Source organism: Bacteroides sp. 14(A) (assembly GCF_000526555.1).
In the GTDB taxonomy this organism is placed as follows: Bacteria; Bacteroidota; Bacteroidia; order Bacteroidales; family Bacteroidaceae; genus Bacteroides; species Bacteroides cellulosilyticus.
The window spans coordinates 1,672,470-2,595,215 of record NZ_JAGH01000002.1 but is presented as its reverse complement, the minus strand read 5'-3'; the positions used below and the strand labels follow the sequence as shown (position 1 = coordinate 2,595,215).

The 922,746-nt window shown below is 44.6% G+C and carries 705 protein-coding genes, 6 tRNA genes, 3 rRNA genes, 18 pseudogenes and 2 riboswitches (2 of these 734 running past the window's edge); of the genes and pseudogenes, 316 read left to right on the top strand and 416 right to left on the bottom strand.

Translation table 11 applies throughout. The features are described 5' to 3' along the window. Nucleotides 1–1,842, bottom strand: the beginning of a protein-coding gene (locus K429_RS0117370; RefSeq protein ID WP_026367728.1) for a hybrid sensor histidine kinase/response regulator transcription factor. The gene continues 2,631 nt to the left of window position 1, outside the view; 1,842 of the gene's 4,473 nt are visible here — the first part of the coding sequence; the start codon lies at nt 1,840–1,842; the stop codon falls past the left edge of the window. A gap of 85 nt (nt 1,843–1,927) precedes the next feature. On the opposite strand from K429_RS0117370, the gene K429_RS0117365 reads away from it, so the two are divergent. Next, nucleotides 1,928–6,349 (top strand): two-component regulator propeller domain-containing protein, encoded by a 4,422-nt coding sequence (locus K429_RS0117365; protein WP_026367727.1) that lies wholly within the window; start codon nt 1,928–1,930, stop codon nt 6,347–6,349. A 109-nt stretch (nt 6,350–6,458) separates the two neighbouring features. On the opposite strand, the gene K429_RS0117360 is transcribed toward K429_RS0117365, so the two are convergent. From K429_RS0117360 to K429_RS0117340, 5 genes are all read right to left on the bottom strand, one after another. Next, nucleotides 6,459–7,622: a dienelactone hydrolase family protein gene (locus K429_RS0117360; protein WP_026367726.1), complete on the bottom strand. Its 1,164-nt coding sequence runs from the start codon at nt 7,620–7,622 to the stop codon at nt 6,459–6,461. A 1-nt stretch (nt 7,623) separates the two neighbouring features. After that, a complete protein-coding gene (locus K429_RS0117355; protein WP_007212483.1) occupies nt 7,624–9,753 on the bottom strand; it encodes a RagB/SusD family nutrient uptake outer membrane protein in 2,130 nt (709 codons plus the stop codon). Nucleotides 9,754–9,784: 31 nt separating this feature from the next. After that, nucleotides 9,785–13,126, bottom strand: coding sequence for a TonB-dependent receptor (locus tag K429_RS0117350; RefSeq protein WP_007212482.1), 3,342 nt, complete (start codon nt 13,124–13,126; stop codon nt 9,785–9,787). A 265-nt stretch (nt 13,127–13,391) separates the two neighbouring features. Further along, nucleotides 13,392–14,708 (bottom strand): acetylxylan esterase, encoded by a 1,317-nt coding sequence (locus K429_RS0117345; protein ID WP_026367725.1) that lies wholly within the window; start codon nt 14,706–14,708, stop codon nt 13,392–13,394. A 45-nt stretch (nt 14,709–14,753) separates the two neighbouring features. After that, the gene (locus tag K429_RS0117340; RefSeq protein WP_026367724.1) at nt 14,754–16,520 is read right to left on the bottom strand and encodes a pectinesterase family protein; all 1,767 of its coding nucleotides are present in this window, start codon (nt 16,518–16,520) and stop codon (nt 14,754–14,756) included. A 147-nt stretch (nt 16,521–16,667) separates the two neighbouring features. Here K429_RS0117340 and K429_RS0117335 point away from each other — a divergent pair, with 147 nt between their 5' ends. Continuing rightward, the gene (locus K429_RS0117335) at nt 16,668–17,015 is read left to right on the top strand and encodes a cupin domain-containing protein (RefSeq protein ID WP_007212477.1); all 348 of its coding nucleotides are present in this window, start codon (nt 16,668–16,670) and stop codon (nt 17,013–17,015) included. A 114-nt stretch (nt 17,016–17,129) separates the two neighbouring features. On the opposite strand, the gene K429_RS0117330 is transcribed toward K429_RS0117335, so the two are convergent. Both K429_RS0117330 and K429_RS0117325 read right to left on the bottom strand, forming a co-directional pair. Further along, complete coding sequence (locus tag K429_RS0117330) at nt 17,130–18,098, bottom strand: pectinesterase family protein (protein WP_007212476.1); 969 nt, start codon at nt 18,096–18,098, stop codon at nt 17,130–17,132. A 4-nt stretch (nt 18,099–18,102) separates the two neighbouring features. Next, complete coding sequence (locus K429_RS0117325; protein ID WP_007212475.1) at nt 18,103–19,323, bottom strand: glycoside hydrolase family 105 protein; 1,221 nt, start codon at nt 19,321–19,323, stop codon at nt 18,103–18,105. 301 nt (nt 19,324–19,624) lie between these two features. Here K429_RS0117325 and K429_RS0117320 point away from each other — a divergent pair, with 301 nt between their 5' ends. Further along, nucleotides 19,625–21,142, top strand: coding sequence for an MFS transporter (locus K429_RS0117320; protein WP_007212474.1), 1,518 nt, complete (start codon nt 19,625–19,627; stop codon nt 21,140–21,142). Nucleotides 21,143–21,555: 413 nt separating this feature from the next. Here K429_RS0117320 and K429_RS0117315 read toward each other — a convergent pair whose 3' ends face one another. The 7 genes from K429_RS0117315 to K429_RS0117285 form a co-directional block, all read right to left on the bottom strand. Further along, nucleotides 21,556–24,948 carry an AAA domain-containing protein gene (locus K429_RS0117315; RefSeq protein ID WP_026367723.1) on the bottom strand — a complete coding sequence of 1,131 codons (3,393 nt, stop codon included), beginning with the start codon at nt 24,946–24,948 and terminating at the stop codon, nt 21,556–21,558. Beyond that, a complete protein-coding gene (tatC, locus tag K429_RS0117310; RefSeq protein WP_007212471.1) occupies nt 24,948–25,769 on the bottom strand; it encodes a twin-arginine translocase subunit TatC in 822 nt (273 codons plus the stop codon). Before tatC ends, K429_RS0117315 begins: the two co-directional genes overlap by 1 nt. A gap of 98 nt (nt 25,770–25,867) precedes the next feature. Then, nucleotides 25,868–26,086: a twin-arginine translocase TatA/TatE family subunit gene (locus K429_RS0117305; RefSeq protein ID WP_007212470.1), complete on the bottom strand. Its 219-nt coding sequence runs from the start codon at nt 26,084–26,086 to the stop codon at nt 25,868–25,870. Nucleotides 26,087–26,219: 133 nt separating this feature from the next. Continuing rightward, nucleotides 26,220–28,721, bottom strand: a complete 2,502-nt coding sequence (locus K429_RS0117300) for a bifunctional UDP-N-acetylmuramoyl-tripeptide:D-alanyl-D-alanine ligase/alanine racemase (RefSeq protein WP_026367722.1) — start codon at nt 28,719–28,721, stop codon at nt 26,220–26,222. Next, complete coding sequence (locus K429_RS0117295; RefSeq protein WP_026367721.1) at nt 28,697–29,686, bottom strand: GSCFA domain-containing protein; 990 nt, start codon at nt 29,684–29,686, stop codon at nt 28,697–28,699. Before K429_RS0117295 ends, K429_RS0117300 begins: the two co-directional genes overlap by 25 nt. Nucleotides 29,687–29,690: 4 nt before the next feature. Further along, nucleotides 29,691–30,407 (bottom strand): helix-turn-helix domain-containing protein, encoded by a 717-nt coding sequence (locus K429_RS0117290; protein ID WP_026367720.1) that lies wholly within the window; start codon nt 30,405–30,407, stop codon nt 29,691–29,693. Between the two features lie 332 nt (nt 30,408–30,739). Further along, nucleotides 30,740–31,210, bottom strand: coding sequence for a DUF6078 family protein (locus tag K429_RS0117285; protein WP_026367719.1), 471 nt, complete (start codon nt 31,208–31,210; stop codon nt 30,740–30,742). Nucleotides 31,211–31,409: 199 nt separating this feature from the next. Here K429_RS0117285 and dxs point away from each other — a divergent pair, with 199 nt between their 5' ends. The 15 genes and pseudogenes from dxs to K429_RS0117210 all read left to right on the top strand — a co-directional run bounded on the left by dxs (nt 31,410) and on the right by K429_RS0117210 (nt 47,226). Further along, nucleotides 31,410–33,344: a 1-deoxy-D-xylulose-5-phosphate synthase gene (dxs, locus tag K429_RS0117280; protein WP_026367718.1), complete on the top strand. Its 1,935-nt coding sequence runs from the start codon at nt 31,410–31,412 to the stop codon at nt 33,342–33,344. Continuing rightward, nucleotides 33,313–33,675, top strand: a pseudogene (locus K429_RS0117275) (Bro-N domain-containing protein); the annotation flags it as partial. The gene dxs and the pseudogene K429_RS0117275, both read left to right, overlap by 32 nt. 53 nt (nt 33,676–33,728) lie before the next feature. Next, complete coding sequence (gene trkA / locus K429_RS0117270) at nt 33,729–35,069, top strand: Trk system potassium transporter TrkA (RefSeq protein ID WP_007212463.1); 1,341 nt, start codon at nt 33,729–33,731, stop codon at nt 35,067–35,069. Between the two features lie 39 nt (nt 35,070–35,108). Next, on the top strand, nt 35,109–36,560 hold the full coding sequence (locus tag K429_RS0117265; RefSeq protein ID WP_007212462.1) for a TrkH family potassium uptake protein: 1,452 nt from the start codon (nt 35,109–35,111) through the stop codon (nt 36,558–36,560). A 102-nt stretch (nt 36,561–36,662) separates the two neighbouring features. Further along, complete coding sequence (locus tag K429_RS0117260) at nt 36,663–37,040, top strand: hypothetical protein (RefSeq protein ID WP_026367717.1); 378 nt, start codon at nt 36,663–36,665, stop codon at nt 37,038–37,040. A 115-nt stretch (nt 37,041–37,155) separates the two neighbouring features. Then, entirely contained in the window at nt 37,156–37,509 is a 354-nt protein-coding gene (locus K429_RS0117255; RefSeq protein ID WP_007212460.1) for an NADH-quinone oxidoreductase subunit A, read from the top strand. Continuing rightward, nucleotides 37,497–38,090 (top strand): NADH-quinone oxidoreductase subunit B, encoded by a 594-nt coding sequence (locus K429_RS0117250; RefSeq protein ID WP_007215268.1) that lies wholly within the window; start codon nt 37,497–37,499, stop codon nt 38,088–38,090. Before K429_RS0117255 ends, K429_RS0117250 begins: the two co-directional genes overlap by 13 nt. Nucleotides 38,091–38,120: 30 nt before the next feature. Then, a complete protein-coding gene (locus K429_RS0117245) occupies nt 38,121–39,713 on the top strand; it encodes an NADH-quinone oxidoreductase subunit D (protein ID WP_026367716.1) in 1,593 nt (530 codons plus the stop codon). A 117-nt stretch (nt 39,714–39,830) separates the two neighbouring features. Then, nucleotides 39,831–40,907: an NADH-quinone oxidoreductase subunit NuoH gene (nuoH, locus tag K429_RS0117240; RefSeq protein WP_007212456.1), complete on the top strand. Its 1,077-nt coding sequence runs from the start codon at nt 39,831–39,833 to the stop codon at nt 40,905–40,907. A 3-nt stretch (nt 40,908–40,910) separates the two neighbouring features. Continuing rightward, nucleotides 40,911–41,411 carry a 4Fe-4S binding protein gene (locus K429_RS0117235; protein ID WP_026367715.1) on the top strand — a complete coding sequence of 167 codons (501 nt, stop codon included), beginning with the start codon at nt 40,911–40,913 and terminating at the stop codon, nt 41,409–41,411. A gap of 31 nt (nt 41,412–41,442) precedes the next feature. Next, nucleotides 41,443–41,955 carry an NADH-quinone oxidoreductase subunit J gene (locus K429_RS0117230; RefSeq protein ID WP_007212454.1) on the top strand — a complete coding sequence of 171 codons (513 nt, stop codon included), beginning with the start codon at nt 41,443–41,445 and terminating at the stop codon, nt 41,953–41,955. A 12-nt stretch (nt 41,956–41,967) separates the two neighbouring features. Further along, nucleotides 41,968–42,276 (top strand): NADH-quinone oxidoreductase subunit NuoK, encoded by a 309-nt coding sequence (gene nuoK, locus K429_RS0117225; RefSeq protein ID WP_007212453.1) that lies wholly within the window; start codon nt 41,968–41,970, stop codon nt 42,274–42,276. Nucleotides 42,277–42,317: 41 nt separating this feature from the next. Then, nucleotides 42,318–44,207: an NADH-quinone oxidoreductase subunit L gene (gene nuoL, locus K429_RS0117220; protein ID WP_026367714.1), complete on the top strand. Its 1,890-nt coding sequence runs from the start codon at nt 42,318–42,320 to the stop codon at nt 44,205–44,207. 49 nt (nt 44,208–44,256) lie between these two features. Next, nucleotides 44,257–45,738, top strand: a complete 1,482-nt coding sequence (locus K429_RS0117215) for a NuoM family protein (protein ID WP_026367713.1) — start codon at nt 44,257–44,259, stop codon at nt 45,736–45,738. A gap of 45 nt (nt 45,739–45,783) precedes the next feature. After that, entirely contained in the window at nt 45,784–47,226 is a 1,443-nt protein-coding gene (locus tag K429_RS0117210) for an NADH-quinone oxidoreductase subunit N (RefSeq protein ID WP_007212448.1), read from the top strand. Between the two features lie 87 nt (nt 47,227–47,313). Here K429_RS0117210 and K429_RS0117205 read toward each other — a convergent pair whose 3' ends face one another. After that, the gene (locus tag K429_RS0117205; RefSeq protein ID WP_007212447.1) at nt 47,314–50,100 is read right to left on the bottom strand and encodes an ATP-binding protein; all 2,787 of its coding nucleotides are present in this window, start codon (nt 50,098–50,100) and stop codon (nt 47,314–47,316) included. Between the two features lie 256 nt (nt 50,101–50,356). On the opposite strand from K429_RS0117205, the gene K429_RS0117200 reads away from it, so the two are divergent. From K429_RS0117200 to K429_RS30920, 3 genes and pseudogenes are all read left to right on the top strand, one after another. After that, complete coding sequence (locus K429_RS0117200; RefSeq protein ID WP_081679813.1) at nt 50,357–53,047, top strand: TonB-dependent receptor domain-containing protein; 2,691 nt, start codon at nt 50,357–50,359, stop codon at nt 53,045–53,047. 67 nt (nt 53,048–53,114) lie between these two features. After that, a pseudogene (locus K429_RS31300) lies at nt 53,115–54,338 on the top strand (hypothetical protein); the annotation flags it as partial. Further along, nucleotides 54,339–55,484 (top strand): hypothetical protein, encoded by a 1,146-nt coding sequence (locus K429_RS30920; protein ID WP_349913375.1) that lies wholly within the window; start codon nt 54,339–54,341, stop codon nt 55,482–55,484. A gap of 127 nt (nt 55,485–55,611) precedes the next feature. On the opposite strand, the gene K429_RS0117185 is transcribed toward K429_RS30920, so the two are convergent. The 20 genes and pseudogenes from K429_RS0117185 to K429_RS0117085 all read right to left on the bottom strand — a co-directional run bounded on the left by K429_RS0117185 (nt 55,612) and on the right by K429_RS0117085 (nt 76,232). After that, nucleotides 55,612–56,865: a mechanosensitive ion channel family protein gene (locus tag K429_RS0117185; protein ID WP_007212444.1), complete on the bottom strand. Its 1,254-nt coding sequence runs from the start codon at nt 56,863–56,865 to the stop codon at nt 55,612–55,614. 37 nt (nt 56,866–56,902) lie between these two features. Then, on the bottom strand, nt 56,903–57,904 hold the full coding sequence (locus K429_RS0117180; protein WP_026367711.1) for a DUF4435 domain-containing protein: 1,002 nt from the start codon (nt 57,902–57,904) through the stop codon (nt 56,903–56,905). Nucleotides 57,905–57,932: 28 nt separating this feature from the next. Further along, nucleotides 57,933–58,754 (bottom strand): AAA family ATPase, encoded by an 822-nt coding sequence (locus tag K429_RS0117175; protein ID WP_007212442.1) that lies wholly within the window; start codon nt 58,752–58,754, stop codon nt 57,933–57,935. A gap of 68 nt (nt 58,755–58,822) precedes the next feature. Then, on the bottom strand, nt 58,823–60,907 hold the full coding sequence (locus K429_RS0117170; protein ID WP_026367710.1) for a HAMP domain-containing sensor histidine kinase: 2,085 nt from the start codon (nt 60,905–60,907) through the stop codon (nt 58,823–58,825). A gap of 155 nt (nt 60,908–61,062) precedes the next feature. Beyond that, entirely contained in the window at nt 61,063–61,500 is a 438-nt protein-coding gene (locus K429_RS0117165; protein WP_026367709.1) for a hypothetical protein, read from the bottom strand. A 21-nt stretch (nt 61,501–61,521) separates the two neighbouring features. Further along, the gene (locus K429_RS0117160) at nt 61,522–63,210 is read right to left on the bottom strand and encodes an O-antigen ligase family protein (RefSeq protein WP_026367708.1); all 1,689 of its coding nucleotides are present in this window, start codon (nt 63,208–63,210) and stop codon (nt 61,522–61,524) included. Next, nucleotides 63,207–64,100 carry a signal peptidase I gene (lepB, locus tag K429_RS0117155; RefSeq protein WP_007215257.1) on the bottom strand — a complete coding sequence of 298 codons (894 nt, stop codon included), beginning with the start codon at nt 64,098–64,100 and terminating at the stop codon, nt 63,207–63,209. Before lepB ends, K429_RS0117160 begins: the two co-directional genes overlap by 4 nt. 6 nt (nt 64,101–64,106) lie before the next feature. Beyond that, nucleotides 64,107–65,954: a hypothetical protein gene (locus K429_RS0117150; RefSeq protein ID WP_231501874.1), complete on the bottom strand. Its 1,848-nt coding sequence runs from the start codon at nt 65,952–65,954 to the stop codon at nt 64,107–64,109. 583 nt (nt 65,955–66,537) lie between these two features. After that, on the bottom strand, nt 66,538–67,425 hold the full coding sequence (locus tag K429_RS0117145) for a DUF1573 domain-containing protein (RefSeq protein ID WP_026367706.1): 888 nt from the start codon (nt 67,423–67,425) through the stop codon (nt 66,538–66,540). Nucleotide 67,426: 1 nt separating this feature from the next. After that, nucleotides 67,427–68,476 (bottom strand): BF3164 family lipoprotein, encoded by a 1,050-nt coding sequence (locus K429_RS0117140; protein WP_081750898.1) that lies wholly within the window; start codon nt 68,474–68,476, stop codon nt 67,427–67,429. Nucleotides 68,477–68,642: 166 nt separating this feature from the next. Further along, nucleotides 68,643–68,876, bottom strand: coding sequence for an NVEALA domain-containing protein (locus K429_RS0117135; protein ID WP_026367704.1), 234 nt, complete (start codon nt 68,874–68,876; stop codon nt 68,643–68,645). 182 nt (nt 68,877–69,058) lie between these two features. Continuing rightward, nucleotides 69,059–70,012: a BF3164 family lipoprotein gene (locus tag K429_RS0117130; RefSeq protein ID WP_026367703.1), complete on the bottom strand. Its 954-nt coding sequence runs from the start codon at nt 70,010–70,012 to the stop codon at nt 69,059–69,061. A 147-nt stretch (nt 70,013–70,159) separates the two neighbouring features. Further along, entirely contained in the window at nt 70,160–70,408 is a 249-nt protein-coding gene (locus tag K429_RS0117125; RefSeq protein ID WP_026367702.1) for an NVEALA domain-containing protein, read from the bottom strand. 271 nt (nt 70,409–70,679) lie between these two features. Then, entirely contained in the window at nt 70,680–71,753 is a 1,074-nt protein-coding gene (locus K429_RS0117120) for a BF3164 family lipoprotein (protein WP_026367701.1), read from the bottom strand. Continuing rightward, entirely contained in the window at nt 71,728–71,955 is a 228-nt protein-coding gene (locus K429_RS0117115) for an NVEALA domain-containing protein (protein WP_369796085.1), read from the bottom strand. The genes K429_RS0117120 and K429_RS0117115 overlap by 26 nt, the downstream gene beginning before the upstream one ends. Before the next feature lie 152 nt (nt 71,956–72,107). Beyond that, a complete protein-coding gene (locus tag K429_RS0117110; RefSeq protein ID WP_026367700.1) occupies nt 72,108–72,872 on the bottom strand; it encodes a hypothetical protein in 765 nt (254 codons plus the stop codon). 83 nt (nt 72,873–72,955) lie between these two features. Then, on the bottom strand, nt 72,956–73,963 hold the full coding sequence (locus K429_RS0117105; protein ID WP_026367699.1) for a hypothetical protein: 1,008 nt from the start codon (nt 73,961–73,963) through the stop codon (nt 72,956–72,958). A 145-nt stretch (nt 73,964–74,108) separates the two neighbouring features. Next, nucleotides 74,109–74,339, bottom strand: a complete 231-nt coding sequence (locus K429_RS0117100) for an NVEALA domain-containing protein (protein ID WP_026367698.1) — start codon at nt 74,337–74,339, stop codon at nt 74,109–74,111. A 141-nt stretch (nt 74,340–74,480) separates the two neighbouring features. Further along, nucleotides 74,481–75,014 (bottom strand): annotated as a pseudogene (locus K429_RS28885) (BF3164 family lipoprotein); the annotation flags it as partial. A 156-nt stretch (nt 75,015–75,170) separates the two neighbouring features. Continuing rightward, the gene (locus K429_RS0117085) at nt 75,171–76,232 is read right to left on the bottom strand and encodes a hypothetical protein (RefSeq protein ID WP_026367695.1); all 1,062 of its coding nucleotides are present in this window, start codon (nt 76,230–76,232) and stop codon (nt 75,171–75,173) included. A gap of 1,178 nt (nt 76,233–77,410) precedes the next feature. On the opposite strand from K429_RS0117085, the gene K429_RS0117080 reads away from it, so the two are divergent. Next, complete coding sequence (locus K429_RS0117080) at nt 77,411–78,322, top strand: DMT family transporter (RefSeq protein WP_007212416.1); 912 nt, start codon at nt 77,411–77,413, stop codon at nt 78,320–78,322. Between the two features lie 89 nt (nt 78,323–78,411). On the opposite strand, the gene meaB is transcribed toward K429_RS0117080, so the two are convergent. The 48 genes and pseudogenes from meaB to K429_RS0116830 form a co-directional block, all read right to left on the bottom strand. Beyond that, complete coding sequence (gene meaB, locus K429_RS0117075; protein ID WP_007212415.1) at nt 78,412–79,512, bottom strand: methylmalonyl Co-A mutase-associated GTPase MeaB; 1,101 nt, start codon at nt 79,510–79,512, stop codon at nt 78,412–78,414. Nucleotides 79,513–79,578: 66 nt separating this feature from the next. Further along, nucleotides 79,579–80,649: a DUF1573 domain-containing protein gene (locus K429_RS0117070; protein ID WP_026367694.1), complete on the bottom strand. Its 1,071-nt coding sequence runs from the start codon at nt 80,647–80,649 to the stop codon at nt 79,579–79,581. Nucleotides 80,650–80,720: 71 nt separating this feature from the next. Next, nucleotides 80,721–86,513, bottom strand: a complete 5,793-nt coding sequence (locus tag K429_RS0117065; RefSeq protein ID WP_026367693.1) for an alpha-2-macroglobulin family protein — start codon at nt 86,511–86,513, stop codon at nt 80,721–80,723. 736 nt (nt 86,514–87,249) lie between these two features. Then, nucleotides 87,250–87,744 carry a hypothetical protein gene (locus tag K429_RS0117055; protein WP_026367692.1) on the bottom strand — a complete coding sequence of 165 codons (495 nt, stop codon included), beginning with the start codon at nt 87,742–87,744 and terminating at the stop codon, nt 87,250–87,252. A 77-nt stretch (nt 87,745–87,821) separates the two neighbouring features. Further along, nucleotides 87,822–91,016, bottom strand: coding sequence for a hypothetical protein (locus K429_RS28880; protein WP_007215246.1), 3,195 nt, complete (start codon nt 91,014–91,016; stop codon nt 87,822–87,824). 444 nt (nt 91,017–91,460) lie between these two features. Then, complete coding sequence (locus tag K429_RS0117045; protein ID WP_044096717.1) at nt 91,461–92,408, bottom strand: site-specific integrase; 948 nt, start codon at nt 92,406–92,408, stop codon at nt 91,461–91,463. A 222-nt stretch (nt 92,409–92,630) separates the two neighbouring features. Then, complete coding sequence (locus K429_RS0117040) at nt 92,631–94,088, bottom strand: aminoacyl-histidine dipeptidase (RefSeq protein ID WP_026367690.1); 1,458 nt, start codon at nt 94,086–94,088, stop codon at nt 92,631–92,633. Nucleotides 94,089–94,185: 97 nt separating this feature from the next. Further along, nucleotides 94,186–95,478: an ATP-binding protein gene (locus K429_RS0117035; RefSeq protein ID WP_007215181.1), complete on the bottom strand. Its 1,293-nt coding sequence runs from the start codon at nt 95,476–95,478 to the stop codon at nt 94,186–94,188. A gap of 11 nt (nt 95,479–95,489) precedes the next feature. Beyond that, on the bottom strand, nt 95,490–96,083 hold the full coding sequence (locus K429_RS0117030) for a DUF4157 domain-containing protein (protein WP_026367689.1): 594 nt from the start codon (nt 96,081–96,083) through the stop codon (nt 95,490–95,492). Nucleotides 96,084–96,109: 26 nt separating this feature from the next. Then, nucleotides 96,110–100,309, bottom strand: a complete 4,200-nt coding sequence (locus K429_RS0117025) for a contractile injection system tape measure protein (RefSeq protein WP_026367688.1) — start codon at nt 100,307–100,309, stop codon at nt 96,110–96,112. Then, nucleotides 100,296–102,560 carry a hypothetical protein gene (locus K429_RS0117020; RefSeq protein ID WP_026367687.1) on the bottom strand — a complete coding sequence of 755 codons (2,265 nt, stop codon included), beginning with the start codon at nt 102,558–102,560 and terminating at the stop codon, nt 100,296–100,298. The genes K429_RS0117025 and K429_RS0117020 overlap by 14 nt, the downstream gene beginning before the upstream one ends. 4 nt (nt 102,561–102,564) lie before the next feature. Further along, nucleotides 102,565–103,308, bottom strand: coding sequence for a hypothetical protein (locus K429_RS0117015; RefSeq protein ID WP_026367686.1), 744 nt, complete (start codon nt 103,306–103,308; stop codon nt 102,565–102,567). A gap of 6 nt (nt 103,309–103,314) precedes the next feature. Next, nucleotides 103,315–106,527, bottom strand: coding sequence for a hypothetical protein (locus K429_RS0117010; protein ID WP_026367685.1), 3,213 nt, complete (start codon nt 106,525–106,527; stop codon nt 103,315–103,317). 39 nt (nt 106,528–106,566) lie between these two features. Next, nucleotides 106,567–107,424, bottom strand: coding sequence for a hypothetical protein (locus K429_RS28875; protein ID WP_147345050.1), 858 nt, complete (start codon nt 107,422–107,424; stop codon nt 106,567–106,569). A gap of 28 nt (nt 107,425–107,452) precedes the next feature. After that, nucleotides 107,453–107,872 (bottom strand): GPW/gp25 family protein, encoded by a 420-nt coding sequence (locus tag K429_RS0117000; RefSeq protein WP_026367684.1) that lies wholly within the window; start codon nt 107,870–107,872, stop codon nt 107,453–107,455. Between the two features lie 5 nt (nt 107,873–107,877). After that, on the bottom strand, nt 107,878–108,180 hold the full coding sequence (locus tag K429_RS0116995) for a PAAR domain-containing protein (protein ID WP_026367683.1): 303 nt from the start codon (nt 108,178–108,180) through the stop codon (nt 107,878–107,880). A 50-nt stretch (nt 108,181–108,230) separates the two neighbouring features. Further along, a complete protein-coding gene (gene vgrG, locus K429_RS0116990; protein WP_026367682.1) occupies nt 108,231–110,006 on the bottom strand; it encodes a type VI secretion system tip protein VgrG in 1,776 nt (591 codons plus the stop codon). An 8-nt stretch (nt 110,007–110,014) separates the two neighbouring features. After that, nucleotides 110,015–110,674: a hypothetical protein gene (locus K429_RS0116985; protein WP_026367681.1), complete on the bottom strand. Its 660-nt coding sequence runs from the start codon at nt 110,672–110,674 to the stop codon at nt 110,015–110,017. A 22-nt stretch (nt 110,675–110,696) separates the two neighbouring features. After that, a complete protein-coding gene (locus K429_RS0116980) occupies nt 110,697–110,879 on the bottom strand; it encodes a hypothetical protein (RefSeq protein ID WP_007212394.1) in 183 nt (60 codons plus the stop codon). 5 nt (nt 110,880–110,884) lie between these two features. After that, entirely contained in the window at nt 110,885–111,361 is a 477-nt protein-coding gene (locus K429_RS0116975; protein ID WP_007215170.1) for a phage tail protein, read from the bottom strand. A 12-nt stretch (nt 111,362–111,373) separates the two neighbouring features. Continuing rightward, the gene (locus K429_RS0116970) at nt 111,374–111,838 is read right to left on the bottom strand and encodes a phage tail protein (RefSeq protein WP_007212392.1); all 465 of its coding nucleotides are present in this window, start codon (nt 111,836–111,838) and stop codon (nt 111,374–111,376) included. A gap of 37 nt (nt 111,839–111,875) precedes the next feature. Next, the gene (locus K429_RS0116965) at nt 111,876–113,408 is read right to left on the bottom strand and encodes a phage tail sheath C-terminal domain-containing protein (RefSeq protein WP_026367680.1); all 1,533 of its coding nucleotides are present in this window, start codon (nt 113,406–113,408) and stop codon (nt 111,876–111,878) included. Between the two features lie 32 nt (nt 113,409–113,440). Beyond that, a complete protein-coding gene (locus K429_RS0116960) occupies nt 113,441–115,078 on the bottom strand; it encodes a phage tail sheath C-terminal domain-containing protein (RefSeq protein WP_026367679.1) in 1,638 nt (545 codons plus the stop codon). A gap of 24 nt (nt 115,079–115,102) precedes the next feature. Next, nucleotides 115,103–115,981, bottom strand: coding sequence for a hypothetical protein (locus tag K429_RS0116955; protein ID WP_026367678.1), 879 nt, complete (start codon nt 115,979–115,981; stop codon nt 115,103–115,105). A gap of 16 nt (nt 115,982–115,997) precedes the next feature. Next, the gene (locus K429_RS0116950) at nt 115,998–116,534 is read right to left on the bottom strand and encodes a Pvc16 family protein (protein ID WP_007212388.1); all 537 of its coding nucleotides are present in this window, start codon (nt 116,532–116,534) and stop codon (nt 115,998–116,000) included. Beyond that, the gene (locus K429_RS0116945) at nt 116,534–117,055 is read right to left on the bottom strand and encodes a glycoside hydrolase family 108 protein (protein ID WP_026367677.1); all 522 of its coding nucleotides are present in this window, start codon (nt 117,053–117,055) and stop codon (nt 116,534–116,536) included. Before K429_RS0116945 ends, K429_RS0116950 begins: the two co-directional genes overlap by 1 nt. A gap of 319 nt (nt 117,056–117,374) precedes the next feature. Next, nucleotides 117,375–117,473, bottom strand: coding sequence for a smalltalk protein (locus K429_RS30335; protein WP_149919918.1), 99 nt, complete (start codon nt 117,471–117,473; stop codon nt 117,375–117,377). Nucleotides 117,474–117,534: 61 nt separating this feature from the next. Then, nucleotides 117,535–118,038: an HU family DNA-binding protein gene (locus tag K429_RS0116935; protein WP_026367676.1), complete on the bottom strand. Its 504-nt coding sequence runs from the start codon at nt 118,036–118,038 to the stop codon at nt 117,535–117,537. 281 nt (nt 118,039–118,319) lie between these two features. Continuing rightward, entirely contained in the window at nt 118,320–118,538 is a 219-nt protein-coding gene (locus tag K429_RS0116930; protein ID WP_026367675.1) for a hypothetical protein, read from the bottom strand. A 52-nt stretch (nt 118,539–118,590) separates the two neighbouring features. After that, on the bottom strand, nt 118,591–119,172 hold the full coding sequence (gene rfbC / locus K429_RS0116925) for a dTDP-4-dehydrorhamnose 3,5-epimerase (protein WP_026367674.1): 582 nt from the start codon (nt 119,170–119,172) through the stop codon (nt 118,591–118,593). 114 nt (nt 119,173–119,286) lie between these two features. Continuing rightward, nucleotides 119,287–120,366: a GDP-mannose 4,6-dehydratase gene (gene gmd / locus K429_RS0116920; RefSeq protein WP_026367673.1), complete on the bottom strand. Its 1,080-nt coding sequence runs from the start codon at nt 120,364–120,366 to the stop codon at nt 119,287–119,289. Between the two features lie 30 nt (nt 120,367–120,396). Next, the gene (locus K429_RS0116915; protein WP_026367672.1) at nt 120,397–121,149 is read right to left on the bottom strand and encodes a glycosyltransferase family 2 protein; all 753 of its coding nucleotides are present in this window, start codon (nt 121,147–121,149) and stop codon (nt 120,397–120,399) included. Beyond that, complete coding sequence (locus tag K429_RS0116910) at nt 121,142–122,164, bottom strand: hypothetical protein (RefSeq protein WP_155923423.1); 1,023 nt, start codon at nt 122,162–122,164, stop codon at nt 121,142–121,144. The genes K429_RS0116915 and K429_RS0116910 overlap by 8 nt, the downstream gene beginning before the upstream one ends. Nucleotides 122,165–122,244: 80 nt before the next feature. Continuing rightward, on the bottom strand, nt 122,245–123,030 hold the full coding sequence (locus K429_RS0116905) for a glycosyltransferase family 2 protein (RefSeq protein WP_026367670.1): 786 nt from the start codon (nt 123,028–123,030) through the stop codon (nt 122,245–122,247). Between the two features lie 90 nt (nt 123,031–123,120). Next, nucleotides 123,121–124,164 (bottom strand): hypothetical protein, encoded by a 1,044-nt coding sequence (locus K429_RS0116900; RefSeq protein ID WP_026367669.1) that lies wholly within the window; start codon nt 124,162–124,164, stop codon nt 123,121–123,123. Further along, nucleotides 124,161–125,300 carry an NAD-dependent epimerase/dehydratase family protein gene (locus tag K429_RS0116895; protein WP_026367668.1) on the bottom strand — a complete coding sequence of 380 codons (1,140 nt, stop codon included), beginning with the start codon at nt 125,298–125,300 and terminating at the stop codon, nt 124,161–124,163. The genes K429_RS0116900 and K429_RS0116895 overlap by 4 nt, the downstream gene beginning before the upstream one ends. Then, the gene (locus K429_RS0116890) at nt 125,297–126,130 is read right to left on the bottom strand and encodes an NAD(P)-dependent oxidoreductase (RefSeq protein WP_026367667.1); all 834 of its coding nucleotides are present in this window, start codon (nt 126,128–126,130) and stop codon (nt 125,297–125,299) included. The genes K429_RS0116895 and K429_RS0116890 overlap by 4 nt, the downstream gene beginning before the upstream one ends. A gap of 23 nt (nt 126,131–126,153) precedes the next feature. After that, complete coding sequence (locus tag K429_RS28870; protein ID WP_197031249.1) at nt 126,154–126,759, bottom strand: acyltransferase; 606 nt, start codon at nt 126,757–126,759, stop codon at nt 126,154–126,156. Between the two features lie 297 nt (nt 126,760–127,056). After that, on the bottom strand, nt 127,057–127,245 hold the full coding sequence (locus K429_RS29480) for a hypothetical protein (protein ID WP_026367665.1): 189 nt from the start codon (nt 127,243–127,245) through the stop codon (nt 127,057–127,059). A 157-nt stretch (nt 127,246–127,402) separates the two neighbouring features. Continuing rightward, entirely contained in the window at nt 127,403–127,894 is a 492-nt protein-coding gene (locus K429_RS28860) for a hypothetical protein (protein WP_026367664.1), read from the bottom strand. A gap of 188 nt (nt 127,895–128,082) precedes the next feature. Next, on the bottom strand, nt 128,083–129,594 hold the full coding sequence (locus K429_RS0116865; RefSeq protein ID WP_044096713.1) for a hypothetical protein: 1,512 nt from the start codon (nt 129,592–129,594) through the stop codon (nt 128,083–128,085). Nucleotides 129,595–129,603: 9 nt separating this feature from the next. Next, nucleotides 129,604–130,365 (bottom strand): SDR family NAD(P)-dependent oxidoreductase, encoded by a 762-nt coding sequence (locus K429_RS0116860; protein WP_026367662.1) that lies wholly within the window; start codon nt 130,363–130,365, stop codon nt 129,604–129,606. Between the two features lie 4 nt (nt 130,366–130,369). Beyond that, nucleotides 130,370–131,434, bottom strand: a complete 1,065-nt coding sequence (locus K429_RS0116855) for a 3-oxoacyl-ACP synthase III family protein (RefSeq protein WP_026367661.1) — start codon at nt 131,432–131,434, stop codon at nt 130,370–130,372. Between the two features lies 1 nt (nt 131,435). Then, on the bottom strand, nt 131,436–131,657 hold the full coding sequence (locus K429_RS0116850) for an acyl carrier protein (RefSeq protein ID WP_026367660.1): 222 nt from the start codon (nt 131,655–131,657) through the stop codon (nt 131,436–131,438). A 156-nt stretch (nt 131,658–131,813) separates the two neighbouring features. Next, a pseudogene (gene rfbC / locus K429_RS28855) lies at nt 131,814–132,367 on the bottom strand (dTDP-4-dehydrorhamnose 3,5-epimerase). A gap of 19 nt (nt 132,368–132,386) precedes the next feature. Then, complete coding sequence (locus tag K429_RS0116840; RefSeq protein WP_007212368.1) at nt 132,387–133,022, bottom strand: sugar transferase; 636 nt, start codon at nt 133,020–133,022, stop codon at nt 132,387–132,389. 18 nt (nt 133,023–133,040) lie between these two features. Further along, nucleotides 133,041–133,523 carry a UpxZ family transcription anti-terminator antagonist gene (locus K429_RS0116835; RefSeq protein WP_007215147.1) on the bottom strand — a complete coding sequence of 161 codons (483 nt, stop codon included), beginning with the start codon at nt 133,521–133,523 and terminating at the stop codon, nt 133,041–133,043. 16 nt (nt 133,524–133,539) lie between these two features. Next, a complete protein-coding gene (locus tag K429_RS0116830) occupies nt 133,540–134,073 on the bottom strand; it encodes a UpxY family transcription antiterminator (protein ID WP_026367659.1) in 534 nt (177 codons plus the stop codon). A 704-nt stretch (nt 134,074–134,777) separates the two neighbouring features. Here K429_RS0116830 and K429_RS0116825 point away from each other — a divergent pair. The 3 genes from K429_RS0116825 (at nt 134,778) to K429_RS0116815 (ending at nt 136,442) form a co-directional block, all read left to right on the top strand. Next, nucleotides 134,778–135,008 (top strand): hypothetical protein, encoded by a 231-nt coding sequence (locus K429_RS0116825; RefSeq protein ID WP_007215144.1) that lies wholly within the window; start codon nt 134,778–134,780, stop codon nt 135,006–135,008. A 188-nt stretch (nt 135,009–135,196) separates the two neighbouring features. Next, entirely contained in the window at nt 135,197–135,544 is a 348-nt protein-coding gene (locus K429_RS0116820; RefSeq protein ID WP_007212364.1) for an SH3 beta-barrel fold-containing protein, read from the top strand. Nucleotides 135,545–135,590: 46 nt separating this feature from the next. Further along, entirely contained in the window at nt 135,591–136,442 is an 852-nt protein-coding gene (locus K429_RS0116815; protein WP_026367658.1) for a DUF4373 domain-containing protein, read from the top strand. Nucleotides 136,443–136,555: 113 nt separating this feature from the next. Here the strand turns inward: K429_RS0116815 and K429_RS0116810 are convergent, their stop codons facing one another. Then, nucleotides 136,556–138,124: an ATP-binding protein gene (locus K429_RS0116810; protein ID WP_026367657.1), complete on the bottom strand. Its 1,569-nt coding sequence runs from the start codon at nt 138,122–138,124 to the stop codon at nt 136,556–136,558. Nucleotides 138,125–138,221: 97 nt separating this feature from the next. Then, entirely contained in the window at nt 138,222–139,214 is a 993-nt protein-coding gene (locus K429_RS0116805) for a lysylphosphatidylglycerol synthase transmembrane domain-containing protein (RefSeq protein ID WP_026367656.1), read from the bottom strand. 113 nt (nt 139,215–139,327) lie between these two features. Here K429_RS0116805 and rsmA point away from each other — a divergent pair, with 113 nt between their 5' ends. From rsmA to K429_RS0116790, 3 genes are all read left to right on the top strand, one after another. After that, the gene (gene rsmA / locus K429_RS0116800; RefSeq protein ID WP_007212359.1) at nt 139,328–140,143 is read left to right on the top strand and encodes a 16S rRNA (adenine(1518)-N(6)/adenine(1519)-N(6))-dimethyltransferase RsmA; all 816 of its coding nucleotides are present in this window, start codon (nt 139,328–139,330) and stop codon (nt 140,141–140,143) included. Between the two features lie 138 nt (nt 140,144–140,281). Next, nucleotides 140,282–141,622 carry a magnesium transporter gene (gene mgtE / locus K429_RS0116795; protein WP_026367655.1) on the top strand — a complete coding sequence of 447 codons (1,341 nt, stop codon included), beginning with the start codon at nt 140,282–140,284 and terminating at the stop codon, nt 141,620–141,622. A 116-nt stretch (nt 141,623–141,738) separates the two neighbouring features. After that, a complete protein-coding gene (locus K429_RS0116790; protein ID WP_007215140.1) occupies nt 141,739–143,595 on the top strand; it encodes a DUF349 domain-containing protein in 1,857 nt (618 codons plus the stop codon). Between the two features lie 71 nt (nt 143,596–143,666). Here K429_RS0116790 and K429_RS0116785 read toward each other — a convergent pair whose 3' ends face one another. The 3 genes from K429_RS0116785 to K429_RS0116775 all read right to left on the bottom strand — a co-directional run bounded on the left by K429_RS0116785 (nt 143,667) and on the right by K429_RS0116775 (nt 145,676). After that, nucleotides 143,667–144,845, bottom strand: coding sequence for a phosphoribosylaminoimidazolecarboxamide formyltransferase (locus K429_RS0116785; RefSeq protein WP_026367654.1), 1,179 nt, complete (start codon nt 144,843–144,845; stop codon nt 143,667–143,669). A 56-nt stretch (nt 144,846–144,901) separates the two neighbouring features. Further along, nucleotides 144,902–145,534, bottom strand: coding sequence for a murein L,D-transpeptidase catalytic domain-containing protein (locus tag K429_RS0116780; protein WP_026367653.1), 633 nt, complete (start codon nt 145,532–145,534; stop codon nt 144,902–144,904). Between the two features lie 71 nt (nt 145,535–145,605). Further along, nucleotides 145,606–145,676, bottom strand: a tRNA-Gln gene (locus K429_RS0116775). A gap of 218 nt (nt 145,677–145,894) precedes the next feature. On the opposite strand from K429_RS0116775, the gene rsfS reads away from it, so the two are divergent. From rsfS to K429_RS0116760, 3 genes are read left to right on the top strand one after another with little or no spacing between them, the layout of a single operon-like run. After that, nucleotides 145,895–146,254: a ribosome silencing factor gene (gene rsfS / locus K429_RS0116770; RefSeq protein ID WP_007212354.1), complete on the top strand. Its 360-nt coding sequence runs from the start codon at nt 145,895–145,897 to the stop codon at nt 146,252–146,254. An 8-nt stretch (nt 146,255–146,262) separates the two neighbouring features. Further along, complete coding sequence (ftsH, locus tag K429_RS0116765) at nt 146,263–148,359, top strand: ATP-dependent zinc metalloprotease FtsH (protein WP_007212353.1); 2,097 nt, start codon at nt 146,263–146,265, stop codon at nt 148,357–148,359. Between the two features lie 22 nt (nt 148,360–148,381). Continuing rightward, complete coding sequence (locus K429_RS0116760) at nt 148,382–149,224, top strand: phosphatidate cytidylyltransferase (RefSeq protein ID WP_007212352.1); 843 nt, start codon at nt 148,382–148,384, stop codon at nt 149,222–149,224. A gap of 54 nt (nt 149,225–149,278) precedes the next feature. Here K429_RS0116760 and K429_RS0116755 read toward each other — a convergent pair whose 3' ends face one another. The 7 genes from K429_RS0116755 to K429_RS30330 all read right to left on the bottom strand — a co-directional run bounded on the left by K429_RS0116755 (nt 149,279) and on the right by K429_RS30330 (nt 156,326). Further along, nucleotides 149,279–150,040 (bottom strand): NigD-like protein, encoded by a 762-nt coding sequence (locus tag K429_RS0116755; RefSeq protein ID WP_007212351.1) that lies wholly within the window; start codon nt 150,038–150,040, stop codon nt 149,279–149,281. A gap of 170 nt (nt 150,041–150,210) precedes the next feature. Further along, nucleotides 150,211–151,365: a lipid-A-disaccharide synthase gene (gene lpxB / locus K429_RS0116750; protein ID WP_026367652.1), complete on the bottom strand. Its 1,155-nt coding sequence runs from the start codon at nt 151,363–151,365 to the stop codon at nt 150,211–150,213. Nucleotides 151,366–151,479: 114 nt separating this feature from the next. Next, complete coding sequence (gene surE, locus K429_RS0116745) at nt 151,480–152,244, bottom strand: 5'/3'-nucleotidase SurE (RefSeq protein WP_022209045.1); 765 nt, start codon at nt 152,242–152,244, stop codon at nt 151,480–151,482. A gap of 421 nt (nt 152,245–152,665) precedes the next feature. Beyond that, a complete protein-coding gene (locus K429_RS0116740; RefSeq protein WP_007212347.1) occupies nt 152,666–153,157 on the bottom strand; it encodes a DUF4625 domain-containing protein in 492 nt (163 codons plus the stop codon). Then, nucleotides 153,154–155,313, bottom strand: a complete 2,160-nt coding sequence (locus K429_RS0116735) for a TonB-dependent receptor (protein WP_026367651.1) — start codon at nt 155,311–155,313, stop codon at nt 153,154–153,156. Before K429_RS0116735 ends, K429_RS0116740 begins: the two co-directional genes overlap by 4 nt. Nucleotides 155,314–155,392: 79 nt before the next feature. After that, complete coding sequence (locus K429_RS0116730; protein ID WP_007212345.1) at nt 155,393–155,707, bottom strand: hypothetical protein; 315 nt, start codon at nt 155,705–155,707, stop codon at nt 155,393–155,395. A 475-nt stretch (nt 155,708–156,182) separates the two neighbouring features. Then, nucleotides 156,183–156,326, bottom strand: coding sequence for a hypothetical protein (locus tag K429_RS30330; protein ID WP_155923422.1), 144 nt, complete (start codon nt 156,324–156,326; stop codon nt 156,183–156,185). Between the two features lie 147 nt (nt 156,327–156,473). Here K429_RS30330 and K429_RS0116720 point away from each other — a divergent pair, with 147 nt between their 5' ends. The 30 genes from K429_RS0116720 to K429_RS0116575 all read left to right on the top strand — a co-directional run bounded on the left by K429_RS0116720 (nt 156,474) and on the right by K429_RS0116575 (nt 187,739). Next, complete coding sequence (locus K429_RS0116720; RefSeq protein ID WP_007212343.1) at nt 156,474–156,983, top strand: HU family DNA-binding protein; 510 nt, start codon at nt 156,474–156,476, stop codon at nt 156,981–156,983. 377 nt (nt 156,984–157,360) lie between these two features. After that, entirely contained in the window at nt 157,361–158,125 is a 765-nt protein-coding gene (locus K429_RS0116715; protein ID WP_007215132.1) for a ParA family protein, read from the top strand. A gap of 17 nt (nt 158,126–158,142) precedes the next feature. Beyond that, nucleotides 158,143–159,030, top strand: coding sequence for a ParB/RepB/Spo0J family partition protein (locus K429_RS0116710; RefSeq protein ID WP_007212341.1), 888 nt, complete (start codon nt 158,143–158,145; stop codon nt 159,028–159,030). Next, nucleotides 159,031–159,876 carry a DUF5683 domain-containing protein gene (locus tag K429_RS0116705; RefSeq protein WP_026367650.1) on the top strand — a complete coding sequence of 282 codons (846 nt, stop codon included), beginning with the start codon at nt 159,031–159,033 and terminating at the stop codon, nt 159,874–159,876. A 34-nt stretch (nt 159,877–159,910) separates the two neighbouring features. After that, entirely contained in the window at nt 159,911–161,218 is a 1,308-nt protein-coding gene (locus tag K429_RS0116700; RefSeq protein ID WP_007212339.1) for a lytic transglycosylase domain-containing protein, read from the top strand. A 69-nt stretch (nt 161,219–161,287) separates the two neighbouring features. Then, nucleotides 161,288–163,546, top strand: coding sequence for a bifunctional (p)ppGpp synthetase/guanosine-3',5'-bis(diphosphate) 3'-pyrophosphohydrolase (locus tag K429_RS0116695; protein ID WP_026367649.1), 2,259 nt, complete (start codon nt 161,288–161,290; stop codon nt 163,544–163,546). 5 nt (nt 163,547–163,551) lie between these two features. Next, nucleotides 163,552–164,133, top strand: a complete 582-nt coding sequence (locus tag K429_RS0116690) for a hypothetical protein (RefSeq protein WP_007212337.1) — start codon at nt 163,552–163,554, stop codon at nt 164,131–164,133. A 44-nt stretch (nt 164,134–164,177) separates the two neighbouring features. Continuing rightward, nucleotides 164,178–164,570, top strand: coding sequence for a polymer-forming cytoskeletal protein (locus K429_RS0116685; protein WP_007212336.1), 393 nt, complete (start codon nt 164,178–164,180; stop codon nt 164,568–164,570). A 123-nt stretch (nt 164,571–164,693) separates the two neighbouring features. Continuing rightward, complete coding sequence (hutH, locus tag K429_RS0116680) at nt 164,694–166,223, top strand: histidine ammonia-lyase (RefSeq protein WP_026367648.1); 1,530 nt, start codon at nt 164,694–164,696, stop codon at nt 166,221–166,223. Continuing rightward, on the top strand, nt 166,224–166,952 hold the full coding sequence (gene fabG / locus K429_RS0116675) for a 3-oxoacyl-ACP reductase FabG (RefSeq protein WP_026367647.1): 729 nt from the start codon (nt 166,224–166,226) through the stop codon (nt 166,950–166,952). Continuing rightward, nucleotides 166,949–168,169 carry a beta-ketoacyl synthase gene (locus K429_RS0116670; protein ID WP_026367646.1) on the top strand — a complete coding sequence of 407 codons (1,221 nt, stop codon included), beginning with the start codon at nt 166,949–166,951 and terminating at the stop codon, nt 168,167–168,169. Before fabG (K429_RS0116675) ends, K429_RS0116670 begins: the two co-directional genes overlap by 4 nt. A gap of 7 nt (nt 168,170–168,176) precedes the next feature. Continuing rightward, nucleotides 168,177–168,434, top strand: coding sequence for an acyl carrier protein (locus K429_RS0116665; RefSeq protein WP_007212332.1), 258 nt, complete (start codon nt 168,177–168,179; stop codon nt 168,432–168,434). A gap of 5 nt (nt 168,435–168,439) precedes the next feature. Beyond that, complete coding sequence (locus tag K429_RS0116660; protein WP_007212331.1) at nt 168,440–169,324, top strand: acyltransferase; 885 nt, start codon at nt 168,440–168,442, stop codon at nt 169,322–169,324. A 15-nt stretch (nt 169,325–169,339) separates the two neighbouring features. Then, nucleotides 169,340–170,425, top strand: a complete 1,086-nt coding sequence (locus K429_RS0116655; RefSeq protein ID WP_026367644.1) for a class I SAM-dependent methyltransferase — start codon at nt 169,340–169,342, stop codon at nt 170,423–170,425. Then, nucleotides 170,422–170,856 carry a hydroxymyristoyl-ACP dehydratase gene (locus tag K429_RS0116650; RefSeq protein WP_007212329.1) on the top strand — a complete coding sequence of 145 codons (435 nt, stop codon included), beginning with the start codon at nt 170,422–170,424 and terminating at the stop codon, nt 170,854–170,856. Before K429_RS0116655 ends, K429_RS0116650 begins: the two co-directional genes overlap by 4 nt. Then, nucleotides 170,853–171,296 carry a thioesterase family protein gene (locus K429_RS0116645; protein WP_007215125.1) on the top strand — a complete coding sequence of 148 codons (444 nt, stop codon included), beginning with the start codon at nt 170,853–170,855 and terminating at the stop codon, nt 171,294–171,296. The genes K429_RS0116650 and K429_RS0116645 overlap by 4 nt, the downstream gene beginning before the upstream one ends. Continuing rightward, nucleotides 171,281–173,005 (top strand): beta-ketoacyl synthase N-terminal-like domain-containing protein, encoded by a 1,725-nt coding sequence (locus K429_RS0116640; protein WP_026367643.1) that lies wholly within the window; start codon nt 171,281–171,283, stop codon nt 173,003–173,005. Before K429_RS0116645 ends, K429_RS0116640 begins: the two co-directional genes overlap by 16 nt. Nucleotide 173,006: 1 nt before the next feature. Then, nucleotides 173,007–173,267, top strand: coding sequence for a phosphopantetheine-binding protein (locus K429_RS0116635; protein WP_007212326.1), 261 nt, complete (start codon nt 173,007–173,009; stop codon nt 173,265–173,267). Beyond that, nucleotides 173,264–174,454 carry a beta-ketoacyl-[acyl-carrier-protein] synthase family protein gene (locus K429_RS0116630; protein WP_026367642.1) on the top strand — a complete coding sequence of 397 codons (1,191 nt, stop codon included), beginning with the start codon at nt 173,264–173,266 and terminating at the stop codon, nt 174,452–174,454. Before K429_RS0116635 ends, K429_RS0116630 begins: the two co-directional genes overlap by 4 nt. Next, nucleotides 174,454–175,410: a beta-ketoacyl synthase chain length factor gene (locus tag K429_RS0116625; protein ID WP_026367641.1), complete on the top strand. Its 957-nt coding sequence runs from the start codon at nt 174,454–174,456 to the stop codon at nt 175,408–175,410. The genes K429_RS0116630 and K429_RS0116625 overlap by 1 nt, the downstream gene beginning before the upstream one ends. Beyond that, the gene (locus K429_RS0116620; protein ID WP_026367640.1) at nt 175,407–176,075 is read left to right on the top strand and encodes a polysaccharide deacetylase family protein; all 669 of its coding nucleotides are present in this window, start codon (nt 175,407–175,409) and stop codon (nt 176,073–176,075) included. Before K429_RS0116625 ends, K429_RS0116620 begins: the two co-directional genes overlap by 4 nt. 7 nt (nt 176,076–176,082) lie before the next feature. Then, nucleotides 176,083–176,715: an outer membrane lipoprotein carrier protein LolA gene (locus K429_RS0116615; protein WP_026367639.1), complete on the top strand. Its 633-nt coding sequence runs from the start codon at nt 176,083–176,085 to the stop codon at nt 176,713–176,715. Continuing rightward, nucleotides 176,690–177,241 carry a hypothetical protein gene (locus tag K429_RS0116610; protein WP_026367638.1) on the top strand — a complete coding sequence of 184 codons (552 nt, stop codon included), beginning with the start codon at nt 176,690–176,692 and terminating at the stop codon, nt 177,239–177,241. The genes K429_RS0116615 and K429_RS0116610 overlap by 26 nt, the downstream gene beginning before the upstream one ends. Before the next feature lies 1 nt (nt 177,242). Continuing rightward, on the top strand, nt 177,243–177,620 hold the full coding sequence (locus tag K429_RS0116605; RefSeq protein ID WP_007215119.1) for a hypothetical protein: 378 nt from the start codon (nt 177,243–177,245) through the stop codon (nt 177,618–177,620). Between the two features lie 2 nt (nt 177,621–177,622). Then, the gene (locus K429_RS0116600; protein ID WP_026367637.1) at nt 177,623–178,813 is read left to right on the top strand and encodes a DUF2062 domain-containing protein; all 1,191 of its coding nucleotides are present in this window, start codon (nt 177,623–177,625) and stop codon (nt 178,811–178,813) included. After that, nucleotides 178,810–182,667 carry a trifunctional MMPL family transporter/lysophospholipid acyltransferase/class I SAM-dependent methyltransferase gene (locus K429_RS0116595; RefSeq protein ID WP_026367636.1) on the top strand — a complete coding sequence of 1,286 codons (3,858 nt, stop codon included), beginning with the start codon at nt 178,810–178,812 and terminating at the stop codon, nt 182,665–182,667. Before K429_RS0116600 ends, K429_RS0116595 begins: the two co-directional genes overlap by 4 nt. Further along, entirely contained in the window at nt 182,664–184,154 is a 1,491-nt protein-coding gene (locus K429_RS0116590; RefSeq protein ID WP_007215116.1) for an NAD(P)/FAD-dependent oxidoreductase, read from the top strand. The genes K429_RS0116595 and K429_RS0116590 overlap by 4 nt, the downstream gene beginning before the upstream one ends. Then, complete coding sequence (locus tag K429_RS0116585; RefSeq protein WP_026367635.1) at nt 184,147–185,814, top strand: C45 family peptidase; 1,668 nt, start codon at nt 184,147–184,149, stop codon at nt 185,812–185,814. The genes K429_RS0116590 and K429_RS0116585 overlap by 8 nt, the downstream gene beginning before the upstream one ends. A 1-nt stretch (nt 185,815) precedes the next feature. After that, nucleotides 185,816–187,111 carry a phenylacetate--CoA ligase family protein gene (locus tag K429_RS0116580; RefSeq protein ID WP_026367634.1) on the top strand — a complete coding sequence of 432 codons (1,296 nt, stop codon included), beginning with the start codon at nt 185,816–185,818 and terminating at the stop codon, nt 187,109–187,111. 58 nt (nt 187,112–187,169) lie between these two features. After that, nucleotides 187,170–187,739 (top strand): hypothetical protein, encoded by a 570-nt coding sequence (locus K429_RS0116575; RefSeq protein ID WP_026367633.1) that lies wholly within the window; start codon nt 187,170–187,172, stop codon nt 187,737–187,739. A 247-nt stretch (nt 187,740–187,986) separates the two neighbouring features. Here the strand turns inward: K429_RS0116575 and K429_RS0116570 are convergent, their stop codons facing one another. Together K429_RS0116570 and K429_RS0116565 are read right to left on the bottom strand one after the other, a co-directional pair. After that, complete coding sequence (locus K429_RS0116570) at nt 187,987–188,370, bottom strand: MerR family transcriptional regulator (protein ID WP_007212312.1); 384 nt, start codon at nt 188,368–188,370, stop codon at nt 187,987–187,989. 5 nt (nt 188,371–188,375) lie between these two features. Further along, entirely contained in the window at nt 188,376–189,344 is a 969-nt protein-coding gene (locus K429_RS0116565; protein ID WP_007215113.1) for a M23 family metallopeptidase, read from the bottom strand. A 235-nt stretch (nt 189,345–189,579) separates the two neighbouring features. Here K429_RS0116565 and alaS point away from each other — a divergent pair, with 235 nt between their 5' ends. Beyond that, nucleotides 189,580–192,198 carry an alanine--tRNA ligase gene (alaS, locus tag K429_RS0116560; RefSeq protein WP_007212310.1) on the top strand — a complete coding sequence of 873 codons (2,619 nt, stop codon included), beginning with the start codon at nt 189,580–189,582 and terminating at the stop codon, nt 192,196–192,198. A 416-nt stretch (nt 192,199–192,614) separates the two neighbouring features. On the opposite strand, the gene K429_RS0116555 is transcribed toward alaS, so the two are convergent. Together K429_RS0116555 and K429_RS0116550 are read right to left on the bottom strand one after the other, a co-directional pair. After that, nucleotides 192,615–193,442: a hypothetical protein gene (locus K429_RS0116555; RefSeq protein ID WP_007215112.1), complete on the bottom strand. Its 828-nt coding sequence runs from the start codon at nt 193,440–193,442 to the stop codon at nt 192,615–192,617. Between the two features lie 94 nt (nt 193,443–193,536). After that, the gene (locus K429_RS0116550) at nt 193,537–194,955 is read right to left on the bottom strand and encodes an ATP-dependent RecD-like DNA helicase (protein ID WP_026367632.1); all 1,419 of its coding nucleotides are present in this window, start codon (nt 194,953–194,955) and stop codon (nt 193,537–193,539) included. 95 nt (nt 194,956–195,050) lie between these two features. Here K429_RS0116550 and K429_RS0116545 point away from each other — a divergent pair, with 95 nt between their 5' ends. From K429_RS0116545 to rsmD, 3 genes are read left to right on the top strand one after another with little or no spacing between them, the layout of a single operon-like run. Further along, nucleotides 195,051–195,737, top strand: coding sequence for a hypothetical protein (locus K429_RS0116545; RefSeq protein WP_007215110.1), 687 nt, complete (start codon nt 195,051–195,053; stop codon nt 195,735–195,737). Nucleotides 195,738–195,757: 20 nt separating this feature from the next. Continuing rightward, nucleotides 195,758–196,537: a DUF3822 family protein gene (locus tag K429_RS0116540; protein WP_007215109.1), complete on the top strand. Its 780-nt coding sequence runs from the start codon at nt 195,758–195,760 to the stop codon at nt 196,535–196,537. Then, a complete protein-coding gene (rsmD, locus tag K429_RS0116535) occupies nt 196,528–197,082 on the top strand; it encodes a 16S rRNA (guanine(966)-N(2))-methyltransferase RsmD (RefSeq protein ID WP_026367631.1) in 555 nt (184 codons plus the stop codon). The genes K429_RS0116540 and rsmD overlap by 10 nt, the downstream gene beginning before the upstream one ends. Here rsmD and cls read toward each other — a convergent pair. Then, on the bottom strand, nt 197,077–198,516 hold the full coding sequence (gene cls / locus K429_RS0116530) for a cardiolipin synthase (protein WP_007212304.1): 1,440 nt from the start codon (nt 198,514–198,516) through the stop codon (nt 197,077–197,079). The two genes, rsmD and cls, sit on opposite strands and share 6 nt — an antisense overlap. Nucleotides 198,517–198,627: 111 nt before the next feature. Between cls and K429_RS0116525 the strand changes: the two genes are divergently transcribed. Beyond that, complete coding sequence (locus tag K429_RS0116525; protein ID WP_026367630.1) at nt 198,628–199,398, top strand: outer membrane beta-barrel protein; 771 nt, start codon at nt 198,628–198,630, stop codon at nt 199,396–199,398. Between the two features lie 79 nt (nt 199,399–199,477). Here the strand turns inward: K429_RS0116525 and K429_RS0116520 are convergent, their stop codons facing one another. Continuing rightward, entirely contained in the window at nt 199,478–202,399 is a 2,922-nt protein-coding gene (locus tag K429_RS0116520; protein WP_026367629.1) for a TonB-dependent receptor, read from the bottom strand. A 99-nt stretch (nt 202,400–202,498) separates the two neighbouring features. Further along, nucleotides 202,499–202,912, bottom strand: coding sequence for a hypothetical protein (locus K429_RS0116515; RefSeq protein ID WP_007212300.1), 414 nt, complete (start codon nt 202,910–202,912; stop codon nt 202,499–202,501). Between the two features lie 208 nt (nt 202,913–203,120). On the opposite strand from K429_RS0116515, the gene aroB reads away from it, so the two are divergent. Beyond that, nucleotides 203,121–204,182, top strand: coding sequence for a 3-dehydroquinate synthase (aroB, locus tag K429_RS0116510; protein WP_026367628.1), 1,062 nt, complete (start codon nt 203,121–203,123; stop codon nt 204,180–204,182). A gap of 84 nt (nt 204,183–204,266) precedes the next feature. Here the strand turns inward: aroB and K429_RS0116505 are convergent, their stop codons facing one another. Continuing rightward, nucleotides 204,267–204,770 (bottom strand): HU family DNA-binding protein, encoded by a 504-nt coding sequence (locus K429_RS0116505; protein WP_007212298.1) that lies wholly within the window; start codon nt 204,768–204,770, stop codon nt 204,267–204,269. A 227-nt stretch (nt 204,771–204,997) separates the two neighbouring features. After that, entirely contained in the window at nt 204,998–206,305 is a 1,308-nt protein-coding gene (guaA, locus tag K429_RS0116500; protein ID WP_026367627.1) for a glutamine-hydrolyzing GMP synthase, read from the bottom strand. A 544-nt stretch (nt 206,306–206,849) separates the two neighbouring features. On the opposite strand from guaA, the gene K429_RS0116490 reads away from it, so the two are divergent. The 7 genes from K429_RS0116490 (at nt 206,850) to K429_RS0116460 (ending at nt 214,779) form a co-directional block, all read left to right on the top strand. Further along, nucleotides 206,850–207,317: a hypothetical protein gene (locus K429_RS0116490; RefSeq protein ID WP_007219604.1), complete on the top strand. Its 468-nt coding sequence runs from the start codon at nt 206,850–206,852 to the stop codon at nt 207,315–207,317. Nucleotides 207,318–207,502: 185 nt separating this feature from the next. After that, nucleotides 207,503–207,576, top strand: a tRNA-Pro gene (locus K429_RS0116485). Between the two features lie 227 nt (nt 207,577–207,803). Then, on the top strand, nt 207,804–207,959 hold the full coding sequence (locus tag K429_RS30700; RefSeq protein WP_007219605.1) for a hypothetical protein: 156 nt from the start codon (nt 207,804–207,806) through the stop codon (nt 207,957–207,959). Then, nucleotides 207,956–208,465, top strand: a complete 510-nt coding sequence (locus K429_RS0116475; protein WP_007219606.1) for a DUF6169 family protein — start codon at nt 207,956–207,958, stop codon at nt 208,463–208,465. Before K429_RS30700 ends, K429_RS0116475 begins: the two co-directional genes overlap by 4 nt. A gap of 196 nt (nt 208,466–208,661) precedes the next feature. Next, a complete protein-coding gene (locus tag K429_RS0116470; protein WP_026367625.1) occupies nt 208,662–211,862 on the top strand; it encodes a S41 family peptidase in 3,201 nt (1,066 codons plus the stop codon). A 9-nt stretch (nt 211,863–211,871) separates the two neighbouring features. Then, entirely contained in the window at nt 211,872–213,467 is a 1,596-nt protein-coding gene (locus K429_RS0116465; RefSeq protein ID WP_026367624.1) for an aspartate:alanine exchanger family transporter, read from the top strand. A gap of 64 nt (nt 213,468–213,531) precedes the next feature. After that, entirely contained in the window at nt 213,532–214,779 is a 1,248-nt protein-coding gene (locus tag K429_RS0116460) for a nitroreductase family protein (RefSeq protein WP_026367623.1), read from the top strand. A 3-nt stretch (nt 214,780–214,782) separates the two neighbouring features. Here K429_RS0116460 and K429_RS0116455 read toward each other — a convergent pair whose 3' ends face one another. From K429_RS0116455 to K429_RS0116445, 3 genes are all read right to left on the bottom strand, one after another. Beyond that, nucleotides 214,783–215,394, bottom strand: coding sequence for a radical SAM protein (locus tag K429_RS0116455; RefSeq protein WP_007212289.1), 612 nt, complete (start codon nt 215,392–215,394; stop codon nt 214,783–214,785). 9 nt (nt 215,395–215,403) lie between these two features. After that, a complete protein-coding gene (locus tag K429_RS0116450; RefSeq protein WP_007212288.1) occupies nt 215,404–215,793 on the bottom strand; it encodes a DUF2721 domain-containing protein in 390 nt (129 codons plus the stop codon). Between the two features lie 452 nt (nt 215,794–216,245). Further along, a complete protein-coding gene (locus K429_RS0116445) occupies nt 216,246–216,683 on the bottom strand; it encodes a cupin domain-containing protein (protein WP_026367622.1) in 438 nt (145 codons plus the stop codon). A 232-nt stretch (nt 216,684–216,915) separates the two neighbouring features. Here K429_RS0116445 and K429_RS0116440 point away from each other — a divergent pair, with 232 nt between their 5' ends. Further along, entirely contained in the window at nt 216,916–217,308 is a 393-nt protein-coding gene (locus K429_RS0116440) for a hypothetical protein (RefSeq protein ID WP_026367621.1), read from the top strand. On the opposite strand, the gene K429_RS0116435 is transcribed toward K429_RS0116440, so the two are convergent. From K429_RS0116435 to K429_RS0116420, 4 genes are all read right to left on the bottom strand, one after another. Next, entirely contained in the window at nt 217,275–218,480 is a 1,206-nt protein-coding gene (locus K429_RS0116435; RefSeq protein ID WP_026367620.1) for a multidrug effflux MFS transporter, read from the bottom strand. The two genes, K429_RS0116440 and K429_RS0116435, sit on opposite strands and share 34 nt — an antisense overlap. Nucleotides 218,481–218,609: 129 nt before the next feature. Then, nucleotides 218,610–220,205: a hypothetical protein gene (locus K429_RS0116430; RefSeq protein WP_026367619.1), complete on the bottom strand. Its 1,596-nt coding sequence runs from the start codon at nt 220,203–220,205 to the stop codon at nt 218,610–218,612. A 4-nt stretch (nt 220,206–220,209) separates the two neighbouring features. Then, nucleotides 220,210–221,244 (bottom strand): HlyD family secretion protein, encoded by a 1,035-nt coding sequence (locus K429_RS0116425; RefSeq protein ID WP_026367618.1) that lies wholly within the window; start codon nt 221,242–221,244, stop codon nt 220,210–220,212. A 160-nt stretch (nt 221,245–221,404) separates the two neighbouring features. Beyond that, nucleotides 221,405–222,715: a TolC family protein gene (locus K429_RS0116420; RefSeq protein WP_026367617.1), complete on the bottom strand. Its 1,311-nt coding sequence runs from the start codon at nt 222,713–222,715 to the stop codon at nt 221,405–221,407. Between the two features lie 283 nt (nt 222,716–222,998). Between K429_RS0116420 and K429_RS0116415 the strand changes: the two genes are divergently transcribed. The 9 genes from K429_RS0116415 to K429_RS0116375 all read left to right on the top strand — a co-directional run bounded on the left by K429_RS0116415 (nt 222,999) and on the right by K429_RS0116375 (nt 233,495). Continuing rightward, the gene (locus K429_RS0116415; protein ID WP_026367616.1) at nt 222,999–223,913 is read left to right on the top strand and encodes an AraC family transcriptional regulator; all 915 of its coding nucleotides are present in this window, start codon (nt 222,999–223,001) and stop codon (nt 223,911–223,913) included. Between the two features lie 96 nt (nt 223,914–224,009). Beyond that, nucleotides 224,010–225,143 (top strand): ATP-binding protein, encoded by a 1,134-nt coding sequence (locus tag K429_RS0116410; RefSeq protein WP_007219614.1) that lies wholly within the window; start codon nt 224,010–224,012, stop codon nt 225,141–225,143. Nucleotides 225,144–225,679: 536 nt separating this feature from the next. Next, complete coding sequence (locus tag K429_RS0116405) at nt 225,680–226,933, top strand: 3-phosphoshikimate 1-carboxyvinyltransferase (RefSeq protein WP_007212278.1); 1,254 nt, start codon at nt 225,680–225,682, stop codon at nt 226,931–226,933. Nucleotides 226,934–226,936: 3 nt separating this feature from the next. After that, on the top strand, nt 226,937–227,353 hold the full coding sequence (locus K429_RS0116400; protein ID WP_007212277.1) for a hypothetical protein: 417 nt from the start codon (nt 226,937–226,939) through the stop codon (nt 227,351–227,353). A 1-nt stretch (nt 227,354) separates the two neighbouring features. Further along, nucleotides 227,355–228,182: a metal ABC transporter permease gene (locus K429_RS0116395; RefSeq protein ID WP_026367615.1), complete on the top strand. Its 828-nt coding sequence runs from the start codon at nt 227,355–227,357 to the stop codon at nt 228,180–228,182. 60 nt (nt 228,183–228,242) lie between these two features. After that, entirely contained in the window at nt 228,243–231,218 is a 2,976-nt protein-coding gene (locus K429_RS0116390) for a tetratricopeptide repeat protein (protein ID WP_026367614.1), read from the top strand. 14 nt (nt 231,219–231,232) lie between these two features. Then, nucleotides 231,233–232,822, top strand: a complete 1,590-nt coding sequence (locus K429_RS0116385; protein WP_026367613.1) for a bifunctional response regulator/alkaline phosphatase family protein — start codon at nt 231,233–231,235, stop codon at nt 232,820–232,822. A 25-nt stretch (nt 232,823–232,847) separates the two neighbouring features. Next, a complete protein-coding gene (tsaE, locus tag K429_RS0116380) occupies nt 232,848–233,273 on the top strand; it encodes a tRNA (adenosine(37)-N6)-threonylcarbamoyltransferase complex ATPase subunit type 1 TsaE (protein ID WP_007219619.1) in 426 nt (141 codons plus the stop codon). A gap of 6 nt (nt 233,274–233,279) precedes the next feature. Continuing rightward, nucleotides 233,280–233,495, top strand: a complete 216-nt coding sequence (locus tag K429_RS0116375) for an immunity 17 family protein (RefSeq protein ID WP_007212272.1) — start codon at nt 233,280–233,282, stop codon at nt 233,493–233,495. 5 nt (nt 233,496–233,500) lie between these two features. On the opposite strand, the gene K429_RS0116370 is transcribed toward K429_RS0116375, so the two are convergent. The 6 genes from K429_RS0116370 to dnaE all read right to left on the bottom strand — a co-directional run bounded on the left by K429_RS0116370 (nt 233,501) and on the right by dnaE (nt 244,037). Continuing rightward, on the bottom strand, nt 233,501–234,874 hold the full coding sequence (locus tag K429_RS0116370) for an efflux transporter outer membrane subunit (protein WP_007212271.1): 1,374 nt from the start codon (nt 234,872–234,874) through the stop codon (nt 233,501–233,503). A 3-nt stretch (nt 234,875–234,877) separates the two neighbouring features. Continuing rightward, entirely contained in the window at nt 234,878–238,009 is a 3,132-nt protein-coding gene (locus tag K429_RS0116365; protein ID WP_007212270.1) for an efflux RND transporter permease subunit, read from the bottom strand. Nucleotides 238,010–238,033: 24 nt separating this feature from the next. Beyond that, on the bottom strand, nt 238,034–239,254 hold the full coding sequence (locus K429_RS0116360; protein WP_007219620.1) for an efflux RND transporter periplasmic adaptor subunit: 1,221 nt from the start codon (nt 239,252–239,254) through the stop codon (nt 238,034–238,036). 219 nt (nt 239,255–239,473) lie between these two features. Further along, the gene (locus tag K429_RS0116355; RefSeq protein ID WP_007212268.1) at nt 239,474–239,812 is read right to left on the bottom strand and encodes a hypothetical protein; all 339 of its coding nucleotides are present in this window, start codon (nt 239,810–239,812) and stop codon (nt 239,474–239,476) included. Between the two features lie 47 nt (nt 239,813–239,859). Next, the gene (gene trxA / locus K429_RS0116350) at nt 239,860–240,177 is read right to left on the bottom strand and encodes a thioredoxin (RefSeq protein WP_007212267.1); all 318 of its coding nucleotides are present in this window, start codon (nt 240,175–240,177) and stop codon (nt 239,860–239,862) included. 65 nt (nt 240,178–240,242) lie between these two features. Continuing rightward, complete coding sequence (gene dnaE, locus K429_RS0116345; RefSeq protein WP_007212266.1) at nt 240,243–244,037, bottom strand: DNA polymerase III subunit alpha; 3,795 nt, start codon at nt 244,035–244,037, stop codon at nt 240,243–240,245. Nucleotides 244,038–244,207: 170 nt separating this feature from the next. On the opposite strand from dnaE, the gene K429_RS0116340 reads away from it, so the two are divergent. The 3 genes from K429_RS0116340 (at nt 244,208) to K429_RS0116330 (ending at nt 245,986) form a co-directional block, all read left to right on the top strand. Then, on the top strand, nt 244,208–244,897 hold the full coding sequence (locus tag K429_RS0116340; RefSeq protein ID WP_026367612.1) for a phosphatidylserine decarboxylase family protein: 690 nt from the start codon (nt 244,208–244,210) through the stop codon (nt 244,895–244,897). A gap of 7 nt (nt 244,898–244,904) precedes the next feature. Further along, nucleotides 244,905–245,603 carry a CDP-diacylglycerol--serine O-phosphatidyltransferase gene (pssA, locus tag K429_RS0116335; RefSeq protein ID WP_022210523.1) on the top strand — a complete coding sequence of 233 codons (699 nt, stop codon included), beginning with the start codon at nt 244,905–244,907 and terminating at the stop codon, nt 245,601–245,603. 68 nt (nt 245,604–245,671) lie between these two features. Beyond that, nucleotides 245,672–245,986 carry a DUF4834 family protein gene (locus tag K429_RS0116330; protein ID WP_026367611.1) on the top strand — a complete coding sequence of 105 codons (315 nt, stop codon included), beginning with the start codon at nt 245,672–245,674 and terminating at the stop codon, nt 245,984–245,986. On the opposite strand, the gene K429_RS0116325 is transcribed toward K429_RS0116330, so the two are convergent. The 3 genes from K429_RS0116325 to K429_RS0116315 all read right to left on the bottom strand — a co-directional run bounded on the left by K429_RS0116325 (nt 245,987) and on the right by K429_RS0116315 (nt 246,957). Continuing rightward, nucleotides 245,987–246,166, bottom strand: a complete 180-nt coding sequence (locus tag K429_RS0116325) for a hypothetical protein (RefSeq protein WP_007212262.1) — start codon at nt 246,164–246,166, stop codon at nt 245,987–245,989. Nucleotides 246,167–246,254: 88 nt separating this feature from the next. After that, nucleotides 246,255–246,689 (bottom strand): nucleoside deaminase, encoded by a 435-nt coding sequence (locus tag K429_RS0116320; protein ID WP_007212261.1) that lies wholly within the window; start codon nt 246,687–246,689, stop codon nt 246,255–246,257. Between the two features lie 34 nt (nt 246,690–246,723). Beyond that, complete coding sequence (locus K429_RS0116315) at nt 246,724–246,957, bottom strand: hypothetical protein (protein WP_007212260.1); 234 nt, start codon at nt 246,955–246,957, stop codon at nt 246,724–246,726. 93 nt (nt 246,958–247,050) lie between these two features. Here K429_RS0116315 and K429_RS0116310 point away from each other — a divergent pair, with 93 nt between their 5' ends. The 10 genes from K429_RS0116310 to K429_RS0116265 all read left to right on the top strand — a co-directional run bounded on the left by K429_RS0116310 (nt 247,051) and on the right by K429_RS0116265 (nt 256,896). Then, complete coding sequence (locus K429_RS0116310; RefSeq protein WP_007212259.1) at nt 247,051–247,416, top strand: YraN family protein; 366 nt, start codon at nt 247,051–247,053, stop codon at nt 247,414–247,416. A gap of 105 nt (nt 247,417–247,521) precedes the next feature. Then, nucleotides 247,522–249,270 (top strand): AAA family ATPase, encoded by a 1,749-nt coding sequence (locus K429_RS0116305; RefSeq protein ID WP_026367610.1) that lies wholly within the window; start codon nt 247,522–247,524, stop codon nt 249,268–249,270. A 40-nt stretch (nt 249,271–249,310) separates the two neighbouring features. Further along, entirely contained in the window at nt 249,311–249,667 is a 357-nt protein-coding gene (locus K429_RS0116300) for an MmcQ/YjbR family DNA-binding protein (protein ID WP_007219624.1), read from the top strand. Then, nucleotides 249,664–250,455, top strand: a complete 792-nt coding sequence (locus K429_RS0116295) for a biotin--[acetyl-CoA-carboxylase] ligase (protein WP_044096708.1) — start codon at nt 249,664–249,666, stop codon at nt 250,453–250,455. The genes K429_RS0116300 and K429_RS0116295 overlap by 4 nt, the downstream gene beginning before the upstream one ends. Nucleotides 250,456–250,581: 126 nt before the next feature. Continuing rightward, nucleotides 250,582–251,559: a glycosyl transferase family 90 gene (locus K429_RS0116290; protein ID WP_007219626.1), complete on the top strand. Its 978-nt coding sequence runs from the start codon at nt 250,582–250,584 to the stop codon at nt 251,557–251,559. A 69-nt stretch (nt 251,560–251,628) separates the two neighbouring features. Beyond that, a complete protein-coding gene (locus K429_RS0116285; RefSeq protein WP_007219627.1) occupies nt 251,629–253,374 on the top strand; it encodes a hypothetical protein in 1,746 nt (581 codons plus the stop codon). Nucleotides 253,375–253,510: 136 nt separating this feature from the next. Further along, the gene (locus tag K429_RS0116280) at nt 253,511–253,714 is read left to right on the top strand and encodes a hypothetical protein (protein ID WP_026367608.1); all 204 of its coding nucleotides are present in this window, start codon (nt 253,511–253,513) and stop codon (nt 253,712–253,714) included. A gap of 129 nt (nt 253,715–253,843) precedes the next feature. Continuing rightward, complete coding sequence (locus K429_RS0116275; RefSeq protein WP_026367607.1) at nt 253,844–254,608, top strand: jacalin-like lectin; 765 nt, start codon at nt 253,844–253,846, stop codon at nt 254,606–254,608. 122 nt (nt 254,609–254,730) lie between these two features. Then, on the top strand, nt 254,731–255,846 hold the full coding sequence (gene glf / locus K429_RS0116270) for a UDP-galactopyranose mutase (protein WP_007219630.1): 1,116 nt from the start codon (nt 254,731–254,733) through the stop codon (nt 255,844–255,846). Between the two features lie 12 nt (nt 255,847–255,858). Beyond that, complete coding sequence (locus K429_RS0116265) at nt 255,859–256,896, top strand: galactofuranosyltransferase (RefSeq protein WP_026367606.1); 1,038 nt, start codon at nt 255,859–255,861, stop codon at nt 256,894–256,896. On the opposite strand, the gene K429_RS0116260 is transcribed toward K429_RS0116265, so the two are convergent. After that, nucleotides 256,889–257,569, bottom strand: a complete 681-nt coding sequence (locus K429_RS0116260; RefSeq protein WP_007219632.1) for a lipopolysaccharide assembly protein LapB — start codon at nt 257,567–257,569, stop codon at nt 256,889–256,891. The two genes, K429_RS0116265 and K429_RS0116260, sit on opposite strands and share 8 nt — an antisense overlap. Before the next feature lie 153 nt (nt 257,570–257,722). Between K429_RS0116260 and K429_RS0116255 the strand changes: the two genes are divergently transcribed. The 8 genes from K429_RS0116255 (at nt 257,723) to pelA (ending at nt 268,503) form a co-directional block, all read left to right on the top strand. Next, entirely contained in the window at nt 257,723–259,039 is a 1,317-nt protein-coding gene (locus K429_RS0116255; protein WP_026367605.1) for an MATE family efflux transporter, read from the top strand. Between the two features lie 49 nt (nt 259,040–259,088). Then, nucleotides 259,089–259,799 carry a UMP kinase gene (gene pyrH, locus K429_RS0116250; RefSeq protein WP_007212247.1) on the top strand — a complete coding sequence of 237 codons (711 nt, stop codon included), beginning with the start codon at nt 259,089–259,091 and terminating at the stop codon, nt 259,797–259,799. 322 nt (nt 259,800–260,121) lie between these two features. Continuing rightward, the gene (frr, locus tag K429_RS0116245; RefSeq protein WP_007213330.1) at nt 260,122–260,682 is read left to right on the top strand and encodes a ribosome recycling factor; all 561 of its coding nucleotides are present in this window, start codon (nt 260,122–260,124) and stop codon (nt 260,680–260,682) included. 55 nt (nt 260,683–260,737) lie between these two features. Next, the gene (gene rsgA, locus K429_RS0116240; RefSeq protein WP_007219634.1) at nt 260,738–261,670 is read left to right on the top strand and encodes a ribosome small subunit-dependent GTPase A; all 933 of its coding nucleotides are present in this window, start codon (nt 260,738–260,740) and stop codon (nt 261,668–261,670) included. 212 nt (nt 261,671–261,882) lie between these two features. After that, a complete protein-coding gene (locus K429_RS0116235) occupies nt 261,883–262,965 on the top strand; it encodes an efflux RND transporter periplasmic adaptor subunit (protein WP_007213328.1) in 1,083 nt (360 codons plus the stop codon). A 12-nt stretch (nt 262,966–262,977) separates the two neighbouring features. Next, nucleotides 262,978–266,010 carry an efflux RND transporter permease subunit gene (locus K429_RS0116230; RefSeq protein ID WP_007213327.1) on the top strand — a complete coding sequence of 1,011 codons (3,033 nt, stop codon included), beginning with the start codon at nt 262,978–262,980 and terminating at the stop codon, nt 266,008–266,010. Continuing rightward, nucleotides 266,007–267,332, top strand: coding sequence for a TolC family protein (locus K429_RS0116225; protein WP_007219635.1), 1,326 nt, complete (start codon nt 266,007–266,009; stop codon nt 267,330–267,332). Before K429_RS0116230 ends, K429_RS0116225 begins: the two co-directional genes overlap by 4 nt. A 73-nt stretch (nt 267,333–267,405) precedes the next feature. Then, the gene (gene pelA / locus K429_RS0116220; protein WP_026367604.1) at nt 267,406–268,503 is read left to right on the top strand and encodes a pectate lyase; all 1,098 of its coding nucleotides are present in this window, start codon (nt 267,406–267,408) and stop codon (nt 268,501–268,503) included. A gap of 104 nt (nt 268,504–268,607) precedes the next feature. Here the strand turns inward: pelA and K429_RS0116215 are convergent, their stop codons facing one another. Beyond that, nucleotides 268,608–269,747, bottom strand: coding sequence for a helix-turn-helix domain-containing protein (locus K429_RS0116215; RefSeq protein ID WP_026367603.1), 1,140 nt, complete (start codon nt 269,745–269,747; stop codon nt 268,608–268,610). Nucleotides 269,748–270,012: 265 nt separating this feature from the next. Here K429_RS0116215 and K429_RS0116210 point away from each other — a divergent pair, with 265 nt between their 5' ends. The 4 genes from K429_RS0116210 to K429_RS0116195 are packed head-to-tail and all read left to right on the top strand — an operon-like array spanning nt 270,013 to nt 274,107. Next, nucleotides 270,013–270,747 carry an anti-sigma factor antagonist gene (locus tag K429_RS0116210; protein WP_007213198.1) on the top strand — a complete coding sequence of 245 codons (735 nt, stop codon included), beginning with the start codon at nt 270,013–270,015 and terminating at the stop codon, nt 270,745–270,747. A gap of 5 nt (nt 270,748–270,752) precedes the next feature. Beyond that, on the top strand, nt 270,753–271,697 hold the full coding sequence (locus K429_RS0116205; RefSeq protein WP_026367602.1) for an ABC transporter substrate-binding protein: 945 nt from the start codon (nt 270,753–270,755) through the stop codon (nt 271,695–271,697). 48 nt (nt 271,698–271,745) lie between these two features. Further along, nucleotides 271,746–273,686: a SpoIIE family protein phosphatase gene (locus K429_RS0116200; protein ID WP_022210531.1), complete on the top strand. Its 1,941-nt coding sequence runs from the start codon at nt 271,746–271,748 to the stop codon at nt 273,684–273,686. A 4-nt stretch (nt 273,687–273,690) separates the two neighbouring features. Next, nucleotides 273,691–274,107: an ATP-binding protein gene (locus K429_RS0116195; protein WP_022210532.1), complete on the top strand. Its 417-nt coding sequence runs from the start codon at nt 273,691–273,693 to the stop codon at nt 274,105–274,107. Between the two features lie 11 nt (nt 274,108–274,118). Here K429_RS0116195 and K429_RS0116190 read toward each other — a convergent pair whose 3' ends face one another. The 24 genes and pseudogenes from K429_RS0116190 to K429_RS0116065 form a co-directional block, all read right to left on the bottom strand. Then, nucleotides 274,119–275,279, bottom strand: coding sequence for an acyltransferase (locus K429_RS0116190; protein ID WP_022210533.1), 1,161 nt, complete (start codon nt 275,277–275,279; stop codon nt 274,119–274,121). A 590-nt stretch (nt 275,280–275,869) separates the two neighbouring features. Next, entirely contained in the window at nt 275,870–277,510 is a 1,641-nt protein-coding gene (locus K429_RS0116180; RefSeq protein ID WP_007213191.1) for a fumarate hydratase, read from the bottom strand. Between the two features lie 69 nt (nt 277,511–277,579). Continuing rightward, on the bottom strand, nt 277,580–279,577 hold the full coding sequence (locus K429_RS0116175; protein ID WP_026367601.1) for a DUF4954 family protein: 1,998 nt from the start codon (nt 279,575–279,577) through the stop codon (nt 277,580–277,582). Between the two features lie 17 nt (nt 279,578–279,594). Beyond that, the gene (hflX, locus tag K429_RS0116170; RefSeq protein ID WP_007213076.1) at nt 279,595–280,854 is read right to left on the bottom strand and encodes a GTPase HflX; all 1,260 of its coding nucleotides are present in this window, start codon (nt 280,852–280,854) and stop codon (nt 279,595–279,597) included. Nucleotides 280,855–280,894: 40 nt separating this feature from the next. Continuing rightward, nucleotides 280,895–281,437: a hypothetical protein gene (locus K429_RS0116165; protein ID WP_026367600.1), complete on the bottom strand. Its 543-nt coding sequence runs from the start codon at nt 281,435–281,437 to the stop codon at nt 280,895–280,897. Continuing rightward, on the bottom strand, nt 281,434–283,281 hold the full coding sequence (locus K429_RS0116160) for a thiol protease/hemagglutinin PrtT (RefSeq protein WP_026367599.1): 1,848 nt from the start codon (nt 283,279–283,281) through the stop codon (nt 281,434–281,436). Before K429_RS0116160 ends, K429_RS0116165 begins: the two co-directional genes overlap by 4 nt. Before the next feature lie 242 nt (nt 283,282–283,523). Then, nucleotides 283,524–286,055, bottom strand: a complete 2,532-nt coding sequence (locus K429_RS0116150) for a thiol protease/hemagglutinin PrtT (RefSeq protein WP_026367598.1) — start codon at nt 286,053–286,055, stop codon at nt 283,524–283,526. Between the two features lie 175 nt (nt 286,056–286,230). After that, on the bottom strand, nt 286,231–287,862 hold the full coding sequence (locus K429_RS0116145) for a RagB/SusD family nutrient uptake outer membrane protein (RefSeq protein WP_007212947.1): 1,632 nt from the start codon (nt 287,860–287,862) through the stop codon (nt 286,231–286,233). A gap of 20 nt (nt 287,863–287,882) precedes the next feature. Further along, nucleotides 287,883–290,855, bottom strand: a complete 2,973-nt coding sequence (locus tag K429_RS0116140) for a TonB-dependent receptor (RefSeq protein ID WP_007219733.1) — start codon at nt 290,853–290,855, stop codon at nt 287,883–287,885. Nucleotides 290,856–291,639: 784 nt separating this feature from the next. After that, entirely contained in the window at nt 291,640–293,142 is a 1,503-nt protein-coding gene (locus K429_RS0116135) for a RagB/SusD family nutrient uptake outer membrane protein (protein WP_007219743.1), read from the bottom strand. Between the two features lie 17 nt (nt 293,143–293,159). Next, nucleotides 293,160–296,255, bottom strand: a complete 3,096-nt coding sequence (locus tag K429_RS0116130) for a SusC/RagA family TonB-linked outer membrane protein (protein WP_255347651.1) — start codon at nt 296,253–296,255, stop codon at nt 293,160–293,162. A 666-nt stretch (nt 296,256–296,921) separates the two neighbouring features. Beyond that, complete coding sequence (locus K429_RS0116125; RefSeq protein WP_026367595.1) at nt 296,922–297,881, bottom strand: hypothetical protein; 960 nt, start codon at nt 297,879–297,881, stop codon at nt 296,922–296,924. 23 nt (nt 297,882–297,904) lie between these two features. Then, nucleotides 297,905–299,494, bottom strand: a complete 1,590-nt coding sequence (locus K429_RS0116120; protein ID WP_026367594.1) for a RagB/SusD family nutrient uptake outer membrane protein — start codon at nt 299,492–299,494, stop codon at nt 297,905–297,907. Nucleotides 299,495–299,526: 32 nt separating this feature from the next. Then, nucleotides 299,527–302,508 (bottom strand): annotated as a pseudogene (locus tag K429_RS28850) (SusC/RagA family TonB-linked outer membrane protein); the annotation flags it as partial. Between the two features lie 588 nt (nt 302,509–303,096). Continuing rightward, nucleotides 303,097–304,518: a RagB/SusD family nutrient uptake outer membrane protein gene (locus K429_RS0116110; RefSeq protein ID WP_197031247.1), complete on the bottom strand. Its 1,422-nt coding sequence runs from the start codon at nt 304,516–304,518 to the stop codon at nt 303,097–303,099. A gap of 27 nt (nt 304,519–304,545) precedes the next feature. Beyond that, nucleotides 304,546–307,416 carry a TonB-dependent receptor gene (locus K429_RS0116105; RefSeq protein ID WP_255347649.1) on the bottom strand — a complete coding sequence of 957 codons (2,871 nt, stop codon included), beginning with the start codon at nt 307,414–307,416 and terminating at the stop codon, nt 304,546–304,548. 683 nt (nt 307,417–308,099) lie between these two features. Then, nucleotides 308,100–309,383, bottom strand: a complete 1,284-nt coding sequence (locus tag K429_RS29475) for a DUF4302 domain-containing protein (protein WP_026367591.1) — start codon at nt 309,381–309,383, stop codon at nt 308,100–308,102. A gap of 15 nt (nt 309,384–309,398) precedes the next feature. Then, nucleotides 309,399–310,274, bottom strand: coding sequence for a putative zinc-binding metallopeptidase (locus K429_RS0116095; protein ID WP_026367590.1), 876 nt, complete (start codon nt 310,272–310,274; stop codon nt 309,399–309,401). A gap of 14 nt (nt 310,275–310,288) precedes the next feature. After that, a complete protein-coding gene (locus K429_RS0116090) occupies nt 310,289–311,872 on the bottom strand; it encodes a RagB/SusD family nutrient uptake outer membrane protein (protein WP_022208338.1) in 1,584 nt (527 codons plus the stop codon). Between the two features lie 19 nt (nt 311,873–311,891). Then, a complete protein-coding gene (locus tag K429_RS0116085; RefSeq protein ID WP_255347648.1) occupies nt 311,892–315,011 on the bottom strand; it encodes a SusC/RagA family TonB-linked outer membrane protein in 3,120 nt (1,039 codons plus the stop codon). A gap of 521 nt (nt 315,012–315,532) precedes the next feature. Beyond that, on the bottom strand, nt 315,533–316,327 hold the full coding sequence (locus tag K429_RS0116080; RefSeq protein ID WP_231501872.1) for a hypothetical protein: 795 nt from the start codon (nt 316,325–316,327) through the stop codon (nt 315,533–315,535). Nucleotides 316,328–316,355: 28 nt separating this feature from the next. Next, complete coding sequence (locus K429_RS0116075) at nt 316,356–317,912, bottom strand: RagB/SusD family nutrient uptake outer membrane protein (RefSeq protein ID WP_026367588.1); 1,557 nt, start codon at nt 317,910–317,912, stop codon at nt 316,356–316,358. Nucleotides 317,913–317,934: 22 nt separating this feature from the next. Then, nucleotides 317,935–320,910 carry a TonB-dependent receptor gene (locus K429_RS0116070; protein WP_081750894.1) on the bottom strand — a complete coding sequence of 992 codons (2,976 nt, stop codon included), beginning with the start codon at nt 320,908–320,910 and terminating at the stop codon, nt 317,935–317,937. Between the two features lie 850 nt (nt 320,911–321,760). Further along, nucleotides 321,761–322,954, bottom strand: a complete 1,194-nt coding sequence (locus K429_RS0116065; RefSeq protein ID WP_026367586.1) for a site-specific integrase — start codon at nt 322,952–322,954, stop codon at nt 321,761–321,763. Between the two features lie 452 nt (nt 322,955–323,406). Here K429_RS0116065 and K429_RS0116055 point away from each other — a divergent pair, with 452 nt between their 5' ends. Genes K429_RS0116055 through K429_RS0116045 form a run of 3 tightly spaced genes read left to right on the top strand, consistent with a single transcriptional unit; the run spans nt 323,407 to nt 329,127 of the window. After that, nucleotides 323,407–326,583: a TonB-dependent receptor gene (locus K429_RS0116055; protein ID WP_026367584.1), complete on the top strand. Its 3,177-nt coding sequence runs from the start codon at nt 323,407–323,409 to the stop codon at nt 326,581–326,583. Nucleotides 326,584–326,611: 28 nt separating this feature from the next. Continuing rightward, nucleotides 326,612–328,207 (top strand): RagB/SusD family nutrient uptake outer membrane protein, encoded by a 1,596-nt coding sequence (locus tag K429_RS0116050; protein WP_007212581.1) that lies wholly within the window; start codon nt 326,612–326,614, stop codon nt 328,205–328,207. A 35-nt stretch (nt 328,208–328,242) separates the two neighbouring features. Further along, nucleotides 328,243–329,127, top strand: a complete 885-nt coding sequence (locus tag K429_RS0116045) for a hypothetical protein (protein ID WP_007212580.1) — start codon at nt 328,243–328,245, stop codon at nt 329,125–329,127. 81 nt (nt 329,128–329,208) lie between these two features. Here the strand turns inward: K429_RS0116045 and K429_RS0116040 are convergent. Next, a pseudogene (locus K429_RS0116040) lies at nt 329,209–330,048 on the bottom strand (IS3 family transposase); the annotation flags it as partial. Beyond that, nucleotides 330,033–330,554, bottom strand: a complete 522-nt coding sequence (locus tag K429_RS0116035) for a helix-turn-helix domain-containing protein (RefSeq protein ID WP_025726501.1) — start codon at nt 330,552–330,554, stop codon at nt 330,033–330,035. The gene K429_RS0116035 and the pseudogene K429_RS0116040, both read right to left, overlap by 16 nt. Before the next feature lie 150 nt (nt 330,555–330,704). Between K429_RS0116035 and K429_RS0116030 the strand changes: the two genes are divergently transcribed. From K429_RS0116030 to K429_RS0116020, 3 genes and pseudogenes are all read left to right on the top strand, one after another. Further along, a complete protein-coding gene (locus tag K429_RS0116030; RefSeq protein ID WP_025726057.1) occupies nt 330,705–332,363 on the top strand; it encodes an IS1182 family transposase in 1,659 nt (552 codons plus the stop codon). A 100-nt stretch (nt 332,364–332,463) separates the two neighbouring features. Beyond that, nucleotides 332,464–332,985 (top strand): helix-turn-helix domain-containing protein, encoded by a 522-nt coding sequence (locus K429_RS0116025; RefSeq protein WP_025726501.1) that lies wholly within the window; start codon nt 332,464–332,466, stop codon nt 332,983–332,985. Next, nucleotides 332,970–333,809 (top strand): annotated as a pseudogene (locus tag K429_RS0116020) (IS3 family transposase); the annotation flags it as partial. The gene K429_RS0116025 and the pseudogene K429_RS0116020, both read left to right, overlap by 16 nt. Nucleotides 333,810–333,865: 56 nt before the next feature. Here K429_RS0116020 and K429_RS0116015 read toward each other — a convergent pair. Genes K429_RS0116015 through K429_RS0115995 form a run of 5 tightly spaced genes read right to left on the bottom strand, consistent with a single transcriptional unit; the run spans nt 333,866 to nt 337,540 of the window. Then, entirely contained in the window at nt 333,866–334,510 is a 645-nt protein-coding gene (locus tag K429_RS0116015) for a MarC family protein (RefSeq protein WP_007212579.1), read from the bottom strand. A 51-nt stretch (nt 334,511–334,561) separates the two neighbouring features. After that, nucleotides 334,562–335,254, bottom strand: a complete 693-nt coding sequence (locus K429_RS0116010; protein ID WP_007212578.1) for a YjjG family noncanonical pyrimidine nucleotidase — start codon at nt 335,252–335,254, stop codon at nt 334,562–334,564. A gap of 56 nt (nt 335,255–335,310) precedes the next feature. Continuing rightward, the gene (locus K429_RS0116005) at nt 335,311–336,189 is read right to left on the bottom strand and encodes a hypothetical protein (RefSeq protein ID WP_026367583.1); all 879 of its coding nucleotides are present in this window, start codon (nt 336,187–336,189) and stop codon (nt 335,311–335,313) included. A gap of 33 nt (nt 336,190–336,222) precedes the next feature. Beyond that, complete coding sequence (gene rsmI / locus K429_RS0116000; protein ID WP_026367582.1) at nt 336,223–336,897, bottom strand: 16S rRNA (cytidine(1402)-2'-O)-methyltransferase; 675 nt, start codon at nt 336,895–336,897, stop codon at nt 336,223–336,225. Nucleotides 336,898–336,910: 13 nt separating this feature from the next. After that, complete coding sequence (locus K429_RS0115995) at nt 336,911–337,540, bottom strand: hypothetical protein (protein WP_044096704.1); 630 nt, start codon at nt 337,538–337,540, stop codon at nt 336,911–336,913. Between the two features lie 100 nt (nt 337,541–337,640). Here K429_RS0115995 and K429_RS0115990 point away from each other — a divergent pair, with 100 nt between their 5' ends. The 23 genes from K429_RS0115990 to K429_RS0115875 all read left to right on the top strand — a co-directional run bounded on the left by K429_RS0115990 (nt 337,641) and on the right by K429_RS0115875 (nt 366,479). Next, nucleotides 337,641–338,246, top strand: coding sequence for a thymidine kinase (locus tag K429_RS0115990; protein ID WP_026367580.1), 606 nt, complete (start codon nt 337,641–337,643; stop codon nt 338,244–338,246). A gap of 25 nt (nt 338,247–338,271) precedes the next feature. Then, on the top strand, nt 338,272–339,402 hold the full coding sequence (locus K429_RS0115985; protein WP_026367579.1) for an AI-2E family transporter: 1,131 nt from the start codon (nt 338,272–338,274) through the stop codon (nt 339,400–339,402). Nucleotides 339,403–339,482: 80 nt separating this feature from the next. After that, nucleotides 339,483–339,555 (top strand) — tRNA-Lys (locus K429_RS0115980). A 120-nt stretch (nt 339,556–339,675) separates the two neighbouring features. Next, nucleotides 339,676–339,924, top strand: a complete 249-nt coding sequence (locus K429_RS0115975; RefSeq protein WP_026367578.1) for a hypothetical protein — start codon at nt 339,676–339,678, stop codon at nt 339,922–339,924. Nucleotides 339,925–340,178: 254 nt separating this feature from the next. Then, a complete protein-coding gene (locus K429_RS0115970) occupies nt 340,179–341,975 on the top strand; it encodes a class I SAM-dependent DNA methyltransferase (RefSeq protein WP_026367577.1) in 1,797 nt (598 codons plus the stop codon). Further along, entirely contained in the window at nt 341,976–343,247 is a 1,272-nt protein-coding gene (locus K429_RS0115965; protein ID WP_026367576.1) for a restriction endonuclease subunit S, read from the top strand. Between the two features lie 143 nt (nt 343,248–343,390). Next, a complete protein-coding gene (locus tag K429_RS0115955; protein ID WP_026367575.1) occupies nt 343,391–344,368 on the top strand; it encodes a hypothetical protein in 978 nt (325 codons plus the stop codon). Next, the gene (locus K429_RS0115950) at nt 344,365–347,349 is read left to right on the top strand and encodes a type I restriction endonuclease subunit R (RefSeq protein ID WP_026367574.1); all 2,985 of its coding nucleotides are present in this window, start codon (nt 344,365–344,367) and stop codon (nt 347,347–347,349) included. The genes K429_RS0115955 and K429_RS0115950 overlap by 4 nt, the downstream gene beginning before the upstream one ends. Beyond that, nucleotides 347,346–347,630 carry a hypothetical protein gene (locus K429_RS0115945; RefSeq protein ID WP_026367573.1) on the top strand — a complete coding sequence of 95 codons (285 nt, stop codon included), beginning with the start codon at nt 347,346–347,348 and terminating at the stop codon, nt 347,628–347,630. Before K429_RS0115950 ends, K429_RS0115945 begins: the two co-directional genes overlap by 4 nt. 2 nt (nt 347,631–347,632) lie before the next feature. After that, nucleotides 347,633–348,484, top strand: coding sequence for a GIY-YIG nuclease family protein (locus K429_RS0115940; RefSeq protein ID WP_052340670.1), 852 nt, complete (start codon nt 347,633–347,635; stop codon nt 348,482–348,484). A gap of 112 nt (nt 348,485–348,596) precedes the next feature. Continuing rightward, nucleotides 348,597–349,472 (top strand): hypothetical protein, encoded by an 876-nt coding sequence (locus K429_RS0115935; protein WP_026367571.1) that lies wholly within the window; start codon nt 348,597–348,599, stop codon nt 349,470–349,472. Nucleotides 349,473–350,142: 670 nt separating this feature from the next. After that, nucleotides 350,143–351,207: a site-specific integrase gene (locus K429_RS0115930; protein WP_026367570.1), complete on the top strand. Its 1,065-nt coding sequence runs from the start codon at nt 350,143–350,145 to the stop codon at nt 351,205–351,207. Between the two features lie 440 nt (nt 351,208–351,647). Continuing rightward, nucleotides 351,648–352,061, top strand: coding sequence for a hypothetical protein (locus K429_RS0115925; protein ID WP_026367569.1), 414 nt, complete (start codon nt 351,648–351,650; stop codon nt 352,059–352,061). Nucleotides 352,062–352,085: 24 nt separating this feature from the next. Beyond that, complete coding sequence (locus K429_RS0115920; protein ID WP_026367568.1) at nt 352,086–352,643, top strand: DUF3575 domain-containing protein; 558 nt, start codon at nt 352,086–352,088, stop codon at nt 352,641–352,643. A 5-nt stretch (nt 352,644–352,648) separates the two neighbouring features. Beyond that, nucleotides 352,649–353,593 (top strand): FimB/Mfa2 family fimbrial subunit, encoded by a 945-nt coding sequence (locus tag K429_RS0115915; protein ID WP_230324566.1) that lies wholly within the window; start codon nt 352,649–352,651, stop codon nt 353,591–353,593. A 50-nt stretch (nt 353,594–353,643) separates the two neighbouring features. Further along, a complete protein-coding gene (locus tag K429_RS0115910; RefSeq protein ID WP_026367566.1) occupies nt 353,644–355,230 on the top strand; it encodes a DUF3868 domain-containing protein in 1,587 nt (528 codons plus the stop codon). A 52-nt stretch (nt 355,231–355,282) separates the two neighbouring features. Beyond that, nucleotides 355,283–358,606, top strand: coding sequence for a hypothetical protein (locus tag K429_RS29470; protein ID WP_197031246.1), 3,324 nt, complete (start codon nt 355,283–355,285; stop codon nt 358,604–358,606). 241 nt (nt 358,607–358,847) lie between these two features. Then, nucleotides 358,848–359,171 (top strand): nucleotidyltransferase domain-containing protein, encoded by a 324-nt coding sequence (locus K429_RS0115900; protein ID WP_026367564.1) that lies wholly within the window; start codon nt 358,848–358,850, stop codon nt 359,169–359,171. Between the two features lie 9 nt (nt 359,172–359,180). Beyond that, entirely contained in the window at nt 359,181–359,528 is a 348-nt protein-coding gene (locus K429_RS0115895; RefSeq protein ID WP_026367563.1) for a HEPN domain-containing protein, read from the top strand. 205 nt (nt 359,529–359,733) lie between these two features. Beyond that, nucleotides 359,734–360,522, top strand: a complete 789-nt coding sequence (locus tag K429_RS0115890; RefSeq protein ID WP_007219798.1) for a DUF4469 domain-containing protein — start codon at nt 359,734–359,736, stop codon at nt 360,520–360,522. Nucleotides 360,523–360,686: 164 nt separating this feature from the next. Next, complete coding sequence (locus K429_RS0115885) at nt 360,687–362,882, top strand: hypothetical protein (protein ID WP_026367561.1); 2,196 nt, start codon at nt 360,687–360,689, stop codon at nt 362,880–362,882. 307 nt (nt 362,883–363,189) lie between these two features. After that, nucleotides 363,190–365,091: a fimbrial protein gene (locus K429_RS0115880; RefSeq protein ID WP_026367560.1), complete on the top strand. Its 1,902-nt coding sequence runs from the start codon at nt 363,190–363,192 to the stop codon at nt 365,089–365,091. Nucleotides 365,092–365,432: 341 nt separating this feature from the next. Then, nucleotides 365,433–366,479, top strand: a complete 1,047-nt coding sequence (locus K429_RS0115875; protein WP_231501871.1) for a hypothetical protein — start codon at nt 365,433–365,435, stop codon at nt 366,477–366,479. Between the two features lie 26 nt (nt 366,480–366,505). Here the strand turns inward: K429_RS0115875 and K429_RS0115870 are convergent, their stop codons facing one another. Continuing rightward, nucleotides 366,506–367,858, bottom strand: coding sequence for an MATE family efflux transporter (locus K429_RS0115870; RefSeq protein WP_026367558.1), 1,353 nt, complete (start codon nt 367,856–367,858; stop codon nt 366,506–366,508). Nucleotides 367,859–368,266: 408 nt separating this feature from the next. Between K429_RS0115870 and K429_RS0115865 the strand changes: the two genes are divergently transcribed. After that, complete coding sequence (locus K429_RS0115865) at nt 368,267–368,578, top strand: helix-turn-helix domain-containing protein (RefSeq protein ID WP_007209550.1); 312 nt, start codon at nt 368,267–368,269, stop codon at nt 368,576–368,578. A gap of 70 nt (nt 368,579–368,648) precedes the next feature. Here the strand turns inward: K429_RS0115865 and rsgA (K429_RS28835) are convergent. Together rsgA (K429_RS28835) and K429_RS0115855 are read right to left on the bottom strand one after the other, a co-directional pair. After that, nucleotides 368,649–369,704, bottom strand: a pseudogene (rsgA, locus tag K429_RS28835) (ribosome small subunit-dependent GTPase A). Beyond that, nucleotides 369,704–370,513: a class I SAM-dependent methyltransferase gene (locus tag K429_RS0115855; protein ID WP_026367557.1), complete on the bottom strand. Its 810-nt coding sequence runs from the start codon at nt 370,511–370,513 to the stop codon at nt 369,704–369,706. Before K429_RS0115855 ends, rsgA (K429_RS28835) begins: the two are co-directional and overlap by 1 nt. A 311-nt stretch (nt 370,514–370,824) precedes the next feature. Between K429_RS0115855 and K429_RS0115850 the strand changes: the two genes are divergently transcribed. Beyond that, nucleotides 370,825–371,760, top strand: a complete 936-nt coding sequence (locus tag K429_RS0115850) for a DMT family transporter (protein ID WP_026367556.1) — start codon at nt 370,825–370,827, stop codon at nt 371,758–371,760. A 26-nt stretch (nt 371,761–371,786) separates the two neighbouring features. Here K429_RS0115850 and K429_RS0115845 read toward each other — a convergent pair whose 3' ends face one another. From K429_RS0115845 to K429_RS0115825, 5 genes and pseudogenes are all read right to left on the bottom strand, one after another. Then, a complete protein-coding gene (locus K429_RS0115845) occupies nt 371,787–373,391 on the bottom strand; it encodes a beta-N-acetylhexosaminidase (protein WP_026367555.1) in 1,605 nt (534 codons plus the stop codon). Between the two features lie 89 nt (nt 373,392–373,480). Next, nucleotides 373,481–375,181: a BNR repeat-containing protein gene (locus K429_RS31295; protein WP_044096875.1), complete on the bottom strand. Its 1,701-nt coding sequence runs from the start codon at nt 375,179–375,181 to the stop codon at nt 373,481–373,483. Then, nucleotides 375,167–376,285 (bottom strand): annotated as a pseudogene (locus K429_RS31290) (glycoside hydrolase family 88 protein); the annotation flags it as partial. The gene K429_RS31295 and the pseudogene K429_RS31290, both read right to left, overlap by 15 nt. A 141-nt stretch (nt 376,286–376,426) precedes the next feature. Next, a complete protein-coding gene (locus tag K429_RS0115830; protein ID WP_026367554.1) occupies nt 376,427–378,409 on the bottom strand; it encodes a RagB/SusD family nutrient uptake outer membrane protein in 1,983 nt (660 codons plus the stop codon). A 13-nt stretch (nt 378,410–378,422) separates the two neighbouring features. Then, nucleotides 378,423–381,728 carry a SusC/RagA family TonB-linked outer membrane protein gene (locus K429_RS0115825; RefSeq protein WP_026367553.1) on the bottom strand — a complete coding sequence of 1,102 codons (3,306 nt, stop codon included), beginning with the start codon at nt 381,726–381,728 and terminating at the stop codon, nt 378,423–378,425. 234 nt (nt 381,729–381,962) lie between these two features. Here K429_RS0115825 and K429_RS0115820 point away from each other — a divergent pair, with 234 nt between their 5' ends. Next, nucleotides 381,963–382,481, top strand: a complete 519-nt coding sequence (locus K429_RS0115820; RefSeq protein ID WP_026367552.1) for an AraC family transcriptional regulator — start codon at nt 381,963–381,965, stop codon at nt 382,479–382,481. A 60-nt stretch (nt 382,482–382,541) separates the two neighbouring features. Here the strand turns inward: K429_RS0115820 and K429_RS0115815 are convergent, their stop codons facing one another. Together K429_RS0115815 and K429_RS0115810 are read right to left on the bottom strand one after the other, a co-directional pair. Beyond that, nucleotides 382,542–384,068, bottom strand: a complete 1,527-nt coding sequence (locus tag K429_RS0115815; protein WP_081750911.1) for a right-handed parallel beta-helix repeat-containing protein — start codon at nt 384,066–384,068, stop codon at nt 382,542–382,544. Between the two features lie 140 nt (nt 384,069–384,208). Next, on the bottom strand, nt 384,209–388,234 hold the full coding sequence (locus K429_RS0115810) for a response regulator (protein WP_026367550.1): 4,026 nt from the start codon (nt 388,232–388,234) through the stop codon (nt 384,209–384,211). A 555-nt stretch (nt 388,235–388,789) separates the two neighbouring features. On the opposite strand from K429_RS0115810, the gene K429_RS0115805 reads away from it, so the two are divergent. Beyond that, entirely contained in the window at nt 388,790–389,008 is a 219-nt protein-coding gene (locus tag K429_RS0115805) for a hypothetical protein (RefSeq protein ID WP_026367549.1), read from the top strand. A 67-nt stretch (nt 389,009–389,075) separates the two neighbouring features. Here K429_RS0115805 and K429_RS28820 read toward each other — a convergent pair. Beyond that, a pseudogene (locus K429_RS28820) lies at nt 389,076–391,799 on the bottom strand (ATP-binding protein). Between the two features lie 16 nt (nt 391,800–391,815). After that, nucleotides 391,816–392,655, bottom strand: a complete 840-nt coding sequence (locus tag K429_RS0115795) for a helix-turn-helix domain-containing protein (RefSeq protein WP_007209534.1) — start codon at nt 392,653–392,655, stop codon at nt 391,816–391,818. Between the two features lie 502 nt (nt 392,656–393,157). Here K429_RS0115795 and K429_RS0115790 point away from each other — a divergent pair. The 3 genes from K429_RS0115790 to K429_RS0115780 all read left to right on the top strand — a co-directional run bounded on the left by K429_RS0115790 (nt 393,158) and on the right by K429_RS0115780 (nt 396,057). Beyond that, entirely contained in the window at nt 393,158–394,150 is a 993-nt protein-coding gene (locus K429_RS0115790; RefSeq protein WP_044096699.1) for a hypothetical protein, read from the top strand. Between the two features lie 333 nt (nt 394,151–394,483). Continuing rightward, entirely contained in the window at nt 394,484–395,323 is an 840-nt protein-coding gene (locus K429_RS0115785) for an RteC domain-containing protein (RefSeq protein ID WP_026367547.1), read from the top strand. Between the two features lie 110 nt (nt 395,324–395,433). Then, nucleotides 395,434–396,057, top strand: a complete 624-nt coding sequence (locus K429_RS0115780) for a DUF1062 domain-containing protein (RefSeq protein WP_026367546.1) — start codon at nt 395,434–395,436, stop codon at nt 396,055–396,057. Here K429_RS0115780 and K429_RS0115775 read toward each other — a convergent pair. Both K429_RS0115775 and K429_RS28815 read right to left on the bottom strand, forming a co-directional pair. Then, nucleotides 396,016–396,636: a CatB-related O-acetyltransferase gene (locus K429_RS0115775; protein ID WP_026367545.1), complete on the bottom strand. Its 621-nt coding sequence runs from the start codon at nt 396,634–396,636 to the stop codon at nt 396,016–396,018. The two genes, K429_RS0115780 and K429_RS0115775, sit on opposite strands and share 42 nt — an antisense overlap. Before the next feature lie 238 nt (nt 396,637–396,874). Next, nucleotides 396,875–398,494: a sulfatase gene (locus K429_RS28815; RefSeq protein WP_226810603.1), complete on the bottom strand. Its 1,620-nt coding sequence runs from the start codon at nt 398,492–398,494 to the stop codon at nt 396,875–396,877. A 404-nt stretch (nt 398,495–398,898) separates the two neighbouring features. On the opposite strand from K429_RS28815, the gene K429_RS0115765 reads away from it, so the two are divergent. The 4 genes from K429_RS0115765 to K429_RS31170 are packed head-to-tail and all read left to right on the top strand — an operon-like array spanning nt 398,899 to nt 403,584. After that, a complete protein-coding gene (locus tag K429_RS0115765) occupies nt 398,899–400,728 on the top strand; it encodes a hypothetical protein (protein ID WP_231501869.1) in 1,830 nt (609 codons plus the stop codon). Between the two features lie 24 nt (nt 400,729–400,752). Next, a complete protein-coding gene (locus K429_RS0115760) occupies nt 400,753–402,150 on the top strand; it encodes a sialate O-acetylesterase (protein ID WP_007219777.1) in 1,398 nt (465 codons plus the stop codon). Between the two features lie 30 nt (nt 402,151–402,180). Next, nucleotides 402,181–403,434 (top strand): sialate O-acetylesterase, encoded by a 1,254-nt coding sequence (locus K429_RS28810; RefSeq protein WP_231501868.1) that lies wholly within the window; start codon nt 402,181–402,183, stop codon nt 403,432–403,434. Nucleotides 403,435–403,449: 15 nt separating this feature from the next. Then, nucleotides 403,450–403,584 (top strand): hypothetical protein, encoded by a 135-nt coding sequence (locus K429_RS31170; protein ID WP_255347642.1) that lies wholly within the window; start codon nt 403,450–403,452, stop codon nt 403,582–403,584. Nucleotides 403,585–404,149: 565 nt separating this feature from the next. Here K429_RS31170 and K429_RS0115745 read toward each other — a convergent pair. The 11 genes from K429_RS0115745 to K429_RS0115695 form a co-directional block, all read right to left on the bottom strand. Beyond that, the gene (locus tag K429_RS0115745) at nt 404,150–404,512 is read right to left on the bottom strand and encodes a hypothetical protein (RefSeq protein WP_007219854.1); all 363 of its coding nucleotides are present in this window, start codon (nt 404,510–404,512) and stop codon (nt 404,150–404,152) included. After that, nucleotides 404,509–404,670: a hypothetical protein gene (locus K429_RS0115740; RefSeq protein ID WP_153881259.1), complete on the bottom strand. Its 162-nt coding sequence runs from the start codon at nt 404,668–404,670 to the stop codon at nt 404,509–404,511. Before K429_RS0115740 ends, K429_RS0115745 begins: the two co-directional genes overlap by 4 nt. Nucleotides 404,671–404,809: 139 nt before the next feature. Beyond that, nucleotides 404,810–406,642: a right-handed parallel beta-helix repeat-containing protein gene (locus K429_RS0115735; protein WP_026367543.1), complete on the bottom strand. Its 1,833-nt coding sequence runs from the start codon at nt 406,640–406,642 to the stop codon at nt 404,810–404,812. Between the two features lie 36 nt (nt 406,643–406,678). After that, entirely contained in the window at nt 406,679–408,163 is a 1,485-nt protein-coding gene (locus K429_RS0115730) for a sulfatase (protein WP_026367542.1), read from the bottom strand. A gap of 4 nt (nt 408,164–408,167) precedes the next feature. Beyond that, nucleotides 408,168–409,784 (bottom strand): sulfatase-like hydrolase/transferase, encoded by a 1,617-nt coding sequence (locus K429_RS0115725; protein ID WP_226810605.1) that lies wholly within the window; start codon nt 409,782–409,784, stop codon nt 408,168–408,170. Between the two features lie 21 nt (nt 409,785–409,805). Further along, nucleotides 409,806–411,635 carry a right-handed parallel beta-helix repeat-containing protein gene (locus tag K429_RS0115720; protein WP_026367540.1) on the bottom strand — a complete coding sequence of 610 codons (1,830 nt, stop codon included), beginning with the start codon at nt 411,633–411,635 and terminating at the stop codon, nt 409,806–409,808. A gap of 2 nt (nt 411,636–411,637) precedes the next feature. Beyond that, nucleotides 411,638–413,236 (bottom strand): sulfatase, encoded by a 1,599-nt coding sequence (locus K429_RS0115715; RefSeq protein WP_007219859.1) that lies wholly within the window; start codon nt 413,234–413,236, stop codon nt 411,638–411,640. Between the two features lie 22 nt (nt 413,237–413,258). After that, complete coding sequence (locus tag K429_RS0115710; protein WP_007219860.1) at nt 413,259–414,971, bottom strand: right-handed parallel beta-helix repeat-containing protein; 1,713 nt, start codon at nt 414,969–414,971, stop codon at nt 413,259–413,261. A 40-nt stretch (nt 414,972–415,011) separates the two neighbouring features. After that, nucleotides 415,012–416,580, bottom strand: a complete 1,569-nt coding sequence (locus tag K429_RS0115705; RefSeq protein WP_026367539.1) for a sulfatase-like hydrolase/transferase — start codon at nt 416,578–416,580, stop codon at nt 415,012–415,014. 13 nt (nt 416,581–416,593) lie between these two features. Then, nucleotides 416,594–418,387: a RagB/SusD family nutrient uptake outer membrane protein gene (locus K429_RS0115700; RefSeq protein ID WP_007219862.1), complete on the bottom strand. Its 1,794-nt coding sequence runs from the start codon at nt 418,385–418,387 to the stop codon at nt 416,594–416,596. A 26-nt stretch (nt 418,388–418,413) separates the two neighbouring features. Further along, entirely contained in the window at nt 418,414–421,662 is a 3,249-nt protein-coding gene (locus K429_RS0115695) for a TonB-dependent receptor (protein WP_007219863.1), read from the bottom strand. Between the two features lie 283 nt (nt 421,663–421,945). Between K429_RS0115695 and K429_RS0115690 the strand changes: the two genes are divergently transcribed. Beyond that, the gene (locus K429_RS0115690) at nt 421,946–425,989 is read left to right on the top strand and encodes a two-component regulator propeller domain-containing protein (RefSeq protein ID WP_007219683.1); all 4,044 of its coding nucleotides are present in this window, start codon (nt 421,946–421,948) and stop codon (nt 425,987–425,989) included. Between the two features lie 121 nt (nt 425,990–426,110). On the opposite strand, the gene K429_RS0115685 is transcribed toward K429_RS0115690, so the two are convergent. Genes K429_RS0115685 through K429_RS0115670 form a run of 4 tightly spaced genes read right to left on the bottom strand, consistent with a single transcriptional unit; the run spans nt 426,111 to nt 433,461 of the window. Next, a complete protein-coding gene (locus K429_RS0115685; protein ID WP_026367536.1) occupies nt 426,111–428,471 on the bottom strand; it encodes a glycoside hydrolase family 3 N-terminal domain-containing protein in 2,361 nt (786 codons plus the stop codon). A gap of 9 nt (nt 428,472–428,480) precedes the next feature. Beyond that, on the bottom strand, nt 428,481–430,742 hold the full coding sequence (locus K429_RS0115680) for a GH92 family glycosyl hydrolase (RefSeq protein WP_026367535.1): 2,262 nt from the start codon (nt 430,740–430,742) through the stop codon (nt 428,481–428,483). A gap of 25 nt (nt 430,743–430,767) precedes the next feature. After that, the gene (locus tag K429_RS0115675; RefSeq protein ID WP_026367534.1) at nt 430,768–432,165 is read right to left on the bottom strand and encodes a sialate O-acetylesterase; all 1,398 of its coding nucleotides are present in this window, start codon (nt 432,163–432,165) and stop codon (nt 430,768–430,770) included. A 3-nt stretch (nt 432,166–432,168) separates the two neighbouring features. Next, nucleotides 432,169–433,461: a glycoside hydrolase family 71/99-like protein gene (locus tag K429_RS0115670; RefSeq protein WP_022209335.1), complete on the bottom strand. Its 1,293-nt coding sequence runs from the start codon at nt 433,459–433,461 to the stop codon at nt 432,169–432,171. 315 nt (nt 433,462–433,776) lie between these two features. On the opposite strand from K429_RS0115670, the gene K429_RS0115665 reads away from it, so the two are divergent. Next, nucleotides 433,777–435,252 carry a sialate O-acetylesterase gene (locus tag K429_RS0115665; protein ID WP_026367533.1) on the top strand — a complete coding sequence of 492 codons (1,476 nt, stop codon included), beginning with the start codon at nt 433,777–433,779 and terminating at the stop codon, nt 435,250–435,252. A 212-nt stretch (nt 435,253–435,464) separates the two neighbouring features. On the opposite strand, the gene K429_RS0115660 is transcribed toward K429_RS0115665, so the two are convergent. From K429_RS0115660 to K429_RS0115610, 11 genes are all read right to left on the bottom strand, one after another. Continuing rightward, nucleotides 435,465–438,308 (bottom strand): glycosyl hydrolase family 28-related protein, encoded by a 2,844-nt coding sequence (locus K429_RS0115660; RefSeq protein WP_026367532.1) that lies wholly within the window; start codon nt 438,306–438,308, stop codon nt 435,465–435,467. 154 nt (nt 438,309–438,462) lie between these two features. Beyond that, the gene (locus K429_RS0115655) at nt 438,463–441,861 is read right to left on the bottom strand and encodes a PA14 domain-containing protein (protein ID WP_026367531.1); all 3,399 of its coding nucleotides are present in this window, start codon (nt 441,859–441,861) and stop codon (nt 438,463–438,465) included. Nucleotides 441,862–441,896: 35 nt separating this feature from the next. Further along, nucleotides 441,897–444,491, bottom strand: a complete 2,595-nt coding sequence (xyl3A, locus tag K429_RS0115650; protein WP_026367530.1) for a xylan 1,4-beta-xylosidase — start codon at nt 444,489–444,491, stop codon at nt 441,897–441,899. A 120-nt stretch (nt 444,492–444,611) separates the two neighbouring features. Next, nucleotides 444,612–445,469 (bottom strand): hypothetical protein, encoded by an 858-nt coding sequence (locus K429_RS0115645; RefSeq protein WP_022209339.1) that lies wholly within the window; start codon nt 445,467–445,469, stop codon nt 444,612–444,614. A gap of 12 nt (nt 445,470–445,481) precedes the next feature. After that, complete coding sequence (locus tag K429_RS0115640) at nt 445,482–445,838, bottom strand: hypothetical protein (RefSeq protein WP_129616371.1); 357 nt, start codon at nt 445,836–445,838, stop codon at nt 445,482–445,484. 17 nt (nt 445,839–445,855) lie between these two features. After that, nucleotides 445,856–447,622 (bottom strand): RagB/SusD family nutrient uptake outer membrane protein, encoded by a 1,767-nt coding sequence (locus K429_RS0115635; RefSeq protein ID WP_007219694.1) that lies wholly within the window; start codon nt 447,620–447,622, stop codon nt 445,856–445,858. 13 nt (nt 447,623–447,635) lie between these two features. Continuing rightward, a complete protein-coding gene (locus K429_RS0115630; protein WP_007219695.1) occupies nt 447,636–450,659 on the bottom strand; it encodes a TonB-dependent receptor in 3,024 nt (1,007 codons plus the stop codon). Between the two features lie 3 nt (nt 450,660–450,662). After that, a complete protein-coding gene (locus K429_RS0115625; protein WP_007219696.1) occupies nt 450,663–452,039 on the bottom strand; it encodes a hypothetical protein in 1,377 nt (458 codons plus the stop codon). A gap of 236 nt (nt 452,040–452,275) precedes the next feature. Further along, nucleotides 452,276–455,965 carry a glycoside hydrolase family 2 protein gene (locus K429_RS0115620; protein WP_026367528.1) on the bottom strand — a complete coding sequence of 1,230 codons (3,690 nt, stop codon included), beginning with the start codon at nt 455,963–455,965 and terminating at the stop codon, nt 452,276–452,278. Nucleotides 455,966–456,106: 141 nt separating this feature from the next. Beyond that, nucleotides 456,107–458,677 carry a hypothetical protein gene (locus K429_RS0115615; RefSeq protein ID WP_022209342.1) on the bottom strand — a complete coding sequence of 857 codons (2,571 nt, stop codon included), beginning with the start codon at nt 458,675–458,677 and terminating at the stop codon, nt 456,107–456,109. A 351-nt stretch (nt 458,678–459,028) separates the two neighbouring features. Beyond that, nucleotides 459,029–462,256 carry a glycoside hydrolase family 2 protein gene (locus K429_RS0115610; protein ID WP_026367527.1) on the bottom strand — a complete coding sequence of 1,076 codons (3,228 nt, stop codon included), beginning with the start codon at nt 462,254–462,256 and terminating at the stop codon, nt 459,029–459,031. A gap of 201 nt (nt 462,257–462,457) precedes the next feature. Here K429_RS0115610 and K429_RS0115605 point away from each other — a divergent pair, with 201 nt between their 5' ends. After that, entirely contained in the window at nt 462,458–463,027 is a 570-nt protein-coding gene (locus tag K429_RS0115605) for a Crp/Fnr family transcriptional regulator (RefSeq protein WP_026367526.1), read from the top strand. A gap of 75 nt (nt 463,028–463,102) precedes the next feature. Continuing rightward, a complete protein-coding gene (locus K429_RS0115600) occupies nt 463,103–463,951 on the top strand; it encodes a hypothetical protein (protein ID WP_026367525.1) in 849 nt (282 codons plus the stop codon). A gap of 262 nt (nt 463,952–464,213) precedes the next feature. Here the strand turns inward: K429_RS0115600 and K429_RS0115595 are convergent, their stop codons facing one another. Then, nucleotides 464,214–464,564 carry a DUF1622 domain-containing protein gene (locus K429_RS0115595; protein WP_007209486.1) on the bottom strand — a complete coding sequence of 117 codons (351 nt, stop codon included), beginning with the start codon at nt 464,562–464,564 and terminating at the stop codon, nt 464,214–464,216. Nucleotides 464,565–464,731: 167 nt separating this feature from the next. Here K429_RS0115595 and K429_RS0115590 point away from each other — a divergent pair, with 167 nt between their 5' ends. The 4 genes from K429_RS0115590 to K429_RS0115575 all read left to right on the top strand — a co-directional run bounded on the left by K429_RS0115590 (nt 464,732) and on the right by K429_RS0115575 (nt 471,188). Next, entirely contained in the window at nt 464,732–466,369 is a 1,638-nt protein-coding gene (locus K429_RS0115590) for a rhamnogalacturonan acetylesterase (RefSeq protein ID WP_026367524.1), read from the top strand. A 148-nt stretch (nt 466,370–466,517) separates the two neighbouring features. Continuing rightward, nucleotides 466,518–467,069 carry an RNA polymerase sigma-70 factor gene (locus K429_RS0115585; RefSeq protein WP_026367523.1) on the top strand — a complete coding sequence of 184 codons (552 nt, stop codon included), beginning with the start codon at nt 466,518–466,520 and terminating at the stop codon, nt 467,067–467,069. 318 nt (nt 467,070–467,387) lie between these two features. Further along, nucleotides 467,388–468,359, top strand: a complete 972-nt coding sequence (locus tag K429_RS0115580; RefSeq protein WP_026367522.1) for a FecR family protein — start codon at nt 467,388–467,390, stop codon at nt 468,357–468,359. 201 nt (nt 468,360–468,560) lie between these two features. Continuing rightward, the gene (locus K429_RS0115575) at nt 468,561–471,188 is read left to right on the top strand and encodes a carboxypeptidase regulatory-like domain-containing protein (protein WP_026367521.1); all 2,628 of its coding nucleotides are present in this window, start codon (nt 468,561–468,563) and stop codon (nt 471,186–471,188) included. A 110-nt stretch (nt 471,189–471,298) separates the two neighbouring features. Here the strand turns inward: K429_RS0115575 and K429_RS0115570 are convergent, their stop codons facing one another. Next, nucleotides 471,299–472,591: a neutral/alkaline non-lysosomal ceramidase N-terminal domain-containing protein gene (locus K429_RS0115570; protein ID WP_007209480.1), complete on the bottom strand. Its 1,293-nt coding sequence runs from the start codon at nt 472,589–472,591 to the stop codon at nt 471,299–471,301. A gap of 171 nt (nt 472,592–472,762) precedes the next feature. Here K429_RS0115570 and K429_RS0115565 point away from each other — a divergent pair, with 171 nt between their 5' ends. Then, nucleotides 472,763–473,011: a hypothetical protein gene (locus K429_RS0115565; RefSeq protein ID WP_007209479.1), complete on the top strand. Its 249-nt coding sequence runs from the start codon at nt 472,763–472,765 to the stop codon at nt 473,009–473,011. Between the two features lie 104 nt (nt 473,012–473,115). Here the strand turns inward: K429_RS0115565 and K429_RS0115560 are convergent, their stop codons facing one another. Further along, complete coding sequence (locus K429_RS0115560; protein ID WP_026367520.1) at nt 473,116–473,988, bottom strand: mechanosensitive ion channel family protein; 873 nt, start codon at nt 473,986–473,988, stop codon at nt 473,116–473,118. A gap of 142 nt (nt 473,989–474,130) precedes the next feature. Then, a riboswitch (TPP riboswitch) is annotated at nt 474,131–474,227 on the top strand. A gap of 34 nt (nt 474,228–474,261) precedes the next feature. On the opposite strand from K429_RS0115560, the gene K429_RS0115555 reads away from it, so the two are divergent. Genes K429_RS0115555 through K429_RS0115545 form a run of 3 tightly spaced genes read left to right on the top strand, consistent with a single transcriptional unit; the run spans nt 474,262 to nt 477,844 of the window. After that, on the top strand, nt 474,262–476,556 hold the full coding sequence (locus tag K429_RS0115555; protein WP_007219835.1) for a TonB-dependent receptor: 2,295 nt from the start codon (nt 474,262–474,264) through the stop codon (nt 476,554–476,556). A 3-nt stretch (nt 476,557–476,559) separates the two neighbouring features. After that, nucleotides 476,560–477,165, top strand: coding sequence for a nicotinamide riboside transporter PnuC (pnuC, locus tag K429_RS0115550; RefSeq protein ID WP_026367519.1), 606 nt, complete (start codon nt 476,560–476,562; stop codon nt 477,163–477,165). Between the two features lie 22 nt (nt 477,166–477,187). Beyond that, nucleotides 477,188–477,844 (top strand): thiamine diphosphokinase, encoded by a 657-nt coding sequence (locus tag K429_RS0115545; protein ID WP_026367518.1) that lies wholly within the window; start codon nt 477,188–477,190, stop codon nt 477,842–477,844. Between the two features lies 1 nt (nt 477,845). Here the strand turns inward: K429_RS0115545 and K429_RS0115540 are convergent, their stop codons facing one another. Then, the gene (locus K429_RS0115540; protein ID WP_022209352.1) at nt 477,846–478,754 is read right to left on the bottom strand and encodes a DMT family transporter; all 909 of its coding nucleotides are present in this window, start codon (nt 478,752–478,754) and stop codon (nt 477,846–477,848) included. Between the two features lie 127 nt (nt 478,755–478,881). Here K429_RS0115540 and K429_RS0115535 point away from each other — a divergent pair, with 127 nt between their 5' ends. Beyond that, nucleotides 478,882–479,070, top strand: coding sequence for a hypothetical protein (locus K429_RS0115535; protein ID WP_026367517.1), 189 nt, complete (start codon nt 478,882–478,884; stop codon nt 479,068–479,070). After that, entirely contained in the window at nt 479,055–479,366 is a 312-nt protein-coding gene (locus tag K429_RS0115530) for a type II toxin-antitoxin system RelE/ParE family toxin (RefSeq protein WP_026367516.1), read from the top strand. Before K429_RS0115535 ends, K429_RS0115530 begins: the two co-directional genes overlap by 16 nt. A 20-nt stretch (nt 479,367–479,386) precedes the next feature. Here the strand turns inward: K429_RS0115530 and K429_RS0115525 are convergent, their stop codons facing one another. The 4 genes from K429_RS0115525 to thrA all read right to left on the bottom strand — a co-directional run bounded on the left by K429_RS0115525 (nt 479,387) and on the right by thrA (nt 485,918). Then, entirely contained in the window at nt 479,387–480,058 is a 672-nt protein-coding gene (locus K429_RS0115525) for a hypothetical protein (RefSeq protein WP_227071362.1), read from the bottom strand. An 800-nt stretch (nt 480,059–480,858) separates the two neighbouring features. Then, nucleotides 480,859–482,160: a threonine synthase gene (gene thrC, locus K429_RS0115520; RefSeq protein WP_026367514.1), complete on the bottom strand. Its 1,302-nt coding sequence runs from the start codon at nt 482,158–482,160 to the stop codon at nt 480,859–480,861. A gap of 61 nt (nt 482,161–482,221) precedes the next feature. Next, nucleotides 482,222–483,481 carry a cofactor-independent phosphoglycerate mutase gene (locus K429_RS0115515; protein ID WP_026367513.1) on the bottom strand — a complete coding sequence of 420 codons (1,260 nt, stop codon included), beginning with the start codon at nt 483,479–483,481 and terminating at the stop codon, nt 482,222–482,224. 4 nt (nt 483,482–483,485) lie between these two features. Then, entirely contained in the window at nt 483,486–485,918 is a 2,433-nt protein-coding gene (gene thrA / locus K429_RS0115510; RefSeq protein WP_007209467.1) for a bifunctional aspartate kinase/homoserine dehydrogenase I, read from the bottom strand. A gap of 450 nt (nt 485,919–486,368) precedes the next feature. On the opposite strand from thrA, the gene K429_RS0115505 reads away from it, so the two are divergent. Next, the gene (locus K429_RS0115505) at nt 486,369–487,406 is read left to right on the top strand and encodes an asparaginase (RefSeq protein WP_026367512.1); all 1,038 of its coding nucleotides are present in this window, start codon (nt 486,369–486,371) and stop codon (nt 487,404–487,406) included. Nucleotides 487,407–487,506: 100 nt separating this feature from the next. Here K429_RS0115505 and K429_RS0115500 read toward each other — a convergent pair whose 3' ends face one another. From K429_RS0115500 to K429_RS0115460, 9 genes are all read right to left on the bottom strand, one after another. Next, a complete protein-coding gene (locus K429_RS0115500) occupies nt 487,507–488,949 on the bottom strand; it encodes a hypothetical protein (RefSeq protein ID WP_026367511.1) in 1,443 nt (480 codons plus the stop codon). A 7-nt stretch (nt 488,950–488,956) separates the two neighbouring features. Next, nucleotides 488,957–490,366 (bottom strand): right-handed parallel beta-helix repeat-containing protein, encoded by a 1,410-nt coding sequence (locus tag K429_RS0115495; RefSeq protein WP_026367510.1) that lies wholly within the window; start codon nt 490,364–490,366, stop codon nt 488,957–488,959. Nucleotides 490,367–490,400: 34 nt separating this feature from the next. Beyond that, nucleotides 490,401–491,930, bottom strand: a complete 1,530-nt coding sequence (locus K429_RS0115490) for a right-handed parallel beta-helix repeat-containing protein (RefSeq protein ID WP_231501867.1) — start codon at nt 491,928–491,930, stop codon at nt 490,401–490,403. 85 nt (nt 491,931–492,015) lie between these two features. Next, nucleotides 492,016–494,760: a beta-galactosidase gene (locus K429_RS0115485; protein WP_026367508.1), complete on the bottom strand. Its 2,745-nt coding sequence runs from the start codon at nt 494,758–494,760 to the stop codon at nt 492,016–492,018. A gap of 18 nt (nt 494,761–494,778) precedes the next feature. After that, a complete protein-coding gene (locus tag K429_RS0115480; RefSeq protein WP_026367507.1) occupies nt 494,779–498,219 on the bottom strand; it encodes a glycoside hydrolase family 2 TIM barrel-domain containing protein in 3,441 nt (1,146 codons plus the stop codon). A gap of 31 nt (nt 498,220–498,250) precedes the next feature. After that, nucleotides 498,251–500,653, bottom strand: coding sequence for a glycoside hydrolase family 2 TIM barrel-domain containing protein (locus tag K429_RS0115475; protein ID WP_026367506.1), 2,403 nt, complete (start codon nt 500,651–500,653; stop codon nt 498,251–498,253). A gap of 80 nt (nt 500,654–500,733) precedes the next feature. Beyond that, nucleotides 500,734–502,287: a RagB/SusD family nutrient uptake outer membrane protein gene (locus K429_RS0115470; protein ID WP_026367505.1), complete on the bottom strand. Its 1,554-nt coding sequence runs from the start codon at nt 502,285–502,287 to the stop codon at nt 500,734–500,736. 18 nt (nt 502,288–502,305) lie between these two features. Continuing rightward, entirely contained in the window at nt 502,306–505,365 is a 3,060-nt protein-coding gene (locus K429_RS0115465) for a TonB-dependent receptor (RefSeq protein WP_231501866.1), read from the bottom strand. A 522-nt stretch (nt 505,366–505,887) separates the two neighbouring features. Continuing rightward, nucleotides 505,888–506,124, bottom strand: coding sequence for a hypothetical protein (locus K429_RS0115460; protein WP_026367503.1), 237 nt, complete (start codon nt 506,122–506,124; stop codon nt 505,888–505,890). A 72-nt stretch (nt 506,125–506,196) separates the two neighbouring features. Between K429_RS0115460 and K429_RS0115455 the strand changes: the two genes are divergently transcribed. Genes K429_RS0115455 through K429_RS0115440 form a run of 4 tightly spaced genes read left to right on the top strand, consistent with a single transcriptional unit; the run spans nt 506,197 to nt 507,297 of the window. Next, on the top strand, nt 506,197–506,490 hold the full coding sequence (locus K429_RS0115455; RefSeq protein ID WP_026367502.1) for a hypothetical protein: 294 nt from the start codon (nt 506,197–506,199) through the stop codon (nt 506,488–506,490). An 18-nt stretch (nt 506,491–506,508) separates the two neighbouring features. Then, nucleotides 506,509–506,685: a hypothetical protein gene (locus K429_RS0115450; protein ID WP_026367501.1), complete on the top strand. Its 177-nt coding sequence runs from the start codon at nt 506,509–506,511 to the stop codon at nt 506,683–506,685. Nucleotides 506,686–506,696: 11 nt separating this feature from the next. After that, a complete protein-coding gene (locus K429_RS0115445) occupies nt 506,697–507,026 on the top strand; it encodes a hypothetical protein (protein WP_026367500.1) in 330 nt (109 codons plus the stop codon). 13 nt (nt 507,027–507,039) lie between these two features. Beyond that, nucleotides 507,040–507,297 carry a hypothetical protein gene (locus K429_RS0115440; protein WP_026367499.1) on the top strand — a complete coding sequence of 86 codons (258 nt, stop codon included), beginning with the start codon at nt 507,040–507,042 and terminating at the stop codon, nt 507,295–507,297. A gap of 71 nt (nt 507,298–507,368) precedes the next feature. Here the strand turns inward: K429_RS0115440 and K429_RS29965 are convergent, their stop codons facing one another. Then, nucleotides 507,369–507,623 (bottom strand): hypothetical protein, encoded by a 255-nt coding sequence (locus K429_RS29965; RefSeq protein WP_231501865.1) that lies wholly within the window; start codon nt 507,621–507,623, stop codon nt 507,369–507,371. Nucleotides 507,624–507,700: 77 nt separating this feature from the next. Between K429_RS29965 and K429_RS0115430 the strand changes: the two genes are divergently transcribed. Beyond that, entirely contained in the window at nt 507,701–508,003 is a 303-nt protein-coding gene (locus tag K429_RS0115430; protein WP_026367498.1) for a hypothetical protein, read from the top strand. A 106-nt stretch (nt 508,004–508,109) separates the two neighbouring features. Here K429_RS0115430 and K429_RS29960 read toward each other — a convergent pair whose 3' ends face one another. Continuing rightward, nucleotides 508,110–508,400, bottom strand: coding sequence for a hypothetical protein (locus K429_RS29960; protein ID WP_081750891.1), 291 nt, complete (start codon nt 508,398–508,400; stop codon nt 508,110–508,112). A 309-nt stretch (nt 508,401–508,709) separates the two neighbouring features. Between K429_RS29960 and K429_RS0115420 the strand changes: the two genes are divergently transcribed. The 3 genes from K429_RS0115420 (at nt 508,710) to K429_RS31285 (ending at nt 511,244) form a co-directional block, all read left to right on the top strand. Next, nucleotides 508,710–509,087, top strand: a complete 378-nt coding sequence (locus K429_RS0115420; RefSeq protein WP_026367497.1) for a single-stranded DNA-binding protein — start codon at nt 508,710–508,712, stop codon at nt 509,085–509,087. A 388-nt stretch (nt 509,088–509,475) separates the two neighbouring features. Further along, nucleotides 509,476–509,790 (top strand): hypothetical protein, encoded by a 315-nt coding sequence (locus K429_RS0115410; protein ID WP_026367495.1) that lies wholly within the window; start codon nt 509,476–509,478, stop codon nt 509,788–509,790. A 365-nt stretch (nt 509,791–510,155) separates the two neighbouring features. After that, nucleotides 510,156–511,244 (top strand): hypothetical protein, encoded by a 1,089-nt coding sequence (locus K429_RS31285; protein WP_369796084.1) that lies wholly within the window; start codon nt 510,156–510,158, stop codon nt 511,242–511,244. A 138-nt stretch (nt 511,245–511,382) separates the two neighbouring features. On the opposite strand, the gene K429_RS30690 is transcribed toward K429_RS31285, so the two are convergent. Beyond that, nucleotides 511,383–511,601, bottom strand: a complete 219-nt coding sequence (locus tag K429_RS30690) for a hypothetical protein (protein ID WP_052340660.1) — start codon at nt 511,599–511,601, stop codon at nt 511,383–511,385. A 138-nt stretch (nt 511,602–511,739) separates the two neighbouring features. Here K429_RS30690 and K429_RS0115385 point away from each other — a divergent pair, with 138 nt between their 5' ends. The 6 genes from K429_RS0115385 to K429_RS0115355 all read left to right on the top strand — a co-directional run bounded on the left by K429_RS0115385 (nt 511,740) and on the right by K429_RS0115355 (nt 516,626). Further along, the gene (locus K429_RS0115385) at nt 511,740–512,225 is read left to right on the top strand and encodes a hypothetical protein (RefSeq protein WP_026367494.1); all 486 of its coding nucleotides are present in this window, start codon (nt 511,740–511,742) and stop codon (nt 512,223–512,225) included. Nucleotides 512,226–512,243: 18 nt separating this feature from the next. Beyond that, nucleotides 512,244–512,660, top strand: coding sequence for a PcfK-like family protein (locus tag K429_RS0115380; RefSeq protein ID WP_026367493.1), 417 nt, complete (start codon nt 512,244–512,246; stop codon nt 512,658–512,660). Between the two features lie 2 nt (nt 512,661–512,662). Then, a complete protein-coding gene (locus K429_RS0115375; protein ID WP_026367492.1) occupies nt 512,663–513,928 on the top strand; it encodes a PcfJ domain-containing protein in 1,266 nt (421 codons plus the stop codon). A 444-nt stretch (nt 513,929–514,372) separates the two neighbouring features. Beyond that, on the top strand, nt 514,373–514,798 hold the full coding sequence (locus tag K429_RS0115370) for a hypothetical protein (RefSeq protein WP_026367491.1): 426 nt from the start codon (nt 514,373–514,375) through the stop codon (nt 514,796–514,798). A 433-nt stretch (nt 514,799–515,231) separates the two neighbouring features. Further along, the gene (locus K429_RS0115365; RefSeq protein ID WP_026367490.1) at nt 515,232–515,486 is read left to right on the top strand and encodes an LPD11 domain-containing protein; all 255 of its coding nucleotides are present in this window, start codon (nt 515,232–515,234) and stop codon (nt 515,484–515,486) included. Nucleotides 515,487–515,945: 459 nt separating this feature from the next. Next, nucleotides 515,946–516,626 (top strand): hypothetical protein, encoded by a 681-nt coding sequence (locus K429_RS0115355; protein WP_026367488.1) that lies wholly within the window; start codon nt 515,946–515,948, stop codon nt 516,624–516,626. Between the two features lie 363 nt (nt 516,627–516,989). On the opposite strand, the gene K429_RS0115345 is transcribed toward K429_RS0115355, so the two are convergent. Then, a complete protein-coding gene (locus K429_RS0115345) occupies nt 516,990–517,634 on the bottom strand; it encodes a recombinase family protein (RefSeq protein ID WP_026367487.1) in 645 nt (214 codons plus the stop codon). A 237-nt stretch (nt 517,635–517,871) separates the two neighbouring features. Between K429_RS0115345 and K429_RS0115340 the strand changes: the two genes are divergently transcribed. From K429_RS0115340 to K429_RS0115310, 7 genes are all read left to right on the top strand, one after another. Continuing rightward, a complete protein-coding gene (locus tag K429_RS0115340) occupies nt 517,872–518,921 on the top strand; it encodes a hypothetical protein (RefSeq protein WP_026367486.1) in 1,050 nt (349 codons plus the stop codon). A 12-nt stretch (nt 518,922–518,933) separates the two neighbouring features. Further along, complete coding sequence (locus tag K429_RS0115335) at nt 518,934–519,386, top strand: hypothetical protein (protein WP_026367485.1); 453 nt, start codon at nt 518,934–518,936, stop codon at nt 519,384–519,386. Nucleotides 519,387–519,397: 11 nt separating this feature from the next. Continuing rightward, nucleotides 519,398–519,793, top strand: coding sequence for a hypothetical protein (locus tag K429_RS0115330; RefSeq protein ID WP_026367484.1), 396 nt, complete (start codon nt 519,398–519,400; stop codon nt 519,791–519,793). Continuing rightward, entirely contained in the window at nt 519,790–520,347 is a 558-nt protein-coding gene (locus tag K429_RS0115325) for a hypothetical protein (RefSeq protein WP_026367483.1), read from the top strand. The genes K429_RS0115330 and K429_RS0115325 overlap by 4 nt, the downstream gene beginning before the upstream one ends. A gap of 23 nt (nt 520,348–520,370) precedes the next feature. Continuing rightward, nucleotides 520,371–521,216, top strand: coding sequence for a MarR family transcriptional regulator (locus K429_RS0115320; protein WP_026367482.1), 846 nt, complete (start codon nt 520,371–520,373; stop codon nt 521,214–521,216). Nucleotides 521,217–521,434: 218 nt separating this feature from the next. Beyond that, nucleotides 521,435–522,892 carry a MobV family relaxase gene (mobV, locus tag K429_RS0115315; RefSeq protein WP_026367481.1) on the top strand — a complete coding sequence of 486 codons (1,458 nt, stop codon included), beginning with the start codon at nt 521,435–521,437 and terminating at the stop codon, nt 522,890–522,892. Between the two features lie 53 nt (nt 522,893–522,945). Then, nucleotides 522,946–524,406, top strand: a complete 1,461-nt coding sequence (locus K429_RS0115310; protein ID WP_026367480.1) for an OmpA family protein — start codon at nt 522,946–522,948, stop codon at nt 524,404–524,406. 57 nt (nt 524,407–524,463) lie between these two features. On the opposite strand, the gene K429_RS30315 is transcribed toward K429_RS0115310, so the two are convergent. Next, entirely contained in the window at nt 524,464–524,952 is a 489-nt protein-coding gene (locus tag K429_RS30315) for a hypothetical protein (protein WP_155923421.1), read from the bottom strand. 241 nt (nt 524,953–525,193) lie between these two features. On the opposite strand from K429_RS30315, the pseudogene K429_RS28785 reads away from it, so the two are divergent. The 9 genes and pseudogenes from K429_RS28785 to K429_RS0115255 form a co-directional block, all read left to right on the top strand. After that, a pseudogene (locus tag K429_RS28785) lies at nt 525,194–528,052 on the top strand (SusC/RagA family TonB-linked outer membrane protein); the annotation flags it as partial. 10 nt (nt 528,053–528,062) lie between these two features. Further along, nucleotides 528,063–529,625 (top strand): RagB/SusD family nutrient uptake outer membrane protein, encoded by a 1,563-nt coding sequence (locus tag K429_RS0115290; RefSeq protein WP_026367477.1) that lies wholly within the window; start codon nt 528,063–528,065, stop codon nt 529,623–529,625. A 29-nt stretch (nt 529,626–529,654) separates the two neighbouring features. Continuing rightward, nucleotides 529,655–530,569 carry a DUF4984 domain-containing protein gene (locus K429_RS0115285; RefSeq protein ID WP_026367476.1) on the top strand — a complete coding sequence of 305 codons (915 nt, stop codon included), beginning with the start codon at nt 529,655–529,657 and terminating at the stop codon, nt 530,567–530,569. Nucleotides 530,570–530,617: 48 nt separating this feature from the next. After that, the gene (locus tag K429_RS0115280) at nt 530,618–532,192 is read left to right on the top strand and encodes a hypothetical protein (protein WP_155923420.1); all 1,575 of its coding nucleotides are present in this window, start codon (nt 530,618–530,620) and stop codon (nt 532,190–532,192) included. Between the two features lie 99 nt (nt 532,193–532,291). Further along, on the top strand, nt 532,292–534,955 hold the full coding sequence (locus tag K429_RS0115275) for a DUF4458 domain-containing protein (protein ID WP_026367474.1): 2,664 nt from the start codon (nt 532,292–532,294) through the stop codon (nt 534,953–534,955). A gap of 20 nt (nt 534,956–534,975) precedes the next feature. Next, on the top strand, nt 534,976–536,607 hold the full coding sequence (locus tag K429_RS0115270) for a BACON domain-containing protein (RefSeq protein WP_026367473.1): 1,632 nt from the start codon (nt 534,976–534,978) through the stop codon (nt 536,605–536,607). Between the two features lie 18 nt (nt 536,608–536,625). After that, on the top strand, nt 536,626–538,665 hold the full coding sequence (locus K429_RS0115265; RefSeq protein ID WP_081750886.1) for a S8 family serine peptidase: 2,040 nt from the start codon (nt 536,626–536,628) through the stop codon (nt 538,663–538,665). Between the two features lie 6 nt (nt 538,666–538,671). Beyond that, complete coding sequence (locus K429_RS0115260; RefSeq protein WP_026367471.1) at nt 538,672–539,490, top strand: DUF1573 domain-containing protein; 819 nt, start codon at nt 538,672–538,674, stop codon at nt 539,488–539,490. Between the two features lie 11 nt (nt 539,491–539,501). After that, nucleotides 539,502–539,960, top strand: a complete 459-nt coding sequence (locus tag K429_RS0115255; RefSeq protein WP_026367470.1) for a hypothetical protein — start codon at nt 539,502–539,504, stop codon at nt 539,958–539,960. Nucleotides 539,961–540,059: 99 nt separating this feature from the next. Here the strand turns inward: K429_RS0115255 and K429_RS0115250 are convergent, their stop codons facing one another. Continuing rightward, nucleotides 540,060–541,034, bottom strand: a complete 975-nt coding sequence (locus K429_RS0115250; RefSeq protein ID WP_026367469.1) for an acyltransferase family protein — start codon at nt 541,032–541,034, stop codon at nt 540,060–540,062. Between the two features lie 235 nt (nt 541,035–541,269). Here K429_RS0115250 and K429_RS31280 point away from each other — a divergent pair, with 235 nt between their 5' ends. Together K429_RS31280 and K429_RS0115245 are read left to right on the top strand one after the other, a co-directional pair. Continuing rightward, the gene (locus K429_RS31280; protein ID WP_081750910.1) at nt 541,270–541,347 is read left to right on the top strand and encodes a transposase; all 78 of its coding nucleotides are present in this window, start codon (nt 541,270–541,272) and stop codon (nt 541,345–541,347) included. Between the two features lie 386 nt (nt 541,348–541,733). Next, nucleotides 541,734–541,958: a hypothetical protein gene (locus K429_RS0115245; protein WP_026367468.1), complete on the top strand. Its 225-nt coding sequence runs from the start codon at nt 541,734–541,736 to the stop codon at nt 541,956–541,958. Nucleotides 541,959–542,249: 291 nt separating this feature from the next. Here K429_RS0115245 and K429_RS28780 read toward each other — a convergent pair whose 3' ends face one another. The 5 genes from K429_RS28780 to K429_RS0115220 all read right to left on the bottom strand — a co-directional run bounded on the left by K429_RS28780 (nt 542,250) and on the right by K429_RS0115220 (nt 550,343). Next, a complete protein-coding gene (locus K429_RS28780) occupies nt 542,250–544,322 on the bottom strand; it encodes a TonB-dependent receptor (protein WP_044096857.1) in 2,073 nt (690 codons plus the stop codon). Between the two features lie 21 nt (nt 544,323–544,343). After that, nucleotides 544,344–545,411: a DUF5074 domain-containing protein gene (locus tag K429_RS0115235; RefSeq protein ID WP_044096693.1), complete on the bottom strand. Its 1,068-nt coding sequence runs from the start codon at nt 545,409–545,411 to the stop codon at nt 544,344–544,346. Nucleotides 545,412–545,473: 62 nt separating this feature from the next. Beyond that, nucleotides 545,474–547,564, bottom strand: a complete 2,091-nt coding sequence (locus tag K429_RS0115230; RefSeq protein WP_026367466.1) for a hypothetical protein — start codon at nt 547,562–547,564, stop codon at nt 545,474–545,476. 14 nt (nt 547,565–547,578) lie between these two features. Next, complete coding sequence (locus K429_RS0115225; protein WP_026367465.1) at nt 547,579–549,360, bottom strand: PKD-like domain-containing protein; 1,782 nt, start codon at nt 549,358–549,360, stop codon at nt 547,579–547,581. Between the two features lie 65 nt (nt 549,361–549,425). Next, complete coding sequence (locus K429_RS0115220; protein WP_026367464.1) at nt 549,426–550,343, bottom strand: DUF4465 domain-containing protein; 918 nt, start codon at nt 550,341–550,343, stop codon at nt 549,426–549,428. A gap of 156 nt (nt 550,344–550,499) precedes the next feature. Beyond that, nucleotides 550,500–550,697: riboswitch (cobalamin riboswitch) on the bottom strand. Between the two features lie 501 nt (nt 550,698–551,198). Here K429_RS0115220 and K429_RS0115210 point away from each other — a divergent pair. The 11 genes from K429_RS0115210 (at nt 551,199) to K429_RS0115160 (ending at nt 566,491) form a co-directional block, all read left to right on the top strand. Further along, nucleotides 551,199–551,960 (top strand): hypothetical protein, encoded by a 762-nt coding sequence (locus K429_RS0115210; RefSeq protein WP_026367463.1) that lies wholly within the window; start codon nt 551,199–551,201, stop codon nt 551,958–551,960. Nucleotides 551,961–552,013: 53 nt separating this feature from the next. Then, nucleotides 552,014–552,325, top strand: a complete 312-nt coding sequence (locus K429_RS0115205; RefSeq protein ID WP_026367462.1) for a hypothetical protein — start codon at nt 552,014–552,016, stop codon at nt 552,323–552,325. Between the two features lie 163 nt (nt 552,326–552,488). Then, nucleotides 552,489–554,105: a DUF4925 domain-containing protein gene (locus K429_RS0115200; RefSeq protein ID WP_026367461.1), complete on the top strand. Its 1,617-nt coding sequence runs from the start codon at nt 552,489–552,491 to the stop codon at nt 554,103–554,105. 20 nt (nt 554,106–554,125) lie between these two features. Continuing rightward, complete coding sequence (locus K429_RS0115195) at nt 554,126–554,539, top strand: hypothetical protein (RefSeq protein ID WP_155923419.1); 414 nt, start codon at nt 554,126–554,128, stop codon at nt 554,537–554,539. A gap of 563 nt (nt 554,540–555,102) precedes the next feature. After that, complete coding sequence (locus K429_RS0115190) at nt 555,103–556,392, top strand: DUF3575 domain-containing protein (RefSeq protein ID WP_026367459.1); 1,290 nt, start codon at nt 555,103–555,105, stop codon at nt 556,390–556,392. Then, nucleotides 556,389–557,429 (top strand): DUF5119 domain-containing protein, encoded by a 1,041-nt coding sequence (locus tag K429_RS0115185; protein ID WP_026367458.1) that lies wholly within the window; start codon nt 556,389–556,391, stop codon nt 557,427–557,429. The genes K429_RS0115190 and K429_RS0115185 overlap by 4 nt, the downstream gene beginning before the upstream one ends. A gap of 55 nt (nt 557,430–557,484) precedes the next feature. Next, entirely contained in the window at nt 557,485–558,720 is a 1,236-nt protein-coding gene (locus tag K429_RS0115180; RefSeq protein ID WP_026367457.1) for a fimbrillin family protein, read from the top strand. A gap of 660 nt (nt 558,721–559,380) precedes the next feature. Then, nucleotides 559,381–561,684: a fimbrillin family protein gene (locus tag K429_RS0115175; RefSeq protein WP_155923417.1), complete on the top strand. Its 2,304-nt coding sequence runs from the start codon at nt 559,381–559,383 to the stop codon at nt 561,682–561,684. Between the two features lie 816 nt (nt 561,685–562,500). Beyond that, nucleotides 562,501–563,820, top strand: a complete 1,320-nt coding sequence (locus K429_RS0115170) for a TolC family protein (protein ID WP_026367455.1) — start codon at nt 562,501–562,503, stop codon at nt 563,818–563,820. Nucleotides 563,821–563,834: 14 nt separating this feature from the next. Continuing rightward, complete coding sequence (locus K429_RS0115165; RefSeq protein ID WP_026367454.1) at nt 563,835–564,869, top strand: HlyD family secretion protein; 1,035 nt, start codon at nt 563,835–563,837, stop codon at nt 564,867–564,869. Between the two features lie 2 nt (nt 564,870–564,871). After that, complete coding sequence (locus K429_RS0115160; protein WP_026367453.1) at nt 564,872–566,491, top strand: hypothetical protein; 1,620 nt, start codon at nt 564,872–564,874, stop codon at nt 566,489–566,491. A gap of 188 nt (nt 566,492–566,679) precedes the next feature. On the opposite strand, the gene K429_RS30305 is transcribed toward K429_RS0115160, so the two are convergent. Together K429_RS30305 and K429_RS0115140 are read right to left on the bottom strand one after the other, a co-directional pair. Further along, nucleotides 566,680–566,841 carry a hypothetical protein gene (locus tag K429_RS30305; protein WP_155923416.1) on the bottom strand — a complete coding sequence of 54 codons (162 nt, stop codon included), beginning with the start codon at nt 566,839–566,841 and terminating at the stop codon, nt 566,680–566,682. 912 nt (nt 566,842–567,753) lie between these two features. Next, nucleotides 567,754–568,014, bottom strand: coding sequence for a hypothetical protein (locus tag K429_RS0115140; RefSeq protein WP_026367452.1), 261 nt, complete (start codon nt 568,012–568,014; stop codon nt 567,754–567,756). A gap of 506 nt (nt 568,015–568,520) precedes the next feature. Here K429_RS0115140 and K429_RS0115130 point away from each other — a divergent pair. Next, on the top strand, nt 568,521–569,048 hold the full coding sequence (locus K429_RS0115130) for a sigma-70 family RNA polymerase sigma factor (RefSeq protein ID WP_026367450.1): 528 nt from the start codon (nt 568,521–568,523) through the stop codon (nt 569,046–569,048). A gap of 26 nt (nt 569,049–569,074) precedes the next feature. After that, nucleotides 569,075–569,485: a hypothetical protein gene (locus K429_RS28770; protein ID WP_044096692.1), complete on the top strand. Its 411-nt coding sequence runs from the start codon at nt 569,075–569,077 to the stop codon at nt 569,483–569,485. Nucleotides 569,486–569,692: 207 nt separating this feature from the next. Here K429_RS28770 and K429_RS30910 read toward each other — a convergent pair whose 3' ends face one another. Next, nucleotides 569,693–569,845, bottom strand: coding sequence for a DUF6088 family protein (locus K429_RS30910; protein WP_231501862.1), 153 nt, complete (start codon nt 569,843–569,845; stop codon nt 569,693–569,695). A 200-nt stretch (nt 569,846–570,045) separates the two neighbouring features. On the opposite strand from K429_RS30910, the gene K429_RS30300 reads away from it, so the two are divergent. Beyond that, complete coding sequence (locus K429_RS30300) at nt 570,046–570,246, top strand: PDDEXK nuclease domain-containing protein (protein WP_026367448.1); 201 nt, start codon at nt 570,046–570,048, stop codon at nt 570,244–570,246. Nucleotides 570,247–570,407: 161 nt separating this feature from the next. On the opposite strand, the gene K429_RS0115115 is transcribed toward K429_RS30300, so the two are convergent. The 6 genes from K429_RS0115115 to K429_RS0115090 all read right to left on the bottom strand — a co-directional run bounded on the left by K429_RS0115115 (nt 570,408) and on the right by K429_RS0115090 (nt 582,848). After that, nucleotides 570,408–572,600: a hypothetical protein gene (locus K429_RS0115115; RefSeq protein WP_026367447.1), complete on the bottom strand. Its 2,193-nt coding sequence runs from the start codon at nt 572,598–572,600 to the stop codon at nt 570,408–570,410. A gap of 124 nt (nt 572,601–572,724) precedes the next feature. Next, complete coding sequence (locus tag K429_RS0115110) at nt 572,725–574,926, bottom strand: HEAT repeat domain-containing protein (protein WP_026367446.1); 2,202 nt, start codon at nt 574,924–574,926, stop codon at nt 572,725–572,727. Between the two features lie 6 nt (nt 574,927–574,932). After that, nucleotides 574,933–577,104, bottom strand: a complete 2,172-nt coding sequence (locus tag K429_RS0115105) for a hypothetical protein (RefSeq protein ID WP_044096688.1) — start codon at nt 577,102–577,104, stop codon at nt 574,933–574,935. 23 nt (nt 577,105–577,127) lie between these two features. Beyond that, nucleotides 577,128–578,687, bottom strand: coding sequence for a DUF6850 family outer membrane beta-barrel protein (locus tag K429_RS0115100; protein WP_026367444.1), 1,560 nt, complete (start codon nt 578,685–578,687; stop codon nt 577,128–577,130). Between the two features lie 12 nt (nt 578,688–578,699). Beyond that, nucleotides 578,700–579,980: a DUF4876 domain-containing protein gene (locus K429_RS0115095; RefSeq protein ID WP_026367443.1), complete on the bottom strand. Its 1,281-nt coding sequence runs from the start codon at nt 579,978–579,980 to the stop codon at nt 578,700–578,702. Between the two features lie 12 nt (nt 579,981–579,992). Then, nucleotides 579,993–582,848: a TonB-dependent receptor gene (locus K429_RS0115090; RefSeq protein ID WP_026367442.1), complete on the bottom strand. Its 2,856-nt coding sequence runs from the start codon at nt 582,846–582,848 to the stop codon at nt 579,993–579,995. A gap of 652 nt (nt 582,849–583,500) precedes the next feature. On the opposite strand from K429_RS0115090, the gene K429_RS0115085 reads away from it, so the two are divergent. The 6 genes from K429_RS0115085 (at nt 583,501) to K429_RS0115060 (ending at nt 589,594) form a co-directional block, all read left to right on the top strand. Then, nucleotides 583,501–584,697: a sensor histidine kinase gene (locus K429_RS0115085; protein WP_026367441.1), complete on the top strand. Its 1,197-nt coding sequence runs from the start codon at nt 583,501–583,503 to the stop codon at nt 584,695–584,697. Then, nucleotides 584,669–585,412, top strand: coding sequence for a LytTR family DNA-binding domain-containing protein (locus K429_RS0115080; RefSeq protein ID WP_052340659.1), 744 nt, complete (start codon nt 584,669–584,671; stop codon nt 585,410–585,412). The genes K429_RS0115085 and K429_RS0115080 overlap by 29 nt, the downstream gene beginning before the upstream one ends. 113 nt (nt 585,413–585,525) lie before the next feature. After that, complete coding sequence (locus tag K429_RS0115075) at nt 585,526–586,287, top strand: polyphosphate polymerase domain-containing protein (protein WP_026367439.1); 762 nt, start codon at nt 585,526–585,528, stop codon at nt 586,285–586,287. A gap of 11 nt (nt 586,288–586,298) precedes the next feature. Continuing rightward, a complete protein-coding gene (locus K429_RS0115070) occupies nt 586,299–586,961 on the top strand; it encodes a DUF4956 domain-containing protein (protein ID WP_044096686.1) in 663 nt (220 codons plus the stop codon). Between the two features lie 12 nt (nt 586,962–586,973). Then, nucleotides 586,974–587,702, top strand: coding sequence for a DUF2490 domain-containing protein (locus tag K429_RS0115065; protein WP_026367437.1), 729 nt, complete (start codon nt 586,974–586,976; stop codon nt 587,700–587,702). Nucleotides 587,703–587,713: 11 nt separating this feature from the next. Beyond that, nucleotides 587,714–589,594 (top strand): carbohydrate-binding domain-containing protein, encoded by a 1,881-nt coding sequence (locus tag K429_RS0115060; RefSeq protein ID WP_026367436.1) that lies wholly within the window; start codon nt 587,714–587,716, stop codon nt 589,592–589,594. 329 nt (nt 589,595–589,923) lie between these two features. On the opposite strand, the gene K429_RS0115055 is transcribed toward K429_RS0115060, so the two are convergent. Beyond that, nucleotides 589,924–590,850: an AraC family transcriptional regulator gene (locus K429_RS0115055; protein ID WP_155923415.1), complete on the bottom strand. Its 927-nt coding sequence runs from the start codon at nt 590,848–590,850 to the stop codon at nt 589,924–589,926. 142 nt (nt 590,851–590,992) lie between these two features. Between K429_RS0115055 and K429_RS29920 the strand changes: the two genes are divergently transcribed. The 8 genes and pseudogenes from K429_RS29920 (at nt 590,993) to K429_RS0115005 (ending at nt 596,836) form a co-directional block, all read left to right on the top strand. After that, entirely contained in the window at nt 590,993–591,814 is an 822-nt protein-coding gene (locus tag K429_RS29920; RefSeq protein WP_081750885.1) for an MFS transporter, read from the top strand. Nucleotide 591,815: 1 nt separating this feature from the next. Continuing rightward, nucleotides 591,816–592,154 (top strand): MFS transporter, encoded by a 339-nt coding sequence (locus K429_RS29915; RefSeq protein WP_081750884.1) that lies wholly within the window; start codon nt 591,816–591,818, stop codon nt 592,152–592,154. A gap of 181 nt (nt 592,155–592,335) precedes the next feature. Beyond that, the gene (locus K429_RS30295; RefSeq protein ID WP_155923414.1) at nt 592,336–592,992 is read left to right on the top strand and encodes a YitT family protein; all 657 of its coding nucleotides are present in this window, start codon (nt 592,336–592,338) and stop codon (nt 592,990–592,992) included. A 232-nt stretch (nt 592,993–593,224) separates the two neighbouring features. Next, the gene (locus K429_RS0115035) at nt 593,225–593,482 is read left to right on the top strand and encodes a helix-turn-helix transcriptional regulator (RefSeq protein WP_197031243.1); all 258 of its coding nucleotides are present in this window, start codon (nt 593,225–593,227) and stop codon (nt 593,480–593,482) included. Next, nucleotides 593,479–593,799 carry a HipA N-terminal domain-containing protein gene (locus K429_RS0115030; protein WP_026367430.1) on the top strand — a complete coding sequence of 107 codons (321 nt, stop codon included), beginning with the start codon at nt 593,479–593,481 and terminating at the stop codon, nt 593,797–593,799. Before K429_RS0115035 ends, K429_RS0115030 begins: the two co-directional genes overlap by 4 nt. Then, nucleotides 593,796–594,794, top strand: coding sequence for a type II toxin-antitoxin system HipA family toxin (locus K429_RS0115025; protein WP_026367429.1), 999 nt, complete (start codon nt 593,796–593,798; stop codon nt 594,792–594,794). Before K429_RS0115030 ends, K429_RS0115025 begins: the two co-directional genes overlap by 4 nt. Nucleotides 594,795–595,195: 401 nt before the next feature. Continuing rightward, nucleotides 595,196–596,017: pseudogene (locus K429_RS28765) on the top strand (alpha/beta hydrolase). 219 nt (nt 596,018–596,236) lie between these two features. Beyond that, nucleotides 596,237–596,836: a DUF4923 family protein gene (locus tag K429_RS0115005; protein ID WP_026367428.1), complete on the top strand. Its 600-nt coding sequence runs from the start codon at nt 596,237–596,239 to the stop codon at nt 596,834–596,836. 463 nt (nt 596,837–597,299) lie between these two features. Here the strand turns inward: K429_RS0115005 and K429_RS0115000 are convergent, their stop codons facing one another. The 4 genes from K429_RS0115000 to K429_RS0114985 all read right to left on the bottom strand — a co-directional run bounded on the left by K429_RS0115000 (nt 597,300) and on the right by K429_RS0114985 (nt 603,844). Continuing rightward, nucleotides 597,300–599,762 carry a right-handed parallel beta-helix repeat-containing protein gene (locus K429_RS0115000; RefSeq protein ID WP_081750882.1) on the bottom strand — a complete coding sequence of 821 codons (2,463 nt, stop codon included), beginning with the start codon at nt 599,760–599,762 and terminating at the stop codon, nt 597,300–597,302. Between the two features lie 280 nt (nt 599,763–600,042). Beyond that, a complete protein-coding gene (locus K429_RS0114995; protein WP_026367426.1) occupies nt 600,043–601,119 on the bottom strand; it encodes a DUF6562 domain-containing protein in 1,077 nt (358 codons plus the stop codon). Then, nucleotides 601,116–602,357: a DUF3575 domain-containing protein gene (locus tag K429_RS0114990; protein ID WP_044096680.1), complete on the bottom strand. Its 1,242-nt coding sequence runs from the start codon at nt 602,355–602,357 to the stop codon at nt 601,116–601,118. Before K429_RS0114990 ends, K429_RS0114995 begins: the two co-directional genes overlap by 4 nt. Before the next feature lie 272 nt (nt 602,358–602,629). Beyond that, the gene (locus K429_RS0114985; RefSeq protein WP_026367425.1) at nt 602,630–603,844 is read right to left on the bottom strand and encodes a site-specific integrase; all 1,215 of its coding nucleotides are present in this window, start codon (nt 603,842–603,844) and stop codon (nt 602,630–602,632) included. 409 nt (nt 603,845–604,253) lie between these two features. Here K429_RS0114985 and K429_RS0114980 point away from each other — a divergent pair, with 409 nt between their 5' ends. Beyond that, nucleotides 604,254–605,042 (top strand): S9 family peptidase, encoded by a 789-nt coding sequence (locus tag K429_RS0114980; protein WP_026367424.1) that lies wholly within the window; start codon nt 604,254–604,256, stop codon nt 605,040–605,042. Nucleotides 605,043–605,223: 181 nt separating this feature from the next. On the opposite strand, the gene K429_RS0114975 is transcribed toward K429_RS0114980, so the two are convergent. Further along, nucleotides 605,224–605,823 (bottom strand): hypothetical protein, encoded by a 600-nt coding sequence (locus K429_RS0114975; protein WP_026367423.1) that lies wholly within the window; start codon nt 605,821–605,823, stop codon nt 605,224–605,226. 370 nt (nt 605,824–606,193) lie between these two features. Next, on the bottom strand, nt 606,194–607,273 hold the full coding sequence (locus tag K429_RS0114970) for a linear amide C-N hydrolase (protein ID WP_026367422.1): 1,080 nt from the start codon (nt 607,271–607,273) through the stop codon (nt 606,194–606,196). A 2,555-nt stretch (nt 607,274–609,828) separates the two neighbouring features. On the opposite strand from K429_RS0114970, the gene K429_RS0114965 reads away from it, so the two are divergent. Beyond that, a complete protein-coding gene (locus tag K429_RS0114965) occupies nt 609,829–610,953 on the top strand; it encodes a hypothetical protein (RefSeq protein ID WP_026367421.1) in 1,125 nt (374 codons plus the stop codon). A gap of 452 nt (nt 610,954–611,405) precedes the next feature. Here K429_RS0114965 and K429_RS0114960 read toward each other — a convergent pair whose 3' ends face one another. The 16 genes and pseudogenes from K429_RS0114960 to K429_RS0114885 all read right to left on the bottom strand — a co-directional run bounded on the left by K429_RS0114960 (nt 611,406) and on the right by K429_RS0114885 (nt 627,642). Beyond that, the gene (locus K429_RS0114960; RefSeq protein ID WP_026367420.1) at nt 611,406–613,082 is read right to left on the bottom strand and encodes a zincin-like metallopeptidase domain-containing protein; all 1,677 of its coding nucleotides are present in this window, start codon (nt 613,080–613,082) and stop codon (nt 611,406–611,408) included. 5 nt (nt 613,083–613,087) lie between these two features. Beyond that, nucleotides 613,088–613,699 carry a hypothetical protein gene (locus K429_RS0114955; RefSeq protein ID WP_026367419.1) on the bottom strand — a complete coding sequence of 204 codons (612 nt, stop codon included), beginning with the start codon at nt 613,697–613,699 and terminating at the stop codon, nt 613,088–613,090. Between the two features lie 82 nt (nt 613,700–613,781). After that, on the bottom strand, nt 613,782–613,967 hold the full coding sequence (locus tag K429_RS28760; protein ID WP_044096684.1) for a hypothetical protein: 186 nt from the start codon (nt 613,965–613,967) through the stop codon (nt 613,782–613,784). A gap of 4 nt (nt 613,968–613,971) precedes the next feature. Then, nucleotides 613,972–615,531 (bottom strand): glucosaminidase domain-containing protein, encoded by a 1,560-nt coding sequence (locus K429_RS0114945; protein ID WP_026367418.1) that lies wholly within the window; start codon nt 615,529–615,531, stop codon nt 613,972–613,974. A 238-nt stretch (nt 615,532–615,769) separates the two neighbouring features. Beyond that, nucleotides 615,770–617,776 (bottom strand): annotated as a pseudogene (locus K429_RS0114940) (ArdC-like ssDNA-binding domain-containing protein); the annotation flags it as partial. 27 nt (nt 617,777–617,803) lie between these two features. Next, a complete protein-coding gene (locus K429_RS0114935) occupies nt 617,804–619,609 on the bottom strand; it encodes a hypothetical protein (protein WP_026367416.1) in 1,806 nt (601 codons plus the stop codon). Nucleotides 619,610–619,614: 5 nt separating this feature from the next. Then, the gene (locus K429_RS0114930) at nt 619,615–619,899 is read right to left on the bottom strand and encodes a hypothetical protein (protein WP_026367415.1); all 285 of its coding nucleotides are present in this window, start codon (nt 619,897–619,899) and stop codon (nt 619,615–619,617) included. A gap of 23 nt (nt 619,900–619,922) precedes the next feature. Further along, nucleotides 619,923–620,753, bottom strand: a complete 831-nt coding sequence (locus K429_RS0114925) for a M23 family metallopeptidase (protein ID WP_026367414.1) — start codon at nt 620,751–620,753, stop codon at nt 619,923–619,925. A gap of 32 nt (nt 620,754–620,785) precedes the next feature. Then, nucleotides 620,786–621,439, bottom strand: a complete 654-nt coding sequence (locus tag K429_RS0114920) for a hypothetical protein (protein WP_026367413.1) — start codon at nt 621,437–621,439, stop codon at nt 620,786–620,788. Nucleotides 621,440–621,452: 13 nt separating this feature from the next. Then, entirely contained in the window at nt 621,453–622,136 is a 684-nt protein-coding gene (locus tag K429_RS0114915; RefSeq protein ID WP_026367412.1) for a hypothetical protein, read from the bottom strand. Between the two features lie 14 nt (nt 622,137–622,150). Further along, the gene (locus K429_RS0114910) at nt 622,151–622,846 is read right to left on the bottom strand and encodes a hypothetical protein (RefSeq protein WP_026367411.1); all 696 of its coding nucleotides are present in this window, start codon (nt 622,844–622,846) and stop codon (nt 622,151–622,153) included. Beyond that, the gene (locus K429_RS0114905) at nt 622,827–623,312 is read right to left on the bottom strand and encodes a PH domain-containing protein (protein WP_026367410.1); all 486 of its coding nucleotides are present in this window, start codon (nt 623,310–623,312) and stop codon (nt 622,827–622,829) included. The genes K429_RS0114910 and K429_RS0114905 overlap by 20 nt, the downstream gene beginning before the upstream one ends. A gap of 13 nt (nt 623,313–623,325) precedes the next feature. After that, nucleotides 623,326–625,005 carry a toprim domain-containing protein gene (locus K429_RS0114900; protein WP_026367409.1) on the bottom strand — a complete coding sequence of 560 codons (1,680 nt, stop codon included), beginning with the start codon at nt 625,003–625,005 and terminating at the stop codon, nt 623,326–623,328. 4 nt (nt 625,006–625,009) lie between these two features. Continuing rightward, nucleotides 625,010–626,611: a hypothetical protein gene (locus K429_RS0114895; RefSeq protein WP_026367408.1), complete on the bottom strand. Its 1,602-nt coding sequence runs from the start codon at nt 626,609–626,611 to the stop codon at nt 625,010–625,012. Between the two features lie 26 nt (nt 626,612–626,637). Further along, nucleotides 626,638–626,862 (bottom strand): hypothetical protein, encoded by a 225-nt coding sequence (locus tag K429_RS0114890; protein ID WP_026367407.1) that lies wholly within the window; start codon nt 626,860–626,862, stop codon nt 626,638–626,640. A gap of 21 nt (nt 626,863–626,883) precedes the next feature. After that, complete coding sequence (locus K429_RS0114885; RefSeq protein WP_026367406.1) at nt 626,884–627,642, bottom strand: DUF4099 domain-containing protein; 759 nt, start codon at nt 627,640–627,642, stop codon at nt 626,884–626,886. 219 nt (nt 627,643–627,861) lie between these two features. On the opposite strand from K429_RS0114885, the gene K429_RS0114880 reads away from it, so the two are divergent. Beyond that, nucleotides 627,862–628,530 carry a M23 family metallopeptidase gene (locus K429_RS0114880; RefSeq protein WP_026367405.1) on the top strand — a complete coding sequence of 223 codons (669 nt, stop codon included), beginning with the start codon at nt 627,862–627,864 and terminating at the stop codon, nt 628,528–628,530. 10 nt (nt 628,531–628,540) lie between these two features. Here K429_RS0114880 and K429_RS28755 read toward each other — a convergent pair. The 5 genes and pseudogenes from K429_RS28755 to K429_RS0114855 form a co-directional block, all read right to left on the bottom strand. After that, nucleotides 628,541–629,091: pseudogene (locus K429_RS28755) on the bottom strand (DUF1016 N-terminal domain-containing protein); the annotation flags it as partial. Between the two features lie 4 nt (nt 629,092–629,095). After that, nucleotides 629,096–629,926, bottom strand: a complete 831-nt coding sequence (locus tag K429_RS0114870; RefSeq protein ID WP_026367404.1) for a hypothetical protein — start codon at nt 629,924–629,926, stop codon at nt 629,096–629,098. A 6-nt stretch (nt 629,927–629,932) separates the two neighbouring features. Further along, on the bottom strand, nt 629,933–631,117 hold the full coding sequence (locus K429_RS0114865) for an ATP-binding protein (protein WP_026367403.1): 1,185 nt from the start codon (nt 631,115–631,117) through the stop codon (nt 629,933–629,935). A 241-nt stretch (nt 631,118–631,358) separates the two neighbouring features. Then, on the bottom strand, nt 631,359–633,140 hold the full coding sequence (locus K429_RS0114860; protein ID WP_026367402.1) for an MFS transporter: 1,782 nt from the start codon (nt 633,138–633,140) through the stop codon (nt 631,359–631,361). A 356-nt stretch (nt 633,141–633,496) separates the two neighbouring features. Continuing rightward, nucleotides 633,497–634,843 carry an ATP-binding protein gene (locus tag K429_RS0114855; RefSeq protein WP_231501858.1) on the bottom strand — a complete coding sequence of 449 codons (1,347 nt, stop codon included), beginning with the start codon at nt 634,841–634,843 and terminating at the stop codon, nt 633,497–633,499. Between the two features lie 494 nt (nt 634,844–635,337). Between K429_RS0114855 and K429_RS0114850 the strand changes: the two genes are divergently transcribed. Next, entirely contained in the window at nt 635,338–635,562 is a 225-nt protein-coding gene (locus tag K429_RS0114850; protein ID WP_026367400.1) for a hypothetical protein, read from the top strand. 58 nt (nt 635,563–635,620) lie between these two features. Beyond that, on the top strand, nt 635,621–636,247 hold the full coding sequence (locus K429_RS0114845; RefSeq protein WP_026367399.1) for a hypothetical protein: 627 nt from the start codon (nt 635,621–635,623) through the stop codon (nt 636,245–636,247). Nucleotides 636,248–636,400: 153 nt separating this feature from the next. Here K429_RS0114845 and K429_RS28750 read toward each other — a convergent pair whose 3' ends face one another. After that, nucleotides 636,401–637,207 (bottom strand): YhcG family protein, encoded by an 807-nt coding sequence (locus K429_RS28750; protein ID WP_231501857.1) that lies wholly within the window; start codon nt 637,205–637,207, stop codon nt 636,401–636,403. Nucleotides 637,208–637,444: 237 nt separating this feature from the next. Here K429_RS28750 and K429_RS0114835 point away from each other — a divergent pair, with 237 nt between their 5' ends. From K429_RS0114835 to K429_RS0114740, 18 genes are all read left to right on the top strand, one after another. After that, entirely contained in the window at nt 637,445–641,482 is a 4,038-nt protein-coding gene (locus tag K429_RS0114835) for an N-6 DNA methylase (RefSeq protein ID WP_026367398.1), read from the top strand. A 656-nt stretch (nt 641,483–642,138) separates the two neighbouring features. Further along, on the top strand, nt 642,139–643,806 hold the full coding sequence (gene ltrA / locus K429_RS0114830; RefSeq protein ID WP_026367397.1) for a group II intron reverse transcriptase/maturase: 1,668 nt from the start codon (nt 642,139–642,141) through the stop codon (nt 643,804–643,806). Next, the gene (locus K429_RS0114825) at nt 643,790–644,986 is read left to right on the top strand and encodes a DNA methylase (protein WP_231501856.1); all 1,197 of its coding nucleotides are present in this window, start codon (nt 643,790–643,792) and stop codon (nt 644,984–644,986) included. The genes ltrA (K429_RS0114830) and K429_RS0114825 overlap by 17 nt, the downstream gene beginning before the upstream one ends. A 140-nt stretch (nt 644,987–645,126) precedes the next feature. Beyond that, on the top strand, nt 645,127–645,660 hold the full coding sequence (locus K429_RS0114820; RefSeq protein WP_026367395.1) for a LytTR family DNA-binding domain-containing protein: 534 nt from the start codon (nt 645,127–645,129) through the stop codon (nt 645,658–645,660). 123 nt (nt 645,661–645,783) lie between these two features. Further along, on the top strand, nt 645,784–646,647 hold the full coding sequence (locus K429_RS0114815; protein WP_026367394.1) for a DUF2589 domain-containing protein: 864 nt from the start codon (nt 645,784–645,786) through the stop codon (nt 646,645–646,647). A 21-nt stretch (nt 646,648–646,668) separates the two neighbouring features. Then, nucleotides 646,669–647,451, top strand: a complete 783-nt coding sequence (locus tag K429_RS0114810; RefSeq protein ID WP_026367393.1) for a hypothetical protein — start codon at nt 646,669–646,671, stop codon at nt 647,449–647,451. 3 nt (nt 647,452–647,454) lie between these two features. Continuing rightward, nucleotides 647,455–648,063, top strand: coding sequence for a DUF2589 domain-containing protein (locus K429_RS0114805; protein ID WP_026367392.1), 609 nt, complete (start codon nt 647,455–647,457; stop codon nt 648,061–648,063). Then, a complete protein-coding gene (locus tag K429_RS0114800) occupies nt 648,056–648,277 on the top strand; it encodes a hypothetical protein (protein WP_026367391.1) in 222 nt (73 codons plus the stop codon). The genes K429_RS0114805 and K429_RS0114800 overlap by 8 nt, the downstream gene beginning before the upstream one ends. 8 nt (nt 648,278–648,285) lie before the next feature. Continuing rightward, entirely contained in the window at nt 648,286–648,714 is a 429-nt protein-coding gene (locus K429_RS0114795; RefSeq protein WP_026367390.1) for a hypothetical protein, read from the top strand. Between the two features lie 21 nt (nt 648,715–648,735). Beyond that, the gene (locus tag K429_RS0114790; protein ID WP_026367389.1) at nt 648,736–649,539 is read left to right on the top strand and encodes an N-acetylmuramidase family protein; all 804 of its coding nucleotides are present in this window, start codon (nt 648,736–648,738) and stop codon (nt 649,537–649,539) included. A gap of 572 nt (nt 649,540–650,111) precedes the next feature. After that, the gene (locus K429_RS0114775) at nt 650,112–650,963 is read left to right on the top strand and encodes a fimbrillin family protein (protein ID WP_026367388.1); all 852 of its coding nucleotides are present in this window, start codon (nt 650,112–650,114) and stop codon (nt 650,961–650,963) included. Between the two features lie 12 nt (nt 650,964–650,975). Then, complete coding sequence (locus K429_RS0114770; RefSeq protein ID WP_026367387.1) at nt 650,976–653,294, top strand: fimbrillin family protein; 2,319 nt, start codon at nt 650,976–650,978, stop codon at nt 653,292–653,294. Nucleotides 653,295–653,500: 206 nt separating this feature from the next. Next, nucleotides 653,501–655,825 carry a hybrid sensor histidine kinase/response regulator gene (locus K429_RS0114765; protein WP_052340656.1) on the top strand — a complete coding sequence of 775 codons (2,325 nt, stop codon included), beginning with the start codon at nt 653,501–653,503 and terminating at the stop codon, nt 655,823–655,825. Beyond that, nucleotides 655,818–657,149 (top strand): sigma-54 dependent transcriptional regulator, encoded by a 1,332-nt coding sequence (locus tag K429_RS0114760; protein WP_026367385.1) that lies wholly within the window; start codon nt 655,818–655,820, stop codon nt 657,147–657,149. The genes K429_RS0114765 and K429_RS0114760 overlap by 8 nt, the downstream gene beginning before the upstream one ends. A gap of 305 nt (nt 657,150–657,454) precedes the next feature. Then, the gene (locus tag K429_RS0114755) at nt 657,455–657,862 is read left to right on the top strand and encodes a hypothetical protein (protein ID WP_026367384.1); all 408 of its coding nucleotides are present in this window, start codon (nt 657,455–657,457) and stop codon (nt 657,860–657,862) included. Nucleotides 657,863–658,107: 245 nt separating this feature from the next. After that, nucleotides 658,108–658,716 carry an RteC domain-containing protein gene (locus tag K429_RS0114750; RefSeq protein WP_026367383.1) on the top strand — a complete coding sequence of 203 codons (609 nt, stop codon included), beginning with the start codon at nt 658,108–658,110 and terminating at the stop codon, nt 658,714–658,716. Between the two features lie 140 nt (nt 658,717–658,856). Continuing rightward, on the top strand, nt 658,857–659,600 hold the full coding sequence (locus K429_RS0114745; protein WP_026367382.1) for a DUF6088 family protein: 744 nt from the start codon (nt 658,857–658,859) through the stop codon (nt 659,598–659,600). After that, entirely contained in the window at nt 659,581–660,540 is a 960-nt protein-coding gene (locus tag K429_RS0114740) for a nucleotidyl transferase AbiEii/AbiGii toxin family protein (protein WP_026367381.1), read from the top strand. The genes K429_RS0114745 and K429_RS0114740 overlap by 20 nt, the downstream gene beginning before the upstream one ends. Nucleotides 660,541–660,586: 46 nt before the next feature. On the opposite strand, the pseudogene mobC reads toward K429_RS0114740, so the two are convergent. From mobC to mobA, 3 genes and pseudogenes are all read right to left on the bottom strand, one after another. Continuing rightward, nucleotides 660,587–662,592, bottom strand: a pseudogene (gene mobC / locus K429_RS28745) (conjugal transfer protein MobC). A 32-nt stretch (nt 662,593–662,624) separates the two neighbouring features. Next, complete coding sequence (gene mobB, locus K429_RS0114730) at nt 662,625–663,869, bottom strand: conjugal transfer protein MobB (protein ID WP_026367380.1); 1,245 nt, start codon at nt 663,867–663,869, stop codon at nt 662,625–662,627. After that, a complete protein-coding gene (gene mobA / locus K429_RS0114725; protein ID WP_026367379.1) occupies nt 663,848–664,276 on the bottom strand; it encodes a conjugal transfer protein MobA in 429 nt (142 codons plus the stop codon). Before mobA ends, mobB begins: the two co-directional genes overlap by 22 nt. 684 nt (nt 664,277–664,960) lie before the next feature. On the opposite strand from mobA, the gene K429_RS0114720 reads away from it, so the two are divergent. From K429_RS0114720 to K429_RS0114685, 8 genes and pseudogenes are all read left to right on the top strand, one after another. Next, the gene (locus K429_RS0114720; RefSeq protein WP_026367378.1) at nt 664,961–665,716 is read left to right on the top strand and encodes a ParA family protein; all 756 of its coding nucleotides are present in this window, start codon (nt 664,961–664,963) and stop codon (nt 665,714–665,716) included. 5 nt (nt 665,717–665,721) lie between these two features. Beyond that, nucleotides 665,722–666,165, top strand: a complete 444-nt coding sequence (locus K429_RS0114715) for a DUF3408 domain-containing protein (protein ID WP_026367377.1) — start codon at nt 665,722–665,724, stop codon at nt 666,163–666,165. Nucleotides 666,166–666,176: 11 nt separating this feature from the next. Continuing rightward, nucleotides 666,177–666,374 (top strand): DUF3408 domain-containing protein, encoded by a 198-nt coding sequence (locus tag K429_RS0114710; protein ID WP_026367376.1) that lies wholly within the window; start codon nt 666,177–666,179, stop codon nt 666,372–666,374. A 20-nt stretch (nt 666,375–666,394) separates the two neighbouring features. After that, complete coding sequence (locus tag K429_RS0114705) at nt 666,395–667,081, top strand: conjugal transfer protein TraD (protein ID WP_155923413.1); 687 nt, start codon at nt 666,395–666,397, stop codon at nt 667,079–667,081. A gap of 196 nt (nt 667,082–667,277) precedes the next feature. Next, nucleotides 667,278–667,409: pseudogene (locus K429_RS29900) on the top strand (DUF4134 family protein); the annotation flags it as partial. 672 nt (nt 667,410–668,081) lie between these two features. Further along, nucleotides 668,082–669,812 (top strand): group II intron reverse transcriptase/maturase, encoded by a 1,731-nt coding sequence (gene ltrA / locus K429_RS0114695; protein ID WP_026367374.1) that lies wholly within the window; start codon nt 668,082–668,084, stop codon nt 669,810–669,812. Continuing rightward, nucleotides 669,775–671,188 (top strand): annotated as a pseudogene (ltrA, locus tag K429_RS28740) (group II intron reverse transcriptase/maturase); the annotation flags it as partial. The gene ltrA (K429_RS0114695) and the pseudogene ltrA (K429_RS28740), both read left to right, overlap by 38 nt. Further along, nucleotides 671,172–672,287, top strand: a complete 1,116-nt coding sequence (locus K429_RS0114685; RefSeq protein ID WP_026367373.1) for a hypothetical protein — start codon at nt 671,172–671,174, stop codon at nt 672,285–672,287. The pseudogene ltrA (K429_RS28740) and the gene K429_RS0114685, both read left to right, overlap by 17 nt. 246 nt (nt 672,288–672,533) lie before the next feature. On the opposite strand, the gene K429_RS28735 is transcribed toward K429_RS0114685, so the two are convergent. After that, nucleotides 672,534–673,133 (bottom strand): DUF4890 domain-containing protein, encoded by a 600-nt coding sequence (locus K429_RS28735; protein WP_155923412.1) that lies wholly within the window; start codon nt 673,131–673,133, stop codon nt 672,534–672,536. 260 nt (nt 673,134–673,393) lie between these two features. On the opposite strand from K429_RS28735, the gene K429_RS0114670 reads away from it, so the two are divergent. After that, on the top strand, nt 673,394–674,077 hold the full coding sequence (locus K429_RS0114670) for a YitT family protein (protein WP_026367370.1): 684 nt from the start codon (nt 673,394–673,396) through the stop codon (nt 674,075–674,077). A 435-nt stretch (nt 674,078–674,512) separates the two neighbouring features. Here K429_RS0114670 and K429_RS0114660 read toward each other — a convergent pair whose 3' ends face one another. Together K429_RS0114660 and K429_RS0114655 are read right to left on the bottom strand one after the other, a co-directional pair. Then, entirely contained in the window at nt 674,513–674,824 is a 312-nt protein-coding gene (locus K429_RS0114660; RefSeq protein ID WP_026367369.1) for a hypothetical protein, read from the bottom strand. Between the two features lie 288 nt (nt 674,825–675,112). After that, nucleotides 675,113–676,450 carry an ATP-binding protein gene (locus tag K429_RS0114655; protein ID WP_369796089.1) on the bottom strand — a complete coding sequence of 446 codons (1,338 nt, stop codon included), beginning with the start codon at nt 676,448–676,450 and terminating at the stop codon, nt 675,113–675,115. Between the two features lie 204 nt (nt 676,451–676,654). Between K429_RS0114655 and K429_RS30290 the strand changes: the two genes are divergently transcribed. Then, a complete protein-coding gene (locus tag K429_RS30290; RefSeq protein WP_155923411.1) occupies nt 676,655–677,080 on the top strand; it encodes a hypothetical protein in 426 nt (141 codons plus the stop codon). Here K429_RS30290 and K429_RS0114645 read toward each other — a convergent pair. The 7 genes from K429_RS0114645 to K429_RS0114610 form a co-directional block, all read right to left on the bottom strand. After that, nucleotides 677,044–679,284: a fimbrillin family protein gene (locus K429_RS0114645; protein ID WP_026367366.1), complete on the bottom strand. Its 2,241-nt coding sequence runs from the start codon at nt 679,282–679,284 to the stop codon at nt 677,044–677,046. The two genes, K429_RS30290 and K429_RS0114645, sit on opposite strands and share 37 nt — an antisense overlap. Nucleotides 679,285–679,420: 136 nt before the next feature. Continuing rightward, entirely contained in the window at nt 679,421–680,434 is a 1,014-nt protein-coding gene (locus K429_RS0114640) for a fimbrillin family protein (protein ID WP_081750880.1), read from the bottom strand. 139 nt (nt 680,435–680,573) lie between these two features. Then, on the bottom strand, nt 680,574–681,653 hold the full coding sequence (locus K429_RS0114635) for a DUF5119 domain-containing protein (protein WP_231501855.1): 1,080 nt from the start codon (nt 681,651–681,653) through the stop codon (nt 680,574–680,576). After that, nucleotides 681,650–682,945, bottom strand: a complete 1,296-nt coding sequence (locus K429_RS0114630; RefSeq protein ID WP_026367363.1) for a DUF3575 domain-containing protein — start codon at nt 682,943–682,945, stop codon at nt 681,650–681,652. The genes K429_RS0114635 and K429_RS0114630 overlap by 4 nt, the downstream gene beginning before the upstream one ends. Nucleotides 682,946–683,458: 513 nt before the next feature. After that, on the bottom strand, nt 683,459–685,864 hold the full coding sequence (locus K429_RS0114625) for a DUF6562 domain-containing protein (RefSeq protein WP_155923410.1): 2,406 nt from the start codon (nt 685,862–685,864) through the stop codon (nt 683,459–683,461). 346 nt (nt 685,865–686,210) lie between these two features. Further along, the gene (locus tag K429_RS0114615; protein ID WP_026367360.1) at nt 686,211–687,287 is read right to left on the bottom strand and encodes a DUF6562 domain-containing protein; all 1,077 of its coding nucleotides are present in this window, start codon (nt 687,285–687,287) and stop codon (nt 686,211–686,213) included. Further along, nucleotides 687,284–688,525 carry a DUF3575 domain-containing protein gene (locus tag K429_RS0114610; RefSeq protein ID WP_044096680.1) on the bottom strand — a complete coding sequence of 414 codons (1,242 nt, stop codon included), beginning with the start codon at nt 688,523–688,525 and terminating at the stop codon, nt 687,284–687,286. The genes K429_RS0114615 and K429_RS0114610 overlap by 4 nt, the downstream gene beginning before the upstream one ends. A 287-nt stretch (nt 688,526–688,812) precedes the next feature. On the opposite strand from K429_RS0114610, the gene K429_RS30685 reads away from it, so the two are divergent. The 4 genes from K429_RS30685 to K429_RS0114595 all read left to right on the top strand — a co-directional run bounded on the left by K429_RS30685 (nt 688,813) and on the right by K429_RS0114595 (nt 690,958). Beyond that, nucleotides 688,813–689,073 carry a hypothetical protein gene (locus tag K429_RS30685; protein ID WP_197031242.1) on the top strand — a complete coding sequence of 87 codons (261 nt, stop codon included), beginning with the start codon at nt 688,813–688,815 and terminating at the stop codon, nt 689,071–689,073. 206 nt (nt 689,074–689,279) lie between these two features. Next, the gene (locus tag K429_RS0114605) at nt 689,280–689,696 is read left to right on the top strand and encodes a single-stranded DNA-binding protein (RefSeq protein WP_026367358.1); all 417 of its coding nucleotides are present in this window, start codon (nt 689,280–689,282) and stop codon (nt 689,694–689,696) included. 245 nt (nt 689,697–689,941) lie between these two features. Continuing rightward, complete coding sequence (locus K429_RS0114600) at nt 689,942–690,697, top strand: ParA family protein (RefSeq protein WP_026367357.1); 756 nt, start codon at nt 689,942–689,944, stop codon at nt 690,695–690,697. Between the two features lie 6 nt (nt 690,698–690,703). Next, a complete protein-coding gene (locus tag K429_RS0114595; RefSeq protein ID WP_026367356.1) occupies nt 690,704–690,958 on the top strand; it encodes a hypothetical protein in 255 nt (84 codons plus the stop codon). 37 nt (nt 690,959–690,995) lie between these two features. On the opposite strand, the gene K429_RS0114590 is transcribed toward K429_RS0114595, so the two are convergent. Beyond that, nucleotides 690,996–692,852: an SLC13 family permease gene (locus K429_RS0114590; protein ID WP_026367355.1), complete on the bottom strand. Its 1,857-nt coding sequence runs from the start codon at nt 692,850–692,852 to the stop codon at nt 690,996–690,998. Nucleotides 692,853–693,621: 769 nt separating this feature from the next. On the opposite strand from K429_RS0114590, the gene K429_RS0114585 reads away from it, so the two are divergent. From K429_RS0114585 to K429_RS0114550, 7 genes are all read left to right on the top strand, one after another. Then, nucleotides 693,622–693,873 carry a hypothetical protein gene (locus tag K429_RS0114585; protein WP_026367354.1) on the top strand — a complete coding sequence of 84 codons (252 nt, stop codon included), beginning with the start codon at nt 693,622–693,624 and terminating at the stop codon, nt 693,871–693,873. A gap of 56 nt (nt 693,874–693,929) precedes the next feature. Continuing rightward, the gene (locus tag K429_RS0114580; RefSeq protein WP_026367353.1) at nt 693,930–695,678 is read left to right on the top strand and encodes a ParB/RepB/Spo0J family partition protein; all 1,749 of its coding nucleotides are present in this window, start codon (nt 693,930–693,932) and stop codon (nt 695,676–695,678) included. A gap of 471 nt (nt 695,679–696,149) precedes the next feature. Then, nucleotides 696,150–696,653, top strand: coding sequence for a DUF4313 domain-containing protein (locus tag K429_RS0114575; RefSeq protein WP_026367352.1), 504 nt, complete (start codon nt 696,150–696,152; stop codon nt 696,651–696,653). Between the two features lie 465 nt (nt 696,654–697,118). After that, nucleotides 697,119–697,601: a hypothetical protein gene (locus tag K429_RS0114565; RefSeq protein WP_026367350.1), complete on the top strand. Its 483-nt coding sequence runs from the start codon at nt 697,119–697,121 to the stop codon at nt 697,599–697,601. 442 nt (nt 697,602–698,043) lie between these two features. After that, nucleotides 698,044–698,319: a hypothetical protein gene (locus tag K429_RS0114560; protein ID WP_026367349.1), complete on the top strand. Its 276-nt coding sequence runs from the start codon at nt 698,044–698,046 to the stop codon at nt 698,317–698,319. 7 nt (nt 698,320–698,326) lie between these two features. After that, nucleotides 698,327–698,599 carry a hypothetical protein gene (locus K429_RS0114555; RefSeq protein ID WP_026367348.1) on the top strand — a complete coding sequence of 91 codons (273 nt, stop codon included), beginning with the start codon at nt 698,327–698,329 and terminating at the stop codon, nt 698,597–698,599. Nucleotides 698,600–698,632: 33 nt separating this feature from the next. Then, nucleotides 698,633–699,007 (top strand): hypothetical protein, encoded by a 375-nt coding sequence (locus K429_RS0114550; RefSeq protein ID WP_026367347.1) that lies wholly within the window; start codon nt 698,633–698,635, stop codon nt 699,005–699,007. A 462-nt stretch (nt 699,008–699,469) separates the two neighbouring features. Here the strand turns inward: K429_RS0114550 and K429_RS0114545 are convergent, their stop codons facing one another. The 30 genes from K429_RS0114545 to K429_RS0114390 all read right to left on the bottom strand — a co-directional run bounded on the left by K429_RS0114545 (nt 699,470) and on the right by K429_RS0114390 (nt 727,508). Next, nucleotides 699,470–700,774 (bottom strand): type II toxin-antitoxin system HipA family toxin, encoded by a 1,305-nt coding sequence (locus K429_RS0114545; protein WP_026367346.1) that lies wholly within the window; start codon nt 700,772–700,774, stop codon nt 699,470–699,472. Further along, a complete protein-coding gene (locus K429_RS0114540) occupies nt 700,758–701,084 on the bottom strand; it encodes a helix-turn-helix transcriptional regulator (protein WP_026367345.1) in 327 nt (108 codons plus the stop codon). Before K429_RS0114540 ends, K429_RS0114545 begins: the two co-directional genes overlap by 17 nt. Nucleotides 701,085–701,549: 465 nt before the next feature. Continuing rightward, nucleotides 701,550–702,185, bottom strand: coding sequence for a TetR/AcrR family transcriptional regulator (locus K429_RS0114530; protein WP_026367343.1), 636 nt, complete (start codon nt 702,183–702,185; stop codon nt 701,550–701,552). A gap of 140 nt (nt 702,186–702,325) precedes the next feature. Then, complete coding sequence (locus tag K429_RS0114525; RefSeq protein WP_044096678.1) at nt 702,326–703,651, bottom strand: DUF3440 domain-containing protein; 1,326 nt, start codon at nt 703,649–703,651, stop codon at nt 702,326–702,328. A 144-nt stretch (nt 703,652–703,795) separates the two neighbouring features. Continuing rightward, nucleotides 703,796–705,982 carry a type IV secretory system conjugative DNA transfer family protein gene (locus K429_RS0114520; protein WP_026367341.1) on the bottom strand — a complete coding sequence of 729 codons (2,187 nt, stop codon included), beginning with the start codon at nt 705,980–705,982 and terminating at the stop codon, nt 703,796–703,798. 21 nt (nt 705,983–706,003) lie between these two features. Beyond that, complete coding sequence (locus K429_RS28730; RefSeq protein WP_044096677.1) at nt 706,004–706,729, bottom strand: DNA-directed RNA polymerase subunit alpha C-terminal domain-containing protein; 726 nt, start codon at nt 706,727–706,729, stop codon at nt 706,004–706,006. A gap of 14 nt (nt 706,730–706,743) precedes the next feature. Then, the gene (locus tag K429_RS0114510) at nt 706,744–707,400 is read right to left on the bottom strand and encodes a DUF1566 domain-containing protein (RefSeq protein ID WP_026367340.1); all 657 of its coding nucleotides are present in this window, start codon (nt 707,398–707,400) and stop codon (nt 706,744–706,746) included. A gap of 34 nt (nt 707,401–707,434) precedes the next feature. After that, nucleotides 707,435–707,959 carry a hypothetical protein gene (locus K429_RS0114505; RefSeq protein ID WP_026367339.1) on the bottom strand — a complete coding sequence of 175 codons (525 nt, stop codon included), beginning with the start codon at nt 707,957–707,959 and terminating at the stop codon, nt 707,435–707,437. Then, nucleotides 707,956–708,807 carry a conjugative transposon protein TraN gene (gene traN, locus K429_RS0114500; RefSeq protein WP_044096836.1) on the bottom strand — a complete coding sequence of 284 codons (852 nt, stop codon included), beginning with the start codon at nt 708,805–708,807 and terminating at the stop codon, nt 707,956–707,958. Before traN ends, K429_RS0114505 begins: the two co-directional genes overlap by 4 nt. Before the next feature lie 43 nt (nt 708,808–708,850). Further along, nucleotides 708,851–709,627 (bottom strand): site-specific DNA-methyltransferase, encoded by a 777-nt coding sequence (locus K429_RS0114495; RefSeq protein ID WP_026367337.1) that lies wholly within the window; start codon nt 709,625–709,627, stop codon nt 708,851–708,853. Beyond that, on the bottom strand, nt 709,624–709,977 hold the full coding sequence (locus K429_RS0114490; RefSeq protein WP_026367336.1) for a hypothetical protein: 354 nt from the start codon (nt 709,975–709,977) through the stop codon (nt 709,624–709,626). The genes K429_RS0114495 and K429_RS0114490 overlap by 4 nt, the downstream gene beginning before the upstream one ends. 12 nt (nt 709,978–709,989) lie before the next feature. Further along, nucleotides 709,990–711,129: a conjugative transposon protein TraM gene (traM, locus tag K429_RS0114485; protein ID WP_026367335.1), complete on the bottom strand. Its 1,140-nt coding sequence runs from the start codon at nt 711,127–711,129 to the stop codon at nt 709,990–709,992. A gap of 12 nt (nt 711,130–711,141) precedes the next feature. Next, the gene (locus K429_RS0114480) at nt 711,142–711,516 is read right to left on the bottom strand and encodes a hypothetical protein (RefSeq protein ID WP_026367334.1); all 375 of its coding nucleotides are present in this window, start codon (nt 711,514–711,516) and stop codon (nt 711,142–711,144) included. A 12-nt stretch (nt 711,517–711,528) separates the two neighbouring features. Beyond that, nucleotides 711,529–712,143 (bottom strand): conjugative transposon protein TraK, encoded by a 615-nt coding sequence (gene traK, locus K429_RS0114475; protein WP_026367333.1) that lies wholly within the window; start codon nt 712,141–712,143, stop codon nt 711,529–711,531. Further along, nucleotides 712,125–712,544, bottom strand: a complete 420-nt coding sequence (locus tag K429_RS0114470; protein ID WP_026367332.1) for a hypothetical protein — start codon at nt 712,542–712,544, stop codon at nt 712,125–712,127. Before K429_RS0114470 ends, traK begins: the two co-directional genes overlap by 19 nt. 25 nt (nt 712,545–712,569) lie before the next feature. After that, nucleotides 712,570–713,703 carry a membrane protein gene (locus K429_RS0114465; protein WP_026367331.1) on the bottom strand — a complete coding sequence of 378 codons (1,134 nt, stop codon included), beginning with the start codon at nt 713,701–713,703 and terminating at the stop codon, nt 712,570–712,572. Nucleotides 713,704–713,715: 12 nt separating this feature from the next. After that, entirely contained in the window at nt 713,716–714,483 is a 768-nt protein-coding gene (locus K429_RS0114460) for a DUF5045 domain-containing protein (protein WP_026367330.1), read from the bottom strand. A 19-nt stretch (nt 714,484–714,502) separates the two neighbouring features. Then, nucleotides 714,503–715,228: a hypothetical protein gene (locus tag K429_RS0114455; RefSeq protein ID WP_026367329.1), complete on the bottom strand. Its 726-nt coding sequence runs from the start codon at nt 715,226–715,228 to the stop codon at nt 714,503–714,505. Then, nucleotides 715,225–717,756 (bottom strand): hypothetical protein, encoded by a 2,532-nt coding sequence (locus K429_RS0114450; protein WP_026367328.1) that lies wholly within the window; start codon nt 717,754–717,756, stop codon nt 715,225–715,227. The genes K429_RS0114455 and K429_RS0114450 overlap by 4 nt, the downstream gene beginning before the upstream one ends. A 45-nt stretch (nt 717,757–717,801) precedes the next feature. Beyond that, entirely contained in the window at nt 717,802–718,200 is a 399-nt protein-coding gene (locus K429_RS28725) for a DNA-directed RNA polymerase subunit alpha C-terminal domain-containing protein (RefSeq protein WP_044096674.1), read from the bottom strand. A 14-nt stretch (nt 718,201–718,214) separates the two neighbouring features. Then, nucleotides 718,215–720,929 carry a conjugal transfer protein TraG gene (locus K429_RS0114440; RefSeq protein WP_026367327.1) on the bottom strand — a complete coding sequence of 905 codons (2,715 nt, stop codon included), beginning with the start codon at nt 720,927–720,929 and terminating at the stop codon, nt 718,215–718,217. A 112-nt stretch (nt 720,930–721,041) separates the two neighbouring features. Next, complete coding sequence (locus K429_RS0114435; RefSeq protein WP_026367326.1) at nt 721,042–721,338, bottom strand: DUF4133 domain-containing protein; 297 nt, start codon at nt 721,336–721,338, stop codon at nt 721,042–721,044. A gap of 12 nt (nt 721,339–721,350) precedes the next feature. Further along, nucleotides 721,351–721,725 carry a DUF4134 domain-containing protein gene (locus K429_RS0114430; RefSeq protein ID WP_026367325.1) on the bottom strand — a complete coding sequence of 125 codons (375 nt, stop codon included), beginning with the start codon at nt 721,723–721,725 and terminating at the stop codon, nt 721,351–721,353. Between the two features lie 57 nt (nt 721,726–721,782). Further along, nucleotides 721,783–722,106, bottom strand: coding sequence for a DUF4134 domain-containing protein (locus tag K429_RS0114425; protein WP_026367324.1), 324 nt, complete (start codon nt 722,104–722,106; stop codon nt 721,783–721,785). Nucleotide 722,107: 1 nt separating this feature from the next. Further along, a complete protein-coding gene (locus K429_RS0114420) occupies nt 722,108–722,560 on the bottom strand; it encodes a hypothetical protein (protein WP_026367323.1) in 453 nt (150 codons plus the stop codon). Between the two features lie 249 nt (nt 722,561–722,809). After that, complete coding sequence (locus K429_RS0114410; protein WP_026367322.1) at nt 722,810–723,697, bottom strand: toprim domain-containing protein; 888 nt, start codon at nt 723,695–723,697, stop codon at nt 722,810–722,812. 107 nt (nt 723,698–723,804) lie between these two features. Beyond that, nucleotides 723,805–724,911, bottom strand: a complete 1,107-nt coding sequence (locus K429_RS0114405) for an AAA family ATPase (protein WP_026367321.1) — start codon at nt 724,909–724,911, stop codon at nt 723,805–723,807. Next, nucleotides 724,889–725,263, bottom strand: coding sequence for a helix-turn-helix domain-containing protein (locus tag K429_RS0114400; RefSeq protein ID WP_026367320.1), 375 nt, complete (start codon nt 725,261–725,263; stop codon nt 724,889–724,891). Before K429_RS0114400 ends, K429_RS0114405 begins: the two co-directional genes overlap by 23 nt. A 210-nt stretch (nt 725,264–725,473) precedes the next feature. Then, nucleotides 725,474–726,238 carry a hypothetical protein gene (locus tag K429_RS28720; RefSeq protein ID WP_044096673.1) on the bottom strand — a complete coding sequence of 255 codons (765 nt, stop codon included), beginning with the start codon at nt 726,236–726,238 and terminating at the stop codon, nt 725,474–725,476. Between the two features lie 139 nt (nt 726,239–726,377). Beyond that, nucleotides 726,378–727,508, bottom strand: coding sequence for a site-specific integrase (locus tag K429_RS0114390; RefSeq protein WP_026367319.1), 1,131 nt, complete (start codon nt 727,506–727,508; stop codon nt 726,378–726,380). Between the two features lie 441 nt (nt 727,509–727,949). On the opposite strand from K429_RS0114390, the gene K429_RS0114380 reads away from it, so the two are divergent. Then, nucleotides 727,950–731,882 carry a two-component regulator propeller domain-containing protein gene (locus K429_RS0114380; RefSeq protein ID WP_155923408.1) on the top strand — a complete coding sequence of 1,311 codons (3,933 nt, stop codon included), beginning with the start codon at nt 727,950–727,952 and terminating at the stop codon, nt 731,880–731,882. A 51-nt stretch (nt 731,883–731,933) separates the two neighbouring features. Here the strand turns inward: K429_RS0114380 and K429_RS0114375 are convergent, their stop codons facing one another. From K429_RS0114375 to K429_RS0114360, 4 genes are read right to left on the bottom strand one after another with little or no spacing between them, the layout of a single operon-like run. Next, entirely contained in the window at nt 731,934–733,730 is a 1,797-nt protein-coding gene (locus K429_RS0114375) for a hypothetical protein (RefSeq protein ID WP_026367317.1), read from the bottom strand. Nucleotides 733,731–733,775: 45 nt separating this feature from the next. Then, nucleotides 733,776–735,977, bottom strand: a complete 2,202-nt coding sequence (locus K429_RS0114370) for a glycoside hydrolase family 3 N-terminal domain-containing protein (RefSeq protein ID WP_026367316.1) — start codon at nt 735,975–735,977, stop codon at nt 733,776–733,778. A 16-nt stretch (nt 735,978–735,993) separates the two neighbouring features. Beyond that, nucleotides 735,994–737,433, bottom strand: a complete 1,440-nt coding sequence (locus K429_RS0114365; protein ID WP_026367315.1) for a sialate O-acetylesterase — start codon at nt 737,431–737,433, stop codon at nt 735,994–735,996. A gap of 11 nt (nt 737,434–737,444) precedes the next feature. After that, nucleotides 737,445–738,977 (bottom strand): glycoside hydrolase family 28 protein, encoded by a 1,533-nt coding sequence (locus K429_RS0114360; protein WP_026367314.1) that lies wholly within the window; start codon nt 738,975–738,977, stop codon nt 737,445–737,447. A gap of 435 nt (nt 738,978–739,412) precedes the next feature. Here K429_RS0114360 and radA point away from each other — a divergent pair, with 435 nt between their 5' ends. Genes radA through K429_RS0114345 form a run of 3 tightly spaced genes read left to right on the top strand, consistent with a single transcriptional unit; the run spans nt 739,413 to nt 742,858 of the window. Continuing rightward, nucleotides 739,413–740,780, top strand: a complete 1,368-nt coding sequence (gene radA / locus K429_RS0114355) for a DNA repair protein RadA (protein WP_026367313.1) — start codon at nt 739,413–739,415, stop codon at nt 740,778–740,780. Between the two features lie 48 nt (nt 740,781–740,828). Continuing rightward, nucleotides 740,829–741,200, top strand: a complete 372-nt coding sequence (locus K429_RS0114350; protein ID WP_026367312.1) for a GxxExxY protein — start codon at nt 740,829–740,831, stop codon at nt 741,198–741,200. A gap of 53 nt (nt 741,201–741,253) precedes the next feature. Then, nucleotides 741,254–742,858: an NAD(P)/FAD-dependent oxidoreductase gene (locus tag K429_RS0114345; protein WP_026367311.1), complete on the top strand. Its 1,605-nt coding sequence runs from the start codon at nt 741,254–741,256 to the stop codon at nt 742,856–742,858. A 52-nt stretch (nt 742,859–742,910) separates the two neighbouring features. On the opposite strand, the gene K429_RS0114340 is transcribed toward K429_RS0114345, so the two are convergent. From K429_RS0114340 to lpdA, 5 genes are all read right to left on the bottom strand, one after another. Beyond that, nucleotides 742,911–743,414: a flavodoxin gene (locus K429_RS0114340; protein WP_022208199.1), complete on the bottom strand. Its 504-nt coding sequence runs from the start codon at nt 743,412–743,414 to the stop codon at nt 742,911–742,913. 17 nt (nt 743,415–743,431) lie between these two features. After that, on the bottom strand, nt 743,432–745,468 hold the full coding sequence (locus K429_RS0114335) for a thiamine pyrophosphate-dependent enzyme (RefSeq protein WP_026367310.1): 2,037 nt from the start codon (nt 745,466–745,468) through the stop codon (nt 743,432–743,434). A 19-nt stretch (nt 745,469–745,487) separates the two neighbouring features. Further along, nucleotides 745,488–746,861: a dihydrolipoamide acetyltransferase family protein gene (locus K429_RS0114330; RefSeq protein WP_026367309.1), complete on the bottom strand. Its 1,374-nt coding sequence runs from the start codon at nt 746,859–746,861 to the stop codon at nt 745,488–745,490. A gap of 66 nt (nt 746,862–746,927) precedes the next feature. Then, nucleotides 746,928–747,677, bottom strand: a complete 750-nt coding sequence (locus tag K429_RS0114325; RefSeq protein WP_022208202.1) for a hypothetical protein — start codon at nt 747,675–747,677, stop codon at nt 746,928–746,930. Next, nucleotides 747,677–749,026, bottom strand: coding sequence for a dihydrolipoyl dehydrogenase (gene lpdA, locus K429_RS0114320; RefSeq protein WP_026367308.1), 1,350 nt, complete (start codon nt 749,024–749,026; stop codon nt 747,677–747,679). The genes K429_RS0114325 and lpdA overlap by 1 nt, the downstream gene beginning before the upstream one ends. A gap of 153 nt (nt 749,027–749,179) precedes the next feature. On the opposite strand from lpdA, the gene K429_RS0114315 reads away from it, so the two are divergent. Next, complete coding sequence (locus K429_RS0114315; protein ID WP_026367307.1) at nt 749,180–749,809, top strand: response regulator transcription factor; 630 nt, start codon at nt 749,180–749,182, stop codon at nt 749,807–749,809. A gap of 200 nt (nt 749,810–750,009) precedes the next feature. Continuing rightward, on the top strand, nt 750,010–752,433 hold the full coding sequence (locus K429_RS0114310) for a TonB-dependent receptor (protein ID WP_026367306.1): 2,424 nt from the start codon (nt 750,010–750,012) through the stop codon (nt 752,431–752,433). Between the two features lie 208 nt (nt 752,434–752,641). On the opposite strand, the gene K429_RS0114305 is transcribed toward K429_RS0114310, so the two are convergent. From K429_RS0114305 to metA, 3 genes are all read right to left on the bottom strand, one after another. Beyond that, complete coding sequence (locus K429_RS0114305) at nt 752,642–753,691, bottom strand: hypothetical protein (protein WP_007209650.1); 1,050 nt, start codon at nt 753,689–753,691, stop codon at nt 752,642–752,644. Then, complete coding sequence (locus tag K429_RS0114300; RefSeq protein ID WP_026367305.1) at nt 753,681–755,579, bottom strand: U32 family peptidase; 1,899 nt, start codon at nt 755,577–755,579, stop codon at nt 753,681–753,683. The genes K429_RS0114305 and K429_RS0114300 overlap by 11 nt, the downstream gene beginning before the upstream one ends. 89 nt (nt 755,580–755,668) lie before the next feature. Further along, on the bottom strand, nt 755,669–756,586 hold the full coding sequence (gene metA, locus K429_RS0114295) for a homoserine O-succinyltransferase (RefSeq protein ID WP_026367304.1): 918 nt from the start codon (nt 756,584–756,586) through the stop codon (nt 755,669–755,671). Between the two features lie 397 nt (nt 756,587–756,983). On the opposite strand from metA, the gene K429_RS0114290 reads away from it, so the two are divergent. The 5 genes from K429_RS0114290 (at nt 756,984) to K429_RS0114270 (ending at nt 763,054) form a co-directional block, all read left to right on the top strand. Further along, entirely contained in the window at nt 756,984–758,891 is a 1,908-nt protein-coding gene (locus tag K429_RS0114290; RefSeq protein ID WP_026367303.1) for a fimbrillin family protein, read from the top strand. A 94-nt stretch (nt 758,892–758,985) separates the two neighbouring features. Continuing rightward, nucleotides 758,986–759,939: a methylenetetrahydrofolate reductase [NAD(P)H] gene (gene metF / locus K429_RS0114285; protein ID WP_026367302.1), complete on the top strand. Its 954-nt coding sequence runs from the start codon at nt 758,986–758,988 to the stop codon at nt 759,937–759,939. Nucleotides 759,940–760,027: 88 nt separating this feature from the next. Beyond that, nucleotides 760,028–761,146, top strand: coding sequence for a DNA polymerase III subunit delta' (locus K429_RS0114280; protein ID WP_026367301.1), 1,119 nt, complete (start codon nt 760,028–760,030; stop codon nt 761,144–761,146). A 41-nt stretch (nt 761,147–761,187) separates the two neighbouring features. Next, a complete protein-coding gene (locus K429_RS0114275; protein ID WP_026367300.1) occupies nt 761,188–762,591 on the top strand; it encodes a stage 0 sporulation family protein in 1,404 nt (467 codons plus the stop codon). Beyond that, a complete protein-coding gene (locus tag K429_RS0114270; protein WP_026367299.1) occupies nt 762,569–763,054 on the top strand; it encodes a gliding motility lipoprotein GldH in 486 nt (161 codons plus the stop codon). The genes K429_RS0114275 and K429_RS0114270 overlap by 23 nt, the downstream gene beginning before the upstream one ends. Here K429_RS0114270 and rodA read toward each other — a convergent pair. The 9 genes from rodA to K429_RS0114220 all read right to left on the bottom strand — a co-directional run bounded on the left by rodA (nt 763,043) and on the right by K429_RS0114220 (nt 777,547). Beyond that, nucleotides 763,043–764,509, bottom strand: a complete 1,467-nt coding sequence (rodA, locus tag K429_RS0114265) for a rod shape-determining protein RodA (protein WP_007219710.1) — start codon at nt 764,507–764,509, stop codon at nt 763,043–763,045. The two genes, K429_RS0114270 and rodA, sit on opposite strands and share 12 nt — an antisense overlap. After that, complete coding sequence (gene mrdA, locus K429_RS0114260) at nt 764,490–766,355, bottom strand: penicillin-binding protein 2 (RefSeq protein WP_007209640.1); 1,866 nt, start codon at nt 766,353–766,355, stop codon at nt 764,490–764,492. Before mrdA ends, rodA begins: the two co-directional genes overlap by 20 nt. A gap of 1 nt (nt 766,356) precedes the next feature. Continuing rightward, the gene (gene mreD, locus K429_RS0114255) at nt 766,357–766,857 is read right to left on the bottom strand and encodes a rod shape-determining protein MreD (RefSeq protein ID WP_007219709.1); all 501 of its coding nucleotides are present in this window, start codon (nt 766,855–766,857) and stop codon (nt 766,357–766,359) included. 95 nt (nt 766,858–766,952) lie between these two features. Next, on the bottom strand, nt 766,953–767,795 hold the full coding sequence (gene mreC, locus K429_RS0114250) for a rod shape-determining protein MreC (protein WP_007219708.1): 843 nt from the start codon (nt 767,793–767,795) through the stop codon (nt 766,953–766,955). 9 nt (nt 767,796–767,804) lie between these two features. After that, a complete protein-coding gene (locus K429_RS0114245; RefSeq protein ID WP_007209637.1) occupies nt 767,805–768,827 on the bottom strand; it encodes a rod shape-determining protein in 1,023 nt (340 codons plus the stop codon). Nucleotides 768,828–768,941: 114 nt separating this feature from the next. Continuing rightward, complete coding sequence (gene purH / locus K429_RS0114240; protein ID WP_007209636.1) at nt 768,942–770,465, bottom strand: bifunctional phosphoribosylaminoimidazolecarboxamide formyltransferase/IMP cyclohydrolase; 1,524 nt, start codon at nt 770,463–770,465, stop codon at nt 768,942–768,944. 200 nt (nt 770,466–770,665) lie between these two features. Then, a complete protein-coding gene (locus K429_RS0114235; protein ID WP_007219707.1) occupies nt 770,666–772,702 on the bottom strand; it encodes a M13 family metallopeptidase in 2,037 nt (678 codons plus the stop codon). A gap of 25 nt (nt 772,703–772,727) precedes the next feature. Beyond that, a complete protein-coding gene (abc-f, locus tag K429_RS0114230) occupies nt 772,728–774,689 on the bottom strand; it encodes a ribosomal protection-like ABC-F family protein (protein ID WP_026367298.1) in 1,962 nt (653 codons plus the stop codon). A 1,364-nt stretch (nt 774,690–776,053) separates the two neighbouring features. Further along, nucleotides 776,054–777,547: an ATP-binding protein gene (locus tag K429_RS0114220; protein ID WP_026367297.1), complete on the bottom strand. Its 1,494-nt coding sequence runs from the start codon at nt 777,545–777,547 to the stop codon at nt 776,054–776,056. 223 nt (nt 777,548–777,770) lie between these two features. On the opposite strand from K429_RS0114220, the gene K429_RS0114215 reads away from it, so the two are divergent. Continuing rightward, complete coding sequence (locus tag K429_RS0114215) at nt 777,771–778,616, top strand: AraC family transcriptional regulator (RefSeq protein WP_007209631.1); 846 nt, start codon at nt 777,771–777,773, stop codon at nt 778,614–778,616. 53 nt (nt 778,617–778,669) lie between these two features. On the opposite strand, the gene K429_RS0114210 is transcribed toward K429_RS0114215, so the two are convergent. After that, nucleotides 778,670–778,858 (bottom strand): hypothetical protein, encoded by a 189-nt coding sequence (locus tag K429_RS0114210; protein WP_007219831.1) that lies wholly within the window; start codon nt 778,856–778,858, stop codon nt 778,670–778,672. Between the two features lie 346 nt (nt 778,859–779,204). On the opposite strand from K429_RS0114210, the gene K429_RS0114205 reads away from it, so the two are divergent. Next, nucleotides 779,205–780,683 (top strand): DUF3943 domain-containing protein, encoded by a 1,479-nt coding sequence (locus K429_RS0114205; RefSeq protein ID WP_026367296.1) that lies wholly within the window; start codon nt 779,205–779,207, stop codon nt 780,681–780,683. A gap of 109 nt (nt 780,684–780,792) precedes the next feature. Beyond that, the gene (locus K429_RS0114200; protein ID WP_007219829.1) at nt 780,793–781,062 is read left to right on the top strand and encodes a hypothetical protein; all 270 of its coding nucleotides are present in this window, start codon (nt 780,793–780,795) and stop codon (nt 781,060–781,062) included. A 47-nt stretch (nt 781,063–781,109) separates the two neighbouring features. On the opposite strand, the pseudogene K429_RS0114195 reads toward K429_RS0114200, so the two are convergent. Further along, nucleotides 781,110–782,057, bottom strand: a pseudogene (locus K429_RS0114195) (glycoside hydrolase family 43 protein); the annotation flags it as partial. 173 nt (nt 782,058–782,230) lie between these two features. On the opposite strand from K429_RS0114195, the gene K429_RS0114190 reads away from it, so the two are divergent. The 5 genes from K429_RS0114190 to K429_RS0114170 all read left to right on the top strand — a co-directional run bounded on the left by K429_RS0114190 (nt 782,231) and on the right by K429_RS0114170 (nt 786,974). Then, nucleotides 782,231–783,175, top strand: a complete 945-nt coding sequence (locus K429_RS0114190) for a hypothetical protein (protein ID WP_026367294.1) — start codon at nt 782,231–782,233, stop codon at nt 783,173–783,175. 165 nt (nt 783,176–783,340) lie between these two features. After that, nucleotides 783,341–783,835 carry a S24/S26 family peptidase gene (locus tag K429_RS0114185; RefSeq protein WP_022209262.1) on the top strand — a complete coding sequence of 165 codons (495 nt, stop codon included), beginning with the start codon at nt 783,341–783,343 and terminating at the stop codon, nt 783,833–783,835. An 85-nt stretch (nt 783,836–783,920) separates the two neighbouring features. Next, complete coding sequence (locus K429_RS0114180; RefSeq protein ID WP_007209623.1) at nt 783,921–784,187, top strand: PqqD family protein; 267 nt, start codon at nt 783,921–783,923, stop codon at nt 784,185–784,187. 3 nt (nt 784,188–784,190) lie between these two features. Continuing rightward, entirely contained in the window at nt 784,191–785,306 is a 1,116-nt protein-coding gene (locus K429_RS0114175; RefSeq protein ID WP_026367293.1) for a nucleotidyltransferase family protein, read from the top strand. A gap of 6 nt (nt 785,307–785,312) precedes the next feature. Then, nucleotides 785,313–786,974 (top strand): ABC transporter ATP-binding protein, encoded by a 1,662-nt coding sequence (locus tag K429_RS0114170; protein WP_026367292.1) that lies wholly within the window; start codon nt 785,313–785,315, stop codon nt 786,972–786,974. 246 nt (nt 786,975–787,220) lie between these two features. Here the strand turns inward: K429_RS0114170 and K429_RS0114165 are convergent, their stop codons facing one another. The 3 genes from K429_RS0114165 to K429_RS0114155 form a co-directional block, all read right to left on the bottom strand. Then, entirely contained in the window at nt 787,221–788,132 is a 912-nt protein-coding gene (locus K429_RS0114165) for a hypothetical protein (RefSeq protein ID WP_007219823.1), read from the bottom strand. A 125-nt stretch (nt 788,133–788,257) separates the two neighbouring features. Beyond that, nucleotides 788,258–790,606, bottom strand: a complete 2,349-nt coding sequence (locus K429_RS0114160; RefSeq protein ID WP_026367291.1) for a BamA/TamA family outer membrane protein — start codon at nt 790,604–790,606, stop codon at nt 788,258–788,260. Between the two features lie 39 nt (nt 790,607–790,645). Continuing rightward, entirely contained in the window at nt 790,646–795,280 is a 4,635-nt protein-coding gene (locus tag K429_RS0114155; protein ID WP_026367290.1) for a translocation/assembly module TamB domain-containing protein, read from the bottom strand. A gap of 360 nt (nt 795,281–795,640) precedes the next feature. On the opposite strand from K429_RS0114155, the gene K429_RS0114150 reads away from it, so the two are divergent. After that, nucleotides 795,641–796,903, top strand: coding sequence for a transglutaminase domain-containing protein (locus K429_RS0114150; RefSeq protein ID WP_231501854.1), 1,263 nt, complete (start codon nt 795,641–795,643; stop codon nt 796,901–796,903). Here the strand turns inward: K429_RS0114150 and K429_RS0114145 are convergent. From K429_RS0114145 to K429_RS0114130, 4 genes are all read right to left on the bottom strand, one after another. Next, complete coding sequence (locus K429_RS0114145; protein ID WP_007219819.1) at nt 796,887–799,181, bottom strand: ATP-binding protein; 2,295 nt, start codon at nt 799,179–799,181, stop codon at nt 796,887–796,889. The two genes, K429_RS0114150 and K429_RS0114145, sit on opposite strands and share 17 nt — an antisense overlap. Continuing rightward, nucleotides 799,178–800,518 (bottom strand): MATE family efflux transporter, encoded by a 1,341-nt coding sequence (locus tag K429_RS0114140; protein WP_026367288.1) that lies wholly within the window; start codon nt 800,516–800,518, stop codon nt 799,178–799,180. Before K429_RS0114140 ends, K429_RS0114145 begins: the two co-directional genes overlap by 4 nt. Next, the gene (locus K429_RS0114135) at nt 800,515–801,750 is read right to left on the bottom strand and encodes a pitrilysin family protein (RefSeq protein WP_026367287.1); all 1,236 of its coding nucleotides are present in this window, start codon (nt 801,748–801,750) and stop codon (nt 800,515–800,517) included. Before K429_RS0114135 ends, K429_RS0114140 begins: the two co-directional genes overlap by 4 nt. Before the next feature lie 192 nt (nt 801,751–801,942). Beyond that, complete coding sequence (locus K429_RS0114130; RefSeq protein ID WP_007209611.1) at nt 801,943–802,782, bottom strand: peptidylprolyl isomerase; 840 nt, start codon at nt 802,780–802,782, stop codon at nt 801,943–801,945. Between the two features lie 91 nt (nt 802,783–802,873). On the opposite strand from K429_RS0114130, the gene K429_RS0114125 reads away from it, so the two are divergent. Then, complete coding sequence (locus K429_RS0114125; protein ID WP_026367286.1) at nt 802,874–804,232, top strand: sigma-54 dependent transcriptional regulator; 1,359 nt, start codon at nt 802,874–802,876, stop codon at nt 804,230–804,232. Nucleotides 804,233–804,304: 72 nt separating this feature from the next. Here the strand turns inward: K429_RS0114125 and K429_RS0114120 are convergent, their stop codons facing one another. From K429_RS0114120 to K429_RS0114060, 13 genes are all read right to left on the bottom strand, one after another. Further along, the gene (locus tag K429_RS0114120) at nt 804,305–805,576 is read right to left on the bottom strand and encodes a VapE domain-containing protein (RefSeq protein WP_007219877.1); all 1,272 of its coding nucleotides are present in this window, start codon (nt 805,574–805,576) and stop codon (nt 804,305–804,307) included. A 592-nt stretch (nt 805,577–806,168) separates the two neighbouring features. Then, entirely contained in the window at nt 806,169–807,404 is a 1,236-nt protein-coding gene (locus K429_RS0114115; protein ID WP_026367285.1) for a TIGR04157 family glycosyltransferase, read from the bottom strand. After that, on the bottom strand, nt 807,394–808,092 hold the full coding sequence (locus tag K429_RS0114110; protein ID WP_026367284.1) for a lanthionine synthetase LanC family protein: 699 nt from the start codon (nt 808,090–808,092) through the stop codon (nt 807,394–807,396). The genes K429_RS0114115 and K429_RS0114110 overlap by 11 nt, the downstream gene beginning before the upstream one ends. Continuing rightward, a complete protein-coding gene (locus tag K429_RS0114105) occupies nt 808,089–809,387 on the bottom strand; it encodes an HlyD family secretion protein (RefSeq protein WP_026367283.1) in 1,299 nt (432 codons plus the stop codon). Before K429_RS0114105 ends, K429_RS0114110 begins: the two co-directional genes overlap by 4 nt. Further along, a complete protein-coding gene (locus K429_RS0114100) occupies nt 809,387–811,597 on the bottom strand; it encodes a peptidase domain-containing ABC transporter (RefSeq protein ID WP_026367282.1) in 2,211 nt (736 codons plus the stop codon). The genes K429_RS0114105 and K429_RS0114100 overlap by 1 nt, the downstream gene beginning before the upstream one ends. Before the next feature lie 15 nt (nt 811,598–811,612). Further along, entirely contained in the window at nt 811,613–812,074 is a 462-nt protein-coding gene (locus K429_RS0114095; RefSeq protein WP_231501853.1) for a peroxiredoxin, read from the bottom strand. Between the two features lie 122 nt (nt 812,075–812,196). Beyond that, nucleotides 812,197–813,756: a vitamin K epoxide reductase family protein gene (locus K429_RS0114090; RefSeq protein ID WP_026367280.1), complete on the bottom strand. Its 1,560-nt coding sequence runs from the start codon at nt 813,754–813,756 to the stop codon at nt 812,197–812,199. Nucleotides 813,757–813,758: 2 nt separating this feature from the next. After that, nucleotides 813,759–814,853 (bottom strand): TlpA disulfide reductase family protein, encoded by a 1,095-nt coding sequence (locus tag K429_RS0114085; protein ID WP_026367279.1) that lies wholly within the window; start codon nt 814,851–814,853, stop codon nt 813,759–813,761. Beyond that, on the bottom strand, nt 814,850–815,119 hold the full coding sequence (locus K429_RS0114080) for a hypothetical protein (RefSeq protein ID WP_007219772.1): 270 nt from the start codon (nt 815,117–815,119) through the stop codon (nt 814,850–814,852). Before K429_RS0114080 ends, K429_RS0114085 begins: the two co-directional genes overlap by 4 nt. A 24-nt stretch (nt 815,120–815,143) precedes the next feature. After that, nucleotides 815,144–815,392 carry a TIGR04149 family rSAM-modified RiPP gene (locus K429_RS0114075; RefSeq protein WP_007219771.1) on the bottom strand — a complete coding sequence of 83 codons (249 nt, stop codon included), beginning with the start codon at nt 815,390–815,392 and terminating at the stop codon, nt 815,144–815,146. Nucleotides 815,393–815,504: 112 nt separating this feature from the next. Next, the gene (locus K429_RS0114070; protein ID WP_007219770.1) at nt 815,505–815,900 is read right to left on the bottom strand and encodes a LytTR family DNA-binding domain-containing protein; all 396 of its coding nucleotides are present in this window, start codon (nt 815,898–815,900) and stop codon (nt 815,505–815,507) included. A gap of 10 nt (nt 815,901–815,910) precedes the next feature. Then, complete coding sequence (locus K429_RS0114065; RefSeq protein WP_026367278.1) at nt 815,911–816,711, bottom strand: hypothetical protein; 801 nt, start codon at nt 816,709–816,711, stop codon at nt 815,911–815,913. 2 nt (nt 816,712–816,713) lie between these two features. After that, a complete protein-coding gene (locus tag K429_RS0114060) occupies nt 816,714–818,516 on the bottom strand; it encodes a glycosyltransferase family 2 protein (RefSeq protein WP_026367277.1) in 1,803 nt (600 codons plus the stop codon). Nucleotides 818,517–819,000: 484 nt separating this feature from the next. Here K429_RS0114060 and K429_RS0114055 point away from each other — a divergent pair, with 484 nt between their 5' ends. The 11 genes from K429_RS0114055 (at nt 819,001) to K429_RS0114005 (ending at nt 831,635) form a co-directional block, all read left to right on the top strand. Then, nucleotides 819,001–819,249: a hypothetical protein gene (locus K429_RS0114055; RefSeq protein WP_007219766.1), complete on the top strand. Its 249-nt coding sequence runs from the start codon at nt 819,001–819,003 to the stop codon at nt 819,247–819,249. 222 nt (nt 819,250–819,471) lie between these two features. After that, on the top strand, nt 819,472–821,598 hold the full coding sequence (locus K429_RS0114050) for a M6 family metalloprotease domain-containing protein (RefSeq protein ID WP_026367276.1): 2,127 nt from the start codon (nt 819,472–819,474) through the stop codon (nt 821,596–821,598). 11 nt (nt 821,599–821,609) lie between these two features. Next, nucleotides 821,610–822,038, top strand: coding sequence for a hypothetical protein (locus K429_RS0114045; RefSeq protein ID WP_026367275.1), 429 nt, complete (start codon nt 821,610–821,612; stop codon nt 822,036–822,038). Nucleotides 822,039–822,167: 129 nt separating this feature from the next. Then, nucleotides 822,168–824,942, top strand: coding sequence for a TonB-dependent receptor (locus K429_RS0114040; RefSeq protein ID WP_007219764.1), 2,775 nt, complete (start codon nt 822,168–822,170; stop codon nt 824,940–824,942). Nucleotides 824,943–824,970: 28 nt separating this feature from the next. Beyond that, nucleotides 824,971–826,245, top strand: a complete 1,275-nt coding sequence (locus K429_RS0114035) for a DUF4876 domain-containing protein (RefSeq protein WP_226810617.1) — start codon at nt 824,971–824,973, stop codon at nt 826,243–826,245. Nucleotides 826,246–826,266: 21 nt separating this feature from the next. Further along, a complete protein-coding gene (locus K429_RS0114030) occupies nt 826,267–827,796 on the top strand; it encodes a DUF6850 family outer membrane beta-barrel protein (protein WP_026367273.1) in 1,530 nt (509 codons plus the stop codon). A 31-nt stretch (nt 827,797–827,827) separates the two neighbouring features. Continuing rightward, nucleotides 827,828–828,406 (top strand): hypothetical protein, encoded by a 579-nt coding sequence (locus K429_RS0114025; protein ID WP_026367272.1) that lies wholly within the window; start codon nt 827,828–827,830, stop codon nt 828,404–828,406. After that, nucleotides 828,393–828,965 (top strand): PepSY-associated TM helix domain-containing protein, encoded by a 573-nt coding sequence (locus K429_RS0114020; RefSeq protein WP_026367271.1) that lies wholly within the window; start codon nt 828,393–828,395, stop codon nt 828,963–828,965. Before K429_RS0114025 ends, K429_RS0114020 begins: the two co-directional genes overlap by 14 nt. A gap of 18 nt (nt 828,966–828,983) precedes the next feature. Further along, nucleotides 828,984–829,871 (top strand): ABC transporter ATP-binding protein, encoded by an 888-nt coding sequence (locus tag K429_RS0114015; RefSeq protein ID WP_007209583.1) that lies wholly within the window; start codon nt 828,984–828,986, stop codon nt 829,869–829,871. A gap of 28 nt (nt 829,872–829,899) precedes the next feature. Further along, nucleotides 829,900–830,568, top strand: a complete 669-nt coding sequence (locus K429_RS0114010; RefSeq protein ID WP_007209582.1) for a hypothetical protein — start codon at nt 829,900–829,902, stop codon at nt 830,566–830,568. 32 nt (nt 830,569–830,600) lie between these two features. Next, complete coding sequence (locus K429_RS0114005; RefSeq protein WP_007219759.1) at nt 830,601–831,635, top strand: DUF4857 domain-containing protein; 1,035 nt, start codon at nt 830,601–830,603, stop codon at nt 831,633–831,635. A gap of 83 nt (nt 831,636–831,718) precedes the next feature. Here K429_RS0114005 and K429_RS0114000 read toward each other — a convergent pair whose 3' ends face one another. Genes K429_RS0114000 through K429_RS0113990 form a run of 3 tightly spaced genes read right to left on the bottom strand, consistent with a single transcriptional unit; the run spans nt 831,719 to nt 833,756 of the window. Next, nucleotides 831,719–832,390, bottom strand: a complete 672-nt coding sequence (locus tag K429_RS0114000) for an RluA family pseudouridine synthase (RefSeq protein WP_007209580.1) — start codon at nt 832,388–832,390, stop codon at nt 831,719–831,721. 8 nt (nt 832,391–832,398) lie between these two features. Next, nucleotides 832,399–833,145, bottom strand: a complete 747-nt coding sequence (gene fabG / locus K429_RS0113995) for a 3-oxoacyl-[acyl-carrier-protein] reductase (RefSeq protein WP_007209579.1) — start codon at nt 833,143–833,145, stop codon at nt 832,399–832,401. 23 nt (nt 833,146–833,168) lie between these two features. Then, a complete protein-coding gene (locus K429_RS0113990) occupies nt 833,169–833,756 on the bottom strand; it encodes a TetR/AcrR family transcriptional regulator (protein ID WP_026367270.1) in 588 nt (195 codons plus the stop codon). A gap of 234 nt (nt 833,757–833,990) precedes the next feature. On the opposite strand from K429_RS0113990, the gene K429_RS0113985 reads away from it, so the two are divergent. Next, nucleotides 833,991–834,063, top strand: a tRNA-Met gene (locus K429_RS0113985). Nucleotides 834,064–834,121: 58 nt separating this feature from the next. Here the strand turns inward: K429_RS0113985 and K429_RS0113980 are convergent. The 18 genes from K429_RS0113980 to K429_RS0113885 all read right to left on the bottom strand — a co-directional run bounded on the left by K429_RS0113980 (nt 834,122) and on the right by K429_RS0113885 (nt 852,106). Next, nucleotides 834,122–834,946 carry a hypothetical protein gene (locus tag K429_RS0113980; RefSeq protein ID WP_026367269.1) on the bottom strand — a complete coding sequence of 275 codons (825 nt, stop codon included), beginning with the start codon at nt 834,944–834,946 and terminating at the stop codon, nt 834,122–834,124. Between the two features lie 11 nt (nt 834,947–834,957). Further along, on the bottom strand, nt 834,958–835,326 hold the full coding sequence (locus K429_RS0113975) for a GntR family transcriptional regulator (RefSeq protein WP_007209418.1): 369 nt from the start codon (nt 835,324–835,326) through the stop codon (nt 834,958–834,960). A gap of 2 nt (nt 835,327–835,328) precedes the next feature. After that, a complete protein-coding gene (locus K429_RS0113970) occupies nt 835,329–836,168 on the bottom strand; it encodes a hypothetical protein (protein ID WP_026367268.1) in 840 nt (279 codons plus the stop codon). Next, nucleotides 836,165–837,019: an ATP-binding cassette domain-containing protein gene (locus K429_RS0113965; protein WP_026367267.1), complete on the bottom strand. Its 855-nt coding sequence runs from the start codon at nt 837,017–837,019 to the stop codon at nt 836,165–836,167. Before K429_RS0113965 ends, K429_RS0113970 begins: the two co-directional genes overlap by 4 nt. 229 nt (nt 837,020–837,248) lie before the next feature. Further along, the gene (locus K429_RS0113960; protein ID WP_007209415.1) at nt 837,249–838,694 is read right to left on the bottom strand and encodes a tetratricopeptide repeat protein; all 1,446 of its coding nucleotides are present in this window, start codon (nt 838,692–838,694) and stop codon (nt 837,249–837,251) included. A 5-nt stretch (nt 838,695–838,699) separates the two neighbouring features. Beyond that, complete coding sequence (locus K429_RS0113955; RefSeq protein WP_026367266.1) at nt 838,700–839,650, bottom strand: PstS family phosphate ABC transporter substrate-binding protein; 951 nt, start codon at nt 839,648–839,650, stop codon at nt 838,700–838,702. A 13-nt stretch (nt 839,651–839,663) separates the two neighbouring features. Next, complete coding sequence (locus K429_RS0113950; protein ID WP_007209413.1) at nt 839,664–840,479, bottom strand: energy transducer TonB; 816 nt, start codon at nt 840,477–840,479, stop codon at nt 839,664–839,666. 26 nt (nt 840,480–840,505) lie between these two features. Further along, on the bottom strand, nt 840,506–841,162 hold the full coding sequence (locus K429_RS0113945; protein ID WP_026367265.1) for a biopolymer transporter ExbD: 657 nt from the start codon (nt 841,160–841,162) through the stop codon (nt 840,506–840,508). A gap of 12 nt (nt 841,163–841,174) precedes the next feature. Then, nucleotides 841,175–841,780 (bottom strand): biopolymer transporter ExbD, encoded by a 606-nt coding sequence (locus K429_RS0113940; RefSeq protein WP_007209411.1) that lies wholly within the window; start codon nt 841,778–841,780, stop codon nt 841,175–841,177. A 31-nt stretch (nt 841,781–841,811) separates the two neighbouring features. Next, the gene (locus tag K429_RS0113935) at nt 841,812–842,624 is read right to left on the bottom strand and encodes a MotA/TolQ/ExbB proton channel family protein (protein WP_007667673.1); all 813 of its coding nucleotides are present in this window, start codon (nt 842,622–842,624) and stop codon (nt 841,812–841,814) included. A 205-nt stretch (nt 842,625–842,829) separates the two neighbouring features. Then, entirely contained in the window at nt 842,830–843,279 is a 450-nt protein-coding gene (locus K429_RS0113930; RefSeq protein WP_007219751.1) for a hypothetical protein, read from the bottom strand. A 459-nt stretch (nt 843,280–843,738) separates the two neighbouring features. Then, nucleotides 843,739–843,848, bottom strand: a 5S ribosomal RNA gene (gene rrf / locus K429_RS0113925). Between the two features lie 68 nt (nt 843,849–843,916). Beyond that, nucleotides 843,917–846,799 (bottom strand): 23S ribosomal RNA (locus K429_RS0113920). A 125-nt stretch (nt 846,800–846,924) separates the two neighbouring features. Further along, nucleotides 846,925–846,998, bottom strand: a tRNA-Ala gene (locus tag K429_RS0113915). Between the two features lie 84 nt (nt 846,999–847,082). Beyond that, nucleotides 847,083–847,156 (bottom strand) — tRNA-Ile (locus K429_RS0113910). Between the two features lie 198 nt (nt 847,157–847,354). Continuing rightward, nucleotides 847,355–848,877 (bottom strand): 16S ribosomal RNA (locus K429_RS28715). The 16S, 23S and 5S rRNA genes sit together here with 2 tRNA genes alongside, the layout of an rRNA operon. Nucleotides 848,878–849,875: 998 nt before the next feature. Beyond that, nucleotides 849,876–850,349 carry a hypothetical protein gene (locus K429_RS0113890; RefSeq protein WP_007212142.1) on the bottom strand — a complete coding sequence of 158 codons (474 nt, stop codon included), beginning with the start codon at nt 850,347–850,349 and terminating at the stop codon, nt 849,876–849,878. A 434-nt stretch (nt 850,350–850,783) separates the two neighbouring features. Beyond that, a complete protein-coding gene (locus tag K429_RS0113885) occupies nt 850,784–852,106 on the bottom strand; it encodes a VapE domain-containing protein (protein ID WP_026367262.1) in 1,323 nt (440 codons plus the stop codon). Between the two features lie 332 nt (nt 852,107–852,438). Between K429_RS0113885 and K429_RS0113880 the strand changes: the two genes are divergently transcribed. Further along, on the top strand, nt 852,439–853,086 hold the full coding sequence (locus tag K429_RS0113880) for an HU family DNA-binding protein (protein ID WP_007212139.1): 648 nt from the start codon (nt 852,439–852,441) through the stop codon (nt 853,084–853,086). 99 nt (nt 853,087–853,185) lie between these two features. Here K429_RS0113880 and K429_RS0113875 read toward each other — a convergent pair whose 3' ends face one another. From K429_RS0113875 to K429_RS0113845, 7 genes are all read right to left on the bottom strand, one after another. Beyond that, entirely contained in the window at nt 853,186–855,411 is a 2,226-nt protein-coding gene (locus tag K429_RS0113875; RefSeq protein WP_007219601.1) for an alpha-galactosidase, read from the bottom strand. A gap of 145 nt (nt 855,412–855,556) precedes the next feature. Next, nucleotides 855,557–857,500, bottom strand: coding sequence for a RagB/SusD family nutrient uptake outer membrane protein (locus K429_RS0113870; RefSeq protein ID WP_026367261.1), 1,944 nt, complete (start codon nt 857,498–857,500; stop codon nt 855,557–855,559). A gap of 24 nt (nt 857,501–857,524) precedes the next feature. Continuing rightward, nucleotides 857,525–860,881, bottom strand: a complete 3,357-nt coding sequence (locus K429_RS0113865; RefSeq protein WP_026367260.1) for a TonB-dependent receptor — start codon at nt 860,879–860,881, stop codon at nt 857,525–857,527. A gap of 46 nt (nt 860,882–860,927) precedes the next feature. Beyond that, on the bottom strand, nt 860,928–861,443 hold the full coding sequence (locus tag K429_RS0113860) for a sigma-70 family RNA polymerase sigma factor (protein ID WP_007219598.1): 516 nt from the start codon (nt 861,441–861,443) through the stop codon (nt 860,928–860,930). A gap of 205 nt (nt 861,444–861,648) precedes the next feature. After that, on the bottom strand, nt 861,649–864,441 hold the full coding sequence (locus K429_RS0113855) for a two-component regulator propeller domain-containing protein (RefSeq protein WP_026367259.1): 2,793 nt from the start codon (nt 864,439–864,441) through the stop codon (nt 861,649–861,651). A 54-nt stretch (nt 864,442–864,495) separates the two neighbouring features. Beyond that, nucleotides 864,496–865,185 carry an SGNH/GDSL hydrolase family protein gene (locus K429_RS0113850; protein ID WP_026367258.1) on the bottom strand — a complete coding sequence of 230 codons (690 nt, stop codon included), beginning with the start codon at nt 865,183–865,185 and terminating at the stop codon, nt 864,496–864,498. 58 nt (nt 865,186–865,243) lie between these two features. Next, on the bottom strand, nt 865,244–866,578 hold the full coding sequence (locus K429_RS0113845) for an MATE family efflux transporter (protein WP_026367257.1): 1,335 nt from the start codon (nt 866,576–866,578) through the stop codon (nt 865,244–865,246). 124 nt (nt 866,579–866,702) lie between these two features. Between K429_RS0113845 and K429_RS0113840 the strand changes: the two genes are divergently transcribed. Further along, nucleotides 866,703–867,629 (top strand): DUF5106 domain-containing protein, encoded by a 927-nt coding sequence (locus tag K429_RS0113840; protein ID WP_007219594.1) that lies wholly within the window; start codon nt 866,703–866,705, stop codon nt 867,627–867,629. Nucleotides 867,630–867,737: 108 nt separating this feature from the next. Here the strand turns inward: K429_RS0113840 and K429_RS0113835 are convergent, their stop codons facing one another. The 3 genes from K429_RS0113835 to K429_RS0113825 all read right to left on the bottom strand — a co-directional run bounded on the left by K429_RS0113835 (nt 867,738) and on the right by K429_RS0113825 (nt 873,571). Beyond that, nucleotides 867,738–869,102, bottom strand: a complete 1,365-nt coding sequence (locus tag K429_RS0113835) for an efflux transporter outer membrane subunit (protein WP_026367256.1) — start codon at nt 869,100–869,102, stop codon at nt 867,738–867,740. 113 nt (nt 869,103–869,215) lie between these two features. Next, the gene (locus K429_RS0113830; RefSeq protein WP_007219592.1) at nt 869,216–872,410 is read right to left on the bottom strand and encodes an efflux RND transporter permease subunit; all 3,195 of its coding nucleotides are present in this window, start codon (nt 872,408–872,410) and stop codon (nt 869,216–869,218) included. A gap of 3 nt (nt 872,411–872,413) precedes the next feature. Next, on the bottom strand, nt 872,414–873,571 hold the full coding sequence (locus K429_RS0113825; RefSeq protein ID WP_026367255.1) for an efflux RND transporter periplasmic adaptor subunit: 1,158 nt from the start codon (nt 873,569–873,571) through the stop codon (nt 872,414–872,416). Nucleotides 873,572–873,743: 172 nt separating this feature from the next. On the opposite strand from K429_RS0113825, the gene K429_RS0113815 reads away from it, so the two are divergent. The 12 genes from K429_RS0113815 (at nt 873,744) to K429_RS0113760 (ending at nt 890,788) form a co-directional block, all read left to right on the top strand. Beyond that, nucleotides 873,744–874,580 carry an AraC family transcriptional regulator gene (locus K429_RS0113815; protein ID WP_007212124.1) on the top strand — a complete coding sequence of 279 codons (837 nt, stop codon included), beginning with the start codon at nt 873,744–873,746 and terminating at the stop codon, nt 874,578–874,580. Between the two features lie 127 nt (nt 874,581–874,707). Continuing rightward, nucleotides 874,708–875,904, top strand: coding sequence for a DNA-binding transcriptional regulator (locus K429_RS0113810; protein ID WP_007219590.1), 1,197 nt, complete (start codon nt 874,708–874,710; stop codon nt 875,902–875,904). A gap of 54 nt (nt 875,905–875,958) precedes the next feature. Next, complete coding sequence (locus tag K429_RS0113805) at nt 875,959–879,114, top strand: SusC/RagA family TonB-linked outer membrane protein (protein ID WP_026367253.1); 3,156 nt, start codon at nt 875,959–875,961, stop codon at nt 879,112–879,114. 13 nt (nt 879,115–879,127) lie between these two features. Continuing rightward, a complete protein-coding gene (locus K429_RS0113800; protein ID WP_007219588.1) occupies nt 879,128–880,717 on the top strand; it encodes a SusD/RagB family nutrient-binding outer membrane lipoprotein in 1,590 nt (529 codons plus the stop codon). 30 nt (nt 880,718–880,747) lie between these two features. Beyond that, complete coding sequence (locus K429_RS0113795; RefSeq protein WP_026367252.1) at nt 880,748–881,101, top strand: PKD-like domain-containing protein; 354 nt, start codon at nt 880,748–880,750, stop codon at nt 881,099–881,101. A 16-nt stretch (nt 881,102–881,117) separates the two neighbouring features. Then, entirely contained in the window at nt 881,118–882,155 is a 1,038-nt protein-coding gene (locus K429_RS0113790) for a glycoside hydrolase family 18 protein (protein WP_022210388.1), read from the top strand. 242 nt (nt 882,156–882,397) lie between these two features. Continuing rightward, the gene (locus K429_RS0113785) at nt 882,398–883,519 is read left to right on the top strand and encodes an acyltransferase family protein (RefSeq protein WP_026367251.1); all 1,122 of its coding nucleotides are present in this window, start codon (nt 882,398–882,400) and stop codon (nt 883,517–883,519) included. A gap of 6 nt (nt 883,520–883,525) precedes the next feature. Then, a complete protein-coding gene (locus tag K429_RS0113780) occupies nt 883,526–884,857 on the top strand; it encodes a sugar MFS transporter (protein WP_007212117.1) in 1,332 nt (443 codons plus the stop codon). Continuing rightward, nucleotides 884,833–886,029 carry an N-acetylglucosamine-6-phosphate deacetylase gene (nagA, locus tag K429_RS0113775; RefSeq protein ID WP_026367250.1) on the top strand — a complete coding sequence of 399 codons (1,197 nt, stop codon included), beginning with the start codon at nt 884,833–884,835 and terminating at the stop codon, nt 886,027–886,029. Before K429_RS0113780 ends, nagA begins: the two co-directional genes overlap by 25 nt. Continuing rightward, complete coding sequence (locus tag K429_RS0113770; protein ID WP_007212115.1) at nt 886,026–886,793, top strand: glucosamine-6-phosphate deaminase; 768 nt, start codon at nt 886,026–886,028, stop codon at nt 886,791–886,793. The genes nagA and K429_RS0113770 overlap by 4 nt, the downstream gene beginning before the upstream one ends. A gap of 12 nt (nt 886,794–886,805) precedes the next feature. Then, entirely contained in the window at nt 886,806–888,356 is a 1,551-nt protein-coding gene (locus tag K429_RS0113765; RefSeq protein ID WP_026367249.1) for a family 20 glycosylhydrolase, read from the top strand. Between the two features lie 101 nt (nt 888,357–888,457). Next, nucleotides 888,458–890,788 carry a glycoside hydrolase family 20 protein gene (locus tag K429_RS0113760; RefSeq protein WP_026367248.1) on the top strand — a complete coding sequence of 777 codons (2,331 nt, stop codon included), beginning with the start codon at nt 888,458–888,460 and terminating at the stop codon, nt 890,786–890,788. A 33-nt stretch (nt 890,789–890,821) separates the two neighbouring features. Here the strand turns inward: K429_RS0113760 and K429_RS0113755 are convergent, their stop codons facing one another. From K429_RS0113755 to K429_RS0113690, 14 genes are all read right to left on the bottom strand, one after another. Next, a complete protein-coding gene (locus tag K429_RS0113755) occupies nt 890,822–892,309 on the bottom strand; it encodes an MBOAT family protein (protein WP_022210384.1) in 1,488 nt (495 codons plus the stop codon). Then, entirely contained in the window at nt 892,290–893,360 is a 1,071-nt protein-coding gene (locus K429_RS0113750; protein ID WP_369796083.1) for an SGNH/GDSL hydrolase family protein, read from the bottom strand. The genes K429_RS0113755 and K429_RS0113750 overlap by 20 nt, the downstream gene beginning before the upstream one ends. Next, nucleotides 893,314–894,687: an SGNH/GDSL hydrolase family protein gene (locus tag K429_RS0113745; protein WP_026367246.1), complete on the bottom strand. Its 1,374-nt coding sequence runs from the start codon at nt 894,685–894,687 to the stop codon at nt 893,314–893,316. Before K429_RS0113745 ends, K429_RS0113750 begins: the two co-directional genes overlap by 47 nt. A gap of 155 nt (nt 894,688–894,842) precedes the next feature. Beyond that, complete coding sequence (locus K429_RS0113740; RefSeq protein ID WP_007212108.1) at nt 894,843–895,136, bottom strand: PG0541 family transporter-associated protein; 294 nt, start codon at nt 895,134–895,136, stop codon at nt 894,843–894,845. A gap of 80 nt (nt 895,137–895,216) precedes the next feature. Continuing rightward, the gene (locus tag K429_RS0113735; protein WP_026367245.1) at nt 895,217–898,387 is read right to left on the bottom strand and encodes an efflux RND transporter permease subunit; all 3,171 of its coding nucleotides are present in this window, start codon (nt 898,385–898,387) and stop codon (nt 895,217–895,219) included. Nucleotides 898,388–898,477: 90 nt separating this feature from the next. Beyond that, the gene (locus K429_RS0113730; protein WP_026367244.1) at nt 898,478–899,497 is read right to left on the bottom strand and encodes an efflux RND transporter periplasmic adaptor subunit; all 1,020 of its coding nucleotides are present in this window, start codon (nt 899,495–899,497) and stop codon (nt 898,478–898,480) included. Between the two features lie 19 nt (nt 899,498–899,516). After that, nucleotides 899,517–900,869, bottom strand: coding sequence for a TolC family protein (locus K429_RS0113725; protein WP_007219576.1), 1,353 nt, complete (start codon nt 900,867–900,869; stop codon nt 899,517–899,519). 34 nt (nt 900,870–900,903) lie between these two features. Beyond that, a complete protein-coding gene (locus K429_RS0113720; RefSeq protein WP_007212104.1) occupies nt 900,904–901,563 on the bottom strand; it encodes a TetR/AcrR family transcriptional regulator in 660 nt (219 codons plus the stop codon). A gap of 166 nt (nt 901,564–901,729) precedes the next feature. Then, nucleotides 901,730–903,226, bottom strand: a complete 1,497-nt coding sequence (gene hutH / locus K429_RS0113715) for a histidine ammonia-lyase (RefSeq protein ID WP_026367243.1) — start codon at nt 903,224–903,226, stop codon at nt 901,730–901,732. After that, nucleotides 903,223–903,852 (bottom strand): cyclodeaminase/cyclohydrolase family protein, encoded by a 630-nt coding sequence (locus tag K429_RS0113710; protein ID WP_007212102.1) that lies wholly within the window; start codon nt 903,850–903,852, stop codon nt 903,223–903,225. Before K429_RS0113710 ends, hutH (K429_RS0113715) begins: the two co-directional genes overlap by 4 nt. Nucleotides 903,853–903,873: 21 nt before the next feature. Continuing rightward, the gene (gene hutI, locus K429_RS0113705; RefSeq protein WP_026367242.1) at nt 903,874–905,127 is read right to left on the bottom strand and encodes an imidazolonepropionase; all 1,254 of its coding nucleotides are present in this window, start codon (nt 905,125–905,127) and stop codon (nt 903,874–903,876) included. A gap of 54 nt (nt 905,128–905,181) precedes the next feature. Next, nucleotides 905,182–906,081, bottom strand: a complete 900-nt coding sequence (ftcD, locus tag K429_RS0113700; RefSeq protein ID WP_007212100.1) for a glutamate formimidoyltransferase — start codon at nt 906,079–906,081, stop codon at nt 905,182–905,184. A 10-nt stretch (nt 906,082–906,091) separates the two neighbouring features. After that, a complete protein-coding gene (locus K429_RS0113695; protein ID WP_007219573.1) occupies nt 906,092–908,071 on the bottom strand; it encodes a urocanate hydratase in 1,980 nt (659 codons plus the stop codon). 113 nt (nt 908,072–908,184) lie between these two features. After that, nucleotides 908,185–908,811 carry a DUF6563 family protein gene (locus K429_RS0113690; protein ID WP_007212098.1) on the bottom strand — a complete coding sequence of 209 codons (627 nt, stop codon included), beginning with the start codon at nt 908,809–908,811 and terminating at the stop codon, nt 908,185–908,187. A gap of 471 nt (nt 908,812–909,282) precedes the next feature. Here K429_RS0113690 and K429_RS0113675 point away from each other — a divergent pair, with 471 nt between their 5' ends. After that, nucleotides 909,283–911,094 carry a MutS family DNA mismatch repair protein gene (locus tag K429_RS0113675; protein WP_026367240.1) on the top strand — a complete coding sequence of 604 codons (1,812 nt, stop codon included), beginning with the start codon at nt 909,283–909,285 and terminating at the stop codon, nt 911,092–911,094. Nucleotides 911,095–911,133: 39 nt separating this feature from the next. Here K429_RS0113675 and K429_RS0113670 read toward each other — a convergent pair whose 3' ends face one another. The 24 genes from K429_RS0113670 to rplP form a co-directional block, all read right to left on the bottom strand. Then, nucleotides 911,134–911,673, bottom strand: a complete 540-nt coding sequence (locus K429_RS0113670; RefSeq protein ID WP_007212094.1) for a hypothetical protein — start codon at nt 911,671–911,673, stop codon at nt 911,134–911,136. Between the two features lie 110 nt (nt 911,674–911,783). After that, entirely contained in the window at nt 911,784–912,218 is a 435-nt protein-coding gene (locus tag K429_RS0113665; protein ID WP_007212093.1) for a hypothetical protein, read from the bottom strand. Nucleotides 912,219–912,387: 169 nt separating this feature from the next. Then, nucleotides 912,388–912,897, bottom strand: coding sequence for a 50S ribosomal protein L17 (rplQ, locus tag K429_RS0113660; protein ID WP_007212091.1), 510 nt, complete (start codon nt 912,895–912,897; stop codon nt 912,388–912,390). A 3-nt stretch (nt 912,898–912,900) separates the two neighbouring features. Further along, entirely contained in the window at nt 912,901–913,893 is a 993-nt protein-coding gene (locus K429_RS0113655) for a DNA-directed RNA polymerase subunit alpha (RefSeq protein ID WP_007212090.1), read from the bottom strand. A gap of 13 nt (nt 913,894–913,906) precedes the next feature. Continuing rightward, nucleotides 913,907–914,512: a 30S ribosomal protein S4 gene (gene rpsD / locus K429_RS0113650; RefSeq protein WP_007212089.1), complete on the bottom strand. Its 606-nt coding sequence runs from the start codon at nt 914,510–914,512 to the stop codon at nt 913,907–913,909. Nucleotides 914,513–914,628: 116 nt separating this feature from the next. Next, complete coding sequence (gene rpsK / locus K429_RS0113645) at nt 914,629–915,018, bottom strand: 30S ribosomal protein S11 (protein WP_007212088.1); 390 nt, start codon at nt 915,016–915,018, stop codon at nt 914,629–914,631. 11 nt (nt 915,019–915,029) lie between these two features. Next, a complete protein-coding gene (gene rpsM / locus K429_RS0113640) occupies nt 915,030–915,410 on the bottom strand; it encodes a 30S ribosomal protein S13 (RefSeq protein WP_007212087.1) in 381 nt (126 codons plus the stop codon). A 34-nt stretch (nt 915,411–915,444) separates the two neighbouring features. Continuing rightward, the gene (ykgO, locus tag K429_RS29880) at nt 915,445–915,561 is read right to left on the bottom strand and encodes a type B 50S ribosomal protein L36 (protein ID WP_002558051.1); all 117 of its coding nucleotides are present in this window, start codon (nt 915,559–915,561) and stop codon (nt 915,445–915,447) included. A gap of 9 nt (nt 915,562–915,570) precedes the next feature. Next, entirely contained in the window at nt 915,571–915,789 is a 219-nt protein-coding gene (gene infA / locus K429_RS0113635; RefSeq protein ID WP_002558052.1) for a translation initiation factor IF-1, read from the bottom strand. Nucleotides 915,790–915,798: 9 nt separating this feature from the next. Next, nucleotides 915,799–916,596, bottom strand: coding sequence for a type I methionyl aminopeptidase (map, locus tag K429_RS0113630; RefSeq protein ID WP_007212086.1), 798 nt, complete (start codon nt 916,594–916,596; stop codon nt 915,799–915,801). Nucleotides 916,597–916,608: 12 nt separating this feature from the next. Next, nucleotides 916,609–917,949: a preprotein translocase subunit SecY gene (gene secY, locus K429_RS0113625; protein WP_007212085.1), complete on the bottom strand. Its 1,341-nt coding sequence runs from the start codon at nt 917,947–917,949 to the stop codon at nt 916,609–916,611. Between the two features lie 4 nt (nt 917,950–917,953). Then, nucleotides 917,954–918,400, bottom strand: coding sequence for a 50S ribosomal protein L15 (gene rplO, locus K429_RS0113620; protein WP_007212084.1), 447 nt, complete (start codon nt 918,398–918,400; stop codon nt 917,954–917,956). A gap of 30 nt (nt 918,401–918,430) precedes the next feature. After that, nucleotides 918,431–918,607 carry a 50S ribosomal protein L30 gene (rpmD, locus tag K429_RS0113615; protein ID WP_005929058.1) on the bottom strand — a complete coding sequence of 59 codons (177 nt, stop codon included), beginning with the start codon at nt 918,605–918,607 and terminating at the stop codon, nt 918,431–918,433. Between the two features lie 10 nt (nt 918,608–918,617). Beyond that, nucleotides 918,618–919,133 (bottom strand): 30S ribosomal protein S5, encoded by a 516-nt coding sequence (gene rpsE / locus K429_RS0113610; RefSeq protein WP_007212082.1) that lies wholly within the window; start codon nt 919,131–919,133, stop codon nt 918,618–918,620. Nucleotides 919,134–919,138: 5 nt separating this feature from the next. Then, nucleotides 919,139–919,483, bottom strand: coding sequence for a 50S ribosomal protein L18 (rplR, locus tag K429_RS0113605; protein ID WP_007212081.1), 345 nt, complete (start codon nt 919,481–919,483; stop codon nt 919,139–919,141). A gap of 21 nt (nt 919,484–919,504) precedes the next feature. Next, nucleotides 919,505–920,074 (bottom strand): 50S ribosomal protein L6, encoded by a 570-nt coding sequence (rplF, locus tag K429_RS0113600; protein WP_007212080.1) that lies wholly within the window; start codon nt 920,072–920,074, stop codon nt 919,505–919,507. A gap of 15 nt (nt 920,075–920,089) precedes the next feature. Beyond that, nucleotides 920,090–920,485 carry a 30S ribosomal protein S8 gene (rpsH, locus tag K429_RS0113595; protein ID WP_004291226.1) on the bottom strand — a complete coding sequence of 132 codons (396 nt, stop codon included), beginning with the start codon at nt 920,483–920,485 and terminating at the stop codon, nt 920,090–920,092. Nucleotides 920,486–920,538: 53 nt separating this feature from the next. Then, nucleotides 920,539–920,838, bottom strand: a complete 300-nt coding sequence (gene rpsN, locus K429_RS0113590) for a 30S ribosomal protein S14 (protein WP_007212079.1) — start codon at nt 920,836–920,838, stop codon at nt 920,539–920,541. A gap of 4 nt (nt 920,839–920,842) precedes the next feature. After that, nucleotides 920,843–921,400, bottom strand: a complete 558-nt coding sequence (gene rplE, locus K429_RS0113585) for a 50S ribosomal protein L5 (RefSeq protein ID WP_007212078.1) — start codon at nt 921,398–921,400, stop codon at nt 920,843–920,845. Beyond that, nucleotides 921,400–921,732, bottom strand: a complete 333-nt coding sequence (gene rplX / locus K429_RS0113580; protein WP_007212077.1) for a 50S ribosomal protein L24 — start codon at nt 921,730–921,732, stop codon at nt 921,400–921,402. The genes rplE and rplX overlap by 1 nt, the downstream gene beginning before the upstream one ends. 20 nt (nt 921,733–921,752) lie before the next feature. Next, nucleotides 921,753–922,118, bottom strand: coding sequence for a 50S ribosomal protein L14 (rplN, locus tag K429_RS0113575; RefSeq protein ID WP_007212076.1), 366 nt, complete (start codon nt 922,116–922,118; stop codon nt 921,753–921,755). Between the two features lie 2 nt (nt 922,119–922,120). Next, nucleotides 922,121–922,390, bottom strand: a complete 270-nt coding sequence (gene rpsQ / locus K429_RS0113570) for a 30S ribosomal protein S17 (RefSeq protein WP_007212075.1) — start codon at nt 922,388–922,390, stop codon at nt 922,121–922,123. Next, nucleotides 922,387–922,584 (bottom strand): 50S ribosomal protein L29, encoded by a 198-nt coding sequence (gene rpmC, locus K429_RS0113565; protein WP_007212074.1) that lies wholly within the window; start codon nt 922,582–922,584, stop codon nt 922,387–922,389. Before rpmC ends, rpsQ begins: the two co-directional genes overlap by 4 nt. A gap of 5 nt (nt 922,585–922,589) precedes the next feature. Continuing rightward, on the bottom strand, nt 922,590–922,746 hold the end of the coding sequence (gene rplP / locus K429_RS0113560) for a 50S ribosomal protein L16 (RefSeq protein ID WP_007212073.1). Its footprint extends 278 nt past the window's final position; 157 of the gene's 435 nt are visible here — the last part of the coding sequence; its start codon lies beyond the right edge, outside the window; the stop codon is at nt 922,590–922,592.

The following is a 922,746-nucleotide window of genomic DNA, read 5'->3' as shown; positions in this document are numbered from 1 at the left end:
CCCCTGATCATCACCTGTTATAAAACGGGCCTTGTAACAATAATCAATAGGATATCCTTTCAGGTTATTACGATGGTTCACAAAAATCTCTTTACCACCCTGATTGTGCGCCATATAGTTGATGCCGCCTGCAAATGTAGCAATCCAGATGCGTCCATGCTTATCTTCGTATACACAATAAACATTGTCGTCACTCAAACTATAAATATCACCTTCCTGATGCTGATAACGGGTCAGCTTATAGTGATAGCTATCTTTCTGCTTTTCAGCTTTCACCAGGCCATCCCCTTTGGTTGCAATCCAGAAATTCTGTTTACTGTCCTGCAAAATGAAATAAACATTACCACGCAACGGAGTGCCGCTGTGCGACACAGTACCGTTTTCGGTCAGATAGCCCTTATTTACACGGTTCTTATCATATATCCGTAGTTTACCATCTTTCAAGCCTACCCATAAATTCTGGTCAGCATCTTCGCAAAGGGCACGTACTTCGTTGCTCAATGACTCATAATCGTGTGGTACCGGCGTTACGATACCAAACTGAGATGGACGGAAAGTGACCTTCTCCAATCCCTTAGAGTGAGTGCACATCCATAGATTCCCCTGATTGTCGGAAAAGGCAGTATGTATTTTATTGGAAAAGCGCCAGTCATGCCCTGACAACTCATTATAGAACGGACGCAGACTATTACTTTCACGGTCAAAATATGAAAAACCGCCGCCATACGGATGTACCCAAAGCATGCCGTTGATATCTTCATGCGCATGGAAAGCCGGACGAGAACGGTCCGTACTGGTAGGTTCCACAGCTATTACTTCACGCTTCAAGACCTGTGTACGCGGATTAAAGTGTACCACTGTACCCGGAATATGTTGCTCGAACCATACTTCCGATGCTTTATCTACATAAGTACCATGAATCGGCGCATCAGGAAAACGGGAGGCAGGGAAGTGTTCTGTCTTCTTTGTATCACATTTATAAGTAAAGAATCCGTCTTTTGAAGTGGTCAGTATGATCTCATTGCCATCTATATGATTGATTGACACAATGTGGGATGAAACCGGCAGACTCAGCAACAAGAACTGCCCGCTCTCCTTCTGATAGCGCCATACACGCCCGTTATCCGATCCGAAATAGATTTCGGGACCATGCTCCAAACAGGAATAAAAAGCTTGCCCGCCTTTCTTCTCACGCTCTGCTGTCTCTGCAAAATAAAAGACCGGTGATTTCTCTCCGGGTGCCAACATCCCTAATCCGTTATCAGACAATATCCATTCATTACCTGCCCGGTCCTCATATACCTGAAACACACGTGAGGCAGAAAACTGTCCCGATTGGGTAGAATAATATTGGGAGGTCAGGCTATAATCCTGTGGATCAGTTGCCACCCGGATCACCCCTTCAGTCTCCGTCAGCAACCATACCGAACCACCCGGAAGGACTTTGATATTTGTTATATTGGCTGTGCCCCCCTCTTCATCATCACCCGGCGCACGCTCAAACGTTTCCGTACGGGGATTGAAGCGATAGGCGTGATTGTCATAGGTTTGTAGCCAAAGGAAGCCATACTTGTCTTCCAGCATATGATCTATACGATTATGACTCAACACGATACGATTATCAAGACGTGCCTTATATGTTTTAAATGAATAACCATTGAACTTATTAATGCCATCCCAAGTAGCAAGCCAGATATTTCCCTTGCGGTCTTGCAGGATGCTCATTACTGTATTTTGAGAAAGTCCGTCTTCAGACGAATAATGGGTGAAAAAACAATCCGGCTGCGCTTTTACTGACAACACACCTATCAACCCAAGGATCAGATATAAGATTTTTTTCATAATAACAGGCTTATTCTATGCGGTAAAGATAAGTATTTCATAGAAAATTCATATATCTTTGTTTAGATTTTAACAACCACTGGTCATGAGAAGAATCGTAATATTGCTAATCCTCCAAATAATTGCCACCGACTTCTGCTTCGGACAATTACCACATACCTTTACACAATATACCTCAGAAGACGGACTCTCGCAGAATACCATCATGAGTATCCTGCAAGATGACAAAGGAGTGATGTGGTTCGCCACCTGGGACGGTCTCTACAAATTTGACGGATATACATTTAACAACTATAAAGCCCATCCGGGCGACAGTATCGGATTGAGCAACAACCGTCTGGACAATATTAAAGAAGACAGATACGGATATATCTGGGTACAAAGCTACAATCACCAGGTTTATCGTTTCAATCCGCGGCTTGAACGGTTCCAGGCTATCCCTTACGACAACTACCTGTCTTTGGACATGTATGTACTTCCGTGTGGAGACGTATGGATAATTACCGTACAAAATGAATTGATTCATATTTCCACCCATCCGGAAACACATGAAATGAAAGCCACAGACTTCTTCAAATCCCATCAGATTTCATACTCAGAGCCTATCAAGTCTATCTTTCAGGACAGCCGGGAGAACCAATGGATTCTTACCGAGAACGGATTATACCGCCTGACTCGTAACGGGCATGAAGAGAAACTTTCTTCTTACTTCGTCGCTCCTCCGGAAAAGGACAAACAGCCTTTTTACGATGCACTGGAGAACAATCATACCATCTACTTTACTTCCAAACAGGGATGTGTATACGAATATAATCCGGACACCGGCCAGTTTGTAAGGCAAGAGTTCCCCACCGGCTCGTCTATTAAAACCATCCGACAACTCAAAAAGGACAAGCTATTCATTGGCACAGCCAGCGACGGGTTCTTTGTGTATGAACAAAGTTCCGGAAACCATCGTCACTATAATACCCGGAATTATCCTTCATTAAAGGACAACCAGATTAAAGCAGTCTATATCGATACCAACGGTGAAGCATGGATACGCCTCAACACCAAAGGAGTGACGCACTTCAATCCTGAAAACGAGCAGTTCGATCACTTCATTCTGCAAGACAAGTACGGCAAAGATATCGTCGATTCCCGACCGGAAATGTATATATACGAGGATGTTAACGGCTCTTTATGGGTACATCCTTCGGGAGGAGGACTTGCCTGGTACGACCGTAAGAACAACCGGATACATCCGTTTTACAATCCGGCCCTGCAATCGGGCTGGAGCGCTGACAATAAGGTGACCAATGTCTTTACTGATAAACAAGGTAATTTATGGCTCGGTTCATACGGAAACGGCTTGGAGAAGATCTCTTTCAATACCAATCATTTCCATTTGCTTACCGCTGCCCCGGATGACACGGAATTCCCGGGAAGCAACGTCCGTGCCGTTTATCAGGACCGTAACGGGTATATATGGACGGGCAATAAAGACAAAGTTATACGTGTCTACGACAGCCAATGGCGCTATGTGGGCAACCTCACATCCTCAGGGACTATCTCCCCTTACAGTACGGACAAGTTAGGAATCGGCTATTCCATCATACAAGATCACGAAGGCACCATCTGGATAGGCACCAAAGGCAACGGACTATTCGCCGCCAGGACTCAAGGAAAGCCTTTGACTTATCATCTCGTTCAGTACAGCGCCGACGCAAACGATGTATACAGTCTGAGCGGTAACGAGATATACAGTCTGCATGAAGACCGGCAGCAACGGATATGGATTGCCACATTCGAAGGAGGAATCAACTACCTGGAACGGGGAACAGACAAAGAAGCGGACCGTTTCATCAACTACCGGAACCGGCTAAAGAACTATCCTATCAGCCAATGTTACCGTACACGTTTCATCACCTCCGACACCAAAGGGAATATATGGATAGGCAGCGCCACAGGATTACTGATGTGCAAGGGCAATTTCAAAGAACCGGAAGAGATAGAATTCCAACGTTATTGCCGTATTTCGGGAAACGCCAACAGCCTCAGCAATAACGACGTGCACAACATATATTTCACCCGGAAAGGCGAAATGTACGTGGCCACCTTCGGAGGCGGACTCAATAAGCTACTCTCACTGGAGGGTGCTGAAGCCCGCTTTCAGGCATACACCATGAAAAACGGGCTTCCTTCGGACGTATTGCTATCCATCGAAGAAGACCCACACGGCAATCTGTGGTGCGCTACAGAGAAAGAACTATGCAAGTTTATTCCTTCCACGGATAAAATAATAAACTACCCCTCCAGAGCCTTCCCCCTACGAATTAGTTTCAATGAAGGGGCGGCTCTGCGAACTGCATCCGATTATCTGATGTTCAACACCGTGAAAGGTGTCCTATACTTCTTTCCGGATTCCATCCATACAAGTACATACGTTCCTCCCATCATCTTCACCCGCCTGCAACAGGCCGAGAAGACGGTGACTCCCGAAGAAGGTGGCATACTGACCACCCACATCGATGATACGAACCTCCTGACCCTGCCTCACGATAAGAATGGATTCAGCATCCAGTTTGCCGCCCTGGATATGAAGTATCCCGGCAACATCTCCTATTCCTACAAACTGGAAGGCTTCGAAAACAACTGGAACAATATTGGCAACCAGCGAACCGCCACTTACACCAACCTTCCGAAAGGGCATTACACCCTGAAAGTCCGCTCTACAAACAGTGACGGCATCTGGGTGGAGAATACGCGTACACTGGATATCAACATACTTCCCTCCTTCTGGGAGACACCGTGGGCATATTCCCTGTACGTACTATTTATCTTATTGGTCATTTTTACAGCCACCTATATTCTCTTCACCATCTTCCGGCTGAAGCATAAAGTATCTGTTGAACAGGAGATTTCAGATATAAAGTTACGTTTCTTCACAAATATATCGCACGAACTGCGTACACCGTTGACGCTGATTGCCGGTCCCGTAGAGCAAGTCCTGCAACATGGCAAGCTGAATGATGAGGAACGGGAACAGTTGGTGCTGGTGGAGCGAAACACGAACCGGATGTTGAGGCTTGTCAATCAGATCCTGGACTTCCGCAAGATACAGAACAAGAAGATGAAGATGAGGGTGCAACAGATTGACCTGATCCCTTTCATCCGCCACATTATGGAAAGTTTCAACAGCCTTGCCGATGAACACCAGATTGATTTCAGTATGGATACGAAAGTCTCCAGCCTCAAGATATGGGCGGACTCCGACAAGTTGGAAAAGATATTGTTCAACCTGTTATCGAATGCTTTCAAATATACTCCCCAAGGGAAGCAGATCAAAGTGGTGGTGCAGGAAGAAGAAAAGGATGTGATTCTTGCTGTGGAGGACCAGGGAATAGGGATTGCAGAGAATAAACAAAAGTCCCTGTTCGTCCGCTTCGAGAATTTAGTGGATAAGAACCTCTTCAACCAGGCCAGCACCGGTATCGGCCTTTCACTGGTGAAAGAATTGATCGATATGCACCACGGTTCCATCAGCATCCGGAGCAAACTTGGAGAAGGGAGTTGCTTCAGCATCAGATTACAGAAAGGAAAAGAACACTTCGACGAAACCGTTGAATTCATCCTGTCCGACTACGTGGTAAGTGATACCTCACCGGCATACACCGGAAATCAGTTCTCTTCTCTCACCGGAAACGAAGAGGAGAACCTGAACAGTGAAAAAGAAACTATCCTGATAGTGGAAGATAACCAGGAATTACGCTTCTTCATAAGGACCATCTTTGCCCAGTACTTCAATGTGATAGAAGCTGAAAATGGTAACATCGGACTGGAAAAGAGCAAATTGTATATGCCGGATATCATCATCAGCGACGTTATGATGCCCGAAAAGGATGGTATAGAAATGGTGCGCGAACTGCGGGAAGAGATGACCACAAGCCATATTCCCATCGTTATGCTGACGGCTAAGTCGACCATCGAAAGCAAGATAGAAGGCATGAAGCTGGGAGCGGACGATTACATCACAAAGCCCTTCAGCGCTGCCTACCTGAAGGCACGTATTTTCAATCTGCTTGAACAGCGCAAGAAGTTACAGGCATTGTATTGCGCCAGTCTGTTGCCTGCATCCACCGAACAACCTCTGGCAGGGAAAAAGGAAACCACCACTCCGGCCCTTTCGCCCAACGACCGGAAATTTATGGATAAAGTGATGGAAACCATAGAGAAGCATCTGGATAACGGTGACCTTACAGTGGAAGACATTGCCGGCGAAGTAAACATGAGCCGTTCCGTATTCTTCAAGAAACTGAAGACACTGACCGGTTTATCTCCCGTTGAGTTCCTGAAAGAAATACGTATGAAGCGGGCAGCTCAACTCATAGAGACAGAGGAGTATAACATGGCACAGATTGCCTACATGGTGGGACTGAATGACTCGCATTACTTCAGCAAGTGCTTCAAGCAGCAATATGGAATGACACCGACTGAATACAAGGAAAGCCGAAAGCAAAACACTTAAGCTTTGCTCCCGACCTGCATCATACCGGCCTTACTCGGTTCTGTTCCGCGAACTATGCCTGAACAGACTCCGCAATAGCTATTGAACAGACCACCAAATTCGGAGAGTATTAATTTCCCCTTACGGAGGCCAGATTATAATTCAAAAAGGATAGTACGGCTTCCTGGACTTTCACTCCACAATCATGCGGCATATCCCACAGTTCCGTAACCAGTTTGTCGCCTGCCGAACGGCTTTCCCATACTTTCCGCATTTCTGCAAAGGCGGCATTCACTCCTACCGGAGGAAAGAGCTTGTCATGTTCCCCGTTCAGAAAAAACATCGGTTTAGGACAGGCAATGGACGCGATATGCGGATAATCCAGATAACGGCGGATACCCGGCAACATATTGGCAAAACCTCCCCTTTCTTTTCCATACTCCCATGAGAACTGACAGTCCGTAGTCACCATCCAGCAGACGGCAGCTCCGGCTTTCACCTTGTCAGAGAGTGCCGAAAGCATCCAGGCACGGTAAGCTCCCATCGAAAAGCCCATGCAACCGATACGTTTGGAGTCGACTTCGGGCAACGTAGCCAGAAAGTCGGTGGTGTACATGTCTTCGTAGTTCATGAAAGCACTCCAACTGCGTCCCAGCATTATGAAGTTACCTGCCACAGCCATGTGTTTGTCACCGTCAACTCCTTCTTTCCGTCCGCGTTCTCCCCAGAACAGAGCATCAATAGAAATAACTACATATCCATGTGCAGCCAGATAATCGCCTACATATTGCCCACCGTAGCATTGTTTAGCCCAGGCATCGGCATCAGCCAGGACTTCGGGAGACACTCCGAAGGGACGGATCATTTTCTCCTTACCAATCGTATAATGACCTCCATGGTCATGCAAAAGCACTACCGCCGGGAAGGGACCTTCACCATCGGGCACCAGCATATAGGCGTTCACACGGGAATAACCGGTCAGATTGAAACGTAACTTCCGGGCTTTATACCCATTCCGCTGCTCTTCGGCTACAACCTCAGTCCGGTAGTCGGTAGTGCGAGGCGGAGGGGCAAGCATGGCATCCAGCACGGCATTGCGTGCCTGTTTGCGCCACTTCTTAAAATTCTTAACCGGACTATTTCCCCAAGCCATGGGGTAAGTCAGTTCTGCTTTCAGTTGATCCAGGAAAACAGGCATCTCTCTTTCCAGTTCGTAACCGGATAAATGCTGAGAAAGGGCGGCTACCGAAGTAGCCAACCCTAACATCATGCAAAGAATACATCTTCTTACCATATTACTGCTGCTTAAAACCATAACCATTCGTAATTCCCGAATTCAGCAATACCTGATAGATATTCGGCAATAAATGGATGGGCGGATTCTTTGCCGCATAATCGGCATCCGTATAACCGGCGAAGAGTTTCTTCGCGTAAGAATCCTCATATTTCAACATATCAATAGCCCAGGGAGTCTGTACATATCCATCAGCTTCCAAAGCCAGCGCTTCGGCAGAACCCGGTTCGATATATTTAAACAAACCTTTGATTGCAACGTTGGTCATCGTCACTCCTGCATAAGCAGGAACCAGACTTCCCCAATCATCATGCTGTCCGCGCCATCCCGGGAACAATACCGGATCATCTTGCTTGTCAGCCGGAGTTTGTGATGTCAGTCTATATCCATACTCGGATTTAGCATCGACCATCTTCGTCCAGATATAGGCAGGTATCTGATTGCCATTCTTAAACGTGTAGTAACCATCCTGACGTATGCCCTCAATGATAGCCGACATTACCTTTCTGTTTTCAACGGCAACTTCCGGAAGAATACCGGTGCGGATAATGTCAAAACGACGCACGCCTTCGCCACTGAATTCCAGAGCACGTTCTTTAAGCACTGCATTATACACAGAGCCGCAATCCGATATATATTTTTCAAAGTTCGGGTCGTTGTTGCCGGGGAACGCCCGGTTATGGACGATGGCAAGATACGTCTTGGCGCTGCCTTCATCGCCCAATGCCGCACACACTTCAGCCAACATCAGGTAAGCATCGGAAATACGCATATAAGAGAAATTGATACCGGAATTACCATAAGTTTTCGTATCAGGCGCAGTCATCCGGTTCCAGTCCCACTTATTGGTACCCGGACCGCATCCTTTACCCCATGCACTGCGGTCGAATGACTGCATCAACTCCTGACCACCACCTGTGCTCCCTGTTACAGCAACAGAAGCGTCACGACGCAAGTCGTTATTATCGAACCAACCGTAGTAGAAATGTGCCTGAATACGATCTTGTCCGCAAGCCACGCAAGGTGCCTGACCGTCACCACCCGACGAAGGACGACCAATATAAGCCGGACGGGAAGATCCGCCATTGTATTCATGAGGGAGTTCGTAGATAGATTCATCAGCCAATGTTATATTATCGGCGGCATGCATCTGCTGGAACATATACTGGTAAGGATTATTATACTCCTGTCCATTCTTACCTGTGGAACGGGGATCCGTTGTACGCAATACCACCGAACCGGGATTCATATAGATTGCCTGAAGATATTCTTTGGCTATGGCATACAAATCTTTCCAATCGCTGCGGCGTCCATAAATGGCACCGTTCTTTTCCACACTCCAATCGTCGAAAGTAAGCACCTTTCCGTCACCATCCACATAGAAGTCTGCACCCAGGTCTGTGCGGCGGGTTGCATAACCACCATTATACATGCAAAGACGTCCTATAAGTCCCTGAACATACGTACGATTCATGACATCCGCTCTCGTACTGCCTTCACCCGGACGATACATATGAGGCTCTACCTCCCTGAGTTTCCGGATATGATAGTCATAAATGGCATAACGGGAAGTCAGTCCTTTTGCCTGCTCACCGGCATTCAGTGCATGGGGCACATCGCCATACCAGCGGCACAACTCCCAGTAGCACGTAGCACGCAGAGCCACAGCCTGTCCGTAGATATCCGAAAGATTATTAGGTTCTCCGGTCATGATTGACTGGAAGTTATCAAGCGCCTCAAAACTGGATATCAGGGAATTGGCCACGGATATCGTTTCGTAAAGCTTGGTAAATACTTCGGTTCCTTCTCCCGAGTTAATGTTATAGTTACCCGTACCACCCGGATAATACCATTTTTCACAGATTCCGGCGCTACCTTCATCGTAAATGTCCTGAGAGTCTTCAATATCCGATCCCCAAACCGGATGCCAGAAGAATCCGACATTATGCACACTCCTGTTTGCACGGAGGGTTTCATAACCATAATACAATGCACCACGTGCAGACTCTTCATTTGAGAAGACAAAATCGCGGTCTACTACACTCGGAGACGAAGTGTCGAGGAAGTCCTGGCAGCCGGTCATCGCACATGCGAAAGCTGCTGCGAGAGTTATATTCAATATCTTTTTCATATCTGTTTCTCTGTTATTTTACAATTACTATTTAGAAAGTTATGTTAGCACCGAAAGTGAATGTGCGTGCACGCGGGTAAGTTCCGAAGTCCATGTTGAGCGTCGGGAAAATTCTCAGGTCACTGTAGAATCCGCTTTGTCCCGTAGGATTGGCATTCACTTCAGGATCTATGCCCGAATAACCGGTAATGGTGAAGAGATTGGTTGCAGTAAGATACAGGCGTATCTTATCCACATGTACTTTAGTCAACCAGTTCTTGGGCAATGTATATCCGAGCGTCAGCGTCTGCAAACGAAGGTAGGAACCATTCTCCAACCATTCCGATGAAGTTATACCACTCTGATGGTAGGGTAAATGATACTTGGCATTCGCATTCAAAGCTCTCAACTCATCGGGATTGGTAACGGCATACAAGTCACCGGCAGCATTCACATTGTAAACCTTGAAAGCATCGGCCACCCAGGATGCACGCTGTGCACCGATTCCGTCAAACTCCTGACCGGATGCATTGATCATAGCAGCCACGTTATATACCTTACCGCCTGCTGTCCAGTTGAAATTAGTAGAAAGATCAAAGTTCTTATAGTTGAAATTCAGTTGGAAGCTTCCCGTATGACGAGGCATCACTTCGCCCAGGCAAGTAGCATCATCCAGGTCTACCGTACCACTTTCATCCACATCACGGAATTTGGCAGCTCCGGGGAATGCAGTCTGTCCGGCAGGCAGATCGTAAGGGTGCATGTATGTAGCGGTCAAGGCTTTCGTAATATCGGGTACACCTTCTTTCAGAACGTACTGGCCATTGGTGTAATTGAAATCATCCACGGTATAATATCCTTCGCTGATAAAGCCACGTACCAGGCCGATCGCTTTCCCTTCCACAAACATATAGTCGTTGGTAGGAACCAGAGAGGAAGAACCCCAGTATGAAGAATAGAGATACTGGTCGGCATTAGGCAGTTCATCCAGTTTATTGCGGTTGTAGTTATAGATGGCACCTACGTTGAAACGGAAATCACCTTTGTTTATCACATCTACATTCACCGAAAGCTCAATACCACGATTGGATGTTTTACCGAAGTTCTGGAACTGGTAAGAGTATCCGGTAGTGTTATCCACAGGTACGGCCATCAACAAGTCTTTTGTAGTATTCCAGTATACTTCCAGACTACCGTTAACACGGTTGTTCAGGAATCCAAAGTCAATACCGAAGTTGCGCGAAATAGTAGTTTCCCATTTCAGCTTAGAGTTAGCCAGCAAACCGTCCGGACGATAGAATGAACCGAGTTCACCGTTGATAGGGGTATGATTGCTGCCCGAACCAAGGCTCGACCAGGTTTCACGCCACAGATTGGAACTAATATTGTCACTGCCCGAAGTACCATAGGACAAACGAAGCTTCAGATTGGAAAGCCAATCTTTTGTGCCGTTCATGAAAGGTTCTTCCGAAAGGCGCCATGCGAAAGCACCTGCGGGAAAGTATCCCCAACGATTATCCGGCGCAAACTTAGAAGAGCCATCGGCACGGAACGTACCGGTGAACAGATAACGGTCCATGAAAGTGTAGCTCAAACGTCCGAAGAAGGAAACCGTACGGGCAGGCACGCTATAAGAATTGGTTGCAGAGAAAGAGGTGGTTGCCGTATGGATCAATCCCATCGTGGTGTCATAATCAAATGTAGAAGGATAGCCACGGCCCGTGATTTGCGACGATTCGGAATCCGACTTCAGGACTTCATTACCCAGCAATGCCGAGAATACATTGTTCTTGCCGATATTGAAGTTATAATTCAAAGTGCTCACCGAACGCAATCCATCTCCCATGCCCCGGTTAAGGGTGGCACGCTTATCTCCGTTTGTATATCCGTTCTCATAATAAGTACTCTTCGATGAACTGCGGGTAAGTGATAATTCACTGCGGGCCACAAGCCCCTTGATGATCTCCCATGACAAAGCTGCCGATCCTCTCAATGAACGGGAATAGGATTTATTCGTGATATCATTGATCAATTCTACCGGATTATGCTTGTCGTCAATATTAGCCACACCGAAACTGAAGCCTGAGGCAACTTCCGAATAAGAGACACCACCCAACGGATTGTCAATGGGACGATAGCGATAAGCTCCCGACACATTAGAACCTTTACCGTTCGTTACATTCTCACGTCCATTCAGATTTGACTCCGTATAACGGAAATCAACATCCAGGTCCAGTGTCTTGGCAAGTTTCTGCCGAATCTTGAAAGAAGCATTCAGACGGTTGTAGTCCGAATTGATCTTGATTCCTTCATCGTTAACGTAGCCAAGTGTAAATATCACTTTCGTTTTATCTGTACCGCCCGAAACATTCACACTGTGGTTATGAGACAGTGCGGTACGCAGTACATCATCCGTATAGTCATGAGCTTTCACATTGGCATAGTCGGCATAGTGGTTGCCATACTTACTTCCCAGACCGAAGTATTTCTCAACAGCATCCTGGTTAGCAGTTCCTCTGGATGCGGCATAGCTCCAGTTATGAAGGATATACTCCTGAGCCGAAAGCGTCTCAAGCGTCTTCGATACATTTTTGACCTGTACATAGCCATCATAGCTTACCTTAATCTGACCTTCCTTGGCGCTCTTAGTGGTAACCAGGATTACACCGTTTGCACCGCGTGCACCGTAAATAGCCGTAGATGACGCATCTTTCAACACATCGATAGATTCTATTTCCGAAGCCGGTATATCGCCAATATTGCTTACCGGAAATCCATCGACTACATAGAGCGGATCATTGGACTGGGTTATAGACCCTCCTCCGCGAACACGTACCGAGATTGTAGCTCCCGGACGACCGTCCTGCGACACTACGTTCACACCCGGCAGACGTCCCTGCAAGGCCTGTGCAACATTGGATACAGGATTGGCAGCAACCTCATCTCCTTTTACCGAAGCTATGGCTCCCGTCAGGTCACGACGTTTCACCGTACCGTAACCGATAACAACCACTTCATCTAACATTTCCGTATCTTCAAGCAACTGAATATTGAAAAGACTCTTACCTGCAACCGCTATGTCCTGGTCTACATAACCTATATATGAGATGTGTAATATCCCATTAGCAGCCACAGTCATAGAAAAGTTACCGTCCATATCGGAAACGACACCGTTTGAAGTTCCTTTCTCTAAAATGGTAGCACCAATAATAGATTCACCGGCCGCATCTCTGACCGAACCGGAAATCTTAATTGTCTTCTTGTCATTGGAGGCTTGCTGCACACCGGCTACTGAAGTATGATCCACTGTCAGGGGAGCAGCTTGAGAAAAAGTTCCCAAATTGAGGTAGGACAAAACCCCGAGCATTAACACGACCTTTTTCCTGTAATTCATAAGTAAATGATTTATTGATTAAACAAATTCTGAATTCACTACAAAGCATTTATGTCTGCCTTGCACTTGCAAAATAGCAGATAATCTATCTCTCTCAGGTGAAAAATATGCTTGAATCGGTGGAAAAATCGCTCTATACCACTCAAAACACCGCAGACAAAGGGATAGGGGGATTTTCTCACAGTAAAATCACAAAAAATCCCCCCGGATTCACTCTTTTCATTGAAGAGAGATCCGGGGGGATGAGAAATAAGATAGATTTTATTTATTTCAGATGCTTCAATATCCACTGCAACTGTCCGTATTCCGTATCATTGGAAGTCCAGTGCTCATTAATCGGGGTGATCAATGCTTCCTTCGGACAATCCAGCGTATTATAAACAGCATAGCTGGTGGTCGGCGGACACACATCGTCATTATATCCCCAGGTAATATAAGTAGGAACCTTTATCAGACGGGCAAAGTTCACTACATCATAATATGCCATCGTTTTTAACTTCTCCGGTGTATCCATCCCTTCGGTACGGAAAAAGTGGGGATATCCTCCGGCACGCCCTGCTTTATACCCTGCCATATCACTCAAAGCGGGGTGATTGGCTACACAAGCTGTTACACGAGGATCCAAACCGGTCGTAATCAAAGCTAAAGCTCCTCCCTGGCTACCGCCCTGGACAATTACATTCTTACCATCCCATTCGGGCAAGGAAGTCAGGAGGTCGATGCTACGCACACAACCCAGATACACTCGTTTCATATAATAGTTGTCACGGTTATCAAGTCCATTATTCAGATAGCCATTCTCTCTACCGTTAAAAGCGTTGCTGATTTCCTTGAATGCCTCCTCTGTCAAGGTAGGATTCAATCCGTGTATCTCAATCTCAAAACGAATACAGCCTTGTTCTGCATAATATTTGTGACGTAAAGGCTCCTTGATTGTTTTAATTCCGGCACCCGGAGGGCAAAGAACTACCGGACAAGAACCTTTTGTTGCATTCTTCGGATAGAACAAGTAGCCGTAAATACTCTGTCCGCGACTGTTCAACATCAGCTTAATAAGATAGCAATCCACCTTGTCGGTGCAATATTCCTTTGCCAATTCCTTCGTATAAGTCAACGGATACTTGGCAGCCTCCGCTTTATTGTTTTCCCAGAACTCTTTAAAGTCCTTCGGCATCTGCGTATAAGGCTTAATCTTCTCCGGTGAGAAACCCAGCTTTACATGATGCTTATAACTTTTTCCATCCACAGTGGCTGTCAAGCGGCAGTCGCGAAAGCCGGGTTCTTTCATGGTTCCCACAGGAATAACCGCTTTTCCCTGCTTCAACGTAACCGAACCGGAAGTTTCTGCCGGCATCATATCACCGCCTATTTCATAAGATACAGTTACTCCATCCTGCGGAATACCATATTTATAGAACTGAACTTCAACCGTAGCCTTTTCTCCGGTCTTATAAATCCAGTCAGCATGATTGGGCACGGTAACCCAAAGCACATCACTCCGATACGGGTAATTCTCCGCACATACAAACGAAAGCGGAAGTATCAGAGCGAGCAGTAATACAAACAAATTCTTTTTCATCATTGTGTTCTAATTGTTATAAGTTTATTTATCAAATCCAAATATCAATCAGCGCTTTATGCTTAGCAGTTCATCCCCATTTTTCACCGGATTCCATCCGTCATCTCCGGCAAGTACGGTTTCCATCTCATACCCTTTGAGATTCTTCAATTGATGGGAATAAGGAACACGCGCTTTGGGATTAGCACCCTCACCCGTGCTTTCATATTCTGCATAGAAAGCTGTCTTTTCCGCTTCTTTATTTCCCCAGTTATTCCAGCCGGCAGGAGAGATATGTTTGCCCAGATTGCAACGGATAAACACAGCCTGCGCATACGGACGCCAGGGACGTGAAAGAGCGACATCCCGTACACCGTCATCCGCAGTCAGGCGACAATCATAAAATACGTAACCATACTTCTGTCCCTGATCCGTAGAAGGTGCAGTGACATACCCACCGCTCTTACTATGGATATGGCAACGATTGAAGACAGCCGTAGACCAGCCGAATATAAAGTCGACCGTACCTTCTATATAGCAATCTTCATAGTACTGACGGCAATTTTTCCCATACGTATAAAGTGTATCCTGAGAGCCAAGGAAACGGCAATTCTTGAAATAAGCACGATCGGCACTTACGAAACAGGCCACTGCCTGCCCTACCGGACCGGAAGAGTTCTCAAACGTAATATTCTCAGCATAAAAATCAGGAGCATAAATATAGCAGGAAGACGAACCGGAGGTCCCTTTTTCTTCGCCAAAGCAGTTTTTCTTCTGCGCATAATCATCATACGAAAGCACTGCCCCGTCCTGACCTATCAGAGAAATATTGATCTTACTTTCCGGTATCACAATCTTCTCCTTATACACGCCTTTACGCACCAATATCGTAGTACGGATATTCTTGCGGAAATCAGGAACAGCATTAATAGCCTCCTGCACGGTAAAGAAATCTCCGCTACCATCCTGCGCCACTACAAAATCATAGTGTCGAACATACTTAGCCAGTTCCGGTACTTCCTTGGCAATAGCATCCATGGCCAAACCAGCCACAACACGCCCGCCATAAACATTCAGATGAGTGTTATCTTCACGTCCCTTCGGCATCGCGGCAACCTGATTGGCAGGTACCCACATAAATAATTTTCGGGAGTCTACCGGCCCCATGCCCTCTACAAGGTCATGCGTAATCTTATTCATATCCACAAAAGCCACACCCAATTCTTTCGCTACATTCCGCGGAGAATCCAGATAAGCACCGTGTGTATCAATTAGCTTGTCACCTTCAGTAACAGCAGGTTGCTCCGAAGCCTCCCGCTTTGCATCCGGATTCACTCCTTTCTGTATATCATCCTGACTGATAGCCTGAGCCACTGCATTCCCATTTGCCGTACCAAAATTACGGCGTACAATGGAGTTAAACAAAACAGGAATACCACCTTTGGCACGGGTTTCGTTTACAAAACGTTTCAGGTTCTCATCAAAAGTACTTCCCGGAGCCGTATACCGTTTCGGATCGGACTTCTCATCGTTATGTCCGAACTGAATAAATACATAGTCCCCTTTCTTCACCTGTGAGATTACCTTTTCCCACCGTCCCTCGTCAATAAAACTCTTGGAACTACGTCCATTCACAGCATGATTGTCTACACGGATTTCCTCGGAAAGATAGCCGGGCAACATCTGTCCCCAGCCACGTTCGGGGTTTCCACCTGTCAATGACTTATTGGCCATAGTGGAGTCTCCAATCATGAAAATCGTAATCACAGGCTTGTCAGCCTTGAAAGCCGAGAGCAGGAAAAACAACCCCAGCAATAATGTCAACTTGTGTTTCATAATTCATCAAAATATAAATAGTATTATTATTTTCCGGTGCAATATTACCCAAAAACAAAGGATCTGAAGTGTAAAAAAAGTCGCAATCGGTAGAAAAATTAATATTAATCGTATATTTGCCGGCAAAACAACTAATCTGGCAACAAAATGAAAAAGACAAGAAGTAACACTTTCATTCTTGAAAAAGAAATCGCATGGGAACCGGCAGGCGAAGGAGTAGTACGCCAAATAATGGGCTACGACGGGCAAGTGATGCTGGTTAAAGTAAAATTTGAGCAAGGTGCCATCGGTACACCACACACCCACTACCATACACAAACCACCTATGTGGCAAGCGGTAAATTTGAGTTTACCGTGAACGGTGAAAAACAAATTGTAGAAACCGGAGACGGCGTCTACATTGAACCGGATGCGGAACACGGGTGCGTATGTCTGGAAGCTGGTATTCTGATAGATTGTTTCAGCCCCATGAGAGCGGATTTTCTAAAGCGCTAATACCTTGTCTGCAAGGAGTTAACTTCTTGCTAACAAAAAGTTAACTTCCTGTCGACAAGGAGTTAACTCCTTGTAAGCAGGAAGTTGGCTCTTTGTAGACAGGAAGCTAAGTTATTAATTTTCAGGTTTCCAGTCACTACACATCCGATAGATGTAATTCAGATCATCGTATTGGGCTGCTTCTTTCTTGGTCAGCTGTTTCGCCCATTTTACCCGACCGGCTGCCGCAGCACCTTCTCCTGTACTATTGTACTCAGCATAGCGGGCTGTCTTCTCATTTTCCTCTTTTCCCCAGTTATGCCATCCTTCGGGACGAATATGCTTACCCATTTCACAATTGATAAATACGGTGGCAGCATACGGACGCCAGGGACGCCCCAGATAAACCTTGTCCACACCCGGATTGGCCGTCAGTTTGCAATTTTTAAAAACATAGCCCACCGCAATGTCTTCGGGCGTAGAAGCTGCCGTCACGTATGAATTTGTTTTGCTACGGATTTCGCAGTTCTCAAACAAAGCGGTAGAAGGACCGAAAATAAAGTCGGTAGTTCCTTCAATGTAGCAATCTACGAAATAAAGGCGTGTACCTGCGGCACCTGTATAAATGGTATCCTGATTTCCCAGCAAACGGCAGTTGATAAATACCAGTTTATCCCCTTCCGTGTGAAGGGCAACCGCTTGTCCCAGTCTGGCAGCATTATTTTCTATGGTGAGGTTTTTGAAGGTAATATTGTTTCCCTGCACTTTTACAGTATAGGTACGGAAAGTACCCATCTTATTAATGTTGGCATGGTCATCATACGTGATAATCGTATTTTCCACACTTTCACCGATGAAATCCACATTTTGCACCCAAGAAGGAATTATCGCTTTCTCCTTATATGTTCCATTCTTTATCAGCACTGTAACCTTGTAATCCATAAAAGCACGAATGCCTTCCATAGCTTCCGTCAACGTGCGATAGTCTCCCGAACCATCACGGGCAACCACAAGCGTATCTTTATATTGAGACTGTGCCGATAGCGGCATGATCCCCACCAGGAGAAGAAGTATGCCGCATAAATAATAAGTTAGCCGTTTCATTGTCTTATTTCTGATTAACGATTTCCTTTACTTGTTGCAGACGCTCCCACTCCAGACTTGCCATGATAAACGGACCTACTGCCTTGGGGTCGTTGCTGCGAATTGTTTCATTTATATAATAGGTGTAATCTCCCATACGGTAGTTTTTGCCACCCAGGCCGGCAACTGCACAGGCTCTGGTAATAGTCACCACACCGTCTTTATCTACTTCTATGAAGTTATCAAGAATACCTTGGTATCCTTTGAGAGCCACTTTCAGATATGATTTATCAATATATCCCTTACGAACAGCTTTGAACAAAGCATAGACAAACATAGTAGAACAGGAAGACTCTACATAATTTCCTTTCTCACCACTCTTATCCAGCACCTGATACCATAATCCGGTCTTCGGATCTTGTATGCGCTTCACCTGTGCGGCAATATTATTAAGGATAACGAGCATGGAATCACGTCCTGCCTCATGTTTCGGAATAAAGTCCAGTGCATCTACAAATGCCATTGCATACCATCCCATCGCACGTCCCCAGCTATGCTGTGACTGTCCGGTAACGGGATCTGCCCAACGTTCCTTACGACTGACATCACAGGCATGGCGATAAAGTCCATTCTTCGGATCATACGTATGGCGTGCCACTGTAATAAATTGGTTCACAATATCTTTATAATCCTGTACACGATTATTGCGGAAAGCATATTCAGCATAGAAAGGTGCCCCCATATAAAGACCATCCAACCACATCTGGTTCGGATATACTTTCTTATGCCAGAAACCGCCGTCCTCATTACGCGGATGGGTGTCAAGCTGACTACGCAACAAATCAATAGCCTTCTTATATTTTTCATCTTTCGTCTGTTCGTAGATGCGGAACAGGAATTTACCTGAATTCAAGCGGTCGATATTGTATTCATTCAGTTTATAAGTCTCAATACTTCCGTCCTTGTGTATCATGGTGTCCGCATAAGCTAGTGCATAGTCAAACATCTTCTGATCTCCATACGTATCATACACATCCAGCATGGCTTGTAATTCCAGCCCATGACAATAATCCCATTTCAGTTTCGGCTGGAAATCCAGTTGCCAGGATTCCGGGCAACGAATCATCTCCGATTCTACCATACGTACCGACCACGGTTGCTTATCGCTTACTTTCTGAGCAGACAACTGAGTGGAGCAAATCAGCGCTCCCATCACAAAAGTTTTACAAAGCAGATTGTTCATCATTCTGTTCTTGTTTTTAGGTATATAGATTATATTAAGTAATGTGACAAAGATAGCGGTTCTCACCTAAAGCGTTGTGTACTTTTCGACTGAAAAGGTGCATTATTTATTTTCACCTTCTATAAACTCAGTATTTCGTGTGCGAGAACGAGTGTTTTCGTGCACGATAACGAGTTTTTTTGCCATTTATTTGCATTTCGAACAAAAATTGCAGGAAATTAGACGAAAAAAGTATTGATATACATCAAATAATGTGTATTTTTGGCCCCAGAAATAAGAATTAATAATTTTAAATCAACGTATCATGAGTTTAAATCAAAATGCAGTGGGAAAGATGACCAACTACAGGTGGACCATCTGCGCCATGCTATTTTTTGCGACAACAGTAAACTACCTTGACCGCCAGGTGCTGTCATTGACGTGGGATGAATTTATCAAACCCGAATTCCATTGGGATGAATCACACTACGGAACAATCACTTCTGTTTTCTCTATTGTTTATGCAGTCTGCATGTTGTTCGCCGGTCGCTTTATCGACTGGATGGGTACAAAGAAAGGTTTCCTTTGGGCTATCGGTGTATGGTCGGCAGGTGCTTGTCTCCACGCTCTTTGTGGTATCGTAACCGAGCATTTCGTAGGTCTGCATAGTGCAGCCGAATTAATGGGTGCCACAGGTGATGTGGTAGTAACCATTGCTACTATTAGTATGTACTGCTTCCTGGCAGCCCGTTGTGTACTGGCACTTGGTGAGGCTGGTAACTTCCCTGCCGCTATCAAAGTAACTGCCGAGTATTTCCCTAAGAAAGACCGCGCGTATGCTACTTCAATCTTTAATGCCGGTGCTTCTATCGGTGCTCTGGTTGCTCCGTTGACAATTCCTTTGCTGGCTAAAGCATGGGGTTGGGAAATGGCTTTCATCGTAATTGGTGGTCTTGGATTTATCTGGATGGGCTTCTGGGTATTCATGTACTCTAAACCTTCTGAAAGCAAGCACGTAAATAAGGCTGAGCTTGATTACATTGAGCAAGACAAGCACGAAGAAGGTGCTGCTCCTGTCGTAGAAGAAAAAGACGAGAAGAAGATGAAATTCTGGCAATGCTTCAGCTACAAACAGACTTGGGCATTTGCTTTCGGTAAATTTATGACCGATGGTGTTTGGTGGTTCTTCCTGTTCTGGACTCCTTCTTATCTGAATACGCAATTCGGTATCAAGACTTCCGAAGGATTGGGCATCGCATTGATCTTTACTCTGTATGCCATCACGATGCTTTCTATTTATGGTGGTAAACTGCCTACTATCATTATCAACAGAACCGGTTTAAATCCGTATGCAGCACGTATGCGTGCCATGTTGATATTTGCATTCTTCCCGCTAGTAGTATTGCTGGCACAGCCTCTGGGTACTATCTCTCCGTGGTTACCGGTTATCATGATCGGTATTGGTGGTGCAGCTCACCAGTCTTGGTCTGCCAACATTTTCTCTACCGTAAGTGACATGTTCCCGAGAGCAGCCATTGCAAGTATCACTGGTATCGGTGGTATGGCCGGTGGTTTCGGTTCAATGATTCTTCAGAAAGTAGCAGGTAACTTGTTCGTATATTCATCAGGAAGTACAATGGTAGATGGAAAAGAAGTGGAAATGACTCATGATTTACTGGAACAAGGTGCACAGTTCGTACGCCCTGCCATGGAATTTATGGGCTTCTCCGGTAAACCTGCAGGATACTTCATCATCTTCTGTGTATGCGCAGTAGCTTACCTGATTGGTTGGGTTGTAATGAAGGCTCTGGTTCCGAAGTATAAACCTATTGTATTGGAATAATACTGGAATAGTATATATAGATAATAAAAAAGGTGCTCAGCAGTGAGCACCTTTTTTGATATATATAAAAGACAGAAAAGTACCGGCACAAAAAAAGCCCCTTCTCACGAAGCGACTCTCTTCTGCACTCTCCCGTGAAAAACATGAACCTCAGTATACTTTAGCAAATTTACCTTCAAACGGTCCATGAGAGATACAGGAGCGCAAAACTTTAAGATGAAAAAAAGGGAAGTCTCACGACTTCCACAATTCTTCTAACCTTAAATCTAAATCTCTATGAAAAAAACGTTCGACAAAGATAAGGGTTTATTACATTCAAAAATACTAATAAAAGATATAAAGAAAAGAGGAACGTTTAAGATTTGCTAAATAGGACTCGGATTATCCTCCTGAAAGTCACAGTTCCTTCCATTTTAGAAAATACTATCCAACAAGTCCGCATAGATAGGATTTTGCCGTAGCAGATGGGGTACACCTGTCATAAACAATTGCTTACGGGCACGGGTAAGAGCCACATTCAATTTCCGGTCAATCCATACCCCACCCTCTTCCGTAAGATTGGCAAGGAATTTCAATTGATAAGTACGGTTCACACAGAAGGAATAAATAATCACATCGCGCTCACTCCCCTGGAAGCGCTCTACGGTATCTACCAGGATATCGTTTAAACACGGAATGCCCAAAGCGGCTATTTCACTTTTAATAAGAGCTATCTGACTACGATAGGGAGTGATAATCCCCAAAGTCAGGGCAGGACGAAAACCGGAAGTACCGTCATATTGCCGATAGATAGCAGCTGCCAGTCTGGCTACGAGCTGTGCTTCGAAATGATTAATCTTTGCCGATTGCGAAGCGACCTCCGGCACTGAGGCAAGAAAAACCACACGACGTACCAGTATATCTGCAAATTCATCATTTTCCAACCCCGGAGCAAGTGTCAGTTCCCCTTGCTGGTGTTGCAAACCGACAGGTTCCAGTAGTCCACCATAAAAGGCATGATTAGGAAAACGAGCCACTTCCACATTCATACGTCCCTGGCGACAAAGCATGTCGTAGGAGCGGTTAGTTATGAGTGATAAGTGATGAGTGGTATCGGCAGAATTCCGGTAGAGGCGTTCAAAAAGGGAATCTTTCAAATTATGCAAACCGATGCTATGCAGGCAGTCCTCGCAGACTTCAGATTGGGATTCGGATTGAAGCACGACAGCGGGCAATTGTTTATGATCACCAATGAGGATAAACTTACCAATAGCATTTCCACCCGCCACATTACGCGCACAAAGAAGCCCCAGCAGTTGTGGTTCCAGTATCTGAGTAGCCTCATCCACAATAGCCACATCGAAAGTTTTCAGACGGAACAATTCCGTTTTGGAGGAGAATGTGGAGACAGTGCCCACAAAAACACGGCAACGCTCTATGCAGGCATGCACCTCACGACGTGAAGAGCAGGATTCCAGCACATTCTCTATCAGATATGAACGGAAAGGTATATCGCAGGAAAGTTCACTCCCTATACGGATGAAATCAATCTCAGGCGTAATGACAGAGAGGGTTTTGCAGATTTCATCCACTGCACGATTAGTGTACGAGAGCAATAATATCTGCTTCCCCTCACGATAGAAGGCTTCCACCATACCGCGTAGAGCACGGGAAGTCTTTCCGGTGCCCGGAGGACCTACCAAAAGAAAATAATCTTTAGCAGCCTGGGCTTTCAGGGTGATACGGGAGAAATCATCCGGAGCAACTGCAATGCGAGGATCGAAAGAAACGTCAAACTCCGGCTGTCGCTGGGATAGCAACAGGTCCCGGCGATCCTTGTTGGCAGAAAGAAAGGCAGAAAGTCCCAGATACATACTGCGGAAAGAAGTATCCATATAATCATGCTCGATGGCATAACGACTGTCGGGAGGAAGCACGGAAGTATTTTGTTGCGAAGCACGAAGCCGGATACGGATATCCCGGTCGGTGATTCGCTCTATATTTCCTTTGAATACCATTTTATTGGTTACGTTGTCCGTATCATTATTACGTTGATAGAGAACGATGGAGTCACCTTCACGGAAATTCGGCAATGTCTGCGCCGACCGCTGATTAGCCCGTGCCAACACAAGGTATGCTTTATGCAGATCCGCCGCATGATTCTCTGTGATTGTCAGATCGTATAATATCTCTCCCGCTTCACACTTTTCTTCAAGCGTAGAAAGCCACAAGGCGGCAGCACCTGTACGCCCTTCATAATCAATATCTCCCGATTTTGAAGTGTATAGTTCCTTCGTAATAAAATTATAAAGTGTATAGAAATAGCATTGTTCCAACGGTGTAAGCGCCCGAAGACGCTGCATCACGGCATCAATGGCAGGGTAAAGATAGCGTTTCCACAATGTATTGTTCAGGTGGCGCTCATTCAATGTATCCGGATGAATATCCTTCAGCCGCTCTGCCGTATAGTGCGGACTATTACGTAATTGCATACCGTATTCATTCGCCACAATCCGGTTGCGCACATCCATTACACGGCGCACCATCGCCCACGACGGACGAGCGGGATATAACAACGGATAGCGGGTATAGAGCAAATAAGCTTTTACCTTGCGGTGATCCATTCCCATGGAGTATTCCAATACCGCCTGATACAACAACATCTGTACCTTATTATTCTCCTTCGGCTCCACCTTGCCCCGGATAGAATACTCGTCAGCTTTGCCCGACTTCATTTCTATGAAGGAAGACATATCGCGCTGCATATAGTCCAGGCGACCTTGCAATCCCAGAGCTTCACAGATATAGGTAGGTTCCAGCACGGCATCCGTCTTATCCAGTTCATAACCGGGAGCACGGAAAGTCTCCGTCACCGTTTGTCGGATATGGTCGAAGTGCCGTTTACAATCAGCGAAGAATTCCTTTTCCTTTTCTTTATCCAACAAATCAGCACACGCGGCCAAATCAATGGAATAGGTACGGAACGCTTTCTTCATACAAGTCAGATAGTCCGGTTCCTTCTTGGCATAGATCCACTCATCCAGAAAAAGATTGGCGATGTTTCCAAGCAACAGCGGACGCGTATTGTCAGGAGATTGCAGGCGTGCCAGCAAATAATTGGCAGGATGATGCCCGTAATCTTTAAAGCACTCTGCCAACGAGCTGATATCCAACAGATAGTCCGGTTCCAGTATAATAAAGGAAGGCGTCAGTATACCAGCCTCATCTACAGCTACATCCAGCAGGTTAACCTGCGCATGACGCCACAGCAGTTTGCAAGTCTCGGCAAATTCCTCATTCACCTGAGATACATTGTAGCGTACCCTCAGCGGTTCATCGGCAACGGTATCTACAGGCAATACATATAGAAAAGTGTCGTCAGCATACTGGAAGCAGACACGCATCCGGCGTATCCGTTCTTTTGCAGGCGGAGCAACAATATAAGTGGCATCCGCACGGGGAAGCTGATGATATAGTTCAGCAGGGATATCCTCACCCGTCAACCGTTTCACAAAGAAGGTCAATGTCTTGATGTCACGCAACAGATTCTCGCGTGAAGGTTCGGATTGCCGATTCAGTACGGCATTGGAAGTCAGTCGGAAGGTGTGCAAGCGGTTTTGTTCCACTACGGAGAGCCCCACTTTTGAGGCCACAAAACTGACACGAGCGGAAAGGTCCGTCATTTGCAGGCTACCGTCCGGCATCTGCGTACGGCAAAGGCGTTCCAGAAATTCACGAAGCTGACGATAAACTGTTACCAGCGGAATATTTTCATCCCGGCAGACAGCGAGCAAGAAATGGTAGTATTCCCGTGCTTCTTCTTTCATTATTCCTCCTTCTCTTCATCAGTCTCGTCCGCGTCGGTCTTTTTATCCTTAATCATCAGGATACTCAACTCATAGAGCAGATAAAGCGGAACGGAAACCACAGTCAGGGTGAAGGGGTCGCCAGTCGGCGTAATGATAGCTGAAATAATCACGATAAGCACCAGCGCATGACGGCGGTATTTGCGCAGGAAAGATTTATGTACCAGTCCCAAGAGCGAAAGCAGCCACGTCACTAACGGCAATTCGAAAGCCAGTCCCATGCAGAGCACCAGCATCATGAAGTTATCTATGTAGGAATTCAAAGAAATCTGGTTCTCAATAGCCGCGCTCAATTGATAGGTGGAAAGAAAACGCAGCGTCAGCGGATAGACCATAAAATAGCCCAGAAGTACACCGAGGAAGAACATCACCGTACCAATGCACAGGGCTTTCTTCACGCCACGCCGCTCATTAGCATAGAGCGCAGGACTGATAAACCGCCAGATTTCAAAAAAAATATAAGGCGTAGCCGTCACCACCGACATCCAGAATGCAGTGGACATGTGAATAAAGAACGGGGCAGCCAGATTAATATTGATTAGTTTAACGTGGAAATCCTGTGTGAAGAAATCATCATGGAGATCGAAAACTTTTCCCACATAGCGCAGCACGTCGTAGAAAACGAAGTCATTGTGACAGGGAGCTAACACTACGTTATCAAACAGCCACGGCATCGCAATAAAATAACCGACAGCCAATACAAACCATACACCGAGTACCCGAAACAATACACGACGCAGTTCGTCCAAATGATCCCAAAAGGTTAATTCCTTATCTGCCATAGTAGTAAGTAGCTACGAGTTACAAGTTACAAGCTACGAGTGCCATGCGGCATAATCGCGCAACCACTTGTAGCTTTGTAGCTCGTAGCTTATGTAACTCATTTATTTTTTGAAGCCGGCTCTTCTATATCATCCTTTGCCTTGTTTATTTCTTCTTTTGCTTCATTCACACCATCTTTGAAGCTCTTCACACCTTTACCGAGTCCTTTCATCAGTTCGGGGATTTTCTTACCACCAAACAACAACAGTATTAACAGGGCGATGATAACCCATTCGGAACCGCTGGGCAGAAAGCCTAATAAAAGTAAGTTTGTCATATCCGTAGTCTTTTAAATTTGTTGCAAATATAATAGTTTCACCACAGATTACACAGATTTACACAGATTAAAACGAAAACTTTCTGTGTCAAGCCGAATAACCGGGAAGCATATACAGCTCACGAACGGACGATTAATCCTGATAATAGATTCTTTTCACCCGTGTAGAAATACTTGTCAGCACTTCGTAAGGAATGGTTTCAAGAATATCGGAAAGTACCGTAATAGGCAGATGATCGCCGAAAATCTCTACGGTATCTCCTTCCTTGCAGTCAATGTCCGTAACGTCAATCATGCAAACGTCCATACAGATGTTACCCACATAGGGCGCACGCTGGCCATTCACCAAGCAATAGGCGTGGCCGTTGCCAAGATGACGGTTCAACCCGTCGGCATATCCGATAGGCAATGCGGCAATCCGTGAATTACGTATCAGATGCCCCTTGCGGCTATAGCCTACTGTGTCTTCCTGGGGTACATCACGTATTTGCAGGATGGTAGTTTTCAGTGTGCTCACATTATTGATAATGCTGTTATCAATGGGACTGACACCATACAAACCGATACCCAACCGTACCATGTCGAACTGTGCACCCGGGAAGCGCTCAATACCTGCCGAATTGCAGATGTGCCGGAGTATCTTATGCGGAAATGCTTCCTGCAACTGCATGGATGCCGCTTCAAACATTTCAATCTGTCCACGTGTAAACGCATCGAACTGTGCCGCATCACTACCCACAAAATGCGAGAATACCGAACGGGCAATCACTGCATTCTGTCCTTTCAGCCGTTCAATCAATCGCGGCATATCTTTGGCAGCAAAGCCCAGGCGATGCATACCCGTATCCAGTTTTATATGAATCGGGAAGTTAGTGATTCCCTCCTTCTCCGCCTCTTTAATCAGTGCATCCAGCAGGTGGAAGCTATACACTTCTGGTTCCAGTTTATAGTCGAACATGGTCTTGAACGCGGTCATCTCCGGGTTCATAATGATGATGCTTGCCGTAATACCCGCTTTGCGGAGTTCGGAACCTTCATCAGCCACAGCCACAGCCAGAAAATCGACATGATGTTCCTGCAATGTCTTGGCAATCTCATACGAACCGGCTCCATAGGCTGATGCTTTCACCATACACACCATCTTCGTATCCGGACGCAGCCGACTGCGGTAATAGTTCAGATTAGCTATCATGGCTCCAAGATTCACCTCAAGAATGGTCTCGTGTACCTTTTTCTCCAGTTCTTCCGTCAAAGCATCAAAACCGAACTGACGGGCACCTTTTATCAATATAATCTCATTCTCCAACCGCAGTTCTCCACGGGAAATAGCGCGCAACAGGGCTTCTGTATTAGGATAGAAAGCCTTCTCGATGTCAAAGCGTGCGGCACACGAAGATATCTCACTGCCTACTCCGATGATACGCTCAATGCCGCGGCTACCGGCAAGCTGCGATACTTTCCGGTAAAGCGTCGGCGCATTCTGTCCGGTTTCCAGTATATCCGAAAGGATAAGAGTCCGCTTCAGTCCGTTACTCTGCGAACGACGGTAAAGAAAATCGAGTGCAATGTCCAGTGAAGCGAGATCACTGTTATAGCTATCATTTATCAGCAGGCAACCATTTTTACCTTCCTTCACTTCCAAGCGCATAGCCACCGGTTCCAGTGTCGCCATACGTTCCGTAATCTTCTCGGCAGGAAGCATCAGATAAAGACAGGCAGCCAGGCAGTTAAGCGAGTTCTCAATGGAAGCATCGTCAATAAAAGGCAGTATAAAGGTATTATCCATCTCCAGATAACGATAAGAAATGATGGTACAATCCTCCTTTTTCTCCACCTTACTTATAAACAGGGGACGCTCCATATCTTTCCGGCTCCATGCTATTTCACGGGCACTGAGCATAGACTTCGCCACACAATTACTGATAAACTCATCATCACCATTATAGATCACCACATCGCAGTTCTTGAAGAGCGACAGTTTTTCCATGCACTTCTCTTGCAAAGAGAAGAAGTTCTCCTGATGAGCTCCGCCGATATTGGTCAGTATGCCAATGGTAGGTTTGATAATATTCTGCAAGGCACGCATCTCTCCCATCTCCGAAATTCCAGCTTCGAAAATAGCGAGTTCGGACTGCTCGTTCATCTGCCAAACGGACAGCGGCACGCCGATCTGCGAATTATAGCTGCGTGGTGAACGAACAATCACCCGTTCAGGGCTGAGCAATTGATGAAGCCATTCCTTTACAATCGTCTTTCCGTTACTGCCCGTTATGCCGATAACCGGTATCTGAAACTGTTCACGGTGTTGTTCCGCCAACTTCTGCAAAGCCTTCAACGGATTGGCGACCACAAGGAAATTAACAGCTAACATATCCGAATTACTCATTGCCAGTTGTCCGCTTTCCACCCATTTATAAGCTTCTTTGCTGACTACAAAATTGCGAACACCGCGTGAATACAAGTCAGGAATATAGCGTGCGCCATCATTGCGCTTGGTAGTTAAGGCAAAAAATAAGGTTTCTTCGGGGAAACTCAAGGAACGGCTATCGGTAAGTAACCAATCTATGGTTGCCGGCGTGTCCCCCACACGTCGTGCACTGATGCGTTCGGCTATTGTTTCAATCGTATATGACATATATCTTTCTCTTTTTTGAAATCTAAGTACGGGTATTTTTTGTTAAGTCGGTCGATTTTTAACACAATTTGTCCTAAAAAACGCTTATACTCGTCTGACTCCGGATGGAAGGGCTTATGAGATAGCGCTTTATTGATATTTTCACTTTCCTGCATAATCTCTAACGCGTCCTCAGAGAGACAGGTCTGCACGAACTTCTCCCATACATAGCGTACCGCCAAGGGAGATGGATGCACCATATCATCGGCATAAAAACGATAGTCACGAAGCTCGTCGAGTAAGAGTTCATAAGCCGGAAAATAAAAGACATGTCCGGGAAAAGAAGTCTGTAACTGATCGATGGCAAGCAGAAGTGTAGCTTTACTCAATTGATTAGCGTGCATCCCGTCGCGTACGTGGCGGATAGGGCTGACCGTAAGAATCACTTTCAACTTCGGATTCCGAGCAATCAAACCGGAGAAGAGAGAGGTATAATCCGATACAATCTCCTGCACGCTGAGCCGGCGACGGGTAAAGACAGACTCCGGTTGTTTATGACAATTAGCAACCACATGTCCCGTGGATTTTTGTTCGTACACCCATGCTGTACCAAAAGTCAACATCAGGCAGTTCAAATGGTGGATACGTTCGTGCGCTGTTTGCAGACGGATATTAATACGCTGCAACACTTCTTCTGCAGAGGGAGAAGAAAAATCACCATGATGCATCGGGCTATGCCAGCACTCACGAAAGAAAAACAGGTCTTCTTCTTTATACAGTCTGCCCGTCACCAACTCACGCAAAGCTGTTGAAACAGACAAAGGATTATAAAGAACCCCAAATGGATTGACATCCGGACGAAATCTGGCATCCGCAAGCAGTGCACCGATGTTGGTGGCAAAGCAGGAACCCATCAACAGAAGTTCGTCCGCCTGAGTAAAACGGGGCAGATCGGAAGGTAATTCAACAGGGGTAGAAAAGTTCATACGTTTACATCATCATATTCTTCCGGATAGAGAATTTCACGATAGCCATTGCCTGAATGGAAGCAAAGGGAACATCCATCGGTTCATGGTGCGGATTATAACTCACAAGTTTAATGCAACCCTCCTGCTCCGAACGGTTCACATACTTCACTGCCAGATACTCATCGCCATCAATATCGAATGAGACTAGATACATTTCACCATAAATGACATTGCTGAAGCTGTTCATTTCCTTGAAACCTACAATATCTCCCGATTTCAGGATGGGATACATACTGTCCCCACTAATATAAAGGGCACCGTCGCATACAGGAATACTAGGTATTTGTATTCTTCCCATCACAAACTGGTGCTTATTGGCAAGCAATGTACGCAGATTAGCGGCAGCAGTAATGTCGTACAGCACTACACTGCGGTCTTTCATCGCATCCGGCGTTTTGGGATTGTGTATTATCTCAACATTACCTGTCGCCAGTTCGTTATAACAACTTTGTAAATGACTTACAGGGGTTCCCTTCCCTAACAGCAACCAGTTATAATCCACATCCTTCATCTTGCTCAGCAATAACGGGAAGTCGGTGCTGTTTCGTGCAATCCAGTTACTAAGTGTAGAACGCGACACACCCAGGTAGGCAGCCAGATCAGCATCTGTTTTGAAGTTCAATACACGCTTGGCACGCTTCACGATGTCCGCTACATTAAAAAAGATATCCTTTTCCATATTTATTTATATAAATAAGTTCTAATGTTGCCTTCAACATACACTTATGCATTTTTTTAATGCAAAAGTCAATATATGATGTTTTCCATACGAAAACGAAGTTATACATTACAGCAACAAAACTAATCAATTTGTTTTAAAGGGGCAAATAAAAGTAAGGGAAACAATACCGGCACTATAACAGAATATCTTTCCCACTACGAGTGAAAGTATTTCCCACTACGACTGAAGGCACCTCCCACTACGACTGAAGGTACTTCCCACTACGACTGAACGAGTGTTTCACTACGACTGAATCGAGTGGCACACCCATCATCCTATCAGGCAACAGCTTAGAGGGAATTTACGGCTTTTGGAACATGATATCCGTCCCAGTCATATTCTTCGGTATAACTATCGAATGCAGGAGTTTCCGTAATGCACGCTTGTGCAAAAAGCCCGGCAATTTCCGCCTGTTCTGCCGGTGAGAGTCCACGTTCCTTGTGCAGGATACGGTAATAAGTGGGTTTTGGAAAGAGAGTACGAATCATCCCTTTCAACAGCAACGCTTTCTTATAGGGGATGTTATCAAAGAGGGTACTGATGCCCCAGGCATAACGAAGTTTCACAGTGCTTCGGAAGTAAGGACACTGACCGGCATCCATAGGATAATTGGCAGGATTCACCGTTACAATGCTCTTCACACTTTGCGGCACATGCAACGTAACAAGATGGCGCAGGCAACTTTCACTTCGCGCACAATCGGGGTTAAGACAGTGGAGGTAATTTAAAGGCACCGAATCATAATTAAAGCAGTCTTCCATGATATTCTGTTTTTGAGGGGACAAATGTAGTGAATCTATTCTGACGGAACAATCCAAAGAAGAAGAGTTCTTGAAATATTAAGATAAAAAAGGAGAAGAACTAATGTTAAAGCGGCAAGGATTCATATTTTTCCCCCAAAAAGGGAATACCTTCCGTTTTCTTTTACTAATTTTGCAATTTGTAATCCTCAGAACAGAGATGAAGACAGAACCAACAACATATAACTTGCTAAATTCTATTTCTGATCCCGAAGATCTGCGTAAACTGAGCGTTGATCAGCTTCCGGAAATTTGCAAAGAATTGCGGCAGGACATTATTAAAGAAGTTTCGTGCAACCCGGGACACTTTGCAGCCAGTTTGGGGACGGTAGAACTGACCGTCGCCCTGCATTACGTGTTCAATACTCCTTACGACCGCATCGTGTGGGACGTAGGCCATCAGGCGTATGGCCATAAGATACTGACCGGACGTCGGGAAACATTCTCCACAAACCGGAAATTCAAAGGTATCCGCCCTTTCCCTTCTCCCGATGAAAGCGATTATGACACTTTCACTTGCGGACATGCTTCGAACTCCATTTCAGCGGCTCTCGGCATGGCGGTAGCGGCAGAAGAAAAAGGAGAAAAAGACCGCCATGTGGTTGCCGTAATTGGCGATGGCAGCATGAGTGGTGGACTAGCATTCGAAGGATTGAACAATGCCTCAGCAAGTTCCAACAACCTGCTTATCATTCTGAACGATAACGAGATGGCCATAGACCGCAGTGTAGGCGGCATGAAGCAATATCTCTTCAACCTGACCACCTCAAACCGATACAACCAACTCCGCTTCAAAGTATCCAAGATGCTGTTCAAAGTGGGCATTCTCAACGAAGATCGCCGTAAAGCACTTATCCGCTTTGGAAACAGCCTGAAATCAATAGCTGCCCAACAACAGAATATCTTCGAAGGAATGAATATCCGCTACTTCGGCCCCATCAACGGACACGATGTGAAGAATATCGCACGTATCCTGCGGGACATCAAAGATATGAAGGGACCGAAAATCCTGCACCTGCACACCATTAAGGGGAAAGGCTTCGAACCTGCCGAGAAGGCTCCGGGCATTTGGCATGCACCGGGAAAGTTCGATCCCGAAACGGGTGAACGCTTTACAGCGGATACACACAACCTGCCACCGCTGTATCAGGACGTTTTCGGCGAGACCTTGGTGGAACTTGCCGAAAAGAATCCACGCATCGTCGGCGTCACTCCCGCCATGCCTACAGGGTGTTCCATGAATATGCTGATGCAGGCAATGCCCGACCGTGCTTTTGACGTAGGCATTGCCGAAGGACATGCAGCCACTTTCTCAGGTGGTATGGCCAAAGAAGGGATGCAACCTTTCTGCAACATCTATTCGTCATTCATGCAACGTGCTTACGACAATGTCATTCATGATATCGCCATACTCAAACTCCCCGTTGTGCTCTGCCTGGATCGTGCCGGGCTGGTAGGAGAAGACGGACCTACCCACCACGGCGTGTTCGACCTGGCCTACTTCCGCCCTATCCCCAACCTGACAATTTCCTCGCCCATGAACGAGCACGAGCTGCGCCACCTCATGTACACGGCACAGCTGCCGGACAAAGGTCCGTTCGTTATCCGCTACCCCCGTGGGCGCGGTGTGCTCAAGGATTGGAAATGCTCGTTGGAAGAAATCCCGGTTGGCAAAGGACGCAAGCTGAAGGACGGTAAAGATATGGCAGTCGTTACCCTCGGCCCGATAGGGAACATTGCCGCAAAGGCCATCGAACGGGCGGAAAAAGAAAAAGACATCTCAATAGCACATTACGACCTGCGTTTCCTCAAGCCACTGGACGAGGAGATGCTCCACGAAATAGGACGCTCATTTTCCCGCATCATCACCATTGAAGACGGCATACGGAAAGGCGGCATGGGGACTGCCATCCTGGAATTTATGTCGGACAACGAATATACACCACACGTACACCGCATAGGAGTACCGGACAAGTTTGTGGAACATGGCACGATACAGGAATTGTATCATCTGTGTGGCATGGATGAGGAAGGAATCTTAGAGGCCATAAACATAAATTGTCATGACAAAGAAAGAAGCAATAAAGATATTTGAGGAGAAAAAAGTACGTACGGCTTGGGATGACGAGACGGAGGAATGGTATTTCTCAATAGTAGATGTAGTAAGCATTCTTACCGAAAGTGTTGACGGTAGGAAATATTGGAATAAGCTTAAACAACGATTAAAAGAGGAAGGAAATGAAACGGTGACAAACTGTCACCAGTTAAAAATGCTGTCAGCAGACGGTAAGATGCGTTTCACAGACGTTGCCACTACTGAGCAAATGTTTCGCCTCATTCAATCCATTCCCTCCCCCAAAGCTGAACCCTTCAAGCTCTGGATGGCCCAAACTGCCAAAGAGCGGCTGGATGAAATGCAGGACCCTGCAAAAGAGGTTCTGAGATTAGAACAAAACAAGGATAAGAGTAATAAAGAGCAATGAAAATTATTATTGCCGGTGCCGGCGCAGTAGGCACACACTTGGCAAAATTGTTGTCTCGCGAGAAGCAGGACATCATATTGATGGACGACAATGAAGAGAGGTTGAGCACGCTTAGTTCCAACTTCGATTTAATGACGGTCACGGCATCGCCTACCTCCATTCAGGGATTGAAAGAAGTGGGGGCTAGAGATGCTGACCTGTTTATAGCCGTCACTCCCGATGAGAGCCGTAACATGACCGCATGTATGCTGGCCACCAACCTCGGTGCAAAAAAGACCGTTGCCCGTATTGACAATTACGAGTATCTCCTGCCTAAGAACAAGGAATTTTTCAAGAAACTGGGTGTTGACTCATTGATTTACCCTGAAATGCTTGCCGCTAAAGAAATCGTATCTTCCATACGTATGAGTTGGGTGCGCCAATGGTGGGAATTCTGTGGCGGATCGCTGATACTTATCGGTACCAAGATGCGTGAAAAAGCGGAAATACTGGATATTCCTCTGCACCAGCTTGCCGAAACAGACAAGCCCTATCACGTAGTAGCCATCAAACGCTGCAACGAAACACTGATTCCGCGCGGTGACGATGTAATCAAACTGCATGACATCGTTTACTTCACCACTACCCGCAAGTATGTACCTTATATACGTAAGATAGCCGGAAAGGAAGATTATGCCGACGTACGCAACGTAATGATCATGGGTGGAAGCCGTATTGCCGTGCGAACCGCCCAATATGTACCCGACTATATGCAGGTGAAGATCATAGACAATGACTTGAGCCGTTGCAACCGCCTGACAGAACTTCTTGACGATAAGGTTATGATTATCAACGGGGACGGACGCGATATGGATCTGCTTATCGAAGAAGGTCTGAAGAACACAGAAGCCTTCGTAGCCTTGACGGAAAACTCGGAAACAAACATTCTTTCCTGCCTTGCCGCCAAACGTATGGGCGTCAGCAAGACAGTGGCGGAAGTAGAAAATATAGATTATATAGGTATGGCAGAGAGCCTCGACATCGGTACGGTAATCAATAAGAAGATGATTACCGCCAGCCACATCTATCAGATGATGCTGGATGCTGACGTCAGTAACGTAAAATGCCTGACCTTTGCCAATGCCGACGTTGCAGAGTTCACCGTGAAAGCCGACTCTAAAATTACCAAACACCAGGTTAAGGACCTCGGGCTGCCGAAGGGAACCACTATCGGCGGATTGATCCGACAGGGCGAAGGAGTCGTAGTGACAGGTAATACACAAATTCTGCCGGGCGATCACGTAGTTGTATTCTGCCTAAGCATGATGATTAAGAAGATTGAGAAGTACTTTAATTAAATGAAGAACTAAAAAAAGAACATTCTTCATTCATATGATATGATTAATTTCAAGACAGTTATACGGATTATCGGTATCCTCCTATTGCTGGAGACGGTGATGCTATTGCTTTGCTCGGGCGTTTCATTCTATTACCAGGATGAAGCGTTGGTAGATTTCTGGGTATCAGCAGGCATTACGGCAGGCGCCGGACTACTCCTGGCAGCCATGGGCAAAGGCGGTGACCGCCAACTGACACGCAGGGACGGATATGTACTCGTCAGCTTTGCCTGGGTAGCCTTCTCGCTTTTCGGTATGCTACCGTTCTACATCAGTGGATATATACCCAGCATTACCAACGCCTTCTTTGAAACGATGTCCGGCTTCAGCAGCACAGGCGCTACAATATTGGATGACATCGAAGCACTCCCCCACGGTCTGCTTTTTTGGCGCAGCATGACACAATGGATAGGCGGCTTGGGTATTATCATGTTCACCATCGCCATTCTTCCGATATTCGGTGTCAGCGGTTTACAAGTGTTTGCTGCCGAAGCCAGCGGACCTACACATGACAAAGTGCATCCGCGCATCGGTATCACAGCCAAATGGATCTGGAGCATTTATGCTGGTATCACCTGTATCCTTGTCGCCCTGCTGATGCTGGGGGGAATGGACTGGTTCGACAGTGTCTGCCATGCCTTTGCCACTACAGGCACAGGTGGATTCTCCACCAAGCAAGCCAGTGTAGCTTACTACCAATCACCCTATATTGAATATGTAATATCCATCTTCATGTTCATATCCGGTATCAACTTCACGTTACTGCTGTTCTTTGTCAACCGAAAGTTCAAGAAAGTTATCCACGATGCTGAGTTAAAGTGGTATTTCTGGTCGGTAGTATTATTTACCGGCCTGATCGCAGTGATACTTTATTATTCCAACCCCATAGGCATGGAAGATGCATTCCGCAAGTCACTGTTTCAGGTGATTTCACTGCACACTTCCACCGGATTCGCCACGGACGACTATATGTTGTGGCCCGCCGTGACGTGGGGTTTGCTGACCATCGTCATGCTGATGGGTGCCTGTGCAGGAAGCACAACGGGTGGTCTTAAATGTATCCGTATGGTAATCCTCGGCAAAGTGGCCCGCAATGAATTTAAACATATCCTCCACCCTAACGCAATACTTCCGGTACGTATCAACAAGCAGGTGATTTCCCCCTCCATACAATCTACAGTACTGGCTTTCTGCTTTATATATGCAGTAATCATTATCATTAGCGTATTGATTATGATGGGAATGGGTATTGGTTTTGTAGAATCCGTGGGGTGTGTCGTATCCAGTATCGGCAACATGGGTCCCGGGCTAGGAGAAACCGGTCCCGCCTTCTCATGGAATGCACTACCCGATGTGGCGAAGTGGTTAATGGCTTTCCTTATGTTGCTGGGACGCCTGGAATTATTTACCGTATTATTACTTTTCACTCCGGAATTCTGGAGGAGAAGTTGATATAAGGCAAAAAAGTGCTAAAAAGAAACTTATTTGCCATCTCTATATAACAAAATAGCCAATATTTGTTATACATTTGCAGCCGAATGAAAAAGTAGTTGAATGAAACAGTGCATAAAATACTTTATGATTATCCTACTCGGCGTATTATTGTACGACGGTGCAGCTCAGGCGGCGGGTATATCGTGCACTTTGATAAGTAACGATAGCGAGCGTTGTTTCCTTTCTCAGGCTCCTACCTCACATCAGCAAAACATTCGTAATATATATAATCATTTCTCGTCCATGCCCTTATATATGGACAATGTGGACAGTACACAGGTGCCTGGCAACAAGAGTTTTTTCATTTTACTGAATTACTTCCGGATGTACTGGCTGGCCGATTCGCCGAGTAGCAATCCGTTGTTGCATCCCGCTTTCTACCCTGTGCCCGACCCGCTCTCCTATTATGTATTCGGGCTGAGAAAGATAATTATTTGATAAACTAAGTCAGGCAAGTTCTACAGGCTTGCCAAGGTCCGTCGAAGGCAATTCAGAGGTATTGCTACCTTCGACCAACTATCCTATTATATACATCTAAAAGTTAATTAGATTTATGAACTTTACTTTGTTAGTAGTCGTCTTGCTGACGGCAATTGCTTTCGTGGGTATTGTTATCGCGTTGTCTAAGGCGATATCACCCCGTTCGTACAATCCACAGAAGATGGAAGCGTACGAGTGCGGTATTCCTACCCGTGGTAAATCATGGATGCAGTTCCGGGTGGGTTACTATCTGTTTGCCATCCTGTTTCTGATGTTCGACGTGGAGACGGTATTTCTGTTTCCATGGGCAGTCATTGCCCGCGACCTGGGAATAGCGGGATTGCTTAGTATCTTATTTTTCTTACTTATCCTGGTATTAGGACTTGCCTACGCATGGCGGAAAGGAGCATTGGAATGGAAAGAATAAAAAAGCCTAAAATAAAGTCTATCCCGTATGAAGAATTTACGGATAATGAAACGTTGGAGAAACTCGTTCGCGAACTTAATGCCGGAGGTGCCAATGTCGCCCTCGGCGTATTGGACGATTTCATCAACTGGGGACGCAGCAATTCGCTGTGGCCGCTTACGTTTGCAACAAGCTGTTGCGGTATCGAGTTCATGGCACTGGGTGCCGCGCGCTATGACATGGCGCGTTTCGGATTTGAAGTAGCCCGTGCCAGTCCGCGCCAGGCAGATATGATTATGGTGTGCGGAACTATCACAAATAAGATGGCGCCTGTACTGAAACGCCTATACGACCAGATGCCGGACCCGAAATACGTGGTTGCCGTGGGTGGGTGCGCCGTTAGCGGCGGACCGTTCAAGAAATCCTATCACGTAGTGAATGGAGTAGATAAGATTCTGCCGGTGGATGTGTACATCCCGGGATGCCCCCCTCGTCCGGAAGCGTTCTACTACGGCATGATGCAGTTGCAACGCAAAGTGAAGATAGAGAAATTCTTCGGCGGAGTGAACCGAAAGGAACCGAAACCGGATAGTGACGAGTGATGAGCTACAATAACGAAACATAATCAAAATATGGATAATATACGATTTATAAAACCTACGGACTTGCATGCCGAAATGTTCCGCCTGCGCCAAGAGCGGCAAATGGACTTTCTGGAATGCCTGACCGGTATGGACTGGGGAGAAACAACCGACAAGGATACGCCAGATACACCGCGTGGTTTAGGAGTGGTTTATCATCTGGAATCCACCACTACCGGAGAACGTTTAGTCGTACGTACCGCTACCTTGGACCGCGAGAATGCCGAGTTACCCAGTGTCAGTGACATCTGGAAAGCAGCAGATTTCCTGGAGCGTGAAGTATACGATTTCTACGGCATCATCTTCATTGGACATCCCGACATGCGCCGCCTCTACCTGCGTAACGACTGGGTAGGATACCCTATGCGTAAGGACAATGATCCGGAAAAGGACAATCCGCTACGTATGGACAATGAAGAAACCATTGATACCACTACCGAACTGGCACTTAACCCGGATGGTACAATAAAGAATAAAGAACTGGTACTCTTCGGAGACGAAGAATATGTTGTGAACATCGGTCCGCAACACCCTGCCACGCACGGTGTAATGCGTTTCCGTGTATCACTGGAAGGTGAAACCATCGAGAAGATAGATGCCAACTGCGGCTACATCCACCGGGGCATCGAGAAGATGTGCGAAAGCCTCACCTACCCGCAGACATTGGCACTGACTGACCGTCTGGATTATCTGGGCGCACATCAGAACCGCCACGCCCTTTGTGCATGCATCGAGCAGGCTATGGGCATTGAAGTAAGCGACCGTGTGAAGTATATCCGTACCATCATGGACGAATTGCAGCGCATAGACTCTCACTTGCTGTTCTACTCTTGTCTCGCAATGGACCTTGGTGCTTTGACCGCGTTCTTCTATGGTTTCCGCGACCGCGAGAAGATACTCGACATCTTCGAGGGAACTTGCGGCGGACGCCTTATTATGAACTACAACACTATCGGTGGTGTGCAGGCCGATCTGCATCCCAACTTCCAGAAACGAGTGAAAGAGTTTATCCCCTACCTGCGTGGCATCATCCACGAATATCATGAGGTGTTCACCGGCAATATCATCGCCCAGCAACGTCTGAAAGGCGTAGGAGTACTGAGCCGTGAAGATGCCATCGCTTTCGGAGCTACAGGTGGTACAGGACGTGCCAGCGGCTGGGCTTGCGATGTCCGTAAACGCCATCCCTACGGAGTATACGACAAAGTGGACTTCAAAGAAATCGTTTATACCGAAGGCGACTCCTGGGCACGCTACATGGTTCGTATGGACGAAATCATGGAAAGCATGAATATCCTTGAACAACTCATTGATAACATCCCCGAAGGCCCATATCAGGAAAAGATGAAACCCATCATCCGTGTACCCGAAGGACAGTATTATACTGCCGTAGAAGGTAGCCGTGGTGAGTTCGGCGTCTTCCTGGAAAGCCATGGCGACAAGACTCCGTACCGTCTGCATTTCCGTTCCACGGGATTACCGCTGGTAAGCACTGTAGATACCATTTGCCGCGGAGCAAAGATTGCCGACCTGATTGCAATCGGGGGAACGCTGGATTACGTAGTGCCAGATATTGATAGGTAAAGGAAGGTACAATTTACAATGTACAATGTACAATTTAGCTACGCATGAGTAGTCGGTTGATGCATTGCCATTGTAAAGTGCCTCGTAAATTGTAAATTGTAAATTGTAAATTACAAGATGTTTGACTTTAGTATAGTAACCAACTGGATACACCAGACGCTGACTTCCCTGATGCCGGAAGGTCTGGCGATATTCCTCGAATGTGTAGTGATAGGCGTGTGCATCATTCTGATGTATGCCGTACTCGCCATCATTCTGATTTACATGGAGCGCAAGATATGTGCTTTCTTCCAGTGTCGTCTCGGTCCGAACCGTGTAGGTAAATGGGGTAGCATTCAGGTCATCTGCGACGTGTTGAAGATGCTGACCAAAGAAATCTTCACTCCGAAAGCTGCCGACCGCTTCCTCTACAACCTGGCACCGTTCATGGTGATCATAGCTTCATTTCTGACATTTGCCTGCCTCCCTATTAATAAAGGTATGGAAGTGCTGAATTTCAATGTAGGTGTATTCTTCCTGCTGGCAGCATCCAGTATAGGTGTATTAGGTATTCTGCTGGCCGGTTGGGGATCCAACAACAAATTTTCATTGATCGGAGCCATGCGAAGCGGAGCACAGATTATCTCGTACGAGTTGTCTGTAGGACTGAGTATATTAACTATGGTAGTGCTGATGGGTACGATGCAGTTCTCTGAAATTGTAGAAGGACAGGCTGACGGATGGTTCATCTTCAAAGGACACATTCCGGCAGTGATCGCTTTCGTTATCTACCTGATAGCCGGAAATGCAGAGTGTAACCGTGGGCCGTTCGACTTGCCGGAAGCAGAAAGCGAACTGACGGCAGGATACCACACCGAATATAGCGGTATGCACTTCGGTTTCTTCTATCTGGCCGAATATCTGAACCTGTTTATTGTAGCCAGCGTGGCTGCCACCATCTTCCTGGGCGGCTGGATGCCGCTTCATATTGTAGGACTGGATGGCTTCAACGCCATAATGGATTATATTCCGGGCTTCATCTGGTTCTTCGGCAAGGCATTCTTCGTAGTATTCCTGCTGATGTGGATTAAATGGACATTCCCCCGCTTGCGTATCGACCAGATCCTGGCATTGGAATGGAAGTATCTGGTACCTATCTCAATGGTAAACCTCATTCTGATGGTACTGATTGTTGTATTTAAACTGCACTTTTAGATTATGAAAACATACAGTTATTTTGGCGGACTGATGCACGGCATCGGTTCTTTGCTGACGGGTATGAAAACTACCATGACCGTCTTCTGCCGCCGGAAAGTGACAGAGCAATACCCGGAGAATCGTACGACACTGGAGATGTTCGACCGTTTCCGCGGTACGCTGACCATGCCGCACAATGACCGGAATGAACACCATTGTATAGCGTGCGGGCTGTGCCAGATAGCATGTCCCAACGATACCATCAAGGTAACAAGTGAAATGATAGAGACTGAGGACGGCAAAAAAAAGAAGATATTGGCAAAGTATGAATACGACCTCGGTTCGTGCATGTTCTGCCAACTTTGTGTCACAGCTTGTCCGCACGATGCGATTACGTTTGCTACAGACTTTGAGCATGCGGTGTTCGACCGTACAAAGCTGGTGAAGACGTTGAACCATCCGGGCAGTCACGTAGAAGAGAAAAAGAAACCCGCTGCTCCCCAAAGTGAAGCAACAAAGTAATTTGTAATTAAGTAATTTGTAATTCAAGAATATGGAAATAACCCTTGAAACCGTAGTATTCTACTTTCTGGCAGTGTTCATCAGCGTATGTTCCATTCTCACTGTGACTACACGCCACATGGTACGCTCGGCAACGTATCTGCTGTTCACGCTTTTCGGCACGGCAGGCATCTACTTCCTGCTGGGCTACACATTTCTAGGCTCGGTACAAATCATGGTTTATGCCGGCGGTATTGTCGTACTCTACGTCTTCTCCATCCTGCTGACCAGTGGCGAAGGAGACCGTACTACCAAGTTAAAACGTAGCAAACTGTTGGCTGGTCTAGGTGCAACCGTAGGTGGTGCCATCATCGTAGTATTCATTACGTTGAAACATAAATTCCTCGTTACTACCGATCTTGTACCGCTGGAAATCAACATCAAGACTATCGGACACTCTATGCTGAGTAGTGACAAATTCGGTTATCTGCTTCCCTTCGAGGCAGTCAGTATCCTGTTGCTGGCGTGTATCGTAGGTGGGTTGGTGATTGCACGTAAACGCTAAATACAATTGATTATGATTCACATGGAATATTATCTGATAGTTTCGGCTATCATGTTTTTCGCCGGTATCTACGGGTTCTTCACCCGCCGCAACACACTGGCGATACTTATCAGCATCGAGTTGATACTGAATGCTACGGATATCAACTTCGCAGTGTTCAACCGTTTCCTTTTCCCTGACGGAATGGAAGGGTATTTCTTTGCCCTGTTCTCCATTGCCATCTCGGCCGCCGAAACGGCAGTAGCTATCGCGATTATGATCAACATCTACCGCAATATACGAAGTATCCAGGTTAATAAGCTGGACGAATTGAAATGGTAGAATCAGTACAGTATCAATAATAGAATAAAAAAGAAAAGAATATGGAATATACAATCTTCATTCTCCTGCTTCCCCTCCTCTCCTTCCTTGTATTGGGGATTGGCGGCAAATGGATGACGCACCGGACGGCGGGCATCATCGGTACCACGGTATTGGCTGTGGTAGCCGTATTGAGCTACGCCACTGCCTGGCAGTATTTCTCCGCTCCGCGTCTGGCGGACGGCACTTTCGCCACACTTATGCCTTATAATGTGACGTGGTTGCCCTTCACTTCAACGCTGAGCATTGACTTGGGTATCCTGCTCGACCCCATTTCTGTGATGATGCTTATCGTCATCTCCACCGTATCGTTGATGGTACATGTCTACTCTTTCGGCTACATGAAGGGTGAGCGCGGATTCCAACGCTATTATGCATTCCTCAGCCTCTTTACCATGTCCATGTTGGGTCTGGTGGTGGCTACCAATATCTTCCAGATGTATCTGTTCTGGGAATTGGTGGGTGTTTCGTCTTACTTGCTCATCGGTTTCTACTATACGAAACCGTCTGCTGTTGCTGCAAGCAAGAAAGCGTTCATCGTTACCCGTTTTGCCGACCTGGGTTTCCTGATCGGTATCCTTATTTACGGTTATTATGCCGGAACTTACACCTTCCATCCCAGTGAAATGGCATTGCTGAAAGGTGGTGCGGCAATGATACCTCTGGCCTTGGGACTGATGTTCATCGGTGGTGCCGGAAAGAGTGCCATGTTCCCATTACACATCTGGCTGCCGGATGCAATGGAAGGCCCGACACCCGTCAGCGCATTGATCCATGCAGCGACCATGGTGGTAGCCGGAGTTTACCTTGTGGCCCGAATGTTCCCGCTGTTCATCGGTTATGCACCCGACGTGCTGCATCTGGTAGCTTACGTTGGAGCGTTCACTGCATTCTATGCTGCTTCGGTAGCTTGTGTGCAAAGTGACATCAAACGTGTGCTGGCATTCTCTACTATCTCACAGATCGGCTTTATGATGGTGGCACTGGGAGTTTGTACTTCTGCTGATCCGCATCATGGCGGTCTGGGCTATATGGCCGGTATGTTCCACCTGTTCACGCACGCTATGTTCAAGGCATTACTCTTCCTCGGCGCAGGTAGCATTATCCATGCGGTACACAGCAATGAAATGTCCGCTATGGGTGGACTGCGCAAGTACATGCCTGTGACGCATATTACGTTCCTGATTGCTTGTCTTGCCATTGCAGGTATTCCTCCGTTCTCCGGTTTCTTCTCTAAAGATGAAATACTGACAGCATGCTTCCAGTTCAGTCCTGTAATGGGCTGGATTATGACAGTGATTGCTGCAATGACGGCATTTTATATGTTCCGCCTCTATTACGGCATCTTCTGGGGCAAAGAGAATAAAGAGCTTCATGCTGAACATACTCCCCACGAAAGTCCGTTAACTATGACTTTCCCGCTGATGTTTCTTGCCATTGTTACTATCGGAGCCGGTTTCATCCCCTTCGGTAAGTTCATCTCTTCCAACGGTACGGCTTACGAGATTCATCTCGACTGGGCGGTGGCAGGTACCAGCATTGCTATAGCTGTCATCTCCATCGCAATTGCCACAGCCATGTACGCACGGGCAAAGCAACCCGTTGCCAATGCCCTTGCCCGTCGTTTCCGCGGATTATGGACAGCTGCCTATCATCGCTTCTATATCGATGAAGTGTACCAGTTCGTAACTCATAAGATAATCTTTGGTTGCATCTCCCGCCCCATCGCTTGGTTCGACCGCCATGTAGTAGATGGTTTCTTCGACTTCCTTGCCTGGAGCGCCAATGCCACCAGTGATGAAATACGCGGTCTGCAAAGTGGACAAATTCAACAGTACACTTACGTATTCCTGTTGGGTACGCTGGCATTGATATTGTTATTGCTGCTATAGTAGAGAAATGTTAATCGTAATTTGTAATTCGTAATTTGTAATTATAAAAATGAACATATTAAGTATTTTTGTTCTCATCCCCCTGTTGATGTTACTTGGTCTCTGGCTGAGTCGCAACATCAAGCAGATACGCATGGTGATGGTGACAGGTGCATCGGCATTAGTGTTGGCCGCCGTAGGCCTAACCATTGCTTATCTGCAAGCGCGTGCCGCCGGAGACACAGCCGAAATGCTCTTCCGCGCGGATGTACCCTGGTATCCGGCACTCAACATACACTACTCCGTGGGAGTAGACGGCATTTCAGTAGCCATGCTGCTGCTCTCTGCCATCATAGTCTTCACCGGTACTTTCGCCTCCTGGCGTCTGCAACCGTTGACGAAAGAATATTTCCTTTGGTTCACCCTGCTCTCTCTGGGTGTGTTCGGCTTCTTCATTTCTACGGACCTGTTCACCATGTTCATGTTCTATGAAGTAGCACTGATTCCGATGTACCTGCTTATCGGTGTATGGGGATCAGGACGTAAGGAATACTCTGCCATGAAACTGACACTGATGTTGATGGGTGGTTCCGCATTCCTGCTTATTGGTATTCTGGGTATCTATTTCGGTTCCGGTGCCACCAGTATGAACCTGCTGGAAATAGCCCAATTGCATAATATTCCTATCGAACAGCAACGCATTTGGTTCCCGCTTACCTTCCTCGGTTTCGGTGTACTCGGTGCATTGTTCCCGTTCCACACATGGAGCCCCGACGGCCACGCTTCGGCGCCTACTGCCGTAAGTATGCTCCATGCAGGTGTACTGATGAAACTTGGTGGTTACGGTTGTTTCCGTATCGCCATGTATCTGATGCCTGAAGCTGCTCAGGAACTCGGCTGGATATTCCTGATACTGACAGGTATCTCCGTTGTCTACGGTGCCTTCTCGGCTTGTGTACAGACAGACTTGAAGTATATTAACGCCTACTCTTCCGTATCTCACTGCGGCCTCGTGCTCTTCGCCATCCTGATGATGAACCAAACGGCTTGTACCGGTGCTGTCCTGCAAATGCTCAGCCACGGATTAATGACTGCCCTGTTCTTTGCCCTCATTGGTATGATCTACGGTCGTACCCACACACGCGACGTACGTGAGCTTTCGGGATTGATGAAAATCATGCCGTTCCTTGCTGTCTGTTATGTCATTGCCGGACTTGCCAATCTCGGACTTCCAGGACTCAGCGGTTTCGTTGCCGAGATGACAATCTTCAACGGTGCTTTCCAGCATGCAGATATTTTCCACCGCACGTGGACTATCATTGCCTGTACCAGTATCGTGATTACCGCAGTCTATATCCTCCGACTGGTTGGCAAGATACTGTATGGAACTTGCACCAACAAGCACCATCTGGCGCTGACTGATGCTACCTGGGATGAACGCACTGCCGTTATTATTCTCATTGTCTGCGTTGCAGGCCTCGGTCTTGCTCCGTTGTGGATCAGCAATATGATTGGAGACAGCGTGTTGCCCCTGGTGAGTATATTTCAATAATGGTATGCTAATAACTTATAACTAATAACTTATCATTCAATAGATATGGACTATTCCCAATTCCTTATTCTCAAAGAAGAGCTTTCGCTGATAGCTGTCATCGTGATCCTCTTCGTGGCCGACCTCTTCATGAGCCCCGATGCTCACAAGAAGGACGGTAATCCACGACTCAACACCATGTTGCCCGTCGTGCTGCTCACGATACACACGCTGATTACCATCATACCCGGTCCGGCTGCCGATGCTTTCGGTGGTATGTACCATAACGCCCCGATACAAAGCATCGTGAAGTCCATCCTCAGCGTCGGTACGCTGATTGTTTTCCTGATGGCACATGAGTGGCTGAAACGACCGGACACTGTAATCAAGCAAGGCGAATTTTATATGCTGACGCTCTCTACCCTGCTGGGTATGTACTTCATGATTTCCGCAGGACACTTCCTGATGTTCTTCATCGGACTGGAAACAGCAAGTATCCCGATGGCTGCATTGGTTGCTTTCGACAAGTACCGCCACCACTCCGCCGAAGCCGGTGCCAAGTACATCCTCACCGCACTTTTCTCCAGCGGACTGCTGCTTTATGGCATCTCGCTTATTTACGGAACAGTAGGTACTCTCTATTTCGATGATATCCCGGCTCACCTGGACGGCAGTGCCCTGCAAATAATGGCATTTGTCTTTTTCTTCTCCGGCATGGGATTCAAGCTTTCCCTTGTTCCTTTCCACCTCTGGACGGCAGACGTGTACGAAGGTGCCCCGAGTGTAGTAACTGCTTATTTAAGTGTTATTTCTAAAGGATCGGCAGCTTTTGTATTGATGACTATCCTTATCAAGACATTCGCTCCGATGGTGGATCAATGGCAGGAAATTCTTTATTGGGTTATCATAGCTTCTATCACCCTTGCCAACCTTTTCGCCCTGCGTCAGGAAAACCTGAAACGCCTGATGGCATTTTCCAGTATCTCGCAGGCAGGCTACATCATGTTGGGTGTGATTGCCGGAACGCAACAGGGTATGGCATCATTGGTGTATTATGTACTTATTTACATGTTCGCCAACCTCTCTGTATTTGCAGTGATTACGATTATCGCCCTTCGTGCCCAGCGTTTCACGCTCGAAGAATATAACGGATTATACAGTACCAACCCGAAACTGGCATTCCTCATGACGCTTGCTTTGTTTTCATTGGCAGGTATTCCTCCGTTCGCAGGCTTCTTCTCGAAGTTCTTTATCTTCGCAGCAGCTTTCCAGGGCGGTTTCCATCTGCTGGTGTTCATCGCATTGGTGAATACGATTATTTCACTCTATTACTATCTGAAGATTGTGAAGTCCATGTATATCAACAAGAGTGATGAGCCTATCGCCACTTTCCGTAGCGATAACTACACGCGTGCCAGCCTTGTCATCTGTACGCTCGGTATTATTGTATTGAGCCTTGCGAGCGTGGTTTATCAGTCCATCGACAAGTTCTCGTTCGGACTGAATTAGTTACGAGCTACAAAAGCTACGAGCTACAAGTTACGAGTGGTTGCGCTATTACACCGCAAAGCACTTGTAACTTGTAGCTCGTAACTCTTATACCACCGGCAGAATAAACCAGAACGTCGATCCTTTACCCAATTCACTATCCACACCGATAGTGCCTCCCAGTTGCTCTATAATACTCTTACTGATAGAAAGTCCCAGGCCGGTGCCCTGAACAAACGAGTTCAACTTTATAAAGCGGTCGAATATCTTCTCACAGGCTTCCGGGGCAATACCGATACCTGTATCCGATACATATATTCGTAAATGCTTTGCATCCGGTTGGTCATATCCGATACGGATATAGCCGGTTGTAGTGAACTTAATCGCATTATTTACAAAATTAGCAACCACCTGATGCAAACGATTAGGATCACTCACAATGACGCATGACGGTAAAGTCGGTTCGAATAAAAGCTCAACACCCGGCTTCACACGCAGTTTCATGGAGCGCTGAACATCTCCACACAGAGTATTCACATCCAGATCCCTTATTTTAAAGTCGAAAGTTCCCGCCTCAATCTTCGATAAATCCAGAATATCAGAAATCAGTTGCAGCAAAAGTTCATTATTCTCTTCCACCATCTTTGAGTATTCCCGCTTTTCTCCCTGATCTTCCGTCTCCACCAGCAAACTTGAAAAACCTACAATAGCATTCAACGGTGTACGTATCTCATGACTCATATTCGCCAGGAAAGCACTCTTCAAGCGGTCTGCCTCTTCAGCTTTCTCTTTGGCTTCAATCAGTTTTTGTTCTGTTTCCTTCAATTCAGTGATATCGTAGTTAACACCGATCAATTCAATCAGCCCATTCTCAGGATCATAGCGGTTGAGCACTACATTCATACGTACCCAGTTCCACTGGTCCAATGTTCCGGATTTGAGCACGCGCATTTCACTTTTGAAACTCGTAGCTTCCCCCCGTTTGGCCTTCTCAAAGAAAGCCAATACACGTACCCTGTCTTGCGGGTGCATTTTATTATAAATTCCTACCACTTCAACCAATGGCGTATCTTCATCTTCCCCCATATTCTTATACCATTGCTTGATGGCATATCCATTACGGGTAAGCAGGTTCAGTTTGGCATAACCTACTTTGGCATATTCAGAAATCAACAGGAAGAAGTTTTCAAAATCACGTATCCGGTTAATGGAACTGATACGTTCCGTATTGTCTATATTGATAAGTACAAAACCATTGTTATCGCCCTGCTTATCGTATATCTTACTTATTTTCGTATAAAGTTCTATTCCACCTCTTTTCTCCGATTCATAATAATCGCTCACATTGGAGAATTCATAGTCCTGCGAAAAGTCAAGTTCATCTTCCACTTTCACCCTTTCACGGATATCAGACGGCACATTCGGATTCTCATAGAAGTTCACTCCAATCGTACTTGATTTGTCCTTAACCCCAAATATCTCCATATCTTTATTATTAAGATCTATCAGTATCCCATCCTTATTATAAATCTCCACACCGACAGGAATATTGGAAAAGAGATTTCGCAATAGTTTCTCGCTGTGATCCAAAGCCATATACGTACGACGCATCTCAGTGACATCCATATAGAGACAAACCAATTCATCCGGTTCGGGAGAATAAATAATACAATGACAAGTCCTCTTTGACTCTTCAAAATATTCATCCAGTTCCCTGTACAGACCATGCTTATGTATATCTGCAAGAATCCTAAGCTTGGTTGACAGTTTGTCTGAAGAATAGATTTCTGAAGCAAAACGCCCTTTATATCTCTCTAAAGGCGAACCGCACAAATCGGCACTGAACTGATTAGCATCTGTGATAAGATAGTCATAAGGTTCACCTTCTTCATCGCAAAGAATGGAAAGGCGTACATAGCCCATAGGCATATACTTATAGAGATTACTCAGGAAATTACGTTCACGGTCGGCCTCATCTCTGGCAAGACGCAAGCTGATACAAATATTAATGATATCGGCTAAAGAGGAGAACCATTGATAGTCTTCATTCGTCCATTTATAGTACCTATCTACCAAGTCAATACCGATATATCCCCACACCCGTTCGGTATTCCGGAGCGGAACCACCATGAGTGACTTTATATTCTGCATAGCAAGTATCTCAGACTCCTGACGTGCCACCCGTGGCAAATCCGATAAAGTATTCAATAGGATGGGTTTGCCTGCCAACATTTGTTTAAGCCACCACTCCATGCCATTAGTAGGAATTTGTTGCAGCATGTCTATTTCCGGACTAACTCCTTCAGCCACTACCTCGTAGGTACAAGTTTGTGTGCGATATTCGGCATCGTATTCCACTATATAGACACGTCCGCCATGAAAGAGTTCGAGGACATCCTTCAATACTCCCGAAATCACTTCACTCAGGCTTTTATCTTTCAGAAAGTTACGTAAGGACTGGGACACTGAATGCTGTCGGAACAGCAATTCATTAAACTGTTTCAGAATATCACCGGATTGTGCGTCTGCAGGGGTATTGACCAGTTGAAGGATACCAAATGCTTTTGGATGCCCATCTTCTGTCAGCCACTTTTCGCCCAGACGGGAACAAACCCACACAATGCCTTGTGAAGAGTAAATAGGAAAAGTTTGCTCATATACCTCGATTTCTTCTATCGAAAGGAATTCACGTGTGATACGGCAACGGTAATCTTCACGAATCAGTTGGCCGAACTGGCGAAAAGTCAGAGTGTCTCCCTCCAAGCCTAACAAATTACAAACATATTCGGAACAAAGATATTCCCCCGTAGCGAAGTCTGCTTCCCACCAGCCTATTTGTCCAACAGATGAAAGGAGCTGAAAACGTTTTGCCTCATGTGATTGGTTGCCACTCATACGATTGTGCTTTTAATATTCGTAAATAGTGCAAAGATAATGCTTACTTATTAATTTCCACTCTATTCATATCAACAAAAAAAAGAAAGTTTGGGTTCGTTAATGTAGTAAGTCAGAAGAGTTTATCAGCCGTTTTTTTCAACAATTCAGTTTGTCACTTAATTGTAACCTAATTGAGAATCAATTGTATGACATGTGTATTACGGTTGTAATTCCGTTGCCGCATCTTTGCACCGGAAACAAGAAACGATAAAAGATGAGCATGAAACTGGATTTAGGAAAAGTATTTTTCTTCATTTTATTATTGGTGCTTTCCACCATGACCGCCATGGCTGGAAACATCAAAGGAACCGTCCTCGACAAGCAGACGAAAGAGCCACTGACCGGAGCTACCATACAGATAACCGGGACAGCGCAGGGTGTGGTAGCCGATATTGACGGCAATTATACACTGAATGTAAATGACGGTACATATACCATAACCGTGAGATATATAGGATACAAAGACATCCTGCTCAACAGCATAAAAGTCAAGGCCGAAACTTTGCTGAACTTTGAGATGGAAAGTGATGCACAAGCGTTAGGCGAAGTCTCCGTAGTGGCCAAAAAGAATCTGGAAGGTGAACGAGCCCTGCAGATGGAACGGCAGAAAGCCACCCTTGCAATCGAAAATCTCGGTGCCAAAGAAATGAGTATCAAAGGAATCAGCAATGTGGAAGAAGGTGTAAAAAAGATAACCGGTATCTCCATCGCCAGTGCCGGACAGTTGATTGTGCGCGGTCTGGGCGACCGGTACAGCACCACCACTCTGAACGGACTTCCCATCGCCTCTCCTAATCCGGACAATAAACTGATCCCTCTGGATATCTTCCCTGCATCTACCGTACAGAATATTACCGTGAGCAAAGTATATGACGCCAGTGCATTCGCCGACTACTCGGGGGCACACATCGACATCAGTACCAAAGAGAATGTAGGCAGTGATTTTCTGTCCATCAACTTCAATGCAGGTGGCAAGTTCAATACGCTAGGCAAAGATTTCTACCGGATGGACCGCGACGGCTCTCTGTTCAAGACTCCTTCTCTGGATCAGAAACTGATAGACATGTCATTAACAGACTTTGAAGAGTATGCACGCCACAACCGCCTCTTTAACACCAGTTTTCAGGTTAGTAAAAAGACTGCCCTACCCGAATTCGGCGGAAATATCGGTTTCGGCAAACGTTTCACCCTGGGTGGAAATGAAGTCAGCGTTCTGGGCTCCATAGGAGTAAGCAACGACCTGCAAACCATGGACAATGCCTCCATACGTACCTTAGAAGCTACAGGAAATACCCTGAATGAATTTAACTACGACAGCTACAGCAACGAGTTAAAGATTGCTGCACTGGGTAATCTCGGCTACAGTTTCCGCACTTCCGATCACATCGGATATACCTTCTTCTACGCCCGCAATGCCATCGACACTTATATGAGGCGCGAAGGTGTGGACTACGAAGACCACCATCTGATAGGCAGCAACAACGTGACACACATCTACAGTCTGCAAAACCATCAAGTAAACGGCAAGCACTACTTCGGCAAACAGTGGGACCTCAACTGGAGCGGCTCGTACAGCAAGACCTCCAGCGACGAACCCGACCGCCGCCAAGTAATGTTCATCCGTGAAGATGACCAGATAAAACTCTTCAAACTGAACCGCCAAGAAACCATGCGTTACTTTGGCTCACTGAATGAAGATGAATGGGTGGGCGACCTCACCGCCAGCTACCGCTTTGGCGACAACAACAAGTTGCAGGCCGGTTTCACCTATAAAGACAAGAATCGTGACTATATGGGTACACGCTTCTACTACAACCTGAACAAACTGAACCCTACCATCACCGACATCTACGATACCGACTCCTTCCTCAACATGGAAAATGTAGAAAACGGTTCCATCACCATAGACCGGAAGAAGCAGCCCAAAGACAGCTATACAGCCGGTAACAGCATTTATGCAGGATACATTGCCACTGAATACTACCCCGTAGCCCCGTTATTGGTGAACCTGGGAGTACGCTACGAAATCAGCAAGCAATGGGTAGACTACTATACCGATGGCGGAAAAGCCGAACGCAGTGAACTGAACAAAAACGACCTTTTCCCCTCACTGAACATGAAATACCAGATGAACGAAAAGAACAGTCTGCGCTTTGCCTTCTCACGCACAGTGACGCGTCCTTCGTTTATCGAAATGGCCCCCTTCCTCTATCAGGAATCCTACGGTTCGGCACAGATACGCGGTAACGCTGATTTGCAAAACGGCTACAACTATAACATCGATCTGCGCTACGAACTCTTTGAAAAGAATGGGGATATGCTCTCCATCACCGCCTACTACAAGCACCTGAAAGCACCGATAGAGCGTGTACAGACTCTGTCAGGCGGTTCCGCCGTGCATTCTTTCCGCAATGCGGACAACGGTATGGCAACGGGGGTGGAGATAGAATTCCGCAAAGAGATAGTGAAAGACCTGCGTTTCGGCGTGAACGGCTCGTATATGTACACTAACGTGAAACTGCCCGAAGGCGGTGCCTACACCAACAGCCAGCGTGCCTTGCAGGGAGCATCGCCCTACCTGGCAAATGCAGACCTCACCTATTCACCCGCTTTCAGCAACGATCGCCAACTCAGCGTTGCCCTGCTCTACAATCTGCAAGGTCCCCGCATCCACTCCGTAGGTATCTCCGGTCTGGGAGACATCAAGCAACAGCCGGTACACACGCTGAACTTTACAGGCAGTTACCGCTTCAACCGGCGTTTCGCGGTGAAGTTGCAAGTCAACGACCTGCTGAACCAAGACATCCTCTTCAAGCAAGAAGTGCCTACCACCGGAGATAAAGTAGAAGTGGAACGCTTCAGAAAGGGTACAGGCTTTGAAGTTGGCTTCAGCTATGACCTGTAAGAGAAAAGAAAAATTTTGAGAGAGACAAACAATAGAAACTCATTTTATCAACTAAACGATTATTAGTATGAGAACATCAAATTGGAAATTCATGACTATGGCCCTTGCGGCAAGCATGACCTTATTCACTGCATGTACCGACAACAACGAACCCGGAAACGGGGACGGCGGTGAAGACAACAAGTATGAACTGACGAAAGACATCGAAAGCGATACGGAACTGGAAGCCGGAAAGACTTACACGCTAAGTGGCGGCATACACGTAAAGAATGGTGCCACACTGAAGATTCCCGCAGGCGTCACCATTATTGCCAAACATGACGATGTGGTAGACTATATCCTCATAGAACAAGGAGCCAAGATAGATGCACAAGGCACTGCCAGCAACCCTATCGTGATGACTTCCGAAAAGAAAGAACCGGGCGCATGGGGCGGTATCCACATCTGCGGATACGCACACACCAATGCCGAAGGCGGAACGGGTAGCTCGGAAATAGGCGGCGCACCCTATGGTGGCAATAATGACGCCGACAATTCCGGTACATTGCGGTATGTTCGTGTAGAGTACACCGGATTTGCCTTCGACGAAGAGCACGAAGCCAACGGTATCACCTTCTACGGTGTAGGAAACGGGACAACGGTAGAGTATTGCCAGGCATACATGGGTTCCGATGATGGTTTCGAATGGTTCGGTGGTTCCGTCAATGTGAAGTATCTGGTATCTACCGACTGTAGCGACGACTCTTTCGACTGGACCGAAGGCTGGAACGGCAAAGCACAATTCCTCGTAGCTTACCAAAGCCCCAAAGACGAACTGGGATACGACTGCGACTGCCTGATGGAGTGCGACAACAACGGCAAGAGCTTCGGTGCAACGCCCGTAGCCTGCCCCACACTTGCCAACCTGACACTGATAGGTAACGGAGAGTCTAAGCAAGGTATCCGCCTGCGTGCCGGTACAAAGGCAAAAATCTACAACGCCATTGTAAAAGGCAAAGGGCAATGCCTCACCACCGAAACTACAGAAACAGAAAATGCTTTGATGGATGGTAGCTCCGAGCTGCAATACATCACACTGGCCACGGACATAAGCTGCAAAGAAGGTATCTATTCTTCCAATGAATTCACCAAAGACGGTAACCACAATATCATCAATTATAGCGTCATGTTCACCAACGGCTATGTAGGTACTATCGAAGGCGGGAAAAACCTGAGCGACGACAGTTTCTTCACTCAAGCCGCCTATCAGGGTGCAGTACCCGCAAGTAATGACTGGACACAAGGCTGGACACTGAAAAGCGGTATAGCCGAAGAGACCATTGAAGAGCTGAAAGGTGAAATAACCACCAGCAAGACTCTGACAGAAGGAAAAACCTACTACCTGACCGGAGAATACAAAGTGAAGAATGGCGCCACACTGAAAATAGAACCGGGTGTAACCATCATCGCCAAACACGATGACATCGTAGACTACATCCTCGTAGAACAAGGTTCCAAGATCGATGCGCAGGGTACTGCCGAAAACCCCATCGTAATGACCTCCGAAAAGAAAGAAGCCGGAGCCTGGGGTGGTATCCACATCTGCGGATATGCACACACTAATGTAGCCGGCGGCACAGGCAGCTCGGAAATAGGCGGTGCCATTTACGGGGGTAACAACGATGCCGACAACTCCGGTACACTGCGCTACGTGCGTATCGAATACAGCGGATACGCTTTCGATGAGGAACACGAAGCCAATGGTTTCACCTTCTATGGCGTAGGCAACGGCACCACAGTAGAATATTGCCAGGCTTACCAAGGTTCTGATGACGGTTTCGAGTTCTTCGGCGGATCCGTTAACATAAAATACTGCGTATCTACCAGTTGCAGCGATGACTCCTTCGACTGGACTGAAGGTTGGAACGGAAAAGCCCAGTTCCTTGTAGCCTATCAGGAAGCAGCGGAAACACTGGGGTATGACTGCGACTGTCTGCTGGAATGTGACAACAACGGTACGAACTTCGCTGCTACTCCCATTGCCCACCCCATCCTCGCCAACCTCACACTGATTGGCAACGGTGGCAGCAAACAGGGCGTACGCCTGCGTGCCGGAACACAAGTGGAGCTTTACAATACGCTTATCACCGGCAAAGGGCAACCTCTGACCGTAGAAACCACAGAAACTGAAACAGCCCTGAAAGAGGGTGTATCTAAACTGGAGTACGTAGCTATCAGCAAAACATTGTCTTCCAAAGAAGGCATTTACACCAACGATATGTTCGCAGCAGCAACGGGCAACCTCACTGCACAGAACTTCACTTGGGAGAATCTCTACGAAGGCACTATTGATGGTGGCAAAGACCTCAGTGCCGACAGTTTCTTCACCAAAGCCGAATATAAGGGAGCTGTAAAAACAGGCGACAACTGGACAAGCGGCAACTGGATCAAACAATAAAACGAGAAACACACATAATTCACGAAGCAATAGCTTCTACAAAGGCAACGCCGGACAAGTTCAGAGGAACTGTCCGGCATAAATTCTCATCTAAGAGAGAAAAGATCGAGAATCGGTGCCGATTATCTCAATTAAGCCTTTCGCGGAAATCTTCACCGGATGGTGACTGGAATACGTGAAGATCAAACTCAGAAATAATAGCCAACAGATGGTCGAAGACATCAGACTGCAAGTCTTCATAAGGTATCCAGGATGTGGTTGCAGAGAAAAAATACAGTTCCAACGGTATACCGTGATCGGTAGGCTGAAGCTGGCGCACCATGCAAGTCATATTATGATTCACCCCCGGATGGCTCTTCAGGTAACAATTCAGATAGGCACGGAAGACACCAAGATTCGTCTGGCGACGACCATTTACAAGGATGGAGTTATCGATATGATGTTCTTCATTATACTCCTTAATCACTTGTTCCGTCTGTTCAACATAGTTTGCCAAGAGCTGTATCTTGCGATACTTCGCCAACATTTCAGGCGTACAGAACCGCACACTGTTCATATCGATATTGATAGAACGTTTGATACGGCGTCCGCCACTCTCCTGCATACCACGCCAGTTCTGGAAAGAGTCGCTTACGAGCAAGTAAGGCGGAATAGTAGTGATGGTTTTGTCGAAATTACGAACCTTCACTGTATTCAATGACACTTCTATTACATCACCGTCCGCTCCATACTTAGGCATAGTGATCCAGTCGCCTACTTTCAGCATATTGTTGGCAGAAAGTTGCACACCGGAAACAAAGCCCATGATACTGTCTTTGAATACTAACATCAGCACGGCAGCCGAAGCTCCCAGACCGGTGAGTAATACACCGGGCGAACGGTCAATCAGTATGCTGACAACGATGATACCACCGACAAAATAAAGGATGACCTGTACTGTCTGCAAGAGTCCCTTCAAAGGACGGTCGCGAAACTGTTCCTTCTCGCTATACACGGTATAAACTGCAGTAAGCAAAGCGCTGATAAAGCTAAGAAACATTATAATAATAAAGATGAGACAGAAACGCAGGATAAGCGCCAACGTTGCCGACTCTGCGTCGGAAAATGCCAGAGGAAGCAGGATATAAATAAGAATAGGTGCCACCATACGGCTAAGATGCACCATCACTTTGCGGTCGAAAACAATGTCATCCCAGGTGGCTTTTGTTTGCTTTACCAAACGCGAAACGACTTTCAGCAAGATCTTCCGGCAAACAGTATCCGCCAGATAAGCTACCAGGAGAACTCCCAGGAATGCTATAAATTGATCTAACTGGGCAGCCAATGACTGGCTGAAACCTAAAGCCTGAAGTCCTTCGTTAATTTGTTGTACAATGCTCATGATACTAAGAATTAATTTTGGTGTTAATGGTTAGTAATTAACGCTCCCTGTTCAGGAAGTCTCCTATATCTTCTTTTAACCACTGATACAAGTAAAGGTTCTTGTATCCGCTGTTCTTTTTCAACATCAAGCTGACGTTGGTCTGGCTATTCTCATAGCTGGTCAGTTCGTTATGGAATTGCTCGTTGTGGGCAGCCAGACGCTTAATTTCCTGTTCGCGCTCGCGACGCAGCACAGTACATACGGGGATAAGAAGTTTCATCACAACACCATCCATGAGGTGATGCCCCTGTATGTAGAGATAAGTAGTATCAGGATTCAGTCCCAGCTTCTCCAGTTCCAGACCCAAAGCCTCCACCGACTTGATATTTCGCGGAAAACGTCTGCGCATCTCGGAAAGTTTCTTGGCAACGGCACGCTGCACGGGCTCCAGTGTTCGTTCGGGATGATGTACATTGACTTCCTGCAAGCGGGTGCAGGCATTGAAGTCATACATCGGAAAAGTATATGTATCTCGTTGGCGATAGAACCAGACGTTCCAGAGAAAGAGCGGATAGACAATTTGCGAATAACGCTTCAGGAAAGCAGGAAAGTCTATCAGCATACGGTCGTTCAACGTAGCCTGCACGCAAACTTCATGCAAGCTTTCAGCATAACAATGGAAATTCTCGATGGCATATGCGTACGTCTGGAATATGTAGGGACTACTGTTTATCTTATGTGAAACGCTCGTTTTGCCTTGTAACAGAAAGTCGTAGTCACTGTCCACACAGGCTATCAGGCTCTTGCCCAGTTCAGTAGTGTTCAGCGTATTCATCAGCACCATCTTCTTACCCTTGGCAAGAGAGGTAGCCGAAGGCAGCATCACCTGAAAATAATATTCATCTGTCTCGAACTCAGCCAACAATGTGCGCCAGAAAGCTACATCATCGTAACTTTCCACATACGCCACAATGCGACGCCGCGCCTTCTTAGGATAAAGCTTGTTGGCGGCATTGAAATAGGCGGATGTAAGATTATGTTTTAAAGAAGTAGCCATGGTTATATTATCACTTTATCACCTTTATTTATATCTCAGTCGAAATATCGCTCACTTCCGTCACCGCATCCAGCCAGCCTTCCATGATGACGGCGGGAGAATGAGTGGTAAGTATCAGTTGCACATTGGGATTCAATTCACGTATCATACCGATAAGTTTTTGCTGCCACTCGATGTGAAGAGAAGCTTCGGGTTCATCCATAAAGAGGACACAATGGGCATTGTCGCGCACCAGCACGGTGAGCAGGATAATCAGCATCTGTTTTTCACCGGAAGATAGTTTATAGGGCAACAGGCGTTCACCGTCCTGATAGAAGATGATTTCATTACTGCGGCGATCTATGGTTTTGCGGGTATAGCTGAATAACTGATCCATCAGATCCTGGAACTTCCGCTTGGGAAGGGATAAGGAAGCGGCTTGTGAACGCTGTTCCTCATCACCGGAAAGGAGTTCGATCATCTTGTTGCCAATATTCACCTGGTAATCGAGGTATCGGCGTTGCAAGAGATAAAGTTGCCAGTCCAGTTCGGATTTGACGTTCGGATCGGCCATGCGGGCGGTAAAGTCGCCCATAATCAAGGGGCGGTCGTAACTACGAATTACGTCGTAAGGAATATACGTGGCATCCGGACGGTCGAAGGTAACACGTACGCCCTCTATCTCGCCGTTCTTTATCTCCCCCGAAAGTTCTTCCAGATAGTGGACGGAACGGTTAAGGATCGTGGTTTTCCCCACTCCGTTGATACCGGAAAGGATATTCACGTCGGGACGTAAGTCCCAAGCTATGTCAAAGCGATCCCACAACCTGTGTATCTCTATACGTTTGATGTAATTAGCTTGTTCTTCCATAGTTTTTGCTTTTAATTAAAGCAAATATACGTGATTATCTTTTATTTCCACGCCCGGAAATAGAAAAATCACTTCTCATCCGGTAAATCAATGCAGAAACATGCGCCATCCCGATAAGATGTATCGAGATAAATGGAACCACCCAGACGGGTGACAATGAGGCGACAGGAATAAAGACCTAAGCCTGTGCCAGGCATGAAGTCATCCAGTTTGGTAAAACGGTCGAATATGTATTCGGCTTTGTCGGCAGGGATACCGATCCCCGTATCACTTACCATAATACGAATCTTCCCACCGGTACGCATCAGATTCATACGGATAGTACCGGCAGTTGTAAACTTCGCGGCATTGTTCAGGATATGTTCTACAACGTGTTGCAGATATTTATCATTCGTTTTTACAAGGCACTCATCCAGTCCGGATTCAAACAACCAGGTGATTCCGGATTTTTTCGTTTTTCCCTTACACATATCCAGAAGTCCTGCACAAATCGGCAATATATCTATCCGTTCCATAGGAAATAACTCCAGCGAACTGCTTAAATCCGATACTTGCAGGATATCCTCGAACAATTCGGTCAATTGATTAGAGTTCTTTTCAATGATGACCGGAAAATCTTTCTTGTCCTCCTGATCCAAGTCTTCATTCAGCAACAAAGTACTGAAACCACAGATAGCATTTAGCGGAGTACGTATCTCATGACACATGGATTGGAGGAATTCTGTCTTCATACGGTCACTCGCTTTGGCACGTTCACTTTCCTCAGCCACTTTTTCATTAGACAGAATCAACGCCTGCTTCGTTGCCTTCAGTCGTTTCGTCAACAAGTACTGATAAAGCCCCCAGATAAAGAAAACCAGAAGCAGGACTATGAGCACAACAAAAGCGACGCGATGATAACGTGCCTGAAGCTCTGCCTGTTCTATCTTCAATTTATCCACTTCAAACAACGAACGCATCTCGGCCAACTGCTTATTCGTCTCTTCCACATGATTACCTTCCATCAGACTGGTGTACTCCCAAAAAGCGTCAAATCCTTCTTTGTAATGTTGTTTCCATCGGGTAACCAGGTTAATCTTCTTCGCCAACAACTCTGTCCGACTGTTCGTATCGGCAGAATCCGTTTGTTCCAGCAGTTCATCGATGGTCCGCATGGCAAGGTCATACTGTGCCGTATAAAAATAGTAACGGAAAGCGGACGGCAAAAGCCACTCTTTATTCTCTTCCGGCGTCTTGACCTGATAATATTCCTTCATCCGGGAATAAATTTCATCAGCCCTTTTCCTGCCTATGATATCTCCGAAGTAAAGAAGCTCGCTATAAACACCCATACGCAAGGCTTCACGACTACGGGTGCGGATATAAGCGCGTCTCTTATAGAAAGGCAATTCAAACTGATTGTCATAGAGTTGTTCCGTCTGTTCCAAGGCCTCCACCGCTTTAGCGGCTTCCTCAGCTTTTCCTTCCGCACGGTATATGAATTCGATACGGGTCAGATAATACCAATTGAACTTATAACTGACCTCGAACGGCAGACCGCTGACCAAATGGTGAATGTTCTTCAAATGAACAATGCGGTCTTCTGAATTGGCAACAGACGGTGAAAAGTAACTAATGCATTCCATTGCCGAACAAAGTATCATTTCCCACTGCACTTCCTGCGACTTATCCGAGAGATTTACCTTATGACGCTTATACCGTGAGATTTCTTCATTGGCTTCATCAGGTTTCTCCGCCTCATCCATCTTGCAAACAGAAGGAAAAGCTTTGAGCCATGCCATATAAAAGTCCTTATAAGCCCCTTCCAGACACTCTTCTCCTATCTGCTGATAGTAGTGCAAAGAGTCAGGTTCATCTTTATAACTGCGACAAAGAATATCCAGTGTCTCAAAAATATATATCTGATTTTTCAACTGAATGGCCAGTTGCAGCGATTCGTTAATATAGGTACGTTTGCTTGTCACATCATCGGACAAGTCGTACAAGTCAATATACAGCTCCATCCTCTGCTGTTTGTCTACGGAATTGTCTTGTAGTGTTTGCAACAGGTGTTTTCTGGTCTGATTAACATCAATCTCCTGAGCAACACTAACTTGCAGACAAAAGAATATGAACCAGAGGGTCGTTATAATTTTTATCAAGTAGTTTATCATATTCGGACAATTTGAAGAACTTGTCACTTAAGTTGCAAATATAGAATAAATTGGAGGTTAGAGCAAATTTATTTGTATTTAACTGTCGTGAGAAGTCTTTCTATGATTTCACTACAAGTAGGCGTTGGAGGAATTGATATCTATATTATTGACAATCAGCATTGTTGTATATGCATATCCAAACTATCCGTAGCTGATAAAGCCAGTTTATTTTTTATACGCTGTTTAGCTTTCAATACAGACCGGGGAACTATATTAAAAAGAAGAGCGATTGTCTTATTATCCAAACGGGCCCGTATCAGATAGCATAACCTCAATTCCTGGACACTTAAACCAAATGACATCAATTCTTCTGACAGACACCCCCCATAAAATAAATCTATGACGATAAACAGATCCCTCCATTCGACTTCATCCTTAATTATGCCATAGGAAGGCTTTTGATGGAGACACAACAACTGTCCCATTGCCACTATCAAAGAAGAAGAACATTTTGTTAATGCCGAAACCTTCTGGTAATCCTTCAATTGCTTTGTCAACTGTTTATTACGGTACTGCAAACAAGCATTCCAACTATCCTTAGACGTATCCATATCCATCATGTTATATCATATTCATCTATCAATCTTCGTTTTACACCAATCATCTCCTATCTTTTCCACTTCGCTCCTCATTTCCCTAATAGCGGTGTAATAGACTTTCGGCTCTTTAGTCAATACAATCCGTTGCATCTTCTCAAACTTCTCTTTATTCCGGTAGCCCGGCTCCGCATAGAGTTTTGCCAGCAGATAGTAGGGATAAATCCGCCCCGGCAAACGGTGGACTGACGCCCAATAATAGGTTTCAGCCTTCTCATAGTATTGCATTTCCTGATAATTCTTACCTATTATATTCAGTATCATTGGGTCAGTGCTATATAAGGAAGCTTGTTCCAGAAACGAATTAGACAGATCATAACGTCCTGATTTATATAAGCTGTGTCCATATTCAAATAAGAATTCCCCTCTTTCGTCCAACTGCGGATAGAGCTTATGGTAAGCCTCATTGGCAGCAGTATAATTTCCCTGATGATAAAGCATCCTCGCATACACCCAATCTCGGCAGGCATCTTCCTCCCGTTGCCATTTACCGTTAAGCCCCACTGTCCATATCAGCGCACAAGTGCCGCAAATAAGAAATTTTCCGCCCACATCTCCGGCCCCACAAGCAAACAGCAGGCATATACCGGTTACCATGAAAACCGGGAAATGCATGGGATAAGAAGAAAAAGAGAAAACGAGCAAGGATATGAGTGCTCCGCAAATTTCATAACGCCCCCATTTTGTCCCTAGCCACAGACCTGCCCCAATAGTCGAGAAGAACATGACACCAAGCATAACTCCTGCTGTTAACGCCAACTCCAGATATTCATTGAAAGCATATTCCGGACTTCCGGCCACGCGCTCTTCCCAAACAGCATAGTCTCCACTACCAAAGTATTTTTCCTGCGCTTCGCCATAAGCATAGACAAATCCTTCACGACATCCCCAAGGATGCTCTACGATAGCTTTACAAGTAATTTTCCACATAAACAGACGTCCCATAGCAGAGTCAGGCTTCAAAAAGAAAATACCAGCACCTCCTAATATCAGAACAAAAAGCCCGACCACTCCCCACGTAAGGTAACGTTTCTTATATCTCCGCCACAATACGCTCCACTTACGTCTGTCACGATGCATATACGCCACCCATGCACAGCTTATTGCAGCAGCAATCCAGGCAGAACGGCTCATTGTGGCCGGCAGTACACATAAGATCAGAATACCGGCAAGCCCTGCCGTCACTTTTTCTATTTTATGAAGAACATCTGTGCTTTTCCACTCACAGGCACGTAAATACAAATGCAGGCAGACAGGTAATATCATCGCTAAATATCCCCCATACGGACCGGGATTGAAGAAAGAGCCTGTCAGTGCATACCGTGAATGCCCGGAAACAGAAAACCCATATAATTGCCGCAAGCCCCAAACGGCTTCAATTGCCCCTAACAATACTAGGCTCCAAGCCACATGAACAAAGAAATTCCGGAAACACAAAATATCTGTCCAGGAAGCTTTTCCTAGAAGTTGTAGCAAACAAGAAGCAGTGATACAACCGGTCGAAACCAACACAGCTTTCCCAAACCACACCCACTGGCCGATGGTTTCTCCCGCAGGCAGTTCAGGAGTTGTCGCACATACCATACTCAGCAAGGAGCAAACAGCAACAAACTGTAGCAAAATAACTGTAGCTTCTCTCTTTTTATGCATCCATCCTATCATCATTCTATCTTTTTGAATATCCTATTCCATCGTACTCTATCCGTCCTCTTATCCACTGATTTCCATATCCTGACAGCCTTTCCAACAATATATTCTTCCGGTAATAACCCCCAATAACGGGAATCTCTTGAATTCTCCACCCTGTCGCCCGCCATGAAGTAATAGTTCTTTAAAAAGCGATATTCAGCAATGAGGCTATCACCTAAATATATATTCCCCGCTTCATACCGAAGACTCTTTTTCTGCTCCCACTCCACCATATTCTTGTAAAGTTTAACAGTGCGTCCATCCATCGGAACAATGTCACCTGATTTAGGAATATACAGAGGCCCGAACTTTTTCACCGTCCACCTTATCAGAGAATCTCCGGGATATGCCCTCACACCAATTGCATCATCTGTAAGGCCCTGTTCCCTTATCAGAGTCATGAACCTGTCCTGCGCATCCACGCACCCCAATGTCCCCGCATAGCCATTCACTTTGTAACGTCCGCTTACAATGCAGAACGTGTCTCCCGGCAACGCAACACACCGTTTCACATAATACTGCATCACATCCATTTCAATCTGTCTCCACTTTTTAGGACAAGGATAATTGAAGACAATCACATCATTCCTTCGGACTTTACCTATTCCCGGCAAACGTTTTATCTCCACCTGCTTTCCTGCAACGGCTTCCATCACATTGAACAATCTTGCTCCATATACCAATTTATCCACCAGTATTACATCACCGGCCAATAGCTCCGGCTCCATCGAATCACTTGGTATATGAAATGAAGTCATGCAAAAGATCTGTATCAGCAGCCATAGCACAACAATTCCACACAACCAGAGAAAGAGATTAATCCCTTTATCTACGATTTTCTTCAAGGATATGCCTCTTATTGCCATTCCGAATTATATAAAAAGTTGCTTCCCATCTTTCATATAAAAGCATCGTTCTTCTTTTCCACGAGTATGATTATGAAGCCAAAGCAAAGCGCCATCAGGTACTCCCTCATAATAGAGTTCCGTACCCTCAGCTATCTGCTTCCCTAAAGATATCCAGCCTTTAATTCCACCATGATAGAACAATTCATACCGATCCCCCAAATGGATATAATTATCATCATTGCGTGGAATCAAAATAAAGTGACTTAGAATTTGTGGAATACCCAAATCAAATATAAGTTGTTCTCCCTTTACTGCTGACATATAAAAAGAACTCCAGTCATCATCAGTCAATAAATTTAGAATTTTCTTATGTATATCACTCAAAGGATGATTAGCCCAAATCTTCTCCGGCGCTATCGCTGTTTCTGCATCTATGCCATACATATACCATTCTCCAACCTGTATTTGTTTTTCCTCCGGAGCAGAATAGCGCACATACCTGAATTTCTTCTGTACAGTTGGGAATAGTATATTATAATTTATTTTTGGAGTGTCCACAACCTGGCATAGCAATTCTGCATCCCGAAAATCCTTACGATTAGCCCCTTCTATTTTTACTCCAACAGCAGTTCCTAAAAACATAGGATTTCTCCCTATCGGATATTTTCGCGTCAATACTATACAATGCTTTCTGGTAGTATCAGGAATAAAATATTCTATTGAATCCTCTTTCAGCAAAAAAGGATAGCTAAATGTTTTCATTTTCCCAGCTTTTCGAAATGCAGGAAAATAAATCAGGCCAGGTTCCACGTTGGGAAACTCAATCTTCTTTCCATGAAATTCAGAAATATCTATCGGTTGTAATTCTGTCCCTGTAAATACACACAAATACCCCCAATGTTTATCAATAGCTTCATTACTTTCCAACTTGACGTTACTCTCTGGGAAATACTCATCACTGGCATCTTTCATGAAAGGACGCCTAAAGAAAGCAGGAACTTCCTTGTCAGTATAAAGTCCGGAATACTTTTCCGGCTGTATTCCATAACAAGTTCTATATACCTTTCCTTTTTTCCGTTCCTCCTGCGGTCGGCGCACTATCTCACGCTCTATATAATTGAAAGGTACAACAAGTCCTGTCGTATCTATCAATGCACTCCAGAAATGACGACTATTGTAACTGGGGGACATTTCATAAAAATCCATTGTTATTGGAATGCCCAATGAACGCATTACATAGGTAGCAATATCACAATTATCTCGACAGTAGCCCACTCGGTTTTCCAACAAAAACAACGCTCCTAAATGAGGCAAATTAAAATCCGTATGATTAGTAAAGCCCTCTTCTTTCAGATAATTAGCCATCACACGCGCTGCCTCTACTACATCATTCCCCTGATATAGAGAATCAAGCACAGGAGAATAACGTTCATAATATATTCGTCTCCATTTCTCTAAAGGTTCGTCCCCTATCCTATATGGAAGAACATATTCACAAAAATCCTCAAAACTATATTGCTTGCTCCAAGAGCGTTTTTCCCATGCCTCAAAAGCCAAGTCAATATTTTCAATTAAGATATCCGCTTTAATCACGTCTATATCCTTCACCACTTGCGAAGAGCTATAATCGAAAGATTTCCAATGTGTCACAATCTCATCACTAATACGTCCTTGCTGAATGCTTTCTTTTTTCATTTGCTTCAGGCTGTCTATCTCCTTTCCTACATACGTCCGGTGAGCAGGTATATTTGCAATCAAAAAGCGAGCGGCTTTCAACTTTTCAGGCTGATTCTGATAATAATCTAATACCTTCTTAAGTTCAGAACTATTCTCTCCCGCCTGATGCAAAGTGTATTGTATTCTCTCTTGCATGTGATTTGTGCAAGAAAAGAAAATACAGCAAACAAATATTATCCACGAGCATTTATAGAAATACATTATTATCTAAATTTAATTACAGCATAGTTCATATATCAATCACAAAATTATATCCCAGTTTCTAATGAGATAATTCATTTAGCTCAACAGCTGATTGGGTGAGTCACTTACTCCAACTGATGTTTGTTTAAAATGAAAATCTATTTAATTAAACATATCAAGCACAATTATATGCAGTCGAGAATTAAGATATAAATATCTCATTAGAATACATTTCACACTGCACTATCGTAATAGCAGAAATCAGTTTCCGTTTTGCTTCTAAATTCGTATCTTCGCCTGGCTTCTAAATTTTAGGGGTTACGGAGCATTCGGTATCCTATTGCAGCAACAAGTCGTTTACCGTCTGCTCCTTTTAATAATTCAATGATCACTCTATATACTATATTATATGATATTCCATTACCTGTTCATCCTCATTCACATTCATAGCTATGATATATCAAAATGTCTTTTTCATTAACATGCAAACCATCTTGCTATTTTTATTTCTGATCCGTTATTTGAGACATCTACCCTATTGGGCTGTGCCGATTATTCGCAAAACAATAGGAGAAGACGCTGTATTACAATATACAGTTATGGTTTTATCAAAATGTTCCGGATGCTCTGCTTTATACGTAACGCATAACTCTAAGCTATCATTAGGCCTGACAGGCTTTTTAAAATACTCTGCGGAAGTACAACCGCACGAGGTCACAACATCTTGTATAACTAACGGCTTATCCCCCGTATTCTTCAATACAAAAACAGCCTTTTGTTCTTTCCGCCAATCAAATTTACCCAACGGAACCAATGTTCTGCCTATATCTGCTTTGGTTCTTGTCACCTTACTCTCATCCTTCCGCCCGATCTTCTCGCTTTGAATAATTTTCAGATAGAGTTCTTTTACTTTAGGATTTATAAGATTACCGATAGCAAGCACTTTATTGTCACTATTAAGCAAAAAAGTTTGAAATGCCATATCAGTTGGAAAATGATTCAACTTATTCAAACTATCCTCTTCGTCAAAGCAAACAGGATATATAAATTTATGACGCTCTAACAATGCATACAAATCCGATTTGTTTTTCGGATAAAAATAAAAAAGAACAGGAATATTTTTATCCAAACTGACAGAGTCAACCTCCATGACAAATCCTTTCCAAAATGGTAATCGCAAATTACAACTAAAACAAGTTTCTGAATTCACATATGTGACAATACGATAATCAGATTTCATTGATAAGAAGTCTACACTATCTCTATTATCATAAGTAATAAATGAGCTATTCTCAGGAAATAAAATTTCTTTACCCATCCATTTTTTTACTATACTATCAATAGCCTCTTTTTTATTCCTATCACAAGAATAGAATACCAGTAATAGCATTAAGAAAACTCTTATATATTTTAATCTTATCATCCTACTCTATTTGCAATATATCTTTCAACGAATAGACATAAACAATCGGATTTACCTCACGACTTAAGCCATACAGTATACCTCTTCCGATACCAAAACCATATAATGATTTAGATAACAAGCAGTGGACTATAGGATTACCCTCCCAGTCATAGACCAACAAATGTGAACAATTGTAAGCGTCATTACCTTTTTCTCTCACATTTTTCCCCGAATATAGCAGATATATAAAACGTTCATCAGAATCTATGTCGCTAATAGCATAGATATCGTCCCTGTCAAAAGTTACAGTTCTTCCGGTCTCTGCCGTCTGAAACTTTGGAAAAGAATAATGACGTTCCTGTTTCAGCCTTAAACCGCCATCAGAAAGTATCTCATAAAAATCAATCAACCCAAAACAGACCAGTACTAATGTATTTTGATTACCCGCCATTATAGTCCCTGAGAACAAAGCACCTTTATGTCTCTGATCAAGAGGCTCTATACTTTCATGTGCCGGATAATCCATACATGTCATCACTTTATTTGTTCTTTTATCAAACGAGTATATGCGTCCTTCGCTAAACAACCCGATACCAAATATATGATTCCCCGTTTCATAGAAACGGAGAGGGGTATCTCCTTCTTTTATCGGCAATTCATATACCAATGAATGTTTTGTGGTAGTATCTTCCTGCAACATTTCCAAATCCATTTCATAAATTCGTCCCCGCCTATAATCCGCAAAACGAAAGGAAGCGGGATGGTCTGTATCGACTGTAACATATCGCGGCATTTCATCTACGCCTTGCCCTATGACATTACGGACTGTGACAAGATCAGATCTCAAATTCCAAAATTCCAACTTTTTCTTGCCAGCCATGCTGTGAAAAATCAGGAAGCTATCTTTATAGTGGATATAGTGCGGATTGAGAATTTCCATCTTCTCCAAATCCAAAGAGTCAAGCAGTTGTAAATCTACTGTCCGTGTAAAATCAGAAAATATGGAATCGTCTTTACTACTACATGCAGAAAGAGACAAGACAATTAATATACTTATGAATAATTTCATTTCAAATATTATCTAAAAGGCGCCAAAAGCCAAGAAGCAAATACTACAAATAATATACTTAATTAGCATTAGCTTATTAACAGCCATATTATTCTAAATTCCCATTGAATAAAATGAAAACAATGTATACTTCCCGTCCTTTAGCGACCTTTACTATTTCAATTAGTTATGCATAAAATGTACCTTCTTCCTCCCATTGTTCCCAAGGATAATAATACAGGCAGTAGCTATTTTTCACACAAGCACAAGGTTGACCCACAATTATTTCATCCCAAGCCAATGCCTCAACATTAGCCAAAGCTAAATCAGACATAATATCAGATTTTTGTGAAGCATAAACACTATATTCTGCTACAGCTACAAAAGCTGCAACAAAAGCTATTTTCATAAATTTCTTCATTTTTATATTGCTTAAAATGAAATCCTATTTAATTAAACATATCAAGCACAATTATATGCAGTTAAGAATTAAGATATAGACATCTCATCAGAGCACATTTCACACTGCACTATCGTAACAGCAGAAATCAGTTTCCGTTTTTATAGAATAAAGCACTTAGCATCATGCGTCATTTGACTGTACTACCTTATTGAAAGTTCTGATTTACCTATAGCATACTCTCCATCCTTGCCTATCATCAGCACATACACGGCAGAATCGTCATACGAGACACAAATATTGCGGACGGTAGGATTCACTTTGTACACACAGTCCAATACACCATTGGCAGTAAAACGGATGACGTAGCGAAACTCTATCTTGCGAGTATGCCCTAAATCAGTTCCATCATACAACATATAAAAATAGTTTTCAGAACTACAAGCATCCATACAATTCCTTATATCATCCTTAAGAAGTTCAAAGCCGGAACTCTCCGAAATTCTATCCTCAAATCCTCCTGTTCCCAAACAGAAAGAATCTTTCTTCATCCAACTGCCATCATCCTGTTCCGCATAAAAAGCAATTTCGGAAGCATAAGATGGAGCAAACATCAGACACCTTGCTCGTTCGTTAAAAGCTAAACGCCCCTGAAACAGTCGATACTTGGCAGATATATCCCTTATGTCAAATCTTGAATAGAGGTCAATACATTCACTTTCCTTTCCTTGTGCATCAAAAAATGACAATATGCCTTGTTCAAACATCCCTAAACAAGCATATCCGTCATGCATTTGAGCTACCCTATCCGCTCCTTCCAAACTTACCTCCTGAAAATCAAAAATTGAATCATTAAACAGTCTATCAACCCGATATCTTCGGCAGATTCCACTTTGTCTTTGAAGCACGCTTATAGTATGATTCCTATCAGACACGTCAATAGCAAGAGGAGCAAGCACTTCACCGGGTCCCTGCCCTATGTTTAAAACTCGAACCCAAGAAGAGTCCGACAAATTATACAGAAACAATGCCTTTCCATCAATATTGTCCCCAATTATCAATATGCTGTCCACAATCTCTATCTGAAAAGGTCTACCAAGAATTGTTTCCAACGATATTTCCTGAAAAAGCAATTCGGAAGTTGCCAAATCTTCCATCGCTTTTCTCCCTTTTCCTCGATTGTCCTCAGAACAAGCCGACAACCCGGCCAATAAAACCACAAGAAACAAACATCGCAAATAACACATATACTATATATTTAAAATCAGATTGCTTAATCCCCAATTAAGCAATCCGAAAAATCATTATTTATAAAACATTTTATATCCCTTTCCAGAACCATCTGCAGGATAGAAAGTTCCACAAAAATCGCCATTGCAATCACTACTGTTACAGCAATCTACAGTTCCATTATTTTCTGAATTATTTGCCAATGCTTCCACATTCGCCAACATCAAATCGGACATAGTATCTGTTTTCTGATTTGCGTAAACACCATATCCTGCAATTGCTATAAACGCCACAACAAATGCCATCTTAATTATTTTATTCATACACTTTTTCAATTTTATCAGTATAAGATCATTTATTTTTTATAATTTACCACAAGCACAATACTTGTGTACCAGAGTCAAGATATTAAATCTTGGAGAGCCTTTGCTTTGCCATATCTATCGAAATAGCAAAAACACATTCCAAAATCAAATTCTATTTCCTATCTTTGCCTTCACCCCCTTCCTTTTTTAGAGGTTACGGAGCATTCGGTATTCCATTGCAGTAACAAGTCGTTTACCGTCTGCTCCTTTTGACATAAATTAATTAACGCTACATACCATTTATATGGTATTCTAATATAGGCTCATCCTCATTCACATCCGTAGCATAAATAACTCCACGCTGCTCATCTACCGATATGCCACAAATGTAATGGTCTAATACATATCTCTTTAACGGTTTTCCCGCCAAACTAAACACATAGATAAATTGCCCGCCATCCGGATGATTAATACCATTCCGGGCATCTCGCGCTATATCCTTGAACGAACGCCCATGAAAGACTGCATAAATGGCCCGATCCGTCACCTGCACATCGCTAAATCCCATGATACCCGTAGGAATACCATACCCCCCGGACACCTGAAATTCCGGTTCACCATGCGGCCCCATGCACACAACATGCGTACTATCTTTCAGATTATAAATTTCGAGCACTTCACCCAACTGAGTAGCAACAGCAAGTATCCCGCTTCGGGGATTGTAATCTATAAAACTACGCCACGCCTGCGCCAGAGCCGGACGGGCATTCTGCAAGGCGTCTTCATCGACAGTAGGAATAACGCCAAACTTATGCATCAATTTTCCATCTCTGCATACTTTACAAAAACGATTATCACCCGAATAATCGGGAATAATAAAGGTAGAGTCCTCACACATCACAAAATCAAGTGCCCTGAGAATATCCTTATCCAGATTCACCGCTTCCTGACGAAACAGTGAATCACCGGATAAAGCAAACCCAAACCTTGTTAATTCTGACTTATTAGAGTCTAATGTCCACAAAAAAGCCCCATTCCATCGAAAATTTTCAGCAGAGAGCATGTCCTGCGGTGCATCTCCACGCCTCCCGAAAGAAGACAGATAACGGAAATCAGGGTAGCTGAACGTATGAAAAAAATAGTCTGTTCCATGCAAATCAAGCACCACAGCTTTCCCGTCCCTAACATGTAGACGGGAAGGATAGCGGAATAAAGCTGTATCCAGCCGTATCGTCCTTGCTTTCAATTCTTGTTCCTGTGGGAAATCAGTATATGCTTTTTTACTGGAATCAATTGATTCTGGAGTACAGGAAATGAATAGCAGGATAGATATAACGCTAATAATATAAGCTATACGGAGCATCATACATATACACTTTGTCGTGATTAAGCGGACAATCAACCAAACCTTTACCAAAGCAGTGAACACCATCTGTTTCTGAATCCGCTAACGCTTCTATATTCTCCAACATTAAAGAAGACATCTTGACAGATGACTGTTTACTGTAAACATGTCCTCCTATAACAATAGCTACAACTCCCATAAATACCAGAATCTTTTTCATCTTGTTTTTCATTTGATTATTATGTTTTTCATCAATGATTATTATGCCGGCAAATGTAAATAATAAATAGATTCAAAATGCATTTACGGGAGTAAAAAAGGGGAGTAAAATTTTCATTACTCCCCCTTTATATGCTAATAATAAAGCACTTATCATTTTTCAACAAGCATGTAAAAGCCCTGCTCTTTTTGCTCGTTTTGACCGGATTCTATTATCACATGAGACTTCTCAGTGTCAAGTAACTTCCTGAGCAGGCTTACTGTTACTCTTCTGTTTTGATTAATATTGATATTTTCTAAGCTCCAACCACAAACTTCAACAATCCGGTTATTCGATAAGAAATGACTTTTTGCATGGACAAATGCAGAAAGTAGTTTATACGACTGCATAGGACATTTTACCACACTTCGATCTCCAAAAGTAAGCGTACACGCCTCTTCATCAAACAGGACTCCGCCTATTTGATATTTATTTTCGGAGATGCATATTACGAAATCATCCGGATCGGCCGCTTCATCGTCGTTATTCTTTTTTCGATTATTCCAAAAGAGAAGGACAAATATGCATAAACAAAAGACAACTACAATAGAACAAGAAACAATACCGGTCTTTCCCCAATCGGCACACAACCATGGGGAAGGAAGCGAAAGATAAGCCGTCAACTCAAGAAAATACATATCATCCAGATAGTAGGTTCCCAACTTAAACTTATCGGTCATCAGTGTTGAGTCTCCGACCATAAACCTTTTTCCTTTTCTGTCACCCGGTAATTCCGATTGCAACATAAGAGCACCGGAACAATAGGTGTGGCTATCATCCAAATCTTCTTGCCATAATTCATTCAAAACACTGAAAACCGCTTTGTCCACCAAAAACAGAAAGCCAACCTTTGCACTTAGGTCCTGTGAAGCAATCAACCGCTTTCCTTCTTTTATCGAATCGACCGCTACTACTGTCTCTCCTTCCGCTCATCATCATTTTCTAATATTAGTTCTTTATTTTACTCTATAAGTCCATCCAAATTTAAATAGGCAAATTGTATTTCATTATCTAATACCATTATTAATCTATTCAGCTCCTGATCATAACAAAAGTTACAAATTTTACGACCTATATTCAACGTTTTAATATAATTACCATCAAAATCATAGACTTGAAAACAATTAGGAAATCCCTCGTCACTCCAATTGCGTCCTCCTGCATATGCCGCAACAATCTTATCTTTACAAATCACCACAGCATCATAATAAACCATATCATTACTCGTCTTGTCATCCCAATAAGGACCATAAATATTGTATTTCAAATTACCATCAAGATCATAAATCGTCATTAGGTCATGATGAGCATAGCAATCAACTATCAGATTATGTTCCAATGATACCGCAAACTGGCTTCGCTTTCGTTCTACCTTGGGATGCCCTTCAACCAATAATTTCATTTCTCCGGTCAACATATTCCACCGCACCAAAGATTGTTGAAAATATTTGCTTTCTCCGACCATTATAGAACGTGCAATGCAGAAAGTGTCATTCACATAAACAAATCTATCCGGAAATTGCAATTCTTTCATATCTCCTTTTACTTCAGGTCGATAAAAAGGATTTTTTAAGATACTATCCACACTATAACTCAATACTTTCAATTTTCCATAATCAGGTACAAAAAATCGATGATGCACTTCATCAGGCACAATTACCCCCATATTCGTAATTTCATTAGGTCCTTCCCCCGCATCTCCAACTCCCATCAAATAGGAGAAATTATTCTTATCAAAGATAGAGATTAATTTTTCTTCGGATTGAGAATCACTTATCAATAGATAATCATTTACGATAAAAGGTCGCGCCCACCCTCCTATCAAAGGAGTATCTATAATAATTTCTTTCACAGATTCCTTTACATCAATGATATTAGTAGAATGATTCTGAGATTTTTCCACATCAGAATTTCTAAAGCAACTACTCGCAAAGAAAACAAACAAAACAAAATAGACAATACGTTTCATCAAAACAAAATTATTTATATTATTTTAAACATCAATAGAAAAAATCAGCCTATAAAAAGCTGATTTTTTCTTATTACATTGACTATAGCAAACAACAAAAATGCCTAGTTGGAACATTCTAAACATATTTTAGCAGCTGTAAATATCAACTCCATTTCACTTCTCTTTTATCTGGATATGTTTTGTAACAATAGCATCCCGTATTCCCGCTAGTACATCCATTCGGACAATCAGGATTCACCTCATAACGAGCCAATGCTTCCACATTAGCCAACATCAAATCTGACATAGTATCTACTTTCTGATTAGCATAGACACCATAACCTGCAATTGCCGCAAATGCTGCAACAAAAGCTATTTTCATAAACTTCTTCATTTTTATATTGTTTCAAAGTAAAAATCTATTTAATTAACTATATCAAGTACGCATATATTGTACAGTCGAGTATCAAGATACAGAGTATCTTATTGCACCAACAAGTCGTTTACCGTCTGCTCCTTTTAATTAGTTATTACTCTATATAGTTTTTATACTATATTCTAATATAGGCTCATCCTCATTCACATCCGTAACATAAATAACTCCACGCTGTTCATCTATCGATATGCCACAAATGTAATGGTCTAACACATATTTCTTTAACGGTTTTCCCGCCAAACTGAACACATAGATAAATTGCCCGCCATCCGGATGATTAATACCATTCCGGGCATCTCGCGCTATATCCTTGAACAAACGCCCATGAAAGACTGCATAAATGGCCCGATCCGTCACCTGCACATCGCTAAATCCCATGATACCCGTAGGAATACCATACCCCCCGGACACCTAAAACTCCGGCTCACCATGCGGCCCCATGCACACAACATGCGTACTGTCTTTCAGATTATAAATTTCGAGCACTTCACCCAACTGAGTAGCAACAGCAAGTATCCCGTTTCGAGGATTGTAATCTATAAAACTACGCCACGCCTGCGCCAGAGCCGGACGGACATTCCGCAAGGCGTCTTCATCGACAGTAGGAATAACACCAAACTTATGCATCAATTTTTCATCTTGTTTTTCATTTGATTATTATGTTTTTCATCAATGATTATTATGCCGGCAAATGTAAATAACAAATAGATTCAAATTGCATTTACGGGAGTGGAAAAGGGGGAGTAAAATTTTCATTACCCCCTTTATGTACTAATAATAAAGCACTTATCATTTTTCAATAAGCATATAAAAGCCCTGCTCTTTTTGCTCGTTTTGACCGGATTCTATTTTCACATGAGACTTTTCGGTGTCAAGTAACTTCCTAAGCAGGCTTACTGTTACTCTTCTGTTTTGATTAATATTGATATTTTCTAAACTCCAACCACAAACTTCAACAATCCGGTTATTCGATAAGAAATGACTTTTTGCATGGACAAATGCAGAAAGTAGTTTATAAGGTTGCATAGAACATCTCACCACACTTTGATCTCCCAAAGTAAGCGTACACGCCTCTTCATCAAACAGGACTCCGCCTATTTGATATTTATTTTCGGAGATGCGTATTACGAAATCATCCGGATCGGCCGCTTCATCGTCGTTATCCTTTTTTCGATTATTCCAAAAGAGAAGGACAAATATGCATAAACAAAAGACAACTACAATAGAACAAGAAACAATACCGGTCTTTCCCCAATCGGCACACAACCATGGGGAAGGAAGCGAAAGATAAGCCGTCAACTCAAGAAAATACATATCATCCAGATAGTAGGTTCCCAACTTAAACTTATCGGCCATCAGCGTTGAGTCTCCGGCCATAAACTTTTTTCCTTTTCTGTCACCCGGTAATTCCGATTGCAACATAAGAGCACTGGAACAATAGGTGTGGCTATCATCCAAATCTTCTTGCCATAATTCATTCAAAACACTGAAAACCGCTTTGTCCACCAAAAACAGAAAGCGAATCTTCGCACTTAGGCCATGTGAAGCAATCAACCGCTTTCCTTCTTTTATCGAATCGACCGCTACCACCGTCTCTCCTTCCGCCAGCACTATACGACGCTGCTTGCTTTCCTTTTTCGGCTCGCCTCCTTCAACAGAATAAGGAATTCCAAGTTTATCAAATTCCCGGTTTGCCCAAAGTTCCGTTGCGGATTTCAGTGAAACTTCCGCCTTTTGCTTACATATTCGGCGTTCTTCCATTCCACTCTCATATACCTGAAAAGCAAGCATTCCCACCACAAGGAACAAGATTCCCCCTAATACATATGAAATTTTCCTATAACGCTTCATAATACAAACTAAGTATTTATCCAATAATAAGTACACAAATATTTTTAAAGACAAGTACAACAAGCATCACCTCTACAGACAGAAGATATTGATTAACTCTTTTTTTACAGAATACAAAAATAGCTCATAAAAATTTAAAAAACGTCTTTCAACATGATTTAAAAGAAAATTAAGGCGATTGTTTTATTCATTTTCGGTTATGAATTAATTCACCACAGAGTAACACAGAGTTTCACGGAGTTCTATTCTTTTGATTTCAAATTGATTAAACTCTGTGAAACTCTGTGTTACTCTGTGGTGAAAACTCATTACTACATCGTTATGAACTATAAATGAAGTATCACTCCGTATCCGCTATTTTTGAGAAAAAACTCTTTCCGTTCTTTCAGACCTCACGGAATCCCCTGTCCATCGGCGTTACGGCTGAAACTTCCAGTTTTATAGTAGTTTCAGGTATCTTTCAGCTGAAATGCCGATGAACAGGGAGTTTAGGAAAAGCTGAAAGACTGAAAGAAGAAACAACACTTAATTGTATTGAATAACATCTGAAAACAAGCAGTCTTATGATCCGGAATAAGCAATGTTATGAATGATTACATTGCTTGTTCTCATCCACAACAAGCTATGTAATTTCAGGCAAGTCCGATTCCGTGACAGAATACGTAAGAGGTATGTAAGGAAACCAAGTAATATATGTATATAAACGCCCTTTTTGTATAAGTGATTTTTATCATTGATTATCAAGATGCTACAAAGTATCAATTTCTTGTCGACAAGAAATTAAGAGTTTGTCGACAGGAAGTTAACTTCTTGCTGGCAGACTCTTGACTTCCTGTAAAAAGGAGAAATAGTAAATCTTTCGGTTTCCTTACACTGCATGAACAGCATGATTGATAGGACGAATCGTATTAGAAGGCTAAACGCCCTTCTTCATCCTGTTCCTTTAACATCTATATATCGGTGGCGTTGGATATATAGATGCGACACATCCGACATATAGATGCAACACGTCCGACATATAGATACAACACGTCCGACATATAGATACAACACGTCCGACATATAGATACAACACATCCGACATATACTTCCAACAGACTACAAGTATATAAAAAGAGAAAAGACTTTTTAGTTTCAAAAAATAGTTGTTCTTTTGCAGCCTCAAAAGAAAAAAGAGTATGAATAAGAATGTACAAGGGCACATATTCGCCCTGACTGCCAATATTTTATGGGGACTGATGGCGCCCATCGGCAAATCCGCACTTATGGAGTTTTCAGCCTTATCGGTAACTACGTTCCGCATGGTAGGTGCAGCCGCCTGTTTCTGGCTACTGTCTGCATTCTGTAAGTACGAACACGTGGATCACCGCGATATGCTGAAGATTTTCTTTGCTTCACTTTTTGCACTGGTGTTCAATCAAGGAGTGTATATCTTCGGGCTTTCAATGACTTCACCCATCGATGCCTCCATCGTGACAACCACACTTCCTATCGTAACCATGATTATCGCTGCCATTTATCTGAAGGAACCTATCACGAACCTGAAAGTACTGGGTATTTTTGTAGGGGCCATGGGAGCGCTGACACTTATATTAAGCAGTCAGGCCACAAGCAACGGTAACAGCAGTATTATCGGGGACTTGCTTTGTCTGGTAGCGCAAATCAGCTTTTCTATTTATCTGACTGTGTTCAAGGGCTTATCGCAGAAATATTCTCCCATCACATTGAATAAATGGATGTTTATCTATGCCTCCATGTGCTATATTCCATTCTCTTATCATGATGTGGCAGGTATTCAGTGGACGGAAATTTCTACCGCGGCATACGTACAAGTGGGCTACGTAGTAATAGGTGGTAGCTTCCTTGCCTATATCTTCATTATGACCGCCCAAAGGTTGCTGCGGCCCACAGTGGTGAGTATGTACAACTATATGCAACCCATCGTAGCTTCTATTGCCGCCATTATCATGGGCCTGGGTGTATTCGGTTGGGAAAAAGGTGTAGCTATCGCCCTGGTATTCCTTGGCGTATATATCGTAACGAAGAGTAAATCGAAGGCGGACTTTGAGAAGGAAGGGAAAAAAGCGTGAATTAGTTACGAGTTACAGAGCTACAAGCTACAAGTGCCTTGCGGCATGATAGCGCAGCTACTTGTGGCTTGTAGCTCTGTAGCCCGTAACTAATTCTTCTTCAATTCTCCGAAATAGGTATCTAGCAAGCTCTTTGCTGCAACAAAGGAAGTGAGTTTGCCTTGCAGTACTTGCTGTTCTTTATCACTTAACATGGCTTCTATGGCCGGATTGTGGTAGAAACTATCGCGCAGACGTTCATTGATGCTTTCATACATCCAGTATTTGCTTTGCTCGTTACGTCGATATTCAAAATAACCGTTATCTTTCACAAAAGCAATATAGTCGTAAATCATCTTCCAAATCTCTTTCACACCCAGGTTATAGAAACCGGAATAAGTCATCACCTGTGGCGTCCATCCTGACTCGGGAGCAGGAAACAGATGCAGAGCATTGCGGAATTGCGATGCGGCCAGTTTAGCACGCTCCAGGTTATCACCATCTGCCTTATTGATAACAATACCGTCCGCCATTTCCATAATACCACGCTTGATGCCTTGCAGTTCGTCGCCTGTTCCGGCCAACTGGATAAGCAGGAAGAAGTCGACCATAGAGTGTACAGCCGTCTCACTTTGTCCCACACCTACCGTCTCTACAAAGATCTTATCGAAACCGGCAGCTTCACAAAGAATAATCGTTTCACGCGTCTTACGGGCTACCCCACCCAAAGAACCTGCCGACGGACTGGGGCGGATGAAGGATTTTGGATGAACGGAGAGTTGCTCCATACGCGTCTTATCACCCAAGATACTGCCCTTACTGCGCTCGCTACTGGGGTCGATGGCAAGCACTGCCAGCTTACCTTCGTATTTTTCCAACACATGCAAGCCGAAGACATCAATCGAGGTACTTTTTCCGGCTCCAGGCACGCCACTGATCCCCACACGGATAGAGTTCCCTGAGTAAGGCAGGCATCTCTCAATAACTTCCTGTGCTAATGCCTGGTGTTCGGGCTTCACACTTTCCACTAAAGTAACCGCCTGACTCAGCACAGTGACGTCTCCTTTTACAATACCTTCTACAAACTCCGCTACGGAACGCTGACGCTTTTTAGGTTTCGGGCGGCGATAGGGATTGACAGACGAAGGTTGCTCAATGCCTGCATTGACAACCAATCCTTTATAGGATTCATCGTTTTCAGGATGTTCCATGATAAGATTTATGATTTCTAATTTATGATTTATGATAAGATTTATGATTTATGAAATCATAAATCTTTAACTCGCTTTGATATTCATCTCAACCTTAGGCTGCATCGGATCATTCGTAATCATCAGAATGCGCAGGTGGCGTTTCTTCTTGGCGATATTCCTCTTATCTATCGTCACACGCAAGCGGGTGGTTTCGCCCGGCTGCAACACGCTCTTCTTCAGACTTACTCCTAAAGCAGGATTGAACACCTGCAATTTACTGATTTGCAACGGAGAGCGTCCGGTATTGGTGATCTGTATATCATGTTTCACCTTATTCTTCTTAGCCAGTTGTGCGCTCAGGTCTATATCTGTCTCCGAAAGACGGATTACCGGAGCATTCGCCTTGTCCGTATCGGTCATACCGGAGAAATCAGGCAGGAGAATAGCAGAAAGAGGTATCTCGTTTTCATCACTCACCTTGTCACCTGTGAAGCGTGACAGGTAAACTGATGCCTGTGTCAGTCCCAGGTCTGTCAGTTTCTCTGTGTTGAGAGTTAATGTGATAAGCCCTTTCTCACCTTTCTGAAGCACGTTCGGTTCCACTTTCATATCCAGATAGGAAGGCAGGTGCATCAATACCGGTTCATACGAACGATCCGACAGATTCACTACGCCAATCCGTATGACAGGTTTTTCGCCACGGTGCGTATCAGGGAAATCAATCTCATTTTTGTCAATGCGTATCTGTCCGATAAGATAAGGATAGGTTTTCGTAAAGTCTTTTATCTCGCGCACCACCTCACCTGTAAAGTGCAGATAAGCCAGATTGGGCTGCGCATTGGAATAAACAGCTATGGACTTATCAAAATGCCCCAATGCCTTAGCATCAAAATCGACGACGATCTTCCCCTTTTCACCGGGAGCAATGGGAGTTTGTGTCCACTGGGCTACGGAACAGGCACAGGAAGGGTCTACATCAGTAAGCACCAGAGGTTGATCGCCCGTATTGGTAATGACATACTGCACGCTAACGGGATGTTTCCATTCGATCTGTCCGAAGTTGTGAGTTTCTTTATTGGATGAAAAACGCGGTTGCGCCGTAGCACTGACTGCTACGGCGGCAAGCGCATATATACATATCAAGGTTCGTTTCATTCGTTTTCATTTTAGGATGCACAAAAGTAGGTGTTTTAAATGAGAGTTCCTAAAAGCAAGTTTTAAAATTTCTACTCCACCTCGACCTTCACTGATGCTGAATGAGCTGCATACTCGGGAGCATAGGCACATTGAATTGTTGCCAGCCCGGCTTCATACTGCCCGCTACGGGCAACGCGGTAACTGTATTCCAACACATATACACCCTTGCTCAGACTATCGAAAAAGAAATTAGTGGAAGCATCTTCTATCTCCACATAATAACCTATTCCACCGTTCCAGCGATAACCGGAAAGTGAATTCATCGGTTCGAAGCAGGCACCACGCTGATCTTTCAGTTGAACGAAATCCATGGCACGGTCCAGACGTATCGTCAGACGGGAAACCACTTTATCACCTACCGCCAGTTGCGTGGAAGCGGTGATGGGTTGCAATTCTTTCTTTCCACCTGTCAAAGTACGCTCTACATAGAGTTTCTTTTCTACAGCCAGTTCACCACCTTGCTGTTTTACATCGGAAATAGGTGACAGATATTGTGCATAGACTGCCCCCCAGGCAATGCCTGCATCCCTCTTTTCCACAGTAATGGACTTGGCACGCAATTCAGGACTACCTTCTGCAAAGCTTTCCTTGATATATCCCAATCCGGGAACTGTGGTCTTGGCAGGTGAGAATGTTTCCAGCACTTTACGGCCAAGAACAATGCGTACATCACCACGTGATGCCAACAAGTCACTCCCTTGGCAAAGCAATGCATAAATAGCGTCTGCCGTTGCAACAGGTGAATTCCAACTTGTAGTTTGTTTCTGCTTCAGTAACCAAAGTTTCATTTCTTCCACCAATGCATCATTGCCTCCTGCCATCCTCAGGGCTTCCATTACCTCCACATGAACGGAAATAGGTTGTGTTCCCCAAAGGAAAGGTCTTTCATAGAAAGCAAAGTATGCACCCCGTTCATCGGTTTGCACCAGATGCTCTTTAATAGAAGCGATAAATTCGTTAGCCTCAGCCGTGCGACCTGCCTTTTGCAGAATGATAGCTGATTGCGCCTTGACTCCCATTGCATTCGAACTCAGGTTCTTGCCGACCATAGAGAGGAAATAGCGATAAGCGGCTTCATTGGCAGAAGGCACTCTTTCACCGGAGATAGCTATCAGATAGAGATACGTCATTGCCGGATATGAAAGATTATTGATCTTCGTCCCGTTTTTCTCTGCTTTACGGATATTCTGATATTCCTGCAATGCCTGGCTATGCAAATAGTTGAAAGCTCTTTGCTGCATGGAAAGGGCATCAGCGGAGTTCTGTTGTCCGGTAAGCAACGGCAAGCGGACAAGGAGTTCGGTGATGTATCCCGTCATACTGCGACTACCCGGCATACCTTTGTACCAACTCCAGGCGCCATCGGCATTTTGTAATTCCTGTAGTTTAATAAGGGTGGTCATATTATTGTTCGACAGATTATTGAGATCGAACAAAGTAGCAATACGCGCTTGCTGTTCGGCTTCAGTAGTAGCTTCCAGCAACCACGGGCTTTCTTCGAGAAGGATATTCTTCACCTCTTGGTTCTTCTGTAACTGGCTGAGGAAGTTTTCTTTCTTACCGCCTTGCATGCGCCAACTGTCGAATACAGCTTTAATGCGCGGCTGACTGTTGGCAATGTAAGAAGCAAGGGAATTAGCATAATAAGCGGTTGCCCATGCTGTAGCATTATCTGTACGGGGCTGACTCAATACGGGTAATGCCTGTACGGCATACCAGGCAGGATTACCTGTAAATTCTACTGTCAGTCGGCGGTCGGTGGCCGTGCGGCTGTTGTAATTGAACAGGCTGTCCAAAGAGAACGTACGGGTTTCTTCACCACGTACCGGCATGGCAAGGGTTTCAGTAATGTATTCCTTATTGCTCAATACAGGCAACAAGTGCTGTTCGCCATCACTGAATGTGCCACCGTCAGCAATCATACGTACACCCAACATATCCTGTTTATCCGTCACTGTGAAACGGAAGCTTACAGGAACCGTCTTCCCGGCTTCTACCGTGAAAGCTTGGCGTTGAGTGGAAATCACTTTATCCGTCATCGGATCAAAAAGAATAAATTTCGTAGTTCCCTTCAAAGATTTACCTGTCAGATTGGTAATGGTTGCAGCAATGCTGGTCTTATCCCCTACCCGTACAAAACGCGGCATATTGGGAGACAGCATGAAGTCCTTCGCCGTAACAGCAGAAGCATCCAACTGACCGGTCAACATTCCCTTTGTATGGGAATATCCGCGGAAATTCCAACGCGTCAGACTTTGTGGCATCGTAAAGGAGAAGGAAATCTCACCTTGTTCATTGGTGCGCAGTTGCGGATAGAAGAACGCCGTTTCAGCGAAGTTTGTACGTAGTTCGGGGGTATTGCCCGACTCTACATCATCAGCCGTCTGTCCAATTTCCTGCGACATTTCTTCTTCAAACATTAGACCTGCCGCTTTTCCGGCCAACATATTTGTCAGATCAGCAGAAGCATTGTCCGCCATAGCCATCATTTTTGTCTGCGGAGATGCTATGCCCCTCACCTGTACGCTTCCTGTTACATCCGTTCTCTTCACAGAACGATATCCGATTATCATTGCTTCATTTATGTCTTCTTCCGAATAAAAAGTATCGTAGATAAATGCTGGAATTTTCCACTCCTTCATCGAGAAATGACAAGAATAGAAGGCTCCACCTGTATATCCATAAGACCAATATATCTGAGGATTGAAACGGGGATAGTTCACATTAAAATTCTGACGATTGGGATACAGCTTATCCAAAGAAGCATCGTACATAGTAGCAAGCATCTCAGCATCAGCCGGTGTACCTTGCGGTGTCTTTATCGTCAGACGCCACTCCTCTTCTTGTCCGGGACGCAACTTATCACGGAATACATCCCATTTCATTGTCAGTGCTTTATCCGGCATACGCTTTTGCAAGTTGACCTTTTCAGAATAGAATTCACCACCCTTGACAAAAGCAAACAGGTACTCTATCCCGTCTCCATACTCCTCTTTATAAGGAACATCAAAACGAACAATAGAGTCGGATAATTGAAGCACCGCACTGCTTAAACGCTTTTTACCGCTGAATACATCCAGCATGACATAAGCATCCTTATAAGAAGTCCCCAAACAGAATTGAGCAGGGTGTCCGGCATCAAACTCCGCATTGCGTGCATAGAACCAAACAGGTGAATCTACCGGAGGGCGATTGTCGTCATAGGAGAAGAGTACGATATTTTGCTTGTAATCAACATCCCTACCCTGATCGTCCTTGGCTGCTAATTGTAGTTCGTAAGCACCTGAAGGCAAATTCTTCCATTCCGGCAACAATACTTCCACATTCGAGGTAAACTGTCCGCTGAAACGGACTTCCTGTTTTCCATCTACAGTTTGTACCAGGCGATAATCACCCTTCACGGCAACGGGTTGCATATTCAGGTTCCGCGCCACGAATGTCAGGCAGATACTGTCATCCTTACAAATGCGCTCTTCCGTTTCGACAGACAAAACAAGCGAACGGTTGCCTGCTGACAGCGTGGTCACACTACTTTGTGTTTCACCGGCCTGGTTGGTTACAGAGGCTTCTATCTGATAGGTATAAAAACCGGCATTCTCCCCTTTCACACCTTGCAGGCGGACAGGAATAGAGAACATTCCGTCATCTCCTATCGTCACTGTGCCGGAAGCCAGTGAAGTGGAACTCTGCCCATAAGATCTCCACCACGAAAACAGACTACGGGTTACGGTATAGTTCAGTTCCAACCCTTGCAAAGGCACACCATTAAAGGAACTCACCGTACCTTTCACCTGTACGCTGTCTCCTACTTGATAGGAATCCTTCTGAGGATCAAAAACTATATCGAATGTAGGACGCTTATATTCTTCCACTTGTACAAATGCCCGGCCATCAGTTTCCTCAACTTCAATCGTGTAAGATCCATTCAGGCAGGCAGCAGGCAGTATAAACTCTGTGGTAAACGAACCAAATTCATTGGTACGGACTTTTTTCTCTCCAATATCATTACCATTCACATCCGAGAGCTCCACCGTATAAGTTTCATTTGGAAGAACCTTGGCGGTATCTCCCTCTTGGGCATAAGCTATACCTTTTATATAGATAGTCTGTCCCGGACGATATATGGAACGGTCCGTTAAAATCTTCACTTCATCAAACTCTTCATCTGTGCCATTCCAGACTCCATTAGAGCTATTATAAATACGCTGCAATGGCATTGCCGTATCAGTGCCTTTCGTAGCACTCAACGCACGGAATTGCTTAACCCACCGCATTACCACTTTGCCCGAAGCATCTGTAGTTTTCTGCTCCAGCACCTCATTATTCTTTGTTCCGTAACTGGAATAGAAAGTAATCTGAGCATCTGCAATAGGCTTTCCAGTCTCAGCATCCAAAGCTACAACCTCAAAATCCTTATTCGATAAAGGTAAGGTCAACACCTTGAAGCGAGTAAGATAGAGATAGTTTTCAGAAGTTTTTCCTTTCTTGTCATCAGGTACAATCTGCATAACATAAACACCTGGTTCGCCGGGCATCAGCATGCTGTATGTACTATCTGCCGACTGGTAATTATCCGGGCGCAACAAAGAGAAGTGTTCTACCTTCACTTTACGGGCATATTTCTTATAAAAAGAGCTATTGATCTGTGGCATATCAGTTTCCTCTTTCAATAAAGTAGTATGAAACAGGTTCACTGTAAATCCATCCAGATTACGATGGGTCACTCTCAATTTCAAAGAGTCACCGGGGTAAGTAGCCCTGCTTGCAGTCAGGTTAAGTTGAGGTTGCAATATGCTTTCTTTCAGTTCACGCAATGCGGATATGCGTTTGTAGTCAGGGTAAAGACTAATAGCCTCATCACAGGTTTGCAATGCTTCCGGGTATTTACGCATATTACGGTAATAACGGGCCTTAGCCAGATACGCCTCTGCACATACATCACGTTTACCATAGTCTTTAATGATACGGTCTAATGCACGTAGATATTGGTTCGGTGCTTCGCTCTCATCTTCTTTTACAGCACGGGGACGAAGCAAGACATCTCCTTCACGGTTACGCCAAGCCATATAATCCAGCATAGTCAGTACGGCAGCATCTTCCCGATCAGGCATTTTCCGATAGGTATTTATCATCTGCCCATAAATGCCCATAATGTCTTTCTTCACCAAAGAATCCGTATCAAACCACGAGACTTTCTGTAAAGCATCGATAGCACGTGATGCCAGCAAATGATACATTTCATGATGGTAGTATTCACTTGCATCTCCTAAAATCACAAAAGGAATATAAGTACGTGAAGATGTCTTCAGTAACTCAGTAGAGTCTTTCAAGGCTTCACCGGTATATTTTATTACCTGATTCACAAACAAATTGGCACTCCATTCGCGGATATCCGCTGGTAGAGCCGTCTCTCCCAGATTAAGCGAAGTACGATTCCGCAATTCCCAGCGGTTATTATCTGCATAATTGGCATAGATACTCGCTACCAGTGAATTCAACACTGCACGGCTGACCGGATTTTGCTCATGCAACGCCCATTGTTCCAATCCTTTCAGATTGACATAGAAACTATCGGGCGTCAGTATATTCTGATACGTATTCCGGCACATATAGGCTTTAAGCATCTGCGGGGTATTCTTTTCGCGTTCCCCCTTCCGGAATATCTCATCCGTCAGTTTAATCACAGTTTGCGGCAAACTCTTTTCCTGTGCTTGCTCCACTTGCTTCCACAACTTATCAAACGACTGCGCATGCAGCACAGGCACACAGCCCCAAAACGCTGCCAGCAACACCAAACTACAAATTCTTTGAATTTTTTCCATGGATACTATTCTGTTAGTCTTTGTACTAACAACAAAGAAAGGGAATAAAGTTTAAACAAAAGCTGTTTTTTATATAAAAAAGCTTTCAAAGGGATATAAAAAGAAGCGAGAAATACGTTTTCAAGACGTACTCCTCGCTTCATAAAGTTTAGTTCAAATGCTTTTTTACTTCTTCAGGGTATAACCCATCATCAACATCTCATTCCGACCTACTTCGGCGAGAATGTTTCTCCATGTTTTAAAAATCTTTTTTTTCATAACCTTAAAAATTAAACTAATACCTAAAAATCAAATACACACTCATAAAAAGGGGGTTAATAAATTGTAGAGTAACCCCAAACGTGCTTATCAGCTTCGCTGATGTGCTTAAAAATTTTCTTTAACATTTTCATTTTGTTATCCTCCTTAAAAATCTTGTTATCCTATTGAAATCATGTTTTATAACACAAAAATAATACCTTTGTTCGAAATTTCGAGCGATATATTACATAAAAGTATGTTTTATAACATATTTCTTGATCTACATCAAAAATAAGAAGATTAGACAAGAAGAAAATAAGCAAGAATGGCAGGAAATGAAACGAATGACAAGACAGGAGACAAGATGGCAGAAAAAGAGTGAGGCCGCTTCCCACTGGAAACAGCCTCACACAACAACATTTTACTTTTCACGATGGTGAAAAAAAGAACTAGTCTTCACAGAGTAGTTTTCTCTTTTATAATGGCATCATTAATTTTATGAATTTGAGTCCATCAAACAGAGACGCCATCCGCCTAAATAATTTACAGGCTTAAAGTACCACTTATTGGCAGCTTCCGGCACTGTTCCGTCAGCTTCCCTCATTACTATAGTACATTTCACCTCATTCATCAAGGCTGTTTTAAACTTTATATTGTTTATACGATAACTCAACACTGGAATCTGCTTCAACATACAGACTACGTTGCTCATTTCTTCATTGCTAAGTTGGAGAGGCTCATTCCATGCATCTTCAGGATCAAGCTTGTAAAGCATGGAAACAGCCTGCTCGTATTGTTTGTTTTGCACACAAGTTATAAACTTATCCACTAAATTTTCTACAGCTAGAGTATCTTCCCGAACCAATCCACTAACGAAATCATTAAATTGTTCTTCAGATAAATCCACTACAGCCTGTTTTTTATCCACTGATTGACAGGATAAAAGATTAAAAAGAGTGGCAAGTACAAAAACAAAAATCAGGTGTTTCATCTTTTATTATTGAAAAGTACAAAGAAGTAAGGGCACTACTTACCCTTACTCTTATTTATGATTCGAATGACTCCGAATTAGTTAGCTACTGTTGCAGCGATTTTACAGATTACATATACGCGGATTGTACCCCAATCATACTTAACATCAAACGGAACCTTAATCTGGAAATCACCTACGGTTGTATTATTATTCTCATATACCAGTTCACCGAAGTAATGAGCAACAGCTCCCTTACCATTCTGAATATCATTTTCTGTCGGTTCTATAAAATTGAACTTAATCTTCTTACTTGCAGCACTTAGCAAATCTTTAAAATCACCAGAAGTAGAATTCATATCAGTTCTGATTTGATCTTCCAAACAAGAGATAGACTTGATACCATAATATTCATAGTAGTTTTCTCCCTTAGTAACCGCAGTATTATCAAAGTTATGATCACGCCAATCGGTGAAAGTCAATTTCAACATAGCTTTAGAGCCGCCTGTTTCACCATCCAAGAAATTAGTTTCATGAGGATCAGCTACACTAACAGGACGCAAGAACTTCGCAAAGAATGTATTGTTAGACAAAGCAAATGGAACATAGTCACAATTAGCTGCATTTATCTGAATTTTTGCAGTAAAGGTTTGCTTATCCGCCAATTCATTGTGATCTGCATAGTTCAAGATATCCTTAGCCCATTCATTAGTAGCGTTATCCGCATTATATTCTAATGTAGAAGCATTGATAGTTACAACAGGATATTTAATAAGAGGAGCACCTACCTTATTTGCATACAAAGTCTTTCCATTATTACCTACTGTAATATCATATTTCTGACCGGAATTACCTGTAACCGGAGTCAAAGCAGTTCCTTGCGGATTTACGAAAGTGAATGTTTTAGTCAACTTAGCATCCGTAAATGCAGTATAAACAGCATCAATACCAGTAACTGTCACATCGTTACCCATAAATGTGTTCAAGATATCAGATTTGAATTCATCGTCTGCACCTTCCTGTCCCACGGTTTCAACATTAGCATGAATATCACTATAGCCAGTTCCAGCTTTCGGATCATTTTTGGCATACCAATAAGCTCTGTTCTTATCAGCGTCAGCCAATGTACCGGCCGGTGTTACATTACGTTTTGATGGAGTCCAATTCAACGTCACATATACATATTGATTGATACCTTTAGCAGCATCGATTACTTTAGTATAACGAACGATGGCTTTCATACTTTCCTTATTTTTAAACACTTGGTAAGCTTGGTTATTCTTAACCATCCATTTCAATATCTGAGTTTCGTTACCGCCATCATCTTGAATAGATTGAGATACGATACCATACTTAGTTGTCGCAACTTTAGAAGCAGGCAAAATTCCATCGTATTGAGTAGCATCATTTACACCACCATCCAATGTAAAGTTATCATGGAAATCCTCTTTAGAAATGCCTTGCTTTTCGAGTTGAGCAATAATTTGTTCTTCAAATTGATGCCAAGTAAGTTTCAGTTCTTTTTGAGTTTCTGTACAATTTACAGTATAGATATCAGCAAAGTCAAAATTCGGAGTTAATACAACATCACTTTCTGTAATAGTGTCAACAATCTTAAATTTCATATACCCTACTGCTGCAATCTTATTACTCTTAATATCAGTTAAAGTAATACGTACCAACGGTTCACGACCTTTTTCAGCCTTATTCTGTTCTGCTCCAAATTCTTGCTGCAAACCATCCTTCGGCATTTGTGGTCTAAGAATAGCACCATTCAAAGCAGCATGAGCACTTTCCGAAGTTTTATTATCACCTACATGATAGCCAACCAGTTCATAAGAATATTTGAATCCGTAACTTTCAGATGTCTTATCAAAAGCATACTTATCCAGTTTCTTATGAATATCTTTAGTCAAATCTTCCGGATCAACTATTTCATCAAAATGAGTATTGATAAGCTTAGATAAATCTTCACCCTCATGATTCCAAATAATCTCACGAGTAGCTGTAGCATTTATAGCCTCAGCAGCAGTCTTATACAAATGTACCGTTTCATTTTGCTCGAATGGCTGACTTAGAGCCAATGTCAAATTATGAGCATTCACCGCTTTTATTGCAGCATAATCAGAAGTAATGATTGTGTCTTGCTTACCATTATTATAATGAGCTTCCAAAGCTAGTACTGTAACTTTACTATCCTGTTCTATATCCTTAACAGTACCATTCACTAAATGAGAATTTACAGTCAGCAGACCTTTGTCTCCTTTAAAGTTGTCAACAATAGCTTCTACTACACCATTAGCTCTTGTTTTATATTCTTTATCAGCAGAAATATAAGTCAATTTAGTAATCTTTTTCCAATCTGCAATAGAAGGATTCATATGATATTCAGCAACTAAGCCTGGAGTCATAGAAGTAGCAACTCCGACCTTAGGGGCATCGGTTTTAAAATCTCCGTTTGCATTAATCTTATTAACAGTCAAGACGTTATAATTATAGGAATAAGCTCCCATAGCTTCGATACCTTGATAATAGAAAGCCGGTTTAAAGACTAGGCTGTTCAAACGAGCAGAGAGCACACCTAACAAAGTATTCAACTGATCGCTTACTTCCTTTTGCATCTCCTCATTAGCTTTCTTCAGAAGATTTTCAATTTCTTCTTTAGAACCTAAATTGGCTAACTCTTTCTTCATAGCGTCCAACTGCCCCTGAAGGGAATCAAACTTCTTGCCAGTAGCTTCTTCAAACTTCTTCAAAGCATCAATCTGAACCTGCAATGCCTGATCGGCTTTTGCCCGTGCTTCTACTTCTGCATTCAAATCAACGCCTAAATCTTTCAAGTCCTCTTTCATTGTATTCAGGTCACTCTGAATACCATCTATCTTACCTGAAAGTACAGAAAGTTCCTCATCTGTTGCTACATTTTTCATTAACTCATCAATGTAAGCTTTAGCCTCTTTGATAGCCTCAGCTTTTGCGTCGCTTGCAGCTTTTTCAGCAAGTGCTTTAACAGCTGAAGCTTCAGCAACAGCTTTGTCTGCTTCTGTTTTAGCAGCATCAGCGGCAGCCTTTGCAGCATCTGCAGCAACCTGAGCAGCGTCAGCATCAGCTTGTACACCAGCTAAAGCTTTTTCCAAGCTCGTCTTTTGTGCGCTAAGTTCAGTGTTCAGATCCGTGTACTTTTGCTCAAGACCGTCGATATCATCGTCATAGTCCTTGCAAGACGTAAATACACCCGTAGAAACCATCATCAAGGCTCCAAACAGGGCTACACTCAAATACTTCTTGTTCATAATAAAAAACTTTAAATTTATAAATTTAAAAAAATAAAGAATAATAATAGTCTGATCAATAATCTTCGTCCCATTATATACCGTTACTTTATAGGTAACGGAATTGTTGAATAAAAAGAAAAAACGTACAAGAAAACTCTAGAAAAAGGCTTTTATTAGTCAAATAGTACATCGGGACATGAAAGAAATTACCTATCAAACTAATTTGTAAGAAAAGAGTAGATTGAATAAAGTGAGAAAGAGGAACATTTAATAAAACTAACTAAAGAAGAGTACAATATTTTACTGATATACAGCGATATACTCCAACATATAAGTTATAAAAAAAGAAACAAGAAAAACCGCCGGAGAAAATATCCCAGGAAATTAGCTGATTATTTGCATTTCTACAATAGTCAAATATCAGCGTTTTATAATGAAATTCTATAAAATCCGCCCCACTCTTTAGAAGACAGCAGCATACTCTTTCACAAAGGAGATAACTTCTTGATTAGCTTGATCTATCCTTTGATTTTGAAAAGGCTTCAAATAAGTTTCCGTAACCTTGATAGATGAATGTCCCATCGCTTCTGAAATGATGCCCGGATGTATTTCACAATGATAAGCCATTGTCGCCCACGTATGGCGAATAGTATACGTACTTAGATGAGCATGACTTCCCATCCATTTCTTCAACACAGACAATTTATAGTTGAAAGCCCTCAATGCCGATTGATATTCATGATAGGCCGTTTCTGTGCCTTCAGGACTGGATAGGAAAGAGAATAGGTAAGGAGAATTTTTATCTGTATTAGCTACCATTCGAATCAATCTCATAGCCTCAGGTGTCAACGCCACTGTCAATGATCGACCGGTTTTCCGACGACGGTATTTCAGAATATTATCCTGGATATCCGTTTTACGTAAATACACCAGATCAACAAATGGGATTCCCCGCAGCAAAAACATAAGCGCAAATAGTATCTTTGTTTTTTGTACGTCTAAAGGTAAAGTACCATTAATAGGTACTTTCTCTGTTTCATAAAGTAAATTTCCAATATCAGAAGCATCTAAAGATCTTCTCTGATCAGCACATACACTTGTATGTACGTGCCTGAAAAGCCTTGGTATGTACAAGGCATAACCATTATCTACTGCCCGGTTATAAACCGCCCGGAGCACCTTCATATAAGTAGATACCGTATTCCAACTACATCTTCGCTGGCGCAAATAAATTTCGAAGCGTTTCAAAAGGTTCGGATTCAATTTGCAGAACGGTATATCCTTATCATCATTAAATGCAGAGAAAGAATTCCGTGCGCTCCGGTATACATGTGCAGTGCCCCACTGACCATTGGCACGAAGTTCCAGAATAGTAGAGGATAGCATCTCCAATAATAATTTTTGTTTCATAATTGAATGTTTTTTGAATACAATTACTCTTTTTTTTAAGAATTATAGAAAAAAGAACAGCTTTATTTGCACATTTATGGAAAAACACTTATGTTTGCACCATATTTTGTGCCGTTACCTATAAAGTAACGGCATTTTTTTTAATAAAAATATCAAATAAAAAAAGCGGGGAGAATGTTCAAAAAAACATTCTCCCCGCTTTTAAAATCTATAGATATTTCTCTACTTTTCAGGTGTTTGTTCCAGTGTTGCTACCAGAAAATCGTAAAATTTAGGAACTGTAGGAATTAATGCACGTTCATCCGGTGAATGCGGAGAACGCAGTGTAGGTCCGAAGGAAATCATATCCAATCCCGGACAATTGGCACCAATAATACCACATTCCAAACCTGCATGGATTACTTTTACAGCAGGTTCTACTCCAAACTGTTGTTTATACGACAGCTTCATAGCATGCAAAATCGGAGAATCCACATTAGGCTGCCAGCCGGAATATCCTCCACTTAGTTCTACCTTCATACCTGCCATGGCAAAACAAGCCGTCAAACTGTCTGCCAGGAATTCTTTCATCGTATCGCAAGAACTGCGTGCCAGAATACGTACTTCCGCTTTACCACCACCAATGATAACAATTGCCAGATTAGATGAAGTTTCCACGGTATCGGGCACTGTAGGAATCATGCGCATCACGCCATCCTGACAAGCCATCAGCACATTAATCATATTGTCCTGAATTTCAGCAGGTACAATAGCTGCAGGAAGTTCAACCGGCTCTATCGTCAAAGTAATGCCACTTTCAATTGGAGCATATTCCGCGTTGATTTGCGCCTCATATTCTTTAATATAGTCTTCCAGCCCTTCCGTATCTTCCGGATTGAACACCAATACAGCACACGCTTCGCGAGGAATGGCATTACGCATATTTCCACCTTCGAAACTTGCCAGCTGAGAATCAAATTCAATCAGCACATCATGTGCCACGCGAGCCAAAAGTTTATTGGCATTACCACGTCCCTGATTTATTTCCAGACCGGAATGTCCGCCACGCAAACCTTTCAAGGTAATCTTACGGGCCACAGAATCAGCAGCGGGCGCTTCTTCCTTATATTCCAGTGTAGCCGTCAGGTCAATACCTCCGGCACAACCGATATAAAGTTCGCCTTCATCTTCCGAGTCAAGATTCAGCAAAATTTCCCCCTTCAGTGTCCCCGGTTTCAAACCGAAAGCACCATACATGCCTGTTTCTTCATCCTTCGTAATCAAAGCCTCCAGCGGACCGTGCTTCAAGCTATTATCTTCCAGCACTGCCATGATAGCAGCAACACCCAGACCATTATCAGCTCCCAGCGTTGTACCTTTAGCTTTTACCCAATCACCATCGATATAGGTTTCAATAGGATCTTTTGTAAAATCGTGAACAGTATCATTGTTCTTCTGAGGCACCATATCCATGTGTGCCTGAAGAATGACGCCTTTGCGGTTTTCCATACCCGGAGTAGCTGCCTTACGAATGATAACATTGCCTATTTCATCGACAAATGATTCCAAGCCCAAGCCTTTTCCAAAGTTTACAAGGAACTCTGTTATTTTCTCCATGTGTCCAGACGGACGGGGAATTTGAGTCAGCGAATAAAAATGCTTCCACACATTCTGTGGAGCTAATTGCAAAATTGTACTCATAACGTTTAAAAGTTAGTTTTCGCAAATATACATTTTTATTCTTAAACCATGCAATAAATACTGTACGAATTAAATCTATCAAAAAGCATACTTACATTCAACTTTTTATTTTTTCTTTCTGCAATGCCTCTTTCAACATTACTTTATCCAGCAGTTTCTTCTTTGACTGGATCATGCGCAATGCACACCGCCTCACCACATTCGTAATAGCCCCACCGGACAACTCCGTTTCCGCCGCCATAGTTATCAATTCTTCCGCATCCTTTCCCAACCATTTCCCAGGAAGCATGTTCCGCCATAACTCAGCCCGTTGTTCCTCCGTCGGCATCGGAAAATAAACCACCGACTGGAAACGGCGGGAGAATGCCTCGTCTATGTTCGAGCGTAGGTTTGTCGCCAGAATGACCATGCCAGGAAAATCTTCAATCCGTTGCAACAGGTAAGCCACTTCCTGGTTAGCATGTCGGTCATTGGATGTATTGGTGGATGTACGTTTGCCAAACAAAGCATCCGCTTCATCAAAAAACAGAATCCAGTTCCGGTTCTCGGCAAGGTCGAATACCTTTGCCAAGTTCTTTTCCGTTTCGCCGATATACTTGGATACAATCATGGACAAGTCTATCCGGTACACGTCCATCTCATTCTTCTTGCCCAAAAGAGTCGCAGCCAATGTTTTTCCCGTACCCGGAGGTCCATAAAACAGCGAACGGTATCCAGCTTTCAGAATACGGGACAGTCCCCAATCCTCCATGACAGTCTTACCGGAGGAAATCCATACATTGATTTCTTCCAATTCGGTAGCTACCTGATAGTCCAGTACCATATCTTCCCATTCCAGCTGCGTGGTAATGCGTTTGGCGGGAAAGCCGATGTTATAATCAGGTTTATATTCCTTATCCAGCAAGACACGGCTTAAGAATTCTTCCGATACGCGCAATTGCCCACTGAGAAAGGGTTCACCTTCTCCGGCGCCTTCCAGACGGAGGATATTCTTTGTGTAGAACCAGTGATCCTTCTGGAAAAACCGGATCACCCCTTTCCGTTTTTCCGTATCTTCTCCGGCAAGAATAAAAGAGGCAGTCTCACCAGTTGGCAGAAAACCTCCATGTGACAAGCCTTTCCAACCACCGAATTCCGTATATTGCCGGTCGAAGTTCTTGTTTTGTACAAAAAAGATGTCCAGTATCTGCGGACAGACATGCGGCATCAACGCCAACATGACCACCATCCGTTCGTCAAATGTCAAGTCGGGAACGCCAGTCACCTTTTCCAACCATCCGTTTACAGGTGGTTTTACTTCTTCCAGCGAGGAGTATTCACACTCTTGTTGGAAATAAAGCTGAATAGAAATAGTCAAAACTTGATTGAACCATCCGATAAATTCATTCATAGACTATTCTTTTACAAGCTATTCGCTCTGGCACCCATTACGTCCGCCTCATGTTCTAAATCTATATTGTCGTTGACCGGCATACCACCCACTTCCGTAGTAGGTTCAACACGTCCTGCCAGCTGTTGGGCTACATGCCATGCCTCATGGGGCAGATGTATCTCTTGGCCGGGTGCCACATGGATGTCCGTTCCTTGCGTATAAGCTAGTGCCTGGACAGTGGCAGGCTGTGAAGAATTATAATGTACTTTTACATCATCCATTGAAAACCCCGAAAGACTTTCGACCCCAGCTTTCAGATTATCAGGCAAACCGGTATTATTCGGTTTCTGTTGGCATACAGTATCCGATTTCATTTGCACGCCCTCTGCATCATCTTCCACACGCTGAACAGTAGGTTCAAATTTACCCTGCAAGGTATCTTCTTCCTCGTCAGACTGTAACTGGGCAGTTTTCATCTGAAATCCTTCTTCATCCTCTAAGCCAACACGTTGCAAAAATGTGTTCACCATACGGTTATCAACAAATTGTAATGCACCGCCGCCATCCTGCTTTTGCTGTATGGTACGTGCTACTTTTTCCTGATGTACTTTCTCTGCTTCCATACGATTTCTTTATTTAATATTTAATATCAGAATTCCTGCTTATCGTGCCATTTTACTTGTATGTATTTCTTCAGCCACGGTAAACGTATCTGCCGGAATCCCCAGGGAACGGAATCGAGTAGAATGTCATGCGTCTTGTCGTCCACGGTAAGTAGCCATTTTTCGTCCTGTTCCTCCAAGCGACCTGTACGGGTAACAAAGCTTTGCAGAAATCCTTTCAGCGACGTTCCGTTCATCTTGGACCAATGCGCTTTTACTGCCGACAGTAAGCTATCAGCGATTTGTTTTTCCTCGGCAGTCAGTTCCAGCCGTTTTGGCAACGGGATATGCATCGGCAACCCAACAAGCAGACGATTGAACACCAATTCTGTTTCCCGGTATTCCTTTTCTTCTTGACAAGTGAGGTATTGTAACAAGAACATGGCACGAATTCTTGATTTCGTATCTTTGATATCCTTCCTTGCCTCGTTCAGATAATCGAGCATACTCAGCAATCGGAGAAACCATGCAGACAGCAGACAGAGACCTGCATTATTAACAAAGAATATTTTAGAATCAGACACCGGTTCGCCGGTTAACCAATTCTTGTCCTCTTCCGGCATTAATTTTTCACTTATCATATTCACTATGTCTTTAAGTTCATTTTCTGTTTTTTCTTGCAGGATAGGAAGTGATTTCACAAATGAGCGAATATTCTCTTCCCTGCTATTGTACACCCATTCTTCCGAAGGATTTTCAATGATATAGGTTACCAGAGCAGTCTCTAAATGTTCCTTTTGAGACGGATAATTTGTCGATATGTAATCCATAACTTGCTGCAACAGTTCTGCTTGCGAAAGAGACAGACTTGCAACCAGCCGCAGCCATTCTCCGGTATTCATCCATTCCAACCATTTATCTGTATGCAATGTATTCCGTACCACAGACTGACGAATGTAGGCCAACAGTTCTTTCGGTCGGAAGAAGATATGGTTGTAGAGCATTCTTTTTCGTACACTTTCCGGCAAAGTATCATCTGCAATCCACTCTATCGGTAATCGGGCTACGTTTTTACCGAACAGGCGGGAAATGAAATAATCTTCCATTTGTTCCGGCGTTTGTTTTTTCCAATTTGTTTCCCTTACCCATAACAGCAATATTCTGGTTATATCTGAAGCAAATACCCGATCATTAGCGAATCGGCTGAGCCAGCTTGTCAACTGCTTGAAATCATCAGGATATTCAAATCCTGCAACGGCAGACAAAAACAGACTCAATTGTTTCAGTATGGTTATATCCGATACATCGACAATCCGTTTTATTAAAACCAGATCAGCATCCTTCTCCAGCCATGCCAAAAATTTCTCCGGATACTTTTCCAGAACGGAAACAATATGATGACTGAATATGGTATTGCTTATATTCTTTTGTAACAATACATCAGCAAACTCGTCCTCCCGTACATCTTGCCATGCCTCCATTTCCAAGTCAACAGCCAGATTGACCGATAAATTCGTCCATTCCGCATCGCTTTGGAAATCAGTCTTCCCGGTATAGACAAAATACAAATGAGCCAGGAACTTTTTTACCACCTCTTTTTCCGTTAAGGATCTTCCACCTAATGTATCTCTATCTTGCATAAAGAACAGCAATGCTTCTGAAAGAGCCGTTGAAAAAAGCCTGTCATTTCCGGTAAGGAATGGAATCCCATCAGCTTTGCATTGCAGCCATTCAATCGTTTCCGACAATACCGCTGCTTGACGGAAGTCCGCTTGTGCCACGCTTTGCAGAAGAAGAGGCGCTGACAAATAGGTTGCAACAAATATTACAGCCTTGCTTTCTTCGGGTTGCCTACGTAGCAGCCCCACCCATTCATGTACTTTTTCGACAACCATTCTCTGTAACAACTCACGCTTATCATCTGTAAAGATGGTAGCGTCTTCTAGCCAATCGGTAAAGCCATTTCCAGCGTTCCAGCGGTTTTCCAACAGTATGGGAAGGATGTCGGAGTCTTTTTGGGTTTGCCGTACCCATTCCTCAAACCTTACTTTTGCAGGATTCCCGTTACCTGCCTCGATAGTCATCAGCAGGTCCAGTACTGCTTCCATATCATCATATTCCTCATTCCTGGTTTCTGTCTCCCTAATGCTTCCTTGAAATACCAGTTTAATGACAATCGGTATATTTTCCTTGCCAAACAATGTCATAAGAAGTAAATAAAGAATTTCTCTCGCAGTGCCCTCCATCTTCATTGACGATTGGGAAACTTTTGCCAGCCATAAAATCATCTGTACCTTCAGTCCGAATGTCCTATCCTTCAAATATGCTGAGAGGGCCTGTTCGTTAGTTACCAGCCAATCAAACAGGGATAACAATTCCGCAATATGAGATATACCGTTCATCCGCACAACCGACCGCCTGATAATTTCTTCTAAAACCGGCTGACTTATTAAAGTAAGTGTATACTCCAATACTTCATGCTCGTGTAACAGCCATATGGCATTCTCTTCATTTTCTATGGATTGTTCCAAGAACAATGCCGTCATTCTACGTTTTACAAGTTCCGGTATACTCTTGTCTGCTAATATCTGTCGAAGTTTCAGAATGTCGACACGTATTTTACCATTTCCTGCATCTTGCTTCCAAACATCTTCCGACAAGTACAATTTTTCAGATAATATTTTGATAGAAGGCTCATTACTACCACTTGAAAACTCCTGATAGAACAGATGTAGAAGTTGTTCGATACGTTCCGACTCCGAAAGACCGCAGTGTTCGTTTTCTATCCAAAGCAACACTGCTTTGCAAAAAATAAAGTTAAACTGAGTTTCAGAAATCCCTTTTAGACATTCTGTTTTCGATATATGGTTCAGTAGATAGGTTCTTACCTGGTCAACCACTTCCATCGCCATGAAAGAAACGGAAGAAAGCAGACGGTTGAGAAGATCAGTATCAACCATATTAGCTATAACACTAAGTAGAGCGTTGTCTTTGGCAGCCTCCGATTGTAACCAATCCGTCAGTATTTCCGGCTTTTCCTTTATCAGTAGCCTAAATAAGCTTCGTTTGTCCGCCATATTTTTCTGCGTATCATTTAGATATTCTGCCACCATTTCCATATCTGTAGGATATGCCGTTTGCTTCCACCCGGAATCCAGATTCTCTTTCGGACTTTCTCCCGCCATCGGCAGACGAAGTAGAGAAAGTTGTAAAAAGATACGATACAATTCCCGGTTTAAATATCCGTCATACACAGGTGAACCGTCTGCATAGTGCGGTTGGAGGTCATAGATAGCATTTAATACATCCCTATAATAATCAGGTCCGAAAACTTCAAGCAGGAAGTTGACTGTCAGTTCCATTTTAGAGAGGTAGAAAGAGTAGTTTCGCTTACGGATGAATGTGAGCAACCGATGGTGCAGATGGCGGATAAAATCTCCTTTACCCCCAAAGATAGCAATCCCGTTAAAGGGATAATAATTGATAAGCCATTCATACAAATAATGCCAGTATGGGGGCAGATCGACTTCGGCATGTTCTTCCGTTTCTGTTTCCATTATCCGACGGACAGACAGCGTATCGAGTAGTTCCGCCATATTTTGCAACCTGTTGTCATCATTATCCTCGTGAATGAAACGCACGGGTATACCGGGTTTCATCTCCAGAAGTATTGCAAGGAAACGACGTTTCTCGTACAAGCCAAACGATGACATGGAAAGTAAGTCGGTATAGAGTCGGATAAGAGTATTGTCATCGTTTGTCTGCCATAGCAAACGACACAAAGCGTGATCTTTTCTCATACAGAGAGATACTACACCCTCTGCATGAAGCGCCTGTTGCAAAACGGCCCAATCCAATTCTTCCGTCAGGTTAAAAGCACTATTGTCCCATTCCACCTTCTGATAACCATGTTCCAGATAGAACAGTAGATTTTCCAGGCGTGAAGCATCCGTCTTTTTCCGTTCGCTCTCCGTCGGTATGCTCCATGAAGGCAACACTTTCAGCAGTTCCGCTTTGAGGCGCCGGGGAAACTCACGGTAGAAGTTTTCCTCGGGGATACTCCCCAAATCCAATTCCAACAGTTCTATTTCATGCAACACCTTGTCTTTATCCAAAGGAGAAAGGCATTCATCCACCGTTTTTTCAAAATAGTTACGGCAAAAGCCACCCCAGTCCGCATACAAGTCGTGTACGAACCGTTCGTCCGCAGCAGCGAACTCAAACGATATATGTTCAATTCGTATCATCTAATATCTGTATTTCCACGGCTTTGCCCAGCAACTCGTATATGACTTCCAGCAATTGGGCGCTGTAATCCGCCAAGTCATTGTTGGTCAAAGCCCTCATTAATAATTTGTAACAATGTTCAAAACCTTGCATACTTATCTCATCCATCCAGTATATCCGGCCTGCTAGGTGGGCGGGAATAATAGAGCGCAATAATTCCCTGCACATCTCCCTGAAGCGCGGCGAGTGGAAACGAAGTGTCCACATAGGAAGCACAATCAGTAGCCGGAAAGGTTCCGTTTTTCTCACCAATACCGGTTCCAATACGTAAACCGTTTCACACTCCCGGTTCAATTCCAGTAAATATCTCCGCAGGATGTTCGCCAGCGTATTCAACCTCTTTTTGTTATCGGTACGTCCAAGATTGGTCCATCCGCCTTTCTCCTTATTGTGGACCACCAACAGATACTCACCCTTTTTAGCTTCTACAATCCGGTAGTTACCAAGAGAAATGCCGTGGCGGAATAAGTCGCCGCTTATCCTATTCCGGTTGAATATCGGCAGTTCCGCTCTTAACTGACTATATTCTTTACGCTTTCCTTCCTCATCCGTTGCCAGTTGCTCATAAGTTACGGCCGTCACGTGCTCCGGTTCCAGTATACGTTCATCAATAAGCAGAGCATCCAGTCGGTCCGCCAGGGGACGGTCGGGTTTCTTCTCTATCAGTTGTAGATTATGCCCGGGAAGAACATTGCCCACGGTATGTTCCTCGTTCCCGTTAATGCCCAACAACCTGCAAAACCACTCCTTCACTATGGGAGCGTTATGCTCTCCCTCCGACATCGTAATATCCCGCGCCTTTGCTCTATTTTTTATCAGATAGGCAACATGACGCAAGAATGACATTCGCCGCCCAATCGTCTCACTCTCCATTTCACCATAACAGTTTGACTCTTCCAACCATTCGGGCTGGCTCTCTACTCCGTACAGGTGATCAAGAAAATCCAGATAACGACTTTTCAGTGCATAGATATTCCGAAAGGAAGAATGACGCCCCATGTCTTTCTCTTCAATGGAAAGCACGTTCGGAAGTTCTTTCACTTCCTCCAATCCTTGTTGTATTGTCCGATCATACAGTTTCAAGTATGCCTCAAAGGAAGCATGAGTTTCCTGTCCGAGTGAGAGACGGTAACATGCGGGGAACTCTCCGGCTATGGGGGAATAGGTGAAAATGTTGCGGTACGTTCCTACCATATTTCCCCAACCAATTCCTTTTACGTCGCTTTCATTCGTGCTGATACGCTTCTGAGCATAATAAAAGGTTTTCAGATATCTTGTGAACTTTTCCATATCGACTCCCATAACAGAGCGCCCCTGACGGATACGTACTTTCAGTTCTTTCTCCATACATGGAATTTTCAAGCTGAACCCTTCGGAGAAATCGGTCTGTGGCTTTCCATCCTTCATCAGGTAACAAGTACTGAACGACCGGATGCCTTCCACCTGACAAAGTTTCTTATATAACTCATATTCAGTGTTCTTTTGCATAGGAATTACCACACGCACAATGCCTTCCGCCCCCTCCAACCACTCTTCGGGTGACAAGCCGGAGGTTTCCAGCTCTTCCGGCGCACAGATATACACTCCGCCGGAAAGATAATGCAAGATGGTTCCGTAGAGCCTAGCCAACACAATAGACGCATCTTTGCCCGGCTCTATCTCAAATTCTGCATGAAATTCCAGTTCTGCGGACCTCACGATGATTACCTTGTCGAGGTATTCGCACAGGTTACGGTGGCTGTTGTAATTCTTCGTAACCTGCTTTACCACCGTTTTTCCGTTATCCTCTTCTTCAAAGGGAGGAAGAGCAATCTTGACAGTGTAGCCGCCGGTTGCCGCATTACATTCCACCCATACGTTTTCCAGTTCCGGAATGCGGGCGAAGAACAGTCTTCGATAATCCTCCGGTGTAACAGGGGCAGTGGTATACACCTTTTCGGGTGGAAAGAGTCCGAAACGTTCAGGTTCGAAGATTCCATCTTCCCCGGTCAGGTAATCCATCGTACCGAAACCGAGCTTGTAGTCCATTTCTGTCAACGCATAGTTGGCGATATCCACCAGGGTCACCCCGGGATCATGAGCGTTGAAATCCGTCCATACCTTTCCTGAGAGGCGGTGCACTTCTTCAAGTGTCTGCCTTTGCAGGTATGAGTACAGATTTTCGTTTTCCGCCAACTGCCTGATATAGTGTCCATTATTGCCTTTTCCCATCAGCTTATCCTTTATACATTTCCACCACTCGGCAATGTATCTCACCGGATGGGAGTTGCTTTTTGGTACGTATTTGCAGGTATATATTCTTTTCCCGCATCTGCCAACGGAAGCAGACGCTGCCCGTCCATCCCCACCAGTGCTTCTGGGGTGATTCAATTCGCTGTTGCATAAAGTTAAGCCAAAGCGCGGTAGCACGTGTCAGTTGGCAAAGCCCCGTACCCTGTTCACGAAAAGAGGCATATACAGAGTATACACGGCAACCGAAACCTTCGCGCGACACATCGATTGGCAAATCATGCCACTCTTTGTCGGCAGGGACAGTCAGATAGCCTTCACCGCTGGGTGTGATTCCCCCTCCGCCTGCCGTCTGGTAAGCCGTTGCGGTAATTTCGTCTTCCACCTTCAGACTACCATACAATACTATCGATTTGTCTTGCAACGCTTCCATCACCGCTTCTCCCTTCGCATTCCTTACAGTCAGCTTCTTTTCGGGTGTGACAGCGAGAGTCCATGCGGGTATATCCACTTCTGTGAGAGGTTCTTCCGTGTAAAGCCCGATATCCAAGTGACCGGCTTGTCCAGGGAAAAACGCCCATCCACTGGGGGTTCTCATCACCTGCCCATCCTCCACAATGTTCGACACGGAATCTATCAGTTCAGCAAACTGTTGTTCTGTGGGTATAGCACCTTTCTGAAAATAGCTTTTCAGCACACTTCGGTTCCGCCTGTTATTATTCTTTTCCATAAACCACTATCCTATTATGAAGTTACTCCCGATTTCAGCTTTCTCTATGCCGTCGTAGGGAGAAAGAAGTTCTATTTTTATTACCGGAAGCAATACACTCCAAGGGTGCTTGCCTTCGAAAGTGAAGTCCACGGTATCGACATCTATACGCGACAAACTCTTACCGTTCACTTCCAACGTGACCAGCCGCATCAGATCCTCATGATTCACCATTCGGGCATGAAGTTCCTTGTAGGAGTAACGTTGCCTAAGCATTGGAATTTCTTCTTTCCGATACCACGGTGCGATATAGTTCTGTGCCAAAACAACAAGTTGCCGGACTGCCTTGCCTTTATCCGGCACGCTGTCCCACAGGATTGCTTTGCAGTGAACATTCACACGTTCGTAAACGGGATTAATTACACGCAAAGAAGCAAACGGAGATGCATATTGCCGGACAAGCTGCTGTATTTCCGCCAGTTTCCATGCCGGAGAGAGGAAATAACGGCTGTCTTCCGCACGGCTGAATACCACCAGGCATATTTTCGATGCTCCTTTATTCTGCGGAATGGGAATGCACTGTATCTTATCCACTTCGGGAAAAAATTCCAGTAAAAGATGCTCGTAGTCCTTTATTATGAGGGCACGGTGACGGTTACTGATGCGTGAAGTTTGTCGCACAGCCACCCCAGTTGCTGTTTCGGCAGGCTTGCCTCCGAAGCCACTCAAGGGCTGGGTGACACTTTCAATCCGTTCATCCGGTTCCTTTATACCTTGTATCGTTCCGGCAGGCAACGGAGTACCATCTCCATTTTGGGAAATGAGACGAATACAGTTTGTCCGGATACCTCGTACAGCAAGGCAGGAAGACAAATCGCCTGTCACGGCGGCACGTATCCATGCCCTACCTTGTTTATCCATATGGCTACTGCCTATTTTCTCCGGCAGCTTGATTTCTATAAATCCGCTTTGCGTCAGTCCTAACGTTTCTTCGGCAAGGACGGATTCTATGGTAATGGGATGCCATTCGTTTCCGCTCCAATATTCCCATGCCAAAGTTACCTGCCTACCCGGTTGCGGGTCATAGAATGGGATCTTTTCCTGAGGCAATACCATATCGAAGTACAACCGCAGGTTCTGCTCTCCTAGTGCGTGAAGTAAACCGAAATACAACAGATTTTCAGCCGGGACAGAAGGCAGAAACGGTTGCTTCTCTCCTTTAGTAATGGGAAATGGTTCCTGCCGGGATAGTGCCGTAATACGACTTAATCGAATGAACGAACGTTCCATATCACTTAAAGTCGTCTCTTCCGTAGCGATATAGGAAAGTTCTACATCCGCCATCACAGGGATAACCGGTTCGGAAGGTAAGTCTTTACGTTTCTTTTCCTTACAACCACTGTTGTGTACCATCGTTTCAGAAAACAAGGTGCGATAGGCTTTTGTGCCAAAGCCGATGGAAGGGGACTCCAAGGTGATACGGAAGAAACCGTCTTTGTCACGACTGTATTCGTAAGGAACGGCAATTTCATCGCTGGAAATGGATTGTGACCGCACTGTAAAGCTAAATACTATCTCGGCAGAATTCAGATCTCCGTTTTCATTAAAGCTAAATAGCTTTTGCTCATCACCGCATTTTTTCCACCTGCCACCTTTCTGATATTCGGTGGAAACTTTGAATGCGTCCGCATCTGTTCCGTATTCCTTATACATCTTGTTGAATCCTTCTTCAGTTTCGGGCAATTTCCTCCATATGCCTTTCAAACGGACTTCCTGCAAGTTTTTCAGACTCATTTCTTCGTTACCAAAAAGAAAACAGGCGCCACACTCTGCCTGTATACCGAAAGGATGGAAGGGCTGCGTAGTGTCTACTTCACCCTGATCATTATAGAAGCTGAAGTTGCGAATACCGTTCACTTCCGTCTTTATTTCCACGCTATCGAAAATGAGTTGTTGTGCCCACTTGTAAGGACAGTTCGCATTATCTGTCAAGATACGGATGACAGGATATTCTGTTGTTGTGCCATGTACTTCTTCCATACAGGATGCAGGAGCAACTACATTGTATGGCAAGCTGAAGCTGAAACATAACTGGCCGGATTCGATATAGCACTCGCAAGTTTGCTCCATCCAGCCTTCCGCTCCGCTCAGTTGTAGGACAAAACCTTTTGTATTGTTGGGTATAGAATTATCGGCTGTAAGATGGAAATAGATACTGATATTCCGTTCGCCTTCGTTCAACACAAACATAGGGGACTCCACTTGCCAGCCTATGCGTAATTCTTCACCATGTGCGAACAAGGTTTGAGCATCGGTTGTATCTTGAAGTTGTATAGGTTGTTTATAGAGTTCCAAAGCTCCTCCACAAGAAGGATTGGAAAAACCGTACAGTGCATCCGCTTCCACACACTGCATGGGGCTGATATATTCTTTTTTTTCAGTCCGATAAATAAGTTCTTCTCCTGTGGCATTTTGCCCGGCGAGGAATGGCTCATCCTTAGGCAAGGTAAAACCTCCGATACCTTCTGTGGGTGTGATAATGACATAGACGTTGTCTTGTACCGCATCCTGTGGTGCGGCATGCAGGATGTCCTTACGATAGAGTTCAGGCAAGGTGGCAAGGCGGCGGTTGAAAGCCTCAGCAATGCTGCCATAGTTTTTCAGATAGACAATGAGCAAGGACAGTGCCGGATTCATATCGCCACTGTCCTTTATTTGATTCAGATAGTAATCGACATTCTCCTGAATAGCGGTCACGGTGCGAAGCATCCGATAATAGTTATTGTTTCCATCTAGTTCATCGGCAGACAATGACTGTTCCAGACGATCCTTCAACCAGCGGGCGGTTTCAGCGGCAGGGCTGCTGTTATTTCCTGCTTGCCAAGTGTTATGCAGATAGCTGTCCAACCGAGCTATCCACCGATTGATGTCCTGTCGTAGTTTTTGGGTATAGGCAGCCTGTATTGCTGTACCTTGTACATTGGCAAAGCTGTTACCATAGTTCGACAGCTTCTTGCGGGCAATATCGGCAAGCACGGTCAGCACATGCCTCTCCAAGAAGGATACAAGTATGACTTCCTGTCCGTCCGCATTATGATAGGGAATCTCCCGGCTCGCTCGTATCAAGCGGTGCAAGAGCTTATCCGCTTCGGCAGTCAGAGCCTGGAAGTCGTCCAGCCTTGCCCAATCGGCCTCGTAATCGGTGCGGAACGTACCTCTATGCCTGATATCCATTGCCATATAATTTTTATTTATTTCTTAATAAAACAAAAAGATTAATCATGTAAAATCAGAAAAAGCCCATGCCGTACCCTGAAAATTATTTATATTAATTACACCATTATTAATAGCTGGAACTGCAACCATTACTGGAAAAAGTTGTCCAATCCATGCATTTATTTGGTTAGCACCAATTTGTTGATAATTGATTACAGCTTTTACAATATTTGTTGTTCTTGCAGCCATTCCTATATTCCCAGCCATATTAGAAACAACACCAACTTCATAGTTCCCCAATATAGGATTAGTATATGTAATAAAAAAAGAAGATACAAATATTCCGACATTGGGTGCTCCGAATACTGGAGCATTATTAATCCAAGTAACATTAAGTCCTAAATTTGTAGCTTCATTATTAAATGCATTTATTGATTCTATTCTGGCATGTCTTTCCCAACTTGCAGACGCAAATCTACTGCTTGTATTTTGTCGCCTTATAACACCAATGGGATTTCCGGGTAGTAGCATATTAGCCATATTACTCATTCCTGGCAGAAGCGGATAATGTCGGTTTCTTATGTTCGTTAAACTGTTTTGCGCACCATGTACAGAAGTTGTGTGATAGGCTGTATGACTATTCTCATATGGCACATTATCTCTTTGAGCAAAATAATTCAAAGGATTAAAACTCGCCCTACGGAAATAAAAACGATCTTTATCATCCTCTAGCAAATTACCTTTTAAATAATCCCAAAAACTAAACAATTGAACAATATTTGTAGTTTTCGCCCCATAAAGAAGCTTTTCTGTGCAAAGGTTACCCAACCTTTCATCTCTCATCTTCATTTCCTGCCTCGTCCCACACTTCACCTGCCGTGAAGCCTTATTTCCCGCCTCATTCTTATATTGTTTGCCCATGTACATACTCGTTATCTCTTATATATGGTTATACATTTGTCCCTTCATTCAAATAGAACGGATAAACCATATTACTCCGATTATTCGTCCTAACAATGGTATATATCAATTTTATCAACAGTACTCCTTCCTCCTCCTTTTTTTCAAAAGAAACGTCCTCCAGCGTGATACGCGGTTCAAAAAGCATAACCGCCCTTGTGATGTCATTCCGCATCTGCGTTACTATTTCCGTATCCATCACCTCAAAAGTATACTTACGGAGTGGACAACCATAGTCATAGCGGTTCACCCGTTCGCTGGGCGACGTACTCAACAGAACATACAAGCTTTGCTGGATATCCTCCTCATAAGACACCATCTTTACACCGTTTTCTGTCAGCGTAGGCGGAAAGTTCCAACCTTTTCCCAGAAAGCCATCATTGTCCAATATATTATTCTTTTCGCTCATACTCTTTATCCTCCTATCATCACTGTTGGACATCCGGCAGCTATCGTGCCACCATGTGCGGTGCTGTCACCCATACGAGCTGCAGGTTTGCCACCTATCATCACAGTGGATGAACCTTTTACTATTGTATCCGGTGGTCCCACGCAGACGCACATGTCACCTACGACGGCTGCCGGTATTTTCCCTATCAAAACATTCGGCACACTTGGGCCGACTATCGGTCCGCCCACATGCGGTATCGGCGAGGGAAACGCCGGGGTCTGCATGGGGCAGGTGTGCATATCAGTTATTCTTGCTGCTGGAGGCATAATTTTCAAATTAAAAGTTATAAATTAAAAATCCATTTCCTAATTGTCCATTAGTTTATCATGACCATTGCACCTTTAACAGTAGTTTGGCCCGAAGCTGAAAGTTCCGCCTTGGCGTTGCCTTTAACAGTTGCGCTCACTTTAGCCTCCATTTTCACGTTCAGTCCTTCCAGGCTGACATCCTGCTTGGCGGTGGCGTTGATTTTTGAAGTGGCCTCTATTGTGATGGCGCCTTTCGCTTTCAGTGTGATATCTTTTGCCGACGAGAGGGAAATACCGCTACTGTTCATTACAATTTCGTTCTTATTCTGGTCGGTCAACTTGATATGCTTGTCATCATCGCTGATTTCCACCGTGTTTTTTCCGGGAGTAGAAATCGTTATCACCTTCTTTTCCTCATTGAATTCTATTCGCATCTTCTCACGGGTAACGATGGCTTTCGTATTATTCTTTGCCTCGTATTCATAAGGCGGTTTGTGCTTTTCACCATACACCCCGCCCAATATGACGGGATGCCCGGGGTCTTCATTCATAAAGCCCACCACCACTTCATCATCCGGTTCGGGCAGGAAGAAGTTACCTGACGCATTTGTGGCGTACATAGTGGAGAGCCTTGCCCAAAGCAGCTTGTTCTTTCCATCCATCCATGGCAATTCTATCTGAATACGGTATTCTTTCAGCGGATCGCCGTCCAGTTTCCTTACCACTGCCGCATGAAGTCCCTGCAAACCGGGCAGAAAACCGGAAGCGGAAGGCGATACCACATCCGTTTCATCAGTAATGTTCAGGGATGAAACGCCTGCACCCGCTTCGGTCATCCATTCGTTGTTCTCGATAGTATGCGTCACTGAGCCGACAAACAGATTGCCGTTGAATCGTTTGCCCAAGCCTTTCAGTTCGATGATGCAGCCGGGCACTACCTTGGCGGAACCGTAAAAGCTGCATGATCCTTGATAACGTGCCAATCCAGCTTTCAATGCCATGCCATCCGCCCATTGCTTCAACGCTTTCTCGTCTGTAGGAGCATCAGTTTGCAACAAAAAGCTATCGCCTGTGGCAATGTTCTTTGGCTGCAAGTCCCCTTGCTTATTGAGCGAGGGGGAACTAGCGGACACTTTCACAGCTTTCTGTGTAGCGGGATCCCAAGACATCGCTTCATATTGCGTAAACTGGTCATCAGCGGACAGTTCAAGGTCAAAAGCAGTCAAGTCGACACCATAAGTTACAGTCAGTACAGGCGACGCACTCACATCGGGTTTCTTCACCTTAATCTTACTACCATCAGTAAAGATGAACAGGCCGTTGGCATCGGCACGCGAAAGGGCAAAGTCCCAATCGGAACAATAATACTGTACCAGCGTGGGGTGCTGATAGGGTGTGGAGTCTACTTCCACACTACCGTAAGCCAACAATACTTCCTTAATGATGTCACAGTCCTTCTTCTTCTCAAAAATACGATTCTTACGTCCTTGCGTCGCGGAATAGGCATAATCACGACACTCCACCAACATATAGGAACGAAAATCCCTATCGGTGATGATGCGTAACCCAATAATCACACCATCGAATAGCGTATCTTCCTTGTCAATATCGCCTGCATCCAGACGGATAATATTGCCCGGCTTGAAAAGGTCGGCATCACTCTCGTCAAAAGTCTGCTTGTCCATATTTCCGGCATTAAACTTCAATGTTGCTTTGCCAATGCGGTTCAGTTCCTGATGCACCATAGCGGAAACCAAAGCGTACTCATCTTTCAGTTTGCTCCCGTTACAATAAACGGAACAAGCTAGTACGCGGTCTTTGTGTACAGAAGGCGATTCAGCCATAATTTTAATTATTTTTTTAACATCGGCAACAGGATCTTGGTACCGCTGGGTACGTTCCTGTAACCGTTCAGGTTATTAAATCGAGCAACTTCGCCCACAAGGAGCGGGTCACCATAAACTTCATTACATAGGGCTGCCAGTGTTTGCCCTTCCTTCAGCGTGACCATCCGAGACACATCGGGCGAACGTTTCGGGAATCTTTTATTTTCTTCTTTCTGACTGCAATAGCCCGTCAGTGTCACTTTCAATTCAGCGCGGAGAGGTATACCATCCAAGTCGAACAAAGTATATTCCGTTTCGAGCGTCTTGAGTTGCCCGAAAAAAAGAATGTCACCGTACTGCACCTTGACGAACGATGGACGATGCCCTTCACTATTATAGCAATAGAGGCGTTGTTCCAGATCGTTCACCACATCGTGGACGGGTTTCTTCTCACGATCATCATCCAAGGCATTGGTCATATCGAGCAGGCACTCAAAGTAAAGGGTTTCCGGACGGTAACGTGCATATACGTTCGACCCGTTCAAGCTCCCTAACTGCTTGTCCTCCGCATATTGGATCCCTTTCGTGAACTTCACCTTATCGGGATTGATAGGAAGTTCCAGCGCAGATTTATATTCGCTACTGAAATTCTCGTCCGTATAGGCTGTGATGGTCATCTGTCCCATTTCACTTTTTCTTTATGCATTACTAACGCTCATTTTTCTTTCTCTGCCACTGCCGGGAACCGGGTCGGATGCTATCTTCTGCATCCAACCTGTCCCTTACGCGATTTTCAATCTTTCGGATAAGCTCTTCCGAAACTTCCACCTCCGTGACGATTCGTTTTTCTACAACCGTCCTGATATGCATTTCTTTTATAACAACAGGCATAATTTCTACAGTTTACGTTCTAACCGATTACAATTCAGAGTGACAGTTTCCATTGCAAGTCCACTTCTTGCGGCATCCAATCCACTGAGTGAACATCCTATCGGATAACAGTGCGAACACAGCCAAGCTGCAACCGGAACATTGGCCTGACTTTGTAGTGTAATGACCATATCCAGGGCAATAATCTGATCTTTGGCATTTTTCATGTTCAAACTGTTACAACAGTCATTCACCCAGATTTCAAACGGTGCAGCCAAAGGCACAAGCGGTGATTTCAAAGTTATTTTGCCATATTTGATTGCTTTAGGCAATTCTTGGGCAGTATTCTCCGCTCCCGTCTGTGTCTGTTTTTCATAGTTCCACCCTAAACCGCTGACTTCCGTAAACGAGGCGTAAAACAGTGAGACAAGTCTCTCCATAAAACACACCCGAAAGTAAAACTCATAGGGTGGCAGAAATTTCCATGCAAGGTTCTCAATCATAATCTATAAAAATCATTCACTAATCTGTATTCCTTCGTGTGCCAGAATCAATGTTTCCATAGCTACTGAGTTACCATCGGCCTTGAAGCCTTCCACCGTAATCTTCTTCGGCCAGGCATTTGTCAACGACCAGGTTTTTACGGCTGAATGTGACTCATCCAGCAAACTGATGGTTACGTTTTCGCGTTGGATGATATTCATGTTCACATTACCAATCCATTTCCATAGTTGGGAATCAGAAACGAATATACCTTTTTTCAAAGTGATGTCACTCACTTTCTTCAGCCCGGGCATCTTCAATTTTGTGAAATCATTGCTGTCACCGGCGCGATAGGTGATTTCCTCGAATTCGGTTTCAAGCCCCGACACTTCACTGAAAGATATTTCACCCACACTTCCCAATGTCACTTTGAAATGAAAACTCGGTAACGGCCACATCTTAGTGTCCTGACTCTGTGCTGATCCATTATCTGCCATAATATTTTAATTTTTAATTGTTAATTTTTAATTATTCTCAGCTCTTCTGCGCCTGCTGTTGGAAAGTGATTTCGATAAACTCTGCCGGACGAGTAACAGCTACCAATACCGTAATGCGCATAGTTCCTTCCAGTATATCATCATTTGTCATGGTATCACCCAGACCGACATGCACTTCGTAAGCTTCTTCAGGTGTTGAACCCGCAAGTCCACCACGTTTCCACACACTGCGCAGGAAATTCTCAATCATGCACTTCATGTTGATCCATGTATTGGCATCGTTCGGTTCGAATACATAGGCACGAGCGGCATTCTTAACCGATTGTTCCAGAAAAATCATCGTGCGGCGAACGTTGATATAACGCCAATCTTGCGAATTGCCGTCCAATGTACGGGCACCCCATACCTTGATACCTTCGCCGGGGAAAGTGCGGATGGCATTGATAGCCTTTCCGCTCATTGGCATATTCAATACTTCCTGGTCTTTGTCTGTAACAGGGACAGCGGGCTTGTTCACGTAGCTAACGGATACATTGGCGGGAGCTTTCCACACACCGCGTGTATTATCTATCATCGTATAGACACCGGCCATTACAGCCGAGGGAGGCAACAGGTTCAAATAGTCTTTCACTTTCTTCGCCAGCAATTTGTATTGCGGCCAATTCTGCAACAGGGCATTATGAAGATCTGTCTTAACTTGTTGAATATCGCCCGCTTTCAATACCTTACCGGTAGCATCCTTCTCTGTGCTTATCATAGTAAAGCACTTTTTGATATACTCATCCACCTTTGAATCGCCACTAAAGGTCATTGAAGTGGTATCTACATTATAGGTCCAGACCAGCACCCTTCCATCAATGTCAGTGTCCGATAATACCGAAGTTTCGAGCCAGGGATAATAAGCTGCCGCATATTGCAGGTTTGTAGTACCTATGCCTGCTCCAAACGAGTCTGAAATTTCCTCTGTCTTAGCACCCGCTCCCATTGGCACATCCAGCAAAGCAAAATATTTTTGCTTATCGGCCAATTCCTTTAACAAATCATTATAAACATTCATACAGTTGGCAGAGTTTACCGCTTCCGGCACTACCACCATTGTGATGTCCTGTTCTTTTTTGATATTGGCAAACACAGTGTCCTTATTAGCCGAATACGACTCATAAAAATCAGCGTTATATCCACCCAATGAAACTACATAGCACGTTCCGCCGCCATTGGCGAAAAACAGCACCATGTGATAATACAAGGTATAAATATGTTCTGGCGCTTTGCATTTCAAAGCCATTTTCTTTTCATTATCAGGAAAACAAAACAAATATTTATCCTCGTCATCATCCTTAATCTCTTCAGAAGAAAGCATGAACTGAGGTGTGGGTGCACCTCCGAAATACGTGTTGTACTCCGTCATTGATGAAATCCGCACCGGCTTGTTCAGCAGAGACGAGGTTCCATCCTGAGCTGTCCCGGTAAGGCCGATAAAGACCGGAATAGCGGTTTCAACTTCCACTATGGAATTACCGAAGGCATTCTTCTCTTTGATGTAAACACCGGGGGTCTTATATTCTCCCATGATTCTTATAATTTAAGTTCAACAATCGGTTATCAACTCTTTTGTGCCTGCTGCTGGAATGTAATCTCAATGAATTCGGCAGGATGGGTAACAGCCACGAGAACTGTAATACGCATGATACCGTCCAATATATCTTCAGCAGTCATGGTATCGCCCAAGCCTATATGCACCTCAAAGGCATCTTCAGGAGTCGCGCCTGCCAGTCCGCCACGTTTCCACACACTACGCAGGAAATTCTCAATCATGCACTTCATGTTAATCCATGTACCGGCAGCATTCGGCTCAAATACATAAGCGCGGGCAGCATTCTTTATCGATTCTTCCAGGAATAGCAGGGTGCGGCGTACATTCACATACCTCCAATCCAAGGAATTTCCATCCAGTGTACGTGCTCCCCACACCTTTATACCCTCGCCACGAAACAGGCGTATCACATTGACGGCCTTTCCATGAGCAGGGGCATTCAAATCAGCCTGCTGATCGTCATCGATGTCTTCTACCAGACTGTCCACATAGCTCAACGTTACGTTGGCAGGGGCTTTCCATACACCGCGACTATTATCTACCATAGTGTAAATTCCTGCCATAGCTGCAGACGGGGGAAGCTGGTTCAATTTTTTCAGCACACCTTTTATAGCCTGCTTATAAACGGATGAACCGTTGTACAACGCTTGATGGAAGGCCTGTTTATTTTCAATATTGTCAGTGGAAGGAACCCAAACAACCTCTATTCTTTTACTTATCACCTCTGTTTCCCCCTCTTTAGTGATATCATCCACCGTCATTACACCAATTACTTTTCCTTCCTTATTTTCAATATTCCCTGCCACAACATCAGCAAATTCAAAAGTATGATTATTCACTTTCTTTACTGCATCTTTTTCAAGCTCAAACACGTCTGTCCTTTCACAGAAAACCGTCACTATGCCGGAAAAAGCGGGATCAATATCGGAGAGTTTGTTTCGGTTAGCATAAATATTATCAGTCCATACAAACACATCGCCCGTCAAGTCCCGATCTCCCACTACCGAAGTATTCAACCAAGGGAAATAGGCTGCGCCATAAGACAAAAAATTGGAACCGATATTAGTACAAAAGATAGTTACTTGGTCTTCTATGTTTGTATTTTCATCTGCCTTCGGATAAATATCAAGCAGCGCGAAACGGTTTTTCATTCTGTCACCACAATGAGAAAGCATCTGTTGCTGTATATCCCTAAACTCTTCATTACTATTCAGATTTACAGCTTCAGGTATGACCACCAACGTAATTTCCTGCTCAAGGGTCAGCTTTTCCAATCCAGTGAGCATAGCATTTTTGTTCAAAGCATCCTCATAACTGCCAACTGAAACAATGTAGCAGGTACTACCACCATTAGCAAAAAACAACATCATGTTGTAGTATAATGTATAACAGTTTTTTCCTTCAATACAGAGTGAGCCATCCTTTATATCTACCTCGAACTTCAAGTCAGGCCCCCCACCGAAATACTGTATATACTCCGTCATCGATGAAATTTTCCACGGCACATTCTTCAGGTCATTATTCCCGTTCACGGCCTGCTTGGTATAGCCGATAAAAGCCGGAATAGCGGTTGGCGCTTCCACCACTGAGTTCGGAAAGGCGTTCTTCTCTATGATATAAACGCCGGGAGTTTTCATGCTTCCCATAATTATCAGTTTTAAAATTTATAATTATTGTTCTTTAATATAGCATACTTCTCTTAGGGTATGCGGAGAATCCGACTGGAATTTCCCTATTTGCGGCGGTGAAATGAACCGGCTTTCCAACATCCTGCCAATATAAAGTTGCATCGGCATGTCGTACCGCTCCTTCGCTTTGATCCGTCCTGTAGAAACAAGTCTCCAGACATTGGTTCCCAAGCTTGTTTTCTCATACTTTTCCGGCGCTCCGAAAGCCACTACATTTTCGCGAGTTCGCAGTCTGAGATCCTTTCCCCGCATATCATTCTCATCCTTGAATACACACAGATACTCCCAATAATACGCACAGGAACAAAATCGGATAGTAAATTTCGGACAACAGATTTCCTGCAACTGCCTTATTTCTTGTTTTATGGCTGCGAATTGTACACTGTTTTCTTCCCGTATCTCTTCTTTTCCCAATTGCTCTACTTTCATATAGAGCATTCGCAACCTCTCCGATGCCATTTCTACCGGTTTCAAAACAATCCGGCAAAACTCATTTTTCAACTTCTGCCCGTTCGTATCCTTTCTCCATACAAAGTCGGCATTCACTTCCACCAATCCGTTTTCCGCATTGAATTTGTAAAAACTGTCGGGATCATATCCGTCACTCTCTATCTGTTGCAGAAAACAAGGGTCCTTCACAATCATAGATAATTCCAGTACATCCTTATCTGCAAATCCCGATGCATCATCGGCCATGATCCATTGCCACTCATTTCCACGACTTTGTCTCAACATCACTCCCCGCTGTTTCATCAACTTTTTGGTTTCGGACGTCGGCTCTAATCCCACAAAGCTGTTTTCGGGCGGATTGTAATAATTGTGTTCGATACGTATGGCAGCTATGGCTATATATTGGCTCATTTGTTTTTTCTCCTTTCTATTTTGTTACGCTGACCGATGGTTCACGGGCAATACCACCACTGCTGACGGCTTCCTCCGCATCCACCGCAAGCCTGCGCAGCTTGCACATCACCGACGGATAATATTGTCCGCCCAGCGTGGTCCAGATATTATTAATGTCCTGTACCGAAAGTGTGACGATCTCTACCGTATATTTCTGCCCATCCAGTTCAAAATAGGGATGCGACTGAATAAAAAGTAACGATTCGTACAATACGGAAAGCGACTCGGCGTATCGTTTCTCGTCATATACAGCAGCAAGCATCAAGTCGAGGTTCAGCAATAACGGCGCAAACGTCCGCATATAGTCCGAACTGTTACGACTGATGCCTGCCGAGATGCCTCCTGCCGTTTCACGCTCAATATTGACAAGTGAAACAATCAGTTTGCAAGGCTTTTCGCTCGCACCACTACCAATGATTCCCACCTCTGCCATACCTTCGGGCTGCTGGAACTTGTGGTGCAAGTACTCATCCAGAGAGGCTGCATAATATGTAAGAATTCGCCTTATCATTATTCTTCGAAATAGAGGTTATTGATACGGTTGCACCAACCACGTCTGTATTTCTCGTTCGTCGGGCGGCTCTTGCAGATACGGTCAATGTAATCCAAGCGTTCCTGTCTTATCTTGTCAAAGAGTTCGTGCTGTGAAGGATAGTTATTGACAGCGGCAAGGGTATTTTTTCCCACAATACCGTCGGCTGTAACTCCAAGCAGTTTTTGTGGTATCTTGATACCATAGTTTCCTGAAGCCCATACCCAGTCTACCAAAATATTGGCAACAGATTGGCTTTTTATCTGATCGGCTTTCCACTTATCCCAATACAAGCTCTTCAAGATATCGATCCACTCATTATTCGATAGATGTTTCAAATCGTCTACTGTAGGTTCGGAAAATCCTTTCCGTTTGCGATATACCTTGTAGGTTGCTATAGTAACACCCATGTTGGTTGCTCCTCCCAAGTCGTCGGGATCGTCTACAAAACCACCCTCCCACCTCTGGATAAATGGTGCTAATTTCTTGACATCTGCCATAATGCTTTCTTTTTAAGTTTCCATAATAACATAACAAAAAGGTATTAATTAATAATAGCAATTATCTGCTCTTCAAAAATAGGGGGAAAAAAGGCAATATACATTTCGAATTCAGTATTTTGATTTACAATTTGCGCAACAAACTACCTATCAATATTTTAAATTAAAAGAGAGACCATAATTCAAGCTGTTTTTTTACGTTTTAGTGTTAATTTTGACGAAATAGCAAGTGTATATAGTACCCCGATATAGAAAAAAACGGTGAGATATAGTCCATCAAACCATATTCCCACCGTTCATTTTTATAATCACGATATTTTTATCGCATATTCATCGCATTAGCTCCCAAAGCTCCTAATATAGCCGAAGCCACTGCTATTACAATTTTCAGAATCTTATTCAAAACCGCTTTTTTCATGTTAATTACTTTGTGCTTTAATAATAAATGGACCGCGCAGCCCCAACTCTCAATTCTCCACTTACCCAAGTGGATTCTCATCGAGGCCTCCGTCACCACCGGCATTTCCTCCGTTACCATCATCGGAACCTTCATTTCCATCAGTAACAGTTCCACCCGTCCACTTTTCAAACTCCACACCTTGCCACAATGCACGCGTGGTTCCCAATGCCGCCGGACGTGTATATTCAGGAGTAAACATGAAGTGCAGGGATGTTACCTGATTCGGATTTACATCCTTCTCTTTATCTACCCCTTTGCCACGTGTCCGCGCAATCACCGTAAATGTTCCCAAACCATCCAAACGAACCGTACGGCTATTCAGCAGCTGCATCCGCATCACCGACATCAAGTTCCTGATTACGTTGTGTACATCACCCGGCGTTGCCGAGCACTTCTCAGCTACCATCTCTCCCAACTGTTGTAAACTTACAGCTCTTCCTACTTTCTTCAATGTTAGGTGCCACTGCTTAACCCCATCTTTCGTTTTCAACTGCGATTGTCTCGCATAATACAATAAAGGCATAATCTTCCTCCTTTTACATTTTAGTTCAACTTCGTTTTACGTATTCTTGTGTTGGCCAACGATGCAAAGGTGAGGATATATTCAGGAATAGCCAAAGAAAACTGGATAACCAGGACGGTTATTTCAGAGTTTATCATAAAGCGCTATGAATAAACTACTTATCTACACAACCATTATAACCAAGATACACAATTAAATAAAACAACCGGAACCACTCCTTATTACGGAGTAATCCCGGCTGCTGCCTAAAACAAAATAACCGCTGTTACCTGTCGTTTCTTTTAATATATTCTCTTACGTACGATTAATGGTGCTCCAAGCTCTTCCCTCTCCAGTACTTCCAAGAATCCACTCTGTTCCAATTCAAAAAGAGCGGGATATACCCGTAACTTTTCAGCACCGGAATTTTGAATGATCTCCTCTACGGAAACACCTTTAGGAAAAGAAGTAATATAATCAATGATTCGCTGGGTATCAATAATCTTATAATTTACATCCATTATTATTCCCTAATAAATTATATTCACATTTCTCTATGCTCATGATCATTAATTATTCAGGAACACAATAAAGCATATTTGAATAATCAAATAACCATTCTGTCTCTTTTAACCTAGGGTGTGTTTTGTCTTTTTCACTTAGTAGCATTTTATCTTTAGGAATATGCCAGTCAATGCCTAAATCCGGATCATCCCAAGCAATAGCACCTTCATATTGAGGAGCATAAAGATTATCACATTTATACTGAAAAATAACTTCTTCACTCAAAACGCTAAAGCCATGAGCAAAACCACGAGGAATGAAAAATTGACGGTGATTATCCTCTGTAAGTTCTATGGAAACATGCTGACCGAAAGTTGGAGAACCGGTTCTGATATCTACTGCTACATCCAATACAGCCCCTTTCACAACACGCACTAATTTGCTTTGGGCAAATGGTGGCTTCTGGAAATGCAAACCACGTAGTACACCAAAAGAAGATTTACTTTCATTATCTTGCACAAATGTAGTTTTACAAACTTTCTCTTCAAATTCTTTTTGATTGAAAGATTCAAAAAAATAGCCACGAGAATCACTATATATCTGTGGTTCAATAACCACAATTTCGTCTATATCAGTCTTTATTACGTTCATAAAAAAGATAAATGGTTTAAACGATTAAGTCACCTCTATAATCATAATCAATATTTATTGAAAAAAATATAGGATTCCAAAGTTTAATATCACCGTCCATATACAAGTATTTTATTACTCTCCTGCTTCCTTTTGATGTAATTTTTTCACAAATTTCACATCGTGCCTAATCATTATTTTCACTAATTCGGAGAAGCTTGTTTTCGTAGGATTCCAACCAAGCAAAGTTTTTGCTTTAGTAGGATCTCCTAACAACTGCTCCACTTCGCTAGGACGGAAATACTTTGCATCAACCTCTACCAAAACCTTACCCGTCTTCACATCAATGCCCTTTTCGTTCACACCTGCACCTTCCCAGCGAAGTTCTATCCCCACTTCCTTAAAAGCGAGAGTCGCAAATTCACGAACTGTATGCATTTCTCCCGTAGCTATCACGAAATCTTCTGGCACATCATACTGCAGAATAAGCCACATGCATTCCACATAATCCTTGGCATATCCCCAATCACGACGGGCATCCAAGTTACCCAAATACAATTTATTCTGAAGCCCTTGAGCAATGCGTGCAGCTGCAATCGTTATCTTTCGGGTAACAAAAGTCTCTCCTCTCCGCTCGCTCTCATGGTTGAACAGAATACCGTTGACAGTAAACATATCATAACTCTCTCGATAGTTCTTCGTTATCCAAAAACCATACTGTTTGGCTACTCCATACGGACTGCGGGGATAGAAAGGAGTTGTCTCCTTTTGGGGTACTTCCTGCACCTTGCCGAACAATTCCGAAGTGGAAGCTTGATAAATCTTCGTCCTCTTCTCCAATCCAAGAATACGCACGGCTTCCAACATACGTAAGGTGCCCACTGCATCTGCTTCTGCCGTATACTCAGGTACATCGAAACTCACCTTCACATGACTTTGTGCTGCGAGATTATAAATTTCATCTGGTTGAACCAACTGAATAATTCGGATTAGTGAACTACTGTCCGTCATGTCTCCATAATGAAGATTTATCAAACGCTCCTGTTTCATGTCACGAACCCATTCATCCAGATAAAGATGTTCAATACGCGCAGTATTGAACGATGATGACCGGCGAAGAATGCCGTGAACTTCATATCCTTTTTCAATTAAGAATTCGGCAAGGAATGAGCCGTCTTGTCCAGTAATTCCGGTGATTAGTGCTACCTTTTTCATCTATATATAAAATTCATTTTACGATATTTATCATTTTCGACTTTTCATAAAAGCTTTATAAGCATAACAACAAAAATAATATATAGCTTTTATATAGCCAGTCTTTTCTATATTCACATATATATTCCATTGCCATTTAAGTGTTTTCCATTTATTGGATGATATAGATTGATGCCTAACCCGATAAAGAGCTGTTACGGAATTCACACTTTTGGCAATAAAACCTTGTTTTAATATTGCTAGCCAAAATACATAGTCTTCATGCCCAATATTTTCAAAAAATATTTTACCCACTTTTTGGGTATCAAAAATTGCAGTAACACAACCTATAACATTCCCTTTAAGTAGCTGTTTGTAAGTTGTATAAGCAGGCACTTTTATATATCTATTATGTCGTTCTCCATCCTCATTCATCTTTTCATAATTAGAAAAAACAATTGCGGTATATAAATCATCAAACAAAGGTAACTGTCTGTCAAGTTTATTGGGTAACCAAACGTCGTCACTATCCAAAAAAGCTATATATCGACCACTAGATCTTAAAATACCTATATTTCTAGGTATACAAGGAGAACCCGAAGAACGCTCTGTCTTCAAATAATAAATACGTTCATCTCCTTCAGCATACTCCTTGGCTATTTTTGCTGAATTATCTTTAGAGCAATCATCTATTATTAATAACTCCCAATTATAATAAGACTGGGATATGACAGATTCTATTGCATATTTTACAAAAGGCTCCGCATTATACATTGGCATAATAACTGACACCAAATCATTCATATTCAATAGTGTTATTTATAGGATTATTATGTAAATACATCAAGCAATAGCTTAATAGACTATATTGTAAAATAAGAAAAGAACCACTAGACATTAAACCGCAAAAAAATGGAATACAAAAATAATTTTTATCTCTGTTTTGAATTAAATGATAAAAAGAAAATAAACATATAAAAATAAATACCAACCCACAATACCCAAATCCAGATGTTAAAATAGAAAAAAAATCAAGAGAAACTTTACCTTCAGAAGATTCCTGTAGCCCTAGCCCCCAATAATTAATATCAGAAGAGTAATTACCAAAACTATTAAAACGAGCAAAAATACTTGCTACTTCCCCATTAGTCATAAGAATCAAATCATCCGCATAATAAATAAAAAGAAGGAAACTACTAATTAGTGTTAACAGAGCAAATAATTTTACCACTTTTGATTTTATAAAAAAAAACGCATGAAGTAATAAAAACAGATAAGCAAATTTTGCACCACTAAAGAGTAAAAGGAACAAAGACAAATACTTGTATCTTTTGCATTCTTCAAAAATACCAAAGAAACAAAATGAAATAGATAGATAAAAAGCAAATGGAGAAGATTCATTAAACAATCCAGTATATCTATAGAATGGTTTAACCAGAAAAATAGGTATAGTATATTCTGCTGCTTTTTGAGCAGGCAAATTACTGTGAATCATAGCTAATTCATCGAACCCTAAGTTTAAACAAATAAGCTGAAAAATAACATAAGCAAAATTTACAAGCAAAAACCTTTTAAAAAACAACAAAAAACCATCTCTACAATCTCTGATTACTATATTTGTAACAAAGAGCAACAAGAATGTCAAAAAATAACCAATATACATAGGAACATTCCATGAATGTTCCACTGCAACAAAGCAATATATAAAAAAGAAAGAACACAAGAAAAGAATAGGTAGATCTACTTTCGAGCAAGTACAATGCTTATAAATTAAGAAAAAAATTATTCCTAGTGGTAACCACATAATTCTGTTTTGCACATTGAGTCCTATTAATAAAAACAAAACAGAAAATGCAGGAAGGAATAAAGAAATAAAATATAGCCTAAACAGTGAATTCATTATTTAGCTCCAAAATATAGTATTCTAAAATAAAGATTATCTGATATAAGATAAGATGACATATACTTAAGTAACGCCTTAAAATATTGATAACAAGAATTATACATATAATTTCCATCGTATTTTTTTGCTAAAGATTTGGCTTCTCGAAAAAGAATTAAAGAATTCTGTCTGGAGCTAGATAGTCCCCCTAAATCATATTCACTAACTACAACATCTATTAATTTAAAAAGTGCATTTCTTTCATATCTTAATCTCAATAGAAACTCCCTATCACCCAGCAATCTATAAGAACGACCATACAACATATTTACAAATAATGCTCGCTTAATAAACATCCCCTGATGTGGTGGTGTATACCAAGCCGTAACAAAAGAACTAGCTTTCACCACTCCCATTAGCACATTTCGAAAAGAGCAAATTATATTTCCTAAATAAACATCAACATTTTCATTTAATTCTATTTCTTTTACTACACTCATCAAACTACTTTTATTATAGAAAGAATCACCTGCATTTAAAAAATATAAGAAATCGCCTAATGCTTTAATTCCCCCTTTATTCATTGCATCGTAAATACCTTTATCCGATTCACTTACCCAATAGGATATTTTATCAGCATATTCTTTTATTATATCTACTGTGCCATCAGTACTGCCGCCATCAATGATTATATATTCCACATTTGTGTAAGTTTGATTAATCACTGATACAATTGTTTCTTCTATTACTTTAACCGCATTAAAAGAAACTGTTATTATCGAAATTTTAGGATTATTCCCCATATACAATCATCTAGATATTCAAAAGCTCTTTATAAACTATTCATGAAATATGCATTCCATAAAAAGTGCTGAAAGGGATTCACCCCATTCCTATGCTAATAATTCTTTTACCCAATTATCTATTCTAAGAAATGTTACATCTGTAACATTTTCTTCACATAAAGGAGATTTTACAAAATCTACTGGCACTACAGGATTCATCTTATCTATAATACAAACCTGTCCTGCATTTATAAAAGCATAATCCACTACATACTTATTAGTAGTTATTATCTTTTGTCCATTAGCTAATGCCCAAACAAACCGAGCGGTCAATCCACTTTGCCCTTCACGTTGTGAATCGAGTATGCAGTTTGACATATTACTATATCTATCATATTCATCATGATTTACAATCTCATCACTCGCCACTCCAATCTCATCATTGCCCATCACAAATTCCATTTCATCCAAAAATTCCTCATTTTCAATTGGACTCAAATACTTTTTTAAAAAATATTTCAACTTAGATTTTAATGGTACGCTATTTCTCAACTCTACCAATTTGATATAAAATTTCAGCTTATTATCAATCAATTGTGGCATGATTCTTTTTAATAATGTATATCTCCCATCATGATTTGTCCCTATGCAAAAGAGATCATATTTTTTCTGCACTTCATGAGATAATGTAGAAGGTATATAGTAAATTGGCAATAACTTCCAATGAGTACTTTCTTGGGCATCAAGAAGATCAAATGTATAGCATTTATCAAACCATTGAACAAGCCGATTAAAATTATAATAATTACAAGAATCCCATGTGTATAAAACTTTTCTTATATTAGGATTCTTTGCCTCAAGATATTTAATTAAATATTCACCAATAGAAGAACCGCTTAGAGCTAACAGCAAATCATAACGTTCTGATAAATGAGCATTTATTCTTATTATTCGCTTCCAAAATGAGGTATGTACATTAGAGATAGAAAACAATATTTTTTTCAGAAAAAGGAAATTACCTGATTTATAAAATGGATCTATTTTCAAAATTTCATCTGCAATAGTCACTACCTCATGTCCTTGTTTCTGTAATTCTGCTTCAATATCTTTATATAAATCCAAATGAGGATTAGCTATAAACAGGATTTTCATTTAAATAGCCCTTTCTTTTTCATTTCTTCAATAGAAGCCTCATATTTATCCTCCACTGCTTCCTGTTTATTCGCCCATTTACAAAACTCACCGATTCCATCACTGAAGCTCCATCTCGGTTCAAAACCTAATATTGTACGGGCAGCTGTAATATCTGCATAGTTATGACGAATATCCCCCAACCGAAAATTACCAGATATTGTAATAGGCACATCTATCCCATATTTATCACAGAGAGTATGAGCCACAGTCAGTACATCAGTTGCCACCCCTGTACCAACATTAAACACATGGCCATTCGCTTCTTCTTTTTCAATACCTAATATTGTTGCATCCACCACATCATCAATATATACAAAGTCTCGCGTTTCCTTTCCATCTTCAAAGATATTAATCCCGTTGCCGTTCTTTATACGAGTAGAAAAGATGGAAAGAATACCTGTATATGGATTGGATAAGGATTGTCCAGGACCATATACGTTCTGATACCGATAAGATACGGCACCAATTCCTATGGATGGACAGACAAGGTGAACTAGCTGACCTTGCACCTGTTTCGTGATGCCATAGACAGAAGTGGGATGCACTAGGGAATCTTCCGTCGTTCCCACTAAAATCAAAGGTTTATGACAACCAGGATACTTTACCTCAAAATCACCCATACACATATCTTTCTCAGTACGCTCCATAGGATACACGTATTGTTTCAAATCATCACTATAATATCTACCCTCACCATAGATAGCACGGCTTTCAGCTACCACCACTTTCTTTACAGAATGTTTTGTATTCGTCAGAATATCAAGCAACAATGCCGTTCCACCGATATTGGTCTCTACATATTTTTGTATCTCATACATGGATTGTCCCGTACCCGTTTCAGCTGCAAGATGAACCACACATTCCACGCCATCTAGAGCTTTCAACCAATTTTCCTTAGATTTCACAGAACCAAGAATAAAATTCACTTTACCTCTAATCGAGTTATAGAGAGGAGAAGTCTCTTCGGGATTCTCACCATGAATCTGTCTGGAAAGATTATCCAATACCGTAACCTCATATCCTTTGGCTAGAAGTTTAAGAGCCAAGTTTGAGCCGATAAAACCGGCTCCACCTGTAATAAGTATATGTTTCATAACTGATTCTTCAAAATTGTTTGTATCTTCGTGGCATCTCCATAGATAATGGGAGAATCATAGGGGCGATCTGGGAAAACCCCATACTCCAGTTTTATATCCAGCTGATATTCTTTAATGAAATTTTCTACCTGTTCTGCCAAAGTGACAGGGTTACCCGAACAGCAGTTAATGATACCTGCTACTTCTGTCTGTGAGATAGCAATAGCGATTTGCTGCGCTAGTTCACTCACTGTTATAAAGTCATACTTCGTTTTGCCAGTAGTGAACGGAAAAATTGTCTTACCCTCATCGGCAGCCTGTAGCAGTTTACTAAAGATAGAATGATTCTTGCGATCATCGCCAAGGATATAATATCCACGTAACCATTGCAACAGACACTGATGCGAAGAACAGTATTGAATCATACTTCTGCGTAGCGCATCCTTGGCAATGCCATACAATGAAATGGGATTACATGGCGTATTTTCGTCTATCTTACCTTCCCAATAGCCCACCTCATGCATAGTTCCCATGACAGCCAACTGTCTCAACCCTCCGTCTATCAAGGAAGTCAAGAAACGATAGTGTGCAGACAAATCAAGGATATGATTCTTGGAATTGTGTACAAAACCATCACGCCAAGCTAGATGGATACACACATCGGGGCTTCCTAACTTTTCAAAGATTCCGTCTAATGAAGAGAACAAATCTCTTTCTATTTGTTTCGCACGAGTATCAATACCTTGTAAATGTAAGTCACAAGCTGTTACAGAACATCCATTATCCAACAAAGTGGACACAACATGCTTTCCGATGTAACCATGAGCACCGGTAACTAATATTTTCATATTTATAAAATTACAATTGATTTCTAAATAAAATTCCCTTTTAAATCAGTTCTCCGCCATTCCTTTTTGTCGAAATCATATCGTTTCACAATACGAACTGGATTGCCAACAGCAACACAATAATCAGGAATATCATGGTTAACGACACTATTGGCACCAATAGTGACGTGCCTTCCAAGAGTTACATTAGGCAGAATTACCGCATTATTATAAATTTTACAATCCGCTCCTATCCGCACAAAACCGACTTTTATATTCTGCTTTTCGATAGGCTTTGAAATTTCATCGTATGGGTGATGAATATCTGTGATGGTTACATTAGCAGCAATAGCTGTATTTTGCCCAATAATTATACAATTAGCACAGGTTAAATGAAGATTCTGTTGAATACTAACACCATCTTCTAGAACAATAAGAGGAGTGAAACAAATATCATTATATTTAGACACCCCCTCTAACCTTGCATGAGCCCCTACATATACATTCTTTCCACATCTCAAATAGCGAGGAGTTATCACAATAGGGGACATAATGTAAGTCGTAACATCTACTGCTGCGTATTGATACTTATGCCACAAATAGGGAAGTCTTCTTTTCCCATACGAGAAGATCCTTTTTACCCACTCCATAATATAAATTATTTTCATTGCAAATCCATTCATTTCTATCCAAATCAAAATATTTAATGATCTTTGCAGGTATTCCCACAGCCACTGAATAGTCCAGTATATCCCTCGTCACCACACTGTTTGCACCGATTACTCAGTGCTTCCCTATTTTAGCTCCCAGCACACATACATTTTCTCCGAGCCAAGAGCCTTCACCTATCACCACTTCTCCAAGCTGAATAATAGGTTGATTCTTAATAGGTATAGACATGTCTTCATATCCATGAAGATTATCAGAGATATATACTCTATCGGCTGTCAATACATTTTTTCAAGAATTATCTTCTTTGTGGCATAAATATGATTGAAATGTCCGATGGTGACACCATCTTGAAGTTCGAGCAGACAGGGCACTTCTCCTGTATGAGGCAAGGCCGCCAACCAGGTCTTATATGCCACATATACCCGATTGCCAATCCGAATATTTTCAGATCCATCAATACTCATAGGAGAGATTATAGCAGATTTACAACCAAATGATTGAAATATGTATTGTCACCCAAAACGATATATACGAAACCGCAATCCATAAACTCTTTAAAAAAAAGAAAAAAGATACATTATTAAACACATATAATAATATTATAACTGTAAATAAATAGAGTCATTTTACAAAATGAGCAATCTCTTTTATCCGATTAGAGTAATACTTATTATAGTTTTTTTCTAACACTTGCCTTGACAATCTCTCTTGTATAGGATACAATTCAGCCTCATGTTCCAATATTTCATCAACTGTATATTTAAACCCAACAACCTTAGCTGGATTACCCATTACTATTGAATAGGGAGGTACAGATTTTCTGCAAACAGAACCCGCTCCTACAATTGCCCCTCTTCCAACAACTACATTTGGCAATAATGTTACATTGGATGCAATCCAAACGTCCTCTTCTATTATAACATGACTACCAACATCAGTAGAAGTATCTTTATATACCTCTTTATGCCACTTCCCAATATCAGGATTAGTTGGGTGATTAGCAGTCACGACAGTTAACCCCTGCGCTGCACCTGATTTCTTTTTCATAATAAATTTACCAGACACTGATACAATCAAATTTGAATTTCCAAATATATTCACATCATCTTCCAAAAAAAACATTTTTAGGATTGCAAACTCTTAACGGGGGCTGCAAAATGACACCTTTTCCACAAAATCCATATATCGTTTTATCCAAAGGCCTTATATATAAATCATATAATGAAATAAGTCCTCTAACGAAAAACTTAATCTTTCGCATACAATAAAAATTAGTAAACAATAACAAACAGGAAAATTAATTACCTCCCCACACGCTTCAATATTATTCTGATAACAGTATCTCTGTCTGTTTTTTCAAATCCACAACAAAAGATGAAAGTAGAAGAAATAGAAACAGAAATAATGATAAATAAAATTAGCCCCCAAAAGCCATGTAAATGAAGTCCTATATGATAAGAAATAAAGAACAGAACAATAAATATTATATACGACTTCAGCATTACCTTTAGGAAGTAATCTCTGACAGAGAATTTTAACAGAAAATTCAACAGAAATACCCTTGCTAAAAAAACTATTACTGAAATAATTATCCTAATAATAAAAACAGATAAAGGAGAATACCCTGCATATAAGAAGACAAAACTCCCCAAAATATTCAATAGATAAAGAGAAGATATAATTATTTGATAGCGTTTAATTTTACCGACAGCTTGCACAGTCATCCAAAGAGGACCGGCATAACTTTCCATAAGGAATGATATTATGATACAAATTGAAAAATCACATGCATATTCTGGAACTGTCTTTAACCAAAGAGAAAGAATATAGTCCATTTTAGTCATTAAAGGTATTGCAATTAATATCATTAAATAAAATGATATTAAAGAGGCACGAAAAATCAAGGAACGAAGATATTTATAATCCCCATTTGCATATGACTTTATTATTTGAGGATTAAATGCCATTTGAAAATTTACCAAGAACTGACTAAGCGCATTCATTATTTGTACGGAGATCCCATTAGCTGCATTAATCAATACGCCAAAGAAATTATTCAAAAGAATATTAACTCCCTGATTTGTAAGAGTTGAAGAAGCGCTTGACAACATAGACCATCCGGAAAACTTAGCCAATTCGTTAATTACGGACTTATCAATCGAGAACTTCAATTTACAACCATTCAAGTTTTTAAAACAATAGCAATGATACCAAACTGAAATTACAACAGAGACACCCAAAAGAAGTACTGAATAAGAGATCAACTTATCAAACGCTAAAATCACTAAAAGATATGTTATCAATAGCTTTAAAAAGACTTCCACAATACCTGTATATGCAAAAAAAGACATCTTTTCATAAGCCAATATAGCCGCATTATAAGGTAACCTAATAATACCAATAATAAAAGTAAATATAGAATATTGATAAGTCCAAAACGCAGCTCTAAATCGTCCTTCAGGTATATCAATGTAGTTATACAAAATAGATAATCCTACAGTCTCAGCAATAATGAGAATAAATAAAGAAAGAATCAAATACACCCAAAATGCCTGACTAAATAATAGCCTAAATTTATTGAGGTCTCCAATTCCTAAGGCATAAGCTAAATAACGCTGAACAGCTATTGTGAGAGAAGTGGAAAGGAAAGAAAATAGAAGTACTGTAGATCCTACAATATTATATATACCAAAATCTACTATACCAAGAGTCTCCAATACAATTCTACTTGTGTATAAGGATATTCCCATAACCAGAAACATTCTTAGATACAAAAACAATGTATTTTTAGCTATTTTCTTATTCTTATCCATAGCCTTAAATTACTGTGCTGTATAACCACCATCAATCACTAAATTCTGTCCGGTTATCCAGCGCGACGCGTCTGAAAGGAGAAAGAGGCAAAGTTGTGACACATCAGTCACTTCGCCCAATCCCAGTGGAAAACCGCCAATACGCTTCTTATATTCTTCCTCCGAAAGAGTCGATAGAAAATCCTGCATCATAGGGGTGAGAATCGTACCCGGCGAGATACAATTAATGCAAATACCTTTTCTGGCAAGCTCCAGTGCCATGGAGCGAACAGCACTGACCATAGCCCCTTTTGAAGCTGCATAAGCGGATACTCCTCCACGGCCAATTATGGAAGTGATAGAAGATATTAGGACTATATGCCCATTATCATTAAAGAATTTCTTATTACTGAAACAGTGAACAAATTCAAAAGCACTTAAAGTATTTACACGAAACACTGTTTCGTAATCCCCCGTAGACAAAAACCTAACAGGAAGCGTTTTCTCTATCCCGGCAGCATGGATAAAACCATCTATTCTGCCATGACTGATAACTATGTTTTCCACCAGCTCCATTATCTTATCCGATTGAGCTAAGTCAAGTGAATAATAAAAATGTTCTTCAGGTCGTTCCATTTTTCCTCTTGTTTCCTTCAGTCGCTCTTCATTACGAGCTATAAGAGCCACTCTAGCTCCCATCTTACTACAATCTATCGCACACTGTCGACCAATACCGGATGAAGCACCGGTAATAATTATCATTTTTCCGGATAATGAAAATGGATTATACATACAATTATAAATATAAAAGTTCAGGACAAATTATCTTATTAGTATTAAACCGTACACTGCCAAGAGAAAGACCTACACCAAATCCTGTCGCAATAAAATTTAGATTTTCCGTTTTTAGCTGCCCAGAAAGATTGGTAACCATTAATAATGGAATGGAAGCACCACTTGTATTCCCAAATTTATCAATATTATAAGGCACTTTTGTTGCATCAAACTTCACTCTCTTACGAATCTTTTCACACAAAAATTTATTCGCCTGATGAAGAAGAAGATAATCAATCTGATTTATATCTATTACAAAACGATCAATTAATCCCTTTAATGATTTTGGAACATTGACAGTTGCAAAAGAGAAGACTTCAAGTCCATCCATTTTTTCATGAAGTCTACTCCTACGATATCCTCCCACATCTTCTGCCATTTTTAACGAATCAGCAGTGAAAGGGTTGCGGCAACCTCCATCCGGTACAATCAATGCATCTTTTCCAGAACCATCACTCATGTAATGAAAGTCTATTGTATTCTTAAAATCCGCATTGTACTCCAATGCAATAGCAGCCCCTCCATCACCGAATAACAGAGCGGTACTCTGGTCTTCAGGACTTGCATAGAACGATTGTGTATTACCAACCAAAAGTAACGCCTTCTTTATCATTCCTGTTTGAATAATACTACTTACCATCCCTAATCCATACACAAAACCCGAACACCCCAAGGGCGAATCAAATGCCATGCATTGCTTCGACAAACCTAATCTATCCTGCAAAATGCACGCAGTAGATGGAAGCTTATAATCTGCCGTATGAGAAATGAATACCAATAATTCTATTTCAGAAGAATCCCATTCTAAATCAGCAATCAATCTCTCAGCCGCTTTACAGCAAAGATCAGAAGTACAGATAGTACCATCATGAATGGCACAATGACGCTCCTCTACTCCAATGGTAGATATATATTTCTCAATTTCCTCAGCAGATAAATAAGGATAATCACGATTCCTCTCTATCCTCTGTGGCACACAAGCACTTATGCCCTTAATCTCAACGTTTCTTATCTGAATAAAAGCCATCTTATTTCAAGAGATTAATCAAATCGCCAATCGTATTAGCTTGTTTAAAATCCGGAACTTTCAATTCCTTATCATATTCTTCATCAAACATTGCAATAACCGATAATGCTGCTAATGAATTCCACTCGTCTAAATCCCTAAATCTTGTACCTTCTTTTAAACCTTCCACTGATTCCATTTCAATTGCTTCAGCAAATTTCTCAATAAATTTTTGTAAACTCATATTATAATTCAATTTAATAAATAGATAGTTTGCGTCCATCTTTAACATATAGTATTTGGAAAAACGATTTCCAATGCCTCCTATGATAGATGTCAAAGTAGACTATGATTTTTAATTTTATTAGGTTTAATTCTAATGGTTATCGGCAAAAGATTCTTAATAATTAAATATACATTCTTCATCTCTTACCTTTAAATGTTTCTTATCTTTTTCACTCAATACAATTCTATTCATTGGTATCCTCCAATCAATCCCCAAATCAGGATCATCCCAAGCAATGGCTCCTTCATGTTGAGGAGTATAGAAATTATCACATTTATATTGAAAAATAACCTCTTTGCTCAAAACAGAAAATCCATGAGTAAAACCTCTCGGAATAAAAAACTGTCGATGATTATCCTCAGTCAATTCTACAGCAACATACCGTCCAAAGATTGGAGAGCCTTTTCTTATATCTACAGCAACGTCTAAAACCGCTCCCTTTATAACACGTACTAATTTACTTTGAGTAAAAGGCGGTTTTTGATAATGCAAACCACGAATTACTCCATAACTGGACTTACTTTCATTATCTTGTACAAAAGTCGTATTACATACTTTTTCCTTAAACTCATTCAGATTAAAAGACTCAAAAAATAACCGCAGTTATCTTTAAAAAGACGAGGCTCTATGATCACAACTCCGTCTATAGAAGTTTGAATTATATTCATCTACTTGATTATTTCAATATCAAAATTTCTTTCCAAACACAATATTCATAAACGTCATAAACAGTATCTTGAAATCAAAAAACCATGAGCGACGTTCCAAATAAAACAAATCATACCGCAGCCGACGTAACATCTTCTCCATTGTATCCGTATACCCATTATACAAAGTAGCATACGAAGTAACTCCCGGACGGATCTGAAATAAATAGCGATAACGAGGATCATGCTCCATGATCTGATCTATATAGAACTTCCGTTCCGGACGGGGACCAATAAAAGACATATCACCAAGAAAGACATTCCAAAGTTGGGGAAGTTCATCTAAATGGTGTTCACGAAGAAATTTACCGATTTTTGTTAAGCGTTCATCTTTACCACCGGCATAAAGTGCCGGACCATACTTTTCGGCATCCAACTTCATACTACGGAATTTGTAAATGTAGAAGGGACGACCAAAACGTCCAATACGTTCCTGTTTGAATATGGCTGCACCACCATCTTCATGCTTTACTGCAAGATAACAAATCAAAAATAAAGGCGAAAAAATAATAAGACCTATAAAAGCCAGCAAACAATCGCCAACGCGTTTTACACTGCGTTCGAAATCATTCATTCCATCAGGAATAAAATGATCATTTTGTTCCATAGATTCCATACGGTATAAGTATTTTTGTCATTGTAATATTTCAAAAGGATATTGATTCTCTTCAATATTCTTCAATTCTTCCATAACTTCCGCTTGTTCGGAAGTTAAAGTTCCTTTGTCCCACTTATCCATAATGGAATGAGCTTCTTGAAGCAAACCCTCTTCATAAATTTCGCCATAACAGTAAGTCAGCAAACGAACTTTAAGCAAGGAAGCTGGAAGTTGTTCCAGAATGTTATAAGCGCGGTCTAATACAGATTGCTTCTTCTGCTCTTTATCTCCATAATCGTAGATCGTAGCATTGTAACCCATCAAAAGTGCCAGACACAGATTGGCTTCTTCTTCGATATCGGAACTCTTAGAGGAAAAAAGAGAATTGGACTTAACGAGAACTTCCTTATTCAACCGACAAAAAGTATCGGAATAGATAGGTTCACCGTCCATACCAAGATACATCAGCTCATGAGCGACATGTTGAAGCTCAAAAGCACAAGAAAGTAAAGAATTCATGGAGATTAATATATAATTAGTTGATTAGCTTCAGATAAGACTTGGGGACTCTAATACTTGCAACTAAGACACCCTTGATACAAATAACAACATAGGTTTTATTGGCTTGTGTGGCAATCTCACCTTCAATGCCGCTAAAATCCCCTTTGATGACCTTTACTTTATTCCCTATAGCAAAGGGTTCGCTATCAAAACTGACTCCATCGGGATTCAAGTCCATAATAAATATAAAGTCTTCCATTTGTTTATTAGGGACCACCAACATGGAATGAGTGAAAAGGTCTTTCATATAATAAAGGCGAACACCATAAACATTGGAAAGATCACAGGCAGTTTGCTTAGTAGCGTAGATAAAGATTAAATTTCGAATAACAGGAACCTCAGTACGCTTACGGCGATACTTCAGCTGAGATACCATAGTTCGCGTGGGAAGATAGTAATCAAGATCCAGACCCTCTTCTGCCTTAAACTTATCTAGGGATTTTCGGACAGCAAACTCTTGCTTATCACGAGTACGGGCGGCAAACCAATATTTCTGATTTTCAATCACTTGCAAGAAAACTATTGAGGATTTCAGTATAGTTCCGGGTGCGCTTCGCGGTTTGAACGAGACATATTCTCTTTCAAACCGAAACAAATAGTTTTTTAACTTAATAAGATAGAAACGAAGACATTAAACTCAAAAAAGTATTTTTTAATCGTTCGTTTAATGGGCGTCAAGATTTGAGAAAAATAAGAAATTAAAAAAGGACAAAAATGAAAGGATATTAAATATATTTATCGACAAAAAAGTTAGACTGATAATCAGCGATATAGCAGTAAAAAGAGCCTAGCATAAAAATATTTTTATTAAACATTTTGCACATTCAAAAAATACCCATTATCTTTGTGCCCATTAAACGAACGTTTTTTGGACACCCCTATAAATACAACGTATTACTCTATTATACAACAAATTACCCTCATATTTATTATTAGCAAAAAAACTTTTTCTATCACTCCTATTGCCTGTAAACAAAAGAAACGCTTACCTTTGCCCGTTTTTCAAATCAAACATTTAATATATATTTTATTATTACGTTAAATAAGTGAAATTATGAAACAAAAAGAGATGGCTAAAAGCCTTGAAAAAAAGGCCTGAAACAGGCAGAAAATTCACCTTTAAGAGGCAATGTATCAGAGATTAAGAGAAAACCCGGACGCCCTAAAGGTAGAGTAGTAAAAGGGATACTTCCCAAATATCGAAAAGAAGGGATGATAGAACTGCTCAATTGGAGAGACAAGGGATTTTTCGGTAAAAAAGAAAACATATCCATTCACGAATTGGCAGACAAGGGTGCTGAATGGGGACTTTTTCTCTCCGACAGCAATACTCCACTATCAGCCAAGACAATAGAAATAGAATTGGGAGAAATCTGGAGAGGTGAACATCTACAAAAAGTGATGGAGAAGAAGAGTAAAAACAAGAATAAAGATAAGAAATAAATGGACAATAATTAAATATTGACACCCTATATACAATCTACTATATCTTTGCCCCCGCTTTAGCAAAGATTAAGCCCCGCAAATCGAGAAGATGTCGCTTTATCCCCAAAGTGATGTCTTCTCTTTTTTTATGCCCGACATAAACACCAACTAAAGAACTAAGAATTAATAATTTAAAATTAAACACAATGAGAAAACTAAAGAAACCCGCTTCAATCTATGAAGCACTTAGAAAGAAATGGAAAATACGAATCATGCTCGAAAAAGCCTACACGGAAGACGCAGCACTATGGATGACCGACAGAATTGAAAGCCTCATCAGCCACATGCAGTATGGATATGCACTTGTGGCATATTACAAACAGGACGGAACCTTCAAGTTTGTAAAAGCAACACTACTTCCATACGAAAAATGTTTCCGTCGGAAATACGATATACATCATATAGAAGGGCACATCATCTACTGGGATGTAGAACTACAGGCGTGGAGAAGCTTCCAGCTGGAAAACTTTCTGGAATGGAGACCGATCAATTGACAGTTGACAATTAATGATTAATGATTAACAATTAAAGAATGAAGTTATGGCAATGATATACAATAGCATACCTTATTTTCCTACTCAGGTGAGCTTCTTCGAAGAAGTGGCTATGGAACTGATAGAAGCTAGGTATGGAATGAAAGCGGAAACGGCAGTCATGAAATTAGTGTGCAAGATATACAAGGAAAACGGATACTACATGGCATGGAATGAAGAACAGTGTACACTCTTCACCAACAAAGTGGGAAGGGAAATTGCGAAAGAAGAGATGCAGGGAATTGTGGAGACACTGATGGAAAAGGGGTTCTTCGACAAAGAAACCTATAAGGAACACGGAATACTGACTTCCGTAGAGATCCAGAGAGTATGGCTCGAAGCAACCAAACGTAGGAAAAGGGACTTAGAGTCCCTGCCCTACATGCTGGTGAAGACGGAAGAAAGTGATAAAGGCGGTAAAGACGGCAAAGTCGATAAAGAGGCCGATGGTATGCAAAACCCTCAAAATTGCATGCAGGATGCAGACAATTTCACCGAAAATGCCGACAATTCCGAACAAAACAAAACAGAACAAAACAAAGCAAACGAAAATAGAGAACTTCCCCCTCTAACTCCCCCGCCGGGGGAGGATGTCGGGGTATGGAGGAAATATTCTTTCATTGAGTTTCCGGGATATGCCTACAACAAGAATACCCACAACCTGGAATGTCTCCTGCTCGCACTGGACGGACTGCATATCAACGATCCGAATGATACGAAAGCGATATTGAAGTTGTCCGACTACGGACGGCTGGGAAACGAGGTCTGGAAAATAATACACGCAACCAAGTGGAGTATAGTGAACAGCAAAGGGAAATATCTGATAGGAGCACTGAACAAGGCACGCACACAAGGATAAAAAACGCAAAATCAGAGGCTAAAACAGGCACTGATTATCAGAGGATTACAAGGAGCTAACTTCCTGTCTACAAGAAGTTAACTTCTTGTAGACAAGGTATTGTAGCCCCACAATTATTTAACGGGTTCTATCTTCCAATCAGCCAGCGTATGTCGTTTCGTGTCGAAATTTATACCCACCTTCACTACCGGAAGTCCGCACAGCGCAAAACGTTCGGGATAATTTTTCAGGTCAATCTGCTGCATAGCCGCATCAGCACTCTTATCAAGTTTCAACTCAACAACATAGAGAGTCGTCCAACTGCGCATCACCATATCCACACGACCACGGGGAGTACGTACTTCTACATCAACATAATATCCCAAAAGGTTAAAGATGATAAAAAAGACCTGTTGATAATGCCCTTCATAATCAGTATTATCACAATAAGGAATCGTAGAAAGAAATTTCTGTAATAAACGCAAAGCAGCATCCATGTCGCCACGAGATAAAGCACGTGCCAGGTCTACAACCATAGTAGTGGTAGTCAACGTATCATTTGTGATATATGAAGGAATCAGATTACGCATCAATCCAATACGAACTTCCTTATTAGGAATATCAAGCGTATATATGTCGAAAACACTGTCATAACCTTTTATTGTGATATAGCCGCTTTGATAGAGCAAGGGAGTAATACTGGTCATACGCTCCGTGGGAGCATCAAACTCCGCAGCAACAGCCTCTATTCCGCCTATTTCAGATGGAAGAACGCCAAATTTATTCAGCATCTCTATCAAATAAGTAGGAGTACCGCTGCCAAACCAATAGGAGTTAAATTTGCCATCGTTAAAAGCATTGAACAGACTAAAAGGATTGTAAATATCTGGTGAAGGCCAGGTAAAATGATAACCATCATAGTTCTCTTTCAATTTTGCCAGCACTTCATCACGCGTTATTTGCATTTTTTCCGCCAACAAACCCAGATCATAGCTCATTTGCTCCTTTATTTCTTCTTCCGTAATGCCGCAGATGGCAGCATAAGGTTCGTCCATACTGATGTTCTTGATATTATTCAGTTCACTGAAGATGCTCAGTTGGGAAAACTTCGTGATTCCGGTCAGAAACACATAGCGCAAATAAGGGTCACAGGCTTTCAGCGGACTGTAGAAGTTACGCATCACATTGCGAAGTATGGGCAGATTCTTATCCTCATGCATTACATCAAGAAGCGGAGCATCATATTCGTCAATCAAGACAACAACTTGCTTGCCGGTCTGCTGAAAAGCGCGTTGTATCACCCCCTGCAGGCGTTGGTTAACTTCAACATCACCTTTACCTCGCCCATATATTTCTTCATATTCCAAAAGTTTTCTTTCCAGTTCACTGTCCAGCCGTTCTTTATCCATGTGCTTCGCTGTACTCATGTCAAAGTGAAGAACCGGATGCATATTCCATTCCGCCTCCAGCTTTTCGATAGCAAGTCCTTTGAACAATTCTTTCCTCCCCTCAAAATAACAATGAAGCGTACTGGTCAGCAACGACTTGCCAAAACGACGCGGACGACTCAAAAACATATATTTGGAAGCAGAATGCGTCATGCGATAAACGTATTCAGTCTTGTCAATATACAAATAATTCTTTCCTATGATTTCTGAGAAAGTCTGTATTCCTACCGGATAAAATTTTTGTTGCTGTTCCATACCGAGCCTCCATTTCTTTAATTACAAAGTTACAACAAAAGAATAGAACAACAAATAAACAAGATTATTTATCTTGTTTTCATTCTTTTTTTTCTGCTTATGAATTCTGTTTCGTACGATTTACCAACGACAAATGTAACCAGCCATAAATACCCAATATAATAACCAACAATGTCTGTATACCATGTACTATCAGGGCAAAAGCTCCCGCATCAGTAGCATTGACACCGTATAGCATCATCATTGTAATGACAGCGAAATGCCACGGTCCCGCCCCATTAGGAGTAGGGACAATCACAGCAAAAGTGCCGCCTACAAACATCACCAGACCCGCCAGAAAGCTGAGATGTTCAGTAAAAGCAAAGCAATAGAAAGTGATATAAAAGTGATAAAAGTAACATCCCCATATCAACACCGTGTAAAGGAGGAAAAGCGGTATATTCTTCACACTCTTCAATGACATCACACCTTCCCATACATTCAGCACCACTCCTTTCACTTTCTCGAAGAAAGAAAGCATACGCAGAAGGAAATAGAGTAATACTAATACACCAATGATACTAAAAAGAACGACATAAAACCAGGGAGATGTCACCAGATGCACCAGCGAAGGAACTTTCGTACCTGTCTCTTCAAAAAAACGAAGGAAGACGGGCATCTGCATCAGAAAAGTAATCCCGGTAATCAAAAGAATGGTCAATGTATCTATCAAGCGTTCCGTTACCACTGTTCCAAGCGATTTGGCAAAAGAAACATCGTCATATTTGGCAAGCATACCGCAACGGGAAACTTCGCCTACACGGGGTAAAACAAGATTAGCGGCATAGGAAACAAAAATAGCATCCACACAATCGCTCGTCTTTGGATAAGCTCCGAGCGGCGCAAGCGTCTGTTTCCAACGCCAGCCACGGAAAACATGGCTCATCACACCAAAAAACAACGAAAACAGCATCCATCCCCAGTTCGTTCCATGCAGAAGTACCTCCTTGGCGCGTGCAAAATCAAAATCTCGATACACCCAATAAAGAATAAAACCGCCCAAAGCGACCGGTAAAAGGATCTTCAGTGTCTTTTTTAATAGTTTATTCATGCAGAATTCGTTATTCTTCGTCGAAAAGGATTACCTTTGTGGGCTGCAAATACAGCACTTTCCCAAAAGGACGGTCTCCGTTTGCGGTGCAAAAGTAACGATTTAGTTGATAAATGAAATTAGTAAAGCCTAAAAAGTTTCTCGGCCAGCATTTTCTGAAAGATCTGAAAGTGGCACAGGATATAGCCGATACGGTAGACGCATGTCCCGGCCTCCCCATTCTGGAAGTAGGTCCGGGCATGGGTGTATTGACCCAGTTTCTGGTGAGAAAAGAACGTCCGGTGAAGGTGGTGGAATTGGATTATGAGTCCGTAGCCTATCTGCGTGAAGAATATCCGTCGCTGGAAGACAACATCATTGAAGATGACTTCCTGAAAATGAATCTCCAACGCCTGTTCGACGGGCAACCTTTTGTACTGACAGGAAACTATCCTTATAATATATCCAGCCAGATATTCTTCAAGATGTTGGATAACAAAGAACTGATACCTTGTTGTACCGGTATGATACAGAAAGAAGTGGCCGAACGTATTGCCGCCGGACCGGGCAGTAAAACGTATGGCATCCTGAGCATATTGATACAGGCATGGTATCGTGTAGAATATCTTTTCACCGTACACGAACATGTATTCAATCCGCCACCCAAAGTGAAAAGCGCAGTCATCCGCATGACGCGAAACGAAACGAAAGAGTTGGGTTGTGACGAGAAGCTGTTCAAACAAGTAGTGAAAACGACTTTTAATCAACGCCGCAAAACCCTGAGAAATTCGATAAAGCCGATACTCGGCAAAGATTGTCCGCTGACGGAAGACGTTTTGTTTAACAAACGACCAGAACAACTATCAGTACAGGAATTTATCAGTCTGACCAACCGGGTTGAACAGGCATTGAAAGAGATTAGAGAAACAAGTGATGAAACCAAAAAATGATAATTAAAGATTTTAGGCGCGGATTGTGCGGATGAGCGCGTAGCTTTTAATCCGTGAAATCCGCGTAATCCGCGCCTAAAATTATCACGGCTTAGCCCGCTAAATTATCATTTTAAAAAGAGGAGAAAGATTATGGAGATGGACGAAGAATACATTGACAATGTCAAAAACCTCATAGAACAAAAGGACGCTGAGAACGTCAAAGCACTCCTTATAGACCTGCACCCTGCGGATATTGCCGAACTGTGCAATGACCTGAGTCCTGAGGAAGCACGTTTCGTATACCGCTTACTGGATAACGAAACGGCGGCAGACGTGTTGATGGAAATGGATGAGGATGTCCGTAAAGAATTCCTAGAAATACTCCCGTCGGAAACCATTGCCAAACGCTTTGTGGACTACATGGATACGGATGATGCCGTAGACCTGATGCGTGAGCTGGATGAAGAGAAACAGGAAGAAATTCTTTCTCACATTGAAGACATCGAACAGGCAGGAGACATCGTAGACCTGTTGAAGTACGACGAAGACACCGCCGGTGGTTTGATGGGTACTGAAATGGTGGTCGTAAACGAGAACTGGAGTATGCCGGAGTGCCTGAAAGAGATGCGCCAGCAAGCTGAGCAGTTGGATGAGATCTATTATGTCTATGTCATCGACGACGAAAACCGCCTGCAAGGAGTGTTTCCACTGAAAAAGATGATTACCTCCCCTTCTGTATCCAAGGTTAAACACGTGATGAGGAAAGACCCCATTTCTGTACGCGTAGACACATCTGTGGACGATGTGGTACAGACCATTGAGAAATATGACTTGGTAGCCGTTCCTGTTATCGACAGTATCGGACGGCTTGTGGGGCAAATCACCGTAGACGACGTCATGGATGAAGTTCGTGAGCAATCGGAACGTGATTACCAGTTGGCATCCGGTCTTTCCCAGGATGTGGAAACGGATGATAATGTAATGCGCCAGACCAGTGCCCGCTTGCCATGGCTTATTATCGGTATGCTGGGTGGTATCGGCAATTCCATGATTTTAGGTAATTTCGATGCTACTTTCGCAGCCCATCCCGAGATGGCACTCTACATCCCGCTGATCGGTGGTACAGGCGGAAACGTGGGAACACAATCTTCGGCCATCATCGTACAGGGCCTTGCCAACAACTCGCTGGATGCAAAAGATACTTTCAAGCAAATTACCAAGGAATCCGTAGTGGCCCTTATCAACGCTACTATTATTTCCTTATTAGTATATATATATAATTTTGTCCGGTTCGGCGCAACTGCCACCGTCACCTATTCCGTTTCTATCAGCCTGTTTGCAGTAGTGATGTTCGCATCTATCTTCGGCACACTGGTACCTATGACACTGGAAAAGTTGAAGGTAGACCCAGCCATCGCTACCGGTCCGTTTATTGCGATTACCAATGATATTATAGGCATGATGTTATATATGGGAATTACCGTACTTCTATCCTAAAACAAGAAAAATGAAAAAAAACTAAGGAAAAAAGTATGAAGTAATTGTTTTATTTCATTAATTTGTGACCTAATGTAACCCGAACGGGTAAAACCGTTTTTTAAAATGTATGTACAATGATGGACACTCATGACACTAATCTCCCCGAAAAGGCGGTGGAATTAGAAGAAGAAAAGAAAGCAGCTGAGGTTTCAGAACCGGCTCTGACGGAAACTCCGGCTGAAGAAGCAAAGCAGGAAGAGCAGCCGGTAGAAGCCGCACAAAAGCTAAGCAAGGAAGAAATCCTGGCTAAATTGAAAGAGATTTCCGCAGATGTGGAAAACGCCGGCAAACAGGAGATAGATAGTCTGAAACAGGCTTTCTATAAGCTTCATAATGCCGAACAAGAAGCGACAAAGAAGCTGTTTATCGAAAACGGGGGAGTAGCAGAGAATTTCATTCCGACAACGGATGCTGTTGAAGAGGAATTCAAAAATATCATGTCCGTCATTAAAGAAAAGAGAGGTGCATTGTCAGCTGAACAGGAACAACAAAAAGAGCTGAACCTGCAAATCAAACTTTCCATTATCGAGGAACTGAAAGAACTGGTAGAGTCACCCGACGATGCTAACAAATCCTACTCAGAATTCAAGAAGTTACAGCAACAGTGGAATGAAGTGAAACTTATTCCGCAAGCCAAAGTCAACGAACTGTGGAAGAGTTATCAACTCTATGTGGAGAAGTTCTACGATCTGTTGAAGCTGAATAATGAATTCCGCGAATATGACTTCAAGAAAAACCTGGAAATAAAGACACATCTATGTGAAGCTGCCGAAAAGCTGGCTGATGAAGCAGATGTAGTGTCAGCTTTCCACCAGTTACAAAAGCTACATCAGGAATTCCGTGACACGGGTCCGGTTGCAAAAGAACTGCGTGACGAAGTATGGAATCGATTTAAAGCTGCTTCCACAGCCGTAAATCGCCGTCATCAACAACACTTCGAATCATTGAAGGAAGTAGAGCAGCATAATCTTGACCAAAAAACAGTGATTTGTGAAATCATTGAAGCAATAGACTACAACGAATTGACCAATTTTGCTGCGTGGGACAATAAAACACAGGAGATCATTGCCCTGCAAAACAAGTGGAAGACCATCGGTTTTGCACCGCAAAAGATGAATGTGAAGATATTCGAACGTTTCCGTAAAGCGTGTGATGAATTCTTCCGCAAGAAAGGTGAATTCTTTAAAGCCCTGAAAGAGGGCATGAATGCAAACTTGGATAAGAAACGTGCTCTTTGTGAGAAAGCTGAAGCTCTGAAAGATAGCACCGACTGGAAAGCAACCGCTGACGAACTAACCAAACTGCAAAAAGAATGGAAGACTATCGGTCCGGTAGCAAAGAAATATTCTGATGCAATATGGAAACGGTTTATTTCCGCTTGTGACTACTTCTTCGAACAAAAGAACAAGGCTACTTCCTCCCAACGTTCCGTTGAGATAGACAACCTGAATAAGAAGAAGGAAATCATCGAGAAGTTGGGTGCCATTGATGAGAATATGGATACAGATGAAGCTACTCAGTTGGTACGCGAATTAATGAAGGAATGGAACAACATCGGCCATGTACCTTTCAAGGAAAAAGACCGTTTGTATAAGCAATACCACGGACAAGTGGACAAATTGTTCGACCACTTCAACATCAGCGCTGCCAATAAGAAGTTGAGTAACTTCAAATCCAACATCAGCAGTATTCAGGAAGGCAGCCCGCAGTCACTCTATCGCGAACGCGAGAAACTGGTACGTGCAGCAGATGCCATGAAGAACGAATTGCAGACTTATGAAAATAATCTTGGCTTCCTGACAGCTTCTTCAAAGAAAGGCAATAGCCTGCTGACAGAACTAAACCGCAAAGTAGAAAAACTGAAGGCAGATATTGAATTGGTAAAACAAAAGATTAAGGTTATCGACGATTCCATTCGTAGCGCCGAATAATTTTAAGCCTATATATACAAAGAGGGTGTTTCAACATTTTGAAACACCCTCTTTGTTATTTATATCTTATCTTAATGATGGAACAGACGAATACCTGTAAATGCCATAGCAATACCGTATTTATCGCAGGTTTCAATAACATGATCATCACGTACTGAACCTCCTGCCTGGGCAATGTATTCCACACCAGTCTTGTGAGCACGCTCTATATTATCTCCAAACGGGAAGAAAGCATCTGAACCAAGAGCTACTCCTTTCAGAGTATTCAGCCATTCGCGCTTTTCCTCACGCGTCAGCACTTCCGGTTTTTCTGTAAAGAACTGCTCCCAAATACCGTCAGCCAACACATCATCATGGTCATCGCTAATGTAAATATCAATCGTATTATCACGGTCGGCACGGCGGATTTTCTCTACCCAGGGCAAGTTCAATACTTTTGGATGCTGGCGAAGATACCAGATATCAGCTTTATTTCCAGCTAAACGGGTACAGTGGATACGGCTTTGCTGTCCTGCCCCGATACCAATCGCTTGTCCGTCTTTCACATAACATACAGAATTGGACTGCGTATATTTCAAAGTAATAAGCGCTATCATTAAATCACGCTTTGCAGCATCCGGAAAAGTCTTATTCCGCGTAGGAATATTAGCGAACAGTTCGCTGCCATTCAGCTGAATCTCATTACGTCCCTGTTCAAAAGTTATCCCGAACACATCCTTACGCTCAATCGGTGCAGGTTTATACGAAGGATCAATCTTAATCACATTATAAGTACCCTTACGCTTGTTCTTCAGAATTTCGAGTGCCTCATCCGTATATCCCGGAGCAATAACACCATCGGATACTTCCCGGTTAATGAAACGGGCAGTCGCCTCATCACAGACATCACTCAAAGCTATAAAATCTCCGTAAGATGACATACGGTCCGCACCACGGGCACGCACATATGCACTGGCCAGAGGAGAAAGCGGCAAGTTATCAACAAAATAAATCTGTTTCATTGTCTCATCCAAATCCAGACCAATAGCTGCACCTGCAGGGCTAACATGTTTGAATGAAGTCGCAGCCGGCATTCCGGTAGCCGCTTTCAATTCTTTCACCAACTGCCAACCGTTCAGTGCATCCATAAAATTGATGTATCCCGGGCGTCCGTTCAGGACTTCGATAGGTAACTCCCCCTCCTGCATAAAAATGCGGGCCGGCTTCTGATTAGGGTTACAGCCGTACTTGAGTTCTAACTCTTTTGCCATAGTTTTAATTATTTTGAATAGAATTGCTACATTATTACTTAAAACATAAAGTATGATCAATCATTATAAATCCATAACAATACAGGCTTGGTTTCAGCCTTTAACAACACATCAATTTGCCTCATCGCTTCATTACAAATCACCGGACATCCCTGACTCATGCCTAATGGAAGATGTGAAGGATAAACCTCTGTCGCAGGCAAAGGAGTATAAGAATGTAATACGACAATACGTTTGAAAGCATTATCATTAGTGGGTTCCAGACCATGCAATTTATAATGAACATTGATTCCCCATTTGCTGTAAGCCCGAATACCTACTTTGTATTTTCCCAGAGAAGAGCAAAGACTTCCCGGCGTATTGCTAAAAACAGGTTTGGAAGGTGTACTATCTTTCCCATAACCATGGGCACAAAGACTTGCATACTTAATGGAATCTCCTTTAAAATCCCAAACAAAGAAACGTTTTTTACCAGAATGTATGCTGAAATCTACTAAGAAACAATAATTCGTACTGAATCCCTTACTAACGCAATATGCCTTTGCTTCATGCGCTTTCGATTTCAGACGTTGATGATCGACAGCATTCACCGTAATGCTTTTACCACATTCGGCACATGCTCTACCCTCTAATCCTAAAATAAAGAAAAATAGCAGCAGAAACAGAATGAATCTCTTCATAAGCTTCATTATCGTATTAATAGACTTAGGGACAAAAAAGCAAAAAAGCTACGAACTTATTACATTCGCAGCTTTTTTAGTTGGGCTACCTGGATTCGAACCAGGAATGACAGGACCAGAATCTGTAGTGTTACCATTACACCATAGCCCAATAACAGGTCGTTCCTGTTTTGCGGTTGCAAAGATACAAAGAATTTGATAATCCAAAACAATTTCTCGTGTTTTTTTCTCTAAAATCTGCTAAGATGCCGTATGCCAAAGAAATATATACCTAAAAAAAATCAAAAATTGAAAGACTTTTTCCCTTTTAGGTGTTTGATACAAGAATTCAGCGTATATTTGTCAACTGTTTAATTTTAATAATAAGTAATGAACGAATCAAAGAAACTCATTCAACAAATAACCGAAGGTATACAAGATAAAAAAGGAAAAAATATTGTAATAGCAGATCTTTCTAAAATTGGCGATACTATCTGCAACTATCTCGTCATTTGTCAGGGAAACTCCCCAAGCCAAGTGACCGCCATTGTAGAGTCCGTAAAGGAATTCACCCGCAAAGGCGCTAACAGCAAACCTTTTGCAATAGACGGATTGCGCAATGCCGAATGGGTAGCAATGGATTACTCCGACATATTGGTCCATGTGTTTCTACCCGAAACGAGAGACTTCTACAATCTGGAAAATCTCTGGGCCGACGCCAAATTAACCCAAATACCTGACATTGATTAATAAGCCCTATGGACAACAATAATAATAACGCTAACAAAAAGCCCAATAAGGTAAATATGCCCAAGTTCAACCTGAACTGGCTGTATATGATCATAGCCATGATGCTTCTGGGCTTGTACATCACCAATGAAAACAGTACCGGAATCAAAAGTGTCTCTTATGACGAATTCCAGCAATACGTACGTGACGGCTATATGAGCAAAATCATCGGTTATGATGATAACTCTGTAGAAGCATATATCAAGCCACAATACGTTAAAAACGTATTTCAGGCAGACTCTAGTAAAGTGGGTAAAAATCCCATGATTACAACTGAAGCACCGTCTCGTGAAAGTTTGGGAAACTTCCTGCAAAAGGAAAAAGATGAACTGCACTTTGACGGTTCTATCAACTACGAAAAGAAACGCAATTATTTCGGGGTCGTACTGTGGCAGATTCTGCCTATTGCCTTCCTTATAGGTTTCTGGATATTCATGTCACGCCGTCTGAGCGGTGGTGGCGGTGCAGGCGGTGGCGGCATTTTCAATGTCGGTAAATCGCGTGCCCAACTGTTTGAGAAGGGGACTCCCGTAAAAGTTACATTCAAAGATGTAGCCGGACTTGCCGAGGCCAAACAGGAAGTAGAGGAAATTGTGGAATTCCTGAAAGAACCGCAAAAATATACAGACCTGGGAGGTAAGATACCCAAGGGTGCATTGCTGGTAGGCCCTCCAGGAACCGGTAAGACCCTGCTTGCCAAAGCTGTGGCAGGCGAGGCCAACGTACCGTTCTTCTCACTGGCTGGTTCCGACTTTGTGGAAATGTTTGTCGGTGTAGGTGCATCACGTGTACGTGACTTGTTCCGCCAAGCCAAAGAAAAAGCCCCCTGTATCGTGTTCATTGATGAAATTGACGCCGTAGGTCGTGCCCGCGCCAAAGCTGCCGCAATGGGTGGAAATGATGAACGCGAAAACACATTGAACCAGTTATTGACAGAAATGGACGGTTTCGGTTCCAACAGCGGTGTAATCATCCTGGCTGCTACCAACCGTGTAGACGTTTTGGACAAAGCCTTGCTGCGTGCCGGACGTTTTGACCGCCAGATTCATGTAGACCTTCCCGACCTCAACGAACGTAAGGAAGTATTCGGCGTACACTTACGCCCCATCAAAATAGATAATACAGTAGACGTAGACCTGTTGGCACGCCAAACCCCGGGCTTCTCCGGTGCCGATATCGCCAATGTCTGCAATGAGGCTGCACTGATCGCTGCCCGCCACGGCAAAAAGTTCGTAGGCAAACAAGATTTCCTCGATGCCGTAGACCGTATTGTTGGTGGTCTGGAAAAGAAGACGAAAATCACCACGGAAGCGGAACGTCGTTCCATCGCTATCCACGAGGCAGGACATGCTTCCATCTCCTGGTTGCTGGAATATGCCAATCCGTTGATTAAAGTAACGATTGTTCCACGCGGACGTGCACTGGGCGCTGCCTGGTATTTGCCCGAAGAACGCCAGATTACCACCAAAGAACAAATGCTTGATGAGATGTGCGCCACATTGGGTGGACGTGCCGCTGAGGATTTGTTCCTGGGACGTATTTCGACCGGTGCCATGAATGACCTGGAACGTGTTACGAAACAGGCTTTCGGCATGATTGCCTACCTCGGAATGAGCGAAAAGTTACCCAACCTCTGTTATTACAGTAATGATGAATATTCTTTCAATCGTCCGTACAGCGAAAAAACTGCTGAACTGATTGACGAAGAAGTGAAAAATATGGTGAACGAACAGTACGAACGTGCAAAGAAAATACTTTCCGAACATAGGGATGGGCACGCCAAACTGTCACAGTTGCTGATAGATAAAGAAGTTATCTTTGCAGAAGATGTGGAAGAAATCTTCGGAAAACGTCCTTGGGCTTCCCGTTCTGAAGAAATCAGTGCAAACAAGATTTCGGAAGAACTTAAGAAAGCTGAAGACGCAGCCGCCAAAGAAGCTGTGGAGAGCGAAAAAGAAGTAAAAGCGGAAGAAGAAAACAATGTTGAAGGCGGAACAGAAACCGGCAAAACAAAGGTTTCAGCAGAAGGTACCAAAGTTTCTGTAGAACGACCCGCAAAAGAATAAAGAACTAAAAAACGGAATTACCGTGAAAAGCAATTTCTTAAAACGCGCCATCACAGGTGTGTTATTCGTAGTAGTATTGGTGGGCTGTATCCTATACAGCCCCCTTTCATTCGGTATCCTGTTCACCATTATCGGTGCACTGAGCGTACACGAATTTGCCCATCTGATAAACCAAAACGGTGAAGTACAAATCAATAAAACAATTACCGCTTTGGGAGGCGCTTATCTCTTCTTGGCCGTAATGGGCTTTTGTCAATCTACTATCGGAGCCCAGGTATTTCTGCCTTATCTGGCATTACTGCTTTACCTGATAATTACAGAACTGTATCTGAAAAAGAAGAATCCCATTGGCAACTGGGCCTTTTCCATGTTAAGCCAGCTGTATGTAGCATTACCGTTTGCATTGCTCAACGTATTGGCTTTCCAATATAACCCGGCAGAAAGCAGCGTGACCTACAATCCCATCCTACCACTTTCCATCTTTGTATTTATATGGCTGAGTGACACTGGAGCATATTGTGTAGGCTCGTTAATCGGCAAGCATCGTTTGTTCGAACGTATTTCCCCCAAGAAGTCATGGGAAGGAAGCATCGGTGGTGGTGTGTTCTCTATTGCTTCTTCATTCGTATTCGCTCACTACTTCTCATTCCTGTCTGTTTGGGAATGGGCCGGACTGGCACTGGTTGTTGTCATCTTCGGTACTTGGGGTGACCTAACGGAATCGCTAATGAAGCGCCAGTTAGGCATCAAAGATTCGGGTCACATCCTACCCGGCCACGGTGGAATGCTCGACCGTTTCGATAGTGCTTTACTGGCAATCCCCGCAGCAGTGGTTTACCTCTACGTTTTAATGTTGATGAAATAAAAAAAGGCCGGAGGAATTCACATTCACCCGGCCTCACACACAAAACACTTTACTTTACTTCAATTGCATCTTTGAGAAATCTAAGTTAGAAACTTTTGCGGAATTATCCGATTGTTTTTCAAAGGTAATTTCGACTTCATCGTTTACTTCTGAATTCAGCTTTAACTTGATACCTTTCGTTTCAGAAGTTATATTCAATTCTTTCAGATTGAACGACACTAATCCGGGAGCACGAACTCCACTCAGGTCATCATAATCATTGTATCGAAGCTCCAGATGGATATATCCGTCATCATTACCTTCTTCTGCTAAAGGAACCTCGGCATCTTCTGCACGTTGTACCAGACTGATACGATGTTTCGTACCCGAATTCTTCGGCAGATTCTGCATAAAGATAATGTTCATATATCCCCCACTGATAGTGATATCCCCTTTATAAATAAATACCGGATCATTACCATATTCTTCGTCATTCTCCGATGTCAGCGGTTCCACACTTTTCGTCAGGGCATGCCAGATCTTCTCAATCTTCACGGCATGATCATATCCTTCATAATTATCATAGATGGGATTAAAGATTGTTATAATACGCTGCCCGTCTACAGGCTGATACCAACCCATATTAGTATTAATAGGCCAAAGCGTTCCCCAAGTGTCACTTTCCAGATAGAAAGTATTCCCCTTCACGCGTACGGTGCTCCAATTCGGATAAGAGAAATCACCGATAGAGTATCCGTCATCTAAATCATCGCATGATTGCAACGCAGGTAGTACTGCCAAGCACATCATAAAAAATAGCCAATGTAATCTCTTCATAATCAAAGTCCTTTTGCTTGTTTTCGTAAAAATTGTTAGTTCATAATCTTTCGTGTATTCTGACTATAAAATACGAAAGCCGGGCATTTACTGCACCGGCTTTATCTCTTTTAACTATTTTATAGCCTTTTGAAGCAAAAAGACTTTCATTATGTAACTCCTCTACTCCTTTAGCTCCCACTACAATAATGCAGGTGTAACAGGCGTATCATTTCTTGTGCAGCATGCTTCGGCGCACCGGCATCTCCCAGACGCGATGCCATGTACTCATAGCCTTCGAGCATTCGTTGCCGATACTCCTTATTATATAAGATACGTTCCAGTTCGGCACGGGCCTGCTCTACTGTCATCGTATCAGCCACGAGCTCTTTCACCACTTCACGGTTTGCAATAAGATTCACCAATGAAATATACTTTACCGTCAGTATATGACGGCGCAGGAACGAAATGACTTTTCCTATCGGCGTATGATAGCAGACAGCCTGCGGCACCCGGAACAAGGCCGTTTCCAGCGTAGCAGTTCCCGAAGTTACCAATGCAGCTTCAGCCTGTTGCAGCAAACGATAGGTTTGTCCGAAAAGGATCTTTACTTTCGCACCTCCTATATATTCATGATAATAGTCAGGAGAAATACCGGGTGCACCGGCCAAAACCAATTGGTATTCAGGAAAAGCAGAAGCTGCACGAAGCATATCGGGCAGGTTATCTTTTATTTCCTGCTTCCGGCTACCCGCCAGTAAAGCGATTATCGGCTTAGGATCCAATCCGGTCTCACGAATAAAATCATCGTACGTTTCAGGATGTTCCGCACGGAAAGCGGTCACTTCATCTACCGTAGGATTGCCTACATAATGTATCGGATAATGATGCTTGTCTTCGAAAAACTCCACCTCGAACGGCAGAATGGAAAACAATTCATCCACATCCCGCTTGATATTCTTGATACGGTATTCTTTCCACGCCCATATCTTCGGAGAGATATAATAATAAACCGGGATTTGCGTCTTGGCTCGCAGGAACTTGGCAATATTCAGGTTAAAACCGGGATAATCCACCAGTATCACTACATCCGGCTGCCATGCCACGATATCCTCCTTGCAGCGTTTCATGTTGGCAAAGATTGTGCGCAAATGCAGTAACACCGGGATAAAGCCCATATAAGCCAGCTCCTTATAGTGCTTCACCATCGTTCCACCCACTGCTGCCATCAGGTCGCCTCCGAAGAAACGGAATTCCGCCTGCGGATCTTCAACCTTCAAAGCAGCCATCAGGTGAGATGCGTGTAAATCACCGGAAGCTTCACCGACAATCAAGTAATACTTCATAAAATTAAAAATTTTATGAAGTTGAGAGTTGGGGAAGTTGAGAGTTGAGAATTATTATGCAGCATCATAGCGCAGCTAATTCTCAACTTTCAACTTCCTCAACTCTCAACTTCTTCAAAACCAGCTTTGCAGTTCATCTATAAGTTCGTAAGCCGTAACATCCACCTTGGTCGGAGTAATAGCTACATAGCCGTTATCGAGTGCCCAATGATCATTCTTTTCATTATCGGAATCGGTATTCTGGAACTCACCGGTCAGCCAGTAGTAATGGGTATCACCGCGATGCGCAAAATTCTCCCATTCATTGGTCCACTGTCCTTTGGACTGTTCGCAGACTTTAACTCCCTTGAGTTCCCGTACATTGGGGAAATTTACATTGAGGCAAGTCAACGGAGGCAACCCCTTTTCCAAAACCTGACGGGCTATCTCACGGATATAAGGACCGGAAGGCTCAAAATCAGGATTCGGATCATGACAGCAAAGAGAGAAACCAATGGAAGGCACACCTTTCAGGCAACCTTCAATTACCACTCCCATCGTACCGGAATAATGCACATTCACGGCAGAGTTATCGCCGTGATTGATACCACCGACTATCAGATCGGGTTTGCGGTCGAGCACCGTATGCAAGGCAAGTTTTATGCAGTCTACCGGAGTACCGGAACATTTATAAACTGTCAGCCCTACATCCTTACGAACCAACTGGTAATGAATGGGTTCCGTTACAGTCAGCGCACTTGCACTACCCGAGCGCGGCGCATCCGGCGCCATCACAACTATTTCTCCCAGCGGACGAAGAAACTTAACCAACTCACTAATGCCTTTTGCAATGACACCATCGTCATTGGAAACCAATATTAAAGGTCTCTGATTTTCCATATTCATCTTTATTTTCTATGCAAAAGTAGGCAAAAATAAAGAAAGCACCTAATACAATACTTTGCTTTTGTTGTACCAGAGTTTGCGTTTCATTCGATATATCGAATAAAAATAATACAATAACCCGTTGGCGGAATTAATTCATCCCGTATTAGAAAAGAACAAAAGTGATTAGTGTTTGGTGATAAGTGATTAGTGATTAGCGCCATTCGGTATATTATTTTTTAGACGCGGATGACACGGATAACGCGGATTTAAAAGGCTGCGCTATAAAAGTGGATAAAAAAAAGATCCGCGTTATCCGTGTCATCCGCGTCTAAAAGATTATTTATCATTTAACTCATAACCCTACAGAAAGAAATTAATTCCGCCAACGGGTTACAATATTGTTCGATATATCGAATAAAACCAGCGTAAACCGTTATTCTTCGTGATGTCCGTCATCTCCTCCCGTCGCACTCAACACGATATTGCGTGCGACATGCGCCTCGTTTCCGGCAGCATCCGTACAGTAAACCATCAGGTGGTAATCTCCCGGAGTGGCATTAGCCGGTATCACGATATCATGATGATGGATATGAGCCGTTCTTTGTTCCGAAACATCGTAAGACTTATTAAAGGTGAAATCAACAGTCGTCTCAGCAGTGCGGGTATCATGCGAATGATGGTCGAAGTTATTGTGAATCTCTATCTTGTACGATTTCAACATGACATCATCCGATAAGTCCATCTCAAAATGTACTCCATGTTCACTGCCTATTGCCAGCACTCCGCCTTCGGCAGGCGATTTAAGATCAATCACCGGTTTTGTAGTATCACTAAGCGGATTGTCACTGTCTCCGCAAGCAGTAAGTAATGAAACACTTATCACTAAAAGGGAAATAATCATTGGGAAATAAAATCTTGTTTTCATTTGAATAATTTTTTAAATGGTACTTTAATTAATAATTGAAAGTTTCGCCCCGGTTCGGGTATCTCCACTTTCCGATAAAAACTGAGATGATTGTAATACCGCGTATTGAATAAATTACGGACAGTCAGAGTAATCTCCACTTCCGTTCCGGCAACGGGTAAATCAAGAGAGCCAGCTATATGAAAGAGGTTTGCACCCGGCGTGCGGTCTTCATTACGATCCACACGATTTTGCTTGGCTATGCTCTGCCATTCGGCATAAAGCATATACCGCTTCCTTTGCCAGGTGAGCGTGTTGCGCAGCGTGGCAGGCGGAGAAAAACTCAAAGGAATACGTTCATCACAATTGTAGGTATAGACATACTCACCGGATATACGGTAGTTGAGAGTGGGCAAAACAGTTAGTTCCACACTCGCCTCCGCTCCGGCAAACAAGGCTTCCGTCTGCGTATAACGGTAAATCTGTCCCGTATGGGGTAAGACAGACCATTCCCCCGTAGGCCGCAGAAAGATATAATTACTAAACCAATTGACGAAAGGAGAAACATATACGGACCATCTCCCGTACTTCAACTGATAAGAAGCATCCATCTGCCAACCCTGTTCGGACGAAAGTGTGGCATCTCCCTGTTCATGACGGAATGTGCCGTGATGCACACCATTCGAAGCCAGTTCATTAGCTCCCGGAAGACGAAAACTCCGCCCGACATTTACCTTCAGCTGATGCCGCATCGAGGGCGTCCATACCACACCCAATGATAAAGAATAGTCGCCAAAGCTCCTGTTTACCCGGCGGCTGTTCCACCGGTAGAACTCCACCTGCTCTTCATCATATCCCTGTTCTTGCAAATAAGTAGCCAGGTAAGGATCATCATGGGCAAAGACACGCATGCGACCATAGTCATACCGTACACCTCCACTGACGGATAACGTATTATCCGGACGATACGTCGTAAGCCAGGATATACCGGTAGTAAAACGATCATATTCCGGCAACAAGAAAGAATAACCGGAAATCGTATTTCGCTGGAATTGAGAGTCCCACCCCATCCGGTGTTCCCAGGAAGAAGAACCGATCCACCGTCCTTTTGCCGAAAAACTGAAAGTATTCAGATTAAAGGCCAGTTCTTTGTCAGGATCAGTTTCCGGCAGAGGTTGTGTTCCGTAATGGGTATGAAACGCACTCCATTCCTCGCGGTGATTGTTCTGATAACCGATATCACCCGACAGAATAAACTTCTCCCAAGCATACTGCTGATGAGTGGTCACTTTCAGGTGATTTACTTTACTATAAGGAAGATCGATGTTCCGGCTGTCACCGTCGTCTTCCAGACGTGACAAGTCGGGAACTCCATGTACTCCGGGGAAGAACCCCGTCTTCTGAAAAACATTGGACACAGCAAGATTCGACTTATATCCTTTCTTCTGATATTGGGTAAAGAAATTGACATTACGTTCCCATCCCGCCGTATTTTTCAGCCGACGACCGTAGACCGGCATCTTCTGAGTCAGATAAACAATCGTGTCTGCCGGGATACGGTAATCTCCAAAGCGCTGTTCCGAGTAACGCAACCGCGTATACCATGCATTTCTTTTGATACCCAACATCAGTGAAGCGCCTATGGTTTCGTTCACAGACTTACCCAACAGCGTCACGTCGCCAAACAACATATTCTCTGCCGGCACCTGCACCGGAGCAATGTCAATCACTCCGCCCATGGCGTCACTGCCGTAAAGCAGCGAAGCAGGACCTTTCATTACATTCACGGCATCCACATTGAAAGCATCCAGCTCCAGACCGTGGTCTGCACCCCACTGCTGCCCTTCCTGTTTGATGCCATTCTCCAATACAGCCACCCGATTAAAGCCCATGCCGCGAATCATCGGCTTGGAGAATCCCGAACCGATATCCATAGCCTGCACGCCGGGGATATTTTCCATAGCCTGCATGAAGTTACCCGTGAAATGTTTCCGCAAGAAATCCCTGTCAGCCACTTCGAGCGTAAGTGCAGTCTTTTTGTTCTGAAGCTGTTGATAGGTTTCCGCTATCACGACTTCAGGCAAAGCTACATTACGGACTGAATCGGGTTTCTGCGCATGGACGGAAAGGGTTGTACACAACATCCCCAGCACGCCCGGAATAATTCCTATACGCATTGATTACAATCTTGATTAGAATAAAACAATGAGAGGCAAGCTATAAAAGCCCGTCTCCACATGAATGTAAATTATGTAATCAAGCTATGGGAGGTGCACGTAGATAATGTGAATAAGAGAGTGTATAGACAATCTTATCCTGATGAACAACCTGCTCAAATGTGATGGGTGTTAAGATGCAACGGAAGTCAACAGACTGCGCTTCCGTGAAAAGGGAAAGAGAAAAGTGGCAGATAGCACAATCATCGGACGAATGGCGCGGATGATCTGCATGGGAACAGGAAGCAGCATGCTCGTCTTCGTGATGGTGAAAAGCCTTCACCACGAAGAACGGCAGAAGTGCCATCATCAGCACCCATGCTATAACTACTCTCTTCTTTCTGCTGTTATTCACTTTCTTAATCGACAAGTATTTGAATAGGCTGCGAAGATATGTATCTCATATTAAAAACGCAAACTCTGGTACTTAATATGTGTTACCGCTCCGGCTTTTACCAATATATAGGTATATGCCAATCTCAATTTATACTTCTCTTGGCCACGTTTTGTGCATTTCTGTAGGGTTATGAATTAATTCACCACAGAGTAACACAGAGTTTCACAGAGTTTAATCAATTTGAAATCAAAAGAATAGAACTCCGTGAAACTCTGTGTTACTCTGTGGTGAAAACTTATTTCTATACCGTTACGAATGCACAAAAGATGACCAAGAGAAGTATAGTAGTAGGCGAAAAAACAACTAAGTAACACTTAAAAAATAACTTGGTAATGTTTCTGGAGAAAATCTCCCTAACGGAAGAAGCCTCCCACCACATAAAGAGGCACGTTCACCATCCAGCTTTAAGTGGCAAAAGGAGGAGAAGTTTCGCTTATTTAACGTCCGCACCACGAAGCATCCCCTTATCCATCACAGACACATTCCTTACCTTTCCCCCGCAAAAAGCTTGCATATCTACTGAAGCATGGCTACCTTTGCCGTTCAAGATGGCATCTTGTGCAGTATAAGATACCATCTTAAACAACACAAGATGCCATCTTACGCAGCAAAGCAAAGGGAACTACAGTTCATAGGGAAATGAGTTTCAGGCATTAAGGTACTATGCTACTGACATTGAAAAGCATAGATATCAACAACAACATCAATCAACAGGAACAAGGATATGGGAATGATTTATTTAGTAAGAAAGAAACTCTTCCGCTCCAAGGAAGGAATGAAGCAACTGTACTACGCTGTGCAACGTACCCTGCAACCGCGCGGCGGAGTAACTACCGAAAAGTTGGCGCAACGCATGGCCCGTCGCAAAGGCATGGGTGAGGGCGACGTGCAAAGCGTACTGGTGGACCTACCCAAATACATCGAAGAAGCACTCAGCGAGGGAGAGTCCGTCACTATCAGAGGACTTGGCTCCTTCAACCTCGCCATAACAAGCGAGGGATTCGAACATCCCGACGACGTGATGCCGGGCAAGGTGCGGGTTTCACGCATCTACTTCAAACCAGATCGCATGTTAACAGGAAGGCTACGCCAGAACATGGATTTCTTCCGTTACCCGCTAAGCAAATACTTCCCCCACGAAATGCTACGTCCCGAAACGCTGGAGCGCGAACGGGTACAGACTCCAAATAAGCCGGAAGACGAAACAAAGGATATTGATACGGTAACAGGCTGAAAGCACTGAAAGCCGTCCCCGACCGGAGATTTCAGTCTAAACGCCTTACACACAACGGCCTAAAGCCGCTGAAAGAGATGAAAGTGCAGAACGCATGATTATTCGCACAAACCACATCCCAAATGCGGACAGGCACTTAAAACAAATCTTAATCTTCTGCAAGCGAGACAAAAAAGATATTTCATTTCAAGATAATTACGTATATTTGCAAGCTGAACAAGAGAACGAAAAGTGCCGGAACAGGTCGAAATGAAATAAAACGGCTTTGAGTTATTAACAAAAAAGGCGACTTATCAACAGATTTTGCAATCTTTCTCTTTTTTAGTAGGCGCAATACGGAATTATCACTTATTTCGCTGCCAATAAACACTAAGATTATGGGAAAAATTATTGCTTTGGCAAATCAAAAAGGTGGTGTAGGAAAAACAACGACTACGATTAACCTCGCAGCCTCACTCGCCACCCTGGAAAAGAAAGTGCTCGTTGTGGACGCAGACCCGCAGGCAAACGCCTCTTCCGGTTTGGGTGTCGACATCAAGCAGTCGGAATGCACTATTTACGAATGCATTATCGACCGGGCTGATGTCCGCGAAGCGATTCATGACACCGAGATTGATACACTGAAAGTGATATCCTCACACATAAACTTGGTGGGCGCCGAGATAGAGATGCTCAATCTGAAAAACAGGGAAAAGATATTGAAAGAAGTACTTGCCCCGCTGAAGGAAGAGTTTGATTATATCTTGATAGACTGCTCGCCCTCACTGGGACTGATTACCATCAACGCACTGACCGCAGCCGACTCTGTGATTATCCCCGTACAAGCGGAATACTTTGCATTGGAAGGCATCAGTAAATTGCTGAATACAATCAAAATCATCAAGTCGAAACTGAACCCGGCACTCGAAATCGAAGGTTTCCTGCTGACCATGTACGACTCACGCCTGCGCCAGGCCAACCAGATTTACGATGAAGTGAAACGCCACTTCCAGGAACTGGTGTTCGAAACCGTGGTGCAACGCAACGTCAAACTGAGCGAGGCCCCCAGTTATGGTCTGCCTACCATCTTGTATGACGCAGACTCCACAGGAGCCAAAAACCATATGGCACTTGCCAAAGAACTGATTAGTCGCAACAATTAACTTAAAAACGAAGAACCATGGCACAAAAAAGAAATGCATTAGGACGCGGGCTCGACGCTCTGCTTTCAATGGACGAAGTGCAGACCGAAGGCTCTTCTTCCATCAACGAAATAGAGTTGTCGAAGATTGTCGTCAACCCGAATCAGCCACGTCATGAATTTGACGAAACGGCGCTTCAGGAACTTGCCGACTCAATCTCTGAAATAGGTATCATTCAGCCCATCACCTTGCGTAAACTCTCGGACGATGAATATCAGATCATTGCCGGAGAACGCCGCTTCCGCGCCTCGCAACTTGCCGGACTGACAAGCATCCCCGCCTATATCCGCACCGCCGACGACGAAAACGTCATGGAAATGGCGCTTATCGAGAACATACAGCGCGAAGACCTGAATTCTGTGGAAATCGCTCTTGCCTACCAGCACCTGTTGGAACAATACGGCCTGACACAGGAACGTCTCAGCGAACGTGTAGGTAAAAAGCGAACTACCATCGCGAACTACCTGCGCCTGTTGAAGCTGCCTGCACCTATTCAGATGGCCATACAAAACAAGCAGATTGACATGGGGCATGCCCGTGCACTCGTCACTCTGGCTGATCCGAAGCTGCAAGTGAAGATATTCGAAGAAATCATCGAGCACGGATACTCCGTACGCAAGGTGGAAGAATTAGTAAAATCTCTGAGCGAAGGCGAAACCGTGAAAAGCGGCGGACGCAAAATAGCTCCCAAACGAGCCAAGTTGCCCGAAGAATTTAATATGCTGAAACAACAGCTATCCGGTTTCTTCAGTACCAAAGTGCAGCTGACCTGTTCGGAGAAAGGAAAAGGTAAAATCAGTATCCCGTTCAATAACGAAGAGGATTTAGAACGTATTATCGGCATACTCGATACTCTAAAAAAATAAATGACGAAAGGAACTAAAACATATCAATGGTGTATCGCCCTGCTGCTTTGCCTCGTGCAGACGGCAGGGATTGCTATGTATGGGCAGGACCGTCCGCGTGCCGCTGCCAAACGACAGCAAAAAGAGCTTGCGGACACATTGCGGAAGATACCGCAAATTGTACCGGATAGTCTGGATGCACTAAGCGATCCTATTCTGCAACGGGTTTCAACCGCTGATAGCCTCGCAGTAGCCGACAGTATTGCTGCCGAAAACAAAAAGCGTTTGTTGGAGATGACCTCCGCCCCCACCCCGCAAGTGCCCGATACGCCTGCGGACAGTCTGAATAAGGAACTCAATAAAAAAGTTTTTATTCCCAATCCGACCAAAGCGACATGGCTCGCCCTGGTAATTCCGGGTGGTGGACAAATATACAACCGGAAATACTGGAAACTACCTATTATATATGGTGGCTTTGCCGGATGTGCATATGCACTGACTTGGAATGGGAAAATGTACAAAGACTACATGCAAGCGTACAAGGACGCCTCCAAAGGCAACTGGGATGCCAGCAGTATCACTGATCTGCTCCCCCCGGGATACATCGACAGGGTTTCCCAGACACAAATAGTAGAAACGCTCCGAAAACGAAAGGATACATACCGCCGATATCGCGACCTGAGTATCTTCGCTTTTATCGGTGTTTATCTGATATCAGTCATCGATGCGTATGTAGATGCGGAATTATCTAATTTCGACATAACGCCCGACCTTAGTATGAGAATAGAACCGGCTGTTATCAACAACCCATATAGCAGCGGTACCTCCAATAAATCCGTCGGACTGCAATGCAGTTTCCGTTTTTAAATGAGAATAAAGCCATACCAAAGAATAATCACACATGAAGAATAAATCTGTAAATATGAAGAAGCTTATCGCCACTCCGTTCCTGTTTTGTCTGTCACTCTTCACCTTCCAGGTGCAAGCGCAAGAAAGCGTGGATGTACTCATCCGCGACAACGGAACGGAAAGAAAGGAAAGCATCGAACTTCCTCCAAGTATGACCTATCCGCTGGACAGCCTGCTCAACGACTGGAAAGCAAAGAATTATATTGATTTAGGCAAAGATTGCAGTACTTCCACTGAGAATCCGTTTTTCAGTGACTCCGTCTACATCGACCGTCTCAGCCGTATTCCTGCTGTGATGGAAATGCCATACAATGAAATTGTACGCAAATTCATAGATATGTACACAGGACGCTTACGCAATAACGTATCGTTCATGCTGAGCGCCTGCAATTTCTACATGCCTATCTTTGAGGAAGCGCTCGACACCTACGGACTGCCGCTCGAACTCAGATACTTGCCCATTATCGAATCCGCTCTCAACCCTTCCGCCCGTTCACGCGCAGGCGCTTGCGGACTGTGGCAGTTCATGCTGGCTACCGGAAAAATGTATGGCCTGGAAAGCAACAGTCTCGTTGACGAACGCTGCGATCCAATCAAGGCCACCTGGGCTGCCGCCCGCTATCTGAAGGATCTGTATGCCATTTACCAAGACTGGAATCTGGTGATTGCCGCTTACAACTGCGGCCCGGGCACCATCAACAAGGCCATCCGCCGTGCCGGAGGGAAAACGGATTATTGGGAAATCTATAACTTCCTGCCGAAAGAAACCCGTGGATATGTACCCGCGTTTATCGCCGCCAACTATGTGATGACCTACTACTGCAAGCACAACATCTGCCCCATGGAAACCAACATTCCCGATGCAACAGATACAGTACAGGTAACAAAAAACTTACATTTCGAACAGCTTGCCGATATCTGTAGCGTGAGTATGGAAGAGATCAAAAGTCTTAATCCCCAATATAAAAAGAATATAATTCCCGGTGAAAGCAAGGCGCAAACCCTCCGCCTGCCAATGAATTACATCAGTACATTTATCGACAGCCAGGACACCATCTACGCCCACCGTTCTAATGAATTATTCAAAAACCGCCGTACTGTAGCCATCCCCGAAACCCGCTCTACAGCAAGACGCGCTACAACCGGCAACGGGAAGCTGACTTACCACAAGATACGGAGTGGCGAAACACTGGGTGGTATTGCAGGTCGTTATGGCGTCACCGTCAAGCAACTTCAGAGTTGGAATGGATTGCGCAATACCAACATTTCTGCCGGAAAGCAATTGAAGATATATAAATAAAGGCACAAATACTTGTGTGATGTTGAAAATTGCTTATTTTTGCAGCAACTGAAGAAAGGAGAACAGGATATGGAAGAGAATGTGGGCCAGAAAGATAAAGAAAAAGTCGAAGAAGAAATGATTGAACAGGCTTTCCAGCAACTGTTAAACGACTACTTGGCAACCAAACACCGCAAGCGTATTGAGATCATAACAAAGGCATTCAACTTTGCCAATCAGGCGCATAAGGGCATCAAACGCCGTTCGGGCGAACCTTACATTATGCACCCCCTCGCTGTGGCACAAATTGTATGCAACGAAATAGGTCTTGGTTCTACATCCATTTGTGCCGCCTTGCTGCACGATGTGGTAGAAGATACGGATTATACCGTAGAAGACATAGAAAACATATTCGGCCCGAAAATCGCCCAGATTGTAGACGGGCTGACCAAAATATCCGGTGGTATTTTCGGTGACCGCGCTTCGGCACAGGCAGAGAACTTCAAGAAGTTGCTGCTGACGATGTCCGATGATATACGCGTAATTCTGATCAAGATAGCCGACCGGCTGCACAATATGCGCACGTTAGGTTCGATGCTTCCCAACAAGCAATTCAAAATTGCAGGCGAGACATTGTATATCTATGCTCCCCTCGCCAATCGCCTGGGACTGTACAAGATAAAGACAGAACTGGAGAATCTGAGTTTCAAGTACGAACATCCCGAAGAGTATCAGGAAATCGAAGAAAAGCTGGCAGCCACAGCAACCGAACGTGATAAAGTATTCAATGATTTCACTACTCCGATACGTGCCCAGCTGGACAAAATGGGGCTGAAATTCCGTATTCTCGCGCGTGTTAAATCCATCTATTCCATCTGGAACAAGATGCAGACCAAGCATGTACCGTTCGAAGAAATCTATGACTTACTTGCCGTACGTATTATCTTTGAACCACGAAATGCGGACGAAGAACTGAACGATTGTTTTGATATCTATGTCTCCATCTCTAAAATATACAAACCCCACCCCGACCGTCTGCGCGACTGGGTGAGTCATCCCAAAGCCAATGGTTACCAAGCCTTGCACGTCACCCTTATGGGAAACAACGGGCAATGGATTGAAGTACAAATCCGCAGTGAACGGATGAATGACGTAGCCGAACAAGGTTTCGCCGCCCACTGGAAATATAAAGATGGCGGAGGCAGCGAAGATGAAGGCGAATTGGATAAATGGCTGCGCACCATCAAAGAAATACTTGATGACCCGCAACCGGATGCCATTGACTTCCTCGATACCATCAAGCTGAACTTGTTTGCATCGGAAATATTTGTGTTTACCCCCAAAGGCGAAATTAAGACTATGCCGCAGAACTCTACGGCACTGGATTTTGCATTCTCCCTGCACACTGACATCGGTAGCCACTGTATCGGCGCAAAAGTAAACCATAAGCTTGTCCCTCTGAGCCACAAACTTCAAAGTGGTGACCAGGTGGAAGTTCTGACTTCCAAATCACAACGCGTACAACCGGAATGGGAAGTATTTGCCACTACTGCCCGTGCCCGTGCCAAGATAGCCGCCATCCTGCGCAAAGAGCAAAGGAACAGCCAGAAAGAAGGCGAAACACTTCTGAACGAATTCTTCAAAAAAGAAGAACTGCGATTGGACGACTTGTTGATAGACAAGTTGGTGAAAGCCCATAATATGAAAAACCGGGACGAGTTTCTGATAGCCATCGGCAATAAAAAGATCGTATTGGGCGACCTGGATAAAAATGCCCTGAAAGAGAAACAAGGAACCAACTGGAAGAAGTTTCTCACCTTCTCGTTCGGCGGTAACAAGGACAACAAAGAACCGATTGAAGAAAAACCACTGCAAGAAAAGGAGAAAATCAATACGAAGCAAATCCTGAAACTGACGGAAGAGAATATCCAGAAGAATTATATCATGGCAGAATGTTGCCACCCCATTCCGGGTGACGATGTACTGGGATATATGGACGAAAACGACCGTATCATTATCCACAAACGCCAGTGTCCCGTTGCCGCACGTTTGAAGAGCAGTTACGGAAACCGTATTCTGGCTACAGAGTGGGATACCCATAAGGAACTCTCCTTCCTGGTGAATATATATATAAAAGGTATAGATGCCATGGGATTGCTGAACGAAGTAACGCAGGTTATTTCACGTCAGCTGAATGTAAATATCCGTAAGTTGTCCATCGAAACAACAGACGGTATTTTTGAAGGAAACATCCAATTGTACGTGCATGATGTGGATGATGTAAAAACCATCTGCAATAATCTGAAACAGATACAAAACATAAAACAAGTAACCCGCGTAGAAGGATAAGAAATATGGCAGAGAGGACGGTAAAAAGCAGATACGAGCAGGTAGTCACAGAACTTCCGCGCATTCTGCCGTTGTGCTATCTCGTCATGGTGTGTATCGGAATGTTATTCAACTACTTTAAGTTCAAGCATTTCGGTATCAATATCTTTCAATACGCCTCAGTTTTTGACTTTCTGATCTCTCCTTTTGAAGACCCGACTATCATCTGGTTTATGATATTATCACCGATCATCCCGATTATCGCTTTTATCACAGACCGCATCTGGATAAAACGTTTTCCTGTTTCTTACAAAAAAAGTTCCTTCGGTATGTCAGAGAAGAGCTGGTATAAACCGGTAATGAGGATCACTTACTTAGCACTTGTCATCATTTACATTTTTCTATTTTCTTTCTTTTATGGGATATACACATATCGAGCCGTAAAAATGCAGGATGACATAACAGTGCGCTATAACGATAATGAGGATATATCCGGCAAGCCGATCGGAAAAGTAGGAAATACCTTATTCTTATTAACAGGCTCGGTTGTGCAGATTATTCCAACGGACTCTTACGTCAAAAGTATTACTATCCCACTGAAGGAGTGAGAAACAATATTTCCGAATATATGAAACCATAAAAGCATACTAACATGTTTAACTCAAAAAAAGGAATAGATGACAAGGTAAGCAATAAATTAACCACGCTTTCCAGTCAAAGTTTAATTAAAGGTGATTGTTCCATCGATGGAGATATGCGTATCGACGGAACTGTAGAAGGAAATATCCGGTGTACCGGAAAAATAGTCATCGGTCCGGAAGGAAAAATACACGGCAACCTGTCTTGTACACACGCTTGCCTTCACGGAACTATCATCGGTGATGCATACGTGAAGGAAGAACTCACCCTGAAAGCCAACTGTGTGATGCAGGGCAATATCTATACCACCAAATTGGAAATAGAATCACAGGCTAAATTCAATGGAAGCTGTAATACGAATGATACCAGTCATGAGATAAAATTGTTGGAAGCTGTTACTGAATAACATTATTTACAATATATTCAGGTCCGTCAAAAACCACCTTGCAGAAAAAAGTTTTATTTTGCATAGACATCTATTATTGATATAAAATAGCTATTTTTGCAGTCTATATCAATGAAGTATACTATGATAGTCGGCAAATATATAAATTTGGGAACGCTCCAGAAGCTACTGTTTGATGATGAAAAAGTAATTATTTCCGATGAATGTATTCAAGAAGTAGATAAGAGTTTTCGTTTCTTGAAGGAATTCTCCAGTGATAAAATTATTTACGGAATTAACACAGGGTTCGGTCCTATGGCTCAATATAGGATTGAAGATAAATCATTAACGGAATTACAATACAACATCATCAGGAGCCACTCTACCGGAGCGGGAAAACCATTGCCTCCTCTTTATGTAAAAGCAGCAATGATTGCCAGATTATTCACCTTTCTTCAAGGGAAATCAGGTATACATACAGAGCTGGTCGAACTACTCGTCAAGTTCATTAACCTGGATATTTTTCCGTATATACCGGAGCATGGCAGTGTAGGTGCCAGTGGCGATTTAGTGCAATTGGCGCATATAGCGTTGACGCTGATCGGTGAAGGAGAAGTGTTCTATCAAGGGCAGCTACAACCCACTGCCCAAGTACTTGAGAAGAATCATCTCAAACCTTTCTCCATACATATCCGTGAAGGGCTTTCAGTAACAAACGGCACTTCTGTTATGACAGGCATTGGCATTGTTAACTTGATTTATGCCCGCCAATTGCTCAACTGGTCCGTATGCGCCTCGGTAATGATGAATGAAATTGCCGCATCGTATGATGATTTTGTTTCTCAGCCGCTAAATGATGCCAAACTTCATAAAGGGCAGCAAAAGATAGCTGAAATGATGAGAGTTTGGATGTCCGACAGTAAATGTACTCTCAAGAGAGAGAATGAACTGTACGGACAGAAACATGAAGAAAAGATTTTTGAACATAAAGTACAGCCTTATTACTCGTTAAGATGTACTCCACAAATATTGGGACCGGTTTATGACACCCTCATAAATACAGAAGAAGTATTGATAAACGAAATCAACTCAGCTTGCGACAATCCGATTGTTGATCCGGAAACTCAAAATGTATATCATGGCGGAAACTTTCATGGTGATTACGTCTCTTTTGAGATGGATAAACTGAAAATAGCCATAACGAAACTGACAATGCTAAGTGAACGCCAATTGAACTATCTGTTCCATGATCGCATCAACGGAATACTTCCTCCATTTGTCAATCTGGGAGTATTAGGATTGAATTATGGGTTACAAGCCTCACAATTTACAGCTACTTCCACAACAGCCGAGTGTCAGACGTTATCTAATCCCATGTATATACACAGTATCCCAAACAACAATGATAATCAGGATATTGTAAGCATGGGAACTAATTCTGCATTAATAGCCAAAACAGTCATAGAGAATTCTTTCCAGGTTATGAGCATCCTGTTTATGGGTATCGTACAGGCTGTAGATTACTTAAAGATACAGGAAAAGCTCAGTACGGAATCGCGTTGTGTATACAATGAGATCCGGGCATTTTTCCCTGTATTTACCCAGGATACTCCCAAGTACAAGGAAATAGAGGCTATGAGTGAATACTTGAAAAATAAGAAATTCAATTTATAAATGAAATACGCATTAATAACAGGCGGAAGCCGGGGCATAGGACGTTCTGTCAGCATCAAGTTGGCAGCAATGGGATATACCGTGCTGATAAATTATCAAAGCAACGATAAGGAAGCGGCAAACACACTGCAATTAGTTCGTGAAAAAGGAGGCAACGGAGAACTATTGAAGTTCGATGTTACTGATCCAAAGGCAGTATCCGAAGCTTTAAATAACTGGAGCGAACAACATCCGGATGAATATATCGAGGTGCTGATAAATAATGCAGGCATCCGCAAAGATAATCTGATGCTTTGGATGACCGAAGCAGAATGGAGTGGGGTACTGAACACCAGTCTGAACGGCTTCTTTTATGTCACCCAGGCATTGCTTAAGAACATGCTTGTCAAACGCTTCGGACGTATTGTCAACATCGTCTCATTATCGGGGATCAAGGGCATGCCCGGGCAGACCAATTATTCTGCCGCCAAAGGAGGTGTCATTGCTGCTACCAAGGCATTAGCTCAGGAAGTGGCAAAGAAGCACGTGACCGTCAATGCGGTGGCGCCCGGATTCATCCGCACGGAAATGACCGAAGATATCAACGAGAACGAATGGAAAAAACAGATCCCAGCCGGACGCTTCGGCGAACCGGAAGAAGTAGCTAATCTCGTAAGTTTTTTAGTCTCTCCCAATGCCTCTTATATTACAGGTGAGGTTATTTCAATCAATGGAGGACTGCATACATGAGAAGAGTTGTCATTACAGGAATGGGGATTTACTCATGCATCGGCAAGAATCTGAGCGAAGTAACAGACTCATTATATAACGGTAAATCAGGCATCGGCATCGATCCTCAACGGAAAGAGATGGGATATCTGTCCGCACTGACCGGCTTATTGGAGCGTCCTGATCTCAAAAAGATGCTGGACAGACGAAAACGTCTCTGCCTGCCTGAACAAGGAGAATATGCCTATCTGGCAAGTGTGGAAGCCTTCAAAAATGCAGGTATCGATGAAGCATTCCTGGAAACGAACGAAGTAGGGGTGCTCTATGGAAATGATAGTAGCACTGCACCGATTATTAATGCTGTGGATATTATCCGGGAAAAGAAGAATACCGTTCTGGTAGGTTCCGGTTCTATCTTCCAGTCGATGAATTCAACTGTGTCGATGAATCTGTCAGTCATCTTTAAACTCAGAGGAGTAAACTTCACAATCTCCGGTGCTTGTGCAAGCGGTTCCCACGCCATTGGCATGGGATATCTGCTTATCAAATCGGGATTGCAGGACTGCATTCTTTGTGGTGGCGCACAGGAAGTAAATCCATTCTCAGTCGGTAGTTTCGACGGGTTAAGTGCATTTTCCAATCGGGAAACTGAACCCCAGAAAGCATCCAGACCTTTTGATAAAAGCAGGGACGGGCTTGTACCCAGCGGAGGAGGCGCCAGCCTGGTACTGGAAAGTTATGAATCGGCTGTTAAGCGAGGAGCCCCCATACTGGCAGAAATTATCGGCTACGGTTTTTCATCCAACGGAGATCACATATCTGTTCCTAATATAGACGGGCCAAAACGTTCATTGGAAATGGCCATCCGGAATGCCGGAATCGCATTGGATGAAATTAAATACATCAATGCGCACGCCACTTCTACACCAATAGGTGATTTGAATGAAGCAAAAGCCATAGCAGAGGTATTTGAAGGACATCGCCCATACGTGACGTCCACCAAGTCTATGACCGGTCACGAAATGTGGATGGCAGGTGCCAGTGAAGTAATCTATTCTACTCTAATGATGCAAAATAACTTCATTGCTCCCAATCTGAATTTCGAAGAGCCGGATGAAGCATCTGCCCAACTTAATATCCCTGCCCAACGAGTAAATATGGAATTTGATACATTCCTCTCAAACTCATTCGGATTCGGAGGAACCAATTCTACATTAATTATTAAAAAAGTAAAGTAATATAAGTATGACCCACGAAGAAATCATTGAAAAGATAAGAGAAACCTTATCCGAGGAATTTGAAGTAGATATCGATCTTATCCAGCCTGATGCTCCGCTCATGCAAACCCTTGAGTTAGACAGTCTGGACTTGGTAGATATGGTAGTGTTGATTGAAAAGAACTTCGGTTTTAATGTAACCGGACAAGATTTTGTCGGAATCAAAACGTTCCAGGACTTCTATAATCTCGTCATCACACGTATGGCCGAAAACAAAAACGAATAAACAAGATGTGGAAAGGTAAAACCCGTGGCGGTGTATCCGGATACCTGTTTTTTATTTATCTGATCAGGTATTGTGGTGTAAAAGCCGCTTATGGTTTTCTGTCTCTGATTGTTCTTTATTTTATTCCGTTCGCTCCGAAAGCAACAAAGAGTATCTGGCAATATGCCCGTCGTATTTTAAAACGGAACCGCATACAGTCGGTGGGACTATTGCTGAACAACTATTATCGTTTGGGACAGATACTTATAGACAAAGTAGCCATTGGAAATGGAATGATCGACAAGTATCATTTCAAGTTCAACCACTATCAGGAGTTTCTAAATGTATTGGATGGAGATCAGGGAGTAATCATGATCGGTGCACATGTTGGCAATTGGGAAATCGGAACTCCTTTTTTCAATGACTACAGCAAGAAAATGAATGTGGTGATGTACGATGCCGAACATCAAAAGATTAAAGAAATACTGAAAAAGAACGGGCAGCAGCAACCTTACAAGATTATACCGGTCAACGAAGATAATCTGGCACATATATTTAAAATTACAGAGGCACTGGATCATAAGGAATATGTCTGTTTTCAAGGGGACCGCTATCTGAATGCAGATAAACTGCTGACTTGCAAGTTCATGGGACACGAAGCACATTTTCCAATCGGTCCTTTCCTATTGGCATCGCGGATGAAAGTTCCGGTAGTCTTTTATTTTGCCATGCGGGAGGCTAAACAAACCTATCATTTCCATTTTATACTTGCTGAGCAAGTGTCCGGTTCGAAAGAGAAAAGAGCAGAACAATTATTATTGGAACAATATGTGAATGCTCTGGAAAAAATAATCGGCCAATATCCCGAACAATGGTTTAACTATTATTCTTTCTGGAAGCCGTCTGAATAAACAAAAATCAACAGAATGAAACTATTCCCTTCATTACAAAAGAGATATGCCAAAGAGCGATTCACCGCTGTGCAAGCACAGCGATTGGCCCAGGAAATCGCTTTTGGCCCCGTCGTATTTCAGGTCTCACGCTTGATGCTGAAATTCGGTATTTTCCGCCTGCTATCCGATAATCGGGAAGGTCTGTCACTGGAACAGATCAGCCAGAAAACCGAATTATCCAGATATGCAGCACAAGTTCTACTGGAAGCCTCCCTCACCATAGGTACTGTATTGGTAAAAGACGATCAATATATACTGGCAAAGGCCGGATGGTTCCTGTTGAACGATGAGATGGCACAAGTGAACATGAATTTTAATCAGGACGTCAATTACAAAGGTCTGTTTCACCTGGAAGAAGCTTTGCTAAATGGCCGCCCCGAAGGTTTGAAAGAACTGGGAAACTGGCCTACTATTTACGAAGGATTATCCGACTTACCCGGGCAGGCACAGAAAAGCTGGTTCGGCTTCGACCATTTTTATTCGGACAATTCTTTCGACCAGGCACTCGAAATCGTATTCAGCCACTCTCCCCGGACTCTGCTCGATGTAGGAGGCAATACAGGTAGATGGGCTACCAAATGTGTGCAATACAACGAGAAAGTAGAAGTTACCATTATGGATTTACCCCAACAACTGGAAATGATGAAGCAAAAGACGGAAAAAATGGCCGGCCACGAGCGTATTCATGGACATGGTGTAAATCTTCTCAATGAAAATGTACCTTTCCCGAAAGGTTTTGATGCGATCTGGATGAGTCAGTTTCTGGATTGTTTTTCCGAGAAAGAAGTTATCAGTATACTCTCACGGGCTGCTCAGTCCATGTCTGCAGAAGGGCGACTCTACATTATGGAAACATTCTGGGACCGACAGAAGTTCGAAACTGCTGCCTATTGCCTGACACAGATCAGTATATACTTTACTGCTATGGCAAATGGTAACAGCAAAATGTATCACTCCGACGACATGGCACGGTGCATTCAAGAATCAGGGTTGGAAATAGAGGAAATATATGATAACCTGGGATTGGGACACAGTATTATAAAATGTAAGCTGAAATGAAAAGAACTCCTATCATATCCGGTGAAGGAATCCTGAACCTGATACCACAACGACCGCCAATCGTTATGGTAGATTCATTCTGTGGCATTGAAGATGATTGTTCCTATTCAGGTCTCACAGTCACTGACGATAATATCTTCTGCCAGGAAGGCAAATTGCAGGAAGCAGGTATTATTGAACACATAGCCCAATCGGCGGCGGCACGGATCGGATATATCTATTTACAGAAAAATGAACCGGTACCCTTAGGCTTTATCGGTTCGGTAGATAAATTAACCCTTCACCGTTTGCCGGAGACAGGACAGGAATTATCCACTGAAATTACGGTTATTCAGGAAGTATTCGACATTACTTTGGTATCTGCTTGTGTAAGCACTACGGAAGGAGTGATTGCAGAATGCCGGATGAAAATATTTTTAGATAAGAAATGAGGCAAAAAACGAATCTGCATACACCTGCACTCATTGACCGCACCACAATAAAGGTACGTTTCAGTGAAATAGACTCCATGCAAATCGTATGGCATGGTGAATATGTACGCTATTTTGAAGATGGAAGGGAGTCTTTCGGAAAACATTATGGCTTAGGATATATGGATATCTACAGTGAAGGATATATGGTACCCATCGTTGAATTAAACTGCCAATTTAAGCAATCCTTATCCTTCGGTGAAGAAGTTATCATTGAAACCCGATACATTTCTTGTGAAGCTGCCAAGATTAAATTCGAATATGTACTATACCGGGCTACAGACAATAATATCGTTGCCACCGGAAGTACAACTCAGGTTTTTCTAAATACTAACAGGGAGCTGGAGTTAGCAACTCCGGCTTTTTATCAGGAGTGGAAAAAGAAATGGAACATCCTATAACTGTATATATCACAGCTGATACTCTGATCAGTTCCTTAGGAGCAAATACCCGGGAGAATATAAAAGCAATCCGGGAATATCGAAGCGGAATCACCAGGCATGAAGCAGGAATCATATCTGATACCTCTATATTAGCTGCCACGATTCAACCGGAACAATGGGAAAGAGCAAAGAATTTGGGTACGTACACACGTCTGGAACAACTATTCATACTTGCCATTCAGGATATTCTGTCCCATTCCGAAATGAATCTGGCGGATGAAGATTGTGGCCTCATCCTATCCACTACTAAAGGTAATATTGACCTGTTGGCCAATCATCCCGACACCCCTGATATCAGAGTTCATCTATGGGAAATGGGAAGAAGAATAAGCGAATATTTTCAGGCCGGCAACCGGGTAGAAGTTATTTCTAATGCCTGCATATCAGGAGTATCCGCTCTGATTGTAGCAAAGCGGTGGATCGAATCCGGCAGATACAAAAAAGTCATAGTAGCGGGAGGTGATATCCTCTCCCACTTCATTACCAGCGGATTTCTATCTTTCAGATCCATCAGTTCCGAAAGATGCCGCCCTTATGATGCCCGGAGAGACGGACTCAATTTAGGAGAGGCTTGTGGTGCTATCCTGCTGAGTTCGGAAGGAAACGATACGGATATCATCCTGTCCGGAGGAGCCATTAGCAACGATGCCAATCATATTTCAGGTCCGTCACGTACAGGAGACGGACTTTACTTCGCCATACGGCAGGCCATGGAAGAAGCCGCAGTCCTTGCCGAAGACGTTAGTTTCATGAATACACATGGAACGGCTACTGTCTATAACGATGAAATGGAATCGAAAGCTATTCATTTAGCCGGATTGGAAACCGTTCCGGTTCATAGTTTGAAATCTTATTTCGGTCATACTTTAGGGGCATCGGGAGTGATTGAATCTATTATCTGTATTCACGAACTAAAGGAAAACGTACTATTCGGTACATTAGGCTATGAAAAGCCCGGTGTCAGCATGCCTATTCTGGTGCAAGCTGACCATCAGGAAATACCCATGAAACACTGTATCAAAACAGCATCCGGTTTCGGAGGTTGTAATGCTGCTATCGTATTGACACTTCCCGCGTATCAGAAACAGCCCTCAAGAGTGCAATCATCGGTGACAGTTCATACAACCGCAACTGTTTCCATTGAGAATAGCTGTTTAAGTATGAATGGAGAGACCGTTTTTTCATCATCTGCCCCAAACTTTGCGCAGTTTATCCGCGAAGCATATAAAAATACAGGTGGAAGTAACATGAAATTCTACAAAATGGACGACCTTTGCAAACTGGGATATACTGCTGTTGAATATCTGTTGAAGGAGAAAAACTTTCAACCAGAAGAAATAGGGATATTGCTGGTTAATGCTGCCGCCTCACTGAATACGGATATTCGTCATCAGATGATTATCAATCAGGAAGGTGACCATGCAGCCAGTCCGACGGTATTTGTATACACTCTGCCTAACGTTGTAGCAGGTGAGATATGTATCCGTCATAAGATACAAGGAGAAAATACTTTCTTCATAGAAAAAGAATTCGATGCGGACAAATTGGAAGAATATGCACGAATTGCAATGAAGAAAGGTAATTTAAAAGCTTGCATCACCGGATGGTGCAACCTTTTAATGGAAGAGTATAAAGCTGATTTTAAACTAATAGAAGTACAACATTGATATGGAAGAATTAATAGAAAAACTAAAAAGAGAATTAATAGAAGAACTGAATCTTGAAGAAGTCACACCCGAAGAGATTAATCCTGATGAACCTCTGTTTGGTGACGGTGGTTTAGGACTCGATTCTATTGACGCACTTGAGATTATTCTTATTTTAGAGCGTAACTATGGAATCAAAATAAAGAATCCTGCAGAAGGGAAACAGATTTTCTACTCAATACGTACATTAGCTAACTATATCTCTGAAAATCAGAAACAATGAAGATATATGTAACCGGTTTAGGTGTTGTTTCAGGTATTGGTCTGGGTGTTGCAGAAAATATAGCTTCACTCAGGAAACATCAGCATGGTATGGAGAAAGTAACTCTTTTCCCTACGGAACTGGATGTACCCGTATCAGAGGTAAAATACAGCAATGAAGAACTAAAACGGTTACTCTCTTTAGATATACAAAAAACGTTTTCCCGGACAGCCTTATTAGGCATGTTAGCTGCCCGGGAAGCAGTTGATGACGCCCGGTTAGATTTGAATACTTTGCGTGTAGGTCTCATATCTTCCACTTCTGTAGGTGGTATGGATTTGAGTGAACATTTCTACAACGCCTTTAAAAAGGACAATAGAAAAGGAAGATTACGGGAAGTCATCTCTCATGACTGCGGTGCAAGTACTGAAATGATAGCGGATTATCTGAAAGTAAATGACTTTGTAACCACTATCAGTACAGCCTGTTCATCAGCAGCTAATGCTATCATGTTAGGAGCCCGCATGATCAGGAATGGCCAACTGGACGCTGCCATTGTAGGAGGTACGGACGCCTTGTGCAAGTTTACCCTCAACGGCTTCAACTCACTTATGATTTTGGATAAGGAACACTGCCGTCCTTTTGACGCATCCCGTGCAGGCCTCAACTTAGGAGAAGGAGCCGGATATATTGTGCTTCAATCAGAGAAACTACTCCGGAAAGAGCCTTATTGCTTATTAAGCGGATATTCGAATGTGAATGAAGCTTTTCATCAGACCGGCAGTTCACCCGAAGGAAACGGACCATTCTGGTCTATGACAGAAGCCATAGCAAAGAGTGAAATTCCTCCCGAAGAGATTGATTATATCAATGTACATGGCACAGGAACTCCAAGTAATGATCTTTCAGAAGGACTTGCTATCCGACGGATTTTTGGTGATAAAATTCCTCCGTTCAGTTCTGTCAAAGCGTTTATCGGTCATACATTAGGGGCTTCGGAAGGAATTGAAGCGGTTTATTCTGTTCTCTCCGTATATCATGGTTTCATCTATCCCAATCTGAACTTCAAAGAACCTATAGAAGAAAACATGTTGATGCCCGAAACCTCATTCCGCGAGGGACTACCCATTCGTAATGTACTATCGAATTCTTTTGGATTCGGTGGAAATGATTCTTCGATCCTGTTTTCCACATTAAAAGAGAAATGATGCAACCTGTCTATATCAATCATATTGCTTCTATTCACGCGGATACTGCTTCCGGAGAATCCCCTTATTTGTCCGCCAATGAACCGGATTACAAGAGTATTATCACAAATGCCGCACTACGGAGGCGTATGAGCCGGATCATCAAAATGGGAGTTGCCTGCGGACTGGAATGTATCAGTACCCTACCTTCCGAAAAAGTACATGCGATCATCACTGCAACCGGACTCGGATGCCTGGCAGATACAGAGAAGTTCCTGAATACAATCATTGAGAATGAAGAACAACTACTGAACCCAACACCCTTTATCCAGTCAACCTTCAATACCATCGGAGCTCAAATAGCATTACTCCGCCAGATACATGCTTACAACATGACGTATGTACACCGGGGATTGAGTTTCGAAAGTGCACTATTGGACGGTATGATGAGAATCTGGGAAGGTGATGAAAATGTCCTCGTAGGAGCTATTGATGAGATTACCCCTAACAGTCACGCCATACAACAACGCCTGGGACTGCTAAGAGGCATACAAGCAGGCGAAGGTGCTCAGTTCTTCCTATTGGGACGAGAAACCACCGAATCCACATTAGCAGAACTTGCCGGTATATCGACTTTTATTCATGCGAGCAGTACACAAGAAGTAGCTGAAAAGATTCATCGCTTTTTGCAAAGTAACCGATTAACAGCCGGACAAATCGATTGGTTTGTTACCGGTAAGAATGGAAACCTGAAAGAAGATACCCTGTATACTGATTTAGAAAACAGCCTGTTTCCCACAGCAACATATACCACCTTTAAGAATGAATGTGGTGAATATCCTACAGCATCTTCCTTTGCTTTATGGAAAGTGGCTAAAACTTTTGAAGAGAATCTAAATCCGGGACAGACAGTTCTGATATATAATCACTATCACTCCATTAACCATTCACTTATTTTAATCCGGAAAAAACAATGATAGTGGAAATCCTGATCACATTACTGATTATCTTTCTAGTCTACGCATCTTGCAACATCCGTTCTAACATCTATCTCAAGGTATTTTGCAAGAAACAGACTGAAGATAAAATTGTAGCTATCACCTTTGATGATGGACCGGACTCGGTACAAACCCCCAAAGTATTGCAAGTACTCAAAGAACAACAAATACCGGCTTGTTTCTTCTGCATCGGTCACAAAGTAGAAGAGAATGAGGAGTTGATCCGACAAATTATCAACGAAGGACATCTGATTGGTAATCATTCTTTTACCCATACCAATCATTTTCCCTTGTACAGCCTGTCGCGGATGAAAAAAGACTTGCAAGCTTGCCAGTTTGCATTAGAACGAGTAACTTCGCAGAAAATCAAGTTATTCCGCCCACCGTTTGGAGTCACAAATCCTACTATAGCAAAAGCTGTCCGCATATTGGGATACACTCCTGTTGGCTGGAATATCAGAACACTCGATACACTGCAACCTTCCAAAGAGAAAGTTTTGAAGCGTATTCAGAAAAGGTTACGCCCCGGTTCTATCATCCTTCTACACGATCGGATGCCGGACAGTGACCTGTTATTAAAAGAGATACTTAACTTAATTAAAGAACAGGGATATACAGTTGTCCGTCTGGACAGCATGTTGTAAAAGCATTATGAGAGCCATACTAATAACATTATCAATCATATTGGGCATTTCCTATACCCATGCCCAGACAATGAAGAAGTTAATCCATACCCAGGATTTTGAAAACCGTCTGGCAAAGGAAGCACAAACCATGCAGTCCATTGAAAGTGACTTTACACAAGTGAAGTACCTGGATATTCTGGATGAGAAAGTAACCTCCAAAGGAAAGTTCTATTACCAAAAGAGTGGCAAAATACGTATGGAATACGCCCAACCCGTCAACTACCTAATAGTGATAAACGACTCCCGGCTTAAAATTGTATCGGACGGTAAAAAGAGCGTTATGAGCCTAACCGCCAATAAGATGATGAATCAAATGCAAGATATGCTCACAGCTTGCATGATAGGCGATCTCTCAAAAATGTCTTCCGATTACAAACTGGAATATTTTGAAAATGATTCCTATTATATAGTGAAGATTAAGCCGGTCAATAAAGCCATACAAGCCTACATTTCGGAAATTGAAATATATCTGGATAAGAAAGATATGTCGGTTTACAAATTACGCCTTTCCGAAACAGCCACCAATTATACGGAATATGAATTCTACAACAAGAGATTTAATGCTTTGAAAGATGAAACAAAGTTTTCTATTCGCTAATCTGATCTTTATTCTGTATCTATTCACTTCCTGTGGTTCCTCAAAAACAATAGCAGGAGATGCCACATCTTATGTGACACCTATTATTTGCGCTGAAGAATATTCGCAAAAATACAATATGCAGTTAGACTTCATGAAACATCACTTCAGCGGTTTATTAATTGTACGGAAATTGCCGGATAATGAAATAAGAATATTGGCATCTACTTACTTTGGACTCAGTCTTTTTGATTTTTCACTTCGGGAAAATGAATTTCACGTCAACAGTTGCATAGAGCCCATGAAGAAAAAGAAAATGCTGCTATTACTGGAAACAGACTTCAAGAATCTATTTTTAAGTGGAAAGAATATCCGCATCAAAAAGAAAAGCAGTACCTTTGAAAAAAGAGTCACAGGCAGGGGATTCGGAAAATCAGTATTCTATCTATCGGAGTTCAGCTCTGGACATCCCGAACAGATAAAAATCAAACATCCCTGGTTGCGACTAAGTATACAGTTGGACAAATTAAAAGAAAACCCAAACTAATATGGCTGAACTTCTTCCCAATTTCTATAAAGTCACGCACTCTGAGCATATCAATGAAACAGACTGGGTAGTGCAAGTCATGCTCAACCCACAACATGCTATTTATAATGGACACTTTCCACAACAGCCCGTAGTTCCGGGCGTTTGTATGCTGCAAATGATAAAAGAGTGCATAGAGAAAATACAACAAGCTCCCCTGCAATACAAGCAGATAGCCTCATGCAAGTTTCTTTCAGTTATTAATCCGAATGAAACACCGGAATTAAAGCTCTCATTGACTATCAAAAAAAACGAAACGGATACATTCCAGATTCTTGCTGAAGGAGTATCTTCAAAAGATATCTGCATCAAATTAAAAGCACAACTAATCGGCAAATAAATATGGAAGAACGTAGCGAGGAACTATGGCATGAGAAAGCCAGGCAACTTGGTATTGTAGTTATTATACCTACCTACAATAATGAAAAGACGCTGACTACCGTAATTGAAGATGTACTCTTCTATGTAGAAGATATCATCGTTGTCAATGACGGCTCTACCGATAGCACCCCTACTCTTCTGGAAAACTATCCGAACCTGCATATCATCACCCATCCTACCAATAAAGGAAAAGGAACTGCCTTAAAGAACGGATTAAAACAGGCCAAAGCAGCCGGCTACCGATATGCCATCACTATAGATTCCGATGGACAGCATTTTGCTTCAGACATTCCTATTTTCATGGAAGAAATAGAAAAAGAACCGGATACGTTGCTGGTAGGTGCCCGTAATCTGACTTCGGACAATATGCCGGGCAAGAATACTTTTGCTAATAAGTTCTCCAACTTCTGGTTTAAACTTGAAACCGGAGTAAAGCTTCAGGATACCCAATCGGGTTACCGGCTCTATCCATTACATAAAATCAATGTGCAGAGATTCTACTATACCGCTAAATATGAATTTGAGCTTGAAGCACTGGTCTTTGCAGTATGGGGAGGAACCACGGTCCGCAATATACCCATACATGTCTATTATCCGCCCCAGGAAGAACGTGTCTCCCACTTCCGTCCTTTCCGGGATTTCACTCGCATCAGCATATTGAATACCTTCTTAGTGTTCATCACTTTCCTCTGGATTTATCCGCGTAACTTCTTCCGGAAACTAACCTGGAGTAATTGCCGGAAATTCTTCCGAACTCACATTACACAGTCCGAAGAATCGAATCTGAAGATTACCTATGCCATTATGTTAGGTGTATTTATAGGAATAGTCCCGATTTGGGGATACCAGATGCTTGTTACTTTATTTTTGGCTCATGTGCTTAAACTCAACAAAGTAATAGCCATTGTAGCAGCTAATATCAGTATTCCTCCCATGATTCCTTTCCTATTATATGGCAGTTACCTGACAGGGTGTAAAGTACTGAACAGACCGGTTGAACTTCATCTTACCAATATTTCATTTGAAAATGTGAAATCGGTTTTAGAGCAATATTTAATTGGAAGTGTTATCTTTGCAACCGCTTGTAGTATACTGGCAGGTATTATAACGATCAGCCTGCTCACTATATACAGAAGGCCGAAAACAACATGACTCAGTTCTTTATCAGACTATATAATTATTTTCAAAGACACAAAGTTCTCTTCTATTTGTCACTCTGTGTTTGTGTCCTTTTTATGGGGTACTTCGCCTGGCAAGTCAGGTTTGAAGAGAATGTGACCCGTTTCTTTCCTGATACGAAGAACAACCAGAACATCACCAAGGTATTTGATAATCTAAAAATAAAGGATAAGATTATCATCTTAATCTCTCCTGCCGACTCTATAGTAACTCCGGATCTAATGATAGAGGTCGGAGACCAACTGAAACAAAACTTATTAGAAGAGTCTAACCAAACCTGGATTAAAGATATCTTTTCGGAAGTAGATGAAACAACCATTGAAAAAGCAACAAATTTTGTTTATGAAAATCTTCCGCTGTTCTTGACGGAAAAAGACTATCAGCACTTCGACTCACTCTTAACACAGGAAGGCATAGAAGCCATGATGCGAAAGAACTATACCAACCTTCTTTCTCCCGCAGGTATAGCATTGAGAGGTTATATACAAAGAGACCCGTTAGGACTTGGAAATAACGTATTAAAGCATCTGCAGGATTTTCAGTTGGAAACCAATTATGAAATCAACAACGGACACATCTTTTCGAAGGACGGAAATACATTGCTGATGTTTATGACTCCGGTATTTGGAACAGGAAGTACCGGTGAGAATGAAAATCTGATCCGAATACTTGAAAATGAGTTGCAACAGGTTCAGAAAGAGTATCCTTCCATTCGCGCATCTTACTTTGGAGGTCCCTCGGTCAGCGTCTATAATGCACGACAGATTAAAAAGGATACCATTATTACTTCTTCGATCGCACTGCTGATTATCATTGTTTTCATCTCGCTGGTGTTTAAGCATAAGAAATCAATCCCTCTCATTGTCACTCCCGTTTTATTCGGGGGATTGTTCGCTTTATGCCTGATCTATTTTATTCAGGGATATATTTCTGCGATTGCTGTAGGTGCCGGATCGGCTATTCTGGGTATTGCGCTGAGTTACTCCATACACATGCTGGCACATCAAAATCATGTTTCTACCGTCCAGCAATTGATTAAAGAAATAACTTATCCGCTTACAGTAGGCAGCTTTACTACAATAGGTGCATTCTTCGGACTTACTTTTACCACTTCCGAATTGCTACGCGATTTCGGTTTGTTTGCTTCTCTGGCACTTATCGGTACTACTCTTTTTTGTCTTATTTACCTTCCACATTTTCTGAAAGGACAAGCTGATGTGAAGCAAGGCAGGGTCTTACGCTTTATTGAAAAAATCAATGCTTATCCTTATGAAAAGAACAAATGGTTAGTAGGTGGTATCATTATTATTACCCTCATCGGCTTATTTACTTCACAAAAAGTCAAGTTTAACGAAGACATGATGAGCCTCAACTATGAGCCTCAACACTTGAAACAGGCAGAGGCTAAACTGGAACAGCTTTTCAATGCCCAAGAGAAAACCGTACTTTTTGTCAGTGTAGGTAAAGACATGACAGAAGCACTCGAAAGCTATGCAAATACCAATCAGCACTTATCCGCTTTTAAAGAACAAGGGCTTATTAAAGCGTATGCATCTGCCGAGCAATTCTTAATTTCACCGGAAGAACAGCAAAAGCGTCTGGAACGATGGAACCAGTATTGGGGAGAGTCGGGAAAGATATCAACTATTCGCAAATACATAGAAGACGCCGCCCGTACTTATCACTTCCGGGAAGGTAGTTTCGATGCATTTTACCAATGGTTAGAATACCCATTCCAGCCCTATAATTATCAGGACGATACAAACAGTATCGCCACTACCCTACTGAACGAATGGCAAACAAGCGCTGACTCCATCACGATGCTCGTTACCCAGGTACGCATCACTGATGATAATAAGGAAGAAGTCTATCAACAATTCAAGGATAATACGGATGTTGTAGTCTTCGACCGGAGTTATTTCACTAATCAATGGGTCTCTGCCATCAATAACGACTTTTACCTGATACTTTATATTTCTTCATTCCTTATATTCCTGGCCCTATTGATTTCGTACGGGCGTATAGAATTAACCCTGATCAGTTTCCTGCCTATGCTTATCAGCTGGACCATTATTTTGGGCCTGATGGGGATTCTGGGTATCGAATTCAACATTATCAATATTATCCTCTCTACTTTCATTTTCGGTATCGGAGACGACTTCAGTATCTTCATCATGGATGGACTCCAAAATAAATACCGGACAGGAAAAGCGATCCTGAATTCCCATAAGACAGCTATTTTCTTCTCTGCATTCACAGCCGTTGTGGGAATGGGAACTTTAGTATTTGCCAAACATCCCGCCCTGCAATCCATTTCACTGATTTCCATCCTTGGAATGGCAGCGGTGGTATTAGTAGCCTATACCATACAACCTATTATTTTCCAGTTCTTTATTGCTAAACCGGCTTCTAAGGGATTGCCCCCGTACACCTTGATAGGTTTACTCCGCACGATCATCCTTTTCATGCTCTTCGTTACAGGATGCATCATTCTGAGAATTTTCATTTTCTTATTATACCTCATTCCGGTACGCCGCAGTTATAAGCAGCAGCTTGTTTGCCGGATTATCAACATTACTTGCAAAGGTATATTGGTAGTGGCAACATTTGTACGTAAAGAACACATCAACGTAACCAATGAGACATTCAAAAAGCCGGCTATCATAATAGCTAACCACCAGTCTTTCATTGATATCCTGGAGTTATTATCTTTTTCCCCGAAGATTATCATGATAACCAATCACTGGGTATGGAACTCTCCGGTATTTGGAAAAATTATTCAATATGCAGGTTTCTTCCATGTAGACGAAGGATATGAACTTTGTGTGGAACGGATGCGGGAAAAAGTAAGAGAGGGATACTCCATTGCCATTTTCCCCGAAGGTACCCGGACCTATGACGGCAAGATGAAGCGTTTTCATAAAGGTGCTTTCTATTTATCAGAAACTCTGCAATTGGATATTATTCCTATTCTGCTATACGGCAATGGAGAGATTATAGCCAAGGCACAACCTTTCTATGTCCGCAAAGGCATTATTTACTCTAAAATATTACCTCGCATACTTTATAACGATGATTCATTCGGAACTACCTATCAGGAACGTACCAAGCGCATCTCTTCCTACATGAAAGAAGAATATGCACGTATTTGCCTGAAAAAGAATACACCGGCGAATCCGGCATTTTATGAGGCATTGGTACTGAACTATATCTATAAAAGTCCTGTCATCGAGTGGTACATCCGCATCAAAGTAAAGATGGAACACAATTACCAGTTATTCAATCAACTGATTCCGATGAAAGGACAGATTACAGATATCGGTTGTGGTCTCGGTCCTCTGTGCTATATGCTGTCTATGATATCCAAAGAAAGGCAAATATTAGGAATCGATTATGACGAAGATAAAATAGCTATAGCTCAACACGGCTGGCTTCGTGGCGAAAACCTTCGTTTTGAACATGCTGACGCATCGGTTTATGAGTTCCCGGAAAGTGATGTCTTCATCCTGAATGACGTATTGCATTACATGAATTATGAACATCAACATGACTTGTTAGTGAGATGTGCCAATCTTCTTCGTCCTGAAGGAATGATTATCGTACGTGATGGAAACTCTGCTGAGACTCATAAACATCGGCTAACCCGCCTCACGGAAGTTCTCTCTACCCAAGTTGTCAAGTTCAATCGCACTACGGATGAGCTCTGCTTCACTTCCGAAGCTCAAATTCAGAGCATAGCCCGGGAGTGTGGAATGGAAGTAAAGACTATCCGCAACGATAAATATACATCGAATACCATCTATATACTTAAAAAGCAATTGCCATGAGTAAGTATGACATCATCATCATTGGAAGCGGATTAGGTGGCCTTGAATGTGGAGCCATACTTAGTAAAGAAGGGTATAACGTATGTGTGCTCGAAAAGAACGAACTGTTTGGAGGATGCTTTCAGACGTATCGCCGGAAAGGACATTTGTTGGATACAGGAATTCATTATATAGGTAGTCTGGATGAAGGACAAGTCATGAATCAGTTTTTCCGGTATGTAGGAATCATGGATCACCTCAAAGTCCGGAAACTGGATGAAAATGCTTTTGATAAGATTTTCTATAAGAATCGCGTATATGATTACGCAATGGGATACGAACGCTTTACCGATACCCTTTGCCAATCATTTCCTCACGAAAAAGAAAATCTCCGGCAATATACAACGTTACTGAAAGAGGTAGGCAACCTGATCAGTGTGGATAATCTGAAGAAAGGTATTATTTCTACTGAAGGAATGAAGTTCTTCAATACCTCAGCAGCAGGAATGATAGATAAGATTACCACCAATCCTGATTTGCAATCGGTATTGGCCGGTTCGGCACTTCTGTATGGTGGCTTAAGAGAACATTCCAACTTCTATGAACACGCCATGATTAACAACTCCTACATACAAGGAGCCTATCGGTTCATTGACGGAAGTATGCAAGTGGCCTCTGAGATGATCAATGTGATTCGCACTCATGGCGGAACAGTTTTGAACAACAGTGAAGTCACCCGTATCATTGTAGAGAACAATCAGGTAGCAGGGGTAGAGATAAACCATGCAGAGCGGATAGAAAGCAAATACATCATCTCTAACGTACACCCCAAACAAACATTAACCTTGCTAGACAAAACCCGCTGTATCAAAAATGCCTATATCTCCCGTATTAATTCTTTAGAAAACACATACGGCATTTTCACTCTTTATCTGATTATGAAAGAGAAAAGTTATCCGTATCTGAATCAGAACCTCTATCTGCATGGAGACAATGATGTATGGTATGATAAGAAAGTCAATATGGGATATACCACCAATTGCATGATCTCCACACAAGCATCTTCCCGCAACAGTGATTATGCAGACGTCATATCCATTCTGACTCCCATGTATATAGATGAACTGTCTGCCTGGCAGGATACACTTCCCGAACAACGAGGTGAAGACTATAAAGCCTTCAAAATGGAAAAAGCCAGGCAATTGTTGGAGTTCATCAAAAGTCACGGGATCGATTTTACCGATCACATCGAGACTATGTATACCACTACTCCACTTAGCTACAGAGACTTTACGGGTACTTGCGACGGTTCCGCCTATGGAATTATCAAAGATTACAAATGTCCGCAGATCGGTTTTGTTTCCACCCGGACCAAATTGGGAAACTTATTTCTCACAGGACAGAACCTGAATGTCCACGGTGCTTTAGGAGTTACATTAACCTCCATCATCACTTGTGGCGAATTACTCGGACATGAATATTTAGCTAAACGAATAGGCCATGCATAAGATATTAAAGAAAACAATTAAATATACGGCATGTGGCATAGGGGTGCTTCTCCTTGTCATTATCCTCTTTGTTAGCATCCTCTATTTCTCTGCGGATATGCTGACTCCCGACTACCCCCCCAAGGCCAACGGAGAATTGGTACAGACAGACAGTCTTCGGGAATATGCGGGCAATTATCTGCGGCAAAGCAACAGTGGTCTGTGGGAGTTGAAGGTGAGTGGCGATGCATTCCAGCGCGGTGAGGCCATAGGCAAACTTTCTTCTGATTTGCTATACTATCAGGAGAAAGTCTTTGTTGACCAGATACGCGAAATAGTACCTTCTGACAATTATCTTAAGTTTCTCCGCTTCTTCATCGTACTTTTCAACCGTAATTTAGGAGAGAATGTCCCGGAAGAATTCAGAGATGAAATTTATGGTATTTCGCTCTCCTGTACCCATGAGTACGACTTTATCGGTACTCCCTACGAGCGCCAACTCAATTATCATTCGGCTCACGATCTGGGACATGCCATGCAAGATTACATGTTGGTAGGTTGCAGTTCCTTTGCCACCTGGGGAGAAAACAGTGCCGACTCTTCCCTCATCATCGGACGCAATTTTGATTTTTACATGGGGGATAAGTTTGCACACAACAAGCTGGTATCTTTTTATCAGCCCGAGCAAGGCTATAAATTTGCATCCGTGGGTTGGCCGGGTATGATCGGTGTACTTTCGGGCATGAATGAAACCGGACTCACGGTGACTATCAATGCTGCAAAATCGGATATGCCGACTGCTTCTGCCACTCCTATCTCTATCCTGACCAGAGAGATACTGCAATATGCCTCAACAATTGATGAAGCCTATGCCATCGCCTTGAAGCGGAAAACATTTGTTTCCGAATCCATACTGATCGGTTCTGCGCGGGATGGCAGAGCCGCTATCATTGAAAAGTCACCGGAGAAGACGGCACTTTTTACAAGTAGCGGTAATCAGATTATTTGTACCAACCATTATCAATCAGATACTTTCCGCAACGATGAACGCAACCAGGAAAACATTGCGACTTCCGATAGTCCCTATCGTTTTGCCCGTCTGCAAGAACTGTTGAAAGAGAATAAGCCTATCGACCCGATGAAAGCTGCTTCCATTCTCCGCAACCAAAAAGGATTGGACAATATTGATTTGGGCATGGGTAATGAAATGGCTATTAATCAACTCATAGCCCATCACTCTGTTATTTTCCTACCGGAGAAACAGATCATGTATGTATCCACTTCTCCCTGGCAATGCGGCAAGTATATGGCATACGATCTAAACAAAATATTCAGCGATACCATAGATTTCCATCACGAAATCGCCACTTTGAATCTGACTATTCCCGAAGACAACTTTATCAGGCAAGCAAACTACAAACAGTTCATGGCTTATAAACAGCTAACGAAGCTCATCCGGGAAAAGACACAGCGAAAAGAAACAATAGAAACAAAGGTCCTGAATCTTTATGAAGCATCTAATCCTTCATTCTATTACGTTTACGAAGTATTGGGAGATTATTATGCTGCAATACAACAAACTGGTACAGCCATAATCTATTGGCAGAAAGCACTAACAATGCCCATACCCAAACAAGCTGAAAAAGTACGAATCCAACAAAAAATCAATAAAAAACAATAATATGGAAAAGAATCCAGACATACAGTTTCACTCTCCCGAAGAGATTAAATTGTATCAGGAAGCCAGGCTCTCTGAAACCTTGGCTTACTTGCAGGCACATTCCCGCTTCTATCAGCAAATGTTCAAAGAACATTCCATAGACACTACTCGAATCAAAAAGATAGAAGATCTCCAACAAATTCCCGTTACCACCAAAACAGACCTGCAACTACATAATAGTGAATTCATCTGTGTAGACCCGGATGATATTATCGACTATGTCACCACTTCCGGAACTTTAGGAGATCCGGTTACTTTTGTACTGACCTCCAAAGACCTGGACCGTCTGGCATACAACGAGTATCTGTCTTTCAATACTGCCGGATGCAGCCGACACGATATACTGCAACTGATGACCACCATAGACCGCCGCTTCATGGCAGGGCTGGCCTACTACTTGGGAGCTAGAGAGCTCGGTATGGGAGTAGCCCGTGTAGGCAACGGTATACCGGAACTGCAATGGGATACCATTCACCGTATTCACCCTACCTGCGGCATGGTCGTTCCTTCATTCCTGATTAAATTGATAGAGTTTGCCGAGAAAAATCAGATTGATCATAACACCTGTTCTATGAAGAAGTGTGTATGTATCGGCGAAGCACTGCGTAACCCCGATTTTACATTGAACACCCTTGGACAGCGTATCAGCGAAAAGTGGCCGTCACTCCAACTCTATTCCACTTATGCCTCTACGGAAATGCAATCGTCCTTCACCGAATGTTCTGAATTCCATGGCGGACACCTGCAACCCGAACTTATCATTGTAGAATTTCTGGATGACAAGAACCTTCCGGTGAAGGTAGGAGAACCGGGAGAAGTAACCATTACCACTTTAGGGGTAGAAGGTATGCCTTTACTTCGTTTCAAAACCGGAGACATCTGTTACCAATATACGGAACCTTGTGCATGTGGCAGAAACACCATCCGGTTAAGTTCTGTGCTGGGACGAAAAGGACAAATGATAAAATACAAAGGAACAACCCTGTATCCACCTGCATTATTCGACATATTGGATGATATTCCCCGGGTAAAGAACTACGTTGTTGAGGTGTATACCAACAAGTTAGGTACAGACGAGATATTGATTCGGATTGGCAGTGACGAAAACAGCGAAAGCTTTGCCAAAGAAATTAAAGATTTATTCCGCTCTAAAATACGGGTAGCTCCTACCATCCGGTTTGAACCGGCAGAATATATCTCTCAGATACAAATGCCTCCGATGAGTAGAAAAAGCATCAAATTCTTTGATTTACGATAACTAATTTCTAATTTTGACAAAATAATAAACTGAGTACTGATTCTAAATTATTAATTGTATGAAAAAGCTATTCACCCTTCTGTTCCTTGCAATAAGCATGATTTGTTTCGGACAAAACAAGAACTTCCTTAAAGAAGTTGAAAGTATCAATTTCTATGGAGTGGACTATTCAGCGGCTAAAGTATTTGGCGCAGCAGAAACCCCGGCACAATTTAAAGTAGCATTTGATGGAATTAACCGATTGTTCATTACCGAAGCCAAGAAATATGACGTAAGTAAGAAGCTGAAAGTAAGAGTTAATGAAATCTCACTTGATGCTGTCAATCAGGTCAATGAAGCTATCGATCCACAAGAATTGATGACGACCAATGCAAGCTATATGCTGAGTGAAGATCAGATTAAGCAAATTGTGAACGCACTTCCCACACAAAAGAAACCGGGTATTGGCTTGGTTATCATTGCCAAATTACTGAACAAAGCAGAAGCATACGGTTCCTATCAAGTAGTATTCTTCAATACGGAAACGAAAGAAATAATACAAGACTGGGCAACCGGTGGTAAAGCAAGAGGTTTCGGGCTGCGTAATTATTGGGCAGGCTCCATCCATAAGGTTATAAGGAATCTATAAAGCAAGATTGTATAAAAGAGATGATCCGTTAAATGAAAATAAGCGATATTTATACACAAACCACGCTTCTATGCGAAGAGTTTTTATCGTTAGTTATCAACGGGTTACAAGATATCAACTTTTAGTAGACAAGAAATTAAGAGTTTGTCAACAAGGAATTAACTTCTTGTCGACAAACTCTTAACTTTTTGTAATCGGGGATTTGAGACTTTATCCATTTTCCTTACACGGTATAAAGTAATCCTATTCATCCTTCTATTTCCTGAATATCTTTTTTCAGCTCCTCCACCTGTTCATAAGTAAATCCGTCAAGAGCTCTCTTCATACTGAGCAGTTCTTCACGAATAGCTTTCAGACGATCTACAATTTCAAAGTTACGAAGAGTGTTTTCTTTATTGTCCTTCATTCGCTGGCGGGCACCGGGTAATGTCATTCCCCGTTCCTTCACCAGATGATAGATCAGCTTCACAGTTTCAATATCCTCTTTGCGATATTGCCGCACCCCACGGCTCCCCTTCTTCGGAGAAAGTTGTGGAAATTCTTTCTCCCAGAAACGAAGCAAGGACTCGTTCACATCGAACATCTGAGCTACCTCACTGATGGAATAATATAATTTCAAGTCTTTATCCATAGCTGTTAATCGAGAACTTTACCATGGTTGGCAGCAATCTGTATCATCCGGTCGTAATCCTCAGCACTCAAGTCCATAAAGTAATAGTTGACAGGGTTGACTACCTGACCTTTTACATGAACTTCATAATGCAAGTGAGGGCCTGTACTCTTTCCCGTACTGCCTACCCCGCCAATAACTTCACCACGTACCACCTTCTTGCCGACCTTAGTACGGAAATCACGCAAATGCGCGTATACGGTCTGATAACCAAATCCATGATCTACCACAATCCGATTACCATATCCGGTTTGCCACCCCATCTGTATCACCGTACCATCTCCTGTGGCATAAACATCCGTACCCAAAGGTGCCGAGAAGTCCATACCTGCATGGAATTTTGTAGTTCCGTAAATAGGGTCGATACGCGTTCCGTAACCGGAAGCTGTTTTGCGAAGGTCTTTATTGGAAACAGGCTGGATAGCGGGGATACAACGCAACATTTCGTCATGGCTCTTACACATATCCACCACATCATCGAAGGAACGCGACTGGATATAGAGTTGCTTGCTAAGCATATCCATCTTCTGAGTTGTATTCACTACCAGATCGGAGTTCGCCATATCCATCAGGTGTTCATAACGGTTAGTGCCACCATACCCTGCCTGACGAATAGCCGAAGGTACAGGGTCAGCCGCAAATATAACCCGATACAGGTTATCATCACGCTGTTGCACATCCTGCAACACCCCCATTGCCTCGTCCAGACGACGGGAAAGCACATTATATTGCGCTAAAAGTTGGCTATTTTCCTTCCTCAACTCTTTCTCGGAAGGTGAACCGAAGATAATCAGCAGAATAATGAAACTACCTGCCCCTAAGCCCATGCCGATAAACAAACGGCGCAGGAGACTCACCATCCGTTGCCGGACAGTAGGGTAAATACGGTCATAAGTCTGCGTCTGTGGATTATAAATGTAGTAAACTTTGCGCATCTTTTGGAAATATTTCGCTCATTAATACGGCAAAAGTAATAAAAACAAGCTATCTTTGCACAGTTTTTTCAAGAATTATAAGATTTATGATTTATGATTTATGATTTATAAGAAAACAGTGATGGGGAAACATCTACAGTATTCGGCAAGTTATTCTTTTAAATCATGTGATGCATAAGTCATAAATCCTCATGGCATAAATCATAAATCATAAAATCATAAATCAGACAGACGTATGTTGACTGCAAATGAAATCCGAAACTCGTTCAAGAGTTTCTTCGAGAGCAAAGGCCATCAGATAGTGCCCTCGGCTCCAATGGTAATTAAAGATGACCCGACACTGATGTTTACTAATGCGGGGATGAACCAGTTCAAAGATATTATTTTGGGTAACCACCCGGCAAAATATAAAAGAGTCGCGGACTCGCAGAAATGCCTGCGCGTTAGCGGAAAGCATAATGACCTGGAAGAAGTAGGACACGATACGTACCACCATACCATGTTCGAGATGCTGGGCAACTGGTCGTTCGGTGACTACTTTAAGAAAGAGGCAATCAACTGGGCATGGGAATACCTGGTGGATGTTCTGAAGATAGATCCGAAGAACCTTTACGCCACCGTATTCGAAGGCAGCCCCGAAGAAGGACTGGAACGTGACAATGAAGCCGCTTCCTATTGGGAACAGTTCTTGCCAAAAGATCATATCCTCAACGGAAACAAACACGATAACTTCTGGGAAATGGGCGATACAGGTCCGTGTGGTCCGTGTTCCGAGATACATATCGATTCACGTCCTGAAGAAGAAAAGGCTCAGATCCCCGGTAGTCAACTGGTGAACAAAGACCACCCACAAGTAATCGAGATATGGAATCTTGTGTTCATGCAGTTCAACCGCAAGGCCGACGGTAGCCTTGAAGGACTTCCTGCCAAAGTTATCGATACCGGTATGGGCTTCGAAAGACTGGTGCGCACACTACAAGATAAGACTTCTAATTATGATACAGATGTATTCCAACCCATACTAAAGGCTATAGGTAACATGACCGGCAAGAAGTATGGTGAAGACGAGAAGTCGGACATCGCTATGCGTGTTATCGCCGACCATATCCGTACAATCGCTTTCTCTATTACAGACGGACAATTGCCTTCGAATGCAAAGGCAGGTTATGTAATCCGCCGTATTCTGCGCCGCGCAGTTCGTTACGGTTATACATTCCTGGGGCAGAGACAGGCATTCATGTATAAATTACTCCCGGTTCTGATTGAGAATATGGGTGAGGCTTATCCGGAACTGGAAGCACAGAAAGAACTGATCAGCAAGGTTATTAAAGAAGAAGAAGACTCCTTCCTCCGCACACTGGAAACCGGTATCCGCCTGCTGGATAAGACGATGGCTGACGCCAAAGCTGCCGGAAAGACAGAAATCAGTGGTAAGGATGCCTTTACCTTATATGATACTTTCGGTTTCCCGCTCGACCTGACGGAACTGATTCTCCGTGAAAACGGTATGACTGCCGACATCAAGGAATTCGACGCCGAGATGCAACAGCAGAAGCAACGTGCCCGCAATGCCGCTGCCATAGAAACCGGCGACTGGATTACACTGAAAGAAGGAACTACTGAATTTGTAGGTTACGACTATACGGAATATGAAACAAGTATCCTTCGTTACCGCCAAGTAAAACAGAAAAACCAGACATTGTATCAGATCGTACTGGACTATACCCCGTTCTATGCCGAAAGTGGTGGGCAGGTAGGTGATACAGGTGTATTGGTCAGCGAATTCGAAACGATTGAAGTAATTGATACAAAGAAGGAAAATAACCTTCCGATACATATCACCAAGAAATTGCCCGCACATCCGGAAGCTCCGATGATGGCTTGCGTAGATACCGACAAACGTGCTGCCTGTGCAGCCAATCACTCGGCTACCCACTTGCTGGACTCTGCACTCCGCGAAGTACTGGGCGAGCATGTAGAACAAAAGGGTTCTTTAGTAACCCCCGACTCACTACGTTTCGACTTCTCTCACTTCCAGAAAGTGACGGACGAAGAAATCCGCCAGGTAGAACATCTGGTGAATGCTAAAATCCGTGCCAACATACCTTTGAAGGAATACCGCAATATTCCTATTGAAGATGCCAAAGAACTGGGTGCTATCGCCTTGTTCGGTGAAAAGTACGGCGACCATGTGCGTGTTATTCAGTTCGGTTCATCCGTTGAGTTCTGTGGAGGTACACACGTTGCCGCTACCGGAAACATCGGTATGATAAAGATTGTATCTGAAAGCTCCGTTGCTGCCGGCGTACGCCGTATCGAAGCTTACACCGGTGCACGCGTAGAGGAATTGATGGACACCATCGAAGATACTCTGAAAGATCTGAAAGCGCTCTTCAACAATGCACCCGACTTGGCCGGAACCATCCGCAAGTACATTGAAGAGAATGCCGGATTGAAGAAGCAGATGGAAGACTTCATGAGGGAGAAAGAGGCGCAGATAAAGGAAAGATTGCTGAAAAACATGCAGGAAATCCACGGCATAAAGGTAATTAAGATTTGTGCTCCGATACCTGCAGAAAGTATTAAGAATATTGCATTCCAACTACGTGGCGAGATTACAGAAAACCTGTGCTTCGTTGCCGGAACGATCAATGAAGGAAAACCGATGCTGACAGTAATGTTGAGTGATAACCTTGTAGCCGGTGGATTGAAAGCCGGAAATCTGGTGAAAGAAGCTGCCAAACTGATTCAAGGCGGTGGCGGCGGCCAGCCTCACTTTGCAACAGCAGGTGGAAAGAACATTGACGGACTGAATGCAGCAATAGAAAAGGTACTGGAACTTGCCGGAATTTAATAATTGACTTGTGAAGGCAGGCGGATTATTATTCGCCTGTGCAAGTAAATAACTGGCAAAAGACTTGACTTTGACATTCTGATGTCGTATCTTTGTCAATGTAATCCTGATTTAGTTTCAGGAAGATATATAGTAAAGAGGAGAAGCGAATGTTTCTCCTCTTTTTTGTATCTATAGAAGTGAAATGAGTTAAGATAGTATGTTTTATATGACAACATACTATGTAATGGACTAAAACAAACGATGTAATCACCCCAAACAAACCATCTGTTTGAGTAAAATACATCATCCGTTTCAGGTTAACACATCATCTGTTTGCAGAAAATAGAAACGGGAAAGCCGAAGCCCTCCCGTTCCGTTAAACATACATAAATTCTCTCTTGACAAAAAAGGTTAGATTAGTATATCTTTTTCAATTATTCTCCACTCTGATTACGTGGTTTTAAGCGTTCCACATGATAAACTTTACATCCTGTCGGGACTTCCACCGGACAGACTTCGGTTACATCTTCCCAAAAGTCGATATATTCCATTACAGACAGCCTGGTAAGATTGGGAGCATTGAAAGTATAAAGATGCTCTTCATTATTATACTTAAATAGCAGACCTGAACGTTCCACTTCACCTTCCATAACCGGTACCCTTTCATATTGTCCTACAAAAGGAGCAATAGTAGAATCATCCGGACGGACACGCAGGATTCCTTTTTCCCACAAATCAGATTCATTATCCGGTATCATCTCATAACGTCCTCCCTCCTTTACGGTAAAGAAGTTAGTGAATGCATCCACTATATTCTTCTTTTGTTCTTCTGTAGCTTCTCCAATAACCACAATGCCATCTTTCTCTTTAGACCAAACAAATTTCACACATTCGTCTACCTTCACTCTCAACATTGCCGAAGAACCACTGCCGTCTCTTACCGTTATCGAAGTCTCACCTATTCCTTTAGGAGTAACCAATATACGCTGATAGCCATTTTCATTTTTCACAAAAGCAGCGGTTACCACGGCATCGTTTCCGTTTATTATGACATAGTTGCCATCACCTCCATCCACACCGACAATAATACCTTCCGGTTTATCCAGATAGAGATTCACGGAACCAATCAGATTATCACAAGTCCCAATCTGGTAAATAGGCGCCTCTCCCGTAAAAAATACCATATCACGATAGTCATCCTCGCATGCAGTACCCACAAACAAGAGTGAAATCAACATTAGAATAGAATAGATGTGTTTCATTGTTTTAGTCTTTTTATATCGGATTCGTATAATGAAAATGCAGTAAATAGTTAATTACTGCATGCGAACAGATATTTTTTTTAATCCCAGCTATTTATACGATTTGTTCTTTCGGGTAATTCACCAGATACAAAGTACCTGTAGCACGGGTAAAAGCCGTATATAACCAGCGGAAATAATCCGGTGTCAAATATTCATCCGTCATATACCCTTGGTCAAGAAATACATTCTTCCATTGCCCACCCTGCGCTTTATGGCAAGTAACGGCATAAGCATACTTCACTTGCAAAGCATTATAATGCGGATCAGCCTTCATCTTTTTCATCCGTTCGCGCTTTACAGGAATGTCGGCATAATCTTCGAGCACAGCATAAAACAGCCTGTCATTGTCCGCTTTAGGCAAAGCCGGCGCATCACTATGCAAAGTATCTAACAATAGATTAACTTCCAGTTCAAAATCCCCGTAATCAGGAAAAGTGAGCAGAACTTCCGCAAAACGGAAACCATACAACTCACGTGTACGACGCATCCGGCGAAGAACAGCTATCTCACCATTGGCAATGAAATCCATTTCTTTACTTTTTTCTGTCCAGTAGTAATTATTCTTTGCTACCATCAGCAAGTCGCCCGTGTTCAATTCATCTTCCCGCCAAAGGATTTGCGCGCGTATACCATTATTATAGATATTCGCACGCTTATTGGAACGACATACGACAATGGTTTCATCCATTCCGTCACGGTCGTAACAAGTACTCAACGTATCTATCAGTTCATCGCCCGGAACTACCTTTATATCAGCGAACCCCGATACCTTTATCTTTGGCAGACTCTGGCAGGCATCTTCAGCTATAAGTTGGCGCAACCGGGTAGCATTCCATAATATACCGGAGTCCTGCACCTGACGTACTACCTGCGTCAAATCTACCTCTATCACCTCCAACCCATAACCTTTCAGTGCCTCGGCAAACAAAGCAGGACTCTGTTCTTCACCCACCGGAGGAAGCTGCGCCGTATCCCCCATCAGTATCAACCGACATCCTGTACCGGAATAAACAAACTGTATCAAATCGTCCAGCAAACGCCCTGTACCAAACACTGCACCGGATAACCCCTCGTTCGAAATCATCGAAGCCTCATCCACTATATATAAGGTATGAGTAGTCAAATTATCGTTTACAGAGAAGTTACTCACCTCATTGGAGAAAGACTGCTGACGGTAAATCTTTTTGTGAATAGTAAACGCCGGATGCCCCGCATAAGCCGAAAAGACTTTCGCCGCCCGCCCCGTAGGAGCCAACAGAATTGACTTCTGTTGCAACTTATCCAATGTCCGTACCAGCGCTCCGACCAGCGAAGTTTTTCCTGTACCAGCATATCCGCGTAGCACAAAAACCGCATCATTACGGGGAGATAACAAGAAGGCAGCTAATGATTTTAGTACTATTTCTTGTTCAAAAGTTGGTTCATAAGGAAAATTTTCCTTAATTTGCGTTTCTAAATAGTTATTTATCATTTTTGTAATAGAAAAAAGTTACAGGAACTATCGCCATTAGAATTATTTATTTTATTTTTGCGGTACGAATATAACAACTAAAAAACATATTTATCATGAAAACAGTATTTAATATCGTTTTAGGCTTGTGTGCAGTGGTACTGATCTACATCTGCTATACCAGCATTATGGGTCCTATTAATTTCGAAAAGGCTAGAAAGCACAGAGAGAAGGCAGTTATTGCCCGCTTAATGGACATCCGTAAAGCACAGCAGGAGTATCGTAACTTGAACCACCAACAGTACACGGCAAGTTTCGACACTTTGATCTACTTTGTTAAAAACCAGAAATTGCCTTTTATCTACAAAGAAGGTGAATTGAATGACAAGCAGTTGGAAGACGGTATGACAGAAAAGAAAGCTATTGCTATCATCAACAAAGCTAAGAAAACAGGTAAATACGACGAGGTAAAGAAAGCAGGCTTGGAAAACTTCAAGCGTGACACCATGTGGGTTGCAGTATTGGATACTATTTTCCCAAAAGGTTTCAATCCCGATTCTATGAGATATGTTCCTTACGGTGGCGGCGCACAATTCGAAATGGCTATCAAGAACGATACAGCTAAATCCGGTGCTCCTTTCTGTCTGCTCGAAGTTAAGACTCCGTATGAAACTTACCTGGGTGGTCTGGACAAGCAAGAAATTGCTAACATGAAAGACGTACAGACTAAGTTGGGTAAATACTGCGGTCTGATGATCGGTAGCTTGGAAACTGCTAACAATAATGCAGGTAACTGGGAATAATTCCCTATCCGCAACACTGTATGATAGAAACGATTGACTTTAGTAAATCGGAACAATATACGTTATCCATCCGCCTCAGTGCGGATGGATTTTCTTTTTCTGTATTCAACCCTCTGGGTGAAGGCGAGCTCTCTTTCTTTGACCGAAAAGTAGAAGAATCACTCTCCCTCACAGCCAATCTTAAACAGACTTTCCGTGAAATAGAATGGCTTAAACACCCTTATCGCCGGGTAAATATACTCATGGCGGACAAACGCTTTACCCTCGTGCCACTGGAGTTCTTTGAAGACGAACAGACGGAAACACTTTTTTATCATAACCACCCGAAGCGGGAAAACGAAATTGTGCAATACAACATTCTGCGAAAAAATAATGCCGTAGTATTGTTCAGTATGGACAAGAGTGCCCGTTCTTTCCTGTGCGAACAATATCCCGATGTAAGATTTTATTCGCAGGCAAGTTCGTTCATCGAACATTTCTCCAGCAAAAGCCGCCTGGGCAACAGTCGGAAAATGTACGTGCATCTGCGGAAAGATGCCGCCGACCTGTATTGCTACGACCGCAATCACCTGTTGCTTGCCAATTCCTTTGAATGTAAACAGACAGCGGACCGCATCTATTACCTATTATATATATGGAAGCAACTCGGCTTTGAACAGGAACGTGACGAAATGCACCTCACCGGTGAATTGTCCGACAAAGAAGCTTTGCTCAGCGAACTACGAAAATTTATCCGGCAGGTATTCATCATGAACCCTGCCACTAACCTCGACCTACAAGCAATAACCACATGCGAGTAATCAGCGGAATATATAAAAGAAGAAGATTTGACGTGCCCCGTACTTTCAAGGCACGTCCCACAACGGATTTTGCCAAAGAGAATCTGTTCAATGTACTTGCCAATTATCTGGATTTTGAGGACGGAGTATCCGCACTCGATCTCTTTGCAGGAACCGGCAGCATCAGCATCGAACTGGTATCACGGGGTTGCGACCGCGTAATCAGCGTTGAAAAAGACCGGGACCACCATGCTTTCATCTGCAAGATAATGCAAGAGGTAAAGACTGACAAATGTATCCCTATCCGTGGCGATGTATTCAAATTCATTAAAGGAGGACATGAACAGTTCGATTTCATCTTTGCCGATCCTCCGTACGAATTGCAGGGATTGGAAACCATTCCTAGTCTTATCTTCGAAAACAATCTCTTGAAAGAGGAAGGCTTGCTTGTATTGGAACATGGAAAGAAAGATAACTTCGAAGATCATCCGAACTTTGTAGAGAGACGGGTATATGGCAGTGTGAACTTCTCCTTCTTTGAGAAGTTGAAAGTTGAGAGTTTATAAGAGCGGTGCCATCAGTCGCACCACACTCTCGGCAGCTTTCCGCCACCAGGGACGCTTCACCCAGTTTTTAAGAAAGACCTGCACACACTCGCGTTGATCCTGAAGAAAGATTTCACGCATTTGCAGTGCAGTTTCAGTATCATAAATAAAAGCGTTCACCTCAAAATTATGCTCGAAGCTGCGGAAGTCCACATTGGTAGAGCCAACAGTAGTAAGTTCATCATCCGACACCATCAGTTTGGAGTGCAGAAAACCTATCTTATAAAAATAAACTTTCACACCAGCCTGCAATACATCCGCCAAATAGGAACAAGAACCTAAATTCGTAAGGCGATTATCCGCACGCAAGGGCAGCATCAGTCGAACATCAACTCCTGCCAATGCGGCCGTTTGCATAGCAGCCAGTATCTGTTCTGTAGGCAAGAAGTAAGGGGTCTGTATATAGAAATATTTCTTCGCACCGGAAATTGCCATACTCAATCCTTGCATAATTTCTTTCCAGGGACCGATAGGATCACTCGTCACAATCTGTACTAACGAATTACCCGACGCCTCCATCTTCGGAAAATAACGGGAGGCACTGATCAAAGTACGGTCTACAAAATACCAGTCGAGCAAGAAAGCGGTCTGCAAGCCATGCACGGCTTTGCCTTCCAATAAAAGATGCGTATCGCGCCAAATCCCCCATGAGAACCCACGCATATAGCGTTCTGCCAGATTCATCCCACCCACAAAACCGATTCGTCCGTCAATCACAACAATCTTACGGTGGTTGCGATAGTTCACTTTGCTGGTGAACAGGGGGAAACGTACTTTCAGAAAGCTGCGTACCTCGATACCTGCCGAACGCATTTCATCATAGAAACGGTTGGGCACATGCCAGCATCCTACATCGTCATAGATGACACGTACTTCAACGCCCGCCCGTACTTTCTCTATCAGTACATCCCGCACCATTCGCCCGATGGCATCATCCTCAAAAATATAAAATTCAATATGGATATGTTGCCGGGCTTTAGCCAGTTCCCGCAACAGGGATTGCAACATGGAAGCACCGCTGGTATAAGTCTCTACACGGTTGCCGTCAAAAGGAAACGCCTGGGTTGTATTGCGAAATAAAGAAATGAGCCGACTATAAGCTATAGGCAAGGTAGTGGCATCCTGCGCCAGGTATTCCACCATCGGTTTATTCAACAGACGGTTATAAATCTTCTGCTCTATTATTCGCTCGCGCCTCCGGCTACGCCCGAAAAAGAAGTAAAAGACCAGTCCCACAACAGGCAGAAACATCAATACCAATATCCATGCCAATGTCTTCACCGGATTACGATTGTCGAGAATGATGACAACAATTGTTCCGATGATAGCGCCAAAGTAAATAATATCAAAGGCGACGGTAGCTACTTGGTTTAGTATATAGTTCCAGTCAATCACAAAAGCAAATATAGAGAAAATAAAAGAATTCCTGTTTTTTTATAAGAAAAAAGAGATTGTCTTTAAAGTATTTACATATATTTGCGTAATTACACACTAATACTATGAAATATGAAAAAACATCTTTTAATCGCCCTCGTGCTGGGCTTGTCAACTACTATCTGTCATTCGCAAGTAAAAATCAGTGTACAAGGTGGAACCGGATTGACCGGCATTACCCAAAATGAAAATTACAATGCTAACTTTGGGTACCGTTTCGGAGTCGGCGTAGAATTCCCTATTGACAAAACTTGGTCCATGCAGACCGGACTACAGCTACTAAACAGAAGCTACTCTATTGATGAAGCAGTAACCGCTTTGGGTATTACGGAAACAGGCAAGCAAATCTATATGGGATTAGGAATCGATTCAAAAATCAATGGAATCTATTTACAAGTTCCCATCAAAGTAGCCGCATATCTGCCTTTGAATAATAACTGTGGGTTGCAATTCAGTGGCGGTCCGTATATCGCTTTGGGAATTGGTGGAAAAAGTAAATTGAACTGGGTGCTTGCCACTAAGGAAAGACTTGATGTTGATGACTTTATCACGCCCAGTGAAGGTAATGGCGCTACATTGGTAAATGGTGAAGCAACGCATAAGACATTCGATAAAAACGAAGGTTTGAAATGCCTTGACATCGGTTTAAGTCTTGGAGTAGACTTCAAGTACAAATGTCTTTTTGCCGGTATCGGTGCCGAGTACGGCCTTCTTCCCATTGATAAGGAGTTTCCCAAAGATCTCTTCAAATATTCCTTCCAAGAAGACCAAACACTTGTTTCCCCCCACAACATAGGAATAGAATTTCATGTAGGCTTTTGCTTCAACGCAGGGAAACGCTAAAAAACAGAATCCCCTTCCATCTCTTTTCAGCGAAAGCGAATGGAAGGGGAAACTTATAATAATAACTGGTCAGTTTACTTTAAAAACGGCGTCCGCTAAATCCACCGGGACGTCCACCAGGTCCGCCATGACCGCCAGGACCACCAGGACCACCAAATCCACCTCTACCCATCTTCTCACGGGCAGCCTTGTTACCAAAGATATTCAGGCGATAGATAAAGTGCACCATACAGTAGCTGTTAACACCATTGTACTCCGAAACCGAACGACCATCTGCCGTCAATGAACGGCTAATGTTACTTTGTTGTTTCAGGATATCGTACATTTCAAAACTTATCGTTGCCGCACCTTTCAGGAAAGTCTGCGAGAGTTGTGCATTCCAGATCAGCTCATTACGGTTCATACTTGAATCCGTATAACCACGACGGCTCTGATTGGCGATATTGGTAGTGAAAGTCATGTTCCAGGGAGCCATCAACTGGGTATTGGCACCATAAGAGAAAGTATAAGGTTCCTGGTTATTGTCCGGACGCAGTTTGTTACGCTCGGCAGTGTAAGAGATAGAGCCATTCAACCCGAATTCGAACCAATCATTGCGGTAGGCACCGTTCAAACGTTCACTCAGCGTCAAGCCCGTTGTCGTATTCTTATCATCAACTTTAGTTTCCTGATTGTACAGATACGCCACATTATTCTGATAATTAATATTAGAGAATGAATTGATGGTATACTTCTTATTCTTCAGTGCCGTATTGAATCCAAACATACCGAAAGCACTCCAATTACCATTAATATTTTTCGGCGTCGTGGTTCGTCCACCGGTCTGTTCATTGTATTCGGTACTGTTACTGATGCTGTTCTGCGTAGCCGAGAAGCTGGCATGCGTCATGATACCCCGTTGAAGTTCCGCATTATACGTATTGTAGAACAAACGCATAGAGTGCGTGAAAGAAGGCTTCAAGCCCGGGTTACCGACACGGATATTCAACGGATTGGAGTTATCCACAATCGGCAACAGGTTTTCCATACTCGGCTGACCGGTACGTCCGCGATAGTTAAAGCGCAACTGGCTTACCTTGGAGAAGCGATAACGGAAATCGACATTCGGAGCAAAATTGAACACGGAACGCGTCGTATCGATCATATAATTTCCTTTCTTATAAGAAAGCTTGGAACTCTGTGGTTGGAAAGACATACCTGCACTCAACTGATACTTTTCACGAATGAAACGCAGCGATACGGATGCATCATGATTATAGTATCTATATTCGGCATATTTACCTAAGCTATCCACTGCATGGTTCTCGTAACCGGTAGGCAACGGCTCGCCAATTCCCCACTCCGGATTGATCTGATACAAATCATAAGTCGTCTTGTCACTCTCGCTGTATTTATACTGGAACTGATAGCTGAATTGCAAGAAAGTGGCCCGCGCAATAGGTTCGCTATACGTAATTTGTGCACTATAATTATAGTTATTGGTCGGAGTAGTGATATACTGATTACGAACCAAAGTAGAGTCCGGGTTCGTAGGAATCTGATAATAACGTGTCGTAGATTCCGTATACTGATTATTGTCATTATCACCGTAACCGAAGCGTCCGCGGAATGTAATGTTACGTCCTTTATCATTCAGCTTACGGTTAATTTGTAAAGTCGCATCTGTCGAAATGCTCTTGCTGTCGGAAAGTGTCCCGCTGTTCGTAGCATTTACACGAATATCCTTCAACGGGTCCCCGGCAATTATTTTATCAAAATCAAGATAATCGTTCGGATTGGCAACCAGACTGAATGGGTCTGCATCAAAGGTTCCCGACAATGAGCTCGAAGCATTATCCGTCTTACCATAAGAGAAGTTCGGGCGGAAAATGATATTCGTCATTGAATCCGGCTTCCACTCCATACGGAAATCGGCTCTGAATGTAGAATTCTTGTTCCGGTTGACTGAGTTGGAGTTGGAATATGAATTACCATTCTGCAAGAAGCGCTCGGACGAGTTGATATTAGAGATATCAGCGTCATTATAATTATATTGGGCACTTCCTCCCAGTTCTATCTTCTTATTCTCTGTGGCAAAACTGATACCCAATTCTTTAGGCGCGTTCAAACCATTGTTACGACGCCAGCGGGGTCCACCTCCACCACCTGAAAAGCCCTGGTTGTTCACGTTATTGGTAGAACCAATAACGGTTACCTGTGTCTTATCCACAAAATGATTTACATTTAAACGGGCTGCGTAGCGGTCTTCAGTACCCACGGCTGCATCCGCATTACCAAACCATCCACGGTTCATACCTTTCTTCACCGTCAAGTCAAGTACGGTTTCTTCCTCACCGTCATCAATACCCGTGATACGTGCCAGGTCCGACTGCTTGTCATACGTCTTCAGCTTATCGATCATCTCCACCGGCAAGTTCTTCAAGCCCGTTTTCACGTCTCCACCAAAGAATTCCTTTCCATCTACCATGATCTTTTTCAACTCCTTACCATTGATTTTCACGTTACCGTCATCATCGATTTCGGCACCGGGGAGTTTCTTCACCAGCTCTTCCAGCATGGCCCCTTCCGGTGTGCGGTAAGCACTGGAATTGTACATTAACGTATCTTCCACTACCTGTACCTGCGGAGCTTCTGCGGTAATCACCGCTTCTGCCAACATCACGGCATCCGTCTTCAGAGCCAGCGTACCTACATTCTTATTGGGATTTTGAGCCGACAGTTGCAAAGGAAGCACTGTAGGTTGGAAGCCGATATAGGAAACTTTCAATACATATTTCCCGGCCTGCACTTTGGGCAGAGTGAAATATCCCTGCGCTGTAGTGGCGATACCCGCCGCAAATGCACTGTCCGGTAACGAAAGTAACTGTACTGTGGCTTGTACTGCGGGCTCTTTCGTGTCATCCTCGATGACACGCCCCGCTACGGTAATGTTCTTAGTCTGTGAGAAAGCGGAAAGTGTGGTTGTCAGCAATAACACTGTTCCGATGATTACTTTTTTCATGCGCCTGTTTTTTATGAAACAAAATGTCTGTTTTTATACTGTTTCATTTGACAAGCTTTCAATGGAAAAGTTTAATGAGGTTTAAATAAAATGTTCTAATTATCGACGATCTCGCTTAAACAACCTATCAACTGCCGCTTTCTTTATACCAAATTCCAGGCAAAGAACATTCAGTATCAGAAAGATCAAAAAAGAGGAAGTATCCACGCTCATGATGTCTCCCTTCGCCAGGCGATAGAGCATACCGCCAAAGATGAATAATACGGTCAGGAACATAGCATTACGTGTAGCCGTATTACGGACCTGCTCAGTTTCCTTATTCTCGTTCTTGGTGTAGGCAAACAGAATCATCAATGCGCCAAGCATCATCAGCAGCTTAGAGCATTCTTTATAAAACAAGAGGTTGGAATCCGTCATTTTCCCTAGCATTAGCATCAGGAACGGAAGAAACAGTGCCAAAGCTATCACAAAATATCCTAATAGACGACAATAAACCGGTAGTAATGCTCTCATTTCAAAATTACGAATTACTAATTATTAAATTATAGATTGTGGGGGGCAGATGGCAGAAGCATCATGCCAGCCCATCAAAAATCGATGGGCAAAGATAACGTTTTATTGCCAAAAGAGCTATCTTTGTACCACAATTAACAAAGAAGGTATCCATCTCTTTCATAATTTAGAATCCACAATCAGTAATTTATAATTTGTAATTAATCAGATGAGTAAACAAGAAGTAATCCTTTGCGAGAAACTGGAAAGCAGTCTGACAAACGCCATCGGGAATTGTCCCCATGACAAGCTCTTCATATTGACCGACGAGCATACCCACCGCCTCTGTCTGCCGCAACTCAATGACATTCCGGCACTGAAAGAGGCTACCGAAATCGTTATCGGTGCCGAAGATGTGCACAAGAATCTGGAAACCCTGGCTTCCGTTTGGCAAGCTCTGAGCGAACAGGGAGCTACACGCCATTCATTACTGATTAACCTGGGTGGCGGCATGGTGACCGACCTGGGTGGTTTCGCCGCTTCTACCTTCAAGCGGGGCATTGCCTATATCAATATCCCCACCACCCTGCTGGCCATGGTGGATGCTTCCGTAGGAGGCAAAACGGGTATCAACTTCAACGGGTTGAAGAACGAAATCGGTGTTTTCGCACCCGCCGCCAGTGTACTTCTTGAAACGGAGTTCCTGCGCAGCCTCGATGCCCACAACTTCTTCTCCGGTTATGCCGAGATGTTGAAGCACGCTCTTATCAGTACCCCGGAGCACCTTGCCGAGTTATTGGCTTTCGATACGGACAAGATAGATTACGTTGCACTGAAATCAATGGTGGGCCGTTCCGTACAAGTAAAAGAGGATATCGTGGAACAAGATCCGCTGGAACACGGCATCCGCAAGGCGCTGAACCTGGGACATACCGTAGGTCATGCCTTCGAAAGTCTGGCTCTTGCCGAAGGTCGCCCCGTATTACATGGTTATGCTGTTGCTTGGGGAATTGTTTGCGAGCTATACCTTTCTTATATAAAGGTAGGTTTTCCGAAAGAGAAAATGCGCCAGACCATTCAGTTCATCAAAGAGAACTACGGTGGCTTTGCCTTCAATTGCAAACAGTACGACCAACTTTATGAGTTGATGAAGCATGACAAGAAGAACACTGCCGGCGCCATCAACTTCACTCTATTGAAAGAAGTCGGAGACATCTGCCTTAACCAGACTGCCGACAAAGATACCATTTACGAAATGTTCGATTTTTATCGGGAATGCATGGGGGTATAACCTCACTGTGTACCTGTACTATTTCCCCTTCCACACTTCTGCAACCCTTTATTCATAGGGAATAGAGTGTGGAAGGGGTATTCTTTAGGGGTTCTCAGTAATCTCTTCTTCCGGAAATTCTCCTTGCAGTTCCGCCTTCTTTTCCGCTTCCACAACTTTCTTGCTCAACATACTTGCCGGGAAGTATTTGCTCAGCGGATAGCGGAAAAATCTCATTTCCCTGCTTAATTCCCTGGTCAAGCCGCGGTCAGCGGTGAAGTAAACGCGCGAAATGCGCACGGTTCCCGGCATCACGTCTTCGGGGTGTTCAAAGCCCTCGCTGGTTATCGCAATATGGAAAGAACCCAGTCCTTTGATAGATACCGACTCCCCATTCTTCAAGGCCTCTTCTATGAAGTGAGGCAGGTCGGCCAATATTCCTTTTACATCACCTTCGCTCCTGCCCGTCCGGTGAGCGATTCGTTTTGCCAGTATGTCTTCGGTCACCCCACCTCTGGGTTGCAGTGTACGTTGCACGGCATAATACAGTTGTTTTGCACCTTCCTTAGTCTGGAAGAGTTTCTTTCTTACCAAGTAAATCATTCCCATAGTCTTTACGTGTTTTTAATTACTACCTTTGATATCTTTCCCTTATTCCTTCCATGCAAAAGATGGCATCTTTTGTAGCAAAAGGTGGCATCTTATAACACAAAAGATGGCATCTTTTACAGCAAAAGATGCCACCTTTTGTAAGAGAGACAGCAAAGATACGGAAAGTATCTTTAAATGAAGTATCCGAAAGGACTTAATGCGCTAGCTATTTAACAAAAAGTCTTTTATTCCCATTCGATAGTAGCGTTAGGCTTCGGAGACATATCGTAGCAAACACGATTCACATGTTTTACTTCTTTCAGGATACGATCCGTAATTTTCATCAGGACAGGCCATTCTACCTGTTCGATGGTAGCGGTCATCGCGTCAATCGTATTGACAGCACGGATGATAACCGGCCATTCGAAAGAACGGGCATTGTCGCGCACACCCACTGACTTGAAGTCGGGTACCACGGTGAAATATTGCCACACTTTCTTATCCAGTCCGGCAAGTTGAAACTCTTCACGCAGGATAGCATCGGACTCGCGCACAGCTTCCAAACGATCGCGTGTGATAGCACCCAGACAACGCACGCCCAGACCGGGACCGGGGAAGGGTTGACGATAAACCATTTCATAAGGCAAGCCCAGTTCAAGACCACATGCACGTACTTCGTCTTTGAAAAGCTGACGCAACGGTTCCACAAGTTCGAACTGAAGATCTTCCGGCAGACCGCCTACGTTGTGGTGAGACTTCACCATCTTGGCCGTTTTCGTTCCGCTTTCCACAATATCAGGGTAGATAGTTCCCTGGCCTAAGAAGTCGATACCGTCCAGTTTACACGCTTCTTCTTCGAATACGCGGATAAACTCTCCGCCGATAATCTTTCGTTTCTGTTCGGGATCTTCCACACCTTCCAGTTTAGTAAGAAAGCGGTCGGTAACATCTACATAGATCAAATTCGCCTTCAGCTGATTACCGAACATTTCTACTACATCTTCGGATTCGCCTTTACGCATCAGACCGTGATTTACATGCACGCATACCAGATTGTTGCCAATTGCTTTCAGCAACAGAGCTGCCACTACGGAACTGTCAACACCACCGGAAAGGGCCAGCAATACTTTTCTGTCACCCACCTGGCGACGTACCAATTCAATCTGGTCATTCACGAAGTTGGTCATGTTCCAATTAGCTTCGGCCTTGCAAGTTTCGAAAACGAAAGGCTTAACAGCTGCTTTGATAGCTTCAATATCATCAGTAAACTGTGGCAGTTTCACCGCACAAGTCGCTTTGTCATGACCGGCAGCCATCACTGGGATTCCCGCCTCGTAGATAGAAGGATTCACATCGATGGCAACACCATCTACTATGTTACACGGTCCACCATTGATAATAATGCCCTTTACATTGGACAACTTTTTCAGTTCTTCAACGGTTATATCATGAGGATAGATCTCACTATATACACCTAACGCACGGATGGCGCGAGCCAATACCGTATTCTCATGACTACCCAAGTCAAGGATAACAATCATATCCTGCTTCATTTGATTCTGGTTGTTTTAAGTTATTGTATCAATTATTATTCACTTCTATTTTCAAACTGTCCGCAAAGATAAAGATTTTCAGAGAGACTATAATACATTGATTCTCTAAAGTTTCAGAACAGAGCAGCGTTTTTTTCGCAGTCATACCTTTCCGAAGATCAGTTTTATTCATCGATCCTTTATTTCGGTATTGTTCATGTGAATTTCAACTTCTGATTCGCATCATTAATAAAGTTAATCGGAGAACAGATGTATTTTCCTCCCCTATTTACATTGCTACTTTATTTTTTATTGTACCTTTGTGATGTCGAACCATTATAAACTCACAGCAGGGAAACCTGCCAAGAATCCGTGGCGGGCATTTTTATGCCCGTTCACGCCACTCCTATATGGCGGTCCCTGTACCCCCATGGGGAGTGTTAATGCACCTCCAAATACTAGCTGTGAGTTTAGTGTTCGACAATGGGACAGGCAGGGATTGCTTTTTTAAAATCTTCTCCTCTCCCATGAATCGAATTATTCACCTTTTAAAACTTAACGATTTATGGAAAACAACACTCAGCCGGTAACCGCTCAGGAATTATCCAACGTAGCAATGCACCCACGCACGGGCTTCCCGTCAGAAGAAGCCATGAAAGCGTACTATTTACAACTGATTGACATCATGAACATCGCGTATGTCAAAGAATCTTCGGAATATATAAGCCTGCAATGTCTGAAACGCAAATTAAGACAATTCATCCATGTTCTACAATTGTTAGGTACACACGAATGGGGAAACGGCATTGCAGAAATACAAGATGCCAGCGGATTCTATATGCTGCAAAGTACACTCCCGCACAAGACGTTGCTGCAAGCCAACCGGGAAATCGGTCTGCATCTGCAATTCATTACGCAACTGGCAAGCAATGTAGGTTTTCTGAAACAATTGGAAGGTATCTTATATTACCACTCTCAAAATGTAGAAAACTTGCTGAAGAGGGTGAAAGAAGAATCGACAGATACTTTCTAAAATAATAAAACTGGAGTTTCGCATGTAGGCTGAAAGGCTACATGCGAAACTTAAATAGAATAAACTTTCCATCATAACAAATTAAGAATAAGAGAGATGTGTTATCTAACAAGATAATAGCAAAACAAAAATCAACAGAAATATTTGCTATTTAAAAATAAAGCACTACTTTTGCATCCGCAATTCGGGATGTAGCTCAGCCCGGTAGAGTACGCGTCTGGGGGGCGTGTGGTCGCAAGTTCGAATCTTGTCATCCCGACTACCGATAAAGCATTGATAATCGCAAGGTTATCGATGCTTTTTGTTTTTTACGAGTTTCCACCTAATGGTGCGGTTGACGCTGTGGTTGACGCGAAAATTACCCATTGATGTAAACCATAGTGTAAACCGCTACCCCTATTTACGCAAACCCTACTTTTAATTATGAAACAAATGATTATCAACGAAAAGTGTTATCTTTGCAAGTAGAAAGGAGAAATAGAGTATATGGCAAAAACAAAGATTACAAAAAAAGAAGCTCTTGACAAGTTTCAAGCTGCGAGAGAGAAAAAACGAAAATGTCTTGCTCAATTGGAAAAATCAATGAAAGAGACATATAAAGAACGAACGGGTAAAGAGGCTGAAAAATTCTTTGCTCTATGATACTTCATCTTTCATTGGAACGTATTAATAGTGGGGAAACTCCCTATCAAGTAGAACCGACCGAACAGAACGGATTCTATCAATTCTTTACAGATGGTGGTGTGCATTATTCTGTCGGTTTTATGGAAGATGATGTCTTGTTATCCAAAAATTCATACCAATTAATCATTGCCAATATCAACAATCACAAATCTCCCCGTGATCGTAAAGTCCGCGATACTATAGTTTCTATTGTTGATGAATTCTTTAGATGTAATAATTCTACATTACTATATATTTGTGAGACCGGTGATAATAAACAACGTATGCGTAGCCGCTTGTTTGAATATTGGTTTTCCACTTATAATCGAAAAGCACTTTTTACAATGATTTCATCCTCAATTGTCGATGCGGAAGGTGTTGTGAACTTTGCAACAATAATTCTTCGTAATGACAATCCTGAATTATCTGAGATTATAGTTGAGTTTACTGAATCAATTCAATTGCTTAGCCAAAAACCTGAATAACAGTAGGTGACAATCCTATTTTCATATACTTTAAGACCACTTATATTGTAAAAAGTTGATTTCAGCATTTGTAGAAGCAGCAAAAATCGTATCAGTAGATACCAAATGATTGAACAGAGTAAGGGAAAGTAATGACTTTCTTTCATATTAACGGACTAATTACCTATATTTGCATAAAAACACATTAAATATACTTATGAAGAAAATTCTTGCTTACATTGCCTTTAGTTTCACGGCAATAACCAGCTATGCGACGACTCCACTCTGGATGCGTGATGTACAAATCTCACCCGACGGAACAGAAATTGTATTTTGCTATAAAGGGGACATCTACAAAGTACCAACCGAGGGCGGAGCAGCTACACAGCTCACTACACAAGACTCTTACGAATGTACCCCGGTATGGTCACCGGATGGCAAACAGATAGCCTTTGCCAGTGACAGGAATGGAAATTTCGACATTTTTGTAATGCCGGCAAATGGCGGAACAGCCCGGCGACTGACTACTCATTCAACCAATGAAATCCCTGCTACTTTTACCCCGGACGGCAAATATATTTTATTCTCAGCATCTATTCAGGATCCGGCAGGCAGCGCTCTCTTTCCTTCAGCCGCCATGACTGAACTCTACAAAGTTCCTTCAGTCGGCGGACGCACCGAACAAGTACTGGGCACCCCTGCCGAAGCGGTATGTTTTGATAAGTCCGGCAACCGCTTTTTCTATCAGGACCGCAAGGGAGGTGAAAATGAATGGAGAAAGCACCATACTTCTTCCATCACCCGCGATGTGTGGATGTACGATACCAAAACAGGTTCACACACCAACCTTACCCAGCATGCAGGCGAAGATCGCAACCCGATAGTATCACCGGATGGACAAACCGTCTACTTCCTGAGCGAACGTAATGGTGGCTCATTCAACGTATATTCTTTCCCGATTTCGCAACCCCAATCGATAAAAACAATAACCAGCTTTAAAACCCATCCCGTGCGTTTCCTTTCAATGAGTAACGACGGCACCTTGTGCTATGGATACGATGGTGAGATTTATACCCAACAAGAAGGCTCGAATCCACGGAAGATAAATGTGGAAATCATTCGTGACGACCAGCCGCAAATAGCCTATCTGAAATATCCGGATAAAGCAACTTCCGCTACAGTTTCACCGGACGGCAAACAGATTGCTTTCACTGTACGTGGTGAAGTATTCGTCACATCTGCGGACTATGCCACGACTAAACAGATCACACATACGGCAGCAGAAGAAGATGGTCTCTCGTTTGCCCCGGACAACCGGACGCTGGCCTACGCCAGTGAACGCAATGGCAACTGGCAGATTTATCTGGCTAAGATAGTTCGGGAAGAAGATCCGAATTTCCCGAACGCAACTTTAATAAAGGAAGAGGTGCTATTACCCTCTACCACCGTAGAACGTTCACATCCGCAATTCTCACCCGACGGTAAGGAGTTAGCTTTCATTGAAGACCGTAACCGCCTGATGGTGCTCAACCTGGAGACCAAGAAAGTACGCCGGATCACCGATGGCTCTACCTGGTACAGCACAGGCGGAGGATTTGACTATGCATGGTCTCCGGACGGCAAATGGTTTACATTGGAATTTATCGGAAACAAGCACGATCCATACTCGGATATAGGTCTGGTCAGTGCACAAGGCAATGGCGAGATTGTCAATCTGACTAATAGCGGATACACAAGCGGTTCACCCAGCTTCGTGCTCGACGGCAATGCCATTCTTTTCATTACCGAACGCTACGGTATGCGTGCACACGCTTCATGGGGTTCTCTGGACGATGCCATGCTAGTATTCCTGAATCAGGATGCATACGATAAATTCAGTCTGAGCAAAGAGGATTACGAACTGTATAAAGAAGCAAACTCCGACCGGAAGAAGATAGCTGATAAAGACAGCAGTAAGGTAAAAGATGTCGTGGTAGAGTTGAAAAACATAGAAGACCGCATCGTACGTCTGACACCAAACTCATCGAATATGGGAAGTACCCTTATCTCCAAAGATGGCAAAACCCTCTATTACCTGGCAAGCGCCGAAGGCGGACGTAACTTATGGAAGATGGATCTGCGCAAGAAGGAAACCAAGCTACTCCACAAAGTAGATGCCGGATGGACTTCTCTGGAAATGGATAAAGAAGGAAAAACTCTCTTCATTCTGAACGGTAAGAATATGCAGAAGATGAACATGGCTTCCGATGACTTGAAACCTATTAAATATCTTGCTCAGGTAAAACTGGATCTGGCAGCCGAACGCGAGTATATGTTCGATCATGTATACAAGCAACAGCAAAAGCGTTTCTACAATACCAATATGCACGGAGTCAACTGGGACGCCATGACGGCAGCCTATCGTAAGTTTCTGCCACACATCAATAATAATTACGATTTTTCCGAACTTTTAAGTGAATGGCTGGGCGAATTGAATGTCTCTCATACCGGAGGCCGTTTCTATCCGGATGGACAAAGTGAGCCTACAGCCAGTCTGGGGCTACTTTTCGACTGGAACTACCAGGATAAAGGAATGCTCATTGCCGAAGTGATAGAAAAAGGTCCGTTCGACAAGGCTACCACAAAGGTGAAAGCCGGCATTATTATTGAAAAGATTGACGGCAAAGAGATTACTCCTGAAACTGATTATTACGTGCTCCTCAATGACAAGGTAAAAAAGAAAACCCTTGTTTCACTCTATAATCCTAAAACGAAAGAGCGTTGGGAAGAAGTAGTAATCCCCATCAAGGACAGTGAACTCAGCGCATTGCTCTACGAACGCTGGGTAAAACAACGTGCGGCAGATGTTGAAAAATGGTCGAACGGCAAACTGGGCTACGTGCACATCAAGTCTATGGGTGATGACAGTTTCCGTTCCATCTACTCAGATATCTTGGGAAAATACAATAATTGTGAAGGGATTGTCATCGACACACGTTTCAACGGAGGCGGTCGCCTGCACGAAGATATAGAGATACTGTTCAGTGGTAAGAAATACTTCACACAGGTGGTTCGTGGCCGTGAAGCCTGCGATATGCCCAGCCGCCGCTGGAACAAACCATCCATCATGCTGACGTGCGAAGCCAACTATTCCAATGCACACGGCACACCGTGGGTATACAGTCATCAGAAACTGGGCAAGCTGGTAGGCATGCCTGTCCCGGGCACCATGACCAGTGTATCATGGGAACGCCTGCAAGATCCTACCTTGGTATTCGGTATTCCTGTGATTGGTTACCGCCTGCCTGATGGCAGTTATCTGGAGAATACTCAGTTGGAACCGGATATTAAAGTAGCCAACTCACCCGAAACAATTGTAAAAGGCGAAGATACACAGCTGAAAATAGCGGTAGAAGAATTATTGAAAACTAACAAATAATCTAAATTCATGTTTGCTGACCTACTTAATTCCTCTTATTTCGCCCTCTTCCTCATTGTCGCATTGGGTTTCATGCTGGGAAAAATCAAAATTAAAGGTTTATCACTGGATGTTTCCGCAGTGATTTTCATTGCCCTTCTCTTTGGACACTTCGGTGTAGTCATTCCTAAAGAATTAGGAAACTTCGGATTGGTACTTTTTATCTTTACTATCGGTATTCAGGCCGGCCCCGGTTTCTTCGACTCGTTCCGAAGCAAAGGAAAGACCCTGATCATAATTACCATGCTGATTATCTGCTCGGCTTCTCTTACAGCTGTCGGGCTCAAATACCTATTCGACATCGATACGCCCAGTGTGGTAGGTCTGATAGCCGGTGCGCTGACCAGTACACCGGGACTTGCCGTAGCCATCGACAGTACAAATTCTCCATTGGCATCCATTTCCTATGGTATCGCTTATCCGTTTGGGGTTATAGGTGTTATCTTGTTTGTAAAACTGCTCCCCCGTATCATGCGTATTGACCTGGACAAGGAGGCCCGTCGACTGGAAAAAGAACGTCGCGGCCAATTTCCCGAACTGACGACCTGTATCTATCGTGTTACAAATCCCGCCGTATTCAACCGCAGTCTGATGCAAATCAACGCACGGGCCATGACAGGTGCTGTTATTTCACGCCATAAACATGATGAAAGAATTTCCATTCCCACAGCACAAACGATGCTACATGAAAATGATTATATACAGGCAGTGGGCAGTGAAGAAGCTCTGAATCAGCTTTCAGTTTTAGTAGGAGAACGCGAAGAGGGCGAATTGCCTCTGGTAGACACGCAAGAGATCGAATCCTTATTGCTGACCAAAAAGGATATGATCAATAAACAATTGGGAGATCTGAACTTGATGAAGAACTTCGGATGTACTGTCACACGTGTTCGCCGAAGCGGTATCGACCTGTCTCCATCGCCGGATCTGACTTTAAAATTCGGTGATAAACTAATGGTGGTAGGTGAAAAAGAAGGACTCAAAGGACTGGCTCGCTTGCTGGGAAACAATGCTAAAAAGTTATCAGACACAGACTTCTTCCCTATCGCAATGGGTATTGTTTTAGGGGTATTGTTCGGTAAACTGAATATAACTTTCCCCGGTGGTTTATCTTTCTCCCCGGGATTAACGGGCGGTATTCTGATTGTGGCTTTGTTTTTAAGTGCAATTGGTAAGACAGGTCCTATTCTATGGTCTATGTCCGGACCTGCTAATCAGTTATTACGCCAGTTGGGCTTGTTGCTATTCCTAGCCGAAGTCGGCACCTCGGCAGGCACCAATCTTGTAGCGACTTTCCAGGAAAGCGGCTGGTTGCTATTTGGAGTGGGTGCTGCAATTACGCTGGTACCTATGTTAGTAGCGGTGTTTGTCGGACTGTTTGTATTCAAAATCAACATACTCGACTTGCTGGGAACCATCACCGGTGGTATGACCAGTACTCCAGGACTTGCAGCAGCTGATTCTATGACTGACAGCAACATTCCGAGTGTGGCTTACGCTACGGTTTATCCTATTGCAATGGTATTCCTCATACTGTTTATTCAGATTATTGCAACTATGTTTTAATAAGTACTTGCTATTTTCAGCAAAAATCCCCTAAATTTGCATACACTATAAATAGCAGCTAAATATGAAAACATTAAAAGCCCAAGTCATCATTAGCCTGATAACCTGTTTCTTCCTGGTTCTGGCAGTCACCATCTGCAAGGGAAACAAGTTTGGGAACATTCTTTCTGAAAGCGAAAATACAACAGAAAGCCAAACAGGAACTTCCGGGATACTACGACATACAGATGACGGAGTACAGATAATATCTACCCGGCAACTAACAAAAGATATTAACGGGTACGGCGGAAATGTTCCTCTGGAAATCTATATAAAAGAGAACCGTATTCTAAAAGTAGTAGCTCTGGAAAACTCCGAAACACCCAGCTACTTTGCCAAAGTACGAAACAGCGGTCTGTTACAACAATGGAACAATCTTTCACCAGAGGAAGCAATCCATAAAGAAGTGGATGGAATATCCGGAGCCACAGAATCTTCCGTAGCCATTATCCAGTCTGTACATAAGGTCATGGAGTATGCAAAGGAGCATTCGGCAGACAAACCGACAAGTGCTTTCAGTTTCGACTGGATACTCTTCCTGGGATTACTGGCAGGCATCGCATTATGTACCCTAATCATCTCATATCTTTCTAAAAGGCCCAAAGAGCAAACAATGCACTATGCGCTGAACACTTTCAATCTAGCTTTGGTTATAGTAGTAACTGCATTATCTATCCAACCAAAACCCAATCAACTTAATAAGATGGAGGAACCTAGCATGAAACAGGATAATAAACTTTCGGTTCTTGACAACATACATGCAAGAACCAGTATTCGCTCTTATCAGCCGAAAGAAGTAGAAGATGAAAAAATAGAGCAATTGTTAAGGGCTGCCATGGCAGCTCCTACAGCAACCAACAGGCAACCTTGGGCTTTCATTGTCATCAGAGACAAAGAAACAATGAATGAACTGGGTTCTACTCTTCCTTACGCCAAGATGGTCAAAGACGCTCCGTTGGCTATTGCCGTATGCGGAGATTTAACTAAAGCTATCAGTGGTGCGGGTATAGAGTACTGGGTACAGGACGCCTCCGCCGCCAGTGAGAATTTGTTGCTGGCTGCACAAGCTTTAGGATTAGGAGCTGTCTGGACAGGCGTTTATCCTATAGACGAACGGGTAAAAGAAGTACAGAAAATACTCCAATTACCCGAACAGATTGTTCCTCTGAATGTAATCCCTATCGGTTATCCGGCAGAGAACCCACTTCCGAAAGATAAATGGAAACCGGAGAATGTACATTATGACCGTTGGACGGAGCCTGATAAGAAGTAATTTTTAAGTTCGGTACGTAAATACATCAAAATGACTCAGTCCCATAGATTTTAGTAAATCTATGCTATGCGTAGTATCCTCCTCCATATTATACTGCGGAATAAGGGGGATACGGACTGTGATCTGTTCGGCTTTTCCGTGCTCTATAAGCCAACGCAGGTTTCCGAGCACCTGATGATTGCTTCTGCCTGTGTAGTTTTGATAGATCTCATCATTCGTATCCTTGATATCTACGATATAGTCATCTACCACAGGCAATAGAATCTCCAGATGCTTCCGGGGTACATTTAAAGACGTTTCTACTGTAATCCTCCACTCCTTTCCACAAAGTTCCCGGAAACGGCTGATAAATTCACTTCGCAGACAAGGCTCACCACCACCAAAGGTAATACCACCACGAGTTGCAAGAAAGTAAAGTTCATCTACTTTCACCCTCTCATACAGTTGTTCGCAGGAATAAAGCGGGAAATCAAAATCATCGGATAGAGACTGAGGGTTCAGACAATACTTGCAATGCAAAGGACAACCATGAAAAGCCACCAATGTGGTCACCCCCTCACCGTCAATCAACAGACGGTGCCTGTTCACTCCTAATATGGGGACAAGATTACTCATTCTATCCGATTATTCATCCATATCATCCAGATGTATCTCTAAAGCCTTCACCGAAATATAAATCTCGTACACAGAGATAGCCAGAGAGATAATCAGCAACACCATTGCCAGTCCAAAGATATAGATGGATACAAGATAAAGTTGTATATAAATAAAGAACATACTTACGACACACAACAATAAGCTGCCTGTCCCTGTCACCTGCATAGCACGCGTCAGATACAGACGTTTACGAAGATTGGCAATCTGTGCCGCAGTTACCGACGAATGATTTTCACGGTATTGTTCCTTCAAAGTACGTACCAACTGGGCATACGACATAAAACGGTTGGTATAAGCCAACATAATCAATGAAATTGCCGAAAACAATAGAGCCGGAGTCGTTAAATCTATTTCCATATTTCCTATATCTTTAATATTATAACCTTAATTGCATAAGTGCTCATGCAAAATTAGCTTGTTCTATAAATGATAATTTGTAAACCTGTTATAAAGATTAGGCGCGGACTACACGGATTACGCGGATTAAAGGCTGCGCTATTTACATCAATCCATAAAAAAATCCGTGTAATCCGCGTAATCCGCGTAATCCGCGCCTAAAATTATCATTTATCATAATATGAACTAATTATGTTCACTTACTTAGTGATATCTTTAATAGGTATGAAACCTAAATTCTGATAAAATCAAATCTGAGTTTAACAAGAAGGTCGATATCATCCAAGGGCATTTCTCTAATTTTCATATACCCCAATATTAGAGTTATGCATTATGCAAAGTTACAATAAAAATCAGAAGAGTCCCATAGTATACAAGTTTCTTTAGCTTCCGGAGGTGAAGGCAGGAAAACCTTACTTCTTATCATAAACCCCATTAGAGAACTTCCCGTAAGCCATTACCTGATTTGTATCGGGAAGATGTACAATCTCCGGAAGGTTATTCGTATCGAAGTCAATATAAACCAACTTTTCCGTATCCGAACCGTTACGAATGACATGTGCACCTTCAGGACCCGTAGGGAAAGTTATTGCATCACCGGCCTTTACCGTCACATCCCCATTTGCTGTGCGAACAATTCCTGTACCACTGATGATATAGAACACCTCTTCGTCTGTTTCGTGATAATGATATCCATAGGCAAAATTACCCGGTTCCACTTCTACAAAGTTCACACGGCATTGGTCCACATCCGTCTGCTCAACAATCGGTTTCACTGTAAATTCATTACCACCCTGGCTGATTTTCTGACCTTCTACGGTCTTGTAATTCTTTACTGCAAGTTCTTTCATTGTTTTTTTGCTTTTAATTTGTTTATAAAATAGTTGCATTCATCAGTTTTTTCACTAACTTCGCAAATGCAGTCAGTGACTTTCCGATGATGCAAAGCTATATACTATTTTACTTATAAACAAGAAGTTACAAATCGGTAAGATAGTTACCTAAAGGTTACTTTTGCTGAAAAGCAAGAGTTTAAAAATGAAGAAAAGAAGAAAAAACTAATTATGACCTAATCACAAAAGTATGAAAACAAGAATTACCTCTAATCGTATCACAGAACTACATCCGGACGAGATATTCGTTTTTGGCAGCAACCTGGAAGGCGCGCATGGTGGCGGAGCCGCTTATCTGGCATGGAAAAAATGGGGAGCCATCTGGGGACAAGGAACCGGATTACAGGGACAGACCTATGGCATTCCGACCATGCATGGCGGGCCGGAAGCCATCAGACCTTATGTAGATGAGTTTATCCGCTTTGCCAAAGAGCATTCACAATATACTTTCCTCGTTACAGAGATAGGATGCGGTATTGCCGGATTCGCCCCGAAAGAGATTGCTCCTTTATTTAAAGAGGCTGTGGATGTGCCTAACATTCACCTGCCTCAACGCTTCTGGGATGTACTGAATGCGAAGTAAAGCTTCGTACGCCTTCTACCTAAAGCCAATAAAATACAGGAAAGGGAACAGAAAGAGCAGATAACAAATATAACTCCTGTAGAAACCAGGATATTTCCAATGCCTACCAGGGGAGAGACAATGCCGCCGAACGAAAAGCAAACAGCACCCAACAGTGCCGAAGCTGTTCCGGCATTCGTGCGCTCACACTCCATGGCTAATGCGGTAGAGGTGGTAAACGTCATTCCCATCATAAAAAGAACCGCTATCAGCAGCAGTTCATAAATCCAGAAGCTGCAACCCAAAGCCAAAGCGGAACATTCGAGTAAAGAAAAAATAAGCATACCCATACAACCGACCAGCGTTCCGTTCGCAGGCCGGCGAAACTTCACGGAAAATGCCGCCGCACCACCGATGGCAATAGCGTTAATACTGAAACAAATGCTGAAAGCAAAGGGCGAATAACCATAATGTTGCTGTATTATGAAAGGTGAGGAAGCAATATAAGCAAACAGTACTCCTTGTGCAAAAGCGAGTTGTAGCACATAGCAGACATACTGTTTATTGCGAAGCACCACCTTGAAACTATTAAAAGTATCCGCCCATTTCGTAGCCAGGCGATTTTCCGCCGGGAGTGATTCCCGGAAACGCATACATCCTATCAAAAGGAGCACACCCAATGCAAGTAAAATTATGAAAATTCCCTGCCAACCGATGGCTTCCGTAAACACTCCGCCAATAATAGGCGCTACCACGGGAGCAATGCCATTAATGGCTCCAATGATCGCCAGCATCTTTGCCAGATCTTTGCCCGAAAATTTATCCGTAGCAATGGAACGGGCTATAACAATCCCCCCTGCCCCGGCAATACCTTGTATCAACCGGAAAGCGACGAATTGCTGAATATTCTGCACAAACAAACAGAAAATCGTTGACACAATAAACAACCACATAGCAACCTGCAACGGTATGCGTCTACCATAACGGTCACTCAAAGGGCCGAAGAATATCTGTCCGACGGCCAGTCCGATCATACTGGTAGTCAGTCCTAACTGAACCATTGAAGAGCTTGTACTGAAATATTCTCCCATAGACGGAAGACTCGGTAGGTACATGTCCGTGACAAAAGGCCCGAAGGCCGTCAGCATACCCAATAAGACCAGAATAAACAGCTTTGAATTATCTTTTACCATATAAACTTAACTTATACATTTCGTGGAATATACGTCCACTTTCGGGCTGCAAAAATAATAATAATTCACCTTATTCCCCCTACCAATTTTAGCCAAAGCTATCCAATACAAGAACAAAAAAATCTCAACTTATGCTGTAGCTTCCAGTTTTTTGTCTATACGCAACTCATGCTTCACAAAACGACGAATGGAACGATAGGTAGGATGCAGCACTTTATATGGACGAATATCACTCTCGTAAACCAGGAAGGCCAACAGACAGAACAAAGCCATCAGAGTGAGCCAGCCGTACAGTTCTTTCATAGAAACCATCAGAGCCTGTTGCTGCACAGCACCGTATACTTCTCCAACGGGTATCCGGCTGATGAAAGGATTTACATGATCCACTACCGAACCCAGTAACATCGAGTTCTTTTTCATTGCCCCATTGAGAGCATGCCCCAGTATAGCCGTTCCCAAAGCCCCACCAAATCCGGCACTGACAAACGACTGTACGGACACCGCCTGAAAGAAATGCTGAAAAGGGACACGAGATAGCACTGTAAGAAAACAAATAGCTATTATCACATACCCGAAACTGCGCAGGAACAGCGGTACAAACAATGTCTCCTTGGGCAAAGCATAGTCAATACCGAAATAAAAATACATCAGATAACCCGTAATGGAAAAGAATGCAATCACAGTCATTGTCTTATATCGCCACTTACGACGGGAAAAAGTGAAAAAGGTAAAGCCTGCTCCCACTATAATTCCCAGCAATACCGCCCAATTGAGCGAAATTACATTCAGGGCATCATACTCTAATATACTCTCCATATAGATATGCTCAAAGAGATGCGAAGGCGCCAGCAGAATATCTATTACTATATATAGTATAAAGGGAAACCATACGGCACGATACGTCCAGGTCTTCAAAGCAATGAACGGGTGACGAATGAAAGATGCACGCCATAAATTCAATGCAAGAATAAGTATACCGATGACGGTTGCCGCCCGGATCTGGAAAGACTGATACCAATCGTAATGTTCCCCATACACACAGACAAAGAGGATGCACAACAACACAAGTCCCCACATCAAAGCCCCCAACCAATCGATACCGAACAACGGCAACTTCGGCAAAGAGCGATAACTACGGAACAGGCACAATGTAGCCAGCATCACCAATAACAATAAACCAATAATCAGCCAATGCATATACTCCCACTTTGCCCAAAATGCTGTATAGACTGTTATCAGTCCCGACAGCTGAATACAACTCTGCACCAATAGATAGATAAAACAGAAAAATACCGACAAATCCCGTTTAGGGGTAAGCCATAGCTGAATGGTGGAATTACATTCGAATGTAGCCCACATGCGGAAGATTCCTGCAAAGAAACAGGTGATCACCAGCACAGGAATGCTATGCGTCTGCATACATATCAGATTAGAAACAATCAGAGCAATGCTACACGTCATCAATGAAGTTTTCGAAGCAAAGCGGAACTTCAGTCGAAACATGATGGCGAATGTCAGTCCCATGCCTATCATAGAAGCGTAGCCTGCCATCATAATATCTTCCTGCATCAATGCCGTAGAACCGACCATCTCACTGACTGCCGCCAAATAGAGACCACCGGAAAACTGGAAAACGATGACAAAGGCAATGATAATCCAGGGACGCAACTTAGGAGGAACAAAATCACGGATGGCCGGAATGGAAAAAGGTCCTGTTTCGTGCATAATATCAATAATTTACTACGCACTCCACATTCATACCGGCACGCAAGCGTTCCATATCTTCCGGACGATTGCCGGTAGAGAATTCTATACGGACAGGAATACGTTGTTCTACTTTCACGAAGTTTCCGGCAGAGTTATCCTGCGGCAGAAGAGAGAAGCTGGCACCCGTAGCGCGGGAAATAGATTTCACAGCACCTTTAAACGTTATTCCGGGCACAGCATCCACTTCTATTTCTACCGGCTGGCCTTCTCGGATATGGGTAGTCTGAGTCTCTTTATAATTAGCTACTATCCATCTCTCATTTTCATCGACAATGTCAACCAAAGTCTGCCCGGGTTGTATCAGTTGTCCTTCCTGAATTTCTTTCCGACCGGTAGTTCCGTCACAAGGAGCGAGGATAACGGTATAAGAAAGGTTCAGACGCGCCAGCTCCAGGGCAGCTTGCGCCAGTTTGATACCTGCATCCGTCTGTTCCAGACGATGGGTCTGTTCCTGCTTTACCAAAGTTGTAGATTGACGTTGACGAAGCAGAAGTTCATAGCGTGCTTTGGATGCCTCGTAATTTGTCTGCACGGCATCGTACTGCTGTTTGGTGACGGCATCCTGTGCCAAAAGGTTTTTATACCGGTGGTATTCACGTTCGGCATTATCCAACCGGACTTTTGCCTCCTGCAAACCGGCATCGGATACAGCTATATTATTCTGAGTAGTATGTACTGTGGTGGCCACCGCATTCTTTCCCGAAATGGCGTTCTGAAAATCAGCCTCAGCCTGTGCCAGGCGGAAACGAAACTCGGAATCTTCAATCAAGACCAGAGTATCGCCTTTATGTACTTCCCGGTATTCATCGAAATAGATTTTCTTGATAAAACCCTGTACACGGCTGTTGACGGGGACAATCAGTTGTTTCACCTGTGCGTTGTCTGTATAGGCTACATTGCCGAGATGAACGAAATGGGAACATACCCACACCAGTCCGGTGATAAGTAAGAGGCTAACCACTACGTTATAAATCTGTTTTTTCTTTTTACGTTCCATGTCTTATTTAATTCATTAGTTTACATTCATATATCAAAAACCATTTTTCATCCGCAGATAACGCAGATTACACAGTTCCTACGGCTGAGCTATGCCTTTCAGAAAAATAAAATCCGCATAATCCGTGTCATCTGCGGATGAAAAATTACTTGACGACAATTTATAAGCACCCCGCCGTCTTCTTCAACTTATAGAGATTGAAAAGTATATTGATCTGTGCATTCACCAACTGCAACTCCGCATTCAGTTTAGAATTGCTGGCATCCAGCATATCAGTAATCAGCGCCAGATCATTCAAATAGCGGTTATTCACCACACTGTAGTTTTGTGCTGCCAATTCCAGACTTTTCTCTTGTGTATCGCAAATGGTAAAAGCCTCATGAAAACGGATATATGCCGCTTTTACTTCCGTCCGCACATTCTCCTGCAACAATAAGTCGTTTTCTTGCGCACGCTGGGTGGACAGTCGTGCCAGACGAATTTTCTTACCCGACTTGAAAGTAGAAGCAATATCGAATTTCACTCCTACACCGATATACCAATAGTTCAGATTTTTGTTAATGGGAGGCACTTCAATCGTAATAGGACCATCTAGTTTATCACCTGCAAAAAGAGCTATGGACGGCAAACGTTCAGCCTTTGCAATCCGTTCATTATACTCCGACTGCTTGATATTCAATTTCATCTGTTGCAGCACGGGAGAACTCAATACCGCCGTTTCCTGCCAAAGAGCTTCCTCCGAGAGTTTGGGAAGTCGTCCCAGCAAGGTAGTATCCACATTTATCACCGTTTCCTGGGGCAAACCCAATACCGTAACCAATTGATTGTTCAGGATAAGGATACCATTTTCAATCTGTGTCAATGCCAGTTCCAAAGATTTCAGTTGCAACTCATAACGAGTGATGTCATTCTTTAAAGCCAGTCCTTGCGATTGTTTGGCATTGATATCTTCTACCAATTTCCGGGTTTGCTCTATATTCTTCCGGTACACTTCAGCCTGATTCTGCAATTTATACATCTCCAAATAATTGCCTACTAACAAAAAGCGGATATCCTGCCTGTTCTTTTCTTTATCCAACTCTGCCAGTTGCTGTTGTAATTTGGCAATGGCAATCCGGCTGGTGATAGCCCCACCTGCATAAATAACCTGCGATGCTTCTATTGCAAAGTTATTGCCGAAGTGCGGCATAGCAGCATTCTCTCCATTTGTAAAATCACGGTCTGCCAGCCAGACATCTCCCAAATAACTTGCCGAAACGGATACGTCAATCGAAGGAAGTTGAGCATTCCTGGCCACCTTTACTGCCTGTCCGGCTTCCTCTTCCGCCAGACGGAACATACGAATACTGCGACTATTAGCATCTGCCAACTCGAACATTTCTTCAATTGTCATCTTCTGAAAGGTTTGTGCAGGTGCCAACGAAATGCTCAATGCACCGATAAAGACAAATAATACTTTCAATTTTCTCATAATACCTATTAAATTAATAAAGGAGCATCAAAATGATAATTTGTAAACCTGTTATAAAGATTAGGCGCAGACTACACGGATTACGCGGATTAAAGGCTGCGCTATTACATCAATCCATAAAAAAATCCGTGTAATCCGCGCCTAAAATTATCATTTACCTCAAAACGGCTGCAAAGGTCGGATAAATTCTTTGCCGGAGAGAAATCCCAAATTGGGCAAAATTGGTTTAATTTGGAGATTTCAAAGGTTTACATTATCTTTGTACAACATAAAATCACACCTAATGACCCCTTCCATACGCATCAAAAACATCAGTGAACTCCCCATCATTAGTGGCAGCAGAAATGATACACGAAAGAAAATCAGTTGCATTACTATTGGGTATCGGGAAGCAGAAGAACAGTTTTCGTCAGATATCCATCTGGACGCTTTTATCATCTTATTGGTTTTATCCGGAAAAGGACATACCGTAATCAATTACAAGGCGTATGATATTCAAGCGGATACGCTTTTACTTCTATCTTCTGCTCATCTGTTTCATTTTTATGAATGTAGTGATGACTTTCAATGCCAATGTCTCTTTGTCAGCAAGGCTTTTACGGATGAAATGGACTCCACTGACATGATCTACCGACGGACCAAATACGGTGTGCGGCTATATAACCAACCGGTAGTTCCTTTAGCGCATCCTTACGCTGTTTTATTAGCCGAACGATTAGCCAGCATCAATAAGAATATTGACCGTACAGAGCATTTCTATCACAAAGAAGTCATTCTGAACCGTTTGTTCGCCTTTTATCTTGATTTAAGTGACATCCTTGAACGAACCAACCTCCCCCATACGGACGGCTGCCTGACCCGATACGAAAGTATTATCAAATCATTCATCGAACTACTGGCAACGCATTATCGTGAAGAACATAAGGTAGATTTCTATGCTGCCCACCTGAACTTATCTGCCCATCATCTGACACAGATCGTGAAACTCGTGACAGGACAAAGCGTGAGCGATTTCATCTTCGAAATGCTATTCAGCGAAGCCCGTAACTTACTGACACATTCCAAACTCTCCATACAGGAGATTGCCACCACCCTCAACTTCTCCGACCAGTCTTCATTCGGAAAGTTCTTCAAACGGAAGGCCGGTGTATCACCAATTGATTTCAGAAAAGATACAGTGTTCGTTGAAGAAAGATGAATCAACCATAAAAAAGGTCTTTCAATTGACGATTTTTACGCAAAAATCGTCAATTGAAAGACCTTTTTTACTATATTTGTCACAAAACAAAGTGTGATGAATATTATTAAACGTATCCTTCAGGATAAAATATCAGAACGAATAGAACCCAATAAAGCGGTTCTGCTTTTTGGTGCACGACGCGTTGGAAAGACGGTTCTCATACGTGAGTTGATAAAAGAGTTTAAAGGTCAGTCCATGTTACTTAACGGAGAGGATTACGATACGATTGCCCTATTAAATGAACGGAGTATTTCCAACTACAGACATTTATTAGAAGGGATAGATTTGCTAGCTATTGATGAAGCACAAAACATCCCGGAAATCGGTTCCAAACTTAAATTAATAGTGGACGAAGTGGAAGGCATCAAAGTCATTGCAAGCGGTTCTTCCTCTTTCGACCTACTCAACAAAGCCGGTGAGCCTTTGGTAGGCAGATCTACCCAATTCCATCTGACTCCATTCTCACAAAAAGAGATTTCACAAATAGAAAATGCATTGGAAACAAGACAGCACTTAGAATCTAGACTTATCTATGGTTCTTATCCTGAAGTAGTGATGCTAGAAAGCTTCGAGCGGAAAACTGATTATCTACGAGATATTGTAGGAGCTTATCTATTGAAAGACATTTTAGCAATCGACGGTTTGAAAAATTCCAGTAAGATGAAGGAACTACTGCGTCTAATTGCATTCCAAATGGGCAGTGAAGTATCTTATGACGAATTAGGTAAGCAATTGGGAATGAGCAAAAATACAGTTGAAAAATATCTTGACTTATTATCCAAAGTATTCGTGGTGTATCGTTTGGGAGCCTATTCACGCAATCTCCGTAAAGAGGTAGTGAAAGCCGGAAAATGGTACTTTTACGATAACGGTATTCGCAATGCAATCATCGGAAATTTCACCCCTCTATCTGTACGCCAAGATGTGGGCGCACTATGGGAAAACTATTTAATCAGCGAACGAATGAAGCAATCTTATAATCGTAACCGAGCCAAAGAATTCTATTTCTGGCGAACATACGACAATCAAGAAATTGATCTAATAGAAGAATCACCCGAAGGTTTATCCGCTTTTGAATTCAAGTGGGGAGACAAAAAAACGAATGTCCCTACCAGTTTCGCAACAGCTTATCCGGAAGCGTCTTTCAAAGTAATAAACAAAGAGAACTATCAGGAATTTGTGTTATAACCGCCGTTCAATCGGATTTGTAATCCTGAGACTGTAAGGAAACCGAAAAAAATACTATTTTTCCATTTACAGGAAGTTAAGAGTTTATCAACAAGAAGTTGGGAGTTTGTCGACAAACTCTTAACTTCTTGTCGACTGGGAATTAATATTTTGTAAGCTTTTGATAATCTGAGAGTAAGCTTCCTTATGCAAAAAAGATATTCGTATACATATATTACTTGCGTTCTACGCACCTCTTAAATATTAAATAACCCGTTGACGGAATTCGTTTCAGAACGGCTCCATGCCATCTCCGTATGCTCTCCGTGTCATCTCCATACTATCTCCGTGTCATCTCCGTAACTACTCCGTAGCCTATTCGGTCAGTGATACCTCTATTATATACGGAGTAAGTACGGAGCAGACACAGAGCAGATACGAAACAAATCTGTGCACAGTTCGGATAGAAGTCATGTAACTCAAGTTTCTTTATTCAGATATTTATCGTACTTTTGTAGCCTGTAAACCCGCTATTACGTTTAAGAAGGAATACAACTATGCGCTATAAACTTTCGGCACCAGCCACTTTGCATACCACTATCCAGCTCCCGGCTTCCAAAAGTATCAGCAACCGGGCTTTGATATTACACGCTTTAGCCCAAGGGCATATCGCGCCAAGCAATTTGAGCGATTGCGATGACACCCGTGTCATGATAAAAGCACTGGACGGGAATCCCGGACATATCGACATTCTTGCCGCCGGAACCGCCATGCGTTTTCTCACGGCTTACCTCAGTGTAACACCGGGTACACGCATCATTACCGGTACCGAACGGATGCAACAACGCCCCATACGTATTCTAGTGGATGCCTTACGTGAACTGGGTGCACAGATAGAGTATGCCGGAAAAGAAGGCTTTCCACCTTTACGCATCACAGGTACAGAATTAACAGGCGAAGAAATCAGCCTTGCCGGAAATGTCAGTTCACAATATATATCTGCTTTACTGATGATCGGCCCCATCCTGAAAAACGGATTGAGGTTGAATCTTACAGGAGAAATCATTTCCCGCCCTTACATTAATCTAACACTGCAACTAATGAAAGAATTCGGTGCAGACGCTGCCTGGAGTTCTGAAAGTAGTATCACCGTCCGTCCGGGAAAGTACAGAGACATACCTTTCACAGTAGAAAGTGACTGGAGCGGTGCTTCTTACTGGTATCAGATGGTTGCCTTAATTCAGGATAATGAAAAAAAAGAATCTACAAAAACGGAAATAAAATTACCCGGACTTCTCCCACACAGCTATCAGGGCGACAGCCGGGGAGCTGAAATATTTGCCAAACTCGGTGTACACACCACATATACCGACCAAGGAGTGGTACTGACTAAGATGGGAACTCCCGTTACCTGTTTAAAGGAAGATTTAGTGGATATACCCGACTTGGCACAAACTTTCGTTGTGACTTGTTGTTTAATGAACATACCTTTCCGATTTACCGGATTGCAGAGCTTGAAGATAAAGGAAACCGACCGCATTCAGGCGCTTATCACAGAATTGAATAAACTGGGATATGTGGTAAAATCGGAACAGGACAGTATATTAATCTGGAACGGTGAACGCTGCGAACCGGCCTCCCATCCCGTTATTGCGACTTATGAAGACCACCGGATGGCAATGGCATTTGCACCCGCCATCCTTCGGACGCCATCCATACGGATTGCCGATCCGCAAGTGGTGTCCAAGTCTTATCCGGGATACTGGGAAGATTTGAAACAAGTAGGATTTGGGATTGAAATAGAGGAATAAGCTATGTGGATATTAATTATAAGTCTTATTGCACTTGTCTGTATCGCCCTTTTGGCAGGATACATCCGTAATCAACGCTTGCAAAAGAAAATAGAGCGCGGAGAACTGGATGCCATGCCTGAAGTGAAAGAGGCCGACGCAGAATGCTGCGGACAGCACGAAATATGCGAACGGGACAGTCTGTTAGCTGCTGTCAGCAAAAAGATAGAGTACTACGATGATGAAGAACTGGACAAGTACATCGGCATTGCCCCCGAAGATTACACTCCTGAACAGGAAGATGAATTCAGGGACGTATTCTATACGATGCAGGACATCGACGTTGCCGGATGGGTACGCAGTTTGCAACTGCGTGGAATAGCTCTGCCAAACAATATCAAAGATGAAATATTCCTGATTATAGGAGAGAGGAGATTTTAAAGTGGATCTACTGCAATACACCTTCTTTCAACATGCCCTCATCGGCAGTTTGCTGGCAAGCATTGTTTGCGGACTTATCGGTACGTATATCGTAACGAGGCGACTGGTGTTCATTAGTGGCGGACTGACACATGCTTCTTTCGGAGGAATTGGTCTGGGATTATATACAGGAATCTCTCCTATTCTGGCAGCCGGAGTGTTTGCGGTACTGTCGGCTTTTGGCGTGGAATGGCTTAGCAAACGCAATGATATGCGTGAGGACTCAGCTATCGCGGTATTCTGGACGCTGGGGATGGCATTGGGTATCATGTTCACTTTCCTTTCACCCGGGTTTGCACCTGATTTGTCCGCTTATCTGTTCGGTAATATACTGACGATTACATTCGGAGACATCGCCTTGCTGGCAGGACTTGCAGTGATACTGGCTATTTTCTTTATCCTATACCTGCGTCCGATTATTTACGTTGCTTTCGACCGGGAATTTGCACGTTCACAAGGTATTCCCGTACAAATATTCGAATATGTACTGATGATGTTCATTGCACTGACCATTGTGGCATGTCTGCGCATGGTAGGCATTGTGCTGGTTATTTCCCTGCTCACCATCCCACAAATGACTGCGAATTTGTTTACGCATCGTTTCCACCGCATTATCTGGCTATCCATCGGCATCGGTTATCTCAGTTGCCTGGGCGGATTAATGATATCCTATTATCTCAACGTTCCTTCCGGCGCAGCTATCATCTTCTTTTCCATCATTATATACGTAGTATGTAAGCTGGGAAAGAGTTTTTATTTATCTTTACGGCAGAAAACGCAGAACCCGTAAAACTTACTGGCATAGTTGAAACGCAAAGCAATCCTCCTCACTGGCATCTTAGTCACTTTGATGCTCGTTGCCGGATGTTCTACCCGAAAGAATACAGCCGGCACACGCTTCTATCATGCCCTAACCACCCGTTACAACGTCTACTTCAACGGAAACGAAGCTTATAAAGCCGGATTGCAGGCACAGCAACAAGGGAATAAGGATAACTACATGGAAATGCTCCCCCTCTATCCCATCGGCAATAAAGAAACTACAGGTATCGGTACTTCCGACTATGAGCGAGCCATTGAAAAAGCGCAAAAAGCTATTCGTCAGCATTCTATCAAGCGACGCCCCATACGTAAACCAGGACGGGCATACACGGACGAATACAAAAAATGGCTGGCACGTCGGGAGTTCAATCCTTTCATACACCGTGCATGGCTGCTATTGGGAAAAGCACAATATCAGAAAGGAGATTTCCCGGAAGCTGCCTCAACCTTTTCTTATATCGTGCGCCTCTATGACGGACAGACGAATATCACTTCCGAAGCTCTGATCTGGCTATCCCGCTGCTACTCAGCACTGGGTTGGCAATACGATGCTGAAGATGCTCTGAACCGGGTAAATAACGATAGTCTGCCACTATCACTGGCAGTCCCTTATGCTTCGGCAACAGGAAACTACCTGTTGGGCAGTCAGCGATACAAAGAAGCCATCCCCCATCTTGAAAAGACAGCCAAAAACGAGAAGAACAAACAGCAAAAAGCGCGATGCTATTATCTCCTGGGACAGACTTACCAGCTATTGCAACAACCGGAACAAGCTTATCAATCATACAGCAAAGTAATTCGTCTCAACCCTCCGTACGAACTGGCATTGAGTGCCCGTATCCGCCAGACGGAAGTGATGCCCACCGCCAATAGCCGTAAGATAACAGGGAAGCTACTGCGGCTGAGCAAAGACGAGAAAAACGAAGAGTATCTGGATCAGATTTACTATGCATTGGGTAATGTTTACCTGGCCGGGAAAGACACGGCGCAGGCTCTTTCCGCATATCACAAAGGAATAGAAAAGAGCACCCGTAATGGTGTGGAGAAAGGAATTCTTCAACTGACATTAGGAAACTTGTACTGGCAGCAGGCACGCTATGCTGAAGCGCAGAAAGCATATGCAGAGGCAATAGGATTGATAGATAAGACACACCGGGAATATGCCGACATTACCACCCGTTCGGAAATATTGGACGAACTGGTACCTCATACCAATACCATACAGTTGCAGGATAGTTTGCAGCACCTTGCCGGGATGCCGGAGGCGGAACGAATGGCCGTCATAGAAAACATCATTGCACAGGTCATCGCCCGGGAGGAAGCAGAACGCAAGGCGGCCGAAGAAGCAGAGCGGGAAACAAACCGCCTGCAGATGCGGGAAGAAGCGGAAAGTCAGTTACCTGCAACTTCGATTATCAGCAAACCAGGGCAAGGGAATACCACTACTCCACAAACTACCCAGCCGGCAATAGGTGGAAAGCAGGATTGGTATTTCTATAATCCGCAATTAGTGGAGCAGGGAAAAGCAGAGTTCCAACGTTTGTGGGGACGTAGAAAACTGGAAGACAACTGGCGAAGGAAAAATAAGACTGTGGTTACATTGGACGATTTTGAAGAAATAGATTACAGTGAATCGGAAGATATTGCCCCCAAAGACAGTATCCCGAACAGTCAGGAAAATGAAGCAACAGAAAGCTCTGTCTCCCCAGAAAAAGATCCTAAAAAGGGAACTACCGACAGCATCGCCAATGATACGCATCGTCCGGAATACTATCTGGCACAGATCCCATTGACAGAAGAGGCCATGCAGGCATCCAACGCATTGCTATCGGAAGCTTTATACGGTGCCGGAATGGTTTTCAAGGATCGTATGCACGATTTCCAACGGGCAGAAGCCATGTTCGAAAGGCTCATACGGCAGTTCCCGGACTTCGCGCAAGCTGATGAAGCCTATTATCAGTTATTCCTGACGGAATTGGCTATAGAATATTATGAGAAAAAAGGTAGTTCCGCTGAAAAATATAAAGCCGAACTTATCGCCCGATTCCCCGAAAGCCGTTATGCCAAGACACTGGCTGACCCGGATTTCGCAGAGAATGCCGTACATGGTAAACAACGTGAAGATTCACTCTATATCCGTGCTTATGAGCATTTCCAGATGGGCGACACAGCCACTGTGCGGGCTGCCGAACATCTTTCTTCCGAAATATATCCATTAGGGCAACATCGCCCGAAGTTTATGTTCCTCGAAGCCGTCACCCGACTGCAGGGAGGAGAAACAGAAAGGTTCCTCGCCACTCTGAAAGAACTTGTACAGCAATATCCGCAGAACGAAATCACCGATCTGGCCGCCCATATACTGAAAGGCGTACAGGAAGGACGTCTGCTGGCCCGTGACAGCCATACATTCGGTTCTATCTGGCAACGACGGAGTGCCGAACTGACCGAGGCAGGCAACTTGTTGGGCGACAGTTCGAGCAGTACCGCTATTCTCCCACCGGACAGTGCTTTCAGCACAGAGCGCAACGTACCGTTCCTCTTTATCCTTGCTTATGAAGAAGGAAAAGTAAACGAGAATATGCTTCTGTTTGAAGTGGCACGCTATAATTTCTCCACTTTCCTAGTTAAGAACTTCGATCTTACATTTGCTCACGAACGGGGTATCGGTATGTTGCAAATTCGTCCGTTCAACAATTACGATGAAACACAGCAGTATTTCCGTCGACTTTATGCAAATCCCGAAATGGCGGCACGGCTCAGTGGTATGCGTGCCATAGTCATCTCGGAGGCCAACTATGCGCAATTAATCAAACAATATAGTTTCGATGATTATGATGCCTTCTACCGTACACACTTCTCTTCCATACCGGAACCGGAACTAAAAGGCTATACACTGGATGAACCTCTGCTGAACCTGCCGACAGAGGAAGAAGAACGACAGAGAGAAGAAAATCTACCTACGGAAGAGGACGACCCGGAAAATGGTGTTATCTTTGGGGACTGAAATAGCTAACAGATATGAAGAGAGATAGATTACTTTGGGTGGACGATGAAATCAGTTTGTTGCGACCGCACATCCTGTTTCTGGAAGGCAAAGGCTACGAAGTAGATACCGTAACCAACGGACAGGATGCACTCGACCGCTGCCGCGCTACAACCTACGACCTAATCTTTCTGGACGAAAACATGCCCGGACTGAGTGGTCTGCAAACTCTGGCATTAATAAAAGAAATCTGCCCCACCGTCCCTGTTATCATGATCACCAAGAGTGAAGAAGAGAATATCATGGACATGGCTATCGGACAAAAGATTGCGGATTACCTGATCAAACCCGTCAATCCTAACCAAATATTGTTGTCGCTAAAGAAGAATCTGCATCGTCGGGATATAGTCAGCGAAGCTGCACAAACCGCTTATCAACAAAATTTCGGTAAGATAGGCATGCAAATCAATGACTCACTGACGGCAACCGACTGGATGGAATTATATCGCCGCCTGGTATACTGGGAACTGGAATTGGAAGCTACAGACAGCCCTATGAGCGAGATGCTTGCCATGCAGAAAGCAGAAGCTAATTCTGCCTTTGCCAAATTCATAAAGAAGAACTATGCCAACTGGGTATCGGACGAAAAAGGGGCTACTAACACACGCAAACCCTCTTCGGAAAACACCGACCGCCCTCTGATGAGCCCGGACCTTTTCAAACGCATCCTTTTCCCTCTGCTGGACAAAGGTGAAAAAATTTTCTTTATTGTACTTGATAATTTCCGGTACGACCAATGGAGCGTTCTTGCCAATGAATTATCCGGTTTATTCAACATTGAAGAGCAACTCTATTTCAGCATTCTGCCCACTGCCACACAATACGCCCGCAATGCCATCTTTTCCGGGCTGATGCCTGACCAGATAGCTAAGCTTTTTCCCGAATTATGGATAGATGAGGACGAAGAGGAAAACAAAAATTTGAATGAAGCTCCACTGATACGTACCATTATAGAACGCTATCGCCGCAGTGATACTTTCTCTTACCATAAAATAAACGATGCTTCCAGTGCAGAACGTCTGCTGGCACAACTTCCCGCCTTAGCGCAGAATGACCTCAATGTTGCCGTATTCAATTTCATCGACATGTTGAGTCACAGCCGAACGGAAAGCAAAATGATACGTGAACTCGCCTCTACCGAGGCAGCCTACCGTAGTATCACCTTTTCCTGGTTTCGTCATTCACCGCTGAGCGACTTGCTGAAAGCACTTGCCAGCCGTCAGTATCGGGTTATCATCACCACCGATCACGGCAGCATTCGCGTAGACAACCCGGTAAAGGTGCAAAGCAACAGTAAAGAAATTAATGCTAACCTGCGCTATAAACTGTCACGCAACATGGCATACAATCCCAAACAGGTGTTTGAAATCACCCGCCCTTCTGAGATACACCTCCCCTCACCCAACGTGAGTACACGCTATATCTTCGCCACAGGTCGGGATTTCTTTGCCTATCCCAATAATTACAACCATTACGTCAGCTACTACACCGATACCTTCCAACATGGAGGCATTTCGATGGAAGAGATGATTATCCCACTTATCACACTAAGTGGACGAAACTGAAAGTAAAATCATAATTAAATATAGTATGGAAATTAAAATTCAATCTCTGGAGCACATCCATGAAGCCGCCCGCGAGTTTATCGCTGCTATGGGGGACAATACTGTTTTCGCTCTCTATGGAAAAATGGGAGCCGGTAAAACTACTTTCATCAAGGCACTTTGCCAGGAGTTGGGCGTTGAAGACGTCGTTACATCACCCACCTTTGCCGTTATCAATGAATATCGTTCGGACATAGCAGGAGAATTGATCTACCATTTCGACTTCTATCGGATCAAGAAGCTGGAAGAAGTATATGATATGGGATACGAAGATTACTTCTACAGTGGTGCACTCTGTTTCATTGAATGGCCGGAACTAGTGGAAGAACTGTTGCCTGGCAACACAATTAAAGTGACTATTGAGGAACTGGAAGACGGTTCGCGCAAGTTGACAATGGAAAATCTGGATTAATATCTTATGAGCCAATACATCGTACAAGGTATATTCGTAGTGGCCGGCATCATCTCATTACTGGCGGCTGTGTTTGACTGGGAGTGGTTTTTCACTGCCCGCAACACACAGTTCGCCGTAAAGAGTGTAGGAAGAAAACGTGCCCGGTTATTCTATGGCGTACTGGGAATCATTCTTATCGGGATGTCTGTATTCTTCTTCCTGAATACACCGGAGGTTTAACCCTCCTACTGCCATCCCCCACCGAGTGCCTTATATAACCGCACCAGTGTTATCTGCTTATCCCGTATCGCATTGCTCAATCCGATCTGTGCATCGAAATATCCACGTTGTGCATCCAGCACGTCCAGATATCCGATTACGCCATTAATATACTGTAACTGAGCCAACTCCACATTTGTTTGTGCAGCTTGTTCCAGTTGCAGGCGTGACTCATAGATATCTTTTATCTTATTGAAATCTACAATTGCATTCCGCGCATCCTTGAAAGCCGTCAGCACTGATTTCTCGTAAGAGTAAACCTCCTGTTCGTACGCTGCTTTCTTGGCCTTCAGCATCGCCCGGTTCTTACCCATCGCAAATAACGGCGTCAACAGGGAACCACTCAGGAAATGATAAGGTGATTTCAGGAAATCCGAGAATTCAGCACTCTCCAAACCATAATGTGCTGTCAGAGCCAAACGAGGAAACATATTGGTATACGCAAGGCCTACTGTCGCATTTGCCGCAATCAATTTCTGTTCCGCCTGACGTACATCCGGACGGCGTTCCAGCAATGTGGAAGGAAGTCCTACAGGAAGATTTTCCGGCAATTTAACCTCTTCGGGTAACACCGAGCGTTCTATCTTCCGTGGATATTCACCTGCCAGGAAAGCAATGTCATTTTCTTTAATGGAAATCTTTCGCTCCAGATCCGGTACCAATGTTGCAGTACGTGCAAATTCCACCTGCGCCTGCTGATAAGAGGTTTCGGAAGTGAGTCCACCTTCAAAACGAAGCTTTGCCAACCGCACACCTTCTTTACGGGCATTCAGTGTCTGACGGACAATAGCCAGTTCATTATCCAAAGCTACCAGTTCAAAGTATGCTTGGGCCACTTCTGCCACCAAGCTCATTTTCAGTGCCCGCTGCGCCTCTATCGAACCTAAGAAATCCGCCATACTCTTATCTTTCGCCCAACGTAAGTTTCCCCAAAGATCCACTTCCCATGAAACGATTGCCTTAGCTTCATAGCTCCGGTCTGAATCATAATTGTCTCCGCCATAGTTTTCCGCTTCCTTGTCCGCATACAGCTTTCCACTGACTTGTGGGAAAAGATTAGCAAAATCGATGCGCTTCATTGCTGCCAGTTCCTTCACCCGTGCGGCAGCTATCTTCATATCCTTATTATATTCGAGCGTCCGCTCTATGAGCGCTTGCAGCGTAGTATCGGTGTAGAGTTCCCACCATTGCCGGTCAGCAAGAGAGAGCGTGTCCTGTTCCGTTGAGTCAAGCTGTTGCGGCAGATTCAGTTCCGGACGTACATAATGTTTACCCAACTGGCAGGAACTGAACAATAACACCAACGCCATCATGTAATATATTGTATATTTTCTTTTCATAACTTATCGTTTAAATCGCTTCGTAACTTTCTTAATATTCGTACTCTTCGCTTTTGCCTTCGCCTTATAAATCAGTACAAAGAAGAACGGTACCAAAAGAATACCTATCGTCACAGCTAAAATCATTCCAAAGAATACACCGGTACCAATAGCCTGACGGCTTGCCGAGCCCGGTCCGCTGGCAATAACCATCGGCAACATACCGAGAATAAATGCCAATGACGTCATCAGGATAGGACGGAAGCGCAGCTGCGATGCATGTAAAGCCGCCTTAACCACATTCGCTCCACGATCTACTTGTTCTTTAGCAAATTCTACAATCAAAATTGCATTCTTTGCCGCCAGACCGACCAACATAACCAATCCGATCTGGAAATAGACGTCGTTCTCCAATCCACACAGCCACACTCCGAGGTAGGCTCCCAGCGCAGCGATGGGCAATGAAAGTAACACCGCAATGGGCACTGTCCAACTTTCGTAAAGCGCTGCCAGGAAGAGGAATACGAATAGGAATACCAATGCCAATACCATTGCTGTCTGTCCTCCGGCCTGTTTCTCCTGATAAGAAAGTCCACTCCATTCTACACCTATATTTTCCGGCAAGTGTTCGCGAGCTATCTGCTCAATGATTTCCATAGCCTGACCGGAACTGTAACCATCCGCCGCTCCACCACGAATTACGGCACTGTTGAACATATTGAAGCGCTTGATGCTACCCGGTCCAGTTGTATAGGAAGTTGTTCCGAGAGAAGTCAACGGTATCATTACATTATCCGCCCCACGCACAAAAAACAGGTTGATATTTTCTTTGTGTTCCCGATAAGGTGCTTCAGCCTGAATATATACACGATAAATACGATTGAACATATTGAAGTCGTTCACATATACCGAACCTGTATAAGCCTTCATGGTTGAAAAGACATCTGCCAACGGCACTCCCGCCAGTTTTACCTTATCACGATCCACGTCGAAATAGAGTTGCGGAATATCCGCCTGTAAAGATGATGACAGTCCGGATAACTCCTTACGCTGTGATGCATAATACATCAATGTATCCGTAGCTTGTACCAGATTATCGAATGTGGCATCTCCACGTGCCTCAAGCTGCATTTCAAAACCACCCGAGCTTCCCAATCCCGGGATGACCGGTGGCGTGGAAAGATATACTTTACATTCAGGATATTCCTGCAAATCCTTTTTCACTTGTGCCATCACCTCATCAATGGTTTGTCCGTCACGTGCCCCCCACGGCTTCATAATAACCGTCAGTTCACTACGTGCCTGGCTGCTACCTACACGAGGGCTGCTACCCACCACGCTCTGCACATACTCTACAGCCGGATTCAACATCAGGTACTCTACTGCACGCTCCGACACAGTACGTGTACGCTCCAGTGTAGCGCCTTCGGGCAGTTCCAGTTCCACTTTGAAGTAACCCTGATCTTCCACAGGTAAGAAACTGGTCGGTATCAAACGATTTATCAGTAAGATAGCTATCAGTACCACACCAAATGCAGCCAGTACTCTGCGAGGATTTCCTATCACACGTGAAATCTGGCGAACATATTTACGGTTGCCCATATTCAGTGCATAGTTGATATAACGGAATACGATATTCTTTCGCTTATGCGATTCCGGTTTCAATATCAACGAACACATTACCGGACTCAAAGTCAATGCAACCACCGTAGAAAGTAATACGGAAACCACAATTGTCACCGTGAATTGACGATAAAGCTGCCCTGTGATACCACCAAGGAAACTAACCGGTACAAACACAGCCGCCAATACCAGAGACGTAGCAATAATCGCTCCCGTCAATCCTTCCATCGCTTTTTTCGTAGCCTCGTAAGGTGGCAGTTTCTCTTCGTGCATAATGCGTTCTACGTTTTCCACTACCACAATAGCATCGTCCACCACAATACCGATGGCAAGTACCAATCCAAGCAAGGTAAGTATATTGAGCGAAAAACCGAATATAAGCATGAAGCCGAACGTACCAATCAGGGAAATAGGTACTGCCACAATCGGAATAAGTGTAGCACGCCAGCTTTGCAGTGACAGGAATACCACGATAATTACCAATATCAATGCTTCAAACAAAGTCTTATATACTTCGTGAATAGACTCTGAAATATATGTCGTCATATCAAATGGAATCTCGTAACTCAATCCGTCGGGAAAATTATTACTGATTTCATTCATTGCCTTCTTCACATTCTCTGCCACTTCCATAGCATTGGCACCCGGAAGCATATAAATGCCTAACACCGCTGCATTTTCACCGTTGATACTACTCTCCGTATTGTATGAAGATGCCTCCAGCGAGATGCGTGCCACGTCGCGCAAACGAACAATGGAACCATCCGCATTTGCACGAACTACGATTTCTTCAAACTGCCCTACAGTAGAAAGACGTCCCTGAGTCGTAATAGGAATGGTAATATCCAATCCTTGTACAGGTTGTTGCCCCAGCACACCGGCTGCGGACTCACGATTCTGATCTTTCAGAGCATTCTGCAAATCGGCTACGGTCAGTCCGAAGTTTGCCAATTTGTCCGGTTGCACCCAAATCTGCATGGCATAGTAGCGGCTACCAATATTGGAGACACGCCCTACACCCGGAATACGACGAAGCAAATCGAGTACGTTCAGTGTAGCGAAGTTACTCAAATAGATTTCATCAAACTTCGGGTCAGAAGACATCAGACAGATAGTCATTAACTGGCTGGCTGCCTGTTTTTCTACGGATATACCGTTCTGTACCACTTCTGCCGGAAGACGGGACTCCGCCAGTTTCAAACGGTTCTGTATTTCTACTGCCGCCAAATCGGGGTCAGCGGAAATATCAAATGTCACTGTAGCGGAAAAGCCGCCGGAATTGGAACTGTTGGACTCCATGTAGAGCATTCCCGGTGTTCCATTCAATTCTTGTTCGATAGGTGTAGCTACCGCCTGTGATACTGTCAGTGCACTGGCACCGGGATACGAAGCACTAATCTTCACCACCGGTGGCGTAATCTGTGGATATTGGTCAATGGGGAGCATCGTCAATCCGATGATACCCACAATGACAATCAGTATGGAGATGACAGCCGAGAATACCGGTCTGTCTATAAAGAAACTTACTTTCATATGCGTCTGTTTTATGTTCGTCAATTACTTTTCAGTCTTAGCCGAATCCGGTGTCTGACTTTGATCTTCGTCTTCTTTCTTCAACAGGGCATTATTAACCTTAACTTTTACACCCGGGCTTAGTTTGTGGTATCCTTCCACCACTATTGTCTCACCCGGCACCAGACCTCTCTCCACTACTACCTGGTTCTGGAATTCAGGGCCTAACTCTATAAAACGACGTTCTACAGTGGAATCACGGCGCATTACAAACACGTAAGCACCACCTTTCTCGATGATAACGGATTTCAGAGGAACTACTGTTGCATTCTCCCGTACATCCAGCAAGAGCTTCACTTTAGTGAACTGTCCCGGAAGTAATACATGTTTTGGATTGGGCATTTCGGCACGAACAGAGAATGTACCGGTACGTGGGTCAACCTGCGGTTCAGCAAAGTCAACCAAACCTTTGAAGGGATAAACAGTGTTATCTGCCAGTGTTATAGAAATATTGGGCTGCCAGGAACGGGTAGAATCCTTTTGTCCCAGATTCACATTACGTTCTTTGGTTTTCAGGTAATCCAATGCTGTCATGCTAAAGTCTACCAGTACTGTATCACTCTTCACAATGGTAGCAAGCAAAGACTTACCACCCGTCCCCACCAGCGTACCAAGGTCTACATATCGTTCACTGATATGCCCTGCAAGCGGTGAGCGAACAATGGTATATCCTAATTCCAACTCTGCCTGATCCAGATCAGCCTGACTCATAGCAACACTTGCTTCAGCCGTTTCATAGGCAGCCACTGCATTATCCAAATCCAACCTACTGGCAGCATTCTGTTCATACAAAGGACGGATACGCTCCAGGTCGTTCTGTGCCTTGCGTACCTGTGCCTCATCCTTTTTTAGTTGCGCACGCGCCTTGTCTGCCTTCGCGGCATACTGGTCGCGGTTGATAACAAACAATACCTGATTCTTCGTCACATAAGTACCCTCTTCAAAAAGCATATTTTCCAGATACCCTTCTACACGGGCACGGACTTCTACAAATTGCTGGGCACGGACACGTCCTACATATTCACCATAGATTTCCACGTCATCCTGTATCACCGGTTCCACAGCTACCACCGGAAGATCCGGTGCAGGTGCCGGTCGGTGGGTAACAAACCAATAAATTGCTACCAACACCACTACAGCTATTGCGGCAATCACTGCCTGCCTTCTCGTTATTCTGATTTCTCTCTTCTTTAAAAACGATTTCATAAGCTCTCTGTTTATGTTAATGTTAAAAACCCTATAAATAAAAAACACAACTGGCGTGCCAAAGTTCGATGGTTGCACCTTTATTATTCATAGCCAACGCATTAAATGGCTTAACAAGAATAATGAAGAGTGTAGAATCTGCTCTACAAGTGTGGAATAATTCCACAAAAAAAGTCCGAACAAACTGTCCGGACTCCTTTTTTACTTAACTGAACCTTTCTATTCTTCATCATCATCCAATGACTCCGTATATTCCAGTTCACCTTGAACCACGAACAGGATTTCTTCCGGATCATAGTCACCCATCTCGTCTTTGTGGGCTTCCTTGATGATGTAATCCACGATTTGCCCCAGATCCACTTCGACACATCCTTCTTCATCCGGCTCTACATCCAGAATGCCGCTTTCAGAATAATACTCGTCAATCAAATCGAGGAAATAATAGAATTCGTCGTCAGAGAACTTCTCTTTTAACTCCTGCGGCAAATAATTCTTGATGTATTCGATGGTTTTTTCGTCATCGAGATCATCCTTTAAGAAATCGTCTTCCAGTCCCATAATAGTTAGTTTTTTTAAGGGTTAATACCTTATTTATATTATGCTCTTTAGAGGAGCATTTTTTTTATCTTATCATCAAAAGCTGATTTGGAAGCAGAACCTACCTGTTTGTCAACCAACTCACCGTTTTTGAAGAATAGTACAGTAGGGATGTTACGAATACCGTATTCAGCAGCTACATCGCCATTTTCGTCTACATCGCACTTACCGATAAGAACCTGTCCTTCGTACATTTCTGCCAATTCTTCAATGATAGGACCTACCATTTTACAAGGACCACACCACGGGGCCCAAAAGTCAATTACTACAGGTTTACCCTCTGCAAGGATCTCCTTATAGTTGCTGTCTGTAATTTCTAAAGCCATTGCGTTATTGATTAATTATTTAATGTTTAATGATTACTGTCAAAATCTTTATGGAAGCAAAGATACTAATTTATCCGGAATTCCAGTTCCGGACGATCATTTAAATAAGAGATTAACTCACGTCCTACGGAAAGTTTCACCGGACGGGAAATCATATCTACCACTGTCTTACTATCAGGATCACTCACTTTGAAATAAAGTTCCGTCGTTCCGGGATTCCCTTTCATTAGCGCCGCAAGCTCTGTAACCAAAGCCTGGTTCAGCACGGAAAGCGGTATCAGAATGGTAATTTTGGAAATCAACTTCTCCTTTACATCCGGCAACAATTCCATAGAGGTAATTTTTACTTCCAATTCATCCTGCCGCCACTGTTTAGGCTGGCAACGCGCTTTTATAAAGAGGAAAGTACGTTCACCCAGATACCCCTGGTAGGTCACCCAATCATTACCAAAGAAAGGAAGTTCCGCCGAACCGGAATAGTCTTCAATCTTGGCTATGCCGTAAGGATTACCATTCTTACTGATGCCCCTGCGTACAGAAGTAACAATTCCTCCCATCGTTATTTCACGTCCGGCAAGTGCCGCTTTGTCTTCCAGTTCAGCCATACGCGTATTGCAAACATGTTGCAACACAACCGAATATTCATCCAGCGGATGAGCGGAAAGATAGATACCCACCAGATCACGTTCCCTGTTCAGACGATCCAGATCACTCCAGCGTTCAGCTTCAGGAATTTCGGGAGTAGCTATGTCAACTACATTCTCACCACCGAACAAGGAATTGGCGGCAGCTGCCTGATCTGCCTGATAACGGTTACCATATCGTACCAAAGTTTCCATGAAAACTTCATTCTTAGAGTTCACGGCAAAATATTGCTCGCGTTTCAATTCCGGGAACTCATCGAAACCTCCTGCCAAAGCCAGACATTCCAGATTCTTCTTATTACAAGCTGTCAGATTGACGCGTTGCACAAAGTCGAATATACCTTTGAAAGGACCATTCTTCTCACGTTCTTCCATGATATTCAGCACGGCACCTTCGCCCACACCTTTCACTGCACCAAGACCAAAACGAATATTTCCTTCCGGGTTAACAGTGAACTTCAGATTACTCTCATTCACATCCGGACCAAGAACTTTGATACCCATAGCCTTACATTCGTCCATCAGCTTAGTGATATCGGTAATGTTCGACAAACTTCGACTCATTACGGCTGCCATATACTCGGCAGGGTAATTAGCTTTCAGATAGGCCGTCTGATAAGCTACCCATGAATAGCAAGTAGCATGAGACTTGTTAAAAGCATAGGATGCAAACTTTTCCCAGTCTCCCCAAATCTTTTCAAGTACTTTCGGATCATGTCCATTCTTACGTCCGCCTTCAACAAACTTAGGTTTCATGTGATCCAGTTTGTCACGTAGCTTTTTACCCATCGCTTTACGCAAGGCATCGGACTCACCACGAGTGAAGTCAGCCAACAGACGGGACAAAAGCATCACCTGTTCCTGATATACCGTAATACCATACGTATCCTTCAGGTATTTCTCCATGACAGGAATATCGTACTCAATCGGTTTCCGCCCATGCTTACGGTCGATAAAATCCGGGATGTAATCCATAGGTCCCGGACGATAGAGAGCATTCATTGCAATCAAGTCTTCAAAAGTAGAAGGTTGCAACTCACGCAGATATTTCTGCATACCGGCAGACTCAAACTGGAATGTACCAATCGTACGCCCATCACTATATAGTTTATAAGTAGCAGGATCGTCAATAGGCACTTTATCTATATTCAACTCCAGCTTGCGGTGCAGGCGAATATTCTCTACAGCTTCCTTGATGATTGACAATGTTTTCAATCCCAGAAAGTCCATCTTAATCAAGCCTGTATCTTCAATTACCGAACCTTCATATTGAGTAACGAGCATCTTTTCACCCGTTTCTTTATCATCAGCCGTACTAACAGGCACCCAGTCGGTAATGTCGTCACGACAAATAATCGTACCACAGGCATGCACACCCGTACCGCGTACGTTACCTTCCAACATTTTAGCATATTTCAGCGTATCACGCACCAAAGGATCGGGAGAAGCCTCAGCCGCCTGCAATTCAGGAACATAATCAATAGCATTCCGCAGGTTCAGCTTTTTATCAGGTATCTTATCGGGAACCAATTTGGCCAAACGGTCAGATTCCGACAGAGGAAGTTTCTGCACACGGGCCACGTCCTTGATAGCAAGTTTGGTAGCCATCGTACCATATGTGATAATATGCGCCACTTTTTCCTGACCGTACTTTTGTGTCACCCAGCGAAGCACTTCACCACGTCCGTCATCATCAAAGTCGATATCGATATCAGGCAAGGAGATACGGTCGGGATTCAAGAAACGCTCAAACAGCAAGTCATATTTAATGGGGTCGATTTTTGTAATCTGCAAGCAATACGCTACTGCCGAACCGGCTGCCGACCCACGTCCCGGACCTACCGAGACACCCATATTACGCCCGGCAGCAATGAAGTCCTGTACAATAAGGAAGTACCCTGGGAAACCCATCGTCTTCATAATGTAAAGTTCAAACTTCAATCGTTCCATTACTTCTTCGGACAGAGGATCACCATAGAATATTTTAGCACCGTCAAAAGTAAGTTTGGCAAGGTAGTCCGCTTCTAATTTTATACGATATAACTTTTCATATCCACCCAAGCGTTTGATTTTAGCCTTGGCAGCCTCTTCACTTAATACTACATTACCATTTTCGTCCTGAGTGAACTCATCAAACAAATCCTTCTCAGTATATTTTTGCCGATACCCTTCTTCTGTTCCGAAATCTTCAGGAATAGCAAAAGTCGGCATGATAGGCGCATGATCGATTGAATAATATTCTACTTTATTTAGGATTTCCAGCGTATTGGACAAAGCCTCGGGAATGTCTGCAAATAATTCATTCATTTCAGCTTTTGTCTTCATCCACTCTTGTTTGGTATAAAGCATGCGTTTAGGGTCATCCAGATCTTTACCCGTACTCAGACAAATCAAACGATCGTGTGCCTCAGCATGTTCCTCGTTTACAAAGTGAACGTCGTTGGAGCAAATAAGTTTGATATTGTATTTCTTGGCAAACTCTATCAGCTTGGCATTCGCCCTCTGCTGTAGCGGATAAGCTTCGTGATTGGCACGGGGCACGGTTGCCTTATGGCGTTGCAACTCCAGATAATAATCTTCACCAAAAAGATTTTTGTACCAACGCACGGCTTCTTCTGCATCTTCCAATTGGTCGTTAAGTATCTTTTTAGGCACCTCACCACCAATACAAGCTGAACAGACGATCAATCCTTCATGATACTTTTCCAGTTCGTTACGGTCTGTACGCGGACGCATATAATATCCTTCTGTCCAGGCTCTGGATACCAGTTTTATCAGATTATGATATCCTTTCTCATTCTTAGCCAACACAATCAAGTGCCAACCGCTCTGGTCGGGTTTACCTTCTTTCTTATCCATGGTGCGGCGCGCTACATACATCTCACAACCGATTATCGGCTTGAACAACTTATTTTCCGCTTCCGCAAGCTTCGCACGACAATCAGCAAGTTCCGCGTCTTTGTCTTCGCAAGCTATCTCACCACTTTCAATACCGGCTATCCGCTTTTTGAGATCTTTAATCTCTCCCTTCGGCCCACCATTCTTCTTGTTAACGTAATTTGTGAACTCTTTAATGCCGAACATATTACCGTGGTCAGTCACGGCTATCCCTTTCATTCCATCCTTCATAGCCTTGTCCACCAACGCGCTTACGCTGGCCTGACCATCGAGGAGGGAGTACTGGGTATGAACGTGCAAATGAACAAAATCCTGCATAAATATCTCCTTTCAATTGAGAGCATAAAAGTACAACGTATATAAGACCTAACAAAAATATTTCCCTAAAAGTTATCAACATCTGCATTTCTCGCCCCAAATGCTTGTTAGATTTTCAAAATAAGCCTATTTTTGCCGATAATTTCTATTCGAAGAATAAAACAACTTACATGAGTCGACTAAAAAAACTAAAAAAGATACGAATTCACCGTGAGGGGACACATACACTGGCCGGCAGTTTATTGTTGCTACTGGTTGTTAATTCCGCTCTCTACTTTGGATTAGAATGCAAAGTGCCATTCTATATCGTAGCTGTGGTAAGTATTGTCCTGTATGGAATGCTGGTGAATTTTTTCCGATGCCCTATCCGCCTGTTTGGCCAGGAAGACACCGAGAAAATAGTGGTGGCACCTGCCGATGGTAGAATAGTAGTTATAGAAGAAGTGGATGAGAATGAATACTTCCACGATCGTCGGCTCATGATTTCCATCTTTATGAGTGTTATCAATGTACACGCTAATTGGTATCCGGTAGACGGAACCGTGAAGAAGGTAGCCCATCATAACGGAAAGTTCATGAAAGCCTGGTTACCGAAAGCCAGTACGGACAACGAACGTTCTACAGTGGTAATTGAGACTCCCGAAGGTGTAGAAATAATGGCACGTCAGATTGCCGGAGCGATGGCACGACGCATCGTCACCTATGCCGAACCCGGTGAAGACTGTTATATCGATGAACACATGGGCTTTATCAAATTCGGTTCCCGTGTAGATGTATATCTCCCGTTAGGTACAGAAGTGTTCGTAAAGATGGGACAAACCACTACAGGAAACCAGACTGTGATAGCCAAACTAAAATAACTAAACAATGCCTAACTGTATTACCCGCCATATCCCCAATACATTGACATGTCTGAATCTGTTCTCAGGCTGTATTGCATGTGTTATGGCTTTCGAGTTCAAGTATGAATGGGCTCTTACCTTCATTATTATCAGCGCTGTATTTGACTTCCTCGACGGAATGTCAGCGCGGTTGCTGAATGCTCCTTCTCCTATTGGAAAAGAATTGGACTCTTTGGCAGATGACGTCAGCTTCGGAGTAGTACCCTCAGTAATTGTATTCTCTCTATTACGCGAAACTACTTATCCCGACTGGATGAGCAGTTTTCAAGAATATGTTCCCTATTTTGCTTTCCTCATTGCTGTATTTTCAGCATTGCGTTTGGCTAAATTTAATATTGACGAACGCCAGACCAGCTCATTCATCGGCCTAAATACTCCTGCCAATACCTTATTTTGGGCAGCAGCAGCGGCACAATACCATGATTGGCTGATACAAGGTGGAGTAGTCCTGTATGGTTTATTGATTTGCATCGTGTTATTCTCTCTGTTACTGGTATCTGAATTCCCAATGTTCGCCTTCAAACTGAAGAATTTCTCTTGGGAAGAAAATAAAATCCGTTATTTGTTTTTGATAGTCAGCATTCCTTTGCTTATTTTTGTAGGACTTGCAGCTGTCATTGGCTGGTACATCATTCTGTGCTGGTTTGTGAGAAAGAAGCTCTAAACAAATCTTTTGGCACGGTTGTTGTACTATCGTTCGTAAGACGAACAATATATAAAAACGATTAGCCCATGTTTCACATCTTAGGATTTTTATTTGTCATTATAGTCGTTATTCTGGTCATCGGACTCAGCATCATCGGCACCGTTCTCCGAACAGTTTTCGGACTGGGGAAACGTCGTAGTTCTTCAGGTACTTACCAGAATGGCGGAGGAAGTTATCAATCCGGTAGAGGTTATTCTTTCTCGGGTGATCAACAACAGGATGCTTCTTCGCAATCCAACGGAGAAACAACTTCCCCTGGAAATGATATCCATAGAAAACACAAAAAACTTTTCTCTAAAGATGAAGGAGAATACGTGGATTTTGAAGAAATTAATGAGTAATCAGATTTTTGCCATGCCGGTAAGAATGTATTTACCTCTCAGATTATTCTCCTTCATATAAATTTGAACTTCCAGTCGGCAAGCAGACATTAAGGCATATCCCACTAACCTGTCATTCATAGCTTTGATAAATGAATACTCTGTATCGTTGTGAATAAAAGATATACGATGATATTCCATTACATAATGTATTTTAAGAATCTGTTAAGTAGTCAAATATACGGATAAAATACGAAATACAGATCAAAAAAAGGAACTATATTAGAATTCAGCGACGTTTTGCCGCAAAAAAATCCTTCATAAGCACTGCACACTCTTCACCAAGAACACCCTGTGAAACTGCCGTTTTCGGGTGCAAGGCCTGAGATGCATAACGCTGATATCCACGTTTCTCATCTCCGGCACCAAACACAAGTCTTCCCATCTGGGCCCAGGCAATCGCCCCCGCACACATAACACAAGGCTCTACTGTAACATAGAGAGTACATTCATTCAGATATTTTCCGCCAAGAGTAGAGGCTGCGGCAGTAATAGCCTGCATTTCAGCGTGAGCAGTCACATCAGTCAAAGTTTCTGTTAAGTTATGGGCGCGAGCTATAATACGGTCTTTGCATACAACGACTGCGCCAACGGGCACTTCTCCTCTTTCGGAAGCCTTACGTGCTTCAATCAACGCCTGTTTCATATAATAGTTATCGTCCATCCGCTTCAATTTAATTAGGATTAAAGAATTCTCTTTATCGTCTCATATCATGCTCACCGAAAAGGGTAGGATAATCTTCTTCCATATTCTTATGGATAAACATGAGAATAGTCTCCCGCAGCCACCGCGATTTATTCGTTATCTTGTATTTCTCCAGATAACGGTCTACAATCCGCAGCTCTTCCTCGCTCATCAGGCAAACAATACGCTGTTCGCGTTTGGGTTCTTCGGGTGTTGCTTTCGCACACGTTTTATCTCTCTTTCTCATATTTCCTGCAAAATTAGTTTTACTTCTGTAAATACAAAGCAGAAAAAACGTATTTTTGCATAGAAACAGCTAAAAATAAGGACGAATATAGGTATGGCAGCACACAATACCCTCGGAAAGACCGGAGAAGACGCCGCAGTGGCGTACCTGGAACGTAACGGATACACCATCAACCACCGTAATTGGCGAAAAAACCGTCTCGAACTGGACATTGTGGCAGTCAAGGACGGACTATTAATTGTGGTGGAGGTGAAAACCCGTAGTAATACAGAGTACATCGAACCGCAAGATGCTGTTAACTGGCAGAAAGTACGCCATATTGTAGTAGCCGCTGATGCTTACATCAAACATTTCAGTATTGATGCCCCTGTCCGCTTTGATATCATTACCGTTGTCGGTGAAGCTGATGCATTTGAAATAAAGCATATCAAAGATGCATTTTATCCGCCAATGTTCTGAATCAAACATGAAAAGTGCTTTTACACAGCATTTTCGTAATTCTTCTTGCCCGTTTCGGGAAAACTCTCTATCTTCGTTCGGAAATATTCTAAAAAAACTCTATTTATGAATCAGGCAAATTCCACTAAGCTAATCCCTTACGGGATGACAGACTTTCCTGTAATTATCCGTAATAACTATTATTATGTCGATAAGACGGAATATATCAGACAGATAGAACAGACTGCCCGTTTCTTCTTTTTCGTCCGCCCCCGTCGTTTCGGGAAGAGTCTTTTCCTCAATATGCTGGAATGCTATTATGATTGTAAGACAGAAAAACAATTTGATGAACTGTTTGGCAACTTATACGTGGGAAAACATCCTACTCCAGACCGCAACAAGTATCTTGTGCTGAAGATGAGCTTCTCCAGTATCGTCTCCGACCCGGAAAAAATGGAAGCCTCATTCAACAGTAACTGCGACATGATATTTACGGACTTTTGTCTGAAATATGCAGATTTACTGCCACCAGACACCCTTGAAATGGTACAACAAAAAGAAGTGGCTTCCGAGAAGCTGACCGCGGTATGCCTGTCATTGCGGAGACAAGGCCTGAAGATGTACCTCATCCTCGACGAATACGATAACTTTGCCAACAACGTACTGGTCAACTACGGCAATACCCGTTATCGCTCCCTCACCCATGGCGACGGTTTTCTGCGGAACTTTCTCAAAACCGTCAAAGACTATACTGACAGGGTTGTGGAACGTATGTACATCACCGGTGTCAGCCCTGTAACGATGGACGATCTCACAAGTGGCTTCAATATCGCCAGCAATCAAAGCACCAACCCGGTATTCAACAACATGATCGGATTCACCGAAGCCGAAGTACGGGAATTGCTAGAATACTACCGGCAGCAAGGAAAAATCATTCATCCCGTCGATGAGTTGATCAGCATGATGAAACCGTGGTATGATAATTACTGTTTCTCAGGTCGTTCACTAAAGGAACTGCCAATATATAATTCAGATATGGTTCTCTACTTCGTGAACAGTTATTTAAGCACGCAACTGCCACCCGAAAACATGCTCGACACCAACTGCCGCACTGACTATAACAAACTGCGCCACCTCATCCTTATAGACAAAAACTTCGGCAAAAATGCCAGTATCATTCAAGAAATCATTACACAGGGTGAAACGGTTGGCAGGATAAAAGAGTCCTTCCCCGCCGTGGAGATAGCGCAAACGGATAATTTCAAGAGTCTGCTCTTCTATTACGGAATGCTGACAATAGCGGGTACACGCGGACCGATGCTGCAACTGACAATCCCCAACCAAGTGGTGCGCGAACAACTATACGGCTATCTGGCAGACGCATACCGCACCGCCGGACACATGAACCTAGATGTTGACGAACTGAATCAACTAATGTACGGCATGGCTTATTCCCGTGAATGGGAAAGCTACTTCCAATATATCGCCACCCGGCTAAAGGAACAAAGCTCCATCCGCGAATTCATGGAAGGTGAAGCACACGTCAAGGGCTTTCTCCTCAGCTATATGGGCATGAACAGTTACTACATAACAATGCCCGAATACGAAATGAACAAAGGCTTCTCCGACTTCTACCTGATACCCAACCTTCCGCAACTGCCCGATATGCCGTACAGCTATGCCATTGAAGTGAAGTATTGCCCCCGCGACGCCAAAGATGCAGAAGTGGAGAAGTTGCTGGAAGATGCAGGAATACAGTTGGCGCAATATGTAGCCTGTCCGAAAGTACAGGAAAAGAAAGGTACTACGGAAATTATCGCAATCGCCCTAGTGTTCCGCGGATGGGATTTGGTGAAATTCAAGCAAATTTCGTAACCGGACACCCGCAAATTAATAGAAATTAAAAACAGAAAGTATGGATATAGAAACCGCCCGCGAATACTGTCTTGCCAAAAAAGCCGTAACGGAATGTCTTCCGTTCGACGAGTATTCACTTGTGATGAAAGTGATGGATAAGATGTTTGTACTGATTGACTTGGAAGGCTCTAACAAAATCTGTATGAAGTGTGATCCGGAGTATGCAATAGAATTGCGTGAACATTACTCAGCTATTGAGGGCGCCTACCACTTTAACAAGAAATACTGGAACCAAATCTTCCTTGACGGAGATGTGGACGATAAACTGATAAAGAGCCTCATCGACCATGCTTATGAGGAAGTACTAAAGAAATTCACCAAGAAAATGCGTACCGAATATGATGCCCTGATATGAAGAAAGAACTGAATTTGATGATTACTCCCGCAGAGTTTCCTGTCCCACTGATCATATTGCCGGAAACAGACTCTACGAATAACTATTTAACTCAACTTTGCAATGAACAGCAATCCGCTGTCCGAGAGTTCACGACGGTCATAGCCGAGCGCCAGACTGCCGGTAAAGGGCAGCGTGGCAACAGTTGGGAGTCAGAAGATTGCCGGAACATCACATTCAGTTTCGTGCTCTATCCTACTTTTATTGAAGCCCGTCGCCAGTTCATCCTTTCTCAAATCGTCTCCCTTTCCATCAAAGAAGAATTGGACCAATGGACAGAAGGTATCTCAATTAAATGGCCGAACGACATTTACTGGAACGAGAAGAAAATCTGCGGCATATTGATAGAGAATGATCTTTCAGGTCATCATATAGGGCGCAGCATTTCCGGCATCGGAGTAAACATCAATCAAGATGTCTTCCGGAGCAACGCCCCAAATCCGATATCTTTAAAACAAATCACGGGAAAAGACCACGACCGCTATCTGATACTTGCCAATATCATGGAGCGGGTAAAAGAATACTATACCCTTTTGCAAGCGGACACTTCAAACAATGCAGCCGATATTATCACAGAACGTTATGTCCGTTCCCTTTTCCGCCGAAACGGCTTCCACCGTTATGCAGACGCAGACGGTGAATTCCTTGCACGCCTGCTACGCGTAGAACCGGACGGACGATTTATTCTTAAGGATCAGACTGGAAAAGAACGCGGATATTTATTTAAAGAAGTACAGTATCTGCTCTGATACCCAAAGTCTACTTCTTTCTCCAAAGTAAGCTTCTTGAAATTAGAATAACTTTCCGCACTAAACAATTTGATATCATTTTATTTTTTCATTACTTTGTAAGTTAAAGAAATACATTGATCAAAAATGAAAAATAAATTCTTATACAAGTTACGTAGTGGGAAAAACCCAAAATTTATATACTATGCCATAAATGCATGCAGGCTTTTAATGCCGAAGTTTTTTTTTCGAATGCGTCTTCACAATAGATTAGAAACGCTATCCCGAAGGAATGATAGAACATATATAGAGCAACGCGTCAACTATTATAATAAATTGACCGGACCAATAAAGCTACCCTCCACTGCACCTCATTTAGCAGAGCATAAGATAGGTAAACAAAAGGTCTATTTTTTTGACACCTACCAATATACCCGTTGGTTTCCAGTTCGCTTCCAATGGGGTTTCTGTCCAGGAGACGTAACCTATATTCCTCAATATCCTTCTATTGTCAAAAGCCGCCCTTTAACTCTCCATAACGAAAATTCAGTAATAATGAAACTTGACAAAGTTAGACATTTTATCTTTGTTAATGACAAGAAAACATTCGAATCCAAGAAGAATATGGTAATTTTTCGAGGAAAAGTGAAAGGTAAAACTTCGCGCAAAAAATTCATGGAAATGTATTTCCATCATCCAATGTGCGACTTGGGCGATGTAAGCAAAAACACCACCGATCCTAAAGAGTGGCAGACCGAAAAGAAAACTATCCAAGAGCATTTAGATTACAAGTTTATTCTAGCCCTTGAAGGCAATGATGTTGCAAGCAATCTAAAATGGGTGATGTCTTCTAATTCCATAGCAGTGATGCCACAACCTACCTGTGAAACATGGTTCATGGAAGGTACATTGATTCCCAATTATCATTATATTGAAATAAAACCGGATTTCTCCGATTTAGAATCCCGCTTGCAATATTATATAGAACATATTGATGAAGCACAGGAAATCATTAAACATGCCAATGAATACGTAAAGCAGTTCAAGAACCGGAAACGGGAGAACTTGATTTCGCTATTGGTGTTAGAAAAATATTTCAAAGTGACCGGTCAACATGCCCTCTGAGAACGATCTTTCCACCTATGACACTTCCACTCTTCACTTTTTTAGAAAAAAAAACGTATCTTTGTACGTATGAAACAAACAAGCACACGATTCATACTACTAACCTGTCTGCTCCTATGCGCCTACGCATGTGGCAAAAGGCCTTACCCGAAATCACTAATTGTAGCGGACAGCTTGGCGAGTGCGCGACCGGATAGCGCTATCGCTTTATTGAATACACTAAAAGAGAGCATGAAAGCAGAATCTGAAGCAACGCGGATGTATTATCGGCTGCTTTGCATCAAAGCAAACGACAAGGCATATATACGTCATACTTCTGATAGCTTGATACTACCCGTGCTACATTATTACACAGAGAAAAAAGATGAGCACCATTTGCCGGAGGCATACTATTATGCGGGACGGGTATACCGAGACTTAGAGGATGCACCGTTAGCACTGGATTACTTCCAAAAGGCGATAGACGCATTACCCGACAATAAAGGATATCGACTAAAAAGCAAGATATACAGCCAGATGGGAACGTTGTTTCTCTATCAGAAGACTTATGATGAAGCACTGAAAATATTAAAAGAAGCGCGAAAATGCAATATAGCACTAAAGGATAGCGCAAGTATGGTATTCAATTTACGAGATATAGCCAATGGTTACCGATGCCTCGACCAAAATGACAGTTCCCTATATTACCTCCGAAAGGCTTATTATATAGCGAAAGTTCTGAGAAATTACGATCTTATGGCTATGGTGCAAAGCCAAATGGCAAGCCTGTACATTGAATTAGAAAAATATGACTTAGCTCGAAAATTCCTGCAACCCTCATTGGACTCCTTGGATATTCCCAGTAGAAGCGGCATCTTTTCCATGGCCTCAAAACTATATCACAAGACAGGCTCTATTGATTCCGCCATTTATTACTATACAGAATTACTGAAGTGCGGCACCATTTATGCCAAGCAGACAGCCTGCAAAGGATTGGCGGAAATCGCCATCATGCACAACAATCCCCAAGAGGCATTGTTGCACCTCCGCCAATACCAGCAATGCACGGACTCCATCTACCAAATCACCAATATAGAAACCATTCGCCGATTACATACTCTCTACAATTACCAACTCCGCGAGAAGGAGAACAACCGACTGAAAACAGCAAATGAAAGAAAACAAAACCTCATTATTTATATTATATCAATAGGAATTCTTATCATTGCCCTATTATTCGCCTACCTTCAACGCTACAAACGGAAAAAACAGCTGCTTAATATCCAATTAAAAAAGCTCAGCCAATTAAAGGAAGAGCAATACAGAAAAAGTGCCCTGTACATAAAAGAAAACGAGCTGAGAATTGAAAAACTGGAACAAGAACTGCAGGAAGCCGATTTAACAAACAATACACTGAGGGCCCAATTGGAAGAGCAAATAGAACTAACCCTCTGTACAAACAAGCAAGCGGAAATAGAATTGATCAGGCGTAAACAATCCGATACCGCACTTCCGGAATCAAAAATATACAAGCATATCCAGCAACTACTCACGACTAAAAAACGACTCTCCGGCAACGACTGGAAAGAACTTGAAGAAACCATAGACAGCCTTTACGAAGGTTTCACCGAAAAGTTGCGCAACCTCTATAATCTGAACGAGCAAGAATACTCTGTTTGCCTACTTATTAAGATAAACATCCCTCCCATAGACATTGCAAAACTGACGAATCGTAGCAAGGAGGCCATTTCTTCTACCCGCCGGAGACTTTATAAAAAAGTTTTCGGCACAAAAGGAAGTCCGAAGGACTGGGACGACATTATACTCTCATTATAAGCTAATTAGTCCATTTTAGCACACTATACTGCACACTGAAAAGGAATATGCACACTACATTGCACACTCCAATCATTTGATGTGATTTTAGAAAAGCTCATATTTGCAAACAAGAATCAACTAAAAAGCAAAAATTATGAAGCGAATACTTTTCATATTCATCAGTTTTCTGTTTTACATGGATGGCATGGCACAGGAAACACAAATACAGTTATATAAAGAAAATGTCGATGATTGGGTAAAGGATGACCGTTCCTTGCCTATAATGCCGACGGCTACTCAAAATGGCATATATTTGAATTACCCAGACTACCAAAAGGGAAATACACCATTGAACTAACCATAGGGGAAGAATCTTTCTATGAACACTTCTAAAGTTACAAAGGAACAGCACATTTAGGATACAAAACATCACCACGATTATTTCGAAATAACTCAATTAAAAATCAACTATTTAACAAAAAACATTATGAAAAACCAACTATCAACATTCACAATTTTCTTTTTTGCACTATTAGTTTCGTGCACAAATGATAATGAGCCTGTAATAATCAATAAATCAAGTATTGATTCTGATGTAATTTCAGCCAAAAGCATAGCAACAGATACAAGCTACATCAGTTACATGACATACATACACCAATTAGAGCAAAATTTCGAAGGAAAGACCATCTATCACAACTATAACAGACCAGACTTTTCTAAAGAGATAGAGCATCTCAAATCTATGAATTCTAAAGAAATAGAAACTCCGGCATTCTCTGCGAACACACGAATTTCCAGCGGAATTTCATTCGGTCCATGGGGAGGAAATGGTGGTGCCTCTTTTGATGCACCAGCAACCCTATCTGGTAATGCGACATGGAAAAAAATCCTTGCTATAAAAGTCAAGCACGGTGCGGTTATTGACGCAATCCAAGTATACTGGGTAGACAGTAATAATATATACACTAATTCTGCGCATTTTGGTGGAAATGGAGGTGCTGAATCATGGATGTTCTTAGCCAACAACGAATACATCACCAGCCTTCAGGTCAGCAGTGGCGGCAAAGTAGACAAACTGGTATTTACAACCAACCTGAATAAAGTTTATGTATTTGGTGGAAGTGGCGGAGATTGGACTTCAGTAGATTTTGGAAATATAGGTCTCCAGATGCACGGAATTTACGGAAAATCCGGGAAGAAAGTAGACCAAATTGGTATCTATTGCTATCCAAATTCCATGTTTGAATAAAACATTTATCAATATTGAGTCCACTTTAATTAGTAACCTGTTTAGACAATCGATTCTTTAAAGCGGACTCAATATACGCAATAAACAAGGTCACATTCTTGAAAATTAGAAGCATTAAACGAATGAGAAAATATACATACGACTACCTCATCGTGGGTTCCGGTTTATTCGGTTCTACTTTTGCGCAGATTATGAACGGAAATGGAAAGAAATGTCTGGTCATTGACAAACGCGGACACACAGGAGGAAACATTTATACAAAAGAAGAAAATGATATTAAAATACATTGGTATGGAGCGCATATATTTCATACGGACAATGAAGAAGTCTGGCATTATATAAACAAATTCACTAAATTCAACAACTATATTAACTCCCCACTAGCATACAGCGAAGGAAAGCTTTACAATCTTCCCTTTAATATGAATACATTCAATAAATTATGGAACGTAAATACTCCAGAAGAAGCAAAACACAAAATTCAGGAACAATGCTCTAAATATAAAGACATATCCCAGCCTGCCAATCTGGAAGAGCAAGCACTGAAGCTTTGCGGAGACGACATATATTACACTTTTATTAAGGAATATACAGAAAAGCAATGGGGACGTCCCGCCAACCAACTGCCTGCTTCCATCATCAAAAGAATACCTTTCCGTCTTACTTATAATAACAACTATTTCAACGACCCTTATCAAGGCATCCCTAAAGATGGCTATACTGCACTCACCAACAATCTGTTAAAGGATATCCATGTTCAAACCTATACAAACTATTTTGATAACATACCCTATTTTCAGAGTATAGCAGAAAAGATACTTTTCACAGGTTGCATCGACGAGTATTTTGAATATAAGTTTGGCAGACTGGATTACAGAAGTCTGAAGTTTAAACACATCTATCTGGATACTGACAATTATCAAGGTAATGCCGTAATCAACTACAATGAAGCTAAATACCCATTTACACGAATCATTGAACACAAACATTTTGAATTCGGGAAACAACCTTCAACTATCATTACCAAGGAGTATCCTCAGAAATATACGCCTTCTGACGAGCCTTATTACCCCATCAATGATGAAAAGAATTTAAAATGTTTTAATAAGTATAAGGCATTGGCAGAAAAAAATTCCCATGTCATTTTCGGAGGACGTTTGGGACAATATGCATATTTCGATATGGATGATACTATTGCATCAGCCATATCTCTCACCCAAAAGGAGTTATCAATCTAAAAGAACAAAACAATGACTCAATATTATCTATCCAAAAACTATAATGTTCTAAATAATGCAGGCAATAAGGCCAAAACAGATATAGAAGAAATTCTCTCTAAACTGGGATATAAAAATGCCGGACTACCGCAAACCACTTATTCCAACAAGATAACAGGCTTTTTAATAACCCTTGCCGGAGTACTAAAAGTGTTGTTTACAATTTCTGCCAATAACGTGGTAGTCGTTCAGTATCCTTTCAAGAAGTATTACTCTTTCGTATGTAATATCATACATTTGAAACGAGGAAAAGTTATCACAATAATCCATGACTTGGGAACTTTCAGAAGCAAAAAATTGACAGCAGAACAGGAAATCAAACGCCTCAGCCACTCAGATGTACTAATCGTACACAACAACAGGATGAAGGAATGGATGGAATCACAAGGATACACTCAACCTATGGTATGTCTGGAGATTTTCGATTATCTATCTCCTTCCGTAAACAACAATACACATGAGCCTAACCAGAAACCAATTAAGGTGATTTACGCAGGAGCACTAAATTACAGAAAAAACAAATATCTGTACTCTTTGAATGATGTGATGTCAAAATGGCAATTTGAACTTTACGGTAAAAGATTCGAAGAAGATAAAATAAAAGACAAAACGTTGTTCAAATTTAAAGGTTTTGTGCCTTCAGATCAGTTAATAGAACAAGTCAGCGCCCACTTTGGCTTAATATGGGAAGGAGACTCTATCCATACTTGCTCGGGAGATCTCGGAATATACCAGAAGATAAATAATCCGCATAAAGCGTCCTTATACATACGCTGCAATCTTCCCATAATTATATGGAAAGAAGCAGCATTGGCCTCATTTGTTGCAGAGAACAAAATAGGCGTGTGTATTGATTCACTGGAAGAGTTAGACTCCATATTATCATCCATTTCCGCAGAATCCTATAACGAAATGGTCAGAAATATAAAGGAGATCAATAAAAAGATTGCCTCGGGTTATTATTGCAAAAGAGCAGTAGAAAACGCAGAAAGCCTATTGCAGCTTACTTAATTTCCGCTTCCAGTTTCCTTATTTTTTCCAAGGTATTTCCCGCCTCTGTGGAAGGAAACAGTTGCAACACACGCTGCAAATAGTCCTTTGCTTTGGAGTAAACATTGGAGTAGACATCAGAGAGTCCGTTACGATAGCGGGCGTATTGCATCCGTGTAGGAGAAGTTATTTTCTTATAATCATCCTCCAGCTTCTTCTTTTCGCGTTCTGCTTGCAGGTAATAATAACTCCCCAGGAAAATATTGGCTTGCAGATTATTGGCATCCAGCATCAAAACCTTTTCATAAGTTTTGACGGCATCTTTTTCCTTGCCTCTCATCATCTCCATTTCGGCACACGACACAAGTGCAGGAACATCTTCGGAATGATACTGCAAGAATTCTCTGTAAAAAAGATAAGCTTTGTCATAATTCCGCTTACGCTTGTAATAGGTTGCCAACTCATTGACCAGACGGGGAGCCACGGCACTGTTTTTTTCTATTTGAGTCCAGTAATACATTTCAGTCTGATCGGCTCCGGCAGCTATCGCCTGACGAAACAGACTCACAACATAATCATCCTGCCCCTCAGACAAGGCAGCAGACACCTTCTGTAGGAGTTCTCCCGCCGTTTGCGCAGAGAGCACAAAGGGGAAAGTAACTATTAATGAAAATAGCAAAGTTAAGGTTCTCATCTCTTATTAAATATTACCCAGTTTTTGTTACCGCAAATATACTCATTTTTAAAACATTATGTATTATAAAAATTGTTATTATCAGGTACTTTTTTACCGTTTGCGACAAAAAGAGTACCTTTGTCGGTAAATAGAACAAACCAGAGTTTTAAAATGATTGCTCAAACTCCGAATATTATCAATAAAAGAATACTTCAGATAGCTGTACCCTCGATTATATCAAACATAACAGTTCCCCTGCTGGGACTGATTGATGTAACAATCGTAGGGCATCTGGGAGCCGCTGCATATATCGGAGCCATTGCCGTGGGCGGAATGTTATTCAACATTATCTACTGGATCTTCGGATTTTTGAGAATGGGGACCAGTGGAATGACCTCACAGGCATACGGCAAACATGATCTGGATGAAGTCGCACGACTTTTATTACGGTCTGTCGGAGTAGGATTGCTTATCGCCATTATCTTAGTGACATTGCAATATCCCATCCGGAAGCTGGCATTCACTTTTATACAAACTACAGAGGAAGTAGAGCGATTGGCTACACTCTATTTCCGGATCTGTATATGGGGAGCTCCTGCTATGCTCGGACTCTATGGATTCGCAGGTTGGTTCATCGGTATGCAGAATTCACGTTTCCCGATGTACATCGCCATCACACAAAATATTGTGAATATTGCCGCAAGCCTTTGTTTCGTTTACCTGTTCCACATGAAAGTTGCCGGGGTAGCTTGGGGAACACTTACAGCTCAATATACCGGTTTCCTGATGGCATTATTATTATGGAGGCGATATTATGGAGGACTTAAAAAGCACGTTGCTTGGCATGAAGTACTGAAAAAGGAAGCCATGCTGCGTTTTTTCCAGGTAAACCGGGATATCTTTCTACGAACCCTCTGTCTGGTCATTGTCACTCTATTTTTCACTTCTGCCGGAGCAGCACAAGGAGAAATAGTATTGGCCGTCAATACTTTGCTAATGCAATTATTCACTCTATTTTCTTATATCATGGATGGTTTTGCTTATTCAGGAGAAGCGTTAGTGGGGAAATATGTTGGTGCCAATAATCAACCGGCATTATATCGCACGGTTCGCCAACTCTTCATTTGGGGGGTCGGCCTTTCTACAGGTTTCACCTTGCTTTATTTCTTTGGAGGCAAGTCATTTCTGGGACTGCTGACTAATGAAATCTCCGTCATTCGGGAAGCCGAAAATTACTTTTATTGGGTATTGGCAATCCCACTTACAGGTTTTGCCGCTTTCCTGTGGGATGGCATTTTTATAGGAGCCACTGCCACCCGACAAATGTTTTACTCCATGCTGGTAGCTTCCGGCAGTTTCTTCCTTGTTTATTACTCTTTACACGAATGGATGGGAAATCATGCCCTCTGGCTCGCCTTCATCGTCTATTTATCTCTCCGTGGCATCATGCAGGCAGCTTTAAGTAGAAAAATTCTGTACCAAAGTTAATCTTTACAGACAGAAAGCGTATATTTGCAGAAACTAAATGTAATATCATATGGCAAAGTATAAAAGAATCCTGTTAAAGCTCAGCGGCGAAAGCCTGATGGGCGAAAAACAATATGGCATTGACGAGAAGCGCCTTGCCGAATATGCAGCACAGATCAAGGAAATCCATGAACTGGGCGTTCAGATAGGTATCGTCATCGGCGGTGGAAATATTTTCCGTGGATTGAGTGGTGCAAACAAAGGTTTCGACCGCGTAAAAGGTGACCAAATGGGCATGCTTGCAACTGTAATCAACAGTCTGGCACTAAGCTCTGCCCTAGTAGCCACCGGCGTAAAGGCACGTGTACTTACAGCCGTACGCATGGAACCTATCGGAGAATTTTATAATAAATGGAAAGCCATCGAAAGCATGGAAGCAGGCGAAGTCGTTATAATGTCTGCCGGAACGGGAAATCCGTTCTTCACTACAGACACGGGCTCTTCTCTACGCGGTATCGAGATTGAAGCCGATGTCATGCTAAAAGGTACACGTGTGGATGGTATCTATACCGCAGACCCGGAAAAAGATCCGACTGCCACAAAATTCGACGATATCACTTATGACGAAGTTCTGAAACGTGGACTGAAAGTAATGGATCTTACTGCAACATGCATGTGTAAGGAAAATAATCTCCCCATTGTTGTCTTTGACATGGATACAATAGGAAACTTGAAAAAGGTAATGTTAGGAGAAGAAATAGGTACATTGGTACATAACTGATAAAAAACAATCAAATAGTAAGAGACTCCGGTAGGCAGATGTTTACCGGAGTTTTTTGTTTTAAAATCTCTGCCCTGTTTTCAATTCCATATTTATCAGATTAAATAGCCACACCGCCATTTCTATCCTTCTTTCTCGCAACTGCTAAGTAAAATCATCGCAGACAGTCATTCTCTCCCTCACCAGTATATGCAGAGATATTCGTATTATCAAATATAAGCAATTTGCTTTATTCCTGTTAGCTAATATTTTGCAAATAGACAAAATTATACTACTTTTGTTCAATCAAAAATTCTAAAAGCACAATTCAAAACTAAGAAATATGAGAGAAGTAAAAGAGATCTTAGATGAAGCGCAAGAAAAAATGGATATGGCCGTCATGTATCTGGAAGAAGCATTGGCTCACATCCGCGCCGGAAAAGCAGACGTTCGTTTGCTGGACGGTATCCGTGTGGACTCTTACGGAAGCATGGTTCCCATCAATAACGTAGCTGCCGTAAATACTCCGGATGCCCGTAGTATTGTCATCAAGCCTTGGGACAAAAGTATGTTCAAGGTGATTGAGAAAGCTATCATTGACTCCAGCCTTGGCATCATGCCGGAAAATAACGGTGAAATCATCCGTATCGGTATCCCACCGCTGACTGAGGAACGCCGTAAACAACTTGCCAAACAGTGTAAAGGTGAAGGCGAAACTGCCAAAGTGAGCGTACGCAATGCCCGCCGTGATGCAATCGATGGCCTAAAGAAGTCTGTTAAAGACGGCCTGGCAGAAGATGCACAAAAAGGAGGTGAAGAGAAATTGCAGAAGATTCACGATAAATACATCAAGCAAATTGATGATATGCTGGCTGCAAAGGACAAAGAAATCATGACCGTATAATAATTTAATGAAGAATGGAGAATATCTCCATTCTTCATTACTCATCTAATTAGTAGTGAGGGGACTGGTAATAAAAAATACAGGTAGTTGGTATTTGGTAAAAACCGACGAAGGTAAATGTGTAGAGTGCAAAATCAAGGGTAACTTCCGGTTAAAAGGCATTCGCAGTACCAATCCGGTAGCTGTGGGAGACTATGTACAAATCATTCTGAATCCGGAAGGAACTGCTCTCATCAGTGAAATAGAAGACCGGAAAAATTACATTATCCGTCGTGCTTCCAATCTCTCCAAGCAATCGCACATTCTCGCTGCAAACCTTGACCAAAGCATGCTGATCGTAACGGTCAACTATCCGGAAACATCCACCACCTTTATCGACCGTTTTCTGGCTTCTGCCGAAGCATACCGTGTTCCGGTAAAGATCATCTTCAATAAAATAGACGCATACAATGAAGAGGAACTTCATTATATGAACAGCCTCATCAATCTCTATACCACTATCGGTTATCCCTGCTTTAAAGTCTCTGCCAAAACCGGTGAAGGCATTGAACTCATTCAGGAAGAACTTAAAGGGCGGGTAACACTTTTCTCCGGTCACTCCGGTGTAGGAAAATCAACGCTCATCAACGCAATATTGCCTGAACAGGACGTAAAAACGGGGGAGATTTCCGCCTACCACAACAAAGGAATGCACACCACTACGTTCTCTGAGATGTTTCCCGTTCCGGGAGACGGATATATCATTGACACACCGGGCATCAAAGGTTTCGGAACATTCGATATGGAAGAGGAGGAAATAGGACACTATTTCCCAGAGATATTTAAGTTCTCTGCCGATTGCCGTTACGGTAACTGTACGCATCGCCACGAACCGGGATGTGCCGTACGAAAAGCCGTGGAGGAACACTACATCAGCGAATCGCGTTATGCCTCATACCTTAACATGTTGGAAGACAAAGAGGAAGGTAAATACCGGGCTGCATATTAAAAGGAACGATAGATTGATAAAGCAACAATGTGATAACGTTTTATCAGTCTATTACTTTATCATCCTATCATAATAACACGCTATTGTGCTATTACATTATCACTTTATTACCTTTTTTAACGCTTTTCGCATTAAACCTTTCTGTTCCTAATATGTCCAAATTAGTGCTACATAATCTAACTTAATATCTGATATAATACTAATACTGATACATGAATAAAAAAGTTAAATGGGGCATTATCATTTTCATTGGTGCCGGACTGATAGGTTGGGGTATTTATTCCCAGCTTCCTAAAGAGAATAAAGAATTGGCAGCTGCCGACAAAGTTATGAGCAGTAACCGCAATGGCAAAAAAGCATTAAATGTAAACGCAAAGATCATAAAGCCACAGCTGCTCAAAGATGAAATCAAAATCAGCGGTAGCCTGTTGCCTGATGAGGAAGTGGATCTTTCTTTCGAAACCTCAGGTAAAATCATAGAAATCAATTTTGAGGAAGGTAGCCAGGTTAAAAAAGGACAACTGCTGGCTAAAGTGAACGACCGGCCTTTACAGGCACAGTTGCAACGTCTTGTTGCCCAACTGAAATTGGCAGAAGACCGCGTATTCCGCCAGAATGCATTGTTGGAGCGGGATGCAGTCAGTAAGGAAGCCTACGAGCAGGTAAAAACTGAATTGGCAACCCTGAATGCAGACATAGACCTGATAGAAGCTAACATTGCACAAACCGAGCTCCGTGCTCCGTTCGACGGTGTAATCGGTCTGCGCCAAGTCAGTGTCGGAACCTATGCTTCCCCCACTACCATCGTTGCCAAACTTACAAAAGTATCTCCGCTGAAAGTAGAATTTTCCGTTCCCGAACGTTATGCCAATGACGTAAAAATCGGTGCAGGAGTAAACTTCGGACTTGAGGGTAAGCTTGAAACGTTCCATGCCAAAGTGTACGCACGCGAGTCGAGAATGGATCAAAACACCCATACATTGACATTGCGTGCCCTCTACCCCAATGCCAACGGTAATGTAATGCCGGGACGCTATGCAGATATTCGCTTAAGTAAAAATGAAATCCATGATGCCCTTGCCGTTCCATCCGAAGCTATCGTTCCGGAAATGGGTAAGGACAAGATTTTCCTTTATAAATCTGGAAAAGCCCAACCTGTAGAAATACAAACTGGCATACGTACAGAAGCTGAAACCCAAGTATTGCAGGGTTTGCAGACCGGAGATACAATTATAATTTCCGGAACATTGCAGCTCCGCACAGGATTACCCGTAACATTGGATAATATCTATTAAACCAGACGCCTTATGAACATATCCGAACTCAGCATACGGCGCCCGGTGCTCTCCACAGTGCTTACCCTTATCATCCTGCTTTTTGGACTTATCGGGTACAGCTATCTCGGCGTCCGCGAATATCCGTCAGTGGATAATCCCATCATTTCGGTATCCTGCTCCTACCCGGGTGCAAATGCCGATGTTATCGAAAACCAGATTACCGAACCATTGGAGCAAAACATCAATGGTATCCCGGGAATCCGTTCCTTGTCCAGTGTCAGCCAACAAGGTTCATCCCGTATTACGGTAGAATTTGAACTCTCCGTAGACCTGGAAACGGCCGCAAACGACGTGCGTGATAAAGTTTCACGCGCCCAGCGTTATCTGCCTCGCGACTGTGACCCTCCTACCGTATCAAAAGCAGATGCGGATGCTACACCGATCCTGATGGTAGCATTGCAAAGTGACAAACGTTCTTTACTGGAACTGAGCGAAATAGCAGACCTCACTGTCAAAGAACAGTTGCAGACTATTTCAGACGTCAGCAGTGTTAGTATCTGGGGTGAAAAACGTTATTCCATGCGTCTTTGGCTCGATCCTATCAAGATGTCAGGTTACGGTATTACACCCATCGATGTTAAGAATGCGGTAGATAAAGAAAATGTGGAACTTCCATCCGGTAGTATCGAAGGTAATACGGTGGAACTCACCATCCGTACATTGGGATTGATGCATACGGCAGAAGAATTTAATAATCTGATTCTGCGGGAAGATAATAACCGTATCATCCGTTTCAGCGATATCGGACGGGCAGAATTAGGACCGGCGGACATCAAGAGTTACATGAAAATGAATGGTGTACCGATGGTAGGTATTGTTGTAGTACCTCAACCAGGTGCCAATCACATCAAGATTGCCGATGCCGTTTATGAACGCATGGAACAGATGCAAAAAGACCTTCCGGATGACGTGCAATACTCTTATGGTTTCGACAATACCAAGTTTATCCGTGCTTCTATCAGTGAGGTAAAGGAAACGGTATATGTAGCATTCATTCTCGTTATTATCATTATCTTCCTTTTCCTGCGCGACTGGCGTGTAACACTGGTACCCTGTATCGTAATTCCCGTTTCGCTTATCGGAGCATTCTTCGTAATGTATCTGGCAGGATTCTCCATCAATGTACTTTCCATGCTGGCGGTAGTGCTGGCAGTAGGTCTGGTGGTGGATGATGCCATTGTAATGACAGAAAACATTTATGTCCGTATTGAACGCGGGATGCCACCCAAAGAGGCCGGTATCGAGGGTGCCAAGGAAATTTTCTTTGCCGTAATCTCTACCACCATCACACTGGTAGCCGTATTCTTCCCCATCGTATTTATGGACGGTATGACTGGACGACTTTTCCGTGAATTCAGTATCGTGGTATCCGGTTCTGTTATCATTTCCTCTTTTGCCGCATTGACTTTCACTCCGATGCTTGCCACCAAACTGCTGGTAAAACAAGAAAAGAAGAACTGGTTCTATATGAAAACCGAGCCATTTTTCGAAGGAATGAACCGCATCTACAGCCGGTCATTGGAAATATTCCTGCACAAGCGCTGGCTGGCTATGCCACTTATCTTAGCAACATTGATAATTATCGTATTTCTGTGGAATGCCATCCCTGCCGAGATGGCACCATTGGAAGACCGTTCACAAATCAGTATCAATACACGTGGAGCAGAGGGTGTAACCTATGAATACATACGAGATTATACGGAAGACATCAATCAGTTGGTAGATTCCATTCTGCCGGATGCAGAATCGGTAACGGCACGTGTATCAAGTGGTAGCGGTAATGTACGTATCACGTTGAAGGACATGAAAGATCGTGACTATACACAGATGGAAGTAGCCGAACAAATTTCGAAGGCTGTGCAGAAAAAGACCAAGGCACGTTCGTTTGTGCAACAATCATCCTCTTTCGGTGGACGACGTGGTGGTATGCCGGTGCAATACGTATTACAAGCTACCAACATCGAAAAGCTGCAAGAAGTATTACCGGTATTTATGGCGAAAGTTTATGAAAATCCTGTTTTCCAAATGGCTGACGTAAACCTGAAGTTCAGTAAGCCGGAAGCCCGCATCAATATCAATCGCGACAAGGCAAGTATCATGGGAGTAAGCACACGCAATATTGCGCAAACACTCCAATACGGATTGAGCGGCCAGCGTATGGGTTATTTCTATATGAATGGAAAGCAATACGAGATATTGGGTGAGATCAACCGCCAGCAACGCAATAAACCTTCCGACCTGAAAGGCATCTATATTCGTAGTGATAAAGGTGAAATGGTGCAGTTGGACAACCTGATTGAACTGACCGGCGGTATCGCTCCTCCGCAATTATACCGTTACAACCGTTTCGTTTCCGCCACTATTTCTGCCGGACTTGCTGATGGGAAAACCATCGGACAAGGGTTGGACGAGATGGACAAGATTGCCAAAGAGACATTGGACGATACATTCCGTACCGCACTGACGGGAGACTCCAAAGAATATAGAGAAAGTTCCTCCAGTCTGATGTTTGCCTTTGTATTGGCAATCCTGCTGATCTACCTGATTCTGGCAGCACAGTTCGAGAGTTTCAAAGACCCGTTGATTATCATGCTTACCGTGCCTTTGGCTATTGCCGGAGCCTTAATATTCATGTACTTCAACGATATTACAATGAATATCTTCAGTCAGATCGGTATCATCATGTTGATTGGTCTGGTGGCAAAGAATGGTATCCTTATTGTAGAGTTTGCCAACCTGAAACAAGAAGCCGGAGAAGATAAAATGGAAGCTATCAAGGATGCATCCTTGCAACGTTTGCGCCCCATCCTAATGACCAGTGCTTCTACCATTCTCGGATTGATACCGTTGGCATTCGCTTCGGGTGAAGGTTGTAACCAGCGCATTGCCATGGGTACAGCCGTAGTGGGCGGTATGTTGGTATCCACATTCCTCACTATGTACATCGTACCTGCCATATATAGTTATGTATCTACTAACAGAAGTAAGTTAAAGAAATCATGAAACGTACGATTTTATCCCTCATAGCCATTTGTAGCACCTCGCTTGCGTTACAAGCGCAGATGCCGCAATCTTATACATTAAAGTCCTGCCTGGAATACGGGCTTCAAAATAACTACTCGCTGCGCATTACCCGCAACGAGGAACAAGTCAGCAAAAACAACGCCACGCTGGGAAACGCCGGTTATCTGCCGACACTTGATCTCTCTGCAAGTTATAAAGGAACCGTAGACAATACAGACAGCAAAGTGCGGGCTACCGGAGAACATGTCAAAGAGAATGGTGTATTCGATCAGACCATGAACGTGGGGCTTAATCTGAACTGGACTATCTTCGACGGCTTCAACATCACCGCCAACTACCAACGTCTGAAAGAGTTGGAAAGACAAGGTGAAACCAATACCCGTATCGCCGTAGAAGACCTGATAGCCAACATCGCTGCCGAATATTACAACTATCTGCAACATAAGATCCGTCTGAATAATTTCCGCTATGCCGTATCTTTGTCCAAAGAGCGTTTGCGTATCGTGGAAGAGCGTTATCACATCGGTAACTTCTCCCGTCTGGATTACCAACAGGCAAAGGTAGACTTCAATGCAGACAGTGCCCAGTATATGAAACAGCAAGAGTTGCTGCATACCTCCCGTATCCAACTGAACGAACTGATGGCGAACGAAGATGTAGACCAGCCCATCATTATTCAAGACAGTCTGATCAACGTAGACGGTGGACTAAACTTTGAAGAGCTTTGGAACATGACTCTGCAAACCAACGCTTCTCTGTTGAAAGCCTATCAAAACAACACGCTTGCCCAGTTGGATTACAAAAAGGTTTGTTCCCGCGACTATCCTTATCTGAAGATGAACGGCGGTTATGGCTATACCTTCAACAAATACGATATCGCCACTAACATCCAACGCGGTAATCTTGGTGCCAACTTCGGCCTGACTATCGGTTTCAACCTGTTCGACGGAAACCGTCGCCGGGAACGCAACAATGCACGTATTGCCATTCAGAATGCCCGCCTGGAACGCGAACAACTGGAACAAGCCTTACGTGCAGACCTGAGCAACTTATGGCAAGCTTACCAGAACAACCTGCAAATGCTGAACCTGGAACGCCAGAACCTTGTAGCCGCTAAAGAAAACCATGAGATTGCCATGGAGCGTTATATGCTGGGAAACCTTTCAGGTATCGAAATGCGTGAAGCACAGAAAAGCCTTTTAGATGCAGAAGAAAGAATTCTTTCGGCGGAGTATAACACTAAATTATGCGAGATTTCTTTGTTGCAAATCAGTGGAAAAGTAACAAAATACCTGGAATAAAACAAATATTCCCCATCAGGCGAATTTTTTTCCTCTACTTTTGCCATCAGTAGAACTATAAAAAACAACGACCATGAAAAAGATTTGCCTGTGTTGTCTGGCCTTGTTGTGCCTGACAAACTTATTCGCACAAGAAACCGTAAACTACAAAGAAAAAAAGCCGTATAAAACTTGGGTAAAGATGGCACCCAAGTTAAACGACGAATTCTTTAAAACTCCTGAAGCCATCCGCATTGGCGACAATGTCCTGCTCTATCAACAAACTACCGGCGGCTGGCCTAAAAATATCTATATGCCTGCCGAACTAACAGAACAAGAGCTGGAAGATGTACTTGCTTCCAAAGATGAAGTGAACGAAAGCACCATAGACAACGACGCCACCAGTACGGAAATCCAATACCTCTCCCGCCTGTATCTAGCCACTCATATTAAGAAATACAAAGACAGTGCGCTGGACGGCATCCGTTATATCCTCAAAGCACAATATCCCAATGGAGGCTGGCCTCAGTTCTGGCCCCGTCCCAAAGGTTACTACACACATATCACCTACAATGACAATGCGATGGTAAATGTAATGGAACTTCTGCGCGAGGTATACGAAAAGAAAGCCCCTTATGAATATGTCCCCGACAGCATCTGCAACCGTGCTCGCGCCGCATTCAACAAAGGTGTGGAGTGCATCCTCAAAACGCAAGTTGTCCTAAATGGCAAACCAACCGTCTGGTGTGCACAACATGACGAACACACCCTTGCTCCCGCTAAAGCACGCGCCTATGAGTTACCCTCACTGAGCGGACAAGAGTCTGACGAAATAGTCATTCTATTAATGTCTCTGCCCAATCCCTCACAAGAGGTTATCAACTGTATAGAAAATGCAGTTGAATGGTTCAAGTCATCCAAGATTGAAGGCATAAAGAAAGAGTTCTTCACCAATGACGAAGGAAAGAAAGACTACCGCATGGTACCATGTACGGATTGTCCTCCTTTGTGGGCACGCTTCTATACACTGGAAGATAACCGTCCTTTCTTTAGTGACCGCGATGGAGTGAAGAAGTTCGATATCTCAGAAATAGGACACGAACGCCGTAACGGATATAGTTGGTATAATAGCGACGGACTGAAAGTGCTGAAGAAGTACGAGCAGTGGAAGAAAAAGAATAAGATACAATGATTCACCACAGAGTAACACTGAGTTTCACAGAATCTTATTTCTTTAATTGCATATATTGAATATTGAACTCTGTGAAACTCAGTGTTACTCTGTGGTGAAATCCCCTAACCTTCCTGCTGAAGTCTTTCCATATACTCGCTCGGAGACATTTTCTCAATACTGGCGAAATAGCGATAGAAGCTGGAACGCGAAGTAAATCCACTCATAAACATAAGTTCTTTCACTGTCAGTTCTTTCCGTAAAGCCGCCTGTTCCTTAAAGTATTGCAGGCGATTGAAATTAATATAATCCCGAAATCCTGAGAAACCATTGTAACGCAATACCTTATTGAACCGGTGCTCATTGGTTCCTATATCCGTCAACACATTCTGCAATGAATATTGGGAATTGGTAAAAGGTGTATGCCCTTTCATAAAGGCCATCAGTTGCTCACTAAGTTCAAGCACTACGGGAGACACTTCAATTTCCTTGATTGCCTCTATTTCCTGCCGGCTTAAATCAATTACCGGCAATGGCGGTAAAGAGAGCGGGTTATCATTGCGCAGATAGAGTATATTCAGCAAGATAGTAGGCACAACCACAAAATACCCGAAAAGGTTAAAACATAAACCACTGGTTCCTAACATCAGCCAGATATACCCCGACATAATCAATCCAAAACATCCCATATAAATATACATCCCCCTACTCTGTACCCGTCGGATAGGTATCCAACGCTTCAGATAAGGAAGAAGAAAGTTCAAGGAAGGCATCAATACACTGATGACAAACAACATCAGTCTGACCACTACATCCTGCTTTCCCAGATTCTCTCCAATAGCAGCGAAGGACTTCAGCATCGTATAATGCCCGTTAAAGAACTGATAACAGCAAGCAATGCAAACAATCAGCAGTATAGGAATGCAATAATTGGTGATCCTTGTCAGCGTCATCCATCCAGGCTTCAGTGAAGCGATGGGAAATAGCGAAAAGAGCTGGAAAAAGAAAATCACGCGTACAATATGCCAAATAGACAAATGATCCATAGGCACCTCAACGAAGCGGGGTATCTCCTCCACTCCACGGCTAAAAAGCCACATCCACTCTATATTATCGCACAGCAGAAGTAGCGACAGAGTGGTAGCCAACATTCCCCAAGCCTTACGAATTTTGCTTTCAGAAGAATGTGCCCAGATAATCCCTCCTGTAACAAGACCGACGATATCGAGCAGCAGCTCTATAAACAACATGATTACACTGGTCATTTTTCCTTTCGCTTTTTATTTTACAGGTGTTCGTTTATCCGATATATTTTTCTGGCGCAAAGTTATAAAACTTATCAACTATGGGGCAATATATACAATCTTTTTAGTACCATTTTCAAGTAGTATTAAGTACCATTTCAGCCATTCCACCCAAAGTGGGACGCTTTTAAGCGAGGAAGGCCGTTCGATATAAAGGGAAATAGGGATATTTGCACATATTAAGCCAGCTACTATACACGTTACTATAAAGCATTAACGAAAGAACATGGAAAAAGAAATTATTATCAACAACAAGTTGAATGAGACCGGGCGTATTTCCCAATTTATGGAAGAATTGGGAGTATCACTCAACATCCCCTCGGAAATAGCGATGAGCATGAATCTCGCGATAGAAGAGATAATAGCCAACATCATTCAATACGCCTATCCGAAAGGAGAATCAAGCGAAATTCAGCTTCAGGCACATATCACTCCCGGAAGGCTGACTTTCCAGATCACGGACGAAGGAATCGCAGTTGATCCGTTCCAGAAAAAAAGTCCGGATGAAAAGCCATCCCTCGAAGAGCAGCTCACCAAAGGATTAGGGCATTTCCTTATTCACCGCACAATGGACGAAGTAAACTACCGAACTACGGACACCCAAAATCTGCTGACTCTAGTGAAACGGTTGGATATAGACTTTAAACCGGACGCTCTGCTGGACACAAACATTTGCAGAGTAGACGGCATCATTGTACTGGATATAAAAGGCCGGTTGGATACAGCCAACGCCCGCGACTTCAGCATAGCCATACAGCCTTTGCTTCAAGAAGACAAGCCCAATATCATCGTCAATTGCGAACAAATGTCCTACATCAGCAGTTCCGGCCTGCGATGCTTTCTTATCCTGCAAAAGAGCGTACAGAAAAATCAGGGAAGTTTGATTATCGAGGCTATGAGGCCGGAAATAAAAAACATCTTTGAAATGACGGGCTGCACTTCTCTCTTTAATATCCGGTAAATATTATGATGAAAAGATTTATTTTCAGCATCTTCCTATTGCCTTTACTACTTGCTTCACCCCAGACTAAAGCACAAGGCATCATGCTCACCCCGAAGTGGACCGCCCAAGCCCAATTTACCGGTTATTACGTGGCGGATAAGCTGGGATTCTATAAGGAGGAGGGAATTGACGTATGCGTACAACATCCTGCCATCTCAGAAAGCTCTTTTTCGTTTATGGAGAAAGGTCGTGCCCCGGTAGTAATCATGAACCTTTCATACGCATTCATGGAGCGGCTTGCAGGCGCACGTGTAGTAAACGTCATGCAGACCTCACAGGAAAACAGTCTGATGCTTATCAGCCACTCTCCTCTTAAAGGCGAGGAATCTCTTCGAAACCAGAAGATAGCCGTATGGAATCATCTGAGCCAAAAACTACTTGACCGGCTTGCAGAGCATTACGCCCTGAAACAGGTAGAATGGATACGGTTCAACAGCGGAGTCAATGTGTTTCTTTCCGGGGCTGCCGATCCTTGCCTGGTAGGAAGTTATAATGAGTATCTCCAATTATCGGAATACGGGATGAACGTTGATTCGATATACTCCATACGTCTTGCCGACTATGGCTACAACCTGCCTGAAGATGGGTTGTACGTCACGGAAGAGTTCTATAACCAATATCCGGAAGTCGTGCGCAAACTGGTAAAAGCCAGTATGCGTGGTTGGGCATGGACCAACGAGCACCGTGAAGAAGCCCTCGATATGGTTATGGAAGAAGTGAAAAAGGGCAATATAGGCACCAATCGCTACCACCAACGCAAAATGCTGGAGGAAGTTCTCCGCCTGCAAGTGGACCAGCAAAGCGGACAACGTACCTACCGCCTCAGCCGGGAAGGATTTGCACGCGCTGCAATGATATTGATGCCTGCCGGAAGTGCCAGTATCCGTTACGAGGATTTTGTAAAATAAACAACACTGCACATCACCATATCCCCCTAATTATATAATCATTCCTCCATGAAAGCATTTTTTTCCCCATCGTTTGCCACCAAACTAAGCATTTATGTGCTGTCTTTCACGCTGATAGTTTTTGTCTGCATCATGATGCTGTTCTATAATTACAGCCGGAAGCAGATAACGGAAGATGCCATAGACCATGCACACGGACTGCTGCGCAACACAGCTACACAAATCAGCGGAGAGTTGCAGATTGTAGAATCTACCCTCGAACAGTCCGTCTGGATTGTGGAGAAAAACCTAAGCACCCCCGATTCTCTAAAAGATGTCCTCACCGCCATCGTGAAAAACAATAGCCTGATTGTAGGAAGCGGTATCGCTTTCATTCCCGGATATTATAAGGAGAAAGGGAAATACTTCATGCCATACGCCTTCAGCATCAACGAGGGGGCAGAAGAGATCGTGAACTATCTGAAACTGGGTGGAGCAGACTACGATTATCCCTGCATGGACTGGTATCTGATACCTAAACTTCTGAAAACGAGTTATTGGAGCGAACCCTACTACGACACGGGAGGCGGAAATACAATTATGAGTACATACGCGCTACCTCTTCGCAACCCACAAGGAGAGGTATATGCCATATTTACGGCCAACATTTCCCTGTCCCGTTTCACCGATATGGTAAATAAGTTGAAACCTTACCAATCCAGCTATACCTTCCTGCTCAGCCGGAACGGTAGTTTCCTCACCCACCCCGACCGGGAAAAGATAATGAACGAAACCATTTTCTCCGTTGCCCTGGGCAAGAATGATGTTCAGGAAGAGGAAATAGGCCGCAATATACTTAACGGTGTGACCGGCACAGCACAATTCAACAATGCGGAACAGGACTCATACGCTCTATATACTGCCATCCCTAACTGTGGATGGTCTGTATGCACCATCTGCCCCAGCCAGGTGATACTCCACAATCTGGATGCCACCTCCCACCGCATCATCTATATTTTCCTGGCAGGTATGCTGGTACTGCTTCCGTTGATCTATCAAATCATTCACAGACTGGTACGTCCGCTCAGAAAATTTTCCGAATCCGCCCGTTCCATTGCCACAGGACGTTTTGATGTGGCATTACCCGAAGTACACTCCAAAGATGAAATAAAAGATTTGCACGACTCACTGGTCTATATGCAGCAGTCATTGTCGGGCTACGTTTCGGAACTGCGCACAACGACCGCCTCCAAAGAGCGCATTGAAAGCGAATTGTCCATTGCCCGCGAGATACAGATGGGAATGATTCCCAAAATCTTCCCACCCTACCCCGAACGGGAAGACGTGGACCTGCATGCCATATTGCATCCTGCCAAAGAAGTAGGCGGCGACCTCTACGATTTCTTTATCGACAATGACCGGCTTTACTTCGTCATCGGTGACGTATCGGGCAAAGGTGTTCCGGCCTCACTCTTCATGGCCATTGCACGCAGCCTGTTCCGCACCCTCGCCCAACAGGCCACCTCGCCTGCCGAGATTATGAGCAAGATGAACCGTTCTATCTCCGAAAACAACGAGGCCAATATGTTCGTTACCCTCATCATCGGCATACTCGACCTGAAAACCGGAAGCCTGCGTTTCTGTAATGCCGGACACAATCCACCTATTATAATAGGTGCAGACGGAAATACAACGCTACTAAAGGCAAAAATACAGTTATTCGTAGGAGTACTGGAAGATATGGAATACACCGATGAAGAAATCACTCTTGAAAAGAATACCCGTCTTTTCCTTTATACCGACGGAATAACCGAGGCTGAAAATGCCTCCAAAGAACTGTATGGTGAAGATCGCCTATTATCAACTCTGGCTCCGTTGGGCACTTTCGACGTACGCATAATAGTAGATACAGTGGTTCGTTCCGTAGCCTCCCATGTACAACAAGCAGAGGCCAGTGACGACATGACCATTCTGCTAATTCATTATGAACCTAAAACAATAAAACCATAACATCATGGAAAAAGAGATCCGAATAACCAACGAGCTGGATGAGATCACAGCCTTGGCAATCTTTGTAGAAGAATTCTGTTCTGACTTGTCCCTGCCGACAGAAACAACCATGCATATCAATCTGGCACTGGAAGAAGCTGTCAGCAATGTTATCATGTATGCCTACCCGCTGGAAGAGCATCATGAAATCCGACTAAAAGCCAGCCTGACAGACAATCAATTAATCTTCTTACTGACCGACAAGGGACTTTCCTTCGACCCGACCAATGCCCCGGATGCCGATATCACCATTCCCATTGAAGAACGTGCCATTGGTGGACTGGGTATATTCCTGATACGAAGCATTATGAATGAAGTTTCATACCAACGCCTGGACGGTGAAAACCGTCTGACCATGAAGAAGTATATTGAATTAGGATAATCCTACAGAGACTATCCCATCACCCATTTCGTTTTCTTTCCAAAACAACGGTATGCCATTGCCACCAGGAACCAGGAAACGCCAAATGCAACCACTGCGGCGACAGGTATCTGCAAACACAACGGAACACCTGCCGCCCGCATCAGTACCACTGACGGACCGGTGAAGAAATAGTGTATCATATAAACTCCGAAACCGCAAAGTGTCAGATTGGATAATGCCTTTATCATCCGCTCCGAACGAATGTTCACTCTCTTTGCCCACATAAATACAGGAATGGTCATCATCACCACATTCAGTGAACAATAGGTAAAGAACAATTCCAGCATTTCATCCGTAAAGTCCGGCAATGCCGTCATGTGGCGGAAACCGAAGAAAGTAACCGCATAGCCCACCACAAACATAGGAACGCCTATCAGTGCAGCTTGCCGTCCAGTCCAGTCATGGTTGCGCAGATAATGCCCCAGAAGCAGGTATCCATTAAAGCCGGCAAAATAATAAAGCATGCCGAATGAGTTCCACGAACAAGTTCCCCACAAGTATTGCGCTACAAACTCATTATAATAAGGTATAAGCAATGTCACTCCCCATACTGCCAAGAACCAGAGTTTGGCTTTCTCCGAAGCTTTCTCCACCCAGGCGGAGAATATCGGCAAATACAAGTAGAGTCCTATCAGCAAATAAATGTACCACATGTGTACATCGAGGATAGAAAAATTAAAAGGAAGTTCGGCAATATATCCCATGCTGACAACTAAAGACTGACGCATCACTTCTTCGCCCGAGTACGGGAAGAAGTCAAGAATCACCCGCGGTTCCACTCCCAGCAATCCTGTAATCCAAGGGAAAAGATTATAAATTACCGACCAGATAAGAAACGGAAAAAACACACGTGGAATACGTTTCTTATAGAATACGGATGCATCCCCACGCACAGGAAGCAACAAAGCTCCCGTTATCATCACAAAAAGAGGTACGCACGGACGCAGCACCGCCCCATAGACAGCCCCCCAAAACTTGATATCTTCAATATTCGGAGCCGTTCCCGGATAAAAGTTGAAAGGGTCTGTGCAATGACAACAAACCACGGTAAACATAGCTATCAGTCGCACGACATCCAGCCAAACAACACGGGAGTCCGCCTTCGGAGAAATGTGGGGAGTAGTTTCCATAACTGTCAATAAGATTAATCTGATTTTGAAGGTGTAAAGATAGAAATTAGTATCGGCATACAAGAATATCTTATTATTTTTCTGATATCCACCTGAGGTTAGTGACACTTAAAAAAATACTTCTTTATTTCCTACATCCTACACCGACAACCGTTCTCTCTTGATTATCAAGCAAATAAATAACATAAAATGGTGTAGGATAGTGTAGGATGGTGTAGGCAAACCTGTTGCAGAACTTATAGACTCCACAATGGAATACTTAGGAACAATAAGAAAAACGGGAAGAAGGTCGTATGAAAACCAAGCTTTGCTTTATTGTTTTTGTTCTTTTGCCTGTAGCAAAACTTCATCCCACAGTTGCGGGCTCTACGTTTTCCATATGGGGGCTGTTCGTCCCGCAATTGTGGGCTGCACAGCCCCCATATGGAAAACAAGGTTTTGCTTATAGCATAATGACATAAGCATGAAAGCTTTAGGGGAAAAAGGAAGGAGCATATCAAGTTCTACATCTATTAAACCAAGAAAGCTGTCCCAAGGAGTTAATCAACTTCTTCGGGACAGCTTTCATTTAATCTATAGAAAGATTCCTCTTATTTACTACAATTCCAAGGTTTCAATTGTTTAAAGAAATCGTTGCCTTTGTCATCTACCAGGATGAATGCAGGGAAGTCTTCCACTTCAATCTTCCAGATAGCTTCCATACCGAGTTCGGGATATTCTACACATTCGATACTCTTGATGTTGTTCTGTGCCAGGATAGCGGCAGGACCACCGATAGAACCGAGATAGAAACCACCGTACTTCTTGCAAGCATCCGTCACCTGCTGACTACGGTTACCCTTTGCAAGCATAACCATGCTGCCACCATGACTTTGGAACAACTCTACATACGAGTCCATACGTCCCGCAGTAGTGGGGCCCATAGAGCCACAAGCCATACCAGCCGGAGTCTTGGCAGGACCGGCATAGTAAATCGGATGATCCTTGATATACTGTGGCAAATCTTCACCACGGTCCAGACGTTCTTTCAGCTTAGCATGTGCAATGTCACGGCCTACGATAATCGTACCATTCAATGACAGACGTGTAGCCACCGGATATTTAGTCAGTTCCTTCAAGATATCTGCCATCGGCTGGTTCAGGTTTATCTTAACCACGGCACCTTCGCCTGCATGACGCATTTCTTCCGGGATGAGTTCGCCCGGATTACTGTCCAGTTTTTCAATCCAGATACCTTCTTTGTTGATCTTACACTTGATGTTACGGTCGGCAGAGCAAGAAACGCCCAGACCTACCGGACAAGATGCACCGTGACGAGGCAGACGAATGATACGGATATCATGAGCCAGATATTTACCGCCGAACTGTGCACCGAGGCCAATCCTATGAGCTTCTTCCAACACTTCTTTCTCAAGTTCTACATCACGGAAGGCACGTCCATATTCGTTACCCGTAGTGGGCAACTCATCATAATAATGAGTAGAAGCCAGCTTTACCGTCAGCAGGTTCTTCTCAGCAGAAGTACCGCCAATGACGAAAGCGATGTGGTAAGGAGGACAAGCAGCTGTACCCAGCGTCTTCATTTTCTCAACGAGGAAAGGAACCAGAGTGCCGGGATTCAGGATTGCTTTTGTTTCCTGATACAGGTAAGTCTTATTGGCCGAACCGCCACCTTTGGTCACGCAAAGGAACTTATATTCCATACCTTCGGTAGCTTCGATATCTATTTGCGCAGGCAGGTTACACTTCGTGTTCACCTCGTCGTACATATTCAACGGAGCATTCTGAGAGTAACGCAGGTTTTCTTCAGTATATGTTTTGTAGACACCCAACGAAAGAGCTTCTTCATCACAATAGCCAGTCCATACCTGCTGTCCCTTTTCACCATGAACGATAGCCGTACCGGTATCCTGACAGAAAGGAAGCACGCCTTTTGAAGCTACTTCTGCATTGCGCAGGAAGGTCAGTGCTACATATTTATCATTATCACTTGCTTCGGGGTCGCGCAAAATCTTAGCAACTTGCTCATTGTGCGAACGGCGCAACATAAATGACACATCGCGGAAAGCCGTGTTAGCCATTGCTGTAAGACCTTCTTTTTCAATCTTCAGAATGGGCTTTCCTTCAAACTCGCTTACGGATACATAGTCTTTTGTAAGCAGATAATACTCAGTCTTATCTTCCCCATGCTCAAACATAGGTTGATACTTGAACGGAGGTGTTGTTGCCATAATTACTCGTAAATTAAATTAATGAATCGTAGCACAAAGGTAAGAACTATTATTGAAATATTTCTTTAATTAGAGTGAAAATGATGACACCCTCTGCATACGACCTATCAATTCGTCACCCAACGCTGTCTTATCTTCAATATGTTTCAGCACGGCAGTGACAAACGGATTACTTTCAAAGTCACCGCGCACCTGCTCAAAGTCCATTTCTTTCTCTGCGCGCGAGCCGTCGGCACCGAAGCCCGTCATAGAAGCCAGCGAGAATTCTTTCTTGGCATCATCATACACCATACGGTCCAACCCGACTACCGCTTCCTTCCACTTCTCTACAATGCGGATGATGTCTGTAGCCGTAATATTGTCCGGTTTGATTCCGTAGTATTCCTCCAACTTTTCATAAGCCCAGGTCCACTCATAAGTGTAGTAGTTCTGATGCATCTTCTCAAATTCAGCATTGATGTACTTCAGACGGTCTACTTTTCCACACTCGATATCATTGATCAGGGCATCTATCTCGCTCTTCGGAGCTATCAGGCCGGAAATGTCCACCCACTCACCGCTACCCACTGTGGTGTCGGGCTTCAGGCGGGCACGTATTTCTTCATTACTTTTGAATTCAATACCTTCCAGACGTTTGATGACAGAGTTTCCAAGGAATTTATGGATGGCGATCTCATAGAACTTGATACCCTTCACCAATGCCGAGTTACGGATCTTCGCACTATGGAAAGAATAGATATCGGAAAGTTCGCCCGAAGCATGGCGCAGGTTCTGCAAAGTTTCCCGTCCCTTGAACATCTTCTGCACAGTATAGGGACTGAGTAAGTTGTAATTGATGAAATCCAGTTTGTTGGAATCCGTACGTCCATCACGCTTCGGCCACTTCTGTGCATCACGGATGGTTCCTACACTTCGCAGGTTGACACCCGGTACAAGATAAGTAGTATTGTTCTGCTCTATCAGATAGGAGAAAGGCAAGTTAGAAGTATCGGAATGATTCACATGGCGGCCCATTACCAATGAAAAAGCGCCTACACGGGCGGGCCAAAGAATATAGGAATCGGAAGTAGTTTTAGCACCACGTTCCAATGTTCCCTGATGGATAGGGCCTAACTTATACATGTGATTACTCTGGTTGGAACCCGAACCGGCATTCATGAATGAAAACATACCGGCAATCAGTAAAGTGGACTTATGATGCGTCACCGTGAACGGTCCGGCAAAGATAGCGCATGCCTCGCCATTCTCTCCCTGACAATTGCTGAAAAAAAGCGATTCGGACGCAGAATAATTATGTCCCAAACGACAGGCCTGGCCTATAAAGCAACGGCTCAGCATAGCTCCATCGTCTATATGTGAACCGGAAGAGATGATAAAATCATCACAAATAACTCCATGACCAAGGTGTACCGGTGCTTCCGCATTACTATTAATGCTACCATTATAAAGACGACAAGTTCCGCAGATATGACAATAGTCTCCGATACGTACATTCTTGATAGAACCTGTATTGAGTATCATCACATGATTGCCGATAGTACCTACCGAAGAGGCATGCTTATTGGAGTAGAAGTCTGTTATAGACTTCATCCGGCAAATCAATTCCGGGCGGTGGCGGTAAAGCGCCAGGATATAAGCCTGATGCGCAGAAAGTTTATCATTGATAAGTACTTCACGCCCACCGGTTTCATTCAGTACGGATACTTCTACCCCATTACCGAATTTACTCAATCCGTCCACCAGGATGATGTCTACATTCTCAATGAATGTGTCATGCCCGATCTCATAATTAGCAATGTAGTTCTGGATGTTCTCAATGCAACAGTTATCCCCCACCGTGACATTGTGGAGTGTTACATGACGCAAACCGGAATGTTTTTTAATTCCACCCGGCAATGTGAACTCTGATTGAAATACGCCTAAACGTACATCTCCCGAGAAACGGGTGTGATGTACAAACTCGGTAACAAAGTCTTCTGCTACCATTACTTTCCCCCAATCATCCGCCAGACACGACTGGCTTTTCAACCGGAGTACTTCGTCTTCGGTTAAATGTCTGTAATTCATGACCAACAAATTTTAGTTTATTCTTCCTCTTCTTCGTAGGTCTGATAAAGAAAATCGTTATAAGGGTATTTCTGTACATGCAGTTCTTTCACGCGTGCATAAACCACACTCTTCAGTTCCTCCAAATTGATCTTCTCACGGGCAGAGATAAAGAGGCAATTATCCTCCATCTTTGCCATCCAAGTCTTCATCAGTTCCTCGAGTGTCAAGTTTTCCTTTGTTCTGGGGGTAAGGTCGTCAGCCGCTTTCTCCACATAGGTGTAAGCGTCTATTTTATTGAATACAAGTATGATTGGCTTACCGGATGCACCGATATCCGCCAATGTTTTATTGACTACTTCTATCTGTTCTTCAAAATCCGGATGTGAAATATCCACAATGTGCAACAGCAGATCTGCCTCGCGCACTTCGTCCAGTGTCGACTTGAAAGAGTCCACCAGGTCAGTAGGCAACTTACGGATGAAACCAACCGTATCTGAAAGCAGGAACGGCAGATTATCAATAATCACCTTGCGCACTGTAGTATCCAATGTTGCAAACAGTTTATTTTCTGCAAATACTTCGCTCTTGGCAAGCAGGTTCATCAATGTAGATTTGCCCACATTGGTATATCCCACTAATGCCGCACGTATCATACGTCCACGGTTCTTTCGCTGAGTTGACTTCTGCTTATCGATCTCTGCCAGACGTTCTTTCAGTAATGACATACGGTTCAGGATAATACGACGGTCCATTTCCAACTGCGTTTCACCCGGACCGCGAAGTCCCACCGAACCTTTACCGCCACCGGCACCGGAACCACCACCCTGGCGTTCCAAGTGGGTCCACAAACGTTGCAGACGGGGAAGCATGTATTTATACTGTGCCAGTTCCACCTGCGTCTTTGCATTGGCTGTCTGTGCACGCATGGCAAAAATATCGAGAATAAGCGAGGTGCGATCCAATATCTTGATCTTCAACTCAGCTTCAATGTTACGTATCTGTTTCGCGGAGAGTTCATCGTCGAAAATCACCATACCGATTTCCCGTTCGGCTTCCTCTTCGTTCCGAATATATTCTTTAATTTCTTCCAGTTTACCTTTGCCGACGTAGGTCACAGAATGTGCCTGGTCCAGCTTCTGGGTAAATCGTTTCACTACTTCCGCCCCGGCTGTCTCAGCCAAGAATTCCAGTTCATCGAGATATTCGTTTGTCTTACGCTCATCCTGTGTTTTTGTGATGAGACCAACCAATACCGCCGTTTCTGCCTGTACTTCGGAGATTACAAATTCTTTCATTTACTATACCTATTTATTATATATTGGGCGACAAATATAATTATTTTTGCAGAAATCCTTCTGCTATTTTCTCATTTAATTCTATAACAATATCTTTATAATCAGCACGGCGACCGCATGCACGAATTTCCAGTAAAGGATACTTATCAAGAATATGCGACATCAGATCGGTCATGGAAGGCGCTGTGGGCAACTGGCTATACTCTTCATACGTATAGGTAAGAAAAGCCACATTAGGACCTATTCCCTTATTATCCAGTAAGTATCCCTTATTCAAAAGAGTAGGCAGACGTAACCCATCCCCCATTTTCAAATCCCCGGGCGCAGGATAGGACAAAATGCGGGTACGAGCCTCATCCATCATCACCGGTACCTGGTGTGAATAATCAGCCTTGGTTTTATAAATATAAACCATCGGAGAGGTAGAGGCCGGATTACCACCTGTCAACTGTGGAGTAATTACTCCAGAATTCATTTCTATCTTTTGCATATCAGAGGTGACCATTGTTTCCTTTTTCGCAGAACGGCAACCCGCCAATAGCACAAGTAAGGTTGCTATTACAATATTAATTCTCTTTTTCATTTTAAAAACTTACATTGATGGATTCCCTTGTCCGTTACAGCCTGCAAAAGATACACTCCCGTAGGATATTCCCGGCAAGAGAAAGTTATAGTTTCTTTTCCTTCAGACAATATTTGTTTCAACAGACGCCCGTTTACATCATATAGATTCAACCTGTGGGAATTCTCCGGCAAATGAACAACCACGGTTTCCTGTTGCTTATCACAGAAAGCAGTAAATTGTATTTCTTGCTTCGTCTCTATAATTGAAGTAGGATCAGCCTTAACAATAATCTCATTCGTGGTATCAGGACCACCATGAACCACTTTCCATTCGGCATCATTTGTTCCTTTGTAGACTGCAACAATACGATCACCGGGTTGTGGAGTCAATGAGATTCTACAGGAAGGAGCAAAGGACACTGTATAATATGTCTGCATACTTGGAATATCCGAAATTCTTGATATAAATTCTCTTATATTCAGATTCTTATCAACCATAGCCAAAGCTACTTTTCCCGAGAACGAGTCTAATCCCAAATTCCAGAGGAAGCCGCACTTCACAATAAAGGAAGAATTTACATTAAATTGAGTTTCAGAGGTTTCCAAGCCGGAATAATAAGTCCCATCTTGAGATTTCCCAGCAAGCATGGCCAATAATGTTTGATAGCTTGAATTTCCCTCCGCCGGCTTTAGCCCGAACAAAGCGTCTTGATTCGCGACAAAGCCACCGCCAGTACTACCACCTGCTCCCTGATTATTCGGATTCAAAGCTGAAATCAGGAAATAACCATTGCTATAGCCACTCCACCCCCAATTTACTCTAAAATAATCCTCCGTTGTATATCCATCCAATATGAATTGATGTCCTTCATTACTAAGAGTAGCTCCACCGTAAAGCACAGGGCCTACTGTCATTATTTCATTTTCCAGCATTTGTATCCACTCTGCATCCGAATACCATTCACGACGAAGACACAACATGCTTTTATTGTAATTCATATACTCTGCCAATCCATGAACTGCTGTCAATGTAGAGGCACCGGTTCCACCGGCAGAAGCGATATTAAACTGTGATTGAGCCATAACACCACAGTCGTACATCAAAGTTGCAACTTCATTTTTAGAAATCTCGGATGAATTCCGATCATATTGAAGTGGCATATCGTTCCAAGCATAAGTATGTCCCAAAGTTCTCCCCGATACATTTTGGTGAATTTTAGCTCCACTAACTAGCGCCTCATAACTATAAGCTGGAAGAGTACCCGTTCCTGCATTCGGCCATTGATGATATCGCATCAATATGGATATAGCCGTTGCCACACACCCTGTAACTGTCTGGGTGCCTTCTATTTTAGGACAAAGCGTATTATAAGGACTCTCTTGATCCCACTCCGCCGTTTGATACTGCTTTACCACATCTCCGGTTGTCATATCCGACACCCCTCTCCACGCTTCATATACAACATCAGAAGTATTCAGTCCCGTCTCTCTTGCCTCGTTGATCTGTTCTTTCAGCCCATTCATCCAACTTTTCAGATTAGAAGGCATCCCATCTACCACAAAGCTGTTTGTGAAAGAATAACCTAGTACAGGCATAACCACATCATCTCCGGCAATAATAACAAAACCTTTCTGGTCGGTACTATTAAAAACATAGAAAGCCGGAAGATTCCCTGCACTACGGGTATTCGCATCTTCCCCATCCCAAACTAATTGTAACTGTGGTGACGCAGCAGTACTACGGGTTTGAACATTCGTTTTAAAGAAATCGGTAGCTAAAGCATGAGCTTGCTCTGCTGTTACATTATCAGCAAGAAGCCGATTTGCAAGAAGAATAAATAGAAAGAGTAGTGTACACCTCATATAGTCAGGGGTTAGTTGTTTTTAGTAGCACCTCAACGAATGATACAAATCACTATCTTGTTGTTCATTAGAAAGACAAAATTACTGAAATATATGGTTCGTCAGATGATTTTGAATACTTTTTTTGATGATCCTATCGCAAATGAACGTTTTAAAGCGAAAATCGTTCATTAGAATAGAAAAAACAAGGCCATCCTAAGTTAATAGAATAGCCTCGTTCCAGTACTATAAATATATATAGTCTAACGTTTCATAAATTTGCTCCGATATATCTTACCATCAGTTGATTGCAATACTACAATATAATAGCCTGCATCCAACCCTCCTACCGGAATAGAATACTCTTTCTTATCCCCGGACTCTTTTTGCTGTATCATTTGCTGTCCGGACAGGTTATAGACAGAAATCACTCGGGCGGCATGAGAAGTACGGATATTAAGAATATCTTCTACTGGCTGCTGATAGATAACTAATCCATCCTTATCGGCTACCTCATCCTCAATACCGGTAGCCGGTCCTACAGAAAAAAAGAGAGTGCTAATTGTCACAAGGTCCCCATTGGTACCCGATTTATACAAACGAACAGCATGCCTTCCTTCACCTAGACTCAGAGGGATTTCCATCACAAGATTTTCCGTCAGGTCTGCCTCCACAAATACATTCTGATAATGTACACTGTATGGGTAACCCATGGAATTTTCATAAACTGCCGCTACCAATGTTCCAGTATATACGTTTCCATCGCCAGACAATGACAGATCAGCCAGAAATTTCAAGGACTCACCTACTTGAAGTTGTTCCTTCTCCAAACGTGATTGGCTCACTTTCAAATCTGCGGTTCCACGCACCTCCTTTATGGTGACCGGAGTAAACTCACCGACAGCATACGTACCTCCTCCCCAATCTATGCAGGGGCAAATATAATAATCTCCAACAGGAATATTAGTAGTCACAAGGTTCTTAGTAATAGCCAAGTCTCCGGATACAGCCAGTTCTCTATTAACTGTGCCTGGTTTTATTTCGACCTGTGCATCTCCGACTATTGCAACAAAGCTCGGGGTTTTATCTGCAGTAAAAAGAGCAACCCCCACTGAACCATAATACTCATCCGATGTACTTTTATTAGAAACCAATATTTTGAAATCCCCTTTGAGACCACTATATAAGCTATGGGCTAATTTCACACTAACCTCCATGTCTTCTTCAAGACTTAGATTACCACTGAACGGAGTCAAAGTACATTTATTACCGCTTACAACAAGAATGAGTTGTGCTTCAGAACCCACGTAACTACGCACACGACTCCATGTTGCTTCGCGCTCATCTTTGGTAGCTACATATACGGAATAAGTTCCATCAGCAAAATCATTAGGTATTTTCAGATTAGAAAAAGAAAAAGTATTATATCCTTCATACGTATTTATCAGCGTAGCCAAAGCCGTCTGCCCTAATATTGACTGTTGACCATCTTTTTCTGCTATTACTGCCAACTTACTATTCTTGCATGCCACACTCATATTAAATATCTCAGTAATCGTCAGTTTAAACACGTCTCCCTTAGTGACTTCCTCTTTATTTGCTGCTAACTCCGTCATAAAAAAATGAGAAGTAAAGTTTGAAGTAGTAGTAGGCGGTTGTATCCCTAAATACATTCCCTGACCTCTCGTAAAGCCACCTCCAAGATTGCTTCCACCACCAATACCGGGAGAATCCGGATTTAAGGAAGCAACTTCAAAGTAACCATTATTCATTCCACTCCATCCCCAATTGACATGAACCATATCCTCTTCATTATACCCATCAAAAACAAACGCATGACCTCCATCATCCGAAGATCCGAAATAGTAAACAGGACGCTTCTCGTTAATTTCTGATTTAATCAGGTTCATCCATTCGGAAGAAGTAAAATATTGGCGATATACCAAGCCCAAATTATCATCATATCCAAAATAGTCAATTAAGGCCTGACCTACCTGATACGAATAGGCTCCCGAAGCAGATGGTGAATACTCCATATCAACCGCCACACCGCAGGCCAACATTAATTGGGCAACAGCGTCAGCCTGTTCGGCAGTACAATCTCCAGAATATTGAGGCAGCATATTATCCCAGTCGAAGGTAGCGTTCCCATAATCAAAAGAACACTTAATTCCATTAGAGGCTGTATAAGAATGAGTCCCCTTTCCTTTTACTGGATATTCATGATATTTCAAAATCATAGCCATTGCCGTAGCCACACATCCCGTCACACAACGCTCTTGTTGATAAAGAGGACAGGCATTATTGTACGGTGCATCCTGATCCCAGCATATACTCCCCAGCAAAGGAGATACAGATGCCGGAAAACTTGTTTTAGTAAGCAGTTTAGGTTCAGTAACCGCTTTTTCGGCGTTACCCAGTTGAGCATAAGCGGCATTATACAGTTCCAACCACCCAAGTATATTTATCGGCAAGCTTTCAGTTATGAAACTTCCATTGTCCGAATAGCCCAGTACCGGCTTCATACGGTCATCACCGGATACTATAACATAAGCAGACTGCGCATAGTTATAGATATAAAAGGCTGTTCCTTCCACACTACGGGTAGATGCAGATTTTAGCAAATCATTAGAGACTGCCACCAATTGAACTTCACCGATATTACGGGTTACAGCCCCGGATGACTGCATAAAGAAAGTTCGTGCAATAGAAAGAGCTTCTTCCGGAGAGCGTTGGGCCGTCCATGCCGATAAGCTACACAAAAGAACCAAAGACAGGAGTAGTAATTTCTTCATAGGCATCATTTATTAGAATAATTAAATAATTATTAAGTAACGAAACCGCAAAGTTACAGAAATCCTACACTTCACAAATATTTCCCGCTACTATTTTGCAAATTGATAAAAAACAGGGGTGTATCCGTAAATCCGAATACACCCCATTCTCTTTTCCTATTTGATAATGTGCTTATTAGTTCACCGGAGTCGGAGCCATTGCAGCCGGATTATTGTCCGCCTCTGTAATAGCACTGTTCACAGATGTTTCAGCCTCAGGAATACGGTAAATCATGATAGGAGCCTCAGCAGCAATTTCAGCAAATGTACTGTTGATGGGATAGTTAGCTCCCTGGCGGATAATAGGTTTCTTTAAACGCAAGATGTCGAATAATGCAAAACCTTCACCCCAAAGCTCAACACGGCGCTGGAACCAAACTTCATCGATAAATGCGTCCAAAGAACCGGCAGTACAGGTATAAGACGGATCACGATATTGTCTTACGAACTCTTCCAATTTCTGCTTACCTGTAGCCAGGTTATCCCGTCCAAGAGCTTCTGCTTCAATCAGTTTCATCTCTTCAACACGCATCAACGGCCAGTCTTGTGCATTGTCTGTATCTGCGAAAGTTCCATTGTCAGGACCAAACTTCACATTTGTATAAGGAGAAAATTTGCTAGGGAATGTTCCACCATTAAACATACCGTTTGCCCAATAGTAAGCATAGTCTTCACCAAGTCCGTTATCCAGAACAGGCGAGTGCAAATCTTCATCTACCCACCAACCTTTACGTACATCCGTTTCTGGTATCTTAGCCCATAAATTCTTGTTGATGAGACGGTAAGCTACGTCAGTAGCGCTAGCTGCTGTCGTATATCCCATACCCGTCAGTGAACAAAGATTAGAAGGCCAGTTTACGATACCGGTTTTTGCCAGATAATCTTCCGTAGTCACTACGATACCCCATATCCATGCATTATCTGTAGCATTATAGAAAGTCGGTTGGCTTACATCTGCAACAGAATAAGGAGCAGAAGTTCCATAAGCTTTAGCAGCATCAGAAGCCGCTGCAGCCCACTTACCCATCAGCAAGTTAGCACGAGCACGCAGACCATAGGCCACTTCTACTGATATTTCAGCTTTATCGGCACGTGCAGAAGCACCTGTCAACAAAGTAATAGCTTCATCCAAATCTTCCATAATACGGCCATATACTTGTTGTACACTTGCACGCGGATTATTCATCAACTCAGTATCAGAAGTTGTTTCCAGTACCAGAGGTACACCATTAGCTGTTTCGTGACCTATGTAAGTCAACTGATAAGTCTGAATAAGTTGCAAATAATCAAAAGCACGTGAAGCCAATGCCTGACCACGATATTTCTTTAAAGAAGCGTCTGCCGCATCTGCCGGAATAGCTTTAAGAATATCATTAGCGGTTTTCATGTGTTTATAATATAGCTTCCACAGAAAAGCATTAAATGTAGACGTAATGTTTCTGTCTAATAAGCGTTGAGAACTGATAAACTTATTATAACCGGTCTGGTCATTCAAAGTCAGCAAATCCTGTCCGGCTGTTTCATAAATCATACAAGCTGCCGGAAAGCCATAGTCCATGTGGTTATTATAATCAGTCAACAGGTTTGTATGAGAATAAAGACCTGTTTTCAAACCATTCAATTCAGAAGAAATACGGTCTGGCAACAACTCAACCACCTCATTTTTCTGGTCTTGTGTCACGGTGCTTCCTTCAGGAAACTTATCGAGATCACAAGAAACCACCACCATGGTTGCAGAAAGCAGTAATATATATTTGTTAATCTTCATAATTCTATATTTGTTTTAGATTAAAATGAAAGTGATAAACCTCCCGAAATAGCACGAATAGGAGAATATACGTCTGCACTGGCAGTTGTATAGCTCTGACGAGGGTCGAAACCTTTGCGCTTGCTGAACAAAGCTACATTGTCAGCTGACATATAAACACGTAGTGAACTAATATTCAATGAACGTACCCAGCTCTTTGGCAATGTATATCCCAGCGTTATACTGTTGATGCTCAAATAGTCAGACTTAGTCAGGAAACGATCAGACAAATAGTTAGCATACTGGTCTGTTGCACTCAGACGAGGTATATTAGAGCCTTTATTATCAGCAGTCCAAGCTTTCAGAATGTCCTTATGCCAGTTCTGACCGGGATCGGTACCTGAATTCATCAAAGATGCATAACCATTGTCGTACATACGTCCACCCAACTGGTAAGCAAAAGAGATAGAGAAATCAAATCCATACGCATTCAAGCTCGTACCGAAGCCACCATATACCTTCGGCAGAATATCACCGGTTGCATAACGGGTAGCATTCGGAGCATCCGTAGTTTTTTCTTGTCCGGTCACATTGCCTTCCGCATCTGTAATATCCTTATAGTATTGTGCTACTCCGTTCTCATCTACACCGGCATATTTACGCAGATAGAATTGATATCTGGATTCGCCTTCACGATAAATGTAGCTGCCACTAATCATCTCACCATTCAATGAAGGATCCAGTTCATTGATCGTATTCTTGAAATGAGTCAAGTTAAAATTCATGCGCCAGGTCAAATCATTCGTTTCAATCAAAAGTCCGTTCAAATCCAATTCAACACCTTTATTAGTCATAGAACCAACATTCATTGGAATACTGGCATAACCGGCAGAAGCATTCATCGGTTTGTTATAAAGCATATCAGTAGTCTTACGGCTAAAGTATTCAACAGTACCGCTCAATCGGCCTTTAAAGAATTCAAAATCAAAACCTGTGTTGAAACTATGAGAAGTTTCCCAAGTGATATCTTTATTACCTTTATAAGAAAGAGCCAATGCAAAATCATTATTACTGTTAGAAACAGTATATTGATCCAAGTACGCATAGTAATTACCGATATTATCATTACCCTGTGCACCATAACTGATTTTGAACTTCAACATATCAATCCAAGATGTATTCTGCAAGAATGACTCTTTGTTCATCAACCAACCGAGACCAACAGACCAGAAATTACCCCAACGGTTGTCCGGATGAAAACGTGAAGAAGCGTCACGACGGAAAGAAGCACTGGCAAAGTATTTTTCCAGATAATCATACTGAGCACGGAACAAGAAACCTGCTGTAGCATAATTAGCTGTGCTGGAGTTTGCACTCGGAGTATTAATCGCATTATTCAATTCTACAATATTAGGATTGTAGACTTTCTGCTTGCTACCGGACAAAGCCTGATTTTTATAATCATAAGATTCAAAACCTGCCAGTAAATCAATGTTATGATCACCGAAGTTCTTCTTATAAGTCAATAAATACTGTTGATTGATACTGAATACACGACTGTGAGAAACACCTACCACACCACCGGTATTACCTGCATACTGTCCATAGTAAGGGTTGATCAATTCTGTATAACGTGTATTATCCAGGTCCATACCCCAGTTAGCAGTCGCTTTCAATCCTTCGATAATAGATACTTCTACGAAAGCACGTCCACTCAAGATGTCCATATTGTACTCATTCTTATCCAACTGCAGAGCAGATGCCGGGTTAGATTGAGAAAGGAACGGGCGGTTCAGAGCTGTAGTACCATCTGTATACATACCATTGCCATAGTCATACATAGTGAAACCACGAGCGTCTTTCTTAATGCTTCCGTCTGCATTACGGATATACAAGGGATAGATAGGCGCAATGTTATTAGTTATATAAAATAAGTTAGTAGAACTTCCTGAAGTAGTTTGTTCATCAGGATAACGGCTTACGATATTAGAATAGGCAACATTCGCACCTACTTTCAACCATTCCTTCACCTGATAATCAGCTTTCAGGCGGAATGAAAGGCGTGAAAATGATGAGCCTGGGATAAGACCGCTATCATCCAGATAACCGGCTGACATATAATAGTTCATTTTTTCAGTAGAACCACTAATGTTTACGTTATATTCCTGGCGTAAGTTACCATTGTCAAGCAACTCTTTCTCCCAGTCATCAGGAGTAATATAGTAATCTCCATACACCCGGCCAAGTTTAGCATTCGGATTAAGTTTACCGTCTACACCTATATATCCCTCACCATTAGGCACTGTGTAAACAGGATACCCCAAACCGTCTTTAGAAAACAGCAATGAGTTAATATATTGATTACCAGTCATTCCATTAGACAATACTCTATTGGGATCTCCACCAGCATAACCATTCAACATTGCTGTGTAGTAGTTCTCCACATATTCCTGAGGAGAAGTCATAACATCATAGTTAGACACACCGCGACGGTTAGTACCCCACTTAGCGTCCAGATTTACAGTTGCTTTTCCTGTAGCTCCTTTTTTAGTAGTCACCAAAATTACACCATTGGCACCACGTGCACCATATAATGCATTAGAAGCAGCATCCTTCAATACCGTCAAACTCTCAATATCCTGTGAGTTGATAGCTGAAATATCACCATCATAAGGAACACCATCCACTACATACAATGGATTGTTACTTGCAGACAAAGAACCAACACCGCGAATACGTACAGTAGAACCTGTACCCGGTTGTCCATTACCACTTGTAGTTTGTACACCGGCTACCTGTCCTGAAAGGGCATTCGATATATTAGAAACCTGGCGCTCTGCAATTTTATCAGCTTTAATAGTAGAAGCAGAACCCGTAAACTGGGACTTCTTTGCCGTACCATAGGCAACCACCATTACTTCATCAAGCATCTCAGCATCAGACTTCATTGTGACCTTCATAGTAGGTTTAATAGCCACTTCTTGTGTCTGCATACCAATGTACGAAACCTGCAAAGTCTTCGCAGAACTATGCGAGTGCTATATATCTAATTTTCAGATGTATATACATGGTGTAAGAAATTGTATTTGAGTGATAATAATTTATAATACATTGATATATAGCATGTTAATAAATAGCAATATGTATTAATATCTACCGGAATTATACTATATTAGTTAGTTAAATCTCTAGTTATTAGTATATTACTATTTAGTATATTGCTATTTGATATAGGATATAAATGAACTAAAAAACGATTACTATGCGTTCAATTCCATAATGCAATGTAAATAATAATCAACATCCAGGTCAAGGTTCCACTAAATTTTCATATTAACACGGATGTTTCACAAATAGTTTGGATTTTTCATTATTCAACAGTCCGCATCGGCAAATACAACACGGATATTTCACCTTTAAAAGTGCTTAATGATAGCATAAATAAAATGTAATCTCTGTACTTGTTATTTTTCTATTTCTTTCTATTTTCAATATAAACTTCCATGCATTTGCAATGCGCCCTAAAAAAAATATATAATAAATAAAAGTCTATTGCACTAAATCATTTAAGAACAAAGGAATGAACAGAATAATTTAGGAAGCATGCGCTCTGCTAATTCAAGGTCATTAAACTGTCCGGAAGTAGTGGTAATTACTGGTGTCCATCGTTGTAGACAGGTCTATCTTAATGCTGCAAATTCGTGAAAAGCAAAAAGAATAATCAATACCTTTACTTTTAAATACAAGAAAAGGAGATTTTCACAAATCCCCTTTTCTAAAAACACTTTATTTTACTGATTACTCAGCCAAATTTGGGTTATTAGTAATCTCTCTTTCCGGAATATTGAATATCAAACGTTTGTCATCATAACTATAAGTACTACCTGGAAGCATTGCATCTTCTGCACAACGGGTAATTGATTTCTTATAGCGTTTCATGGTTAATAGCCCACGTCCTTCAGCCCACAGTTCAAGACGCCAGTTGAAGTATATCATATCTAATAATGCATCCTGATTCATCACAGCTACTGCTGCGGCGGCGTCAGCATCACGCTCATCCAGCAATGCCTTCAATGAAACTCTGGCAGCCGGTAAGTTATTTTCGCGTGCATTGGCTTCTGCATTAATCAAGTACATTTCGGCAACACGCATATAAACTTCATCATCATACCATTCGCGATTGCCCATAATTCGTTTAGAGTTATAGAATTTCCACCAATTGGTCAGCTCATATTGTTCACCTTTTGAATTATATTCACTAAACCATTTCTTGCGAGCATCCGAAGCCGGAATTGAGTTATACAATTCCGTATCAATTAACTTCTCTCCACCTGCATAGGCATAACTATAAGTGAACAAGTCCATGTGTCCCCAGAAAGTAGGAAGAGCTGGAGAATTACTTGTTGTCAAATCAATGGCCCACATCCATCCTGGAATGCTAACAGATGCAAACCCTGAATTAATAATTTCAGTCTTATTCATTAAGGTATATTGTTTAGAGTCAATTACCTCTTGAGATAATTTAGCTGCATTCTTATAATCACCCATAGTCAAATAAACGTATGCTAATATACCTTTTGCTACCGATTGATCTATTTGGTCTTTTGCACCCGAAGGACGTTTAAACCCTTCGAGTAAAGGGATTGCATCGGTTAAATCTTTCACTATTAGTGTATAGACATCTTCTACTGAAGATTTTTTCACAGCTTCTGATGTTAATTGCGTACGATAAACAGGAATAGCCAAAGCTGTTTTATCTTCTGCATAAGGTCTTGCATATAAGTTCACTAGGTTAAAATATGAATGAGCTCTCAGAGCTTTAGCCTGCGCATAATATATCTGGTTTTCTTCACCTTCGGGAGTGACTTCGTCACCACCTGCTGCATCCAGTATTTCATTAGTTGCTTTTATGAGCTTGTAATAATACCTCCAAAATTGATAAGAATAATTAACGGCGGTGGTAGTGGTGCAAGTTAATGAACCCGCAGCTTCAAACCATCCATACCCTTGTGACATAATAACCATATCTCCACTCATCAAGTCTGTTGCAATATCTACAGATTTCTGTCCAAAATCATCGTGGCCACCCGTACCACCTGAATTCATAGCAAATGTAGTGGAATATGTACCCAAAGCTTGTCCCATTAAGATATTAGAGTTCCATTTCGCTACTTCCTGTAAATCTCCGGAAGTAATGTAATCTGATGGACTCTTTTCTAAGAAAGAATCACCACAACCACTCAATAGTAGTGATAACCCTAAGGTTGTTACCGGAATATATATTTTTATATTGAATTTCATAATTCTTATTTTTAATGTTAGAATTGAATTTTAATACCACCCATTATTGTACTTAAAGGAGCATACTGGCTTCTACCTGATTCGCCGGAATCATTTTTGTTATCATCGTTAACATTGTCACTATTACCGGAAGACGCCATAGAAACATACCCCTTACGTGCTGACCAATACAATAAGTTGTCACCTGAAATGAAAAAGTTCAAATCAGAAAGATGTAGTTTAGCAACAATACTTTTGGGCAATGAATAACCTATTCTTACGTTAGCAAGGTTTAAGAATGAACGGCTTGTCAGGAAGCGAGTAGAACTTGCATTAGCATAGTTAGTACCATCAGCGCCACCACCATAGTCGTTAGATAAACTTGGAATATTAGTTATGTCACCTGGTTTCTGCCAACGACCTTCTATATCTTTATGCCAATTATATGAACCTGATGTACCACTGTGCATTATCGCTGCATAGTTGTAATCGTAACCATAACCACCAATTCCATAAGAGAAGGTTGCATTAAGGGTAATTCCCTTAGCGTACAAATCAAATCCAAAGCCACCTTGCAATGCAGGGATACCAGACTTATCTACAAACTTTTTGGTAGCTTTATCCCAGTCGCTAGTTTGCTCTACTTCAAGCTTATTAATTGTATTCTTAGACTTATAAGTTTCCATATCAGTGATCAACTCTCTTTCACCATTAGCTTTTACATTATAATATTGGTTATATAATGCGAAGCCAGTTTCCGGATCAACGCCTGCATATTCGCGGATATAGAAGTCATATAGTGAATGACCTTTTGCCCAACCATAATATGTACTGATTTCGATAGGCTTCTCCGTACCGGTTGTTTCATCGATAGGCATTTGGGTCATCTCATTTTTATAGTAACCTCCATTCAGTCGGAAATCAAATTTATAATCCTTCTTATTTAATAAATGTGCTGTCAATGAAAATTCAACACCTTTATTTACTAATGCTCCGTCATTTACCGGATAAGATGCATATCCCAAAGAAGGAGCAACTTGCTTCATAAACAACATATCGGTTGTTTTCTTGTGGAAGTATTCTACTTCGCCTTCTAATACATCGGCAATATTAAATTCGATACCGGTATTAATAGTAGTGCTTCTTTCCCAAGTCAAATCGGGATTACCTTTAAATTTAAAACTGAATGTGAATTCATCATTTAAGTTATCAATTGTATAAAGGTCTTCATAAGGATAGTAACCGGCAACAACCGGGTTCGTTATAAAATCTTGGTTACCCAATACACCCCAACTCAACTTGTATTTCAAGTTTTTCAACCATTTGACATCTTTCATGAAGTCTTCATTTGTAATGGCCCAGGCAGCACCTACCGAACCAAATATACCCCATTTATTTCCTTTGGCAAAACGAGAACTACCATCCGCACGAACCGTTCCGTGAAGGAAATATTTATTATCGTAGTCATAACGGAGTTGGCCAAAGTAACTTTCAATGGAATATCCATATGTATATGATTCCAGATAGTCCATAATTACACCATTACTCCATTCTGTATTATCTGGTCTAACAATTTTAGATTTGCTTCCATAAGCAACAGATGTTTTGCTGGATGTTGACTCGTGAGCTACGAAAGCATCAAAATTATGTTTATCAAAGCTCTGTCCCCAGGAAAGTATCTGATTAGCTGTGAAATTCAGGTAGTTAGTCTGATATTTTGCAATCTGTCCTTTGCCAGCACTATCACCATAATAAGGATTGGTAAGTTCATTCTCTGCCGAACCTAAGTACTGCAAGCCAACATTTGCAGTTATTTTAAAGTATTTCAGGAATTTAGCTTCAAAAGATCCATTTCCATTGAATTGATGTGAAACAATTTCATCCTTATCTAATAATAATGCACCTGCCGGATTGATACCGGAAGCGAAAGGACGCTGATATCCGGCATTCATGCCATAATCAAATTTGTTTCCACCAATTTTCGTGTCTTTTACGATATTTCCATCTTCATCACGTTCAAATACAGGGAATAAAGAAGGCATACCATTAATAAACTGAAAGCCGTTGTTCATATTACTATCCGATTGTCCAGGCTTATTGGTTTCCATATATGCGTATGCCAAAGATGTTGTAGCCTTCAACCATGGAGTAATTTGATTACTCATATTATTACGAACATTAAAACGCTGATAGTCTGAAGAAATATAATAGCCTTCATCTTTCAAATAACTAAAAGCAGTATAATGAGTCAGTTTTTCATTACCACCAGATATTTTTACGCTGGCATCCAATTTCTGACCTGTACGGAAAATATAGTCATCCCACTTTTCAGGAGTGTATTTACGTGCAACTCCACTGTTAAAACGCCCGGTAGCAGGATCAATCAACTGTGCACCATCCGCGTTCCACATATTATAGATTGGAGCAATACCATATTGTGCTTGAAAAAGATTTTTAGATGCCCATGCAGCAGATTGTGTGGCATCCATACCACCTCTGTTACCTGCATAATTTTTCAAACCTTCCCAAGTTAACTCTGTAAATCGTTCAGGACTGTCAATTACATCATACTGCGGGATTAGGCGCATATTGGCTCCATATTTAATTTCTGCCTCAACGTGTGTTTTGCCCTTTTCACCTTTTTTAGTTGTAATTAAGACTACCCCATTTGCGGCACGTGAACCATAAAGTGCCGTAGCAGTAGCATCTTTCAAGACTGTCATAGAAGCGATATCACTGGGGTCAATGCCGCTTAAATCGGCTTCAAACGGGATACCATCTACTACATACAATGGAGCGCGACTTGAATATGCCGAGCCTAAACCACGAATACGGATACTTGCGTTTGAACCAGGTTGACCAGAAGTAGACATTACCTGAACACCAGCAACTTCACCACTTAAAGCTTTAGATAGTTCTGTTGGGTTTTTTAGTGATATCTTTTCTCCTTTAATTTCCGTAGCCGAACCTGTGAAAGATTTCTTCGTAGCAGTACCATAAGCAACAACGACAACTTCATCGAGTATTTCGGTATCTGCCTTCATGACTACCTTTACATTTGGCTTGATCAAAACCTCTTGTACCTTCATACCAATATACGAAATCTGCAACGTATTCGCAGAACTCGGTACTATATATATAACTGATATTAAGATGATTATATTTGTTTATAGAACTCAATGAAAGAAAATAAATATTTACCAAAACATTGATTTTAAGGTGCATAAGAAATACTAGTGCATATTTGTATCTACCGGAATTATCCTTGATTTGTATTTTAAATATCTAATTATAAGATTATTATCATTATATAACAAGCGAAAATAAACAATAAAACCGATACTATGGGTTCTCATCAATACATAATTGTATAATATATTTTAAATTGTTACCAAAATCAGAACGATATATTTTATTTCTAAAATTGATTCTTTTAAATGTCTTGATTTTTATTCAAAAAAGCACTATATTCGATCGGATGCAATATGAATGCATACAACTAAAAAATAAGAAAAGAATATAGAGATCAAAAACGATAGATCCTTGTTATTGACTACATTCTCATTATCGAAGCTTGTTCGGGAGTTATACTCAATAGTTGCTCATGCTGAATGAATGTAAAAAGATCGCTCGCTTCCCAGTGAACGGTCTTAAAAAAATTAGCTAAATATAGGTATACAATGATTTATATAAAGAATCGCACTCTTGATTTTTGAAAAAATGAGATAAGCCCCACTCTTTCATTTGGCATAAAACAAATGAAAGAATGGAGCTTATTAATAGGTTAATTCACTAATTCCTTATTTAGCAGCCTCTAAGGACTCTAAATAAGCATCCCCATTTAAGTACAGATATGAAGGATTAGCACAAGGTGAGGCAGCCCCTTCGCTATAATCCGCCATCTTAATATACAAGGAGTTGGCAGGGAAGGTAATACAGCCAGCCTCTTCATCATAAGTTCCCAATGGGTATGTCGCAATATTTGTTGACAGATTTCCATATACAGAACCGATAGAGAACATTCCATATCCCCAGTCCATACCTAAGTCAACTGGTGATAATGCCGCTCCCTGGCTGGTCACATCAATAGTAAAGAGATATTTGCCCGGTACCACATCGTTTTCCTCATTAAAAGGATAACCATCGTAGCCACCATACTCATCTACCGTTTCTGTCGCTACACGTGCAAACGGACTGTCAAAGCGGAAACGAACGCTGGTAGCCGTTTCTGCCCGTTCCAGTTTTACAGCCATCGGCATTGAAGGATCAACGCCGAAGAAAGTAGATACAGTACCGTCTAAATAATAACCGGTGCCGATTGATTCCCATTTAATGATACTGAAATTAACAGAAATTTCATTATATCCACTAGTGTATTCACTTACATTATCACCACTCACGGCCAGCTTTAGATTATAAAGAATCCCTGCTGTCGCTGATGGAGTCTCCACAGTCAACGTCGTAGTTGCCTCTCCGGCAGCAAATGATGCTGTAGAAGGGCATATAAATATATTCTCTTCGTTATTCAAGACCTTTATATCCACAGAACCAGCTGCATCAGTTACAGAACGTTTTAGTGTAAGGATAAAAGAAGTAACTCCAGGTTCAACTTCTACCGTTTGGGTATAATTACCTGCAAAACAAATTCCTTGGTTGCCCTCCTCTAATCCTCCCGGAGTATAACTTTCCGCATCCGGATCGCAAGCCACAGCCATCAATGCAATAGCAAACAGGCTAAATATTTTATTAATATATTTCATATTCTATCCTTTTTATAATTAACTTATTCTTCATCAGGTATCGGAGTTGGAGCAGATACCAACGGATTATTTTCCAACAATGGATTGTATTGTACCTCTTTGTTGGGGATACTGTAAATTTGGACCGGATCACCTGCAGCAATGTTAAATACCGCAGTTTTTGGGAATCCGCATCCCAAACGATTAACACCTTTATTCAGGCGCATGATATCGAAATAGGCTAAACCCTCACCCCAGAATTCGATACGTCGCTGATGCCAAACAGCTTCCTGCACAGCTTCACCTGTTGTAGCTGTACATTTATAAGACGGATCACGATAGGTATTTACAAAAGAATTGAGAGTGTTCACACCACCGCTTACATCATTGTTCATGGCTTGTGCTTCTGCTTTAATTAGATACATTTCCTCTACACGCATCAAAATCACATCAGTTGCATTGTTATTTGATCCCCATTCGTCATTCATTGGGCCATATTTCACTTGTGTGTAAACCGGAGCACCTTTTTTAGTAATATAAGCCTGTGCTGCTGCCGGCAGATTTACAGATACGCCTGTATCATCCAGAAACCATCCTTTACGTACATCACTTTCAGGAATCTGGTTGTAGAGTTTTGGACTGATTCTGCGCCATCCTCCCACAGAGGCATAGCCATAATTCAGTGACCCCATGTGAGATGGAAAATTACAAATACCAGTAGTACTTACACGGTCTTTATCCGTAATTAAGATACCCCACATCCATGAAGCATCTTCAATATCAATGAAAGTTGGTTTGCTCACCGCTGCGCTACTATATGGAACCGAAGATGTACTGGCAAGTGCAGCTTCGGCATCTTTCAATGCATCTGCATAATTGTGCATAGTCAGGTGAACACGAGCACGTATACCATAAGCAACATCAAGACTAACATAACGCTTGTCGGAACGGGTTTTCTTAGTGTTAGCCAATAACTCAATAGCCTTATTCAAGTCACCCAAGATGAATTCATAGGTTTCCTTTACCGTAGAGCGAGCGCAGCCATTTGCCGCTACCTCTTCCGCATTCTCGGAAGTAATAATGGGCACCCCTGGGGCATCTTCATGTCCCTTATAGTTAAACTGATACAACTGTACCAACGTAAAGTAATCGAATGCACGGATAGCCAATGCTTGTGCCAAATAAAATTGCAGAGTAGGGTCAGACGTTTCATTATCTACAGTACCAATAACAGCGTTGGCTGTATAAATTTGGTTGTAAAGCGTACCCCAAAATTCGATGGTAGCCGTACTCGTACTTAAGCAATCGCTATAATTGGCTGAATTAGAATACCAATTGTAGCCTGTTATATCAGCTACAAAATCCGTAGTTCTTGAATCAGTAGCTAACATAATAGTAGGATAACCTATATCACTATGTACGTTATCATCTTCGGTATAAATTTTAGCATATTGTGTAAAGTTAGCTGTAATAGCAGTTACGCTGGCTTCAATTTTAGAAGGGTCAGCAGCAACCACATCCTCTTTTTGGTCGGCTGTAATAGTAGAACTTAGTGGGGCAGTATCCAAGTCAGTACATCCGACTATAAATGCACCGAATAGAGCAACTTGCGTTATCTTATATATTCTTTTCATATTCTTTCTTTTTTATAAAATTCAACCATTTATCAGAATGTTACTTTCAGGCCACCAGAAATGGTACGTATAGGAGTGTAGCGGTCTGTTGAGGCAGTCGTATAGCTCATACGTGGATCAAGTCCTCTGCGGGCAGAGAAAAGAGCTACATTATCGGCTGCACCATAAACACGCAAGCTGCCGATACCTAAATTTCTCAACCATCTTTGGGGCAGTGTGTAACCTAATGTAATGTTATTGATAGCGAAATAGTCAGAACTTGTTAACCAACGATCTGAACTAGAATTGGTATATTTATCAATTGCATCTATACGCGGTATATCAGAATTCGCGTTTTCGGGTGTCCAGGCATTCAGTATATCTTTGTGCCAGTTATAACCAAGGTCATGTGAGCCACCACCATGCATCAACGCCTGATAACCACTATCATATATCTTTCCACCTAACTGATAAGCACACTGGATAGAAAAATCGAAACCGTAAAAATCCAATGTAGTGCCGATACCTCCATAAATAGTGGGGAGAAGATCACCGCTGGCCTGGCGGTTTGTGTTATAAGCAGCCGACCAGTCACTGGTTTTATATTATGCTCCGTCAGTATCTTTAGCCCAATACTGCGCCTCACCACTTTCATGGTCTACACCTGCATATTTCGTCAAATAGAACTGATATAAAGATTCACCTTCACGATAGATATAAGATCCATTAATCATTTCCCCTTTCAGGTCAGGGTGTAATTCAAGAATCTTATTTTTCATCATAGTTCCGTTCCAATTGATGACCCATTTGAAATTGTTAGTCTGAATCGGAGTGTAATTCAATTCAATTTCAACACCTGAGTTACGTACTGAACCGATGTTCATCGGGAACTGTGTATAACCATTGGACATAGCTACCGGCTTGTAATACAACATATCTTTCGTCTGGCGATTGAAATATTCGATGGAACCATCAACGCGTCCTTTCAGAAGAGCAAAGTCCACACCAACATTGAATGAATTGGATGTTTCCCAAGTGATATCTTTGTTTCCTTTATAGAAGAGTACACCGTCAGAGAATACTCCTTCCGAACCGCTCACTGTAAATTGATCTTGATAAGGATAATAGTTTGGGTATTCTTTATAAAGAAGGTTATCGTTACCTTGTTGTCCGAAAGAAGCTTTCAGTTTCAACATATTAATCCAGTCAATATGAGAAATAAAGTTCTCTTTAGCCATATCCCATGCAGCACTCACACTCCAAAAGTTACCCCAGCGATTATCCGGATGGAAACGTGAAGAAGCATCACGGCGATAAGAAGCACTTGCATAGTACTTTTCATCGAAATCATAGCTGGCACGTGTGATGATACCGATAGTAGCATATTCATCGTAGCTACCGGAACCATTTTTACGGTCGATCACATTTGAGGCAGTCCAGTTTTTATCACTATACATATTGTAGCCCAGAATATAATGAGATTCAGTATTATAATCCATACTCTCATATCCGGCCAAAATATCAATATGATGCACGTCAAATGCTTTTTTATAAGTCAGTAAATATTGCTGGTCCAGAGAATACGTGCGTGATGAATACTGTTGCACAGAACCGTTTTGGGATGCAGACTGGCCATAATACTTGTTACCTACAATATGTAAACGTGTATTATCCACATGCAAACCTAAAGAAGCAGTCAAAGACAGACCATCCAGAATATCTACTTTGGCATACCATTTCCCATTCAGGATATCCATTAAATATTCTTCCGTATCATAGAGAAAACTACTCATTGGGTTAGACATACTCATAAAGTTACGAGTGAAGTTTGTACTTTCACCATCACCATAATCATATATCCGATAACCGGTATTAGCGTCATGCATAATCTGACCTTCAGCATTACGAACATACATTGGATAAATGGGGGCAATGAAGTTACCTACAAAAAAGGCATTACCCGATGAAGTGGCTGCATCTGTGTCCTGATCTCCAGGATAGCGACTTTTTACATTTGCATAGCTTAAATTTACACCGAACTTCAGCCATTTCTTAGCTTGATAATCTACGTTTATACGACTAGAAATACGTTCGAAACCAGAGTTCTCAATAATACCGTCATCGGCAAGATAAGCAGCAGAGAAATAATAACTCAATTTGTCAGTACCACCAGATACGCTCAGATTGTATTCCTGACGCATGTTACTTTCAAACATTTCATCTGACCAGTTATCCGGTGTATAATAGTAATCACCATCACTATAACCCAACGTTGCATATGGATTCAGTTTGCCATCCCGACCTATCAGGTTCTGACCATTGGGCACATTGTAAATCTGATATCCTAAACCTGGAATCAAATCGGCATTAGCCTGTTGATAGGCTCTCTCAGCTGTATATTTACTATTATATACATAACCATTATATATGGCAGAGTATGCAGTTTCCATGTAAGTAGCTGCGTTTTGCAATACATCATAGTTCTTCACTAAACGCGAATTAGCTCCCCAACGTGCATCCAATGATACCAATGTCTCTCCGGTTTTTCCTTTTTTAGTTGTTACCAAGATAACACCATTAGCGCCACGAGCGCCATACAAAGCTGCCGCTGCTGCATCTTTCAGTACTGTCATTGACTCAATATCTTGTGAGTTGACGGCAGAAATGTCACCTTCGTACGGAATACCATCTACTACATACAACGGATTATTACTGGCATACATGGAGCCAATACCGCGAATACGTACTGTAGCTTTTTCTCCCGGCTGTCCATTTGTACTTTGTGTCTGTACACCTGATACTGTTCCGGAAAGAGCATTTGATATATTTGAAACCTGGCGTTTCTCCAGAGTTTCGGACTTTATCACAGAAGCTGAACCTGTAAATGCCGATTTCTTAGCCGTACCATAAGCGACCACCATTACTTCATCAAGCATTTCAGAGTCGGACTTCATGAAAACTTTTACAGTCGACTTTATAGCCACCTCCTGCGTCTGCATACCTATGTAAGATATTTGCAATGTTTTCGCAGAACTAAGTAGGTTGTATCTTGTTGATAATCAATAACAAATATATATTTATAGAACTCAAATCAAGACAATTATAATTTATTAAATATCTAGAAACTAGATATATACAAAACATGAGCATATATTTGTATCTACCTAAAAGTTCCTTTATTTGATTTTCAAATACTTAGTTATTAGTTAGTTACTGTTTGATTGTGAATATAAATGAGTGATAAAACCAATACTATGGGTTCAAGTAGAGATTAAAATGTATGAAATACTTAAATTTTCTACCCAAACCAGATTGGTAAATTGCATGCATATCAATAATTTACCACGTAGTCTTGATTTTTCAATAAAAAAGTACTATGTACAGTTGGGCTTAATACGAACAATTTCATTCTCACAAACAACAAATAACAGTATCGATAAAAACGATAAATAGAACATTTACTCTAACTTGCAATTAGCCTATATTAAATCAATATTTATTCTCTTATATAATAGTGAATTACAGGTTTAATTAGAAAAATAGATATAAGAAAACACCCTAAAAGTCATATATAAAACTTTTAGGGTGCATTTCAGCTAAAACAACTTTATTTTAAGAAGACTTTATTCGTATCCCGGATTCTGCTGCCCTTGAATATTAGGGTTAACATCAACTTCTGCTTGTGGAATAGCTAATATTATTCTGTAATCATCCCAGTTCGGAGATATTAAATCCGTTGAATTTAAGTAATGGTCAGTACCCTCACCTGGTGTTTTTTCACGGTTTAGGGTTAAACCCAATCGCATTGCATCGTAGAAGCGATGACCTTCCATGACCAGTTCCTTTCTTCTTTCTTTCAAAATAAGCTCTTCTGTCGCAGTAACATCTGTTAACTCGGGAACTGCACGTTTTCGAATCTCATTCAAATAGAAATCAGCTTTATCCTGATTGGGAGTTGATTTTTTCAGTGCAGCTTCAGCAGCTATTAAGTAGATATCCGATAAACGAAGTACGCGTACATTATTAACCGGTAATTTCCCATTATAGCCCGGGTATTTGTTGATAAACCTTATTTCTCCATTATTATCCGCTTCAAAAAGTCCCGCACGTATATCATTTGGATATTCAGATATTAAAGTAACAAATGCTTTTGTAGCAATTAACTCGCCATATCCATCAGGACCTGCTACATAACCAAATAATTCAAGGTTACCTGAACGAGTTTCATCAATGTCAATATCAAAAACTGATTCTGAGTTTTCTTTTTGTGCCCAAATAGAAAGATACTCTGCATTGGAAACCAATGAATAGGGGCCATCCTGTGCTACTTCATCAGCATATTTGAAAGCATTGTCCCAATCTCCTTTATAAAGATAAACACGTGCTAACAAAGCTTTTGCTGCCCAACGATTAATATGCCCATAGTTCGTTTCTTCATTTAAAAGACCGATGGCCTTCTCTAAGTCTTCTATAACCATCTTATAACCGTCAGCCACACTTGCACGTGAGGGTAGTTCATCTTCTGAGATAACCCGATCCGCCAAAGGAACCCCATAAGACGTACCATTATCTTTCAAATAAGGTGTACCATAAGTTAGTAATAAATTGAAATGGCAAAGAGCACGGATAGCAAGTGCTTCACCTTCCGAATTATCACGTTCAACTGTTTCTGGAATATTAATAATAACAGCCAGCATTGTGTTGGCGCTATTGATAATTCCATAAGGAATACTCCAAAGACCTTCAGGAGAATTGTTAATCCGGTGAATAAAACGATAATAATTCTCTGTGCGAGAAGCGGTCTGACCTATAGGCTGTATATCATCGCCACCGACTTCACCTCGTACCAGGAAATTACATCCATAAAAACTGGTATTTGTCAGCGTATAATACATTCCATTCAGCGCTTTGTCCAAGTCTTTTTGCTCGCTCAAAGCTTCTTCTGGGGGGAGAGCATCGTCGGGATTTACCTTCAAGAAATCATCGCAGGAGGTAAATACAATGATCGACACAACTGTAGCTAATATTAATGATTTGATTTTCATATTTGTTTCTTTTTTAATGTCAGTTAATTATAATCCGATTTCGAAACCAAATGTAAAGGTCTTTAATGCCGGAAATGCAAAGGAGGTGACTCCATTGATAGCTTGTTCCGGATCTACATTCTTATAAGCGGACCAAGTCAATAGGTTACTTCCGGAGAAGAATACACGTACATTATTCATTTTGGCAGAACGAACCCATCTGGATGGTAAGGTATAGGATAAACTTAAAGTTTTCAGACGGAGATAATTGGAACTTTTCATATAGCGGTCGCTGGCATAACGAGCATAGGGATTGCCATTAACACGACGAGGAACATCAGTTTTATCACCCGGTTTCTGCCATCTGTTCAACTGGTCAGCTGAGATATTGTAGTAAGGAGTTTCACCATCTGTTCCCAAATAAAGTAACTCAATATCATCCATGATATGTCCGCCCAGTGAATAAGTAAATAAAGCATTTAATTCCACACCTTTCCATGAAAGAGTATTTCTCCATCCACCAATAATAACCGGATCTGGTTTTCCTATAATAACACGTTGTGCTTTGCTCGGGTCCTTGGTCAATTCTTTATTAAGGCTTCCATCATTGTTCTTAGTATTTAAAACCCATTGCTCTTCACCGGTTTCCGGATCAACACCGGCCCATTCGCGACTCCACCAAGAGTAATAAGACTCACCTTCACGAAGAATACTGGTACCATCAATAATATCTTTGCCTCCATATAATTTTTTCACCTTATTGGAATTATGTGATAGGTTCAGGCCAGTAGTCCATTTCAGAGGAGTATCTCTAAATACATCCACATTTACATCCAATTCTACACCTTTATTTTGCATTTCACCCACATTTTTCAGAATTGAGGAAAAACCTGTAACTAAAGATACCGGTTGACTCTGAAGCAAGTCTTTTGTGTTGCGATTATAATAGTCGAATGTAATACCTACTCTATCGAAAAGTCGTGCATCGAAACCGATATTAAAATTATAATTCTTTTCCCACGATAAATCGGGATTTGCTAACTGACTAGGGAATGAACCAGGATTCTTCATATAGTTATAACCATATCCGATGAGCTGCATGTGGCCGGTCAGACTATTGGGTAATGTACCATTAACACCATAAGATGCACGGATTTTCAAGTCATTGATATAAGCAAGATTCTCCATAAATGCCTCTTTGCTGATTCTCCAAGCGGCAGACACAGACCAAAAGTCGGCCCAACGTTGATTTTCGCCCAAACGGGAACTTCCATCACGTCGATAATTAGCAGAAACATAATATTTGCTATCATAATCATAATTAATACGAGAGAGGAATGATAACATACGGTCATCGCTATGGCCAGAATAAGCGGTTTGAGGATCTGAAGCATTCCCCATTTCCGGTAATTTATCTGTTGGATAATTTTGGTTTACAGCTTGAACCATTTGCGTATGACGCATATCTATATCCCATCCAATCAAAGCATCTAGGTTATGCAAACCACCAAATGAATGATTGTAGTTTAATACAGTGGAAGAATAAAGATTCTGAAACTGATATGGAATCTTAATCATCAAACCGTTCTTACCCGCATTTGATCCATTTTGGGAATTGCTTGGCCACCATGTTTCTGAATTATTGAGAATGAAATCATAGCTAACAGTTTCTTTCAAGGTTAAGCCCTCAATAAATTGATATTGTGCCCATAAGGAGTTGGCACTTCTGAACACATCCGAAGTATTCCTTTCCAATCCCATATTTTCAAGCGGATTCATCATTCCTAACTGCGGGAAGGGAAAATCATTGTAATAAGAACCATCTTCATTATAAATAGGGATATTCGGCATACATACCCAATTTACCAAAAAGTAGGGATTAGCGTATGAACTTCCTTCATCTGCCATTCTTGAAAATTGCTTGGAGAATGTCACATTAGCACCGAATTCCAACTTATTATCTGATGATTTATGGCTAACATTCAAGCGACCGGTAAAGCCTTCGATACCAGTATGAATAGCCTTACCCTGTTCATCTTTATAAGCAAGGGAAGCATAAAACTTATTTTTCTCATTTCCCCCCTGAGCAGAGAACTCATAATTCTGACTGAATCCGTGATCTCTGAAAAGTACATCTTCCCAATTAGAATATTTATCGAGTAGAGGAGCATAAGAATCGGCCAGTTCTTGCGCATAAGCTTTTGCATTGGCATCATCATAACCGCCATAAATAACTGCTTCGTTATATCCGGCTTCGTAAACCAGTTCATGTGCTTGTTCCCCATTCACTTTCGGATGATTATTCACCGCCCAGTCTGAAAAACCAAAACTAGCTTTAAAATTTACGCTTGTTTTTCCTTCTTTTCCTCTTTTGGTCGTAATCAAGATAACACCATTGGCAGCACGCGAACCATACAAAGAGGCAGCAGCTGCATCCTTCAGCACCGTGATGGATTCAATATCATCAGGATTAATCGATGCCATTACATTATATGCTTTACTGTCACCACTAACACCAGATACAGCGATATCACCTGAGATGACAGGGACACCATCTATAACATAAAGTGGATTATTTGAAGCATTCATAGAACCTGTACCACGAACACGTATACTTAAGCCAGCTCCCGGTTGGCCACTACTTTGATTCACGGTTACACCTGGAGCACTACCTTGCAATGCCTGTTCAAATGTAGTTACAGGAATGTCTTTCAATGCTTTCTCTGCATTCACGTTACTTGCAGCTCCAGTGAACGAAGATTTCTTAGCTGTACCATACGCAACTACCATAACTTCTTCAAGCTGTTGTGCGTCGGCTTTCATTACAATCTTTAAAGTAGTTTTAATGGCTACTTCTTGAGTTTGCATACCAATGTAAGAGACTTGCAATGTTTTCGCAGAACTTAGTACGTAATATATTATTGATTATCAGACTTGTATTTTCAAGAATAGAACTATATTATAGATAACAATAAGTAGCTAAATATCTGATAATATGTGATATAAAAACAGTAAGATATATCTGTATCTACCCTATTCATCCTATTTTTATCCATATATACGTGATAATAAAGATAATACAACTATTATGGTTAAAATAAATAGTTCTAAAATGGCTACCATGAGTTTCTGACAAGACATGAATGTATGAAATAAATGATTTTTTATTAAAAAACTATTTATAGCTAATATATAAATGAAAAGCATTTTATTATGTCTCTTTTTATGTACAAAATAGTATATCTAGCAAAGTTGAATACATATAGTCTTACTTTTATAAATAACAAATGATTTTTTAGGCAAAAAAACGAATAACAGAGTATTCTTATTTACCTGTATCCTACTTACATAAGCTCAATATTTATTCTTATGTGCTATAACTTAGGAAGTGAAGAGTTAAACTTGATAATATAAGATTATTTATTTACTACATATAAATACATATTCTAAAAAATCTCATAATCCTGAGTCAGTTAAATGATGAAAGAAAAACATATTATATTAATTTATAAATATGAGAAAAAGCAGGTGTATCTCACGACATACCTGCTTCAACACTTTATTTAAAAACTCAATGAACCAAAAGTTCAAAGATGATTATCTTAATTATCAAATGGGTCAGAAATAGCTTCTTTAAACACTTTAATAACATTTGAAGGATCAGACGTATCAGTCATTGTTATGACAGAAGGATTCTTTTCATCATCTGCTGATAAATTAAATGTCACTCCCGTTGTTCCTTTAGAGAACGGGTAAATCATAAGATTCCACCCCAGTTGTTGGTAGAAATCTATTCCGACCTGATTACCACTCAAAGCAAAAACAATTTTGACTTGATTATCCCCCAATGTTGTTACATTAAAGAATAAATAGCCATCATTAAATCCTTCACACATCCAATAGAACGCCATTTGAGAACTTGAATAGGGGGTAAGAAATGCCATATTCAAATTTATACCATTAGGATCCAAAGCCTGCCTCTTAACGGCTGCCCAATAAAGTTGTCCCAATTCACCCATATTTTTATATGAGAAGAACCATTCGCCATTAATGAGGAAATAAGCCAAGGGGAATTTAGGTGTCAAGACAACTTCTCCTGATACAAGCTGTCCGTCATCTCCTACATCTTCAAATTCCAAGGTCTCTATTTTTTTTTCATTCAATTCCAGTGCCGTCATAAATCTTAATCCTGTAGGAGTCATTATATATGGAACTGTTACATTCTTATCTTCTCCATTTTCCTGATATGTAACAGTGAAAGTCCGATAAGATTGTTTCACTGAGGCAGTAAAACCTCCATCAGTATAGGTGAACTGGGCGAGTCTTGATATCTTTCCATCCATTTCAATAATGCTGTTCAGGTAGTCCTCCCAGCTTTCATTGAATGGAGTCATAATAATTTTATTTCCTGTTTTTTTCCCCTTCAGCACCACTTTTTCGGCAGTTGCTTCCATTATAGTGAATTCATAATCACCTTCCATTCCTTTTCCAGCCGTACCTATCCCCAGGTCATTTTTAGGGTCAGAGAATATATGGAAAATTTCATTATAAGTATCAAAACTCAATGTGGGGCCTGCTTGCTCTTTCATTCTGTAAGTACTTGTAGCTTTGGCTGTAGCATCACCTGTAATGTCTGCAGATACCGTCACCTTACCATCTTCACCGAAGAAAGCCAATACATTATAACCACCATAGATTTGTCCACTTGCCGGATAATATTCCATCAACCAGCCGTTCTGAGCTCCAACCAATACAGCCTTGTCTGCTGCCAATCTCTCTTCTATTCTGGTTGCTGCGTTTTCACCAAAAATATCTTCCGCTTCCGGTGAACATGCTACAAAAAGAAAAGAAAAGGTCAAGAAAAAGAGATAAATATATTTTTTCATATTCTATTTTCAATATTAAAGGGTTCCTAAATCCAGATCACCAATATTTTCTTCACGCTCTTGGACAATGTTATGCAGCATATCTATATCAATTCCCCAAGATTCCGCCAGATATTCTTTCACCATCTCAAATTTCTGAAGGATGATAGCAGCACCTGCCTCGCCGGCTTCATTCAAGATATTTTGCCATTGTGCTTTGGTGTAAGTCACATAAATAGCTATTGTCTCTACAAAATCTTCCTGAGTTTCCGTACTGGCATAGTTGGAGACAAAGCCCATTTGTCTGGCCTCTTGGTCCGTAATATTCATCCAGCCCGGTCCGGTATACTTACCAGCGGATATTGTATTGAAATCCGTAGAATAATTTTTTGTCTGGTGCAAGATATGTGCAAATTCATGGTGCATAGTTTTGAAATACCACTCATTTAGTATTTCAGCATCCGGATTTTCCGGATTCAGACCGTTAACATTGAAGAGCGTGATCTTCAGACCACCTTCTGCTGTTCCCAATACCATGGATCCACCCGACTTCTCATATTCCGGTGAACCGACAAAATGCAATACTTTAGGACAGTAAGTCGCTACGAATTCTTGACCTACCAGCTCTTCATAAGCTTCAATCCACAAATATTTCACTAATTTAGCCAACGCCACCGATTTATCATAAGCAGCCGGTGTCACATTGTACTTCATATCTGATTCTATGTCCTCAAATCTGTACTTCAGATCAATATTGTATGGTTCGGTATAGTTATTCAAAATCCATGTTTCAAAAGCATTGCGTTCCGGAGAAGACGTATCAAAAATGCTTTTGGAATCCAAGTCTTCTTCACTGCAAGACACTGCGGCCAATGCTAAAGCTAATAATATAAATACTTTTATCTTTTTCATACTCTTATTTTTTATTAGTTTCTGGGATTAGCGTCCAAACCTGCATTAATTACGTCCTGAGGTAATTGGAATGCTCTTCTGAGGTCATTTTTAGTCAGTATATCAGGACTTAGCCCCTCTCTATTATGTGAAATCTCAATACCGTAACGTTTGATGTCATACCAACGCAGACCTTCATGAATCGTTTCTATTCTACGGAGATGAAGAATACAGTGAATCAGGTTCTCTTGTTTCTCATCAACAAATTGAATAATCGGATTCAGCTCTTTTTTTACAGTACGCTGTGCAGCGCTTTCTATAGGAATCGGTGTGTATTCTATATTTTTATAAAAAGTATTGATATCATCCTCTGTAACGACAGGGGCTTTACCTACATAACAAACTGAAGTCAGCCAATCATTGATATCCGACACTGCCTTCCCATACTCAGGTTGTGCTTTCATGATGTATGCTTCGGCACGGCAAAGCAAAGTCTCATTGGTTGTAAAGGGTACTATGACCGCATGACGATAACCGATTCCATTTACCTTGTCTGTATATTCGAAATACATAGCTAATTTAGGGAAAGGCATTTTCTCCTGCGGGTTCCAAATTGTATTTGCAGCCACTAGGTTTGCAGCAGTGCCCCAAATGCCATCAGCACGAAGATTTTCATTATCACAAATTTCCTTGGCTTGCCCATAACGTTGTGACATACTATAAGGCCCATAAATGTAAGGCCATGAACTATTTATTGGAGTAATCAGCAAGTTGGCGGGAGACTTTGCCGCGATAAATGCGTCTCCTACATTCGTAGGATTAGATAATGTGCCAAAGTCGGCATCATAAGTACGTAACACTTTAGAAGGTACAGTTCCCAATACCACACTTGCATATTCTATTACCTTTTCGTAGTTTGATTTATCTGCTTGTAAATAATACAGATAGAAGCGAGCTGCGAATGCATGTGCAGCCTTTCTGTTGAAGTGATATTTGGGTACGGAATACAGATTGTCATTGATTAGTGGAAGTCCCTCTTCGATATCTGCTGCTATTTTAGAATAAGTTTCTGCCAATGTACCTCTTACATAGTGAGGAGCAACTTCTGCTTCAGGTGTAATTGAATAAGGAATACCCAATTTATTGCCTGCTGTTTCATAGTTGTATGCTTCGCAAAAAGTAGTAGCCAATACAAAGTGGCCATAAGCACGGCAGATCAAAGCTTCGCCTCTCTGGGCAGACAAACTGCTTGGATTCCCCATTTGTTCAATAGCCTGTAGGGCATGATTAGCCGAAGCGATTGCCATGTAGCATGCATCCCAGATTCCTTGAGGAGCATCTCCATCCGTATCGGTAACAATGTCTTGCCACAAATATGCATCTTCTTGTGACTGGCTTTCAACAGAATATAAAGAACCGTTATCCATAGCATTATCTGATGCCATTTCAGCCATCATGATCGGGTAAGCAGTAGGATAGGCTGAAACCAGCAAAGAAGTGATTTTAGCTTCGGTATCTATTTCTGCTCTGTTATCCGGCATAGTGTCCAGAAAGTCACTACATGATGAGAGCATAAAAGCAGCCGTTATAGCTGAATATAGTATATTTATCTTTTTCATGTTTCTAAGATTTTAATATTTAAATTCCCATTCTTAATGTTAATGTAAACTGCTTGGGTACCGGAGCTGCAACACCACCTGTATTGAAGAATTCCGGATCTTGTCCGTTCAGTTTGTCATCAGAATAAATCAGGAAAAGATTGGTTGCCTGCAATTTTAAAGACAGGTCACTCAACTTCAAATGACTGATCCATGATTTCGGGAAATCATAAGACAATGATATTTCTTTCATTCTAATGAAGTCTCCCTTAGCTATACGGGCAGTAGAATAGTTGTATGCATTATATGCACGACTCAAATATTGATCTTGCTGATTCATGCGTCTATCTGCAATGACAGGGACATTGGTTCTGTTTTCATCACCTGTAACAGTCCAGCGATTTTTAAATTCTTTAGGCATAGCGTCCAAATCAGAATATTTATTGCTGAAAACAGGATCCAGGCGTACTACATTGCCAAAAGAGTAAGTAATAAAGGCATTCAACTTGAAGCCTTTATAACTAAACACATTACCAAAACTTCCTGTAATAGTAGGATCTGTAGGACCTTCATAAACTAGATGATCTTTATTATTACGTTCTTGGAAGTTGATGTCACTTGTAGTCAATACACCTTTCTCATTGATGAAAGTCGGTACACCATCTTCATTCAATCCCTTGAAGTCCATAGAGAACAGTGAACGTACCGGATAACCTTGCTGTGCAAATCCTGATCCTGAAATCATGTCAATCACACGTGAGTTTGAGTATAACTCCGTAACTGTGTTCTTTGCATGAGAGATTATAAAATCGGTATTCCACTTGAAATCCTTAGTCGCAATGTTGCGGGTAGAAAGGGTGAATTCGACACCATGCGAACGCATACTTGCGACATTTGCATATTTGGCAATCTGCCCTCCTACACCCATTGTGTTGATAATACCGATCAGATCATAGTTATTGCGTCTATACCAGTCAAACACCAAGTTAATGCGATTATTAATAAAACCGATATCTGCACCAAGGTTTATTTCGTGTTTCTTTTCGTAGGTGAGTTCACTGTTTTCCAAATCGTATATTTCCAGACCTGACTCAGATACACTGGCAAATGGTCGATAAGGATTATATGACTGGATTACCACACGTGAATTGGTAACATTAGCCGGACCACGATCAGCTGTTAAAGAGTAGGACGCTCTTAGTGTCAAGTTGGATAAGGTAGGGGTAAGATCTTCAAAGAAAGCTTCCTCATGCATGTTCCATGCACCCGAAACGTTCCATGTAGGTAACCAGCGTGAAGAACGGCTCTTACCTAATTTATTAGAACCTTCATAACGCACTGTACCGTTTACAGTATATCGACCTTTGTATGAGTAAGTACCAGTTGCAAAGAAGGCTACTTCACGAGAACGGGTCTCTTCAACTGTATAGTACTGAGAGTTTTCTTCTTTTCCTTGTTTGAAGAACAAATATTCATAAGAAGGCAACATACCCATATCATATTGCATACCTACACCATTGAACCAAGTCTTGCTTCTATCAGTTGCAGTCAACTGCATACCACCAAAGAGGTTGATTACATGATCTTCTGCAAAAACATCATTATAGCTGATAGTGCCACGGAAGTCATAACTGTTCATTCCATACTTGGTTTCACGATAAAAACCACCAACTGGCAATACAGACAGCGGTAATGAATTGGCAACATCTGGGTCTGTATACAACCATGGGTTAGCATCTCTCATGGTAGCATCATCCATGGCGCGATAAGCCCATGCCTGATTTGAATAATCGGTAATACTGTGAGATTGCGTTGTAGAAGAATGTTTATAAGCACCCAGAGCTGACAATTCCACTTTTTTGAATGGCTTCCATTTCAATTCACCTTGAAATTTTAAATCTACTACATTCAAGTCCATGTTATTATTATCCAATTCATGAAGAATGTTGAATGGAGCATAGTTACGAACATAGTATTCATTTGGATCAAGAGCGCGTGAAGTGTTCAATGCATAAGAATACGGATTGATATCAAAGTCACGTCTAACCTCACCACTTACTACGTCTATGCTGGAACTTAATGTTCCGGGAGCCTTTTGTTTACGATAAGAAGTGCTTCCAATTAAGTTCAAAGAAACTTGTTGCGAAATATTATATAAAGCATTGATATTGGCAGTATAGCGCTGAACAGAGCTTTGCTTGGTCCATCCCGGATCGCTCATCGCACTAAGAGAGGTGTAATACGAAGCTTTCTCAGTACCACTGGACATGCTGATAGCATGATTCTGCGAGATGCTATTATTAAATAGGATATCAAACCAATCAGTATTTCTGTATTCAGCCTGCTGTAGGTAACCATTTATTGCCTCTGGTGTATTAGCCAAACCAAATTTACCGTTAGAGTAATCATTGATAAGGTGATACATCTTACCGTATACACCACTATCAGAAGCACGATACACGTCAGAAAAGTTTAGATAGCCATTACTGGCCATTGTTTTGTACACGTCCATTTGTTCCTGAGAATCCATGATATTGAAGTTTCTATAGTTAGGCTTCATACGCATTGTGAATTCTCCTGTATAACTGATTTTGTTACTACCAGCTTTACCTTTCTTAGTCGTTACAACAATCACACCCGCCATAGCGCGTGCTCCATAAATAGAAGTAGCAGAACCATCCTTCAAGATTTGGAAACTTTCAATATCATCTGCATTTAATCCAGCTATAGCGGAACTGATCAATGTAACAGCATCTCCTGAAGACAAATCATCAGCACCTACTTCCGTCACGTCTTCCATGATGACACCATCTACCACCCATAATGGCTTCGAACTACCATAGATAGAAGTAGCACCACGCACGCGAATTTTAGGTGCTGTACCAAAAGTACCGGATACGTTCTGTACAGATACACCGGCAGCTCGTCCTTCTAAAGCACGGCTTATTTCTGCCATACCGTCCATTTTCACATTATCTGCTGACAATTTTGTTGCTGCTCCGGTAAATAAGCGCTTATCCATACGTTGCATACCGGTAACAACAACTTCTTGAAGTATTTCGCTATCAGTCTTCATTGTTATCTTCAAATGAGACTTAATGCCTACTTCTTCTTTTTTCATACCAATGTAAGATATCTCCAATGTTTTCGCAGTACTAATGCAGTGTTTATTTTACTAGAAATCAATCAATTAATATATATTAAAGGACTAAATATTACGTACTTCCAATTTTGTAATTATTTGAATATAAACATCTTATATATACCTGAATTAATTAAAGTCTACCAGTATTACCCCATATTTAGAAGATATTATATTGAAATTCAGTAATATACTGTTCTTGTCAAGGCGTAAATGAACTATCAAATGATTACTGTGCGTTTAATTCACTGCATGAATGTACAAAATAATACATAATTGGAAATCAATAATGATCAGCGGTTCACACGTAGAGGTAAATATAATTGGAAGTCTATATTTTTCAACTAAAAGTCATCATTCACTTTTTCGCTAAATTCATATTTAAAGAACAAGAGACAAGAAAAACAGAAAGGCGAAAACTAAATAGTACAATTTATAAAAAGGCTACCTCAAAAAAATGAGGTAGCCTTATTCATATCTTTTGTATCAGATATACTCTGTTACAAACTTATTTCCCAAATAACAGTAGTAGGAAACAATTATTCCGGTAATTCTAATGTTTCTGTAAAGCCACTGTATAGAATTCCATACCCGCCTTCTACAGCAACAGCTCCACGCATTGCGAATAGCAACTTATTGCCTTGACGTTGCATGTCGGTAGGAGTGAAATACACCATTCCATAAGTAGCATGTTTATATCCAGTAGCTTGTAAGTCCCAATTAACCAGAGTTTGGCCATCTTCACTCAATGTAAAGACCATGGGATATCCTTCTGTTATACAATCCGGCAACTTGTATATATTACCTTCTTTAGCTTTCAATATGGGCTGTTCCCATGCCTGGCCGAAAAGTTCTGAAGTATATATCCCGGTTCCGTAATCCTCCCATGTCAACTTTCTCTGGGCAGTTACAGTTATTTCACCGGATTTAGAAGGCGACAATGCATCCTTGTCATCTATGGTCAGTACAATCTCATATTTACCAGTAGCGCTCAAGTCATCTATAGAACCGAAAACTAATTCTGCGTACCCCACTGCTTCGCCTTTTGCAAAGGCTATATTGGAACTTTTCAAGGTGAATACACCTTCTTCTACTGTAGCTTCATCTATGCTAATGCCGACTGAAGCCTCTGCATCTGTATTTCCACGATACACGGGAACCCGGATAATACCATTGTCTTCAGCACCTACTTCCACATTCATTTGAGTAGATGCAAAAGCTGCTTCAACTCCGTTTACACCATATTTCGTACCTTCTGCATCTGTATCGCAGGAGGTAAAAGCTACCAAACAGAGCAATATAGCAGCATATTTCTTTATTGTATATAGTTTCATATTTTCCTTCATTATATAGGTTTATAAATTATTGAACTATAGGATTCTGATCCGCAGAGGTAATATTCTCATTACCATCTATTTCAGACTGCGGCAGAGGAAGGATAAATAATGGAGAAGCGGCATTAGTGTTCTTTGTCGTTACCTTCTCTGTATGATTAGAGCCTTCATAATTACGATTATACCCCAAACCTAAACGCTGCATATCGAAGATACGTCCCACTTCACCCCAAAGTTCCACACGACGTTGGAATAAAATCTCATCCATTAATGTTTCCAAAGGAGCATTAGTGTCAGAATTATAAGTATTTGCATCTGTACGGGTAGCTAAACGTTCCTCAAACTTACTATCTCTCGCGTTTCCTAAAGTTTTTATTGTGGTACGGGCAGCACCATATTCTTTCTGATGACATTCGGCTTCAGCCTTTATTAATATCATCTCTTCTGCTCTCATAAGTAAGTAATCACCTGTACGGGTGGTGTAATCTGCCATTTTAAACTTAATTTGGCAGTAACTCGTATAAGATGACGCTGTCTTTTCTTCGTCAGAAGGAATGGCCCCACGGAACCACGCTGTTTTACGCTCATCTGTATCAGAAATCAGTTTATACAACCCTGTGCTTATGCATTGGCGTGCTTTAGAAGCATACATACCCGGTGCATCAGCATCCATATGCGAGAAGAAGCTTGCAAAACCACTGGACTGATCGGCTATAATTTCCATTCCCCATAAAACATCTGCTGTTTTTACACTATTATTCCCGCCCAATTCGGCTATAGTGGCAACTTTTAATGAAGGTTTTTTTAAGGCTTCAGCAGCTGCCGTCGCAGCACCTGCATAGTCATGTTGAGTAAGGCAGATACGGGCTTTTATGCCATTAGCTACATAGTAATCTATATGAGATACATGCGTTTGCACTTTATTACTGATACTTCCTAACAGATCAATAGCTTTTTCTATATCAGAATTGATTTGAGTATAAACTCCCTGAACGGTTCCACGAGGGCTTCCCTCCGAACCGGCAACCGTTGCCCCTGTATACAAAGGTACACCGGGTGCATCCTCATGTCCTTTATACGTTTGTTGGTACAATTGTATCAGATAGTAATAAGCAAAAGCACGCATGGCATAGGCCTGCCCTACAACGCTGTTCTTAAGTTCCGGATCACCTCCCATTGTGTTTTCTGAAGCAATGATATAATTTACATTACTAACGATAGTATAATAGAAGTTCCAAATAGAATAAGGACGTCCAGCTTTATTTGAATAGTCTCCATGAACATTCAAACGATAATCTTCATAAAACCAGCCTTGTCCCTGCTCTTTCATTAAATGATCTTCAGCCATCAGATCTCCAAGCAATTGGATAGCTGTCTGTCCGCAGTTTTCTGAGCCCCAGTTCGAACTCCACCCTGCTACATATAACATACGGTATACACCATTTATAGCAGTTTCTGCGCTACTTGCATCTGCAAATATCGTAGAACCTGATACCTTGTCAGTCGGTTCCGTATTCAATTCATCGGCACATGAGCTGCATGCAAGAAGGCCGATTAAAGAAAATATATATAATACTTTTTTCATCTTTTATATTATTTAATCAGGTTTAGAAAGTGATATCAATTCCGAATGAAATTGTTCTGACAGGTACGTAACCAAAATCCGTTCCCCCAGTGAAGTTATATTGAGGGTCCATACCTTTCAGGTGATTGAACAACACAACATTGTCTGCCGTTGCAGTCAGGCGTGCAGAATCGAATCCGATAGATTTCATCCACTTTGAAGGTAGAGAATATCCTAAAGCAATATTTTTAATAGCAAAATACGAAGCGTCAATCAAACTGTTATCAGTAACAATGTAACTCTTTCCGATTTCAATACGTGGGATGTCTGTGATATCGCCCGGATTTTTCCATGCACGTTCCAGCATTTTACTCTTTGCCTGTCCTACATAATTGCCATATAATAAGGTATTATAAATGCCATCCAATACTTTACCACCAATAGAATATGTACAAAGGATACTCAAATCAAATCCTTTATATTTGAATGTATTATTGATGGAACCATATAAATCAGGAATACGGCTACCCTGAATTTCTTTGCATGCAGTAGCCTTGGCCATATCGTTAGTTATATACTTTTTGCCCTTAACTCCGTTTTCATCGGTATCCCATGCCCAATACAGTTGTTCTCCAGTTGCGGGATCAACGCCAGCGGCAGTTGCAGTATAGAATGAATATAAAGTCTCACCTTCGCGAATGATATAAGATCCGGAAATGATTTCCGGTTTATCTGCCAGTTGCAAAACCTTATTCTTAATCGTAGAGCCAAGGAGCGTTAAGTTCCAGGTAAACGGAGTATCTTTAAAGATATCAACTCCCAATGTGAGGTCAATACCTGTATTGCGCATACTACCAACGTTCTTGTTGTAGCCATCAAAACCGAGTGAAGTTGCCATTGGGAATGACATTAACATATCTGTCGTCTTACGTTGATACCATTCGATAGTAGCAGAAACACGATCAAACAATTTTGCTTCAATACCAATATTCAGGTTAGCATTTTTCTCCCATTTCAATTCTTTATTTTCCAAGGAAGTTACGGCCGCACCGCTCATCGACGAGTTTGCATAACCCAAATCATAAAATGACTGCCAAGCATAAAAATTCTGTTTGGTACCATTCAATATGGCATCATTACCCTGCACACCGTAGCTGGCCTTTAATGACAGATTATTAATCCAAGTAATGTCACTCATGAAAGATTCGTGAGAGATACGCCAGTTACCACCGACCGACCAGAATTTACCCCAACGGTTATCCTTATAGAAACGAGAAGAACCATCGGTACGGAAACTGGCAGAAAGGTAATACTTATCAGCAAAGTCATAATTCAAACGTGATAACACAGATTGAACTGCATAATTGTTCTGATAAGAAGATGCTCCTGTAATCGTTGTAGCTGCATCCAGTTCATAAAGTCCACCAAATGGGAATCCCGTCTTGGTTGCTGACAAATAATCATATCGGTATTTATAAAACTCATGTCCAACCAAAGCTTCAAAATGATGATCACCGAACTTTCTGTCGTATGTCAACAATTGATTGAAAGTATAGCTGAATGTACGTGCAGTAGCTTTCTGTATAGTACCTTTTACGGCTACAGAGTTGCCGTTGTATGGATTATAATAAGTTGCTCCGGCTGAATTGATTAAGTCAAAGCCATAATTAACCGAGAATTTCAATCCTTGCAAGAATGTATTTTTCAAATCACCTAATTCCGCATATACACGTCCACTCAAGTTATCGCTTTGAGTAGAATACATATCATCATATAAGGTAGCAATTGTGTTCCACTCTGAACTGGCACCGGCCGGTCTGTTTTTACCATAGTCAAAAACGGCATTTCCCAAATTGTCATAAATCGTAGCACCATTGGCATCTTTCTCAAAGACAGGGAAAATAGGAGCCATTAATTGTGCACTGTACCAAACATTGGATGAACCGGATGAATTTTCAACAGCTGTATTGCTCTCATTGCGAGAGTAGTTGGCGCTCATTCCGGCTTTTAACCAGTTTGTAACTTCAGAATCTATATTCAAACGTCCATTATACCGATTGAATTTTGTTGTCTTTAACAGACCTTCTTCATCAAGATAGCCTAAAGAAAACATATATTTGGTTTTGTCGCTTCCACCACTGAACGAAGCAACATACTCTTGACGTAAAGGATTGCTTTTTAAAGCTTCATCCATCCAGTCTTCACTATATCTTAATTTGGCATCACTACGTACTTTTCCTGTCACAGGATCGATCAGTTCTGTAATACTATAATTAAAAGGGTTATACTGTTCGTTCTGGCCTAGCATAGCAGTGGATCCACTTTTCATAGCCTCTAATGCAGCAACACCTGCCAACTCCGGAGAAACTCCACCGTTGATAATCTGATTATTCTTATATGACTGGAAGATTGTTTCTAAATAACCGGCTTCGTCCATCGTTTCATAACGTGGAATAGCACGTGAGGAAACACCCCAATTTGCTTTCAAGTTCACTTTTACCTTACCGGAATTACCTTTTTTGGTAGTAATCATAATCACACCATTTGCACCACGAGAACCATAAAGAGCACCAGCAGAAGCGTCTTTAAGAACTGTCATCGTTTCAATGTCATTAGGATTGATTGCTGAAATGTTACCATCATAGGGAACACCATCCACTACATACAACGGTGATTGTGATGAATTGATAGAGCCATAACCACGGACTACTACAGAAGAGCCTGATCCCGGCTGCCCTGAACCTGAAGTAGTTTGCACACCGGCAACCATACCGTCCAATGCTTTCGTAACGTTTGCAACTGGTCTTTCTTTCAACTTCTCAGACTTGATAACTTCCGCAGAACCAGTAAAAGACTCTTTCTTTGTGGTACCATAGGCTATGACCATTACTTCATCCAGCATTTCAGTATCCGACTTCATAATAACCTTTACATTCGGTTTTATTGCAACGTCCTGTGCTTGCATACCAATATACGTAATCTGAAGCGTTTTCGCAGAACTTAGTAGATGATATTTTATTGATAATCAATGAGAAATAAATGCCAGAAGAACTTCTCATGAGATAATTGCAATTTGTTAAATAGCTAATTACCAGATATATAATAAATAGTTTTGTAATCATGTATCTACTCAAATGATCCTTTATTTATATATCAAGATTCTGTTTATCAAGATATTAATAGGTAATAAGGCTAAGCGATGAATTATAATTCCAATACTATAGGTTCGAAAAAACATTTATATGTATGAAATGCTTGAAGAGTATATTGGGAACATATCGGTAAATAACATACATAAGGGAAGTATATTATATGGTCTTATTTTTTTGACATATATTAATTCTAAATATGGATATATTCATTTACACAGACAATAAAATAGGATAATCTTCCAAGTGATTCAGAAAGAATTTTTATATGGAACACCTTGTTGAATAAAAGTCAGGAATGTCGTTTACTGCTAACAAGAAGTTAGGAGTTTGAGAACAAGAAGTTAACTCCTTGTCGACAAACTCTTAATTTCTTGTCGACAAGAAATAGACACATTGTAATACTTTGATTATTAGCATTATTACTAAAGATTATTATCTGCTTATTTGTAATTATAACTCTCATTTTAGATTATTCTTTAAATAGTATTTGGGGTATGGAATAGGCATATTATGGCAACATTGCGTGTAATGCTTCTTAAGTTCCTTTATATTACTATTTAAATATGAAAGACAGATAATACAAGAAACTGAGAAAAAAGAGAAATAGAACAGAATATCAAATAGACCAGATACATGAAGTCACAAAAAAGGTGTAACTCAATTATCCAATATTCCTAAAGCTTCATGGCAAACGGTTACACCTTAATTCAACGAGACTTATTTTCCTTTTTTACGATGAGCTAATGAGTGGTTTTTCTCCAAATCACTTATTATTGTCATGTCCATAACATTAGTGTATATTTGCGTAGTTTTCACACTCTTATGCCCTAGAAGTTTTTGCACGGTTGTAATATTAACACCATTGTAAATCAATAACGTTGCATTAGTATGTCGTGCTGTATGGAATGACACTTTTTTAGATAACCCGGCTAATCGGGTAATGATAATCAACTCTTTATTCACGTTCGAATTATCTCTCAAATGAAAAAAATCTTGTAGATTTGCCTGATACTTATTCAAAATCTGAATTCCTTTTCCGTTGAATAATAAATATAATGGAAGTCGGACTTCTGTACCGGTTTTGATAGACTTATAGATTAACCAGGTCTCCTGATGCATTTCCACAATGTTTTCCGGCTTCATATTTACAAAGTCGGAATATCTCATACCTGCGTAACAACAGAACAGAAATGCATCCAATGTCTTCTGGTATTTTATATATCTTCCAGTCAATTGCAAAGTTTCCATTTTTTCTAACTCCTCCGGCGCCAAATGCGTATGTCCATTTTCTACGGTTTTGATCTTATATTTCCTGAAGGCATATTTTTGTATATCCATATACTCCTTATTAATAGCTACATTGATATGTCGCTTTAAATGCTTCATATGTTTAGCTATGGTGTTAGTATGATACCCTTTTGATTGCAAAAAATATTCAAATGAAGATACAAACTCAAAAGTTAAATCAGAGAATGTTACATTCTTTTTAAAATCTTGCAATAGTGCAAGCGTAGAGAGATGATTACGCTTGGTACTTTCCTTTAAGCCGGAAGTCATCACTTCCTGCTTAAAAAAAGGTATAAATGAAGATTTATCTTCCTGTTCTTGCTGTTCAGAAAGCATCTCTTTCAATATCTCCAAAGTGATAGGTTTACCCTGTTGCCAGAGCTCAAGTTCGCGCTTTTCTATCATGGCCATAAACTCATAAATCAATCGCTTTAAGGCATCTGCATTAGGATGGTTTTTTACTAGTAGTTTTTTCGCATCCCATTGATCCGGTCTCAGATAGACTTTAGTAGAGAAGTACTTCTTCTTCCTATTCAAGTAAGCCTCTACCTGTACTAAAGCTACGCCTCGTTTATTAAGGCTCTTTTTCCGGTTGTACACTAAACTGTAAATAATCTTGTTCATCTTTAGTTGTTTTAGTTAATACTATGAACAAATAAGACGAAATAATGTGCTATACAAGAAATAAAGAAGACTTAATATCTGTAAAAGTACGCTTTACAAAGTGTTTTTTGTTTTGTATTTCCTTTATAAAAAAGGTAAATCTACGTAAAATGACTTTCAAATTAATCCTCCCAATGCACTTTTTTAACACTTTTAGTTTAAAAGGTGAGGTACCTATTAAGGAATGATAGCCTGAGAGGTGCTTCAGAGTGATAGCAATCAGAATGTCATTTAGGTTTTTTAAGTGCAAAAAAGCTGCTGTTAAGCATAAAAACAAGCATTTGATTAACAAATTGATAGATTTACAAGGTTTTTTCAACAAAATAATTGTTCGTTTCAGTTTTATTAATATATTTGCATTTTGTTAGAGTAAAGAAACAATTAATGTAAAGTTAAACTTTAAGAGAGAATTTATGAAAAGAAAATTAATGCTGTTATTGGCCTGTCTTTTTGTTGGAATAGGCCTAGTAACTGCCCAAACTCAGACAATCACGGGTGTTGTGATTTCTGAAGAAGATGGGCAGCCAGTTATTGGAGCCTCTGTATTGGTAAAAGGTACTCAACTTGGTACTATTACCGGTGTAGATGGTGATTTTACTTTATCGAACGTACCAAGTTCTGCGAAGACTTTGCAGGTTTCGTACATTGGTATGCAGACACAAGAAGTGGCTATTAAACCTACTATGAAGGTCTTTATGAAGGTTGATTCAGAGATGCTTGACGAAGTTATAGTGGTAGCTTACGGTACTGCGAAGAAGTCTGCATTTACCGGATCTGCGAGTGTTGTAAAGGCAGATAAACTAGAAAAGCGCCAAGTATCCAACATTACCAACGCATTGTCGGGTAGTGTAGCCGGTGTACAAACTACAAGCAGCAACGGCCAACCAGGAACTTCAGCCACAGTACGTATTCGTGGTATTGGTTCTATGGCATCCAGCAGCAATCCGTTATACGTAGTAGATGGAATTCCTTTTGATGGTGATATTTCTTCTATCAATTCACAGGATATTGAAACTATGACTGTACTGAAAGATGCTGCCGCAGCTGCTTTGTATGGTGCACGTGGTGCTAACGGCGTTATTTTGGTAACCACTAAAAAAGGTAAGGATGGTAATGCGCGTGTATCTATAGATGCACGTTGGGGTAGCAATTCTCGTCAAGTAGGTAAATACGATGTGATGGAAAACCCTGATACGTACATGGAGACTCTCTACAAGGCTCATTACAATGCTGCTTATTACAAATTGGGACGTACTCCAGAAGCAGCGCACACCTATGCTAACGCACAGTTGTTCCCTGCAATTGGTTACCAAATATATACGTTGCCTCAAGGTGAAGGTCTTATCGGTATGGATGGTAAAATCAATCCAAATGCGAAGTTGGGCTATAGTGACGGACAATATTACTATACTCCGGATGATTGGACAGATGGAACGATCTCCAGTCAAATGCGTCAAGAGTATAACTTGAGCGTATCAGGTGGTACAGACCGTTTGAACTACTATTTCTCTGCCGGTTACCTGGAAGATAACGGTGTTATCGAAAATTCAGGTTTCAATCGTATTTCTACGCGTTTGAATGTAGACTACCAAGCAAAAAAGTGGCTGAAATTCGGCACCAGCTTAGGATATACTAACTCTAAGAGCAAATATCCGGGCGACCAAACAGCTACTGCTTCTTCAGGAAACGCTTTCTTACTGGCAAATAATATTGCTCCAGTTTATCCGATGTATGTACGTAACGCTGATGGTTCACTAGCTTACGACAAGAATTCAGGTAACAAGATTTATGATTATGGTGATGGTAGCAGTACAAACAGCACGCGTAACTTTATGTCCATGTCAAACCCCAAGGGTGACTTGCTTTATAATAAAGAAGAATACCTGATGGATATCCTTAACGGTAAATGGTTCATCGAGTTGTCCCCAATTGAAGGACTGAAACTAACAGGTTCATTAGGTGCCTATATTGATAATACACGTTATAATGTTTTGGGTAACAAGTATTATGGACAGTCTGCAAGTTACGGTGGTACTGCACAACAAGAACACATACGTACATCCGCCTTCAACCAGCAATACCTGGCTACCTATAAGAAAAGCTTCGGCATGAACAATTTCGATGTTCTGTTAGGTTATGAGAGCTATGACTACCGCTATGAATATAGTTATGCAACCGGGCAGAATCTTTATAAGGATTATGATTTCACGGTAAACAACACTATCGATAACAAACGTGGTGGTGGTGCTCGTGACGAATATTCTACCAGAGGTATTATCAGTCGAATCAATTACGACTTTGATGAAAAATACTTTGCCAGTGCTTCTTACCGTCGCGACGCTTCTTCTCGTTTCCATCCTGACAAACGTTGGGGTAACTTCTGGTCGGCCAGTGTCGCATGGGTTATCAGTAAAGAAGCATTTTTGGAAAATACAGAATGGATTGATATGTTGAAGCTAAAGGCTTCGTTTGGTCAGCAAGGTAACGATGCATTGCTGAGAAACGGTTATGCAAACTACTATCCGTATCTGGATCAATACTCCATGACCGGTGCTAATGGTATATTCTCGGATGGTACACTTTATTATAAAGGTAATCCAGATATCACTTGGGAAAAAAGTAACTCCTTCAATATAGGTACTGACTTCACACTGCTCAACCATAAATTAGAAGGTACAATAGAATATTTCAACCGTAAGACTAGCGACATGCTTTATAATAAGCCGGTAGCAAACTCCAACGGTTACAGTTCTATTCCAATGAACATTGGTTCGATGACTAACTCGGGTGTAGAAATTGAATTGAATTATACTCCGATTGATATCAATAATTTGAAGTGGAACATTTTTGGGAATGCCACTTTCCTGAAAAATAAAGTAAATAAGCTGCATCCTGATTTGAATGGTGAATTAATCAGTGGTTCACGTATTTATCGCGAAGGTGAATCTATGTACCAACTTTATCTAGTGAAATATGCAGGTGTTGACCCCACTACCGGACAATCTTTGTTCTGGGCGAAAGATGATGAAGGAAACGCCTATACAACAGCAGACTATGCTGTCGCTTCTAATTGCAAAGAAGCTACCGGTGATTTGCTTCCGACCGTCTATGGTGGTTTTGGTACTAGCTTGGATTTCTATGGTTTTGATTTTTCTATCCAGTTCTCTTATCAGCTGGGTGGTAAACTGTGGGATTATACTTATCAAGACTTGATGCATGGTGGCAGCAACAGTAATGCCGGTTACAACTGGCATAAGGACATTGCTAAAGCTTGGACGGCAGAGAATCCGAATACAGATGTTCCTCGTTTGTGTGCAACCGAAAACTATGATGCAGGTTCAAGCTCCGACCGCTGGATTGTTTCTTCCAACTACTTGTCTATTAACAATATTACTTTAGGTTATACATTGCCGAAAAGAATCGTACGCAACTTGGGAATAGAATCACTTAGAGTTTATGGTGCTGCCGACAATGTTGCATTGTTTGCTGCACGTAAAGGATTAGATCCACGTCAAGGTTATGTATCATCTACCACCTCTACGTATGGTGCATTACGCAGTATTTCGGCAGGAGTGAAATTAACGTTCTAAACTATACTAACTATAAAGCAGAATAACAATGAAAGATATAAAATTTAAAATATTCGCATCGGCACTTGCAAGTGTATTGCTTGTGGGATGTAATGATTTGGATACCGAACCGCTGGGTGCTGTTGTTACAAGCGACCAGAAAGAAGAAGTTGTTAAAAACGACCCAGAAATGGTATCGGCAAGTGTAACGGGTATCACTGCGATGTTCAGTGTATATGGCAATGCCATACCCACTTCTTTTGGACACGACGACTTCGGTTATGGTTCAATTATGCTGAACTTGGACAGCCGCGGCACGGATATGGTTGGTTTAGATATAAACTATAACTGGTTTACCCGTTCTATGACTTTTGAGGATCTTTTCTTTAACTATCGCCCGACAAACATATTATGGCGTACGATGTACAACCAGATCTATACTGCTAATGGAGTAGTGAGTACCATCGACCCAGCTACGGAAGATAGCTCTCTAAAGTACTACCTAGCACAAGCTTTGTCTATACGTGCATTCGATTATTTCGTATTGGCTCAGATGTATCAGCATACTTATAAAGGGAATGAAAGCAAGCCTTGTGTTCCTCTGATTACAAATGAAAATGCCAATGAGGCTGCTGCTAATGGTTGCGCCCGGTCTACCGTGCAAGAAGTTTACGATCAGATCATGAGTGACCTGAACAAAGCTGTATCTTTATTAGAAGCTACTGACAAAACCCGCGGTACCGATAAGCGCTATATCAGCAAGGAAGTGGCTTATGGTTTACGTGCACGTGTCAATCTGACCATGCAAAATTGGACTGCGGCAGCTGAAGACGCTCAAAAAGCCATCAACGGTAGCGGTACACCTTATAGCCGCGAAGAAGCAGGTGCTCCGGGCTTTACAGAAAGCAGTGACCACTCTTGGATGTGGGCCATTGTAATCGCTGAAACAGACCGTGTAGTAACTTCCGGTATTGTGAATTTCCCTTCACATATGGGATCACTGAATTATGGATACGCTTCAGTAGGAGCATGGCGTATGATCAACAAGAAGTTGTATAATGAGATTCCTGATACAGACGTTCGTAAAGGATGGTGGCTCGATGCCAATAAGCACTCTGACAATTTGAATGCAACACAAGTAGCCCAAGCTACGAAATATGGTTGCCCCGCTTATACCCAAATGAAATACGGTCCTTATAAAGGAGTAATGGCTCAAAGCACCAACGCAAGCGACATTCCTCTGATGCGTGTGGAAGAAATGTATTTGATTTTAGCAGAAGCACAAGCTATGGGGGGAAATCCTTCAACCGGCGCAGCTACTTTACAAAAGTTTGTAAATGACTATCGTGACCCTGCCTATGTTTGTACCGCTTCCAGTGCAACAGCTGTACAGGATGCAGTATGGCAGCAACGCCGTATTGAACTTTGGGGTGAGGGCCTTTCTTATTTTGATATTCTGCGACTGAACAAAGGTATCGACCGTCGTGGAGCCGGATTCCCTGCCGCTTATGTATTTAACGTGCCGGCTGGTGATAACACCTTGATCTACCGTATCCCTGAAAGTGAAGAACAAGGTAACTCATTGATCTCGGCATCAGACAATAATCCGGTAACATCAATTCCGTCTCCGGTTACAGACAACTAATGAACATAGGTAACAAACTGAAAAAATAGCATTATATGAATTTCAATAAATCAATTCTATCCATAGCGCTGTCGGTAGCGGCTGTCATGTTTGTCGGCTGTAGTACCGATGGTTATTGGGACAAAGCCCCGATAGACAGCGAAGTGAAATATACGTTCGACCAGAGCGAACAAACCTATAGCGTAGCAGGTACTGAAACGTTGACTGAAATCAAAGTTTCTCTGACACGCAATACCAATGTAGGTGCATCGACCATTGCCGTAGATGCAAAATTTAACGATCCTGCATTGAGCGGACCGGCTGAGGTAACATTTGCAGATGGTAGTAATACCGCCATTTATACGATTGCAGTAGGTGACATTCAAGTAGGCGTTTCTTATAAAGCGACTCTTTCCATAGCAAAGGATAATACCTCTGTATCAGGCAATTCTACCACAACAATTAATTTAAGCAAATTGTACAATTGGGTAGCAGCCGGTAGCGCTCAGTTCTATACTTCATGGTCAGGAACCATCGACGATAACGGTTTGGTAGGTGACGGTGTAAAAGTGGATATAGAAAAGGCAGAAGGTGGTAATGGTTTGTACCGACTGGTAAGTCCCTACTATTATTCAGAAACAGCAGCCGGTGCAACAGGAGTGACTTTGGAAAAGGGACACCACATACAGTTCACCGTTAATGCCGCTAATGGAGCACCTGTCGGATTCCCAACTACGGTTCAGAAAATGGGTGAAGCGAGTGCAGACGATGGCAACTATTACTTTGCCTACACACCGGGTAAGAACAACTGTGCATTCGAAAACGATGGTAACCTCTATATAATCAATGCCTTGGTAGGTTATGATGAAGGTGGAAGCAGCGTTAGTCTGGGTTGGTATCAAACCGTAGCATTTATCTGGAATGTAAATTATCCATGGTGATAATCATACGATAACTGAACATTTTAAATGAGGTTGTGTCAAAATGCTGAACTGCACCCCAAAAGTTGGACAGGTTAAACATTATCCCGTAATAGAAAGAGTTCGGTATTGTACCGGGCTCTTTCCATTTAACCGGGCTTTGATTCTTTTATTATTATAATATTCAATATAGCTATCTAAAGCCTTTATAAAGGTTTCGGTCGATTCAAATTGCTCGGCATATAGAAGTTCAGACTTCATAATACCGAAAAAGTTCTCCACCATAGCGTTGTCAAGGCAGTTGCCTTTGCGAGACATACTTTGTACTATATGGTGTTCTTCCAAACGCTTACGGTAGCCGTAATGTTGGTATTGCCATCCTTGATCAGAATGGAGTATAAGGCCGTCAAGATTGTCGAACTTTGCAAACGCTTTATCCAACATATCGTATATCTGTTCCAGATTTGGGTTCCGGGAGATATTGTATGATATTATCTCGCCGTTGAACATATCCAATATCGGCGAGAGATAAAGTTTGACGGAACCGATATTTATCTGTGTTACATCTGTCGCCCATTTGCGGTTTGGAGCTTCTGCCGTAAAATCCCTGTCTATTATGTTTGGGGCAATCTTACCGACCTCACCTTTGTATGACCGGTAGCGCACCTGGCGTATTTTGCTTTTAAGCCCCAAGTCACCCATAAGCTTTTGAATGGTCTTGTGGTTTAACATAAAACCACGATTATGCATCTCCGCTGTCACACGGCGATAGCCGTAGCGTCCCTTATGCTCATGAAAAATCAGTTTAATCGATTCCTTTTCATTGGCATATCTGTCAGCGGCTTTAAGGCGATTCAGATGGTAATAGAACACAGAACGAGCCATCTTTCTTAACTCCAATAGCAAGTCAAGAGGATAATCCGACCTTAGTTCGTCGATGGTCCGTGCCCATTCAGAAGTGCTTGGGCTTTCTTTGCCTCGACTAAGGCCTTCGCTTTTTTTAGCAGCGCGTTCTCCGCCTTCAGGCGGAGATTTTCAGCCTGAAGCCTCTCAAGTTCCGTTTGCGGTTCTTTCTTCTTTGGGCGTCCCATAGGATATTTCGGTGGTCTTCCTCGGCGTTTGGACGGCTCAAGAGCCCCATAACCATACTTGCGTACTACGCTGACCCAGCGTTGTAGTGCCGTCTTGCCAATTCTGTATTCTACTCTTACATGGGCCAAAGGTACGCCTTTTTCTAATATTAAACGTACTACTTCTTCCTTTAATTTAACCGTAGGACGGCAATGGGATTGTTGTTCCAGTCCGGAACGACCATAGTGGTCCCACATTCTCACCCATGCCAATATCTCAGTCGCACTGATATGATACTCTTTCGACAAGTGCGCTATTGCTTCTCCTTGTTTTACTCGGCTAACGATGATGAGCCTTTGTTCATAACTGTACTTCATAAAAAACACCCCAAAAGTTTTATGTCTAACTTTTGGGGTGCAGTTCAATGCTGGCACAACCTTTTTTTATGCGCAAAGCCCGGACTTTCCCAAGCCCGGGCTTTGTTATTACCCAAAGTTTATGTAACTTTAGGCATCAGTTTTTTCGTTATGGCAAAGTTACATTTTCGTCCTTACATTCCCAACCAAACCGTTCTTTTTCCACAAAGAATTGATGAAAACATAGCTGCGGACGATCCTGTCCGCATAGTCAATGCAGTTGTTGATAATCTCAATCTTGATAATTTCAAGAAGCTTTATAAAGAAACGGGGCGCTCAGCTTATCATCCCAAAATGATGCTCAAGGTAATTATCTACGCTTATATGAATAATATCTATTCCTGTCGTAAAATAGAGAAGCTTCTTTTGCGTGATATCCATTATATCTGGCTTGCCGGTCATGAGCATCCGGATTTCATAACCATCAACCGTTTCCGTAACCGTGTAAAGGAGGAAATAAACAACGTCTTCACGCAGCTGGTTCTTGTCCTTGCCGACAAGGGTTTCATCAGTCTTGACGTGGAGTATATCGACGGCACCAAGATTGAGTCCAAGGCCAACAAATATACTTTTGTCTGGCGCAAGACAGTCGAAAAGAACCGTACAAGGTTGCTGAATAAGATTCGCATCCTTCTGGAGCAGGTGGATGAAGCCATTATACAGGAGAACTCTGTAAAAGACACATCCGTGGAGTTGACTCCCTCCATGCTCTCTAATATAGTGGATGAACTCAAAGAAGTGCTGGAACACCAAGTAACACAGGACAAGGAACAAAAGAAAGCTCTGCGTGAAAAGAAAAAACAGGTCAGGGAACTTGAAGGGTATCGTGACAAGCTGATGGAATACGACAATCACCTTGAAGTCCTTGGAGAACGTAATTCCTATTCCAAGACCGATCCTGATGCCACATTCATGCGTATGAAAGAAGACGCCATGAAGAACGGGCAGACCAAGCCCGGGTATAATTTACAAATAGGTACTGAAAACCAGTTCATCATAGACTTCCGGCTGTTTCCCAACCCCACCGATACGCTGACCCTGATCCCTTTCTTCCACTCCTTCCAGCACCGCTATAACCGCTTACCGGGTATCGGTGTGGCAGACTCCGGTTACGGCTCGGAAGAAAATTACCGGTTCATGCAGGAAAATGGGATAGAGGCCTTTGTCAAGTACAACTACTTCCATAAAGAGCAGCGTCCCCGTTATACTCCCAACCCGTTCCATGCGGAAAGTCTCCATTACAATGCGGGGGAGGATTATTACGTTTGTCCGATGGGGCAACACATGAACCGCATAGGAACCAGACGTGACAAAACAGCGAGCGGATACATCACCGAAAGTGCCCGGTATAAAGCACAAAGATGCGAAGGTTGTCCTTTGCATGGAAGTTGTTTTAAAGCACAGGGGAACCGTATTATAGAAGTCAACCACCGGTTAAACCAATATAAACGGCAGGCACGGGAAAGGTTAGTTTCAGAAGAAGGAGTCAGGCATAGGGGCAGGCGGTGTATAGAACCGGAAGCTGTTTTCGGACAAATGAAATACAACATGGCATACAGGAGGTTCCGGCATGTGGGAGAAGACAAGGTGAAAATGGACTTTGCCTTCTTTGCCATAGCTTTTAATATCAAAAAGATGTGTGCAAAACTGAGAAAAGCAGGAAAGGAGCTCATTACACTTGCTAAATCTATATTTATTGGACTATTTATAACCCGATACAACGGGAAGATAGCAACTTGTTACCAAATGAATGAGAAAAAAGCGGCGTAGACAAAAGAAAAGATAACAGGACTATAAATTATAGAAAAAGGTTGTGCCAACGTTGAACTGCACCCCAAAAGTTAGACATAAAACTTTTGGGGTGTTTTTTATGAAGTACAGTTATGAACAAAGGCTCATCATCGTTAGCCGAGTAAAACAAGGAGAAGCAATAGCGCACTTGTCGAAAGAGTATCATATCAGTGCGACTGAGATATTGGCATGGGTGAGAATGTGGGACCACTATGGTCGTTCCGGACTGGAACAACAATCCCATTGCCGTCCTACGGTTAAATTAAAGGAAGAAGTAGTACGTTTAATATTAGAAAAAGGCGTACCTTTGGCCCATGTAAGAGTAGAATACAGAATTGGCAAGACGGCACTACAACGCTGGGTCAGCGTAGTACGCAAGTATGGTTATGGGGCTCTTGAGCCGTCCAAACGCCGAGGAAGACCACCGAAATATCCTATGGGACGCCCAAAGAAGAAAGAACCGCAAACGGAACTTGAGAGGCTTCAGGCTGAAAATCTCCGCCTGAAGGCGGAGAACGCGCTGCTAAAAAAAGCGAAGGCCTTAGTCGAGGCAAAGAAAGCCCAAGCACTTCTGAATGGGCACGGACCATCGACGAACTAAGGTCGGATTATCCTCTTGACTTGCTATTGGAGTTAAGAAAGATGGCTCGTTCTGTGTTCTATTACCATCTGAATCGCCTTAAAGCCGCTGACAGATATGCCAATGAAAAGGAATCGATTAAACTGATTTTTCATGAGCATAAGGGACGCTACGGCTATCGCCGTGTGACAGCGGAGATGCATAATCGTGGTTTTATGTTAAACCACAAGACCATTCAAAAGCTTATGGGTGACTTGGGGCTTAAAAGCAAAATACGCCAGGTGCGCTACCGGTCATACAAAGGTGAGGTCGGTAAGATTGCCCCAAACATAATAGACAGGGATTTTACGGCAGAAGCTCCAAACCGCAAATGGGCGACAGATGTAACACAGATAAATATCGGTTCCGTCAAACTTTATCTCTCGCCGATATTGGATATGTTCAACGGCGAGATAATATCATACAATATCTCCCGGAACCCAAATCTGGAACAGATATACGATATGTTGGATAAAGCGTTTGCAAAGTTCGACAATCTTGACGGCCTTATACTCCATTCTGATCAAGGATGGCAATACCAACATTACGGCTACCGTAAGCGTTTGGAAGAACACCATATAGTACAAAGTATGTCTCGCAAAGGCAACTGCCTTGACAACGCTATGGTGGAGAACTTTTTCGGTATTATGAAGTCTGAACTTCTATATGCCGAGCAATTTGAATCGACCGAAACCTTTATAAAGGCTTTAGATAGCTATATTGAATATTATAATAATAAAAGAATCAAAGCCCGGTTAAATGGAAAGAGCCCGGTACAATACCGAACTCTTTCTATTACGGGATAATGTTTAACCTGTCCAACTTTTGGGGTGCAGTTCAACGTTTTGACACAACCTCATTTTTATATCAATCCTTCTTTCAAAATATCCACCAATATCGGCTTTGCCCCACTCACAAAACACTCCACAGCAATTACCATCAGAATAAGTCCCATCAGGCGCATCATCACATTATTTCCCGTTTCCCCTAAAACCTTTACCAATCGCGTAGAGGCCCGCAAGATGAAAAATGTAATCAAGTAGATAAAGGCGATCATACCAATCAGTACACCTTTCATTTGGATAGTATGGGCATCCTGCATCAACACAATGGCGTTTGCTATGGCACCGGGACCGCAAAGCATCGGAATCCCTAAAGGGGTGACGGAGATGTCATCGGCATAAGTTTTAATCTCTTCATCTTTCAATTTCATTTGTGTATAACGTGCTTGCAACATATCAAAACCGATTTTAAAGATGATGACACCACCTGCTATACGAAATCCGTTTGTAGAGATCCCAAAGAACTTGAACAGGAACTGACCTGCAAAGGTAAAGACCATAATCGTGATGAAAGCTACTAATGTAGCACGAGACACTACAGACTGTCGCTCCTTATCCGTCATTCCATGGGTCATGGTCAGAAAGACGGGCATAGTCCCGAGAGGATTTGTCAACGTAAAGAAAGAAGTGAAACAAAGCAAAGCGAAAGGTAAAATAGTATCCATAGCTGCAAATTATGTGTTTACGCTGACAAAATTACAACTAATCCCTCAATGTCACAACAATTGGAGCAACTCTTTCAAATCTGTAATCTGATAAGTAGGCTTAAATGGAAACTCGGTACGTCCCGTTACATTATAGAACACCTGATGCATGCCTACTCCCTGAGCACCCGTTATATCATTTTCCCAGCTGTCACCCACCATCAACGATTCACGCAGTTCAGACTGGGTAGCCGACATGGCAAAATGGAAAATCTCGGGCCATGGCTTCAAGACACCAATATCATCTGATAAAACTACTTTCTTGAAATAATGGTCAATCCCGGCAGAACGCATTTTGTGACATTGCAGTTCCTGAAATCCATTGGAGAGGATATAAAGATTATATTTAGGTGCCAAATATTCCAGCACTTCCTGCGCATGGGGCATCAATCTGCTTTTTGTAGGAATAACCGCAAAGAAGTCATCAGAAAAAGCTTTCGCTAAAGCCGCATCCCCCTCTCCTACTGCCTCCAGAGGATAGAGAAAACGTTGACGATTCAATTCTTCCTTTGTCACTTTTCCATCTGCATATTCTGCCCACAATTCGATATTACGCTTCTCATAGAGTTCATAGAAATGTTCAAAAGACCGAAAATAGCGATCATATTCATATTTGCGATACATTTCCTCAAATGTATCACGGGCATTAAAAGAAAAGGCCCAGAGAGTATCGTCCAGGTCGAAAAAAATATTCTTGTACTGCATATAAAAAGAAAATGGCAGGGATAACCCTTCCCTGCCATTCTTATAATTTAATTAAGTTATTTTACTTGGATAACCAGGTATCTGGATACGCTCCAGAAATCTTTCGGATTCGAAATCTTCAGAACGAGCTGATCTTTATCATCTTTCTCCAAAGCATAAGAACCTGCCGGATGAGTGGTCAAGACATCTGCGCTCTTGGAATACAACTTAATTTCTTTCGTTGTACGAATATCAACCTGAGTAAAGTAATCCTTATTGATATCACTATCCTTAAGCACTTGCTTTTTCTGGAAGAGACCGGTATTTGTCAGAATATTCTGATCCTTCAGTTCTTTCTTTGTTCCGAAAACAAACCAAGCTGTGTTCAGTGCCTTATCTTGCTCAGCTACGGTTTTGGCTTTTGCTTCATTTTCGGCAGTAAGCACTTCTTTGGCTGTTGACAAGCCAGTTACAGCAGCATCCAATTCCTGAATACGAATATTCTTGGAAGCAAGTTCAGCCTGCAATTCCTCGATACGCTGGGTTTTGGCTACCAATTCCTGGGTCAGAGATTCTACAGCTTTCTTTAACTGGGTAGAGTTATTCTTGCTACTTTTCAGCATAGCTTCCAGTTTAGCGATCTGCTCTTTGTTTTCCTGCATTTGTTTCTGGATAAATTCAATATCAGTGGCTATTTGCTGCTTAGCTGATAAAGAACCTTCTGAAACCGCACCACGCTGCAAGTCTACGCGGCTCTCAGCGGCATTGATTTGGCGGAAGCCTTCAGAGATATCATTGAAAGTACCCATCATTTCATCCAGTTCAGCATTACGCTGAGTAAGCTCCATCAAAAGAGAATCATTTTCAGCTTTCAGTTGGTCTTTACTTCCACCTGACAAGCCGTCGCACGATGCTATAACGGCCGCACATACAATTAAAACTGCTAACTTTTTCATACGCTTTTGTTTTACGTTGGTTAATGAAGTTATTTAATCGTCTATTCCTGCTACTACTATTACTATTTCTCCACGCGGGTCATTGGCTGTGAAATGCTCAATCAATTCAGTCAGAGTGCCACGCACCGTTTCTTCGTGCATCTTCGAGATCTCCCGGGATACAGATGCCTGACGTTCCGCACCGAAATGCTCTGCAAACTGAGTCAGCGCTTTCACCAGACGGTGGGGAGACTCATAAAACACCATGGTCCGGCGTTCCTCTGCCAATATCTTCAGACGTGTCATGCGTCCTTTTTTCTGTGGAAGAAAACCTTCGAAACAGAATTTTTCATTTGGCAAACCCGAAGCAACCAAAGCCGGCACAAGAGCTGTAGCTCCCGGCAAACATTGTACTTCGATGCTGTTGCGAACACACTCACGCACTACCAAAAATCCCGGATCAGAGATTCCCGGTGTGCCTGCGTCCGATATTAACGCAACAGTTTCACCTGCCCTTATTCTATTAACAACACTTTCCACCATTTTATGTTCATTAAACTTATGATGGGATTGCATTGCGTTCTTTATTTCAAAATGCTTCAGTAAGATTCCGGAAGTGCGCGTATCTTCGGCAAGAATCAAATCCGCCTCTTTCAGAATACGAATAGCCCGGAATGTCATATCTTCCAAATTTCCTACCGGAGTAGGCACTACATAAAGTTTTCCCATATCCGTAATTGCTTTAGCTGAAGTATTTCTTAAGAAGTTCTATAAAATCAACCACCGTTTCATTCTCTTCATCAGGATTAACGGTAGAAGAAAAGAGTTCCAATGCCTTTTCCAATGAAGGAGCAGCCCCCAATTGGCGTATCACTTCATTCATACGGGCAGTATCACCGCCAAAAATCTCACGGGCAAAGCGGAATGAGTCATTCAGACTGATAGCATGCCGCAGATCAGTGGCCGGTTTTATCCGTTCTGCTAAAATAGGCGATGCAGAAGATATTATTGCGGACGGTTCAGACTCGGGTTTGGGCGTGGACTCAGGCTTGGGAGATACGACCTCTACCGGCTTGGTGATTTCAACAATGACCGGTTCTACAGGAGTCGGCTTAATCGGTTCAGGAGTAGCGACCGGTTCGGGAATAACCACTGGAGCGACAGGAGCTTCAGGAATGGCAACTACCTCTACGGGAGTTTCGTCCAGCAGTTTCTGCAAAGCATCCAGTCGTGCACGCATCTGCTGTATATTCCGTTTAGCTACTACCTTCAATGTAGGGTTAGCGTCTGTTGCAAGAACTTGCATTAAATATTTCAGTTCCTGAATATCCAGTTCTATGTCGTCCAATAATGTCTGCATTTCCTTTCGCATCACAAATGTTAATGCCGCAAATGTAGAAATAAATAATGAAAAAATATCGGAAAGCCATTAAAAGTGTTATTTTTGCGGCTAAAATAAACATTTTAGAACAATGGTATTATTCTCGGAAGACCATATACAAGAAACCAATCGTAGAGGAAGAATCGAAGTTATATGCGGCTCAATGTTCTCTGGTAAGACGGAAGAATTGATCCGCCGTCTAAAACGCGCTAAATTCGCCAAACAGCGCGTAGAAATATTCAAGCCTGCCATTGATACACGCTATTCGGAAGAAGAGGTCGTATCTCACGATAGCCATTCCATCGCTTCTACGCCGATTGATTCATCGGCAAGTATCCTGCTGTTCACTTCAGAAATCGATGTAGTAGGTATCGACGAAGCGCAATTCTTTGATAATGGTCTGATTGATGTATGTAATGAACTTGCCAATAATGGCATACGCGTTATTGTTGCAGGTCTGGATATGGACTTCCGCGGCCTTCCTTTCGGCCCTATGCCCGGACTTTGTGCCATTGCCGATGAAGTATCCAAAGTCCACGCTATTTGTGTGAAGTGCGGACAATTAGCCTCCTTCTCACACCGCACTGTCAAGAATGACAAACAAGTCTTTCTGGGAGAAACGGCCGAATACGAACCTCTCTGCCGGGAATGTTATCTGCGGGCAATAAAGGGGGACCGGACTGCCACCGGTGGATAAACTATAAATAAAAAGCAAAAGCCTTATGGAGCGTAAGAAAATTACATTCGACAGTTTTATCCGTGCTGTCATTCTCGGTGCTATCATCATTGGGGTATTAATGCTCCTGAAGCGATTGAGCGGCGTATTGCTTCCGTTCTTCCTTGCCTGGCTTATTGCTTATCTGATATATCCATTGGTAAGCTTCTTCCAGCATAAGTTACGGCTAAAAAACAGAATAATATCTATCTTTTGTGCCTTGTTTACTCTCAGCGTTATAGGAAGCGTTGCATTCTATCTACTTGTGCCGCCCATGATTCAGGAATTCCTGCGGGTAAAGGATTTATTGATAGAATACTTCAGCACCACTCATACATCAAGCAATGTCCCCACTACCCTCTCCGAATTTATCCGGCAGAATATCGACCTGCACATCTTAGAGCAAATGTTCAGCCAGGAGAATATATTGGATGCCCTTAAAGTAACCGTTCCTAAACTATGGTCGCTAATATCGGAGTCTATCAACCTCTTATTCGGGTTCTTCACCGTCTTCCTTATCCTATTATATATAGTGTTTATTCTGCTTGATTACGAAAGCATTTCCGAAGGCTGGGCACACCTGATGCCAAAGAAATACCGGAAAACAGTAACCGGCATACTGAATGATGTAAAAGACGGCATGAACAGATATTTCCGCGGACAGGCATTAGTAGCTTTGTGCGTAGGCATTCTATTCAGTATCGGCTTTCTGATTATTGATTTCCCGCTGGCCATTGGTTTGGGATTATTTATCGGTGCGCTGAATATGGTGCCTTATCTACAAATCATCGGCTTTGTCCCCACCATCATGCTTGCCATTCTGAAAGCTGCGGATACCGGTGATAATTTCTGGATCATCATAGCTTCGGCTACTGCTGTATTTATAGTAGTACAAATCATACAAGATGGCTATCTCGTTCCCCGTATCATGGGAAAGATTACCGGTCTGAATCCGGCTATCATCCTGCTCTCCCTATCCATTTGGGGATCGTTAATGGGAATGCTGGGTATGATTATAGCTTTGCCACTTACCACTCTGATGCTCTCCTATTATCAGCGATACATCATTAATCAAGAAAATATTTATAAGACAGAAACCACTGAAGATCAACCAATAGAGGGTATAGAAGAAAAATAATGCAAACTTTTTTCCTCATATTCCTTGCAAATTAAATAAAAGTACCTATCTTTGCACCCGCTTAACAGCAATAAAGGTTTGATTCGCTAGCTCAGCAGGTAGAGCACAACACTTTTAATGTTGGGGTCTTGGGTTCGAGCCCCAAGCGGATCACATAGGAGAAACGACAATACTTCGCCAAACAATGACAAAGCTCTCTAAACTAAAGGTTTAGGGAGCTTTTTTCTTACCCACTCGGACAACAAAAAGAACGCCAAAATCGACCAACTCAATATGCAGGAATGGCAAATAGCCAATACAGAGATACATTTTGCTGATCAGCAAAATGTTGGGACAGCCATACAGCCGGACATACCAACGTTACAACAGTCAAAGAGTAATAAATCTGATACTAATATCAATATTCCCGATCTAGGCCTATCTTCTGTTTTCGGATTGCTTACTCCTGATGTAAACAATGAGGAAGAACAAACTCTTGTAAAAAGAAAAAAGAAGAAGCCTAGACGAGGTTTTAGGCAGTAATAATCCATTTTACATTTGTGAAACAAAGTATATTGCAAGAATAAAACGAAAAGACTAAACCCTACGGGTATTTACCCAAATAGTCTTGTCTCATTCATTCTTTCCATAAGAGAGATGTTTAACAAATCTAAAAAGAGAAAATATAGTTTATGATTTTATTAGTTAGTCGTTTGCAACAACCTGTACTTCTATATCTTTATGTCGAAATAAAATATTATCTTTGCTGGTAGAAAATAAAAAGCAAATATAAAGATATGACAGATTTTAGAGAAAAAGCCAATTTAATATGGCAGGTCGCAGACTTATTGCGTGGCGATTATAAACGTTCTGATTATGGTAAAGTAATTTTGCCATTAACTGTGTTACGTCGTCTTGACTGCGTATTAAAGCCTACAAAAGAAAAAGTTTTGGCCTATCTCCCTAAGATACAAGACAAATCAGACAGTACAAAAGACTTGATTCTGAATAAAATTGCCGGACACAATTTTCATAATCATAGTAAGTACGATTTTGAAAAACTGATTGCAGAACCTGATAAAATAGCCCCTAATTTGCGGAATTACATAAATGGCTTTTCGGCAAGTGCCCGTGAAATTATTGAATATTTCAGTTTTGATGACCAGATAGATAGAATGGATGACCCTAAAGCAGATATTCTCTTTCAGGTAATTAAAAAATTTGCTGAAATAGACCTTTCAGATATGGATACCATGACAATGGGTTATGTCTTCGAAGAGTTGATACGTAGATTCTCGGAGCAATCGAATGAAACAGCAGGAGAACACTTTACCCCTCGTGAAGTAATCAAATTAATGGTAAATATTCTGTTCAATTCAGATGACGACTCTCTAACGAAACCCGGAATTGTCAAAACATTATACGACCCCGCATGTGGAACCGGAGGAATGCTTTCTGTTGCAGAAAAGCATCTAAATGATTTCAATACAAAAGCGAAACTCGAAGTATTCGGACAGGAAATAAATCCGGAGTCCTATGCAATATGTAAATCTGATATGTTGATAAAAGGGCAAAATCCTTCGAATATCAAATTTGGCAATACATTTACTGTTGATGGATTAGAAAACGAGAAATTTGATTATATGCTTTCCAATCCGCCATTTGGTGTAGATTGGAAGAAAGCGGAAAAAATAATAAAAGACGAATTCGATAATAAAGGATACTCCGGTAGATTCGGCGCAGGACTTCCCCGTATAAATGATGGTTCTTTGCTATTTTTGCAACACATGATCTCCAAAATGAAAAAAGACGGAAGCCGTATTGGTATTGTATTCAATGGCTCGCCTTTATTTACAGGACAAGCCGGAAGTGGAGAAAGCAATATCCGTAAATGGATTATAGAGAACGATTGGCTTGAAGCTATTATCGCGTTGCCTGACCAATTGTTTTATAATACGGGCATTTCTACCTATGTGTGGATTGTTACGAATAAAAAAAGCAATGAGCGCAAAGGGAAAATCCAACTGATAAATGCAACCGGAGCAAAAGATGAAGAACTGATAGCCGCAGGAAAAATAGCGTTCAACCGTTTTTGGAATAAAAAAGTTCCTACTTTAGGAAACAAAAGAAAGGAAATTTCCGAAAATGGAAATACAAAGGGAATAGGGTTTATAACTAATTTGTATGGAGATTTTGAAGAAAATGAATTTGTAAAAATTTTCTCCAATGATTTCTTTGGTTATTGGCGGGTAGTGGTAGAGCAACCGCTAAAAGACGAGAACGGTAATATTGAAAAAAATAGCAAAGGGGAACCTAAGCCCGATACTTCTTTGCGTGATTATGAGAATATTCCATTTATGCGATATGATGAAAATAAGAAATTAGTTCTCCAAACCATACAAGAATATTTTGAACGGGAAATAAAACCTAACTTACCTGATGCATGGATAGATGAAAGTAAAACAAAAATTGGATACGAAATATCTTTTACCAAATATTTCTACGAATTTAAGCCTTTACGCTCCCTTGACGAAATCAGAGCAGATATTCTGGCATTGGAAGAAAGTTTGAATCTTGATATATTCAAAAACTAAATGAAAAAATACGATATATATAAGAATAGTGGTATTGAATGGATCGGGGAGATTCCTGAGCATTGGAGGGTAAACACAATAGGAAGAGCCTTTAATTTAGGAAGAGGACGAGTCATTAGTGCAGTGGAAATATCCGAAAATATTGGTGAATATCCAGTATATAGTTCTCAAACAGAAAACTTAGGTATTATGGGAAAAATTGACTCATATGATTTTGATGGGGAGTATGTAACTTGGACTACGGATGGAGCGAATGCCGGAACTGTATTTTATAGAGAAGGTAAATTCAACTGTACAAATGTATGTGGAACATTACAACAGAAAAATACAAATGAAGTTAACTTAAAATATGTACCATATTTTTTAAATATTGGGAGTAAGTATTATGTTAGATTAGATATCAATCCGAAATTAATGAATAATATGATGGCTAAAATACCATTTATTATTCCTCCTAAAGAAGAACAAAATATTATAGCAGAATATCTAGACTATAAGACTTCTGAAATAGATTCTTTAATTAATCAAAACGAAAAACTAATATCTCTTTTCCAAGAAGAAAAACAAGCAGTTATAAATCAAGCAGTAACAAAAGGAATAAACCCGAACGTCGAATTAAAATATAGCGAAATTGATTGGTTAGGAGATATTCCTACACATTGGGATATTAAGCGATTAAGATATCTTGGCAACTGTCAGAACGGTATTAGCCAAGGAGCAGATTATTTTGGTTCCGGTTATCCTTTTGTGAATTATGGCGATATATACAAAAATATTGCCTTACCCGAAACGGTAACGGGATTGGCTAACTCAACGGATTCTGATAGAGAGATATACTCAGTGAAAAAAGGAGATGTGTTTTTTACGCGAACTTCAGAAACAATTGAAGAAATAGGCTTTGCTTCTACTTGCTTGAAAACCATAGAAGATGCAGTGTTTTCAGGTTTTGTTATTCGCTTCAGACCAACTGATGACCGGTTAGTTGATGAATTTGCCAAGTATTATTTCAAAGCACAGGTACACCGGAAATTCTTTGTAAAAGAGATGAATTTAGTTACAAGGGCGTCTCTAAGTCAAGAATTATTAAAAAAGCTACCTGTTTTACTTCCTCCCAAGGAGGAACAAATAGAAATAGCAGATTATTTAGATGGATATATATCAAATATCAATTTAAAGATTGATAAGACTAAACGTATAATTGAACTTTTGAAAGAGTATAAAACGGCTTTAATTTCGGAAGTTGTAACAGGAAAGATTAAAGTAATTGAATGAAAGAACTGGAGAAGAATTATGTTTTGGCTAACCTTGAAGATATGATATATCGAACTGCATCTTTTTTTGATAAAACATCAATGAAAGTTTACAATAGAGAGATAAGACAACTTAAAATACATAGATTTAACACCTGAAATATTATGACTCTTTGTGTATCTTGGATCAGAAAAGTAAACGAAACAGAAGAACTAATATTCGCTACAGATAGTTGTTTGTCTGGTGGGGAAAGATGGCATTCCGGAGTAAAATTATTCGAATTACCTCGTCGTGATTGCCTTATTTGTTTTGCGGGAGAAACAACGAGAACTTACCCACTTATACTAAATCTTATTTCTTCTATTAAGTTCGATGAGCATTTATCTAACACCCATACAGATATAGTAGAAGTCCTTGATTATTTGACTAATTTGTTTACAGAATTATGTAATTCAATTATGGACTATGGTACACAGGACTTTCAAGATGTTTTAGGTGAATTTGAGTTCTTATTTGGAGGTTGGTCATGGAAGCAAGGTAGCTTCAAAGTGTGGAAATTAAAATATGCTTTTGATACTAATGCATTCATTCATAATGCCGTTGATGAAAATGAAATGTTTTATGAATTTATTGGAGATGAAATTGACAAAGCAGAAGAGCTATTGGAGGAAGAGATAAAAAACAATGGAAAGGTTTTATCTCGTCATTTTGATATGGAACCTTTCAAGGTTTTACTTAAGATGATTAGAAATACTGAGTATAACTATATTGATGGAGCTATTCAAATAGCTAAAATTCATCCTCCCGGAACAACAGAGTTTTTTGGCGTGTATTGGCCGTCGATAGGAGGTAAAAAAACCTTTTTAGGAAAAGATGTAACATTTGACAATAATCCTGCAGTTAAATTTATCGACCCTGACACGGCTTGTATTATTGGGGAAGAATTACCCGAAACATTAAGCGCTATTGAAGAAAGTGTATATGGTATTAATACTGATTTTATAAAAAAATGTTACCCGGGTGGCAAGTTAAGAGGGAGATTAAGCAAATGGGAAATTCATTTGGTAAGATCCATTTTTAATGATATAGCCTATGCTCAATTTTTAGAAAACGAAAAGGATGATAATACAATAGAACCATGAATATAGCCAACGAAAATACATTTGAAAATGCGATAGTTGATTCTTTGGTTCAACATGGCGGATATACAGAAGGGAATGCACCGGACTACAGTCCTGAACTTGGTCTGTTCAAATATGATATTCTGCATTTTCTTCAGGAAACCCAACCTCGAAACTGGGAAAGAATTTCTGCAATTCACGGAGTGGAAACAGAGAATCGTATTATCCAGCGTATATATAAAGAAATGGATCTGCGAGGAAGTCTGGATGTTCTTCGTAACGGCTTTATTGATTATGGGGTACGTTTCAGGCTAGCCTTTTTTCAGCCGGAATCAGGATTGAATCCTGAAACACAAGAACTTTACAATAATAATAGCCTGAAAATTTACCGGCAAATTCATTATTCCAATCAGAACAGAAATACAGTAGATGTTTTGTTATCTCTCAATGGAGTTCCTGTTGCTACATTAGAATTAAAAAATCAATTTACTGGACAAAATGTTGAATATGCTAAAAAACAATACGTTACAACAAGAGATAACAAGGAACTGTTATTTGCTTTCAAAAAAAGAACGCTTGTACATTTTGCAGTTGATGATGAAGAAGTTTTCATGACAACTAAAATAGACAGTCAGAAAACATTTTGGTTACCATTTAATAAAGGATATAATAAAGGAAAAGGAAATCCTCCCGCCTCCAATAGAGATTATAAAACCTCGTATCTCTGGAAAGACGTTCTGGTTAAAGACAGTTGGCTGGATATTATCCAACGTTTTGTCCATTTACAAATCGAAGAATACCAAATTGACGGGAAAACATATAAAAAGGAAAAGATTATTTTTCCACGTTACCACCAATTGGATGTTGTAAGAAAACTGACAAGTGATGTAAAAGCAACTGGTGCGGGGAAAAATTATCTTATTCAGCATTCAGCCGGTTCTGGAAAAAGCAATTCCATAGCGTGGTTGGCATATCGTCTGTCGAGCCTTCACAATGCCAGTGATGAACGTATCTTCGACAGTGTTATTGTTGTAACAGACCGTAAGGTACTCGACCAGCAATTGCAAAATACAATTTACCAGTTCGAACATAAAACAGGAGTTGTACAGAAAATAGACAAGAACTCTGACCAGTTAAAAACAGCCATTGAAACAGGAACAAACATAATCATTACAACGCTGCAAAAATTTCCTGTAATTGTAGATAAGGTAGCAAATATTTCCGGAAAAAAATACGCTGTTATCATTGATGAAGCACATAGCTCACAAGGTGGCGAAGCCCACAGAAAGATGAAACAAATATTGATGTCTTCGAATAAGAATGAACAAGAAGAGGACATTAACCAAGATTCTGCTGAAGATTTTATCAATGAGCAAGTAGAGAAAACTGCTTTAGCCCGCGGACACCAGAACAACATATCATTTTTTGCCTTTACAGCGACCCCAAAAGATAAAACCTTGTTAATATTTGGTGAGAAAGATAGTAATGGTAAACCATACTCACCCTATTTATACTCAATGCGGCAAGCCATTGAAGAGGGTTTTATTTTAGATGTACTGGCCAACTATACTACGTATGAATTATACGTTAAATTATCGAAAGCTATTGAAGATGATCCCACTTTAAATAAGAAGAAAGCGAATAAAGCGATTGGTCATTTCATTAATTTCCATCCACATAATATTGCTCAAAAAACAGAAATAATTATAGAGCATTTTCGGTATGTTACAGCAAAAAAAATTGGAGGCCGTGCCAAAGCCATGCTTGTTACCTCTTCTCGAAAGATGGCAAAGAAATACTTTGACGCATTCAACAGTTATATACATGAGAAAGGATATACAAATGAATTAAAGGTATTAGTTGCTTTCTCGGGTACTGTGATAGATGACGACTATCCAATGGGAGTATCAGAGCCTCAATTAACAGGCTATGGAGAACGTGAATTACCTAAAGTCTTTGAAGAGGAAGAATATAAAATACTGATTGTTGCGGATAAATATCAAACAGGATTCGATCAACCTCTATTGCATACTATGTATGTTGATAAATCATTATCTGGAGTCAAAGCTGTACAAACCCTATCTCGTTTAAATCGCACAATGCCTGGGAAAGAAGATACTTTCGTTCTTGATTTTGTAAATGACCGCGAAACAATTTTCAATTCATTCCAACCCTATTATGAGAAAACAATTGTAACAGAGGAACCGGATATAAATCACTTGTTTGATTTGAAGAATAAGCTGGATGAAAAACAAATTTACTGGCAGTCAGAAATCGAAGCTTTTTCTCGCGTTTATTTTAAAGCAATTGGAAAATTGACGTTGCAAGATCAAGGACAGTTATATGGTTATATAGACCCGGCTGTAGATCGTTTTAAGGCATTAAATGAGGAAGAAAAGGAAGAATTCAAAAAAGGATTGCGGACGTGGGCTAACCTGTATAATTTTCTATCTCAAATAATGCCGTTTATTGATTCGGAATTTGAAAAGTTCTATGCTTACGCTAAGTTGTTATTAACAAAATTGCCCAAAAGAGAATTATCGGAAAATCTTCAACTGTCCGATGAAATTGCGATGGAGTATTACCGTTTACAGAAGGTAAAAGAAGGTTCTATCGAATTGATAAAAGGAGAAGACGGAGAATTGGATGGATTAAAAGAAGCCGGACTTAAACGGGATAAGGAAGAAAAAGCACCTTTATCGGAAATTATAGATATTTTGAATACACGTTTTGGCACAGAATTCGAAGAGGCAGACAGATTATTTTTTGAACAGATAGAAACTGAACTTATTCAAGATGAGAAATTGCAAATACAAGCAAAAGCTAACAAAATAGATACTTTCAAATTTGCCTTTGAAGACATATTCCTAAATAAATTAATAGATCGGATGGAGCAAAATCAGGATATCTTCGATAAAATAATTGAAAACAAGTCTTTTGGAGATTTAGTCCGGGAAATTTTAATGAAGAAAGTATATAACAAGATAAATGAAGAATTATGAGCAACAGAGAAATAAATACGGATACAATAAGATTTGCAAATGAAGTATATCCTGAATTTTACAGGAGGCTGACAGATTTGTTATTTTTATGTATAGAAAAAAATGAAAACTTGTTGAAGCAATATAAAAATTTGGTTACTTTATATGGTAAAGATATTATCAATCAGGATTTAGGACTTTTATTCAAAGAAATGTTCAATGTAGATAATTTAGAGCGAAACTTTAATCCCGAAAGCACTTCAATAAATTCTTATACACAACACACAACTCCACAGAAATGATAATGGCACGACCTCAAACTATACAAATATTTCTGCCTGATGGCAACCCGCGCGGTGTTCGCATAGCAGAAATAACCAATCGCACGGTAAAGGCTATACTATTTCCTCGTAATCAATTTGACTATATTCTTACGCGAAGTGAATTGTCGAATGTCGGCTTTTATTTCTTGTTTGGAGAATCAGAAGTAGGAAAACCGTTGGTTTATATTGGTGAAGCTGAAGATTGTGCTATAAGATTATCACAACACCACCGTAACAAAGATTTTTGGAATTATGGAATCGTCATAATTTCTAAAATAAATGCCTTTACCAAAACACATGTCAAATATCTGGAGCATATTGCAATAAAAATGGTACAAGATGTTAATCGTTGGCAGTTAGAAAACGGAGTAAATACAAATATGCCTTTTGTTACAGAAAGTATGGAAGCAGATATGCTTGACTGTTTTGAAACAACTAAAATTCTTCTTTCTGCATTAGGATTTCCTCTGTTCGACTCTATTTCACGGGACAACAATAGGGTGTCTCAGGATATATACAAAATGAAAAGTAAAGAGGCCTTCGCTGAAGGGAATCTGATTGATGACGGTTTTGTCGTTTATAAAGGATCAAAGGCTGTAAAAGACACTTTGCCATCGTGCCATAAATACATGATAGACCTCCGTAACAAGCTAATTGATAGTGGAACTCTATCTTTAGACGGAAATGTTTATACTTTTACCGAGGATTATATATTTTCTTCTCCCAGTACAGCGGGAGGGGTTGTCTCTGGTCGCCCAACAAATGGTTGGAAAACTTGGAAAAACATGAATGGTAAAACATTGGATGAAATTAAAAGAGAAAATTTGATATAGTTTTTATGCATTTAAACTAGTATGTATGGGTTAGAAATGGCTATACCAGATAACCCAATAGTAGTTTGCAAAATACCGTTTAACTATAGTAGGAAAACAAATTAATATTTTTATGAAAACTCAAAAACGAACAATTACCTCTATTGAAGAAGGAGCTTTAGTATTACTCGGGGAATCCACAAAAATATTAAACGATAATGAGATGGAATATCTTATTGTTGGAGGTTGGTCGCCATTTCTATTAAACTCTGGAGTTATTCCTCATCCAGGAACTCGAGACGTGGATATTCTCTTTAAATCTGGAAGAAAAATTGGAGAATTGGAGTCTATAATTCGCATCTTTCTTGAAAATGGATTTCTTCAAAGTGCTAAACACACATTTCAATTATTAAAGCCAATAGAAATCAATGGGCAAGATTATGTATTCAATATAGACCTATTACACCCAGGTGAAATGCATCAAAGTGAACCAGAAATGTTTGTTGATCATATTGATTTTCCAATATTAGAATCTCATTCAATGAAAATACCTTATAAAGGAGGAACCATTCTACTTCCTAATTCAGATTTCTTTTTTGATCATTTTAATTTGAAATTTGAAAAAGAATTTGAATATCAGAATGGAGAAAAAGAGCATATAGAGTTCAATTTGATTAATGAGGCTGGCCTTATTCTTTCCAAAATAAAAAGTGCGTTTAGCGTCAAAAGGAGAAGAGATGCGTTCGATATCTTTTTAGCATTATATCAAAGTAATGACTATGAAAAAACAATATCACAAATAAAAGAAATTTCTTTGTCACACAGTGATGTTCTCTCTGCACTCAAAGAAATGAATACACCTGAAAAAATAGAGAAATTAGATGATAATATTTTGCATTGGTTATACAAAATAGATTCGCAACTTGGTGAAAAAGATTGGGCAATAGAAGAGCTAGAGAGTATTGGTAGAGATACATTGGTCAAGTTTTTTCATGACCTTAAAATTTAAATTTCGACTTTTAAATAGTCTCTTTCTCAAGCATACTAGGATTGACAAAACCAAACAAGCTGAATAGCCATTTATAGATATGTTGTTGGATATACGAGCTAAACGGTTGAAAGGTAAATTTTTATAGGTATTTTTCCTACCTTTACAGCAGAAATCATGCAAATAGCAATCAGAACGATGAAAAATATTCGTGTGCTAAATCGTGTGGATTTTTCAATTTGAAATAAGATAAAATATTGACTATCAATAGAGATACAGTAATAGTTCTCTTTCTGGTGGAAACAAATGCATATTACCCCTAATTTTGTAGATTTAAAGAAAGTACTTATCTTTGTATTCTCCATGAGCAAACTACTGCGAAAGCACGTAGCTAATTAGTGGGATAATTCATGGGATATGCTTGAAGCTAAAAATATAAAGTTTTAAATATCAGCGTGGTAACTCTGCGAGGAGAATCCCAGGCGAAGTATAAGAAATTAAGTAGTTATCTGATGTAGATGGCTACTTTTTTTTGTTTATAGACATTAGGTGAAGACATTTATGCATGTTTCATGACAAGTAGCCATATTTCCTGTTCTTACTTTTGATGTTTATCTCCTTTTTTCACCCAAAACAAATGATGGTAAGTGAGGTTTGGAAGGGAATAATTATTAATTAAAAGAACAGTGTGATGAAAATGAAGACATTAAAGGAGGGTATTATAACTCATGCGGATAGTTTGGGCGAGTTGTTTAAGTTCTCAGCGGAGCATACTTGCAGGAGTATGCTACATAGCTTGGAAGAGTTTGCTAATATGGAGTTAGTTACTTTTAAAGAATTGACGGCAGGATTTTTCTTGGGCTTTGAACACTATTTGTGGGCTTCGGGATGTTCACGTAATACTTCAGCGTGCTATTTCCGAGCGTTGCGGGCTATTTGCCGGGAAGCAGAAAAGGAGAAAGAGTTGAAAGACGCTAAGCGGCTCTTTTGTGAGGTGTTTATGGGATATGAAGAGACGAGGAAAAGGGCACTGAGTATTGAACAACTTCGTATGGTGGCGGATGCTGATTTGGAGGATACACCAAGTTTGGGGATAGCACGGGATCTGTTTATTCTTTCTTATTATCTACGAGGGATTCCTTTTATAGATTTGGCTTACTTGAGGAAAACGGATATTCATGATGATGTGCTTTGCTATCGCCGTAGTAAGACGGGAAGGATGTTGACGATTACGCTTGAACCGTGGATGTGGGAAATTATTGAGAAGTATTTATGTGATGATTCGAGTTCCCCCTATTTATTAAGGATTATGCGCCAACCGGGAAGTATACCTGAGGAGAGGAAACAATATGAGAGTGCCTTGCGACTTTATAATAAACATTTGTATCGGTTATCTGAACGATTGGGATTGGAGGTGAGACTGACTTCATACGTAGCGCGGCATACGTGGGCGACTCTGGCATATAATGAAGATATACCGGTAGCCAAAATCAGTGCAGGGTTGAGCCATGCTTCGGAAGAAATTACGCATACTTATTTGAGGTCGTTCTCTGATGAACAACTGGCGGTGGTGAATTTGCAAATGGCAGCATTGGTTAATCCGATGGCAGAAAAGGAATGGAAGAGAAAAGAAAGGGGAAAAGTAAATCGAAATGATAAAGTGAGGAAAAACTCTCAAAATGAGCTTCATATTTCTGTTCCGATTCCCGGTAGGAAACGGAACGATTCCGGCGGTAAAGGAACAATTTCCAATTGAAATAAACAAGGAAAGCAGGAAATACTTATCGAAGTTTCCCAGTTTTCTGTAAAAAATCAGTTAAATTACAACACCAGACACGACAAAAACATCTCTCTTATCCTGAAAGTTAGATTTTGTCTCAAAAAGTCATGTCAATAAATATTGTATTCCTGTAATAATATAGTATATCAGTGGAAAAGCTCTTTGTATTGATTAAAAAGCTTTCACTTTTTTTGTTTGAATACAAAGTCCCCCTTACCCATACTTTAATACGGAGCATCTCATTATAAAATTGAGGAATACAGAAAGGTGAAATTGGTAATTGTCTTCCTTTTTAGTTAGAAGGGATGATTATTATCCGCCTAATTTATGGTTGCAATAGCGCCCGTTCCGTTTCCTACCGGGAATCGGAACATTCCAAACAAAACAGACAATAATCTACATAAAAAGCAAGCGCTATGTTAACACTCAGAACAAAACTCGCCCTGGCGGTACTGCACGACATACAGTATAAGGATTATCAATTGAGTACTTCCCTTAATCCTTCGCCTTCCGAAATTACGTACCTGCTGCAACGACTCTCAAAAGAACACCTGATAACACTGATAGAAAATCAGCCGGATAATCACCCCGAATCCTACCACCTTGCCTGTGCATATCATCAAATCAACCTCCTTTCCATTCTTGAAGCATTGGGAGAAGGCGTTTACTTCAACCGCCCCAGTGACGAAAAATTCTATTCCTGCTATGGGACGACAGCCCGCAAACTGGGCATTGTCAATCAGATGACACGCCTTTATCTGATGGAAATTTCCATAGCAGAACTTCCCGTGAGCGAATGCCTTATCGAGAACTCCATCCCCCATATCTAAACTGTGCAATAAATCCGAATTGCCATGAAACGACTTTATTTGCTGTTCCTGCTGCTCAGTCTGATGAGTACCGCTGCCTTTGCCCAACGCGTGGCATTGCGCACCGACCTGCTATTGTGGGGAACTACCACACCCAATGCAGGAGTGGAAACCAGCATCAGCCGTCATTTCACAATGGCACTGAACGGAGCTTACAATGCCTGGAAGTTCGGCAATGATATGAAACTGAATCTCTACCTGATACAACCGGAATTACGCTACTGGCCTTGCCGCAAGTTCGAAGGACACTTCCTGGGAGTGCACGGACATTACGCTTACTACAACGTAGGCCAGATTCCTTTCTTTTCGGGTATGGAAGACATTATTTACCGGGGTGACCTGTATGGCGGAGGCATCACTTACGGTTACCACTGGGTGCTGGGCGACCGCTTCTCGATAGAAGCCGTAATTGGTGGCGGATATGCCCGCATGGAATATGATAAATACCGGTGCGCAGGCTGCGGCGAGCGCATGGGACATTATAAAAGGAATTATTTCGGACCTACACGGGCCGGTGTGTCACTCATTTATTTCATCCGATGAAAGTTATGGTAATCCTCTGTTGCATACTATGGTTCTGCACCTCCTGCACGTTCGATTTTGACGAACCGGGAGTGTGTCCCTACAATGCACGGTTGAATTACCGCTATGCCGGCAGGCCCGACGCCGGACAACTCTCCATGTATGTGGACAACATCCACCAGTTCCTTTTCGATGCGGACGGAGTGTTGAAGGACATCCGGCTACTGAAAGGTGACAGCCTGGAGTATTGGCAGGGAGAGTTAGCTCCCGGACGATATACCCTCGTGGCATGGGGAAACTGGGGATATGAAAGCGATGTAGTACCCGCACCCCAACCCGGCGTGACGCAAATCCGTGAACTGGCAATGACTTCGGCTACGGGAACACCCACAGGGACATCCACAAGCGAATATCGTTCAAACACCGAAAGACTATACTATGGATATAGCACGTTTGAAATTCCCGCTACGGGAAATTCAGTGAACCGGACCATCTACCTGACCCACTGCCACGCCGTCCTCCGGATTACCGTACATTGGGAAGACGGATACTATCCGGCGGAAGGAACAGGAGGATATACATTCCGCCTGCGGGGCGTGCCTTGCGAATACGGCTTTCCGGCAGGTTACGACATACCGCTGGCCGGTGGTGACGGAGCTTTCACATTTCCCTCCATAGGCAGCCCGGTAATATGGCATCAAGCCAAGGCGGCGATGAACTATAACGATGAACTGACGGGAGAATTGGTAACGTATCGCCTGACATCAGGATCACATCCGTTGCTGAGTATCTACCGGGGTAATGAGCGGATTATGAAGGAGATTGACTTGCAACTGTTCTTTCGTAAACTGCCTGTCAGTCTGGATGAAAATACGGAACAGGAGTTTGACCTGCTGGTAACCATCGGGCAGAAGATTGTAGTGACACAGCTCAGTTCGTCGGACTGGGCGGAAGGCGGAGGACTGGGATGAAAAACAATTAAAAATTAATAATTAAAAATTAAAGAGGCTGGATGAAAAGGATGAAGAAAATAATAGGATGTCTGGTTGGGGTACTGTTGACTGCGGAAGCATGGGCGGGCGGAACTTTAACACTCGGTTCGCATGTCTTTACACAGGGAGACAGTCTTCACATAGAACTGCTACTCAATCTGAGTGATGCAAAAGCGGGGAATGCGGAGGCTTATCTGTTCACTCCCGTGCTTCGTGGCGCAGGGCGTCTGCAAGAGCTGCCCGCTGTGGTTGTGAGCGGACGTCGCCGTGCCCGTGCCGACCACAGGAGGCAGGCGCTTCAACCGTCTCCCGGCTATTTGCCTCCTTACCGTACGCTTTATACCCGAAACCGGAAAGACAGCATTATTTATAAGGTATCCGTTGCCTATAGCCCATGGATGGAACACGCTTCATTGGTGTTGATGCGCGAACGACGGGATTGCTGCCGGATGAAGATGCTCGGAGTAGAGCCGGTGATAACCGATCTTGCCCTGACAAGCCCTTTCCATGTTCCGCAGGGACAGATATCAGTTTCACAGGGACAAATGGCCGTTTCACAAGGACAGGCTGTAAATCTGCCGGAGCAGACGGTAATCCCGCAGGCAGTTACAGAAAGACATGAAAATGCCGCCAACCGGCAAGAAACCCAAAGCAGGCCGGACTGTATGCCCTGTGCCGAGTGTACAGCCATGGTGACTTACCTCACCCCCGATATGGAAACTCAGAAACACCGTTCGGAAAGTGCCACCTTATATATAGACTACCCTACCGGAGTTTATGACGTCCGCCGTGAATTCCACAACAACCGCCCCGAACTGGAGAAACTGGACAGCTTGATGCGCCCACTCATCGAGGGGAATCTGGCAAGTATTTCGAGCATCTCCATCTGCGGATACGCCTCGCCCGACGGGATCTACAAGGACAATGAAATACTGGCTTCCAACCGCGCACACTGTTTCAAGGAGTATATGCGTGCCACGTATGCACCGGGGCACAATCTTTATAAAGTTTCTTCCGTACCCGAAGACTGGGACGGATTGGTGGAACTTCTGCAACGCCACCCCATGAATCACGGTGACGAAGTGTTGGCCCTCATTGCCCGAACCGGCATTTTTGAAGGACGCGAAAAACAACTGATGGATATGCACGGAGGAACCGTATATCGGGAACTTCTGAAAAGCTATTTTCCGCAGTTGAGACGTATCCGTATCACGGTGGGCTATGAGGCCCGCGCTTTCAATATTGAAGAGGCGGCAAGTCTGATATATACCCATCCGCGTCTGCTGTCGTTGCAGGAGATGTACCGAGTGGCTGCATTCTATCGTCCAGGCACGGAGCAATACCGTGAAATTTATGAGATAGCCGCCTACCACTTTCCGGACGACGTGCTGGCCAATATCAATGCGGCTTCGGCGGTAATCATGGCAGGCGATCCGGTTAGCGCACGGCAATATCTCAGTAAGGTGGCCGATGACCCGCGTGCATGGAATGATTTCGGTGTACTGGCCTATCTGGAAGGTGACCGGAAGAAAGCGGAAGAATGGTTTCGCAAGGCACTGGGAGTAGAACCGGAAAAGGCGAGGAAGAACCTGAAAAAGATGAAGAGCGAGGAATGAAGAATAAAGAACGAAAAACAGAAAACATAATAGAGAATAAAAAGAACGAGGAATGGAAATAAGTAATAACCGCATAAAAGTAACAAGCATGAAAACATTCGCTAAATTCTTTCTGCACTTTTCATTGGTGATACTGTCCTGCCTGATGGCTGGTTGCACCTCCGAAGTGGAAACAATAGGCGGCACTCCCGAAACACCGGAGAACCCGCAGGCCAATGACTCTAACCGCCGTTCGGTGGTAATCTCTCTACAAAACAAGCTGATCCTTGTAAACAGTACGCCCGAAAGCCGGGTTGTCACCCGCGACGGTATAGCCGAAGAGGATGAAAACCGCATTGAAAGTTTCGATATTTATGCTTTCGGCAGTGACAAGGAGGAAGGTCCTTACACCTTTCAGGAACGTTTCGCCTACCGTTCGGATGCCGGAACCCTGCCCGCGGGTACTTCCCCTCTCGAACTGAAAGCGGACGAGGCCGCCGGGAAAGTAAATGTGGTATTCTACCCCCGCAAAGGTTTATTCACCAAGTTTTATTGCGTAGCCAATCAAACCGAAATGGATGATGCCGCAGGAAATATATACACGAATTATACCCCGTTACAACAAAGTTCTCAGACACAATCCGGTGTACCGGGAGATGTAGTAACGAGCCCCGGAACACCTACTGAAAGCGATTTCGTTAAACTGAATACCCCGCTATTAAATCCCACCGGTTTTAATGCCGATGTCCTGCTTGCCCCTCTGCCTATGTCCGGTGCCAACAGCCAGCCCACTGACTTGCGCGAATACAGTATGGGAACTTACGTGCGACTGAATGTTTCACTCACTCGAGCCGTAGCACGTTTCGATATAGTAAACGATGCTACAAAATCTCATTTTACTATCACAGATATCAGTATGGGAAACGGAAGACAGGGTGTAACACTGTTCCCCATTCGTCCGACAGGAGATGTTCCCGCCACAAACGGCCAACTGATTACATACCCTTACCGTCTTTTTGATGGACTGAACGCCAATGCAGGAACTACCACCAAAGCTTTCTATTGCTACCCATGTAAAGCCATAGATGCAGGATTTTTGATTTTGAAAGGACTGTATACCATGAACCTGACGGATGAAAAGAAAGAGGTATCTTATCGTATCCCTTTCGAACGCGTGACTGATGGTAACGGAAGCCTAATCGAAATAAACCACAATCACCGCTACACGGTGCAGATAACCGAAACCGACCCTTTTGAACTGACAGCCAATATCCGTTTGGTGGATTGGGAAACGGGTGACTATATAGATGATTACGAGCCCGAAAATGGGCTGGAGACTGTCATCGTAGCAGACCTGCTACCCGCAACAGAAACGACTTATGACATCAACACCGGTATCATCACGTTGGCACTTAAAACAGGAAGTAGTTTTACCGCTACCACCGGCTCCAATGCAGGAGTCGAAGCGCAATTAAACTACTATGGTAATAACACTGCTGACAACTGGTTGAAACTGGAAGAAATCCCTGTTACCACAGCACGAACAGGAGCCACGCAGAAAGTGAAATACAAAGTAACTCTTAATGAGAATTATACAGGCGACAACTATCCCCGCGGCATTCTCTGCCTGATGGACAAGGCAGGAGGCGGTGAGGAAGTGATACTTATAGATATAGACGCTACTTTGAGTGCCCCCATCGTAAAACCCACAGGTGCTGCAATGAGCCCCGACGGGGTAAATAACTGGAATGCAGTAGACAATACACTCTATCTGGTACAGACAGTCAGTTCCAAAATTTCCACAGGTACGATAGTAGTCACTTCCGTGGGCGGCAGCAAGATAGAGATTCCTGCTGATGCGGGCATCACAGTCAGTCCGGCTTCGAGCCCGCACACCACGCAGGAATATACTTTCCAATGGGCAGGTACGGATGCTACCGACTTGACTGAAAAAGAAATCACCGTAGCCTTGAAAAATCGTTCGGACAAGACAAAAGCCGAGAACATCAAAGTGAAATTACTACCTAATCGACTCGATAACTTACAAATAACAAATCAAAGCGCAGGAATCAGCCTTTCATCTATAACAGCCACCACCGCCACGCTTACTATGCCTGTCATCAAGGACAAGCAATTCACCCTAACAATGGATAATTATAGTAAACCTACCATAAGCAAGTGCCCGTCATGGCTGGAAAACATTACACCGGTGTCTACACGTAGCACACCGGAAAGTAAAACAGCAAGTTTCACTTTCAAACTGATAGAGGACGCAGCAAGTTTCGATGATACGCAAATCGTATTCACAAACGCTTCCGGAGGAACAGGAATAACAGTGAATATTGCGAGAGAATTCCAAGCACCCACAATTGAGGTAGTCAGTACAGACCCTTCCGCTAATTCATATATATCAAGTAGTAAATCACTGAACTTGTATCAGTTGAAATCGTCTTATTATTCTACAGCAACGTTGAAAATATACTCTTTGGGAGGAAGTGTATTACAATTACCCGGAGGAGTAGAAGCTGACCTTGCGGAATCTAATACGAAAGAGCATAATTATGTAATAAAGTACCAAACAAGCAGTTTCTCACTTAGTGATGCGAACGGTGGAACACTCTATGTAAAAAACTTATCGGATGATACAAAAAAAGAAGCAATTGCGGTTACTTTTAAATCATCATTGCCCACGTTTACAGCAAACAAATCCGGAATAACCTTCACACGGGCAGCAACAGACGTAGACATGAAATTATCTACAACAGATACAAACCTTTGGGGAATAACTAATTTTACGGTGACATTTAAAGGAGGTACAACTTATAGTTATGATGAAAGCTCAACAGATTCACGTGCAAAAGACTATCAGACCGTAAACCAGGAAAGTAAAACGTCGGGAACTACTACCACTTTCAAATTTACATTTAAGAATGTCACTATCAATGAAACTGCAAAAAATCTATACTATTTTAAATTTAAAGCAGATGATGTCAGATTTCCCGACTACCAAATTGATGAATGGACAGGTTCACCTGTTGTGTACGGAATGACAACTTATGCACTGAATAATTACTGGATTTATTCACCGCATACAGAGGCAACGTGGAGTAGCATCAATAGTTCCGTACCTTCAGGATGGAGCTTCGTAACAATGGATCAATACAGACTTTTTTCCGGTAGATCTCAAACTAATTATAATGACATTGCTTCTTACAGCATTAATTTTAATTCTCTTCAAAAACAAGTTTTTAACATTGGACGACATTGGTCAAAGGATGGATACGGTGGTGATTTATCAGCACGGACCCTTGACATTTATAGTGGCTTTACATCGTCAGCTTATGGCTATCCCCATAGAACAGAGAATCATTATTATTTCTATTGCAGACCTTTTTAAAAAAACATTCAAGCGAATTTGTAATCCGCTTACCTCTAATATTAGGATTTAGAATCCTTCGTTCTTTGACATGTTGGAATGATTTTTATAATGCACAAAAGTGTCTCTATAAATAGAATATACATTTTGATAAAAACGTAAAAACCTGTTCTTCGGAATGCAGAGAATAGAAATTATGATTATCTTTGTAAAGCCTTCATCAAAACAATAAGATTATTGATAAAATAAAGGAGGTTGAATTATGAAACGCAATTTTAACAAAGTATTCTCTTCTTTAAAGAAGATAGCAAAAACTAATTTACCTGCCGGAGCACAAGTTCTGTTGTATGGTTCGAGAGCTCGCGGAGATGCTGATGAAACATCTGACTGGGATGTGCTTATCATATTAGATAAGGATCAACTGGAGAAATCAGACTATGACAACGTTTCATTCCCTTTCACCGCTTTAGGATGGGACCTGAACGAACGCATCAATCCTGTACTATATACTCTTAAGGAGTGGGCAGCCAGTAGCTTTACACCATTCTATAAAAACGTAAATGAGGAAGGAGTAGCACTATTATGAAACTATCGGATGAAGAAACAAGCGGAAGGTAATGTCACTCTCTGTTTTTGGGAAGTGGTAGCTAATCGTCTTTATTATGCTTGTTTTCATGCCGTTTCTGCACTTCTTATAGAGTATGGATATGCATTCAAAAGCCATGAAGGATTAGTCAATCTATTTGGGATGCATTTTGTTAGAACCAACTTAGTAGACATAGAACTGGGACGTTTACTATCCCAATTACAGTCTATGCGCGAAAAAGGTGATTATAATTGTATTTATAATGTTACTGAAGAGGATATATCTCCAATGATTGAACCTGCAAAAAAATTAATAGCAGTTGTTGATCAATTGATAACATCGCACACTAACGCCTAATTTTTAAGCGTTACCCCATATTATAAAATCATTTCAACATGTCAAACGAGCTTTCGTTCTTTGGCATGTTGGAATGATTTTTTTTGTGAAACTCCCTCCCGGCTTTTCTCCAAGAAACTCATTCCTCATGCCATAATTATTCGATTATTAACAACGGCAAGACTCCGGTTTTACCGATAGTATTCATTATAAATATTTATAAATTATGGCAAACGAAATCAAGTATCAAATCAACGGCCAACTGGCGGACAATACCGTAACCGTGGACAACAAAGAGGACATGATCCTCGTCCCCGTATCCATCGGCAGTGCGGACGAAAACCGCATCATCGCCGAACTGAAAGCGGAGGACTCCGGTCTGCGTGAAGAAACCATTCGCCACGTCTTCGACCTGCAAAAGCGGGTCATCAAACGCATGCTGATGACCGGCATGAGTGTGAACACGGGATTGTATTACGCCTCAGTCGCTTTCCGCGGCGTCATAGAAAACTCCACCTGGAATCCGGCAAAGAACTCCATCGTGGTGAACTTCAACGTAGGCGCCGACCTGCGGGAAGCCATCAAGGCAACCACAGTGGGCATCATCGGCGAGAAAGGCAGCGCCATGTACATCGGCGGCGTGCAGGATGCCTCCACCCGTGCACAGGATGCTTCAGCCACGGCAGGACGCGCCTTCACCCTCACAGGCGGCAAGCTGAAAGTGGTGGGAACCGACCCGTCAGTGGGTATCACCCTGAAAAGCAGTTCAGGAAAGGAAACCAAAGTAGCCGAAGACCTTTGGGTGACAAACGATCCCTCGAAACTGACGTTCATCATCCCTGCCGATCTGGCGGACGGGACGTATGAACTCAAAGTAACCACACAATTCGGCAGCAACAGCAAGACCATGCTGAAAGTGCCGCGCAGCGTGATGAAAACCATCTATATAGGCAAAGCACCCGATGGAGGAGGTCTCGGTCCTGATGGAGGTCTGGAAGAGGACCCGTTAGGATAGTCCGGCGGCAGCCGTACTGCTACGGCAGGCGTAGGTGGCCACCTACGGGTGGCATAGACGGCCGTCTACTACCGGCGTAGCTGACCGTCTACGCCACCCGTAGTAGTACGGTCCCGGAAATGCCTCACAATAAGATTATTAACTTTCAAAAAAAGTATAGACAAATGATGAAAACGAAAAACATGCTTTGGATGTCGGCTATGCTGGCCCTGCTTGCAGGATGCAGCCAGGGGGAGCTTGGCACCGACGACGCTCCGGTAAAAGGAGCGGGCAAAGAGATCCGTCTCGTATTTAGTGGCGGAGGAGAGTCGCAGGAATACACCCGCGCCATCGCTTCCGAAAGTGAGAACCAGATTGACAACCTGGACATCTATGTATTTGCAGCCACCGCCGACGGCGGAGACTACCAGTATCTGGAAACGTGGAAAGCCGCCGCACAGGACGACACCGCAGCGAAAACCTTCAAACTGAGCGGTGCCGGAACCGCCCGCAAGGCCTCCATCTTCCCGACGGAACTGAAGGGCATCCCCAACCTGAAACTGTATTGCGTAGCCAACAGCACCACACTCTACAAAGCCGACGGAGATCCGATAGACCCTCTGGTAGCGGTGAAAACCAACGCCGCCACCGGAGCCATAGAAACCGACGGCACGAAAGCCACGGACTTTGAGAAGTACTGTACCGCCAAACTGGAACCGACAGGCACCGCCCTGGGCACTCCATTAGTAATGACCGGAAGCGGCACAACGAAGATACTGGGCAATATCGCCACGGTGAACATCGAACTGAAACGCCGCGTGAGCCGCTTCGACATCGACAATGAATCCGCCAAGACGGGACTGATCATTGAAAGCGTCGCGCTGGGAAACGGACGCAACCAGGCTACCGTGATGCCGGGGACGCTGACCACACTGGATGATGCCGGTCGTACTGCCAGCCTCATTAAGTACCCCGTAGCCGAAGGCAGCTATCTGATGCTGCCCAAAGCCAATCAGGGAGTGACGGAGAGCGCCCTCTACACCTATCCTTTGAAAGACACGGACGAGGCGTTCCTCATCATCAAAGGCAAATACCAGAACCCGATGCAGAAAGACCCTGTGCCCGTGGAATACCATCTCGACATACAGCGTGCTCCCGATACTGGCGGAGCAGCCGCTTTCATAGACGTAGTGGCCAACACCCGTTACACCCTGCACATCAAGGAAGTGATGGAAGCCACCATCACCGCCTTCTTTGAAATTGTGGACTGGACCAGTGGCGGCGGAGTCATCGTCAAGCCCGACAATGCCGCGCCCGTAGTGACCGCCCTAAATGTGGAAGGAACTGATACAGACGTTGCCACCAAAGAAATCAGCGTGACGGCCGACGGTACGGAGAAAATCATCACGCTGACCGCTACGGCCAGCGGCAAGGTACAGCCGAAGTTCAGCACCACAACGGGATGGGACATTGACTGGCTGGAGCATGACGTTACTGCCTACAAGTCGGAAGTCGTGGACGGAGTAACCACTACTACCATGACCTTCAAATATACGCTGACTGCCGCCACTCCTTATGTTCCCGTCACACTGACCCTGGCCAATGAATCGGCTTCACAGGATGAATCGGTTTATACTACGCTGACCATTGTGCCGCCCGCCACGGCACCGGTACTGGATTTTGCCACACCGGATGCGGCTACGGGGAACTTCAACTTATACGATCAGGCGAATGGAAAACTCACGATGTATAAAACAAGCAAGAGCAGCATCACACTCGGGGCAAGCTGTCCGTTCGGAACGAAATTAGTATTGAATAATCAGCTTCCCTGGCTGGAAGTTTCGAAGAGCAAATCAGGCCCTGCGCCAAGCACGACGGGTACTCCCGCCACGGATGTTTCTGTTTCTACTCCGGTGGAAGAGTACTACACTCTTATGCTGAAAGACGTGACGGCAACCAGCGATGTAAACAGCAAGTTCGAGATTATCAATCTGGGAGATGCAACTCAGACACTGGAATTGACGGTGGAATTGCTTGATCCTGCCATTACAACGATTGAACTGACGGGGACAACAGGCGGAGCCGCTTACAATAACTATAAGATTACCGATGTGCCCCGCACTGACGGAAGCACCGTTGAGGTGAAAATTACTTCTCCGCAAGGCGTGACGGCAAGCACGCTGTCATCCTGGTTCACCATTGCCGAGACTGCCGCCTTTACAAGAACTGCTCCGACGGATGCTACCGGCAGCCAGACATTCACCCTGACCGTGAAGGATGCCGTTACCGACTTCACAGCCGCGCCGATTGTGCTGAAAAACAATATCTCGGGCATGGAAGACGTGACAGTGCTGGTGAGTGCGGCTGCTGTAGCTCCTTAAACCGTAATATAAATCCTGCGAGCAGCCTGTATGTTAATGAACTATCCCAATTCCCCTCCTCCTGGGGAGGAGGGGTGCCCAAAGGGCGGGGTGGTAGGTAAAGTAAGAAATACCGATGAATCATATAAATAAGGAATTCTTTTCTCTCCTACCACCTCCCCCCGTTGGGGTACTCCTCTTCCGCCGGAGGAGGAGAATTGAGATACTCGGTTAATTAAAACAGATACTCTTATTAATCAGGACGATATGAATAACTTGCGAAATATCAGTAAATAAGTAAGTAACTAATAACAATAATATTAAGATTATGATTAGAAATAGAAAACAGTTTTCCGCATGGGTGATAGGCCTGCTTGCCCTGTCCCTTGCGGGGTGCAGCGAAGCGGAAGTGCCGTCGGCGACTACTCCCGGTGATGATCCGCTGGTCAATGACCCGACGCGCCGCGAAATCATCCTCGCCTTTCAGAACAAGCTGAACATAAAGACGGCAGGCACCACCCGCGCCGATGCCCCCATCGCCACGACCGAAGAGAATGAAATCACTTCGCTGGATATTTATGTGTTCTCTTCGGACAAGGAGGAAGGGCCATATACTTATCAGGAACGGTTCTGTTATCGTTCGGACGGTTCTACGATACCTAACGCTACGAAAATTATATTGACCGTGGAGGGTGACAACGTAGCACTCGCCACCCTGCGCCCCAAGAAAGGCCTGTTCACCAAATTCTACTGCATTGCCAATCAGCCGAAATTGCTGAAAGCCGGAGCGGAATACACCAATTTCGTAGCGCTGGAACAGAGTTCACCGGGTGCGGACTATAACATTGTGACCAAAGCGGGTATTCCCACTGAAACGGATTTCCTCACCTTTACCACTCCGTTGCTGGACCCTGCCGAGGATACGGACATCTTGCTGACACCCCTGCCGATGGTAGGTTCCTACAGCCCCGCACTCGACCTGCGGGATATCAGTATGGGGTCCCGTACCCGCATCAATATGACACTGTCGCGTATCGTCTCCCGTTTCGATATCATCAATGACGAGAAATTGTCACATCTCACCATCACCGGTGTATCGATGGGGCACGGCCGCAAAGGCGTTACCTTCTTTCCGGTGGTTCCCGTGGAAGATGCCGATCCGGACAAGACGCTTATCACCTACCCCGACCGTGACTTTGACGGCGCCAATGCCAATAAGGGAACACAGACAGGGGCTTTCTACAGCTATCCCAGTCCGATTGCCGACAAGGGGTATCTGATTATCAAGGGAAAGTATGCGCTGAACCAGACGGATATACCGCAGGAGGTGAGTTACATGGTAGAGTTTGAGCAGTCGGTAGCGGGTACGGGCGGTTACATCGAGGTAAAGCCTAACCACCGCTACACGGTGCGTATCACCGACGCCGACCCGTTCAAGCTGGATGTGAACATCACCGTTTCGGACTGGACGGATGGCGGGGACTTTGAGTATCAGCCGGAAAATGAACTGGCTATCGGGACACTGACAGGAGCTGGAGCAACCACTATTGCGGGTAACAATACAGCCACCGTCTCCCCGGATGAGACTGAATATTTCAGTATTCCTTTCACCAGCAATTCGGAAGCGGAATGCAGCATTGTCTATACAAGTTCCGCGGGTGGCAGTGCCGAGTGGCTGAAGACGGAAATCACACCGGTAACCCGTGCCGGATCGGCATCGTATACTTGTAAAGTGTCAAAAGCCGATGGATATTCAGGGAATCTTTTCCCGAAAGCCATCATCTTATTGCGCAGCAAGGCAGGGCGCGAAGAAAGCCAGATTGCAGTGAAAGCAGCCGTAGGAGTGCCGGGAATTGCTGCGGCAGCAGATACGCCATCGCAGCCGGATGCGGCAAATACCTACACTGCCGGAAGTGAATCACCGGATGTAATCACAGGAACACTCAGCATGCAGAAACAGGCCAATGCCGGAACCACCTCGTCCATGAAACTTACTGTGACTGCCAAAGGCGGTAGCCGGATTGTAGGTTTACCTGCCTGGCTGAAAGCGGATAAGACGGAAGGACATAGCACCGAGGCTATAGACTATACCTTGACACTGGACCAAAATGCAAAGGATTTCCCCACAGGATCGTTCCCGGCAAATGCGGTGGCAACCTTTGAGATACAAAATCTGTCGGATGCGGCAAAGAAGGTGACGGTAACAGTTAATGTGACGGAAGCACCATAAATAGGAAATGAAGAAGAAATGATGAAAAAGGTCTTTGTGACATAATAAAAAAACTTCTGAAAATAAAGAATCGGGTAGGAAGGAAACGATGGGGTTTTCTTCCTACTTTGGTTTTATTGTTTATCTTTGCAGAAAATAGAATGACATGAAAGATTATCCTATCAGCACAATGAACAGCGAATAAATTCCATTCTATAACCTAATTGTCCTCTAAGTTGAAAGAGGCCTCACAGATTATTAATCAAAACCATCCCAAACAAGATACTCACCAATAGAATTTAGAAAACATGAGTAAAACTATATACACAATAGATTCGAGAGATAATACAATGCTTGAAGTTATGAAACAATACTTCAATATCTCTGACTTACAGATGGGCAAAGAGATTAACAACATGCACGACATTTTAGTAGAACTATTAGAGAAAAAAGGTATATCATATTCAGTACTAAAGTCAGTTTTAATTCCCCAAAAGAAACATCATGAGATTATTCTCGTTTTTGATACTCTACAAATAGAAGATTCTGAATACGGGGTAGCATGTTATAATGCCGTAATTAAGCTTTTAGACAAATCAGAATCTCATAGCTTCTTATGCGGTGATTATATTTCTAAAATCAACACATCATGGAAAAACGCAAACGATTTATTATATCAAAGTTTATCTGAACATATTAATTTATCCCAGATTGAGTATAAATCAAGTGAACAGCTATTCTTCATTTACATAAATAACGTCTCCAATAATTTCATTGGCAGACTAAAAATGGGTTTACAAAATTTTCAGGGGTTCGTAGGAATAGCTGATGTAACATTATCCTCTACTCTGAAAATTTACATATCTTCCATTCTCACAAATGGATTCATTCAATATCATGATATTATATTGCAACCTTCCTCCGATCAAGACAATTTTTTTAAAGTTAAAGACAATAATGAATTTGGTTATGACTTTGAGTCTAATGGATTTAAGATTCGCTGTATATACGCAGATTTATTTAAGACATTTTTAACCTACAAAATAGAACGAGTGTATTTTAATATCATAGATACTTCCGATCAAGCTATGGCCATCAATTCCATAACCCCTGTATTTCAACGTCTGAATACTTCAAAGATTATTATTACTTCGGAGAAATTAGAATATCTCAAGCAAAAAAAGAGTGACACCATGCAAAGAATAGGCTTTAGTAATATCACCCCTGAATATTTAGCAAAGAAAATAAAAGAGAATATAAACTCAAATTATCTTTTCTGTATGGAGTTCAACGATATATATCAAATTGCCAAATTCAATATAATGCTCGAAATTCATTCTTACAAAATACAATTGGGTTTAAAATATGATTATATAAATAACACATTATCACTAATTACAATGTATTAATAAGAGAAAAATTATAAAGCCTTAGCCTATTTCATCTTCCCCAAAATCTTAGGAAACTGCCAAAAGAACAACAGCGTACAGCAAATTGCAGCCGTAGCATCGGATATAGCCTCAGCCGCATATACTCCGGTCACTCCCATATAATGCGGCAGTATCAGTGCTAACGGAATCAACAGAATAGCCTTGCGGAGCAAAGCGATAAAAATGGATATCTTAGCCTGCCCCAATGCAACAAACATATTTTGACAGGCACGTTGCAAGCCGAAAATGGTCATACCACCCAGAAAGACAGGCATAGTCCAACGGACCGTTTCTATCAACTTTTCATCACTTGTAAAAGCAGATGCAACCGTTGACGGGAACAGGATCATAAGCAGCATCAGAATCAGATTAAAAGAGAACATGGTGATCAGTGCAATACGGAAACAGTCCTTCACACGCTGTTTATCACCATGCCCATAATTGTAACTTACAATCGGAATAAAGCCTTGCGCAAACCCCGTCAGCGGCACACTGGCAAATTGCATCGAAGTTTGTAATATCGTCAACGCACTGACGTAAATATCTCCAAAATCTTTCAAGCTACTATTCAGCACAAAGCCCACCAAACTCTCTGTACTAGCCATAATGAACGGAGATACTCCCAGTCCCAACATCGCAACAACAATTCCCCGATTCAACTTCATATAGCGCCTCTCCAAAGGCAGAGAAGCCTTCCGGGAAAACAGGAAAGACAGTACCCATGCGGCACTGCAAGCCTGAGAAATCACCGTAGCCAAAGCAGCACCTTTCACCCCCATATCAAACCAGAAGATAAAAATAGGATCAAGAATGATATTTAATAAAGCTCCGATTAAGACAGAGTACATGGCAATGGCAGGACGCCCCTGCGCATTGATAAAGGAATTCAGTCCGGTGGAAATCTCTACAAAAACAGTTCCCAGCAAATAAATGGAAAGGTAATCGACCGCATAGCCCAATGTATGTTCCGAAGCGCCTGTAAAGAGCAGGATAGGCTCCATGAAGGTATAGGCAATGAAGGAAGTAATTAAAGTAAATAGAATCAGCAAGGTGAAGCCATTCCCCAATATCTTTCCGGCACGCTGGCGGTCACCTTGCCCGAGGGCTATGGCAGCCAACGGTGCACCACCACCGCCCACTATTGCTGAAAAAGAAGAGATCAATACCACGAGAGAAATTGTCACCCCTACGCCTGCCAATGCATCCGTCCCGATGCCCGGTATGTGTCCGATATAGATACGGTCGACAATGCTATAAAGCAAATTGACGAATTGTGCTGCTACTGCCGGAAGCGCCATCTTGAAAACCAGTGGCAACATACGCTCGGTTCCCAGACGTTCTTCATTTTTATTGATCATCGTGATTCTTCTTTTCTAAAAACGAGTGCAAAGGTACAAGAATTTCCACTCGACCCCAAAGTAATGGGGGCGGCTTTTACAGGAAACAGAGATAAAACACTTCCACTAGCATTACAGAAGAAAAGTGTCCCGGCAAAACTGTATCAAGAGCTATGAACCCTAACTATAGTTTCCTCGATTGTGAAGGTATAGTGTAGAAAAATCAGAGTTAAATATCTGCAAGAGTTTATATTTTGCTTGCCCAATTGTATCTAATTGGGTACATTTGCACAATGAAAGCAACAGATAAAAAGGACAACGACATACGCGAATTGTATTTCTCAAATGAATTCACAGAGTTTTACACATGCTACAAGACTACAATAAACAAATTAAGATTGTAGAACGGATATTAAAAGACTTTGAGTTATGAGAAAATTAGATGAGAATAAATTAGCCAAGCTACATACAGCAGGTGAACTACTGGACAATAAATATGGAGAAGCAGGAACTGAATCTCGTACAGTTTTTCATGAGAAATCAATAGCATGGTATTATGGTGAGATTTTACGTGATCGTCGAAAGCAACTAAAGATAACTCAACAGGAGTTAGCAGAGAAGGTTGGTACGGCAAGAAGTTATATTGCCCGTGTAGAAAAGGGAGAAACAGATATTCAGATTTCAAGTTTCTTCCGTATAGCCCGTGCCTTAGGCATCGAGTTCACACCTACATTTTTATAATTCACTGAAAATGTAATATGAAAGTGTGTCACAAACCCAATAGGTAAATGACACACTCTTATAATAGAAATTAGCGATTTGCTTTACGCTTTTTCACCTCATCCACGAGTTTCGAAAAAGATTTATCCCTTTTACGCTTTTCATGTTCGGAAGTAGAGAAATGCTACGCTTCCCGTCGAAGTTTCAGATAACTTTCATAAACCTTACGGTCCAATACGCCACTACTTACCGCTTCTAAAACGGCACATCCTGGTTCGTTGATGTGCTTGCAATCCTTGAAATGACACGATGCAGCATAATCTGAAATCTCCAATACCTCTGCAAGAGAATCGGGATCGTCAATGGCCAAGCCAAATTCCCGGACGCCCGGAGTATCAATTAACACCCCTGAACCGTCCATCAATACCATCTCCCGACGAGTAGAAGTATGTCTTCCTTTTCCCGTGGACAGGCTGATATCAGACGTTAGTAATACCGATTTCTCGCAAAGCGCATTTACCAGAGAACTTTTCCCTACCCCCGAAGAGCCGACAAACACAACCGTTTCGCCTGCCGATATAGACTCCCGTAATTGGAGAATCGTCTGAGGTTGATGAATACTTGTAAAAAACACCGGTATCTGACGGGCAATGTGTCTGATCTGTTCTTCAACTTTCTGCTTGTCAAACCCTAAATCAGCCTTATTGAACACCAATACAGGATTAATATTCTCTTCCTGCATCTGAACCATAAAACGCTCGGCTCTACGAACATTGAAATTATCATCAAGACTTTGCACGATAAATGCCTTGTCAACATACGAGGCAATGGCCTGTTTATCGGCAACCGTTCCGTTTTTCTTGCGATATAAAGTCCGTTCACGAGGCAGCATATCCACTATAATCCCTTTATGTTCGTCGAATGGTTGAAAAAGTACCCAATCACCGGTACAAGGGAGTTCAAAGTCTGATTTTCCATACATCATATTCCCCGTCAGTTCGCACTGAAACAGGCCGTTTTCTGAAACGACCTCGTAGCATGTGCGGTGTACGATGGATATACGGCCATGTGTAAGGGTATTGTACGTTGACTCTTGCTTTAGTTGGCTTAACTTGTCATTCCAACCGTAATTATTCAAATGAATCATTATTCTATCTTTTTTGCTATGAAAAATGTATAACCGTAGAATGCTTTATACTTACTGTATAGTTCTTCTTCATCAAACTGAAGCGAACTGAATTCTTCGGCGATCTTATTTCCCGCATATTTATGAAGGAAGATTTTCTGAGCTTCAATCTTTGCAGCAAAGTAATGCTCTGTCCAGCAATTTTCCGGCAGAATAAATGTAGCGACGGGAAGATAACCTGCTTTGTGTATCTTGGCCACCTGATTGGGAATCGTATCTATTTCAGGATACGCATTCACCCAGAAGTCATTGATTTCTGCAGGACGTTCATCAGTAAACCACGAACTTTCAGAAACGGCAATGTATCCTCCCGGTTTCAAATATCTACGCCACTCATTCAGCCCCCGTTCAAAACCAATATTATAAATGGCTCCTTCCGACCAGATCAGGTCTAATTCCTCATTCTGAAAAGGAAGGTTATCCATAGAACCGACAATGCCTTTCACTCTGTCCTGCAAACCTGATTGCTTTGCATTGCGATTGAAGATATCAATAAAGTCGGGAAAAAGGTCAAGTCCGGTGATCTGCCCGGGAATGTGTCCGGCCAACACCATTGTCTGCCCCCCTGTTCCACAACCGATATCTGCTATAAGGGATTTGTCGGTGAGGTTATCTATAAAGCTCAGCGCTTTCAGTGTTACGTCAGGACTTCCGGGTCCTTGGCGTTCCATATTGGAGAAGAAGTCACAGATTAATTTAAGTTCGAAATCGTGAATTGTTTTATTTTCGTTACTCATTTTCTTAATGTATTTTGCATACACGGAAAGCATAACAATGCCTTCATCATTGTACGCAGATTAAACTTGAATTATAATAATATAAAACTACTCTCGAAAGGAGTTATCCGAGAGTAAACGAAGGGACAATCTGTATCAGAAACACAGATTGTTTATTAAACCAAATCCGATTTGAATGTCTTTGTCATGGCGCAAAGATAAATAATATTTTGAGAATACGAAAACTGAAGTCATCCAAGGCAGGAAAAAGCAAAAATTAAGAGGTTTGTAATGACAATATATAAAGGAAAGATTTACCTTTGCACCCCCAAAGAAAACCAGAACTAAGAAATTATTTAGTGTTTATGAATACAAAGGTCAAAGGATATATATTGGGAGCCGTTGCTGCCGCCACTTATGGTATGAATCCCCTCTTTACCCTTCCGCTATATAAGGAAGGTATGAATCCGGATTCTGTTCTTTTCTTCAGATATCTGTTTGCCATTCCCATCCTGGGGATTATGCTCAAAGCGAGAGGTAGAAGTTTCAGTCTAAAGCGGAAAGAAATATTGCCGTTAGTCATACTGGGATGGTTGGTCGCCATTTCTTCTCTTACCCTGTTTCAAAGCTATAACTATATGGAAGCCGGTATTGCCTCAACAATACTGTTTGTCTATCCTATTTTGGTGGCACTGATTATGGCTGTCGCTTTCAAGGAGAAAGTCACATTACAAACAGTCTTATGTATCTTTCTGGCTTTAAGTGGTATTGGGTTACTATATAAAGGAGGAGACGGTACAACGCTTAGTCTGGTTGGTGTTGGGTTAGTCATGGCATCGGCCCTCTCCTATGCTATTTATATCGTAGGGGTAAACCGACCTATATTAAAGAATGTGGCAACGCTTAAAGTTACTTTTTATGTATTGCTTTTCGGTCTGTCGCTCTTTTTAGTTCGTGTAGATTTCGGGCAGAGCCTGCATGTTGTCGATAAATGGTATTTATGGGGGAACCTGATTGCATTGGCAATCTTCCCTACAGCCATATCCTTCCTCTGTACAACGCAAGCAGTGCAATATATAGGCTCTACCCCTACAGCCATCCTCGGAGCTTTGGAACCTGTAACGGCTGTATTCTTCGGAGTAACGATCTTCGGGGAAAGTCTGACACTCAGATTGTGTTGCGGAATTGTATTGATTATCCTGGCTGTGACATTTATTATAGCCGGAAGCAATATTACGACACATTTGGTACGGTTCAGGAAGTTGTTCCCACGATTGCCGATAAAGAAAAAGGGGCATTAACCCAATATGCCCCTTTCTGGTATTTCTTACCATGCACTATTCTCTTCGATAATAATCCCTTCCTGTTTCCATTTCTTCAAGAATGCATCCAATACATTCAGAAAACGATTGTAATCCTTATTAGAAGATTGAGTCCAACCGGCTTCAGCATAGGCAGCCAAGCGCGGATAGATTTTCAAGTTCATACTGTTCACCGTCGGGATAAACTCTCCCCACATCTGACAGCCCAGCCCAAGTACCTTACCCTTTTGTTTCTCTGTCAGACCTTCCGGCACAGGATTAAAATTATAAGCTTTCTCCAGTGGAATAGCTTCATAAGTATAGTCCAGATAAGTATACGAATGATAGGAATTTACCACGTCATATCCTTTCTCTATAGCTTCCTTGATTAATTTAGGATCTCCTTTCCAGCAATGCACGATTGTTCCCGGAGCCAACTTTTGCTTTCCTTTCGTATCTGTTTCCGATTGAAACTCATGCAGTTTATCACCGGTTATTTCATTCCAACCCATCATCCGACGACCTTTAGAAGCCAATATATTAGACACATTGTTTGTGAAGAACACTTGTAATTCGGCAGGAGTCCTCAAATCATTCTTCCTCATATATTCCCGAACAAGTGCGGACTCTTTCCATTGATTGTATCTCACTTCATCACCTCCAACATGGAATATAGGAGCCGGAAACAAACTTATCACTTCATCCATTACATCGTTCAAGAAGTGTATCACACGTGGATCAGCCACATTAAAGATATCATATTGCACTCCGAACTTACCAGGAACTTTGATTTGTTTTCCACTTGTCCCCAGCCAAGGGTAAGCGGCAATGGCGGCACTGGCATGCCCGGGCATCTCTATTTCCGGGATAACAGTAATATTCCTTTTCGCTGCATAATCTACTACTTCTTTAATCTCTTCCTGGGTATAAAAACCTCCATGGCGTCTACCATCATATCGATTGCTGCCAAAATGGTCTATTTCTGAAGAGTCACGCCATGCACCAATCTCCGTTAGTTTGGGGTATTTCTTTATCTCTATGCGCCAGCCCTGGTCGTCTGTCAAGTGCCAGTGGAAGACATTCATCTTCAATGCCGCCATCTCATCCAGCAAATCAAAAACGACCTCCTTCCCTTTAAAATAGCGTCCTTCGTCCAACATGAAAGCACGCCATGAGAAAACGGGATAATCCGTAAGAGTTGATTTCTGTACAATCAGCCTGCCGTCTTTTACTTTGAGAACCTGTCGGAATGTCTGGATAGCATTTAATATACCCGCAGGAGAATTGGCTTTAAGTACTATATTCCCAGAAGTAGCATCTAAGATATAACCTTCCGCCTGTTCTGGTAATACTGCCGGATCTAACTGTAATATAATATCTCCCTTTTTCTTATTTTTCTTTAATGTGGCCTGGACAGAGAAATCAGAAGACAAGTAACATTGGAGCAGTAATGCTTCATTTGCCAGTTCACCCGGATAAACAAGTGTCGGTTGCGTTTTTAGTTTCACCATTCCCGGTATATATTTGATATCCACTGGGTGAGGAAGCAGAGTGTACTCTTCAATAAAAGAAGCTTGGCAGGACGCCAAAAACAAGAAACAACAAAAGAGAATTAGTATATTTGATTTCATTGATGTGTATACTTAAATTATGGTTATATAGTATCCTTGACTGTTTTTATCGTAAAGACCAATATTGAATTAACATGGGGGCGTTAATATCACCTGACAAATGGCAATAGTTCAATGGTCTGATCAAGCAGACCGTTAACATAAGTACACAAAATACCGTTCTTATATTCCAACTTTAAACGTAACTCGGAGTATTTCTGCGGAACATACCATTTACCATTCGTACCACGTGGCATGATTGCCCAAGTATCAGCTGTTCCCAGCATATTGGTACTGGTATATACTTTTCTTTGATAACGTACCTCTGGTTTCATAGTATTGGCATTCAGATAATACCCCAGTTTTCCAAGTTGCAACAGACAACCACGATATTTTACCGTATCAGGCTTCAAGGTTACGGAAATTACAAAGTCTTCCTTAAAATCAAATTTAAAATCCTTAGCTTGTTCAACTGTCATCTCAATATTCTCAGTTTCAGTCTTAACAGGGAAACCTCGAAAATCGGAATGAATCGCAGTACAATACCCCAACGGATGTGTGGTACTTACAATCCAGTCATAGTAATTGCCATGCATCCATGTCAGCCGTAACGGAGTATCTTCCGAATCAGGAATAATATAGGGACGCACATTATTGTACCGGGAATTACGGGTAACAGCCTCAACGGCAACCACATCTCCCCCATCATTCAGCATATATTTCTGTATCTCATATTTCCGTCCATATTTGCCTTCTACGGGAATAGAACAATAAATCACATTTGTCTGTGCAGGATCAATAGTCATTCCGCCACTGTAGCACTTCTCGATATAAGAACTTTGATGAAAATGTCCGCCGGCATGAGCCAGAAAGTTCTTTTTCCATTCTTTTCCTGTCCAGTGGGCATAATAATAATTGTGTGAGGTTTTGTCTTCACTGATACGAACCATGGCAATAACAGGATTCCCCGGTTTGTCGATGGCTATCTGCCATACCCAGTCACGCTCTTCAGGACTATCTACCACCGTATAAGGATACTGTTCTACATACTCACTTCTTTTATTTATCTGAAACGGGCCATCGGCTATGGTCGAAAGCACATTTCCCTTCACATCTTCCAGTTGCAAAGTGTGTATATCGATATAATTGAAATATAAGAAATTTGGACTCTCCTGATCAGGATGTCCTGTAGTATAAGTGAAAAGAATCTTATCTTTTCCATTCGACGTATATTTGGCATAGGGACGCGCTCCGGTAGACTGTACCAATTGGTAAGGTCCCCACTCCACGTTTATATTATCTTTTTTATCCGGTAGGGATAACTTGGCAATCGTAGGATGCCAGCCTATTCCACGCCAGCAAAGATAGATGTGATCCGGATCATCGGAAAGAATAAAGGGAGAAGGATAGGTGGTGTTATTCTCAGTGATAATTTTCTTCTCTTCTCCTAAAGTTGTAATGTCACCCGGTTCCCGCGAGATGCGATAGTAAAAACAACGTTCATCCGTATGGCGCGAATAGAATATCATGACACGCTCATCAGGCAGTATCAGGAAAGTCGGGTTATCATGATCATCCGGCTGGAAGCAGGAACGGATAAGGACTTCTTTCTGCTGCTTTTTATGAAAATCATATTGCATGGCTTTTATATTTCCATGAGTATCAATGTAGCCGATATAGGTTCGGTCTATACTGCCATCTTTACTTTTATAATGCAAGGCACGAGGATCGGCAAACCAACACCAGGCACCTTTATCCGTCACCTGATATCCTTCATTGACGATAGGCGCATCTTCGATGAAACGTACCATTTCACAAGCAGCCAATAAGAAAGCACCTACACCAAAATTGGCAGTAGAATTAGCATCCACCACTTGTCCGGGGATAGCTTTCTCACCAATAGGTTGTACATAGCCTACATGCCCATTCGGTTGCAAAGCCACTGTAGCAAGATATTCCCATGCTTTCAATACTACCGGTTCATAAGTTTCTCTATCCAATAAATCATTATTGACGCCCCACAGCAGACCATAGGTGAAGAAAGCAGTTCCACTGGTTTCCGGCCCGGGAGCATGTTGCGGATCGAGCATGCTTCGGGTCCAATAGCCTTCCGGTTGCTGACAGGCGACTACAGCTTTAGCCATTGTCCGAAAACGGTCGACATATTCTGACCGGTATTTATCATCTTGAGGCAAGTCCTTCAGCACTTTGGCCAATGCAGCCAGTACCCAGCCATCACCACGCGCCCAAAAGTCCTTTTTACCATTTACACTTTTATGTTTAGGATAGACATACTTCGCATCACGATAATACAGACCAGCCTCTGCGTCATACATAATGCTATTGGCATATTCCCAGTACTCATGCAGCTTCTCCAAATAAAGCGGATTTCCGGTCACCTTATACAGTTTAGTCATAACGGGCATCACCATATAGAGTCCATCAGCCCACCACCAATAATCGGAGCGATCGGTACTCATTTCATATTCCATAACCTCGCGGGCACGGGCTATTTTCCGTTCGTCAGGCTCCACAGTATAAAGGTCGATATATGTCTGAAAACATACCTGATAATCGCCAAACAGAACATATTCATTACTTTCACCATAGCCGGATTTCCATTTAGACTTATCTTTGCTTTTGGCTCCCATCCACTGATTATGCCCAGCCCATGCTTCAGAATAATTGTAGTAAGCGGTATCCCCTGTCAGGAAATAAGCTTCCATGTTTCCGGTATGATAGGCAGCATGATCCCAGAATGACCAACTATGTTTAGGATGCGTGGTTTGCCAGTATCTGTTCACTTTATGGATAATACCGGACACATCGGACACCTTCGGAAGTTCGGTTGCTGCACACGGAAAATATCCGGAACAAAAAATAAGAGTCAGAAAAGCAAAAAACAGTCCTTTCATTGTTATTCTATTCATACTTGATTCTATATTGATTGATACAAATGAAAACGGGGTGATCTCAAGAAAAGAACGATCACCCCGTTCCTTATAATACCTATTGAAAAAATGCGAATTTACTACTCAGAAGAGCCGAAGCCCAATTTAGTTAGACAGGTTATCTTCGTCGGCTACAGCCTCTTGCCAGTTTCCCCACATCGGCACACTGTCATCATATTTGTCATAGCCATAATTCTGGCGTAGTTTTCCCAAACGATTGGCATCAATAGCTGATTGTGGAATAGGCAAATACAGATTACGCTTGTCAATGGTATATTTATGGTTCTTCACAATCAACTCCGGATTTTTATTATAGAATTCATTGTAATGCATAATGCGTTGATACCAATAACTTCCACCATTCGGGTCTGTACCTTCCTGTTTATCATAAGTATTCACATCATACGTATTTCCCCATTCATCCGGTTTTCCGCTTAGGGCAAGGCAATAAGACACACGACTCAATTCAAGATAGCGCCATTCTTCCAGATACAATTCACGTGCACGCTCATCCATGATATCTCCAATGGTTACAGTTGTGTAAAGCTGTTTGCACTGAGCTCTCTCCCTCACTTTGTTTACATCCAGAGCAGCACCGGCAGGATCGCCATTATAAAATTTTGCTTCAGCACGCAGCAAATAAGCCTCTGCCAGACGGTAGCAATACCAGTCGGCTATGCCACTTGTAGTGGAGCTGCTAGAAGCGCCATTGAACTGTGTACTACTTTCTTTCGCCTCGGCATTCTGGTCCATTAAATAGATTTTATAGTGAGGCCATCCGAACCAATCACGGATTGTATCCTTACACCAAGACTTCTGAAGATACTGACCATAATATTTGGAAGAAGGATTATTGACCCTGACAGAATCCATCATCATCCAGTTTCCGCTCTTTGTACTACGTCTCAAATCTCCCTCATCATCTACTCCATTCACTTTCCACATACCATATTGAGAGTAATAAGTAGGGTGCAAATAACCTGTACCACGACCTATGGAGCGATTATAGTCATATTTAGAGTCATAATTCTTATCGCTACGAGCAAAACTTTTCACAGCTTGTACTCCATTAGGGTCCAATAGATTACTCTTGTCATCCCACAATGGACCCAGAGCACGCATTGTATTGAAAGCAACAAAAGAATTCGATGAACCGATACCGCGATTAGGCATACCCAGTATCACTTCTTTATTTTCGGCTATCAACTTATTTTCAGGTCGGTGCAAATCCCAGATCACATTGCGTTGAATAGGCCACGTTTCTGTATTGAAAGGAGTGACAAAGGTGCCAAAGGTATTCGTCATCAACGAATAACCGGAGTTATCTATCACTTCATTCAGCTGCTGAATAGCCTTCTCCCACTGTCCGGTTGCCAGATAAAGTTTAGAAAGTAACATGCGGCAAGCTCCCTTATTGACCAGACCGATCTCTTTCATATCCTTTTGTTCCGGAACCCACTGTACGGCAAATTCCATATCCTCAACCATCTTCGCAAGAATGGCCTCACGGGAAGTTGTTTTATAGTCGAACTTCGGACCTTCTATAATCTTTGTCACCAATGGGACATCCTTAAACATAAAGACCAATGACAAATAACGATATGCCCGATGAAAATAAGCCCAACCAATGTATTTATTTCTGGAAGCTTCGTCCATATCCTTAATTTTGCCGATATAGCTGGTTATTGTATTAGCTGATTTTATACCTGTATAAGTTTCACCCCAGAAATACGAGAACTGATTCACTTCGCTGCCTCCGCCGCCCATTCCGTCCGAAGGAGTCAGGCGTTCGGATGGATCTGCCCAGATAGTACTCTGATCTGTTTTTCCGGCAACAGCTAAATCGGTATGCATAAACAATGTATAGAAAGGAGTTACCAGATTGGCAGCTTGATAATAGGTCCAGTAATTGCGCAAGTGTCTATCCAGCGTAGCTACAACAGAGCGCAATCCGGCTTCAGTAGTAAAGGTTTGTTCAGGTTCATAGAATGAAAGCGGGTCCGGTTTCAGGAAGTCTTCTGAACAAGAAGAACACAACACACCGACAGCAACCATACCTATCAATGCTATATTTTTTATCTTTTTCATATCCGTTATGTAATTAAAGAGTTAAAGTTAATCCAATATTAAAGGTTCTCGGAGCCAAACCACCGGTTTCAGGGTCCCAGTATTTCCAGTCTTTAGCCCAGACTGCAACATTCTTGATGCTTCCGCTAATAATCGCCTTTTCTATACTCCAGCGTGAAATGAACTTCTTGGGCAGTTTATAGGCAAGTGAAATGTTGTCCAGACGAATGAATGAACGGTTATGTAATTTGCCCGGTGTAGTCACTCCCGACGGGCCTTGTGCATCTAAGCGTCCATATTCATTGGTCGGATTATCTACAGTCCAATATCCCTTCTTAGCATATACATTCTGACCATTCGTCACTTTTGAGCCTGCATTATCTTTATTCAGGTAATCTGTTTCCAGACTCTTATGCCCCATCTTTGAATAAATATTGAATGAGAAAGTTAGATCTTTGAAGAAAGTAAATTCATTACGCATAGACCAATTCACTTTCGGACTGCTTTGTCCCAGGAATTGCTTGTCATCATTGTCATACACGATAGTAACACTACCGTCTGCATTTACTTTATCATTATCAGGATTGTTCCATACCTTAGGGTCACCCGGACGCTGTCCATACTTGGCAGCTTCTTCCACTTCATCTTTCTGCCAGATACCGGTTACTTTATAATCCCAGATAGCCCCAATAGGCTGTCCGATAAACCATTTATTGGAAATATCATCTCTTTCTTTAGTACCTATTACTTCACCTTGAGCATTAAGCACATTTTCATACTCATAATACAGATGCTTGATTTCATTCTTATTAAATGAAAATCCTATCGTAGTATTCCATTCCAGCACATCATTTTTAATATTTGTTGTACTTAATGAGATTTCCACACCACGGTTCTGCACCTCTCCCAAGTTCGTAGTGACTGAACCAAACCCAGAAAATCCGGGTAAGGACTGATTCATAATCATCTGTGTAGTAGGCATGTGATAATACTCAACACTACCACTGATACGGTTATTCAGGAAGCCAAAATCTAAACCAATGTTCCAGGCAGTGGTCTTTTCCCATTGCAGATGCGTATTGGCCAGACGGTTCATTGTAAAGTAACGATATTCTGTCGTATTACCACTTGCGTCTACATAACCATAAGTACCTCCGGTACCTGAGCCCAGGTCGGCAAGAGCAATATAGGGATTAGCCAATGAACGGTTACCATTCTGTCCCCAAGAAAATCTCAGCTTACCGAAACTCATCGGTTCCCAATTGAAAAATTTCTCATTTGTGAAAGTCCATCCGAAGGCGGTTGAATAGAAAGTTGCACGCGGATTGGAAGTACCAAAAGCTGAATAACCGTCGCGGCGTATAGAGCCGGTAAACATATATCGGTCATCATACGAGTAGAACAGGCGTGCAAGCATACCGTCAGCGGTTTCATGTCCATCATCCGAACTGAAAGCACTGGATTCTTTGTCACCTGCTTTTACATAATGGAAGCCCAAGGCATCAGTCGGTTGTAAGTTGTTGGCACTCAAATTGTCACCCCATGAACGTCGTTCTTCAGCTTCCTGTACTAGTGTCACTGTAAAATGGTGCTTCTCAAGAAAAGTTTTATCCCAAGTCAAAGTGTTGTTCAGTGACCAGTCAAAACGCTTACCATTGTTACGGCTTGCCGACCCTGCCGTTACATCAGGATCTTTTGAAGACTGAAAAGAACGGTAATAGTACCACTGGTAACGCGGTGCTATATTGAAGGCATAAGTGATGCCGAACGGTAACGTCAATTTGGCATTCAAAATAGTATTAAGTACTGTATAACCCGACTCACGTTCCTTAAATTGTTGTCTGTAATCATAGTTGTACCCCGTATTTCCTGAAACATTTCCCATCGGAAAGCGCTCCAATTCTCCATTTTCATTCCGATAAGAAGCAAATGGGCTGTTTTCAGTGATCTGCTTGCCCCAGTCTACCGTGGTATCCCCATCGGTACGCTCTTGGAAGTTGACATTAACGCCTACTTCAAACCAGTTGGTAACTTTTGCATTCACTTTCATGTTAGAACGGAAAGTGGTATAATCATTACCTACTGCCACTCCTTCATTATCCATATATCCCAGAGAGAAATAGTAATTCACACGATCGGTAGCGCCAGACATGCTCACGTTGTAATTCTGGTTGAGACCTGTACGAAAAGAATGATCGTACCAATCAAAAGTTTGTCCCAAGAGAAAATTGGCAAGGCTATTTCCCTGTAAACCAAGCCTAGTGGCTCCCCATACTTCTTGGTCGGAAATGTCCGAACCCGCATTGGTATATGCACGCCATTGGTCAAGGGTAATACCGTATTTATTCAGATTTTCCTGTGTGGGAGCATCATAATATCCTGCAGGGTATTTTTTCTTATCCGCCTGATACTCTTCATAAGCACCAGTTTCAGGGTTTACACCGTATGTACCTGCAACATACCAATCGCGGCGATACTTCAAATAACCTTCCCCATCATAAACATCACGGTTAGCTCCCATTGTAGAAAAGCTCCAGTTGGTACTGAAATTAATCATCGGTTTACCATTTTTTCCTTTCTTGGTAGAAACAATAATAACACCATTAGCAGCTTTTGCCCCATACACAGCAGCGGCAGAAGCATCTTTCAATACATCAATTTGCGCAATGTCATCCGGATTGAGTTCGGAAAGTTCTCCATAAAACATCATGCCATCAAGAATAATCAGCGGATCATTATGCCCACCGTCTGTATAAAGTGAACGTTGACCACGAATTTGAAGAGAACCACCACCTTTCGCAGAAGCATCCATACCCACATTCAAACCCGGTGTACCACGTAGTACATCCTGTACTGTCTTGGGTGCCTCGTTAGCAAGATTGTCCGGACGAATCTGAATGACAGAACCTGTCAAATCCTTTTTACGCATCGTACCATAACCCACTACAACCACTTCGTCCAACATCTCAGTATTCTCCTGCAATACTATATTTAAAGGTTTTCCTGAAATGGCTTTCACACTGGCCGTCTGATAACCGATAAATGAGATTTCAATAGTTGCATTAGCAGGAACACTCAATCTGAAGTTTCCATCAATATCGGTTATCACACCATTGGATGGATCTCCTTTTTCTTTCACGCTGGCTCCAATCACAGGTTCCCCCGTTGCGTCTTTCACAATACCAGTAATGGTCTGTTTCTGTTGTTGCACTGTCTGTACGACATTAACATCATCTTCGGCAAATACCGCCAAAGGATGAATACCGACGAAACCTACACAGATTAGCAAGGCTGTTATCGCCTTTCGATTTCTTTTGAATCTAAACGAATTCTTTTTCATCGTCTTTTAAAATTTATTAGATAATTAAGGTGACTAATTCAACAAGATGCATATATGTTCTTTGTTCTAAATCGTTAGCCAAAAGTAGGTGGATATAAGGAATAAGAGGATGAATCATTACCGGGAAAGGGTTATAAACGCCTTATAAGCAGGTTTCCGGTAATAATTCACCCTCCTATTACTCACTTTTTCGGAAGTTTGCTCCATATATTATTTCATTAATTCTAAAAACATATGAGAGCATACCTTATTGACAATCCATTCATGAATCCGGTTACAGAAAAACTGGAAGTCATAATACTTCCTTCGACTCTTTACGAAGATATTACAGGCTATATTACCCAATTGCTATCAAAAACAAATGCATTGCCTGTACAAATGCAGAACCAATCGAAGTATCAAAGAATTGCGCCCAATCCATCCGAGCAAGCATTCCTTAAACAAATACTTGCTGCTATCGAGAAACATATGGATAATCCGGATTTATCCATGCCACTCCTGCAAGCAGAAATCCATATATCCAGATCCATGCTCTATCGAAGAGTGAAAGCATTGACCGGATTGTCACCCAGTGAATTTATTTGTAATGTCCGCATGAAGAAAGCATGCAGCCTATTGTCGGAAAGGCAATACAATATATCAGAAGTAGCTTATAAGGTTGGCTTTAACGATCCGAGATATTTCAGCCAATGTTTCAAAAAGAAATTCGGTAAAGCCCCCTCTACCTTCAGACGGTGCGGAATAATAATATAGCGATAGCACTACCGTTATTATCCGGTAATACTATCGCTATATTTTGTTTCAGATAAAAAATCAATTCTTCATATCTTCAAAGAATCGATGAATGGCATCCTTACTGACTACCTTCAGTACAGCAGCCCCATCCCCAACAATTACCGTATCGAAAAGGAAAGACAAACTATCAAATCCCATTGGGTCTTTACTTATACATGAATAGTAATAAGCGGAAGCATCCTTGGCACTTTTATCGGCAGGTTTTCCTATGAAATTTCCTAGATAGTAATTGCCATCAAAGATGTTATTTGTGGATTTGGTAAGACGAATCTCCGATTCCTGAGGAGCAAAAAAGATATTTTCTTTAAATATAGTGTTATTAGCATATCCATCCCATGAATCAGATGTAATGATACTACGGTCTATGAACGAAGCCGTCTTAGGATTAACATGCAGGATATTATTGTTTATCAGCGTATTCTCACAAGGTCCACCGATATGAATAGTAGCAGAAAATATACCACTGCGTGTGGCACGTGGACGAATAGCATCATTAATGCTCACATTGTACTGTACTACCGTACCCTGATTGCCTACTCCACCGTCTGTCCCGGAATTACAAATTAAAACCATCCCCCCATCATTATCATGACTAAAATTATATTGAATGGTCGTATTATGGCAATTATAATCGGAATCAAAGCCTTGTGCATCCCAAGGGGCTTTATGGTCACTCACTTCATTAAACTGAAGAACAGTGTTGTCGCAACTCCATGGCCAGAAACCGGCAGCAGCTTCGCTATGCGGTAGTGTTCCCGGACAATTACGCATCAAGTTATATTCTATCAGTGCTCCTTCACAGCCTATCGGAACAATACCGTCACCGGGAACTTCTTCTATCAAGTTTTTACGAACAACAGTATTGGTACTGGGATGCCAATTATTACGGCTGCTATAGGAAGACCAAATCATGCCATTCCTCTCACAACGGCGAATGATGCAATTCTCAATGGTCAATCCATCAAAGGTCGATATTACATCTTGTCCTTTATTCACAATTAAAATGCCAGAACCACCTCCTTTCTGCTTGATTAAGCTACCATTTACATCATGGATTTCCAATGCATTGAGTATGATGTTATGAGATACACCGTAATTCTCACACAGCACTTTTACACCCGTGCGGTGTGCCAGCCGTTCTGTACCAGTATTTACCACTTCAAGGTTCTGTAGTGTAAGGTAGTCCGAGTTCTGTACTAATATTGTATATAGTGAAGCGTCCGGTGCTTTGATACATGGTTTTCTACCGATACCGTAAGCATCTATAATAACCCGTTTATCAGCCTTCCCCTTCGCTGAGAGTTCCAAAATGCCGATAAAAACAGACCCTCTTCGAAATAGTAACGAATCTCCTGCACGAAGCTGAATATCTTTCAACCTCTCCAGACTTTTCCAAGCTGTTTGTTTACTCAATCCATTAGCATCGTCGTTACCTTGCAAGGCATCTACATAATAATTTTTTCCAGTCTTGGCACTGCTATCACAAACACAGAAAAAGGTGCATGCAAAGACAAGCAGCAATGTTGCCGTTTTTAGTTTAATCATAGTTTCCTTCGTTAAATTCATATTTATATTTAGAATTAATTCACGTCCTCAAAAGTAGAGGAATATAAATAAAAAGAAGGAGAACTATTACCGGAAAAGAGAGACTGATGGTTCAAAAAGGTACTTTCTTGCTAATAAATTCAATTCTCATACTTCATCATGTATTCTGTAGGAGACAGTCCGAACTTCTTCCTGAAACAAAGACTGAAATATTTAGGATCATTGAATCCCACTGCATAAGCCAGATCTGAAATACGGATTTTCTTCTTTTCATCTATCAAACGACATGCAGCTTGCAGACGAACATTATTGATAAATCCAGAAGGAGTAAGCCCCGTCAATAACTTCAACTTATCAGCCAGAGTAGTTCTCGCCATTCCCATCTCTGCCAAGAATTGTGCATGTTCAAAATTACAATCATCCAAATGTGCATTCACACAATCCACTGCTTTTTGGATAAAAGCCTCATCCATAGAAGTAAAATTCAATTCTTTAGCTTCAAACACTAATTGCTTACGAAAATCTATTCCCATACGGTTACTCTTCTTCAACAAATTGTCTATCTTGGCTAATAAAACAGACAAGCGGAGTGGTTTGCAGATATAACCGTCTGCCCCCGATTCATACCCCATTACCTGATCCTCATCAGTTATCTTGGCCGTCAACAAGATGACTGGAATATGGCAAGTTTCAAATTTCTCTTTAATCCTGCGACATAATTCTATTCCATCCATTTCAGGCATCATGATATCCGAAACAATCAGATTCACTTCTTCTTTCTCAAGCACAGCCAATGCCTCTACCCCGTTTCTTGCCTGTAAGATATGATATCTGCCCTGCAACAAACGGACCATAGACGACAAAAGATCCTCATTATCTTCTACCAGCAATACAGAGGAACTACCCGGTTCTCTTTCAGCCATATCCGTAGCAACTGCTTCTTCTACTTCACCAACAGGCAGAACATTATAAGCTGCATACTCCATACTTTCATCAATTTCCTCTTCTTTGAATGCCTCCCGCCGCACAGGTATTTGTACCACAAATGTATTGCCTTCCTCTTTATTGCTAAAGGCATAGATAGTGCCATGATGCAATGCCACCAGATCTTTTGTCAATGAAAGGCCTATGCCGGTACCAATAGTATGGAACTTCCGATATTCACCTTCATAGAACCGTTCGAACAAATGTGCCAGTTTTTCTTCCGGAATACATTCTCCCGGATTGTTGACAGTGATTTTCAGTAATCCGGTTTCTTCATCATAAGACTGACATAGGGTTATGGCACCTCCTTCAGGAGTATATTTAGCAGCATTAGAAAGCAGGTTATATATAATCTTATCCAACTTATCTACATCGAAATATCCAGAACACTCTTCGGTCGCCTCCAAAGAAATAGATAATTTTTTCTTCTTTACCAAAGGAGCAAAAGCCAAAACGGAGTTTTTCAGGAATAAGCTGATATTACCACAAGAAACTTTCAACTTCAACTTTCCGTTTTCTACCTTTCTGAATTCAAGAATCTGCTGGATCAGTCTGATTAAGCGGGAAGTGTTGTTCTCCATAACCTGAAGAAGCCGCGAACTACTTGGTATTTCTTCCTTTAGTTCATCCACAGAGGCTGAAATTATAGATAAAGGAGTGAGTAGTTCATGTGTGATATTAGTAAAGAATTGCAGTTTGGCGTGATTGATTTCTTCTATCTTCTGGCGTTCAATTTTCCCCATTGCTATGGCTTGTCTCATACGAATGCGATTACGTACCATTCTATAGAAATAGTAGGTAATCGCCAGTATGCACAATACGTATACCGTATAAGCATACCAACTTTCATACCAGGCCGGAAGGCGGTTAAGGCTGATCTCAACCACATGGTCGCTCCACAAACCATTTCCATCTGTAGCCTTTACCTGAAACACATATTTACCTTTACTCAACTTATTATAGAAAGCTGAGTTTTTTCCTGCCGACAAGTATATCCACTCTTTATCTATTCCGGATAAGCGATATGCATATCGTATCCGCGAACTATTCTGATAGTCTAAAGATGAAAACTGTATCTCAATATTTTGTTCTTCCGGATATATATCAACAACTTTCAATGATTTACCCGGCCGTTTATTATCCAGTAGAATACTCCGTCCCATAATCCGTATATCAGTTATAAGAATATCTTTGGGTTGGGAAATATTGTCCAGACGTTGAGAAGGAGAAATAGATAATATACCAGGAATACCACCAAAGTAAAGTTGCCCGTCAGCATCTTCAAACACAGACTGGGGAAGAAAACGGTTGAAACCAATATTCTTACTGGATGCATAGAAACTTCTGTAAGCTCCATTCTTAGGATTAAATTCCTTGACCTCCCTACTGGTTGTTATCCATACATGATGAAAACGATCCACTATGATATTGCTAATCTTGTCTCCGTTTACTCCACATGCCGTATTATAATCTTCAAAAGAACCGGTCTCAGAATCAAATAACATAATACCTCCTTTATCAGTCCCCAGCCATAATTTATTATGATCTGCAGCTACACATAGAAAAGAATGAGGGGCAGAATATTCTGTCATATGCCTTTCCCTGTCAATCCTGATGAGGCCTTTATTTTTTACAATACCCCAGATAATACCATCCTCTGTTTGAGCCAAACCTTTGATAACACCTATATTATCAGAAGCAAGCTCCAACTTCTCACTTTCTATCTGGTAGATAAACAAATGATTACCTGCTGCAATCCAAAGGTTACCGTCATTATCTTCAAATAAATAATTGATAACATCATAGGTCTTTGATACCGAAAACAAATTTACCCTACGTTCTATTTCTACCTCCATATTATTCTGGCTCAAGCCATATAATTCACAGCTGCTTTGCGGTACTATCCATACCAGCCCTTGTTTTTTTGATTTCAGCAAATAAGAAAGTACCAGAAATGGACTGTCACTGACTGCTTTCGAACTGGTATAACATTCGATTTTATCTTTCTCCGGTTGATAAATACAAAGTCCGAGACGCCTTTGGAAAACCCAAAATATTCCTTTCTCATCCTTACACAGATTTTCAAAAATTGGTGTCCACTTTATTTGTTTTTCCAATGGGGCGATATTGTATTCATGCAAATTATCCTCATCAAAATAGATGATAAAGTTGTGATTATCCAGAGAAGTCACCCAAAGATTGCCATCCCTATCTTTAATAATACGCTTTAATGCTTTGTTGTATTGCGGCAAAAACGTTGAGGTATCTACCTGCTTCAACAGTCCACCCGTTGTGACCTGATAGGCAAACAAGTCACTCCATGATATTGTCCAAATATAGTTGTTCACATCATCTTGCACAAGATGTAAAGCCGTCTTGGCTATTTGCCCGGCAGAATTCATAGGTAATGGTTGAGGAACATATTGCAATTCCTTAACAGAATTCAAGGGATCCAAACGAATAATCCCCTGTTGCCAGGAAGCCAGCCAATAATAGTCTTTCTCTCTATCTTGTATAAGATCACTTATCCTATCAGTATAAGGGAAGAATAGTTCAAATTCATCCTTTTGCTTATTCCATTTATGTAATCCTTTACCAGATATAGAGAGCAACAGTTGATGTTTTCTATCTTCATACAGTACATACTCCTCTCCCGGACCCGTAGAACATTGCAATGAGTATATTTTCAGAATCTCTCCTTCTGGCGAAAGTCGGAACGTTCTTCTATAGACATTTATCCATATAGAGTGATCTGAGGTCACTATGATTCCCTCTATATTGATATCCTTAAGCTCTGCGATATCCGCAGATGCAATAGTGTAAGTTTGTTTATTTAAGATATATAACCCCTTATCAGTTCCAATCCAGATATTGTGTGTGATACTGTCTTCTCCCAGACAAGTGATCACATTACTTGGCATCATATCCGGATCTTTAAAGTCAGACCTGAATGTATGGATATTATAACCATCATCACGACATAATCCTTCCGCTGTACCATACCATATATACCCTTCAGAATCCTGAAAAATGGTATTGATGACATTCGTGGACAATTTATCTATATGGGGAATATCCTTAATCTGTATATTCCGGGCATTCATATAAAGAGATAGCCCAAGAAAACCAAAGAATGTTACCATTCTTACAACATATGAGAAAAAAGGTGCTTTTCTTAACATAATACAAGATTTTTATGCTGCAAATATATAAATTATGCAAGCATAAAAGTACATTTGGAAGAAAAACGTCTATTCTTCAAAAAGCCATCGCCTCTTTCACTAAGCACATTTCATGATAGGAAGTCAGTTTTTCCAATAATAAAAATCTCTGGATTATGAAATAGATACCCTATTCATTCCGGGTATTCCCGAAAGCCTCACGGATATGGTCGATGCCAAAACACTATCATGGATTAAGAGACAATCTACATTAGCACTGATTGAATTACTCCATCAGATTACAGACAACGTTTCAGAACCGTATAGCAAAATGTCGTTTTTTTACAAGCGTATGCAAAATCCAAACGCTATTTTTGCAAACCCAATGAAGCGATATGAATATACAGGAAAACGAAGTTGGTCACTCATATTCTTAATTTCGTCATAAGGAATCTGTAGGTTGGTCTACAAACTTTTTACGAAAAGACTATTCGGCTTATCTTTGCATCAAACGAAGTGCTTCCAGAAAGACTAAACAGACTAAATAACATAAGTGGTATTAAATAAGTTATCGCAATGACAGACAATATTTTAATCTTCCGGACTTCTATAGAAAAGAAGCGGGAAATAAAGAAAATAGAAAAGTTATTCACCCAATATCCGCAGATCCACGTATGGAACGTAGACTTTGAAGATTGGGAGAAGATACTGAGAATTGAATGTCAAGGGATAACCCCGACTGATATCTCGGACGCACTGAGTACAATCGATATCTGCGCAACAGAGTTAGAATAAAGTAGAAGTTATTCCAAGAGCTGCTACCGAAGCACACTAAACAAGCGAATTACTATTTATCTCAAACTTACCGACAGGCCCCTGAAAGGAGCTCAAACAGTTGCTTCCGTTTTACCGGCTTAGGCAAGAAAGCATTACATCCGGCATCCATAGCACTGGCACGGTCAGTATCGAAAGCATTGGCTGTAAGTGCTACAATCGGGATGTCACTATTGAACTCCCGAATCTTCCGAGTAGCTACCAAACCGTCCATGACAGGCATTTTCAAATCCATAAGCACGAAATCAAACTTCCCATTGCGAATCTCCTCAACAGCCTCTACACCATTGGTCACCCGTAACAAGTCGTAATCCTTAAGAATATTCCGCACTAACAAAAAATTGCTGTCGTTATCTTCGGCCACCAGAATTCTGAGTTTCCTGTCACTGCCTTCGCTAAACACCGGACGACGGTTTGGAAGAGTTGTTTCCGGGCAACCGACGTCTCCATGCTGAAAGATCTCACACGGAACCCATGCCCAAAAGGTCGATCCAATCCCCTGTTCAGAAGTGAATCCGATCTCTCCACCCGCAGCTTCAACAATTGCCCGGGAGATTGCCAATCCAAGTCCTGTACCTTGAACAAATTCATTCAGCTTCTGGAAACGACCGAAAACCCGATCCTGTAGTTCTTTAGGGATACCCGTCCCCGTATCCTCCACATAAAACCGAATTCTGTCTTTTTCAACCGAGTATCCCATTCTGATATATCCCGATCTGGTATATTTTATCGCATTAGTCAGGAAGTTCATCCATACCTGCTTAAGCCGGTTACTGTCGAGGAAAATCCAACATTCCGAACAAGGATTATCTTGGACCAACTCCACGTCAGCGTTCGGAATCTTCGACCGCATCATCACATAGAGTTCATTGCACAGTTGTGTCAAGTTAAACCGTTCACGTTTCCGATCAATAATTCCCGACTCAATCTTCGAAAGATCCAGAATGTCATTGATAAGTCGCAACAACAAATCATTGTTGGACTCGATGATATGCCAATACTCCTTCTTTTCATCCGGGTCGTCACTGTCGACCAGCAATTCGGAGAACCCTACAATGGCATTCAGTGGTGTACGTATTTCATGACTCATATTGGCCAGAAATGCCGACTTCAACCGGTCGGAGAGCTCGGCCTTATCCTTCATCTCTTTCAGTTCCTGAGCCATTTTTTCCCACTTCGTATTGTTGAAAGCGATACCGGTATAGCGAATGACGTTTCCCTTTTTGTCACGTTCAGACGGAAGCCCGGTAACAATCAGTGTCTGCCAATCCTGATCCCATTTGGTACGGGAACGATACTGAAGCGAGAACTCCTTATACTGCCCGGCAGACATGCCAACCATATTTTCACGAACACGTTCCGTATCCTCAGGATGGGCAGCTTTCAAATAATCCTCAGGCATAATTGCTTTTTCGGGATTAAAATCATTCACCGGATCATTGAATGACCGATATTACCGGGTCTTCACATCGTAATCCCAATAGGACATACCCACAGTCTTGAAAGTCAGCTCCATCTTGTAGTTCCGTTCTTTAAGCTCCTCGTTCAATTGATGGAGTTTGGAAATATTCTGTCTAAAGCCGGTATAACGGATAACATCTCCGCTCTCTCCAAATTCGAAAGGAACGCCCGTAATATTGCAATATTGCCATGTATTATCATACCTGGTCTGAATACGGCAGGTGAGATTTATATTCATATTCCGCCCCAACAGCATAGATTGCAGCGCATCATTGACCAAAGACCTGTCTTCGGGATGAATCACATTCAAGTACTCTTCCAAAGATACCAACTTGTCAGAAGCATAATCGTTTACCGGATCATTGTAAGCTTCGAATGTTTGCATCTGCACATTAAAATCCCAGTGAACTATATCGTTGACCTTCATGGCCAGTTCACGCTTAACTAAAAGATCCTGTGTCTTTTTTGCCATCCGGAGCTTTTCAGTTACATCCAGCAAGGTACCTACAATCTGCAATTTACCAAAATGCTCGGTCGAAAGCCGCATACGGCTCTCATAATGCCGGAATTCTCCTTCCTGTTCATTGAAAACACGTACTGTGAGCTGCCCCTGCAGGACTTCTTTGTTTATCAGCCGGGAAAATAGTTCCCTTAACGGAACGCAGTCCTGCGGATGAAGCATCGGTAACAATTGCTCCAAGGACATACCACTTTTGAAAACAGAGTTTCCATGCAAGATCCCGAACTCCATTTTGTACACGTCGTATACCCATGAGGACATATTCGCAGCCTCCATCGCCATCTCCAGGTTTTTCTTACTTTCTTCAGTCCGATACTCCGCCTCTTTGGTAGAAGTCACATCATTGGTGAGCAATATATGACCTACGATAGTCCCCTGCTTATTGATTATCGGAACAATCTTGACCTCGTAGATAATGGTATCTTTATTGGAAGTATGGAAATACTCTTTATTCATCCGGTCGAAATCATATTCAAATTCAAGTACAATGTCGTCTCCGGATTGAATTCTCGCTAAAAGCGCCTCGTCCACATAAGGACTTTCAAACAGATTGACTTTGTTGATTACCGCATCGAGCTCAACACCATACATAAGTCGTGCCCGTTCGTTTAAGCAACGGAGTATACCTGACGCATCGTAAATTTCCACACCCATCGGCAGACGGGCGAACACGCTATCTGTCAAGAAAATCTGCTCATCTAACAATGCCAGCATCTCTTTTTCAAAAGATGTACTATCTCCATTGCAAGTTTGTGTTTCCAGTCGTTCCATTTATCAGTTTTTGTAGTTAGCGAATAATGTGAATTGTACGCCGGTATTCTGTCGGAGACATACCCGTATGCCGGCGAAAAAAGCGACTTAACGACGATTGGTTTGAAAAACCCGTCTGCCGCACAATGTCTTTTATGTCAAGATTAGCGTCTCGAAGCAGTGCCTTCACTTCCAGTACAACATGATCTGCAAGTAACTCGCGGGCCGACTGACCATTTACCTCCTGAATAACTCGGGTCAGATATTGAGGAGTTATGCACAGCTTGTCCGCATAAAACGCCATTTCTTTATGTTGCTTATAGTGTTCATAGACCAGCATTGCAAACCGGAAAGCAATATTCTCCTTATTAGAGTTCAAGGGGATAGAAACTCCCTCCCGGCTTACGGTCTTACGGAAATGAACGTAGAAATCCCAATAAAAGATACGCAACAAGTGCAATATGGTTTCCCGCCGGAAAGCGGGATCGTCAGAACTGTTCCGAAAATCAATTGCACGACAAAAACCAAGAAATCTCTGAACTTCGCCCCGAGTCAACCGAACCTGGAAATTCTTCCGCATATAAAAGAAAAAATCAGGAGTAATCTTCCCCAGGCTACTCATGGTATCCAAGAACATCGTTTTATCTATTTTGAAGAAAGTCATAGAGAAATCGGGACTTACCTCACGGATTAATACTGACTGTAACGGCAAAACTGTCACCAGGTCGTTTTTAGATATCCGGCGGCTGACTGAAAAAACCTCTATTACAGCCGTTCCACCTGTGCAAACTCCACCAAACCCTTCTGCCAAATACGCTTCATGTTCATCTACAGGAAGGGCAGAGAGATCGGTATATATATAAAAATTGCCATCCATCTGAAATGTCGTGGTTAAAATGAATAACAAAGATACTAATTTATACCCAAGCAAATTTCAGAATGCAAGATATAGAACGCGAATAGCAAATTTCGGTGCCAACAAAAAGAATAGCAACGATGCAAGGAAGTAATCGCCACAATGCAAGAAACTAATTCTCAGAATGCACATTTTTATTCTTACAATAGTTGTTGTAAGATAGAATTATATCTATTGTAAGAATGTAACACAGTTGTTGTAAGATTCAACAACAGTTATTGTATGAATAGTTTTATGCATCTTCGAGAATAGATTCTTGCATTCCGGGAGTTAGTTTATCGCATGTTGAGGATTGGTTTATCACACCAAAGAAATTACGGGAATAATCACTCATATTCATCATTTCGTCATAAGAAACAGTATGGTTCGTCTACAAACTCTCTAAGGAAGAATTATTAAACTTACCTTTGTAACCGAAATCAAGATGATAGAAATATAAAGATTAATAACAAAGAAAACCAAAATGATGAAGAAGATTTTAGTTTTAATACTATGTGTATTAGTTTATAGCGCATTGTTTGCTCAATCCAATGAAGACAAGAAAACCGTATTTCAATTGAGCTTTGTCCCGCCCCTGAGTACCAATGGAGCCTATTCGCATCAGTATACGAATACTGTTTCACTCAACTTACTTGTAGGCATTTCCAGAAACGAAGAGGCATTCACCTGGGGAGGTATCTCAAACATTATTCTGAATGATGCCAAAGGTTTCCAAATGGCAGGACTTTCAAACTATGTAGGAAATGACGGACAGGGAGTGCAGTCCGCAGGACTGGCTAATATAAATAAGAATAAGTTCAGTGGTTTCCAAATGGCGGGATTGGCAAATACAGCTTCTGCAATGACCGGGTTCCAATTCGCCGGATTAGTCAATATTGCCAAAGAGGTAAACGGGTTGCAGGTTGCCGGATTAGTCAACATTGCAAAAGAGGTCAATGGCGTACAATTTGCCGGACTGGTCAATATAGCGAATAAGAGTGACTGCCCCATCGGATTAATCAACATCATTAAAAATGGTGAAATGGGAGTTGCTGTCACTTATGATGCATTGGGAAGTACGGTAGCCACATTCCGTTCGGGCGGCAGATACACTTATGGCATTATAGGCGTTGGATATAACCATAAAACTGAGAATAACTCATTGGTGGCTGAAGGTGGATTTGGTGCTCATATTCCCGTTACCTCCTGGTTCAGGATTAACAATGAACTTAAAGCCTCAACCATCGGAAACGATTCGGATGAACCTGTTTTGAATACTGGATACTCACTCATTCCGTCCTTCAGAATCGGGAAGCATATTGAGTTATTCGGAGGGGTAGGCATAAACTACATGATGACCAAAGATGTAAGCAACAGCAAAATATTCCCGAACCATTCCTTATGGAAAAAGACTGGGTCTACCAAACTGCAACAACTGTATATCGGATACCAGTTTGGTGTACAATATATATTCTGATAGTTCAATTCAATACTCTTTATACTCAATATCCCCTGAATCTACATTTTGACTGTAGATTTAGGGGATTTACAAAAAAAGGACTATATTTGCCCCGAATTCTAAAAGCAACTATTTTGGGCACAATTCTTAAATTTGTTATTGCTTAATAATTAGCCTCACAAACCACAGGCTAATTTCTTTCGTTTGAATAATTCTTATTCAGACAGGTTTTTCATTTTATCATTTTTAGTATTAACTACATTGTCTCTGCAAGGCAATTGTAATTTGCTATTCAGACTTTTAGCAGGCTTCGCAGCAACCGCCTGAAAGTTATGGATGCGCTGAATGCGAATGGAGAATTTCGTAAAGAACATTAAGCAAGACATAGAAGTAGAAATCCAAAGAATTGAGCAACAAGATATTGATATCCTTGATAAGATAAAGCAAATAGTCGGCTTCATACAGACTTCACTCGCCCGGCTAAAAGCAACCATTGCGGACTATCAGTTTATCAATCCCGAGGAGGAGATTCTTTTCTTTAAAGTCCGGAAACCGCAAATATCCGGTCTACTGATATTTTATATCCGTCTGTATCAGATTGAAAGGAATCGGATCGGGAAATCACCGTCAGCTCAATATAAATACCTGAAGGAGGAATATGAAAGTCTGAAAAATATCTCTTCGGACAAGAATTTCTATAACTATTATCAAGCCGGTAAAACAGACTCAGATCATCTGTATTTCATGAGAAAGCATTATGATATCCTTTCAGATGTTCACTGCCACTCGTTGGACAGAGATACTTCTTTTTCCACTTTGCATGATTCCAGCGTAGCAGAGATCTTAGCAAATAAACAACTCACTCATTATCTCTCCACGGAGATTGATGCGTTATCGGAGAAACTACACCTTAAGTTCGCCTCCATCATAGAAAGCAAACTATTGCAATGGACGGAAAGTAAGGTTTCATTGGTAGAATTCATTTATGCACTATATGCCGGAAAATGCTTTAATAATGGTAACACGAACCTGAAAGAAATCGCTTTCTGCTGCGAAACTCTTTTTGATATTGAGATTGGTGATTTCTACCGGATATTTCTTGAAATCAGGAACAGGAAGAAAAGCAGGACACAATTTCTGGATAAATTGAAAGAGAAAATAACCCAAATGATGGACGAACTTGACAGGTAAACAAAGAATATTTCATAGTGTCTTGTGACATCTTGTGAATTATGCAAATGGCTAATATCCAACTTTGCCGGAAAATTACTTAACCCGCAAAGAAAGATAATAGCTTATTTATGGAGACAACAATTACATGGGAAGTAAAGGTGAATAATACCCCTTTATTAATTAAGAAGTGCAGTCACTGCGATAGTGACCGATTTTATTGTAGCGACAAGTTCAGGATGAATGCTCAAAAGAAGAACATAGATGTATGGTTGATTTACAGATGCGTGAAGTGTGACAACACCTGCAACCTCACTTTGTTATCACGCAGTAAACCGGATTTGATTGACAAGACATTATTCCATAGTTTTTCAATGAATGATAAGGACACAGCCTGGAAGTATGCTTTTTCTACTGAAATGGAGAGAAAGAATAACCTGAGGCTGGATTATGATAGTGTAGAATACGAAGTTATTCCTAATACCTCATTGGAAGATTTGCTGAATCTATCCAATGAGGTTATCAAAATCCACATCAAGTGCAAGTTTGAGTTTGATCTCAAATTATCATCATTAATCAGAAGATACTTCTCACTCTCTGCCAATCAGGTGAAACGTATGTTTGAAGATGGTATAATTACGATTACAAGCAATAAACCACCTCAGAAGCATAAAGTGAAAGATGGAGATATGATTCTGATACAAAGAGAGGGATTAAGTAAGTCTATCAACCGTTCCATTCATGATATAAGGTAAGGACTGACGTATCTTCTCAACAGGCCAGTTCCACCATTGTATCTGTTGCAGCTTGGCGATTGTCTCTGCCTCAAATCGCATCCGTATTTTCTTGGCAGGTGTTCCTCCTACTATGGTGTAGGGAGGAACATCTTTAGTTACTACTGCCCGGGCTGCGATGACAGATCCATCTCCTATATGCACGCCTGCCATAATAACAGCTTCATAACCTATCCAGACATCATTGCCTATAATGATATCACCTTTATTAGCCCATGCTGAGGCTACATTTTTCTTATCCAATCCCCATTCTTCAAAGAACAAGGGGAATGTGTAGTTGGACAAGGATTTCAATGTATGGTTGGCACTGTTAAAAAGAAACTTTGTCCCACAGGCAATAGAACAGAATTTGCCGATTATCAGGCGGTCTTGGTTGATAGGGTAATGATAGAGGATATTATTCTTCTCAAATTGAGCCGGATCATTTACAAAGTCATTGTATATGGTGTAATCACCAACTATGATATTCGGATTGTTGATAATGGCATTCAAATAGATAGTCTGATAATCATTGGTACGCGGATATGTTTTCGTATTCATTGTAATTACTTCTTTTTTATGTTTAGTATTTTAATATCTTGTGACGGAAACGGTCACAATCAAGTTGGGCAACAGACTTAGCTGTTGCCCTATCATACTAAACGAAGCTATTTACAAAGTTGCCATTTCATGATGATTAAAGACTATGGTTCATATCGTATAGCAAAGATAGCAATTATTTCACTTCAAGCTTTCCTTGTAACTTGATATCTTGTTATGAAATAATTTTCCCATCTGGTTACTTATTGTCAGGATGATTTTCAAAATCAGTAGGAGATACAAATCCCGACATCTTCCACGGTTCTTTAATTTCTCCACTTTGCACACGCTCATAAAAATCATTGGAGTTTTTCTTCCAGAATGGATAACGGTCAAAAGTATCTCCATCCCCTACTAACCGCGGATCTTTCTGTGCCCGCAGTTCATCGAACAGAAGTTGCCTCATAGCCTTCTTTATCTTTGCATATTTCTCATTCCCAGCCAAGTTATTCATACAGTCTTTATCTACCGACAGATCATAAAGTTCTTCTTCAGGGCGGAAATCGAATGTTATGTCATAATAGTAACTATTTTCTCCGGAACGTTTCATACGGAGAATCTCAGTCTTTGTAGGAGAACCGTCACAATCCGTATACCCTGTTTCCGGATTTCCGCAAGGATAAAGTTCCGGTTTCAGATTCGTAACATACAATAAGTCATTCTGCAATATGGAACGGATTGGATAGCCTTGATTCAACGGACGACCATAATCATGCCGTTCTCTACCCAACAATGTATAATGCCGGTCTTTTGATACAATGCCGGCTTTTGAAGTTTTGAAAATATCCACCATGCTCTTCCCCGCAGGAGGAATTAATCCCGATTGTTGTACCCCTATATCACTTACTTCCAAGAAAGTGGGAACGAAGTCTACAAAGCTCACATAGTCGCTGACTTTTCTTCCGGGATTGGCAATACCATTTTTCCACATAACAGCCAAAGGCATGTGATTGGAATATTCATAATTATTTCCCTTACTCCGGGGAAACGGCATTCCGTTATCCGAAGTCACTATAATGATAGTATTATCCAGCTCCCCCCGTTTCTCCAGTTCGTCCAAAAAACGATTGACGAGATTGTCATAATATTCCACTTCAAAGGCATAATCAAGCATATCGGTACGTACCACGTCATTATCAGGCCAAAAGGGAGGTAAGTCATCAATTACAGTTTTATCTTTTCCACCAAGTCTCTCACCAGAACCATATTCATAATTCCGATGTGGTTCAAAGCATCCAAACCAAAAGAACCATGGCTGATTCCCCTCCTTTTCCTGTAAGAAATCTTGAAAATTTCTAAAATAATCAACCTTATTAATTCCTGTTGTCAACGGAGTCAGTTTATGTTTCAGATAAGGTGTACCCGTCAATTTTCGGGGAGCACCATTTTTAACACCTGCATCTCCCGGTCCCCAACCCTTTCCTGTAAAAGCAACCTGATAACCATTCTCTTCCAAAGCTTCCGTCACCACTTTCAAATCATCCGGGAAAATAGGAGTATGATTACCCGCCGCTCCAAGTTGCCAAGAATAAAGCCCGGTTAGAATGCAAGAGCGGGAAGGAGCAGATTTTGCATTAGGCGTATAGCAGTTCGTAAACAAAATACCTGCTTCTGCTACACGATCAAATCCGGGAGTTTTAACCCAAGAAGAGCCATTTGCTCCAAAGTGCCTGTAACTGGCGTCATCAGCAATGCAGAAAAGAATATTCGGACGTGTTTTAGAAGCCGATTTGTCTGCTTTGGACGTCGTGACAGCGGCAGATGCAGAACCAATAGTCAACAAGGTAGTAGCCGCAGTCCAAAAAAGTGAAGTCTTCATATAAGATGAACTTAAGAATTGAACATTATAAATTTAAGGAACTTCAAATATAGAGGTTAAGTCCCGAACAGACAATAGATAAATAAATATGGTTACATCAGGAACAACAATGGTTACAATCAGAAGATACAGGGACATATAGGCTTTGCCTCTTATGTATAAAAAGCTAAGAATGATACATATATAAGAGTATCTGTTACATGCTTTCTAAAGGTTCTCATTCAAAAAGCCTATACTTGCACTCATAAAACCATTACTCAATCTATGTTATGAACAAGACATCTTTTTTAGTTCTATTGTTTATAAGTATATTGCCTGCTCACTTATTTTCGCAACAGAATAAACTAATAGGCAAAACAGCTTTTAACAGCCAATATCCTCAGTTTTTTCATTTCCGCGGAGAAATGAAACGGGACGTTCATACCGATTATGACACTTGGGAAAAGAAATATGTAACCTCCTCGGGACTCCTTCGAAAATATATTTGCGAAGAACTTAAAATAGATACTATTTTGTACAGTTGGCTCAATCGCTTTGCAGAGACATACCCCGAAAAGCTCTTATTGCTACACTTTAACGGAGAGGCCAGACAGGTGAATGATTATCCGGAAATAAACAAGAAATACTTTCCCGGGCACTGGGTATATGAAACCGGCAGCCTTTTATCTGAAGATTGCACATCATCTCAAACTCACATTCAAGTAAAAGCCATCGACTACTTTCGCGAAAAAGCATACGTTTACCGGAATACGTCACCCAGACGATGGATTCCACACTATGTGCTACTTGTAGAACTGGACGAACAGGGCAACAAACTTTGGTATAACTCTGAAATAGCTCATATTAAATCCATTGATTCATCTACAAGTACTCTCATCCTGAAACGTGGAAAGACAAATACACAAAGCCGTTCTTTCAAAGCCGGAAAGACATACGTGGCCCCCATTGCAGGAGGAATCTGGGGAAACGATGTCATGTTTTACTATAACCTATCATCAGCCTGCCCAAAAGATAAGAACGGCAGAACAGCCGCCAACGTTCTTCTGAATGAAATTCATCATTGGTTCAATCCAGACAACGGTATATTAAAGAAATTAGATGGCATTGCTTTTGACGTTAACTACTTTGATGTGTCCAAACATGAAAGTTGGGATACTAATAACGACGGTCAAGCTGACGGAGGATGGATTAATGGTCAAAATATATGGCAAGCCGGTGACCTACAATTCCTAAAAAATTTACGGAAGCGAATGGGGCAGAATTTTATTATCACCTGCGACGGACAACACCCCATTAATCAACAGGCCGTAGGGGTATTGAACGGCATAGAATCAGAAGGTTTAGTACAACACAACGATGGTTGGAGAGGATTCTCCAGAACAGTAAATACTCATTTGTATTGGGATAAGTTCAATCAGCTCTCTCCACAGTTTCGCTATGTTGTACTGAAACTGATGGACGGCAACGACCAGCATCATACAGAACGCCTGAGACGTTTTGGAGTAGCAACTGCCTCTTGTCTGGGGGCCTACACTACAGTACCCGATTCTTATTCATTCTTGCCCTCCTGGATACAGCCTTGTAGTTTTGGACGCATACAGGGAGAACTCATCCGATATGCCAAATCCTCCCCGAACCTTCTGTCCGGAACTCCTGCAGAGCTACTACACAAAGGCATCCTTAAAGGTGAAAACTGCTGTATGTCTATCCAAGGAAACTCAATCATAATAAAACCCGCCACTCAATCATCCACACTTTCAATAAAAAATGTGGAACTCCCAACGGGAGACATCACAATCTTCATTGAAGCTGAAACAATTACCCCACCCGATGCCAATTCAGATCTTGTACCACGTTTTATTTATGCTTCTCTCTCCAACTTACCCGATTATGAACCAGAAAAAAAGACCAAAGAGTTTTTCACCGACCTCTATGGGCTAGTGGGCCACGAAAAGAATGAAAACTCATTTTATTTCAGAAGGCCGAAAGTATCCGCCGGCAAACAAACCTTAACGATTACGATAAAAGGCACGGAACAGCTACAGATTCACTCCATAAAAATCTATAACCGACCGGATATCATCATTCGCCAGTTTGAAAATGCTGTCGTATGTGTCAATCCTTCATTAGAAGAGCAAGAAATACATCTATCCGATTTCATAACCGAATATTCCGAAAAACTAAAGATTGCTCCGATAGATGCAGTCTTTATCCCTAAATCCAAGAATAAATAGAAACATCTTAATCATTTGATTCACATGAAAAAGCATCAAGTACTTTTATTATTATTCAGTATTCTGAATGTGGCTACTCTAAAAGCCAAAGTTGAAATTGCCTCTATCTTTAACGACAACATGGTCCTGCAACAGCAAATGGATGTCAACATCTGGGGCACAGCTTCACCCAACAAGAAAGTAACCATCCAACCTACTTGGACTTCTACTGTCTTCTCTACCACATCCGACAAGAATGGAAAGTGGAAAACAAAAATTTCCACCCCTGAAGCCGGTGGCCCTTATCACATAAAAATAAGCGATGGAGAAGAAAAGGTACTCAGCAATATCCTGATCGGAGAAGTGTGGCTCTGTTCCGGACAGTCGAACATGGAGATGCCCATAAAGGGGTTTAAGAACCAGCGAGTCGACGGCTCATTAAAGGCAATAGTCACTTCTGCAGATACTCAAATACGCTTATGCCAGATAAAAAGAATAGCTTCAGATGCTCCGCAAGAATCTTGTGAAAGCGAATGGAAAACATGTGGTCCTGAATCTGTAGCCAACTTTAGCGCCACAGGATATTTCTACGCCAAAATGCTACGACAAGTATTGGGAGTGCCCATCGGAATCATTGAAGCCGACTGGGGAGGCTCTGCCATTGAAGCATGGATGAGCAATGAAAGCCTACAATCAATAACCCAACAACTGAAGACCTCCAAAAACATCAGAAAGAAACCTCAAATACAGCATTTGCCTAACAAACTATTCAATGGTATGATTCATCCCATCATCGGCTACGGAATAAAAGGAGTTATCTGGTGGCATGGAGCCAATAACTCTAGGCAGTATTATAACTACGAACTATTATTTAGAACCATGGTCAACGACTGGAGAAATCGCTGGGGAATCGGAGACTTCAGCTTCAATCTGGCTCAATTAGCTCCCTACCCTTTCAACAATGTCATGGGGTATATGCGGGAAGCACAAGTTAACTGCGCCCGGAACACCCCCAACTGCGACATTGCCATACTACTGGATATCAGCGACTCAACCTTTATGCATGGCCCGATTAAAGAGGTGGTAGGTGAGCGCTTTGCCTACATAGCTTTAGCACAGACCTACGGCATGAAAGGTTTTGAATATACCGGTCCCATTTATAAGTCTATGGAAATAAAAAAGGACAAAATCAGAATATTCTTTGACCATGCAACCGAGGGGTTAACCTCTTATGGGAAAAAACTCACAGAGTTCGAAATAGCCGGAAAAGATAAAGTCTTTCACCCCGCTACTGCTGAAATAACTAAAGAAGGCCTATACGTTTCTTCGCCTGATGTCCCGCAACCTGTAGCCGTGAGATACGCATTCCAAAGTTTTGTTACTGGTACTCTCTTCAATACAGCCGGGCTACCAGCCTCTTCCTTTAGAACAGACGACTGGTAATCAAAATACATTAATCAAAAACAACATACAATGAAGCATTTCTTATTTTTTGCAGCGCTTCTCATTGCCAATGCAATAGGTGCTAAAGTTACCCTGCCTCATATAATGGGAAACGACATGGTATTACAACAACAAAGTCTATGCAGACTTTTGGGAAAAGCCACACCAGGCAAGTCGCTCACCGTAACCACTTCCTGGAATAACAGAAAATATAAAACCATAGCCTCCGAAAACGGGGAATGGTTGGTAGAAGTAAACACTCCCAAAGCCGGAGGTCCGTATAAAATAACGTTTGATGATGGTGAGAAGACTATCTTGGACAATATATTGATAGGAGAAGTTTGGATTTGCTCCGGCCAATCAAATATGGAAATGCCTGTTCAAGGTTTCTTGGGACAGCCTACGAACAATTCATTAGAAACTATTGCTAAAGCTGGTAATTATCCGAATATTCGTTTCATCTCGCTTCCGCAAACGGACAGCACTCAGCCCTTATCCGATTGCGATGCAACCTGGAAAGTATCAAATTCAGAAAACATACCAACGTTAAGTACCAATGCCTATTTCTTTGCCAAAATGCTGAATGAAACCTTACACGTACCAGTAGGCATTATCGTATCTTGCTGGGGAGGCTCCTCTATCGAATCTTGGATGAGCCCCGAGGCATTGCAATCAGTAGATGGATGGGACAGAAAACAAGCTGAAGCAAGAAAGAAAATACAACAACGGCCCTCGCTGCTTTATAACGGTATGATTACTCCCATTAATAAGTTCAGCGCTAAAGGTTTCTTGTGGTCGCAAGGAGAAGGAAATATCCAGAATTACAAACTGTATGCGCAACTAAAAACCGCCATGGTGAAACAGTGGAGAACGGAATGGAAAAATCCTAATATGCCTTTTTATTTTGCAATGAGTGCACCGGGAAAAGGTCACAAAGGCAAACCCTTCCTTGTAGAACAGCAAATAAAATGTTTGGACATGATACCCAATTCCGGCATCGTGTTAACCACTGACTTGGGAAAAGAATTTGAATATCACTATCCACAAGCAAATATTGTAGGAGAACGTTTTGCTATTTTAGCACTTTCCGAGGCTTATCAAATGAAAGGTTTCCCCGCTCACGGCCCTTTGCTGGAAGGTGTAGTGATAGAAAACGGACGGGCCATCGTCACTTATAAAGATACACCTCTGGGACTTTGTCCAACAAGCTACAACATTACAGGTTTCGAGATGGCAGGAGCCGATCGCAAATTCCACCCTGCCAAAGCTCGGATCGTAGACTAAGAAGCCAAATTGGTTGTGGAGTGCGAGGAGGTTCCTGAACCTATAGCCGTGAGATATGCTTTCCACTCTTGGTATGAAACCAACCTGACCAATACTTTTGGTCTGCCGGCACAACCATTCAGAACTGATAACTGGGATAATGTAGAATAATTATGAGAATAGCATTCGTATATTTTCTTTTATTATTTATACTCTCTGTCCGAGTACAAGAAAGCACCAAATATAAAAGTTATCACCCGAAAGTAAACAAAAGATATACTTCAACCGTGGTACCCAGCAAATTGATAAACAGTACGCCTATTATCAAGAGCAAGTAGACAGTCTAATGCGAGCCAAAGGCTTCACTTTCGATCAATGGACAAGTAAAATGTTTGAAAATGCAGCACACAACGAAACTTATTGGGCAACTCGACTGGACCTTCCATTAAAATTCATTCTGAAGAAACCGGTCATGGCTTCTTCAGAATGGGTAACCTAAGTATACGACTGAGATACCCTAAATATGTGACAGAATTCACAAATATTTTTTTTAGACATTTACCAATAGCATATAATCACATGTATCAGTCCTATAGGTGTATCAGAAAGATGTTCAATCAGCCCCATTCCTCAATAATAACTCAATGCAGACATATTCATTATAGGATTTCCCTACTCAGCCACAAAAGTCTCCTGAGGTTTAGTACTTCCACCATTGGGAACAGAGAGGTAACGATTACATAAGAAAAGTTTGCCACAAGTAACCTCCCCTTCGATAACAATTTTCCCCAACTATCCATCTCCCGGCATGCCCTGCCGTAGACAAATTCAGGCCAATATTCACACGATACTCTGAAGTAAAGACAAAGTTTCCTCCCCTTGCCCCCATCTGAACATTATTAGATACAGTTAATTGTGATACAGATACTACAAATTGTGCTTGATCAGATATTACATTAATATTGGAAACTATGACTTTTCCACTTCCTACTATTCCAGACTTCTCTACATTAAATGTCATATAGGCTCCTTGCATGTTTCCATCACCAACTGTCAACTCTCCTTGGCACGTTAGAATACCGCCGATTAGTATATTCATTTTTTCTTGGCAGTTTTTGCTCCTAATGACAATTCTGAATCTATATCAATATACAGATTCAGGAACAACCGGATACACTCCTGCATATCATCTTCTGCCAACGAATACACTACCTGGTTCAAATTATCAATCACTACATCATCATCTATCGTAGGCACTCGTCCCTTATCCCACAAGTAGGATCATTCCATTCCCCGGACTTCACTGCCTTCAATCCGGAAGCAGTCACTGACTCCGTAAAAAGCCCAATACTTAAAATGAAGAATGATATTCTTATCACATTCAATTGCAAGATTCTTACTTCTTGTCTATAACAAATCCCTTTTGCTTTTTGTCTATCTTTAGCGAACGGCTGGAGTTTTCATCAATAACGATACGTGCCTTTTCTTTCCCTTCAAAAGAGTTGTTCTGAATTAAGGTATTCAGCCCATCTCTGACTTCAATCACCGGCAGACCGGGCCATAGTTTCGGATAAGTACCCGATTCTATTATCTTGTTATTACGGAATATCAAACCATCGACAGACAGGGCACTCAAAATGGAATTATCAAAAGTACGGAATTCATTATCTTCAATTACAATATTCTTCTCATAAGGTTGGTCTTTTAAAGTTTGTTTCATGCGTGGATTAATCCAGATGACGGAACCTTTACCACCACCATAAACGCAATCATAAAAGATGTTGTTACGTATCAAAACATCATCTACAGCTCCCGATTCGTACCAGTGATTCAAATCTCCTTCAAACAAAATGGAGGTCATCATCGAAGAGAAAGTATTGTTTTCAATCACCGTCTTATTACGAATACTTATAAGAATGCTGCGGGCACGATTGTTGCGCACTACGTTGTTACGGAATATTGTAGTGGGGTACCAAGTAACATTATCAACAGCATCATTTACTTTCAATGTAGCTGGCAGTTCCTCAACAAAGGAAAGTTCAAACAGATGGTCATTGATTTTCTTAAAGCTTTTTACGGTAGCCGGTGCTATAGGCAAAAGAGTCTCGTTAGTAATAAACTCAACCTTATCACCTGAACTGGCAAAATTGTAATCGAACTGTTGTATATGATTTACTCCTGCACGAATGGTATGTTTGTCAACCAGTTCACTGATCTTAACATAAGTACCATGTATGTTACTCGCATCATCCAGCATGTTCTCAAATAAACAATTTTCTATTACTAACTCTCCTTTACAATTACAGAAGTGTGTAGCATCAGCCGTAGTAGACACCATTCTGCCACTCCCCTCACGCAGTTTTACGTTTACCTCATTAAGATGGATGTTTTCACTCTTTTCTGCAATGACTCCCATGCCTCCTGCATGATAGATATTGAGTTTATCCAAATGTAAATTCGAAGAGTTTGTTAAATGTATGGCCGGTGCCAATCGATTGGAACGATTTGGGCCTTTAAAAATATAAATCAAACCGGCAGGGGCAGGTGTTTTGGCAAACCTGGCTTTTATACGGTAGTTATTCCCTCCCAATGATTGATCAAACGTTTTTCTGGATGCAACACCATTCAACAGATAGGACTGGGCATTGTAAGCCACAGCGTTTGTTTTCGGATCAAACACCATTGACTCACCCAAGAAAGGTAACGATAATCCGTTGGTCACGAATCCCAGACGATTACCTTCAAACTCAGTCTTTGTCATTGGATTTACCGCAATATCTACATATTGCTCTAAAGCATTACTTTCCAAAACTTCAGCTTGCAGATAAAATGGCTCTTTCCAATCAATAGAGAAGTTTTTCAACTTGATACCCATAGAGTTCTCAACCAGAAAAGGTGTCATAACTCCATGAAAAATGAAATCGGAACCACCACCATCAATTTCAATATTGGTACAGCCAATCAAAGGAAAGGCAAAATACTTATAGGAATTATCATGATTGGTTACTGCATGATATTTGCCAATAGCCCTTTCAGGATAAAAATGGTACGTTCCCTTAGGAAATACAAGTATGGCATCCTTAAAATCAGCTTGCTGCAACGCCTCTAACACTATAGGAGTTATATCTTTGTCCTGTGAAACTCCTAAATTCTCCATTAATATCCGTTTCTGGGCAAACACAGTGCTTGTCCAAACAAATAGAATAAACCATATCGTTACTTTTCTCATGAATAAATCCCCTATGTTTTTAATGTTATTAATCTGTCATTTCCAGTATTTACTAAAAAACGGATCGTGCGTCTGTTCACACCAGTCCATTACCGCTGTACGAAGTTCATTCATTATTGCATCGTATTTTTCTCCCAGGAAAATGGGATGTAACTGATAAGGGTCCTTCTCATTATCGTACAATACTTCCTTATTCTTACCTACAAACTGGTCATAGTAGGGAGACATTGCAGCTACATAGGTATATCTCTTGGTACGCACTGCACGATAATAACGGTCAGGGCCATTGTCATTCAGTACGCCCCGATCGAACTGGAAGAAAATCTTATCGGTGGTTTCCTTCTCTTTACCATTCATATAGTCAGCATAACTGTTACCATCGATGACTTCGGGAATTTCAATGCCAGCAAGCTCCAGTAATGTAGGCAATATATCAATGCTATTAATCAGTTGTGCTGCCTTTTTGGGTTTCAACTTTGCCGGATAGGAAATCATCAAAGGGACTCCTATAGATTCTTCGTACCACAAATCTTTGTACATTCTTCCATGCGATCCCAATAGCTCTCCATGGTCAGAGGTATACACAACGATGGTATTTTCCCACTCCCCACTATCCTTCAACTCCTGGATCAGCTTACCAAAATTTTCATCAATGGAAGTAATGGCACCGAAATATCCTGGTAGTGCCGGATATGATTCTTTATTATCCACTTTCTCTACATTCTTCCTACGTGGCAGTTTATCAGCCGGTTCATACATCTCTTCGAAACGTTTCGGGGCGGCAAAACCACTACCTTTACGTATTGGCAAATCTTTTAATAGGGCATTCCAGTGACCGATATTATGCTTATTCTGAAATCCCGGTCCCATGCCATTATGTGGAGGAGCATATGATACCACCAAACAAAATGGCTTTCCTTCATCACGTTCTCCATTACGGTTCTTCAAGAATTCGAGTGCCTTCTCTGTTTCATAATCGGGCATCCAGCGTCCGGTAACAATGAGTGAGTCTTTATCCCCATAATACCGACCATCAAAATGGCGATGTCCCTGACTGATCAGCCAATATTCAAATCCTAATCTTCTCTCACGAGGAACAAATGAATACTTCCCTCCTTCATGCCCGTCAAGGTGCCACTTACCTATATATCCAGTACTATAGCCACTCTTTTTGAAAAGTGCTCCCATACCATTTCCATCATCCTCCAGACGACAATCGTTCCCGAATACTTTATTATTTTGAGTATATTTACCTGAAAACAGGCAGGCCCTGTTAGGTCCTGATACCGGATGTGCAGAATAGGCCCTAGTAAAAGTTACCGCCTCTTTTGCGAATTTGTCAAGATTAGGAGTTATCACAGGATCTTCCTTCATAAATCCCAAAGCTTGTCTTCTGTGCTGATCGGACATCACGAAAAGTACATTGGGCTTTTTCTGATCCATCGCAAGTTTCTTCTGTGCAGAAGAAGCCTGCGATAAACTCAATAAAGCAAAGATATGTATTGGATATCTTATGTCCATAGCTCTAATTTTTAGCATCTTGCTGTTTAGGCCAAGAGTATTTTTCAACCTCCAATCCCGTATTATAATCCAAGCTACGCGGATTATACCCATCAGTCTTACGAGCACGAGTATACTCAGTATACTCCCAAGTGGACTTAAAGTCCTTACGCCAGGGTCTGGCATGCCAATACACTCCCCGAAAGGGATCGCGCGTCTCATTCATGTGCTCAAGAATCAAGTTGTGCAGACTATCACGCAATACTGCATGAGTATCATCATTAATGAGGTTATCCAGTTCATAAGGGTCTTTTTCCAAATCATAGAGTTCATCAGTAGACATCAGGTTTACACTCAATTTATATCGTCCGTCAAATACGGCACGCAAAGGCTGGAAAGCACCAAAACCATCATGGTCTACCTCAAAACGTCCAAACTCCATGAAGACAGGCTTCTTAGGCTGATCCACGGGAGAGGTAAATGTGTTAAGAATGCTGCTTCCTTCTATCACATCAGGAATAGTAACCCCTGCAGCATCCAGAATCGTAGGTGTAACACTAATCAAAGAGATAGGAGTTGTAGTCACCAAAGAACTGGGAACATGTCCCTTCCATCTGACAATAAAAGGAACACGGGAAACATCATCATAGACGCATGGTCCCTTTGACTTCAAAGAATGTGCATTCAAGAAGTCGCCATGATCGGAAGTGTAAATCACAAGTGCATCAGGGTACAATTCATCTATCTTTTTCAGCAGACGACCTATCTCATAATCAATGAATGAAAGGGAAGCGAAGTAATAGGGATGCTTGATAGTCATCTCGTCCTTATTCTCAAACTGTCTGCCTTCAGCCCACATCTGTTGATAAGAGGGTTTGTTCTTCAGATTGTCGTAATGACTGGGGTTCTTAGGCCACTCGTAATCTTTGTACATCGAGGCATAAGGCTCCGGACACAAGAACGGATGATGGGGTTCATCGTAAGATACAGTCAGAAAAAACGCATCATCAGAAGTACGGCTTTCCAAAAATTTCAACGCACGCTCCGTAACCCGGTGACCATACGTAAACTCGCCCGGTATAGACTCTTTGTTAGTCTCCGGTAAGCGGGATTTTATCCTCTCTTCTCTCGTGAGTTCTTCCAAATACATGCGCATATCATAGAAATACTCAGGGTCCCAGCCTTGTGGACAGATCCCGTTGCCGAAATAGTCAGTTCCATCCAAATGCCATTTTCCGGTATACGCACAGTAATAACCGTTATCAGAAAGCCTTTGTCCCAAAGTTTTTACATTATCTGCAATAGGCATGTCATTTCCCCAGGAAGCATTAGTATGCGGATACAATCCCGTAAATATAGCCGAACGGGCAGGGCCACTCACCGGGGAAACAGTATAAGCACGGTCAAAACGTACTCCTTCTTCTGCCAGACGATCCAGATTAGGAGTCTTTATTTCAGGAGTAATAGAACTCAGCATATCCCATCTGTGCGTATCTGTCATAATAAATATGATCTTACGCGCCTGTGCTTTGGCTGACACTTCGCCTTGAGGCTGATATCCGGTATTCGTCACTCCCTGACAAGAGCAAAGTACTCCCCAACCTCCATAGCGGAGAACTTTCGTTAATGCATTCCATTTCATAATCATTTATCTTTTAGAATTCTACTTTTGATTTATATTCGCTGTTTGTCTGGTATCCTCATCCATGCGAATAAATTCAGGAGTGTCAAACTGATACATATTCCCCTTCACAACCACATCTTTACAATGAAAAAGATCAACCAGTGGATTCTCCGGGTTATAAGGTTTAAAGTCCTTCGTCTGAATTATCTTATTATTACGAATAACCAAACCATTCACAGACGTTGCATGGATTATTTTGTTATCAAATGTATGAATCGTATTATTCTCAAATACAACATTTTTATCAATCCAGCCGGATTTATCAAAATTCTTGGCAAACCGGGGAGAAATGAATAACATAGCCTGCTCTCCGCCGCCTAATATACAATTGTGAAAGGTATTATTCCGGATAACTGTATTCTCATTAGCTCCGGCTTCATACCAGAAGTAAGCCTCCGGACGCATCAGAATGGAAGCCATCATAGAATTCAGATAATTATTCTCTATCAATGTTTTTCCTGGAGTTTTCAATACAATATTTCTGGCCCTGTGATTGCGAATCGTGCAATTCTTCATGACGAAACTATCCGTGTTCCATGTCTTATTCTCAACCAAATCTCCTTCTTTAAGCTCCTTAGGCAAGTCTTTGACAAACGTAAGCTCCATAGTATAATCATCCAAACGACGATAGTCTACAATCTTATTCTCATTTTGTCGATTTATCAAAGGTGCTATGATAAACCAGTTCTTATCTCCCGGACGGGCAAACTCAAAACCTCCTTGCTGGAAATGCATCAATTTAGCCTGCAAAGTCCGATTCGATATAATCTTTTCTATTCGTACATAAGTACCATGTACATTGGTTCCGTCATCCAGCATATTCTCAAAAAGACATCCGTCTACCACTACATTCCCTCTACAATTACAAAAATGAGTAGCATCGGCAGTTGCCGACAACATACGATCTGTTCCTTCACGAAGACATACATTAAAATTCTTTAAAGAGATGTTTTCTGATATTTCTCCCAAAAAGCCCATTCCCAAAGCATGGTATACATTTACATTTCTGATAACCACATCCTTGGACTTTAATGCATGAATTGCAGGTGCATAACGATTCTCTCCATTTGGTCCCTTAAAAACAATGATACTACCCACAGAAGGATAAGATTTGATTTTTTCTGTTATGCGTATGTCTCCATTAGACAGTTTTTCAACCATAGCATTTTGCTTTCGATGTATGTCCAATGTATTCGAATTATAAACCGGTGATTTAGAATATTTATCAAAGACCAGACTCTCTCCTATACCGGAATAAGAAAATCCCTCCTGATTAGGATACACTAATCGATTATCTGCTACTTGAAAATCATAGCCTTCCGAATTAAACCGGACATCATAACTTTTTGATTTAGGCATAGAACAAATCACTTCACCTTGTACATAAAAAGGGATCGACCAATCGATAGAACAACCGGTCAACTCAATTCCCTGAGAGTTGACGAATAAAAATGGAAGCATAGCACCTGTAAAGACAAATTCGGTTTCATCCCCTTCGATTTTTACATTTCTAAAACCATCAAAAAGAAAGGCTATATTCTTCTCTCCATTTTCATGATTCGTAATGCAATACGTCTTTTTAAATGATTCTGCCGGAGAAAAGTGGTACACGCCTTTAGGAAACACGAACTTCAAATCAGCCTTAGGCGCTTCTTCTATACTTTTTCTTATCACAGCAGTAATATTCTGCCCGTCTTTTATTTTTCCCGTAAAATCAATCACAGTCTCAGCTGCCATCAGTGCAGATGAAAAACAAGTGCTTAGACAAAGCAGCAGATTTATACCACACAATAATAATTTATACTTCATATCTATTTTTTTAATTGCTTATTTCTATTTCCTTTACTCTTACCTCCTTTGGCATTAGCTCCTGATTTCCTTAACGCACTATATGGATCCATAGTCACTTTGTTCAGTTTTGGATAACCGGCATCAGGGTTGTTCCAATACTCTTTGATAAAAGGATCACCAGTTTCATCCAAGTGCTTGACCAGTTCTGCATGGAGCCTATCGATAGTCTTATCATAACCCATACCTTTATAAATAGGATTCAATTGCAACGGATCTTTTTCACGATCATACAGCACCAATCCATCCTTCGTAAAGGCACGATTTTGATTCATACCGCATAATACGTAAGTGTAACGGGAAGTATAAACCGCTCTCCAGTAACGAGGTGCCTTCAATTCCTCTACCCCTCCGAAATCAAAAGAAGTAAAGGCATATTCAGGAGCCTTAAACTTCTTTCCCAATAGTAGTGGAGAATAATCGACACCGTCTACTCCCTGAGGAATACTCAACCCGGAGAGTCCCAATAGAGTAGGCATCAGATCAATGCTATTGAATACTACTATTTCACGCTTTGGTTTGATAACCCCTTTCCAGCCTACGAGGCACGGTACCCCCATGGATTCTTCGAACCAAGTTCCTTTTGTCATTAATCCTTGTGATCCCATGCTCTCACCATGATCCGATGTAAATACAATAATTGTATTCTCCAATAAATCATTTTGTTCCAGATAAGTCATCAGATTTCCAAAATCATTATCAATGGCCGTTATAGCACCAAAATAACCAGGAATCACTCTTGCACTGGTATCAGACGAACGGCGAATGGGTTTCAAATTACCTCGTATCGGATTCTTTTCATAGTCTATATCTTTATAAAGTGCCTCGTATTCAGCAGGTCCCGCATAACCATATCCCATTTTTAGTTTTTTATCCGGTCCATATTTACCCGGCTGATAGCGATCTTCGAATCCCGGCCCTCCACCCGTGTGAGGAGGATTATATGATAATACGAGACAAAAAGGCTGTTCACTTGTCTTTTGCTTCTCGATAAACTCGATACCTAATTGAGTTTCGTATGTAGGTGCCCAACCTTTAATATAAGTACGTTCTTTATCATCCTGCACATAATATCCCTGAAAAAAAGGTTGATGTCCCATAGATTGAACAAAATAATCAAATCCCTGACGTCTCACTGAGTCAGTTACATGATCATTCATTCCATTCAAATGCCACTTACCTATATAAGCAGTTGCATAACCGGCAGCTTTGAAAACCCGTCCCATCGACTCTTCATCCGTAGCCAACGGTACTTTATTCGCAAAGACCCCATTGTTGATAGAATACTTTCCAGTAAATAGACAGGCTCTACCCGGTCCTGATACCGGACGACATGAGGTAGCATTATCAAAAGAAACCGCCCACGAAGCAAATTCATCCAAATGAGGAGTTTGTACGGGATCTTCACCTTTAAAGCCCAAAGCTTGCTTGCGCCACTGGTCAGTCAATACAAAAATGACATTAGGTTTCTCTTTTTTCTTCTGCTGTGCTATCACATTTCCCGGCATGCTGCTTACTACAGAAGCTAATATTACTGATGATATTAAATTCACTTGTTTCATATTGTTCAGTTTTTAAGGTAAACTACTTAATAATCACATTGTCACAGTTTTCCTGATAGTACGGAGCATCACTTTGGGCATCGTTCCGATTCTTCTCTATCACAATATCCTGAGCTCCACTCAAAAATATAGTGTGGTCACTATTGCTTATTATTTCATTATCCTTTATCCGAATGTTCCTGATACCTTTCCATTCTGCTTGTTTCTTATTGACAGTAGTCGTACGGATGAGTATTGGAGCAATATCTTTGCCTTCTGCCCAATATGACCGGTCGAAACCCGCATTACGTATCTTATTATTTTCAATTACAATATTCCGGGGAACAAAGCCTTCCGGCCAGGATGCACTGTTTTGCAATGTAATCGCTCCCGTACTGAGGTTCTCCAGAATGTTTCCTTCAATTATCCCATTCTTCGCTTGAATAAGCATTCCGTAACGTCGGGAATTACGAAAGACATTGTTTTTAATCACAAAATTATCATTAGACTTACTATCGTTAAAAAACATATCTTTCGTTTTATCTCTACCTATCTGTAGATTTTCAAACCGGGCATCTATCTTAATTTTTGTAGCATCATCCATCGGAACAGCTTCTAACACCCTACAAGTACCTATCAAACGTCCCTCCCGCGGATTGAAAAGCGAGAGTTCGTCATTTACCCGCAATTTAGCGCTAACTAAGAACTGATTATCTGAAATAGCTTTTAGAATATAAACCAGTTCAGTTTTTATATTAATTGCATCATCCATCTGTCCCTCAAACAGACAACCTTCAATCCAAGGGCCTTCATAAGATGGAGTGACGTGTACACAATCTGCATTCTGACTGATAAGCCTATCTTCTTTTTGTTGTATCTTGCAATTCACAATGCTTATGCCCGTTGACTCTCTCAAACCAAAAGAGCCGGCCGGACCGGCATAATGTATATTATTCAGGAATGTAATCTGACGACACTGATTCACACTATAAGTAGAGCAGCCATTATAGCGAGCAATCATCGCAAATGGATCGTCTACAGCTATTTGTTCAATCACATTTTGGGTTGTCACGATGCGAAACAAATTCTTATCACCTAAATTAGAGACTTCTCTTATTGGCACCAGATTAGGAGCTTTATCTTTCAACAATCTATTATTTTCACGATCGAATAGAACCCCCCACTTTGTTTTTGATTTCGCAAAATTATCATCTGTAGGCCGTCCACCCTTTCCATCCGACCGAAAAGTAAATGTTTTGCCATTTATATCTACATCAACTACCGCTCCTTGAGTAAACGGCAAGGTTTTATAATCAATGGTCAGCCCTTTAATAACACCAGCCTGACAATTCTTCAATGTCATCAACGCAACATCCGGATTTTCTAAGATAAGAATAGCTCCATCACCCTCAATTATGAAGTCTGAGACATTCGACAAACTAAAAGCATGAGTTAACTTACTCTTCCGTTCTCCTACTTTTATCTGATAAATCCCCTTCGGAAATAATATTCTCACTCCACCACCACTTCGTTCACATTCAGCCAGCGCCCTGCAAATAGCCGGCCAGTCATTTTTATTATCATCAGGACAAGCTCCATAATCAACTACATTGATTGTTTTACTAACCGGAACAGATTGTATCGGCATTGAACGGGGGCTTTCAAAATGCGCTGGCTTATACAACTGTTGTCCATAGTTTATCACCGGAACAAAGCATCCAATAAACAAAAGGTATATTTTACTTGTTAATTTCATAATCCAATATTATTTTACTTTTTATATCCGTCAAATACTTTCATAGTGTTTTTACTATATTAGTTTTCTTTTTATGGCTAGTTTTACGCTTCACCGGCAAGGGTTTGGGCAATGAAGGAATCCAGAACTGTACATTTTGCCATAACTGTTGACGCCAACCGATAGGAGGTATCATCTGTTGAAACCAATCTTTAAAAATAGTCTTCATTTCTTGGGTCAACTCCGGGTATTGAGCAATTAAGTTCTCACCTTCCTTACGGTCTTCTTTCAGATTATGCAAATAATACGTATCCTCTTCCATTATATATCGCAACATAAAATCTCCTTTTCTCACCATAAATGCAGCTTCGGCTGTCTGCTGGTCAGACAAGGAATACATTCCCCAATTTTCTGCCTGCTGAGACATCCAGACCAAATACTCATGCACAGCTTTCGTTGAAGTTCCATGCAACAAAGGCATCAGACTTTTGCCATCCACCGCTTGCTGTTTGGGTAGTGAAATACCTGCTTCGTCAAAAAAAGTAGGAAATATATCCATTGCTGAAACCATTTCATTACAGACATATCCCTGTTTGATTTTGTCTCCATACCATATAAACATAGGAACACGTATCCCTCCTTCATAAGCCTGCCCCTTAAAACCGGAGAAGGGACCATTCTTTGGCAATACGGCAGCAGCACCTCCCGGAGCTCCATTATCAGATATAAAAACCAACATCGTATTATCTATTTCTCCTATCTTCTCCAACTCTTTCATCACCGCTGCAACTCCATCGTCAATGGCTGCAGTATAAGCAGCATACGTATTCAGTAATTTCGATTTATATTGGAAACGACTCATATATTTATCCGGTGCAGGTGCTCCTAATGGGCCATGCAGGGCGTTATAAGCTAAATATATAAGTTTAGGGCTCCCTTCATTTCCCCTAATAAATTGAACTGCTTCTTCTGTAAACTTATCAGTAGTATATTCCGCACATGCAATGTTTTCCCTGTTTCGGAATAATATGAGTGAATTATAATAAGAAGTGCCATGACTATTGAACCCGAACCAGTAATCGAATCCCCGATCCAAAGGATGATGTCCAGGAGAACAGGTATGTATTTCATCCATCCCCTTTCCATTATGATACTTTCCAAAAGCCCCGTTCGCATAGCCATAATCTTTCATAACCTGAGGCATAGTAAGTACCGTTGTTGGAATTCCGGTTTCTGCTTCTTTTATAATATATAATCCATATCGCTGCTGATAAGAAGATGTTAACAACCCGGCACGCGAAGGGGCACTGACATTGGCCGTTACATAGGCATTGGTAAATCGAACTCCCTCTTGACAGTAGCGATTCAGATAAGGAGTCGCTTTTTGCGCTGCTTCAAAAGCCTCTTCGGCAGTATAGTCCTTGACATGTATTCTGCAAAACTCTTGATTTAACTCCTTCTCTGTAAAATCGACATGGTTGGGGGCAAAAGCCCCCCATCCCATATCGTCTACCAAAACTAATACCAAATTAGGTTTCGACTTTGTAGCCGCATGCAATGTGCTACCTCCAAAGAGAGTAGCCAACAAAGTGCCTCCAGTCACCAGCGGAATTATATTTCTCATTTTCATGGCAAAAATTCAATTAATTATACCCGTCATTCTGAGTCAAAGCCCCTTTATGTAAAGATATTTCTCGTGCAGGAACAGGTCTGAATATATGGAACTCACTAATATGGCGCACTGGAATATTAGGATTACTCAAATTGGCACCCGGACGGGTTCTTGCATAATCGATGGATTGCTCCGTCACTTCTTTCAATACCCCCATACGTACCAAGTCAAACCAGCGATGTCCTTCTCCCAGGAGTTCCAACATACGTTCGTTCAAGATAGCCCGACGGAAATGCTCAATAGGATTTGTGGCTACATACCCCTTAATCTCTTTATTACCTTGTTTCTTCAGGTCTTCGTAAGTAAGTACCTCCAATATGGAAGTCGGTGTATATTCCACTACTTTTGCCCTTCTTCTCACCACATTCAAGAACTCTAATGCATCTGTTGTAATCCCCTTACCTTCTATATTATCTAACTCAGCCTGAGCCTCTGCATATACCAAACAAATATCTGAAACACGCAAGATCGGATTATTAACCGGTGTTCTATCCTGATTATATGAAGGGGGAACATCGATGCGGAATTTAGCAATTTGGAACTGTTTATAACGTTGTCCAAAAGCAATTGCTTTCACTTCTCCAGCTTGTGTTATTTGGAAGGTGGATATTGCCCAGGCAAAACGATCATCAACCGAAACACATGGTTGCGTAGCCGTCATAGTGTAAGTATAGTTGTCATTCACAATAGGCTGAACCGGGAAGATAACCTGTTGTCCTCCACCTTTTGCCGAAGGTCCCATAGGACCAAATAACGAGCCAAACCAGCCCCCCATTTCATTAGCTAATCCCGTAGACAATACAGCCTCAAAAAGAATCTCATCAGAACTTTCATTCGGATAAAAACAATCTGTAAATTTGGGCATCAGATAATTAGGAGCAAATATATCTAACACAGTCCGCGCCTCATCACGTGCTACAGTATAATAATACTTGATTGTTTCATCCTTGGAGTATTCCCTGCCTGATTGATCCGTATAATTCCACTCATATGAGTTGATACCTGCCAACTTCACCTGTTCAGTCATTTTAGGAGCCAGCAATTGCATAGATGAAGCTATATGCAAAGCTGCTTTTGCAGCAAGCGCATGAGCTGATGCCTTCTTGGCACGACCATATTGTGACACAGTTTCCGGCAAGAACTGCTTTGCATATTCCAATAATGTGAAAATATGCGCATAAACTTCCTTTATAGAATTTCTATCCACTTCATAGTTACTACTGCTTCTTGAAGGTGTAGTTAAAATCGGAACTCCTCCAAATATTCTGACCATATTAAAATACCACAAAGCTTGCAAAAAACGAGCTTCGGCAGCAATTGCACGATAACGCGGTGTAGCATTTAGTATTTCCTCACTCATTTCGTCTATGCGACTTATAATTTCATTAGTCGCATTAATTCCTGCATAACTATTAAGCCATACTTCCTGGCAAATTAAGTTATCAGAATTAAGTGTAGTATACTGGTCTAATTGAGTGGCGTATATCCAATTGGCACCTTTATTCGTTGCAATATAACACTCATCTGTACCAGCTTCTCCCAATACAGGAAATCCTGTCGCATAGGTACCCTCTTTCGTGGTTCCTCGTCCGGATATATAATAATAACAACCTACTAAAGCAGCCTCATAATCAGATAATTTTTCATAATATCCCTCTCTTGTCAAATCAGAGAATGCCTCATTGTCCAAGAATCCGATCTCACAACCAGTAAATAAGTTGGAGAGTAATAAAAGTGCAATAATATATTTATTTTTTTTCATCATACTCATAGTTATTAAGATGTACTTCATTATAAATCAATTGAGAATCCGGCATTAAATGTACGTGCTGTCGGATATGAATATTTATCCAATCCTCCAGTTAACGGGTTAGTAGAAGAGAATTCAGGGTCATACCAGGAATATTTTGTAAACGTAAACAGGTTGATACCTGACACAAATACTTTAGCACCTTTCACCCCCAAATGCCTCATTGCTTTTTTAGGCAGACGATAAGAGAAGGATATCTCTTTTATTTTCAGATAAGAAGCATCTTCAGCCTGCAGTTCCGTGGCAGTTTGCCTTCCTATATTATCTGAATAGATGTGTAAGGGAGCGTTCTGTCTATCAATAGTCCACATATTATCATAATATTGCTGTTCGATATTATAGTTGTTATATCCTCTCAGCATTGCATGATTAGTATTGAATAGTTTATTACCATAAGAGAATTGCAGGAAAATAGATAATTCTACATTTTTATAAGAGAAACGATTGGTAAATCCGCCAAAAAACTTAGGTTCATTGGAACCAAGATATACTTTATCATCCGAAGTAATCACATCCCCTTCTCCTTGTTTCTTCAACTTCAGATAACCGGGTTCTACAGCATTTCCTCTACTTACAACTCCCTCTCTCAAAGTAAATTGTCCATTATTTCCCTTTATATTGTCATAGATGGCCTTCTGCTGAGCCTTATCAGAGATAAAAGTACCATTAGCATCATAGAAATCACTAAAGTCACGACACTGATACAATCCATCAGTCTTATATCCAAACATAGCGCCGATAGGATAACCTTCACGAACATAAAAGACATCCAGGAAATGCCCCTGCATAATGGCTGTAGGAGTAATAGGAATACGATCTCCACTACCTATATTCTTCACTCTGTTCTTATTGAATGAAATATTCAGGTCAGAAGTCCATGTAAAATTCTTCGTATTCATATTTACGGTTCCCAAATTCAACTCAAGCCCCTTATTCACTACAGAACCAATATTCCGCACTACACTCTGATATCCTGAAATACCCGGAAGCTGCTCAGTGATAAGTAAATCGGTGGTATATTTATAATAAAGGTCGGCTGTAAAATTCACTCTACTATTAAATAAAGACAGGTCGACACCTACATTATATTGATCCGTAGTCTCCCAGCGCAGTTTATCACTGCCTATAGTTCCAGGAATAACGCCCATGTTGATAATTGGTGAACCGGTAGTACCTTGAGCCGTATTAAAACTATAGTATTTTTTAGACATCATTGCTAAAGCTGCCAATGTATTGATGCTTTGATTACCTGTACGACCATAACTTAGCCTCAATTTCAGCTGATCTATTTCCTTCACATTTTTCAAGAAAGCTTCTTCATTCATCTTCCAGGCAAAAGCTCCGGAAGGGAAGTACGAGAATTTATTTCCTTTCGGAAACTTGGAAGAGCCGTCAGCACGGAAACTGGCAGTGAATAAATAGCGACTCTTTAAAGTATAGTTAATTCGTCCTAAGTAAGACATCAGAGAATAATAAGAATAAGAATTTTCCGGCGGTAAAATATTTGCTCCGAACTTCAAGCTCTCTTCATCCAAACTCTCTATCTCCAAGCCTGTAGTAGTAGTGGTAAGATTATCAAAAATAGTGCGCTGGAAAGTAATACCTCCCAATACATTTACTGCATGTATTTCATTAAAGGTTTTCATGAAAGTTAATGTATTCTCATTTAGCAAGTTAGTAGTACGGGCTACGCCATGACTGGCGCGTCCCTTATCTACACGCCCCATACCTGATGTGGAAGGATAGAAGTTCTTACTTTTAGCATCAGTCATGTACCCACCGATAGTGGAACGGAGAGTCCAATGCTTTGAAGGAGTTACAATGACATAGGCAGTACCTTGAGTCCTGCGCGCGTCAGTTCTTTGAACAACAGAATTCAAATTCGTTATCGGATTATTCCAAGAGCTTCCCGGATCATCCGCATCCGTAGAATCCTCTATTTCACGGTCCGTAATGTTAGGCCTGAATATCAACATTTGAGTAAAAATGTTAGATTGAGTCTGGTTTGTAGCATTTACAATCCCATTATTCACCATCACAGATCCTGAAAGATTCATTCCTAACTTCAAGTAGTTATTTACCGTACTTTCAGCCTTCATAGAATACGAGAAACGATTCATATCGGAGTTCTTCACAATACCCGTTTTATCATAATACCCAAGAGAAAATGCATAGGTATTCTTTTTAGAACTACCGCGGAGTGATATATTATAATTCTGAGATACTCCTAAACGAAATATTTCATCCTGCCATACCCTGTTGATGCCAGTTATTTTGGGCGTTCCGTCAGGATTCCAACCAAGTGCGGTGTTTCCAGCCAACGTACTTTCACCGGGAACAAAGTCAGCCGGCAGAGGAAAGCGTAATCTCATATAATTTTCATATTCTGCCCCGGAAAGTGCATACGTACGTTTCTGAGGTAATAAATCAAAGCCAGCATCTGCGGAAAAGCTCAATTGCGTAGACCCATCTTTGGTTCCTGATTTTGTGGTTATTATCACAACACCATTGGCACCACGCGAACCATAAATAGCTGTAGCCGAAGCATCTTTTAAAACTTCAATAGATGCAATGTCGTTGGGATTAATCAACGCCATCGGATCCAATGAGGTATCTCCCATTCTGCTTGCTCCAGAAACTTCACTTTGTGAGTTCTCCATCAGTACGCCATCTATTACATAAAGTGGTGAAGTACCCGCACTAACAGAACTGGCACCACGAATCTTAATATTGATACCCGCTCCCGGATCACCGCCATTCTGAATGGCCATAACTCCCGCTATCTTACCCGCCAGCGCACTTGTAAATGATGCAGAACGACTTTCCTCAATCGCAGATGCCTTCATAGAAGCAACAGATCCTGTCAGGTCACTCTTTTTTGCGCTACCATACCCAATTACAACCAACTCATTTAGTTCATTGGCCTGATCTCCCATAGTAACATCCACTTTTCGTCTATTACCTACCCGAACAGTCTTTGCCTCTTTACCTATATAAGTAAAAGACAATCTTGAATTCTCATCTTTTACAGTAATAGAATAATTACCATCCATATCGGTGATGACTCCTTTTTGAGTCCCGACTTCCATTACAGTAACGCCAATCAGTGGCGATTCGTCCACTTCATCAATAACAACTCCTGTTACTTGAATTTGAGCGGATACACCCGAAACAAATAACAAGAACAACGAAAACAGTAATAGCCTCTTGCAATTTTCTTTAAAATTCATAATTACTAATTTAAGGTTTGTATTAATAGCCATAACTACATCTTTCGATAAAGACGTCACAAAAATAAAGATAAAGATTATCGGCGAATAACACGTATGTACCAACGATTAAAAAGGATGTAACAAAGTTCAATATTTGACCGTTTTTTCACTTTTAGGTCACATTACATTGCGCTATTTGTAACACATTAGCTCTCCATGTATCATCTGCCTCTTTTTTATATTGCACTCTCACTCTTATCTAAAATTATATTTTATCTTTGTTTCATAATCTACTATATTTATGAAGGCATTTTATTTATTACTCAGTATATTTCTATATGCTTCTAATCTGTCAGAAGCATTAGCATCCGATTTTAGTTTTAAATATCGTCTGGAAATTCTATCTATGAATCAAGGGCTCTCACAACATGACATCAGTTCCATTGCCCAAGATCGATATGGTTTTATTTGGATCGCTACTTATGACGGTTTACTGCGCTACGATGGATATACATTCAAAACCTATAGGTTTGACGATACCAATCCAAAATCTATCAGCGACAATCGTATTCTCTCCATATATTTGGATTCTGCCGAAAATCTATGGATAGGAACCGAAGGTGGAGGATTAAATTTATATAATTATGATCTGGAAGAATTTTCCAAATTCAAATTTAGCGAAAATCCCTTAGATAATAATATATATTCAATATATGAAGATAATGAGCATAACCTATGGGCAGGCACAGGCTGTGGAGTATATAAATTAAATTACTCACCAGAAAATAGAGAGCTCCGAATCACTCCCATCGTATCTAATTTCGAAGAAATGACTAATGTTCGTGCCATATACAGGAATTCAAAAGATGAAATGATATTAGGTACCACTATAGGGCTCTACACCCTAAATCCCAACAATACACCTCCATCCCATTCACATATTCTTCCCCAAAAATTGCCCAATATTACTTCATCCATTTTTGCCATAGAAACTTTAGATGACAAACATTTATTGTTAGGAGGATATGAAGGATTATTTTTGTATCATAGAGATACACATCAAATAGAAAAGATACTAACCTCATACCAACAATTGGAACGTATTCATACCATTAGAAAACAAAGCGAAGATACATTCCTAATCGGTACAGAGAATGCAGGGATTTTAACCCTAACCTATCAGAAACAAAGCTATAGAATAGAAAAGTTGGCCACAGACGAAAACGAATATCTTGAGAAATCAATCATAAAAGCCATATTCATTGACAATATGCAAAATCTGTGGATTGGAACAGGAACAAATGGAGTCGGACGATTGAATCTTTTATCTCCCCACTTTTACCGTTTTTTTGATGTCAAAAAAGAAGACAGGAATTTCATAAGAGCTTTCTACAAGGATAGAGCGAATAGGATGTGGATACAAATTAAGCAGAAATCATTATTTTATATCAATGAAAAACAGAATAATCCAATCCCTGTTACTTTACCGCAAACAGCCAATTCTATTACTGAAGACAACGAAGGTAATATATGGATTTCTACCACAGATAATATATATATGTTGGAACAAAAAAATAACTTCCAGCACCCACGTTCAGTTATTCCCACTCAAACATCTCACAAAGAAAAAATTACAAACATAAGAGGAATTCAATCTGACAGTAAGGGTAATATATGGGCAGGATATAGAAATGGGCTCATACTAATAAAAAAGACGAAACTGGATAAATTTGAAATCAAAATATACAATAAATTCAATCTGAAAAACAGTCAGATTAATATCAATAACCTATATTTTGAAAAGGGTACTCACCACCTATGGGCTTGCACCAGAGATTTTGGATTATTTATGTTTGAACTTGATGAGCAAAGTAACATTACTAATCAAACACGATTTTACTTATCGGATAATCATAACGAACAGATAAACAGTAACCATGTATGGGCAGTAACCCAAAGCAGTTCCAATAAAATATGGATTGGTACAGATGCGGGATTGAACAGCATCGACTTCTCTGGTGGAAAGATTCAGATAAAAAGCTTCAATCACATTAGCCAATTGAGAAATATCAAGATTCTATCCATTATTGAAGACACAAATAGTGCTTTATGGCTGGCTACCAGCAAAGGTCTTATCAAATTCACGCCTACCACCAATGAGATAAACCGCTTTTACTACAAAGATGGTTTATCAAACAATTCTTTAATGGAAACCAGTCAGATAGATGACAATGGGATTATTTACTTTGCCAGCATAAATGGGATAACCTATTTCCACCCTGACGAAATAACACGCAATCCAATTAAGCCTCAAGTACTGATTACCAAATTGCAAGTATTCAATAAAGAAGTAGAAATAGGGAAGAAAAAGAATGGAAGAGTTCTATTACCAAAATCAATTCTTGAAACTTCAGAAATAACTTTAAAGCACAATGAAAATAATTTCACTATCAATTATGTAGGAATACACTTCAATAATCCACAATCCAATAAATTTGCGCATCAACTAGTAGGATATGACAAAGACTGGATATATGGAGGTGCTGAAAACCGTTCTGCATCTTACAACAATCTTGCTCCCGGAAAATACCAACTGCGTATCAAAGCTTCCAACAGTGACCAAGTATGGGCGGATGAATATCGAACACTGGATATTGAAATCCTAGCTGCTCCATGGGCCAGTTGGTGGGCATACCTCACCTATACTTTACTGGGAATTATCATTATTTATATCATTGTCATACATTATAAGAGACAAGAAAAACTAAAATACAAACTACACATCGAACAATTAGAGAGAATACATGATAAAGAGATGAATGACAACAGGCTAAAATTTCACACCAATATTGCGCACGAAATAAAAACGCCGCTCACTCTTATCAGTGCTCCCTTACAGGAGTTGGTTAAGCATCCCACAGATGATACATTCATAATCTCCAGACTTCAGATTATTCAGCAAAGTACAAACCGCCTATCCAACTTAATCAATCAATTTTTAGATCTTCGAAAAATAGACAAAGAAGCTCTTCCATTATCTATACAAGAGACAAATATCGCACATTTATTTGAAGCGATACTGGAGAGCTTCAGACCTCTGGCAGAACAAAAAGGAATAAATTTTCAGTATTTTTCAGACTCTTCTGAAATACAAGGATGGATAGACAGAGACAAGGTGAGCAAAATATTAAATAATCTATTATCCAATGCTATTAAATTCACTCAAAAAGGACATCAAATAACCGTCTTTATCGCCAAAGAAGAAGATCATATCTTCTTTACAGTTGAAGATAATGGTTGTGGAATATCAGAACAAGATCTTCCACACATTTTTGACCGCTTCTATCAATGCGGTACTCAACAATCGAGTGGAACTGGCATTGGACTATCGCTTGTATATGAACTAATACAACTGCATCACGGAAAAATATCAGTAACGAGCACCATAGAAGTTGGTACAACCTTTAATGTTTCTATTCCTATCACTCAACATTATTACAAGGAAGAAGAAATCAACCAATCACATATACAAGAAGAACAACAATCAAATCTTTTACAGGAAGAATCACCTGTACAGCTTTCTGCCTCCAAACAAATCATTCTGGTCATAGAAGACGATTATGATATGCGTAAATACTTACATCAATATCTCTCCCCACACTTCGAGGTATTAACCGAAGATAATGCTTTTTCCGGATACGAAACAGCATTAAAATATATCCCGAATCTAATCATTACCGACATCATGATGCCTGGAATGAATGGATTAGAATTGTGTAACAAACTTAAAAACGATTTCCACACAAGTCATATTCCTGTCATTATACTTACCGCCAAAGCAGCAGAAGAAGACTTATTAAAGGGATATCAGAGTGGAGCTGAAATCTACATCACCAAACCTTTCAACCCGGATAGCCTGATACTTCAGGTAAGAAATATGATTTCACTCAAAAAATATCAAGAGAGAAATACACTTAATACGAATGATGATGACACTAACGAAAATAAAGATTATATAGCATTAGACGAAAGAGAACAGAAATTTATAAACAAGCTTAATAATTGGTTAGAATTACACTTAGAAGAAACGGATTACAATATAGAAGATATTTGTAAGGAGATTGGAACAAGTCGTATGCAATTACACAGAAAACTTACAGCCCTTTTAGGCCAGTCAGCATCCGAATTTATACGTTGCTATAAGATGAAACGAGCTAAAGAATTATTAGAATCAGGTAACTTTAATGTCTCTGAAGTTGTTTATAAAACGGGATTCAAAAATAATTCCCACTTTACTAAAACATTCAAAAAGACTTACGGACACCTTCCTTCTGAACTATTATGATCAATTCAATATTCTACTGAATATTCCTTAAAATCAAAAGCAGAAGGAAGAGCCGTACTCAATTCTTGGAGCAATAGAGAATAATCTAAATGACAAATGAACCGGAGAATAATTAAAATGACTATTTCACTTCAAATTTTCCTTGTAACTTTATATCTTGTGAAGAACTTCCCACCATTACCGCAAACGTACCCGGTTCTACTAGGAAATGATTATCCTTATTCCATAATCCCAACTCTTGCGGGGTAAGCACGAAATCAATCACTTTTTCTTCGCCCGGTTCCAGATGGATACGTTCGAAGCCACGCAATACTTTTACATATGTAGTCACAGAACTCATCTCGTCATGCAGATAAAGCTGAACGACTTCATCTCCGGCTACTTTTCCTGTATTCTTCACTTTACAACTCAACTTCACACTACCTTGTACACCAATGACCGGATTCTCTATCTTTAAATCACTATAAGCAAAAGTAGTATAACTCAAACCATATCCGAAGGGATAAAGCGTACCGGTAACACGTACAAAACCTTTTGAATCGGAACCCGGTTTAAAAGGAAAAGCAAAAGGTATCTGCCCTACCGAACGGGGAAAGGTTACCGCCAATTTACCCCCCGGATTATAATCACCGAAAAGTACTTGTGCCACAGCATCTCCCATAAATTCTCCCGGGAACCAAGCATGTACAATACCCGGAATATAACGCTCAGCCCAGTTGATGGTGGCGGCACGTCCGTCTACCAGTAACAAGATCACAGGTTTGCCCGTTGCGTATACAGCTTGCAATAGCTTTTCCTGTCGTCCGCACAAATCCAGATTGGTACGGGAATATTCCTCACGTACTGTCTTCTCATTTCCTCCCAGTACCATGATGGCTACGTCCGATTCCTTTGCCAAGGCTACAGCCTCATCCATCATAGCCTGTTCTTCCTGATCCAATGGTACTTCGTAAAGCTCACTCTCCGGAAAATATTTATCAATAATGTCTGTTCCTTTTGCATAGCGAACCTCTGCATCAGGCAAATACTCTTTTATTCCCTGATATACCGTCTTTATCGGAGCATTAGCCGGACCATAACGACAAATCAGGTTCTGCACTTCATTCGCATTAGGACCAATCACTGCTACTTTCTTCAAATCTTTGGAGAGTGGCAGGATATTATTCTCATTCTTCAATAAAACGATAGATTCTAAAGCCGCTCTCATGGATACTGCCTGATGTTCCTTGCTATGCACCACCTTTTCAGGATGTTTTGCATCTCCCTTATAAGGGTTATCAAACAACCCCATCCCAAACTTTACCCGCAACACATCTGCTACACGGCTATCAATCGTCTGCATGGAAACCTTTCCTTCACTAATAGCCTGCCGAAGCGGACGAATGAAGTTCTCGGGCAAAGTAAAGTTAGTACGCACATTCAGTCCCGCATTTACTACCTGGGCAGCTCCATCTACAGCATCGGCAGCCACCTGATGCTTGGAATAAAGAAATTCTACCGCTTCACTGTCAGACACTACATAGCCTTTGAAACCCCATTCATGGCGAAGTATTTCAGTAAGGAAATGATAGCTTCCGGTAATCGGTTCACCATCATAGTCATTATACGAACTCATGACTCCCAATGCTCCGGCTTCGCAGAAAGCCTTGCGGAAAGGTTCGATATAAAGAGTCCGCATCTCGCGCGGTGCTACGTGTGGATCGGTACGAGTACCGGCATCACGCCCACCGACAGGGATACTATATACTGCAAAGTGTTTGGGAGTGGCAACCAGTCCTTCTTGCTGAAGTCCTTTAATCATCCGTTTTCCAAGTTCTCCCACCAGAAAAGGATCTTCTCCATAACATTCTACTACACGTCCCCAACGCGGATCTTGTGCAATATCCAAAATAGGAGAATAAATATTAGTATAACCTAATGCTTTTGCCTCTTCAGCGGTGACCTGAGCTATTTCACTGATCAGTTCCTTATTCCAGGTAGCCCCCTGTCCGCATTGGGCAGGGAACATGGTGGCCCGGTCATGACAAAGTCCGCGAATACCTTCGTTGGTGAAATCAACAGGTATTCCTAAGCGAGTCTGCTCCACAAACCATCGCTGAATGGTCTGCCGATTTTCTACACTATTTACATAAGGGTATGATAAAGAAGAACCGAAACGTCCCAAGCCATTGGCCTGTTCATCTATATTGGCTATACCGTCCTTCCAGATTTCATCTTTCCACTTCTCAGTAGGAAGAGAATCTTTCAGTACACGGCCGGCCCCGTACAAGGTAGCCATCTGGCAAGTTTTCTCCTCCAAGGTCATCTGCGACAGCAGGTCTTGTACTCTTGCCTCTATCGGTGCCGAAGGATCTTCGTAGATATCCTTCACACCGTTCTTGTTAAAATCAATCCAGCCTTTCTTATATATACCGGGATTATTACCCGCATACACACCCGCACAAAGCGATACAGCAATACATAAAGCGATTCTTCTTTTCATAGCATCTTTTTAGTTTTCCATTTCAAATATTAGTTCTCCACCCTTCATCAAGTCGAAATGAGAGAATCTCGGTTCCGCCAAATCCTCACCATTCAACTTCATGGAGCGAATATACTTATTTTCCACACTATTATTCTTCGCTTGGATTACAAAATCTTTCCCATTACTCAAATGAATAGTCACTTTATCGAATATCGGACGGCCAATTTCATAAACCGGACGGCCCGGACAGAACGAATAGAATCCCATAGCACTCAATGCATACCAAGCAGACATTTGTCCAACATCCTCGTTTCCGGAAAGCCCGTTAGGATCATTATGGTAGAGTGTACGAAGAATATGGTCTACTAAAGCCTGTGTCTTGCGAGGTGCACCGGCATAATTATAAAGGTATGGAATATGATGACTTGGCTCATTGCCATGTGCATACTGGCCAATCATTCCGGTAACATCGGCAGCGGCGTTCGGATCACCCGTCAGTTCGGAACTTGTAGTAAACAGCGTATCCAGATGGGCTTCGAAAGATTTCTGTCCTCCAACCAGTTCCATCAATCCTTCTACATCTTGTGGAACAAACCATGCCCATTGCCATGCATTCCCTTCTACGTAATTACTGGGACGTTGCACGGATGCCGGATCAAAAGGCGTAATCCAACTGCCATCGCTCAGACGTCCCCGCATCAGTTTAATTTCCGGATCAAAATAGTTCCGATAGTTCCTGGAAAGCTCCATATATTTATCATAAAGGTCTTTACGGTTATGCTCCTTCATCATCTGGGCTATCAGCCAGTCATTATAAGCAAATTCCAGTCCTTGTGAAACAGAACCACCTACCTTATCGCAAGGAATATATCCCAGTTCATTCTTATATTTAATGGATACAGGCATCAGTTTCCCATTCAGAATCTGACGATCCATCATCGGCGTAACACCCGTAGTATCATATACCGATGAACGTATGCATGCTTCCAGTGCCTTCTTTACATCAAAATCGCATTGTTTCTTCATCATAGCATCGGCTATGACAGAAACGGCATGGTAACCGATCATAGTACCTGTTTCATTAGAAGCCAGTTCCCATTTAGGCAAGATGCCACCCTCATCATACTTACGAAGCAGTGAACGAATGAAAGCCTGATTCTGCTCTGGTGTAACGATGGTATAGAGAGGATGAGCTGCACGGAAAGTATCCCAGAGAGAGAACACTGTATAATTTGTATAAGAAGCATCCTGTTTAATCTCATGTCCCATTGTACGGTAACGTCCGTCTACATCGGATGCCAGGCTCGGCTGGATAAATGCATGATACAGTGAAGTATAAAATACAGTACGGCTATCATTGTCCGAGGTTTCGATATCAATCTTTCCAAGGGCTTCATTCCAGGTAGTATTCGCCTGTTTCATGACACCTTCAAAGTCCCAATTGGGGATTTCGGCCTCTACATTCAATCGGGCGCCCTCTTCGTCCACACTTGAAATACCTACCTTTGCCAATACACGTCCGTCAGCAGGGAGATTTCTAAAACTCATCACTGCCTTAGCGGTATTGACTGTTACAGATGTACTATCCGATTGATACTCAGTTCCCGAATACAATTTATAATCAAACGGACTGGAAAACACTGCATAGAAATATACATAGTGACGCTTAGCCCAACCAACAGTATATTTCATTCCTGCTATGGTAGAATCATTCACCACACGAATCTGAGTAACAGGATGCTGATGACCATGAATGGTAGGTTCCATATCCACAATCAGACGGGCATCACTTGCCTTAGGGTAAGTATACCGATGCAGGCCTGCACGCAAAGTAGCGGTCAGTTCCACATTGATAGAATCATCCTGCAACAGTACTTGATAATATCCCGGCCGGGCACTCTCTTGTTCATGCGAGAAACGAGAACGATAACCTTCATCCGGATTTTCCGCTGTCCCGGCAATCAAAGGTTTCTCGCCGACTACGGGCATAAAGAGTATATCGCCATAATCTCCAATACCCGTTCCACTAAGATGGGTATGGGTAAAGCCCATGATGGAAGTATCGTCGTAATAATAGCCGGAACAGGCATCCCAGCCAAAGAGACGGGTATCCGGACTCAACTGTACCATTCCATGGGGTAAAGTTGCACCAGGGAAAGTGTGGCCATGTCCACCAGTCCCTATAAATACATTCACGCTATCGGTATACTCCTTGGGGAGATCCTGTTCTGCACAGGAAAACAATCCGATTCCTGAGGCCAACAACAGCATGTAGAGTTTATTCTTCATAAAATTATATATGTTTATGTTTTTGTTACCAATCATCTGTCCTGAATGAAGATACCGGAAGACCGAACATATTATAAAGACAGCCTTTCACATAATCCTTAAAAGCATATCGCACTGCCACCGGATGTGGCACCTCCGGGCTGGAAACGACCACCGTTTGAGCATCTTTACCCAAATGCGCATTGGCAGGATGGAACACCCTATCCTCACCGGCTATTTCGAAACCTGTCAGTGGTTGGCGATATGTAGTCAAACCTTTACCTACTTCATCAAATGATACCGCGATCTTATTTCCCTCTATCTGCATAGACTTATACAACGGACCGGTTACGGGGAAACCTTTCTTACCATAAGTTAGTCCTAAGGCCATGTATGCAAAACGATTACCTACGGTTTCCTTCTCCATAGGATGTATGGTACGCGCATCACCGATATCAGTCAGAATTATCATTCCGGAAGAAGGTACAATACCCAGACATTTTGCCTGAGCCTCACGCAAATAGGCCGAGTTTTGTCCTTTCCCCTCACCCTTATTATAGTTGAATGGAGCAATCTGAGCATAATAGAAAGGAAATTCCCCTATTCCCCATTGTTTCCGCCAGTCATTCACCAACGAAGGAAACAGTTGCGTATACAGGTCGGGGACATCTACATTGGCTTCTCCCTGATACCACAAACAGCCTCGTATGCCATAACCGACTACGGGACTCAACATGCCATTATAAAGAATAGAAGCATTGTGTACATCCGACAAGTCTTTGTAAGGTTCTATCCCTTCTTTACTCATCCAGGCTTCCACCCGCGAACCTCCATAACTCGCATGGATGATACCTACGGGTACCTTGAGCACCTGGTTCAGTTTGCGTGCAAAGAAATATCCGGCAGCCGAGAACTCGGGGACTGTTTCAGAAGAAGCTTCCTGCCAAATACCTTCACAGTCAGTCAGTGGTTCGGACGTCATCTTGCTTCCTACCATAAACATACGAACTTCGGGATTTCCGGAAGTGGCAATGGCATCCAACGAACCAATCACCGGATCACCATAACGTCCGCTTACCCGCATATCCATATTGGACTGGCCGGAACAAAGCCATACCTCACCGATCAATACATTATTGATATGTACCGACTCACCATCGCTCACCTCTATGCTGTAGGGACCACCATACACAGGTGTCTCTACCTTTACTTTCCAGTTACCCGATTCATCGGTAACTGCCGTATATTTCTTAGCATTCCATGAAGTCTTTACAGTTACTTTCTGCTGTTTCCTGTCACTGCTTCCCCAAATGGCAACCGCACTTTTTTGCTGCAACACCATTCCGTCAGAGAAGAAAGACGGCATTGTAATACGTGCCTGCACCCCTTCCGCCAGAAGCAGAAAGGATGCAAACAGAGCCATTATTAACTGATATCGTTTCATTGTTTAATTTCTTACGGGCATCTTAAATGTCAATGGAATTTCTTTCCTGAGCATACGGGCCGCCTCACCAGTCAACCACAGGTAATGATCGGAAGGTTGGCCGTCCATATCGATAAACTTGGCAATGTCACTAACCGGATGATCGCCCGTACATTTAAAGATAGCGGTACCTTCATCCACCTCATCAAACATGGCTACATAAATCATTTCCGCCCCTGCCATCATCGCTGTAGAAAGTTGCTGCCAATAGAAGCGTCCTCCCTGACGGGGAATACTGCCTACAGGCTTTACGTCATCCGGAAACTCCAGTTTGCTGAGATTATGCCAACTGAACCCAGGAGTTACGGCGGGAACATAATCTACTCCATTCTCTTCGCACCAGCGGATATCTCCAATAACCAGGTCACGAAAACGATCCATATCATTGTGCAATAACGGAGAGAAGCGCTGGATAGTCCACGGCAGAACGATATCCGCCTTTCGGATCAATGTATGCAGATAAGGATCATTCATACAATCTGATTCCAGAGTGCGCCAGAAGGTAGGAACACCCAACATTACCGTGCAACCGCCATATACCGGATCATTTTGCAGGAAGTCAATCAAGCGCTCCATGCCGATATTCCTGATATTGTAAGGACGGTCGGGGAAACCGACACCCCAGATAGCCACTACCGGCTTTCCGTTATGGTGCAAATAAGTTTTCGCACCGGACTGATTAGTCACCTTCTGATTGTCCACCAGCCTCTTCCAGTCTTCTATTATCATGGAGCAGTCTTCACCGGATCTTCTCAAACCGGACAGATCATACATCACAGCGATGGCACGATCATACTTGGAAGCTGCTTCCAAAGCATTTTCCAGGATACGGTTAGGCACCGAATTCTTTTGATCTCCACGGGTATAGTCCACAAAACGCTGTACAAACACGCCATCCACTCCGTAATCTTTCATCCACTTGAAATGCAAATCAACAGTAGACTTGTCCGCAGAGCTGAATACACGTGCTTTTCTTCCGTCGGCATGGCGGAAAGAAGTCTCATACGTTTTCTCATACTCGCTCACATCGGGCCATGCATCAATGGTACAATGTTTCTCGTCAAATTGCTTTCCGGTTCCATAATGGCCATAACCTTGATTTGTTCCATCCTGCGGTCCACGAAACCAACCTTGATATCCCGCCATTACCAATCCTTTATAACTCGGATAAGAAGTCTCCGCGGCGTGTCTGGAACCGGCATAAGTAAACAAACTCATACCAAGCATACCCAATGCTATGAATAACTTAACTCTCATAAAATATTATTATTTATATCTATTATTAAAAAACTTTCCACCTATACCTCTGCCATTGTCTATTATTTCACCTTGCAAATGTAAGCCCGACAGATTAATGCTTCAGTTATATTTCAATTAGCTTACACTTAATTTTCAATTAATATGAGGATTGTTTGCCTTTCCTATATTAAAATCATCTTAAAAGTGTCTTTTTAAAGATTATTAAAACAGATTTCGAATGTAGTTAATACGAAATTAATCACAAGATAACAACCCGTACTTACCTTTGTACATAGTTTATAACTCATAGTTCAACTACTAATAAAGAATATTATGAAAAAAGTTTTTTCAAACCGTATGAATGGATGCTCACTGATACACTTCTCATTTCTGTTAGCTTTCCTCTTTCTTTCTGTCAACGCAGAAGCTAAAGTAAAACTCCCCTCCGTACTTGCAGATAATATGGTGTTGCAACAACAGACAGACGTCAAACTCTGGGGACAAGCGCAAGCCAAAGCAACCCTGACAGTAAAGACCTCGTGGAACAACAAAACATACAAGGCTATCGCTGACAATAAAGGCCAATGGGAACTACAGATCCCCACTCCACAGGCAGGTGGACCTTACGAGATAACTTTCAATGACGGTGAACCGCTCACTTTAAAAAACGTATTGATAGGTGAAGTCTGGTTCTGTTCCGGACAGTCGAATATGGAAATGCCGATGGGAGGATTCGACCGTCAACCTACCAAAGGAACCAATGATCTGATTGCCAAAGCAAAACCATCTACCCCTATCCGCATATACAATACTGACTCTCAAGAAGGTAAATGGGTGCGCCAATTCAACAAGACCCCACAAAAAGACTGTCAGGGTGAATGGTTGGAAAACACTCCAGTGAATGTAGCAAACACTAGTGCCGCCGCTTATTATTTCGCCCGATATATACAGGAAGTTCTGGAGATACCGGTTGGTATTATCGTTTCTACCCTGGGAGGTTCTAAAGTGGAAGCATGGATGAGCCGGGAAGCGATTTCTCCTTTCAAAAGTATCAATCTGTCGATCCTTGACAATGATGAGCAGATAAAGAATATAACCGCTACTCCCTGTGTACTGTATAATGCCAAAATAGCCCCTTTCACAAACTTTGCTATCAAAGGCTTCCTCTGGTACCAAGGGGAAAGTAACCGAGACAATGCCGATCTGTATCAGAGTCTGATGCCGGCCTTTGTAAAAGACTTGCGAAACAAATGGAACCGAGGTGAGCTTCCCTTCTATTTTGTGGAAATAGCCCCGTTCAATTATGAAGGAGCAGATGGAACTTCAGCTGCACGGATGCGCGAAGTACAACTGCAAAACATGAAAGATATTCCGAATAGCGGTATGGTTTCAACTTTAGACATAGGCCATCCCGTCTTTATACATCCCATGGATAAAGAGACTGTCGGAAACCGTCTGGCGCTCTGGGCACTTGCAAAGACTTACGGTAAGAAAGGATTCGGATATGCATCACCTATTTATAAATCCATGGAGATATCCGATAACAAAATATACATCAATGTTGAAAATGCCCAACGGGGATTGTGCCCGATGTGGACTTCTCTCAAGGGGTTTGAGATAGCAGGAGAAGACAAAGTATTCTATCCGGCATTTGCTGAAATAGAAACCAGCACTACCCGTCTGACAGTATCCAGTGATAAAGTACCTCATCCGGTAGCAGTTCGGTATGCCTATAAAAACTATGCAGAAGCCAATGTTTTCAATATTCATGGTCTGCCACTGATTCCTTTCCGAACAGATAACTGGTAAAAAGATAAATTAAGAGATACCTCCTGACCGAGAGAATCTTAGTACAGAACATGTACAGCTCTGATATAACTTACTTATAATAAACATCTTGCGATAGCTACACCCTTTTACCCGGATGGCTACACCCTTTTGTGGTCAAGGCTACACCATCCGGGTAAAAGGGTGTAGCCATTCCACAATGTCACATTCACAAGAATCTATCCATCCAACATCTACTTCTTATCAGATCCATAAATCAATCCCTCTCCCGACTTATTAAACCGGAAACCGGAAATATAGTAGTTGTTAGTAAACTCTATCGATTTACCCTGCGCTCCCAGTCTGGCGTACCCTTCATCTTTGACAGTTGTCTCCGCCATTTTTTGAGCGAAATAAGAAGTATAGACATGCGCTTTACCACCTCTAACATCTACACCCTGCGTACCGGAACGTGAGAAATTAGCTTGTTGGAAAGATACAATACCATTATTTATTATCGCCCCGATGACAGGGCTGCCCCAAAATGCACTATTGTACAAAATCAATTTAGCATTAGGATGAACTTTATCGGTATTAACCTTATCTCCCATGAGAACATAAGACCTGACCGGCTCATTTGGAATTTTAGTATTGACCAATTCTGAGTTAATGGCAACTATCTTAGTATCCTTATCCGCATCTTCTACAAACAGAGAATAAGTACACCCGTCAGAACCATGACCTATAACGGTCATTTCCCCCGGATACTTGCCTGTTATTGCATCTTTCAGAAAATGGATTCCATATACCGAGCCATAAACGAAATTATTGAAAATAGTCTGATTCTTGACATCTGCAAATTTAAGCGCACTGCAATTGGACTGTACGAAGCGCATCATAAATACTTCCGGATATCCTTGCCCCCCTTCCGGAAGCCTTGATCCGTAATGAGGATTCAACTGCATATTGCGGATGAATCCGCCTTCGGCGCCACCGCCAACCCAGATACCTGCCCTTAAAGGTACACCACCCAAATAATCGACATAATGCCCGCTCGTGTCGTATGAAGCCAAGTCTATCCCTTTGTCACCTACAGCTATGGTTACGTTTATAATATACACCTTCGGACCTTGTCCCTGTATCAGGAACGGGGTCTTTCTCGGGTTTTCAACACTAAAACCATCGGAAGCGATATTAAGCTGTGCCAGCGTAATACCTCTGATACCTGCATGGGCTTCAAGCTGTATGAGCGAAGGCCCGCTTTCTCCTGCGTTTCCGCCATCATAATTGGTAAATATGGCAGTTCCACCACTTTGTGTGTGATGTTGTACATCCCATGATCCCCGCAGTTCAACCCCCGAAGGCACTTTTATAGGGTTATTCACTAAATATCTTCCGGCCGGCAGGTAGAGCGTACCTCCGCCAGCGGCTTTCACAGCATCCAGCGCAGACTGCAAATCAGCCGATACGTCTTTTACGGGACGATCATTATTAAAGCCAGTCGCCCTCGCTAAATCCGCTTTCAATACTCTATCCGATACCGGTCTTGGATGCACGTCGATATTTGTTTTCACATTTTTAGGAATGGGCTCAAAGAAGTATTTCTTCCCTGTGATAACTTCCACTTTAGCGGAAGTACTGTGATTATCCACCTTCAGTTTAGATTTATAGCCCGAATTAACCGATTTCAAGGTATGCATATTCGCTCCGAGATAGACATGCCCGGCATTCTTTTTAAATTCGCACTGGGACAACAATACATTACCCCTGTTCATTCTAAGAGCATAATCATTATATTCACTGAATGTACAACTTTCAAACGATACGACCCCTCCGTCGCCATCACCTACGACAGAACCTTTGAAATCCACACCGTTGAATTGTACAGAAGTGCTGAAATCCTTATAGAAATACACTGCATTACCATCTTGACCCGCTCCGAAGGATGAGTTGGATATAAGTATGCCATACGGATTGACATCTTCAACGTACAACCCGTTACCGCAGTCGCCTACATGCACCTCATACAACTGAGCGTTGGGAGCATCGGCAAAACCGGGTTCACGCCCTATCCACACACCTGTTTTATAACCTGATATATACAGATAAGAAACATACTCCCAGTCTGAACGGTGCATTTGATATCCCGTGCCATTTGCCCTTGTATAAGCTGTTACATCCTCAAGAGAAGGTGCTCCCGGAAGACCGGAATTTGCCCAGTATTCAGGACTTATCCTGACATTCTCAATGCGTCCGATATCGGTACATACATGCACTTCGATACCTTTATTAAGAGCCGTCATATAACTGTTCAGAACATAATGTAACTCACTCGGAGCAGAATTAAAACCATTGTAAGAGTTTACAAGAGTGACACGTTCTATCGTAGCACAATCTCCCTGGGTTTGGAACAGCGTCCACGGATATGGTTTTACATGATGGATATCCTGTTCAGGATACCAAATAGAGAGATTAGTAACTCCAGTGCCCGCGTTCATCTCTATGAATCTATCAGCTATACTGGTATAGGTGGTACGAAGCGCATTATCTGCCTGGCCGTCGTTCCACCAGCTTTCAACACTTCCATCGTAATTCGGTGAGTCTTTACCGACACGTACTTCGAGAATTGTTCCAAGGACTTTCCCATTATGGGATGCCGGATCAGCCCAATCACCACGAAGCTGCACACCAGGGTGGAGACGCAAAACATACTCAAAATGAAAATCTTTCTTTGTTTCCGAACTGCCTTGACGAACTCTGACGTTTTTAGTACCGACCTGCGTACTACGGAACTCATAATTTCCGGCTGGTATATATACTACTCCGCCACCACTTTGATATGCAGCGTCAATAGCCGCTTGAAAAGCAGCTCTATTATCAAATCCCGGTTCAGCTTTAGCTCCAAATTCAGGGGCAGTCACAACAAAGTCGGATATGGCCCAGTCTTTTGTGGGATAAATAGTTTTGATACTTTGCTGTGGTACCTGCTGCTTTGTTTGCGAACAGGCGACATTCACAGGAAGCATCATCGTTAGGGTTATCATAGCTGTTACCCACAACTTAGAAAACGTTTCTGTAGTTTCGTTATTTCGATTCATAATTATTGATTGTTCTAAAAGGGATTAAGACTCACCACAGATTACGCAGATTAACACAGATTGATGAATTATTTCGTTGATTATTAGATTCATGAATCTGTGTCAATCTGTGTAATCTGTGGTGATTTGTATTATCTGTAGTGAACTTACATTCCTAACGCAAAGAGTATTTAATATAGTTACACAAAATCTTTCGAGCCACTTCTGCCGGACCTGACGGATCACTCAAATTATCAGCAATATCCAGAGAAGAGAAAATAATCTTTCCTTTTCCGCAAGGAATAACTCCCACTGCTGTACCCAACTCAAACGGAGTACTCCGATAAGAGCCCACCACTAACTCTTCTCCTTGCATACGGAAGCCGAATCTACGATCCCCATTCTTTACTACGACCTGATAGGGCCAATTCAAAGCATCGTCCACCGGAAGGCCTTCAAATAAAGGATGCTTCTTCACAAAATGAATTCCTCCAATCCAGTCTTTCCCAACATTATAATAACCGTTGTATACCGTATTCGTATATTCAGCAACAGACTTCATCCAGGTTTCAGTGGAGCCAAGCAGAATCAATGTGGTACCCTCATTCTTTACCCGCTCAAACAACTTCTGCGGAGCTATGGTGGCAGCACTGGGTTGAGACCACTTCAACTGTATCTGACCGGACTGACGGGTTTGTCGATACACCAGCCTAACTTTCACCGGTTTACCCGCTTCCATCACCACAGGTCTATCCTGCTTCATGGGAGATTCATTATAATATTCATCAATCAACTGCCGGCCGTCCACATACATACGTACTCCACGATCCGTTTCAACACCAAGCAGATACTGCCCCGACTCAGGCGGATAGATCTCTCCCTCCCATACAACAGAGAAAGGCTGATTGGCAGGAACCGACTCATCAGGTTGCGCACCGTCTACGAAAGTCCGGTTAATTTCTGTAGCACTCTTTACAGCTGCTACAATGTTCATATCTGCCTCACTATACCAAGTAGCCTTCAAACTGGACTTTCCATCTTTATCCTTGAAATAAGCCGAAGGGATCACAACCGGTTCATCCAGTGATGAACGATTAACAACAAGCCAGTCCAGCTTTCCCATTTCAGAAGTAAACGCCGGAAGTTCCTTACCGGTGGCTTGTTTGTAAAAAGCGGCTACTTTATCATTATTGCTTCCATAATAAGCACCCTTTCCGGCCAAATCACTTGCCTGCCAGCTTACAGCAACCACCTCGTCATTTCCCAAAGCAAAGATCTCCTGACCGCCTGCTTTCAGGCCGGCTTCTACGCGATAAGTACCTGCCATTCCATTGATAGGAATCTCTACATTCTCCAGTAAAAGCTGGCCAAAGTTCTCGCCACCCTTAATGTTTACTTCTTCATTTCTGGTATAAACCACTTTTCCATCGGGAGCAATCAGTTTGATGTCAAGCGTATGAGCGCCTTTCAAGTTTTCCTCATTCACTATGTAAAAGTCTACCGTCGCTATGCCTGGAAGCTTAACAACCTGATTGCGTGAAGCAACGGCTACATACAGCGACTGGTTATAGTACGCCAAAACAGAAGCATCTCCCTTAGGATTACGATAGATATCCACAATACCGGAATGATTGTCATAGGGCATCGCTTCCCAACCGTTCACCATATAGGCATCGCCCAGGTTCTGCATTCGCATACCTTCGATACGTCTTCCCTGATGTTCAAAAGAGACATTACCCATTGCACGTGTCAGAGCATCGAGGCTACCAAAGTGAGGAGCAAGTCCTTTCTTTTGAAAATAATCAGCGAAAGCCTTATATTGGCTCTGCCAGAACAGACCGTCCCAACCTGTTTTACCCGTACTCTTTATTTGATCGTATATCATCTGGATGCGAGGAGGAGTAGATATGGCACCCTCTTCACCGCGCAGATAAACTTCCGTACGGTTGCTGGTGTACATAATATTGTCTTTAGGACCTTTATAATAATTCTCAACCCAGGTTTCAGGACCTCCGGCACGGTGATTATCATACCATCCTTTCCGATACAGAGTAGTATCAAACGGTAACATGTGCGCCTTGGAGTCTTCTTCTTTATCTTCACTACCTGCCCAGCCGGATGTGAATGACATGATTCTACTGGGATCAATGGCATGTGCCTCACGCATATCATTCATGCGTTTGGCAACAAGCGCTTTATCTTGCGACAACGGCCCGCCAAATTCATTGATCAGATTAAAGATAACCAAACTCGGATGACTACGGTCCCGATATACCATTCGTTTCAGTTTCTCATTCACTATGGTACGAATAAACGGATCATGATTGGCTGAGTGGAAAGACCCCGGCTCTTCATAATATAACAATCCCAGTTCGTCCGCCTTTTCAAGAACAACCGGACTGCCTATGCAACGATGAAAATTCAGCATATTCAAGCCCAGACTCTTAGCAGTACGTACTTGCTTCTCAGCCATTTCGGTTGTTGCTATCAATCCCGTCACCGGAAAGTAACCCCAACTGATCGCACTTCTCAGCATAATGCGCCGCCCATTCAGACGCAAAACAGCATCCTTACCGACACCTTCTACAGTAAACCAGCGGAAACCGAAATCTTTCTTATCCTGGTCGAGCGTCTTCTTGCCCTTCTTTATCAACACATTGCAAGTATACAGTTCCGGAGTAGAGAGATCCCATAATTTGGCATCGGGAACATTGACAGGAATTGTCACTTCATGATTTCCCGCGGGGAACGAAATAGCCTTCAAGGTTTGCCGGAATACGACTTTATCAGGATTGCCTTTTTCATTCACTATCAGCTCCACATCCTGCTTCACGCTGGAAGATGTTTCATTAGTGAAAGACAGAATGGCATTCACCTTAGTCAGCTCAGGCGTATTTTGCATATAGATATCAGAAATAAAAACCGGATTCACACTCTCCAGCTTGACTCTGCCGATAATTCCGGTGAAGCTTCTCGAAGGAGGAATATTGTATTCTCCCCATTTCATTATGTCGAAATCCTGCCAGTGGAAATTACCTCCGGGATTGGTGACACGTATCGCCAACAACTGCTCTTTTCCGGGTTTTGCTTCATCGGTAATATCCACATGGAAAGGTGTTTCACCAATCAGGTCATAGGCCACAAGCTTACCGTCAAGATAAACCTCTGCGCGCATCCGGACAGATTCAAAGTAAATTATAAAGCGTTTCTTTTGCTGATCTGCCGGAATCGTAATTTTACGATACCACCAGCTCACTCCCCGAAAGTTCTCCGGACGAGGATTATCAGTAACAGTGAGATATTCTTCCACCGTACCCGGTACCTCGACAGGAACTGCATCGGGATTATGACTCAGGGTTTGCCAACCACCTGTGGGGACATTTACCGGCAACAATGACAAATCTGTTATCTCATGAGGAAGGTAAAGGCGGTCATTCTGCCAGCTCGCTTCTTTATCGAGCCACAGCGACCAGCCACCTCCCGTCAACGGAATAGTATATCTTCCTTCTCCTGCATGAGCCGAAAAAGCGCAAAGCAGGTAGAAAACCCAAAATAAAGGAAAATACTTTTTCATAAATATTCGTGTTAGATATTAGTAGGTTCTGATTTTTATTTCTTTACTGTAATCGTAAGTTTCTGCAAGGCTTTCTCATCTGAAGTTCCACCATAGAGCAACTCATACTTTCCGGGAAGAATTTCCATCCGGTTGGTAGACGGATTAAAACACTCAAATGTCGAAGCGGGTAATTCGATCCGGATATTTTCCGTCTGACCGGCTGGAAGGGAAACTCTACGGAATGCTCTTAAAGTCTTAATCGGTCCTTCCTTATCAGCAGGATTGCGTAAATAAACTTGTATCACTTCATCGCCATCCAGCTTACCGGTATTCTTCAAAGGTATTGTCAAAGTCATTCCTTCACCTGCACGAACGTTTTGTTTGTCCACTTTGGCCTTACCATAATCAAAAATAGTATAGCTCAAACCATGTCCGAAAGGAAACAGGGCTTTACCTTTGAAATAACGATAGGTACGATTACTCATGTCATAGTCCTCAAAATCGGGGAGATCATCGCTCGAAGCATAGAAGGTAAGCGGTAAACGTCCGGCAGGATTATAGTCGCCAAACAGGACATCGGCCACAGCTGTTCCCCCTTGCTGACCGGGATACCATGCTTCCAGGATTGCGTCCAGATTCTCAGCTTCCCAAGGTAACGCCAGTGTACTGCCGGAGCATAATACGAAAATAACCGGTTTACCTGTCTTTTTCAAGGCTTTCAGCATTTCCGCTTGCACATGCGGTAAATCAATGTTAGTACGGTCACCTTTTCTGAAACCGGGTAGATCCACAGGCATTTCTTCACCTTCCAATGTGGGAGAAAGTCCGCCTACAAAAATGATAGCATCAGCTTCAGCTGCTTTATCCGCTACCTCTTTATAATTAATTTCTTTCTTAATACCTATATCAAACTTCAATGAGGCTTCTCCACCAGCTTGAAAATATTCCAATACAACTTTGTAATTCTTCCCTTTCACAGCATTCAAGCGATACATTTGCTCTTTCGCAGGTCCGTCATGCCAGTCTGAGTACACTTCTTTTCCGTCAATGAACAAACGGGAACCGTCATCAGCAGAGATAATAAAAGATACTTCACCTGATTCCTTCGGAGTATATACCGATTCAAAACGTGCTGAAAAGTTGTTCAACTTTACTCCTGGCATAAACACCGTGTTACCTCCATTGCCAAAATTAAGCGGCTCGCTGAAATGCCCCGTTGCTGCGGCTTCGCCTTTCAGTTCTTTATTATTCCAAAAAGTAGCCTTAAAGCCTTTCTTGCCATTATAGGAACAGCAGTCGAAATAGCTAAATACAGTTTGAGTATTTACATAATCACACCCCTTCTCATAGTACACCGTTCCTTCCGGGAGTTTACTTTTAATGCCTTCAAGAATGGTGACAGATTTTGTCGGAAAACCATTATAGTTAGCCCAAAGCATCACAGAATCGTTAGCATTAGGTCCCAGCACTGCCACCTTACGGATAGATTTACTTAAAGGCAGCGTATGATTCTTGTTAGTCAGTAACACCATACTCTTACGCGCCATTTCCAAAGCCTTGGCCACATGTTCTTTTGACTCTACAACCGAGTAAGGTATCTCCGACCAAGATACAAGTGCATCATCATCAAACATACCCAACTGAAAACGAGCACGCAATAGGCGAAAGACCGATTCATTTATTTTTTCTTCTGAAATCAATCCCTTCCGTACAGCCTCATTCAAAGAAGAATAACTACCGCCACACTCCAAATCCGTACCGGATACAACCGCATCGGCCGAAGCAGCGGCAGCTGTCGGATGAGTTTCATGATGATTGGGATAATAAAAGTCACCAATAGCTCCACAGTCCGAAACGACTATATTATCATATCCCCAGTCTTCACGCAGGATACGAATCAGTAATTGTTTGTTCGAACAGCAGGGTTCCCCTTCAAAACGGTTATAGGCACACATCACCTCCTTCACCTTTCCTTCCTTCACCAAAGTTTTGAAAGCGGGTAGATAAGTCTCCCATAAATCACGTTGGGAAATATTCTTGGCATCAAAACTATGTCTGTTCCATTCCGGACCACTGTGCACGGCATAATGCTTTGCACAGGCATGTGCTTTATCATATTTCCCGGTACCACCACCTTGCAGACCTTTTACTACTGCCAGCCCCATCAGCGAAGTCAGATAAGGGTCTTCTCCATAAGTTTCCATACCACGTCCCCAACGCGGATCACGATAAATGTTGATATTCGGAGTCCAAAAAGTCAACCCTTTGTAACCATCCCGCTCGCCTTTGCGCTGAAAGTCGTGATACTTGGCACGGGCTTCATCAGAGACGATATCAAAAGTTTCATAAACAGCCTGATTATCGAAAGTAGCGGCAAGCCCTATTGCTTGTGGAAAAACCGTTGCCTTGCCGGCGCGTGCCACTCCATGCAACGCTTCATTCCACCAGTCGTATGCAGGTATTCCGAGGCGTTCAATAGCCGGAGAACCGTTTTTCATCTGGCTTACTTTTTCTTCCAGGGTCATACGTTTCAGTAGATCCCATGCACGCTCAGAAGGCGATAATTCAGGATTCTTATAAGATTCATTCTGAGCGGTAACATTTAAAGTCATCGCACTCAGCCACAATATTATCCATCTTTTCTTCATACATTCATTCGATTATATAACCAAAGAAATAGCAAAAGAGAGTCATTTTCAACTTAATTTATAAGCCGAAAATGACTCTCACTACCATTTAATCAATAAATTGCTAATCTGTTACCTCTATCAATTAACTTTCTGCATCTTTATTGCTAACTGTACTTGTCCGCTTACCCCTGATTCCAGAGATTGAACAAATATAATACCTCTAAGAGAATCATCTTCATTCTTAAATAAGTAAGCTTTCCCCTCACTTATAACAACATTAGTAAATGTACCATATTCAATAGGGTTCAGATTACACATCAAAGCATCGTTCTTCATATTATCAAAAACTTCTTTAGTAAAATTCACCCCATCAACAGCAACAACCCCAACAAAGCTAGCAATACGATTTCCTTTATAATCAGATAGGACAGTCTGATTAATGAGTTCTGTCGGAGAAACAAACATGGGTTGCTTCTTATTGATATTGTAGCCAAAACAGAATCCGTCAGGATTAGGCATTTTCATCATTTCAGATACAGAATAAACTTTCTGATCTTCAAAGGAAAAGAAGAATCCTAAATAAGGATTATACTGAGCTCCCATGCTAACCTGATAAGACTCAATAGGTCTAGAAGCCAGGAAATGAAATGGTTTAGTTACTGTATTTCCCATCCTATCAGTCAGCACAAAAGGTACATCAAAATCCGCTGTCTTACCTTTAAGCGGAACAATATACTCAAACGGCCTGTTAAGGCTATCTCCCAACTCTTCTTTTCCCAACTCTTGATCTCCCATAACGAATGAGCCGAAAGAGCCTTGAGCGGAAATACTTCCTTTAACGGTGAAATCTGCCAAATTGGGATTATCAATATCCATCACATACGTATCTACATCATAATTGAAGAAAATGTATGGTGGCATCATTTCAAGCTTATCATCGTCACATGCAACCAGTAACAATGGCAAAATGAACAGTGCTATAAAATATCGTTTCATATCGCTTGCTCTTTAATAATTAACTGTAATCATATACGTTTTTGTATTCTCTCCATTCTCAGAGACCACTTTATATTCCACAGGGTTAGTGAAATCTTGCAGTTCCCCCGATTTAGGAGTCACCACGGCTCCTGCTGAAACCAAAACTTGCGGTCTGATGGCAGACTTGTCTATACCTTCCGGTATAGTAACCTGTACGGTATTTCCTTCCTGGTCAATTGTGCCATCAAAAAAGACATTCTGATTCTGGTAAATCCGGAAACGGACAATATCAGCATTCACGCTTTTCTCAGCTACCAGGCCCTCTTCAGGCTTTTCGCAACTTACTATGCACATTAGCATAAAAAATAAATAGATATATTTTTTCATAATTCCCATTCAATTTATTAATTCGTTGCTGTTGATAATTTAGGCCATCCCGGATTCTGCTCAAGTGCCGGATTCATCAGAATCTCTGCCGTAGCGAGCGGAAACAGGTAGTGTTTTTTCTCAAATACCATACGGTCGCCCACATTAACAATGGTATAAAAACCACCATCTTTACCTTTGGTCACATCATACCCCTGGATATATTCATTGCAGACATCTTCGGCTATTCTCCAACGACGAATATCAAAGAAACGGAAATCCTCGTATGCCAGTTCAACACGGCGTTCATGACGAATTTTCTCACGCATCTGGTCTTGAGTAAGATTAGAAGGTAAATCGGGCATACCAACACGGGATCGTATGGCATTAATTGCACTATAAACATCCGATGTAGGTCCAGTATATTCATTCATTGCTTCAGCATAGTTGAGAAGAATTTCATTATAGCGGAAAATATGTATGATATTCTTACGCACGTTACGTGTCTCTGCTGTCACATCATTATACAAGGGGTCTATGTATTTTTGCAAACACATACCTGTTCGCTGACTCTGCAATTCAGAGGCTTTTCCACCTGCCCATGGTTCAAATCCATAAGCATCATACGTGGCATTAGGAGCCTGAATAGTTGCCTTAAAACGTGGATCTCTATCTTTACCATTAGCATTATTCTGCATGTCATAACCGCTCTCTTCATCCATCGGCATCTTACCACTGGGATACATTTCGAATTCTAAAGCAAGCTGGTAGCTAGGATTTACCCAGTTCCAACCGCCAGACTGACGATTGTTCCAAGGAATCTTGACTCCGCCCCAGTTTTCTTTCTCATAAGCGATCCAAACAGACTCCTTCCCCACGATGAAGTATCTGTTTATGAAACGGCGATAGTAGTTTTCCCAACTATCCGGTTCCGCAGTATCCACATTACTCAAATCCAACCCATAATATTGACTTCTCTGTTCCATGACGAAACGACAGGCATCAGCAGCCAGTTTCCATCTGTTCTTATCATAGTTTCCATAATACTGGGTAGTCGTATAACTCGGTAACACAGGACTGTCTGTGTTAAATAGAGGACTAGCCGCAGTCAATCTCAATCTTGCGATTGCCGCATAACAAGCCGCATCGGTAGCACGACCTACATCAGCCGACGAACAAACAGCCGGAAGGCCTTTTGCAGCCTCAGCCAATTCATTACAAACCCATTCTACAGAATTCTCAAATGTTTCCCGAGGTTGATTCGTCAATGAAGAGTAATCATTGGGATCAACAGAATGATCTAATATAATAACACCTCCAAAACGTCTGATAAGTTCTGAATAGAAAAAAGCACGTAAGAACTTGGCTTCTGCCATCATTCGAGCTTTGTCAGCTTCGTCACCTGTAGCGCGATACAAGTTTTCCATAAACAAGTTTGCTTTTCTGATTCTCTTGTAAGTGTTATTCCAAAAGCTTACAGTAGGAGGATCTGTCTCTGCATCATCTCCTGCACCTCTGTTATCATCCGCTGTCCAAGAACCACTTTGGAATTTCTGGGTCCACAAGTTATAACCAGCAATACCGTCATCACATGCCATAGCATAAGGTATATTGCGCGTACTGATATTATAAGCAGCTCCTCGTACCTCAGAATAGAGGTTATTCAGAACCTTTCGTGCCGACCGCACACTTTCAAAAGCCTTCTCTACGGTGATATCATCGCTATCCGGCTTATCCAGATATCCTTCGCACGCCCACAAAAGTGGCGATATAAGGATTAACAGTAGATAATTTATCTTTTTCATTTCGATTCCATTTTTAAAATGTTACTTTAACTCCAAAATTAATAACTCGCATCAGAGGATATCTGGCATTCGTATTTTCAGGGTCATACACCGGAACATGATCCCAAGTAAGCAGGTTAGTTCCGTTGACATAGAAACGAGCATTTTCTGCTCCTATGACACTCACCCAATTTTCAGGAAGACGATAACCGACCTCTAGATTTTTCAGACGCAAGTAATTACCGTTATTTTGCCAAAAAGTATTAGTCTGATAGTTATTGTTACCCGGTCTGGAATAAGAGATTCTCGGCAAACTTGCATCACGATTCTCCGGTGTCCAGCGGTCTAGCCATTGAACAATAGGCGTACTTCTTTCGTTGTTAAACGGAATATTTGTCGAAGTCTGGAAATTATAAGTTACATTGGCAGCGCCCTGGAACAGACAGCTGAAATCAAAACGTTTATAATTAAAGCCAAACTTGAAACTGTAGAACATTTCTGGAACATCCGTAAAACCAATCGGATAGCGGTCATTAGTATCAATAACTCCATCACCGTTAACATCCATATATTTGATATCACCAGGATAAAGGGGAACTCCAAATTGTGACGGACTCTCCAATATTTCTTCTTCGGACTGGAACAATCCTAAAGCTACATATCCGAAAGGTTGTCCTACACGACGTCCGGTAGCATACAAATAGTCATATGCCTGTGGAGATTCAGGTTTCTCAATAATCTTGTTACGGGCAAAAGAATAGTTACCTCCAACAAAATACTCTATATCCTTTCCAATTCTACCACGCCATGTTGCATCAAACTCAAGACCTTTGTTTTCTACAATTCCGGCATTAGCCTGAATAGCTGGGCCACCATAAGTACCCGGAACGATATCTACATTAGTGAGGATGTTTGATCTTCTTTCATAAAATACATCAGCAGTCAACTCTAACTGGCTTCGGAACAAACGAGTATCAACACCAAAATTAAACTTCTTAGCTTTTTCCCATGTCAAACTTTCGTTACCGGTACGTTTTTCATTAACACCACCGCCTCCGCCTGTCGGATTAGGATAACCAAACTGACCATCATCAGCACTCTGCCAAAGACTCAAATAAAGAAAACGGTCTCCACCAATCTGGTCGTTACCAACAAGACCGTAAGAAGCTCTCAACTTCAGATAATCCACTACACTAGTGTTGAAGAAACTCTCTTCAGACACTACCCAACCCAAAGAGAAAGCAGGGAAGAAGCCAAAACGATGTCCAGGAGCAAAGTTCTCAGAACCATTATATCCGATATTTACTTCACCCAAATATTTATTCTTATAGCTATAGGTGGCACGTCCCACAAGCCCTAAACGACGATAAGGTAAACGTGTCAATGCATCACCTTTTTTCACATATTCCTGAGCATTAAACAATACAAGACCACTAACTTCATGATCACCAAACGTATTATTATAATTGATAGAAGGCTCAAATACATATTGACTATTATACACACTTAATTCATCTCCAAAGCCTAATGCACTAGCAAAGGCCTTATGCGTATAGGAACCATCCGAATTAAACAGGAACATATCACTTGTTTTTCCATACTTCTTGACATATACATTGTTAAAATCGAATGAGAAATCAACATTGACAGAAAGTCCCTTCACCAACTTAGATAGGTCAGCTTTCATACCTACTGTAGCCTGAACCGCCGTTTCCTTTTCATCAGCATATCCGGTGTCTGTCAGATAAGCCAGCGCATTAAGACTTGTCGTCTCAAAAACTCCCCACGAACCATCTGGATTACGAATAGGAGAAATGTCAGGATTGGCAATCTTGATACGGTCAAAAATAGTATTCACATCACCACCGGGAGATGGACGGTGTTTGTCACCTATCACACCAGCCAAGTTCAGCTTTGCAGAAAAAATACTGCTCAACTGGAAATCGAGGTTACTTCTGAAATTATATTTGGTATATTTCACATTTGTACTATAATTTTCATTATAATTGCCATGTTTAAATAAACCACCCTGCATCAGGATATTAGCACCAACGAAATATTTCACTTTCTCCGAACCGCCCGTAATATTCACATTATATTGTTGCATTAAAGCCGATTTTTTCAGACACTCTTCTGCCCAATCCACATTCGGATACAAAAATTCATTGGTACCGTACCTAAAAGCATTAATTTGTTCCTGTGTATATTTAGGAGACATACCATCATTGACTAAAGCTTCGTTGACCAATACTGCCATGTTATAGGAATCTACCATTTCCGGCATAGAAGTCGGAGACTGTATACCTGCATCGGCTGAGAATGTAACAGTAGCTTTACCCACTTTACCACGTTTGGTAGTTACAAGTACCACACCATTAGCACCACGTACACCATACACAGCTGTAGCTGAAGCATCTTTCAAAATACTGATTGATTCAATCTCTGAAACATCCATCATACGAATATCACGATCCACACCATCCACCAAAATCAGTGGACTTTGGTTAGAACCAAAAGTACTGATACCACGGATATACATATTAGCCATATCACTACCCGGCTCACCGGAGCGCTGTACTGTAATCATGCCTGGCAGTCTTCCCGCAAGTGCATTCGAAACATTTGATACCGGACTTTGCGTAAGTTCCTTTGTGGAAACTTGTGCAATAGCACCTACAACTGATGCTTTTTTCTGTTGTCCGTATCCAACAATTACAACTTCATCCAACATTCTTTCATCCGGTGCAAGAGCAACTCTAAAGAAATTATCACTACTCTTTATTACCTGTTTGAAAGTTTGGTAACTTACGTAAGAGACAACCAAGGTATCCCCCACATTCACATTAGTCAACTTGAATAAGCCATCAAGATCTGTTATGGCAGAAGATTTCTTATCCGAAGTATATACAGTTGCACCTGTCAAAGGCTGATCGGTCTCATCTAACACCAAACCCTGGATAGTCTTCACCTGTGCTTGGGCAATACCAGTAATAAGCAGCAACATGCCTATCCACGTAAGCCGCATTAATTTTCCTGTAGTATGCGATAGTGTTTTCATAGTTTATTTATCTATTTTCTTAAAAACAATCTTCTTAAAATTACAACCACCTGCCGGAAAGTCTACTCTCAACTTATGTGTTCCTTGCGTAAGGGCAACAATGACAGCGGGTGCCGGAATATAAGTATCCCAATTAGCAGAATTTTCTGGTCCGGTCTGACCTTCCACAGAAGTTTCATCATCAATAGTAATAGTGAAAGTCTTACCTTTCTCATTGGCAAAGTAAATATACGCCTCATACTCACCATCCTCAAGTACATTAATATCGTATACTCCATAAATAGGTGTACCTTTATTCTCAAAATTTCCAAGGTTACTATTGAAACTCTTCCCATCATTATTACGCTTCACTGTGACTCCTTCATCATAAAGCTCCGTAGCATGAGTCAACATCACTGTTCCAGGAATATTATTATAAGTGAGATATTCATAAGTAGAAATCTCTTTACCACCAGACAGAAGTGTCACTTTTACGGGCTCAAGCCATGATCCCTGTGTTTTGTCACCATCCAACCACAGCGGTTGGTCATTATCTACCGGCATAGTTTGTGAGTAAACCTCGGGAAGTGGCGATACTTCGCTCCTGTATTCTTGACCGAAATATGTAATGACATATCCATCAACAGCCGAGATTATAGGATCTTTATGAATCTGAACAGTTTCCGTGTCACCATCATCAAATCCGTCAATAGTCACTACCGCCGCATTAGCCATAGTCTCCGCCGCATCAGAAGTGTTTCCAGAGTAGTCTACCGCATAAACTTTTAAAGGCTGACTTAAATTACCATATATAGTACCATAAGTAGTCTCGGCATCCACTGTAATCGTTTCAGTACCCAATGCAATAATAAACTTTTCAATGTCATTGTCTTCAGGACTTTCCCACACCACAAAAGCCGTATTATCTCCAAGTTTATACCCAACCAGATTAACCACTACACCTGGTTTTATATTATCTGCCACAAAAGGTTTAGCACTGATAGTGGCTCCATAAGAAAGTTGTTCCTGCAAACTTTCTGTTTTCACTAAAAAAGTATACTTTTCATAATTAGTCAGCCCCGTGAAAGTAACTTCATTAGCTGTACCTGGTAATACTTTTTCTTCACCGGTGTTCTGATTCGTTACATGAACAGCTTTCAAGGTATTTTCTACTGCTGCATCCCACGTCAACGAAATTTGTCCATCACCACCTTTAGCAGATAACATGTTAACATCATTGGGTGGAATAAATTCAAATTGATCCGGAACCGGAGTTACTGGAAACTTATTTTCGTCACATGACTGCATGACAAAACTAAGAGATACCAGAGGCAGAATTCCCCAAATAGTTTTCTTTATAATTCTGCCAATTTTTGCTTGTTCTTCTAATAAAATATTCATGATATAATGTATTAAATAAAGGCTATAAAAAACTCTATTCTCTCATATCTGTATCAAACGTATCTCTTTATGGGCTCATAAGTATTGGTATTAAAAGGTTATTATTTATTATACATATGTTGCGCAAAAATGTTAAAAGCAAAAGTATTTCCACAAGATTAATTAAAAGCGGAAATCACTCTTAATTGAGTATTAAAAAACAGTTAATTTCCATATTAACCGTTTTTTCCTATTAATTATCTCATAAGATCATTAATCATATTAACAAGCAGTTTCCCAGCAATCGGATCCGTCTCTGCTTTTTCGGTACACATGGTTGAAACAGTAGCAATTCCTCTTCCATCTTTAATCTGAATCAGTGTAAAACCTCTCATTGAATTAATCCGATTTATCCGATCTTCCGGAGTACCACCATCAATGTAAGCATGGATTTTCATCTGACCAGCCAACTCAGTCAGATTTTCATTACGATTCACATGAAGAGTAGCATTACAAGCGGTAGGAATCTCACGTTTGTTATTATTAAAATAGCGTAACTCTAACACACCAATGCCATCAAATACGGGGGCATCATTGCGCTCCATATTAACTATATCGCCTTCCGTCGGCATTGTCCAGCCGGTAATATGTTCGGGATAAATGATCTTGGCAGCTTCTTTACTATTCAACAAAAGAAGCTTACCGCCTTTTGCCTGATAGCCACGAAGAAGTTCTTTTTCTTCATTCGTACAGTTCGTCAAACCGGAAATGACACAAAGATCAGCCTTTTGTTTAGAATTAACAGCTTCTCTTACAGATGATACAGTCTGGTAATTAATCCTCAAGAAATCAAAAACTGCTTTTGTACCATCGTTATCCAATAATACAATCTTCTTGTTTCCCGCTACCTGACCGATATTCCATTTTTTGTCAGCTAATAACAGATTATATTCATTTTCAGAAACCGGCAGGCCATTTTCTGTCAACTTCAAAACCAGCTTTGCATTTACCTTATTTGAAGGCAACTTAGCGGGTAACTGAATATTAGGTTCAATATAGCATCGCCCATAATGCTTCACAGCCGGAAGCTCTTCATCCCCCCAAACTAATTTCTTTCCTGTTTCATCCTGTATCTCCCATCTCAATAAAGTGGATTTCAGATCTGTACCATCCTCACGATCGTTTACGACATAAATACGTGTCGGCAATTTCTCACCACCATAAAGATTGCGTCCCCACAATTCTGCACTGACCAATATTGATTGCAAAGCACGTTTCAATGCATAATATGTAGGATACGGCTCTATCTTTTGATAATCGTATACTTGCCGGAACCATGTCAACAATGCAAAATGCATGATACCTGAGGCCTGGTCATTGGAACGGCGAAGCGCCTCAGCTAATTCCCCGGTAATAAATGCCTGTACATTAAGGAATGATTGTGGATTAGAGAAATCATAACATTCATATCCAATCAGTGATTGTGGATTCTGATGAATCAATTGATAAGAACGCGTAGGATGTCCGGTTTCATTATTCGGATATCCGGTTGACATTTCCTGACTGATAAGCGGACGATCAACCATCTTAAACCTTTTCTGAAATTCTCCGTTGAAAAAACGGAAAAGTGAATAATCATACCAGTTATAGTAAGCGTGCATATCATCAATGTCACCATCATCTATAGTATTCATAAAGTCCGCACCATACTTTTCTTTCTTACCTTTTGCCTGATAGTTAGAATCAAAACAAATAGGACGTGTAGGATCAATGCGACGCATTTCTTTCACTACATCCGAAATCACACGGTACTTTTCTTTGGCACGTTCCAAATCATTGTCATTGTCGTAGAACTTCATCTCATTATTCACAGTCCAGAAGAGTAGTGAAGGATGATTACGATATTTTTTCAGCAAACTAAGAAATTCTTCTTTCCACATCTCTATCAGTTTTGCATCAGGCAAGGGAGTAGAGTGTATCATCAACCAAGGCCAGGTGCCTTCAAAACTAACACCGATACCATTCTTATCAGCTGCTCCCATCCAGAGTTTATTCCACGGAGTAGTATGGGTACGAGTGACATCTATGTTGCCAGCCTTCATCAATTGCATGAAAGTATTAGCCAGGTTCAAGTCATTCGGGGCAAGAGCAAACGGAATATGATTACCACCACGCAACCAATAACGATTTCCGTTCAGAAAAAACAAACCTTCTTTCACTTCAAAAGTGCGGAAACCGGAAGTCTCCGTCAGGCAATCCAATTCGTGACCTTTTGCAGCAACCAAACGGAAACGAAAATCATACAAATTAGGATGCTGAGGAGTCCAAAGACGGGGTTTCAACCCATTTATGTTATAAGTGAACATCTTTTCTTCGTCAGCATTCAACACCAGTTTTTGCAGAGAAAGCTTACTATAAAGTAGCGAACCAGTTTCTTTATCTACAATATCAGTATAGAGATTAAATTGATTCTTTTTAGTACCATGATTTTTCACTGTCAAATCAAACGTAGCTCCGTCCAAACTCGGTTTAATAAATACATTTTCCACTTTCAACGGGCTGGTAATCGTCAGTTTCACCGGTTGCCAAATACCGGCAGGCTCGTCACCATAAAAACCATGGGCTATATCTTTCAAAAGATTACTCTTCGCTGATACTTTCCCATCTTCCTTTTCACTCTCACGAACAGAAGAATAGAAGAAATCAATTGCAGCACTACCAGATTCAGAAGCACTGCCATCTGTTTTACTGACCACTTTCACCACAACCAGATTTTTACCGGACTTCAACAGTTTACTTCCATCAACCTGTATTTCACCAAACATACCGATATGTGAACCGGCAAGTTCTCCATTAATATAAATTTCCGCAACCTTTGAAACAGCATCAAAAGTCAACGTCATATTTTTACCCTCAACATTTGCAGGCAATTCTACCCATTGTCTGTACCAAGCTGCTTTAGTTTTTCTATAATCGAATGTATATCCTTCACAACGCACGGTTTCCTGCTGATAATAAGTATCCGAGACACCTTTGGGTTGAGGTCCTGTGGGCGAAGGCATTGTCTCTCCATGTAACCAGATACGGATAGGATTCCAAAAATTTGGAACAGACATCACATGCCAGTTCTTATCATCCGTAGCTACAGAAATCGCTTTATCCTTATCATTCAATTGATATTCGGGCATAAAAAGCCAAGTGCCATCCAAAGATATATCCGTTCGGCTATCCACTAGCTCATTTACCTTAACAGTCCTATAACTGGCACGCTCCTGTTGACGCTTATTCTCTTTCTCCTGAGGAGTTATTATTTTACGATACTCTACCACCTTTACATCTTTCAAGGCATCCTCTTTCATAGGAGTAACAACAAGATCATCAAATTCCGTTTCTATCCAGCCGCCGCCTAAAGTTACCTGACCTGAAGGAGCCAGATTACCATTTTTATCCGTCACATCTATACGAGGTTCTTTCTCATTATTTAAGAAAACACGGATACGGCTTCCACATACTTCCACCTTTATATTATACCATTCTCCCGGTACTGGATGAAACCCAAGCGGACGTACCCCCAGAAACTCATCTGTTCCCATATATCCCAGACGCATCAGATAGATGTCATCCTGCAATCCACCTTTAAGTCCCAGTACATATCGGTCGAAGCGGTTATAAGCGCGGAAACCTGCCCATATTTGTACCTGTTCGGCATCTTTAGGTGCACGAGCCTTAAAAGACATCGTATAGTTTTTCCACTCAGGGTTTCCAAAACAAGAGTAAGCATCTACCGAACGGAACACCCCATCGGTAACAGCACAGTTTCCTCTTCCTACCGTTTTTAGTGTTTCTCCCTGCTTGGAAAAGTCGTTTTTCCATTCAGCCTGTGCATTGCAAGGCAATGATACCAATGTGCATGCAATAATCAGGAATGTAGCATAAAGTTTTTTCATAAATTACTAGAATTTTTGATAGATAACTCTTGCCACAAAAGTACACTGAACAGATTAATAAAGCATAAAAAACAGACTTAATTAGGCATTAAAAAAGCGCTTAATTCTTTCAATTAAACGCTTAATTATAAATAGATTGAGTTATTCGCATAATTTGGAAAGTGGTATCTTATAATCTTCCCCAAGCGATTCACGGTACTCTTTGCAGAAACGGTCATAAACACTTTTAGCAATGCCCTTTTTCCCTTCCAAAAACAAGACTGAGCACTTAGCCGCCAAAGCTTCCTCATTTAAAGGATCATGCAGGAACATAATATCAGTAATACGAAGCACCATTTCACGATCACTTTTCCGATATTCAATATCCAGAAGATTTCTAAGCAAATCAATAGAAAGGCTTGAATAAGCATCCTTAAATTCATCCAACCAGTCAACAATCGTATTGGAGAGTAGCGGACCATATAGCAACAATTCCAATATCTGATTCAAAAGTACTTCATCTTTCTGAGCTCCGTTTTTCTGTAATAGGTCCATACAATGAAGCGCAGTACAATAATCGCAAAATACATTTTCATTCCAACGTATTTTTAAGAATCCACCATCACTTATCACTTCTACATCTCCCACTTCTTCCAGTAATACACGCAGTTTACGTAATGTTACATTCCGATTATTTCTGGCAGCAATCTCATCTTTATCCGACCAGAGCATTTCTGTCATCTTCCGCGTCAAAATACCTTTCTCGTTCTTTTCCGTATAAAGAATCAATAAGACCAAGAGACTTTTCAGACGAGGAGTAAAATTAGAAGTAATATCATTTCCTTCCTTATCTCTCACATTAAATGTTCCTAGCAAAGATATTGCCGAACGACTACGATCGAAATAGTTTTCAATGGGCTTAGCCACAAGTATATTTTCACCCTCTAATTCAGTTCCTCTATTTTCCTGTTTCTTACTCCCCTCCGGCATATCTCCCATAACAGTCGAAACATTTTCTGACAGAGATTTTACCGCCTTATTCCGGGATAACCAGAAATATATAACATATCCAAGCCCCAACAATGCCAATATCCCCACAACAATCCAATACCATGCAAAAGAATCGGCTACAACTTCTTCTTCAACCTGCATAATATCAGATTCACTCATCAACGGAGTATTGATAGAATAGATAGACACATCGTGCGTACGATCTGTCAATATCTTATCCATTACCAAAAAAAGTTTCTGATGAGAAGGCGAAGAATAAAAACTAAAATCACAATCCTGATGAACTACATCATTATGAATTGGTTTAGAAACTTCTGTCCAAACCGTATCTTTCATAGAAACTTTCCATAGAACTCCACCATCTTTCAGTGCAACTGCATAAAAAGAACTATCCGAGGGTTCGAAATACATAGATGAAGCCATTAGCATATAGGCATCTGTCTGTTGCCTCCTCCATACCACACGCGACTTTTTCTTTTTCAAATCAATAGCACAAAGTTCCGTATAGAAATGAGAAACTAATTCTTGCTTACCATATTTATTTCCTCTACCGCCCAAAATATAAAGCTCATCCCCCACCACTGTTATGGCCGACGAATAACGAGGATTCAGTAAAGGTTCATAGTCAATCTTCTCCAATTCACCCGTAGTAAGATCCATACGAAACAGATCATTCTGATATCTGTAAAAACCATACCCTCCAAAAAAATAGAATGATGAATCGGCAGAATTAAAAGTACGAGCATGATTATAATAATTCGGTTCTTCTATATGACGCTCCGCAAGACTCCACCTTTTTGTATCAAAAGAGAAAAAAGACACACACTTTTGGGATAATGAATAAGATAACAATCTATTACTCAATGTGTCATACATCAAATGATCCGTAAATTCCATGGCAGGATATCCTCCCTGTACTTTTATTTCATCTACTATATCTCCATTTTCATCCAGTACTTCCACCATTTCCGGTTTTACCAAATAAAATGAAGCATCCAATGCATTAAAGGCAACATCCAATCTTCCTGATATATTACCCTTATAAATTTGTTTCCACTCTATATGATCATCAATCAGCCAATAAGGAGACTCAGCACGTGCTATCGCTCCCTTCATTTCATCAAAACAAATGTTATTATTGTGTTTCCAAAGTTTCCATTCACAAGTTTGTTCACCGTCCTGCGACACTTTTACATCCTTTATATTCACAGGTGCTACGTCTGCCAGATATTCAGGAGCATGTCCAAACAATGCTCTTACATGTGTTGAACCACTTAAAGGTACCATTATAGTCGTATCCTTTCCATTGTAATTCACAGCGATGGAATTATTATTCATATCCATTCGCAGGGAAACAGGTATCCATTTCTCTCGTTCAATGGGACTATCAACAGTGACCATTCCTTCATTAAATACCAATGCCGGATAATGTCTACGCCCTCCCGCAACAAATGAAAAACGCACTAATTGGTTCGTATTCGTATATAAATGCAATATTGATCCAAAGTCGGGTTCATTGTTTCGTACCCACATCTGAAAAGAAATGGTAAACTCATTACTAACGTCGAAAGGTTTGTCATCATTCAGAGTAAGAGAAGTCCTATCAACACTGGGAGCGGAATGAGACTTAAAATAGAGTCCCCCGTTATATACAGAGGCAAATAAATCAGCCCCTGTGAACAGGAAGAGTACAAGCAATATATATCTGCAACAGTTTTTCATATTTCTAGTTCAAGAAGACATGACAAAGGTATAAAAAAAAGATAAAATTAGTAATAAGATTAATAAAAAGTAACCAGTATTCGACAAAATCATCAAAAACGATTCTATTCTCTATACAAAAGTAATTTCAGTTATAATCACTCCGGTATTATGCTAATTATTTGCATAATACCAGAGTGTATAACTGAACCTATTGAAAAACACCTATTCAAAAACTTTGTTTTTTTCCCTTAATCCATTTACCTTTTTCAGTTCACCTCAAATAACAGACCCGGTCCGTATCAAAGCCGTATCTGAGCCGTACAAATCAAGTACAGCCCAGATACCTTAGAGGCGAGATAAACCTATTTTTTATTTTGCTTCGGGATTGATAAACATTACTTTCAGAGAAGAAAGGAATTCATTTCTGTTATCACACCTAAAGTTACCACTGAATTCATTTTTATCTCTTTCTCCTATCTTTATGCTTATCTTATTCCAACCTTGCAACAAAGGCAGTTCTTTATAAGTAGCCTCGTGTCTGTTTTGTGAAGCAGCAGTGTATGCTTTATCATTAATGGCAAGCTGGCATTCTTTAGCTTTCACCACTAACGTAAGTTTCGGCATATTCGGTTCAATCAGCAAATCATCTAAAGGACGCGGACTGAACACATAAATATCCAAAGCCCATCCATCTGCCTTTTTCACTAACTTGTCCTTTGTAGCAACCGGGAATATTAGCTGATTATCACGCAAGAAGAAAACTTCATTTGATTTCACCTCAATCTCATTACAGTCAATACCGGCATTCTTCAGAATTACCCCTAACGTATTATAACCTTTTTCTGAGTTTGTAAACTCTTTCAAAGTACTGATATAGAAGCAGGAAGCATCTTTCCGATATTTCACAAATACAGGAGTAGCTGCTGTACACTCATACTCACTCCGTACCGTACTAGCTGTTTTAAGTTCCTCCGGACGTTTATTCCAAGCTCTCCAATCAGTTTTACAAGCATTCAGCAATACCTCTCCTTCTTCCACTAAAGCGCCTGTCAACGAGTACTCTGAAGCATCAGCTCTTTGAAGTTCACAGAAATAGAAATCTGAATTGTTCAAGCCACGTATCCATGATTTCTGAACTGGCAGGAAAGAAGAACGTTTAAGGTTATCCAGAGCCACCGGAAGAGGCAGAATCTCATTGTACACATTCACAGTCTGAGGTGTTAATCCCCAAATCCATACATCAGCACCCTTAGCAATATTAGCTAACATACTCTTCTTTTCAGCAACAGACAAAGTGTAAGTACCATCTACAATATAGATCATACGTGCAGGTGCAGTAATCTTTGCAGCAAATTTCACGCCTTGTGCATCCAGAATACCTTTCAATTTACTGTCATCTCCGCCTATGAAAATCACTTCTTTATATTTCTCTGCCGGAGTAGCTGTCGGTGCTTCATATTGCTTCTTGTCAATATCAGCATAAGCAGACCAACCAGGATGCCCCGGTGCATTGGCTGCACGCATAGCATCATACATAGGCCACGGATCATACAAAGGCAGACTTGGATCATATCCAGGATTGAATGTAGTACAGTAGGGACCTACACGTTCCGGTTGTACCCCCGGAACACCTTCCTTATATTCTGTGAAGAAGACACCGTCCTTACTTATATCCGGCTGTGTAGTCATGTCCTTTTTACCCAACGGCAGTGGTTTCAAGGCATACCATGCCATATTGAAAACCGTACTGTAAGAAGCTCCCATATTACGCTGGTTAGCAAGGAGGTGGTAGCACTCATTAGCTAATCCTTCCATACGTCCCAACTGTGATTCATAAGCTCTTTCACCATTATACTTAGCAACCTGCTCGGGTGTACCATAGTATGCCATACTATGTTCACCGATTCCCCAAGGTTTACCTATTCCAACCCAATGTTTCATTGAATTCATGTCACCATAGTGACCTACTGTAACCGGCAAGATGCCATCTCCATCATCTTCTCCATCGGCAGAAATCCACGGGCGAGTCGGGTCATTTGCACGAACAATATCCCTCCAGTCTTCCCAGGCTTTCTTCTGCTGAGGCATCAATTCCGGTCTGTTGTAAACATGCAAAATCACTGGTTTATTTTCATTACTGATACTCCAACCAAAGACAGAGGCATGATTACGGTCTCTGAGTACAAAACGTTTCAGATGCTCTTTAGATGCCTCCCAAAAGAGCTCGGAATCCAGTTTCGGCCCCCCATCACTCGCCCAGTTAGCTGTTTCATTCAATACGCAGATACCCATTTCATCAGCTACATCCATATAGAAACGAGGATAAATCTGTGCATGAGGACGGACTGCATTGGCATTCATTCCCTTAATAGCAGTGAACCATGCCCACGCATATCTGCGCGTCATTTGCGGAATACCCATAAAGTGCCAAGAATCACCTCTTAACTGATAAGGCTTACCGTTCAAATACTGTGTAGTACCTTGCAATGTCCATTCACGCCATCCGAAACGCTCATATTTCATATCAAGGGTTTCTTTCTTAGCCTGCAATGAAAGCAATACGGCATAAAGATTCGGCTGTTCAGGAGTCCAGAAATTCAACTCACCGGATACCGGAACCTGCAATACAACTTTGCTCGAAGCATTAGCGGGAATAGCCACCTTTACAGGAGCTACTTTCAAAGCTTCCTGACCAAGTTCCCATGCTGGTACAGGAGCCGAGTTTATATCTGTTCCTGCCAGATTCACCCACTCATTGACTTTACCTTGAATCTGTAAGTCAGCTTTCTTTTCCGTATTATTCTGCACAGTCACTTCCAGTTCAAGCATATTCTTTGAAACCAACGGTTTCACATATACATCTTCCACATGCACTTTGGGCAATGCCAGCAAATATACATCCTGCCAGATACCGGCAATATGATATCCCCACATAGAACCTGCAGGAACAATGCGGCGACCAATCGTAGAATTGTTTTCAAACAAAGACTGGCTGCGAACTCCCACCCATACTTCAGCTGTCTCACCTGCATTCACTTTATCCGTAATATCTACACTGAACGGAAGGAAAATATCAAAATTCTCTCCCACCTTCTCCTTATTAATATAGATTTCAGTATATCCGGATACAGCCTCAAAATAAAGTTTTATCTGTTGACCATCCCAGTCAGCAGGAATCGTTATCATTTTCTTCATCCATGCCATTTTCACTTGCTCCCATTCTTTCGGATAAGACGGGTAATTGCGATGATCGGGACCTTCCACATCTCGGTTGGCAAAAGAATTAATATTCCAGGGAGAAGGTATTTTTATGCGAGTTTTGCTCCAAGCCCCTTCTTTAGGTAACGGCAGTTCCGGTGCTATCCCCTTACCTTGCACGTAACTACCCGGCAAAGCCACAGGTTGGAAGTCCCAGTAACCATTCAGGCAAACTTCTTTCCTATACTCCTTTTCTGTCCTATTTACAAGACCCTCACTTGGTGCAAACGGGAAATTATACACCAATTTACCATCGCTCAATGTGGTCTGCCCCACTGCCTTTCCCGGTAGCAAGAACAAAGCCGTCAACAAGCTTAATAAAATTGCATTTCGTTTCATTTAAGAATACTATTAATTAGGTATTAGACATATTTGTTTTCCTGTTTGCAAAGTAAACGGGGTAGCATTAAAAAGTAAGCCGAAACAGAATTAATATTGAATTAAAAACATATTAATCCTCCATATTTCAGCACTTTTCGATTAATAGATGATTTTTTCTGCAATCTTTGTACCTTTGTCATATGTACTAATACAATAGCTATGGACAAATTTAATATAAAAGACAGTCACCCCAATATTTCCAGGCTCGAAAAATTATTTCTGGAAGAAGGGGTACTTACTAAATTCAAGAAGAATGAATATCTGGTACAGCAAAATGAAAAAACAAATCAGATAGGTTTCATCATGTCCGGCATGTTCCGCTTATCACATATAGATGCAGACGCCAATGAATGGATTGTTGGTTATAGCTTCGTAAACGATTTCGTCTGTGACTATCCTTCTTTTATAAAACAGGCAACTTCTACGGTCAATATACAGGCTACTACCGAATGTGAAGTTTATCTTCTTAGCTTAAACCGACTTAATCAATTTTGGGAAACAGACATGGATACCCAACGATTAGGCAGACAGATAGCCGAAACCATGTTTGCCGAGATATACCAACGCTTATTAGGCTTCTATTGCGATAGTCCCGAACAACGTTACCAGTCATTAATGAAACGATGTCCCGATTTGCAAGAAAAACTTTCTTTAAAAGAAATAGCCCAGTTTCTCGGTATTACCCCCGAAACCCTCAGCAGAATACGAAAAAAACAACTGTATACTTAAAAGTCTTGACTTTGGTCAAGGCTTTTATCTTTTATATAGCCTAATATTGCTGCCATAAACATTAATCATAAAAATATGGCCACTTATACTCATTTCGGGAAACAAGCAGATGTATTTAAACATCTTGTACTCTGTGAGATTCTTCAAACCGAAAAGCCACAAGTGTACGTAGAGACAAATTCGGCATCTGCCATTTATCACATGTCACATACTGTGGAACAACAATATGGTATTTATCATTTTCTGGAAAAAGCCAATAAAGAAAAGTTTCTTAGAAATTCTATTTATTATAAGCTGGAAAGTATAGAAATGGAAAAAGGGAATTATTTAGGATCTCCGGCTTTAGCTATGAATATACTAAAAAAACGAGCATCCCAATATATCTTCTTTGATATTGAAAAGGATGCTTTAGAAAACATAGAACTTTACGCCGGACAAATAGAGTTAGAAACGCATATTCAAACATATCATGCAGATTCTCTCGAAGGAGTTATAAAACTACTACCTACGCTTCCCAAATCTTCTTTTCTTCATATTGATCCTTATGAAATCGACAAAAAAGGAATATCGGGAATAAGTTACTTAGATATATTAATAAAAGCCACCCAGGCAGGCATAAAGTGCCTGTTATGGTATGGTTTTATGACTGAAGATGACAAAATGCACATCAACCAATATATCATAAACAGACTCAAAGAAGAAGATATTAAAGAATATACTTGCATTGAGCTAATAATGAATTCAATAAAGAAAGATACGATTATCTGTAATCCGGGAATACTAGGTAGTGGCATCTTAGCTACAAATTTATCTCAAGAATCCAATACCACGATTTTGGAATATAGCAATATGTTGGTCTGCATCTACAGCAACATTAAATATAAGGATTACGATGGAAAATTGTATAGAGACAGGATAAAGTAAACATATCAACATAAAAAAAGGCTATCTATCCCAGACAGCCAATCTTTTGTTAACCTTAAATCTAATACTATGAAAAACACATTGCAAAGATACGGACTTTGAGGATATCTCCAAATTTTCAGGTCCAGACAGGGGTATTTATAACATGGTTTAATAGAATAAAGGAGGTTGTTAACTATTTAGATTCATTATGTTAACGATTAACATAATTCAAATAATATGTTAAAGAAGAGATCTAATAATGCTTTTTACTTCCCAAGAATCATTGCTCTTTTTCACCTTCAGCCTCCAAATCTTTGATTTCTCTGTTTAGAAAGACGGATAAGATAGTTCTCAGAACAACTATACCACCTAAAATTGCCAGTTCATTCAAAGTTGGTTCCAGTACGGTTTTTAAGATATCTGATGCGATAAGAAATTCAAGTCCAAGTAGCAAATAAGTTCCGAAAGTAGCCCGTAGCTTCCGGATATTGGTAGTTGAGTACTTGCCCGTGAATCTTTTAAACTCATTGACCAGAAAAGAAATTATCCCAATTAATGCCCCATAAGTGACGATGAGAAGACTTGTCACACTGATTATAGTGGCTAATGCATTTAAGAACGTAGTAAGCATGTAGATTGAAGTTTATTAATATAACATCGTAAAAAGCTTTAATGTTTGAATTTTAAGGAAATCCCACTCAATTGCACAAAAAGACAGCAATTCTGAATGATATTCCATTCGCAGAGACTCAAATTTCACCTATTTTTGCACCAACAAAGAATTAAGGTTATAGAAAGATGAATAAACACACATTTTACAGCTATCTGATTTTAGGAATGACATTCGCATTTGTTTTCTCAGCACAGGCTCAGAATAAGGTATCTGCACCGATGAAGGATGTCAACCAGGTGATTGACAATACACTGGACAGTTTGAATAAGGCCCGTACAGCAAGACCTGTAGCCGGTTCAAGCCGGAAAGGAAATAATCCCATTCTGTTTTTGGTGGGTAACTCTACCATGCGTACCGGAACCTTGGGAAATGGGAACAACGGTCAATGGGGCTGGGGATATTATGCCGGTGATTATTTCGATTCAGACCAGATTACCGTAGAAAACCATGCATTAGGAGGAACAAGTAGCCGTACGTTCTACAACCGTTTCTGGCCAGATGTTATAAAAGGGGTCCAAGCTGGCGATTGGGTGATCATCGAACTGGGACATAATGACAATGGCCCTTATGACAGCGGGCGCGCACGCGCTTCCATACCGGGAATCGGTAAAGATAGCCTGAATGTCACCATCCAGGAAACCGGAGTGAAGGAAACTGTATATTCCTATGGAGAATATATGCGTCGCTTCGTGCAGGATGTAAAGGCGAAAGGTGCCCATCCTATCCTGTTCTCACTGACTCCCCGCAATGCTTGGGAAGATAAAGACAGTACAATTATCACACGCGTCAACCAAACTTTCGGCCTGTGGGCCAAACAAATAGCCGAAGAACAAGAAGTACCTTTTATAGACCTGAATGATATCACCGCATCCAAATTTGAGAAATTCGGCAAGGAAAAAGTGAAATATATGTTCTACTTAGACCGCATCCACACCAGTGCCTTCGGGGCAAAAGTGAACGCAGAATCTGCAACTGAAGGTATCCGAAACTATGAAAGGTTAGAACTGGCCAACTATTTGAAACCGGTTGAGCAGGATACAATTACCGGTTCCAGCCGGAAAGAAGGATGCCCGGTGGTATTCACTATCGGTGACAGTACGGTAAAGAATAAAGATGATGATAAAGACGGTATGTGGGGATGGGGAAGTGTAATAACTGAGATATTTAATTCAAAGAAGGTATCTGTAGAAAATTGTGCCATGGCCGGACGCAGTGCCCGCACTTTCTTAGACGAAGGACGCTGGGACAAAGTGTATGATGCACTTAAACCGGGAGATTTCGTACTCATCCAGTTCGGACATAATGACGGAGGAGATATCAATATCGGAAAAGCCCGTGGTGAATTACACGGTTCGGGAGATGAAAGCAAAGTCTTTCTGATGGAAAAGACCGGAAAATACCAGGTAGTCTATACTTTTGGCTGGTATCTCCGCAAGTTCATCAGGGATGCACAAGAAAAAGGAGCAATCCCGATTGTATTGAGTCACACGCCCCGCAATAAGTGGAAAGACGGACAAATAGAACGCAATAGCAAGAGTTACGGTAAATGGACACGTGAAGCGGCAGAAGCAACCGGAGCCTGCTTTATTGATCTGAATAAAATATCCGCAGATAAACTCCAAAAGATGGGGCCCAAGAAATCAGCTGTTTTCTATAATACAGATCATACACATACATCTTTGAAGGGTGCGCGAATGAATGCCCAAAGTATAGCCGAAGGGTTAAAAGTTACGGACTGCCCGCTGAAGAAGTATCTGAAATAAAAGCGATACGGAAACATTGCAGAAGTGTCGGAAATAAAAACTAAGAATAGAAAATAAAATAGACAAGGTTAATTAATCCAAAAGAATAGCTTCATCAAACAAATAATCACTTCTTTTGCTCCCGTCAAAAAACAAAACCGGACCATAAATGAGCAATAAGATTGATATAAAAACCTTAGAGGCTTTACGACAAGATAGTCATGAGGCCTTCGAGGAGGTTTTTATCACTTATTACGGTAAAACAAAAGCCTTTATCCAGGGCTATATCAAGTCGAGTCCGGATGCTGAAGAACTGACAGAGGATTTATTTGTAAACCTCTGGATGAACCGCCACTCTATCGATATCTCCAGATCATTTGATTCTTACCTGCATACAATTGCCAGAAATTCTGCCATCAACTTTCTGAAGCACAAATATGTAGAAGATACTTATCTGAGTAGTGTCCAGCATCAGGAATGTAGTTCTACTTCGGAAGAAGATCTGATAGCCAAAGAACTCGGATTACTAATAGACGACACGGTAGAAAAAATGCCGGAACAACGGAGAAAGATATACATGCTAAGTCGCAACGAGGGCCTAAGCAATGAAGAGATAGCCGTACGACTGAATACTACCAAGAGAAATGTGGAAAGTCAGTTAAGCCTCGCTCTGAAAGAGATACGGAAAACTATTTCATACTTCTTCTTATTACTGGCATAATGGTATGGTAATGAATCTGTGGTGAATAAATTCATAACAGAAAAGAGACAAACAACATACAATATTACCTTTTGGTCAAAAGTTCTTCCTCCTTATACCCGGTTCGCATTTCCTTCGCTCCTATACGAGGAACAAAATAGCGAAGTTGGTACGAGGAGGGTACGAAGAAGATACAAGCCTGGTACGAAGCAGATAGTTCTGTTCTTTTTCTCGCTTATTCAGGTAGCCCCCTATTTCTAAAAAGAAAAAATAGAAAAAAGATTCATTTACTTACTGAGTTTTTCATCCGTTGACTGTATATATAGTAAATGCAACAGAATGGAGAAAAATAATATTGTCAGAATCATCGGAACATATTTATCCGGCCGCTTCTCTCCCGAAACGGAAGAGAAGGTTCAGAAATGGATCATTAAAGATAAAGACACTGAAGAAAAAGAAAAAGCTTCATTGGAATATTGGGATCAATTGGAGGCAAAAACAGACCCGGACACTAAACTTGCATTAAACAGAGTAAACCAAAAGATAGGTTATAAGAAAATGGTGCCCCGACCTTTCTATCAGAAACGAATGAGCATCGCGGCAGCCCTGATTCCGCTACTGATTATTGCAGGAAGTTATCTGTACTATACTTCCACGAAGGATAAATGGGTTGAGATATCTGTTGCATACGGTGATAAAAAACACTTCCTATTGCCTGATAGCTCCGAAATATGGCTGAATGCAGGAACAGCAATCAAATACCCGGAAAAGTTCTCGAAAGCGCAGCGCCTTGTATACCTTGACGGTGAAGCCTATTTTTCTGTTCGGAAAGATGCAGCGAAACCGTTTATTGTAGAAACGTCCCAACTTTCAGTCAAAGTATTAGGAACCCAATTCAATGTAAAGGCATACGCTGATGATGAACTGGTGACCACTACCCTGACAAGTGGCAAAGTTGAAGTCACCCCTCCCGTTCAAGGTTCGCAGATACTGAAACCTAATGAACAGTTGACGTACGATAAAAAAACATCTGCCGTCAACATTACTGAAGTTTCTCCAACCGATGCAGATGGCTGGATCACGGGAAAACTGATATTTACCGATGCGCCTTTCACCGAAATCCTGCAAACATTAGAGAGACGTTATAATGTAACTATCAATCATACAATGAACGTTCCCGCCTCCAAACGATATACCGTCCGGTTCCTGAAAAATGAAAATCTGGAAGAAGTTCTGCCTGTATTGAGTGAGATGATCGGCTTCAGTTATCAGATACAGAGAAACAAAGTAGAACTAATCAAAAAACAATAAAAAGAAACTGCCTATGAAGAAAAGGAACCGGATTGCAGCTTGAGACCCTCAACCCGGTTCTGAAATGCTAATGCTCCATCAAACCGTAAAGTAAAACAAAGTATTAACTATACAAAGATAATGCAAATTGAGTGCAGAACTTTCATGCTTGCATGAAAAAGTTATGCCGAAATGCAGCTTATCTTATAAAAACATACAACAATGAATCGAATAACCATTAATAAAGAAACAGACAAGATACTCCTTTTTTTATTTTTTGCCTTTCTCTCATTGAATGCCACAGCACAGAATGACAGAAAGCCAATCACTATACAGAATAAAAACATATCACTGAAAGAAGCTTTTGCTGAGATAGAACAACAAACCGGATATAGCATAGCCTATGAATTATCGGCCGTAGATGTAAAGAGAAAAATATCCCTGTCTTTAGAATCCCAAAGTATTGACAAGGCGTTAGCGCAAATCTTGAAAGACACCCGATATTCGTACAAAATAACAGGCTACCATATCATTATCACTCCATCCGGCAATGAACTACAGAAATCCACCAAGGAAAAAACAGAGAAACCTACCCAAATAGTCAGAGGAATTGTACTGGATTCCAAAACCAATGCACCCATAGAGTCTGCTACTGTAAGAATTATGAATGTCGGTTCTTTAGGCAGCACAACAGACAGTCTGGGGAGATTTCGGATAGACAATGTTCCTGTGGGACGATGCAATATACAAACCTCCTATGTAGGATATAATACCAATATTTTCAATGAGATACCTGTAACCTCTTCCAAGGAAGTATATATGGAAATCACTCTGGATGAAAACATTCACTCGTTGGCGGAAGTCGTCATACAACCGGAGATAAAGAAAGATAAACCTCTGAATGCAATGGCCATTACCGGCGGACGCATGATCAGCATGGAAGAAGCAGGCAGGTTTGCCAATGGTTTTGATGATCCGGCACGTCTGAGTTCCGCATTTGCAGGTGTGGCTGGAGATGTAGGAACCAACGCTGTAGCTATCAGAGGAAATTCACCCCAGTTTACCCAATGGAGGTTGGAAGGGGTAGAAATTCCCAATCCGACTCACTTCGCCGACCTTACCGGACTGGGTGGGGGCTTTCTTTCGGCCCTGAGTACACAGGTGATCGGTAACTCCGATTTCTACAACGGTGCGTTCCCTTCCGAATACAGCAATGCGCTATCAGGTGTCTTCGACATGCAAATACGAAATGGCAACAATCAGAAGTATGAACATACATTTCAGTTAGGCATTCTGGGTATTGACCTGGCATCGGAAGGCCCGATAAGCAGGAAGCATGGAAGTTCCTATATCTTCAATTACCGCTTCTCCACCACTTCCTTGGCTACAGGAAATGATATGAATCTGAAATATCAGGACTTATCATTCAAATTAAATTTTCCTACCCGGAAGGCCGGAACTTTCTCCATCTGGGGAATCGGGCTGATTGACCGTTATAAACCGGAAGCCATCGACCGTGATGAATGGGAGACACAAGGTGACCGGCAGTCCGGAAATACAGCTTTTGACAAAGCGGCAGGAGGACTTACACACAAGTATCTCATCAATGCAGATACGTATATCCGTTCTTCATTAGCCGCCACTTACTCGAAAGATCGCACGAGAGCTGATCAGATGACAGAAGATGACAAACTGGTCCATGTAGGAGATATCCGGAATTCCAAATGGGATATAGTCTTTAATTCCTATCTGAACAAGAAATTCAATTCCAACCATATCAACCGGACAGGTATCACAGTTACAGGGCTCCAATATGACTTGGATTACAAAATCAGTCCTAATTTCGGTTTAGATGTACCTATGGAACAGATTTCAAAAGGGAATGGGGGAAGTTGTGTGCTCTCGGCATACAGCAGTTCTGTCATCAACCTAAGTAACCATCTTATTACTAGTCTGGGCATCACCGCACAGTACTTCACCCTGAATAAGAACTGGACCGTAGAACCCAGAGCAGCCCTTAAATGGAGCTTTAATCCGAAACACGCCTTGGCACTGGCATACGGTCTGCACAGTCGCAGGGAAAAGCTTGACTACTACTTTGTGGAACAGGAAGCCAACGGAAAAACCGAATCCAACAGATACCTGGATTTTTCAAAGGCTCATCACTTCGGGCTTACATACGACTGGAACATCAACTCGTACATGCACTTAAAAGTGGAACCCTATTATCAATATCTATTCCGAATACCTGTTGAAGAGAATTCTTCCTTTTCCATCATCAACCATCAGAGTTTCTATCTGGACAGGATATTAAAGAATAGAGGCTCCGGAGTGAACTACGGTATAGACATTACATTAGAGCAATACATGAAAAATGGTTTTTACTATATGATAACGGCTTCTCTTTTTAAATCAAAATACAAAGCCGGAGATAACATCTGGCGTAATACACGGTTGGACAAAAACTATCTCCTGAACATACTTGCCGGAAAAGAATGGATGGTAGGACGTAATAAACAAAATGTACTAAGTCTCAACGGGCGTATCTTTTTCCAAGGTGGTGACCGATATACCCCTGTAGATGAAGGTAAAAGTATGATAGAACATGATATTAAATTTGATGAAACCAGAGCTTACAGCAAGAAGTTTGATCCCTCCATCAACGGTGACATCTCTTTCAGTTATAGAATTAATAAAAAGAAAATATCTCATGAGTTTTCTATTAAAATGCTAAATGTAGGTATGCGCACAGGAATGCACTTTTACCAGTACAACGAAAAAACTCATAAGATAGAGAAAAAAGACGGATCGGGATTGATACCGAATATCAGTTATAAAATTTACTTTTAGTATATAAAAGAGAACAATCATTGTTTGCACTGTTATCCCAATAAAAGCAAAGAAGATGTATTTGGAAATTTCCCGATACATCTTCTTCTTTCTATTTACTCAGAGCATCCTCAACGGAATACTCCCATCATCCGATAATAATTCTCTATCAGCTTGTTGAAAATCTTTTCACCTGCTCCGACTTCAATAAGCCACGATCCTTCATCTGCTCCGAAGCCACCATAAGCTGCCGATCGAATATCAGGCAGATACATCGGCCATCTTCCGTTGTTCCAGGTATATCCGAAGAAGAAAGGAATAACATGATTGGGTTGCATTTCCCGTTTCCAATCAATCTGGAACTTGATGAAAGGTTCACCGGGAACAGTGGCAATGGCAATACGGTTATTAATGGATATTACGGAGAAATGCACATTATACTTCAGGTTCTTGTCATGTCTGCCGATAAAATGCAGAGAGTCAGTCTTCACCTTGATATTGGGTACATCATACGGGTTCGGATATATTTCTTTGGCCAGTTTAACGGCTTCAATAGAAAGCAATTTACCCATACGGTCTATCAAATCATAATTGGACGGGCGAGGGTCATCCGGCCCGGTACGTCCGCCATCCTTAAATAAAGGTGCCTGGTTTCCTGCACCGCCTTGTACAAAGAGGCAATATACCTGATTGTTAAAAGCTTCTTCCGTATATTTAGTGGCATAACCCACATAGTCGGCAGAGATTTCAAAGTTATTCCAGGCCACATCCGGATGGCAGGCATAATTCATTAGAATTACTTTCGGATTGCCTTTCGTGTCCTCCAGTTTAATAACACCTACAGAATTATCAACAGGCCCATGAGGAATACGCTCCGGATTCACCGCCCTGTAGTGGTCATCTCCTACCCATGATTCGCGGGCGCGACCGTCTTCACGAAGAAGCAACCGGTTGAAACTTAATTGAGGAAAACTACGATAACCGGCTGAAATACGAGCCTCGAACATAGAAGAAGAAGCCTGTTTCAAAGCTTTGGTTATCTGAGCATCGAGCCATTCCTTGGGCCCTGCCTCACCGGAATGTGTATGCTGGGGACAGAAATAGACTTCCTGCAAACCAAATTGCTTTTTTAGTTTCTCGGCTAACGGAACATTACTGTACATAACCAAATCCAGAGAGACAAAAGCAATACGCGAAGCTCCCGCTTCAAGAATAAGAGTTCGTGCATAGAGTGAATCGTGAACCGGATAGCGGGGATTAGGCGGGGTTATATTCACTTTGCCGGTACCAGCCATTAACTTTTCTGCAGCGTTGGTATTCACTGTAGAAAAAACACCTAACAGCACTAATAGTGCTGTCAACCAAAAGCTTTGTGTTTTCATTTGAATTACATTTATCAGATTCATACTAATTACTTTTTTCATGGTATTATTACTTTTTAAATTTACTTTTACGCTATTATTCGGCAATAATACACGAGGAGTATTAATAAAGCTATTAATTCTCTATTAACTTAGAGAGGAATTATTATTTTTTGTATGAACTAACCGTTCATAACAGACGTTATATTAATAGAACTTTAAATACCAACGATCATGGAAAAGTATCTGATTCATAGTAATGAGTTGCATTTCATCAACAAGGAACGCATTCACAGGGAAGTAGAGAAAATGGTAGAGTCATTAGACATGGCAGCAGGTTCCACCAAAGGATTCGACCTGTATACCGTAGTAGAAAGTTATTTCACTGACCTCGAAAAGCGAAGGGAAATCAATCGCTTACTGCATATAGAGAAAGATGAATGTGAAGCCATAGAGGAAGAACTCGGAGTATATGAAATGTGATTTACAATAAAAAACATCACGAGTATTAACTATAATGAATAAAGGGCATAACAAATTGTTGTTATGCCCTTTATTCATTTATAGTTATCAATTCCAGACCACTATCAATCCTTTGCCTGATGTACCGTCAGTTGTGGGAAAGGGAAACCTATACCCTCCTTATTGAATACAGAGTAGACGGTCTTGTTCATATCGAAATAAACTCCCCAATAGTCCTCACTCTTCACCCAGGCACGGATAATCACATTCACGCTACTGGCATCCAGTGCATGAAGGGCTACAAAAGGAGCCGGATCACTAAGAATCCGCTTGTCTTCGGCAATGATACGACGGGTAGTTTCTTCCACCTTATCAAAATTTTCGCCATACTCCACACCGATTATCCATTCTACACGACGGGTAGCTTCACGACTGTAATTAGTCACAGTACCACTGCTCAACGCACCATTCGGGATATAAATAATCTTATTATCACCGGTAGTCAGAATCGTATGGAAAATCTGGATCTCACGAACCGTGCCCGTGATGCCTTGGCTTTCAATCAAGTCACCTACTTTATAAGGACGGAGCAGCAATACAATCAGACCACCTGCAAAGTTCTGCAAGTTACCGGACAATGCCATACCGATAGCCACACCGGCGGATGCCAGCAAGGCAGCAAATGAAGTTGTTTCTACTCCTAATTTACCGATAACGGCAATAATCAATAAGATAGTCAGCAAGATGTTCACCAAACTCTTTACAAAACTCTGGATACTGGCATCCACATGCCGCTTAGCCAACAACCGGGCCACCATTTTATTAAGGAAAGATATCAGGAAACGTCCTACTATGAAAATCAGCACAGCGCTGATGATATGACCACCTGCATTTACTCCCCAGTCTATCAGTTGTTGGAGAAAGACCTGCAATTTACTAAAACCATCTTCTACAACAGTTTCGGCAGCAGGAGCTGCCGCTTGCAATAATAATAACATAATATTTGTTCGTTTGAAGTTAATAATTACACTTTACCAGCAGGATTAAAAAATACCCACCGGCCTACAAAATTAACAAATATTTCCGGTTATCGTTCACTCGATTTGCGTGTTTCAGCGAAAACACTTAATTTTGCCCCCGATTTCAACTAAGGGGTGCCCTAATATGACGGGCTGAGATCATACCCATTGACCTGATCCGGGTAGTGCCGGCGGAGGGAAAAGAAGAAAAGCTCCCTTTTTCTGTATTCATCTTTAATAGTTAAAATTGTAATGAGAAAACATGCAATGGCGGCCTGCCTGTTAATGGCAACGCTGGGTGTCTGTGCGCAGACGCATGAGAAAGACAGCTTGCGGGTGATAAGCCTGCAGGAAGTAGAAATTATCTCTACCCGTGCCACGGGAACCACACCTGTGGCGTTTACCAATGTCAGTAAAGAACAACTTAAGAAGCAGAATTTCGGGCAAGATATTCCCTATCTGTTGTCATTTACTCCGTCAGTACTGACAACGAGCGATGCAGGTGCAGGTATCGGTTACACGAGTATCCGGGTACGCGGAACAGATGCTACACGTATCAACGTAACCACTAATGGTATACCCATGAACGATGCGGAAAGTCATTCTATCTTTTGGGTTAATACTCCCGATCTTGCCTCTTCGCTTCAGGACTTGCAGATTCAACGGGGCGCAGGAACTTCCACTAATGGTGCCGGAGCGTTCGGTGCCAGTATCAATATGAAAACACAAGGAATTTCGCCCACACCGTATGCGGAGTTTTCCGGCTCTTACGGCTCATTCAATACACATAAAGAAACCGTAAAAGTAGGTACGGGGCTCATTAATGGACGCTGGGGATTCGATGCACGTTTATCTAATATCCACAGTGACGGCTACCGTGACCGCGCCAGTGCTGACTTGAAGTCTTACTTTGTACAAGGCGGATATTATGGAGACAAGACCACTATTAAATTCATCACCTTCGGAGGAAAAGAAGAGACCTATCATGCTTGGGATGGCCTGGATAAGGAAACACTGGAAAACGACCGCAAATATAATCCCAATGGCGCCATAGAAGATGATAATGGAAATGTAATCGGATTTTATGATAACCAGATAGATTATTATCGCCAGACGCATTATCAATTATTATTAAATCAAATATTGTCTCCTTCGTGGAAATTGAACATAGCGCTACACTATACAGACGGTTACGGTTATTATGAGGAATATAAAAATAAACGTACGCTGGTAGAATATGGCTTGGTACCCTTTGAAACAAACGGTACTACCATAGAGAAATCAGACCTTGTACGCCGTAAACTGGTAGACAGCCGTTTCGGTGGTGGAGTATTCTCTTTCGATTATAAAGGGGACAAATTGGATGCATCCATCGGCGGTGGCCTGAATTATTACAAAAACACCCATAACGGTAAGGTAGTATGGGTAAAGAATTATCTGGGTGAACTGAATCCTGACCATGAATATTATCGTAATATCGGACGGAAAACGGATGGCAACATCTACGCTAAGATAAATTATGAAATACTGGATGGAGTTAACTTCTATGCTGATATGCAATATCGTTATCTGCGCTATAAGATAAACGGCAATAATGACAAATGGGACTGGACTGCTGATCCGGCACATCTGCAACCGCTGAATATTGACGAAGATTTCAGCTTCTTCAACCCTAAAGCCGGCATATTCTGGAAGATAAACAACAATAATAATCTTTATGCCTCTTTCAGTGTGGCAAATAAGGAACCGACACGCAATAACTATACTGATAACTTATTTGCCGCACAGCCCAAATCAGAGCGGATGTTCGATTACGAAGTGGGATATACGTTCCGTAAAGGTTGGTTCAATGCAGGCGTCAACCTGTACTACATGGATTACAAGAATCAATTGGTACTGAACGGGCAATTGAATGAAATTGGCGAAGCCGTAGCAGAGAACGTGAAGGACAGTTATCGTATGGGTATTGAGCTTATGGCAGGTGCACGCATCACAAACTGGCTGCGTTGGGATATAAACGCAACATGGAGCCGTAACCGCATCAAGAATTATACAGAATATCTAAGTGATGTGAATGAAGACTGGAAAGATATGTATAGTGAAAACTGGGGTATCTCTCAGACAACCCGATATATTGGCACTACTCCCATCTCCTTTTCACCGGACTTTATGGCAAATAGTCTCATTTCTTTGGATTATAAAGGTTTTAATGCATCTTTGCAAACGCAATATGTCAGCAAGCAATATTTAAACAATGCTCATCAAGAGGACTGTACACTGGATGCTTATTGTGTGAGCAACCTGAATCTCGGATATACTTTCAAACTGAAAGGATTGAAATCTGTTAATGTAGGCGTGACGATTTATAACCTGTTTGACGAAACATACGAAAGCAATGGTTATGCATCGGGAAGTGCCGTATACGAAGGTCATGGAAAGAATCAGATAAAGGACAAAGACAGTAAACTGCTCTATACTTCCAATTACGCAGCCTACTATCCTAATGCAGGTATCAATGCGCTGGCACATATCACATTGAGTTTTTAAAGCATGGAACAAACTCTCGAAATTATCGGAACCATCGTCGGGCTTGTCTACCTCTGGTTAGAATACCGGGCGAGTATCTATCTTTGGATAGCGGGCATCATCATGCCTGCTATCTACATTTTCGTCTATTACGATGCCGGACTGTATGCTGACTTCGGAATAAATATCTATTATCTGGGGGCAGCCGTCTACGGTTGGATGATGTGGAAATACGGCAGTTTTGTAAGACAAAAACTGCATCTGCATATCAAAAAAGAAGGACAGCAGGAACTTCTCATTACCCGTATGCCAATGAAATATTACCCGCCCCTCGGCATTGTATTCGCCGTTACTTTTGTCGGCATTGCCTGGATACTCATTCGTTTCACCAATAGTAATGTACCCTGGCTTGATTCTTTCACCACTGCCCTCAGTATTGTAGGCATGTGGATGCTGGCACGTAAATATGTAGAACAGTGGTGGGCATGGATTGTGGTAGACATTGTCAGTGCAGGACTCTATGTTTACAAAGACCTCAATTTCACGGCAGGACTGTATGCTCTTTATACAATAATCGCTATCTTTGGCTACTTCAAATGGAAGAGGATGATGGAAAGAGTGGTAGAGTGATAAGGTGATAAAAGAAACAATGATGAAAGAAAATAATAATAAGAATTCAGTGGAACTCTGTGTTCTCTGTGGTGAACCGGAAGCAGTAATTTTAGCCAATGGTGATTATCCAACCCATCCTATACCTTTGCAAATACTGGCAAACGCTCCTTATATCGTTTGTTGTGATGGCGGTGCAGATGCTTATATAGATCGCGGCAATGTACCTGATGTTATTATCGGTGACGGAGATTCCCTGAGTGAAGAAAACCGCCGGAAATATAGCCATATTCTTCATTGTGTCTCCGACCAGGAAACCAACGACCAGACCAAAGCCGTAAACTTCCTTTTATCACAAGGCAAAAAGAACATCGCTATCGTAGGAGCCACAGGCAAACGGGAAGACCATACTTTAGGAAATATCAGCCTGCTCATTGATTATATGCGTACCGGAGCTCATGTCCGCATGCTGACCGATTATGGTATTTTCATTCCCTGCCATGATACCTGTTCTTTTCCCAGCCAGCCAGGTCAACAGATTTCAATCATAAACTTTGGTGCCCACAACCTGCGAGGCAAAGGCTTGGTATACCCTCTCAGTGACTTCACCAACTGGTGGCAAGGTACACTGAACGAAAGCACGGAAACAGAATTCACCATTCAGGCAGAAGGGGAATACTTGGTAGTGATAAACTATTAGTTCATTTTCTCCTCTCAGCTACCTCCACAAAGTACACACTCAGACATATCATTCCGATAGCCACCCCTTGTTCCCAGGTAAAGCGGTCTTGTCCCACGATATAAGAAACGACGGTCGTCACAATCAGTATCAGATAGCCATACATGGCTACTACGGTTGTCTTCAGATATTTCAATCCGATGGGCATCAACCAATAACTAAGGTAAGTAGGGAAAATAAGGATGAATGCCAGAACCACCCACGGCATCCAATGCCAGGTTCCATGTGCTGCGTCGGTGAACAACGGCGCGTCCCAGCCCAGGATAGTAGATATCACCAGACCGGACAGCGCCGCGCCCCCAAACACATATTTCATTACGGTCACCAAACCGATCTCTTCCAGTAATTTCTTACTCAGAATCAGATAAATGGCAAAGAACACCGAACTGAGCAGGCACAACATATTACCTGTAAAGGCATCATGTGCCAAATCATCGCTGCCTTGGGTCAATATACACAGCAATGCACCACCGAAACCGAGGGAAATACCGATAATTTTCATCAGTGTAGCCCGTTCGTGCAGAAAGAGAACGGAGATAAGAAATACCCAGATAGGTTGTAGGGAATTGAATATGGCACTACTGACGGGTGTCGTTTTACTGATACCCAGCAAATAGCAGAACATAAAACCATACATGCCGAATGCCCCCAGGCAAAGTAACCCGATACGCTGCCGCCGTGTGATAGGTGCTTCTTTCACAAACCAGCCTGTCACCCAGAACGCTATAGCAGCAAAAGTACAACGCACCGTGACACCCGTCAATGCACCCATCCACACGGGCAGCAGGAATTTCAGGGCATTCATATTTAATCCCGCAAATATTCGCGAGACTACCAAACTTAAATTGGCCTCCAGCTTCTTATCTTTCATTCGGATATCACAATTTTGGTTTCAAGGCAGAGAACGCAGGGAGAAGAAAATTGTTCAACGTGCATGGATATTCCAAAACTATTCGTATCTTTAGGATGTTCTATGAAAAACAAAAATGAATAGCCCTATGAAAAGTAAAGAAAAAGACACACTGCGTAGCGAAACCCAAGATGAACCTAAGAGCAAAGAACAGGTGCTCACATTCTCTCATCAACTGCGCCGGGAGATTGAAAATGCCTGCCGCCAATTGGATAACCGCGAAGGACAAAATAACTTAACAATAAACAAGGAGGTAGCAGAATGGCTAAGCAAGTAATATGGTCACTCGTCGCCAAGAAACAGTTGAAGGAAACATTCCAGATACTAAAATTGAAGAATGGGAATAATGAGGTTAGTGAAGTGCTCTATGTACAATTACAGAACATATTACACCGCATCAGCATGAATCCGTTCATCGGACAAACAACAGAAATAGAAAATATACGCTACATCATTCCTCACCCGGGATATACACTTTTCTATCGACATAGCCTCAAGAAGATAGAAGTTGTTGTACTATGGGACAACCGACTAAAAATGGGGGAACTGAAGGTAATCCCTAAAAAGGAATGAGATGTAAAAAAAGTAACGGATTATGATTGAACAAATTCCATTGCATGCCATGCATACCATCTTTGTGTGAACTCATCACCCAAGTTGTATCGACTGGCAACATTACGCACTGTCTCTAAGTTCAAATTATCAGGCAAACGGAGAAGTGTATTTGCCGCACAAAGAGTTTTATATTCTTCATCAAGAATAATCCTTTTACGGAGAGACAGGTTATCATCTCCGATATAGGTTTTGTGACTTATCATGCGTTCTGACACCAGTCTGCCAATCATGACACCTTGCTCTGATATAAAATAGTATGAATTATCAGGTTGCCTGACATAAAGAGTATTATTATTTTTCAAGCTAAAATACTCAAATGCATTATAATTACCAGTTTCCAGATTATAATACCTGAGGTAACGTTCTCTGTATCTCTGCATAAAATGTGGAGTATACTCCAGAACAAGAGGATTTCTATTGCTCGATAATGCAATATATCCACAAGTTTCCTGACCGGTTATCGGAGCGTAAATAAGAAATGTAAAACCTTCATTGAGAGCAAGAAAGGCAATGGTCCAAGAATTGTTCCGCTTTGTTGTGACTACCATTCTTTTAATAAATCTTCCGATAAAGTGTTCTTGCCTGTAGCGCTTTCCACAACGATCCATAAATAAATCGATTTTGGTCTGCAATATTGAAAAATCTTTCATTGCTTCAGCACATAACTCTTCGGACGACATTGACGATACAAACATGTTTTTATCTTGTTTATGGTTAATGCGAACCAGAAATTGAATAAATGCCTTTCTTTTCGGTTATGAATTAATTCACCACAGATTACACAGATTGACACAGATTCTATTTTACTGATTATTAGATTAATAAATCTGTGTGAATCTGTGTAATCTGTGGTGAGTCTTATTCATTCCTTTTCCATTATAAGTCTATTTCAACTCCTTGTTCGCAATATTAATAAATATGGGTACAAAGGTATAAAAAAACAATCCAACATAGTTGGCAGAGGCCTTTTTTCATGTTATAATAATATTATCCTTGAGTAGTTACTGATTTTCTGTCAAGAGCAGATTTATGCATTCTTAACTCTGGCAAGTGGTTTATCACTGTTGTCCATAGTAGCATACCTCTGAAACAGATGGTCTGAATCCCCCGAACGCATCATGTGTTTCATGCAAACAGATGATGCGTTTGCCACAAGTAGATGGTGTGTTTTCCACAGTTGAATAAGGCAAATGCCACATTCTAACCGGGTAAATGCCACACTATTTGCCTGTTAGAGTGTAGCATTTCAGTCATTAAGATGTGGCATTCGGGAAGATCAAATGTGGCATTTCAGATGGGATAAAAAAAGAGAGGAGAAGCAATGCCCCTCCTCTTATGCTAATTTAAACTTGAATCTGAGTTAAAATTACGGTTACAAATATACTATATTGAAACACCAAAGTCAAGCTTTCGGGTTTTTATTTCTTTCCGCTTAAAGAAATTCCGCTTCTTATAGCGACAATAGATAACTTTTAAAATCAGCAAATTCCTTTGTCATCGACAGACTTTGCTTTTCACCTTGCATAAAAGCTTTCAGTTTCGCAGGAATCTCTACGGTTTCGCCGATAATACCTTCCACGGTTTCGAGGAATTTTGCCGGATGCGCCGTCTCCAGGAAAACACCAGTTTCACCTGGTTTCAATCCTTCTTTCAGAGCACGGAAACCACAGGCTCCATGTGGATCAAGCAGGTAATGACATTCCTTCCACGTTTCACGCATCGTTTCGGCAATCTGTTCATTGGTATAAGTAGTACCACTGATTTCAGCAGAAATGGCCGCATGACTGCCTCCATAAAGATCGAGCACACGCGCAAAGTTGCTCGGATCGCCCACATCCATAGCATTGGCAATGGTAGCGATAGAAGGACGTGGAGTATAAACTCCGGTTTGCAAATATTGATAGAAGATATCGTTACGGTTATTGGCAGCAATGAAACGCTTCACAGGCAATCCCATACGTTTACCAAACAATCCGGCAGTGATATTTCCAAAATTACCGCTCGGAACACAGATAACGGCATCGTTCGCCTTGCCTATCTTCTTCAGTTGAGCATAAGCATAGAAGTAATAGAAAGCCTGCGGTAAGAAGCGTGCTACATTAATGGAATTGGCACTGGTAAGTTGCAGATGCTCATTCAGTTCCTTATCCATAAAAGCAGACTTCACCAACGCCTGGCAATCATCGAATGTACCGTCTATCTCAAGGGCTGTGATATTCTGTCCGAGAGTCGTAAATTGTTTCTCCTGTATTTCGCTGACCTTCCCTTTAGGATAAAGCACATATACATGAATACCCTCCACACCGAGGAAACCATTAGCTACCGCACTTCCCGTATCACCAGAGGTAGCAACCAACACATTGACTTGTTTCTTACCTTCTTTTCTGATGAAGTATCCTAAAAGACGGGCCATGAAACGTCCACCCACATCTTTGAAAGCAAGCGTCGGGCCATGGAAAAGTTCGAGTGAATAAATATCTTCCGTCACCTTCACCAAAGGAACATCAAAATTCAATGTATCGTAAACGATTTGTTTCAATGTTTCGGCAGGTACATCTTCCCCAAAGAAAGCGTCGGCTACGCGATAGGCAATCTCCTGAAAGGAAAGAGTATCGATACTATCATAAAAATCTTGTAGCAAAGGTTTAATACTATATGGCATGAAAAGTCCTTTGTCGGCAGCAAGTCCCTTCACTACGGCTTCTTCCAGGCTGGCATCGGGGGCTTGTTTGTTGGTAGAATAATATTTCATATTAAATTTAAAATTAAAGAATTAAAAATTAAAGGCGCGCAAGGCTCTAATGAAATCCGCATTACTTTGCGGTGGGACTCATAAATTCATTGATAAATTCGTCTTCTTTCATCAAACCGTAACTACCTTCGCAAACAGACGCTTCATCAAAGGTTTGTACACTATCCGGTTCGATACCCGGATACCAGATGAAGAAAGGGATCGGTTCATTGGTATGTGTACGGAGCTCACATGGAGTAGGATGATCGGGCAATACGGCAATAGCTACCGGTTCTTCCCAATCTTTCACGGCTTCATATATAGGACCTACAGCACGGCTATCCAGATTCTCGATCGTCAGAAGTTTTAAATCCACATTCCCTTCATGTCCGGCCTCATCGCTGGCTTCGATATGCAGATAGACGAAATCATCCGTCTTCAGGGCTTCCAGTGCAGCAGCCACTTTATTTTCATAATTGGTATCATACAGGCCCGTTGCACCTTCCACTGTCAGGCGACGCAAGTCCGCATAATATCCGATACCATTGATCAGGTCTACAGCAGAAATCACTGCCCCCCGTTTCACTTGTGGAAACTTATCAGACAAACGTTCCATCTTAGGACGATATCCGGGACTCCAGGGCCAAATACTGTTAGCCGGGTCTTTCCCTTCCGCCATCCGCTTCTGATTCAACGGATGATTTTTCAAAAGCTCCTGCGAACGCAGGATAAGATCATTAATCAAATCAGCGGTTTGTTGCGGAGTCAGTTCTGCACCGCCTTCGGGAACCGTTATATTCTCCGTACCCGGCATCGGTTTCACCAGTAAAGGGCGGAAAGGTTTCAACGGCACATCGTGCGGTGGCGTACAATCGATACGCTTATCTCCACCTTTGATCACCAATAAATGACGATATTGCACGCCTGTATAGAAACACACCCGCTCATTGCCCAGATGTTCCTGCAAGTACTTCACCAATACATCGGCTTCTTCCGTTGTGATGTGTCCGGCAGAATGGTTTTTAATATGATCGCCTTCAATGCAAATGATGTTACAACGCATTGCCATCTCGCCCGGTTTCAGATCTACACCGATGCTGGCAGCTTCCAGAGGTCCTCGTCCTTCATAAACTTTCGGCAGGTCATAGCCCAAAACGGACATATTCGCTACCTCACTACCGGGATGGAAACCGTCGGCAACAGTTTTCAACCGTCCCGTACGTCCCATGCTCGCCAGTTTATCCATATAAGGCGTCTTGGCATATTGCATCAGCGTCTTACCGCCCAATGACTCCACAGGCCAATCCGCCATTCCATCGCCTAATATGATTATATGTTTCATTTTATTAAACATTTGCAATACTCATGATATCCGCAAATACACCTGCCGCCGTTACTCCGGCACCGGCACCGTATCCTTGTATCATCATCGGATATTCTTTATAACGTTCTGTAGTCAGCAGAATAATATTGTTACTACCTTCCAAACCATAGAACGGATGATTTACACCCACTTCCTGCAGGCCGACTGATGCTTTGCCATTCTCCAGTTTAGCAACAAAACGCCAGTGCTTGTTCTCAGCTTCCAGTACCTTGCGACGGGCTTCGAAGTCCGCATCCAGGCTCGGCACTTTCTTCCAGAAATCATCCAGCGAACCTTCAAAGAAATCATCGGGCACGAACAGGTTCTTTTCTACATCCGACTGTTCCAGTCTGTAACCGGCTTCACGTGCCAGGATCACCAGTTTACGGATAACGTCCTTGCCACTCAGGTCGATACGCGGGTCCGGTTCGGAGTAACGCTCTTCCTGCGCCATCTTAATGGTCTTGCTGAAAGGAATATCCGCACTGATCTTATTAAAGATATAATTCAGTGTACCACTCAGTACAGCTTCAATCTTCAATATCTTGTCACCGCTATGGATAAGGTCATTGATCGTATTGATAATCGGAAGCCCCGCACCCACATTTGTTTCAAAGAGATACTTCACACCACGCTGACGGGCAATCTGTTTCAGTTCACGGTAATTCTCATATTCCGAAGAAGCGGCAATCTTATTGGCAGCCACTACAGAAACGTTGTGTAACAACAAGTCTTTGTACAAGGAAGCAACTGCCGCACTTGCCGTACAGTCTACAAATACCGAGTTGAAGATATTCATACCGATAATCTCGTCACGCAAAGTTTCCAGCGTGCTCGGTTTGCCCTTCTCTGCCAGTTCTGCACGGAAATCTGTCAGATCAAAGCCTTCACGGCTAAACATAGCCCGGTCAGCATCAGCGATACCCACAATATGTAGCTTCAATCCATTCTCCATCATCAACTTCTGCTGTTGGCAACGGATTTGTTCCACCAGGCTACCGCCTACCGTACCGATACCGCAAATAAAGAGGTTCAGCACCTGGTATTCCGACAGGAAGAATGAATCGTGGATAACGTTCAATGATTTACGCAATGATTTGGAATCCACTACAAATGAGATATTTGTTTCCGAAGCACCCTGAGCACAAGCTATCACATTGATACCGTTACGTCCCAACGTACCGAACAGCTTTCCGGCAATACCCGGCGTATGCTTCATATTTTCACCTACAATAGCTACCGTAGCCAGGTTCTTCTCCGCCTGTATCGGAGAAATCTCACCCATTTCAATCTCTTTGGCAAACTCCTCGTTCAGCACTTCACATGCCAGATCGGCATCCGCATTACGCACACCGATAGAGGTAGAATTCTCCGAAGATGCCTGAGATACAAGGAACACACTGATGCCATTCTTTGCCAGTGCCTTAAAGATGCGGTAGTTCACACCAATCACACCTACCATACCCAAACCCTGCACAGTAATCAGACTGGTATCATTGATAGAAGAAATACCCTTAATCGCTTTCGTACGCGGATCGGATACTTCCTGTCTGATAATCGTTCCCGTTCCTTCGGGATTGAATGTATTCTTTATTAAAATAGGAATATTCTTGTGGCAAACCGGATAAATAGTCGGCGGATATACTACCTTGGCACCGAAGTTACAAAGCTCCGTTGCCTCTACATAACTCAGTTCGTTAATGGTATAAGCGGTAGAAATCACACGCGGATCTGCAGTCATGAAACCATCCACATCCGTCCAGATTTCCAATTGGTCGGCATCCAATGCCGCCGCAATAACCGAAGCTGTATAATCGGAACCACCACGACCCAGGTTCGTAACATCTCCCGTCACCTTATCAGTAGAGATGAAACCCGGAACCAACGCACGCTTCGGCAAAGTGCTGAATGTTTCACGAATCAATTCATTCGTCAACTCGGTATCCAATACATACTTGGAGTGCTTCTTTTCAGTTTTGATGAACTTGCGTGAATCAAACCATTCGGCTCCTGTCAACTCTGCAACGATAATGGATGATAAACGCTCGCCATAGCTGACAATCGTATCGGAGGTCTTTTGCGAAAGGTCCTTTATCAGATAAATACCCTGGAAAATATCTTTCAGTTCATTGAGCAATTCACCGATCTGGCGTTGCAGTTCCACTTGCCCCTCACCAGCAGGAATCACTTCTTTAATCATTTCCACATGGCGGTAAACAATTTCGCGAAACTCATTTTCGTAAGCAGCATCACCGGCAGCCGCCATTTTCGACGTGTTTATCAGCTTGTCTGTGATGCCCCCCAGCGCGGAAACCACCACAATTACCGGTTCTTCTACTGCTTCTACAATTCTCTTTACGCTCAAAATACTGTTCGCGGAACCTACGGACGTTCCGCCGAATTTTATTACTTTCATATCCTTTATTACTATTGATAAGGTTGATACAATGTGTCGGAAACAGGACGTATATACCTGTATTGACTTGAATTAAATAAGAAAAACTGCTGAAAAATAGTGTAACACGTAGAAACACAAATACTATCCATTAACCCCTAAGGGTCATGGTCATGCACATGGATGTGACTGTATGTTGATAGTACTTGTTCATACTCTCTGTTTCTTTCATTATTGATAAGTGTCGCAAAAGTAATAATAAAAACATTCAATCTATCACATTTTGTGGTTTTTTTGTAATAAAAATATAGAAAGGCCTCAAAAGAGGCAGAAATATGCAAAAGAGCGAAGTGTCATTTTCACACATAACCATACAATATTCCACTATCAGCGGCACAGTTTTATAACATTTTGATATTAAATTCAAGATATATCATTATATTTGCACTAAATTATCGTAAGAGAATGCATATGAGTCCAAATATAACTTCCATTTTGCTAATCTATACCGGTGGAACCATCGGAATGATAGAAAACCCCGAAACGGGTGCTTTAGAGAATTTCAATCTCGAGCAGCTGAAAAAGCACGTACCGGAACTGCAAAATTTCACATTCCATATCGATACTTACCAGTTCGATCCTCCGATGGACTCTTCGGATATGGACCCGGAAGCTTGGCGCAAACTGGTACATATCATTAGTGACCATTACGATAGATACACAGGTTTTGTAATTCTGCACGGCACGGATACGATGGCATATACCGCATCTGCCCTTAGCTTTATGTTGGAAGGATTAAGCAAGCCTGTCATCCTCACCGGATCACAACTCCCTATCGGAGTACTCCGCACGGACGGAAAAGAAAACCTTCTTACCAGTCTTGAAATAGCCAGTGCACGTGATGCAAAAGGCAATCCGCTTGTACCCGAGGTCTGCATCTTTTTTGAGAATCATCTGATGCGCGGCAATCGTACCATCAAGATGAACGCAGAGAACTTCAATGCATTCCGTTCATTCAACTATCCCGTATTGGCAGAAGCAGGTATTCATATTAAATATAATAATGTGCAAATCCGCTTTAAGGAAGTCGAACGGGAACTGAAGCCACATTATCTATTAGATACCAATGTTGCTGTCCTAAAACTCTTTCCGGGTATTCAGGAGAATGTAGTATCGAGTATATTGGGCATTGAGGGATTGAAGGCTGTCGTGCTCGAAACTTACGGTTCGGGAAATGCTCCCCGCAAAGAGTGGTTCATACGCCGTTTGCGGAATGCTTGCGAGCAAGGGATAGTCATCGTCAACGTCACCCAGTGCAGTGCCGGAACCGTAGAGATGGAACGTTATGAAACGGGCTATCAGTTAATGCAGGCGGGAGTAGTTTGCGGATATGACAGTACAACGGAGTCTGCCGTAACTAAACTGATGTTTCTACTGGGCCACGGTTATACGCCTGATGAGGTACGAAAAAGAATGCGTACTCCGATGGCAGGAGAAATTACCACCTAAATACGCCTCATAATCAGTTTGTCTAAATAACACATAAGGGTCGCCTATCAGTATTCCTGATAAGCGTCCCTTATACTACAATGTATCAATTCAAGTGCTATTATCCCTCCGTCAATTTATATTCTATAACTGTTATTGAATACTTCTTCAAAGTTATATCTTTATCTTTCACATCTCTTTGTTGCCACACAGGAGCCAAATCCTTATCATCCTTACCGAAATATTCCCAACATTGAACTACTTTAGCATCAACCTTACCGGGAATAACAATATTCACACTCTCTTCCCTGTCGCCTTTATTAATAAGGTACACAAACAATTGATCCTTTTGTGGAGAATAACTCGCATAAGATATAATATACCCTTTTGATTCGGACTTTATCATTTTATCGCCCATAAACCTATTCCAGATCAGCAATGAATACCCTGTAGGATTGATATTCCCATTTGAATCAATAGCATCGTGATCTGTCTGAGGCAGTTTTTCATTTCCCGGCCAACGGGTATTCCAAAAACATGAAAACTCTATCTGTGGCTCCAACAACAATTGCCCCGTCATATCAAAATTAACAATAGCATGCCCCATATCATTAGTTCCTTGCCAGAGTTTTGCCCAATCAATCGTTCCATATTCGGCTACTATCAATTTCCATTTAGCAAGTTGTTCCGGCGTAGCATATTTATTCATGGCATTAAGAGCGGTTTGTGCAGGCCATATCAGGCATCGGGTCGTATCTTTATAACTTTCATATCCTGAGTTAAAATCAAACACCCCATAATTACTTACACATAAACGGTCGATATAATCTCCGGCTTTAGTGATAACTGTTTTAAAGAACTCATCACTATCTCCATTAGGTACGATAAGAATGGAAGGATCCACTGTCTTCATTGCCTTCGAAAAGTCTATTACATCCTGAGCATATATCTCTGCCGTAGAATTCTCATTGTTCTTATTCCAGCTTTCGTTTCCTATCATCCAGTAGCGAACATTATATTTCTTCTTGATATTAGCGTACCTCACCCACTCTACAGCATGATTCAGCAGTTCCTGACGAGTTGAAACTCTTTCACCTTCCGCTATCTTATCCAGATAACGATCTGCCGCAACTACCAATACGGGTTCCGCTCCTACTTCCCGGCAGATATGTATAAATTCATCAAAATCCAATGGATCATAAACAAAGTTCCCATCTTTAAACATACCGGGATAATTATCCAGACCGGCAGTTCTGCACAGCGTAGGATGTGATGTTTCATAAGGAGATACGCTAAAGAAATAAAAATCAGACTTCTCACCTCCCGGATACCGAAGATATTTGGTCCCCAATTTCTTTACCGCTCCTGCAACATTCGTTTCAGCCTCCGGGAAACGACCTCCATCCATTAGAAAATTCAAATTAACACCCACCGGATGATTGGAAACATCACTTATGATGCTATCCGGAGAAACCGTGATAGGCAAAACATTACTCACCTTTTGTCCACAACTGTTCAATAAGCATGCAGTACCGGCCAAAATCATTAATAAAATCTTTCTCATAACACTTCTACTCCGTTTTAGTGACGTCATATCTTTCAGGTAGCATACCAGACAGAATCTCTTTTAGCCGAAGTATGTCTATCTTTTCAGGAAGAATATATTCCATTTTCTCATATCTCGCTTTCGTATCTTCAGATACCCGAGGTTGAGATATTCTTTGTCGTTCAGCAGCTTCCGACCAATAACAATTACCTTTATAAATCGCCATATTTTTCGTCTCATCACCTTGCAGGTGTTTTATCCCCTCATTAGTCAGAACAAATACATTATCCGAGAATTCCAATCCGGAAGAAAATCCGGTATTAAATGAAATAGAATGTCCCTGATTACTGATAATCAAATTATCATGCACCTTGGTATTACATAAGGGGAGCTCTTTATTATACGGATCACACCATACGTAAATACCTGCATGAGAATTTTTAATCCCATCATTTACACTCACATTATATCGTATTATATTATTATTCCATTCAGTTGCACCGGCAAACTGAAACAAGCCATACCCAGCACCTTCATTATTCATAGCCAGATTGTATTGCATTAATGAATTGGTTATTCCACCGTCAAAGTCAAATCCTCCTCCATCCAAGCCTGTGGGAGAAGTCTTATTGTTGTGAGAGAAACAATATTGAATAGTCAGCCTGTCAGATTCATATCCCCAGATACCTACCGGTCCATTTCCGGATCTCGGCATATCCCATCCGTTATTCATTGCCTCACAATACTCTATCATCGCACAGGTTGCATGTCCCACCAATATTCCACTTCCACTATGATTATCAGAAACAGTAGGATTACCCGCATTATTTTCTGCAACACAATAACCGATATAGATATTCCGTACAGATTTGGTATTCCACTCACCGATCACTTCAATTCCATTCGAACCATTATCATGCACATACGAATGTGTTATTCGAACATCGCCACCGCCATTAACACCTATACCGTTCACTTGAAAACCATAAGCTTCCACTTCTTCGATTTCGATAAATCTGGAATTTATAACTTCAATACCTGTTCCTGTATTCCCGTTTTTACGCCCGGAGCCTTTCACCACTACATTCTTCACGTGAATATTCTCGCAGTCATCTATAACAACAGCAGAAGTATGAGCAGAATAAATTTGTGAGATTCCTGCCCCATAAGAAGTGATAATAAGCGGATTATCCGGTGTGCCCTTCACTCCCTTAAGATGAATGTTTCCATTCAATATCTGATTACCTGCCAAATGAATACAATCCCCCGGCAGAAACTTAACATCTTCCAGAGCATCCAGACTCTTAAATGGGAACTCCATGCTACCGTTCGCTACTTTTCCACCACTGAAAGAATCCACATAGAAATTCCGTGTATTGCCGGCCCAGCCAACCATACTGACACATAACAATATTGGCAATAATAATCTATGCATAAACACAATCTTTAATAAGCCATACTAACCTATATTAATTGGCACCGATAACGTCAAGTACTTTCAACTCTTTCCCATTAATAGGTATAGTTTTATCCTTCAAAAAATCAAGAAGAATATCCCAGTTCTTATCTTCCGCATTATACCAAAGTGATTTATTGAAAATTCCTTCCTGCTTTTCAAATCCGGCAGCAGGAATTTGCAGACTTCCTACAAATTTATTTCCTGAATATTTATTATCAGCGGACTTCTCTTCTTTTACAGCCACAGTCATTTCAGGAGCATAGATATAATTATTCTCAAATACATCGCCTTTCCCATAAGATGAATCGTGCTCTGTAAAGTGGAAAAGTGTGCGGTCTATCTGAGGTTCCGGTTTAGGGAACAGATAAAACAGGTTATTCTCAACCAATGTATTTTGTGTATATCCGGTAAAATGCATGACAGGACTAAAATAAGTATCCTTATGACTGGCACTTGTCAGATAATTACGTAGCCCATCGTTTATGCTTACATTATAGCGCACCTTGGTTTCAATATTCCCATTCACACACCAATCTTCCGGCCAGCCGTTTGTACCAATTACCAACATAAAGCCGCCATCATTATTATAACTCAGATTATACTGGAATACCGAATTCCGACATCCCCAGTCCGAATCATAAGCATACCCGTCTACAATAGATTTATGATCACTTACGACATTAAACTGTACCAATGTATTATCACTGCACCAAGGCCATATTCCATCGCAAGCTTCGGATTCGGGTAACGTTTTCGGGCAATTCTTCATCACGTTATACTCTATCAATCCACCATTGCAACCAGCCAGTACAATACCGTCACCCGGCACTCCATCCAATACATTCCTCCTGATGACCACTCCCAAATTAGGATTCCATTGTTTCCTGATCCAGTAACCCTTAAACTTAATTCCATCCCTTTGGCAGTCTTTCAGATAGCAATTCTCAATAGTCATTCCAACAAATCGATTCAGAATACTGTCATTATCCCGGCCATTCTGAATACAAATTCCGATACCGCCACCTTTCTCTATCACCGTACTTCCATATACATCATGCACATACAAGTCATCAATGACCATATTATGTGATTCTCCAAACTTATCCAATTCAATCCATAACCCCAGCAAACCGGCTTTCGGGGCATCACCTCTATTAGAAATCTCCAGATCACGTATTACCAGATTTTCCGAATTAAAGATATGTACAGCAGCCGTATCCACACCATTTCCTTTCACATGTGGCTTTGCCATTCCGCCATATTTTCCCAATACAACGGGATTATTTTCTTCTCCACGACACGAAAGAAAGAGCTTTTCCGTAAATACAGTACCAGATTTCAATAAAACACTATCTCCTCCTTTCAACGTTAATTCCTTAAGCTTAGCCAAAGATTTGAAAGGGGTTTGAACAGACGTTCCACTATTGGCATCATTACCATTTGCAGAGTCAAAATAGTAATTCGTATGGGTCACTTGTGAAGAACAGGAAGCCAATAATACAACCAAGCCTCCACAAAGCATTTTCATTCTATTTTTCATATTCATTCTATTTTTCATTTTTGAACTTCAGTTCTCCGTATGACAGTTTGCCAATTCGCAGTCCTCAAATTCTTGTTTTAGTTCATTACTCTATCTTTTGTAAACATTCAAAATCAAACTCAATCTTTTTCACATCAGCCTGCTCATCAGTTCCGTTTGCCGGTAAGTCAAAAAAGATTTTCTCGTCTTTATCCAGTTTATAAATCACAAGCGTCAACTCTTTCCCCTCTACAGAATGTTCCTGTCGGTTCAAACCTACTGTCCAGGTGGCATGACTGTTATAATCATCATCTGAAAGCATATATCCGTTATAGATTTCCGCCTTATCACCGGAATAGTTGATACGCATATAGATGTTATTCAAATTCTCCAATGCATCTGTCGGCACTTGTATCCTCCACTCTTTGAATGTATTATAAGCAATACCTTCGGCATATCCCGGTTTATCTACTACCACCGGAGCCACCGGTTGCGGAAACACCCGTGTGAGTGAAGGGTTGGAATAATAGTCCGTCGTCAACCAGGAAGAGTCGGTACTAAATTCAATCCTGTCATAATTATAGTATTCCACAATGACACGTGCAGCAAATTGCTTCTTCCCCTCAACAAATGGAAAACTTGCAAACAACAGATTCACACCTTTTCTGGCATATCCTGTAAGGTCTATTTCATTTAACTGGTTTGGTTTTACTTCCTGATTTACCCAAGTATCATTCAGATTGAGTATACATTTCGACTCCGGATACATAAACAAAGTGACTTTCTTAATCTCTGAAGGATTATCCAGATTGAATTCCTTAAAGAAGAAACGACGATAACGCTGCTGATAAGGCTCAATCCCATGAAAGTTTGCTGTTTCCAACCATTTAGCCTCTTCCAGGATGCCCTTAGACTGAATACGAATATCCATTTGCGGCTGATTGAAAATAACCGCTTTCTGTTCAAATCCCGGATTCATACCCGTTTTCAACTTATAATAAGCAACCTTCTTATCAGTAGAGAAAATATAAACATCTCCAAGTGAACTGTATAAATCCGCATCAGAAATATAGCATACTTTCTTCCCATCTTGTTCCAATAACCAACAGTTATCAGCCTCTTTTTCAGTCAGAATGACAACACACTTTTCTTCTCCATTCTGCAATTGTATTTTAAGCACACAATCTTTTCCCGGATTAAGTCCGCTAACAACCCAACTATCACTTTCTTCCTTTATCTTAGCCCGGTTTACCTCCACTCCTTTCACAGTCGATTTATCAAAAGATAGCTCCACTGGAATTTGTCTGTTCTGGAAAAACAGATAGCAATTATCAACACTTCCCATCAATTGTGCCGTGGCATAATTCAGGCGCATAGCACCAAGTTCCACATTCAAGGGCCAGATAAAGACCGTACTATCCTGCATTTCAATACCTTTCTGAGGAAAACGAAGCGTTTTATCTTTCAGTTTCACCTCAAACTTCACACTCTTCTGTACCTTCTTCGGATGATAACGGGAATAATTGATCCCAAACATATAGCCAGTTTCATTATTAGAGCGTACAGCTACCTGTAACCCATCTTCTTCCCACTTCGGGATAACAGGCATCATGGGAGCCAGGTCTTTTTCATACTCATTGACAAAGTAATGCAGTTTTTTCACCTTCTTATAAGATTCCGCTATTTCTCCTGATTCTCGGATAGCAGCCTGAAAATCATAAGATTTCACCGGTAAGCGGCTCCAATACCCAGTTTTCAATTGCTCTTCCTCAGTAGACCATAGTTTACCCGTAAACTGAGTGGCACCGGCAAAAATATAATATCCCAGCAGGTTAGACCCTGAACCAAGTTTGGCTATCATCATACCCAACCCGTCTAAAGGATCGATGCTGAGTCGCCTGTGATAGGTATTTTGTACACCCACTCCCATTTCACAAGTAAAGAAGGGATATTCTTCATACGTCATATACACATCTTGCCGCTTTATCTGATCGTTACCTATATTCTCATTATCACGGAACGAATCGAACAGGAAGTTGCCCGGCTGGTATTCTTTTCCCACATGTTCCACCCATGGAGCATCTGCATATCCTCCCCATAAAGGAATTACCTCAAAAGGAGGAACAGAACCGTCTCCCCAGCCCGTAACCGTATACATCGGGACATCAATGCCATTTTCCAGAGCCGTATCTTTCAGCCATTGGATATGTGGTTCACCCTCCTTTCCATACCAATATTCATTTTCCAACTGGATGCCTATGATATTCCCGCCATCTTTATAGTAAAGCCCTTTCAACTGGTTAGCTATTTGGGCAAAATAACGTTTTACATAATTCTGATAAACCACATCATTTGAGCGGTCTTTCAGATATTTTTTTTGTAAGATCCAGTCGGGTGTCCCGCCATTACGCGCTTCTCCATGCGACCAGGGTCCCAGTCTCGGAACTACAAACAATCCATGCTTCCGGCATAACTTAATAAAGCTGCGCAAATCCTTCTCATTCTCCCACTCAAACTGACCTTCTATCTCTTCGTGATGATTCCAGAACAAATAAGTAGAGATAATATTGATACCGCAAGCTTTCATTTTCAAGATACGGTCTTCCCACAAATCCTTACGGATACGCGAGAAATGCAACTCTCCCATAACGGGTAAGATTGGCTTCCCGCCCATAGTCATATATAGACTATTAACTTCTATTGCTTTCTCCTTAGGCCCCGGATTTCCCATCTTCAGATGACCACACGAAGGTGTCTCCATGACGTCCGAAGCATCCAGCCTATAAACTTTCTGTGCTGATAAGTTCGTAAACAGGCAAAAACCGATAAATAAACAGGCTATTTTTTTCATTTGTATTCTATCATTAGGTTAATAAACCGCTTCCATTGTCTGAGTGCTCCACTGATCCGCCCAGCGAATAAGTGGTCTGTCTTCATCGAACTCAATCGGCAACCAGACATACCGTGAATTTATTAAATCCGTTTTATTCCACCTGTCAAACATAGCGATAAATTGATCCTGCATCCCTTCAATGGGGAGTACGTAGGTACTTTGGGCATAAAATGTCTTATCGGCATCACGCCCCAGACAGGGGTTATCTTTCAGTTCCCAAACTCCCATCATTGAATCGGATACAGCCCATTTGGCTTTATTCGGATCCCAACCGGTGCAACCGGATGAGAGCATATAATAATGATCGTTTCGTTTAAAGACCGCAGGAGCTTCCCGGGATTGTCCGATAAATCTCCGGACATAAGTTCCTGAAGGTTTTGTATAATCATCAGTCAGCAAACTGATATATAAGGTACTGTTCCATTCTGACGAGCAGATATGATAAGCCTTTCCATCATCATCCTTGAAGATAGTCTGATCACGGCTATCTGCCCCATTCGGTTTAAAAGACCCCAAATAAGTGAAAGTTCCTGTCGGCGAGTCACAGACCGCTACCCCGGCATGTGCCTTTTCATAATCAGGGCTTTCAATATGCATCCACATCACAAACTTACCGGTTTTCTCATTATAGATAACCTTCGGACGCTCTATCACTTGCGAAGGGTGAAGATCTGAAGTCGGATCATCATCTACCGTAGGCAGAACCTTACCCTCAAATTTCCAGTCTGTCAGATTCTTAGATGAATAGCAAGCCACCCCCCCGGCTTCAGCCCGCCAGCACTCCCAGGTTTTAACCCAGTCCAGGCGATAGGTGGAATCACCTTTAAATTCACCATACCAATAATAAGTACCTTCATGGTAGAGAATACCTCCTCCATGTGCATTTATCGGATTTCCATCCATATCTTTCCAGATACTGCCGGGAGTCACGATATCTTTTCCCTCTTGCTTAGCCGACATCCGATCCACCGTTCTGATTGTAATCGATGCTCCTTTCATCCCCTCTGCTGAAACATTCAAGGTTATCTCACCCACATTTCCATCCGGTTGCAATATAGCCATTGCTTTACCTTTAAAAGTTTTAGGTGATAAGGAGCGGAAACTTTCCATATCTGTAGGACATGCATTTCCTGATCCCCTGATAATACCATTCCCCACAACACTTAAAGTCACTTTCATATCAGCATCAGGTACTATCCTGCCTTCTTTATCAATCAATTCAACAGTAACATAAGCCAGATCGTCCCTATCCGCTTTAATCACCTTGCGGTCTGCGATTAAACGTATCTGTACCGGAGCACCTGTGGTTCTTAAAATAGCGCATGAAGATTCACTGCTGTCATAGGTAGCCACTGCTTTCAATTCACCCGGCTGATAGTTGACCATGAACGTAGCCGTATAGTCTTTCTTTGAAACTTCTTGCTCACCCAGCAATTCATTATTAAGATAGAGCCTTACCTTAGGTGCACGACTATAAACATTTACTTTTACCGGTTTGCCTTCCAGCCCTTTCCAGTTCCAGCTAAGAGATTCGTTCTTCCACCCCCAATAGCTCACATCTTCTGTTTTCCCGACAGCCGGCAAAGGCTGTACAGCCATTGTTATTTCCCTTTCCTTCCAGATAATATCCCGGTAATAGGACTGTGGTTTCTTCTCTCCACAGATATCAATATCTCCACACCAGGCGTTATACCAGGGCCAACCCATAAACTGTGGATTCTTCTCGCCTTTACTCAGTTCCAGTGTATGCCCTATTCCCGCTTCACCCAGATAATCAAGGGCAGTCCATACAAAATCACCAATGATATACGGATGTTTTTCCACCAGGTTCCAGTTTACAGCCGCTTCCTGCGCAACAGTCTCACTACCATATATGATACGTAAGGGATCTTTCTGATGATCATTTTCATATTCGTACCACATATAATTGTATCCTGCCACATCCAGATGTTGCATGGCTTTTGAAGCATCTTCCTTCCACTTCAGCTGCGGATTATCCCAATAATCGTTGATAGCAGCAGTTACCGGACGTGAAGGATCCAATTTCTTCACTATATTCCTTAATCTTTCAGCAATCTCTATACCGGCATCATCCGAACGTTCCTGAATTTCATTTCCGATACTCCACATGATGACAGACGGATGATTCCGGTCTCTCAGCACCATTGCCGAAATATCTTTTTCGTTCCATTCATCGAAGAAACGATGATAGTCTTGAGGATTCTTTTCTTTTTGCCAATGATCAAAAGCCTCATCAATCACCAACATACCTTGTTCATCGCAAGCTCGGAGAAAAGCTTCTGCCGGAGGATTATGGGCACATCTAACTGCATTATATCCATTTGCCTTCAACAATTCTATTTTACGCGCCTCCGCCCTATCCAACGAAGCCGCCCCCAACAAACCATTATCATGGTGTACACAGCCACCTTTCAGTTTCAGAGGCAAATTATTCAACTTAAATCCTTCCTTCGCACTGAAGGATATAGTACGGATGCCAAAAGGAACAGATATTTGATCCAACACTTCATGCCCGGAACGAATTAAAATTTTCGCTTCATACAAATGCGGAGTATCAACCGACCATAGCTTTGCCTGTTTCACCGGCAAAGAGAAAGCAACTGTCTGCTTACCAGCTGCGTCAACACTCACTGTCTGCTCTTTCATTCCTACCTCTTCACCATCAGGAGAAATAATCGTAACCATCATATTTACTCCTGCCTTCTCCGCCTTTTCATTAAACACATCCGCCTCTATAGCCAATGTAGCCTCATCACCAGCCATCTTTGCAGTACGTACGGCAACCGCCCATTCATCCAAATGGACAGAATCGGTCTTTATGAACCATACATGCCGGTAGATACCTGAACCGGCATACCAACGGGAATTTTTCCCCTCATTCGTTACCTTCACCGCAATGGTGTTCACTTCACCTGCCGGATGACAATATGAAGTAATATCACATTTGAAGGACGAATATCCATACGCATTGAAATTCACTTTTTGTCCGTTCACCCATACTTCGGACTGCGCATAGACTCCTTCAAAATAAAGAGAATGAAGTTTGTGAGCATCTTTACGGTCAATAGTAAATGATTTTCTATACCAGCCTTCACCCCCTACGGTTTGTCCGGTAGCAAAACCTCCGGCACTTTCTTTGGAGAAAGGGCCTACCGATAAGCCATCCGAACCGGAAAGAGGCTCTACACTCCAGTCATGTGGCAGATTTAATACCCGCCACTTCGAATCATCGTAAGATTCTTTTGCCGCATCTTCCATTTGACCAAGATGGAACTTCCAATCCTGATCAAATTTAATCTTTCGTACGGAACAATCCGTACCCTGACTGCATGCTGTGACAATCAACGAGCTTATGATGACAAATATAGATCGTTTTAATAATGCTCTCAACTTCATACTTCTTTTAAATTTGATTTTTAGGCAATCTCTATTCTTTCTGAGTTATAGTAATACTCGCAACCGGAAGTGCCTTTACCTTTGCTGTTACAATAATCCGTCCTGAAGATTTCCCGGAACGAACAACCAATAAGTTACTTCCGCGCCACGTCTTCCGACTATTAGCAACGAAACTTTCTATGCTCATAGGGTTGGCATTACCTACTCCTTCAATCGTAGCATCTCCTTCTATAGAAAATTCTACCAATTCTTCAGCCAACTGATTTCTAATGCCTTTACTATCTACCAATTCTAATGTGATATAGCTTAGATCATTACCATCAGCTACGATTTCTGTTCTGTCCGCAGATAATCTGATCTTTTCAACCTTACCGGCACTTTCCAACGTTGCAGTGCCCACTTCACCGCCTTTATTATAACTTACGGCTTTCAATATTCCATGAGCATAAGGTACTTCCCAGACAAGCGTATTTTTCTTATCGGCAGTATTTTCTTGTTTTCCTAAAGATTCCCCATTCAAGAACAGTTCAACCTGTTCACAATTGGAGTATACAGATACTGTCATCTTTTTTCCCTCATATCCCGGGAAATTCCAATGATCCACAACATCCGGAAAATCCCATACACTCCAATCCGCCTTATCCGGATTCAGAGGAAAAGAAGGAACAGGAGGCGTCACAACAATATGGGATACCGGTGCATCACTCCATAACGTTTCACGCAAATAGGACTGGGGACGACGTTCGCCCGAAAGATTCAAATCACCACAATTGGCATGATTCCAAGGGAAAATACGTTTATCAAGCGGATACCCACACCAGCCGATACTTGCCTCACCAATATAGTCAAAAGCAGTCCAGATAAAATCACCGATCACCCATGAATGATCTTCTACTCCTTTCCAATAATCATAAGCCTGGGATGCGTAGGACTCCGAAGCATAGATAATACGGTCCGGATGACGTTTGGCATCCAATTCATAACGGTTTAAACAGTAATTATAACCACAAACATCCAGAGGAGCCAGAAAATCATCCGTTGCATCAACAATAGAATTAACTCCCGCCGTAACAGGCCGCGTTGTATCAAGCGTCTTCACAAAACCTGTCAACTCCCTGCATATATCCACAATTTCAGCAGTTTCTTTGTTCTTGATTTCATTACCAATACTCCACATGATAACACTAGGATGATTCCTATCCCGTGCAACCATACTATGCAAATCTTCTTTCCACAATTTATCAAAGTATTGTGCATAATCATACTGATAATGACCATATCGCCACATATCAAAAGCCTCATCTATGACCAGCATACCTAAGCGGTCGCAGGCATTGAGTAAAGCGGTTGAGGGAGGATTATGAGACAAGCGCAGCGCATTAAAACCAGCCGCTTTCAGTAGTTCTATTTTCCTTTCCTCTGCCCGGTCAAAAGCCTTTGCACCCAAAAGACCATTGTCATGATGGATACATCCGCCTTTTAGTTTCATGGATTTACCATTCAGCTGGAAACCATTCTCTGCACTAAATGCAATATTGCGTATACCTATTGAAATATATTCCTCATCTATAACTTTATCATCTTGCAGAAGACGGTTTACAACCTGATATAAGTAAGGATTGTCTATAGACCATAATTGCGGAGCAAGCACTTCCAACGCATGGCCAACCTCTGTTTTTTCTTTGTTATCCAATGTTACCAGTTGCTCTTTCCGAGCTACAGTATGGTTATTCTTATCTACAATCCGCGTTTCCAGAATCACTTTTCCGGTTACTTTTTCAGTATTTGCCAAAACACTCTGTACATGTACCTCTGCTTTATCCGCCGTTGCAACGGGAGTCGTGACAAACGTTCCCCAAGTTTCAAAATGAAGCGGATTGGTTATCTTCAAGAAAGTATGCCTGTAAATACCCGAACCTGTATACCAACGGCAATTCATACCTTCATTTTTCACACGGACAGCTATCAGATTTTCAGCTCCAAAACGTACATAATCGGTTATATCCAGTTCAAATGCAGTATATCCATAAACATGATTGGCTACATGGCGATCATTCACCCAGATATCTGCATTCATATAAATTCCATCGAAAGAGACAGCAATACATTTACCTTTTTCAGCCGCATCTATGTAGAAGTGCTTTCTATACCATCCCGTACCACCTACAGTAAAACCACCTGCAACTTCCGTTGCAGCATCCGCTGTAAAAGGAGAATTGGTTCCAGGAATATCTTCAATACTCCAATCATGAGGAAGATTTATCTGACGCCATTGTGAGTCATCTAAAGATTGCTTTTCTCCTTCGGCGATATCTCCACGATGAAATAACCATGCTTCATCGAAAGATTGTTCCCGAAGTGTGGAATCTTTTTCCCCACAACTGCTCACTCCAAATGCTATTAAGAAAAATAATAGGCTGTATAGAATTCTCATATTATTATATTTAGCAGAGCAAAGGCCGGCCTTCAGACAGGATCTTCATCCGGCCAGCCTCTATCTGGAATTTATTTCAATTATTTACCACCCCATTCCGGTGCCTGAACCAAAGCTCTGTTGTTGTCTAACTCTGATTGAGGTATAGGCCATACATATCCTTTTGACGAATCGAAGATATGAGAACCTGCCCCACCGTCTGCCCGGCATCTTTCATATGCTTTATCCATTTCTTTCCAGCGCATAAGATCAAAATAACGGGTACCTTCCAAAGCCAGTTCCACTCTTCTTTCATGCTTCACCACGTCGAGCAATTGATCATAAGAGAGATTGGAACCTTCAGCATCTTCCACCTTCGGCATCATCACATCAGCACGCTGACGCACCTGGTTCACCATTGACATAATTTCGTCTTTACCTGTATTTTGCTTAGCCAAAGCTTCAGCACGCATCAACAGTACATCGGCATAGCGAATAACATACATATCCTGATTATCGGCAGCCCATGTAGTAGGCTGATTCTGATATTTACGCATGAACAACTGGAATGGACTGTTCCAGGACCACCATGCATCACTTACCTTGCCGTCATACGTATCACCATTCTTCGTCATCAGTGTATACGTCAGACGCGGGTCGCGAGTTGAATCATCATCCGGATCATAGATTCCCGAAGAGGTAATAGGTTTGCCATCCTTGCAATAAAAATCGTTTGCTAAATTCGGATAAGGCAACTGCCATTCCATCGGATAACCGTAGTTATAAGCTAAGAAACCACCCTCACCATTTTGTTGGTCGGTATTCTTAAAGCGAATGGCAAATACTATTTCTTTGCTGGCACCACCAGCTTCCGTAAACAGGGTACTGTAATTCGGGTCTATCTCATATTGGCTCAGGTTAATAACCTGTAAAGCAGCATCGGCAGCCTCCTTATACATCTCGTTATACAGGTATACACGGGTCAGTAAGCCCAATGCGGCACCTCTGGTAGCACGGCCTCTATCAGCCGTAACAGGTAACATACCTTCGGCAGTAATGTCCTTCAGGTCCTTGATTATGTCAGCTACAATTTCTGATTTTTGCGACTTAGGTACCTGGCTCGTTTCAGTAGTCAACACATTAAACACCTTCGGAACATCACGGTACAGACTGGTCAGATGATTATAAAACAACGCTCTGATGAACTTAGCCTCACAAACGATTCTTGTACCTGCTTCTTCACCTATTTTACCGTTCTCCAGCATTTGCGGTACTTTTTCAATAACATTATTGCATCGTGCAATACCTGCATAAGAAGCATTCCATACAGCCTTAGTAACAGCTGCTGTGGGGCTCATGGTATTGGTAGTGATCACATCGGGGCCCACCCACGGAATCCAGGCAAAATAGCCGTTATCCGTAGCAAATTCCAATTCACGCAAACTACAAGTATTTCCACCCGGCCAACAAAATCCCAAGCTACCTTCACTTTGCAAAGCATCGTAGCAACCTACCAACGCTTTAGTCGCATCAGCCTCTGTATTCCAAAAATTACCGTTAGACAACTCTGACAAAGATTCACGATCCAGGAAGTCTGAACAAGAAAAGAGGGAAAAGGCTAATGACAAAATAACTGAATAATATATTTTTTTCATGATCTTCTTTATTTTAAATTATAATGTAATGTTTAAGCCCACAGAGAATGTCTTGGCATTGGGATAAGCATGACCGCGAGTATCGGTTCCATACTTTTCAGGATCATAATCGTCAATGCCGGTAATAGTCAGGATATTCTGTGCAGAAACATATATTCTTAAGCGTTCCAGTTTCGCCTTGCGAATCCATTCTTGTTTGAAAGAGTATCCCAATTCAATATTCTTCAGACGCAGGTAAGAAGCATCTTTCAACCAGAATGAAGAGGGTTGGCTGTTATAGTCACCATTACCCAGACGCGGGAAGTTCCCGTTAGGGTTAGCACTTTCAGAATAACGATCCAGGAATGCCGTCGTAACATTACCCGAAACGGTAGGATAATCCATCACAATACGGTCTACACCGGCTACACCCTGGAAGAAAGCAGAGAAATCAAATCCTTTGTAAGCGGCATTTAAACCAAAACCGTAAGTAAAATCAGGGAACGGATTACCGATCACTGTACGGTCGTAAGTATCCACTACTCCATCCGGTTTACCTTCCGGACCGCTGACATCTTTATAACGGATATCACCCAACTTCAAAGCACCACCGCCAACAGAATTCTTTTCATTAGCTTCATCCACTTCAGCCTGTGTGCGATACAATCCATCGGCTACATAACCATAATAAGAATTGATAGGATGTCCTTCCAGATTAATAGACCAGTCTGTAATCCATGAATCTTTACCGTGCAGGTCGAGAATTTCATTCTTCACCTTACTGAAATTGACATTTGCACCGAATTTCCAGTCGCCCCATTGATCATTATAACCTAAAGCGAATTCCCAACCTTCATTCTTTACTGATGCAGCATTCACATAAGGTTCAGTAGAAATACCCACAATTCCGGGAATGGGCAATTGCAGCAAAATATCAGAAGTCTTCTTGTAGAAATAGTCAGCAGTAAGGGTAATCTTGTTATTCAGGAAAGCGGCGTCTATACCTATATCCGTAGTAGCGGTTGTTTCCCATTTAATGTCAGGATTAGCCAATGAGGAAATAGCCACACCCGAAACTTTGTTGTCACCCCATACATAGTTATTACCCAAACCGATATACTGTGCAAACGGGTAGTAACCGATCTCCTGGTTACCCAGTTCACCCCAGCTACCTCTTAGTTTCAACTGGCTGATAAAGCTATATTTCTCCATGAAAGCCTCTTGAGCAATGTTCCAGCCCACAGATACAGAAGGGAAATAACCGGTACGGTTCTTTTTAGGTATTCTGGAAGACTCATCACGACGGAGGTTGAATTCAGCCAAATAGCGATCCTTGTAATTGTAGTTCACACGGCCAAAGAATGATCTCAAAGCAGCTTCGGCAGCATCTCCCTTAGCAGAAGTACTTAAAGCACCGTTCAATACGGTGATATTGTCGCTCGGAAGATCTTCACCTGTTGCCGTGGTAGAACGGAAATTATTATATTGGTTAGACTGCCCCAGCAAGAAGTTGAAAGCATGGCCGTTCACATCAAAGTGATAAGTAATAATGTTTTCGTTGATCCACTGAGTTTCGGAATAATAAGCATCGGTCAGGTAATTCTTACCACTACCTCCCACAGGGTTACCATACGAATCCTGAGGAATATAAGCAGGTTCAGCACCAATACTGTTCCATTGGTTATATTGATAAGCAAAGCTGGTCTTGATAGACAGGTTCTTAATCGGCTCAATTTCCAGGAAAGCCTTACCGTCGAAACGGCTGTATTTCTTCTTTGAGGTTATGGTAGTGGCATAAGCCGGATTCTTAATAGCCTGCATTTTATCGTTACCATCCACAAATCCCCATTCACCATTGCTGTATTTATAAGGTACCGAAGGACGGGAATGCCATTTCATCTGTTCGAATACATAGTAAGTACCAATGGTAGGTTCCTCTACTTCTTCATGGTTACCAGAAACATTCAGTCCTAAAGTGATTATATCAATGAACTTGCTGTCAGCATTCAGACGGAAATTAAAACGGTCAGTACTTGTACCTTCCATGATACCATCCTGTCCCACATATCCTACCGAACCCATATAATGAGAAGTGGCATTACCACCCGACATAGACAAATGGTGAGTCTGAATAGGAGCAGAACGGAATATTTTGTCCGACCAGCGGGTATTGGCAAACAAATCCGGCCTCGATCCATCTTTCATTTGCTGAATCATTTCAGGGGTATAATTCGAAGTTACATCTCCCATAGCTTCATTCTGTTCATTATAAAGAGTAGCCCAATCCCATGAATTAATATATGTAGGCAGAACCGTAGCTTTCTGTACACCATAGGATCCGCTGTAAGATAGTGTCTTCTTGTCTGCATTTCCTCGTTTCGTTGTAACCAGAACTACACCGTTGGCAGCACGTACACCATATATAGAAGCGGAAGCCGCATCCTTCAATACTGATATGTTTTCAATATCATTCGGAGAAACACTGTTGAGGCTTCCCTCCACACCGTCAATCAGCACCATAGGATTACTGTCACCAAAAGTGTTTATACCGCGGATACGGATTTCCACATCTCCCTCAGCACCGGGTTGCGCAGAGAAAGAGCTCACGGTAACACCACTCATTCGTCCTTGCAGCAAACTGGAAGTATTGGATACCGGAATGTCTTTAATATCATTGACCTTTACAGAAGATACCGCTCCCGTCAGATTGGCTTTTTTCTGCGTACCATAGGCTACAACCACAACTTCATCGATCAACTCCGAGCTTTCTTTCAATACAATATTGATTTGCTGGTTTGCCCGGACTATTTTCACGACTTGCGTTTCATAACCTATATAAGAAATCACGAGATTTTGTCCTACTGATGCCTGAATAGAGAAATGTCCGTCTACATCTGTAATCAGACCATTCGTAGTACCTTCCACTACTACAGAGGCTCCAATTATCGCTTCACCGGCAGCATCCTTCACAGAACCTTTTACAGTTACAGCCTGTTGTGTAATGGCTGATGTTGAAGAACCGAGATCTTTTTCCGTTGATGCATAGGAGAAAGTTACTCCACCAAGGAATAGCAATCCGAAGATGATTCGTCTTTGCAAAACATGTTGTTTATTACAAATAATCTGAAAACATCAAAATTTAAGCGCAAAATACATTTATAATCAGCTATTTATAAATTTATCTACTTTTATTGAGAAACAAATTGGGAACAAAAACGGGAATTAAAGTGATTTCGTGTTTTTTTGTTTGCACTCTGTTTCTTTGGTTTCATTTACTTGCTTTCAGAGTACAATTTCGAGCATTTTTACTCGACTTGTGTTCCTCCATTGGGAAGATCTGATTCGGATTTGCATCAATGAATCATCGCAGCCAAAAGAGAAAGGTGCAAACCCTTATTTCCTGCAAGTCGCATAACTCTCCACAAAGATAAACATTTCTACATAGGCAGCCAAAAATGCCTGCCTCTATTTAGTTTAATTTAGTTTAGCGTATATATAAAGCTAACAAACTAAACTAAACTGGATTTTCGTGCTATTTTGTACCATTCCCTATTTTAACCGTACAGCCAAAAGAGAAGACAAGTCCACTGCGTATTTTCTCTTTTCGCTGCAATCCCTTTTTTACTCCATAGCTCCTCCTTTACACACCACCCATACCGGGCGTACTTCCACATCTTCGCATATCAACTTCCGGTCTGCCTGATGAGAATTGTGTCGCAAAGGTACTTGCCATGTCTTTCTTGTATGCAAGGTCGCAGCCTGACGGTTCCCGACAAAATCTCCACGCTCCGCTTTGCGGAGGTAGTATTTGGTCTGAAAACCTTGCATAAAGAGCCATGCCACCTTTTGAGGCGACATAATTTTCAATCAAGCCCGAAAGTAGCTGAAATGCTACAAGAGGGAAAGTAAAAAACTCAAAAATTAAGTAGTATGGCGAACTGTGCAACAAACATTTTCTACGCAAGAACGGAAAACCGAACAGACCTCGACAAGATAGAAACTTTCTTGGATGACGTTTTCAATGCCTATGTCAATCGGCAAATCGACAGTGTAGATGCGGAATTTACCTCCCGTTGGGAGTACCCGGAAGAAGAAATCAACAAGTTGGTAGAATCGTTGGAAGCCAAAGATGAAATCTATATCAGGATTCTGACCCACGAGCTTGAAGACGAATATGTGAGCTTCAGAATCTTCTCCCATGGCAAATGGGACATTAAACTATAACCTTAAAATCATACGACTATGTACGAATACGAAGAAGAAAGCGAAATTATCGGTTTGTCCTGTACATTGCTCACACCTTACAAAGGTTACACGGAGGGGACTATTGTCGGTGATTATGGCAACAAGGTCATTGTCCGCCTCACCAGTGGAAAGGAAATCGTCGAATACCGAGACGAAGTGATTATCTACGATTAAATATTGAACCCATGAAACAGATAGCAATTAAATTCGTCCAATGGGACGTGCCCGAATTGGCGGAACTGAAAGACAGCAAAGTTTACAATTTGCGGGAGCGCCTTGACAGCGGAGACAAGTTGAGCCGTGAAGAAAAGAACTGGCTCACCCGAAGCGTGAAAGAGTGCTGCCATTTCAAAAGAGGTATCGCTCTGATGGGCTACCGTTTCGACTTCTCCGATGTCCTCAAACGGTATTTCGTGAAACAGCACGGGCATGTTGCCGAGTATTACGCTACCGACAAGACCGCACTACGTTCCGTCCTGTATGGTCGAATTGAAGATATAGTCGAAGTACAATAAAAATCAAAGAAGCATGAACGTAACGATTGAACACAGTTTTTTCCCTTACTGTGAAGAGGTAACAGACCTCTATTTCAGAATCATCAACACGATTCTCTTTTCAAGCAATGAAACGGAATTGCGCAACAGCATGGAACGGTTGCAACAAAATACACCACTTGACGAATATTTCACTTTCGGCTACGGAGCACATCATCTTTGGGTAGTCCAAAGACGACCGAGCGATAAAACCAAAGTATTCGACTACCGCATTATGATGACGGAATTTTAATGACAACAGCAAACAAGCACATAGGCAGGCTGGGACAGGACTTACCCGTTTCAGCCTTGCCCGTTTCTCTCTTATACTTTCTCTTTTGGCTGCGCCACCTCCTTTTGTAAGACCAGCCCCTTATACACCATCCGTACCTCCACATCTTCGCATATCGACTTCGGTCTGTCTGATGAAAATCGTGTCGCAAAGGTACTTGCCATGCCTTTCCTGTACAAGGTCATAGCCTGACGGTTCACGGCAAAATCTCCACACTCTGTTTCGCAGAGGTAGTATTTGGCCGTGAAACCTTGTATGGAAAGCCATGCTGCCTTTTGAAGCGACATAATTTTCAATCAAGCCCGAAAGTAGCTGATGCTACACGAGGGAGAAATAGAAACATAAACACAAACAAATTAGAACAATGGCAAATTACGCAACCAATCTCCTTTTCGCAAGCACGGAGAACGAGAAAGACCTTGAAAAAATGGCAGAACTCATGAGTGAGAATTTTGATGACTGCAATGTGGATTGGTATGACGAGTGTATCGACGTCGATTTTTCTTCAAGGTGGCGTTATCCCGAAGGAGTAATCGACGAGATAATAAACTCGTTGGAGGATAAAGACAAAATCTATGTCCGCATACTGACATTTGAGCTGGCAAGTGAATATGTGAGCTTTCGTATATTCTCCAATGGCGAGTGGAACATCATGATAGAGACATAGACCTCTGTCATGAAAACCGGCTGTACCTGAAACCCGGAGTCTCTATCCGGTTTCAGGCGTGCCTGGTTCCCTCTTATATTTTCTCTTTTGGCTGCGCCTCCTCCTTTTATAAAACCAGCCATTCGCGTAAGGCGAACCGCCGTTTTGCGGACAAGTCCGGATTTTGCCATTTCCCCTCTGCCTTTTTTGCCTCATCCCCCTTTCCGGGACGGATAATGACAGCCCACCAATGGGTAGCACCGTTCCTCTCCACTCTTAACCGGCGCGTCCCTCTGGCGGTGGCGAGCCTTTGGGTGCGGACGTGTGTTCCGTCTGCTGCAATCTCGATCCAAGGCTGTCCGTTACGCCGCTTCGGCTTCCCCGTTCTTTGCGGATTTCCGGTCAGGCGTGCCGCCATTGGGTGTCGATGTGCGGATCTGCTCTTTAGCCTTATCCTCTCCGGTCGCTTTGTTTCCGGATTTTTTCATAATCGCTTTTTGCCGAAGCCATCATCATTTTTCCGATGCAAAGATAGTGTGCCGACGGGATCGACCTTTCGGTCTTGACCAATGGCGTAGCTGCCTCAATCTTCCTTTATCGAGCCTCACGGTTTTGCCTGCGGCCAAAAATAAAGCGTATTGACGCGCTATCCTTGGTGCATCCCTTTCACGACACCTACTTTTTAGGCAGCGTAAAAATGATTTATAACTTCTAAAAGCAATTCAACATGAAAAAGATCGAAAACACCTTCGCAGTAACCGGATTCTTGGGCAAGGACGCTGAAATCCGCCAGTTCACCAACGCCAGTGTCGCACGTTTCCCTCTGGCCGTAAGCCGTCAGGAAAAGAACGGTGAGGAAACCACCCGCGTTTCCGCCTTTATGAATATCGAGGCTTGGCGCAAGAACGAGAACACCGGGTCGTTCGACATCCTGACCAAAGGCACCATGCTCACCGTCGAGGGGTACTTCAAGCCCGAGGAGTGGAGTGAAAACGGCACGAAACGCAACCGCATCGTGATGACGGCTGTCAAGTTCTATCCGCCCGTCGAAAAGGAGGAAGCTCCTGCAAAGCCGGCAAAACCCGCGAGAAAAGGCAAGAAATAACACCTGCCTTATCACGACAAAAGCGGCCTTCGGGTCGCTTTTGTTTTGCTCATCGCCGGTCTGCTGCGCATCGCACTCTTATAACCGGGTTGCCGCCGTCCCGGATTGCCTTTATATGCCTTGCCTGCCAACACCCGCTTTCCTTATAACACCTATCCCGCAAGCCCGGTTATTTTCTCTGCAAAGTTCGATTGTCGGTTCCCCGTCCTGTCAAGTACCGCTTTCGCTTGCTGCGGAAAATCTTCCTCTCCGCCCCATCGGAGAGCGTATTTGCCGCATCATCCTTGCCCGGACCGGCCGCCAATCCTGCGGGCAGAAAAATAATCAGCCTTCCGGTACAGGACGTATCGGAGGGAAAATAAAAATCAATCTTAAAATTTGAAGCGATATGACATTCAGAGAATTTATGGCAGAGAACGGTTACGAGTTGCAAACAACCTTTTGGAGTGATTTTTCCATTGCTGACCGATTTGGTCTTTCGGCGGTACAGGACACTTTCAACCGTGCTTTTAAGGAGTGGAAAGAGAACTACAAGTATCTCACGGAACTGGTTTTAGTGCTTAACCATAAGATATGGCAGTATTATGAAACAAGGCCGGAAATTGCGACATTGTATAATACCCTTTGGGCACAAGCCAGTCAATATGCAAGGGAGTATCTGAAAGATGACGAGTTAAGCTATTATTACGACGTAACCGACTAAACGCGTCGAAGTAACTCGGAAAAGCATAGAGAGCCGGCTTCTGTCGGCTGCTCTTTGCGCCGATTCCCCTTTTTTAGAATCCCAGCCCCTCTTATAACCCATGCCGGTTATCCCCCATATTCCTTAATCCCGCAAGCCCGGTTATTTTCTCTGCAAAGTTCGATTGCCGGTTCCCCGTCCTGTCAAGTACCACTTTCGCTTGCTGCGGAAAATCTTCCTCTCCGCCCCATCGGAGAGCGTATTTGCCGCATCATCCTTGCCCGGACCGACCGCCAATCTTGCGGGCAGAAAAATAATCAGCCTTCCGGTACCGGATGTATCGGAGGGGAAAGAAAAAAATGTTCAACGAATTAAAATTTACGATTATGCCAAATTGGTGTTCAACTGCGTATGTCATTGAAGGAAACGCAAAAGAAGTGGAAAAACTCTACAAACTGATGAAAGGACTGCAAGAGCGAAAAGAACCGTCCGTGGAAAACGGATTCGGAACGACATGGCTGGGGTGTCTTGTGGACGCTTTGGGCGGTAATTGGAAGAAGATAAACTGTCGAGGGGATTGGAACAGTCTCGAACGGGTTGGCGACACGTTAAGGTTTACCACGGAAACGGCATGGGCGCCATGTACAGAAACATTCGATTGGGTCTGCAAGAAATTTCCATCCATCCGCTGTTTCTATCGGATGGAAGAGCCGGGCATGGCCATTTATGAGACCAACGACAACGAAGACAAATATTTCCCGGAAAAGTACCGTGTCGAACTCTCCACGCCTCAAAACGAGTTCATGCTGGAGTATTTCGTCGAACTCTCGACCGTATTCGAGTGGCTCGGAAAAGTGTTCGGGCAACCCGTCGAAACCGAAGAACAGGTAAGTGAACGGGTGGATCAATGGCAAAAAGAAGAGCAGCACGCCCACTGCTGCATTGACAAATTCAAAATCGTGAATGACGGCAACACGAACGTGCTTTATCCTGCCGTAAAGACGTATGAATACCAGTTCGGAGAAGAGAAAATCGTTGTTACGGAAGATGAAGTACGGCTATTCTATCCGGAAGAATACCGGCTGACGGAACAAGACATCGAACAGTTTGCAGGCTACCATACGGCGGAACGCAAGTATTACCGGATGGACGATTGCCGGCTTACCCCGGAACTTGTTCGACGGTTGCTCGATGAAGAACACCTGATGAAGGCAGGCGAATCCGACAGCTTCACAATTCAGTTATACTTCCTGTGGCATGTCCAGATTCGGAAAGAGCCAGCAAACCTCGCACCGTTCAAATATGCTTTGAACGCCTATTGCTTGGATAACATACAGTCTTTCAGCCGTCGGTACACCACGCTCGAAAAAGCACTGCTTCATTGCCTGAACGGGTTCAATGAAAATGCGGCTGTCCGGGACCGCTATCAATCCCTGCAAGAGTATTTTCACAAGCATACGCACGACATGCGTTAATGCCCGGCGGAGAATACTCCCCACATGCCAAACCAAGCTCCCGAACCTGTAAGGCAGGTTTCGGGAGTCTTTATATCTCGCCTGCATGTTGTACTCCATACTGCAAGCCCCTCCTTTTTTAAGCCGCACTCCACGCCTTTATACATGCCGTCGGCCACTCCCTTTATATCCCCGTTCTCTTATCGTGCTGTCGGCACTTCCTGTCGGTTGAATTTTCCCATGCAAAGGTACAGCGGTCGTCCGGTCATCAAGTACCGCCGTGCTAACCGGCTCATGGATTTGCACGGCAGCCTTCCCAAATCGAAGATGTCCTTTCAGTCCCCCTTCCGGCATTGCCTGCAGGGTTGGGTATTCCATGAAATCCCTGACGGTTTACTTGCCTTTCCGTCCTTTCCCCGCTGTTTGACCTGCATGTAAAATCAATCCCGACAGGGAAGCCGAAAGAGCTTCCAGAAGAGGGAAAGAAAAAAGTTCAACAAATTAAAAATTACGGTTATGCACAGCAAGATTTTTCAAATCACCAAAACACGGGTAAACAAGGACAACTACCTGAACGAGGACACCCTCGCACAGGGCGACGGCAGCTTCTTCGACTATTGCGCCGAGATTGACGACGAGCAGCGAAAGGAGCATATCGAGTATCTGGTCAATCATATCCTCCCCAAAGGTATGTTCGAGCTTATCTCCGACGATACCATACGCTACAACGGCGGAGCGGAACAATGGAGAGCGGATTTCGTCGCCGACATTCGACGCAAGGCGGAAGCCGTTACCCCCGACAGCGTGCAGGACTGGATTGGCCCGGTCTATCAACTCGAAAAGTTCCTGAAAAACCCACTCGACACCGCCTACTGGTTCTATCTGGACGAAGAGGGCTTACAGTCCTATGCCGAGCAATCCTACGAGTTCCTGCGGCAGGTATGCGAATTTGAACCCGGCACGCTGCTCTACATCGGCGGTGTCATCGACTATCACTTCTAATCTCAAAATCCCAATACGATGAAAGGAACAGAGCATTTTAAGGAGACAATCAAGAGGTATTTGGACGGCAGGGCGCAGACAGACGAACTTTTCGCCGTGTCGTATGCCAAAGAGAACAAAAATTTGGACGACTGCATCACGTTCATTCTCAATCAGGTAAAAGCCAGCGGCTGTTGCGGTATGACCGACGACGAAGTATGGTCGCTCGCCATCCACTACTACGATGAAGACAACATCGACGTAGGCAAATCCATCAGTTGCGGTATTGTGGTCAATCACAAGGTAGAACTGACCGAAGAAGAAAAGGCGCAGGCGAGAAAAGACGCGATTAAAGCCTATCAGGAGGAAGAAATGCGCAAAATGCAACAACGCCACAGCAAACCCGCTGCCAAGACACAGACCAACCAGCCGGAACCCTCTCTTTTTGATTTTTGAGTATGAAAGCACGGACAAAATTTCAGCACGAGGTAGTAGCCGCCAACGAGCGGTTACTGCCTATCACGGAACGGCAGCAAGAATGGGCATTCCGGCATACCCTCCAGCATTTCGCATTTCGGACACCGAGCGGACGGACGACCTGCCTCGATTGCGGCCACCAGTGGAACGAGACAAAGGCGAAACATTGCCACTGCCCGAATTGCAACGCACGCTTGAAGCTCAAAGACACGCTTTGTCGAAAAGCCGACAGCCGGAGTTATTTCTCCGTTATCACAGTACAAGACGGGCTGCAGGTGCAGCGTATATTCAGAATGGACGCCTACTACCGCAAAGGGAAAACCGCACAAAACATAGTGCGTGAGGTCGTAAGGTACTGGATGAATGAAAACGGGAAAACCGCTGTTACGGCATTGAGGCGGACAATGGGCTATTACATGGACAGCTTTTCCTACTGGTCTGATTTGGAACTGCGGAACGATAACGAGGCTTATCAGCATATCGCCGATTGCTACGTCTGTCCGAACTACACGGTTATCCCGAAATTAAGGCGTAACGGGCTGAAAGGGACATTCGCCGACATCGCACCGCAAAAGCTGATGAAAGCCCTGCTGTCGGACAGCCGCGTGGAAACGATACTCAAAAACGGGCAGAAAAAAGACCTCAAACATTTCATCGACAACCCGCGCGACTTGGATTTCTGTTGGCCGTCCTACAAAATCGTATTGCGAAAGAAATACCGGATAGCGGACATGGGAATATGGGTCGATTACCTGCGTATGCTCGGCAGGTGCGGCAAGGATTTACACAACGCCTGCTATGTCTGCCCCGTAGATTTGCACGCCGAGCACGACAGGTATCAAGAAAAACTGCGTATTCTTCGCGAGCAGGAGAAACGCAAGGAGCACATGAAAAGAGCAATGGAGAACGAAACCCGTTTCCGGGAGATGAAAGGCAAATTCTTCGGACTGGAATTTACGGACGGTACGATAGTCGTGCGTGTGTTGGACAGCGTGATAGCTTATTACGAAGAGGGAAATGCCCTGCATCATTGCGTCGGAGAACGCGAATATTATCTCAAGCCCGACACGTTGGTATTGTCCGCAAGGATAGAGGACAAACGGGTGGAAACCGTAGAGTTGAGCCTCGAAACATTCAAAGTGTTGCAGTCGAGAGGAGCGTGCAATCGGAATACGGAGTACCATGACCGGATTATCAAGCTCGTGCGGAAGAATGTATCCCTCATTCGCAAGCGTATGGCCGCATAACCGGGTATAGCCGATAATCGTCAGCCGCTTGCCTGAACAGGCGGGCGGCTGATGGACGGTTACGCCGCCGGCTTGCCTTTTTAAGACTTGGCTTCGTCCAAGCACATCCTGTTATAACATCATTCTGCATTCCCCTTATACGGACGGGAAGCATCATTCCTCTTTTTGCCCCGGCAATCGCCGCAGGGCTGTTTCCGTGTGCAAAGGTACGGTGGACGAACGCGGTTCAAGTACCGTTGTCGCTACCTGAAATGAAATTTTACGACAGCTTTCCGCCATCGCGGATTGCGGTGTTTCATAAAATTTCATTGCCGGTTCCTTGCCGTCGTTCTTGTAACCCCCGTTGGGTCTCGCACATGAAAACACCCCCTTCGGGCGAAGTCGAAAGGCTTCCGGAAGAGAGGGAAAAGCAGAAGTCTCACATAAAAACAAGAAATTCACGAAATGGCTAAACGTACAAAAAAACGTATTGAAAAAATCCTGATGGTTATCAACGTCAAACGGGAAATCATAGATATTCTTCAAATAGCCAACCGGCGTTTTATGTATAATCCGCAGGCCGGAATTTTAATTTTGGGAGACGAAATGTACGGTAAAAGCATTTGCAGCTCCCATGCACAAGAGTTCTTTGCCTCAAAAGCGGAAGGACGCTTCGATGATTATCTGCGCGGGTGGATTGGCGTTTCGAGAAACTATCCACGAGGAATTATCCATTTTGCCCCCGCTGTCAGCATGGAGCAGTTCGACAGGGGATTTGACACGTTACAAATGTTCACGAAACTTGAAGGCATAAACGGCAATACGGTAATCAGGGGATTTTGTAGCCAGCCGGAAAGACAGATGAGCGATTTATTGCCTTCCTCCCTTTAAGACATGGATAACTCCAGTAAGCCATAAAGGGGATTGCGCTCCTGATAACGCCATCGGCGAAAGGCGCGGTTTCCATTTATAAATTACCGAAACGTCAGCGGCTCTCTTTTATACCTCCCTCTTTCCCTCTGCTCTTATATCTCGGCACAGCCAACTTCCTTTTATATAGGTGCACCCCCTGCGGTCTCCTCTCTGCCGTCACCGTTGGGTTTTGTCGGCTGCAAAGGTCTGCTGTCGCGCTTGATCCGGCGGCTTGAAGTGCATTTCTTGCAAAATTCTTCCTTCCTGCGTAAGAGTAATTTGGCAAGAAAAGCCGCCGTATGAAGCTATGCCGACAGCCGTGTACCGCATCCGTAAAACCTCGAAGCGGTTCTGGCAGCGAAAGGAACCGAAAAGGAGGGAAAATAAAAAACTAATTAAAACGAAAACGAGTATGACAGTAGAAGAAGTATTACAGCACGATTCAAGGTTCAGATATATGTTGTTGGGCCGTTTACAGTCCGATTGCGAGTATTATCTCGGTTATGGAAACAGATCCCCCAGATGCTTGTGGGCGGGTAATGAAGCGGAGCACATCGAGTACATGACGAAAATCCACGACAGCTTCGGGGAAGACGCAAAACCCGAGTGGCTGACAATGGAACAAATCAAAGAATACAGCAGGGAAATGGGCGTAACCGAAAAGTAATACCCCCGTAAACTCAAATGCCGTAACCACCTGAAACGGATGCGTTGCGGCATTTGAATAGTCGAAGTACCAGACGCGCCTTACCTCTTATATTTCTTGCCGGTTGGCGATCCCCCCTTTTATCATTTACTCCATTCCCTTTTTTACCGCCACTCTGGGGCTGCCCCTTTTTTACTCCCGTCTCTGCCTTCCGTCTTTCTCCCTCTGTTCTTCATGGCCATCACCGGTCTGTTTTTATCAGATGCAAAGGTGGGCTGTCGCGCCTGATTCCGTCACTTTGAAGTGCATTCCTCGTAAAATTCTTCCTTTCTGCGAAAGAGTAATTTTCCGGGAAAAGCGCCGGAAAAGGCTTGTTCGCCAGCCCTGTACCGCATCCATAAAATCCCAACGCGGTTCAAGCCGGCAAGAACCGACAAGGAGGGAAAAAAGAACAAGTTTAACAATTTAATCAAAAAAGTCATGCCTAATTATGTAACAAACCGTTTAGAAATAAACGCAGACAGAGAAGCCGTACAAAACGTAATGAATTTTTTAAAAGGAGAAAATTATGATGACGGCACGCCCTGTTACATCGACTTCAACAACATTATCCCTATGCCCAAAGAACTACTGATAGAAGCGTCCAGTAGCGGAGAATTGGGTATGCAGTATATCATTGCGATGCAACGCAAGCCATTCAATTCTCCGGACGACTTGAAAGTCATTCAATGGGTGGAAAGTCAGGAGGAAAAAGCCAAGAAAGAAGTGTTACAACTTGGAAGGACATACCTGAAAAACCGAGAAAAATACGGTTATCCCACTTGGTACGAGTGGTCTATCGCCACATGGGGTACAAAATGGAATGCCCTTCATCAGGATTTTGAAGAGCCGAACGTACTTTGGTTCGATACCGCTTGGAGTAGCGTGCCAAGGCTTATTCAAAAACTCTCCGAGATGTTCCCGGACATTGAGTTTCATTATGCTTATGCAGACGAAGACCTCGGCTACAACGTGGGTAGAGGGACTGTCCGAAACGGAGAAATCGACATGACATTCCCCGAAGGTGGAAGTAACGAAGCCTTTGAAATCGTGTTTTTCGTAAAACCGGGATTGGATGAATACTTCGAGCTGACAGACGAAGGGTACAGGTGGAGAGCCTAAATACCCCATAATGTCCGGCAGGGATTCAGGATACATCTGCAACAGATGTATTCTGGATTCTTATCGCTGGAATCCCCGTTTATATTTTACTCCGTTCCACTCCTTTTATAGCTTCACACCTTCTTGTACCACGCCTCTTTTACCGCATTAGCCCATCCTTCGGCGGCCTACTTGTCATCTCTGAAGCTGCTCTGGCTGAAACCGCCGAACACCCCCTTCAGGAGCTTGCCGATGACCCAGAACACCAAAAATAAAATGATAATATCTTCCATAGACTTACTTTTTATATGATTATCAATATAAAGATACGAAAAAACAGCCGATAAAACAAATTATATGGGGTTGATTAACAATATTCTACATTCAGACGTTGCCGCCGTCCCCTTCATCCTCTTTCGGCTTCTGCTTATTGCGCGGACCGCTGGTCTGACCGCGGTCGAGTTTTATCCCATATTGGTTGAGTACGCGCCAGATCGAGCTTTTGCTACGGAAACCGCTGATAGTCCAGATGTCGTCAAGTGAATGCCCGTTGACATACATATCCACGATAGTCTGGTCACGCCGTGTCTTGGATACGATCTGCGGTGTTGCCGGAACTTTGATGTTCCGCTGCAGCTCTTCGACATGGGCGGAAAACTTGCGCAGTGCGGCAATCTCCTCGGGCAAAGCCCCGACTATCCATAATACATCGGCTGCGGTCGTATCGGGAAACAGTTCACTGCGCGTGTCTATCCGGTCATGGATGGATACGATGCGCACCCCCTTGATCCGGCACAACTCGACAAACGCCGCCAATTCCCGCAGGCCGCGCACGGCATCACTGAATTTGGACACCACAATCTCATCACCCCTTCCGAGATTGGACATTAGCTGCTTCCACATGGGGCGAAGCGTCTCATGTTCGATGGTCTCTTCTATGATGTGTACACAACCATACTGCCGCATCCATTCCCTGTCCGCGTCAAGACCATCATTATCTGTTCTGAATAGGTAGCCTACTTTTGCCATTCGAATATACGTCGTTTTGATAACAAGTGCAAATATAGCATTTTCATTTGAATATGATTTCATATTTCACCTGAAATTTTATCGCACGCTCTTTTTCTTTCCTTTTTCTTTCACTTGTTTTCATTGATAATCATATCGTTAAATATGATAGTAAAAATTATCGTAAATGTGATTTAGGACGGATATTCTCTTAAAAATTATATATAGATTTGCACTGTCGAATATGAAAATAGAAATATGAAAACAGTGAAATTATACTTCAAAAATCCGTTATTTTCATCACGGATATGCGCCGCTTCTTTTGCCATATCCATATTGGCATCGTGTAGCGGCGAAAACGGCAAACCGCTGGTCAAGACTCTCGACGACCCCGCCGGAACCTACCGGGAGTATCTGTCCGATATACGGCGGCAGACCGATCCCTCTTTCACGGTCTTGACGAAACACGTCCGCCGGTGGCAGACCGTGAAGGATTCTGTTTTTATGCAGCTTCAACGGGACACGCTCAACCCTGCCCACTCCGACCTTCGCGGGGAGTGCGCCCGGTTGCATGATTCCATCCGTATCGAGTTCTCGCGCCTGACCCTGTCGAAACCGCGCACCTATCAGGAACTCCTGGCATTCAAAGAGCAATTCTCGCCGTACGGCGAAGACGAAGAGCTGCACCGTGCCGCCGAAGACATCCGCCCGTTTTTCGCTTCTCTGGACAGCCGGCCTGCAAGCCGGGACAGCAAGCAGCAGATCTTATCGAAATACCGGGCGTTCCTCTCCGAAACCATACGCGACGGCATACACGGCCATGACGACCTGACGGCATATATCGGGAAAGAAGACGCCTTTTTCCGGACGTTCCTCACTCACCTGCACGACCTCGATGGAGAGAACACGGCGGATATTACACGCGACACCGAACGCTGCTGCTCGCAGCTATTCCTTGCCGCCGAACGCAAGGAGATTACCTATCGGGAAGCGATGCTCTTTCTGGCCATGCGCACCAACCGCCGACAGCTGCAGAACATGCGCACCTGCCTCGACGACGTTCGCGACAGGAAAGTCAAGACCCCTGCGCAGGCACAAGCCTATATCTGGATGCTCGTGCAGCCCTATGCCTCGCTGGACGGCTTCTGCATGACGCTGCTTTCCGAGGAGGAGAGGAAACAGCTCGACAGGATGGCGGCGCAGACCCCGGCGGCATTCAAGACCTTGAGCCGGCTCTTACAGTCGGAAAATGCAAGACTGGACGAGTTACCGGGAATGCTCATGGAGATTTTCATTCACACGCTATAATCACCATAAAACATGAATATGCTACGACATTTTTTCGACGACTTTATGACGTTCGTCCCCCTGCAACTGCCGCAGTTGCTCGATGTCACGACGATGGAAGCGCCGCAGTTCTACGGCGACTACGCCCTGCTTGTCTTCCCGTTGCGAGACCCTTACGATTTGGAAGAGGTAATGGATATGTTCGAGGACGATATGGAGCTGATAACCCTTTATCACCACATCCCCGCCACGACAGGCAATTTCGGTCACAGTGCCTGCGCGTATTCCAACCCGGCTTTCGGGCAGATGTTCAAGATGAACGCCAAGACGGATGCCGACGGCAAGGTGAACACCATCCTCGTTACCATCTACGACTCGCTCGAACATATGTACGGCGACCTGTGCCTCGATTTGGAGCTTCATTCCAAAGGCGGCACATTCAAGTACAAGAAGAACAAGGACGATCTTCTGATAAACTTTCTATAAACGCCCACGTTATGCGAAACACGCTGTACCGCCAGATGGTCTACTGGATCAGGATGTACCGGACTTGGATAGAAGTCGTCGATGACAATTTCTACAAGGAGTACTCCATTACACGAAACGGGCATATCGACTACGTCGTTGCCCGTACACTGGTGCTGCGGGCCTACAAGGCGAACGGTGCATACGCCCAGGGGACGACGTGGACGGTTCCCGAGCACGATCTGGACAAGGCGTTGGCTACCTACCGCAAGCAAGATCATGCGTTCCGGCAGCGTATCAAGAAAGCGGCGATGTACTTTTCGCCGAGGGATGCCGAGACCGTCATCCTGTTGGCCACGCACAACATTGTCCGGTTGGAACTGGTGATACAGCCCATTCAAGTACGCGAAAAACCCTACTATCTATGACTTGGAATATACTACAACTGCTCTTCTGTGCGCTGCCTTTCGCCTTGCCGCTGGCATTGTACAAGAGCCGCCGCCCCTTCATGGCAACATTCTATGACGCTATGACGCGCAGCGCGAAAGTCCGGAAGCTGTACATGCAGGTCTTGTTGATCCTGCTGTTGCTCTTCCATTACGTCTATACCGTCGGACACCCCGGCGAGTTCGGCATCCTGCCATCGACCGCCCTCTGTGCCGTTCTGTTCTCGTTCAAAAGGGCGGACCGGTGGCTGCGGGCATCATGCGACCGGCCACGCGTGTTCGGCACGCTCTCGCTGGCGACATTGGCTATCGGCTTCGTGCCGCATCTGTACACGACGGCTGTAACTGCCGCCTATCTTCTTCTGGCAGCCCTTTTCTATCCCTCTGTTCGGGTAATGACCGAATGGAATGACGGAAGCAGAGTACCCGATTGGGAGAAACGCCCTCGACTGCTGGCCGAAAGTTATCACGACCATCATCACGCAAAGTTGCCGCATGACGCGGACAGCGGCAACCCCGACATATCCGCGCAATAGTAACCATTAAAAACAGAATGAAAATGAATAACAAGCAAAAGACACCTCTCTCCATATTGGCAGACAGGGAAGTATTCGATTACCTCAAAGAGAAAGTCGGTGAACGCAAGACGCGAACCGAAGCCTATTGCGACCTGTTGGACAAAGCCCTGTCAGGCTTCGTTTCCCCCTTTTTACGCAGGCAGGATTACGAGCTGCAACCCAACCAGTGCCACGTTACCGTTTCCGACCTCGCCACGGAATGGCATTGGCACCGGGCCACTGTCCGTTCCTTCTTGGATACGATCGAGGCGTTCGGACTGTTGCGACGCATCCGGCTCGCCAAAAGCGTCGTCATCACCATGACCGTGCAATCCGGTCAGCCCGCAAAACCGCACGATGTACAGGAGAGGCCGGACTTTGCCGGACAGCTCCGGGAGGTGTTGTCCGATTGGATAATCGGCAAAACGGCCACTGCCGAAGTCGGCGCAGCGTGCGGACAACTCGCACGGCAAGCGATAGCCGCGACTGCCGGATGTGAAGACCACCATTGTCCGGACAACCATTCCGCTACGACCAACGTACACACCGGCAACCAAGAGACGTACATTCTGGAAACAGCTTTGAGTTGCATCGCCCATGCCGCCCTGCAAAAGACCCTGCGTAAATCGAGGTTCGATGACGCCTCGCCGTTGGTGGAGTTTTTCTGCCGGGAACTCGGCGAAGAATGGTCCGCTTTCATCGAGGTCGCGAAAGACCTTGCGAGGCTCGTGTTCGACACCGGAGCGACGGAGACGGCGGATGACACGGACGAACCCGGAGAACGCCTTAAATCGCTTCGCAAACCCTTCTTGTCGCTTGCGGCAAGAGCGCAGGACATGGCGGATTGAGTCGGCAATGGAAACAGATTGTATAACCGCGAGCAATCCGCCCCCTTTCGGTACAGGTATCCTGCCCGTCAGAGGGAGGCATCCGGGCTTGCCCGCCTGCCACCGAGCAAAGGGAAGGGGGAGCCTAATACCCCACCTGACTGACGTCGGTGGGAAGGGTGTCCGAACAAGCAGCAAGCTGGGACACGGAGGATTGTCCGAAACAACATGAAAACGATATGGCAAATCAAAAACAGGTACTTGATGTTCGGGTGTCGAAAGGCATCACCACGGCGCAAAGCAACGAACATCTGCGCGACCGCAGCAAAAAAGCGGAGAAATACGCCATGACTAAGGGCAACTACGATCCCACGCGCAAACACTTGAACTTCGAGATCGCGCCCGGGGGCAAGGTACGTCCCATCGACACGACCCGCAGCATTCCGCAGCGGATGGCGGACATACTGAATCGACGGGGTATCAAAGACCCCAACGAAGGGCTGGTCGAGCCGAAATACCGCACGGTGGTCAATATCATCTTCGGCGGTTCCCGACAGCGTATGCACGAACTCGCATTCGGCACGCAGGAGGTGGACTTTAAAGAAGGTGCGGACAATGCCCGCATCAAACGGAAGGGCGACATAGAACGATGGGCGAAGGATGTCTATTCATTCGTGAGTGGCAGATACGGCGAGCAGAACATAGCCGCTTTCATTGTACACCTCGACGAACTGAACCCGCACGTCCACTGTACGCTCCTGCCGATCAAGGACGACCGCTTTGCGTACAAGGAGATATTCGCCGGAAAGGACAAGTTCGAGTACAGCGCGAGGATGAAGCAGTTCCATACGGACTTCTTCACCGAGGTCAATGCGAAGTGGGGAATGTCGCGGGGCACGAGCATATTGGAAACTGGTGCACGCCACAGGACAACCGAAGAATACCGCCGTATGCTCTCCGAGGAGTGTACGACCATCGAGGAGAATATCGACCGTCACCAGAAGGCTCTCTCCGAGCTTCGGTCGGACATCCGGCTGGCAGAGCGCAGGGTTCGGGGACTTACGACGATGGTCGATAACCTCGAAAAATCGAAAGCCGAAAAAGAGGCCCTTCTATCGGCAGCCGAACAAGAACTGGCTACGAACAAAGACGGTGCGGCGGAACTGGAGATATGGGTTCATGCGCAGGAAAAGGAGCTGCAAGAAATCACCCGTCAACTGGCGGACAAGCAGGAGAAGTTACAGACGGCTGACCGGCAACTGACCGAGCTCAAGGAGAACATGGACGCCATTAAGGAACGCACCGGGGAACTCAAGGAGGAAGCCTACCGGTACTCCCGCGATGTACATTCCAAGGTGGACAGTCTGCTGAAAGACGTCCTGCTGGAAAGCATGGTCGGCGAGTTCCGTTCCACATCGGCACAAATGGACGATTCACAGCGGCAGCGGTTCGACGGCTCGCTCATGGAGTCCGTCGCGGAACGGGGCGCGGATGTCATGCACTGCGCGACGATGCTGTTCCTCGGAATGGTCGATGACGCCACCACGTTTGCCGAAACACGTGGCGGCGGAGGCGGCGGCAGCGACCTCAAATGGGGGCGTGATGACGACGAGGACAACCGCGCGTGGGCGCTTCGCTGCATGAGGATGGCGAGCCGCATGATGCGCCCGGCCATCGGCAAGAAGCCCAAACGGTAAGTGGCGCATACCTTATGTAAATAAAAAAGTATAACGGATAAAAACATTGGAATATGACGAAACAAATTATTTTCATTATTGCCTTGCTCTGCACATGGCAGATACGGGCAAATGCACAATCCGTACAGAAAGACACTGTACAACGCGCCTCACGCTATGAGGTCGCGGAATTGCTTCAACCCATGCAGCCCGTCTATCTCGACGGGGTGGTACTCCCGATGTCCCGGACCGGCAACTGGTTTGTCAGCGTGGCGGGAGGTGCGACCGCCTTTCTCGGCACGCCGCTCGGTTGCGAAGACCTCTTCGGACGGGTGAAACCCTCGTACAGCCTTGCCGTCGGCAAGTGGTTCACGCCCTCTGTCGGCGCACGCATCCATTACAGCGGATTGCAGTTCAAGGATGGCACATTGTCCACTCAGGACTACCACCATATCCATGCGGATCTGCTCTGGAATATTCTTGGCCACAGGTACGCCCGGCAGGAACAGGTACGCTGGGGATTTGCACCCTTCGCGGGTGTCGGACTATTGCACAACGCCACTAACGGGCATAATCCCTTTGCGGTCTCCTACGGCGTGCAGGGACAGTACCGCATCTCCGGGCGTGTAAGTGCCACGCTGGAGCTGTCAGGTACGACCACCTTTCAGGACTTCGATGGCTACGGCAGGTCGAACCGTCTCGGTGATCACATGCTGTCGCTGACAGCCGGATTTGCGTTCAATATCGGAAAGGCAGGCTGGAAGCGTGCGGTGGATGCGACACCCTATATCCTCCGGAACGAACGGCTCGTCGATTATGTGGGCTTCCTTTCGGAAGAGAACCGGCGTTATGCGGGCCGCCACGACCGGGACCGCCGGACGCTCGCCGAGTTGAAGAAGATTCTGGAAATCGAGGGCTTGCTCGATACATACAGCCATCTGTTCGGCGAGGACGGCGACGGACGCAAGGCCTATCCCGTGAACAATTACAGCGGGCTGAACTCGCTTCGTGCAAGACTGAAGCACAGGTATTGGGACGGCACGTCGCCCCTCGATACGACAGCCTTTCAGGTTGGAAACGGAAATCGGATTGACAACTATCCGCCTTTCCGGGCTGCGCAGTCCGGACACGGCGAACTCCTCGCAGCGGATTCCACGGCCCTCATGTACGCCGGCGGCGAATGTATCGGTGCGCCCGTCTATTTCTTTTTCAGCCTTGGTACATCCCGTCTGACCGACGCCTCGCAGATGCTCAACCTCGACGAACTGGCACGTGTGGCGAAAAAATACAATCTGTCCGTAAAGGTTACGGGAGCGGCCGACAGTTCGACCGGTACGCCTGCCATCAATGATTCATTGAGCAGGGCGAGGGCGGAGTTCATCGCCGCCGAACTGGAACGACGTGGAGTGTCGGCCGGAATGCTTATCAGGGCAGGCATAGGCGGAATTGCCGACCATACACCCGTCGAGGCCAACCGGCACACGAAGGTAGAGTTGTTCTTCTCCGAATCCGAGAGTATTACGGGTGTTTATTGAACACACTATAAATAATTGCGTCGCAATATCATTCGTGTAATCCAATCGTCGATACGCTTATCGCCCCACTGTCAGACAATCGGCAATGGAGTTTATCTGACGAAAGAAAAAGCCTGCACGATTTTCTGTGTCAGTAAAGGGTAGTTCCAAAACTGCCGGAACAACCACCGGATACCTTATATTATTGGCGGTGGAAATTTTTTGTACCTTCAAGCCGAAATCGGCAAGCTGCTGGAGCAGCATTGTACGAAAACGGTTCGATAGGTATTGTAAGACAAGACTGGAAAGATTATTCTTCCGGTCTTGTTTTGGTTTTATATTCTGTGAAATTGCCGATAAACTGTAGGTACTACCGTTTCGGATTCGTATTCGGTGTATATGCCGCACGGCTGAACAATATACAGACCGCAACGGACAGTATATTTTCTTTTTCGTCGTTGTTTCTGCTTGAATCGTCATTTCGTTTCCGAGATACCGCTGCATGTAGGCTTCTTCCTCGTCGATCCGGTTACGGAACCATATAGGAAGACAGGGATAACGAATCAACAATTTATGAACCTGAACACCGATTTCGGTTGAAATAGTACGTAATTGCGCATATTTTTAACAAAAAATCAAACATTTTAGCATTTTATTTATATTTTTGCGCAGTCAGAAAAACAAAACTAACTCATGCAAACCCCCAAACTTTTATCTGCCTTCTCCTTGTTTTTCTTGATTATGTGTACCCCCCCTTCAAAAAACGGCATGTGCCCAGGGTACGAAAGATAAAGGAGAAAAGGTAACAGTCAGCGGATTAATTACGGCGTCCGAAGACAATACGCCTTTGATTGGCGTCAGTATCGTCTCGGGTGCGACCAATGGTGTTACTTCGCGACACGACGGTACGTACAGTATCTCCACAACCGCCGGAACGACTCTGTTGTACCAATACCTCGGTTACAAGAGTGTCGAATTCGTCGTTCCAGGCGGAACATCCGACATCACCCACAACGTGGCCATGGTCGGCGATCCGCAGGTTGTCGAAGAGGTCGTTGTCATCGCCTACGGTGTCCGCAAGAAAAGCTCGGTGGCGGGGTCCATTTCCACGGTCAAGGCCGAGAAAATCGAAAACACGCCGACAGCCGCTTTCGACCAGGCTCTCCAAGGTCAGGTTCCGGGTCTTACCGTCCTGTCGACCAGCGGTGAGCCCAGCGCTTCGTCCTCGATGGTGATTCGCGGCACGAATTCAATCAATTCGGGAACGGCTCCGCTCTACATTCTCGACGGAGTGGCCATTTCGGCATCCGATTTCAACGCCATCAATCCTGCCGACATCGAGTCTCTTTCGGTACTCAAGGATGCCGCCTCTACTTCTATTTATGGGGCGCGTGCCGCAAACGGCGTGATCGTCATCACGACCAAGCGTGGCCGAAGAGACGCGCGTCCGATGATTAACTATCGGATGCAGCTCGGTTTCTCGCAGCTTGCATACGGCAACTGGGACATGATGAATACCGCCGAGCGTATCCAATACGAGCAGCAGATCGGCATGACCAGCGGTCAGGACTACAACCTTCTAAGTAAAACCGATGTAAACTGGCTCGACGAAGTTTTCAACAGCGCCGCAATGTTGCAAAACTACGAACTCTCGATTTCAGGAGCGAACGAGAAGACCAACTATTACGTTTCGGGTGGTTATTACAGCCAGGACGGTACGGCCGTAGGTTCGATGTTCGAACGCTATTCGACGCGTGTGAATCTGGAACAGCGTGCCGCCAAGTGGCTTAAAATCGGGACCAACACAATGCTCAACTATCAGGAAATCGAACAGGCTGACGAAGGCTCGGCTTCGGTGGTGACGCCTATCTCGGCCGCCCAGTTCATGCTCCCTTACTGGAATCCCTACCGTCCGGACGGTTCACTCGCATCGAGTGGGGACGGCAGCTGGAACGGAACGGGCGTGAATCCGCTGGAATGGCTGGCCAACAATCCCCGCACCTATAAGAAATACAAACTCATGTCGAATATCTTCGCCGAGGCGACGATTACCGACGGCCTGACCGTCAAGTCGCAGGCCAGCGTGGATTACTCCCATACGACCGGATATGCCAAATCCTATCCCGAGTATGCGCCCAATCTGGGCGAGGGAACGGCTTCACGCAGTTCGACGGACGGTGTGCAGCTGCAAATCACCAATACAGTGAACTACCGCTTCGACGTCGGTCAAAAACACTCGTTCAATGTGTTGGTGGGTCAGGAGGGCGTAACCTACCACTACGAGGCCTTCTCGCTGCTCGCCGAGGGTCAGAACAACAACAAGCTGACCAACATCTCGACCGGTACGCGTGTCACTTCATGGAACGACGTGACAGATTCCGACTATGGTTACCTCTCCTTCTTCGGACGCGCCGAGTACAACTACGACAGCCGCTTCTTCATCGAGGCTTCGCTGCGTGCCGATGCTTCGTCGCGCTTTGGTGCCGGTAATCGCTGGGGACAGTTCGGCTCGGTAGGTTTCATGTGGAATCTGCGCAACGAGTCCTTTCTGAAAAACGCACAGGACTGGCTGACTAACGCCCAGGTATCGCTCTCGACGGGTACGGCCGGCAACTCCTCGATTCCCAATTACGAACACCTCGCCCTTGTCAGCGGCGGCATGAACTACAATGGTTCGGCCGGTACGCTGCTCTCGCAGCCCGGAAACGAACAACTCAGCTGGGAGACTACATGGACTTCCAACTTCGCCCTGCATTTGGGTTTCTGGAACCGCCTGACGGCCGATATCGAGTTCTACAACAAGCAGACATCGGACCTGCTCATGGAAGTACCGCAATCGTATGCGGATACGGGCTTCGGCTATCGTTGGGACAACGTCGGAACAATGGTCAACCGCGGTGTCGAGTTGAACCTTGCGGGCGTGCTCATTGCCCGGGAGAATCTGAACTGGTCGGTAAACGCCAACATCTCCTATAATAAAAACAAGATTACGGAACTCTACAACGGCGTCACGGAGTATGAACGCGCCAATACCAGCACCAAACTGGTCGTCGGGCACGACTCGGGAGAGTTCTATCTCAACCGCTTCGCCGGCGTAAACCCTGCCAATGGCGACGCTCTCTGGTATGACCGCGACGGTAACCTCACGACCGAGTTGAAGGATTCGGACAAGGTGCTCACGGGCAAGAGCTACCACGCCCCTTGGCAGGGTGGTTTCGGTACGAACCTGACTTGGAGGGGGTTCACCCTTTCGGCGCAGTTCTCGTGGGTGGCCGACCGCTGGATGATCAGCAATGACCGCTATTTCAACGAATCGAACGGCCGTTTCACCTCTTACAACCAGTCGAGGCGTCTGCTTGATCGTTGGCAGAAGCCCGGCGACCAGACCAGCATTCCGCGTCACGGCGTCTACACCGAGTTCGACGACCGCCTGCTGGAAGATGCCTCGTTCCTGCGTCTGAAAAACCTCTCGTTGAGCTATTCCTTCCCGAAGGAGTGGCTCCGGCACACGCGTATATTCCAGTCCGCCCGTATCTACGCGCAGGCACAGAATCTTCTGACCTTCACCAAGTTCTCCGGAATCGATCCGGAAGGTGTGGGCAACATCTACATGGCACAGTATCCGATGGCCCGCCAGTTTACGTTCGGTCTTGACATAACTTTCTAACACGGCATATATGAAAGCACGGTTATATTATATACTCAAAATTACCCTCTCGCTGCTGCTCGTAGGAACTACTTCGTGCTTGGAGAAGTTCCCCGAGTCCGCCATTCCCCAAGAGAAGGCCATGCAGACCTTCAACGATGCCGACCAGCAGCTCACGGGTATCTACGCCAGCCTGAAAAGCGGCGCTCTTTGGAGCGGCTACCTCACGTTGCTGCCCGACATCCAGAGCGATCTGGTTTATGCCGTCGAGGGCTATTCGAATACCTACGGACAGATTTGGCAGTGGGACATCCTCTCCACCAATTCCGAAATCGAGTCGGTTTATGGAGCCCTCTACAACGTCATCAGCAACTGCAACTTCTTCTTGGAGCGTGTCGGCAACATCATCGCCGAAGAGACCGACGACGAGAATCTGGAAGTGCTCGATGTCTACGTCGGCGAGGTGCACTTCATCCGGGCACTCTGCTACGCCGAGTTGATCAAGTGCTTCTGCAAGGCATACGATCCGCAGACCGCCGACAACGAACTGGGTGTCGTGCTCCGCACGAAGTACAGTGAGAAAGAGCCCTTGCGCCGCGCATCGCTCAAAGCCTCCTACGAATTGGTACTCGACGATTTGTCCGAGGCCGAGAAGCGCCTGCTGGACGAAACGGACAGTTACAGCTACGTCTACATCTCGAAAGGTGCCGCCGAGGCGCTGCACGCCCGCGTCGCTCTTTACATGCAGGATTGGCAAAGCGCTGTCGACTACGCTTCGACACTCATCGACGGGAAGAGCGATAGCTACGAACTCTCGTCGGTGAACCAGACCACTGCCGGTTCGGACGGCCAGACTGTCAGCCACTTCTACTACCTTTGGTCGAACGACATCGGTTTCGAGGATATCTGGCACATCAATTTCACGCCGACTTCCTACGGCGGTTCGCTCGGCTCGGTCTTCCTGAACTTCACGCGCGACTACTACTATTTCTATCCCGACTATGTGCCGGCACAGTGGGTGCTGAACTCCTACGCCAGCGGCGACGGCCGCTACGAAGCCTACTTCGCCGGTTCGGACAGCGGTATTACCATCGGTTATGCCAACGGCCTGAACTGGCCCCTGTTGGTGAAATACTACGGCAACCGCAGCTTCATCAGCGGTTACAACCTCTACCACATCAACCAGCCGAAAGTGTTCCGCCTCGCCGAGCAGTATCTGATCCGTGCTGAAGCTTATTGCCGTTTGGGACAGTACCAGAAAGCCGGAACCGACTTGAGCACCCTGCGCAGCGCCCGCTATACGACCGGCGGCGCACTCTCTGTCAATGCCGACAACTGGCTCAAAACCATTGCCGACGAACGTATGCGCGAACTCTACATGGAGGGCTTCCGCCTGCACGACTTGAAGCGTTGGGGCAAGGAGTATGCCGGTAAGAACGGCGGTTACAGCTTCCAGCGTACGCCGCAGTCCTGCTCGCTCGAAGAGGGCAGCTCCCTCAAGGTGACTTGCGACGACCCGCTTTTCGTATGGCCGATTCCGCAGCATGAACTCGAATCGCCCGGTTCGGAAATCCAACCCAACGAAAGTAATTGATCGGAGTACCCCGAAAGTGAATCAAACTTATGAAACAGATATTGATTATCGCAGCAGCCATGCTGTCCGCAGCTTTGGCAACCTCCTGCAACGAAGAGTTCAAGACCTACTCCGATGCCGAGTACGTCATGTTTGCCGACTCGTTGTCCACCAATCCGGTGCTCCAAGACCAAGATTACTTCTCCGTTCCGGTAGCCTCGACCGTAGCCTGCAGCTACGACCGCACCTTCGGGGTCGAGATCATCGACAAGGGAAGCAATGCCATCGAAGGTTTGCACTACCGCCTGCTCTCGAACAGTATCACCATCAATGCCGGCGAACGTGCAACCGAGGTGCGGGTCAAGGGCTACTACGACAATATCCGGGATACCGACTCGCTGGGCTTCCGGCTCAAACTGGTGCTTCCCGAACAAATTACCTGGCAGAATGGCCTTTATACCGATTGCACCAAAGTCGTCATGTATAAGAGCTGTCCCTTCGTCATCGAGGAATTCACCGGATGGTGCGTGGTGACGTCGCAGTTCCTGAATAGCTATCCCGGTATCGAGAACAACCCCATGCAGCGTCTGATTCGTACGGAGAAACATCCCTCGCAGCCGGACATGCTCATCCTGCATGATTGGCTCTACGACGGATACGATGTAACCGTTCGTCTGCACGGCACGAATCCCGCCTCGCCGCTGGTTACGATGGATACCGATCAGATACTTGCTGACGAAGCCTCGGTTTTCGGTCAGATCCTCGGCGACAACAAAATTCGCGTAAGCGGCAGTCCCTATTCCGAGTCCTACTTCAACAGTTGCCAGAAGTATGTCTCTCTTTGGATTCTGGCCTATGTGGAGAATGTCGGCACGAGCATTGGTACGGTGGGGCAATTCTACAACATTTTGGAGTGGGTCAGCGACGAAGAGGCCGATCGCTTGCGGCGTGAAGAGGGGATGTGACGAACGAATATTCATAACTCACTTTTTTTAATTATAGTCTAAATGCTTATGAAACAATTATTCTTAAATCTCGTGAAGGGGATGTTTGCAGGTGTCTGCCTCCTCATGGCCGGATGTTCGGATGATGATCCGGAAATCACGCCTGAATTCCCCGAGACCTTCACCCAAACGGTTGCATCGGGCAAAACCTGCACGTTCGAGATTACCCCGAACATGGACTGGGTGGTGAGCGTACCCACCGAAACCGCCGAGTGGTTCTGGATTCAGGACGGCGAGCAGCGCGTTTACAGCGTGCGCGGTCTGGCCGACGCCAAAACCTCGATTACCATCTGCACCAGCGATGTGCCGGAATATTACGACACGCACACCTGCGAGGTTTCGTTGACGATGAATAACCGGACGGAGATCGTAGCCCGAATCACCATCGAACTTTCGACGTTGGTGTTCAATGTCTATACGGCCGAATTGGATGGGAATGGAGACTTCCAGTATTCCACCCCGCAGACCGATACTGACCCGATGTATATTTACGGTTCCGAGCCGCAGTCGTCTGTCGAACTGACTTGGCCCGACGGCAAAGGAACCTTCATGCAGTTCATGCGGATCGAGTCGAATGTCGATTGGGGTATCAAAGGCTGGCCCGAGTGGTTGCAGGCTCTGACGACGACCGAGTACGAGGCCGGAAAGACCAATGACATCAAATTGTGGGCCGACCTTTCGAAGCTCCCCGCACAGACGACGACGGCAACCTTGACCTTTTACGACCAGCAGAAAGAAGATGCTACCTTGAAGTCTTTTCAGGTGACGATTCCCGGAGCCAGTACGGTCTTTACCCCCGGGTTCGATGCAGAGTACAAGTTCAATGCCGCGGGCGAATACTGGTCGTCGATGATGAACCAGTGGGTTCCTGCCGAATGGGGTATGATTTTGAGCAAAGGTACGATCCGCTCGGGCGGTAACGCCAAAGTTTATGCATTGGTAGAGGGTACTTCGGCCGATGAAGTCAATCCGTCGTGGGTTACCCTTACGATGGACGAGTGGGATCAGAGTGCAGAGGCAGAGCCCATTCAGGAGCAGATTGTCGAAATCAGCGTAACGGCCAATGAGGGCGAAGCCCGTACGGCGAAGATTCTGGCTTTGCCCGCTTCGGCCGGTGTTACCGGGGCCGACCAGCTGCTCGACGCTTCGACCGGCAAGTTGAAGAACGATTATGCGAAGTATGTGGTTTCGACCATCTCTCAGGAAAGTGCCAGCGGTGGCGAGGAGACTATGCTGGTGTCGATTGTCGAGAACACGAACTATGGCGGTGTTGCGCTGTCGCAGATTACGGACACTTCCGATCCCTACTATATCGAAGGCACGAGCGTGTTCAGAATAATGATTACGAGTGCCATGGGTGCTTATGCGAAGTTCCAGCTTCCCGAGTATGTCTATATGGCTCCCGATATGGGATCGGCCTATATTACATTGGTCGAAGATAAGGAAACCTATCAGGTATCTTTCACGTTGCCTGCGGATTTGGATTCCATTCCCGACGGTAAGGCTGTTGATATGTTCACGGTTTACGAAACTTGGATGAGCAGTCCGTTCAAGATTGTCGTCGAGGTTGATGTAAGCCTGTAATCTACGGATATGTGAACGGGTTCCCGCTCTGCGGGATGCGGGGCGGGAACTCTCTTTTTAGACTGTAATTAGACAAGAGGAATCAAGCGTTTTATTTTTATGAGACTTAACCGATTTTCCATAGTAGCGGTATTTTCTCTGTTGACTGCGTCGCTCTTCGGCGGTTGTTCCGACGATGACGGCGTGGACAACCGCGACCGCGACTACGGATACATCCAATTCAAACTTTACAAAGAGGTCTCCTATACGGCGTCCGAAGCCGTTGCCGCAGAAGCCGGAACCCGCGCCGTGAAGCCGCAGCTCGACTATCTGGCCGAGGCCTGCAAAATCAAGGTGACCCTCTCTTTCGGGGAGACGACCATCGCCCAGACCCTGACGCTCTCGGCAGCCGATGCGCAAAGCGCCGAGTTCGGTCTGCGCAGCGATAAAATCAAACTGCTGACCGGAACCTACAAAGTCGTGACATACACCCTCTACGATGCCTACGACGAACCCATATACAACGGCTCGACCCGCAATGCGGAGATTCGGGTGATTGCCGGAGGCCTTACCCAGCACGACCTGACCGTCGATGTCGCCCCCCGGGGCAAGGTGACCTTTACGCTTGTGAAGGACCCCGGGGATTTCCCCAACCGTCCCGACACGCGTGCCACGCGAGAGGAGTACACGTTCGACGAGATCGCCTACTTCACGGTAACCGTACGCAACAAGTCGACTGTTACGGAAACGACTTTCGAAGAGTTGCCGATGAAATTCTCGCAGCATTTCGACGACGATGACGAAACTTTCGGCTATCAGACCTCGTCGAGCCGCTGCGACTCGCTGCTCTCGCTGCCCGCCGGCGACTATACCGTGGTTTCCTACCGCACGCTGGACAAGGACCGCAACCTGCTGGAAAGCAACACCCGTCCCAAACTCTCGGAGTTCAGCATTGAGGACAACCGGACCACCGAGGCCAAGCCTTGCATCACGCTTTACGAGGCCGACAGCTACATTCAGGACGGCTACGCCCTATACCGCATCTGGAAGGCGCTTGGCGGCGAAAACTGGTACTACTCGGGCGAGAACTACGCTCCCGGCACGAACTGGGATTTCAACAAAGACCCCGACCTGTGGTGCGACCAGCCCGGCGTGCAGGTTCACAGCAACGGTCGTGTGGCACGCATCGACATCAGCTCCTTCGGGTTCCGGGGACACATGCCTGCCGCACTGGGACAGCTCACCGAGCTGATCGAGCTCTACCTCGGCACGCACAACGACGGTAACCTGCTGACCTTCGACCCGTCGCTTTCGTTCGGGGAGAGCCTCGCGGAGCGTGGTCGCAACCGCATGGACAACCATAAGAAGTTTCTGGCGATGATTCACCCCGCCACCCAGTTCTCTGAACCGTGTGCCCGGGCATTGGTGGAGCACGACCTTCACATTCCGGCCATTTCGCTCTACGACGAGGGACTTGCCGAACGGGAGATTATCGACCCCTCGACGGGCCGTCAGCGGCAGATCCGCCCTATGGACATGGTTCACGGCAAGCTGACCAACGGTCTGCTGTCGCTGCCCGAGGAAATCGGCAAGCTCAAAAAACTGGAATACCTCTTCATTGCCAACAGTGCCATCACGAAGTTGCCCGATGCGTTGGAGTCGCTCGATGCCTGCACCGATGTCGAGGTCTATAACTGTCCCGATATGGTGGAGTTCCCTATGGTGCTCGCCCGCATGAAATCCCTTGTGTCGCTGAACATCTCGAACAACTCACAGTGGAGTGCCGGGGAGATTTACAGGGGTATGAATGCGTTGGCCGACGGCCCGGCCAAGGAAGAGATTCAGATTCTCTATGCCCGTGAGAATAACTTGGAAGAGATTCCGCAGTCGTTCTCGAATCTCAAAAAGATCGGCCTGCTCGATTTGGCGAAGAACCGCATCTCGAAGCTGCACCCGCTGGGCAAGGAGGTCGCGCCGGTTCAACTCTATCTGGACTACAACCTTATCGAGGAGATTCCTCTCGACCACGCGGGCGTGTTCTGCGGCACGGACGACGTCGAGACCCTCTCGTTCACGCATAACCAGATCCGGCAGTTCCCCAATATGTTCTCGGCCAAGTCGCTCTACACGATGGCTACGGTCGATTTCTCCTACAACGAGATTACCGATTTTCCCGCCGATTTCCGCGGTATCAAGGTGGAGACCCTGACGCTGGCCTGCAATCCCCTCACGAAGTTCCCCAAGTGTCTGGCGGAAACCGATTCGTCCGTGAGCTATATTATCCTGCGCGGTTGTCAGGTGGACGAGATTCCCGGGGATTCGTTCGCGGGCGAAAATTCGAGTCTGCTGGTATCGATGGATTTGAGTTACAACAGGCTCACGTCGCTTCCCTCGGACTTCACGGCCGATGACCTGCCTTACCTTTATGGCTTGGACATCTCCTGCAATTCGTTCGGCAAATTCCCTTGGGCTCCGCTCAACTGTCCGGGCCTGACGGTCTTCGCCGTCCGCGGACAGCGCAACGACAAGGGCGAGCGTTGTCTGAAGGAATGGCCGTCGGGTATCGCACAGCACACGGGCCTGCGTGGTTTCTACATCGGCTCGAACGACCTGCGCAAGGTCGACGACCAGATCTCCTATTTGATTTACCACCTCGACATCAGCGACAATCCGAACATCACGTTCGATGCCTCGGATATTTGCTATTATTGGAAAGCCGGAGTCTTCTATCTGGTCTACGACAAAACGCAGAACATCACCGGCTGTGAGTCGATGCTGGATTAACATTACGAAGTTCCCCCAACATGAAAATAAGAACATATATAGCAGCATTTATTCTGGGACTGATTGTCCTGAATGGCTGCACGAGCGACGAGCCCGTCGCGCCCGGCGTTGACACCGACGCTCTGGCGATCGGTGCCGATGGCGGCTCGCTGAAACTCAACGTCGGCTTTTCGGACAACTGGATCGCCACCACGGACAACCCTTGGATCATCGTCTCCCCGGCCAATGGCCGCGGTGCGGTGGAGTGCAGGCTGCAAATCGACTCGGCCCTCACCGACCAGCCCCGCCGCGGTTTCGTGCGTTTCCAGAACCAGCGGACGTGGGAGAACCGCGATGTGGTTATCGATCAGGCCGGCTACGGCTATACCATCGCGCTCGACGACGACGAGGTTTCGGTAGCCAACTACGCCGCTTACGGCAAGCGCTCGTTCGATGTGGAAATCAGTACCAACATTGATTTCGACGTGAAGATTCCCGACAATGCCGGCTGGCTCAAAGTCGAGAAGTATCAGGTCGAGTTGAACCGTGGTGCGCGTCCGCGCCGCGTGCGGGTCCGCTTCAACTGGGACATCAACTCGCGTCCCGAGGCGCGTATCGCCGATGTCGTTTTCCAGCCCCGCAAGGATGTGGAACTCGACAAGCAGGATAAGCTGACTGTAACGCAGCAGGCCGCGGAGCCTATCGTGGAAAACACCCCCGCCGGCGATTCGGTGGCGCTGCTGGCAATCGCCCGTTCGCTGAACACATGGTACTCATGGGAGTCTCCCGAGCCGATGAAGAACTGGGACAACGTGGTGGTATGGGAAAAAGGCATGTCCGGTTATCAGGAGGGCTACGAAGGCCGTGTGAAGTCCGCCTATTTCAAATTCTTTACCTGCAAGGAAGGCCTTCCTTTCGAGGTGCAGTATCTGACGGCTGCCGAAGAGTTGAGCTTCAGCAGTAACGCGAATACCTTCCTGCTCGACCTCACCCCCGGAGAGCACATCGCCAAGCTCACGCAACTGCGCCGCCTCTCGATTGTCGCATACGGTCTGACCGAATTGCCGGAGTCGTTTGCCGCCCTCGGCAACTTGGAGTTCCTCGATCTGACGGGCAACAACTTCCAGCGCGTCCCGGCGATTCTCACTCCCGAGAACTTCCCGAAGTTGCACGCACTGAACCTGACGGCCAACCAGCGCAACAGTATCTACGACCTAAGCAACACCGTAAGGACCGGCTACGGCGGTCTGCACGACGAAGGCGGCTTCCCGCAGCGTCTGCTGGAATGGGAGAAGCTCGATACGCTGGCCCTTTCGGTGAACTACCTGCAAGGCGAATTGCCCAGAATGGAACATTGGGCGAAATACTCGCAGGCGGATATCGATGCGGTGGATTCGCTGCCGCAGGCGCTTGTCGGCATTCCCAAGGTATTGCCCAATATGCGCTGTTTCAGCATCAATCTCAACCGTCTGACAGGAGAAATTCCCGAGTGGCTGCTCTACCACCCGGCACTCGACTGGTGGGTTCCGAGTATTCTGGTCTTCACGCAGGAAGGTAAGGACGAAACCGGTCGTTCGGCAGGATTCAGCAACGAGCCCGTTAACATGAACTATTACTACGAATTCTACAAAGGTTGCGGCAAGAAGCTGGAACCGGCGGAGACTGCCGAGTAACATCAAACCGATTATACGATGATGACATTCAGAACAGCTATTTTCCCCCGCATACTCGCCGTTGCACTGCTTGCGCTGTGCGCCTGCACTACCGAGGATTTCGCAACGACGGAACGACAGAAGCCCCGGGAAGAGGCTACTCTTTCCGGCGAACTGATGATCAAGTTCGCGCCCTATGTGAGCGAGATTCTCGACTCCCGTCTTCAAACCCGTTCGGGCGTACTCTCGGTAGACGAAGTGCTGGAACTTGTCGGTGGCTACCGTATCGAGCGCGTGTTTCCGGTAAACTCCCGGACCGAGCAGGCGACCCGCGAGGCGGGACTGCACCTCTGGTATGTGGTTTATTTCGATGCCTCGACCCCCGTCGAGTCGGTTGCAAGCCGTCTGGGGCAACTGGGAGAGGTGCAGAGCGTCAATCTCAACCGGACGATCAAGCGTGCCTACAATACCGGGAAGAAGGCCATGCCGCTTTCGTGTGAAGAACTTGCGAAACTGCAGCGCAGGGCCGCCGGCACCCGCGCTGCGGTTTACCCCTGCAATGATGTGCTGTTGCCGTTGCAGTGGCACTTGATCAACCGGGGCGACATGTTCCTCAAAGAGGAAACGAAGTCGGTTGCCGGAGCCGACGTGCAGTGCGAGGAAGCATGGAAACTCACGCAGGGCGATCCCTCGATTATCGTCGCCATTCTCGACGAGGGCGTCTGCCTGACCCACCCCGACCTGAAAGATAACCTCTGGGTGAATGAGGGCGAAATTTATCGCTCGCAGAAGGATAACGACGGCAACGGATACAAGGGCGATCTGCATGGTTACAACTTCGTGGCCGATGAAGGTATCATCTCTTGGGAGGATTATTACGATTCGGGGCACGCTACGCATGTTGCCGGTATCATCGCCGCTATGAACGATAATGGGGAAGGTATCGGCTCGATTGCAGGCGGTACGCGCGAAAATCCCGGTGTGAAGATTATGTCGTGCCAGATCTTTTCGGGGAATCAGGTCAGCAACTCGCTGGCCACGGTCAAGGCTATCAAGTACGCCGCCGACAACGGGGCCGTCATCTTGCAGTGCAGCTGGGGGTATATCTCGGGCAACGCCAACACTTATGACTGGGGTGAAGCGGGTTTCCGGAACGAGGAAGAATGGAGTGCCTACTGCCCGCTGGAAAAGGAGGTCCTCGACTACTTCACCCACCATGCAGGTTCGCCGAACGGCCCCATCGAGGGAGGTCTGGCAATCTTTGCCGCCGGTAACGAGAGTGCCTCGATGGCCGGATATCCGGGGGCTGCCGAGGATTGCATTGCCGTATCGGCTACGGCTGCCGACTACACTCCGGCCGTCTACACCAACTACGGTCCCGGCACGACCATTGCCGCACCGGGCGGTGATCAGGACTACTATTTCGAGTATTTCGATGACGGGTATGCCCGCGGAGAGCAGGGCTGTATCCTCTCGACCTTGCCCTTTTCCATCAGCGGGAGCGGTTATGGTTACATGGAGGGAACCTCGATGGCCTGTCCCCACGTATCGGGAGTGGCGGCGCTGGGGCTCTCGTATGCCGTGAAGCTCCGCCGCCATTTCAAGGCCGACGAGTTCAGGGAGCTGCTCTATATGACGGCGTCGCCCATCGACAGCTATATGGACGGTATCAAGAACTACTACCACTATGTCGCGGAAGTCGGTCTGAACCAGCCGATGCAGATGGTTCTCTCCAACTATAAAGGCAAGATGGGAGTCGGGCAGGTGAACGCGGCGAATCTGCTTCGGGCTGTGGCCGACAACGGCAGGCAGCTCTCGTTCCCCAATCTCTATCTTTCGCTCGGTGCCGAAGTGACAGCCGTGCCTGCCGATTTCTTCATCGGCGGAGAGAGACTCACCTATACCGTTTCGGTCGAGGATACCTCGGTGGCGTCGGCTACGGTCAGCGCCGAAGGCAAATTGCTGGTAAAGGGGCTGAAAATCGGTGCAACGGCTGCCGCCATCACGAGCAGCGGGGGCGAGACCCATACGTTCAACATCACCGTCCGCAAACATGCGGACGATAACGGCTGGCTCTGACCGAAGATGATGCGCGGGCTGATCATCACGTTACTCTGCATCGTAGCCGGTTGTGCCACATGGATTGCACAGCCGCTTCGGGCGCAGATTCGCACGGTTCCTCGCAGCCTGCTCGACAGTCTGGACAATCCCGTAACCGCCGCAGGTTCCGAAGCGATGCGTTTCGAGCGACAGTGCATCGACGCGGGGCGTATCCTCGAAGAGGAGACTCCGCGCAGTTTTACTTTCCGCTGGCAAAACCGGGGCGAAAGGACTTTGACCGTCACCCGCGTGCAGACCACTTGCGGCTGTGCCCGTCCCGCTTTCGGAAAAAGTCCCGTAGCGGTCAACGCTTGGGGCGAAATATCGGTAACGTACAACCCCAAGGGACATTCGGGAGTATTCCACCGCAAGATTTTCGTCTACACGCAGCTCTCCAATACGCAGCCGACAGCTGTGCTGGAGTTGAAAGGCGAAGTAATTCCGGCAGGGGCCGCTACCGCCGGAGCTTACCCTTTCGCGATGGGAAACCTGCGCCTCAAACGGCAGTGTATCCGCTTCGACGGTACATGCGCCCGGACCGAGCGTATCGAGTGCCTGAACAGTTCAGGGCTGCCGGTCCGCATCACGGCCAACAGGCAGCTTTTGCCGCCGGGTATCGAGGTCGCGTGCGAGCCGGAGGAGATAGCCCCGGGAGCAACGGCCGATATAGTGGTGCGTTTCGACCCTGCCGGACGCCGGACAACGAGCCACAGCCGTTGTGCCGTTCTTCTCGAAGGTATCGCCGTACCGCCCGGCCAGCGGACACTGTATATCGGGATCGGACACGCCGACAACGAAAAATAACAAAAAACGATATGAAAAAATTACTCAATCTTTTTCTTCTCTCGCTGACTCTCTGTCCGCTGGTAGCCTGCGACGACGACCACGGTTACGTCAATCCGGAACTCGAAGTTACCGCCAACAACGTGGCAGGTGTCTGGAAACTGACCCGGATGAGCGGAGTTCCGCTTGCCGAAGGCAGCTTCGTCTATATCGAACTGATCCGCAAGGATTGCAGATTCAGGATGTACGACAACCTCAATAGCTTCGACGTTTATCGCACCGGCGGCACTTTCGCCATCGAGACCGACCCCGCACGCGGCGCGATCATCCGCGGCATATACGACAATTCGATGGGGCAGGAATGGGCTCATCGTTATGTCGTTACCGGGCTGACCGGGGAACGCATGGTCTGGACGGCCACCGACGATGCCGAAGATGTCTCCGTCTACGAGCGCTCGACGCTCCCCGGAGAATTCACCGAGGCGGATTAGTTTGCACCCTGCAACGACAGCTGACGGGACTGTTTCCTCCGTGGAAGCAGTCCCGTCAGCTGTGTGCAGTCTCCGGTCCGATAAACCCTGCCGCCCCTACTACGTTCTCGATACGTTCTTACGCCGCTTCAGTAACAGCAGCGGTGTAAGTAGCAGCACATAACCCGCAAAGATCACCCCCACGCTCTGCCACGGCGTTAGCGTTGAAAAATACATCACGGGATAATAGACAAGCGCATGGGCCACCAGCAGCGTCATGCTGTTTTCGCCGATGAAAGCGAGCGGTTGCAACACCCTCATTGCCCGGACTGACGCGGTGGCATACGCCATGCGGCACAGGTTGTTGAACGCCACGATTCCGCAATAGGCAAACAGCGGCCACAGCAGATAATACCCTGTCAGCAGTATGTTGCGATGGTGCCCCACGATGGAACATCCCCATATCAGAAAGGCCGCGTAGCCCGCAAGGCACACCGCAAGCAGCGTTCGGTTTTCTTCGATACGTCCGAACCGATAGCCGATCATGAAGAACGCGATACCCATCAACACGTTGGGAACATAGAACGGCAGAGGATTGCCCGTAAGATGCAGTACGAATCCCGCTACGATGCACACTGCCGCCGCGGCAACGGGCGGCACTGCAGTCCGCAGCAGCAGGCGGGAGATCGCACGCACGAAGAATAGCGACAATAGGAACCACGCAGGTACATCTATCGGGATATAACCGTACACGCCGAAGGTTGCAGCCGCATCCCACACGCATCTCTGCCAAGAGAACTCTCCCGCCGCAGCCATCATCACAAGATAGACTGCGTAACCGACAGCGCTCCACACTGCAAACGGTCGCAGTAGCTTGCACACATCCTTCGCCACGCCCTTGCGTAGCGGCAGCTCCTTGAAAAACTGCCCCGAGCGATAGAAGAACCACGGCATGGAGAAAGTCAAAAACGGAATGACCACGCGCACGTCGGCATTCCCGAAAACTTTGCAGTTGTTCATGGCGTGAAAGGCCATGATCCACAGAATCAACACTCCCCCCGCAAGATCCACCGATTTCAATCTCCCCGTCTCCATACTGTTTTATTATTAGAACTTGTTTAAAATCTTAAAAACCAATGCTGTGCAAACACATAGTGCCTGCTTAAAATGGTTGAAATAAAAAAATTAAAGAAGGTTTCCGTTTCTGTGCAACAAATGCTTTATTTGAATTGAGCGAACGACTAATAAGATGTATCAGACATATTTAACAGAAACTGAATGGCAAATATATAACAAAATTGTTGGAATCTGCAAGTAGGAAAGCGAAAATATGATTTGGAACGCTATGTTTTATTTAGTGAAAACGGGGTGCCGGTGGCGTATGTTGCCTAAGGAGTTTCCTAAATGAGAATCTGTTTACTACGTTATAAACCGTCGTGTATTTTAAGATAGAATGACTTATATGAAATCTTAAAGTGTGAAAAAATATACCTGAACAATAAAAATTGAAATACAGCTGATAAAGTGATGGAATTTTCGATTAGGAGTGTTGTTTTGCCCGGTCTGCCCATCTTCTTTTCACCGGCAAATGTAGGACAAAGCGCATGAACGCCAAGCCCCATTCCATTCGGATAACGAAAACAGACTGTTGAACGGTCGGTTTTCCATCCGGGCGTGGCTGATAATGCCGGTGCTTTATCCTCTGTCCGCCTTAAAAAGCCGAAAGGCAGACCTGCGAAGCAAAACGACAGCAGGGAAATAAAAAATAGTTCAACCTTCTAAAACAGAATCGTTATGAAAGAAGAAATCAGACAAGGCAGCAAAGTGATATTGTCGAGCGAAGACAGGTTTACCGTTCCCATGATTTTCAACAACCTCTGCGGAAAAACCTTTTCGGGAGAGCTGTACCATGGCTATCTCAAATATGTGGCTTTCGAGAGCATGGGTGTAAAGCCCGGTACCATTTCGTATTACCGCAACGGGGTGCTGCACAAGACGGGAACGATTCCTGATGTTTAAGCGGAAAGGCTTTATGATGTGAACCCTGGAAGTTGGACACAAAACTTTTAGGGTTCATTTTTATAAATGGAAGTTCCCCGATACGACATCGCCGCAAATAAAAGCAGCCGGGACACTTTTTGCGGAATCAAAAGGGTTTGCAAAGGTTTTTCCGCAGTCCGTTCCCGGCTGTTGCCAATGCCCTATGGGCCTATGTTAAGAAGCGGCAGCGGGCTTTTTAAAAATGGTGATTTGCAATGGTTCCGATGATTAAAAGGGACCCGCTGCCGCATATGTCGGTTTTTCAGCCTCTCATTTCCGTTTGCTCCATTTGGGTGTAATGCCGATGAAGAACTCGAAGTTGATACCCGGCATGGGACGTGAGAGCACTGAAAGATACTCCTCGTCAAAGAGGTTGTTGACCGTTCCTTTCAGGTTCAGGTCGGCCCACTTCAAAGACAGGCTTTTTTCCAGCGTCACGCTGTTCATGAAATAAGGCGGCAAATGTCCCGTCAGCGTGTAGTCGTTGCTTGACATGGTATAACGCTCGCTGTACCAGCACCACTTGTACAGCAAGCTCCATGTGCGCCATGTAAGTCGTCCGGTCACCGAGGACGAATATTCAGGGACGTACGGCAACTGTTTCCCCACGGACTGGTCGGCCGGCGACATCTTTTCTCCCTCGTTGATGGAGGGTGTCCACGAGAAGGTTCCCTTCAGATCCGCTTTCCAATTTTCGGAGAGTGCGACCGCCAAATTGGCGTTTGTTTCCACACCGTAGGCATGTACGCGCTTGATATTGCGCGGCGAGAAAAAGCCTTTGGTCGTTGGCAGCCAGATGATCCAGTCGTCTATATAGGAGTCAAACCAGTTCACGCCACCGCTTAGGGCATAACGGTTCTCCCGTCCCACAGCGAACGATATGCCTGCATCATATGTGAAGCCGTGCTCGCTTCGCAGGTCCGGGTTGCCACCCGGCAGGAAATAGAGATCGTTGAGTGTCGGAAAGCGGTAGTTGCGCGAGATGGAAGCCTTGGCGACGATGTTGCCCCTCTTCGAGATCACCCCGTCGAAAAACAGAGCCGGGATCAATGGCGTCCATTCCGTACCGTACATCTCCTCCCGCAATACGAGGGATATGCCGACACGGTCCGTCGGGCACCATTTGGCAGAGACGGCACCGGAAAGTTCGATACGTCCTTTATCATATCCGACAATGGCCCGGTCACCTTCTTGCAGGATGATGTTCTTGTCGGCACTTTCCACGAAGTGCTGGTGTGCAGAGACGTTCGCCGTGAAGAACCACGACTTGTGCGGCGTATATTCCCCCTCTATTTTTCCGTAGAAGGTATTGATTTTGCTGCGTGAACGGGTCATCGAGGCCATTATGCCATTGCCCTTGTCCCGCTTATAGTCATAGGCCATCCACGTATGGATATAGCCGGCCTTGGTGCCGAGCTTCCACTTGTCACGGTAGTGGTCCCACGACAGCACGCTACGCAGGGTATGTTCCCGCTGGCGGTTCTCGAAGTCGGCGTCATTGCCGTAATCCGTGGAGAGCATTGCCAGCTCCCGGTCGGAATTGATATACCATGCGTTCAGTCCGAAGCGGTCTCCGTGGCCGGTATTGTAATAGACTTCCTGCAAGACATGCAGGTCCTTGTAGGCTCCGCTGCGGTTACGCTCTGTCGGGTAATATGAACCGATGATGTTCTTGTCTTCATCATAGATGTTCTCCTTCTTGTCGCGGTTACGATACTTGTAGTCGTTCGGCGACGAAGAGTAGACCACGCGGGTGGAGCTTTGCCAGTGCTCGTTGCCATAGGTCAGGCGCAGGAACTCGTCGAAAGTCGAGAACGACCCGATACCCTGCACGTACTGTAACTTAAAGCCCTCCTGTCGGGCGGGAACCGTCGATAGTTTTACCAGGCCGCCCAGACCGCCGCCCGTTTCATTCACCGAGGAGGTACCGTGCAGCAGCGAGGCATCGTCGATGAAATAGGCGGGAATGGTGGAAAAGTCGGTCATGCCCAGCATGGGGTTGTTGATGCGCATGTCATTCCATGTCACTTGCATATGCGAGGGGGACGTACCCCGGAAGGCCACCGTTGAGAGCGTGGCACGACCGTAGCTCTTGACGAAAACCGAGGAGTTGAATGTCAGGATGTCGGCCATCGAAAGGGCGATGTTCTCTTTCAGTACAAGGGAATCGAACTTTGTCTTCTGGACGCCAATCTCCTTCATCGGGCGGCGTCCGATGACTGTCACTTCCGGAATATTGAAATGCCATCGGGAAGTGTTTGCGTCCCGTTTTGTTTCCTGCGCGAGAAGCATGGAAGGCAGTCCGAGGAGCAGCGTGAATACGAATGCGGTTAGTCTCTTCATTGTCATTATCTCCTCCTTCCCTTATTTCCAGCAGAATGCGCCGGGAATGATTCCTACATAAAACTGGTCCAGCAGTTCTCCGGCCTCGGAATAACGGTAAACGATACCTTGTTGCTGGTAGTCGATGGCGTCGGCCACGTAGACGTCTCCGTTGACGGGATTCACCGTGAGACCGTAGTAGAGGGTCCCTGAATATTCCAGGAACGGACGTACCGGAACACGCTCGGCTTCCACATCCATCGACCAGATGGCGTTGTTGATCCAGTAGAGTTTGTCGCCCGAACCGTTGAGCTGTACTTCCGAGGGCCAGTCCCCCAGCTTGAACTTGAACTGTTTTTCGACGGTGAATGTCGCAGCGTCGATACGATAGAGCGACGGGGGTTCGTATCCGTAGGGGCTGCCATCGTACCCGCCGTCGGTGATGGTCCACATCTTATGGTTCTTGTCCATGACCAGAGATGTGGGCTGAATACCCACGACCAGTTCATCTACCACCTGGTCGGTTTCGGTATCGATTTTCAGGATACGGTTCTGGTACGACCAGCAGTTCACATAGACATATTTGCCGTATTGCACCATCTGCTCCGTGGACCCCGATTCCATCGTCATGTCCGGGCACTCGATATATCCCGTGATTTCGTAGCGTTTGGGATTGACGATGAAGATGCGGTTGTCCCAAATTTGCGTCACATAGGCTTTCTCGTCCGAGAGAAAGTGGATATACCGCGGCGAAGTGAGGTTTGTGATGCGGCCGATCTCTTTAAAGGTGTTGATGTCTATGGCGAAAATCACATGCGAGTTGTTCACCACGATCCAGCCTACGCCGTCGCGTATGACCATCGATTGCGCCACATCCCCCAATTTGAACCCGTTGGCTCGGTAGAACACCTCGTTCTCCACCCGCTTCGTTTCGGGATCGTAGTACGAAAGCGTGGCATTGCTGTACTGGAAGTTGCCTTCGTTGGTGATGAACAGCCCCGTACCGGAAGCCATGAACTCTTCCGTTTCGCCGTAGTCCCACTTCATGCAACTGCCGAAAACTGGCAGGCAGAAAAGAAAAAGGCAAATCCGTTGTATTATTCTGCTCATTGTCATTCAAATAAACCAGAGTACCCGAATCATTACGGGTACTCTGGTTAAGATATAAGGTTTTAATCCTGCTGCGTATATTGTTTGTCCTTCATATTTTGGAAGGTTGGGCTATACCCACAATTCGTCACACTCCAGTTTTCCTCCGTAATCATTCCGTTTTCTATGAAACTGCCGAAGAAAGTGTAGTCGGTAAATTTCGTCAAACCGTTAAAAACAACCCCATGTAAGGTCTTCAACTTCTCCATGGAAAATGTTTCCTGAAAAAGAGAAGTCGCACTTTTTATCTGTAACGTACCATCTATTGTCTGTAATTTAGCAGAAGTAATACCTGTTGCTTGATTAACGAACAACCCTTCACCTCCTACATGAAGCAATTCCGGAAGATCCAGCGATTTACTTTGTAAAGTTATTGCTAACGCACCCGCTCCCTCTTTATAATATACAGGAGAGGTTGAGCAACAAACTTTAGACAACAATGGTAAGTCGCAACCTTTAAGATTGCCGGACAAATAAAACTGACCTCCCACTTCTTTCAAGGCTGACATTGTGACTGACCCCATCATGGGTATTTGGATGTATCCATATCCATCTATGATTTCCAAGTCGGGAAATTTGGCATTGCTTCGCATTTGACCTGTCACATGCAGATTTCCATGTACATGTTGAATTGTCGATATGGTATAATCGGTATCGTTGGTGGTTGGAGTACAAGTGAAATCATTGATACTTTTGAATGTGATTTCAGGGAACTTGTTATTCGTCAGACTGGTGATGACAAAATTTACGTTTGACAAATCCTCGGTCGTTTCAATTTTGGAGAGCTGCACCTTGTCTTTAATTTCAATCTGGGGTGCCGTTTCTCCAAAAGTTTCAAATCGGGCGTTCTGCAACATCAGTGTTCCGTTCACGTCTTCAAGATAATCCAGCGTAATGCTTCCAAGTGTGGTGATTTTACTCCAGTCAGGAAGCTGCTTGAGTGCTGTGAAATTTTTTATCTTTATCTGCCCCTTTACCGCTGTCAGTTTGTCCATTCCGCCGAAAGCCTGAAGCACGTCATTCCGTTGGGGAACAAAAGCCCCGGTAGGAGGAGCTTCCATATTGGCTTCCATAATAATACTTCCGTTTACTGTCTCGATTTCCGGTAGGTTGATGGTTTCCAACATTACGGGGACGGTGTGGAAATCAAGGCCACCGGTCTCTTTCAGTTTAAGGAAGTTCATGGAGGTCAGCTTGGCAAGATTGTTTACGGACAAAACTCCTCCGACACTTGTCAGTTCCGGGATTTCCAAAGACACAATCGAACCGGCTGCTGTGTTCTCTTCATTGAGTCCTTGGATATTCAGATCCTGACCTACAGTGGTCAGAACCGGAAACTCAAAGCTCTGTAACAATGGCGCATTGAACATCACGCTTCCTTCAATAGTTGTCAGGTTCTTGAATAGGACATAAGTCACTTGGTCGTTATATACCGATATGTCTCCGGAGAGCGTTTCCAAAGCTTTCATGGAAATCATGTGAAGCTTCGTAGCTTTCGAGGCGACATCGGTCGAACCTATCTGTAAACCTCCAGCCGAAACTATATTATCCAACCCTGTCAAGTCGCTACCGTTGTAACTGTTACGAATGATAATGTTGCCAGTAACCTCTTTCAAAGATGCCAATAAGGATATGTCAGTGATTTTTTCTGCTTCTTCCGCATCAGAGCCGATAATCAGGTTCCCTTTGACAACGGTTGTTTGGGTCGCGGCAAAAGAGGCTACCTCCTTGGTGGTCTTCAACTCCACATCTCCGTCAGATTCTATCTCGCTTTTCACCACCTTATAGGCATATTCGCGGGCATCTCCGTTATAGGATGTCACCCGGAAAGTCCGTTCATTATCCCAGTCCGTTATCGTTTCTGGATCAGGTATGATTGTTGCAGAAGTCGTGTACTTGAATTCCACTTCGGCATTGTTCAGCGATACCGTATAGGGAACGGTTATTGTTACTGTATTGTCCGCAATATCGGCCGTGTACGATTTTCCGTCCACGGTCATCACGACCGACGTGATGAAATTCTCATCTGCATCTTCAGGTATAATTTCATCGTTTTTGTCACACGCACCCAAAAAGAACAAAGATAGGAGCATGGGAAGAAAATAAATTTTCATACTTATAATTTTTATTATTTGGTTAAATCCTCAAAAGAAAATACTTCCGTTGAAACTTCGCCCAGCCAGCCGCTTTTGGCCAAAACACCGCATTGTACTTTGATAAAGTCAATATATTGCAGATTGGCTTCCGTTCCATCGGCATGGATAGCATTGGATATTTTGAAACCGTTCCTTTGACCGCTTCCATCCACCGTACTGCCGCCTTCTATCTGGTCGTTTCCGAAATTGTCCACATACCCCCAATCATAAGCCTGATTATCCCAGTAACCGGTTTGTGAATCTTGGATGTTGCGGGAAGCCAGACAAGTACCTGTCAGGGTATAACTGTTTTCCGAAATCCAAGCCGGATAATAATAGTCCTGCGTATGATAAGCGGACAGATAGTCTACCCAGCCGTTCCTACCGTCGGAACTGATCCATCGGACATCCATTTTTTTGCCTTCCGGACGGTAATAGGTCACTTCAAAATTCTGTATTGTTTTTTCCTTGCCAGCTTCAGATCCTTTCAGTTCGTACCACTCGTCATCCGGCAATTTGTTTCCGTTTATATCCTGCATGACCCATACGATACCCGGTTCGGAACTGCCGTCAAAGGCGTTCCCCTGAACACAGAAATCATACTGGTTGCCCGAATTGGGAATACTGTGGTCGAAGCCGACGATGATATAACCGCCGAAAGAACCCAAAGAAACGTGTAGTTTGTCTTTCAAACGCTGTGTTGCCCATGCGATAGCCGCTTCAGGGGATGTTTCGTTGCCGGTCATACCGCCTATCGTGCTCGTCTCGTTGATAAATTGGCCGGGAGCCGGAGTATATTCATAGACTTTGTCCCAAAACTTTGAACTTCCCGAAGCCCGGAATCTATCCTCTTCCTTTTTGTCCACACAGACGACTTTTACGGTGGCGGTGACAGCCGTCTTTCCTTTGTCGATATTCCTGCTTATTTTTTCCGTCGGTGCGTCTTCCGACACAGTACAGGAGACGGTGTATTCTCCGGGTGTAGACGGCGTGAACCTGAACATGCGTTCCATTTCTCCTTCCATGACCTGACCGTCCACACTCCACTCAAAACGGGGATTGTCGAAATACTCCAACAATGGGCGCAGGAAAACAGGACGGTCGGCAAATGTGTACCTGTCCGTGGATGTTTGCTGGTAAGACGGGGTCGGGAATTTGACAACGTAGGGCATCGTTTCCACGACCTCTACGCTTACATCCTTCGTTGTTGTCCCATCTATATTGGAAGCGTTGATTGTCACCGTATAAACACCGAGTTCTTGTTCATTGAAAGTATAAGTATTCTCGGTGGAAACGATTTTTCTTTCCCGTATCCATTCGATTTTGAACCCTTCTACATCCGAATGCTGAATATCGGGAGTAAATGTGTAATCGGTATTCCGGACAACTTTTAGCCCCTGCGAAGGTAGTGCCAGTGAAATGACCGGAGGGGTGAGTTCCTTCACTTCTACTTTCAGTTCCTCTTCGGCATAGCCTTCCGCATTGTCTACTCTTAGTTTGACGTAAAAATCCCCGCATTCATTCCATGTACGTTGAAGAGACGGACCCGAAGAAACCAGCGTACCGTTTATCGTCCAAGCAAAAAGAGCATCTTCAACATTCTGGTATGTCGGGGCGATAGTCAATTCATGACCGACCTTGACCGTGTAAATACCGGTTTCGCTGTCAAGTTCTATTATGGGTTGTCCTCCTACCTCTTCGGTAATGACTTCATCCTTGTTGCAGGAGGTGAACAGCATACAGACAAAAACAATAAAATAGTAAAAACGATGCATGATGTGTGGATTTTAGAACAATAACAGGGATACCCCCCGACAGAAGGGATATCCCTGTATTCTTTTTATTGTATAGTGATATCATCGATACAGATGTAAGCCGGAGTATTCAAACCGTATGCTCCCGAATCCGAACCCTCGAAATTGAACTTCACACTTTGCACCCCTTCGGCATTGATTTCCCAATAATCCCATGTCGTGATAGGATCAACCTGTTGTTGGCCGCCACGATAGTCGACTAAAAGACGTTTATAAGTGCGGATCAAACCGCCATCCGCATCGTAACACTCCAGATTCACTTGGAAATACCCTTCCATCTCTTTCAGAGGAGTCGCTACCCCCGTAGAACCGAATTGATTACCATAAGTGATGACTCCATAAGTGTATGAGGTGTTGCAGATCCACAGGCCGACCAACTTCCGGGGAACATTGAAATAAAATTCTGGTTTAGCCATCCATGCCTGATTGTAAGCATCCACATATCCGTAAACGACACCGAAATTGGAGCCGCTGTGCCCGGCTTCCTTATCCTGTCCTTCCGCCTCCACCGCAGTGTTATAGACAGAACACTGGTTCAGATAAGAATACCACCAGTCTCCGGTATTTCCCGACTGATTGGAGCGGATGTTCCAGTTGGAAAGTGCGATACCACCGCTGGAATACTCTGTGCTTCCACCTACTGTATTAAACATTGAAAGGAAGAGATATTCTTCCGGAGTATTGTCGTAAATGGTGGTTACTTGAGGATACCCTTGGTACGAATAAAGATTTTCTCCGGCCGAGGTAGGTCCTGCCAACATACCGGAATCGAAATCATCGAAAGTGATAGTCAAGGTACCGTCCGGATTTGTCACAGCACGGGTTTGCGAAGTTCCGGAATCAACCACTTCCATCAAAAAGTCATCGTCTTGACTACAGGCGGTAAACAAGGCGGTTGCCGTCAATAGGAAGGCACCTGCAAAAAAGCGTAAATTTCTTTTCATAAATCATAGTTACTTTAGTAAATATTATATCTATAAACACAAAAATTCCCGTTTGCACAGGATCTGTACAAACGGGAATTTTTGTATAACAAGCCGTAACGACACCGGGTCACTACCTTACTTTGACTACTTTACCTGATTGATTCCCGCAGGCACAAATCCTTTTTTGGTCATAGCAGGTCTTCTGACTCGTCCCGATTATCGTGCCTTCCCAGTTTTCACCAGTGGCAAAAGTATACGATAAACATTCCGGGGACTTACAGCAGCGGGTACTGTTCCGGATTCTCACCGGATTCCCTTTTCATTTCCAGCAAGTATTTTTCTGGCTGGAAAACTATTACCGCCACAAAATTATGCAAAAAAATCCTATAAATATCATCTTTTGAAGATTTTCAAACGTAATAACAACAAAAAACTTCAAAAGACACAATCGGAGCAAAAGCCGGAATGAACGGCATTCATTTCTGGCGACAGTCAAATTCACCCCGAGGTTTGGCTCCTGCTTTATGGATAGTACTGCTTTATGATGATGTTTTCAGCCATGCTTTTGATATATGGTATTAAGTTATGTATGAGAATCAAAGGTTGCACAGCCATAGGTATAATGATTCGGTTCTCATTTTTGATGATAAGCCACAGGGGCGACAGTAAGCGATTGCTTGCAATGGCTTTTTCCTCACAGATTATTCCCAGCTAAAATGAAATTCACCATATTAACATTTAACTGGAATAATTAACAGGTTGTTTTATGCTGAAAATCAGCAATTTGCGCCCATGCGCACTATAAAACGATGATTAAATCCAATCCTTTTTTCCCTATTTTTGTTTCAAAATTAATTTAATGAATGAACATGTATGGAAACCATGAAACAACTTGTACACAGTCTTTTATCGGACACTTCCAATGCGGTATCCCATTTGCAGCGGATCAATGAGGCATTGCTGAAAGAATATGAATTGCATTTGGGCAGTTATCTGTCCGTCCTGCCGCTTCAAGTGGAAATATACTATGTGAATTTTCAGACGAGACCGCTTTTTGTCGATACGAATATGCACTGTCTGTCTTCTATGAATGCCAAGATAGACCCTGAAATTTGGTCGTTGCAGTCCGGTCGTTTTGGAAAGCTCTATTGCCATTTGCGGGGCCATGGAGGTATTGATGTCTGTTTGTCCGACAATGAAACGTATGCACTCAGCGCCACGATCAAGTCTGCGAGGATAAACGGAGAGGACGTATGGAGCCAGAGCAGGGTTTATGCGCGGATTATGCAAATAATCTGCGAACACGAAGACCGCGTAGGAGTGGAGGATATTACCGGCTGGATAAACGGTCTGGATTTGCAGGTTCTTTCGCGTCGCTTGCAGCCGGAGACGGGATGTGTCTATCATATGAAACGCAGACTAAGACGTATGGACAAGAACAATTCCTTGCCGTTGCATTCCTTTATGGATATCTGGAACAAGAAAATGCCGCTTACCAATGTCCAGAGAATCGACATCTATATGGCAGCCCATCCTACGGAAAACGCTCTGGAGGTAATGCGGGCGCATAATTACCGGTTTATACCGACGGGGGTTCGGATAAAGTATGGTATATCACCCCAAGCGCGTTTATAATTACTGCCGTGCAAGGGGCATGAGTCCTTGCTAATTTTTAAATATCGATTAAAATGTCAAAGACGTATTCTAATCAGATGGATAAGGCAAAAGTTTTGGTTGCCGGATTAAGGAAGAATTACGAACGGATTAAGGACCAAGGCATTGGTCTTGAAGAATTGTCGGCACTGGAAAGTGCTATCGGTGAAGGAGAAAAACTGAATAAGGAAGTGGAGCGGCTACATGCTGAAACCCATGAAATGATCTCCCAAGCCAATAGGCAACTGATAGAGGTCAAGGATAAAGCCGCCGAATTCAAGCGCATAGTCAAGCGGTGCGTCGATATGGAGGAATGGAAAGAGTTTGGGGTAATGGACAAACGCTGACCGGCGTAAAGGGAATACACTTGCTGTAACATTGTAAATGCCATATATCGAATAAGTTACAAAGGGAACACAAAAAGTGACTTTAAGAGCTTTTTGTGATATATGTACATTTATAATTTTGCAGTGTTATATTATAATTACCTATAATTAAAGCAAATCAGGTATGAAACAGAAATTTTTAGCAGTACTATTGCTTTCTGCAAGCTTATTTAGTGCTTGTAGCAAAGACGAAGAAGCGGGTTGGGAAAAATTACCGACCACTCCAATTAAGATTGACGGCAGCAATGCCACGATGACCGTCAACGGTGAGACAAGCACCACGGGGCAAGTAACATTCAATGCAGAGAGTGAATCAAAAGCCATACTTACGCTGACAGATGTAGTGGGTGGCTATCCCAGTCTGCAAATTCCTGTCGAAATGACATCCGGGACAGACGGAAATTCATACGCTTTCACAGGAAGCACTACTGTGAATACAGCCCCGCAGGTGAGGAGTGTTTCTGCCGACCCGGCCTTGCTGACTGTGGATGCCCGTGGTACGATTTCCACGGACGGCAAATTATCACTTGATTTGACCGCTTACGGTCCGGGACTTAATTTAGGTACTTACTCTGGAGCGACTCTGACACTGACTTACAGCGACGTGAATATGATGGGAGCCGTAGTCTATTACACCCTATCCGGCACTACTCCAACCCTGACCCTGACAAATATCGTTCCGGGTGAGCCGAGTGTTTCCATTGAGAGTGTATATACCGATCAAAACGGCTCTTTCTCCGGTACTGCCAACACATCGGGAGGTGCGGAAGTCAAATATGACGGTACGGTGAATGCGGCTAACGGCATGACGCTTGCCTTGAATGTAACGATGCCCGATGCACGGGGACTGGCCGGTACATACGGCTGGGCAGAGATTAAGAATGAAGGGAGCTACAACGGGCAACAGGGTATGCCTTCAGGTTCAGGTTTCTATATAGATATCGTGGATGACAACGGTTCAACGGGAGGAGATAACTCCAGTCTTGGGTTTATTGTAAGACCACTCCTGGGAGGAATCCTGCCACAAGCATTAAGTAAAGTTACGTTCGACGCCGATGGAAATATCCTTGCCGATTATTCTTCGGCTTCCGTTGCCATCCCGATGGCTGACGAGTATGACTTGGGTGATCCAAACGAGCAGATGATGTGGCTCTATGTGGGCATAATGTCAGGCGGTTTCAAACAAGAAAAATTAAACACGATGCTTAGCAGACGTACATACCAGTCTTCGCCTGCCAACCTTGCCCATTGGTTCATAAAAGACAAGCAGTTGAATGTGAAGCTGAATGTAGCCGCCATCGTATCCCAAGCATTGGCCGACAAGGGCATGACCGATACGGGATTGGATTTGTCTTCCATCATCAATCAGTTGCTGGACACGGATGCACAAGGCTTACGGGAGCTATTGAAAAGTTTTTCTTCCCTGATGGGAGACTATGCCTCTTTTGTAACGCTGCTGATGGATAAAGCGGACGATGCCACGTTAAACACATTGCTCGACTGGGTGAAAAACGGCATTCCTCTGAATATGCAAACAACAGACGGACATACCCGCATATACCTCGACCGTGACGACTTGAATATGTTCATAAAGTTGCTGAAAGATTCTGAAATATACACAGCTCTCACTGCCATGCTACCCGCCGAGGCCCAAATGGCATCTACATTTGTATATCAAATCTGCAACGATTGGGAGAACCTTTCAACCTTCAATATAGGGCTGGATTTAATCAAGAATTAATAATCCTAAAAGTGATAAAAATGAAAAGATTTGTATTATTGGTGCTTATGTTTTGCGCAATAAGCGCAATGGCTGTTGTTCAGGCTCAAACCACTTATACGGGAACGTTAAATGTATCAGCCTCCAATGGAGTGACTTCCTCTGACGAAAACAGTCAAGTAACGGTTGTTGATAATGGCACAACGGCTACACTGACAATGTATGACCTGAATATCGGGGGCTATACGGTTTCGACAGTGACAGCTACGCTTGAAAAAACTACGGATGGAACGATTACGGGATGCAGTAGTATTTCTGTAACCGGCTCGCTGCCTGGTACAGTGACTCCCTTATCGGCAAGCGGCTTAATCACAGATAGCACTTGTTCGGTAGATATGAGCATGAGTGCCATGTTCGGATTGGTAACTGTTGATGTCAGTTTCCAATCTAATTGAGGGAATAAAATAATGTGATATTTCTATAAAAGCGCTGCGCAGTCAAACTGTCGCAGTGCTTTTATTTTTTATCAATGTAATAGTTAAAACTAACGACTTTAGCATATTCCATATCCGAATGCTTTCTGCATCGGATTCTATCAACCGTTTGCCTCCTATTACTGGTCGCTGATTCAGATGCGATCCATGTTATATATTGATAATCATTAGGATACATCGACCATAGTATATGTTGGGCCACGACTCCATCACCACCACACACAGATCTACCTCACCTCGATTGACACGGTCACCATCTTCCGAACCAACGGTTTGATTGTCAGTAATTTATATTCCATTCCGTGTCAGACAAAAATATCCGTTTCTTCATAAGAAACGGATACCCGATGCAAAGGTAAGCAAAAGTCTTGAATCAGAAATCATTAGAATTTGATTTTTTTTGCGCTTTATGCTCAAAAGCATTTTTAATGTCAGATGATTTATTAAGATAAAACGTATTTTCTTGATTATCAAAATGTTGCGCATCACGTCCGTTTTTTATGAAAAAACGGATTGCGAATAGGATGAAAAAGAAATTGTTTTTCATAGCGTTGTTGTTTTATGGCGGCTGTCTGTCGGCACAGACGGTCCACGAGGTGCGCGACTCCGTGCAAATCCATTTCCGGCAGGGGAAGATCGACCTGTCGCCCTCTGTGGGCGACAACCGTTCCGCGCTGGCCCGGATTGCCGACAGCCTGCGCACAAGCTATGCCGATTCCATCTACCGGTTGCAGAGGATTCTTGTCGTGGGCGGTGCCTCGCCCGAGGGCAGCGTCAGAATCAACCGGTGGCTGTCCGAGAAGCGTGCGGGCGTACTGTTCGACTACCTCTCGCGCTACGGCGCACTTCCCGATTCCCTGAAGGCGTCCGAATTCCTCGGGCGCGACTGGGGCGGCCTGATACGTCTGGTCATGGACGATCCGGACGTGCCTTATAGGGAGGAGACGCTGGCCCTGCTGCGTGAGATCGCGGACGAGGCACGGGGAGCCGCCCCCGCGAAAGGCGACCATCTGGGACGCATCCAGCGGCTGCGTGGCGGAGCACCGTACTGGTACATGTACAAGCGCCATTTCCCCGACCTTCGCGCCTCACGGCTCTACCTCTGGTACGAGAAGGTCTGGAACCCCGCCGCGCCCATACCGCAGCCCAAGGCGGAAATCCTCGTTCCGCCGGTGGACACCGTGATTATCCGCGATACGATATACATCCACGACACCCTCTACGTCGCCCGGCCCTGCCCGGAGCGGCCTTTCTACATGGCACTGAAGACCAACATGCTCTACGACGCCCTGCTCATACCCAATATCGGCGTGGAGTTCTACCTGGGCCGTAACTGGTCCGTCGCCGCCGACTGGATGTACGGCTGGTGGAAGACAGACCGCCGCCACTGGTACTGGCGTGCCTACGGAGGCGGCATCTCCGTGCGCAAGTGGTTTGGCCGCGCCGCGGAAGAGAAGCCGCTCACCGGCCACCATCTCGGCCTCTACGGGCAGATATTCACCTACGACTTCGAGACCGGGGGCCGCGGATACATGGGCGGCAAGCCCGGCGGCACATTGTGGGATAAGATGAATTATGCGGCAGGCGTGGAATACGGCTACTCGCATCCCATCGCACGCCGTCTGAACATCGACTTCACCATCGGCGTGGGCTACTGGGGCGGAACCTACCACGAATACAAGCCCGTGGACGGCTGCTATGTGTGGCAGTCCACCAGACAGCGCCACTGGTTCGGCCCGACCAAGGCCGAGGTCTCGCTCGTCTGGCTCCTCGGACACGGCAACTATAATAAGGGGAAAGGAGGCCGGCGATGAAAAAGAAAGCGGTTTACGCAGGCTTCACCGCACTGTGCCTGATGGCGTTAAGCGTGCTTTTCCCCTCCTGCGAGCATAAGGAGCTGTGCTACCAGCACCCGCATGTGAAGACCGTCCGTGTGGTGTTCGACTGGTGCGACGCCCCCGACGCCTCCCCCAAGGGCATGTGCGTCTATTTCTACCCGGCAGAGGGCGGTGGCGGACAGCGCTTCGACTTCAAGGGCACGGACGGCGGCGAGGTCGAGCTACGGGTGGGCGCCTACCGGGTGATGTGCTACAATAACGACACCGAGGCGGTGCTGTTCCACGGCACCGACGGTTTCGACACCCACGGGGGATACACCCGTGAGGGCAACGTGCTGGAGCCCATCTACGGCAACGGGGCGAGCTACGCGCCGCGTGCCGCAGGGACGGAGGACGAGCGGACCGTCATCACGCCCGACATGATGTGGGGCTGCACGGCTACCGAGGTGGAGGTTACCGATACGGGCGTCAGCTACGTCTGTGTCCCGTTCAGCGAGAAGGACGTGTGGGACGGCAAGCCGGCGGTGAGCGCCGAGCAGGTCATCACCCTCTATCCCCACGAGCTGATATGCACCTACACCTACGAGGTGCGCAACGTCAAGAACCTGAAGCACGCCACGCAGATGTGCGGCTCCCTCTCGGGCATGGCCCCCTCCCTGCTCTTCGGCGACGAGTCGCTCGGCACGGAGTGCGTCACGATACCTTTCGAGTCCGTTTCGGACGGCGTCTCCACCATCACCGGCAGGTTCTACACCTTCGGCCACCATGAGGAGAACACCGCCCCGCACCGCATGACGTTCTACGTCGTCATGGACGACGGCAAGAAGTACGCCTACGGCACGGACGCGGGCGAACGCTTCGACGTCACCGGCCAGGTGCATGAAGCGCCGGACAAGCGGCACGTGCATATCGTCATCGACGGCCTCGACCTGCCGCAGCCCATCGAGAACGGCAGCGGTTTCGACGTCTCGGTAGACGACTGGGAGGTGGTCGAAGAGGACATCGTCATGTAACGGACAATTATAGCCACATATATTATTACAAACCATTATTTTTACAGCGAATAAAATGAAAAGATTCTTTTTCGGAGCGTTCGGATTGCTGGCACTGGCATCCTGCTCCAACGACGAGCTGACAAGCATCAACCGTGACGGCGACGAGATCGCCTTCAGCGTGGTGACAAACTCCGCTACCCGTGCGGCGAGTGTCTATTGTAACAACAATCAGCCGAATGAGTTCTATGTGTATGCCACATCCAACAATGCGACGTACATCAACAATGACAAGATTGAAAAACAAGAAGACAAGTGGGTGAACACGAGCGGTACCCGCTACTGGCCAGACGATGAGGTTACTTTCTACGCACATGTGAATGCCGATACAGATGAGAGTGCCGAGAGTGGATTCCAGTGGAACAATGGCTCACCGACAATCAAGGACTTTACGGTTGGAACGGAAGTAGAGAAACAGAAAGACCTGCTCTATGCCATGAAAAAGGCGAGCAAAAGCGACGGCCAAGCCTTACTCAACTTCCGCCACGCCCTCTCGCAGATCGTGTTCCAAGCCAAGAACACGAATCCGAACCTCTACGTGGAAATCTCCGGCGTTTCCGTCTGCAAGGTGAATAGCAAGGGCACGTTCATTTATCCCACCACCGACGAAACGGATGACAAGGTTGGAGAACACAATGATAACGGCTCTATTGATTATGATAATCAAGGTTGGGGAAAATGGGAAAATCTGTCCGAAGCAGAAAGATATCTCGTGGAATTCGATAAGGTAAAACTTGAGGGAGATAAACAAGTGAAATCACTTACAAACACAGACGAAACCAGCAAAGCTTGGCACAACGTCATGCTTCTCCTGCCGCAGAAGAATGATGCATGGGTGGTGTCTGGTGACAACGCCACAGCCAAACCGGTAGACCAAGAGGGCACCTATTTCCTCGTGAAATGCCAGATATGGAATGTAGCTGATTCGAAGCAAGGAAAACAAGACAACGATCATTGCCTGTGGTGTGAAGAAGATGAAAATGGAAATCAAATCGCAAAAGACGCCGCCATCCCCGTTAAGATAGACTGGGAACAAGGCAAGAAGTACATCTACACCTTCGTGTTCGGTGATGGCAACGGCGGTTACAACCCCGATCCGGACGGTCCGGACCCGCAGCCCGTTCTCGTCCCTATCACGTTTGAGGTAACAGTCGATGATTTCGTCAATGCTACTGATAATCCTATCGAAGTCGAGATGGATGAACCGAAAGCAACAGAAGGAGGAGAATCAGAAGGAAATGCAGAAGCATAAGTCCCGGCCTTCGGATGCGAGACACAACGGGAATTACCGTATCTGATCCTCGGGACTGCAGTACGGATGAAAGGGGGTGTCTGCGGCTTGTCAGGCGCCCCTTCCCGTCCGCAGCAAGTCTGCCGGACACACACCGCATGGATACAGCGCCGCGCCCGCCAGGCACGGCTCACGGATACGGACACACATGATTACGGGCCGGACGGGGTTGAATGTTCCCTTTCCGGCCACAAGTGGCACGGGACATGTGCCGATTGAACGAAGAGAAGAACAAATAAACGAAGTAAAGATATGACAACACGATTGAAATCCGCGTGCAGCCCGGCCTGCTCCTGCGTGCTGTTGCTGTGTCTCATGGCCTGCAGCGATGATTACGGCACACAGCTTCCCGACAGCGGAGACGGACGGATAAGTTTCAGCGTCAGCAACGCCGGAGGGACGGACGCCGAGACCCGGAGCGCAAGTCCGGTATACGACCCCCTCGTGCTCCTCGGCGGCAACGGCGGCGACACGCTCTATCTGCACACGCTTGTGATAGACAGCATTCCCTCCCGCACGCCGGACGATGCAGGGCCGCAGACAAGGGGCGTCCCGGTGACCACAACCACGCTGTCCGCATTCGGCGTGACGGCAATGCTGGACGACCACACCGCACCCTATATGAACAACGTCCCGATTACGGTCAGTAACCAGATAGGCTCCCCGGCCAACCCATACTTCTGGCCCGAAGGCACACTCCGGTTTTACGCCTATTCGCCACAGGGACCGCTGTACACTAATGCCGACGAAAAGCCCGAATTCTCCGACGGGACAATTCTGTTCCAATACACCACACCGAAAAGTTCCGACGGCACGACAGATGCCGAGCAACAGCCCGACGTGCTATTCGCCTACGCCGCTGCATCTCTGGCAAATCAACCGGACGGACAAGTCCCCCTGACGTTCCACCATGCCCTTTCGGCAATCAAGTTCGTTGCCGGCGACATCGCGGGAGGCACAATCAAGCAAATATCCATCAAGAACGTTTACGGGGAGGGCTCCGCGACGTATGACGCCTCGCAGGAGGAGAATCCGCGCTTCGAGTGGATGTTTGACGAAGAGGCGAAGCCCGACCAATCGTACACCCAGACCTTCAACGTGAAGGTCGACGACGCCCTTACCGGCACGCAGAAGATTACCGACAAGGACCCCGTAACCACCTTCATGATGATTCCGCAGGAACTTACCGACGACGCCCTTATCGAAGTGGTCATTGACATCGACGAGGATGGAGAAAAGACCCTCACCGGCAAGATAAAAAGCAACGGGCTCGCCGCGTGGGAGGCCGGCAAGCAATACACCTATACGATTTCCACGAACTCGATCAACTGGACATACGTCCTGGAAGTCACAAAGAATGTTACAATCCCGTTCGGCAGCACCACGGGTGAATATACCGTACAGAGTTACCGTTACCGCACCAACAATCCCTCGAATATAGAGGCTGTGGGCTGGTCGGCAACAAGCAATGCCGATTTTATCACGGACTACATTGATAAGGATAACGGCGTAATTGAGAAGGGTGACGGCGTCGACTCCAAGGAAAACAAGGAAACGTATAGCATAACCGTTACGCGTCCCGAAACCAAGACTGACTATGGTGGGGACGAGACACTTCGTAACAATCCATCGAAGGGAAGCGATACCACCCCCTTCGACCTCTCCACCAACGGAAGAAGCGAAGCTCGAACCACCGCGAACTGCTATGTCGTCAGTGCCCCCGGAACTTACAGCCTTCCGCTTGTCTATGGAAACGCCATAAAGGACGGAGCTACATACGCTTTATCATATCAGGAGCCATCCAACGGCCAAAGCAGTTCGACAGCTTTCAAGAATTACAAGGGCATCGATATCACCAGTCCGGAGATTTCCGACGTTGCTGATTGCTGCCTTGTGTGGTGTGACGCATTTTACGTCATCAGGGATGTAAAACTGTCAGATGACAAGCAAAGCCTCGTGTTCACCGTAGCCGAAGAGAATCTGCAACAGTGCAACGCCATCGTTGCCGCACGCAACAAGAATAGCACGATAATGTGGAGCTGGCATATATGGATAACGGAACACGATATTAGTGATGCAGTGGAGGTGCAGGATTGGGAAACAAACGGAACCTCGACAACATATTACGACATGATGAAATGGCCCCTCGGCTGGGTGGATGGCAAGACAGTGACGTATGAAAAACGCAGTACTGACATCACATTCACGCAGAAAGAATCCGGCAAAACCGCAACGCTTGCGCTCAAGAAGGACCCGATAGTCGCGCTGAAGAACCGTGATAAGTCGGGTCCTGACGACTACCGTCCGTTGGAAATCGGACAAGATAGCTATGGCTATGTAATTGCTAATGAGCGTGTCTCTTTAGCGAAGGGCATACAAAATCCAAATACATTGTACGGAAACTATGATATCTCTGGGGCAACTACATGGCTGACAATCTCATATAAGAACTTATGGGATAACAGCGGAAATTCTACCAATATATCCCAAACAATATCCATCAAGACTGTATACGACCCGTCACCGCGCGGGTTCAAGGTGCCGCCCGCACGTGCGTTCTCGCAGTTCGTTAAAGGCCATAACACCTCACCGAGCGGGAATAATGCAGTAGGAGAACTCAACGGTTCTTATAAGTCGGATTCTGTATATATATACAATGTATACTATGATGAAGCTAAATCAAACACAATACGGTTGATAGCCACAGGGCAACGTTCTGATCGTGCGAGTTTAGGCGGCGTGGGCTCCCTATGGGCTATGGACGGTGTGTATTATCAGACATGTAATGCTCTTAATAATAAAGATGAATCTTATTGCTTGGTTCTTAGAAATATGGAATTATCATTGGACGCAGGAAAAGTGTACACCTATGGCTTTTCTGGCTCGCAAACCATGGCACGGCCTGTGCGGAGCATAAAAGAATAATAAAAGCCTGACGGGGTCCGGGAAGTGCATACGGCGCCGCAAGACATGGGGCCGTCATTGCTCCGGGTGAGCCACCTTCCCGGCCACCGTCAGGTTCCCGGCCACCTTCCGGTCAGAGAGCGGTTTTCCTTTGGGATTCACAATCCGCCTGCAATGTCCGTTACCACCAGACCGCAGCCAATACCGGGATATTACTCTTTTATCGGTAACCCGTTCCTTGTCCTTCCTCTTTTTTTTAATCTTATTGATTATAAGTCAATTACACATATACTATTGATGGCCGTCCAAAAAAACGGCTTGCTTCTTACGCCTACAGCAAAGGCAACTAAAACGTTTCTGCCGCCATAGGCGGTGGAAACGTTTTGTATTCCACTCTGATTTCTATCAAGACAGGCTTGGTTTTACTCTTTTCGCTGCATGAATTTTCACTTTTTTATCGTACCTTTACCTACTCTCAAAGAGACATTTGTGGCAACATACAAATAAATTCCGTTACTGTTACTTTCTTGTTACCTATTGCTGGAAACTGAAACGCAATCACCTTATTTACAACATAATAGTAAATTTAATTGGTTAGTTGTATATTAAATAAACATAAAATCCCATCTTCGTCGGGTCACAAGTAATTTTAAAAAATCGTACCTTTGCAATCCTGAATTTATGTAATGAAGAGTATGAATCAGCAGTATTATCAAATAGACTCGTCACGTTCGGAGAATAAGATGCACGACTTTCATAATTGGGGAGTCGAGGCGCTTATTTAGGCTGCATTCTAATATCACAAACATTATTCACTAAACATATCCTTTTTTATTTATGAGCAAAATTATGAGGCTCATAGTATTGCTGTGCGCAATGCTATGCAGCCAGACTATTTGTGCCCAAAATGCACATCGGCGTACTTTGGGCATAGATGAAATGTTTCGTTTGGCAGATGAGAACAGCCAACGAATAAAAACGTTTGTAACAGGAACAGAAACTGCGGCAGAGGCTGTCAGAGCTGCAAAAGCACAACGACTGCCCGATATGGATGTATCCGCCTCTGCAAGTTATTTAGGCAACGGGCGTGTGTGGAATAGAGGTTTTCGAAATGGGCAAAACGTTCCCATTCCTCATTTCGGCAACAGCTTTTCGTTACAGGCCTCACAGGTAATTTACGCAGGTGGTGCAATCAATAGTGGCATTGCCTTGGCGGAACTTGGCGAACAAATGGCAAATCTTGACCTGCAAAAAAACAGGCAAGAAGTACGTTTCTTGCTAATTGGGTATTACTTAAATATATACCAGCTGAATAACCAAGAGCAGGTATTTAAGAACAATATCGAATTGACCAAGATGGTTATAGCCAATATGGTATCCCGTCATAAAGAAGGGGCTGCTCTAAAAAACGATATAACACGTTATGAATTACAGCTCGAACAATTGAATTTACAGTTAGCCAAGGTGCAGGATGCTCGCCAAATTATGAATCATCAAATGGTGACAACGCTGCATTTGCCGGAGAATACGGAAATAATACCGGATTCGACTCTTCTATCTAAAACGGTTATACCGCAGACCGAGAACAAATGGCAGGCATTGGCTACGGAATATAATGTAGGGGTAGAACAAGCGGAATTGTCTGTAAACATAAACAAGCAAAAGTTGAAATTAGAGCGTTCGTCGCAATTGCCGAATTTGGCTTTGATAGCAGAAAACCATCTGAATGGACCGATAACGATTGAAATTCCCGCTATCGATAAGAATTTCAATTATTGGTTTGTCGGCGTTGGGCTGAAATACAATATTTCCTCGCTGTTCAAAAACAATAAGAAAATTTCTGCTGCAAAATTATCTGTACGCCGTGCGGAAGAAGAACATTCCCTGGTTTTAGAACAAATAGAGAATGCTGTACATGCCTCCTATATAGATTTAAAGACTGCATACACCGAGTTGCAGACATGCTTAAAAAGCACAGAATTGGCCGACGAAAACTATAAGATTGCAAGCAATCGTTATGAAAATGAACTTGCCCTGCTTACGGAATTATTGGATGCGGCCAACATGAAGCTGGATGCGGATTTAGGCTTGGTAAACGCGAGAATCAATCTTGTTTACAACCACTATAAAATGAAATATATTACCCACACACTTTAAAGACAATAATAGATATGATAGCAAGAAAGACAAAAAAAGTAATCTACAACACACTGATACTGTGTTTCCTGATTGGTGGTTTTGCATATATTTGTTCCCGATTCATTCATTTGGGCAATGTCGAATACACCGATAACGCACAAGTCAAGCAGCACATTGTACCTATGAATACCCGAATACCGGGGTTTATCCAAAGAATTTGCTTTGATGATTTTCAAGAGGTTAAGAAAGGCGATACCTTGGTGATTATAGAGGATACCGAATTTCGTTTGCGATTGGCGCAGGCAGAAGCGGACCTTGCAAATGCATTGGCCGGCAAACAAGCCACATCGGCAGGGATAGCCACTACAACCAATAATTTGAGTGTAAGCGATGCAGGTATCAGAGAGGCAAGGGTTCAATTGGAGAATGCTCAAAGAGAGTTTTCACGCTATGAAAAATTGCTCAAAGAGGATGCCGTGACACGTCAACAATACGAGCATGTGAAGACTGCTTACGAATCCGCCAATGCAAGATTCGAGCAGGTTTCCCGTGCAAAGCAATCGACCACACTTGTAAAGAGTGAACAGACGCATCGTTTGGGACAGAATGAGGCGGCTGTCAAATTAGCCCAGGCAGCGGTTGAGCTGGCCCGTCTCAATTTATCCTATACAGTAATAGTGGCTACATGTGATGGTATTACAGGACGAAAAGAAATCCAAGAAGGGCAATTGGTTCAACCGGGGCAGACTTTGGTAGATTTAGTCGACATGGATGACATGTGGGTAATTGCCAATTATCGGGAGACGCAACTGTCAAATATCAGAGAGGGTTCGGCTGTGGAAATCAAAGTGGATGCTGTTCCCGATATTTCCTACAAAGGCATAGTAACGACCATATCAAGAGCAACGGGAGCCGCCTATTCACTCATTCCGCAGGATAACGCTACGGGAAATTTTGTAAAAGTTGAACAGCGGATACCCGTTCGTATCAGCCTAAGAGAAAATAGTCTTGAAGACTTGAAACATCTTCGGGCAGGATTGAATGTAGAATGTAAGGTAAAATATTAACTATGTCGGGGTTGCAACAAAATATGCCCTTCATGATGCCCCAATACCGTGAAGGGATTCCACGTGTCATACAACCTTGGATTTATCTGCTCATAGCTACCACATTTCAGTTTTCGGGTGGTGTATATATGGGTTCTTTACATCAGATGATGGGAGCAATGGATATGATGATGGAGGATGTACTGATGTGCTTGTACTGTAATTTAGCAGGTATGGCAATCTACTTTCCCATCTTATTGAGGATGAAGTTCCGTTTTACCAATAAGACCCTGCTAACGGCTGCCGCCACAGGAGTCTTGCTTTGTAATTTGGCAGTTCCCTATATAACATTCAAGCCTTTGTTGTGGCTGGTATGTTTTTTCAGCGGCATGTGCAAGATTCAAGGAACTTTTGAGTGTATGTCCAATATCCAATTGTGGATGACCCCCAAACGGGATTTTACGGTCTTCTTCCCCATATTGAACGCTGTGATTTTAGGAAGCATGCAGCTGTCCGATTTGCTATGTGTCCATTTCATCCACCATTATCATTGGACTTGTATGCATTGGTTCATGTGCGGGGTAATGCTGCTTAACCTTATATTCATCAGGTTATGTATCAAGGATTTCCGGTTCATGCGCAAATTTCCTCTGTTCGGTATTGATTGGGCCGGTAGTGCCTTGTGGGCTGCGTTGTTGGTGCAAATCGCATTTTTCTTTACTTACGGAGATTACTACGATTGGTTCAACAGCAAAGTAATGCGGATACTTCTCATGACAATATTATGCACCTTGTGCATGGTCGTCAGGAGAATGACTACTATTCGCCACCCATATATTGAACCTAAGATGTGGACCTATCGCAGATTGGTGCCGGTGTTGATAGTGATAACCATAGCCGAAGCATTCTTGGTTACCGAACATGTATTGGAAGAAATATTCCTTTCGGAGATCATGCACTATGAAGAAACGGTTTCTGTAAAATTGGATTGGGGAACTTTGACCGGAGTATGGCTGGGGTGTGTATTTTGTTACTGGTGGGCACATATAAAGCGGTTTAATTATTTGCGTCTTATTGGAATCGGTTTTTTCTCAATAATCATTTATTTGGTTCTCATGTATTTCAGTATCAGTACGGAGATACATATAAGCCGGTTATATTTACCCGTGATATTCAGAGGGTTTGCCTATGCTATTATGAGCATAACCTTTCTCATCTGCCTGCATGAATTGGTCAGCTTTCCGCATTTTTTCCAAAGCCTTAGTATTTTGCAGATGTTACACATGGTTGTCGGAGGTGTATTGGGAGCAGCGGCATATAAGCAGGGAATGTCATACTATGTACCTGATAATATATCACGATATTCGGGGATGTTTGACCGGATAGAATTGTCTAAATCCCATTTGCATTTGGAGGAACAATTGTCTGTATTTACAGAACAAGTAATGCAAATCAGTTTAAAACAGATATATGGCTGGACTATATACGCATGTATTCTTACTTTCCTGCTTCTGTTGATGTGGGATTCTCCTGTTCGCAAGCAGTTGAAGAAAATACCTATATGGAAGGATGTCCGCAGACAGATAAAGAACTCTTTTTGGAGGACTTCGCATAGAATAAAGCCAACGGAAGATGTCGGATAGATGTTCTTCGAAAATCCGCAACAGCATTCGATGCATTGCGGATTTTTTAATTTAAAAGTGCGGGAATCAGTAAAGCGCCACTGCTTTTTCATTGGGCGGGATAACCTGCATCCCGCAAATATGGACCAATATATTCTGCTTTTTAGGGGATTGATGTAATGCTTCTGCAAGTCTTGAATACGGTAATATCAGAACGGTAGTATTACTGTCTTGTATTCTTCTGGTCCGTAACGTTCATACGCCAATGATACAAAAATTCCATCGATGGATGAACGGACAGCGGGAAAGAGCTGATTGCAGCCTTCTGAAGATCGGATACCGAAATATTCTATATTTAAATAATTCAGCATACAAATTAACTTTTCATACGAAAATATTGCTTAATTCATATATTTTTAATATATTTACGCTGTTATTTGATAAATGAGTTAAAAATGTGGTAATTGATTTTAACTATTTCGCTTGACGTGTTTTTGACGAAAGTGTTGTTAAATGATTCGGCAGATGAGCAAACGCTTGCTATTGTTCATAAGATAAAGTGTATTATGAAAGTGTTTGACATATCCAATGCGAGCATTTTTCATAGGTGGAAGCAGATTAGCGTACTTGTTTAGAATCATCACAATCACACAGGTGGTATAATAAAACAATAGACGTTGTGAAACGTCTATTGTTTTTTAAGTTATGCCTTTTTATGATTGAAAATACATTATTCACCATATTTGTCCGGTAATGGAGTCTGTTTATTGGTATCGAGGGATCATTCCGATTTTGGATAAGCCGACAACAATCAATTTTGGTTACTGCCGGGCATTGAATTGGCCGTGAACCTGTTTGTTTTGAAAAATAGAATCAGGCTGTTATGTGGTCTGCGAAGATAGAGTAACAGCCAAAGGATTGCTTTATTGATGGGATAACTGATTCCTATTGATAATATGCTATGTACAGAAACCCCAGATTGAAGCGTCAATCAAAATAGATTTTTAGTTTTAGAATAGCAGTCCGTAATCGTTTGTGATAAATGGCTATGGAATAAGAATTTTTTTATCATACTAAATTAACTGGAACACTACGGTCTGCGTGAAGATAGTAGTGTTTTTTTATAGGTCATGTCATCGGGAGCCGGATAGTAGCTTTCACAATCTATCGTTCCATCAACTCATCAAGTAACTTGACGAGTTTCTTGTATTGTACAGAATTGGATTTCTTGTATTTCGAGATGGCTTTTGTCGTGATTTGGGAAAATTCAATCTTGTACCGACTCATAGTGATTCCAAGAATTTGTTCAATTCCTCTTTTGTAGAGCAGGTGGTAACATTGCCCTCCCTGTATTGCCTGCGTCCTTCTTCCAGTCTTCCTTCGATTTCCGGAGAAAGGATAAAATCGTTTTCGTAAACGGGAGTAAGCATATAGGAAACCTTTCCCCTGCGTCTGATCACCACCTGCTCTCCATTGTCGGCAAGGGCAAACATAGACGCCTGCTTGTCTCGGAACTCCCTTGATGTAACCTGAATGACTGCCATAGCTCTTATTCTTTATATTGTGTACCAAAATTGGTACAACAAAAAAGACTGCCTTTTCTCGAAACCACCAAATTTTATCGGAAAATCATCGCAATAAGCAGTGTTTATCCATATTGTTATCAGTAACGGTCCATGCCCGTTGTAGCGATATTCCGTCCCTTTGCACCCTTCGGCCGTACAGTCCGTTTTTCTCTTGTACCGTCCCTGCCTGCCTTTTTATTGGCTGACTGCAATTTCGTTCTCTTATATATGGAGATTCCATCACGATACAACAACCGTAAAGACCGACTCTTTTTTCCGCAAAGTTGATTGCATCCCAAATCTTTGCTGCAAGGCCCATCTGCGTTTTTCCTTATGAAAAATCTGCCATCTCCTTCCTTTCGAAGAGTATTTTTCATGGAATCCTTGCATCCAACCCCGTGATGCAGATAGGGGCAGAAAAAAGAATCAAACTTTCCGGTAATTGATTGAACCGGAGGGAATAAAAAACTTAAAACAATTTAGTTATGAACGGAAATTCGCTTTTTGACAACTGGTTTGTCTGCAACTATCAGAGATTACGGAATGTATTCGGACGCTATCTGTACGAGGACGCTTTTCACGACGCCTATTTGGAAATGAAAAAAGCGGTCTTGCTTTTAGAGATACCCATTGAGAGGTTCGAGCCTTATTTTTTCGGAGTGTACAAAAAATGCAAATCGAGATGTATTTACAGAGACAGCCGCTATTGTTTCCCCGATAACGAACATTTCTTTTTGCTGATGACAGAAGAGGAAGCCCCCTCTGCCGAAATGCTTGCAGCCTCCGACAGATTGGTATATGACATTCTTTTGTTCGTCAAGAACAGATACCCGCAGACGGACTACGAGCTCTTCAGATTGAAAGAGTACGAGGCGAAATGTTCCTATCGGAATCTCTCCGACTATGCAGGTATTTCCGCAAGTGCAATCCATCGGAGGATAAACGGCATAACGGATTCTATCCGTAGCCATAAAGGATTCTCCAAAAGATATGCCCATGTGAATATACAATAATTGTGTAACCCTAAATAATTTCCAAAATGAAACTTGTAATTTACAACATTGAGAACTGCCGTGTACACGAAACCCGCGTAGGAAAGAGAAGCATAAGATTCAACAGCGTTACGGGCAACATGTATCTGTCCACCAAACTGGCAAAGGAATTGAATATCACCATGAATGACCGTCTGGAATTTGCCTGTGATGAAAACAATACGAAAGAATGGTATCTGCACAAGACCACTGAAAAGCAGGGCTTTCCGTTGCAATTCAACAGAGGCGGTACCCGCTTGCGGAATAAATATATTTGCAAGACCATACTGGATATGGTAAAAATCAAAGATAGCGCCACATTCTTGGTGTCAAGAGACCCCGTAAAGACAGAGCAGGGAACTTTCTACAAGATAATACTTTCCTGCCCCATTCTCTCGAAACACAAACTCAAATCATAAGCCGATAGTTTGTGAATGCTTCATGTCGTTTGTCTGATAGGCGAAAGCCTTTCGGACAGATGACAAGGCATAGCCGGGCTATCTTTTATACCGATTTCCGATACCCGGTTATAACATGTATCGAATCTGGGGTCCGTCGGTCATGTTCCGCCGGCTCTCCTCCCTCATTTTCCTTACTTTTATACCTGCTCTGCTGTCTATCCCTTTCTATATAGATGGTCGAAGTATTCCGAACTTATTTCGTGACGGATATAAATATATGCCTTGCGAGAGGCGTATAAGAACACCTTCCTTCTCTAATCTGGAAAGGGCACGAGTAACCAGCCCGTCATTATTTAGATAGGCAAAATCCTGAACCATATATAGTTTATTTGGTCCATTACTTTAATAGTATTGCGTATCTCTTTAGTTAGTATTATTCCCATAATTATTACCAATCTGAATGCAAATGTACAACATTTCTTCCTGCCCCATAATAAAATAAAATGTCCGAAAATCTTAAAGAAAATCGGACTTTATAAAATGCTTGCGATCAGATTGCTGTTTAGTTTAGGAGTAAAATGTTGATAAAAACAGGCTATTCGACAATCGGCTTGCTGATATACAAAAGCAAGGACAACATCTTTGCACAATACTCGCTTGAAGGCTACAACCAGCCCATCGGCATATCCGAATTTGAGGGCGTGAATGTATTGCCTGAAAACTTTAAGTCTTCCCTGCCTACGATTGAAGAAATAGAATACAAGTTGGGCGACAAATAGAGATTACGCTTTGCTTTAATTTTACGAAATCACCCTCGCCAAAGTGCTCTGGCGAGGGTGATTTCTGTTTCCGGAGACTTGCCGGCTCCGTATAAGCGCAGTCCGTCTGCTTTTTTACAAACCTTTTGGATAGGCGGTTACGCCTGCTGTCTTTCCGGGAATTATCTGTTCTTGCCTTCCAGACGGTTGATCGTCTTGTCAACCTCATTCATTACCGCTTTATGGGAAGTCCGCACCTTTTTAAGTTCCTTGACGATACTTGCCTTGTCATAGTACAGGTTATACCATCCTAACGTTTCGGCGGCGACAATACGGAGTTCCTCCTCCCTGCTTTCATCTTTGAGGACATTCATCAGGGGCTCGATGGCTTTGGATATAGGCTTGTTACGGAAAGCGTTCAGCTCATTGCGTACCTGCTTCACCGTGCTTTCAGGGTTATTGATGACAGCTAAATCCCTTTCGAAACCCTCTTTCTGACGGGAAAAATTTCCGAACATCTCATCTACGCGCGAACGGTCATACAAGATCCACGCATCGGACTGTTTTTCCAGCTCTCTACGGGCCGTATCGTAATCGAATGCATCGATACTGTTCAATATCCTGAAACGGTAACGGTTCTCATAACCACGTAACAGGAAACTCTCTACCCATGCCGGAAGCAGTGCCGGATCACTGTTCTTTTCCACATATTCCATGGCAAAGCGACGGATCAGCTCATAGCTGTCGTTCATGGCCGTTTGCAGCACTTCGGAGGCTTCCGCCGGATAATTCAGCGCCAGCAGACGCAACGCTTCCAGGCGTACCACGAAATAATCCGAATGATAGTAGCTCTTTTTCAGCAACTCGACCAGCCCTTTGTAATCCGCCATGGACAATTGGCGGAGTGCCATGGCCTGCATGTCGGCCATAGGAGAGTCCAGTTGCTGCTTCCAGAACGCGGTATTTCCTTCCTTCATCACCAGAGCCTGATTGATGTCCATCTCCAGCGCCGTATTGTTCGTAAAGCGGAAGGTCGGGTCGCCTATCAGGTGATTTTCCAGAAAGCAGGTGAAGCGGGTAAACTGACCGATACGCATACCTGCCGCCATCAGACCTATGAATTCGTCCGGCCATTTGTCCTGAATGGTATTGACGCTACAGCCCATGGTGGCAATGGTCTTCCCTTTGCCGAATATGTATGCGCCCACGATATTGTCGTCCAGATGGAACGAACCGTTATAGCAGGCGTCAAACAGCACGAACCGTGCATTCGGTTTCAGCGAACGGATATCTTCGGCATAGATGTCCATATTGCGGTTCACGATGGAATCCGATTTCATCTTTTCTTCGTCGAAGGCTTCTTCGCACCAACTTTCAGGTACATTGTACCTTCGGGCATATTCCTTGACGGCAGCCTCACGTCCTTTTTTTTCAGCTGCTGCGGGTACTTTGCTGCGCAGGAAAAGCTTGATGTTCTCAATACTCAAGTTTACACTCGACCCGTTTTGATAGCCGTTGATATACTGCATGGCAGGACCGCCGTGATGATGGAACAGCATAACGTCCAGCTCCTCACGCTGAATTTCATTCAGGTAGAGAGGTTTCATCGGATAGCACATGTCGAAATCATAGAATTTTACGGTATTGCCCGCTTTGAACAACTGCGGAAACTGCTCGCGTAAAGCGATCTGTTCCCCGCTCCATGCCAGATAATCCTCGGAGTTGTATCCGTGGCCGCGGGCCATGGTCAGTTGGTCGAGCCGGTTTCCGCTTTCCTTTTCGGCAACCGCCTTTTTCAGGTAGTCACGCAACATCTGATACCGGTCCTGACCTTCCAGACGTAACGGACGGATACGGGCGGAGTAAATATCCGGCGAAATGTATTGCCTGGAGTCGGCCCGCAATGTCAGATAATGGTAATCGGGCTTCAGGCTGTCCTGCTTGATGTAATCGAACAGCAGGCCAAAATCATCATAATAGCGGTCGGATGGAATGCTTGACTTTTGCCAGTTTGCTTTCGGCGACATCTTGAAGGCCGATGACAGATGATGTGCGTCCCGAATCATCGGAATAGGAATATCGCCTACCAGCACACAACCTTCCAGCGGTGCTTTCTTGTCATGATGCAACCGGGCGAGTTGTTCACGGATAGCTTCGGGTTTTTCCCAGGTATCTATCAGCAGATAAGTGCCCAGACCGTCTTTCTCGATACTGGTACGATAAGCGTCGATTTCATTTTTCGCTTCATCGTAACTTTTCTGGTCAACTACGATGGCAAAGGTCGTCTTTGTCTTTACTGTCGGGCGTATGAGGGTTTGTGCCTGCATGGTTTGCAGACAAAACACGGCCATTCCCCAAATGATGTATTTCTTCATACGGTTATTTTATTCTTTTATTAACATAAACAGATTCCGTTCTTGTCCCATGGGAGAGTTTGCAAGCCTCTGATTAGGTTCCGGCAATATCTTCCTTGTGTATTAATCATGCGTATTTCCCGCTTCACAGACTCAATCGTTCGATGGTCTGCACAGCTTCCAGTCTCAAATCTTCCGGAATCTGGGGCGTCTGCCGCAGCCTTTCCATCTCTTCGAGAATCTGGGGACGCTGCACCGAGTGGACGAACCAGCCCAATGCCTCGGTCATCACCACGCGCACTTCCAGCGGATTCTCGGCATTGCGTACGACATCGAGATAATCGTCCACACGAAAATGATAAGTATAGTTGCGTACATTACGGATGGCGCTGATACGTTTGGCTTCGGGAGCCGTCATGTCCATCAGCGTCTCGTGGGCTTGCGCTTCGCGTGCAAAAGTCCTTTCCAGGCTCTTCAGCAAGCGGGTCTTTTCTTCGTCTTCGTTCAAGCGGTTTGATTTGGCATAGAAGTCCTCCACCGCTTTTTTCACCTTTCCCTGCGGATAGAGTCCCAGTGCCTTGCCGGCGCTTGTCTGTACGCGCAAACGTTCGTTATGTTCGATCAGGGCTTCCACAATGGCGGGCAGCAGAGACTCGTCGCCGACAAATCCGGCATAGATGGCGCTCTGACGGGCTACCATCTCGTACGTATCATTAAGGCCTTCGCGCAATGCTTTTATAAAGTCGGCATTTTGATAGCGGCTCAACAGTTTGACGGCCTCCATACGTACCGTATTGAAACCGCTTTCCTGATACTTCTTTAAAAACAACGACGACAATTCCCGGTTGGTGTCCCCGTCGGCGAGCATACGCATGGCCAGACTCTGTATATCGGCATACGGACTGTCCAGCACCCCTTCCCAGTAAGTCCTATCACCTTTGCGCAGCGTCATATCGGTGGTCAGGGTGTTCGCATCGACAGGAGCGAAACGGAGAGTCGGATCACCTATCAGGTGTCCTTCAAGGGTTGCGACCAACCGGTTGTACTGTCCGGCACGGACACCGTGGGACAGCAGTCCGATCATCTCTATGGTCCAGCGGTCCTGCAATACGTTACGGGTATTGCCTTGTGCTACCAATGTCTGGCCGTCGTTGAAGATATAGTGCCCGGCGATATAGTCCTCTCCGTGGAACGAGCCGTTGTAACAGGCATCGAACATCACCATCTTCGGGTTTGTGCGGAGATTTCTCTTCACGAAGTCCTCTGTTACGATATATTCGTCAGCATAGTGTGTGGAGTCGGCTTCCCAGAATTTCGGGTCGTCCAGATCCTTGAAGAACCGCCCGTTCAGTTGGCGTTTTTCCTGCATCTGAACGAGCAGGGTATCCTTGTCTTTTTTGCCAATATGGGCCATTACCGTATTGTAAAGCGTGCTTTTCAGCATTTTGTAACGGTCGTCAAAACCGGTGCATTCCTTCTCGCTATTGATCAGTTGTCCCGTCGGCAACCCGTGTTCATGAAACATGAACAAGTCCAGGTCCTTGCGTTGCAGTTCGCTGAACAGCCGGTATTTCATTGGGTGTTCCATGCGGAAATTCCAATGCTTGAAACCCATCTGCCTGCCGAAGGCCAACGGGAAGTTCTCTTTGTAGGCCTTTTCGTCATCCATCCATACGATCAGGCAGTCAGAGTTGTAGGAACCGCCGTTGTAAGAGAACACCTGGTCCAGCCGGTTCTCCTTCTCCGCTTTGGCGGCAGCGGCTTTCCTCAAATAGGCGGCGATGGCCGCATATTTGTCTCCACCCCTTTTTTCCGGATATTTGATGCGGGCCGAATAGAAAGTAGGATTCAGTTGCTGGGGGCTGTCTTCCATCAGTTTGTAATAGAAGTGCAGGCTGTTTAGTGAATCCTGCTTGATGAACTCGAATTTCAGGTTCAGGTCATCGTAAAAGCGGTCCGTGGGAACGGAAGACTCCGGCCACGGAAAGGCCTTTTCGTTCATTTTGAAGGCGGTGGTCATGTGTTGTGCATTACGCACCAGTGCAACCGGTATGTCGCCTACCAGTACGATGCCTTCCAAGGTGGGGCATTCCCGGTATACTTTGATGATTTCCCGCTTCACCTGCTCCGGGTTCTGCCAGTCCCCGCTGATCAGGTATGTGGCTAACCCGTCGTTCTCGACGGCTTCTTTATACATATGCATGGCCTCTTTCGTCTTTGCGTAAGTTTGGTTGTCCGTCACGATGGCAAAGGCTGTGGCTTGTTTGGCCGAAGGTTGTATGATGGTCGTTTGCGCATTCCCTGCCAGCGGCAACAGGAATGACAGATATATGAGTTTCTTTATCATGGCTGGTTAATCTTTTAGTCTGTAATAGGTACGGTTGGCTTCTTCCCGAAGAGTTTCGGACAAGCTCCGGTCTGTTCTCAACCGGTCGCAGAGCTGTACGATATCCGCTTTGCGGTAGGAGTGGGTGAACCAGGCCAAAGCCTGCAACAGCGACACTTTCAGCTTCTCGCTTTCACCGCTATCGGCAAGCAGTGTCAGGAAACCGTCCACACTGGCATGTGCCATGTAGTTTTTCAGCGATTGGCTGTATAGGATACGCCATTTTTCGGCAGTTTCCTTGCTCAACAGCTCTTTTTGGGAACTGCGGCTGTTGTTGGCCGCCTCCAATGCCTTGAATCTTTTCTCCTTGTCCTGCACATAGGTTTCTGCCGCCACTCTGTTGAGCGCCTCCCTTACAGCCGCCTCGTCGAACACTTGGAGTCCCAGGATAACATTGAAAGCCACCCGTTCGGACAGGTTGTCCTCCACATATGCCTTCACTTGCGGATACACGTATTCGTTCAGTCCGACATGCTGCATCATGCGGACCGAAGTGCGGCGGATGAATTCGTAGGAGTCGGTGATGGCCAAAGGCAGCACTTCCTGAAAATTCTTGTCGCCGATCTTTTCGAGCAATGCCAGGCTGGTAAAGCGTACCATCATGAACGGGGATGTCTCGAAAGTCTTTCTCAACAGGTCCGAAATCCCGGCATAACCGTTGCGGTACAGACTGTGCAAGGCGAAATTCTGTACGTCTGCATAAGGCGATTCCAAGAGTTTCAACATCTTGGCCTTGTTGTACGGTGTTCTGCACAATGCGTCCGCATCCACTTCATTGACGGACCGGAATCGCAGGGTGGGGTCTCCCGTGATATGCGATTCAAGGATATTCGTCAGCTTCGCCCATTGGCCGACACGTGCGCCCATACCCAACAGACCGAGCATTTCGTTGGCCATCTTGTCTTGCAACACATTTACCGTATTGGCGAAGGTAGTTACGCATTTGCCTTCCGACATGATGTAACGTCCGGCGATATAGTCCTTTTCGCGGAAGTCTCCGTTGTAGCAGGCGTCGAAAATAACCATGCGGCTATTGGGTTTTATATCGGTTACTTCCGGCAGGATAATGCCGGTGCGCAGATCGCGCAGGGAGTCTTCTGCAATGATTTTCGGATCATCGTATCCCGCGATCCAGGCGGTATCTATACCGTATGTGTTTTGCATTTTGTCCAGCATTTCGGCGAAGGCCTTCTTGTCGTTTTGCTTTCTGCGTGCCAGATCGCGGTAGTGGTATTTCATGGCGTCCACATGATGGTTCCATCTGTTCGTGGCGGGACTTCCTGAAAGATACTGGCGTTCGGGTACGCCGTGTTCATGGAAAATGGTCAGGTCCAGATCCTCACGTTTCAGCATATTGATGACATCGTCTTTCGGGTAATCCCCGAAATTGTAGCGGATAAAGCGGGCACGTCCGTTCTTGTCGAAGACACCCGGTATCTGCTCCCGGATGGTGAACGCTTCCGGAGTCCATGCTGTCAACGAGTTGGAGTAGGAACCGTCGCCCGTGTAGGAGAAGAACTGGTCCAGTTTATTTCCCGACCGATGTTCTGCCACAGCCTTCTCGAAGTAACGGCTGATTTGCGCATAAGGGTCTTCGCCGTTGTCGATGGCCTTTATGCGGGCGGAATAAATCTCGCACTGTATCTTCTGCGGGGATTCCGCTGCCAGGTTGTAATAGAAGAAATTGCTTTCCACACTGTCCCGTTTCAGGAAATCGAACGTCAAGTCAAAATCATCGTAGAAACGGTCACTGGGCACGGACGAGTCACGCCACTCGTATTTGTCTTCGTTCATCTTGAAAGCGGAAGTCATGTGCTGGGCCTTGCGTATCATCGGAATGGGTATCTCGCCGACGAATACCACGCCTTCCAGCTTGTTCTTCCGGTAGAGCTTAGCGATTGCCTTCTTTACCTCTTCCGGTTTTTCCCATTCGTTATACACGATAAACGTAGGCAGTCCCTCTTGCCCCAGGACCTCCTGATAGGCTTTCAGTGCTGTTTCACATGCCTGATACGTTCTGTTGTCTGTAATCACTGCAAACGAAGTTTCCTTTATCTTCGTTGTCGGTTTGATGTAAGTCTGCGCCTGTAATGTCAAGGCACTGCAAAGCAGCAGACCGCTTGTCGCTAATTTACGCATATCAGTAGTATTAAAATGTTTTTTTAGAAGTTGCACCCCAGACTTACAGACAGATAGGTGCGTCCGTCGTAGCCATGGTCGGACGTTCCTATGCGGTCGAGCGCCACTTTTCCGAACATGTTCATGCGTTTGGATTCCTTTATCTGCTGTGAATACACCACGGCTCCTCCGATGCGGTAATAATCGCTGGTCTGGTAATCGGACATCCCTTGGTACAGTCCGGTAACGGTGATGTAATCGGCATGGCTGCCGCCGTATATATATTCACCGCCCAGATTTTTGTTGTATGTCGCGTGAATGTCTACCAGAAGCCGGCGGTTCATGCCGTTGCCCAGTACGAAGTTCTTTTTGCCGCCCAGGTTGAATGCCAGGTTCTCCGCATTCATGGCAGAATGGGGCATGAGGTATTCGTCGTCCTGCCTGATATAGTCCACGCCTGCTTCTATTTTCCAGCTGTATTCGGCATTCCGGTTTCTTGTCAGGGCATAGTCGAGTGAAGCCGTCTTGGTCCGGTAGACGGAACGGATGTTTTTGTACAGATCCATCCACCCGCTCTGTGTCTCGGAGTTGTCCCGTTGGGAAATGTATTGGATACCGTCGATATGACGGTCGGCATAGCCGGCTTTCACATAGTGGGTGTATTTCTTCCCTTCTTTTACGCCCGTCAGCGATATGCGGGTGGTCTTGTCCTTCACGCCGGCAACTTTCTTGGGAGTGGAATAGCTGTGCTGCAGGGTTTCCGCTTTCTCGTCATGGCTTCCCTCAAACAGTAGATTGAAAGAAGCAATGCGGAGATTATACTGGAAGGCCGCACCGAGACGGTCCCCGATGTAATTGCCGGTCACACCGTCGCCGATTCCCTTTATGGCCGTTCCCAGACCGTACAGCTCGTAATAATCCTGATCGACATAGATATTCACGCTGCTCATTCTTGAATCCTCCTTGATGGACGCATATTTGAAGTTCAGGCCGAACGTATGCGCATCGTTCACCTGAAAGGCAACGCCGGGAGTTACTTCCAGTGTATAGAACCGTGTATCCACACGCGGGTCGCGTTGCTTGGCGGCCAGGGTTGCCTTGTAACTGCCTTCGATTCCGAACGCCCAGTGTTTGCCGAGCAAAGGGGTGGCCGCACGGAATTTCAGGTCATAATACTGGTTTTTCCAGTCGCTTAAATGCGGGTCGGCCACATAATAGGGCATACCTCTGAAAGGATCGGCGATGGAGGCGTTGTAGCCCGCATCTGTCTGATTTTTCTGGGTGAAGCCGAAGGCTCCCCATACGTATGCGCTGCCCAGGTTGATGAACCCTTCGCTGGAAACGCCTATGGCAGTCTCCTTCCGGCCTTCCTGCGGACGGCAATAGTTTCCGTCCTGCAAATCATATCCCAATATGACGTCCGAATAGTTCTGTCGGTCATCGAATGCCGTACCGGCTGCATTCTGCGAATGGAACCACAGCCGCTTCAGTTTCAGTTCCTCCATGGCGGCTGGAGATAAGCCTTGTGCTGCTCCTTCCAGGCTTATAAGGCAGGCGGCAAGCAGCAGGCCACCTTTCATATAGCTCATATATTGTCTCTTCATTACTTCGTTCGTTTAATGGGTATTCAGTGTATGGTTCCATGCGGGCATTTTCGCATCGTTACGGCGTAATACCGGAACGACGCCCCGTTCAAAGTCATCTGTACTGTTGTTGGTATCCTGATAAATATACGTGCCGGTTTCTTCACGGACAATGGGGTTGCCTTCTTCGTCTGTGGACAGTTTGCGGGCGACACCCAGACCGCAATAGGTTGTCCCCACCCAAGTAATACCGGCGTCCAGTACGCTCGGAATGCGCTTGGCATTCATTTTCGATTCGTTGTCAATAGCCTCTACTGCATCCAGTATATAGGTGATGGGAATCTTGGCGTAGAAAGTCTTGCTGCTGGGCTTGCTCAAATCGGTTGTTTTCAGGTTTACATCGTTGACCGGGTCCCAGCTGTCGCTTTCCGGAACACGGAAGAGCACATAGGCCCCGCCGAACACGGAAGTCAGGTATTGGGGGACAGTTCCCTTCTCGGCCATTCCGTCGTAGAAGACATGCAGCATGTCGTAAGCCGGCTGGTCCGGGAAATTCGGGTTATCCATATTGAACTCGAATTCCGAAGAACTGCCGTCTATGGGGCTTTGCGGGTTATAGATGTCCAGTTGGTGGTTGGCCGCGAATTGGGAAATGACGCAGGACTCTCCCGGTTCCAAGGGATATTCGGTTCCGTTTCCCGGAAACTTCCATATTCTTTCTGCATAAGCGTATTTGTCCCCGTCCGTCTCCGGCCAGATTGGTAGGGTCGTTGTGGATTTTCCCGGGGTTAGATTGGCAAAACAGATACCGTCCAGATACAGGGTCTCGGCCGAGTTATTGTATATTTCATAGAACTGGTCGCGGAAATAGACACCGCCGATTGCGGGACGGCTGCCGCAGTAGTATATTTCCTTGAATACCAGCGGGCTGACTTTCAATCCTTGTACCTTGATCGTCAGTTTGCTTCCGGTCTCAAACAAAGCTTCGTTGACAGCATTGCCGTTGATGTAGTATTCGCTGTCTTCCGTATCGACGGCAGTGCCTGAAACCGTCACGGAATAGATACCGGGAAGAATACCGCCGACTTCCACGCTGTTGCCGGTTACTTCTTGCTGGTAATGCAGGTCTTCGTCATAATTATCGAATTTGACGGTCAGTCCTTTCAGTTCCGCCAGGTTCTCCACACTGATTTCCAAATCCACATTGACCGAGATGGGCATTACCTTTTCCACATCGGACATTTCCTTGAACGAGTCACATCCCGTCAGGAACATGGATGACAATGCAAACAGATATATCAATTTTTTTTTCATAATTCCTCTTTGTTATAAAGTAAGTGACAATTCCAGCCCGAAGAAAAAGCGGTTGTTGAGTACCGTATATGAGCCCGGAGTCCGTTTGGACTCTCTGCGCGGATAGCTTCTGAACATGTTGTTGGCAAAGAAAGAGACGCGCAGCATGTCGCTGATCTCTTTGGTTACGTTCAGATTAAAGCAGAAATAAGGGCTGTATGACTCTTTGATGGCATTGCTGTGGCTCACGTTCTGCAACATATATCCGTATCCCGCATCCTTCATCTGCTGGGCAGTGGTATATTCCCCTTGTTCGAACATGTTTACGGACGCGTCTTCCAGAGCAAGATACCCTATGGGTATGGAGTCGTTGCCGTATGTCTTCCAGTCGGATTTCTGCCAGATGGCCTGCGCGGTCATGGTTACGACAAAGCCGATACGGGGGATATTGTGGATAGCGCGTAATGTGGTTACGAACTGCTGCCGGTAACTGGCATTGCCTTCTTGGGAGTAAATGGCTACCGGTTGGCGTTTCGAGGCGGCGTCCTCACTGTTGTCATAGAAGTCATAGCCGCTTCTCCAGCTCTTGGTACGCATCCAGGAGCCGTTCAGCTGGAAAGCGGTGCGGATAGCGTCGATACGTCCCAGGTTCAGGTCGAATTCCACCCCTTCCGTCTCCATGTTCAGGTTGTTGGTCGGTTTCGAATAGGTGGACAATACGGGCAGGCTGCTGGCGAGCACGATGTCGCCGTTTTCATTGCGTCCGTATTCGTTGTACATGAAGGTGTTGAACGTGTCGAACGTCTGCCCCATCATGTACCCGTTCTTCAAACGCTCCTTGTAGGCTGTTACGTTCAGGCTGGCCTTGCCGACCCGTAAGTTCAAACCGATTTCCGCCTTATGGTTGCGGGCGATCTTCAAGTCCGAATTGTCCACTTTCTGCACTTCCGTTGTCGTGATGAACAAGCGTTGCTCTTCCGGAATGGCACTGTTGGAGAGTTCGTTCATGTTGATGTATTCAAAATACGCGTTCTCCGGATAGAGATATAGCAGGGATGGTAGCTTGGCGGCGATACCATAGCCGCCTTGAATGCTCAAAGTATTCGGAACCAAGTCGATGGATGCGTTGACACGGGGCGAAAGGATACCGCCCACCACCGATGCGTGATCGTAGCGCACACCTGCCTGGATGTTCAGGTTATGCGTGCCGCCGATAGCCCATTTGAAGTTATCCTCCATATAGACGCCGAACTGGTTGACGAAAGGAATATCCTTGTAGCTGCGCGGGCGGAAAGAGGAATTATGCCCGTATACGCTGCGGTACGGCGGTGTGCTCGGGTCGTAAGTCTTGCCTTTGCCCACGTTGCCGTCGCTTCTGAAGTCCGCGCCGATCAGGATACGGTTATTGACATGGCCGCTCGATTTGAACAGCGTGGCGGTCAGCTTGGCAAACAGATTCACTTCGCGGCTGTCGATTTCGTAGCGTCCCAGATAGCTGCTGGGCAGATAAACGGCATAATTGCCTGCATCTTCCGGTCCGAAGTTCGTGATGGGGTTACCGTCCGCATCGTAGATGTGTTGTCCTGCGAAGTTGCTTAGTACGGTGCCGTCCGTGGTAGTCATCGAGTACGGTGCTGTTGCCGAAGAATATACCGTTTCGTAATAGCTGTCTTTATCCGTGTATGTCCCTGAAGCCACATATCGCAATGTTTTCAGCCAGCCCGCATTGATGTTCCATGTCCCATTGGTATTCACGGTAAAGCCCGCATCACGGCCTTCGGAGGCCGTTTTGGTCTGTTCGTCGTCCGGATTGCGTTTGCGCTCGTCCTTGCCGTAGAGAAAGTCGAAGCTGGTATTGGTGCGCAGCTTGTTGTGGAAGAAAGTGTTGGAGTATAGGATCTTTGCCGTGGCACGTTGATAGGACTGGTAGCTGGATACCGGGTCATTGGTATTGTGGGCATAATCCGCGCTTAGATTCAGGGCTCCTTTCTTTTTCCCCAGTTCAAAGCCTGTTCCCATGGAGACTTGATAGATGTTCGGATTGGCCTTGGCTTTTATCCGTAGCGGCTCACGGCCGGCTTTCGTGTTGATGATTACCGCGCCCGAAGTCAGGTCTCCGTATTCTACCGATGGAATGCCCCGGATAATCTGTACCGATTCGATGTTTTCGGTGGAAATGCTCCGGACGTCCATACCGCCTGCGGGAGAGGCGCCCCCGCCCAGTGCCGCGGGCGTCGTCGAAGAGCCGCTCAATACCGTGGGGTTCATGGCCGAGAGGTTGGCGTTGTTCGACATCGGCGCACCGTCGCGGATGATGGCGGTACCCATCGCGTTCATCGGAGCCTCCGGGCCGCTCGAAGCCGAGAGCTGGCGGATATTGATCTGTTGGGCCGAGCTCATGTTTTGGTTTTGCAGGACTCCGCCCGGTGTCAGTGCCATCAGGTCATATAGGCTGGTGGCTTGCATGTGGTCCATGGCCGAGCGGGAGATGTGCGAGGAGGTGGATTTGCCGGACCTGCTGTTCGTTGCCGTTACGATGACTTCCTTCAACTTGAAGTCTTCGTTCTTCATTGTAAAGTTGAGAACCAAATCGCGGTCTATGTTTATCAGGGTATCGATGGGAACTTTTCCCACATATTGGATCGATAGGCGGAATTTACCCGTAGGTACATTTTCCAGTCGGTATCTGCCTCGCTCGTTGGAAGTGGTTCCCAAAGTGATGTCGGGAATGGACGCCGTGGCAAAACTTAGTGGAACGCGCTTGTTTTCCTCGTTTAACTCATAAATAGTCCCCGTAATTTTTACTTTTTGAGTGCTTTGTGCGTGAAGGGAAAGTGTTCCCGAACTGATAAGCGCAAGCAGACAGAAATAACGTATTTTCTTTTTCATAAGGAACAAATATTTCTATATTTCAATTTTATAATAGTATCTTATATTTAAACTTTTTGGACTGGTATAGGGAACCTGCTTCGACTTCATAGACACCAGACGTATTTTTACCGCATTTTATGGTTTTTCCCGAAATATATTTGTCCATCTCTTTGGTAGAGAGATACATCGGGGTGCAAAATAAAATAAAACCTTAATGTGGAGCAAATAAAATAGGTGAATATTTGTTATTGATATTGATAATTTTACGAGTAGAATGCTACTTTATTGAATAAATGGAATATCAATATGTCCGGATTATATTGAATTTATTTGCAGAATTTATTCACAAAACAAATGATTGGTTTCTCTGATAAAGAGAGGTAACTTTCTAACAGAAGAGAAATCAATATCGCCCAACAAGCCTCACTTTTCTTTCCCTTATATCGTCGTTATAAGAAAACCGGAATCAGCCGGTTCCCCTTGTCGGTTATTGTCCGCATAAGGGGATGTTTGCCGCCCGGTTTTCCGGCCCTCCTGCGCCATTTGTTTCCGCAATTACCTTATTTTTTAACGTCAAACCCCGTTTTTGTCTAAAAAATAAGGTTTTTCATCGAATATATTCCTCCTGAATAATTCCGGATGACTATCTTTATAGATTAATTCGCGCAATATGAATAGAGAACGTAACAATAAATCAGGCAGTCGTAATTATAGATACGAACATCTTTTATATGCCGTACTTTGGTGTATAGCATTGGCCTACCCGTTTCTCCGTGTGGGCGAGACAGTTTTGGACGGAGGCTCGTTCCGATGGGAGTCCGTCTTGCGGTCATGGGCGGATATGTTGCCTTTTGCCGTCTTGCTGTTGATTCACGCTTTTATATTGCTGCCGATTCTGTTTGTCAAGAGACATATCAGCGGATATATCCTCTCGACGGCCGTCTTGGTAGGCTTGTTTTTCATTTACACGGATACCCGCCACCCGGACAGGAATCCGCAGCGTCCCGTGCCGCCGTTTCTGGCAGCTCCGCATCCCCATCGCCTTCCCCCTGCGGATAGTGCGTTTCCCCCTTCGCCGTTTGACGAAGAGCGTCCCGAACCGAAGCCGGATACACCGTCGAAAGGTCTTAGAATCCCCGGTCCGGTCATAATCGATACATTCATTGCGATATTGTTGCTGGGTTGTCATTTGGCAATCAAACTGATGTTCAAGCATTATGAAGGCACGCGGCGGATGGAGGAATTGGAAAAGACGCAGATCCGGCAGGAACTGGCGCAGTTAAAGGCGCAGATCAGCCCCCATTTCTTCATGAACAGCCTCAATAACATTCACGGCATGGTGGAAATAGACCCTCCGAAGGCCCAGGACATGATTCTGGAACTCTCCGGCATGATGCGCTATGTCCTTTACGAGAGCACGTCTGCCGTGATAGTCCTTTCCAAGGAGATAGACTTCCTCTGCAATTACATCTCGTTGATGCGTGTCCGCTATACGCAGGACAGAGTGGCCATCGACTACAAGTTCCCGGGCAAGGAAGAGGCGGGGGCCGTCTACATACCGCCTTTGATTTTTATCATATTCATTGAAAACGCTTTCAAGCACGGCGTGAATTACCAGAACGATTCCTTTGTGAGCATCGACATGTCGATATGCGGTTCCGAACTTACGTTTCGCTGTACGAACAGCTGCCGGCAAGGCGGGACGAAAGACACGTTGGAAGGGGTCGGGTTAAGCAATATCCGCAAGCGCCTGGACATACTGTATGCGGACAATTACACGTTGGATATCGACGAGCGGAAGAAAACGTTTCATGTAACATTAACTATTCCTACGAAAAATGAGAATCAGATGTATAGTAATAGATGACGAACCCATAGCATTGGGGAAACTGCGGAAGTACGTCGGCCAGACGCCCTATCTCGAACTTGTGGCGGCCTGCGACAGCCCGATCGGAGCGATGCGTGTTCTCTCGGAGGAGAATGTCGACGCCATATTCACCGATATAAATATGTTGGGGCTGAACGGATTGGATTTCGTTTCCTCGCTGTCCAAATGCCCGTTGGTGGTTTTTATTACCGCATACCCCGAATACGCTGTGGACAGTTACAAGATCGGGGCTGTCGATTACATTGTCAAGCCCTATGGTTTCAAGGAGTTTCAGCGTGCGGCCGACCGTGTCCGTATCCAGTTCGAGCTGATGCAGCGGAGCAATGCTACTTTCCGGGACAACTCCGTCTTTGTACGTGCGGGCTGCAAGTGGGTGCGTGTCAGGATTGGGGATATACGCTACATTCAGGGACTCTGCGATTATTTGCGGGTCTCCCTTGCCGGTAGCCCGAAGCCGCTGGTCATCTATGCGACGTTTGCCCACATGAAGAGCTGCCTGCCGGCCAACTTCTTGCAGGTTCACCGTTCATGGATCGTGAATGTTGAACACATCAGGGAGATAGAGCGTGGCAGGATCGTGATGGACAAGGATATGTATATTCCTGTAAGCGATTCCTTTAAGGAGTCGCTGGCGCTCTACCTGCAAGACCGGTCTATCGGCAAGACGGGCAGCCGTTCCAAGGATTCCGATTGACAGATGAATACCTGCGGATTGGTCGAATATTTCCGCCGTTTTATCTAATCTGTTCTTTTCGTGAGAGATGAATTTTGTTTCTTTACGGAGAAATCGGTAAAAACGGAGGATAGATGAATGACATATTGGATACATATGATTCCGTCTCTTTGGACGAGATGAAGCGGGTGCGGTTGATGAATCGTATCGACACGAAGTATGTAACGACCTTACCCGTCCTTATCGCCCTGCTGCAAGAGGCGAAAGAGGCCTATCGGGTGCAAAGCACCGGCGGGCTGTCCATCATGCCGTACTATACGCTCTATTACGATACCGCGGATTCCGACATGTATAGGGAACATTTGCGGGGTCGCAAACGAAGGCAGAAAATCCGTATCAGACGCTACGAAGCCTCGGAACTCTCCTTTTTGGAAGTGAAGAACAAGAACAACAAGGGTCGTACCGAGAAAATCCGTATTCCGTTTCATGCGGACGACGCTGCGGGCTTGGGGCGGTTTATCGGAGAGCACTCCCGGTACCCATGGGCAGAGTTGTCGCAGCGGATAGAGAACAGATTCTCCCGCATCACGCTGGTGAACCGCAATTTCACGGAGCGCCTGACCATCGATACGCAGATAAGGTTCCACAATCTCGTCACGGAGAGCACCTGCCTGCTGGACGGGCTGGTCGTCATCGAGCTGAAACGGGAGGGGAATACCCCTTCCCCGATTGTGGAAATACTGCGCCGCCTGCGTGTCCACCCCGCGAAATTCAGCAAATATTGCATGGGAATGGCGCTGACGGACGGGCGGCTGGGATATAACCGCTTCAAGCCGAGGCTCCGTATGGTCGGCAAGATGTGCGGAATAACGGAAGAAGTTGATTTTTTAATATAGAATTGTTGTTTATGGAAGATTTGGAATTCTTGGATACTCCGTTGATTCATTCCGGAGATATGGGCGAGCTGCTGCTCCGGTTCGCCTTCAACGCATTCTTTGTATGGATAATAATCCACAAGTTGTATTATCCCAAAAGTATGCGTAAGGACTACTACTTCACCTTTGCCTTGATAAGTGTCAGTATCTTCTTTCTGATATTCCTGCTGGGAAGCGTCAAGATAAAGGTCGGTTTCGCGCTCGGCCTTTTTGCGATTTTCGGAATCATACGCTACCGTACCGAATCGATGTCCGTGCGGGAGATGACATACCTTTTTGTCATTATAGCCGTCTCCGTCATCAATGCGCTTGCCGTTACGCTTAGTTATGCGGAGTTGCTGGTCACCAATCTGATATTCTTGCTGTGTATCCGCTTTTGCGAGAACCTGCCCTGGCTCAGGCACATATCGGAGAAACTGGTGTTGTATGACAAAATCGAGTGGATAACGCCCGACCATCGGGAAGAGCTGCTGGAAGATCTGAAAAAACGCCTCGGGCTGGACATTACCAAGGTCGAGGTCGGAGCCGTGGATTTCCTGCGGGATACGGCTATGCTCAAGGTCTATTACAAGGCCGAATGGGAGGGCGGCAACAGTGTGAACAAACTTTCGAAGCTCCCGAAAGAGAACGGATAAAAGAAAAAGAAGATGAAGACAAGAATTATTTTTACGCTGCTCGTAGCGGCGGTAGCCGCATGTCCGTCATTGCGGGCGCAGGGTCTCTGGACGTCGGCCGAGATGAAAGTGAAGGTTGCCGGCGGGTTGAACGCTTTTGTGGAGGGCGAATACCGCACTCTCGACGGGTTGTCGGGTACGGAGCGCTGGGCCGGAACCGTCGGACTGGACTATAAGGTATGGCCGTTTTTGAAACTGACGGGCGGATACACCTATATCCACCAGCATACCGAACGGGAAATCACCAAGAAGGGAAATATCATCCCGTCCTATTGGCAGCCCAAGCACAGGGCCTTTCTGGCTGTGACGGGCAGTTATAAGTGGAAGCGTCTGACTTTCTCGTTGCGCGAACGTTACCAGTACACCTACCGTACGGAACAGTATGTGCCGAAATTCGACGACGACGGAGTGACACCCAAGGACGATGAATGGGTCGAAGCCAAAGGCAGGCATATCCTGCGTTCGCGTTTCGAGCTGGAGTATAACATCAAGAACAGCAGATTTACGCCTTTTGCCTCCTACGAACTGTACAACTCCCTTACAGACGGCTTTGCGGTTGACAAGTCCCGCTATACGGCAGGAACGGATTACAGGTTCAACAAGAGACACTCCGTCAATCTGTTCTACCGTTACATAAACAGAACGGACGACGATGAAGCCGCAGGGCACATCATAGGCATTGGATACAAGTTTAAACTTTAAAAACGGAATATATGAACGCTTATAAAATCACGCGGCACCTGCTGCTCCTCGCATGTTGGGCGGCCTGCTTTGCCTGCACGCCTTCGAATGACGATTTTTTGATGGACGATCCCGGAGGAATGCCGGGTAACGGCTCTTCGTCCGACGACGGTACGGCCCCCGATTTCGATCCCACCATCACGCCGTGGGACGGGGAGAAGGCCGACGATACGGGTTTGGATATAGTGGGGACGGACGCCGATTTCTACCACGAGGCCAATACTTTCTCCGGCACCGTAACCATTACCTATAATGGCTCTTCCGCTTCGGTGGAATGCTCCGACGATAAGATCATTACCCACACGAGCGGCGCCTATGTCACCGTGGACATGAAGACGAATTCGGTATCCGGGGTGGAAATTATTCTCAAAGGCAAGAGCCAGGACGGTGGATTGAAGATTTATGGAGAGAAGAAATTCAAGCTCTCCCTCAATGGCGTCGAGCTGGCCTCGCAGCGGGGGCCTGCCGTCAACAGCCAGTGCAAGAAACGGATTTTCGTACATCTGCACGAAGGGACGACGAATTACCTGACCGATGCGGCCTCATATACCGACGACCCCTATTATCTGGATTCCTCGGTATCCGAAGACCGTAAGGGGTGCTTTTTCAGCGAAGGGAATCTGCTGTTCAGCGGTACGGGTGTTTTGGTCGTTGCCGGCAGGTACAAGCACGCCGTGGTTACGGACGGCTATTTCTGGATGCGCCCCGGCGTAACCATTGCCGTTACGGAAGCCGCCAAGAACGGCATTCATGTCAAGGGCGACACCGACGATAATATCGGCGTTTATATCAAGGGCGGTCTGGTTTACGCCAACATCTCGGCGACGGCCGGAAAAGGCATCAAAACGGACCTCGATGCGGTGGTGGCCGGAGGGAAGCTCCTGCTGAACACTTCGGGCAATGCCGAGTACGATGCGGACGAGAAGGACACCTCGTCGGCAGCAGGTATCAAGAGCGACGGTTCCATCACCATTTCGGGCGGGACCCATACCCTCAAAAGTACGGGAACGGGCGGCAAGGGCCTGAATGCGGATACGGACATCACCATTTCGGGCGGCGAGACGACCATTACCACCACCGGGGGCAAATATACCTATTCGTCGAGTCTCACCTCTTCCCCGAAAGGCGCGAAGGCGGACGGCAACGTCACGGTCAGCGGCGGCAAACTCAACATCTCGGTAACGGGTAAAAGCGACGGTTCGGAAGGCTTGGAGAGCAAGGCGACCATGACTGTCAGCGGGGGCGAGCTCTTCGTTTACGCCTATGACGATGCGATCAACGCCGCCTCTGTGCTGAACATCACGGGCGGCAAGGTATATGCCTATGCGAGCAACAACGACGGTATAGATTCCAACGGCACATTGCTCATATCCGGCGGTCTGGTCATCGCTTCCGGCACAAGCGCACCCGAAGGGGGTATCGATGTGGACAACACCAGCCGGTTCAAGATCGACGGGGGAATCGTCATCTCCTCCGGCGGCTCCTTGCAGTCCAATCCCTCTTCCGCCAGTGCGCAGCGTTGTGTGGCCTATAACGGGATTACCATTTCCAAGGGGCAGAAGGTGGCGGTGCTGGATGCGTCGTCCAAAACCGTCCTGACCTTCGAGTTCCCGCGGACGATGAGCAACGCCTCGTTCTTTTTCAGTTGTCCCGACATAACGGCCAACGCCTCCTATACCATCTCTTCGGACGGCACTTTATCCGGTTATACCGAGAGTTGGAACGGCTGGTATAACGGCGGAACATGGAGCGGGGGAACGCAGCTGACCTCATTCACATCGAGTGCCGTAGTCACCTCTATCGGCAGTTCGAGCGGAGGACCGGGCGGAGGAGGTCGTCCGGGCGGCTGGTAATCCCTGCCCGGTTACATACCTTTCTCTATACTATATGATCTTCACGAAAGGGGTTGAAACTTTCTTTCCGGCAAAGCCGCCCGCGCCGCATATTGTAGCGTGGGCGGCTTTTATCTGTATGTTCCTGTCTGCATGTATCCGTGGCGGAGTGTTTGTCCGGACTCTGGCACTGACTATCCGGATTTTGATATGCCTTCTACAACGGGACGCTCTTTCTGTTGTCCGTCTTCCCTTTTTTCTTGCAGGCACGGCGGCTTGTTTTCCGCTTCCCTCTGCTTCTTGCCCGCTCCCGGGCAGCAGGGCGGGGCCCGGACAGCGGACGGTGCGGATTACCCTTGGTCCTTCCCGCTATGGAAAGTCTTGTCAGGGGCTATGCTGTCCCGGAAAGTCTGCGGAGACATTCCGGTCTTCTGTCTTACATATTTCCCGAAACTGGAAAGGCCCTGGAATTTGAAGAGGGCCGCGATTTCCTTGATGGATTTGGACGAGTGCTTCAATTCATGCTTGATATGTCTTATGGCGTTCTCATGGATGAAGTCCGAGGGGGTCCGTCCGCCGCTGACCTCCCGTACCGTTACCGAAAGATAATGCGGGGTGACGCACAGTTTGTGCGCATAATGGGCGACGGTCCGGTGTTCCCCGTTGTCCTGCGCCACCGCTTCTGTAAATTCCTTGAAGATATGGTCGGGGCGTCTCATGCGGCCCGTTCCCGGATGTCCGTCCGGGGCGGAGTGTCTGTGCCCCTCCTCCATGATTTCGCAGACCATGGCGGAGAACAGATAGCCCAGGGATTCGTGCCGGTAACGCAGGGAACCGGCGGTGGCTTTGCTGCGCTGTATGTTCCACAGCAGGTTCAGGGAGGGGTTCTTCCCGATGGACAATATCGGACAGCGGTGGAAATAATTGACGGTCTCCCAGAAGTCCTTTTCGATTTTGACGATGTTCTGGAAGAATTTCCCCGATACCCCGATCAGTTTGACACGCAAATCGGCTGCGGAGCGGGTTCGGTACATCACCGTGTTCGGCGGGCATACCATCACGTGCCTCTCCGTCACCTCCATGTCCGTCCCGTTGATGTTCATGTTCAGGCTTCCCCTGACCGGTATCAGCAGCAGGAAACAGTCCAGGCAGGCGACTTCTCCCTCCCTGACGGGAATCTGTTGCAGCTCCCCCGTCACGAAGTCGGCGTCCATATAGTCCAGCGAATCCGAATACGGGCCGAAACTGCCGATGCTTATCCGTGTTATCTTCTCCATTTCGTGCCAAAGATAGCGTTTTTTGTCCGTACATAAGCCAAATGTTACATGTTTTGTCAAATATATGGCAGAATGCGTAAAAAATGGATTACCGTTTTGCCCGTATTTCTGGATACCTTTGCGCGTATTTTAGAAAACGCGTATGAAAGATAAGACATTGAACAAGAAGAAATCACTCTCCCTGATGGGGATTTGTGCCATCATGTTGGCAAGCAGTATTACGGTTATGGTAGGTACGGCCATTATTTCCGCCGTGCCGGAGATTGCGGTCAGGTACGGGCTGCCGCTGAATCTGTCCAGTTGGCTGGTTACCGTGCCCGCATTGGGCGTCATTGCCGGAGCCGTACCTTTCGGACGGCTGATAGACCGGATCGGGGCATACCGGGTATGTATCATCGGGCTGGCCTTCTACGGCGTGTTCGGAATAACGGGCTTCCTCATGCCCGGTATCTGCACGCTTTTCGTCAGCCGTTTCCTGCTGGGTGTGGCGACCGCTGCCGTCATGACCTCCGGGACGGCGCTTATCTCCGAGTTCTATCACGGCGACAAGCGGTTGAGAATGATTGCCGTGCAGGGCATGGCCTTGGAAATCGGCGGTATCGTCTTTTTGAGTCTTGGAGGCTTTCTGGCGGAAATCAGTTGGAGAGGCCCCTTCTTTATCTATGCGATAGGGTTTGTGGCCCTGCTGTGGATCTACTGCTTCGTCCCCTCGCCGGGGAAAAGGCTGCTTCCGGCAGTCTCGGAGCAGGACGCGGCGAAGGTCTTGCCCCCGCGTAACAGAAATATATGGCCCGTTGTGACGCTGGCTTTTGTGGCGGCCTTCATCTTTTTCTCCGGTGTCGTCTCCTTGCCCGTCCATCTCCAGCACACGCTGGGACATAGCCCCTCCTTTACCGGGAACTTCCTGGCTTTCGTATCCATCATGGCCGTCGTGGCAGCCAGCATAATGCCCAAGATAGTGTAAGCTGACGCCCAAGGGCTGCCTCTGCGCCGCATTCGTCAGCTATGCGCTCTCCTACGGTCTGTTTACCGCGTCCGTGGAGACCACCATCCTGCTCGTTGCGGCCATGCTGCTGGGTATCGGCTTCGGACTGACCATTCCGTTGATCAACCACCTGACGGTGGAGCGTAGCAAGAAGGAAAACATCGGCAGGAACCTGGCCCTCTATTCCATCATGACCTCGCTGGGGCAGTTCCTCTCCTCGCTTTTGACGACGTTGGACATCGGGTACAGCCCGTTCATGGTCATCGCCGTGATGGCTGCCGTCGCATTCCTCGGGACGCTGGCCATGTTCAGGAACTGACCGTCCGTCCCCGCTTTTGAACTGCACCCCAAAAGTTTTATGTCTAACTTTTGGGGTGCAGTTCACTTTTCCGCAACTTCTTTTTGCAATTTTTTGTATCGGTAATAGCCTGCATTTCAAATTAAAACGGTACTTTTATCGCCATGATTGGTGAAAATCCGCAAAAATTGTAATGGAGCGAATGGAGACGACTTTCGGGACATTGCCGCGGCGTGTCGGCGTACTGGTGCTTGCACTCTTTCTGATGGCATTCGGTATTGTGCTTTGCATCCGTGCCGATTTGGGCATTAGTCCCATTTCGTTGTTTCCCTATGTGCTTAGCCTCGGTCTGAAGCCCACCATAGGACAGTTTACCATCGCCTTGCATGTGCTGTTCATTCTCGGCCAGGTCGTGTTGCTGAAGCATGAGTTCCGGAAGTTGCAGTATCTGCAACTGGCGATGACGGCCGTTTTCGGCTTCTTTATCGATTTCAGCATGTGGCTCACCGGATGGCTTGTGCCGCACGGTTACCCCATGCAGCTGCTTACGCTGGTATGCGGCTGTGCCCTGATGGGGGCGGGAGTCAATTTCGAGCTGATGACCCGCACCCTGCTTCTTCCGAGCGAGGGCATAGCGCTGGCCATCGTCAGGACCGCAGGCCGTCCTTACAAGAGTGTCAAGATCATCTTCGACGTCTCCCTTCTCGGCATAGGTTTCCTCACGTCCGTAATGCTTCTGCACCGCGTGGAGGGGATACGCGAGGGGACCGTCGTCTCGGCCTTTCTCGTAGGCTTGATGGTAGGCTGGCTCCAGCCCTGCCAGCAGAAGGTCGGCAGATGGCTGAATAGGGAGGACTGACCCCGGTATCGGAGTGCGCTGTACGGCAGGCCGCTTTGTCGGGCACGGATTGAGCCCCGGCATACGGAAAACTGCAAGGAGAACGACCCTTTCCCGCCGTTTCGGGATCCGGCCGTCGGCAGCCCAGCAATGCGATGACGGAAAGGAACTTCCCCGCTGCCCGGGATGTCGGCGTACACTGCTCCGAGTGTTTCAAATTATATCTTCAAAGTGAAATTTATTGCACTTTTCCTTGTCTGGTAAGAGAATTTGCATTACTTTTGCGAAGAAAAGGCAATATTTTGCACCTATGGATTATTCGATTATCAAGGAGCGGCGCATGTTGCTGGGACTTACCCAGCAGGATTTGGCTGATTATACGGGATTGAGCCTGCGTATCATCAAGAGTATCGAGGCGGGAAAGGGAAACCCTTCCGTCGCGACCCTCTCGAAGATTGCCGCGACGCTCGGTCTGGAATTGTTGTTGAGAGTGAAGGAGGCAGTCAGATGAGACAAGCGGAAATATACAGCAACGGCGTTCTGGCCGGAGTGCTTGCCGAGACCGACAACGGACAGTACCGGTTTCGGTACGACGACGCGTTTCTGGCGGACGGCAGCCAGACAGCCATTGCCCTTTCGTTCCCCAAAAGCGGGAAGGAGTTCGTATCGGAGACGTTGTTTCCGTTTTTCTGTAACATGCTCGCCGAAGGTGCGAACAGGGCGTATCAGAGCCGCACGTTGAAGATCGACGGCGAGGACGCCTTCGGGCTGTTGCTGGCAACGGCGCATACCGACACCATCGGGGCGATAACGGTCAGGGAGATATGAAGACATCGACGGTTTGTCCCGGCCATCTGGCCGGGGGATTCGGCGGCTATTGTCCGTCGTGTGTGCGGCGGCTGTTCGACGGGTGCAGGGTCAGCCCCCTGCTCGATTTCAATTATGACGCGGAGAGCGGGGATTTGGCCGCCGGTATCAACAGCCTCTCCGTGTCGGGCGTGCAGGAGAAGCTCTCGGCAGTTCTCTCCGGTGGAAAGATCGTGCTGACTCCCCCCGGCGAACGGGGGCGTTACATCATCAAGCCGGCGCCGGCTTACAAGCACCTGCGCTTCCGCGACCAGATTCCGGCCAACGAGCACCTGACCATGCAGATTGCATGGCAGGTGTATAAGATCCCGACGGCGGAGAACGCGCTGGTATTCTTCCGCAGCGGCGAGGCGGCCTACATCACCCGGCGTTTCGACTACGCTGCCGACGGCAGCAAGATCAAGCAGGAGGACTTCTCCTCGCTGGCCCGCAAGAGCAGCGCGACGCACGGGCGCGACTTCAAGTACACGGGCAGCTACGAGGATGTCGCCGCGTTGCTGAAAGCCTACGTCTCGGCGTGGCAGGTGCAGATGAGCCGTTTTTTCGCGCTCGTCGTCTTCAACTACCTTTTCGCCAACGGCGACGCGCACCTGAAAAACTTTTCGGTGCAGCAGACCCCCGGCGGCGATTACCTGCTCGCTCCGGCCTACGACCTGCTCAACACCTCGATTCACGTCGCGGACGAGGATTTCGCCCTGCAAGGCGGGCTGATACCGCTGTCGGAGTATTCCGACACCTATGCCCGCACGGGACACCCATGCAGGGCGGATTTCGAGACATTCGGGCGGCGTATCGGCGTGCTGCCCAAGAAGATGACCGCGATTCTCGACACCTTCTCCCGGGAGCAGCCGGAGGTCTATGGGCTGATAGACCGTTCCTTCCTCGACGAGAAGTGCAAGCGGATGTACCGGCGCTCGTATCAGGAGCGGTTGAGCCGCTTTGTCAGGCACGGTTGAGCCCCTGCCGTTTCAAATCGCATCCGCAAGGTGTAATTTATTGCGCTTTTCCTTGTCCGGTAAGGGTCTTTGCATTACCTTTACGAAGAAAAGCGCAATATGTTGCACCTGTGGATTACTCGGTTATCGGCGACAGCGGCGCATGTTGCCGGGACTTACCCTGCAGGATCTGGCCGATTCTCCGGCATTGAGCCTGCGTATGCAATCAGGGAGTACCGGGGCAGGAAAGGGAACCCTTCGACAGTCCATAGACAATTACTGTGCTCTTAACTTGAATTACAAAGAATCTGAACCGGCCCGTCCTTCGTAAAAAGATTACGGCGCAAACGAAGGGAACACAGGGGGAAGAATCATACGCACAAGTGTATTTGCTCTACCGTTTATAAACAATTCAATAAAAAATGAAACATATTATCGTCTCTATTATCATTATCTGCGAAGCACTGTTTTGCCACGCATAGGCACAGGAGCCGGCCGAAGGTTATCGCATACAAAAAGACATTTCCTATTTGCATACGGGAGAAACGGATGCTTACAAACAAGAACGCTGCAAGCTCGACCTCTATTACCCTGCCGATAAAAAGGACTTCGCCACGCTTGTCTGGTTTCATGGCGGCGGCTTGGAAGCCGGAGAAAAACATTTTCCGAAGGAGTTTTTAAATCAGGGATATGCCGTAATAGCTGTGAATTACCGGCTCAGTCCGCGTGCCGAAAATCCCGCATATACGGAAGATGCAGCCGAAGCAGTAGCATGGACTTTCGAGAATATCCGACAATTCGGAGGAAACCCGGACAAAATATACATATCCGGGCATTCTGCCGGAGGGTATCTCACATTGATGCTCAACTTAGACAAAAGTTACTTGGGAAAGTGGGGCATAGATGCCAATAGAATAGCAGGCGCCTTCCCCATCAGCGGCCAGACCACCACTCATTACACCATCCGTAAAGAACGCGGATTGCCCTCTGGCATTCCCGTCATAGATAAGTATGCCCCATCTAATAACATACGCAAAGACGCATCACCCATGATACTTATCACCGGAGACAAAGAATTGGAAATGCTTGCGCGTTACGAAGAAAATGCCCACCTGTACGCACTCCTCAAGGCATTGGGGCAGAAAGTAACATTTTACGAAATGGAAGGTTTTGATCATGTAACAGTATCCGCACCTGCCTGCATATTAATTAATAGACAGATGAAGACACACACCCGGGAATAACCCCCGTTTACAAATCCTAAGAGGCCGGACAAAGACAGTATTGCCCGGCTTTCTTGTTCCGTTCTTTATTCCTTTTCCCTTTTCCCCGCTGTTCCGGGAGTGCTCCGCAGGGAGGCCCTGCGAACCGCAAACCGGAAGTCTTTATCATTTTCTCTCCCCTAAAAACCTCGTTATCTCGTTTTTTTTCGTATATTTGCCTATCATTAAACGATATACGATATGAAGAATTTTATTTTGTTAAGATTTTTGCTTATAGTACTGTTGTTGTGTTGCGTCTCCCGCCATGCGGAAGCCCAGGACCTGAAGTCGATATTGTCCGGTGTGGTGAAAACCGTGGTGGGGGACAAAGCCACGACCTCGACCTCTATCGTCGGCACATGGCAGTATTCCGCTCCCGACTGCTGCTTCGAGAGCGACAACCTGCTGGCACAGGCAGGGGGCGAGGTGGCCGCTGCCGAGGTGGAGAGCCGGCTGGCGTCCGTCTATAAGAAAATCGGGCTGGACAACCTCCGGTACACCTTCAACGAGGACGGTACATATTCATACACCGTCAAAAAAATCTCTTCGAGCGGAACCTACACCTTCGACGAGAGCGCCAAGACCATCACGATGACCGGCAAGCTGGGCATCAAGACCGTGGCCCATGTTACCACCACGGGCAGCAGCATGAGCCTCGTTTTCGACGCCGACAAGCTCATGACCGTGTTGAAGACCCTCTCCGGTGCGGTCTCCAAGGTCAACTCCACCGCTTCCACCCTGAACAGCATTATCGGCTCCTACGACGGCCTGCTGTTGGGCTTCGAGATGGCGAAGCAGTAAGCGCGTTACAGCGACAGAAAAAGGAAGTCTGCAAAGGGCTTCCTTTTTTTTTGTGCCTTCCCCTTCGGAGCAGTCCGCAAGGACGGCCTGCACCTGCTGTGCGCCGGAACCTTCTCCGGCACGCTCTGGGGGCAGATACGGCGGAGATAGACTGCCGCAGCCCCGATGTCTCTCTTTCCCGCTGTTCCTTTCCCCTTTTTCCCTCCGTTCGGAGAGCGGCCCGCAGGACTGGGATACACAAGTATAGCCCTGTGCGCCTACCGGAGCTTCGCCGGTGTCGGGCTGTTTATCATATAAAAAGAGAGTGCCTACGATTATGTAAACACTCTCTCAAAAAATGTTTCCGATTAGATAGATTACCGCAATCCTTTTCCTATGTTTTCTGGTCGGAGGTGGATTGCCGCAATCGTTTTTTTACTGCTGAATCTCCATTTCCAGCATCGGGAAGAAACGATGGAAATAATCAGAAGTTGGTGGCAGAGGTATAGGTTCCCTCTCCCCAAGTCGTGCCATTGACGGTGTTGCCTGTAAAGGTGACCGTTCCGTTGATGGTGTTGGCCTTGAAGTTCTCACCATCAGTATCACCGGTATTGGTGATGGTGTTGTTCTTGTAGGTCACGGTTCCCGCATTCACTGTGCCGATACGGAAGGCACGATCTGCACCATTGGTGATGACGTTATTCTCGACCAATATCGTACTATTGGTAGCAGAGGTGCTGCGCAAAGTGATGGCGTTATGACCGACATTAGAGATGCTATTGTTCTTGATCGTGGTATTGCCTTCCAAGCCGCCCAAACGAATACCCTGATAAACATCTGAAACAGTGCAGCCCTCAATGGTAACGTCGATCAACTGGTTGCTGCCAAAAGAATCAGTACCAATATCAAACAGTCTGTTGCCCATAGCGGTACTATTGTCCTGGCCCGAGCCTGTCATGGTGCAGTTCTGCATGGTCAGTTTACTTACTTTATTATGGGGTGTGCTTGTGAAACTCAAGTACATACCTTTATCCTTGAAGACAATATTTTTCAGGGTCAACCCCTCAATGTCGGTTTCGTCAACCTTGATACCTTTGACAACGGTGGTCTTCCCGTCGCCTTCGATAGTCAAATTACTTGCAACTTTAGATACCGTAATCTCATCAAATTCGGTGTTTGTAGCCAATAAGATTGTTTTGTCGGTATTTTCATCGCTTTCCAGAGCATTTTTCAATTCCTCGGTAGAAGAAACGGAGATTGTTTTTTCGACAGCATATTTGGTTACCGAATTATTAACAGTAGTAGCGCTTACTGAACTATTTCCGCCGACTATTTCTTGAATAGAGTTTTCACCTCTTTTTGCCGCATAGTAAGCTACGATAGTTACATTTTCTACCGCATTGCCTTGACCGACAACGGTTCCTACGGGGCGGCCTACCAAACCGGCAACGAATCCGGACTCGTTGGACACTGCATAGTTGGAAATATCGCTATTTTTGACAGAGCAGTTATTAAGGGTCAGAGTTCTTCCGCTGGCGACGAATCCGACCAATCCGCCGACACTTATCATACCTTTAATTTTACTATTGACAACGTGGACATTCTCCATGGTTACATCGCCGTTTTGAATAGCTCCGAAAACAACACCGGCAAAACCACCTGTTGTAGTATTCTTGTTGTCTATATTCACATCGCTCAAAGTAATGTCTTTGATGGTAACGTTGCCACGTGTGCCGTCGCCATTGATCAATCCGATAGCATAGCCGTCCTTGGCGGGACTAATGGTCATGTTGGACATCGTGTGATTATTACCGTTAAGTTCTCCACCCGCACTTAAAGCTAAATTCGATATTGTGTGGCCTCCGAAATCGAGGTTCTGGCTCAATTCTATCTTCTTTCCGTTGGTTGAACCTTGCTCTGCTAAATAAGCCCATTCGGCGGCTGTAGATATCAGATAAGTCGTTCCGTCATCGCTTACAGCCGGCTTGTCTTTTGTTGTTCCGTCCCAAATCGGAATATCGTTGCTTGGCTCATCGAACAGATAATCAATGCTCACGTTCCAGTCGCTCTGGCTTGTAATCAGCTTACCGTAGAGATTCGTGCGGTAGTTGCGCTGCACGGGGATATTCTTGTCAATCTCATAGGGCTGAACACCGCTCGCCTCGTCATACATGATGGTTACTTCTACGTTGCTCTTCTCTTGGCCGACAAGCAGGTAGTTCATGGACAGATATGTATAACCTCCTTTAACGGGGAACTCCTCGTCCTCGCTGGGGAGATCCGCCAAAGCGAATGTAACAAGCTCTTCTTCACCGCCGCTTACAGATTCGTCCTTCAAGGACAGCGTATTGTAGATACCCTTTACCTTAACGCCGGTCTGGGTGATGGTTACGCTCTTTTCTACATCTGCCCAATCAGACGTACCGATGTTGAGCTGTGCGAAAGGACGTTTCAGCTTCACATCATTGGTTACATTTCCGTTAACTGTAATCTTTTCTACACTGAAGAAAGCGTCCAGTGCTTCCGAGTTGGCAGTGATTTTGTCGTAATCGACCTTGACTTTCGCTTCTGCTTGGTCGAACTCAATCGCTGCATCGGTGGCCTCGGACCCGTAAGAATCCGCCCAGAACACGATGTTGTAGCTCTTTCCGTTCACAAGGCGAAGGTCAACCGTGGTTTTGCCGTTGGTAAGCGTCTTGTTTTCTCCGAGGTCTTGGAGAAGCACCCAATCCGCGTCATACACAGCACAGGTAAGCTGCGTTGCCTTCTCACCCTTCCCGTATGCCCGGGTCGTCACTTTCGTTTGCAGTCCCTCCGGGAGCTGCGCCGTGAAGCTCACGTTGGCTTCCGTTCCGTTTTTCGCACTGTCGAAGAATTCCTCATTCGAACACGATGTCGCAACCAGCATGGAGGCGATTGCGAACAATGATAAAATTTTTCTCATCATGAATTTTGTTTTTTGGGGTAAATGATTTTATATAAAAAACTCTCGTTTCTGTTTTCCGTCCGGCTTCCCTGCCGTGCCGCTGCCGCCTTCCGCGACGCATCTGCTGACGCTGTCCTGCGGCCATAGTACGGCCATGGTCCGGCACACGCTACGGGGGGGGAGACCGCCCCTCCGCACCCGTTCCGGTCCCGTCTCTTTCAGTCTTTCGGTGGGGGGTAAAACGCTGTTAGTCAATATATTGTAAGTAGTGCGCATAGTCGGTTGCGGTTGTCGGGGGTAACTATTTGATCTCTATGTTGTACTCGTCGTCGAAGTCGGGGTCTATCCCCACGCCGCCCTCGGCCACGGAGGTCAGGAAGCTGCCTTTCACCACCGTCAGCTTGCTGCGCACCAGCGGGACGTTTATCGTGGGGGACGAGGCGACCAGCCCGCCGTCCTTGTGGTAAACCTCCACCGCCACGGAGACGCCCGCCTCAGAGCCGTTGACGAAGACGTAGTCGAAGCCGAGCTCTACCTCGTCGTTGTCCAGCATTTTCAGGCCGCCCTCGAAGGAGACGCCCGTCCACGAGTCCGCGGGTCTGTCGGTGAACATGTTGTACGAGCAGGGCATGAAGCCCGTGTAGCGGAACACCACCCGGTAGTCGGCGGGATCGACGACCCGCGTCCCGCTCTCCGTGCCCTCCGTGCTTTCCGTTTCCTCCGTGCCGGCCCTCGCTTTGAGCGCCTCTTCCACGAATTGCCCGTAGTCGGTGGAGACGAACTTGAACTTCGCCATCGGGCGTTTCATCGTTACGGTGGCCACGTTGCTTGCCTCCCGCATTCCGTCCTTCCTTACCGTTACGGCGGCCTGCTGCGAGCCCCGGAAGGCGTCCCGGTACTCCTCGCAGCCCGCATGGTCGGTGCGGCTCGTCAGGATGATCTCCGCGAAGTCCGGGGTGGCGTAGTAGTTGTCCGCCGTCGTGCCCTCGTGCACGTAGTCCGTCCAGACGAAGAAGTTGTACTTCCCTTCGGCGAGCGTGAGCTCGTGCGAGCAGTTCAGGCCTGCCTCGTCGTCGCAGGTGAACACGAAGAGCCTGTCCGCCTGCCGGACGTAGCTGCCGTCCGCGGCCAGACGGTGGACGCTCACGATGTGGCGCACGTCATAGGCGTTCGCTGCCCCTGCGGAGCGTACCGCGTACTGTACCTCCTTGTGCAGCGGCAGCTCCGTGTCGAAGTCCAGCCGGAGCGTGAACGCGGCCTCCTGCGGCAGTTCGGGGAACTCGTGCACGTCGCAGCCTGCCGCCACCACGGCGAGGCAGAGCGCGGGCAGGAGCCTGCATATTACGCGGCTTGCGATATGTTCGTATAGTCTTTTCATCTTGCACCTCCTTTTCTTTTCCAGTCCAACGTGTACACGATGGAGACGCTGGCTTGGTCGATACCGAAGAAGGTCTTCCTCACGGTAGCCACCGGCAGCCCGTTCTCCTCGTTGCGGAACTTGTCGTAATGCAGGCCGTACACCCCCGCGCCGAGCGAGAACTCCATCTTCCAGCGCTTGTTGCGGCTCACGGGCATACGGTAGCCCGCGCTCACGCCGCCGCCGAGGGCGGGCGATGTCCCGTCGTGGTCCTGTATGCGGTACTCGCCGGCGAGGGCGAAGTTGTACTGGGCGTAGCCGAAGTGGGCCCCCGCGAACCAGCCCCCGTTGTTCCCGTCGAACCAGTAGCGTATTTCGGGCTGGACGGCCAGCGTGCGGAACTTCACCGTGGAGCGGAAGTAGTTCCATGCCGAGTAATAGACCGGTACGCAGAGCGACCAGTGCGGGGCGAGGTCGGCTTCCACGGCGACGTTACCTATCCCCATCGCCCAGCCCACGCCGTTGGTCTTCACGTACAGCCTGCGCCGCCAACCCTCGTCGGCGGGTGCTGCCGGCACCGTATCGGCAACGGCAACCGTTTCGGTGATAACTGCCGTATCGACGGCGGCCTGCTCCGGTTCCGTTACGGCTTCCTCCGGTTCCGGCTCGGGCTCTTTCCGGAAGGTGATGAACACCACGCAGGCGTTGCGCATACGCCCGAAGAAGCGGCGGTTCAGCTCCCGCCAGCTCTTCCCGTTGTCCAGCTTTTGCAGGGCGGGAATGCGGCTGTCCGTCGCGGGGCTGTTCCCCACGGCGTCCGTCCCCTCCCTGATGATGGAGAGGAGCGCCTCCTTGTTGGCCATATCGGATTCCCCGACCATCGCGGCCAGATCGTCCCACAGGATGTACTCGTCGTTTCTTGTAACGATACTGTCGGGTATCGGGATTTCCCCGCGGACGGTCTTTTCAAGGGCTTTCAGACGTCCCTGCGCCAGACGCTTGTTCAGCTGGGACCCGCCCTCGGGGGAGGCCGTGCCGCAGAACGCCACTCCCGTGATCCGCACGGTGCTGTCCGCTTTTATCTGCTCCAGAAACGATAGGAGCTCCGAGAGACGCTCGGCGTTCTTCCCGAAGCCGCTATCTATGGTCGTGCTGTTCACACGGAACCCCACGCAGAATTCCGTGCGGCTCTCCTGACCGAAGCCACGAAGGATGCCCAGAAGAAGGACGAGCAACGGGATGATTATTTTTCTGTTCATATATTGGTTCGTATTATGGTTCTTGTACGTTCTCGGTACCTCGCTCACGCGTCCGTTTTCTCGAAGAAAACGGATGTATTTATATAATACGTTGTAAACCAGCATTTTACCCCCCCCGAAAAGGCGGACAAAAGGCGGGAGAACAAAAAAGCGGTAAAAAAGTTCGGTGTATTCACTTTGTTTTCAGTTGATTGTATTATATTTGCATCGCATATCCGTTTTCTTCGAGAAAACGGATTTTTTTATCTCCCTGCTGTCCGCTTACCGACAGCTTACAGGCCGCCGATGACGAGGTCGTTGGCGCGGTCTATCGACGCGGTGTCTATCGAGGCGAGATAGACCTCTGTCGTGGCCTGCGATTCGTGGCCCAGAGCGTCGGATATGGTGGCTATGGCAACCCCCTTCCGCTTGGCGGCCGTCGCCCAGCTGTGGCGTGCGGTGTAGGTTGTCAGCGGCAGCGTCAGTTCCAGCATTCTGCCTATCTTTTTCAGGTACTTGTTGGTCCGGTGCAGCGCCGTCTCGTACTGCCTGCGTTCGTCGTGTCCCGGCTCGGCGATAATCGGCAGCAGGTAGGGCGACTCCCCGGACGGGGGATAGCGTTCCATGATCTCCCGCATCTGTTCCACCGCCCGGATTTGCAGCCGCTGCCCCGTCTTGTGGCGGCGGTAGGTGATGACCCCGTTCCGCAGGTCCGATTTTTTCAGGAACGCCGCGTCGATGAAAGACATCCCCCGGCAGAGGAATAGGAAGACGAAGAGGTCGCGGGCGAATGCCAGCTGTTCCCTGCCCGTCAGGTCCAGCTCCTTGATGCGTTTGACCTCCTCCCACGTTACGGCCCGCTTTCTGGTCTTTTCCGTGCGTGTGGATATTCTTCGGAACGGCCTGCGGTCCGCCGTCCGTCCCTCTTCGGCCGCCCGGTTATAGACCGCCCGCAGGATGCGTATGTGGAACGTCACCGAGTTCGGTGCCTTCCCCTCGGCTTTCAGCCACGACCGGTAGTCCTCCATGAGCGGTGCGTCGATCCGCCCCGTCGGTATGTCCTCGCCGTCCCTGAACGTCCGGAAGCTGTTCAGCACGGAGCGGTAGTTGTGCACCGTTCCCATCTGGCCCAGCCTTTGCAGTCTGACGATGACGCCCTCCATGAATCCCAGGAACATCCCTTCCTGCGCTGCCCCCGACACCCGCCGGAACTCGCACGCCACGTCGTCAGCCGAATATTCGGCCCCTTTCCTGTCGAGCGTGCGGACGATTCTCCTGATGCGCTCCATATCCCGCCGGATGCGGTGCGATACCGACTCCACGGCCTGCCTGCGGTGCGTGTCGCCCGTGGCGGTGGGGGTCGGATTCGTCCCGTCCCACTCCTCGGGGCGGAGATTGTAGCCGGTGGTGATACTCTTCGTCACACGGTGGCGCGTGATCCGATAGACGATACTGCCCGGACGGTCTGCGACTGTCGGAGGGCGGAATTTTACTTTTACTGTAGTCATAATTAGAAAAATTGGTTATACTAATTTGACAACAAGTTTATTACGGCTTTTTTTTAATGCGAAAAGCTTACGTTCCGTGTGTTTAACCCATGCCGGAACGTGTTAAACTTTAAACCACTCACCTCGGTTATGCTGCGACGGATATATAGAGACAGAGAGGCGGCTTTAAATGGAATACAGGCGTGATGTATGGTATCCCGGATTCTCCGAAAGACCAGCCTTAAAAGGGGTTGTTATAATATCTTAAAACATAAATCCATGTACCGAAGATTCGGTGGAAAGGCCATAAAGCCGACGGAACCTTGGGTGAATGGCGGCTCGGAAAAAATGTTATTTTATTTTTAGTTTATACCGAAAACAGCTACTTTTACGAAAACTTCTTTATTGAAATGATTTATAAAATCAGTGTATGAAACGGTTGCTTATTATTTTCTTCTGTATCGCCGTTCCTGCCGCGGTGTTCGCCGTCGGGGAGAAAGGGCGCAAACTGACGATGGGGGAAGCCCGGCAAATGGCGTGGATTTTCGATTCGATTCCCGGACCTTACCGGGGTGTAATGGTCTCGTTCCACGGTTTGAATAACACCAAGCTCCGTGCGGCTCCTTCCTCGGAAGAGAGGATGTTGGCAAAGAAGGGATATCTGATCATTCATCCTTATTGCGGGCCCTGGCACTGGATGAACCGGCAAGCCCGGGAAATGGTGGACGAAATCGTAGATGCGGTTTATGAAGAGTACGGAATTCCCGATTCGGTTCCGTTAGTGACAATGGGCGGCAGCATGGGCGGTTTTTGCGCCATTCTCTACCCCCGTTATGCGCGGCGCCCGGTCAGCGCATGTGTGGCGAACTGTCCCGTGACGGACATCAAATATCACTTTACCGAGCGCCCCGATCTGCCCCGGACTTTCCGGTGTGCCTACTGGGGATATGACAACACATTCGAAGAGAGCATGACCGAACATAACCCGATGGATCAGGTTCGGGAGATTCCCGATATTCCTTTCTTTATCATGCAGACTTCGGGCGACCGGTCGGTCAGCAAGGCGCACCATTCGGACCGGTTCGTGAAGGCGATGCGCAAAAGCGGGCATCATGGCGTGGTCTATAAGGAGATCGAAGGCGGAAAGCACTGCGGCCCGATTCCTGCCGAAATACAAAAGGAGAAGAGGGATTTCCTATTGCGTGTGCTGAAAGAATAGGGTTCCGTCGGAAACAAGTACAAACAGGCACCGGCATTCCGTCCGATGCAAAAAGAGGGAGACTGCAAAAAAAATGCGGCCTCCCTCTTTTTGGCGGGATTCTATATGAGGAGCTTACTCTTCGCCGGAAATAGTGAATCTTCCTGCAGTTTCGGAAACGGAATAACACGCGCAGACCCCGTTACTCGATAGCTTTTCTGTATATATAGGTCAGATAATCGTCCGTGTCGGTTGCCCATTCATTGCTTTCGAACTCTGCGACAAGTTCAAAACGGTTGCAGGCATAGTATTCGTGATTACACGACGAGTCTGTCCATAGGTACAGATTCTTGTAACCTTCCGTCCTTGCCAATGAGACAACCTCGTTCAGCAACAGTTTTCCGCCACCCCGTACCGAAGAGAGGAAAAACGACAAGTAGAGATCGTCTGCCGCGTTCATATAACCATGGACCCTGGGAGTCATTTTGCCGAAATAATCCCGAAGCGCCGCCGCTTCCCGCTTCTGGCTGTCGTCGAGTGTCGGCATAACGGAATCGAGCCATTCATTGTATCCGTTCTTCCGGCCGATCTCCCCGGCCAATATAAAACCTTTCATCGCAGCCCCGTCGGTGAGCTTGAAGGCATAAGGCGCTCCATACCAGCCATAGCGAACGATATATTCACACATCAGCAGTCCGAACTTTTCTCCCGGTCCGTTATCCGCATGTTCCACACCCCATACCGGGTATGCCAATCCGGCGGCTTCCCCGATGTCGGATTCTGTAAATTTTTCTATTACCATACTGCAATTTTTGCTGCAAAGGTAATCGAAAATCATCTCATGATATGATTAGTATCTACTATTTTACGACTTTACTACAATTAGTATAGTAGTATTTACTACTCCACTACTTTACTAACCGGCTAAATACAGCATATACTACTTTTCGTAACCTTGGTATTTCCGATGCGAAATTCCCGATATGAAGCAACGCATAGGCGGCAAATCTCCTTCTAAAAAAAGGAAAGGGAGCATACTTACAGACCTTGCCGACTCTTGTGGAGCGGGTTGGCAATGCGATAGTTTTTTCCGCATCTCCGCTTCATTATGCCAAGGCATGACATCCTTTTTCAAACTTTACGGGAACCCCGATATATCCGTACAAAGCATCTCATTCGATCCCGATCCGCTCCACCGGTTGCTGCCTCACGTTGTCCAAAGGCATACTGTGATACCTCGCTTTCTCGAAATCAACGGTTTTCAGGTCGATGCAGCGGATATTGCCGTTATACATGGTGCGGTAGTAAATGAGCCGGTTCCGTGTATCCGTGGCCACCGTGAACTGCGTGGCGCTCGGTACATCGGCAGACGCCTTTCCCCACGGCTGTGCAGTCCCCGTCGGAATATCGAAATTGTTCAGGATATGGAATGCCTGGAAAATGCTGTCCTGTGCAGAGGGCTGCTGCGGAGCCGTCAGCTGGAAAAAAGCAGCACGGACAAACCGGGACGGCGGGGTGAAATCCCCCGGAAGTCCGAGCAAACCGGCCCCATGTCCGAAGGACTTCATCTGTAAAGGGCCATAGTCATGTTCCGGGGGCGTACCGGGCTGCAAATTGATATAGTTGTTCAAGTTGGTCCAATGCCATTCCAAGCCGGGGGAATTGGTCAATACCCCCAACGGGTTGTCGTAAAAGTGCATGACCTCGTCCACGATTTCAAGCACGACCTGCCGTCCCGATGGTTCGGTGAACCGCCAATGGACCGTGGAGGAACGGGGATCGATATTGGTAACACGTATATTTTGAAGCCTTTCCTTCACTTCATTGACGGTTCCGCATTCACCTAATATATAAGATACCAGCTGGAAATCGGCCAAACTACTCTCTTTTCTGGAAGAGTCATAAGGGGGATATTTCCCGTAATTGGGAAAGTAGAAGAGTCCGGCAGACAGCCCTTTCTCGTTGACGCCCTCCACCATAAACTCCTTTTGCTCTACGGACATACCGATGAACCCGTATCGGGTCGTGAACTTCATTCCATCCACTCCCGAAGGGGTGAACGATTGAAGCTCCTGATGGCGGGGAACAACCACATACATCGTATCCATGACGCTTTCCGCCCATTCGACAGTACGTGCGGCAACGACCGAACCATCGCGGCTTTTCAAGGTAATACCGGTACAAGCATCCACCGGCGCTTGTGATTGCAGGCCGAACACAGCCGGCCGTCTTGACGATTGTTTTGAGTCCATAGGTCACAATTTTATGTCATACAATAAAACACTCGAATCACTTTCCTGAATGCAGATGTGGCTATCGGGGACCGCACACACGGAACAGCTCCGCAAGGCGTCCATGGCACAACGCCACTCTCTCCAGTATGAGTCTCTTCGATCACTCTTAAAACGCTTCCTGCATGAGGAATGTTTCCATGTACGGCAATTTTTTTGCCGGAAAACGCCAAGGAAGGCAAGAAACGGACGTTTCGCAACGCCGTCTTCCAATCAAAATCTGGGAATCAGCGGAAACGGTAAAAACAATGGGCGTATCGCTACGCCCATTATTTCAGTTCTAATAATTTATTATCTATGAAACACTGGTACGCCTCTTTAAAGGAGATTCAATTCATCAAAAAAGAGCCTACCATATTGTCACAACCGTTGGTTAAGCATTTCACAAGGCCGACCCAACAGCGGGCTAACGCCTTAGCCCTATATATTGCTTCTTTCTAAACCACAAACAAAACAAACGAAAAAGCATATACAATGATATTGGCAAAAGTGTATAGAACAAACCGGTTATTGACATTCCTCACTGTACCGGAAATACTCTTTCTTTTTGCAGACACATAGACGTATCACTACGCCTATGTGCCAACTACAAAAAAAATTAATAAGATAAACCAAAAAACCGGTTCGACCCTAACCTTAATTTTATTGGCTACATTATAGAAAATAGACGTATCACTACGTCTATTTCTCAACCAATAAAGACTGGAATAATGAACCAGTTACAAGCAAACTATTGCTCTAACCCATAATTTATCTTTTATGGATGGACGAAGACAAGCGTTTCGCAACGTCAGTCTTCCAGTCAAAACCTCTCTAAAAGGAGTTGCAGTAACTTTGTTGATTCCAAACAAACGTTTATCTTGATATTCGTATAGGATCGATATCACGAATATAGGCAAACAGTATGCTGTCTTCATTTCAATTATGGATGCAAACAATTAAGCATTACAGATGCAAAAAAGAAACAGACGTATCACTACGTCCATTCCTGCTTAAAAACAAATTTTAATAAAACGACGATTAAGTCAAATAACTTTCACTTTCATCATCACAGTATCAAACAAACTGTTATCTTCAAATGAACATTCTACAATACCGCCTGTTCCTTTTTAAGATAAAGAGCGGGGGAGAAACGTTTCACAACGTCCATGCCCCATTATTAACTAAACAAATACCAAGCCAACTCCTTGACTTGATATATAACGGTATCAATAGGTATTAGTTTCACGGTGCAAAGATAAGTTAAAATATTAACATATATAAATTATATATAATATTACACCGCTAAATTAAGACAAATTAACAGAAATAACCATATAATTGAGCTGAAGAAGTCCGTATCTATCTCGCTGATACAACAGATAATATAACAACCGAGTGGTCGCTGTCCGGTTGTGATGCACGTTCCCAATGGTTGAGACGTACGCCTTCTTTTGTGCCCATCTATCCGGTTGTATGTCCGACAATGAGAGGGCCGGTTCATTGCCGCATAGACTTTATGGCCGCGTAACGGAATGGAGCGAAAGGATGTCCCGTTTTTATTTTCAGCACGGGATGTTCTGTTAGGGCGGTTGTATGAACCATTCGGACGACATACCCCCTGCGGCGTAAAAAATGTTCGGAATGTGTTGTATTTTTTGATTTTTTGTGCTATTTTTGAATTACACCGTCGACAGGGCGGTATTTTCGCAGGTTAAAATCCTGAAGGGTTTTAGGAATAGCGGAGTGAAATAGCAGTCCGACGGATCGTGTTCTCGCATTCCGGATGATGCTGTATGGTTACGACTTGCAGGCATGTGCATTTTTACTTGTATCATTCCGGCTTTCCTTCTGGAGCCTTGACCAATGCGAGGAGTTTACGTTCCGTGTGTTTAACCCATGCCGGAACGTGCTAAACTTGAAACACTAACCCCGGTTATGCTACGGCTTTATACTCTCTATCGAAAAAATACGTTCCGCCGATCCTTGGTCGGTGCAGGGAAGGTATGTTGCCGTTCGTTTACAATAATGGGTGCGGGGCATTTGAATCTTTCATGCCGAAAGTTGCATCACTGTCTATTTCCCTTTCGACAGTTCCGTACCCGTTTTTGTCATGCAGGAACCATTGCGCATGGGACAAGAGAACCAAGGTGGGGAAATAGTGCGTTGGCCGTGCTGAACGCATACGGCTATGTGGTTCCTGCTCTTTTTGTAACAATGCTTCCGAAGCCGTCTCCTCCATAGGCTGGCATACCGGAAGCCGAGGGGCGGACGTTGTGGTATGAGGCGTGCCATCCGTTGCCGCCCCTCTTTTTGGGCACTTCTATTTCACGACATATTCGGGTGCGGAACATTTGGGTCTTAGCTTCATTATTTTCCTTTTTACCAACCTTTTATCAACTTTGCTATCATTGTTCCGCACCCGTTTTATACGATTCTCCGGCCGTGATTCGGACAAATCCCACAGCTGCATGGAATAGATGAACGGCCGGGAATCGTATTTCAGAATTTGATTTTAACGAACGCAACAAGTTTATATGCAACCACCTTTCACTATCGGCTTCTTGGGCGGTTGCGGCCCCAGCCGTAGTACCGCCCACTATTTCGAGCAAGTCGTAGTTTACCATCTGAAAACCTTTTCCCGCATCCGCTTCCTGCTATCCCTTACGACAAAAGGCGAACGTTCGGTAGCTTCCCACCTGCTGGGATGCAGGGCGGACAATCCGGGATTGGAAATCGCGGTAGTTCCTACCTCCCGGCAGTGGAACAATTACCAGTCCGGAGCGTTGGGCGACAGAGCTGCGGAATGTAACCGCATCATTGCAGCCGCAGACCGTTGCGAGATCCTGCCCGAAAGTAAAACGCAGTTATTCCAGTCCGTATTGTTTCGCTTCTTCATCGAGCGGTGCGACCATATCATTTTCCATGAACACCGCGCAGGATGGGCGGAAACCGGAACATTCGACGCGCAGGTCGTAGAATCCGGAGTGCCGATTCCCGTGCAATACCGCCTCGTAGCACCTGAATACGCTTCGGTCGGCTATCCCCTCGACCGTCGGGAATACCTCGATCCCGAAAGCAGCTGTTACAATCCTGCGACGGAATATGCACAAAGTACCGCCTATATCCGGCGCAGCGGATTCAGCATACAGTCCGACCATATTCCGCTGATCTTCCTGCGCAAATGGCTCGCAGCACCCCCGCAGAACAGTTGCAGATATTTGACGACACCGGAGGATGTCGTTATGATGTCCCATTTGAAAGACAAGCCCGAATGCGATTATCTGTCGCTGAAAGTCTTTGCCTATGCCTATGCAGCCCGGCATACGGCACACGATATGCCTTTCGGGGCCAATGCTGTCAATCGGTTCAGACAGTTCCGGAAACTGCTCGAAAGAATCATGGCAAAACGCAATGCCAGTGAACCGGTAGAACCGTTCGACCTGCTGGATTTCGATGCTTACGACGAAGTGTTGCGTACTTTTACGTCGGACGAACACTCCCAAGCGTCCGAATGTCCCGGAACAAACGTAACGAAATATCCCCGGAAACGAATACGGCGAACTCAATTCATAAAAGAGGAACGGCGGGGGAAGCGGCCTGCCGGGGATACTGTTGCGGATAGTGCAACCGCAACGGAAAGGAGCGTATCTCTGAATTAGGCAAGGCTTTACACGCTCCGAACGGCGGCTCTATTGAGAAATACGGTCGCTGTTTTTTATTGTCATAATGGTGGGCTGAACGAAAATCTTGTATCAATGATAAAGGTTATTTGACAAGGTAGTTACGCCAAGTCATGCTTTCATACAATTCCTGAATCGTTACAGCCATCCCTGCAAAATCGTTTTTCAAGTAACTAAAATACAACCTTTAAATCTATCTCCAAACACGGTTACTGATTTTTTTGCGATGATTTCCTAATCAGCTGGTGACATGTTCATTTCTTCTGTATGTTGCGATTGATAGGAATCGACAATTTTTTTACGGCATCATTGGGAAACACATCCTTATCTTTGTCCCTTTCCATAGCTGGCGGTAATATAGCGAAGGCGGTCCCGACGGGCCGCCCTCGCTTGCTACATAATATTCGGAATCTTTATCTGTCTCATCCCTTTTATCGATGGAACATGCTCCGTTCCGCGATTTCGGCTTGGTATTCTTCCATGCCGTCCAGCTTTTCATTGGCCCCTTGAAGATTGGCATCAAGCGATGCGTTATGGTCATAAGGGAAACTGTGTTGCACGACAATCCCCGCATTGGTGGCCGGTCCGACGTCAAGTGTATCGGATTCCTTGTTATATCCGACATACAGCACATCGCCGTTCGGCATTTCGAATGCAGGGACCCTCTGCGTGGTCAGGGCAGCGAATTGCTCCGCTGTCATCTCCCTGGCAACCCCTTTCAACGTATCTCCGGCACGATCGACGCCGTAACGCCGGATATGGTCGCGCACTTCCTGCTCCGTGAATTTCAACATCACCTCGTAGGTTCCCCCGACGCTCCCGTTGTACACCACGGCGAAGTCTTTGTCCTCGATCAGAAGGTCATCGCCCCTGTTCTGTATGGCGGAGGGATAGGTATGCTCCTCGTTGATGCCGTTGCCGTCGTAATACTCCTTGGCAAGAGCCAGCAGCCCCTCGTAGTCCCCCTTGTCCCGGAACGCGTCCAACCGCATCGTGTCATCGGTGGACTGGAGATAGGCCACGGAAGAATAATACACCTTTTCTTTCCGTTCGGCCGTTTGCTCCTCACCGACATTCTGCTCCAACTCCAGTGCGATCTTATCCACCTTTTGGGTAATCAGCGAGGCCGCCTTTTTCACATCCAGCAGTGTCGTCTTGATGAACTGCGGCGACTCCTTCAACTCGTCGAGCCACCCTTTGAGATAGGGGCAACTGTCCTCTTTGATGTACTTCGTCATGCCGTAGCGTTGCGCGACCAGTGCGCTGCCCAGTTCGGCCACCAGTTCCTCACGAGCATACTCCGAGGAACCGAAGGCTGTCGGTTGGAAGCGGGCGAGAACATTCTCCGCACCGGTCGAGTGTATCATCTCATGGAAAAGCGTTCCGTAAAACGATTCCCCGGACTTGAACTGCTCCTTTTCCGGCACGACGATTTCATTCTTCGATATGGAATAGTAGGCGTTGTTCTGGTGCAATGGCTTGATGGGGCAGATCCACAGGTTGTCCCGTATCATCGTATCTACAGGGACGAAGTTGAAGTGTTCCCCGTTCCCGATTTTCGGGCCTGCATTCTCCTGCTCCAACTTCTCCCACAGCTCCGGTCGTGCCTCCCGTAGGTTGGTCTGCTGTACGTTGAACACACGGAATACCTGCATCTTGGGATAGACGTTATATTGCTGTTTATCTCCGTCCGACAATTTCTTGTAATCGTCGTACTTGATTTTCTCTTTCGTCTCCTTATGGATACAAGTAAAAGTCGTGAGCATTACCGGAAACGATTTCTCGCCGCGCAGCACGGAAACTCTCGGCAGTTCTTCCCCGTCCTTTGCCGGTTTGTTGAGCCGCTGTACGCAGTCAAAGGTGCAAAAACGGGGAATCTTGTAGCCTTCCTTTTCGCAGTGCAGGAGCAGCATAAAAGCATTCATACCGTTGTATTCCCGTCCCGAAAGGTTACGGGGCCATTGCAACGCACCTTCCATAAACCAGGGCTTTTTCCAATCCGACTTCCTGATGCTTTCGAGTTTCTCGATCATCATCTCCGCAAAGAGGTCCAATGCCTTGTCTTCGCTGTTCGGACCGTCGGCGTTCCGTTTTCTATATCCGGCCATATCCCTTACTGGTTGGAGTTAGAGGAATCCGCCACATACTGCGCAAGCTCTTCCGCCTTGCAGGAGACATTCACTTTCCCGTTGTGTGCCGAGAGGGTCATTTCGCCTCTGGCTTCCACTCTTACGCCCGGCTGCAACCACTCCTCGCGCTCCTTGCCGAAGCAGAAGAAGCGCACCCACTGGTACTCGAAGCCGTCCTCGACCTTCTCCGCGCTGAACGCCGAGAACATCGTGTAGGGCTGCTCTTTCTTGTCCCTCTTTTCCTCGATATGCTGGCCGACCTTGCCGCGAAAGGCCAACTCGCCTTCGACTGCATCCTCCGCACCAGCCGCAGCCGTGCGGATTTCGCTGGCGAATAGGTTGAAGTAGAGCTTGTCGCCCCGGCGTTTGAGGTACATCGTGCCCGCAACTTCAACACGCGAGCCTTTCCGATAACCGGCGGCTTTCTCTCCGGCAGCGTCCTTGCTGACATCCACTTCAATGGCGGTGTGCTGCCCGTCGGTGGCAGGTATCATGACGCGAAGCGGGAAAACCAAAAATGATTTCTCCTCCTTGTTCGTGCGTATCGACGCATTGCGGCCGATAACGCCGCAGACCGTAACATTACATTTTATCATTTCTATTGTCTTTTTACTGTGATACATAATCACCCGACAACTGTGCTTCGTTGGATTGTTGTTGAACCGTTGGATGACCACCCTAATCGGGTGCGCGTATCATCGCCCAAATCAGCCATCCGGCAACGACCAGTTGCACGCCCACGATAATGAGCGTCGCCACCCAGCCCAGCAGCAGCAGATAGCAGCAAAGGACATACATTGCAAGGTAGGACAGCCCGAACAGGCACCTGCATAGCTCCATCATCACGTATTTCATATCAGCCATGCCTCTATCTTTTCAGGTTCTCCGTCTGTCCCTGCTGTGCGGACATTCCTTGCTCGAAATTCTGCGAGGCGGCCTCCGAGAGGATAACCGTGTTCAGCATACCGGTTACGCGCAGCCGCTTGCTCTCTTCCGATAGCGTGCCGTCGTTCAGCGTCGCCGACAGGCGGCCGAGTTCGGCGGCGGTCAGCTCACGCGACACGCGCAGCTCGCCGTTGTCCGCCCGCAGCGTTGCCTTCCCGTTCTCGCCAATGGTCAGTTCGCAGGTCTTCATGCCCGGCAGCAGCGGTTTCAGGTCGATGCGCCGTCCGTCCGCCGCTTCCGAGATAGCCGCCTTTTGTTCCTCTTCGTTCTTGCTGTCGATCTGCACGGCCAAGAGCATGAGGGAGGCAAAGGCCGTCATCGCCATCTCCACAATCGGGTCGTTGCATCCCGACATTCCCACGCCGCTGTCCTCTGACGAGAGCAGCTTCTTCATCCAGCCGTCGGGCGAAAGGCTTTTTTCTGCGGCATTCTCTTCCGTTCCCTTATATCGGGCGAGCAGGTCGTTGCCGTTGTGCAACACTTGCAGCTTGATATTGCCTTTCTGCGCGATTTCGGCCATGTATGCCGCAGGGTCGATGTCGCGTCGGGTGCCGTCCGCATAGAGGTTCGCTACGCCGAAGTGCAGGTGCTCGCCGGTCGTCCGTGTTCCCGTGTTGCCCGATGTGCCGAGCCGCTGTCCTGCCTGTACCGTGTCGCCGACCTTCACGGTGATCTCTCCGAGGTGCATATAGGTACACTGCACCTTGCTGCCGTCTGCACGGGCGTATTCCAACGTCAGTGACTTGCCACCGGGCGTGTTCTTATTGTGATTGACCGCCACGACCTTGCCGCCGTTCTCCGTGGCCAGCACCGCATCGCCCTTGCAGCGGATGTCGATACCCTTGTGCATCTGCTGCTTCGTTTCGTCCATAGGGTCTTGCCGCATACCGAAAGGCGAGGTTACGAAAAGAAACTCCTCGCGCTCCACCGGGAACGAGTAGCCCGTACCGTTTTCCGCACCCCCGGACGCGCGGAGCGGGTTATGCGCCACGCCGAACTCCCGGCCCTGTGCCGCCATCTCCTGCATCACCTGCCGGTCGTACTGTTGCAGGTCGTTCTGTTCGATGATTTTTTGCAGGCTGTCGGCATACTTGCTACCCGAAGCGTAGCCGGCCTGCGCTATTTCCCGTGTCCAGCCCTTGTAGTCGTCGGGCGACAAGGCGAAACAGCGGGCATAGCGGCTGTTCTCTTTCAGAAAGCGGGAGTGGTGTTCGTAGGAATCGCCCACGTTGTCATAACTGCAAAACTTCTCGTCCGGCTTGTCGTCGGTATATACTCCGTACCGTCCGCCCTCGGCGATCCATGCGGGCGTGGCCTTGATGCCGAAATGGTTGTTCTCGTTCCGCGCCAGACGGCTCTGCCCGTTGCTGCTTTCCAGTATGCCCTGTGCCAGTGTTACCGAAGCGGGTATCCCGTAACGGCGCATCTGTTCCATGGCAAATGTTGAGTATTGCGCTGCATATTCCTGGTTTTTGCTTGCCATGTTTCTACCTCCTCATGCTTGTACGTTGTTCGTTCTCGTTCTCCTCGCCGGTTATATCGGCACATGCCTCTTGCCCTTCCTTTATGGCTGTGCCGCAATCTACCACATACGCTTTCAGGTCGGCGATCAGCTTCCTCGTCTCCTCATTGTCGTGCTCGAACATGCGAACCAGCTTGTTCGGGTCGTATGGCCGCCGTTCTTTCTCCGGCGGCAGTTCCAATTCGTGCGCGATGGTTTCCGCATCGTACATGGAGGCATAATAGCCATCCTCATACTTGAGGAGAACAATCGTTTCCGGCTGTTCGGCTTTGATTTGCCTGTACGGAGCGGGCAGGTTCTCGGTCTCTATGTCGGTGTCCCGAAACAGCTGTTCCTCCTGCGATTGTCCCTTTTGCAGCACGTCGGCAAAGAGCGTTGCCGCCAGATGGCGTTTGTAGCTGTCGCGATCCTCCGCTATCCACATACGCTGCCACTGCTGCGGGCTGACGCTTCTTGCAGGCAACTTCTGCCCGTCGATGGTCGCGACGCACTGTATGCCGTTCTCCTTAGTCTTGAAGACCGAAACGCGCTGAATACGGTTCAGGTCGAGTTCCGGCGTTTCGCTGCCGAACAGGTCCACTTTCAGGTCGGGCTTGACCTCGGCCAGCGCATAATATTTGTGCGCCAGCTCCATACGCACCTTGTCGATATTATCCATCGCCTGTTTGAGGGTGGAGAAGAAACGGTTCACATCCTCTTTGTCGGGATAGATGCTGTACCCGTTCTTATTCTCCGGTTTGAGGTAGAGTGCCCAACGCTTTTTGTCGTCCTGAATCATCTCCGCCCGGTCAAAATTTACTTCGTTCGCCCGTCTGACCGCCGAAGCCACATCCAGCGTGGAGAGTTTCTCCATCGTCCAGTTCTTCAGTCGTGCCAGCGTTATCATTTTTTCGGCGAAATAACTGTCGTCGGGCCGGTAACCCAGCGCACCGTCCGTATTGTAGAAGCGCACCTGCCCGATACCCTCTTTCTGCAATGCCCGTGCGATGCGTCCTTTGTTCATGCCCGGTATCTCGTTGTCCACCTCTGTCGAAGCCCCGGCGGGGAGAATCACATCCGCCGTTTTCGCTTGCGGATCGATGACAAGCACGATTTTCTTTTCTTCCCGGTCCGGGTGCTGGCGGATTTCATTCGCTACGAAGTAGTGCTTGGGCATCTGCTCCTGCATGATCGACGTATCACGGCGGTTGCGTAGCGTGGCGTATTCGATTTTCTCGCCCCGTTCCGCCTTGCTTATTACTTCGAGGGCATTGTTCACATCGCTTTCAAGCGCATCTATCAGGCACGGATTCTCTTTCAGCTCCCGGCACCAGTATTCCACCGTCTTCAGGCTTTCGTCGGACAACCGTGCGGGAAGTCCCAATTCCAGCATCTTGATACCCGAGGCCATTTCCACGACCAGACGTTCCTGCTTGACAGCGTCCTCCGAGGGAGCCACGCCGTTTCTCATCACCATGCCCTCACGCGCCAGCCGTTCTTGGTGACCGGTGGCACTCACGATCTGCCGCAGGGCTTCCTGCACATAGTCGTGGTAATGCTCGAACTCCCTTTGTCGCGGCATATAGACCGCATCCTTGTCCGTCTCGTAGTGGGGCACACCGCTACCGTCCGAACGCACGGGCACGAGATTGCCCCGCATCTTCAGCAGGAAGTCGTTGAACCGGACGTGCAGCCGTCGTTCGTCTGCCTCCGTGTAGCCCCTTTCTGCGGCACTGCCGTACCGTTGTACCGTCGCCTCGTACCGTTCCTTATCCACGTAGGGCAGCGTGGTCTGGTCGATGTTGAAGAGCGTGCGGATCTCGCGGTTGTGTACACCCTTGTACAGTTTTTGCTCGTCCTCGTCCAATTTCATGTAGTCGTCCCGGCTGATGATCCGTTCCGGGTCGTTGCGATGTACATACTTGTTCCAGTTGTAGAACAGGAACGGCACACCTTGTTCATGCTCGCGTACCGCCGCACCTTGCGCCTTGGCATCGCTGAAGAGCGTGAACTGGTTCGTCCTGCACCCGTTCCGATCCGAGTGCAATGCCATGAACAGCGCATTGAACGCACTGACCGCTACCCCTTTCGGGTAGAAGCGGGGATAGCCCTTTCCCGATGCGTTGAGCCAGTGCCCGCCCACGTTCGAGGCTTCATTCAAAGCTGCGGAGAGCAGGGCAACCTGTTTCTCCCCGGCTTTCTTTTCCATTTGCGATTTCTCTTTCATATCGTGATCTCTTTTCTTTGATTCGGATTATTGGATACCCCGTGTCCGCACGACGGTTTCCAGCTGACCGTTGTCGTAGTTCTGGGCGGCGGCCTGACGGAGCTGGTCGCTCTTGGCAAGCACAGCATTCGCCAGCGTGTTCAGCGGCAATGCCCCGGCACGGTAAGCGTCCGCCACGGCCGTCGGAAGCTGTATGGTGCAGGGCACGCGGTCAATGGTGGCAATCAGCGTACCGCCTTGCAGCACCGGGTTCACGATGCGCGGGTTAAGGGGTTCATCGGGATAACGGCGATACGGCACGTCGTTTCCATTGCTTACATTCACATTTACCTTTCCCTCTGTTCGCCCCCGCAATGCCTCGTGTCCCGCCTTGTTCAGCAGGTTCGCGCCGCCCAGACCGACCAGAAGCATTTTCAGCAGCGGGTTACGCACGAACATCCCCGCCACGATACTCGCTATCGGCAGCAGGTTGTCCCCGAGGCGCAGCGAGGGCGATTTGCCCGTGAACGCCCCCAGCAGGACATCGGGCAGCATGGCAACCACATAGCCGAGGTTGCCGAGCGTATCGCCCATGCCATTCAGCCCCAGCGTGCCGAACAGCCCGTCCCAGCCGTTCCCGTTCTTCGGTGCCGGCTGTTCCTCCTGCTTCTTTTCTTCGTGCGTGATGACGGCTTGCCGCTCTTCTTTCTCCACTTTTTCCCCCTGTTCCGTTTCCGGCGGTATTTGCTCCTGATGTAATTTGACCGTTGCCGCTTCACCTTTTCCCGCCACATCACGCAGGTAGGCTTCCTCCTGTCCGGGTGCGACGACCAGCGGCACATCCTTGTACCGCTCCGCACGCTTCCCCTGTTCCTCCTCCGGTCTGTACGGCCAAGGAACATTCATATTCCGTTCTTGCGTCCACTCCATAAAGTCGAAATTCAAAATGGGTATCTTGTTCTTTAGTTGTCCGTTTGCCTCGGCTATCGTCGCATTCTTCTTGGCCGGTATCCGGGCGGCCTCCTTGCGGAAGTCGTCGAACACGTTCCGCTCGCTGCCGAACACACCTTTGCTGATGCACTGTTCCACCGAAAGCGTTTCGGGCTTCTTGGATTCAAAATGGTTGGCGACGGCCGAGATAGCCACGTCCGTCCCGGCGAACTTGGCCAGCGTAGCCCATGACCCTATGCCGCCCAGCATGACGCTGTCCGCCGTGGCGCCCAACACCCATCCCGCACCTTTCTCTATCTTGCCGGGACGGTAGGCGGCTTCGCCCCGTTTCTCTATCTCCTCGGCCAGCGGCGAGCGGTTCAGGGTCTGCGACAGTCCCAACAGGCTCGATTCGGCGGCTTTGCGGATGATATAGTCGGCCGATGATTTCGGCATACGCTCCTTGACCAGCCGGTCTATCATCAGCTCCTCCACACGATAGTCCATGTAAGCGTAGGCGAGGTCTCCGCCCAGCCTTTCCGACAGCTCGTCGTAACGCTCGCGTCCGATCTCCTGCACGACGGTATCGCGCCACTGCCCGGCCATATACGCCAAGTCCTGTTGCATCGCTTCCGAACCGGTGATCTCCGCCTTGCACATCTCGATATAGTCCTCCGTCCTTTTCGAGTTCCATTCGCCCGTTACCTTGAGTATCTGGTAAGGGTCGCCCATCGGTTGCGCCGAGGAAGTCATCATACTCAATATGCCGCCCAGCGAGGTGGAATACTCCTTCATCTCCTCGCCCTGCTTCTGCGTGAGGTAAGCCTGCGTTTTCGACATGACGGGGGCGATATGAAGGTTGAAATAGTCGCTCACGAGGCGTTCCATTTCCGCAAACCGTCCGCTATGTTTGATTCCGTCCATTGCATCTATATGTTTATCTTGTTCAACAAGAGTTGTTCTTTCGTCTGTTCGATGGCGTTATGGTAAACCTCCATCTGTTTGGGATAAAACTCTTCCAGCCACGCGTCTTTCTCTATGCGGTCATGGATAAAGCGGATAGCCTGCTCCCGTTCGATCTCCACCGAGGCTTCGCCCACTTCATGGTTGTTGAACCAGGCCTTCGTCCAGAATCGGACACCGGCCCGGTCGGTATAGACCGTAACCAGCCTTGGAATGTCGAAACTCTGGATGTCGATCTCCATTTCCGCCAGCGGGTCGATGAGCCCGCCGTAGCCTACTGCTTCGTCATAAAGTTTTTTTTTACCTCGCCGCCCATCGTGGAGAGGTACACCTCATGCCGCATGGCGAGATAATGCAGGAAATCCGCTATCAGCAGGTTCTGCACCTTGCAGGCCAGCGGCATGGCTTTGTGTCCCAGCCCGAGGGGGTTGCCCATGCTCGGCATGGTTTCGTAGAAGTATTCCTTCATCGCACCCACCGAGAAGATATGGCGCAGCGATTGCTCCGTGTGTTCCGGCAGCCGGTACGCTCCCCGTTGGAGATCCTCCATGTAGTGCGGCAGGAAGCGCAGCATCAGTTCCTCTATTTCCCTCTTGTCCCGTTCATAATCGGTTTTCAACGTCATCTCCAAGTCGGAAAAATAGTCGGCATCGTGCCCGCCGGCCTGACTTAGTGCCCGGATATTGCCGTACAGCATCGTCAGGAACTCTATCGGGTTCAGTTCCTCGCCCTTGAAGCGCACCCCGATGTGCAGCTTGTCGCCGCTCAATGCCACCGTCTGCCCGGCCTTGACGCGTTGTCCGAACTGTGCGAAGACGTTCGACAGGTGGCCGTAGGTTACTTCGTACTCCCCGTAGCGGATGGTCTGGCAGATACCGAGCGCGGGATCGTTGCCCACGCCCGACACGATGCCGCTGGCCACGGCCGATAGCGTGTAGCACCGCACGTCGAAGTCGATGCCGTGGTGGAAGTATTTCTCGCCCGTCGCCGGATCGGTCTGCTCGCCGTAGCCGAGCGACAGTTCCACGTCCTTGCCCTGCCGTTCCTCGAACGGCATACAGTAGCCGCTTTCGGATTGCAGGATCATTTCTTCTGTATATTTCATCTCTTTTCTATGTTGATTCTCCGTTGCTGTTTTTATCTTCTCATTCCGCCGCCGTGCGTCTGTTCCTCTGCCGGCAGGACGGGCGTCTGTGCCCGCTGTACGCTTTCCGCCTCCGACGTGCGGAATACACCCGCGTTGTTGCCGATCAGCATCATGCCGAGCAGTGCCCCGGCGATTTTACCCAGCCACCCGAAGCGGCCGAAGATAAGGAACGCCGCCGCGACCAGTCCCGCGATGCTCAATCCCGACACGTTGCCCTGCCCGAGGTTGCGGAAGAAATTGCCGAACAGATTCATGCCGCCGCCGTTGGTGGTTTCACGCAGGAAATTCGACACCCCGTCCAGTTTCGAGTTGATCCCCGACACCGCACCGACGGCTTCTCCCGCTTTGCCGGTCAGCTCGCGCACGCCGTCGGCCGTGTTCGCAAGGGCGTTCGTGGCCGGTTTGCCGATGACCGCGTCGCTCACGATACGCGCCACGCTCTCATCGGTGGTCAGCTTCTTCCAGCCCACATAACCGACTGCGCCGCCGATGGTCGCCGTCTTGACAGCCTGACCTGCGCCACGAAGGGTCTGCGAGGGGTGCAGTACCGCGTTTCCCATACTCTTGCCGGTGACAGCAGTAGCTTTGCCTGCACCTTTCATGGCCTTGACGCCATATTTCAATATTGAATCCCAAACTCCCATATTATTATATCTGTTAAGGTCTTACACTCTTTCCGATCTGCCGCCAACGTCGCTTGGCGGCATCCACGATGTCCCGCTTGTCGGCTGCCGGGCGTGCCCCCTCGTCGATTTCCCGCCAGATGTCGCCCATCGTCGTGTATTTCACCGCTTTGGTCAGCCGTTGCAGTTTCCTGTTCATCCCTTTGAGTTTCGGGCGGATGCCGAAAACAATCTCCATGCGCTCCTTCTCCGTCATTTTATTATCCTCTACGCAGGCCGTGCGGATGTCGTTCACGATCTCCACGCTGTTCATAATCAGCTCCCGGTAAATCTTGTTCCGCTGTGCGGAGAGGGCGACGGCCAGCGCGTTGGCCGGACTACGCCCCAACTGCTTGGTAAAGTCGCCCATGTTGTCCGTCAGCCTCGATACCTCGTAGTAGAATCCGTAGGTTTGCGCCGCATAGCAGACGATAGACCGGAAAGAGTTCAGGTAGTTGTTGAACTCCCGTTGCAGGTCGGTCGTGGCTTCCACTTCCTCCTTCGTCCACAGATGTCCGGTGGTCTGCATCAGCATGACCTTCTCTTGATTCTTCAGCTCTTTTTGCGCCTTGTCGGTGTAGGCCAGAATCATTCCGGCCAGCACGGGGTCGTTCTGTGCCTGCACACGGCCGATACCGATGCACAAGAGCAGTATGCCTGTCCAAATTATCCGTTTCATGACTTATACATTTTTTATCGGACGAGGGCAGCCGCCCTGCGCCAGTGGGACAGGGCCATGCGTGCCGCCTCGCCGTTGTCGCGGTCGAGCATTCCTGCCGTCACATTGTTCCACACATCATTGAAAGTATAATAGCGTATGCTCAAGTAGAGCAGGTGCAGCTTCCGGCTGAAAGCCGACAGCTGGTCGTTCAGTGCCCACAGGGTTTTGCTGCGCTCCGCCCCGGTCAGCATATTCTCCGTACCGCCATTGGCTACGGCGTCGTTCAGTAACGTGAACACCGAAACCAGTTCCGTTGCCGTTTCGATATAGAGGTTGTTCATGCCCATGCTGGCGACAATGCCCTGCGGATTGTTCCGGATAGCTTTGCTCAACTTGCCCAGCGTGAGGAAAATCCGCACGCCGTCATTATAGAGGTGCGTGCAGGCTTTCAGCGACGAAGCGTAGCCGCTCGCCGTCTTGAGGTAGCTGTTGTACTGCTTCTCCCATTTATGTATCTGGTTGAACTCGGCGGCGATGCTGTTTTGCAACAAGGCCGTCTGTGTCTGTCCCTTTATCTGTTTTTCGATCTGTCCGTTTATCAATTCGTTGCCCTCGGCGAGTGCCACCCATTCCAAAGGGTTGGAGGCGGTGACCTGCGCCCTTGCCGCCTGCGGAAGCAGGCATACCAGCACGGCAAGCAATCCCAGACTAATGATTCGTGATTTCATATATTCCCTTTTTTCGTTTATTGCTTTCCACCCGTTCACGGATAAGCGACACGATGTCGTCCCTTCGCCGGATGCCGGTAAGGTCGAGCCGGGGCGTGTTCCGGTCCATCGAGAGGATGCGCACCGTCTTCAGCCCGCAGAGCTGTTGCAGCAGGCTTTGGTGTTCCAGAAAATCCACTACGCGGTACAGTTCCATGTAGTCTGTCTTGCGGCGGATAATCCCGTGTTCGTTGATGAGTTGCTCCGCACCGATACGATAGCGGATGCGCCGCAGGTAGAGATAGCGGTAGAACAGCAGCAGCGAGAGCAGCACGGCGACCGGTACGGCAAGAGCCGTCAGGGGCAGGTCCTCCATACCCCCGTACCCCCACATCGCACAGCACAGTACCAGCGTGGGCAGCTCGTCGATGACGAACTGCCCGGCGTGCGGATGGATGACAATCGTTTCGTAAAGCGTGGTCTGCATAGGCTTCATGTGATTATCGGTGAAAACCGGGATTATACTCTTCCCTCATGCCGGAAAGCGAGTTGGTTATATCCACTTCCAACCGGGCAAGTTTTTCCCGTATCTCGTACATCTCCTGAAATCCTTTTTCCGACATTCCCTGGTCATTGACTTCAAAAGAAAATATCATTCTGTCTGCACGTTCAATACGCTTCCGTACGGCCTCATGGTCTGCTTCGTCATACAATCCGTTTCGGATATGTTCCGGATTGACTTCGGGCAAATCGGACAAGGCACGGTTGAGTGTGGCTTTACCACTGATGTCCCAATCTCCAAGATCCTTTTCTGCCTGTTTCATCCGTTTGCCAAGCAACTGGTCGTTCCAATCCTTATAACCGTCTGCGGCGGATTCATAGAAGACAGGTCCTGCCGCTTCCGGGCCGGAGACGGGAACTCCACGAATGGCATCCTCGATGGCCGCCAGATTATTTTTCATTGCCGCCAGTTCTTCCTCGCTTGCCGAACCCTCGGCAAGAGCCATTTCATACTCATCCGCACGAACCATGCTCATTTCCTGCAAATATCCGTCACCAATATCCATGTCATCCCGAACCGTACCTTTCACATTTATACCCAACGTTGCCGTTATCTTTTCGAAGTCGAACGGCTCAAGTCCTATTTCATGCTGTTTGTTCCCGTTATGGTAATCCTGCACAATCAGCTTGTCGTCTTTCGACAAGCATGTGGAAAACTCCTTGCCTGCATGGGTGAGTGCAAAGTGGATGGCATAGACCTGCCCGGCACGGTCTCGGTCAAAACAGAGATGATGGGCTGCATCGGGAGTCGCCCTTATCATACCCTTGAATTGCTGTTGGCTTGGTGCCCCGCCTGTCGAGACAAAGACCGCCTTGCGCAACTCCTTGTTTTCCGCTTGGTGAAGCTGGTAATAAGCCATCGCGTCGAAGGCACTCTCGAACCAGTAGATATGCTTGGCCTTTGTGAGAGGGGTCTTGGCAGGACTGGCAATCCACAGCCCCTCGCTTGAATTGCTCCCTTCCGCCTTACCCTTGTAGCTGCCGTTACCGTCCATGCGGGGACGGCCCCGCTCTTCCAGACCGACCACCTTTTCCGTATCCTTGGGCAGGGTCAGCGGAAAGGCGAGGTTCGTGTATTGCAAACCGTCCTCGCGGTGCTTCGTCGCCAGACAAAAGTGGCGATGGAAGGCGTATTGCGTATAGAGGTCGATACCTCTATGCTTGAAGAAGGAATAGAACTTCTTCTGCGTCGCCCGGTCCTGCGGGTTGAACTTGTGAATGTCATAGTCCGCCATATCGAACGGTTTCACGTTCCGCTTGGGCCAGATGATCCGCGTTGCCCTGTCGGCGATGGGATTGTTCAGCAGCCGGTTGCAGACCAGATTCACGAGCCTGTCGGGAGACATGCCCGCATGGTACTCCGCAAAAAAATGCGGATGTTCCTTGATGAATGAAATGATGTTATAGACTTTCTGCTGTTGCGCATGAAAGCAGCACTTTCCTTGTTGCGTCACGATGAACTTGTCGCCACGGATGCGCCGCCCGTCGCTGTCCAGACGGACATACGAAGGATAACGCAGGCCGTCGCGCTTGTTCAGGTGATACCCCGCGTCGAGGAGCACGTCCTGGATATTCAGCCGTTGCAGGAAGTCATCGTATGTAAGGTCTCCGTCTCTCATAGGCTTACCTCCCCATTCTCATTTCGCCGACCTCATGGTTCATCTGCGCCTCGAAGTTGCGGATAGCCACATCTCTGGGTGTGTCCACCCCGGGCTTGAAGTACGGGCGCGGAGCTCCGCCGAAACGTTCGCCGTAGAACTCCGGTCCGTGATGATGGTGGTGGAAGCCGTGTGCCACTTCCGAGGCGACCACCGCACCGGCGGTAAGGGCGGCGAAGATCTTCACCCCGAGCCCCTTGTTCGCCTCCGGGCGTGTCTTCATGTCCACCTCGCTGAATATCTTCGAGAAGAGCTTCATGCGGTGGTAGTCGTCCACCGCGAGGAACTTGTCGTACTCCTTTTGGCTGATCTCGTGGCTGATGACCTGCCCGTCGATGACGGCGGACATCTTGTACTTTCCTTCGGCTTGTGCCGGTTGTACGGCAATCTCGCTGACTTCGACTTCCCGTCCGTGCTTCCCTTCCCGGTACCAGCCCTTGTCCTCCTTGATATACTGCAAGTCCCTGCCGTCTATCGTAGTACCGTACTCCTGCCCGATAAAGGCTGTTTGTTGGTCGTTTCCCTCTTTTTGAGCTCCATATTCCAGCGGAGCAAGGATTTCCCGCTCCTGCCGTTGCCGCTCCTCCAGCTCCTGTCGCACTTCCGGATGCAGGCCGATGGCGATGCGCTCCTTGCTGTCGAGTTGTTCCGTCGTTACCTTGCCGGCAAAATCCGCCCCGATAATGCCGTTCAGCAGTTCCAGACGTTTTTCGATGGGCTGCTCCTCGACGGGAACGGCCACCAGCTTTTTCACTTCCTCTTCCGTCAGGTCATAGACCATATCGGCTTGGACGCTTTCCGATTGCACGGTCAGCGTCCGCCTTTCCGCATCTACGATAAGGCCGTGCGAGGCGAGGCACTCCTGCCATTTCTCGTTGGAGAAATAGACCGGCGAGGCGATCAGCTCCTTATAAGGCCGTGCCGGTTCTGTGCTCCTCGGACGGCTGGCCATCGGCGTGATGACCGCCTGCAAGTCCTGCAATACGTTCCGCTGCCCGACGGACTGCCCGGATGGCTCCGTCCGTCCGCCCTTGTAGTAAAAGCCGTAACCGCCCGATTGCAGTTCGCCGGGTTTCATGCGCCCGTCGGGACGTTCGGGGACAATGGACGGCCCCGGATAGAAAAGCTGCCCGCCGACCCTGCGCAGGTGGAAACCCCACTGCTGGCGCGGTGTCCAGCCGAGGAACGGCGGGGGCATACCCAGCCGCCCCGTGCGCCCGTATTCACCGATGCCGATACGGTAGCCGTGAAGCCCCATAGCCACCCTGCCGTTCGCGTTTCTGGCATGGACGAAATTCTTGGGCATATAGAAGTCTTTGCCCACGATGCTCGTAAGCACGTTGTAGGCTTTCTTGTTGGCCGTGTTCGTTCCCCAGTCCGTCAGGGCCAACATCTGACGCTCGGTGAGCGGATAGGTCAGCAGCGGCGAGTCGTGTCCCTGCACGATCAGCCGGTAGCCCCCTCCGTCGAATGCAATATGGGCTTGAAGTCCGTTGCGCATCAGCATATTGCGCATTTCGGGCTGCAAGTCCATCTGCCGGGGATTGGTATTCGTTCGTATCGCCATATCTTTGATGATTAGATTCTCTTCCGTTATGCGTCGCCGCGCTCCATTGCGGCTTCCAGCTGTTCGTCCTTATAGCGGACGAACGCTTCGGCGGAATCGTCGCCGACCATAAGCCCTTTCTCCTCGCAGTAGCGGGCGTACTCCTCCTGCCACTCGGCGGAGAAGTGGTTCACATAGTCGAGCCAGCCGTACTGGCCGCTCTGCATCTTCTCGACAAGTACCTCTTCGGGATAATAATTCTGCTGTGCCATCTGCTTGCTGATTGAAGGGTTTTACTTGTGAAGACCTACCGCACGGTTGCGTTCGGCGCTCTTCTTCTGTTCGTTCCACAACTCCTCGGTGTATTCCTCTTCCGGGACGTAATCGAGGTTGCCCTCGTCGTCCATCACCCAGCAGCCGTAGCAGCCGAAGGTGTACTTGTCCCATTCGCGCTTGGGCTGCTCGCGCCACCCCTGCGCATCGCCCGGGCAGAAGCGGATACCGGTCTTGTTGTGCAGGTCGATACCTACCGTAACGGGTTCATCGTCCACGACCACCGTCAGCAGGTTGCCGTTCTGCATTCCCTTTACCTCTACCGCTCCGAGGTGCATCACCTCGGAGAGCACTTTCAGGTTACTGGCGATGATGGGTGTCGGAACGTACATCACCTGCTTCGTACCCTCGTCTATCTGCACGAAAGCCTTGCTGTGCCGTCCGTCCGCCATTTCCACGTCCGCGACGATGGCCTTGCCGTCGAGCAGCTGCTTCTGCTGCGCCTCGTCGTAGCGTTCCAGCGGCGAGGATTTCAGTGCGGGATAGAAGACCACGTCCACCTCGCCGCTCTCCATGCGGATAAAGGCGAAACGGCTGCGGCTCTCGATGACTTCGCCCTTTTCGTCGGTAACGCGTACGGGAAGCACGGGCGAGTAACCCCCTTGCCCGATCTCTTCCAGAACGCGCATGGGCAGGTCCTCGATCATCTCTTGGGTAAGCCCGAAACGGGCAAGTGCCGGATAGGGCAGTTCATTGAACTCGAATTGTTCCTTTTTCATATTCTGAAATGTGTTATAAATTATATTCCGCAAAGATAGAATGATTTTATTTCTATAATCAAAATACGCATATATAAGTGATTATAATATGCTATTTTTTGTGTTTGGAATATGATTTTATACGAATAATCATATTCTAAACTATTAAAATAATCACATTAGACAAGAAAATAGGCAGGCGGTGGACACACCGTAAGAAGAGTGTGTTAATTTTGCCGCATGAGAAAAATTTCAGCAATGATAGCGGCGGGTATCTCGTTCTGTATTGTGCCTGCCAAAGCGCAGTTCAATACCGTTGCCACGGTACCTGCCCGCTACAAGGTAGAGGTACTGCACACAGGTACGGACAAAACGGAACCGGCTTCCGGAAATGCGGATTCCGTATTGGGTACGTCGGCGGAACTCCTTGCCGCCGCCTCGCCCGTCGATGCGGATAAGAAGATATGGTTGGAGCGTTACTTGAGTGTAAGCTATCCGCTGCGCCGTATCCGGATCACTTCGCCCTACGGCTACCGCAAAGACCCGTTTACGGGAAAGAAAAGGTTTCACGGCGGGCTGGATTTGCACGCACGGGGCGACGAAGTGCTGGCCATGATGGAAGGAGTGGTCGTAAAGGTCGGGCAGGACAAGACTTCCGGCAAGTATGTAACCCTGCGGCATGGCAGATACACCGTCAGCTATTGCCACCTCTCGAAAATTATCGCCGTCAAAGGAGCGGTGGTACATCCGCGCGATGTGGTCGGCATAACCGGCTCTACCGGGCGCAGCACCGGCGAACACCTGCATATCACCTGCAAGTTCGACGGCAAGAGCGTCAATCCGACGGTGATACTCGGCTACATCGAATCCACCCGAAAAGAGTGTGTGGCGGCATTGGCGCAGCTATAAGGCATAAGCGGAACAATCGGCCACAGCCTCCAAATACGGGAAATGCAGAAGCTGTTTTCACCACCCCCTCATTGTACGGGTCGGTGAAAGTCAGCATATCGAATATGTACGGGTCTTTGAGCATGGATTTCACATCGTTGGCTTCCGGCGCAGGCAGGGTTTCTGTGAAATTGTTTGCCAACGCTCCGTGCTTGCCGTAATCGTCAAGTTTGATGGCTTCTTGCAGTGATAGCGTGTCGTCCAATGATTGGTAATGCTTTGCACCATATACCGATACCGTGCACGAATGTTTTTGACCTGTTTTATCAAAACAAGATTATGCGTCCAATTCAGATGCCTTATAGGCAGGGTAAAATTATATTCGTCTAATTGCGAAATCATTGATTTCACAATTGGTTCAAGGTCATTTTCCAATTACGCAACCACTGATTGCGTAATTGGAGCAGCAGCCCCTTTTACCATCGTAAGCTCCTGATTATATCCGTTGAAGAACAGCACCATGTATTGCATATTACGTACAGTGAAACCTTTAATCTCGGAGTAGTCGTTCTTCAAATCCACAGTCTTAATGCCCTTCGATCCGGTCCGTGATGTACTTGCCCCAGACCGCCGCCTTTATCAGGAACAACGGCGGCACGGTAACGGTCTTGCCGTAGAAGATGGCCGCCACCACCTTGCCGCCGCACCGTTCTATCTCCTCCTTATAGTCGGCCACGCTTTGCCCTGTCGTCATCACATCATCTATGATGATGATTTCCTTTCCTTTTATCTTCCTGACAATGCGGTAGTTCCGTTCAAGGATGCGGTTCTTGCCGCCCTTGGCCTCGTGCAGGCTCTCGCGAGGTTCGAACACGTCCACGTCATACAGTCCCGAAGTCAGCTCCGGACGGTGCTTGCCGATGTACCAGTCGAGCCGCTTGAACCGCCGGGCATACTTGAACTCGTCGCTGCACGGCATGAACATGATATGATAGGGCTTGCCGTCCGCTTGCAGGGCGGTCATGCACGCCTTGAAGAACTCGATACCGTGTACCTCGCCCTCCTTGAACTGATAAAGCGAGCGGCAGAACGCCCGTTGTTCTTCGCCCAGCAGCGCGTTGTACCGCGACGGATAATAATACCCGTAGAAGGCCATCCGGATGCCGCGCGACTTGAACGGTTTGAGTGGCGGATGGTCTTCGAACAGGTCGGGGCGCGAGAAGCAGAACATGCGGCAGGCGTCCCGGTGTCCGCCCATCACAGCCAGGCGGCAGTAGTGGTCGCGTTCCTCGTCCTTGTCGGCCATGCGTGCGGCGGCGAACGCCGCTTCCCCGGCTTTCCTCCGCCAGTAGCCGATGACATGCAACAGCCCTCCGATAAGGCAGAGCAGGATCAGGAATACAAGCCTCTCGTTCATACCGCATTAAAACAACTTCGTTAGATCCATCGACAGGAACTCCTCCGCACCGACACCACCGTCGCCGACGATGAATGACGCCGTAGGGTTGAAAAGCTGCCTGAACTTATCCAATCCATCCGTCCGCTTCTCGGCATTGCTTTTAACCTCTATGGCTACGACAGAACCCTTTTTGCGAAGAATGAAATCCACCTCGTCGCTCCGCTCACGCCAATAGAACACCTCGAAACGGTGTATGAATGCCTGGCTGACCAGATAGGCCCCGATGCCCGACTCGAAGATACGTCCCCACGCCTTGCGGTCGAGGATGGCCTGCTCGAACGTCAGAGGGCTGTACACCATCTTCAGGGCATTGTTGTAAACCTGCAATTTCGGTATGCTCGCTTTACGGCGTGCCGTGTCGATGCTGAACTTCTGAAGCCCGCACAACAGACCGCTTTCACCCAGCAGGTTGATATATCCCGCCAAGGTCGCCGTGTTGCCGGCATCCTGCAACGAGCCGAGCATTTTGTTCAGCGACAGCAACTCACCGGAGTAGGCCGCCCCGAGCTCGAACGTCTGACGAAGCAGGGCCGGTTTGCTGATAGGGGTATCCATCAGAATATCCTTGTTGATCGTCGCCTCGATGATGGCCGACTGGATATACTGTTGGAAGCGATCCTCGTCGCCGATTAAGGAGGCCGCACCGGGATAACCGCCGTAGAAGAGATACCGGTCGAGCGACAGCCCGAAACTCTCCTTCATTTCCCGGTAACTCCAATGGCTCATGCGGATCTCCTCGAACCGCCCTGCCAACGATTCCGACAGACCTTTCTCCAGTAGGACGCGGCTGCTGCCGAGCAGCAGCACCTTGATATTGCGGTCATGGAACGTGTCGTCGTCCCACTCTTTTTTTACCGCCTCGCTCCAGTTGGTTATTTTCTGTATCTCGTCGATGACCAGAACAATGCTCTCCCAGCCGTTGCTCTCTTTCAGGCTGCGGACAGCCGCCCAACAGTTCGAAATCCACGCGCTGCCCATTGTCGGAACGTTGTCGGCGGAAAAGAACTGGTAAGGGGCGTCTAAGTCCTTCAACACCTGCTTCACAACAGTCGATTTACCGATCTGACGTGCGCCCATGACGACCTGAATGAATCTTCTCCGCTCTTCGAGTCGGTCTCTAATTACCTGATATTCTGCTCTTTTATACATACTATTACATTTTACGCAGTGGAATGCGAACTTTTACGCAATGCAAAGATAATGAATATATCCGAAAAACGTTATGCAACCTTTTACAATATTGATTTCCAACCCGTAATCCCATTTTACCCGTATTGTCCCGCTGTTTTTCCACATGAAAAAAGCTGCGCCGGTATTTTGACGCAGCCTCGTGGGATTTTTTCCGTTCCGTATGTCCGGAAAGCCTGTACTTGTCTTGATGGGTATTTCCCTATTTCCCCAGCACGGTACAGATGATCCGCACAGCCTCTTCGTCCGTTAGCGACGATGTATCCAGCATCAGATGATACTGGTGGCGGTCTCCCCATTTATAGCCCGTGTAGTGCAGACAGTGTTCGCGCCGTTCCCGGTCGGTACGTTTCAGCAGAGCCTCGGCCTGACCGCGCTCCACGCCATACTCGAAAACGACGCGCCTTATGCGGGCTGTCTCATTGGCATATATAAAGAGGTGAAGGCAATCCTTGCGGTCTTTCAGGACGAAGTTGGCGAGACGCCCCACAATGACGCACGGTTCCTTGGCGGCTATCTCACGGATTACCTGGCTCTGCGAGCGGAACACGGCGGTCTGTGTCGGGTCATCGTATATCAGGCGGTTGCTCACCGTCTGCTCGCTCTCCTTGACCGTTTCCTCGCTCAATCCGCTTTTCCGGGCAGTCAGTGCGATGATTTCCCTGTCATAGAAATTCACGCCCAACCGCCGCGCCAGCATTTCGCCGATACGGTGGCCGCCGCTACCGTATTCGCGCGAGATGGTGACAACGAGCGGCAGTTTGCCCACGCCGGTATCGGCAATGCCCTCCGCCGGGTGCGTCCTACGGCGGTTCTGCGGGTTGAACGACGAAGCGTGGCGACGACCGAATACATAATAGTACCCCAGCGAGAGGGCGCACGGCACGATCATCCAAAGGAACATCGCGTCGTAGTCGAGATACTTCACCAGCACTCCGGCAAGGAATCCGCCCAGCGCGATGCCGAAGTCGAACGCCACGAAGAACGTCGAACTGGCTGCGCCGCGCCTTTCGGGGGCTACGGCGTGCATCGCCATCGTCTGCAACGAGGGTTGTATGGCTCCGAAACTGTACCCCAGCAGGATGGCAGACAACAAGTAGCAAGGCACGTTATGGGCGAACACCAACAGCAGGATACCCGCCGCAATGGCCGCATTGCCGGAATAGACCAGCTGCGCCTCACCGTACTTGTCGATGGCACGTCCCAGCAGGATACGGGTGGCTACGGTGGCCAGTGCGATGAAGATGAAGTAGATTCCGCCACCGGGCAACCCACAGGAAACGGCGTAGATGGCCACATATACCTCTATCACGCCATACGCCATCATGAAGAAGAACTGCGTGACGGCAGCGGGCAGCGACATAGGTTCGAACAGCTCGCTGAAGCGTAGCGGTGCTGTGGACATCGTGTAGTTACGAGACCGTATGCCGATGCCTGTCAGCAATGCAGCCACTGCAACAAGGGCTGTGATGGCGAATAGCGGGCGGAAGCCCCAGGCGTTCATCACCGCCAGTCCCATAGCCGGTGCCACGGCGGTGCTGATGGCCATCGAGAGACCGTACATGCCAAGTCCTTCGCCCATACGGCTGTGCGGAATGATGTCCGTCACCCATGTGGATGCCGCATTGCTCGATGCCGCATGGAACACGCCGTGCGCTGTACGCAGCACTACCGCCAGCGCAATGCCTGCCGAGACGAAGTAGCCCATAGGGATAAGCCCCATACCGACAAGTCCCAATACCAGCAGGGTGCATCGTCCCCGCGTATCGACGAGCCATCCTACGAAGGGACGCGACACGATACTGGCAATACTGAACAGGGCCGTAGCCAGTCCGATAGTTACCGCATCGCCGCCAAGGTAGGTAACGAAGAAGGGAAACGTGGGCAGCAGCGCATGGAAATTGACAAAGATAAAGAAGTTCACCAGACAGATTCTCAGGAAAGAACCTGTCCACAATCGGGGTTTTTCTGTTGTTTTATCCATAGTTTATCGTTTGAGTTACGGCACAAAAAAAAGAGTGTCTCATCTGCAATCCAACTGGATTTACGTGATAAGACACTACTCGTTGTTCTGTTATTATACGCTGGCAAAAGTACAAAAATCTTCGCAAAAGACGATGAGAATGAGAGAAAAAACTTCATGGGAGATCGAACATTCCCCGAGTCTTTGTCGCCAAAAAAGTCATTTTTGGCGACAGGCCAGTGTCTGATCGAAAAAAATGTCATAGAGTGACGGCGTTTTCGATTACCCGTCCCGTCATTCCCTTTTCACCCTCATTATCCCTCTGTCGTTTTTCAACGTAAAAAAACGCGCCTGTACTTTGCTCCTTTGCTAAATTCCTATTTATATAGGTTGGATAAGGCGTATAAAGGAACGATATCCACCTTTTCCAACTTTCCGAAATTCTCCAGCGATGTCCGTATGCCGTATGCCAGATGTTTCTCATTCATAAACTGGTACATGCTTTTCATCGAACCCGTCGTACCCGCTTTCACTTCCAGGGGAACGACCCGCATATCCTTGACGAGAACATAATCCACTTCCGCCTGCGCCCCGCGTGACAGATTCTGCCAGTAATACAGGTCATGCCGTTGCACGGGCGTATTGTATTTCAGCAGCTCCAAGCCCGCCACCATTTCCGTGATGTGCCCTTTGTTCACCAGATCGGAGGCTGCCCCGACAAGTACCAGTTTGGACATCTCCGACGTACCTCCCGTATTCTCCAAGCCCAGCAGCCGCAACAGCAGCCCGCTGTCCAGAAAGATATATTTGACGAACTTTTCGTTGATCTCGGCTCCCAGCGGCAGACCGTTGGCGGCGGTGTGTACGGCAGGCCTTATCAGGCCGGCATCTTTCAGCAGTTCCAGCGCACCCTTTATCTTTTCGCTCCGATAATTTCCCTGCACGTTGCTATACACGAATTTCCCGCCTATCTGCTGCGCCACGCTGTGGAGCGTCTGTCGGAGCAACATCGGATCGGCTTTCTCCTCGTACTTCGAGAAATCATCTTCATACGCCAGCATGATATCGTCCTGCACCTGCTGGCATTTCAGGTAATCGCCCGTCTCCGCCCAGTTCCGGACGGATTCGGGCATTCCCCCGACCATCAGGTAATTGCGGAAACTTTCCACCAGCTTCCCGTGCAGGGCCTCGAACAGGGGTTCTGCAGGAGAAGCGTTCCGTTTCGCTTCAATCCAGCCGGCGTGTCCCGTTGCGGAAAGGAACTCGTCGAAAGACATCGGGTACATGAAGAGCGAGCGCACTCTGCCCACACCGAAAGAAGCCATCTTTTTCAAGGCAAATTCCAACAGCGAGCCGGCTGCCACGACATGAAGCTCCGGATAGTCTTCATAGAAGAACCAAAGGCTGTGTATTGCTTGGGTGCAAGCCTGAATCTCGTCCAGAAACAAAAGCGTTTCTCCCGGCACGACAGGTATGCCGTAAAAAGCCGCAAGGCGTGAGGCGATCTCTTTCGGTTTCAGATTACCGGTGAACACCGAAATAATCTCTTGGTCCCGCTCGAAATTCACCTCCATGAAATACTTGAAAGTTTTCCCCAGTTGGCGGACAGCGGAGGATTTACCCACCTGCCGTGCCCCCCGAAGCAACAAAGGCTTGTGCACTCTCTCGTTTTTCCACTCCAGCAAGTAGCTGTCAATCGATCTCGGATAGTATATTTTCTCCATAACGTTCTCCATTTTTCTGCAAAGATAATGCTTTTGTGAAAAGTCAGATGTATTTTCCTTCCATTTCTGCAAAAAGTCAGAGATAAAATCCTGCGCTTTTTGTGAAAAATCAGAGAAGATATACGAATGCCGTTTTTATCCCGATACCCGCCTTTATATCTCTGCGTTTATTCCTATCCCTTTTATCCTCTTCCGAGACCTTTCTTCCCGGTTCGCATCATCGGCCATTCCCTGCGGTGAGATTTTCCCATGCAAAGGTACAGCGGCCGGACAGACGCCAAATACCGCTCTGTGCTAATAGCAAATGAATTGAACGGCAGCCTTCCGCAAATCGGAGATTGGGGTATTCCGTGAAATTCCTCCGCTATTTATTTGTCTCACCCGTCCTTTCCCCGCTGTCGGAACCCGCATGAAAAATCAACCCCGCCAAGGAAGCCGGAAGGCTTCGAATAGGAGGGGAAAGAAAAAAATGTTTAACGAACGAACAAAGCGAAATGAAAGAGGAAATCAGACAAGACGGACAAACGGTGCTGTCAAGCGAGGACGGGTTTTCAATGCCCATGTTTTTCAACAACCTGTGCGGTAAGAACTTTTCAGGCAAAAAGTACCGGGACTATATCCGATATATAGCCCTCGGAGAGATGGGCTTCCAGCCCGGAGAAATTGAATTATACCGCGACGGCGTACTGGTCGCAAGCGGTACGATTCCGAAACCCTGAACCGCAAAACGGGGCAGATTGCAGCAAAACGAAAATAAAAACTTAACAAGTTACAAAAATGGAAACAGTTACGATTCATCCGGCGGAAGCCTATCTCCGCAACGAACAAAATCCCGCTTCCCTGTATGTGAGGATTAACGGGAAACGCAGGCGCTTGTTTATCAACCGTAGTGAAAATATCATCGGCATTGTCGCACCCCGAAAGCGGACAAGAGGTTATATCTTCACGGATTGGTCGAGTATCGAGCAGATATACTACCCGTCCCAAGAACAGAAAACGGATACGGAGAGGAAACTCATTCTGAAATACCAGAAACTTGCCCGGCTTGCCACGCACTCGAACGACTGGCTTCGTAAAATCGCCGATGCGGATTTGGATAAATCCCTTTACGAGAACCGAATCACGACAGGCACACGCATCGACGGCAAGTGTATCGGGCTTGCCACCATCGAAAAGCATTGCGGCAGTTGGATGATGTCTCTTTTCAGAAAGGCACTGAAGCAAGGCGAGAAGTTCTCCACCGCACGCTTTGACTTTTGCGGCTATGACGGTACGCTGTGGTGCGAACCCCGGGAGAATGGCGACATGGCCGCAGGCTTCAGCAAGGAATACCGGAATTGCGGCAACGGCTATTACTACCTGCTTATCAACGACAAGTACATGATCGGTTACGACATCGACTGATTGTACGGTATCGAAGATAATCCGTATCGGCAGACAACCGGTACGGATTTTTTTGAATTCCGGTCTGCCGACGGCTATTCCCTTTTTATATCTGCCACGGCCTCTTCCATGCCCGCTTCGTCCTTATCCCCCCTTTCCATATAACCGTTTACACTACTCCAGAAGCAACGCTATTTTATTCGCGATCTCCTCGGAAGTCGGCAGCAGCTCCTTGTAGGCTTCGGGCAGTTCCGGCGACAGGCTGTAAGTGGCCACGCCGATAGGCATGGTCGAACTTTTCAGGGCATATTCCACAATCATGCGGCTTTTCGACTTGCAGATGACGATGCCGATAGCCGGATTTTCGTGAGGCAGTCTTACGGTGTCGTTCAGCACGTTCAGGTAAAACTCCATCTTGCCTTTATATTCCGGCTGGAACTCGCCGATTTTCAATTCTATCGCTATCATGGCCTGCAAACGCCTGTTATACAGCAGTAAATCTATGAAGTATTCCCTGCCGTCCACTTCTATCCGGTACTGGTTGCCCACAAAGGAGAAGTCTGGACCGAACTCCATAAGGAACGCACGGATATTCTTTACGAGCGCCTGCTCCAGTTCGTATTCGGAATGCTCTTCCGAAAGCCCCACAAGGTCGAACGTATATTCATCCTTCAGCGCAAGCATGGCTTGGTTCTTTATCGTCTCCGGCAAAGTCAGGTCGAAGTTGCTTTGTCCGAGCAGATAGTTTTCGTAGCTCTTTGCCTCTATCTTGTTGATAAGCACATCTTTGGTCCAGCCGTATTTCTTGGTCGCCAAGATGTAAAACTGCCGCTGCTGCGTCTCTTTGCACTTGGTCAGGATAACGATGTGCTTCGACCAGCTGATTTCTCCAACTAATGGTTGGAGATTTTCTATGCCCGTTCCGTCCTCATCCCCCCCCTTGCAACCGTTCCCTTCCCCTCTTTTAGCCGTGCGTTTCACTATTCTGCCGTGCGACCTCTTGTGGAATTATTTTACTGCAAAGGTAATCCGGCTGTTCCAATCCGGCCAATGCCGGCCTGCCGCCGCGAGTGAGCCGTAAAAATCTTCCTCTCCGCTGTCGAGCGTATTTTTCCGCATCAGCCTTGTCCGGTTGTCCCGCCACCTTTTGGGGGCAGAAAAATAAATCCCTGCGGTCGCAAACAGGCCGAACAGAGGGAAACAAAAACAAGGTTGAATATGAGTTACAACAAATTGAAAGCACTGGCGGCAAACGTGGAAGCCATAGAAACGGCAATGAAAATCCGTGTGCAAGGCAGACAAGCCACACCGGAAGAGAAAGAGACGTTATCCCGGTATTCCGGTTTCGGAGGTATCAAGGAAGTATTGAACATCGGCACGGACAAGCCCGTAGGCGACGGTATGGAAGAACCGATAAGGCGGTTGCAGGAGTTAATCAACGCCTATCCCCATTTCACCGAACCCATGCGGCACAATGTCATGGAAGCCATAAAAGCGTCCGTCCTGACAGCGTTCTACACCCCGAAATTCCTTGTAGATGCGGTGGCACGGCAGATACACGCCACATTCAAGGACAACGGACTACAGATGCACACGTTCCTCGAACCGAGTGCAGGCATAGGCGGTTTCCTGCCCGTAGCCATGCCCTGCACCTATGACTATGCCATAGAGAAAGACCCCGTTTCGGGGCTGATACTCTCCCTGCTGCATGACAACACGATTACACGGACGGCAGGGTTTGAAACGATAGGCGAACAGGACTTTGAACACACGAAATTCGATGTCATAGCCTCCAATATCCCGTTCGGCAATTTCCATGTTTTCGATGCGGAGCTGTGGAAGAAAGGCGGCGCATACGAACAGGCCACCAAGACCATACATAACTACTTTTTCGTCAAGGCTATGGAGCTGTTGAACGAGGGCGGCCTGCTGGCTTTCATCACATCGAGGGGCGTAGCCGACACGCCGGGCAACAAGTTCGTGCGCGAGTATCTTGTAAACCATGCCGATATGATAAGTGCCGTCCGTCTGCCCGACACGCTTTTCATGCCGACAAGCGGTATCGAGGTAGGCAGCGACCTGCTTGTATTCCAAAAGCACACCCACAAGGCGGCACTCTCGCAGAGGGAACAGCTGTTTCTGCAGGTCGGCAGGGAAAAGGCGGACACTTCGGGCGCAATGACCGAATACGCCAACAAACTGTTTGCGTTGCCGAAAACCACCCTTGCCACGGGTAGCCGTATCGTGCAGAACCAGTACGGCAAGTATGTACGCAAATACCAGTGGCAGGGCGATGAAAACGCTATGTCGCAGTACCTCGCCGCATTGCTCAAACTCGACTTTGGCCGCTATTTCCGCAAAAGCCTTTTCACGGGTGAAGGGCAGGACGGCACGCACGCGCAGATGTCCCTTTTCGGAAGCGTAGCCATGAAGCAGACACCCAAAGGCAAACGGGCCTACACGGACGAGCTGGACGTGTGGATGAAAGAGGGCGCAATGGTGCTGTTCGAGGGGCAGGTGGGCGTTATCCGATACCGTAAATCCGAACACTACCAAGAGACGGCCACCGATTTTGTTCCGGTGGACGAGGGCAAGGTGAATACCGACAGGGCAAACGATTATTTCGCTATCCGCAAGGCGTACTTCGAACTATCCACCAAAGAGCAGGAGGAACAGACGGAACAGCCGCATTTGCGTGAGCGGCTGAACGCCGACTATGACGATTTTGTCGCCAAGTGGGGCTTTTTCCACGCTAACGACAACAGGGAATTTATTATGCTCGACAGCCTCGGTGTGGAAGTGTTCACGATAGAAATGCAGGTCGGAAAGGATATTTTCAAGTCCGACATCATGCGTGAACCCGTAGCGTTCAAGAAGATAGACACGACCCTGCAACTCACCCCTGCCGAAGCGTTGGCGAGCAGCCTGAATTTTTACGGCGGTGTGGATATGGATTATCTGACACAGGCCACCGGAAAGGACGAGGACGAAGTGATCGGCGACCTCAAAGGCGAGATATTCTACAATCCCGCCACCGGAGAATGGGAGCACAAAGGCCGGTTCATTGCCGGGAACGTCATAGCCAAATGCAAGGAAACGGGCTCTTATCTGCCCGACCTCGCAGGCAGGGAGAGGGAGTGGGCGGAAGCCGCTGTAAAGGCTTTGGAGGATGCAACCCCCGAAGCGATACCCTACGAGGAACTCGACATCAACATGGGCGAGCGTTGGATAGACACGAAGCTGTACGCCGATTTTGCGACGGAGCTTTTCGGGACGGAAACCCATGTGATGTATTTCGATGTGAACGACACCTATCTGGTACGTCTGCAGGGATATTCCCCGGTGGTCTATAATACCTATTCCGTGCGTAACTACAACGGCGAGGACTTGTTTGTTCACGCCCTGCAAGATACCGTACCCGAAATAACCAAGGAGATAGAGCGGAACGGCGACAAGGTACGAGTGCCCGACGAGGAAGCCATACAGGAAGCGGCCACCAAGATACAGGAGATACGCAGCCGTTTCAACCAGTGGCTCGACAGCCAGCCCATAGAGGTAAGGGACGAACTGGTAAGAACGTATAACGAACGTTTCAACTGCTATGTGCGCCCCGCTTACGACGGCTCGGCGCAGACCTTTCCGAACCTCTCGTTCGGGCAGTTCCCATACGACAGCCTCTATCCCTCGCAGAAAGACGCAATTTGGATGATTAAGCAGAACGGCGGCGGTATCTGCTGGCACGAGGTAGGCACGGGTAAGACGATGATAATGTGCGTGGCAGCCTACGAAATGAAACGCCTCGGACTGGTGCAAAAGCCCATGATTATAGGTCTGAAAGCCAATGTACACGAGATTGCCGACACGTTCCGCAAGGCTTATCCCTCGGCAAAGGTGCTCTATCCGGGCAAGGAGGATTTCACCCCTGCCAACCGGCAGGAGGTGTTCTCGAAAATCAAGAACAACAACTGGGATTGCATCATCCTGACGCACGACCAGTTCGCCAAGATACCCCAGTCGTCAGAGACGATGATAGAGATATTCACGGAAGAACTGGCCGATGTGGAGCGTAACCTTGAGGTGCTGGAACAGTCCACCATGCGCTACCGTAGCGGAAAGATGCAGGAGGGACTGGAGAAGCGCAAGCAGAACCTCTCGGCAAAACTACAGGAACTGCGGATGAAAATCAACGGACGGAAAGACGATACGGTAGATTTTCACTCGATGGGCATAGACCACATATTTGTCGATGAATGCCACATTTTCAAGAACTTAATGTTTCAGACACGCCATAACCGCGTGGCAGGTATCGGCAACACCAAAGGCTCGCAAAGGGCGATGAACCTGCTCTTTGCCATTCGGGACATTCAGCACCGCACGGGACGGGATCTCGGCGCAACGTTCCTTTCGGGTACGGTGGTCGTAAACGCCCTTACCGAACTGTATGTGATGTTCAAGTACCTTAGACCGCGGGAATTGCAGCGTCAGCAGATTTCATGCTTCGATGCGTGGGCGGCCATATTTACGCAAAAGACAGCCGATTACGAGCTGAATGTAACCGGTGCAATCAAACGCAAGGAGCGTTTCCGCACCTATATCAAAGTGCCGGAACTGGCGATGTTCCTGCGTGAGATTACCGACTACCGCACCGCCGACATGATAAACCTCGATGTGCCGGAGAAGAACGTGCGCTTCCTCTCTCATGCGCCCACTATCCAGCAGGAGGAAATGATAGGGCGTTTGGTGTCCTTTGCCCACGGCGGCCAGTGGGAGGACTTGGGGCTCGACACGCCCGAACCCGACAACCTCGACAAGGCGAAAATGCTGGTCGCTACCAATGTGGCACGGAAAATGGCTCTCGATATGCGCTTGTTGGGCGACAAGTTCAGCGACGATGCCGACAACAAGGCTTCCATTTGCGCAAGGACGGTTTACGATTATTATATGCAGTCGGACGCCAACCGGGGAACACAGTTCGTGTTCAGCGACCTTGGGACATACAAGCCGAATGAGTGGAACGTCTATACCGACATCAAGGAAAAACTGGTGCGGCTCGGTATTCCTGCCGATGAAGTGCAGTTTATCCAGTGCGCCACCACTGAACGGGCGAGAAAACGTCTGTTCGAGGACATGAACAACGGCAAGGTGCGTGTGCTTTTCGGCAGTACCACCATGTTAGGTACGGGAGTGAACGCCCAGCAGAGGGCTGTGGCGGTGCATCATTTGGAGATACCCTGGGTGCGACATGAAGTCGCATAGATAATTGTTGGAATGATACTTACGAGTATCAGCTTTAACCCGCTGTTCCGTCAGCGGTAGCCTACCACCGATGCACCTTAATAGTTGTATTAAGCGGTTGGGACAAAGTACACTTTCGCAAGACAAGACAGAACCGTGAGGGGAAGTCAAGTACGGTTAGTATCATACCGTAGAGTGGCGAGGCTGGATAGTATGGTTAGCGCAAGCGAACTGTTAGTAAACTTCGTAATGTCGTAAAAGAGTGTAAGATACTGACACACTCTACCCAAAAGGGAAGCGGTCGGTTAATCCTCTCCATGGTAGGATTACACGGATATAAGCACCGCCGGAGGATGAGACAGAACCTAACCTATCCGTTAGTTATCTATGTGGAACATGGTAAGCCTGTATATCTCCTGTCATGTAATAATGGCAGGTAAGCTGACAGCAATGGAAGCCGAATGGTGTGCAGGTATAAGATAACAGAAAAAGCGAATGCCGTTCTGTAATGGAACGGATACGGATTGAACCGACATCACGAGCTGATGTGGGCGACATTATCCGACACGAAAGTGGGCAGACTTCTGTGGTGACACTCGGTAGGCAAACAAACCGAATGGCATCAAATGGTGATTCTTTACAAGTAACTTTTAGAACTTTCAAAAGGAGGAAAGCAAATGAACGAAAACAAGACATCGTGTGCGCCTGCTGACAATCAGCAAACACTTTGGAACAGTATAGACTGGACTAAAGCGGAGTTGGCTGTCAGAAAGCTACAAGCGCGTATTGTAAAGGCTCAGAAGGAAGGCAGAACGGGCAAGGTGAAAGCCTTGCAGTGGACGCTGACCCACTCTTTTTACGCAAAAGCCTTAGCCGTAAAGAGGGTTACTTCTAACGGAGGTGGAAACACCCCCGGGGTGGACATGGAAACATGGGAGAAACCCGAAGCAAAAACACAAGCGATAAGTGAACTCAAACGCAGAGGCTACCGGCCGAAGCCATTGAGAAGAGTCCACATCAAAAAGAGTAATGGCAAACTGCGACCGTTGGGAATACCGACAATGAAAGACAGAGCCATGCAAGCACTCTACCTCATGGCATTGGAACCAGTATCGGAAACAACAGCCGACACACGTTCATACGGTTTCCGCAAGGAACGCCGCTGTATGGATGCGGTACTGCAATGCCATAACATTCTCCGAAAAGGCTATTCTCCTGAATGGATTTTGGAGGGTGATATAAAGGGGTGCTTCGACCATATCAGCCATGAATGGTTGCTTGCCAACATCCCAATGGATAAGGCAATGCTTCGTAAATGGCTGAAATGCGGCTATATCTTCAACAAACAGATGTTCCCGACCGAGGAGGGGACACCGCAAGGTGGCATAATTTCCCCGACACTTGCCAATATGACGTTGGACGGTTTGCAGAAAGTTCTCGCAGAGAAGTATAAACGAGTTAGAATAAAGGGAAAACTATATTCGCCAATGGTGAATCTGGTCCGTTATGCTGATGATTTTATAATTACTTGCGAAAACCGTGAGACACTTGAGAACGAAATCAAGCCATTGGTTGCTGAGTTCATGGCTGAAAGAGGTCTGACCTTATCAGAGGAAAAGACGGTCATAACAAACATCCGTGACGGTTTTGATTTTCTCGGTTTCAATATCCGCAAATACGGCAATGAAATATTGACCAAACCGACCAAGAAAGCAGAAAAACGCTTTATGGAAAATATCCGTAAAGTAACAAAAGGTCATAAGGGTTGCAAGCAGGAGTCATTAATCAGAATGTTGAACGCTAAAATCCGAGGATGGGGAGCATATTATCAGCATGGGGCGACACGTGATTCATTTCACAGAATCGACCATCAGATATTTCTCGCCTTGTGGCAATGGGCTAAACGTCGCCATTCCAAGAAAGGGAAACGGTGGATAAAAGACCGTTATTGGCACAATATCCGAGGGAACAGCTGGACTTTTGCGACAAAGTTCAAAAAATCAAACGGCAAGGAAGACCGGATCACCTTGTTGAAACTGGCATCCTCGTTTCCTTTCCTGCAATATACGCAGATAAAGGGGGATATGAATCCGTTTGACACAGATTGCCGTCTGTACTTCAATAAAAGAATGAAGTTGAAAATGCTTGTGACACTGAAAGGACGCAAGTCCCTGCTTTACCTATGGGAAAAGCAAGGGCGAAAATGTCCGATATGTGGTGAACCGATTGACACGCATAAAGCATGGAATGTAATGCCAACCGTCAAAGACGGACAAAAATGCAATCTGTTGGTTCATGATGAATGTTTCAAATTATCCCGTAAATCCAATGGAAACAAGAAGTAGTATGAGCCGGTCTCTGCACACGAACAGAGACTTAGAAAAGCTTGAGCCGTATGAGGGGAAACCCTCATGTACGGTTCTGAGGGGGGAAGAGGGCAGTAATGCCCTTGACCTACCCGATCGACCGTCCGACCTTGCACAGCGTGACGGACGTGGTGTGCGTGCAGGCAATGAGATTGCCAAGCACTTTGCAGGTGATAATGTGGATGTCATTATCTATGCGGTGGAAAAGTCATTGGACAGTTACAAGTTCAATCTGTTGCACTGCAAGCAGACTTTTATCACCCAGCTCAAAAGCGGTGCAATGGGTGCAAGAACCATTGATGAGGGTGCTATGGACGAGAAGTCGGGCATGAACTTTTCGGAGTATATGGCTATTCTGTCGGGTAATACAGACTTGTTAGAGAAAGCAAAGTTGGAGAAGAAGATAGCCTCTCTGGAGGGTGAACGCAAGTCGTTTAACAAGGGAAAGGCAAATGCCGAATTTACCTTAAACAATACCCGAAAGGAGTATGACAACAACCGTATTATCATCGAACGGATGACGGAGGATTACAACAAGTTCCTTGCTGTTGCCAAAACGGATAAGGAAGGGAACCGATTTAATCTTATAAAGTTAGATAACTTCCCTTCGACCGATGAGAAAGCCATCGGAAAGAAGTTGCAGGACATAGCCAAGAATGCCACTACGGGTGGTCAGTACACCCGTATCGGAGAACTGTATGGTTTCCCTATTGTGGTAATCAGTGAAACAACATTGTCAAGCGGAATGCAAGCCATTGAGAACCGTTTCCTGATTGAGGGGCATTACAAGTACAGTTTCAATAACGGTCGTCTGGCTATGGCTGATCCGAAAGCGGCTGCTACCAATTTCCTGAATGCGTTGGAAAAGATACCGGGTATCATTGCCCAGCGAAAGGAAAAGAATGAGGCTTTGGAAAAGCAGATACCGCAACTTCAAGAGATTGCAGGAAAGGTATGGAAGAAGGAAGATGAACTGAAACAGCTGAAATCCGAACTTGCCGTACTGGACAGGAAGATTCAGTTGGAATTGGCTCCGTCTGTTCCAGCTACCGTACAGGAGGAACAGAAACAAGTTGCGGAAAACAAGGAAATGCAGAATACAGAAGATATTCCCATTCATTCTGACAAGTATTCTAATCCGAGAGGTCTCAGAATCTAAATTCAAAAGCGACTGCCTGAAAAGGTGGTCGCTTTTGTTAAATGCCGTTCGGTGGATAATTCGGGTGTATGGTGGACAGACAATTATCACCCGACCTTATTTTCTTTAATTAGCGTGTTTTTGAGTAAAATTTCAATAAAATGGATTGTGTAAAGCAAGAAACAAAAACTAAAGTTGTCATCATTGATGACACAACGGACAATGTAATCACCGTAGCCGTACTGTATGGAAGCGACTATCTTTTAGAAGTTATTGACAAGTTGCTAAAAGTATATCACAAGTTGGAACCGGCTCAAAAGGCCAGATCAATACTATATTGTTACGAAGATTATGTATTCATCAGGAAAGGCTACGGGTACAAGAAAGTGGCAGTGAGGGATATTTTCTATCTTGAAGCAGACAGGAACTACTGCAATATATACCTGTTCAGTGGAGAATGCTTGAATGTATCTATACCAATGAGTGAAGTCATGGAATATCTTTCACCTGAGATATTCAAACGCATACACCGTTCGTTTATGGTCAATCTTGAATATGTGGACACCTACATCGGCAATATGGTCGTGTTGAAAGGCGGAAAAGAGATTGTCATAGGCAGGGAATATAGAGAGGAAATCAGGAAAGAGTTCGTCTGCATCGGCTCTCGTAAGCGTATAAGGGAGAAAAACAAGTGATTCGGTGGATAAAAATGCCGTATGGTGAAACGGTTCTTTCATGGAATCTACTATGCGTAATTTTGGTACAGAAACCACTGTTGGTTTTATCAAATTATTTATTAACAATTAAAATTTAAATGTATGGCAATTAACACCACTCCTTCGCAAGTAGCAACAAGTGCATTACAAGCGATCCCCTTCGGTTCGATAATCGGAGGCCCGTTAAAAGCCTGTATCGAGGCACAGGCAATGGCTGCCCAGACCTCATGGCAGTTTATCCAAGAGGTAGGTCTGAACATCAACCCTACCACCGGTGAGAAAGAGGTAGTGAACGTGTCGTTCTCATTCTTGCAGAACGGACGTATGGCACAGCTCAATGTCCCCTTGCTGACTATTGTACCTATCCCTTACATTGCGATACAGAACATCGACATCAACTTCAAGGCGAACATTTCCGCATCCTCTTCGTCTGTTTCGGAGACAAGTTCGTCACAGAACGTTGATGTGGGAGGCGAAGCCAGTGCGTCACTCGGATGGGGACCTTTCAGTATGCAGGCAAGCATGAAAGCCAGCTATTCATCGAAAAAGGACTCACGTGCAACCAAGAACTCGCAGTACAGCGTGGAGTACACGATGGACGTGGCGGTAAAGGCAGGTCAGGACAGTATGCCGGTAGGTTTTGCCAAGGTTCTCGAACTTTTGGGCAGTTCTTTGGATGTATCCGACCCTGACGGCAGTCTGGAAATCAGTGCCAGAGAGTTGACGCTTCCCGACACAGGCAAGGCAACCCTGATTGCCACCTACAAGAACAGCAAGGGTCTGTTCGAGCCTGAAGCCATCACGATGAATGGCACAAAGGGCAAGGTGGATGGCAACAGCGTGCTGTTTGAAATCTCGGTGGCAGGCGATTACAGCGTGGCAGCGGGTAAGAAGACTGCAGTATGTGTCGTGAAAGGCAAGGAATCCGCTGCTGTAGCACCCGCGAAAGAAGAACAGAGTAAGTAACCCGTCTAATCTGTAATGTTTATGGCTCAATTAAGCACTATCCTAAGCTCCATCCTCCGTGATATGGTCATGGCACAGCACCAAGCCAATATGTATGCCGTTTCCCTTGAAGACGTATATCACAAGAACGGGCGTTTAGAGAAATTTTCCCTGCCCTCCATCGCATTGGGTGAAATGGAATTGAATATAAGATATGGTGTATTGGACGATTCCGGCGATACCGGACAGAAGGAGATAAACTATCCGATGCTGAAAGACTTGACAAAGGAAATCTGTGACCAAACGGCAACCATTCTAACTGATACGCTGTCTGTAGAACTTGTCAGGCTCAGTTCCGACGTCTCGGCAGGAGACAATCCTTTCATGGAACTGACACGCCAACCGAAGATGAAGCGGAAGTTCAGTGCTTTCTTGAGCCGTAAATTTATGAAGCGGTTGCAGCATGTCTTCACACAGTTGATAGGAGCAGAAGGGAACATCCGCATCGAAGAAATCCAAAAGGTCGTGGCTTCGGTGGTCGCCTCTGAAATCATCGGGCACGAAGCGTTGGACACTCTTTTTGACACCCCTGACGGAGAGATCGCACGCACCGGACTCGGCGACACCCTTCAAGCGGCTGTCGATAGTGTCCTGCCTGTATTACTGGCACACAAGAATGTGATGCGTAAGCGTCTCTTTCCGTCAATGGATGTCACGGTGAACGCTTCCGAACTGGCGAAACTGCCCGAAGAGAGCATACACACGCTGCATATCAGAATCAATCCCAAGGAGTTGAACCTATACTTGAACGAAACAGAAGAGTAAATCATGAATACGGATAATAAAATTGAAAAGAGACAGAGTTCGCAGGTCATGGAACTGAAAGACCTGATTTCGGGTCCGCTCGTGGCAACGATAGACGCCGATACCATTTCAGCACGGCGATATCTGAATTATCTCTACGAACTGGCTTTCGAGTCGTATAATCCGCAGACGGGCGAAGTGGGCAACCTCAGAAACCTGCAATTGAAATACAAGTGTATGGATAGCGGCGTGATGAAGGAACAGAAGGTGAGCATTCCGCTGTTGACCCTTGTTCCGCTGCCGCTGTTGCAGGTGAAAGAGGCTGATTTCGATTTTGACATTCAGATAATTGACGCACTGTCCGCCGACAGGAACGCCACATTCTCCCTCACAAACAAGCAGGATGAGGAGGTGAAAACAAACGACGGGGTCAAATTGCGTGTCACTATGGCTCCCTCTTCCATAATCGCTGAGGAAAGGAGTAGCCGTAACCGCAACTTTACCGCAAACATGAAAGTGAAGGTGAAAATGCAACAGGCCGACATGCCCGGAGGGTTGTCAAACTTGTTGTTCCTGACTACTAACAATATGCCTATTGAAGAAACTATCATAAACCTGGATCAAGATGAATAACCAACAGCGTGTGCCGGGATTAGGGTGTCCCCGATGCCGAATGTTTATCCCAACCAGTGTAGTAGATCTGATTACAGCCAAGTCCTTAAAGTGTCCGACCTGCGGTTTGGAGCTGGTTATAGACAAGGCCGCCTCTTCCAAGGCGTTGGAAGCCTTGCGTAAGGTGGAAGATGCACAGAGACGGGTGGAAGAAAGTAGCACATTTAATCGTTAGCGGGGCTTATGGGAATTATAGCGACGGTACTTTTGGTCATTGTATTCGTGGGGCGGTACCTCAAGAAAGTTTTTTCCGCCAAGAAACAAAAGAAAGATATTGCGGATCCAGGCAATTATCACAATGCGATTCTGAACTTCCTCGATGGCGAGAAGAAGAAACGGGACGGAAGGCTCTACAGGAAAGGCGAAACCGAATGGTATATGCGGAAATCCGATTTTGTGGAAGCATACCTTTTCTACAAGAGTATGCCGTATGTGGATATACGCCGTTTCAAAATCAGTCATTTGGGAGATGACGTGCATTTTTCCATACCCGTAGGGAAAGACGGCGAACTTGTATTGACAGACCGGAGATGGAACACCTGCGATGTGGCAAGCATTTTTTTTCGCATAGCAGGAATCAACCGTTTACGCATCCGATTCTTTAAAGATTAAAATTCATTTAAAACGAACAAGATGAAAACCATACGATTACATTCGACAGGAGAAGATGTCCTTGTCTTGCAGGGACTTCTCCAATTATGGGGATATAAAGTAGAGAAAAACGGTCTGTTTGATGAAACGACAGACCAGGCAGTGAGAAAATTCCAACGCTCAAACCGTTTGGAGGTAGATGGCATTGTAGGCAAAGGCACTTGGGCAGTGTTGCAGGATAGCGATGCCCGTGCGTTGCAGTCCTTGAAGCTTACTGAACAGGACTTCGTTGATGCAGCCGACAAACTGCAAGTGGAGGTTGCCACAGTAAAAGCGGTTCAGGAAGTCGAGACGGGAGGCAAAGGCGGATTCTTTGCCCTTGACAAGCCCGCCATCCTCTTTGAAGGGCATATTTTCTGGAACGAATTGAAAAAACGGGGCATCCATCCGGAAGATTATGCCACAACCAATGGCGATATTCTCTATCCCAAATGGACCAAGGAACATTACAAAGGAGGCATCAAAGAGTATGCACGCTTGGAACGGGCAATCGGTATTCATGAAGAAGCCGCATTGTGTTCAGCAAGTTGGGGAATGTTCCAGATAATGGGATTCAACCATGCCGTAAGTGGCTGCAAAAATGTGGTTGAGTTTGTGGAACAGATGAAAAGCAACGAAGGCAGGCAGCTTGACTTGTTTGTCAATTTTGTACTTGGCAATAAGATGGAGCAGTATTTACGCAACAAGGACTGGTCAGGGTTCGCCCGAAGATACAACGGAGTGGCATTCACTCAGAATGCCTACGATACAAAATTGCAGAATGCCTATCTTAAATATAAAGGATAATTAAGATTTATTTTTGTGTTCTTTGAAATATTGAATCTCTTTTACCGGAAAATGCGTTGTTTGAAACAAAAATACACTTCAATCGCTAAAAAATTAGCCCAAAGATACAGGGTTTCCCGATTTTTGATTATTTTCGCAGAAGCGAAATATGCTTTAACAGATAAGAATGAACAATTATACATTGACATACAGCCTGTTAAGTGGATGCAGAAACAATAAAGTTTCCGCAAAATATGTTGTGGATAATTTGGCTGTGTGCGGAATTTGTGTAAACACACACACACACACACACATTCTCATCGCGCGTATTTTACAAAATATTTACTGAATACCAAATTGTTACCGAAACCATTTTTCCCGGTTTTGCTAACAATTTCAGCCAATTTATATTTTCGCATAGGTGCTCCGCCTCTCCGTGTGGCAGCACAGAAGCAACCTGTTACGGCGTTCCTGTCGGCATTCATCGTGCCTTTTCGGGAACGCCGTTTTTTATCGTTTGTAAAATCCGAAAAATTATAGAGCAAATATGAATGCAGAATAAAAAAGTAATAACAATGTAAAAATTTTTCAGAATGATGAAAACAAAGTATTTTGCTTTTGCAGTCCTCGCCACCATGTTGGCAAGCTGCTCGAACGAGGAGGGAATCATCACGCAGGTGGATAACCTCAAAGACACACCCATCACCGTAAATGCCTTGGTGGGAGAACTGACAACCCGTGCAGGGTATGATGCCGAAAATCTGCCAGAACAGTTCTACTTGGAGATAGACAATCCCGACAACGACAAGTATGACTACTCCGCACTGATGAAGTACGAGAACAATGCTTGGGTGGCATACGATGCCACAACCCCGGAGAATAAAATCACTTTGCTATGGCAGAACAGCACGACGAATGTAGAAGTTACCGCTGCCACCTATTCGTTGGATACAGAGCAGACAGCACTGACCGTGGAGACCGACCAAAGTACCGCTGACAACATAAAGGCAAGCGACCATCTTTATTATAACGCTTCGGTCGCTCCTTCTGCCGATGGCATTTCCGTAGCGTTCAATCATGTGATGTCGAAGGTGTTGCTCACCATTACATTGGGAACGGAGTTTGACTATGAGGACAACCCGATAAAAGAATTGACTATCGACGGTATCACTCCGCTGGCCATATCTTACAGCAATCCTGCTGCCCAATACGAAGTCATCCTTGTACCGGAAACCAAGGAAGCTGAAACTTTTACCGTACAATTCAAGGTGGACGGACGTGCATTCAAGTGGACATCTGCCGATGCCGTGACATTGCAGAGCGGCTACCAATACACACTCAATCTGACTGCCGGAAAAGACTTGGTAAGTCCGACTTCTTTCTCTGCGACTGCATGGAATACGGGAGAGGATGAAAGTAATAATCTGGAAGGTGAAACTGAATAATGACGAACAACGATGAAAGCAATATACAGAACAATAGCATTTGCAACCCTCGCACTCGGTGTGGTGGCTTGCACACAGGAAGACGATTTAATGACTTCTTACCAGAGTGACCCGAATGCCGTGCGTATCACGGCACAAGTGGGTACTGACGAAGTAACCGGTGGCTTCACCCGAAGCAATCCGTTGGGTGATGAAACGGAACAGACCACGTTCAATGTCAATGATCAAATCTCGGTAACTGCCGGTACGCAGGCTGCTGTTACCTACACATTGGCTGAAGACGAAACAACTTGGAATCCCCAAACCGGAACGTATCTGAAGTGGGAAACCGAAACGATGGATGTTACCGCCTACTATCCCGTTACAGACGGCACATCGGAAACCACATTCACCGTACCCGATGACCAAAGCGAAGCCATAGAAAAGGCGGACTATATGACCTATAGCGGCACAGCCACCAAAGGCACTGACGGAAGCATCAACCTCACAATGCAGCGTAAGATGGTGCGTATCGTGGTGGATGAGATTACATTCAACGAACAGTTTGCCACCGGCTATGCCGTAACTGCCGTAACCGTTCATGGAAATACCAATGGTTATGCCAATGGTGAAGTGCAGACAGACAACATTGCTGTTATTGCCTACAAGCATACGGACGGAAAATTCTATGCCTTGCTGACTCCCACCACAGAGGATGCCGAATCGGATTTCCTCACGCTAACCGTTACCAACAGTAGCGATGCGGATGAATCTTATACTCTCACCGTGAAGTGCATCCCTGCCACCATTGCCGGAAACAGCTATAGTCTTTCGCTCACAGTGGGCAAGGATGTGGCAAGCGTGGCGAAAGTGGAAGTGAATGAGTGGACAGAAAGTATTATTACCGGTGGCGAGGCGGAAGAAGTATTCTACCACACCATCGAAAACACGATAGCCACCCTTACCATTCCGACGGATGCCGATAAGGATATTTTTAGGAACTCGGTCAGTGCCATAGTTGCAACGACCGGTTTGACAGACATTGTTGTCGAGGGCACATTAACTACCGAGCTACAGAACATCCTTGCCGAGGCATTGGCAAGTTACAGCGGAACGCTTTATCTGTCTCTGGCAGATATGACAAGCACGGACTTTACGGAAGACCTTCCCAAAACGGTAACAATGGCAGGAAGCGAGACAGGTTATTATACAGTAACATCATCCGATGTAACAACCTATTATGTATTCAATGCTGATGGCCTCTCGGGTTGGAATACTGCCACAAAGAATAATTCTGCGGCAAACCTCACCTTGATTGCGGACATTGATATGAGTGATGCCACAACATGGACACCTATTGCTGGTTATACCGGAACCATCGACGGCAACAACAAAACCATCAAAAATATCACGTTTAGTGACAACGGTGAAAGTAATAACTCCCGTTATGTAGGTTTTGTATATAGTAATCAAAACGGTTCTGTCATGAAAGACCTGACTTTTGAAAGTCCAAAAATTCAAATACCTACTACTACAGATGTGCTGTATGTTGGTCTTATTGCCAGCAATAGTGGGCTTATGACGAATGTTCACATTGTGGGAGAGACCGAATGGACTGTGAAGTATGAATCATCTTGGTTAACTAACCTATATCTTGCTCCGCTTGCAGGTATAAACGAAGGAAGTATTTCGAATTGCTCTGTCAGTGATGATTTTAAATTGAATATATACGATTGCATCACCGGGGGCTGTGTAGGCGGTGTGGTTGCGTATAATAATGGAACCGTAACCGGATGTATTTCAGGCGCGGAACTGAATGAAAACGCACGTTTTGAAACAGATAGAGCTGTTGGTGGTATAGCAGGTTGGCATACTTCCGATTCCAATGCTGCGATATATGGCTGTGCTTATTATGGCGACCTGACTGTTAATGTTACAACATGTGACAGGTATAATGCTGTTGGAGGTGTTGTGGGTGTCGATTTGAACTACAATCTTGGCATTATTGGCTGCTACAGTACCGGAGAGATTCAGGTGAGCGGGACAGCAGCATCTACCGGAGCGATTGCAGGCTGTACAAAAGAAGTAGAAAATGAAAATAGTTATGCAGATTATGTGAAATCATGCTATTGGGGTGGTAGCAATGCCCTGACTCAGCCCATTGGCGATTACACATACACTGATGATGACGATGTTACTTGCTACATGGTAGATGGAACAGATGTTACTTGGAACGATGCCAAGACGGCAATGAACGATGCGCTTTCCAATGCTTCTGCCGGCTGGCAATATACCACCGAAGGAGCGACCGATAAGTTGCCACTCGTTCCGGTGAGCACTGCAACAGAGTAATCATTTTAGGGCAGGATAGCGTTGAATGTCGCCACCTGCTCACAACCTCCCAAGCCGAACGGGAGTTGAGTGTTCGGCATGAGTTTTAACTGACTCAAAAACACGCCAGCCTCACATCGTTGCGATGCGGTGTGAGGTACAACAGCCCACCAGTGCAAGATTACCGGTGGGCTGCATTGTAAAACCAATTCAAGACAAACCGCCCTATGATGCAGGATAAGGAAAATATGATTTCATTACGGAAGTATATGGCTATCGGCTATGCCGTCATCGCATTGCTGACAGGGGGAATTGCATTTCTGTACCTGTGTGAGTGGAAAGAAATGGAAGGGCTGGAAGAGGAAACAAACAAGATGAACCGAATCCGTCAAAAGGTACACGATTCGTATGCCCTGATGCTTGACCTCACCCTATATGGTGAAACCATACTTGAATGGGAGGCAACGGACACCATCATATATAAGGAAAAGCGTATGGCGATGGACAGTATTTTGTGTGAGTTCAAGAAATACTATCCGCCGATACGCATTGACAGCGTGCGACAGCTGCTATCTGAAAAGGAACGGCGGTTGTTCAATATCTGGGAACTGTACGGGATGCAAGGGATACAGAATGAACGGATAGCCTCCCAAGTGCCGGTCATAGCCTATCAGAGTAGTAAGGAAACCAAGAAGAAAGGCGGATTGTTCGGGCTGTTCAGGAAAAAGAAGAAGCAACAGGCAGCATCCACCTCGTCCCTACTCTACACGCTGAACCGTGACGTGGTGAAAAGACAACAGGAACAGAGCCACGAGTTATCGACTAACGCAGACAGCCTCGCCTACAAGAACAGTATGCTAAATATTGAGTTGCAACAGCTGATAAGGCAACTGGACGAGAAAGTCCTAACAGATTTGAGCATAAAGGAAGAGGTTATCAAGCAAAACCGGGAACGTGGATATATACTGATAACGGGAGCGACCGTATTCATGTTGCTGCTCCTGATATGCCTGTATATCATCATCCACAAGGAAACATTACAGATTAAGAAGTACAGACGGAATACAGCCGAGCTGATACGCAGGCAGTCGACAACCTTGAAGGAGAATGCCGAACTGATAGATGCCCGACAGAAGATGATGCACACCATCACGCACGAGCTACGCACACCGTTGTCCGCCATTACCGGATATGCCGATTTGTTGGACGGTGAAGATGATGCAGAGAAACAGAAGAACTATAGAACCAATATCCGGAATGCTTCGGAACGAATGGTGTCGCAACTGAATATGCTGCTTAATTTCTTCCGTCTTGATAATGGCAAAGAAGAGGCTGATATCGCACCACTGAGATTGACAAACATTGTAGAAACACTTGAAAGTGAATTCCGCAAACAGGCAGAAGACAAGGAACTTACATTTGTCGTGAAGAACTGCGATGAGAATATTGTCTTCGGCGACAAGCCCCGTCTGATACAGATTGGAGAAAATCTTCTATCCAATGCGTTGAAGTTTACAAAACAGGGATTTATATTATTGTCGGCATCCTATATGGACGGAGTGTATAAATTATGCGTGGAAGACAGCGGTAGCGGATTTTCTAAAGAGGAACAGAATAGAGTTTTCAAGTCGTTTGAACGCTTGTCCAATGCAGCCACACAAGATGGCTTTGGTTTGGGATTATCCATCGTCAAAAGTATAGTTGAACTTTTGGGAGGTACAATAGAGGTAGAGAGCGAAACCGGAAAAGGTAGCAGATTCACGATAACGATACCGATGAAACTGGCAGGGAAAGATACGGAACATCCTATGAAAGACAGGAAAATGTATCCGAAACGCAATTATAGTGTTGTCGCCATCGACAATAACAGACCGGTATTGGAGATGATGAAAGAGATATTCGCCAAATACGATGTACCTTGTGATACCTGTACGAATGTGGGCGAACTGATGGAACTGATACGGAATAAAAGATACGATCTTCTTATCACCGACCTAAAAATGCCCGGACTGAACGGATATGATGTATTGGATTTGTTGAGAGATTCCAATGTGAACAACTCGAAGAGTATTCCGATAATTGTTACTACAGCTTCGGGCTGTTGTACTCAGACGGAATTGCAGCAACGGGGCTTTGACGGTTGTTTATTCAAACCGTTTTCCATCCGTGAACTGTTGGAAACGGCAGACCGATATGTGGATAAGAATACGGGAACAGATGACTTGCCGGACTTTTCGTCATTGATTGCATACGGAAACAAGGTTTCAATGCTTGATACCCTTATTGAAGCAACCAAAGAGGATATTGAAAAGACGGAAACCGCCGGAAAGAACTGCGACATGGAACAATTGGATGAAATGGTGCATCATCTGAGAAGTTCTTGGGGTGTTATCCGTGTGGACAAACCGTTGTGGGACTTACATGAGTTGTTGCATCGTGAAGATGAGACCGATTCTGCCAGATTGCAGGAGGCGGTAAATGCCGTCATTGAGAAAGGCAAATGTATAATCGCTCTCGCGGAAAAGATGAGGAAGGAAGTGGCGGATGAATAGGATTATCATTTTGGAAGACAACATCGTGTTTGCCGAGTTCGTATCGAGAAAACTGCAAAAAGAGGGTTGGCAGATTGAATGTGTAAACAACATCTATCGTGCAAAGAAACTGATGGAGAAAGCAGAAGCCGATGATATTGTGCTTGCAGACCTCCGGCTGCCGGATGGCGAAAGCACACAACTCTTGGAATGGATGAGGAAGAATGGCAAGGAACAGGCTTTTATTGTAATGACCGATTATGCGGAGGTGCATACCGCTGTCGCCTCGATGAAGTTAGGTTCAACCGACTATTTCTCGAAAAGGCTCTTGGACGAGAAACTGATTCCGACCATCCAAGGAGTAATCCAAAAACAGAAAGCCAACCGACAGGAACTGAACAAGACACCGATATTCAAGCGTGAGGGTAAAGCATTCAGACAGATAAAGGAAAGGATACGCTTAGTATCGGCTACGGACATGAGTGTGCTGGTACTTGGCGAGAACGGAACGGGCAAGGAACATATCGCCCAACGCATACATGCCAAAAGCAGACGTGCCGACAAGCCGTTTGTTTCGGTAGATTGTGGTTCCATTTCCACATCACTGGCACAATCGGCATTTTTCGGACACGTCAAAGGAGCGTTTACGGGAGCCGACTCCACCAAAGCAGGCTATTTTCAGGAAGCAAACGGAGGTACGCTGTTTCTTGACGAAGTGGGCAACCTGCCAATGGAAACCCAACAGATGTTGTTGCGTGCGATACAAGAACGCAAATACCGTCCGATCGGATCCAAAGAGGACAAAATCGCCAATGTAAGAATTGTTGCGGCGACCAACGAGAACCTACAAAAGGCTGTAGCCGAAAAGAGATTCAGACAGGATTTGCTGTACCGCTTGCAGGACTTCACGATAACCGTTCCGCCTCTCCGTGAATCGCAAGAAGATATAATGCCGTTGGCGGAGTTTTTCAGAGAAACGAGCAATATATCACTGAATAAAAAGACAAAGGGGTTTGACGCTTCGGCACGGAAAGCATTGCAAGTCCATCCTTGGCCGGGCAATGTGAGGGAACTGAAACAAAAAATCCAAAGTGCCGTATTGTTATGCGAGGGCGATATCATATCGGAAGATGATCTGGAATTGTATGTTGAACAAACGGCTTTACCGGTCTGTTATACATTGAAAGATGTAGAGCTGGAAAAAGAGCGTATCAGAAACGCATTGGAACAGACCGGTGGTAACAGATTGTTTGCTGCAAAACTCTTGGGAATAGGTCGCACAACCTTATATAATAAGATGAAAGAGTATGGTTTGAACGAGTTTTTTAACCGGACAAGCCTATAATTGATGCAAATTGATTATTTTTGCAGCAGAAACAGTCCGGGCAAAATTTGCCTGTACTGAAAATATGGATAAAACAGGTTTTGGCATAGCCATTGCCTGATGATATAGACATAAGACCGCAAGGTGTTCTGATGAGAATCTGGAAAATTAACATCGAAAGGAAACATTGCGTGATTGCTTATGCTATGCCTATGCATAGCGTGCAGTTACCTATTTTCTTTCGGGCATTCCAGAGCCTTCATCAGAGATAGTGTGAATTGCACGCTATCTTTTTGCCCGGCACAATGATATAAAAGTGGAAGATTATGGCGAAGGTTCAAATGTTTGCCGTCCTGTCATTGGACGGATGTTTATCGGACAATAGCGGTGATGCCCGTTGGATATTGCGACCGGAAAGTTACGACATCGACAAGATTTTCGATGCGGCAGACTATGAGTTTTCTTCCAACTATCCCACTTCCCGACTGATGGAAAACGAGGATGATTCGGTATTTATCATTGAAGCGACATTGGAGAATGCCGATTACATCAACGGGCTTTTTCGTCTTAGATTGATAGACGAAATCATCATCTATACCATACCGTTCATTGCCGGAACAGAACTTAAACTGTTCAAAGCCGGACTTCCCATTTCCTATTGGGAACTGGACAACGAAAAGAGGTATAAGTGCGGAGTTCACCGTTCCATGTATAGCCGAAAGGTAATTGAATGAATGCAGGTGTGTTCCAATAATGAACACAAAACCATGTTCAAGTTCTGAACAGATGTTCGGAATCTGAACACTTTTCAAGTTTCCCGAAATTCGTCATAAAATTATCTTCAAGAATTTTCTTGCTGATATTCAGTGAGATACATCTTCATGCTCATACTCTTGGCATGAACAGGCAATTGATTTGTCCTTATAGTTTATGTGTGCACACCAAATAATCAAGTGTAAAACCCATAAACGGAATAAAGATGAATCATACCATATTGACAGAAACTGATTTCTTCAAATATATAGACGGGGAAGATTGTAACGAATTACATTCATCCTATAATGCTTTTGTGGCAAAGGTTATTGAACTTTGTCATGAGTTAGACGATGTGAGATTGGTCTCAGTGGCTTTAATGTACGCTGAAATCGAGTTGAAATTTCACCATAAGCACGATGCCATATCGGAGGGTTGCAATATAACCCGATTCATACACAAGGCTTTGACCTTTATTCGTAAGATGCAGAAACATCTTTCATCAACTGTTACAACAGTGCCACCACTAAATCCATCCGACAAAGAAAAGAACAATACTCCAGCCTTGAAATGGACTGGCAATGCCATTGACCTTGTGGAACTGATATACGGCTTCAGTGAAATGGGCTGCATCAATAACGGAAATATTCCATTGAATGAACTTGCTCCCACTCTATACAATCTGTTCGGAGTGGAGTCAAAGGATTGCTACCGCTTCTACACCGACATCAAACACCGTAAGAACGATAGCCGTACCTACTTCCTCGACAAGATGCAGATGAAACTGAACGAAAAAATGCAGCGTGATGACGAGCTGGAACGAATGAGAAGATAGACTATTGTTTTGTAGTTATACATATGGTTGGGTAAGGGACTGCGTGATGCCGTTTCTTACCCTTATTTGTAATTTTGTCCCGTTTTTTGCGTAATAAACGGGACATTTTACTATCTTTGCGTCGTGATAATGAAACAATTATGAATATAGCAAAAGATATAAAGAGGAGAATCGTTGGATTTCCAGAAGATTATGTCTTTACAGCATCCGATTTTGAAATAGGATCAGAGAATCAATCGGCTGTTGTAAAAGCGTTAAATCGCATGGTTAAGTCCGGTGAAATATCTAAATTGGCAAAAGGAAGATTCTATAAACCTCGAAAGACTCAATTTGGAGAATTAAAACCTTCCGCTTATCAAATAGCTAAAGATTATATTGAACGTGATGGTAAACTCATAGGATATATAACGGGGTATTCTGCATATAATGCATTAGGGCTTACCACACAAATATCTTCTTATATTCAAATTGGTACAAACAAAAGTCGCCGTTCTGTCAAACGTGAAAAATATACAATATCTTTTATTCTACAGCAGAATCCGATAACCAAGAAGAATATTGACATTTTACGAATATTAGATGCAATAAGATTTATTCGAGAAATCCCTGCAACAACACCTAATGATGCGTGCATCAGGCTGAAAGAGATTATCCGAAATTTGAATGATGAGCAAAAGGAGACGCTTGTCAAGTGCGTTCTAAAATACACCAACTATGTTCGTGCTTTGTGCGGAGCTATATTAGATGATATAGGTTGTAATGACAATCTCTTGGACTCAATACGTAAAACGCTAAACGGAGTAACAGAATACAAATTACCTATATCGGAATCTGTTTTACCAACTAAACAAAATTGGAGAATATATGAACCTACACGAAAATAAGAAACTGTTTACAGATGCCGTTCTCGCAGCATCTGAATCTTTGGATATACGACCTGTATATATTGAGAAAGACTATTGGATAACTCGAACCCTAAAACTTATGGTGCAGAATTCCTATGCAGAAAAGGCAATATTTAAGGGTGGAACATCATTATCCAAGGCTCATAAAATAGGGAATCGCTTTTCGGAGGACATTGACATAGCCATATCTGATGCAGATACTTTATCAGGTAACCAATTGAAGATGTTGATTAAAAAGATTACCAAAGAAATGACATCGGGATTGGAGGAAGTTGTAGTACCTGGAGTTACAAGTAAAGGCTCTCGTTACTATAAAGCCATGTATTCATATCCCAATGTTCTTGGCAAGGCTATAAAAGAAACAGTAAATATCGGGCAGTTGCTCGTGGAGATAAATTCCTTTGCCAATCCCTATCCATATGTATCAAGAAGTATAGATTGTTTTATCGCACAGTTTTTCCGTCAGACAAGTAATGATGCATTGGTAGAAGAATATGGATTAGAGCCATTCTCTTTGAATGTATTGGATAAAAGACAAACATTAACAGAAAAATTAGTATCTCTTATACGTTTCTCATTGTCGGATAATTATATTTACGATGTAGCAGCCAAGATACGACATTTCTATGACTTGCATTTTCTATTACAAGATGAAGAATGTGCAACTTATTTACAATCTGAGCAATTCAAGATGGATTTCAGCACCTTATTGGCTCATGATAGAGCGACATTTGACAAACCGGATGGTTGGAACATTATAAAAATAGAGCAATCACCGTTATTGTCAGACTTCCCTAATTTGTGGGAAAATCTGAAAGAGACATATCTGAAAGAGTTACCAGCCATTGCTTTTTCGGAGATACCAAAAGAAGATTTAGTGGCTAGTAGTTTTGAAATAATAGCAAAGAATATCTTGTAATTATAAAAAAGTATCGGGAGAATCATTGCGACCCTCCCGATTTTTTTCACTTCTTCAGCAGATGTTTTAGACTATCATCATTGGCTATTCGTGCCAACTCATCCTTGACAATCAGTTTCACTTCCTCCTTGATACGATTGTAGTTCTCCTGTATCATCTCACGCATACAGTCCTTGCCGTTTTCGTCCGTAAAATCGGTAATGACAGGAATAGACTTGTATGCCTTCGTTTCGGCTGCAACCTTATCATTGTCCACCACAATTTCGGCATGAAAAATCTTCTGCTCGATGCGTTCATCGAAGTTATCCGAAACGGAGCCGACAAACATACCCTGCGTAAGCCCGGAAATCTTACTTGGCGGAATAAGACTGTCCATCTGCGTATTGATGGAGGTGGACTTATCCTGCCTGTTGATGGTGATTGACTGCCGTTTCTGCAACACCTTTCCGAAACGTTCCGAAAGTGTCTTGGCTGTTTCTCCAACCACCTGACCGGAGAAAATATTACCGACCGTGTTCATCACCACAGCCGCCTCCTTATCGCCATAATCACGTTTCAACTGCGAGAAGTCCTGAAAACCGATACATACGGCTACCTTGTTACTTCGTGCAGTAGCGATAAGGTTATCCAGTCCCTTGAAATAGATAGTCGGCAACTCATCAATGATAACCGATGATTTGAGCATCCCTTTCTTGTTAATGAGCTTCACGATACGGGAATTGTATAGTCCGAGTGCAGCACCGTAGATGTTCTGACGGTCAGGATTGTTACCCACACAAAGGATTTTCGGCTCTTCAGGATTGTTGATGTCAAGTGTAAATTCGCTGTCCGACATCACCCAATAGAGCTGCGGTGAAATCATCCTTGACAGCGGAATCTTAGCCGATGCAATCTGTCCCGCCAACTGTTCCATTGCTCCACCTTGCCAAGCATCCATAAAGGGCGAAAGATAGTTTTCCAGTTCCGGATAGCTTGTAAGGATGGGAAACACATCTTCATATTTGCGGTTCAGCAACTCAATGGCATGAGGGAAAGTACAATATTTGCCGTTCTGATAAATTCGCAAATGCCAGATAATGGCTGCGAACAGCACGATTGGCGATTCCACAAAGAAATCCCCCTGCTTTTGCACCCAAGATTTATTGAGATTAAGCATAATAGTATAGGCACTCTCATAGGCATCGGAAATATCCGTCATGAAGTCCGGATGTATGGGATTGCAACGATGGCTACGGCGTGGATCATCGAAGTTAATCACATAGAACTTCGGTTTCACCTTGTACCCGTCCAAGTTGTTCATCAGATGATTGTAGGCAATCATCGAGAGGTCGGGAAACTTGAAGTCATAGACATATTGGCTGTACCCCTTCTCAATCTGCTGCTTGATGAAGTTATTTACAACCGCATAGGATTTACCGCTACCCGGTGTTCGAGAACGATGGTTGCACGGAACGGATTGACCACATTTATCCAACCCTTGTTCCATTTCTTCTTGTAATAGAACCGTGTAGGCAGATTGACCGAATAGTCATTCGTCAGCAAGCGTGTTTCCTGCATGAATGATTCGTTCTCGTTATTGAAGACATCCTCCATTAGATTGTACTTCAGCAACCGGCTCATCCAAAGACCTCCCATCAACAAATATATATAACCGGCTGCCATTGTAGCGATATATAAGGTTGTATTTGCCTCTATAGGCAATGGCAGAGCCAATATCCACCAATTAAGAAAGAAAAGAACGAAGCCTATGGCAAGTATCGTCCAAATCTTCTTCCAAGTAATCTTTTCCTCTTTTACACCCGTTGTACCCAAGCACGACAAGGCAAGGAGAACCAATGCAAATATTTTGGTATTGATAATGCAACCGAACAACCCCGCTGTACGCTGGAAGTTCATCAGCATCCTATCTACCACACCGATGTTGATGCCCCATAGCTGTATGGTCTCATAGCAATACCAATAGATGTGCATCACCACCAATATAATACTCACGGCACGGAGAAAATCCATAATCTTCGCCAGTGCCCTCAAATCGTCTTCCTGTTGTGACATATTGATTTCTGTTTAATAGGTTAATGAATGGTTTACAATCTGAAGCCCTTACGCTTCTTCTTTTTCTTCTTCTGCATCTCACGGATAAAGCGTTCCTCCTCGACATCAACGGCAGAACCATCCGGTGTGAACAGTCCCAAACCAGTTGAATAGTCGTCCGACTCGGTGGCGGATATTATACGCTGTTCCGTTTCCTCTATTGGAATGGACATCGGGATAGGTGGCTCTCCGGCATATGGCAGAGTGAAGTGTTCCTGCAAGGCATTTGCGGAAAGTTCCTTGCCCATACGGGAGCCGTTCAGCACACAGCCTGTACGGTGGTCAATGAACGTAGCACCATAGATACGCCCGGTGTCCGTTTCACGAAGCACGACATCCACGCCTTGGGCTTTCAGGGTGGATACGAACTTATCACGGTCGTAGGTGGCGGCAAGAGCTGACAACACCGTCCGTTTGGTACGGTCGGAAAGTTTTTTCTCCTTGATTGCCTTTTTCGAAATAGCAAACTTCTTTTCCATCGCCTCATAGCCTACCGACTTGCCGAATAGTGAGGATTTGAACGGATTGCCGACCTTGTTACCTGCATCATCCGTAGCGGAATAGACCAGACCGTGATACTCCCTTCCACGAACCTCACCCCGTACTTCCTCTACCGTAACATTGTAGAGTGAGAGTAAGGCACGATACTCACCCATAGATTGGAAACGGTAGCCTTTGAAAAGTGCCTTCACAGTGTTGTCCACCTGTTTCTTGACATCTCCGGTGGATATATCCACTTTCCTTAAAGGGCTTTCCAACCGTTCATTATTTCTATGAGCCGGAATCAATCCGTATTTCTTTTCCAACTCCTTCCGTATGCGTTCGCTCCGACGGTATAAGAAATCCTGATTCAAGCGTTTCCCATTCTCATCCACATTGACAGATACAATGTGCAGATGGTGGCGGTCTATATCCTCATGCTTATAGACCATGTAGGGTTGGTTGCCGTAACCGAGTTGCTCTAAATATTCATGTGCGATATTTTGAAAATCGGTATCTGTCAGCCTGTCATCGGGATGCGGATTGAGGGAAATATGGATAACCGGTTTCTCCGTCCTCATCACTGAAGGCATATACCTCATGAAGTCCTCCATAGCCCGATGGATATCCACCGTTCCCGAACCGTCATTGAAGATTTTGTTGGTTGCAAGCAGCCGTCCCTGCTCCTTGTTTATCTTCTCTCCGTTGTAGGCAAGTGCCCCGAAGAGTGAACTTCCTATTGAGATTTTTGCGACCATCGTTCTTCAAAATCTTTGGAAAGTTGGACAATACGGTGGCTGAGAGCAACCAGTTCCTGCGTGCATTTTTCCAATCTGTAAAGCAGAGCCATTGCCTTTTTCTCCGAGAAATGGCTCTTCAATTCCTTCACGATTTGGTTGTAATTGGAACCGATGGCACGGAATTGGGCATGAAAATCGGACAGTTTCGTGTAGTAATCTACAAGTGTCTTGTCCACTTTCAGCACACGGAAAGGCACTCCGAAGAAATGTGCTTTCAGGAATACCGACCTTGCAGAAATGCCTGATTTCTCATACATCGAGAGGAAACGGTTGTGTTCCTCTTCGCTGAAACGGACGGTGTATCGGTACACCGCCGGATCTTTCTTGGGGATTCTTCCCCCTTTCTTTTTCCTTTCTGTTTTCATTTTACTTTGGATTTAGTGGTTATGCGGCATCGGCATTCCGCCCGACATCGCCAACGAAGTTTCAGACAGGCTTCCCGACTTCGGAGGGCAAGCCCAGCCCCCTGCAAGGGCAAGGTGTTTTCGAGATGCTCAAAAAAGTTTTGAGCGGCTGAAAAGACATCTTGCTATGTTCAGGCGAACATAAAAATCCGTCCGGGACGGATTGGAAAGAAAGTCTGTTATTACCGATGGCGAGTCCGGCGGTCATGCCTTGTCGCTTTGGTGCAAAATTAGGGTGATTTGCAGGCTTGAAAAAGAGCCGAACTGTGCCATTGAGACAACTATCTGTGCCACATGCTGCAACAGCGTTCCAAGATGGTGGAAGTATGAAAATAATCCTTTTTATTTGCAGTGCGATTCGGATGAATGAGTGAATGAAAACACTTTCAAACGGTCATTTGAATGGAGGAATAAATGAATAAGCAGACCTGCATACAGACTAATGCAAGTACCGATGAACGGATGAATTTATGAAAATACTTTCCTGAGACCATTCACTCATTCGCAAATACGCAAGCAGGTATGGTATTCCATTCAAAAATGCGTACCGATGATTGAATAAGCAAATGAATGAACGAACATGCGTATGTACGAATGAAAATACGCAAAGTCATTCAGATATGTTAAACCAATAAAAACAAAAAAATGAGCAAAACCAAGTATGTGGCATTCTCCACCCAAAAAGGAGGAGCAGGTAAGACGACACTTACGGTTGTTGTTGCAAGTTACCTGCATTACGTGAAGGGGTACAATGTTGCGGTCATAGACTGCGACTTCCCCCAGTACAGCATCCATGACATGCGGAAGCGTGACAAAGCGACTATTGTCGAGGATGAACATTACAAGATTCAGGCTTATGAACAAATCAAGCGTTTGAACAAGTCTCCCTATCCGGTATTGTGCAGCAGAGCCGAAGATGCCATCAGGACGGCAGACAATCTTTGCAACAAGATAGAAAACCTTGATTTCGTTTTCTTTGATCTGCCAGGAACAATCAACAATGCAGAAGTGGTCGGCACCATTGCCCGAATGGACTACATCTTCTGTCCTATCATTGCTGACCGTGTAGTAATGGAAAGCTCTGTCAAGTTTGCCACTGTCATCAATGAGAAGATGATCAGCACGGGCAAATCGGACATCAAGGGACTTTACCTTGTTTGGAATATGGTGGACGGACGGGAAAAGACAGAGCTGTATCGTATCTATGAACAGATTTGTGCAAAGTTCGCCTTGCCCATTCTCAAAGTGGTTCTTCCCGACAGCAAGCGTTTCAGAAAGGAAATTGCCAATGAGCGTAAGGCGGTATTCCGTTCAACAATCTTCCCTGCTGACAGGACATTGGTACGTGGAAGCAACATTGACAAGTTGGTAGATGAGATTCTTGAAATAGTTAAGGAGTAAAGACTATGGCAAAGAAGACAAGAGCAGAAGATATTGACACCAGCTTTATCATCAACTCATTCAGAGAAGATGATTACAGCATACCGCCACATGCACGAAGCATTGAGGGAGAAGCGGAAGTGTCAGTGGAAAGCGGTCAGGAAAAGAAACCTGATATTCCGGCGAAAAAAGAAAACACCAAAGAAGAATCGGAACGGAAGAAGACCGTGAAGTCGGATTACGAAGACACATTTGTCCGTAAATCCGCACTCACGGCAAGACAAGGGAAACAGGTCTATATCCGTAAGGAGTTCCATGACCGTATCTTGAAAATTACGCAAGTGATTGGTCATAACGAAATAACCATAGCGGATTATCTCGACAATGTGATGGTTCACCATTTCGGGCAGTTCCAGAATGATGTAGCCGAATCCTTCAACAGACATATCAAATCATACAATAACCTATAAAAAAGAAGAACATGAAGACAAAGAATTATCGTGAAACATTTTTGAGAAAGAACAGTAAGAGAAACGGCAAAGGAATTCCGGTAGCCATCAGTAATGAACACTATGCCCGATTGGAAAGCATCATCAAGGTGTCAGAAAGCGACATAACGGTAGATGATTATCTCGCCAACATCATGAAAGAGCATTTGGAAAGAATGGAAGTGCAATAATGTTTGTAAAGGCTGAAACTATGATGACGACATTCGCCATTCTGATGCTGCTATATAATATGTGGCTCATCTTCTACCTTGTGATGGAAAGACGGCAACCCTTCCAAGAGTCCGCACCACCGGAAAAAGAGAAACCGAAGCCCGTTGAAGAGGTAAAAGACAATGGGATTGTAGGTAAAAGTAACTTCAAGATGCCCTCAAAAGTGCCACCAACTGTGCCAGATGCTGCAACAGCGGATGAAGGTGAGGCAGTGAACGAAGAAGACATTACCTTTGCCGATGAAACGGACGGGCAGATACCCGAAGACCTCACACAAGAGGAACTTGCCGAAATGTTCTCAGACCATCGTAGCGGCAATGTAAAGGACGATGACGATTGGGACGAGGAAGACGGACAAACTGAGGGCTATGCAAGCGGAGCATCTTTTGAGGATATCGACACGGCTGTAAGAACTGCCAAGAAGGTGAAGCCTACAAAAGAAGAGAAACGGCAAGCAGGAAAAGTGTTCACTCAGATAAGGAACTCGGAACTTTTCGACAGCATTACGGAAAGTATGGAATCTGTCGGCGACAGGGTGGTTGAAATGATGGACTTGTTCCTGAAACAGCCCCAAGTCCAAACAGTAAGGATAACAGAAAACATTGCTCCGAAACCGTTCAAACTTCCCGACAATATCGAGAACTTCGACATCCGGGACTTTGTGTAACCATTAAAACAACAAGAGAAATGAAACAGAAAGATTACGGCTGACAGGTGGAAAAGAAAACGCAAGACCACCAAATCCGAAGGACAATCCCAAGTCCTCAATCAAACGGGAACCACTGAATCCAAAAAGAAAAATGTATTAACCGCCCGAAAAGGATTATCCACCCTTTGATGGCAAAAAAAAGAAAAGAACAATTATGAACAAGAAACAGATCCTTATGGCAGTCGCATTCGCATTGGCTGCAACCACTTCAGTATTCGCACAAGGCAACGGCTTGGCAGGTATCAACGAGGCAACCTCTATGGTGACATCCTATTTTGATCCGGGCGTGTGACACGTAGAAACTGTGTAAGTGATTGTGTAACTATAGCATAACAACTATTGATTGCACCTGCAATTCCGTTTGCAGTAGTCTGAGAGTACGTGCATTGCGAGTAATCTCTTTGTGCGAAGCTGCTCTGACAAAGTACCCTTTCCGAAAGGAATAGACCGAAGCGTGAGTGAAGGTCAATGGCAGATAACATCATTCTGCCTAGGGGCGAGACTTGATGGTATGGTCAACCAATGTGAATGTCTGATAAACATCGTTACGAAGAACAAGCCTAATGATGTTGTTGGCTTCTCTCTATGGAGTGAAGTCTAAGGCTTGAACCAAAAGGTGTGCAGTCGGTCAACTCCCTGTCCAGGTGGGGTTGCACGGACATGATGACTGCCGGTGAATAGGACAGACCTAACCCATTATTGTCACTTACACGGAACGTGGTAAGCCCGTATCTCTCCCCCTCCTCGGAGGAGGTAAGCACGCCGCAAGGCAAGCCTATATGGGATGCGGGTATAGGAACGTGGAGAAAGCGAACGCCGCTTTGTAACAAAGCGGATACGGATTGACCTCATTGCCACGTATGGCATAGAGCCACACCATCCGACACGAAAGTGTGCCCACTTCCACAAGGTAACTCTTTACAATAAACTTATAGAACTTCTAAAGAAAGGAAAGCAAATGAACAAATCGAAAGAAAAGTGTGCGCCTGAAAATATAGCTCTCTCGGACACCGAGCGTTGGAAAAGCATTGACCGACACAAGGCAGAGGAGTATGTTCGGAAGCTGCAAGCACGTATTGTAAAGGCTCAAAGGGAAGGCAGAAACGGCAAGGTCAAATCCTTGCAATGGCTGTTGACCCACTCGTTCTACGGTCGTTATCTTGCCGTAGTTCGGGTTACTACTAACAAGGGTAAAGACACCGCAGGGGTTGACCACGTGAGATGGTCATCCGATGCGGCAAAAGTCAAAGCTATTGACACACTGAAACGCCGTGGTTATCAACCGATGCCTCTGCGCCGTGTGGAAATACCGAAGAAGAACGGAAAGAAACGCCCTTTGGGAATCCCTACAATGAAAGACCGCGCGATGCAGGCTCTTTATCTGATGGCTCTCGACCCTATTGCGGAAACGACAGGGGACCAACACTCCTACGGATTCCGTAAATATCGCAGCTGTCAAGATGCAATAGCCCAGTGTCATAATGTACTTTCAAGGGATGTTGCCCCCAAATGGGTCTTGGAGGGGGACATCAAGGGATGCTTCGACCACATCAGCCACGAATGGCTGCTCAACAATATCCCAATGGATAGAGAAGTGCTTCGCAAATGGCTGAAATGTGGCTTTGTGTTCAATGGTGAACTCTTCCCGACCGAAGAGGGGACACCCCAAGGCGGCATAATCTCTCCGACCCTTGCCAACATGACGCTTGACGGACTTCAATCCCTCGTTCAAAAGGCGGTAAAACCTCATTGGGAACCAGCCGATACGAAATATGGGCGAAAATGGATTGAACCCAAAATCAATCTTGTGCGCTACGCAGACGATTTTATCGCTACCGCCAAAGACAAGGAAACCATAGAAACGGTTCTCCTGCCTCTCATACGGCAGTTTATGGCAGAGCGTGGGCTGATGTTGTCGGAAGAAAAGACCAAGGTTACCCATGTCAATGAGGGATTCGATTTTCTTGGCTTCAACATCCGTGAATACAAGTCCAACGGAAAACTTCTGACAAAACCGTCAAAGGATGCGATGAAGAATTTCTGTGACAAGGTTCGCACGAAGATAAAGAGCAACAAGTCAGCAAAGGCTTCCTCACTCATAAGGATGCTCAACCACATGATTCCCGGATGGACAAACTATTACCACTACGGGGCATCATCGAAAGCATTCTCACGTGTGGACTATGAGGTGTACAAGACGCTTTGGCAATGGGCACAACGCAGGCATCCAAAAAAGGGCAAGCAGTGGATTAAGGAAAGGTATTTCAAACAACTGCACGGGCGTGAGTGGTGCTTTGCCGCCATAACCAAGAATAAGAAATCGGGCAAGGAAACGACTTTAAGTCTTAAAAGGCTGGCGGACACTCCCATATTGAAGTACGTGCGTATTAGAACCAATACTAATCCATACGACCCTGCCGATGCTCCTTATTATGCAAGGCGCAAGTTAAAGAACACGGAGGAACAACTGCGTGAGATTGACGACCTGCTACGCATGATTTGGGTTCATCAGGAAATGAGATGCCCAGTATGTGGGGAGATTATTGACGATGAACGGAGATGGACGACTATCAAGAAGACTATCAACGGCAAACCGTTCAAGATTCTCGTACACAGCTCGTGTAAGAACAAGAAGTTTAACCCAGATAAAATGGGAGAAACCCGAAGCAAAAACACAAGCGATAAGTGAACTCAAACGCAGAGGCTACCGGCCGAAGCCATTGAGAAGAGTCCACATCAAAAAGAGTAATGGCAAACTGCGACCGTTGGGAATACCGACAATGAAAGACAGAGCCATGCAAGCACTCTACCTCATGGCATTGGAACCAGTATCGGAAACAACAGCCGACACACGTTCATACGGTTTCCGCAAGGAACGCCGCTGTATGGATGCGGTACTGCAATGCCATAACATTCTCCGAAAAGGCTATTCTCCTGAATGGATTTTGGAGGGTGATATAAAGGGGTGCTTCGACCATATCAGCCATGAATGGTTGCTTGCCAACATCCCAATGGATAAGGCAATGCTTCGTAAATGGCTGAAATGCGGCTATATCTTCAACAAACAGATGTTCCCGACCGAGGAGGGGACACCGCAAGGTGGCATAATTTCCCCGACACTTGCCAATATGACGTTGGACGGTTTGCAGAAAGTTCTCGCAGAGAAGTATAAACGAGTTAGAATAAAGGGAAAACTATATTCGCCAATGGTGAATCTGGTCCGTTATGCTGATGATTTTATAATTACTTGCGAAAACCGTGAGACACTTGAGAACGAAATCAAGCCATTGGTTGCTGAGTTCATGGCTGAAAGAGGTCTGACCTTATCAGAGGAAAAGACGGTCATAACAAACATCCGTGACGGTTTTGATTTTCTCGGTTTCAATATCCGCAAATACGGCAATGAAATATTGACCAAACCGACCAAGAAAGCAGAAAAACGCTTTATGGAAAATATCCGTAAAGTAACAAAAGGTCATAAGGGTTGCAAGCAGGAGTCATTAATCAGAATGTTGAACGCTAAAATCCGAGGATGGGGAGCATATTATCAGCATGGGGCGACACGTGATTCATTTCACAGAATCGACCATCAGATATTTCTCGCCTTGTGGCAATGGGCTAAACGTCGCCATTCCAAGAAAGGGAAACGGTGGATAAAAGACCGTTATTGGCACAATATCCGAGGGAACAGCTGGACTTTTGCGACAAAGTTCAAAAAAATCAAACGGCAAGGAAGACCGGATCACCTTGTTGAAACTGGCATCCTCGTTTCCTTTCCTGCAATATACGCAGATAAAGGGGGATATGAATCCGTTTGACACAGATTGCCGTCTGTACTTCAATAAAAGAATGAAGTTGAAAATGCTTGTGACACTGAAAGGACGCAAGTCCCTGCTTTACCTATGGGAAAAGCAAGGGCGAAAATGTCCGATATGTGGTGAACCGATTGACACGCATAAAGCATGGAATGTAATGCCAACCGTCAAAGACGGACAAAAATGCAATCTGTTGGTTCATGATGAATGTTTCAAATTATCCCGTAAATCCAATGGAAACAAGAAGTAGTATGAGCCGGTCTCTGCACACGAACAGAGACTTAGAAAAGCTTGAGCCGTATGAGGGGAAACCCTCATGTACGGTTCTGAGGGGGGAAGAGGGCAGTAATGCCCTTGACCTACCCGATCGCCCGGCTGACATGGAGCAACGCAACGGCAGGGCGGTACGCAAGGGCAACACCGTGAAGCTCTGGGGCGGCAACATGGTAGATGTCGTGATTTACGGCACGGAAAAGACACTCGACGCCTACAAGTTTAATCTTCTGAAAAACAAGCAGATGTTCATCAATCAAATCAACAACGGCACAATCGCCGTGCGCCGTATCGACGAGGGCGGTATGGACGAGGACAACGGCATGAACTTCGCCGAATTTGTTGCGATACTTTCCGGCAATACCGACCTGTTGGACAAGGCGAAGCTCGACAACAAGATTATGCAACTGGAAAAGGAGCAGGCGATATTCAAGAAAGAGCGTATTCGTGCCGAGCGCAAGATAGCCGCCAGCCGGGAAGATATTGAAAAGGCAGAGCGTACAGAGGCCGATTTTATAAAGGACAGGGAATACATCACCTCATACGGCGGAGCAAAGACAACGCAGCTTCTGAACCTGCCGCAAGCCACCGCCGAGGAAGTCGGACGGGAGCTGCACCGCATCGCCAAGACCTACCGCAGCGGGGCGTATGGCACGATTGGCACGTATGCAGGGCTGAATTTGCTGGTACGCAGCGAGTACACCATGGACGGAACGTTTGACCGCAACACGTTCTTTGTCGAGGGTGCAAGCGGATTGAAATACCGCTGCGGTTTGTCGGGTGCTTTGCCGCTCGGTTTCGTGGAATCGGCGCAATATCCGCAGGCCGCACTCGACAGGCTGTCCGGCATGATCGACAAACAGCGCAGACAAGCCGCACAGCTCGAAAGCGAAATCCCGGTCTTGCAGGAAATCGCAAGCCGCCGGTGGAGCAAGGCCGACGAGTTGTCAAGGCTCAAACTGGAGTGCAAGGAGTTGCAACGCCGTATCGACGAAAGCCTCAAAGAGGCGGAATGCCCGCATACCGACCCCGAAACGCCCTCTGCCGAACATGAGGAGACGACCAAGGCCGCTTAACCGCTTTCATATTCAACCTTTCCCCTCTGTTCGGGTGTGGCAACCCGGCAGGGGGATTTTTTTCGGGTTCCGGTCTGCCGACGGCCCTTTCCGTTGTAACCTGCCGAACCACATTTATACCTGCCGTACTTTTATAGCCGCCGTGTTACATATCACGGAATTGCCGGAGCCGTCATCGCTGCCGCTGCCACCCTCCCCAGAGGATGGCAGTGGCGAGCCTTCCGTATGAACGGGAATGAAGCATCTTCATTCCGCCTGCCGTTTATCCTTATTTACATGATCTGCCGGAGAGTGCCGTTTCCCGTCCTTCCTGCCTTCCGGCATGGCGGGACGCCGTTCCTCCACCCAGCGGGCATACTGTTTGTCAGTGAGGATTTTCTTCAGTTTCTTCTCCCGTTTTTCGCGCTGTTTTTCCAGCTTCCGCCGCTGTTCCTCCATGTTCTCCCTCTCGTCAGGCGAAGGGGCGAAATCGCGGGGCGCACGGCGCTCTGCCATGCCTTCGGGCGGACGGTTTCCCCGAGGCCCCTGTCCCGGTCCCCTGAAGCCCGGACCTCCTTCCGGCCTGCCGCCCATGCGGGGTGCCGGCGTCTTGTTCTCCGCGTCCTCACGCGCCCATTTCAGGTTCAGCTTGTAAAGTTTCCCATACTGCTTCTTCGTAAGGTCAAGCAGCGAATCCATGCGCTCGGTGGTATTCCGCGCCGACTTCTCCGGGGAGAGGGGCATGGGTTTGTAAGGTTGTTCCGCCCGGGCGGGCATTCCCTTGTCCGTCTCCTGTGCCGTGGCCGTACCGCCCCAGACGAAAAGCGCGGTACAAGCGACCATCCAAAAATGTCTTCTGATGTCCATAGGTAAGTATATAAAAAGTTTCTGAAACAGAGGTAGGATGAAACCCCGGAAGCCCCAAAACAAATCTACCAAACACCCGTTTCTTTCTACCAAATGGTGCGGTTCGGTCCGTAAGCAGTCAGGTGCACCATGGGCTTTTCGAAGTTTGCAATGCCGTTATACGTCAGGCTCTCCTTGTATGTCAAAAGGCAAGTTTCGGCTTTATATATAAGGGTTTTTGGCTGGTTTTGAGTATCTTTGTAGGCTATTGATAAGAAAATATGGAAAGAAGGCAATTCATAAGAAGTTATTCGTTATTCATCGCGGGACTGTATTTCCTCGCTTTAGGCATCGTACTGATTGTGCGTGCTGCTTTGGGTACAACTCCCATATCGAGCGCTAACTATGTGTTGTCAATCAACACGCCTTGGTCTTTGGGTGTCTGGACACTGATTAACAATAATATCTTTATTCTTCTGCAGCTGATGTTGCTCCGTAGGGACAATCCCGATATAAGAAAACAAAAACTGGAAATATGGCTGCAACTGCCGTTTTCCTTTCTCTTTTCGGCCTTCATCGATCTCAACATGATGCTTACCGCATCAGTCGCTCCAAGCATGTACCTCTCGTGCGTTGTCTTGCTGCTCGTGGGATGCTTCGTGCAGGCCGTCGGCGTGGTGCTGGAATTGAAAGGTCATGTGGTAATCATGAGTGCAGAAGGGCTGGTAGCCTGCATAGCTGACCGTATGAATGCCGTTTTCGGCTATGTGAAGATTGGCGTTGACGTCATGCTGGTCCTCATAGCCGTTATCCTCTCCTGGTCCCTTTCCGGCAGGATAGAGGGGGTGAGGGAAGGCACGGTCATCGCCGCTCTGCTGACGGGTTATATCGTCAAGGTACTGGCCTCGCAGGTGATGACCCGTAAAACGGTAGAGAAAATCAGAACGAAACTCCATGTCAAATGAAAGGTGCAATCAAAAAGTCCGGCAGACTTCACAGAGACACTCGTAGCCCGCTTGCCGGGTTCAAGTTGTCGCGCGTTGGACGGGGCTGCATAAGGACGACCTATATTTAGGAAAGTGCAGAAACAAATGATTCCACAGAGCCTGCACAAAAGTTGCAGATCGTAACATCAGACGACGACTTAAAAGAGGCGTATCAAACTTGTTTTCAAGTAATGATACGCCTCTTTATATAGAGTGGGTAAGTCTCAAATCAAAAGTTGTCATTTGAGTTTTGACAACCTCGTCCACTTCTGAAACCGCTTTCAAGGGAACCCACCGGATAATCCTGCACTTTCATCATATTCAGACCGGGTTTTGAGGTAATCGCGGCAGGTGGCCGGTTTCATCACTTTCCCTTGTATGCCGGTTTTTCCCCTCTTCGTCTTGGGACAAGGCTCAACGCTTGTCGGCAATTCCGTATTCCGGCCAATGGCTGGAATCTACACGGCGCTTGACCAAACCCTTCAAGTATGTAGTCATGTTGCGAACCTCTGCCAGTTTATGGTTGGCGGTAGGGACGATTTCATTCAGTTCTGCGCGGCGGCGATCCACTTCCGCATTCAGTTTCTCACCCTCGATGATGGCGGCTTCCAGTTTTGACAAGTCGTTTTCGCTCACTCCGTAGTTCTTCGCCGTTTCTAAATGCTTTCTCAAGCCTTTGGTCAAAGTCCGTGCTTTGTCCAAGTTCATTTCATTCGTTTTTGACATATTCTTTCGTTGATTAAATTAGCAAGGTTATGAATCCGTCCCTTGCACGACAGGGCTTTTGCCGTTTCAAAAATAATCAAAAAACAGCAAAAAACGTACTGCAATTTTATAGCATATGTATATTCAAGCAACTGAAAATCAACGGAAAACAAAATGTTAATCATTTTTAAAAACTAAAACGCCGCCTTCTTTATTCGTCCGTAGCGGCCCTATATTCCGTGCCGATATTGCGGGCTGTATCGCGTGGCAATCTGCAGCATATCCGTGCAGGGTTAGCCCCGTTCTGCGCTATGGTTTCAGGCAGCCGATAGGCACGACCAGTACACCGTCCTTGCGCGTGTAGGCAAACTGTCCGACTGCGGTAAGAACCATCAGAAACGAGGGCTTTTTCATTTTGTCGGTGTCAATCCGGTCTGCCAGAGCCTTCAGCGTCGCCGCTCCCTCTTCTATGCCCGTACTGCCTCCCAGTTTCACTTCTATCAGTCCGTAGCGGCCACCGCGCAAGTGCATCACCGCGTCGCACTCCAGACCGCTTTTATCACGGTAATGGTACATGGTTCCGGCGAGGGCGTCGGCATAACAGCGCAAGTCGCGCACGGCCATCGTCTCGAAGAGCAGCCCCATGGTATTCAAGTCGCCGATCAAGTCGTCGGGTCCCATTTCCAATGCCGCCACGGCTATCGAAGGATCGACGAAATAACGGGTATCGCTGCTGCGGATGGCAGTTTTCGAGCGCAGATTGGGATTCCACGCCATCGCATCTTCCACCACGAATATTTTTTTCAAGGCCATCAGATAGTCCGATATGGTGTTTTCCGACAATCTTTCCACCTCGTTCGTGGAAATATCCCCGGCAATGGTGGCAAGCGAGGCCTGCGAACCCTGATGGCGGGCATAGGAGCGCATAAGGCGTTTCACACGTTCGGGGTTCTTCACGATCCCGTCCACTTTCGATATATCCGTATGCGTTACAGCCTGATAGTATTCCATCGCTACCAGCCCGGCCGCTGCCGCAGACTTTTTCCGGAGGGAACCGGGCCAGCCGCCGCGACACATCATGAAGGCGATCTCTTCCAGCTTATGATCGGGGGCTTTCAAGGCAAAATCCGTATTCCCGTCAAACAACCCGGTAAAACTGACCGTGCCTTCGGACTCCCCGGACTCGAACAGGCTCATCGGGCGCATTTTCAACCACGAGAACCGTCCTGTCCCGGTATGATGGATTTCTTCGAGTTTTTCCTTGCTCGGAGCCGCCGAGCCCGTCAGGATGAATTGTCCCTCCTTGCCCCTGTGATCCACCTCGAAGCGCACGGCGTCCCACAGTTTCGGGGCTTCCTGCCATTCGTCGATCAGCATGGGGGCTTCCCCTGCAAGCAATACCCGCGGATGCAGGTCTATCATTTCCATATTCTGACGGAACGTGTCCGTGTCCGCCAGATAAAGCACACTTTTTGCGGCCTGTTCCGCTGTCGTGGTTTTACCGCACCATTTGGCTCCTTCGATAAGTACCGCGCCCATAGCGTCCAGTTTCTCCGCGAGTAATTTGTCGGCAATCCTCGCCCTGTAAGTATTATTATTCATCTGCTCCATTTTATTACATTTGAAATCATGTGCGAAGTTAATCATAAATCGCTTATATACCAACGTTTTTATGGAATACTTTGCCATTTGGCATCGTTTTACTTGGTGATTTGGCATCGTTTTACTTGGTGATTTGGCATCGTTTTACTTGGTGATTTGGCGGCGATTTGTTAGGTAATTTGGCGCATCCATATTGCCTCTGGGGGGCATTATTGCGGCTACCCGCACTTTTACCCGCTACTGACAAGAATGAAGGCCTATCCTCCGGCATGTCCGCAGTACCGTCATTTTTCCCGCTCTTTCGTATTCTTTCCTTCCCGTTGCCGCTTTCGGCTGTATTACAGCCTCGTGCTGTTTGCCACCTTATTTCCCCCTCTCTTTCCCTCTTTTCCCGTATCTCCCCGCCGCCGTTCCCCGCAAGCCGGGACAGAACGCCTCTGTCTGGCTCTGGAGACGAAGAATCCCGCCATGAACGCATTCATGACGGGATTTGGGGAAATATATAAAGGAAACGGGGTATGCCAATCGGTTCCGACGACTTCGTTCTGCTCGTCCTCTTCCTTCATTCCGACCCTTCCGGCTTTATTCCGGCCGGGCTTTACTGCATCTTCATCTTCCCTTATTTCGGCTTGTAGCGGCTATTCCGTTGGCTTATTCCGCATGGCTCGGACATAATGTGTTGCATCCCTTCCATTCGCCGCCGTACCGCTGCCTAAATATGCGCTGTCATCCGTAGCGGTGGAGGACCAATAGTCGGATGATGTCATACCTTCCGGAAGCGAAGTGAACTGACCGTAGGCAGGCAGATACCAGACTATATCATTTAATACAACCGAAGTCGTGGTGATACCCTTATCTGTATCTTCATTGATAACGATATTATATTTGTTCTTCTTCAATACATAGTTCAGAATTCCGGATTCGAGATTGTTCGTTCCGGTGGCTGCCGGAACTTTCTTTGTTTCATCCGTGGTCGGCTCACGGAACATATTCTCCGTTTCATGTCCCGACTCTGTCTTGTAAGTGTTTTTCAAAGCTAACTCGAAACTTCCGGTATTGGCAGTACCGGCTTTGTCGTTCAAATCCTTGGTGTTTTGTAATCCGTTACTGCTGCTGTTCGCTACACCCGATAAAGAATTGAGTTTTGTGTAGTCAATGGCCACATATAAACGGTATATTTGGGAAATCAGAAGATCAAGTCGGACAAATTTCACTATAGATGTATAATTCTTTGCATTGTATTCTTCTATGATGCCATTGATTATTTCGCGAGCCTCATTTTCTGTATATTTATTACCCAAATCATACGGAAAGATATAGTTTATTTTTCTGTCCCAGTTGAAACCGTATTCACCACTCTCGTTGTCGTCTATCTGCTCCCAGCCGTATTCTTGGCCGTCCACCCATGCCGGACATTTTTGCGTAACCTGCTGCTCTGCCACGGAATTCCCGTCCACTTCGAGGGACAAGGTGATGATACGATCCTTATCCCCCGGATTTTCGGGAGCGAAGACATACACCGTCTGTTCGCCGGAGCCGCTTCCGTCCAGAGTACTGCTTCCGCGGGCGCTCTCGCTGGTAATCACACCATCCTTTACAACCTTGTCCGTCCAGAATCCGTTTTTCGCATATTGGTTGACATTCTCCTCGAACTGGATGGAAACATCGGCATTGTCGTCAGCCGAAACCTTCAAAGTCCAATCCTTCTTTATGTCTTCGACCTTCATTGTGGTTTTGAACATCACATAATGGGCATCCACGGTTTCGGCTTCCGGTTCAAACGTCACCGTATAGTCCGGCGTTATGGACAGCTTGTACGTTACCGTCGTGCCTTTCTTCCATTCCTGCCCCTCGATGGAAGCCGAGAGCGTGCGTTCGTTCCCGGTCACCGCATCCGTGAATACGACCTCCACCGCGGCCCCTTCGCCTAACTTCTGCGGCAACATCATGAAATAGCCGTTGCTCTCGTCGGTGATTGCCGTACCTGCCGCATCACCCGCCGTCGTCGTTTTGTCCAACTCCTGCGAGAAATTCTTGAACGCATCCTTTTCTAACTCCCAGCTTTCCGCAGACATATCATACTCTCCCTTGTACTTTATATTCTTCAGGGTTACACGCTTTATCGTCCCCGCCTGCATCTCGCTGCCTACTACGAACCGTACGGCTGTGCATATATGGTCGAATTTCAGCTCGACTGTCTGATAGCTGTCGCCCGCCACGTCATTATCCACAGCCACGACCACATCCTTCTGTCCCGCTACGATGTTCCCCTGCTCGTCGGTCACGTCGTTGACATTGTCCGGAACCTCGTATTCCAGCACATGGCTTTCCGGACCCTCGGGCCCCGTGATACCGGCAGGTGCCCATGCGTAGAACGAGAGCGTATGCCCGCTGCCCGGCCAGTAGTGGGGCTTCTCCGTACTCCACCCGTTATTGGCGTACGTCACCGTCTCGTTCATGAAGAACGTCGATGTTACCAGCTCGTCATTCTTTTTCCAGTATGCCAGCACCTTGAACTGCTCGTATGTTTCCATCGCCGTAACCTGCGCCGCCCGTGTCGCCGCGCCTTTCTCCCCGAGGGCCGCTCCCTCTATGCCGTCGGTCACATAGGCACGCATACAGAGCGTGTCCGCCGTGCCTTCTCCCCGCAGCACGAAGTTTCCGGTGGTGCGTTCCTCCGCGCCGCCTGCCGCCCTTGTTGTCCGGCTCGTTCCCGTTTCGGATATGCCGAAACAGATATGGTCACTGGCAGCCCACGGGCTGTCGTCCCTGCCTTCCCGGAACGTGTCGTCGCTGCACGCCCCCAGCAGCAGCGCCGCCGCCAGCGCCACCGTCCCGGCCATCTCTGAATACAGTTTCCTGCGTCTGTTCCTATTCATAACATCAGTGTTTTTTTATCGTCTTTCCGTGGACGGAAACCGCTCCGTCCGGTAGTGGATGCAGGGGGACATTCAACCCCCTGCACCCTGGGTACGCCCCGCGCAGGGGCGTTCTTTTCATGTATGAATCCGTGGGTTATTCGCCTTCGGTCGATACTTTGTAACCGTCGAGTTCTCCGCCGTACTCATTGCCGTCGTTATCGTTTTCCACCCACGTGTTAACGCTCGGTTCGAATTCGATCTTCGTATCCGTATCAGGATCAACCTCCGGATCGAAGTTGTTGTTGCCGATGGTTGCCTTGAAGTTATATCCATTGCCCATTATAAATAGCATTTCCGGCATCTCCACAGTGTGCTTATAAGCGCCGCCATCCGCCTTCAGGTTCTCTTCGTTCTTGTACACATACAGGTCAAACGTCACCGTGTAGGTTACTTTTGTCGTGTTCGGGATTATCAACTTGGGTTCCGTTTCGTCGTCAGCATTCTGTTTGATTATGTCATCACCATTCGAGGCGACATTTCCGAAGTTAACGTCCTTCTGCTCCGTGAAATTATTCCATGTCTTGGCAGGGATAGTCAGGGTAGCTTCCGACTCGACATTCTTAATCGTCACGTTCTCCACATAGAAAGAATATTCATCGGTATCAAATCCATTCGCGAACGTGAACTTTACTTTCGACAGCATGTGGTCGAAGGTCAGGTTCACTTTTCCGTTAGGAATTTCAGTAGTCGCATCCATATCACCATTGAACGCATACAGCAGGTCCGTTACATTGTCGTCATTCGTGAAATTCAGCGTTCCGCTTACTGTTCCGTTGGTGCATGTAACCGTTGCATTCTTGCCTACCGATTGCGGCGCGATGGCTGCGAAGTTATACTTATACCCCAGTGTCCAATACTGCGCAGGGTTGTACGTACCATCTACTGCTACCTGCTCTACATTCACGAAGTCGTTAACGTCTCCTCGGAATCCCCACACTTTGAAGGGATCTTCCAACTTGTTGCCCGTGTTGATAGCACGTGTGCTCTTGTCCACGAACGAGGAGAAGCTGATTGCTGCGTTCTGTTCGGGAGTCCCGACTGTCTCGTCATTGCTGCAACTTGCCAGCATGGCTGTCGCAGCGATTCCAACTAATAAAAGTTTTTTCATTGCATGTAAAAATTTTAAATGAAACAAAATATAAAAAGTAGTATAAATAAAGGATTGATATATATTGCGCCATTTGCGGCACTCCTTTTCCCGTTTTTTCCCGGTCTGGTTTTTCCTTTCCCTTTTCTCCTTGTCCGGTTTACAGCGGCAGGTCGATGTCCTCGTAGTCGCCCCATCCGTTCACGTCCACGTCGAATCCCGAGCCGCCTTCCATACCCTCGTCGTCGGGTATCTCGATGTCATGCACCACGATCACGCCGCCCTGCGGCTGGCTTTTCACTTGGTCCGTCACGTCGAAGTCGAAATACTTCATCTTGCCGTTTTTCAGCCTCACTTCCAGGTTCAGGCCGTACGTGCGCTCCACCCTCGATGCGGTGTAGTGCTCGTTGGGGAAGTCCGGAATCCCGAAGGAGCGCACCAGCGCCTGCGCCCCGAACTCCTCTACCGTGCAGTCGAAGAGCACCGTCGCCTCCTCCTCGGCTGTGCGTCCGCTGTTCAGATGGACCGCCCCCGCCATTCCAGCGAGCGCCCCGCGTGCCAGCGCCACGTACTGCAGGCCCCCGCTGAACTCGTAGCGCACCAGATAGGTGAACACCAGCGGGTGCATCTTCACGGGTATCACGTCCTTTTCCAGTGTCCGCAGGGCCGTGTACGACTCCATGTAGTTCCCGTACAGCATGTCGGGCGGGTTCACCGTGTTCTCGCTCCGGTTCTCCATGTAGGAGTTCCCCAGATACGAGGCCCTTGTCCTTGTGCGTGTCGTCGCCTTCGCCGCGGCGTACGACTCTATGCCGTCGAAGACGATGTACTCCGTGTCGTTGTTGTAGAACAGCATCGCGTGCTCTCCCGGGCGTATCGACACCGTTCCCCCTTCGGGTTCCGTGTTCGACACCGTGTTCGAGCCGTCGGCGTTGTACGCCACCACGCGCAGTCCCTCCGGCACTGCCGGGCGCAGGTCGTCGTACTCCATCCCGAACGACTCTCCCCATGCGGGATGGTCCGCCCATTCCGTGCCGCCCTCGTATGTGTAGCGCCACTCCCTCTCGTATTCCGCCTCGACGGCCACCTGCACCTTTGGCGCGTGTACGTCGTGGTCGAAGCACAGCTCCTTGTGCTCGCAGGAAACCAGTGCCGCGAGCGCCCCCGCCAGCAGGGGTATGTATCTTGTGCTCCTTCTCGTCCCCCTCACCGATGTCATTGCATAGCGTATCTTTTTCATTTCGCGCCTCCTTTCTTGCCGTTGTAGTTACCCCTTCCCAGCAGCCATACCAGCGACACCTCCGCCTTGGTCGGTCCGAACCAGTGGCGTTTCTTCGTGCCCTGCCATACGTAGTGCCCGTCGAGCGGGGTGTATTCGTAGTATTTTCCGCCCCAGTATCCTATGCCTGCCGTGAAGTCGATGTTCAGGCGCCGTCCTATCGGCAGCGAGTATCCGTACTCCACGCCCGCCGCGTAGTTCAGCCCGTCCCAGAGCAATCCTCCGGGCTCGCCGCCCATGTATCCCTTGCCGCCCCATTCGAAGTCGTAGGTGAAGGCCTGCCCGTATATCCCCAGGTGGTGTCCCGTCAGCGGCTTCTCTGCGGCCCGTTTCCCGAACCACCTGCGTATCGCGATGTCGCCGCCATAGACTCTCCAGAAGCGGTGGCGGTTCTCGCCCTTCCACCAGGCATACATCCAGTTCGCACCCACGGACCAGTTACGTCCTATGTAGAACTCCACGCCGATATTGGGCACTCCCGCCACGTCGTATAGCATGTTCGTCTTCAGCGCCATGTAGAAAGGCTTGCGTGCCGGTTCCTCTTCCGCCACGGCCACCGCCTCGGCAGGCTCCGCGGGTATCACCGCTACGGGCTCCTCCGTCGGTGTCTCCACGACGACTTCCGGTTCCGGCTCGAGCGCAGGTTCCGGTTCCGGCTCCGGGATGTGTCGCACCGTCACGACGATTGTCCCCGCGCTGCGCAGCTCCCCGAAGAAGCGGGCCGCCATGTCGTGCCATGCGCGTCCCCATTGCAGCTCCATGAGCCGCTTCTTGCGGCTGTCCGTCAGCCTTCCCGTCTTGTCGTAGGTATATTCCGGCAGGTCGCGCAGCACATGCAGCGCCTCTTCCCGGTAGGGCAGGTCCGCAGCCTCTACCAGCTCCGCGAGGCGTTCCCATGCGATTCCCGCCTCCGTTCGTTCCACGAGGCTGTCGGGTATCTCCGCCCGCGAGCGCACATAGCGTTCCAGAGCCGCGCGGCGTTCTCCCGCCAGCTGCCGGTTGCGCACGCCGCCCCCTTCGGGCGATGCCCATCCGGAGAAGGTGATACGCGTGAGTTCCAGACTCTCGTCCTCCCGCACCGCGTCGAGGAGCGAGATGATTTCCGTCAGGCGTGCGGCGTTCTCGCCGTAGGCCGTCTCTATCGTCCTGCCGCCCACGCGGAACCCCACGCAGACCTCCGTGCGGCTCTCTTGGCCGGAGCACGGCAGGCAGCCCAGGAGCAGGAACAACGGGATGATTATTTTCTTGTTCATACTGGTTCGTATTATGGTTCTTGTTCGTTTCTGTACCTCGCACGCGCGTCCGTTTTCTCATGGAAAACGGACTATTTACATAATACACTGCAAACCAGCATTTTACCCCCCCCGAAAAGAATAAACAAAATTCAGGACAACAAAAAAGCGAAAAAAAAGTTCGCCCTTTTCATTTCATTTTCAGTTGATTGTATTATATTTGCATTCGCAATCCGTTTTCCATGAGAAAACGGATTTTTTTATCTCCCTGCTTTTCCGCTTACAGACAGACCGCCGATGGCTGCCTGAATGATGTACGGCCATGACGCCACGCCCGGAAGCGAAGAGTGCCCGGTCAGAAGGAGACAGACGGTTCCAGAGGGCGCACAAAAAAACTGCCTTGTCCTGCGCCATCGGCGCAAAACAAGGCAGAATCTTGTAATTTCAGGTTTTCTTCTTCGGAGGCGGCTCCGCTTCCCCGGCTTTAACGGTTGCCTGCGGGTAAACGGTAACCGGCCTCCTTACTGGTCGTTATTATGGTAATTTGCTGGAAATGGCATTGACATCGGCTGCCGTGGCCGGAACGCCGTTCAGGGTAATGGAACGGATCTCTGCACCCTCCTCAATCACGACATTGATACGACTCGCGTATGTGGCTTGGTCGATAACCAGATCGACAACATTCGCACCGGCTTCAATCAGCAGTTTACCCCCATTTGCATTGATGGTTTCCGCCGTCAGCACTTTGATTGTGGTTCCCGCTTTGATAGTCACATTTGCCTGGGCCTGTGCACGGACAGTTCCATAGAACCCGCCATTTACGGTAACAGTGGAAAGATTTGCGAAGTTTACGTCCACGCAATTGCCGGGATTGCTGGTATAGTCAGGATATTGGGTTGCCTCTGTCACAAACTCGGTGCAGGGCGTGGTTCCCGTAACGGAGCAATTATTAAGCGTAACCTTGTTGAATACGACCATTGCCGCATAGTTCCACTGCGGCCCGCTCTGTATATCCGTCAAGGTTACATTGTTCAGAACCACATTAGAAGCGTCTTTGTTAGTGCCCTTCAAGCTGTAACTGCCCACGGTCATATTGGTCATGGTACCCGTTAGCGTAAGGTTGTTCACGGTTACATCTGCACCCACAACGTTGTACATGTTATTTACAACGACATCGTTGTACGCGTTAACATCGGTGCAGGCATCGATTCCGGAAACATAGCTGGTGATGGTATTGCCCCCTCCATCGATAACCACCGATGCGCTAATCAACTCATCCGCAGTGCCCGGCATACTGATCAGCGGTGCATAGGCGGACACATTCGCCGGTATTGTATAAGAAGGTTCATTGTTGAAAGGCTTGACTATCGTATTGCCACTTTCAGTGATTGTACCCAAATTATAATCTTTTTCGTAGATATACAAATTCTGGTCTCCCGCTGCACAAACGAACAGACTGTTCGTAATCGAGATTTTCGCAGAAGATTGAAGCTGTCCGAAACATGCACCCGGCTTGCTTCCTATAAAGAATTTACAATCCTCGACTTTGATTGTACCCTTATAGCCATTTTGATAATCGCCGTATTGATTGTGCACTTTCAGTCCGCGGGCGCCTTGGAACGTACAGTTGTTGAAATCCACATTGCCTCCCGATACCCAGACGGCATATTGGCCTTTGTCAGGTTCCGTGAAAGAGCAATTTGTGAATGCCGACTTCCCACTGATCATCAGACCGTTCTTGAAAGTACAGTTGGTCGCTATGACCTTGTTGATTTCAAGATTCGTATATTCCCATCCGCCTTTCTCATCATAGCTTTCTGTATCAACGACTGTTACATTATCCAATGTCAGGGTACCTGTATTATCTTTCCAAGTATATCCATCGACGGTCAGAGTATAGCCGTTACCGTGGATAGTGAGATCTCTCGTCAGTACTTTGTCCGCCGTAATTTCAGCGTTTCCGGTCAACCAGATTTCAGAAACACCGTTCTCTATGATCTCATCCAATGAACCATAACCACTATAAGTATGTGTGTCGTCGAAAGCCTCTTCAATCTCCACCTTCCAGTCGCTCTGGCTTGTAAGCAGGTTACCGAAGATGTTCGTGCGCCAGTTGCGCTGCACGGGGATATTCGCGCCTAACTCACGCGTTTTACCGTCATAGCTGAAGGTTACATCCACCGTCATCTTGTCTTGGCTGACGAGCAGGTAGTTCATGGACAGATATTTATATTCTGCGCCAGCGGGGAACGTCTCTTCCTCGCCGGGGAGTACTCCCGAAGGGATTGTCACCTCACCTTCGCCGCTTACTTCATCGGTTTGGAAATTTAGCTCGTTGTAGATATTCTTCACCGTAACGCCGGTCTTGCTGATCTCCATTCCGCTGTTTTTTACTGCTTCCCAATCCTCCGTACCGATATTGAGCTGTGCGAAGGGACGTTTCAGCTTCACCACTTTGCTTTCAGCATTGGTAACCTTGTAATTTCTTTCCACATGGAAGAATGCGTCCAGATCATCCGAATTGGTAGTGACCTTACTGTAATTGACCTTAACACTCTTTTTCTCTTTGTCAAACGTAAGCGCCGCATTCTCATCACCGTCTGTATAGGAATCCGCCCAGAACACGATGTTGTAGATCTTTCCGTTCACAAGCGTCAGTTTGACGTCGGCAGAACCTTCGATCTTCAGGTCGCTTGCTCCGAGCTGGTCGAGCAAATTCCACTCCGCATCATACACGGCATAGGTAAGTGTCTTCGCCGTCTTACCGTTCCCGTATGCCCGGGTCGTCACTTTCGTTTGCAGTCCCTCCGGGAGCTGCGCCGTGAAGCTCACGTTGGCTTCCGTTCCGTTTTTCGCACTGTCGAAGAATTCTTCATTCGAACACGATGTCGCAACCAGCATGGAGGCGATTGCGAACAATGATAAAATTTTTCTCATCATGAATTTTGTTTTTTGGGGTAAATGATTTTATATAAAAAAAACTCTCGTTTCTGTTTTTCCGTCCGGCAGGCTCCGCCCTTCCCATGGTGTGCGGTTCCTTCCGGCTGTCGTCGTTGCCGTCGGTTCCGGCTTCTGCCGTCCTTATGCTCCGCCGTCCGCGACGCATCTGCTGACGCTCTCCTGCGGCCATAGTACGGCCATGGTCCGGCACACGCTACGGGGGGAGACCGCCCCTCCGCACCCGTTCCGGCCCCGTCTCTTTCAGTCTTTCGGTGGGGGGGGTAAAACGCTGTTAGTCAATATATTGTAGGTGGTACGCATAGTCGGTTGCGGTTGTCGGGGGTAACTATTTGATCTCTATGTTGTACTCATCGTCGAAGTCGGGGTCTATCCCCACGCCGCCCTCGGCCACGGAGGTCAGGAAGCTGCCTTTCACCACCGTCAGCTTGCTGCGCACCAGCGGGACGTTTATCGTGGGGGACGAGGCGACCAGCCCGCCGTCCTTGTGGTAAACCTCCACCGCCACGGAGACGCCCGCCTCAGAGCCGTTGACGAAGACGTAGTCGAAGCCGAGCTCCACCTCGTCGTTGCCGAGCGTTTTCAGGCCGCCCTCGAAGGAGACGCCCGTCCACGAGTCCGCGGGTCTGTCGGTGAACATGTTGTACGAGCAGGGCATGAAGCCCGTGTAGCGGAACACCACCCGGTAGTCGGCGGGATCGACGACCCGCGTCCCGCTCTCCGTGCCGTCCGTGCTTTCCGTTCCCTCCGTGCCGGCCCGCGCTTTGAGCGCCTCTTCCACGAATTGCCCGTAGTCGGTGGAGACGAACTTGAACTTCGCCATCGGGCGCTTCATCGTTACGGTGGCCACGTTGCTTGCCTCCCGCATTCCGTCCTTCCTTACCGTTACGGTGGCCTGCTGCGAGCCCCGGAAGGCGTCCCGGTACTCCTCGCAGCCCGCATGGTCGGTGCGGCTCGTCAGGATGATCTCCGCGAAGTCCGGGGTGGCGTAGTAGTTGTCCGCCGTCGTGCCCTCGTGCACATAGTCCGTCCAGACGAAGAAGTTGTACTTCCCTTCGGCGAGCGTGAGCTCGTGCGAGCAGTTCAGGCCGGCCTCGTCGTCGCAGGTGAACACGAAGAGCCTGTCCGCCTGCCGGACGTAGCTGCCGTCCGCGGCCAGACGGTGGACGCTCACGATGTGGCGCACGTCATAGGCGTTCGCTGCCCCTGCGGAGCGCACCGCGTACTGTACCTCCTTGTGCAGCGGCAGCTCCGTGTCGAAGTCCAGCCGGAGCGTGAACGCGGCCTCCTGCGGCAGTTCGGGGAACTCGTGCACGTCGCAGCCTGCCGCCACCACGGCGAGGCAGAGCGCGGGCAGGAGCCTGCATATTACGCGGCTTGCGATATGTTCGTATAGTCTTTTCATCTTGCACCTCCTTTTCTTTTCCAGTCCAACGTGTACACGATGGAGACGCTGGCTTGGTCGATACCGAAGAAGGTCTTCCTCACGGTAGCCACCGGCAGCCCGTTCTCCTCGTTGCGGAACTTGTCGTAATGCAGGCCGTACACCCCCGCGCCGAGCGAGAACTCCATCTTCCAGCGCTTGTTGCGGCTCACGGGCATACGGTAGCCCGCGCTCACGCCGCCGCCGAGGGCGGGCGATGTCCCGTCGTGGTCCTGTATGCGGTACTCGCCGGCGAGGGCGAAGTTGTACTGGGCGTAGCCGAAGTGGGCCCCCGCGAACCAGCCCCCGTTGTTCCCGTCGAACCAGTAGCGTATTTCGGGCTGGACGGCCAGCGTGCGGAACTTCACCGTGGAGCGGAAGTAGTTCCATGCCGAGTAATAGACCGGTACGCAGAGCGACCAGTGCGGGGCGAGGTCGGCTTCCACGGCGACGTTACCTATCCCCATCGCCCAGCCCACGCCGTTGGTCTTCACGTACAGCCTGCGCCGCCAACCCTCGTCGGCGGGTGCTGCCGGCACCGTATCGGCAACGGCAACCGTTTCGGTGATAACTGCCGTATCGACGGCGGCCTGCTCCGGTTCCGTTACGGCTTCCTCCGGTTCCGGCTCGGGCTCTTTCCGGAAGGTGATGAACACCACGCAGGCGTTGCGCATACGCCCGAAGAAGCGGCGGTTCAGCTCCCGCCAGCTCTTCCCGTTGTCCAGCTTTTGCAGGGCGGGAATGCGGCTGTCCGTCGCGGGGCTGTTCCCCACGGCGTCCGTCCCCTCCCTGATGATGGAGAGGAGCGCCTCCTTGTTGGCCATATCGGATTCCCCGACCATCGCGGCCAGATCGTCCCACAGGATGTACTCGTCGTTTCTTGTAACGATACTGTCGGGTATCGGGATTTCCCCGCGGACGGTCTTTTCAAGGGCTTTCAGACGTCCCTGCGCCAGACGCTTGTTCAGCTGGGACCCGCCCTCGGGGGAGGCCGTGCCGCAGAACGCCACTCCCGTGATCCGCACGGTGCTGTCCGCTTTTATCTGCTCCAGAAACGATAGGAGCTCCGAGAGACGCTCGGCGTTCTTCCCGAAGCCGCTATCTATGGTCGTGCTGTTCACACGGAACCCCACGCAGAATTCCGTGCGGCTCTCCTGACCGAAGCCACGAAGGATGCCCAGAAGAAGGACGAGCAACGGGATGATTATTTTTCTGTTCATATATTGGTTCGTATTATGGTTCTTGTACGTTCTCGGTACCTCGCTCACGCGTCCGTTTTCTCGAAGAAAACGGATGTATTTATATAATACGTTGTAAACCAGTGTTTTACCCCCCCCCGAAAAAGGCGGACAAAAGGCGGGAGAACAAAAAAGCGGTAAAAAAGTTCGGTGTATTCACTTTGTTTTCAGTTGATTGTATTATATTTGCATCGCATATCCGTTTTCTTCGAGAAAACGGATTTTTTTATCTCCATGCTGTCCGCCTACTGACCGCTTACAGGCCGCCGATGACGAGGTCGTTGGAGATAACAAGGCTCTGCCGGAATGTCCTTTTCTATCTTCCTTCTTCCGATCCGGTTATACATCGCATTCGTACGGCTCATGTTCCCGGTTCCATTCCCTTATATCGTACCTCCGCCGTTTGTATCAGCCGTACCTTCTTCCTATTCTATCTTCTCCCTCTTGTCGCTTTCCCGGCTCATCCTGTCCTCGCCGGTTGGTTTTCCAGAAGCAAAGGTGGGCTGTCGCGCCTGATTCCGTCACTTTGAAGTGCATTCCTCGTAAAATTCTTCCTTTCTGCGAAAGAGTAATTTTCCGGGAAAAGCGCCGGAAAGGGCTTGTTCGCCAGCCCTGTACCGCATCTGTAAATCCCAAGCGGTTCGGGCAGAAAAGAACCGAGCAAAGGGAAACAAAAAACAAAAACAAGTTTAGGTAATGGCAGGACTGACCACCTTGCCGCAAAACATTTTAAGTTATGTTACATGTACACACCAACGGACGCATCGGCAAAGATTGCCAGGTAATCACGGGAGCACACGGCTCATTCATCGCTTTCGACATCGCGGTAGACGACTTTTCGCACGGTAACAATGTTACCACATGGGTAAGGGTGCGAAGCAAGAAGGAAAACCACATCCGCCTGTCGGAATACCTCACCAAAGGAAGGCTGGTACACATCGTGGGAACGCTCTCGGCCTCGCTGTGGAAGGACAAGAACGAAGAGAGCCAGATACAGCTCTCCATCACGGCGGACTCGCTGGAGTTCATCAATACCGGCAAGCGTGAGGAAACGGCTGCCGATGCGGAAGACAGTCAGGCCGGCGCAGCGGACGACGTACCCGCGCCTCCTGCCGGCACGCCGCAGGACAACGAGGACGACCTGCCGTTCTGACAGCCATAGGGCCTTGACAACAAGCCGATACTAAATGTAGTATATACTAATAGTAGTAAGGTAGGAAGTTGGTAAACCTCCCCGGTTACGAAAAGTAGTATATGCTGCATTTAGCCGGTTAGTAAAATAGCGAAGTAGTAGATACTATGATACTAATTGTAGTAAAGTAGTAAAATAGTAGATGCTAATCATAGTATTTACTAAAAATAGTATTATCTTTGTATCTGAAATAAAGACATCGAGTTATGACGAAAATTATAGCTGTTTTGAACCACAAGGGCGGGGTCGGAAAGACGACTACCGCCATCAACCTCGCCGCCGCCTTGCAGCAGAAGAAAAAGCGCGTGCTGCTGATCGACATGGACGGGCAGGCGAACCTCACCGAGTCCTGCGGCCTCTCCATCGAGGAGGAGCGGACCGTGTACGGGGCCATGCGGGGAGAATACCCCTTGCCGTTGGTCCGGCTCGAAAACGGGCTGACCCTTGTCCCGTCCTGCCTCGACCTGTCGGCGGCGGAATCCGAGCTGATTAACGAGCCGGGGCGCGAACTGATACTCAAAGGGCTGATTGCAAAGGCTCTCGACACCTGCAAGTTCGACTACATCCTGATAGACTGCCCGCCGTCGCTGGGCTTGCTGACGCTCAACGCCCTTACCGCCTCGGACTATCTGGTAATTCCGGTGCAGGCGCAGTTCCTCGCCATGCGCGGAATGGCGAAGATTACGAACGTGGTCGGGATTGTCAAAGAGCGCCTGAACCCGGAGCTGAACATCGGCGGCATTGTCATCACCCAGTTCGACAGGCGCAAGACGCTCAACAAGAGCGTGTCGGAGATCATCAGCGAATCTTTCTGCGACAAGGTGTTCAAGACCGTCATCCGGGACAACGTGGCACTGGCCGAAGCCCCCATCAAGGGCAAGAACATCTTCGAGTACAACAAGAACTGCAACGGTGCCAAGGACTACATGTCGCTGGCGCAGGAAGTGCTGAAACTAAAATAATACGATATGGGCAAAAGCGATTTATTGAAAAACGGCATGAAAAGCGGGCTGGACGGTCTGCTGTCCTCCACAGGGAAAGCCCCGCAAAAGAAAGAGCCCGCACCCGTCAAGGCGGAGAAAGAGCCTGCGGTGCATTGCAACTTCGTCATCAACAAGAGCATACATACCCGCATGAGGCTGCTCTCCATCGAAAAGGGAATGTCCCTGAAGGACATCGTGAACGAGGCGATGACAGAGTATCTGGAGAAAAACGGCAGGTGACGGGTCGCCCCGCCGCCTGCCGTTTCTTGGGATATGCTCAAAAAGAAAACAGCAAGGGAAGCACGAATACCATGACTACCCCCATGACAACCTGCAAGGGAAGCCCTACCTTTATATAATCCGCAAAGGTATATTGCCCTGCCGGCATCACCAGCGCATTGGGCGGTGTGGAGAAAGGAGAAGCGAAACACATGCTTGCCGCCACCGTCACCGCAAACAAGAACGGCACGGGACTGACGCCTATCTGTACCGCACTCTGAAGCGCGATAGGAGCCATAAGAACGGCTGTTACCGTGTTGCTGATAAACATCGTCATCAAGGAAGTGGTAAAGTAAATGCCGGCCAGCAGCACGATAGGCCCGTAGCTTCCCAATCCGCTCACCAGACTACCGGATATGTACTCCGAAGCGCCGGTCTTCTCCAACGCCAACGACATCGGCAACATGGCGGCAAAGAGTACGATAGTCTCCCAGTTGATCGTCTTGTATGCAGCTTCCACATTACGGAAACATCCGGTCAATACCATCAGCAGTCCCGCGATCATCACAGCCGTGACAGGAGCTACGGGAATAAAATCGAATACCATCATCGCCACCATCAGCACCATGATAGCCGCAGCTACCGGGGCTTTATAGTCCAGCGTTACTTTGGCGGCTTCGTCCAGAGGCTGCCCCAGCACGACCCATTCCGCATCCTCCTTGCTTAAACGCGCGATGTCCTGCCATGCGCCCTGCACCAACAGCACATCGCCGCTATGCATACGCTCATTTCCCAGATTCTGCAGGATATATTCCTTCTTACGGCGGATTCCCAATACGTTTACGTTGAACTTGTCACGAAATCCCGCGTCCTTGACCGTATGGTTGGCAATGTTCGAGGAAGGCACCAATACGATCTCCGCTATCCCGATGTCATAGAAGTCGAGTTTGTTGCCCGTCCTGACCGTTTCTTCGGTGGTATGGCCGTCAATCATCTTCAACGAATAATCCCCGGCAAAGCGGTTCACATCCGCAACGTCTCCCATGATGTAAAGCACGTCTCCCACCCATATCGTAGTATCGGGCGATGCCAGCTTCTGGGTGATCGTTTTCAGGAATCTGTGCTGCGAAGCCTCGCTGCGGCGTATCTCCAGAATATTAAACCCGTATTTACGGCGGACATCCAACTCGATAACCGTTTTGCCTATCAGGCGCGAATCGCTGACGGCACACAAACGGAACAGGTTGTTCGACAGTCCGTATTCATCCACCAGTTGGTTCAGGGATTTGCCGGACGACGCACTCTCGCTCTTTCCCTTTTTAGAAAGGAACCACTTGGTCAGGGGCAACAGCACCAACGTACCGATGATCACGCATACGATACCTACGGGCAGGAACGAAAAGAAGGACAAGGGCTCGAACCCCGCACCCGTCAGCGTATTCTGAATAACAAGGTTCGGCGGCGTACCGATAAGCGTCATCATGCCGCCCATGCTGCTGGCAAAGGCCAGAGGCATCAACAATCGTCCCGGATTCATACCGGCGCTCACTGCCAGGCTTACAACAATGGGAAGCATCAAGGCTACCGTTCCCGTATTACTGACAAAAGCGCCGATGGCCGATGTTACCAGCATCACCAACAGAAAAAGTCTCAACTCGCTTTTACCCGCCAGCTTCAATATGCGGGAACTTATCATCTTCGCCAAGCCCGTCTGAAAGATGGCGCCGCCTACCACGAACAGCCCCACCATCATTATCACTACCGAGTTGGAGAATCCCGACAGGGCCTCTTCCGGAGTCAGAATCTGAAAAACGAGCAAACCGATCAATGCGCAGAGCGCCACAATGTCCGAACGGACTTTGCCGGCTACAAAAAAAGCGGCGGAGAGGATAAGGATTATAAGCGTTATCAGCATAAACAAGGATTTTAAAAAACTGTGCAAAGATAGTGATTTGCAGCATAATCCGCAATATTCCAGCGTATTATCCGAATGAGAAATTGTCCGGTAATCCCCAAGGGTGTTGCCATTATGTCATCCGGAACAAGGAAAAGGTCATGAAAGCATTTGCTTTGGGCTGCGGATTCTCTGTTTCGTGCAGAATGACATGACAAAATGAAAGCAAAAAAAATAGTCCCCGAACAAGTCGGGACTATGCCTTATCCCCCACATGCCGTCCGAGAACTTGGATATTTGTTTTTTGAATAGAGCCATAAAGGCTATAAGATACAGGCAATAACGACATACGACGGCAACTTCAAAAGTCCAACGCTCTGTTATAGGGCATAACTGCGGCTATCCGCATTTTTGCCGGCAAGCCTCGTACCTTTTCTATCCCGATCCGGCCCTGCGCCCGTTCCATCCTTCCTTTATAGCCCCCATCTACAGGCTGACAGCCGTCATCTTCTCCCTTTTCTATCTTCTTTCTCTTCCGCTATCCGGCTTCATTCCAGCCTCTCGCCGGTTGGTTTTCCAGACGCAAATTTGGGCTGTCGCGCTTGGTTCCGTCGCTTTGAAGTGCATTTCTCGAAAAATTCTTCCTTTCTGCGAAAGAGTAATTTTCCGGAAAAAGCGTCGGAAGCAGCTTGTTCGCCAGCCCCGTGAGGCATCTGTAAATCCCAAACGGTTCAGGCGGAAAAAAGAGCTGAACAGGAGGGAAAATAAAAAACAAAAAAAATAAAAGACAATGGACAAAATCAAATTGGTAGTGTACAACGAATACGCATTGGGTTATATCATGCCCGAACTCCCCGACAGGGTATGTACGTTAGCTGACAGGGTAACGCTCGGCGCACCGTTTCGGACAATGACCGAACCCTATTTCATCGGAAAGGGAGATACAGTCAGACTGGCGGGCAGAAAGGACTTTGACACCTTTCGGGTAGTGTTCGACGGCTACGACAATCCGCAGGAATACGAGTTCGACCCGACCTGCTGAACCTCACAAAGACCCCCAAAACAAATTAAATATAAACCCATTAAAATTTTATGATTATGGAAGCAACAGCAATTCAATCCGTAGAGAAAAACAACGCATTGGTAGCATTGGCAAACCTGCAACCGAGTGGTTACAATCCACGCAAGAACTTTGACGAGGCGAGCCTTGCGGAACTTTCCGAAAGTATCCGTCAGCAGGGCGTGTTACAGCCCGTCGGAGTGCGCCCTATTGCGGACAACCGCTTCGAGATTGTTTTCGGCGAACGCCGATACCGTGCCGCCCTCATGGCAGGGCTGGAAGAAATCCCGGCAATCGTCATGGAAATTTCGGACGAGACAGCCGAAGAAATGGCGGTAACGGAAAACCTGCAACGCAAGGACGTTACACCCATAGAGGAAGCCAACGCCTATCAGAAACTCATAGACAGCGGTCGCCACGACGTACAATCTTTGGCGGTGCAGTTCGGAAAGAACGAGAACTATATCCGCACACGCCTTAAATTCGTGTCATTGATACCCGAAATCGCCCAACTTTTGGAGCAGGACGAAATCACAATCAGCGTAGCGACCGAAATCTGCCGTTACGGGGAAGAAATTCAGCGTGAGGTGTACGACAGGCATCTGAAAGAAGGCGTGCAGCATAACAGTTGGCGGGGAATGAAAGCCTCCGATGTCGCACGGAACATCGAACGCCGGTACACCACCGACCTCGACCGATACGCATTCGACAAGACCCTCTGCCTTTCATGCCCACATAACACCAACAACATGATGTTGTTCTGCGAGGGCGGTTGCGGTAATTGCGCCAACCGTACCTGCCTTGCCGAGATGAACGCATCCTATCTCACCGAGAAAGCCCTGCGTCTCATGGAAGAACGCCCCGACCTGTCCCTCTGCCACGAAAGTTACAACTACAACGAAACCGTAGTCGAACGCCTTACAGCTATGGGCTACGAGGTAGTGAGCCTTGGTCATTGCGCAAAGGCATACCCCGAACAGCCCGAAGCACCCCGAAAAGAGGATTACGAGACGGACGAGGAATACGAGCAGGCACAAAGCGAGTACGAGCTGGATTTGAACGGTTACACGGAGAAATGCGAGGAAATCCGAGCCCTAAGCGAAGCAGGCGAAATCACCCTCTATTTCCGCATCGAGAACAACGACATCGTGTTATGTTACATCAAAAACACGACCCTTGCCGCCGCAGGTGCGAACGGCACACCGCAGGTGCAGACGCTTTCACCTGTTGAAAAGTTGGAGAAGCAGGACAAGCGCAACAAGGAGATTGCCCTTGAAAAGACGGTAGAGGACGCCAAGAAGCAGATTTTAGAGGTCGATATGTCCGAGCGCAAGTTCGGACAGGACGAAGACAAGATGATTTACTTCTTTCTGCTCTCGTTCCTCCGCAGGGAGCATTTCGAAGCAGTAGGTGTCGGGGAAGAAAAACCGGTTTACCAACACCTCACGGACGAGGAAAAGATGAACATCATCGCCAACCTCACGGGCAAGCAGAAAGCCGTTATCCGCAGGGATTTTCTGATAGCCAATTTCAAGAACGCATCGGGTAGCAACGCCACGACCTCCCTCTTGCTCGACTTTGCCGAGAAACATATGCCCGAAGAGCTCGCCGCTATCAAGAACGGACACAACGAGGTGTACGAGAAACGCCACCAACGCATTGAGGAAAAGAAAGCCGTCCTTCTGGTGCAGGAAAAGGCGAAGCAGGAAACGGAACAATCCGATGAACCGCAACCCGAAGCGGAGGCACACACCGAGGAACCTCCGCAAGAAGAAATCGCAGCCTGACCATAATCCCGAACGGATAGGGGGACGGAGTAATCCGCCCTCTATTCGTACATTATATATAATGTGTAGGTACGCTCCCCGACAACCGCCCGAAGCCGTTGCCGGGCGGCGCATCTGCCGGGCAAATCCGCCACCCGCGCAGTCATGCCTTTTCTATGCCCCTTCTACTTTCCCTCCGGCCCCTCGCCACCCGCCCGATTCCTTTATACCTTTCTCGGATTCAGCCATCCGTGTCGGGCCTCTCTGCTTTTAGGATGCAAAGGTGGGCTGCCGCGCCCGAACCTGCCGCTTTGAAGTGTATTTCCTGTAAAATTCTTCCTTGTTTCACAAGCGTAATTTTCCGGAAAAAGCGTCGGAGAGGGCTTTTTCGCCAGCCCTTTGGACGCATCGTAAAACCCGAACGGCTCCGACAATCAGGAGGCCGAACAGAGGGGAAAAATAAAAAAGTTCAACCACTTAAATTTAGAAAAAATGAAATTGCAATTTACTATCGTTCGTTCGGAAGATGCAAGCTACTTGTGCCACAAAGAAGATGAAGTGTATATGGATGTCAGCGACCCCATGAACGCCTTTGTTGCCGGTGAGGACGATTTCCAAATCGTAGAGCCTGACTACTCCTTTGCGCAGAAGAAGTACGAGTTCAGGGGAAAACACTGGTACTTCGTGCCACGTTTCTACAATAACGGCTGGCCGGCACTCACCTTGGAAAATGTAGAAGACGAAGACGATTACATCGTACTGTCCGTCAATTTGGAGGAAATGGATGCGCTCGGTGTGCCAGACCGTACATTCATGGACGTAAACCATTACCCGGATGCGATGGAGTTTTTGACGGCAAACGGGTTGGCGACCGATTCCGGCTACAGACGCAGAAGCGGGTTTGTAGAATATCCGATGATTATGCTGGATCTGCCGCTTCTGTACCAGCATAACCCGCGGAGCTTCCAAAGAGCAGACATTGAGCTGTTCGGATAGGCGGCTGGGTATATGGGTTGCCCATGACCGACGGGCAGTTACCTCACCGGCGGAATCCCCGTCGGTGTGGCAGCTGTCCTTTTTTGCCCTGCCTCATGCCTGTTATAGTCGCCCCGAATACTCTTCGCTCCGTTTCCTTTTATAACCGTCCCGGTCTGCAAGCCGCCTGCCGTCGCCTTCTCCCTTTTCTATCTTTCTCTCTTACCGCTTATCCGGCCCATTCCTGCCTCTCGCCGGTCGGTTTTCCAGACGCAAAGGTGGACTGCCGCGCCTGATTCCGTCGCTTTGAAGTGCATTTCTCGGAAAATTCTTCCTTTCTGCGAAAGCGTAATTTTCCGGAAAAAGCGTCGGAAACAGCTTGTTCGCCAGTCCCGTGAAGCATCTGTAAATCCCAAACGGTTCAGACGGAAAAAAGAGCCGAACAGGAGGGAAATAAAAGTGTTCAACCAATTAACAATTAAAATTATGCACAGCAGGATTTTTCAAATCTCGACGATGCAGATAGACAAAGAGAACTATCTGAATGAAGATACGCTCCAACAGGGCGATTGCGGCCCCTATGATTATTGTTCCGAGATAGATGATGAAGAGCGTAAGGAGGATATTGACTATTTGGTCAATCATGCCTTGCCCAAAGGGATGTTCGAACTTGTATCCGAAAATACCATACGCTACAATGGCGGTGTGGAGCAATGGAAAGAGGAGTACGTTGCCAACATCCGGAAAAAGGCGGAAGCTATTACCATTGAAAATATGCTGAAATGGAGTTCGACCTATTCTCTCAAGCAGGCAGTGGAAAATCCATTGGATACGTGTTATCATTTTTATTTGGATGGAGAGGGTTTCCAGTCCTTTGCCGAGCAGTCCTTTGCATTTATGGAGTTCGTTTGCTCTCTTGAGCCGGACACGATACTCTACATCGGAGGAGTCATCGACTATCATTTCTGATACTCCGGATGAGTACCGGATAGCCACCCGCCGCAAAAGCGGGTGGTTTTATAATAGCTCATCCATGCGTGCCCCGGTTACTTTTATAGCGATGTTCTGCCGAACTTTCGACCAGTTTTACCTCCGGGTTTTATCCGTGCCGGACTCCTGTTATAACAGCGTAACACCTTCGTAGCCAAGACTTCTCCACAGTTTTGTTTTCGTGTGCAAAGGTACGGTGGGCAAACGCCGTTCAAGTACCGCTATCACTACCTGAAATGAAATTTGATGACAACTTTCCGCAATCACAGATTACGGCTTTTCATAAAATTTCATCTCCGGTTCCTTGCCCGTCGTTCTTGCATCCCACCGTTTGGAACGCACATGAAAACAACCCCTTTGGGCGAAGTCGAAAGGCTTCAAGAAAAGGGAAGAAAAAACAAATCATTAAAATTTCAAGACAATGGACAACATCAAAGAAAGCAAAGAGTACCAACTCGCCAAAGATTGGGAAATGGCAGTGAACAGTTACAATTTCAATCCCAAGCGGTTTGCGGCAGCCATCCCCACGATGCACCCCACGCTCCAGCAGAGCCTCTATCGGCTTATCAAAGAGTGTATCGTTGTCATGGCGGACGATACACGCTGCTACGACGACCGTAACCGAGCCTCGCACGAGGAAGCAAAGCGAATCATGGAGTATCTGAATGAAAACGGGAAATACATCCCATTAAGATAACAGACGTATGAAAACACAGGAAATACAATTCGGCGGCAACACCTATCCTTGTCGGGTGGTGGTATCCAACAATGGCGAAGAACTTCTTATCGGCTCGACCGCCCTGCTCGACGCCCTCCAGCCCGGCAGCTTCAACGATGAAAACGAAGGCTTTGCCAGTAAGGAAGCCGAAAGAATCTACGACGAGGTTTTCTTTTTCACCGATAAGAAGACCCTCAAACTCTCCGACAAGGAACTCATTACCGAACTGAAGGAGGACAATCCCGAATGGTTCGACTGACGATAAATAAATCATTATCTAAATATCACAATCATGGAAAAAGAATATGTAATGCAGGTGGCACAGACCGCCCAACAACAGTTGATAGCAACGACACAAGCCAATGTCCTCATGTCATGGGGTATCAAAGAATTTGCCGCAACAGTGTACAGCGGTATGCCCGCACTTCGTATCAAAGTGAACGGACGGCTGCACGCCGGTTATGTGATAGTCGCCCTTAACGGTTCGGACTATTACGAGGTATATCTGCTGAAAGGCATGGATGCGAAGTGTGTCAGTGAAGAAGTCTGTTGTGACGAACTGGGCGAGGTCATCGACAGGGCTATCGAGAAAGGCTCGGATGAAAAAGAGTACGAAGAATTTTGTCATAGGCAGTTTACTCGGCTGCTCGGCGGTAAGTCCGTCTGACACATAGGGTAGGAATAGCGGACACCGCCTGCATCGGATGGGGCGGTGTTCCGATATGACCGGACATCTCGATGCCCGGACTGGCCTTTTTTACCTCAATCGGCTAACCGATAGGCCCCAACGACTGCTCGCTGGGGCAATTTATCGAAAGGAGCTTTCCCGAACAGGTAATATCAGAAATTGGTGCGGCAGCAGGCAAAAAGGGTTCGTTTCTGATTGCCCTTGCTGCCTCGCTGCGTATCTTTCTCCCACTTGTCAAATCCGATTAAAAAGAACCGCCACCCACCACCCACCCGGCTACCACTCGCTTACCACCCGGCTACCACCCATTTACCACTCATCAACCACTTACTTACCACCCGTTTACCACTGAACAACTTCTGCCTCCCCGAAATAATCCCGGGTTATCCGGAGGTATCCGGAAATTGCAAAAAATAACCTGTCCGATAGGTGAAAGCCGGCCTACCTTCCGAGTCCTCTATGGTGTGGAATATCGGACATGTTTTCTATCCGGTAGCCCGTTTCCTCTTTGATCTGCCGACGCCAATATCCGCCGACACCGGCCAGTTCCGCGTAATGGTCGTAGTTGGAAACAACGCCGACAGCCTTTTCTATGATAGAACCGGCTCCTTTTACGTTGTAGCGTTTGGCCAGTTCGAGCAAGTCTTCGCGCCCGATAGCGGAGTTCTTGTTACAGATGGTCATGCAGTGGCGGTTCACATATCCCGGGGCGGACGGATCGACGGAAAAGGTGAAATCGTAGGCCGGAGCGATATGCCACACCCCGTCGTCGCCCATCAGGAAACTGAAATTCTTGTTATGGTCGTCCACGTTTCCTCCCAGCACGTTCAGGGCGGTCAAGAGGAACAGTTGCTTGAGTTCCGACGGCAGGACGCCTATACGACAGGCGGTGTCAAAGAGGCATTCATAACTGTCCGCAGCCGGGTTCATGGCCGCCAAGGTCTGCACGTGTATTTTCTTCCCCTCCCGACGGTCGAACCGTTCGGTCAGGAAATGGGCGGTTTTCTCACCCTCCGCGAGGCGCGAAGGCATCATGTTCAACCCCGCATCTTTCGCCATGAGGTAATAGCTGTATTCAATGCGGGTAGTGGGGACGTCCGAATGTTCGTCGAACTTGATAATCATGGGAACATATCCGGGCATCGGGCTTGCCACCTGTCCCGAATAGCATTCGTTGGTTTCCGGGTTGAAGTTGATGATGGCTTTGGGTCTGCGGCCACCGGCCGATGTCCCCACTTTGAACAGACTTTCGATCATCAGGTCCGGCTGCATTTCAGCCTTGAACCCCCTTGCCTCGTTCAAGGCCGATTGAGCCAGCTTGTAGAGGTCGTCGATCTCGACCTTAAAGGGCTGCTCCATATCCTCGGCTGCCGGAGGCAGAAATTCCAGTGCCCCCATGCCTCTTCTGCCGATGTAGGCCAGACGGTCGAGGGCGGACAGATTTCTCGTACTGATGTTATGGCTCTTGGCCCATTCATTAAATATCCTGTTTCCCCAATGATTCGGTAAGGAATCGGCGATGAAAGAAGGCAGGCCGCCGAAGAGCTTCCCGTCATCGGCATACACGGGCAACCCGTTCTTTGCGGACGTGCTGTGGATAGAGGCCCGCAAGGGCGCAATGTCATACCCGCCACCAAGGAAATCACGGTCAAAATAGAAACATATCCTTTCCGCGTACCTCTCCTTGTATGTAACCAAAGAACCGACTTTCCGGTTCCACAAAAAAACATCAAGATTCCGTATCATCGCTGTTCCTCCTTACTCTTTTGGGGATGAATTTGTTTATCTGTTTCAATGCCATCGGGGGCATGGGCAGTTCGGGCAACAACTCAAACAAACGCTGCTCCATTCCGACCACACGCATCAGTGAAATGAAATTATTGAGCGTGATATTCCGGTTTACCCCTTGTTCGAGATGACTGATGGTAGTCAGTCCCACACCCGACCTTTCGGCCATTTCCTTTTGACTGATCCGTGCGGCAAGACGGTACTCCTTCAGGCGCTGGCAAAGGAGCGTGATAATGTCCTGATTCGTTGTATAAACACCCTTATCCATATATCTATATATTGCTATTACTTTGCAAATATAGCAATAAATATCCATATATAACTATCTTTGATATGGTTTTACGAATGGGCAAGGCAATCTTTGTGTGAATCCTTTTATTCCGGTTCTGTTATCGTCGCGCTCAACGGTTCGGGCTATTACGAGGTCTATCTTCATTACAAACAGGGGATACGGCCCGTTCGCGACAAGGTAGGTTCCGCAGAGCTGGGCGAACTTATCGGCCGCCACATCGAGGGCAGCACGAATAAAGAAGAGTATGAGGATTTCTGTCTGCGGCAGAGGACGAAATTATTCGGAGGTGCCGTTTGACGATTCTCTGCCGGTAACGGACGCCGCCCGCATGATTCGGGCGGTATTTGTTGCCGGTATGTCCGTGGACCGGAGCGGACACCTTTTTTTACAGCAGTTCGTAAGACTTTTCCGGAACAACCCCGGACTTGTCAAGCTCCTGCTTTATATCGAATGTCCGAGATATTCATCCATCCACTCGGTGTATTCGGGTGAGGAGATACCCCGGAGCAGGATAAAGGCCGTTTGCCGTAGGATGTCCAGAGAATCCGGGGTATGGGTAATATGCATACCGTAAAGCACCTGCAAGAAGATTTTGGAAAACATCTTCAGCTCCTCCCTGCCGGAAATATATTTCCGGTCGAAACATCCCTGCTTGTAACACTCTTCCAGCATTTCCATAAAGACATGTTTCCAATAACAGCGAATACCCGAAAACACCTCCCGATAGGTGGTATCCCCGTCAATCTCATTCCAGAATGGGGATTGCCCCCGGTGCAGCTCCCGGATATGCAGGTGGGAAAGGGCAATCAGTTTCTCGAAGCAGGAATCTTTGCTGTGGCGTATTGCGTCCCGCTCGGCGCATAGAGCACCCAGTGCATGGTTCACGCTCTCTTTAATCAGTACCTTCTTGGTAGAGAATAGCTTGTAAATGGTCCGCTTGGAGATGTGTAGAGTCTGCGCGATGGCGTCCGTGCTGACAGCACGGATACCCTCTTGGATAATCGCCTCGTAGGTTACGACGAGTACCCGCTGTTTTACCGGCATGTCTTCGGTCCGTAGGTATGCTTGAACTATCATGATAAATTGAATTAATTCGAATCAAAAGTTAGACAGTTATATGTCCTTTGAATACGAGCCCCGTTTTATCCTCTCTGCGGCTCGAATATCGAAAACTTCCCGGATGAAATGTCCGGCTCCCTTTTGCCCGCGCTTCCATTTCAGGGATTGCTGCGGGCTTCCGGCCGGTGTGCATCCATGATGTTGCCGTATCTTTTCAGGGCGCTGTTCTTCATCTCCGTCTCCTCCTTGGTCAGGGAAAATCCCATGTACTTGCATGTATGGTCGTTGCGCAGGATACAGATGCACATCCGCTTGTAGGTCGGTATCTCCTTGAACTCCGCGATGTCGATGTCGTCGAGGTAGTCCATCCTTACGGGTTTCTTTTCCGTCTTGTAGTTGGTATCTTCCCCCACCAGTATGGGGATGTTCCGCTCTTTCAGCTTCCGTATCACCTCGTCGCTAAGGCATCCGCCCTTTTCTTTCCAGAACTTGATACTGGTGTTCAGTTTGGCGAGGTATTTTCTTTGGGTACGCTCCGGCAGGGTCGAGAGCAGGAATTCCATGAAAGATTTCCACGTGTGTCCTTCCGGCAGGCGGATCTTCTGCCGTCCCATGGCTTGCGTACTCCCGTAGATACCCGTGAAGTTCACGCCGTTCACCCGTCCGATCATCCGTCCCCAAGTATTGGGGTCTATGACCTTGTACAACGCGAGGCTTTCGATTGCCTCGCTGATGAACGGGCTTGCCACCCGCTGTCGGTCAAGGCTGACGCCCGCCTGGTAGTAGAGGTCGTACAGGCGGTTGTAGTCCCAGCGGAATTTCCCGTTGGCCACCCATATATCAGTCGTTTTCCAGTCGAAGAGAGGATAAAGGTTATAGATGCCATCGTCGATTTTGGTGCTCCACTTGTAATTTTTATACAGTTCTTGGACGCCCCTATAAATGGTACGCCAGCGGTTATAGCTCTCCTGCGTCCGAATCCCGACAAGGCAGCAGGTGCGTTTCGCCTGCTGCCGCCCGTGAAACCAGCGGGAGAACTCCGTCTGGAAGTCGTAGTCCCACATCCGGGTGTCGTAAAAGGGAAAATCATGCAAGGTCATGGCGTCCGCGGGCATGGGGCGTACCCACGCCTCCTTTTTGCTCTCGTCCCATGGCCGCCAGTAACTCTCGTACATCGAGGTGCAGGTAGTGACACGAAAGGGCACGCATACCCGGTACACGTCGAGGATGTCCCGGTTCTCCTTGAACGTGCGTTCGATGTACTCCACGGTCATCTTGTACTGTATCTCGTAATCCATGTGGAACACGCCTATCCGGGTTTTCAGGTTATGTTTCCGGATGTAGTCGATACATAGGTTCAGCAGAACCCCGCTGTCCTTGCCACCGGAGAATGAGATGTAGATGTTGTCGAACTCGCCGAATATGATTTTCAGCCTTTCTTGTATCAGGTCGTACACGTTGACCTGACGTGTAGTTGCAGCCATGATGATGTGTTTTTTTGACTGCAAAAATAGGAATAATTAAATGTAAGGGGTAATTCCGGCTTATATTTTTCGATTCTATATGCCACATTTTAAGATTATTACTGACAACAGCCTATTGCAACCATCGCTTTCCCTGCCATTTTTTCAGATAGCGTTGCGCTGGTTCAGCACATCCTTTATCATCTCTTTCACATCCTGTCCCACCTGTACGAAATTTTTATACAGGATGCGTTCGCGTTCCTCCCTCGACTTGAACGTGTAGAACTTCGGCAGCGGCACATACGCCGCTTCCTCTTTCTTTATTTCAGCCATGTTGAAATCCGTCTTGCAGAAGAACTTCGTGGTCTTGAACTCTTCCGCCTCCTGAATGTTCATCGAGCCGCCCATGCCGGTTTTCGTCTTGATGAAGTCCCGAGCCGTCTGTCCGCAGAGCCATCCCGTTGCCATATCCGAGATCTTCGAGGCGGGCACAAGGCTGTCCATGTTCTCGTTCAGGTTGATGGAAGTTTTGTCCCGGTCGATGGTTACGCCCTTCTTTACCTGCACCACCTTGCCGAAGATGTCATTCGACAGCCATTCCAACGTCTCTTTCGCCCGCGCCGAGCCACTGATTACGTTACCCACGGTCGTGATGATCTTCTCCATACCCACCTTCCCGTAATCGGCTTCCAGCTGCGGCAGCTCTTGGAAGCCGAGCGTTACGCTTACCTTGTTGCTTCGTGCCGTGCCGATCAAGCGGTCTATCTTGTGAAAGTACAGTGTCGGCAGCTCGTCCACGATGATGCTCACGGGGACATTCTTGCCCTGCCCGGTGTTCACGCGTGTCACGAGACGGTTCAGGATAAGGGCGTTCAACGCACCGATGATACTCTCCATCTCCGGGTCGTTCGCTATCAGCAGGTAGCTCGGCTGCTTCGGATCGCTTACCTTCAGGTCGAAATCGTCCCCGTCGCGGTGGAATATCCAGTAGCTCTCCTTGGTCGCCAGACGGCTGGTATAGACGCGCAGCGTACCTATCATGCCCTCCAGTTGCTCCATCGCCTTGTTTTTGAACGCCGTCTGGAACGGGCCGAGCAGCGGTGCCACCTCGTTGTCCGTCTCCAGCACCTCGAAGATGGTCTGGTAACTCTCGTTCAAAAACGACAGGATGTGAGGCATATCGCTGTATTTCCCCAGCCAGTAGGCCGGCTCCACGATATTTCCGCCCTCACGTTCACGCACCACACCCGTGGGTTTCCAGAACTTTGTCTGCGGGTCTTGCCGCTTCTCCGCGTACAACGGTTTGCCGCCCGCATCGTAGGGTTCGCGCTCGTAGTTCACGAAGAAGTAGATGCAGGCGGCGAGGAAGTTCACCGCCGAGGTCTGGAAGAACTGGTCGCTGCCACCGCCTCCCTCTTTCTTTCCCTTTTGCAGGGATTCCAGCAGAGTCTCCGCCGTTTCGCTCGCCGCCGCGAGGTTGTTGATGTACTTTGCCTGAATCGGATTCACCCGTCGGCTGTACTCCACGTCCACGAAGTTAATCATGTTGAACTTGCACCCTTTGGGTACTTTACCCGATTTCTCGTTTTTCTTGTAGTGGTAATACAACTTCGTGGCCAGTGTCGGGAATTTGTAATCATATACTACCATTGCGAATCCCTTAGCCGAATGTTGCCGGATGAAAGGCTCTATAATCGACATGGTCTTCCCGCTGCCCGGAGTTCCGACTACCCATGTGCCTCTAAAACAGTTGCTTATCGAAATCCAGCCCTTGCGAAACTTACCCTTGTAATAGTATCGCATGGGGATATTCACGCTATATTCGTTCTCGATTTTATCCTCGCATTGTTCAAAACTTTCATTCTCAAAGTTAAACCGGTCTTTCATCAGTCCCTCCTTGATGAACTTCGAGATATTGTCCAGTGCGATATGTACCAGTACCACGCCCACGACGGAGGCTGCCATATAGAGGATGATATTCAGCGGCAGCGTGTAGAACCGTTCCTGTATCGGGTGGTTGAACAGCCACACGGACAGGGCGAGCAGCAGCAATCCGCCCGTCAGCGGGTACAACACCTGCCTGCGGGCATTGAACTCCAGATGTTTTTTATTTCGTGTACCTATGCAGGTGATACAGATCAGCAGCACCGTAGCCACCTTGCTGTACACCAGATGGCCGTCGTTGTAGATCATCCACTGCTTGATGCGCCCGTGGATGTCGCACAGTATCCCGCCCCAGTGGTCGAGCATGGCGGGGTCGATGGCATACTCGAAAAACTCCAACAGCACGGAGACATACACCACCGCGCGGAATATCTTATAGAACCCTTGTAATTCCTTGCTCTCTTCCATGAATCAATCCATTGTTAGTTCCTATTTCCGGCGATACCAGTGATCACTTACCCGGATAACGTCCATGCCGAACCATACGCCGTTCTCGTTCAGCTTGGTTTTTATCTTTTCAAGGGTTACCGGGCCGACACCCCATATGTCCATGAGGTACGACTCGTCAAGATGAATCAGATCCCCGATATACAATATCCCGTGAGCTTCAAGAAGCCTTCGGATGGACGGCGTAATCCCCAGGCTGAAAACCGGCTCCGAGAGGTAATGCACCTCTTCTGCCGACATATTGTTCAGGACTATCTCAAGTCCCTCTCTGATTTTTTTGAGAGAGTCGATGTATTTCCCCATATCCCGGATGGTCTGCTCGCTGCATGATATTTCGTTGCGCAGGCGGGTGGATTTCTCTACGAGTTCGGCATTGCCCCGCTTCAGCTCATCGTTGATGTCTGTCATCGACCTATTGTCCGTTTCCAGTTCGTTCCGTTGGTACTCCAATTCTTCGACAAGCTCCTGTAGTCTGGCGGCACGTTCTTTCAGGATGGATTCTTTTCTGTGATCGGCAGCCATTTCCTCGAAAAGGCAGCCGAACCGTTTAACCAGAAAATCAATATCTTCTTTATCCGAAGCGACGGAATCGGCGATCTTTTCCATTTTCCGTCGGCAGGATTTACCTCTCGCACATTTGTACATCAGGACAAGTGCCGTTATCATCAGCACCAATCCGACAAGCATAATTACGTCTATCGTTTCCATATAGGTTTATCATTTTATTCGTTCAGGGTTATAATGGGACGCACCTTGTGCGCCTGTATCTTGGGTGTCTCCTGCATGGCTCCGCTTCCCAACGAGTATAGCCATGCCTTTGCCGTCTGCTGCCCTTCGACCTCGGTGGATGTCCAGTACCAGCAGTCGTCGGCTTCATCCGGCAACGGCTGTCCGCCGCACCGTTCAATCACGGGATTGACCGCTTCGCGCATGGCATACAGCAGGCGCATCTGCGCCACCGAGGGCACATAGGCACTCTGTCCGTACCGCCACAGGTCGAAGACCGCTTCCGCCATCGGCGAGGCCGTCTCCCTCGTGTCGTACAGTGCGAAAGTGTTCGCATTCCCGTCGTATGCCGTGATGTCCGCCGATGTGCCCTGCGCGATGCCGAGACTGTCGGCGAACGCCTCCGGAGCAATCTCCCACAGGTAAACCGCATAGCCGCTTCCCACCGTACCGTCACGCCGCTGGGTGTCGAAGACAACGGCTATCGCCCGTTTCCCCGATAGTTCATACTGCGCGTAGGACAACGCCACGCCATCCTCGCAGAGGACATGGCCGGGACGCACCGCCGTATCGGGTACCTCTATATGCGCATCGCAGGCGGCACACAGCACTGCCGTTGCCGCCACTATGATCCATTGTATCTTTCGTATCATCGTTTATTCTTCTTTATCTTGATTCGTTATTTCCTTACCTTATCGGCAGTTTCACTCCCAGCACGACACCTGTCCGCAACAAGTCCGCACCCTTTATCATCATATCGCTCTTTACCTGCCAGTACAACGTCCATCCCGACCGCAGCACATAGTTATGCTCGTAGCCGAAGTGCAGGCCGCCGAGAAACTTCTTCGTGTCGCTGCCTGCCGAAGCCCCGATGCGCAGACTGCCGTAGTGGTTGCGTCCACGCGCTACACACGGTTTGTATGCTATACCGAAGCCGTAGCTGCGGTAGTTCCTCCAAAAGGATTCCGGACAGATATGGCCGCATGAGGCACACTCCTCCCATTGCAGGTAGCCGTTGGCAAAGAACTCCCATGCGTGGCGGTAGTTCATCTCGTGTTCGTAGGCGAGCGTCATGTCCATGCCGTTTCTGTAGAGCAGCCCCGCACCGAGCGAGAGGCGCCCGCTGTTACGCTGTGCGTGTACATGGGTGGCGAAGCCCGTGCAGGCAAGCACAAGCAGCAGGGTGATTCTTATCGTCTTTCCCATATTCATTCCTCCTCCAATAAATCCGCATTGAACGAATCCGCCGCCAGTACGTCCTCATAGTCGATGTTCAGGCTGATGTTTCGACCGCTTATCTGCTTTTCCGTCATTTCGATGGTCAGCAGCTTGCCGTTGGGAAAAGTCAGCTTCTTCACGACAACCACATTACGGTAGCCGTGCCGGAACGTCTTTCCCCGCTCCAATACCAGCGCGGGTGTCAGTTCGATGGTCTGCGTGTTGGTCGCCTTGGAGAGCTTCTTGTCCGCCAGCTTCACCCGTATCTCATCGATTTCGAAACGGATGTTCGTCCTGTTCTCGATGGAGAAGTCGATAAAGAAGTAGTCGCCTACCGAGTAGATGTTGTTCAGGCGCATCACCATGCGGTGCGCTTTGGTGGCCACGTTGCGGACCTTCGCGGGCGAGTTCCAGATACGCCGGGCAAAGCGCGTCATGTCGGCGGTGGACATCGACACGGCCGGGTTGTTGTACGCCTCCCGCTCTTGCAGCAGGATTTCCTTGTCCGTTACCGCCTCTTTCATCCTTGTGGTGTAGATCAGCGCGTATTGCGTGCGGTAGCGTTCCGTCACGATGGTGATGACAGCGAGCACTTCGCCGTCCTCGTGTCCCGCCTCCTTGGGCTTCAGCCGGATGATGTTGTCGATAGGCTGGTCGCCAGCCACTTTGTCGGTGGAAATATCCACGAAACGCACCGGTTCCGATGCCGTGATGACGGTCGTTATCTGTTCGTTCACCGTCAGTTGTTCCATTTCCTCGTAGGTCGTTTGTGCCTGTGCGTTCCGCACACCCGGCAATCCTGCCGCCAGAAGAAATATCGTTACGATTCCTTTCTTGTTCATATTCATATCGTTGATACTATTGATTTTGTTTTTGTCTTTTCCCTCATTTCGCTTCATTCCTGCGTTCCAGTTCTTCCCGAATCCGGCGCTCGGCTATCTCGCAATAGGCTTGTTCGATCTCGAAGCCGATGTAATGCCGTCCCGTGCGGATGGCGGCCACAGCCGTCGTGCCCGACCCGATACAGTTGTCCAGGACGATGTCCCCTTCATTGGTATAGGTGCGTATCAGGTATTCGACCAATGCCACCGGTTTCTGCGTCGGGTGGTAGAAAGCTCCGGTCTTATGCTCCTTGGGTACGAAAATGACCGAGGTCGGGTACTTGTCGTCGGCAACACGCACCGGGGCCAGTTTCATTTCTCCGTAACAGCGGTTCGTGAAGCCGTCCGTCTTGCGTCGTCCATGATTTCTTCGTTCCGGTGGGCACGGCGTCATCTGCGGATGATATACCGGCTGTTTCTTGTAAAACACCAGTATGTCCTCATGTTGGCGCAAAGGCATTCTGTTGGCGTTCAGATGTCCTGTCACGCGGTCTTTCTGCCACACGAGGTTATACCGCCACAATTGGGGCTGGTACAACATGAGTCTCGCTGAAAAGAGTCCCTGCCCGAATAGTATGATGGGGCTTTTCGGCTTGGTAATCCGCCGGAATTGCGCCCACAACGGTTCGAGAGGTATCTGCCTGTCCCAGTTCGCCGACCGGTTGCTGCGGTTCAACACCCCATAGGGCAGGTCCGCTATCACGGCATCGACGCTGCCATCCGCCATCTGGTTCATACCCTCAAGGCAATCCATGTTGTAGATGTTATCCGTTTCTATCATGACGTATCACTTATTGCTTCTTTAACCTGCCGGGCTCTTGCCCAGGTACAGCGTCCCGTCCGGGTCATTTGGGTTTCACACTCCCAAAGGGTGTTCTTTTCCACATGTTTGAAATTGACCTCCCCGTATCTTGGCCCGTAAAAGCCGGTGTATTTTTGAAAAGCGAACAAGGCGATCCTCCGCCCGTCTTCTGTCTGGAAATTACATATCAGGGCGAACCGTCCTCCGTGGTGCCACCATTCGGTACTCACGAGTTTGCCGGTGAATGTCTCGACTTTATCGGGGGCTATGTAATCCTCATAATACAAGCCGTCCGTACCTTTATGATATTTCGATAGATCTGTTTCCATACCATTGAGGTTTTAATTCTTTTTTTCTCTGCCGTTCACCAGATACACGAACGTCCCGTATTTCAGGTTCACCTTGTTTTTCTTGATGGCCTTGCTGATGGCGTTGCTCGTCTTCTGGTAGGCATTGTTCACCGCTTGCATTCCCCATTGGGCAAGGCTGTTCCCGTAAGTCCCGGTGCTCATGCTCATATTGCCCGACATCGCACCGCTGGCCACATCCTTGCTCGTTTCCCGGAACTGGCTGTTGGGAACATACAGCCCCTCCATGCCGTCCGTATCATAGAGCGTGAGGCTGACTTTTACCAGTTCGTCATCCACGAGGATGCTGCTGATGTCGCCCTTCACGCGCCCGGACGAGAAACCGCTCACCGTGGCGTACAGGTACGAGCCCCGCTTGACGATGCACTCGTTTATCTCCACGTCGTCGAGCAGGCGCAGCCGGACACGCGAGCCGTCCACCGCCTTGATGTCCTCGTCGATAATCGCTTGAATGAGCTTCGGTTCACGGGCATCTTTCGCCAGTGTGTTGAAGTAGTCCGAGGTCGTCTTTACCTTGCGTACCACCTCGCTGGGCGGTTCGTCCGCGGACGGTACTTTGACCGAACGGCTCTCTTCGGAAATCGCACCCTCGGCCACTCTGTCCTGCGCCGGAACCCTCGCGGCAGTGTCCGAATCTGCCGGCATCACGGCGTTCTGTCCTCTCAACCTCGCTTCGGCGAGTGCTTTTTCCAGTTCCGCGAGGGCTTCCTGCTCTCTCTTTTTGGCATTGGCAATTTCCGCTGCCGCAGCTTTTTCCTGCTGCTGTTCGTCGAGCAGGGCGATGTCGTCCTGCGTGTATTGCGATTCATACTCTTCTCTGTTGTTGTCGGGTTCTTCCCGTTCTATGTTATCCACTGCGGAGTAATCCTGTATCTTACCCCATGCTTTCGCCATGTTCTCGTACTTGCTTCCTATACCGTCGTTCTTGATTTGAGCCCCCGGCAGTTCGGGGTTCAGAAACTCCGTTGTCTGCAACGTCTTGTCCTGTATCTCCATCGTGTCCGTGTGAAACAGATCGAAGATGAAATAGGATGCGCCGAGCAAGGGAAAATAAAGGATGGCAGGAAGCATATACTTCGGCTGGCGGAAATTGATTTTCTCTAATATCTTCATAGCACATCTGTTTTACTGCGGTTCGTACTCCTTGTTCTTATTCTCCCTCATTTCGCCCTCCTGCAGCAGCTTGTGCCGCTGCCGCAGCACCGAATCCTGCATCTCCGTTGCAGTGCGGTGTGTAGGGCTGTGCCGGTACACTGCCACCAAGCGGTAGACGTTCCATGCGAATACCCCGATGACGAAGGTGAAGACGAGTACCAGAAACATCGTCCGGTGCGCGTTGGCGAAGCCCTGCACTTTGGCCGCCATTTTGTCGATGCGCGTCGCCTTGGCAAACTTGCGTCCGGCCTCCACATCACGTTCGTAGCGTTCCTTGTATTGCGGATCGTTCTTGTCCGGCATCTTCTCACCGAACAGCATCCGCCTGAATCCTTTGATATTCATATTCTTGATGATTTAATAGTTGCTTTTCGTTTTTTGCTCGATGTCTTTGTTCAACAGCGTGCGCCAGTTCACGATGAGCAGCCCGTGCGGGTTGTTGTCCGTTCGTGGCACACGTTTGAGTTGTCCCTCCGTAACCAGTTCGCGTGTCAGGATGTTGCTCCGGCGTTCAATGCGCTGCCGCCCGTAATACGTGAACTCCATGCTTTTCTTGTCAAAAGCGATACTGTCGCAAAAGATGGAGAACACCGCGCTCGTACCCAAGATGTTGGAATAGAATCCTCTTTCCTTCAGAGTATTGTACTGCGCCAGCCCCGTTTCATCTACCAGGTACATCGCTTTCTCCATCGTGTAGCGGATGTATTTGTCGTCCGGCGCAAGGGTGAAGAAGTAGTGGTGGAACATCTCTACATGACTTTTGGCTTCCACGTCCAATGTCTCGTCCATCGTTGTCCGGTTCACCAGTATGGGTACGTTGCCGTCCAGCACGTACACCTTCTTCTGGGCATCCACGACCATCGTCCGCGCCGTCCAGATACTCGACACGCTGATGATGACGCACCCCACGAGAAAGGCGGTGCAGATAATGCCCACCAGCTTGATCTTGTTCTCTAAATGTTTGATGACCATGTGCCCTTACAGTTTTTTTTGTTCAACTTCTGCATATACTCGTCATGCAGCATCGGCATGATTGTTTCCACCAGTTCCGTCTGGAGCTTTTCGAACTCTCCGGAAAAGATCTGTGTGTAGTGTCCTTGCATACTAACCTGCACGAACACCCACCAAATGCCGCACCTGCGTTTCTTGGCGTCTTTCTGCAATTTGGCGACCTGCAAGCGGTAGGTAAGGTAAGTCGCCAATGGTTCGATATACCGGTCGTCACGTTCGAAGGCTTCGTCCAGTTCCTCATATCCCGGATCGAACCAATTGCTTTCCCGCACCTTGCAGAACTCCTCATTCGTGCGTTTGCTTACATAGCGCACGAAGCGTTCGTCCCTGCACCATTTTTCAATTTTCCTTTGTACATTCATTTTTTTGAATTATTTAGTATGATTATTATCTCATCATGGACCCGATACCGCCCGTCGCCGTCATCTTGGCCTGTTGCGCCACACCCTCGCCGAAATTTCGGGTGGAGAAAGCCGTGTCGCCTTCAGGAATCATCCATGCCGCAAGGTCGGGCACGAGGTTCAGGCATTTCAGGGCTACGATACTTGCCGCCATCAGGTAGCCTGCCGAGAAGAACGAGTTCTGCAGGTAGGCCGCCATCGTCTGTTCGCTCGCCGTAATTGCCGTCAGGTTCTCCACCTGGATGCACAAAACGATGTCAAAAAGTAGCAGCACATAAAAGCCTACGAAGTAGAGCATTGCTCCGTAGAAATGCACCGTCAGATACCTCGTAAGCCATTTCGCCCATGCGCCTTCCCACTTGGGCAGCAGACTGAAAGCCCACTGTATCGGTCCAAACACTGTCAGCATTCCCAGTAGGATTTGCTGGCAGTAGATGGTAGCCCACCAACCGATTCGGAACACTATCAACGCAATCAGCATGATGATTTTGTCTATCCCCACGACAACACCTGCTGTCAGCGAGGTAAACCACAATTCCGCCGCGTCCTTCTCCATGTTTGTTACTTCATCTACGCCGGTCTGCTCCATGGTCGCCTCGATCAGGTTCGGGTCGGATGTACCCGTGTGGGCGACGTCCGCCTGCGCTTGCAGGCTGTTGTACATCGTGTCGCGTACATGGATAAGCTGTTGCACCTCCTCGAACTTATCCGCTATCTGGGTGGCTTCGGCCTCATAGAGGTCGTGCGTGTACGAGCCGATACAGTTCGGTATGTAGGAGAGGAAGTCGAGGACACACCAGTTGCTTCCGCTACCCGCCATACCCGTATCGGCCGGCGGATACCACCAACAAAGGATGATGGAGATAGCCAAAGGGCGGAACAGTTTCATCACGTCCAGCGGCTCGTGCTTGACCATCATCTTATACGCCATGCCTGCCGCCATCACGATGGCGAACAGGGCAGCGAGTGCCATACACATTTGCAGTATCCACCAGAACGGCCCCTGCGAACCGGTGAAAGTCGCGTCCGTCAGAAACTCGTTCGTCTGAAAAATCACATCGTCGATCTCCTCTTCGAGGATGTTGATGCCGAAATCCGAGAGTATATTTCCGTCTGCCATATGCGATTTTTTTTAGTTCCCCCTGTTCACCGTTTCATCTCCCTCTCCGCCATCCTCGCTACCGCCGGACTGCGATCCGCGCACAGTGAAACGCGATTCGTTCCACCTGTTTACCGCCTCACGGACAATGCTTCCCTTGTTCAGGTTACGGTTGTCGGTAGCATTCAGCAGTGCACTCGTTACCGTGGCGTTCTGCCGCCGGGCAAGGTAGCCGACCAGAATCTCGTTCTGTCGCGTTACATCCTCATAAATGCGCAGATACTCCTTCTTGCGTTGGGCGTTCGGCATATAGGCATCTTTCGTCGCGTCGATGGCACACTGGTACATCCGGTAATATTCCGTCCAACGCTCCTTGTCGTCGGGCGTACCCCCGGCAAGAAGTATGCGGTCGATGTTCCGTTGCAGGCGTTCCATCTGTCCGTTCACTTTATCGCTCTCGGCAAGCCACGCAAGGTCTATCTGCCGGTCGGCCATGTTCAGGGCCTCGATCTTCGCACGGCTCACCAGTGCCGAGTCGATGTCTTCCGCTTCGTCCGTCTGGTTATAGAGGTTGATGCCCGCCAGCGTGCGGAACGACAGCTTGTTTTTCGCCGCCGCCGACTTCTTGTAGCTGTTGTGCAACAGCGTATAATAAAGTTCGGGCGAGAGTGCCCCCGTGCCGGTTTCCATCACCGTAATCTGGTTCTGCTTCGGTGAATCGTGGTTATAGGTCACATACTGCGCCTGCGCCGCCGTCGTTGCAATCATCGTAACGGCCATGAGTAATAGTTTTCTGTTCATATTCTTTTCCCTTTTATCGTTAATAATCCAATCGTCCTGCACCGCGCCACCGTCCGAAAGCCCCGTCTATGATCTCGCGCTTGGTGCGTTCACGGTAAATCTTCGATTTCCAGTAGCCGATGCGTACCTGTATATATCGCCACGTTTCGATATACGCCCGGTTCAGGTGCCGCTCGATGTCATCCAAAGACTGGTTGATGGACTCCAATACCATCAGCAGGTCGCTGGTCGAGCAGGCCGCCGCCCCCGTGGCGTACAGCACGAGGTCGCTCATCGATTTGTAAAGATGTTCCCCCGCGTCGGCGATATCGCGTATCGCCTTTTCGTTGATGGTCAGTATCAGTGCGTCCGACGGCTCGATGCGTCCCCGTTTCAGGACTTTCCCGTGAAAATCCTCCAGCAGTTCCTTGTAGTCGCCGATACGGTCACTTACCGAATTATAGGTGCTCTTCACGTTCAGGGCAGTGCGTAACGACTGGTACATCACGTCAATCACATCGAATGCACGGGTGTACCTGTCCAGGTCCACGTTCAGCTCCTTATATTCTCCGACCTCCTCACGGCTGTACTCGTGCAGCAGTTTGTTGCTGTATTCCAGCGTGCTGCGGGCCAGCAGCAGGCTGCGTTGTTTCTTGTGGTCGTTGATATAGGCTTCCACCGACACGATGTCGAATGTCCACTGCGCCCGGGCTATGTCGGGCAACAGTGCCAGCAGCACGACGGCAATCAATAAGGCACGTCTCATGGCTGCACCTCCTTTCCGCCGTTTCGCGAAGTCCGCGCATTCTCTATCCACCGGTCATGGCACTCTTCCACAAGTGTCAGCCTGCGTCCTTCGTCCGCATCCAGTTCGGGCAATACATCCTTCAGCACGTCGATGATACTCCGTTTATAGTGCATCATCTTCTCCAACGACACGAGGTCGGCATATATCTTCGTGATACGCGAATCCACCTCCCTTGCGATTTCGAGGCGGTCGCTCGACCACAGCAGGTGGTACACGTCGCCGCCCGACGTTTCCTCCATCGGTGCGCTGCGGGCATACTCCGTAGTGATCTTGCAGGAGGGGTACTCCCGTGCGATTTCCGCGATACGGTCGTTTACCATTTTCGTCTTTTCTGCATCCGAAAGGCCCGGGTCGAGTGTCAGCACATCGGCCACATGCGTGTCGGTGTATTCTGTGGTCAGTTCCCAACTGATCTGGATGATGGCGCGGTGTATCTTGATGCCGAGGAAATACTTCGGTTTCCGCGCGATGGAAATGGTTGCGCTGAACGTGATAACGCCGTTGATATTCGGCATGGTCGCCTTACGGACGAACGTGTAACCGTTCCATGCGCCGCCGTCCTGCCACGTCAGGTTGTAGGCTGATTTGCAATCCTGCATAATGGCAGGCAGACGGTAATAGTCGTCCGTCGGCACGTCGTTGTCGCCTGCCGCCTCCTGCTTTGCGTCCGCGTACTCCTGTTGTTTCTTCTGCCACTCGGCAAGCTCGCTTTCCAGTTCGTCGAGCCGTGTCCGGTTGGCGTTGTACTGCTGGCGGTAGGCCGCCGCATCTTCCACGCTCGCCTCCGCAATCTTTTTCAGCAGGTCGGCATTCTCCCGTTCCAAGGCACTGATTTGTGATTGAAGGACGGCGACCTGACTGTCCGCCTCCCGTATCAGCGCGTCCAGTTCCGAGAAGTCCAGCTCATTCTCCGTTACCGAGGTCTGCATGACGCACTCTTTCGAGTGGGCGTTCAGCGAACTGCCGCATTTGCGGCATTTATATTGTGTCGAGCCTTGCCCCAGTGTCGCACCGTCCGAGCAGGTTACGCTGATGGTCACGCTCTCGCAGCCTTGCAGTTTCGCTGCATTGGTCGCCTGATAGTAGTTCCGTGCATCGGAAGCGATGTAATAGACGTATCCCTCCTCGTTGTCGTTGAACTCCGAGAGGCGGGCATTCAGTTGCGCACGGAACGTGTTCAGGTCCATCGAATAAGAATCGAAGATGTCCTCGTAGATGACCTCCGTCCAGTTCCAGCTCTTTGTAACGTGTATCTCATAGGCGTATGCCTTCTTCGTCTGCTTACCGCCCCGGCTGATGATGTAACCCTGCATCCAGTAGTTGATACTGTAAGTATAGCCGTCGTTGCTGTTGTTGAGCTGCTGCACCCGGCTTCTCGACCACCCTGCATGGGCTTCCGAGTTGGCGAGCACCTGCTCACGCTGCGAGGCGCTGGGGTAGAAGGCCGGATCGCTGGTGCTGAAACGTGTCCACGCGCTGCCGTTCAGGACGCTGTTGTCGTCCGTCGGCGGATAATAGTCGCACAGCGGGACGCTTCCCTGCTCGCGCCGTGCGATGTACCACCGCTGCGTGTAATAGTTTCCCATCGCTTCGTCCAGATAGTCCGTCATCCATGCCGTGAGATCGTAGTTGCCGAAGTCGAACAGCCCGGCCACATTCTCCTCGCCGCCCACCATGCCGAGCAGCAGGTCGCCCATGCCGTATTCGGCCTGTTCGAAGAGTGCACCGTAGTGGTCGTACAGGTTGCCTATCTCTTCGATCTTGCCGCCCAGCAGGTTATGGAACGAGCTGGTTTGCAGCAGGGCGTCGCCGAGATTCTCGATACCCGACGTCGCCAGTCCCACGCCCATGTTGTAGAAGTTGTCGAGGTCGCCTTTCAGGTGCTCTTTTGTGAAGTTGCCCGGCACACGGGCGAGGTTGTCCATCATCCGTTGCCAGTCGATGCCGCCCAGTTCCGAGAGGCTCAACAGGGAAGCGACATCCCTGTTGATTTCCAGAAAGGCGATGTCCGAAAAGGTCAGCGTGCTGTTCGTCACGATACTCTCGAACTGCATACACAGGCTCTTCGTGTCGTCGCACACCTTCATCAGGTAGCTGCCCCAGTAGATGGCCGTCTGCGGCGAGCGGAGCATCAGCTTCGCCACCACCCATATCTTCGGCATAATCTTTTCCGCCACCATGCGGTAGATGCGGCGGTAATAGTAATTCTCCGTGCTGCTGCACCAGACGCCGAGGTCGGACAGGGCTTTATGCTCCAAGAATTTGGAGGCGAATATTCCCGCCGTCGCCACCTCCGCCGCCGTATAATGTTTCAGGATGTCGTCTACCTGCTCACGGTAGTAGCTCTCGGCCACGACCTCCGTACCGAACGCAACGGCCATCGCCGCCACGGTATGTGCGTCGTAGTTCACGCTGTAATACTGCGCATGAACGTGCTGCGTGAGGGCAAGCGACAGGATAACCAGGAGGATAGATAGCCGTTTCATGATTCTTTACTGATTAAAAACAGGTGATTGTCAATCGTGCAATATTCATCGTCTCAATGCGCGTATCAGTTCGTCAGCCTCGTTTACGGCAGCTACTGCCAGCATACGGTGCTTCACGAACATCTCCTTGGCTATCTCGTATCTCCGTTGTTCCCATAGAGCCGCCTCGGCCTCTTCCTGCTTGGAATTGCCGGTACCGGCATATTCGTCCAGCTCTTCACCGAGCATACCCAGCCGGAGATCGTATTTTCCTAAAACAGCCTCTATTTCCTCGATACTTTTTTCACCCATATCGTGTACTTTCATCAAATCTCTTCCGGGCCATTGACACAAGTCCCGGATGGTTGTGATTCTGAACTCACGACATATACGTTGGATGCGGGTGTCGTATTTACGCCCGAAATCAAGCGTTTCCACGCTTTGGTTGATGTCTATCTTTGCCATTGTCTTTTGATTGATTATTTGTTTTTGTTATCCGGTTTCAGGTTGAGTACCCGTCCCGCCTCGTTGACCTTCTGCGCGAACGGCAGCGACTTGCCGATACCGCTGGCGTTCCAGTCCCGGCAGTACGCCTCGATAGCCTCTTGGTGGCTGCACCCCAGTTCCCGCTTGTACAGTTTCAGGGCCTCTTTCTCCGCCCGCTCGGTCGTGTAGGTCATGTAGCACTCTCGCGGCTCTTCCACACCGTACACGCCACTGGTCGTCCCCCGGCGGATGAAGACCTCCCGGAAGAAGCTGCGTCCCTCCTTGTTTTCGAGGCGGTTGATCGTGAATATCTTCTTGCAGTCCACGTCCGTCAGGCCGAGAATCGCCTTGATGGTGTCGAAACGCTCCTTGAACTTGCTCTGGTCGAGCAGCATCACCACGTCCGAGTTGTTGATGATGGCCTCCTTGACGATTTCGCTGCCGATGATGTCCTGTATCTCCTGCGTCACCACGCCCACCGAAGCCCAGAACTTACGGGCGGTTTTGTACATAAATTTGATGTACTCCGCCATCAGCGGGCTGGCGATGGCCTTCCATGCTTCCTCGATGACCAAGACCTTGCGGTTCTTTTTAATGCGCATTTTCTGCAGGAAAACATCCATGATAATCAGTGTGACCAGCGGAAAAAGCAGCGGGTCATCTTTTATACTGTCGATTTCGAAGACCACGAACGTCTCGTCGAACAGCGAGCTGTCCATGTTCTCGTTCAGTGTCTTTTCGTGGTTACCGCCCCGGTAGAAGTCCTTCATCATATACCGGTACGTCGAGAGGTCGATACCCGTGATATGGTTCTCCTCGCAGATGTCGGGGATGCGCTGCACGGAGTATTCGTAGAAGGAATTGAACGACAGTTCCTCCACCTTCAGCTCCTTGCGCCTGCATTCTATATCGTCGATGATACCCTCGATGCGGGCGGCGCTTTCCCGTTCGTTCTCGTTCCGACTCTCGCAGCTGTTGCGGTCGTCTATAACGAGGCTCTTGCGCAAGTCCTCACGTTGCTGGGGTGTGAAGCCGTCGAAACCGTTGAAATAGGCGTCATAGTATTCCGTAATGACGTGTTCAATCAGGCGGTCCTCCGTCTTGCTGACCGTGCCCTGCGTCCCTTTCCAGATCAGCAGGATAAGATTCTTCAGGAAGCCCGTTTTTTCCACGTTCATCTCTTCCCTGTGGATACGGAACGGGTTCATCGTGATGGGTTTCTCCTCGGTGTAGCTGATATACTTGCCACCGAAATACTCGCACAGTCCCTCGTAGGAGTTACCCGTATCGACCATCACCACATCCGTTCCCTGTTCGTGCAACTGGCGCACGACGGAGTTCATATGAAAACTCTTGCCCGAGCCCGAGGGCCCGAGACAGAAAAAATTCGAATTATCAGAGAATTTCATCTTTCCCTCTTTTCCCGTGATGTCGATAGCCACAGGCACACCTTGCCGGTCGGTGTAGTAAATCTTCAGCGGCGTATCCTCGCTGTGCTGCACCCGTTCCTTGTACATCAGGCACACCGCCGCATCCGATAGGGTCAGGAAACGGTCGTATTCCTCGTTCAGGCTGTAGCAGTTGCCCGGAAATGAACTCACGAACAGTTCCAGCTGGTTGTACGCCCGCTTGCTGATGTGGATACCCATGCGCCCGAAGGCATTTTCGAGGTGGTTGGTGCATTTCTGCAAATCCGTATCGGCAGGCACGCCCACCACCATGTTGAAGTGCATGTACACCAGTTGCCTGCTCTCGCGGGCGATCACGTCCTGTACCCGCTTGATGTCCTCGACGGCCATCTGGTTGCTCGGGTTCGGGACGCTGGCGTGCCGGTTCTTCTTCTTGTCGAGCAGCGAGAGTTCCCGTTTTTGACTGGGCAGGAAGATAATCTGGTTGTACACCACCGTCTCGGCGTTCGGTATGCTGTCTATGACCGATACGAGGTCCACCGGCATTTCCGTGTTGTTCACCTCAATATTCGTGTAAGGGCGTATCAGCGAGGGCAACGCGGCGCAGTCCACGTCCACGAGACTGTACACCTTGCAGCGTTTGTCGCCCATCGACACCGTTTCGTCGTCCGCTTTGAAATTCGTCATCGAGACGATGCGGTCTTTGAAGTTCATCGCGAAATAGCGGTCTACATACTCGCTCGCCTCCGTCTTGTTCAGGAATCTCACCCGCACACCGCCGTCGCGCAACTGGTCGTGCACCTTGCGGATCTTCACGAGGAAATCGCGCCACTTCTTGCTGTCGTAAGAGAACAGGCGGCTCTTCTTCGCTTCCTGCGTGATGGTCAGGTAGCAAAAGCTGTCCGTGTACGGACGTCCCTTGAAATAGCGGAAATACGATGCCGAGAGGAATTCCTGATCGCTGTCCTCCTCGTTTGCGAACTGCTTTCTCACGAAAACATCCTGCTTGTGGATGGCGTACCCTTCGCCCAGTGTCAGCGCGAGGGCGGAGAACAGGTTCGTGAACCCGTAATAACTGTCGATGTCGGCAGAATACTTCTGCACCGGATTCCCGATTTTCAGTATGGCGGAGTATTCTCCCGTCTTGGTGTACAGCACGCCCACGCCCTCCGTATCTTCCACCGAGAAGTAAATGTCCTGAAAGATGCGCTTGCGCTTGCCGCCCGTGCCGAACGCATAGACAGACAAGGCCATGCCTGCGCACAGGGCAATGAAAAATAAAATGACGTATAGGCTCATTTCAATATTCGTTCGATTAAATAAGGGCAGGCACGCCTCGGCTGGAGGCGGACCCGCCCGCGTTCAACAATCAATTAGCCACACAACACATTGCCGTGATGGTTTCTCTTTGTCAGACCTTACGCGAGTACGCATACACATACACGCCCCGGTCATTTTTCTTGCTGTGCAACCCTTTCTGCTGCTTGAGGATGATGAGCACGATGCCTGTGGACAAGACGGCCGCCAATACAACCAGCCCGGCCACGAACCCCAGCAGACAGTAGGCGATGATGAAGCCGACAATGGCCCCGCCAGCCGCACCGCCCGCCCAATAAATGTAGCGGCCTTGCAGCCCCATCATTTCAAGCGGGCGTTGCAGCCCCTTGAACAACGGATAATCCGGATAGCGTTCGTCCTTGCCTTTCATCGTACAGCGGATTTACGAAATGCCGAAAAAGAGAGGCAGTGCCTGGGCTGCTGCAATGAGGAAAATACATGCGCCCACCACCATCATGATCTTCTTCTTGACGTCCTGCTCCTCGTTGTTCATGGCGATATACACCGAGATGGCGCCCACGATAGCCACGACACCCGCGATGGCGTAACAGAGCTTTACCATGATAGGCACATACTTCACGATCTCCTCGGCCACGCTCGAAAGTGCGCTCGTTCCTGCGGAGTAGTCGCCCGCCGTGCTCTGCGCCATAGCCGGCGTACCCGCCAACAGCATGAAGGCGAGCATTTTCACTTGGGTGGAAACATTTTTGGCAAATCCCTTTGCCTTACGGTACATTCGTTTGATTTTCTGAAACATACTTGTCTTTTTTAAGTGATACTTTATTTTGAATTGTTTTACAGTCCTGCCGACCGCTTATATGCGGTAGCCGAAAAAGGCGGGGAACACAATCGAGGCTCCGATGATGAAAAGGCACGCGCCGACAAGCGACACGATGGATTTCACCACGCCGTCCTCGCCTGTGTTCATCTTGATGTAGATCTGGAGCGCGGACACGATGACGAAAACCGAGGCGACAGCGTAGCAGATGTATAGCACATACAGCATCATTGTCACCACAAAGTCGTGCATCGTGGCCAGCGCATCCGCACCCCAACTGTAATTCACGCCGCCGCTCTTGGCCAGCGCCGCGTAAGGGACGAGACACAGTGCACATAATATTTTTCTCGCTTTCGACATTCTACAAATGGTCTTTGAGGGGTTTCCACTCCAGTTCCGGGCGGTTGTCCGTCTTGCCTCTGGCAATCATGGCTTTGTACAGTTCATCTGTCGTGTATGCGTCCGACAGGTAGGGCACCGTTTCTTCCATCTGTTCTTCCGCCTTGGCTTTCAGTCGGGCCAGTTTCTCCGCCATGCCGGCCTCGCCGTGGGTTGCCGCGCCCGTCGTTTCCGGTGTCGCGGGCGAAACGATGGGAGCGACATCCGTTTCGTACTGCTCGTTCCCGACGTTGAATCCCGTGTCGCTCTCCGTCACAGCCACACTTTCTTCCTCTTCCGGTGCACCGAGGTCGAAGACTTCCTCGTCTGTCTTGCCGGTTTCCTTTTTACCATAGAGGTCCTGCACGATGACGACTGCGTAATAGACAATGTAGGCGACCGTCAATACAATGATAAAAATGAAATATGATTTCATATCTTTATGTGTAATATTATATTTGAATCTGAAATATGATTTGCAAAATAAAGGCGTAGAAATTAAAAGCGGAAATTATTGATTATAAAACAGTATATTTTCGGATAAGATTTTCTCAAAATCGCAAAATCATATTCTAAAATCATATTCCAACATGATTTTAGAAGAGGGAAAGGAGAGATAAAGACATAAAAAAAGCCCTCCTTTTTCGGAGAGCTTTCAGGGGTGAACGACAGTCGGGCGGATACGTCAGCGTGTCTTGCCGCGCAGGTAGTCGTTCAAGTCTTTGTACCCGGCATAGCGGCCGGCTTCGTCGTTGACGCATCGGTCATACATCCCGGCGATGGTTTCTACGGTCTTCTGCCCGGCAAGGTCGTTGTCGAGGTAACAGTGGATATACGCATATCTTTGCAGGTGTGCCAATGTCTTTTTCAGGTTGCTGACCGAGTTCATCACAAGGTGGTCGCAGGGTGCGTCGATACAGACGGTATCGTCGCCCGCCTGTTTCAGTGTCATATATGAAAGGAAGTCCATGAATCCCTCGAACACGCAAACGCGGTTTTGCACCCCACTGCGCGATTGTGGTATCAGAGAGATGTCCTTGCCGTTGATGCACCCTTTGTAATAGGCGTTGCGCACCTCATAGCCGCCGGAGATATTGCCGAAAGCCAGCGCGAAATAGCGTCGTTGGCGTAACTCGTAATGCACCTCCTTGCAGAACATCCGCCCGATGTCCGCATCGATCATCCGCGAATGGAGATACGAGAGCAGCGCATGATGTCGCAGCGGCACGATAACCAAATCTTTCATATCCGCCTCTACCGGTCGGGGAGGTGCGGCCGGCACACGGACTCTCGGCAATGACACGCTGCCGGCGTGCCGCTCGATATACGACAGGGCCGCACTCACGTTCTCCGTTTCGCAAAGGTGTTTGCACAGTTCCACGAGGTCGCCGCCCGTCGCCTCGGCGAAGTCATACCATTCGTTCAGCCGGTCGTTTACCTTGAACGACGGGGTACGCTCCGCACGCAACGGCGAGAGATACCAGTACTGATCCGATTTCACATATTGCGCACGGTATCCGAGCTGTGCCAGAAAATCCACGATACGCACCTGTTTTGCTTCTGCTATGGTCATGTCTGTTTCTTTTCACTTGTTTGCACAAAACCAGTTTAGTTTAGTTTACGTCCCTATATATATAGATACTAAATTAAACTGAATTATATATATGCCCGCGCCCGCCCTCATTCTTCATCAAAAAGCATGGCTTCTGCAGGAGTCATGTCATAATAAAAAAGTTTGTCCCGCTTGATGACCAGTTTGAGGGTGTCGGTCAGGTACAGCAGCAATTTGACCATCACGTTGCGCCCGCGCTTGAACCCTACCGCCTCGTAAGAGGTCATCATGGCCTGCAGCATATTCTCGAAGCCCCGGATGGGTTTGTCCCCGAATGCGGCGGACAGAGCTTCCCGGTGCTGCTCGATGGTCAGGTCCATAAAACCTGCCCGCTGTTTTAACTTCTGTCTGGGAGTCTCGCAGAACGAATGATCCTCCGCCATGACCGGAAGCCCGCCTTCATCGACGGTAAAGGCGAACGGCTTGAACTCCTTCTCGCGGATATGCAGCGCATGAACCTCGCTGACGCTGGGACATTCGTTGTTCTTGCTGATGACCAACACGGTTTCGGCCTTGTTGCTCATCTCCGTGCCGATATGCCCGCGCACGTTGTTATCCCCCTTGTTCAGGTGAAGCACGCAGTGGATGTGCAGGTTGTATTTCGACGACCACTCCATCATCTTGTTGATGACCTCCACCGATTCACTCGTGCTGTTGATGTCGAGCATCAGGTCGCGGATGCCGTCGATGATGACAAGCCCGTAGCCCTGGTTCTGGCGCAGGGCATAGTCGATGACCTCGATGCGTATCGCCGGCGAGTATTCACGCAGGCAGATAAAGTCGAGGTTCTCGCTGTCGGTCGTGGTAGGCAGCCCGGCCAGCCGCAGGATGCGTGCCAGTACATTATGGCAATGGAAGCGGCTCTGCTCCGTGTCCACGTACAGGATTCTGCGTTTGCCATCGGGCAGGTGCGCATGGTAGTTCAAGACCTGCTTCCCCGCCAGCGACGCGGCAACGATGGCTGACACGTTGAATGTCTTTTTCGACTTCGCCTTACCCGTCGATGCGCTGAAATTACCCAGCGTGGCGATTGTCGAGTTGTCGATCCAGATAATCTGCGGCGGAGTCTCGTAGGTGTCCGTCGCCTTGATCTGCGATGCAGAGAGAATATCCGACAAGCGGTGTTCGTCCGGTGCGGCCGGCATATCGCATTCAGTTTTTCTTTCGTTTTCCATAACGCCTTTGTTTAAAGAACGGTTGTGTTGCGGACGCCTCGTTCGCCATTCGGACGGCCTCGTCCACGGTGGGCTCATTATTTTGCATGAGCCATTCGTCCAGCTCCTCCTTGGCGAAGTAGATCATCTTGCCGCGCGGCTTGTAATGCGGAATCTCCTTGCCCGAAGTGAGCTTGTACAGCAGGCTCTCGGAAACGCCGATGTACATGCACGCTTCCTGAAATGTGAATACCTGTTTCGTGGTATAGATGTTGTTCTCCAACAGCGCGATGCGCTCAAGCAGGCTTTCTATCGGGTCGATCTTCTTCAGTACCGACTCGATGGCGGTGAGCCGTTCGTTCAGCCGTTCCATATAGGTCAATCTGTTATTGTTTTGCATGAGACTGTAAATTAAAATTAGACAATGGAAGTATGCCTTCCGTTATGTAGCGCTAACGGAAGACAAAGGTACGGCAAGTAAACCGGCCGGCGGGAATTTGAACCGTGAGAGTAACCACGTATCACGGTAACTCTCACGGTTTTACCTTTCACATACTTCGCTTTTTGGCACTTATTGCCATTTTTACAGCTTACTGATAGCCCGCTTGATGCCGTAGGCTACCGACGTCATGTTGTTCCGCATGGCCGACAGCGCGGATGACAGGCTGGCAGCCGTAACAAATCTTTTCCCGTCCTTGGTCTGCAGGAACCGCCCCTTGGCGAGGACCGACTGCCATTGGGACTGAATGAGCGAATGTTCCAGAAGGGCTTCGAACAGGATTGCCACATGGCGGATATTGTTCACCCGGATACTGAATCCCTCCTTGCAGGCAAAGAGAGATTCCATATCCTCGATGCGTAGGGGAGAAACGCAAAACAGATGATAAGTATCGGCACACGCCGTAATACCTGTCATCTGTTTTGGGGTGAAGTCGCAGCCGAATGAGAATGGGCGCACTTCTGTTACCGGACTGTAGTCTCGGTGTACGACGGGAGGCGATGGCGCGAACGTATCATACGTCCGTTTCAGTTCCATGTACGCCTCGAATGAGCAATCCGCTGCGGTAAAAAGTGGTTGGATAAGATGGGCGCAATCGGCCAGCAGCCCTTTAACGATGTGGATGTTCATTTCGTGACAGTTACGGCAGGCTGCACGGTTGCAGGCGATGTACCGGTGGCCGTTTACGAAATCTTCCACATAACGATGGTACTGCTTGCCGCCCGCTACGACATCACGGAGATAAATGGTTCTTGCTTCAGCGAGCAACGCGAAAAGTTCTTCCGCTACATCATGTTCTGCAACAATGTGGTGCATGTGTTCGTCCCCTCCAAAAAGAGAGAGGGCCATTGTCAGGTCTTTTCATTTTCTAAAATTTTTAATGGATTTATAATATATATACAAGAGCGGTGTTGTGCCGAAAGGAAATCCCTCCAGAACAACACCACTAATACGTGTTTGCATATGTACCCTTATGTTCATCGCATGGTCAATCGAACAAACCGTTGGTCAGATTTACCGCATCGTCTTTCTTCTTATTGATGATCTTGGCATACACCTGTGTCATTGTAACGGTTGTGTGTCCGAGCAGTTTCGATGTCGTGTAAAGGTCTGCGCCGAGTGTCAGCATCATGGTCGCGAACGTGTGCCGGGCTGTGTGGAAGGTGAACCGCTTGGAAATCCCTGCGGCTTTGGCCCACGGCTTGATAAGTTGATTGACGTTAGTAGGCAGATTGAATACATGCTCGTCCGCAGTTTTGTCCCCACGTTCCGGAATCCATTTCAACGCTTCATTGGAAAGCGGAAGATAAATCGGCTCTTTGGTCTTCTGCATGGCTACACTCAAGCGGTATTGGCCGTTATCGACAAAGATATCCTTCCATTTCAGGCGGAGAATGTCACTGATACGCAATCCGCAGAAACAGGAGAACAGATAGGCCCTCTTTACCTCCTCGTTCTCCATCGGAGTGTCAATCAATGCCCGCACCTCTTCGATGGTCATGTACGGACGTACACTCTCCGGCATCTTGGGCTTCTCCGATTTATCCATCTCGTTGAACGGATTTCTCAAAATCCGTTTGGCACGCACGGCGGCATTCAGGGCGCCGTTGAAAATCTGATAATAGGTATTGCGCGTAGAAGCGGCTATCGGCTTTCCCTTGGGGCGGTAGCTCGTCAGCATATAGTCGATGTAGCCTTGGCAAAAAGCGACGTCAATCCGATCCAACGTGAACCTTTCCCCTGCGTAATCTTTCAGGATACGGGTGACGGATTTGATTTGACCTATGCCCTTTTTATCGCGCTTCTCTTGGTTCTCCTTGTAAGTCTGCATCCAGTCCAGCAGATAGACCTTGTCCTTATGATTCACGATGCCGGCTTCACCGCTGGTCAGTTCGATGATGCGCTTTGATTTGATTGCATTTGCTGCAGCCATCGTCGTTTCGTTCTGCTGGCGGGCATTGCGATCCGTTTCCGGAATAAGATACATCTTCAGATATTCGTATGTCCGCTTACCGTTACGGTATATATCCAGATACAAACTCTTGCTGCCGTCTGCCAATTCCTTTGTCCGAAGACGAATCGGCTCTTTGACTTTAGTAGGCTTTTTTGTTCTTGGCATATTGTGTCCTTTCATTCGTTATTTTCTACTACAAAGATACGAATAATAATCCGAATTGAGAAACAAAAGAGGAACAAAAATGTACCTAAAAAGAACCAAATTAAAGAAAACAAAGAAAATAACTGAAAGAAACAATGCTTACTTAAACATCTGAAATAAAGGCGTTTTATCTATATTTGATTAGCTGTTATTTTCTTTTTAGATGTATTTTCATGATTATTATTAATATTTTTAATTAAAAAGTTACTGATGCAAAAATCCCTATTTCTTTATAAACAGGATAACAGAAAAGCACAAAAGAATAACAAATTCCTGTATCCGCTATCAAAAACAGGAATTTGTTATCAATCGGCACGATTCTTTTATTTTTAAGCGTCTTCAAAAAGAAGGGGATCGCTTATTTTTTCCTACTTTTGAATATTGAATTTTAATCAGTATGCTATGAGTAATATAAGAAAGTGTTTGTTATTTGTATTCATATTCTGTGCCACCTTCACTGCCAGAGCACAGAAGCTATTGCATTATGATTTAGCAGATGGATTATCAAGTTCTGAAATCACTTCTATCTGCGAAAATGACTATTATATGTGGATTGCCACAGAAGATGGGCTCAACCGTTTTGACGGACATCGGTTTAAAGTCTATAAATCGGGGAAAGCAACAAACAACAGTCTTAAGAATAATAATATAGAAACCTTGTTCCTTGATTCCAAAGGCTTGTTATGGATTGGCTTTAAGACCGGAGGAGTAGACATATACAATCCGCGGACCGACCAGTTCATCCACCTCAATGAGCAGGTTTCCGCCCCCATCCCTAACCGGATTGTTTCCATATTCGAAGACTCTGATCATAACATTTGGTTGGGAAGCTGGGAAGAAGGTATATGCAAATTAACTCCCAAGAATACAGAACGTACCAGTTTCACAGCCGAACGTAGCCATTCAGGAGCCATTGTCTCCAGTTTTGTGGAAAAGCCTAAAGGACATATATGGATCAGCACCTATACAGGACTTGTGATGTACAACTCCCGAAAACAAACATGGACAGACATTACTCCCAAGAACCAGACCATCACACAACTACACGACACCGGAGAAGACAATACACTGTATTACTCTTCATGGGATAATGCGCTCTATGAATTAACCTGGAGCCAACAACCTAAACAAGCCCGGACCATCCATCTGCATAACAGCAATACCCCCATATACCGCATAGAAGGAGAAGCAAACAAACTTCTGATCGGCACCTGGGGAGAAGGAATAAAAGTATATGATAAAGAGCAAGAGCGTATTTATCCACTACCCGGCACAGAACATCTGGGTACCACTTTTATCAATGCCATTTATAAAGATAGCCTTGATAACATCTGGATAGGTTCATACGGAAAAGGACTCTATAAGTACTCCTCCTCAGACAGGGGAATCAACCAGTTGCTCTCAATTCGTAAAACTCATTCTCCCATCACTTCTATCGCCCTTTTACAAGACAAAATATTGTTGGGAACCTTAGGTGACGGTATGTATCATTTCGATATGCGTACCTCTACGGAAAAGGAGAATTATAAAAGCAAAGACAAATTCAAGGACCATATCTTATCTATCGGGCAAAATAAGGATATTACGTTAGTGGGGCACGATGGCATAGGATTATTATATTCTTTCCAGAATAATAATTCACAGGAAATTCAATGGAAAGAATTTACGGCAAGCACTGAATTAGAAAAGATTACGACTTTCTATATAAAAGACAATAAAGTGTGGATAGGCACCAAACAAAACGGTCTGATGTCCCTATGCCTGGACAAGAAGAACCGGCAAATAAAAGATTATATCCATTATGACTATTTCAGTCGGGACAGGATAAACGCTATCATACCTTATCGTGACAATCAATTGTTTATAGCTTCACATAATGGGCTCTCCATCTTCAATGCATCAGATCAGGTCACTCTAAAAGACAAAATCATCGACCAGGAGATTGTGTACTCTATCATAGAAGATAAAAGTAATAAATGCTGGTGGATAGGAACATCAAACAATCTGTTGAAGATGGAAGTATCCAATGATTCACTGCAAGTTTCTACCGCATTCCCTACATACCCATTGCCGCAAGGGGCCATCAAGTCATTGTTGCTCGATGATAACCAGAATCTATGGTTCTTTATCGGTGAGAAGATATTCTGCTACATAAACAGTGAACAGCGCATCTGCGAACCGAATATCAGCTATTGGGGTAACTCTTCTATCCTTTCAGCCGAAAAAATAACCTATGAAAACAAAGAATATATCCTGTTCGGCAATACCGAACAACTCATGGTTGTGGATGTGGAAAAGGCGCTGCATCAGTATGATAAGACCAAACTCATATTGACTGATCTGGAGATCAACCACCAAAAGATACAGGTAGGCGATACGATAAACAACCGGGTGATTTTAAAAGAGAATACCGAATATATTCCTTCCATCACACTGTCTTATGCCTCCAAATGGATATCCTTGTCCTTTACTGAAATAGGGGAAGCCAACTACTGCAATAAATACCTATACAGGATGATCGGTTTTACCGACAGCTGGCAATATCTCGATATGTCCGTACCTCTGACCTTCTCACAACTTAACCCCGGCACATACACCCTGGAAATTATGAAATATAACGAAGAGTCAGGTACCAAGCCATGCTGGTCCATGAGCATTATTGTCGCTCCGCCCTGGTGGAAAACACCTTTGTTCTATTTCATTTCCTGCCTGATTATCCTGTTGAGCATCGCACTCATAATATATATGATTATCAGACACTACAGAAGAAAGAGTATACAAAAGATACAGGAGATGGAGACTTTGAAGAAAGAAGAACTATTAAAAGAAAAGGAAAGTTTCTTCGAAAGTCTCGGGCACGACCTGATTACGCCTTTATCTTTGATACTGGCACCTGCCAATGATATGTTGCGTGAAACCAAAGAAGATGATATTCAGTATGAAAGGCTGTCCATTATCACCAAGAATGCTGCATTCTTATCCGATCTGTTTTCTACAATCCTTGACTTCAAGCGAGTGGAATTCTCTGAAGTAAAAATAAACAATAGAAACATAGAAATCGTATCATTCTGCCGCATCATAGTGAATGCATTCAATTATCTGGCAAGCTCTAAAAAAATCCAGCTATCCTATCAGGCCAACATCCCCTCCATACATATATGGATTGACAGTGTGAAGTTTGAAAGGATTTTATATAACTTACTGAGTAACGCCATTAAGTACACCCCCGATCAAGGCAGTGTATCGGTGGCACTGGAATATATAGATGGACAATTGAGTGTATTCATAAAAGATACGGGACCGGGTATCAATCAGTTATACCAGGCAACTGTATTCAATAAATTCTACCGGGAACCCCAATACAATAAGGAAAACACTCCCAACGGATTGGGCATAGGATTATATGTCGTGAAGAAATTCGTATCAGTAATGAACGGCACAGTTTCTATTGACTCACAACCCGGACAAGGCACCACACTGTGCATCAAACTACCGGTAGAGAATTCAGAAGAATATCAGGAAACAACTGATATTACCGAATTTAAAGCACAGGCAACCAATATAGAGAACAGTGCCACCATATTACTGGTAGAAGATAACGAACAGATACTTAAATACCTTGCAGGCAAATTAGCGGAGCACTTCAACGTAGTGACAGCCACCCATGGAGAAGAAGCCTTGAAATTAGTAGGTGAGTATCTTCCTGAAATCGTAATATCGGACATCATGATGCCCGGTATGGACGGTCTGACACTGTGCCGCCATATAAAGGAAAATTCCCTTTATGCCGATATATTCGTTATATTACTGACTGCCAAAACTTCATCTGAAGATGAACTAAGGGGTTATAAAGAAGGCGCTGACATCTATATCAAGAAACCTTTTGATACGGAAGCATTGATCAATCAGATCATGAATATCCTGAATACGCGCCAGAAACGAAAAGAACAACTCCTAAAGAACCTGATAGCCAAAGACAGTGATACCATTGAGTTCAATTCCAAGGAAGTATTCCTGCAACAGGCCATGAAGGTGATAGAAGAGAATCTGGATAAGGCGGACTTCAACATTGAGGAATTCTCAATAGCCATGAATATCAGTAAGACAGTGCTTCATAAGAAGTTCAGAATGCTTATCGGGCAGACACCCAATCAGTTTATCCGGGCTATCCGGCTTCGAAAAGCATCCGAGCTATTGATAAACAGTGATTTGTCAATAGCGGAAATAGCCTACCTGACCGGCTTTAACCAAGCACATTATTTCATCAAGTGCTTTAAGGAAGTATATAATGAAACACCCAAGAATTTCAGGGATCTGAAAAAAGGAGACCGATAACCTCAAAAAAGGGATGACTGTGAAACTGTTCCAGTCATCCCTTTTCCAATCTTATTTCTTTTCAGCAGAATATCCAACCTCGTAAACTTCCAATAAGCAGTGTTCGCTATTCCCATCTATAGCGGTACAACTTATTTCTAACGGACGTCCTTCTTTTATATCGTCAGCAGAAACCTCTCCTACCGCCCATGACAAGCCGCACCAGATCATCTTATCATGCGATTTCTTTATCGGAACAGAACGCTTGCCCTGCTTTACTTCTATATTGAAGAAATGGTCCATTTTAATCCCGGTAGGAGGAGCACCGCCCCACGAACGGAATGCTTTTCCATGCTCATCCAATTGCTGAAAGAGAATCCGTACAGTTTTCCCTTTCGAAGGGGTGTAATGTGCCTGCAAGGTATGCTCATTTTTCTTTTGCACATCTATTTTTACCTTTTGAATTGTTGCAGGGATAACGATATCTTTCTCAATACCTAAATCATACTCCCGGGTACTGAACTTGCCGTATCCGACAACAACCATCTGTTCCGGCCCCAATTCCACAATATTCTTTTCTAAAACAGGCATAAAACCACTGTCCGTAAAAAGCACCCTCCCCGTTCCTGTCGCTTCAGGCAACATTACTTTGGCTTTCTCTTGTGATGCGTTTACCACAGTATAAAGTTTTCCTCCTTCAGTGGAAGCCATGTATCCGTATGGCAGCGCTTTGCCGGGGATAGCCCCGAATGCTGAAATACTTCCATACTGCTGTACCTTCATATACAATTGCTGCACTTTAGCCATCCAGCGGGCATCATCATCACTTAGCAAATCAATATTTCCATGACAGACATTCAGCCAGCCCCCGCGTGCCATCGTCAGAATCATCATGCCTTTCCAAGCATTTAAAGCCCTGTTATAACAAGTACCCGTGGTACCAATCATAAAAGCACAGTTGTCAATGCGCCGGACCGGTACTCCGTTAAACAAGTATTGAAAGGTCATGTGATCCGAATACAAATCCTGTGAACGCCAGAAGTTCATCATCGGCACATCGGATAAGCGGGGATCACCGCAATACATCGTATCAAATATTTCCAGCCAACGCAGGTCTACCGTTTTTCGAAACGGGGTAACCGTATTTTCCATATCACCCCCAAAACCATTGTAGCCAATAAAAAGTACATCCGGATTCCTATAACGAAATTCTTTTATGGCAGAAATAAAGGCATTTTTATTCTGTTCCTCAATATCAGTAGGCAACATCGTACATTTGGCATCAGGAGTTGCCGCATCAAAATAAGCAAAATCAAATTTGAACATCTTAATACCCATATCCGCGTACATTTGCAGGGTCTGCATAAGATGGTGCAAATATCCTCCCCTGAACAGACAAAGAGTTGTTCCGTCTTCCGCCACAGAGCTTTCCCATTCCGGAATAATCTTCATCGTATTTGCCTCTCCACCTATGCGCAGCAGGTTCGTAGAAAACCACAATCCGGGCTTTATTCCTTCTCTTTTACACGCATCCAGCCAACGTTTGGGACCTTCCGGCCAGCAGTCCGGCCTCCACTTACGATATCCTTCATTCACATCAAACCAGAATGCGTCCATCATATAATAATCCACCTGTACACCCAATTTTTTCAAACGCACTATGTGATCCAACTCTTTCATTGCCAATGCCTCATCCAGAGGAATGTTATCAGACAATTCATCATAGGCGGACCAATTGTTATAGACAAATACAGGTTTGTTCAATCTTGCCGTTCTATTTTTATTCCATCCGTCAGATACATTCTGCGCCACTCCAGGAATGAATATGCACAACAACAGCAACAGGATATTTATTCTTATTCTATTCATAAGTCATATCTATTTTTATCAAAGACTGTTTATTCACCGGAAAACTTAGTCCACCACTTCAAAAGTCAGTTTCCGGCCACCTACCGACACTATAAATTCACCCGCCTCCAAAAAGCGTTTGCCCGTTGCATCCGTATAGCTCAAATCTCTCATAGGATCAATCTCAAACCGAAAGACTCTGCTTTCACCAACCTTCAACGATTGTTTTTCAAAGAATTTCAGTTCTTTCATAGGACGGGAAATGCTACAAAACGGATCAGACACATACCATAGCACAGTTTCTTTTCCTTCCACCTTACCCGCGTTAGTCACTGTAACCTCGGCTGTTATCTTCTGATTCTTTTTGATTTTCAAGGAAGAAAGTTTTGCATCAGAGTAAGTAAAGGTAGTATAACTCAATCCATACCCGAACGGATACAGAGGTTCGGTAGGAATATCCTGATAATCCCCCATCGCATCGAACGGACGGGCAGACTGTCGCATATTATAGTAGACCGGTATCTGACCTGTAGACAGCGGGAATGTCACTGACAACTTTCCGGAAGGATTTACCCTGCCCGATAAAATACCCGCTAAGGGAGTTCCTCCCGCAACACCGGGCTGCCACATCTCAATGATAGCTTCTACCTGAGGTTCCAATCTGATCAACTCAAGAGGGCGACCACTGGAAAGTACAAGTACAATGGGCTTATTCGCCTGCTTCAAATGCAAAAGCAACTTTTCCTGAATATCGGGCAAAGCAATTGTAGAGCGTGAAGCATTCTCTCCACTCCACTGTTTGGACTCACCTAAACATACCACTACTACATCGGATGCCTCAGCCGTTTTCAAGGCAGCGGAGAAACCCGATTCATCATTTCCATCCAATGCACAGCCCTGCTCATAATCCAGCCGCACTTTATCACCAAATTCTTTCTGCATTCCTTCATAAATGGTCTCCACATCTTCGGCCTGACCTTTAAAAGTCCAGGCACCTAACAAATCGGAACGATCCTTGACCATAGGTCCTATCAACGCAACTCTTTTAACCGTTGAAGAAAGAGGCAACAAGTTCTTTTCATTCTTCAACAGCACCATTGATTCTTCTGCCAGACGCGCTGCCAAAGCAATATCCTCTTTCTGCAAATAACGTTCCTGCTCGGTCAGCTCTTTCGTATAAGGTTCATCAAATAAGCCCAGGCGAAATTTGACCCGAAGTATACGGGCAACCGCATCATCTATCTGCGAAATTTCTATCTTCTTTTCAGCAACCAACTGCTCTAAATATTCATAATAAACATTGTCCCGCATATCCATCTCCACACCGGCATGGAAAGCCTTATACGCAGCTTCTTTGCGATCCTTGGCAACACCCTGATAAATCAGCTGCTCTATTGCATTCCAGTCGGATACGACAAAACCGTCATGCCGCCACTTATTCTTCAGAATTTCAGTTAAGATATAATGGTTTGAAGTAGCCGGTACTCCGCTTATGTCATTAAAACTGCTCATAAGCGTGGCGGCACCTGCTTTCACACAGGCTTCATAAGGCGGTAGATAGGTTTCCCACAAAGCTTGGGGTGATATATCCGTATACCTGTAATCCCGTCCGCCTTCGGATACACCATAACCTACATAATGTTTCAGGCAAGCTGCGATAGAATACGGATCAGACAGTTTCTCGCCTTGGTAACCTTTCACCGATGCTACACCAAAGACTGTATTCAGGTAAGGATCTTCTCCATAACATTCGGAAATACGTCCCCAACGGGGATCCCTCGCCACATCAATCATAGGTGAAAATGTCCAGTCAATACCCGACAATACAGACTCCTTAGCAGCCATCCCGCAAGCCTGAGTCACTAAATCAGGATTAAAGCTACAAGCCTGTGCCAATGAAATCGGATACACCGTACGCAACCCGTGAATCACATCAAACCCAAAAAGAATGGGTATCCCCAGGCGAGATTCTTCCATTGCCTTACGCTGAATCCGGTTACGTAACTTCGGATCGGTATGGAGATAAATCAGCGAACCAATCTCCGCCGGAAGATTTTTCACCTCCGTACCTATATTATTGGGATTATCATTCTCCCCAAATGTATATTGATTCAGTTGAAGCACCTTTTCATGCAATGTCATCCGATTCAGCAAATCTTTCACTCTGGTTTCAACAGGCTGTCCCGCATCTTTATAAACCGGTTTCTGTGACCGGACAGATAACCACGGGAGCAAAGCCGATACGAATAAAATCAATAGTTTTCGCATAGTATCATGTTATTAATTAATCCCAATCATCAGTGCGGAAGGAAGATACCGGCAGACCACCTGTACCAAATAATTCCGCCTTTACAAAATCCTTAAATGCATATCTCACAGCTTTAGGCTCTGCCACATACTTGCATGTGACTACCACAGTACCTTTTTCCTCATCAATATAGGCGTCCGCCTTATGGAATACCTTATTGTCTCCGGATATCTCAAACAGTTCCAGAGTCTTTCCATAGCTGGTAAGCCCATTAAATTGATTGTCAAAATGAATAATAGCCTTATTTCCCTCAACCTCCATTTTACTGAAAGTCGGACTTTCCGCTTCAAATCCTTTCATTTCATAGGTTTTAGAGAGTGCCAGCATGCCCAAACGGTCGCCTACTTCTTTTTTCCTCCTCGGATGGATCAGATATCGCTCTCCTACATCCAACAATACTGCCATTGCAGAGTTTGGAATTAACGTTAGACACTGTCTTTGCGCTTCCCGTTGATAAGCCGAAACTTCCGGCCATTGAGGTGTGAAAAAATTCCACTCTTTATAATCGTAAGGGGCAATCTGTGCATAATAGAAAGGTACTTCTCCCAATCCCCAGGCTTCGCGCCATTTACTTACCATGGCAGCAACCGAGGGAGCATAACGGGGCACATTGAAAATATTAGACTCACCCTGATACCAGATAATACCTTTTATGCCATATCCCACCAGTGGGTGAATCATGCCATTGTACAGAACCGTAGGCACATTACTAATCCACGGAGAAGTTTCATCACTCAATGGCGGTACGGGGATATCATCAAATTGTTTACAAGCTTCCGCATTCATCCATGCTTCGATGTTGGAACCTCCATAACTGGCATTGATAATACCGACCGGCACATCCATATTGCGCTGTAAGAAATCTGCAAAGAACCATCCCACAGCCGTACATTCCGCTACATTCTCCGGAGAAGCCTTCACCCATTCGGCCTCAAAATGTTCCAATGGTTTATAGGCCGCTAAAGTAGGTATATTAATGAAATGTATTTGCTTTTTTGCTGAAGACAATATGGCCTCTGTAGATCCCAGTACCGGCTGGCAATAGTATCCTTTCAGCGGCATACTCATGTTGGACTGTCCGCTTGCCAACCATACTTCTCCCACAAACACATTCTGAAAGACTTTCTTCTTATTGGCAGTGACTGTCACCTCATAAGGTCCTCCGGCAGCAGGCGTAGGTACGGCTATCTTCCAAGTACCTTTAGAATTAACAACTCCCGTATATTCTTTATCCGGATTCCATGAAGTGGAAATAGTCACTTTCGTTCCCGGTTTTCCCCAACCCCAGAACGGATTATTTATCTTTTGCTGCAACACCATATTGTCACTGAAAATATCAGCAACCTTAAACTCCTGTGCCCCAGCAAAACATACCAAAGCAAAAAGGAATACCAGATTTAATAACACTTTTTTCATCTATCAGATTTCTATTTATTTATGAATATAATTCTTTTCGCAAACTCATTTACCTTCATATTCAAATCAGAAAGGCTATGTATTTCCTTATCCTGCACTTTCAGGTTATGAATGTATACTCCATCCACACCAAATTCTTTATTCTTCCCCAAGATCTGGGAAGTCACTTGTTGCAGGCCACACCCTACATGTACATTATTTATCCGGACATTATTAATCGTACAATTTCCCACACATTCCCGCCAACTCTTATCTGTTATTTCAAAATCGATCAGGCGGGGAGATTCAGTACCATTGAAATCGAACTCTTCCACAAAGATATTCTCAAACTTGATATTTTCAACACGGGTGGAGTCATAGGCATTTATCACCAAAGCACGTTTACATTTTACTACATCTATATTCCTGAATGTTATATTCTTGAAATATTCTACCCCTGTTTCCGTACCGATCTTAGTTGCAGCAGAATTACTGACTGTCAAAACATCATCAAACAGTATATTCTCGGAAGCAAACAATCGTTCCTTATCAAGGCCCTTTACCACCAGGTTGTCATCACCGGCATGTATCACGGCATGTGTGACCGAACAATCAACAGAAGAATCAAAATCAACGCCATCCGTATTAGTCCAGTTCTCATAAGGACGGTTATTGAGTATCTTTATATTCTTCAGATGGACATTTCGGGAACGATAAACCCTCGTATTCCAAAAGGAAGGATCACGGAGCATAACACCATCAATTAATATATCGTTGCAGTCCGATGCATATAGTAAATGAAATCCGGTACCGCCATTACTACGCAGTCCGGACCAACCGGAACCATCAATAATGCCATAACCTAATAAACGGAAATTTGAAACGTTATCCAGACGGATTAAAGACTTATCCGTATAATCTTTCACATCCTCACTGCCCGATAGTAAAGCTCCTTCTGATAAGACAACAGATATATTGCTCCGCATATTCAATTCTCCTGTTTTATATATGCCCGCAGGAAAATACAGAACTCCATTCGTACGGGAAACATCATCTATAGCCTTCTGAATTTTCGCTGTTTCAATACTTTTTCCTGTATCGTCCACCTGATAATCCATGATGTCTGTTAGAGAACCTTTAGAGGTATCGGACTTGTAATCCTGCATTTTGTCAACCAAAATAAAAAGCTCTTCAAGCCTGTTTATTTTAACCAGCAAATAAGTGGGTTCATGGAGAGAAAATGAAAGAACATGATCCTTGACCTGCCCTTCAAATTGCTTTCTTTTAGGACTAATGGAGTAATATTCAATAGGATTATCTATCTTGATTTCTATTGTCATGGGCTCTTCACCATCATACGTAATCCTAGTATAATGAATAGGAACATCAAACTTCTCCAGTTTTTCAACAGTAGCAGCCTGTCCGTTTACTCTCACTTGAAATTGATCACTGAGCGGAAGATCTCCTATAGCCTTTATGGTATGAACTTCTTGTCCGAAACTCACCAAAGGCAGAATTCCTAAAAATAAAAATAGTACAGATGTCAGGTATCTCATATAAAACATAAAGGTTCACTTATTTTTTAGTTCACTAAATGAGTCACTATAAAAAAGCACTGGTGCAAATATAGCGCTATAGAGTAAGAAGTGATAACATAAAACCACCCAATAATAACACAATACTCCACAATATGCTTTCTCGCTGTTTTAATCTGTTATAATCCACAATTTAAGCTCTACAAATACTCTGTCAGCCCGAAAGTTTTTCGGACTATTCATAAAACTTGATGCCTGAACAGTTCTGGTCAAAAGCTCTTTTCAGCCGTACCCGGTTCGCATTTCCTTCGCTTCTATAGAAGGATGAAAATAGCGAAGCAGATACGAAGAGGGTACGAAGGAGGTATAAAGGAGGTACGAGGTGGAATAAATTGTCCTGTTTTTCTGCCTCGTAAACAGCTAAATTCGTATCTTTGACAAATCATTCAGCAAGTAGATTTCCTTATGGCAAAAGAAAAAACGGTTTATGTGTGTAGCAACTGCGGACAAGAGTCTCCGAAGTGGGTAGGCAAATGTCCGTCGTGCGGAGAGTGGAACACGTATGTGGAAGAAGTGATACGAAAAGAAGTCGTAAACAAACGTCCGGTATCCGGGATTGAGACAGAAAAGCCAAAACCCATCGTTCTCAGTGAAATAGAAGCGGATGATGAACCGCGTATCGACTTGCATGATGAAGAGTTGAACCGGGTGCTGGGAGGCGGATTGGTTCCGGGTTCTCTGGTGTTGATTGGTGGAGAACCGGGAATCGGTAAATCTACTTTGGTACTACAAACTGTGCTTCACATCCCTGAAAAGCGCGTTCTTTATGTATCGGGTGAGGAAAGTGCCCGTCAGTTGAAATTACGTGCAGACCGGTTATCGCACAATTCCACAGATTGCCTCATCGTTTGTGAAACATCATTGGAACAGATTTTTGTTCACATCAAGAATACCCGTCCGGAGTTGGTGATCATCGACTCTATACAGACTATTTCTACGGAAAGCATTGAATCCTCCCCGGGAAGCATCGCACAAGTGCGCGAATGTTCTGCAAGTATCCTGCGCTTTGCCAAAGAAACGCATACCCCGGTATTGCTTATCGGGCATATCAATAAGGAAGGCAGCATTGCCGGACCGAAAGTTCTGGAACATATCGTAGACACGGTGTTGCAGTTTGAGGGTGACCAGCATTATATGTATCGTATTCTGCGTAGTATCAAGAATCGTTTCGGCAGTACAGCGGAATTGGGTATTTATGAAATGCGTCAGGATGGATTACGGCAAGTCAGTAATCCGTCGGAGTTATTGCTGAGCCAGGATCATGAAGGTATGAGTGGCATAGCGATAGCTTCGGCTATAGAAGGGATACGCCCGTTCTTGATTGAGACACAGGCATTGGTGAGCAGTGCGGTATATGGTAATCCGCAACGTTCGGCCACGGGATTTGATATTCGAAGAATGAATATGTTATTGGCAGTACTGGAAAAACGAGTGGGCTTCAAACTGGCCCAGAAGGATGTGTTCCTCAATATTGCCGGAGGACTGAAGGTGAATGATCCGGCAATAGACCTGGCGGTTATCAGCGCTATACTTTCCAGCAATATGGATACGGCTATTGAACCGGAAGTCTGTATGGCAGGGGAAATCGGTCTGTCCGGAGAAATACGTCCGGTGAACCGGATTGAACAACGGATCGGTGAAGCGGAAAAGCTGGGATTCAGACGGTTCGTGCTACCGAAATACAATTTACAAGGAATTGATACGAAGAAAATTAAAATAGAACTGATACCGGTGAGGAAGGTGGAGGAGGCATTCAGGGTGCTATTCGGGTGATTCACCACAGAGTAGCACGGAGTTTCACTGAGTTTAAATATATAAAAAATGGATATAAATGATATAACAGGATTAATATTGAAAAAGGCCTTTGAAGTACATTCAACATTAGGACCTGGATTATTAGAAAGTGCCTATGAAGAATGTTTATTTTATGAATTGTCTCAATGTAACCTGTTAGTTGAAAGGCAAAAAGCATTACCTATTATTTATAAAGGGATAAAAGTGGATGCTGGATATCGATTAGATATAGTAGTAAATAATTGTGTTATAATAGAATTAAAATCAGTAGAGACGTTACACCCTATTCATACTTCACAATTAATCACCTACTTAAAACTATCTAATATAAAACACGGATTACTTATCAATTTCAATGTAAAGAGTTTAAAAGAAGGTATCAAAAGATATATTGTTTAATTAATAATTAACTCAGTGGAACTCTGTGTTACTCTGTGGTGAAAAAATAAATTATGATACAAGAATACCAACTACGCGTGCTACCCGAAGTAGCCGCCAATGAACAACAATTAAAAGAGTACCTCGTACAGGAAAAAGGACTGAATGTGCGGAATATTAATGCGACACGTATCTTGAAGCGCAGCATTGATGCCCGGCAACGAACCATCTTCGTCAATCTGAATGTACGGGTATATCTGAACGAAATGCCCAAAGACGATGAATACCAGCCTACTATCTATAAGAATGTAGAAGACAAACCACAGGTTATTGTCGTGGGTGCCGGTCCCGGCGGACTGTTTGCTGCGCTGAGACTGATAGAACTGGGACTCCGTCCAATCATCGTAGAGCGTGGAAAGAATGTACGCGACCGAAAAAAAGACTTGGCTCAGATCAGCCGGGAGCATACTGTAAATCCGGAATCCAATTATAGTTTCGGTGAAGGAGGTGCAGGCGCTTATTCGGATGGAAAGCTTTATACCCGTAGCAAAAAACGCGGGAATGTAGACAAGATACTGAATGTATTCTGCCAGCATGGTGCATCTACTGCTATATTAGTGGATGCACATCCGCATATCGGAACGGATAAACTGCCACGTGTGATAGAGAATATGCGGAATACCATTCTCGAATGTGGCGGAGAAGTGCACTTTGAGACACGTATGGAGGCGCTGATTATCGAAAACGATGAGATAAAAGGTATCGAAACCCATACAGGACAAACAATTCTGGGTCCGGTGATTCTGGCAACAGGACATTCGGCACGGGATGTGTACCGTTGGTTGGCTGCCAATCAAGTGGAGGTTGAAGCTAAAGGTATTGCAGTCGGTGTACGTTTGGAACATCCTTCGGAATTAATCGATCAGATACAATATCATAGCAAGGACGGACGGGGAAAATATCTGCCTGCCGCCGAATATAGTTTTGTGAATCAGGTGGACGGACGAGGGGTATACAGTTTCTGCATGTGCCCGGGTGGTTTCGTGGTACCTGCTGCCAGTGGCCCGCAACAGATTGTAGTAAACGGAATGAGTCCCAGTAACCGTGGCTCGCGTTGGAGCAATTCGGGAATGGTCGTAGAGCTAAGGCCGGAAGATCTGGAAGACGAAGGATTGAAGATAGAAAATAGAGGAACAGCTATGCAGGATGATAGTATTACCTATCCCCAACTCAGCATGATGTACTTTCAGGAGGCATTGGAATATAATTGCTGGCAACAAGGCAATATGCGACAAACAGCACCTGCACAACGGATGCAGGACTTTACACGCAAGAAGCTGAGTTATGATCTACCGGAAAGCTCGTATGCTCCAGGATTAATCTCTTCTCCCCTACACTTCTGGATGCCACCGTTCATTACTGAACGACTCAGCAAAGGATTCCAGCAATTCGGACGATACAGTCACGGTTTCCTGACCAATGAAGCAGTAATGATTGGCGTAGAGACACGCACCTCTGCCCCCGTACGAATCATAAGAGATAGGGAAACTTTGCAGCATGTAAGAATTAGAGGATTGTTTCCATGCGGAGAAGGAGCAGGATATGCAGGTGGTATTGTTTCTGCCGGTATTGACGGGGAACGATGCGCGGAAGCGGTAGCCGGTTATTTCAATCTATAAAATTCAAGGAGGGTATATTAACTCATTCAAATATACCCTCCTTGATAATTTATCAGAATTCCTTCTTCAACTGTTCACACCAGTCCGCTATACGTTTATCCGTCAGCTTCGACTGGTTCTCTATATCAATCACCAGTCCACACCATTTACCATCCCTCAAGGCTCTTGACCGGTTAAATGAATAACCCTCGGCAGACGTAAATCCGACAAGGATAGCCCCTGCCTTTTCAAAGGCATCAGCCAGTATTCCCAGGCCGTCAACAAAATTATCGGGATAACCGATTTGGTCACCAAGTCCGAAGAGAGCAACTTTCTTGTCTTTCAGATCGAGGCTTTCTATCTCCGGTATCATTTCATCCCAATAGGTAGGCAATTCACCGTCGAACCAGGTGGAAGCACCTACTATCAGATTATCATAAGCCTGGAAATCATTCTGCCAAGCCTTTTCTATCATGATCATTTCTACTTCTTTGTGTCCGAGCTTCTCGCGTATCTTCTCTGCGATATGAGAAGTCTTGGCAGCATTCATTGCGTAAAATAATCCTATCTCTTTCATAATAACTTATTATTAAATTAATATTCCAGCAGCTTCTTGGCTGCTTCATAAATTCTATCTGCACCCGGCAGAATGGCACGTTCCAGTATCGGATTAAAACCTACAGGAGTAAAGGTAGAGCCTACACGCTGTACCGGTGCATCCAGGTAACGGAACAAGTCTGTACCAATACTGGCTGCTATCTCACCACCGAAGCCACCAAAGACTTTATCTTCATGAACAATCAGGGCTTTACTGGTCTTCTTCACAGACTCATAAATGGTTTCTTTATCCAACGGTATCAAAGAACGGATATCAATCACTTCCACACTCCAGCCACCTTCTTTTTCCAAACGTTCGGCAACATTCAAGCAGAAATGCGTTGTGTTACCATAGGTGATAATACTCAGATCACTGCCCTCACGACGAATGCGCGCTTTCCCAAAAGGAACTTCAAAATCATCAGGGACAATGGTGGCTGCTTCTACGGAATTATATAATGCTTTCGGTTCAATAAACAGTGTAAAACCACGAGAACGTATACTTGTACGGAGCAGTCCGGCAGCATCATCAGCAAAGGATGGACAAACAATCCGTGCTCCGGGCAAAGTAGCCAAAGCGCCCTCCAGATTTTGCGAGTGATAGAGTCCACCACCGATATAACCACCGGAAGCCAGACGCAAAGTTACATTAGGAACGAACTGTCCGTTGCTACGCCAATATTCATGAGTACATTCCACATATTGTTCTACGGCAGGCCAGAAATAGTCGGCAAACTCCGCACCTTCTATCACTACCCGGATTTTAGGATCAAAACGACTCATACCATTTGCTGTGCCGACAATATAATCTTCGGCAATAGGTGCACTGAATACACGAGCTTCACCAAATTCCTGTTGCATTCCTTTGGTTACATTGAACACGCCCCCTTTATCCCGATTGGCAACATCCTGCCCCCAGATGAAGGTATTAGGATTATGGCGAAACTCTGCTTTCAGCGTTTCATTGATAGCAGTTACAAAGAATTTCTTCTCTCCTTCTGTCTCACGATGTGTTCCATCTTTATATTTTTCCGGTTCGTAAGGTTCCGGCAATACATAGTTGAAAATGGTTTTAGGATCGGGATCGGGAGCTGTCAGCGCCTTACGATTGGCAGCAGCCAGGTCTTTCTTTGCTTTCTCCTCTATTTCTTTCAGTTCTTCCTCGGTGAGACGCTTGTAACGCAACAGCATCCGGCGGAACTTCAGCAACGGATCAGCTTCTTTCACATAAGCCAGTTCATTTTCATCCCTGTACAGAGTATCTTTGTCAGAGTTGGAATGGGAACCGATACGGACACAATTGGCATGTACGATTACCGGATTCCGGTTCAACAATGCATACTCACGAGCCTCAGTCATGGCATTCATGGAGTCGAACACATCTTTTCCATTACAATGGATAATCTTCAGATTCTTGAATCCGGAGAAGTTATCCGCCACTTTACGGGCTGCCGTCTGGTCTTTCTTCGGAACAGATATACCATATCCATTATCCTGCCATACAAAAATAACGGGCAGGCGTTCAAGGCTGGCACCATTGACAGCTTCGTAGACAAAGCCCTCGGATGAAGCAGATTCGCCGTGTGAAGTAATAACGACTCCTTTATGGTCATAATATACCATTGCACGTGCCACACCGGCTGCATGAAGATCATGCGTACCTGTAGCCGAGGATATATTCTCAATATGCCATTCGGGTTTGGCAAAGTGATTGGACATATGGCGTCCGCCACTTCCCGGATCAGTAGCTTTGGAGATACCATTCAGTATAAGTTCTTCTGCCGTCATTCCGGCGGAAAGGGCAGTCAGCATATCACGGTAGTAAGGAAAAAGGAAATCTTCTCCTTTGGTAAATACTTGTCCGATGGCCAACTGTATCCCGTCATGTCCGGCATACGGAGCGTGAAAGGACCAGCCAAGGGACTGCAACAGATAAGCGGGCGCCTTTTCATCGAGCGCACGCCCCAGCGTCATCAGGTAATACCATTTCTTCAGCAGTACCACATCTGTGGTTTTTATATTGTACTTTTTCATACTTATCAAGGGTATTAAGTTATTCTTTCCAGTTTTCCAGATAATCTTTAATAAAATAGAGGAAGTTGCCACCTAGTGAACCATCCACGACTCTATGGTCATAAGAAAGGGACAGATACATCTTATGACGGATGGCAATCACATCCCCTTCCGGGGTCTCTATTACGGCAGGCTTCTTCTCGATGTATCCTACTCCCAGGATAGCTACCTGAGGCTGATTGATGATAGGTGTACCGAACAAAGACTTGAATGTACCGAAGTTCGTAATCGTAAAAGTGCCACCGGAAATATCATCGGGCATCAGCTTATTATCACGAGCCTTGAGTGCCAGTGAATCAATGGCTACGGCAAGTCCGTTCAGATTCAGACGATCGGCATCACGAACCACCGGAACAATCAGATTGCCATCATTCAGAGAAACGGCAATACCGACATTGATATGTTTCTTGAACAGGATATTATATCCCTCTACCGATACATTCACTTGCGGGTAAGCAGCCAGCGCCTTCGCCACAGCTTCTGTGATGGCAGGCATATACGTAAGTTTCACTCCCTCACGACGGAAGAAAGCATCTTTATTCTTATCACGCCACTTTACAAGTTTCGTTACATCCACTTCCACAACATTGGTTACGTGCGGGGAAGTATGTTTAGACATTACCATGTGGTCGGCTATCACCTTGCGTACACGATCCATCTCTTTTACTTCAACACCTTCTGCTGAGAATGTGCCGGAAGCTGGTGTAGTACGTTGTACTTCAGGAGTTACAGCTGGTTTAGCAGACGACTGGGCAGGTGCTGTAGCTACCGGTTGCGGTGCAACGCTTGCAACAGGTTGCGGACTTGGTTTAACAGCAGGTTGTGCCGTGATGGTACCACCACTTTGTTTCCGGACAATGTAACTCTTGATGTCCTTCTTGCTCACCCGTCCCTGATATCCGGTACCCGGAATAGTATCCAGTTCTTTAGGCTGAATGCCGGCCTCACGAGCCAACTGAAGAACTACAGGCGAATACCAACGCTCTTCTTCCGATTTTACAGCCTTGACTTGAGGAGTTTCCTCAGAGGCAGCCTTAGAAACAACTGCAACACTCTCATCAGTGGCGGAACTTTGGAGAACCTCTACGCTATCCTCATCCTCGGAGTTTTCACCTCCGATATCGACAATAGCCACCACCGTACCCACAGCTACGGTATCTCCTTCCTTAAATAAAATTTCCACGACTTTACCTTCTACCGGAGATGGTATTTCGGCACTAACCTTAGCGGTATTTACTTCAAACAACACATCATCTTCTTTGATGATGTCTCCTACTTGTACCGACCATGAGATGATGGTACCTTCGGTTATACTTTCACCCAATTTGGGCATCTTTATTTCAAATCTTGACATATAGTTAAGTTTTAGGTTCTCGGTTTATTATATATACAACAAACAACTGAGTAGTAAGTTTTTAACTTAAGTAAAAGTTAATGCGGATTTATGATATATCCACTCTTTGCAGGCATACTTTTCCGCTTTCAACCGTTCGATGGCTTCCATATCTCCGGCAGAGAAGCGGTAAATCCGGTTATCGTCATCATCCACAAAGGAGTGAAAGAGCAAATGCATGAAACGCTTGATGTCCATAGGCTCAGACAAAAAGTCTTTTATATTCGCAACTTCACTCCGTACGGAAGGTACTGCACGCATAGTACGAGAGCCCGGTAAACGGCTTTCCATATCCGGATCGCCATTCAATGCCGCATTCAACGTACCCAGATCAGTAGAAAACAACAAAGTACAATGATACATCACACGGTCTTTGTGTATGCACTGCGCACTACCTGATATTTTCCGTTCGTCCACATAAATGCCCAGACGCTGGTCAGCATAAGCTGAGATGCCTACCTTTTCGAGGAAATCGACGACCTGTTGCAGGTAATATACAAAGTCCGGCTGCTTTACGGTTTCAATAAAACTCAGGTTAATGTTTCCCCGGTCATGATATACAGCACCTCCACCGGAGAAACGGCGTGCCAGGGTTATTCCCTTTTCATCCAGAAACCTCTCGTCCGCTTCCGCCGCCACACTCTGATGTTTCCCTATCACTACGGAAGGTTCCGACTGCCAAAGCATAAAGAAGTTACCTCGCTTCTGCTTCAACAAATACTCTTCTGCTGCCAGATTAAAATAAATATCCGTACAGCGATTATCAATACAGAACATTACGCAAACAAAGTTTCATGGAAGATTTCACCGACCGTCGGATGCGGAAAAACAGTCTTTTGAAACTCTTCCACCGTATATCCGTGCTGCACGGCAAGTCCGGCAAGAACAATCAATTCGGAAACAGGGTTTCCCAACATATGGCAGCCTATCACCCGATCATCATCGTCCAATATCAACTTACAAAGCCCGTTCACCAATTCATTCTCGGCTACAAAACGACCGGAATAGGCCATCGGTAGCTTCTGTACATGATAACTGATACCGGATGCTTTCAGTTCTTCCTCAGTCTTACCTACTCCCGCTACTTCGGGATTGGTATACACCACACCGGGTACACAATCGTAATTCATACGGTCTTCCACTCCCAGGATATGATTGACGGCAACTTCACTTTCACGAATGGCAGTATGTGCCAGCATAGAGTGTCCGGTAATATCACCACAGGCATAAACACGAGGATGGGAAGTCTGCATATGTTCATCCACCTTCACACCGTTGCGCAGCAGTTCAATGTTCAGTTTATCCAAACCGACCTGGGACAAGTTAGCTTTCCTACCCACACTGACGAGTACCTTTTCGGCTTCGATACGTGCAGTCTTACCTTCCTTTTCAATAGTGACACCCTCTTTGCCGACTTCAATTACTTTGGCATTCAAATGGAAATTAACCCCACGCTTCTGATATTCCGAACGTAGCATGCCACTGGTTTCCTTATCCATAGCGCCCAATACTTCGGGCATCATTTCAACAACATGCACCTGCACACCCATGCTATTGAAAAAAGAGGCGAATTCCATTCCGATAACACCACCGCCGATAATGACAAGTGAACGGGGCAAAGTTGTGATCTCCAATGCTTCCTTTGATGTCCAATAATCAATTTCAGATAATCCTTTAATGGGAGGGATCAATGTATCGGAACCTGTACATACCAACAGATAGGTTACTTCATATACTTCGCCGGCAGCCGAAAGCTGAAAACGTCCATCCGCCTCACCCACAATAACGGCTTCCTGCGGCACAATAACAGCACCGTAAGAACTGACGGTCATCTTCACACCACCGGTCAGCTTTTTCACAATCTTATCTTTACGGTCGATAATCTTTTTCATATCGAATGACGAACCATCGGGCACAGAGATGCCATACTTGGACGCGCCTTTCATATTGTCCCACAACTTGGCAGAATAGAGTAGAGTTTTGGTAGGGATACACCCCTCATTGAGACAAACACCGCCAATAGCTTTCTTTTCAAACAAAACAGTTTGCAGCCCGTTTGCAGCCGCTCTTTCGGCTGCCGTATATCCGGCAGGGCCACCGCCAATGATAGCTATATCATATTTCATAAATCAGTAGTATTAAGTAAATTATATACTTAACAACAAAAGAGAAGAGCGCAAAGTTCTATGACAACCTATTAAGGAAAGTTACTGTTTTTCAATCACAATAGCCTACATCCTAAAATTTATCTGTACTTTTGCAGAAATTTAAGAAATACTATGGTAGCTCCCGAAATAGCAATTGCTGACTCCAACACCTTATCATGTATGGGATTGCAAAGCCTTCTGGAAGAAATTATCCCGATGGCCGTCATCCGTGTATTCAGTTCGTTCGAGGAACTGATGGACGATACTCCCGATATGTACGCGCATTATTTCGTTTCAGCACAGATATATTTTGAGCATACCGCTTTTTTCCTACCGCGCAAGCCCAAGACCATTGTATTGGCAAACGGTGACAATCAGCCTCAACTGGCAGGAATACCGACCTTGAATATTTATCAGGACGAAAAAACACTAATAAGGAACATCCTGCAACTGCATCAGTTCGGACACAAAGGCGGGCATCCTCACAGCCACCTTCACGGACATCCCCACGGTGTAACAGCACATCCGTGCGGTAATCCTCATGCCGACAGCGAACATGATCTTTCTCCCCGCGAAATAGAAGTATTGGTACTGATAACCAAAGGACTTATCAATAAAGAAATAGCCGATAAACTGAATATCAGCCTGACTACCGTCATCTCCCACCGAAAGAATATTACGGAGAAACTGGGCATTAAATCAGTGGCCGGACTGACGATTTATGCTGTAATGCACGGGTACGTTGAAGCAGACCGTATCTAAATCCTAATAAATGAGGATTGCGGAGACAGGGGAAATGCCCTTACTTTGCAACCAGAAACCTATAAATGATAATTTATCGGCGAGAGAATTGTTACGCGGAAGTATCTTAAATTCTCCTCCTCCGTCGGAGGAGGGGAATTGAGATAGTCAGAATAGCATAACTACGCCGCTAAATTATCATTTATCCTAAAAGACAAAGAATGGATAAAAGTAAATTGTTGATTTTTGCCCTGGCACTCCTACCTATAGGAAACATTGCGGCAGAAGAAGTGGATACCCTGAAAATAGTGGACGTTGAAGAGGTTCTCATCATTGCAGCACCTAAAGAAAACCGTAAGTTGCGCGAGCTACCCAATGCCGTCACCTTACTTTCGCAACAAGACATGCAAGCTGCACAAGTGAACTCCATAAAGAACCTGACAGCACTGGTCCCGAATATATTTATTCCTGATTACGGTTCGCGACTGACATCTGCCGTCTACATTCGTGGTATCGGTTCTCGCATCAATACTCCCTCCGTAGGCCTCTATGTTGACAATATACCTTATATAGATAAATCCGCATTCGATTTCAATTATTCCGACATCGAGCGTATTGATGTGCTGCGCGGTCCGCAGGGTACATTGTACGGACGAAATGCGATGGGTGGACTTATTAAAGTACATACCAAATCTCCTTTCTCTTATCAAGGTACTGACTTCCGGATAGGGGCAGGTACACACAATCAATACAATACTTCCGTCACTCACTATCACCGGATGAATGAGCGCTTTGCATTCTCGGCTGGAGGATTTTATGAATACGAAGGCGGTTTCTTCCGCAATGCAGCGCTCAACAATAAAAAGGTAGATAAAGGGCAGTCTGCCGGTGGACGTATCCGCGCCATCTACTTGCCCAGCGACAATTGGAAGCTCGACTTTAATGTAAGTTATGAATATGGTGACCAAGGCGGTTACCCGTATGGACTCTACAATAAAGAAACCGGAGATGTAGCCAAAACGGCTTACAATGATGAAAGTAGCTATTACCGCAACCTGTTGAATACCGGACTTAATGTAGAGTACCAGGCACAGAATTTCACACTCAGTGCCGTAACCGGATATCAGCATCTAAAGGATCGTATGTTTCTGGATCAGGATTTCACAGCTAAAAACACCTATACCCTCGAACAGAAGCAGCGCATCAACACCATCAGTGAAGAAATCGTAATGAAGAGCAAGGAAAGCCACCGTTGGCAATGGGCTACAGGCATTTTCGGTTTCTACCAATGGCTAAATACTACTGCACCAGTCACATTCAAAGAAGATGGTATGGCAATGATGGATCAGATGTTGGGAAACTTCATCCCCGCACTGGTTGAGGTACCGATGGGACCCGGAAGAAATATGAACATCATGCCCGCACTGAAAGTAACCAGCGCCCGCCTGCCTATCAACGGAGACTTCAAGACACCGCTTTTGAACGGAGCTCTGTTCCACCAATCCACATTCAGAGATTTATTCGGTATCGATGGAGTATCATTCACCGCTGGCCTTCGACTGGACTATGAGAAAATGAAGATGGATTATAACTCCGGTACAGCAATGGACTACACCATAGGTATTACGGGCCAGATGATGATGAACGGAGCGCCCACAGGAAAGCCCGTTTCCATGATGCCGGAAACAGCACTGACCGTCACCTCACGTTATCAAGGCTCCATCAGCAAGGATTATCTGCAACTATTGCCAAAGTTCGCCCTGCAATATGACTTCCCGAAGAACCTCGGAAATGTATACGCCACCGTCAGCAAAGGATATCGTTCGGGAGGATACAACATCCAGATGTTCTCCGACCTGTTGCAAGCGAGTCTGAAGAACGATATGATGAGGCTGACCAAAGATGAAATCATGTCCCAGGTTCCCGAAAACCTTAAAGATATGGTGAACTTTATACCCGATGCCGGCGAAAACCCGGATGCCCGGGCTGCCACCGTATATAAACCGGAACAAACCTGGAACTATGAAATAGGGACTCACCTAAACCTTTTTCAAAACCGTCTGCGTGCCGATGCCGCCCTGTTCTGGCTTGAAACGCGCGACCAGCAGATTTCCCGCTTCGCCCAGAGCGGACTTGGACGCGAGACGGTAAATGCAGGAAAGAGCCGCAGCCTGGGAGCAGAAATATCTCTGATGGGTGCAGTTACCACTAACTTTACCTTGACTGCAAGCTACGGTTATACTTATGCCACATTCAAAGATTACATAACAACCAACAGTAAATTAGAAGAAATAAGTTACAACGGCAACTATGTTCCTTTCGTTCCGAAGCACACCCTGAGCCTGGGCGGACAATACATTTTCCGCATCAACCCGGGACATTGGTTGGACCGTATTCAACTTAATGCCAACTACACCGGTGCAGGACGTATCTATTGGACCGAGCAGAATGATATCAGCCAAGCTTTCTACGGCACATTGAACGGACGCCTCAGCCTGCAAAAAGGCAACGGACAGATTGACTTCTGGGTTCGCAATGCACTGGATAAAGACTACGCTGCTTTCTACTTTGAAAGCATGGGCAACGGATTCATGCAGAAAGGCCGCCCCATACAGGCGGGAATCGAACTACGTTGCAGGTTCTGATAGAGATCATTACTTCCGTCCCCATACATCTCCCTAACCCGTTATGCAAAAGATGGCATCTTTTGTCGCAAAAGGTGGCATCTCTAACATCAAAAGATGGTATCTTTCGCAGCAAAAGATGCCATCTTTTACATTACATCTAAGCAGGAAAGAGGGGAAAAGTAAGTATCATAAGCATGAAAGGGTTAAGAGAACTTGCTACACCCTATTATTCATTGATAGCACCACAACTTGGGCAAGGCCCCTTTTCTTTTAATTTCTGTCCGCAACGCCCGCAACGATAGCGGTAAATGACAAGTGTGGCACACATTCGCTTTAGGAAAAGCCCAAGGAAAACAACAAGGAAAATATAGCCGATATAGATTTGTGTAGTCAGTATAAAGAAGAAATAACAGAAGATACAACAAGATGCCAATCCCAACAGATAAAATACGGCAGCGGCAGGAGTCAACTGACGGAACAAGTCATCGAGTACTGCCAGCAGTACAATGATAAACAACCAGATGCTCAGCAAAAAGACCGAGAGAATAAACGGCACCTTGAAAGGTGAAAGCGTAGGATTAAAATAGAAATGTTCCCACGTTTCGGGCACAAAAACTTGCATCGTCTCATACACCGTAGCACTGAATGCCATCAACAGGCAGAGCAAAAGCGGATATACACTATCAATATCATTGAAATAAACAATCTTCAACTGCTTCCGACGGAACAAACGGAACACCCAGGCACCGACAAACAAGGCGAAAATAATCACGAAGTAAGAAGCATGCGTATCACTGAACAAGTAAATGAATTGTGAGATACTGTCCGTAGGTACAAAAGCTTGCATCATTTCCCGCTCCCCGATCCAGCCTTGTATCTCCTGGGAATGAGCCAGTTTTACCCAAACACTGTCCACACTATCAGCAGAATGAATGGCAAATTCGGCCACTACTACACGGTCTCCTCTATACAGAGTATTGTAGCAATCCTTCACCGGCAGACAGGCAAGCACCACGGAATCCTGCACCACTTCCAGATTCGTATTCAACGTATAATGCCGGTCGTAAAGGTAGGTCAGAGAGTCGCGGGTTTTATCACTGATACCTTCATCATCCAGATTGGGACGGGAGTAACGGCAGGAAACCAGACTGATAATAATCGCTATCACCACAGAGTAGCACAGAGTTGCACGGAGTCTTTTCTGATATTTAAGAAACTCAGTGTTACTCTGTACCGCTCTGTGGTGATAACGAATATGTTCTCTCTTATTCCGCATATACTTTCATCTGACAATTCTTACAATCAAACTCCAAGCGGAAGCGCTTACCATCAGTTCCTTGCAAATAATAAGGCTCCCGATAAGGTGAACGTCCCTTCTGATAAGTAGGGCACCAACCCATACTATAACGCAAACAATGCTTGCAGAACATTAAAACAGCACCCGGTACAGATTGTTTCTCATAAGCCGGAGCTACGGTAGCAATGCCGTGATCGGTATAGAAAGAGGCGGCACGGGCATTCATTACATTACCGAGGTACGTTAATGAAGTAGCGGAAGCTGTTGTCTTAGAAGAAGTTCCCGACAAAGGGAAAGCATGAGTTGTAGGTTTCCAGACTGCCACTTCCTGCCGATAATTAATACGGCGAACGGTAACCAGCTTGTCTACGGCTTGACGGCGCCAATCGGCTACTACGGAAGCGGGAAGAAACCAATTATCTGAAAAGCGGATTTCTATGGCGGAATTTGTTTCAGGCGAACGATTATCCGCTAATATTCCGGCTTCAAAAGGAGTATTTCCCAATTTACTGAGTTGAGTACGCAGATTATCTGCCTGCGGGGTACGGGCAGGTTCTTTCTGATGAGGGAAAGAAAGTGTAACGCTATTATCATCCTCATCCGTGACAGTCAGAGCAAAGCCGAAGGCAGTATCTGCCAAAAGCAAGGATACGGAAATCTTTCGTTCGGAAGACTTACGTGCCAGCAACTTCTCAAACTCCTGGTCATAGTTACGGTAAAGCACAGTACGCGGACGGATACGAGGCATCTCACCTGCCGGATAGAGTTTATTTCCATCTACACGGTTGATACGGAAGCCTTGCAGGCGTCCTTGCTCATCGATATAACAAACACCGTCACCGTTGTTGAATGATTTCAATCCGGCTACTGTGAGGTAGTTTCCGCGTTGTTCCTTCATGGTGCCCATCTCTTCACCGAGGGATTTCGGAGTATCGAAAGAGAAGATTTCTTCACTGCGTCCGTGCAGGAAATAATGCGTAAATCCACGACTAAAACTTTTATCTAACTGGGGACGGAATGTATAATTACAAGTACCGGAAGAGGCCCGGGCGTATTCTTTACGGCGTGTAAAGATAGCATCCAGCTTTTGGCGGTAAGCAGCCGTAACATTCTTTACGTAAGAAACATCTTTCAGACGGCCTTCTATCTTGAGCGAAGTGGCACCTGCATCAAGTAACTCTTCCAAAATATCACTCTGATTCAAATCTTTGAGAGATAGCAAATGCTTATCACGTACAATTACTTTTCCGTCGGCATCCACCAGACTGAAAGGTAAACGGCAGAATTGTGCACATTCTCCCCGGTTGGCACTACGTCCGAAACAAGCCTGGCTGACATAACATTGCCCACTATAACTAACGCAAAGTGCTCCATGTACAAATACTTCCAACGGCACTTCCGGACAAGCTTTATGAATATGGCTGATTTCCTGAAGGGAAAGTTCACGTGCCAATACTACTTGCCGGAAACCGGCTTCTGCAAGGAAACGTACTTTCTCCGGTGTGCGGTTATCCATTTGCGTACTGGCGTGCAAGGGAATAGGCGGCAGGTTTAAGCGAGTGATTCCCATATCTTGCACAATGAGGGCATCTACTCCCGCACGATACAAATCCCAAATCATTTTCTCCGTCTCTGCCAGTTCTTCTTCTTTTAAGATGGTATTGACAGTCACATAAATCCGAGCATTATATAAATGGGCATGAGCCACCAAAGCAGCTATATCTTCCAACGAATTGCCGGCTGCTGCACGTGCGCCAAACTTAGGTGCACCGATATACACTGCATCCGCACCGTGGTTAATAGCTTCAATGCCACATTCCATGTTCTTGGCAGGGGCTAGTAACTCTATCTTCCGTTGCTTTATCATATCGTTTTAGTTACAAGTTACAGGCTACAAGCTACGAGTGATACGCTATACACCGCAAGGTCTTGTCACTCGTAGCCCGTAGCTTGTAGCTACTTTATATCGTTAATATTGTACGGAGTTTCCTGATAAACGAAATAGTTCAACCAATTAGAGAACAACAGATTGGCATGGGCACGCCAACGTACCATCACACCTCTGTCCGGATCATTATCCACATAATAATTACGAGGTATTTCAATGGGCAGACCTTTATCCACATCCCTGCGATATTCCGTATCCAGCGTGAGTGGAGAGTATTCCGAATGTCCGGTAACAAAGAACTCACGTCCACCACGTGCTACCACCAGGTGTACGCCTGCATCTTCCGATTCCGAAAGTAAAGTAAGTTCCGGCACTTTCAAGATATCTTCTTTCCGTACTTCCGTATGACGGCTATGGGGTACATAGAACATATCATCGAAACCGCGGAAAATAGCGTGTAACGGATCTAAAGGACGATGCTCGAATATGCCGAACATTTTCTTATCCAACGCATACTTGGGTACTCCATAATGATGATAAAGTCCGGCCTGTGCAGCCCAACATATATAAAGAGTGGACGTAACATGCGTACGCGCCCAATCGAATATTTCCATTATTTCATCCCAGTAAGTCACCTCTTCGAAATCCAATTGTTCTACAGGGGCACCGGTGATAATCATACCGTCGTACTTCTCGCCACGCATCTTTTCAAAGTCAGTATAGAATGTCTGCATGTGTTCTACAGGCGTATTCTTTGATGTATGACTCTTGATTTTCATGAACGAGATTTCCACTTGAAGCGGTGTATTGGAGAGCAAACGCACAAGATCTGTCTCCGTGGTAATCTTCAAAGGCATCAAGTTCAGGATAACGATGCGCAACGGACGGATGTCCTGTTGCGTGGCGCGGGAGTTGTCAATAACAAATATGTTCTCTTCTTTCAGCAACTCTATCGCCGGCAGCTTATCAGGTAAATTTAATGGCATAAGTTATCAGATTATCTTTAATTTAGAGTACAAAGGTACTGATAATTTTGAAATCTCCCGCGAAAGAATGAAAATGTAGGGACAAAAGCTATTCATTTATTCACTTCATACAAAGGAAGATAAAAATACTTTTAACAGAAACTGGTTTATTCTTTCAGATATTTAGATTATTATTTTACCTTTGTCAACCAACAGAGTTAATGAACATTGAAAAACATTAAGATGGAATAGAACTGGAATTCAAGCGTGAATTCAATTAATTAGCATCCCAAAGCCACAGACTTTCTTATACCAATTATGGTCCTTACCCACCTCAGATATTCCGATGCTTTAATTAACAGATAGAGCTACGTACTAACTAGAAATACAACAGTTGTATTTCATAAAATAGCAACAAATGAGCAAAACAACTATTAAAAGTAACAGATTGATTTCTGTTTTATTATGTTCTCTTTTTCTACCTATTTCTTCTTGTGTCAATAAGTTAGATTCAGAGACTTCTCCAGGAACTACCCCTATCACATTTTCAACAAAGATCAATAAAACGAGTACACGAGTGACAAATACAACCTTCGAGAAAGGAGATAAAGTGGGATTATACGCAATGCTATCCTCCACTTCTATTGCAGAAGAAAGGTATATCAACAATTTGCAGTTAGAATGTACAGGAAGTAGTACGCTTATCCCCCAAAAAACAGTTTTCTATCCGGTAGGAGATGCAACTCTTGACTTTATCAGTTATTCCCCTTACCTACCAACAGAGATATCTGCCAATTCTTCCATTATTCCAATCTCTATACAGTCAGATCAAAGCAATCCTATTAAACGTTCACAATCAGATTTTCTAATCGCAACACAGTCAAAAGTGGCAAGTAGTGAAAAAGCTGTTGAACTGAAGTTCTATCATAAATTAGTCAAATTCAACATAACACTTACCCCCAAAGGAGATGAAACTGTTGAAAGTTTACTAAGTGCTAATCCACGAATCATTGCTACCGGATTCTATAATAAAGCCGACTATAATTTGACCACAGGGGAATTTACAAATCATAAAGAAGAAACAGATATTATTCCTTACGGAACATGGAGTATAAAAAACGGGAAACTCATAGGAAAAGAGATTATCATTATTCCTCAAGACATAAAATCCGATATACAATCATTCGTCATGGACTGGAACGGACAACTATACACATGCCCAATGCCGGAATTAACAATAACAGAAAATACACAATGTGACCTGGACATAGCAGCCATGCAGACTACCAGTCATATATTGACAGGAATAACCGGCAACATAGAAGACTGGACATCTGTTGAAGGTAAGGAAACAGATAATAGCGGCAAAACTACAGTAATACATATTGCCGCATTATCTTTTACCCAATCAAATGTTTATAAAGTATATAGTAGCGGTAAACCTATTGTAGAAATTTGCAAAGAGTATCTTAGGTCAGATAATATTAGTTCACAAGCAATCACTATTTATCCTATCGGAGCCGATGAACAAAGCGACCTTACTAATGGAACTGTACTACAACTATTAGATGATGAAAGAGAGATCAATGGAGGAAAAATAAGTTGGAATACAGAAGATAATTCGTTTACATATACTACAGGTACTTCTGGAAAAATTGATAAATTCTACCTGAATGAATCAGGAATAATCACATTAATAAAACCCGAAAAGCCTTTGGATATAAATGTTATACGACATACGATTAGAGATATCAGGAATGGAACTTTAAAAGAATATCCTATAGTAAAAATAGGCATACAATATTGGATGCAGAAAGACTTGTGCGCAACTACATACAGAAATGGCACTCCTCTTACTAAACAAGTAGAATTAGGCAAGGGAGCGGGTTATTTTAAACCCGAAAAAGATGAAATATACTTCTATAATGGAGAAGCTATATTAGCTGGTAACTTAGCTCCAGAAGGATGGAAAATACCTAATAACGGAAATTGGGATTCACTAAGGCAGTATATCAAGAATGATATTTCTGTTTTAAAAACAGGAGATTGGATACCATTTAAGGCGGGAGATATCGTATCCCCTGCCACTAACGAGACTGGATTAAGTTTTTATCCTTACGGAGTGTATACAGAAAGTGGAAATAAAACAACTTTGATAAATGAGTCTGCCGCAGCTTTCTATTGGATAGGAGATGACGTGAATGGATTGACAGAAACCGTTATTTTCATGAAAAGTACATCAAACGATATTAACGACACTGGCAGTAATAAAGTGAAAGATAAAGATTATTATATAGCTGTTCCTATACGTTGTATAAAAGAATAGCCCAACAATAAAAGCATATCTCATTTCTTTTTCGTATTTTTGTTCCCAATGTACAAATAAGTTTTGTTCACCGAACAAAGACAACGAAAAAGAAATGAGAATTATCGACCTGATACACAGCAACGAGAAGACAGCTTTCTCTTTTGAAATACTGCCACCGCTGAAAGGCACAGGCATCGAAAAGCTGTACGACACCATAGATACTTTACGGGAATTTGACCCGAAATACATCAATATCACCACACATCGCAGCGAATATGTGTACAAAGATCTGGGAAACGGTTTGTTTCAGCGCAATCGCTTGCGCCGCCGCCCAGGGACTGTTGCCGTAGCTGCCGCTATCCAAAACAGATATAATATTACTGTAGTTCCGCATCTTCTTTGCAGTGGTTTCACCCGCGAAGAGACGGAATATGTACTGCTCGATCTGCAATTCCTGGGTATTACCGACTTACTGGTGCTACGTGGGGATAAAGCAAAACATGAGTCCGTCTTCACTCCCGAAGGCGATGGCTACCACCATGCCATTGAATTGCAAGAACAGATCAATAACTTCAATAAAGGTATTTTCGTAGATGGCTCGGAAATGAAAGTAACCAATACACCATTTTCCTATGGCGTGGCATGTTATCCCGAAAAACACGAAGAAGCTCCCAATATTGACACTGATATCTACTGGCTGAAAAAGAAAATGGAAGCCGGTGCAGAATATGCAGTCACACAGCTTTTCTATGATAACCAGAAATACTTCGACTTTGTAGAACGTGCCCGGAAAGCCGGAGTTACCATTCCCATCATTCCAGGTATCAAACCGTTCAAGAAGATATCTCAAATCACCATGATACCCAAGACATTCAAAGTGGACTTGCCCGAAGAACTGGCATACGAAGCGATGAAATGCAAAACGGATGAAGAAGCCAAACAAGTAGGCATCGAATGGTGTGTTAAGCAATGTAAGGAATTAGTGGAACATGGAGTACCTAGTATTCACTTCTACTCCATCGGTGCAGTAGACAGTATAAAAGAAGTTGCAAAGCTGGTATACTAGGGGAAGTTGAAAGTTGAGAATGGAGAGTTGAGAGTTGAAGTAATCTAATTGATAATTAGTAATTGATAATTAAATTATATATAATATCGTGTTTTTCAAAGAGGTAATAGGACAAGAAGCAGCCAAACAGCGACTCCGGCAGGAAGTGCAAGAGGGGCGTATTCCTCATGCTCAGCTCTTCTGCGGTCCATCGGGAGTGGGAAAACTTCCGTTGGCAATGGCTTATGCCCGTTACATCTGTTGCCCGAACCGTACAGATACAGATGCCTGTGGCACTTGTCCCTCCTGCGTAAAGTGGAATAAGCTGGTACATCCGGATGTACACTTCGTCTTTCCCATCGTAAAAAAAGGAAAAAAAGAAGTATGCGACGATTACATAGCTGACTGGCGCCATCTGGTGCTGAACAGTCCTTATTTCAGTCTCAACCACTGGCTGAATGAGATGGATGCTGAAAACGGACAAGCCATCATCTATGCAAAAGAGAGTGACGAGATAGTGCGCAAGCTCAGTCTGAAATCAAGCGAAGGTGGCTACAAGGTTACTATCGTCTGGCTACCGGAGAAAATGCACGTAGTTTGTGCCAATAAGTTATTGAAACTTCTGGAAGAGCCTCCCGAAAAGACAGTATTCCTATTGATATCCGAAACTCCGGACATGATACTGCCAACAATCCTGAGCCGTACGCAACGTTTCAACATCCGTAAAATAGAAGAAACGGATATTGCCAACGCCTTGCAACAGAAATACGGCGTACGTCCTAATGATAGTTTCACCTTGGCGCATCTTGCCAACGGTGACTTTATCAAAGCATTGGAAACCATCCACCTAAACGAAGAAAATGAACTGTTCTTTGAACTCTTTGTCAGCCTCATGCGTCTTTCCTATCAACGGAAGATACGTGAAATGAAGCAATGGAGTGAGCAACTGGCAGGCATGGGACGTGAACGGCAGAAGAACTTTCTGACATACGCCCAGCGTATGATACGCGAGAATTTTATCTATAACCTACATTGCAAAGAGATGAGTTACATGACTCTGCCCGAACAAAACTTTGCCACCCGCTTCGCCCCTTTTATCAACGAACGGAATGTAACGGGAATGATGGATGAATTGAGCGAAGCGCAGATACATATTGAGCAAAATGTAAATGCAAGGATGGTCTTTTTTGATTTTTCATTGAAAATGATAGTTCTACTGAAACAGTAGAAATCAGATATATAGTAGTAATCTCAATCATAAATAAAAAAATGGATTTTAAACTACATAACGGAAGCGGAAGTCTCTGCTGCAAAAGTTGCGGCAGGCAAGACAAGCAACTGAACACCTACGACTGGCTGGCCGATATTCCCGGAAACGGAGAAGAAAGCGATCTGGTAGAAGTTCAGTTCAAGAATACCCGCAAAGGATATTTCCGCAATAGCAACCATATACCTCTTGAAAAGGGCGACATCGTGGCCGTAGAAGCAACACCGGGACATGACATCGGTGTGGTGACCCTAACCGGACGCCTTGTTCCGCTACAAATGAGAAAAGCTAACATCAAGTCTGAGGCTGATATCAAGCGCATCTACCGTAAAGCCAAACAGGTAGATATGGACAAATACAATGAAGCCAAAGGACGCGAACATAACACCATGATACGCGCCCGACAGATTGCCCTCAACCTGAATCTCAACATGAAAATCGGTGATGTGGAATATCAGGGAGACGGTAACAAAGCTATTTTCTATTATATTGCCGATGAGCGTGTAGACTTCCGCCAGCTGATCAAGGTATTGGCAGATGCTTTCCATGTCCGCATTGAAATGAAGCAAATTGGCGCACGTCAGGAAGCCGGACGAATTGGTGGTATCGGCCCTTGTGGACGCGAGCTCTGCTGTGCCACCTGGATGACCTCTTTCGTGTCAGTATCCACAAGTGCCGCCCGTTATCAGGATATCTCTCTCAATCCGCAAAAACTGGCAGGACAATGTGCCAAACTGAAATGCTGTCTCAACTATGAAGTGGACTGCTATGTAGAAGCTCAGAAACGTCTTCCTTCCAGGGAGATCGAGTTGGAAACCAAAGACGGTACTTTCTATTTCTTCAAGGCAGATATTCTAAGCAATCAGATAACCTACTCTACCGACAAGAACATTCCTGCCAATCTGGTAACAATCAGTGGTAAGCGTGCATTTGAAATCATCGGTATGAACAAACGGGGTACTAAGCCAGAAAGTCTTGTAGAAGAAGCACGCCAAGTGGAACCCAAGAAGCCGATAGATTTGTTGGAACAGGAAAGCTTAACCCGCTTCGACCGTAGTCGTAAAGGTAAAAATGGCGGAGAAAATAACGGTGGCGGGAATGGAAACAGCGGTAATAACAACCGCAAGAAAAAGAAAAAAGGAAATCCGAATCAACCTGGAGATCAACAATCCAGACCACGCCCACAAGGTGAACCACGCCCACAAGGTACTCCCAGACCACAAGGCGAGCAACCAAGGCAACAGGGGAACCAACCCAGACTACAAGGCGATCAGGTCAGACGCAACAAGCAAAAAAATCGTGAACGAGGAGATGGACAACGTGTTGATAGAGGTCCCAGACCCAACAATCCACCCAGACCACAAGGAGAGAAACCAGCCGGAAATGAAAAACCAGCCCAAGAATAAAACATCTCTCCTGAAGAGTTTAATACTGCTGTTCATCGCAAGCCTCTACACAGCCTGCGATGAACAGACTGTATATCATTCTTTTCAATCCCTGCCAACGGAAGGCTGGCAGCGGAATGACACACTATTCTTCAATGTTTCGGTTGCAGACTCCGCTACACTCTACAATGTATCCGTAGAAGTAAGAAACCGGAACAATTATCCATATCAGAATTTGCCCTTACTCATCTACTACGACAGCCCGGAAGTCCCAAATATCAAGCGGGATACATTGGAGCTGCGACTTGCTGACAATGCAGGTATTTGGTTAGGAGATGGCTGGGGTGGGTTATATCAATCAACTCTCCCAGCAGGCTTCATCCGTATTGGAAAAGCCGGGGAATACCGCTTCAAAATTATACACCTTCTACCGGACGAAGTTCTTCCCGGTATCAATGATGTAGGAATCAAATTAAAACGCTGACAGTCTCTTTTTACGTCCTGCATCAATCCGCAGGAAGATGAACAGCAAGATGGTGAATCCCCAAAGCGAAGAACCGCCATAACTAAAGAATGGCAACGGAATACCAATCACAGGTGTCAATCCCAGCACCATGCCTACATTAATAAATAAGTGGAACAGGAATATACTAACGACCGAGTACCCATAGACTCGACCAAAAGTAGACGGTTGCCGCTCCGCCACAGCAATCAGACGGAGTATTAATATAAGGAATAAGAGTAGCACGGCAGTAGAACCTATAAATCCTTCTTCTTCACCTACCGTACAGAAAATAAAGTCCGTATCTTGTTCGGGTACATATTTCAGCTTAGTCTGAGTACCGTTTAGGAATCCCTTTCCTGTCAGGCCACCGGAACCGATAGCTATCTTCGACTGGTTGACATTGTATCCGGCACCAGCCAGATCTTCTTCCATGCCTAATACCACCTTGATACGTATCTGCTGGTGAGGCTCCAATACTTTATTAAAGAAGTAATCACTGGAATATAAGAAACCGATAGAACCGATAGCAAACATACCTATCAGGAAATAACTAAGATGACGCTCACTTAACGAAAGGAAAATAAGGTACCCAACTACCAGCATACACAGTCCCCATTGCACCCAAACCAAATTAAACGGAGTCACATATTCCGATATAAAATAAGCGATTAACAACACTCCAATGGTAACTAACAATATATTGCGTACCGGTTCCCATTTCTTCTTATAAACCCACACCATTCCTGCCGCAGACAGCAAGACCATCGAAAGTACTGCAAACTCCCCTATCGGCGTCGGCGTATCGGCAATAAACACCTGATCAAAACGAATACCTACCACAAAGTAAACTACCGCGCACACTCCGGAAAACAGTACCACACCTGGCATTCCCTCCCGATACAGAACCAAAAAGAAAGCAGTATATACCAACGCTGAGCCAGTCTCCCGCTGCAAGATAATAAGTATCATCGGGAACAAAATAAGGAAAACCATCATCAAGATATTCTTCCAGTTCTTCATGGTGAACGAATAGGAATTCATATACTTGGCAAGAGCCAGCGCCGTAGCAAACTTGGCGAACTCCGCCGGCTGCAAACTTACCGGCCCCATGACCAGCCACGACCTCGATCCCTTCGTATCAGGGGCTATAAAGATAGTGACCACAAGTAATATGGCAAGTGCTATATAAATCAGATAGGCAAACATATCATAAACGCTGTCTTCAAGCATCAACAACACAAATCCCAATCCGAAAGAGCAAATGATCCAAACCAGTTGCTTACCTGCACGAGTGGAGAAATCCCAGAAGTCGCGGTCACCATAATCATAGCTTGCCCCGCAAACGCTAAACCAACCGAATGCAATCAGAATCAAGTAAACACAGATCGTTACCCAATCCAGTGATTTCCATATACTATCTCTCCTCGTCACCATACATTATCACACGATTACTCATTTCTTCCGCTCTTTCCTCGCTGGCAGGCGAAAGTTTTCCATTCAAATACTGTTCCATCATTAAAGCACCATAAGGTACTCCATAGGTTGCACCCCAACCACCATTCTCGACATAAACGGCAATAGCGATCTTCGGCTTGTCCATCGGGGCAAAACCTATAAATGCAGAATGGTCATGTCCGCGATTCTGTGCCGTACCCGTCTTTCCACAGACTTCTACACCCGGCAGTATGGTTCCGGCTATACGGCAAGTAGCACTTCCGGTAACTCCCGTAACAGCCGCCCGCATACCTTCTACAATTTCTTCATAATAAGAACGATCAATAGAAGTGTAACGACGCTCCCGATAGGTACTATCCAATTCTGCATCTTGAATATCCTTCACAATATGCGGAGTCACAAAATAACCACGATTGGCAATGGTAGCCGCTAAGTTTGCCATTTGCAAAGGTGTACTTAAAACTTCACCCTGACCGATAGAAATACTGATTACCGTCAATCCATTCCATGATCCACGATAGGCCTTATCATAAACACCTGCATTAGGAATAAATCCACGTTTCTCACCCGGCAAATCCGTTCCCAGCTTATAACCAAATCCTTGAGAAACCATGTGATCTTTCCATACAGTAAGCGCATTCTGTGGTGAACCGTATTTCTTATCACCAAACATGCGATAAAGCCCCCAACAAAAATAAGCATTACACGAAGTGGCAATAGCAGGTATCAGCGGAAGAGGTGATCCATGCCCGTGGCATCCCACACGCAGACCTCCATAAATGAATCCGTGAGAACAAGGAAACGATGTGGATGGCTGTATAATACCTTCCTGTAAGAATGTCAGCGCCTGCGCTGTTTTGAAAGTAGACCCCGGAGGATAGACACCCATAATAGCACGATTCAGCAAAGGTTTCTGCTTATCTCTCTGCAGCATATTATGATTTTTACCACGTTGGCGGCCAATCATCAAGTGCGGATCAAAGTTCGGAGCAGACACCAGACAAAGGATCTCCCCCGTTTCCGGCTCAATAGCCACAATTGCACCGATTTTATTTTTCATCAGACGCTCACCTAACATCTGCAAATCAATATCCAACCCTAATTTCAGGTTCTTACCCGGTATGGATGGGCGGTCTAGTTTCCCATCCATATAGTGGCCCTGAATACGTCCGTGCGCATCACGAAGCAAAACCTCTACTCCTTTTTCGCCACGCAGGTATTTCTCGTATGACTTTTCTATACCTTGCTTACCCACATAATCACCGCGAATGTAATAGTCGTCAGCCTCAATATCTCTCATTGAAACCTCACCAATATCTCCCAAAGCATGTCCGGCAGAATTATAAGTGTATTGCCGGATAGTACGTCTCTGAATATAAAAACCCGGGAATTTAAAGAGTTTTTCCTGGAATACACCGCACTCTTCCGCCGAGAGCTGCGTCATAAACACCTGATGCGTATATCTGGAATAACCGGGATTCATCCAGCGGTTCTTCACATCTTTCATTCGCTTCAGCAGCTGTTCTTTCGTAATATTCAGTGTGCGGCAAAAATCGAGAGTATCCAGTTCCGTCACCTCTCGCGGCACGAATGTGATATCATACGCAGGTTGATTGAACACCAGTAATTTTCCATTGCGGTCATAAATAGCACCGCGCGAAGGATACTGGATTTTATTAAGGAAAGCGTTACTATCTGCATTCTTCTTGTAAGTATCAGTCATGATCTGCAACACAAAAAGACGCATGATATAAATGATAACAATCACAATTGCTACCCCACCTATCACAAATTTCCGCTTTTCGAGTGTATAATCTTTTGCCATCTTACTTCTTCTTCACTCCTTCTATAGCCATGATACAGGTTATAGTCAGCAACGCACTTGCCACAATTCTCAGCAGCAACGTTCCGATATGGGCGAACGAAAAGAATTCTATGGTAAGTAATATTGCATGATGAATAAAAACGCTAACAACCAAATACTTCAGGAAAGGTACAATTCCCATCGATTTTATCGAAGGAACTATATTCTCAAATGCATCCCGCGGCACAAACAGGCGTAGGAATGTAGGACGCAAAAAAGCCAGTGCCACCGTAGCTGCAGCATTCATACCCGGCGTATCCGAAAAGATATCCACCGTCAGTCCCAGAAAAAACGCCCACAGCATCAAAGTATTCCGTGGTGTTTCCGACTCAAATTTCAGTATGAGATAAATATATAGAAAAGGAGTGGCATATCCGGCAATATGCACATTATTCAGTATCAGTACCTGCAATAGTACCAAACCGATAAACCAACCTATTTTATGCAGATAATTGATGACCACCTCTTATTTAATTAACAATTGATAATTGACAATTGACAATTAAGGTTACCCCATTAATTGCTTATCACTAAATACTCTAACACTTATCACTCCCATCATTTCCCTTCTTCCTTCTCCAATGTCTGCTGCTCTTCTTGTCCGGTACGGGCAATCACCCGAACGTTGCTCACCTTTCCGAAATCCGTGGCCAGTTTTATCTTCAACAGATAAGAGAGACCGTCGTGAGAATCAGACATATCATCCACCGTTCCCACCATGATGCCTGCAGGAAATACTGTAGAATACCCACTTGTCACCACCGTATCACCCAGATTAAACTCTGCATGGCGAGGTAAATCTTTCAAATAAGCATAACGAGAGTCTCCATATTCCCACTTCAAATAACCGAAATATTCACTGCCCACAATCTTGCAACTGATGCTCGATTTACTGTTCAGCAATGGAATAACGGTAGAGTAATGCGGAGAAGTTTTATAGACAATGCCCACTACTCCGTTGGCATCTACCACTCCCATTTCCGGACGGATACCCGCAGAGGTTCCTTCATCAAGGGTGATATAGTTATCCACCCGGTTCAGACTATTCTTGATGACATTCGCTTTGAAAATATGGTATTCGTCCGGTTCGAGCCGTTCCAGGCTATACAACCGAACAGAGTCCATTCCTTTATTTTTCAGCGTTTTCTCCAGAAAAGCCACCCGCTGCTCCAACCACATATTACGGTCGAGCAAGTCTTCATTGACAGATTTCAGATGGAAATAAGAAGTAATAGTTCCCGAAACATCGTAAACTTTCCCCGCCACACTGTTGGCAGATGTGAAGAACACACTCTGCTGATAGTAGTTGAAACGAAACAATAAAACAAAACTGGCTGCCTCTAACAGTAGAAAGAGGAACCAGTAGTTGTATTTAATAAGAAAGTTCAGTAAATTTCGCATATGGCTTTATCATCTCATCAGGAATGAGAAACGATCCACATTCTTCAGCGCCACACCCGTACCTTTGGCAACAGCATGCAGGGGATCCTCAGCAATATGGAACGGAATGTTAATCTTATCAGTCAAACGCTTATCAAGTCCGCGGAGCAATGCACCACCACCTGCCAGATAAATACCATTGTGCACGATATCGGCATACAGTTCGGGAGGTGTATTTTCCAACGCGTTCAAGATAGCGGTTTCAATCTTCGAGATTGATTTCTCCAGACAGTGCGCTACTTCCTGATAGCATACAGGCACTTCCATAGGCAGAGCCGTGATACGGTTCGGTCCGTGAACGATATAATCTTCGGGGGCGTCTTCACCAAGTTCAGTCAGGGCGGCACCCGCATTGATCTTAATACGTTCGGCCATACGCTCACTGACCTTCACATTGTGCTGACGGCTCATATACTCCTGAATGTCCGCAGTAAAGTCATCACCCGCTATGCGGATGGAATTGTTGGCTACGATACCACCCAAGGAGATAACGGCAATTTCCGTAGAACCACCACCTATATCTACAATCATGTTTCCTTCCGGAGCTTCCACATCGATACCGATACCGATAGCGGCAGCCATAGGTTCGAAAATCAAGTAGACGTCACGTCCGCCGGCATGCTCGGCAGAGTCGCGCACGGCACGCAGCTCCACTTCAGTACTACCCGAGGGGACACCGATAACCATACGGAGCGAAGGAGAGAACAGACGGTTGCGATTATTCACCATCTTTATCAAACCGCGTATCATCTGCTCGCAAGCATAGAAATCGGCAATTACACCGTCGCGAAGCGGACGGATGGTACGTATGTTTTCATGGGTCTTTTCGTGCATCATCTTTGCCTTATCACCCACGGCAATCATCTTATCGGTGCGACGGTCGAGAGCTACCACCGAAGGCTCATCCACCACAATCTTACCATTGGTTGTAATAATGGTATTGGCGGTACCAAGGTCCATCGCTATTTCTTGTGTAAAAGAGAATAATCCCATGCGAATATTTATGATTTATGAATTATGATTTATAATTTATGGATGATAATGAGGGCGCTTACAACTCTTGCTGTTCAGCGGTCATAACTCATAAATTATAAATCATAAATCTAATTAGTGTTTGAAATGACGAATTCCTGTGGTCACCATCGCGATGCCATGTTCGTTGCAATAGTCGAACGAAAGCTGATCCTTGATGGAACCACCCGGTTGAATAACTGCGGTCACACCTTCATTTCCGGCAATCTCCACACAGTCGGGGAAGGGGAAGAAAGCGTCGGATGCCATCACGGCACCTTTCAGGTCGAAGCCGAAGTTCTTGGCTTTTTCGATGGCCTGCTTCAAAGCATCCACACGTGAAGTCTGTCCCACACCGCTTGCCAGCAATTGCTTGCCTTTAGCCAGTACAATAGCGTTGGACTTACTGTTCTTCACAATCTTGTTAGCAAAGAGCATGTCTTCTATTTCCTGTGCGGTAGGTGCTTTCGTGGTTGCAGTTTTCAAATCTTCAGGCTTCTCGATGTTCAGGTCGCGGTCCTGTACCAACACACCATTCAAGAGAGAACGGAACTGCTTCTTAGGCAGTGCGGCAGGCTTGCGAACCAGAATAATACGGTTTTTCTTCTGTCCCAGGATTTCCAATGCGTCTACATCGTAATCAGGAGCGATAATTACCTCAAAGAAGATTTTATTGATTTCCTCAGCCGCATCCTTATCGATCACTCCGTTTGTGATGAGCACACCACCAAAAGCGGAAACCGGGTCACCGGCCAATGCATCGTTCCATGCTTCGAGCACCGTAGGGCGTGAAGCCAGACCGCAAGCATTGTTATGCTTCAATACGGCAAACGTAGTCTCCTCAAATTCATCGATCAGGTCAACGGCTGCATTGATATCGAGCAGGTTGTTGTAAGAGATTTCCTTTCCGTGAATCTGGTCGAACATAGCTTCCAGATTTCCGTAGAAGTGACCCTTCTGATGCGGGTTCTCGCCGTAGCGCAAAGTCTTCTGATTATTGGCAGAGCAACGGAATGCGGAACCTTCTTCACCATCGAAGTAGTTGAAGATGGCTGAATCGTAATGGGAAGAAACGGAAAACGCCTCTTTGGCAAACCAACGGCGTTCTTCCAGCGAAGTGGTAGCTCCATGTTCCATCAGCATATCGCGGAACGGCTGGTATTGTGCCTGAGAAGCGATGATAACCACATCATTGTAATTCTTGGCAGCTGCACGGATCAGTGAGATACCGCCTATATCTATTTTCTCGATAATAGTCGGCTCGTCGGCACCGGAAGCTACGGTAGCTTCAAACGGATACAAATCAACGATAACGAGGTCTATTTCGGGAATTTCATATTTTTCTATCTGTTGCATATCCTGTTCCAGTCCGCGACGGCAGAGAATACCACCGAACACTTTCGGATGCAGGGTCTTCACACGTCCACCCAGGATAGAGGGATACGTGGTCAAGTCTTCCACTGCTTTACAGGGATACCCCAGTGATTCTATAAACTGACGAGTTCCGCCTGTTGACAGAAACTCAACTCCTTCTTCATGCAGTTTGGTGATGATTTCGTCCAAACCTTCCTTATGATAAACCGATACTAAAGCGGTTTTAATTCTTTTTGTTTCAGACATGGAATTGCGTATATAAGTATTTGATGCGCAAAGGTACTAAAAATGTTTATTTGCACACATACTCAAACACAATAAATTAGGTATAATTAAAAAAGGCAGCAATCCTGTTTAGGATTTACTGCCTTAGTTCATAATCTTCCGCTCTGATGAGCTTGTTAGTTTCAGGTAATGAAATAATTTATTTCCCCCGCATGAAACTATTACCAGATAGAGATGCGTTCTTCTACCGGTACATACATCGGATCTTTTTCGGTAATGCCAAATGCATCATACCATGCAGCAATGTGCGGCAACGCAGCGTCTACACGCCATTTGCCCAAAGAGTGTACATCGATCTTCGTCAATTGCAGGATGGCTTCGGGACGGGTATTGTTAGCCCAAACATTGGCATAAGCCAGGAAGAAGCGTTGTTCGGGAGTGAAACCGTCTTTTACTTCCAGCGGAGCGGCAGCGGTAGCCTTCTTGAATGCCTGATAAGATACTTGCAAACCTCCGTGGTCGGCAATGTTCTCACCCAGTGTCATACGACCGTTGGCATGTACCCCCGGTGCAACTTCGATGCTGTCAAAGAAAGCAACCATTACATCGGCACGTTTCTCGAAGTTCTTAGCATCTTCTTCCGTCCACCAGTCTTTCAGATTACCGTCTTTGTCGTACTGGCGACCTTGGTCGTCGAAGCCGTGTGTCATCTCATGACCGATTACAACACCGATTGCACCGTAATTGAAGGCATCGTCAGCATTCATATCGAAGAACGGATATTGCAGGATACCGGCAGGGAAACAGATTTCGTTCGTTGTCGGGTTGTAATAAGCGTTTACGGTCTGCGGAGTCATCAACCACTCGTCCTTGTCTACCGGTTTGCCGGCTTTGGCAACCATTTCGGCATAGTTCCACAGGTTGGCACGCTTGATATTGTTCCAATAAGAGTCGTCCTTGATCTCCAACGTAGAGTAGTCTTTCCACTTATCAGGATAACCGATCTTCACGTGGAAAGTAGCCAGTTTTTCCTGTGCTTTCAGCTTGGTTTCGTCGCTCATCCAGGCAAGGTTGTTGATGCGTTCGCCCAGGCTGGTCTGAAGATTCTTCACCAAAGATATCATACGTTCCTTAGCAGCGGCAGGGAAGTATTTCTCTACATACATTTGCCCCACGGCTTCACCCAGTGCGGAGCTCACTACAGAAACGGCAGTCTTCCAGCGGGGTTGCATTTCCTGCGTTCCAGACATGGTGCGTTCGTAGAAGTCAAAGTTCTGCTGAGCCATCTCGTCATTCAATGCGCTGGCGGCAGAGTCAATCAACTTCCATTGCAGGTAAAGGACTTGCTGATCAACAGGTAAGGTGTTAAGGATGTTAGCAGCTTCAGCTACCGAAGCAGGCTGGCCGACAATGATTTCTTTCACATCTGTCAGTCCAAGACCTGAAAGGTAAGCGTCCCAGTTGAAAGTAGGATAATTCTTCTTCACCTCTTCCATGCTCATCTTATTGTAGTTAGCATGCGGGTCACGCAGTTCGGTACGAGAACGGAAAGCTTTGGCAAGACGGGTTTCTACGTCCATAACCACTTCCATACCTTTCTTGGCAGTAGCCTCATCGAAACCTGCCAACTGATACATTTTCTGTACATGAGTACGGAAGGCATCACGGATAGCGGTAGTAGAAGGATCAGTAGCCAGATAGTAATCGCGTTCGCCCATGCTCAAGCCGCTTTGATAAAGCTGCACGGCGTTCTCGTTACTGTTCATTTCGTCGGCAGCTACATAGAGGCCGAGGTAAGCACCGATGCCCTGTTTACGCAGATCGGCGAGCAAAGCATAAACAGCTTCTTTATCTTTCAGGGAAGCAATCTGTTCCAAGTCGGCTTTGATAGGAGCAACACCTTCTTTGTTCAGCTTCACGCTGTCCATAACAATCTTGTAGAGGTCGCCTACCTTTTGCGCTACACTACCTGCTTCATGCTGAGTGGCAGCCAGTTCTTCAATCAAACCTTGTATCTGCTTACGGTTATTCTCGGCAAGTTCTGTAAAAGAACCGTACTGTGAATACTCAGGTGAAAGTGGATGGCTTTCAATCCAACCGCCACAGGCGTACTGATAGAAACTACTCCCCGGAAGGGCAGTTGTGTCAAGATTGGCAAGCTGGATACCGGCTGTCATTTCAGCTTTCTGCTTGCCCGTACCACATCCCACCATCATAAGGCAAGCTGCGGCTAAAGGTAAATAATGAGTTACTTTCATAAGATATAAAATAATGTTATAAGTTTTATTGTTCTTTCCGAACTGCTTCCAGTTCGGTAGAGACGGCATCCCACTCTTCCATCACAGAGTCGAGTTGTTGTTTCAGTTTCTGATGCTGCTCGTAAAGGGCCATATCCGAAGCTCCCTCAGGAGTTGCCATTCGGGCTTCGAGAATGGCGATGGCAGACTCGGTCTGCTCTATCTCCGATTCACAGTCAGCAACGCGACGTTCCAGTTTTTTGAGCTTCTTGTTCAGTTCCTTCTGCTCTTCATAGGAAAGCTTGGCACCGGAAGATTGAGTGGCGGTATCCGCATTCTCTTTTCCACCGGAAGGTGAGGTAGAAAGTGCGGGGGCTTTCTGTAATTCGTTCAGGCTTTCTATCTGCTTCTTTTGCAGGAAGTCGTAGATGCCACCGAGGTGTTCTTTTACAATTCCACCACCGAACTCATATACTTTAGTCGCAAGTCCGTCCAGGAAATCACGGTCGTGGCTTACTAAAATGACTGTACCGTCAAATTCGCGAATGGCATCTTTCAGTACATCCTTCGAACGCATATCGAGGTGGTTAGTCGGTTCGTCCAGTATCAGGAAATTCACAGGTTCCAGCAGGAGTTTGATCATTGCAAGGCGGGTACGTTCTCCACCAGACAGCACTTTCACCTTTTTATCAGAAGCTTCACCGCCGAACATGAAGGCACCAAGGATATCGCGTATCTTCAGGCGGATATCGCCTACGGCTACGCGGTCGATGGTATCAAATACCGTTAAACTTTCATCCAGGAGTTGTGCCTGGTTCTGAGCGAAGTAACCGATCTGTACATTATGACCGAGGGTGAGCTTACCGGTATAGTCGGTTATTTCTCCCATGATACACTTTACCAGGGTGGATTTACCTTCACCGTTCTTACCTACGAACGCCACTTTCTCACCACGGTTTATGGTCAGGTTGACATCGTGGAAGATGACATGGTCACCATAGGCCTTCCGGACATCCTCACAGATGACAGGGTAACTTCCGCTACGGCTGCTGCAAGCAAACTTCAGGCGCAATGCAGAGTTGTCTTCCTCGTCTACCTCGATACGTTCTATCTTTTCCAGTTGTTTGATGCGGCTCTGCACCTGCACAGCTTTCGTGGCTTTATAGCGGAAACGCTCGATAAAGGCTTCCGTATCTTCTATCTGTTTTTGCTGATTCTCATAGGCACGGAGTTGCTGTTCGCGACGCTCCTTCCGCAGTACGATGAATTCGTCATACTTCACTTTGTAGTCGTAAATCTGTCCGCAAGTGATTTCAATGGTGCGCGTGGTGACGTTATTGAGAAATGCACGGTCGTGACTCACCAATACCACGGCATTGGCACGTGTGGAAAGGAAGTTTTCAAGCCATTGGATACTCTCAATATCCAGGTGGTTGGTAGGTTCGTCGAGCAACAGCACATCGGGACGGCGAAGCAGGAGTTTGGCAAGTTCGATACGCATACGCCAACCACCGGAGAACTCACTGGTGGAGCGGTCGAAGTCTTCGCGGCTGAAACCTAATCCTTGCAAGGTTCGTTCTATTTCAGCACGGAAGTTGGTGCCGCCCATCATCAGGAAACGTTCGTTCTCATGAGTGAAACGGTCGATGAGTTTATGGTATTCTTCGCTGTCATAATCGGTGCGTTCGGCAAGTTGCTGGTTCATGCGTTCAATGTCTGCTTGCATTTCGAAGATGTGTTCGAAAGCCAGTTCCGCCTCTTGCATCACGGTACGCTTATCACTGAGAATCATCACCTGTGGCAGGTAACCGATAGTACATTCGCGGGGAATGGCAACGACGCCGGAAGTGGGCTGCTGTAGTCCGGCCAATATCTTGAGCATGGTAGACTTACCCGCACCATTCTTGCCCACCAGGGCGATGCGGTCTTTTTTGTTGATTACGTAAGAGACGTCTTCGAACAGAGGGGTTGCATTAAATTCTACTTTCAGTCCTTCTACTGATATCATAGTGTCAATGAATTTATCGTTCAGGGCTGCAAAGGTAACGATTTCCAGCGGGATATGACATCGTAAACCTATATTATTGTAACTCGTTGGCGGAATTCATTCATTTATGTAGGGTTATGAGTTAAATGATAAATAATCTTTTAGACGCGGATGACACGGATAACGCGGATTTAAAAGGCTGCGCTATAAACGTGGATAAAAAAAAGATCCGCGTCATCCGTGTCATCCGCGTCTAAAAAATAACATACCGAATGGCGCTAATCACTTATCACCAAACACTAATCACTAATCACTTTTGTTCTTTTCTATACCTTTTTGAGAGAAATGCTCTTTCCGTTCTTTCAGTCTTTCAGCCCTCCCCGAGCTCCCTGTTCATCGGCATTCCGGCTGAAACTTCCGACCTGAATGTTGTTTCAGGCATCTTTCAGCCGGAATGCCGATGAACAGGGAGCTCGGGAAAAACTGAAAGACTGAAAGAAGAAAAAGTTGTTTTATGACTCAGTAATGTTAAAAAATAACTTGATATAAATGGACGTTCTATTTTCCCTATTGGAGAAATATTTTTTCCCAATTAAGGAAAATGATTTCTCTAATTGGGGAAAAATAAATAGGGGATACGATCATTTATGTACCAAGTTGTTTTATGAAGAATGATCAAGTTCTTTTTCAAGAATATTTGATCTGAAAACAAGTAATGATGTGATCCGGTACAAGTAATGTTGTGGGTGATTGCATTGCTTGTTCTCATCCACAACAAGCAATGTAATTTCAGGTAATGATCGAGGCATGAAAAAAGCAAGTAATATATATGTACGAATATCTTTTTTATACAAGAAAAAAAAAAATCATCTCTGATTATCAATATATTACAAACTTCCAATTTCTTGTCGACAAGAAGTTGGGAGTTTGTCGACAGGAAGTTAACTTCTTGCCAACAAACTCCTAACTTCCTGTAAAAGGAGAAATAACCGATTCTCCGGTTTCCTTACACTGCATAAACCTCGTGATTGACAGAATGAATAGCGGATTACCTAAAACTTCCAGAGCCTGCGTTCAATTATCTGTATCGGAAAGACTGAACGCTTTTCTTTCATCCTACTCTTTTAGCATCTATATATCGGTGGTATTGGATATATAGATACTGCATGTCCGATATATAGATGCAACATGTTCGATATATAGATGCTACGCATCCGGTGTATATAGCCAATATTCAGAATATGAATTAAATTTCTATTGGTTATGAATTAATTCACCACAGAGTTTCACAGAGTTTAATCAATTTGAAATCAAAAGAATATAACTCCGTGAAACTCTGTGTTACTCTGTGGTGAAAACTCATTACTATACCATTATGCACCCACTCATTCTTCTACTTTCAGCGGCAGGATGATTGTAAAGCGTGTGCCCTTTCCGGGCGTAGACGCTACTTCGATCTTCCCCTTGAAACGTTCAGCGATTGTCCGGCAGATGGCCAGCCCCAGTCCTGTGCCTTGCTTGAAGGCATCTCCTTTGTAAAAACGGTCAAAGATATGTTCTATCACTTCTTTGGCCATGCCTGTTCCCGTATCTTCCACAAATATCTTTACACAATTGCAAGTGGCAGGCCGGTAGCCTATACAGATATTTCCTTCGGAGGTAAACTTAATCGCATTGTTCACCAGATTGTTGATAACCTGGCTCAGGCGAGTGGGATCGGTAGCAATAGTGATCTCCTGTCCAGGAAGATCCAGCAACAGTTCCACGCCTTTCTTCATATTCATTCTTTGCGCACTGCCTATCTCATTCAGTACCTGATGGAGGGAGATGTTGCAGAAGTTGAACTCCATGGTGTTCGACTCTATCTTGGAGAGGTCCAGGATGTCGGATATCAGGACCATCAACAGCTGGCTGTTCTTTTCAATCAGAGAGGTAAATTCGATGATGTCGTCCTTGGTCAGGTCTGAGTCTCCATGGGCCAGCAGGGAGGAAAAACCTACGATGGCATTGAGCGGGGTGCGTATTTCGTGGCTCATATTGGCAAGGAAGATACTTTTCAGTTCATCACTGTGCCGGGCTTTACGCAGGGCTTCGTTCAAACAGTCTTCGGTATCCTTGTATTTCTGAGTGCTCATACAGATGCCGACAATACGGTAAGGGGCTTCTTTCAGCTGCCCGACGTAGGTGGACTGGGCTTCGAACCATTCCCAACTGCCGTCGTCGCGGCGGAGGCGGTATTCTACAGGAGCTTCATATAGATTACCATCCAGCTGCAAGGTTAAGGCATCAAACACCGACTGACGGTCGTCGGGATGTATCAAATAAGCAAACTCTTCGGGGGTGAGGGTGTAGTCGCGGGTAGGGATACCCAAATATTCGAAATAGCGGGGATCGATAATCATAAGATTACGTTCCAGGTCGTACGACCACTGGAATATCTGCGTACGACTCAGGGCGATGTTTAGCAGATGTTTCCGGGTACTTTCTTCCAGCACATTGCGGTAATAGAGTACGATTCTTACCAGCCGCTCTTCTTCATACACGCCTATCAAGGCACCTTGTATCAGAAAACTGATGTGCCGCTTCTGTTCATAGATGAAACAGTTGGAAGACAAGGGGATGATGCGCTGGCAACCTTCGTGCAGTTCCTGTAAATAACGAGGCAGGACATTCTGCTTATCCTGCACTACTTCCAACAAATCGAAGACAGACTTACCGAGGATGTCCGTATCCAGTTGGAGTTCATCACTCATCTGCTTGTTCACGCGCCAGATGCGGTCTTCAAGGTCGATCATGACAATGCTGACGGGCCATACATCGAACAATTGTTCGGCAATGGCGTTCACTATCCGTACTTCTTGGGGTATATCAGGGTTCATAAAGGGTTATGTTTATCGTGTAGACGGCAAAGGTCGGGCTTAAACGGGTAGGCAACAAACAAACCGGAAGAAATTAATATTCCATTTTGGCACAGATATATTCCGTCATTCACACCTTTACATCTTTTAACGGGACGAAAAGGGACAGAGAGTCGAATTTAACGGTTATTCCTGCTGATTATAAATCAATATCATTCAATTTTGCAAGCCTAAAAGATAAGACATGAGTATAACTAAATTCAATATAAATGCCGACTTCATTGCATATCAGCAGATCACGGCAAGTGGGCTGAGCCATTTGTCGGGACGGGCTTACAAGACGGAGGGAGGCATTTTCGCTCTTTGCAGCAAGGGTTCGCTGAAGACAATTATTAATCATACCGAATATCGGATTGGGGTGAATGAGCTGATAGTTGTTCCTCCCGAGACTTTCGTCCAGCTACTGACCGCATCGGATGATGTGGAAATACATGCTGTCATGTTCTCGCAGCGACTGATCCAGAATGCCGGAATGGGCAAGAATATGATGGATAAGTTTCATATCATCGGCAAGCATTATGTTTTCTCGCTGTCGGAAATGGTTTCGCAACTTTACTCGGAGATGTTTACGTTTCTGTCGCACCTTTATAAAGAGGTTGGGGAGAAGTTGAGTGAGGCTGTGTTGCAGTCGTTCCTAAGTCTGATGTTGCAGGGGGTATCCGAACTTTGTCCGGAACAGGCGAAACTGAAAGAGACGCCAGGCAGCAGACATTTCCATCAGTACCGGATTTTTGTCCGAATGGTACATGAGGAATATGCCCGTGAGCATCAAGTGGTGTATTATGCCAAGAAGATGAATATGCAACCGTCCGCCCTTTGCCGGCTTGTCAAGAAGGAGTCGGGACATACGGCAATGGAGATTATCAACAGGACACTCATCATGGATGCCAAGACGCAACTGCGCACGGAGAATACGCAGGTGAAGGATATTGCGCTGAGTCTGGGGTTCAATAATGCCGCCTTCTTCAATAAATTCTTTAAGAAGCATACAGGGGTGACGCCGCAAATGTTTCGGAATTCGGTAAGATAACAGGATTACAGAAGAAGAAGGATTGTTTCTGCATTCCCAGCAAGTGAAGATATTTATTTCATCTTGCGCAGCTTTGCCTTACGAAGCAGACGGCGGGCAGGAATGGCTTTTATTTCACCATCAGGTGTACCCACTATCACAGTTTCGTTCCGCTGTGCTCTTTTCTCAAGCATGCGTTGCTCGGCCAGTGCCAACCCATAGTGCAATTTCTCGCTTAATTCCTTCCACTCATCGTTTGACATAACTTTCTATGGTTTTAAAGAGTTCTATTTCATACATCCGTGTCGGAAGAGTAGGACCACCTTCAACATATTCTTAGTAAGAATTTAGAGTTGCCGGCATTTTCACCGTAGCAACTGCGACAAAGATAAAGAAACTCCCCCAAATCCATGCAGCACAAGCCATAATTTTCGATTCATCCGGAGAATAATTGGTATGCGGACAACGCGAATGGAGCGGACGAACGCGTACCAATCTCCCCCCTTTCGTGAACCTTTTATGTTGCAAACGAGTTAATTAAGAAGTACTAGAGACTTTTTACGAAAAATACAACTACGTGCATTTAATAAAAATCCCTAAGTTTGCATCATGAAAAAGTTACTGCTGACTCTGCTCACTTTCCTGATAGCCGTTAATGTGGCTTATCCACAACTCGCCATCCGCCATCGTTTAGCCACTCCCCGACCTGCCGACTCGCTCGATATAGACTATTACTCCCACAAAAAGGGACTTCAGGCGGGCACCATGGTCTTCGGCATTAATATGGGAGTCTGGGCCTTCGACCGCTATATCCGTAAGGCTGACTTTGCCTACATCAACGGACGTACTATCAAGGATAACCTCAAGCATGGCTTCGTGTGGGACAATGACGCCATGGGCACCAATATGTTCATGCACCCCTACCACGGCAGTCTGTACTTCAACTCAGCCCGGTCCAACGGATACAATTTCTGGCAGTCCGGACTCTTTGCCTTCGGCGGCAGCTTCATGTGGGAGATGTTTATGGAGAACGAATATCCCTCTACCAACGACATCATTGCCACCCCTATCGGTGGTATGGCCTTGGGTGAAGTGACTTACAGGGTTTCCGACCTCATCCTCGACGATCGGAAAACCGGTTGGTCACGCTTCGGACTGGAGTTTGCCGGATTCCTGGTGTCTCCTATGCGCGGCTTGACCCGTATTATCAACGGAGATGCCTGGAAGCGGCGTTCCACTTCGGGTAAGCAATTCGGTGTACCCGATGTAAGTGTGGATGTATCTCTGGGTATACGTACCCTGGAACTGAAAGACGAGATTCTGGACAAAGGTGTGGGTATGGCCTCCGAAATCAACATCGAATACGGCGACCGCTTCGATGCGGAAGATACCAAACCCTACGACTATTTCTCCATCCAGGCAAACCTGAACTGGCAGAAAGATCAACCGGTTCTGGGACAGATAAACATTGTTGGCCGACTGGTAGCCAAAGAGTTGGTGAACAATGAAAAGCACTACCTCAGCCTTGGGCTGTACCAGCACTTCGACTACTACGATTCGGACACGATATCGGCAGTATCGGCAAAAGTACCTTATAAATTCTGTACACCCGCTTCCGTGGGCGGTGGCCTCATCTACAAAAGAAACCTCAAACGAAACTGGGGAATAGATGGTTACGCCTACCTCAACGCCATCCTTCTGGGAGGTGCCCTCAGCGACTATTATCAAGTGGACGAACGCATCTACAACCTGGCCAGCGGCTACAGTAGCAAGCTCAACTTTAACTTTACCTACAAGGACCGTCTTGCTATATCCACCATCTACGAAGTCTACCACATGTTCACTTGGAAAGGGTATCCCCAAGACATCAACTGGGACGAAGTGGAACCGAAGACACTCAATGCACAGGGCGACCGTTCGAGGGCCATTCTCCATGCAGTCGGCCTCCGGCTGGACCTGAAATTGCGGAAACAACTGTACCTCACCGGCACATTTATGAACTACACCCGCGATACCAAATACAGGTATCACGCCAATGTGTTTTCCAATACTTCGGAAGGGCGTCTGATGCTGACTTATAAATATTAGAGACTTCGGAAAGGTGACGGAGGAAACATATTTTCCCCGTAATTTGTTGCAGAAGCCACAGGCAAACCTTATCTTTACCACTATAAATCAACAAGAAAGGAGATGAGTTATGGACATGAGCCTTAAACTGGCAAGTAGCTACTTCGATATGCTGAAGTCACTGAGCGATGAAGCCAAACTACATCTGATAAAGATGCTCACCGACTCCATATTAAAGAAAGAAGCTAAGAACAGAACCGGCAACGGAAAGTTGGAAGATCTTTTTGGTGTATGGGCCGATGATCCCGAAACAGACCATATGGAAGAAAACATCCGCAAGGAAAGAACGAGCAACCGCACTCGCAAAATAGTATCCTTTGACGAATGTAATGGTGACTGAAAACGTGAAGCATCTCAATCACCTTTCCGGGAGCCCAATAAAGGAAAATTGCAGTTTGCAATCAAAGCTTCCACAACGGAAGTATCCACAGCAAAAGCCGTCCCGTGACGGATGCCACGAGGGAATGAAACCAGATCGGACACATCTTCCCAAGTCTCGCCATGATCCAGTGAACGGACTGCGCCGTAACGGTGGTCGCGGTATTTATCGAAATAAACATAGAGCGTATCACCTACAAACAAGGGGGCAGGTCCTTCAGCCCAGTAGTTTCCAGTGATAGAAGGGGAAACTTTAGTAGGGAATCCTTTCGCCAGATTTCTGGTACGGGTAATGCGGAGATTCTTCTCCGGAGGATTGGAGTTTTCATTCTTCACCACCATAATCAGCTCCTCGTTCTTCGGGTCTTTCACGATGGCAGCATCAATGACGCTGAAATCGGGGTTGAAAAACATTTTGGTCTTCGAGAAGGTCTGGAAATCTTTCGTGGTTACGTAGTACATGCGATGGTTCAAGCCTTTCTCACTCTCACTGGTTGCCACTTCTTTATGACGGCCGGGAATGGTGGTTGCCCAGAAGATATAATATGTCTGCGACGGCTCATCGTAGAAAAGTTCGGGCGCCCAGCAATTGTGGGCAGTCGGTTCGTGCATCATGACGGGGATGGCTCGCTGCTCGCTCCAATGAACCAAGTCGCGGGAAGAGGCATAGCCGATAATCCGGTCGGTCCAACTGGAAGTCCAGACCATGTGAAAGGTGCCATCGGGTGCCTGGCAGATACTCGGGTCACGCATCAGTTTATCTTTACCCACGGCAGGGGTCAGGTATGACTTGCCACCGTTCAGGGCGGTCCAGTTCAGACCATCGTAACTATAAGCCAGATGCAGTCCGTCTTTGCTGTCGTTGATGAAATAGGAAAAAAGATAAGCCGTTCCATTGGCATAAGTGGTCATCAGGGTGCCGAAACACAAAGTCAACCAGATAAGTACAGTTTTCATGGTTTATTCAAGATTAATGATTTCATTGCCTACAAAGATATAGCATCCCCGGAACATACCGAAACGGAAAAGACTGGAGAAATGAACCGATACCTGTAATATTGTGTAAAATTCAGTTGTCCAATCAGAAGAATTCCTCTACCTTTACACCGGTACATCAAATATTATAGATTATGAAAGGAGAGCGTAACGTACAGGTATATCAAGTAGGGCCTTATCTATTCGGTACTTCCTCCACCATTCCACACTGGAAAACGGAAGAGCTGATTCCCTCCCTGAAACCTTTCCTGTTATCTTTAGATACATACAAAAAGAAAGAACTCAAAATAGCATTCTCACTTGCCGTCCAGCCGGAGAGTGAAATCCAAGAAGAAGACCATGCTAAATACCGCTCACTCGTCGAGTTTGAATGGGAAGGTGCTACATGCAGGATCAGTGTGATTCCGGATACGGACTCTTATCTCATTACCATCCTCGCTCCCAACGATCCGAAAGAGTACACAGCTTATTTCTTCTACGGATTTACCAAAGGTGTCCTGTTCCTGCACGAAACAGAAGCGGATGCATTTGTGCTCAACAATATCCTGATGATGATTTATGCTTTCAATACGGCTTGTTCCGATACTGTATTAATGCACGCTTCCGTCATAAAGAAAGATGGAAAGGGATATCTCTTCCAAGGCAAAAGCGGAACGGGAAAAAGTACGCACAGCGGGTTGTGGCTGAAGCATATCCCCGGCTGTGAACTGCTGAACGATGATAATCCCATCGTGCATTTCAACTGGGAAACAGGGGAAGCCACAGTCTACGGTTCTCCCTGGAGCGGAAAGACACCCTGCTACAAGAATGACTCTGTTCCTGTAGGGGCATTTGTACGATTGGAACAGGCTCCGATGAATGAGATTCAACGAGAGAGTCCGGCACGGGCCTTCGCATCACTATTGCCATCGTGCTCTAATCTGAAGGAAGTGAGAGAATTGAATAATGGTGTCATCGAAACAGTGAAATATCTTGCGGCCCATACTCCGGTGTATTTTCTGAAATGCTTGCCGGACAGGGAGGCGGCGGAGATTTGTTTTAATACGATATGGAAAAGAACAAAAGTGATTAATGTTTAGTGATAAGTGATTAGTGCCATTCGGTATATTATTTTTTAGACGCGGATGACGCGGATAACGCGGATTTAAAAAGCTGCGCTATAAAAGTGGATAAAAAAAATCCGCGTCATCCGTGTCATCCGCGTCTAAAAGATTATTTATCATTTAACTCATAACCGAAAAAGAATGATAGATAACGGACGAAAAAGAATCATCCCCAACGAGGTACTGTTACCCGAAGTAGCACGCCTCATCAGCGAAGGACATACCGTAACCCTGACAGTCAGAGGAAATAGTATGAACCCGTTTCTTGTAGACCGTCGCGACCGTATTATTTTAGGCCCTTTTACCGATGATGATTTACAACCGGGCGTTGCCGTACTTGCCAGAGATACGAACGGACGTATTATCTTCCACCGCATCATCCACCGCAACGGCCAAGAGCTAACACTACTGGGAGACGGTAATATACGAATAACCGAACAGACCAACATAGCCAACGTCATGGGAGTAATGATTGCCGCCATCCGTAAAGAGAAAGAATATCCGTGTAATGACCGTGTCTGGCAGCGCTACTCTTTTTGGTGGATGAAACTGACCCCTGTAAGGCGATGGCTATTGGCAATATTCAGAAGAAGAAAAATTTTTCATCCGCAGATGACGCGAATAACGCAGGATTAAATACTGCGTAACAAAAAATCAGTGTCATCCGCTTCATTTGCAGATGAGAAATTATCACAATAACAACCCCTAATACATACAAACAATGAAAATTAAGAACGGATTTACTTTACATCAGATTGGTGACGAACACATCATCATGCACAACGGTACAGGAAACGTAGATTTCAGCAATATCATCAGCCTGAACCCTACGGCAACCCGCCTTTGGCAACATGTGGAAGGAACAGATTTCAATACCGACACCCTTACCGATTTCCTTACGGAAAACTACGAAGTAGACGCTGAAACTGCAAAGCGGGATGCAGAGCAACTGATAAAGAACTGGTTGGAAGCCGGAATCATAGAATAGCATATGCGTCGTACTTTCCTAACCTTGGTACGTTCCGGATTATGGAACACCCCCGTCGACCCAACCCCGTTCAGTAGCATGAACAGTGCCGACTGGGAAGAAATATACCAACTGGCACGTACCCAAGCCCTTCTCGCCATTACCTTCGACGGAGTGCTCAGTCTGCCGGCAGAACTGCGCCCACCCCGACCGCTCTACCTGCAATGGGCAGCTAAAGTAGTACACATCGAGCAGTCTAACCTCCGCCTGAATGAAGAACTCCCGGAAGTTTTTATGCCATACCGGGAAGCCGGTCTACACCCTATTCTACTGAAAGGACAAGGCATCGCCACTCACTACATAAACCCATTGCACCGTCAATGTGGCGACATCGACGTCTATATCGGAAAGGAAGGACAGCCCATAGCCAACAATATTTTGTTCCGTCACGGTGCAGAGGCAGAAGGAGAAGCATCGGACAAACACGCCAGCTATTCATTTCATGGCGTTCATATAGAAAACCATCGTATCATCCTGCGGATTAACAATCCGGCAGGTAACCGGTACTTCCAGCGTCTGATACAGGAATGGTACCCACAGCATGCTGAAACAAGAGAGATACACGAATATCCCGTCAGCCTCCCGCCTGTAACATTCAATGCGCTGTATATCTTCATGCATGCATTCGTCCATTTCCTGAACAGCGGCATCGGCCTTCGCCAAGTTTGCGACTGGACCCGTCTGTTGGCAACACGTCATGAAGATATTGACAAACTTTTGCTGGAAAAGTATTTCCGCAAAGTAGGATTGCTACGTGCCGCAAAAGCTTTCGGATATATCGCCGTGCATTATCTGGGTTTGCCGGAAGACAACCTGCCCTTCTCCGTCAAAGGTATGGAACGGGCAGGAGAAATCTTACTGGATGATATCTTTGCTACCGGAAACTTCGGTCAGCATGACGCACGCATCAAGCCACGTCCCAAAGGTTATTGGGCCGGAAAATGGCACACTTTCTGCCGGGCAACCAAACGCTGCATGAAGCTGCGAAAGTTTGCTCCCAATGAGGCGTTATGGTATCCGGTAACGCTGATAAAGGGAACAGTAACAATACAAATTAACAAGTTTGCAGCTCGTAACTAACTCATTATGAAGACAGAACAAATAAAGTACATCTGGGAAGTATCTCACGGACAACGGGGACGTATTCTCCTCTCCTGCCTCACAGGTATCATTGGGGTAGCGGTTTCTCTTGCCTTTATTTATGCTTCCAAGGTCGTCATCGACATTGCCACAGGTGCCGCCATCGGAAGCCTGACCAATGCCGCTATCCTTACTATCGCTTTGTTAATCGCCCAACTTCTGTGCGGAGCCGTCGACACCTGGCTCAGTGCCCGTATGCAAGTGGAAACTGGAAACGCACTGCGCCACCGCCTATTCTCCCGTCTATTACAAAGCCGTTGGAACGAATTGGAACGCTTCCACACCGGCGATATCGTAAACCGGGTGGAACAAGATACCGCCGCTATCGTGGGGGTACTGACCAGTACAATTCCGGCTTTCATAGTTACCATCGTTCAGTTGGTAGCCGCATTCGTATTCTTCTGCTTTCTCGATCCGTCCCTGCCTTGGGTAGTGGTAGGCATTCTACCTATTTTCCTATTGGGTAGCCACTTCTATATGAAACGAATGCGCCGCTACACCCGTGAAATCCGGCAGAGCGACAGCCGTATCCAATCCGTTATACAAGAAAGCCTGCAACACCGAACCGTCATCAAAACCCTGGAACAAAGCGACCGGCATATCGGAAAACTGGATGATCTGCAAGATGCACTCCGTAGTCAGATATTCGGTCGTACCCGCTTTTCGCTCTCTGCACGTATGCTGGTGGCATTTGCGTTTTCCGGCGGCTATCTTACAGCATTTCTTTGGGGGGCAGTACGCCTTAGCACAGGGAGTATCACCTTCGGAACAATGACCGCCTTCCTGCAATTGGTAGGAAAAGTGCAACGACCTGCCCTCGATCTTTCACGCCTGCTGCCTTCCTTTATCAATGCCCTCACCGCCGTAGAGCGACTGATGGAACTGGAAGAACTTCCCTCCGAAGCAAGTGGAACCGCACAACTGTTCCCCCAAACCCCGGACTTACAATTGAAGGATGTCACATTCAGTTATTCAACAGGAGACCGACCTATATTAAATCACTTCTCCTGCAACTTCCCCGCCGGAAGCTGCACTGTCGTATTGGGTGAAACCGGTGCCGGAAAAACTACCTTGATCCGGTTGCTTCTCGCACTCGCCACTCCGCAAGAAGGAAGCATCACCCTTTCGCCTGCAAACACAGCGCAGCCCCCACTCTCAACTCTCAACTTTCAACTCTCAACTCTCGAAGTTTCCCCTCAAACCCGTTCCAACTTCGTCTATGTCCCCCAGGGAAACACTCTTTTCAGCGGTACCATTCACGACAACCTGCTAATGGGTAACCCTCATGCCACCGAAGCCGAAATGCTCCAGGCTCTCCGTACCGCCTGTGCTGACTTCGTTCTCTCTTTACCGGACGGAATAGATACCAACCTCAACGAACAAGGTGGCGGCCTCAGCGAAGGACAAGCCCAGCGTATCGCCATCGCCCGCGCCCTCCTCCGTCCCGGACACATCCTGCTGCTGGACGAAGCTACTTCCGCCCTCGATCCCGAAACGGAACGGCAACTAATAAAAAACCTGCGCAGAGACTGCACAGGCAAAACATTCATCTTCATCACACACCATCCGGCAGTAGCCGAGGCTTGCGAAGCAACTATACAACTTTAAGCATCCATCTTGCATTCATCTCGCCTTCATCTTTAACAGCAAAAGATGCCACCTTTTGCATCACCCCTCGTAATGAACCGGATCATATCAAAGCATCAAACAGGTGATAAGACTATATGCTTCAGCCGTCCGGTCTCTATCTTCGGTCAGAAAGACGCATTGCCATGAAATTAAGAAAGGGAACCATCTCACGATGACTCCCTTTCATTCCTAATTTTAAATTTGCTTTCGCAAAGTTCTCCAGACTTAAAATAGCTTGGCAGGATATTCACCCGCATCCACTAAAGCCTGGATTTTATCTACAACACTTTGACGATCCTCAGGATAAGTCACGCCAAACCATTTGCTTGTAGTATCGAGGACCTCGCATGTAGCGACACCGTCCTGAATCAATTTATCTACCATCAACGGAATGAAGAATTCACTCTTCAGATTCTCCATATTCTTCGGATCGCTCAAGAAGCTCTTGAAGAAATCGCAGCTGTATGCGAAGTAATCGGGAGTAAAGCCCCAGAAGTTCATACTTACCGGAGTAGTTTCGGGAGTAGCCGTCCATTCGCCATTATCATCAATGTATTTCACTTCTCCGTCCATACGTTGAATCTTAGTGCGTTCTACAACAGAAGTCAGCAGATTGTTGGCATCCGTACCGCAAAGACCGCGAGATACAGTACCGCTATCGCTCAGTGTATTACCAATGCGGAAACCTACCATTGAATATACATTCTTTGAATCTTCGGGCAGTGCAGAAAGGAATTTACCCATTACCTGGAAAGAATCGCGACCATAGAAGTCGTCGCAGTTGATAACGGCAAACGGTTCCTGAATTACATCAGCACCCATCATTACGGCGTGGTTGGTTCCCCAGGGCTTCGTACGACCTTCGGGGCAAGTGAAGCCTTCGGGCAGATCGTCGATAGACTGGAACACCAATTCGCACGGGATATGACCTTCGTATTTGGAAATAATTTTATCACGGAAGTCTTTCTCAAAATCCTTACGGATTACGAAAACGAGCTTACCAAATCCGGCGTTAATGGCGTCATAAATTGAATAGTCCATAATAGTTTCGCCATTCGGACCCAGTCCGTCCAATTGCTTCAAGCCACCGTAACGGCTGCCCATTCCGGCTGCCAATAAGAATAAAGTTGGTTTCATACTTAGTTATTATTTAAAAAGGTTAGTGTATCCTTGTTTTGATTACGGGGCAAAATTACAAAAAATAAAGTCAAGAAAGGTAGACAATTGGTTCATATTTTAGCTCTATCGTACAAAACCCGCCATTAGAACGGATAACCGATAGCAAAATGCCATGCCATACCATCTTTAAACTTCGGAATATTATAATATCCCTTCTTACCTGTATCATACGGATCATGCAGTGCCACTCCCCAGTCAAAACGGAATACAAGGAAGTCCAGGTCGTAACGCAGACCGGCACCGGTACCCAAAGCAACCTGTTTCGGGAAATTCTTCAACGTCAGCTGTCCATCAGGACGGTCTTTATCCTTACGCATCAACCAGACATTACCTGCATCGAGGAAAATAGCTCCGTGCAGGTCGCCGAGAATACGGAAGCGGTATTCCACGTTTGCTTCCATACGGATATCGCCCACGTGGTTGATATAGGAATACTTTTTCTCTTTATCGGGTGGATAGCCACCGGGACCGATACTGCGGGCAGAATAGGCACGGATACTGTTGGCGCCACCAATATAGAACTGTTCGGTATAAGGCGCAGTCGTTGCATTTCCGTAGGACCAGATTACTCCTCCTGCAATACGGGAAGCAATCATCTGGTTCTTGTCTATCCTGTAGTGATAGCGGAATTCCGAATTCAGCTTCAAGAATTGTGCGAAAGGTACTCCCAGCAATTTCTTGTCTTCCTTGCTGAAAGACTGTCCGAATGCCTTATAAATCAAAGAGGTCAGATTACCGGCAGATCCGAATGTAGTCTGCCACCAGATGGGATTACGTACATTGCGAAGAGAAGCGTTATCATAGGTGTAGGTATATTCCATCTTGGGAATAAACTGATTACGGAGACTGATGTAAAGAGCCGGGTTCTGAGCCTGTATTTCTTCAAAAGCCGCAGTCGGATTGCGCAACACATTAAATGTCAGTTGGAAGGGCGTGATACTATGTTTCCGGGTAGGCACAGGCTGAAAGTCATACGTGACGTTTCCACCGAAAGCAAGCAGTTTGTAGTACTTGGCACGGTTCATCTGGTCTATGTAGACACGGAAGGTGGTGGAAGCCGGGAAGTCATATTCCTTGGTACCCATCCGGGGGAAGACGATACGTGGGAAGGTAAGTGCAGAAGATAGGCCCAACTCGTAGCTATTCATCAGCGAGCTGCTGTTCTTACCCGTCTGCCATTCATAAGAACCGTTCACTTTCACATTCCAGGTTTCACCACCACCGAAGACGTTGTTCTTCGTTACGGTGAAGGCGGCACCGGGACCGGTCTGGTTATTGCTCTTCATGGTGACATTAAAGTCCAATTCGGCATCATACGGTTTATCCAACATGGCACGGATATTCACATCCAGCGTATCGGAAACGAGTGCCGTATCGCGGGGTGTGTACTGCATCTCCAGATAACGGAAGATACCCACACTTGCCAGACGCTCCTGGATACGGGTTTGCCGGTATTGGCTATATAGCTTTTCCGGACGACGGCGCATACCTCCCTTGTCCAGTTCCTGGCGTTTCCGTTGGTAACCTTGGTAGTTCAGCCAACGGTGGAGCATATTGGGACGTATCTTCAGTTTATCGTAATAGTGTATCCAGAAAGTCTTGTAGTAAAGACTGTCATTGGGTATTTGTCCTTGCGGGCCGTGGAGGTAGAAATTAGTTTTACCTACAAAGAAAGGGCGTTCGGCGTCCTTCGGCATACCGGGAACAGGAATCATGCGCAGGCTGACGTGCCCACCGGGAACGAGAGTTGTATCGGCCTGGTAAGTCAGGTAGTCAGGGCGAAAATAATAATACCCCATATTACGCAGCAAACCGCTGATGCGGGTACGCTCACCATCAAGATCAGTAACATTGAACTGTTCACCCGGACTGATCAGGGAGCGCCGGCGGCCAAGGTTGATAATCTGCATCGTCGTACTATTGAATCCCCGATAATATACGGTATCAATGAAGTACGGGTTACGCATATCGACCGTGTATTGCAATTTAGCTTTCAGACTGTCCTTAGGATTAACGAAAGTTTGATAACTTACCGTGCCATTGAAGTACCCATAATCGTGCAGGATATTCGTCGCTACTTTCTGCCGGATGTCCGGATTAACGGAAGATATGAGTACGGGAGTGGCGGCAAAGCGATTGAATATCCACTTACCAAAACCTTTTTTGTACTTCGCAAAACCATTATACACCCACAGTCCGAATGGAAAAGGGATGCGGTATTCGGAGCTACCGAGCAGGGAGTTATTGGGAGCTTTGGCAAGGGCGGCTTCCACTTCTTCCATAGCAGTCTCGCCTACCTTGGTATCAGAGCGGTTCTCTACAATCATCGGCTTCTGACCGGTGTAGAGCACTTCGCCTTCGGGCAGGTGCTTAGTAGTGGAGCAGGCTGCTAGAAGCAGGGTTGCAAGGAGGATGTATACGAGTTTCTTCATTTTGATTCTTTAAATTGCGCTATTGTTATTTCTTTTACACTATTCGCTCACAGGTTCTACTTTCTTCTTTCTCTTGAATATGAACAGCTCACTCAGGCGGTCCATCTTACGGCGAAGCACAAGGCCGACACCTGTCTCGGTTATCTCACCATCGAGCACACTTTCATAGTTTTTGTTGTGGAACACGCGGACATAGCGTGTACCGCTATTGTCCAAACGATATTCCAAAGAAATATTATCGATGAATGATTCTACGTCATTCGTTGCATTAGCGCCACTGGATACTTTTCCACCGATTACAATCTGTATACGATCATTGAAGAAACGCTGAGAGTAGCGGAAACTATAGTCCGTCTGTTTATCACCCGTTTCAGCAGCGGTACGGTCTTCAATGCCGACACTGAGAGAAGCGTTCTTCAGATTTCCGGTCAGCGCATTAATCTGACTTTGCAGCACGCTGTTCAGTGCGGAACCCATAGTTAAGCCACCACCTTTTCCGCTGTTATAAAGATACATACCTGTGGCAAGCATGGTAATGGCTTGCTTGCTTCGTTCATCGGCACTCATTCCTGCCAGTTCGCCCTGTACGGTAGCATCATCGGGAGCACTCAGATTAAAGCTTAAATCAGGGTTCTCCAAACGGTTCTTGATGCTGATGGAAACGTCGAAGTTCACCATGCGCGAACCGCCGTCATCGCCATCGGATACAGAAGCGCGGACACGTTCCGTAGCAGTCAGGTTGAGTGAAGGGTTCATCGGATTACCCGTCCAGTCCACATAACTTCCATTGACAAACTGGAACTCTTTCAACGGGATAACGGGCAGGGCATATTTCATCATACCACCTATCAACGTATAGCGACCGGACAATGTGAGATCTCCTTGCGGAGTATATTGCAGATTCAGGTCACCTCCACCTTCCAGTTCCACACGACTACTGCGGTCGGGGCTAAGATCAGCACGCAAACGTACGGCATCATCGATGTGCACAGACATCAACATATCCATACCGCCGAGCGACATGGTGGGGACCTCAGTTGCCTGCACCGAAGTAGTATCCGTAAAGGAAGTGAACGTGACAAGTTCACCCAAACGGTCTTCTACAGTCAGAGGAGAGTCAGTCAACACATAGGTCACATCTGTGTTACCCAGCAGATTCATGTTTCCACGCATAGTCAGTCCATCCAGCGGACCACTTACAGTGGCATTTAAATCTACAAAGATTTTGCCGTAAATCATACTTTCCTTGGTACGGGGAGCATCAAGCAAAGTGTAGTTCTGTGCACGCAGGTTCAACTTCGCTGTCGGATTTTCCATATTGCGGAAGTCTACGTTCCCGTCTATCGTAAAGGGATTCCGGCTGGTGGTGTATATGGCAAACTTATTAAAGATAAGTTGATTATTCTCTATCTTCAACGGACGATTGTCAAACCAGTAACGTGCACCTGCCTGACGGGCATAGACGGACACGCTGTCCAATGAGAGGTCACCGCTCAGTTTAGGCTTCTCCATGGCACCGCTGATATAGAGTCCGCCGTCGATGTCACCGGTAAAGGCAACTACCTGGTCGGGCATGAAAGCATTGGCAAGCGAGAGTGGGAAATGCTCAAAAGTAGTGTTGACTTCAACCGAATCGCGCCCGTTCTTCTGGGTCAAGACGGCATCAGCGGTCATTACCTCCTGATCTCCCGACCGGAAATAGGCATTCAGATAGTGTGTACCTTTATCACCCGGAAGCCAAGTGGCACCCAATCCGATGTTACCTACCGGCTGGCGTTCGTAAGTCAGCTTTTCCACACCGGCCTCAGCGGAAACTTGCAGTGAGGTTGCGGTCTGTATATAGTTGGCTTCTGCCGAGAAAAGTCCCGTGATGCGGGGCATATATGGCAGAATACCGCTCAGTTTATCCAGGCGGAAACGTATGAGTTCCAAATTGATATTCTGCAAGGAAACGGTGTCGGAACGGTCGGACTGCATGCGGAAGCAAAGTCCATCGTCGCTGTCCATATCCACATTGGCATAAACGCGCATATTCTTATGCAAGTAAATCCAGTCGCTGTTATCAACAAAGCGGAACTTCTGGAAAGCAATAATAGGCTCGGCAGGTGTCAAACGGAAGGCAATACCATTACCCCTACCCCGGCCCTCTATCAAAGGACGGGCATTGATACCCAGATCGAGCCCGGTATCTCCTTTCGCATCCACATAATTCAAGGTCAGTTCGGCATCTTCATTACGGATTTCACCCGTCAGTGTACTGCGGAAGACAAACTGCGGGTTCTTTGGACCATTAATGACACCACCCTGCAACTTCATGCGTGCAGTATCTTGGCTGATAGCGAAGAAAATAGTATCCAGTTGCAGGGAGTCCATACGCAAACCATGTATAGCAGTACGCCCATTGATACCTCGTCGGGGGGTAGTGCCGAAACGCAACACAAAATCATCAAAAGAAATATCCTTAGTTGCCAGGAAATAACTGACAGGGTTCTGTTTACCGGCTTTCAGTTGCATACCGGCTGAAGGCAGTGCTTTCCGTAATTCTACATGATCGAGTTGCTTCAATTCTATCTGCTTGGTAAGAAGCGTAGAAAAGGCAGTACCTTGTTCCAGCAATTTCTTCAGTGTGCTGCGGGCACGGAACTGGAAGTCGAGGTCGCCTGCATCCATACTCATCTTGATAGAGTCATGGCGTGCTTCGGCACCGAGAGTGAAAGCGAAAGGATGCTTCAACGGCTTGGGAGAAATTCCTAACTCATGTAAACCGACATTCTCCACATTCATAGCCACCTTGCCATCCAGGTATTTACGATCAAGGCGCATATCGGCATCCGCCTGCATTTTCAGCAGGGCATTGTCGCTCGTCATGTGTACAGTGGCTAGAGCGGATTTCAATCCGGCTGTCAGGTCAATACCGGAAATATTCCAGTGTCCGTATTGTAATTCGCCGAGAGAAGCTTGTACAGCAGCCACGGTACGGTGGTTGGCGGGATCGAATCCTTTTCCTTTAGCGGCAACCTTAGCCGAAAGGGTATAGATAGAATCTTTAGGTAAGAAGTGGTGTACTTGCAAGGCGTCCACATGAAGGTCTGCCTGATAAGCTTCAGTGGCAGTGTTATAGTGCGCCAACAAGTTCAATAACCCTTCACGTTCTTTCAACTTAAGCGTAGCATCATACTTAGGTCCATCCATGCCAAGACGTGCTGCCAAATGCATACTGTCCGGCACTACTATGGAGCCATCCGGGGTAACGCCTGTCAGTCCGGTAAGGAAATTCAGATTTTGTGTCCGGATATCGAAGTCAATGCTTCCGTTGCGCGTCAGACTGTCGGTAAGATTCCAAATTTCACCACCACCATTCAAGGTAAAAGCACCCGGCAGATCGATGTTGAAGCGGGAAATCTGCATCTGCTTAAAGTTACCTTCCGTACCGGCACGGATAGTAAGGGGACGGAAAGGATATGCATCCTTGAATGTATCAGGTAAATCACCTGCAAAGAGCATCACATCCTGCTTGCCGATGCGGGCATTGAAACGAGCGGAGAGTCGTCCGGAAGTAGGAATTTCCACCAGTTCCCAATAAGTCTGGGCAGTGAAATCCATTTCACTGTGTGGGGTAAGTAATTTTAAGGAAGGCACCTGAATGACTGTGGAATCAGCATATACCCTTCCCGTCAGTGAAGTGACGCTCAAACCGGAACGCTCGTTCATGGAGAATTCCCGGATAACGGCATTGATATTCCGTCCATGATAAAGCACGGAGTCCACCCCAATACGAATATCCCGCAAGGCAATGTGCGAAGCATCAAATCCGGGAGCAGGTTTCACACCGGTGCTATCAGTAGCCGCAAGACTACCGGTATCTATCAGGCTATTAATGGCACTGAGCAACTGGCTGCCCGTGTCATAGTTCACCGTAGTACTGCTCAATTCAAATTTCTTCAGACCGTACATCTGTCCGCCCAAGTCAGCAACCGCATCATCTACCTCTGCATCACCCAGACGGGCAGCAAGACGCATGGAATCCAACGGCATTTGCAAATCAACGGAAACGTTTTTCAGTGCCAACTTGTGCAAGGCTACTTTCCAATTAAGGGCGGTAGTCGCAGTGTCCGGTTCGGCAGTGGTAGTATCATTCATCACAACGAGCATATGAGTATCGCTCAATTCCACACGATTGATGACGGCATCCTCTTTCTTCAGGTCTATGCCATGGCTTTCAAGGAAGAAACGTCCCAATACGCCACGTATGCGGATCCCCTCTATCAGATCGGCAGAGTTCAGGAAAACTCCGTTCACGGTTACCTCATCCACTTCTACTTGTCCACGTATCAACGGCCATGCCTGCACGCGCACGTTCAGGCTTTCCAGGGTTAGCAAAGTATCAGGAGTTTGTTTCACGGCAAGAGAGTCACCGGGAGCTGAGGATATTTGTTTATCTGCCTGTATAGGCTGAATGACCTGCACACCACGTACCAAAAGGTTCAGCGGAAAGCGGAGGTCAATGCGTTCAACAGATATATCCATACCCGTTGCCTCGGATGCGATGGCAGTAGCTTGCTTCCGTATCAGGTTCTGTACGGGAGGGATATAAAGCAATACCATCAATATTGCAAATAATATGATAGGGGTAAGTAGTATCCACACTACCCATTTTAACCATTTTCTTCTCATTAGGACGTCAATCGATAGTCAGTGTTTAAATCGTTACAAAGTAAACAAATTCCAACGACATTTGGTTGATGCAGAAGACAAAAAGGCTATTTATTCCACTATCCGGCACTTTATACCGCGAGGGGCGTTGCCAATATTCAACGCCCGTCTGAAAATTACTTCACTTTCTCACGTACCAACTAACGAAAGTCAGACAGTGTCATACCGTACATATGGGTGAAGGTTTTCAGGCATGATCAAGGGCATGTTCAAGATCATGAAAGAGACACTACTCACAAAATTTCCCTTTGCACATATTTTTCAATATTTATCCTTGCTGTTTATCAATAAATCCCCTACCTTTGCTTCCATCAAATAGATATGACAAGTATGTTCCGGCAATCAACAAACAGGCTCACGGTGTGGCTATTCGCCCTCTGCCTCCTCTTTCCTTTCAGCAAATTGTCTTCTGCATGGCGTAATACAGCCACGCAGGATAAGGCTTTTTCAATTTCAGCTGTATCAAAAGCATCTCCTGACAGCATAATGCCTGAACGCCTTACGTTTCCCGATTCCGTGGCACTTGCAGCACCCGAAGCTGCCGGAAGGAGCGTTTCTTCTCTTGTAGCTTACTTGAAACAGCATCTCAGCACAGACGACCAACTGGCACGCGCCATCTACACCTGGGTTTCAAGAAATATTAAATACAATGTGTACATAACCTATACTTCTCGCAACGAGGAAGCGGATGAGACGAAAGAAATACAAAAAATACTATCCGAACGCAAAGGTATTTGCCAGGATTATGCGTTACTTTTTAAAGCACTGGTGAAGGAAGCGGGAATGGATGCTTATGTTATTGATGGCTATAACCGCAGGGACGGTGCCTTACTGCCCGACCCACATGAATGGTGCGCAGCCAAAGTAAGTGGGAAATGGTATATGTTTGACCCTACATGGGGCGCCGGATTTGTGGAAAACTACCAGTTCATTCCTTCCCCGAATCATCGTTTCTGCAAGCTGTTACCGGATACATTACTGAAAACACACATGCCTTTCGATCCGATGTTCCAGTTCCGCGAACGTCCACTGAGCTATGAAGAGTTTGATACAGGAGTTGTAGATGAACAACGCTCAGTACCGGTGTTCTATTGGGCGGATACATTGGCGCTATATGCACGGCAGGATACACTGGAAAGGCTGGTAAGTGTCAGACAGCGCATGTTATCGAACGGACGAAGTAATGATTTGGTTTATTATATGCTGGAACTTACGAGTAACAACATCCGCATCGCCGGCTACCAGAAGATTCTGAATGCTTACAATATGGCAATGGATTTACAGGGAAAAGCTACGGACGCCATCAATGAATTCGTCCGTTACCGGAATAAGGCATTTGAGCCCCTGAAACCGGATGCAGAAATTCAGGCGATGGTAGATGTCCCTGAGGAATTGATAAACCGGGCAGATAGTGCGATCAATAGCATCCGCACCGCACCGGAAAGATATAGGGAACCTATCCTGAAATTACGGGATCAGATAATGGAAGTGGCAACAACCGTATATAAACATAAACTTTTTCTGAGGCAGTACTTTAAGCTACCGGCCAAGCAGAGGAAAGGGATGTTTAAGCAGACGAAATAAAAAGGAAGGCTTGTTCAAGTATATCTTCTATCAGGTTTAGAGCAGCAAGCGATTTCTCTTTTATTTTTTCATCAAAAGGTACTCCACGTGAGGCTTCAAGCTCTTTCAATAAAGTAACAAGATCATTGGCTCCCAACAGAGTAAACAAAGGAAGCATCTTATGGCCCATAGCGGCAATGCCATCTGTGTCTTCTGTTTCCAATGCCTGTCGCAAGCGGTCAACATTCAGGCGTGTTTCTGTGACGAAACTTTCCAGTATGGATTTTGCCGCATCCGGATCATCACCGGAAAAAGCGGTAAGGGCGGAAAAATTCAAGGTAGAAGAAGGGGCGGCATCAACAGTAGCAATATCTGCTTGCAGCACACCAATCTCTGCAAGCAATTCATTCACCGTAAACGGCTTATGCAGACTTCCGGCAAAACCATGTTGCAGAAACTCCTCACGCTTCATATCACTACGGGCGGTAACGGCAATCACCGGAATTGTCTTGGCTTGCGGGATATTCGAAGCACGCAGCAGCCTCAGCAAATCGAAACCATTCATGGCAGGCATTTGCACATCGGTCAGCAGCACATCGAAAGTATCAGTACGGAGGGCTTCCAAAAGTTCATCCAGTTGCAGGCAGGTTACGGAAGTAATACCACTCTGTGCAAGCATGGCGGCAGTGAGAGTAAGCTGAATGCGGTCATCATCAATCAAGAGAATATGTAATGCGGGTATCTGAGTTTGTGAGTCCTCACTTGGTTGTTCATTCAAGGCGGAAGTGTCATTATCCAATGCCACCGGATACAGAGGTACCCGTAACGTGAATGTGCTCCCCTTTCCGAGTACGCTATCCACCTCAATACGTCCCTCCAGCAGTTGCACCAGCATACGAACAATGGACAGTCCCAGTCCGAATCCCTCCTCTCCCTGTGCTCCGGGCAGACGGGTGAATTCCTGGAAAATACGCTCACGGTCACCAGGATCCATCCCCTTTCCCGTATCGATAACAGAGAGTTTCAAATGGTTACCGGGAAAAACGGAATCGCCTTTCGGCACAAAAGAGGCGGTCAGGGTAATGCCGCCCTCTGAAGTAAACTTCACTGCATTAGAGAGCAGGTTATTGACAATCTGGCGTAAGCGCAATGGATCACTGATAAAAGCTCCTTTCAGTTCCGGATCTATCTCACACTTCAAAGACAATCCTTTGGCAGAAGTCAGTGGTTCGAAACTGACATAGATTTCTTCCAGCAAGCGTGCGGGATGGAAAGTAACACGATTTATCTCAGCTTTATTCAAGTCGAGGCGATGGAAGTCGAGCAAGTCGGTAACGAGCTTCAGCAGGTGTTCCGAAGAAGTTTTCATGTTGTCGAGATAGAAGCGTTGCCTTCCGTCAACGGTAAGCCGGGAGAGCAAGTCAGCATATCCCATAATGGAACCCAAGGGAGCCTTGAAATCGTGGGTAATGGCAAGCATCAACTTTTCGCGGGAGGCAAGCAACTCTTCGGCAAAACGATTGGCTTCTTCCAATTGACGCCGATAACGGTTACTACGGGTGACATCCCGCCAGATCATGACAAGAAAGATAACGGACAGCACAACAGCCCCGGCAGCAATACCCGAAATAATCGTTGCAGAACGATGCCGAACAGCTTTCTGATACTCAGCCTCTTCGCGGGCACGCATCAGGGTTTCCTGTTCATATCCTTTCAAAAGACTGTCGATACGAGCACTCAGTGCATGATCAAGACGTTGCAAAGTTCGCTTACGACGCTGCATCACACTATTGGTAGCCCTCTTCTGTTGGGCAACAGTGCGCAGCTTCGCGTGCAGGGAATCAACCGGATTATAAGCATCGAGTACAGTATCCGTAGCAACTTCAAGGGTTGTTTGCACCTGAACAGCTGAATCTTTGCGTGGTGGGACGAAGACTTCTCCCAAACGGCGGAAGAAACTTTTCTTCTTGGGTTGTGTCACAACCGTATCGCGACGGGCAATAACCCGGCGTTGTACACGTTGTTGGGTGATAATAGTATCCTGTTCGGCAATAATCTGTTCCACTTCACGGGCTGAAATCATGCTGTCATTGGCTTCGCTCAGTGTACGCAGCAGGCGGACGGTATTAGCATCCTTCTCTCTCAAAAGCCCTATCAGACTGTCCGTACGCAGAATATCACTATTATCCGAACTCATAAGATTCTCCATTTCCCGGTGCACGAAGAACAGGGAATAAAGCAAGACTGCCAGCAGGACAGCATAACCGGCAGCTATCTTCTTCTTGGAGACATTATTCATTTATCTTTCGTTTTATAGCGGAAACGCAACCAGAGCATAATACCCGCACTAGTCAGTCCGAACGGGAAGGCCATCCATACACCGACCGTACCCCAGCCCAGCACGAAACCGCATAAGTATCCTACAGGCAAAGATATAACAAAATAAGAAATAAATGCAATGAACATCATCGGTTTTACGTCGGCAATACCACGCAGGGCATTGGCAAAGCTGATTTGCAGTCCGTCACCAAACTGATAAACCAAGAATGGAAGGAACAAAGAAGATACCATGGCAGAAACCTCCACGCTATCCGTAAACCAGCCCCCGACCTGATTGCGCAACAGAAACACGATACTCAGAAGCACCACCGCCATTGCCAAGATGAGATGATAGCCGGCATATGCCGAACGGCGGACATTCACCATATCGTTCTGCCCCTTGAAGTTACTGACGCGAACGGCAATCGCCGCCCCCATCCCATAAAACATCATAAAGGTGAACTGAGAAATAGTGAGCATAATCTGATGTGAAGCCAAAGCAATAGTTCCCAGCCAACCAACCATAATCGTGCTGAGACTGAATGAAGCCGTCTCCATGCCCATCTGCAAACCGACAGGCCACCCAAGTCCATTCAATTTCCTGAACATCTGTTTCGACCATCCCAAGCGGAAGAACCCTACTTTATATCTCAGGAACCTCCGACTACGAAAAACAATCAATGCAAAAGCAATAACCATGACGATGCGTGAGAACAGGGTACTGATACCCGCACCGAGCAATCCCCATTCCGGGAAACCGAACTTTCCGTAAATCAGCACATAATTGCCGACAATATTCAGCGCATTTCCACCAAGAAGCACCCACATAGCAGTCTGCGTTTGAGTAATGCCATCCGTAAATTGCTTAAAGCCATTGAACAGCATGACAAATACCAGGGATGCAAGTAGAACCAGAAAATAAGGTTTTATCAAGGGAATCAGTTCCGCGGGTTGTCCCATGTATTCCACACAGAAATAGACGACAGTCATAATAAGCGTCAGCAACAGTGCTACCAACACATTGGCAAGCAGACTTGAGCGCAAAGCTTGTCCAGCCTCCATGAAACGACGGTTACCGTAGAACTCACCCACCACAGGCGTCAGTCCATAAGAGAAACCGGTACTGAAAATAATGCAAAGTGTAAAAAGATTGTTGGTGAAAGAAGCGGCAGCCAACTCGGCCGTGCTATGATGTCCCACCATCAAGGTATCGGCAAATCCAAGAACAATGACTCCCATTTGACCGATAACGATGGGAAGTCCTAAGTAAAAGAGGGCTTTATAATGCCCCTTGTATGTAGCAATTAATCTATTCATTTATCTTTCCCATAATATAATACCACCGAGTTTTCCTCACGAAAAGTCTCTTGTGCAACTGTCTTCAGACGTTCTGCCGTCACTGCGCGATACCGTTCTACCTCACGGTCTATATCCTCCGCTTGCCCGGTCAGTTCGAACCATGCCAGATTTGTAGCTACATTCAGGTAATTGATATTCCCGAATATCTGGGTGGATTCAAACTTATTCTTTACTTTCTCCAATTCCTGTTCTTCTATCGCCACTTGCTGCAACTCCTGCAACTCTTTACGTACAGCGGCCTCAGCCTGTTCCAGTGAGACTCCGGCTGACGGTTTTCCACTGATATGCAGCAATCCCGCATCACGCGTTCCCGAAATATAAGCATCTATACCGGAGAACAATTTCTGTTCCTGCACCAACCGACGGTTCAAGCGACTGGAGCGTCCGTTACTAAGGATATCTGAAAGAATATCAAAAGCATAGTAATCAGGATGCTCGCGACTACACATATGAAAAGCCATAAACAGCGCATCCAAGGGAACAGGACGTTTCACTACCTGTCTGCGTTCCTGCGTCTGTACGGGTTCCTGCGGCAATTGTCGCACAGGCACATTCCTGTGGGGAATCGGGCCGAACCATTTTTCTGTCAATCGAACAGCTTCTTCCCATGATATATTTCCGGTAACGGCAAGCACGGCATTATTAGGTGCATAAAAGCGGTAAAAGAATGATTTCACTTCCTCCAGTGTAGCTTGTTCGATGTGCGATAAATCCTTCCCGATGGTAGGCCAGCGGTATGGATGCACCTCATAAGCCAACGGACGGATAAGATGTCCCACATCTCCGTAAGGCTGGTTCAGACAACGCTGTTTGAACTCCTCCATGACCACACCGCGCTGCACTTCAAGGCTTTGTTCACTGAATGCCAGTTCCAGCATACGGTCGGACTCCAGCCAGAAGCCAATCTCTACATTCGACTTGGGGACGGTGAGGTAATAGTTCGTAATGTCATTGTTCGTCCAAGCATTGTTTTCGCCACCTGCCGACTGCAAAGGAGCATCATAGTCGGGTATATTCACAGAACCGCCAAACATCAGATGTTCAAACAGATGGGCAAAGCCGGTATGTTCGGGATCTTCGTCCCGGGCACCTACATCATAGACGATGTTCAGTGCTACCATCTGAGTACTGAGATCCTGGTAATGCACCAGTCGCAGACCATTAGGGAGAATATGTTTATTGATTTTCATAAAATAGCGATGTTACTTATCGGAGAAAGGAATTTCTTTCTGTAGGGTTATGAATTAATTCACCACAGAGTAACACTGAGTTTCACAGAGTTTAATCAATTTGAAATCAAAAGAATAGAACTCCGTGAAACTCTGTGTTACTCTGTGGTGAAAACTCATTACTATACCGTTTTGAACTAATTTCACCAACAGTTAGTCCAATACTACCACCTTTTTGATCTTCACATCCTCTTCCGGGCGGTCGCTACGATCCGTTTTTACCTGTTGTATCTTATCTACTATATCCATGCCTTCGATCACTTCGCCGAACACAGTATATTCACCATCCAAGTGCGGAGTACCACCTACCGTAGTATAAGCCTTCACCTGTTCCGGTGTAAAGTGGAATTCCGGTTGTTTGGCAACTTCCGCCTCAGCCTGTGCAAACAAGCTATCCTGCAAGTTCATCAGACCATCCTGGTCATTTTCCTTACGCATCTTATAGATTTCCTTCATGTGCTTCTGTGCCAAAGCATTGAACACAGTAGTCAGACGATTCTGGTTCATCTGGTTCTCCATCCCCAACAACGTAGTATCATTATACACTTTACCCGTCACAATGTAGAACTGGCAACCCGATGATTCCTTCTTCGGATTCACATTGTCACCCTGACGCGCAGCCGACAATGCACCTTTCTTATGGAAATACTTCGGATAAACAAACTCAGCCGGAATAGTATAACCTACATCACCTGCACCCAGCATCTTGCCTTTCGGAGCATTCTTTGACTCAGGGTCGCCTGCCTGTATCATAAAATCCTTGATGACACGGTGGAACAATGTACCTTCGTATGTACCCTCTTCCGCCAGTTTGATGAAGTTATCACGATGTTGCGGTGTCTCATTATACAGTTTCACGATAATGTCACCCGCAGTTGTTTCAATCTTCAATTTAGTTTCCTGATCCATGTTTCTATCTTTCTTTTGTCCCGATTGGCAGGCTGTAACGCTGCAAATCAGTATGGTTAATAATACGGTGAAATTCCTCTTCATAACGCTTTTTATTTAAATTAAGTTTGCAAATATACGATTTTCAGACAAAACGGTTTACCTTTGTGTCTTAAAAGAGACAAAAGATAAGGCAATGAAATCCATACTCATCGTTGAAGACGACATTACTTACGGTATGATGCTGAAGACCTGGTTAGGCAAAAAAGGCTTTCAGGTAGCTTCCGTCAGCAGTATCGCCCGCGCCCAGAAACATTTGGAAACGGAGGGTGCCGACTTGATTTTGTCCGACCTGCGTCTGCCCGACAAGGACGGCATCGACCTGTTGAAGTGGTTGGGAGAGCAAGGTCTGTCCATTCCACTCATCATGATGACAAGCTATGCTGATATACAATCGGCGGTGCAAGCCATGAAATTAGGTGCCAGCGACTACGTTGCCAAGCCTGTAAATCCGGACGAGCTTCTGAAGAAAATCAGTGAGGCTGTGAGACAACCCGCTGCTTCCCCCAAACAAACCATCAGTTCCGGAAAAGGAGAAAGTACCCATCAGAAAAATGCAGGCGGTGCTCCGTCTTCCGACTATCTGGAAGGAGAAAGTGATGCTGCCAAGCAACTTTATAATTATGTAAGACTAGTTGCCCCCACCACAATGTCGGTACTGATCAATGGTGCCAGCGGAACGGGTAAAGAGTATGTAGCCCACCGCATCCATCAACTCAGCAAGCGTGCCGGACAGCCTTTCGTCGCCATCGACTGTGGCTCCATCCCTAAAGAACTTGCCGCATCGGAATTCTTCGGACACGTAAAAGGTTCATTCACCGGAGCATTGACAGACAAAACAGGGGCCTTTGTTGCAGCCAACGGAGGAACCATCTTCCTCGATGAAATAGGTAATCTCAGCTACGAAGTCCAGATACAACTGCTACGTGCCTTGCAGGAACGAAAAATACGTCCGGTAGGTTCCAATAAAGAAATCACTGTAGATGTGCGTTTGGTTTCCGCTACGAATGAAGATTTGGAACAAGCCATCGAGAAAGGAACTTTCCGTCAGGATCTATACCACCGTATCAATGAGTTCACCCTGCGCATGCCCGAACTTAAGGACCGGAGAGAAGACATCCTCCTCTTTGCCAACTTCTTCCTCGACCAAGCCAACCGGGAACTGGACAAACAGTTGATCGGGTTTGATGATGCAGCATCCAAAGCATTGCTGGAATACCATTGGCCGGGAAATCTGCGACAGATGAAGAATGCGGTACGACGCGCCACCCTATTGGCACAAGACCAACTTATTACACTGAAAGAACTAACTGAATTGCAACAAATCACTCATTCCCATGTAGGTTTACCATTGCGTAATGAAGAGACAGAAAAGCATCAGATTATCGAAGCACTGCGGCAAACGGGAAACAATAAAAGCCGGGCGGCACAACTACTGGGCATAGACCGTAAAACATTATACAATAAGCTGAAACTTTACAATATAGAGAATTAACAAACCAGCTTTTCAGCTTACAGTTCTTTCAGTCTCTCCGAATCCCGTTATTCATTGGGTTTCCGGCTGAAACTACTTTTCTCTTTTCACCACTTCATACACATTTCCGTATTCCGTATGTTTCCTTTTCAGTCCTGCCCGAATCAGTATTTGTCCGAAACGCATAGGGTTACTACCTCGCATAGCGGCAGGATTAACCGTTTGTAATTCGCTGAAAATGTCGGCGGCGGTCAAGTCAAGGCTCTTTTCATGGGGAAGCGGGGTCCGGAACCGGGAAACAAGCACCTCTTCAACAAGACTGATACGATAAAACTTTTCATTGTGTCTTTGTAATTCTTCCTCCTCTTTCTTGGTGAACCAGTTACGCCGTCCGGCAGACAGTTCAGCTTTCAGTTGGGCAAAAATCTGGTCATGCTCTATGTGGGTACAGTCGATGTTGTGTTTCACTTCCACACAAAGGAAGCGGCGGCTGCCCGTTGGGTCGGTAAGCAGATCGAAGCGATTGCTCGTACCGATGAACGACGCGACGCGGGGCAGCTGTCGGAAACTCTGTTGATAGGCCTTACGAATATTAAGGGTGGACATCTGCATCAGGTTCTTCAGCAATGGCATCTTGGTTTCGGCATATTTATCGAATTCATCCATGTTCAGCAATCCCATTTCTGCCAGGAGCCGTTCGGCTTGTCCCTGCGAGGTAAGTTTCAGATTGTCGGTATAGTAGCGCATCAGCACATCAGGCATTAGCGAGCGACAAAAGGTACTCTTCCGGCGCCCCTGCTCCCGGCTGACAAGGATAGGCGCTACGCTGTTGGCATGAAGTCCGGACAGGTTCATCCACTGCGAAGCAAGCCCCAACATCCATGTGTGAAAACCTTGTACCCACAACGGACGACAAGAAACACGTTGGGCAAGTGCGGTCAGCCGGTCGTGACCATCCCAAGCGGGCAACTCTTCCATATAGAGATGAAAAGGGTGATAGGAAGGAATATAAGAGGAATAGACGTAGCGGCTCAGGTCCTTGTCCCAACAAGGAATACCTTCGTCATGCGCTTCGATACATAAAGCGTTCAGTTCACGCTTGCCGATGGGAATAAAGGGAGCGGCACGTTGACCGGCATGGCGGAATTCGGTCTCGTCTGTTAGCAGGTTGTAGCGGAAGTCATAACGGGTTGTCAGGAATTCCTTTACATTTCGGGTCAGAAGCAAAGTCGCGTTGGCGAGGGGCTGCGATGCTTTTGGGGTTATTTTCGGTTTTGCCGTTTTCATCTTTTCCGCAAAAGTCAGTAATTGGCTTGCCTCGCGCAGGAGGCGATGTTCTTGTAATGTCATTCGATTCTTCTTCATGATGTTTCTTGTTTTCTTTAAATGGTTAATAGTATCGGTTTGTCGAGCTCGATGGCACGAAGTTAGTATGCGGGATAAGGGGTTTGCAAGCTTTTTACGACCTTTTTTATCATAAATGTGCTTGTAAAAGAAGATAGGACTCTGATACGCACAACTCACTTACTTATATGCATTTGGATACTGCCTCATAAGTGAACGACTGGAGTTGTTCGGTTGAATGACTCTAGTAGTTCAAGTGAACAACTGGAGTCATTCGATTGAACAACCGGAGTGGTTCACTTACAAATAAGCACCTTTGACACAATTACCAAGGATATTAAACACATCAAGTAATAGGATGAGCGTAAGGCGGCATGCGGACTCTATCTACCACCCATACCACGCGACACGTGGAAGTGAAGTGGCGAAAAGGAAAAAGTTGTTTCAGCCGGAATACCGATGAACAGGGGATTCCGGAAGAGGCTGAAAAAACGGAATCTTCTTATTATTACCTCAGATACTCAAATCCAAAGCGACAATGCAAGCGATCTTTCTAAAGGACTTTCCTTGAATATCGTCATAAAGCAATTATTACAATCTTATTTCAGAGAATTTAATTCAGTAATGCTTCATATACTGACATCATTTTCTTTTTAAACACTTCAAGAGCATAATTTTCTAAAAAACGTTTTCTTGCCTTTCTCCCTAATTGTAGTGCAAGCGTCTTAGAATCCAGCAGCTTTATAATTTGCTCTGAAAGCACTTTAACATCCGGACTACGTTTTCTTTTAATACGCCTTATTGGAGACTTTAGACCGGAAACACCATCAATAACAAGTTCGCTAAGTCCACTGGTATCAGTAACAACCAATGGTAAAGCATGCATCATCATTTCAATAGCCACCAATCCGAATTCCTCATGAATAGAACAAACTACGCCAACATTAGCAATTGTATAGAGCCCATATAACTGCCTTTTATCAATTCTCCCCGTGAATGTGATTCTTGACCAACATTTTTTTGTTCCCCTAAGGCATTCATTAAAATCACCATCCCCTGCAATAATCAACCGACTTTTAGGATAATCAACCAATACACGTTCAAAAGCTTTAATAAGAAAAGGAACTCCTTTTATTTCATCAAGCCTCCCAGCAAATATAATGATTTGTTCATCATCCTCTAGATGATATTTCTGCCGCAATTTCTTATCTTTCCCTCTTTTAAGGTAACAATCCGCTATTCCATTGTTGATTACACAAGCCTTAGAAGTACCGATACAACTTAATTCTTGTAATGCTTTTAATGTATGTTGCGCAACACAAATAATCAGGTCACACCGCTTCATCATCATCCTATACTCCTTTATTTCATCTACTATTTGTTTCTCTGACTGAGTAAGTTTACTTCTCTTTTTATCCACTATACGCTTCAATAAATCAAAATCACCTAACAGACTGAAACTCCAGTTGGTATAGTGTACAGTCAATACAATATGGCATTTAAAAAGGTGCTTCAAATATTTTACAAGATTATTATCAGGCAGAAAATTCAAATGGAAAATGATTCTGGTATCGCTGTCCTCTGTTATAAGTGTTTTGAGTAAGTAAGCCACATTACGCGAATAATATTGTAAACATGCAGCAATATTACTATAAGGTGTAGGTATTGATATTTGCTGATATCCACCTTTATCTATAATTGTCGTTTCCAAGCAATCAGCATAAAGATGTATCACACAAAAATCCATTTTAGAAGACAACAAGCAATTCGTCAACTGCTTTACATAAGTTCCGATTCCATAATTCATTGCTCTACTGGCCTTCTCTAATATATATATTTTACTTTTCATGATTCTCGAATATCAATTTAAGTGCAATACCTGTATATCCATTATTGCGAATTCCTATTTCCCGAGGAATATTGAACAGCGTTTTAGGAGTATAAGTCGTTTTATCTACTATTATTTCTAATATTGTTTCCCGACCACCTATAACTTCTCCATCCCATATTTTAGACAACTTATTTACCAGCACCCCAGCTTCTTCGTCTCCTTTATTCTGCTTCAATGCACAAATCAAACTATTGATATATTCTTTGCTTATGAGTTCATGGGGATTTATTCTTTTATAATATCTACTAATTACATAATAAGCAATTCCTTTCAGTCCATCTTCCAATGAAAAATCCCTAAAACGAGTTACATCCTTCTCTAAAATTTTTAAATCAAGTTCCTCCAAGACTTCATCCCTGTCAGCCTTCACAAAATCATTTTGTATCAGATATTCAATTCCCCAAGCAATTCCACACAGTCCCTTAGCAAAACCAATTGAAGCCGATTGAGTAATCTCTTTATAAATCTCATCCAAAAGATATCCTCCTAATTCTTCATATAACTTGCTACCCGTCTGTCTCGCATAAAGATAGAAAAAGATACAGATTCCCATTTTCCCATCTAACAGTCCTAAATCTCGAATAAAACTAGCATTCAATATTAAATAATGAATAATTCGATTCAACATTTTTGTTTTTTGGCTCATAAGTTTTCTTTTAATACTTTTTTTATCGGTAAGAGAAATCTTTCTAAAAGAGACAAATCATCCGTTATTATTTCTGCTTTTCCTTCCATTTCCAATAAATATGGCAATTCCTTATTATAAGATGTAATAAGTCCTTTGGGTAATAATATTTCAACTATATATATTTTTTTCTTTTCTATTTCTGAAGGTACTAAAGAAATATTTTTTATCACTCCTTTAACAATTCCAAATTCATTATTAGGGAAATTATCAAAACTTACATTTACTGTTTGTCCTATTTTTACTTTACCGGAACGTTCTGCGGGCAGTAGTGCCTTCCCCATTAAAAGACCTTTTTCATCTGGTACAATATTGAAAATTGGCTCTCCAGAAGCAATGTTCTGATTTATACTCCAATATTGTGTAAAAGTGATTTGTCCAGATATGGGTGCTATTATAACATAACTCAATTCCCAATTTTGAATTTCAGTGATTAATTGTGTAATGTAGTTATTCACTTGGGTCTCTAGATTATTTTTCTTTTCTGAATATTGAAATTCCATGTCTGACAAAGACTCACACATCTGCAATGTTTGCAATTGCATATTGTTTAAAGTTGCATATATATTTTCTAAAGAAAGTTTTCTTTGTAGATAATTATTATAACTATTTTCTAAATTTTCTTCTGACAATAATTTCTGTACAAACAAAGTGGAATCCCTTCTATATTGTTTTTGTCCTATTTCAAATTGTTCTTCGACAAGTATCTTCTGACGCAGTATATCTTGATATGATACTTTATATTGCTCTATTTTTTCTTGTACCCATTTAATTTTTAGAAAATAATATTGTTCCCTTTTAAATCGTATATATTCTGAAAGAGTAAGATAAAACGAGGAATAAAGAGCCTGCAAATTACCAACTTCCAACCCTTTATTAGGCAATAAATTAATAGTATCCAATGAATTGATTGACAAAAGATACTTTTTCAAATGCAATACGTCATGAGGTTTTGCACTATTTTCAATAACAGCCAAATAGCTTCCCTTATCGATATACTGATTATCATTAATATATAAATGTTGTATTCTTCCAGAGGATTTCGCAACTATACTTATTGCAGGATTGGTGCTCGTTAAAACTACTGAAGATGTAATAACATCCGGATATTTAAAAAAGGCACTGCCTAATAGAATAACAACCACAATAATAGCAGTTAAAGTTATGCCACGACGCAAAATCCAGACAGGTACCTCTCCAAGAATTTCCTGTACTTCTTCACTTCTTAACTCTATATTATTAGTATCTTCGGACATTACACACCTAATTCTAATTGATTTTTTATCAAAGTATAGTAGCTCCTCTTCAAGCTGATGAGTTGTTTGTGTGTACCTTGTTCTGCTATTTTTCCCCTGTCAAGAACTATTATATGATCTGCATTTTGTACAGTACTGAGCCTATGTGCAACTACAACCACTGTCTTTCCGACATAGAAATTCATTAAATTATCAAGAATCACACGTTCATTATTGGCATCCAAAGAATTAGTAGCCTCATCAAAGAAAAGATATTCCGGATTCTTATAAACCGCACGGGCAATTAATAAACGTTGTTTTTGTCCCTGACTAATTCCATTTCCTTCCATGCCTATTTTTGTATTATATTTGAGCGGAAGTGATTCTATAAATTCTCTAATATTAGCAATTTCCACAGCTTGTAGCAGTCGCTTCTTGTCAATACTTTCTTCTCCAATTGCTATATTATTGGCAATAGTATCTGAAAAGATAAAACTATCTTGCAGAACGGCTCCCAAACGTGCACGCCAAAGATGTGGATTTATGTCATCAAGAGAAACATCTTGTATTTTTATATTTCCTTTCAGTGGCGAATAGAAGCCTAACAAAAGTTTTATTATGGTTGTTTTTCCACTACCACTAGCACCAACTATTGCCGTTACTTTGTTTTGGGGAATTTCAAGAGTCACATTATCCAACACATAATCCCTATTTGCTCCATCATATGTGAAACATACATTTTCCAGTTTTATGCTCTTATTGTCCGGTAATTGGTTTATTTTTTCGGTGATATTGAATTCCTCGTCTTCCTTATTATGCACCTCATTTAAACGCTCAAGACTTATTTTAGCATCTTGTAGAGATTGGGTAAAACCTATGACTTCGCCAATAGGAGCAGAAAGCTGACCAATAATATAACTGATTGACATCATCATTCCTAATGTGATATCTCCATCAATAACAGCTTTCGCCGCTAAAAAAGAAATAAGCAAAGAAGTTATTTGATTAAAAAAAAGTGAACCAACTTGCTGATATTGGCCTAATGCTACCCCTTTCATACTGATTCTAAATAATTTAACCTGTATCCTTTCCCATTTCCAACGCTGTTGCCTTTCACAATTATTCAGTTTTATATCTTGCATACCCGTTATCATATGATATAGATTCCCCTGTTCTGCAGCAGCTTGTGCAAAACGATTACTATCCAGAATCCTACGATAACGAAGGAAGAGCATAATCCACGCAATATAAAGTGAATTACCTAAAATAAATACACCTAATATAGGCAAATTATAGTATGCCAAAATAAATGCAAAGATAAAAAAGTTTGCAAATGAAAATAGAGTTGACAAAGTTGAACCAGTTAGGAAGGATTCAATTCTTCCGTGGTCGCCAATACGTTGCATTATATCGCCGATGTTTTTTGTATCGAAATAGCGTATGGGTAGCTTTATTAATTTAGACAAAAAATCGGATATAAGCGTTATATTAATACGAGTATTTACATGGAGAGTTATCCAACTTCGAATAAAATTTACGCCAAGTTGAGTTACAGATAGTATAAGTTGCGCTATGAGCGTCAGGGTCACAAAGCTCAAATTTGCATTTCCTATACCTTGATCTACCATTGCTTGAGTAAGAAAAGGAAATATTAGTTGAAAGAGGCTTCCGAGTAACATTCCAATTATCAATTGTGCAATCTGTGATTTATAAGGTATTAGATATTTCACATAATAATAGAGATTCTTTTTACCCTGTTGATAGTCATCTTCATGCTGATAGAATTCTGGCGAAGGAGTCAACAAAAGTGCAGTCCCGATATTTTTCCCATCCACTTTAGTACTAAGCCAATGCTTTAAAAAAACATCTTCACTGATTACCATCTTATCCCTGGCTGGATCAGAAATTTTAATTTTATATTCGCCCTTCTGAGTTTTTTTTATGCCATAACAAACCACAAAATGATTCTGATTCCAATGTAAAATGCAAGGAAGGGGAGTCTCCCTACTCAATTGTTCAAAATCAGTCTTTACCCCTAAAGTACGAAAGCCTATACTTTCCGCCGCATCACTAATTCCCAACATAGAAACACCCATACGCGTAATATAACATCTTTCACGTAAGGTCTGCAATGAATATTTACGGCCATAATACTGGGCTATCATCCGCAAACAAGAGGGTCCACAATCCATTGCATCCAATTGAGAGTAATGTGGAAAGGTTTTTCTCATTCTTACATACTAGTTTTATTCCCCTTTCAACAATGCTTCCAGAATTACATTCAAGAAGAATCCAGTCACTGAAGTTTGCACTATCTTTCCATCCTGATCTATCAGAATACCATGAGGAATACTAGCAAAAGCGTACAATTCTGCGGCTTTAGAATTAGCCGGTAATACAAACTGCCTCCATGGCATATCCACCTTATCCATTGCAATAGTCCAACTCTTATTACTATAATCCATAGATATACTTAGCACCTCCAGCCCTTTATCTTTATATTTCTCGTATACTTGTTTTATCTTAGGAATATCCGCTATGCACGGACCGCACCATGAAGCCCAGAAATCAATAAAAAGGAATTTGGAATGTCCAACGTATTCAGATAACCACTTTCGTTCTCCCTCAGGGGTTATTAATTCGATATCTATGAATTTCTCCTGCTGCATGTGTCTTCTTTGCTCTTCTTCGTCTTTCTTTTTGCCCAAGACATATCCTCAGCGGTCAACCAAGGGTTGTGCTTACACTGTTTCTCAATATAATCATAGACACTTACATTAGTTTTCCTAACTTTTTCATCACTTCTCTTTTTAAAATCAGCAATTATAAATTACATTTCAATACGCAAGTCTTTAAAGAACATCAGATCTTCTATTTTATACACATCAGGTAATTCGTAACCATTGATTAGGATGGTTGGGGTTGCCATAAGTTTTGTCTCTTTTTTCCATTCTTCATGCGTCCTAAACTCTTGTTCTACAGCAGGTACATTAATATCATATTGATATTTATTAAAAAAATCAATTGTATTATACTTCCCGCCATTAAACCATAGGTCATAAATTTCTTCAGAATTTTCTATTGTATTATTTTGGTAAGCACTTATCAGAAACTTATTGCTTTGATCCAAATCCCCACCAAACGAACTGAAAATATATTGAATACAAGCCTTGTCTTCCAATTTCTTTTGCAATTCTCGTAATCGTTTGTGCATTCTTCCACAAGGTTCACAATGAGGATTACTAAACACACTAATAAGTAAATCCGCATTAGGATTACCAAATATAATTTGCGATGTAGATTTACTTACCGGATACTTCGCTTGTTTTTTTAATAAAGTGACAAAAACTTCTTCTTGCATTTTCAAGCTTTCCAGTTCATATTTAGCCCCTCTTTCTTTATTAAAATCAGAAAAAGCAGACATAGCCAGATGGATGCATAAAAAAGGTATCGCATAAATGGCTGCAACATATACTATTTCATTCAGGCGAATTACCGGTATGAATATATATCCACAAACAACATCCACAATCAGCATTCCTATAAACAAAGCCTGCACCAACAAACAAAGAGGACACCATTGCTTCACTTTCACTTTTTGAAACCAGATACTCCAAAAGACATAAGGTACAGTACACAAATTCAACAAAACTACATATACTACATATTGAGGAGTAATAAGCAATATAAGCATATTTGAGATAAAATAACCTAAGCCAATCTCACTCCAACTGATTAGCCCCCATAGCCTTGCAGCCTTAGAGTCTAAAACATTATTACAGTCACTCTTACTAAACAGAGAACATAATTTATCAGCATACCTGCTATTAAAGTCCAATTGTTTCTTTGCAAGCAAATGTCCTATATATATTCCAACAATATTCAGCAAAAAAAGTAATTTAGTGCCTACACTATTGGATACATTCTGCCAATAAAACAAAAAACATAGCATCATGACAGAACATCCCAACACTATTTGTACCCCTGTATGCCATAAATCTTTCCTCTTATTCTCTCCATAATTAGGTTCTCCGGAAGTTTCGTCAGGTTCCGCTATCAATGCAATACCATCCCATACTTTGACAAATTCATTATAGGTCGATTTAATATCCACTCCTCTCCATATATAGAATATTTTCTCGTCTGTCTTTCCGTAAACATTTACAAAATCATGATTTATATGAGCGATATAAGGAGGCACTAATTCTTTAACAGCCTCATCCTTTGTCTGGGTACGAACACCTTTATTAGCAATTCCATAATCATTCAACATCATGGATAATCCCAACATGCTATATTTATAGGGATGTTCCTCGTAATATTTATAAGAAAAGTCTGTATATTTAAGTTTGGCATTATCTAAAAAGACAGTAAATATATTAGATTTCATATTTATTTCAAGCCTTCTTTTAACAAAAATTCCTCTAAACTTTGAGCATGGAGTCTAACTGCTATAATCGTTCCTTCTGAATCTAATAGTATACCATAAGGTATACCATATATTTGATAAGCTTTCGCTAAATCCGAATTGGTGCCATTCACTTCTATAAGCTGTTCCCAAGGCATTTTCAGTTTTTTCAACGCACTTTTCCATGCCGCTTTATTACTATCAAATGAAATTGCCAAGACATTTAATCCCTTATCCTTATACTTTTCATAGACCTCTTTAATATGAGGTATATCTGCCCGACAAGGACTACACCAAGATGCCCAAAAATCAACAAAAAGCAAACGTGATTTTCCAACATATTCGGATATAGACCTTTTCATTCCAAGTGTATCTTGTAATACAAAATCAAAGTATTGAGAATTAACTGTTCCCGCTTGTTTCTTCGTAAATGCAGCCTGTTTATCCAAGAGTTCCTTAAACCCCTTGATATCAGCCTGTGTTACCAAAGAATTATTATTTTGTAAGGCTTCTAATTTTTCATGGAGTTTAACTAGGTTTTCAAGTGGCCAAATTGCTGATTTATTATCTGCAATAAATCTTCGCCCCACTAAATTCAATCTATTTTCTATCGTTGCATTATATATGAATTTCTGATAATCGTCGTGCGCTTTGTCTCTTCCAATTGCATCTTCCTTTTCCACAAAATCATAATATAATTTATAAAGCCGATTTATTTCACTATTCAAGGAATTGTGTAGGTCATTCAGATATGTTCCGGATGCAACAAAAGCTGTATCCATATATACACATATATTTCCCTCTTCCAAAACGACCTCTACCGATTTTACATAAGGATACTTTCCAATAGTAACAATAGCAAATTCATCAACATTAGCTGTACCTTCAAAAAAGAATTCCCCCCTCTGCACCTTCGCAGAGTCAATAGAAGTGATCAATGTATCCCCTTGAAATTGGAACAACTTAACATATTTCCCATTATAATCATTATTTAAAATGCCATTTATATGATATTTTCCCTGTGAGTATACCAAGATAAATGGAAAAAGAAGCATCGTTAAAATTATTATTATTTTCATTCGTTTCCTCCCTCCTCTTTACGGGTGCGAAACATGTAAAATGGGGTTCTATATTCTCCCGCCGTTGTAAATACAGCTTCACGCACAGTAGTGGCAGTAGTGACCCATTCTATTTCATTCCAATGGTCAAACATATATTTTGCAGTAATAACTTTATCGTCCAGAATAAATATATATTTAGTAGTATCAACAACATTTTCAGAGTTATCTGCATAACATTTCACCGAAAATACGGCAAATAGTAATATAATGAATATCTGTTTCATTTTACCGACAACAAGAGCATTAAGCTAAAGGCATGCACATATTTTCGCATGCGTTACTAGATCATATGTAACTGTGCAAGTTTTCGTTACGGTCGTTAGTGTCCCATCGCTTGCATATATGAAAGCCGGAGCACATACACCACCACATGTAGGTGCAGTCTCATGGCAGGCTTTCTTAGCATTTGGATCATATTGTCCACCTATCACAAACTTCATTTCCTGTTCACTCATTTCACTGAAATTGTTCAGCTTTAATTTTCCTAATTTTTTCATGGGTTCATAAATTAATGAATAATTTTTTTTCTATATCAGCAAATATAAGTCTTACTATCAGATATTCAACACATACAATCCACAAATATGCAATTCGGTCAGTTTTTAGATACTATTCGGTTACAACCCATTCCACTTCCGGCAACTTGTAAACGAATCTCCATTTACCTTTCAGCGTATTTCTACATCTTCTTGAAACTTTGAATTCATGATCAGTAATCAGCCGTATCCAATACTCTTCTTTCCTTTTCTGCCATACAGTCAAATAATCAACATTTACAATCGTTGACTGATTGCAAATACAAAAGTTACCAGGAAGAATATCAATCATTTGTTTAATAGAAAATTGCAACAAATGACTCTTTACTTTCTCTTTAGTAACAATAACAAGATATGGTCTATCCGTATAGACACAAACAATATCCTCAAATCTAATCATTTGCATATAGGAATATCGTATAACCATTATCCCATCAGAGTTAGATTGTAGTTCTCTAAATATTTCCATAAAATTACATTTATTTTATCGTGTACATACTCCATGTTTTAAGAAGGCTAAGAGCGTATAAATAACTTTTATCCATTAAGCCTAATTGCTCTCTAATATTATAGGCCAAAACCGTAAATCCATCTGTAATTCCCAATATAGAATATATAAACTCCCTCTCTTTTTGCCAAAGATAAAATGTCGTCATATCAGATAAAAACTCGTCTACCGGGTTACTTTCCCAATAGAAGCTAATAAGCTCCATTTCTTCTTCCACATTTTCTGTACAATCCGGAACATGAAGTGAATGAAGATAATCATGGAGAGAAACAAATCGGGAAGATCTGCATAATTGAACATACAGATATAGCGCTACAGACGTACGCCCCTCTTCACTGCAATCATTCGCCAATAGACGTATAATGAGTAATGATGTTAAATTAAGGAACGCGCTATATGGAATGCAATATACTTGATATCGGGAAATCTCAAATGCATTTCTCACTACGGCATTAGCAGGATGATGCGCCCACAATTCTTTTCCATAAAAAGTAGGTACTAACTCACAGGACGGATGATTCTCCACAATCTTCTTCAAAGCCTGATAAACAGCCTCCTGCAAGATCGCTCCATGTACGGTATAAGAAGAGAATATCAACCTAATATGTTCTCCCCTCTCATACGACAAGAAAAACATATATTGATGGATGTCAGGATTGGACATCATATAAGTATGTAGCAAAGGTAAAATTCTTCCCCACTCATCCTGAGCATAAAATATGGAAAAGCAATACAAGGTTCTATTACCCTCTCGAATAAATTCTGTGTTCATAACTACTTTAAAAATATAGGATTATCGTAATCAAAGTTCTTATAGGCAATGCCTTGACCAAAGCCATTGGGATTGACAGATAGTCCGCCACACTCATATCTTTCAATTTCCCAAAAGTTTTGTGTTTCTGATAAATATACGAGTATTTCCGATTGCAAATCAACATTATCCACTCTATAGAAAGAAGACAGACAGCCTTCAATATCTTCCCACTGTCCCCCTTCCGGATTTTTGCCACCGATTATTCTATTCTTTTCATCCAGAAAATATTGATTGATATTCTCGTAATGGGACGAGCGGTTGTAGTTACAATAAATATTATCCTTCAAAATGGTTTTAGAGTAACTACCGTCTTGATATCGTAGCAATACTTGTGTCTGATACGGATTTATATAAAATAAATACATTTCTATTATATGCCTTCCCATATATTCTTGCGAAACACGCTCTTCATGAGAATGATGAATCGCTTTGCAGAATCGATTTTCTGAAATAAATTCTTGCTCTATTCCGGATTTCCATAACCGGTAATACAATTCAATATCCTCTAAACCGTATCCGGGAAGCGCCTCATTATAGCCATTAACAGACAAGAAATGTTTGCGCCATAAACAAAGACGCCCAATAACGTCTCTCTCTGAATACCTTGGAGTATAAAATACTTTTTCATCAGACACACAGAAAAGATTCAATATGTATGCGGCAAATCCTTCACCTAAATAGTTGTCAGCATCCAAATTACAAACAATATCTCCTGTTGACAGGCGGAATGCCATATTCCGGCTATGAGTTCGATGATAGCAAGTAGGGGTGATCGTTTTGTAATAGTTGAATATGCTTGTATCAAACAATTCACCCTGTTGCTTTACCCATCTCTCTAATCCATCTGTTGAATTATAATCCAAAAGATTAAATTCAACCTGCTCAGATAAGAAATTATCGTGAATATTCTGTTGCAATGTCTGTTTAATATGATGAAGGCGATTCATACAAGTAATATTGAAAGAGATTTTATGGGCATATTTCAAAGAATCGACCTCTTTTGGCACATTTCCTTCTATATCAAAAATATTCTTTCTGATACCGAAGCTCCCTCCATTAGCGATAAGTTTGCCGGCAAGAATATTAGATTGGGAAATTTTTGCATTATACTCGTCCATTTCATGCCATGTTTTGAACGATGAATGAGTAAATGCAATTCCTTCTTCTTTAGTATTCCTGATTGCTCTATTATATCTGGAATCTTTCACTTCGATACGTCTGTAACCTTTCGCCATCAATCTATTGATTAAATCTAAATCTTGATAGCCAGCAGGTGCTAAACTTTCATTATATCCTCCAATGGATAGAAAATCATTCCGCTTAATTGATATACGTCCAAATGAACCGTCAAAACCATCATCAGAACATTGGTGCAAAAACATAGGTCCATCATTCTTTATAAATTGCAAGATAACAAACCAACCACCATTACTTCCTGTATAATTATCACAATCCAGATTTACTAAAATATCATTTTGCGCCAACATATGCGCAGTATTTTTTGCTATAGAAGCATGCCAATAAAACATCTCTTCTGTATAAAAGTACTTTAGATATCCAGACCGTATTTCATGTTTAAAGTTATCAGATATCCATTTACGAAGTCCGTCCGTACTTCCGAAATCTACGAGCACAAATTCTACTATTTCTTGCAATCTGCGATTATCCTCTAGATTTTGAGGAAGAGTCTTTTTAATCTGATAAAGTCTATTCTTACAAGTAATGCAGAATGAAATTTTAGGGGGCTGAGAATTATCAATCATAATAGTTTTATAGATGTTTTATTATAAATGCAAAGTAATCAAATCCAACACAGAAAACGGTTTATTATTTATCATAAAAGGTTTGTTATCTATCATTACAGATCTATTATCCATCTTTACAGGTTTATATGCTATCATTCTCCACACCCGTACATTTCCAAAATATCAACCGATTCAGAACTCCTCTATTAAATAAATAATGGTATCCAATTTGCAACCTTGTTATAGTCTTGGTACGGAGCAGAGCCCCAGTGTGGAATTTTTCCACACCCCATTCCACACTTTCCACACAATTCCACACTGTGCCACACTTCCCCACTCACTTTTCATCATTAATTATCAACCATTTACCTAAAATTCATATCTTCTGGCACGTGCTTTGCAACTATAATTTACGTAAGCGCAAAGCTTCCTAAAGCAAAAAGGAAACCTAAACTTTCAACTATAAAATATATTTAGTATAATTCTAAAAAAGCAAATGATTATGAAAAAGTTAGTATTAGTAGCAGCCCTGTTTATGTTTGTTTGTGGTGGTTCTTTCGTGGCAAACGCTCAGGATCCGGTGAAAACTCAACAGCAACAACCGGCAACGGAAAAAACTGAAGAGCCTAAAGCCACTGAGCCTGCCAAGGAAGAACCCAAAGCAGAAGAACCGAAAGCTGAAGAGCCCAAAGCTGAAGCTCCTGCCAACGGTACTCCTGCAACGGAAACACCTGCACAGCCTGCTGAATAATAGTAAGCACACTGACAACAAAAGCCGTCCCCTACTTGTCTATTCTGGGGGATGGCTTTTGTCGTTTTCAGACACAAGAACATCATCTTATTATAATAACGAATCTAATCAACAAGCACAAAATACCTAAACATAGGTATTGTTCAAAAGGGAAATATAGCGGTACTTTGCAAGTAATAAATTATATTTCGAATTTACTATGGAATCTTTATAAAAACACACATGAAAACAAAATCATTCATCATACCCTTTTTGCTATTCCAAGCTCTTCTCTTTACAGGAAGCAATCTGCTATATGCCATCCCTGCCCGGCCGGGAGTTATCACCGTAACCCAAAGTGACGGTACCCGTCTCAAAATACGCATTTATGGAGATGAATATTACCATTACACTATATCTGAAGAAGGCTATACGCTGACTTCCGGATCTGATGGAGATTATTATTATGCAACCCTTTCACCCAACGGGCAGTTGGCCTCTACCGGTGTCAAAGCACGTCCGATGGGTAAATTAAGCAATTCCGAAAGGCAACAGTTAGGACAAGGATTCACACAAGGACTTCGCCCCCTATCTCCCACAGCCCACAAACAGCAGATGATGCGCAGTGCCCAGAATAAAAGCAACTCTTCCAACACGCGAACAATAAACGGATTCACTCCGCCGGAACGTTTTATAGATAATGGATTTGCTACCACAGGTAAGCAAAAAGGACTTGTATTATTGGCCGAATTTCCGGATGTGCCTTTTACTATAGGTAGCAAAGGACACTTCGAAGATATGCTGAACAGCAAAAATTACAGTGAGAACGGCGCAACAGGCAGTGCATGGCAATACTATTATGACAACAGTAACGGACGTTTCGACCCGGAATTTGTAGTTGTAGGTCCTTATACCCTGCCACACGAACGTAGCTACTACACCGCCAATGATGACGAACTTGCCTACGAAATGGTAGTGGACGTCTGCCGGATGGCCTACGCCAACGGCATTGACTTTGGTCCTTATTCCGAAGCAGGCGTCATGCGTGACGTATTCGTCTTTTACTCCGGTGGCGGTGAAGCGGACGGAAGCGACCCTGAAGGTATTTGGCCTCACCGCTACAGCGTAGCATATAAGGGCACTTACACTTTCGGAGGCAACCGGCTCGCTGGTTACGCCTGTGCCGGAGAACTCTCCAAGTACGAAGATGGAAACAACAAATTCACTTCCATCGGCACGTTCTGTCATGAGTTCGGACACGTTCTGGGATGGCCTGATCTTTATGATACGAATTACACCACCAACGGGCAGGCTGCCGGTCCCGGTACCTATTCGCTGATGGCCAGTGGCAGCTACAACAACGACAGCCGTACTCCACCGGCACTGAGCATTCTGGAACGTTGGATGATAGGTTGGGCAGAGCCTGAAGTTCTGAATACCTCAGGGGAATTCCGCCTGGCTCCCGTCCATCAGGATAAAGGTTATCTGATAGGAACCGATACGGACAATGATTATTTCCTGCTGGAATACCGGGGTACGGGCGACAATGTATGGGATATTCCAGATTATTACAGTTATCACGAAAGCCAGGGCACATCGGGGCTTTTAGTCTATCACATAGATTATACCACACCCTCCAAATGGCTGACGTACAATTCGGTAAATACCATAGCAGGCCACGAGTGCATGAAAGTAGTCTGTTCGTATCCCAATGCGACAAATGCTGTGTATTACTCCCGTTACAGCTTCTTTCCCGGCGTATACAAAGTGACCAGCCTTATGTCCGCTAAACAAAAAGATTTCCGCTCCTGGAAAGGGGGGAACACAAAGGTGAATATATTGGAGATCGCCACGGTTGATGACTATATCTTGCTAACTGTGGATGATACTTACTTCGGTATGTCTGACTATCATGTGCAAGCATACCAATACGATGCCCTTGTGACATGGCAAGACAACATCGGAAAGAAATGGACAGTAACCTGGAAACCGACAGGAAGTACAGAGGTTGCAAGTTCGCAAACAACTACATCAACAGAATGTCATATAAACGGTTTGCAACCCGGCAAGCAATACGAAGTCACTATCCTAAATTCCAACGAAATAGAGCATACACTCTCGGTTACTACCCAACGGAAAGGACTCTACTACCCACGCATCGAGCAGTCGATTCCAGTCAACAGTTCGGAGAATCCCATATTGTTCCATCTGGCGGACTGCGAGGATATAAAGGCCGTAAAATGGTATATAGATGGAAAGGAAAGTAAAAACTACATCAGACCCGAAACCGGAGAACATAGTATCCAGGCAGAAATCACCCGTTCGGACGGCAACAAAGAGTATATTATGCAATATATCACTATCCAATAATAGAAATACTTATGAAAACATTCAAATATATCCTGCTACTGATCAGCGTCTCTTTACTATACGCCTGCTCAAAAGATGAAAATGACCTTTACAAAGAAGAACGTAGCAGCCTGCTATCTTCCACGCAAATAGGAATCTACCAGAACGGGAAAGCATTATTGCTCTTCGACAAGCAGGCACATCAATACTATTGTAATCCCTCACAAAAGCTCTTTCGCATACAGGATGTGCAGGGGAAGCAATACACGGCTCTTCAACTGAATGCCCTTCCCTCGGGGCAAGAAAGGACAGACGGGAAAGTGGAAGGAAACATGGGTATCAAACTCGACGGGATAACACAGTTATATATTCTCCAATCAGACGAACAGTTTGTATGGCTATGGTCGGATGATACATGCATCGGATTCATTTTACCCAACATTGGCCTTTCAGGTTTATAGAAACTGTACTTTTGAAATACCTATATATTGTTATCGTTCACGTTATTTAAAGAAAATATACCGACTTTTAGCGATTGCTGATCGTGCACAGATCCAATAACTTTGCAACTCCAAAAAGTGCATAAATCAATGTCGCGTAAAGTCATATACATAATACTAAGTTACCTCTTGTTCTTCACTACCTGGTGTTCCGCACAATCATTTTACAAATTTAGCGGACAAATACTTGACGCCCAGGAGAAAGAGCCCCTTCCTTTCGCCACTATCCGCATGAAATCCGATGAAGGCAAATTCTACGGAAGTACGAGCGACGAGAACGGCAGGTTCAATATCACCCATATAGAGAGCGGACACTACCATATCACAGTCTCCTATATAGGATATGAGAAACAGGAAAGATCCATCGACCTGACTAATAACATGTCATTGATATTCTCGTTGAAACCGTCTTCCACTGCATTACGAGAAGTGGTAGTGACAGCTTCTGAGTCAAAAGGAATAACCAGCGCCTCGAAAATAGACCGCACGGCAATGGAACATCTGCAACCTACAAGTTTCTCTGACTTGCTGGCACTATTGCCGGGAGGGAAGACCAGCGATCCCAAGATGAACGGCGCCAAAAACATTACCTTGCGCGAGGTAGGCACCAGCAGTTCCAACTACAATACTTCTTCTTTAGGAACCAAGTTCATCATTGATGGTGCTCCCATCAGTACAGATGCCAATATGCAGCGGTTGCTCACTGACCCCAACACGACGTTTGACGCATATAACGCCGTGAATGCCGGCGTAGACATGCGTAACATTTCCACTGATAACATCGAAAGCGTGGAAATCATCCGCGGTATTCCTTCCGTGGAATACAACGACCTGACCAGTGGTGTAGTCATTATCAAGCAAAAGCAGAAAGCCACCCCGGTGGAGGCACGCATCAAAGCAGATCAATACGGTAAACTGTTTTCCATAGGCAAAGGTGTGGAATGGAAAGATCAAAGAACCGTTCTGTCAGCAGATGCAGGGTTTCTCGACTCGTACAATGATCCGCGGGACCGCCTCAACAATTTCAAGCGCATCAATGCATCCGTACGCCTCAACAAAAAGTGGCTGCTTGGAAATGAACATCGCTTGAACTGGACCGCCGGCATCAGTTATTCAGGTAATATAGATAATGTAAAAACCGACCCGGACATACAAACACAACAAGAAGACAATTACAAATCGAGCTATCACTCCGGCCGATGGAACAGTTCGTTAAATTGGATTGCCCCACAGGACAAAGCATTCAAAGGGGTGACACTGGATCTGTCTGCCAACATGTCGTGGGATAAGATAGAACGAAGTAAGTTCATCCAGTTGGATCGCGACCGCACCGTACCCACCCATATGGAAGAAGGTGAATATGACGCTGAAATACTGCCTTATAAATATACTGCTCACGTAACTGTAGATGGAAGGCCTCTAAATTTATATGCCAAGGTAAAAACAAAGTTCGAGTTACAAACGTGGAACGCTACACACCGAATCCAAGTAGGTGCTTCATGGACTTATGCCAAAAATCTAGGAGACGGGCAAGTGTACGACCTAAGCCGCCCACTTAACCCGGGCAGTTCTTATACACGTCCCCGCAAGTACAGTGACATTCCGGCGAGCGAGCAAATTGCACTATTCGTGGAAGATCAGATAGGTATTCCCATAGGTAAGCATCACCTGGAAGTCCAGGCCGGAATAGGTAGCAGCATGCTGCTGAACCTGAACAGCCGGTATGCCCTCAGCGGCAAGCCTTATTTTGATCCGCGCATTAATGCCCAATGGAGTTTCCCTGCAATAGGCATTGGCAATAACGACTTGAATATAAACGTTTCCGGCGGCTTCGGATGGTTGACCAAAACGCCTACGTTGGCGCAATTGTACCCCAACAAGTTGTATATGGACTTCGTACAACTGAATTATTGGAACGCCAATCCGGACTATAAGCGCATGAATCTGCGTACTTACATCGTAGATCCGGTGAACTATAACCTAAAGGCAGCACGTAACTTTAAATGGGAAGTGCGCTTGGGCATGGAATTTCACAGGAACGATTTCTCCATCACTTATTTTCGCGAACGCATGAGTTCCGGTTTCCGTTCGATGGCGAATTATTCCCCTTATTCTTATAAAAAATACGATGCCAGCGGCATAGACGGTTCAGAACTGACAGGACCTCCCTCACTGGAAGGCATGCCTTACTCAGAGGTAAGCGTACTGAACGGATACTCTTACACCGGAAACGGCAGTCTGACGCTGAAAGAAGGTATCGAGTTCCAGTTCGCCTCGGAACGTTTCAAAAAAATAAATTCTAAACTCACCATTAACGGTGCCTGGCTACGTACCAACTACGAGAATAGTCTGCCCATACAGAAATCTGTGTCGAAAGTTATCGGCAATGTCGCCTTGAGCGATATGTATATAGGTCTTTACGAATCGGACGACCGTTATTCCTACGAACAGTTCAACAGCAACTTCATAGTAGACACCTGGTTGGACAAATTGGGAATAAAACTTTCGGCTACCGTAGAGTGCACTTGGTTCTACAGCAAGCAAACTAAAGAGAGAAGCGGTGTGCCCATCTCGTACATAGATGCCACAGGAACCGTGTCGCCATACACGGATGCGGACAAGACGGATACTTATAAACAGCATCTGACACTGAGCTATAATCAGGAACAGTTCGAAAAGAGTACCGACCCGTTCTACATGTATGTCAATTTCAAGGCAACTAAAGACTTCGGCAAGAATCTGTCAATAGCCCTCTTTGCCGACCGCATTCTGGACTATGTGCCCGATTATACCAAAAAAGGATACCTCATCAGAAGAACAGCAGCCAGCCCTTACTTCGGGATGGAACTTAATATAAAACTTTAATATGATAACAAAGAAAAAGAAAATGAAAATGAAACATTACCTTTACGTAGCCTGCATGTTTATTGCAGCCTTGGCATTCACCGCCTGTAGTGACGATGATGACAACAGTGTAAAACTGGCCAATGTAACATTGCATTTCAACGCACCGTCTGAATTGCAGAGTTATAACCCTACAATCGGTATTCAGGAGCTGACCCTGAAGAATATCAATACCGGAGAAACAACTTCTGTTGTGAAACCCGGCACCCGTGCAACTACATCCAATGCCAGTATCACGGTAAGTGTACCCGAGGGCTTATATACCATCAGTATGGAAGGTTCCCTAAGTTATAAGCTGAATGATGAAATGGTATACACAAAAATGCGCGCCTACCAGGAATCTGTGACCTTCACCGAAGCTACTGGCACATCTCCCCTCGACGTAACCGGTTATGTATATAACTCCAGTGAAGAAGGAGGCAATTTCGTTATCGCCGAAATTTTCTTCACCGGTAGCGTTACTCCGGAAGAGAAACAATATACCGGTGACAAATACTTCCGTATTTACAACAACTCCGGCGACACGCTTTGCGCAGACGGATTGACAATCGCCGAATCAGCCTTCATGACTACAAGTAAATATGACTACACACCTGATATCATGAATGAGGCATTCTCCACAAAAGCCATTTATCGTATCCCGTTAGGCGGAAAGATCATGGTTCCTCCCGGCGAATCTTTGCTGTTATGCGATATAGGCATGGATCACACAGTTGCCAACAGTAACTCATTCGACTTGACAAAGGCTGACTTTGAATGGTACGATGTATCCTCAAATCCAAGTTTTGAAGACACGGACACTGAAGTTCCGAACTTGGAAAAGATATACTGTTATACAGCAACCATCTGGGGACCACATAACCGTGGCTTTACCTCGTTTGCACTGGCACGTTTGGGAGATGACGAAAACAACCAACTCAGTAAGGAGGATTATCTGAAAGACTATGCTTACACCTACGAATATAACATGATTATCGGTGGTAACGTCTATCCTATGAGCGGTGACGCCTACAAGATTCCTAACAAATGGATTCTGGATGCTGTGAATCTCAGTGTGGAAAGCGAATACGTATGGAATGTAACATCTCCTGCACTAGATAGAGGCTGGACGTATTGTGGAAAGGTAAATCAGGACAAGACGCGTTATGGCAAAAGTGTACGCCGCAAGGTACTTTCCGGTAAAACATTGCAGGATACAAACGACTCCAGCGTAGACTTCCTGCCTGAACAGCCTGCCGATCCGTATTACAAGTTTCACGAGTAATCACAATTTCTCACTAACAAGATGATCTTACGATTTATATCTTCATTCATCCTCGTTGTAGCGACCGTATCCTCCTTTGCACAAAAGGGGGACACGGTCTTGATTCAGAAACGGGCTTATGAGCGCTCAGCAGTAAGGCAAAATTTCATAATAACGCCTTATCTGAACCCTGCTCTTAACTATTACCGCTACTCCGACTCATACTCTTCACTTTCCATTTCGGGAGACTGGGACAATGAGAGCCGCGCCCTGAACGCACAGGAAGGTGACGGCTGGGGTGGATTCAAGGTAGCAGCCGACTCATATGTCCGCATGTCGGATGCCTCACGCATCTGGGGCAACGCTTACTACCACAACGGAGAGCGAAAGAACGTACAGTGGAACGAGAGTGCAGACTACGATCTCATCTACCCGTACGTAATGGCAGACACCATAGGAGGAGATATAAAATCGGAAACCTACTTCTTCGAAGGCGGATATGCTGCTTCTCACGGACGATGGACATTTGGCGGGGAATTCTCATACCGCGCCCTGCTTGAATACAGGGATGTAGACCCGCGTCCACGTAATTCCATTGCCGATTTGCAGGGAAAAGCTGGTGCTTCTTATCAATTCAATAAACGATATGCCGTGGCTTTGTCCGCTGAAGCCCATAAGTACAAACAAAATGGGGATATCACATATTATAATGAACTGGGAGTATCGAAAACGTTCCATCTCTCCGGCCTGGGAACAAGCTATACGCGTTTCGACGGTACCCGCAATACGGTGAGGTATCAGGGCCATATCTTCGGAGCAGGATTAGATTTGCTGCCAGTAAAAAGTGATGGAGGCTGGACAAGTTCGGTTTCCTACCAACACGCTTTCTATGAAAAGATTCTGCCTGGCGCAAACGATCTCACGCTGAACGAGCTGGACGAGGATCGCTATCAGGGAGAAATAGCCTGGACTTCTGCCACTACCCGGAATCATAGTTGGGGAATAAAGGCAAATGCTGAATTCCGTGACCGGAAAGGTACAGAAATTCTTTATGGAGATGCTGTGAATAGTATTTATCCGCAGATTGCAACCGCTCAACAATTCGGAAGCGAACGACTCTGGAGTAACTTATCGGCTTTTTACGAGCAGGAGCAGACTAAAGTATGGCGCTGGAGCCTGCAACCAGCCGTAGGTTATCACTACAGGAAAGATACCTATAAAAGTCCTTCTAAAAAGGTGGAATACAGTCTGTTCGATACTTCTTTAGCTTTCACTTCTACCTGGAGATGGAAACAGGATATGCTCTTTGTGCGTATTTGGGGAGCACATCAGGAAAAATTAGATGCAACCCTGGATATCGGACAAGTGACACACCCTTATGCAATGACCATCCTGCAACAGAATTTCGATATGCAAAGTTCTGGAAATACCAGTTATGGAATTTCATTACGCTGGTCCAAAAATGTATTCAAAAACATGCTGGCTCACTTAGAAGCGGGTTGGCAACAAGCCAGATATACCAACAGTGAGAAAGGAACCTCCCTTTGGGTAAATATCGGTTTATCTCTCTAAAAAAATTACTAACTAATTAATAAACATCGCAATGAAAACAAGAGTTCTTTTATTCGCAGCCATTGCTGCAACAACATTCACGTTCGTGGCCTGTGGCAACAAGCAAGCTAAAACTAATGAAACAGCCACTGTAGAACAGTCCGGCGCTATGGAAATAGACAGCCTGCTCGCCAATGCAGAAACACTGGCTGACCAAGCCGTTACCATAGAAGGTGTATGTACGCACGCCTGCAAGCATGGTGCCACAAAAATATTCCTAATGGGTAGCGACGACACGCAGATGATTCGTGTGGAAGCCGGTAAATTAGGCTCTTTCGACACCAAATGTGTTAACAGCATTGTCCGCGTAAACGGCACGCTGAAAGAACAACGCGTGGACGAAGCCTACCTGCAACAATGGGAAGCCCAACTAAAAGCTGCCAATGCGGAGAAACATGGTGAAAGCGAAGGTGGATGCAGCAGCGAGAAGAAAGCTCGTGGTGAAACCGCCAATACACCGGAAAAACGTATCGCCGACTTCCGCGCCCAGATAGCCAAAAGACAAGCAGAAAGCGGAAAACCTTATTTGTCATTCTATTATTTGGAAGCCACGGATTATGAAATTCAATAAGGCCGGAATCACTTTACGCAAGTGGAGCCGTGTCATTCATCGTGATCTTTCATTTTTCTTTTCCGGAATGGTATTGATTTATGCCATTTCCGGAATTGTCATGAATCACCGGAACACCATTAATCCGAATTATTCAGTGGAAAGGCAGGAATATGCCATTACTGAAATACTTCCGGTGCAGTCTGACTTCAAGAAGGAAGATGTACTGAAATTGCTGGTACCGCTAGGCGAAGAGGGCAATTACACCAAACATTACTTTCCACAGGAAAACCTAATGAAGGTATTTTTGAAAGGTGGGTCCAGTTTAGTGGTAGAGTTATCCACTCGGCATGCTGTTTATGAGAAGCTGACACGACGCCCACTACTGAGCGCGCTCACAAAGCTGCATTACAACCCCGGTAGTTGGTGGACTCATTTTGCCGACTTATTTGCCGCAGGACTCATTATTATCACCGTCTCCGGTATAATTATGATAAAAGGCCCGAAAGGATTATGGGGACGGGGAGGCATAGAATTAGCAGCAGGCATTATTATCCCCCTTCTTTTTCTTTTTTTATAACCATAACAACAAAAATCAATGGAGAACATCATTGAATGTAATAACCTGACGCATTATTATGGCAAACGGTTAATTTACGAGAACCTCAGTTTCACCGTACCCAAAGGACGTATTCTGGGACTGTTAGGAAAAAATGGTACAGGAAAAACCACTACCATCAATATATTGAGTGGTTATCTCAAACCACGTTCCGGCCAATGTGCCATCTTCGGTCAGGATATTCAGACTATGGCCCCCTCTCTCCGCCGGAACATAGGTCTGCTCATCGAAGGACACGTGCAATATCAGTTCATGACTATTCAGCAAATAGAAAAATTCTATTCGGCTTTTTACCCCAAACAATGGAAAAAGGAAGCTTACTACGAATTAATGAACAAACTGAAAGTGGCGCCGAAACAGCGTATTTCGAGAATGTCCTGCGGACAACGCTCGCAGGTAGCTTTAGGACTAATCCTGGCGCAGAATCCGGAACTACTGGTACTGGATGATTTTTCTCTGGGCTTAGACCCGGGATACCGCCGCCTGTTTGTGGACTACCTGCGCGACTATGCCCGTTCCGAAAACAAAACAGTATTCTTGACTTCACACATCATACAGGATATGGAACGTCTTATAGACGACTGCATCATCATGGATTATGGAAAAATACTGATTCAACAGCCCATAAAAGAATTGCTGGACAACGTACGCCGATATACATGCACGGTTCCCGAAGGATATAAATTGCCGGAAACAGACGTTTTCTACCATCCGTCCGTGATACGCAATACGCTGGAAACTTACTCATTCCTGCAACAGCCGGAAGCGGAAACTCATCTGAAATCGATGCAAACACCCTACAGCAACCTCAAATGCGAGACTGTAAATCTGGAAGACGCCTTCATCGGCCTAACTGGAAAATACTAAATTCACCTAAAAAGATATTGAAGATAAAATGAATGCTATATTTTTTAAAGAATGGATCAAGACACGCTGGTACCTGCTGCTTGCCTGCATTGTAACTCTAGGCTTTGCAGGATATTCGATGTTACGCATCAACCGGGTAGTGGAACTGAAAGGAGCTGCCCATGTCTGGGAAGTCATGCTTTCACGTGATGCTGTGTTTGTGAACCTGCTGGAATATGTGCCTCTGCTGGTCGGTATTCTTCTTGCACTAGTGCAGTTCATTCCCGAGATGTACCATAAGTGCCTGAAACTGACCCTGCATTTACCTTATCCGCAACTAAAAATGATTAACCTCATGCTTCTTTACGGTTTGCTGACATTAGTAATATGCTTTGCTACCAATTATATCCTAATGTTTGTGTATCTACAGGGTATACTCGCTCCTGAACTATATTCACGCATACTACTGACAGCTCTTCCGTGGTATATAGCCGGAATATGCGCCTATCTGCTCATTGCCTGGGTATGTCTGGAACCTACCTGGAAACGCAGAGTACTCAACCTCGTGATAAGCGTTCTGCTACTCCGGGTATTCTTCCTTTCATCCGATCCGGAAGCTTACAACGGTTTCCTTCCATGGTTGACGATTTATAGTCTGCTGACAATCAGCTTTTCTTGGCTTTCTGTTCTACGCTTCAAAGCCGGTAAGCAGGATTAAAATGATGTACATATATTAATAAAGAAAGAAAAATGAAACGTTTTAGTATAATATTCCTCTGTATTACACTAGTGTTGCTGCTCCTGTGGCAGTTACCCTGGTGTTACACCTTTTTTGCAGCTAAACCTTCACGCACGCCTTTTTCCATGTACAGTTGCGTTATAGGTGATTTCTTGTCTATGGGGTATGAAGAAAGCGTCGGACTGATACGCCGGGATCAGTCGGGCAATAATTACACTCAAGAGCAGACAGACAGCATTCTGCCCTTATTCTACGTGCGCCAGTTAATGGCCGATGAACGCTTTCCAGACAGTCTAATGGGGGTTCCCGTAAGTCCGCGTCAAGTACAAATCACGAACTTTAACTTCCGTGTTTCTGCTGCGGATATCAACGCCCCTTCCGTTCCCCTCTACCCTTTACTGGAAAGTATGTCAGGAAGAGTAGACCTGAAGATGCCGGATGACGTATTCCGCATCACCCCCCATGGAATTGAATTTATCGTAATGGAAAATAACACTATAGATCAGGAGAAAAGCAAAGTCTTCACGGAAGTTTTAAAGAAAAAAGAGTTTCGCTTTCCGGCACAGTATGTAGCAGGTAATCCTAGCACCCGCAAAGAGTATGATGAAGGGTACCTGATACTGGATGCCGAAGGAAAACTGTTTCATATGAAGCAAACCCAAGGACGTCCTTATGTACGTGCTATTCCCCTGCCTGAAGGATTAAACGCCAAATATCTATTTATTACAGAGTTTCAGGACCGCAAGACGTTAGGATATATAACGGACGTGAACAACAACTTCTACGTACTGAAGAATAAAACCTATGAAGTAATAAAGACCGGCCTTCCTTCTTATAATCCGGAAACAGATAATTTTTCCATTTTCGGTAATATGTTTGACTGGACCGTATGCGTCACTACGGATACAGCAGAAGAGTATTATGCACTGGATGCGGATGATTATTCACTCATCAAGTCTGTCAGCTTCCCTACGTCAAGCAATGGAATGTCAGGACTTCGTTTCACATCTTATAAAGATAAATTCGTAAAACCACGTTTTTTCTGATAAGAGAATAAAGTTATGAATAGAAATGCATCAAAAGGCTAAATAGTCTTTTGACGCATTTCTATTTTATGGTAAGCTCTTTCTTATATCATCTGAAAGCCTTGCCAGAGATTCGTCGGTGGTACAGGTGCCTCCACTTCAATCATTTCTTTAGATACCGGATGCACAAAACTGATATGCCGTGCATGCAGGCAAATACTTCCATCCGGATTGGAACGGGCAAAGCCATACTTCAAATCTCCCTTGATAGGACATCCCATCTTTGCCAACTGGCATCGTATCTGATGATGTCGCCCAGTCTTCAGGTCTACTTCCAGCAGAAAGTAATTATCCGACTTACCTATCAACCGATAGTGCAGGATAGCCTTTTTACTCTTCGGCACTTCTTTATCATAAGCATAACTCTTATTCTGCTTCTCATTGCGCACCAGATAGTTCACCAATTCTCCTTCCGGCTCCTTCGGGGCATTCTTTACGATAGCCCAGTAAGTCTTCCTCACCTCACTGGTTTTGAACATTTCATTGAGGCGGGACAACGCCTTGCTGGTCTTGGCAAATACAACAAGACCGCTTACGGGGCGGTCCAGCCGGTGGGTAACACCGATGAAGACATTACCGGGTTTCTGGTATTTCTCCTTCAGATACTGCTTTACGGTTTCCGAAAGCGGCGTATCCCCCGTCTTGTCTCCCTGAACGATCTCGGAAGCGGTCTTGTTGACTATAATGATATGATTGTCCTCGTATACGACAGTCATACGCTTTCTTACATATTCATACCACCATCTACCTGAATCACCTGTCCTGATACATAAGAAGACATATCAGAAGCTAGGAAGGTAGCAATGTTTGCCACGTCTTCGGGAGTACCGCCGCGACGCAAAGGAATCTTCTTTGCCCATTCAGCTCTTACCTCGTCAGACAATGCAGCAGTCATATCGGTCAGGATAAAACCCGGAGCGATAGCGTTGGCACGGATACCGCGAGAACCTAATTCCTGTGCGATAGATTTAGCCAGAGCGATCATACCAGCTTTGGAAGCTGCGTAGTTGGCTTGTCCGGCATTACCGTGAACACCTACTACAGAAGCCATATTAATAATGCTACCAGCTTTCTGGCGCATCATGATCGGAGTACAAGCATGAACGAAATTGAAAGCGGATTTCAAGTTAACGTTGATAACCATATCCCATTGTTGCTCGCTCATACGCATCATCAGACCGTCACGGGTGATACCTGCATTGTTTACCAAAATATCGATGCGGCCAAAGTCTGCATGAATAGCTTCTACCACCTTGGCAGTATCTTCAAAATTAGCAGCATTTGAAGCATAACCTTTAGCTTTCACGCCCATTGCTTCAATTTCTTTTGCCGTATTCTCTGCATTTTCATCAATCACCAGGTCAGTGAATGCGATATTTGCTCCTTCAGAAGCGAACTTTAATGCGATAGCCTTACCGATACCGCGTGCAGCACCAGTTACAATGGCTGTTTTTCCATCTAATAATCCCATACTTTTTTAATTATTGATTAAAGTTATTCTTTTCTACGCAGTGCCCCGAACACGATGTTCTCAACGTATTGTCCACGTGTTTCATCCGTCAGTTTAGCACCTATATGCCCACGTATGTAAGGCACTTCAATACCTTTCACACTATAATGCACCAATTCGGCAGTCATGTCGATATCGTCAACCTGAAACACCCCTTTCTCCACGCCTTCACGAAGCACATCCTTGAAAAGCTGTATTTCTTTGGCATCAAAACGTTTGCGCACCTTCTCTACCCGCCATATATCACGGAAAAAGGTAGCACGGAGTGTTCCGTTCCGGTACACTACCTCTTTCACGGCATCCAGGCGGGTATAAATCATTTCGATGATCTTCTGATCGGGCGAGATGTCTTTCTCTACTACCCGCTTCATTATATCCGAAAGGATGTCCAGCTCCGATTCGACAACAGCCATATAGATATCTTCCTTACTTTTAAAATAGGTATAAAGCGTTCTTCTACCTTTTTTAGAAGCAAGAGCGATATCGTTCATTGTGGTATTCTCAACCCCCATCTTTGCAAATAGCTGACGGGCTACATCCACTAATTTAGCTTTTGTCTTCGATACGGCCATATTAATAATTGCACATTGCTTAATAATTTGAGCAAAAGTAAAACATTTCTGCATACCACACAAGAAAACGCACATTTTATTAACATTTGGTCACAGGGAGAGGATAAAAAAAGTATATCTGTTATAACACTACTTATCAATAAGTTAGTCCGTTTATTACATTTTTTAGCAAAAATAATATGGCTTTTATTTGTTTGTTCAATAAAAAGCCGTACCTTTGCACCCGTTAAACATCGCGGAGTGGAGCAGTTGGTAGCTCGTTGGGCTCATAACCCAAAGGTCATTCGTTCGAGTCGGATCTCCGCAACTAAATAAAAAAGACCGTTTTTCAACGGTCTTTTTTCGTATCCTGACAATATCTATTATTATTTCACAACTACTGTTGCAGCTTCCTTCAGTTTTATATCCAATGAAGCGTCTTTAGATTGAGGCATCCAAACTACCTGACGACATTCGCCATTCTCCAAAGTACATCTTTGATCACCATGAGCATACAGATACTCCGTATCAACATGGAAAGAACTTGCGTTCACGTTCCAACTACGTATCCCGTTCAGATGCAGATGCAAATTATCCGCTTTACCGGTATTAAACAACCACGCACCATTCTGGACTGTTAAAGCTCTAAAGTTGCAGTCGTTTATGGTAGCATAATCTTGCACCACCAAAGACAATGAATCACGGGTCACACCTTCAACAGTCATTTTCTGGGCTTCAAGACTGGTCTGCAAGGACTGGACATGATCCGGCAAAGCTATAATCATCTCCTCGGAGCGTAAATTAAGCCAATACAAGTCCTGATATTTCTTTTCAAGCTTATCATTAGGAAAATCAAATACGATACGTAACGTATCTCCAGCTGAATTCATCGTCATAAATTCATCCATACCGGAAGCATAAGTGAAAGATCCTTGTCCAGCTTCACCAGAAGTAATTTTCAAAGGAAGCTCTCCAAATGCCGGCATTCTTATCCCCTTTTCTTCGCCCTCACCCGTAGCGATGATATTTCTAACCGCCACCATCTGTATAACTCTGCACTGCGGTAATTGAACAGTCTTCTTTTCTCCTTTAATATCCAGGAAAATATTATCCCAACCTGTAACTTGCGTAGAGGCGTAGAATATGCCAGCGCACACCACAACCAATCCGGTAAGCAACATTCCAAATATTATATAAGTTGTTCGTTTCATAATCTTCTTCTTTATTTTTGTTTCTTACTAAATTCCCGGTACATAGCCGACATATCTTCTGCCGAAATACCAAGGGTATACATCTGCTTGAAGAAATAATCTACTTCTTCTTTGAGAAAATACTCTTTACGCAATGAAAGGATTAACGCACGAGCACCGGAAGCGACGAAATAACCGATACCACGTTTGTTATAGATAACTTCCTGCGATTGCAGATAATCGTACGAGCGCATCACCGTATTAGCGTTCACCTCTACCACAGCTGCATATTCTCTGACGGATGGTATGCGCTCCTCTTCCCGATATTGCCCGAGAAGCACTTCGTCACAAATGCGATCTGCTATTTGAAGATAGATGGCTTTACTTTCTTTAAAATTCATACTTACCAGCGGTTAATGATTTCAGACTCTTTGAAACGGAAATAGGCAACTATCCAGTTAAAGACAGCCATTGCGAAAAAGACGGCTGTTGACAGATGCATCATAGCTTCATCCGACATCGTTTGATGTACTCCATAACCACCACGTCCTTCAAACAAGATTTTCGCTAATAGCGACCCTATTGCTACATAAACTATGATGATAACAATGACAGCTGAGAATGTCTTAACAAATGAATTTCTTGGCCAGATACTGCTACCCAATACAAATATAGACTGAGCAAAAAAGTATCCGCTTAATGCCATCAGAAGACCATCCCAAGTTTGGAGACCTGTCCAATAGTATCCGGAATTCCCCAAATAGGAAAGCGGAGCGGAAGCAATAACACCTTTCAATTCCGGGTAACTTACCATGTAGATCATCACACGTGTCCAGTCAGCCAATTTAAAAGCAATCAGGAACACAATGAGAAAACCGAAAGTAAATACCAACCAGCGAGAGAGAAACTTCTCAAACATCGTTGCAGGTGTCATCAACACTGCTATTCGGTTGGTTTTAGTCTTCATCCGTTCCATAACGAACGAAGCACTCAGTAAACCCATAATAACCATAGCCCAAAGAAAAATAGTCAATTCAAAGTACCAGATAGGATCTTGCTCCACCCCTCTGTCAATCATTCCTTGAGGATAATTGTACCGAAAATATCCGTTCCATACGAAAGCAATTGCCATTATACCGTACATCATTACGAAGCGGAGCAAATTTGCCTTCCAACTCTCCACCATTTCTTTGCGACATAAGTTCACAAAACGGGGCGCACTAAAAAAGGTATCGCGTATCATTGTTCATTCTGTTTAGAGTGAAACATTCCTTTTATCTTCTCAGGGTCCGTAAGCGCGGCACCGAACAACAATTCAAGATTGATCTCCGACTCTTCATCATCCGTATTCGGCAACATCAGGAAATTGCCCTGTATGGAAGGAAGCGTGTAAATCGCTACTTCTGCCAATTCGCGGTCATCGCTTTCAACGAAAAGAAACTTACTACAGATGTTGGCAGTGGATGCGTCAAGCAAAACATTACTGTTATCCATAATCACCACATGATCCAGTATCTTATCAATATCCCGCACCTGGTGGGTAGAGATAATAATGGTTCTGTCGTCCGACATGCCCGAAGCTATAAATTTACGGAACTGGCTCTTACCCGGAATATCAAGACCATTGGTCGGTTCGTCCATAATCAGCAGTGAGGTGTGGGTAGCTAATGCAAAGCTCATAAAAACTTTCTTCTTCTGCCCCATCGACAAGGCTCCCAGGTCAATATCCTGCTCCATTTCAAAATAATGCAGGTATTTTACCATGTCTTCCTTACTGAAACGGGGATAGAACTGACTGTTCAACTCCACGTAGCTGACTAAAGATATAGGAGGTAATTCAAATTCTTCGGGAACCAGGAACATATCCTGTAGTGTGATTGGCAACCGACGGCGTACATCGGTATCATGATACATTATTTTCCCACTCTTAGGAGTAAGCAAACCGCTCATCAGATAAAGCAGTGTAGATTTGCCGGCACCGTTCTTTCCCAGTAACCCGTATACCCTACCCCTCTCTAACGAGAGCGAAAAATCGTGCAGGACTTCTTTTTTACCCCGACGATAACTGAACGAAATGTTTTCTACCTGTAGCATACTTATATGTTTTTATAGGTGGCAAGGAAACAAGATACAAGGAGAAGGCCTTGTCAACTAGTATCTGATACCTTGTTAATTTCAATATTAGTGTATTAGTTTATTAGTACACCGCAAAGGTAGAGAATCTTTTTAATAATCCAAGCGTTTACAGAAAAAAACATAAAAAAAGGAGGAGCTAAGAATCACTCTCCACTCCTCCCGACACGACAAACAACTAAAATTGTTGCTATTTGATGCCTTCCAACGCCTTTTTGGCAGTAGCATTGGCGGGGTCTATAGCCAGAATTTTATTCCAGAACTCTTTCGAAGCAGGATAGTCGCTCTTCAACAGATAGTAGTAGCCCAGATAACTGTAGCACTCTATCAACGCAGAGTTATACTTCGGTTCATTTTTACTCAGTAGCATGTCCATTACCTTTTCGTAATAAGGTTTCGCCAGCCCGTCAGTAGTTTCGGGGTCCATGGCAGAATTGGTCCGGGCACGCCACATTTCTCCCAGATAACTGTCGGGAGCTTGTTCGGAAACAAGGGTGAACACAGAGTCAGCAGACTGCAATGCCAGTTTACGGTCGGCAGGCTGCACGGCGAGCGAATCCGAAGATGTGCCCTGTCCGTAATAAAGACGTCCTAACTGGAATAATGTTTCAGGAGTCTTCTTTTCTTTGGCTAATGCATCGTAATATTTGCGGTAAGCAGCAATAGCCTCTGCATAATTATTGTTCATTTCATGGGCATCGGATATTTCACGCCACAAGTCCACTTGTGTATCATCTTTATCCAATGCCTTGCCATATTCTATAATAGCTTTATCATATTTCTTCAATGCACTCAGTAAAGCGCCATAATAGCGGTAATCTAAATAAGAATAGTCTGCACGGTCCGAAGCATTGAAGAAAGCATCGGCAGCCTTCTCGGCATCTTCATAGCGTTTCAGGTCCGTATTGTTATACATGACAAGGCGGTTGAAAGCAGCGTGGCGTGCATTCTTCTGCAAACCTTTCTGTGCAACCTGCAATGATTTCTCGAAATCATGATTCAGGAATAGGGCAAAAGCATATTTCAGCATATCATCTTCCGTAGCAAGAGGCGTGTCGATGAATTTCGCATACATCTCGGCAGCTTTGCCAAAACGATTGCCGGAATAATATACCTCAGCCAGTTCCCTGTCAGCTTCCAGACAGTTCGGATCTACAGCTTTGAGCTGCTCCAACTTTTCAATGGCCTGTGTAGGGCTGGCAGACTTATAAGCCTGCGCATACTTCAGGTAGGCTTCCTTGCAATTCGGATCGAAATAGATGGCTTGCTCATAAAGTTGGCAAGCTTGTCCAATATTCTTTTGTGCAAGGGCAATATCACCCTCCAATACAGACACTTTGGGATCTTTGTTATTGGCTTTCTTTGCCATAGCCAGATATTCCTGAGCTTCGGTGATCTTTCCGGCGTCCAGATAAACATGGGCTACGGAAGTCACAAGATCCACATTCTTTTTATTCTTCCCTTTCAGTAACTCCCCAGCCTCCTCAGAAGCTTGCGCGGGATTGGACTGAATCAAGTTTTTTACTTTATCTACCCCAGCCTGCCATTCGGGTACAGGCGTTTGTGCGGAAAGTGTGCCGGCCAACAGCAACGCTCCCATACTAAGAACTAACATCGTTTTCATAATAGCACTCATTTTAGTTATTTATCTTTTATATTCACCACCCGTACCTGTTGGGTAGCGGGTACTAATCCCGACTTTAAAATAATCCGCTGTCCCCGGTCGGAAGCAAGGAAGGAGGCAAATCCCCACGGAAGCGCGCTCCGCGGATCGTTTAACAGGGCATAGATGCTGCGTGCCAACGGATAATCACCGTAAAACAAATATGCCTGATAGGGTTTGAAACTGTTTTCCGGCGTCGCCTTGTCGGCTGCGCTGACGGACATCACACGTACTTCTTTGCTGAAGGAGAGCCCTGTGCTGTCATTACGGTCGCTCAGCCAATTCACGCCGATAATACCGATAGCATCAGGAGTCTTTGACACAAAGTCGATGACCTCTCTGTTGGTTTTCAATGCTTTCACCTGGTCCGATAACGGAGCACCCTTACAAATGGAATCCACCGCAAACCGCACGGTACTGGAGTTTTTATTGTCAAATACCAGGCGGATATCCTTCAGCCGGGATGCCGGATAAATTTCCTTCCATTGTGTAACCTTTCCCGTCAGGATGCTGCGAATTTCGTTCACGGTGATCAACGTATCAGGATTCTCCCTGTTCGTAATCAACGCTAGCCCATCCGTAGCAATCTTTATCTCCTGCGGGAAGAACTTCCGGCTATTGAAAGAGTTCATCTCCTCCGGTGTCAGTCTGCGACTGGTTATAGCCAATCGCAGACTGTCCTTGAGCAATAGATTGACGGCTTCTACTTCCGTCACATAACGGGGCACAATTCCTGCCAGAGGAAACAGTCCTTCAAATACATCCACCTCCTCCTGTACGATAGGCTGGAAACTTTCGTCCGCAGCAATTGCTATCACACCCGAAGTGTACGTATCCGTCAGCCCGTCCTTAGGCTTACTTTGGCAGGCAGACACTGCAAGCAGCATCACTGCCAAACTCAAAAGTTGAAGTTGTTTCACCGTTTTCATGACACACACATTATTATTGTAACCTAAACACTACCGGAATTGTATACTTCACCGATACAGCTTTACCATTCTGTTTACCGGGAATCCACTTAGGCATGGACATAATCACACGGACAGCTTCTTTGTCCAGATAAGGGTCTACACCTCTCAGCACATTCACATCACGTACACGACCATCCGCACCTACTACAAACTGGCAAGTCACACGTCCCTGCGTTCCGTTTTCCTGGGCAATAGTCGGATACTTCATATTCTTGCTGATGAACTGCATCATCTCAGCCTGTCCACCAGGGAACTGAGGCATTTGTTCTACCATATCGAAAACCTTTTCAGGTTCCGGTTCAGCTTGGGTAACCACTTGTTTCAGGTCGGCAATATCCTTACCATGTTCTTCGTCGTTACCTTTCACGTCAGCGATAGAAATAGCCACTTTTGTTTCTGTCAGTTCCTGCTGGCTCTTAATCTCATCCTCATCTCTCACTTCCTCGTCTTTCTTGATGACGGGAGCCGTGAATTTGATAGAACTCTTCAGTGCAGGAGGCGGGGGAGCAACGGGCTCCACTCTTTTCATTTCTTCCTGTTTAATTTCCGGTTCTTCCAATTGAGACAAGGTAGTCACCTCAGTCATCACTTCCTTCTGCTTCGGCGTAGCCATCTTTATCAAAGTAGGGATACTGAACCCTATCAATGCAATGACAATCACCAGTATCACAGCAATATTATGACGCTTCGGAGATTTCTCTCTTAACTGATAGGCGCCGTATGCCTTATTCTTGCCACTGAATATCAGGTCACACCATTCCGAAGAACTTAAATCTACTTTAGCCATATTCTTACTTTTTTAGGTGTTACACATTATTCGGCAAGATTCTGCGACAATTCACCTTTGCTATCGTAGTTCTTTATCAAGAACTCATCGGCTTCAGCGATGTCCGTAATCACATACTTACCTATATTACATATCTGCATTTCATCGAGTGCATCAATCAGATTCTTGTACGAAGCATCATCAGTGGCTTTGATAATCACGGTCGGAGTATCCTTTCCGCTCTTAATTTCACCCAATTTCTTCGTAAACTCTTCTTCTGATATCTTAAGATTCAGTTTCTGCTGTTTCAGTTCGTTCACTTCATTTACAGCAGCTCTATTACGTTGCAAAAGCATTGCTCTCAGACCATCCGCCTTATAGGTTGTTTCCTTCAGCGAACTATAATCTTTATAGTTGGGCTCTCCATCGTAATAATACAATTTATCGTCACCTCCCAACAGCAATGTGATAGCCTGTGATGCCTTCACTTTAGACTGCTGCTCTTCAGTAACATTCTTATCATTGCTCGGCATGCTTATCTCCATAGTCTGAGGTTTGCTCAGTGAAGTACAAAGCATAAAGAAGGTAATCAGCAACATGTTCATGTCCACCATCGGTGTAAAGTCCACCCTGACGGTCATTTTCTTTTGCTTATTTTTTCCGCCTTTTTTCTTATTGCCGCTTTCTTGTATTTCAGCCATAATATTTCCTTTCTGTTAGTCTTCAGAAGTAGTCTTCAGAGAAGTAATCAGGTTATACCGGTTCTCTCTGAGGTCCTGAAGTGAGTTCATCACATTCTTGATTACGGAATAAGGAGTATTGGCATCCGCCTTGATGGCGATACGTAAATCTTTGTTCGTGGCACGGGCATTGCGCACCCAGGCTTTGAACTGATTATCGATACTGTCGGTAGGTATCCCCTCATTCTTTAACACAGCGTCTTGCTGATCCTGCGGCAAATCGAGGTACTTCTTCATACTCTTCATTGGCACCCCGAAAGTAGACGCCAATGAGAATTTCTTAGTTTCCTCCGGAGTGAAAGTCACTCCATATTCTTGCCCCATTGCTTCCAGCACCTCGCGCAAGTCAGACTGTTTGTCCAGACTCATAAATACTTTTCCCTCCGGATCGACCAATATTTGCAGGATATTCGTTTCCGGGATCTTAATCTCGGATACGGACCCCGGAGTGGTAACCTGTACCGGCTCTTTCTTCACGAACGTAGACGTCAGCATGAAGAAAGTCAGCAGCAATACAGTCACGTCACTCATCGCGGTCATGTCGATGAACGTACTTTTCTTTTTTATTTTCGCTCTACCCATAATTGTAGTATTTTAAAAGGGTTCGACCGATTTATTTATGCGTAGCTGCAAATGTCTGCACGATAGAGAAACCAACCTCATCAAGGCTGTAAGTTAACTTATCAATCTTATTGGTATAATAGTTATAAGAGATAACGGCCAATGCACCGGTTAAGATACCGAAGGCAGTATTAATCAAAGCCTCGGAAATACCTTGTGACAATGCCATAGAGTCAGCAGAACCTCCGGCAGCCAGAGCGGCAAACGAACGGATCATACCGATAACCGTACCAAGCAATCCCATCAATGTACCCAGAGTAGTGATAGTACCGATAATAGGCAGGTTCTGTTCCATCATCGGCAGCTCCAAAGCAGTAGCTTCTTCCAACTCTTTCTGGATGGCAAGCAACTTCTGGTCTTTAGCAAGAGTCGTGTCATTCTCCATTTCAGCATACTTCTTCAGAGTAGCATTTACTACATTGGCTACAGAGCCACGTTGATTGTCACAAAGTTCCTGAGCCTTCTTCATATCACCGGCAGCCAAAGCAGCTTTGATGTTAGCAACGAATTTAGCCAATGAACCTTTACCGAAAGCAGCACCAATAGCGATGTAGCGTTCAATACTCAGTGCAATAACGGTCAGCAAGAGAGTCTGAATAACCGGAACGATGAATCCACCTTTGTAGATAGTACCGAGGAAGTTCCCTGGCAGCGGATGGTTGTTCGGGTCATTGTTCATGAAGTTAGAGGGGTTTCCCAACACAAAGTGAAAAATAAGCACAGCAACGATAAAGCAAATTACGATTACCCAACCGGCGGACTTGATGCCTTTAAAAGAGGCAGATTTCTTTTGAATAGTTTCCATGATGAAAAATTTAAATGGGTTTGTATTAAAATTGATTTTTAAAAATTAGACGTATGGATATAATCCTCCCCTTCACAGCATGAACATGCCGCTAACGCCCGTATAACCCAACCCAAGCATAGGATTGTAAAAGGTCACCTACTTTCAGCCATATTTCGGGAAAGAAGTAAAGGGAAAAAAGGGGAAAACTAAATAAAAAGGAAGTTTAAATCACAATCCGCCGCAAAGTGTAGATGTAGTATTCACTACTGAAGGATGTGTAATGCGGATCTTTATCTGAATAATATAGTTTAGACTGGTCATGTACCAACAAATTGTGGTGAGAAGAAATCATCAAAAGGCCTCTCATTACAGACGCTGTTTCAACAGCTCTGCGGAAACGATAAGGATTAAAAGAATATCTTTCAGAGATAGGTTTGCTTCCAAGTTCAGCATCCGTAGTCCACATAAACTTGGAGTTTGTAAATAAGTTGCTTCTAGTATTATTAGCGACATTATCCGAAGAAGCATTCTTTAATGATGATGAAGAAGCACTCACCTCACAAGTAGATGCAGCTTTTTCAACCATCCCCGTAAAGTTGACGGCTCTGCTACCAAGACTACACGTCACCATAAGTAGCACAAATACCAAAAATGTCTTTACAGTTGTTCTCATGTCGCTTTCAATTCTATAGTAACAACAGCGAATGGCTGTTTTTTGTTTTATAAAAATCGAATTTTCTTTTAATAATAAAAATAATGTTCAGTAAATAAAGGAATTATAGTACCTTTTAATACGAAGTAAAGGTACGAATAAAGCACTAAATACGAAAGCAAAAATATGATATAATTTCCTGGTTTTAAGTAGTTTTAATCATTGGTTTATTACTTAGGGGATACTATATTACATTGATAATACAACAGTATACATTTTATCATAAATATGCAATTATAATGTAAAAAGTAGGATTACTTTAAGAGGAGAATTAAGATAGAAGAGAATAAACTGGGGAGGATATTGAACTGAAAGAAGACGTGTATCGGGAAGGGGATATAAACGTAAAAGCAAAGGGATATTATACCTATAAACACAAAAAGCCTCCATATCATTTCGATATGGAGGCTTCTCTCTAAAAAACGGCAACTACCTACTCTCCCACTTGACGCAGTACCATCGGCGTGATCAGGCTTAACTTCTCTGTTCGGAATGGGAAGAGGTGGAACCCTGATGCTATAGTCACCTAAATAAGTTAGACATGATGCAAAAAGCAAAGATTTTAAACTGAACGTATATACCTGCCATACAAGGCAAAGACCAAAAGTGAACGGGCAATTAGTAATGCTCGGCTATGATGTTACCACCTGTACACCTGCATCCTATCAACGTTGTAGTCTTCAACGACCCTAAGAAATCTAATCTTGTGGCTGGCTTCGTACTTAGATGCTTTCAGCACTTATCCAATCCCGACTTAGATACCCAGCAATGCACCTGGCGGCACAACTGGTAAACCAGAGGTCAGTCCAACACGGTCCTCTCGTACTAGTGTCAGAGCCACGCAAATTTCATACGCCCACGATAGATAGAGACCGAACTGTCTCACGACGTTCTGAACCCAGCTCGCGTGCCACTTTAATGGGCGAACAGCCCAACCCTTGGGACCTTCTCCAGCCCCAGGATGTGACGAGCCGACATCGAGGTGCCAAACCCCTCCGTCGATATGAGCTCTTGGGAGGGATCAGCCTGTTATCCCCGGAGTACCTTTTATCCTTTGAGCGATGTCCTTTCCATACAGAAACACCGGATCACTATGCTCTAGTTTCCTACCTGATCGACTTGTAAGTCTCCCAGTCAAGCGCCCTTATGCCATTACACTCTGCCGCCGGTTACCAATCGGCGTGAGGGCACCTTTAGAAGCCTCCGTTACATTTTTGGAGGCGACCACCCCAGTCAAACTACCCACCAAACAGTGTCCTCGTATCAACGAGTTAGAACTCAAATAACCAAAGGGCCGTATTTCAACAGCGGCTCCACAAATACTGGCGTACCTGCTTCAAAGCCTCCGGCCTATCCTACACATCAATTACCCAAATTCAATGTTAAGCTATAGTAAAGGTTCACGGGGTCTTTTCGTCCCATCGCGGGTAATCGGCATCTTCACCGATACTACAATTTCACTGAGCTCACGGTTGAGACAGTGTCCAGATCATTACACCATTCGTGCAGGTCGGAACTTACCCGACAAGGAATTTCGCTACCTTAGGACCGTTATAGTTACGGCCGCCGTTTACTGGGGCTTCAATTCAATGCTTCTCTTGCGATGACATCTCCTCTTAACCTTCCAGCACCGGGCAGGTGTCAGGCTATATACTTCATCTTTCAATTTGGCATAGCCCTGTGTTTTTGTTAAACAGTTGCCTGGACCGATTCTCTGCGCCCCACCTCGCAGTGGGGACCCTTTATCCCGAAGTTACAGGGTCAATTTGCCTAGTTCCTTAACCGTGAATCACTCAAGCGCCTTAGTATATTCAACCCGACTACGTGTGTCCGTTTACGGTACGGGTACCTTAAAGATTAAGTTTAGCGGATTTTCTTGGGAGTATGTTTACATGCACTATTGGATTGTTCCGAAGAACGCTCCATACTATCAGGTTCGACTCTCGGAGCGGATTTGCCTGCCCCGATCAACATCTACACCCTTCAACGAACTATTCCGTCAGTTCGCGGCACTGTCACGCCTCCGTCTCCACGTCACTCTTTAAGGTAGTACAGGAATATTAACCTGTTCTGCCATCGGCCTCACCGTTCGGCTGAGCCTTAGGACCCGACTAACCCTGATCCGATTAGCGTTGATCAGGAAACCTTAGTCTTTCGGCGAGGGGGTTTCTCACCCCCTTTATCGTTACTTATACCTACATTTGCTTTTCTACACGCTCCAGCAAAGCTTACGCTTCACCTTCGACGCTGAGTAGAATGCTCCCCTACCGATGTTTGCACATCCCATAGCTTCGGTAAATTGCTTATGCCCGATTATTATCCACGCCAAACTCCTCGACTAGTGAGCTGTTACGCACTCTTTAAATGAATGGCTGCTTCCAAGCCAACATCCTAGCTGTCTTAGCAATCTGACTTCGTTAGATCAACTTAGCAATTATTTCGGGACCTTAGCTGATGGTCCGGATTGTTCTCCTTTAGGACATGGACCTTAGCACCCATGCCCTCACTCCTGATATAGAACTAATACGCATTCGGAGTTTGTCAAGACTTGATAGGCGGCGAAGCCCTCGCATCTTATCAGTCGCTCTACCTCATATTAGTATAAATCAAGGCTGCACCTAAATGCATTTCGGGGAGTACGAGCTATCTCCAAGTTTGATTAGCCTTTCACCCCCACCCTCAGCTCATCCGGAAGCTTTTCAACGCTTATCGGTTCGGTCCTCCAGACAGTGTTACCTGTCCTTCAACCTGGCCAAGGGTAGATCACTTGGTTTCGCGTCTACTCCTTCCGACTATCCGCCCTATTAAGACTCGCTTTCGCTTCGGCTGCAGATCTCAAGATCCTTAACCTTGCCGGAAAAAGTAACTCGTAGGTTCATTATGCAAAAGGCACGCCGTCACAGTTTACACTGCTCCGACCGCTTGTAGGCGCATGGTTTCAGGGACTATTTCACTCTTCTGTTCGAAGTGCTTTTCACCTTTCCTTCACAGTACTGGTTCGCTATCGGTCTCTCGGGAGTATTTAGCCTTACCGGATGGTCCCGGCAGATTCACGCAAGATTCCTCGTGTCCCGCGCTACTCAGGATACCACTAGGGTTCAGTTAGCTTAGTATACCGGGTTATCACCGTCTATGACTGAACTTTCCAGATCATTCTACTCACTAACTTTCGTCCCACGACGTGGTCCTACAACCCCATACATGCCGTAACACATATGGTTTGGGCTATTCCCCGTTCGCTCGCCACTACTTGGGGAATCATTATTTATTTTCTATTCCTACAGGTACTAAGATGTTTCAGTTCCCTGCGTTCGCCTCCATCGTAAGATGGATAATATCTCTTCAAGATATTGGGTTGTCCCATTCGGAAATCCGCGGATCAAAGGTCATTTGCACCTACCCGCAGCTTATCGCAGCTTATCACGTCCTTCATCGCCTCCGAGAGCCAAGGCATCCGCCATGCGCCCTTACTTACTTTTAGTCTTACCTAGCCGTATGGCTCGATATATACTTTCAGCTTGTTATAACTTTACTTTTTTTTGTACATCATGTCAAAGAACGGTTGATTAACAAATTAATAATTAATAATTAAATTTGTTATCAGAGTGGAGAATAACGGATTCGAACCGTTGACCCCCTGCGTGCAAAGCAAGTGCTCTAGCCAGCTGAGCTAATCCCCCTTCATTAATTAAAAATTATAAATTATAAATTAAAATGCGATGTCGTAAATTTAATTTTTAATTTCTAATTTCTAATTTAAGAAGTAGTCCCAGGCAGAGTTGAACTGCCGACCTCTACATTATCAGTGTAGCGCTCTAACCAACTGAGCTATAGGACTGTCGAGTTCAACCTCGCCTTGCGGCTCGGCTTCTTCTTTCTCAATATATATTATATAAACAACTACGCGTAGTGCAAGAGGTTCTTATGTAGCATGTCAAAAGAACCAACTTCTAATTTGTTAGTACAGAGAGTTTTTAATTTATAATTGTTAATTATTAATTTCAAAATCTCTGATTTTGACTGAGCGTCGCTCCAGAAAGGAGGTGTTCCAGCCGCACCTTCCGGTACGGCTACCTTGTTACGACTTAGCCCCAATTACCAGTTTTACCCTAGGCCGCTCCTTGCGGTTACGGACTTCAGGTACCCCCGGCTTTCATGGCTTGACGGGCGGTGTGTACAAGGCCCGGGAACGTATTCACCGCGCCGTGGCTGATGCGCGATTACTAGCGAATCCAGCTTCATGGAGTCGGGTTGCAGACTCCAATCCGAACTGAGAGAGGCTTTTGGGATTAGCATCACATCGCTGTGTAGCTGCCTTCTGTACCCCCCATTGTAACACGTGTGTAGCCCCGGACGTAAGGGCCGTGCTGATTTGACGTCATCCCCACCTTCCTCACATCTTACGACGGCAGTCTCTCTAGAGTCCTCAGCATGACCTGTTAGTAACTAAAGATAAGGGTTGCGCTCGTTATGGCACTTAAGCCGACACCTCACGGCACGAGCTGACGACAACCATGCAGCACCTTCACATCTGCCTTGCGGCTAATCTGTTTCCAAATTATTCAGATGCAATTTAAGCCCGGGTAAGGTTCCTCGCGTATCATCGAATTAAACCACATGTTCCTCCGCTTGTGCGGGCCCCCGTCAATTCCTTTGAGTTTCACCGTTGCCGGCGTACTCCCCAGGTGGAATACTTAATGCTTTCGCTTGGCCGCTTGCCGTATATCGCAAACAGCGAGTATTCATCGTTTACTGTGTGGACTACCAGGGTATCTAATCCTGTTTGATACCCACACTTTCGAGCATCAGCGTCAGTTACAGTCCAGTAAGCTGCCTTCGCAATCGGAGTTCTTCGTGATATCTAAGCATTTCACCGCTACACCACGAATTCCGCCTACCTCTACTGCACTCAAGACGACCAGTATCAACTGCAATTTTACGGTTGAGCCGCAAACTTTCACAGCTGACTTAATAGTCCGCCTACGCTCCCTTTAAACCCAATAAATCCGGATAACGCTCGGATCCTCCGTATTACCGCGGCTGCTGGCACGGAGTTAGCCGATCCTTATTCGTATGGTACATACAAAAAGCCACACGTGGCTCACTTTATTCCCATATAAAAGAAGTTTACAACCCATAGGGCAGTCATCCTTCACGCTACTTGGCTGGTTCAGACTCTCGTCCATTGACCAATATTCCTCACTGCTGCCTCCCGTAGGAGTTTGGACCGTGTCTCAGTTCCAATGTGGGGGACCTTCCTCTCAGAACCCCTATCCATCGATGTCTTGGTGGGCCGTTACCCCGCCAACAAACTAATGGAACGCATCCCCATCGGTTATCGAAATTCTTTAATAACAAAAAGATGCCTTCTCGTTATACTATCCGGTATTAATCTTTCTTTCGAAAGGCTATCCCGGAATAACCGGTAGGTTGGATACGTGTTACTCACCCGTGCGCCGGTCGCCATCAACCTATTGCTAGGTCATGCTGCCCCTCGACTTGCATGTGTTAAGCCTGTAGCTAGCGTTCATCCTGAGCCAGGATCAAACTCTTCATTGTAAAAGTATTGTGACTGCGCTTTTTAATAATTAATTATTAAAAAGCGACAGCGTTTTTGCTCTGTTCAGGACGCTCGGTTTATTAAAAGTCTTCAAATTACCTATATATATAAGTTACTTGACGGTTCTTTTTTATACCCAGATGCTGCGCTTTAATTATTAACTTTTAATTATTAATTTGCGAAGCACCTGCTCTTGTACTACTTGTATTGTTTATGTAAATTCTTCAAAGATCGCTTCTTTTTAAAACTGCTTTTCTTTTCAGAAAGCGGATGCAAAGGTAAGAACTTTTAAGTATATCTTCCAAATAATTTCGAAAGTTTTTTTTCTTTTTTCTTTTTCTCGTCGTCTCTCTTTGCGAAAGGGAGATAAAAGAAGAAGAAGTTCTTAGCGCCGCCTCTATCAGGGAAGCCGACTCTGTGTCAGCCTCTTCTCGGAAAGCGGGTGCAAAGGTAAGAACTTTCAAGCATATCTTCCAAATATTTCCGGAAGTTTTTTTTCTTTTTTCTTTTAGAACGCTGTATTCCTGATCGGAATAAAGGCTAAAGGAAAGAAAAACGTTGGAGTTCCTACGCCGTTTCTGTCAGAATGTCAATTTCAAGGCTGACCGTCTCTTGGTTAGCGGGTGCAAAAGTAGCCGATATATCCATTCACTCCAAACATATCTGTCTTTTTTTCGAAACTTTTTTGAAACAATTTCGTAAATGGCTGATTGATAAGGATGTTGTAGAACATAAGTTTGAAAGGGAGAATGAAAGGAGCTGGAAGGGGGTACATTATTATATATGCGTGCGCGTGTAAGGAGGTAGATTAACTCACCTACCACCTCCCCCCTACGGGGTACTCCTCCTCCCGGGAGGAGGAGAAATGGATAGAAATAGAGGGGGGGATACAAAAAAGAGACGGAGCTCCTCACGAAACTCCGTACTCACAAGATGAAAAGGATTAAAAAAACAATATATACTGGTTAGGTGAGGTATTAGTTATCAAGTTAGGTCTTTATTTCTTTTTGGAGAAGAGTAAATGCCAGAAAGAAGACCAAATATCAAATCGGCTACTGAGCGTAGACTTATAGTCTTCCGCTATTTTCTGGTGCAACGAGTTCAAACGCTCGGTAAGCTCTATCATTTTATCTAAATCAGCTTTTAGCTTAGCCTCCCACTGAACATGCAAATAATTCTCTTCCCGCAGATCATCATTCTTTTTTGCTAATCGGGAATTCTCCTGATAAATCCAGTCTAAATGCCCCCTCGGAATTCGCTCAATAGTTTCATCGTCAGGATAGGATTGCATCGATTTTAACTCAAGAGCTCTATCGAGTTCGTCAGCATCCACCAGCGGATCCGGATCTTCAAAAGGATCCCTCTTTAAAGAAGAGATTGTCAAATAATTGAGCCGAATCCATTCCCGGATTACCCCCTCAGTTACGCCGTATTTTTCGGCAGCTGCTTGTATAGAAAGCCAATTAGCCATATAGTGTTTGATTAAATAAGTTTCAAATCAACCCTATACGGCTATAATGGTTTATATTATAAAAGTACGGGGTCTTACTTCTTCCCTACCAGTAGGTATGTGGATACCTCTAAAAACAGGAAGAGTAAGCCCGTACCAAGACTGATACAGGCTACGCTCATCCGGTTTTTTAGTCAAATTTCCACATTTTACTGGTACCGGAAGAGGACATGTAAACCATGAAAGATATCACATGTCACGTGTTCAGTTGCAAAGATACGTTTTTTTTCACATTCAACAACAAAAGCATTCATTTGTTTCGAATTTCATCAAAAAAGATTCTCTAAAAACCGTTGAGCATCTATTCTTGTTTTCCTCAGTCAAACCAGCTTTTACCATATTCATAGCGAGTATCCCTACCCTTCCACACTATTGAAACGCCCGATTCATCGGGGTTAGCGGGTGGAAGGGATATTTTCGGACAAAGAAATGACCGCATAATAATTCCCATAACGGCTACGTGAGCGGGAAAATCCCAATGGCGCCAACAACTGGGCAAACGCATTCGAATTAACTCCCCGCATGGCGGCTGGATTCTGTCTTTTCAAAACCTTGAAAATGTCTGCTGCGGAAAGGCGTTGCACTATTTCATCCCGATCTTCGGCTGTGACAGGGCGGAAACAGGCATAAAGCACCTCTTCCATTATGCTGCGACGCTGAAACATCTTATTATGCTCCTTCAATTCATGTTCTTCTTCTGCCGTAAACCAATATCGGGCACCTTTCAGAAGCTCTTGCTTCAACTGGGCATAGATTTGTTTGTGCACAATGCGGGAACAATCTATCTTCCCCTTCACTTCCACACAAAGAAAACGCCGGCTCCCCGTAGGATCGGATAATAAATCGGAACGGTTGCTTGTGCCTATGAAAGAGGCGATACGCGGCAGGTTGCGATAGTTTCTCTGATAGGCTTTACAAAGGTTCAGCTCCGCCATCTGCATCAGATTCTTCAGCAACGGCATTTTAGAAGCGGGATATTTATCGAACTCGTCGAGATTCAGCAGACCCATTTCCGACATTTTACGGGTGACGTTTCCCTTTGAAGTCAACTCCACTTCATCCGAATAGTAACGTGACAGGGTTTCGGGCATTAAACTCTTGCAAAAGGTAGATTTCAAACAGCCTTGTTCCGTACTGATAAGGATAGGAGCCACACTGTTGGCATGCTTTCCCGTTATGCCCAGCCATTGTGCAGTAAGGGCAAGCAACCATATATGGAAGTGTTTTATCCACAATGGATCAGAAGAAACACGGTGCGCCAATGCTTCAAGACGATCAATGCCATCCCAGGCCGGAAGTTCGTCCAGATACAGAAGGAAAGGATGATAACCGGGTACACTGGTAGAATAAAGATAACGACTGATGTCTTTATCCCAACAGGCAATGCCCCGTGCATGCGCTTCGAGGCAGAAAGAATTCAGTTCCCGCCTGCCCACAGGTGCAAAAGGCTCTCCTCTCCCATCTGCCGGACGGTATTCGGTTTCTTCCGTCAGCAAATTATAACGAAAATCGTAGGTAGATTGCAGGAAGCGGTTTACCTGATCCGTCAGACTAACCGGCACGGTCTTTACACGTTCCGCAACAGGATGGTTTGTGGAACGCGCAACGGTAATATCCGTGTGCTCCACAATAGATTCCGGCTGATTTGCCAGCACTTTTTTTTCTTCTCTCCAACTCTCAAAAAAAGAGGTAATGAATCGCATTAATTTTGTCTTCATAATTCTGTTACTATTTTAGTGATTAATGCTACGAAGTTAGCATCATAAAAGGTCTGTTTGCAAACGTTTCAGAGAAATCCGTTCAACTAATCAGCACTAATAAAGCAGGTATATCTTGTTGTGATTTCACATATGGGATCATCGTCTTTTGCATAAGGCATCCGCAGCGTTTGATTATAGTCGGCAGGCTTACTGATTACTGTCAGCAAGCTTGTTGATTGCAATCAGCCAGCCTGCCGACTATAATCAAACGATATGAATGGTCCGTTCAAAATTTGCTCTTCCCTTATATATATGGTACATTTGCATCATCAATTGTAAAACGACAAACAATGGCAATACTTTTTGAATGGTATGAGACTCCGGTACCGAACAATGAAACGGACGAAACTGAGAAAACAACAATCCATGCACGCATCACCCTCAATGGAAAAGTAGGAACCGACGAAATCCGCCGAAAAATACAGAAACGCAGCTCGCTGACTGAAACTGATGTGTCGGCGGTGCTCGACGCGCTTTCTCATGTGATGGGCGAGGAATTATCGGAAGGGCGGCAAGTACACCTGGATGGTATCGGCTATTTCTACCCCACACTGAAAAGTGAAAAAGGAATCACGAGGGAGACGGACCGGAAAAATGAAAAGGTGAGATTGAAAGGTATCAAGTTCCGTGCCGACCGTGCGCTGAAGGACGAGGTGGGCAACGTGAAACTGAAAAACTTCAGGCACAGCGGGCACTCCGGTAAACTGTCTGATGTAGAGATAGATATGCGGCTGAAAGCGTATTTTGCAGAACACCAACTGATGACACGTGCCGATTTCCAGCGTATATGCGGCTTTATGCGGTCTAAAGCAGCGGAGCACCTGAAACGGCTGAATGCGGAAGGAAAGATAGAAAATATAGGAAGAAAGACACAACCGATATATGTGCCGGCGGCAGGATATTATGGAGTCAGCCGGGATCGGATCGTAACGAGATAAGTCCACAAAAAACACCCTTCCACACGCTATGCCCGATGAATAAAGGGACGCAGCGGTGTGGAAGGGTGCTTCAAAAAAGTGATGTGTACCAAACTTACGTTATTTGTTCACATCTGAAACGCTCACTTCCATCAGATAAAGTATTCTGCTGGAATAATCACTTTTCTTGTTTCTATCCACCAAATGATCGTAAGGAATTTCCAGACCGTTTGCCATTAAATATGCTCCACTGAATATCTGTCCTTCAAAGATTAACGGCTGATTATCAATGCGGTTCAGTTCACGGATACGATAGTTACCTTGCGGATTCAACCCCGCCATCTTCACACGCGGTAAATGTTGGTTGCGGAAATGTTCAGTCTTCCACCAATAAAAAACAGCCTTATCTTTTTCCGGAGATGTGTACATCAACGAGGCTACGCCCAACTTATCATAAGGTGATACCAGCCTATAAATATCTCCCAATTGAACTACCGGACGTATTTCCTTATACTCGGCTATGGCTTTCCTGCAAAGTTCCTTTTCTTCACCGGTCATATCCTTGGGCTGTATTTCCATTCCCAAACGTCCGCTCATAGCCACATCAATACGGAATTTCAGTGGAATAGTACGGAAAGTCTGATGATTAGGGGTAGCGCTGATATGCGAAGCCATTGCCATGGCCGGAAAGAAATAAGAAGTTCCCCACTGCATATACACACGTTGCAAAGCATCGGTATTATCGCTCACCCAGAACTCGTCAAAATAGGGTAGTACTCCATAGTTCGCCCTGCCACCGCCCTGAGCGCAGGCCTGGATGGTCAGGTCGGGATATTTGCTGCGTATACGCTTACAGATTGACTCGAAGCCCCGATGGTAGGCTATATACAGATGGCTCTGCTCTCCCTTACCCAGATAACCGGAGCCATGATTCATGATAGGCATATTCGCATCCCATTTGATGTAATCTATCTCCGGATGTTTTGTCATCAGATTATCCACTATACCAAAAATAAAATCCTGCACCTTGGGATTAGACAAGTCGAGCACCACCTGCGTTCCGCCTCGGCCTGCAACCAGTTCATACCCGGGAGCCCGGATCACCCAGTCCGGATGTTTTTCATACAGTTCACTGGTGGTATTCACCATTTCCGGTTCAATCCAGATGCCGAACTTAATGCCCTGTTTCTTAGCCTCATCAATCAATCCCCCGATACCCGAAGGCAGTTTTTCCTTATCAACGACCCAATCTCCCAAAGAAGACCGGTCTGTTCTGCGTGGATACTTGTCACCGAACCAGCCATCGTCCATCACAAACAATTCACCGCCCAAAGAGGCGATATCTGACATCATCTGACTCATTCCAGTCTCATTGATCTTGAAATAAACTCCTTCCCAACTGTTCAGGAGTATCTTGCGGAGTTTTGTCCCGTTGGCCAGTTTATGTAGTCTGGCCCAGCGGTGAAAATTACGGCTGCTCCCACTCAATCCTTCATCACTGTAAGTCAAAGCCAGTTCAGGAGTCCTGAACACTTCACCCGGTTTCAGGTGATATGTCGAATTGTCTTCATTGATACCGGCATAAAAATGATGGTATTCACTGTCGTCCGTGTCGATGCGCAATTTGTAGTTCCCACTATAACACAATGCCGCACCAATGACACGCCCGCTATTCTCAACAGGTTGTCCATCAAGCGAAAACATGACCTCGGCATGTGCCGTATGTGAATTGCGTACTCCATCTCTATTCTTTATGACTTTCATTCCCGGCTCCAAAGGCTCTTGCAACAAGCGCCCTTCATTGGCCCAGGCTCCGTAAAGATGAGACAACCATACATTTCCCCGCCGGATGGGCAGATAAGCGGAAGCAAACTGATTGAGTGTCACGTTTTTTTTCTCCTGATGGCTGAGTTCGGTCCATGTTTCTATGATATCCACATCCTGATAGGCTTTATAACAGACCTTTACATAAAAGGGGTATACTTTGTCTTTCAAGGATATGATTGTCAGGTCAGCATCTTTCTGCCGACTGGTTTCTACGTTCACTACTTCCAGCTGAAGCGCCATACTGCCATCGCTGTGCTGTACGGCCAGAGCAGTTTCAGACGGACAATTCAAGCCATAGACCGGATAAGCGGATAAATTACCTTTCTCAGCACTGTTGATTGCCCGGAAATCCGCCTCCGACAGTTTACTGCCATAATATATATATTTCAATTCCTCCCCGACCGGAGCCGAAAGTACCAAGGAGGTTTTAGTGGTAGAAATTGATATATTCTGGGCACACAGACCACTTACCACACCACACAGCGTAGTCAGGAAAATGATTTTTCTAATAACATTCATACTATATATGTTCTATTTGCACTAATACAATTACATGAACAGAAATACTCAAAAGCACTCAGGAGACGTTGCTTTTTGAGTATTTCTGTTTTATCGGTCAAGCATTTACCATGTATATCTTCTTTAGCGGTAAACTACTCTTCTATTAATATCCAGGATTCTGCAACAGAGCCGGGTTCAACTGAATCTGCGACAGAGGAATCGGATACAGATAATTTTTACGTTGCATATTGAACTGAGACTTATCGTTGATAATCAGCGCCTTTGAGCCATCTTCCAATGTTTCAAAACCATATACGGCAGCAGCCGAAGAATATAAGGTCTGAGTATTTCCACCTCCTTCATAGCTGAACGTTACCAGCTCCGTATCTGTTCCGTCAGGATTCTTCACCACAATGCCCGAGCGGTTACTGTTCAATGCTTCTTCGGCAATTCCCCAACGCAGCAAATCATAAGGGCGTAAATTCTCATTACGTAATTCTACAGCCCGCTCATTGCGAATGAGTTCAAGCACCGTCATATTTCCGGCTTTACCGGTATTGGCCAGATAGTTGGCGTTGGCCTGTGCCACGGATGCATTACTGATGCGGGCAGATCCGGCACGATCATGCAGCAGATTGATGGATTTATTCAGATCTTCATCAGAGATGGCACCATTCCCCAGCTCACATTTGGCTTCCGCATATATCAGATAAACTTCTGCCAAACGAAGTACAGGATAGTTATAACCTTCATCCTCATCTCTATAATCTTTGCGCTCCGAACACATCTTACGATTCTGAAAGCCCGTATACCCGGCATTAAGAACAATGGGATAATAAGGAGTACATGCCGAAGGGAAGTCAAAAACCGTCACATAATCGGCTTTGGCATAAGTAGTTCTATCCGCACCGTTCGATCCCATGAAATAATAGATATCTCCCGGCCTTTTGACGCATGAGGTCAGACGCGAGTCGCGGTTATCGAAAATATCCGTCAGTTTATCATATCCGTTGTAGTCCTTGGAATACAGATAGGGCAAACCATCCGTGGTGCAAGGGAACATATTCATCATCTTGATGGTGATGGCACTAGCCTGGTTATTATCACCTCCCAAAGACTTGGTGACATTTTTGGCAATGCGGTTATCATCATGGTTATAAGCAATCTGGAGAATAAACTCATGATTCTTATCTTTCTTGAAACCCATCGGATTCGTATCCTCATCCTCCAAATTGAAAAGGTAGTTATAGGCAATACTTTCATACGCCGTACCTTTGGCATTCCACAATTCATACTTTCCGGATACAATGATTTCATTGGCCAGTGAAGCCGCTTCGGTCAGCATGCTTTCCACACTTGGATAATCGGAAGGTTTGCTACTTCCGGCTCCCTCCGAAGTTCCATTCCCATCAGTGGTGACACCTACATATTTCTCCCATGTACCTTCGAACAGCAGCACCCGTGCCTTGAAAGCCTGTGCACCTTGCCGGCTCACTTTGCCGTCATAATCAGCCTCATCCGAAAGGTGAAGAATCGCATAATCCAGATCGTCCAATATCAACTTCACAACCTCATAACGCGAGTTGCGAGGGGCATACAGTTCACCGGAAGTAGATGAAAGAGATTCTGTAACGATGGGGACACCGCCAAATCGCTGAAGTAAATAGAAATACTGGTAGGCACGAAAGAAGCGGGCTATGGCAAGTGAGGCACTGATATCATCCGTACCGCTATATTCATCACCCTTTTCGATAACAACGTTACACTTACGGATTTTAGCATAGCACAATGACCAGTAAGTATCGTTTGTAGATGCAGCCTGCGTGCCGGCCGCTATGGAATGTACCCCGCTGATGATGTCGGAGTTATTATCCATGATGTCATAGAAGGTTCTGGTATATTTAGTCCCGTTGACCGTCTCCGACATATCTTTGAATCCGTAAAAGCTGTAAGTACTTTTGGCTGCCACTTCAAATTCCTTCGCACTTTTGTAGTAGTTGGCTTCAGTTTGCTGGTCTGTAGGAGTCAGATCCAGAAAATAATCCGAGCAAGAAGTCGCGCACAACACTATGGCGGTTGCAGTCATCGCAAATAATATCTTTTTCATGTTCTTTAATTTTTCAGTTAATAATTAGAAAGTTAAATCAACACCAAGCGTCCAACTACGGCTGAAAGGAAGGGTGGTTCTTGCACTAGTTCCCTTTTCCGGATCATATCCGTCCGACAGACCTGTGATTTCTGCTACGTTATCGCCCGAGAAATAAAATCTCAGTTTCTCTATCTTCCACTTACTTGTGATGGAAGAAGGAATGGTGTAACCGACAGTAATGTTTTTAAGACGGGCATACCATGCGTTCTGAATGGCAGTATCATTGTTGTCTACATTCCATTTATTCTTATCCTGCTGCAAAGAAAGACGGGCATACTCAGCATTCTGATTGTCCCAAGCCCATGTATCAAGGTGAGTGGTCAGGATATTGGTATAGTTAACATAGAAAGCACATGTGTTCATACCTGTATCACGCAGAATGTTACGTTTTCCCACTCCTTGCACAAATAAAGAAAAATCGAAGTTATTCCATCTAGCTCCCGCATTGAGACCGAAGTTGAAGTGAGGGTCCGAATCGCCATAGTGATAAACGTCTCCAGCTCCGGTATTCCCTTTTCCATTTGTCGTGTCATTGTCAGGATCAAGAATCAATACCTTCTTACGGTCGCCCGGACGCAGATGAGTGCTTGCACTGCTTTGCGCTACTTTGGCCAAGGCACTGTTTCCGGCATATTGCTTGTAGTAATCAGCAATCTCATCATACGAGGTAAAATAACCGTCAGTCTTGTAAACGAACAATGAATTTAACGGATAACCTTCGCGTACTTTCACCAGACCCGCTGTCCAAGTATCCGTTCCTGCATAATCCACCACCATGGAACGGGCGTCACTCAAAGAAGCACTTACCCAATAATCCACTTTTCCTGCACGGTCGTTCCAACCAATTACGGCTTCCCAACCTTTCACACGGAGTTTTGCATCGTTAGTGGCTGCTGGATTTGTTCCCAATACATCCGGATACGTAAGGGAAACCAGCATATTATTGTTCTTCTTCTGATACCAATCGAAGCTACCGGTCAGGCGGTTACCAAACAGGGCAAAGTCAACACCGATATTCAGATTTTGCAATTTCTCCCAGGTACGTGAGTAGTCGGTCATTTTAGAAAGATAAGCAATTTGTTCCTGACCACCATTGAAGTAGTAAGTACTCAGCGTGATGGCAGACAGATAGTCATAGTTGCCCAATTCGCTCACCGCACCACCTGTGACACCATAAGAAGCACGCAATTTCAGATTATCCAGCCATTTTACATTCTTCTTCACAAAATTCTCTTCAGAGATTCTCCATCCTACACTGGCGGCACCAAAGTTACACCAACGGTAGTCTACATGAAATTTAGAAGTACCGTCGCGACGTCCCAAAGCCTCAATCATATATTTCCCTGCATAATTGTAATTCAAACGAGTCAGATAGGATATATATCCTTGCGCATTAGAACCGCCGGTTACTGTTTGGTTGGTTGATCCTGCCGATCCGGTATTCAGGTCAAACAAACCGTCGTATAACAAATCCGTACGTTTGGCCGTCACGTTCTTGTAGGTTCTCTTCTCAGCATTGGCACCAACCATGGCAGCTACATTATGCACATTGCCGAATGTATGATTGTAATCCAGTTGCAAGGAGTAATTTTCATAGAAAGTGCGCTGGCTACGTTCCTGCGCATAGCTCTTTGTCCCTGCATTGACTACATTCAACTGCTCATTCACGTCATATCCTATCACCTCTCCATTTCCGTTCTTTTCTATATTTACGGCATAAGGCGCTCCTACATAATATGTTGTCTTATATTCAGTTTGCACATTATTATTCTTAATGAACGACATAGAACCGGTTGCTTTCAGGTCCTTGGTCAGCTGGGCTGTCAACGTATTGGAATAACGGAATGTCTCAAATTCTTGTTTTGCCCGTCCACCGGCCTGCATAGCCGATAAGGGAGAACGCCCACAAACATAGAAATCATAATAATTTCCGGAAGGAGTATAGGCCGGTGCCGCAGGCGCATCATACATACCAGAGTTGTTACCATCAAGCCCATCAAGCGGGCTGTCTTTATAACGATTGCTATAAGAAATATTCATATTGAATACCAGCCACTTAGTAATATCATAGTCCGCATTCATACGTGCATTGTATTTTTTGATACCGTCGTCTGTAGCTATAATAACAGAACGGTCATCAGCATATCCCAAAGATGCCGACCAACGTGCACGTTCGCTGGAACCCTGAATACCGATATTGTGCTGAGTGCTCCAGGTGGTACCATAAAGTAAATCCAACCAATTATTTGACTCATAATAATGTATCAGATTATTAGTATCCACGTAAGTAAACGGATCTCCAAGTGCCATTTTATCAATTACCAACAGATTGGTATCATCAAAACTGACACCGGCATGGGGTGTCTTACCACCTACTGCCAATACATTATTCCAGGTTTGCCCGTTGACGTAACGTTGTGTAATGACTTCCCCTCCATTCCCATCTGATTCTACAAAATCCTGGTAAGAAGCCTCCGCCATGGTCGAAGCAAAATCTCTCATACCTGCCAGCGGTATCATATTGGCAGGAGTATTGGCTGTAACCATCCCATTATACGAAATTCTCAGCTTGTCACCCTTCTTTCCCTTTTTCGTCGTCACCAAAATAACACCACCTGCCGCACGTGCTCCATAAATGGCTGCCGATGCATCTTTCAGTACTGATACATTCTCAATGTCATTGGGATTCAACGAACTAAATTCCGTATTGCTGATAGCAGGAACTCCATCAATAATTACCAATGGTTCCACCTTATTGGTAGAGGAAGCACCACGCAACTGAATAGTCATATCTTCATCACCCGGGCGGGCCGAAGTACGCGTAATGGTCAAGCCCGGAATCTGTCCCTGTAACCCAATAGCAGTATTGGATACCGGACGGCTCTCCAGCACATCCCCACTAACCGATGCAACCGCACCAGTCAACGTCGCTTTCTTCTGAGTACCATAACCCACAACCACCACTTCGTCCAGCAGTTCAGAATCCTCTTGCAGAATGATTTTAATATTCTTTTTACCGCTAAGGGATATTTCTTGCGTTTTATATCCCACAAAAGATACGACCAAAGTGGCATCGGGCGATGCACTCACTGTAAAATTACCGTTTATATCCGTAATTATACCGGTTCCCGTTCCCTTTATCAAGATGCTGGCACCAATTACGGGTTCACCTTTGGCATCCACTACCTGACCGGTTACAGTACCGGTTTGCATCACAGCCTGCACTTCAGTGGCATCGGCCGCAAATACTTCCAGAGGACTACCCGCCATAAGGACAGAAGTCACCACCGTAGAGAACAAGATTCTTTTCGACGAGAATTTCAAAAATTCACTCTTCATAATTTATAAATTTAAAATTAACACTATTGATATCGACATTATCTAATTAGATGCATTGTTTTATGTACTCGCGCACTTCCTTACGGCTGATAAACAGATGGTTCTCAACCGTACGCTGCGAAAGATTAAGCTCTTGTGAAATTTCCCGGACCGTCTTACCTTCAAAGCGGTTCATCGCATAAATCGTTTTACGCTGGGGCGGAAGCAAACTCAACTTATACTTCTCGCGAGACAATAAGTCATTAGCAATCACGCGGCTTTCCGCATCATCAGTACGTGCCATCGTATATTCATATATATAAGGTGTAAGGGCCTGAGTTCTATAAAAGCGACGAAAGAAATCATTCACCAGATTACTGGCAATGATAAAAATAAAGGACCTGATTGTTTCTTTACAAAGCATCTGATTATAATCCATCAAACGAAGGAATACATCTTGTGACAAGTCTTCTGCTTCCGCTTTATTATTCACTTTACGATATATATAAAGATATACCAAGTGGTGATAGGCTATGTAGGAATCGGCTATCAATCGGTCGGAAGTTATCACTGTATTTCTCATTTCCATATATTTTTGATTAACTTTATGCTGCAAATATAGAGCGCAGAAATCAAAAAAAGCCTCATCTTCACCTCCTATATATTCCACTCTATAGAGGCGGACAAAGTATGCAGATAACAGACTATCAAACAAGGAATTAGCAACACAAAAGAAAGCGTCTCAATTTATTATATGAGACGCAGGAAGAGAGAAAAACTATTTTATTTTACTTTTGAGTATCCTCCAGACTTTTGATATATTCACTCGGAGTAATGCCATTTACTTTCTTAAAATAACGGAAGAAAGAAGTTCGCGAGCTAAACCCGCACAACTCCATCAAAGCATTCAATGTGTATCTTGTGTGTTCACCCTTACTCACCAAAGATTTAAACTCGGCAATGCGGTAATCATTGATATAATCATAATAATTTCTCTTCAGGTATTGATTAAACAAATAAGACAAAGTATAAGAAGGAACTCCAATGATCGAAGCCAAATCCGCAATCTTTAGTTCAGGATTAGTATACGGCTTCTCTTCCCGCATTACTTTCTTCAGTTTTTCCGTCAGACGCTTACATTCTTCTTCGGAGAAATTACTGGTTTTGTATTTTTCCTCCATTGATAAATCAGCGTCCTCCATCCCCTTACCGGATAACCGGCGTTCTTCAGGCACACGCAAAAAACGGGCAGTTTCCTTATTCTGTAACTTCCTTTTCCACAAATAATAAGCTGATAAAGCCGCCAGTATGATTACCGCCAAAGTAATTCCATAGCCATACCAGTTTACGGATATCTGCATATGAATACGCAGGCATGTTTCGGACTTAGGATTCCCCATACGCCGAACCTTAAAAAGGTAGTTACCCGAAGACAGATCATAATAAGTGACTTCAGATTTTCCTGTCAGAACCCGCCAATCTTTATCCACTCCTTCCATCTGATATTCATAAGCCATATAAGCAGGATCGGTAAAGGTAAATCCGGAAAAGTAGATAGTTACATTATTCTGCGAAGCATCCAATGACAACTCTCTTACGCCATCTTTAACGGTCAGACCTGCCCCGGGCACTTCCTGCCCATTCACATGAACAGCAGAGATGACTGTTTTATAATCCAACTTGTTCTCTTCATTTTTCCAATCAACCGATAAGCCAATCAGTCCTCTGGCATTCCCAAACCATATCACCCCACTCTCATCTATCACCGGGTTACAGGCCAGAAATACCGGTCCCGGTATTCCATCCGCAAAACTATAAGGAATAAAAGTATCTTTCTTATCATACCGGTACAATCCGTTATTCGTTGCTATCCATAACCACCCTTCCTTATCTTCTATTATGAACATTGCATCTTTTCCTTCCAAAGGGGTATTAGCCTGCATCTTCCGGAAACGGCTCATGGATACATCTGAGATAAAGATATCTCCCTTGTACGGCAAAAAATAAAGTTGATGGTCCGAATCTTCATACATCCCACATATTTTCTCTTTATCCACAAATCCCTCAGGGAAGACACCTGTCTTCATAGAGTCGGAAAGAGGATCCCATATACAGATGCCATTTTCTGTACATATCCATCCTTTAAGGGTGGAATCAAAGTAGATCACATAGATATTCCCTTCCGGCAAATGCGAATTATCACTGGAAAAATGTTTCGATAATTTCCCGTCCTTATAACGGTAAACCCCATTGGATGTCCCTATCCATAAATTATGATCCTTGTCGGCAGTAATACAGAATATATGACCGTTCACAAAAGGCATTGGCCTTCCCGGCTCAAAATCGTCTATTTTCTTGGTTTCCCTATCAAACACATACATTCCACCGCCGTATGTACCGATGTAGACCTTACCTTGCAAAGCGTAACTACAGGATATAATACTGGAACGTAATTGCGGGGAAGAATACTTGATAGCATGACCGTTGCGTTCGTCAATGTAGAATAATCCATTGCGGGAACCAATCAGTTTCTCTTCTTTACCGATGAATATGGTGCGAACCGGAATGTCTTTCGAAGTAAAATAAGGAGTACTATAAATAGAAAAGAGTCCGCTCTGATAGACTGTATAGTCCAATCCCAACTGGCATAATCCTACCCATATCAATCCATCACGATCAACAAGAAGCGAATATACGGAATTAGAACGCAGTCCTTTTCCATTTTCAGGATTGTAATCAAACGAACGGATGATCTTATTCTGCTTTGTAGAAATGAAATGCACACCATTTCCATCAGTACCTACATATAATACGTCTTTCCCATCACAAGACAAGGACCTGATAATATTGCACCCCACATCTACATAATGCCGGAATTCGTGTGTACGGATATCAAAACTCAGAATACCATGTTCCATAGTTCCCAAATAGAGTGTGGAGTCTATACGGGTTATATTCCGATAAGAAAACAATGCTTCTTTCTCTGTCAGGTTATTTGCATAATGAACCGGTTTCCTATCTTTCAGATTCATTGAATACAACCCATTTCTGGTTATGAGCCACAACCGTTCACCTTCCAGGTGCAGTCCGACAATGAAATTGGCGGAAGAGAAGGAATTGTTTTCCAGCAATACTGTTTCTATTTTTCCATCCTTATATATATGCAACCCTGTTTCGCTACCAATATATAAGGTGTCTTTATCATCCTTCACAATGGAGCGAACTCCGTTTCTTATCACATCAGGAGCAATGCGATCCACTCTATCCTGACCTATCTGCCAAAATCCTCCATCAGTTCCTACCCATAACTGATTCCCTGATGTTTCAATAATGGCATTCACCCACTTCCATCTTTCACTGGATGCATATATCGGATAATGTTTCAAATGTACCCCATCAAAACGTTCTACCGAAGTAGCCGTCCCCATCCAGACATATCCACAGGAGTCTTTGTAAAGAGTACTGATTACCAAATCTGAAAGTCCTTCTGTACCGGACACTCCGCGGAATATATAAGATTGAGAGTAAACAGGAATACAAAACATCAACAGTAGAATGTAGTTTATTATTCTATCTCTCATGGTTCCTAACTTATGGTTACTGATTTTGGCACCGGATAATTCTCATCTCATACCTTAATCTTGCTTTCCGATTTTATCCCAAACCTGTTCGCAAATACTCTTCATTCCTTTTATGGAGGGATGTCCCCACTGTTTGTCAATATCACGCAGGTGGATATTGGTTACTCCATAATGGCGGCAGATTTCATCCATAGAGTTAATTACATCTTCCGACAGTTCGGTGTTCGTGATATTATAGATTCGGGTATCCGGATAGCGTTTAGTCAGATAGTCCATCAGTCGGCAGAAGGCAGGACGGAAGCTGTAAAGATCGGCTTTAGTCCAGTCTGCATACTGGTAACTTCCAATAGGAGCCTTCGCCCAACTGTCGTTCGTACCGCCAAAGACCAGGAGAACATCGGGATTACCCAGGTTGTCCATGCGCGTTACGAAGGAACGATCCGAATAATCCGCTTTCTCATAACCGGTGTGGCAAACGGTTGAACCGGAATAGGAATTATTACGCTCCATCTGATAACCGTGCTCATTGATAAGAAGATACCACCAGGTATCCTCCACCCGCTTCACATCATTCTCTCTCTTTTCTTCCGGTACGCCATACCAACAGAGGTTGGTGTCGGGAGTGACATAACCGTAATATGTAGAATAAGAGTCTCCAAGGATGGAGAGTTTCTTTTGAGCAAAAGAAACTGAAACAGAAGTGAAGAGAATCGCTACAAATAATAAGAAAGAGTTGCGTTTCATGATAAATATATTTTTTTGTATGCAAATGTATTGAAAATAATTCATAGGTACAGCCATACTAAACTTTCTTTCTGCACAGCACAATAAGGATTGTTGTAGTAATATCTCCCGCCGCCACAGCAAGCCAGATGCCCGTCACTCCCAACCATGCAGGAAGTACAAAGAAGAACAAGACCGGCAATATACCACGCAGCAACGTAAGCCTCATTGCTAGATTAATACGTTCAATACTGGTATAATACCCTATTGTGATTACATTTATCCCGAAAAAAATGTAATCGACAGCAAACAGAGGCAGACCAGCAACTGCATACTGCCAGGCATGACTTGTCCGGTCCGGCAAGAACAAGGAAACGATATCACCGGAGAAACAGACAAACACTCCGCTAATCAGCAAAGCAAACACAACCGCGGAAATAATGCATAAACGCAGCGCCTTATTGGACCGCAACAACTGCCCGCAACCGTAATTGTAGCTGACAATGGGCTGTGCCGACTGAACCATAGCGTTAAACACCATGAAAATAATAGGGAACAGATAGCAGACAATGCTATAAGCCGCTACCCCATCTGTTCCCAGATGGCTCATAAACACATAATTGCCGGCAATAGCCATGACGGCAATCGTTATTTCACTCAAACAGGATGAAACACCCAGTTTCAGCATATACCATGTATTCCTCAGTGTCAGGCGGATGCTCTTGATACTCATCTTCAGCTTGGCAAACCGAATCGATACGGAGGAACGAAGCAGATAACCCAAGAGTAAAAGTGTCCCCACCAATTCTCCCAAATCAGTAGCGATAGCAGCACCGAACAATCCCCACTCAAAAATAAAGATAAAGATATAATCGAGCAAGATATTGACAACAGTAGCCGCCAGCATGGCCCACATGGCAAAGTTAGGATTCGTCAGGCGTACAAAGAACGGCAATGCCACCAGCAAGACCGTGGACGGAATGGATATAGAGAACCAAAACAGATATTCCGCCGACAATTCCGTCAGATGCCCTTCGGCTCCTAATAAGGTTACTACAGTTTCGGGGAACACAGTCAATAGTATTCCCATAATGATACTGACAATCGTCAGCATGACGATTGACTGCGTGACATTGATATTGGCGACCACCAATTTGCCACGAGACAGATTAATGGAAGCAAGAATTCCTCCACCCATACCGAACATCAGTCCCAACCCGGCCGCTATCATAAAAATAGGCGCCGCAATATTCACCGCGGCAATGGCATCACTGCCTATTCCGCGTCCTACGAATATCCCGTCGACAACAGTGAACAATGCGGATGATACCATACCCAGCAACGTGGGGAAGAGTTGTTTTGTAAACAACTTACTCACACTCATGTTTTTGAAGTCCAAATTATCCCTTTGCATATCTCATTGTTTTAAAAAAAGCGGGGCAAAGGTAGGCTTCATAAATTTGCTGATACTTAACAAATGGTAATTAAAACATTTGCATTATCTTTGTCTCTCAATACATTATATAAGTAGTTGAATTATGAAAACTTCTCTCAACATTTTCCTCCTATTCCTGATCCTGTGTGCCTCATGCGGCAGCCGGAAAGCAAACGACAACAAGGAAACGGCAGTCCAGGCAGACACCGTAAAAAAATTCACGCTCCCCCTTATACCAGCCATGCTAAACACTCCCGAATTGCGTGCGGACTATCTAGTACGGCACTATTGGGACAATATGGATTTTACCGACACCACTTATATCAACCTTCCGGATGTTACGGAACAAGCATGGGTGGACTTTATAGATATCCTGAAGATAGTGCCGGACACTACTGCGATAGCTGCCATAAAGCAAATGTATAAGATGGCAGATCAGAAGAAAGTCGTATTCTTCTATTATACTGACTTAGCAGAAAAATATCTGTATGATCCGAATTCTCCGATGCGGAATGAAGAATTTTACATTCCGGTACTGGACGCCATGCTGGAAAGTAAAGTATTGAATGATACGGAGAAAATACTTCCGCAAGGACGCCGGGAACTGGCTGAACAGAATCGTATCGGAAGGCCGGCAGAAGATTTCACCTATACACTGCTGTCCGGAAAAAACGGTACGCTCTACGGAGTGAAAGCTAAATATACGCTGCTGTTTATCAACAATCCGGGATGTCATGCTTGTGAAGAAGGCATAGAAGCACTGAAACAAGCACCTGCCATCAACAAGGAATTTGCAGCAGGAAGTCTAAAAATACTGGCTATTTATCCGGATGAAGATAAGGAAGAATGGGAAAGACACCTACCGGACTTCCCCAAAGAATGGATAAACGGGTATGATAAAAAGCTTGTTATAAAGGAAAAGAATCTGTATGACCTGAAAGCGATACCTACCCTGTATCTATTGGATAAAGACAAGAAAGTACTGCTGAAAGATGCAACGGTGGCACAGATTGACCAGTACCTGCAATAAGTGATTAGTGGTGAGTGACCACTAAAAATATCCCCTCTCACCACTCCACTTCGTGAAGGATAAAAGGGGATGAAGAAACGAGAGAAGAGAGAGTATATGATTTATTCTTTATTCCCTGCCACCACCTAAGGCTTGGTAGAGATTGATAATTCCCTGTATCTCATCGAAGCGGTCGGCTATCTGCGTCAGTTGGGCAGAGAGCAACGATTGCTGGGCGGTAAGTACCTCCAGATAAGTGGAGTTGCCATGTTTCATCAACAATTGCGTGCTTCGGACTGCGGTTTCCAATGAAGTGATTTGTCCGTCGCGCAACTCTGTTTTACCGCGGGCCACCTGCACTTGGGTAAGGGCATTATTCACTTCACTTCCAGCATTCAGCAGCGCCTGCTGGAAAGAAAGTTTAGCTTCTTCCTGTTGGGCTTTGGCTATTTTCAACTGTGCCATGTTTAATCCTTTATTAAATAAAGGTTGTGTCAGTGAACCAACTGCGGAGAGTAACAGCTTGCCCGGATTGATAATCATGCTTCCGGCAGAGTTTGTCCAACCTGCCGTACCTCCCAAAGTAATGGAAGGGTAAAAGGCAGAACGAGCCGCATTGGTACTATAAAAGGCCTGTGCCAACGAAAGCTCCGCACTCTTCACGTCGGGACGACGAGAGAGCAACTGCAACGGAACACCAACGGTAAGTTCTTCCGGGAAACTTTGTCCCTGTAACTTTCCACGTTCGATGGCGTCGGGCACATCACCCAGTAAAATAGAAAGCGAATTCTCTACTTCACGGATTTGCTGTTTAAGGTCGAATAAAGAAGCTTCTACCATATAACAGTTTGCTTCGGTCTGGGCTACTCCGGCCTCATCCGTCATACCTGCTGCTTTCATGGCACGCATTGTCTTCACGCTCTCACGCCACTTGGCGGCAGTTTCGGCAGAGACGTTGTATTGTGCATCGAGCATTAATAAGGTATAATACATATTTGCCACATTGGCTATCAACGAAGTAGTGACAGCTTGTTCGTACTCCAGGCTCTGAAGATACAAAGCTTTTGCACGGCGTTTCGCATTGGTCAGTTTACCGAAAATATCAATTTCCCAACTGGCGGACGCTATGCCGCTATACGTCCAGGAACCTTTTGATTTATCAAAGCTACTGACACCTCCCTGCGGAGTCAGCATAAAAGAAGGCAGATAGGCCAGACGGGCGGATGACAGAGTAGCTTCCGCTTCTTTGATACGCCACTGAGCGGACTGCAAGTCGGTATTGCCTTGCAGTGCATGCTCAATGAGAGATTGTAGTTGCGGGTCGGTAAACAACTCGCGCCAGGAGAGAGAGGCGATAGAGGTGGTGTCTTCCACCTCTATATCCTGCCCGTAAAGTCCGTCGGTCTTGACTTCGGGACGTTCATATTTAGTATAGATGCCGCAACTACTCAACAGCAAGGCTGCGACAGCTAAAGTGATGATTTGTTTCTTCATTATTTATATTGTTTATTTCATTAGAAAATGATGAATTAGCACAACCGGAGTATCTCAATTCCCCTCCTCCGGTGGAGGAGAATGAAAATACTCCTGTATCCAGTGCCAACCTATCATTTATGTGATTCTTCTATTTCTTTCTTACTCACTTCCATCTCCTCCTCAATCTGCCAGTCTTTGGTCGGCATGGACTGAGCCGGACGAAGACGTTCCTGCAACCACTGGAAGGTGACAAACAAAGCCGGAACGATGAAAAGCAATGCCAATGTACCGATGGTCATACCACCTACTACACCCGTACCCAACGAACGGTTACCGTTAGCACCTACTCCCGTAGCTACCACCAGCGGGAACAGACCGAAGATCATGGTGAGTGCCGTCATCAGGATAGGACGAAGACGTGCTTTGGCTGCGCTGACTGCGGAAGCAATCAATCCCATGCCCGCTTTTCGGCGCTCGGCAGCATATTCCGTCAACAGAATGGCTGTCTTGGCAAGCAAACCGATCAACATAATCAAACCTGTTTGCAGATAAATGTTATTCTCCAATCCTGCTATCTTGGCAAACAAGAACGTACCCATCAAACCTACCGGAACCGCAAGAATAACTGCAAACGGAACGATGAAGCTTTCATAAAGTGCACTCAGGATAAGATAGATCATCAGAATACAAATACCGAAGATAATTACCGTCGTACCACTCTGCTGGTTCTCCTCACGTGTGATACCACCGAAGTCATAACCGTAACCTTTCGGCAGGCTGATTTCTGCTGTCTCTTTCACGGCACGGATGGCATCACCCGTACTATATCCCTCGGCAGGCATGGCATTCACGGATATGGAATTATACATATTGAAGCGACTCAATGTCTCGGCACCATAACTGCGGGTCAGCGTAACGAACTGGCTCAGCGGAGCCATCTCACCGTTTGCCATCCGCACAAAGGTGTTGTGCAATGAAGACTCATCCATGCGGTATTCCGGACCGGACTGTATCATAACCCTATATACCTTTGAGAAACGGTTGAAGTTGGATACATACTGTCCGCCATAGTAGCCCGAAAGTGTGGAGAGCACTGCATCCGGAGTAATGCCGGCACGCTTACATTTGGCAGCATCTACCTCGACTGTCCATTGCGGATAGCGCACATCGAAAGTAGAATAAGCCATGGAGATTTCGGGACGCTGGTTCAAAGCACCCAGGTATTGCTGGGTAGTCTGGAAGAAGGTGTTCACATCCGTACCCAACTTATCCTGTACATTCAGGTCGAGTGCATTACCCATACCATAACCCGGAATCATACCCGGAGCAATTGCAAAGATCGTGGCATCCTTGATATCTGCCGTGCGGGCATAAATCTGTCCGATGACAGCCTGCACCTGATCTTCTTTCTTCGTACGTTCATCCCAGGGTTTCAGTTTCATAACAATCATACCGAATGTATTTCCCTGTCCGGAAAGCAATCCGTAACCGGCTACTTTCTGAATATGCAACTTTTGCGGAATAGCTTCCAAGCGCTCTTCTATACGAAGCATAACATCATCCGTAGTCTTCAGTGAGCTACCCGGAGCCGTACTTACATTGACGAACAATACACCCTGGTCTTCATCAGGCACCAAACTGGTCTTCGTTGAATTCATCAGGAGTACTAACAATACTACCGAACAAGCCAGCAACGACCATGACAACCAACGACGCTTAATAAAAAATAGTACCGCATTCTTATACTTATTCACCACCACATCGAAAGCCGCATTGAACGAATTACGGAAACGGGCAGCAAAATTATTTTTCTGCGTACCATCTTCATTAATATAAGGTCTCAGCAACAAGGCGCAAAGAGCTGGACTCAGTGTCAAAGCGTTAATAGCTGAGATACCTACGGCAACTGCCATTGTCAAACCGAACTGCGTATAGAACGTACCGGACGTACCACTCATAAACGATACAGGAATGAACACCGCCATAAATACCAGTGAAGAGGTGATAACCGCATTACTGATACCCTTCATAGCGTCGATACTTGCCATATAAGGAGACTTATACCCGACATCGAACCTCGACTGTACTGCCTCGACGACGACTATGGCGTCGTCCACCACCGTACCGATCACAAGTACCAATGCAAACAGGGTAATCAGGTTGATACTGAATCCGGCAACGGACATAAAAGCGAAGGTACCTATCAGTGACACGATGATACCTACCAACGGAATCAATGTGGAGCGGATATCCTGCAAGAATACATATACCACCAAGATCACAAGAAGGATAGCTTCGATCAAAGTCTTTACTACCTCATGGATAGAAGCGAACAGGAAGTCATTGGAACTCATCATCTGTGTCAGCTCCACACCTTTCGGCAGGTCTTTGCGCACTTCGTCCAACAGGTTGTCAATGTTCTGATTTACTTCCGTAGCATTGGAACCGGCCGTCTGAAATACCATACAGGAAACACCATTGTGACCGTCCATACCGCCTTTGTAGGCGTAGCTGTCCTTGCCTAGTTCCACATCTGCAATGTCTTTCAACTTCAGCACTTCACCGTCTTCCGTAGAACGGATTACGATTTCACCAAATTCCTCCGGCGTAATCAGACGACCTTTATACTTCATAGTATATTGATAAGTTTCGTCCGAATTTTCACCGAACGAACCGGTAGCCGATTCAATATTCTGCTCGGCAAGTGCTGCCGTCACGTCAGACGGAATCAGTTTGTACTGTGCCATCACATCAGGCTTCATCCAGACACGCATACTGTAGTCACCACCCATAATCATCATATCGCCCACACCTGCAATACGCAGCAACTGCGGTTTCAAGTTGATACTCATATAGTTAGCAAGGAAGTTTTCATCATACGAATTATCGGGACTATGCAATGAAAACATCTGTAAGATACTGGTCTGGCGCTTCATAGTGGTCACACCTACCTGGGTTACTTCTCCCGGAAGCTGTCCGGTAGCTCTGGATACACGGTTCTGCACATTAACGGCAGCCATATCCGGATCGGTTCCCTGCTTGAAATAGACGGTAATAGATACCGAACCGGCATTGGTAGCGGTAGACGTCATATAGGTCATGTCTTCCACACCGTTGATAGCTTCTTCCAACGGAGCGATAACACTCTTCTGCAAAGTTTCCGCACTGGCACCGTAGTACGTGGTGCTTACCATAACGGTAGGCGGAGCAATATCGGGATATTGTTCGACAGGCAGGGTAAACAACCCGATGATACCCAGAATGACAATCGTTATAGAAATGACCGCCGAAAATACCGGGCGTTCAATAAATGTTCTCAGATTCATGGATTAATCCTCCTTTGTTTGTTGATTAGCGGTTTCTTGTGTTGCAGAGGATGCTGACTTAGCTTGAATAGGTGTACCTTCGCGCAATAATCCTACGCCTTCGGCCACAATTACATCACCCACATTCAAACCCTTGTCTACGATATACTCTTTTCCACCATTCACACGGGTCACCTCCACTGGGGCAGACTGTGCTTTACCATCTACTACTTTAAATACGAACACTTTATCCTGCACTTCATAAGTAGCCGCTTGCGGAACAACGATACAGTTCCGTTTTTGAACAGGAACCACTACATTGCCGGCTCCCCCACTCTGTAACAATCCTTCTTTATTCGGGAATACGGCACGCAGACTGACAGTTCCGGTAGAAGTATCGATCACCCCACTGATTGTTTCAATCTTACCTTGCGAAGGATAGGTGGATTTATCATTCAAAATCAGTTCAATAGCAGGCATTTCCTCCAATGCTTTACTCCTGGAACCGTAGCGGCGCGTCATATCCAGCAACTGGTTTTCTGTCATCGAGAAGTAAACGTACATATCGGAATTATCAGAAACCGTAGTCAACGGTTTAGGCAGGCTGGCACTAACCAAAGCGCCCACACGATAGGGCAGAGTGCCTACAACACCGTCGGCAGGACTTTTCACTTCCGTATAAGAAAGGTTATTGGCGGCACTTACACGTTGCGCTTCCGTCTGCGCCAATTGCGCTTTCGCCGTCAGCAGGTTATTATAAGATGTCTGCAAGTCGAACTCGGAAATCACGTTCTGGGCAAACAATTCTTTTTTACTGTCATACGTCAGTTGAGCCGTAGCTACACTTGCACGCGCCGCTTCCACATTGGCTTCCGCAGTCTGCAAAGCCGCACGGTAAGGCACTTGATCAATAATAAACAAGACTTGTCCTTTGCGGACCACCTGACCTTCTTCCACACAGAGTTTAGTCAGGAAACCTGATACCTGCGGGTAAATGTCAATGTCTTGTCTTCCCCGGATACTCGCTGAATAGGTCGTTTGCAATTCCTTGTCGGATGTCGTGATTCTCATCACCTCATACTCAGAACTGGTCTGCACGGTAGGAGCCTGTCCGCATGCTACCAATGTTACTCCACAAATGAATGTCATCATCTGTCTAATCAATCTCTTCTTTGTTGTCATACTACAATCTTTTTAAAAACATCTTTTGTTATGTCGGCGGCAAAGGTATGCCGTTTTTGAACAACAACTTGTTTCATTTGTCGCACTCCTTTGTTCATTTTCGGAACGCTTTGCTTAACATTCCAAAAAGAACTTCTACCTTTGTCCCAGCAAAACTTTAAAAAGATAAAGTATGAATCCATTATTAACTACGAAAGCAGAAACTTTCAGATCCGGGAGTGATAACCTGGAGTTTTACCACAACCGACTCATCAAATTAACGAATGGAGTCCTTTTATTCTGTTCCGGCGGAGAAGCGGAAATCACCATAGATCTGGAGAAGCATCACATTATACCGAATACGAACATTATGTTATTGCCCGGCTCTATTCTTTCGCTCAGATCGGCCAGCCCGGACTTCCAGATACACTATTTCGCTTATTCGGGCGAGATGATGAAAGTTGCCTGCTTCCGACTGGACCCGGCATTCATGCATTTCATGAAAGAGAATTCCTGTTATACACATACCAGACTCGAAACCATACGCCCCATCCTGAGAATGATAGAGGCAAGCGCCGCCATCTATGCCGACAAGGAAAACCAGTTTCGCGAAAGCATTGCCCAGAACCTACTTCAGATATTCTTCCTGGATACTTATGATAAGGTACAGAGATATTTCACGAAGGAACAACTGGAGGGAGGCAACCGGAAAGGACAGCTGTTCAAAAAGTTCATCCATCTGGTACATACCAATTGTACCATGCAACGGGATGTAGCCTTTTATGCCGAGCAACTTTGTATTTCTACACGCTACCTTTCCGCTATTACTAAAGAGGTAGGCCAGATTTCCGCTAAAGAAATCATCGATGAGTTTCTCACACTGGAAATCAAAGTCGCCCTACAATCCACCAATCTCTCACTAAAAGAGATAGCCGACCGGTATAATTTTCCCGACCAGTCGTTCTTCGGACGGTACTTCAAGAAGCATACGGGAATGTCACCGAAAGAATACAGAGCAAAAAGAATATAATAGATAGAAAACAATCGCATTGACGCAAATCAACAATAAATAAACGCATACTGACGCATATCAACAAACACAAACGGTTTACATTTGCAGTGAACAATTAAAAAGCGAACCGCAAATTTAATACCGTATGCTGAAAGTACTGCTATTATCCGATTTTACCAGCGCGTACAGCCGCCTTTTATTAAAAGGTTTCCTGCGATATTCCATGGAAGTGGGCAACTGGCGCTTTTATCGAATTCCATTGAGCCGTGAAGACTTCAATGACGAAAAAGCAATCGAAACAGTCATTGATATTGCCCAGCGCTGGGGAGCGGATGCCATCATGGGACAGCTGTCCGAAGTAAATACCGAACGGCTGCGCTCCATAGGCATCCCCGTCATCCTGCAAAACTACACCAATCGTGTGGACGGCATATCCAATATTACCGGTGATTACTACGGCACCGGCGAAATGGCCGCCAACTACTTCTTGCGGAAAGGTTACACTAATTTTGCTTTCTACGGCACCAGTGATACAATCTGGTCACGCGAACGTGAAGAGGGTTTCTGTACCCGCCTCGCCGAAGTAGGGCAGCATGCCTATATCTATAATGAAGAGAGCAACATCCGCTATGGCTCCACTTCCGACCAGCAGACCCTCCAAGCCTGGTTGCAGCAACTCCCCCATCCCACAGCCTTGTTTGCCTGCGACGACGTATTCGCCTTACGCATAACCGAAGTCTGCGGTATCAGCAACATTCAAGTCCCCCAGGATCTGGCTGTTTTGGGAGTGGATAATGACGAAATACTCTGCAATATGTCCGACCCTCCCCTTTCTTCCATCGTGCTGGATGTAAAGAACGGCGGATATCAGGCAGCCAAACTGCTGCACAGCATTGTGAAGGATAAGCAACTGCCACAATTCAATATCGTTATCAATCCCATCCGCATTGAACGCAGAAAGTCAACAGAAGGATACTCGGTAAGTGACAAACTGGTCCTTGGTGCCCTGAAACTTATTGAGACGGAGAACAACGGCCTTATCAGCATCACAGAAATACTGAACCGCCTTTGTGTTTCACGCCGTGTACTGGAAAAACATTTCCGTAAGGAAGTCGGCATTTCCATTTACCAATATATACTGGATTACCGCACTTCCTGTTTCGCCGAGAAACTGTTAACCTCAGACCTGCCCATCATGGATATAGCCTTTGAACTGGGTTATGAAGATTACATCAATCTTACCAAATCCTTTAAACGAATCTATCAGATGACTCCAACCCAATATAGGAATTACTATAAGTACGGGAAAACAACCACTATTATTAACCCTAATAACCAATGAGAAACAGTGAGAAATTTTATTCTTTTACCTAACTCGTCAGGAAAGAACACTTCAATGCGAAGTATCTTCCTCATTGTATGTATGTGCTGTAGCTTGATTACTCTGGCTCAAAGCAATTTCAAGGTATCCGGTATCGTTATCGGAGTAGACAAAGAACCCATTATCGGGGCTACCATTCAAGACAAAAGCAACCAGACAGGTGTCATTACCGATGTAGAAGGACGCTTTACCATCAATGCTTCTTCGCGCAACGCCGTGTTACGCGTCGGCTATATCGGAATGAAATCAGAAGAAATCAAAGTAGAAGGGCGTTCCCAAATCACCATCATTCTTCAGGAAGAAGCCGTGAAGATAGACGAAGTGGTAGTAACCGCCCTCGGCATCAAGCGTGAAGCCAAAGCTTTAGGTTACGCTGTATCTTCCGTAAACAATGACGCACTGACAGCCGGTAACGAGCAGAATGTAATGTCTGCCATCTCGGGTAAAGTAGCCGGTGTGGATATCTCTTCCACAACAGCAGGCCCTTCCGGTTCCACACGCGTCATTATCCGCGGTAATTCCCAGCTGACAGGTTCCAACCAGCCCCTATATGTCATCGACGGCATGCCGGTGGACAATACGGAACTGGAAGGTGCAGGCAAATGGGGTGGTTACGACTATGGTGACGTATTGTCCTCCCTCAACCCGGATGATATTGAAAACATTTCTATCCTGAAAGGCCCGTCCGCTTCCGCACTTTATGGCTCCAGAGCTTCCAACGGTGTTGTCCTCATCACCACTAAGTCCGCCCAGAAGAAAAAGGGTATAGGTGTGGAGTTCTCATCCAACCTGAGCATTGTTAAATTACTGACCGGCTTCGACGATTACCAGCGCGTCTACGGTCAGGGCCGCGACGGGCGTCCCTCGATGTCCGGTCAGTCGGCATCGACTACTTCGCAAGTAGCTTGGGGTGGAAAGTTAGACCCCAACATGGATGTACATATCTATAATGATGAGATACGGAAGTATGGTAATGTGAACAACAACATCCTGAGTTTCTTCGATACCGGTATCACTACCACCAATGCCGTTGCCTTCAGCAAGACCAATGACTTGTCGGCTTTCCGTGTATCCGTATCTGATATGCGCAACTGGGATATCGTGCCCGAATCGGAACTGAGCCGTACCAGTGTCTCTTTTAAAGGAAACACCCAGCTTTCCAAACGCCTGACCGTAGAAGCACAGGCCACTTACAGTTACGAATCCGTGCAGAACCGCCCCGCCTTGTCCGACAGTCCGAGTAATCTTGGTAATGCCCTGATAGGTATCGCGCCGAGTTTTGACCAGAAATGGTTATCCAGTAACTACAAGGACGAAACCGGACGTTACAATGACTGGAACGGTGACAAATACCGCATCAACCCCTACTGGGTAATCAATGAAATGAGCAATAAGTCCAAACGCGACCGCCTCATCGGACAGGGACGCCTCTACTATGCATTCACCGATTATCTGAAAGCCAGCTTCAAAGCCGGTCTGGACTCCTACACCTTCCGCTTCACCGATTTCACTCCGATGTATACCCCCGGATTTACCGATGGAATGATGAAGGAAATGACCAACAACGTGATGCAGTACAACTTCGAGATGATGCTTCGTTTCCAAAAGCGTTTCGGTGATTTCGATGTATCGGCTTTCGTCGGCGGCAATGTGATGCGCTATGAGTACGAATCTATGATCCAGACCGGACAAACGCAGGTAATTCCCGGTTTACAGGACATCACCAACTATTCCAGCATAGAAACCGAACATGCCCTGGTGCGTAAAGCCGTGCGCTCCCTGTTCGGACAGGTCAGCCTGGGCTACAAAGAGTTTGCATACCTCGATGCAACGTTCCGTAATGACGTGTCGTCCACTCTAAGCCCCAAGAACCGTTCTTATTTCTATCCTTCGGTTTCGGGAAGCTTGATATTCTCCAACCTCTTTGAGCACAAAGAATGGTTCACCTTCGGTAAGTTGCGTGCTTCATGGGCTAAAGTAGGTGGTGACACAAGCCCCTATCAGCTTCAATTGGAATACGGTCTGAAACCTTATACCAATAAAGGAACTTCTCTGGGCTACATCACTTCCGGTTCCGTGCCTAATGCCAACCTGAAACCGACCTCGACTTACTCTTTCGAAGTAGGTATGGATGTGCGTTTCCTGGATAACCGTCTGGGACTGGACTTTACTTACTACCAACAGATAACCAAAGACCAGATCCTGTCATTGCCAGTTTCACAATCTACCGGATACAGCCGTGCCATGATCAATGCCGGTGAGATTTCCAACAAAGGTATCGAAGCTTCTCTGTCACTCGTACCGGTGAAAACCAAAAACTTCACCTGGGATGCCAATATCAACTTCGCCAAGAACTATAATGAAGTAGTGAAACTGCACGAAGACGTGAAAGACTTTGAACTGGCAGCCGCCCGCTGGGCCAACGCCTTCATCTACGCAAGCGAAGGACAACCTTACGGTGTCATCGTAGGTAAGAAACTGAACCGTACAGAAGCCGGCGAAGTGATTTATGAAAACGGTCTGCCTACTTTCGACGATAAAGTATCCGTATTAGGAAACGGCAACTACGACTTCACTTTAGGTTTCCGCAATGCTTTCTCTTACAAAAACTTATCAATGAGTGTACTGGTAGATATGAAATTCGGTGCGGACGTTTATTCCATGAGTAAGATGCAGTCGCACGTAAACGGTACTTCCAAAGAAACCCTGGAAGGACGCGAAGGCTGGTACGCCTCCGAGCAAGCCCGCCTGTCGGCCAACGTAGATGCCAAAGACTGGGCGCCGACCGGAGGTTATGTAGGTAAGGGAGTAAAAGCCGTAACCGATGCCGACGGTAACGTAAGCTATGTGCCCAACGATGTGTACGTAGATCCCGCCAAATACTGGCAAGCCTTGCAGAACTCTTCCCCCGAACCGTTCATCTGCGACAACTCTTTCGTGAAACTGCGTGAAGTATCACTCTCTTACTCATGCCCCAAGAAGTGGTTCGTACATACTCCTATCGAGTCCGTCACCCTCTCGGCTTACGGTCGCAACCTGCTGCTGATCTATTCAAAAGTAGACAACATCGACCCTGAATCTTCTTACAACAACGGTAACGGACAGGGCTTCGAGTATGGCTCATTACCCTCACGCCGCACCTTCGGCTTCGGCATCAATGTCAAATTCTAAAACGCATATCAACATGAAAAATATAAAATGGAGTTCCTTATTTATCGGCCTCATCTGCCTGTGCAGCTGTGTAGACCTGACTGAACTGAACGAGAATCCAACCAAGGCAACCAGCATATCCCCGCATCTGCTGATTCCGACCATACAATTGACTCATTCGCAATATATGCAGAACACCATCCGCTACTTTATCTACCCGGGTGCATTCGTCAACCACTGGATTGGCGGCTGGAGTATGCAGGAGTACGGCGGAAAAGCCAAAAAGAACATTGCCTACATGGAACGCCTCTGGGTAGCCTATTATCCCGATATCATTAAGAATGCCGTCGCACTGGTCAGCCAGACCACCGACAACCCGGAAGAAGTCAATCTGAATGCCATCGGACGCATCCTGAAAGTAGAGGCTTTCCTTAAACTGACGGATTATTACGGTGATATTCCGTACTTTGAAGCCGGAAAGATATACAATGAAAACATCGTGAAACCCCGATACGACAAACAGGAAGATATCTACATGGATTTCCTGAGCGAACTCCGCGCCGCCTCCGCCCAACTGGACGCATCGGCTATGGCTCCGCAGAACGACCTTTACTTCAATGGCGACATCGAGAAATGGAGACGGTTTGCCAATTCCTTATGGCTGCGCATCTCCATGCGCCTGCTGAAAGTCAACCCCACACTTGCCCAGCAAGAAGCCAAAGCGGCTTATGAGGCAGGAGTGATGACCTCTAACAGCGATATCTGTTATGTGGCGCACGAATCGAGCAGACTGGACGAAGGTCCGGGCAACGGATTTGCCAACCAGATGCTGGAAGATCCTACTTACAGTAACTACCGCATGACCAACGAATTGCTGGAAGCGCTGACTTCCACCAACGACCCGCGCACTCTCTACATCGGAGGCGCCTACTATACCGACAGCAAACGCACGGATATCACGTCCATTGTTTACGAAAAAACCGGTTCGTATCAAGGAGTACCGGCACAAGATTTCATCTACAATGCCTGGGCACCGGCTCTTACCATCAATATCGATGGAAAAGATGTAAGTGTAGCACACCACTACCAAAAGATGCAACCCTCTAAACTGCTGACTGATCCAGCATCTCCTTATATGCACCTGACTTATGCCGAAACAGAATTCTACCTGGCTGAAGCCGCTGCCCGCCATTGGAATGTATCTTCCGAAAGTGCCAAGGAACACTATAAGAAAGGTCTGGTAGCCGCCATCAAGCAATGGAGCCTGTTTGGCGCCAATGTACCCGATGACGCCACACTGGAAGCCCTCGCCGAAGAACAGTCTTCACTGCTGGATGCAGGCGACACCGAGGCGCTGGAAGAGATCAACAAACAACTGTGGCTGCTCTATATCCTCGACCCGATTGAAGCCTGGTCTAACATACGGCGCAGCGGTATGCCGAGCAAGTACACCAAGTTCTACAACCTGGCTCCCACAGAAAACGAATCGGACGGCAAACGCCCCAACCGCATGATGTATCCGCTGGAAGAACAGATTAAGAACAAGGAAAATCTGGAAGAAGCACTCAGCCGCATGGGAGGAACAGACAACTGGACCAGTCGTGTATGGTGGGATAAAGAATAAGTTTACACAATTAAAAAGAACGGATAAATTATGAAAACCAAGTATATTTTTCTAATATTGTGCTTCCTGGGCATCGCCATGGGAAGTTGTAAAGACGACTCGGCAAGCAACCCGACCTTTGCCGATGATGAACTCTATATCTATACCGACATGTTGGAAAGTGTATCAGCCATAGCAGGTACCCTCACGGAATTCCCTATCCTGGTTTCTCCGGCAGACGGCAGCGTGTCCGTCAAGTGGTTGCTGGACGGTGAAGTGATCGGAACCGTCCCTACACTGAGCTACACATTCACCCAGACCGGAAGTTTCAAGCTGCGCTTTGAAGCGGTACGAAACGGAACCACTAATTTCAGAGAATTCACTTTAGTAGTAACAGCACCTTAAAAACATACGGATACCTATGAAATATCTGACTCTATGGGCACTTCTCTGCATCCTCTTCGGATGCGGAGGAACCTCCCAGGAAGAACCACCCAAGAAACCATCCAAGATTATCTTCGGATACCTGCAATATGAACAATTGCCCGAATACCAGATTCCCTGGGATCAACTGACTCACCTGAGCATCGCCTTCGGACGCGCCACAGAAGAAGGTGGCCTGGCTGATGCCGCCAACATCGAAAAGCTTTTGCCCATCTTCCGCGAAGGGCAAAAGAAAGGGGTGAAAGTTCTGTTATCCGCAGGTGGAGGCGGCAACAAGGCCATTATGGCGGGTGTACTGCTTAATGATACTTACCGCAACCGCTTCAAAAAGGAACTGTTGAAAGCTGTGGAAGACTGGGGATTCGACGGTCTTGACATCGACTACGAACACTGGGCAGGCGGTCCGGAAGGCTACGGAGAAGGCGACAAGGAAAAAGTAGCCCTCCTTGAAAACTTCTACAAAGAACTGAGGACGGAACTTCCCAAAGGCAAACTGCTGACTGCCGCCGTGAGTGCCGACTATCCGGAATGGAACGGGGGCTGGGGAAACTATAATGTATATACCAACTCGATGTTTGAATATCTGGACCTGGTCAATATCATGGTGTACGACTTCACCGGTGGTTGGAAATCATCGAAAGTAGCTCAGCACGCCAGCATGGAACACTTCCGCATGGCAGCCAAACGTTGGAGTGAAATCCGCGGAGTACCCAAAGAAAAGATTATCCTCGGAGTGCCTTTCTACGGTGTACACTTCGTATCCGCCGAAACCCCGGTAGGGGCTACACACATGCCGTACAAGGAGATTCTAACGAATTATCCCAACGAACAGGCCACGGAGAAGGACGAAATCGGACTGCTCTTCTACAACGGCAAACCAACCATGCGTGCCAAAGCCGGGTATGTAAATGACAACGGTTACGGAGGTATCATGATATGGGCTATCTCGCACGATTCTCCCAACAAAGAAGAGAGTCTGCTTCAGGTGCTCTATGACGCTTTCACCGAACATTAAGCATCCTCTTGCAGAAGCCATATTCCGAAGACCTGTTTCATTAAAGGAAAGGATATGAAGCAATAAAACATCACATGCAAAAGATGGCATCTTTTGCAACGAAAGGTGGCATCTTACGATGTTAAAGATGGCATCTTTTGCTACAAAAGATGCCACCTTTTGCAAGAGTAGAATAAAGCATCCGGGTGTTTTCATTTAATGAAGAGCATCCAAACTATTAATAATCAAAACATTCAGCACTTATGTCGGCCCCAAACAATAGATTACTTGCACTCGATGTAATAAGAGGGATTACCATAGCCGGAATGATACTGGTAAACAACCCCGGTTCCTGGCAGTCTGTCTATGCCCCGTTGCAACACGCACGATGGCATGGATTAACCCCCACAGACTTGGTTTATCCCTTTTTTATGTTTATCATGGGCGTAGCCATCCACTTTTCATTGCGCAAGTTCGATAAACTCAATACCACCGTCAGCCTGAAAATCATCCGTCGGACCGTAGCTCTCTTTGCCGTAGGAATAGCATTGGATTGTTTCTCCAAACTTTGTTACGGCACTTTCTCCTGGGAACATCTGCGTATTCTCGGCGTCATGCAACGGTTGGCATTGGCTTATGCAGGCGGAGCATTCCTGGCAATTCTTATTCCGAAGAAGTATTATCTTGTCACGGCAGGAGGAATTCTGCTGCTATATCTTGTGTTGCTGCAATGTTTCAACGGATATGTACATTCGGCAGACAACCTGATTGCGGTGATTGACGTCAAACTGCTGGGAGCGGGACATTTAATCAAAGAGGCCGCTGAGGGCGGTAGCTTTGCTTTCGAACCCGAAGGGCTGCTGAGTACGATTCCTTGTTGGGCGCATGTACTGTTCGGCACGTTCGTTGGAAGCCTGATTACGGGGATAGCGGAGAATAAGGAACGTATCCGTCAGATCGCCCTGTTCGGTACGGTTCTGTTGTTCGCCGGTTTCCTGTTACAATATCTCGATCCGATAAACAAGAAACTGTGGACGGCTTCCTACACTTTAATCACTTCCGGAACTGCTTCCCTGCTTCTTGCTTTACTGATAGATATCATTGACGTCAGGCAGAAAAAGCGCTGGTGCCGCTTCTTCGAAGCCTTCGGAGTGAATCCGCTTTTCATGTATGTAGTTGCATGGATCATCAGCGTACTGTTCGGATTGTCATTCATCCCGTGGGGCGAAGCAACCATCAGTGTCCGGGGAATTATCTACAACCGGACGCTGCAACCCTTGCTGGGAGATTATGCAGGATCTCTGGTCTATGCCCTGTTCTTCATCGGGGTGATATGGGCATTGGGATACATTCTCTATCGCAAACGTATTTATATAAAACTGTAAAAAGGTATGTTTAAAGGTAACGTTCAACAAAAGCCTTCCTCCAATCTGCTGCCTATGCTGATGCTGGGAACGCTGTTTTTCATCTTCGGACTGGTATCCTGGGTAAACTCCATCTTGATTCCCTACTTCAAAGTGGCTTGCGAGTTAACCCACACCCAGTCTTATCTGGTAGCCCTGGCATTCTACATCGCTTACCTTGTGATGTCTATTCCCGCTGCCAAACTGATCGGTCGGATCGGCCCCAAGCGGGGTATTATCGCAGGATTGTGGCTTATGGCAGCCGGGACCGTCTTATTCGTTCCGGCAGCCTGCACCCGGGCCTATCCCGTCTTCCTGACCGGACTATTCACCATAGGTACCGGTCTGTCTATCCTGCAAACCGTAGCCAATCCTTATGTCACCATACTGGGACCCATAGAGTCGGCAGCCCGGCGTATCAGTATCATGGGGCTATGCAACAAGATAGCCGGAATCATCGCCCCCCTGCTGTTTGCCGCCGTCATCCTGAAATCAACGGATACCGAATTGTTCGAAGTGCTGAAGAGTAACAGTGTGGCAGGTGCAGAGAAAGACCTCTTGCTGGACGAACTGATACGGAGGGTTATTGTCCCCTACTCGATACTTTCCCTGTTCTTGTTCCTGTTTGGCTGCGCGATACATTTCATCCGGCTGCCCGATCTGAGTAATGAACAGGAAAAGAGTACCTACTCTTCCGGTGACCACAAGTCTATCGGCTCGTACCCATACCTTATATTAGGAGTATTCGCCATCTTCTTTCATGTGGCGGCCCAGGTGATTTCCATCGATACGATTATCAGCTATGCCGAAAGTATGGGATTCAATCTGCACGAAGCCAAGATATTCCCCAGCATCACTTTGTCCTGTGCTCTTGTAGGATATTTCATCGGTATCCTGCTGATTCCCCGGTTTGCCAGCCAGCAACGCATGTTCCGTATCTGCACCGTAGGCGGACTGATATTATCGGTCTGTGTACTGGTGATTCCCGGAGAAGTACAAATGTACGGACATGCCACTTCCCTTTCCATCTGGTGCCTGAGCCTGATGGGAGTATGCAACGCACTGATCTATGCCGGAATCTGGCCGCTTGCCATACATGACCTGGGACGCTGGACGAACCTGGGTTCCTCGTTTATGGTGATGGCACTCTGCGGCAACGCTTTCATGCCGGTCATCTATGGACTGATAGCCGATCATTACGGATTACGGATCGGATATATCGTGCTGATTCCCTGCTTCCTTTATTTGATATTTTACGCATTCTACGGATATAAAATCAATCATTGGTCTGAATTATGGAAACTGAAAAAGGACAAATAACCAGAATTTATAACGGTGAAATCATCACTCCGGAACGTAACTTCGGAGTGGGAACCGTACTCATTGCCGAAGGAAAAATTATCGGCATAGAGCCGGGAAACTATGAAGTACCCGGCAGCATAGGTCACGATGCACACGGCGGCTACATCGCCCCGGGATTCATCGACCTGCACACACACGGCGCAGGTGATTCCGATTTCATGGATTGTACGGAAGAAGACTGCCTCACCATTGCCCGCGAACACCTGCGGCACGGAACTACCTTACTTTATCCTACCACACTGGCTTCGGATAATCAGGAACTGTTTCGCTTCCTCGATATATACGACCGGGTAAAAGATCAGCGTTCGGGTGCCGCTTTCGGTGGTTTACACCTGGAAGGCCCTTACTTTGCCTATGCCTTCAGGGGAGCACAGGATCCGCGTTATCTGCGCAACCCTTCTCCCGAAGAATACATGGAGATATTGGACAGGAGCCAGGATATCGTCCGGTGGAGCATTGCTCCCGAACTTCCGGGGGCACTTGAGTTTGGTGATATACTGCACCGACGTGGCATATTACCTTCCATAGCGCATACAGATGCCATTTATGAAGATGTGGTGGAAGCCGTGAAACACGGTTTTACCCATATCACCCACTTCTACTCCTGCATGAATGGAGTAACCCGCCGGAACGCCTTCCGCTATGCAGGTTGTGTAGAAGCTGGATATTTATTGGACGAAATAACCATTGAACTGATAACGGACGGCGTACATGTTCCGGCACCGCTTATGAAACTGGCAGTAAAGAATAAGGGTGCGGAGAAGATTTCCTTAGTCACCGACTCCATGCGCGGTGCAGGTATGCCCGAAGGGAAAAGCATATTGGGCAGTCGTGCCAAAGGACGCGAAGTACTCATTGAGGACGGAGTAGCCAAGATGCCCGACCGCCAGTCCTTTGCGGGAAGCGTAGCTACGGCCGACCGCTTGGTACGGAATATGTACCGGATGGGAGAACGTCCTCTGGAAGAAGCCGTGCGCATGATGACGCTCACCCCCGCCGAAATAATGGGCATTGCGGACAGGAAAGGAAAGATTGCCAAAGGATATGATGCCGACATTGTAATATTCGACCCGGATATCCGCATCAACCGGGTATTCATTAACGGAGAAACATTATTTGAACAACCATGAACATAAAAGAAATTAAGAAAGAAGCTTTACTGGCACGGATATGCGCTACCCGCCAGATTATGGGCGAAGATGCCGCACAAGCAGCAGCCGAAAGTATCAACCAATTATTAAAAGAAAAAGAGGAAATCAATATTCTGTTTGCAGCGGCCCCCTCACAAAACGAGTTTCTGGCCGCCTTGCAGAAGTATGCTCTTCCCTGGAACCGCATCCATGCCTTGCACATGGACGAGTACATCGGTCTGCAAGCGGATGCGCCTCAACGCTTCGGGAATTATCTCAAAGAACACATATTTGCCGCACTTCCCTTCAAGTCTATACATTATTTATATATAGAAGGCGCCTCACCCGAAAACATCTGCACCCACTATGAAGAAGTTTTGCAAAAGCATCCCATCGACATTGTTTTCATGGGAATCGGTGAAAACGGGCACATCGCCTTTAATGACCCGCATGTGGCATTGTTTGATGATCCCCAGCAGGTAAAAGTGGTATTACTGGACGAGGTATGTCGCACACAACAGGTACACGACGGTTGTTTCTCCAGTCTGGAGAAAGTACCCCAACAGGCAGTCACCATTACGATACCGGTTATGATGAAAGCTACCCGTATCTTTTGCATAGTACCGGGAAAGCCAAAGGCGAATGCTGTGAAAGAAACATTATACGGCCCTGTCAGCACCACTTGCCCGGCTTCTATTTTACGTACTCATCCCCATGCGACGCTTTATTGTGACCGGGACAGTGCGTCACTTTTATCCATCTAAAAAATAAAGACCATGAATCATACCCTTCGTTCCATATACAAAAGTTTACTTTTAGTAAGCGTATTCCTGTGCCTGTGTATTCCGGTCCGTAGCGCAGCCCCTCCTTCCGACTTCAAAGTCAGGGCTTTCTATCTGGATTGCCGTACACAGGTAATGACGGTTTCGGCAATCAAGGAACTGGCGTCCGACCTTTCAAAGAAAGAGATAAATACTCTGCTGATAGAGTATGAAGCAACATTCCCTTTCCAAAAGCATGCCACTTTGTGTAATCAATTGGCATTCAGCCGCAGCGAAGTGCAGGATATTGTAAGCTATTGCACTTCGCTCGGCATTGAAGTAATCCCGTTACAGAACTGTTTCGGACATTGCGAATACATATTAAGGCACGACCGGTACGCACATTTGCGTGAAGACAGTAAGGAAGTGTCGCAAGTATGTCCCCTCAAGATAGAAGAAGCTAAAAAGGTATTCCGGGAAATCTTCCGGGAAGTGGCAGAATTGCATCCGTCACCTTATTTCCATATAGGAGCTGACGAAACTTATCTGTTGGGAAGTTGCGCACAATGTTCCCAAGTAAATAAGTCGCGCCTTTTTGTTGACTACATAAAAGCCATGTGCGAGGTGGTCAAGGAAATGGGAAAGAAACCTATCATCTGGGCGGATATTATCCTGATGCACCCCGAAGCCGTTCAAGAGTTACCCAAAGATCTCATCTACGTTGACTGGAATTACGGTTGGGAACCGGACCGCTTCGGTAAACTGGATAATCTGCTGAAGCTCGGTGTAAAGATGTGGGGAGCAGCCTCCCTGCGTTCGGCACCCGACAATACATATCTGACCCAGTGGATGAAGCATTTCAATAACCTGGCTACTTTCCTGCCCTTTGCGCGTGCTCACGGATATGAGGGAATGATAGAAACTTCCTGGTCAACCAGCGGAACTTATGGTTTCCACTATGATAACGGTTGGGAAATAATCAGTATGCAACCCATCCGGCAGGTATATCCCATGTCAGGATTCCAATTGCTGATAGACGCTTATTGCAAAGCGGTTAATTCATCAGAAGCGATTCATGCCGAAACTTTCATAAAAGAGTATGCACAGCAACGCTATGGGCTGTCGGAGGACGAAGCGCAAACCTTTCTCAACTATTTCCTGCTTCCCCAAGAGTTAGTCCGTCACGGAAAGGATGCTAAAGGAAAGCCGATAGAACAGGTGATACAGGAATGTGAAGAGTTGAAAAGCAACTTCAACAAGATCGTTCCTCGGAAACAGGGCGGTGAATTCGAACATTATCGCCTGATGCTGGACCTGCGCATCAACTATCTTCAGTACAAAGAAGTGGAGTTCACCTACGAATCTTCGAGATATGATGTATCACAGGCTTCCGGACTTGCCACGCAACTTAAAAAAATCATCAGTGAAGCCGGGAAACTGGACAAACATTTCATCAAACTCAACAAAGATTATCTGAAACCCGGACAAGCGGAAGAGATCAACGTATTGAGAAATGAGAAGATGAACGAACTCTACCGGACTTTAAGCAGACAGGCCGGTTTGTAGTTTTCTTCAGTACCGGAAGTATACTTTTGCGTCCGTTTATGTGAAAATTCGAAGATAATCACGTACATTTGCATTTGTACAATCAATTAAATACTAACACCATGAGAAAACTTAACCACGCACTTCTTGCAAGTGCTCTCGCCTTGGCATGCGCTTCGTGTACCGCGGAGAAAGAAGCTAACTACCAAGTGATACCTCTCCCCCAAGAGGTTAGTTTACCCCAAGGAAATCCGTTCAAACTGAACGAAAATGTTTTCATCGCTTATCCGGAAAACAATGCCTTATTGCAACGCAATGCTGAGTTCCTGTCGGAGTACATCCAACAAGCCACGAACTACGCACCGAAAACAAAGGCCATCGCGGCAGGAGAACAAGTGAAAAATGCAATTGTACTGGGGCTCGACCCGGGCATTGCAAACAAGGAAGGCTATGTGCTGACTACCACCCCCGAAGGAATCAGCATCAACGGACAAACCGAAAACGGAGTGTTCTATGGCATCCAGACTTTACGCAAATCCATTCCCGCCGAAGCCAAAGGAGCAACCGTCCTGATACCGGCAGGTGAAATTAAGGACGAACCGCGCTTCAGTTACCGCGGTATGCACCTCGACGTAGGACGTCACTTCTTCCCCAAAGAGTTTATAAAGAAATATATAGACTTGCTGGCACTGCACAATATGAATACTTTCCACTGGCACCTGACTGAAGACCAGGGCTGGCGTATTGAGATCAAGAAATATCCGAAACTTACGGAAATAGGTTCTCAACGCAGTCGTACGGTAATCGGAAGGAACACACAAGAGTACGACAATACGCCGTATGGTGGTTTCTATACACAGGAAGAAGCTAAAGAAATCGTGAAGTATGCGCAGGAACGTTACATCACGATAATTCCGGAAGTAGACTTGCCGGGACATATGCTTGCCGCATTAGCTGCTTATCCGGAAATGGGATGTACAGGCGGTCCATATGAAGTATGTCCTCGTTGGGGCGTATTTGAAGACGTACTCTGCATCGGTAATGATAAAACCATGCAATTCCTGGAAGACGTAATGAGTGAAATCATCGAAATATTCCCATCAGAATATGTACATATCGGTGGCGATGAAGCTCCACGTACCCGTTGGGAAAAATGTCCGAAATGCCAGGCACGTATCAAAGCGGAAGGGCTGAAAGCTGATAAAAAACATACCGCAGAAGATCGCCTGCAAAGTTATTGCATGACACGTATCGAGAAGTTCCTGAACAGCAAGGGACGCCGGATTATCGGCTGGGACGAAATTCTGGAAGGCGATGTAGCCCCCAATGCGACAGTAATGTCATGGCGCGGAGCATCCGGAGGCATAGAAGCGGCACAAATGGGACATGATGTAATTATGACGCCCAATACCTATTGTTATTTCGATTATTATCAGACGGCAGACACCAAGGATGAACCGCTGGGTATCGGTGGATATGTACCCATAGAAAAGGTGTATAGTCTGGATCCTACTTTCGATCTGAATGAAGAACAGAAAAAACATATTATTGGTGCCCAAGCCAACTTATGGACAGAGTACATAACTACCACCGAACATGTGGAATACATGGTATTACCCCGTATGGCTGCCCTTGCCGAAGTACAATGGACGCAACCCGAAAAGAAAGATTTCAAAGATTTCACTAAACGCCTGGCTCGCCTGATGAAGTTCTATCAAAGAGATGGCTTCAACTATGCCAAGCATGTATTCGATTTGAAGGTCGACTTCACACCGGATGTTGCCAAGAAAGCGGTAGTAGTCACATTGAGTACTATTGATGACGCTCCTATTTATTATACATTAGATGGGACCGAACCGACTACAGCTTCATTGAAATACACAGAGCCTGTTGCCATTACTGAAACAGCAGATTTCCAGGCAGTGGTTATCCGCCCGGAAGGAAAGAGTAAAGTGGTGAATAAAAAGATTTCTTTCAATAAGGCTACATATTGCCCTATCGAACTGACCTTCCAGCCTTCGGAAAAATATAAATTCGGAGGTGCTATCACCTTAGTAGATGGTATGAAGGGAAATGATAGCTATGCCACCGGAGCCTGGTTAGGCTTTGTAGGTGGTGATGTGGAAGCCATCATCGACCTGGGACAGGAAACAGAAATCAAACGGGTAGCTACGAACGCCATTGTCGATATGAGTGCCTGGATTATGGGAAGTACAGGGTTGGTAGTCTCTGTATCTGACGATAACAAAGAGTTCCGCGAAGTAGCCGTTAAGGATATTCCGGCAGAAACAAACATTGATAAGAAAGGTGTGGAAAACTATGAGATAACTTTCGATCCGGTGAAAGCACGGTATGTGAAAGTTGTCATCAAGCGCAGCCCTGCCCTGCCGAAAGGACATGCAGGCGAAGGAAAAGCTGCTTATATGTTCATTGACGAAATAGAGGTGGATTAGAAACCTCTCCCCAATGGAGGGAGAGGAGAAACTTTAGAACTGGAAATAAATGAAAGGCTGAATCTCCGTACTCTTCATCTGGATTACCAAGTAAATTAAAGCAAGCATCAGAACCGCCTTTCCCATAAGGGGAAGGCGGGTTACTGTTTTACAGCAAGCGTTCTCCCAACGATCAGGGCAGAAATGCAGAAAGAAACCCAATGCCATCAGTGCAAACACTTCCCAATAGCCTGCAATCAGTTGTGGGAAAAGTTGCGGACGGAAAGTGGTACAGATCTGTTTGATCATATCCAAAGAAGTGGAAAAGTCCGCATTACGGAAGAATATCCAGCAGAAACAAACAAAGTGGAATGTGATCAGTATACCGAAGAAACGGCGGATGCCGTGGCTTTCTTCTCCCTTCTTTCTTCCAGTCAACGTCATCCAGAATTTATGTGCCGCCAAAGCAATGCCATGGAACAATCCCCAAACGACAAAATTCCAGGAAGCGCCATGCCACAAACCACCCAAAAACATGGTAATGACAAGATTGGCATACTGGCGAATCTTTCCTTTCCGGTTTCCACCCAAAGATATATAGAGATAATCTTTCAGCCAACTGGAAAGCGAAATGTGCCATCGCCGCCAAAACTCCGTAATAGAAGCGGACTTATAAGGAGAGTCAAAGTTCTTATTAAAATGAAAACCTAACAACAAGGCTATTCCGATAGCCATATCACTGTATCCGGAAAAGTCGCAATAGATTTGCAAGGCATATCCATAAACACCCATCAGATTCTCTACTCCGGAATAGAGCGTAGGATTATCAAAAATACGTTCTACAAAGTTCACACTGATATAATCCGAAATAATCGCTTTCTTGAACAGACCGCTTGCAATCAGGAATATCCCCCTTCCGAACATCTCATGGGATACGAACAAAGGACGGCGTATCTGTGGGATAAAGTCACGGGCACGTACAATAGGACCTGCCACCAATTGTGGGAAGAAGGATACGTAAAAAGCATAATCCAGCAAATTAGTAAGAGGGGTTATATCTTTGCGATAAACATCGATGGTATAGCTAAGTGACTGGAAAGTAAAGAAAGAAATACCCACAGGGAGGAATATATCGTAATGATGGAACGTGCCGCCTAGCAGCGAAGCGAAGACATCTCCCAGAAAATTAGTATATTTGAAGTATGCAAGCAAACCAAGATTAATAGCAAGGCTAAGCACAACACTTGCCTTACGTTTCCAGCCTACGGAAGTACCTGCCATAAAACGAGCAATAAAGAAATCGCTTACCGTGACAAGTGCCAGCAGGAAAAAGTAAGTTCCGCTACTTTTATAATAAAAATAATAGGAGAATGCGGTAACAAACAACAAGCGTGCAGTCAGACGGCGTTGCAACAGCAGATAAACCAGTATAAATGCTGCAAACAACCACAAGAAAATACCGCTACTGAATATCATCGGCGCTTGCGGGTCATAAACGAATACGTCTCGCAGACGGTTAAAGTCAATATCCCACATAATCATTATAGGCTTTTAAAAGAGCTTGATAAAACAATTCACCTTGCAGCACATATCCTTCGGGAAGATAATGTACATGGTCCGGACGCATCAATTTTGCTTCCTGCCAGTTCAAACAAGCACGCTGTCTCCCTCCCACCGCTTCGTACATATCCCACACTGCAAGACCGTTGTCATCAGCAAAGCGACGCATGGTTTCTACGGCAATAGCAGTACGGGGATTAATGGAATAGGTGCGGCGGCGACGACTTTTCCGGAAGCTGTCGTAGGAACCGGGAGGAGTTGTCATCAGTAAGGGTACATTGGGCAGACTGTCGCGAAGCATACGCACCAGTTCATCCATTTGTCGGTAGTGTAACAGGGTGTTATAACGTCGGTTATGGCTTTCGTTCGTTCCGAAAGACAGTATAACCAGGTCAGGATGCAGGGCGGCAATATCAGAAATACGGTCGGGACGGGTAAAGGTGGTACAAAAAGCGCCATTGATACCCATATCGGTATAAGAGATAGCACCAAAAGTTTCTGTCAGCAGCGTTCCGGTGGTACGGGGCAAGATACGTCCACGGATATGGCTGTCACCGATATGTACGATACGGATGGTATCTGTAGAAAAGCCGGCATGTAACAAACGCAACTTTTCCCAAAAAGGATTGAGGATGCCAAGGCTATCCGTCAACTCATTTTCACCAAGTTGCTGAAAGCCGGAAGGAAAAGCTATTTGAGGAACAGCAACAGTATCCGTACGCTGGGAATAAGAACGGAGTGTGTCACAATTTGCTGTGACTTTATTAATTAGAGGGCAGGATGGAATAGGGTCCTGGGCATGAAGCGGAAAAAAGCATAGAAGAAAGAATATTAGTATATAAGAAAATTTTAGGCGCGGATTACGCGGATTACACGGATTCTTTTGTCTCAAGAAAGTTACATTTAGAGTATTCGTATCTACACTGTAATCCGTGTAATCCGCGTAATCCGCGCCTAAAAAATCGTTCAATAGAACCCTATTTACATTATTCCGCTTCATAAGCCCTCCTCCTGTCGTACTGTTCCTTTCCATACACAAGCGCTTCATAAAGTAGGCCTGCCAGGTGCTTACCTCCCCGGAAATTAATATGCGTATAGTCATAATTCGCCAAAGAAGGCTTGGCATGTACCAGATTCGCCATGCTTCCCTCTCCTCCCATTGCTTCGAACATATTCCAGAAAGCAATGTCGTTATCCGCCGCCAGATTTTGTTGGTAACGCACCAGATTTTTAATGCCGGGCATTGTGCGTAGAGTGCCATCTTCCGTCTTATAATCCCGGTCACCTACGCTGACTATCAAGATACCTGCTTGTGGAAATGCATCCTTCAAATGATCAATAGTAGTCTGCATACCTGCAATGTATTTGTCATAATTCCGCCCACGTTCAGTAGCAACGTTCAATCCATATTGCAAGATAATCAGATCGTAAGGACGCTGCTCATTAAATTCGTGCATCATCCACACAGGAATAGAACGCAAGGATAAGCCCGAACTGCCGCGCAAAGAGAAATTATCCAGGATAATTCCTTTTTTACCATCCATAGCCAAACCATAGAATAAGGTAGAGTCCGCCTCATCAACCGTCCAACGGACAGAACCGATGTTTCCATCCACTTGCATTTCCTGCAAATCATCTGTAGCCAGGAAAGTACGGGTTTGCTTTTCGTTCCGGTTGACATTCACAGAAAGGGTGACTTCTCCTTTACTATAAAAGAAGATAGAAGCCTGTTCACAGGTATCCAGATGGGAAGCATATTTATTCTGTCCCTTCAGTTCCACATAAGCACCGGGACGGGGAACAAAGTAATGTCCGGAAATACCTTGCTTCTTGCGATCAAAGAAAGTAGAATCCATTACAGAATGGCTTTGCCAACCACCAAACGAATGCCGCACGGTAGGGCGGAATCCGCTGGTCATAGAAGTAATGGTAACAAAACCTACTCCGCAACCACCATATTTATCCTGCAACATATTACGCAAATCCGCAGTAAGAATATCCGCTTCAATGAAGGAATCTCCGAAAACGGCAATACGTACCTGACGGGGACGCTGTGCCAATTCATCCAAAGCCCGGTAAAAAGGTGTCATGCCACGCAGAGTAGAGTCGCTGTAGTCTTCAATGCACGTCATACCCGCACGGCAGGTATCCACAAATGCAGGTTTCACCTTCGGCGGAGGCGGAAGCAAACTGTCCGGTTCTTCCGCAATATCTTTCTGAGTACGCACGTCACCCAGCAAGTCGACACGCCTCATTACGTGTTCACCTACCGTAAAAGCGGGCAGGAAGTACATCAGTAACAAGCCCGCCAATATAATCAATGCCCAAATGCAAGTATATTTCAGATAATTCTTTTCCATGTTGTCCATAAAGGATTTGCAAAGATAGAGAAAAGACATAAAAAGAGAGGGAAATCTTCACGTTTTGTAAGATTTCCCTCTATCAAGTTATTAGTGAACGCCTCCACTACCCTATGCGACGGTCTTGCACAGGCTATGCGGGCGTCTTGCGTAAACTATATAGTCTTCTCGATATTCCAGACGAATGCCCGGAGACCGAGTTGCTGCGTCTCTTCGTCCATCCGATGGAGCGCATCGAGCAACGGGTCAACTTTAGCTTCGTCTACAATAGTAATAATAGCAGAGCACATACTGGGCCATGCGTGACTGCCATAATGCGGCTCTCCCGTCTTGCTGCCACGTCCCTGCACTTGCTGCCAATAGCTGAATCCACGGCAACCCTGACGGTCGAGTAACGCCATAATGCGCTCAAAGAACGCCTGGTCGAATGTTATAAATACGGATTTCATTTGATTTATGATTTATGATTATGATCTATGAACCACAAAACGATAAAGACCGAATGGCAATTCATAAATCATAAATCCAATTATTGTTTTCTTGGTTTCGTCATCTTCTCTTTATGAACCTGATAGTAATCATTCAGTTCACGATCTTTCTTGATCTTACGACGGTTGCGTCTGATACCAATACCGGCAAACGAACAATAAAGCACGGGAACTAAAATCAGCGTCAAGATGGTAGATACCGTCAAACCACCAATTACGGCCACACCCAACGGACGCCACATCTCGGCACCTTCACCCTGACCTACAGCCATCGGAACCATACCGAGGATAGTAGTCAACGTAGTCATTAATACCGGGCGCAAACGGCTACGACCTGCCGTAACCACAGAGTGGAGTACCGCCATACCGCGCTCGCGACAGAGTGTGATGTAGTCAATCAGCACGATACCGTTCTTCACCACGATACCAATCAACATGATTCCACCCAGCAAACTCATTACGTTCAGGTTGGTGCCCGTAAAGAAGAGGGCCATCAACACACCGCTGAACGCAAACGGGATGGAGAACATGATAATAAACGGATAACTCAAAGACTCAAACTGGGCGGCCATTACTATAAATACCAGAATGATAATCAGTACAGCCAGTGTACCCAAGTCGGAGAACGAATCTTGCTGGTCCTCATACGAACCCGAAATCTGGATAGAAATACCACTCGGCAAGTCCATCTTATCGATAATGGCATTACCATCGGCAACTACATCACCCAACGGAACTCCGGAAATAACGGCGGATACCGTCACAACACGTTCACGGTCCTTACGCTCGATGGTAGGAGGAGCTGAGCGCTCAACTACTTTACCGAGATCTTTTATACGGACACCATCACCGGAAGGTGTATAGATAAGAATGTTCTCCAAATCTTCAATCTTTGTACGGAACTCGGGAGCATAACGTACACGGATGTCGTACTCATCACCATCCTCACGATAATAAGAAGCCAAGGCTCCGTTCACGCGATTACGCAGATAACCGGAAGCGGTTGACAAATTCAGTCCATGTAATGCTAATTTCTCACGATCAAAGTCTACCTGATATTCAGGTTGGTAATCTTGACGGCTGATATTTACTTCACTTACACCTTTTACATCCAGCAGTTTCTCTTTCAGCTCAGCCGAGACTTTATCCGTTGCGGTAAAATCATAACCATATACCTCGAAGTCAGCACTGGCCTGGGCACTCATACCACCGGTACTACCACCAAGGATTACCTGCGCTTTATCCAATTCAGGATAAGCCTTCAGGTCTTCACGCATTTCGTCGCAGACCGTTTCCAGCTTTACATCACGATCGCCCGGACTTACTAAACTAATATTAAAGCTGATAATATGGCTACCATTATCCTGCATTGAGGCGAAAGTATTGTCCGAATCAGCCTGTCCCACCGTATAGTTACAAACCTTCATCACACCTTCGTAACGCTTCATCCACTTTTCCGTCAGTTCCGAAGCCAATGCTTGCGCACGCTCTACACGAGCACCTATGGGAAGTTGCAAATTCACACCGATACGACTATTATCAGCCGCCGGGAAGAACTCCGTACCAATATATTTGGCACAGAACAAACTTGCCACAAAGAAAGTGGCACAACCAATCATGATAGTTATACGATGGCGTACAGCCCAATTCAGACGGTTCTGATACCACACATCGAGTGCATCGAGCGCACGCTGAATCGGTTTATAGAAAGCAATGAACCACTTACTCTGCTTCTTCTGCAAACGCAGGAGTTGCGCACACATCATCGGTGTAAATGACAAAGCCGAAATAGTAGAAACAGTCATGATCACACACATCATCCAACCCAACTGGCGGAACAATACACCGGACATACCGCTCACCATAGTCAGCGGGAAGAATACCGCAATCATGGTCAGCGTCGAGGCAATAACGGAGATGGCCACCTCATTCGTGGCATGAACCGCTGCCTGCTTCGGCTCGGACCCTCGTTCAATATGGGTCGTCACATTCTCAAGCACTACAATAGCATCGTCCACCACATTACCGATAGCAATGGAAAGACAAGAGAGCGAAATAATATTCAGCGAACCGCCATCTATAATACCCAAATAGATAAATGAAGCTACCAATGACATTGGGATAGTGATACAGATAATAACCGTAGCACGCCAACGCCCCAGGAATACAAACACTACCAAGATTACGAACAACATGGCGTACATGATAGTCTCTTCCAAACTGTCAATGGTATTCAGGATGTTATCGGAAGTATTAACAATGATACCCAGCTTCACGTCACTCGGCAACGATTTCTGCAACTGCGGCAACATATCAATTACTTTTTGTGAAATAGCCACAGAGTTGGCACCGGACTGCTTTTGTACCACAATCATAGCACCTTGCACGCCATTACTATACGTCTTCTGCGCACGTTCTTCCACAGAGTCTACCACTGTTGCCACATCGCGCAAATAAACGGAAGCTCCATTGTGCGTACCTACTACAATATTCTCCATCTCCTTGGGGTCCTTGAACTCCCCCTCTACACGAAGTGAATAGGTATTGTTTCCCACATCGAAGGTACCACCCGGTGTATTGCGGTTTTCAGCACTAATAATAGAACTGATGGTCTCCACTGAAAGATTATAAGCATCCAGTTTGTTAGGATCGCAATAAACATTCACCTCACGTTTGGGTGCACCGGAGATAGACACCGTACCCACACCCGGCACACGAGCCAGCGGATTTACGATGTTGTCGTCCAATATTTTATAAAGTGCCGGCTGACTCTCTTCCGCCTGAACGGAAAGCAGCAGGATAGGAATCATGTCCGTACTGAACTTAAAGATAATAGGTGTCTCCACTTCATCGGGAAGCTGAGAGCTTACCATATCCAGTTTATCACGCACATCATTCGTCAGCACGTCAATATCATATCCATATTCGAACTCCAATGTTATCACAGAGATATTCTCTGAAGATCTGGAAGTAATATGTTTCAGGTTGCTGACAGAATTCAGCGTATTTTCTAACGGACGGGTCACATTGTTCTCAATATCCGACGCACTGGCTCCCGCATAGGAAGTCATCACCATAATGGTGTTGGTCTCGATATCCGGGTAAAGATCCACCGGTAATTTTGACAAAGAGAACAGACCAAATATCGCTACTGCCAAAAAGCAGAGCGAGGTCATAATCGGTTTTTTAACCGCTCCTTCGTATAAACTCATGTTATTAGTGTTTAGTGATAAGTGATGAGTGATGAGCTCCTTGCAGCATTATGACACAAGAAGCAGTCACTAATCGCTAATCGTTAATCATTATTTCTCGACTTCTACTTCTACGCCATCAGCCAACTTAGACTGTCCTGCAACGACCACCTGCGAATTGTTATCCACACCGGAAATCAACTCATATTCCGTATCCATACGACGGCCCAGTTCAACTTTGTTATAAGAAACTTTTCCGTCCTTATATACATATACATAGCGGTCGCCGGAACCGGCACGTTTCACAATAGCCAAATCGGGCACAACTACGTGTTCCTGTGTTCCGAAATTCAACGTTACACGGGCAAACATACCCGGACGGACTTTCTGGTCGCGGTTAGTCAAACGCACTTCAACAGGGAAAGTACGGGTATTCGGGTCAATGGTAGGATAAACCAGATTTATCGTTCCTTCAAACTCTTCGTCACCATACACATCTACTTTGACAGCCACGGGAGCTCCCTTCTTTACTTTCGCAAAGTAGCCTTCGGAAACGTTGATCATCAGTTTCACCGGAGTGATTTGCTCTACTACCAACACCGGATCACCTCCACTGTACATATCGCCGTTATCGTAATTACGAGCTGTCACCACACCATTGATGGGGCTGAGCAACGCAGTATTTTCCAACAGATTCTTATACGTTGTCTTCTGTACGTCCAATGCCATTTTGGCCGCATCCCATTCTGATTTGGAAGTGCCGCCCACCTTATATAATTCGTCAGTACGCTTGAATTCTATTTCTTGGTTATCCAGACGGAACTTCGCCTGCTTCAGATTGGCAGCATCCATCTGTACCAATTTCTGACCTTTAGATACACGGTCGCCCACTTCCACAAATATCTGATCGATACGCACCGGAGAAGAAGGAGCAATATTGTTTTTCACTTCTGCCTGAACAGTAGCGGTATATTCTTGGATCTGATCTACAGGACGTGCGGTCACAGAGGCCAGTTTAACTCTCGGTTTTTCATCTACCTTTTCAGCTGTAGCCTTGTCTTTCTCTCCACCACTGCATGAGCTCAGCAGAGCAACTGCCACCAGGGCAATTAATTGAACACTTTTTTTCATATCGTTGTGATTTTTCTTTTTACTTATTAGTTGAATAGTCGCGACCTAAAACCTGGTCAAGATCAGCCTTAGATACCAGATAGTCGTAAATAGATTGGTTATAAGTCAGTTCAGCCTGGGTTAACGACACTTGCGAACTGTTAAGTTCCAGCACTGTACCTTTACCTACTTCATAGCGCTTCCCGGCTATTTCCACTGCCTTCTGAGCTTGCATTACGTTCTCTTTATTACTTACCACCTGCTCTGAACTTGCTGCCATATTGTTCTGGTAGCTGGTAATCTGCATGTTCAGTTTACGCTCCGTATCCGTGCGGTTTTCCTTTAACTGATTAATCTGAATTCGTGCGGTCTTCAGTTTCGTAAAGTTACTGGCTTTATAAAGAGGGATATTCAGGGTAAATACCAAAGCAGAACTTCCGCCCCAATTATAGTCGAACACATTCCAGTTATTATTATACAATGACTGGTATTGATAAGAATAGTTCATTCCCAGTGTCGGCATGAAGTTTGTTTTCAGAGATTTCAGACTCTGATTGAGCATCTTCATGTTCAGGTCGAATTGCTTCATTGTGGTATTGTTCACCAAACCTTCATTCAGTTCATTCAATTGGTTAGCAAACAAATCGGTCTCATAATTAGCCAGATTATCGGCAATCTTGAGATCGAAGTCTTCCGTTATTCCCATCAGCACTTTCAGCTGAAGTTTGGATAAGGTAACGGCATTTCCCGCTGAAATGACATTCGGCTTTACACTACGCATTTGTACTTCAGCGCTAATCTTATCAAATTCGCTGACGGCTCCCTGCTGGTATTTTGCATTGACCACGTTATAATTGTCTTCCGCCAATTTATAACTCTTCTGCAAAACCTCATAAGAGTCTTGTGCCAACATTAACTGATAATACGCTTTAGTAACCTGATTCACCAGATCCTGCTTAGAAGCACGAGATTTTTCTACTGCCAATTCTATGTCGGTTTTCGTCATAGACATTGCTTTGTAGACCGAAGGGGCAAATAACGGTAAGCTGATATTCAGAGTCCCGCTTACTGTATTCGAATCGTCCTGACCCATTTTGAAAGACTGACCGCCGAGGTTCATCTGGGCTGCCGTAATCGTATGGTTCCATGTTCCGCCAATGCTGGCCTCTGGCAATAAACTTTGCCAGGTCTCCTTGTTAGCCACCTTTTTCAGGGCTATTTCCTCTTCAGCAACCTTTATCGTAGGGTTATCACTAAGTGCGATTTCCAGTGCTTTGTCGAGGGTCAAGGTTAGGGGTTCTTTTGTTTCCTGTGCCTGTACATAGCTTATAGCCAATAAAAGGACCACAGTCAACATAATTTTCTTACTTGCCAAAAATAGTTGTCTGTCCATAAAAATAAATCTGTATGTATATTAGGATTATTTTTTATTCCGTATTGGGCTGTCGGCTCTTACGGTATTCCCGGATAAATTCTTCCAGTTTACGAGCACCTTTTTCTGTTGATATTCCCCGGAGATAAGTGAACATGATAGATTCATATACTTCCAGGAAAGAGTGCTCTTTACAGAGATCCGTATTCATCAGCAAGTCGAGCTGTTCGCGCACCAACAGGTTTACAATCGTAAAGTTAACATCATCGCGGAAGTACCCTTGCTGTATACCCAGTTTAAAGAAAGCAATCGTTTCCTCGGAATCGCGGTTGCGACGCTTCATCAATTCAGCATAGACTTTAGGGTATTTCTTGATGTCTTCAAAAAACTTTTTATTAGTATTGTGAAACTTCTCGATACTCCGCTGGTAGAGTTTTAACAAAACTTCCAATACATTCGAAGCCTTTTCATAGACATCTTTCACGTAAGCATCTCCCTCACGCTGAGCTTTCAGGAGACATTCCATCAGTAAGGTTTCTTTATCAGAAAAAACTTCATACAAAGTACGTTTGGATATACCTAATGCCGCAGCAATGTCATCCATCGTAATACTCTTGATGCCATGAGTAGCAAAAGAATTCAGAGCAGTATCGATGATACGCTCCCGCAACTCTAATCTTTGAGGGTGTTCTTTCATATTGTCGCCCGTTTTCATTTCAATTTTCTCTTTAATTTTTTAGATTTCAAGTAGAAGAATGTCCACTTTCGGAATAAAACTGGGCAAATATAGAAAGAAAACTCAATTCACCAATTGAGTTTCCTTTGAAAGATTAACTATATTAATATTTATTATGCTTCCGGCAGATTTATTGGGAAGAATGTCAATAATCGAACTTCGTCCGGTTCAGAAACGCCACTGTCTTATGAATTTCTTTGTACATGACAATGTCGTCTTTAATAAAAGGGACTTCCTTGCGATATTCGTTCAGGAAGCGTTCCAAAGCGGGAGAAGTCTTTAACGGACGACGGAATTCAATCCCCTGTGCGGCATTCATCAATTCAATGGAGAGAATGTGTTCCAAATTGTCCATGATGCGGTACAATTTGGTAGCTGCATTAGCTCCCATGCTGACATGATCTTCCTGTCCGTTGGAGGAAACAATGGAATCACTGCTGGCAGCATAGCAATACATCTTATTCTGACTAACCATGGAAGCAGCAGCATATTGTGGTATCATAAAACCGGAGTTCAAACCGGGATTGGCTACCAGAAATTCAGGCAGACCGCGCAGTCCCATGATAAGCTGTGCCACACGCCGCTCGGAAATGTTACCTAATTCGGCAAGGGCGATGCCGAGGAAGTCATAAGAAATGGCAAGTGGCTGACCGTGGAAATTTCCGCCGGAGATGATACGGTCTTCATCGGGAAAAATAGTTGGATTATCCGTTACAGAATTGATTTCAGTCAGCAGGACGGAAGAAACATAACGGATAGCATCTTTCGTTGCACCATGCACTTGGGGGATGCAGCGGAAAGAATACGGATCTTGCACATGGGCTTTGTATTGAGCAATGATTTCACTGCCTTCCAGGAGTTTACGGAAATTATCGCCTGTCTCGATTTGTCCCCGGTGCGGACGAATTTGCTGGATACAATCCATAAAAGGATCAATACGCCCATCGAAAGCTTCGAGGGAAAGAGCGGCAATAAGATCGGCTTTCTTGGAGAGTCGAAAAGCTTTCAGAATGGCAAACACACCATTGGCACTCATAAACTGCGTACCGTTGAGCAGGGCAAGCCCCTCTTTACTCATAAGTTTCACCGGTTCCCAGCCGAACTCATCGAGGACACTAATAGCTTCGCGCTTCTTACCTTTATAATAAACATCGCCCACACCGATAAGCGGCAGGAAGAGATTGGCAAGAGGAGCCAGATCACCGGATGCACCGAGCGAACCGCGGTCGTAGACAATGGGCATCACATCGTTGTTGAAGAAATCGAGGATACGCTGTACGGTAATAACTTGCACACCGCTATGCCCCAGAGAAAGGGCATGGGCTTTCAGCAACATCATTAGTTTGACGATGACGGGACGTATTTCTTCACCGACGCTGCAAGCATGACTCTTTATCAGGTTTTCCTGCAAGGTGCCCAGTTCATCGGGGGATATATTTTTGCTACACAGGGAACCGAAGCCTGTGGTGATACCGTACAAAGGTTCTTCGGACTCGGCTATCTTATGATCGAGGTAGTCGCGACATTTCTGTATCCGTTCTTTGGCTTCGGGGGCCAGTTCCAGTTTCAGATTCTCGTTGATAATTCGTTCGATGATGTCGAATGTGAGTTCACCGGATCCTACATGATAGACATTTTTCATACTCGTAATTCTTGGTTAACAACATCCAATACTTCTTTTTCGCGCTCACAAGCCAAGCGTTCCAGCACATCGGCTTCTCTTTGAAGTTCATCTGCAAAGGTTTTATCTTTGATGGAACCCAGGTTGATGCGAACGTTCAGTAAGGCACCCAGTACAGCTGTACGGGCGGACATCATGGCCACACAAGCATCAGTCACAGCATTACGGTTTCCCAAACGGGCAACGTCGGCAATTACCGACATCAGCTCGTAGGCATTACGTGCTACTTGCATGGGGACAAGAGCGGCATACTTAGTAGCTTCCTGAATGGCAGCACTGCGGGCAGCTTTTTCTTCATCGGTAGCCTTAGGCATTTTAAAGCAGGCAAATACGGCATCATAGGCTTCCGAGTCACGATCTATATCAGCTATGAATACGTCTTTCTCTCTCAGTGCGAGAGAAGCAATATGGTTCATAAGTTCCTCGTGTTCTTCGTAATTCTTCTTGCCGATGGTGAGATTAGCAACCATAGCGGCAAGTGCCGAAGCTACGGCACCGTTCAAGGCAGCAATGCTCCCGCCACCGGGAACGGGATCACTGCCCGCCACTTTATTCAAAAATTCTTTTACTGTTAAATCAACTAACATGGTATTTTTCTTTAAAGGTTTTTACAATACAGGATAAATCACTCCTTCTTTGATGGTGGTATTTACACAATTCATACCGACATAATAAGGCAGGAAATGGTAATTATCGGAATTCAGCACTACAAAATCTCCCTTCTTGCCTACTTCGATGCTGCCGATACTATCCGCCCGGTTCAAGGCAGCAGCCCCGTTCAGGGTGAGGGCAGTGATAGCTTCTTCAATAGTAAGATGCATATAGATACATGCCAGGGCAAAAGTTAAAGGAATGGAACCGGAGAAACAACTGCCCGGATTGAGATCTGTGGCAAGGGCTACGGCACAACCGGAATCAATCATTTCGCGACCGCGTGCATAAGGTTCTTTCAGGGCAAAAGCTGTAAGAGGGAGTAAAGTTGCAACGGTTCCGGCATCCCGCATAGCGCGGATACCTGTATCGGATGCATGCAACAAATGATCTGCGGAAACAGCAGAAAGCTCGGCAGCCAGTTCGGCACCCCCCAGCGGAACGATTTCATCGGCATGGAGTTTCAAGCCCAAACCATATTCCTTGACAGCTTGCAACAGACGGCGAGATTGTTCGACAGAGAAAACGCCTTGTTCGCAGAAGACATCACAAAACTCGGCCAGTTCGTTTTTGGCAACACAAGGCAGGACATCACTGATAATGAAATCAAGGTATTCATCCGTACGTCCCTTATATTCCTCGGGTACGGCATGCGCACCCAGAAAAGTGGATACAATATCTACCCGCTTATGTTCGTCATTATTCAGGCTACGCATGACTTTGAGTTGCAGAAGCTCCGTTTCCTTATCCAGTCCGTAGCCGCTCTTGCCTTCTACGGTAGTAACCCCCATATTACTCATTTGCCTCAAAAAAACTTCGGCTTTGGAGCGGAGTTGAATAAAACTACATTCGCGGGTGGCCTTTACAGTGCTTACAATGCCACCACCACGCTCCATGATAGACATATAGCTTTCTCCTTTCAATCGCCAGGAGAACTCTTCGGCACGTTCGCCACCAAATACAAAGTGAGTATGCGAATCGACGAAGCCGGGTAACAGGCATTTGCCACGAGCATTGTAGTGCCAGTAGCGTTGATAATATCCGTCACGCATCTCGCCCCGGGAAGGGCCGACATAGGAAATGATACCGTCGGTTACTTCTATTGTAGCATTATCAATGATGCATAGTTCCCCCATCTCTTTGCCACAACGGGCGGAAAAGCCGATGGGGGTTACAACACGGGCATTGAAAATTATCAGGTTCTCGGTCATATTTAAAAACTTTATTTGTGTAATTTGCGTAATTTGCGTTCTTTTATCATTCTATTATTCTTCCATAATCCTCGCCTCAAGCACTTGTTGCATAGAGAAATTCTCTAAACCAAGATAATAAGAAGCTGTATCAATGAGCGCCTCCATCGGAACAAGACCGATAATCTCACTTCCCACAATGCTGACCCCATAGCGACGTGCTTCTACACGGGTCAGTTCAAAAGCGCGGTAAAGGGCGGTACGGGTATAGTCTGTCATATTGATGGAAACCTGAGTAATGCCCCGGTCTTTCAACTCTACTCCCATTGCTTTGCAATAACGCAGGCCACCGCCAATGAAACGAATCTTCTTGGCAATATCATGTGCGATATCCAGATTAGGTGTATTCAGATTGATATTGTAGGCTACCAACGGCATGCGGGCACCGATAGCAACGGTTCCGGCAGTGGCATGGCGTTCGGCAGGACCAAAGTCGGGCTGCCATTCGGGTAGTTTTATCTTTTCTGCCATACCTTCGAACTCACCTTTACGCACGGCAGCAAGATTTTCGCGATGCGGAGCCGATGCGGATTTCTCATAGAGAAAGACAGGAAGATTATAGCGTTTGCCTACCTCCGCACCTACTTCTTTGGAAAGGGCGATAGCTTCTTCCATCGTCACATTCTTGATGGGAATGAAAGGAACTACATCTACGGCACCCATACGGGGATGTTGCCCGGTGTGGTGGTTAAGGTCAATAAGCTTTACAGCAATGCCGATAGCTTCGAGAACGGCATCACGAAGGGGTTCCGGTTCTCCTACCACGGTTACTACCAGGCGGTTGTGGTCTTCGTCGTTACTGTAATCCAAGAGTTTTACACCTTGTTTACCACGGAAAGGGGATATGATTTGATCTATTTTCTGCAAGTCACGTCCCTCGCTGAAGTTGGGGACACATTCGATGATTTTATTCATGATTCTCTTTTTATGATATGTATTTATTTACTAATTCGTCATCAGCCACGTATGGCATCGTAATATGATAACCATCAGCATGTGTCCGGTTAAACTCTTCACTCGTCTCCATAGCATGCCCATTGCGTGCCCATGAACGCCGGGCCACACCACCCATCACGTCCCACAACATAGCTGAACGAAGTATTTCATCCACCCGCTCACTACCATCGCATACCATACCGAAGCCGCCATTTATGGCTTTTCCAATACCCACACCACCACCATTGTGCAGTGCTACGAGGCTCATTCCCCGGGCACAGTTTCCGGCAAAGCATTGCACAGCCATATCCGCCATGACATTGCTTCCATCTTTTATATTAGAAGTTTCACGGAAAGGAGAGTCCGTACCGCTCACATCGTGATGATCGCGTCCCAACATAATAGGCCCTACTTCACCATTGCGTACCATTTCGTTGAACTTCAACGCTATCTTCATACGTCCTGCCGCATCCTGATAAAGAATACGTGCCTGAGTACCTACCACAAGATTATTCTTTTCCGCGTCACGTATCCAATTGTAGTTATCCAGATCCTGACCGCGACGGTTCGGGTCAATACATTCCATCGCTGCATGATCGGTCTTTATCAAATCTTCATGTTTACCACTGAGACATACCCAGCGGAAAGGTCCGTAACCGTAATCAAAAAGTTCCGGCCCCATGATATCTTCTACATAACTGGGGAATATAAATCCATTCTTATCATCTTCTTCTTTGGCAATTTCACGAACTCCGGCATCATAAACGGCTTTCATAAAGGAGTTTCCATAATCGAAGAAATAGGTACCCTGCTCTACAAGGGCTTTTATAGCCCGGAAATGGCGCACCAACGATTCATTCACCAGTCCACAGAATTTCTGCGGGTCTTCATGCAACAGACTTGTACGTTCGGCGAAAGTAATTCCCGCCGGACAGTATCCGCCTTCGTAAACGGCATGGCAGGAAGTTTGGTCAGAAAGCAGGTCTATATGTATATTTTGGTTTACAGCATATTCCAGCAAGTCAACGATATTCCCATGATAAGCAATGGATATCGGTTTCTTGCCGTCCATCGCCTCATGCGCCAGCGAAAATGCTTCGGGAATAGAATCCGTGACATGCCCTACCCAACCTTGCCGATGCCGGGTTTCAATACGTGACATATCTACCTCGGCTATAATGGAAGCTGCACCCGACATCTCGGCGGCCTTAGGCTGGGCACCGCTCATGCCGCCCAAACCGGAAGATATAAACAGGTGTCCGCGCAAATCACCATTCTGAGGAATACCGAGCTTCATACGTCCGGCATTCAGCAGAGTATTAAAGGTACCATGCACAATACCCTGAGGACCAATGTACATCCAGCCTCCGGCAGTCATCTGACCGTAGTTGGCAACTCCCATTTGCATGGCCACGTGCCAATCCTTCTGATTATCGTAAAGACCTACCATCATGGCATTCGTAATAATCACGCGTGGTGCATCGGGCTTAGAACGGAATAATCCCAGTGGATGTCCACTTTCAATAACGAGTGTCTGATCTTGAGTCAGCACTTCAAGATACTGTTTAATGAGACGATACTGCATCCAGTTTTGACAGACCTGTCCCGTTTCGCCATAAGTGACGAGTTCATAAGGATAGAGGGCAATGTCGAAGCAGAGATTATTGTCAATCATCACCTGGAAAGCCTTGCCTTCAATGCAATTTCCTTTGTAAGCATCGATAGGTTTCGCTTTGAGATCACCTTGCGGACGATATCGGTAGCCATAGATACGCCCGCGGGTACGAAGTTCTTCCATAAACTCCGGTGCGAGGGTCTCGTGTAATTCTTTGGGGATATAACGCAATGCGTTCTTTAACGCCGTGGCAGTTTGTGCGGGCGAAAGTGTGAAGCCACGGTCAGGAGCCCTCCGGATACCCTCTACAAAAGTGGGATAAGGGGGCAATGTGTTACTTAAGGTTATTTCCATAACATGCAGGATGAAAGGTTACAAAATGTCATCAGTTTACTTCTGTAAGCTGCCGCAATATAGAAATAAATCCCGATATCAACAAGTGATACCGGGATTTATTTATCATTTAGTCATTTTAAGCGTAGTAAGTATTTACCTGTAACTTCCGCACTTTCACTGCTTTCCTGTAAGAAGGCGTTCAGAAGTTCCGGCTCATTTTTTAGTAGCTGTAGCATTTTGTCTTTTCCTACGAACTCTACTTTACCCGTTTCCGGATTCAGTTCATAATAAACCCGCGCATTGACCAGCCCCGAAGCAGCAATGGCCGTACCGACATCTCCCCCCAGCTTCGTAGCGTCGGCAGGTTGTGTGGTACTTGCCGCCACAGAACCTACAGGCTGTGCGTAGAAATAAATTTTCCCCTGTATCCAAGTGGCAGGGGCATACCAACCGCCGAAACGGAAACGTTTATAACGCACTTTCTTACAGTTAACGTATAACGCCGAGTCAGCCCTCACCGCATAACAACGGGATTTCAAATATCGGCAGAGACCGGGATTGTCATCTACCGAGACGCGATAGTCAGCACCTCCCATCAGTAAAATCTGATTCTTGGAGCGCTTCTCTATCTTCAATGTGGAGAGTGTGTCGCCACGATCTTCCACCAATTCCTTCAAATTGGCATATATCACTTGCTGGGCGCTCCCATGCAAAGCAACCAATAATCCGAATATGCCTAATAACCACCACCTTTTCATACCCCAAGCTTTTCTTTCTAAAACAGTTTTATCTGAGCGAAAGTTACATTATTTATCCAAGAAGAGCAAATTATTGAAAAGAAAAATGCAATTTTGGCAGATTTATGTTCATGCATATTTATACTTGGGCTTATCTCTATACTGCATAATACGCTTCAAAGCTGCGAGTAACTGGAAAAATAAGCAATACTCATCAAAGGGATATCTAAGGCGAAAACTTACTACCTTGATGGATAAGAATAGTTTCATCACTTGGAACTGCAAGTTTCATGCCTTGAAACAAGCAGTTTCATGCTTTGAAACAAGCAGTTTCACACCGAGAAACAGACAGTTTCACACTGAGAAACAAACGCTTCTCTTAAAGGAAACATAAATATGGATGCTAAGTTCTTCATTAGAGCAAGAGAAAGCAGATGAAGCATTTGGTTATAAAGCAGGCTTATTTTACCTTTGCGGCAAAGAAACAATAGAATGAACACAATCAATGAAATAACCGCCACTTATCAGCGCATCGCTGAAGAAGGACGTTCGGAATTAAATAAAGTACAAAACAATATTTACCGCATAGGCTCACTGCGATTATTGTTATTTGTTGCAGGAATTGCGGGAATTATATATTTCTGGTCATCAGGCTGGATAGTATTAACGGGGATCATTACCGTCACACTTCTGCCTTTTATCCTATTGATAAAGTATCACAACCGGCTGTTTCACCAGAAAGATTATCTGGAAAAAAAGATAGCAATCAATGAGCAAGAACTTTCGGCGCTGAACTATGACATATCCTCTTTTGAAGACGGAGCAGAATTTATCAATCCGGCACACCTGTACAGTTATGACCTGGATGTGTTTGGTCCACATTCTCTTTTTCAGTATATAAACCGTACCTGTACGCAACTTGGAAAAAGCTTGTTAGCCAATTGGCTGGGCACGCATCTGGTAAATAAGAAAGAGATAGAATCCCGACAGGAAGCCATTCGCGAACTGACATCGGAATTGAACTTTCGACAAGAATTCCGTATTCTGGGACTGCTCTATAAAGGAAAAGCTGCTGATGAAGATGAATTAAAGGCATGGGCTAAGAGTCCCAGTGTCTTCCGGAAAAACGTTTTCTTTCGCATGCTACCGCTATTGGCGGGTGGAATAAATATCTTATGTATAGCATTGGCTATTGCAGGCATTATTCCGCTCACTGTTTTCGGTATTCTATGGTTATGCTTTGTGTTTGCCAGCTTTTGTTTCACTAGTAAAATCACTAAAATGCAAGCTGTCTACGGGAAGAAGCTACAGATATTAGCAACGTATGCCAATCTGCTCCGACTTATTGAGAACCAACCCATGAAAAGTCCGATATTGAAGGAAGTGAGAGAGTGGATCGGTGATGAAAAACAAACGGCTTCTCACTCCATCCAGCGTCTAAGTAAGCTTATGAACGAACTCGATCAGCGAAACAACGCCTACATATATGCCACCCTCAACGGATTATTCTTCTGGGAAATCCGCAAAATCATACAGATTGAAGGATGGAAAGAGCAATATGCTTCTGAACTGCCACGCTGGCTGACAGCTATCGCTCACATGGATGCTCTGTGTTCACTGGCCACATTCGCCTATAATCATCCGGATTACTCCTACCCTATTATTGCCACCCGGTCTTTCAGTCTCCGCGCCGCATCTATGGGACATCCACTGATGAACCGCGACAAATGTGTACGTAATGACATTGATATAGAAAAACGTCCTTTCTTCATTATTATCACCGGAGCAAATATGGCAGGCAAAAGTACGTATCTTCGTACGGTAGGCATCAACTATTTGCTGGCTTGCATCGGCACCCCCGTTTGCGCCCGGAGTATGGAACTGTATCCTGCTCAACTCATTACCAGTCTGCGCACCAGCGACTCCCTGAATGATAACGAATCCTATTTCTTTGCAGAACTGAAACGTCTGAAACTTATCATCGACAAACTGCAAGCCGGTGAAGAGTTTTTCATCATCCTTGATGAGATTCTAAAAGGAACCAACTCCATGGATAAGCAGAAAGGCTCGCTCGCCCTTATCAAACAATTCATGACTTTACAGGCAAATGGTATCATCGCTACTCACGACCTGATGCTCGGCACGCTTGCCGACATTTATCCTGATGACATCCATAATTACCGATTCGAAGCCGACATCACAGGTAATGAACTGACCTTTTCTTATCGTCTGCGCGAAGGAGTAGCTCAGAATATGAATGCCTGTTTCCTAATGAAAAAAATGGGGATAGCCGTTACCGACTGATCCCCATAACTTCAAAGTTAAGTCCAGAAACCCTGAGGGTTAGTTCACTTTACACTTCGCCAAGAAAGCCGATATGGTTGCTGCATCATTCCCTGTATAATAATGTACAGAGGTTACCGGAGTGTATGTATAAGGCACAAACTGGAACAGCTGAACGGCTGCAAATTTATTATCTTGAGAAAGTATAACATCCAAACGTACATTACCGCTTCCTTCACTCTTTACACCTTCTTCAATAGAAAGCTGGCCTTTTTCAATCATCTCTTTCAACTTACCCATGTGTTTCAAATCGAAGAACACACTGCGTTCCTTAGTAATACTTCCTGTCGGAATATATACCACTTCTTTAGATTTCCAGAACAAACGGAATATTCCTAAGAGGAAAAATGCCGTACCTAACACCATCAACAACATACTAAGCGTAGATGAGCGGTCAGTTACTTCAAAAGTTGATGCGAATATAAGGATACCTAACAGCAGCATTGCCACTGAAAAAATTAGTCCGGAGACACTTGTGCGTTTTGCGATATCGGGGTGTGTAGACGCAAAAATAGTTGCGTCAATTGCTTGAGTTGCCATAATTTAAATCGTTTAAAATGAATAAAAGTTTAACTGATAAAACATACCAATAATCACCTCGTACAGTCTATGACCACATAAGGCAAATAAATCTGAATTCATTCAAACGTCTAAATGATAATTCGCCTGAGCGTAAATACATAATATTCACACGCAGGGTGGCAGCGATAAGAGGTGCTGGTATCAAATAACTTCGAGCGATGCAATGACAGTACATCGTCACGATGAGCCAGCCGCTCTATCATGTCTTTTAACGAAAGGATATATTCTGTTGTATACGAACGTTGCGCACGTGAAAAGGTAAGCAACTGAGTAGTTCCAGCGGAACCTGCAAGTTCTGCATCTGACAAATATGGCAATTTCGGAGCCGGAATATAACTTCCTTGCCGAACATCATTTCTCTGCGTATCCCCCTCTTCTCCTAAACTAACTTGAGCGGCAATAACCATTTCATCTACCGTCTGTACGGTAAATGCATCACTCACACTTCCACAAAAGGCAGTAGCAAGGACCAGGAATAATATCACCTTCAGAAACTTTGCCATATCTATCTGCAAAGATAACAGTTTGTTTCATTTAATTGTTTAATAGTAGAACCTTTTAATGAATGTTTAGGAAAGATATATCTTCTTTCCTCCCAAAATATCCGAATGCAAATTAAAAAAGCCGCCCCTTTCACAAGAGACGGCTTTTATATTGAAAAGAATAGTCGATTTATTCAGCTTTAGCTTCTTCCGCTTTTGCCTCTTCAACTGCCGGTGCTTCAGCAACCGGAGCTTCTGCCGGAGCAGCAGCTTCAGTAGTAGCTTTCTTAGAACGGCGGGTACGAGTAGCTTTCTTAGCAACCTTTTCCTTAGCCATGTTTTCGTTGTAATCAACGAGTTCAATAAAGCACATTTCAGCGTTGTCACCTAGACGGTGCCCTGTCTTGATGATACGAGTATAACCACCCGGACGGTCAGCAATCTTCACAGAGATTTCCTTGAACAGTTCCGTTACAACTTGCTTGTCTTGCAGATTGCTGAATACAACACGACGAGAGTTAGTCGTGTCATCCTTTGACTTTGTAATCAAAGGCTCAACAAACTTCTTCAGAGCTTTAGCCTTTGCAACAGTCGTAGTGATTCTTTTGTGCTTAATCAAAGAACATGCCATGTTAGATAACATCGCATTTCTGTGAGAAGCAGTACGACCTAAATGATTGAATTTCTTATTATGTCTCATTTTTTATTCTTTATCTAATTTATATTTAGAAATATCGGTTCCAAACGAAAGATTCAGACTTTCCAGCAAATCATCAAGCTCAGTAAGCGATTTCTTTCCGAAGTTTCTGAATTTCAGCAAATCCGTCTTATTGAATTGTACCAAATCACCCAATGTTTCTACATCGGCAGCCTTCAAGCAGTTGAGGGCACGAACCGATAAGTCCATATCAACAAGTTTAGTCTTCAACAATTGACGCATGTGCAATACTTCTTCATCAAATTCTTCATTACCATCCACATCATTGCTTTCCAATGTAATCTTCTCATCAGAGAAGAGCATGAAGTGATAAATCAGAATCTTTGCAGCTTCTTTCAGCGCTTCCTTCGGATGAATAGAACCGTCGGTAGTAATCTCAAGTACCAATTTGTCGTAGTCCGTCTTTTGTTCAACACGGAACGGTTCAATCTGATACTTCACATTACGTATCGGTGTATAAATGGAATCGATAGGAATTACGTTAACATCCGTGCAATATTCGCGGTTTTCATCAGCCGGAACATATCCACGACCTTTGTTAATCGTAATATCGATTTGCATAGTTGCTTTAGAATCTAAATGACAAATAACTAATTCAGGATTTAACACTTCAAATCCAGTCAAATACTTACCTATGTCACCTGCTTTAAATTCACTAGAATTTTCGATTGTAATACTTACTTTCTCACTTTCGAATTCTTCAACTACTTGCTTGAATCTCACCTGTTTCAGATTCAAGATAATGTTAGTAACATCCTCTTTAACTCCCGGTACGCTAGAGAACTCATGCTCAACACCATCTATTTTGATAGTAGTGATAGCAAAACCCTCTAATGACGAAAGCAGGATGCGGCGTAGTGCATTACCAACGGTAATACCAAAACCGGGCTCCAACGGACGAAATTCGAATTTACCGAATCTAGAATCCGCTTCCAACATTAATACTTTATCAGGTTTTTGAAATGCTAATATCGCCATGAAATTAATTATTTTATTTAGAATACAATTCTACGATCAAATGCTCTTTAATGTTTTCAGGAATGTCTGCTCTTTCAGGTACATGCAACAATTTACCAACCTTAGAGTTATCATCCCATTCCAACCAAGGATATTTGCTGTGGTTAAAGCCAGCCAGTGAATTAGCAATTACTTCCAAAGACTTAGATCTTTCACGAACACCAATTACCTGACCCGGTTTTACTGCAAATGAAGGAATATTTACCACTTCACCATCCACAGTAATATGCTTGTGACCCACCAACTGACGAGCAGCTGCACGAGTAGGAGCAATACCTAAACGGAATACAATGTTATCAAGACGACCTTCGAGCAACTGAAGCAGAATTTCACCGGTAATACCTTTAGCTGTTTCTGCCTTTTCAAATAGGTTGCGGAATTGTTTCTCTAAAACTCCATAGGTGTATTTGGCCTTCTGTTTCTCACGAAGTTGAACACCATACTCAGAAGTTTTTCTTTTTCTGGAATTACCGTGTTGTCCGGGAGGATAGTTCTTCTTTGACAATACTTTATCTGCTCCGAAGATACCTTCACCGAATTTACGGGCTATTCTTGATTTTGGTCCAGTATATCTAGCCATTTCTTTTAAATTTTAATTGTTTTATTCATGAACTTAATTTGTTGCAGCCGCGATTACAGAGAGAAATTAATGTAATCCAAAAACAAAATCAAGATCATTTTTATTAAAGGTAAATCTTAAACTCTACGTCTTTTCGGAGGACGACAACCATTATGTGGAAGCGGAGTTACATCAACGATTTCAGTAACTTCGATACCTGCACCGTGAATAGTTCTAATAGCAGACTCACGTCCGTTACCTGGACCCTTCACATATGCTTTTACCTTTCTCAGGCCAAGATCAAATGCTATCTTTGCACAATCCTGGGCAGCCATCTGTGCTGCATAAGGAGTGTTCTTCTTAGAACCTCTAAATCCCATTTTACCAGCAGATGACCAAGAAATAATCTGCCCTTCACTGTTTGCAAGAGAAACAATAATATTGTTGAAAGATGAATGAACATGCAACTGTCCATTAGCGTCAACTTTCACATTTCTCTTCTTTGCTGCAACTGTTTTTTTTGCCATATCAACAATTATTATTTAGTAGCTTTTTTCTTATTTGCAACGGTTTTCTTTCTACCCTTACGAGTACGAGCATTATTCTTTGTGCTCTGTCCTCTTACAGGCAAACCGATACGATGACGTACACCACGGTAACAACCAATATCCATCAAACGTTTGATGTTCAATTGAACTTCCGAGCGAAGATCACCTTCTACTTTAAATTCTGCACCAATGATCTCACGAATCTTGGCAGCTTGATCATCCGTCCAGTCTTTTACCTTCAGGTCTTTATCTACACCAGCTTTATCTAAAATCTTTGCTGAACTACTACGACCTATTCCATAGATATAGGTCAACGCAACTTCACCTCTTTTATTTTGAGGCAAATCGACACCAACTATTCTTATAGCCATATACTAAATTATTTTTTTTGCAAAAATAATAATATTATCCTTGACGTTGTTTATACTTAGGATTTTTCTTGTTAATAACATACAAACGGCCATTGCGTCTAACGATCTTACATTCTGGCGTACGTTTCTTTAAAGATGCTCTTACTTTCATATCTTAATTTTATTTATATCTAAATACAATTCTTCCTTTCGATAAATCGTAAGGAGACATTTCGACTCTTACTTTATCCCCCGGCAGGATTTTAATGTAATGCATTCGCATCTTACCGGAAATATGTGCAGTAATCTCATGTCCGTTTTCTAATTCAACACGAAACATTGCATTAGACAATGCTTCAACAATAACTCCATCTTGTTCTATTGCAGATTGCTTAGCCATATTATTTTTTTAAATTGCTTTATCTCCTAATACTTCTTCTATGAACTCAAACGATGATAAGATATCAGCTTTGCCAGCTCCAACAGCCACTGTATGCTCAAAATGAGCTGCATACTTCCAATCTTTAGTTCTCACCGTCCAACCATCACGCTCCATTACTATTTGGCGACTCCCTTGCGTAATCATTGGTTCAATAGCAATACAAAGACCTTTCTTTAACATAGTTCCATAACCACGTTTTCCATAATTAGGGACCTGAGGGTCTTCGTGCATTTCTTTACCTATACCATGACCAACAAACTCACGCACTACACCGAATGAATTGGACTCACAATGTTCTTGTATTGCATATCCGATATCACCCAACCGTTTTCCTTGAACGGCATTTTCTATTCCGATGTATAATGCCTCTTTAGTAACCTTCAGTAATTTGCGAACTTCCTCATCTACTTCCCCTACACAAAATGTATAGGCAGAATCACCACAAAACCCATTCATATAAGTACCACAATCAACCGATACAATATCACCTTCTTTTAGTACTATATCTCCAGGAATGCCATGTACCACCTGTTCATTTATCGATGTACACAACGAAGCTGGAAATGGATCACCATATTGATTTGGAAAACCTTTGAAAGTAGGAACAGCACCATGATCTCTGATAAACTCTTCCGCTACTTTATCCAGTTCCTTTGTAGTAACTCCCGGCTTTACCAGTTTTGCAACTTCAGCCAATGTCCTCCCGACAAGCAAATTACTCTCACGGAGCAGCTCTATTTCATCTTCCGTTTTAAGAAATATCATCTTATAAAAAGATTAATATGCAGCTACATTACTACGCCCTTTAATACGACCAGATTTCAACAGACCGTCATAATGTCTCATCAACAAGTGACTTTCAATCTGCTGGAGTGTATCAAGAACCACACCTACAAGAATTAACAAAGATGTACCGCCGAAGAATTGAGCAAATTCAGCTTTCACACCAAAAATACCGGCAAACGCTGGCATAATAGCTACCAAAGCCAAGAAGAAAGAGCCAGGCAATGTTATACGAGACATAATATCATCGATATATTCGGCTGTCTTCTTTCCCGGCTTGATACCCGGAATGAAACCATTATTCCTCTTCATATCCTCAGCCATCTGAGTTGGGTTAATCGTAATTGCAGTATAAAAATACGTAAACAGTATAATCATTATTGCAAATACGAAATTATACCAGAAGCTTGTATGATCAGTAAATGCACGTACAAAACCGCTCACATGATCTACATTTGAAAAACCAATAAAGGTGATAGGGATAAACATAATTGCCTGAGCAAAGATGATAGGCATTACACCAGCTGCATTCACTTTCAAAGGAATGTATTGTCTTGCACCACCATATTGTTTGTTACCTACAATTCTTTTAGCATATTGTACAGGAATTTTTCTTGTACCTTGCACCAACAAAATTGCAGCAGCAATTACCAGCAACAGGAATACGATTTCAATTAAGAACATAACCAAACCACCTGTCTTATCAGTCATACGGGAAATTAATTCCTGGAATAAAGACTGAGGCAAACGGGCAATAATACCGATTAAGATGATAAATGAAATACCATTACCGATACCCTTATCAGTGATTCTCTCACCAAGCCACAAAATAAACATACTACCAGCTGCCAAGATAATGGTAGAGGTAATCATGAACAGAGTCCAATCTAATGAAGCATTTAAGGAAGGACCGGCCTGCATTTTAAGATTGAGCAAATAAGAAGGAGCCTGAACCAACAAAATAATAATCGTCAAATAACGAGTATACTGGTTCATTTTTCTTCTACCACTCTCACCTTCACGTTGAAGTTTCTGGAAATACGGAACCGCAATCCCCAACAACTGAATAACGATTGAAGCAGAGATATAAGGCATAATTCCTAATGCAAAAATAGATGCATTAGAGAATGCTCCTCCCGAAAACATGTTTAATAAGGCTAAGAGGCCCTCGCTTGTTTGTTGATGCAATTGTGTCAGCATAGCCGGATTAATACCAGGCAGTACGACGTACGAACCAAAACGGTAGATTGCCACAAACAATATGGTAATGAGGATCCGTTGTCTCAGATCCTCAATTTTCCATATATTCTTTAATGTTTCAATAGCTTTTCTCATCGAATTAGAGTTTTACTACACTTCCACCAGCAGCTTCAATGGCAGCAACAGCAGTCTTAGAGAATGCATGAGCTTGCACATCCAACTTTGTAGTCAAAGTTCCATTACCTAATACCTTCACCAACTGATTTGAAGAAATAAAACCAGCAGCGATAAAGTCATTAATTCCAACTGATTCCAACTTCTTAGCTTCAGCAAGTTTCTGAATTGTATCCAAGTTGATAGCCTTATATTCTACACGATTAATGTTCTTAAAACCGAATTTAGGAACACGACGTTGAAGAGGCATCTGACCACCTTCAAAACCGATCTTCTTAGAATAACCAGATCTTGATTTAGCTCCCTTATGACCTCTGGTAGAAGTACCTCCCAAGCCAGAACCTGGACCGCGTCCAATTCTTTTTCTTGTTTTAGTAGATCCTTCTGCAGGTTTTAAATTACTTAAGTTCATATTGTAATTCGTTTTATATTCAACAAATAATTACTTAACAATGGTAACCAAGTGTTTAACCTTATCCACCATTCCAAGAATTGAAGGAGTACACTCGTGTTCAACCACACGATTCAACTTACGAAGTCCCAGTGCATCGAGAGTTCTTTTCTGATCAGCCGGAGCACCAATTCTACTTTTAACTTGTTTAATCTTTATAGTCGACATATATTCCTCCTTATCCTCTAAATACTTTTTCAATACTAATTCCTCTGTTTTGAGCAACCATACGTGCGTCACGCATTTCACCCAACGCCAGGATAGTAGCCTTCACCAAGTTGTGTGGATTAGAAGATCCTTTTGACTTAGCCAAAACGTCCGTAATACCAACACTTTCAAGTACTGCACGCATTGCACCACCGGCAACTACACCTGTACCATGAGAAGCAGGCTTGATGAATACTTCCGCGCCACCAAACTTAGCGGACTGTTCGTGAGGAACAGTACCCTTCAGTACAGGTACTTTCGTCAGATTCTTCTTAGCTGATTCAACACCTTTAGCGATAGCTGCGGTAACTTCACCAGCTTTACCAAGACCCCAACCGATGATGCCTTCTTCGTTACCTACAACAACAATTGCAGAGAAACTAAAAGTTCTACCACCTTTGGTTACTTTGGTTACACGATTAATAGCAACCAAACGGTCTTTCAGTTCTATATCGTTTGTAATCTTAACTCTATTATTAATTGCCATAATGATTAAAATTTAAGTCCACCGTTACGAGCAGCATCAGCTACTTCTTTTACTCTCCCATGATACAAGTAACCATTACGGTCGAAAACAACAGTAGTAATACCTGCTTCCTGAGCTTTTTTAGCGATCAACTCTCCAACCTTTGCAGCTTGTTCTTTCTTCGGCAACTTCTCTGTTATACCCAAAGAAGAAGAAGCAGCCAAAGTCTTACCACTCAAATCATCGATAAGTTGGACGTAGATTTGCTTATTACTTCTAAATACACTCATACGCGGACGTTCAGCAGTACCTGAAATTTTATTGCGTACTCTATATTTGATTTTTATTCGTCTTTCTATTTTTGTTGTCATAACATTCTTATTTTATGTAAATTACTTAGCGCCGGCAGATTTACCAGACTTTCTACGAATTTCTTCACCAACAAACTTAACACCTTTACCTTTATACGGTTCGGGCTTACGGAAAGAACGTATCTTAGAGCAAACTTGACCCAGCAATTGTTTATCGCAAGACTCTAAAATAATAAGAGGATTCTTATTTCTTTCAGATTTTGTCTCTACCTTAACTTCAGGAGGCAGCTGTATGAAGATACTATGCGTATAACCCAAAGACAACTCAATAATATTGCCTTGATTAGAAGCACGATAACCCACACCTACAAGTTCCAATTCTTTTTTATATCCTTCAGATACACCAACAACCATGTTGTGAACTAAAGAGCGGTACAAACCATGAAATGCATGCTTTTGTTTGGAATTATCCAACATTGCATTTTCATTCTCACTCAAAGTCACATGACCATCTTCGATGGCAACATTGATAGCAGGATCTACATATTGGCTAAGTTCGCCTTTGGGTCCCTTCACGGTAACCACATTTTCTTTCAGAGTAACTGTTACTCCAGCGGGAATACTAATGGGTAATTTTCCTATTCTTGACATTGCTAATTCCTCCTATTAATATACATAACACAAAACTTCACCACCAATTTTCAGTTCAGCGGCTTCTTTGTTGGTCATTACACCTTTGGAAGTAGATATTATAGCAATACCCAAACCATTAATAACTCGCGGCATGTCCTTGTAACCGGTATACTGACGCAAACCTGGAGAAGAGATTCTTTCCAATTTCTTAATCGCGTTTACTTTGTTAACCGGATCATACTTCAAGGCAACCTTAATTGTACCTTGAGGACCATCTTCTACAAACTTATAATTAAGGATGTAGCCTTTCTCAAAAAGAATCTTAGTGATTTCTTTTTTCAAATTTGAAGCGGGAACTTCTACAACTCTGTGCTTTGCTTGAATAGCGTTCCGCAACCTCGTCAAATAATCTGCTATTGGATCAGTCATATAATAAAAAATTAAATTAATCAGGCCTACCCTGACAATATTTAAAACAAAAATTACCAGCTTGCTTTCTTAATACCGGGAATAAGACCGTTAGAAGCCATCTCACGGAATTGAATTCTAGAGATACCGAATTGACGGATATATCCTTTAGGACGACCAGTCAACTTACAACGGTTGTGCATACGAATCGGATTAGAATTTTTAGGCAGTTCCTGCAATTTCTGTGCAGCTTCAAAAGCTTCAGCAGGATCACCTGTTCTAACAATTTGCTTCAATGCAGCTCTCTTCTCGGCATATTTGGCTACTAATTTAGCACGTCTTACTTCACGTGCCTTCATTGATTCCTTTGCCATATTATCAATCTTTTTTAGCGTTTTTAAACGGTAAACCGAATTCTTTCAACAAGGCATAACCTTCTTCATCTGTTTGTGCAGAGGTTACAAAGGTAATATTCATTCCGAGAATTCTGGTAATACTATCGATATTAATTTCAGGGAAAATGATTTGTTCCTGAATACCAAGAGTATAGTTACCCTTTCCATCAAACTTACTTTCAATACCCTTGAAGTCACGGATACGGGGAAGAGCTACACGCACCAATTTCTCAAGAAATTCGTACATTCTCTCACGACGCAAAGTTACCATAACACCAATCGGCATTTTCTTACGCAACTTAAAGTTAGCGATATCTTTACGAGAAATGGTTGCAACAGCTTTCTGACCTGTGATAGCAGTCATTTCATTAATTGCCACTTCGATAATCTTCTTATCAGCAACAGCCATACCCAAACCCTGATTGATAACAATCTTCTTAAGTACGGGTACCTGCATCGAAGAAGTATACTGGAACTGTGATTTCAATGCAGGCGCAATACGCTCTACATATTCTTTCTTAAGGCTTGCAGTATTACTCATTACTTAATCTCCTCTCCTGATTTTTTAGAAACACGTACAATAGTCTTCTTACCGTTTTCACCAATAGTTACTTTACGACTGATACGCGTAGCTTTACCCGTCTTAGGATCTACGGGATTCAAGTTAGACAAATGGATAGAAGCTTCCTGCTTCACAATACCACCCTGAGGGTTCTTTGCATTAGGCTTAGTGCTCTTGGACACCATGTTGACACCTTCAACAATTGCACGATTTTTATCAACAAGAACCTTCAACACACGACCAGTTTTGCCTTTGTCTTCACCAGCATTTACGTAAACTGTATCGCCTTTTTTAATATGTAATTTACTCATTACTTAAATCTTTTACAAAATTAAAGTACTTCAGGAGCGAGTGACACAACTTTCATGTTGGTAGCACGAAGTTCACGAGCTACCGGACCGAAAATACGACTACCTCTAATCTCGCCTGCATTGTTCAACAATACGCAAGCATTATCATCAAAACGTATATAAGAACCATCGGGACGACGGATTTCTTTCTTAGTACGTACGATCAAAGCTTTAGACACTGCACCTTTTTTAATATCACTTGAAGGAATGACGCTCTTTACAGAAACAACAATCACGTCCCCCACTGAAGCATAACGACGACCCGTACCGCCCAAAACGCGAATACAGAGAGCCTCTTTTGCTCCACTGTTATCACATACTGTAATTCTGGATTCTACTTGTATCATAATTACTTAGCTCTTTCAATTATTTCTACCAATCTCCATCTTTTAGTCTTGCTCAAAGGACGAGTCTCCATAATAAGTACAGTATCACCGATATTGCACTCATTTTTTTCATCATGAGCATGGTACTTCTTAGTCTTGCTAACGAACTTACCATATATGGGGTGTTTCTCTTTAAACTTAGCTGCTACTGTAATGGTCTTCTCCATTTTATTGCTCAGCACAACCCCAGTTCTTTCTTTTCTTAAATTTCTTGCTTCCATCAAGCTCATCATTTATTGTTAAGTTCTCTTTGGCGTAATTCAGTTTTCATACGCGCAATAGTCCTGCGTAATTGTTTGATCTGAGCAGGATTGTCCAAAGGAGAAATAGAATGATTTAAAACCATTTGATTATAGTTTGTCACTTCTGCCTCTACTCTTTCTACCAAATCATTGGTAGGTATTTCTTTTATTTCTGCTATTTTCATATCCCTTACGCATTTTGATTTTGAATATCATAATCACGTCTTACAACAAACTTAGTTGTAATAGGAAGCTTCTGTGCAGCTAAGCGCAAAGCTTCTTTTGCGATTTCATAAGATACCCCTTCGGCTTCGATAATAATTCTTCCCGGAGTAACAGGGGCAACA

What these genes read in the sequence shown, in the direction of transcription:
- K429_RS0117365 (WP_026367727.1), top strand. Translation starts at nt 1,928, where the DNA reads ATGAGAAGAATCGTAATATTGCTAATCCTCCAAATAATTGCCACCGAC.
- K429_RS0117360 (WP_026367726.1), bottom strand. Translation starts at nt 7,622, where the DNA reads ATGGTAAGAAGATGTATTCTTTGCATGATGTTAGGGTTGGCTACTTCG.
- K429_RS0117355 (WP_007212483.1), bottom strand. Translation starts at nt 9,753, where the DNA reads ATGAAAAAGATATTGAATATAACTCTCGCAGCAGCTTTCGCATGTGCG.
- K429_RS0117350 (WP_007212482.1), bottom strand. Translation starts at nt 13,126, where the DNA reads ATGAATTACAGGAAAAAGGTCGTGTTAATGCTCGGGGTTTTGTCCTAC.
- K429_RS0117345 (WP_026367725.1), bottom strand. Translation starts at nt 14,708, where the DNA reads ATGATGAAAAAGAATTTGTTTGTATTACTGCTCGCTCTGATACTTCCG.
- K429_RS0117340 (WP_026367724.1), bottom strand. Translation starts at nt 16,520, where the DNA reads ATGAAACACAAGTTGACATTATTGCTGGGGTTGTTTTTCCTGCTCTCG.
- K429_RS0117335 (WP_007212477.1), top strand. Translation starts at nt 16,668, where the DNA reads ATGAAAAAGACAAGAAGTAACACTTTCATTCTTGAAAAAGAAATCGCA.
- K429_RS0117330 (WP_007212476.1), bottom strand. Translation starts at nt 18,098, where the DNA reads ATGAAACGGCTAACTTATTATTTATGCGGCATACTTCTTCTCCTGGTG.
- K429_RS0117325 (WP_007212475.1), bottom strand. Translation starts at nt 19,323, where the DNA reads ATGATGAACAATCTGCTTTGTAAAACTTTTGTGATGGGAGCGCTGATT.
- K429_RS0117320 (WP_007212474.1), top strand. Translation starts at nt 19,625, where the DNA reads ATGAGTTTAAATCAAAATGCAGTGGGAAAGATGACCAACTACAGGTGG.
- K429_RS0117315 (WP_026367723.1), bottom strand. Translation starts at nt 24,948, where the DNA reads ATGAAAGAAGAAGCACGGGAATACTACCATTTCTTGCTCGCTGTCTGC.
- tatC (WP_007212471.1), bottom strand. Translation starts at nt 25,769, where the DNA reads ATGGCAGATAAGGAATTAACCTTTTGGGATCATTTGGACGAACTGCGT.
- K429_RS0117305 (WP_007212470.1), bottom strand. Translation starts at nt 26,086, where the DNA reads ATGACAAACTTACTTTTATTAGGCTTTCTGCCCAGCGGTTCCGAATGG.
- K429_RS0117300 (WP_026367722.1), bottom strand. Translation starts at nt 28,721, where the DNA reads ATGTCATATACGATTGAAACAATAGCCGAACGCATCAGTGCACGACGT.
- K429_RS0117295 (WP_026367721.1), bottom strand. Translation starts at nt 29,686, where the DNA reads ATGAACTTTTCTACCCCTGTTGAATTACCTTCCGATCTGCCCCGTTTT.
- K429_RS0117290 (WP_026367720.1), bottom strand. Translation starts at nt 30,407, where the DNA reads ATGGAAAAGGATATCTTTTTTAATGTAGCGGACATCGTGAAGCGTGCC.
- K429_RS0117285 (WP_026367719.1), bottom strand. Translation starts at nt 31,210, where the DNA reads ATGGAAGACTGCTTTAATTATGATTCGGTGCCTTTAAATTACCTCCAC.
- dxs (WP_026367718.1), top strand. Translation starts at nt 31,410, where the DNA reads ATGAAGACAGAACCAACAACATATAACTTGCTAAATTCTATTTCTGAT.
- trkA (WP_007212463.1), top strand. Translation starts at nt 33,729, where the DNA reads ATGAAAATTATTATTGCCGGTGCCGGCGCAGTAGGCACACACTTGGCA.
- K429_RS0117265 (WP_007212462.1), top strand. Translation starts at nt 35,109, where the DNA reads ATGATTAATTTCAAGACAGTTATACGGATTATCGGTATCCTCCTATTG.
- K429_RS0117260 (WP_026367717.1), top strand. Translation starts at nt 36,663, where the DNA reads ATGAAACAGTGCATAAAATACTTTATGATTATCCTACTCGGCGTATTA.
- K429_RS0117255 (WP_007212460.1), top strand. Translation starts at nt 37,156, where the DNA reads ATGAACTTTACTTTGTTAGTAGTCGTCTTGCTGACGGCAATTGCTTTC.
- K429_RS0117250 (WP_007215268.1), top strand. Translation starts at nt 37,497, where the DNA reads ATGGAAAGAATAAAAAAGCCTAAAATAAAGTCTATCCCGTATGAAGAA.
- K429_RS0117245 (WP_026367716.1), top strand. Translation starts at nt 38,121, where the DNA reads ATGGATAATATACGATTTATAAAACCTACGGACTTGCATGCCGAAATG.
- nuoH (WP_007212456.1), top strand. Translation starts at nt 39,831, where the DNA reads ATGTTTGACTTTAGTATAGTAACCAACTGGATACACCAGACGCTGACT.
- K429_RS0117235 (WP_026367715.1), top strand. Translation starts at nt 40,911, where the DNA reads ATGAAAACATACAGTTATTTTGGCGGACTGATGCACGGCATCGGTTCT.
- K429_RS0117230 (WP_007212454.1), top strand. Translation starts at nt 41,443, where the DNA reads ATGGAAATAACCCTTGAAACCGTAGTATTCTACTTTCTGGCAGTGTTC.
- nuoK (WP_007212453.1), top strand. Translation starts at nt 41,968, where the DNA reads ATGATTCACATGGAATATTATCTGATAGTTTCGGCTATCATGTTTTTC.
- nuoL (WP_026367714.1), top strand. Translation starts at nt 42,318, where the DNA reads ATGGAATATACAATCTTCATTCTCCTGCTTCCCCTCCTCTCCTTCCTT.
- K429_RS0117215 (WP_026367713.1), top strand. Translation starts at nt 44,257, where the DNA reads ATGAACATATTAAGTATTTTTGTTCTCATCCCCCTGTTGATGTTACTT.
- K429_RS0117210 (WP_007212448.1), top strand. Translation starts at nt 45,784, where the DNA reads ATGGACTATTCCCAATTCCTTATTCTCAAAGAAGAGCTTTCGCTGATA.
- K429_RS0117205 (WP_007212447.1), bottom strand. Translation starts at nt 50,100, where the DNA reads ATGAGTGGCAACCAATCACATGAGGCAAAACGTTTTCAGCTCCTTTCA.
- K429_RS0117200 (WP_081679813.1), top strand. Translation starts at nt 50,357, where the DNA reads ATGAGCATGAAACTGGATTTAGGAAAAGTATTTTTCTTCATTTTATTA.
- K429_RS0117185 (WP_007212444.1), bottom strand. Translation starts at nt 56,865, where the DNA reads ATGAGCATTGTACAACAAATTAACGAAGGACTTCAGGCTTTAGGTTTC.
- K429_RS0117180 (WP_026367711.1), bottom strand. Translation starts at nt 57,904, where the DNA reads ATGGCTACTTCTTTAAAACATAATCTTACATCCGCCTATTTCAATGCC.
- K429_RS0117175 (WP_007212442.1), bottom strand. Translation starts at nt 58,754, where the DNA reads ATGGAAGAACAAGCTAATTACATCAAACGTATAGAGATACACAGGTTG.
- K429_RS0117170 (WP_026367710.1), bottom strand. Translation starts at nt 60,907, where the DNA reads ATGATAAACTACTTGATAAAAATTATAACGACCCTCTGGTTCATATTC.
- K429_RS0117165 (WP_026367709.1), bottom strand. Translation starts at nt 61,500, where the DNA reads ATGGATACGTCTAAGGATAGTTGGAATGCTTGTTTGCAGTACCGTAAT.
- K429_RS0117160 (WP_026367708.1), bottom strand. Translation starts at nt 63,210, where the DNA reads ATGATGATAGGATGGATGCATAAAAAGAGAGAAGCTACAGTTATTTTG.
- lepB (WP_007215257.1), bottom strand. Translation starts at nt 64,100, where the DNA reads ATGGCAATAAGAGGCATATCCTTGAAGAAAATCGTAGATAAAGGGATT.
- K429_RS0117150 (WP_231501874.1), bottom strand. Translation starts at nt 65,954, where the DNA reads ATGCAAGAGAGAATACAATACACTTTGCATCAGGCGGGAGAGAATAGT.
- K429_RS0117145 (WP_026367706.1), bottom strand. Translation starts at nt 67,425, where the DNA reads ATGATAAGATTAAAATATATAAGAGTTTTCTTAATGCTATTACTGGTA.
- K429_RS0117140 (WP_081750898.1), bottom strand. Translation starts at nt 68,476, where the DNA reads ATGAAATTATTCATAAGTATATTAATTGTCTTGTCTCTTTCTGCATGT.
- K429_RS0117135 (WP_026367704.1), bottom strand. Translation starts at nt 68,876, where the DNA reads ATGAAGAAATTTATGAAAATAGCTTTTGTTGCAGCTTTTGTAGCTGTA.
- K429_RS0117130 (WP_026367703.1), bottom strand. Translation starts at nt 70,012, where the DNA reads ATGGAAGATTTGGCAACTTCCGAATTGCTTTTTCAGGAAATATCGTTG.
- K429_RS0117125 (WP_026367702.1), bottom strand. Translation starts at nt 70,408, where the DNA reads ATGAATAAAATAATTAAGATGGCATTTGTTGTGGCGTTTATAGCAATT.
- K429_RS0117120 (WP_026367701.1), bottom strand. Translation starts at nt 71,753, where the DNA reads ATGCTCCGTATAGCTTATATTATTAGCGTTATATCTATCCTGCTATTC.
- K429_RS0117115 (WP_369796085.1), bottom strand. Translation starts at nt 71,955, where the DNA reads ATGAAAAAGATTCTGGTATTTATGGGAGTTGTAGCTATTGTTATAGGA.
- K429_RS0117105 (WP_026367699.1), bottom strand. Translation starts at nt 73,963, where the DNA reads ATGAAACGTATTGTCTATTTTGTTTTGTTTGTTTTCTTTGCGAGTAGT.
- K429_RS0117100 (WP_026367698.1), bottom strand. Translation starts at nt 74,339, where the DNA reads ATGAAGAAGTTTATGAAAATAGCTTTTGTTGCAGCATTTGCGGCAATT.
- K429_RS0117085 (WP_026367695.1), bottom strand. Translation starts at nt 76,232, where the DNA reads ATGAAGCGTTATAGGAAAATTTCATATGTATTAGGGGGAATCTTGTTC.
- K429_RS0117080 (WP_007212416.1), top strand. Translation starts at nt 77,411, where the DNA reads ATGAATAAGAATGTACAAGGGCACATATTCGCCCTGACTGCCAATATT.
- meaB (WP_007212415.1), bottom strand. Translation starts at nt 79,512, where the DNA reads ATGGAACATCCTGAAAACGATGAATCCTATAAAGGATTGGTTGTCAAT.
- K429_RS0117070 (WP_026367694.1), bottom strand. Translation starts at nt 80,649, where the DNA reads ATGAAACGAACCTTGATATGTATATATGCGCTTGCCGCCGTAGCAGTC.
- K429_RS0117065 (WP_026367693.1), bottom strand. Translation starts at nt 86,513, where the DNA reads ATGGAAAAAATTCAAAGAATTTGTAGTTTGGTGTTGCTGGCAGCGTTT.
- K429_RS0117055 (WP_026367692.1), bottom strand. Translation starts at nt 87,744, where the DNA reads ATGAAACACCTGATTTTTGTTTTTGTACTTGCCACTCTTTTTAATCTT.
- K429_RS28880 (WP_007215246.1), bottom strand. Translation starts at nt 91,016, where the DNA reads ATGAACAAGAAGTATTTGAGTGTAGCCCTGTTTGGAGCCTTGATGATG.
- K429_RS0117045 (WP_044096717.1), bottom strand. Translation starts at nt 92,408, where the DNA reads ATGAAACAAAAATTATTATTGGAGATGCTATCCTCTACTATTCTGGAA.
- K429_RS0117040 (WP_026367690.1), bottom strand. Translation starts at nt 94,088, where the DNA reads ATGAGTACAATTTTGCAATTAGCTCCACAGAATGTGTGGAAGCATTTT.
- K429_RS0117035 (WP_007215181.1), bottom strand. Translation starts at nt 95,478, where the DNA reads ATGAATGAATTTATCGGATGGTTCAATCAAGTTTTGACTATTTCTATT.
- K429_RS0117030 (WP_026367689.1), bottom strand. Translation starts at nt 96,083, where the DNA reads ATGGAAGCAGAGAAAGTACATCAGGAAAAAGTAGCACGTACCATACAG.
- K429_RS0117025 (WP_026367688.1), bottom strand. Translation starts at nt 100,309, where the DNA reads ATGATACGAATTGAACATATATCGTTTGAGTTCGCTGCTGCGGACGAA.
- K429_RS0117020 (WP_026367687.1), bottom strand. Translation starts at nt 102,560, where the DNA reads ATGGGAAAAGGCAATAATGGACACTATATCAGGCAGTTGGCGGAAAAC.
- K429_RS0117015 (WP_026367686.1), bottom strand. Translation starts at nt 103,308, where the DNA reads ATGGAAAAGAATAATAACAGGCGGAACCGAAGTGTGCTGAAAAGCTAT.
- K429_RS0117010 (WP_026367685.1), bottom strand. Translation starts at nt 106,527, where the DNA reads ATGGCAATGGATATCAGGCATAGAGGTACGTTCCGCACCGATTACGAG.
- K429_RS28875 (WP_147345050.1), bottom strand. Translation starts at nt 107,424, where the DNA reads ATGGGCAAACAATATAAGAATGAGGCGGGAAATAAGGCTTCACGGCAG.
- K429_RS0117000 (WP_026367684.1), bottom strand. Translation starts at nt 107,872, where the DNA reads ATGAGCGAAAAGAATAATATATTGGACAATGATGGCTTTCTGGGAAAA.
- K429_RS0116995 (WP_026367683.1), bottom strand. Translation starts at nt 108,180, where the DNA reads ATGCCTCCAGCAGCAAGAATAACTGATATGCACACCTGCCCCATGCAG.
- vgrG (WP_026367682.1), bottom strand. Translation starts at nt 110,006, where the DNA reads ATGGCTGAATCGCCTTCTGTACACAAAGACCGCGTACTAGCTTGTTCC.
- K429_RS0116985 (WP_026367681.1), bottom strand. Translation starts at nt 110,674, where the DNA reads ATGGGACAGATGACCATCACAGCCTATACGGACGAGAATTTCAGTAGC.
- K429_RS0116980 (WP_007212394.1), bottom strand. Translation starts at nt 110,879, where the DNA reads ATGCCTGTTGTTATAAAAGAAATGCATATCAGGACGGTTGTAGAAAAA.
- K429_RS0116975 (WP_007215170.1), bottom strand. Translation starts at nt 111,361, where the DNA reads ATGATTGAGAACCTTGCATGGAAATTTCTGCCACCCTATGAGTTTTAC.
- K429_RS0116970 (WP_007212392.1), bottom strand. Translation starts at nt 111,838, where the DNA reads ATGGCAGATAATGGATCAGCACAGAGTCAGGACACTAAGATGTGGCCG.
- K429_RS0116965 (WP_026367680.1), bottom strand. Translation starts at nt 113,408, where the DNA reads ATGGGAGAATATAAGACCCCCGGTGTTTACATCAAAGAGAAGAATGCC.
- K429_RS0116960 (WP_026367679.1), bottom strand. Translation starts at nt 115,078, where the DNA reads ATGGGAAGCATGAAAACTCCCGGCGTTTATATCATAGAGAAGAACGCC.
- K429_RS0116955 (WP_026367678.1), bottom strand. Translation starts at nt 115,981, where the DNA reads ATGAGCCAATATATAGCCATAGCTGCCATACGTATCGAACACAATTAT.
- K429_RS0116950 (WP_007212388.1), bottom strand. Translation starts at nt 116,534, where the DNA reads ATGATAAGGCGAATTCTTACATATTATGCAGCCTCTCTGGATGAGTAC.
- K429_RS0116945 (WP_026367677.1), bottom strand. Translation starts at nt 117,055, where the DNA reads ATGGCAGATGTCAAGAAATTAGCACCATTTATCCAGAGGTGGGAGGGT.
- K429_RS30335 (WP_149919918.1), bottom strand. Translation starts at nt 117,473, where the DNA reads ATGAAAAAAGCGGTTTTGAATAAGATTCTGAAAATTGTAATAGCAGTG.
- K429_RS0116935 (WP_026367676.1), bottom strand. Translation starts at nt 118,038, where the DNA reads ATGCCTTTATTGTATTATGCGAGACAATCGCAGTTGAAAACGAAAGAT.
- K429_RS0116930 (WP_026367675.1), bottom strand. Translation starts at nt 118,538, where the DNA reads ATGGATGTAAATTATAAGATTATTGATACCCAGCGAATCATTGATTAT.
- rfbC (WP_026367674.1), bottom strand. Translation starts at nt 119,172, where the DNA reads ATGAACGTAATAAAGACTGATATAGACGAAATTGTGGTTATTGAACCA.
- gmd (WP_026367673.1), bottom strand. Translation starts at nt 120,366, where the DNA reads ATGAAAAAGGTAGCACTAATCACCGGAATTACTGGACAAGACGGCTCA.
- K429_RS0116915 (WP_026367672.1), bottom strand. Translation starts at nt 121,149, where the DNA reads ATGAATGATTTGGTGTCAGTTATTATGCCAATGTATAATGCGGAGCCT.
- K429_RS0116905 (WP_026367670.1), bottom strand. Translation starts at nt 123,030, where the DNA reads ATGGGGAATAATCCTAAAATTTCGATAATAACAGTTTCTTTTAATGCG.
- K429_RS0116900 (WP_026367669.1), bottom strand. Translation starts at nt 124,164, where the DNA reads ATGAAAATCCTGTTTATAGCTAATCCTCATTTGGATTTATATAAAGAT.
- K429_RS0116895 (WP_026367668.1), bottom strand. Translation starts at nt 125,300, where the DNA reads ATGAAACATATACTTATTACAGGTGGAGCCGGTTTTATCGGCTCAAAC.
- K429_RS0116890 (WP_026367667.1), bottom strand. Translation starts at nt 126,130, where the DNA reads ATGAAAATATTAGTTACCGGTGCTCATGGTTACATCGGAAAGCATGTT.
- K429_RS28870 (WP_197031249.1), bottom strand. Translation starts at nt 126,759, where the DNA reads ATGGAGTGGGTAAAAAGGATCTTCTCGTATGGGAAAAGAAGACTTCCC.
- K429_RS29480 (WP_026367665.1), bottom strand. Translation starts at nt 127,245, where the DNA reads ATGAGTATTGATGGATCTGAAAATATTCGGATTGGCAATCGGGTATAT.
- K429_RS0116865 (WP_044096713.1), bottom strand. Translation starts at nt 129,594, where the DNA reads ATGGATAAGAATAAGAAAATAGCTAAAAATACATTGTTTTTGTATCTA.
- K429_RS0116860 (WP_026367662.1), bottom strand. Translation starts at nt 130,365, where the DNA reads ATGTATAATCCATTTTCATTATCCGGAAAAATGATAATTATTACCGGT.
- K429_RS0116855 (WP_026367661.1), bottom strand. Translation starts at nt 131,434, where the DNA reads ATGGCTTTTATTCAGATAAGAAACGTTGAGATTAAGGGCATAAGTGCT.
- K429_RS0116850 (WP_026367660.1), bottom strand. Translation starts at nt 131,657, where the DNA reads ATGAGTTTACAAAAATTTATTGAGAAATTTGCTGAAGCAATTGAAATG.
- K429_RS0116840 (WP_007212368.1), bottom strand. Translation starts at nt 133,022, where the DNA reads ATGGAATCTATGGAACAAAATGATCATTTTATTCCTGATGGAATGAAT.
- K429_RS0116835 (WP_007215147.1), bottom strand. Translation starts at nt 133,523, where the DNA reads ATGAATTCTTTACTTTCTTGTGCTTTTGAGCTTCAACATGTCGCTCAT.
- K429_RS0116825 (WP_007215144.1), top strand. Translation starts at nt 134,778, where the DNA reads ATGATAGAACTGCTCAATTGGAGAGACAAGGGATTTTTCGGTAAAAAA.
- K429_RS0116820 (WP_007212364.1), top strand. Translation starts at nt 135,197, where the DNA reads ATGAGAAAACTAAAGAAACCCGCTTCAATCTATGAAGCACTTAGAAAG.
- K429_RS0116815 (WP_026367658.1), top strand. Translation starts at nt 135,591, where the DNA reads ATGGCAATGATATACAATAGCATACCTTATTTTCCTACTCAGGTGAGC.
- K429_RS0116810 (WP_026367657.1), bottom strand. Translation starts at nt 138,124, where the DNA reads ATGGAACAGCAACAAAAATTTTATCCGGTAGGAATACAGACTTTCTCA.
- K429_RS0116805 (WP_026367656.1), bottom strand. Translation starts at nt 139,214, where the DNA reads ATGAATAAACTATTAAAAAAGACACTGAAGATCCTTTTACCGGTCGCT.
- rsmA (WP_007212359.1), top strand. Translation starts at nt 139,328, where the DNA reads ATGAAATTAGTAAAGCCTAAAAAGTTTCTCGGCCAGCATTTTCTGAAA.
- mgtE (WP_026367655.1), top strand. Translation starts at nt 140,282, where the DNA reads ATGGACGAAGAATACATTGACAATGTCAAAAACCTCATAGAACAAAAG.
- K429_RS0116790 (WP_007215140.1), top strand. Translation starts at nt 141,739, where the DNA reads ATGATGGACACTCATGACACTAATCTCCCCGAAAAGGCGGTGGAATTA.
- K429_RS0116785 (WP_026367654.1), bottom strand. Translation starts at nt 144,845, where the DNA reads ATGGCAAAAGAGTTAGAACTCAAGTACGGCTGTAACCCTAATCAGAAG.
- K429_RS0116780 (WP_026367653.1), bottom strand. Translation starts at nt 145,534, where the DNA reads ATGAAGCTTATGAAGAGATTCATTCTGTTTCTGCTGCTATTTTTCTTT.
- rsfS (WP_007212354.1), top strand. Translation starts at nt 145,895, where the DNA reads ATGAACGAATCAAAGAAACTCATTCAACAAATAACCGAAGGTATACAA.
- ftsH (WP_007212353.1), top strand. Translation starts at nt 146,263, where the DNA reads ATGGACAACAATAATAATAACGCTAACAAAAAGCCCAATAAGGTAAAT.
- K429_RS0116755 (WP_007212351.1), bottom strand. Translation starts at nt 150,040, where the DNA reads ATGAAGAGATTACATTGGCTATTTTTTATGATGTGCTTGGCAGTACTA.
- lpxB (WP_026367652.1), bottom strand. Translation starts at nt 151,365, where the DNA reads ATGAAGTATTACTTGATTGTCGGTGAAGCTTCCGGTGATTTACACGCA.
- surE (WP_022209045.1), bottom strand. Translation starts at nt 152,244, where the DNA reads ATGGAAAATCAGAGACCTTTAATATTGGTTTCCAATGACGATGGTGTC.
- K429_RS0116740 (WP_007212347.1), bottom strand. Translation starts at nt 153,157, where the DNA reads ATGAAAACAAGATTTTATTTCCCAATGATTATTTCCCTTTTAGTGATA.
- K429_RS0116735 (WP_026367651.1), bottom strand. Translation starts at nt 155,313, where the DNA reads ATGCGTATAGGAATTATTCCGGGCGTGCTGGGGATGTTGTGTACAACC.
- K429_RS30330 (WP_155923422.1), bottom strand. Translation starts at nt 156,326, where the DNA reads ATGGTATCTTATACTGCACAAGATGCCATCTTGAACGGCAAAGGTAGC.
- K429_RS0116720 (WP_007212343.1), top strand. Translation starts at nt 156,474, where the DNA reads ATGGGAATGATTTATTTAGTAAGAAAGAAACTCTTCCGCTCCAAGGAA.
- K429_RS0116715 (WP_007215132.1), top strand. Translation starts at nt 157,361, where the DNA reads ATGGGAAAAATTATTGCTTTGGCAAATCAAAAAGGTGGTGTAGGAAAA.
- K429_RS0116710 (WP_007212341.1), top strand. Translation starts at nt 158,143, where the DNA reads ATGGCACAAAAAAGAAATGCATTAGGACGCGGGCTCGACGCTCTGCTT.
- K429_RS0116705 (WP_026367650.1), top strand. Translation starts at nt 159,031, where the DNA reads ATGACGAAAGGAACTAAAACATATCAATGGTGTATCGCCCTGCTGCTT.
- K429_RS0116700 (WP_007212339.1), top strand. Translation starts at nt 159,911, where the DNA reads ATGAAGAATAAATCTGTAAATATGAAGAAGCTTATCGCCACTCCGTTC.
- K429_RS0116695 (WP_026367649.1), top strand. Translation starts at nt 161,288, where the DNA reads ATGGAAGAGAATGTGGGCCAGAAAGATAAAGAAAAAGTCGAAGAAGAA.
- K429_RS0116690 (WP_007212337.1), top strand. Translation starts at nt 163,552, where the DNA reads ATGGCAGAGAGGACGGTAAAAAGCAGATACGAGCAGGTAGTCACAGAA.
- K429_RS0116685 (WP_007212336.1), top strand. Translation starts at nt 164,178, where the DNA reads ATGTTTAACTCAAAAAAAGGAATAGATGACAAGGTAAGCAATAAATTA.
- hutH (WP_026367648.1), top strand. Translation starts at nt 164,694, where the DNA reads ATGATAGTCGGCAAATATATAAATTTGGGAACGCTCCAGAAGCTACTG.
- fabG (WP_026367647.1), top strand. Translation starts at nt 166,224, where the DNA reads ATGAAATACGCATTAATAACAGGCGGAAGCCGGGGCATAGGACGTTCT.
- K429_RS0116670 (WP_026367646.1), top strand. Translation starts at nt 166,949, where the DNA reads ATGAGAAGAGTTGTCATTACAGGAATGGGGATTTACTCATGCATCGGC.
- K429_RS0116665 (WP_007212332.1), top strand. Translation starts at nt 168,177, where the DNA reads ATGACCCACGAAGAAATCATTGAAAAGATAAGAGAAACCTTATCCGAG.
- K429_RS0116660 (WP_007212331.1), top strand. Translation starts at nt 168,440, where the DNA reads ATGTGGAAAGGTAAAACCCGTGGCGGTGTATCCGGATACCTGTTTTTT.
- K429_RS0116655 (WP_026367644.1), top strand. Translation starts at nt 169,340, where the DNA reads ATGAAACTATTCCCTTCATTACAAAAGAGATATGCCAAAGAGCGATTC.
- K429_RS0116650 (WP_007212329.1), top strand. Translation starts at nt 170,422, where the DNA reads ATGAAAAGAACTCCTATCATATCCGGTGAAGGAATCCTGAACCTGATA.
- K429_RS0116645 (WP_007215125.1), top strand. Translation starts at nt 170,853, where the DNA reads ATGAGGCAAAAAACGAATCTGCATACACCTGCACTCATTGACCGCACC.
- K429_RS0116640 (WP_026367643.1), top strand. Translation starts at nt 171,281, where the DNA reads ATGGAACATCCTATAACTGTATATATCACAGCTGATACTCTGATCAGT.
- K429_RS0116635 (WP_007212326.1), top strand. Translation starts at nt 173,007, where the DNA reads ATGGAAGAATTAATAGAAAAACTAAAAAGAGAATTAATAGAAGAACTG.
- K429_RS0116630 (WP_026367642.1), top strand. Translation starts at nt 173,264, where the DNA reads ATGAAGATATATGTAACCGGTTTAGGTGTTGTTTCAGGTATTGGTCTG.
- K429_RS0116625 (WP_026367641.1), top strand. Translation starts at nt 174,454, where the DNA reads ATGCAACCTGTCTATATCAATCATATTGCTTCTATTCACGCGGATACT.
- K429_RS0116620 (WP_026367640.1), top strand. Translation starts at nt 175,407, where the DNA reads ATGATAGTGGAAATCCTGATCACATTACTGATTATCTTTCTAGTCTAC.
- K429_RS0116615 (WP_026367639.1), top strand. Translation starts at nt 176,083, where the DNA reads ATGAGAGCCATACTAATAACATTATCAATCATATTGGGCATTTCCTAT.
- K429_RS0116610 (WP_026367638.1), top strand. Translation starts at nt 176,690, where the DNA reads ATGAAACAAAGTTTTCTATTCGCTAATCTGATCTTTATTCTGTATCTA.
- K429_RS0116605 (WP_007215119.1), top strand. Translation starts at nt 177,243, where the DNA reads ATGGCTGAACTTCTTCCCAATTTCTATAAAGTCACGCACTCTGAGCAT.
- K429_RS0116600 (WP_026367637.1), top strand. Translation starts at nt 177,623, where the DNA reads ATGGAAGAACGTAGCGAGGAACTATGGCATGAGAAAGCCAGGCAACTT.
- K429_RS0116595 (WP_026367636.1), top strand. Translation starts at nt 178,810, where the DNA reads ATGACTCAGTTCTTTATCAGACTATATAATTATTTTCAAAGACACAAA.
- K429_RS0116590 (WP_007215116.1), top strand. Translation starts at nt 182,664, where the DNA reads ATGAGTAAGTATGACATCATCATCATTGGAAGCGGATTAGGTGGCCTT.
- K429_RS0116585 (WP_026367635.1), top strand. Translation starts at nt 184,147, where the DNA reads ATGCATAAGATATTAAAGAAAACAATTAAATATACGGCATGTGGCATA.
- K429_RS0116580 (WP_026367634.1), top strand. Translation starts at nt 185,816, where the DNA reads ATGGAAAAGAATCCAGACATACAGTTTCACTCTCCCGAAGAGATTAAA.
- K429_RS0116575 (WP_026367633.1), top strand. Translation starts at nt 187,170, where the DNA reads ATGAAAAAGCTATTCACCCTTCTGTTCCTTGCAATAAGCATGATTTGT.
- K429_RS0116570 (WP_007212312.1), bottom strand. Translation starts at nt 188,370, where the DNA reads ATGGATAAAGACTTGAAATTATATTATTCCATCAGTGAGGTAGCTCAG.
- K429_RS0116565 (WP_007215113.1), bottom strand. Translation starts at nt 189,344, where the DNA reads ATGCGCAAAGTTTACTACATTTATAATCCACAGACGCAGACTTATGAC.
- alaS (WP_007212310.1), top strand. Translation starts at nt 189,580, where the DNA reads ATGTTGACTGCAAATGAAATCCGAAACTCGTTCAAGAGTTTCTTCGAG.
- K429_RS0116555 (WP_007215112.1), bottom strand. Translation starts at nt 193,442, where the DNA reads ATGAAACACATCTATTCTATTCTAATGTTGATTTCACTCTTGTTTGTG.
- K429_RS0116550 (WP_026367632.1), bottom strand. Translation starts at nt 194,955, where the DNA reads ATGATAAATAACTATTTAGAAACGCAAATTAAGGAAAATTTTCCTTAT.
- K429_RS0116545 (WP_007215110.1), top strand. Translation starts at nt 195,051, where the DNA reads ATGAAAACAGTATTTAATATCGTTTTAGGCTTGTGTGCAGTGGTACTG.
- K429_RS0116540 (WP_007215109.1), top strand. Translation starts at nt 195,758, where the DNA reads ATGATAGAAACGATTGACTTTAGTAAATCGGAACAATATACGTTATCC.
- rsmD (WP_026367631.1), top strand. Translation starts at nt 196,528, where the DNA reads ATGCGAGTAATCAGCGGAATATATAAAAGAAGAAGATTTGACGTGCCC.
- K429_RS0116525 (WP_026367630.1), top strand. Translation starts at nt 198,628, where the DNA reads ATGAAAAAACATCTTTTAATCGCCCTCGTGCTGGGCTTGTCAACTACT.
- K429_RS0116520 (WP_026367629.1), bottom strand. Translation starts at nt 202,399, where the DNA reads ATGAAAAAAGTAATCATCGGAACAGTGTTATTGCTGACAACCACACTT.
- K429_RS0116515 (WP_007212300.1), bottom strand. Translation starts at nt 202,912, where the DNA reads ATGAGAGCATTACTACCGGTTTATTGTCGTCTATTAGGATATTTTGTG.
- aroB (WP_026367628.1), top strand. Translation starts at nt 203,121, where the DNA reads ATGAGTAAACAAGAAGTAATCCTTTGCGAGAAACTGGAAAGCAGTCTG.
- K429_RS0116505 (WP_007212298.1), bottom strand. Translation starts at nt 204,770, where the DNA reads ATGGGAATGATTTACTTGGTAAGAAAGAAACTCTTCCAGACTAAGGAA.
- guaA (WP_026367627.1), bottom strand. Translation starts at nt 206,305, where the DNA reads ATGAAGCAGGATATGATTGTTATCCTTGACTTGGGTAGTCATGAGAAT.
- K429_RS0116490 (WP_007219604.1), top strand. Translation starts at nt 206,850, where the DNA reads ATGGAAAACAACACTCAGCCGGTAACCGCTCAGGAATTATCCAACGTA.
- K429_RS30700 (WP_007219605.1), top strand. Translation starts at nt 207,804, where the DNA reads ATGGCAAAAACAAAGATTACAAAAAAAGAAGCTCTTGACAAGTTTCAA.
- K429_RS0116475 (WP_007219606.1), top strand. Translation starts at nt 207,956, where the DNA reads ATGATACTTCATCTTTCATTGGAACGTATTAATAGTGGGGAAACTCCC.
- K429_RS0116470 (WP_026367625.1), top strand. Translation starts at nt 208,662, where the DNA reads ATGAAGAAAATTCTTGCTTACATTGCCTTTAGTTTCACGGCAATAACC.
- K429_RS0116465 (WP_026367624.1), top strand. Translation starts at nt 211,872, where the DNA reads ATGTTTGCTGACCTACTTAATTCCTCTTATTTCGCCCTCTTCCTCATT.
- K429_RS0116460 (WP_026367623.1), top strand. Translation starts at nt 213,532, where the DNA reads ATGAAAACATTAAAAGCCCAAGTCATCATTAGCCTGATAACCTGTTTC.
- K429_RS0116455 (WP_007212289.1), bottom strand. Translation starts at nt 215,394, where the DNA reads ATGAGTAATCTTGTCCCCATATTAGGAGTGAACAGGCACCGTCTGTTG.
- K429_RS0116450 (WP_007212288.1), bottom strand. Translation starts at nt 215,793, where the DNA reads ATGGAAATAGATTTAACGACTCCGGCTCTATTGTTTTCGGCAATTTCA.
- K429_RS0116445 (WP_026367622.1), bottom strand. Translation starts at nt 216,683, where the DNA reads ATGAAAGAACTTGCAGTAAAGAATTACAAGACCGTAGAAGGTCAGAAA.
- K429_RS0116440 (WP_026367621.1), top strand. Translation starts at nt 216,916, where the DNA reads ATGAAAACAAGAATTACCTCTAATCGTATCACAGAACTACATCCGGAC.
- K429_RS0116435 (WP_026367620.1), bottom strand. Translation starts at nt 218,480, where the DNA reads ATGGTAAAAGATAATTCAAAGCTGTTTATTCTGGTCTTATTGGGTATG.
- K429_RS0116430 (WP_026367619.1), bottom strand. Translation starts at nt 220,205, where the DNA reads ATGCACGAAACAGGACCTTTTTCCATTCCGGCCATCCGTGATTTTGTT.
- K429_RS0116425 (WP_026367618.1), bottom strand. Translation starts at nt 221,244, where the DNA reads ATGGAACGTAAAAAGAAAAAACAGATTTATAACGTAGTGGTTAGCCTC.
- K429_RS0116420 (WP_026367617.1), bottom strand. Translation starts at nt 222,715, where the DNA reads ATGAGAAAATTGAAAGTATTATTTGTCTTTATCGGTGCATTGAGCATT.
- K429_RS0116415 (WP_026367616.1), top strand. Translation starts at nt 222,999, where the DNA reads ATGACCCCTTCCATACGCATCAAAAACATCAGTGAACTCCCCATCATT.
- K429_RS0116410 (WP_007219614.1), top strand. Translation starts at nt 224,010, where the DNA reads ATGAATATTATTAAACGTATCCTTCAGGATAAAATATCAGAACGAATA.
- K429_RS0116405 (WP_007212278.1), top strand. Translation starts at nt 225,680, where the DNA reads ATGCGCTATAAACTTTCGGCACCAGCCACTTTGCATACCACTATCCAG.
- K429_RS0116400 (WP_007212277.1), top strand. Translation starts at nt 226,937, where the DNA reads ATGTGGATATTAATTATAAGTCTTATTGCACTTGTCTGTATCGCCCTT.
- K429_RS0116390 (WP_026367614.1), top strand. Translation starts at nt 228,243, where the DNA reads ATGCTCGTTGCCGGATGTTCTACCCGAAAGAATACAGCCGGCACACGC.
- K429_RS0116385 (WP_026367613.1), top strand. Translation starts at nt 231,233, where the DNA reads ATGAAGAGAGATAGATTACTTTGGGTGGACGATGAAATCAGTTTGTTG.
- tsaE (WP_007219619.1), top strand. Translation starts at nt 232,848, where the DNA reads ATGGAAATTAAAATTCAATCTCTGGAGCACATCCATGAAGCCGCCCGC.
- K429_RS0116375 (WP_007212272.1), top strand. Translation starts at nt 233,280, where the DNA reads ATGAGCCAATACATCGTACAAGGTATATTCGTAGTGGCCGGCATCATC.
- K429_RS0116370 (WP_007212271.1), bottom strand. Translation starts at nt 234,874, where the DNA reads ATGAAAAGAAAATATACAATATATTACATGATGGCGTTGGTGTTATTG.
- K429_RS0116365 (WP_007212270.1), bottom strand. Translation starts at nt 238,009, where the DNA reads ATGAAAGTAAGTTTCTTTATAGACAGACCGGTATTCTCGGCTGTCATC.
- K429_RS0116360 (WP_007219620.1), bottom strand. Translation starts at nt 239,254, where the DNA reads ATGAAATCGTTTTTAAAGAAGAGAGAAATCAGAATAACGAGAAGGCAG.
- K429_RS0116355 (WP_007212268.1), bottom strand. Translation starts at nt 239,812, where the DNA reads ATGGGACTGGAAGACGATTTCTTAAAGGATGATCTCGATGACGAAAAA.
- trxA (WP_007212267.1), bottom strand. Translation starts at nt 240,177, where the DNA reads ATGGCTTTAGAAATTACAGACAGCAACTATAAGGAGATCCTTGCAGAG.
- dnaE (WP_007212266.1), bottom strand. Translation starts at nt 244,037, where the DNA reads ATGCAGGATTTTGTTCATTTGCACGTTCATACCCAGTACTCCCTCCTC.
- K429_RS0116340 (WP_026367612.1), top strand. Translation starts at nt 244,208, where the DNA reads ATGAGTCGACTAAAAAAACTAAAAAAGATACGAATTCACCGTGAGGGG.
- pssA (WP_022210523.1), top strand. Translation starts at nt 244,905, where the DNA reads ATGCCTAACTGTATTACCCGCCATATCCCCAATACATTGACATGTCTG.
- K429_RS0116330 (WP_026367611.1), top strand. Translation starts at nt 245,672, where the DNA reads ATGTTTCACATCTTAGGATTTTTATTTGTCATTATAGTCGTTATTCTG.
- K429_RS0116325 (WP_007212262.1), bottom strand. Translation starts at nt 246,166, where the DNA reads ATGGAATATCATCGTATATCTTTTATTCACAACGATACAGAGTATTCA.
- K429_RS0116320 (WP_007212261.1), bottom strand. Translation starts at nt 246,689, where the DNA reads ATGGACGATAACTATTATATGAAACAGGCGTTGATTGAAGCACGTAAG.
- K429_RS0116315 (WP_007212260.1), bottom strand. Translation starts at nt 246,957, where the DNA reads ATGAGAAAGAGAGATAAAACGTGTGCGAAAGCAACACCCGAAGAACCC.
- K429_RS0116310 (WP_007212259.1), top strand. Translation starts at nt 247,051, where the DNA reads ATGGCAGCACACAATACCCTCGGAAAGACCGGAGAAGACGCCGCAGTG.
- K429_RS0116305 (WP_026367610.1), top strand. Translation starts at nt 247,522, where the DNA reads ATGAATCAGGCAAATTCCACTAAGCTAATCCCTTACGGGATGACAGAC.
- K429_RS0116300 (WP_007219624.1), top strand. Translation starts at nt 249,311, where the DNA reads ATGGATATAGAAACCGCCCGCGAATACTGTCTTGCCAAAAAAGCCGTA.
- K429_RS0116295 (WP_044096708.1), top strand. Translation starts at nt 249,664, where the DNA reads ATGAAGAAAGAACTGAATTTGATGATTACTCCCGCAGAGTTTCCTGTC.
- K429_RS0116290 (WP_007219626.1), top strand. Translation starts at nt 250,582, where the DNA reads ATGAAAAATAAATTCTTATACAAGTTACGTAGTGGGAAAAACCCAAAA.
- K429_RS0116285 (WP_007219627.1), top strand. Translation starts at nt 251,629, where the DNA reads ATGAAACAAACAAGCACACGATTCATACTACTAACCTGTCTGCTCCTA.
- K429_RS0116280 (WP_026367608.1), top strand. Translation starts at nt 253,511, where the DNA reads ATGAAGCGAATACTTTTCATATTCATCAGTTTTCTGTTTTACATGGAT.
- K429_RS0116275 (WP_026367607.1), top strand. Translation starts at nt 253,844, where the DNA reads ATGAAAAACCAACTATCAACATTCACAATTTTCTTTTTTGCACTATTA.
- glf (WP_007219630.1), top strand. Translation starts at nt 254,731, where the DNA reads ATGAGAAAATATACATACGACTACCTCATCGTGGGTTCCGGTTTATTC.
- K429_RS0116265 (WP_026367606.1), top strand. Translation starts at nt 255,859, where the DNA reads ATGACTCAATATTATCTATCCAAAAACTATAATGTTCTAAATAATGCA.
- K429_RS0116260 (WP_007219632.1), bottom strand. Translation starts at nt 257,569, where the DNA reads ATGAGAACCTTAACTTTGCTATTTTCATTAATAGTTACTTTCCCCTTT.
- K429_RS0116255 (WP_026367605.1), top strand. Translation starts at nt 257,723, where the DNA reads ATGATTGCTCAAACTCCGAATATTATCAATAAAAGAATACTTCAGATA.
- pyrH (WP_007212247.1), top strand. Translation starts at nt 259,089, where the DNA reads ATGGCAAAGTATAAAAGAATCCTGTTAAAGCTCAGCGGCGAAAGCCTG.
- frr (WP_007213330.1), top strand. Translation starts at nt 260,122, where the DNA reads ATGAGAGAAGTAAAAGAGATCTTAGATGAAGCGCAAGAAAAAATGGAT.
- K429_RS0116235 (WP_007213328.1), top strand. Translation starts at nt 261,883, where the DNA reads ATGAATAAAAAAGTTAAATGGGGCATTATCATTTTCATTGGTGCCGGA.
- K429_RS0116230 (WP_007213327.1), top strand. Translation starts at nt 262,978, where the DNA reads ATGAACATATCCGAACTCAGCATACGGCGCCCGGTGCTCTCCACAGTG.
- K429_RS0116225 (WP_007219635.1), top strand. Translation starts at nt 266,007, where the DNA reads ATGAAACGTACGATTTTATCCCTCATAGCCATTTGTAGCACCTCGCTT.
- pelA (WP_026367604.1), top strand. Translation starts at nt 267,406, where the DNA reads ATGAAAAAGATTTGCCTGTGTTGTCTGGCCTTGTTGTGCCTGACAAAC.
- K429_RS0116215 (WP_026367603.1), bottom strand. Translation starts at nt 269,747, where the DNA reads ATGACCAGTGTAATCATGTTGTTTATAGAGCTGCTGCTCGATATCGTC.
- K429_RS0116210 (WP_007213198.1), top strand. Translation starts at nt 270,013, where the DNA reads ATGGAAAAAGAAATTATTATCAACAACAAGTTGAATGAGACCGGGCGT.
- K429_RS0116205 (WP_026367602.1), top strand. Translation starts at nt 270,753, where the DNA reads ATGATGAAAAGATTTATTTTCAGCATCTTCCTATTGCCTTTACTACTT.
- K429_RS0116200 (WP_022210531.1), top strand. Translation starts at nt 271,746, where the DNA reads ATGAAAGCATTTTTTTCCCCATCGTTTGCCACCAAACTAAGCATTTAT.
- K429_RS0116195 (WP_022210532.1), top strand. Translation starts at nt 273,691, where the DNA reads ATGGAAAAAGAGATCCGAATAACCAACGAGCTGGATGAGATCACAGCC.
- K429_RS0116190 (WP_022210533.1), bottom strand. Translation starts at nt 275,279, where the DNA reads ATGGAAACTACTCCCCACATTTCTCCGAAGGCGGACTCCCGTGTTGTT.
- K429_RS0116180 (WP_007213191.1), bottom strand. Translation starts at nt 277,510, where the DNA reads ATGGCAACAACACCTCCGTTCAAGTATCAACCTATGTTTGAGCATGGG.
- K429_RS0116175 (WP_026367601.1), bottom strand. Translation starts at nt 279,577, where the DNA reads ATGAATTACAGACATTTAACCGAAGACGAAGTACTCCGGTTGAAAAGC.
- hflX (WP_007213076.1), bottom strand. Translation starts at nt 280,854, where the DNA reads ATGAAAGAATTTGTAATCTCCGAAGTACAGGCAGAAACGGCGGTATTG.
- K429_RS0116165 (WP_026367600.1), bottom strand. Translation starts at nt 281,437, where the DNA reads ATGAAAAAGAGAATTAATATTGTAATAGCAACCTTACTTGTGCTATTG.
- K429_RS0116160 (WP_026367599.1), bottom strand. Translation starts at nt 283,281, where the DNA reads ATGAGGTGTACACTACTCTTTCTATTTATTCTTCTTGCAAATCGGCTT.
- K429_RS0116150 (WP_026367598.1), bottom strand. Translation starts at nt 286,055, where the DNA reads ATGAAGAAATTACTACTCCTGTCTTTGGTTCTTTTGTGTAGCTTATCG.
- K429_RS0116145 (WP_007212947.1), bottom strand. Translation starts at nt 287,862, where the DNA reads ATGAAGATTAACAAATATATATTACTGCTTTCTGCAACCATGGTGGTG.
- K429_RS0116135 (WP_007219743.1), bottom strand. Translation starts at nt 293,142, where the DNA reads ATGAAATTCAATATAAAAATATATATTCCGGTAACAACCTTAGGGTTA.
- K429_RS0116125 (WP_026367595.1), bottom strand. Translation starts at nt 297,881, where the DNA reads ATGAAATATATTAATAAAATATTTAGCCTGTTTGCTATTGCATTGATG.
- K429_RS0116120 (WP_026367594.1), bottom strand. Translation starts at nt 299,494, where the DNA reads ATGAAAAGAATATATAAGATAACGCAAGTTGCTCTATTCGGTGCATTT.
- K429_RS0116110 (WP_197031247.1), bottom strand. Translation starts at nt 304,518, where the DNA reads ATGAAAATCAAATCATTAATATTAGCTACAGTTGTGTCGATCATTGTA.
- K429_RS29475 (WP_026367591.1), bottom strand. Translation starts at nt 309,383, where the DNA reads ATGAAAAAATATATTTATCTCTTTTTCTTGACCTTTTCTTTTCTTTTT.
- K429_RS0116095 (WP_026367590.1), bottom strand. Translation starts at nt 310,274, where the DNA reads ATGAAAAAGATAAAAGTATTTATATTATTAGCTTTAGCATTGGCCGCA.
- K429_RS0116090 (WP_022208338.1), bottom strand. Translation starts at nt 311,872, where the DNA reads ATGAAAAAGATAAATATACTATATTCAGCTATAACGGCTGCTTTTATG.
- K429_RS0116080 (WP_231501872.1), bottom strand. Translation starts at nt 316,327, where the DNA reads ATGAAACTATATACAATAAAGAAATATGCTGCTATATTGCTCTGTTTG.
- K429_RS0116075 (WP_026367588.1), bottom strand. Translation starts at nt 317,912, where the DNA reads ATGAAAAAAGTATTATATATATTTTCTTTAATCGGCCTTCTTGCATGC.
- K429_RS0116065 (WP_026367586.1), bottom strand. Translation starts at nt 322,954, where the DNA reads ATGAACAAGATTATTTACAGTTTAGTGTACAACCGGAAAAAGAGCCTT.
- K429_RS0116055 (WP_026367584.1), top strand. Translation starts at nt 323,407, where the DNA reads ATGAAAAGAAAATTAATGCTGTTATTGGCCTGTCTTTTTGTTGGAATA.
- K429_RS0116050 (WP_007212581.1), top strand. Translation starts at nt 326,612, where the DNA reads ATGAAAGATATAAAATTTAAAATATTCGCATCGGCACTTGCAAGTGTA.
- K429_RS0116045 (WP_007212580.1), top strand. Translation starts at nt 328,243, where the DNA reads ATGAATTTCAATAAATCAATTCTATCCATAGCGCTGTCGGTAGCGGCT.
- K429_RS0116035 (WP_025726501.1), bottom strand. Translation starts at nt 330,554, where the DNA reads ATGAAGTACAGTTATGAACAAAGGCTCATCATCGTTAGCCGAGTAAAA.
- K429_RS0116030 (WP_025726057.1), top strand. Translation starts at nt 330,705, where the DNA reads ATGGCAAAGTTACATTTTCGTCCTTACATTCCCAACCAAACCGTTCTT.
- K429_RS0116025 (WP_025726501.1), top strand. Translation starts at nt 332,464, where the DNA reads ATGAAGTACAGTTATGAACAAAGGCTCATCATCGTTAGCCGAGTAAAA.
- K429_RS0116015 (WP_007212579.1), bottom strand. Translation starts at nt 334,510, where the DNA reads ATGGATACTATTTTACCTTTCGCTTTGCTTTGTTTCACTTCTTTCTTT.
- K429_RS0116010 (WP_007212578.1), bottom strand. Translation starts at nt 335,254, where the DNA reads ATGCAGTACAAGAATATTTTTTTCGACCTGGACGATACTCTCTGGGCC.
- K429_RS0116005 (WP_026367583.1), bottom strand. Translation starts at nt 336,189, where the DNA reads ATGAAAAAGTTAGCAGTTTTAATTGTATGTGCGGCCGTTATAGCATCG.
- rsmI (WP_026367582.1), bottom strand. Translation starts at nt 336,897, where the DNA reads ATGGGAAAACTTTATGTAGTGCCTACTCCGGTAGGAAATTTGGAAGAT.
- K429_RS0115995 (WP_044096704.1), bottom strand. Translation starts at nt 337,540, where the DNA reads ATGCGAAAGGAAATGCAGACATTATTGGACGACATAGAACTGGATATT.
- K429_RS0115990 (WP_026367580.1), top strand. Translation starts at nt 337,641, where the DNA reads ATGGTATTATTCTCGGAAGACCATATACAAGAAACCAATCGTAGAGGA.
- K429_RS0115985 (WP_026367579.1), top strand. Translation starts at nt 338,272, where the DNA reads ATGGAGCGTAAGAAAATTACATTCGACAGTTTTATCCGTGCTGTCATT.
- K429_RS0115975 (WP_026367578.1), top strand. Translation starts at nt 339,676, where the DNA reads ATGCAGGAATGGCAAATAGCCAATACAGAGATACATTTTGCTGATCAG.
- K429_RS0115970 (WP_026367577.1), top strand. Translation starts at nt 340,179, where the DNA reads ATGACAGATTTTAGAGAAAAAGCCAATTTAATATGGCAGGTCGCAGAC.
- K429_RS0115965 (WP_026367576.1), top strand. Translation starts at nt 341,976, where the DNA reads ATGAAAAAATACGATATATATAAGAATAGTGGTATTGAATGGATCGGG.
- K429_RS0115955 (WP_026367575.1), top strand. Translation starts at nt 343,391, where the DNA reads ATGACTCTTTGTGTATCTTGGATCAGAAAAGTAAACGAAACAGAAGAA.
- K429_RS0115950 (WP_026367574.1), top strand. Translation starts at nt 344,365, where the DNA reads ATGAATATAGCCAACGAAAATACATTTGAAAATGCGATAGTTGATTCT.
- K429_RS0115945 (WP_026367573.1), top strand. Translation starts at nt 347,346, where the DNA reads ATGAGCAACAGAGAAATAAATACGGATACAATAAGATTTGCAAATGAA.
- K429_RS0115940 (WP_052340670.1), top strand. Translation starts at nt 347,633, where the DNA reads ATGGCACGACCTCAAACTATACAAATATTTCTGCCTGATGGCAACCCG.
- K429_RS0115935 (WP_026367571.1), top strand. Translation starts at nt 348,597, where the DNA reads ATGAAAACTCAAAAACGAACAATTACCTCTATTGAAGAAGGAGCTTTA.
- K429_RS0115930 (WP_026367570.1), top strand. Translation starts at nt 350,143, where the DNA reads ATGAAAATGAAGACATTAAAGGAGGGTATTATAACTCATGCGGATAGT.
- K429_RS0115925 (WP_026367569.1), top strand. Translation starts at nt 351,648, where the DNA reads ATGTTAACACTCAGAACAAAACTCGCCCTGGCGGTACTGCACGACATA.
- K429_RS0115920 (WP_026367568.1), top strand. Translation starts at nt 352,086, where the DNA reads ATGAAACGACTTTATTTGCTGTTCCTGCTGCTCAGTCTGATGAGTACC.
- K429_RS0115915 (WP_230324566.1), top strand. Translation starts at nt 352,649, where the DNA reads ATGGTAATCCTCTGTTGCATACTATGGTTCTGCACCTCCTGCACGTTC.
- K429_RS0115910 (WP_026367566.1), top strand. Translation starts at nt 353,644, where the DNA reads ATGAAGAAAATAATAGGATGTCTGGTTGGGGTACTGTTGACTGCGGAA.
- K429_RS29470 (WP_197031246.1), top strand. Translation starts at nt 355,283, where the DNA reads ATGGAAATAAGTAATAACCGCATAAAAGTAACAAGCATGAAAACATTC.
- K429_RS0115900 (WP_026367564.1), top strand. Translation starts at nt 358,848, where the DNA reads ATGAAACGCAATTTTAACAAAGTATTCTCTTCTTTAAAGAAGATAGCA.
- K429_RS0115895 (WP_026367563.1), top strand. Translation starts at nt 359,181, where the DNA reads ATGAAGAAACAAGCGGAAGGTAATGTCACTCTCTGTTTTTGGGAAGTG.
- K429_RS0115890 (WP_007219798.1), top strand. Translation starts at nt 359,734, where the DNA reads ATGGCAAACGAAATCAAGTATCAAATCAACGGCCAACTGGCGGACAAT.
- K429_RS0115885 (WP_026367561.1), top strand. Translation starts at nt 360,687, where the DNA reads ATGATGAAAACGAAAAACATGCTTTGGATGTCGGCTATGCTGGCCCTG.
- K429_RS0115880 (WP_026367560.1), top strand. Translation starts at nt 363,190, where the DNA reads ATGATTAGAAATAGAAAACAGTTTTCCGCATGGGTGATAGGCCTGCTT.
- K429_RS0115875 (WP_231501871.1), top strand. Translation starts at nt 365,433, where the DNA reads ATGAAACAATACTTCAATATCTCTGACTTACAGATGGGCAAAGAGATT.
- K429_RS0115870 (WP_026367558.1), bottom strand. Translation starts at nt 367,858, where the DNA reads ATGATCAATAAAAATGAAGAACGTCTGGGAACCGAGCGTATGTTGCCA.
- K429_RS0115865 (WP_007209550.1), top strand. Translation starts at nt 368,267, where the DNA reads ATGAGAAAATTAGATGAGAATAAATTAGCCAAGCTACATACAGCAGGT.
- K429_RS0115855 (WP_026367557.1), bottom strand. Translation starts at nt 370,513, where the DNA reads ATGCTTTCCGTGTATGCAAAATACATTAAGAAAATGAGTAACGAAAAT.
- K429_RS0115850 (WP_026367556.1), top strand. Translation starts at nt 370,825, where the DNA reads ATGAATACAAAGGTCAAAGGATATATATTGGGAGCCGTTGCTGCCGCC.
- K429_RS0115845 (WP_026367555.1), bottom strand. Translation starts at nt 373,391, where the DNA reads ATGAAATCAAATATACTAATTCTCTTTTGTTGTTTCTTGTTTTTGGCG.
- K429_RS31295 (WP_044096875.1), bottom strand. Translation starts at nt 375,181, where the DNA reads ATGGTACGTTTCATCGAAGATGCGCCTATCGTCAATGAAGGATATCAG.
- K429_RS0115830 (WP_026367554.1), bottom strand. Translation starts at nt 378,409, where the DNA reads ATGAAAAAGATAAAAAATATAGCATTGATAGGTATGGTTGCTGTCGGT.
- K429_RS0115825 (WP_026367553.1), bottom strand. Translation starts at nt 381,728, where the DNA reads ATGAAAAAGAATTCGTTTAGATTCAAAAGAAATCGAAAGGCGATAACA.
- K429_RS0115820 (WP_026367552.1), top strand. Translation starts at nt 381,963, where the DNA reads ATGAGAGCATACCTTATTGACAATCCATTCATGAATCCGGTTACAGAA.
- K429_RS0115815 (WP_081750911.1), bottom strand. Translation starts at nt 384,068, where the DNA reads ATGATTAAACTAAAAACGGCAACATTGCTGCTTGTCTTTGCATGCACC.
- K429_RS0115810 (WP_026367550.1), bottom strand. Translation starts at nt 388,234, where the DNA reads ATGTTAAGAAAAGCACCTTTTTTCTCATATGTTGTAAGAATGGTAACA.
- K429_RS0115805 (WP_026367549.1), top strand. Translation starts at nt 388,790, where the DNA reads ATGACAGACAATATTTTAATCTTCCGGACTTCTATAGAAAAGAAGCGG.
- K429_RS0115795 (WP_007209534.1), bottom strand. Translation starts at nt 392,655, where the DNA reads ATGGATGGCAATTTTTATATATATACCGATCTCTCTGCCCTTCCTGTA.
- K429_RS0115790 (WP_044096699.1), top strand. Translation starts at nt 393,158, where the DNA reads ATGATGAAGAAGATTTTAGTTTTAATACTATGTGTATTAGTTTATAGC.
- K429_RS0115785 (WP_026367547.1), top strand. Translation starts at nt 394,484, where the DNA reads ATGGAGAATTTCGTAAAGAACATTAAGCAAGACATAGAAGTAGAAATC.
- K429_RS0115780 (WP_026367546.1), top strand. Translation starts at nt 395,434, where the DNA reads ATGGAGACAACAATTACATGGGAAGTAAAGGTGAATAATACCCCTTTA.
- K429_RS0115775 (WP_026367545.1), bottom strand. Translation starts at nt 396,636, where the DNA reads ATGAATACGAAAACATATCCGCGTACCAATGATTATCAGACTATCTAT.
- K429_RS28815 (WP_226810603.1), bottom strand. Translation starts at nt 398,494, where the DNA reads ATGAAGACTTCACTTTTTTGGACTGCGGCTACTACCTTGTTGACTATT.
- K429_RS0115765 (WP_231501869.1), top strand. Translation starts at nt 398,899, where the DNA reads ATGAAACGGGACGTTCATACCGATTATGACACTTGGGAAAAGAAATAT.
- K429_RS0115760 (WP_007219777.1), top strand. Translation starts at nt 400,753, where the DNA reads ATGAAAAAGCATCAAGTACTTTTATTATTATTCAGTATTCTGAATGTG.
- K429_RS28810 (WP_231501868.1), top strand. Translation starts at nt 402,181, where the DNA reads ATGAAGCATTTCTTATTTTTTGCAGCGCTTCTCATTGCCAATGCAATA.
- K429_RS0115745 (WP_007219854.1), bottom strand. Translation starts at nt 404,512, where the DNA reads ATGAATATACTAATCGGCGGTATTCTAACGTGCCAAGGAGAGTTGACA.
- K429_RS0115735 (WP_026367543.1), bottom strand. Translation starts at nt 406,642, where the DNA reads ATGAGAAAAGTAACGATATGGTTTATTCTATTTGTTTGGACAAGCACT.
- K429_RS0115730 (WP_026367542.1), bottom strand. Translation starts at nt 408,163, where the DNA reads ATGGACATAAGATATCCAATACATATCTTTGCTTTATTGAGTTTATCG.
- K429_RS0115725 (WP_226810605.1), bottom strand. Translation starts at nt 409,784, where the DNA reads ATGAAATGGAATGCATTAACGAAAGTTCTCCGCTATGGAGGTTGGGGA.
- K429_RS0115720 (WP_026367540.1), bottom strand. Translation starts at nt 411,635, where the DNA reads ATGAAGTATAAATTATTATTGTGTGGTATAAATCTGCTGCTTTGTCTA.
- K429_RS0115715 (WP_007219859.1), bottom strand. Translation starts at nt 413,236, where the DNA reads ATGAAACAAGTGAATTTAATATCATCAGTAATATTAGCTTCTGTAGTA.
- K429_RS0115710 (WP_007219860.1), bottom strand. Translation starts at nt 414,971, where the DNA reads ATGAAATTAACAAGTAAAATATACCTTTTGTTTATTGGATGCTTTGTT.
- K429_RS0115705 (WP_026367539.1), bottom strand. Translation starts at nt 416,580, where the DNA reads ATGAAAATGAGAAATATAATTCCGCTGGTGACTGGAGGCACTTTGTTG.
- K429_RS0115700 (WP_007219862.1), bottom strand. Translation starts at nt 418,387, where the DNA reads ATGATGAAAAAAAATAAATATATTATTGCACTTTTATTACTCTCCAAC.
- K429_RS0115695 (WP_007219863.1), bottom strand. Translation starts at nt 421,662, where the DNA reads ATGAATTTTAAAGAAAATTGCAAGAGGCTATTACTGTTTTCGTTGTTC.
- K429_RS0115690 (WP_007219683.1), top strand. Translation starts at nt 421,946, where the DNA reads ATGAAGGCATTTTATTTATTACTCAGTATATTTCTATATGCTTCTAAT.
- K429_RS0115685 (WP_026367536.1), bottom strand. Translation starts at nt 428,471, where the DNA reads ATGAAAAGAAGAATCGCTTTATGTATTGCTGTATCGCTTTGTGCGGGT.
- K429_RS0115680 (WP_026367535.1), bottom strand. Translation starts at nt 430,742, where the DNA reads ATGAAGAATAAACTCTACATGCTGTTGTTGGCCTCAGGAATCGGATTG.
- K429_RS0115675 (WP_026367534.1), bottom strand. Translation starts at nt 432,165, where the DNA reads ATGAAACGATATCAGTTAATAATGGCTCTGTTTGCATCCTTTCTGCTT.
- K429_RS0115670 (WP_022209335.1), bottom strand. Translation starts at nt 433,461, where the DNA reads ATGAGAGTTAAGTTATTCATAGCATTGGGTATGCTTGGTATGAGTTTG.
- K429_RS0115665 (WP_026367533.1), top strand. Translation starts at nt 433,777, where the DNA reads ATGAAAAAAGTTTTTTCAAACCGTATGAATGGATGCTCACTGATACAC.
- K429_RS0115660 (WP_026367532.1), bottom strand. Translation starts at nt 438,308, where the DNA reads ATGAATCGAAATAACGAAACTACAGAAACGTTTTCTAAGTTGTGGGTA.
- K429_RS0115655 (WP_026367531.1), bottom strand. Translation starts at nt 441,861, where the DNA reads ATGAAAAAGTATTTTCCTTTATTTTGGGTTTTCTACCTGCTTTGCGCT.
- xyl3A (WP_026367530.1), bottom strand. Translation starts at nt 444,491, where the DNA reads ATGAAGAAAAGATGGATAATATTGTGGCTGAGTGCGATGACTTTAAAT.
- K429_RS0115645 (WP_022209339.1), bottom strand. Translation starts at nt 445,469, where the DNA reads ATGAAACGATATTTTATAGCACTGTTCATTTTGCCATTGTTACTGGTT.
- K429_RS0115640 (WP_129616371.1), bottom strand. Translation starts at nt 445,838, where the DNA reads ATGAAAAAATATATCTATTTATTTTTTATGCTAATGTGCATAGTAAGT.
- K429_RS0115635 (WP_007219694.1), bottom strand. Translation starts at nt 447,622, where the DNA reads ATGAAAAAGATAAATTATCTACTGTTAATCCTTATATCGCCACTTTTG.
- K429_RS0115630 (WP_007219695.1), bottom strand. Translation starts at nt 450,659, where the DNA reads ATGAAAACACTATCGCATACTACAGGAAAATTAATGCGGCTTACGTGG.
- K429_RS0115625 (WP_007219696.1), bottom strand. Translation starts at nt 452,039, where the DNA reads ATGAATATTTTATTAGAAGAACAAGCAAAAATTGGCAGAATTATAAAG.
- K429_RS0115620 (WP_026367528.1), bottom strand. Translation starts at nt 455,965, where the DNA reads ATGAAAAAACTTTATGCTACATTCCTGATTATTGCATGCACATTGGTA.
- K429_RS0115615 (WP_022209342.1), bottom strand. Translation starts at nt 458,677, where the DNA reads ATGAAAAACTGTTGCAGATATATATTGCTTGTACTCTTCCTGTTCACA.
- K429_RS0115610 (WP_026367527.1), bottom strand. Translation starts at nt 462,256, where the DNA reads ATGAAACGAAATGCAATTTTATTAAGCTTGTTGACGGCTTTGTTCTTG.
- K429_RS0115605 (WP_026367526.1), top strand. Translation starts at nt 462,458, where the DNA reads ATGGACAAATTTAATATAAAAGACAGTCACCCCAATATTTCCAGGCTC.
- K429_RS0115600 (WP_026367525.1), top strand. Translation starts at nt 463,103, where the DNA reads ATGGCCACTTATACTCATTTCGGGAAACAAGCAGATGTATTTAAACAT.
- K429_RS0115595 (WP_007209486.1), bottom strand. Translation starts at nt 464,564, where the DNA reads ATGCTTACTACGTTCTTAAATGCATTAGCCACTATAATCAGTGTGACA.
- K429_RS0115590 (WP_026367524.1), top strand. Translation starts at nt 464,732, where the DNA reads ATGAATAAACACACATTTTACAGCTATCTGATTTTAGGAATGACATTC.
- K429_RS0115585 (WP_026367523.1), top strand. Translation starts at nt 466,518, where the DNA reads ATGAGCAATAAGATTGATATAAAAACCTTAGAGGCTTTACGACAAGAT.
- K429_RS0115580 (WP_026367522.1), top strand. Translation starts at nt 467,388, where the DNA reads ATGGAGAAAAATAATATTGTCAGAATCATCGGAACATATTTATCCGGC.
- K429_RS0115575 (WP_026367521.1), top strand. Translation starts at nt 468,561, where the DNA reads ATGAATCGAATAACCATTAATAAAGAAACAGACAAGATACTCCTTTTT.
- K429_RS0115570 (WP_007209480.1), bottom strand. Translation starts at nt 472,591, where the DNA reads ATGAAAAAAGTAATTAGTATGAATCTGATAAATGTAATTCAAATGAAA.
- K429_RS0115565 (WP_007209479.1), top strand. Translation starts at nt 472,763, where the DNA reads ATGGAAAAGTATCTGATTCATAGTAATGAGTTGCATTTCATCAACAAG.
- K429_RS0115560 (WP_026367520.1), bottom strand. Translation starts at nt 473,988, where the DNA reads ATGTTATTATTATTGCAAGCGGCAGCTCCTGCTGCCGAAACTGTTGTA.
- K429_RS0115555 (WP_007219835.1), top strand. Translation starts at nt 474,262, where the DNA reads ATGAGAAAACATGCAATGGCGGCCTGCCTGTTAATGGCAACGCTGGGT.
- pnuC (WP_026367519.1), top strand. Translation starts at nt 476,560, where the DNA reads ATGGAACAAACTCTCGAAATTATCGGAACCATCGTCGGGCTTGTCTAC.
- K429_RS0115545 (WP_026367518.1), top strand. Translation starts at nt 477,188, where the DNA reads ATGAAAGAAAATAATAATAAGAATTCAGTGGAACTCTGTGTTCTCTGT.
- K429_RS0115540 (WP_022209352.1), bottom strand. Translation starts at nt 478,754, where the DNA reads ATGAAAGATAAGAAGCTGGAGGCCAATTTAAGTTTGGTAGTCTCGCGA.
- K429_RS0115535 (WP_026367517.1), top strand. Translation starts at nt 478,882, where the DNA reads ATGAAAAGTAAAGAAAAAGACACACTGCGTAGCGAAACCCAAGATGAA.
- K429_RS0115530 (WP_026367516.1), top strand. Translation starts at nt 479,055, where the DNA reads ATGGCTAAGCAAGTAATATGGTCACTCGTCGCCAAGAAACAGTTGAAG.
- K429_RS0115525 (WP_227071362.1), bottom strand. Translation starts at nt 480,058, where the DNA reads ATGAAAGATTTTTCAATATTGCAGACCAAAATCGATTTATTTATGGAT.
- thrC (WP_026367514.1), bottom strand. Translation starts at nt 482,160, where the DNA reads ATGAAATATTATTCTACCAACAAACAAGCCCCCGATGCCAGCCTGGAA.
- K429_RS0115515 (WP_026367513.1), bottom strand. Translation starts at nt 483,481, where the DNA reads ATGAAACATATAATCATATTAGGCGATGGAATGGCGGATTGGCCTGTG.
- thrA (WP_007209467.1), bottom strand. Translation starts at nt 485,918, where the DNA reads ATGAAAGTAATAAAATTCGGCGGAACGTCCGTAGGTTCCGCGAACAGT.
- K429_RS0115505 (WP_026367512.1), top strand. Translation starts at nt 486,369, where the DNA reads ATGAGTCCAAATATAACTTCCATTTTGCTAATCTATACCGGTGGAACC.
- K429_RS0115500 (WP_026367511.1), bottom strand. Translation starts at nt 488,949, where the DNA reads ATGAGAAAGATTTTATTAATGATTTTGGCCGGTACTGCATGCTTATTG.
- K429_RS0115495 (WP_026367510.1), bottom strand. Translation starts at nt 490,366, where the DNA reads ATGCATAGATTATTATTGCCAATATTGTTATGTGTCAGTATGGTTGGC.
- K429_RS0115490 (WP_231501867.1), bottom strand. Translation starts at nt 491,930, where the DNA reads ATGAAAAATAGAATGAAAATGCTTTGTGGAGGCTTGGTTGTATTATTG.
- K429_RS0115485 (WP_026367508.1), bottom strand. Translation starts at nt 494,760, where the DNA reads ATGAAAAAAATAGCCTGTTTATTTATCGGTTTTTGCCTGTTTACGAAC.
- K429_RS0115480 (WP_026367507.1), bottom strand. Translation starts at nt 498,219, where the DNA reads ATGAAGTTGAGAGCATTATTAAAACGATCTATATTTGTCATCATAAGC.
- K429_RS0115475 (WP_026367506.1), bottom strand. Translation starts at nt 500,653, where the DNA reads ATGAGAATTCTATACAGCCTATTATTTTTCTTAATAGCATTTGGAGTG.
- K429_RS0115470 (WP_026367505.1), bottom strand. Translation starts at nt 502,287, where the DNA reads ATGAAAAAAATATATTATTCAGTTATTTTGTCATTAGCCTTTTCCCTC.
- K429_RS0115460 (WP_026367503.1), bottom strand. Translation starts at nt 506,124, where the DNA reads ATGTCGCCTCAAAAGGTGGCATGGCTCTTTATGCAAGGTTTTCAGACC.
- K429_RS0115455 (WP_026367502.1), top strand. Translation starts at nt 506,197, where the DNA reads ATGGCGAACTGTGCAACAAACATTTTCTACGCAAGAACGGAAAACCGA.
- K429_RS0115450 (WP_026367501.1), top strand. Translation starts at nt 506,509, where the DNA reads ATGTACGAATACGAAGAAGAAAGCGAAATTATCGGTTTGTCCTGTACA.
- K429_RS0115445 (WP_026367500.1), top strand. Translation starts at nt 506,697, where the DNA reads ATGAAACAGATAGCAATTAAATTCGTCCAATGGGACGTGCCCGAATTG.
- K429_RS0115440 (WP_026367499.1), top strand. Translation starts at nt 507,040, where the DNA reads ATGAACGTAACGATTGAACACAGTTTTTTCCCTTACTGTGAAGAGGTA.
- K429_RS29965 (WP_231501865.1), bottom strand. Translation starts at nt 507,623, where the DNA reads ATGTCGCTTCAAAAGGCAGCATGGCTTTCCATACAAGGTTTCACGGCC.
- K429_RS0115430 (WP_026367498.1), top strand. Translation starts at nt 507,701, where the DNA reads ATGGCAAATTACGCAACCAATCTCCTTTTCGCAAGCACGGAGAACGAG.
- K429_RS29960 (WP_081750891.1), bottom strand. Translation starts at nt 508,400, where the DNA reads ATGGCGGCACGCCTGACCGGAAATCCGCAAAGAACGGGGAAGCCGAAG.
- K429_RS0115420 (WP_026367497.1), top strand. Translation starts at nt 508,710, where the DNA reads ATGAAAAAGATCGAAAACACCTTCGCAGTAACCGGATTCTTGGGCAAG.
- K429_RS0115410 (WP_026367495.1), top strand. Translation starts at nt 509,476, where the DNA reads ATGACATTCAGAGAATTTATGGCAGAGAACGGTTACGAGTTGCAAACA.
- K429_RS31285 (WP_369796084.1), top strand. Translation starts at nt 510,156, where the DNA reads ATGCCAAATTGGTGTTCAACTGCGTATGTCATTGAAGGAAACGCAAAA.
- K429_RS30690 (WP_052340660.1), bottom strand. Translation starts at nt 511,601, where the DNA reads ATGGAATACCCAACCCTGCAGGCAATGCCGGAAGGGGGACTGAAAGGA.
- K429_RS0115385 (WP_026367494.1), top strand. Translation starts at nt 511,740, where the DNA reads ATGCACAGCAAGATTTTTCAAATCACCAAAACACGGGTAAACAAGGAC.
- K429_RS0115380 (WP_026367493.1), top strand. Translation starts at nt 512,244, where the DNA reads ATGAAAGGAACAGAGCATTTTAAGGAGACAATCAAGAGGTATTTGGAC.
- K429_RS0115375 (WP_026367492.1), top strand. Translation starts at nt 512,663, where the DNA reads ATGAAAGCACGGACAAAATTTCAGCACGAGGTAGTAGCCGCCAACGAG.
- K429_RS0115370 (WP_026367491.1), top strand. Translation starts at nt 514,373, where the DNA reads ATGGCTAAACGTACAAAAAAACGTATTGAAAAAATCCTGATGGTTATC.
- K429_RS0115365 (WP_026367490.1), top strand. Translation starts at nt 515,232, where the DNA reads ATGACAGTAGAAGAAGTATTACAGCACGATTCAAGGTTCAGATATATG.
- K429_RS0115355 (WP_026367488.1), top strand. Translation starts at nt 515,946, where the DNA reads ATGCCTAATTATGTAACAAACCGTTTAGAAATAAACGCAGACAGAGAA.
- K429_RS0115345 (WP_026367487.1), bottom strand. Translation starts at nt 517,634, where the DNA reads ATGGCAAAAGTAGGCTACCTATTCAGAACAGATAATGATGGTCTTGAC.
- K429_RS0115340 (WP_026367486.1), top strand. Translation starts at nt 517,872, where the DNA reads ATGAAAACAGTGAAATTATACTTCAAAAATCCGTTATTTTCATCACGG.
- K429_RS0115335 (WP_026367485.1), top strand. Translation starts at nt 518,934, where the DNA reads ATGAATATGCTACGACATTTTTTCGACGACTTTATGACGTTCGTCCCC.
- K429_RS0115330 (WP_026367484.1), top strand. Translation starts at nt 519,398, where the DNA reads ATGCGAAACACGCTGTACCGCCAGATGGTCTACTGGATCAGGATGTAC.
- K429_RS0115325 (WP_026367483.1), top strand. Translation starts at nt 519,790, where the DNA reads ATGACTTGGAATATACTACAACTGCTCTTCTGTGCGCTGCCTTTCGCC.
- K429_RS0115320 (WP_026367482.1), top strand. Translation starts at nt 520,371, where the DNA reads ATGAATAACAAGCAAAAGACACCTCTCTCCATATTGGCAGACAGGGAA.
- mobV (WP_026367481.1), top strand. Translation starts at nt 521,435, where the DNA reads ATGGCAAATCAAAAACAGGTACTTGATGTTCGGGTGTCGAAAGGCATC.
- K429_RS0115310 (WP_026367480.1), top strand. Translation starts at nt 522,946, where the DNA reads ATGACGAAACAAATTATTTTCATTATTGCCTTGCTCTGCACATGGCAG.
- K429_RS0115290 (WP_026367477.1), top strand. Translation starts at nt 528,063, where the DNA reads ATGAAAGCACGGTTATATTATATACTCAAAATTACCCTCTCGCTGCTG.
- K429_RS0115285 (WP_026367476.1), top strand. Translation starts at nt 529,655, where the DNA reads ATGAAACAGATATTGATTATCGCAGCAGCCATGCTGTCCGCAGCTTTG.
- K429_RS0115280 (WP_155923420.1), top strand. Translation starts at nt 530,618, where the DNA reads ATGAAACAATTATTCTTAAATCTCGTGAAGGGGATGTTTGCAGGTGTC.
- K429_RS0115275 (WP_026367474.1), top strand. Translation starts at nt 532,292, where the DNA reads ATGAGACTTAACCGATTTTCCATAGTAGCGGTATTTTCTCTGTTGACT.
- K429_RS0115270 (WP_026367473.1), top strand. Translation starts at nt 534,976, where the DNA reads ATGAAAATAAGAACATATATAGCAGCATTTATTCTGGGACTGATTGTC.
- K429_RS0115265 (WP_081750886.1), top strand. Translation starts at nt 536,626, where the DNA reads ATGATGACATTCAGAACAGCTATTTTCCCCCGCATACTCGCCGTTGCA.
- K429_RS0115260 (WP_026367471.1), top strand. Translation starts at nt 538,672, where the DNA reads ATGATGCGCGGGCTGATCATCACGTTACTCTGCATCGTAGCCGGTTGT.
- K429_RS0115255 (WP_026367470.1), top strand. Translation starts at nt 539,502, where the DNA reads ATGAAAAAATTACTCAATCTTTTTCTTCTCTCGCTGACTCTCTGTCCG.
- K429_RS0115250 (WP_026367469.1), bottom strand. Translation starts at nt 541,034, where the DNA reads ATGGAGACGGGGAGATTGAAATCGGTGGATCTTGCGGGGGGAGTGTTG.
- K429_RS31280 (WP_081750910.1), top strand. Translation starts at nt 541,270, where the DNA reads ATGATTTGGAACGCTATGTTTTATTTAGTGAAAACGGGGTGCCGGTGG.
- K429_RS0115245 (WP_026367468.1), top strand. Translation starts at nt 541,734, where the DNA reads ATGAAAGAAGAAATCAGACAAGGCAGCAAAGTGATATTGTCGAGCGAA.
- K429_RS28780 (WP_044096857.1), bottom strand. Translation starts at nt 544,322, where the DNA reads ATGAAGAGACTAACCGCATTCGTATTCACGCTGCTCCTCGGACTGCCT.
- K429_RS0115235 (WP_044096693.1), bottom strand. Translation starts at nt 545,411, where the DNA reads ATGAGCAGAATAATACAACGGATTTGCCTTTTTCTTTTCTGCCTGCCA.
- K429_RS0115230 (WP_026367466.1), bottom strand. Translation starts at nt 547,564, where the DNA reads ATGAAAATTTATTTTCTTCCCATGCTCCTATCTTTGTTCTTTTTGGGT.
- K429_RS0115225 (WP_026367465.1), bottom strand. Translation starts at nt 549,360, where the DNA reads ATGCATCGTTTTTACTATTTTATTGTTTTTGTCTGTATGCTGTTCACC.
- K429_RS0115220 (WP_026367464.1), bottom strand. Translation starts at nt 550,343, where the DNA reads ATGAAAAGAAATTTACGCTTTTTTGCAGGTGCCTTCCTATTGACGGCA.
- K429_RS0115210 (WP_026367463.1), top strand. Translation starts at nt 551,199, where the DNA reads ATGGAAACCATGAAACAACTTGTACACAGTCTTTTATCGGACACTTCC.
- K429_RS0115205 (WP_026367462.1), top strand. Translation starts at nt 552,014, where the DNA reads ATGTCAAAGACGTATTCTAATCAGATGGATAAGGCAAAAGTTTTGGTT.
- K429_RS0115200 (WP_026367461.1), top strand. Translation starts at nt 552,489, where the DNA reads ATGAAACAGAAATTTTTAGCAGTACTATTGCTTTCTGCAAGCTTATTT.
- K429_RS0115195 (WP_155923419.1), top strand. Translation starts at nt 554,126, where the DNA reads ATGAAAAGATTTGTATTATTGGTGCTTATGTTTTGCGCAATAAGCGCA.
- K429_RS0115190 (WP_026367459.1), top strand. Translation starts at nt 555,103, where the DNA reads ATGAAAAAGAAATTGTTTTTCATAGCGTTGTTGTTTTATGGCGGCTGT.
- K429_RS0115185 (WP_026367458.1), top strand. Translation starts at nt 556,389, where the DNA reads ATGAAAAAGAAAGCGGTTTACGCAGGCTTCACCGCACTGTGCCTGATG.
- K429_RS0115180 (WP_026367457.1), top strand. Translation starts at nt 557,485, where the DNA reads ATGAAAAGATTCTTTTTCGGAGCGTTCGGATTGCTGGCACTGGCATCC.
- K429_RS0115175 (WP_155923417.1), top strand. Translation starts at nt 559,381, where the DNA reads ATGAACAACGTCCCGATTACGGTCAGTAACCAGATAGGCTCCCCGGCC.
- K429_RS0115170 (WP_026367455.1), top strand. Translation starts at nt 562,501, where the DNA reads ATGAGCAAAATTATGAGGCTCATAGTATTGCTGTGCGCAATGCTATGC.
- K429_RS0115165 (WP_026367454.1), top strand. Translation starts at nt 563,835, where the DNA reads ATGATAGCAAGAAAGACAAAAAAAGTAATCTACAACACACTGATACTG.
- K429_RS0115160 (WP_026367453.1), top strand. Translation starts at nt 564,872, where the DNA reads ATGTCGGGGTTGCAACAAAATATGCCCTTCATGATGCCCCAATACCGT.
- K429_RS30305 (WP_155923416.1), bottom strand. Translation starts at nt 566,841, where the DNA reads ATGCTGAATTATTTAAATATAGAATATTTCGGTATCCGATCTTCAGAA.
- K429_RS0115140 (WP_026367452.1), bottom strand. Translation starts at nt 568,014, where the DNA reads ATGGCAGTCATTCAGGTTACATCAAGGGAGTTCCGAGACAAGCAGGCG.
- K429_RS0115130 (WP_026367450.1), top strand. Translation starts at nt 568,521, where the DNA reads ATGAACGGAAATTCGCTTTTTGACAACTGGTTTGTCTGCAACTATCAG.
- K429_RS28770 (WP_044096692.1), top strand. Translation starts at nt 569,075, where the DNA reads ATGAAACTTGTAATTTACAACATTGAGAACTGCCGTGTACACGAAACC.
- K429_RS30910 (WP_231501862.1), bottom strand. Translation starts at nt 569,845, where the DNA reads ATGGTTCAGGATTTTGCCTATCTAAATAATGACGGGCTGGTTACTCGT.
- K429_RS30300 (WP_026367448.1), top strand. Translation starts at nt 570,046, where the DNA reads ATGTTGATAAAAACAGGCTATTCGACAATCGGCTTGCTGATATACAAA.
- K429_RS0115115 (WP_026367447.1), bottom strand. Translation starts at nt 572,600, where the DNA reads ATGAAGAAATACATCATTTGGGGAATGGCCGTGTTTTGTCTGCAAACC.
- K429_RS0115110 (WP_026367446.1), bottom strand. Translation starts at nt 574,926, where the DNA reads ATGATAAAGAAACTCATATATCTGTCATTCCTGTTGCCGCTGGCAGGG.
- K429_RS0115105 (WP_044096688.1), bottom strand. Translation starts at nt 577,104, where the DNA reads ATGCGTAAATTAGCGACAAGCGGTCTGCTGCTTTGCAGTGCCTTGACA.
- K429_RS0115100 (WP_026367444.1), bottom strand. Translation starts at nt 578,687, where the DNA reads ATGAAGAGACAATATATGAGCTATATGAAAGGTGGCCTGCTGCTTGCC.
- K429_RS0115095 (WP_026367443.1), bottom strand. Translation starts at nt 579,980, where the DNA reads ATGAAAAAAAAATTGATATATCTGTTTGCATTGTCATCCATGTTCCTG.
- K429_RS0115090 (WP_026367442.1), bottom strand. Translation starts at nt 582,848, where the DNA reads ATGAAAAAGAAAATACGTTATTTCTGTCTGCTTGCGCTTATCAGTTCG.
- K429_RS0115085 (WP_026367441.1), top strand. Translation starts at nt 583,501, where the DNA reads ATGAATAGAGAACGTAACAATAAATCAGGCAGTCGTAATTATAGATAC.
- K429_RS0115080 (WP_052340659.1), top strand. Translation starts at nt 584,669, where the DNA reads ATGAGAATCAGATGTATAGTAATAGATGACGAACCCATAGCATTGGGG.
- K429_RS0115075 (WP_026367439.1), top strand. Translation starts at nt 585,526, where the DNA reads ATGAATGACATATTGGATACATATGATTCCGTCTCTTTGGACGAGATG.
- K429_RS0115070 (WP_044096686.1), top strand. Translation starts at nt 586,299, where the DNA reads ATGGAAGATTTGGAATTCTTGGATACTCCGTTGATTCATTCCGGAGAT.
- K429_RS0115065 (WP_026367437.1), top strand. Translation starts at nt 586,974, where the DNA reads ATGAAGACAAGAATTATTTTTACGCTGCTCGTAGCGGCGGTAGCCGCA.
- K429_RS0115060 (WP_026367436.1), top strand. Translation starts at nt 587,714, where the DNA reads ATGAACGCTTATAAAATCACGCGGCACCTGCTGCTCCTCGCATGTTGG.
- K429_RS0115055 (WP_155923415.1), bottom strand. Translation starts at nt 590,850, where the DNA reads ATGGAGAAGATAACACGGATAAGCATCGGCAGTTTCGGCCCGTATTCG.
- K429_RS29920 (WP_081750885.1), top strand. Translation starts at nt 590,993, where the DNA reads ATGAAAGATAAGACATTGAACAAGAAGAAATCACTCTCCCTGATGGGG.
- K429_RS30295 (WP_155923414.1), top strand. Translation starts at nt 592,336, where the DNA reads ATGGAGACGACTTTCGGGACATTGCCGCGGCGTGTCGGCGTACTGGTG.
- K429_RS0115030 (WP_026367430.1), top strand. Translation starts at nt 593,479, where the DNA reads ATGAGACAAGCGGAAATATACAGCAACGGCGTTCTGGCCGGAGTGCTT.
- K429_RS0115025 (WP_026367429.1), top strand. Translation starts at nt 593,796, where the DNA reads ATGAAGACATCGACGGTTTGTCCCGGCCATCTGGCCGGGGGATTCGGC.
- K429_RS0115005 (WP_026367428.1), top strand. Translation starts at nt 596,237, where the DNA reads ATGAAGAATTTTATTTTGTTAAGATTTTTGCTTATAGTACTGTTGTTG.
- K429_RS0115000 (WP_081750882.1), bottom strand. Translation starts at nt 599,762, where the DNA reads ATGATGAGAAAAATTTTATCATTGTTCGCAATCGCCTCCATGCTGGTT.
- K429_RS0114995 (WP_026367426.1), bottom strand. Translation starts at nt 601,119, where the DNA reads ATGAAAAGACTATACGAACATATCGCAAGCCGCGTAATATGCAGGCTC.
- K429_RS0114990 (WP_044096680.1), bottom strand. Translation starts at nt 602,357, where the DNA reads ATGAACAGAAAAATAATCATCCCGTTGCTCGTCCTTCTTCTGGGCATC.
- K429_RS0114985 (WP_026367425.1), bottom strand. Translation starts at nt 603,844, where the DNA reads ATGACTACAGTAAAAGTAAAATTCCGCCCTCCGACAGTCGCAGACCGT.
- K429_RS0114980 (WP_026367424.1), top strand. Translation starts at nt 604,254, where the DNA reads ATGAAACGGTTGCTTATTATTTTCTTCTGTATCGCCGTTCCTGCCGCG.
- K429_RS0114975 (WP_026367423.1), bottom strand. Translation starts at nt 605,823, where the DNA reads ATGGTAATAGAAAAATTTACAGAATCCGACATCGGGGAAGCCGCCGGA.
- K429_RS0114970 (WP_026367422.1), bottom strand. Translation starts at nt 607,273, where the DNA reads ATGGACTCAAAACAATCGTCAAGACGGCCGGCTGTGTTCGGCCTGCAA.
- K429_RS0114965 (WP_026367421.1), top strand. Translation starts at nt 609,829, where the DNA reads ATGCAACCACCTTTCACTATCGGCTTCTTGGGCGGTTGCGGCCCCAGC.
- K429_RS0114960 (WP_026367420.1), bottom strand. Translation starts at nt 613,082, where the DNA reads ATGGCCGGATATAGAAAACGGAACGCCGACGGTCCGAACAGCGAAGAC.
- K429_RS0114955 (WP_026367419.1), bottom strand. Translation starts at nt 613,699, where the DNA reads ATGATAAAATGTAATGTTACGGTCTGCGGCGTTATCGGCCGCAATGCG.
- K429_RS28760 (WP_044096684.1), bottom strand. Translation starts at nt 613,967, where the DNA reads ATGGCTGATATGAAATACGTGATGATGGAGCTATGCAGGTGCCTGTTC.
- K429_RS0114945 (WP_026367418.1), bottom strand. Translation starts at nt 615,531, where the DNA reads ATGGCAAGCAAAAACCAGGAATATGCAGCGCAATACTCAACATTTGCC.
- K429_RS0114935 (WP_026367416.1), bottom strand. Translation starts at nt 619,609, where the DNA reads ATGGACGGAATCAAACATAGCGGACGGTTTGCGGAAATGGAACGCCTC.
- K429_RS0114925 (WP_026367414.1), bottom strand. Translation starts at nt 620,753, where the DNA reads ATGAAATATACAGAAGAAATGATCCTGCAATCCGAAAGCGGCTACTGT.
- K429_RS0114920 (WP_026367413.1), bottom strand. Translation starts at nt 621,439, where the DNA reads ATGGGAGTTTGGGATTCAATATTGAAATATGGCGTCAAGGCCATGAAA.
- K429_RS0114915 (WP_026367412.1), bottom strand. Translation starts at nt 622,136, where the DNA reads ATGAAACGGATAATTTGGACAGGCATACTGCTCTTGTGCATCGGTATC.
- K429_RS0114910 (WP_026367411.1), bottom strand. Translation starts at nt 622,846, where the DNA reads ATGAAATCACGAATCATTAGTCTGGGATTGCTTGCCGTGCTGGTATGC.
- K429_RS0114905 (WP_026367410.1), bottom strand. Translation starts at nt 623,312, where the DNA reads ATGCAGACCACGCTTTACGAAACGATTGTCATCCATCCGCACGCCGGG.
- K429_RS0114900 (WP_026367409.1), bottom strand. Translation starts at nt 625,005, where the DNA reads ATGAGAGACGGAGACCTTACATACGATGACTTCCTGCAACGGCTGAAT.
- K429_RS0114895 (WP_026367408.1), bottom strand. Translation starts at nt 626,611, where the DNA reads ATGGCGATACGAACGAATACCAATCCCCGGCAGATGGACTTGCAGCCC.
- K429_RS0114890 (WP_026367407.1), bottom strand. Translation starts at nt 626,862, where the DNA reads ATGGCACAGCAGAATTATTATCCCGAAGAGGTACTTGTCGAGAAGATG.
- K429_RS0114885 (WP_026367406.1), bottom strand. Translation starts at nt 627,642, where the DNA reads ATGAAAAAGGAACAATTCGAGTTCAATGAACTGCCCTATCCGGCACTT.
- K429_RS0114880 (WP_026367405.1), top strand. Translation starts at nt 627,862, where the DNA reads ATGAGAAAAATTTCAGCAATGATAGCGGCGGGTATCTCGTTCTGTATT.
- K429_RS0114870 (WP_026367404.1), bottom strand. Translation starts at nt 629,926, where the DNA reads ATGAACGAGAGGCTTGTATTCCTGATCCTGCTCTGCCTTATCGGAGGG.
- K429_RS0114865 (WP_026367403.1), bottom strand. Translation starts at nt 631,117, where the DNA reads ATGTATAAAAGAGCAGAATATCAGGTAATTAGAGACCGACTCGAAGAG.
- K429_RS0114860 (WP_026367402.1), bottom strand. Translation starts at nt 633,140, where the DNA reads ATGGATAAAACAACAGAAAAACCCCGATTGTGGACAGGTTCTTTCCTG.
- K429_RS0114855 (WP_231501858.1), bottom strand. Translation starts at nt 634,843, where the DNA reads ATGGAGAAAATATACTATCCGAGATCGATTGACAGCTACTTGCTGGAG.
- K429_RS0114850 (WP_026367400.1), top strand. Translation starts at nt 635,338, where the DNA reads ATGAAAGAGGAAATCAGACAAGACGGACAAACGGTGCTGTCAAGCGAG.
- K429_RS0114845 (WP_026367399.1), top strand. Translation starts at nt 635,621, where the DNA reads ATGGAAACAGTTACGATTCATCCGGCGGAAGCCTATCTCCGCAACGAA.
- K429_RS0114835 (WP_026367398.1), top strand. Translation starts at nt 637,445, where the DNA reads ATGAGTTACAACAAATTGAAAGCACTGGCGGCAAACGTGGAAGCCATA.
- ltrA (WP_026367397.1), top strand. Translation starts at nt 642,139, where the DNA reads ATGAACGAAAACAAGACATCGTGTGCGCCTGCTGACAATCAGCAAACA.
- K429_RS0114825 (WP_231501856.1), top strand. Translation starts at nt 643,790, where the DNA reads ATGGAAACAAGAAGTAGTATGAGCCGGTCTCTGCACACGAACAGAGAC.
- K429_RS0114820 (WP_026367395.1), top strand. Translation starts at nt 645,127, where the DNA reads ATGGATTGTGTAAAGCAAGAAACAAAAACTAAAGTTGTCATCATTGAT.
- K429_RS0114815 (WP_026367394.1), top strand. Translation starts at nt 645,784, where the DNA reads ATGGCAATTAACACCACTCCTTCGCAAGTAGCAACAAGTGCATTACAA.
- K429_RS0114810 (WP_026367393.1), top strand. Translation starts at nt 646,669, where the DNA reads ATGGCTCAATTAAGCACTATCCTAAGCTCCATCCTCCGTGATATGGTC.
- K429_RS0114805 (WP_026367392.1), top strand. Translation starts at nt 647,455, where the DNA reads ATGAATACGGATAATAAAATTGAAAAGAGACAGAGTTCGCAGGTCATG.
- K429_RS0114800 (WP_026367391.1), top strand. Translation starts at nt 648,056, where the DNA reads ATGAATAACCAACAGCGTGTGCCGGGATTAGGGTGTCCCCGATGCCGA.
- K429_RS0114795 (WP_026367390.1), top strand. Translation starts at nt 648,286, where the DNA reads ATGGGAATTATAGCGACGGTACTTTTGGTCATTGTATTCGTGGGGCGG.
- K429_RS0114790 (WP_026367389.1), top strand. Translation starts at nt 648,736, where the DNA reads ATGAAAACCATACGATTACATTCGACAGGAGAAGATGTCCTTGTCTTG.
- K429_RS0114775 (WP_026367388.1), top strand. Translation starts at nt 650,112, where the DNA reads ATGATGAAAACAAAGTATTTTGCTTTTGCAGTCCTCGCCACCATGTTG.
- K429_RS0114770 (WP_026367387.1), top strand. Translation starts at nt 650,976, where the DNA reads ATGAAAGCAATATACAGAACAATAGCATTTGCAACCCTCGCACTCGGT.
- K429_RS0114765 (WP_052340656.1), top strand. Translation starts at nt 653,501, where the DNA reads ATGATGCAGGATAAGGAAAATATGATTTCATTACGGAAGTATATGGCT.
- K429_RS0114760 (WP_026367385.1), top strand. Translation starts at nt 655,818, where the DNA reads ATGAATAGGATTATCATTTTGGAAGACAACATCGTGTTTGCCGAGTTC.
- K429_RS0114755 (WP_026367384.1), top strand. Translation starts at nt 657,455, where the DNA reads ATGGCGAAGGTTCAAATGTTTGCCGTCCTGTCATTGGACGGATGTTTA.
- K429_RS0114750 (WP_026367383.1), top strand. Translation starts at nt 658,108, where the DNA reads ATGAATCATACCATATTGACAGAAACTGATTTCTTCAAATATATAGAC.
- K429_RS0114745 (WP_026367382.1), top strand. Translation starts at nt 658,857, where the DNA reads ATGAATATAGCAAAAGATATAAAGAGGAGAATCGTTGGATTTCCAGAA.
- K429_RS0114740 (WP_026367381.1), top strand. Translation starts at nt 659,581, where the DNA reads ATGAACCTACACGAAAATAAGAAACTGTTTACAGATGCCGTTCTCGCA.
- mobB (WP_026367380.1), bottom strand. Translation starts at nt 663,869, where the DNA reads ATGGTCGCAAAAATCTCAATAGGAAGTTCACTCTTCGGGGCACTTGCC.
- mobA (WP_026367379.1), bottom strand. Translation starts at nt 664,276, where the DNA reads ATGAAAACAGAAAGGAAAAAGAAAGGGGGAAGAATCCCCAAGAAAGAT.
- K429_RS0114720 (WP_026367378.1), top strand. Translation starts at nt 664,961, where the DNA reads ATGAGCAAAACCAAGTATGTGGCATTCTCCACCCAAAAAGGAGGAGCA.
- K429_RS0114715 (WP_026367377.1), top strand. Translation starts at nt 665,722, where the DNA reads ATGGCAAAGAAGACAAGAGCAGAAGATATTGACACCAGCTTTATCATC.
- K429_RS0114710 (WP_026367376.1), top strand. Translation starts at nt 666,177, where the DNA reads ATGAAGACAAAGAATTATCGTGAAACATTTTTGAGAAAGAACAGTAAG.
- K429_RS0114705 (WP_155923413.1), top strand. Translation starts at nt 666,395, where the DNA reads ATGATGACGACATTCGCCATTCTGATGCTGCTATATAATATGTGGCTC.
- ltrA (WP_026367374.1), top strand. Translation starts at nt 668,082, where the DNA reads ATGAACAAATCGAAAGAAAAGTGTGCGCCTGAAAATATAGCTCTCTCG.
- K429_RS0114685 (WP_026367373.1), top strand. Translation starts at nt 671,172, where the DNA reads ATGGAAACAAGAAGTAGTATGAGCCGGTCTCTGCACACGAACAGAGAC.
- K429_RS28735 (WP_155923412.1), bottom strand. Translation starts at nt 673,133, where the DNA reads ATGGACATCAGAAGACATTTTTGGATGGTCGCTTGTACCGCGCTTTTC.
- K429_RS0114670 (WP_026367370.1), top strand. Translation starts at nt 673,394, where the DNA reads ATGGAAAGAAGGCAATTCATAAGAAGTTATTCGTTATTCATCGCGGGA.
- K429_RS0114660 (WP_026367369.1), bottom strand. Translation starts at nt 674,824, where the DNA reads ATGTCAAAAACGAATGAAATGAACTTGGACAAAGCACGGACTTTGACC.
- K429_RS0114655 (WP_369796089.1), bottom strand. Translation starts at nt 676,450, where the DNA reads ATGATTAACTTCGCACATGATTTCAAATGTAATAAAATGGAGCAGATG.
- K429_RS30290 (WP_155923411.1), top strand. Translation starts at nt 676,655, where the DNA reads ATGAAGGCCTATCCTCCGGCATGTCCGCAGTACCGTCATTTTTCCCGC.
- K429_RS0114645 (WP_026367366.1), bottom strand. Translation starts at nt 679,284, where the DNA reads ATGAATAGGAACAGACGCAGGAAACTGTATTCAGAGATGGCCGGGACG.
- K429_RS0114640 (WP_081750880.1), bottom strand. Translation starts at nt 680,434, where the DNA reads ATGAAAAAACTTTTATTAGTTGGAATCGCTGCGACAGCCATGCTGGCA.
- K429_RS0114635 (WP_231501855.1), bottom strand. Translation starts at nt 681,653, where the DNA reads ATGAAAAAGATACGCTATGCAATGACATCGGTGAGGGGGACGAGAAGG.
- K429_RS0114630 (WP_026367363.1), bottom strand. Translation starts at nt 682,945, where the DNA reads ATGAACAAGAAAATAATCATCCCGTTGTTCCTGCTCCTGGGCTGCCTG.
- K429_RS0114625 (WP_155923410.1), bottom strand. Translation starts at nt 685,864, where the DNA reads ATGATGAGAAAAATTTTATCATTGTTCGCAATCGCCTCCATGCTGGTT.
- K429_RS0114615 (WP_026367360.1), bottom strand. Translation starts at nt 687,287, where the DNA reads ATGAAAAGACTATACGAACATATCGCAAGCCGCGTAATATGCAGGCTC.
- K429_RS0114610 (WP_044096680.1), bottom strand. Translation starts at nt 688,525, where the DNA reads ATGAACAGAAAAATAATCATCCCGTTGCTCGTCCTTCTTCTGGGCATC.
- K429_RS30685 (WP_197031242.1), top strand. Translation starts at nt 688,813, where the DNA reads ATGACGAGGTCGTTGGAGATAACAAGGCTCTGCCGGAATGTCCTTTTC.
- K429_RS0114605 (WP_026367358.1), top strand. Translation starts at nt 689,280, where the DNA reads ATGTTACATGTACACACCAACGGACGCATCGGCAAAGATTGCCAGGTA.
- K429_RS0114600 (WP_026367357.1), top strand. Translation starts at nt 689,942, where the DNA reads ATGACGAAAATTATAGCTGTTTTGAACCACAAGGGCGGGGTCGGAAAG.
- K429_RS0114595 (WP_026367356.1), top strand. Translation starts at nt 690,704, where the DNA reads ATGGGCAAAAGCGATTTATTGAAAAACGGCATGAAAAGCGGGCTGGAC.
- K429_RS0114590 (WP_026367355.1), bottom strand. Translation starts at nt 692,852, where the DNA reads ATGCTGATAACGCTTATAATCCTTATCCTCTCCGCCGCTTTTTTTGTA.
- K429_RS0114585 (WP_026367354.1), top strand. Translation starts at nt 693,622, where the DNA reads ATGGACAAAATCAAATTGGTAGTGTACAACGAATACGCATTGGGTTAT.
- K429_RS0114580 (WP_026367353.1), top strand. Translation starts at nt 693,930, where the DNA reads ATGGAAGCAACAGCAATTCAATCCGTAGAGAAAAACAACGCATTGGTA.
- K429_RS0114575 (WP_026367352.1), top strand. Translation starts at nt 696,150, where the DNA reads ATGAAATTGCAATTTACTATCGTTCGTTCGGAAGATGCAAGCTACTTG.
- K429_RS0114565 (WP_026367350.1), top strand. Translation starts at nt 697,119, where the DNA reads ATGCACAGCAGGATTTTTCAAATCTCGACGATGCAGATAGACAAAGAG.
- K429_RS0114560 (WP_026367349.1), top strand. Translation starts at nt 698,044, where the DNA reads ATGGACAACATCAAAGAAAGCAAAGAGTACCAACTCGCCAAAGATTGG.
- K429_RS0114555 (WP_026367348.1), top strand. Translation starts at nt 698,327, where the DNA reads ATGAAAACACAGGAAATACAATTCGGCGGCAACACCTATCCTTGTCGG.
- K429_RS0114550 (WP_026367347.1), top strand. Translation starts at nt 698,633, where the DNA reads ATGGAAAAAGAATATGTAATGCAGGTGGCACAGACCGCCCAACAACAG.
- K429_RS0114545 (WP_026367346.1), bottom strand. Translation starts at nt 700,774, where the DNA reads ATGATACGGAATCTTGATGTTTTTTTGTGGAACCGGAAAGTCGGTTCT.
- K429_RS0114540 (WP_026367345.1), bottom strand. Translation starts at nt 701,084, where the DNA reads ATGGATAAGGGTGTTTATACAACGAATCAGGACATTATCACGCTCCTT.
- K429_RS0114530 (WP_026367343.1), bottom strand. Translation starts at nt 702,185, where the DNA reads ATGATAGTTCAAGCATACCTACGGACCGAAGACATGCCGGTAAAACAG.
- K429_RS0114525 (WP_044096678.1), bottom strand. Translation starts at nt 703,651, where the DNA reads ATGGCTGCAACTACACGTCAGGTCAACGTGTACGACCTGATACAAGAA.
- K429_RS0114520 (WP_026367341.1), bottom strand. Translation starts at nt 705,982, where the DNA reads ATGGAAGAGAGCAAGGAATTACAAGGGTTCTATAAGATATTCCGCGCG.
- K429_RS28730 (WP_044096677.1), bottom strand. Translation starts at nt 706,729, where the DNA reads ATGGAAACGATAGACGTAATTATGCTTGTCGGATTGGTGCTGATGATA.
- K429_RS0114510 (WP_026367340.1), bottom strand. Translation starts at nt 707,400, where the DNA reads ATGATACGAAAGATACAATGGATCATAGTGGCGGCAACGGCAGTGCTG.
- K429_RS0114505 (WP_026367339.1), bottom strand. Translation starts at nt 707,959, where the DNA reads ATGAATATGGGAAAGACGATAAGAATCACCCTGCTGCTTGTGCTTGCC.
- traN (WP_044096836.1), bottom strand. Translation starts at nt 708,807, where the DNA reads ATGAACAAGAAAGGAATCGTAACGATATTTCTTCTGGCGGCAGGATTG.
- K429_RS0114495 (WP_026367337.1), bottom strand. Translation starts at nt 709,627, where the DNA reads ATGATAGAAACGGATAACATCTACAACATGGATTGCCTTGAGGGTATG.
- K429_RS0114490 (WP_026367336.1), bottom strand. Translation starts at nt 709,977, where the DNA reads ATGGAAACAGATCTATCGAAATATCATAAAGGTACGGACGGCTTGTAT.
- traM (WP_026367335.1), bottom strand. Translation starts at nt 711,129, where the DNA reads ATGAAGATATTAGAGAAAATCAATTTCCGCCAGCCGAAGTATATGCTT.
- K429_RS0114480 (WP_026367334.1), bottom strand. Translation starts at nt 711,516, where the DNA reads ATGAATATCAAAGGATTCAGGCGGATGCTGTTCGGTGAGAAGATGCCG.
- traK (WP_026367333.1), bottom strand. Translation starts at nt 712,143, where the DNA reads ATGGTCATCAAACATTTAGAGAACAAGATCAAGCTGGTGGGCATTATC.
- K429_RS0114470 (WP_026367332.1), bottom strand. Translation starts at nt 712,544, where the DNA reads ATGAATGTACAAAGGAAAATTGAAAAATGGTGCAGGGACGAACGCTTC.
- K429_RS0114465 (WP_026367331.1), bottom strand. Translation starts at nt 713,703, where the DNA reads ATGGCAGACGGAAATATACTCTCGGATTTCGGCATCAACATCCTCGAA.
- K429_RS0114460 (WP_026367330.1), bottom strand. Translation starts at nt 714,483, where the DNA reads ATGAACAGAAAACTATTACTCATGGCCGTTACGATGATTGCAACGACG.
- K429_RS0114455 (WP_026367329.1), bottom strand. Translation starts at nt 715,228, where the DNA reads ATGAGACGTGCCTTATTGATTGCCGTCGTGCTGCTGGCACTGTTGCCC.
- K429_RS0114450 (WP_026367328.1), bottom strand. Translation starts at nt 717,756, where the DNA reads ATGAAACGGCTATCTATCCTCCTGGTTATCCTGTCGCTTGCCCTCACG.
- K429_RS28725 (WP_044096674.1), bottom strand. Translation starts at nt 718,200, where the DNA reads ATGGCAAAGATAGACATCAACCAAAGCGTGGAAACGCTTGATTTCGGG.
- K429_RS0114440 (WP_026367327.1), bottom strand. Translation starts at nt 720,929, where the DNA reads ATGAGCCTATACGTCATTTTATTTTTCATTGCCCTGTGCGCAGGCATG.
- K429_RS0114435 (WP_026367326.1), bottom strand. Translation starts at nt 721,338, where the DNA reads ATGAAAGGCAAGGACGAACGCTATCCGGATTATCCGTTGTTCAAGGGG.
- K429_RS0114430 (WP_026367325.1), bottom strand. Translation starts at nt 721,725, where the DNA reads ATGTTTCAGAAAATCAAACGAATGTACCGTAAGGCAAAGGGATTTGCC.
- K429_RS0114425 (WP_026367324.1), bottom strand. Translation starts at nt 722,106, where the DNA reads ATGTCGAAAGCGAGAAAAATATTATGTGCACTGTGTCTCGTCCCTTAC.
- K429_RS0114420 (WP_026367323.1), bottom strand. Translation starts at nt 722,560, where the DNA reads ATGAAATCATATTTCATTTTTATCATTGTATTGACGGTCGCCTACATT.
- K429_RS0114410 (WP_026367322.1), bottom strand. Translation starts at nt 723,697, where the DNA reads ATGACCATAGCAGAAGCAAAACAGGTGCGTATCGTGGATTTTCTGGCA.
- K429_RS0114405 (WP_026367321.1), bottom strand. Translation starts at nt 724,911, where the DNA reads ATGGAAAACGAAAGAAAAACTGAATGCGATATGCCGGCCGCACCGGAC.
- K429_RS0114400 (WP_026367320.1), bottom strand. Translation starts at nt 725,263, where the DNA reads ATGGAACGGCTGAACGAACGGCTCACCGCCATCGAGTCGGTACTGAAG.
- K429_RS28720 (WP_044096673.1), bottom strand. Translation starts at nt 726,238, where the DNA reads ATGGCCCTCTCTCTTTTTGGAGGGGACGAACACATGCACCACATTGTT.
- K429_RS0114390 (WP_026367319.1), bottom strand. Translation starts at nt 727,508, where the DNA reads ATGCCAAGAACAAAAAAGCCTACTAAAGTCAAAGAGCCGATTCGTCTT.
- K429_RS0114380 (WP_155923408.1), top strand. Translation starts at nt 727,950, where the DNA reads ATGAGTAATATAAGAAAGTGTTTGTTATTTGTATTCATATTCTGTGCC.
- K429_RS0114375 (WP_026367317.1), bottom strand. Translation starts at nt 733,730, where the DNA reads ATGAATAGAATAAGAATAAATATCCTGTTGCTGTTGTTGTGCATATTC.
- K429_RS0114370 (WP_026367316.1), bottom strand. Translation starts at nt 735,977, where the DNA reads ATGCGAAAACTATTGATTTTATTCGTATCGGCTTTGCTCCCGTGGTTA.
- K429_RS0114365 (WP_026367315.1), bottom strand. Translation starts at nt 737,433, where the DNA reads ATGAAAAAAGTGTTATTAAATCTGGTATTCCTTTTTGCTTTGGTATGT.
- K429_RS0114360 (WP_026367314.1), bottom strand. Translation starts at nt 738,977, where the DNA reads ATGTTTTATATGAGATACCTGACATCTGTACTATTTTTATTTTTAGGA.
- radA (WP_026367313.1), top strand. Translation starts at nt 739,413, where the DNA reads ATGGCAAAAGAAAAAACGGTTTATGTGTGTAGCAACTGCGGACAAGAG.
- K429_RS0114350 (WP_026367312.1), top strand. Translation starts at nt 740,829, where the DNA reads ATGGATATAAATGATATAACAGGATTAATATTGAAAAAGGCCTTTGAA.
- K429_RS0114345 (WP_026367311.1), top strand. Translation starts at nt 741,254, where the DNA reads ATGATACAAGAATACCAACTACGCGTGCTACCCGAAGTAGCCGCCAAT.
- K429_RS0114340 (WP_022208199.1), bottom strand. Translation starts at nt 743,414, where the DNA reads ATGAAAGAGATAGGATTATTTTACGCAATGAATGCTGCCAAGACTTCT.
- K429_RS0114335 (WP_026367310.1), bottom strand. Translation starts at nt 745,468, where the DNA reads ATGAAAAAGTACAATATAAAAACCACAGATGTGGTACTGCTGAAGAAA.
- K429_RS0114330 (WP_026367309.1), bottom strand. Translation starts at nt 746,861, where the DNA reads ATGTCAAGATTTGAAATAAAGATGCCCAAATTGGGTGAAAGTATAACC.
- K429_RS0114325 (WP_022208202.1), bottom strand. Translation starts at nt 747,677, where the DNA reads ATGTTCTGTATTGATAATCGCTGTACGGATATTTATTTTAATCTGGCA.
- lpdA (WP_026367308.1), bottom strand. Translation starts at nt 749,026, where the DNA reads ATGAAATATGATATAGCTATCATTGGCGGTGGCCCTGCCGGATATACG.
- K429_RS0114315 (WP_026367307.1), top strand. Translation starts at nt 749,180, where the DNA reads ATGGTAGCTCCCGAAATAGCAATTGCTGACTCCAACACCTTATCATGT.
- K429_RS0114310 (WP_026367306.1), top strand. Translation starts at nt 750,010, where the DNA reads ATGGATAAAAGTAAATTGTTGATTTTTGCCCTGGCACTCCTACCTATA.
- K429_RS0114305 (WP_007209650.1), bottom strand. Translation starts at nt 753,691, where the DNA reads ATGCGGAATAAGAGAGAACATATTCGTTATCACCACAGAGCGGTACAG.
- K429_RS0114300 (WP_026367305.1), bottom strand. Translation starts at nt 755,579, where the DNA reads ATGATAAAGCAACGGAAGATAGAGTTACTAGCCCCTGCCAAGAACATG.
- metA (WP_026367304.1), bottom strand. Translation starts at nt 756,586, where the DNA reads ATGCCATTAAATTTACCTGATAAGCTGCCGGCGATAGAGTTGCTGAAA.
- K429_RS0114290 (WP_026367303.1), top strand. Translation starts at nt 756,984, where the DNA reads ATGAGCAAAACAACTATTAAAAGTAACAGATTGATTTCTGTTTTATTA.
- metF (WP_026367302.1), top strand. Translation starts at nt 758,986, where the DNA reads ATGAGAATTATCGACCTGATACACAGCAACGAGAAGACAGCTTTCTCT.
- K429_RS0114275 (WP_026367300.1), top strand. Translation starts at nt 761,188, where the DNA reads ATGGATTTTAAACTACATAACGGAAGCGGAAGTCTCTGCTGCAAAAGT.
- K429_RS0114270 (WP_026367299.1), top strand. Translation starts at nt 762,569, where the DNA reads ATGAAAAACCAGCCCAAGAATAAAACATCTCTCCTGAAGAGTTTAATA.
- rodA (WP_007219710.1), bottom strand. Translation starts at nt 764,509, where the DNA reads ATGGTGACGAGGAGAGATAGTATATGGAAATCACTGGATTGGGTAACG.
- mrdA (WP_007209640.1), bottom strand. Translation starts at nt 766,355, where the DNA reads ATGGCAAAAGATTATACACTCGAAAAGCGGAAATTTGTGATAGGTGGG.
- mreC (WP_007219708.1), bottom strand. Translation starts at nt 767,795, where the DNA reads ATGCGAAATTTACTGAACTTTCTTATTAAATACAACTACTGGTTCCTC.
- K429_RS0114245 (WP_007209637.1), bottom strand. Translation starts at nt 768,827, where the DNA reads ATGGGATTATTCTCTTTTACACAAGAAATAGCGATGGACCTTGGTACC.
- purH (WP_007209636.1), bottom strand. Translation starts at nt 770,465, where the DNA reads ATGTCTGAAACAAAAAGAATTAAAACCGCTTTAGTATCGGTTTATCAT.
- K429_RS0114235 (WP_007219707.1), bottom strand. Translation starts at nt 772,702, where the DNA reads ATGAAAGTAACTCATTATTTACCTTTAGCCGCAGCTTGCCTTATGATG.
- abc-f (WP_026367298.1), bottom strand. Translation starts at nt 774,689, where the DNA reads ATGATATCAGTAGAAGGACTGAAAGTAGAATTTAATGCAACCCCTCTG.
- K429_RS0114220 (WP_026367297.1), bottom strand. Translation starts at nt 777,547, where the DNA reads ATGAACCCTGATATACCCCAAGAAGTACGGATAGTGAACGCCATTGCC.
- K429_RS0114215 (WP_007209631.1), top strand. Translation starts at nt 777,771, where the DNA reads ATGAGTATAACTAAATTCAATATAAATGCCGACTTCATTGCATATCAG.
- K429_RS0114210 (WP_007219831.1), bottom strand. Translation starts at nt 778,858, where the DNA reads ATGTCAAACGATGAGTGGAAGGAATTAAGCGAGAAATTGCACTATGGG.
- K429_RS0114205 (WP_026367296.1), top strand. Translation starts at nt 779,205, where the DNA reads ATGAAAAAGTTACTGCTGACTCTGCTCACTTTCCTGATAGCCGTTAAT.
- K429_RS0114200 (WP_007219829.1), top strand. Translation starts at nt 780,793, where the DNA reads ATGGACATGAGCCTTAAACTGGCAAGTAGCTACTTCGATATGCTGAAG.
- K429_RS0114190 (WP_026367294.1), top strand. Translation starts at nt 782,231, where the DNA reads ATGAAAGGAGAGCGTAACGTACAGGTATATCAAGTAGGGCCTTATCTA.
- K429_RS0114185 (WP_022209262.1), top strand. Translation starts at nt 783,341, where the DNA reads ATGATAGATAACGGACGAAAAAGAATCATCCCCAACGAGGTACTGTTA.
- K429_RS0114180 (WP_007209623.1), top strand. Translation starts at nt 783,921, where the DNA reads ATGAAAATTAAGAACGGATTTACTTTACATCAGATTGGTGACGAACAC.
- K429_RS0114175 (WP_026367293.1), top strand. Translation starts at nt 784,191, where the DNA reads ATGCGTCGTACTTTCCTAACCTTGGTACGTTCCGGATTATGGAACACC.
- K429_RS0114170 (WP_026367292.1), top strand. Translation starts at nt 785,313, where the DNA reads ATGAAGACAGAACAAATAAAGTACATCTGGGAAGTATCTCACGGACAA.
- K429_RS0114165 (WP_007219823.1), bottom strand. Translation starts at nt 788,132, where the DNA reads ATGAAACCAACTTTATTCTTATTGGCAGCCGGAATGGGCAGCCGTTAC.
- K429_RS0114160 (WP_026367291.1), bottom strand. Translation starts at nt 790,606, where the DNA reads ATGAAGAAACTCGTATACATCCTCCTTGCAACCCTGCTTCTAGCAGCC.
- K429_RS0114155 (WP_026367290.1), bottom strand. Translation starts at nt 795,280, where the DNA reads ATGAGAAGAAAATGGTTAAAATGGGTAGTGTGGATACTACTTACCCCT.
- K429_RS0114150 (WP_231501854.1), top strand. Translation starts at nt 795,641, where the DNA reads ATGACAAGTATGTTCCGGCAATCAACAAACAGGCTCACGGTGTGGCTA.
- K429_RS0114145 (WP_007219819.1), bottom strand. Translation starts at nt 799,181, where the DNA reads ATGAATAATGTCTCCAAGAAGAAGATAGCTGCCGGTTATGCTGTCCTG.
- K429_RS0114140 (WP_026367288.1), bottom strand. Translation starts at nt 800,518, where the DNA reads ATGAATAGATTAATTGCTACATACAAGGGGCATTATAAAGCCCTCTTT.
- K429_RS0114135 (WP_026367287.1), bottom strand. Translation starts at nt 801,750, where the DNA reads ATGAAAATCAATAAACATATTCTCCCTAATGGTCTGCGACTGGTGCAT.
- K429_RS0114130 (WP_007209611.1), bottom strand. Translation starts at nt 802,782, where the DNA reads ATGAAGAGGAATTTCACCGTATTATTAACCATACTGATTTGCAGCGTT.
- K429_RS0114125 (WP_026367286.1), top strand. Translation starts at nt 802,874, where the DNA reads ATGAAATCCATACTCATCGTTGAAGACGACATTACTTACGGTATGATG.
- K429_RS0114120 (WP_007219877.1), bottom strand. Translation starts at nt 805,576, where the DNA reads ATGAAGAAGAATCGAATGACATTACAAGAACATCGCCTCCTGCGCGAG.
- K429_RS0114115 (WP_026367285.1), bottom strand. Translation starts at nt 807,404, where the DNA reads ATGAAAAGTAAAATATATATATTAGAGAAGGCCAGTAGAGCAATGAAT.
- K429_RS0114110 (WP_026367284.1), bottom strand. Translation starts at nt 808,092, where the DNA reads ATGAGCCAAAAAACAAAAATGTTGAATCGAATTATTCATTATTTAATA.
- K429_RS0114105 (WP_026367283.1), bottom strand. Translation starts at nt 809,387, where the DNA reads ATGTCCGAAGATACTAATAATATAGAGTTAAGAAGTGAAGAAGTACAG.
- K429_RS0114100 (WP_026367282.1), bottom strand. Translation starts at nt 811,597, where the DNA reads ATGAGAAAAACCTTTCCACATTACTCTCAATTGGATGCAATGGATTGT.
- K429_RS0114090 (WP_026367280.1), bottom strand. Translation starts at nt 813,756, where the DNA reads ATGAAATCTAATATATTTACTGTCTTTTTAGATAATGCCAAACTTAAA.
- K429_RS0114085 (WP_026367279.1), bottom strand. Translation starts at nt 814,853, where the DNA reads ATGAAAATAATAATAATTTTAACGATGCTTCTTTTTCCATTTATCTTG.
- K429_RS0114080 (WP_007219772.1), bottom strand. Translation starts at nt 815,119, where the DNA reads ATGAAACAGATATTCATTATATTACTATTTGCCGTATTTTCGGTGAAA.
- K429_RS0114075 (WP_007219771.1), bottom strand. Translation starts at nt 815,392, where the DNA reads ATGAAAAAATTAGGAAAATTAAAGCTGAACAATTTCAGTGAAATGAGT.
- K429_RS0114070 (WP_007219770.1), bottom strand. Translation starts at nt 815,900, where the DNA reads ATGGAAATATTTAGAGAACTACAATCTAACTCTGATGGGATAATGGTT.
- K429_RS0114065 (WP_026367278.1), bottom strand. Translation starts at nt 816,711, where the DNA reads ATGAACACAGAATTTATTCGAGAGGGTAATAGAACCTTGTATTGCTTT.
- K429_RS0114060 (WP_026367277.1), bottom strand. Translation starts at nt 818,516, where the DNA reads ATGATTGATAATTCTCAGCCCCCTAAAATTTCATTCTGCATTACTTGT.
- K429_RS0114055 (WP_007219766.1), top strand. Translation starts at nt 819,001, where the DNA reads ATGAAAAAGTTAGTATTAGTAGCAGCCCTGTTTATGTTTGTTTGTGGT.
- K429_RS0114050 (WP_026367276.1), top strand. Translation starts at nt 819,472, where the DNA reads ATGAAAACAAAATCATTCATCATACCCTTTTTGCTATTCCAAGCTCTT.
- K429_RS0114045 (WP_026367275.1), top strand. Translation starts at nt 821,610, where the DNA reads ATGAAAACATTCAAATATATCCTGCTACTGATCAGCGTCTCTTTACTA.
- K429_RS0114040 (WP_007219764.1), top strand. Translation starts at nt 822,168, where the DNA reads ATGTCGCGTAAAGTCATATACATAATACTAAGTTACCTCTTGTTCTTC.
- K429_RS0114035 (WP_226810617.1), top strand. Translation starts at nt 824,971, where the DNA reads ATGAAACATTACCTTTACGTAGCCTGCATGTTTATTGCAGCCTTGGCA.
- K429_RS0114030 (WP_026367273.1), top strand. Translation starts at nt 826,267, where the DNA reads ATGATCTTACGATTTATATCTTCATTCATCCTCGTTGTAGCGACCGTA.
- K429_RS0114025 (WP_026367272.1), top strand. Translation starts at nt 827,828, where the DNA reads ATGAAAACAAGAGTTCTTTTATTCGCAGCCATTGCTGCAACAACATTC.
- K429_RS0114020 (WP_026367271.1), top strand. Translation starts at nt 828,393, where the DNA reads ATGAAATTCAATAAGGCCGGAATCACTTTACGCAAGTGGAGCCGTGTC.
- K429_RS0114015 (WP_007209583.1), top strand. Translation starts at nt 828,984, where the DNA reads ATGGAGAACATCATTGAATGTAATAACCTGACGCATTATTATGGCAAA.
- K429_RS0114010 (WP_007209582.1), top strand. Translation starts at nt 829,900, where the DNA reads ATGAATGCTATATTTTTTAAAGAATGGATCAAGACACGCTGGTACCTG.
- K429_RS0114005 (WP_007219759.1), top strand. Translation starts at nt 830,601, where the DNA reads ATGAAACGTTTTAGTATAATATTCCTCTGTATTACACTAGTGTTGCTG.
- K429_RS0114000 (WP_007209580.1), bottom strand. Translation starts at nt 832,390, where the DNA reads ATGACTGTCGTATACGAGGACAATCATATCATTATAGTCAACAAGACC.
- fabG (WP_007209579.1), bottom strand. Translation starts at nt 833,145, where the DNA reads ATGGGATTATTAGATGGAAAAACAGCCATTGTAACTGGTGCTGCACGC.
- K429_RS0113990 (WP_026367270.1), bottom strand. Translation starts at nt 833,756, where the DNA reads ATGGCCGTATCGAAGACAAAAGCTAAATTAGTGGATGTAGCCCGTCAG.
- K429_RS0113980 (WP_026367269.1), bottom strand. Translation starts at nt 834,946, where the DNA reads ATGAAACGAACAACTTATATAATATTTGGAATGTTGCTTACCGGATTG.
- K429_RS0113975 (WP_007209418.1), bottom strand. Translation starts at nt 835,326, where the DNA reads ATGAATTTTAAAGAAAGTAAAGCCATCTATCTTCAAATAGCAGATCGC.
- K429_RS0113970 (WP_026367268.1), bottom strand. Translation starts at nt 836,168, where the DNA reads ATGATACGCGATACCTTTTTTAGTGCGCCCCGTTTTGTGAACTTATGT.
- K429_RS0113965 (WP_026367267.1), bottom strand. Translation starts at nt 837,019, where the DNA reads ATGCTACAGGTAGAAAACATTTCGTTCAGTTATCGTCGGGGTAAAAAA.
- K429_RS0113960 (WP_007209415.1), bottom strand. Translation starts at nt 838,694, where the DNA reads ATGAGTGCTATTATGAAAACGATGTTAGTTCTTAGTATGGGAGCGTTG.
- K429_RS0113955 (WP_026367266.1), bottom strand. Translation starts at nt 839,650, where the DNA reads ATGAAAACGGTGAAACAACTTCAACTTTTGAGTTTGGCAGTGATGCTG.
- K429_RS0113950 (WP_007209413.1), bottom strand. Translation starts at nt 840,479, where the DNA reads ATGGCTAAAGTAGATTTAAGTTCTTCGGAATGGTGTGACCTGATATTC.
- K429_RS0113940 (WP_007209411.1), bottom strand. Translation starts at nt 841,780, where the DNA reads ATGGGTAGAGCGAAAATAAAAAAGAAAAGTACGTTCATCGACATGACC.
- K429_RS0113935 (WP_007667673.1), bottom strand. Translation starts at nt 842,624, where the DNA reads ATGGAAACTATTCAAAAGAAATCTGCCTCTTTTAAAGGCATCAAGTCC.
- K429_RS0113930 (WP_007219751.1), bottom strand. Translation starts at nt 843,279, where the DNA reads ATGAGAACAACTGTAAAGACATTTTTGGTATTTGTGCTACTTATGGTG.
- K429_RS0113890 (WP_007212142.1), bottom strand. Translation starts at nt 850,349, where the DNA reads ATGGCTAATTGGCTTTCTATACAAGCAGCTGCCGAAAAATACGGCGTA.
- K429_RS0113885 (WP_026367262.1), bottom strand. Translation starts at nt 852,106, where the DNA reads ATGAAGACAAAATTAATGCGATTCATTACCTCTTTTTTTGAGAGTTGG.
- K429_RS0113880 (WP_007212139.1), top strand. Translation starts at nt 852,439, where the DNA reads ATGGCAATACTTTTTGAATGGTATGAGACTCCGGTACCGAACAATGAA.
- K429_RS0113875 (WP_007219601.1), bottom strand. Translation starts at nt 855,411, where the DNA reads ATGAATGTTATTAGAAAAATCATTTTCCTGACTACGCTGTGTGGTGTG.
- K429_RS0113870 (WP_026367261.1), bottom strand. Translation starts at nt 857,500, where the DNA reads ATGAAAAAGATATTATTTGCGATGACTGCAACCGCCATAGTGTTGTGC.
- K429_RS0113865 (WP_026367260.1), bottom strand. Translation starts at nt 860,881, where the DNA reads ATGAAGAGTGAATTTTTGAAATTCTCGTCGAAAAGAATCTTGTTCTCT.
- K429_RS0113860 (WP_007219598.1), bottom strand. Translation starts at nt 861,443, where the DNA reads ATGAGAAATACAGTGATAACTTCCGACCGATTGATAGCCGATTCCTAC.
- K429_RS0113855 (WP_026367259.1), bottom strand. Translation starts at nt 864,441, where the DNA reads ATGAGAGATAGAATAATAAACTACATTCTACTGTTGATGTTTTGTATT.
- K429_RS0113850 (WP_026367258.1), bottom strand. Translation starts at nt 865,185, where the DNA reads ATGAAACGCAACTCTTTCTTATTATTTGTAGCGATTCTCTTCACTTCT.
- K429_RS0113845 (WP_026367257.1), bottom strand. Translation starts at nt 866,578, where the DNA reads ATGCAAAGGGATAATTTGGACTTCAAAAACATGAGTGTGAGTAAGTTG.
- K429_RS0113840 (WP_007219594.1), top strand. Translation starts at nt 866,703, where the DNA reads ATGAAAACTTCTCTCAACATTTTCCTCCTATTCCTGATCCTGTGTGCC.
- K429_RS0113835 (WP_026367256.1), bottom strand. Translation starts at nt 869,102, where the DNA reads ATGAAGAAACAAATCATCACTTTAGCTGTCGCAGCCTTGCTGTTGAGT.
- K429_RS0113830 (WP_007219592.1), bottom strand. Translation starts at nt 872,410, where the DNA reads ATGAATCTGAGAACATTTATTGAACGCCCGGTATTTTCGGCGGTCATT.
- K429_RS0113825 (WP_026367255.1), bottom strand. Translation starts at nt 873,571, where the DNA reads ATGACAACAAAGAAGAGATTGATTAGACAGATGATGACATTCATTTGT.
- K429_RS0113815 (WP_007212124.1), top strand. Translation starts at nt 873,744, where the DNA reads ATGAATCCATTATTAACTACGAAAGCAGAAACTTTCAGATCCGGGAGT.
- K429_RS0113810 (WP_007219590.1), top strand. Translation starts at nt 874,708, where the DNA reads ATGCTGAAAGTACTGCTATTATCCGATTTTACCAGCGCGTACAGCCGC.
- K429_RS0113805 (WP_026367253.1), top strand. Translation starts at nt 875,959, where the DNA reads ATGCGAAGTATCTTCCTCATTGTATGTATGTGCTGTAGCTTGATTACT.
- K429_RS0113800 (WP_007219588.1), top strand. Translation starts at nt 879,128, where the DNA reads ATGAAAAATATAAAATGGAGTTCCTTATTTATCGGCCTCATCTGCCTG.
- K429_RS0113795 (WP_026367252.1), top strand. Translation starts at nt 880,748, where the DNA reads ATGAAAACCAAGTATATTTTTCTAATATTGTGCTTCCTGGGCATCGCC.
- K429_RS0113790 (WP_022210388.1), top strand. Translation starts at nt 881,118, where the DNA reads ATGAAATATCTGACTCTATGGGCACTTCTCTGCATCCTCTTCGGATGC.
- K429_RS0113785 (WP_026367251.1), top strand. Translation starts at nt 882,398, where the DNA reads ATGTCGGCCCCAAACAATAGATTACTTGCACTCGATGTAATAAGAGGG.
- K429_RS0113780 (WP_007212117.1), top strand. Translation starts at nt 883,526, where the DNA reads ATGTTTAAAGGTAACGTTCAACAAAAGCCTTCCTCCAATCTGCTGCCT.
- nagA (WP_026367250.1), top strand. Translation starts at nt 884,833, where the DNA reads ATGGAAACTGAAAAAGGACAAATAACCAGAATTTATAACGGTGAAATC.
- K429_RS0113770 (WP_007212115.1), top strand. Translation starts at nt 886,026, where the DNA reads ATGAACATAAAAGAAATTAAGAAAGAAGCTTTACTGGCACGGATATGC.
- K429_RS0113765 (WP_026367249.1), top strand. Translation starts at nt 886,806, where the DNA reads ATGAATCATACCCTTCGTTCCATATACAAAAGTTTACTTTTAGTAAGC.
- K429_RS0113760 (WP_026367248.1), top strand. Translation starts at nt 888,458, where the DNA reads ATGAGAAAACTTAACCACGCACTTCTTGCAAGTGCTCTCGCCTTGGCA.
- K429_RS0113755 (WP_022210384.1), bottom strand. Translation starts at nt 892,309, where the DNA reads ATGATTATGTGGGATATTGACTTTAACCGTCTGCGAGACGTATTCGTT.
- K429_RS0113750 (WP_369796083.1), bottom strand. Translation starts at nt 893,360, where the DNA reads ATGGAAAGGAACAGTACGACAGGAGGAGGGCTTATGAAGCGGAATAAT.
- K429_RS0113745 (WP_026367246.1), bottom strand. Translation starts at nt 894,687, where the DNA reads ATGGAAAAGAATTATCTGAAATATACTTGCATTTGGGCATTGATTATA.
- K429_RS0113740 (WP_007212108.1), bottom strand. Translation starts at nt 895,136, where the DNA reads ATGAAATCCGTATTTATAACATTCGACCAGGCGTTCTTTGAGCGCATT.
- K429_RS0113735 (WP_026367245.1), bottom strand. Translation starts at nt 898,387, where the DNA reads ATGAGTTTATACGAAGGAGCGGTTAAAAAACCGATTATGACCTCGCTC.
- K429_RS0113730 (WP_026367244.1), bottom strand. Translation starts at nt 899,497, where the DNA reads ATGAAAAAAAGTGTTCAATTAATTGCCCTGGTGGCAGTTGCTCTGCTG.
- K429_RS0113725 (WP_007219576.1), bottom strand. Translation starts at nt 900,869, where the DNA reads ATGGACAGACAACTATTTTTGGCAAGTAAGAAAATTATGTTGACTGTG.
- K429_RS0113720 (WP_007212104.1), bottom strand. Translation starts at nt 901,563, where the DNA reads ATGAAAACGGGCGACAATATGAAAGAACACCCTCAAAGATTAGAGTTG.
- hutH (WP_026367243.1), bottom strand. Translation starts at nt 903,226, where the DNA reads ATGAAAAATGTCTATCATGTAGGATCCGGTGAACTCACATTCGACATC.
- K429_RS0113710 (WP_007212102.1), bottom strand. Translation starts at nt 903,852, where the DNA reads ATGTTAGTTGATTTAACAGTAAAAGAATTTTTGAATAAAGTGGCGGGC.
- hutI (WP_026367242.1), bottom strand. Translation starts at nt 905,127, where the DNA reads ATGACCGAGAACCTGATAATTTTCAATGCCCGTGTTGTAACCCCCATC.
- ftcD (WP_007212100.1), bottom strand. Translation starts at nt 906,081, where the DNA reads ATGAATAAAATCATCGAATGTGTCCCCAACTTCAGCGAGGGACGTGAC.
- K429_RS0113695 (WP_007219573.1), bottom strand. Translation starts at nt 908,071, where the DNA reads ATGGAAATAACCTTAAGTAACACATTGCCCCCTTATCCCACTTTTGTA.
- K429_RS0113690 (WP_007212098.1), bottom strand. Translation starts at nt 908,811, where the DNA reads ATGAAAAGGTGGTGGTTATTAGGCATATTCGGATTATTGGTTGCTTTG.
- K429_RS0113675 (WP_026367240.1), top strand. Translation starts at nt 909,283, where the DNA reads ATGAACACAATCAATGAAATAACCGCCACTTATCAGCGCATCGCTGAA.
- K429_RS0113670 (WP_007212094.1), bottom strand. Translation starts at nt 911,673, where the DNA reads ATGGCAACTCAAGCAATTGACGCAACTATTTTTGCGTCTACACACCCC.
- K429_RS0113665 (WP_007212093.1), bottom strand. Translation starts at nt 912,218, where the DNA reads ATGGCAAAGTTTCTGAAGGTGATATTATTCCTGGTCCTTGCTACTGCC.
- rplQ (WP_007212091.1), bottom strand. Translation starts at nt 912,897, where the DNA reads ATGAGACATAATAAGAAATTCAATCATTTAGGTCGTACTGCTTCTCAC.
- K429_RS0113655 (WP_007212090.1), bottom strand. Translation starts at nt 913,893, where the DNA reads ATGGCGATATTAGCATTTCAAAAACCTGATAAAGTATTAATGTTGGAA.
- rpsD (WP_007212089.1), bottom strand. Translation starts at nt 914,512, where the DNA reads ATGGCTAGATATACTGGACCAAAATCAAGAATAGCCCGTAAATTCGGT.
- rpsK (WP_007212088.1), bottom strand. Translation starts at nt 915,018, where the DNA reads ATGGCAAAAAAAACAGTTGCAGCAAAGAAGAGAAATGTGAAAGTTGAC.
- rpsM (WP_007212087.1), bottom strand. Translation starts at nt 915,410, where the DNA reads ATGGCTATAAGAATAGTTGGTGTCGATTTGCCTCAAAATAAAAGAGGT.
- ykgO (WP_002558051.1), bottom strand. Translation starts at nt 915,561, where the DNA reads ATGAAAGTAAGAGCATCTTTAAAGAAACGTACGCCAGAATGTAAGATC.
- infA (WP_002558052.1), bottom strand. Translation starts at nt 915,789, where the DNA reads ATGGCTAAGCAATCTGCAATAGAACAAGATGGAGTTATTGTTGAAGCA.
- map (WP_007212086.1), bottom strand. Translation starts at nt 916,596, where the DNA reads ATGATATTTCTTAAAACGGAAGATGAAATAGAGCTGCTCCGTGAGAGT.
- secY (WP_007212085.1), bottom strand. Translation starts at nt 917,949, where the DNA reads ATGAGAAAAGCTATTGAAACATTAAAGAATATATGGAAAATTGAGGAT.
- rplO (WP_007212084.1), bottom strand. Translation starts at nt 918,400, where the DNA reads ATGAACTTAAGTAATTTAAAACCTGCAGAAGGATCTACTAAAACAAGA.
- rpmD (WP_005929058.1), bottom strand. Translation starts at nt 918,607, where the DNA reads ATGTCGACTATAAAGATTAAACAAGTTAAAAGTAGAATTGGTGCTCCG.
- rpsE (WP_007212082.1), bottom strand. Translation starts at nt 919,133, where the DNA reads ATGGCAATTAATAATAGAGTTAAGATTACAAACGATATAGAACTGAAA.
- rplR (WP_007212081.1), bottom strand. Translation starts at nt 919,483, where the DNA reads ATGACAACAAAAATAGAAAGACGAATAAAAATCAAATATAGAGTACGC.
- rplF (WP_007212080.1), bottom strand. Translation starts at nt 920,074, where the DNA reads ATGTCAAGAATAGGAAAATTACCCATTAGTATTCCCGCTGGAGTAACA.
- rpsH (WP_004291226.1), bottom strand. Translation starts at nt 920,485, where the DNA reads ATGACTGATCCAATAGCAGATTATTTGACGAGGTTGCGGAACGCTATT.
- rpsN (WP_007212079.1), bottom strand. Translation starts at nt 920,838, where the DNA reads ATGGCAAAGGAATCAATGAAGGCACGTGAAGTAAGACGTGCTAAATTA.
- rplE (WP_007212078.1), bottom strand. Translation starts at nt 921,400, where the DNA reads ATGAGTAATACTGCAAGCCTTAAGAAAGAATATGTAGAGCGTATTGCG.
- rplX (WP_007212077.1), bottom strand. Translation starts at nt 921,732, where the DNA reads ATGAGTAAATTACATATTAAAAAAGGCGATACAGTTTACGTAAATGCT.
- rplN (WP_007212076.1), bottom strand. Translation starts at nt 922,118, where the DNA reads ATGATACAAGTAGAATCCAGAATTACAGTATGTGATAACAGTGGAGCA.
- rpsQ (WP_007212075.1), bottom strand. Translation starts at nt 922,390, where the DNA reads ATGATGAGCTTGATGGAAGCAAGAAATTTAAGAAAAGAAAGAACTGGG.
- rpmC (WP_007212074.1), bottom strand. Translation starts at nt 922,584, where the DNA reads ATGAAAATAGCAGAAATAAAAGAAATACCTACCAATGATTTGGTAGAA.